This is a genomic window from Sandarakinorhabdus sp., from assembly GCF_987265915.1.
This window is the reverse complement of sequence record NZ_OZ503948.1, coordinates 1,362,178-2,252,017: the sequence shown is the minus strand read 5'-3', so window position 1 is coordinate 2,252,017 and position 889,840 is coordinate 1,362,178. Positions and strand designations below refer to the sequence as shown.

Here is an 889,840-nt window from a genome sequence, read left to right as displayed (position 1 = left end):
GCGCAGCATGTCGTAAGCGCTCATTTCGGCTGCTCCTGCGCCTCGGCTGCCTTGAAATCGACCAGCGTGCCCAGCATCTGCAGATAGGCGATCAGCGCATCCAATTCGGTCACCACCGCTGGATTGCCGTCATAATCGCGCGCCTGGGATTTCGGGAAGCGCGCCTGCAGATCGCTGGCATCGGCGTCGGCAGTGGCTTGCAGCACCAGATCATCATTGGCCTTGGCGATGTCGACGTCGGTATAGGGCACGCCTACCGTGCGCAGCGCCGCCAGATGCGCACGCATGTCGCCGGCCTTCAGCGGCTTTTCGGCCAGGAAGGCATAGGGCGGCATGATCGATTCCGGCACAACGTCGCGCGGGTTCCGCAGATGGTCGCGGTGCCATTCATCGGAATAACGGCCACCCACGCGGGCCAGATCCGGCCCGGTGCGTTTCGATCCCCATTGGAACGGGTGATCATACATGCTTTCGGCGGCCAGGCTGTAATGGCCATAGCGTTCCACCTCGTCCTTGAACGGGCGAACCATCTGGCTGTGGCAGAGATAGCAGCCTTCGCGCATGTAGATGTTGCGCCCGGCCAGTTCGAGCGGGGTGTAGGGACGCATGCCCTCCACCTTCTCCACGGTGCTATCCACCCAGAACAGCGGGGCGATCTCCACGATGCCGCCGATGGCGACGGCGACCAACGCCAGCACGCCGAGCAGCGTGACGTTGCGTTCGATGGTGCGGTGCGAAAAGCCCGCGCGGGGGGCTGGGTCAGCCATTGGTCTTGCTCCGGTTCATCAGAATCATTCGGCGGGTTGCAGGCCGGGCATCCGGGCCGGCAATGGCCGATCGGCGGCGGCGTTGTAGGGGGTTTCGGTCATCGGCTTTTCGGTGCGCAGCCGCCCGGCGATGGTCATCGCGATGTTGAAGGCAAAGATCAGCGCGCCGCTGAGGTAGAGGCCACCGCCAAGGGCGCGCAGGATATACATCGGGTGGATGGCCGCGATGGTTTCGGCAAAGCTGTTCACCAGATAGCCATCGGCCCCATATTCGCGCCACATCAGCCCCTGGGTGATGCCGGCCACCCACATCGATGCCGTGTAGAAAACGATGCCACTGGTCGCGAGCCAGAAATGCCAGTTGATCAGGCGCAGGCTGTACAGGCGCTGGCGGTTCCACAGCCGCGGCGCCATGTAATACATGCAGGCAAAGGTGATCATGCCGTTCCAGCCGAGCGCGCCCGAATGCACATGGCCGATGGTCCAATCGGTATAGTGCGACAGGCTGTTCACCGACTTGATCGACATCATCGGGCCTTCGAAGGTGCTCATCCCGTAAAAGGCCAGCGCCAGCACCATCATGCGGATGATCGGATCGGTGCGGATCTTGTCCCACGCGCCGTTCAGCGTCATCAGGCCGTTGATCATGCCGCCCCACGACGGCATCCACAGCATGATGCTGAACACCATGCCCAGGGTCTGCGCCCAATCGGGCAGGGCGGTGTAGTGCAGATGGTGCGGGCCGGCCCAGATGTAGAGGAAGATCAGCGACCAGAAATGGATGATCGACAGGCGATAGCTGTACACCGGCCGCTCGGCCTGTTTCGGCACGAAGTAGTACATCATGGCCAGAAAGCCGGCGGTGAGGAAAAAGCCCACGGCATTGTGGCCATACCACCACTGGGTCAGCGCATCCTGCACCCCGGCAAAGGCTGAGTAGCTCTTGGAACCAACCAGGCTGACCGGGATCGACAGGTTGTTGACCAGGTGCAGCATGGCGACGGTGATGATGAACGCCAGGTAGAACCAGTTGGCGACATAGATATGCGGTTCATTGCGGCGCAGGATGGTGCCGCCGAACACCAGCAGATACGATACCCAGACAATGGTCAGCCAGATATCGACATACCATTCCGGCTCGGCATATTCCTTGGCTTCGGTGACGCCCATCACATAGCCGGTGGCGGCCAGCACGATGAACAATTGATAGCCCCAGAACACGAAGCGGGCGAGGCTGGGGAAGGCGAGGCGCGCCCGGCAGGTGCGTTGCACCACGTAAAAGCTGGTGGCGATCAGCGCATTGCCGCCAAAGGCAAAGATCACTGCCGAGGTGTGCAGCGGCCGCAGCCGGCCGAAGGTCGTGTATTCCGTGCCGAGATTGAAGATCGGCCACGCCAGCTGCAAGGCGATGAACAGCCCGGCCAGCAGGCCGACCACGCCCCAGAAGGTCGTGGCGATCACGCCCCAGCGGATCGGTGCATCATCATAGACGCTGTGATCGGTGCGCAGCCGTTCGGTGACATCGGCACCGGCCAACACGGCAATCGCGGCGATCAGTGCGGCCAGCGCCATGATCCCCATATGGACGGCAAAGGCCATATCCTTGGCCGCGGCCAGCCCGACCAGCGCGATCACCATGGCCACGAACAGACTGCCTGTCTTCACCAGCGTTGCCGGCATTCGAACCACCCCTTTTCCAACCTGCTTGTGCAGACTGTTTGGCGTGCCGACGGGCCACACGGGAATACGGGGTTGCCCTATTAGGTAATGCTCCTGATGTCGGGGTGCGGTGCCGATCGAAGGTTGCGCCGTAACAATCTGGCGTTTAGGGCAGCGATTGCACAAGGAAAGCCGCATGAACCGCCTGTCAGCCGCCATCAACCGCATCCAGCCATCGCCCACCATCGCGGTGACCAACAAGGCCGCCGAGCTGAAGCGGCAGGGGCGCGATATCATCGGCCTGGGCGCCGGCGAACCGGATTTCGATACGCCGGATTTCGTCAAGGACGCCGCCATCGCCGCCATCCGCGCCGGGCAGACCAAATATACCGGCGTGGACGGCACACCCGAATGCAAGGCGGCGGTGCAGGCCAAGTTCAAGCGCGACAATGGTCTCGATTACGGTCTGGACCAGATCAGCATCAATTCGGGCGGCAAGCACAGCATTTTCAACGCACTGCTGGCGACGCTTGATCCGGGCGATGAAGTGATCATCCCGGCGCCCTATTGGGTGAGCTATCCCGATATCGTGCTGCTGGCCGGCGCCACCCCGGTGGTGATCAATTGCGGGGTCGATCAGGGCTTCAAGCTGACCCCGGCGCAACTGGCCGCCGCCATCACCCCGCGCACGCGCTGGTTCATCTTCAATTCGCCGAGCAACCCCACCGGCGCCGCCTACACGCGCGCCGAAATCCAGGCACTGGCCGATGTGCTGATGCAGCACCCGCAGGTAATGGTGTTGGCCGACGACATGTATGAACATATCGTCTATGACGATTTTGATTTCGGCAGCATCGCCGAAGTCGAGCCCGGCCTTTATGATCGCACGCTCACCGTGAATGGCGCGTCCAAGGCCTATGCGATGACCGGCTGGCGCATCGGTTTTGCCGGCGGCCCGGCGTGGATCATCAAGGCGATGGCCAAGCTGCAATCACAGAGCACGTCCAATCCCTGCTCGATCTCGATGGCCGCCACCGTGGCGGCGCTGAACGGCGATCAGAGCTTCCTGATCGAACGCAACGCCGCCTTCCAGCGCCGCCGCGATCTGGTGGTGAGCATGCTGAACCAGACCCCCGGCCTGATCTGCCCGCGCCCGGAAGGGGCTTTCTATGTCTATCCCGATTGCAGCGGTCTGATCGGCAAGACGACGCCGGCGGGCGGTGTGCTGACCAATGACGAGGATGTCGCGGCCTATCTGCTGGAAACCGAAGGCGTCGCGGTCGTGCACGGCGCGGCCTTCGGCGGATCGCCGGCGTTCCGTATCAGCTATGCTACGTCGGACGCGATGCTGGAAGACGCCTGCAACCGCATCCAGCGCGCGGTGAACGCCCTTCGCTAGGCCAACAGGTCGCCCTGCGCGCCTTTCTGGTGGCTGGCACGGGTTTCCACTCGCGCTGCCTTTTTCACCGGGCTGATCAACGGCGGCAATTTGGGCTTCAGGCCCTGGAACAATTCCGCAAGCGTCACGAACTGCATTGCGGGAAAGCGTCCAAAATCGGTTTCGACCATGTCGAGCGCTGCGGCCGCATCGCGCATGCCCTTCGTCGGCATTGCCTTCAGGATGAACAGTCCAAAGCGATGTTTGTCGCGTCGCATTACTTCTGCGAAGTCGCGAACCATCGACGGGTTGAGATTTTCGCCCGCCTTCACTGAAATAACGCCGGTTTCGATGCGCTTGCCGCCTTCGGCCAGATAGTTGAACCAGCCATCGACGCCCTTGTCGCCGCCCTTCTTGTCGCGCGGGTAGCCACCGACCTGCCAGCACACCCACTGCTGGAACTGGTGCGGATCATCCAGCGCCAGCCGTTCGGCGCTGGCCAGATCCTTCGGCACGCCGATGGTTTCAAAGGCGATGCCGGGATAGCCTTCGCGCATGCGGTTTTCGATCATGCCGATGGCAATGTGGGTAATATCGATGCCGATCCATCTCCGCCCGAGCTTCTGCGCCGCATCGACCGCCGTGCCGCATCCGCAGAAGGGATCGAGCACGACATCGCCGGGGTTGGACGAGGCCGCAATGATGCGTTCGAGCAGGGCGCGGGGTTTTTGCGTGGGATAGCCGAGGCGTTCTTGGGCTTGAGCACCGAGCGCTGAGATATCGTCCCAAAGGCTCTGCAATTTTATACCGGGCGACTCATCCGCATAGAACTTTTTCCGCAGTCGCCCGTCTTGCTTGGTCGGAAAATGTAGTCTGCCTTCCGCGTCAAATGTTTTCATCTTATCAAGTGTAACTGTCCAGCCGTTGGGGTGTGGCTGATACGTTACACCGTTTGAAGCCGTATAAGGGTAAAAAAGATTGGGACGTACGCTTGGGTTTCGAAGGTTTTCGGATCGCCATCGCCTTCCGTCGGCATCGAGCTGTGGAAAGGCGGCCTCTATGGTTTCGGGCGTCGAGCCTCGATAAACTTGATTCCAAAGCCTACTCGATGATTTGCCGTAGAAGAAAATGGTATCAGTGACGACACCAAATGAGCGAGACACATTGCTGTGCGCGGAAGTCCGCTTCCAAATGATCTCGTTGACGAAATTCTCCGCGCCAAACACCGCATCCAGCACCAGCTTGAGATAGTGCGAAGCAGTCGGGTCGCAGTGCAGATAGAGCGAGCCGGTTGGCTTCAGCACCCGGTGCAACTCCACCAGCCGCACCGCCATCATCGCCAGATACGCCATCAACGGGTTTTCGCCCACCGCGCTGCGCATCGCTTCCATCATCACCGTCAGCGGGCGGTTGGTGCCGCTGGCGATGTCGAGAAGCGCATTCTGGGCGCTTTCGCCCCAGGTCCAAGTATCGTCAAAGGCTTCGATGCTGGCCTCCGCGCCGGTGCCGGTGGCGGATTTGAACAGCACATTATAGCCGGCGTTGGAATTGAACGGCGGGTCGAGATAGACAAGATCGATGCTCTCGCTGGCGATATGGTGGCGCAGCACATCGAGATTGTCGCCATAATAGAGACGGTTGGTCATCATCCCCCCTGATAGGCGCAATGTAGCGTGGCGCAGTGGCAGGCGCCACCCGGCATTGTCATGTGGCCGGCAAACGCTCGGCCCACAACGCCGCCAACGGGCCGGTGGCAAAGCCGGCGCGGTCGATGGTGTAGATAACGTGCACAACCGGCCCGGTGGACAGATTGGCCACCAGCATGCGTGGGGTGAGGGTGGCGCCGATGCGTTCAATGGCGGTGCGCGACCTGATGTTGGTCACGCCGATCATGAACATCACCCGGTCCATCGCGGCAAGGGCATGGCCGACCATCAGCGCCTTCATGGCGTGGTTGGTGCGGCCGCCCCACTGGCTGCGCGCCAGAAACGTCCAACCGATCTCGATCTCGCCGGGTTCGCAGCGGCTGTAATCGAAGCGGGACGACCCTATCACCACGCCAGTGGCCGGGTTCTCTGCGACCAGCATGCCGCCGCTGGCGAGGCCGTCGTCGAAAAACGCGCGGAACACCGGCTCCTGCCAGCGGTCGCTGGCCGGGTGGCCGGCCCAGATGGCGGGGTCGCTTGCGGCGGCGTGCAGCGCCAGCCAATCATCCGGCGTGGCCGGGCGCAAATGCACCAGCGGGTGGGACAGGCTGGGCTGACGGTCGAGCATCATGGCGCCAGGGTTCCGATGCCGTGGATGGCCAGGCCGATGATCCCGCCGATCAGCGTGCCGTTGATGCGGATGAACTGCAGATCGCGGCCCACGGCCTGTTCCACCTTGTCGGTGATGGTGGCGGCATCCCAGCCGCGCACCGTTTCGGATACCAGAGTCACGATACTGTCCCCATGGGTCTTGGCCAGGCCGGCAACGGCGCGGCGCAAGGCGCTGTTCAGCCCGGCCTTCAGCGCCGGATCGCTTTCGATGCGGTTGCCCACCGCCGCCAGCGCGCCGCCCAATTTGTTGCCGCCCGGATCGTTCAGATTGGCAGACAGCGCCGCGCGTGCCGTGCCCCACAGGCCCTTGACCCAGGCGCCCATCGCCGGATTGGCGAGCAGATCGGCCTTGAAGCCTTCGACACGCGCCTGCGCTTCGGGAAAATGCCGCAAATCGAACGCCCAGGTTTTCAGCGATTCGGCGATGCGCAGGCGCACCGGGTGATATTGATCCTGGCGCATCTCCACCAGCAGGCGCTGCACGGCGCCGATCATGCTGTTGGACATGCTCTCGTCGGCGCCGGCCAGCCGCAGCAGCCAATTGGTCCGCTCCGTCACCATCGACCGGATCACCGGCTCCTCATCGCTCAGCGTGGCCAGGCCCCAATCGATGGCGGCATCGATCAGTGGTTCATGGCGGCCGCGGCCAACCATCATGTCCACCGCATCGGCGACCATCGGCGACAGCTGCATCGCGCCGAGCCGATCGCGCACGACATCTTCCACCAGCCGGCCGATGGCGGGATCATCCAGCCCATCCAGCAATTGCGCGATCAATGGCCCCATGCCGCGCCGGCGACCCATGGGTGCCTCCGGCGGCGCGGCCAGCCAGCGCGCCAGCACGCCGGCCAGATCGGCATCGTCCAGGCGGCGGGCGATCACCTGGGTTTTCAGGAAATTGTCTTTCAGGAACAGCGCCAGCGTATCGCCAAGCCGATCCTTCTGCTGCGGAATGATCGCAGTGTGCGGAATCGGCAAGCCCAGCGGATGGCGGAACAGCGCGGTGACCGCAAACCAGTCCGCCAGGCCGCCGACCATGGCCGCTTCGGCAAAGGCCCGCAGCCAGGGCAGGGCAGGGTGGGCCACCAAACCAAGATTGGCCCACGCCAGCGTGGCGACAAAGATCGCCGCCATCAGCCCAAGCAGCAGCGTGGCGAGCAGCCGCATCCGGTGGAACGGCAATTCCGGCAACAGATGTTTCAGGGCAGGCTCACTCCGCAGGGGTTGGTCGCGGCAGCTTAGCAGTCCCCTCGTTGTTCGTGAACCAACGCTTCATGCGCGGTGCCAACCAGTTTTCCACCGTGACCGCGATGGAGAAGCCGGCGGGCACGATCACCAGCGTCAGGGCAGTGGACAGGATCAGGCCGCCGATCACCACGATGCCCATCGGCGCGCGGAACGAACCGTCGCCGCCCAGGGAAAGCGCCACTGGCAACATGCCCATCACCATGGCGATGGTGGTCATCACGATCGGCTGCACGCGCTTGTGCCCGGCTTCCAGGATGGCTTCGCGCTTGGGCACACCCTTTTCCATTTCCTCGATCGCCATATCGACCAGCAGGATCGAGTTCTTGGCGACGATGCCGAGCAGCATCAGCATGCCGATCAACACCGGCATGGAGATGACGTTGCCGGTTGCAAGGATGGCAATCAGCCCGCCCAGCGGCGCCAGCAGCAGCGACAGCATGTTGACGAAGGGCGGCAGTACCCGCTTGTAGAGCAGCACCAGCACAGCGAAGACCATGACGACGCCGGCGATGACCGCCAGGATGAAGTTGGCGACCAGTTCGCCCATCCACTTCTGCATGCCCAGCTGCACCTTCTCGACGCCGGGCGGCAGATTCTTCAGGCTTGGCAGCTCATCGACCTTGGCCTGTGCCTGGCCAGAGACCAGGCCGGGGGCCAGATCGGCGCCGATGGCCACGCGGCGCTGCTGGTTGTAACGGCGCAGTTCGGTTGGGCCGGCGCCGAAGCTGATTTCGGCGACCACACTCAGCGGCACGGTGCCACCGCGGGTGGTCGGCACCGGCAGATTTTCGATGGTCGAAAGGCTGCGGCGCGCGCTTTCGTTCAGCGCGACACGGATCGGGATCTGCCGATCGGCCAGGCTGAACTTGGCGACGTTCTGATCGATATCCCCCAACGTGGCGATGCGGATGGTTTCCGACAGCGCAGCGGTGGTCACGCCCAGTTCGGCGGCCAGATCAAGCCGCGGCTTGATCGTGATTTCCGGCCGGGTGAGATCGCCTTCCACACGCGGCTGGCGGATTTCCTTCAGGCCACGCATTTCGTTCACCACCTTGCGGGCAGTGGTTTCCAGCAGGATCGGATCGGTGCCGGTGAGCGTGATCGAAATGTCGCGTCCCTGCTGCGGCCCGCCGTTCTGCGAGGCAAAGCCGACCCGCGCGTCGGGGATCGCCGACAGCTTCGGTGCAATGGCGCGTTCCCACTGGGTGCGGTGCATGCTGCGGTCCTTGCGCAGCGTCAGATAGATGTTGGCGCTGCCGACATCGACATCGGCAAAGGCCAGCGCCATTTCTGGCGAGGCATTGAGGATGGCAACGGCCTTGTCCACCACCGCTTCGGTCTGCGCCAGCGTCACACCGGGCGGCAGGCTGATTGTCACCTGGCTGCTGTCGGTATCGACATCAGGCTGGAAGGTCTTGGGAATGACGGCGAACAGATAGATGGTGGCGATCAGGGCCACGCCGCCCATGCCGAACACCGTCTTGAAACGGTTGACCAGGGCCCAGTTCAACATCTTCATGTAGACATCGACCCACTTGCCCGTGCCATGTTCGGCGGTGCCGTGGCTTTTCAGGAAATAGGCGGCGAGCATCGGCGTGATCAAGCGCGCCACGGCCAGGCTGATCAGCACGGATACGGCCACGGTCGCACCGAAATTCTTGAAGAACTGACCGGAAATGCCGGGCATCAGCGCCACCGGCAGGAACACCGCGACGATCGAGAAGGTGGTGGCCACCACCGCCAGGCCGATTTCGTCGGCCGCGTCCATCGATGCCTGATAGGCGGATTTGCCCATCCGCATGTGCCGCACGATATTTTCGATTTCCACGATGGCGTCATCGACCAGCACCCCGGCCACCAGGCTGAGCGCCAGCAACGACAGCGAGTTCAGCGAGAAGCCGAGCCAGGCATCGAGGAACCAGAAGGTCGGGATGGCCGACAGCGGAATGGCCAGCGCCGAAATCAGCGTTGCGCGCCAATCGCGCAGGAACAGGAAGACGACCAGAACGGCGAGCACCGCGCCTTCGACAACGGCATCGATGGCGCCCTTGTATTGCGCCTTGGTATAATCAACCGAGGTGTAGATCAGCTTGAACGACACCTTGGGATATTGCTTCTTCAGGGCTTCGATATCCTTGATCGCCGCATCATAGACGGAAACGTCTGAACTGCCCTTGGCCTTCGACAAGGAGAAGCTGAGCACCTGGCGTCCGTTCATCTTGGCGATGCCGCGCTGTTCGGCATAGGAATCGCGCACATCGGCAATGTCGCCAAGCCGCACGCCGCGGCCAAGGCCGAGGCTGATCTGCGTGTCGGCCAGGCTGACGGCGTTGCGGGCGTTGCCCATCACGCGCAGCGACTGTTCGCCGCCGGCAATTTCGGTCCGGCCGCCAGCGGCGTTCAGATTGACCTGCCGCAGCTGCGCATTCACCTGGCTCGCGGTGACGCCATAGGCCTGCATGCGATCGGGATCGAGCACGATGCGGATTTCGCGGCTCACCCCGCCAGACCGGCGCACCTGCGCCATGCCGGGCACGCCGAGCAGGCGCTTGGCCACCGTGTTGTCGACGAACCAGCTCAATTCTTCGAGCGTCATCGCGGTCGATTCAACCGCGAAATAAGCGATCGGCCCGCCGGCAACGTCGATGCGATTGACCTGCGGCTGCAAGATGCCCTGCGGCAGATCGGACCGGATATTGGCCACGGCATCGCGCACATCGTTGACCGCGCGATCGATCGGTGTGCCGATGGCGAACTGCACCGACGTGCGGCTGTTGCCTTCCGACACAAAGCTGTTGACCTCATCCACGCCGCTGATGTTGCGGATGGCGGCTTCAACCCGCTGGGTCACCTGGCTTTCCAGCTCTTCGGGGGCGGCACCGGGCTGCACCACAACCACCTGCGCAACCGGGAATTCCACGTCGGGCTGATCGTTGATGTCCATGGCGCGGAACGACAGCACGCCGGCCAGCAACAGCAGGGTGAACCCCACCAGCGGCGGCACCGGATTCTTGATCGACCAGGCGGAAATATTGCGCATGTGCAGGGGCTCCGGGGGTCAGATCAACGGGTGGTGGCGGCAGGCGCCCGCACCGGACGGACCTTGTCACCCGGCTTCAGGAAGGCGCCGGCGCTGGCCACGACCTGTTCGTCGCCATTCAGGCCGGAAGCGATGCCGACACCCGAATCGCTGACCGTGCCGACCGTGATGTTGCGACGCTCGACCTGATTGTCCTTGCCCAGCACATAGACATAATTGCCATCCACATCTGCGAGCACCGCCGATTGCGGCAGCTGCGGCCGGCTGGTCTGCCCGGCGGAAATGCGGGCGCGGGCAAAGGCGCCCACGCGCAGGCCGGGGGCATAATCCATCTCGATGCGGGCAATGCCCAGGCGGGTCGCGGTATCGATCACCGGATCGATCAACCACACCCGGCCCTGAAAGCTGGTGGTGGCGCCAACCGGCGTGACATCGGCGAGCATGCCGGGCTTGAGCCGGGCGATATCCTGCTCGGCCATCTGCGCGCGCATTTCCAGCCGGCCGCCTTCGGCCAGGCGGAACAGGGCACCCGAACCGGGGCCAACCACTTGCCCGGCTTCGACCGAGCGCGACAGGATCAGGCCGGCCGCCGGCGCCCGCACATCGAGCCGTTCATTGCGCTCACGCGCCGCGCCCAGCTGGGCCCGCGCCACGCCAACCCGCGCCAGTGCGCCATCACGCGTGGCAAGGCGCTGATCGATGTCGGCGCGGCTGATGAAGCCCTTGGCGACCAGGCTTTCGGCGCGGGCGAGATTGGCTTCGGCGAGGCGGGCGTCGGCTTCGGCCTGGCGCACGCTGGCCTGCAACTGGGCGATTTCCTGCACCTGCACCTGGCGATCGATCTGGGCGAGCACCTGGCCGGCGGACACACGTTGGCCGGGTTCCACCAGCACGCGCACCACCCGGCCGCCTTCGCCCTGCACGCCAACAGCGGCGTCGCGCTTGGCAGCGATGCTGCCCGGTGCCGTCACGGTATCAGCGACCATCGTCGATCCGGGCACCAGCACGGTGACTTCGGGCAGGTTGCTGGCGGTGGCAGCCGGCGGGGCGGCAGCGGGTTTGAAGGCCTGCCAGGCGGCGACACCGGCCAGCGCCACGGCGAGCGCGATCAATGCCGGCTTCAGCCAGCGGTTGCGGCTGCGCGCCGGTGCTACGGCTTCACCTCCCGGTGAAAACGGATACACCTCCGCGGCGGCGGTCGGCGGGATATTGTTGTGGGCGTTCATGGCCATCGTCTTCCTTTGCGGGTGGTGTATTATCGAAATACATCACCGCATGCAAGGGCCTCCTTTATCCTAAGTCGGTGTTTGCAGAAAGCCACAATCTGGCAGAATTTGAGTATCACTCGGTGCACAGACGTCGCACCCGCCATGGCTTGTTCAAGTACCGGAAAGATGAACTGTGCCATGGTCATAATGATGAATGCAAAGTTAGCGAGCGAAGGCGTGGCACGTTCCAGCCATGATCCACCCAAGGAGACGATGATGCGCGCGATTGCCGGCCTGTTCCTGTTTCTCGCCGTTCCGGCGGCAGCCCAGCTGCCAGCGCCGGTCACGCAGCCGGCAGCCGCCCGGCCCGGCCTGCTGACACTGGTGGTTGATGCCCATGTGGCGCGGCCGCCGGATCAGGTGCGGCTGTCGGCCGGCGTGGTGACGACCGCGGCCACTGCGGTCGAGGCGCTGGCGGCCAATGCGGCGCGCATGACCGCAGTGATCGCCGCCATGAAGGCCGCGGGCCTTGCCGACCGCGATGTGCAGACCAGCGGCCTCAATGTGTCGGCCCAATATCGCTATGTCGCCGAACAGGCGCCGCAGCTGACCGGATATCAGGCCCGCAACATGGTGACCGTGACCAGCCGCAGGTTGGCGGATGCCGGCCGGATGATCGATGCCGTGGTGAAGGCCGGCGCCAATGAAGTGCAGGGCCCGGAATTCCTGCTGTCGGCGCCGGATGTCGCGATGGACGAAGCGCGTGCTGCGGCCGTGGCCAAGGGCCGGGCACGCGCCGCGCTCTATGCGCGCGCCGCCGGCCGCATGCTGGGCCGCATCGTCAGCATCAGCGAACTGGCGGGCGAAGCGCCGCAGCCGGAGCCCAAGATGCTGCGGATGGATGCGCGCGAGGCGGCCGCCGCTGATTCGCCGATTCAGGCCGGCGAATTGCAACTGTCGGTGCAATTGACGATGCTGTTCGAACTGGAACCATGAGGGGGCGCATATGGGCTATGATCGGGGGCTGCATGAAATCGGGGATGGCCTGTTCGCCTGGCTGCAACCCGATGGCGGCTGGGGCTGGTCCAATGCCGGGCTGATCACCGTCGGCACGCCGGGCGATGGTGGCGCGGCGCTGGTGGATACGCTGTTCGATACCGCGCTCACCGCCGAAATGCTGGCAGGCATGGAACGCGCCACCGGCTTTGGTGCGCGCGCCATCGGCCAGGTGGTGAATACTCATGCCAATGGCGATCACACCCACGGCAATCATCTTTTGCCCCAGGCCGAGATCATCGCGTCGGAAGCCTCGGCGCGCGAGATGGAGGCGTTTTCGCCGGCGCTGCTGGCCCAGATGAAAGCTGCTGGCGCGGCCGGGCAGATGGGGGTGGCCGGCATTTATTTTGCCGAGATTTTCGCGCCGTTCGATTTTGCCGGCGTCACCGAACGCCCACCGACGCGGACCTTCTGTGGTCGCGAGACGCTGGATGTGGCGGGGCGGGCGGTCGAGCTGATCGAGGTTGGCCCGGCGCACACGGCGGGCGATGTGCTGGTGCATGTGCCGGGCGCGCGCGCCGTGTTCACCGGCGACATCTTGTTCATCGAAGGCACGCCGATCATGTGGGCCGGGCCGGTGTCGAACTGGATCGCCGCGTGTGATCGCATCATCGCCATGGATGTCGATGTGATCGTGCCCGGCCACGGACCGCTGTGCGACAAGGCCGGCGTGCGCGAGGTGGCGGATTATCTGGGCTATATCCACACTGAAGCCCGCGCCCGCTATGACGCTGGCCTGACCGCCGCCGATGCCGCGCGCGACATCGGCCTTGGCCGCTACGCGTCGTGGAAAGATGCCGAACGCATCGCGGTGAATGTCGATACACTTTACCGCGAATATTCGGGCGATCAGACGCCGCCAGATGTGGTGCGCCTGTTCGGGTTGATGGGGCAGCTTTATTATGATCGGCGTTAGGCAACCTCAGGCCCCAAAGTCAGGCCCCAAAGTCAGGCCCCAAAGTCAGGCCGCGGTCACCCCGCCATCGATGACGAAATTCTGCCCGGTCGTGAAGGCCCCGGCCTTGCCGGCCAGGAACACGGCCATGCCGGCGATTTCATCGGGCGTACCGATGCGCTTGAGCGGTGCGGTCGCGGTGGAGCGCTTCAGGGTTTCGGCATCATCCCACAGCGCCTTGGCAAAATCGGTCTTGATCAGGCCCGGCGCGATGCAGTTCACCCGCACATTGTCCGGCCCATATTCGCAGGCCAGGTTGCGGGCGAGCTGCATGTCGGCGGCCTTTGAAATGCAATAGGCGCCGATGATCGTGCTGCCGCGCAGGCCGCCGATGGAGCTGACGATGGTGATGGTGCCATCCTTGCGCGCGCGCATGGCCGGGGCGACCATGGAAATCAGCCAGTGGTTGGAAACGATGTTGTTCTGCAGGATCTTGGTGAAGGCTTCGTCCGATATGCCCTCCTGCGGGCCATAATAGGGATTGGACGCGGCGTTGCAGACCAGATGATCGATCTGGCCCCATTTGACGACCGTGGCATCGACCAGCGCCTGCAGACTTTCCTTGCTGGCGATGTTGGCGGGCAGCGAAATGGCGGCCTCGCGCCCGACAGCGGCGTTGATCTCGTCGCGGGCAGCCTCGCACACATCGGCCTTGCGGCTGGAGATCACCACATTGGCGCCGTGCTCCGCCATGCGGTGGGCAATGGCCTTGCCGATGCCGCGACTGGAACCGGTGATAAGGGCAGTCTGCCCAGTCAGATCGAAAAGCGCTGGAAGGGCCATGGTTCATCTCCCAAGTTGGATGCCAGATTGGATGTTCGACGCAGTTTAGACAGCGGGCCGGCCGATTGTCACGCCGCACAGATGACAGGTTCATTGCAGCCTGCCATCACTCTGCCATGCCCGAATCAGCGCCAATTTCGTCCTCAGCATCCCTCGCGTCCGACGGGGTGCGTGCCACGCTGCTGGCGTGCCTGTTCTTTGCCGGCTTTGGCTGCCTGATCCCGTTCCTGCCGCTGTGGCTGGAAAAGGTGCATAATTTTTCCGGTGCCGAAATCGGCGTGGTGCTGGCCATTGCCGGCTTCAGCCGCGCCGTGGCCGGGCCGTTGACCGCGGCCTGGGCCGATGGCCGCAGCGACCGCCGCGCGCCTTTGTTCATGTTCACCATCCTGCTCACCCTGGGTTTTGCAGCGCTGTATTTCCTCACCGGCTTTGTTGCGGTGTTTGCGGTGATCCTGATCCTCGATGTCGCCTATTGGGGTCTGTTGCCGGTGGTGGAGACGGCGCTGTTGCGGCTGACCCGCACCGGCCTGCCCAGCTATGGCCTGGCGCGCGGCCTGGCATCGGCCGCGTTCGTTGTCGGCACTTCGATCGTCGGCGTGCTGAACGACTGGACGGGGAGCTTCTGGCCGATCTGGGGCTTCATGCTGGTGATTTCGGCGGCGATGATCGCCGGCAGCGCCTGGATGCCGCGCGAGCCCAAGCTGGCTTCCGCCGAGATTGCCCAGCCGTTTTTCGAGCGTCTGTCCTCCGGGCTCGGCATGCTGCGCAACCCGCGCTTCACCCTGTTCATCTTTGCCGCCGGCCTCATCCAGGCCAGCGCCGGGTTCCTCTACACCTCCGGATCGTTGGTGTGGGCCAATGAACAGGGCATGTCGTCAAAGGAAATCTCGGTGCTGTGGAACATCGGCACGCTGGCCGAAGTCGGCTTCCTGATCTTCCTCGGCAATTGGTCGGCGCGGTTCCGCCCGGAAACGCTGATTGTTGCTGGCGGGATCGGCGCGGTGTTGCGCTGGACGGCGCTCGCGGCGCTGCCGCCATTCTGGGTGCTGGCGCCGCTGCAACTGCTGCACGCGCTCAGCTTTGCGGTGACGTTCCTGGGCGGCATGCGCTTCATCCAGACCATCCATGGCGATGATCGGGCCCCCACGGCGCAGATGATCTACATGGGCCTTGCCAATGCGCCGACTTATGCTGCGGCCGTGCTGATTTCCGGGCCGCTGTATGACCGGCTGGGCGCGCCCGGCTATTTCGCGATGAGCGGCATCGCCAGTATTGGCCTGGTGCTGGCGGTGATGCTGTGGATGAAGAAATCCGAGGCGCAGGCGGTAAGCGCCTGAACCTCAGCTCCGCTGCTCCAGCTCCGGCTGGCTGGCGAATTGGGGCAGGGGAATGGCGGCGGCTGCCGCGCGCAGGGCGTTGCTCCAGCGGTTGTTGAGCTCGCTGTAATAATCGTCGTCCGCTTCGATGCGGTGGATCAGTTCCAGATCCGATACGCCGGTGCGGATGGTGGCGATGTCGATGGGCAGGCCCACCGCCAGATTCGACCGCATGGTGGCGCTGAACGAAATCAGCGCGATCTTCATGGCTTCGGCCATCGGCGTTTCGTGGGTCAGCATGCGATCGAGCACCGGCTTGCCATATTTATTCTCGCCGATCTGCAGGAAGGGCGTGTCCTGCTGGCATTCGATGAAATTGCCGGCACCATAGATCAGGAACAGCCGCGGCCGGCGTCCGCCGATCGACCCGGCCAGCAACAACGTGGCGCCGGTGTAAACATCGGCATCCTTCACCACCCGGTCAATTTCAGTCTTGGCCTCTGACAGCGCCTGGCCGACCAGTTGTGCGGCGCGGAACACGGTGGGCACTTCGGCGAGGAATTCCTTGTCGCCGGTATCGGGCATGGTCACGCCCAGCGCCACCCGCGACAAGGCGCTTTGGGTGACCGACAGCGACCCGGCCGAGGCGCACATGATCACCCGATCCGGGCCGTGTTCCATCACGCGCAATTTGCGATAGGTGGAGATATTGTCCACGCCCGCATTGGTGCGGGTGTCGGCGAGCAGGGCGAGGCCTTCGCGCACCAGGATTCCGACGCAATAGGTCATGCTTGCCCCCAGATACTGTTGTTTGCCGGAAGATTGCGCTTCCGGCGCGCTGCCGGCAAGCCTGTTCAGGCCTGCGCCTGCTGCTGTTCCTGAAGCTGGTCGCGGTTGGCATCGGCATCGCCGAGTTCGCTCAGGCCCGGATGATCGATGCTGGCCTGGGTCGTCACCGCCACGGCCATGGTTTCGGCGCCGCCACCGCGCCGTGCACCGCGCACCGGGGCGGCCTCGCGATAATCCAGCCCCACCGCCACCCGCAGATAGGCCTGGGTGGCGCACATGCCATTAGTGGGATCGAACGCCACCCAGCCCAGATCGGGGATCAACACTTCGGCCCAGGCATGGGCGGCCGGCTGGGTGATCAGGCCATCGTGGCGCACCAAATGCCCGGAGACATAGCGCGCCGGAATGCCGAGCGTGCGCGTCACGCTGAGGAAGATATGGGCATAATCCTGGCAGACACCGGCCCGAATCGCGAAGGCATGCGCGGCATCACTGTGCGCATGGGTGACATCGGGATCGAACACCATCTGTTCATAAAGCACGGACGTCAGCCGGTGGCAGGTCGCCAGCGCATCACCGGTGTCGATCTTCCGCGCAAAAGCCTTCAGCGCGTCGTCCGGCTGGGTCAGGTCGGTCTGGCGCAGGAAGATCAGCGCCGGCAGCGGTTCGTGGCCGCCGGCGATCACGCCATGGCTTTCCAGCGTATCCACTTCACCCGCCACATGCAGCGACAGCCGTTTTACCGGGCCGTCGGGGTAGAACATGTGGGTGATATTGCCATAGGCGTCTTCATTGCGCCGCAAATGGCCGTTCACATCGGTATCGATGCGCCAATGCACGACATGCTGGCCATCATGTGCCGCCGGCTGCACCCGCAGCAGTTGCAGCACATCGCTGGCCTCGCGGGCATATTCATAGACGGTGGAATAATCGACCCGGATGCGCATCGCTTATTCCTAGAACAGATATTGTTCGGCGATGGCTTCGCCCAGCCGGTTGTTGTCGGCAATGAACTGGGTGAGGAATTCGTGCAGGCCTTCACCGAAAATCGCTTCGATATTGCCGCCCGAAAGCCGCGCATGCCCCGCATGGGCCAGCCGGTGCGCCGGCCCGCGGCGGCCGCTCTGGCTTGCCAGCAGATCGAGGTGGCGGCGGATTTCATCATAGCAGGCGGCCAGGCTGCGCGGGATCTGGCGGTTGAGGATCAGGAGATCGGCCACCAGCCACGGCTTCACACTGTCGTTATACACCCAGCGATAGGCCGTCATGGCCGAAACCGTGCGCAGGATGGTCGTCCACTGGAAATAATCCAGGCTGCCGCCGACCGGCTCGTCGCGCGGCAGCAGCAGATGGTATTTCACATCGAGCAGCCGCGCGCTGTTGTCGGCCCGCTCGATGGCGGCGCCCAGATTGATGAACCAGAAGGCATCGCCGCGCAGCATGGTGCGGTTGGCCGCACCATCGAAGGCGGCGACCGCATGCTTCACATATTCGATCAGCTGCGCCAGCGTCTCGCGGCTGGACAGGTGCGTGCCATAACGGCTGACCTCCAGCCAGGCGGTGTTGATGGCTTCCCAGGCTTCCTCGGTCAGCGCGGTGCGCACCGACCGTGCATTGCCACGCGCGCTTTCAAGGCACGACCGGATCGATGAGCTGTTGCCGGCATTCAACGTCAGATATTCGGTGACGTCATGTTCATCGACCTTCAGGCCGGTATTGGCAAAATTGTCGATCTGGCAGGCGGCGGCCAGCGCCGAATCCCAGGCGTTGGAGGCGCCGCCATAGCTGGAGGGCAGGGCGGCCAGCCGCTGTGTTGCCTCGATCAGCCGCGAGGTGAAATCGGCGCGCTCAAGGTAGCGGCCCATCCAGTAGAGATTGCCTGCGGTGCGGGAGAGCATCTCACCTCTCCCCTTGGGGGAGAGGTCAACTCGCGCGGAGCGCGGCGGGAGAGGGGTGCCAGCCTTGGCGCCGACGGGCGTTACCCCGCTCCCGGGCCGGCTGCGCCGTCTCTCGACCTCTCCCCAAAGGGGAGAGGTGACCTTTAATCGTCCCCTCAACCATCGACCACCCACGTGTCCTTGGTGCCGCCACCCTGCGACGAGTTCACCACCAGTGACCCGGCGGTCATCGCCACCCGCGTCAGCCCGCCCGGCACGATGCGCACGCCGTCGGCGCCGGTGAGCACGAACGGCCGCAGATCGACATGGCGGGCGCCGATGCCGCCATCGGTGGCGGTGGGGCAGGTCGAGAGCGCCAGCGTCGGTTGCGCAATGAATTTTTCCGGATTGGCGCGCAGCTTGGCGGCAAAGGCCGCGATCGTCGTCTTGGAGGCATGCGGACCGACCAGCATGCCATAGCCGCCAGAGCCATCGACTTCCTTCACCACCAGTTCCGGCAGGTGATCGAGCACATACATCAGCGATTCCGCTTCCCGGCAGCGCCAGGTCGGCACGTTGGGCAGGATCGGTTCCTCGCCCATGTAAAAGCGCACGATGTCGGGCATGTAGCTGTAGATTGCCTTGTCATCGGCAATGCCCGTGCCCACGGCATTGGCCAGCGTGACATTGCCCGCGCCATAAGCCGCCATCAGGCCGGGCACGCCCAGCATTGAATCCGGATTGAACACCAATGGGTCGATGAAGGCATCATCCACGCGTCGATAGATCACATCCACGCGTTGCGGCCCTTCGGTGGTGCGCATGAACACCACATCGTCGTGCACGAACAGATCGCTGCCCTCGACCAGCTCGATGCCCAATTTGTCGGCCAGGAAGCTGTGTTCGTAAAAGGCGCTGTTGAACTGGCCGGGGGTGAGCAGCACACAGGTGGGATGGCTGCCGCGCAGCTTGCGCGGGGACACGCTGGCCAGGGTTTCCAGCAGCATTTCGGGATAGGTTTCCACCGGCGCCACCTTCACCTGATCGAACAGATCGGGCACCAGCTTCAGCATCACCTCGCGGTTTTCCAGCATGTACGACACGCCCGATGGCGTGCGGGCATTGTCTTCCAGCACATAGAATTCGTCCAGCCCGGTGCGCACCAGATCGATGCCGGCAATATGCACCCAGATGCCGCCGGGCGGCGTGCGGCCCACCATGTGCAGGCAATAGGCCGGGTTGAGCAGCACCAGCTCCGACGGAATGATGCCGGCCTTCAATATCTCCTGCCGGCCATAGATGTCGGCCAGGAACATGTTGAGCGCGGCAACGCGCTGTTTCAGGCCGCGTTCCAGCCGATCCCATTCCGGGCGGATCAGGATGCGCGGCACGATATCGAACGGGATCAGCCGTTCGGTGGCCTGCGCATCGCCATAGACGGCAAAGGTGATGCCGATACGGCGGAAAAACAGTTCGGCCTGGGCCCGGCGCGCCGCCATCAGCTCTGGCGGGGAATCGGCCATCCATTGCCGGATGGCGCGATAGGCTGCGGTGACGCCGTCAGGCGACTGGCTGTCATAGCCTGCGCCCGATCCGAACATCTCGTCAAAAGCCGCCAGTGCCTGCATTGCGCCTCCATTTGATCGCTGATGTGTGCGGGGCAGGGCGGCGCAAGGCAAGGATATTATTGCGTATGGCCTTGCCGCCTTGCCGTCAGATCAGCCCCGCCGCGCGCATGGACACATGGCCGCCGGCGCCGATGATGACATGATCATGCACCGTCAGCCCGAGGTGCCGCCCGGCTTCGATGATGGCGCGGGTCATCTGGATATCGTCGCGGCTGGGCTGCGGATCGCCCGATGGATGATTGTGCACCAGCACGATCGACGCCGCCGCCAGATCGAGCGCACGCTTGACGATTTCCCGCGGATACACCGGCGCGGCGTTGACCGTGCCATCGTTCATCACCTCATCACGGATCATGATGTTGCGATTGTTGAGGAAGATCACCCGGAATTGTTCTGTGGTGCGCTGCGCCAGGCTGGCATGCAGATAATCGAGCAGCGCCTGCCAGCCGCTGAGCACCGGCCGATCAAGCGCCTTGGTGCGCAGCGCCCGCAACATCACCGCTTCGACGAACTTGATCGCCGCCGCCGTGCCATCCCCCAGGCCCTCGACGCGCTTCAATTCTTCCGGGCTGGCGGCAATCAGCGCGGCCAGGCTGCCGAATTCGTCAATCAACCGCTTGGCCAGCGGCTTGGTATCCTGCCGCGGAATCGCCAGCGCCAGCAGATATTCCAGCAGCTCATAATCATGAAAGCCATCACCGCCGCCGGCCAGCAGCCGCGCGCGCAGCCGTTCACGGTGGCCGGCGGGGGAAGTCGCGTCGTTGCTCATCGGTGTCAGTCTATCGCCAGCCGCAGCCTTCACCAAATGGCTTGTTGGGTTCGTGCGGTCATGCAAGGCTGCCGCACGGATCGGAGGCAACATCATGCACAAGGTTGACCGCATATTCGGTGAAAAATTCCTCACCGCTGTCGATGATTTCTATGCCTATGGCGTGCACCTGCTGTTCAATGAATGGTGGGAACAGGCACCGCAGGACGCCATCGACAAATATGTGGCGGCGATCACCGAGCATCCCGATCAGGGCCCGCTGGCCGCCGCCGGCTGGATGGCGCCGCCGTTCAGCCTGTCACACGTGGCCGATTGCGCCCCCGGCACGCTGGGTGCGGCCTGGCGCGACCATATGGTGGTGAACGGCCTGGCCGAACAGCTCGCCGTCGGATACGCCGGGCTGACCGCCGATTTCGAAGCCAGCGGCAAGCTGGCGCGCCTGCCGGAGGTGCTGAAATACAAGGTGTTGCGCGGGTATCAGACCCACGATCTGCACCATGTGCTCACCGGTTATACCACGCATCCCTTCCATGAACTGGCGCTGCAAGCGTTCAGCCTGGCGCAGATGGACTATCCCTATTCGGCGATGACCCTGTCGGTGATCATCAGCCACGCCACTCTGGTCGATCCCTGGCTGATCCAGCCGGCGATGGACGCCATTACCGACGGCTGGGCGCTGGGCCGGCGGGCAAAATCCATCCAGTTCATCGATTTCGAGAACCAGGTGCACCGGCCATTGGCGGACGTGCGCGCTGAATATGGCCTGGTGCGCGATACGCCGTTCGTGCCGATGGTGCCGCGTGTCTCTGAATTGGTGGCGCAGGAACTGGTGGTGCAGGAAAAGATGCGGGAGAGCGCTGCGGCCTGATTTGTTGAAGGCAAGTCCTCCGGATTGCCGGTTCGGTTTTGACCCTTTGGACGATTCCGGCGGGAATCCCCTTTGAAATGCTGCGGTTTTGCGGATTTGCGGTTCGCGATTTTCTGCTGAAGGGACGTACAACAGCATGATGACATGCCTTGCCAGTGTAGGACAGCAGGCCTTCGGGGGCGGGGATCGATCATGGATCCCGCAATGATTGTCCGGCGTTCCGATATTGGCCGGTGACGCCGGGCCGGGAAGGTCGCATAGTCAGCCGCGGACATCAGTCCGTTCAGGAGACAGGCGATGGCCAAGGGTCAGGCAAAATCCAACAAGGAAACCCGCAAGCCCAAGAAGGAAGCCCCCAAGAAGGTGAGCCAGGCCAACCCTTCGACCAAGTGAATTTGCGCTTCATCGCCGATTGCCCTGCCGTAGGGGCTTGCGGCGCAGCTGACGGGGAGAGCGTCGCCTTTCCACCGTGCGGTCACCGCAGGCTGGCAATGCCCAATTTGTCTTCCTTCGCCCGCGCCTTAACCGATTCCTCGCTGCGAGTCAGCGCCTTGGCAATGGCGCGCAGGGGCATGCCCTTTTTCGCCAGAGCATGAAGCTTGGCCACCTCGTCGCTGGTCCACGCCTGCTTGTGCCGCTCGAACGTCTCGCCCACCGCGCGCACTCCCTTGCCTGAACCGCCGTTGTGCCGAAAACATCGGAGGCAGCATCGCTGCATCACCGCCGCCAGCGCAGGCGTCAACACCGTTTGGGCACCGCAGCCAATGATGCCATACCTCGCTCATGCTTGTCGAATTTGATCCCGCCAAAGACGCGACCAACATCGCGCAACATGGGCTGTCCTTGGCCTTTGGAGCGACGCTATTCGATGATCCCTTCCATCTTGTCCTGCCGTCTCATCGCCTCGAAGACAATGAACAGCGGTGGAAGGTCATCGGGCTGGTGGATGGTCGCTGCTACACCGCCGTGCATGTCTGGCGTGGCGAGGTGATCCGGTTTATATCGGTGCGCAGGAGCAATGCTGGTGAAGAACGACTTTATCATAGCACTGCCGGCCGACCCGAATGATCCGGAGGATTGCGATGTGTCGGTCGCCGGCTTTGAACGCGGGCTGTTGGCGCGCGAACTGCGGCAGTTGCGGACCCGGCTTGGCTTGAACCTGGGCGAGTTCGCAGATCGCTACGGCATTCCGGAAGGCGAATATGCCGGCTATGAAAGCGTCCGCGTGGCACCGCCGGCTGCGGTGATGGCTTATCTGCGCGTTATTGTCGCCGAGCCGGAAGCTGCAGCACGGGCCGTGAGGCAAGCGGCCTGACGCTTCACGATGCCCAAAGCACCTTTAATGCACTGTCACCCTAATCCCGAAGACGTTGCCGACGCCCGCGCCACGCTGGCGCGCATAGACGCTGGCGAGGGGATGATGCCCGGCGAAGTGCTCGGCGCCATTCTCGATGAAGGGCTGCACCCCATCGCCGCCTGGCGCCGTTATCGCGGCCTGTTCCAAGCCGAACTGGCCCGCCGCACCGGGCTCAGCCAGGTGTGGCTGAGCCTGATCGAGAACGGTGGCGGGACGGGTTCGGCTGCCACCCGGCGCAAGCTGGCGGCGGCGCTGGAGGCGCCGGTGTGGGCGTTGGAGGAAGAAGGCGATTCACAGGAGATTGAGATGAAGCATTTGTCGTCATCATCCGGCAAGGGCGCGAAGTATGCGCCGCTGCTGGAGTATCTTCGCAACAAGGACGATTCTCAGGTCACCATGCGGTACGATGAGATTGCGAAGCTGGTGGGCGGCCTACCCAAGTCAGCGAGCCTGCATCGTGCTTGGTGGGGTAATCACGAAGGGAACAGCCAAGCGCTGGGCTGGATGCCGGCGCGCTATTTGGCCGAGCCTGATATGTCGCGGCGGACGGTCGTGTTTCGCAGGTTCACATACTGACATCGGCTACTCTCCTCCCCTCTCCGGCAGACGGGAGAGGGGTTGTCTAAAATATCTTTAGTAAGTCGCCGATTTTCGTCGTTCCTTCCAAAACGAGGCCTTCTTTGTTTGAGCGCAAGGTGGAGAAGCTCAGACGTGTGCCAGTTAGCTCTCGAACACATTTTCTTGGGTCAAATAGCGCCCAATTCAAATCGGACTCCAAACTGAGATTGGTAACTTCGCCAAAACGAAGCCACATCAGTAGGTCGCAGGAGCGGTCCTTAGGCCCGATTGTTTGAAATTCCGCAGTGCCGCTTCCCTTAACCTCGATTGCCTTGATTCTATTGGATGACTTAGCAACCAAATCCGCGCCACCACCTCGGCAAATTTCGCCGATTTTTGACCTATTTTCATTTACATAAATTCGTGCTGCCAAAGCCTCTGATATTTTCGACGGCAGCTTGGGGTTTTGTATGATATCGGTTCCATATTGCCGCCTAACGCGGCTGATTGCGTGCATCATATCGCTCCAAGCGTTGAAGAAAGACTGCAATTCTTCTGCTGATGCGATGTTAACTGGCTTCCACATTTCTGGTCGCAATCACTCCGCCGCCGGCAGGTAAATCTCCCCGCCCTTTATTAATTCCGGGGATACAATTCCGGAGACACAATACTTAATTACACCGATCAAGCTGCCTTGTCCGGCTCAAGCACAATCCGCAGCTTCGTCCCCGTCGCTTCCGCCAGTTTTCGCAGGGTGCGTGTCGAGGGCATTGTGCGGCCGCTTTCCAGGCGGGCGATGGCGCTTTGGCTGGTGCCCATGCGGATCGCGAGTTCTTCCTGGGTGAGGTTGGCGCTGTTGCGGGCGCCGATCAGCGCGTTGGCGAGGGCGAACTCTTCTTCGAGCGCGTCATATTCGCGAATGAATTCGGGGTCTTCGCGCCAACGTGCGAAGGACTCTTCGACCGGAATGAACTTGCGCTCCATCATATCTCCTTCGCCCGCGTGAGGGCGATTTCAATTTCGCGGCGAGGCGTGGCTTCGGTCTTTTTTACAAATGTTCGCAACACGATGACGCGCCGTCCGGTTGCTGTCACATAGAGTGACCGGGCGATGCCATCGCGACCCTTCAACCGCATTTCCCAAATCTTGCCTTCCAGATGTTTGACATAGGGTTCACGCATCCGTTCGAGGCCATTGGCACGGATCATATCCGCAATCCGAAGAAAACTTGCCCGCGTGTCACGCGGCAAGGCTTCGACTTCGGCCTCTGCGACACCGTTCAGATACTCGACCGACCACATCGGCTAATATGCCGTTTTTGAGATAATTTGCAAGCGCGGCTTCACTCCGCCGCCGGCAGATAAATCTCCCCGCCCTTGGCCCGGAACTCGGCGCTCTTTTCCGCCATGCCGGCTTCCAGCATCGCGTCGGTGTTCTGCTTGGCCGCATAATCGCGCACGTCCTGTGTGATCTTCATGCTGCAGAATTTCGGCCCGCACATCGAGCAGAAATGCGCCACTTTCGCGCCTTCGGCCGGCAGGGTTTCGTCGTGGTATTTCAGCGCGGTTTCCGGGTCGAGCGACAGGTTGAACTGGTCGCGCCAGCGGAAATCGAAGCGGGCGCGGCTGAGCGCGTCGTCGCGCAGTTGGGCGGCGGGATGGCCTTTGGCCAGGTCAGCGGCGTGGGCCGCGAGTTTGTAGGTGATGACGCCGACCTTCACATCGTCACGATCGGGCAGGCCGAGATGTTCCTTGGGCGTGACGTAGCAGAGCATGGCGCAGCCGAACCAGCCGATCATCGCGGCGCCGATGCCGCTGGTGATATGGTCGTAACCGGGCGCGATATCGGTGGTGAGCGGCCCGAGCGTGTAGAAAGGCGCTTCGCCGCAGGTTTCGAGCTGCTTGGTCATGTTGACCTTGATCTTGTGCATCGGCACGTGGCCGGGGCCTTCGATCATCACCTGGCAGTCGTGTTTCCAGGCGATCTGGGTGAGCTCGCCCAGGGTTTCGAGTTCGGCGAATTGCGCGCGGTCGTTGGCGTCCGCAATCGAGCCGGGGCGCAGGCCGTCGCCGAGGCTGAACGACACGTCATAGGCGCGCATGATTTCGCAGATTTCCTCGAAGTGCGTGTAGAGGAAATTTTCCTTGTGGTGGCTGAGGCACCATTTGGCGAGGATCGAGCCGCCGCGGCTGACGATGCCGGTGACGCGGTTGGCGGTCATCGGCACATAGGCAAGCCTGACACCCGCGTGGATGGTGAAATAATCGACGCCCTGTTCGGCCTGCTCGATCAGTGTGTCGCGATACACCTCCCACGACAGATCCTCGGCGATGCCGCCAACCTTTTCCAGCGCCTGATAGATGGGCACGGTACCGATCGGCACGGGGCTGTTGCGCAAGATCCATTCGCGGGTGTTGTGGATGTTGCGGCCCGTTGAAAGGTCCATGACATTGTCAGCGCCCCAACGGGTGGCCCAGACCATCTTTTCGACTTCCTCGGCGATGGAGGAAGCGACGGCTGAGTTGCCGATGTTGGCGTTGATCTTCACCAGGAAATTGCGGCCGATCGCCATCGGCTCGGCTTCGGGGTGGTTGATGTTGGACGGGATGATGGCGCGGCCGCGGGCGATTTCGCTGCGCACGAATTCGGGCGTGACATAATCGGGGATTTCGGCGCCGAAATCCTCGCCGTCGCGGATCAGGCCATCGCGCTGCGCGCGGCCGATATTTTCGCGGATGGCGACATATTCCATTTCCGGCGTGATGATGCCGCGGCGGGCGTAAGCGATCTGGGTGACGGCCCGGCCCCCTTTGGCGCGCCACGGCATCTTGTTGACGTGGGGGAATTCCGGCGTGTCCGGCTGTTTCTTGCCGCCGGAGATGCCCCCAATGATACCATTATCTTCGGGCTTCACTTCGCGGCCGGGATAGCGTTCGCAATCGCCGCGCGCTTCGATCCAGGCGGTGCGCAGGGGCGGCAAGCCGGCGGCGATGTCGATGGTGGCGGACGTGTCGGTGTAGGGGCCGGACGTGTCATAGATGCGCACCGGCGGTTCGTTGGCGGATGGTTCCAGCACCACTTCACGCATGGCGACGCGGATATCGGGGAACAGCGTGCCGGCGACGTGGATCTTGCGGCTGCCGGGCAGCGGCCCTGTGGTAACAGGCACTTCCAGCTTGCTGTTGATATCGGCCATGCGCTTTGTCCTTCATCCGCAATTCGGACGGGATGGCGCGGGCAGGGGCCCATTCGCCCCGCACGTCCCTCCCTCCGCCGGTGTCAACCGGATCAGGTTCAGCGGGTCAGGGCGCATACGCCCACTCTCAGCCAGTAACGCTGGCTCCCCGGGGAATGGATCGACGTTATGCCTGCCCTGCCCAATTGGCAAGGCCGCGATCGGTGCCGCAGAGCTTGTCCCAGAAGCGGAAATACAGGCCATAGTTGCAGGTGTAGTGGCGGTGATGGGCTTCGTGGTGGCTGGCGGAGATCACATGGCGGCCGAACCAGCCGTTCACCCAGGATTTGGGAAACATTTCCCAGCCCATGTGGTTGGTGACGCCCATGATCGTGGCGATCAGCATCACGACGCCCAGCGCGCCGATGTGGATGGGGATGATGAAGATCAGCGCCGGGATGAGGATGGCGCCGGAGACGGCCTCCCACGGGTGAAAGCTCATCGCGGCCCAGGCCGTCGGTGGCCGGCTGGCGTGGTGGACGGCATGCGCGGCCTTGAACAGGCGCGGCTGGTGCATCCAGCGGTGGGTCCAGTAAAACCAGCTGTCGTGCGCGAACAGATAAACGAGGATGGACAGCGGCAGCCAAACGGCCTGCAGCGGGCTGTCGATGCTGGTCATCAACTGGGTCCAGCCCAATGATCGCCAGGCTTCGATGGCGAGGCCGGCGGGGATGGCATAGATGACGGCGGAAATCAGCGACCAGCGCACTTCATTGCGCACCTGGGCGCCGCGCCGTGCCGGATCGGCTGGGCCAGCGACCACACCGCGCGCGCGAGTGAGCCAGGCGAAGCCGCCCGACACCGCCAGGTAGCGGACAGTGATGATCAGCGCCATGGAGGCGACGGCGAGGATGAAGGTGAGGACCACAGCTGGGCTTTACAGTGCGGTGGGTGGGCCGCCAAGCGGCACCGCGTCGCGCCTTGCGCCTTGCGCCTCGCGCGAAGAGCGCCCTTCAACCGCGTCGCAGGGGTCAGATCACCGCAAAGCGAGTGAAGTGATACAAGTACATCCTCGCCAAACGTGTCCGCATGCTGTCAAAGCTGACCCGCCCATAGCCACCACGCCCCCAGCTGGGTCCCCAACTGCTGCGAAAGAAGAAAAATTGCGTGCGCATGTCATAACCAGTCAGCACGACAAAATGGAGAGTCTTCCCTTCACCCGGCGCATAAGACTCCACCGGCTCAAACAGACCATCGCTGTCACGCCAGCCGGCCCAGTTGTTCGAAGAGGGCAAAGGCATGATCAAAGGGCGTTGCGAAAGCTGGCGCAATGTCCTTCCAAATCCCCTTAACCCTAACGCGTCGATCTCCAGCCTTATCCTGTGGGACAGGACTTCAGTGTTCGGTGGCGGCACTGAGCGATCGAGCGGCAGCTTGCTGTGATAGGGCAGGACGCTGGCTGGCACCATTCCATGTCTGAACACGAGGCCAAACACGTCTGGAACGGATGTGGATTCGTCAGCCGGCGGGCGTTTCGTGGCATGGGCCAGGTCGGTCAGATATTGTTCAGACAATGGCCGCCACACACCGGTCAACCGTGTCAGTTCGGCTTCGATGAGCGCTGTCGTAGCAAAATAGGCGCATGTAAAGCGATCGCCCTGATCCTTGACCGGGCCAAACAGGGCCGAAAAATCAACCACAGGTGGCAGCGCTGCCAGCGGAGGTAGACTGGGGGCGGCGGCCCAGCCTGGTCCGGCCACGCCGAGCGCGAGGCCCGCGCCCAACAGGTCACGCCGCGACCAGTTCGTCATCTTTGTCTGCCCCCGCAAGCCCAACCATGGTCAGGGCATGGCAGTTGCGGGGCGGCAGAACAAGCCCGGTGCAGCGCGCTTGCCCACAGGCGGCAGCGCGCTGCGGCCGGCCCTTACAGGTTCACGACACCGAAGCTGCGCAACAGCCACAACACGACGGCAATGATCACGACGACATTGACGATGGTCTTTATGGTGCCGTCCATGGGCAGCTTGTTGTTGACCAGCCACAGCAGGACGCCGACGACGATCAGGGTGATGATGGTGGAAATCAGCATGTCTTGGTCCTTGCCCCAGGATGGAGTGCAGAACCCAAAACGCCTTATGCCCGGATTGGTTCCGGGGCCTGTCTGATGATTGCGATGCGGATGGAAGCAGCCAGACCGGTGGTGGAGCAGAGGGGGATCGAACCCCTGACCTCAGCAGTGCGATTGCTCAGGAGTGGGGTGAAATTTCGAGCGCTTCCTTGGTGCTGACCGAGGGTGGGTGCAGCAAAAGGTGGGAACGGGCGGCGAACATGCAGCGATTTGCGGACCCAGTGCGGACCCACGGTGGTTTTTCCCCGGCTGGGGATAAACCCCGCGCGCCTGTTGCGCTTTCGACACGGTGTGTTGTAGATAGGCAACTCTGGCGCTGGTGGTGAAATGGGCAAACGGACGAAGGTTCGCGTGGTTGCTGATCCGGGGCGCGTGGAGCCCACGCCGGAGCAGCTGCGCGGCGGCGCGTTCGATCATCACCAGGTGCATGATCCCGACACTGGCGGGCCGATCAACGTTCGCCGCCACCTGACCGGCCGCGTGCTGGAGCGGCTTCTTCACCGCCAGATCATCGATGATACCGCCTTCACCGCCGGCGACCGCTATCGCACCGATTACGAGCTTTCCGGCTGGCAGCAGCGCGTCACCAGCTGTTATGGCATCGTCACCGCCGGAGCGCAGGGCGCCGTTTTTCAGCCGGCGATGCCTGGCACCGCGAAGCAGATGGACGCGATGCGCCGGCACGATGCCGCCCGCGCCGTGATCGATCCTGCCCTGGTTTTCGGATTTGATCTGCTGGTGCTGCACGATCTGAGCTATGCCGCCGTGCCGCCGGCCAACGACACGCTTCGCGCCTTTTCGCGCGACCGCTGGGCGCTGATGGTGCGGGCCTGCTTGCGCGAGTTGGTGCATTACTACAAGCTGTGATTGCCTGAGCCGATAAGCGGGCTTGAAACGCTCCGGAGTTTCGATTAGTGAAAACGCGAGTGGTGGAAATCCGCCATGAGGAAACCCGGCAGGGGGCTGCCGGGTTTTTTCTTGCCTGCCGCCACCGCCGCCGAAACGGCCGCGCTCTGCGTGGCTGAAGGTGGCGGCGGGCATCCCCACGTTTCGGGAGGCGCGCCGATGCCGGATGCACCGCGCCGCAGCTATGCCCAGCGTGTCTCCGCGCTGGCCGAATTGATCAACCAGATCGCCCTGATGCACGCCGATCCGCACGCCCTGCACGAACGCCGCGACGCGGCGGCGCGCGGGGCCCGGCGGATTGCTGCCGCGCTGGCGGCCGATGGACTTTAGCCGGGGAGGCGACGATGGACCCTCTGCTGCGCCTCGTGATGGTCGCCCAATATGGCGAGCAGAACGTGGCCGAGCTGGAAGCCGCGCCCCGGCCTGACGCGCCGATGACCGAAGCGGAAACCGCCACCGAGCTTCATCGCATCCGCGACAAGGCCGAGGCCGCGCGCTTCGCCGCCGAGATCGAGCGCGACGCCGCCCTGGGCGATGGCGCGAACTGGCCGCATGAATGAGCAGCCCCAGCAGCAACCGCGCCGCGAGCTATCCCGATTGGCTGCCGATGCCGGCGTGCACCGTGCACGCGGTGTGCGGCCCGCCGGGGCCCGGCCTGCGCCGGCACGTGGCTGCGCACGCCCAGCCCGGCGCGCGGATCATCGACATTGCCGAGATTATCGATCGCCTGTCTGCCGGGGCGGCGGGGAACTGGGCGCCGTTGGCGCTGGAGGAACGGAATCGGGAACTGGCGGCGCTGGAGAAGGCGCAGCCCGACGAAGAAGTCTGGCTGATCTCCCCCAGCCCGCGCCAGTGGCAGCGGGACTGGTGGGCAACGCACCTGAATGCCCGCGTCTGGCTGATCGATCCGGGCAAGGAAACGGCGATGGCCGAGGCGGCGAAGAACGGGGTGAACGTCCGCTGGGTGCACGTCTGGTACGATGAATATGCCGATCCGAACGGCCAGACCACGCCGCCGGCTCGCAGCACGCGCGAGCGGCACCTGGCCGGCGCGCCGGCGGGCCGGAAGCCGGTCAACAGCGCCGCCAAATACGGCACCAAGCAGGGCCAGATGCGCACCGCGCAGCTTAAACGCCAGAAGTGGTGCGAACGCTGCGAAGCCGAAGGCCGCGGGAGGGTGGTGGCCACCGATCTGAACCACCGGGTGCCATTCATGCGGCCGGACAAGACGCCGGATTACAAGCTGTTCGGCGACCCGAAGAACCATGAATCGCTCTGCCGCACCTGCCATAACGCCCACGGCGCCCGCACCGATCGCGACGCCAGCCCGCTGGGCAGCGGCAGCGACGGCCGCCCGCTGGATCCCAATCACCCGTGGAACAGAAAATGAGCAGTGGTATCAAAACAACCGAATGGTCGCTTGCGGATGCTGCTGAATGGGCTCGGTCTGAGGTCAATGGTTTGAGCAGCCCTGGTGCCACGGCAATGCGGATCGCAGGCGCGCTGGAGGCAATGGGCAACCTGACGCCAGCGCTGGAAGTTTTGCGCTCGGCCTGCCGGCAAGCAAGCCAGGACGGATGGAAAGAGGATGTACGGCTTAACGGCTGAACGCGTGGCGTTCAGTTGATACACCTGATCGCCCGATATCGCCGCACGGCGCGGCGCTGGCGGATCAGGGTGCAGTTCACGTTCAAACCGCCGGCCCAGACGATGCCGGCAATTCGGCCATAGCCGCCGTCGCCGGCCAGCTCCACCCGCACCGGGCGGAGGGTCAGCAGCTGCGCCAGCGCGCGTTTTGAAGCCTCGCCATCGCCCGGCGTGCATTCCCGCCCGCGCCGGCAGTGGCCGGGCAGTTCGGGCGCATCGATGCCGGCCAGCCGGACATGCCGGGCCAGATTGGCGCAGGCCAGCGTATCACCATCGATGGCGCGCGGGGCCTGACAGATGATCGCGGGCGGAACAGAAGGCATCTGGGCGGCGGGCATGGCCCCACAGTAGCAGAGGAGGGTACGATGAGCGATTGTCCGTGCCCGCCGGGCGACATGGAAGAGCCGGACTGGGCCGCCGTTGGCGTGCAGGAAAAAGACCTGGCTGATGCGCGCCGATATTGGGCAACCATCGTCGCCGATCTTGCCCAGCAGCAGACCCTAGCCGAGGCGAACCGCCACGCGATCAGCCGGCTGGTGCTGACGTACATCCTGTACGAAGACGCCATTGCCGATGTGCTGAAACGCGGTTCGATCATCAAGGCCAAGCGTACCGGCGTGGATCAGCACAACCCCAACGCGGGCGAAGCCAAGAAGCTCCACCAGATGATCCGACAACTGGAGGCTGATCTGGGCATTGGCCCCGGTAAGCGCGCAGCGGCCGCCAAGGGCAAGGTGGCGGCCAAGAAGAAGCCGCGCGGCGGCGCTGCCGGCGATGACGGCGCCGTCGAGTTCTGATGGCGAAAGCGGATCGCACCACGGCCATTGCCGAGCGCATGGCCGATGGGCGCATCGTCTGCGGGGAATTCGCCCGGCTGGCGGCCGAGCGGCATCTGCGCGATCTGAGCGACGGGCATCTGCGCGGGCTGGAATGGCGGCCAGCCGAGGCGCAGCGGATCATCGATTCGTACCCGAAAAATTTCACGATCACAGACGGACCCAAAGCCGGCGAGCCGTTCGTGCTGCTGGACTGGATGGCGTTCGTCACGGGCAGCATGTTCGGCTGGCACGCGCAAAGCCAGGAGGGGGACTGGCGCTGGCGGTTCGATGAAGTGTGGATTGATATGGCCAAGGGCCAGGGCAAGACGCCTTGGCTGGCCGCCACCGGTCTGCTGATCCTGGGCGGGTTCGGCCGGCAGCGGGCCAGCGTGATCATCACGGGGCCGAAAGACGAACAATCGCTGATCACCCTGAAAGAAGCCGGCACGATGGTGCAATCCACCATCCCCGGCGAAGAAGACGGGGTGACGCTGGAAAGCCAAGGCAAGTTCCGGGTGCGCGGCGTCGGCGACAATATCCACACTGTCGAGCATGTCGCCAGCCGATCGGTGATGACCACCCAGCCGGGCAACGCCAAAAAGACCAGCGGCTTCAAGCCCGATATGGTTGGCGACGACGAAGTGCACGAAAAGACGGATTACGCCCACACCGAAATGTGGGCGAAGGCGCTGGCGAAGAATCCCCGCGGTGGCATTTTTGCCCAGCTGACCAACTGCCCGGCCTTTGATCAGCCGGTGGGGACGATGCTCGCCGAGCGCGCGCACCGCGTGCTGCGCGGCGAGGAGCCCAACGACAGCCTGTTCGCCTATGTCGCGCGGGTGGACCGGGCCGATTGGGACACGGTGTTCGATAACGAGGCCTGCTGGCCGAAGGCCATGCCGGCGATCGGCACCACCTTTCCGTGGGATAACATCCGGCGCGAGGTGGCCAAGGCCCGCACCTCGCCATCGAGGGCCGCCAGCCTGAAGCGGTTGTATTTCGGCATCCCCGGCGGCGGTGCCGATTTCTGGCTGGACGATCCCGAGCTGCTCAATCGCGCGCTGGCGCCGGTCGATCCGGCGACGATGGTCAACTATCCGTGCTGGCTGAGCCTCGATCTGGCCGACCGGCACGATCTGACCGCGCTGACCGCGACGTGGGCGATTCCCGCGCCGACCGATGACGATGATGACGCGGTGCGGCTGGTGCAACGGACCTGGTATTGGACGCGCGGCGACGGCGTGGCCGAGCGGGCGAAGATCGACGGCATGGCCTATGAAGCCTGGGCGGCGAACGGCCATATCACGATCGTGCCCGGCCCGGTGATCAGCAAGGAATTCGTGGCAATCCAGGTGGCGCAGTTGGCCGACCAGCAGGATGTGCAGTTCATGGCGGTGGACTGGGCCAAGATGCAGGAATTTCTTGCCGCCTGCGCCACCATCGATCTGCCGGTGTGGCAGTTCAAGGGATCGGACAAGCCGCAGGGCAAGGGCCTGATGATCGTGAAGCACGGCCAGGGGCTGGCGGTGCGCGGCGGCGATGAACAGCTTTCGATGCCCACCAGCATCGTCGCGCTGGAGGATCGGCTGCGCGACGGCACGATCACCATCGATGACAACCCGGTCACCATCGCCTGCCACGCCAACGCGCGGCTGGTGAAGGACGGCCAGGGCAACCGGGCGTTCGACAAGAAACAGAGCCGCGGCCGTATCGACGGCATCATCACCCAGGCGATGGGCGCCGGCGCGGCTGGGTTCAAGGTGACGCGCAAGGAATCGGTTTACGCGAAGCGAGGGGCCATCGTTCTATGAGGATCCTCGGCTTTGACATCAGCCGCGCTGCGCCAGTGCCGGCTGCGGCCGGGATGGGGCACAACGGCGGGCCTGCGATGGGTGATGCCCAGCCGCAGGCGAATATTGCGTACCGCGATATCGATGCGGCCTCTCCCGCGGCGGGCGGGCTGGTTGGCCGGATGCCGGGGCAGCTGGGCGCGCCGGAAAACGCGATGCGCGCGGCGGCGGCTTATCGATCGATCACGCTGATTTCTGGCGCGGTGGCGGTGATGCCGCTGCATATGAAGCGCCGGGTGAACGGGCGGCGGCTGGATGCCAGCGACCATCCGGTGTGGAGCGTCGTCACCCGCCGGCCGAACAAATGGCAGACGCCATCGGAATTCAAGCGCCTGCTGCAAACGCACATCCTGCTGCGCGGCAACGGCTATGCCATGAAGGTGTTTTCCGGCACGCGGCTGGTGGGCCTGCTGCCGCTGATGCCGGATCGCATGGACGTAAAGCAGCACGACGATTTGTCGATCGAGTATCGCTACACCAGCAAATCGGGCCGGCTGATCGTGTTGCAGCAGAGCGAGGTTTTGCACCTGCGCGGCCACAGCCTGGATGGCGTGATCGGATTGTCGCCGCTGCGCTATGCCGCCGAAACGGTGGGCCTGGCGCTGGACATGAGCGGCCACGCGCGGGCGATCTTTGCCAATGGCGCCCGCATGTCGGGATCGTTGGAAACTGACGGCCAGCTTGAACCGGCGGCCTATGAACGGTTGAAAGCCAGCATGGAGGAATTTCAGGCTGGCGGCGCCCGCGAGGGCAAGACGCTGATCCTGGAAGAGGGCCTGAAATATCAGCGCATCGGCCTGTCAATGGCCGATGCCCAGTTCATCGAGGCGGCCGGCGTCACCCGCACTGAGATCTTCATGTTCTATGGCGTGCCGCCGCACATGGCCGGCGACACGTCCAAATCCACCAGCTGGGGCACCGGGCTTGAACAGCAGAGCCAGGGCTTTGTCGCCTACACGCTGGAGGATTGGCTGACGACGTGGGAAGAAGCGCTGGCGCGCGACTGCCTGACGGCCGGCGAGAATGATCTCTATTTCCGGTTCAACCGCAACGCGCTGGTGCGCGGCGATATCCGCTCACGCTATGCCGCCTATGCCGTGTCGCGGCAGTGGGGCCTCGACACTCCCGATGAAATCCGCGCGCTGGAAGACAAGGATCCGCTGCCCGACGGCTTGGGTGCCAATCCGTTCGTGGGCGGCAACGCCCAGCGTGCCGGCGAGAACGGCACCGCCGGGAACGATATTGCCGATCTGGAAGCCCGACTGGCTGCACTGGAGAACAGACAATGAAGACCAGCCGCATCATGGCGATGGCCACGCCGCCGCTGTTCGCGCGGGATATGCTGCGCGCGCCGGCGGGACTTTCGGCCTTCGCGCCTGAAGATGTGCTGGCCAAATGGCAGGCCGGTCTGCGCGCGGCCGAGGCTGGCGCCAACGTCATCCCAATGCTGGACGTGATCGGCGAGGATTATTGGACCGGCGGCGGCGTCACCGCGCGCCGCGTGTCGCAGCAGCTTCAGGCGCTCGGCGGCGCGGCCCCGGAAGTGCATATCAATTCGCCAGGCGGCGACATGTTCGAAGGCCTGGCAATCTATAATCTGCTGCGCGAATACGCGACGCAGCACCGTGTTTCGGTGAAGGTGAAGATCCTTGGCCAAGCCGCCAGCGCCGCCAGCGTGATCGCGATGGCTGGTGACGTGGTGGAAATCGGCGCCGTCAGCTTCCTGATGATTCACAATTGCTGGGTGGTGGCGATGGGCAACCGCCACGATATGGCCCGCGTGGCGGAGCAACTCGCGCCGTTCGATGCCGCCATGGCCGATGTCTATGCCCAGCGGTCAGGCCAGAGCGCGGCCGACTGTGCCGGCTGGATGGACGCCGAAACCTACATGAACGGCCGCACCGCCATCGATCGCGGCTTTGCCGATGCGCTGCTGGCCAGCGATGCGGTGACCGAAGACGCCGAGGCGACCGCCCGCGCGGCCGAGTTGAACACGGTGCGCGCCATGGAAATGACGCTGGTGAGCGGCGGCATGACCCGCGCCGCGGCGCGCGCGCGCATCCTTCAGCTGAAGGGCATCGATATCGAGACTTTCCGTGGCACGCCTGGCGCTGCCACCGAATCCGGCACGCCTGGCGCTGCCGACCTGAGCGGCTGGGACGACGCGGCAGACGCCGCCGCCCGCAGCCTGATCGAAGCCATGCGCCGCCGGTAGGGCCGCGCCAGAGGAGAACACCATGTCCAAGAATGCACTGCTGCTGGCGGGCATCGCCCTGCCGGCTCTGGCCACGCGCCCGCGTGGCATCGTTTCGCAGGTTCGCGCCGACGCGCAGGGCCCGACCGCCGTGCTGGCCGAATTGCAGCGCGCCTGGGGCGAATTCCAGACCGAGGTGAATTCCCGCATCCCTGATGCCGACAAGATGGCCCGGCTGGAAAGCACCATCGCCAGCCTGCAGGCCAGCATCGATGCCAACGCTCAGGCGATGGCCGCGCTGCGCACCGGCATCGGCGGCGGCGGCGCAGGCGACACGGTCGAAGCCCGCGCGCATCGCGAAGCTTTCACCGCCTATGCCCGTTCCGGCACGATGCCGCAGCCGGAAGCCCGCGCCACGAGCTTCAACGAAGGCGACGGCGGTTTCCTGGTCACCCCGGAAATGGACACGATGATCAGCCGCGTGCTGACCAACACCGTGGCCATGCGCGGCCTGGCCAACGTGCGCCCGATCAGCAGCGCCAGTCTGAAGAGCTTCACCAGCGTCGGCGGTGCTGCGGCCCGCTGGGCGGGTGAAGATGAGACGAAGGACGAGACCCCCACAACGCGCCTGGTGGAAATCGAAATCACGCCGGGCGAGCTTTACGGCGAGCCCTGCGCCACCCAGTGGTTCCTCGATGACGCCTCGGTCAACGTGGAAGCGTGGCTGGGCGACGAACTGGCGATCAGCTTCAGCGAAGCCGAAGAAGCGGCCTTCATCACCGGCGACGGCGTGAAGAAGCCGCGCGGCCTGCTGTCCTACAGCGTGGTTGACAACACCAACTATGCCTGGGGCAGCGTTGGCGTGATCCGCAGCGGCAGCGCCACCGGGTTTCTGACCACCACCGTTGCCACGGATCGCCTGATTGATCTGCAGCACGCCCTGAAGGCGGGTTACCGCAACAACGGCTCCTGGCTGATGAGCGATCTGGTTCTGGCCAGCGTCCGCAAGTTCAAGGACGGCCAGGGCAACTTCATCTGGCAGCCGTCCATCGCAGCCGACGTGCCGGCGACCCTGCTGGGCAAGCCGGTGGCCACCAGCGATTACATGCCGGCCGCTTCCAGCGGCACCCTGCCGATCGCGTTTGGCGACTTCAACCGCGCTTACCGGATTGTGGATCGCGTCGGCACCCGCGTGCTGCGCAACCCGTTCAAGCAGAACGGCCGGGTGTTCTTCTACACCACCAAGCGCGTCGGCGGCGGCATCGTCAATTTCGAGGCGGTGAAGCTGCTGCAGATTGCGGCCGACTGATCCTGACGGATCGCCAACGGGCTGGGCGGCCTGATCATCACGCCGCCCACCCCATTTTCAAGGAAGGAAATACCCATGCGCGACCTCGTTTCGCGGATCGCCCACTTCGTGGCGCATTTCGCGGCGGTGCTGACCGCCACTCCCACCGCCGTGAACATCGATCGGCGCGGCTTTGAAAGCCTGTCGCTGTTCCTGGCAACCGGCATCGGCGGCATCACGTTCACCGGCACCAACCGCCTGGATTGGATTATCACCCATTCCGACGATGGCACCACGTTCGAAGCAGTGACGACCGGCCAGATCGTCGCGGCCAACGGCACCACGCTGACGGTGGGCGCCAACGGCGTGGTCGAATCCTATATCGCGGCCAAGGCGGCGGCCACCACCACCCAGTATGGTTATGTCGGCGACCGCCGGTTCGTGCGAGCCACGCCGACGTTTGGCGGCACCCACGCCACCGGCACGCTGGTCAGCGCGCTGGCGGTTCTTGGCCATCCGGCCAACAGCCCGGCCAACTGAGGCCGCAAAGCTGAAAGACGGCGCCGGCTTCAGGGCTGGCGCCGTTCTTTTTCGGGAGAATTGCGATGCGATATTTTGCAACGCGTGAAATCCGGCTGCTGCGCGGTCTGGTTGACGAAGGCACCATCATCACGGTGCCTGCTGATCTTGATCAGGATCATGCCAACCGCCTTCTGGCGCTGGAATATATAGAGGCTGCGCCGGCAGCCGACGAAATCCCCGAGGCGGTGGAGATTGCCAGCCTGACCGTGCCGCAGCTGAAGGAAATGGCGGCGGCCGAAGGCATTGATCTGGGCGAGGCCAAGACGAAGGCCGAGATCATCAAGGTGATCGAGGCGGCCACCGCTGCCGCCTGATCGGCGGCTGATCGACTGACACGGGGGCCGGCTGGGGGACAGCCAGCCGGCCCTTTTTCTGAAAGGGTGGCGGATGCCGATTTCCACTGCTGGGCGCAATGCGGCGCTGGGCGGGCTGGCTGTGTCGCACGCCAGCCTGCATTCAGGGCACCCGGGCGATAACGGGGCCAACGAGATTTCGGGTGGCAGCTATGCCCGCGTGGCGGTCACCTTCGCTGCCGCGTCAGGCGGGGCGCGGGCGCAGACGGGCAGTGTGGATTTTGCCGTGCCGGCCGCCACCACGGTGCAGCATGTCGGTTTCTGGACCGCGCTGACCGGCGGCACGTTCCTGGGCTTTCACCCGCTGGGCAACCAGCCGGCGCGCGAATTCGTTACCGATGCCGCCGCCAACACCATCATCAGCCCGGCGCACGGCCTGGCCGATACGCAGCAGATCGTGTTCATTGGCGGCACCCCGCCCGGCGGGCTCACCGCGGGCGTGGTGTATTTCGTGCGCAGCGCTGCCACCGATTCCCTCCAGGTGGCCGCCACCAGCGGCGGTGCGGCCATCGATCTCACCAGCCAGGCGGCCAGCGATTGCCAACTGGTGCGGATCATCCCCGAAATCTTTGCCGGTGCCGGCACCCTGACGCTTTCCGGCGCCAGCCTGGCCCTGAATTTCTGATGACGTTCCTGACGCCAGATCGGGTCCAAGAGACCAGCACCAGCACCGGCACCGGCGCGTTGACGCTGGCCGGCGCGCTGAATGCCAGCGTGCGGACGTTCGCCAGCGCCCTTTCGGTGGGCGACGACACCTATTATTTCGTTGGCGAGGCCGACGCCAGCGGCGTGCCGACGGGTGCCTGGGAAGTCGGCATCGGCACCTACAGCGCGGCCAACACGCTGACGCGCACGCTGGTGCTGGCCAACAGCGCCGGCACTGCGCCGAGCCCGATCAATTTTGGCGCTGGCACCAAGATGGTGATGGTGACGCCGCCCGGCGCGCGCCGTGCCGGCATGAAGCTGGAGGTTTTCACCAACACCGGCACCTTCATTGCCGATCTGGATATTGTCGGCGTTCATCGCCGGCTGATCGCGGGCGGCGGTGGCGGCGGTGCGGGGCGCAAGGGCGCGGCGGCAAGTCAGCGCGCCGGCGGCGGCGGTGGCGCGGGCGGTGGCGTCGAAGAGGGCTATCTGCGCGCGAGCGATCTGCCGGGAACGGCGTTCACCACCGGGATAACCATCACGGTTGGCACCGGCGGCGTCGGCGGCCCGGCGCAGGCAACAAATGCCACGTCCGGCAGCCCCGGGGCGCCCGGCGGCAACACCAGTTTTGGTTCGCTGGCAACGGCGGGTGGCGGCACCGGCGGCGTCGGCGGTGGTGCCGCCTCTACCAGCGCAGTGATTTATGGTGGGTTCGGCACGGTCGCCGGCGGGCCAGGCGGCAACAACAATGTCAACGGCAGCACGCCCAGCGTCTCGGCGGCCGGCACCACGGGCGGCGGCGGCGGCGGCGGCGGCCTTACGTCCGCCAACGTCGCGCAGGCTGGCGCGGCAGGCGGGGCCGGCGCGGCAGGTGCAGGCGGCAGCAACGGCGCAGGGGGCGGTGCGGGCGGCAGTAACGGCGCGTCGGCCACCGGGGCGGTGCGGGCCGGCGGCTCTGGCGGCGGCGGCGGCGGTGCCAACCTTACCGGCAACGGCGGCAACGGTGGCGACGGCGGCCTTTATGGCGCGGGCGGCGGCGGCGGCGGCGCGGCGGTCGATTCGGTCGGCAACAGCGGCGCGGGTGGCAACGGGGCCGACGGCGTGGCGGTGATCGTGAGTTTCTACTGAAGGAGATCGAAATGCCCACTCTGGTTTTGCAGATGAACAACCCGACCAGCGCGCTGGTAAAGAACGTGATCAATCTGGTGGCTGGCCAGCCTTATGATCCCGGCCCCGGCCTGGTGACGATGTGGGTTGCCAACAATACTTACGTCGGGCCAGGCTTCACCGGCACGCTGGCCGATGGCACCTGGTCGTGGGCACCGCCGGCACCGGATGAGGAGCCGCCGACCGACACGTCGGCGCTTGAGGAATTGGCGGCGGCGCGGGTGGCGATGGCGGAAGCCGCGGCCCGGCTGGACGCGGCGGAAGCCAAGATCGGCTGATGTTTTCGGGCGCGCCATTTTCGGGTGCGCCCTTTTCCGGCGTGCCGCGCATCTTCGTTGCGTCGTTCATCACCACCAGTCCGCTGGTGGGCGGCGGGGGGCGGATCGGCTTCACGCTGGTCCGCCGGCTGACGGCCAGCCCGGCGGTGGCTGGCGGTGGCCAGATCAACAGCCCGGCGCAGCGGCGGTTGCAGGCGGCACCGGCGGTGGCGGGCGGCGGCGCGCTGCTGGCGACGCTGGTGCCGGCGGGCGTTTCGCGGGCGAACAGCGATCGGCGCACGCGCGGCGGTGGCGGTGGCACCCGGCTGCGCTTCCCGACGTTTGACAGCGCGGCCGAACGGACGCGGGGAGGCGGATAATGGAAATCAAATCGGCCGGCGCGGTGCTGGACTTCCCAATCAGCTGGACGCTCGCCGCCGCTGAAACGATCAGCACGTCCACCTGGACCGTGGCGCCCGCCGAAGCCGGCGGCGTGACGACCAGCGACGCGGCGATTGCCAGCGCGGTGACGAGCTGCCTGCTGAGCGGCGGGATTTTCCGGCGGGTCTATCAGGTGACCAACGCCATCACGACGAACCAGGGCCGCACGCTGGAGCAGACGATCACGCTGCGAATCGGGCCCAGTGAAGTTACAGGATAGGGCGAGGTGACGGGATGAGGATCAGTTTCACCGCCACCGATCAGCCGGCCACCGAGCCGGTGACGCCGGCGGAGCTGCGCGCGCAGGTGCGGGTGGACGATGGCAGCGACGATGCGATGCTGCTGCTCTATCTGATCGCCGCGCGGCAGGCGGCAGAGGTCTTTCTCGGGCGGCCGATCCTGCCGACGCCGATGCTGGCGCGGCTGGAAGAATGGCCATCCGATGGCCGCCTGGTGCTGGATGCCCCGGTGATCACGGTGGACGCGTTGACCTACACCGCCGCCGATGGCACCGCGACGGCGTGGCCGGCCAGCGCGAGCGGGTACGTGCTGCGCGACGCGGCCGGCGGCACGAAAGCGCTGCGCCCGGCGAGCGGCGTCAGCTGGCCGACGCTGGGCACCGATCCGGTGATTGCCATCACAATCACGGCGGGCTGGGCGGCGGCAATGGTGCCGGAAGATGTGAAGCTGGCGATCCTGCAGATGGCGGCGCACGCCTACAGCGCGCGCGAGGTGGTGAATATCGGCAGCAGCGTCGCCGAGATTCCGCAGACCGGCAAGGCGCTGTTGAAGCCGTATCGCTGGCGGCTGATCGGATAGGAGGGCGCGCGGTGCAGGCGACGTTCAAACTGAGCGAGCTGATCTCGATCGGCGCGGCCGTGCTGGCGATCGGCGGCATCCTGTTTCAGGTGCAGGATCACGGCGGGCGGATTTCCACGCTGGAAACCAAGGCCGGCGAGGCCGAGGTGCGACTGGGCAAGATCGACACGAATATCCAGTTCCTGGTCGACGCCGAAAAGCGGCGAACCGAAGGGAAGTAAGATGATCGATGCAGTGTTTTCCAGCCCGCCGGGCGGCCCGGAATTTCTGTTTGGCCTGGCGCTGATGCTGGCGCTGGTGGCCGAACTTCTGGGCCGGCGGTACGGGCTGTGACGTTCGCCGCTGGTCGCCTGCGATCGCGGGTGATCATCGAGGCCCCGGACCACACTGCCGACAACGCGGCGGGGCGGCGGACGCGGTGGCGGCGGGTGGCCAGTGTCGCGGCCGAGGTGGTGCCGATGGCCGGCACCAGCGGCGTCGATGATCTGGTGGTGCGCGACAGCCAGGCGTGGAAGGTGACGATCCGGCACCGCGCCGATATCACCACCGCGCACCGCCTGATCTGGCGCGGGCTGGCGCTGAGCATCCGGGCCGCGGTGGATCCCGATATGCTGCGCGAGCGGCTGGTGATCAGCGCCGAAAGCGGCGGGCCGACATAGTGGCGAAGTGGAAAGGGCGGGCGCGGCTGCGCCGTCTGCTCCGATCGCTGCCCGACGATGCCCGCGAAGAGATTGCCGACGTGTTCGAAAGCAACGCGCCGGGCCTGCTGGCCTACGCGCGCGCGCGGACGCCGGTTAAGACCGGGGCGGGGCGCAATCTGCTGGGCGTGCGGGTGAGCCGGAAGATGCTGCGCCTGTCGCTGGGCCTGCTGAGCAAGGCGAAGCAGCGGGCCGGGTTTTATCTGAACATCCTCGATCGCGGGCGACGGCCGCGCACGGTTCGGGCATCGCGGCGGACGCCGAGTGGGAAACTGAGCCGCTACGCCTTCCGGGTGAAGCCGATTCCCGACGCGCGGTACGATATCGTGTTCGGCCGGGTGCGGGCGCATGCCCTGAACACCATGGGCACCGCGCTGCGCGATCTGTGGCCGCGCGTGCTGCGGCGATATTCCGGAGGTGATCTTGGCGACTGATCCGACCCCGGCGCTGCGCCTGGCGATGCTGGTGCTGCTGCGCGCCGATGGCGGACCCCAGTTCGAAAGCGCGGCCGTGCCGGTGTGGGATGGCGTGCCGCCAGACAGCGTGGCGCCGCCGGTGGTGGTGCTGGACGAGATCAGCCTGAACGAGGGCACCACGAAGGATGGTGGGCCGCGCGAGGCGCTGATCGATACCGCCGCCGTGCTCGACGGGCGCAGCCGGGCCGATGCCGAGCTGCTGGCCGCTGATCTTTATGGCCGCCTGGAAGGCGTGAAGCCGGTGGTGACCGGTTTCAGCGTAACGGCGCTGCGCTGCATCGAAAGCCGCACGGAATCGGGCGGTGATCAAGGATTGACCCACCTGGTGCGCCAGACCTGGCGACTGCGGATTTTGTAAAAGGAGAGAGACGATGGCGTTTTTCAACGGCGACGATTTTACCGTTCACATCGAAAGCGCCACGGCCGGCACTTTCAACCCGATCAAGGGCCAGCGCGAGCTGAGCCATGATTTCAGCATGGGCACCTACAGCCAGTCCACCAAGGACAGCCCGGTGGAAATCAACGGCGCGGCGGCGATGAGCCACCAAATCACGCTGGCGTACATGCCCGATCTGCCTGACGCCAACGGTGCGACGCGGTTGAAAGCGCTGGCCACCAATCGCACGACCGTACGCCTGCAGATCCGCAACGCGGCTGCCGTGGTGGTGTGGGACTGCGTGATGCGCTGCACCAGTTTCAACACCAGCTATCCGTTCCGGGATGGCGTGGGCGTGCAGGCAACGTTTGTGCCGGCGGCCGTGCCGACGGTTGATCTGCTGCTGACGACTTGATCAGCGACCGCCTGACCCTGAAACCTGAAAGGTGCCCCGCACGATGACGCGCGCGTATTTGGCGGGGCTTCGCCCGCTGACCGAAGAACAGACTGCCGACTTGCTGGAGGCCACCGGGTGCAGCGTGGCCGAGCTGCTGACGCCGACGCAGCCGCCGTGGGATGTGCTGGCGCGCCTGGCGCTGATGATGCTGGGCGTGCCGCCGCTGCGCGGGGATGAAACGCTGGCCGGGCTGGCGTTTGAAATGGCGAACGGCCGGGTGCCGGCGGCGGTGTGGGCGGCGCAGATGCGTGCCGTGATCGAACTGGGCACGGCCCAGCCGGCACCGGCACTGTTCAATGAAGAGGAAACCGCCACCGATGTCTGACGCGAAAGCCCCGCCCGCGCGCCTGAATTCCAGCGGCGAACTGGAATTTGAAATGGAGGGCGTGTCGTATCTGTTGCGGCCTTCCATGGCGGCCGTCGAAGCCATCGAAGCCCAGACCGGCCGGTCGCTGCTGGAATTGGCCAATGGCGCGCGCAGCGGCAGCCTTAAGGTGGCCGAACTGGCGGTGATCGTGACGGAAATGGTGAAGGCGTGGGGCCGCGAGGCCGATGCCGGCAGCCCGGATATCCAGCGCGACGCGGCGCAGTTCACGCCGGCCGGGGTGCGCGACCATCTTTATTCGGCCGGGCTGGTGCAGGTGAATTCGCGACTGGCCGTGGTGCTGATGGGGGCCGTGTCTGGCGGGTACGATCCCGTGGGAAAAGCCAAGGGCGCGTGGGCAAAGGAACTGGCCGCGCCGCCCGCGAAGCCCCAGACCCCCGCCGCCGACTGATGGGAATCGCGCTGGCGCTGTGGGGCTGGTCTCCGCAGGCGTTCCGGCGCTGCACGCCGCACGAATTCTGGGCGGCGTTCGAGGTTTTTGACGAAAGCCGGCAGCCGCCGGATGGGCCGGGAGGTGCGCGATGAACGGATCGGCACGCGGCATGCTTTTGCAATTTGACGCATCGACTGAGCTGATGCGCCGGGAAATGGTGAAAGCGGCGGCCTTTACCGACCAGTGGGCCGATCAGACCCAGCGCAGCGCGGCGCGCGCCGAAAAGGCGCTGGCTGACACCGGCGGCGGCGCGGAGCTGGCGGGCAAGGGCTTCAACTTCCTGAAGGGCGCCGCCGCTGGCTTCATCGCCACGCTGACCATCGACACCATCGTCAGCGCCGGCCGCGCCGTGCTGAATTTTGCCGATGATCTGGGCACGGCCGCCGATCAGGCCGGGATCGGCGTGGAGCGATTCCAGACGCTGCGTGAGGCGCTGCGCAGCCTGGAGGTGGGCACCGAACAGCAGGACAAGATTTTCCAGCGGCTGCTGACCACGATGGGCGACGTGCAGGGCGGCACCGCCGGCAAGGGGGTGACCGAGGTTCTGGACCGGATGGGCATCACCGCGCGGATTGCCAACGGCGAGATCGATACGACCGACGAGCTGCTGGATGGCATCGCCGCGGCGGCTGGGCGCTACACCACCGAGGCGCAGTATGCCGCCGATGTTTCGGCGCTGGTGGGGCAGAAGCTCGGCCCGGCGCTGGCCGCCGCGCTGAAGGACGGCGGCACGGCGCTTCACGAGGCCGAAGGCGCGTTTCGCGATGCCGGGGCGGTGATCGATGAACAGATGATCGCCAAGCTGGCCGACGCCAACGAATCCATCGACAGCTTCACCGAACGGACGCGCAACCAGTTTGTGATCTGGTCGGCCGGGGTGATCGACGTGTTCGAACGCCTGGGCCGCGTGATGGACAATTTCACCGGGGCGCAGGACACGACGACGCGCAGCGGCATGATCACCGCCTATATGAAGGCGCGCGAGACCCGGGAAAATCTGGAAGGCGGCCTGTTTGGCTTCATCCCGGTGGCACCGCAGGCCATCGCCAACGCCCGCCGCGAAGAGCAGCGGCTCGCGGGGCTGTTGAACGCGCAGGACGGCCGGCGCGCGTCGGCCTCGACAGCCCAGCCAGCCGCCAGCCGGCCGGCGATGACGGCCACGCCGTCGCGCACCGGCAGCACGCGGGCGGCCAGCGCGGCGGCGCCCACCTGGCTGCAACAGGCGCGCGGTGGGGATTTTGACAGCCCGGCGGCGGCGTTTGATGCCGGGCTGGCGTTCACGGCGCAGCTGCCGGTGGCGCAGACCAATCTGGAAGCGATGTACGCCACGCTGGAAGCGATGCAGGCGCTGCCGCCGATTCAGCCGGTGGACGAGCAGGGGCTGTATCTGCTGGAAGGTGCGGCGGCCAATCTGGCGCAGGTGGGGGCCGATCTGCTGGTGTACGGCGGCAGTTTCGGCGACGCGCTGGAAAATGCCGCGAAGCGCTTTGCCGCGCAGATGATCCAGGACGGGATTTTCAACCTGCTGGGCAGCCTGATCGGTGGCGGCGGCGGTGGCGGCGGATTTCTGGGCAGCCTGTTCGGCGGCCGGCGATCGAGCGGCGGGCCGGTGGAGCCGGGCGTGCCCTATCTGGTGGGCGAGAACAGCCCGGAGATTTTTATTCCGACCAGCCGCGGGCGCATCGCGCCGAATCCGATGGCGGGCGGGCGCGGCGGCGGCCAGCCGGCGCCGGTGCAGGAGATTGTGGTTCGAACCGAGCCTTCGGAGTGGTTCGTCACTTCGGTGGTGCAGGGCAGCCGGGCGGCGGCGGGCGACACTCTGCGCCGCGCGGGCCGCCAGCGCCTGCCGGCATCGGCGGCATCGTGAGGGGGGCGGCCTGATATGGGGTTGATCGCCATCCCTTCGGAACTGCGCGTGGCGCAGGAAAGCTGGGCGCTTTCGGATTCGCGCATCGTGCAGCGATCAGTTTTTACCGGGCGCTCGCTTGGCGATCTGGAGCTGGGGCCGGCGGCGCGGTGGACGTGCGAATCCGAAATCGTGACGATGACGGCGGCGGAGTTGCCGTGGGTTCGGTTTTTTCTGGGGGCAATGTCGCGGCCGGGGGACTGGTGCGCGCTGCCGGCCTATCCCGGTGCTGCGCAGGCGCAGCCGGTGGGGGCGGCGACGACGGCGCTGGTGCGCGGTGGCGGGCAATTGGGGCGCGGGCTGGAAATCGATGGGCTGACGCCGGGGCAGGACAATTTGCGGCCGGGATCGATGGTCGCCATCGATCTGGTTTCCGTAGGCGGGGTGGTCACGCGCCGGCAACTGAACGTCTGTTTGACCGAGGCTGCGGCCAACGGTTCCGGCCAGGCGTTTATCCAGATGGCGATGCCGCTGCGCAGCGCGCCGCCGGACAATGCCACGGTGTATCTGGCCCAGCCGACCGCGCTGATGCGCCTGCCGAACGCGCTGCGGTTCATGAACAAGCTGGCGATGCTGCACGAGCTGCCGCCGCTGATGTTCGAAGAGAATTTCTGATGGCGCTGAGCGATGCCAGCCTGTCGGCCAACCCGGTGATTGCCGGCATCCTGTTTTTTGCCGATTTTGCCGACTTGCCGATCCGGGGCGCGTTCGCGCCGTGCCCGCTGACGGTGCCGACCGGGCTGGATGATGCCGATGCGGATTGTTCCGGCTTCACCTTTCCCACGATGGACAGCAAGGTTCTGGAAATCGGCGCGGTGGAGCATGGCGACGGCGGCACCGATACGTTGGGCTTCACGCTGCACGCCGACGCGGCCGATCCGGGCCTGCTGAATGCCATCGAGGATCCTTCGCTCTATGTCGGGCGGCGGGTGCGGGTGTGGCTGGTGTTGCACGACGGCGCCGGCCAGGTGGTGCAGCTGCGGCCGGTGTATCGGGGATATATGACCCAGCCGGCGCAGGAAGCGGATGGCAGCCGGTTCACCATCACGATGGAAGCTGAGAATTATCTCAGCCTGATCACCGGCGCGCAGAACCGCACCTATCTGACTAGCACCCGGTACGATTCCGGCGATCTGGCCGGAGCGGTGATGCGCGGTCAATCGAATTACGTTCCCGGCCTGCCCGGTGGCGGCGGCGGTGACCGATACGAGACGAGGTACGAACCATGATCCGTCTGCCGGTGCGGCATCCGCAGTGGGAGCCGCGGCTGCTGGACGTGGTGGATGACTGGCGGCCCCGGGCGCACCAGCCGCGCAGCGGCGGCGACTGCGTGGCGTTCGTGCTGGCGGCGGTGACGGCAGTGACCGGCGAAGTGCTGGCGTTTGAAGTGCGGCCTTATCGCACGGAGCGCGGGCAGGCGCGGGCGCTGCGTGAATTGGGCTGGGCCGATCTGCCGGCCGCAGCCGATGCCTATTTCGGGGAACGGATTCCGCCGCTGGCGGCGCACCGCGGCGACGTGGTGAGTGATGGCGAGGTGCTGGGCATGATGACCGCCGGCGGGCCGATGGCGTTTGGCGAAGGCGGGATAGTGGCGATGGCGCGGCGGTCGCTGGTGGCAGCGTGGCCGATTGGGCGCGCCGATGGGTAAGGTTCTGAAGCCTCTGGCTATCATCGCCGCGATTGCAGTGAACGTCATACCCGGCGTGGGGCAGGCGCTTTCTGCCACCATTGTCGGTTCGTTGAGCGGCGCAGTTATTGCAGCAACCACGGCGGCGGGCCTGGCGGCGGCCGGCAGCCTGTTTTCTGGCAAAAGGGGCGGCGCGGCCACCCTGACCGCGTTCGATCCGGCGATCATCAACGCGGACACCGGCACGGCGCGGAAGATGGTGTTTGGCCGCACCGCGTTTCCGATGGATCTGCGCTATGCCGAGCCAAGCGGGACCAATCAGGAGTATATTGATTATATCTTCGTGCTGGCGGCACACAAATCCGACGCGATCACCGATATTTACATCGAGGACGATCTGGCCTGGACGGTCGGCGGCGGGGTGCAGGGCAAGTATGTCGGGTATCTCGACATCGAGATCATCCTGGAGGCCGGGGCGGGCGCCTATCACACGGTCAACGACGGCACGGTGTGGGGCGCCAGCCAGCGCCTGACCGGCTGCACCACGATGAAGGTGCGCGTGAAGCGCAGCAACAATTCGAAGACAAGCCAATCGCCATTTGGCAGCGGCATCGGCGGGCGCTGGACGGTGATCGGGCGCGGGATGCCGGTATATGATCCCGCGCGCGATTCAACGGTGCCGGGCGGCAGCGGCAGCCAGCGGGCGAACGATCAGACGACGTGGGCCTATACGGTTTCCAGCGTGGCGCGGGGCAACAACCCGGCGCTGCAACTGCTGGCGTTCATGCTGGGGTGGAAGATCGGCGGGGTGGGTTCGGTGGGCTGCGGTCAGGGGCCCGACGTGCTTGATCTGGCCAGCTTCGCGACGGCGGCGGCGCTGTGCGATGAAAGCGTGGCGCTGGCGGCGGGCGGCACGCAGCGGCGGTTCGAGGCCGGGCGGGCCTTCAGCGACGGCGACGATCCGGCGGCGGTGATGAAGGTGCTGCTCGATGCGATGAACGGCGAGCTGGTGGACGATGGCGGGCGCCTGGCGCTGCGTATCGCGGTGAATGATCTGACGCCGGCCTTCACCTTCACCGATGACGATTTCGTGAGCGGATATGGCTGGCAGCCGCAGCCGGGCGGCGTGGGCCAACAGTTTACGGTGGTGCGCGGCAAATACAGTCAGCCAGACGCGCCAAGCCTGTTTGCGCTGGTGGATTTTCCCGAGGTGGCGATTCCGCGCACCTCGTTGGCACCGCGGGCGATGACGATTGATCTGAGCGCGGTACAGGAACAGCGCCGGGCCGAGCGGATCGCCAAGCAGGCCGCGCAGCGCAACCTGTATCGGGGCGAATTCAGCGTGACGCTGGGCATTCGGGGTTGGCTGTTGAAGCGGAACATGGTGGTGGCGATCACCAGCAACGTGCGCGGGTGGACGGCAAAGCTGTTCCGGGTACGTTCGCTGACGTTCAATGCCGATGCCACGGTGAATGCGGTTTTTCGCGAAGAAAATGCTGCCGTTTATGCCTGGTCGGCGAGCGAAAGCGCGGTGGTGACGCCGGTCGCGCCGGTGAAATTCGATCCGCGCAGGGCAGCAAGCTGGCTGATGGCTGATATCGCCCCCGGCGCGGATGTGACGGCGGTGGCGCTGGAGGATGACACGCTGCTGGTTGGCACGGCGGTGCCGATCAGCGTTGGCGATCTGGTGGCAGCGGCGACCGCGGGGCCAGCGGTGACGGGATTTGTGCAGATATCGAACACCGGGGCCAGCGGCACGATCGAAGTGCGGCTCGCGGCCGGGCAGAGCGTGGCGGTGGCCGGATTCGCGCGGGCCAACCTGACCAGCGGCACCGGGGCGGTGACGCTGGCCATCGAGCATCGGATCGGCAGCAGCGGCAGTTGGACCACCACGGCGACGGCCACCAGCGGCAGCGAGCCGGCGCCGGCGACGGTGGAGGCATCCCCAAGCGGCACGCTGACCAACAGCGGCGGCGAGGCGCAGGTTTTTCAGGTGCGCGGGAATGTTTCGTTTACGGGCAGCGCGGCGGGGACGGTGGCGTCGGCGGTTTCGTTTGTGGATGTGGGGTGATGCAGTTGACCAAGCATTTCTCGCTGGCCGAATTGACGGTGAGCGAGACGGCGGCGCGGTTGGGGTTGCCAAACCAGCCGGCCAGCCGGCAGCATCTGGCCAATCTGCGCGCGTTGGCCGGCGTACTGGAGCAGGTGCGGGCGCTGTGGGCGCGGCCGTTGATCATCGCCAGCGCGTATCGCGCGCCAGCCGTTAACAGGGCGGTGAAGGGCGTGCCGACGAGTGATCATGCCAACGGGCTGGCGGCAGATTTCCGGGTGGAGGGCATCGATGGCCAGGACGTGGCCGAGGTGATCGCGGCCAGTGCCATCAAGTTTGACCAGCTGATCTGGTATCGGCCGAGTGGGGCGGTGCACCTTGGCATCGGGGCGCGGATGCGCCGGCAGGTGCGGACCAACCCCACCACGGTGGCAAGCGCGCGGCTGTTGGAAGGGATTCAGGCATGACGGCGATTTGGGCGCGCGTCCGGCGCGAGGCGGCGATGATGTGGGCGTTCTGGAGCGTGCGGGTTTCGGCCGTGCTTTCGATGCTGGCGGCGTGGCTGGTGGCGGAGCCGGACACGGTGCGCGGCTTGCTGGATTATGTGCCGGAATATTGGCGCCCGCTGGCCGGGGTGGTGATCGGCATCGGGCTGTTTGCCGTGCACTGGATCGCGCGCCGGGCGCCGCAGCCGGGGTTGAAGGGGGCGGGTGATGGTGTGGCTTAAGGCGGGGTTGGGGCTGGGCGCGGTGATTGTGGCCGGGTTGATCTATGCCAAGGGCCACAGCGATGGCGATACGAAGCGCACGCTGGCGGATCTACGCGGGCAGATCGTGGCGGAGCGCAAGGTGCGCAAGCGCGAGGCCGAGCTGCAGGACCAGGTGGACGACGCGAGTGAGGCTCTGGCGCGGATGGCGGCGCAGCTGGCCGCGGCGCGCAAGGGCGACGACAACAAGAGGAACGTGTTCTATGTTCAGAATCCTGCTGCCGCTGCTGCTGTTTGCCTGTCTGGCGGCCGGCTCGTGCACCACCGGGAAGCCGACGCCGCCGCAGCGGCTGCCCTCGCCGCCGGCGCAGGCGATGACCGCGTGCTCGATCACGCGGGTGCAGTGCCCAAGCGCTGAATGCGTGGATGCCGCGCTGGATGGGCGGCGTGTCGATATTCTGGAGTGTGACGACAAGCGGAGGGCGCTGATCGCGGCTTGGCCGAAGGGGAAGAAGCCGCCGGGCTGAGGCGTGAAGACATTGTGGGCGGCCTGAGAGGGGCGGCGGTGGCGCGAGCCACCGCCGCCCCTTTTTCGTGCGCGCGGCGCTGGGCGGCGGCGTGTCAGGGCAGCGCTGCGCGGTTGAGGGAGGGGGGGGAGGGTGAAAAGTGTGGAGGCAAAAGGCCCAAAACCCCGCGATAACTTGCATTTTCTGTGCGAGTGAAAAAAACAGGGGGGGTTTCGGATTTGGGCGCCTGCTTTGGGCCAAAGCCCGCTGGCAGCTATGGAAATCGGCCCTCAAGCCGGCGCGTGGGCCCTTGCGATCACGCGCTTGATCTGGCCGCCGGTCATCTTCGCCGCGTGCCGGCGCAGCGTGTCGGCATAGTGCTGCTGCACCCAATCAGCCAGGAAGGCGGACGGCCCTGTCAGCACCAGCGCATCGCCATCATACTCGAACCGGCACGGCGCAATCCACGCTTCATACGAATGGTCCCCCACCTCGGCCCGCACCGCCTGCCGCAGCTCGCCCGCCTCGCCTTCATCCGTTCGATCGACGCGCACCACCGGCTCGGCCACCTTCGCCGGAGCCACTTCCGCCGCGCCGAATCGGTCGCCTTCGATCAGCCGTTCCAGCATCCGCATCCCGCGGGTGTTGCCGATGCCCAGCAAGGCGTCGATGGTCAGGAACAAATCCCCTTGCCCGGTTGACCGCCGGAACCCGCCCGCCCTGGCCACCCGTTCGGCGGCGTCGATCGCCATGCCCAGCTTGCCCGCCCCGAATTCCTTGATCCGCTGCGCCATGTCGGCCCGCCTGGATAGGCTTCGCGTCACCGGCCCCGGCAGTTTCAGAACCGCCGCCATCGCATCCCACCGATCGAACAGCGCATCAACCGGATCGGCAGCTTCTTCCACCCCCTGATCAGCCGCCGCAGGCTCGCGCGCGCGCCCGGCTGTGGGCGATGGGTTATCTTGGGTAATATCTCTATTACTATAAGACCCCCTGACAGACTGGCAGGGGGGGGCTGACAGATTGGCAGACCCCTCTGCCACAGCGTCAGGTGCTGCCACGGCCGGGCAAGCCCCGCCTTCGCCTGGATGCACGATCGTTGAAACGGCCGCGCCGGGCGCCGTCGGCTCGCGCGTGATGTGCCCCAGATTGATCAGATCGACATAGGCCCGGTGCACGGTGCGCCGCGAAAGCCCGGTGCGGTCAGCAATCTGCGCCGTGGTGAGCGAAGACCGCCCGCCGGCATAGTCGCGGGCTTCATCGGCCAGCACCAGCAGCACCGCCCGCGCCGGCCCCTTCACATCGCGCAGCCGGTGCACTTGATGGATCAGCCGGTTGCTCACAGGCGCGGCCCCTGATTAGGCATCTGTACCGAGTATCGCGCGCGTTTCATGCCCAGCGCTGGATTTCCCCGATGGTGCCATTTCACGAGGACCCAGCGACCGTTCTGCAATCGAGGATGCGACCGAACAAAATGCTGGGCTTTATCACCGCTTGCGCGTGATGCCCGGCGAAGACCGGGTTCAACCCTTGGCATCCACGCTTCGATTTTGATCTCATGCCAGGCGTGCAGAGGGTACTTGCCCACTACCCCTCTTGTAGCAGCCAGCTTTCGAGCCAAGCCCGCGTGAGGATTATGCTCAACTCGGGCAAACACCTTGGGAGCATTAATCGCTGACAGAAGGCAGGCGAGAAAATGACCGGCACGGCCGTCAGCATCCCACGCTTCTGACATCTGGGGATGATTCATGCGGCCTGCAAAGTAAACTCCCCTCGGCCAAAGCTGCACACCGCCATCGCCGTCATCGCTGGCAACTGCCACATCAAAGCAATCGAGTGCGCCGTCGATGGCAACAAGAAGAAATGCTTTTCGAATGCCGCCGTCGCGCCACTCAATCCAAGTCCGCTCTGCTGGAAGAAACAGGCTTGGCCACGGGGCGTTTGATTTTACAAGATTGTCGGCCTGCCATAAGCAGAACCTTTCAATTTGGCTTACCTCAAAGCATTTGAATTCGCTGGTGCGCGTCAGGTATCCGCCGGCATCTTCCACCTTGAAGCGCTCTCGAACTGGTCTGGCACTGTTCGCCAGAATGCGATGGGCCAAAGGTGTCACGCCGCGGCCACCTTCTTCTGGTCGCGCCCTGCAACCCAGGCGTTCAACGCCGGCAGGATCGCGCGCAGCACGCCTTCAATCTTGGCTTCTTCCCGGTGGTCAACCCGGCAGTCGCGCAACGCATCCGCCAGTGTGGAGGCCAGCTCGGCCGCGTTGGCCATCATTTCGAAATACTGGCCATCGCTCTGGCCGGTCGGGATCAGCATCATCCTGAAACCCAGCATCGCCATCAGTTCATCCAGCGCCGTGGGGTCCAGCGGCAGCAGGTTCAAGATGGTGTGCAGTTCCGGCAGGCTATGTTCGGCCTTGGCCTCCCCGATGGTGCGCTGGCTGCACCCGGCGTGATCCGCCACAGTGCCGATTCCGTGCGCGTGGGTCAGCCGCGCCAGCGCCAGAGACACCGCACTCTTCGCCGCATCCTTCGTCAGCAGCGCGCGTTTCGGAAGGACTCCGCCAGCGGTCATCGGGCATAGCTCCGGCATGGTTGGGCAAGGATCATATTGGGTCGCACCCCGGCGGCTGGCGTGCGCCAGCGCCGGGGCGCTATCGTGGTGGGTGCGAATCGACCACGAAAGGGAATCCCAATGGAAAACGACACAGCCGCGGCGCTTGAACGGCGGCTCAAGAAAATCGAACGAGACATCGATGATCTCAAACGCGGCCGGCAAGACTTGCCCGGCAACGCGCTGGGCATCGTGTCTGCCATGCTTCGTGTACTGCGGCGGGGAAAACATTGGACATACGCCGATACCAACGACGCGCTATTCCACGGCGCCGATCTGGTCGAAATCCAGAACAAGCTGCGCAAAGAAACGGACCAGCAGAAGGTCGATAAAGGGCGCCCGCTGGGCGGATAGGCCGCCGTCATTCCGGCTTGTCCTCGCCCGCGGCGGGCACGCCACGACCCGCAGCGTCTGGGTTTTGTCCGTCGCACTTTGCGGCAAAGCTGGCCTCCTGGCCGGCCTCGGCATCGTTCACGAACTTGATGGCCCTCTCGATCACGGCAGGCGATTTGCCCAACTGCCTGCCATAGCGGCGCACGCTGGCCCTGGCGGAATCGAAATCATACCGGTCGCACTGGCCGAGATCAGACGGCAGCAGAGTGGACGCCTGCGCGTACACCAAATTTTCGCGGTCAGACTCGTCTCTCTCCCAAGATCGGATGGCAGTGATGCACCGCCACGCCAGCCTGCCCAGCCATCCACCGGGCGGCGGCTTGGAAGCAAACGGGTCCGAGTGTGATTTCAAACGGATCATCATCGCGTCAGGCCGCGTCTGCGGCGGGCGCATACAGATCGGGCCGCAGCTCGTATCGGGAAATGCCTGTCGCGGCCTCCACCGGCAGCACGGCAAACCGTGATACCCGGCCGGCAACGACCCACTCCGAAACGGCTTGCTGCGTGAACCCGACCTTGCCAGCGAGGGCGGCCTGCGTGCCGCCAGCAGCGTCAATCGCGCGCTGCAGCGCAGCGGATTCTGGGGACTGATTTGTCATGGCCCCGAGAAATACAAGCGACTTGTCGAAACGGCAACAAGAAACTTGTTGGCGCGCCGATTTCCCCTTGCCGGTATCGTTGCTGCCGATGGACGAGGTGGCAAAACAAGGCGCGGCACTGCGCCGGGCGCGTGAAAAACGCGGATGGTCCCAGGGCAAGCTGGCCGAACGCGCCCGTGCTTTTGCCGTGGAAGCCGAAGAGGGCCTTAAACTCAGCCAGCAGCTGATCGGCCAGTTTGAAAAGGGCACCACAAAAACCGTGCCGCGCTGGGTTCGATATGCCATTCGCGCACTCGAAGCCGCCGATGAACACCCTGACAGCCATCCCGATCTGCCACCGGTCGATGGCAGCACCGCCTATCTTGAAGTCGATATTCTGCCGACGTTCGGGGGAATGGGTGGCGGTGGCAACGGCGAAGGTGAAGTCGCGCAGGCCCTGCTACCGCGCTCGCTGGTCGAAGATCAGCTTCGCGGGAAGCCGAAGGATTTTTTGCTGATCGAGGTGCGCGGTGATTCCATGATCCCGGAATTCCTTCACGGTGATCAGATACTGGTGGATCGCCGCGATACCAATCCGCGCCAGCCCGGCCCATTCGCACTGTTCGATGGCGATGGCATCGTGGTGAAGCTGGTCGAGCGCATCCCCGGCCGCCGCGAATATTTCAGGGTTTTCTCGGCCAACGCCAGATATTCGGAATATGAAGTGGACGAGGAATCGGTGCGCATTCTCGGCCGGCCGGTCTGGTTCGCCCGCCGGCTTTGATCATCCTGGCGGCGTCACTTCGCTGCCGCAGTGTTTGCACTTGATGGCCTTCCACCGGATCGGTTCCACGCAGAAGGGGCAAGGGCGCATCGCCGGCCCCTCGTAATCGTCGGGCTCCTCTGGCGCCTTCTTTTCCATGAAGCCGATGCCGAGCAGGGCCAGCGGGCCGAACAGGAAGCCGATGATCGCCCAAAGGCAGCCGCTATAGCCCTTCGTCTGCGCGATCGATGCCGCGAACAACCCGCACGCTACCCAGATGAATAACCAGATCATGGCACCTCGCCCATCAACGCCGTCAGCGCGAACCGAGCAATAGCAGGATCACGACAAAGATCACCAGGCCGAGCAACCATTTCGTACCATCGCTTCCCTTCACCGGCTGGTCATCGTCCGACGCGCCGGGCCGATTCGTGATTGCGTAGGTGCGGTCACTCCCCTCCGGCTTGTATCTTACCGTTTCGGCTGGATCATCGTCCACTTCAACACCCAGCACGATCTGCCATTGGCCATTCTCCCTGAACTTCTCCGTTATCACGGCCGAAACGCTGCGGTCCTGCTCGTGAATCACGCCCTGCACGAATGAGTCGCGCGGCACGTAGCCAATGGTCTGCCCCAACTTGTTTTTGGCAACGAGCGCATCTTCGTCGTGGGGATTGCCGATTTCATGCAAGATCGAAACGGACTGACCCACCCGACACGCGCTGCACGCATTGTCATAGTGCTGCTCGCCCACCAGGCGGACTGGATACTGTTTTCCCACACCGGCAAGTTATGGCGTTCCCGCTTGTTGCGCTCTCACAAAATTCTTGTTGACACGTCACAAGAGACTTGTATTTCTACCCCCGTCGCCGCCGCGTATCTGGGTAATCCCACCCAGCGCGAGCCGGCGGCGGGGGTTCGCTCGTGGGCAAATTTCCAGATTGGCACCGGCCAAAGCTGACCGAAACGCAGTTGAACGGCGAAGAGAAGCGGCTGTTCCCGCGCGGGTTGTTTCCCGAACAGGTCCGCGCCGATCTGATCTGCGCGCTGGCCTCGATGGATGGCGCCGCCACCGTCACCGCCGCGTGCCACGAATTGGGCATCGCGCTGGAACTGGATTCCACCACGATTGCCAATTGCCTCTCCGGCCGGCAACCGATCTATGGTAGCATCCTCGATTCGCTCTACGGCCCCGGTCGCGGCAGCAGCCTGCCAATCGCCTGGACCAGCCCCGCCGATTTCGGTCCGCTGACGGATCACGCCGTGGCCGCCGGGCTGGCCGATATACTCGGCCGCGCCACCCCCGAACCCACGCTTTCCCCAGACCCCGGCGCGGGCGCGCCTACCGCCACAGTTGCCGCGCCCGCGCCGGAGATCGTCGCTCCGGCGCCACACCCCCCGGCGCCCAGCGACGACTTGCCGGCGGCGGCCGATCCCGCTGCCCCGCCCGCACCCGAGCCCGACCAGGGCACGGGCAGTGCGGCCCCGCCGGCATTTTCTTCCGATCTGCTCCCCTCCCGCCTGCGGGAGGGGCCGGGGGTGGGCGGGGCATCCCCAGAACCAGTTTCGCTGCGCGCGCCGGATGCTGCCAGCCCGTCGATGGGTCATCGATCGGCTGAGCCGGTGCAGCTGCGCGAGGTGCCGGCGGCGGGCGAAAGGACGCCGCCGGCACCAAACCAACCCGCCGTCAGCCTGGCCGACGCGGAATCGATCATGGCCGGGCGACTGGCCGCTGCGCTGGAAGAAGCCGCCACCGCCGAGCGCTGGTTCGAACTGGCCAAACCCCGCGCCCACAATCTGCAAACCGCCGTCGCCGAACTCCGCGCCGCCCGCGCCGACTTCGCCGAAGATCGGGCTGCGGCATGATGCCGATCCTCTACCTCCTCGGCGGAGTCGCGCAGCTGGTGGTGGCCGTGGTCTGCGGCAGGTTCGCGCTATCGGAATCGCGCCACGATCAGGCCAGCGCCGCGCTGATGGCGATCATCACCGCGCTGTTCCTGCTCTGCGCCTTCCTGATGTTCATCCAGGTGCAGCGGTGACGCGCCCCTGGAACCCGCGCGCGGGTGAGGCCAGCTGGAACTTCACCGCCGCCCACACCGATCCCCGGCCCGAACCCGGCCTGTTCGCCACGCTGGCCACCGCGCCGATCGCGCGCGGGGTGCTGGCCCGGCTGGCGATCATCGCCCTGGCCACCTTCGCTTTCTGCCTCTGGAGGTTCTGATGAACGCTGTTGCTGTTCCCGATCCCGCGACCCCGCTGCCGGAGTTGTTGCCGTGTCCGTTCTGCGGAAGCGATGCCCATATCGGGACCGTGCGCTATTCACGCGCGCTCGATGATACTTCGTGGAAAGATGGCTCTCCGGTGCTGGAGGCTTTCTTCGGCCATTGCAGTCGATGCTCTGCCAGCTTTCTGAACAGCGTGGCTGGCGGATTTCAGACCCGGCTTCGCGCAATTCTTGCCTGGAACCGTCGCCCAGCGCCGGCCCCGCTCGATCCGTCGCCCGTTTCCAACGTCCACCCGCTGATCGATCCGAACGACTGCGTGGTGGTTCCGATCGCGGGCAAAATCTCGTGAACCCCCGGCACCCGCTTGATCCCGCCGCCCGCCTCTGGCGCGCCGCGCGGCAGTGGCCCGTTCTGATCGCGCTGCTGATCGGCATGATGGCCTGCGCGGTGGGGATGGCGGTCTGCCTGCTGCGGATGGCCGGCTGGATCGGCCCGGCGGGGCTGCCGTGGTGATGCCGCGCTTCATCGCCGCGCTGCTGGGCAGCGCCCCGCCCCCGCCAGCGCCCACCGAACGCGAGCTGGCCCGCGAAGCCGCCAGCACGCTGGGCAACCGCGCCGCCGCCCTGGCCCGCCAGAAGGCCCGCGCCAACCGCCCCACCCTGATCGCCCACCTCACCAAATTCCCGCCCGAAGCCGCCGCCCGCGGCCTCGCCCTCCTGAAGGACACCCCCGCCAATGACTGATCACGATCCTGTTACCGGCGAAATCTTGCCCCCGCCCGAACGCGCTGCCGATGGCCGCGCGCTGGCCCCCACCGCCACGCTGCTCAGCCAGCTGATCGCCGTGATGGGCGAAGGCGAATTCGATCGCGTGATGGCCGATGTTCTGACCAGCCTGGTCAGCGATCTGCGCGATTACGCCACCGCCACCGATGGCATCGCGAAGGGCAAGCTGACCATCAATCTGGCGATCAAGCTGGAAGGGTCCGCCTTCTTCTTGGAGCCGACCTACAAAACCACGCTGCCCATCGACAAGTTCGCCCGGGCGCTGATGTTCGCCACCGAAGACAACCGGTTCACCCCCAACCCGCCGATGCAGGGCCAGTTTTTCGGCGTGCGTGATGCCACGCCTGGCGCTCGCTTCCGCTCTGCCACCTGAAAGGACCAACACCGATGACCACCGATAATCCAGCCACCTTTGCCGCGATGCGCGAGCTGATCGAAGAACAGTTCGGCACCCTGTTCGAAGAGGTTTACCGTCCAGCTTGCGGCGCGCTGGCGCTGCTGACGCATCCCGCCGGCAAGACAGTGACCAAATTCACCCGCGACGATTTCGAAAAGATGGCCGACGCGCCGTTTGAACGCCGGGGCACCGCCAAGCTTCAGACCGTGGAAAGCTTTATCGCCCACGTGAAGCGCTTCGCCGACAGCGATTCCGCCATCTTCGCCAACTTTGACCGCGCCGCTCCGTCGCTGCTGGCCGTGATCGATTATCACTGCGCCACCGCCGAAGGCGCGCCACGCTGGGGCCGGCACCGGGCGGAGTTCAACTTCCCGCTGTCCGATCAGTGGAAGGCGTGGACCGAGCGCGACCGGAAGGTCATGTCGATGATCGAATTCGCGCTGTTCCTGGAAGATCGCGTGCTGGATGTGATGGATATCCAGATCGAGGACGCCGATCTGAACGCCGATCAGCGGATGTACCTGCGCGCCACCGGCGGCAGCCTGGCCGGGAAAAGCTCGCTTCTGGCGATCTCCACCAGCCTGAAGGTCAACGAAACCAGCAAAGTGACCGAGGCGCGCAACCTGACCAGCGGCGAAGCGCAGATCCAGTTCGAAGACAGCCACGAAACGCAGGTGCGCGGCGACACGGTGAAGCTGCCCAGCGCCTTCGTGATCGGCATCCCGGTGTTCAAGGGTTCGACGGACTATTTCCGCATCCTGGCTCGCTTCCGCTACCGGAAGACGAACGAGGGCCTGAAGTTCTGGTACGAACTGTGGAACGTCGATGCCACCTTCGACGTGGCGTTCCGCGAAGCCTGCGCGCTGGTGGAAAAAGATACCCGCCTGCCGCTGCTGTTCGGCAAGCCGGAAGTTTGATCCGATGACCGCCCCCACCACCCGCCCCTACACCCCCGCCGATGATGCCATTATCCGCGATCGCGCAGGCAACACCTCCTGGTCGGCGATCGGCGCGCTGCTCGGCCGCAGCGCCGATGGCGTGAAGAACCGCGCAGTCATCCTTGGCCTGGCCAACACCGGCGGCGGCGAGACCGCCGCCTACGAGGCCGCCACCCGCGCCGCCACCATCCGGCTTGGCGAGAAAATCCGCGAAGTCGCCCGTCTGCGTGGCTACCCGCTGCCAGTGGCCACCTATCGCGAAGGGGTAGGGGCGTGAACGCCCGCCTTTCCTCGCTCGAATCCGCCAAACGCGGCGCGCGGCAGTCGAGCTTCGCGAAGAAGGACCGCTGCGCCTATGACACGATCGATCCGCGCGCGGTGGCGGCGCTGCGGCCGCACGTTCGGAACCTCACCCGCTTCATTGAGCCGTGCGCGGGGAAGGGCGATCTGGTGCGCGGGTTGCAGCACATCGGCCTGGAATGCCTGGACGCGTTCGATATCGCCCCGCGCGCCGACGATATCCGGCAGGAAGACGCGCTGGCATGGCAGGCCCCGTTTGCCTACCGGCGCGCGTCGATCATCACCAATCCGCCCTTCGATTGGCCGCTGCCGCGCGATCTGCTGACCCACTGGCTGGACCAGGTCGATACCGTCTGGCTGCTGCTGGAGGCGAACTTCGCCCACACCTGCCGCGCCGCGCCGCTGCTGGCGAAGTGTGAACACATCGTGTCGATCGGCCGCCTGCGCTGGGAAGCCGACAGCAAGCACAGCAGCACCAAGGATTACGCCTGGTACCAGTTCGCCCGCTGGTCCGACGGCGCCACCCGCTTCCACCCCCGCACCACCGGAAAGGCCGCCTGATGTCTGACGATTACAAACGGATTATTCATGGGGTTGCCGCAGTCGGCCCGATCGACGCGAACGGCCTGGCCGCCGCAGCGGGCGCGATTGCCGGCTGCGCCATCGTCGGCGGCGTGAGCGGCCAGCAGGTAGCGCTGCAGCTGATCAACGCCGGCATCGCCCAGCTTGGCCGCAACTGCGCCACCGTCGATCAGATGGTGGGTAGCTGGAACGAAACCATCACGGCGGCCATGCCCACCCTGAAAATTGCGATTGAGCGCCTTGAAAACGGGGCGGTGGGCAATGGCTGAAACCAGCAAAATCGAGTGGACGGACGCCACGTTCAACCCGTGGGTGGGCTGCAACAAGATCAGCCCGGCGTGCGATCACTGCTATGCCGAGGGCTGGGCCAAGCGCGCCGGCAATCCCGAACTGTGGCAGGGCCAGCGCCGCCGCACCACCGTGGCCAACTGGCGGATGCCGGTGAAGCTCAACGCGAAGGCCTTGGCCGAAGGCCGGCGCATCCGCGTGTTCTGCGCCTCGCTGGCCGATGTGTTCGATAATCAGGTGCCGGCCGAATGGCGCGCCGATCTGTGGGCGCTGATCCGCGCCACGCCGATGCTGGATTGGCAGTTGCTGACGAAGCGCCCGCAGAACATCGCCAGGATGCTGCCGGCGGATTGGGGCCAGGGCTGGCCGAACGTCTGGCTGGGCACCACGGTGGAAAACCAGGCCGAGGCCGACCGGCGCATCCCGCACCTTCTGGCCACCCCCGCCGCCGTCCGATTCCTCAGCTGCGAACCGCTGCTGGGGCCGGTGGATTTGGAAAACGTCGATTATTATCCGTTTCTCGACAGCCTTTGCAAAACACCACGGCCGCAGCCCGACGATCCGAACTGGCCTATCTGCCGCTACGACGTGCTTCGCGGCCACATGAAAGGCCCCGATGACATTGGCCTGCCCCGCATCAACTGGGTCATCGCCGGCGGCGAAAGCGGCTCCGGCGCCCGTCCGATGCATCCAGACTGGGCACGCTCCCTGCGCGACCAGTGCGCCGCCGCCGGCGTGCCCTTCCTGTTCAAACAGTGGGGGGAGTGGGGGCAGCGCCGCTCCCACGCAATGGTGGAAGGCGAGCCTGGCGAACTGGTGCGCAGCACTGTGGTTAGCAGCACAGATCGCTCCGAAGTCGGCAAACACTACTTCTATGCCGTGCCGATGGCCGGACAGCTCGTTGGCGTGAACGAAGTCGATTGTCTCACCCGCTGCGGCAAAGCCCGCGCCGGCCGCCTGCTCGACGGCTGCACCCACGATGAATTTCCGGGAGGCTAGGCCAATGGCTGACAAACCGATCCTGTTCAGCGCCCCGATGATCCAGGCGCTTCTTGCCGGCCGCAAGACACAGACGCGGCGGGTGCTGAAGCCGCAGCCACACGACAATGATTTCGACGGCCCCGGAATCTATCACCCGACCAAGGTTGATCGACACGGCGAAGAACAGCCCGGCAATCCGCTGTTTGGCATCTGGGCACCCGATGGCTTCTGGACCCAGCGCCTGCCCTATGCCCCCGGCGACCGGCTGTGGGTGCGGGAAGGGTGGCGCACTCACAAGGATTTTGACCATTTGAAGCCAAGCGAACTGCTGGCCCATGCCGAACAGCATCAGCGCGGCGTACCGGTCTGGCTAGAATTGTCGTTGCAGTCCGGCACTGCCGAAGATCGGGCGATGCTCAAAAGCCCCGGCCGCTACCGTTCAGGCCGCTTCATGCCGCGTTGGGCTTCCCGCTTCACCCTGTTGGTGACGGACGTTCGGGTGCAGCGCCTGCACGACATCAGCGAAGCCGACGCGCTGGCCGAAGGCGTTGAACGTCACGCCGGCAGTGACGGCGCAATCGCTGAATTTGAAGCACTCTGGAACAGCATCAACGGCCCCGATGCCTGGGATGCAAATCCCTGGGTGTGCGCCATCACCTTCGATGTCGTGCGCGCCAACATCGATCAGGCCCAGTCATGAACCCCCTGCGCGTCCTGATCGCCTTCGAACAATCCGGTGCCATGCGCCGCGCCTTTGCGCTGCGCGGGATTGTCTGCACCAGCGGCCGGGCAAAGCAGTGCCGCTGCGGCCGGCGCGCCACCCTGGAATGCGATTGGAAAGTGCCCACGAAACGCAGCGGCACCTGCGACGCGCCGATCTGCGCCAGCTGCACCACCTCGCCCGAGCCCGGCAAGGATCTGTGCACCGCCCACGCCGTCCAGTGGCGCGCCTGGCAGGATCGGAGGGCAGGGCGGTGAACACTCGCGTGCCTTGGAACGCCGCCTGGTCGAGCGAGCATCGGTACGAAATCCGCCCCTGCCGGTACGTGGGCGGGAAGCTGGCGCTTTGGCAGCCGCACACGCCGGGGGAGGGCAAGCCGGTCTTCGCCAAGCCCCACGCGGTGCGGCAGCGGAAGAGCATCGCCGAAATGCGCTGCACCGTCTGTGGTGAGAAGACACCGATCAACGATCGCTGGTGGTTCAAGCTCGGCCGGGTGCAGGAAGGCTGGCTGATGACCACCGAAGCGCCCGTCCATCTGGCCTGCGCGCGGCTGGCGCTGGAATTCTGCCCCCACCTGCGCGGCCGCGATGCCGATCTTGAACGGATGCACGGCGGCTATTCGATCCTCAGCTCCATCGTCGGCGGTTCGCAGTTCGACGCCGACTTCGGCGCGAACCTGATCCAAGGCCGCCGCGTTGTCGGCGCGCTGAAGATCGCTTGGCCGGCCGATCGCGTGATGCGCGTCTGGGGCCGGAGGCTGGCCGCGTGATCGTCGGCGACCGTCAGATTTGGGATGATACGGTGCAGCTGCGCAGCTATTCCGGCAGCACCTATTCTGCGCGCGTCCGAACCTTTTGGGAGTGGACCGCCCAAGGCTGGCGCCGAACAGGCGTGACAGTTGAGATTCTGCCGTGATCGCCACGCCCTTTCACGATATCGCCGCCCGCGCCCGCGCTGCCGCGTTGAAGGGGCAGCGGTTGCATCTGGAGGTTGATCACGCCCGCGCGCTGGCGCAACATCCCGAAATTCAGGCCCTGCTGGGCCGCCTGATCGCCGAAGAGAACGCCTCCCTATGCCGCGCCGATCCGAACCCAGCCCCGCCGCCGGCCCCACCGCCACCGATGCCCAGCGTGGTGAAGCCGCCCGACGCGTCCGCCTCGGCGAATTCTACCTCGATTGGCGATGGGATCGGCAGCGATACACCATCTGCTGGTACGATGCAGCAGCTCGTACAAGACGCCGAAAGCTTACAGACATTGGCCCTGGCAGCGGAATTGAAGCACCGATCGCAGCGCAGCAGGCACTCGCAGCGCATTTTGCCGGCCACGCCCGCCCCGCCAAAGCGCAGGAGCCGGCCGAGGCCAGTGTCAGCGCCATCTTCAGCCGTTACCTGACCGATCACTGCGCCGGGCTGCGCTTTGCCGACAAGGATGCGCTGGCCGTGCAGCATTTCGAGGAATATCTGGCCGATCAGCGCCGGGCCGGGCTGTTGCCGGTGCAGATCACGGTGGGCAACATCAACGGCCGGTTGATCGATGGCTTCGTGGCGGCGATGCAGGCGCGCGGCAACGTGGGCGAAACGATCAACCGGAAACTGGCCACGATCCGCGCCGCGCTGAATTGGGCGCGGAAAAACGAGATCATCACCGCGGCGCCCTACATCAAGGCCGCGCCGGAATCGCTGCTGTCGGGCCCGCGCGATCTGGAATGGAGCCCGGAGCAGGTGGCCGCCATCCTGGAAGCGGCGGCCAGCGAGCCGGCGCGGCACCACGTGCGCCTGTTCGCCATCACCAGCCTTTCCACCCACGCCCGCACCGATGCCATCCTGGAATGCGATCTGGCGCAGCAGCTGCGCGTGGTGGGCGATCGGCAGATGATCAACTGGCTGGTGCCGGGGGACAGGCTGACGCGAAAGCGCCGATCGACCGTGCCGGTGGCGCCCACGCTGTGGCAGTGGCTGGAAGGGCGCACCGGGAAGCTGATCCAGTATCGGGTGCCGATTGCCGAAAAGCGCTGGAAGGAGGAGGGGGTGCCGGAATATCTGGAGCGCCCCACCTGGGATATCGGCAACGCGCTGGCCCGCACCGTGGTGGCCGCCGGCATCGCCCACCGGTCGCTGCGCCTGGTGCGCCCGATGCTGGACGAATCGGGCAATCAGGTGGTGCGGCATTTCACCCGGAAGGATCCAGCCACCGGCCGCGTGCCCGATCCGCTGCCGCAGTGGGAACCGATCGCGCGGACCCCGAACACGTTCCGCCACACCTGCCACACCTATCTGCAAACGATGGGCGTGCCGCAGGCGCAAATCGATCTGGCCGCCGGCCACGTCGCCGCCGAAAAGGGCAGCGGTCGGAACTACACCCACCTCCGCCCGGAGTATCTTCGCGAATTAATTCAAGCGGTTGAAGCCTACTGGTCCAACCTCGACACCCTGACCAGCGCGCACCGTCGGACCCAATGCGGACCCAAAATCATCATCCTGCCAACCCGGCCGGCAAAGGTGAGCGCGTAAGCTGTTGGAATCAAAAGCCAGACCGGTGGTGGAGCAGAGGGGGATCGAACCCCTGACCTCAGCAGTGCGATTGCTGCGCTCTCCCATCTGAGCTACTGCCCCGCACCGGTTCATGACGTCCCGCAGCGCGGGAGGCGGACCGAATAGCTGCGAAGTTCGGGCTTTGCAACAGCGGCGTTCAACCCCGAACGTCAGCCAAAGCCTTCGGCCAGAAAGCGCTCCGCCAGTGCGGCATGCAGCGCCGCGCCGCGGGCCATGGCGCTTTCATCCAGATGCATGTGGCTGCTGTGCAGGCCGCAACAGCCGCGCCAATCGCTACCCTGTTCGGCAACGCCCAGGAAGAACATGGCGCCGGGCGTTTTTTCAAGCACATAGGCGAAATCTTCAGCGCCCATGATCGGGTGCGCCAGCGTCTGCCACGCATCGATACCGAACAATTCGGCGGTAACGCGCTCTCCCAGCGCCACGGCGCGGCCATCACAGACGGTGACCGGAAATCCGGAAACGATCTCCACCGTCGCGCTGGCGCCATGGGCCGCAGCAATGCCCTGCACCAGGGGCGGGATGCCACTGTGCAGGGCCTGGCGCGTGGCGGCGGAGAGCGTGCGCATCGTGCCATACATATTGGCGGTTTCGGGGATGACATTGTCGGTGGAGCCGGCGCTGATCTGCCCGATGGTGATCACGGCGGGATCAAACACGCTGATGCGGCGGGTGACGAACGTCTGCAACGCCAGCGCGATTTCGCAGGCGATCGGCACCGGATCAATCGCATCGTGCGGCATGGAGGCATGGCCGCCGCGCCCGGTGATGGTGATGCGCAGCTTGTCGCTGCTGGCCAATAGCGCGCCGGTGCGCCCTGCCACCACGCCCCACGGCGCATTGGGCATGATATGCAGCGCAAACGCCGCATCGGGAAGCGGCGCAATCAGGCCATCATCCAGCATGTAGCGCGCGCCATGGTGGCCTTCCTCGCCAGGCTGGAACATGAACATCACCGTGCCAGCGAGCTGGTCGCGCCGTTCGCACAGCAACCGCGCCGCGCCCGCCAGCATCGCCACATGCGCATCATGGCCACAGGCGTGCATGGCACCGGGGATGGCGCTGGCAAAATCGAGGCCGGTTTCTTCCGGCATCGGCAGCGCATCGGTATCGCCGCGCAGCAGCACGGTGCGGCCATTGGCCGGCCCGCGCAGCGTGGCGATGATGCCGCTGGTCGATGGGCCGGTGCTGATCTCCAGCGGCAGACCCTTGAGTGCATCCATGATCTTTTCGGCGGTGCGCGGATTGTGCAGGCCGAGTTCCGGTTCGGCATGGATGGCACGGCGCAGCGCGACCATGGCGGGCAGGGCGGCGTGGGCGCCAGAGAGGATGGGGGCGGGCCAATCGGTGGTCATGGCAGCCAAGGTAGCGCCTTCCCTTGTGCGCCGCCACCCGCTACGCCCACATCATGCAGCATGACGCGATCATCCTGGGCGCTGGCGGGGCGGGGCTGTTCTGTGCGGCCACCGCGGGGCAGGCGGGCGCGCGGGTGGTGGTGATCGATCACAATGTGGAGCCAGGCAAGAAGATCCTGATTTCCGGTGGCGGGCGCTGCAATTTCACCAATGTGGGCGCCGCGCCTGATCGGTACTTGAGCGAAAACAAGCATTTCGCACGATCTGCTCTGTCGCGCTACACAGCGGCGGATTTTGTCGATCTGGTGCGCAAGCACGGCATCGCCTTTCACGAAAAGACGCTGGGGCAATTGTTCTGCGATGGATCGGCGCGGCAGATCGTGGCGCTGCTGATGGACGAATGCGCCGCCGGCAGCGTGGATTTCGCGTTCGGCCAGGCGATCAGTGATGTGACCCACGCCGATGGACAGTTCATCGTCACCGCCAGCGGCGGCATTTATACCGCGCCGCAGCTGGTGATCGCCACTGGCGGCCCGGCCATCCCCAAGCTGGGGGCGACCGGCTTTGCCTACCAGGTGGGCAAGCAATTCGGTCTGCGCATCATTCCGCCGCGCCCGGCGCTGGTGCCGTTCACATTGCCAGGGGGCGAAAGCCTGTTTTGTGAGCTCGCCGGCGTGGCGGCGACCGTTGTGGCAACAGCCGGCAAGGCCGCCTTCCGGGAAGCCGCGCTGTTCACCCATCGCGGCCTGTCCGGCCCGGCAATGTTGCAGGCGTCGAGTTACTGGCGGCATGGCGAAGCCATATCGGTGGATTTCCTGCCCGATGCACCGGCCGACTGGCTGGGCGCCATGAAGCGGCAGCGGCCGAGGGCGGGGCTGAAATCCATACTTGCCAGCGCCTTGCCGGAACGTCTTGCCGAAGCGCTTGCAGAGGCCGTGGCGCTGCCGGGGGAAATGGCCAATCAGAAGGACGCGGCGCTCACCGCCGCCATGCAGCGGCTGAAGGGCTGGCAATTCCGGCCCGATGGCACCGAGGGCTTTGCCAAGGCCGAAGTCACGGCGGGCGGCATCGACACCGCCGGCCTGTCGTCGCGCACGATGATGGCCAATCACATTGAGGGGCTTTACGCCATCGGTGAAGCGGTGGACGTCACCGGTTGGCTGGGCGGCTATAATTTCCAATGGGCCTGGGCGAGCGGCCATGCGGCGGGCGTGGCGATTGCAGAGAGACGAAGCGCATGATGACGTTCGACGAAGTGATCCTGGGCCGGCGCAGCACGCGTGGGTTCAAGCCCGATCCGGTGCCGCGCGCGCTGATCGAAGAGATACTGACGCTGGCGATGCGGGCGCCGTCATCGATGAACACCCAGCCATGGAATTTCACCGTGGTCACCGGCGAACCGCTGGATCGCATCCGCGCCGGCAACACCGAGCGCAATATCGCCGGCGTGCCCCACAGCCGCGAATTCCGCACCGGCACGGCATTCGAAGGCGTCCACCGCGAACGCCAGATCGGTGTCGCCAAGCAATTGTTCAGCGCCATGGGCATCGCGCGGGACGATGCGCCAGCGCGCATGGATTGGGTGCTGCGCGGCTTTCGGCAGTTCGATGCGCCAGTGTGCGTGATCATCACCTATGATCGCGTGCTGAATGGCAGCGACGACACGCCGTTCGATTGCGGTGCCGTTTCGACCGCCCTGGTCAACGCCGCCTGGTCCCGCGGGCTGGGCGCGGTGATCAATTCCCAGGGCATCATGCAATCGCCAGTGGTGCGCGAACATGCCGGCATTGCGGATGATCAGGTGATCATGAAGGCGATTGCCATCGGGTGGCCGGATGAGAGTTTCCCGGCGAACGCCGTGGTTTCGGAGCGCAAGAGCGTGGCGGAAGCGGCGCGGTTCGTGGGGTTTGGTGAGTGAAGCCCAGCCCCGTGTCGAGCACGGGGTGACGGTTAAGCTTATCGTCACCCCGTGCTTGACACGGGGCTTGGCTATTCGTTCAGCTTGGGCGCCGGGAACCAATCGTCCCACAAATCGCGCCAATCCGGATTGTCCTTCTCGATCAGCGCGAACTTCCATTCCCGCCGCCATTTCTTGATCAGCTTCTCGCGCGCAATGGCGCGTTCGATATCGTCATGGCGTTCGGCATAAACGATGCGCAGCTTGCCGTAATCGGTGACGTGGGTGGATCCGGTGCCTTCGCGATGTTGCTGGACGCGGCGGGTGAGATCAGCGGTCACGCCGACATACATGCCACCGCGATAGCGGTTTGCCATGATGTACACCCAGCCGCCTTTTTCCATTCTGAATTGATGCGGTAGGCCGAAGAAAAAGCCAAGCCCCGTGTCAAGCACGGGGTGACGGTCACTTTGTTCGTCACCCCGTGCTCGACACGGGGCTTGGCTTTCCTTTTGCGTTACACCCCGTTCGCCTTGAAATGCGCCAGCAACTTGGCCCACGCGTCCTTGCCGGCCTCCGCGTTGTAGCTCGGACGGTAATCCGCCAGAAACCCGTGGTCGGCATTCGGATAGAGGATGATGTCGCTCTTCGTGCCCTTGATGGCCGCGCGCATGTCCTCGACGTCCGCCACCGGGATGCCCTTGTCGAGCGCACCGTAAAGACCCAGCACCGGCGCTTTCAGCTCAGCAGCGATTTCCAGCGGCCATTTGCGGTTTTCGGCGCCGGGCGCGCCCTTGATGCGGCCGTACCAGGCGCCGCCGGCCTTCAGTTGCGGGAAGCGCGCGGCGGCCATCCAGGTGACGGCGCCGCCCCAGCAGAAGCCGGTGATGGCGAATTTTTGTCCATCGACAAACGATTGCGCCGCTGCCCAATCGAGCGTCGTCTTCACATCGCCCATCACCTGTTCGTTGCCGGCCTTGTTGACGATGGCCAGGATGGCGGAAAAATCTTTCAAGCCGCCCAACGTCTTGTCGGGATCGCCGCGGAAGAAGAATTCCGGCGCGATGGCGACATAGCCGGCCTTGGCAAAGCGCCGGGCCACATCCTTGATCCATTCGTGCACGCCGAACACTTCGTTGACCACGATCACGGTCTTGTGTTTGCCCTTCCCCGCAGGGCGCGCCACGAACGCCGGCAGGCCGCCGGGCAGTGTTTCCCAGCCCGTGATCAGGCCATCGGCTGGCGTCGAAATCGGCTGCGCATTCGCACCGATGTCGAAGGCGGCATAGCCGGCGGCCAGCAGCATGGCACGGCGCGACAAGGCCAGATCTTCAGGCACGAAACTGTCGGGGCGGGTGAGCGTGACCATGTGGCGTGTCCTTGTCTGAGGCTATGGGGCGATAGCGCCAACGATACCGGCTTGCCCTGTGCTTGCCAGTATCCAAATAAACATTACAAAGATGCAATGTTTTCCTGCGCCCCGGAGTCGCTGCATGTCGATCTACGCCCTCTCGCTCCTGTTGGCAGCGGCCGTGCCGGCATCACCGGCTGCGGCGCCGGCCGAGACCGCCCGCATCGCCGAACACCGCAGCTGGATTGACGATCACGCCCGCTGGAATGCGCAGCACATGGCGGCCGCCCGCCGGTTGGAAACGGTGGTGGCGGCGCTGCGCCGGCACGATACGAGTTTTGATCGTCACGGCAGCGAATTGCGCGATCACCAGCGTGGTGCCGAAGGTGACCTCACACCCGCCATTGCCGCTCGCCATACCAGGCTGCGCGCCGCGCATGCCGAAGCCACGCGCAGCCACAAACGCCTGATGGACGAGGTTGCCGATCTTGAACGCACCATCGCGGCCAATCTGGCCGCCGATCGGTTCGTGCCGCGTTGAGCGGTCTGGCCACAGCGCAGCCTGCCCGTTAAGGAAGGGCCATGGGGGACGCCGTCACACATATTCCAAAGCCGATCTGGCGCCAGCTTTATGCGCAGGTTCTGGCCGCTATCGTCGTGGGCGGGCTGATCGGTTGGCAGGCGCCCGATGCCGGTGTCGCGCTCAAGCCATTGGGCGATGGCTTCATCAAGCTGGTCAAGCTGGTCGTGGCGCCGCTGGTGTTCGTCACCATCGTCACCGGCATCGCCCATATGCGCGACATGGGGCGGGTCGGGCGCGTGGCCGGCAAGGCCTTTGCCTATTTCCTGGCGGTGTCCACGTTGGCGCTGATCGTCGGGTTGATCGTCGCCAATGTCGTACGGCCGGGCGATGGCCTTGATGTCGATGTGGCGGCGCTCGATTCCGGTGCGGTTGCGACCTATGTGGCCAAGGCCGGGGAGGGCGGGCTGATCCCGTTCCTGATGGACATCATCCCCTCGTCGATCCTGTCGCCGTTCACCGAAGGCAATATGCTGCAAGTGCTGTTTCTGGCGATCAGCATGGGTGCGGCGTTGGCCATCGTCGGCGCGCCGGCGGAGCCGTTGATGAACGTGCTGGCCGCCTTCCAGACCGGCCTGTTCCGCCTGACCGCGCTGTTCATGGCGCTGGCCCCCATCGGCGCGTTCGGGGCCTTTGCCTTCACCATCGGCAAGTTCGGGCTGGGGGCGATTGCCAATCTGGCGCTGCTGATCGCCTGTTTCTATGGCACGGCGATCCTGTTCGTGTGCCTGGTGCTCGGTGCGATTGCGCGTGCCGCGGGCTTCTCGATCTTCACGCTGCTGGCGTATCTGAAAACCGAGCTGCTGCTGGTGCTCGGCACCTCCAGTTCCGAAAGTGCGCTGCCCGGCCTGATGGCGCGGATGGAGCGCGCTGGTTGCCCCAAGGCAGTGGTCGGCCTGGTGGTGCCCACCGGCTACAGCTTCAACCTGGATGGCACCAACATCTACATGACGTTGGCCAGCCTGTTCATCGCCCAGGCCTGCGGGATCGACCTGGCGCTGTCGGAGCAACTGGCGCTGCTCGCCGTCGCCATGATCTCGTCCAAGGGCGCGGCCGGCGTGACCGGGGCCGGGTTCATCACCCTGGCTGCAACCTTGTCGGTGGTGCCGTCGGTCCCGGTGGCGGGCATGGCGCTGATCCTGGGCATTGATCGCTTCATGTCGGAATGCCGGGCGCTCACCAATTTCATCGGCAATGCCGTGGCCTGCGTGGTGGTGGCACGCTGGGAAGGCGGCATCGATGAAGCGCAGTTCGCCGCGGTGTTCCGTGATCGCAAGTTCGGCGATGCGCTGCCGCCGCAGGGGGCGGAGCAGGACGCGGATTGATGAGCGCCGTCACGCCCAGCGTGATGATCGCCACGCCGATGTATGGCGGCCTGTGCTCGGCGCCCTATGTCCATGGCCTGTTGCAGACGGTGGCCAGCATGCACGGGCGCGGCATCCCGCTCTATTGGCACCAGTTGTCGAACGAAAGCCTGATCACCCGTGCCCGCAACGAACTGGCGCGGCTGTTCCTGGCCAGCGATTACAGCCACCTGATGTTCATCGATGCCGACATGGTGTTCGATGGCGAAGCGGTGCCGGCCTTGCTGGCGGCGGATGTCGATATCGTCTGCGGCATCGCGCCGAAGAAGGAAATCGACTGGCCGCGCATCGAGCGGGCGGCTGCGGCGGGCCAGACGGGCTTGCAGGATTTTGGCGGCAGCTTCGTGTTCAACCTGCTGGATGAAAACGCGGCCCGCCCTGATGCGCGCGGCCTGATCGAGGTGCGCCATGGTGGCACCGGCTTCATGCTGATCAACCGGCGCGTGTTCGAGGCGCTGGCCCCGCATGTGCCGCAATACCGCACCTCCACGATTCGCGATGGCACGACGGGGGAATATCTGAGGCCGCTGACCCACGAATTTTTCGCCACCAGCATCGATGAGACGGGAGCGTTATTGTCGGAGGATTATCATTTCTGTGCGCTGTGGCGGCGGCACGGCGGGCAGGTGCATGCGCAGCCGTTCATCAAGCTGGGGCATGTGGGCAGCCATTTGTTTGGCGGCGATCTGATCAAGGCGGGCGGGAATATCAGTTAGTTCGAAACGCCCTCCCCGCAAGGGGAGGGAGTTTTTCAGCCCCGCACCCGGATCAGCCCTTCCTGCATCACGCAGGCCACCGGGCGGCCATTGATATCATGCACGATGGCACGGTTGATGCCGCGGCCGCCGGCGGCCATTGGCGAATCCTGATCGAACAGGTTCCACATGTTCATGTCGGGCGTGGCGTTGAACCAGATGGCGTGATCGAGGCTGGCCGATTGCAGCGTCGGGTTGGCCCAGCTGATGCCGTGCGGGTTGAGGCAGGTATCGAGCAGGGTCATGTCGCTGGCATAGGCGAACAGGCAGCGTTGCAACACCGGATCGGCGGCTGCAGCTTCAGGCATGGGCGTCGCAAGGCGCACCCAGTGGCGCTGCTGCGGCGGGCGGCGTTCGGGATTGAAGAAGCTTTCGAGATCGCCCTGGTCTTCGCTACGCACATCCAGCGGCCGATCCCGGCGCAGCCACAGGGTTTTCCACGGTTCGGGTGCGTTGGGTGCGTTGCGGCGCGCCCATTCCGCTCCGCTTTCCAGGGTTTCGGGGTGCGGCACGTCGGCCGGCGGGGTGACATCATGTTCCAGCCCCGGTTCCACCCCCTGGAAACTGGCCGCCATGTTGAAGATCGGCCGGCCTTTCTGGATGGCCACCACCCGGCGAGTCGTAAATCCCGCGCCGTCGCGGTCGCGCTCCACCTTGTAAACGATGGGCAGGGCCGGATCGCCGGGGCGGATGAAATAGCTGTGCAGGCTGTGGCAATATCGGTCAGTCGGCACGGTGCGGCTGGCTGCCATCAGCGCCTGTGCCACCACCTGGCCGCCATAGACCCGCATCCAGCCCTCGTTGGTGGATTGGCCGCGGAACAGATCGGTTTCGACCTCCTCCAGTTGCAGCAGCGCCAGCAGGCTGGTGACGGCAGCTTCGGGGTTGGGCGTATGGGGTGCGGCGCTCGTGTCCATGGGTTCCCATAACCCATCTCGCGCTGCGGGCAATATGGCGACATAACCTGCTTGACACCGGGGCGGCCCCCCCATATTGCCGCGCTTCCACAGCGCAAGCGGGTGTAGCTCAGTTGGTTAGAGCGTCGGCCTGTCACGCCGAAGGTCGCGGGTTCGAGCCCCGTCACTCGCGCCACTGGTTTCAGTGGTCTTGCCCGCCGCCGCTGTGGAAACCCCCATCAATCCGCGTGCAAGCGGTCCCATTTGCCCAGTTCATGGGCGATTGAGGCTTCGACCAGCGCCTCCCACAGGGTTTCGGCCAGGCCCGCCGGCAGGCCGGCTGCGCTGGCCGCAGCGGCGGCATTGGCGATCACCTGGGCCTTGCGGGGTTCATCGCGCACGGATTCGCGCCTGGCCTTGATGCGGGCGGCGGCGTCCATATAGGTGAAGCGGCGGGCGAGCAGCGCGACCAGTTCCCGATCGAGCGCATCGACCCCGGCGCGCACCTCCTGCATCGTCTGGCAGTCGCTGGCGGGCAGCACGCTCATTTCACCTTCCAGCGGCCGGTGTTCATCCACAGGAACAGCTGCTTCAACGGCGCCACCCAGGCAATGCCGGCGACGAGATAAAAGGCCGTCTGCACCAGTTGCGGCAAGCCGGTGATCTGATCGGACAAGACCGAGATGATCAGCGCATAGACGGCGATATAGAGGATCATGCCGAACATGCCGACCGGCTTGCGCCAGCTTGGTTCGGGCGGGATGCGGTGCGGGGCGAGTTGCATGGGCGCCGTTTACCGGCCTTTGCGGCAATCCACCAGCCGCGCCGGTGTCGCGACCATGTCCAGCGGCATGTCCCACGCGTCGGCAGGCAGGGCAGGGGCAATCTGGCATTCCCAGGCAAGGCCGATGGCGAGCAGCGGCTTGCCGGCGCGGGCGGCCTGGCTGCGCAGCGTGGCCAACGCCCGGTCATAATAGCCGCGGCCCTGGCCGAGGCGGACGCCCGCCAGCGTGACGGCCACCAGCGGCACCAGCACCAGATCGGGCTCCACGCGCGGCGCGGTGGCGGCCGGTTCGGGGATGCCCTGGAAGCCGGGCTTCATGTCGGCCCAGGCGGCGATGTGGAAGCTGAGATCGGGGCCGACGACGCGCGGGAAGGCGTGGGGCCCCAGCAGCCGCTCGATCCACATCGGGTCGATCTCGTCGCCGACGGCGGCATAGCTGCCGGCCATGGTGATACCGGGAAGCAGCGGGGCGATATGGCTGGCCAGCGCGCGCTCCTCGGCTTCGCGCGCCGCCTTGCTGAGGCTGGCGACATGAGCGCGGCGGGCGGAGCGATACTGGCGGCGCAGGTCTGTCTTGTTCACGCGCGGCGTTTCCGTTGGGAGGGGGTTGGCGGGACCACCATGGGCCGTTGGACTTGAAGATCCTCTGACGCCAGTAACGTCAGGTGGGAGCCAGGTGTGACAGACCAGGGTCCATCCAGTGCCAGCCCCCGATAGGATGATTATCGCCTCAGGGATGCTTGCTTGCGCGTACCGGGCAGTGCCCGCCGTCTCGGGATATAGGCGTTTGCGGGGGGCTTCTCAAGGGCGGCTGTCCGCCAACGCCTCCAACTGCTCGACGATGCGAGTCAGCCGCGCCAGATCGGGCGCCGGCGTGCCGCCATTGCGTGCCTCGGCCAGTTCATCGGCCAGCATCAGCGCCACCATCACCAGCGTCTGCGCCTCCGACATGACGCCCAGCGCCTTGGTCAGCCGACCGGCGCGCGTTGCCAGTTCGGCGCCCAGCCGTTCGATGCGGGTTTCATCGCCGTCGCGCGCCGCGATGCGATACTGATGCCCGCCCACCGTGATGGCCACTTGTGCCATGCGCCTCAGCCTTTCCCGGCCAGCAACGCGTCCAGCGCCGCCACCGCGTCCGCGGCTGCTGCTTCGATGCGGGCCAGCCGCGCCCGATCCGCCGCACGCGCCGCGGACTCGGCGGCGCGGTGGGCCGCGATGGCCGCCAAGGCCGCTTCGGCGCGGGCGATCAGTTGCTCCAGCTCGGAAATCGGTGACGTCCTTCGATTGATCAATATCTTGGGCGCCATTGATAAGGCGCGGTCTCAGCCCCGGTCAAGCCGCGCAAATGCCGCAAAATCGTCCGAACTGCCGCGCCATGCATGCAAAAACTTGACGTGAGCTTGGCGCATCGGCCAAAGCCGCGCGCAAGCTTGCATGAATCTTTATCGGCACGCTGTCCTTTCGCTTGGGGCAGGGCGGCCGGACATCAGGAACGGCCGCAATGACCGATCTTTCCCGCGCTGCAAATGCCATCCGGGCGCTGGCCATGGATGCCGTCGAAGCGGCCACCTGCGGCCACCCCGGCATGCCGATGGGCATGGCCGATGTTGCGACATTGCTGTTTGCCAAGCATCTGAAATTTGATCCGGCCGCGCCGAAGTGGCCGGATCGTGATCGGTTCGTGCTGTCGGCCGGTCATGGCTCGATGCTGATCTATGCGCTGCTGTATCTGACCGGCTATGCCCGGCCGACGCTGGATGACATCCGCAATTTCCGCCAGCTGCACTCCCCGTGCGCCGGCCACCCCGAAAACACCGAGCTGGAAGGGGTGGAATGCACCACCGGGCCGCTGGGGCAGGGGCTTGCGATGGCGGTGGGCATGGCGATCGCCGAACGCCATCTCAATGCGCAATTCGGCGCTGATCTTGTCGATCACCGCACGTGGGTGGTGGCAGGCGACGGTTGCCTGATGGAAGGCATCAGCCAGGAAGCCATCAGCCTTGCCGGGCACCTGCAACTGGGCCAGCTTAACGTGATCTGGGACGATAATCGCATCAGCATCGATGGCCCGGTCAGCCTGTCAAGCAGCGAAGACATGGCATTGCGCTTCACCGCCGCCGGCTGGCATGTCGTGGCCTGCGATGGCCATGATTTCGCCGATATCGACCGGGCGCTGTCGGCGGCCGCGGCCGATCCCCGCCCCAGCCTGATCGCGGCGCGCACCACCATCGGCAAGGGCGCCCCCACCAAGGCCGGCACCAGCGGCGTGCATGGCAGCGCGCTGGGGGCCAAGGAAATCGAAGGCGCCAAGGCGGCGCTGGGCTGGAGCCATGGCCCGTTCGAGATTCCGGCCGACATCAAATCCTGGTGGGAAGGCCTGGGCGCTTCCGGCGCGGCCGAGCGCGCCGCCTGGGAAGCCCGGCTCGCGGCCGATGCCCAAGGCGCAGCCTTCACCAAGCGCATGGCCGGTGATCTGCCGGCAGCTGCGGTGATGCGGGACTACATGGCTGGTCTTGCCGCCAACCCGCCCAAGGTCGCCAGCCGCAAAGCCAGCGAAATGGCGCTGGATGTGCTGGTGCCGGCGCTGCCCGAACTGCTGGGCGGCTCAGCCGATCTGACCGGATCGAACAACACCCGCGCAAAGGGCCAGGCAGTGTTCAGCGCCGCCGATTATGGCGGGCGCTATATCCATTATGGCATCCGCGAATTCGGCATGGCCGCCGCGATGAACGGCATTGCGCTGCACGGCGGCGTGGTGCCGTTCGGCGGCACCTTCCTGGTGTTCAGCGATTATATGCGCAACGCCATCCGGCTGGGCGCCATCCAGCAGGCGCGGGTGGTGCATGTGCTGACCCACGATAGCATCGGCCTGGGCGAAGATGGCCCGACGCACCAGCCGGTCGAACATCTGCTGTCCCTGCGCGCCATTCCCAATCTGGCGGTGTATCGGCCGTGCGACGCCATCGAAACGGCGGAGGCCTGGGCCTGTGCGCTGGCCGACACGACGCGACCCAGCGTGCTGGCGCTGTCGCGGCAGAATCTGCCGCCGGTGCGCGACGATGTGAGCGAGAACAGGACGGCGCTGGGCGCCTATCGGTTGAAGGCCGCCACGGCGCCACGCGCGGTGGTGCTGATCGCCACCGGATCGGAAGTCGGGGTGGCGATCGATACCGCCGCTCTGCTGGAAGCCGACGGCATCGGTGCGGACGTGGTGTCGATGCCGTGCTGGGAGCGGTTTGATGAGGCTGATGCCGCTTATCGCGCCGATGTGCTGCCGGCCGACGCATTGAAGGTTTCGGTGGAGGCCGGCGTCACCATGGGCTGGCATCGTTATGTCGGTGATGGCGGCATCACCATCGGGCTGGATCGGTTCGGCGCGTCGGCACCGGCCGAGCAGCTTTATGCCGAATTCGGTATCACCGCGCCGGCCATCGCCGCGCAGATCAAGAGCAAACTGGCCCGCTGAGACGGGCAAACACGAGAAGGACGACGCACATGGCGCTGAAAGTGGCAATCAACGGGTTCGGGCGGATCGGTCGCAATGTGTTGCGCGCCATCGTCGAATCGGGCCGCATCGATATCGTCGTGGTGGCGATCAACGATCTGGCCTCGCCGGAAGCCAATGCGCGCCTGCTGGCCCGCGACAGCGTGCATGGCAAATTCCCCGGCACGGTGAGCGTGGATGGCGATGCCATCATAGTGAATGGCCAGCGCATCGCCGTCACCGCCGAGCGTGATCCGGCCAAGCTGCCGCACGCCGCCATGGGCGTTGATATCGCGCTGGAATGCACAGGTTTCTTCACCGATGCCGCCAAGGCCGGCGCTCACATCACCGCGGGCGCGAAGAAGGTGCTGATCTCGGCGCCGGGCAAGAATGTCGATCTGACGGTGGTTTATGGGGTCAATCACGACAAGCTGACCGCCGATCACAATATCGTTTCCAACGCTTCGTGCACCACCAACTGCCTGGCACCGGTGGCGATGGTGCTCGATCGCGAATTCGGTATCGTCAAGGGCCTGATGACGACGGTGCACGCCTATACCAACGATCAGAAGATCCTCGATCAGATCCACGACGATCCGCGCCGCGCCCGCGCCGCGGCGCTGTCGATGATCCCCACCACCACCGGCGCGGCGCGCGCGGTGGGCGAAGTGCTGCCGCAGTTGAAGGGCAAGCTCGATGGTTCAGCGATCCGCGTGCCGACGCCCAATGTCTCGGTGGTCGATCTGACCTTCGAAAGCGCGCGGCCGACCACGAAGGACGAAGTGAATGCCGCACTGGCCGCCGCTGCTGCCGGCGAACTGAACGGCGTGCTGGATTTCGCCGTCGAACCGTTGGTGTCGATCGATTTCAACCACAGCCCGGCGAGCTCGACCGTGGACAGCCTGGAAACCGCGGTAATCGGCGGCAATCTGGTGCGCGTGCTCAGCTGGTACGACAATGAATGGGGCTTCTCCAACCGCATGGCCGATACGGCTGTCGCCATGGGCAAGTTCCTCTGAGCCATGGCTGGTTTTCGCTCGATCGATGAGATGCCGGCGCTGGCCGGCAAGCGCGTGCTGGTGCGCGTCGATCTGAACGTGCCGATGGCCGATGGCGTGGTTGGCGATGCCACCCGCCTGCGCGCCGCGGTGCCGACGATTGCCGCGCTCGCCGATGCCGGCGCCAAGGTGCTGCTGCTGTCGCACTTCGGCCGGCCCAAGGGGCGGGACACGAAGAACAGCCTGAAACCGGTGGCGGCAGCGCTGGCCGAAGTGCTCGGCCGGCCGGTGGCGTTCATCGATGATTGTGTGGGTGATGTGGCGGCGGCCGGCGTGGCGGCCATGGCAGACGGCGAGATTGCCTGCCTTGAAAACACCCGCTTCCACGCTGGCGAGGAAGCCAATGATCCGGCGTTCGTGGCCGCCTTGGCCGCGAATGGCGATTATTTCGTCAACGACGCGTTTTCGGCCGCACACCGTGCCCATGCCAGCACCGAAGGCCTGGCGCGCGTGCTGCCGGCCTTTGCTGGCCGCACGATGGAAGCGGAATTGAAGGCGCTGACCGCGGCCCTGGGCGCACCGCAGCGGCCGGTGGCGGCGGTCGTTGGCGGCGCGAAAGTCTCCAGCAAGATCGATGTGCTGCTCAATCTGGTCGGCAAGGTCGATCATTTGATGATCGGCGGCGGCATGGCCAACACCTTCCTGGCGGCGCGGGGGCTGGATGTCGGCAAATCCCTGTGCGAGCATGATCTGAAGGGCACGGCGCTCGATATCATGGCGCGTGCCGAGGCCGCGGGCTGCACCATCCATCTGCCCTATGATGTTTTCGTCGCGCGCGAATTCAAGGCGCATGCCGACCATCGCATCGCCAATATCCATGACATTGCCGCCGATGAAATGATCCTCGATATCGGCCCTGCCGCTGTCGAAGCCTTGGGTGATGCGCTGAAGATTTGCGCGACCTGCGTGTGGAACGGCCCGATGGGCGCGTTTGAAATGGCGCCCTTCGATGCCGCAACCGTCGCCCTGGCGCGCACCGCCGCCGCGCTCACCCAGGCCGGCACCTTGTTGACGGTGGCGGGCGGCGGCGACACGGTGGCAGCGCTGGCCCATGCCGGCGTGACAGCGGATTTCAGCTTCATCTCGACCGCTGGCGGTGCCTTCCTGGAATGGATGGAAGGCAAGGTGCTTCCGGGCGTCGCGGCGTTGGGCCAGGCCTGATGCTTGTCGGCCGCCTTGCTGCCGCCTATGTTGAACATGTTCAACGGAGGCGATGATGCTGGGCGTGCGGCTTGATGCGGAGATGGATAGCCGATTGACGGCGCTGGCCCTGCGGCAGCGGCGCAGCAAGAGCGATGTCGCGCGCGAAGCCTTGGTGACCTACCTCAGGCGTGAGGATGAGCGCGACGAATTTGTCCGGCAAGTGCAGGCCATCGCCGAGTGGGAATCCCGCAATGTGGACGACACCGACGCATTTCTGGATGCGCTGGTGGCGGAAGCGCTGGACGATCTCGATCATGAAGAGCAAGCCGCGGAACAGCGTCCTGGCAAACCATGCGACGGATTGCCCGGATGAAACGCGGTGATGTGGTGATCGTGGCCGAACGCGGCGCCCTGACCAGCAAGCCGCGCCCGGCGCTGGTGGTGCAAAGCGATGATGCGCCAAGCGATGCGCGCCGGGTGACAGTGGCCATGATTACCACCACCGGCATTGATGCGCCGCTGGTGCGCATTCCAGTGCTGCCGGACGGGAACAATGGGCTGAAGCAACCCAGCCGCATCATGACCGACAGGGTTGCCACCGTCAGCAAAAATAGCGTCGGCGAAATTGTCGGCAGCATTCACCCCGCCACCATGCGCAGTGTCGATGACGCGCTGCGCCGTTGGCTCGCACTTTAGAACAGGGAAGGGCAGAACATGTCGATCACACCTACCGTCAAGGGGATCCTCGCCAATTACGAAAGCGACAATCCCGGCACCAAGGCCAATCTGGCGCGCATCCTGTTGCAGGGCCGGCTGGGCGGCACCGGCAAGCTGGTGATCCTGCCCGTCGATCAGGGCTTTGAACATGGCCCGGCGCGCAGCTTTGCGCCCAATCCGGAAGCCTATGATCCGCATTACCATTATCAGCTGGCCATCGATGCCGGCCTGTCGGCCTATGCCGCGCCGCTGGGCATGCTGGAGGCCGGGGCGGACACATTCGCCGGGCAGATCCCGACCATCCTGAAGGTGAACAGCAGCAACAGCTGGGCCACCGGCATCAATCAGGCTGTCACCGGCGGTGTCGATGATGCGCTGCGGCTGGGCTGCTCGGCCATCGGCTTCACCATCTATCCGGGCGCCGATGATGTGTTCGACATGATGGAGGAATTCCGCGAACTGGCCGCCGAAGCCAAGTCGGTCGGCCTGGCCACCGTGTTGTGGAGCTATCCGCGTGGCGGCATGCTGACCAAGGACGGTGAGTTGGCGCTGGATGTGGGTGCCTATGCCGCGCACATGGCGGCGCTGCTGGGGGCGCACATCATCAAGGTGAAGCTGCCCACCGCGCATATCGAGCAGAAGGATGCGAAGAAGGCCTATGAGGGCCATGATTTCAGCGCGCTGTCGTCGCGCGTGTCGCATGTGGTGAAATCCTGCCTGAACGGCCGCCGCCTGGTGGTGTTCTCCGGCGGCGCGACCAAGGGTGCGGACGCGGTGTATGAAGACGCGCTGGCCATCCGCGACGGCGGCGGCAACGGCAGCATCATCGGCCGCAACACCTTCCAGCGCCCGCGCGCCGAGGCACTGGCGATGCTCGACAAGATCGTGGACATCTATCTGGGCAAGGTGTGAGCTTGCAAGTCATGGGCCCGTGTTCCCCGCGGGCCCCGTCATGCTGGCGCAGGCCAGCATCCGCCGAGCAGCGGGGCCCCAGCGGCGAAATGGATGCTGGCCTGCGCCAGCATGACTGGTTGTTTGGTGGACAGGCCGTTCATCAACCGCCCAACGGGAAGCCTTGAATGACGGATGACCTCATCCCTTTGCCCGAAGACTTTGCCGACCGGTTCGATCGCGAGCGGCGGCCGGCGTGCCAACTCTATGTGGTCTCGCCGCCGCGAATCGAAATTCCGGCGTTTGGCGAGGCCCTGAAGGCGGCGTTGGGCGCTGGTCCCGTGGCGGCGTTCCAGTTGCGGTTGAAGGACGTCGGCGACGAGGAGATCCTGCGCGCTTCTGAGGCGTTGCTGCCGATTTGCCAGACCGCGGACGTGGCCTTCCTCCTGAATGATCGCGCCGATCTGGCCAAGCAGGCCGGGGCGGATGGCGTGCATCTGGGGCAGGGCGATGGCAGCATCGCCGATGCGCGCGCGCTGCTCGGCCGCGAGGCGCAGATCGGGCGCACCTGCCACGACAGCCGCCACCTCGCCATGGAAGCCGGCGAGGACGGCGCCGATTATGTGGCGTTCGGGGCGTTTTACGACACCACCACCAAGCCCAGCCATTACCGGCCACACCCGGAAATCCTCGGTTGGTGGACCACGCTGTCGCAGCTGCCATGCGTCGCCATCGGCGGGATCTTCCCGCACAATGCGGCGCCGCTGGTGGCAGCCGGGGCCGATTTCATCGCTGTGGTGCGGGCGGTGTGGGATCATGAAGGCGGGCCGGGTGCGGGCGTGGCGGCGTTTGGGGACGTGCTGGGCTGGTAGGTTTTCCCACCCCCAGCCCCTCCCGCAAGCGGGAGGGGAGTCGTTAGCGCTTGCCTCTTCTGCTCCCCTACCGCAGCCAAGAGGGGTTGGGGGTGGGTCTTTTCTTGCCCCCACCCACTCCATCCGCTAAGTCGCAGCCCGCTCTTTCCACCGCTGTTCCCTAATCGCGCGCCCACCGGGCCGAAGGATATCCCATGGTTGCCCATTCATCGCTGATCACCGTCATGGAAAAGGCTGCGCGCAAGGCGGCGCCGAAGTTGCGGCGGGATTTCGGTGAGGTCGATGCCTTGCAGGTCAGCCGCAAGGGGCCGGCGGATTTCGTGTCCAACGCCGATCGCGCCGCCGAGGAAGCGGTGGTGGAAATCCTGCGCCATGCCCGGCCAGATTGGGGGCTGTTGCTGGAAGAAGGCGGGACAATCGTTGGCGAGGATGAACGCTGCCGCTGGATTGTCGATCCGTTGGATGGCACCAGCAATTTCCTGCACGGCATCCCGCATTTTGCCATCAGTATCGCCGCCGAAATTGATGGCGAGGTGACCGCCGGCCTGGTGCACCAGCCGCTGACCGGTGAAAGTTTTTGGGCCGAAAAGGGCCGCGGCGCCTGGCTCAGCGATCGGCGGCTGCGCGTGTCGGGCCGGCGCGAGATGAACGATTGCCTGATCGCCACCGGCATTCCCTATCAGGGCCATGGCAACCGCGCGCAATTTTCCAACATTCTGAACGCGGTGATCCCGGAAGTCGCCGGCGTTCGCCGCTTTGGCGCGGCGGCGCTCGATCTGGCATGGGTTGCAGCGGGGCGCTTCGATGGCTTCTGGGAAACCGGCCTGTCGCACTGGGATATCGCGGCGGGCATGCTGCTGGTGCGGGAAGCCGGCGGATTCGTCAGTGATTTCCGCGGGGGACAGGACATGGTCAGCCGCGCGGAGATCGTCGTGGGGAATGCCAATATCCAATCGAAGCTGCACAAATTGGTCGCCGGCGCGTTGCGCTGAGCTGCTGCCACATCTTTAATCCTCCCAAAATGTTGCGGTGCGGGATTTGTGCGGGTTGCGGGGGCCGGGCAGGGCGGCTAACACCCACGCACTGCAACAGATAGGGTATCGGCCATGTCGGCCATTGCGTCACAATATCTGCCCGTGCTGCTGTTCTTCGTGGTTGGCATCGCCTTCGCGTTGATCTTTGTCAGTGCGCCCATCGCCGTTTCGGCGCTGATCGGCACGGCCAAGCCGGAAGCGGTGAAATTGTCGGAGTATGAAAGCGGCTTTCCGGCCTTTTCCGACGCGCGCACCAAGTTCGATGTGCAATTTTACCTCGTCGCCATCCTGTTCATCGTCTTCGATCTGGAGGCGGCCTTCCTGTTTCCCTGGGCGGTCAGTCTGCATTGGGGCGGCGAATCGGCCTGGTGGGCGATGATGGAATTTCTGGGCGAACTGGCCATCGGTCTGGTCTACGCCTGGAAGGTGGGAGCCCTGGAGTGGGAATGACCGAAAACAAGGAATTGCTTGTGCCGGGCGGCAGCGCCGTAACGCTGCTCAACAACGGCGGCGCGATTGCCTTGCCCGAAGGCAACCGCGATGCGTTCCTGGGCGATGTGTCGGCCGAAGTTGCCGAAAAGGGCTTTTTGCTCACCTCCACCGAAGATCTGTTCCACTGGGCGCGCACCGGTTCGATGTGGTGGATGACGTTCGGTCTCGCATGCTGCGCGGTCGAGATGATGCACACCAACATGCCGCGTTATGATCTGGAACGCTTCGGTGTCGCGCCGCGCGCCTCGCCACGTCAGTCGGACGTGATGATCGTCGCAGGCACATTGTGCAACAAGATGGCCCCGGCGCTGCGCCGGGTGTATGATCAGATGGCCGAGCCGCGCTATGTGATTTCCATGGGCAGCTGCGCCAATGGCGGCGGCTATTATCATTATAGTTACTCGGTGGTGCGCGGCTGTGATCGCATCGTGCCGGTCGATATCTATGTTCCGGGCTGCCCGCCGACCGCTGAGGCGCTGCTCTATGGCATTCTCGCCCTGCAGCGGAAGATCCGCCGCGTCGGCGTGTTCGAGCGTTGAGCGATGGGATTTGTTGCTCCTGAATTGGGCCGGCACAGCTGGCCGGTGATGGCCAGCCACGATGGGCTGACGGCGCGACTCGGCGAATTGCTGGGCCCGGCGCTGGTGACTTGCGAAACCCACGTTGGCGAAACGACCGTGGTGGTGCAACGCGATGCGTTGGTGGACGCGGTCAAGGCGCTGCGTGACGCGCCCGATCTGAAGCTGAACCAGTTGATCGATATCTGCGCCGCCGATTATCCGGATCGCGTCGAACGCTTCGAGGTGGTGGTGCATCTGCTGTCGATGGCGCACAATTTGCGGCTGCGGGTGAAGTGCAGCACCGATGGTACGGCGCCCGTGCCGACGCTGACCGGCCTGTTTCCCAACGCCGGCTGGTATGAACGCGAGACCTGGGACTGTTATGGCGTGATGTTCGCCGGCAACCCCGATATGCGGCGCATCCTCACCGACTATGGGTTCGAGGGCCATCCGTTCCGCAAGGATTTCCCGCTGACCGGCCATGTCGAGCTGCGCTGGTCGGAAGAGCATAAGCGCGTGGTGTATGAACCGGTGCGGCTGGCACAGGATTTCCGCAGCTTTGATTTTCTCTCCCCCTGGGAGGGCACGGATTATGTGCTGCCGGGCGACGAGAAGGCGATCAAGCCATGACCAGTTTGGGCAATGCCGGCGCCGCCTGGACGGCGCAGGACACAATTGATGTGCTGCCTGCGAAGGATGGCAACGACATCCAGAATTACATGATCAATTTCGGCCCGCAGCACCCGGCGGCACACGGCGTGCTGCGGCTGGTGATGGAGCTGGATGGCGAGATCATCGAACGCTGCGATCCCCATATCGGCCTGCTGCATCGCGGCACCGAGAAACTGATCGAATACAAGACCTATCTGCAGGCGCTGCCCTATATGGACCGCCTCGATTATGTCTCGCCGATGTGCATGGAGCACAGCTATGTGCTGGCCATCGAGAAATTGGCTGGCATCGAGGTGCCGATGCGCGCCAAATATCTGCGCACGATGTTTGCCGAAATCACGCGCATTCTCAATCACATCCTGAACACCACCACCCATGCGATGGACGTGGGCGCGATGACGCCGATCCTGTGGCTGTTCGAGGAACGCGAGAAACTGATGCAGTTCTATGAGCGGGTATCAGGCGCGCGTTTCCATGCGGCCTGGTTCCGCCCCGGCGGCGTGCACCAGGATCTTCCCGATGGGTTGGTGCAGGATGTTTCCGATTGGTGCGACGGTTTCTTCAAGGTGCTGGACGAGATGCAGGGCCTGGTGGCCGACAACCGCATCTTCAAGCAGCGCAATGTCGATATCGGGGTGATTTCCAAGGAAGACGCGATTGCCTGGGGCTTCACCGGCCCGTGCATCCGCGCCAGCGGCGTTGCCTGGGATTTGCGCAAGAGCCAGCCCTATGATGCCTATCATCTGGTCGATTTCGACGTGCCGGTCTCTACCGATGGCGATTGCTATGCGCGCTTCATGGTGCGGATGCAGGAAATGCGCGAAAGCGTGAAGATCATCCGGCAATGCCTGCGCGATCTGCCGGCCGGCGCCCATATCACCAGCAACCGCAAGGTGGCGCCGCCATCGCGGGGTGAAATGAAGCGGTCGATGGAAGCCTTGATCCATCATTTCAAGCTCTACACCGAAGGTCTGCACGTGCCGGCCGGCGATGCCTATGTCGCCACCGAAAGCCCCAAGGGCGAATTCGGCATTTACATGGTCGCCGATGGCACCAACAAGCCGTGGCGCTGCCATGTGCGGGCGACCGGCATGGCGCATCTGCAGGCCATGGATTTCCTGTGCAAAGGGCATATGCTTGCCGATGCGCCGGCGATCCTGGGCTCGCTGGACATCGTGTTTGGAGAGGTGGATCGATGAGCATGTCACAATATCCCAAGACGCTGGCGCTAGTGGGCGCGGCGGTGATCGCCGGGGCCGGCTTTGCCGCGGCGCAAATCTGGGGCGAAGGCGCCGGCATGCCGATCGTCGCCGGGGCGAGCATGGTGTGGGTGGCATGGTTCGTGAACTGGCAGGCCAGGGCGTGGCGACCGTGAGCAAGCTGGCCATCGCGACCGCCATGATCGCGCATTACAACGCGCAGGATGCGGACGCCTATGTGGCGCTGATGACCGATGATGCGGTGGAGGCCGGCTATCGCGGCGCCGTGCTGCGCGATGGGAAAGAGGGTGTGCGTTCAGGGCTGAAGGCGATGTTTGCCCAGTTCCCCGAAAACCGCGCCGAAATCATCACGGGGTATGAACTGGGGGCGTTCGCGGTGCTGCACGAGAAGGTGTGGCGCACGTCAGCCGGTGAGCCATTTGAAGTGATGAGTGTTTACAGTTTCGAAGGCGACCTGTGCAGCCGTGTGGAGTTCATCCGGTGAGCGCGCCGTTGGCGATCATTGACACGATCGACGTTGTTGCGGGGATATGGATCCATGGGAAATCCTGAAATCGCCGAGGCGTTGATTGCGCATTACAACGCGCATGATGCGGATGCCTATGCGGCATTGCTGACCGATAGCGCCGTCGAGGCAAATTATCCTGGCCAGGAAATGCGCAAGGGCCGTGAGGCTGTGCGGCAATATCTGTCGCAACTCTTTGCCCAATGGCCGCAAACGCGCATCGAGATCACGCACAAGGAATGGCTGGCAGATTGGATTCCTGGGTGTGTCGTGCTGAGCGAGAACGTCTGGATGAATTCGGGATCATACCGGTTGCGGGTCAGCATCTTCAGCTTCGAAGCGGGCTTGTGCAGCCGTGTGGAGTATATCGGGTGAGTGATTTTGGCTGGACGCCAGACAATGCTGTTGAGGCGGCGCGGCTGATCGCGCTCTATCCACAAGGCCGGCAGGCCAGTGCGGTCATGCCCTTGTTGTGGCTGGCGCAATATCAGGTGCGCGAGACCACGGGCATTGCCTGGCTGCCGGTGCCGGTGATCGAATTTGTGGCGCGTCAGGTGGGCCTGCCCTATATCCGCGTCTATGAAGTCGCCAGTTTCTACACGATGTACAATCTGAAGCCCGTCGGCCGTTTCCATGTGCAGGTGTGCGGCACCACGCCGTGCATGCTGCGCGGCAGCGATGATCTGATCCGCGCCTGCAAGGACATGGGGATGGCCAAGGGCGCCACCACGCCCGATGGCCTGTTCACGCTGACCGAAGTCGAGTGCCTGGGCGCCTGCGCCAATGCGCCGATGGTGCAGATCAACGATCATAATTATGAAGACCTGAGCTATGATGCGATGCGCGGCCTGCTGGAGGCGCTGGCGCGCGGCGAAACGCCGACGCCGGGCAGCCAGATCGGCCGCACTGCATCCTGCCCTGAAGGTGGCCCGACGAGCTTGAGGGAGATGGTGTGATGCTGGCCGAAAAGGATCGCATTTTCACCAATCTCTATGGCTTCCAGCCGTGGAACCTTGCGGCGGCACGCACGCGCGGGGATTGGGCGGACACCAAGGATCTGATGAGCGTCGGCCCCGATGGGTTGATCGATGCCATCAAGGCCAGCGGCCTGCGCGGGCGGGGCGGCGCCGGCTTCCCGACGGGCTTGAAGTGGAGCTTCATGCCCAAGACACCGAACGCCGATCGGCCGTCGTACCTGGTGGTGAATGCTGACGAAAGCGAGCCCGGCAGTTGCAAGGATCGCGAGATCATCCGCCATGATCCGCACAAGTTGATCGAAGGCGCGCTGATCGCCGGCTTCGCCATGCGCGCCAGCGCTGCTTTCATCTATATCCGCGGCGAATATATTGCCGAGGCCAAGGTGCTGATGGCGGCCGTGCAGGAGGCCTATGCCGCCGGCCTGATCGGCAAGAACGCCTGCGGCACCGGCTATGATTTCGATGTGATCGTGCACCGCGGCGCTGGCGCGTACATCTGCGGCGAAGAAACCGCGATGATCGAAAGCCTGGAAGGCAAGAAGGGCCAGCCGCGTCTGAAGCCGCCGTTCCCGGCCGGCGCCGGCCTCTATGGTAACCCGACGACGGTGAACAATGTGGAATCCATCGCGGTGGTGCCGACCATCTTGCGGCGCGGGCCATCATGGTTCGCTGGCATCGGCCGCCCGAAGAACGAAGGCACCAAGCTGTTCCAGATCAGCGGCCATGTGAACAAGCCCTGCGTGGTGGAAGAGGCGATGGGCCTGCCGTTCCGCGAGCTGATCGACACGCATTGCGGCGGCATCCGCGGCGGGTGGGATAATCTGTTGGCCGTCATCCCCGGCGGATCATCGGTGCCATTGGTGCCGGCGCACCAGATCATCGAGGCGCCGATGGATTTCGACGGTCTGCGCGACCTGAAATCCGGCCTGGGCACTGCCGCGGTGATCGTGATGGACAAGAGCACCGATATCGTGCGCGCCATTGCCCGGCTGAGCTATTTCTACAAGCACGAAAGCTGCGGCCAGTGCACGCCGTGCCGCGAAGGCACCGGCTGGATGTGGCGGGTGATGGAACGGCTGGTGACGGGTGATGCCGAACCGCACGAGATCGACATGCTGCTGGATGTGACCCTGCAGGTGGAAGGCCACACCATCTGTGCGCTGGGCGATGCGGCGGCCTGGCCGATCCAGGGGCTGATCCGGCATTTCCGCCCGGAGATTGAAGCGCGGATCGCGAAGCGCAAGGGATTTGTGCAGGTGCCGCAGGCCATCGCGGCGGAGTAGGCCTCAGGGCTCGGTCGCTCTGATGCGATAAGCAGTTTCGGCCAGCAGGCCGACCAAGATATTCTTGCTGATTGTCAGCTTCTGGCCATCAGGCACGCAACCGGAAACTGCCGGCGTAATGTTGGCAAAGGCGGCGTCTTCTTTCTTCTCGCCGGCTTTGGCCAACAACAACGCATGCACAGCGGCTGGTTTGGCAAGTGCAATGCAGGTCGCAAATTTGCGCATGACAATATAGACGTTGGTGTCAGCAGGGGCTGCGTTGGCCGTCGCCACATCGGCTGCCCAATCGGGCTGCGTAAATACCGTCTGTGTGCCAGTATTGGCACGCGGCGGATCGCGGCGATCGCGCGCATAGAGTATCTTGAAAACAGCGCCTCGCAGCAGGGCAGGCTCAAGTTTCAGCGACACATATCCCTCGAAGGCAGGAGACAGGCATGCATCCAGGTTCAAGTCTTTCGACCAATTTGCGCTGTCTGGACCAATTGAAGGCGCCGCCAGTATTTTTTCCACGTCACGCCGGCGGCTGATCACCAAACATTTTGCAAATTCCTCCAAAACTTGCCGCGAATAGAGGCGTGGGTCCACACCGCGCGGCCTTTCCTCTACTACAGCCGCGGGGCTGATGATGCGCGATCCTTTCGGCACCTCTTGTCCGAACGCAGCTATCGCGAACGCCAAAGCGACGCAGAAGAGTCCCACCTTGGCCATGCGCACCCGGAACGCCAGGTCACGCGGACGAAAACCAGCCGTGCTGATCTGGTCAAGGTTTGTCATGGATTTGAAGAAGCCTTGCGATAGGCCACTTCGGCCAACGCCCCCGCCAGCGCGGGGCGCGGCAGTTCCAGCGTCAGGCCTTCGGGCAGGCAGTTGCCGATCACCGGGGCCAGCGCGGCAAAGGCCGCCTTGTGCGGATCGGAGCCATAGTCCGCCATCACCAGCTCGTGCGCAGGCGCCGGCGCAGCGGCCAGCGCACATTCGGCGACCTTCTGGATGATGACGAACCGCCGCGCCATGTCATTATCCATCCCGACGGTGATCGGGGTCCAGTCGATCGGGCTGGCAGCATAGCCGGGCTGCCTGGTGCGGTGGCGCTGGCGGTAACGAGCCTTGTACACGGCGCCGCGCACATGTTCGAAATTGAACTGCACGCGCATGCCATTGCTGACGCGCGACAATTGCATGCAGCCGAAAATGCCTTCCTCGTTCTGGGCGCGCTCGACGGTGATCGGGCGGGGGTAGGGGCCGGCATAGACATCTGCCAGCCGCGCCCGCATGCCGACCAGGCATTGGCCGAATTGGTCCATGATCCGCATCGAATCGGTCACGGTCACCTTGCTGGGATCGGACGGCAGCCGCGCCGCCATCCGATCCATCCTGTCGCCGGGTGAGGCGGGTTGCGCCCGCAGCGGCGCTGCGAGCGCCAACAATGTGAAGATAAGGGCCGTCGCGGTGTGTCTCGCCATGAAACCTCCATTCGACCCTGGCCAAAACTTATGGTGAAGCGCCGTCGCTGGCAATCCCTTTGCGCTGGCATCTTGCCGCACTTTCGCCTAATCCGGTCATACGTTTGCAACACAGTTTGTCGGGCCAATAAAAGCCAATGGAAACAACCACTCCGCCCCCCACCGGCGCTCCCGATATCCAGCCGATCTCCATCGTTGCGGAGATGCGGACGAGCTTTCTTGATTATGCCATGTCGGTCATCGTCGCGCGCGCCTTGCCGGATGTGCGCGATGGCCTGAAACCCGTGCACCGCCGCATCCTGTGGGGCAGTTACGAAAACGGCTTCACGCCCGGCAAACCCTATCGCAAATCGGCGCGCATTGTCGGTGACGTGATGGGTAAGTACCACCCGCACGGCGACAGCGCGATTTATGAAGCGTTGGTGCGCATGGCCCAGGATTGGTCGATGCGGCTGCCGCTGATCGACGGGCAGGGCAATTTCGGATCGATGGACCCGGATGCCGCCGCCGCCATGCGCTACACCGAAGCGCGGCTGGCCAAATCTGCCGAAGCACTGCTGACTGATATCGAGAAGGATACGGTCGATTTCATCCCCAACTATGACGGCTCGGAATCCGAACCGTCGGTGCTGCCGGCGCGCTTTCCGAACCTGCTGGTCAATGGCGGCAGCGGCATCGCCGTCGGCATGGCGACCAATATCCCGCCACACAATCTGAACGAAGTCATTGATGCGGTGCGCGCCTATCTCGATGATCCCTTGATCAGCGTCGAAGGCCTGATGGCGCATGTGCCGGCGCCGGATTTCCCCACTGGCGGCCTGATATTGGGCACCTCGCAGCTGCGCCAGGCCTATGAAACCGGGCGCGGCAGCATCCGCGTGCGCTCGCGCCATGTCGTCGAGGAAAGCCGCGGCGACAAGCGCGCCATCATCCTGACCGAAATTCCGTTCCAGCAGGGCAAGAACGCGCTGGTGGAAAAGATCGCCGAGGCGGTGAAGGACAAGCGCATAGAAGGCGTTTCGGACCTGCGCGATGAAAGCAATCGCGAAGGCGTGCGCATCGTGATGGAGCTGAAGCGCGACGCGACGGTGGAGGTGGTGCTCAACCAGTTGTGGCGCTTCACGCCGGCGCAACAGAGCTTTGCCATCAACATGCTGGCCATCCGTGGCGGCCGCCCGGAATTGCTGGGCCTTAAGGATATCATCGCGGCGTTCGTGGATTTCCGCGAAGTGGTCATCACCCGGCGTTCGAAGCATGATCTGGCCAAGGCGCGCGACCGGGCGCATCTGTTGATCGGTCTGGTCATTGCGGTGGCCAATCTTGATGAAGTCGTGCGCATCATCCGCGGCTCCGCCAGCCCGGCCGACGCGCGCGAAGCCTTGATGGCGCGTGATTGGGATGCCGCCGATATCCGCCCCTATCTGGCGCTGGTGGAGGCCGGCACCGTCGATGTCGATGCGCCGACCATCCGCCTGACCGAATTGCAGGTGCGCGCCATTCTCGATCTGCGGTTGCAGAAACTCACCGCGTTGGGCCGCGACGAGATCGGCAGCGAGTTGCAGGAACTGGCCGCGGTGATTGCCGATCTGCTCGATATCCTCACCGATCGTGCCCGGCTGCGCAGCGTGCTGCGCGCCGAACTCGACGACGTTTCCAATGATTTCCAATCGAAGCGCCGCACCGAAATCGTGATGGCCGGCGATGATATCGACGACGAGGATCTGATCGAGCGCGAGGAAATGGTGGTCACCGTCACCATGTCGGGCTGGATCAAGCGCGTGGCGCTGGCCGAATATCGTGCGCAAGGGCGCGGCGGCAAGGGCCGCAACGCCATGTCCACCAAGGATGAGGATGCGGTGACTGCCCTGTTCGTCACCTCCACCCACAATCCGGTGCTGTTTTTCAGTTCCGCCGGCAAAGTCTATCGCCTGAAGGTCTGGCGCCTGCCGCAGGGCAGCCCCCAGGCCAAGGGCCGCCCGCTGAACAATCTGCTGCCGCTCGCTGCCGGCGAGACGATCACCACCGTGCTGCCGCTGCCGGAGGACGAGACCGAGTGGGGCAAGTTGCACGTGATGTTCGCCACCGCCAATGGCAGCGTGCGCCGCAACGCCATGGATGCCTTCACCAACGTGCCGACGGCGGGCAAGCTGGCCATCCGTTTTGAAGAGGGCGATGATGATCGCCTGATCGGTGTGGCGCTGTGCGATGTGGCCGACGATGTGTTCCTGGCCGCCAAGAGCGGCAAGGCGATCCGCTTTGCCGTCGATGATGTGCGCGAATTCGTGTCGCGCACCTCAACCGGTGTGCGCGGCATGACATTGGGCGCCGGCGACGAGGTTGTGTCGATGGCGGTGCTGAAGGGCTTTGAAGCCAGCACGGAGGAGCGCGAGGATTATCTGAAGGCCGCGGCGTGGAAGAGCGAACCGAACGAGCGCGTGCTTTCGGAACTGCGCATGGGCCAGTTTGCGGCGGCCGAACAGTTCATCCTGACCATCACCGCCAATGGTTTCGGCAAGCGCAGCAGTGCCTATGAATATCGCCAATCCGGCCGCGGCGGGCAGGGCATCCGCAACATCGCCGAAAGCGACCGCAACGGCGATGTGGTGGCCAGCTTCACCGCGCATGATGATGATGATGTGCTGCTGGTGACCGATCAGGCCAAGCTGATCCGCATTCGCGCGGCGGAGATTCGCATCATGGGCCGCGCCGCGCAGGGGGTGACCCTGTTCAAGGTGGCCGATGATGAGCATGTCGTGTCGGCGGCGTTGATTCCGCCGGATGGTGAGGATGCGGTAGTGGCCGATCAGGCCTGATCCGGATGTGCCGCGCGGCCGAGCAGGCCGCGCGCCACGCCCAGCGTGATCAGCCACTGGCCGCCGAAATAGCTGATCCATACCAGCGCGCCGTCCAGCGCCGGCCCCAGCAGTTGCCTGCCGCCCATACGCAGCACCAGCACCGTATCCGACAGCACGAACAACAGCCCGCCCAGCGCCGCCAGCCGCGGGAAACGGCTGAGCCACAGGCTGGCCGCCATGCCGCACAGCAGCACGGCATAGACCATGGCAAAGCCCACCGGCAGGCCATCGGCGGTGAGCAGCGGCGGCATGGCCAGGCCATAGAGGATCAACAGCGCGGCAATGATCCGATCGGACGGCGCCGTCTGGCGGCGATGCTGCGCGTAGAACAGGATCGCTGCGACATGCCCGGCGGCAAAGCTGGCTCCCCCAGCCATGAACATTCCCGGCAATTCGAGCAGCACATCGCCGGCCGCGCCCAGCACCATCACCAGCGCCAGCTTGCCGGCGCCGCGCACCGGCAATTGCAGCGCCGCCAGCGCCAGCAATGCGGCGCCGCTGCCTTTCAGTGCCACGTCGGCCGCGCCATCGATCAGGGGGGCGAGCAGCAGATAGGCCAGCCCCGCCGCCAGCGCAGCGCCAACCAGCAGCAGAAAGCGCAGTGGCAGGCCGGCAAGCGGCAAGCGGGCAATCATGGAAACCATGGCCTCATAATTGCCGCAACCGGCCGCGCCGGCAAGGCCAAGTGGCCAGACTCACGCTTTGTTCATGTTGGCGACCATAAGGCCGCGTGGCAGAACATGCAGCATCAGTTGACGCGGCTGGCGCGACGTTTTAGCCCGGCACAGCATTGCTTGAGGGAGGCATCAGATGAAGAAATTTGCAACCGCCATGGCGCTGGTCTTGATGGCCGGCACCACATTGGGCGCCGCCAGCCCGGCGCTGGCCCAGGCCAAGCCGAAGGCTGAAAAGCCGGTGCCGCCGAAATTGTCCAAGCCGATCCTGGCGATCGTTATTGCCGCACAGAAATTGCAGACCGCTGGCGACCATGCCGGCGCCATCGCCAAGCTGGATGAAGCCAAGGACGTGCCGCGCACCGAAAAGGATGACGCGCTGATCATGGCCAAGTTGAAGCTCTATTCGGCGCAGATCCTGAAGGACAATGCGAAGCTGGAAGAAGCGCTGAGCGAGGCTGTGCTGGCCCCCAGCATCGAGGCCGAGGAAAAGATCACCTTCACCAAGTTCATCGCTGGCTTGGCCAGCAACCGCAAGGATTACCAGAAGGCCTGGACGGCCTATGAAGCCTATCTGGCCGCCAAGCCTGATGATGTGGACATGCTGGTGCAGGCCGCCAGTGTGAATGCCGCGCTCAACAACCGCCCGCGCGTGGTGGAATTGCTGTCCAAGGCGATCGCGCTGCGCGAAGCCGCCGGCCAGAAGGGTGATCGCAGTTGGTATGAATTCCGCGCCCAAGCCGTGATCGATGGCAACATGACCGATCAGATCATGCCGGCGCTGCTTGGCTGGGTGAAGGCCTTCCCGGAACCCCGCAGCTACAACACCGCCATTGAACTCACCAAGCAGCGCGCCGGCAATCTCGACAACAATACGCTGATCGATTTCGGCCGTCTGCTGTGGGCCGCCGGCGCGATGACCACGGCCGGCAATTATCTGGAATATGCCGAAGCGGCGGTCGATCGCGGCATGCCCAATGAAGCCGATCTGGTGTTGAAGGAAGCCATTGCCAAGAAATTGATCGATCCGACCAAGACCGGCATTGCCGAGATCGTGCGCCTGGCCACGACCAAGAATGCCGAGAGCAAGGCCGGCATCGCCGCGCTGGAAAAGGAAGCCAAGACGTCTCCGCGCATCGGACTGGTGGTCGCCGACACGCTGGCCAATCTGGGCCAGTATGACAAGGCCGTGCCCTATTACAAGGCGCTGGTCGGTGCGGCCGGGATCGATCAGGATACGGTGAACCTGCGGTTGGCCGTGGCGTTGATGAAGGCCGGTGACAAGGTTGGTGCCAAGGCAGCGTTCGACGCGGTCAAGGCCGGCCCGCGCCGCACCATCGCGCAATTCTACGACGTGCTGCTCGCCGCCGCCTGATCGGGCCTCGACGACAGATTGAAAGGCGCGCGCCGCGGCACAGCGGCGCGCGCTTTTCTTATTGGGCGTCTGCCCCTATGGAAGCCCACCCGCCGCCAGCCACAGGAGTCGTCCATATGCCAGCCCGTATCAAGGAACCACGGCTGGGGCTGACGTTTGATGATGTGCTGCTGGTGCCGGCGGCATCGGCCATCATGCCCAGCATGGCCGATACCTCCACCATGGTGACGCGCGGCATCAGCCTGAACATCCCGGTGATGAGCAGCGCGATGGACACGGTGACCGAAGCCAATATGGCCATCGCCATGGCGCAGATGGGCGGCATCGGCGTGCTGCACCGCAATCTCACTGTGGCCGAACAGGCGCTGGCGGTGAAGCAGGTCAAGCGCTTCGAAAGCGGCATGGTGGTGAACCCCGTGACGCTGACTCCGGATCAGACGCTGGGCGATGCCCGCGCGCTGATGGCCAGCCACGGCATATCCGGCTTTCCGGTGGTGGAACGGGTTGGCCCCGGCGGCGCCCCCGGAAAATTGGTTGGCATCGTCACCAACCGCGATCTGCGTTTTGCCGAAAATGATGCGCAACCGATTGCCGAATTGATGACCCGCGACAATCTGGTGACCGTGCGCCCCGGCGTCACCGAAGCCGATGCGCGGCGCCTGTTGCACAACCACCGCATCGAGAAGTTGATCGTGGTTGATGACGACAATCACTGCATCGGCCTGATCACCATGAAGGATATCGTGCGCGCGGTGAACCATCCGCACGCCACCAAGGATGGCGCCGGCCGGCTGCGGGTGGCTGCCGCCACCACGGTGGGCGATGCTGGCTATGAACGCACCGAAGCCTTGCTCGATGCCGAATGCGATCTGATCGTCGTTGATACCGCGCACGGCCACAGCGATCAGGTCGCGGCCGCAGTGGCGCGCATCAAGCGGTTGAGCAACAATGCCCAGGTGATCGCCGGCAATGTCGCGACAGCAGCGGCGGCGAAATCGCTGATCGATGCCGGCGCCGATGGCATCAAGGTCGGCATCGGGCCGGGCAGCATCTGCACGACTCGCGTCGTGGCCGGCGTGGGCGTGCCGCAATTGACCGCGGTGATCGATGCCGCCGAAGCTGGCTGGGCGGCCGGTGTGCCAGTGATTGCCGATGGTGGGCTGCGCACCAGTGGCGATGTCGCCAAGGCGCTGGCGGCCGGCGCGAGCGCGGTGATGGTCGGCAGCCTGCTCGCCGGCACCGAGGAAGCGCCGGGCGACACCTTCCTGTGGCAGGGCCGCACTTACAAATCCTATCGCGGCATGGGCAGCGTGGGCGCGATGGCGCGCGGTTCGGCGGATCGTTATTTCCAGCAGGATATCAAGGATCAGCTGAAACTGGTGCCGGAAGGCATCGAAGGGCAGGTGGCGTTCAAGGGCCCGGTGGCCAATGTGTTGCACCAGCTGGTCGGCGGGGTGAAGGCGGCCATGGGCTATACTGGCGCTGCGACATTGGCCGATTTCCGCGAGCGCGCCGAATTCATCCGCATCACCAACGCGGGCCTGCGCGAAAGCCATGTGCACGACGTGATGATCACGCGTGAAGCCCCCAATTATCCGACCAGCGGATGACACCTGCGGCACGCCTGGCTGCGGCCATCGAGATACTGGATGCGGTGATTGTTGCGGCGCGTGATGGCGGCGCTGCGGCCGACACGCTGATCCAGCGCTATTTCTCAACGCGCCGCTATGCCGGTTCCAAGGATCGCCGCGGCGTGCGGGACCTGGTGTTCGCGGTGGTCCGCTCGCTGGGGGAGCGTCCGCATTCGGGGCGTGCGGCGGTGATCGGTTTTGCCCGCGCCCATGATCCGACCCTGCTGGCGCATTTCGGCGCGGCCGGCCATTCGCCGCCGCCGCTGGTGCAGGGCGAGCCGGCGGCCACCATGGGTCTGGCCCCGGCGTGGCTGCGCGATATGCTGGGCCTGCGCTTTGGCGGCGATGTCGGCCGGCAACTGGTGGCGTTGCTGGACCGCGCGCCGCTGGATGTGCGGGTCAACAGCTTGAAGGCGACGCGCGAACAGGTGCTGGCGGCGCACCCCGATTGGGAAATATTGCCGCGCACCGCGCACGGCCTGCGCCTGCCCGCCGGCACCGTGCTGGAGCAGCTGGAAGATTGGCAGGCCGGCCATATCGAAGTGCAGGACGAAGGCAGCCAGATGGCAGCGGCGGCGCTGGCGGCCCGGCCGGGCGAGACGGTGGTCGATCTGTGCGCCGGCGCCGGCGGCAAGACCTTGGCACTGGCCGCCGACATGAAAGGGCCCAAGGAAAATGGGGGGCGTCTGGTCGCCTGTGACACCGATCGCGGGCGCCTGAGCCAGATGCCGCCGCGCGCGGCCCGCGCCGGGGCGGATGGCATCGACATGCGCTTGCTCGATCCGGGGCAGGAGGCAGCGGCGCTGGCCGATCTGATGGGCCAATGTGACGCCGTGCTGATCGATGCGCCCTGTTCGGGCAGCGGCACCTGGCGGCGCAACCCGGAAAGCCGCTGGCGGCTCAATCGCGAACGGTTGGCGCGGTTGGTGATGACGCAGGCGCAGCTGATCAACCTGGGCACGCGGCTGCTGCGTCCCGGTGGCCGGATCGTCTATGTCGTCTGTTCGCTGCTGCCGCCCGAAGGCGAAGCGCAACTGGTTGCCACGCCGGCACTGGCGCCGTGGAAAAGCCGGGTGCTCACGCCAGCCGATGATGGCTGCGACGGCTTTTTCATCGCGCAGTCATCACGGCTTTGATAGATTGCGGGCAGGGAGATATTTGATGCGCCTGTTCCTGCTGTCCGCCGCCCTGATGGCCACCGCCGCAACTGCCGCCACCGGCCGCGACGACCAGCTGAAATCCGTTTCGGTGCAACTGGCCAGCACCGGCCAGATCGCATTGACCGCCGGCAAGCCGCAGGATGCCATCGACAGTTTCGAAGCCGCTCTGGCCGTTGATCCGCGCAATGTTTCGGCGTTCAGCGGCATTGCCCGCGCCTATGAAGCGCTGGGCCTGCCCGGCAAGGCGGTGAAATATTATCGCGAAGCGCTGGCGCTGAACCCGTCGGACATTGCCGCGCTGGAAGGCCAGGGCCGCGCGCTGGTGGCGCGCGGTGCGACGGCTCGCGCCCAGATCAACCTCGCCCGCATCAAGGCGCTGTGCAAGGCAGATTGCTCGGCCGCGGCGCGGCTGGAAGGCGTGATTGCCAAGGGGACACAGACGGCGAGCGCCGCGCCGGCCAAGCCGGTGTCAGCGCGGAACTGAGGCGGCAGGTCAGCAATCCCACCCCCAGCCCCTCCCGCAAGCGGGAGGGGCCGGGGGTGGGCGTTATCCAGGGCAGCCGGCTATTTCGCGCCGGGCGGATCGCGCACGAAGGCTGGCACAGTGGCATCGTCGGCGAACCGCCACGCCGACAGGTAAGACAGGCGCAGGATATTGGTCATCTTCGGATAGTTGATCTTGTCGGCCGTATCGGTCGTCTGGTGATAATCGGGGTGGAAGCCGGTGAAGAACCAGAAGGCCGGGATATCGTGCAGCACGAACGGGAACTGGTCGCTGCGGAAGAAGACATTCAGCGCATTGTCCTTGTCGAACCGGTCATCGAGCGTCAGGCCGACGCTGGCATTGGCAACCTTCACCACACGATCGAAATCCGGGCTGTAACCGGCGCCGATCAGGTTCAGGCGGTTGCTGGTGTCGGCCGGGATGGCGATCAGGCCGTCGGTCTGCTCGCTGGCGGTTTCGTCGCGGCCGATCATGTCGAAATTGATCATCGCCCGGGTGGTGGCCAGCGGGCGCAGCGGTTGCCGAGCCAGATGATAGGCGCCTAACAGCCCGCGTTCCTCGGCGGCGAACACCACGAACAGGATCGAGCGTTTCGGCTTGACCGGATTGGCGGCAAAGGCGCGTGCCATCGTCACCACGCCGACCGTGCCCGAACCATTGTCATCGGCGCCGTGATAAATGTCGGGCCCGGTGAAGCCATCATGGTCATGGTGCCCACTGATGATGACGGTTTCGGCGGCCAGCTTGGGATCAGAGCCGGGCAGCAGGCCGACGACGTTGCTGGAAAGCCCGCGCGACCGCACGCTGTTTTCCAGATGGATGGCCAGGCTGACCCCGGGCAGGCTGCGCGATTGCGGCGTTGGCCCCGAATCGATCGCCGCCTGCAAGGCGGGCGGGATGCTGCCGGTGCTGGCCAGCAGGCTTGCCGCCAGCTTGTCGTTCACGGTCAGAACCGGAATGTTGAGATCATCGTCAATCAGCGCCTGTGTCGGCAAGCCCGGCACCCGCCGGATGCTGCCACCGATGCGGTTGACCCGGTCGATATTGGAGGGATGCTTGCGATTGGGCTCGGCCAGCACGATCAGCGCCAGCGCGCCGTGGGCCTGGGCGTTCAGGGCCTTCACCCGGTTGGTGGCGTGGCGGGTGTTGCCGGTGCCGCCAAAGCGCGATTTCGGATCATTCTCCTGCGGCTCATGCTCGATCACCACCACGATCTTGCCGCGCGCATCGAGGCCCTGATAATCATCATAACCGATGCCGGGCGCGGTGATGCCGTAACCGGCGAAGACCAGCGGCGCCGACAGATCGAGATCATTCTTGTAGCCGCCGGTGAAGTCCGGAAATTTCCAGCTTTGGGTGGCGGTGCCGGTCGTCAGGGTGATGCTGTTGGCGGCGGTATTGGGGCGATATTCCAGCAGCGGCACGGGCTGGAAGAAACTGGCGCCGCCCTTGGCATCGGTCGCGGCCGGTTTCAGCCCGGCCTTGGCGAATTCGGCGGCCACCCATTGGATGGCGGCCTCATCGCCCGGTTGCAGCGACATGCGACCCTGCATGCCATCGGAGGCCAGAAACCCGAGGTCCGCGCGCAGATCTGCTTCGCGGATGCGATCAAAGCCCGGCTTCTGCACGGTGGGCACGGGCGCCAGGGCCGTGGCCGCCAGCGCTGATGACCCGGCCAGCATCGCCAGCGCCAGACCGAGATATTTGCTTGTCATATGCCCACACTCCCCTGCGATGATTGTGGCATGTTCTGTGGGGGCGTAAAGGCCAATCGGCGTCCAACTAAAGCCGCGCTGCGGCCTTCGCGAACGCTTCCACCGGGACCGTCTCTGCCCGCGCTTCCGGCTTGATCCCTTCGGCTTCCAGCGCCTCCAGCGCGCCGGGCAGGCCCTTCACGCTGGCGCGCAGCATCTTGCGGCGTTGGCCGAAGGCGGCGGCGGTGAGGGCGGCGAGGCGCGCCGGGGTGGCGGCCGACAGGGGATCGCACGGCACCAGGTGCACCACGGCGGATTCGACCTTCGGCGACGGCACGAAGGCGCGGGCCGGCACGGTCATGGCAATCCGTGGCCGGCTGCGCCATTGGGCGAGCACACTCAGCCGGCCATAGGCGTCATCACCTGGCGCGGCGACGATGCGTTGCGCCACTTCCTTCTGGAACATCAGGGTCAGGCTGGCCCACCACGGCGGCCATTCGGCGCTGTCGAGCCAGCCGGTGAACAGCGACGTCCCGATATTATAGGGCAGATTGGCAACGATATGGGCGCCGTCCCCGGCCAGGCCGCGCGCATCGACCGCCATGGCATCGCCGCCCACCACGCTCAGCCGGCCATCGGCGGCGGCGGCGAGTTCGGCGAGCGCGGGCAGGGCGCGGTCATCGCGCTCCACGGCGATCACGCTGGCCCCGGTGCGCAGCAGCGCCCGCGTCAGCCCGCCGGGGCCGGGGCCGACTTCATAAACGCGGCTGTCAGCGCCCAGGCCGGGGATGCGGGCGATGCGATCGAGCAGATTGGTATCGGTGAGGAAATTCTGGCCCAGCGTCTTCTTGGCGTTCAGCCCGTGCGCGGCAATCACCTCGCGCAAGGGGGGCAGATCAGCCAGCGCCATCAGGCCGCCTTGCGCCGCGCCGCGCAGAGGCCGGCCATGCGGATGGCGGCCAGCATCGCGGTGGGTGCAGCGCGGCCCTTGCCGGCAATATCGAACGCCGTGCCATGATCGGGCGAGGTTCGCACGATCGGCAGGCCGAGCGTGACATTGACCCCATCATCGAAATGCAGCGCCTTCAACGGGATCAGCGCCTGATCATGATAGAGGCACAGGGCCACATCGAAACGCGCGCGCGCTGCGGCGTGGAACATCGTGTCGGCCGACAGCGGACCGGTGATGTCGAGGCCATCGCTGCGCAAGATCTCGATGGCCGGGCGGATGATGTCCACCTCTTCGCGGCCCAGCGTGCCGTTTTCACCGGCGTGCGGGTTCAATCCGGCAATGGCGAGGCGGGGAGACGTGATGCCGAAATCACGCGCCAGCGCGCGCGCCGCGATGCGGGCGCGGGTGACGATCAGATCGATGCTGATCAGCCGCGGCACATCGACCAGCGGCACATGCACGGTGAGCGGAATGGTGCGAAGCGACGGCCCGGCCAGCATCATCACCGCGTTGGCCGCCGACACACCGCAGCGTTCGGCGACGAATTCTGTCTGCCCCGGATAGGTGAAGCCGATGGCGAACAATTGCGCCTTCGAAACCGGGCCGGTGACCAGCGCCGATGCCATGCCCTGGCGGGTGAGACCGACGGCGAATTCCAGACTGTCCAGCGCACAGCGCGCGCCGGCCAGATTGGGTTCACCGGGCACGATCTCGCCGGGATCATCGACCTGGATCAGCGGCAAGGCGTTGGCAAAGGCGCCGGCGGCTTCGGCGGTATCGGACAAGACGGCGATCGGGCCATCCCACACCGCACGGATCGACCGCGCATCACCGATGGCGAGGAACGGCGGGAAGCCCCGCCCTTCGCTGCACAGTTCATTGCGGCGTTCCCAGGCCCCGGCGATGATTTCCGGGCCGATGCCGGCGGGATCGCCAATGGATACGGCCAGCGGCGCCGCCAAGGAAGCCGGGCTCATCAGCGATAATCGACGATGGCGTCGCGCCGCAGATCGCGCAGGTAGCGGCGGGCGCGCATGTTCACCCGCTCATCGTTCATCTGCGCATAAATCTCGTCGAAATTCGGCGCCTTGGCTTCGATCTGGCTGTCGTCGCGGCCGCACAGTACCAGCACGCGCAGGCCTTCTTCGGCCGAACCGAAGGCCGGCGTGGCTTCACCGATCGACAATTTGCCCAGGATGGTCTGCAGCGGCGCCGGCAGATCCTTCATGCGGATGGCATCATTGGTGGCAACCTCGCCGCCGATCTTCTTGGCCACGGCCTCCACGCCGCCGCAACCGCCCATGCCGCGGGTGGCCAACTGGATTTCTGCCACTTTCTCGCGCGCCTGCACCTCGGTGGTGTCGGCCTTCAACGGGATGGTCAATTGCTTCAGGCTGAGCAACGCCAGGGTCGGATCGGCGGCCAGCACCTGCCGGCGCTCCAGCATGGACATGATGGCGACGCCGCCGGTGACCGGGATCGGATCGCTGATCTGGCCGGGCTGCAAAGTGGCAACGGCCGGGGCGACCTTGTCGTTCAATTGTTCGGCCCGCACCCAGCCCAGATCGCCGCCCAGGCCAGCGGTGGAGGCTTCGGAAAACTGTCGTGCATAAGCGACAAAGCTGGCGCCGCCGCGGATCTGGCCGGTGATGCGCGCGGCATCTTCCATCACGGCTTCCAGGGTTTCCGGGGTGGCCGACAGGAAAATCTCGCCGACATGATATTCGTCCTTGCCCTTGGCGGCGTTCAGTTTGTCGATCACCTGCTGCACTTCATCGTCACCGACATTGACCATCGGTTCGACCTTGCGGCGCAGCACGCGGCTCCAGGCCAGTTCGGCGCGGATCTGGCCTTTCAGGCTGTTGGCCGATGATCCGCTGGTGTGCAGATAATCCTCGAACGCCTTGGGCGTGCGCTTGAAATTCTGGGCGATGCGCTCGAATGAGCGGGTCACTTCAGCTTCGTTGATGCGGATGTCGTTCTCGGCGGCTTCCTGCATCTGCAATTTCTCGTCGATCAGGTTGCGGATGATCTGCAGGCGAAGCCGCTGGCGCTCTGCGTCGTCGATCTTGCCGCCGTTGGCCGCAACCACCAGGCCCAGGCGCTGATCGATATCAGTATCGGTGATGACTTCACCGTTGACGATGGCCTGCGCCTTGCGCACGGCGGGATCGACCTCACCCATCAACAGCAAGTCGGGCAGATCATTGGCGGAAAAGCTGCGCTGCGCCCCTGACGGAGCTGGTGTCTGCGCAAAAGCGGGAGCCAGCATCGGTGCCGCCATCGGGGCCAGCACCGCCACGCCAGACAGCAGGCAGGCCATCAGGGACCGGTTCAGCTTTGCAGATCTCATTCCGTCACTCCGTCGTGCAGCGGCGCCCACCCCCCGTTGCCGCTTGGCCTTAGCGCATCGCCGCCCGTGGGGGAAAGCGCGATGTTGCGTTGTTGCCTGAGTGCATCTGAATGCGGGGTGAAAAAACGATTTGTATCGGCCAATGGTTTTACCCTGGCTGATTTATCGGCCAATGGTCTTAAATGCGACGCTGATCTGGAAATTGTTGCCGGGGCGGAAATCGCGGTCACCCACATAATCGCGGCGCCAGCCAAAGCCCACCCGGAAGCATTCATCTTCATATTCCACCCCGATGCGGTGGCGGATGGGTTCAAAGCCATTGCCGGTGCTCAGCGGATTGTCGGCCCTGGTGGTCAGATCGATGATGGCATTGCCGAACAACGTCCAATAACGCGCAAAGGCCAGCCGGCCGGCAACGCGCAATTCTTGCCGATCTTCCAGATCCTCCAGCGTGACGTTGCGATTGAGCCTGATGTAGGCCGCCGACACATAGGTGCGCCGGCCGCCGATGGTCAGATCGATCTCGTTGCGGCGCACGGCGAAACTGTCCTTGTCCAGCCGAAAGCGCTGGGTGAGTTCGACCAGCCGGCCGATCTTCAGCGTGGCGCGCCCCACCACATCGGAAACCCGGCCCTGATAACCGGTGCCGGCGGCAAATTCGCTGCCATCGCCGTCCAACCGCAGCGACTGGCCGATTTCGGCGCGGATCTGCCAGCCGGGGCGATCGAGCATATATTCACCGCCCCAGGTGACGCGGCTGCCGCTTTCGATGCGATCAAGCCCCGGTGTGCGGTTCAGATCGAACAGGCTGTTGTCATCCAGTTCGAAGGCGCGGGCGTCTTCGTTGGGAAAGCCCAGATTGGCCACCCGCGGTGCCGCGACCAATTGCAGGCGCGGGGAGATCATCTGCTCCCCACCCAGCGCCGGGCCAGCGAACGGCCAGGCGATATCGATGGCAGCCAGGCCAAAACCGCGCCCGCGCCAGCCATCGCGCCCGGCATATTCCGGCAGGGTGGCCAGCGTGCTGTCGCGCACGTCATAAAGGTCGCCGCGCGCCAGGCCGGTGAAGGTGACGCGATGGCCGAGCGAGGTCGTCAGGCTGCGATCCCAACGCGCCCAGCCCAGCGCACGGAACATGTCCTGCCCGCTGGCGCGGGTGAGCAGGGTGGAATTGGCGCCAAAGCGCAGCCGGCCGCCGCCAATGTCCCAATCCGGGCGCCAGTCATAATCGATCAGCGGCAACAGCAGCGGGCTTTCCCCGGCGCGGTCGGTGGCGCGCAGCCCCTGGAAATACCAGGCCGAAACCGACAGCCAGCTTTCATCGGTGATGCGTTCCAGCGCATAGGACGAGCGCAGCGTATCATCAAAGCCCAGGCCATAGCGGCGGTTGAACGTGTCGTCGGTGGTCAGCCGCACCGAAAATACGCTGCGCCAGAGCGGGCTGTGTTGCAACCGGCCCTTGATGCCGACATAGGCCCGGAACCGCTCGCCGCGATCAACCTCGGTGATGCCATCGGCGCCCAGATCGAAGCGCCGCGACACGGTGAACATGCCATCGACCTGGATTGGGCCATCGGCCAGCAGCTTGCGGGCCTGAAACGCCAGCGCCGGATTGGTGGCGGTATAGAGCCAGGGCGTGAGCGTGGCATCGAAATCCGATCCCGGCGCGAAATGGATCGGGGCGGAGACACCCAGGCCCAGCTGGCGTTGCAGTTCGATGGCCGGCACCAGCACACCGGCGGCGCGCGGTGCATCGCCATCCGGGTGCGACAGCCGCGGGAAATAGAGCACCGGCACGCCGAACATTTCCAGGCTGGCGTTGCGATAGGAAATACGGTGGCGTTTCTGATCATAGACGATTTTCACCGCCTTGATCTTCCACACCGGGGTTTGCGGGCAGCCGGTGGCATCGATCACCGCGCAGGGCGAATAAGCGGCGCGATCGAGCGAATAATTTGTCCCGGAGCGGGTGGCCGTGCGGGCCCCGAGGCGACCACCATCGTTGAGCACCAGCAGCATGTTGGCGATGGCCCCATCGCGCAGCGTATCGGTGAGGGTGATGCGATCGCCCATCGCTTGATTGCCGGCCGGATCGATGATCGACACATTGCCGATCGCCACCACTTCGCCGGGCGTGCCATCGCTGGTGCGCTGATATTCCACCCGATCGGCCGACAGGCGATAGGCATCGCGCGTCAATTCCACCCGGCCGCTGGCAATCACCAGTTGCCGCGATTCGTCATAACTGAGCTGGTCGGCGCCGAAATCCAGCATGTCGCCGGCCTTGGGTGGAGTCGCGCTGCGCTGTTCGGCATCGGGATCGCGGTTTGCCGGCTCGCGATTGCCCCACAGCGCCGGGCTGAGGCGCTGGGCCAGGGCCGGAGCGGGCGCCAGGGCCAGGGTTGCGGCAGCCAGCAGCAGCGCAGTGCGGCGCCGGCAGGGCGGGGGAACGGTGAAAGCCACGCGCGCTCGATAGCCGGGCCGGACCCCACCCGCAACCATCTGCTTGGCGCGGGCTCACGGCGGGCCTAATCGGATGACACTGCGCGAATCAGTTCAAGGACGCCCTCATGCTTGCCATCACCTATCTGCCTGCCGCTGCTGACGATGCCACTGATGCCCTGGTGGTGCTGGCCGGGCCCGATGCGGCCTTTTCTGCGGCGGCCAAGGCGGCCGACGCGGCCAGCCATGGCGCAGTCACGGCGGCCGCGGCCGCAGCGCGCTTTGATGGCGAAGCCGGTGCCATCGTCGAAATCCTCGCCCCGGCCGGCCTGTCCTGCCGTCGGCTGCTGCTGGTCGGTACCGGCCCGGTCGCCAAGCTCGACGCGCTGGCCGCCGAGCGCATCGGCGGCGCGATCAGCGCGCGGCTGCTGACCAGCGGAGAGGCGCATGTGAATGTCGATGTGGCCGGCGTGCTGGATGGCGCCCTGGCAGCGCATCTGGCGCACGGCGCGACGCTGCGGGCGTGGCGGTTCGATCAATATCGCACCAAGCAGCCCGAAAAGCAGAAACCGACGCTGGTGGGCCTGTCCATCATCGGCGGCGGCGATGCCGAAACCCACGCGCGGCTGGCGGCGATTGCCGGCGGCGTGGCGCGCACGCGCAGCCTGGTGAGCGAACCGCCGAACGTGCTCTATCCTGAAAGCTTTGTCGAAAGCGCCCGCGATCTGGTGGCGTTGGGCGTGGAGCTGACCATCCTCGATGATGCGGCGATGCGCGCGCTCGGCATGGGTGCGCTGCTCGGTGTGGCGCAGGGATCGGTGCGGCCGGCGCGGATTCTGGCGATGCGCTGGAACGGCACCGGCCGCGATGATGTGAAGCCGGTGTGCCTGGTCGGCAAGGGCGTCACCTTCGACACCGGCGGCATCAGCCTGAAACCGCCGGGCGGCATGGAAGACATGAAGTGGGACATGGGCGGGGCAGGGGCTGTCACCGGCGCCATGCACGCCATCGCGGCGCGCAAAGCAAGGGCGCATGTGGTCGGCGTGATCGGCCTGGTGGAAAACATGCCCGACGGCAACGCCCAGCGCCCCGGCGACGTGGTGACCACCATGAACGGCCAGACGGTGGAAGTGATCAACACCGACGCCGAAGGCCGGCTGGTGCTGTGCGATGCAATCTGGTGGGCGCAGGAGACGTTCCAGCCCGAAGTGGTGGTCGATCTGGCGACGCTGACCGGCGCAATCATCGTGTCGCTGGGCCATGAATATGCCGGCATGTTTGCCAATGATGATGGCCTGGCGGTGCAGCTTGCGGCGGCAGGCAGCGCGGTGGGCGACAAATTGTGGCGGATGCCGATCGGCGACGCCTATGACAAGTTGATCGACAGCGACATCGCCGACATCAAGAATGTCGGCCCACGCGAAGGCGGATCGATCACCGCCGCGCAGTTCATCGGGCGCTTCATCAAGCCCGGCGTGAAATGGGCGCACTTGGACGTCGCTGGCACCGTGTGGGCCAGCAAGCCCGGCGCGCTGTGGGACAAGGGCGCGACGGGTTACGGCGTGCGGCTGCTCGACCGGTTCGTGGCGGACAATTTCGAGGGCTGAACCTGAAAATCCTCCCCCGCTGGGGGAGGAGCCGACCGCAAGGAGGCGGAGGGGGCGCGCCTGACGCGACAAAGGCCTCCTCCGCCCAATGGGGAGGATCACCAAGCCTTGCCATTTCCAGGCCCGGCCTGTAGGGGGCCGCGCATCCTGTTTCCCCATCAAACAAGTGGACTTTTCACCATGGCGATCACCCGCACCTTCTCGATCATCAAGCCCGATGCCACCGCCCGCAACATCACCGGCAAGGTGAACACGATGATCGAAGCCGCCGGCCTGCGCATCATCGCGCAAAAGCGCCTGCATCTGACCCAGGCCCAGGCCGAAGGCTTCTACGCCGTCCATCGCGAACGCGGCTTCTTCGCCGATCTGGTCAGCTTCATGATCAGCGGCCCGGTCGTTGTGCAGGTGCTGGAAGGCGAAGACGCCGTCCCGACTTATCGCGCCATCATGGGCGCCACCAACCCGGCCAACGCCGATGCCGGCACCATCCGCAAGGAACTGGCCGAATCGATCGAAGCCAACACCGTGCATGGTTCGGACAGCGAGGAAAATGCCGCGATCGAGATCGCCTATTTCTTCGCGCAGACGGAAATTGTTGGCTGAAGCCATCTGACTTGAATAATGAGAGGGCCGCAGTGATCCTGCGGCCCTTTCTGTGTCTGGACGCCAGCCTTCAACGGCTCGATACAGCCGATCAACCCATCAGCCGTTGCCCAGCCCGCGTTTCAATGCGGACGTTATCGCGGCATTGAACTGGCGGGAAATTCTCGCTTCAGGCACAGCCACGTTAAAGGCATGGAACGCTCCCGGCACCACCAACATTTCCACCGGGACGCCGACAGACGTCAGTCGCTGCGCATAGGTAATGTCTTCAACAACAAACAAGTCCAGTGCCCCCACGGCGATGAAGGTGGGCGGCAGGCCAGCAAGATTTTCTAACCGTGCTGGGACCGAGCCCGTCGGCACCGAAGGCCGTCCCGGCGTCTGCCCCAGCAACGCTGTCCAGCCGAAACGGTTGGCTTCGCGGCTCCAGCCAATCGTGCCGATATGGGGCGGTATGGACAGTGTTGAAGCGGTGCGATCATCCAGCATGGGATAAACCAGCAGCTGCAATGCAATCGGAAATTCGCCGCGATCTCGTGCCGCGATGGCCAGCATGGCAGCGTGGCCGCCACCGGCGCTATCCCCGCCGATCGCAATGCGCTTGGGGTCAATTCCAAGTTTATCGGCCTGAGTAATCAACCAACGCAGCACGGAATAATTGTCTTCCAATGCGCCGGGGAAGCGGGCTTCGGGGGCAAGGCGATAATCGACGGACACCAGCAGACACTCAGCCTCTTGTGCCAAGGCCTGCAGTCTGGCCGGGCGCGCCATGAGCCGCCCAGCCACAAAGCCGCCGCCGTGCATGTGCAAAAAGACGGGCTTGCCGCGCGGAACCTTGGATCCATCGAAAACCGCCACCCGAACGTCTGGCGCGCCCTTCGGCCCGGGAATCATACGAATCTGTGGCTGCGGCGCTGGCAAGGGCAGCGGTACGCCATCAACTTCACTCGCCCGCCGCGCAGCCAGTGTTTCCGCCCCGAGGCGGTTGGCGGGCGCCCGTCGCGCCGCTTCCCGAAGTTCCGGATCAACCAGTGCAAGCACATCAATTTCGGCTTGGAGGGCAGAGCCGCTCAACATGAGGCTCGAGATGGACGCTGCGGCAAGAAATCGGCGACGGGAGATTTGATCCAGGGTCAACATCGTCAGCCTCTTGCCGCAGTGAGCCAGATCGGCATCATGGCCAATCGCTCGGGCGCGCACAAGCGCCACGCCGCGCTCAGCATCGCCCGTGCCTTCAATCCGCCTTCGCGCGCGTCACTTCTGCTTCTTCACATAGGGCGCGATCTCCAGCGCCCCCGGCTCGACGGCATGGACGCCGCCAAAGACCAGGATGCCGCCGCGAAACTCGATCAGCTTGTAATCCTTGAAATTGCCCAGATCCCACCCGCGCCATTTGAACGACTTGCCGACGAAGGGCAGCGAGCCCTTGATGTCGAGTCTTGCATCATCATTGCGCGCGAAGGGCTGGTGGCGGTCGGTCAGCATGATGCGCACGGCCGTATCCAGCTCGGCGGTGAGCAGCGCCTTCAACTTCTCGCCGTTGTTGGCCGTCAGGCTGTCGTCGCCAACCAGCGGCATGGCCGGGCCTTCACAGCAGAAATATTTGATCGTCTTCGGCTTGTCCTTGACGTTGCCGGCATCGAGCTTGGTCTTCAGCACAATATAGGGCCGCACATCGGTGTCGTTGACGTAGGTGAGCACGACATAGGGCGTCACCGGCATGGCCGACGGGCTGGCCTCGGTGGCGAGCGTGTAGGCGCCGCGGAAGGCCTCGTCGGCAAGCAGGCTGGTCACGAGTTCGGTGGTCTTGCCGGACACGTCAAAGCGCAACGCTTCCTGGATGTCGTTCGTCCGGTTGGCGCCGGCCTGGGTGTTGGCCGCGCTCTGCACCGCCACGCCGACGATGCCGAACAACATGCCGAGGGCGCCGCCTTTCTGGTGGCCGGACACGACGATATTGGTATCGGGGATGCGCTTCACGCCCATGGGCAGATCGCTCATGCCATTGGGCCCCTTGTCGGTGATGAAGATGCTCAAGGGGGCCGCAGCGGGCGCAGCTGCGGGCGCAGCAGCGACGGTGTCGGTCGCCTGTGCCGCAAGCGGCTGCGCCGAAAGGCCAGCCAGGGCCACAGCAAGCAGCAAATTGCGCATCATGATCTCCCCCAATCCTGCAGCAGCGTCGTTCAGCGCACCGTCTGCCCGGCCGAAATAGGCGAGGCCGATGGCCGGGGCAATGGGCGGCAGCAGGGCTGCAGTGTCAGCCGTGTGAGCTTGCTCAGCATTGCCGCGCCAGGTAGCGCACCTGCTTGTCGCCGCCGGCCAGCGTCGCGCGCCCGATTTCGGCAAAGCCCAGCCGGGCGTGGAAGGCGTCCGACACCGGGTTGGGGGGCAAGCTGTTCACTTCGCAGCCGATCAGCGGCACGCATTCGGCCGCGGCGCGTGCGAACATGGCTTCATACAGGCTGCGTGCCACGCCCTGGCCGCGGGCGGCCGACGCGATGATGACGCGGTCGATATAGATGAAACGGGGGTAACGCGCCTTGAACCACCGATAATTCGGGCTGGCGTAATCGGGATGGGTTTCATCCAGCGCGATCAGGAAGCCGTTGCGGCCATCCGGGCCGGCGAGGCCGAGGTGCCAGCAGCCCGTGACCAGCCGGTGCAGCGCCGCGGCATCGAGCGGCGACGTTTCCTGCTCGTTGGCGGCATTGAGCGCCAGCAGATTCTGCTCGGCGGCGGGGGACAGAGTGTGGGCCATCAGCCTGCCGCCGAATTCGCCAAAGGCGCGAGCGGCGATGGCATCGACATGCAGCCCGGCGCAATCGACCAGCGGGAATGGCGCAGTGGCCGCATCGAACACCAGTGCCAGATCAGTACCGCCCAGCATGATCGCCTCCACCCCGTCCTCGTCGCGCAACTGATTTGCCGCCGCCATGAAGATCGCCCGCTGATCTGGCGTGACACTGCCGGCAGCGGCCATGGCGGCATAGGCATCGTGCACGGCGCCGAGCATGTCGCCGCGTGGCGGCACGAGTTCGGACGTGGTGATGCTGCCGTAGATTCGGGTTTCCATCACGGTGCGCGTGCCCAATATGCCAATGCGCGACAGACCGCTGCGGCTGATATCGGCGCTGATCGCCGTGATCATGTTGACGACCGGCAAGGGCGATACGGCGGCAAATTCCGCAACGCAGAAATGCCCGGCTATCGAGGTGATCGCGACGAAATCGGCGCCGGCGCTGGCCAGGCGCGCGGTCAGCCGCTGATAGATCGCCACCTGAGCCGCCGCGTCCCCGGCCGCCAGATTGCTGAGCAAGGTGGGGGCGTCGGCATGCACGATGGTCAGTTCAAGTGGCGTACCAGCCTGCGCAAAGGCGGCAATCAGCCGGCGGTAATAATGATCGGTCGCCGCCGGGCCGATGCCGCCGATCAAGCCGATCTGCATGGTCATAACGGCAGGATGGCCAAGCGGCGCGGCGCGCACAGCCGCCATGCCGCGCCGATCATGGCCTCGATCATTGCCCAATCCGGCCCATCGGTGAGTATAATGCCGACCCAGCCAGCGGGGCCGAAATATTTGGGGCGGAAGAAGCGATCCGGGTCTTGATCGATCAACATGGCGGCTTCATCCAGGCCGGAGACTTTCAAAAGCAGGGCAGTGATACCATCGCCGTGGTGATTGTCGCTGAAATAGGCGAAGAATTTGCCGCCCTCGACAAAGAAACCGGGCGAGCCGTGGGAGAGCTTCTCGGCCGCAGCCGGCAGGTTCAGCGCCAGGCCGCGGACGCGGGCCAGCAGCGCGTCCGGGCGATCCGCTGCCGACACGAAATCGCCGAGCACGCGCGGGTAGAGTTGATGCTCGGCATATTGCACGCGTGTTGCCAGCGTCTCCGGCGTGTCGCCCGGCAGCACGGCAATGCGCGCCTGGCCCAGGATCGGGCCATCATCCAGTTCGGGCGTGACGATGTGGATGGTGCAGCCGGTTTCCGCCTCACCCGCTGCCAGCACGGCGGCGTGGGTGTGCAGGCCCTTGTGCCTGGGCAGCAGCGACGGGTGGATATTGAGGCAGCGGCCCTGCCAGTGGGCGACGAATTCCGCCGACAACAGCCGCATGTAGCCGGCCAGCGCGATGTGCGTCACGCCGGCAGCTTCCAACTCGCGGGTGATGATCTCATCGAATTCGGCTCGCTTCAGGCCCTTATGGCTGTGCGCGAAGGTCGGCACGCCTTCCGCTGCCGCCAGTATCAGGCCGGCGGCTTCGGGATCGTTGCTGCCGACCACGACGATCTCATAAGGGCAGGCCGGATCGAGCCGGCTGGCATACAGCAGCGCGGCCATGTTGCTGCCGCGCCCGGAGATCAGGACGCCGACTCGCGCCCGCTCAGCCATCGTGGCTGGCCGTCCAGGCCGCAGGCTCACCCCATTGGCCGGGCGCGCCGTGCACGTCGCAACCACGTTGCCCGGCAATGATTTCGCCGATCACGCTCGCGGCTTCGCCTGCGGCCACCAGCGCCGCGATCACCGCATCGGCCTTGTCGCGTTCCACCACCAGCACCATGCCGGTGCCGCAATTGAAGGTGCGCGCCATCTCGGCCGCCGCCACGCCGCCGGACGTGCGCAGCCAGTCAAACAGCGGCGGCAGTTGCGGCGCCGCCACCAGTGCGCGCGCGCCGGCAGGCAGCACGCGCGGGATGTTTTCCAGGAAGCCGCCGCCAGTGATGTGCGCCAGCGCCTTGATATGGCCAGCGCGGATCAGCGGCAGCAGCGGCTGCACATAAATGCGGGTCGGTTCGAGCAGCGCTTCGGCCAGGGTGCGGCTGGGATCGAATGGGGCAGGGGCGGCCAGATCGGCGCCAGACACGGCGAGGATGCGACGGATTAGTGAATAACCGTTGCTGTGCGCGCCGGACGAAGCGATGCCGACAATGAGCTGGCCGGGGGCCACGCCGTCGCCGGTGAGTTGCTCGCCGCGCTCGACAGCGCCAACGGCAAAGCCGGCCAGATCATAATCGCCGGGCGCATACATGCCGGGCATTTCCGCCGTTTCGCCGCCGATCAGAGCGCAGCCAGCCTGTTTGCACCCAACTGCGATGCCGGCGACAACCCGCGCCGCCACGCCATTCTCCAGCTTGCCGGTGGCGAAATAATCCAGGAAAAACAGCGGCTCGGCGCCCTGCACGATCAGATCGTTCACGCACATCGCCACCAGATCGATGCCGACCGTATCGTGCCGGCCGGTATCGATGGCGAGTTTCAGCTTGGTGCCCACGCCGTCATTGGCGGCGACCAGCAGCGGATCCTTGTATCCCGCCGCGCGTGGATCGAAAAAGCCGCCAAAGCCGCCCAGTTCGGCATCGGCGCCGGGGCGGGCGGTGGCGCGCGCCAAGGGCGCAATCATCTTCACCAGCGCGTTGCCGGCCGCAATATCAACGCCGGCATCAGCGTAGGTAAGCGGGGGGGTGAGGGGGCGTTTGTCGGCCATGCGCGCCGCCATAGCGCCAGATTTGCGTGCGCGCCAGCATGCGGGCTTGGCAATCGGAAGGCCGCGGCCCTAAACAGCAGGTGTGAAGCCAATCTTGCCTATACTGGTCGGGGCGGGGTTGCTGGCGGCGATTGCCATGGCCCAGCAATCCACGCCCAAGGCCATCGTGCCGACCGACCGGTCTGGCGGCGGCAGCAGCAGCGCCTATGCCGTGGGCGGCATCGCCGTGGATGTGACGGCCCGCAGCGTCGATGATGCGCGCCGGGCGGCCTGGACAACGGCGCAGCGCCAAGCCTGGCCTCTATTGTGGGCGCGGTTGACCGGCAAGGCCGAGGCCGAAGCCCCGCGGCTGGCCGATGGCCAGATCGATGCGATGGTCGCCGGCATCGAAAGCCAGGGCGAGCAGTTTTCCGACACGCGCTACATCGCGAAGCTCGGCGTGGTGTTCGATCGCAGCCGCGTGGCGGAGCGGCTGGGCGGCAGCATCAACCTGTTGCAATCGCCGCCCATGCTGCTGCTGCCGTTGTTGATCGATGGCGGCGCCGGCAATCTGTTTCAAACGCGCAACGCCTGGGCCGAGGCCTGGGCCGGCTGGCGCGGCAATGTCACGCCCATCGATTATGTGCTGCCGCCCGGCGGCCCGGCCGACAATCTGTGGCTGACCGTGTGGCAGACGGGTCGCCGGGATCGCGAGGGCTGGCGCCAGATCATCACGCGTTTCGATACCGTGGACGTGCTGGTCGCCGAAGCCCGGCTGACGCGCAGCTTTCCGGGCGGGCCGATCTCCGCGCTGTTCATCGCGCGCCATGGGCCCGATGGCATCGAACTGGGGCGGTTCACGGTGCGGGTGCAAAGCGAAGCGGCGCTTCCGGCGCTGTTGCAAGATGGCGTGCGCCGCATCGATGCCGCCTATGCCGATGCGCTGCGCGCCGGCCAGTTGCGGGCCGAGCCTGATCTGGCGATCGATATCGCCCCGATCATCGATTCCGAACCGCTGATCGGCGAGGCGCTGCCAGACGATTTGGCGCTGCAGGTGGCGGTGATCACGCCGGATGCCGCCAGCCTGGCTGCAGCCGAACGCCTGCTGCGCGGCATCGCCGAAGATATCGTGGTGCGGCAGTTGGCGGTGGGTGGCACCAGCCGCATCGAAGTGGCGATGCAAGGCGGCGAGCCGGCGCTGACCGCGGCGCTGGCCAGGGCCGGCTGGGGGCTGGAGCGGGTGGGGGTTGATCTGGTGCTGCGCCGGCGGCCGGTTGCGGCTGCTGTTGCTACGGGCGCTGTCCCGGCTGCTGCAAAACCGCCCGTCGCAGCCAAACCGCCAGTGGTACCCCCGCGCCCGGCACCGCGCCCGGCTGCCGCGCCAACCGCGGCCCCATCGGCCACCGGTTGAACCTGTTCCCGGAACTGCCTTGCGAACCGCCACTGCCGCTGGCCTGGCCGGTCGATCACAGCCCGGCACGGCTGGCGGTTACTGATGCCAACCGCGCCGCGGCGGCGTGGCTGGCGGCGCCTTCATTGTGGCCGGTGCCGGTGACATTGTTGATCGGCGCGCCCGGATCGGGCAAATCGCATCTGGCTGGCTGGTTTGCCGCGCATCATGACAGTCTGGTGATCGAAGCGGCCGACGGCCACGATCCTGAAAGCCTGTTTCATGCGTGGAATGCCGCCACGCCGGCGCGGCCGTTGCTGCTCACCAGCCAGAAAGCCCCGCGCGATTGGCACCATGGTCTGCCCGATCTCGCCAGCCGATTGGCGGCGACGCCGCTGATCCGGCTGGGCGAGCCCGACGATGAATTGCTGGGGCTGGTGCTGGCGAAGTTGTTCGCCGATCGCGGCATCAAGGTGGGCGACGATCTGATCCGCTGGCTGGTGGTGCGCATCGAACGCAGCCTGGGCGCGGCGCAGGCGGTGGTGGCGCGGCTCGATGCCGAAGCCCTCGCCCGCCACCGCGCCATCACCATCCCGCTGGCGCGCGAAGTGGTGGATGGGCAGGGGGAGATGGGCTTTTGAGCTGCCGCAAAGCCTTTGCGCTGCATGACATTTCGATGGCGCGCCGCTTTTCCCTACCACGTCGGCGCGCTGCGCGTTAGACAGGCGGCATGCTCCATGTCGCGCCCGAAATCCCGCCCAGCGACCGTTATTTCAACCGCGAATTGTCGTGGCTGTCGTTCAACGATCGTGTGCTGGCCGAAGCGATGAATCGCGCGCACCCGCTGCTCGAACGGCTGCGCTTCCTGTCGATTTCCGGCAACAATCTCGATGAGTTCTTCATGGTGCGCGTCGCCGGCCTGCGCGGCCAGGTGCGGGCCGGGATCGACACGCTGAGCGCCGAGGGCATGACTCCAGCGCAGCAGTTGATCGCCATCGCCGACAAGGCCGACAGCCTGATGGAGGAGCAGCAGCGTGTGTGGGGTCTGCTCGCCAAGGAACTGGCGCGCGCCGATTTTCACGTGATCACCGCGGCCAAGCTGGCCAAGGCGGAGCTGGCCTGGCTCGAAACCCATTTCCTCGATCAGATCTTCCCGGTGCTCACGCCGCAGGCCATTGATCCGGCGCATCCCTTTCCGTTCATCCCCAACAAGGGCTTTTCGCTGATTCTGGAATTGCGGCGCCAGTCGGACGATGAATTGCTGCGCGCGCTGCTGATGCTGCCGGCGATGCTGCCGCGCTTCATCCGGCTGCCGGGCACCACGGGGCAGGCCGTGCGCTGGATCAGCCTGGAAAACACCATCCGGGCGTTTTTCGGGCAATTATTCCCGGGCTATGATCTGATCGGTGATGCCGCCTTCCGGGTGATCCGCGACTCGGACATCGAAGTGGAAGAAGAGGCCGAAGATCTGGTGCGCTTCTACCAGACGGCGCTGAAACGCCGCCGCCGCGGCGAGGTGATCCACCTTGCCATGGAAGAAGTGGCGCTGCCCAGCCTGCATGCGCTGGTGAAGAATTCGCTGGGGGTCGATGATCGCAGCACCATCCTTGTCGCCGGTGTGCTGGGCATCAACGATCTGGCGCTGCTGGTCGATGAAGACCGGCCCGATCTGAAATTCGAACCGCATAGCCCGCGCTTTCCCGAACGCATCCGCGAACATGGCGGCGATTGCTTTGCCGCGATCCGCGCCAAGGATCTGGTGGTCCACCATCCTTACGAAAGCTTTGAAGTGGTGCTGGCCTTCCTGCGCCAGGCCGCTGCCGATCCCGATGTGATCGCCATCAAGCAGACGCTGTATCGCGCCGGCAAGAACAGCCCGATCGTGCGCACCCTGATCGATGCAGCCGAGGCCGGCAAATCGGTGACGGCCGTGGTCGAACTGAAAGCCCGGTTTGATGAAGAGCAGAATATCCGCTGGGCCAGCGAACTGGAACGTGCCGGCGTCCAGGTGGTTTATGGCTTTGTGGAATGGAAGACCCACGCCAAGCTGAGCATGGTGGTGCGGCGCGAAGGCGCGGCGATCCGCACCTATGTCCATTTCGGTACCGGCAATTATCACCCGATCACGGCGCGCATCTATACCGATCTGTCGTTCTTCACCGCCGATCCGGTGCTGGCCCGCGATGCGGCGCAGGTGATGAACTACATCACCGGTTATGTGCAGCCGACCAGGCTGGAAAAGCTCGCCATGGCGCCGCTGTATATGCGCGACCGGCTTTATGGCCTGATCGACGAAGAGATTGCGCATTGCCGGGCCGGGCGGCCGGGGGCGATCTGGGTGAAATTGAACAGTCTGGTTGATACCGGCCTGATCGAGAAACTCTATGAAGCCAGCGCGGCCGGCGTCGAGATTGATCTGATCGTGCGCGGCATCTGTTGCCTGAAGCCGGGGGTGCCGGGCCTTTCGGAGAATATAAGGGTGAAATCGGTGATCGGCCGCTTTCTGGAGCATAGCCGCATTACCGTGTTCGGTGGCGGCAACGAATTGCCCAGCCCGTCGGCCAAGGTATTCATCGGTTCGGCGGACTGGATGCCGCGCAACCTCGATCGCCGGGTGGAAATCATGGTGCCGATCGAAAATCCAACCGTGCACGCCCAGGTGCTCGATCAGGTGATGCTGGCCAATCTGAAGGACAATCAGCAGAGCTGGGACATGGATGCGGACGGGCGTTACACGCGGGTTAAGGCCGGGCGCGACGACAGCTTCAACCTGCACCGTTATTTCATGACCAATCCGTCGCTTTCGGGACGCGGGCACATGAAGAATGCCGCGGCTGTGCCGGTGCTGGTGCTGCCCGACGAGGATGACGATCTGACCGACGTCAGCGACGATGCCGGCCTTGCCTGATCCGGTCATGAGCCTGGCCCGCCGGGTCGGTTTGGTGCAGGCACCGGCAGTATCGGCGGCCGCGGATGACCGCTGTGCCATCATCGATATCGGCAGCAATTCGATCCGTCTGGTCGTCTATCAGGGGCGCACCCGCACGCCGACCATCATGTTCAACGAGAAAGTGATGGCCGGGCTGGGCCGCGGGCTGGCGGCCAATGGCCAGTTGGGCAAGGGCGCCATCACGGTGGCGCTCGCCGGGCTGCGGCGCTTTGCGGCAATCACCCGCGCCATGGGCATATCCGATGTGCGCACCGTGGCCACGGCGGCGGTGCGGGAAGCCGGCAATGGCGCCGCCTTCATCGACCGGGTGGAGCGCGAATGCGGCCTGCCGATCAGCGTGATCGATGGCGAAGCCGAAGCCAATGGCGCGGCGATGGGCGTATTGTCGGGCATTCCGCTTGCCGATGGCGTGGTCGGTGATCTGGGCGGCGGCAGCCTGGAACTGGTCAGGGTATCGGGCGGCGAACTGGGCCATCGCATTTCGTTGCCGATCGGGGCGCTGCGGCTTGATGCGGTGCGCAAACGCGATCGGCGCGCGCTGGCGCCGTTCATCGCCAAGGCACTCGACCAGGTGGGGTGGGCCGCCGAAGGCCGCGGCAAGCCGTTTTACATGGTCGGCGGATCGTGGCGGGCGCTGGCGCAGATCCATATCTGGATGACCGGCCATCCACTGCCGATCGTGCACCAATATGAAATGCCGGCCACGGCGCCGGCATCCCTGTTTCGCAGCCTGTCGCACATGGATGCCGCCACGCTGAAGGCGGTTCCGCACCTGTCCACGTCGCGGCTGCCGTCTTTGCCGGGCGCGGCGATGCTGCTGGCGGCGGTGGTGAAGCGGCTCGGCTCTTCCAGCGTCATCGCGTCGGGCTTCGGCCTGCGCGAAGGGCTGCTCTTTGCCGATCTGGCGCCCGACGTGCGCGCGCTCGATCCGCTGGTTGATGCGGCGCGCAGCGAAGGGGCGCGGCAGGGGCGCTTTGCCGAACATGGCGACATGCTGTTCGACTGGATGGACCCGTTGTTTGCAGACGAGCCGCCCGGTGATCGCCGGCTGCGGCTGGCGGCGTGCCTGCTGAGTGATATCGCCTGGCGCGCGCACCCGGATTTTCGCGCGGAACGCGGCGTCGATGTGGCGCTGCACGGCAATTGGGTGGCGGTCACCGCCAGCGAGCGCGCCGCGCTGGCCTGTGCGCTGCATTATTGTTTCGGCGGCAGCCCCGAAGCGCCGGTGATGGGCACGCTGCTGCTGCTGGCGCCGCCCTCGCTGCTGGCTCGCGCCCGCGCCTGGGGGCTGGCGCTGCGGCTGGGCCAGCGCCTGACTGGCGGCACCGCGGTCGGCCTCGCCGCCAGCCGCCTCGAGCGCGAAGGCGATGCGTTGCTGCTGCGGCTTGGGGCCGGGCAGGGTGACCTGGCCGGCGGCGATGCCGTGCTGCGCCGGTTGAAATTGCTGGGTACCATGCTGGGGTTGGAGCCGAAGCTGGTGGTGGGGTGACAAGCCAACTCCCTCTCCGTTGACGCTTCGCGTCGCCTTCGGCTGAGGGGAGAGGCGACTCGCCGACTTCGGCGCGCAGCCTGCCCCGGACTTGATCCGGGGGGTGAGGGTGGCCTTCTGTGACAACGCGGGGGTACACCCTCACCCGGCGCGCTGGCGCGCGTCTCGCCTCTCCCATCAAGGGAGAGGAGGCTCTAATCCTCGCTCACCCGGGTCAGTTTCAGCTTGCCATCAGCGACGGCAAAGCCCAGCCGGCCTTCGACCAGCGCAAGCGCATCGGCGCCGAAGATGTCGCGGCGCCAGCCATCGAGCATGCCGAGGCCCTTGCGCTGGCCGGCGGCGAGCAGTTCCAGATCATCAGCGCGCACGATCAGGCGTGGCGCGACGCCGGCTTCCTTGGCGCGGATTTTCAGCAGCAGTTTCAGCAGATCAGCGATCAGTGCGCCTTCGGATGACAGGCCGGGGCGCTGCGGTTCGCGCGCAGGCATTTCGTCGGCGTCCAGTGGCTGCGCGGCGTCCAGCGCGGCGATCAGGCGCGCGCCGATGCCGTTCGAGGCCCAGGCGGCCGACAGCCCGCGCACCTTGGCCAGATCATTCTGCCCGCGCGGCGGTGAAGAGGCGAGATCGGCGAGCGTTTCGTCCTTGACGATGCGGCCGCGCGGCACATCCTTGTCCTGCGCTTCCAGTTCGCGCCAGCGCGCCAGCGCCTTCAGACGGCCCAGCACATCGGCCTTGCGGCTGGGCAGGCGCAGGCGCTGCCAGGCCTTTTCCGGATCATTGGCATAGGTGGCCGGATCGGAGGCGCGCGCCATTTCATCATCAAGCCATTCGCCGCGCCCGGTGCGGCGCAGTTTTTCGACCATCTTGGGGAACAGCCGCGCCAGATGGGTGACATCGCCGATGGCATATTCGATCTGGCGATCATTCAAGGGCCGCCGCGCCCAGTCGGTGAAGCGCGCGCCTTTATCGACCTGCACATTGGCGTAAGCGGCGACCAGATTCGTGTAGCCAATCTGTTCACCCAGCCCAAGCGCCATGGCGGCAATCTGCGTATCGAACAGCGGCTGCGGGGTCTTTCCGGTCAGGTTGTAGATGATTTCCAGATCCTGGCCGCCGGCATGGAACACCTTGAGCACCGGTTCATCGACCAGCAGCTTCAGCAGCGGCGCCAGATCGAGATTTGGGCTCTTGGGATCGATGGCCGCTGCCTCGTTGCTGCACGCCACCTGCACCAGGCACAGATCGGGGTAATAGGTGGATTCGCGCATGAATTCCGTGTCCACCGTGATGAAATCAGCGTTGGACCAGCGGGCGCAAAGGTCTTCGAGGGTCGCGGTGTCCGTCACCAGCGGATGAATCAGCATGGGGCTCGTTACTCCAATCTCGCCGCTTGACAAAGCGGTGATTGACGTGTGCTACCCGCCACTCGCCATAACATCGCCGGATACCGCATGATGCACGCCTATCGCACCCATAATTGCGCCGCCCTGCGCGCTGCCGATGCCGGCCAGACCGTCAAGTTGTCGGGCTGGGTGCATCGCAAGCGCGACCATGGCGGCGTGCTGTTCATCGATCTGCGCGACCACCACGGCATCACCCAGGTGGTGGCCGGGCCATCGTCGCCGGCCTTTGCCGTGCTCGATCGCATCCGCGCCGAATCCGTGGTGACGATCGTTGGGGAAGTCGTGCTGCGCGAAGGCGGCGCAGTGAATGCCCGCCTGCCAACCGGCGACATCGAAATCCGTGCCGCCGAAATCGTCGTCCAATCGGCGGCCGAGGAACTGCCGATGCCGGTTGCGGGCGAGGCCGAATATCCCGAGGATATCCGCCTGAAATATCGCTTTTTGGACCTGCGCCGGGATCGGCTGCACGCCAACATCATGCTGCGCAGCCAGGTGATCGCCTCGCTGCGCCAGCGCATGATCGGGCAGGGCTTCACCGAGTTCCAGACGCCGATCCTGACGGCGAGCAGCCCGGAAGGCGCCCGCGATTATCTGGTGCCCAGCCGCGTGCATCCCGGCAAATTCTATGCGCTGCCGCAGGCGCCACAGATGTTCAAGCAGTTGTTGATGGTGGCCGGGTTCGATCGCTATTTCCAGATCGCGCCTTGCTTCCGCGATGAAGATGCGCGCGCGGATCGTTCGCCCGGCGAATTTTACCAGCTCGATTTCGAAATGAGCTTCGTCACGCAAGACGATGTTTTTGCAGCGATCGAGCCGGTGCTGGCCGGCGTGTTCGAGGAGTTCGCCGGCTTTGGCGGCCGTGACCCGTGGGCGGTGACCAAGGGGGCATTCCCGCGCATTGCCTATGCCGAATCCATGCTGAAATACGGCAATGACAAGCCGGATCTGCGCAACCCGCTGGTGATCAGCGACGTGGGCAGCCACTTCGTCGGTTCGGGCTTCGGCCTGTTTGCCAAGCTGGTCGAAGCCGGCAATGTCGTGCGCGCCATCCCGGCGCCGGGCACTGCCGACAAGAGCCGCAAATTCTTCGACGACATGAACGAATGGGCCCGCGCCGAAGGCTATGCCGGCCTTGGCTATGTCACCCGCAAGGGCGGCGAGTTTGGCGGCCCCATCGCCAAGAACCATGGCGAGGCCGGCATGCTGGCGCTGTACGAAGCGCTCGGCCTTGGCCCGGACGATGGCTGCTTCTTTGCCGCTGGCAAGGAGGCCCAGGCCGCCAAGCTGGCCGGGCTGGCGCGCACCCGCATCGGCACCGAGCTGAACCTGATCGAGCAGAACGCCTATAAATTCTGCTGGATCGTCGATTTCCCGATGTACGAATATGACGAGGACGCCAAGAAGATCGATTTCAGCCACAACCCGTTTTCGATGCCGCAGGGCGAGCTGCACGCACTGGAAACGCAGGACCCGCTGACCATCAAAGCCTATCAGTACGACATCGTCTGCAACGGCGTCGAACTGTCGTCGGGCGCGATCCGCAACCATCGCCCCGACATCATGTACAAGGCGTTCGAGATCGCCGGTTACACGCAGGAGCAGGTGGACGCGAACTTCTCCGGCATGATCAACGCCTTCAAGTTTGGCGCGCCGCCGCACGGCGGTTCGGCACCGGGCGTGGACCGCATGGTGATGCTGATCGCCGACCAGCCGAACATCCGCGAGGTCATCCTGTTCCCGATGACGCAAAAGGCCGAGGATTTGATGATGAATGCGCCGGCGCCGGCGACGATGCGGCAGCTGCGGGAATTGCATATCAGGGTGGTGGACTGAGAATTCACCTCTCCACCCCGGGGAGAGGTCGAGAGACGCCGCAGGCGGCCCGGGAGAGGGGCGGGGCACTGCCTGTTCCCACACGCGACCCCTCTCCCGGCCGGCTTCGCCGAGTCCGACCTCTCCCCCGGGGGAGAGGTGATTATGGTTGCGCCGGCAGCGCACGCCGTTAGCCTGTCCGCCATGAGCCCCCACAATCTCGCCGATTTCGAAATCGATCATGATCTGTCCCGCGACAGCTATGATGCGCAACTCGAAGCCCTGCAGCACCGGCTGGAGCTGATCCAGGCCGCCTATATCGCGCAAGGGTTGAAGGCCATTGTCGCGCTGGAAGGCTGGGATGCCGCCGGCAAGGGCGGGCTGGTGACGCGCATGGCGGCCACGCTCGATCCGCGATATTGCAAGGTCTGGCCGATTTCGGCGCCGAGCCGCGAGGAGGCGGCGCGGCATTATCTGTGGCGCTTCTGGCAGCGCCTGCCCGGCAATCGCGAGATCGCGGTGTTCGATCGCACCTGGTATGGCCGGGTGCTGGTCGAGCGGGTGGACGGCTTCACGCCCGAACCACGCTGGCGCGCCGCCTATGACGAAATCAACGCGTTCGAGGCGCAATTGCTGGCCGATGGCACGCGGCTGGTGAAGATCTTCTTGCACATCAGCCAGAAGGAGCAGGACAAGCGCCTGGCCGAGCGCATCACCACGCCGTGGAAGCGCTGGAAGACCGGCACGGATGATTATCACAACCGATCGATGCGGGCGGATTATATGAAGGCCTATCACGACATGTTCCGCCTGTGCTCACCGCCCGCGGCGCCGTGGCACGTGGTGGCGGCCAACAACAAGAAACATGCGCGGGTGCGCAGCCTGGAACTGATCTGCGATGCGCTGGGGGATGGGGTCGATCTCAGCTGGCCGGAACCGGATGCGGCGTTGGTGAAAATTGCGGAGAAGGCGTTGGGGAAGACATTGTTTTGAGGGCATTTCCTGCTCCCTCCCCCTTGCGGGGAGGGCGACTCGGCGCCAGCCGAGCGGGGTGGGGGATCCCCATGTTGCCACAGAAGCAACCCCCACCCCGCTCGCGCCAAAGGGGCGCGAGTCGCCCTCCCCGCAAGGGGGAGGGAGTAGGCCGCTCACCCCGGCGTCGTCTTGCCCAGCCACTCGCTGAGCCGATTCGGCCCGCGCGTTGTCGCCTGCTGCGGATGAAGCGTTTCATACACGACGGCATTTTCCAGCACGCGCTGCACATAGTTGCGGGTTTCGGCAAACGGGATGCTCTCGATCCAATCGATGATGTCGGCTTGGCCCGGATCACCCAGTTGCGCCACGAAGCGCCGCACATTGCCTGGCCCGGCATTGTAGGATGCGACCGCCAGCGGCATCGATCCGGCATGCGCCGCGCGCAACCGGCTGATGTAGGCGCTGCCCAGCGTCACGTTCCAGATCGGGTCCTCGGTCAGCCGCGCCGCCGGGCTGGCGGGCAAGCCCGACTTTGCCGCCTGTTCCGCTGCGGTTGCCGGCACCAGTTGCATCATCCCAAGCGCATTGGCGCTGGAGCGCGCGGCGCGATCAAACTGGCTTTCCTGCCGGGTGATGGCGTGGATGATGGCGGAATTCGGCATCAGCGTGTCCGGCAAGGTCAGCACCGGGAAGCTGGCCGCAATCAGCGCCAGCCCGGCAGTGCCGCGCGCTGCCTTGGCCGCATGCACACCGGCATCCGGCCGCCCCAGCGGCCCGGCCAGCCCGGCAACCAGTGCCGAGCGCGCCGGCGTATCGGCGGTTTCGGCCAGTTGTTTCAGGAAAATGGTCTGGCGGGCGCGGTCCACGTCTGCCAGTGCAAACAGCGCCCGCACGCGCGGATCGGCGCGGAAGTTGCTGGCGGCATTGGCATCAGGTGCGGGCAGGGGCGTCGCCACCAGTTGCAGCGGCCGGCCCAGGCGCTCCGTGGCCAATTGGCCATAGAAATAATCGGGGTGGCTGGCGGCCGCGGCAAAATATTGCCGGGCGGCCTCGCCCTGGCCGGCCGCATCGGCAGCGCGCCCGGCCCAATAATCGGTGCGCGCCTGGCTGATCGGCGATTGCGCCACGGCGCGGGCATTGCGGAAATGCGCCAACGCCAGGGCCGGCTGGTTCAACCGGCGCAGTGCCAGCCAGCCGGCCAGCCATTCGGCATCCAGATAGGCAGCGCGGGTCGCAAGCGGCTGCTTCACCATCCCGGCCGCTTCAAGGCCATGGCCGGCCAACACGGCGCGGGCCTGGCCGATATCACCGGCGCGCCATAGGGCGCGGCCGATTTCCAGCCGGGTTTGCAGCCACGTTTCGATGGCGATGGTGAGCGGTCCGCCCGGCACCAGCGCCGTCGCGCCGCCGGCGGCAAGCAGCGTGTGCGCCTCGCTGGCCCGGCCATTGCGCAGCAACCAGCGCGCTTCGTCATGCAACAGGCCGGCTTCGCGGCGCAGCCGGGCCGGCACGACGCCCAGCCGCGCCGGCAGATCGGGGGCGCCGCGCCGCAGCGCGATGCGTGCCAGCGCCCACAGCCGCGTATCGGTATCCACGCGCGGCAGCATGCGGCTCGCCGGCGTGGTACGATCGGCCCACAACAGCCGATCCATGCGGCCAACATGATCGTCCATGCGCAATTGATCGCCGAAGCGCGCCAGCAGGCGGGCCTCGGCCGCGTCATCCAGGCCAGCCGAATCCCAGGCGTCGCGCGCCCAGCTGATCGCGATGTTCATCTGGCCGGCGCTGGCCAACGCCTCGGCATGGCGCCACTTGCCCTCGGCCGTGATCGGCGCGCCTGAGCGGAAATGCCGGATGATGGCATCGGCCGGGGTGGCATCGGTGATGCGGCGTTCGGCCAGCCGGCGGATGGTGGCGGCCTGCGGCCAATCGGGGTGGGCGGCCAGAAAGGCGGCATATTCGGCAAAGTCGCCTTGGTAAGCCTCGCGGCGCAAGCGATCCCACTGCACCACCAGGTCCAGCACCGGCACCGCCGCCACGCCGATCAGCGGTGAAGCCGGCAATTGTCCGGCACGGCCGCTTTCATTGTCGGCCAGCAGGGCGCGATAGCGGGCGATGGTGGCGGCATCCAGGCTGGTTGCGGCGGCTTGCGCGCGGGCCGGGGTGGCGCTCGGCGCGGCGCAGCCGAACAACAACAGCATCAGGGCAGCGGCAATGCTGGACAGGCTGGCCCCTCCCTCACTATCTGAGCCCCGACTATCACGCGCCATGTCCATGCGCCTGTGATAGGGAGGCGCCAAGGAACAGGCAATGAATGAGACGATGACAACAGGCTTGCGGGGATCGATGCCGGCGTTGGTGACGCCGTTCAAAGGCGACGCAGTGGATTTCGATGGTTTTGCTGCGCATGTCGAATGGCAGATCACGCAAGGCAGCCACGGCCTGGTGCCGGTGGGAACGACGGGTGAATCACCGACGCTGAGCCACGACGAGCATTATGCGGTGATCACCGCCTGTGTGGAGGTCGCGGCAAAGCGCGTGCCGGTGATCGCCGGTTGTGGCAGCAACGACACGCGCACGGCGCTGGCGCACCTGGCCCATGCCGAAAAGATCGGTGCCGATGCCGCGCTGATCGTGGTGCCCTATTACAACAAGCCTTCGCAGGCCGGGCTGATCGCGCATTTCACCGCCCTGCATGATGCAACCGCGCTGCCGATCATCATCTACAACATCCCCGGCCGCAGCGTGGCCGACATGAGTGTGGAAACGATGGCGGTGCTCAGCCAGCTGCCGCGCATCGTCGGCGTCAAGGATGCCACCGGCAACATCGCCCGCGTGGCGCAGCAACGCCTGGCCTGCGGAGCGGATTTCATCCAGCTTTCGGGCAATGACGATATGGCGCTGGGGTTCAACGCGCAGGGCGGGGTCGGGGCGATTTCCGTGACGGCCAACGTCGCGCCCGCCTTGTGCGCGCAGATGCAGGAGGCTTCGTTGCGCGGCGATTATGCCGCCGCGCTGGCTATCAATGATCGCCTGCAACCGCTGCATGCGGCACTGTTCACCGATGCGTCGCCGGGGCCGACCAAATATGCGCTGCAGCGCCTTGGCCGCATGTCGCCCGACGTGCGCCTGCCGATCACGCCACCCTCAGCCGCTGCCCGCGCCGCGGTGGATGCGGCGCTTGTCCACGCTGGCTTGATCTGATGGCCCGGAACTGATGGCCAGGCCGAAACCATCCGGCACCAAGGTGAAGACGGTCGCTGAAAACCGGCGGGCGCGCTTTGATTATTTCATCGAGGATGTGTTCGAAGCCGGCATCGTGCTGACCGGCACCGAAGTGAAATCGCTGCGCACCGGCCAGGGCAGCATCGTCGAAAGCTTTGCCGAGGTGAAGGACGGGCAGGTGTGGCTGGTCAACGCCAATATCCCGGTGTTCAGCCATGGCAATATTTTCAACCACGAACCCAAACGTCCGCGAAAATTGCTGCTGCACGGCCGCGAGATCGACAAGATGCACAGCGCTGTCACCCGCCAGGGGCTGACGCTGGTGCCATTGAATGTGTTTTTCAACGATCGCGGCCGCGCCAAGATCGAGCTGGCGATCGGACGCGGCAAGAAACTGCACGACAAGCGCGAGACAGCCAAGGAACGCGACTGGCAGCGTGACAAGGCACGCCTGATGCGGGAGGGTGGATGATGGCAGACAACGGCGGTGGCGGCATCCGCGACAAGCTGATCGCCATCAAGCAGGCTTGGGCGCAAAGCCGCCGGCTGATCACCGGCGCCCCCGATCCGGACCGAGCCGATCGGTTGCCGCCCGGCCAGCGCTTGGTCACCAACTGGCCTGTGCTCGATCTGGGGGTAAAACCCGCCATCGCCCGGGCGGATTGGCGGCTGAAGGTGGAGGGGCTGGTGGCCAATCCGGTCACTTGGGATTGGGACACATATAGCGCGCAGCCGCAGATCGAGGACGTGTCTGACATCCATTGCGTCACCCAATGGTCGCGGTTCGACAATCGCTGGTCGGGCGTGGCGACCAGCCATCTGCTGAGCGTGGTGCAGCCGTTGCCGCACGCCAATGCGGTCGTGCTGCACGGCGCCGATGGCTATACCACCAATCTGACGCTCGAACGCTTTGCCGGCGATGATTGCCTGATTGCCCATGCCCACGATGGCACGCCGCTGTCGCGCGATCATGGTGGGCCGGTGCGCGCCATTATCCCGCGCTGGTATTTGTGGAAATCGGCGAAATGGCTGATACGTATCGAACTGGTGGCGGTGGACAAGCCTGGGTTCTGGGAAGTGCGCGGCTATCACAACGAAGGCGATCCATGGACGGAGCAGCGCTATAACTGAATACAGTGCAAATTCGGCCGTTGTGGAGTGGGATCAATTCTACCCCGTTGAGGCCGCCTGGCCTGCACCCTATGCAGAAGGGCTTGCAAGCCCCGATCTTGGGCCGTTGCTGATCAATATCCCGATGGCGCTGGCGCTGCTCGATTCGTCGGGGCGCATGTTTGCCGGCAATGAAGCCATGGCGGCCACAGCCGGCGATGCCTGGCGGCCCGGCCTGAAACCGCAGGACATGGCGGTGGCGGAGGACGAGCAGGCGCTGGCCCAGGCCGTGGCCGAAGTGGTGGCCGGCGGCGCGGCGCGCACCTTGCGGGTGGCCCTGGTCAACCGGCCGGACGAGCCGCAGGATATGCGGTTGCTGCCGTTTCTGCCCGGGCTGGGCGCCACCGGAATGATCGCGCTGCGCGACATTCGCGAACAGGTGCGGCTGGAAGCACAGGTCGCGGCCGCCGCCCGCATGCAGGCGGTGGGCCAGCTCGCCGGCGGTGTGGCGCATGATTTCAACAATCTGCTCACCGCGGTGCTGGCGCTGGCCGATCAGGTGCTGGAAACCCCGCAACACGATGAAAATCGCGAAGCCTTGGCCGAAATCCGCCGCAACGGCGAACGCGGTGCAAAACTGGTCGGGCAATTGCTGGCCTTTGCCCGCCAGCAGCCACAGCGCCGCAACCTGTTTTCCGTGCGCGATCTTGTGCTGGGCCTGAAACCGCTGATCGTGCAGACAATCGGCCCGGCGGTGGAGCTGGTGATCGTGTTGGGCCCCGGGAAGCTGGCGGTGCAGGCCGATCCCGGCCAGCTGGAACAGGTGATATTGAATCTCGCGGTGAACGCCCGCGACGCGATGAACGCCAATGGCCGCCTGATGATCAACCTCGCGGACGTGCCGGGCCATGAGATCCCGTCGCTGGGCCACGCCATCATTCCCGCCGTCGATCATGTCGCCATCGACGTGACCGATACCGGCACCGGCATCCCGCCGATGATCATCGGCAAGATTTTTGAACCCTTCTTCACCACCAAGCCGCAAGGGCAGGGCACCGGGCTTGGCCTTTCCACGGTTTATGGCATCGTCAAGCAATCGGATGGCTATATCTTTGCCAAGCCGGGGCCTGGCGGGCGCGGCACCACCTTTTCCATCTATTTGCCTGGCCGGGCGATGCCGAACGAAGTCGCCGCCGATCAAACGCCGGTGGTGCCGGCCATGCCGGCACTCCCTGCCGGGCACCGCGTGCTGCTGGTGGAGGATGAGCCGGCGGTGCGCACGGTGTTTGCGCGCGGGCTGGGACGGCAGGGCTGCACGGTGACCACGGCCGAAGACGCGATGACCGCCCTGGCCATTCTGCAGGGCGGCCAAGTGTTCGATGTGCTGGTATCCGATGTGATGATGCCCGGCATCGATGGCCTCGAACTTGCCATAGAAGCCGCACGGTTGCGGCCGGGGCTGGGCATCGTGCTGATGTCGGGCTATGCCGAACTGCCCCGGCACCGGGCCGCCGATGAACTTGGATTTCGCTTTCTGGCCAAGCCCTTCGCGCTGGCCGAATTGACCGAAGCCATTGCCGCCACCTTGGACAGTGACGACTGAGGACATTTTCCGTTCCCCACTTGTTCACCCGGAACAAGTCGTGTACATCAAATTCCATTGACGGCCATTGGCCGCCGCTTCAGGAAGAGGATGGGGTCGTGGCAGCAGCACTCAAGGTGGTGGATACAGCGATGGATCGGCAGAAGGCTCTCGAAGCGGCGCTGGCGCAGATTGACCGGGCGTTCGGCAAGGGCTCGGTGATGAAGCTCGGCCAGCGCGACGCGATGGAAGTGGAATCGGTGTCCACCGGTTCGCTTGGCCTGGATATCGCGCTGGGCATCGGGGGCTTGCCGCGTGGCCGTGTCGTGGAAATCTATGGCCCGGAAAGCTCCGGGAAGACGACCCTGGCTCTGCATGCCATTGCCGAGGCCCAGCGCAATGGCGGCACCGCGGCGTTCGTCGATGCCGAACATGCGCTTGATCCGGTCTATGCCAAGAAACTGGGTGTCAACATCGACGAACTGATCGTGTCGCAGCCAGATACCGGGGAACAGGCGCTGGAGATTGTCGATACGTTGGTGCGGTCCAACGCCATCGACGTGCTGGTGATCGATTCGGTGGCAGCCCTGGTTCCGCGTGCTGAAATCGAAGGCGAGATGGGCGACAGCCATGTCGGCTTGCAGGCGCGGTTGATGTCGCAATCGCTGCGCAAGTTGACCGGATCGATCAGCCGGTCGCGCTGCCTGGTGATCTTCATCAATCAGCTGCGCATGAAGATCGGCGTGATGTACGGCAACCCGGAAACCACCACGGGCGGCAATGCGCTGAAATTCTATGCTTCGGTGCGGCTCGACATTCGCCGCACCGGCCAGATCAAGGATCGCGACGATATCGTCGGCAACACCACGCGCGTGAAGGTGGTGAAGAACAAGGTGGCGCCGCCGTTCAAGCAGGTCGAATTCGACATCATGTATGGCGAAGGCATTTCCAAGATCGGCGAGATTCTGGATCTGGGCGTCAAGGCCGGCGTGGTCGAAAAATCCGGCGCCTGGTTCAGCCACGACAGTATCCGCATCGGGCAGGGCCGTGAGAATGCGAAGAAATATCTGAAGGAAAACCCCGAAATGGCCGCCAAGATCGAGAAGATCATCCGCGCCAATTCCGCCGGGATTTCCGACGCGCTGCTGGTTGGCCCGTCGGCGCAGGATGACGCCGACGACGCCTGATACCGATCGGGTGCGGGTTCTGACGACAGAAGGGGGCGGTCCACCACGGGCCGCCCCTTTTTCGATGCGAGACGGCCGATTGACCTTGTCGGCTGGCCCGCGCAAAACGTCGGCAACTGGGGGACGCGCATCATGAACAACGCCGAACAGATTGATTATTGGAACGGCAAGGTCGGCGATATCTGGGTGCTGATGCAGGAACGCATGGACCGCGCACTCACCCCGGTGACGGCGGCCTTGCTGGCGGCGGCCGCACCGCAGGCCGGCGAAGCGGTGCTCGACATCGGCTGCGGTGCCGGCGAAACCACGCTGGCGGCTGCGATTGCTGTTGGCGATGAAGGCGACGCCGTGGGCCTCGACATTTCGGAGCCGCTGCTGGCTCGGGCCCGCGAACGCGCCGAAGCGTTGCTGTCACAGGCCGACTTCATCGCCGCCGATGCTTCGGTTTGGGATGAAGCCGGCGATTTCGATCTGATCATGTCGCGATTCGGCGTGATGTTCTTTGCCGATCCCCAAGCCGCGTTCAGCCATTTCCATCGCCTGGCCGCGCCCGGTGGCCGGCTTGTCTTCGCCTGCTGGCAACCGGCGGCGCGCAATTTTTGGGCGACATTTCCGGTGACCGTGCTGGCCGGACTGTTGCCGGAATCGGCACCGGCCGATCCCCTTGCCCCCGGTCCGTTCGCTTTTGCCGATGCCGCCCGCGTCGCCACCATGCTGGAAACGGCCGGTTGGCACGATGTGACGTTTCACAGCCTGCCGTTCCCGATGCTGATCGGCAGCGGCGATGATCCGATTGCCGATGCCGTCAATTTCAACCTGAAGATCGGTCCGGCCGCACGCGCGGTGCGGGATGCCGGCATCGGCGCCGAAGCGCGGCCCTTGTTGGCAGCGGCGCTGGGCCCCTATCTGGACGATGGCGAGGTGCAGCTGCCGGGGGCGGTATGGCTGGTGACGGCGCGGGCCTGACCGTTCGCCGGCTCGGGCCGGACGATCTGCCGCTGCTGCTCGGCGCCGGCACCCTGTTCGACGATCCGCTGCGGCCCGACATGGCGGCGCGCTTCCTCGCCCACCCCGATCATCATCTCTTTGCCGCCATCACGGGCGATACCATGATCGGCTTCCTCAGTGCTGTTGCCTATCTCCATCCCGACAAGCCGCTGGAATATTGGCTGAACGAAGTCGGCGTGGACGAAGCCTGGCAGCGCCGCGGCGTCGGCCGCCGCTTGCTGATGGCGGCGCTGGGCCATGGCTGGGCGCTGGGCTGCGAAGCGGCGTGGGTGTTGACCAACAGCAGCAATCGGCCGGCGCGCGGGCTTTATGCAGCCTGCGGCGGCGTGCCGACCCCGGCGGCGCGCCATGGCGACGGGGTCATCATGTTCAGCTTCGCGCCCCCGGCTTGAAGCCGCCTACTTTACGCTGCGCGCCGGCTGCCGTAAGCGCTTGGCCATGACGTCTTCCAATGATATCCGGAAAAGCTTCCTCGATCATTTCGCGCAGGCGGGCCACACGCCTGTCGCTTCGGCGCCGCTGGTGCCGCAGAATGATCCGACCCTGATGTTCGTCAACGCGGGCATGGTGCCGTTCAAGAATGTCTTCACCGGTCTGGAAACCCGCCCCTACAACAAGGCGGCCAGCAGCCAGAAATGCGTCCGTGCCGGCGGCAAGCACAATGATCTCGACAATGTCGGCTATACCGCGCGCCACCACACCTTCTTCGAAATGCTGGGCAATTTCTCGTTCGGCGATTATTTCAAGGAACAGGCGATCACCCTGGCGTGGGATCTGCTGACAAGGCAGTGGGGGCTGGACAAGGATCGGCTGACTGTCACCGTCTATCACACAGATGATGAAGCCGCCGGCCTGTGGAAAAAGATCGCCGGCCTGCCCGACCATCGCATCATCCGGATCGCCACCAACGACAATTTCTGGTCGATGGGCGACACTGGCCCGTGCGGGCCGTGCAGCGAGATTTTCTGGGATCATGGTGATCATATCTTCGGCGGCCCGCCCGGCAGCCCGGACGAGGATGGCGATCGCTTTGTCGAAATCTGGAATCTTGTGTTCATGCAATATGAACAGGTCGATGCGAATACCCGCCTCGATCTGCCGCGCCCCAGCATCGATACCGGCATGGGGCTGGAGCGCATCGCCGCCGTGCTGCAGGGCGTGCACGACAATTATGATACCGACACGTTCAAGACGCTGATCGCCGCCAGCGAAGACAAGGTGGGCAAGGCGCTGACTGCCGAAGCGCGCGCTTCGCACCGGGTGATTGCCGATCACTTGCGCTCGTCGGGCTTTCTGGTCGCCGATGGCGTGCTGCCCGCCAATGAAGGCCGCGGCTATGTGCTGCGCCGCATCATGCGCCGCGCCATGCGCCACGCCCATCTGCTCGGCGCGAAAGAGCCGTTGATGCATCAGCTGGTGCCGGCGCTGCTCGGCACCATGGGCCAGGCCTATCCCGAACTCGGCCGCGCGCAGGCGTTGATCGAGGAGACGCTGAAGTTGGAGGAAACGCGCTTCCGGCAGACGCTCGAACGCGGGCTGGGCCTGCTCGATGAGGCCACGGCGCGGCTCGCCACCGGCGGCACATTGCCCGGCGATGTCGCCTTCAAGCTCTATGACACGTTCGGCTTCCCCTATGATCTGACCGAGGATGCGCTGCGCGCCCGCGGCATCGCGGTCGATCGCGCCGGGTTCGATGCCGCCATGGCCGAACAGCGCCGCCAAGCGCGCGCCGCATGGACCGGTTCGGGTGAAGCCAAGGACGCGACGGTGTGGTTCGACATTGCCGACACCAACGGCGCCACCGAATTCACCGGCTATTCCAGCCTGACGGGCGAGGCCCAGGTGGTGGCGCTGGTGAAGGATGGCAAGCAGGTCAGCCAGGCGCAAGCCGGCGAGAGCCTTGTGGTCATCACCAACCAGACGCCGTTTTATGGCGAAAGCGGTGGCCAGGCCGGCGATGGCGGCACGCTGCGCTGGGGCGATGGCCAGCAGGCGCAGATCACCGACACGCGCAAGGCGCTCGGCAAACTGCATCTGCACGATGTGACGCTGGATGGCGGCGGGCCACTGCGCGTCGGCGATGTCGTGCGCCTGGATGTCAGCAGCCCCAAGCGCGGCGCCCATCGCCGCGCCCACAGCGCCACCCACCTGCTGCACGCGGCGCTACGGCGCCGGCTTGGCGGCCATGTCACGCAGAAGGGCAGTTCGGTTGGCGAAGATTATCTGCGCTTCGATTTCTCCCACCAGAAACCGGTAACGGCGGCCGAACTGGCTGCTGTCGAAGCCGATGTGAACGCGCAGATCCTCGGCAATCGCGATGTGACCACCACGTTGATGACGCCCGAAGATGCCATCGCGGCCGGTGCCATGGCGCTGTTTGGCGAAAAATATGGCGAAGAAGTGCGCGTGCTGGCGATGGGGGTCGATGACGGCGCTGCGCCCTACAGTGTCGAATTGTGCGGTGGCACCCATGTGACGGCGCTCGGCGATATCGGCCTGCTGAAGATCATCAGCGAAAGCGCGGTGGCTTCCGGTGTGCGCCGCATCGAAGCGAAGACCGGAATCGCCGCGCGCGAATGGCTGAACGAGCGCGAAGCCTTGTTGCTGGAGGCGGCGGCCACCATCCGGGTTCGGCCCGAGGAAGTGCCGGCCCGGGTCGCCACGCTGATGGACGATCGCAAGCGCCTGGAACGCGAATTGGCCGATGCGAAACGCGCGCTGGCGCTGGCCGGCCCCGCAACGGGCAACAAGGCCGGGCCGGAACAGGTGAATGGCCTGAATTTCCAAGGCCAGGTGCTCGAAGGCCTCGATCCGAAAGCGCTGCGCGGCCTGATCGACGAGACCAAGGCGACGCTGGGCAGCGGCATCGTCGTGCTGATCGCGATCAACGATGGCCGCGCCAGCGTGGCGGTGGGCGTGACCGCCGATCTGATGGCGCAGCACACCGCCGTCGATCTGGTGCGCGTGGCCGCGACCGCGCTGGGCGGGCAGGGCGGCGGCGGCCGGCCCGACATGGCGCAGGCCGGCGGCCCGCATGGTGACAAGGCGGCCGAGGCGCTTCTGGCGGTGAAGGCAGCGCTGGCCGGCTAGAGTCGGTTGCGGTCAGGTTGAGGCCGCAATGCTCCCGCCCTTGAAAGGAGAGCGACTCGGCGCCAGCCGAGCAGCCAGCCCCGGACTTGATCCGGGGGGGTGGGTGAGCCCGCCTGTAGTAGCCACAAACAACACCCACCCCGGGCCTCGCCTGCGGCTCGTCTCTCGCCCTCCCTTGAAGGGAGAGAGCTTTGTCGCGTCCATTTGAACGCAATCAACTCTAATCGATCCGCGCCTTGAACACATGCCAGCTCGGATCGCGGCACAAGGTGCAATCGCCAGCGAACATGCGGGCGGCCTGGCGGTTGCCCTTCAGCTGCCAATCCAGCCAGGAGACGGCGATCTTGCCGAAAAAGCCGCCATCCTTCTGACCATAGGTGCCAAGGTGGGTCATGCCATCCTGCCAGGCCTGGAACACCGGCACGTTGGTGAGGGCGCGGGCGTTGGCATCGCCGGCGTAGAAGGCCACATCGGTCTTGGCGTCGCCGTGGATCAGGGCGATCGGCGTGTGGATGCTGGCCAGCACCTCGGCCGGGTTGGGCGGGTTGTTCGGGATCATGCCAATGCCGCTGTTCCAGATCATCACCGTCGTGATGCGCGGATCGCCGGCCACCTTGAACGACTGCACGCCGCCGCAGCTTTGGCCCATCACCGCCACCTTGGCTGTATCGATGCGGCCGAACAGCGGACTTCCGGGCCGGGCATTTTCAGCAATGGCCCAATCGATCGATTCGATCAGTTGTTCGGGCGTGGTGGTGCCCGGCGCACGCAGTTGGCTAGGGCTTGGGGGCGCATTGGGGTCACGCGGTGGCGGCGGAGAAGGGGGCGGGCTGCCGGGCGGGCGCACGGCGGGATTCTCCTGCGGCCCGACTTCCAGCGCCGGGTTTGCCATCACGCCATTGGCCAGCACCAGATAGCCGTGGCTGGCGATTTCGGTGAGGAAATAGCGGAAGCGGTTGCCGGCATTGATGCAGGCGCCATTGCCCCAGGCGATCACAGGCAGCTTGCCGGCCTTGGCCAGCGCCGCGGGATGATAGACGACATGGGCCGGCAGGGACGCCATGGTGGTCATCACCGCCTTGTGCGGCCCGGACCCAGCGGGGGTTTCCGGCGGCAATCGCGCCTGCCGGCCAAAGGGCAGCGGGCGGCCATCGATATCCTTGTCCGGGCCGATCACTGGCGCTGGTGGGGTTTGTGTAGCGGCCGGTGCGCCGGCCGCGAGCAGGCCAAGCAGGGCCGCGAGATGTAGAACGTTCATGAGAGCCTCCCCGTTTTCTTTGTATGTACCAGTTCGTACATTTGGATGCAATTCTCCAGATGTTGACGCCGCAGCACGGGCCCCCCAAAGGCGACGGCCGCAATGGAGGCCGGCAGCATGACAGGTTGGGACACATCGGCAGACGCCTGGATCGACGTGCAGGGCGAACACGGCGATTTCGGGCGCGTGCATGTACTTGATGCGCCGATGCTGGCGCTGGTGACGCAACTGGCCCCGGCGCGCGTGCTCGATGTCGGCTGCGGGGAAGGGCGCTTCTGCAGGATGCTGGCCGCACGCGGCATCGCCACCACCGGCATCGACCCGACCGCCGCGTTGATCGAACGGGCACGCCGGCTGGATGTGGACGGCGATTATCAGGTGGCCGCGGCCGAAACCATGGCGGTGGCGGATCGCGGGTTCGCCATGGCGGTCTGTTATCTGTCGCTGATCGACATGCCGGATATCGATGTGGCACTGGCACGCATCGTCGCGGCAATCCGGCCCGGCGGCAATCTTTTGATCGCCAATCTGACTGCGTTCAACACGGCCGCAGTGCATCTGGGTTGGGTGAAGCCAGCAATCGGCGAACCCACGTTTCCCATCGATCATTATCTGGAAGACCGTCCGCGCCGCACCAGCTGGCGGGGCATCGACATCATCAACCACCACCGGCCGCTGAAACGCTACATGCAGGCGCTGCTGGGGGCCGGCCTGGTGCTGACGCATTTCGACGAACCCCCGGCCACCGGCGGCCCGGCCGACAAGTGTGACCGCTACAACCGAGTGCCGAACTTCCACATCATGAACTGGCGCAAGCCGGATTAGTCCGCCTTCGGCACGCCCCGCCGCAGCGCACGCAGCGGTTGCCGCCTGGGCGCAACCCCGCTGCCGCGGATGCGGGTGCGCAGCTGGTCGCGCTTTTCGTGGATGGAGGCGATCACCGGCCCCATCGGCACGCCGAGATCAACCAGCACGGCTTCGGCCAGTTGCAGGCTGCTTTCAACGGTTTCGGGCACGGCATCAGTGACGCCCAGGGCATAAAGCTGCCCGGCATGATCGGCGTCGCGGGCGCGCACCACGATGCACAATTGGGGGTGTGACAGGCGGATGCGGCGGACCAGCAGATCGAGCATCTGCATGTCGTCGATGGTCAACACCACCGCCTTGGCCGTGTCCAGCTTCAACTTGTCGATCAGCTCCGGACGGCGGGCATCGCCATAGACCACGGATTTTCCGGCGCGTTTCAGGCGCTGCACCTCATCGGGGTCGCTGTCCACCGCCAGCCATGGCTGGCCGTGCATGTCGAGCATTTGCGCCACCAGCCGGCCCACACGGCCATAGCCGATGATGACGGTGCGCTGGCCTTCGCTGGTATCGGCGGGAATGGGTTCGCTGCGGCCGGTATTGGCCTGGCGTTCCAGCCGGGCGCCGGCCAGCCCCAGCAATGGCGCCAGCGCCAGGCTGAGCGAGGCGATGGCCAGCACCATCTGCGCATCCGGGCCGCCGATCAGCCGCGCCGATGCCGCGGCCCCCAGCACGATCAGCCCGGTTTCGGACGGGCTGGCCAGCAGCAGTGCAACATGGCCAGCCACGCCACCGCGCACCTTGCGTAGCCGCAGCAGGGCGAAAATCGCTGCACCCTTCAGCGTGATGATCATCGCCGCGCCGCCGAGCACCGGCCAGGGATCAGTGGCCAGCGCGCCGAGATCCAGGCCGCTGCCCACCCAGATCAGGAATACGCCGAGCAACAGGCCTTCGAATGGCTGCACCGCCGCCTCGATCTGGCGGCGGAAATCGCCGGTGGACAGCATCAGCCCGGCGATCAGCGCCCCCACCGCCGGCGACATGCCGGCTGCTGCCGCCGTGGCCGCCGATCCGATCAACACCACCAGCGCGGCGGCGAGGAACAGTTCGGATCGGCGGGTGCGCGCGGCCTGCAGGAACAGCGGCGGCACCACATAACGGGCAGCCACCGCCACGGCACCGAGCGCCAGCACGCCCTTCAGCAAACCGCCCCAGAAACTGCCGCCGGCCGATGCGCCGATCAACAACAGCATCGGGGCGATGGCGATGTCCTGAAACAGCAACACGCCCACCGCCATGCGCCCGGCCTGGCTGTTGATCCGGCCCGATGCCGACAGCAATTGCAGGCCGACCGCCGTAGACGACAGCGCCAGCGCCCCCGCCATCACCGCCACCGGCACCAGCGCCAGGCCCAGCGCCAGCAGCGCGCCGGCAATGAGCGCGGTGCAGATCAGCATCTGCATACTGCCCAGGCCCAGGATATTGTCGCGCATGGTGCGGATGCGATCCGGGCTGAGTTCCAGGCCAAGCGCGAACAGCAGCAGGGCAACACCGAGTTCGGCCGGTGCCGTCAGGGCCTCCGGGTTGGACAATTGCAGCCAGCCCAGCCCTGGCAACTGGCCGATGCCGAACGGCCCGGCGGCAATGCCGATCAGGATGAAGCCGATGACCGGCGAGATGCGCAGCGCGGCAAAGGCCGGGATCACCAGCCCGGCGGCACCCAGCACCAGCGCCATGTCCTTGAAGGCCGAAGATTCCAGCGGAAGCGCCATGACCCTACCATGACGGCTGATCGCCGGTGTGTCACGCCTTACGCCCGGCGCATGACCTCGCGCTCCAGCAGCACCAGCGGCATCGCGCCCAGCCGCAGGATTTCGTGGAACTGGCGAATATCGAACGTCGCGCCCTGTTTGGCTTTCACCGCATCGCGCAGCGCCACCCATTTGGTATGGCCGATCTTGTAGCTGAGCGCCTGGCCCGGTGCCGCGCAATAACGCACGATTTCGCGGGTGGTACGGCCCTTGGCGAAGCCGGTGGTGGCCACCATGTAATCGATCGCCTTGTCCTTGCTCCAGCGTTTGTGATGGATGCCGGTATCGACCACCAGCCGCGTGGCGCGGAACAACAGGCTTTGCAGATAACCGATGCGGCCCAACGGATTGCCGTCATAATAGCCGATCTCGTCGGCCAGCGTTTCGGCATAAAGCGCCCAGCCTTCGGTATAGGCGCTGTAACCGGCGCGGCGGCGGATCGGCGGCACGTCCGGGCTTTCCAGCGCCAGCATCACCTGGAAATGGTGGCCTGGCACGCCTTCGTGGAAGGTGACGGTGGGCAGGCCGAATTTCGGCCGGTCGAAACTGTCGGTCAGGTTGATGAAGAAGGTGCCGTTGCGACTGCCATCGGGGGTGCCGCTGTTGTAATAGGCGCCGGCGCCGCCTTCCTGGATGGCCACCGGCACCCGGTTCACGTCCAGCTTGGCGCGCGGCTGCGTGATGAACAATTTTTCCAGCCGCGGATACATGCTGGCGGCATGGCCGCGCAATTCGGTGAGCAGTTGCTCCTTGCCGGCATCGGTGTTGGGATAGACCTGATCGGGCCGCTCATTCAGCGCCACCAGCCGCTCACCCACCGTGCCTTGCGTCAGACCCTGGCCCTTGAGCAGGCCATCGAGTTGCGCCGAGATGTCGGCCACCTGCGCGAGGCCAAGCTGGTGCACCTCTTCGGCGCTGTAATTGGTGGTGGTGGAGGATTTGACCGCAGCGTCATAATAGGCCGCGCCATCGGGCAATTTCCACACGCCGGCATCCATGGTCGCGGAACGGCGCAGCGCAGTGATGGCGGCGATCTGGCGGTCGAGCGCCGGGAAGACCCGTTCTTCGACCAGCTTCGTGGCCTCGGCCGCCCAATCGCCGGGCACATTCGCCGCCCGCGCCTTGGCTGCCAGCGCCTTGACCAGCACGGTCTCAGCGGCCGGCGCCGCGCGCAGCCGGGTGATCTGCGGCAAGGCGAGATCGAACAGGAAGGCGGGCAGCACGACACCTTGTGCGGCTTCCTGGTTCATGCGCCCGGTTTCCTGATCGAGCGCGGTGGCAAAGGCGGCCACCCGCGCCAGCCAGGCCTGCGCGTCGCTGGCGCTGGTCACGCGGTGCTGGCTTTCCAGAAAGCCCGGCACCGACCGGTAGGCGCCGTCGCTGTGCGACAGCACATAAGGGCTGAAATTGCCGCCGGCGCTGCCGAAGGTGAAGCGGCGTTCGTTGGCGACGCGGCGCGCCAGATCATATTCCACCACATCGCGGTCCAGCTGGCGCGGCGGCGTCAGGCTGGCGCGGTCGATGGCCTGCAACCGCTGCAACTGGCTGGCGGCACGGGCCAGATCGGCATCGCGCCCGGCGCGGCTGTAATCGGACAGACGTGATTTCAGCCCGGCGTTGGCGCCGGTATCCAGCCCCAACGACGTGGCGCGTTCCGGGGAATCGGCGATGCCTTCGGCAAACATCGCTTCGAACAATTTCAGCAGGCGGTCATCGGCGCTGCCCGGTGCGGCGGCGGCCATTTGCGCCAGTGCCGGCGTGGCGGCGATCGCAGCGGTGCCGGCGAGGAGCTGGCGGCGGTTCATGGCTTGGCTGGGCATAGTGGCTCCTGGCTCGATGGGTAGGCTGCTCATGCCCGCCGCATCACTTCGCGTTCCAGCAGCACCAGCGGCATCGCGCCGGCGCGCAGGATTTCGTGGAACTTGCGCGCATCGAACGCCGCGCCCTGCTTGGCCCGCACCGCATCGCGCAGCTTGGCCCATTGCATATGGCCGATCTTGTAGCTGAGCGCCTGGCCGGGGTTGACGCAATAACGCTCGATCTCGCGCTGGCTGCGCCCCTTGGCATAGCCCAGCGTATCGACGAAATATTGCGTCGCCTTGTCCCGGCTCCAGCGCTTGTGGTGCAGGCCGGTATCGGCGACCAGTCGCGCCGCGCGGAACAGGAAGCTTTGCAGATAGCCGATGCGGCCGAGCGGATCCTGCGCATAGACGCCCAATTCGTCGGCGACCTGTTCGGCGTAGAGCGCCCAGCCTTCGGAATAGGCGCTGTAACCGCCGCGGCGGCGCAGCATCGGGATATCCGGGCTTTCCTGGGCGATGGCCACCTGCATGTGATGGCCCGGCACGGCTTCGTGATAGGTCAGTGTGGCCAGCGTGAAGCGCGGCCATTCGGCGGTGTCTTTCAGGTTGATGTAGAAGGCGCCCGGCCGGCTGCCATCCGGGGCCGGGCCCTGGTAATAGCCGTTGGCGGCGCCATCCTGGATGAAGGCCGGCACGCGGCGCACCTCCACCTGGGCCCTGGGCAGGGTGATGAACAGATTGGCCAGGCGCGGCATGGCGTCTTTCACCTGCTCGTTCAGCAGGCGGATCACATCGGCACGACCGGCATCGGTGTTGGGGAAGACTTGGTCGGGCCGCTCGCTCAAGGCCACCAGCCGCGCGCCGACGCTGCCCTGGGTCAGGCCCTGCGCCTTCAGCATGGTATCGAGCTGCGCCGTGATCTCCGCCACTTGCGCCAGACCAAGCTGGTGAACCTCTTCCGGCGTCAGATTGGTGGTGGTCGAGGATTTGACCCCGGCGTCATAGTAAGCCGCACCATCGGGCAGTTTCCACACGCCGGCGTCGGCGCTGGCCCGTGCTCGCAGGGCCTTCACCCCGGCGATGTAGCGATCATAGGCGGGATAGACCGTCTGTTCGACAATGCCAGTGGCGCGCGCCGCCCAATCGTCGCCCAGCCCGGCGGCCTTGGCCTTGCGGGCGATGCTGGTAACCAGCACCGTATCGGCGGCGCGGGTGGACCGGATCGCATCAAGCTGCGCCAGCGCCAGATCGAGCGCAAAATCCGGCGCGATGACACCCTTTGCGGCGTCGGCGTTGGCCCAGGCCAGATTGTCGTCCAGCGTTTTGCCATAGGCCGACAAGCGCGACAGATAGGCATCGGCATCGGCGGCATTGCTGATGCGGTGCTGCGTATCGAGGAAATCCGGAATGCGCGTGAACGGCCCGTGCTGCTGGCTGATCACATAGGGCTGGAAATTGCCGCGCGCCGAACCGAATTTGAACCGCGCGCTGCTGGCGACGGCACGGCTGAGATCATATTCCACCACATCATAATCGAGTCGGCGATTTTCCGACAGCGCGGCGCGGTTCACGCTGCGCAGCCGCTTGAGTTGATCGGCCGTGCGCGCCTGCCGCCGGGCCTGGCCGGCCTGTGACTGATCGGAAAGCTGGCCCTTCAACGCGGCTCGGGCGCCCTTGTCGAGGCCAAGCGAGGTCGCCTGTTCCGGGCTTTCATCGACGCCTTCGTTGAAGAACGCATCGAACAGCGCCAGCAACTTGCCATCTTCACCAGCCGCGGCAGGGCCGGCCATCTGGGCGAAGGCGGGCAGGGCAGCGGTGGCGGCAACGGCGGCGGTGCCGGCCAGCAGGTGGCGGCGGCTGAGGTTCATTGCATTCATGACAGTCTCCCTTGCGCGCCCTTCTGACGGGCGCGGCAAGGGAGTGCAAGGGGCAGGGCCTACAGCCCCTTGGCGATGGCGACATCCAGATTGGCGCGGATCGCCTCGAAGAATTTCTCCGTGGTCATCCACGCCTGATCCGGGCCGATCAGCAGGGCGAGATCCTTGGTCATCGCGCCTGATTCCACCGTCTCCACGCACACGCGCTCCAGGGTTTCGGCAAAGCGCGTCACCGCCGGTGTGCCATCCAGCTTGCCGCGATGCTTCAGCCCGCCGGTCCAGGCGAAGATGCTGGCGATCGGGTTGGTGCTGGTCGGCTTGCCTTCCTGGTGCATGCGATAATGGCGCGTCACGGTGCCGTGCGCGGCTTCGGCTTCCACGGTCTTGCCGTCGGGCGTCATCAGGATGCTGGTCATCAGGCCCAGGCTGCCATAGCCCTGCGCCACCATGTCGGACTGCACATCGCCGTCGTAATTCTTGCAGGCCCACACGAATTTGCCCGACCATTTCAAAGCGCTGGCCACCAGATCGTCGATCAGGCGATGTTCATAGACGATGCCGGCCTTGCGGAAGCGCGCCTTGAACTCCTCGTCATAGACTTCCTGGAACAGATCCTTGAAGCGGCCGTCATAGGCCTTGAGGATGGTGTTCTTGGTGGACAGATACACCGGCCAGCCGCGATCGAGGCCATAGTTCAAGCTGGCGCGGGCGAAATCGCGGATGCTGTCGTCAAGATTGTACATGCCCATGGCAACGCCAGCAGAGGGATATTCGAACACTTCATGTTCGATTACCTGGCTGCCGTCCTGGGCTTCCCAGCGCATGGTCAGCTTGCCGGGGCCGGGCACCTTGAAATCGGTGGCGCGATATTGATCGCCAAAGGCGTGGCGACCGATGACGATCGGATCGGTCCAGCCCGGCACCAGCCGCGGCACCGATTTGATGACGATGGGTTCGCGAAACACCACGCCGCCCAGGATGTTGCGGATGGTGCCGTTTGGCGATTTCCACATCCGCTTCAGCCCGAATTCCTTCACCCGATCTTCATCCGGGGTGATGGTGGCGCATTTCACGCCCACGCCATATTCACGGATGGCATTGGCCGATTCCACGGTCACCTTGTCGTTGGTGTCGTCGCGGTTTTCGATGCTGAGGTCATAATAGTGCAGATTGATGTCGAGATAGGGCAGGATCAGCTGATCGCGGATCCACTGCCAGATGATCCGGGTCATCTCGTCGCCGTCCAGCTCGATGACGGGGTTTTCGACCTTGATCTTGGGCATTGACTATATCCTGCGTGCGCTGCGACCGAATGCTGCAGTCTTAGGGTCGCGCGCCCGCGCCGGTCAATGGTTGCATGGCCCAGATTCCACCAGCTTTTCCGACAGGGCGGACAGATCGGCCAGCGGCTCCGCCAGCGTTTCAAGATGCGGCGGGCCGAAACCAGCCGCGCCGATGTGGCCGAGCAGCGCTGTCAACGGCTGCCAGTAATGCTTGCCGCCCATCAGCCAGATCGGTTTGTCGTGGATGCCGAGTTCGCGCCAGGTCAGGCTTTCGAACAGTTCATCAAGTGTGCCGATGCTGCCGGGCAGGGCGATAATCGCATCGGACATGCGGTGCATCAACGCCTTGCGCTCGTGCAGCGTTTCCACGACATGCAGTTCATCCAGGCCGTCCTGGGCGATTTCGGTGGTCATCAACAGCCGCGGGATGATGCCGATCACGCGGCCGCCAGCAGCCTTGCAGGCACGCGCCGCCACCCCCATCAGGCCGACGCGCCCGCCGCCATAGACCAATGTGATCCCGCGCGCGGCGCACAAGGCGCCCAGGCCGGCCGCCAGTTCGGCATGCACCGGATCATGGCCGGGGCGCGACCCGCAGAACAGCAGCAGCGATTGGATCATGGCCGCCATCTGGCGCATCGCCGCGTGGCGCGCAATCCACGATGAATTGCCAAGTGGCGTATGGCGGGGCTAAAGCAGCGCGATGACCGACAATGACAAGAAGCTGACCATCGAGGAACTCGAGGCCGAGTTGAACGCCTTGAAGGTGACTTCGGCCCCAGTGCCGGAATTGCCGTCTGAAGTTCCAGCCGTGTTGCCCGCGCCGCCTGTGCCGTCGGGCCCGCTGCCGTTGGTGCCCGGCGAATCGGCCAAATATCGCCTGCCCGACATGCATCCCGAAGGCCGCAAGTTCCTTGGGATCGCGCTGGTCGCCGTGCTGATCAGCGGCCTTTGGCTGGAATGGACCGCGCTCAGCTTCCTCCTGCTGGGTATCGCCATTTGGGTGGCGGCGTTTTTCCGCGATCCGGTGCGGGTGACGCCGATTGGCGAGGCGCTGATCGTGTCGCCGGCCGACGGCCTGATCAGCCTGATCACCAATGTGGAGGTGCCGCGCCAGTTGTTGGGCGAAGGCGGGCTGGCACCGGGCCAGATGACGCGCGTTTCGGTGTTCATGAATGTGTTCGATGTGCACATCAACCGCGCACCGATTGCCGGCCGTTTGACGCGCATCGTCTATGTGCCGGGCAAATTCCTGAATGCCGATCTCGACAAGGCCAGCGACGAGAATGAGCGGCAATATTTCGTGATGGAGGATGCGGGCGGCGCGCGCGTCGGTTTCACCCAGATTGCCGGGCTGGTGGCGCGGCGCATCATGAAATGGGTGGAAGTCGGCCAGATGCTGAAGGTGGGGGAACGCTTTGGCCTGATCCGCTTTGGCAGCCGCGTCGATGTGTTCCTGCCCGCGGGCTATGTGCCGGCCGTGGCGGTGGGCCAGCGTGCGATTGCCGGCGAAACCATCCTGGCCGTGAAGGGCCTGCCTGCCATGCAGGGTGCGCAGGCGCAGTGAGCACGCGCCGCGGCATCCCGCTGCGTGCTGTGGTGCCCAATGCCGTCACGGTGCTGGCCTTGTGCTTCGGCCTGACCGCCGTGCGCTTTGCGATCGGCGGGGAGTGGGAGAAGGCGGTGGGCGCCATCCTGCTGGCCGGCGTGCTCGATGGCATCGATGGCCGCATCGCCCGGCTGCTGAAGGGCGCCAGCCGCTTTGGCGCTGAGCTGGATTCCTTGTCAGACGTGACGGCCTTTGGCGTGGCACCGGCGCTGGTGCTGTATCTGTGGGCCTTGCAGTATTTGCCGGGCAACATGGGCTGGGTGATTGCACTGTCCCATGCCATTGCCTGCGCGCTGCGGCTGGCGCGCTTCAATGCGCAGATCGACGCCGTCGAAGGCCCGCACAAGAAACTCGGTTTCCTTACGGGCGTGCCGGCCCCGATGGCCGCGGGGCTGACGCTCAGCCCGATGTTCGTTCAATTCTGGCTGGCGCCGGACGCCATGGACGATATGACCGTGCGAGCGACTCTGGTGGCGGTGACCACATTGCTGGTCGCCTTCACCATGATCTCCAGCCTGCCAAGCTACAGCTGGGGATCGATCCGGCTGCGGCCGTCGTGGCGCCTGCCGGCGCTGGGTGCGGTCGGGCTGTTTGCCGGCGCGCTGTTCACCAACCCGTGGGCAACGCTCGCCGTGCTGACATCACTTTATGCCGGCGCGCTGCCGCTTGCGGTTCGGTCCTATCGCCGGCGCGCGGGTCGCGCCGTGGCCGTCGGCAGTGCAGATGGCATCCAACCTCCACCCTGAGCGCCACCGCCCAATGCGTCGCGCAAGGCATCGCGCGCATCACCCAGCATCAGCCCGATCAGCGCCCAGGTGGCGAGGCAGGCCAGCACCATCAGCAACATCGTCAACATCAATGGTCTCCTGGACGAATCAGCGCAGTATGTTCTGTGTCTGTTCCTTCTGATATGTTCCACAAATGTTCTTTCCGTCAAGCCCCTCTTTCGCGCGCGCAATCAGGGCGGTAAGAACCATACATCAGGCGCGCCGCCGGGCAGGCGAAGCGCGATCGCAGCTTTGGGGAGACGCATGATGCTGGGAACGATGCAGGATTGGCCGCTGCTGGTATGGAAATTGATCGACCACGCCGCGACCTATCATCCGACCCGCGAGATCGTGTCGCTGAGCTGTGAAGGCCCAAAGCATCGCACCAATTGGGCGCAAGTGCGCGGTCGCGCCCGGCAGGTTGCCGGTGCGCTGCGGCGGCTGGGCATGCAGCCGGGTGACCGTATCGCTACCCTGGCCTGGAACACCTGGCGCCATGTGGAAAGCTGGTACGGCATTTCCGGCATGGGCGGCGTGGCCCACACCATCAATCCGCGCCTGTTCGAAGAACAGATCATCTACATCGCCAACCATGCCGAAGATCGCGTGCTGTTTTTCGATCTCACCTTTGTGAAACTGGTTGAGAAACTGGCCCCAAGCCTCTCAACTATCGAACATTATGTCCTGCTCACCGATCGGGCACACATGCCGGAATCCAGCCTGAACCTGCTGTGCTACGAAGATCTGCTGGCCGGCGAGAGCGTTGACACGCCATGGACCGAACTACCCGAAACCGCGCCGGCCGGGCTGTGCTACACCAGCGGCACCACCGGCAATCCCAAGGGCGTGCAATACAGCCATCGTTCCAACGTGCTGCATGCGATGGCGGCCAGTTCCACCGACACATTTGGCATGGGCGCGCGCACCACCGTGTTGCCCATTGCCCCAATGTATCACGCCAATGCCTGGTCCATCCCCTATGTCGCGGCCTGCACCGGGGCCAAGCTGGTGATGGGCGGGCCTAATTTCGACCCGCCGACGCTGCATCGCCTTATTGTCGATGAAGAGGTCGATCTGGCGCTGGCCGTGCCCACCATCTGGCTGGGCATGATGCAATATCTGGAAATGAGCGGCGAAACCCTGGGCAAGCTGGACCGCACCGCCATCGGGGGATCGGCGGTGCCGCGTGCGATGATCGAGCGTTATGACCAGTTGGGTGTGAAGGTGCTGCAACTGTGGGGGATGACCGAAATGTCCCCACTCGGCACGGTGGGTGCCGGCATTCCGGAAACCGATGCAATGGCTTATGGCGATCAGCTCAATATCCGTATCAAGCAGGGCCGCGGCGTGTTCGGCGTGGAGATGAAGATTGTCGATGATGATGGCGAGGAAATGGCGCGTGACGGCAAGGCGTTCGGCCGGCTGCTGGTGCGTGGGCCGTGGATCGTCGGCAGCTATTTCAAGGGCGACGGGCAAAGCGCCTTCACGCCCGACGGTTGGTTCGATACCGGCGATGTCGCGACGCTCGATCCGTTGGGATTCATGCAGATCGTCGATCGCGCCAAGGATGTGATCAAGTCTGGCGGTGAATGGGTGTCGTCGATCGATCTGGAAAATGTCGCGGTCGGCGCGCCCGGCGTGGCGGAAGCCTGCGTGATCGGCGTCCACCATCCGAAATGGGATGAACGCCCGCTTCTGCTGGTGGTGCCCAAGGAGGGCGCGGAGGTGACCAAGGCCGGCGTGCTGGCCTATCTGGATGGCAAGATCGCTAAATGGTGGACGCCGGACGATGTGATCGTGGTGCCGAGCCTGCCGCACACCGCGACGGGCAAGCTGCTGAAGGTGGCGCTGCGCGAGCAGTACAAGGATTATGTGCTGCCGACGGTGTGAGCGGCAGCGATCGGATCGGTTCGTCCGCTATCACCATATCCGTCATCATCGCTGACCACCAATGCCAGCGGATCGTTGCCACTATCTTCGACCGCGTCGATCTGATCCGATGATGGCTCCATCATGTCATCATCGCTGTCCAGCATCGGGCCAGCCGGCATGCCGGGCATGGCGTCGTCGCCATCGTCCATCAGGGGCTCGCCGGCAAAGGCGCCCATGTCGATCCGGCCGGAGGTGAGCATTTGCTTCATAAGGTCAACGGTGTCGTGGACATTGCTGTCGTCATCGCTGATGCCGCCTTCGGGTTTGCGGCTGTCGAGGGAATTGTCGGCATCCTCCGGCGCCAACGCATCTTCGGCGACGTCCTGCGCCTGATCCGGTTCGCGTTGCTCTGAATTGTCTTCAATATATCGGTCGCGCGGCTTGGTCATGGGCACCTCCGCTTGTCCAACCCATGGCGGACGAAGCGGTTCCCGTCAGAACAGGGACATCTGGTCGGAGGGTGGCCGGAATTGCGCGGTATCGAGCGCGATGCGGTCGCGGCTGAGGCGGTGCGCGTCGCAGGCCTTGTGGAAGCGTTGCCGCATCAGGGCGGCATAGGGGCCCTGCGCCTGGAAGCGCGCAAAGAAGCGCGGATCATTGTCCCTGCCATGCTTTGGGCCGCCGCGCATGGTGGTGATGTGGTGCATCACGCGGGCTGCGCGTTCGGGGAAATGCGCGGCCAGCCAGTCGCGGAACAGCGGCGCGACTTCATGGGGCAGGCGCACCGGGATTGAATAGGCTCCGACCGCGCCGGCTTCGGCCCCGGCGGCGACGATGGCTTCGATCTCATGATCGTTGATCGCCGGGATCATGGGGGACAATGAGATGAACACCGGCACGCCCGCGGCGCTAAGCCTGGCGATGGCTGCGATACGGCGGGCAGGGGTGGCGGCGCGGGGTTCCATCACGCGGGCCAGCTGCGCGTCGAGCGTCGTCACGCTGATCATCACCGCGGCCAGACCGCGTGCGGCCATGCGGGCCAGGATATCGAGATCGCGGCACACACGGTCGGATTTGGTGGTGATGGTGACCGGGTGGTGGCAATCCTCAAGCACTTCAAGGATTTGACGGGTGATATTCCAATCCCGCTCGATGGGTTGATAGGGATCGGTGTTGGTGCCCAGCGCAATCGGCTGACAAACATAGGTCTGCTTGCCCAGTTCCGCCGTCAGCAGTGCCGGCGCATCGGGTTTGGCAAACAGCCGGCTTTCAAAATCCAGGCCCGGGGACAGATCGTGAAAGGCGTGCGTTGGCCGCGCAAAGCAATAGACGCAGCCATGTTCACAGCCGCGATAGGCGTTGATCGAGCGGTCGAACGGCACATCGGGGGATTGGTTGCGGGTGATGATCGTGCGCGCGCGTTCGATGGTGACCGTGGTGCGCAAGCGTGGCGCCTTGCCGTCAACAATGCCGGCCTCATCCCGCCAGTCCCCATCGGCGTGGCGTTCGGGCAAGGCAAAGCGGGTTGGCGTGCTGTTCCCGGTGGCGCCGCGCCCGCTGTATTCAGGGCCGGGCGGGCAGGGCATAATCGAGGCTGTAGTGATGCACCCCGCCGTTGATGGTGATGGTCATGCTGCCGCTGATCCCGGCAAGATCACCGCTGCCCGATCCCGGCACGATCCTGATATCCAGCTGCTGCTGGCCGCCCGCCATGGTGCCGCTGTGCTGCAAGGCAAAGCCGCCGCGCTGCCCGTCCAGGCTGGCTTCTACCATTTCCAGCGCGACATAGCCGGCCTCGCCCTTGCCGGGATCGCCAGCGCTCCACATTTGCCCGGTGCTGGTGCCGGCGAGCGCGCCGTCGAACCGCTTGTTCAACCCGAAGCGGCCGGTGCCGCCAATCTCGGCGGTCATTGGCGTAAGTGTCACCTGGAACTGGCCTGTCGCGGTCTGCATGCGGTTTCCATCCCCGGACATGGCTGGTGCCGAAATCAGAACCACAGCCAGAAACAGCATCCGCAACATGGCTCGCTCCACTCAACAAATGAAACGTAACAGGAACAAACTGCGGTTGCCAAGCAGAATCGTCAATCCGTGCAGTTCAGGCCGCCACGCCGCCCGGCCGGGCCTCCCGTGCCAGCACTTCCCGGCGCAGCGCACGGGCGTCGGCAATGGCATTATGGGGCAGGGCACTGGCGCTTGCCGTGTCGAAACCGGGCAGGTTGAGCAGCGTAAAGCGCACGTGCGGCACCAGGCAGCGGCCCTGATAGGCGAGCAGGCTGGCAGCGTGGGCGATATCCTCCGGCCAATCGGCGACCAATAGCGGATCGGGATCGCCGATCAGATAGTCGGTGAGTGCCGCCACCACATCGGCGCGGGCATGCGGCACTGCGCCGAGCACCGGCATGACATGATCGGCCACCCAGCGCCGCGGCCGGTGGCACGGCAGCACCGCATAGAAATCCGGTCGACTCTCCACTTCGGGCACCAACGCGATCGAGATCAATGGCCCGTCGAAGCCATTGAATTCGCAATCGACAAAATAGCGCACCGCTCAGCGTTCCTGCAGACGCGGAATGAGATCGGCGAAATTGCAGGGCCGGTGGCGACTGTCGAGCTGGCTGGCGAGAATGCCGTCCCACCCGTCCTTCACGGCGCCGGTTGAGCCGGGCAGGCAGAAGATATAGGTACCGCGCGCCACGCCGGCGCAGGCGCGCGACTGTATGGTGCTGGTGCCGATCGTCTGGAAACTGAGCCAGCGGAACAATTCGCCAAAGCCGGGGATGGGCTTTTCGATCACCTGGTCCAGCGCCTCGGGGGTGACATCGCGCCCGGTGACGCCAGTGCCGCCGGTGGTGATGATCACATCGATACCAGCATCGTCGATCCAGCTGGTCAGCTGCGCGACCAATATCGGCACTTCATCCTTGGCAATGCTGCGGGCGGCCAAATTGTGGCCGGCGCTGGTCAACCGGTCCACCAACGTGTCGCCGCTGCGATCGGTGGCGGCGTCGCGTGTATCGCTCACCGTGAGCACGGCGATGTTGAGGGGCACGAACACAAGCGACTCGTCTACGGACATGGACCGAGGTTAAACTGCGCGGGGCGGCGGTGTCATGGTGGACGAACAACCATGGCGGTTTTTACGGGAGGCAAGGGCAATGACGGCACGATTGATGGCGATGATCTGCGTGGCCAATCGGCTGCGGGCGCGGGCATTTTATGGCGATGTGCTGGGGCCGGTGCTGAGCCTGGGGCTGGCGCAGATCGATCATTTCGGTGATCAGTTTGCCTGTGGCGAAGGCTGGATCCGGCTGACGGCGCTGCCCGATGTGGCGCCCGGCCCGCATCCGGTGTTGGGCTTTCACGTGGATGATGCCGCGGCGTGCGCAGCGGCGCTGACGGCGCACGGGGTGACGATGATCATCTATCCGGGTATGGGGCAGGGCGCGGATGGGCTGTGGCTGGCCCCCGGTGGCCAGGCGCGCATTGGCTGGTTCAACGACAGCGAAGGCAATCTGCTGAGCATCACGCAAGTCGGCTGACAGGCTTGCACGCTGCATATGTTCCTGATACGTTCTGAAGATTGTTTTGGGGAGGCAGGGGATGACACAGGCAGGTGGATGCCATTGTGGCGCGGTGCGCTATGAGGTGACGGGCGCACCGATGCATGTCGCGCTGTGCCATTGTGCGGATTGCCGCAAGGCAGCGGGCGCGCCGATGGTGGCCTGGGCGATGTTTGCCGACGATGCCTTCCGGGTGACCAGCGGCACGGCCAAAACCCGCAATTCATCCGGCGCCGCAATGCGCAGTTTCTGCGGTGATTGCGGCACCGGGCTTTTCTATCGCAATGCTGACATGCTGCCGGGGATCGTCGATATCCAGGCCGCGACCTTCGATGATCCCGACGCCTTTCCGGCGGATTTGCATATCCAGACGGCCGAGCGGATCGTCTGGATGGCAAGCGCGCACGCGCTGCCAGCGTTCGAGCGGTTTCCGGACTGAGGTGCGCTATTTGCCGCCGGCGACGGCGCGGTCGTCGGCCGGCCAGGCTTCGGGGGCAAAGCTGCCGGGCAGCGGGCGCGGGCGGATGGCCAGGGCTTCGCGCTTGACGGCCGCGGGCCCGCCGATGCCGGGCAGGCGCGGCCACAGGCCCTGTGCGACCGCCTCCAGCGAAGCCGGTGCACCCATTTCGCGCAGTTCATACATCCACAGGTTGCGCATCACCACGCGCACATATTGCCGGGTTTCGCGATAGGGGATGGATTCGATGAACAGCAACGGATCGCCCTGATCATCCAGGGTGCTGTTCCATTTCAGCACCGCACCGGGCCCGGCATTATAGGCGGCAATCACCTTGGGCAGCAGGCCGCTGGTCAAACCCATGTTGCCCAGCATTTCGAGATAAGTCTGGCCCAGTTCGAAATTATAGGCGGGATCGGTGATGTCACCCACCACGCCAAGCCTTGCTCGTTCGGCGTCGGGCATGTCACGGCTGATGCGGCGGTGCACGAGATCGCGGGTGTCGGGCATCAATTGCATGAGGCCACGCGCACCAACCCGGCTGCCGGCGGTGGTGATGAACGCCGATTCCTGCAGGGCATGGGCAAAGATCAGCGCCCGCGGCAGCCGCCAGCCGCGGAACGGCACCCAATCCGGCGCCGGATAGCGCGCCGACAGCGGAGCCTCCAGCCCGACAGGGGAGCGGATGGCCAGGCTGTATTGCGTCGCCGGAAGATCGAGCCGCGCCGCCAGCCGCAAGATCGCCGGATAGGTATCGGCGGGCATCGTCGCGGCCAGATGGCGCAGTTCGCGGTCTGCCAGGCCCAATTGACCGATTTCCACCAGCGCGGCGGCGCGGCGGGCGCCGGGCACATCCTTCAGATAATTCCAGTCGGCGGTGATGAAATCCGGCTCGGCCCAATCCAGGCCCTGATCGATGCCAAGCGTGCGCCGCGCCAAGATACCATAGAATGTGTTGCGCGATGCGGCCGCCCGCTGCAGCCGATCGCGCTGCGCCGCCGGATCGCCGCTGCGCTGCCAACTGCGCGCTGCCCAGAACGAGGCGGCGGCACGGGCATCTTCGGGACCAGAATTCACCAGATCGAACGCGGCGGCGGCATCGCGCCAGCGGCCCAGCCGGAACGCCGCCAATCCGGCCGCCCAGGCGCCATCGGCGGCACCTTGGCCCAATCCGGCGGCAGCATCCAGGCCGATGCGCCACGCCGCCAGATCATCGCCCATGCGATAATGGTTCCAGGCGATGCGCGCCGCCCATTCGCTGCGCGCCCACGGCGACAATTGCCCCGACTGCGCCAGCCACAGCCGTTCGGCTTCATCATTGCGATCGGCGGCGAGCAGCGGCTTCAGCTGATCGGCGAGATCGGCATCGCCCACGCCGCGCTCGACCGTATAGCCTGGCACGCTGACAGGGCGGAAGGCGCGCGCCTCGGGCAGTAGCGGCAGGGGCGCGGCATCGGCGCCGGCCATGGCTTCGGCCAGCTTGGCGATCTTGGCGGCCAGCGGCTGATCAGCATTGGCAGCCAGCCATGTGGCGAGATCGGCGCGCGTCAGCCGACCGGCCCCGCGCGCCGCGATCAAGGCCGCGCGGGCGCTCTCGCTCAGCAGGCCGGGCGGCTCGGCGGCGATTGCGGCTTCGGCCTTGCTGTAACGGCCGGCATCAAGATCGAGGAGGATTTTGCGCCAGGCGATGCGCTCGGCTTCACTCAATTGCGGCGGCACCATGCGTTGGCGGGCGGTGATGCCGGGTCGCTGGCCGTTCACCACCATCATCGGTGTCGCGGCAGGCGGCAGAGGTTGCAACTGCGCCGCTGGTTGCAGGTCGGGCGGCACGGTGATGGCCAGCGCCGGTGCGGCCAGCAGCCAGACGAACAGCGGCAGCAACGGGCGCATCAGGCGATGGCCGCCTTGAACAGTTTCAGATGCGCAAAGGCCTGCGCCTTCAATTCCTTGCTGTTCGCCATGGTGCGCGGATGGATGGAGGGCAGCAGGCGCGCGCCGGCCCAATCAAACCAGCTGCCGCGGCTGCTGGCCAGGCGGGCCGTGCTGCCGGCCATTTCGGCGGCGACCTGGCCCAGCGCCAGAACATGCGCGGGCGGCGCCAGCACGGCCAGACGGTCCAGCACCGGGGTGAAGCGCGCGAGCAGATCGGGTGTCGGCTCGCTGTCCCCCGGAGTCGGAAAGGCGAGGCGGCTGACCAGGGCTGCGCGTGACCAATCCAGATCAATGGCAGCGATCATGCGATCGATGGTGTCGCGGTGGGTTGCGTCCAGATCGGGCCGATCGATCAGCACCCAGACACGAGAATCCAGATTGCCTTGATAGAGCAGCGGCGGATGCTGCCGCGCCGCCGGGAAGCGGCCGAGCAGCGCCAGCAGTGCCGGCACATCATCGCAGGCCAGCGCCGGGTGCGGCGCCGCCGGATCGCGGGGCGCGGGCTTTGCCGGGGCGCGGGGCGGCGCTTCAGCGACCGTGGGGGCCGCGATTGCCACGGCGGGCGCAGCAACCGTCTCCAGCCAGCGCCGCGGCGACGTGTCCAACGGCACATCGCAACCGGCCGCGATCAGGAACGCCAGCGCCTCGCGGGCGGCGTCTGTATCCAGGGGGGCGACATTTGGCAGCACAATCACCCACAAGCCGCAGGCCGGCGTGTCTGGTCAAGCCCTGTCTGGCCCGCTATCTGTCGGATCATGTCAAGTCTGCGACAGCCGGAGCGCCGCCAAAGCCTTCCGATGTCGGCACAGTTGGGGAACGTCACGTGAGCGAACGGGAATCCATGCCCTATGATCTGGTGATCGTGGGAGGCGGACCAGCCGGTCTGTCAGCCGCGATCCGCGCCAAGCAGGAAGCGCAGCGCCTGGGGCTGGAGCTTTCGGTGTGCGTGCTGGAAAAGGGTAGCGAGATCGGCGCGCATATCCTGTCGGGCGCCGTGGTCGATCCGCGCGCGCTCGATGAACTGCTGCCCGAATGGCGGACGATGGATTCGCCGATGACCGTGCCGGTGACGGAAAATCACCACTGGATCCTCAGCGAAACCGGCAAGACCGAATTTCCGCACGCGCTGCTGCCGCCGTTCATGCACAATGTCGGCTGCTACACCGTGTCCCTGGGCAATCTCACACGCTGGCTGGCTGGCCAGGCCGAAGCGGTGGGCGTGGAAATTTTCCCCGGCTTTGCCGCCGCCGAAGTGCTGTACAACGACGACGGCAGCGTGAAGGGCGTCGCCACCGGCGATATGGGTATCGCCAAGGATGGCAGCCGCAAGGACAGCTGGACCCCGGGCCTGGAAATCCACGCCAAATACACCTTCTTTGCCGAAGGCGCGCGCGGGCATTTGTCGAAGCAGGTGATCAAGCGCTTCGACCTGCGCAAGGACAGCCAGCCGCAGATTTACGGCATTGGCCTGAAGGAATTGTGGGACATTCCGGCCGACAAGCATGTGCCGGGCCGCGTGATCCACAGCCAGGGCTGGCCGCTGAGCGATGCCAATGGCGGCGGCTTCCTCTATCACCAGGCCAATGGCCAGGTCGCGCTCGGCTTCTCGGTCTGGCTGAATTACGACAATCCGCACCTGTCGCCGTTCGAGGAATTCCAGCGCTGGAAGACGCATCCGGCAATCCGCGAGATATTGGAAGGCGGCCGCCGCGTGTCTTATGGCGCGCGGGCGATCAACGATGGCGGCTGGCAGGCAGTGCCGAAACTGGCCTTCCCCGGCGGCGCGCTGATCGGTTGTGCGGCCGGCTTCCTCAACGTGCCGCGCATAAAGGGCAGCCATACCGCCATGAAGACCGGCATGATGGCCGCGGAAGCGGCGGTGGCGGCGATTGCGGCACAACGCGGCAGCGACGAACTGACCGCCTATGAGGCCGCCTACAAAAAGAGCTGGGTGTCCGAAGAGCTGAAGATGGTGCGCAACGTGCTGCCGGCGGTCGAGAAATTCGGCACCACGGTGGGCACGGTGCTGGGCGGCGTGATGATGTGGATGGAATATCTGGGCTATGAACTGCCGTTCACCTTCAAACTGACGCCCGACAACACCCACATGCGCAAGAAGGGTGAGGCGAAGAAGATCGTCTATCCCAAGCCCGATGGTGTCATCAGCTTTGACCGGCTGACCAGCGTGTTCCTTTCGAACACCAACCACGAAGAAGACCAGCCCTGCCACCTGACGCTGAAAGACGCATCGGTGCCGGTGGAGGTCAATTATGCGCTCTATGACGAACCGGCGCAGCGTTATTGCCCGGCCGGCGTCTATGAGATCGTCGGCGTGGAAGAGAATGCGCCGCGTTTGCAGATCAATGCGCAGAATTGCGTGCATTGCAAGACGTGCGATATCAAGGACATGACGCAGAACATACAGTGGGTGGTTCCGGAAGGCGGCGGGGGGCCGAATTATCCGAATATGTGAGCGCAGCGCGGCCAGTGCCCATCGCGCAGCGATGGGCACGGACTCGCGCAAGCTCGGCCGGGCTGGCGGTTGGCCCTTCAAGCCAACCGAACGGCTTCGACGGCGCGGCTCCGCCGCGCTCTTCCTTTCTGCCTTCCTTCAACCCCTCAAACGGACTCGGCGGCTTTGCCGCCGGCCGTGCCCGCCAAGCCCCCCTCGACAACCCAAACCCACCACGTCACACTCGCGCCACATGCGCATCCCGCTCCTCCTCCTCATCCTCGCAGCCCCCGCCCAGGCCGCCCCCCCAAGGGCCGCTGAATCCGCGCTGCACGCCTATGTCGTCAGCCGCTATGCCGCGCTGGACAATGAACTCGGTCTCGCGTCGCGCTTGATGGAAGAAGCACGCGCGGCGGACCCGACTGCGGCCACGGTCACGCGCCGGGCCTGGGATCTGGCGGTTGCGGCGGGCGATCAACCGCGCGCCTTCAAATTGGCCCGCAGCTTGGCCGCGGCGGGCGCCACCAATGCCGAAATCACCATGACGCGGCTGGCAGAGGCCGCCGTGCGCAAGGATTGGGCTGAAGTGGCGGCGCTGCGCAGCAAGCTTGGCGGGCAGGGATGGCCGCTGGTGGCCGGGCCGATCATCGATGCGTGGACGGCGGCGGCGCGCGGAGACAGCAGCACGGCATTGGCGCTGCTCGATCCGCAGCGGTCGCAGGGCTTCATGCGCGCCTATGTCGCCGAACAGCGCGCGCACATGCTGGCCTGGCTGGGCCGCTGGGATGAGGCAGCGGCGGCCTATCGCCAGGCGCGGATCGGCGGCGGCGTGGCGGCGATGTTCCTGCGCCAGGGCCAGGCCGATGCGCTGGCCATGGCCGGGCGGCGGGACGAGGCGCTGGCGGTGCTGTTCCCCAGCGATCAGCCGACGGCAGCGGCGCGTGAGCGCCTTGTTGCAGGCAAGCGGCTCGGCCTGCTGGTGACAGAGCCGCGCCAGGCGCTGGCGTGGCTGTCGGTGCGGCTGGCCGGCGATCTGGCGCGCGAACGCGCCGAGCCGCTGGCGCTGCTGTTTGCGCGGCTGGCCAGTTTCATGGCGCCAGAATTGCCAGCCACTTGGCTGACGCTTGGCGATGTGTTGGGCGGTGATGGCCAGGCCCAGGCGGCGTTGGCGGCCTTGGCGCGGGTGCCGGCCGGACTGGGGCTCGATGAAGCGGTCCGGGCCAGGCGGGCGGCGGTGCTGGAAGCGGCCGGCGATACAGCTGCGGCCGGGCAGTTGCTGAAATCGGCAGCCGATGCGCCTGGTGCGTCGGCCGAGGATTGGGCGGGCCTTGCCGGCTGGCATCGCAGGGCCGAGCGCTATGCCGATGCAGCGACAGCCTATGGCATCGCCATCGATCGGTTCGGGGCCAGCCTGGGCGCGACGGCCTGGAACCTGCATTATCTGCGCGGCATGATGCGCGATCGCGCCGGCGACTGGCCGGGTGCAGAGGCCGATCTGCGCGCCGCGCTGCTGCTGATGCCGGAAGAGCCGAGTGTGCTGAATTATCTGGGCTACAGTTTGCTGGAGCGCGACCAGCAGGCCGGCCCGCGCGCCGCGGAAGCGCGCAGCCTGATCGAACGGGCGGCGGCGCTGCGGCCCGGGGATGGCGGCATCATCGATTCGCTGGGCTGGATGCAGTTGCGCCTGGGCGAGATCGACAAGGCGGTAATCTCGCTGGAACGCGCCGTCAGCCTGGAGCCGCAAGACCCGACGATCATGAGCCATCTTGGCGATGCGCTGTGGCGGCAGGGGCGCCGCATCGAAGCGCGCTTCCGCTGGCGCGAAGCACTGGCAATGACGGCACCCGGCGCAGGTGCCGGCAGCGTGGCAGCCGATGAGCGGCGGCAGTTGCAGGCGCGGCTGGATTTCGGCCTGGATGCGGCCGGCGCGATGCTGGCCCTTCGATAGAAGTTGCAGGGAACGGCTTGCCGCGCCAATGCCGGCCAAGATGATCAGTGAACATGCCCCGGCCAAGATCAACCTGGCGCTGCACCTGCGGCGGCGACGGCCGGATGGCTATCATGATCTGGAAAGCATCTTTGCCTTCACCGCGTTCGGCGACACGCTGCACGGGGAGGCGGCCGACACGCTGACGCTCAGCCTGACCGGGCCGACCGCAGCGGCGGCGGATGTGGGCGACGACAATCTGGTGCTGCGCGCCGCAAGGGCGCTGGCGGCAGCAGCGGGCATACGGCCAAGCGCGCGCCTGCATCTCGACAAGCAGATCCCGGTTGCGGCGGGCCTGGGCGGCGGTTCGGCCGATGCGGCGGCGGCGCTGCGCTTGCTCAATCGGCTGTGGGGGCTGGATTGGCCGCTGGAACGACTGGCGGCGCTGGCCGAACCGCTTGGGGCCGATGTGCCGGTGTGCGTGTTCAGCCGCACCCTGCTGGGAACCGGAAAGGGGGAGGCGCTTTCGGCCTGGCCACATGACCCTGCAGGTTTGCCTGTGTTGCTGGTCAACCCTCGCGTGGCTGTGCCGACCGGCCCGGTGTTTGCCGGCTGGGACCGGCAGGATCGCGGCGGCATCGCAGCCGATACCCCCTTGCCGGCGCTGCGCAATGACATGACGGCTGCGGCCGTGGCGATCCAGCCGGTGATTGCCGATGTGCTGGCGGCGCTGGCGGCCGGCGGCGAAGCGACGCTGGTGCGGATGAGCGGTTCGGGGGCCACCTGCCTGGCGCTGTACCCGGATGATGGCGCGCGCGACCGGGCGGCGGGGGCGCTGGCCGGGCAAGGCTGGTGGCTTTGCCCGACCGCGATCCTCTGAGTCGGCCGCAGCCCTGAGTCGAACTCACAAGATTGAAGTGCGACTCGAAATTTCCGGTATCATCGCCTGGAAATCGTGCATCCAGCTTGGGTGCAATGCCGAATTTCACCCTACGTCATTCATCCAACCCATTGGAATAACGACGCTGCACTGCACCAAACTGATTTGTGCTCAAAATAACGGTTGACGATGAACTGAGCCGCGCTTAAACCGGCGACAGTTGATTTGAGCGCTGCTCAGTCAGCGCTCAACCCTCCCCCCCTCGGGCCGGCCGGTGGCGCTCAAATCAGCCAGTCTTGCTTAACCACCCGCCGTCCAGGAGACCCGCTATGTTCACCCGTCTGATCGCTCTGCCGCTCGCCGTTCTCGCCATCGCCGCCGTTCCGGCTGCCGCTGCCAACGTCAGCTGCACCGCCACCCCGGCCCAGATCCGCACCCTGGCCGATGCCAAGGGCGGTGACGATGCCGCCAAGGCGCTGAAGCTGGTTGCCACCGGCGAAAAGCTGTGCGCCGAAGACGCCAAGTTCGAAGCCGGCAAGAAGTTCGCCGCTGCTGCCAAGCTGCTCGGCACCGAACTGGCCGCGCTGTCGGCCAGCACCACCGGCAACTGATCCAGCCGGGGCGCTTGCCCCGTCTGTTTTCCCTCCATCCTGACCCAGGATGACCTTGAACGCCCGGTGGCCCCCCACCGGGCGTTTTTTTGTCCGCTTTCACCCATGGCGCAGCCCGGCTATGGCTTGGGCATGCACCGGCCCGAACTCCTGCCTGGCACCGCCGATATCCTGCTGGTCGCCGATCATGCGGCGGCCGATGTGCCGCCGGGTATCGAACTGGGCGTGCCGCCGGCGTTGATGGGCGATCATGTGGCGGTGGACATCGGCACTGATGCGCTCACCCGCCGGTTGGCGCGCACCTTGGCGGCGCCGGCGATCATCGCCACCGTGTCGCGGCTGGTGGTCGATCTCAACCGCGATCCGGATGATCCCGGCGCCGTGCCGGCCAGCAGCGATGGCCATATCATCGCCGGCAACTGGGATTTGCCCGCCGCCGAACGCGAGCTGCGCATCGCTGCCATCCATCGGCCCTACCACGATTGCATCGCCGCCCAGATCGCCAGCCAGCGCCCGGCGCTGATCATCGCCGTCCACAGCTTCACCCCGCAATTGGCCACCCGGCCGGACGAGGAACGGCCGTGGCCGGTGGGCATCCTCTACAATCACGATGATCGCGGTGCCCGTGCCGCGATACTGGCGCTGGCGACGCGCGGCCTGCATGTGGGGGACAATCAGCCCTATTCGGGCACCACGCTCAACTACACGCTCGACACCCATGCCGAAGCCGCCGGTATCCCCTATGTCGGCATCGAGGTGCGAAACGACGGCCTGCGCGACAAGGAAGGCGTGGCGCGTTGGACGCACATATTGGCCGATTGCATCGCCAGCGTGCGGCGCAGTCTGGCTTGACGCGCCGGTGTGGCTGAGGCACGGCAATTTTGTTATCGAATGAGGCCATGCAATGACAAGATTCGACAAGTCCAAGCTGCCATCACGCCATGTTTCGGTCGGTCCGGAGCGGGCGCCGCATCGCAGCTATTATTACGCCATGGGGCTGACCGAGGAAGAGATCGCCCGGCCGTTCGTCGGCATCGCGTCGGCCGGCAACGATTCGGCGCCGTGCAATACCACGCTTGACGCGCAGGCCGATGCAGCGCGGATCGGCGTGAACGAAGCCGGCGGGATGCCGCGGCGGTTCAACACCATCACTGTCACCGACGGCATCGCCATGGGCCATCAGGGCATGAAGGCCAGCCTGGTCAGCCGCGACATCATTGCCGATTCGGTTGAGCTTTCGATGCGAGGCCATTGTTATGATGCGCTGATCGGCTTTGCCGGTTGCGACAAGAGCCTGCCCGGCATGATGATGGCGATGCTGCGGCTGAACGTGCCGAGCATCTTCGTTTATGGCGGATCGATCCTGCCGGGCCGGTTTGAAAATCAGGATGTCACGGTTGTCGATGTGTTCGAAGCGGTGGGCGGCTTTGCGGCGGGCAGTTGCCCGCTGGCGCGGCTGACGGCGCTGGAAAAGGTCGCGTGCCCCGGCCATGGCGCGTGCGGCGGGCAGTTCACCGCCAACACCATGGCGTGCGTGGGCGAAGCCATTGGCCTGAGCCTGCCCAATAGCAACATGACGCCGGCACCCTATCAGACGCGCGGCGACATCGCGATTGCGGCCGGCAAGCAGATCATGACCCTGATCGAGCGCAACCTCAGGCCACGTGACATCTGTACACGCCAGGCCTTTGAAAATGCAGCGCGGATCGTGGCGGCGACCGGCGGCTCGACCAATGCGGCGCTGCACCTGCCGGCCATGGCCAATGAATGCGGGGTGGATTTCGATCTGTTCGACATGGCCGAAATCTTCAAGACGACGCCCTATATCGCCGATCTGAAACCGGGCGGGCGCTATGTCGCCAAGGACATGTATGATGCCGGCGGCGTCTATATGGCGCTGAAGGCGCTGTTCGACGCCGGCTTTCTGCACGGCGATTGCATGACAGTGACCGGCAAGACGCTGGCCGAGAATATCGCGGAAGTGACGTGGAACCCGGATCAGAAGGTGATCTATCCGGTGGCGACACCCTTGTCGCCGACTGGCGGCGTGGTTGGCCTGAAGGGCAGCCTCGCGCCCGATGGTGCAATCGTGAAGGTGGCGGGCATGAAGACGCTGCGCTTCAGTGGCCCGGCGCGGGTGTTCGAAGGCGAGGAAGCGGCGTTCGCGGCGGTCGAGGCCCGTGACATCGCCCGGGGCTGCGTGATCGTCATCCGTTATGAAGGCCCCAAGGGCGGGCCGGGCATGCGCGAGATGCTCTCCACCACGGCGGCGCTCTATGGCCTGGGCCTTGGCGAGGATGTGGCGCTGATCACCGATGGCCGCTTCTCCGGCGCCACCCGCGGCTTCTGCATCGGCCATGTCGGCCCGGAGGCCGCGGAAGGCGGCCCGATCGCGCTGGTGGAGGATGGCGACATCATCACCATCGATGCCAATCAGGGCACGATCGATCTGGAGGTGGACGAAGCCACGCTGGCCGCTCGGCGGGCGGCCTGGGTGCCGCGTCAGACCGATTACCAATCGGGCGCAATCTGGAAATTCGCGCAGACCGTTGGTTCCGCGAGATTGGGGGCGGTGACGCATCCGGGGGCCAAGGCTGAGACGCACGTGTTTGCCGACATCTGAGGAGAGGGGCGCCGGAAAATGGCGGAAACGCGCTATTTTTACCGAACAGATATTGGCGCGACGCCCCTACCTTACCGTGCAACTTTGCCGCGACGTTCTGGCCGGACCATTGGCTCGCTCTGTGCAGCCCGATGGCCGTATTCGCTTCTGGGGTGCAGTGCTCTTGCCCGGCGAGACAGAAAAGCCCATCCTTCGGGTCGTAACGCTCGATGATGGTACGACGCTGCACAATGCCTTCATCGACCGCAATTTTCGAGACGATCAGCCATGAAGCTCCATTATTATCCCGAGACAGACAGTCTCTACATCGCGTTCCGCCATGTGCCGGCCACGGAAACGCGCGAACTTGCCGATGGCCTCAACGCCGATTTTGATGCCGCCGGCAACATCATTGGCTTCGATATCGATCATGCGTCGGGCCGGCTTGATCTGGACAGTGTTGAGGCCGTGTCCCTGCCGCTGAAGGGCAGCAAAGCCGCCTGACTGACATCGTCAAATGGTTTGATAGAACAGGCGGCCGCACTGCGCTGAGCCCTGCTCAGGCGGTGCCCTTAAGCGCGAACCGTTTCCTGACCCTGTCCACCGGTGTGCCGTCCTTCAGGGGCACCGCCGGAACGACTTCGTGATCGATGAAGCCCATGCGGCTGTAGAAGGCGAGGCCGCCCGCATTGTCGGCGCGGATGGTGGCGTTGATTGCGCTGAGGCCAAGTGCGCGGGCCCGCGCCGTGGTGGCGGCGAACAGCGCGGAACCAACGCCGGATTGCGTGCCGCCCAGCCTGGTGAAGGTGGCGATGTCGCCAATACTGGCGGGCAGGAAGTTCTGCGTGCCCAGCGTCTGAAAGCCGAGCAGTTGGCCATCGCCTTGCGCAACGAAACAGCAATGCACGGTTGCGCCGGTGAGATAGGCATCGCGCAGATGTTCGGGCGTGAACGGCGTTTCAAAGGCCGTGGTGCCACCGCGCGCGATGATTTCATTCAGCAATTCGGCCAGTTCGGCGGCGTCTTCCGGCAATACGGGGCGGACGGTCAGGGTCATCAATCAATCCATGATCAGGTGCGGCACGAAGCGCGCGGTGTTGCCGGTGATCGGGCCATCTTCGCGGATGCCGATGCCCACCGCCGCGCCATCCACGGTCCAACTGCCGATTACCGGGCGCTGGTTGCCCCGGCCAGGGAGCCCATAATGCGCCTGCCAGACATGGCCCGAATCATCATAGGGCCCGCCGGTTTCGGCTGCTTCGGTGCCGATGATGCGGATGTTGGCGCCTTCGCGGCCGAGGATGGGTTTCTGCACCTGCGCGCCCTGCAAGGGCTGCCGGCGGGTTTCCAGCAGATTGGGGTGGCCGGGGAACAATTCCCAAAGGATGGCGAGCATTGCCTTGTTCGACCACAGCATTTTCCAGATCGGTTCCATCCACAGCGTCGCCGACAGGCTGTCCAGCACTTGCGGTGCGAAATGGTCGGCCATCAGCCATTCCCACGGATAGAGCTTTGCCAGGGCGTTGATCGGCTGGCCATCCAGATCGACAAAGCAGCGCCAATCCGGGTGCCAGCCCAGATCCTCGATATCGATCAGCACGGTGTCGATACCGGCCTCTGCGGCGCAATCGGCATGATAGGCGATGGTCACCGCATCCTCGCCGCTGGCCTCGCGGGCGGCGGCGAGGTGCAGCTTGGCAGTGCCTGGCGGGGCGATCTCGCGCCAACGCGCCACCAGCGCATCGTGGATGGCGTTATATTGGTCGTGATCGGGGAATTGCGCCTCCTTCCAGTCCCACTGGATCACCGCGGCTTCCAGCAGGCCGGTGGGCGTATCAGCGTTATATTCGAACAATTTGGGCGGGCCTTCGCCGGTCCAGCCCAGATCGAAGCGGCCGTGGTTGAGCGCGCGCGGTTCATGGTCCCACGCCTCGATGATGGCCTGGTGGCAGACGCGCGGGATGCCAAGCTCGCCCAGCCGGCCGGCGTCGATGACATGCTGGCCGGCGGCGAAATACAGCCGGTGCAGTTCGTGGGTGGCGGCCTCCAGCGTTGCGATCTGGTCGGACGTGAACACCCAGGCAGCGCTTTCGTCCCAATAGGGCGTGCCATCGGCCTGACTGTGCCACACCAACCCCAACCGCTCGACCGCATCCTGCCAGCCGGCGCGCGGCACCATATCGATGCGCTTCATGAGGAGGCGCTGCTGCGCGCCGACATGCCGAGCCCGCCGCGCACGATGCGGCCATCGGCAGCCCGCACCACGCCATTGCCGGGCTGCAGTCGATATTCGCCCACCGCCTGGCCAATCGCTGGCACCGTGCGGCCACCGGGCAAATAGACAAATCCGCCACCACCGGCACCGCCACTGCGCTCGCAATACGCATCAGTGTCGCGCAAGCCATTGACGTTGCGGCACACGCGGGTGTTGCCATCATCAAAATCCGGGGTGCAGCTGGCGAGAAAGCCAGCAGACACCAGGGAGACGATCGGCAAGACCGGCAAGTGGCCGGCACGGCGGGAAAAGCGGCGCATCCGGGCGTTATACTGTGGTCAACGCCGGGCCGAAACGGCATTTCGTGCAACGATTGAGCGATGCGCCCTTGTTTGCCGGCCTGTGGTTTGTGACAAGGGTATGATGTTCATTTTCGATTCTGGGCAGCCGTTGCTGGCCGCCTCGGCCATGCGGGCGGCCGAAGCGGCAGCGATTGCGGCCGGCACCAGCGCGCTGACCCTGATGGAGCGGGCGGCGGCGGGGGCGGCGCGGGCGATCCTGGCCTATGCCCCGGCGCGGCGGGCAACGATCTTGTGCGGGCCGGGCAACAATGGCGGCGACGGCTATGGTATTGCCGTATTGCTCAGCGCGGCCGGCGTGGCGGTGACCGTGGCGGCCGACGTGCTGCCGATCTCCGAGCCGGCCGCCACCATGGCGCACCGCTGGCGCGATCAGGGCGGCGCCGTAGTGGCGCTGGCCGATGCGCCGGCGGCGCCGCTTATCATCGATGCGCTGTTCGGCATCGGGCTGACGCGGCCCTTGCCAGACGATTTGCAGGCCGTGATCGATCGGTTGCGCGGCGTGGGCCGCGTGGTGGCCATCGACATCGCGTCGGGCCTCGATGCCGATACCGGCGAATTGCTGGGCCGGCCACTGGCGGCGGAACTCACCGTGGCCTTCGGTGCCGCCAAGCCCGGCCATGTGTTGGGCGACGGCGCATCAGTGACGGGGCGATTGGCGGTGATCGATATCGGCGTGCCGCTGGACAGCACGCTGCGTCTGACTGCACCACCACGCCTGGTGGGGCCGGCGGCCGATACCCACAAATATGCCCGCGGCTGGGTGATGATGGTGGAAGGCACCAACGGCCATGGCGGCGCGTCCGGCCTCACCGGGCTGGCGGCGCTGCGCTGCGGGGCCGGATTGGTGACGTTGGCCAGCGACGATGCTGGCCCGATGCCGGCGCTGGCGCTGATGCGGCGCAGTGATGACGAGGCTGCCGCGCTGCTGGCTGATCCTCGGATGGGCGCCGTAGTGATCGGGCCGGGCATGGAGGCCGATGCGCGCGCGCGCGGTTGGCTTCGCCGATTGCAATGGGCGGCTCGCCCGACGGTGATTGATGCCGGGGCGTTGCGCTTGCTCAATGCGTCCACGCTTGGGATGCCGGCGGTCTTGACCCCGCATGATGGAGAATTTGCGCAATTGTTCGGCCCGCCAGGCAGCGACCGGCTGGGGGCAGTGCAAGCCGCAGCGGTGAAGACCGGCACGGTGGTGTTGTTGAAGGGCCGCGCCACCATCATCGCCGCGCCCGATGGCCGCGCCGCCATCAACGCGCATGCCGCGCCGTGGCTGGCCACTGCCGGATCGGGCGATGTGCTGGCCGGCATGATCGCTGCGTTGCTGGCGCAGGGCCATCCGTTGTTCGAAGCAGCCTGCGCGGCGGCCTGGTTGCATGGCGAAGCCGGGCGTCGGCTCGGCCCCGGCGGCATTGCCGATGATCTGGTCGCCAGCCTGCCGGCGGTGCTGTCCAGCCTGTGAGCGATCTTCAGAAGATCGTGCGGCTGGCGGCGCGCGGTGATGGCATCACCAGGGATGGCCGGTTCGTGCCGCTGGCGGCGATTGGCGACAGCGTGGATTTCAGTTTCGATCCGCCGCGCATCATTGCCGGCCCGCACCATGCCGAGGCCGCCTGTGCCCATTATCCGGCCTGCGGTGGCTGCCAGTTGCAGCACCTGGATGATGCGGCCTATGTGGATTTCGTCATGGATCGGTTGTTGCGCGTGCTGCCGGCCGGGCTGCCGGCGCAGACGCATGCGGTTGCCTTGTCACCGCCGCGCAGCCGCCGCCGCGCCAGCCTGAAGGCGCTGAAACGCAGTGGCCGGCTCAGCCTGGGCTTTCACAGCGAGGGCACCCATGCGCTGGTCGATATCGCCGATTGCCCGCTGCTGGCGCCGGACCTGATGGCGCTGCTGCCGCCGTTGCGAACGCTGCTGAAGGTGCGGCTGAAGGACGGGCAGGGGGCGGGCATCGCCATGACTCTGAGCGATGATGGCGTCGATCTGTTGCTCGCCAATGTGTCGGCCGAAGGACTGGCGGCGATCGAGGCGCTGACAGACTTTGCAGCGGTGCATGATCTGGCGCGGTTGAGCATCGAGGGGCCGGGCGGCATCGACACGCTGGTCGAGCGCCGCCAGCCGACCTTGATGATGGGCGGTGTCGCAGTGCCGCTGCCGGTGGCGCCGTTCCTGCAGGCGACCCGCGAAGGCGAGGCGGCGCTGGTGGCGGCGGTGCTGGCGGCGGTGGGCGATGCAGCCAGGGTGGCCGATCTGTTCTGCGGGCTGGGCACCTTCGCCTTGCCCTTGTCTCGGCAGGCAATTGTTCTGGCGGTGGATGCGGCCGGGCCGGCGGTGATGGCGCTGGGTGTTGCGGCCCGCCGCGCCGGTCGCCGGGTGGAGGTGCAGCACCGCGATCTGTTCCGCCGGCCCCTGATGGGGAAGGAATTGGCCGGGCTCGACGCGGTGGTGTTCGATCCGCCGCGTGCCGGCGCGGAGGCGCAGGTGCGGGCGCTGGCCGCTTCCACGGTGCCGGTTGTCGTTGCCGTGTCGTGCAATCCCAACACCTTCGGGCGTGATGCGAAGATCTTGGTCGAAGGCGGCTATACGCTTGCCGAACTTTGGCCGGTGGCGCAGTTCCGCTGGTCCAGCCATGTTGAACTGGTGGCGCGCTTCGAACGGGGTTAGGCTGGCGCGGGGGAGAACAGCCATGCCACAGGATGACCAGGTCACCGCCTATATCGATCGCGCGCAACCCTTTGCGCAGCCGATTTTGCACCATATGCGGGCGCTCGTGCTGGCGGTGGTGCCCGATGCGCAGGAGGCGGTGAAATGGAGCATGCCGTTCTTCACCCTGGCGGGGCGAGATCTGGCCATGATGGCGTCGTTCAAGGCGCATGCCGGGGTGGGCATTTTCGATGGCACCCCGATGGGCGGCGGCGAGGCGATGGGCAATGTCGGCAAGCTGACCAGCCTGACCGATCTGCCGGAGGACCCCGTGTTGATCGCCCGGCTGCAGGCCGCCGCAGCGCTGGCCGTCGCGGGCAAACCGACGCGCTCGCCCAGACGAACGGCCAAAGCCGAATTGGCCATGCCGGATGATCTGGCGGCGGCACTTGCGGCCAATGCCGGGGCGCAGGCCCATTTCGACCAATTCCCGCCCGGCGCACGGCGCGAATATGTCGAGTGGGTGATCAGCGCCAAGCAGCCGGCAACCCGCAGCCGCCGTATCGAAACCACCGCGGCACAGGCCGCCGAGGGCAAGCGGCTCAACTGGAAATACGAGAGCTGCTGATAGCGTCGAGCGCTTCCCCCTCCGCCTCGCTTCGCTCGACACCTCCTATGGGGAGGTGGCGCCCGCAGAGCGACGGAGGGGGTGGCTCATGCCGTGGCAACGCTCAGCGCGATGCCCACCAGCCCGATCAGGCACAGGCTGGCGCTGGCAAACAACGCAAAGCGGATGAGGACGCGGTTGGACAATATCTGCACCAGGCTGTGGGCGATGCGCAGGCTGGTATAGGCCCAGGCGAGATTGACGGCGAGGCTGCCGCCTTCGCCCAGCACCGCCAGTGCCAGCGTGACGGCGTAGAAGATGGTCGGCTGTTCCATCAGATGGTTGTAATTGTCGGCCACCCAGCTGGCGCGCACTTCCCCGGCGGCGACAAGATCATCGCGCAGGCTCTTGCCGGTGGAGCCGACCAGCTTGGTGCCGTCGATCTTGGCGCGGCTCATGGCGGGCAGGCGGGTGGCGTACATCCAGACCCAGACGATCATCGTCCAGGCGGCGAGGGCCAGCATCGGCAGCAAGATGGATTGTGACATGAAAAAACCCTCCCCGTTTGTGGCAGGGAGGGTATTTTCGTTTGGCGGGGGTTTGTCAAATCATGCGCATCACCTCTCCCCGCCGGGGAAAGGTCGACTCGCGCGGAGCGCGGCGGGAGAGGGGTCTTCACCGTTGCGCTGAGGGCCCTACCCCCCTCTCCCGGGCCGACTGCGCCGTCTCTCGACCTGTCCCCGGAGGGGAGAGGTGAGTTTCTTACGCGAACAACTTCCCCCACGCGCGCTTGGCGCGGGTTTGCCAGTGGCCGCGGTGGTAGGCGTCGCTGGCCAGCAGCGGCATCACGCTGCCGGCTTCGGCGAACACCATCTGCTCGATGCCGGTGTTGACCTTGCCCCAGCTCGCTGCTTCCTGCAGCGTCGAGGACGAACAGGCGCCGTCGCGCACATCGGCGACGGTGATCTGCACGGCATATTTGTGCACTTCCACATCGTGGTGACCGAGGATTTCGGCGCAAACCACCGTGTCCTGGATGAAGTTCTTCGGCACGCCGCCGCCGATCATCAGCAGGCCTGTGGTGCCGGCCTTGATCTTGATGTCGGTCAATTCACGGAAATCGGCGATGGCATCGAGCATCATGTAGGGCTGGCCGGCCTTGGCGCGCTCCACCTGGTGCTTGACGAGGCCGAAGCCGGCCGAGCTATCGACAAAGGCCGGGCAGAAGATCGGCACGTCATGCTCATAAGCGAGCTTGACGAGGCTGTTGTCCTTCTTGCCATGTTCGACGAGATATTTGCCCATCTCGCGGATGAAGGCCCGGCTGGAATAGCCGCGCGGTTCCAGCGAATTGGCGATCTCGTAGATGGTGTGGTCGCAATCCTGCAGCGCTTCCTCGTCGATATAGGTATCATAGATGCGATCGATCAGCAGCGAGCGCAGCGTATCGTCATCCGGCACTTCCAGCGCCTGGTAATGTTTGTGGCCCAGGCCTTCGAAGAAATCCATGTCCACAATCGAGGCGCCGGTGGCGACGATGCCGTCGATCATGTTGTTCTTCAGCAGCTCGGCATAGAGATCCATGCAGCCGCCGGCGCTGGTCGAACCGGCGATGACCAGGAAGATGGTGCAATCGGGATCGGCCAGCATCTGGTTGTAGATGGCGGTGGCGCGGGCCAGATCGCGGCTGGTGAAGCTCATCTTGGCCATGCCGTCGATGATCGGGCGAGCGTCGAAGCTCTTGATGTCGATATGCTCGACCAGGGTGGACAGCAGCTCGGCCTTGCGCTGACGCTCGGCGGGGCTGAGTTCGGTGACGACGGCGTTGAGATCCTGGGTGGTCATGGAGATTCTCCCTGATATGTCGATGGCCCGGCGCTCCTTACGGAAACGCCGCCCGCGGCCGGGGGAGTCCGGCGCCGAGCGGGGAGGGTGCCCCCGCCATGGCGGGGGCACATATTCACTTGCTGCGCAGCTGGATAACCTTGTCCGGCGACTCTTCCGTGACAGCATAGAGCGTGTCCATCGGCTCGTCGGACATGATCACTGTTTCGCCGGCGGTGAAGCCGTTGAAGCCGGTGCGCATCGCCTGGCCATAGGCACCCAGCATGCCAACTTCGATATAGTCACCCGCCTTGATGTCCGCCGGCAGCGCAAAGGGCCCGCGCATGTAATCCATGTCGTCGCAGGTTGGGCCCCAGAAGCTGAAATCCATGTCGCGGGCGCGGCTGGGCGTGTCGCGCACCAGCTGCACCGGAAAGCGCCAATCGACATGCGCGGCATCGAACAACGCGCCATAGGCGCCGTCGTTGATGTAGAGCACATCGTCCTTGCGCGCTTCCACCCGCACCAGCACCGATGCATATTCCGCGCTCAGCGCCCGGCCGGGTTCGCACCACAGCTCGGCCGAATAGGAAATCGGCAGCGCTTCGAAGGCGCGGTGGATCACCTCGAAATAGGCCTCCAGCCGCGCCGGTGCCATGCCGGGATAGATGGACGGAAAGCCGCCACCGACATCGACGATATCGACGGTGACGCCGGCCGCGACGATCGCCGCGCGCACCTGCGCCATGGCATCGCCATAGGCCTGCGGGCTCATCGCCTGGCTGCCGACATGAAAGCAGATGCCGAGCGCGTCCGCGACCTGGCGGGCGGCCATCAGCACCGGCGCCGCCTCATCAGCATGCAGGCCGAACTTGGACGCCAGGCTGAGCTTGGAGTGCGAGGACGAGACCCGCAGCCGGACACACAGCGTCAGATCGGTCGCAGCAATGCCGTTGGTGGCGGTGGCGGCAACGATCTTGTCGAGCTCGTCGAGCGAATCCAGGCTGAACACCTTCACGCCGTGGCGATGATAGGCCTCGGCAATGGCTTCCGGCGCCTTGATCGGGTGCATGAAGCCAAGCGTGGCGTTGGGCGCGACTTCGCGGACCAGGCGCACTTCGGCGATGGAAGCGACGTCATAATGCGTCAGCCCCGCATCCCACAGGGTGCGGATCAGGTCGGGAGACGGATTCGCCTTGACCGCATACATCGAAGTGCCCGGAAACTTCTCGAGGAAGAAACGGGCGGCACGACGCGCCGCATGCGGGCGGACGAGGGTGACCGGCTGCGTGGGACGCAGGGTGCGCGCTACGTCGAGCGCAATATGATGCTTGAGCAACTCAAGGGACCTCCGGGTGGGCAAAGTATGACAATGCTGCGCGCTTGTCGGGATGGTCCCTTGCGGAACCCTCTCGGCCGGTCGCCGGCATTGACACCAAAGCTGCCTTGCGGTGGAAGTCCCATGGGGCAGCGACGTGCTAGCTATGAGACATGGCCCCCGGTGTAAAGAAGATTTTTGTTACAGTGAAAAAGCTGGTTTTGATGTGGCCTTTCAAGGGCTTGCCCAGCGTATGACATTTTTGTGAAAGGGCCGTATTTCAATGACTTCGCTTGCCTCAAATCCCGTTGTTCATGCCGATGTGCTGGCTGCGGCAAATCGGCTGGGCAGCTGGCCGGTGCGCACGCCGCTGCTGAATTTCCCGGCACTGGATGCAGTTTGCGGCGGTCGGGTGTGGCTGAAGCCGGAGAATCTGCAATTGACCGGCAGCTTCAAATTCCGCGGCGCGATGAATCGCCTGCTGGCGATACCGCCCGAGGGCCGGCGCGGCGGTGTCGTGGCCTATTCGTCCGGCAACCATGCACAAGGCGTGGCGCGTGCGGCGAAGCTGCTCGGCATGCCGGCACTGATCATCATGCCGTCCGACGCGCCAAAGCTGAAGGTGGAGCGCACCCGCGCCGATGGGGCCGAGGTCGTGTTCTATGACCGGCTGACCGAAGCGCGCGAGACCATCGCTGCCGGCCATGCCGAAGCCCGCGGCGCGCTGATCGTGCCGCCGTTCGCTGATCCGCTGATCATTGCCGGCCAGGGCACTGCCGGGCTGGAAGCGGTGCAGGATCTTGCCGCCAAGGGCGAAACCGCCGATCTGGCGCTCACCTGCTGCGGCGGCGGCGGCTTGTCGGGTGGCTTTGCCGCCGGCAGCCAATTGCCGTTGGTGGTGGTCGAACCGCAAGGCTATGACGATGTCTGCCAATCCCTGGCCGCCGGCCACATCATCCCCGTCAGCGACCCCGGCCCCACGCGCTGCGATGCGTTGCAGACGCTGCGCATGGCAGAAATCACCTTTGCCACGCTGGTCCACCACGGCGCCACCGGTGTCGCTGTGAGCGAAGCCGACGTGGCGCGGGCCGTTGCCTTTGCCTTTCGCGAACTGAAACTGGTCGTGGAGCCCGGCGGTGCGGTCACGCTGGCGGCCTTGCTGGCCGGGCGGGTGGATGTACGTGGCAAGACGGTGATCGCCATCCTGTCGGGCGGCAACATCGATGCGACAGTGCTGGTCGATTGCCTCACCGAGGCCGGCGCGCTCTGAAGCTGCCGGCGCCAAAACCGGGAGGCGTGATGGCGGCATCAGGCCATTGATGGCCGATCGACGTCATGTTCAGCCGCGCCGGCGGTAGGGTCATCCGGCAGGCACAGCACGATCTTGCCCCAGGTCGGGCCGACATCATCGATGCGCGCGGTGGCACCCTGTTGCAGCGCAATCGCCGTCACCAGCCGGCGGTGCATGCTGGGGCGGCCCGTATCCGGCATCAGGCCGTGCATGGTAACGATGATGCACCCCGCCTCGCCTTCATTTTCCATTGCGATGGCGAAATTTCTGGGGCGTGAGGTCACGTCGGCGCGTTCACACAGGCACAAGGTGGCTTCGATCAGCCACAGCACCAGCGGGATGGCGCGATCGATATCGACCACCCGTGGCACCACATTGCGGTCCACGCGCACAACTGCATCGAGCCCGGTGTGCCGGGCCAGCATCTCCACGATCGGATCGAGCAACCTGGCCATCGCCACCGTGGTGACTTCGGCATCGGCATAGAGCAGCCCGTTGACCATCGCCATGGCCGCGACGCGCAGCCGGGCCTCCTCCAGCGCGCCGCGCGCTTCGCTTACCACGATGCCATCGGCTTGCAGGCTCAGGAAGCTGGCGATCACCTGCAGATTGTTGCGCACGCGGTGGTGCAGTTCCTTGGCCACTTCGGTCTGGGCGGCGGCGGCGCCGCGCAGGCGCTGTTCACGATCGGCAATCGTGCCGCGCATGCGCAGCAGATCGGCAGCCAGATCGCGCACTTCGGCCGGCGCGTCGGCAAATCCCAGCCCCGGCTGCACATCCAGCCGTTGATTGCTGCCAATCTGCCGCGCCAGTTCGCCCAGTTGCGACACCCAGCCCAGGATGGCGCGATTGGCGCCCACCCAGATCGCCAGGGACGCCAGGATCAACGCCAGCAGCGGCAGCAGGAAATAGCCGGCAACGAACCACCATTCTCGTCCAAAGCGCGGCGGCCGCGCCCTGGCATAGACGATGTGAAAGGCTTCGCCGCCGCTGGTCTCCAGTCGCAGCGGCGCCGCTGCATAAGACCAATCGGTGCCATCCTGGCCGCGGACATGGAAGACCGAGACGCCGTTCGTCGGGGCCACGACAAGGCGCTTTGCCGGCAGGGGCCGGCTGGCCACCACCGCTTTGCCATTGCCGTCGACCAGCGCAACGATGATGTCGCTGGTGGGATGATGTTCGATCAACAGGCGGCGCAGCCAATCGAGATCGATGGACGCCATGAGGACGCCATCAAACCGGCCGTCGCTGTTCAGCGGCAGCATGGCGCGCAGCACCATCCGTTTCGATATGCTGCCCCACACCGGCGCCGTCACCAGAAAGCCGGGGCGGTGCAATTGCTGCCACAACCGCGGATCGGTGGTGGTCTGCACGCCGATGGCGGCTGGATCGCTGGCACAGGCGACCCGGCCGGCAGAATCGGTCACGGTAAAATTGCGGAACGCCGGCTGGCTGGTGGCGGCCGCCTTCAACACCGGGCCACAGCGGACCTGCTCGCGTGATCGCACGGCCGGCGCTGCTGCCAGCACCGACAACAGGCTCTGCGCGCCGGTGATGACCTGACGCTGCGACGCGCTGATCAGCATGGCGGTTTCGCGCAAATGGCGATGCTCGGCCTGCCGGTCGCGCTCCAGCCGCGCAAAGCCCTGCCAGGTTGACAAGGCCATCATCGGCAAAAGCGACACCAGCAGGATGACCAACAGGATGCCGCGGATGGAACTGCGCCGGGTCAGCCAATCGAGCAGCGGCATCGGCCGCCCGGTCTGCCGCCCGATGGCGATGGTAGCAGCATCCAGGTCAGCAGCTGGGCCCGCACCCCCCTCATGGTCCGATCGGACCATCACCCGGCGGTTGCAACGCGGCCCGTTGCCGGCACGATCGAGGCTGCTTCGGCGCTGATCACCAACGCGCGCGCCTTGGCATGCGGCTTGCCGGGCGCAGGCAGGGCGCGCGGGTTGCCGTCCATGTACAGGCGCAGGGCCGCACGGCCGCGGCTGATGCGGCTTTTCACCGTGCCGACAGGGGTGACCATGATCTCGGCAATGTCTTCGCAGCGCAGGCCGGATTCCATCAGCAACAAGGCTTCGCGCTGTTCGGCGGGCAGGGTGGCGAGGCCGCGCTGCAGATCTTCGAGGTTGAGCCCGGCTTCCTGCGTGGCCGGCGTGACCAGCAGGCGTTCGATCACTTCGGTATCGAGCATGACGAAGCGCCGCGAGACCTTGGTAACGGAAAAATAATGATTGCGCAGGATGCGGAACATCCAGCCGCGAAAATTGCTGCCCGGCAGATAGGACGCGCGCGCCGCCCAGCCCTTGGTAAGCGCTTCCTGCGTCAGATCATCGGCAAGGTCGCGATTGTAGCACAGGCTGCGCGCATAGGCCCGCAGCGACGGGACCACCGCCAGCAGATCCGCGCGGAACTGGCGTTCATCGCCCGCCGAAAGGGCGCGCGGGGTCGGCTTGTCGATGGCCGATTGTGCCGGCGCGTTCATGACGGGCCTCCCTTGCCGGGATCGTCGCCTGGTGGGGAGTCGATTTGTGCGGAGCTGGCGCTGCGGGCGGTGTCAATGGCATCGAGCAGCGCCAGAAAGCTATCGGGAACCGGTTCATTTTCCACCTCTTCCCACAACTTGCGCAGGCCCAGCGAAACCGGGTCATTGGCGCGGCGCCGGTCGCGGCGCGCCGGCAGCGGAGCGGGTCCGGAAAGGGGCGCTTTTCGCGGCATTGGCTGGGTGTCCATGGGCATGATAGGGGTTTCAACAATCGCGCTGCGCGATGGTTCCCGGCATGGAACCATTTTCCGACTACGCCGTTGTGCTGCCGCACGACTATCGAAAACGGAGTGGCATGTGGCGGACGGATCATCGGTCAGGGCGAATTTTGCACCCCATCTGCCCCATCTGCGGCGCTATGCCCGCGCCCTGACAGGCGCGCAGCGCAGCGGCGACGCCCATGTCAGGATGGCGCTGGAAACCCTGCTGACCGCCCCTGCCACCGACACTTATGCGGCCGGCCTGCCGCCGCGGGTGGCGCTGTTCCAACTGTTCAACAGCGTGACCCAGGATATCATCATGGTCGGGCCCGATCATATGCCCAAAGGCGGCATGCAGGCGCTGCTGCTGATCGAGGTTGAGGGCTTCACTTCCGAAGAAGCCGCGCAGATCCTCGGCCTGCCGGCAGACGACATCGGCGCCCTCGTCGAAGGGGCCAAGGCGGCGATCTTCGAAACCATCCGGTCGCGCGTGCTGATCATCGAGGATGAACCGATGATCGCCATGCATCTGGAACAGATTGTCGAGGATATGGGCCACGAAGTGTCGGGCATGGCGATGACACATGCCGACGCGCTGATCCGCGCCCACGCGGTCGATCCCGAACTGGTGCTCGCCGATATCCAGTTGGCCGATGGCTCGTCCGGCCTGGAAGCCGCGCGGGACATCCTGCAAAGTTTTGATGTGCCGGTGGTGTTCATCACGGCCTATCCCGAACGCCTGCTCACCGGTGAACGCCCCGAACCGACCTATCTGGTAACCAAGCCGTTCAAGGTGGAAACCGTGGTCGCCACCATCGGCCAGGCGCTGCTGTCCCGCAGTTTCAAGGCGGTCGGCCTGTAAACGCCCCGTTCGCCGATCAGTGGGCGAGATTGGCGCACGGCACGCTGATCGTGACGGTCAGGCCCGATGTGGCCCATATGCGCTCCACCTTGGCCGCCAGCGGTAGGCGCAAGGCGCGATCGGTGAGGATCGTTCCGAACCCGCGCCGCGTCGGCGGGCCTGACAGCGCTGGGCCGCCGGTCTCACGCCACACCAGTTGCAATATGCCATCCTTCACGTCGGTGACGACGCTCAACTGCCCGCCGGGCCGGGCCAGCGCGCCATATTTGGCGGCATTGGTGGCCAGTTCGTGGATCACCAGCGCCAGCAATGTGGCGGCCGATGTGCCGATGCCGACATCCGGCCCCGACAGGATGATGGTCGGCGGCATCTGTGCTGCCGTGGCGGGCTGATAGGGGGCCAGCAATGTGGCCAGCAGGCCATGCAGGCTGGCCCGGCCATCGTCCGCAGCCGTGCCATGCTGGGGGCGGATATAGGCATTGGCCTGCGCCAGTGCCTGGATGCGCGCGCAGGCGCTGGCGGCGAAATCCTGGACCTCGGGTTGGCCGCGAGCCGACAGCATCAACATGCTTTCGACCACGGCAAAGATATTGCCGATCCGGTGCGTCAACTCGCAGGCCAGAAAATCCAGCTGGGTTTCGTTGGCCTTGAGCGCCTGGATATCGGTGAAGGTGCCGCACCAGCACACGATGGCGCCGTCACGGCCGCGCACGGCGACCGCTCGCGCCAGCGCCCAGCAATAGGCGCCGTCATGCCGGCGCAGGCGATGCTCGGCCTCATAGGGATCGCCGCTGGCAAGATGCTGCTGCCACCGCGCCCAGGCGCTGGCCTGTTCGGCGGGATGCAACAGGGCAGTCCAGCGGGCTGAATCGCTGGTTTCGCCGGCAAAATCCTGCCAGCGATCGTTGCGAAATTCGGTCTCGCCATCGGCGCCGGTGGTCCAGATCAGATGCGGCTGGGCATTCACCAGATTCTCGGCGAGGCCATGGCGGGAAGGGCCGTCACCGCCAGACGCGGACGGCGCGCCGATGCCGATGGCCGCCAGCCCGGCACCCGCTTCGGCCAACGCCAGGTCCGGGAAGGCGCTCAAATCCCGGGCGATCACCAATCCGTTCTCGTGGCCATGGTCCGCACCACAACAACAGTCGGGGTTTCCCGCTGGCTGCAAGGCGGGCGCACGCCACGCATCACGAACCATGGGCATGATCAAAGCCGGGACACTGACGGACGGTTCGGTCACAAGCAGATATCCCAGGCAAATGATGAAGGTGAAGGATTGATTTATCGGCTGGGGATGCAACAATTGCTGCATTCCGGCGTTTGGTCTTTGCAGACCCTATCTTCATACCGCAGCCGTGGGCGAAATGCGCTTGCGGGAACTACCCGGCCAGGCGCGGCCATGCTGTCAATTCTACTTATCCGCCGCGCGTTCGCGTAGTGGCTGGGGGCAGCTAAGCCGCTGTGCCACGGTCCCAATGTTCGGCGCGGTGCAGCAGCGATGCCATCTGTGCTGCCGCACCTGCGGTGAGCGGGTGCGGCGTCAGCCCAGCCTGCGGCGTGATCTGCGCCGCCATCTTGCGCAGCCTGGCCAATTGGCCTTCGCTGACATCAGCCAGCAGCGCGACCAGCAGGCTTTCCAGTGCAATCACCCGTACATGCAGCGGGACCCGTTCGGCATTTTCCCGTTCGGGCGCCGTATCGGGGGATGCCGCCTTGCCCGCATGCTCTGGCAACGGCACGGTGCCGCCATCGTCGCCCCAGCGCGACATGGTTTCGTCGCGCACCGGTTGCGGCGACGGCGGCAGATCATTGGCTTCGGCTTTGGGAATCGGATCGGTCATGTCGCCACCTTTGGCCGCGCACTGCGGCCCCACCGCATCTACTGCCGCCGTGGTCGAATGTTCCGCTACGCTACAGGGCGCGCGAACCGATGCCCGGCGGGAATGTCCGCGCCATCGTCGGGCTGTTCGCCGAACCAGAGGGCGACTTCGGCGCGCGCCGGGGCATCGAGGTGGAGGCCCAGCTTGGTGCGACGCCACAACACGTCGGCAGCGCTGGTGGCCCATTCGGCACGACGGAAATAATCCAGCTCGGCTTCGAACACGCCGCCCAGGTTGCGGCCCAGGCCCTGCGCCAACAGTTCGGCCGTTGGCGCGCCGATGGTCATGGCGAGGCGGCGGATCAATTTCGGATCATAGTCCGGCTGGTTGGCCTGCAATTGCGACAGCCAGCGCGCAAACGCCACTTGGCCATTCTCGCCGCGTCGCCGTTCGATGGCACCGCCGGGCAGGGGGGCATCGGCCGTCCAGCGCTTGGAGTGCGGCACGATGCGGGCCATCACGGCTTCGGCCAGCACGCGATAAGTGGTGATCTTGCCGCCCACGATGGTCATCGCGTCCAGGCCGGGATGCTCGACCAGCCGGTAATCGCGGGTGGTTTCCTTGGTCGCCTTGCCGCTTTCCAGCACCAGCGGGCGCACCCCGACATATTTGTGCACGACATCATCAGGCGTCAACGGCCGCGCCAGATAGCGATTGGCAGCGCCGAGCAGATAGTTGACCTCCGCATCCGACACGGCGGCATCTTCGGGGCGGGCCACATCGGCTTCGGTGGTGCCGATCAGCGAATAGTCGCGTTCGTAAGGGATGATGAAGATGATGCGGCCATCGGGCTGTTGCAGCATGAAGGCATCGCGGCCCAGATGCACGCGGCGGGTGATGATATGGCTGCCCTGCACCAGCCGCAGCGGCGGCGCATCATTCACGCCCATTACCCGGCGCGCGACATCTTCCGCCCAGGGCCCGGCGGCATTGATCAGCCGACGGGCCGCGATCGTGCGGCCATCCGCCAGGCTGAGCTGCCACACGCCATCCATGCGCGTCGCACGCTGCACGGGATTGCGCGGCAGCACGGTGGCACCGCGCGCCGCGGCATCCTTGAGATTTTCGACCACCAGCCGCGCATCATCGACCCAGCCATCCCAATAGCGCAGGGCGGTGCGATAATCGGAGCTGAGCGCACGGCCGGCGCGCTCGCTGCGCAGATCGATGCGCTGCGATCCGGGCACCACTTCGCGGCGGGCGAGATTGTCATAGATCAATGTGCCCAGCCGCAGCAGCCATTCCGGGCGCATGCCGGGCGCATGCGGCAGCACGAACGCCTGCGGCCAGGTGATGTGCGGCGCGATATCGAGCAGCACCTCGCGTTCGGCCAGCGCCTTGCGCACCAGGCCGAAGGCATAATGCTCCAGATAGCGCAGGCCGCCGTGAATCAGCTTGGTGGACGCCGACGAGGTGGCGCCGCCGATATCGCCCGCATCAAGCACCACCACGCTGAGTCCGCGGCCGCTGGCGTCACGCGCAATGCCGGCGCCGTTGATGCCGGCGCCTATGATGGCAAGATCGAACAGCGTTTCTATCGTCATCAGCGCTTCCCTATCGGGCTTTGCCGCCATAGAAAAGGCGACATGAACGACCAACTTCTGCTTGTGCTCGATGCGGGCACCACCTCCACCCGTGCCATCGCCTTCTCGGCGGCCGGCGAGATCGTCGCCAGCGCAGGCCGGCCGATGACCCAGCATTATCCGGCCAGCGGTTGGGTGGAGCATGACCCGGCCGAGATCCGCGACCTGTCGCGCGCCTGTCTGGAAGAGGTGGCCGCTGCTGTGGGCGAGGAACGCATCGCCGCCATCGGCATCACCAACCAGCGCGAAACCATCTGTTTCTGGGACCGCATCACCGGCGAACCGCTGGCCCGTGCCATCGTCTGGCAGGATCGCCGCACTGCTGATTATTGTGCCGGGTTGAAGGCGGCCGATCCGACGCTGGAAGCCCGGGTACAGGCCAAAACCGGGCTTTTGCTTGATCCCTATTTTTCCGGCACCAAGTTCCGTTGGGCGCTGGATAACTGGCCGATGGTGGCCGACGCCGCGCGCGATGGCCGGCTGGCCGTCGGCACGGTCGAAAGCTGGCTGATCTGGAACCTGTCGGGCGGCACCACGCATGTGACCGACGCAACCAACGCCAGCCGCACGCTTCTGATGGACCTTGCGACCTGTGAATGGGACGATGGCTTGATCGCCATGCTGGGCGTGCCACGCGCTGCGCTGCCGGCCATCGTTGATTGCGCCGGGGCGCTGGCGGAAACCACGCTGCTGGGCCGCACCATCCCGATCACCGGCGCGGCTGGCGACCAGCAGGCCGCCGCCATCGGCCAGGCTTGCCTCGCTCCGGGCATGCTCAAGGCCACTTATGGCACCGGCTGCTTCCTGCTCGCCCATGCCGGCGCCGAACCGCCGGTGTCGCGCAATCGACTGCTTGCCACCGTGGCGTGGCGGCTGGACGGCAAGCCGGCTTATGCGCTGGAAGGCGCCATCTTCGTGGCGGGTTCAGCGATCCAGTGGCTGCGTGACGGACTGGGGCTTGTCGCCACCAGCGCCGAGAGCGAGGCACTGGCGCAAAGCGTGCCCGATAATGGTGGTGTAAGCTTCGTGCCGGCGCTGGCCGGGCTGGGCGCGCCCTATTGGGAACCGGATGCGCGCGGCGTGATCTGCGGCCTTTCGGGTGGCACCACGCGGGCTCACATTGTGCGGGCCGCGCTGGAAGCCCAGGGCCAGCAGACCGCCGATCTGGTTGATGCGCTGGCTGCAGATGGCGTGCCGGCGGCGATGCTCCGCGTCGATGGCGGCATGGTGGCCAACAACTGGCTGTGCCAGGATCTGGCCGACAGCCTGGGCGTGGTGGTCGAACGCCCGCGCATCATCGAAACCACGGCGATGGGCGCGGCCATGCTGGCAGGGGTCGGTGCCGGGCTGTTCGCCGATCTGCCGGCCGCCGCTGCCGCCATGGCCGCAGCCGATCGGCGTTTCCACCCGGCCATCGATGCCGCCGCCCGCGATGACCGCCGCGCGGCCTGGCAAGCGGCGGTGCAGCGGGTGCTGGCCTGATGGGTCCGGTCACGCCACTCGTCGGGCTGGCGCTGGTGGCGGCTCTCGCGCTCATTGCCGGGGGTTTCTGGTTGCTCACCCAGCCCGGCGCAAATCGCACGAAAGCGATTCTGATGATGGTGGCCGGCGCGGTTGTGGCGTTCAACGCCTGGATCAACAGCCTGCCCATTCCGGGCTGAATCCAGCCAAAAATCCGCATTGTTTGATTGGATGTGCTCTTTGGGAGGCGGAATTACGGCTTTTTAGTGCTCGAATCCTTGAAATCATCACTTCCAGCGATACATTGCAGGAAGTTAATGATGCCAAGGGAGGTGATGTTGAAGACCCGGATGTTCCTGACGGCGCTGGCCGCCACCCTCGTCGCTGGCCCGGCGCTCGCCCAGCGCCATGCCGATATCCTGTACCTGCAGCAGCACAAGGCCACGCAGGCGCAGCAACTGGCGAAAGCCGCCGAACACCGGCAGGAAGTGGCGTCGGCGCCCGCCACCGAGGCCGCATCGCAGCAAGGCAAGTCGCAGCCGCAGGCGGATGAGCGCACCACACCCAGCCGCTGATCGCCGATGGCGGCACGGGGTTGTGGCTGGCAGAAATCGCCCCCTGCGACCTTATCCAGCTTGCATCGTCCCCCACCTGCCATAGTCTCACGCCAAACACGTTGGGGAGACGATCATGGGACGGGCTTACAAGGTCGCAGCGCTGCTGCTGGCGGGATCGATGCTGACCGGGGCAGGACCGCGCACCGGTGCCGGCACGGTCGATGCGCAGCGGATCGCCAACGCGCGCAGTGAACCAGGCAACTGGCTGACCCACGGCGGCAGCTATGCTGAGCAGCGCTTTGCCGATCTCGGCCAGATCAATGCCGGCAATGTCAGCCAGCTCGGCCTCGCCTGGTCGGTCGATCTCGACACTTCGCGCGGCCAGGAAGCCACGCCGATCGTCGTTGATGGCACCATGTTCACCACCACCGCCTGGTCCAAGGTGATGGCGCTGGATGCCGCCACCGGCCGGGTGAAGTGGCGCTTCGATCCGCAGGTGGACAAGGCGCGCGGCCACAGCGCCTGCTGCGATGTGGTCAATCGCGGCGTCGCAGTGTGGAACGGCATGGTCTATGTCGCGGCGCTGGATGGCCGGCTGATCGCGCTGGATGCCGATACCGGCAAGGTGAAATGGTCGAGCCAGACCTTCATCGACACGCGCCTGCCCTATACCATGACCGGCGCGCCGCGCGTGGTGAAGGGGCTGGTGATCATCGGCAATGGCGGCGCCGAACTCGGCGTGCGCGGCTATGTGACCGCCTATGATGCCGCCACCGGCAAGAAGAAATGGCGCTTCTTCACGGTGCCGGGCGATCCGGCCAAGGGCCCCGATGGCGAAGTGTCGGACAGCGTGCTGGCCGGCAAGGCGGCGCCGACCTGGTATGGCGATTACTGGAAGGGCGGCGCCGGCGGCACCGCCTGGGACGCCATCGTTTATGATGCCGAACTTGATCAGCTTTATATCGGCGTCGGCAATGGCTCCCCGTGGAATCACATGATCCGGTCTGAAGGTAAGGGCGACAACCTCTTCCTGTCGTCGGTGCTGGCGCTGAAGCCCGATACCGGCGAATATCTCTGGCATTATCAGGGCACGCCGGGCGAGACCTGGGATTATACCGCCACGCAGCCGATCATCCTGTCTTCACTGGTGATCGACGGCAAACCGCGCAAGGTGCTGATGCAGGCGCCGAAGAACGGCTTTTTCTATGTGATCGACCGCCAGGGCGGCCAACTCATCTCGGCCAAGAGCTTTGCCACGCAGACCTGGGCAACGGGCGTTGACCTGAAGACCGGCCGCCCGATCGAAGTGCCGGAGGCGCGCTATCGCACCGCCGGCGCGCTGGTGATGCCGTCACCGCTGGGCGCACACAACTGGCAGCCAATGAGCTTTTCCCCGCGCACCGGCCTTGTCTATCTGCCGGCGCAGGAAATCCCGCAATTCTATGAAGCCAAGGCCGGCTTCGAGCGCCAGGAAGGCGGCTGGAATCTCGGCATCAGCCTGGCCGCCGGCGGGGTTCCCGATGATCGCGCGCAGTTCAAGGCGATCAAGTCCGCGCTGAAGGGCCGGCTCATCGCCTGGGATCCCGTCGCCCAGAAGCCGGCGTGGGAAGTCGGCTATGATGGCCCGTGGAATGGCGGCACGCTGGCGACCGCCGGCAATCTGGTGTTCCAGGGCAATGGCAATGGCGGCTTCCAGGCCTTCAACGCCAGCACCGGCGCCAAATTGTGGAACTTCGACGCGCAGACCGGGATCATCGCCGGCGCCGTCAGCTATGCCGTTAAGGGCGAACAATATGTGGCGGTGATGGCCGGCTATGGCGGTGCCTATCCACTGACCAGCGGCTTTGAAGACCCGCGTGAGGTGCGCAATGGCCGCGTGCTGGTGTTCAAGCTTGGCGGCAAGCGCCAGTTGCCGCGCGCGACGCAGCCGGTGTTTGCGGCGGCCAACCCGCCCAAGGACATGTTTACCCCGGCACAGGTGACCGAAGGCGGCGCCATTTATGCCGGCACCTGCGCCTTCTGCCACGGCCCAGATGCCTATTCGTCGGGCATCCTGCCCGATCTGCGGCGCTCCACCGTGCTCACCGACGCCGCGACCTGGAAGGCCGTGGTGCATGATGGCGCGTTGAAGGCCAATGGCATGGTCGCGTTCAGCCGCTGGTACACGCCGGCACAACTGGAAGCGGTGCGCGCCTATGTGGGTGAACAGGCGAAGAAACTGGCCGCGCGGGAGGCGACGACGGCGGGCAAATGAGGCAGACGGGCTGGCCTGGCTTCGGCCGGGTCAGTCCGGCTGCTGCCAGTTCGGGGCAGGCGTGCCGCGCAGCATGCCGGCGACGCTCAGGTCTTCGTCGAGATCTGGCCAGTGGATGCCCCATGCAGCGCCATCGATGATCCAATTGTTGCGTTGGGATTCGGTGGCGCGGCGCAACCGGGGATACCATGCGATCGGCGTGCAGATGGCGCGACCGTCATCCAGATCGACAATGAGATGATCATTGTCAAAGCGAGCAGCTACGGCCCGCACGTCATTGATCTTCGGTAAAGATGCCATCCCAGACCACTCTGAACGCCGCCGCATGCATGCGGACGATTGCAACAATATCGCGAAGTTCACGCTGTGTGAACCCGGCGTTCTCCATGACCACTGCGTCGGCAATCCGAACCCGGCATTCGCTATCTGGCGCTTTCACATGCACGTGGGGCGGAGGATGGTCGTTGGTGAAGATAACATAGCGACGGTTGGCTTCGCGATGAATGGTTGGCACTGGAAACTCCCTTCGCCAATCAACATAGCTGCACTCGCCAGCCGGCAAGGGGTGCGATTTGATGGGAGTTGTTAACTTGCCTCACTTCTTCCGGCTCAACTCCCGCATGCCGCGATCGAGGCCGTCCAGTGTCAGTGGGAACATGCGGTCGTGCATGATCTCTTTGATCATGCGGATCGATTGGCCGTTTTCCCAATGTTTTTCCGGGATTGGGTTCAACCACACCGATGATTGATACACATCGGTCATCCGCCGTAGCCAGGCCTCGCCGGGTTCCTCGTTCCAATGTTCGGTGCTGCCGCCGGCATAAGTGATTTCATAGGGGCTCATCGAGGCATCGCCCACGAACACCAGTTTGTAATCATGCGGAAATTTGTGCAGGATTTCCATCATCGGCGTGCGTTCGGACCAGCGGCGCTTGTTGTCTTTCCACACCGCCTCATAGGGGCAATTGTGGAAATAGAAGAATTCCAGATGCTTGAATTCGGATTTGGCGGCCGAGAACAATTCTTCGCACAACTTGATATGCGGGTCCATCGAACCACCGATATCGAGCATCAGCAGCAATTTCACCGCATTGTGGCGTTCCGGGCGCATGACGATATCCAGCCAGCCCTGCTTGGCGGTGCCGTTGATGGTGGCATCCAGGTCAAGCTCATCCGCGGCGCCCTCGCGGGCAAAGCGGCGCAGCCGGCGCAACGCCACCTTGATGTTGCGCGTGCCCAGTTCGACCGTGGAATCGAGATTCTTGAACTCGCGCTTGTCCCACACCTTCACGGCGCTGTTCTTGCGGCCTTCATTCTGGCCGATGCGCACGCCTTCCGGGTTTGATCCATTGGCGCCGAAGGGCGATTTACCCGCCGTGCCGATCCACTTGTTGCCGCCTTCGTGGCGCTTTTTCTGCTCCTCCAGCCGCTTCTGGAGAGTCTCCATCAGTTTGTCCCAGCCCATTTTCTCGAGCTCGGCCAGTTCTTCGGCGGACAGATTGAGCTCGGCCACCGCGCGCAGCCATTCGGCGGGAATTTCGGTCTCACCAGTCTCGATGCTCGGCTCCAACCCCTTGAACACCTTGGCAAACACCATGTCGAAGCGATCAAGCAGGCCTTCGTCCTTCACATAGGTCGCGCGGGCCAGATAATAGAAATCAGTGAGCGAAAAATCGATGGCGTCGCCTTTCAACGCCTCCAGCAGCACGAGATGCTCCTTCATGGAGGCCTTGATTTTCGCTGCGCGCAGCTCTTCGAGAAAGGTCAGGAACATGGTGCAAATCTAACACGTCAATCGCCGCCTGCCAGTGCGTTTTGTTGACAGGGCCTAGGGTCCAAACTCAATCAGGGATAGGGTCGTCACGGTATCAGGAAGCCCGATAGGAGTGAGCGAGTGCAGCCGGGTAGCAGCGCTACCCGGCAATCGAGCGAGCGCGCTATCGGGCTTCCTGACACCGCCCGAAGGGTGGGCCGGAGCGGCGATATGGCGTCGTTGCGGTCGCTCACCGGGGGGGAAGCCCCGCCAGCGCGCCCGCGCCCAAGGGACTTCTGGGCCATATCGCCGCTCCGGCCCATGCCGACCCTATCCCTGATTGAGTTTGGACCCTAACCGGTGAACAGTGCCCGCTGCGCGGCAAAGGCGGTGACGAACCCCGGCCGCGCTTCGCCGCGCGCCACATAATCCGCCAGCACCGGCCTATCGGCGAGCAGCCCCGAACTGGCCAGCCGGCGCAGCACACAGATCATCATCAGGTCGCCGGCGGTGAAATCGCCTTCCAGCCAGTCGCGTGGGCCCAGCCACGCCGCCAGATCATCGAGCCGGCGCAGGATGCGCGCGTCGAGCAGCGGCAGACGCGCCGCCGTCCAGTCGCGATCGCCTTCCAGCAGCAACGCCGTTTCGCGCTCGACGATCACCGGTTCCACCGTGCTGACGGCGGCAAACATCCAGGCCATCGCCCGCGCCCGTGGCCCCGGATCGGCCGGCAGCAAGGCGCCATGGGCCTGCGCGATATGCAGCACGATGGCACCCGACTCAAACAGGATCAGGCCATCATCCTCATAGGTCGGGATCTGCCCGAACGGCTGGCGCGCCTTGTGCGCCGGCGTCTTCAGATCAGCAAAGGTCAGCGGGTCGATCCGATAATCCAGCCCACATTCGGCCAGCGCCCAGCGCACCGCCATGTCCCGCGCCAGGCCGCGACCGCGATCGGGCGAATTGGCGAATACACTTATGATGGCGATCATCCATGGCCTCATTGGCTGCATGCGGTGGGATTGTGCCACGGCCAAGCAGCATCGGCCATCGCCCGTATTCCTGCTGCTGGACATTCCTTCAGCCCACACGCTATAGCCCAGCGGCGCTGGTTTGCGCCGTACTGGGGGGTAAAATGGCAAGTTTCGGCCGCAGGATGGAGGAATTTGGCGGCGTTGGCCCAGGCTTCGATTTTGTCCGCATCGCTTTGGCGGTTGGCGTGATGGCCTGGCACACCGTATCAGTGGTCAATGGTGATGCTGATGCCGGAAGCGACTCGGATATCTGGGTGGCCGTCTATGCCATTTTGCCGATGTTCTTTGCCTTATCGGGCTTTCTTGTAACCGGTTCTGCCCTGCGATTGCCACTTCGCGAGTATATTCTGAACCGCAGTTTCAGGATCGTGCCGGCGTTGGCTGTGGATATAGGCTTGTCGGCCTTGGTACTGGGGCCACTGTTTACTGTACTTAGCCTGTCAGACTATTTTACTGACCCTCGCTTCTTTCGTTATTTTTTGAATATCGTGGGCCGCATTCAATATATCCTGCCCGGTGTGTTCGAAACAAACCCGTTTGCGAATGTTGTGAACGGTTCATTGTGGACAGTGCCGTGGGAAATCGGCTGCTACGTCGTGATGTCATTGATGGTGGGCTTTAAACTGATCCGCTATGCCAGTCTGTCTGCACTGATCGCTTTTGGTTGGCTGATTGCCAGCGTGGCCTATGATGTGCTCGATCCTGTTACGGGCATCACCGATCTGGACAAGTCACTCAATTTTATTTTCGTATTCCATGGGTCGTTGCTGATCCCGTATTTTCTGCTCGGGTCGGTGTTCTTCCTTGTTCGCGATCGCATCCCGTTCGACAGCAGGATTTTCCTTGTCTTTGTAGCTGGTCTTACCGCTGCGTCATTCATGCTGGACGGTGACATCTGGTGGAACCGCCCGATTTTCGGTTTGGTAACAGCAATACCCTGTGTCTACATCGTGCTCTATCTCGGATTCGTCAACCTTCCCAAGGTACCGATTTTTGATCGCGGCGACTACAGCTACGGCGTCTATCTCTATCATTTTCCCATCCTGCAAGCCATGCAACAGTTGTTTGGTTTTTCGGGTTGGTATGTTCTGCTGATTTCAGCATTCATCCCGGTGACGTTGATGGCGATGTTCAGCTGGCATACGATCGAGAAACCGTTGCTGCGTTTTCGCAAGAAATTTTCGCTGGTCGGGCAGCGCATTGTCGCTGAAGAGGCTCGCCTCAAGCAGCCGCGATGAGCGCGCCGCCAACTTTCACCGGGTAGCCGGGCAAGATTCGAAACCGTCGTAGCAGCGCGCCAGCAGGAGTTACCCGTGCTGGAGTGCCTTGTGCGTGCGCCCCGGCGGAATGACCGTATCGATGCGCCCTCCCGGATAAAAGGCTCTGATCGGCGCCTGAGCCGGCAACGACGCCAGCGCTTCGGCCAAGGCAGCGACCTGCCATTGCCCATCGCCGGTGACCAGCCAATCGGCACTCCAGGGCTGATACAGCGCCACATCGGGGCCTTCGACGCCGAACACCCGCCCGGTGAAGCGGTTGAGGGACGAGGCGAGATAGACCAACAGTGGCGAGACATGATCAGGCAAGTGGCGATCAAAGCCATCATGGTGCGGCATCAACTGGTCCACCGATGGGCTCGCCATCACCATGCGGGTGCGCGCGGCCGGTGCAATGGCGTTGGCGCGCACGCCCAGATGCGCCAACTCCTGCGCCGCCACCACGGTAAGCGCCGCGATGCCGGCCTTGGCCGCGCAATAGGGGCCGCCATTGGGCATCGGGTGCACGCCGACCGGTGATGTGGTGTTGATGATCGCGCGCCCTTCACGCCGACCTTCGCTGGCCCATAGCCGCGCCGCATGGTGGCAAACGGCGGTGGTGCCCTTCAGATGGACTCCGGTTTCCAGATCATAATCCGCCTCCGTCAGGTCGATCAGGCTGGCCGGGCGGTTGATGCCGGCATTGTTGACGACGATATCGAGCCGGCCGAACGCGGCCATGGCATCGGCGATGATCGATTCCGCACCAGCCCAATCGGCCACGCTGGCGCGGTTGGCCACGGCCTGGCCGCCCGCTGCGATGATTTCGGCGACCACCGCGCCGGCCGCGTCCCCCGATTCTGGCCCATGCAATTGATCAGGGCCACCGCCGGTCACGGTGCCGCCCAGATCATTCACCACCACCGCTGCACCATGGGCGGCCAGCGCCAGCGCGTGGCAGCGGCCCAGCCCGCGACCACCGCCTGTCACAATCGCGACCTTGCCGACCAACAGTGCCATGGCTGAAATCCCCTTCAGATTGAGGGGAGAAGGTGCGCGTGGGCGAATTTGCCGGCAAGACCGTGCTTGTGACAGGGGGATCGACCGGGATCGGCAATGCCGCCGCGCGCCTGTTCATGGCCGCCGGCGCGCGCGTGATCGTCACCGGCACGCGCGCCGCGGCCGCCGACTATGCCGGCAGCGACGGCAATATGGATGGCATGGAATATCACCGCCTCGATCAGGGCGACATGGCGGCGGTGGCGGCCTTCGATCCCGGCATCGAAACGCTTGATGTGCTGGTCATCGCCGGCGCCAAGGTCGCCTATCGCCGCGCTGAATTCCAGCCCGAGACCTTCGCCGATGTGCTGGCCACCAACCTGACCGGGCCGATGCAGCTGGCCATGAAGTTTCGCGCGCAACTTGGCGCGGCCAAGGGCAATATCATCTTCATCGGATCGGTCGCGAGTTTCCGCGGCACCATCGGCCAGCCGGCCTATTCCGCGTCCAAGGGCGGGCTGCTCACGCTCACCCGCACGCTGGCGCAGGCGCTGGGCGGGGAGGGGATCAGGGTCAATCTGATCGCGCCGGGGCTGGTGCGATCCAAAATGACCGCGATCACCTGGGAACATCCCGACCGGCTGGCGGCCACGGAACGCCAGGTGCCATTGGGCCGCATCGGCGAGCCGGACGATATTGCCGGGCCGATCCTGTTTCTGGCGTCGGATGCGGCGCGTTATGTCACCGGCACGTCGCTGGTGATCGATGGGGGTTTGAGCGCATGAATGCGGGCAACATGGACTGGGCCGCCGGCAAGACGGTGCTGGTCACCGGCGGCACCCAGGGCATCGGCAAGGCCGTGGCTGAACAATTTCTGGCGCAGGGCGCAACCGTGACCATCACCGGCACGCGCATCCACCTTGGCTGCTATGAAGATCCGCCCGCCGGGGTCACCTATATCCAGGCCGACCTGACCTGGCCGGAAGCGCGTGCCGATGTGGCGGCGCATTTCGATCATCTCGATGTGCTGATCAACAATGCCGGCCGCGGCTCCCCACGCGAATATGAGCAGGAGGAGTTCGAACATGTCATCGACACCAACCTGAATGCGGTGATGGACCTGTCGGTGCGGCTGCACCCCTATCTGAAGCAGACGCGCGGCAGCATCGTCAATGTCGGCAGCCTCGCCAGTTTCCTCGCGCTGAAGGAAACCCCGGCCTACACGGCATCGAAAGCCGGCCTGCTGGGCCTGACACGGGCGCTGGGCGACAAATGGGCACCCGATGGCGTGCGGGTCAATCTGGTGGCGCCGGGCTTCATCGCGACGCGCATGACCGAAGGCGCGCGCACCAACCCGGAACGCGAGAAGAAACTGATGCGCGCCATCCCGATGTTGCGCTGGGGTGATCCGGCCGAGGTCGCCAACGCGATCCTGTTCCTGGCCAGCCCGGCCGCGAGCTATATCACCGGGCAGAGCCTGGCCATCGATGGCGGGTTGATGCTGCGCTGAGGATATCCTTAATTATCTATTGACAAATACTTACGTTGCAGGAATTTGCTGCTGCGGCATTCGATTTTCGAATGCCTTACAGCGGAGTTGGTTGATGAAATTCCCCCGGATTGCGGTGCTCGTTGCGGCGCTGTGTGCATCGACGTCGGTGTCGGCTGCCGTCACGACCTATACCGACCTGGCCAGTTTTGCGGCTGCATCCGGACCATTGCAGATTGAAACCCTGAACAGCTTCACGGTCGAAACCAGCTTCCAGTTGACACCAATCACCCTGGGCGGCGGGGCTTTTCAGGTCCGTGGTTTTGAAGATTTCGACGGTCGGCATTATATCGACGTGCCGCCGGCTCAGTTCACGGTATTTGATATTGATGGAACGCCCAACATCAATGCCTTGGTCGTTGGCCAAGATGGAATGAAATTCTTCTTTGCATCACCGATCACCAGTTTCGGTTTTGATGCAGCTGCGCTTCAGGATAGATTGGGCACGGCAATTGAGGCCGCCGACACGCAAATGATACCGCCGCTTCAGCCTGGCGACACGATCAGCTTCTTCGGTTTCGTTTCCACCACACCGTTCACCACCATCAAGTTTTTGAGTGTCGGACCACGCCTTACGGATGGTTTCTCGATTGATAACATACGCTGGTCGCCTGCGACGATTTCTGCAGTGCCAGAGCTGTCCACTTGGGCGATGCTGATTGTTGGTTTTGGCCTGGTGGGTGTCGCCAGCCGGCGCCGCCGCGTGCTGGCCGCTTGAACTCTTCCCGGGGCAGCGCGCGGCACAAACTCGCCTGCCCCAGCCGAAATGGTCATTCTCCTTGGGCAATCGGCCATTGACGGCCACTGGCCAGTGACGTTTGCTCCTCCATCATGACGGGGGAGCGGGCCTATGCGGATGACGGCAATATTGGTGGCATCGGTTCTGGCATCGCCGGTGCAAGCAATCGAGGTGACCGAAGCCTCCATCCCCGAATTGCAGGCCGCGCTGGCTGACGGCAAGGTCACGTCGCGGCAACTGGTGACGGCCTATCTGGCGCGCATTGCCGCCTATGATCAGACCGGCCCGGCGCTGAACAGCATTGTCACCCTCAACTCCGCAGCGCTGGCGCAGGCCGATGCGCTGGACAAGGAACGCGCTGCCAAAGGCCCACGCGGCCCGCTGCACGGCATTCCGGTGCTGGTGAAGGATAATTTCGACACCAGCGACATGCCGACCAGCGGCGGCGCGCTGGCGCTGGCGACGTTGCAGCCGGCGCAAGATGCCTTTCAAGTGGCCCGGCTGCGCGCAGCCGGCGCCATCATCCTGGGCAAGACGGCCATGCACGAGCTGGCGTCCGGCACCATCACCATCTCCTCGCTCACCGGCCAATCGCGCAACCCTTACGATCTGCAACGCTCGCCAGGCGGGTCCAGCGGCGGCACCGGCGCGGCGGTTGCGGCCAGCTTTGCCGCCGCCGGCATGGGCAGCGATACCTGCGGCTCGATCCGCATTCCGGCCGCCTATCAAAATCTGTTCGGCCTGCGCACCACGCGCGGCTTGGCTAGCCGGACGGGCGTGATGCCGCTTTCGGATACGCAGGATGTCGCTGGCCCGCTGGCGCGCAGTGTTGCCGATCTGGCGATTATGCTGGATGCCACGGTGGGCAGCGATCCCAAGGATGCCATCACGGCGGGGGCTGGGCCGCATGTGCCCAAATCCTATCTTGATGCCCTGCCGACCGCATCGCTGAAAGGCGCGCGCATCGGCGTGCTGCGCAGCCTGTTTGCCAATGGGTTGGAAGATGTGAAGGCGGCCAACGACAAGGCCATCGCCGCCCTGCGCGACGCCGGCGCCGAGGTGATCGACGTGACGATCCCCGGGCTCGACGAGATGCTGATAGACAGCAATGCCCGCAAGTTCGAATTTGCCGAAGATTTGCAACGCTATCTGGCGGCCAATCCGGGCGCCCCGGTCACGTCGCTGGCGCAGATCGTGACCGCCGGCCTGCACCATGATCAGCTCGACAATCGCTTTCGCGAAGCGGTGACCGACCCTGACCGGCAAGCGCCGGGATATCAGCTGGCGCTGGCCAAGCGCATCGTGGTGCGGGCCGCCACCGATGCGCTGTTCGCCAAGGAACGGCTCGACGCGTTGCTCTATCCCACCGCGAAGGGCCGTCCACCGGTGATCGGCGCCGAGGATATTGCCAGCAATTGCCGCCTGAGCGTGGACACCGGGCTGCCGGCGCTGGCGATCCCGGCCGGCTTCACCCCGCGCGGGCTGCCGGTTGGCCTGGAACTGCTGGGGCCGGCGTTCAGCGAGCCGCGTTTGCTCGCACTGGCGAACGCGTGGGAGAAACTGGCCAAGCCGCGCCAGCCGCCGTTCAGCACGCCGGCGCTGGTGGCTGGCAAGGCACCGGGAACGCAACGGGCTGTGGTGAAGCTGGGCAGCGGGGCGACGATCCGCTTCACCTATGAACCGGCCACGGCGCGGTTGCACGGTGATGTGACAGTCAGCGCCACCGGCAGGAACGCGCCCTTTGCCGTGGCGCTGCATCGCAGCCACGAAGGCGGGCCGGGGCCGATCCTGGTGCCCATGTTGCTGCGCGGGCAGACGCGCGTCAGCCTCGATCTCGCACTTGATGCACTGGCGCGGGCGGACCTGCGCAATGGCAAGCTTTATGCCATGCTCTACACCGCCGCCGCGCCGCTGGGCACCGGGCGGGCGGTGATCGCAATGCCGCCGGAGTAAGGCTGAACCGCCGGGAATCTTGCCACTGGCCAATCCGAAAGCCCGCCCTTAGGTTGCGCTCGGGTTGCGGCCGTATATTGGGGGTTGGCATGGCGAAATATGTGGCGGCGGTGGCCGGCTTGTTGGCATTTTCGGCGGCAACGGCATTGGCTCAACCCGCGCACTTCGATGCGTATCGCGGTGAGCGCGCCAACGGCTGGGCCGGGCAGACGCGATCGGAAGTGGTGGCCGAACATGGCATGGTCGCCACCAGCCACCCGCTCGCTGCCAATGCCGGGCTCGACATATTGAAGGCCGGCGGCAATGCCTTTGATGCCGCGGTCGCGGTCGCCGCCGTGCTCAACCTGGTCGAGCCGGGATCGGCGGGCATGGGCGGCGATGTCTTCGTGCTGGCGTGGAGCGCCAAGGACAGGAAACTGGTGGCGCTGGATGGTTCCGGCCGTGCCGCATCGGGATCGAGCATCGCGCGGCTGACCGGCAAGGGCCTGAAGGCGGTGCCCTACACCGGCATCGAGGCTGTGGTGGCGCCCGGCGCCGTCGATGCCTGGGATGTGCTGCTGAAACGTTATGGCAGCCGTGATTTCAAGGCAGTGCTGGAACCGGCTGCCAAGCTGGCTGAAGACGGCTTCGGCATCACCGAACGCATCGGTCTCGATTGGGCCGGCGATGATCGCATACTGGGGGTCGATCCCGAAACGCTGCGCGTCCACAAGCCCGGCGGCGTTGCACCACCGCTCTATTCCCGCTTCAAGAACCCCGATTTGGCCAAGTGCTTCCGCCTGCTGCAAGCCGGCGGGCGCGATGCCTTCTACAAGGGCCCGATCGCCGCGGCACTGCTCAAGCGCTCGGCGGAACTGGGCGGCAGTTTCGTCCAGGCCGATCTGGACAGCGTGCACGCCAAATGGGTCGAGCCGCTGGCGACCAGCTACGCCGGCCATGACGTCCATGAAATGCCGCCCTCCACGCAAGGCTTTGCCGTGCTGGAAATCCTCAACATCGTCGAACAATGCGCCGCCGGGTTGGGCGTCGATGTCGCCAGGGCCGGGCCCAAGTCCGCCGATTACTGGCATCTCATGGTGGAGGCCAAGAAACTGGCCTATGCCGATTTGCAGCGGTTCAACGGTGATCCCGAATTTGGCCCGGTGCCCGCCGCACGACTGGCATCGAAGGATCATGCCAAGTCTCTGTGCCGCCGCATCGACATGAAAAAGGCCGGCAATCCGGCGTCCGCGCCGGAACCGGTCGGCGGCACCGTCTATATCGCCACCGCCGACAAATTCGGCAATGTCGTGTCGTTCATCTATTCCATCTATGGCGAATTTGGTTCGGGCATCACCGTGCCCGGCCATGGCTTCGTGCTCAACAACCGCGCCGCCGAATTCAGCATGGACCCCAAGAGCCCCAATGCCATCCAGCCCGGCAAGCGGCCGTTCTACACCATCATCCCCGGTTTCGTGACCAAGGCCGGCAAGCCGGTGATGGCATTCGGCCTGATGAGCGGTGACCAGCAGGCGCAGGGCCACGCCCAGGTGCTGGTCAACATGCTGACCTTCGGCGCCAACCCGCAGGCCGCCACCGATGCCGCGCGCTTCAACCATAATCAGCGCACCAACAAATTGACGCTGGAAGGCGAATTGTTCGATGCCATTGGCGCCGATCTGAAGGCGCGCGGCCATGATGTGGACCGCGGCAACGGCCGGCGCATGGGCGGTTATCAGGCGATCATGATTGATCCGGCCAGCGGGCTGTATCGTGGCGGTTCCGATCACCGCAAGGATGGCGCCGTAGTCGGCTGGTGATCAGATCACCAGCGGTCCATGGACAATCCGCGGCAGGACATGGCGGCTGAACAGGTCAGCTTCAGTTGCATGCGGATAGCCTGACAGGATGAAGGCATCCATGCCGGCCGCACGATAGGCCTCCAGCTTGGCGACGATCTGATCGGGGTTGCCGACCAGAGCAGCACCGCAGCCCGACCGGGCACGGCCAATGCCGGTCCACAAATTGTCCTCGACATAGCCATCGCTGGCCTGATCCCGCAGTTCGGCCTGGCGGGCCACGCCGGCGGATTGGCTGTCGAGCGATTTGGCCCTGATGGCGTCGCCAGTAGCGGCATCCAGCTTGACCAGAAGCCGATCGGCCGCCGCGCGGGCTTCGGCTTCGGTTTCGCGCACGACAACATGCACGCGATAGCCAAAGCGCAGGGTGCGGCCGCGTTTGGCGGCGCGGGCGGTCATGTCGGCGACGACCTCCTTCACCTTGTCCATGGTATCGGGCCACATCAGATAGACGTCTGCGGCCTCGGCCGCCGCCTCGCGGGCATCTTCGGACAGGCCACCGAAATAGAGCGGCGGGCATTTGCCGGACACGGTCTTCACCGCCGGCGGTTGCAGTTTCAGCTGATAAAATTCGCCCTGATGATCGAGCGCCTCGCCATTCAAGAGGGTCTTGAGGATGTTCATCACCTCGACGGTGCGTGCATAGCGCGGCTTGGAGGCCAGCACTTCGCCCGGCATGTCGGAGGAGATGATGTTGACCGTCAGGCGGCCGCCGAGGATCTGATCGAGCGTGGCGATCTGGCGGGCCAGTTGCGGCGGCCAGGTTTCGCCGACGCGGATCGCCATCAGCAGGCGGATGCGGTGCGTGAGCGCGGCGATGGCGCCGGCAAACATCTGCGTGTCAATGCCAAGCTGATAGCCGGACGGCAGCAGGATATTGTCAAAGCCGCCTTTTTCAGCGGTCAGCACGATATTGCGACAATGTTCCCAGCTCGATTTCAGCGCCGGATCGGGCACGCCCAAAAATTCATAATCATCGTCGCACAGCGCGGAAAACCAGGAAATTTCAGGCCCGTTGGCAGCAGTCACGGCAAATTTTCTCCCAGGCAAGCGACCAGAATGTCATACCATTGTGCCCGCGTGAAACTGATCTTGAAGGCGTCCGCCGCCTCGGCGATGCGCAGCGGATTCTGGCTGCCGACGATCGGCGTGATGCCGGCGGGATGGGCCATGATCCAGGCATAGGCCGTCGCCGCAATGCCAACGCCGAACAGCGCGCCATGCGCGGACAGCGCGGCCTTGACGCGGGCGATGCGCTCATCCTCGGCCTGCTTTCGGCCCGGGCGCGGATCACCATCGCCCAACCGGCCCTGGCCCAGCGGCGACCAGCCCAGCACGGCCAGGCCATGCTTCATCGCCCAATCCAGCGTGCCATTCTGAAGCGGGGCCAGAGCCAGCGGCGAAAACTCCGGCTGGGTGCTCACCAGCGGCGCCTGCAGATGTTTCTTCAGCGCGCTCGCTTGCGCGACGGTGAAATTGGAAACGCCCACCGCGCCGATCTTGCCGGACTTGATCAGCCCATCCAGTGTGGCGGCGACGTCGGCCCAGTGGGTCAACATGTCAGGCCGATGGATTTGCCACAAATCGATGCGTTCAACGCCGAGCCGGGCCAAGGACGCATCGACCGCTTCCACCAGATACTCCGGCGAACTGTCGTAGGGCACGCCCATGCGGATGCCGCCCTTGGAGGCCAGCACGATCGAATCGCGCAGGGCCGGCGCAGCCTTGAACACGCGGCCCAGCAAGGCCTCGGATGCGCCGAACGGTTCATCATTGTCCGGGCCATAAATATCGGCGGTGTCGAAGAAGTTGATCCCGGCAGCCAGCGCCGCCTCGCAACGGGCGTGCGCGGCGGCAACATCATCGCCGGCAAATCGCCACATGCCCCAGGCAAGCGGGCTGACCTGATATTCGGACTTGCCGAGCGGGCGGGGATTCGGGCTAAGGGCGATCTGCGACATTTTGGCGTGATAGCGCGAGGACAAGGCAAATGGGAAGCACCGATACGATCCGCTGGGGCATAGTGGGCACCGGCATGATGGCGCTGGAGCATGTCGCCAACATCAACTTGCTGGGCGGCGGCACCATCACAGCGATTGCCGATCCGGTGCCGGCGTGCCTGGATCGCGCGGAACGGGCCATCGGGCATGCTGTGGCGCGTTTCCCCGATGCGGCGGCGCTGGCGACATCCGGCCTGGTCGATGCGGTGGTGGTGGTCTCGCCCAACTTCACCCACCGGGAGGTGCTGGGCCCGTTGATGGACGCCGGGCTGCACATCTTGTGCGAGAAGCCGCTGGCCACCACGCTGGACGATGCCAGGGCAGTGGCGACGGCGGTGAAGGGCTATGACCGGACGTTCTGGACGGCGATGGAATATCGTTTCATGCCGCCGGTCAGCGAATTCGTCGCCCATGTCCACGCTGGCAAGGTCGGGCAGCTGCAGATGCTGTCCATCCGCGAGCATCGCTTTCCGTTTCTGGTGAAAGTCGGGGACTGGAACCGCTTTGCCGTCAACACCGGCGGCACCATGGTGGAAAAATGCTGCCATTTCTTCGATCTGATGCGCCACGTCGTGCAGGCCGAACCAGTGCGGGTCTATTGTTCGGGCGCCATGGACGTGAACCACCGCGACGAACGCTACGACGGCCGCACGCCCGACATCATCGACAACAGCTATACCGTGGTGGATTTCGCCAATGGGGTGCGCGCCATGCTCGATCTGTGCATGTTTGCCGACGGCGCCGAACAGCAGGAGGAGATCCTGGCCACCGGCGACAAGGCGCGGTTGGACGTGTTGATCCCGGCTGGCGACCTGGTGTTCAGCCCGCGAGTCGGCTTCATGCAGCCGAAGCAGGCGACACGCTGGCATGTGGAAACCCCGCCGGACGCGCTGGCCGCCGGGCAGCACCATGGCTCGACCTTTTTCCAGCATCGCCATTTTGCTGCCGCCGTGCGCGGGCAGGGGCCGGTGATCGTGTCGGCCGACGATGGTTATCGCGCCGTTGCCATGGGGTTGGCCGCCGAAATCTCGGCGCGCGAACATCGCGCCGTCACCATGGCCGAACTGGGCCTGTAACCGGATTGGCAAGGTGTGACCGCCCGGCCACAGCGTGGCCGCAACTGCACAAGCCTTGCGAAAGCCTGCATTGACGCAACAAAAGAAAGCCTGCCTTGGGAGTTTCAACCACTGCCGAACATAGTCGGCGGCATTCTTCCGGCAAATTGGCCGGACCTATTTGGGGGAGTGACATGAACCGCTACAGCCTGCTGACATCCGCCGCCATCATGGCCTTTGCTTCCGCGCCGGCCTTCGCCCAGGCAGCGGTCGCCAACGATGAACTGGTCGAGATCGTCGTCACCGCGCAGAAGCGCAGCGAAAAACTGCAGGATATCCCCGTCGCCGTGTCGGTGGTCAGCGCCGATCAGCTGAGCCGTCAAGCCGTGCTGAACCTGGAAAACGCCCAGTATCTGGTGCCCAGCCTGAACTTCCGCAAATCGGGCACCACCATCAACCAGTCGCTGTACATCCGCGGCGTTGGCACCGCGACCTTCAGCCTGGCCGGCGAACCGTCAATTTCCACGGTGCTGGATGGCGTCGTGCTGGCGCGCGCTGGTGAAGCCTTCTCCGACCTCGTCGATATCGAACGCATCGAAGTGCTGCGCGGCCCGCAGGGCACATTGTTCGGCAAGAACGCGTCCGCTGGTGTGGTCAACATTGTCACCAAGCGCCCCGGCGACAAGCTGGCCGGCTATGCCGAAGGTGGCTTCTTCTTTGGCAACGGCACGGAATATCGCGTGCGTGGCAGCATCGATCTGCCGCTCGGCGAAGGCATCCGCAGCCGCTGGACGGCCTTCTATGGCAATTATGACGGCAACATCTTCAACGATGCCCCCGGTGTGAACCGCCGGGTCAATGGCTATGATCGTTATGGCCTGCGCGGCATCATCGAAGCCGACATCTCCGACACCGTGAAGCTGACCGTGATCGGTGATTGGCGCCGCGCCAACGACGATTGCTGCGCCGAAGTGATCGGCGATCAGCCCGCCGGTGTGGCCGCGTTGGCGCTGAACGGCATCAATTTCCAGGGCGACAAGACCCGCACCATCCGCCAGAATTTGATCACCCGCACCGAGGAGGAGAGCTATGGCCTCTCGGCACAGATTGACGCGGAGCTGGGCAACCACACGCTGACCAGCATCACCGCCTGGCGCAAATACAACAACACGGAAGTCCGTGATGGCGACTGGATGCAGCTGGCGCTGGCCGGCCAGGCCCAATTGCATGATTTCGGCCCACAGACCGGCACCACCTTCAGCCAGGAACTGCGGCTGACCTCGCCGGCCGATCAGGCCTTCACCTATGTGATCGGCGGCTTCTTCAGTCACGCCGACACCGATCGCACCTTCACCCGCAGTGTGACGCGCTGCGGCAATGCGCCCACCCCGGTGGCGACGCTGCTGACGTGCGGCAGCCCCGGCGCGGTTACGGAAAATGTCAGCGGCACGGCCACTTTCGGCTCGACGTTCGACAACTATGCGCTGTTCGGCCAGGGCACCTATGCCTTCACCGAAACGCTGCGCGCGATTGTCGGCCTGCGGTTCACCAAGGATGATCTGGCCATCTTCCACAGCCGCGTGGCGACGCCGAACATCGCTGGCCTGCCGGGCATTCAGCGCAATTTCGATGCCGGCGTCTTTGCAACGTCGAACAATGGCCTCGTCAACGGCGATGCCGGTGCGACCAATGGCGTGCCGTTCCGCAAAAGCACGGATGCGACCAACCTGTCGGGCAAGATCGGACTGCAGTATGATGTCAGCAGTGATGTCATGGGCTACGGTTCATATACCCGCGGCTACAAAGGCCCGGCATTCAACACCTTCTTCAACCTGAACGCCACCGGCACCAATGCCATCGCCGCGGAAATCGCCGACTCCTTCGAAGTCGGCTTGAAGAACACGTTGTTCGGCGGACGGCTGACGCTGAACCTCGCGGCCTTCTACGCCAAGTACAAGAATTTCCAGGCCAATATCCCGGATCTCGTGGGTACCGTGCCGGTGACGCGCTTCACCAACGCCGGTAACGTCTCGACCCGTGGCATCGAAATGGACTTCCTGCTCCGCCCGGCCAAGGATCTGAACATCGCCGGCGGGCTCGCCTTCACCGATGCGCAGGTTGACAAGTTCCTGGAGATTCCGGGCCAGCCGATCATCCCGTCGGGCACCCCGCTGGGCTTTGCGCCGCGCTGGAAGGGCAGCTTCGGGTTGGATTATCGCTATCGCACCGAATTGCCGGTTGATTTCACCGTGGCCGGCAATGTCTCCACCCAATCGAGCCAGCTCAGCCTGTTCGACGCCAACCCGGCGCTGCGCAATATCAGCTACATCCGGCCTTACAGCCTGGTCGATCTGCAGTTCGGCATCGTCGAGAAGGACGACAAGTTCCGCGTGACCTTCCTGGTCAAGAATCTGTTCGATCAGAGCTTCCCGGCGCAGATCACCAACTCCGGCCTGGGCGGCAACCAGGTGATCGGCTTGCGCTACCTGATCCCGCGCGAAGCCGATCGCTATTTCGGCGTGCAGGCCCGCGTGAACTTCTGAAGGCCTATGCCGGGCTGGTGAGCATCCCCAGCCCGGCACTGGTTTTGGGTCAACGACCGCGCGTCATATGAACCGTTGAACTTGCAGGAGCAGTGATGACGGACGCGGCAGCCGGCAATGACGTTGAGGATCGCGCCCAGGCCCGCGTGCGCTGGCTGCTGATCGCCCTCCTGTTTGCCGGCACCGCGCTCAACTATGTCGATCGTCAGGTGCTCAGCTTGCTGAAGCCGACGCTGGAAGCCGAATTCGGCTGGAGCGATCAGGAATTTGCCCATATGGGCAGCGTGTTCCAGCTGTCCGCCGCGCTGTCCTTGTTGGCGGTTGGCTGGTTCGTCGATCGTTTTGGCGTGCGCTTCGCCTATGGGCTGGCGGTTACGGTCTGGAGCCTGGCGGGCATGGCCCATGCCGCCGCTGCAACCGTCAGCCAGTTCGTAATGGCGCGCAGCGTGCTGGCCGTGGCCGAAAGCGTCAACACCCCCGCTGCGGTGAAGGCCGCCGCCACCTATCTGCCGCTGCGCCAACGCAGCCTGGGCCTGGGCCTGGTCAATACCGCGCCCAACATCGGCGCCATCCTCACACCCTTGCTGATCCCGCCGCTGGCGTTGGCCTTTGGCTGGCAGGCGGCGTTCCTGCTCACGGGCGGGCTGGGCTTCACCTGGCTGGCCTTGTGGTGGTGGGGCACGCGCGGACTGACGCCGGCCACGCCGGCAAAGGCCGCCGTCGCCCATGTGCCATGGCGCGAATTGTTCAAGGATCGGCGCACCTGGACGATTGTCGGCGCCAAGGCGCTCACCGATTGCGTGTGGTGGTTCGTGCTGTTCTGGAGCACCGATTTTCTGGTGAAAAGCTATGGCCTCACCCAGAGCGAGGTCGGCCAGCCCAATGCCATCATCTTCACCATGGCGGCGCTGGGCGCGTTCAGCTGCGGCTTCCTGTTCAGCGCGCTGTTGAAGCGCGGGCTATCGTTGAACGCGGCGCGCAAGGCATCAATGCTGTTCTATGCCTTGATGGTGCTGCCGATTCCGCTGGCGCTACAGGCCCCCACCGCCACGATCGCCGCCCTGCTCATCGGGCTGGCACTGTTTGCCCACCAAGGTTTTTCTACCAGCATCTTCGGGCTGGCGGCGGACACAGTGCCGGTGGCGCGCCTGGGCAGCGTGATGGCCATGGGCGGCATCGCCGGCAATCTGACCGGCACCGGCATCATCGAGCTGACGGGCTGGTGCCTGGCCAATGGCATCGGCTATTGGCCGATGTTTGCCATCGCCGCTGGTGCCTATCTCACGGCGCTGGGCTTCATCCAGATCCTGCAACCGCAGATCCGCGCCGCCGATTGATGCGCCCAAGGCGAAGGGTTGCTGGCGGACAGAGTGGGATTCGAACCCACGGTAAGCTTTCACCTACGACGGTTTTCAAGACCGTTGCCTTAAACCACTCGGCCATCTGTCCAGTGGCGGGCGTAATGCGCGGGGGCAGGGCAGGTCAAGGGGCGACCGCTTTGCTGGTCACATCATGCGGGCGCACGCGGCGCAGGGCGGTGGGGGTGCGGTTGTAGCGGGCGGCGATGACTTCGTTGAAGCGCCTGAGCGAGCCGAAGCCCGAAGCCAGGGCAATCTCGGTCATCGACAAGTCGCTGTGCGCGATCATCTGCATGGCGCGCTGCACGCGGCGGGTTTGCGCCACTTCGATGGGCGAGGCGCCGAGATGCTGGTGGAACAGCCGGGTGAGGTGGCGGGCGCCGACGCCGCAGCGCTCGGCCAGCGCGGCCACATTGCCATCGCCATCCAGCGCGCCGGCATCGATCAGCCTGGCAGCGCGCTCCACGGTGGTCCGGGTGCCGTTCCAGGCCGGGCAGAAGGGCGCCGATTCCGGCCGGCATTTCAGGCAGGGGCGGTAACCGGCCTTTTCGGCTGCCGCCGCGCTGGGGAAGAATCTGATGTTGCGGGTGAGCGGTTGGCGTACCCGGCAGACCGGCCGGCAATAGATGCCGGTGGTGCGCACCGCGATGAAGAAGATGCCATCATAGGCCGGGTCGCGCGCCAGCCGGGCCTGGTCCATGGCTTCGAACGTGAGCGGTTGAGCCAGCGGGGATGCAGGAGCGTGCATGATGGTGAAACGATACGCCTGCACCGCACGGCAAGCCAGTGGGCGGGCAAACGCCATGGCCGATTTCCGCCAGCTGCATGGATGTGGTTCGGGCTTTGGCAAATGCGCGATGGCGCGCTAATAGCCGGCCATGACAGCAAAGCAGCAGCGCCGCTATTTCGGCACCGATGGCATCCGCGGGCGAACCAACACCCCGCCGATGACCGCGGCCATCGCCATGAAGGTGGGCCAGGCCGCCGGCCGGCATTTCCTGCGCGGGCAGCATCTGCACCGGGTGGTGATCGGCAAGGATACGCGCCTGTCGGGCTACATGATGGAATCGGCGCTCACCGCCGGCTTCACCAGCGTCGGCATGGATGTTACGCTGCTCGGGCCCATGCCCACCCCGGCGGTGGCGATGCTCACCCGGTCGATGCGGGCCGATCTGGGCGTGATGATCTCGGCCAGCCACAATCCCTATGCCGACAATGGCATCAAGTTGTTCGGCCCCGATGGCTATAAATTGTCCGACGAAGACGAGGCGGCGATCGAGGCGCTGTTGGAAGAAGAGATCCCGCTGGCCGAACCGCGCGCCATCGGCCGGGCGCGGCGTATCGATGATGCACAGGGCCGCTATATCCACTTTGCCAAGGCGACCTTTCCCGAACATCTGCGGCTCGATGGCCTGAAGATCGTCATCGATTGCGCGCACGGCGCGGCCTATCGCGTCGCGCCGGCAGCGCTGTGGGAATTGGGCGCAGAGGTGATTGCAATCGGCGTGGCACCGGATGGTTTCAATGTGAATGCCGATGTCGGTTCCACCCACCCGAAGGCGTTGCAGATGAAGGTGCTGGAAACCAGCGCGCACATCGGCATCGCGCTGGATGGCGATGCCGATCGGCTGATCGTCGTCGATGAAAAGGGCCAGATCGTCGATGGCGATCAGTTGATGGCGCTGATCGCGTCGCGCGCGGCCGCGGCGGGCACGCTGAAGGGCGGCGCGCTGGTGGCGACAGTGATGTCCAACCTGGGGCTGGAGCGGTTTCTGGCCGGGCAGGGGATCGGCATGCTGCGCGCTGCGGTGGGCGATCGCCATGTGCTGGAATTGATGCGAGAGCAGGGCTGCAACCTGGGCGGCGAACAATCCGGCCATATCATCATGGCCGATCATGCCACCACCGGCGATGGCCTGGTGGCGGCGCTGCAGGTGCTGGCCGCGCTGGTGGCGACGGGGCGCAGCGCCAGCGAATTGCTGCACCTGTTCGATCCGTTGCCGCAACTGCTGAAGAATGTCCGCTTCAAGGGCGGGGCGCCGCTGGAGGCCGAGACGGTGAAGGCGGCGATTGCCGGCGGCGAAGCGCGGCTGGCCGGCAGCGGCCGCCTGCTCATTCGCAAGAGCGGCACCGAGCCGCTGATCCGCGTGATGGCCGAAGGCGAAGACAAGGCGCTGGTGACGGCGGTTGTGGACGATATCTGCGCGGCCGTGGCGGCGGTGGTGTGATGCCGGAAGTCTTCCGCCGCGATGGTCGGAAATATTTCTTTTACGCCAACGAGGGCACACCGCGAGAACCGCCGCATGTCCATGTGCGCCGCGGCCGCGATGAAGCCAAATACTGGCTGCACCCGTTCGTCCGGCTGTCGTATAATGATGGGCTGAGCCAGCGCGAATTGCGCGATACGATGATGGTGGTTGTGGTTGAACGCGATCGGATCGAAAGGGTGTAGCATGAGTTTTTCGCCTGAAAGCGTCCGCTTTGATGCTGATGCCATGTGGGTCGGCATTTCCGATGGTCGTACCATTGGCGTGCCATTGGCCTGGTTCCCGCGCCTGTTGGCGGCCAACCCGGCGCAGCGCGAGCAATTTGAGCTGAGCCGGCGCGGCATCCATTGGCCGGAACTGGATGAAGATGTGTCGGTAGCGGGCCTGCTCGCCGGTCTGGGCGACCAGACCAATCCGATGCGCGGCGCTGCATGACAGCTCGCATCCTCGCCATCGCCGGGTCGGACAGTGGTGGCGGTGCCGGCATGCAGGCCGATATAAAGACGATCACCGCGCTGGGCGGCTATGCGATGACCGCGGTGACGGCGATCACGGTGCAGAACACGCTGGGTGTGAGCGCCATCCACCCGGTGCCGCCCGACATCGTCGCGGCGCAGATCCGTGCCTGCATCGATGATATCGGCGTGGATGCCATCAAGATCGGCATGCTCGGCAACGAAGCCACCATCAATGCGGTGGCCGATGCGCTGGCCGGTGTTTCGGTGCCGATCGTGCTCGATCCGGTGATGATCGCCAAGGGCGGCGCGGCGCTGATCGATGAGGAGGCAGTGTGGGCCCTGATGCAGCGCCTGCTGCCGCTGGCGCGGGTGATCACGCCGAACGTGCCCGAACTGATCGCGCTTACCGAAACCGAGATCGAGGACAGCGCCGACATGCTGCTGGCGGCGCAGGAATTGCTCAATGCTGGCCCGCGGGCGGTGCTGGCCAAGGGCGGGCATCTCGATGGCGATGTGCTGACCGACTGGCTGGTAACGCGCCACGGCCACCAGGGCTTCAGTGACACACGCATCGAAACGCGGCACAGCCATGGCACCGGCTGCACCCTGGCCAGTGCGCTGGCTTGCGGCTTGGGGCAGGGGCTGGCCTTGCCGGATGCGGTGGCGCGGGCGCGGCGTTTCGTGCGGCTTGGCCTGTTGTCGGCGCCTGGCTTTGGCGCCGGACACGGCCCGTTGGGGCATGGCGCGGTGGTGAACGACATCACGGCCCCGGCGCCGGTGCTCAATCAGGTGACCCTGCCGGCGACGGACTATGGCGCGTCGGTGGCATTCTATCGCCAGATCGGCTTGCGGCTGATCGTGGACAGCCCGGCGGATGGCTATGCCCGGTTCGAGGCGGGCAATGGCACGACCTTGTCGATCCACGTCGGCCATGGATCGCCAGGCGGCGGCGTGATTTATCTGGAATCGCTGCGGCTCGATGGCTGGGTGGCCGAACTGCAGGCCGCCGGGCTGGTGATCGATCAGATGCCGCGCGATGAACCCTGGTTGTGGCGTGAGGCGCGGTTGCGCGATCCGGCGGGCAACGAAATCTGCTTCTATGCGGCCGGCGAGAATCGCCGCTTTCCGCCGTGGCGGGTGTGATCGGCGCAGTGCGCGCCACCCCTCCGTCACGCTTCCCGTGCCACCTCCCCTTGGAGGGGAGGAGCGGTTTGATCCTCCCCTCCAAGGGGAGGTGGCAGCCGAAGGCTGACGGAGGGGTGGCTGGCATGGTGACGCATGATCGCCGGCGTTGACGAAGCCGGGCGCGGCCCGTGGGCCGGCCCCGTCGTGGCGTCCGCCGTGGTGCTGCGCGTCACCATTCCGCCCGGCATCAACGACAGCAAGAAACTCTCCGCCAAACGCCGCGAACAGATCTTCGCCGCCCTGCATGCCAGCGATGCGCTCATCGGCGTCGGGCAGGCCAGCGTGGCGGAGATCGACGCGCTCAACATCCTGCAGGCCACCTATCTCGCCATGACCCGCGCCGTCGAAGCCTTGGGCACCGATCCGGCCGAAATCCTGGTTGATGGCAATCGCCTGCCGAAATGGCGCTGGCCGGCGCGGGCGATCATCGGCGGCGATGCCAGCGTGCCGGCCATTGCCGCCGCCTCGATCATCGCCAAGGTGACGCGCGATGCCATCATGGCCGATCTGCATGGCCAGCACCCGCATTATGGCTGGGCCAGCAACCAGGGCTATGGCACCGCGGCGCACGCAGCGGCGCTGCAAATCCACGGCATCTGCCCGCACCACCGCCGCAGCTTTGCCCCCATTCGCGCCCTGCTGCGAATATCGGCGCAGTGAGTCTTTTGAGTCACACCACTAGGGGTTGAGTCCCCCAGGGCTGCCGGGACTCAAGATATGGTGGCGTTCCCGATTTGATTCACATGCGCAGCGAATCAGGGAATCTTGTTGATTCCAAATGATTCTTGACCGCGACTCCGCACTGAATCATCCCTTGTCCACATGGTTGGTGGAGCGGATGATGGCTGGTTTCAGAGACACGGATTTGCGCGATGCCGAGCGCTTGCCCGCCGACACCGGCGCATCAGGCCGCAAGACGGCGCCGAAGATCGAAACGGGCCGCATCATCATCGGCGATTGCATCGCGGCGATGAACGCGTTGCCGGCTGGCAGTGTTGACCTGATCTTCGCCGATCCGCCCTATAATCTGCAACTGGGCGGCGATCTGCGCCGGCCCGATGGCAGCCAAGTCGACGCCTGTGACGATGATTGGGACAAGTTCGCCAGTTTCCAGACCTATGATGATTTCACCCGCGCCTGGCTGAAGGCCGCGCGCCGCCTGCTCAAGCCCGATGGCGCCATCTGGACGATCGGTTCCTACCACAATATCTTCCGTGTCGGCGCGGCACTGCAGGACGAAGGCTATTGGATCCTCAACGATATCGTCTGGCGCAAGGCCAATCCGATGCCGAACTTCAAGGGTACGCGCTTCACCAATGCCCATGAAACATTGATCTGGGCGTCGAAATCCGAAAACAGCCGCTATTGCTTCAACTATCACGCCATGAAGGCGATGAACGATGATCTGCAGATGCGGTCTGACTGGTTGATCCCGATCTGCAACGGCAATGAACGGCTGAAAGACGCTGGCACCAAGGCGCACCCGACGCAGAAACCCGAAGCCCTGCTGTATCGCATCCTCGTCGCCTGCACCCGGCCCGGCGATATCGTGCTCGATCCGTTTTTCGGCACCGGCACCACCGGCGCCGTCGCCAAACTGCTCGGCCGGCAATGGATCGGCATTGAACGGGATGCGAACTATGCCCGCCTTGCGCAGCAGCGCATCGACAATCTTCTGGCGCTCGATGGCGGCGCCACGAGCGTCAGCGCCGGCCGCCGCGCCGAACCGCGCATCGCGTTCGGCAGCTTGGTCGAAAGCGGTATGGTCCGCCCTGGCACCCGCCTGTGGGGCCCCGGCCGCCGCTTTGGCGCGCAGGTCCGCGCCGATGGCAGCCTCGACATGGCCGGGCGCACCGGATCGATCCACCAGATGGGCGCCGCTGCGCAGGGCCTGCCCAGCTGCAATGGCTGGACCTTCTGGCACATCGAAGCCGACGATGGCCAATTGGTGCCCATCGATACCGCGCGCCAAAGCTATCGGGCGGCGACGGCAGCGGCCGGCTGACGCGCCTGCGCCGCGCTCTTGCCCGGCGCGTATCGACTGCGTAATACACCGGCCATCAAGGCGGCATTGCCGCTGAAGCTTGATGGGGAATGCACATGCGCAGATTATTGATTGCCACCAGCCTGTTCGCCTTGCTGGCCACACCTTCCGTCGCCGCCGACACCGCCGCCATCGGCAGTTTTGGCATCGACACCACGGCAATGGACAGCAGCATCAAGCCCGGCGACGATTTCAATGCCTATGTCAACGGCAGCTGGATGAAGCGCACCCAATTCCCGGCCGACAAGGCCTATATCGGCGCGGCCATCGACGTCGATGAGAAGGCCCGCGCGCAGGTGCGCAGCATCATCGAAGCCGCCGCCGCAGACACCAAGGCTGCGCCCGGCAGCGTGTCGCGCAAGGTCGGCGATTACTACACCGCCTTCATGGACGAAGCGGGCATCGAAGCCCGCGGCCTTGCCCCGGTGCAGCCGCTGCTGAAGGATATCGCCGCCATTTCCACCCCGGCGCAATTGCTCGCCGCGTTCGGCAAGGCGAGCCGCATGGGCCTGTCGATCCCGATCAACGTCTCGATCAATGCGGACGACAAGGACCCGGATGCGTTTGTCGTGTTCATGAGCCAGGGCGGCCTCGGCTTGCCTGATCGCGACTATTATCTCGACACCAAGAACCCCGAATTCGCCAAGGCACGTGCGGCCTATCGCGCCTATATTGTCGCAATGCTGGGCCATGCCGGCATCCAGGGTGCAGACGCCCGCGCCGATGCGATTATTGCTCTGGAAACCAGGATCGCCACCGCGCACTGGTCGTCCGTGGAAAACCGCCAGGCCGAAAAGCTGTACAATCCTGTCGCCATGGCAGAGCTTGGCACGCGCTTTCCCGGCATCGACTGGCCGGCATTTCTGGGGCCCATCGGGGTTGCCGGCCAGGCACGACTGATCGTGTCGCAGCCCAGCGCCGTGGCCGGCACCGCCAAACTGATCGGCGAAGCGCCGCTGGCCGTGTGGAAGGATTATCTGGCGCTGCGCACCATGGGCTGGGCGTCGAGCGTGCTGCCCAAGGCCGTGCTTGATACGCAATTCCAGTTCAGCAAGGCATTGACCGGGCAGCAGCAGCTGCGGCCGCGCTGGCAACGCGCCGGTGGCGCCACCAGCGCCGCGCTGGGCGATGCCGTTGGCCAGATCTATGTTGAAAAGCATTTCTCGGCCGATGCCAAAGCCAAGATTGATGCGATGGTGAAGAACATCATCGCCGCCATGGATCGCCGGCTGGCCAATCTCGATTGGATGGCGCCGGCCACCCGGGCCGTGGCGCGCGAAAAGCTGGCAGCGTTCCGGCCGAAGATCGGCTTTCCCGATCAATGGCGCGATTACAGTGCGTTGGTGGTGGACAAGGCCGATCCGGTCGGCAACCGCATGCGCGCTGCCGAATTCGAGCACGTGAAGGAACTCGCCAAGCTCGGCAAGCCGGCCGATCGCAACGAATGGTATATGGCGCCGATGGAAGTGAATGCCTATGCCAACCCGACCTGGAACGAGATCGTGTTCCCGGCTGCCATCCTGCAGGCGCCGTTTTTCGATGCGGGCGCCGATGATGCGGTGAATTATGGGGCCATCGGTGCCGTGATCGGCCACGAGATCACGCACCATTTCGACGATCAGGGCCGCAAGTACGACAAGACCGGTCGGCTCGCCGATTGGTGGAATCCGCAGGATATCAAGCGCTTCGAAGAGCGTGCGGCCGTGGTTGTGAAGCAATATGGCGCCTATGAACCTGTGCCGGGCAGCAAGGTGAATGGCGAACTGACGCTCGGCGAGAATATCGCCGACATCGCCGGCCTGCTGGTGGCCTGGGATGCCTGGCAGCTTGCCCGAACGGCCAATCCGGCCGCCAATGTCACCACCGCGGGCTTCACACCGGAACAGCGCTTCTTCCTGGGCTATGGCCAGGCCTGGCGCGCCAAGATGCGCCCGGAGCTGTTGATGCAGGTGCTCACTGTCGATCCGCATTCCCCGGCGGAATATCGCGCACAGGCGGTGCGCAACCATGATGGCTGGTATGCGGCCTTTGGCGTCAAGCCGGGTGACAAGCTGTATCTGCCGCCGGAGCAGCGCGCGCGGCCTTGGTAAACGGGCCTGCGCGTTGGCCGGGGCGCACCCGGCTGGCGCGCTTGTGAGGGGGCAGTGGCATGGCTTATGCTGCTGCTCTTCACCTTTCGAGGAAAAGTTCATGATGTTGCGCACGATAATGTTCGCCAGCAGCCTGTTGACCCTGTCGGCCCCGGCCCTGAGCGCCGATGCCAAGCCCGAGTTTGGCACGTTCGGCTTTGACGCAGCGGGCATGAACCGCAGCGTGAAAGCAGGCGATGATTTCGCCGCCCATGCTTCTGGCACCTATCTGGCCGGCCTGCAGATCCCGGCCGACAAGACCATCATCGGCGTCGGCAGCCGCCTGCGCGATCTAAGCCAGGAGCGCTCGCGCGCCATCATTGAGAAACTGGCCGCAGCGCCGGCCGCGCCTGGCAGCGAAGCCCAGAAGATCGCCGATTATTTCGCCAGTTTCATGGACGAAGCCGCAATCGAAGCCAAGGGCATCGCACCCCTGCAGCCGGAGCTCGCGGCCATCGCTGCCATCGCATCCAGGGCGGACTATGCCGAAGCGCTCGGCCGCAACCTGCAGGCTGGCGTTCCCGGCCCGATCGGCGTGAGCGTGTCCGTCGATCAGAAGAACCCGGATCGCTATGTGGCCGAGCTGACGCAATCCGGACTGGGCCTTCCGGACCGTGAATATTATCTGGATGACAGAAAGCCCAACTTCGTCGCCGCCCGCGCCAAGTACAAGGCTACCATGGCGACGCTGCTGGGCCTGGCCGGCTTTGACAATGCCGCCGCTCGCGCCGAAGCGGTGTTTGCCTTTGAAACCGAACTGGCGCGCACCCACTGGACCCGCGTCGAGCGCAGGCAGGCCGAAAGGACCTATAATCCGGTGCCGTCTGCCGATCTCGCCGCGCGCTTTGCCGGGGTGGACTGGAACCGGCTGCTCGCCGGCAGTGCGATCCCGGTGCAGGGCGATGTGATCGTGGCGACGCCCAGCGCCATCGAAGGCACCGCCCGGCTGATGGCCGCGACCGATCTTGCCGTGCTGAAGGATCATATGGCGGTGCACACGATCATCAATGCCGCGCCCTATCTGCACAAGGCGTTTGTCGAGGCCCATTTCGAGCTGTTCAACCGCACGCTGAGCGGCCAGCCCGAACTGGCGCCGCGTTGGAAGCGGGGTGTGGACCAGACGTCGGAGACGCTCGGCGACGCGGTCGGCAAGCTCTATGTCGCGCAATATTTCCCGCCCGAAGCCAAGGCCAAGGTCGATGCGCTGGTGAAGAATATCATCGCCGCCATGGACGCCCGCCTGTCCACCCTGGCCTGGATGGACCCCAAGACCCGCATCGCCGCCCGCGAAAAGCTCGCCGCCTTTACACCCAAGATCGGCTATCCGGACAAATGGCGGGATTACAGCGCCTTGGCCGTGGTGCGCGGCGATGCGCTGGGCAATGCCCGCCGCGCCGCCCGATTCCAGTTTGCCGAGCAGGTTGCCCAGCTCAACAAGCCGGTGGATCGCAGCGAATGGCGGATGACGCCGATGACGGTGAACGCCTATGCCAATCGCGCCTGGAACGAGATCGTGTTCTCGGCTGCCATTTTGCAGGCGCCATTGTTTGATCCGGCTGCCGATGACGCCGTGAATTATGGCGGCATCGGCGCGGTGATCGGCCATGAAATCACCCATCATTTCGATGATCAGGGCCGCAAATATGACAAGACCGGTCGGCTGGCGGATTGGTGGACGGCGGAGGATATCAGCCGCTTCAAGGCCAGAACCGACAAGGTGGTGACACAATATGGTGCCTATGAACCGGTGCCCGGCAACCGCGTGAACGGCGCGCTGACCCTGGGCGAGAATATCGCCGATCTCGCCGGCGTCGCCATCGCCCATGACGCCTATCTGCGCAGCCTGAAGGGCAGGAAGCCCCAGGTGATCGAAGGCTTCACCGGCGATCAGCGCTTCTTCCTGAGCTGGGCGCAGGCGTGGCGCCAGAAATGGCGCGACGCCGCGGTGCTGCAGCAACTGGCCACCGATCCACACACGCCGGGCTTTTTCCGTCCCTATGTCGTGCGCAATTTCGATGCCTGGTACACGGCGTTCAACGTAAAACCGGGCGAGAAATTCTACCTGCCGCCGGAAGAGCGCATCAGACTGTGGTGAAGCGCTATTTTCGCCCAATCCTGAGCGAAGGAGAGGGGTTGCCATTGGCCGGCGGCCCCTTCCGTTTCGCGCGGGCCGAAGTGCTGACGCGGGCGGGCAGCGAAGGCCATGTCGCGGCCGGGGATGTGCCGGCTGATTGGCTGTACCGGTTGACGCGGCCGCGTCCGGTGTTGGCGCAATTGGGATACGCGGCGCCGTTGCCGCTGGTGATGGGTGTGCTCAACATCACGCCCGACAGCTTTTCCGATGGCGGCCGCAATGCTGAACCCGTCGCGGCCATTGCGGCGGCCCATGCGATGCACAGGGCAGGGGCCGGGCTGATCGACATCGGCGCCGAATCCACCCGCCCCGGCGCGGCGGAATTGCCGGTGGCGGACGAACTGGCGCGGCTCGCGCCGCTGTGGACCGGGCTGGCCGGGCTGCCGGTCTCCATCGACACGCGCAAAGGCGCCGTCATGGCCGCCGCGCTCGATGCCGGGGCCTGCCTGGTCAACGATGTCAGCGCGCTCACCCACGATGCTGCGGCGGTGGCATTGGTCGCGGCGCGTGGCGCGCCCGTGGTGTTGATGCACCACCAGGGCACACCGGCCACCATGCAAGCCGCGCCGCGCTATGATGATGCGCTGCTCGACGTGTTTGACTGGCTGGAGGGACGGATTGCCGCAGCGGTCGCCGCCGGCATCAGCCCAGACAAGATCATCGCCGATCCCGGCATCGGCTTTGGCAAGGGGCTGGCGCACAATCTGGCCTTGCTGCGCGGGCTGTCGCTGTTCCACGGGCTGGGCGTGCCGATTCTGCTGGGGGCCAGCCGCAAATCGCTGATTTCCACCATCTCTGGCGGTGTCGGCATCGAAGATCGCCTGCCCGGCAGTCTGGCCATTGCGTTGGCTGGCGCATCCGCCGGCGTGCAAATCCTGCGCGTCCACGATGTACCGGAAACGGTGCAGGCGCTGGCGTTGTGGGCGGCCTGCCACCCGGCAATCGGATGAGATGGGCCTGCAAAGCCATTTGCCCCTTCACAGCCGCGCCCAAACTGCTAACAGGCTGGGCTGCACGGCTGCGGGGATTGCCGTGTGCACATGCAACAATCGAAGGTTTCGCCTGTCATGGCCAGCAACGAACAGCAGAACGACGCACATCGCTCGACCTATTCCAGCTTCACCGGCTTCACCAAGTGGGGCACGATTTTCGTGATCACGGTCCTGCTGGCGCTCTATGTGTTTCTGGTCTGATCTGCACTGCGATAGCCTGGGGGCCTGAATCATGAAAATTGCGGTGCTGAAGGAAACGGCGGCCAACGAACAGCGCGTGGCCGCGACACCGGAAACGGTGAAGAAATTGCTTGGCCTGGGCGCCAGCGTCGCCATCGAAAGCGGCGCCGGAGCCGGCGCGCGCATCAGCGACAATGATTATATCGCTGCCGGCGCGACGATCGCCAGCCGCAGCGACGTGATCGGCGGCGCGCAGATGGTGATGGGCGTGCAGGGCCCGGCCGTGGCCGATCTGCCCGGTATCACGCCCGGCACGATCGTGGCCGCCATCCTGGCGCCGTTCAACGATCGCGCCAAGATCGAGGCCTATGCCGCCGCCGGCCTGATCGGTTACGCCATGGAATTCATGCCGCGCACCACCCGCGCGCAATCGATGGACGTGCTGTCCAGCCAGTCCAACCTCGCCGGCTACAAGGCCGTGATTGACGGCGCCGAAGCCTATGGCCGTGCCTTCCCGATGATGATGACCGCGGCCGGCACGATCAGCGCCGCGCGCCTGTTCGTGATGGGCGTCGGCGTGGCCGGCCTGCAGGCCATTGCCACCGGCCGCCGCCTTGGCGCGCTGGTGTCCGCCACCGACGTGCGCTCCGCCACCCGCGAACAGATTGAATCGCTGGGCGCCAAGGCGATCTTCGTCGAAAAGGTCGCCGGCATCGAAGGCGAAGGCGCCGGCGGCTATGCCACCGAAATGAGCGATGAATACAAGGCGGCGCAAGCCGAGCTGGTGTCCAGCCATATCGCCAAGCAGGATCTGGTGGTCACCACCGCGTTGATCCCCGGCCGCCCGGCACCGCGCCTGATCACCGATGCGCAGCTGGCCAGCATGCGGCCGGGCAGTGTCGTCGTCGATCTGGCGGTGGACAGCGGCGGCAACGTTGAAGGCGCGGTGGCCGGCCAGATCGTCGAGCGGCACGGCGTCAAGATCATCGGCCACAGCAACCCGGCTAGCCGCATGGCACCCGATGCCAGCGCGCTGTACAGCCGCAACCTGTTCAACATGATCAACGCCTTCTGGGACAAGGAGGCGAAAGCCGCCGTCTGGCCCGCCGATGATGATATCGTGAAGGGCATCAAGCTGACCGAGGGCGGCAAGATCGTCCACGAACGGCTGCTGGGTTAAGGGGGCACTACCCATGGATTTCCTGTCGATCCTGTCGATTTTCGTGCTGGCGGTGTTCGTTGGCTATTATGTCGTGTGGTCGGTCACCCCGGCGCTGCACACGCCGCTGATGGCCGTCACCAACGCCATTTCGTCCGTCATCATCGTCGGCGCGCTGATCGCCGCGGCGGCGGGCGCGATCACCGAAGGCGGCGGCCCGTCGCAATGGCTGGGCTTGGCTGGTGTGGTGCTGGCCAGCATCAACATCTTCGGCGGCTTCGCCGTCACGCGGCGCATGCTCGCGATGTACAAGAAAAAAGACAAGAAGCCGGCGGCTTCGAAGTAAGGCAGGGGCAGTACAATGGAACATGCAGTCGCTGCCACGCCCGCCTGGGCGGTGCTCGCTTATCTTGCCGCCGGGGTGCTGTTCATCCTGTCGCTGCGCGGCCTGTCGTCGCCGGAAACCAGCCAGGCGGGCAACCGCAATGGCATGATCGGCATGGCGCTGGCGGTGGGCACCTCGCTCATCCTCCACCCCACCGGCCTGCCGCTGATCATCGGCGCCATCGCCATCGGCGGCGGCATCGGTTGGGTCGTGGCCCAGCGCATCCAGATGACGGCGATGCCGGAACTGGTCGCCGGCTTCCACAGCCTGGTCGGCATGGCCGCGGTGCTGGTCGGCTGCTCAGCCTATCTCAATCCGGCGGCGTTCGGCATTGTGGACAGCGCCGGTGCCATGCTCACCGTGTCGCGTGTCGAACTCGGCCTGGGCGTCGCCATCGGGGCGATCACCTTCTCCGGTTCGATCATCGCCTTCCTGAAATTGTCGGGCCGCATGTCGGGCTCGCCGATCCTGCTGCCGGGCCGCCATGTGCTGAACCTGGGCGTTCTGGTTGGTATCCTCGTGCTCACCGGCCTGTTTGCCACTGATGCTGCCGCCGGCATGGGGCAGGGGCCGTTGCTGTGGATCATCCTGGGCCTCAGCTTCGTGATCGGCGTCACATTGATCATCCCGATCGGCGGCGCGGACATGCCGGTCGTCATCTCGATGCTCAACAGCTATTCGGGTTGGGCGGCCGCGGCGATGGGCTTCACGCTGCAGAACACCGCCATGATCATCACCGGTGCACTGGTCGGCTCGTCAGGCGCCATCCTGTCCTACATCATGTGCAAGGCGATGAACCGCAGCTTCATCAGCGTGATCGCCGGTGGTTTCGGTGCCGATGCCGGCGGGCCCGCTGCGGCCGGCTCGGCCATCCAGAAATCGTACAAGGCCGGTTCGGCCGACGATGCCGCCTTCATCATGAAGAATGCCGAAAGCGTCATCATCGTGCCGGGGTACGGCATGGCCGTTTCCCAGGCGCAGCACGCGCTGCGCGAAATGGGCGAGCTGCTGAAGAAGGAAGGCGTCAGCGTCAAATACGCTATCCACCCGGTCGCAGGCCGCATGCCCGGTCACATGAACGTGCTGCTGGCCGAGGCCAATGTGCCCTATGATGAAGTCTTTGAACTGGAAGACATCAACAGCGAATTCGGCCAGTGCGACGTCGCTTTCGTCATCGGCGCCAACGACGTCACCAACCCGCTGGCCAAGACCGACAAGACGTCGCCGATCTACGGCATGCCGATCCTGGACGTGGAGAAGGCCAAGACCGTGCTGTTCATCAAGCGCTCGATGGGCGGCGTGGGTTATGCCGGCGTGGACAACCCGGTGTTCTACAACGACAACACGATGATGTTGTTGGCGGACGCGAAGAAGATGGTCGAGAATATCGTCAAGGCGCTGGGGCACTGATCGCAGCCGGGCGTGCAAATAGCGGCGCTATTTGCCGACTCCGGCAAGATCGGCCGGCGACCAAAAAGGGCGGCCCAACAGGCCGCCCTTTTCGTGTGTCGTCCGACGGCGCGGCTTTGCCGCGCTCTTTCTTGCTTATCTTCTTGAATGTCCAAACGGACTCGGCAGCTTTGCTGCCGGCCGTTCTCTCAGCTTCTAAGCTTGGTCCTGTCGGGACGCCCCCACCCCCAGCCCCTCCCCTGAGCCGAAGGCGAGCGAAGCTCAACGGGAAGGGAGAAGAAAATGCGGCCCCCCGCTCGTGCGAGCGGCTGGTAGGTTCCGTCAAGCCGCCGGCCGCTCACTCCACAACGCGGGGAACAGCCGCTTCAACCCTTCCACCTTCGGGATATCGTTGATCGCAATGTACGGCTGCTGCGGATGCGCCCGCAGATAATTCTGGTGATAATCCTCGGCCGGATAGAAAGGCTTGGCACCTTCGAAGGTCGTGACGATCTTCGGCTTCCAGGTGCCGGCCTTGGCCAGTTGCACCACATAGGCCTTGGCGATGCGGTCCTGCTCAGCTGAACGCGCAAAAATTGCCGTGCGATATTGGGTGCCCTGGTCGGGGCCCTGGAAATTCAGCTGCGTCGGATCATGCGCCACCGAGAAGAACACGCGCAGCAATGTGCCGTAGGACACCACGGCCGGATCATATGTCACCTCAACGGACTCGGCGTGGCCGGTCATGCCAGTGCCAATGATCTCATAGACCGCTGTGGCCTTCGCGCCGCCGGCATAGCCCGACACGACGGACTTCACACCCTTCACCCGCTCGAACACGCCTTCGACGCCCCAGAAACAGCCGCCGGCAAATACCGCCTTCTGCAAGCTGCCCACCTGCAACGGCGCATCGACGGCTGGCGCCGGCGCCAGCACCATACGCTCGGCGGCGCAGGCGGGCGTAGCAAGCGCCAGACCCAAAGCAATCAAGGCGCGCTTCATGCGGTTTTCCCCGGAATGAACTGCAAAGACAGGCCGTTGATGCAATAGCGCAGGCCGGTCGGCTTGGGTCCATCATCGAAGACATGGCCCTGGTGGCCGCCGCAACGGCTGCAATGCACTTCGATGCGTTCCATCATGAAGCTGCGATCCGTGGTGGTGCCGATCGCGGTCTTGTTGATCGGTTGCCAGAAACTCGGCCAGCCGGTGCCGCTGTCGAACTTGTGCGCCGAACTGAACAACGGCAGCGCGCAGCCACGGCAGGCAAAGATGCCGGCGTGCTTTTCCGTGTTCAGCGGCGAGGTGAAGGGCCGCTCGGTGGCTTCCTCGCGCAGCACGGCATAGGCATCCTTGCCCAGCCGCCGCTGCCATTCGGCCGGCGTGAAGCTGACCGCGAAGCGGCCGGCTGCAGCCCAGGTGGGCGCGGCGGCAGCGGCGAAGGGCAGGGCGGCCATGGCACCCAGGAATGTTCTGCGCGTTGTCATACATGCATATACGCATGGCCAGGCTGAATGGTTACTTTCCGTGATGCCGCAGGGCTTAGCCGATGGAGACGGCGTTCAGCGTCGCGATATCTTGCCACGTACGGCATTTGGGCCATGTGTAGAGTGACCGTATTGCGACTTGCGCTTTCGCAAGGAATTGTACCTTATGTTGATCGTGCGACGATCATAAAATGGGGGTATATTTCTATGACAAAGGAAATAAAAATTTCGCGAAAAGTAAAGCGAGCTGCCCAGCTAAGGAAGATCTTGCTGAGAGGCAAACCCGGCAAGAATATACGTCTGAATAAGCCGTCCGAACGATGGTCTGAACGATTTAATTCCCGGATCGAAGCCAATCGAGCGGCCAAGTTGAACAAGACCGAACCGCCGAGATATTTTGATGGCCCCCGTTATGGCGATGCCACGGAAGCAACTGGCGGCACATCCGTGTGGGTTCAGATTGGCCCCGCAGGGGCATTATCGGAGAACAGAGGAAGCAAACCGCTGCCCAATACACCCAAGACCATGAACGCGCTGTTGAATGGCCCGAACAACAATATGGGGTGGAAAGCTGGCCATTTGCTGAATGAAAATCTGGGAGGGCCGGGAATCCATGAGAATCTCACTCCACTGACTGCGGCGGGAAACAAAAACCACCTCAATGACTGCGAGTCCAAGATCAAGAACTACATTGAGCGCGCCTACAGCCATCAGCTTTACAACAAGGAGCATCCTTATTGGTATGGTATAGAATATAGCGTTCGTGTTTCAGAAACTGTTTGGATCGGTGAACATGAAACTGTCAAAGATAAAAATGGTCACGAACAAAAGTATATTGGCCCCCTTAAACATGTAAGAACTCATCTTATTGCTTCCTATCATGCCATCAGGATGGAAAAATCGTCAGAGTTCGTCGATAAAGTTCCGCCTGGCGAGAAATTTTATATCGTTCCGGTGGTTGATTTGCAGATCGAAAACACCGGCTTTGAGAGTATCTGAGTGCTTTAGGCCGTGTACCCATAAATGGGATTCCCAAGGCGGCGAGGTTCTGATTCAAGGTTTCCGGAAGGGAGCCTATGGTGAGCCGCTACGATCTGACGGAGTTTGAATGGCGTGTGATTGCGCCGCTGCTGCCGAACAAGCCGCGCGGTGTGGTGCGGGTGGACGACCGGCGGGTGTTGAATGGCATCTTTTGGGTGCTGCGTTCGGGTTCGCCCTGGCGTGATCTGCCGGAACGCTATGGCCCCTACACCACGTGCTACAATCGGTTCCGGCGCTGGACGAAGGCCGGCGTATGGGACCGGATCATGGATGCAATTACAGATGCTTACGGTGGCGACGTGCGCATGATCGACGGCACCAGCGTGCGTGTGCATCATGCCGCTGCCACTTTAAAAAAAGCCACCCAGATCGATGTCTTGGACGAAGCCGGGGCGGTCTTACTACGAAAATCCATGCTCTGACCGATGCCGATGGCCTGCCGGTGAAGATCGTCATCACGCCCGGCCAGACCCACGATATCAAGGCGGCTGCTGAACTGCTCGCCGATATCCGCCACGGCCAGATGGTGCTTGCAGACCGGGCCTATGATGCCGACTGGCTGCGCGCCATGGTGGCTGGTGGCGGTGGCTGGGCCAACATCCCACCCAAGCGCAACCGGCGCGATCCCGTCTGCTTCTCGCCCTGGCTCTACCGCCAGCGCAACCTCATCGAGCGGTTCTTCAACAAACTCAAATACTACCGCCGCATCGCCACCCGCTATGACAAGCTCGGCTCATCCTTCCTCGCAATGACCAAGCTGGCCTGCATCAGGCTACGCCTGCGCCATTATGAGTCCACGGCCTAGTATGGCACTGAGCGGGATGATCGCAGCCAAACTGGCGGCGCTAACGATGTGACGTTCGATGCGCATAGATCGTTGCACAAAGATCGAGACCAAATACCCGAAGCGTCACGGGAAGACCGATCATCGCATCGCGGCATTGGCGCTGCAAGTGGCCGGCTGCTGATCCCAGTCAGCTTGGTGGAGCAGTTGCATCCTGCCGCCACGCGCAACCACGCCGTGGATACCGAGGGCCTTGAAGATGCCTCACGGCCGCACTGCGATCACCGGTCCGCCGCCAGCAGCATCGGCCATTGTCAGTTCTTCCGGTGCTTGCCCCCGGATTTGATCCAGGCAGCGCCTTGCGCTTTCGCCAGCGTCACCAGATCGCCCATCACCACATTCATGTCGATCAGGTGCAGGCCCCACACTTCCTGCACCTGGCCGCCAACGACGACATCGCCATTGATCGTATCGGTGCGCGGATCCGCCGGATCGGCATTGATGCCCACCGAAAGGATATTGGCATTGTCGCGGTTCATGCATTCGGCGGTGAGCAGGCCGGGCAGCCCGACGAACGGTGTGTAGATGTTGCGGCCCTTCGCCCATTTCGGCGGCGGCGCGCCATTGTCGACGATGCCGACGCGATTGACCATCAGGGCGTTCACCGCCACGCGGCCGCCGGCCAGCGCGGCCGGATTGGTGCAGGCCGCTGCCATGCCGGCCGGGGCCGTCGCCGGTGGTCGCCCGAACAGGCTCGCCGCCGGCACCGCCATGGTGTCACGGAAGCTGACCCAGCTGAGCACACAGCCGGTCTGTGTCGCCGAACGGCACAGCGGCATCGCTTTCAGATCGCCGCCGACATCCTTGCCCGCCGGCACCAGCAGATTATGCCCGGCGAGATAGGCGGCGATGACCTGGCTGGCCACCGGCTTGCCTTCGATGTTCAGCTGCAGCAGCGCCTTCAGCACGCCGCTGCCCTGGCTGTGGCCGATCAGGATGACGCCGCGGCCCTTGTTGTCGTGTTGCATGTAATCGGCAAAGGCGGCGGCGACGTCGCGATAGCCCATGGTGATATCGGCGGTCACCGGCTTGCCGAGCATGCGGTCGCGCAAGGTCGCCAGCGTCACCTGGCGATACAGTGGCGCATAAACCCGGCAGGCCTGGCGGAACGGCGCAGCCTGGAACAGCGCGACATTCTTCTCGGCCGGATCGGCGATCATGTCGCTGTTGGGCGTCGGATCGGTCGAAACAGTGGGATAGACATAGAAACAATCGATCGGCGGATCTTTTGCGGCCGCCTGCATGTCCAGCTTCACCACGGCGTCGGCCGCCACGATGCTGGCGCTGGCATCGCCGCTGCACGGATCATTGGCGCCTGGCCGACACAGCCAGGCGGCGGGATCGCGATAATCGGGAGCGGGGGCGGGTTGAGTTTGTGCCATGACCGGCGCGGCGAGCAGGGCGAGGAGGGGGAGGAGCGTCAGTTTCATCATCTGGTCCTTGCTGGCCCCACCCCCAGCCCCTCCCGCAAGCGGGAGGGGAGCAGAAAGGGCGAGTGCTAAAGCAACTCCCCTCCCGCTTGCGGGAGGGGCTGGGGGTGGGAAAGCTTTACTTCCACCCGTCCTTCAACAACGGCGACACATCCTCGCCCATTTTCTCCAGAACTTCGACAATCCGCGGGCGGCCGGCATCATTTTGCGCCCAGAACATTGGCCCGCCGCGATACACTGGCCAGCCATAGCCGTTGATCCACACGATATCGATGTCGCTGGCGCGCTGGGCCTTGCCTTCGGCCAGGATGCGCGCGCCTTCGTTCACCATCGGGAACAGGCAACGCTCCAGGATTTCCTGATCGTCAATCTGGCGGCGGTTGATGCCCTTTTCCGTGGCATAGGCATCGATGATCGCGAGCGCCTCCGGATTGGGCGTGCGGTTGCGATTCTCATCGTAAATGTAGAAGCCCTTGCCGTTCTTCTGGCCGCGCAAGCCGGCTTCGCACAGGCGGTCGCGCACGGTCTCGCTCTTGCTGGTTTCGGCATTCCAGCCGATGTCCAGCCCGGCCAGATCGCTCATCTGGAACGGCCCCATCGGGAAGCCGAAATCGGTGAGCACCCGGTCGATATCCGCCGGCGCTGCGCCTTCCAGCATCAGCAGATTGGCCTGTTGCTGGCGGCGGCTGAGCATGCGGTTGCCGATGAAGCCGTGGCAGACGCCGGCGACCACGGCGATCTTGCCGGTGGCCTTGCCCATCGCCATCGCCGTGGCCAGCACCTGGGGATCGGTCGTTTCGCCACGCACCACTTCCAGCAGGCGCATCACATTGGCGGGCGAGAAATAATGCATCCCCACCACCGATTCAGGGCGTGACGTGGCCGCGGCAATTTCATCGACATCCAGATAGGAGGTGTTGCTGGCCAGGATCGCACCCGGCTTGGCGATCTGGTCGAGGCGGCCGAAAATCTCTTTCTTGATCGCCATGTTCTCGAACACCGCTTCGATGATCAGATCACAATCGGCCAGATCGTTCATGTCGAGGCTGGGCGTCAGCCGGCCCATGCGGGCTTCCACTTCCTCCATCGAGAAGCGGCCTTTCTTGGCGCTGTTCTCGTAATTCTTGCGGATCACGCCGACACCGCGATCCAGCGCCGCCTGCGCGGTTTCGACGATGGTCACCGGGATCCCGACGCTCAGGAAGTTCATCGAAATGCCGCCGCCCATGGTGCCGGCGCCGATCACGCCAACCTTCTTCACCGGCAACGGCTGCACATCGGCGGCGAGGCCGTCGATCTTGGCGGCGGCGCGCTCGGCGAAGAACACATGGCGCTGCGCCGCGGACTGCAGCCCGGTCATCAGCTTCATGAATTCGCTGCGCTCGACCTTCAGGCCGTCATCGAATGGCAACGCCACGGCGGCCTCGATGCACTTGATATTGGCTTCCGGCGCTTCGAAACCGCCAAAGGCCTTGGCATTCTTCGCACGGAACTCGGCGAAGAACGGCGCAAGGCTCTCGGCGGTGCCGCCCAGCTTGCTGGCGTCGTCGCGCACTTTCTTCAGCGGGCGCCCTTCGGCCACCACCGCTTGCGCAAACGCCACCGCGCCGGCGGTCAGATCACCATCGACCACCTGGTCCACCAGTCCGGCCGCCAGTGCATCCCTGGCATTCATCTGCGCGCCGCTGGTCACCATTTCGGTGGCCTTTTTGGCGCCGACAATGCGCGGCAGCCGCTGCGTGCCGCCGGCGCCGGGCAGCAGGCCCAGCTTGACTTCGGGCAGGCCGAACTTGGCCTTGGCATCGCTCACCCGGTAATGCGCGCACAGCGCCACTTCCAGGCCGCCGCCCAGCGCGGTGCCGTGGATGGCAGCAATCACCGGCACCGGCGAATTTTCCATCGCATCCTGCACGGCCGGCAGCGAAGCACCGCGCGGTGGCTTGCCGAACTCGCTGATATCCGCCCCGGCGATGAAGGTGCGCCCGGCACAGACCAGCACCACGGCCTTCACATCAGCGTGATCCGCCAACGCCGCAAACGCGCCGGCAAGGCCATCGCGCACATCGGCCGACAGCGCATTGACCGGCGGCGAATTGACCGTGACGATGGCGATCTCGCCCTGCTTGCTCAAATCGACGACGCTGTTGATGGCGGCCATGGTCATTCTCCCCGGATGTTGTTTGCTGATTGCTGTTAGCATGCGGCTCAGCGGTTTTGGAGCCCAAGCATTCTAGTGTTGTGGATAGGTGCGGATCTTCGTAAAGTTCGGGTGATGGCGATCCTGCTCACCTTTCGGCAGATGTTGATGCGCGCGGCGCTGCCGGCGCTGTGCGTGCTGGTGGCTGGCTATTTCGCGTTCCACGCCGTCGATGGCCCGACCGGTTACAGCGCCTGGCGGGAATATCAGGTGCAGCACGCGAGGCTCAATGCCGCGGTGGACAACAGCAAGGAACAGAAGATCGCGCTGCAACGCCAATTGGCCTTGCTCGACCCGCGCGCGGTCAATCCCGATCTGGCCGACGAACTGGTGCGCCGCAATCTGGATCTGATCCGCCCCGATGAAGTAGTGGTGCCTCTTCCTGTCGAGCCAGACACGACGCCACCGGCGGCCCGCTAACCAACCAGGTTCACTTCCTGAAATCACTGCTTGTCGCCGCAGGGTGCGACATTCATGCTCACCTCAATCATGGCGCGGCCGTTGCCGCCCACTGGAAGAAGGGTGACCGATTTGGCACGCAGCGCCGGCCGCAAGGCAGATTCCGCCCCGCCCGCATCGAACTGGCCACGCCCGGAAGAACCGGAACGGTTCGTTGCCAGCGCCAAACAATATCTGGCGATGTACCGGGAGATGGTGCTGATCCGCCGGTTCGAGGAACGCGCCGGCCAGCTTTATGGGATGGGCCAGATCGGCGGTTTCTGTCACCTCTATATCGGCCAGGAAGCCGTGGTGGTCGGCATGCAGGCCGAACTGCAAAAGGGCGACAGCATCATCACCGGCTATCGCGACCATGGCCATATGCTGGCCTGCGGCATCCCGGCACGCGCGGTGATGGCGGAATTGACCGGGCGTGCCGCCGGCATCAGCGGCGGCAAGGGCGGTTCCATGCATATGTTCAGCGTGGAGCATGGCTTTTTCGGCGGCCATGGCATCGTTGCGGCACAGGTGCCGCTCGGCACCGGGCTGGCGTTTGCGCACAAATACAAGGGCGACGGCCATATCGCTGTGACCTATTTCGGCGACGGCGCCTCCAACCAGGGCCAGGTGTATGAAAGCTTCAACATGGCGGAGCTGTGGTCGTTGCCGGTGATTTTCATCATCGAAAACAACCAGTACGCCATGGGCACATCGGTGAACCGCGCCAGTTCGGAGGACCAACTGTACCGGCGCGGCGAAAGCTTCCGCGTACCCGGCTTGCAGGTGGACGGCATGGATGTGCTGGCGGTGCGCGGCGCCGCGAAGGCGGCGGCGGCCTGGGTGCGCGACGGCAAGGGGCCGCTCTTGCTGGAAATGAAGACCTATCGTTATCGCGGCCATTCGATGAGCGACCCGGCCAAATATCGCAGCCGCGAAGAAGTGCAGGCGATGCGCGAGAACAGCGATCCGATCGAGCGGCTGAAGAAGGAAATGCTGGAAGCTGGCCATGCCGACGAAGCGGCCCTGAAAGCCATCGACCGCGAGATTCGCGATGAAGTGGCCGACGCCGCCGATTTCGCGCTCGATGCGCCGGAACCGGCGCTGGCCGAACTCCACACCGACGTGCTGCTGGGACGCTACTGATGCCACAGATCAATCTTCCCGCCATGTCGCCGACCATGGAAGAGGGCACGCTGGCCAAATGGCTGGTGGCTGTGGGCGATATGGTGAAGCCCGGCGACGTGATCGCCGAGATCGAGACCGACAAGGCGACCATGGAACTGGAAGCCGACGATGGCGGCACGGTGACGGCGCTGCTGGTGGCAGCCGGCAGTGAGGGCGTGAAGGTGGGGACGCCGATCATTGATATTGCAGGGGAGGATGATGTTACTGCTCCCCTCCCGCAGCCAAGAGGGGCCGGGGGTGGGCCTGCTGCCAGCGCACCCGTTCCGGAGCAGGTTCCTGTCCCCACCGCCCACCCCCAACCCCTCCCGCAAGCGGGAGGGGAGCCGACTACCGGCCCAACCAAACGCCAGACCGTGCGCGAAGCCTTGCGCGACGCCATGGCCGAGGAAATGCGCACCGACGCGACGGTTTTCGTGATGGGCGAGGAGGTCGCCGAATATCAGGGCGCCTACAAGGTCACGCAGGGCCTGCTCGCCGAATTCGGCGACAAGCGCGTCATCGACACGCCGATCACCGAATATGGTTTTGCCGGCCTGGGCGCCGGCGCGGCGATGGGCGGGCTGAAGCCGATTGTCGAGTTCATGACCTTCAATTTCGCCATGCAGGCCATCGATCACATCATCAACTCGGCGGCGAAAACGCTGTACATGTCCGGCGGCCAGATGCGCTGCCCGATCGTGTTCCGCGGCCCCAACGGCGCCGCCAGCCGTGTGGGCGCGCAGCACAGCCAAAATTATGGCCCCTGGTATGCCAGCGTCCCCGGCCTGATCGTGATTGCGCCCTACAGCGCGGAGGATGCCAAGGGCCTGTTGAAGGCCGCCATCCGCAGCCCCGATCCGGTGGTGTTCCTGGAAAACGAGCTGCTCTATGGCCAGAGCTTTGACGTGCCGGAGGGCGATCATGTCGTGCCGATCGGCAAGGCGCGCACGGTGCGGGCGGGCAAGGATGTGACATTGGTCAGCTATTCGATCGGCGTGGGCGTGGCCTTGCAGGCCGCCGAAACACTGGCCGCCGATGGCATCGAGGCCGAAGTGATCGACTTGCGCACCCTGCGCCCGCTCGACCGGGCGGCAGTGCTGGCCAGTTTGAAGAAGACCAACCGCATGGTGGTGGTGGAGGAAGGCTGGCCGACCTGCGGCATCGCTTCGGAAATCATGGCGATCTGCATGGAGGAAGGCTTCGACGATCTCGATGCACCGGTGCTGCGCGTCACCAATGTCGATGTGCCGCTGCCTTATGCTGCCAATCTGGAAAAGGCGGCGCTGCTGAAGGCCGAGGATGTCGTCGCCGCCGCTCGCACCGTTTGCTACAGGTAAGTCATGGCTGAACAAACCCGCATCGCCGTGATGATCGACGGCAGTTATTTCAACCGCGTGTCGAACTATTACAAGTTCGAACACCACACCGGCCGCCGTGTGTCGATGACCGGGTTGCTCGAACTGATCCGCGCCGCCACCGCCGACATGGAAGATGTGCCGCGCGCCCGCGCCCGCGTGGTGGCGGCGCATTATTTCCGTGGCCGTTACACGCTGCGCGATCTGGAAGACCGGGCGCGCTCGCCCAGCTTCGTCGAGGAATTGCTGCGCAACGACCGGGTGTTCGATCAGATCTTGGCGGCGAGCAACATCACCTCACACTATACCCGCATCGACACCATCGCCGATCCGCCCAAGGAACAGGGCATTGATGTCTGGCTGGCGCTGGAAGCCTTCGACCTTGCCGTGTCCGACCGCTGCGATGTGGTGGCGCTGGTCGCCGGCGATGGCGATTTCGTGCCCTTGGTGAAGAAGATCAACGCCATCGGCAAGCGCGCGATGGTGGTGGCCTGGGGCATGAAATCCGAAACCGGCACCGAAGTGCGCTATTCCGCGAGCCTGGCCGGCACCGCCGCCTATTTCCTCGACATGGCCGACCTGATCGACAACCCGCGCGGCGACGAGCAGATCGATCTGGTTGACCAGCTGTTTGTGGACAATTGAACATGAGCATCGATGTCACCATGCCCGCCCTGTCGCCGACCATGGAGGTGGGCACGCTGGCGAAATGGCATGTGAAGCCGGGCGACGCGCTGAAATCCGGCGACATCATCGCCGAGATCGAAACCGACAAGGCGACCATGGAAGTGGAAGCCGTCGATGAAGGCGTGGTGACCGAATTGCTAGTGGCCGAAGGCACGGAGAATGTGGCCGTCGGTGCCGTGATCATGCGGCTGGATGGGGAAGGGGAGGCGGCGCCGAAAATTCCCAGCCCCTCCCGCGAGCGGGAGGGGAGCAGTTCGGCGCCCGCAGCACCGCCCGCCCCACCAGCACAATCGGCTCCCCTCCCGCTCGCGGGAGGGGCTCGGGGTGGGCCTTCGGGCTCGCGCACCCTCGCCAGCCCGCTCGCGCGCCGCATCGCGGAGCAGAAGGGCCTCGACCTCGCCAGCATCAAGGGCACCGGCCCCAACAACCGCATCATCCGCGCCGACGTCGAGGCCGCAATCACCTCTCCCCCAAAGGTTTCTGGAGCGCGAGAGGTCGAGAGACGCGCGGAGCGCGGCCCGGGAGAAGGGGCGCCTGTGCCAGCGGATGTGCCAACCGCACCACCAGCACCGAAACCCACCGCGCCGGCCCCAACCACCGACATCCCGCACACGCTGGAGAAGCTCGGCAATGTCCGCAAGGTCATTGCCCGCCGACTCACCGAAGCCAAGCAGACGGTGCCGCACATCTATCTGACGCTGGATGTCGAACTCGATGCACTGCTCAAACTGCGCGCCGATCTCAACAAGGCGCTGGAACCGCGTGGCATCAAGGTCAGCGTCAACGATCTCGTCATAAAAGCGCTCGCCGTGGGCCTGCGCCAGGTGCCGAAATGCAACGTCAGCTTCGCCGGTGACAATCTGATTGTCTATGACCGCGCCGATATCTCGGTGGCGGTGGCCGCGCCGTCCGGCCTGATCACGCCAATCATCGTCGGTGCCGACAGCAAATCCGTCAGCGTCATCGCCACCGAGATGAAGGCCCTCGCCGAAAAAGCACGTGCCGGCAAATTGCAGCCGCACGAATATCAGGGCGGCACGGCGTCCCTGTCCAACCTCGGCATGTTCGGGATTCGGCAGTTCGACGCGGTGATCAACCCGCCGCAAGCGATGATCCTGGCGGTCGGCGCCGGCGAGAAGCGCGCGGTGGTGAAGGGCGATGCGCTGGCGATTGCCACTGTGATGACCATCACCGGCAGCTTCGACCACCGCGCCATCGATGGCGCGGATGGTGCGGCGCTGATGGGTGCGGTGAAGGCGCTGATCGAAAGCCCGCTGGGGTTGGTGGCGTGAACCAACCACAGGGAGAGGCCCAATTTCCCTCTCCCCTCGCGGGAGAGGGCGACTCGCCGTCAGGCGAGCGGGGTGAGGGGGTTCTGCGCGCCCGTGCCAAAACCATGCGGTGCACCCCAACGCCCGCCGAACTCGCACTCTGGTATCTGTTGCGGGACAGACGCTTCGCGGCGCACAAGTTCAGACGCCAGGTTCCCATCGGGTCCTTTATCGTTGATTTTCTTTGCTACGCCGAGCGCCTGATCGTTGAAGCGGACGGTGGCCAACACGCTGAAAATTCTGCCGATGCTGCCCGCACTCGTTGGCTGGAAGCGCAAGGGTTTCGTGTGCTGCGCTTTTGGAATCACGAGATTTTGACCGATCGGGAGAATGTGGCCCTTCGGCTTCATCATGCGCTCCTGGCCCCCTCACCCCGCTCGCCTGCGGCGAGTCGCCCTCTCCCGCGAGGGGAGAGGGGAAGGAAAGAACCATGACCCACGATCTCCTCATCCTCGGCTCCGGCCCCGGCGGCTATGTCGCCGCCATCCGCGCCAGCCAGCTCGGCCTGAAGGTCGCCATCATCGAGCGCGAGCGGCTCGGTGGCATCTGCCTGAACTGGGGTTGCATCCCGACCAAGGCGCTGCTGCGCACGTCGGAAATCTATCACTATATCACCCACGCTGACGCCTATGGCCTGAGCGTCGAAAAGCCGACCTTCGACCTGAAGAAGGTCACCGACCGGTCCCGCAAGGTCGCCGCACAACTCAACAGCGGCGTCAAATCGTTGATGAAGAAGCACAAGATCGAAGTTGTCGAAGGGCAGGGGCGGCTCACATCCGCCACCAGCATCGCCGTCACCACTGCCAGCGGCACCCGCGACCTAGCTGCGAAAAACATCATCATCGCCACCGGCGCCCGCGCCCGCGATCTGCCTGGCGTCGAAGCCGACGGCAACCGCATCTGGACCTATCGCCACGCCATGGTGCCGCCGGCGATGGCGACCAAATTGCTGGTGATCGGCTCCGGCGCGATCGGGGTGGAATTCGCCAGTTTCTACAGCGACATGGGCGCCAAGGTGACCATCGTCGAAATGCTCGACCGCATCCTGCCAGTGGAGGATGCAGACGTGTCCGCCTTCATGCAGAAATCGCTCACCAAGCAGGGCATGACCATCATCACCGGCGCGAAGGTCAGCGACGTCAGCCCCGGCCCCGATGGCGTCACCGCCACCATCACCACGGCCGACGGCAAGGCAGCGACCGAGCAGTACAGCCATGTCATCGTCGCCATCGGCATCGTGCCCAACACCGAAAATATCGGCCTGGAAGCGCTGAACATCGCCACCAACCGCGGCCATATCGTCACCGATCCAATGTGCCAGACCAATGTGCCGGGCATTTACGCCATCGGCGATGTTACCGGCCCGCCGTGGCTGGCGCACAAGGCCAGCCATGAAGGCATCATCGCGGTCGAGCATATCGCCGGCGGCCACCCACACGCCATGGACACCGCGCTGATTCCGGGCTGCACCTATGCCCGCCCGCAGGTTGCCAGCATCGGCCTGACCGAAGCCAAGGCCAAGGCCGCCGGGCACACGGTGCGTGTCGGCAAATTCCCGTTCATCGGCAACGGCAAGGCGATTGCGCTCGGCGAGGCGGAAGGGTTCGTCAAAACCGTGTTCGATGCCACCACCGGGCAATTGCTCGGTGCCCACATGATCGGCGCCGAAGTCACGGAGCTGATCCAGGGCTATGCCATCGCCATGGGTCTGGAAACCACCGAAGCGGAATTGATGCACACCATCTTTCCGCACCCGACGCTGAGTGAAATGATGCACGAGAGCGTGCTCGACGCCTACGGCCGCGCGATCCATTTCTGATGCTGCTGGCCGCCTTGCTGCTGGCGGGGCAATCCGCAGGCGGTACGGCGGCGTTGCTGCCACGGGGCTGGAGCGCGCTGTGCCCACCCAAGGCGCGCCCTGATGAAATCGTCGTGTGCACCAATCGCGATCCGCCGCCGTCACCCTATCGCGCGCCGATTGCCATCCCGCGCGAATTCGGGGAGCGCGGCACCGCCAGCGTCTCGGCGGAACGCAACCGCTTGCTTGGGCCGGATGCCGGCACCGTTGGCACCTGTTCCGGCATTGGCCCTTCCGGCCCGTTCGGCTGCAAATATCAGGAATTCAAGAACAACGTGAACCAGGCCGCCGGCAGCCGTGATCCGCGTGGCCGCGTGTATGAACGAGCGCCGCCATAGGGTGCGTCAGCCTGCCGCACCCTCACATGACAAACAAGCAATGTTTGGCGCTTGAATACAAGACCAATTCAATCCTATATCGCAATCAACGGCCAGGCGAAGCGGCAACTGCCCTTGCCGCCAGCCTGGCCGGTGCGGGCGTACCGGGGGCCTGCCCAATGGGCACCCGGTACGCCCGTTTCCGTTTCACACGGCTGCCAGGCGGGGCGCGCTGGCATCATCCCATTCGACATTTACAGCTTCGAATTTGCCGGTGGCGTGGTTCAACACCTTCAACACACCTTCGGCAATGTCGAACAAGGCGCCCTGCAGATGCAGGGTGCCGGCCGCTTCAGCCTCGGCCACGAACGGGAAGGTGCGCAAATTGTCGATGGACAGGCGGATGGCCGCCAGTTCCAGCGCAGCACAGGCATCGATATCGGGCGACAATTGGGCGGCGGCGCGGATAGTATCGCGGGCTGGCGCGATCAGGCTCATCCAGCGGTCGATGAAACCGCCTTCACCCATGGGGGCATCATCAAATGTGCCTTCCAGACTGGCCTTGATGCCGCCGCAGCGCGCATGGCCCAGCACCACGATGTGGTGCACTTTCAATTGCGTGACCGCATATTCGATGGCCGCCGATGTGCTGTGCTGGGCGCTGTCCCGGCTGCAGGGCGGCACCAGATTGGCGACATTGCGCACGACGAACATCTGGCCGGGTTCGGTATCAAAAACGCGCGTGGGATCAACCCGGCTGTCGCAACAGGAAATCACCAGCACGCCGGGGGCCTGCCCCTTGTCGGCCAAGGCGTCATAACGGCGGCGCTGTTCCTGATAGGCGCCGGTGCGGAACCGGGCATAGCCATCGAGCAGAGCCTTGAAAGCGGGCATGTTCATCCTCGTGCGGATTGCGGCGGAAGGGTGATGCTAATCCGGCATGGCTGCTGCGTCACCCGCGAAACTTGGCATTGGTCGCAGGCTTCGCTAGGCCTGTCGCATGAACGAACCCGTGTTGAGTCTGCCGCTTCAGCGCAAGCCCGATTGGATCCGCGTGCGCGCGCCCACGGGGCAGGCGCATGCCGAAACCCGCGCGCTGATGCGCCGGTTGAAACTGAACACCGTGTGCGAGGAAGCGGCCTGCCCGAACATTGGTGAGTGCTGGAGCCAGAAACACGCCACGGTGATGATCCTGGGCGACACGTGCACGCGGGCCTGCGCCTTCTGCAATGTGAAAACCGGGATGCCGGCCATGGTCGACGCCGCGGAGCCCGGCCATGTCGCCGAAGCCGCCGCGGCACTGGGTCTCGAACATATCGTCATCACCTCGGTGGACCGCGATGATTTGCCCGATGGCGGCGCCAGCCAGTTCGTCAAGGTGATCCAGGAACTGCGCCGCACGTCGCCCGCCACCACCATCGAAATCCTCACCCCGGATTTCCGCAACAAGATGGACCGCGCCGTCGAAATGATCGTTGAGGCCGGGCCGGATGTGTACAACCACAATCTGGAAACCGTGCCGCGCCTGTATCCGACCATTCGGCCGGGTGCGCGCTATTATCATTCGCTGCGTCTGTTGGACAAGGTGAAGGGCCTTTCGCCAACGGTCTTCACCAAATCCGGGTTGATGGTCGGCCTGGGTGAAACCGCGCCGGAACTGCACCAGGTGTTTGACGACATGCGCTCGGCCGGAGTCGATTTCCTCACCGTCGGCCAATATCTGCAACCGACGCCGCGCCATGCCAAGGTGATGGAATATGTGCCGCCGGCCGCCTTTCAGGCCCTCGCCGCCGTGGCGCGATCGAAGGGCTTTCTGCTGGTCGCCGCCTCGCCGCTCACCCGCTCCAGCTATCACGCCGGGCGCGACTTTGCCGAAATGCAGGCGCGGCGCCGGCAACAGGTAGCCAATAAGCGCTGATGCCGAAGCACCATGAAATCCGCCGGCTGCCATGGTCGGCCGCCGAGATGTTCGATCTGGTCGCCGATATCGGCCGCTATCCCGAATTCCTGCCGTGGGTGCAGGCCATGCGGGTCGGGCCGGTGCAGAACGGGGTCGTGCAGGCTGACATGGTGGTGGGTTTCCGCTTCATCCGCGAACGCTTCACCAGCCGGGTGACACTGGACCGGCCGGGTCATGTCCATGTCGATTATCTCGATGGGCCGATGAAGCATCTGTTCAACGATTGGCGTTTTGCCGACACGCCCGGCGGCGGTTGCGAGATTGATTTCAAGGTGGATTTCGAATTCCGCAACAAGGCGTTCGAGCGGCTGGCCGGCCTGTTCTTCACCCAGGCGTTCGAACGGATGGTGGCGGCGTTCGTCACCCGGGCGGGCGCGCTGTACGGACCGCGGGGTTAGGGGGCCTCAAGGCCGCAGCAATTCCAGCGCCACCAGCGCCGCCTGCCGGCGCACCTCCGCGCGGCCCAGATCGCCGAACTGGCGCGTGTCGGCCACCACGGCTTCCGGATCCTCGCCGCGCACGGCGCGGGCGAACACCACCAGGCCCACCGGCTTGCCGGGCGTGGCGCCGCCCGGCCCGGCGATGCCGGTGATCGATACCGCAATATCGGCGCCGCTGCGCTCCAGCGCGCCGCGCGCCATCGCCCAGGCCGTCGCCACCGAAACCGCGCCGAAGGTGCCCAGCACATCCTCCGATACGCCGAGCATCTCCATCTTGGCGGCGTTGGAATAGGTGACGAAGCCGCGATCGAACACGTCCGACGATCCGGGTATCTCGGTGAGCGCCGCCGCCACCAGCCCGCCGGTGCAGCTTTCAGCGGTGGCCACCGTACGCCCGGCGGCGCGATTTTCCGCCAGCACGATCTCGGCCAGTGCGATGAGGTCGGGGGTCATGCTTCGGGCAGCCGCACGCTGGCCATCGCCTGCGCGGCGATACCTTCCTGCCGGCCGGTGAAGCCCAATTTCTCGGTGGTGGTGGCCTTCACGCTCACCCGCTCCAGCGCCAGACCCAGGATTTCGGCAATCCGCACCCGCATCGCATCGCGGTGCGGGCCGATCTTGGGCCGCTCACAGATCAGCGTCACATCGACATGATCGATGATGCCGCCGCGTTTCCGTACCAGGCTGCCGGCGTGGGCGAGGAACTGGTCCGACGCCGCACCGCGCCAGCGTTCATCACTGGGCGGGAAATGATCGCCGATATCGCCGGCAGCGATAGTACCGAGCAGCGCATCGGTGAGCGCATGCAGGCCGGCATCGGCATCGCTGTGGCCGATCAGGCCGGCATCGTGCGGCACCTTGATCCCGCACAGCCAGACATGATCGCCCGGCCCGAAGCGGTGCACATCGAAACCGGAGGCGGCGCGCGAAGAGTAAATCGTCATCGCCGCCGCTTTGGCAAAATCGGCCGGCTCCGTCACCTTGAAAGCGCGTTCATCGCCGCAAGTGATCGCCACGCTCAGGCCGGCGCCGAGGGCAATCGCCACTTCGTCGGTCGCGCCCGGCGCAGCCGCCCGGTGCGCCGCCAGCAGCGCCGGATAGCGGAAGGCTTGCGGGGTCTGCACCCGCCACAGCCCGTCACGATCGACGCTGCCCGAAAACCGCCCATCCGCACCGCGCCGCAGACTATCGACCTGGGGCAGGGCCGGGCAGGCGCCATCGACCGCCGGATCCGCAAACGCCGCCAGCAGCGCATCGATCAGCTGCGCCGGCACGAAGGCGCGCGCGGCATCATGCACCAGCACCACATCCGGCGGATCGCCCGAAAGCGCCTCCAGCCCGGCCAGCACACTCGCCTGCCGGGTCGCGCCGCCGGCGACGGGCTCGGGCAGTCCAAGGCCAGCCACCGCCTCATCATAGAGTGCGCGGCTGTCCGGATTGATCACCACCGTCACGCCCGCATGGCCCAGCAACCCCAGCACGGCATGGCGCAACAGCGGCTGCCCGGCCACATCGCGATACTGCTTGGGCACGCCGCCGCCCGCCCTGATGCCGGAGCCCGCCGCAACAATGATGGCATGGATGCGCATACCGGCGTGCTTAGGCCCGGCCCGCCTTGTCGAAAAGGCCCTTTGTGGGCTATGGCCGCGCGCAATGTCCCTGATCGCCCCCATCCACATCGGCCCCAACCGCATCGACGCGCCGGTCATCCTGGCGCCGATGACCGGCGTGACCGACATGCCGTTCCGCACGCTGGTCAAGCGCTTCGGGGCCGGCCTCACCGTCACCGAAATGATCGCATCCGAAGCGATGATCCGCGAGACCCGCCAGAGCCTGCAAAAGGCCGCCTGGCACGCATCGGAAGAACCGGTTTCGATGCAGCTCGCCGGCTGCGAGCCCGAACGCATGGCCGATGCCGCGAAGCTGAACGAGCAGAAGGGCGCGGCGATCATCGACATCAACATGGGCTGCCCGGTGAAGAAGGTGGTCAACGGTCACGCCGGATCGTCGCTGATGCGCGATCTGCCGCTGGCCACGCGGCTGATCCGTGCCACGGTGCGCGCCGTCGAACTGCCGGTGACGTTGAAAATGCGCATGGGCTGGGATCACAACAGCCTGAATGCCCCCGAATTGGCGCGCATCGCCGAAGGGGAGGGCGTGCAGATGATCACCGTGCACGGCCGCACCCGCAACCAGCTGTACAGCGGCCATGCCGATTGGGCCTATGTCGCGCAGGTGAAAAATGCCGTGCGCCTGCCGGTGATCGTCAATGGCGATATCTGTTCGATCGATGATGCCCGCACCGCGCTGGCGCAAAGCGGCGCCGATGGCGTGATGATCGGCCGCGGTGCCTATGGTCGCCCCTGGCTGATCGGCCAGGTGATGGCGGCGCTCACGGGTCGCGCCGTGCCGGCAGATCCGACGCTGGAGCAGCAGCACGCGTTGGTGCGTGAACATTATGGCCTGATGCTCGACCTGTATGGGCCGCTCAACGGCGTCAATCTCGCCCGCAAGCATCTGGGTTGGTACACGAAAGGCCTGCACGATAGCGCGCAGTTCCGCCACGCGGTCAACCAGATCACCGATGCGCAGGTGGCGCTGGACATGATCGACCGCTTCTACGCGGCGCAAACGCGCCTGCCGGAGCTGCGCGCCGCGGCCTGAACGGCACCTGTCGCACCTGCGCAACGGTGCGGCGACCTTGTGTGTTCCCGGCGCAACAGTTTGGCCTTATACCGGTCGGCAGTGACGGCCGATTCGATTCCATTCCACCGCACCGCACGGCCCCGTCGCCGCGCCCTGGCCATGCGCCTGCGCTGGCAGTGGCGGCGCTTGTCGCGATCGCGCAACATCTACCCGCGCCTCGAACTGGCGGCGGCCATCGCCACCATCGTGCTCGGTTGGTCGAGCTATGCCTATCTGACCGGGCGCGGCCTGCCGGCCAATGGCGCGTCGCAAAATCTGGTGGGCCTGCTGCTGGTCGCCAGCCTGGTGCCGGCGATGTTGCTGATCGTGCTGATCGGCCGCCGCGTCGCCATTCTCATCACCAACCGCCGCCGCGGCCTGGCCGGCGCACGGCTGCACCTGCGGCTGGTGGCGCTGTTCTCGGCGATCGCGGCGGTGCCCACCCTGCTGGTGGTGGCGTTCGCCTCGCTGTTGTTCCAGTTTGGTGTGCAATTCTGGTTTTCGGATCGGGTGAAAACCATCCTCGATGGCTCCAACCAGGTCGCGCAGGCCTATGTCGAGGAAAACCGCAAGCGCATCGCCGATGATATCGTGGTGATGGCCGCCGACGTCGCATCCTATGCCCGCGATTTCGGCGAGGGCAGCGCCCTGTATCGCCGAGGCCTCGATTTCCAGGTCGCTGGCCGCACCCTCACCGAAGCCGCCGTGGTGCATAGCGATGCCGACGGCCTCGCGCTGATCGCGGTGAGCAAGGCGACTCCGGCCGAAGCGCTGCGCCATATCGCCAACATGCGCCTCGATCGCGCCGTCAACGCGCCGGTCACGCTGATCGGCACCGGGGCTGACCGGGTGGAGGCCGCCGTCGCCGTGCCCGCCAACCCCGGCACCTTCCTCTATGTCAGCCGCAAGGTCGATCCCGCCGTGCTGGCCCGCGCCCGCCAGGCGGCCAGCGCGCTGGGCGACTATAACCTGTTGATGGAACGCGGCCGCACCATGCAGTTGCGGTTCAATCTGGTGTTGATGGCGGTGTCCTTGCTCACGCTGATCGTCGCCATCTGGTTCGCGCTGTGGCTGGCCAACCGGCTGGTGGAGCCCATTGCGCGGCTGGTGTTTGCCGCCGAGCGGGTGGGGGCCGGTGATCTGGATGCACGCGTGCCGGTGGGCGGCGCCGCTGACGAGATCGGCGCGCTGGAACGCGCCTTCAACCGCATGACCGGGCAATTGAAAACCCAGCAAAGCGCGCTGCTTACGGCCAATGATGAACTCGATACCCGCCGGCGCTTTACCGAAACCGTGCTGGCCGGCGTGTCGGCCGGGGTGATGTCGATTGCGCCCGAAGGCATCATCCGCGTCGCCAACGCGTCGGCCGCCGCGCTGCTGGCCGTGCCGCACCGGGCCATGCGCGGGCAATATCTGCGCGATGTCGCGCCGGAACTGGCCGAACTGCTTGATACCGCGCGGCACACCGGCGACGCCGCCGGCCAGGTGCGCATCCAGCGCGGCACCGAAACCCAGACGCTGGCGGTGCGCATCGGCGCGGCTGCCGACGGCCATCGGATTGGTGCCGATGATGGCTATGTGCTCACCTTCGATGATATCACCGCACAGCTTGCCGATCAGCGCCGCGCCGCCTGGGCCGATGTGGCGCGGCGCATCGCCCACGAGATCAAGAATCCGCTCACCCCGATCAGCCTGGCCGCCGAGCGTTTGCAGCGCAAATTCGGCCGCCAGATCAACGAGGATGCCGAAATCTTCACCACGCTGACCGGCACCATTGTCCGCCAGGTCGGCGATTTGCGGCGCATGGTCGATGAATTTTCGGAATTCGCCCGCCTGCCCAAGCCGGTGTTCGCGCCCGAACCGCTCGATCGCATCCTGCGGCAGGCGCTGGTGTTGCAGGAAGTGGCCTTTCCCGCAATCCGCTTCAGCCTGGAGGTCGCCACGGATCTGGCGCTGGTCTGTGACCGCCAGCAACTGGCACGCGCGCTGACCAATCTGATCAAGAATGCCGCCGAAAGCGTGACGGCGCGCACCGAACGCGATGCACAGGCCGGCAGGCCCGGCCGCGCCGGTGAAATCACGATCCGCGTCACCACCGATGATGATCAGGCCAGTATCGCCATTGCCGACAATGGCCTGGGCTTCCCGGCCGAAGACCGGGCCCGCCTGCTCGAACCCTATGTCACCACCCGGGCGCGCGGCACCGGCCTTGGCCTCGCCATCGCGGCCAAGATCATCGAGGAACATGGCGGCACGCTGTTGCTGTCGGATAATCCGGCGCCCGCCGGGTCGGCAGCCCCCCCCGGCGCGCTGGTGGTGGCGCACATCAGCCGCGCGCTGCTTGCCACGCCCCAGGCGTCCGGCGCGGCGCCGGCCGCCACCCAGAATATCGCCCCCACCAGCGTTTCCGCCTGAACAGGACTGCCCATGGCCCTTGATATCCTGATCGTCGATGATGAAGCCGATATCCGCGATCTCGTGGCCGGCGTGCTCGGCGATGAAGGCTTCGAAACCCGGGTCGCCGCCAACAGCGATGGCGCGCTGGCAGCGATTGCCGAACGCCGGCCCAGCCTGGTCATCCTCGATGTCTGGCTGCAAGGCTCGACCATGGATGGCATTGAACTGCTTGATGTGATCAAAACCCGCGATCCCACCTTGCCGGTGGTGGTGATTTCCGGCCACGGCACACTCGATACCGCGGTCGCCGCCATCAAGCGCGGGGCCTATGACTATATCGAAAAGCCGTTCCAGGCCGAACAATTGCTGCTGGTGGTGCGCCGCGCCACTGAAACCGAACGGCTGCGCCGCGAATATGAGGCGTTGAAGGAACGGGTCGGCTATGATGCCGAGCTGACCGGCACCTCGCCGCAGATCAATCAGGTGCGGGCCACGCTGCGCCGCGTGGCCGCCACCGGCAGCCGCGTGCTGATCACCGGCCCGGCCGGCAGCGGCAAGGAAGTCGCCGCACGCCTGCTGCACCAGTGGAGCCCGCGTGTCGCAGCGCCGTTTGTGGTCGTCTCGGCGGCGCGCATGACGCCGGAAACCGTCGAGGAAGCGCTGTTCGGAGTAGAGACCGCTGGCGATCGCGTCCGTGCCGGCCTGCTCGAACAGGCGCATGGCGGCACATTGTTCCTGGATGATGTGGCCGACATGCCGGCCACCACCCAGGCCAAGATCCTGCGCGTGTTGACCGAACAGGTGTTCAGCCGCGTGGGCGGGGCGCGCATGGTGCGGGTGGATGTGCGGGTGATTTCCGCCACCAGCCGCGATCTTTCGGGTGAGATTGCCGCGGGCCGCTTTCGCGAGGATCTTTATTACCGGCTGAATGTCGTGCCGGTCCGGCTGCCGCCGCTGTCGGAACGGCGCGAGGATGTTGCCGAATTGGCGCAATATTTCCTGGCGCGCTTTGCCGCCGAACGCGGCCTGCCGACGCCCGGCATGTCGGACGATGCGCTGGCCGCGCTGCAAACCTATGATTGGCCCGGCAATGTCCGCCAGTTGCGCAATGTCATCGAACGCACGCTGATCCTGGCGCCGGTGAGCATGGCGCAGATCGATATCGACATGCTGCCGCCGGAAGTGACCGCCGAACCGGCGCGGCTGGTGCCCGGCCAGGCGGTGCGGTCGATCATGGGCACACCGCTGCGCGAAGCCCGCGAAGCCTTTGAACGCGAATATCTGCGCGCCCAGATCCGGCGCTTTTCCGGCAACATCAGCCGCACCGCCAGCTTCATCGGCATGGAACGCAGCGCGCTGCACCGCAAGCTGAAGGCGCTTGGCCTGGCCGATGAACCGGCCGGCGAAGACGACGTCGATGGCGGCGGGGGATGAATGACCACTGCCACAGCGCCTCGACTGTGGCGAATGATGCCATTGTTGGTCCGTCGGGCAAACGCTACGGATCGGGGATGGCGGTTGCGGCCGCCCAAAAACAAGAGGATGGCCCAATGGCGGACAAACCCAACAGTTTGCAGGACATGTTCCTCAACACGGTGCGCAAGACGCGCACGCCGGTGACGATGTTCCTGGTCAACGGCGTCAAGCTGCAGGGCGTGATCACCTGGTTCGACAATTTCTCGGTGCTGCTGCGCCGTGACGGCCACAGCCAATTGGTGTACAAGCACGCCATCTCGACGGTGATGCCAGCCACCCCGCTGCAATTGTTCGAGGCCGAAACCGAAGAAGATTGAGAGCAAGCGTTTGAATTCAAACACACCCGGACCCACCGAGGCCGGCGTTCCCGACATCACCATCGGCGCATTCGACGAAGCACGCGGCATCCGCACCGGATCGCGCGCGCTGGTCGTGTTGCCCGTACTCAACAGTGGTAGCGCCAGCGCGCTGCGCTCCCCCGATGCCAAGCTGGCTGAAGCGGTCGGCCTGACCAATGCCATCGCGCTCGATGTCGTGCATGCCGAGATCGTCAAGCTGCGCGCGCCCAACGTGTCGCGCCTGCTCGGCACCGGGCAGATCGCCCGGCTGGCCGGGATGGTTGCGGCGCTGTGCGTGGAGGTGGTGATCATCGATGGCCCGGTGACGCCCGTGCAGCAGCGCAATCTGGAGAAAGAGCTGAAGGCCAAGGTGATCGACCGCACCGGGCTGATCCTGGAGATTTTCGGCGAGCGCGCCAGCACCTCCGAAGGCACGTTGCAGGTCGAACTGGCGCATCTTCATTATCAGGCCAGCCGGCTGGTGCGCAGTTGGACCCACCTCGAACGCCAGCGCGGCGGCTTCGGTTTTCTCGGCGGCCCCGGCGAATCGCAGATCGAAACCGATCGCCGGCTGATCCGGGATCGCATCGCCCGGCTGCGCAAGGAACTGGAGGATGTGCGCCGCACGCGCGGCCTGCACCGCCACAACCGCCAGAAGGCGCCGTGGCCGGTGGTGGCGCTGGTCGGCTATACCAATGCCGGCAAATCGACCTTGTTCAACCGGCTGACCGGCGCCGATGTGCGCGCCGAGGATCTGCTGTTCGCGACACTCGATCCCACCATGCGCGCCATCAAGCTGCCGGGGCACGACAAATTGGTGCTGTCCGACACGGTCGGTTTTGTCTCCGATCTGCCGACGCAGTTGGTGGCGGCGTTCCGCGCCACGCTGGAGGAAGTGCTGGAGGCTGATCTGATCGTGCATGTCCGCGACATCAGCCATCCGGACAGCGACGCGCAGGCGCAAGATGTGATGAAGGTGCTGACCGAACTCGGCCTGGCGCCGGAAGGGCGTGAAACGCCGATGCTCACCGTGTTCAACAAGATCGACGCGATGGATGCCGAGCAGCGCGAAGCGTTGCAGGCACGCACCGGCGGCGATGCCATCCCGGTCTCCGCCCTGACCGGGGAGGGCCTGGACGAACTGCGCGCAGCGATGGACATCGTGCTGCGCGCCGGCGCGCGCGTTCACCGTTTCGTGCTGCCGGCGGCCGATGGCAAGCGCCTGGCCTGGCTGCACAGCCACGGCGATGTCGTCAGCGAAGCCTATGACGACGACGGCGTCACCATCGAAGTGCGCCTGTCCGACAAGGACCGGGCCCGGTTTGCGGCGATGGAACTGGCCTGATCGCCGTTCAGCTTGCAGACAGCCCCGGCTGGCGACTTTGCCGGTATCGGCGGCAAGAGGGGCGAAGATGATTCGATTGACGGTATTGCTGGCGCTTGCTCCCATGCTCGCGGCCTGTGCGTGGGACGGCAACATGGCCGCACGTGATTGCGCGGGCACCGCCGGCTGCATTTCGTCGCTGCCGCCCAACCCTTATGGCCCGCTGCACGCGCAGGCGGCCGCGCCGCCAGCGCTGCCGGCAAACCAGCCGCAATAGATAGGGTCTTTCCCAGGCCTGTCGCCGGTGGCACAAGCGGCAAATGCGTAGCCTGTTCCGTTTTCTTGCTCTCACCCCATTGTTGGCGCTCGGCCTCATGGCCCCCGCGCGCGCCGATGACGCACGCGCCACGCCGGCGCAATTGGCGGCCTTTGCCGACTGGCTCAACATCTATCGTGCCGAAGCCACGGCACGCGGGTTGAAGCCGGAATGGCTGGAGGCCGCGCTGGTCGATGTGGAGCTCGTGCCGCGCGTGATCGGCGCCGATCGCAGCCAGCCTGGCGGCGCCGCGCGCCCGGTGCGTTTCCCGGACTATCTCGCGGCGAAATTCCGCGGCGACCGCATCCCCCATGGCCAGCGCCAGTTCGCCGCCAATCGCGACGCACTGGCCGCAGCCGAAGCCCGCAGCGGCGTGCCGGCGGCGGTGATCGCGGCGATCTGGGGGATCGAAACCAGCTATGGCCGGGTGCTCGGCCGCCACGATCTGCCCTCAGCGCTGGCCACCCTGGCCTTCGATGGCCGCCGTGCCGCCTTGTTCACCCGCGAGCTCGATGCCGCGGTGCAGATGGTGGGCGAAGGCCATGTGGCGCGCGATGCGATGAAGGGCAGTTGGGCCGGCGCCTTCGGGCAGACACAATTCCTGCCATCATCCTATCTCAGCCACGGCCGCGATGGCGATGGCGATGGCATTGTCGATCTGTGGGGCAGCCTCCCCGATGTCTTTGCCTCCATCGGCCATTATCTCGGCACCTCCGGCTGGCAGGCCGGCGAAGGCTGGGGCTTTCGCGCGCTGGTGCCGGAAGGCTTTGATCGCGCCAGCGTGGCCGCGGCCGAGCCGCCCACGCGCTGCGTGGCGCCGCTGGCCCGGCACAGCGCGCTGAAACCCGCGCGCGAATGGCGCGCCCTGGGCTTCACGCCGGTCAACGCTGCCTGGCCGGGCGATGATGTGGCGATGAGCCTGATCGAACCGGACGGGGCCGGGCAGGGCGCCTATCTGGTCACCGGCAGCTATCGGGCGATCCTGGGCTATAATTGTTCCAATCTCTATGCGCTGTCCGTGGGGCTGCTGGCCGATGCCATCAGCCTCCCGACTGCAAATAGCGTTCCCGATGCTGCCGTGCTGGCGGGGAACAACGCCCCATGATCAGGCTCTGGCGGCCGCTGCTGGCCGGGCTGCTGGTGACGGCCTGCGCCAGTGGCAACAAGCCGCCACCGCGCACCACCCCGCCGCGCGCGGCCGTGCTGTCGGAAGACGCCAGCGCTGTTGCCCGCGATGCGGCCCGGCTGGGCAAATGGCCGGTGAAGATCGGCAAGCCTTATCAGGTCGCCGGGGTCACCTATGTCCCCGCCGATGATCGCGACTATGCCGAAGAGGGCATCGCCAGCTGGTACGGCCCCGGCTTCCACGCCGGCAGCACGGCCAATGGCGAAACCTATGATCAGGACGATATCACGGCCGCGCACCGCACTCTGCCGATGCCGAGCTGGGTGGAGGTGGAAAATCTCGACAACGGCCGCCGGCTGACCGTGCGTATCAACGATCGCGGCCCGTTTGCCCGCCAACGCATCATCGATCTGTCGCGAAAATCGGCGCAGCTGCTGGGGGTTGACCGCGCCGGCACCGCGCGGGTGCGGTTGAAGCGGGTCTATCCGGAGGGCAAGCCGCCCGAGGCCCCCGTAACAGTGATTGCCGCCGCGCCAGTGCCGCCGATCGCGACAGTCGCTGTGCCAACGGCGACCACCGCCTCCGCCTGGCTGGTGCAGGTTGCCGCGCTGGCCGATGGCGGCCGGGTGTCGTGGCTGAGCGCCTATCTGGCCAGTTTCGGCCCGGTGCGCACGGAAGCCGCGCCCGGCGGCCTGACGCGAGTGCGGCTGGGCCCGTTCGCCAGTCAGGCCGATGCCAGCGCGGCGCTGGCGCAGGTGCGCGCTGCGGGCTATGGCGATGCCAGATTGATTCCGCCTGCGGGCGGTCGATAGACCCAACAAGGATCAGTGTTACGATGCGTTTGATTTCTTTGGTTTCTCCCATGTTTCTGGCCGCCGCTCTGGCCGCGCCTGTTCTGGCTCAAGCCCCCGCTTATGATACCGCTGCCCCGATCGCCTATCTGAAGGATCTGCAAACCGGCCGCGTGCTGTTTGCCAAGAATGCCGATCAGAAGATGCCGCCGGCATCGATGGGCAAGATGATGAGCGTCTATGTCGCCTTCAAGCTGCTGAAGGCCGGCGAGGCCAACCTGAACCAGACCGTGCTGGTGCGGCCGGAAACCTGGACCAAATGGAACAACACGGGCAGCACGATGTTCCTGTCGGTGAACGAGCAGGTCAGCGTTGAAAATCTGCTGCACGGCATCGTTACCTTGTCGGGCAATGATGCCTGCGTCGTGCTGGCCGAAGGCCTGGGCGGCACCGAGGCCAATTATGTCGCGCTGATGAATCGCGAAGCCAAAAGGCTGGGCCTGAAGAACAGCAATTTCGCCAACACCAATGGCTGGCCCGACCCGAATGAATATGTCACCGCCCGCGATCTCGCCACCATCGCCGAAGCGACGATCCGCGACTTCCCCGATCTCTACACACGTTTCTATGGCAAGGAGAATTTCACCTGGGGCAAGACGATGGGGGCCGGGCAGGACATCACCCAGGCCAATCGCAATCCCCTGTTGGGCAAGGTTGCCGGCGCCGATGGCCTGAAAACCGGCCACACCGATGAAGCCGGCTATGGCTTCACCGGTTCGGCGGTGCAGAATGGCCGCCGTCTGGTCATGGTGGTGGCCGGGCTGGACAGTTTCGGCGGCCGCGTGTCGTCCAGCGTCGATTTCATGAACTGGGGCTTTGCCGCCTGGCAGAATGTGCCGCTCGGGAAAAAAGGCCAGGTGGTGGGCCAGGCCGCGATTTCCGGCGCTGCCGAAGCCACGGTGGCCGCCACCGCGCCGCGCGACCTGTTCGCCACCCTGCCGCGCGGCTTTGGCATGGAGCGCAAGACCAGCGTCGTCGCGGTACCCGGCCTGACGGCACCGCTCAAGGCCGGCACCAAGGTCGCCGATCTGGTGGTGACCATGCCCGGCCAGGCAGCGGTGAAGCTGCCGCTGGTCACCCCGGTCGCCATCGAGGAAGCCAATTTCGTCCGCCGCGGCTGGAACTGGCTGATGGGCCTGTTCGGCTGATGCTTGCCGGCCGCTTCATCACGCTGGAAGGCGGGGAGGGGAGCGGCAAGTCCACGCAGGCCCGCCGGCTGGCGGAAACGCTGCGGTCGCAGGGACTTGAGGTCGTGCTGACCCGCGAACCGGGTGGCACGCCGGGCGCCGAAGCCATACGAAGCCTGCTGGTGACCGGCGAAGACGCGCGCTGGACGGCGTGGAGCGAGGCGCTGCTGATTACGGCAGCGCGCGTCGATCATGTCGCGCGCGTCATCCGCCCGGCGCTGGATCGCGGTGCGACGGTGATCTGTGACCGTTATATCGATTCGACGCGGGCCTATCAGGGCGCCGGGCGCGGACTGGCGGACGTCGCGTTGATTTCCTTGCATGAAATGTCGGTTGGCCTGTGGCCGGATTTGACCTTGGTATTGCTGCTGGATGAGGCCGAGGGCCTGGGCCGCGCCGCCGCACGTTTGGCAGCCGAGAGGGGAACCGCCGAAGCCCGTTTCGAAGCCATTGGCGGCGATTTCCATGCCCGCGTGCAGGGCTTCTTCGCCGGCCTGCCGGCCAGTGACCCGAAACGCTGCCACGCCATCACGGCCAGCGGCCGCATCGACGCCGTGGCAGCCCGCATCATGGCGGCCCTGTGACCGGCCTGATCGGCCATCACCAACAGGTCACGGCGTTCATGGACGCTTTCACCGGCGGCCGGCCGCACCACGCCTGGCTGCTCGCCGGCCAGCAGGGCCTCGGCAAGGCGCAGTTCGCCCATGCTGCCGCCACCTGGCTGCTGGCCGGTGCGCCGGCGGGAACGGATTTCAGCGTGGCCGACGATTGCGAGGCCGCTCGGTTGATGGCGGCGGGATCGCACCTCGATTTCCGTCTGCTCGAACGTCTGCCGGCCAAGACCGGCAAGCTGCGCGCCGAAATCGTCATCGGCCAGATCGTCCGCCGCTCCGACAGCGAAGGCCAGCCCCTGCGCGAATTTCTCACCGGAACGCCGATGCTGGGCCAGCGCCGGGTGGTGATCGTTGATGCCGCCGACGACATGAATCGCAACACCGCCAATGCCTTGCTGAAAAATCTTGAGGAGCCGTCGCCGGATACGATTTTCCTGCTGGTCAGCCACACGCCCGGCCGCCTGCTGCCCACCATCCGTTCGCGCTGCCGCACCTTGCGCTTTTCGCGCCTGCCCGATGCAGAGGTTGCCCGCGTGCTGGCTGGCGCCGATCTGGGCGGCGAGGATGCCGGCCTGTTGGTGCGTCTGGCGCAAGGCTGCCCCGGCCGCGCGCTCGGCCTGGCCGCTGCCGGCATCACCACGCTGGAACGGGACTTGGCCGGCCTGATCGGCTTGCCCATCGAGCGGGCCAGCCCGGCCGCGCTGGCGCTGGCGCGCAGCATCAGCGGCAAGGGCGGGGAGGGGCGCTATGCCGCGCTGCTCGATCGTGCGCCGGCGGTGATGGCTGCCAAAGCCCAACTGCTTGGCGGCAGCGCGCGTGCAGATGCCATCGCTGCCTGGGAACAGGCCAGCCGGCTGGCGCGCGAGGCGGTGCCGCTGCAACTCGATCCCGGCCAGGTCGGCTATGCGCTGGGCATGCATGTGGCGTCGCTGCCGGCTTGAAGCCCAAACTTGAATTGGCGGCTGTATTGCCCCATTGCAGCGCAGCATGATCAATCCGCGCTTCTATATCACCACCGCCATTGCCTATCCCAATGGCCGTCCACACATGGGGCACGCCTATGAGGTGATCGCCACCGATGTCATCGCGCGCTTCAAGCGGCTGGATGGCCATGATGTGCGCTTCCTGACCGGCACCGACGAACATGGCCTGAAGATCGACCAGGCCGCCCGCGCCGCCGGCAAGCCACCCAAGGTCTATGTCGATGACATGGTGGCGCCGTTTCTCGCCATGGATGCAGCGCTCGGCATCAGCTTTGATCGCTTCATCCGCACCACCGATACCGATCACAAGGCACTGGTGCAGGCCCTGTGGCAGCGCATGGCCGCCAACGGCGATCTCTACCTTGGCCGCTACGAAGGCTGGTACTCGGTGCGCGACGAGGCCTATTATGATCAGGCCGAGCTGGTCGAAGCCACTGACGCCGCCGGCGCCACGGTGCAACTGTCGCCGCAGGGCACGCCGGTCGAATGGACGGTGGAGGAAAGCTGGTTCTTCAAGCTGTCCGCCTATCAGGATCGGCTGCTGGCGATCTATGACAGCCAGCCCGAATTCATCCAGCCATCCAGCCGTTTCAACGAGATGCGCGCCTTTGTTGCCGGTGGACTTTCAGATCTGTCGGTCAGCCGTACCAGCTTCACCTGGGGCATTCCCGTGCCGGGCGACGAGCGCCATGTGATGTATGTCTGGCTCGATGCACTGGCCAATTATCTGACCGGCGCAGATGGTAGTGGTCGGGGCGGGCTGGACGGTGAATGGTGGCCGGCCGATCTGCATGTGGTCGGCAAGGATGTCGTGCGCTTCCACACGGTTTACTGGCCGGCATTCCTGATTTCGGCCGGCCTGGCCTTGCCGAAAACCGTGTTCGGCCATGGATTTTTGCTCAACCGCGGCGAGAAAATGTCCAAATCGGTCGGCAATGTCGTCGATCCTGTCGATATGGCGACGCGCTTCGGCGTGGACCGCCTACGCTGGTTCCTGTGCCGCGAAGTCGCCTTTGGCGAGGACGGCAGCTACAGCGATGAAGCCATTGTCGAGCGCACCAACGCCGATCTCGCCAATGGCATCGGCAATCTGGCGCAGCGCAGCCTTTCGATGGTCGCCAAGAATCTGGGCGGCGTCATGCCGGTGCGCGGCGCTGCCGGTGAGAGCGAACTGCGCCTGAAAGCGGCGTTCATGGCCGGCTCGGAGGCCTATTTCGCCCACATGAACGCGCTGGCGCTGCACAAGGCGCTGGATGCGGTGATGGGCATGGTGGCGGCTGCCAATGGCTATTTCGCCGAGAACGCACCCTGGGCCTTGGCGAAAACCGATACGGCGCGCATGGCCGAAGTACTGGCGGCGACGCTGGATGCGACGCGCCGCATCGTCCTGCTGGCGCAGCCGTTCATGCCGGGCAGCAGCGCGCAACTGCTCGATCAACTCGGCGTGGCCGCCGATGTCCGTGATTTCAAGGCGTTCAATACGCCGGTTGAAGCGGGCACGCAGCTTCCTGCACCCGCCGGTGTGTTCCCCCGCCTGACGCTCGACGGTTGAGCCATGCTTGTCGACAGCCATTGCCACCTCAATTACGCCAGCCTGGGTGACGATCTGCCCGGCGTGCTGGCACGCGCCCGCGCGGCCGGCGTTGGCGGCTTTCTGGCGATCAGCTGCCGGCAGAATGAGTGGGACGGCGTGATTGCGCTGGCCGATACGCACCCCGGCGTGTGGGCTACAGTGGGCATCCATCCGCACGAAGCCGACACGCATCCCGAAACCGACGCCGCCACGTTAATCGCTGCCGCCGCGCACCCGCGCGTGATCGGCATCGGCGAAACCGGCCTCGATTATTACTACGACAAATCCGACCGCGATCGCCAAAAAGCCAGTTTCCGCAGCCACATCATCGCGGCGCGCGCCACGGGCCTGCCGCTGATCGTTCACACTCGCGATGCCGAAGCCGACACTTTGGCCTTGCTGCAGGAACCGGGAGAAGGGACCCTTACCGGGGTCATCCACTGCTTCACTGCATCCCAAGCCTTTGCCGATGCGGCGCTGGCGCTGGGCTTCTACATCTCGCTGTCGGGCATCGTCACCTTCAAGAACGCCCGCGATCTGGCCGAAACCGCCAAGACCATCCCGGCCGACCGGCTGCTGGTGGAAACGGATTCGCCCTATCTCGCCCCGGTGCCGATGCGCGGCAAAACCTGCGAGCCGGCGTTCGTGGCCCACACCGCCCGCTTTCTCAGCGGCCTGCGCGGGGTGAGCGAGGCGGAACTGGTCGCCACCACCACCGCCAATTTCCACGCGCTGTTCACGAAAGCCGCATGAAGATCACCATCCTCGGCTGCGGCACCTCGTCGGGCGTGCCGCGCCTGGGCGGGCCGGATGGCGCCGGCAACTGGGGCCTGTGCGACCCCGCCAACCCCAAAAACCGCCGCCGCCGCGTTTCGGTGCTGGTGGAAGCGGCGGGCCAACGCGTGCTGATCGATTGCGGCCCCGATTGCCGCGAGCAATTGTTGGCCGCACGCACCGCGCACCTGGATGCCGTGATCATTACCCATGATCATGCCGATCACGCCCATGGCATCGATGATCTGCGGCAGATTTTCCACGCCATGCATGCGCCTGTGCAAGTGCACGCCAGTGCCGCCACGCTGGCCGTGCTGACCCGGCGGTTTGATTATGTCTTCGAAGGCGCTGCCGGCTATCCGGCAACCTGTGCGGCCCATCTGTTCGATGCGCCGCTGCACCTGGGCAACCTGAAGATCACGCCGTTTCCGCAGCTGCATGGCGATATTGAATCCACCGGTATCCGCTTCGATTGCGAGGGCAAGAGCTTCGCCTATTCCACTGATGTGAAAGGCTTTGATGCACGCGCCTATGCGGCATTGACCGGGCTTGATCTGTGGGTGGTCGATGCCTTGCGCCGTGAACCGCACCCGACACACAGCCATCTCGAACAGACATTGGGTTGGATCAGCCGCTGGCAGCCGGGCAGGGCACTGCTCACCCACATGGACCAGTCGATGGATTATGAAACCCTGCTGACCGAACTGCCGGGCGGTGTCGCCCCGGCCTTTGATGGCCAGGTGATCGACCTATAGCGCCAATATGGCAAAGCCGAGCGCCGCGGCCAGGCTGGTCAGGCTGGCAATGCCGCCAACGATCAACGGCTTTGGCCCAGTGCGCAGGATCTCGGCCAGCGGTGATCTGATGGCGGTGGCGGCAACCGATATCGCCAGCATCCAGCTGGACACATCTGCGGCAAAACCAGAGACTTGCGCCGGGATGATCCCGGTGGAATTGATGCCGGCGACCAGGAAAAACCCGACCACGAACCATGGCAGCAACGGCGCCACCCGCTTGCCGCCGCTGATCTTCAGCGGCGCCGGAAACGCCAACGCCACCAGCGCCAGCACCGGTGCCAGCAGCGCCACGCGCGCCAGCTTGACAATGGTGGCGGTTTCCCCAGCCGCCGGCGAAAAGGCATAACCGGCGCCAAGCGTCTGTGCCACATCGTGAATCGAGGCGCCCAATACGAAACCTGCCTGCAGATCGGACAGGCCCAGCAATTCGCAAATCGCCGGATAGACCACCAGCGCCGCGCTGCTCATCGCCGAGGTGCCGACCAGCACCAGCGTGAGTTCAGCCTGACGCACGCGGCGTTCCGACAGGGTGGCGGAAATCGCCATCGCCGCGGAGGCGCCACAGATGGCAACGGCACCGCCCGACAAGGTGCCAAACGCCGCGCCCAGCTTCAGCGTGCGCGCCGTCAGCACCGCGGCGCCGATGGTGATGCCGACGATTCCGACCACTGCGAGCAACGACAGCGGCCCCAGTGTCGCAATCTGCGCGATGGTGATGCGCATCCCGACCAGCACGATGGCCCAGCGCAGCAATTCGCGACTGGCCAGCGCCAGGCCCGGCGTCAGGCGCGCATCGGCCGACAGGAAATTCATGGCGAGCCCGACCAGCAGCGCCAGCAAGGTGAGCGGCGCGCCATAACGATCCGCCAGGCTCGCGGCCGCCAGCGTCGCGAGCAGTGCCACCAGCAGCCCAGGTACATACTCACGCCAACCGGCCGATGCGGTGCGTTCGATATCGCCGAACAGATCGGCGGCTTGCGGCAATGGCGATGATTGGCCGGCGTCCATCTTTCGTGGTTAGGCCGGCAGCGGGGTTTCGCCAAGAGGGGGCGTTTTCGATGCATATAATTATACATAATATATATTATCGATATTGTTTGTTGCAGCGGTAGCTTGCCAACCTGCCCCACGATGGTTCACCAATTGATCGCATTCGTGCGGAGGTTTCCAATGCGCTCCATCATGGTCAACAATGGCGAGATCGCTCTCCACGTCGTGGTCGCCGGGCCGGACAATGATGACCAATTGCCGATCCTGTGCGTTCACGGCTGGCCGGAACTTTCGCACAGCTGGCGCCACCAGCTCGCGCATTTCGCCGCGCGTGGCCGCCGCATCGCCGCCATGGATGTGCGCGGCTATGGCGGCAGCGCCAAGCCGCACGCGATATCGGATTACACATTGTCGGCGCTGGCATCCGATGTTGCCGCGGTCATCGCTGCGCTGGGCGGCCGCGCCATCTTGTTTGGCCATGATTGGGGTGCACCGATCGTCTGGAACACGGCGCTGCGCCATCCCGAAAAGGTCGCGGCCGTCGCCGGGCTCAGCGTGCCGTTCACACCCTGGGGTGAAACGCGCTTCCTCGATGTCATGCGCGTCATGCACGCCGGCAAATTCTTCTATCAGTTCTATTTTCAGGCCGAAGGCGTGGCCGAAGCCGAATTGGCAGCTGATCCCGATGCCTTGCTGAAAATCTACCATGCGCTCTCCGGCGATGCGACTTATCCGGGCTTTGGCCGCAAAGGGCCGGAGGCGACCTTGCTGGAAGGAGTCGCCCTGCCCGACCCCACGCCCGCCTGGCTGCCGGAGGCCGATCTGGCCATTTACCGCGCGGCCTTTGCTGCCGGTGGCTGGCGCGGGCCGCTCAACCGCTATCGCGCGCAAGATCTTGATTTCGAAGAGGCCGTGCCGCTGCGGGGCCAGCGCATCACTCAGCCGGCGGCCTTCATCGCCGGCAGCCGCGATCCGGTGCGCTTTTTCGCGCCGGGCATGGATTTGTTCGCCACGGCCGGTGCCGGTTGTGATGATTTCCGCGGCACCACCCTGATTGAAGGCGTCGGCCATTGGGTGCAACAGGAAGCGCCCGAAGCCACCAACGCGGCGCTGTCGGCCTTTATGGATGGGCTGTAGGCGCTAAATCCCCAGCGCGCGCTCTACCCGCCCGACCCAGGCTGCTACCCTCGGCCATTCGGCAAGATCGAAACCGCCTTCATGGGCAACGCGGGTATAGGCGACCAGGCCAATGTCGGCGCAGGTCAGGCCATCGCCGACAAACCAGTGCTGCTCGGCCAGGTGGCGCTGCATCTGGTCCAGCGCCGCACGGCCGCGGAGGTCGAGCGCCGGATCGATTTCGCTTTCCGCCTTGCCAAGATAATGTTTCTGAAACCGCCGCACGGCGATAGCCGGTTCATGGCTATATTGTTCCCAGAACAGCCATTGCAGCATCTGTGCGCGGGCGAAGGGATCGGCCGGGATCAGCGCGCTGCCGTCGGCCAGATACAGCATCAGCGCATTGGATTGCGCCAGGTGCCGGCCATCGTCAAACGCCACGGCGGGCACCTGCCCCATCGGGAATTTCGCAAGAAATTCCGGGGCCTTGGCCTCTCCGGTGACCACATTCACATCTACCCAACGGTAGGGCAGGCCCAGATGATCGGCGACCCATTTCACCTTCAGGCAATTGCCCGACATCAGGTCACCATAGAGCGTGAACATCACCATCCTCCTGCCGCGACGGCCATAGCGAAGCGGCTGCGCGATTGAAAGCCGCCCGGCGCTGCGGCAGGATGCACCGCATGACCAGCCCTGCCCTTGCCCTCGATCGCCTGGCCGCCATCATGGCGCGTTTGCGTGACCCCGAATCCGGTTGCCCCTGGGATCTGGCGCAGGATTTCGACACGATCGCGCCCTACACGATCGAGGAAGCCTATGAAGTCGCCGAAGCCATCGCGCAGCGCGACATGGCCGAATTGAAGAAGGAACTGGGCGATCTGCTCTTCCAGGTCGTCTTCCATAGCCGCCTCGCCGAGGAGGCCGGGCATTTCGCGCTGGCCGATGTGGTAACCGGCCTGTGCGAGAAGATGGAGCGCCGCCACCCGCATATCTTCGGCGATGCCACCCGCGCCGCCGATGCCGATGCGCAGAAGGATGAGTGGGAACGCATCAAAGCCGCCGAACGCGCGGCTGCGGGCAAGCCGGATCGGCCCGTGTCCGCGCTCGATGGGGTGGCGACCGCCCTGCCCGCCCTGATGCGCGCCGAAAAATTGCAGGCCCGCGCGGCGCGCGTCGGCTTTGAATGGCCCGATATTGCCGGGGTGCGGGCCAAGCTGGACGAGGAACTCGCGGAATTCGATACCGCCACCGATGATGCCCATCGCGCCGAGGAATTTGGCGACGTGCTGTTTGTGGCGGCCAATCTGGCGCGGCGCCACGGCATCGATCCCGAAGCCGCCCTGCGCGCTGGCAGTGCCAAATTCGAGCGGCGATTCAAGGCGATGGAAGCGCTCGCCGGGCCGGAATTCCCGTCGCTCAGCCTCGATGCGCAAGAAAGGCTCTGGCAACAGGTGAAGGCCGCCGAGCGCGCGGGCCAATGAGAACGCGGGTCAAGATCTGCTGCATCGCCTCACCCGCCGAAGCCGCGATGGCCATTGCCGCCGGCGCCGATGCGCTGGGCCTGGTGGCGCGCATGCCATCCGGGCCGGGCCCGATTCCCGATGAGGCGATTGCCACCATCGCAGCCACGGTGCCGCCGCCGGTGGCGAGCTTTCTGCTGACCAGCGAAACCAGCGCCGAGACAATCGCGGCCCATGTGCAGGCCACGGGGGTGACGACGGTGCAGATCGTGTCCCACATCGAACCGGCGCAGTCCGCCCGCCTTGCGCAAATGCTGCCGGCGCTGCGCCGCGTGCAGGTCATCCATGTCGAAGGGCCGGATGCGCTCGATCTGATCCCGGCCTATGCGCCGCATGTGCACGCCTTCCTGCTCGATTCCGGCCGGCCGTCGGTTGCAGAGCTTGGCGGCACCGGCCGCACCCATGATTGGGCGATCAGCGCGGCGTTCGTGCGCGCCAGCCCGGTGCCGGTGTTTCTGGCCGGCGGCCTGACGGCGGACAATGTCGGCGAGGCCATCGCGCAGGTGCGGCCGTTCGGCGTCGATCTGTGCTCCGGCATCCGCACGGACGGGGGCCTGGACGACGACAAGTTGCGCGCCTTCATGGCTGCGGTGCGGCGCGCGGACGATCCGTCTATTGCTTGACCCGCAGCGCAACACAGCGATCGCGGCCGGCAAGATCGTGGTGCAGCGTGGCCGACATTCCGGTTGCTACGGCCATCGCCAACAGCGCCGGGCCCTGTTCATGGCCGATTTCCAGCACCGCCAAGCCGCCATCGACCAGCAGGCCGGGCAGCCCAGGCAGGATGCGGCGATACGCATCCAGGCCATCGGCGCCGGCAAACAGCGCGGCTGCAGGTTCGTATCGGCGCACGTCTTCGGACAGCGCTTCGCCGGTGCCGATATAGGGTGGGTTGCACAGGATCAGATCGAAGCGTTCGGTCAGCCCCGCGCCCCAATTGCCACGCTGGAACACGGCGCGCGCGCCCAGCCCGGTGCGCAGCGCATTGGCCTGCGCCACGGCCAGCGCCGCCGGGCTGGCGTCGATGCCCAGGCCGGTGGCGGCCGGCCATTCGCTGAGCGCGGCCAGCAATAGCGCGCCGGAGCCGGTGCCGAGATCGAGGATGCGCTGCGGCGGGGATTTGCACAGGCGCAGCGCCACCTCAATCAGCGTCTCGCTGTCCGGGCGCGGAATCAGCACATCCGGCGTGACGATCAGGTCGAGCGACCAGAATTCACGGGCGCCGGTGATGTGCGCAACGGGCTCACCAGCGGCACGGCGATTGACCATGGTTTCAAAATCTTGTGGGTCGATGCTGCGTTGCTGGTTGAGCAGCAATTCGCCGCGGGTGGTGCCGGTCGCGTGGGCGAGCAGCACTTCGGCATCCAGCCGCGCCGTGTCCCCACCAATGCGGGGGACAGCGGAGATGAGCAGGTCGATGATGCGGGTCAAACCTTCACCCCAGGCTCGCCAACCGCGCGGCTTCATCCTCGGCGATCAGCGCGCCGACCACATCATCCAGTGCGCCTTCCAGGATTTCGGGGAGGCGGTGCAGGGTCAGGTTGATGCGGTGGTCGGTCACCCGGCCTTGCGGGAAATTATAGGTGCGGATGCGTTCGGATCGGTCGCCCGAACCGACCATCGCCTTGCGGTCCGCCGAGCGCGTGCTCGCCAGGCGCTCGCGTTCGGCATCGAACAGGCGGGTGCGCAGCAATTTCATCGCCTTGGCCTTGTTCTTGTGCTGGCTGCGTTCGTCCTGCACCGCCACCACCACGCCGCTGGGGATATGGGTGATGCGCACCGCACTGTCGGTGACGTTGACATGCTGGCCGCCCGAACCCGACGCGCGATACACGTCGATGCGCAAATCCTTGTCGTCGATGGCGATATCCACATCGCCGGCTTCGGGCAGCACGGCGACGGTGGCGGCGCTGGTGTGGATGCGCCCGCCGGCTTCGGTGGCCGGCACGCGCTGCACCCGGTGCACCCCGCTTTCGAACTTCAACCGCGCGAACACCCCGGCGCCGGACACGCTGGCGATGATTTCCTTGAAACCGCCGATGTCGGAGATGTTGGCAGACAGGATTTCCCAGCGCCAGCCGTGGTTTGCAGCGTAACGTTCATACATGCGCGCAAGGTCGCCGGCAAACAGCGCAGCCTCGTCGCCGCCGGTGCCGGCGCGGATTTCCAATACCGCAGACCGATCATCGGCGGCATCGCGCGGCAGCAATTGCAACGCCAGCGCGCGTTCCGCCGCCGGCAGGCGCGCGGCGATCGCGGCCAGTTCTTCCTGGGCGATTTCGTGCATTTCATCGCCGGCCGGAATGGCGCGCAGGCTTTCGGCTTCGGCCAACAGCGCCCGCCAGCCGGCCGCCGCCTCGACCAGCGGCGTCAGCTCGGCATAATCCTTGGACAATGCCACGAACTGGTCAGGCGGCAGCGCCGGATTGCCCATGTCGTTCGCCACCTGGGCATGGCGGCGCTCGATCTGGGCGATGCGCTCGATGGGCAGGATCATTTGCCGATGGGTAAAGAAATGCGGCCACCCTTCGATGTGACCTCGCGAAAAGTAGTTTTTTCGATTCCAAATCTTTTGTTTAATATTGGGGCAAGTGCAGCATAAATGGCACCAATGGATCTGTATTGATCCTTTATGTTCCGCTTTAAATAAAGCTGCATATGGTTGGAACCGTTATCCAAAGACATGGACATAACGTAGTCGGCTTCTGATCGCATTGCCTTCTCAAAGCGTTTTTTTTGATTTCCAGTATTGTATACGAATACTGGCATACCGCGACTTCGAATTAGATTGACGAAACTGTCAAACAATTCAATTAGTTCTAATTGCTCTGTCTCAAGCACCATCGCCACGGAGCGCAAGTTCTTTTGCGCCCCGCTAACCAGCATTGCAAGCCGTTCAATCCCTGCCGCCCAACCTACCGCAGGAGTCGCTGGGCCGCCCATGTGAGTGATAAGGCCATCATAGCGGCCGCCGCCCAACACGGTGCCCTGCGTACCGAGATTGTCAGTGACAAACTCGAACACGCTATGCCGGTAATAGTCTAATCCTCGAACGAGCCGGGAGTTACGGTATGATTCGATACCTTTAGCCTGTAATCCCTTCATCAAACTTTCAAAAAATGCCCCGGCTTCATGAGTAAAATAATTGTCGATCTGCGGTGCATCCGTTGCAATGGCTTGGTCCCGAACATCCTTGCTGTCCAGAATACGTAGAGGGTTAATTGCCAGCCGGCGCAGGCTGTCCTCACTCAATTCGCCCCGATGAGCTGCAAAATATGCGGCAACAGCCGCGCTCCATGCCTGGCGTGTTTCGGGGTCGCCCATGGTATTCAACGTTAGGCGAACATCGGAAGCAATACCCAACTCCTTCAACAAAAGTTGGCCAAGCACGATCACTTCCACATCTGCTGAAGGTTCGGCTGCGCCCAATATTTCGGCATCCAGTTGGTGAAACTGGCGGAACCGGCCCTTTTGCGGGCGTTCATAACGAAACAAGGGCCCCCACGTCGCCAGCTTCAACGGCGCAAACTGCTGCCAGCCATTCTCGATATAGGCACGCGCGATGCCGGCAGTGAATTCCGGCCGCAGGCACATGCTGTCGCCGCCACGGTCCTGAAATTCATACATTTCCTTGGAAACAACATCGGTCGTCTCGCCGAGCGAGCGCGCGAATACGGCGGTGCTTTCGAACACCGGTACTTCCACGCGGCCAAAGCCATAGAGCTGCCGCACACGGTTGAAGGTGGCGATGACATGATCGAAGCGGGCGGCGGCCTCGCCGATCATGTCTTGCGTGCCGCGGGGTTTCTGGGGGGCCTTGCTCATGGTGGTGGGGAATAGGCGAGCAAAGCGCGGGGTGCAACGGGTGGGCCGCAAGTGCTGGGGAGCTGCGCTCGCCACCCCTCCGTCGCCCTTCGGGCGCCACCTCCCCTTGAAGGGGAGGAGCTTTTGATCCTCCCCTTCAAGGGGAGGTGGCGAGCGCAGCGAGACGGAGGGGTGGCGCGTGTGGGGGCAACACCCCCTTCCCCACGGTCACGCGCTTCGCTAACCAATACATATGCGCACCCTCCTCCTTCTCACCGCCCTCATCGCCGCCCCGGCGCTCGCCCAGCGCTCGATGCCGCAACCGCTGCCGATCGTGGACGAGGTGCCGGCCGCGCGTGACCGGCCGTTCCCTGGCGCGCTCACCCTGCATGTCGATGCGACCGATACGCTGCGCGGCGTGTTCAAGGTGACCGAGACCATTCCAGTGCCAGCGGGCATGGCCGGCAAGCGCATGGCGCTGCTGTTCCCGAAATGGCTGCCCGGCAAGCATGGTCCGCGCGGCGAGATCGAGAAGGTCGCCGGGCTGGAAATCAGCGCCGGCGGCAAGCTGCTCACCTGGAAGCGTGACCCGCTCGACATGTACGCCTTCTGGGTGAATGTGCCCGACGGCGTCCGCGTGCTGGAGGTAAAGTTCGATTTCCTGTCCGCCACCGATGGTCCGCAGGGGCGCATCGTGGTGACGCAGGACATGATGAACCTGCAACCCAACAGCGTGTCGCTGTATCCGGCCGGCTGGTTCACGCGGCAGATTCCGGTCAACCTGTCGGTCACCTGGCCGGCGGGCTGGACGGCGGCCAGCGCCATGCGGGAGGCCAGCCGTGCCGGCAACCGCATCACCTATGCCACCATCGATTATGAAGCGATGGTGGACAGCCCGTTCTTCGCCGGGCGCCATTTTGCCAAATGGGATCTCGGCCAGAATGTCACGATGAACGTGGTCGCCGATGATGCCCGCTTTCTGAAGGCGACGCCCGATCAGATCGACAAGCACCGTAATCTTGTCACCCAGGCGGTGAAATTGTTCGGCACCCGCCAGTTCGATCATTATGATCTGCTGGTGTCGCTGACCGAGCGCATGGGCGGCATCGGGCTGGAACATCATCGTTCTTCCGAAAACGGTGTCGATACCGGCTATTTCACCGACTGGGCGAAAGGCCCCGGCCGGCGCAATCTGTTGCCGCACGAATTCACGCACAGCTGGAACGGCAAGCACCGCCGCGGCGCCGATCTGGTGACGCCGGATTTCCGCACGCCGATGCGCAATTCGATGCTGTGGGTGTATGAAGGCCAGACGCAATTCTGGGGCTATGTGCTGCAGGCGCGATCTGGCCTGGTGACGCAAGAAGAAACCATCGATCAACTCGCCACCATCGCCGCCACGCTGGACAATCGCCCGGCGCGCGGCTGGCGCAGCCTGGATGATACCACCAACGATCCGGTGATCACGCCGCGCGCGCCCAAGGGCTGGCTGAGCTGGCAGCGCAGCGAGGATTATTATGCCGAAGGCATGCTGATCTGGCTGGAGGCCGACGCCATCATCCGCCGGGAAAGCGCCGGCAAGCGCAGCATGGATGATTTCGCGCGCAGCTTCTTTGGCACCGGCGATGGCGATTGGGGGGTGAAGCCCTATGACATGGCCAGCCTGGTCGCGGCGCTGAATGCGGTGCAGCCCTATGACTGGGCCGGGCTGCTGGCGCGGCGCCTGACCGAAAAGGCCGGCGGCGCGCCATTGCAGGGTTTTGAACTGGCGGGCTGGAAGCTGGTCTATACCGACAAGCCGAGCGCCGCCTTCACCGATTCCACCCGCCGCACGCTGAACCTGGCGTTTTCGGGCGGTATGGTGATCGGCACGGCCGGCCGCGTGGAGCAGGTGACCTGGGCGACGCCGGCCTTCGATGCCGGGCTGGCGGTGGGCGATATGCTGCTGGCGGTGAACGAGCAGCCATACAGCGATGATGAGCTGAAGGCCGCGATCACGGCCGCCAAGGACAGCAAGCAGCCGATCCGGTTGACCGTAAAGACGTCTGACCGGGTGCAGACGATGACCCTCGCGTGGACCGGCGGCCTGCGCTATCCGAAGCTGGAGCGCATGACCCCGGCGGACGCCGCCAATCCCACCGGGCTGGAACGCTTGCTGACGGCCCGCAAATAACGCCACCCCGAACGGGATGGCGTGGCAATTCGGGCATGGACGAATCCGCCGCTTGCCCCTAACCCGCCTCCAAAGCAAAACAGGAGAAGATCACCCATGCGTATCGATGCCATTCCGATCGGGGTTGCCCCGCCGCACGATGTCAATGTGGTGATCGAATGCCCGATGGGTGGTGAGCCGGTGAAGTATGAAATGGACAAGGCGTCTGGCGCTTTGTTCGTCGATCGCATCCTGCACACGCCAATGCGTTACCCGTGCAATTATGGCTTCATCCCGCACACGCTGGCCGAAGATGGCGATCCCATCGATGCGCTGATCGTGGCGCGCACCCCGTTCATCCCCGGATCGATCGCGCGTGTGCGCCCGGTTGGCGTGCTGATGATGGAAGATGATGGCGGCGGCGATGCCAAGCTGATCTGTGTCAGCGTCACCAAGGTTCACCCCTATTACGACGATGTCGTCGAATATACCGATCTGCCCAAGATCGTGCTGGATCAGATCGAGCATTTCTTCACCCACTACAAGGATCTGGAACCCGGCAAGTGGGTCAAGTGCCAGGGCTTTGAAGGCAAGGCCACGGCCGAGCGGCTGATCCTGGAATCGATCGAACGCTATGAAGCCGAAAAGGCCGGCAAGCTGGCCATCGAGCACAAGCAACACCCGGGCGCGCCACGCTGATCCACGGCGCGGAATGATGCGACCGCTGGCCGATGGGCTTGCGGTCCGCATTCTGCCCGTGCGGCGGGGTCAGGCGATCAATTTCTGCAGATTGGCCATCGCCGCCATGGCGGTTGGCCGGAATTGTTGCAGGAGCGCGATCCGGGCCGTTTCCTCCGGGCGCACAGCGCTTATGGTCTTGCCAAAGCCATCCAGCCGGCAATCGTGGATCCACGCCGACAGCGCCTTGTTCTGGCCCCACAACCCCTGATTGAACAGATTGACCAGGCTGGCGCGCGGATAATCCTCGATGCTGTCGGGCAAGGGTACCGCCATGGTCAGCGCGTTCTGCGCCGCTTCGCCGTCGATATGCGCTTCCACCCAGGCGATCATCGCGGCACTGAACGCCGGCTGCGGCACGCGGATCATCTGCGGCACGATCAGGCCCGGTTGAAACACCGGCACCGGCGGCCGCCGTTCAACCGCCGATGCAGTGCAATCAATGAACAAGGTGCCGGGCGCAGTGGCGCGCGTGCCCTGTTCCAGCACCATGGCATCGGGTTCCAGCGCCAGCACGCGGCCCATGCGGACGATATCGGAAATGCCGCGCAGAATGGCAATTTCGGCTTCCGAAGCAATGGCATAATGAAACATCGTCGGCATCACGTCGGAATCGATGCGCAGCATGAAGCCACAGGCTTCCAATCGCAGGAACAGGTCGCGGGCGTCGGTCGCGGTGGCCAGCGCCTGCATCATGCCCAACTGGCCACCGATGCTGTCTTCAAAAAACTGGAGCCCCGGTTGCACCGACCGGCGGTTGAAATACCAGGAGGCGCGCGGCGCCACCCAGCTGATCATGGCGGGCGTGGCACCGGCGCCCAGCAGCCAGATCAATGTATCCATCGCCGTCTTGCCGGCGCCCAGCACGGTGAAATGCCGCGGCATGGCGGCGGGGACCTGCCACAGATTGGGCAGATCATTGGGCGGCACGATCCGCACCCCATCGGCCACGGCAAACTTGCGCCGGTGGGTCGATGGCACGCTGGTCGCCAGATAGGTTGAATCGATGGTCTTGCGGGCAATGTTGACCTGCGTTTCCTGCCCCGAAATCAGGGAAATGATGCGCCCCTCCCCGCGATAATCACTCATCGGGAAATAGCGGACCCGCCCGGTCGGCAGCAATTGGCGGCGCATCACGGTATCAAAATAACCGCAGACTTCCGGGCCAGAGGCAAGTTCGTGAAAGCCGGCGTTGATGCCATGGGTATCGATATGCCCCGCGCCCAGCGGCAAAGACGCGACGCCATAAAAGGACGAGGGCTGGTGCAGCGATACGAACGGATAGGCATCGTTCCAGTGGCCGCCCGGCTTGCCATGGCGATCAACGATGGTGATCGTCGCCTGTGGCAGTTCGGTCAGCAACGTGTCGGCAAAGGCCAGCCCCATCGCGCCGGCCCCGATGAGGAGATAATCCGTTTCGAGACTGGTCATATGCTACCCCGCCGACAACGCCTTGATCGCCGCGCCCTCGACGCGCATCACCGTCCACTCATCCATCGGTTTGGCGCCCAGCTTCTTGTAGAAACCGATGGCCGGCTCGTTCCAATCGAGCACCCACCATTCGAACCGGGCATAGCCGCGCGCTTCCGCCAGCGCGGCGATGCTGACCAGCAACGCCTTGCCGGCGCCCAGACCGCGCGATTCGGGGCGGACATAAAGATCGTCGAGCCAAAAACCCGGCTTGCCGGTCCAGGTCGAAAAGGTCCGGTAAAAAATCGCCGAGCCGACGATGTCGCCTTCATGCTCGGCAATCAGCGCCTCGACCAGCGGGTCCGGCCCAAACAGTCCGGCGTGAAGATCGGCCGCGGTGGCGCAAACCGCGTCTGGCTCGCGTTCATAGGCGGCAAGATCGTGCGCGAATTGCAGGATTTGCGGCACGTCGGCCGGTGTTGCAGGTCGAATGATCATGGCGCCTGCCATGGCGAGCGTTCAGCCGGCTGGCAAGACCACCCGGTCAGAGCCCGAAATAATTGCTGCCGATAGCGAACAGCACAACGCCCGCAAAAACGCCCAACGCAAACTTGATGTTGATCTTTTTCATCAGAAACTCCCGCGACAATGGCCTGTTCCAGAAATGCGTCAGCGCGCCGCAAACCGGATGCGCAGAGCCAGCGCCGCAAGCCCAAATGCCAACAGCAAGCTCGCCAGGGCGCCCGGCCCCTGCCCTTCGATCAGCAAGGCCAACGCCGCCATTTTGGCGAGGCCAACCCCAAGCCACAACATCGCAGCCAGAATGCGCGTCACAACAGCCGCCCCATGGCGCGGAACATCCACATGACGCTGAAAAACGCCAGGCCCACCGATGGCGCGGCAAACAGCCAATATCGCACGCCGCGATCGACCCGGTCGGGCAGCCACAGACGCTTCAGCACCCAGGCCAGCGCCGCCGGCCCGGCCAGCAGCGCGATCCAGGTCAGGCGATCGGCATCAAAGCCCAGATTGATTGCCTCGATCAACACCACCGCCGCGCCGATACCGAAGCACCAGGTGGCCACAGCAAAGCCATAGGCCACGGCCTGCTGGCGCACGGGTTCTTCCACCCGGCGCGGGCGAGGCGGGCCGCCATGCATGGCCGATTACGCGGCCGCAGCCGCGGCGGCCGCGTTGAACGCGTCGATCTCGGCGGCCTTGGCTTCGACCAGCTTGACGATATGTTCCAGCATCTGTTCGCTGTCGATCACATGGTCGCTGATGCCGTTCAGGAACACCGCGTGGCGGCCATTGCCGCCGCCGGTCAGGCCGATATCGGTTTCGCGCGCTTCGCCCGGCCCGTTGACCACGCAGCCCAGCACCGACAGCGACAGCGGCGTGGTGATGTGCGCCAGCCGCGTTTCCAGCGCTTCCACGGTGCGCACCACATCGAAACCCTGGCGGGCGCACGACGGGCACGACACCACCCGCACGCCGCGGGCGCGGATGCCAAGCGACTTCAGGATATGATAGCCGACCTTCACTTCCTCGACCGGATCGGCCGACAGCGAGACGCGGATGGTATCGCCCACCCCGGCCCACAGCAGCATGCCAAGGCCTATGGAGGATTTCACCGTGCCGCCGATCAAGCCGCCGGCTTCGGTGATGCCCAGATGCAGCGGATAATCACAGACTTCGGCCAGGCCATTGTAGGCCGCCACCGCCAGGAACACGTCGCTGGCCTTCACACTGATCTTGAACTCGTGGAAATCCTCGTCCTGCAGATATTTCATATGTTCGAGCGCGCTTTCCACCAGCGCTTCCGGGCAAGGCTCGCCATATTTTTCCAGCAGATGCTTTTCCAAGGAGCCGGCGTTCACGCCGATGCGGATGGCGCAGCCATTGGCCTTGGCGGCATTCACCACTTCGCGGATGCGGCTGCGGCTGCCGATGTTACCGGGGTTGATGCGCAGGCAGGCAGCGCCCGCGTCCGCCGCTTCCAGCGCGCGCTTGTAATGGAAATGGATGTCGGCAACGATCGGCACGCGCGCGGCGCGGGTGATCTTGCCGAAGGCGGCGGTGGCTTCCTTGGTCGGGCAGCTCACCCGGATGATGTCAGCACCCACCTCTTCACAGGCGCGGATCTGGTCGATCGTGGCGGCGGCATCTTCGGTGGGTGTGTTGGTCATGGTTTGCACCGCGATCGGCGCATCGCCGCCCACCGGCACCTTGCCCACCATGATCTGCCGGCTCTTGCGACGAATGATGTCGCGCCACGGACGCACGCTCATGCCATTTGGCTCCTTGGTTTCGCCTGCCCTGCCCGGCAAAATTTGATGCCCTGCCCGATAGCACAGGGGTGCATCCATGCAAGACGCGGCCTGGGCCGTGATCTCATGAATAACACCCCCCGTGACGGGTTTTTCAGCCCCGAGGCGAGTGAGCAAGCGCAGTGGCGGTGGCAGCGCCACCGCCCAAGCGCAGCGAGCGCTTCATCGGGGCTGAAAAACCCGCCATCGGTGGCCCGGAGAGGCGAAATCAACGTCATCGGTCGGCTCGCCGGGGGGCTATGCCCCGCCTTCGCCGCCCGCTAACGCCGATTTCGCCTCTCCGGGCCATCACGGGGGGTGTTATTCATGAGATCACGGCCTATCATCGCGTGATATGTCAGACAGTCCGAAGCCCATTTCCATCCAGGCCGCCACCGTGATCCTCGCGCGTGCTGGCCCCGACGGCGTGCCGGAATTCCTGCTGGTGCAGCGCGGCGAGAATCTGGCCTTTGCCGGCGGCGCACTGGTGTTTCCGGGCGGACGCGTGGATGCAACCGATATCGCCATTGCCCGCAATCCCGATCTGGCGAGCGGCTTCGATGGCCTCGACGACCTGGATGCCGCTGCCCGCGTCACCTGCGCCCGCGAAGCGCTGGAGGAAACCGGCGTGCTGTTGACCGAAGGACCGTTGCCCGATCCACAGGCACTGGCCGACGCCCGCCAGGGCCTGGCCAGCGGGCCGGATGCCGCCGAGGCCGCGACTTTTGCCTTCATGCTCGGCACCATGGGCCACAAAGTCGATGCGGCACGTTTCATCCCGTTCGCCCGCTGGGAGCCACCATCGGCCGCGGCCATCGTCCGCCGCTTCGACACGCGATTCTATCTGGCCGATGCCGGCCGCTCGGCCAGTGCCGCCATCGCGCCCGATGGTTTCGAGGCCAAGGCGCTGCGCTGGACAACCGCGGCGCAAGCCTTGGCCGATTATGATGCCGGGCGCGCCGCCATGGTGTTCCCGACCTGGTGCAACATGCACCGGCTGGCGCAATATCAGACAATGGCTTCGCTGTTCGATGCCGTCGCCGTCCTGCCCGCCCCCTATGTGCAGCCGGCGTTCGAGACAGTGGATGGCGAACAATGGCTGACCATCCCCGAAGGTCTGGATTATCCGGTGACGCGTGACCGGGTGGCGAACTTGCGCCGGGAGTGATTCGGGCGAGGGATTGCCCCTGCCGGCGACGTTGGTAAGCTGAAGCTTTGCTGCTGGAGATCGAAATGCGCCTGCTCGCCCTTGCTGCCCTGCTTGCCACCCCCGTTCTGGCGCAGGAACCGCCCGCTCCACCTGCGGCTGCACCGGCCCAATCGGCCGCCGGTCAACGCCTGATGGCCGCCGATGCCAACAAGGACGGCAAGTGGAGCAAGGATGAATGGCTGGCCGCCGGCCGCCGCGAAATGGGCTTCAACCTGATCGATGCCGACAAGGACGGCTTTGTCACCCGCCCCGAACTGGCCGAGGGCATGAAGCGCATGCGCGCCATGGGCATGGCACCGCCGCAGTAAGGCCAAGCCGGCCGTGATTATCGCAAGGCGATAATCACGGACTCGGCGCAGTGCCCGGCCGGGCTGGCGTCTGGCCCTCAGGCCAGGCGAACAGCTTCGACGGCGCGGCTTTGCCGCGCTCTTTCTTCTTCTTTGTCTCCACACCAATCGGACTCGGCGGCTATGCCGCCGGCCGATCCTGTCAGGGCCGCAACCCCCGCGCCTTCGCCCCCGGCTTCAACATCCGCTGCGCCATCCCGGCAAAGCGGCACAGTTCGGCCCGCGTCTCGCGCGGATCGATGATCGCCTCCACGCCGAAATGTTCGGCCGTGCGGAACGGTGATCGCACCTGTTCCAGCCCGGCCTTGATCTCGGCCAGGCGCGCCGCCGGATCATCGGCCGCTTCCAGTTCGGCGCGATAGGCCGCCTCCAGCCCGCCGGCGATCGGCAAGCTGCCCCAATCACCCGAGGGCCAGGCCATGCGCCAGCGAAACCGGTCCGCCGGCGCGTGGCCGCTGCCCGCCATGCCATAGGCCTTGCGCATCACCACGCAGCACCAGGGCACCGAAGCTTGATAGATCGCCGCCAAGGCCCTCGAACCCCAACGGATTGTCGCCTCCTCCTCCGCCCGTCGGCCGATCAGAAAGCCGGGGTTATCAACCATGTGGATGATCGGCAGATGGAAGGTGTCGGCCAGATCGACCATCCGCTCCACCTTGCGCGCCGTGGCCGCCGTCCACAGCCCGCCCAAACATTCCGGGTTGGACGCGATGATCGCCACCGGCCAGCCATCCAACCGCGCCAGGCCAGTAACGACGCCGGTGCCCCATTCGCGGCCGATTTCGAACCAGCTGCCGGCGTCCACCACCGATTCGACGATCGGCCGCACCGGATAGAGCCGGCGTGGATCGCGTGGCACCGCGCCGATCAACCAGTCATCGGCGCGGGTAACGGGATCATGGCACGGCGTGCGCGCCGGCAGTTCGTCCACCGATGACGGCAGGTAGGAAAGGAACCAGCGCGTGCGCAAGAAGGCCTCGGCCTCGCTGCCGACCCGGTCATCCACGGCGCCATTGCCAGCGTGAATGCCGGCGCCGCCCAATTCTTCCTTGGTGCGATGTTCGCCGGCGGCGGCCACCACCGGCGGGCCGGCGACGAACATCTGGGCCGTCCCCTCCACCAACAGCGAATAATGCGCCATCACCATGCGCCCAGCGCCGAGCCCGGCCACCGGGCCCAGCCCCATCGCCACCACCGGCACCTGCGACAAATTGGCTGTCATCACCTCCCAACCGGGGATTTCGGGGATGTAGGTATAGCCGGCCTTTTCAAGGGTGCGCACGCTGCCGCCGCCGCCGGTGCCTTCGATCATGCGGATCAACGGCAGGCGATATTCCTGCGCCAGCCGCTCAGCATCGATCAGCTTGCGGTGCAGGCTGGCATCGGCAGCGCCGCCGCGCACCGTGAAATCATCGGCAGTAGCCACCACCGGGCGGCCGGCGATGCTGGCAAGGCCAAACAGGAAATTGGCCGGCTGGAAGGACAGCATTGTGCCGGCGGCATCATATTGTGCAAATCCAGACAGTTCGCCGATTTCCTGGAAGCTGCCGTCATCCAACAGCGCCGCCAATCGCTCGCGGGCATTCAACTTGCCATGGGCGCGCTGCCGCACCAGCTTGTCCGCGCCGCCCATGGCATGCGCGGCATGCTGGCGCTGGCGAAGTTCGGCGATTTCCTGTTCCCAGCCCATGGATGTGCCCTTCGTATCCGCGCGTTATGGTCGCGCCTGGTGCCTGCTACTGCAACAATGTGGCAGGCCGGTGCCCCGCGGCAAAGCCCGCCAATTCTTCAATGCAGCACGTATTTCAGGCGATTGGACGCCTTTGGGAATTGACATTGGGCCTGCATGAACCGCCACCCGAAGGGCGGCAAACGGGCCACCAAGGCATTTGCCCCATGCTGAACACCAAGGTTAAGACTTGTATACAGCATCGAAACAGGAGATAGAAGGCATTGGGTCGTTTTGGGTCGCAGGGGTCGCGGCTATGTATAGTGGGTCTTTGCTGGAAAAATCCGGTGTCGGCGGTGCGCCTGCGCTTGACTTTGGTGCGGCAAACGTCGCCTGTCCTATTGTGACAACACGGTCCCATCCCGAAAGCCCGCGCAACCCGCGTGTGAAGCTGTTGACCGAGGGCGAGCGGGAATGCCTGCGACTCGTCTATCAGCACATGACATCCAAGGATATTGCCCGGCAGCTTGGTGTGTCCCACCACGCTGTCGACATGCGTCTGCGCCAGGCCATCCGCAAACTGGATGTGATCAGCCGGATCGATGCGGCACGCGCCCTTATTGCGGCCGAAGGCATTTCTCCAACAGAATCAATGGGGAATGACTATCAATCATTGATATATCAGGCGCCGGAGCTTGAGGAAAATGTGGCAACGGTCACATTTGGCTCACCGGCCTCGACGAGGGCAGGTGCAGCGCTCCAACGTTCCAGCGACCCCAATCAGCTAGAACCAGGATCCCTCGAAGGGGCGCAACACTCGCCCTTAACCAGTCCGGATGTTGGTCCGGTCGGCGGCACCCTCGCCCAGCCTTCCGCACTGACAGGCAATGTGACCCTTGGGTCGACGCTTGCAACGGATTGGCCGGGCATTGCAGCCCCCGACCCTGGCATTGATGCCCGGCCTTTCCTGAACACACGTCCCTGGGGATCGCGAAACGATTTGGCGATCGGACACCGGCTCGGCTGGATCCTGTTCATCGCATTTGCGTCTGCGATGACGTTCGGCGGCATTCTCGCTGCCCTCGCCGCTCTCAAGACGCTGCTTTAGCACTTCCGGACGGTCGTCGTCCGGAAGGACGACCCCACCTCCCGGCCGCATCGGCGCGCCGGCAACCGAAGGATTGTGCCATGCTGAAAGAACGTCGCCTCGCCGCCAACAAGATCGCCGAGCAACTGTTTGCGGCTGAAGCCGCCATCGATGCCGCCGTCGCTGCCGTGGCCCAGCTCACCGCGATCATGCCGATGGCCCGGCAGGAAGCCCATCTGGCCGCCAGCATCGGCCAGGACGCCCTGATGGGCGCCATGCAAACCTGCCAGCAGCTGATCGAAGCCCGCGGCCGGATCATTGCCACCCATGCCGCGCTGCGCGATGCGCAGACCAAGGTCGGCCTGGGCGCGGTCAACTTCAACGGCACCTGCCCGCCCGAAGAAGGTCATCTGACCGAGGAAGCCCCTGCGCGCCGCCACCTGACGGTCGCCGCCTGATCTTGATCACAGGTGCCTGAGCGGCCGGCGATGTTGCGATGGCACTTCGTCCGGCCGCGCTCGCGTCGGGGAGGAATAAATGTTCCCAATCATCGGCATCCTTGCTTTGGCCGCAGCCTGCTATCTGGCCTTCAGATTTGGTGGCTTCGATGAGAAAGTAGCAGCCGCAGCGTTCGTGGCCGCCACGCTTGCATCACGGCTGGTGCAGCATAATTACGCGCACACCGAAACCGGCGTGCTGGTGGTGGATTTCATTCTGCTCGCCGGTCTGATCGTGCTGGCTCTGACCAGCGACCGCTTCTGGCCGATGTATGCCGCGGCGTTCCAGTTCGTCGGGACGCTCGTGCATGTCGCCAGCATGGCCGAGCAGGGCGATTACGCCTGGGCCTATGCGGTGGGCTTGGTGTTCTGGTCATACCCGGTCATGCTCGCCCTGATGGCCGGCACCTGGCTGGAAGCGCGCAGTCGGCAGCTTTCGGGGCGATAAACCATTGGAAATCTTGTCGACTATCAGTCTCTGATAGCGTGGAACGTCCAACAACAGGCACTGGGCCGCCCTTGCAATCGCACGGGCGGCCCGTTTCATTGCGGCGGCCCGCGACACACCTGCGCTTGCCGTTGCCGGTGTTGCGGCCTAACCCCGGCCGTGCAAAAGCGTTGCGCATACTGAACAAATATGGAACAAATGGCGGATGCTGAACCAGATCCAGGTGCGCGGCGCGCGGGAGCATAATCTGAAAGGGGTGGACGTCGATCTGCCCAAGAACGCGCTGACCGTGATCACCGGCCTGTCCGGCTCCGGCAAATCCTCGCTCGCCTTTGATACCATCTATGCCGAAGGCCAGCGCCGCTATGTCGAATCGCTGTCGGCCTATGCGCGCCAGTTCCTTGAGATGATGTCGAAGCCCGATGTCGATCATATCGAGGGCCTCTCCCCGGCGATCAGCATCGAGCAGAAGACGACATCCAAGAACCCGCGCTCCACGGTCGCCACCGTGACGGAAATCTACGATTACATGCGCCTGCTGTGGGCGCGGGTCGGTGTGCCCTATTCGCCGGCCACCGGCCTGCCGATCACGGCGCAAACCGTCAGCCAGATGGTCGATCGCGTCATGGCGCTGCCCGAATCGACCCGGCTCTACCTGCTCGCCCCCATCGTGCGCAGCCGCAAGGGCGAATATCGCAAGGAATTGGCGCAACTGCAAAAGGACGGCTTCACGCGCGTCAAGATTGACGGCGAATTTTATGCCATCGAGGAAGCGCCCGCGCTCGACAAGAAATACAAGCACGACATCGATGTGGTGGTCGATCGGCTGGCCGTGAAGGAGGGCCTCGAATCGCGCCTCGCCGAAAGCTTCGAAACCGCGCTGAAACTCGCCGAAGGACTGGCGATTGTTGAGCTTGCCGACTCACCTCTCCCCCCCGGGGAGAGGTCGAGAGACGGCGAAGCCGGCCCGGGAGAGGGGTCGCCAGCGCCGAATGACAGCGCCAAACCCGAACGCATCCTCTTCTCCGAAAAATTCGCCTGCCCGGTTTCCGGCTTCACCATCTCTGAAATCGAACCGCGGCTCTTCTCCTTCAACGCCCCGCAAGGCGCCTGCCCGGCGTGCGATGGCCTGGGCGAAAAGCAGCATTTCGATCCCGATCTGATCGTCCCCAACCACGCGCTCACCCTGGAAAAGGGCGCTGTTGCCCCCTGGGCCAAATCCAATCCGCCCTCGCCTTATTATCTGCAGGTGCTGGCCAGCGTCGGCCGCGCCTATGGCTTCACCCTGAAGAACAAGTGGAGCGACCTTACGCCCGAAGCCCGTCATGCCGTGCTGCACGGCACCGGCAGCCGCGCCATACCGCTGCGCTTCGAAGACGGTCGCAAGGCCTATGAAGTGGTCAAGAGCTTCGAAGGCGTCATCAAGAATCTCGAAAAGCGCCTCAATACCGAAAGCGCCTGGATGCGCGAGGAGCTGGAACGCTACCAATCCCCGTCCCCTTGCGAAGTCTGCCACGGCGATCGCCTGCGCCCCGAAGCGCTGTCGGTGAAGATCGCTGGCGAAACCATCGCCCAGGCCGTGCGCCGCCCGGTCGGCCAGGCGCTGCGCTGGGCGCTCAGTGTCGCCGATCACCTCACGCCGAAGCAACGGGCCATCGGGGATCGCATCCTCAAGGAGATCACCGAGCGGCTGGGCTTTCTCGACAATGTCGGCCTGGATTATCTCAATCTCGATCGCAAATCCGGCACGCTGTCCGGCGGCGAATCGCAGCGCATCCGCCTCGCCAGCCAGATCGGCTCCGGCCTGTCCGGCGTGCTTTATGTGCTCGATGAACCCTCGATCGGCCTGCACCAGCGCGACAATGATCGCCTGCTCACCACGCTGAAGCGGCTGCGCGATCTCGGCAACACCGTGCTGGTCGTCGAACATGACGAGGATGCCATCCGCCTGGCCGATTATATCGTCGATATGGGCCCCGGCGCCGGTGTGCACGGCGGCAGCGTGGTCGCCGCCGGCAGCCTTGCCGATATCCTCAACACACCCGGCAGCATCACCGGTGATTATCTCTCGGGCCGCCGCGCCATCCCGGTGCCGGCCAAGCGCCGCAAGGGCAGCGGCAAAAAGCTGACCGTGAAGAACGCCCGCGGCAACAATCTGGCGGGCGTGACCGCCAGCATCCCGCTCGCCACTTTCACCTGCATCACCGGTGTTTCGGGCAGCGGCAAATCCACCTTCACCATCGACACGCTCTACAACGCCGCCGCCCGCGAGCTGAACGGCGCCCGCGTGCTCGCCGCCCCACACGATGGCATCGATGGGCTGCAACATCTCGACAAGGTGATCGACATCGATCAATCGCCGATCGGCCGCACGCCGCGTTCCAACCCCGCCACCTACACCGGCTGCTTCACCAATATCCGCGACTGGTTCGCCGGCCTGCCCGAAAGCCTGGCGCGCGGTTACAAGCCCGGCCGCTTCAGCTTCAACGTGAAGGGCGGCCGCTGTGAAGCCTGCCAGGGCGACGGCGTCATCAAGATTGAGATGCACTTCCTGCCCGACGTCTATGTCACCTGCGACGTCTGCCACGGCGCCCGCTACAACCGCGAAACGCTGGAAGTGAAGTTCAAGGGCAAGAGCATCGCCGACGTGCTCGACATGACGATCGAGGACGGGGTGGAGTATTTCAAGGCCGTGCCGCCGATCCGCGAGCGCCTCGCCATGCTGCTCGAAGTCGGCCTCGGCTATGTCAAGATCGGCCAGCAGGCGACAACCCTGTCCGGCGGCGAAGCCCAGCGCGTCAAGCTCGCCAAGGAACTAAGCCGCCGCGCCACCGGCAACACGCTCTACATCCTCGATGAACCCACCACCGGGCTTCACTTCGAAGATGTGCGCAAACTGCTCGAAGTGCTGCACACATTGGTCGAACAGGGCAACAGCGTCGTGGTGATCGAACACAACCTGGACGTCATCAAGACCGCCGACTGGATCATCGACCTCGGCCCCGACGGCGGCGACAAGGGCGGCCAGATCAACGTCACCGGCACCCCGGAACAAGTGGCAGCGTGCGAGGGCAGCTGGACCGGCAAATATCTGGCGCCGTTGCTAACCTCCCCTCTCCCCTCTGCGGGAGAGAGCGACTCGCCGAAGGCGAGCGGGGTGAGGGGTCGCCCCCGCAGGGCCAAGGCATGACCCTGTGGCGGCCACAATTTGATGCCGCCCTGTCAATCCTTGCCGAGGTGAGCGAAGCCGTCGTCCATGCGGGTTTCCCCCGCCCGGTTCTGGTTGGCGGTGCGGCGGCGGAGCTTTATTCCGGCAGCGCGATCGTCACGGGTGACTTCGATCTCGTCACCGTCCGACAGGATATCGTCGAGACGGCCCTCATTTCACGCGGCTTCATCAGGCCGTCAGGGCCAGGAATGCTGACACGAGGCTGGGTGCATCACCAGTTGGCATTCGGCTTTGAAATCGTCGCCGACAGCTTGATGGATGGCCATGCTGATCGAGACCGCATCCGCCTGTTCACGGTCGATGCAGGGCACGCGCTCGCCGTGATCCCGCTGGAAGATCTGATCGCAGACCGTGTTGCCCAATATCATTCCGGCACGGCCAATGAAATGCTGGTCCAGGCCCGAATTCTTCGCGACCTTGCCGAGTCATTGGACAAGGATTATCTGGAGCGACGCATCAGGCAGGAAACGGGAGGCGATCATGGCTGCGAAATCCTCGACGACGATCATCCCGAAGGATGACGCAGCAAGCAGCCAGACAATTGACCGCGCGGTAGAACCATCTGCCACGTCATTGACTGCTTTTGGCGAAGCGCTCGGCCGGCGCCGCGCAGCGCTCGGCGGCCCTGAACTTCCACGCAATATGGGAACACGCCGCACTGCCAGCAAGCAGGTTTTGCTGGATGCAATCGTGAAAGCCGGCGGGAACTGGTGAACCCACGCCAGTCACTGCCGCAGCCGCTCAATTCCAGCCGAACCGCACCCCGTATGCCAACCCCACCGCCACCTGGTTGCGGTCCCCGCGCAGGCGGATCAGCGACGAATCCGCCGCCGCATCGCCCAGCCGGTCATAACTGGTGAACAGGGTGAGCGCGCCGTTCTTGCCGAAGCGGCCCAGGGGCTTGGTGAGGTTGGCGTTGATGCCGGCCGAGATCAGCCCGCTGCCGGTGCGGAACGCCGGCAGGCCGGCGGCGCGGGCCTGGGTGGGGGTCACGCCGAAATAGACATTGCTGTAATCGCTGTCGGCCCAGGTGGCGCGCAGGCCGATGCTGTAGAGCAGGCTGGCGGTGGGAGTGCGGCCGTTCCAGCTGATGTTGGTGTCCGCCACCAGGCCATCATGGCCGCCGGCGCCCTGCCGCAGCTCGGCGCGCAGGCGCAGCCGGCCCTTGGCCAGGCTTTTCTGGGCAAAGCCGCCGAATTCGCCGGCGATGCCGACATTGCCCATGCCGCGCAGCGCCGTCGAGCCGCCGGTGATCAGGAAGGGCGAGCCGCCGGTGCTTTCCTGCCGGCCGAAACGCAGTTTCACCAGCGGGCCCAGCTTCCAGCCATCATTGTTGACCGCGTTCCAGCCCAGCCCATCGGGAATGGAGAGGAAGACATCATCGCGATAATTCAGCCGCAGATCGGGAAAGATCGACAGTGCGGTGTCACGGCTGCCCTGCCAGGCCGGCGCCACCACCGGCGCGATGCCGATGCCCAAAGTCCAGGCCTTGGGAGCCAGCGGACTCTGGGGCGGGCGCGCGGCCTGCGCGCCTTGCAAGGTGGTGGGCACACCGGGCGCCGGGCCCTGTTGCGCGGCGGCGGGGGCGGCGATGATGGCGGTAACGGCGGCGGCAATGGTGGGCAGCCAGAGGCAAATCCGGGCGTCGTGCATGCTGAAGATCCAGGCTGAGGGAACCCATTCCATAGCTCGATCGTTACATCCAGGCAATGTTTGCGCTGTCGGTTGCGGGCGGTGGCCTACGCATTCGCCACGATAGCAAAGCAACCCCGATGGCCACAGATTGACGACATGGGGCCAACCAATCGCCACCACCCCCACACAGCAGGAACCACGCCATGAGCCATCTGCCGCAAGACCTGCACGACATTTTCCCGGATTCAGCGGACCGGCTGCGCGCATTGAAGGACAGCGACCGGCATTTCCGCAGCCTGGCCGATCGCTATGCCGCGCTGGATGATGAGATCAGGCGCAGCGAAACCGGGGTGGCACCGGCGATGGATGATGCCCACAGCGATGAACTGAAGCGGGAGCGGCTGGCCGTGCTCGATCAGATCGCTGCGGTGGTGAACGGCGACGTGACGGGAGAAGAAGCATGAAACATCAAGACATTGCCGATACGCTGCGCGCCCGCCTGGCCGACGTGCAGGCCGATATCGCCCGACTGGAAGACGCAACAATCCAGCCGCTTTCGCCGAAATTTGCCGACCAGGTGGGCGATCTGGAGGCGTTGGCCACCAACGAAGGCCGTGAAGTGCAGCAAATCCACGAGGCCGAACAGATTGTGGCTGCGCTGGCCCGCATCGAGGCCGGCCATTACGGCGTGTGCGACAATTGCGGTGCCGAGATCCCCCCGGCACGGCTCGTCGCCCAACCCATGGCCACACGTTGCATTGCCTGTGCGGCGTGAAGGCAAGTGACAGCGGCCACGCGCCGGCGTAACGCCGCGGCATGACGCTGCTTTCTCACGCTGCCCCGTTCACCCGCTTTGCCGATTGGTTCGCCGCGGCACAGGCGAGTGAGCCGAATGATCCCAATGCGATGGCGCTGGCGACGGCCACGCCCGACGGCGCGCCGTCGCTTCGGGTCGTGCTGTTGAAGGCCTGGGATGAACGCGGTTTCGTTTTCTACACCAATCTCGACAGCCAGAAGGGCCGCGAGATTGCCGACAACCGCCATGTCCACCTGAATTTCCACTGGAAAAGCTTGCAGCGCCAGGTGCGCATCGGCGGCAAGGCGGCGTTGGTGTCCGATGCGGAGGCCGACGCCTATTTCGCCACCCGCCCGCGCGAATCGCAACTGGGTGCCTGGGCCAGCCTGCAAAGCCAGCCCCTGCCCGACCGCGCCACCTTCGAAGCCCGCGTTGCTGACATCGCCGCGCAATATCCGGGCGACGTGCCGCGGCCACCGCGCTGGAGCGGCTGGCGGGTGACGCCGGAACGCATCGAATATTGGCAGGCGCGTGATGGCCGCTGGCACGAACGCGAGGTGTTTTGGCGTGAAGCTGACGGCTGGCGCTTTGGCCTGGTCTATCCCTGATGCGCCTGCCGTTCGTTCAGGTCGATGCCTTTGCCGATGGGCCGTTCACCGGCAATCCGGCAGCGGTGATGATGTTGCCGCGCTGGCTGCCCGATCCCGTGCTGCAGGGCATTGCCGCCGACAACAATCTTTCGGAAACCGCCTTTCTGGTGCCCGGCGAAACCGGCGATGCCATGTTCGATCTGCGCTGGTTCACGCCGGTGCTGGAGGTGGCGATGTGCGGCCACGCCACGCTGGCGAGCGGCCATGTCGTGCTCGATGCCCTGCCCGATCTGGCCGAGGTGCGGTTTCAGACCCGCCAATCGGGCGTGCTGGCGGTGGCGCGCGCGGGCGCGGCCTATGATGTGCGACTGCCGGCGCGGCCCGTCGAGCGCCGCCTGACCGGCGCGGAGGCCGAGGCGGTGGCCACCGCCCTGGGCGCCAGCCCCAGCGAGGTCTGGGCACGCGGGCCGGATTATCTGGTGGCCGTGTTCGATTCGCCCGATGAAGTGCGGGCCTTGCGGCCGGATTTCGCGCACGTGATCGCGCTGGCCCCGGGGATTGATCTGATGCTGATCGCCACGGCGCCTGGCGAAGCCACCGATGTGCTGAGCCGGGTGTTCGTACCGACGGCCGGTGTTGATGAAGATCCGGTGACCGGATCGGCGCATGCCGTGATCGCGCCATTGTGGGCCACGCGTTTCGGGCGCGACCGCTTTACCGCCGAACAAGCCAGCGCGCGCGGTGGCCGGCTGATTTGCCAGCACAGGGGCGACCATGTCATCCTCACCGGCACAGCGCGTACCGTCATTCGCGGCGAGTATGACTTGCCGGAGAGTGGATTAACCGGCTAACCCCGCGGCATGGCGGATCGCCCTTTCTTCAAGATGCACGGCCTCGGCAATGATTTCCTGGTGCTGGATGCGCGCGAGGCTCCGGTGAGCCTGACGGCCGGCCAGGTGCGCGGCCTGGCCAATCGCCACACCGGCATCGGATTTGACCAGCTGATCCTGATCGAGCCCAGTGCAATTGCCGATGTCCGGCTGCGTTTCTGGAACAGTGATGGCGGCGAAGTCGCGGCGTGCGGCAATGGCAGCCGGGCTGCCGCAGCGTTGCTGGGTGGGCAACAGCGCATCGAAACCGCCGGCGGCCTGCTGGCCAGCGATGCGGTAGCCGGCGGCGCGGCGGTGGACATGGGGCCACCACGTTTCGGCTGGGAAGACCTGCCGTTGGCCTATGCGATGGATACTGCGTCCCTGCCGCTTGCATGGGGGGAGTTGGAACATCCCGTGGCGGTGTCGGTCGGCAATCCGCATGTGGTGTTTTTCGTCGCCGATGCGGCGGCCGAGGCGCTGGAAACCATTGGCCCGCAAATCGAACATGATCCGGTGTTTCCGGAACGGGTGAATGTCGGCATCGCGCAGATCGCGTCCCGCGATCATCTGATTCTGCGCGTGTGGGAACGCGGTGCCGGCGCAACATTGGCATGCGGCACCGGCGCGGTGGCGGCGGTGGCGGCGGCGCAGCGGCGCGGGCTGGTTGACGGCACCGTGCGTGTCACCCTGCCCGGCGGCGATCTGCAGGTCGAACGGCGTAATGATGGCCATCTGCTGCTCTCCGGCCCGGCGGTGGTGGCCTTTACCGGCCTCGTTGATCTGGAGCGTTACGCATGAGCTGGTTGGGGCGGCTGACGCAGGGGCTGGCGAAATCCACCAAGCGCCTGACCGACAATATCACCGGGCTGGCCACCGGCACGCTGCCGCTGGACGATGATCGCCTGGACGAGATCGAGGAGGCGCTGATCGCTGCCGATCTGGGGCCGGCGGTGGCGGCGCGCATCCGCAACCGGCTTGGCGATCAGAAATTCGCCAAGGGCATCGACGAAGCCGGCATCAGGCAGGTGGTGGCCGAAGAGGTCGAGCAGGTGCTGGCACCCGTCGCCCGGCCGCTGGCCATCACACATCGCCCGCATGTCGTGCTGGTGGTGGGCGTCAATGGCAGCGGCAAGACGACGACCATCGCCAAGCTGGCGCGGCTGTTCAAGGCCGATGGCCACACGGTGATGCTGGCCGCCGGGGACACGTTCCGCGCCGCCGCCATCGCCCAGTTGCAGATCTGGGCGGATCGGGTCGGCGTGCCGCTGGTTTCCGGCGAACAGGGCGGCGATGCAGCCAGCCTGGCCTTTGAAGCGGTCAAGCGCGCCCAGGCCGAGGGTATCGATGTGCTGATCATCGACACCGCCGGGCGCCTGCAGAACAAGGCCGGGTTGATGGACGAGCTCGCCAAGCTGAAGCGGGTGATCGCCAAGATCGATCCGGATGCGCCGCACGATGTCATCCTGGTGCTCGATGCCACCACCGGCCAGAATGCGCTGTCGCAGATCGAGGTGTTCCGGCAGGTGGCCGGCGTGACCGGGCTGGTGATGACCAAGCTTGATGGCTCGGCGCGCGGCGGCATGCTGGTGGCGGCGGCGCAGGCCTATGGCTTGCCGATCCACGCCATTGGCGTTGGCGAAGGCATGGACGATCTGCGGCCGTTTGCGGCGGCCGATTTTGCTGCGGCGCTGGCCGGCGCGGATTGATCGCGAAGATCAGGCGGCGGTCTGGCTCGCTGCCGCGCACATCGCCGCTTCGGCATTGAGGATGGCGTTCGGCAAATGCGCCGCCGATACAGGCGGCGACAGGGCAAAGCCTTGCAGGCGCCCGACGCCGGCGCTGCATGCCAGCGCCAGATCGGCGGGGCTTTCCACCCCTTCGGCAACGACGATCAGGCCCAGGGACTGGCCAAGACTGGCCGCCACCCTGAAAACGCTGGCCGCAACCGCATCGTCAGCGGCACCGGCCAGCAAGGAACCGGAAATTTTCAACGCACAGATCGGCAGCCGACGCAGCCGATCCAGCGTCGAGAAGCCGGCACCAAAATCATCCATCGCCACACCTGCGCCAAGTGCGCTCAGCCATTGCAGGGTGCTTTGGCAAGCCGCTTCGTCCGTCATCAGCGCGGTTTCGGTGATCTCGATGGCCAGACGGGATGCCGGCAGACCCGCCTGTTGCAAGGCAGCGATCACGTCTTCCACCATGGTGTCGCTGCGAAGGTCGAGCACCGATATATTCACCCACAAGGCGATCTCGCCGGGCAGCGCAGCAACCGTGGCGGCCGCCTGATCCAGGACCAGCTGGCGCAAGCGCGAGATCAGGCCTTGGGATTCGGCAATGGCCACCAAGCAGGCCGGATCCAGCGCTTCGCTGCCATCGTCCGGCCAGCGGGCCAGCGCCTCCACCGCCACGACACGGCCGCTGGCAACATCGACGATCGGTTGATAGGCGACATCAATCACCCCGGCACGCAGGGTCTTGCGCACCTTGGCTTCATTGCGGGAGGCGCTGGTGGATTGCTGCTGCAATTCCGGCGTGAAGCGGCGCACGTTGTTGCCAGGGCGTGCCTTGGCCGCCAGCAAGGCCAGATCGGCGGCCCGCAGCAATGTTTCAGCCAGTTCGCCATCGCCGGGCACCATGGCCAGGCCGACGGCGGCACCCACCTGCACCTCGTCCTCGCCAAATCGCGCCGGCGCATCCACGGTCTCGATCAGGCGCCAACCCAGCGCCTCGGCAGCCGCTACGTCCGTCAGATCCGCAAGTATGGCAAATTCATCGCTGCCCAGCCGGGCCGTGAACAGGCCCGGATCGGCGGTGCGCAGCCGGAAGCCGATGCGGGTGATCATGCGGTCGCCAACGGCATGGCCATGGCGATCATTGACCTGCTTGAAATGATCCAGATCGATCACCAGCAAGGAAAATTGTGCGCCGCGCCCCAGACGCCGGTTCAGTTCTTCGATGAAGGCGCGGCGATTGGGCAGGCCGGTAAGCGGGCATCGGCGCACTTCGCGGTTGAGTTCGGCGATGGCGTTGCGTTCACCAGTGCTGTCACGCAGCACGCTGACCCAACCACCGCCGGGAATCGGCACACATTCCAGATCGATGACCCGATCGTCGTTCAACCGGAGCACGCCATTGAATTGCTGGCGCGCGGCGACCAGCAGGGTCGCGTGGGCCAGAAACTCCGCGCGATCGCCCGACGCGCGCGCCAGATTGGGTGCGCTGGTCAACAGCTCCGAAAAGATCGGCGGATTCGCCGGATCGATACCGGCAACGCCCAGCATATCGAGCGCCCGGCGATTGATCACGAACACCCGCAGCAATTCATCCAGAATTGCAACAGCCTGGTTGAGGTGGGCCACCGCCGCATCCATGCGGGCGCGTTCAGCGCGGCTGCGCTCACGCGCTTTCAGCAATTCGGTCTGGGTGGCATAGCTGCGGCGCGCAATGCTGATGCAGATGATGCCATAGACCAGTGTACCGACACCCGCCGCCAGCCCCCACGGCCATTCCCATTGCACGATGATGGCAATCGCCATCGGCAGGCTGGTGCACAGCGCTTGGGCCGCTGCCACCTGCGGGCGGCCCGCCCCGGTGCCGTTGGCGACGCCCAACGCCGCCAGCGCGACCATCACCACGAGAGTCTGCACCAGCATCGGCGCATGCGCGGCCAGCACGGCCAGCACGATCCCGCCCAGACCCGCCGATATCATGACGCAGCCAAGCGCATAACGCGCTTCCACGGCGGGCAAAGCCGCGGTGTCCAACGACGCCTTGGCCTGCCAACAGGCCATAAGGATGAACAAGACGCCAACCAGGGCGATCGTCGCGAACGCCAATGCCAACAGGCTGCCCAAGGACAACGCAATCGCAAGCGCCAGCGCCGCTGCCACAAGTCCGGCGATCAGAAACGGACCGAAATAGCTGGCGATTGAACGCGTGAATTCGGCCATCAACTCCGGCGGCAGCGGTGGCCCGAACAGGCGGATTTGCCAAGCTTTCCAAACGCGATTGGGCGCGCGGACATCATGGCTGGCAGGCAATGGGATTGGCACGGAATCGAGCCTATCACGGCATTGCCGGTTGAACCAAGCCCGCTGCGCAACCACTGTGGTTGGGCCGGCAGGATCAGCGCGCATTACACAAGCACGACCCTCCAGGCGGCGCATTTCGGCGGCGAAGGCCGGTGGACTTGACCCCGGATGGGCTGCCGCGTAAGGGGCCATCGAGTTCCGAAAGGAAGTCATGCGTCCGAGGATGCACGCCGGCCAGCGAGTTTTCGCCCGCCGGCGCGTTTTCATTTGGAGGCACGTGAAATTGAATTTGGAGGCCGAGGCCTTTGTTTGACAGTCTTTCCGACCGGCTGGGCGGTATTTTCGATCGGTTGCGTGGCCGCGGCGCGCTGACCGAAATCGACGTGCGCGCCGCCATGCGCGAGGTGCGCGTGGCCTTGCTGGAGGCCGACGTCGCCCTGCCCGTCGTCAAGCAGTTCGTGGATGATGCCACGGCGCGCGCCATCGGCGCCGAAGTGATCAAATCGGTGACGCCCGGCCAGCAGGTCGTCAAGATCGTCAACGATTGCCTTGTCGATCTGCTCGGCGGCAGCGAGGAACCGGCGCCGCTGAAGATCGCGGTGACGCCGCCGGCGGTGATCATGATGGTCGGCCTGCAGGGATCGGGCAAGACCACCAGCAGCGCCAAGCTGGCCGTGTGGCTGGGCACGCGCGAACGCAAGAAGGTGCTGCTGGCCAGCCTGGACGTCGCCCGCCCGGCGGCGCAGGAACAATTGCGGGTGCTGGGCGAGCAGAACAATATCGCCACCCTGCCGATCATCGCGGGCCAGACTCCGGTGCAGATTGCCGAGCGCGCCCGCCAAGCCGCGCGCCTGCAAGGCTTTGATGTGGTGGTGCTCGATACCGCCGGCCGCCTCGGTGTCGATGAAGCCTTGATGACCGAAATGGCCGCCATTGCCGGCGCGACCACCCCGGACGAGATCCTGCTGGTGGTGGACAGCCTGACCGGCCAGGACGCGGTGAACGTCGCAGCCGCGTTCAAGGCGCGCGTGGCGATTTCGGGCGTGATCCTGACCCGCATGGACGGCGATGCCCGCGGCGGTGCGGCGCTGTCGATGCGGCACGTGACCGGCGCGCCGATCCGTTTTGCCGGTGTCGGCGAAAAGATCGATGCGCTGGAATTGTTCGATGCCCGCCGCGTGGCCGGGCGCATTCTGGGCATGGGCGACATTGTCGGCCTGGTCGAAAAGGCCGCTGCCAATTTCGAAGCCGAACAGGCCGAGAAAATGGCCGAGAAATTGTCGAAGGGCCAGTTCGACATGGACGATCTGCGCCAGCAGCTCGCCCAGATGAAGAAGATGGGCGGCCTGTCGGGCCTGGCGGCGATGATGCCCGGCATGGGCGCCGCCAAGAAGGCCATGGACAGCGGCGGGATCAACCCACGCCTGCTCGACCGGATGGAAGCCATCATCCTGTCGATGACCCGCAAGGAGCGCGCCAAGCCGGAATTGCTCACGGCCAAGCGCAAGATCCGCATCGCCAACGGTTCCGGCACCACAGTGCAGGATGTGAACAAGGTGCTGAAAATGCACCAGGAAATGGCCAATGCCATGAAGCGCCTGAAGAAAATGGGCGGCATGAAGGGCATGATGAAGATGCTGGCGGGTGCAGGCGGGCTGGGCGGCATGCCCGGTGCGGATGGCGCCCCGGGCGGCGACGCGTCTGGCGATGCTGGGGGCGGTGCCATCGATCTGGGGGCGGTTGGCCGGATGTTTGGTCGCCCCGGCCTTGGTGGAAGCCTGCCACCCGGCTTCAACAAGTTCGGCAGGAAATGAACGTTACTCTCTCTAAACCCAAGTTTACTGGAAGGAAAAACTGAATGTCTCTGGCAATTCGTCTGGCCCGCGGTGGCATGAAGAAGCGTCCCGTCTATCGCATCGTGGTGACCGACAGCCGCAATCCGCGTGATGGCAAGTTCCTCGAAAAGCTCGGCACCTACAATCCGCTGCTGCCCAAGGATAGCGATGCCCGCGTGACCCTGGACACCGACCGCGCTGCCTATTGGCTGAGCGTTGGCGCGCAGCCGACCGATCGTGTCGCCCGCTTCCTGGATGCCGCCGGCCTGCGCACCCGCGCCGTCCGCAGCAACCCCAACAAGGCGCAACCCGGCGCCAAGGCCAAGGAACGTGCCGAACTCGCCGCGCAGAAGATCGCCGAAGCCGAAGAAGCCGCCGCTCAGGCTGCTGCTGAAGCCGCTGAAGCCGCCGAAGCGGCGGCTGCCGCTGCTGCTGAAGCCGCTGCTGCGCCGGCCGAAGCAGCCCCGGCTGAAGAGGCTGCTGCCGAAGGTGAAGCAGCCCAGTAAGGCGGCCCTGGCATGGCGGCCGACATGATCGTGCTGGCCGCCGTTGCCGGCGCCCATGGCATTCGCGGCGAGGTGCGGCTGAAGCTGTTCACCGACGCGGCTGAAAACCTCGCCCGCCATGTCCGCTTCGATGCGGGCGGGCGGGCGCTGGTTTTGAAGGCCATAAGGCCCGACAAGCCCGGCACCGCGGTTGCCCGCTTCGAAGGCATCGTCGATCGCAACGCCGCGGAAGGCTTGCGTGGCCTGCAACTGTCGGTGGCGCGCACCGCGCTGCCGGCGTTGGCTGATGGCGAATATTATGTCGCCGACTATCTCGGCATGACGGTGGTGGATGAAACCGGCATGGCGGTCGGCACGGTGCGCGCCATCGAAAATTTCGGCGCGTCCGACATATTGGACATCACATTGGACGCCGGCGGCACGGTCATGGTGCCCTTCGTCGCCGATGTGGTGCGCGAAGACGGAACCCGCCTGGTCGTTGACCGCGCCTGGCTGGCCTAGTATATACGCGGCGTATACACAGGGGAGCGCCGTCGTGGCCCGCACCAAGATCTTCAAATCAGGCAACAGTGCCGCCGTCCGCCTGCCCGCCAGCTTCGCGCCACCGCCCGGCACGGTCGTCGAAGTGCGCGAGGAAGCCGGCCGCTGGGTGATCGAGCCGGCCCCGACCGATGTGCCGATGATCAATCTGGACGGCATCTATGGCAGCATGCCCGGCCTCAAGCCGATCACCGATCGCAGCTTCGATGAGCGGCCATCCGAACGCCTGGCGCGCGAAGCGGCGGAGCGGGCGGCGCTGGCATCGTCCGGCAACGAATGACCCCTGCCCGCTGGTTGCTGGACAGCAACATCGCCATCTATCTGCTGCAGGGCAATGCACCACATGCGCTGGCCCGGCTGAACAATTGCCCACTCGGCAGCGTCGTCACCTCCAGCATTTGCCTGGGTGAAATGCTCATCGGTTTGCGCCCGGACGAACAGCCCGGACTGCAACCCCTGCTCGCCATCATCACGGTCGAACCTTTTGATGAAGCCGCTGCCCGCGTCTATGCCACACTGCCTTTCCGCCGTTCCAGTTATGATCGATTGATCGCGGCACATGCCCTGTCTCGGGGCCTGACCGTCGTCACTGCCAATCTTGCCGATTTCGCCGACGTCCCCGGCCTCGCCGCTGAAGACTGGATGCAGCCATGACCTGGCGCGCCACCATCCTCACCCTTTACCCTGACATGTTCCCCGGCCACCTCGGTCACAGCATCGCCGGTCGCGCGCTGGCCAATGCCACCTGGGCCTGCAACGCCGTCAACATTCGCGATTTTGCCACCGATCGCCACCGCACCGTGGATGACACGCCAGCCGGCGGCGGCCCCGGCATGGTGCTGCGCGCCGATGTGATTGCTGCTGCCATCGATGATGTTGCCGATGGACGCCCGCTGCTGGCGATGACTCCGCGTGGCCGGCCGCTCACCCAGGCCCGGGTGCGCAGCCTCGCCACCGGCCCCGGCGTGGTGCTGCTCTGCGGCCGCTTCGAAGGTTTTGACGAACGCATCTTCCAGCGCCGCGCCATCGAGGAAGTGTCGATCGGCGATTATATCCTGTCCGGCGGTGAGGTCGCGGCACTGGTGGTGATGGATGCTTGCGTGCGCCTGTTGCCCGGTGTAATGGGCGCGGCTTCCAGTGGGGATGAGGAAAGCCACGAACGCGGCCTCCTCGAACATCCCCACTATACCAGGCCCCCCGAATGGGAAGGCCTGGCGATCCCCGAAGCGTTGCGATCGGGGGATCACGCACGCATCGCCCGCTGGCGGCGCGCGCGGTCCGAACAGGACACACGGCTACGGCGGCCGGACTTGGTGGATCATCACGACGATGGTCCGGTCCACTCGCCCTCTGGCGCGCGACAACAGAAGAAGGAGGAATGAGATGAATCTCATCCAGCAGATCGAAGCCGAACAGATTGCCAAGCTGACCGAAAAGCGCAGCATCCCGAATTTCCGCGCCGGCGATACGCTGCGCGTTGGCGTGAAGGTCGTCGAAGGCGAGCGCACCCGCGTGCAGAATTACGAAGGCGTGTGCATCGCGCGTTCGAACCGCAGCATCAACAGCTCGTTCACCGTGCGCAAGATCAGCTTCGGCGAAGGCGTGGAGCGCGTGTTCCCGCTGTACAGCCCGAGCATCGAAGCCATCGAAGTCGTGCGCCGCGGTGTCGTCCGCCGCGCCAAGCTCTATTATCTGCGTGGCCGCAGCGGCAAGAGCGCCCGCATCGTCGAAAAGCGCACGGCGCGTCCGGAATAATCCGGCTGCTGCGTTCAGACTGCCGAAAGGGCGCCGGTGGCATGGCCGCTGGCGCCTTTTTCGTTGCGTCTGCGCCGTTCGGAACCCTATCTGTCTGTCATGGCCTCGCTTCCCCCATCCGGCCTGATCACAGGCGGCATGCACCGCCTGAGCTTGCGCGTCTATTTTGAAGACACCGACACGGCGGCGATCGTCTATCACGCCAAATATCTGCATTTCCTGGAACGCGGCCGCACCGAATTCCTGCGCGTGGCCGGCATCGATCATGGCGCGGCGGTGCGCGAAGGCCTGGGTGCCTATGCGGTGACGCAGATGGACTGCCGCTGGCTGCGCCCGGCGCGGCTGGATGATGTGCTTGTGGTCGAAACCCGACTGGTCGCGGTGCGCGCCGCCGCCTGCCGCATCGATCAGGCGATCATCCGCGACGCCGCGCCGATCTTCACCGCCAGCCTGACCGCGGCTTTTCTCGATCCCGCCGGCCGCCCCCGCCGGCAACCGCGCGAATGGATCGCGCGTTATCACCAACTTGTGCCACAGGATGCATGATGGACCCTGAACTTGCCCCCGCAATTCTTGGAATGAAAACCACCGCCGAACTGTCGCCATTGGCGCTGTTCCTGGCCGCCGACATCGTGGTGAAGGCGGTGATGCTCGGCTTGCTGCTCGCGTCGATCCTCAGCTGGGCGATCATCATCGAACGCTCGCGCCGCCTGGGCCGCATGAACCGCGAAGCCGCCAAGTTCGAAGACTGGTTCTGGAAAGCCGGCGATCTCGACAAGATGTATGAACCGGCCTCCCGCGCCGATCACCCCTCGGCACGCGCCTTCATCGCCGGCATGAATGAATGGCGGCAAAGCCTTGCGAATGGCCGCACCGGCGTCGATCGCGAAGGCCTGCGCGCCCGCCTGGCCAGCGCCATCAACGTCGCCATCGGCCGCGACATCGACAATCTGTCGGATCGCCTCTCGGTGCTGGCCACCATCGGGTCGGTGGCGCCGTTCGTCGGCCTGTTCGGCACGGTGTGGGGCATCATGCGCAGCTTTGCCAGCATCGCCGCCAGCCAGAATACCACGCTCGCCGTCGTGGCGCCGGGCATTGCCGAGGCGCTGTTCGCCACCGCCATCGGGCTGTTCGCTGCCATCCCGGCGGTGATCGGCTACAACCGGCTGCTGCACCGCGTGAACCGGCTGGAGGCGCGGCTCTCGGCCTTTGCCGAGGAATATCTCAACCTGCTCTCCCGCCAGCTTGATGGCATGGAGGGTCGCTGATGGCGATGATCACGCCCAGCGGGCGGGGCGGCAGGCGAGCGCGCCGCCAACCCATGGCCGACATCAACGTCACCCCAATGGTCGATGTCATGCTGGTGCTGCTGATCATCTTCATGGTCACCGCGCCGTTGCTCGTCACCGGCGTGGCGGTGGACCTGCCCGATGCCCGCGCGCAATCGCTGCCGCAGGATAACACGCCGATCCAGATCAGCCTGGATGCGCAAGGCCAGTTGTTCATCGACCGCTTGGTCATCGCGCCGGCCGCCCTGCCCGCCAAGCTGGCCGCCCTGCGCGCGGCACGCAGCGATGAGGCGCGCGTCTATGTGCGTGCCGATCGCGCCCTGGATTATGGCCGGGTGATGCAAGTGGTTGGCGACGTGAATGCCGCCGGCTTCAAGAAGGTCGCGCTGGTGACCGACGGCAGCCGGCCGGTGGCAGCCCCCGAAGCCAAATGAGTCGCAGCGAACGGATCAGCATTGCCGGCGCGGCGGTGGCGCATCTGTTGCTGCTGCTGGGGCTCAGCCTGGCTTGGGCCAACAGCCAGCGCGTCATGCCCGCCCCCACCGATGCCGTGCCGGTGGAGCTGGTCACCATCGCCGACGCCCCGCGCGTCACCGAACCGCCCAAGCCCTCCATCGAAGCCGCCCCGCAAGAACCGGCCGCCGCACCCGAACCCGTGGCCGAAGCCGCCCCCGCCCCGGAACCGGTCAAGCCCGACGCCGTGCCCCCACCCGAACCCAGCAAGCCCAAGCCCGCCGCCAAACCGAAGGCCGCGCCCGCCAAGGCCCCGCCCTCCCCGCTCGACACCTCCAGCCTGGCCAGCATGATCGACAAGGCGCTGCCCAAGGCGAAGACTAAGCCGCTCGACACCTCCAGCCTCGCCAAGGAGCTCAGCACCGCCGCCCCGGCTCGCGCCACCATCGATCCGCGCGCCGCCGCCACGCTGGCGCAAGCCATCCGCGCCCAGGTCGCCCCGTGCTGGAACCCGCCGGTGGGCGGCCGCGACGTGCGCAAGATGACCGTGGTGATCCGCGTGCAATACGGCCGCGACGGCCGCGTCATCGGCCAACCGCAAGCCGGCACCCCCACCGGGAGCACTGCCGCCAACGCCGATTTCGCCCGCACCTTCGCCGAAACCGCCCGCCGCGCGGTTTTGCGCTGTCAGCCGTTGAAGCTGCCGGCGGATTTGTATGATCTGTGGGCCAGCTTGGAGATCAATTTCGATCCTGAGGAGATGACCTGACCGCTATCACCGAAACGACACCTCACCGTCGACATGGCTTTGTTCCAGGGCGAGGCGCGCCGGTCGCTATCGGCAGGTGGGCATTTCTTTCGAGTTTGAGTATTGTGTCCCCGGACATCACCAATGGGAGCTTGATGTGAGCGACATGGAATTTAACATTGCCACAGCGCTCGGCGAAAGCCTGCTCGGGAGCGCAGCCGATGGGTTCACGCAACTCGCTTTGGGGGCGGTTCTTGCTAATTGCGGTCTTTCCGATGACACCGGAGAACAGTTGGCGGCCATTCGCCAAACTCTAGATAAGATTTTGCAAGAGATTTCAAAGATCGAAGATGAGTTGAAAGTAGGATTCGATATACTTTCCTTTGATGTTGCCTATTCTCAGGTAAATGATCTTGTAAATTTCAATATGTCGATGCTAGCGCCCGACCAATTCTACTTTCTTGTTAACTGCAATGATCCTACCGCACGTATCGGCAAGGCGAATGAACTACGCCAGCGGGTTAGCGGCGATCTACTGTTCAGTTCGCTCAGCGCCTGGGACAATGCGATTCGCGGCTTGTCGGGCCAGACCAGCCTCTTGGCTGCCAAGGGCAAGTTACTCTTCGACAGTGTCAACGCCTATGGCAAATTACAGGCTGAACAGATGCAGGCATTTTGGAACTGGCTGGACGGGCACCAGGCCTTATCAGCTCTGTTCTATGCGGAGTTTCTTGCCGATCCCCATGCGGCGCCGCCGGGACCCGTTGGTATCGAAGCGGCGATCGCACATCTGAATGCTTGGCAAGAGGCACGCAAGTCCCAGTTGCTGATGCTGCGGGGGCCGACGGTGGGCAGCGCCCGCGTATATGCGTTTGGTCAGCATAATACAGTGAGCAGTGAAGACATAGTTCTGCACTCATTCCCGGAGGTTGTTCTTTGGAAGAATGGGGGTATCGCGATTTACGCTCACATAAGCGATCCCCGAGCCATAGGCCAAATCACCCCCTGGGGTCAGCAAGATCCTAAGGGTCCGCCTCCAATTAGCGACCTAGTATCACAAGCGGAGACGGTGACCGGTTTTACAGGCTGGGATTTGATTGACAGTGATAACTTCAGAAATTTTGCGAACCAGAATGGTGGAAAGGTCGGTGTTGGCGCGGGTGGTGACTTTTTTCATACAGCATTCAGCAATCTCGGTTTTACGAATATTACGGAATGCATTTGGGTGAACAGACAATGGGCTTGGACAGCAACCGGTAGCGGTTTTGGCCACGGAGCCTTTGAAGGCTATCCTTATACCTGTTTTATTGAAGCCAAGGATTGGTGGGACCCTGCTCCGCTCGATTGGCCTGCAGGGGTGATGCTGACGCATGTGATGAGCAGCGAGGACTGGCAAAGTCTGTGCTGGAAGGACGGTTGAACCCAGTCGCTGGTGTTGATTATTCAATTCCGGGATACAAATCCGGGGACACCGATTCCGGGGACACCTTCCATACCGCGAACACAATACCAAATGGCCACGTTTTTCGGTTCCAACAGGTTCTGCTTATTCACGCCTCGCCGGCATTGTGATGACGGCCTAGCGCGGACCATATGATTCTGCTGCGGTGTCGTTGCGCGCCGTCAGCCACACGATGTCCTACAACGGCCTTTTGCGGTGAATATCGTCATATTCGGATGTGCGTCTTGCCGTCCGACGCCAAGATATATCTTGTTCATCACAAAATAGGGAAAAAGCAGAACCTTTGTAACCTTGTAAATAACAATCATCCGATTTCCGCCCCAAAACAGGAGGAATCGCCCATGCTGCAACCATCGGAACAGGCCCGCGCTGCGCCGCCACATCACGCTGCGGGCGATCTGCGGTTGGTTTATCTCCCGTTCAGCGGCCGGTGCTGATAAGCTGCACCCATGCACCTGATTCCCCTTGCCCTGCTGCTGGCTGCCGCCCCTGCCCTGGCCCAAGCGCCCGCCGCCGGGCCGCTGCGCGTCGATATCAACGCCGGCCTGACACAACCCATGCCGATCGCCGTGCCGGCCTTTGCGCCGGGCAATGGCGGCGCCACGGAGGCGGGCACCACCACGGCGCTGGGCGAGCGCGCAGCGCAGGTGATCGCCGCTGACTTGAAATCCTCCGGCCTGTTCCGCCCGCTCGATCCGGCGGCCTTCACCACCACGGTGGGGATCGATGATGTGCTGCGCCCGGATTATCCGGCCTGGCGTACCATCGCGGCACAGGCGCTGGTGACGGGCACGGTCAGCGCCAATCCCGATGGCGGCATCACGCTCGCTTGCTATGCCTATGATGTGTTTGCCGGCGCCGAAATCGCCCGGCAGGGGTTCGTCACCACGGCGGCCGGCTGGCGGCGGGCGGCGCACAAATGCGCTGATCTCGTCTATTCGCGGCTGACCGGGGAGAGCGGCTATTTCGACAGCCGCATCGTCTATGTCTCCGAAACCGGGCCGCGCACGAAACGCATCAAGCGCCTCGCCATCATGGATCAGGATGGCGCCGGCCACCGCTTCCTCACCTCGGGGCAGAATCTGGTGCTCACCCCGCGCTTTGCGCCGGGGCAGCAGACGATCACCTACATGAGTTTTGAAAACAACCGGCCCCGCGTCTGGCTATACACGCTGGGCAGCGGCCGGCAGGAGGCGGTGGGCCAGTTCGCCGCGATGACCTTTGCGCCGCGCTTCTCGCCCGATGGCCAGAATCTGGTGTTTTCGATGGCGGTGGGCGGCAACACCGATATCTATCGCTTCAATATCGCCAGCAAACAGATCATGCGGCTGACCACCGGCCCTGGCATCGACACGAGCCCAAGCTATTCGCCGGACGGCACCAAGATCGTGTTTGAAAGTGATCGCGGCGGCGGCCAGCAAGTCTATGTGATGAATGCCGATGGCAGCGGCCAGAGCCGGATCAGCTTTGGTGAGGGCCGCTCGGCCAGCCCGGTGTGGAGCCCGCGCGGCGATTATATCGCCTTCACCCGCATCGGCGGCGGCCGCTTCGGCATTGGCGTGATGCGGCCCGATGGCGGCGGCGAACGGCTGCTGACCAATGGCTATCAGGACGAAGGCGCCTCCTGGTCGCCCAATGGCCGGGTCATCCTGTTTTCCCGATCCGAACGCAGCGGGCGCGCAGCGCTGTGGTCGGTGGACATTTCCGGATTGAACGAGCGTCGGCTGGCGACGCCGCTGGATGCATCCGATCCGGCCTGGTCGCCGTTGTTGCCCTGAGCCTTGACAGCCTCACCCGGCCCATTGTCATGTTTGATCGTTGCAGTTGAAAGGAGCCCCCACCCCCATGAACCGCACAAGTCACCGCACTTCAACCAATTTCGCCCTGCTTGCCACGCTCGGTCTCACCCTGGCTGCCTGCGCCAAGAAGGAAAAACCCGTGATGCAGGCGCCGCCCACGGCCGCCCGGCCGGAGGCGCCCGCCACGCCCACCCCGCAAAGCAGCGGTGTCGTATCGACGCCGATGGTCACCACCAGCATCGTGCCGGGCAGCCAGGAAGATCTGCGCGCCCAGGCCGGCAATGATACGGTGCTGTTCGCCTATGACAGCTATGAACTGGATGGCGATGCCCGCGCCATCCTGGCTCGCCATGCCGCGTGGCTGAAGAACAACAATGTGCGCGTGACGCTGGAAGGCCATGCCGATGAGCGCGGCACCCGCGAATATAATCTGGCGCTGGGCGAACGCCGCGCCAATTCGGTGAAGAACTTCCTCGCCAACGAAGGGGTCGATGTGGCGCGCCTGGCGACGATTTCCTATGGCAAGGAACGCCCGGTGGTGGAGGGCGCCGATGAAGCCACCTGGGCGCAGAACCGCCGCGCCGTGACCACTGTGACGCGCTGAGGGGACTTCCCCGCAGCGCGCCAAGCCGATAACAGCAGCGCCCATGCGGATCATTCACATGGGCACGCCGGAATTCGCGGTGCCGGCGCTCGATGCCTTGCGCGGTGCCGGGCACGAGATCATTGCGGTCTATACGCGGGCGCCAAAGCCGGCCGGGCGCGGCAAGCAGCTGCAGGCCAGCCCGGTCAACGCCCGCGCCGATGCGCTGGGCATCCCGGTGTTTACCCCGCGCACCTTCCGCGATGCACAAGCCGTGGCCGAATTTCTGGATGTGGCGCGCGATTGTGATGTGGCCGTGGTCGCCGCCTATGGCCTGATCTTGCCGCAGGCCGTGCTGGCGGCGCCGCGGCTGGGTTGCCTGAACATCCATGCTTCCCTGCTGCCGCGCTGGCGCGGGGCCGCTCCCATTCAGCGGGCGATCTTGGCCGGCGACACGATGACCGGGGTGACGATCATGCAGATGGAGGCAGGCCTGGATACCGGGCCGATGCTGGCCGAAGCGCAAACGCCGGTGGGCACGAAGACCAGTGGCGACCTGTTCGGCGAGCTGGCCGGCCTGGGGGCCGAACTGCTGATCGATGTGCTGGCGAACCCGCGCTCCGCCGTGCCGCAGCCCGACGCCGGCGTCACCCTGGCGCCGCGCATCGACAAGGCCGAGGCGCATCTGGACACCCACCTGCCGGCGATCGCGCTGGAGCGGCGGATGCGCGCTTTCAACCCGGCGCCAGGCGCGTGGCTGGCGATCGGCGGGGAGCGCGTGAAGATATTGGCGGCCACGGTGGAACCGGGAGCATCAGCGCCGGGCATCACGCTGGATGATCGCTTGCTGATCGGCACCGCCGATGGCGGTCTGCGGCCCAGCATCGTCCAGCGCGCCGGCAAGCCGGCCATGCCGGTCCAGGCGCTGCTGAACGGCTGGCGGGTGCCAGTGGGAACCAGCGTGGCGTGACACGCTATCGTTTCACGGTGGAATATGATGGCCGGCCGTTCATGGGCTGGCAGCGCCAGGCGCATGGGGCCACCGTGCAGGCCGCCATCGAAGCCGCCATCCACGCCATCACCGGCGAAACGGTCGAAGTGATCGCCGCCGGCCGCACTGATGCCGGCGTGCACGCCAGCGCCATGCCGGCGCATGCCGATATCGAAAAGCCGTTCACGCCGTTCAAGTTGATGGAAGCGATCAACGCCCGGTTGCGGCCACAACCGGTGGCGATCGTCGATTGCACCGAAGCGCCGGACTGGCACGCGCGCTTCGATTGCCTGGGCCGGCGCTATCGCTACACGATCATCAACCGGCGCGCGCCGCTCACCGCGCAGACGGGGCTGGCGTGGCGGGTGCCAGTGCCGCTCGATGTCGAAGCGATGCAGGCGGCGGCGCGGCTGCTGATCGGCCGCCATGATTTCACCACCTTCCGTTCATCGCACTGCCAGGCCAATTCGCCGCTGCGCACGCTCGATCGGCTGGAGGTGACCCGCGACGGCGACACAATCGAAGTGTTCGCAGCGGCCCGGTCCTTCCTGCACCATCAGGTGCGATCGATGGTCGGCTGCCTGAAGTTGGTCGGCGAAGGCCAGTGGTTGCCGGATGATCTGGCGGCTGCACTGGCAGCCCGCAACCGGGACGCGCTCGGCCTCAATGCCCCGCCGGACGGCTTGTGGTTTGTTGGCGCGATCTACCCGGCGCTGTCGGTGGGCTTTACAGGCTGAACGTCGGCCTGCGGCATGTCGTTTGTAAAATCAGTTGCTTGACCATTGGCATGGTTATTGCAGGGTCTGCGATCAGCGCAAAGCAATTAGCGAGTTACGGACACCATGGCCAATTGGTTGCAACATGCGCAAAATTCGCCTCGCCTGCGCTTGCTGGTCGGGTTGGCCATCGGCCTGGTGGCAGGCGGCGCTGCCGGCTGGATGTTGGTCGGCTGATCGCTTCACAATGCGTGCTTGTGTGCCGGTGATTCAGCGCCAGCCGAGCGCTTCGGCCATGATGTGAAAGATCAGATTCTGCTCCATCACGCCGCGCACCAGATCAGCGCGCGGGCCTTCGGCAAACAGCGCCACATCTTCGCCGCCATGGCTTTCGCTGCCGGTGCCATAGGTTTTGTTCGCCAGATAATTGGGATCGGTTGGCGGCAGCAAGCGTGACAGGCCACGCGACAGGAACGGCCCGTTGGCGTAAGACAGGGTGGTCATCGGTTGGCCGCGATCATCCAGCGCGAAGCCTTCCGGGCTGAGCGGCCCGCTGCCCTCACCGTCACGCGACGGCTTGATATAGCCCAATATGTCGTTGCCGCGTTCCGGGTAGCCGGCGATGGTCAGCACATGGCTGTGATCGGCGGTCACCAGCACCAGGGTTTCATCCAGATTCACCGACTTGAGCACCTCGGCAACCGTGGCGCTGAACATCTGCGCTTCCTTCAGGGCGCGATAGGGATTGCTGGCATGATGGCCGTGATCGATGCGGCCGCCTTCGATCATCAGATAATAGCCTTTGCCGCCGCGCGCCTTGGCGCCGGCCGCCAGCCTCGCCAACGCAAAGCGCGCCATTTCCGGCAAGCCCGGTTCGGCATCATCCTTGCGATCATGTTCGAAACTGATGTGGTCGGGATTGAACAGGCCCAGAACCGGTCCTCCGGGTAACTGGCCACTGCCGGTCGCCGCCAAGGCGCGCAGGCCCTTGGCATCGCCGACAAACTGACCCGTCGGCCAGCGCTGCTGCCATTCACTGACCAGATTGCGGCCATCGTCGCGCTGCCCGCCCTTGCCGACGGGGAAGAAGCGCGCGCTGCCGCCGCCGAGCGCGACATCGAAGCCGCCCTTGAAGCCGACCAATTGCGCGGCGAGATCCGCACAGCCCGAGGCGCGATCGGCAGCCGGATAGGCGCGATCCGCCCCTTCCCAATCGCGGTTCGGCACATGGCCATAGACCGCAGCCGGGGTGGCGTGGGTGATGCGGGTGGTGGTGACGATGCCCAACCCCATGCCCTGCGCCCTTGCGATCTCGGCAAAGGTGCGCGGCAATTTTTCCGGCGTCTTGCACGCCTCCGCGCCCTGATCCTGGCCGAAGTTGATCACACCGATGCGAGTCTTCACGCCGGTGTTGAAGGCGCTCGCCGTGCCGGCACTGTCGGGCACCTGGGCATTGGTATTGTAGGTTTTCACCAGCGCGGTGTTGGCCATGCGATCCCAGGCCAGGCTGTTCTCTTCACCGGGGCCGGGCTTGCGGCCATCGATGGGGTGCTGGCCATCGAAGATTCGCGCCGCGGTGATGGTGGTGACACCCATGCCGTCGCCGACCATCAGGATGATGTTTTTCGCGCGCTTCGGCCGGTTGACCACCTTCAGCCTGGCATCAAGCGCGGCGCGGCCGCCTTGCCACCAATCATCCTGCACCGGCGTGTCGAGCACTGGGCCAGCAGCCCAGGCGGGAGCGGAAACAGCCAGCGTCGCGGCCAGCAGAATTTTGCGCATCATGATCATGGTTCTACCCTGCTCGCGGATTGTTACAGCAATTTGATTTCGCGCAGCCGCTCCCGCAGATAATCGTCGGCGGTGATTGGCGGCGCCTCGCGCAGACCGCCTGGCAGCGTGCGGATCAGATAATCCGGGCGGAAATGCAGAAAAAACGGCGTGGAATAGCGGGCCACTCCCATCCGGTCCGGCGCCGGATTGACCACACGATGGGTGGTGGAGGGCAGACGATGCCCGGTCAGCCGTTGCAGCATGTCGCCGACGTTGCACACCAGGCTGCCCGGCGGCGCGTCGATGCTGCGCCACTGGCCATCCTTGTCCAGCAATTGCAGCCCGGCCTCCTCGGCGCCGAGCAGCAGGGTGATCACATTGATATCCTCGTGGGCGCCAGCGCGTATGGCACCGGCGGCATCTGCCGTTACCGGCGGATAATGCAGCAGACGCAGGATAGAATTGCCATCGCGCACCGGATCGACAAAGAAATCCGCCGCCAGGCCAAGATGCACGGCAATGGCGCGCAGCATGCGGTTTCCGGCTGCATCCAGCGCCGCATAGAGCGCACCCACGGCCGTTTCGAATTCCGGCACCTCCGCCGGCCACAGATTGGCGGGCATCAGCGCGGCATAGGCATGGCCGGCCGGCAGCGACCGCCCGACATGCCAGAATTCCTTCAGATGGGCCTTGGCTTCGCCCTTGGCGGCTTCGATACCGAATGGCGTCAGCCCGCGCTGGCCGCCGCCGCCAACCACGACATATTGCTGCTTGATGGCCTGCGGCAGCGCGAAGAACGCCTTGGTCGCCACCATCGCCCGATCGATCAGGCCCTGATCGATACCGTGATCCGAAACGACAGCAAAGCCGGTGCGCGCAAAGGCATCGCCAAAGCCGGCTGCAGCCGCGCCCAGATCGGAATCGATCAACGAAAGCGGAATCGGCGTGATATCGGCGGCAAGAGTCATGCCACAGCTTTGCCCCGGATTGGCGCGGCTTGCCAGCCCCCCAACGATTTGCGGGGGTGACGCGCGCGGCGCTTGACCGATCCAAAACGGAAATATGAAATGCCGCACAGCGCAGCGGAGGGGAGAGATTTGATGCGTCGATATGCTTTTGGCGTGCTGGCCGCCGTGGCCGCGGCTGCGCCCGGCCATGCCGAACCGATCCCGGCACCGGTTGATCGGATGATCGATGCGGCGGCTGCCAATGCCGATCAGTTGAAGCTGGTGGCCGACATCGCCAAGCAGGCCAACCCCGGCAGCGCGGCGGAGATCAACGCCAAGGTGGCGGCCATTACTGCAGCACAGACGAAGGCGCGCGAAGAAAAATTGGCCTCGCAGGGCTTTCTGGATGGCTGGAGCGGCCAGGGTGAGGCCGGCGGCTTTATTTCCACCGGCAATACGCGCAACCGCGGCATCGCCGTCGGGGTCAGCCTGGCCAAGGAAAGCCGCAGCTGGAAGCATGGCCTGCGCGGCATCGTCGATTATCAGGAAGACAATGGCGTTGCCTCGCGCGAGCGTTATTTCGCCGGCTATGAAGGCAATTGGAAATTCACCCAGCGCGGCTTCGCGCTGCTGGCTCTCAGTTGGGAGCGTGACAAGTTCACCGGCTTTTCCAGTCGCTTCACCCAGGCCATCGGCATCGGCTATCGGTTGATCGACACGCCGCGCCTGAAGATTGCCGTCGATGGCGGCCCGGCGCTGCGGCAGACAAGTTTCATCACAGGCCTGACCAACAACAATGTGGCCGCCCGTGTCGGTCTGAACGCCAACTGGCAGATCAGCGATGCGCTGGCCTTCACCCAGACCACGACCTATTATTACGACGACAGCAACAATTCGCTGTTGTCGCTCTCGCAGCTCACCGCAAAATTCGGCAGCCGCCTTTCGGGCCGGTTGTCCGTTCAGTTCAACAACGAAAGCAACCCGCCACCGCGGCGCCTGAACAGCGACACCGTCACCCGCGCCTCGCTGGTCTACAACTTCTGACGGCGCAGGGCCGCGCCCCTGTTGACCGGAGCGGGGCCGCGCATTAGAGCGACCGTCCGATTGCCCGCGTATCGACATGCGCAGGGCCTTGTGGCAGCGTAGCTCAGTTGGTGAGAGCGCCGGATTCATAACCCGGAGGTCGGCGGTTCAAATCCGCCCGCTGCTACCATAACCGACAATAAGCCGCACGACCCTCAGACGAGGATGAGGTGGCGCGCGGGCGCAACCGCGGCTAATCCTTGCAGCCTGACCTGTTGGGGAGCCAAATCATGTCCATGCCTGCCGCCTTTGCTGGCCGCCTGTCGATCCCGGTGATCGGGTCGCCGTTGTTCATCATCTCCGGGCCGGAACTGGTGATGGCCCAGTGCCGCGCCGGCATCATCGGCAGCTTCCCCAGCCTCAACGCCCGGCCGCTGGCGCAGTTCGAAGAATGGCTGCAACGCCTGTCCACCGAACTTGGGCCCAATGATGCGCCCTATGCCGTCAACCTGATCGTGCACCGCTCCAACGATCGCCTGATGGACGATCTGGCGCTGTGCGTGAAATACAAGGTGCCGATGATCATCACCTCGCTGGGTGCGCGCGAAGACGTGAACGAGGCCATCCACAGCTATGGCGGCATCGTCATGCACGACATCATCAACAACAAATTCGCCAAAAAGGCCGTGGAAAAGGGCGCCGATGGCCTGATCGCCGTGGCGGCCGGGGCCGGCGGCCATGCCGGCACCACCAGCCCGTTTGCGCTGATCCAGGAAATCCGCGAATGGTTCGATGGCCCGCTGGCGCTTTCGGGATCGATCGCCACCGGTGATGCGGTGCTGGCCGCCCAGGCGATGGGCGCCGATTTCGGCTATATCGGCAGCGCCTTCATCGCCACCGCCGAAGCCCGCGCGGTGCAGGGTTACAAGGACATGATCGTCGAAAGCGCCGCGTCCGACATCGTCTATTCCAACCTGTTCACCGGCGTGCACGGCAATTATCTGCGCCCGTCGATCATCAAGGCCGGCATGGACCCGGATGCGCTGCCGACCAGCGATCCTTCTGCAATGAACTTCGGCAGCGGCGGCAACACCGACGCCAAGGCCTGGAAGGATATCTGGGGCTGCGGCCAGGGCATCGGCGCGGTCAAGGCCGTCCTCCCCGCCGGCGAGCTGGTGGCGCGACTGATCCGCGAGTATGATGTGGCGCGCGCGCGCATCGGCATGAACGCCGCAGCCATCGCAGCGGAGTGAGTGATATGCACGTTGAACTGACCGCCAAGACCCGCCTGGTATGGCTGGTGGGCGCCATGGTGCTCGGCACACTCAGCCAATGGTGCATGGCCTTTGGGCCGTGCGGGGCACCGATCTGAAACATGCTGCCGTCACCCCGACGTTCGCCGGGGTGACGGGAATAAAGTACCGCCTCAGCCGACCCGTTCGGCGCCGGCAGCGCGCTTGTCTTCCACCGTTGCCGGGCGCGGCTTGACGCCCAGGCTGATCAGCAGCGACGATGAAACGAAGATCGATGAATAGGTGCCGACCACAATCCCCAGCACCATCGCCGCGGTGAAGCCGAAAATCACCTCCGGGCCCAGGAACAGCAACGCCAGCAGCGCAGCCAGCAATGTGACCGAGGTCATCACCGTGCGCGGCAGGGTTTCATTCACCGACAGATCGATGATGCCCTTGATGTCCATCTGCCGGAACTTGCGCAGATTTTCGCGGATGCGATCGTCGATCACCACCTTGTCGTTCAGGCTGTAGCCGATGATGGTGAGCACCGCCGCGACGATGTTGAGATCGAATTCGAGCTGGGTCAGCGCAAAGAAGCCCAGAGTCACCACCACGTCGTGCACCAGCGCGACCACCGTGGACACGCCAAAGTACCATTCAAAGCGGAACCAGGTGAACACGGCGACGAACAGCATTGACAGGCCGACGGCCCACAACCCGTCGGTGATCAACTCGTCCGACACCTTGCCCGACACGCTTTCAACGCGAGCAAAATTGACGCCGGGATAATCCTTTTCCAGCGCCGTGCGCACCTTGGCCACAACGCGCTGCACGGCTGCCTGATCGCCTTCTGGCAACGGCAGCCGCACCAGGATGGTCGAAGGCTTGCCGAATTCCTGCAGTGCAGCATCACCAACGCCGACCTGATTGACCCGCACGCGCAGCGTATCGAGCTCAGGCGGTGCCTTGAATTCCACCTGCATGGTGAGGCCGCCGAGGAAATCGACCCCCAGATTGAGCCCGCGCAGGCCCAGCAGCGCGCCGGCGCCGATGGTGAGCGCGATGGTGAACGCGAACGCCAGAAAGCGCAGTTTGACGAAACCGATGTTGGTGTTGTCGGGAACGATCTTCAACGGCATGGGCCAGTCCTTTCCCGATCAGATGTTGAGTGTGGCGGGGCGCGCCGACATCAACCAGCGCGCCACCATCCAGCGCACCAGCGTAACCGCGGTGAACACCGATGTGGCAATGCCGATCGACAGCACCACGGCAAAGCCCTTGATCGGGCCAGAGCCGAACAGGAACATGATGATGGCAACGATGATGTTCAGGCTGTTGGCGTCCCAGATGGTGCGCGTGGCTTCGCGGAAGCCCACCTCCACGCTGGCGATCACGCCCCTGCCCTTGCGCTGTTCTTCGCGGATGCGTTCATTCACCAGCACGTTGGCGTCCACCGCCGCGCCAATGGTCAGCACCATGCCGGCGATGCCCGGCAGCGTCAGGGTGAAACCCGCCGCCGACATGATGCCGAGGATCATGATGATGTTGATGAACAGCGCAACCACCGCATAAACGCCGAAGCGGCCGTAGGTGAGGATCATCAGCAGCGAAACCGCCAGCACCGCCACGATCGAAGCGATGGCGCCGGCGCGGATCGAATTCGGCACCCAGATCAGGCCCGACGGTGCGCTCCTCGACCACCTTCAGCTCCACCGGCAATTTGCCCGAACGCAGCAGGATGGCCAGTTCGTTGGCAGTTTCCACCGTGTAACTGCCACTGATGACGCCGCTGCCGCCCAGGATCGGCTCGTTGATGTTCGGCGCGGAGATCACCATGCCATCCAGGATGATGGCGAACGGCTTGCCGACATTTTCGGTGGTGGCCTGGGCAAAGCGCCGGCCGCCGGTCGAATCAAAGCGAAACGACACCGCCGGTGCGCCATTCTGATCGGTGGACACCTGGGAATCGACCAATTGATCGCCGGTGATGATGGCACGGCGCTTCACCACCACCTGCCCGCCCTGCTGAACGGGCAGGATCTGGCTGCCCGGCGGCGCGCGGCCCTGGGCGACCTCTTCCGGATCGGCCGCGGTATCGACCAGCTTGAATTCCAGCTTGGCGGTCTTGCCGAGCAGCGCCTTCAGCGCTTCCGGGTCCTGGAGGCCGGGCACCTGCACGACGATGCGGGTCTTGCCCTGCCGCACGATGGTCGGCTCGCGGGTGCCGAGCTCATCGATACGCTTGCGGATGACCTCCACGGCCTGCGCCATGGCGCCATCGACAGCGGCACTGATGCCGGCGGCGGTTGGTTGCAGGATGATCTGGCCGGGCAGGCTGCCGCGGCTGACCGAAACTTCCCGCGCCGCGCCGACACCCAATGGCGCAGTCACCTTGTTGAGGATGGCGATCGCCTGATCGACGCGGGTGACATCCCCCACCGCAAAGCTCAACTGGCCGCGGTTGATCGACAGGTCCGATACGACAATGGCGCCGCCCTCGGCCACGCGCAATTCGCTGCGCACCGTGTCCTCCAGCGTGTCCAGCTTGGCCTTTTCGACCTCGTTCGCGGTCGCTTCCAGCATCAGGTGTGAACCGCCGCGCAGATCGAGACCCAGCGGCAACTGGCTTTTCGGCAGTCCGTCGGGGATCATGGCGATCTGAGAGGGCGTCAACGCGTTGGGCACCGCCAGCAGGAAGCAGACGAACACGGTCAGCCAGATCGACCAGTTCTTCCACGCGGGAAAATCGAGCACGGGCGCTTATTCCTTGCCGACCGTTGCAACATCATTGGCAGCGGTCAGGCCGCGCGGCTTGACATCGACCAGCGTGGATTTGAGCACGCGGAACTTCACATTCGGGCCGGCTTCCACTTCCACCTCGGTATCGGTCACGCGGATGGCCTTGCCGATGATCCCGCCGCCGGTCACCACATCGTCACCCTTTTTCACGGCATCGACCATGGCGCGGTGCTGCTTCACCCGCTGCTGCTGCGGGCGGATGATCAGGAAATAGAAAATCCCGAAGATCGCCAGATAGGGCAGAAAGCCGATCAGGGCGGCAGTGCCGCCCGCAGCGGCCGCGCCGGCGGTCTGGGCATGGGCCGGGGATGCAAATATCATGGTCTCGCTCTCGGAAAATCGGCCGGCAAACCGGTTGGCACGGGCTCTAGCGGCTTGCCCCCCCGCACGCAACCATGGCACGCAACCATGGCGTGCCGGGTTGGCTGGCCAGCAGTTCCCATGCGGCCCGCCATTGGCTATCGGATGGTCATGGAAATCCAAGACGCCCTGCTGGCCCGGATGGCTGCCGCCCTGGAACGCTTGTCGCCGCCCCCGGCGCCGACGGCTGATCCGGCCATCGGCCACTGGTTCGGCTGGGATGGTGCCGGCCTGCTGGCCTTGCCGCCGGCCCGCACCACACCGCTGGCGCTGTATCAGGGCGTCGGCCCGCAGGCGCAGGCGCTTCTGGAAAACAGCCGTCGCCACGCCCGGCGCCTGCCGGCCCATGATGTGCTGTTGTGGGGCGCGCGCGGCATGGGCAAATCCAGCCTGGCGCGCAGTGTGGTTGCCGAGCTGCTGGCCAAGGGCGAGGATCTGGCGCTGGTGCAATTGATGCTGCCGGCTCTGCCCACCCTGCCGCTGCTGTTCCGCCATCTGGAACGCGTCCATCGGCCGTTTCTGCTGTTTCTCGATGATGTCTCGCTGGGCGCCGATGCCGGCGAAGTCCATGCGCTGCGCTCCCTGCTCGATGGCGGGGTGCAGGCAAGGCCCGATCATCTGCGCCTGATCGTCACCAGCAACCGCCGCCACCTGGTGCCGCGCAGTCTTTCGGAAAACGAGGGCGACGCGATCAATCCGCGCGATGTCGCCGATGATCATCTGGCGCTGGCCGATCGCTTCGGGCTGAGGCTGGGCTTCCACCCCTGTGATCAGCCGCAATATCTGGCGATGTGTGCAGCCTATGCCGCGGCGCATGGCCTGGCGTTTGATCCCGCCGCTGCCCTTGCCTGGGCGATGGCGCGCGGCGCGCGATCCGGGCGGGTGGCGTGGCAATTCACGGTGGAACAGGCCGGGGCGCAAGCCATCGTGATCTAATGCGGCCAGAACGTCGTTGATTCACGCCAACATACTGGCAATCAACCGCTATTGACATTCGAAACCAGTCTGCGAACACTACTTGACGTCGCCAGGGGGAACAAGCGGCCAATAACTGCCGGGGATCGATCATGCGCCTGTTGTCTGTGTTGAGCGGGACTTTGTTGACGAGTTCGTCACTGATCCTGACTGGCCTTGCGGTCACGCTTCCGGCCGGCCCGGCCGCCGCGCAGAACTGGCGCGAAATCACCTGTGAAAGCTGGAATTATCGTGAAGCGGCCTGCCCGGCACCCGGCGCCGTTCGCGTGCAATTGCTGCGGGTCAACGGCGGCAACTGCGTCGAAGGGCAAAGCTGGTTTCACGATGGCCGCGCCATCCGGGTGCGCAATGGCTGCCGGGCCGTTTTCCGCATCGATGCCAACAACGGCTGGGGCGTGGGCGGCTGGGACAATGGCTGGAATGGCGGCGGCAGCAATCCGAATGCCGTACAGACCGTGCGTTGCGAAAGCTGGAATTATCGCGATCAGCGCTGTGCCGTGTCTGGCTCCGTCGGCGGCGTGCGCATCAGCCGGGTTCTGGCCGGTGATTGCCGCGACGGCGCCACCTGGCGCTGGGATCGCCGTGCGATTTATGTGCGCAATGGCTGCCGCGCCGATTTTGAAGTGCTGTTGAGTTCCAACGGTTGGGGTGGCGGTGGCGGCCCGGGGTCTGGCGGCGGCGGCTTCGGCGGTTCTGGCGGCAACTTCGGCGGTTCCGGTGGCGGCCAGTCTGTCACCACGATCAACTGCGAAAGCTGGAATTACCAGCCGGCGCGCTGCCCGATCCCACGCGCAAATCAGGTCAGGCTGAGCCGTGTGCTGGCTGGCGATTGCCGCCAGGGCCGCACTTGGGGCTGGGATGCACGGTCCATCTGGGTGAACGGCGGCTGCCGCGCCGCGTTCGATATCTTCTGATACGATCTTCGGGGGTTTTCATGCAGCGCAGCGCCGGCCTGGCCGCACTTGTGGCATTGTTTTCAGCGTCACTGGCTGCACCGGTGGCCGCCCAATCCAATTGGGGAAACAACAACGGCTGGAACAATCAAGGCGGACAAATCGTTCGCTGCGAAAGTTGGAATTATCGTTATGCCCGCTGCAACGCCGACACCCGCGATGGGGTTCGCCTGTCGCGGGTACTTGCCGGCAATTGTTCAAACGGCCGCAATTGGGGTACCGCCCGCAACTATATCTGGGTGAACAATGGGTGCCGGGCCGAATTCGAATTGCGCCGCGGTGGTGGTGGCGCATCGACCGGCGCGGTCATTGCCGGCGCTGCGGTCGCGGCCGGCCTGCTGGCCCTGCTGCTTTCAAAGGGCAAGAAGAAGGAAGCGGACGGCGCCTCCCAACCCGGCGCCAAGACGCCCGCCGCAATCAACATCGGCCCAGACCGGGTGACGCCGGCCGCCCAGCCCGCGTTCCGCCGTTGCGTCGAAGAAGCGGCGCGCCAGATCGGCGCGACCGGCGGCACGTCGATCCGCTTACTGGGCAGCGTGCAAACCAACGTGAACAATGGCGACTGGCAATTCCAGATCCCGCTCGAAGCCAGCTGGCCCAACGATACCCATGCAACGCCTGCGACATGCCGCGCCACGCCCGACCGGCTGATTGAGCTGAACTTCCTGCCCGAATGACCGGCGCCGGTGCCGGCCGGCTGCGGCATGGCGCGCGAGCCGGTTGCGGCAGGGCATGCCGGCCTGCTAAGGATCTGACGGACATTTGGTTCTGAAGGTGCGTTCTCTTGAAAACACTTGGTCTGATCTGGCGCGTCATCGTTGGCATCAAGGATCTGCTGGTCCTCTCCTTGCTGGTGATCTTCTTCGTCGCGGTTTCGGCGGCGCTGTCCGGCTCTTCGCCGGCCACCGTGCCGGACGGCGGCGCACTGGTGGTGTCGCTGGATGGGTCTATTGTCGATCAAGGCAGCGAGACATCGCCGTTCGACACGATCAGCGGCAATGTCGCCACTGAAGCGCAGCTGCGCGATATCGTGCGCGGCATCGATCGCGCCGCCGCAGACAGCCGCATCAAGGCGCTGGTGCTCGATCTCGATCTGTTTGCCGGCGGCGGCCAAGCCAATATCGCCGCCGTAACCGACGCCATCAGCCGGTTCCGCAAGACCGGCAAGCCGGTGCACGCCTGGGCAACCGCCTATTCCGATGACAGCTGGCTGCTGGCGGCCGGCGCCAACCGCATCTGGCTCAATCCGCTGGGCGGCGTGATCTTCACCGGCCCCGGCGGATCGCGGCTGTATTTTGCCCGGGCGCTCGAAAAATTGCAGATCGATGTCAACGTCTTCCGCGTCGGCACCTATAAAAGCTTCGTGGAACCCTACACCCGCGCCAGCGCCTCGCCCGAAGCCAAGGCCGCCGATCAGGCGCTGGCCAGCAGCCTGTGGAACAGCTGGCTTGCCGATGTGAAGCGGCTGCGCCCAGCGGCCGATGTGCCGTCGTTCATCGCGCAACTGCCGCAGCGCCTTGGCCAGGCCGGCGGCGATGGGGCCCGCGCCGCGCTCAATGCCAAGCTGGTCGATCAGCTCGCCAGCCGAGACGATTTTGACGCCGCGATGGTCAAACTTGTCGGTGACGGCGATCTTGAATATTGGGGCCACTATGCCGGCGTATCGCTTACCGATTATCTCAGCGCCACTGCCGGCCAAGACAAGACCAGCGGCGATGCCGTCGGCGTCGTCTATGTCAGCGGCAATATCGTCGATGGCGAAGCGCCGCGCGGCACCGCCGGCAGCACCACGATCCGCCATGCCCTTGAAGAAGCGCTCAACGAAAACCCAAGCATCAAGGCGCTGGTGGTGCGCGTTGATTCAGGCGGCGGTTCGGTGACAGCATCGGAAGAAATCCGTGCTGCCCTGATCAGCGCCAAGGCCGATGGCCTGCCGGTGGTCGCCAGCTTTGGCCCGGTAGCGGCCAGCGGCGGCTATTGGGTGGGCACAGCGGCGGACGAGATTTTCGCGCAGCCGTCCACCATCACCGGTTCGATCGGCGTGTTCGCCATCCTGCCCAGCTTCCCGCGGGCGCTGAACAATCTGGGCATCAACAGCGATGGCGTGAAGACGACCCCCTACAGCGGCGAGCCGGATGTGGTCGCCGGCCTGTCCCCCGAAGTGCGCCAGGTGCTGCAGATGGGCGTCGAAAACACCTATCAGCGCTTCATCAACCTGGTCGCACAGGCGCGCAAATTGCCGGTGGCCGAGGTTGATCGCATTGCGCAGGGCCGCGTATGGGCCGGCACGGAGGCGCAGCGCCTGAAACTGGTTGACCAGATGGGCGGGCTTGATGCGGCCATCGCCGCAGCCGCCAAAAAGGCCGACATCAAGGGCGAAGTGCGGGTGATCGATATCGAAAAGCCGGAGCCGGCCTGGGTCAAGGCGCTGAAGAGCTTCAGCAGCACCGAAACCGAGCAGGAGGCGCGTGATCCCTGGGCGCGGCTGCTGCTGGCCTCCCGCCAGCGCCTGCTCAGCAGCATGGCGGATTTCGCCTTCCTGGCATCGGGCCGCGGTGCCACCATGCAGGCCGCCTGCCTCGAATGCGCCGCCGGCGGCAGCCCCCGCCCGGTCACGGCACGCGCCAGCGCCGACACGGTCAGCAGGCTCGCTGCGTTGGCTCAATCGTCGCGGTAACCGGGCAACGACAGCCCGGTGGCGATGGCCAGCGCCCGCAGGCCAAAGCCGGCGGCGGCCCCGATGATCGCAGCCGGCCATAGCCCCAAGCCCAGCAAGGTCAGGCCGACATAGGTTCCCGCCCCCAGTGCAGCGGCGGAAACATAGATTTCCTTGCGCAGCAGGATCGACGGCTCACCCGCCAGCAGATCACGCACGATGCCGCCAAAACTGGCCGTAAGCACGCCCATACCCACTGCTGGCAGCGCCGGAACGCCATAGTTCAGCGCCTTGGCCGCCCCCAGCACGGCATAGGCACCAAGGCCGACCGCATCGAACCACAGCAGCGCATTCAGCCGCCAGCGATCGGCGCGCAGCAGCCAGACGGCGGCCGCCCCGACCAGGCAGATTCCGAGATAATCCGATCGCCCCACCCAGAATACCGGCGCCCCGATCAGCAGATCCCTGAGCGTGCCGCCGCCAATGCCGGTGACCGCCGCGAAAAAGGCGAAGGTGACGATGGTCTGCTTGATGCGCGCCGCCGCCAGCGCGCCGGACACGGCAAACACCGCCACCCCGGCCATGTCGAGCACCGCCAACAGGGGCTCCAGCGGCGGCAGCGGAACCGGCACAATCGCCATCAGCGGCGGCGCCAGAAATGCTTGATCGTCAGCAGCGCGCCGGTCAGTACCACGCCAAGCGCCAGCAAGGTTGTGGCGATGATCACCGGCCCATGCGTGTTGTCGCGCTCCTGCCAATCCATGATGTGCAGGCCCCAGAACAGATCGTAAAAGCGCCACCACGGCGTGCGCACTGCGCCGATCTCGCCCTGGGTGTTGATGTAGACGCGGGTCTCACCGGCAAACTCCACCCGATATCCCGCCGTGTCGCCCCAGTCGCTGGCCGGATGGGCCGCGCTGACCGCCGTCAGCGTTGCCGGCCCGCCCAGCGTCGTGCCCGCCCGCGCGATGGCTTCAGCCTGATTGGGCGTGATGGCAATCGGCTGACCGGTGGCGGCATCGAGCAGCCGCTTGCCCTGCCCGTCGGTCAATTTCCATACCGGTCGCCCAAGCAATTGGCCCAATTCCAGTTTCTCGACCCCGGTCAGCGCCGGCAACCCGGCCGGCATGCTGAGCGCAGGCTTGTCGCGCCGCACGTCATCGCCGCGCACCACCTCCAGCGGCCGCACCACCATCACCAGGCCAGATGCCACCCACAGGATGATCTGGATGCCAACGATCACGCCGGTCCACAGATGGAGCCAGCGAACGGTGCGAGTGGCGCGAGGGGAGAGCATGATTTCGCTTGTAGCGGTGCGCGCGCGGGCCGTCACCCATCCGTCGCCCTCCGAGAGCCGCCTCCCCGTGAGGGGAGCATCCTGGCGCCATCGCCGATCTCGCGTTGCTCTCCTCTCATGGCAGGTGCTGAGCAAAGTGAGGCGGAGGGGTTCTCCGGTCCATGTGCATATTGCAAACGGCCGGCGGCGAAGCCGCCGCATCCGCTTTAGGTGTTTAGACAAGGAAGGAAGAAAGTGCGCGATTGAGCCACGCCATCGGACGAGACAAAAGAGGGCGGGGAGGCCCGCCCCTTCCGCTCAAGCCTGCCCCGGCGAAGGACAGGGTCCGAGCTTGCGCGAGTCGGCAATTAGCACCGCTACTTGCGCGCCGCGCTGCGCTACATATGAATCGGCTTGCCCGTCACCGCCATCGCCGCCTCCTTCAACGCCTCCGAGTGTGTCGGATGCGCATGGCAGGTCAGCGCGATATCTTCGGAAGACGCGCCAAACTCCATCGCCTGCGCGGCTTGCGCGATCATCGTGCCGGCGAGCGCACCGATGATGTGCACACCCAGCACGCGGTCGGTCTTCGCGTCGGCCAGGATCTTCACGAAGCCGTCGGTGTCGCGGTTGGTCTTGGCGCGGCTGTTGGCGGCGAACAGGAACTTGCCGACCTTGTAGGCGACGCCGGCGGCCTTCAATTCTTCCTCGGTCTTGCCGACGGTGCCGACCTCCGGGTGGGTGTAGACCACGGCCGGGATCACATCATGGTTCACGTAACCGGCGAGGCCCGCGATATTGTCGGCGCAGGCCAAGCCTTCGTCTTCGGCCTTGTGGGCCAGCATCGGGCCTTCCACCACGTCGCCGATCGCCCAGATGCCGGGCACGTTGGTGGCGAAATGATGATCGATGGGGATGCGGCCCTTGGCATCCACCGCCAGGCCGGTCGCGCCCAGATTGAGGCCATCGGTGTTGGGCCGCCGGCCGATCGACAGCAGCACGATATCCGCCGCGATGGTTTCGGCCGCGCCGCCCGCCGCCGGCTCCACCGTCACCACGGCGCCAGCGCCATCGCGCGCCACGCTCACCACCTTGGTGGAGGTCTTCAGCTCAAGGCCCTGCTTCTTCAAGATCTTGGCAAAGGCGTCCGCGACTTCGATGTCCATCGCCGGCACGATGCGCGGCGCATATTCCACCACCGTGACCTTGGCGCCGAGCCGCCGCCAGACGCTGCCCATCTCAAGACCGATATAGCCGCCGCCGATCACCACCAGATGGCCGGGCACCTTGGGCAGGCTGAGCGCCTCGGTGGAAGTGATGATCACCTCGCCATCGGGCGCGATGCCAGGCAACAGCGCGACTTCGGAGCCGGTGGCGATGATGAAATTCCTCGCGGTGATGGTGCGGCCTTCCACCTGCACCGATTTGGCGTCGACGAAGCTCGCCGCACCCTTGATCCATTCCACCTTGTTCTTCTTGAACAGCATGGCGATGCCGCCGGTCAGTTCCTTCACCGCCTTGTCCTTCTCCCCCAGCAAGGTGGAAAGATCGAAGGAGACATTGTCGGCCTTCACGCCGAACTTGGCGAGGTGGCCGCCGGCCAGTTCCTCATAGAGATGGCTGCCGTTCAGCAATGCCTTGGATGGGATGCAGCCCACATTCAGGCAAGTGCCGCCCAGCGCGGCGCGCTTTTCGATGCACGCTACCTTCAGGCCATGCTGGGCCGCGCGGATGGCCGCCACATAGCCGCCAGGGCCGCCACCGATCACGCACACATCAAAATCGCTCATGGGTTTGCTCCTGCCGGCCACGCCGGGGTGATATCGGTTCGGGTGAAATCGTCGCCCTTGAACAGCAAAGGCAAATCCAGTTCGCGCGCAGCGGCATAGCTGAGGCAATCGCCGAAATTCAGGGGGCCACCATTACCGTTGCCAAAGCGATTGAAGGCATCTCGCGCCAGACGCGCCTGCTGTACCGACATCGCCAGAATCTCCAGCCGCAACACGGCGAGCGTTTGCTCCAGCAACGGGTTCTGTCGCCCTGCCAAACCACGATCCAGCTTCAGGCTGACCTCAACATAACTCGCCGCCGGCAATCTGGCCGTGCCGTTGCTGATGATCAACTGGCCAAACTCATCTCCTTCAGGCTCAGCGAAAATGACGGCGAGCAAGGCTGAGGAATCAACAATCACTTTGGCAGACCATCATCATCATACATCCAAGCATCCAGTTCTGCCTGGGTGGGCAGCGGCTTGGGCATATTGCTGCGAATGGCGGCCGTCAGTTCGGCCAGTCTTTGCATCCGATGTTCGATATCGTCAGCCTTGACGCGATTTATCCGTTCCAGTTCGCTGGCCAGCGCATCCTTGACGACTGCCGTGATGCTCTTGCCAGTAAAGGCAGCGATCTGCTGCGCCATCAGGCAGGCATCAGGATTCTTGATGTTCATCTGCATGGCTCAAGCCTCATGGTAGAATGGGTGCACCAATTCTACCATTGCCGCCGCCATGCGTCCATCACAGGTCGATCAACAACCGGGCCGGGTCTTCGATGGCTTCCTTCACGCGCACCAGGAAGGTCACGGCTTCGCGGCCATCGATCAGGCGATGGTCATAGCTCAGCGCCATGTACATCATGGGACGCACAACAACGGCGCCGTCACGCACCACCGGCCGATCCTCGATGCGGTGCAGGCCGAGCACGCCCGATTGCGGCGGATTGAGGATCGGCGTGGACAGCAAGGAGCCGAACACGCCGCCGTTGGAGATGGTGAAATTGCCGCCCTGCATGTCGGCGATGGTCAGCGTGCCGGCCTGAGCGCGGCGGCCGAAATCGGCGATTTCCTTTTCGATGGTGGCAAAGCTCTTGGCCTGCGCATCCTTCAGGATCGGCACCACCAGGCCGCCGGGCGAAGACACCGCGACGCCAAGATCGGCATAATCCTTGTAAACAATCTCGTCGCCTTCGATCGCGGCGCCCACCGAAGGTACATCCTTCAATGCCAGCACCACGGCCTTGGCAAAGAACGACATGAAGCCAAGGCGAACGCCGTGCTTCTTTTCGAACAGATCCTTGTACCGGGCGCGCGCCTCGATCACCGCGCTCATGTCCACATCGTTGAACGTGGTCAGCATGGCGGCGCTGTTCTGCGCTTCCTTCAGGCGGCGCGCGATGGTCTGGCGCAGGCGGGTCATCCGTACCCGCTCTTCCCGGCGTGCAGCCGGGGCGGCGGACACGACCGCAGGCGGTGCAACCGCCGGGGCCGCAGCCTTTGCTGGGGCATTCACCCGCGCCGTGCCGGCTTCGATCGCGGCCAACACATCGCCCTTGGTCAGCCGGCCATCCTTGCCGGTGCCACTGATACTGGCGGGATCGAGATTATAGCTGTCGATCAGGCCCCGCACCGCCGGGCTGATCGCCTCATGCGCCGTGCCGGCCTGCGCCGCTGCATGACCGGTGGCGATCATCGCATCGGATGCGGCCAGTTCCGGCACCACGGCTTCAACCGTAACGGCCGGTGCAGACGCTGCCGGGGCTGGCGGCGCGCTCGCCACCGCGGCGCCGGCCTCGATCCGCGCGAGCAGCGCACCCACGGTCACCGTGTCGCCGGTCTGGTGATACTGCTCGCCCATCACGCCAGCGATGGGGGACGGCACTTCCACCGCGACCTTGTCGGTTTCCAGCGCCACGATGGCTTCGTCGGCGGCCACGGCATCGCCCGGCTGCTTCAGCCACTGGCCAACACTAGCTTCGGTGATGGATTCGCCCAGGGTGGGCACAACAACGTCAACGGCCATGGTCTATGCTCTCTCAATTATCCGTCGCGCCGCTGCGGATCGCAGCAGCGACTTGCGTGTTGGTGGCCCCCAGCGCTTCGGCGACGAGCTTGGCCTGTTCGGCATTGTGGCGCTTCAAAAGGCCGGTTGCCGTCGCCGCCGCCGGTGCGCGGCCGGCATAGATCGGGCGGCGGCCGAGGCAGGCTTCGATCAACGGTGCGGCAAAGGTCCAAGCGCCGCCATTTTGCGGCTCTTCCTGGGCCCACACCACCTGCTCCAGATTGGGGAACTTCGCGGCATATTCGCTGACCACGTCGCCGGGGAACGGGTAGAGCTGCTCCACCCGCAACAAGTAGACATCGTCGCGGCTTTCCTTCTCACGCGCGTCGAGAAGATCATAATAGACCTTGCCGGTGCACAGCACGAGCCGGCGGATCTTTTCCGGGCTGCACGGCGCCAGATCATCAAGGCAGCGGTGGAAGGTCGTCGCCGGCCCCATGTCGGCCAGATTTGACACCGCGCGCTTGTGGCGCAGCAGCGATTTGGGCGTGAACACCACCAAGGGCTTGCGGAAATCGCGCAGCATCTGCCGGCGCAGCAGATGGAAGAAATTCGCCGGCGTGGTGCAATTGGCAACCTGGATATTGTCTTCGGCGCACAGGCTGAGGAAACGCTCCATGCGCGCCGAGCTGTGTTCCGGACCCTGCCCTTCATAGCCATGCGGCAACAGCATGACGAGGCCGTTGGCGCGCAACCATTTGATTTCGCCGGATACGATGAACTGATCGATGATGGTCTGGGCACCGTTGACGAAATCGCCGAACTGCGCTTCCCACAGGGTCAGCGTCTTGGGATCGGCCAGCGCATAGCCATATTCGAAACCGAGCACGCCGAATTCCGACAGCGGACTGTCGAGCACGTCAAAGCCCGGCCCCACCGATTTCAGCGGCACGTACCGGCTGCCGTCCTTCTGGTCGGTCCACACCGAATGGCGCTGGCTGAAGGTGCCGCGGCCGACATCCTGGCCCGACAGGCGCACGTTGAACCCGTCTTTCAGCAAGGTGCCGAACGCCAGCGCCTCACCGGTCGCCCAATCGATATTGGTGCCGGTGGCAAACATTTCCGCCTTGGCATCGAGCACACGCGCCAGCGTGCGGTGGATGTTGAAGCCTTCGGGCACCTGAGTCAGCGCCTTGCCGATCTCGCGCAATTGCGTGATCGATTCCCCGGTCATCGCGGCGCGGCGGCTGGCAATGCCTTCCTTGGGCCGACCCAACCCGGCCCAGCGCCCGCCGAACCAGTCGGCTTCATTGGCCTTGAACCCGGCAGCAGCGTCGAATTCATCCTCCAGCATGTTCACATACTGGTCGATCATCGCCTTGTAATCATTTGTCGTCAGCACGCCTTCGCGTTCCAGACGCTCGGCATACAGCTCGCTCACCGCCTTCTTCTTGCCGATGGCGGCATACATCAACGGCTGGGTGAAGCTCGGCTCGTCGCTTTCATTGTGGCCAAAGCGGCGATAGCACCACATGTCGATTACCACATCGCGGCCAAAGCGCTGGCGGAATTCGGTGGCGACCTTGGTGGCGAAGGTCACAGCTTCGGGATCATCGCCATTCACGTGGAAGATCGGCGCCTGCACGATCTTGGCCATGTCGGACGGATAGGGCGATGATCGCGCAAACTGCGGGCTGGTGGTGAAGCCGACCTGGTTGTTCACCACATAGTGGATGGTGCCGCCGGTGCCATAGCCGGTCAGGCCGGAAAAGCCGAAGCATTCCGCGACGATGCCCTGCCCCGCGAACGCCGCATCGCCGTGCAGCAACACCGGCATCACCTTGCGGCGATCGGCATCGCCGATCAGATCCTGGATGGCGCGCACCTTGCCGAGCACGACGGGATCGACCGCCTCAAGGTGGGACGGGTTGGCGACCAGCGACAGATGCACCTTGTTGCCATCGAATTCGCGATCGGTGCTGGTGCCGAGGTGATATTTGACATCGCCCGACCCGCCGACATCATCGGGATTGGACGATCCGCCGGCAAATTCGTGGAAGATGGTGCGGAACGGTTTCTGCATCACATTGGCCAGCATGTTCAGCCGGCCGCGGTGCGGCATGCCGAACACCATTTCCGTGATGCCCAATTGGCCACCGACCTTGATGATCGATTCCATCGCCGGGATCATCGATTCGCCGCCATCCAGGCCGAATCGCTTGGTTCCGACGAACTTGCGGCCGAGAAATTTTTCGAACTGTTCGGCTTCCAGCAGCTTGTTCAGGATCGCGCGCTTGCCGTTGGCGGTGAAGTTGATGTCCTTGTCACGGCCTTCGAACTTTTCCTGCAGGAAGCGCCGCTCCTCCACATCGTTGATGTGCATATATTCGAGGCCGACATTGCCGCAATAATTGCGCTGCAGGATCGCCACCAATTCGCGGATGGTCGCGGTTTGCAGGCCTAGGGCGCCGCCGATGTGGACCGGGCGATCGAGATCATTCGGGCCAAAGCCATGCCAGCCCGGCGTGAGATCGGCCGGCAGGTCACGCGTAGACAGGCCGAGCGGATCGAGATTGGCCGCCAGATGCCCGCGCACGCGATAGGTGCGCAGCAACATCATCGCGCTGATCGAATCCTGCGCCGCCCGCGCCACTTCGGCCGGGCTGGCGCCGCCTGCCGCCGCGGCACCGGCGGCGCGCGCTGCCACCTTGGCGGGATTGTCGGCAAACATCGCTGCCGCATCCAACCCGCGGGTCAGATCGTCGCCCGGCAGGATCGGCCAATTTGGCCGCGCCCAGCTTGGCCCCGGCCGATCTTCGGGGCCTGGCAGCAGGGCTTCGATATCCATCTTCACTTCCTCGAACGCGTCGTCATCTCGACTGTAACGACACATGAACCGCATGTCATGACAAACTGCCGCATGCCCGCCATGTTCCCCCGACATGGCGGCCCTGCAAAATTCAGCCCTTCAGTACCTCGATCAGGGTCTCGCCGAGCAACGAGGGCGACGGTGACACCCGGATGCCGGCGGCTTCCATCGCCGCCATCTTGGAGGCCGCGTCGCCTTTGCCACCGGACACAATGGCGCCGGCATGGCCCATGCGGCGGCCCGGAGGCGCCGTGGTGCCGGCGATGAAGCCGACCATCGGCTTCTTGCGGCCACGCCTGGCTTCGTCGATCAGGAACTGCGCGGCCTGCTCCTCGGCATCGCCGCCGATTTCACCGATCATGATGATGGATTGCGTCGCATCATCGGCCAGGAACAGTTCCAGCATGTCGATGAAATTGGTGCCGTTCACCGGATCGCCGCCGATGCCGACCGCCGTCGTCTGGCCCAGGCCAACCGCGCTTGTCTGGTGGACGGCTTCGTAAGTGAGCGTGCCCGAACGCGAGACGACGCCAACCGAACCCTTGCGGAAGATATTGCCCGGCATGATGCCGATCTTGCACTCGCCGGGCGTCAGCACGCCGGGGCAATTCGGCCCGATCAGGCGGGTTTTGGAACCCTGCAGCGCGCGCTTGACGCGGACCATGTCGAGCACCGGAATGCCTTCAGTGATGCAGACGACCAGCGGGATTTCTGCGGCGATGGCTTCGCAGATCGCATCGGCGGCACCGGGCGGCGGCACATAGACCACCGACGCATCGGCGCCGGTGGCTTCGCGGGCCTGCGCCACGGTATCGAACACCGGCAGGCCGAGGTGGGTGGAACCACCCTTCCCCGGCGCGGTGCCGCCGACGACCTTGGTGCCATAGGCAATGGCCTGTTCGCTGTGGAACGTGCCCTGCTTGCCGGTGAAACCCTGTGTGATGACGCGGGTGTTGGCGTTGACGAGGATGCTCATGTCAGGCGGCCTTCTTCACTTCGGCGACGATCTTGGCCGCCGCATCCCCCAGATTGTCCGCCGACACGATCGGCAGGCCCGAATTGGCGAGAATTTCCTTGCCCAATTCGACGTTGGTGCCTTCCAGGCGCACCACCAGCGGCACGGACAATTGCACTTCCTTCGCGGCGGCGATGATGCCTTCGGCAATGATATCGCAACGCATGATGCCGCCGAAGATGTTAACGAGAATGCCCTGCACCGCCGGGTCCTTGAGGATCAGCTTGAAGGCGTTGGTCACCTTCTCCTTGTCGGCGCCGCCGCCGACATCGAGGAAATTGGCCGGTTCGGCGCCGTTCAGCTTGATGATGTCCATGGTCGCCATGGCGAGGCCGGCACCATTGACCAGGCAGCCGATGTTGCCATCCAGCTTGATGAAGGCCAGATCATATTTGGAGGCTTCCACCTCGGCCGGGTCTTCCTCGGTCAGGTCGCGCAGCGCGACCAGATCGGGGTGGCGATAGAGCGCGTTGCTGTCGAAACCAACCTTGGCATCGAGCACCAGCAGCTTGCCATCCTGCGTGACGGCGAGCGGGTTGATTTCCATCTGGCTGGCATCGGTGCCGACGAAGGCATCATACAGCTTCAGCGTCACCTTTTCGGCCTGCTTGGCCAGATCGCCGGTCAAGCCAAGCGCAGCGGCGACGGCGCGGCCATGGTGCGGCATGGCGCCGGTGGCCGGATCGATGGTGATGGTGTGGATCTTCTCGGGGTGGTTGTGCGCCACGTCCTCAATGTCCATGCCGCCTTCGGTGCTGGCGACGATGGCAATGCGCCCGCTGGCACGATCGACCAGCATGGCCAGATACAGTTCCTTGGCGATATCGACGCCGTCGGTGACATAGAGGCGATTGACCTGCTTGCCGGCCGCGCCGGTCTGAATGGTGACCAGCGTGTTGCCAAGCATGTCGGTGGCCGCGGCGCGCACATCATCGGCACTGCGCGCCAGGCGGACACCGCCCTTGGCTTCGGGCGGAAGCTCGACGAACTTGCCCTTGCCGCGCCCACCGGCATGGATTTGCGCCTTCACGATATAGAGCGGGCCGGGCAGTTGCGCCACGGCGGCGACAGCCTCATCAACGCTGAGTGCTGCAAAGCCGATTGGCACCGGGACGCCAAATTTGGCCAGCAGTTCCTTGGCCTGATATTCATGGATGTTCACTGTCGTCCCCCTGTGGGTGGATGTTGGTCGTGACTCGTTGCGCGCAAACGCATGGCGGGCGATTTATGGCGGTGCAGCATTACGGCGGCAAGCGCTACCATGCATCGCTGGCCAATCTATAATTACCGACCGATCAGCATAGCGAGTAAAGTTCACAGGCCCGATCTAATCGTGGGTTCAAGCTCGGCACCGCCTTCAGGTGGCAAAGGTGACAAGATTAGTTTGTCGCCCTTGCGTTCGATCAACAACTCGACGCCAATGCCGAAGGCAAATTGAGGCGGCAGGAAGAGGAGTTCATTCTCTCCGTCTGCAATCGTGCTGGTGATTACATGCATTTGTGCGAACGCTTTCGTACTGCCCCTCAAGCCAACGACGGGTCAATCGCCCGGCACGCCGCCAGCAGTTCCTTCACCGCATCGACCGACACGGTGAAATTGGCCTTGGCCTCATCCGACAGGGCGATTTCCACCACGCGCTCCACGCCGCCGGCGCCGATCACCACCGGCACGCCGACATAAAGATCATTCACGCCATATTGGCCGGACAGGTTCACTGCGCAGGGCAGCAGGCGCTTCTGGTCGTAGAGATAGGCTTCGGCCATCTCGATGCCGCTGGTGGCCGGCGCATAGAAGGCGCTGCCGGTTTTCAGCAGCGCGACGATCTCGCCGCCGCCGCTGCGGGTGCGCTGCACGATGGCATCGATACGCTCCTGCGTGGACCAGCCCATCTTGATCAGATCGGGCACCGGGATGCCGGCGACCGTGCTGTATTCGATCACCGGCACCATGGTATCGCCATGGCCGCCGAGCACGAAGGCGTTCACGTCGCGCACGCTCACCTTGAATTCGTCGGCCAGGAAATGCCGGAAGCGCGCCGAATCGAGCACCCCGGCCATGCCGACGACCATGTGATGCGGCAGGCCCGAAAACTCGCGCAAAGCCCACACCATCGCATCGAGCGGATTGGTGATGCAGATCACGAAGGCGCCCGGCGCATTGGCCTTGATGCCTTCGCCCACCGCCTTCATCACCTTCAGGTTGATGCCGAGCAGATCATCACGGCTCATGCCCGGCTTGCGGGCGACACCGGCCGTCACGATGATCACATCGGCACCGGCGATGTCGGCATAATCATTGCTGCCCTTCAGGGAGACATCAAAGCCTTCGACAGGGCCGCACTGCGCCAGATCGAGCGCCTTGCCCTGCGGCACGCCATCGACCACGTCGAACAGCACGATATCGCCAAGCGCGCGCTGCGCCGCCAGGTGGGCCAGCGTGCCGCCGATATTGCCGGCGCCGATCAGGGCGATTTTCTTGCGAGCCATGGGGTTGGGCCTTTCCGTTGCGTTGGTCAGAATGTCGCAGGCTGGATAGAGCGACGCGGCGCTGTGTGCAACCGCAGCATGCACCTATCCGGGCAAAACTGGGAGGCGGTTACACGTAAGCGCTACCCGCCATGCCCCAGCGCCAGGTAATCCGCCGACTGCATCTCCATCAACCGGCTCACCGTGCGCTCGAATTCGAAGCTCGAATCGCCGGCAACATACAGGCCGGCCGGTTCCGCATCAGCGGCAGCGATCAACTTCACCTTCCACTCGTACAACGCGTCGATCAGGTGGATGAAGCGGATCGCCTCGTTGCGCCGTTCCGGCCCCAGCACCGGAATGCCGACGATCAGCACCGTGTGATAATTGCGCGCGATTGCCAGATAATCCGCCGCCCCCAACGGATTGCGGCACAGCCGGGCAAAGCTGAACACGGCGGCGCCCTTCAGCGATTTGGGCACATGCAATGTCCGCCCGCCCGACAATTCCAGCTCGGCGGTCGGCACATTGGCGCGATCCTCCGGCGGATAATCGGTCATCCGGAAAAAGGCCGCCGACAGCGCGGCGCTGGCTTCTGGCCCATTCGGCACATGCCAGGTCTGCGTGCCCGACAATCGCGCCAGGCGATAATCGGTCGGACCATCCAGCGTGATCACCTGCATCCGTGCCTGCAACAGATCGATGAACGGCAAAAACAGATGCCGGTTGAGGCCGTCCTTGTAGAGATCGGTCGGCGGCCGGTTGCTGGTGGTGACTACCGTAACGCCACGCGCCAGCAAGGCGGTGAACAGGCGCGACAGGATGGCGGCGTCGGCGATGTCCTTCACCTGCATCTCGTCGAAACACAGCAGGCGTGCCGATGCCGCAATGGCCTCGGCCACACTCATCAACGGATCGGCATCGCCGGCCTGGCGGCGAGCATGGATGGCGCCGTGCACATCGGCCATGAATTCGTGAAAATGCGCCCGGCGCTTCGGGCTGACGCTGGAGGCGGCAAAAAACAGATCCATCAACATGGATTTGCCGCGACCCACCCCGCCCCAGATATACAGGCCTGCCGGAGCCGGCGGCGGCGACTTGCCCAACAGGCGGCCGAACAGGCCCGGCGTTGGCGCCGGCTGCGCCAGCGCGGATTCCAGTGCCGCCAGTTGTCCCACCACGCCGGCCTGGGCTGCGTCGACCTTCAGTTCGCCCGCCGCCAGCAACGCCAGATAGCGGCTGAGAACGTCAGTCAACCTGAGTTTCCCCGGGCCGGGTCGCATGGCCCTCACCGCTGGGCCGCGCCACGCGCGGGATCTTGCGCATCGTGCCGGTGAAGCTGGCGAGGTTTACGCCATCCTGCGTCACCAGCCCGCGCACGAACAGCATCTTGCCGGTTTCCTTCAAGATTTCACCGTGCGCCTCGATTGGCTTGCCGACGATGCCGGCCGACAAAAAATCTGTGGCACAGCTGAGCGTGACGGCGGCGCTGTTTTCCAGCTGGCGGAAGATGAAGGCAAACATCGCCATGTCGATGAACGACATGATAAAACCGCCGTGCAGATAGCCCAGGCCATTGCTGTGTTTGCGCGCGGTTTCCATGCGGCATTCCACGCCGCGCGGCCCTTCGCGAAAGAAAAAATCGCCGAGCATGGAGGCGAAGCGCCCGTCGGGATCACGGCGCCAGCAGGTCCAGCCAGCATTGGGGCCATCAGTGAAGGTTTCGCGCGCCATGATCGCCACGGTTAGCGCCCGGAGCCGCGACCGTCCAGACCGTTCGCGCGTGACAATCCGGGACTGTGGTCCGGATTAGCCTGCCACGAAAAACCCCCTTGGTCGCGCAAGCCATGACCGCTGGCGGCCGGATATCAGCACGTCAGGGCGTGCGTACCGGGGACACATAACGGCGCGCGACCACAACATTCGCGATGGCGCGGAAAGCGATCATCCCCGTTACCGCCGTGGCAGCACCTGCGGGACCATACCAGGGGATCAACGTGAACAGGCAGATCGCCAATATTCCCAAGCTGGCGATGGTGATGCCGATCTGGAGGCGCTCGTTGCCGGACATGATGATGATGGCGCCAACGGGGCCAGCGAACAAGTTGCACAACTGTCCAAAAGCCATGATCGCAAGCGGCAAAGCCGCGCCCGCAAATTCGGGCCCGTAAACGAAGGCGACGATTGGCCCAGGCATCAAGATCAAGGCCAATATCGGCGGGCCGCCCATCGCCAGCATCAACCAGGTGGCGCGGCGGTGTCGTCGCCAGGCAAGGTCGAGGCGGCCGGCGCGAACATCAGCAGCAATCGGGCCAGAAACGAAGTTTTCGGACGTGGTAACGATGAGCGTGCCTATGGTGATGATCTGATAGGCCGCGCGGAAGACGCCAGTTGCGGCAGCGCTGCCGGTGCTGCTGATCTGAATGAGCAGTGACCAATCTGCGGCGATATGCATGAAACTGATGGCCATTATCATCAGGCCTGCTCGGCTGTAATCAAGATTTCGGGGGGCTGCCGGCAGCCCCCAGTTCCGGGCGCGCGTAATCAAACTCGCCCAGCCGAGCCCTGCTGAAAGGCCGTTCACGATGAAAAACAAGAGGATGGCCAGCCCTGCGGAAAGCGGGACCTTGGCAATCGCCAGCGCCAGGATGACAAGCGCGAACAAGCAAATCCCCGCAGAATTGCAGATCTGGCCGATAATGGGTGCACCCGATCCCCGCAGGCCGCCAGACGCCATCTTCATCATCGGCCACACCAGGATGCCCATGGACGCCGCGAGCATCGTATTGGGATCACCACCAATAAGGCTTGGAAAGTTGATGGTCAGCAGAACGTAAAATGTGATAACTGATGTTGCAACGAGCGCGACAAAGCGGGTCATGCGCCACAAGCTTGCCCGCGCCCGACCGCCAAGCCCCGATTCCAGGTCGCCCGCCACCTCGCGCAGGCCAATCCGATCAAGACCAAAAAGGGCGAAGGTGGACAGAACCTGCGCAGTGGAGATGCCCAAAGCATAGTGGCCAAGGGTTTCCGCCCCCGCGTATCGCGCGATGATGATGCCGGATATGGCAGACGATGCCGCGGCGGCACCCGTCACGGCATAAGCGACCAGAGCCGGCGATGCCAGTCTCTGCCAGACCGATGCTCCCAAAGACGTCGGCATAGTCACAAGGGTCAGCTGGCCTTTCCGACATGGACTTGGCTGGACGTGAAAACAAAGAACATATCGAGGCAGGTCCGCGCAAACCAGGGCAGCATGCGCCCGCCGCAAAGACGTTCTCGGCCAGCCAGCGGGGTGCGAAAAGCTGATGCGATTGGTGCCAACAGGGTTGCAGCAGCCACTTCCACGATCATTGGCATGCAACCCACCTTCCAAAACCGCCCATCCCGGAAAATCCGATGTGATGCAGCGTCAGCTCACGATTTCAAACTTCAATTCGATCACCCGGGTTGCCGCTGCAACGCCAATCATGGCCTTTATCCGTCCAATCACTTCATCGCCATGATCCACAATTGATGCAGTTCAAATCCGCACCACGTTCGAGCCAGAATTCATCGCCAAATCTGGCGCTGTACAGAAGCGCACTCCAACAAACCACATCAAGGACCGCGCAGACATGCCGGCTCCAGCCTTGATTGCAGGCTCACCCACCAAGCCACCGCCAAGCCTGCCGTTTGCAGGCATCATGTGCGGGCGACAGCCGTAACGGCTGAGTGCATCAATGCCCGGGTCGGCGGGGCGGCTGCGATACGCAGCGTCTGCCGACGATGCAGCGCAAGGATGCAGGCACCAAGAGTCAACACCATATAATTGTTATCAGTACTGCTGATAACATAAGCCGTAATGATGAAGCTGATGATGCCAAATGCCAGAGACCCGGCCAATTCATCCGTATCATCTTCAGCGCGAAGATAAGTGATGATTCCGAGCCATGACAATCTGGCAAGACAGCCGAAGAAGCCGATAAACCCAATTGGCCCAAAGTCAACGAGATAATTGATGTAGAGGCTATCGATAATATAAACGCCTTGCGGACTGATCTGCCCAACCACCGGTGGAGAATTGCCATTACCGACACCGATAGGATTCTTTAGAAGCTGGCTCCTTGCACTGGCCCATTGCGTGTCGCGTACCTCATCGCTGGTAGCATGCTGCTTGCCGCCGATGGTATATGTTTGCAATCTGTGACTGCTGGCGATGGCGCCGGCCATAGCGACAACAGCAGCGAACACAAATACGAGAACTAAAAGTGATTTGAACGGATCACCAGACCGACGGAACGCGATCAAGCGAAATCCATACAGTACTGCGCCGCCGAAAACAGGGATCAACATCGCCAAGGTTGCTGTTCTGCTGTTTGTAAACCACACGGTCTGCAGAACAAGGGCGACCAGCGATATGCCCAGAACAATCTTCGTTCCCCGCATCTTTCGAATTTCTTCGAAAAGAAGCGGAAACGCCAAACACAAATACTGTGAATAAAAGAGAACGATGCCAAACGTAGAACGAGTACGATACCGGCCATCGCCAAGGCGCGTCTGGGAACTAAGATAAGTTTCCAGCAGATTTGGATCAATTCGCATGAAGGACGGGATGAAGTTCAACCAGGGTGGCTGTTGCATCCAGTTTTCAAGCACTGATACCAACATCGTGAAGATGCATGTCAAACTTAGCATTAACATGATCGGCCTTATTCGCCGCATATCTGCCAACGCCCACGCAACGGCGATCATGGGGGACAGAGCCAAGATTTCTTGCATGAGGGAATATCGGACGGTGTCTACGGGGTGCGGCGCCATGGGCAAGGTCCACACGACAGTCGCCAGATACAGTGCGTAGAGGCCCAAGGCGATCTTGTCGAAGCCGAGAATATTGGAAATTGCACGACGACCTTCGGCATGCTGGGCAAAATACACCACCATGGTAACCAGCAAAGCACCCAGTATCAGCCGAGGCGGAGTAATCCATGGCAGCCCTGGCAATGCCACCGCGATATAATTTGGCCATGCCACCATCGCAATCAGATAGGCGATAGCAAGCTTGTAAATCGGTGGATTGCTGACCCGATCGACATCAGGCAACAGCCACAGGAGCAGGCCAAACATCGCCCCGAGCGGCACAATGATGAAGCCGACGGCTCGCGTCCCTCCGGCCGCTGTCACCATTCCAACGAAGATTGACAAGAATATCAGCGTGGCAATCGCGAACAGCTTGGCTGCCGGCCACCAGCGCTTGTATTCGACACTCGAATATTCCGGCAGGATGCGTTGACCGTACCGCAAGAAGGCTGATCTCGTGGCCAGAGTTGATTTCACGTCGTCACCCTTCCACCCTCAGGACCCGTGGCACTCAACGGGCGCCCATCTTCTCGCCTTATCAAAGCTGATGCTGCACTGCAAGATACAGGCCAAACGAGTGCCATCTGCAACCAGGCGCTTCAGCCCACCCGTTCCAGCATCATCAACTTGATCTCGGCAATCGCCTTGGCCGGGTTGAGGCCCTTGGGGCAGACATTGGCGCAGTTCATGATGGTGTGGCAGCGATAAACGCGGAACGGGTCCTCCAGCGCATCCAGCCGTTCGCCGGTCATCTCGTCACGGCTGTCGGCCAGCCAACGATAGGCCTGGAGCAGGATGGCTGGGCCGAGGAACTTGTCGCTGTTCCACCAGTACGACGGGCAGGCCGTCGAGCAGCAGGCGCACAGGATGCATTCGTAAAGGCCATCGAGTTGCTCGCGCTGCTCCGGGCTCTGCACGCGCTCTTCGCCCGACGGCGCGGCGGTAACAGTCTGCAACCACGGCTTGATCGAGGCATATTGGGCATAGAAATGCTTGAAGTCCGGCACCAGGTCCTTGATCACCTCCATGTGCGGCAGCGGCGTGATCACCACCTCGCCCTTCACATCGGCGATCGGCATGGTGCACGCCAGCGTATTGGTGCCATCGATGTTCATCGAGCACGACCCGCAAATGCCTTCGCGGCACGAGCGGCGGAAGGTGAGCGTCGCGTCCACCTCATTCTTGATCTTGATCAGCGCATCCAGAACCATCGGCCCGGTGGCATCAAGATCAAGCGCATAGGTGTCGTACCACGGGTTCTGCCCATCGTCCGGGTTCCAGCGATAGATCTTGAAGCTCTTGGTCCGCGCGGCCCCCGCCGGCGCCGGATAGGACTTGCCGCCACCCTTGATGACGCTGTTCGGGGGGAGGGAAAATTCAGCCATGACCGCTCACTTTATCGAGATTTGCAACGCTAACCTCCTCATCTGCGGCTGACAACTGCCGATATGACGCGCTGCGGCAATAGGTGGTGAAATCATATCATTTCCGTGCTAGATGGGGACGGTGATGTTCGAATGGGATGCCATCAAGAGCGATGCCAATCTCGCCAAGCATGGCATTGATTTTGTGACGGCACAAAGCCTGTGGGGCGATGCGGATCGGCTGGAGATTCCATCACCGGTGGCCAGCGGCGAAGAACGCTGGCTGGTGACCGGGCGAATCGACGATGTGGTCTGGTCGGCCATTGTCACCTATCGGGGCAGCAATATCAGGATCATATCCGTCAGGCGTGCCAGGAGTGAGGAACGTGAGGACTATTTCCGCTGAAGAGTTCGACCGCCGTTTTGACGATGGCGAAGATGTGTCAGAGTTTCTGGATATGAGCCGTGCCCGTCGCCCCGGTCAGGTCAGCAAGCGGGTGAATGTGGATTTCCCCGCCCACATGGTCGCCCGCCTGGATGCCCAGGCCCAGCAGCGCGGCGTCACGCGCCAGGCCCTGATCAAGATGTGGTTGGCCGACCGGCTGGATGCAGCGGGCGCGTGAGGGCAATGGGTGGCGCTTGAAAAAGCGCTTTGCCGCCTCGTGCCGGGCAGGCTCATCATGCACCAGCAGCCGCACCAGCACATTGGTATCAATGGCAATCAACGCGTTTCGCGCCGGAAACGCTCTGCCGCGGCATCGAGGATGCCCTCGTTCATGTCCTCGATCGAAACCGTCGGCCCGTCATGCTTCAGGATACCGGCCAGCCGCATGATGTCGCCCTTCACGGCCCTCATCGTGTAGCTGCCATCCTCGGCCTTCTCGAAACTGACCCGATCACCAGTGTTCAACCGCAAATCTGCGCGCACATCGGCGGGAATGGTCAACTGGCCTTTGCTGGAGAGGACGGCGGTGGACATTCCTAATCCTTACATCAGGTAAGGAGGAGCGACAATGGGATGATCGATTGACGTGAGATTCGGCCGTCGTTTGTGTTACAGAAACAAGTATTAAATCTCTTGATGGAAACCGCACGAACCATGATGGATAGGAATCGTAAATCGCACTGCCAACGCTGATTGTGAGGCATAAGTATCAATTTTGAAAGGAAACTTATTTACATTTTACAGGCGTTTTTGACATATATCTGAGAAAGAAATCACACTCGATAGCTTCGTTGAAATCGCGAATAGCTATAGGTTTTTTCTGTAAATATGATAGCGCACTTGCTTGATCATAGTTCATCAATCTTATTCCTGAATCTGATCGTAGAAGAACATGTTCAGGAGTCATAAATATAATGCTCACGCTTTCTGACCCGCGATCTGTATTAAGAATGGCGGAGGGCCTATCTATCCGCACTTGAAAATCCTCTGCACCCGACAGAGTAGCGCCAAACAACATTGAACAGAAAGATCCACATACTAACAATATCTTTATCTCTGTAGGAATTTTTGGTATATATTTTATAACTATAAAAAACCCACAAAGCAGAGAAATAGAAACAGACCAAAGCAATTTTATACTAAAGAAACTACCCCCTAGTAATTTAAATGTTCCAAAGGAACCAAATATCGGAAACAAAATAAAAAATAAATAATTGAATTTCGTAGAGGCTGTAGGATCTGATTCGAATCTGAAAAAATATATTGACGACAAAAATAACATAAACATAAGAATTGATATATAAATAATGTTACTCGAAGCTAAAAACAGCCAAATTATATCCGAAAACGATAGAATAGATATGATTGGCGAATTTATTGATCCAAGTAGCCCCCTCGCATAGGCGTAGGACACGAGACCAACGGACAGTGTTGCAAGTCCTGACGACGCTACAAGAGTAGCACCAAAATCCAGCCAACCCTTAGCGGAATTGAGACTACTCATATGCGCTCAATACGTCCGCGCCTTCGGCTTGATATACTCGATGTCGTCCGACAGCGTGTAGGTGTGCACCGGCCGCGCCGCCAGTTCCACCGAACCATCGCGGAACCAGCCCAGCGAGTGCACCATCCACTTGTCGTCATCGCGGGTCGGGAAATCCTCGTGCATGTGGGCGCCGCGGCTTTCGTGGCGGGCTTGCGCCATGTGCACGGTCAAAACCGCCTGGCCGATCATGTTGTCCAGTTCCAGCGTCTCGATCAGATCGGTGTTGAACACCATCGAACGATCGGTGGTGCCGATATCGGCCATGCGCTGATAGACGGCATCGATCTTGCGCACGCCTTCATCGAGGATTTCGCTGGTGCGGAACACGCCGGCGTTGGCCTGCATCGTCTTCTGCATGGCCAGGCGCACTTCGGCGGTGGTGGAGCCGCCCTTGGCGTGGCGGAAGCCATCAAGGCGGCCCAGCGCGAAATCGGCGTTGTCCTTCGGCAGCGGCTGATGCGCGGCGTTGGCCTTCTGGATGGCCGCCACACGATGCGCGGTGGCGCGGCCGAACACAACGAGATCGATCAGGCTGTTCGAACCCAGGCGGTTGGCGCCGTGCACCGACACGCAGGCGGCTTCGCCCACCGCGAACAGGCCGGGCACCACGCTGTCAGGGTTGCCATCCTTCAGGGTGACGACTTCGCCGTGATAATTGGTCGGGATGCCGCCCATGTTGTAGTGCACCGTCGGCACCACCGGGATCGGCGCCTTGGTCACATCCACCCCGGCGAAAACCTTCGCGGTTTCGGAAATGCCCGGCAGGCGCTGCGCCAGCACGGCCGGATCGATGTGATTGAGATGCAGGTGGATATGATCGCCCTCTGCACCCACACCGCGGCCCTGGCGGATTTCCATCGCCATCGAACGGCTGACCACGTCGCGCGAAGCCAGATCCTTGGCGGACGGCGCGTACCGCTCCATGAAGCGTTCGCCGGCCGAGTTGGTCAGATAACCACCCTCCCCGCGCGCGCCTTCGGTGATCAGGACGCCGGCGCCATAGATGCCGGTGGGGTGGAACTGCACGAATTCCATGTCCTGCATGGCCACGCCGGCGCGGATCGCCATGCCGCCGCCATCACCAGTAGAGGTATGCGCCGAGGTCGCCGAGAAGTAGCAGCGGCCATAGCCGCCGGTGGCCAACACGGTCTGGTGGCTGCGGAAGCGGTGGATGCTGCCATCTTCCATGTTGATGGCGATCACGCCCTTGCACTCGCCGTTGACCATGATCAGATCGATTGCGAAATATTCGATATAGAAATCCGTGCTGTACTTCAGGCTCTGCTGATAGAGCGCGTGCAGCATGGCGTGGCCGGTACGGTCGGCGGCGGCGCAGGTGCGCTGCGCCGGCGGGCCGTTGCCCATGTTCTGCATCATGCCGCCAAAGGGGCGCTGATAGATGCGGCCCGCTTCGGTGCGGCTGAACGGCACGCCGAAATGTTCGAGCTCATAAACCGCTGCCGGCGCTTCCTTGCACAGATACTCGATCGCGTCCTGATCGCCGAGCCAATCGCTGCCCTTCACCGTGTCATACATGTGCCAGGTCCAGTGATCCGGCCCCATGTTGCCCAGCGCCGCGGCAATGCCACCCTGCGCTGCCACCGTGTGGCTGCGGGTGGGGAACACCTTGGTGATGCAGGCGGTTTTCAGCCCGGCTTCGGCAATGCCCATCGCCGCGCGCAGGCCGGAGCCGCCGGCCCCCACCACCACGGCATCATAAACATGATCGATGATCTGATAGGCTTCAGCCACGTATATTTCCCATCGTCTCAGGCAGCAGTGCCCAACGCCACCTTCAGCACCGAAAACAGTGCGAGGGCGGCGAGGGCGAATGTGTAGAAATTCAGCGCCAGCATGGCGATGACGCGCTTTGACCCATGCAGATAATCTTCCAGCATGACCTGCACGCCCAGCCGGAAATGCCAGAACACCGTGACGATCAGCAGGCACATCGGCACCGCCACCAGCGGCTGGCGCAGCCACAGCAAGGTGCTGCCATAATCCAGGCTGGGCAGCCGGGCGAGGCTGATGACAAACCACAGCACCAGGAACAGATTGCCCACCGCGGTCACGCGCTGCACCCACCAGTGGTGCACGATGCCGCCGCCCGCAGCGCCCAGGCCGCGCACCCGGCCCAATTGGGTTCCGTTGCCCATCGTTACAGCCCCTTGCCCAGGATGATGAAGCCCCACAGCGCCGCGGTGGCAACGACAGCAAAGATGATCGTCGCCCACGCCGTGCGACGCGAGGTGACCAGATCAAAGCCTTCGCCGGCATCCATGATGAAATGGCGGATGCCCGCGCCCATGTGCTGGAACATCGCCCACGTCAGGCCGATGCCAACCAGCGCACCGAACGGCGACACCACGATCGACTGAAAGAAACGGAAATAGTCCGGCCCGCTGGCCAGCGCCGCCAGCCACCAGGCAAAGATCAGCACGGCGCCAAAGGCCAGCGCATGGCCGGTGACCCGGTTCAGGATCGAAACCGCCATGTGCACCCGCCATTTCCAGATGGTCAGGTGCGGTGACAAAGGCCTTGGCGGCGGCGCAATCGGACGAGAAGCCATCATACCCCCTTGCGCCAGCCCGGAAACGGCGGCGCATGTTGTTTGCTGTTCATACTCCGCTGGCGCTGCGGTGCAACAGCCGCGACAAGCCGCCCCCCAAAAACGGCTGGATCATGACGGCAATTCAGCCCCCGCACTGAATCAGCACCGTGCGTTCCAGCCCGGCATAACGATGCACCAGCGCATCGCGATAGCCACCATCAGCCATCATGTTCAGGAAATGCTGCCGCGACGGATAGCGCACCATCAGCACCTTGTCCCAATCGGCTTCCGCCGTGCCGGCCTGGCCGATGAAGACCTGCTCGCACGGGCCATCATAGATCACCTGCGCCTGGCTGATATCGCCCACCGCCACCGTGAAGGCGTGCTGGTAACGGGCATAGGCGTCCACGCCGCTGCACGCCGGCAAGCCCAGCTCGGGCGGATATTGCGCCTCCGCGCGAAATTTCAGCAGGTTCAGCATCACCACCGGGCCGTCGCGGCCGGAATCGCGCAAGTGCCGCACCTGATCGCGGGTGGGATCGATGCTGGTATCGACATTGCCCAGCGCGGGAATCGCCATGGAAGAACCCTTTGCCATAACCGGAATGCTTGATAGCATCGCACGAATGACCGCCGAATGGCGGCAGCAAAAATGGGGAGGATCACATGGCGACTCTTGCACCTGCGTTCGGCCTGGATGTGCCGCTGTCGGCAATCGATACGTCTGATGCCACCTTGTATGCGACCGACAGCTGGCGGCCAGTCTTTGAACGGCTGCGCGAAGAAGCGCCGGTGCATTTCCAGCCGAACAGCCCGTTCGGCCCCTTCTGGTCGGTATCGCGCCATGCCGATATCCAAGCGGTCGAAGCCCGGCCCGATATTTTTTCGTCCGACATGAAATATGGCGGCATCACCATCCTGGACCAGGTGGGGGAGATCAACCGTCCGCAGTTCATCGCGGCAGACCGGCCCTATCATGGCGAACAGCGCCGGGTGATCGCGCCGGCCTTTGGTCCCGGCGAAATGGCAAAAATGGCCGATGCCATCCGGCGGCGCACGGGCGAACTGCTCGATACGCTGCCGATTGGCGAGCAATTCAATTGGGTCGAGCGGGTATCAATCCCGCTGACCACCGACATGCTGGCCATCTTGTTCGATTTCCCGTGGGCGGATCGGCATCTGCTGACCTTGTGGTCCGATATTGCCGGCGATATCGAAATGGCACTCAACCCGGAAACTGCCGCCCAGTCCGTGCAGCATGGCAAGGACATGCTGGCCTATTTCGATCGGCTGTTTGCCGAGCGCAAGGCGCTGCCACCAACCAACGATCTGATTTCGATGATGGTTCATTCGGAATCGATGGGAAACATGCCGGATCAAGAGCGGATCGGGAATCTGATCCTGCTGATCGTGGGCGGCAATGATACCACCCGCAACAGCATGTCGGGCGCAATGGCGGCGTTTGATCGCTATCCCGATCAATGGCGCAAGCTGATCGACGATCCCGGCAAGATCGCCGGCGCCGTGCCCGAAATCATCCGCTGGCAAACCCCGCTGGCCCACATGCGTCGCACCTGTGTGGCCGACAGTGAGATCGCCGGCCAACCGGTGAAGAAGGGCGACAAGATCGTCATGTGGTATCTATCCGGCAACCGCGACGAAAGCGTGTTTCCCGATGCCGAGCGCCTCGACATCGAACGCGCCAACGCCCGCCGCCACCTGGCGTTTGGCTTTGGCGTGCACCGCTGTGTCGGCGCCCGGCTGGCGGAGCTGCAAATCCAGATCCTGCTCGAACAGATGCTGGCGCGGCACATGACGGTGCGGGTCACCGGCCAGCCCGAACATGTCGTGCAATGCTTCGTGCATGGCTATACCAACCTGCCGGTTACCATCGAGCGCCATTGAACCCATTCGATGCCGAAGATCGACGCCACCACCCTGCCCGTTCGCACCGGTTCCAATTACCTGCCGCCCCACGGCGCGGTGATGGCTGGGCGGGCGTGGCAGGCGGTGGGCGCGGCCGGCGGGATCAGCCAGTTCGGTGCCAATCTGGTAACGCTGGCGCCGGGAGCCTGGTCCAGCCAGCGCCACTGGCACAGCCATGAAGACGAATTGGTGGTGATGCTGGCGGGCGAAGCCGTGCTGGTCGAGAACGATGGCGAAACCATCTTGCGCCCCGGCGATGTCGCCTGTTTTCCGGCCGGGGTCGCCAACGGCCATCACCTGCAGAACCGATCGGACGCGCCGTGCCGCTTCCTGGCGGTCGGCACCGATCACGTCGCCATCGATCAATGCCATTACCCGGATATCGATATGCACCTGGGCCCCGAAGGTTATCGCCGCAAGACGGATGCAGGCCAGTGATGGCCCGGCGTGATGTGATGGCCGCGGGCCTGGCCAGCCTGCTGCCCCTGCCGGCCGCGGCGCAACCGATGCCGCAGGGGGCGATGCCGCAGGGGGCAACTGCGCCCGGCGTCCGCCTGGTGCCCGACCGCGACGCCATGGTGCCCGTATCAGCCAAAGGAGGGTCGGCTCGCATCTATGTGCGCATCAACGGCGCGCTGAATGGCAAGCCGCCGATCCTGTTCATCCACGGTGGTCCAGGCAGTTCGCACTGGGGCTGGCTGAATGCCACGGCGCTCGCCGACGACCGCGCCGTGATCCTCTATGATCAGCTCGATTGTGGCCGCTCCGATACGCCGGGCGATCCGGCCAACTGGACGGTGCCGCGCTTTCTGGCGGAGATCGAGGCGATCCGCGCCCATTTCGGCATCGCGCGCTGGCATGTGCTCGGCGGCAGTTGGGGCGGCACGCTGGCGCTGGAATATGGCGCGACACGCCCCGCGGCCTTGGCGAGCCTGGTGCTGCAATCGCCGCTGGTCTCAACCGATCTGTGGCTGCAGGACGCCGCGCTGTTGAAGGCCGGCATGCCCGCCGACGTGCGCGCGTTGCTCGACCGCTGTGACACGCCAGATGCGGCGATGCAGAAAGCCTGCGATGCCGCCACCGATGCCTTTTATGCGCGCCACGTGCGTAGGGTCATCCCGCCGCCGGCCTTTGCCGCCTATCGCGACGCGCTGCCGGTGCCGTTTGCCGCCAATCTGTACAATCACATGTGGGGCCGCGCTGAATTCACCTGCACCGGCACGCTGAAAACCTACGATGGCCGGCCATTGCTGCCGAAACTCGATGGCCGCCGCACGCTGTTCGTGGCTGGCCAGCATGATGAAGCCCGCCCGGAAACCATCACCCGCTTTGCCGGCGCCGCGGGCGCGATGATGGCGACGGCACCTGATGCCGCGCACAGCATCATGCTCGACAATCCCGGCTGGTATCTGGCGCTGCTCAGGCCGTGGTTGGCGCGGCAAGACGCTTGAGCGCATTTGTTGGTTCAGGCGCCAAGCCGCCTGAACGTTGCATAACGCGGATTGTCCACCGCGCACTTGGCCAGCGCCACGCCGAGCAGCGCATCGACCAGCCCCGGCGTATCGGCTGTCTTCGCACCGCTGCGCAAATCCGCGCACAGGCCGGCCCGCAAGCCATCGAGATCGGCATCCACGCCCATCACGCCGGCCAGCAGCGCATGCTCCTTCGCCTGCGGGGCCTGCGCCAGTTCGCGCGCCACGATGGCCAGCGCATTTTGCGCCACCTTGGCATGAAAGGCGCGACGGCCCGACAATTCGCCTTCCAGCTCGGCCAGGAACCCGGCCACCGCTTCGATCAGGGTCTGTGCCTCGATCTGCTCGGCCATCAGATGCCTCCGAATTTCAGCAAGTGCATCAGATCAAGCTCAACCTCTGACACCCGCCGGCCGATCGCCGCGCGCTCCACCGATTTCAGCCGGCCCGACACATGATCATCGCCAAGCTGCAAGCAGGCCATGCCCCATTTCAGCGTGCCCCACACCTCCCACAGCGCGGCGCGATCCCGGTCCACCGCGCCGCCAACCGCCGCTTCATAGGCGGCATAAAGTTCCTCGCGCTGGCCGAAACCACCGACCGGATTTTGCCATACGCCGAACCGCCAGCTGTTGCAGCACAGCCAGCCCAGATCTTCATGCCCGTCGCCCAGATGCGCCAGTTCCCAATCCAGCACCGCCACCAGACCGTCGGGCGCGACAAGGAAATTGCCGGAGCGGAAATCGCCATGGACAATATTGGTCGCCGGCCGGTCGCTCACGCGCTCCCGCAACCAGGCGAAGGCCAGATCGAACACCGGCGAATCCACGCCGAAACGCTGATAATTGGCAAACATCCGCACCAGCGCCTCGGCGGTGCTGGCGGTCGGCAGCGCCAGCCCGGCGGCGGCGCTCAGCGGCATCTGGTGCAACCGCGCCAGCACCTCGGCACATTGCCGGGTCAGCATGGCACGCGCGGGCGCATAATCCGGCAATTTCAGCCATTTCGATGCCAGTGCCTCACCCGGCAGCCGCGCCATGATGAAGCCTTCGCCCAAGCCATCACCCGGCTCCAGCACCCGCACCACCTCGGCGACCGGCAGCCCGGCGGCAAATGCCCGTTGTTGCAGCCTGGCCTGATCGGCGCGCGACAGACCGCCTTCGGGCACGCTGCCGGTGGCGGCACATTGCAGGATCAAGGGCCAAGCCGTGCCATCCGCGCGCACCGCATCGACGGCATAGGTGGCCGATGACGCACCGCCCGACAGCGCCTCCACCCGCGTCACCGGCGCTTCGATCAGCGCCGTAATCGTGTCGTTATCGGGAACCGCCATCAATCGCTGACCAGCCGCGCATAGGACAATTCGTCATGCCAGAAATCGCCGTCGCGCCAGCTTTCGACGAACCGCCCTTCCAGCCGGAACCAGTTGCGTTCCAGCACGCGCTGCGCCGGGCGATTGCGCATATCGGTGACTGCAACCACCCGCCGCCGGCCGCGGTGAAACAGCCGCTTCAACATGGCCTCGACCGCTTCGGAGCAGATGCCCTTGCCGCGTTCGCGCGGATCTACGGCAAAACCAATCTCACACGTGGCGTTCCACGGCGGTGAAAAACGTATGCCCAAGTCTCCCAACATGCCGCCTTCCCTGCCCAGAACAGAGAATTGCTGCCAGCCATCGGAATCGGGAGCCACACGGCGCTGCATGGCGCCAATCAGCGCAATGCTTTCCTCCACGCTGCGGGTCAGCGGATCGAAGGGCGCGCTGGACCGGATGCGGTGCCAGTCGGACGCCTCCTCCACCTGCATCGGGCGGATCAGCAGGCGATCACTGATAATGTCCCATTCGGCCATGGCGGCGGGTGCTTCCGGTTGCGAAACACATCCTCTGCCACTTGCCGGGCGTTCACTGCAAGCGTGTACGCCTGTTGTGTCCGCTGGCCGGCCATGCTTGATCACACGCCATGAACCCGTGGGAATTGCTCGCCTCGGCCTTCGGGCTGGCCAATCTGCTGCTGCTTGCGCGGCGGTCGGCGTGGAATTATCCGTGCGGCATGGTGATGGTGGCGATTTTTGCCGTGATCTTCTTTCAGGCCCGCCTGTACGCCGTGGCAGGGTTGCAGCTCTTCTTCTTCGCGGCGCAAATCCACGGCCTGTGGGCGTGGCGCCGGGCCAGCGGCGATGCGGTCGGCGATGATGCGGTGCCCGTGCGTCGCCTGCCCGCCGGGCGCTGGCCATTAGTGATCGGCCTCGGGGCCGTGCTGTCGGTGGCCTTGGCGCTGTTGTTGCGCCAGACCGATGCGGCCGCCCCCATTGCCGATGGCAGCGTCGCCGCATGGTCGCTGGTCGCCCAGGCGCTGACCAATTTGCGCATCGTCGAATGCTGGCCGCTATGGGTGGGCATCAACATCGGTTCGGTGGCGCTCTATGCCGGCCAGGCGCTGTGGGTGACAGCCGGGCTGTATGGGCTGTTCCTTGCCATCGCCCTTTACAGTTGGCGCGAATGGCAGCGCGCGTCGTCGATCTGATGCTACACGTCGCCTTTCTGGGGGTGGAATCGACCGGCAAATCCACGCTGGCGGCGCAACTGGCACCGCAATTGGGCGGCGTGGTGATGCCCGAATATGGCCGCGAATATGCCGAGACGATCGGCAGCGATTTCACGCCAGAAGCGCTGCGCCATATCGCCCGCGAACACGCCGCCCGACTGAATGATTTGCGCGAGACCCGCCCGCCGCTGCTGATCGAAGACACGGATGTGGTCATCACCGCTGCCTGGTTCCGCATGCTGCATGGGCGCCGCGATCCGGAAATCTCCGCCATCCCGGCGCGCGCCGATCTGCACCTGCTGTTCGCACCGGACACGCCCTGGGTTGACGATGGCACGCGGCAATTCGTCGGCCAGGATCGGCTGGCCTTTCAATCTGCGATCGAGGATGAGCTGGCCGTGCGTGGGCTGGATGCACTGCTGATCGCCGGCGATTGGCAGCAACGCCGAACGTCTGCGATCACCGCCATCATGCGCCGGCTGGACAAAGCCGCCAGCACCGCCCCATAGGCGCAGCCATGGCGACCATCCTTCTCACCGGCGCATCCCGCGGCATCGGCGCCGCCGCCCGCAGCGCCCTCATTGCAGCCGGCCATCAGGTGATCGGCCAATCGACCGCAGGCGGCGACGGGCTGATCGCCGCCGATTTCGCGCAGGCACATGCCGCCGCTGCGCTTTGGGAAACGGCCCTGGCGCAAGCCGGTGGGCGCATCGATGTGCTGGTCAACAATGCCGGCGTGTTTGAAGCGGCGGAACCTGATGATGCGGATGCGTTTGCGAACGCCTGGGGACGCAGCCTCGCCATCAACCTGCAATCCGCCGCCGATCTGTGCCGCCACGCGGTGTTGCACTTCCAGCAACAGGGGGGCGGCCGCATCATCAACGTCGCCAGCCGCGCCGGCCACCGCGGCGATTCGCCGAAACATTGGCATTATGCAGCGGCAAAGGGCGGCATGCTGGCCATGACCAAGACGATTGCGCGGGGCTATGCCGCGCAAGGCATATTGGCCTTCGCCATCACGCCGGGCTTCACCATGACCGGCATGGCCGAGGAGTATCTGGCCAGCCGCGGCGGCGACAAATTGCTGGCCGATATTCCGCTGGGCCGGGTGGCCGACGCGGCGGAAGTGGCCGAAACCATCCGCTGGCTGGCCACCGACGCGCCGGCCAGCCTGACCGGGGCGACGCTCGACATCAACGGCGCCAGCTACGTCAGGTGAGGGGGCTGGCGTTGACGCTTGGGCCTTCAGGGCCTAATCGCCGCCCGCGTATCATCTGAAAGACTGTAATGCCCAACGTCACCGTGATCGGCGCCCAATGGGGCGATGAAGGCAAAGGCAAGATTGTCGATTGGCTGTCGGCGCGTGCCGATGTCGTGGTGCGGTTCCAGGGTGGCCACAATGCCGGCCACACGTTGGTGGTCGGCAACCAGGTGTATAAACTCTCTTTGCTGCCATCGGGCATCGTGCGCGGCACGCTTTCCATCATCGGCAATGGCGTGGTGTTCGATCCCTGGCATTTCCGTGACGAAGTGGCGCGCATCAGTGGCATGGGCGTTTCGATCACGCCGGACAATCTGGCGGTGTCAGAAACCTGCCCGCTGATCCTGCCGCTGCACCGCGATCTCGATGCGCTGCGCGAAGATGCCATGGGCGCCGGCAAGATCGGCACCACGCGGCGCGGCATCGGCCCGGCCTATGAAGACAAGGTCGGCCGCCGCGCGCTGCGCGTCATCGATCTGGCGCATCTCGATGAGCTGGCGCCACAGCTTGAGCGCCTGCTCGCCCATCACAATGCTCTGCGCGCCGGGTTCGGCGTTGCACCGGTCGATGCCGATGAACTGCGCGCGCAACTGGCCGAGGTCGCGCCAAGCGTGCTGCCGTTCATCCAGCCGACCTGGAAGCGCCTGCGCGATGCACGCTGGCGGCGCGATCGCATCTTGTTCGAAGGCGCGCAAGGCGTGCTGCTCGATGTCGATCATGGCACCTGGCCGTTCGTGACCTCATCCAACGTCGTCTCCGGCCAGGCGGCGGCGGGCAGCGGCATGGGGCCGGATGCCACCGGCTATGTGCTCGGCATCGTCAAGGCCTACACCACCCGCGTCGGTTCCGGCCCCTTCCCCACGGAGCAGGACAATGACGCCGGCGAGAAACTTGGGCAGCGTGGCCATGAATTCGGCACGGTCACCGGCCGCAAACGCCGCTGCGGCTGGTTCGATGCCGTGCTGGTGCGCCAGGCGATGGCGGTGGGCGGCATCACCGGCATGGCGCTCACCAAGCTCGATGTGCTCGACGGCTTTGACGAGGTGCTGATCTGCACCGGTTATCGGCTGGATGACGCCGTGCTCGATCACCTGCCAGCGCACCCGTCCGATCAGGCCCGGGTCGAGCCGATCTATGAACGCTTCGAAGGCTGGAGCGAATCCACCGCCGGCGCACGCAGCTGGGCGCAATTGCCCGCCCAGGCCATCAAATATATCCGCCGCATCGAGGAATTGACCGAATGCCCGGTGGCGCTGGTCAGCACCTCGCCCGAGCGCGACGACATCATCCTGGTGAAAGACCCGTTCCGCGACTAACGCCCCTCTCCCCTTGCGGGAGAGGGAGGGGCCCGCGCCGAAGGCGTGGGAGGGTGAGGGGTTGCAAGCTGGCCGCTGCGCCACCTCTTGCCAACCAGAACATTTCCGGTACAAATGCCGGCATGCCCCTGCCGCTCCTCGCCCTGGCCAGCGCGGCCGCTTTCATCTGCGCGGCGCCGTCTCACCATGATGGCGACAATATCCGCTGCAGGAACGTGCCCGGATCGATGCGCCTGTATGGCATCGATGCGCCGGAAATGCCCGGTGCTTGCAAACCCGGCCGGCGCTGCGTGCGCGGCGATCCCTTTGCGTCGCGTGATTATCTGCGCCGCCTCACCCGCGGCCGCGCCGTGCGCTGCGAAACGCTGGACGTGGACAGCTATGGCCGCCGCATCGTCAACTGCACCGCCGATGGCGTCAACATCGGCTGCGCCATGATCGCCGCGCGCCAGGCGGTGGCGCGTTATGGCGCGCTGAATTGCCGGCGCGGCTGAACCGGGATGACTGTGCGCATCATCCCCGCCGATGATTCGCATTTCGCCGCGCTGATCGCCGCCACGCCGCTGCCCGGCCTCGCCGTGGCTGATGGCGGCATCGAAGCCGCAGACGTGCTGGCCATGTTGCGCGATCTCGCCGCCACGATCCGCCCACAGTTCGCGCCCGCCGCCTGGTTGATCGTCGATGATGCCGAAATCGTCGGCCTTTGCTCGCTGGTGGCCCTGCCGGAAGCCGGCACGATCCACATCGGCTATGGCATCGCCGCCAGCCGCCGGCGCCTGGGTCACGCCAGCGCCGGCGTGCAGGCGGTCGTCGATTGGGCCCGCCATGACCCGCGGGTCAGCCGGATTGCTGCCGAAACCGCAGTGGATAATCGGCCTTCACAACGTGTGCTGCAACACTGTGGCTTCACCCGTACCGGCACCCGGGTAGATGATGAAGATGGCGCGCTGATCTGCTGGTCCCTCGCCGCCGTCTGACCTGGCGTGCCATGCCCTTTCTTGGGGTAGTTTCCGGTTCTGACGGCCCTGTCGCCCCTGATGCTATCACGGTTGCGTCTGGCGAGCCCGATCCCCCCAAATTTGCCGGGAGACCCGCTGTTGCCAGCCGCAGGAGACAGCCATGTCCACCGACCAGCAGCTCAAGCAATCCGTCCTCGATGAACTCAAGTGGGAGCCGAGCGTCAACGCCGCCCATATCGGCGTGACCACCAAGCACGGCGTCGTCACCCTGACCGGATCGGTTGAATCCTACACAGAAAAGCACGCCGCCGAAACCGCGACACTGCGGGTGAAGGACGTCAAGGCCGTCGCTGAAGAGATCGAAGTCAAGCTGCCGTTCAGCATGAAGCATGGCGATGCCGAGATCGCCGAAGCTGCGGTGAACCGCCTCGCCTGGACATCGTCGGTGCCCAAGGATGCCGTGAAGGTCACGGTCAACAAAGGCTGGATCACACTGACCGGCGAGGTGCATTGGCATTTCCAGCAGGAAGTCGCGGCCGAAGCCGTGCGCACCTTGTGGGGCGTGACCGGCGTGTCCAACCAGATCAGCATCAAGCCGCAGGCCAATGCCAGCAACATCAAATCCGATATCGACAAGGCGCTGGACCGTTCATGGTTCAACCCGGAACATGTCGTGGTGACGGCCAATGACGGCAAGGTCACGCTGACCGGCAATGTTGACGATTGGAGCGAGCGTTCGCTGGCCGGCACCACCGCCTGGGCCGCGCCCGGCGTGATGTCGGTCACCAACGACATCCGCGTCAACTGATCGGCGCTTTCCCTCGGCCGGCCAAACGGCCGGGGGGTTGGCCACGATGTTCCAAAGGAAATGCCATGAGCAGCGCACCCGATATCCCTCTGACGGCCCCAGCCACATTACCCGGTGTCCGCCTCGCCGGTTCGCCCGGCCTGTTGATGTGGGTGGGCCTGGCGATGCTGGCCCTGGGCATCGCCGCCATCATCTTCCCCACCTTTGCCACGCTAGCGGCCGTGCAATTTGTCGGCTGGATGCTGCTGCTGTTCGGCCTGATGTTGCTGATCGGCTCATTTTCGATCCGCGGCGCCGGGCCGTTCTTCGGCACTTTGCTGCTCGGCCTGCTGTCGGTGAGCGGCGGCGTCTTCCTGCTGTTCAATCCGGCCGTCGGTGCCCTGTCGCTGACATTGATGGCGGGCGCGCTGTTCGTGTTTCAGGGGACGACGGAAATCGTGCTGGCATTCGGCATGCGACCGAACCGCCGCTGGGTCGGCATGCTGCTGTCCGGCCTTGCCAGCATCTTGCTGGCCGTGCTGATCGCGGCGGGCTGGCCGGCCATCTCGCTCAGCGTGCTCGGCATCTTGTTCGGCGTGAACTTCATCAGCACCGGCATCGCCTATGTGCTGATCGCGCGCCACGCCCGCCCCGAAGCACTGGCGCGCTGAACGACTGACCCGGCTTGCCACCGCGTGGCGGCGCGTCCAGATTGCCGGCGATGATCACCGCCCCCTGGCCCTCGCGCGCTGCCCTGCTCGCCCTGCTGGGGGCGGCCATCGGCCTGATCGTTGACGCCCTGTTGCCCGGCAATGCCCGGCCCACGCTGGCCGCGCAGGCGGCGGTCACCGGGCTGGTGACGCTGGGGCTGATCTTCGCGCTGGTGTGGGAACGCACCAGGCCATGGTTGGCACTGGCCTTTGCTGCCCTGGCGGCCACGGTGGTCGCCGGCGGCACCTGGTTTTCCAGCGGAATCGGGGATTTCGGCCCTGATCTGTGGCGGCTGCCCTGCGCGATGATCGCGGTCGCGGTGGCGACGCCCTTGTTTCAAAGCTGGCGTGATGCGCCGCCCGACGGCCCGCGCGTCCCCTATGAACAGGCCCATGATTGCGCCTGGACCGGGCTGGTCACCATCGGGGCTGCCCTCGCCTTCACCTTGGTCAGCTGGCTGTTGGCCTGGCTGCTGGCGGGCTTGTTCAAGCTGATCGGCATCGATGCGCTTGAACGCCTGTTGCAGAACGCGCACTTCTCGGCCGCCCTGTTGGGGGCCGCGCTGGGCGGCGGGTTGGGGCTGGCGCGCGATCAGGCAAGCATCCTGTCCACCCTGCAACGCGTGCTGCGCTTCATCCTGTCGGCGCTGGCCCCGGTGCTGGCGCTGGGCCTGGCGCTGTTTCTGGCTGCGCTGCCGGTCACCGGGCTGGCGCCGCTGTGGGAGGCGACCAAGTCCACCACGCCGATCCTGCTGGTCTGCATCGCCGGCGCGCTGGTGCTGGCCAATGCCATCATCGCCGATGTGCCCGCCGACGAAAGTCAGCGCCGCCCGCTGCGGCTGGCCGCCGCCGTGCTGCTGGGCTGCATGTTGCCGTTGGCGGTGATCGCCGCCGTCTCCACCGCGGCGCGCATCAACCAATATGGCCTGACGCCGGATCGGCTGTGGGCTGCCACCATCGTCGGCATGGCCCTGGCCTATGGCGCGGCGCCGCTGTGGGTGTTGGCTCGGCCGGCTGTGTGGATGGCGCGGGTGCGGCAAGGCAATCTGGTGCTGGCGTTCGCCCTGTGCGCGATGGCGATGGTGCTGGCAACGCCGCTGGCGGATTTCGGCGCGCTTTCCACGCGCAGCCAGTTGGCACGGTTGACCAGCAGCGACGTGAAGCCCGCTGACTTCGATTGGGCCGCACTGCGGCATGATTTCGGGCCGAACGGCGTGGCAGCGCTGCGTCGCCTTGCCGCTGCCAAAGACAAGGAAACCGCCCGCCTTGCTGCACAGGCGCTGCGCTCGACCAATCGCCATGATCTGGCCGCGCAGCAACGTGACAAGCAAGCGGAACGCGAACTGGCTGCAAATCTTGTGGTGATCCCGGTGGCGCGCCCGGTGCCGTCGGCCCTGCTGGCCCTGATTGCCAAGCAGATCGGTTGCCAATCACCGGATGCCATCTGCGTGCTGTATTGGCCCGCGGACGCCACAAGCGCCACCCTCTTCCTGGCGGCCGATCGCTACCGAACGCCTGCGGTCCGCTATCGCCAAACCGCGACCGGCTGGGACCATGCGGAACCGGAACCGCCGGGAGAGTTGTCCGACGCGCGCCGCGCCGAAATCCGTGCCGCCATCCGCGCCGGCAAGGTGGAGGTGCGCCAGGTGCCGACCGCGCAATTGTTCATCGATGGCGAGCCGGTTTCGATGCTGGATCCGCGATGACCATGTCGATGCAGCACACCGGTCTGGCGCTGCTGGCCCTGGCGGTGATCAACCTGAACACCTGGAATGCAACTGAGCGTCCTCTGGTATTGGCTAACCGCGTGATCGGCGCGATCATTCAGCCTGACCAGCCAAATTAATTGGTGCAGCGCACGTCTCTGCCGTAACGAACGCTCAGGAGATCCACATGAGCGATTTTGATTTCGATCTGTTCGTTATCGGCGCCGGTTCGGGCGGGGTGCGCGCCAGCCGCATCGCCGCGGGTCATGGCGCGCGCGTGGCGGTGGCCGAGGAATTTCGCGTCGGCGGCACCTGCGTGATCCGCGGCTGCGTGCCCAAGAAATTGCTGGTCTATGGATCGCATTTTGCTGAGGATCTGGATGATGCCCGCCGCTTCGGCTGGAACATCACCGCCCGCAGCTTTGATTGGGCGACCTTGCGTGACAATGTGCTGGCCGAAGTTGATCGTTTGAACGGCCTGTATCAGACGACGCTGGACAACAATCAGGTCACCACCTTTCACGGCCATGCCCGGATCATCGATGCCCACACGGTGGAAGTGGACGGCACCCGTCACAGCGCGAAAACCATCCTGATCGCCAGCGGCGCGCGGCCCTATATCCCCGAATTGCCCGGCGCCGAACATGGCATCACATCGAACGAGGTGTTCCATCTGCCGGAACTGCCGCGCCGCATGGTCATTGCCGGCGCCGGCTATATCGCCACCGAATTTGCCGGCGTGTTCCATGAATTCGGCAGCGACGTGACGCTGATCAACCGCAGCGAGACCATCCTGCGCGGCTGGGAACCGGCGCTGGCCGACCGGCTGCTGCAGATCAGCATCGCCAAGGGCCTGAACTTCAAGCTCAACTGCCGGCTGGATCGCGTTGAGAAACTGGAGGATGGCAGCCTGCGCATCCACTTCACCGATGGCAAGACGCTGGATACCGATGTGCTGATGTGGGCGCTGGGCCGGGTGCCCAACATCGAAGGCCTGGGCCTCGATGCCGTGGGTGTGATGCTCGACAGCAAAGGCGCCATTGCCGTGGACACCGAAAATCGCACCAACGTGCCCAGCATCTTCGCCGTCGGCGACGTGACCGACCGGGTGCAATTGACCCCCGTCGCCATCCGCGAAGGCCACAGCTTTGCCGACAGCCAGTTCGGCAACAAGCCCTGGCGCGTCGATTACACCGCGATTCCCTCGGCAGTGTTTTCCAACCCGCCGCTGGGCAGCGTCGGCCTGACGGAGGCTCAGGCCCGCGACGCCTTTGGCCAGGTGCGGGTGTTCACATCCGATTTCCGCCCGATGCGCAACGTGCTGGCCGGCCGCAACGAGCGTGCGCTCTACAAGCTGATCGTGGATGCCAGCACCGACAAGGTGGTCGGCGCCCACATGATCGGCCCCGATGCACCGGAAATCCTGCAAGCGGTCGCCATCGCGGTGAAGGCGGGCCTGACCAAGGCGCAATTCGACGACACGATGGCGCTGCACCCGACGATGAGCGAGGAACTGGTGCTGATGCGCTGAGCTCAGTCGCCGACGAAATCCAGCATCGCCAGCCACTGCGCCCGCGCCGCCAGCCAGGTGCGGTGCACACGCTGAGACAGCGGCACATTGGCAAAGGCCGGCCGCTCGGCGAATTCGGCGGCGCGTGCCCGCACATCATTAAGAAACTGCGTCCGCCGTTCCGGCGCCACCAGATCGAGATGCACCAGCCGGGTGCGCAGCGGATCGAAGCCCATGCCGGCGGCGCGATCGGCATCGAGCAGCCACGCCTCCAGCGCGGCGCGCCCGGCCGGGGTGATCCGGTAATCCACCCGCTGGCGGCGGCCATCCTGCGCCGCTTGAGTTTCCAGCAAGCCGCGCGCTGCCAATCGCTTGATCATCGGATAGACCGCGCCGGCCGAGCCTGACCAATATTCCGACGGCGAATTGGCAAAGGCCTGCGCCACCACATAGCTGGTGGTGGGCCCGCGCTTGGCGATTTCGGCCAAAGCGCCGCCTTCAAGATCGGTCAACCGCATCATCACCAATGCCTTGACGGCAATGGGGCCATGCGTCAAGATATTACGAATCGTAATAAGGGAATCCATTATGCGCCACAGTCTGCTGCCGATGCTCGTCCTCTCCCTCGCCGCAAATGTTGCTGCCCAAACGCCCGTCGCAGCGGCCGAAACCACCATCAGCCTGCCGATGGACCTGAGCACCGGCCGTCCGCGCCTGCTGGCCAGCATCAACGGCGGCCCACCAGAATTGGTGGAATTTGACACCGGTTCCCCCGGCATGGTCATCCAGCGGGCCTCGGCAAATCGGCTGCATGCGCCGGTGGTGGGCGAAACCACGCTGGCAAGCCCCTATGGCAATGCGCCGCCGACCAAGGCCAAGGTGGTGCGGCTGAACACCCTGACCCTTGGCGGCGTGGCAGCGGCAGCAACTGACGCCGTGGTGATGGAGGATGCCAGCTTTGTCGGTGCCGATGCCCCGCCGATCATCGGCCCCGGCCAGTTTCCGGGCCATGTCATCACGCTCGATTATCCGAACGGGCGTTTCATCCTCAGCCGTGCTGCCCCCGCCGATGCGGCGCGCTGGCAGAAGCTGAGCCGCGAGGGCCTGTTGGAAGGCAATATCGAGATCGGCGCCGTCACGATCCCGCTGCATATCGACAGCGGCAATCCGGGCGCCATCACCTTGCCCACAGCTTTCGCCGACCGCGTCGCGCCGGGCGTGGCGATGATGAAGATCGGCGCCATCCGCACCGTCGATCGCGAGATTCCCATTCAATTGGCCGATCTTGGCCGCGATGCCCGGGTGGCGGGCGCTGATGTGCGCCTGGGCAAGACGCTGTTTGCCGATATTCCGATGGCCAACATGGGTTCCGATGCGCTGAGCGGGTTCAGCATCATCATCGACAATCCGCGCAAGCGCTGGCGGCTGGCAACCGCCGGCAACGAACGGCCGCTGCTGGAAGCCCGGCCGCCGCGCCAGCCAACCCCGCCGCCAAACTGACACGGCGCCTTGATCCGGCATGATGGCGTTTCTTGCCAAATCCGCGGCCCTGCGCCATGGGAACGCCATCATGACCAAGTCCTGGACCCCCGCCAGCTGGCGCGCCGCCGAAGCCCGGCAGTTGCCCATCTACCCCGATGCCGCGGCGCTGCACGCGGTGGAGACCGAGCTGCGGTCCTATCCGCCGCTGGTGTTTGCCGGCGAAGCGCGGGACCTTACGGCCAAGCTGGCTGATGCCGCCGCCGGCAACGCCTTCCTGTTGCAGGGCGGCGATTGCGCCGAAAGCTTTGCCGAATTCCACCCCAACACCATTCGCGACACCTTCCGCGTGCTGCTGCAGATGGCGGTGGTGATGACCTTCGCCAGCAAGATGCCGATCGTGAAGGTCGGCCGCATGGCGGGCCAGTTTGCCAAGCCACGCTCCGGGGATTTCGAGGAAATCGATGGCGTGTCGCTGCCCAGCTATCGCGGCGACAATGTCAACGACAATGACTTCACGCCCGAAGCTCGGGTGCCCAATCCGCAGCGCATGATCCGCGGCTACATGCAATCGGCTGCCACGCTGAATCTGCTGCGCGCCTTTGCCAGCGGCGGCTATGCCAATCTGCACCAGGTCCACAAATGGAACCTGGATTTCGCGGCCCGCAGCCCATGGGCTGATCAATATGCGCAATTGGCCGATCGCATCGGCGAAGCGCTGGATTTCATGGCCGCCATCGGCCTGTCGCCTGAAACCGTGCCGCAATTGCAGGGCACCAGCTTCTTCACCAGCCACGAGGCGCTGTTGCTAGGCTATGAAGAGGCGATGACCCGGCAGGACAGTCTGACCAATGATTGGTACGACACGTCGGCGCACATGCTGTGGATCGGCGATCGCACGCGCTTTGCCGGCAGCGCCCATGTCGAATTCCTGCGCGGCGTCGGCAATCCGCTCGGCCTGAAATGCGGGCCCAGCCTGGAGCCGGACGATCTGATCCGCCTGATCGACACGCTGAACCCCGGCAACACCCCAGGCCGGCTGACCCTGATCGCGCGCTTTGGCCACGACAAGATCGATCAGCATCTGCCGCGCCTGCTTCGCGCCGTGAAGCGCGAAGGCCGGCATGTGCTGTGGAGCTGTGATCCGATGCACGGCAACACGATCAAGGCCGCTGGCGGGCTGAAAACCCGGCCCTTCGACCGCATCCTTTCAGAGGTGAAGGGCTTTTTCGCCATCCACCGCGCCGAAGGCACCCACGCCGGCGGCATCCATCTGGAAATGACTGGCCAGGATGTCACCGAATGCACCGGCGGCGCCATCGCCATTTCCGATGAAGGCCTGGGCGCCCGCTATCAAACCCAGTGCGATCCGCGCCTGAATGCCAGCCAGAGCCTGGAAATGGCGTTCCTGATTGCCGAAGCGCTGAAGGCCGAACGGGAAGCACGCGTGGAGAGCGCGGCGGCCTGAGGCCAGCCCGTCACTTCTGGCAATATCGGGCAGGCGGCGGCCGCGCCACACTGGCGGCCATGACCTATCCCCTGCCCAATGCCGGCCATGATCTGACCGGCCAGATCGCCATCATCACCGGCGCCTCATCCGGCCTGGGCGCGCGCTTTGGCCGCGTGCTCAGCGCATCGGGCGCGCAGGTGGCGCTGTGCGCGCGCCGCGTGGACAAATTGGAGGCCTTGGTCGCGGAAATCACCGCGGCGGGCGGCACCGCCCAGGCCTTTGCTGTCGATGTCGCCGATCAGGCGCAGTGCCTCGCGCTGGCCGAGCGGGTGGAAGCGGCGATGGGGCCGGTTTCGATCCTGATCAACAATGCCGGCATTCCCGATGCGGCCCGCGCCCACAAATTGCCGCCCGAACTGTTCAACCAGGTGATGGCGGTGAATGTGCACGCGCCGTGGCTGCTTGCCACCAGCCTGGCCGCGCGCCGCATCGCCGATGGTGCCCCTTTGCGCATAGTCAACATCGCATCGATGGCGGCATTCGAATATGGCGGCCAGGGCGCGGCGCTGTACAGCATGACCAAGGCGGCGGTGGTGCGGATGACCGAAGTGCTCGCCGTCGAATGGGCGCGCTTTCCGATCAACGTCAACGCCATCGCGCCGGGCGCCTTTGCCAGCGAGATGATGGACGGCATGCTGGCCCGCATGGGCGACATCACCCAGCATTTCCGCCGCAAGCGCCTGGGCGATCCGGCGATGATGGATTCGACCCTGCTCTATCTGGTCGCCCCGGCCGGTGAGGCGGTGACCGGCACGGTGATCAAGATCGATGATGGGCAATCGAACAGGTGACGTCCATGACCTATGAAACCATCCACATCGAACAACGCGGCCCGGTCGATTGGCTCACGCTCAACCGGCCGGACGCGCTGAACAGCATCAACAACCAGATGGTCGCCGACCTGTCCGACTATTTCGGCCGCCTGCCCCATGCACGGAACACGCGCATCGTGGTGATGCGCGGCGCCGGGCGGGCGTTTTGCGCCGGGCTCGATATCAAGGCGCAGGGCGGCACAGGCCAAGCGCCGTTCGCGGGCGGCTTCGGCTTTCAGGGCTGGCTGGCCGACGTCTATGTGAAGATGCGGCGTTGCCCGCAGCCGATCATCAGCCTGATCCATGGCGCGGCCTGCGGTGGCGGCTTTGCCTTCACGCTGGCCAGTGACATCCGCATCGCGGCTGAGTCCGCGCGGATGAATGCCGCCTTCATCAAGCTCGGGCTTTCCAGCTGCGACATGGGCACCAGCTACTTCCTGCCGCGACTGGTCGGCGCGTCGCTGGCGGCCGAATTGATGATGACCGGCCGCTTCATCGCGGCGCCGCGCGCGCTGGCCACCGGCCTGGTCAGCCAAGTCGTGCCCGATGCCGATCTGGAAGCCGCCGGCGAAGCGCTGGTCGCCGAACTGCTCGCCACCTCGCCCATTGGCCTGCGCATGACCAAGGAAGGCCTGAACTTCGCCATCGATGCCCCCAGCCTGGAAGCCGCCATCGCGCTCGAAAACCGCAACCAGCTGATGTGCGCCGCCAGCGACGATTTCAAGGAAGGCTTGGCCGCCTTTCTGGAGAAGCGCGCGCCGAATTACGGCGCTTAACTGGTCACCCGCGCCATCAGCCCGACCGGATCAACCCGTTTGACCTGATCCCAGCGCGCCCGCGCTGCCTCGCTGCAGAAGCGGCTTTCGCCCAGATCACCGCGGTGGCCGCCTTGGCTGGCGGGCACACCCACCCGCACGGTCGCGGCGGCCAGATCGATCACCACCCGCACCGGGCCATTCGGGGTTTCGATCAGCCCGCACACCCCGGCCTGGCTGCGCGCATCAAGCCCCATCACCGGCCCCAGCAGCAGCGCCTGGGGCCGGCCCGTGCCCTGTACCAACGCCTCGGCGCGTTGGGCGGCAACCTGTTCGGGCGCCCGTTCGCCCGTGCAGGCGGCAAGCGGAATCAGGGCGAGGAATGGCGGGCAGCGCATGGTAGCGTCCCTAGCAGATGCCGCCCCCGCCTGCCCCGCCGACACGACGTCGCGGTTGAGGTATCAGGCCGGTTTCACCGCCATGGTCTGCAGCATCTCGCCCATCATCTGGTGGACCATCTGGATCGCCTTCAACGGCCGCACCATCACCTTGAAATGCACGATGCGGCCCTGATCATCCCAAGTGATCATATCGATGCCGTTCACCTTGATGCCATTGATCACATTTTCGAATTCCAGGATCGCACCATTCGCGTTCAGCCATTCGCCGGTGTAGGTGAAGCCCGGCCCGCCCAGCACCTTATCAGCACTGGCGAGATATTTGAACACGATGTCCCGGCCGCGCTGCGGCGTGTGCACCACCGGGCTTTCGAACACCGCATCGGGGTGCAGCATATCCCACAACGCCTGATGATCGGGGTTCTTCACATGGGCATGCCAGCGGGACAGATTCTCGGCTGCAAAAGACATGGCCATGGGTCTCCTTTGTGCTGATCCTATCGCAAGATCGCGCTGTGTCTGCCTGCCATGTTTGGCAAGCGACGGGGGAAAGCCGGCGGCGCATGCGTAGGGACCCCTAGGGAGAATGTAAAATGGGTTACCGAAGTGTAACGTCGGTTCTGGCCATGGCCATCGCGCTTGCCGGGTGCAGCAGCGGTGACACCACCGCCACCAACAATGCCGCCACCACGCCGGTGGCAGTGGCGCCGACGCCAACGCCGACCCCCACACCGACACCCACACCCACCCCAACACCGACCGCCCTGCCCAACGCCAGCGCGCTGCTGACCATCGATTTTGCCAATCTGCCCGAATATGCGGCGCCCGTCCTGCCCGCCCATTATGATGCCACGGTGGCCGCGCTGGATAACACGCCTGCCGACAATGCCATCAACAACCGCATCGCCACGCTGGGCCGCGTGCTGTTCTATGATCGGCAGCTGAGCGTGAACACCACCCTGGCCTGCGCTTCGTGCCACCGCCAGGAAAACGGCTTTGACGATCCGAACCGGTTTTCCACCGGCTTTTCCGGCGTGCAGTTCACCACCGCCCACGCGATGCGGCTGGGCAATATCCGTTACTGGCGGCCAGGCACCATGTTCTGGGATCGCCGCGCCGCATCGGTGGAGGCACAGGCCATCCAGCCGATCATCAACCCGGTGGAAATGGGCTGGGATGCGTCCGCCGGCGGCATCACCGCCCTGGTCGCGCGGTTGCAGGCCCTGCCCTATTATCAGGAATTGTTCGCCTTTGCCTTTGGCTCGGCGGTGGTGAGTGAGGCCCGCATCGGCCAGGCGCTGGCACAGTTCGAGCGCGCGATGATCAGCAGCAACAGCCGCTGGGACACCGCCTATGCCCAGGTGTTCAACGCCACTGCACCCAACCGCAACCTGAACGTCACGCTGCCCGGCTTCAGCGATCAGGAAAATCGCGGCCGGCAATTGTTCATGACCGGTGGCAACGCCGGGGGCGCCGGCTGTTCGGCCTGCCATGTGCCGCCAACCTTTGCCTTGACCGCCAATTCGCAGAGCAATGGCCTCGATGCCGGCGAAACCCGCGTGTTCAAATCGCCCAGCCTGAAGAACGCCGGCCTGTCGCGCGCCTACATGCACGATGGTCGCTTTGCCACGCTGGAGGAGGTGGTCGAATTCTACAACAGCGGTATCCAGGCCGGCCCGGCGCTGGACAACCGGCTGGGCGGACGTGGCGGCACCCCACAACGGCTGAACCTGTCCACCGCCGACAAGGCCGCGCTGGTGGCGTTCATGGTCACCTTCAACGATCCAGACTTCGTGGCAGACCGCCGCTTCACTTCGCCGTTCCGCTGATCGCGGAACGGCTTACTCAGCCGCTTCAGTCTGGAAGGCCTTGCTGCCCGGCAGTTCGGCGATTTCGGCGGCACCGCCGCGGGCGCGGAAGCGGGCCATCAGGCCTTCGATGCCGAGATACACCACCGGGGTGATGAACAGCGTGAGCACCTGGCTGACCATCAGCCCGCCCATCACCGCGATGCCCAGCGGCTGGCGCAGTTCGGCACCGGCACCCAGACCAAGCGCCAGCGGCGCCGCACCGGCCATGGCGGCAAAGGTGGTCATCATGATCGGGCGGAAGCGTTTGGATGCGGCTTCGCGGATGGCATAGGCCGGCGTCCAGCCATGCTGGCGCTGTCCGGCCAGGGCAAAATCGATCATCATGATGGCGTTCTTCTTGACGATCCCGATCAAGAGCACGACGCCGATGATGCCGATCACGTCCAACGGCATGTTGAACAGCCACAGGAAGGCCACCGCACCGATACCGGCGGCCGGCAGGCCCGACAGGATGGTGATCGGGTGCGCAAAGCTTTCATACAGCACGCCCAGCACGATGTAGATCACGATGATCGCCGCCAGGAACAGGATCGGCATGGTCGCCGTGCTGGCTTCGAACTGCTGCGCATTGCCGCCCAGCGCTCCGGTCACGCCACTGGGCTGCCCCAGATCGGCGGCGGCCTTTTCGATCAGCGGCTTCACCTGGCTGAGCGCCACGCCCGGTGCAAGGTTGAACGACAGCGTCACCGCTGGCAGCTGGCTCTGGTGCGACACGGTCAGCGGCGCCCCTTCGACCCGGATGCGGGTGACGGCCGACAAGGGCACCAGCTGGCCACCGCCAACCTGGCCGTCACCGCCCTGGTTGGAACCGCGCACGGTCAGCCGGCCGATCGCATCGGGGTTCATCTGGCTGGCCTGGTTGATTTCCATGATCACCTGATAATCATCGGCATCAGTGAAGATCCGGCTGACCTGCTGGTTGCCATAGGCCGCGAGCAGCACGCGGCGGACAGCCTCCACCGGCACGCCCAGCCGCGCCGCGGCGTCGCGATCGACCTCTACGAACGCCTGGCGGCTGCCGCGCTGATAATCGCTGTTCACATCGAGCAGACCGGGCAGGCCACGCATCGCGCTTTCGAGCTTGGGCGCGAAATTATACAGCTCTTCCTTGTCCACCGAATTGATCGTGTATTGATAATTGGTCGGGCTCTGCCGGCCACCCAGATTCAGGTTCTGCGGCATGTTGGGGAAGGCCGAGAAGCCAGGGATGCCCGAAAGCGCCTTGCGCAGCCGCGCCTGCACGACTTCGGCCGAATCGCGTTCATCGCGCGGTTTCAGCGGTGCAAACATGCGGCCACGGTTGGATTCGCCACCGCCGACAATGGAGTTCACTCGCGCCACGGCCGGGTCCTTCAGCACGATGGCGGCGGCCTGGTCCTGCTTGGTCTGCATATCCGCGTAACCGTCATCGGGCGCCGTTTCGGTGCCGAAGAAGATCGTGCCGGTGTCTTCGGTCGGGAAAAAGCCCTTGGGCACCACGGTGAAGCCCCACACCGCCACGCCGAGCGACGCCACGATCAGCACACCCACCACTTTGCGGCGACGCATCGTCCAATCAAAGCCGCGCATATAGCCACGGCTGAGCTTGTCGAAGGCACCGGTGGTGATGCGCGCCACCCGGCCGGGTTCCTGATGGCCGGCCTTGAGCAGGCGCGCGGCAATCATCGGGATCAGCGTCAGGCTGAGCACGGCCGATACGGCGATGGAAATCGTCATGGTCACGGCAAATTCGAAGAACAGCCGGCCGATGATCCCCCCCATGAACAGCAGCGGGATGAACACCGCCACCAGGCTGACCGAGATGGACAGCACGGTAAAGGCAATCTCGTTGGCGCCGGTGACAGCTGCCGAGCGTGGATCCTCGCCCTCTTCGGTGTGGCGCACGATGTTTTCCAGCACGACGATGGCGTCATCGACCACGAATCCGGTGGCAAGCGTGAGCGCCAGCAAGGACAGATTGTCTAGATTGAAGCCGAACAGATACATGCCGGCAAAGGTGCCGATCGCCGCGACCGGCAGCACCACCGCCGGAATGAAGGTGGCACGGGCATCGCCGAGCACGAGATAGATCACCAGGATGACAAGCAGCGCCGTACCGACCAGCGTGACCTGCGAATCGAACACCGATTCGCGCACCGATTCCGACCGATCGACCAGTTCGCTGATCTCCACCGACGGCGGCATCGCATCGCGCACCGATGGCAGCACGCGGCGGATTTCATCGACCAGCTTGACGACATTGGCGCCGGGCTGGCGCGAAACCGCGATGGTCAGCGCCGGCTCGCCATTGAACTTGGCGCCGCCGCGCAGCCGTTCATAACTGCTGATGACGCTGGCGACATCGCCGACGCGCACCGGCAGGCCATTGCGGGTGGCGATGATAACGCGGGCGAAATCCTCCGGCTTTTCCAGATTGCCCGACGCTTCCAGCACGAAATTGCGATCACCGCCGGTGATGGAGCCGACTGCCAGATTGCTGTTGGCGCTGGCAATCGCCGTGCGCAGTTCGTCCACTGTCAGATTGCGCGCCGCCAGCGCATCCGGATCGAATTGCACGCGAATGGCAAAGCGGCGGTCGCCGTAGGTCTGCACCTGGCCGGCGCCGGGCAGCGTGGACAGCCGCGGAATCATCAGCGTGTCGACCAAAGTCTGCAACTGGTTCATCGCCCGCGTCTTGTCCCGCACCGAAAGAATCAACACCGGCTGATCGGCCGGGTTGACCTTGGTGAAGCTCGGCGGGCTCGGCATTTCGGGCGGTAACCGGCGGGTAACGGCCGACAGCACCGACTGCACATCGAGCGCGGCGGAATCGATGTCGCGATCCAGCGCAAACTGCACGGTGATGTTGGTGCTGCCCGTGTTGCTGGTCGAAATCACCTGCTCGATGCCGGAGATGGTCGAAAGCTGGCGCTCGATCGGCGTGGCCACCGATGCAGCCATGGTGCCGGGGTTGGCACCGGGCAGGCTGGCCTGGATCTGGATGGTGGGCAGATCGACTTCGGGCAAGGCCGAAACCGCCAACTGGCGATAGCCGAAAATGCCGGCGAAGATCATCGCCAGCGTCAGCAGCGTCGTGGCGACCGGGCGTTCGACAAAGGTGCGAACGAAACCCATCAGCCTGCCGCCCCGGCTGGCAGCGTGCGGGCTTCGTCACCGGGGCGCACGGCCATCTGGGCGTCCCCGGCCGGCTTGACCCGCACCGTGTCACCATCCTTCAGCTTGGCCAGCGCGTCCACGACCACCTGCTCCCCGGCCTTCACGCCGCTTTCCAGATAGACCTTGCCGCCCAACCGGCCGGCAACCACGACATCGCGCATCTGCACGGTCACCCCATTGCGCCCGGCACCGGGGGGAACGCCAGCCTTGGCCGCATCGCCCGCGGGCTTGCCGCCGCCCTTGCGGATCGCCCACACGAATGGCGCGTCACGCCCCGTCTGCACGGCGCCTTCCGGCACGGCCAGATGCGGCGTCGGCGCGGCCAGCGGAAATTCGACATTGACGATCGAACCGGGCCACAGGCCATCATCGGCATTGGCAAATTCGGCACGCGCCGTCACGCCGCCGTTGCCGGGATCGACATTGTTATCCAGGAACACCAGTTTGCCGGTGGCGAGCACTTCACCGCCCACCTGCGTCTTGGCGATCACGCGCCCGCCGCCCTGGCGCAGCACGGCGCGCGCTGCGGCAATGTCGCTGGCCGGTACCAGAAAGCGCACGTGGATGGGGGACAATTGGTTGATCGTTACCAGCGCCGCATCGCCCTGGCGCACATTGGACCCCAGCCGCAGGCTGAGTTCGCCGGTGCGGCCGGAAATCGGCGCCGTCACGGTCAGGAATGACAGGGACGTTTCGGCAGACTTCACCTGGGCGCGGGCGCTGGCGATCTGCGCGCGCGCACCTTCAGCCGCGGCCCGGCGCTGGTCCAGCACGGTGCCGGAAATGAAGCCCTTGCCCACCAAGGCCTGGGCACGTTCGAAATCGGCACGAAGCTGTGCCTCGGTGGCGACCGCGCTGGCCAATTGCGCGCGTGCCTGCGCCACGGCCGCTTCGGCCTGGCGGCGGTCAAGGCGGAACAGCACCTGCCCGGCGCGGACGAAATCACCTTCGGTGAATGCGATCGAGACAATCTCGCCATCGGCACGCGGCCGCACCGCCACGCTCTGCCGCGGCGTCACTGTGCCCAGCGCCACCAGCGTCGGGGCATAGTTTTCCATCGGCACGGCCATCGCTGCCACGGTCTGCATGCCGCCACGACGGCCACCGGCGCGACCGGCTTCTTCCTTGCTGCCACCGCAAGCGGCCAGCAGCAGCAGGGCAAGTCCGGAGCCGGTGCGCAACGCTGCACGCAAAGCGGCATTTGAAAGGTTCGGATGATCAACCATGGTCTTGCACTTCAAACCCTTACGCAGCCCACACTGATACGCGGCTCATCCCGCTTTCCCCCGCTTAGGAAGGCGCAAGTGCCGTTAACCATTCCGCACCGGCCACGCAAATACGTCGTTGCCGCATGCCCAACGTCAGGCGCGCAACTTCCAGCCGGATTTCAGCACCCGATAGCAGATAAACCACAGCAGCGCATTGACGATTGCCAGGCCGATCCCGCCCTGCAGCAAATGCCCGTCGCTGATGCCGATGAAGCCGGCGCGAAACCCGTCGATCACATAGAAGAACGGGTTCACCCGCGCCATGCCCGCCATCAACGGGCTGACGCGATCGACCACGTAAAATGTGCCTGACAGCAGCGTCAGCGGCTGGATGACGAAATTGCTCACCGCGGCGGCATGATCGAATTTGTCGGCCCACACACCCGTCAGCACCCCCAGCAGTGCCAGCAGCACCGAGCCCATGGTGCCGAAATAGAGGATCAGCAACGGATCGCGCACCACCACATCCACCCCCGGCGCCAGCGCCATCACCACCCACACTGCCAGGCCCACCGCCCAGGCGCGGGTGAGCGCGCCGGCCACCCAGGCGATCAGCAATTCCCCGGCCGACAGCGGCGGCATCAGCACATCGATGATGGACCCCTGCATCTTGGCTACCAGGATCGACGAGGACGTATTGGCAAAGCTGTTCTGGATCATGCCCATCACGATCAGGCCCGGCCCCAGGAAATTGGCATAGGGCACGCCGAGCACGGCATTGCCGCTGCGCCCCAGCGCCACGGCAAAGATCACCAGAAACAGCAAAGTGGTGATCGCCGGCGCCCACACCGTCTGCAACTGCACTTTCCAGAAGCGCCGCACTTCCTTGAGATAGAGCGTTTTCAGCCCTTCGATGTTGAAGCGGGCAATGACCGTCACGCCCGGCTCCGCCCGTTCGAACATCTGCTCTGGCTTGTTATTTGAGGGCGTCATGGCTATCTCACCTACGGATGAACGCGGCGGCTGCCAAGTGGGTGCCGCCCGCCCTTTGGATCGATATTGCCCATGGCCTGGACCGACGAACGCATCGCCAAACTGAAGCATGGCTGGGAAAGCGGCATGACCGCAACCCAGATTGCCGAATTGCTGGGCGAAGGCGTCACCCGCAACGCCGTGATCGGCAAGGCGCATCGCCTCGGCCTCGAAAGCCGTCCGTCGCCGGTGAAGGCCACCGACGGCACGCCTGAGCCTGCCAGCGTTGCAGTGGGCGCCCCCGCTGCCGCGGCTCCATCGGTCGCGGCGCCGGCCCGTCCGGCGCCCGCACCGGCGGCTGCGCCGGCTCCCGCCGCTGCACCGACGCCCGCAGCCAGCACTGTCCCAGTCGCCGCGCAACCGGCGCCGCGTGCCACGGCCAAGGCCAAATCCGGCAAGCAGGCGCGCACCACCTTGCTCGATCTGAACGAGAAGGTCTGCAAATGGCCGATCGGCCATCCCGGGGAGGCGGATTTCCACTTCTGCGGCAAGGGCACCCAGCCGGGCTTCCCCTATTGCAACGAACATTGCCTGATCGCCTATCAGGCACAGGTCGCCCGCCGCGATCGCCCGCGCCAGTTGCCGACCACCTTCGGCCCCATCCGCAAATAATTTTGGCCACAAATAACTGCCACTTTGCCCCATTGCTGCTGAGCCAGTCCCGCTTTACGTGAACGTAAAGCGGAGACTGACCCATGAGCCTACCCGATCTTGACGTCCTGATCGTTGGAGCCGGCCTGTCCGGCATCGGCGCGGCCGTGCATCTGAAGCAGAACTGCCCGAACGAGCACTGGGCAATCATCGAAGGCCGCGACGCCATCGGTGGCACCTGGGATCTGTTCCGCTACCCCGGCGTGCGGTCCGACAGCGACATGCACACACTCGGCTATCGCTTCAAGCCGTGGACGGCCGCCAAGGCCATCGCCGACGGCCCCTCCATCCGCAGCTACATCCGCGAAACCGCGGCCGAACATGGCATCACGCCGCACATCCGCTTTGGCCACAAGGTCACCAATGCTGCGTGGGACAGCGCCACCGCGCGCTGGACGGTCACCGCCACCACGGCCAACGGCCCGGTCACGCTCACCACGCGCTTCCTCTACATGTGCTCCGGCTATTACAATTATGCCCAAGGCTATCGCCCGAACTGGCCGGGCGAGGCGGACTTTGCCGGGCAGATCATCCACCCGCAATTCTGGCCGGAAACGCTGGATTATTCGGGCAAGCGCATCGTGGTGATCGGCTCCGGCGCCACCGCGGTCACGCTGGTGCCCGAAATGGCCAAGCGCGCCCTTCATGTGACGATGTTGCAACGCACGCCGACCTGGATGGTTTCGCGGCCCTCGGCCGACAAGATCGCCAATCTGCTGCGCGCCGTGCTGCCCGCGCAAACCGCCTACAACCTGACCCGCTGGAAGAATGTCACCATGGGCCAGTGGTTCTACAAGCAGACGCGCGCCAACCCGGGCAAGGTGCGCACCGCGCTGCTCGGCCGGCTCGCGAAGCTGTTGCCGGCGGATTATGACCTCGAAACCCATTTCACCCCCGGCTACAACCCCTGGGACCAGCGGCTGTGCCTGGTGCCCGACGCTGATCTTTTCCAAGCCCTGAGCGCCGGCACCGCCAGCATCGTTACCGCTCAAATCGAACGGTTCGAGGCCGGCGGCATCCGCCTGGTTTCGGGCAAATATCTGGAGGCCGACATCATCGTTTCCGCCACCGGCCTGAGCTTGCAGGCGCTGGGCGGCATGGCCGTCACCGTCGATGGCCAGCTTCGCCGCACCGCCGATGCGTTGGCCTACAAGGGGATGATGTTCTCCGGCATCCCCAATCTCGCCATCAGCTTCGGCTATATCAACGCCAGCTGGACCCTGCGGTCAGACCTGATCGCCGAATATGTGTCGCGGCTGCTCAATCACATGCGCGCCACCGGCGTGGACATCGCCACGCCAACCCCGGCGCCCGATGTGGTGCCCGAACGCCTGGCGATGGATCTGCAATCCGGCTACGTCCAGCGCGGCGCCGACGCCCTCCCCCGATCCGGCAACCGCGCGCCGTGGGTGGTGACCGCCGATTACAAATATGATCGCCGCGAATTGCTGGAAGGCCCAGTGACGGATGAGATCGTCTTCAGCAAAGCCCACGCCCTGAAGCCAATGCTGGAAGCGGCGGAGTAAACCCACTCTCCCCCTCCCTTCACCTCTCCCCTTGGGGAGAGGTCGAGAGACGGCGAAGCCGGCCCGGGAGAGGGGTCCTCAGCCTCGAGTTATGCGCCGCTCACCGGCAGCGCACATCATTCCGATTGCCGCCGCGCTCCACCGCCCGCCCGGCCAAGCCGCCGCCGATCGCGCCCAGGATCGTGCCGAGCACTTCCGAGCCACCTGGCGCAATCACATTGCCCAGCACGCTGCCGCCCACGGCACCGATGATCAGCCCGGTCGAGCCATCATTGCGCCGGCAATAATAGCGCCCATCCTGCCCGCGATACACGCGGTCGTTGCGCGACAAGCGCCGCTCCTGCTGGCGCGGATTGTCGCGATAATAACGCCCGGCATCATAGCCACCATAGCCCGGATCAGGCCGGTTATAATCATAACCGCGCCAATTGCGTTGCGGCCGGCTGTCATTGAAGCCATCGGCACAGCCCGAAACCACCAGGGCACCCGCCATCATCACCATCACTGCACGCATGTGCGTTCTCCTATGTTACACAGGCATCAACGAAGTGAAGCGCCAGCGGTTCCCCCCATGCGCCGCCATGGCCAAGGCGAGGCCTGCCAACCACAGGCTTTGCCGCACCGGGCAACTGCGATATTCAAACACGGCTGGCGCAGTCCCGATGCCAGCCCATGGAAGGCATCGCGTGGCCACATATCACTTCATTGCCGGCACAATCGCCCTGTTGGCGACCACCGTGAGCGCACAGCCTGTGACCTCGCCAACCGACGTGGCCACCACGGAAGCCATCCGCCTGATCGATGCCTGGGCCGATGCGGCGCAGGTCTATGGCGGCTGGCCGGCCTATTCTGTGGCGATCGGGCAGAAGGATCGGCTGCTCTGGTCAAAAGGCTATGGCACCGTCGATGCCGGGAAGAAGCGGCCGGCCCGGGGCGACACCATCTATTCCATCTGCTCGATCTCGAAACTGTTCACCGCCGTTGCCGTGATGCAGCAGTGGGAGGCCGGCACGCTGCGGCTTGATGAACCCATCACCACCTATCTGCCCTGGGCCGCCCCCAAGCCCGATGGCCGCGATTCCGTGCCCATAACCCTGCGCGCCCTGCTTACCCATTCGGCCGGTGTCCAGCGCGACAGCGATGTCGGCAACTGGACCGGGCCAAACTATATCTTCCCCACCCGCGAACATCTGCAGGCCGAAATTGCGCAGCATCAGCCGCTCTATCCGGTCGGCCGCACCTACCAATACAGCAATGTCGGCCTCACGCTGGCCGGCGAAGCGGCAGCAGCGGTTTCCGGCAAGGATTACGCCAGCCTGGTCACGCGCGGCATCATCATCCCGCTCGGCCTGAACGACACGCGGCCCGATCACCCCTATGATCTGATCGGCACCCGCATGGCCGTGGGCTGGAGCCCGGTGGACCGCGCTGGCAACCGCACCATCCTCCCGCGTTTCGACGCCAGGGCCATCACGCCGGCCGCTGGCTTCACCAGCACCGCGGAAGATCTGGTGCGCTTCGGCCTGTGGCAGATCGGCCTGCTGGCACAGGAAACCGCCCCCGCCAAGCCGGGCGTCCTCAAACCCAGCACCTTGCGCGAAATGCAGCGCGTCCACTTCATCGACAAGGTGAACGGCGGCAGCTGGGGCCTGGGCTTCTTCAACGAAGACGCCGATGAAGGCCATTATGTCGGGCACGACGGCAGCTGCCCCGGTTATCACACCGCCATGCTGATGCGGCCCGACAGCGAGACGGCGGTGGCGGTGATGACCACCGACAGCCACGAAACCTGGGGCGATACGCAGCAAGTCCACAAACTGCTCGACGCCCGCCGCGCCCATGCGTGGAACAAAGGCTCTGGGGGCACACCCCCGGTCGCCATCCCCCTCGAAGACTATGCCGGCCGCTACACCAACAACACCTGGAACAACGAGACGATCATCCTCCCCTGGAACGGCGGCCTCGTCACCGTCGACCTGCCCGACCCCAATCTTGCCGAACATCTCTCATACCTGAAACCCATCGCCCCGGACCGCTTCCGCCGCATCGCCAAGGATGGCAGTGAAATGCACGAAGTGACGTTCCAACGGGATGCATCAGGCCGCGTGGTGGCGAAGGAGGAGTTTTACAACCGATCCGTGCGGGATGTGGCGGTGAAGTAAAAGGGAAGGTGCATCAGACCAACCCATCTCCCCCCGCGAGAGAAGGCGACCCGGCGCAGCCGCGCAGCCTGCCCCAGGGGGGTGCACGCGCGGGGACACACGCGTCACCTTGCATCTCGCCGTTGCCCGCCATCACGGCCTCGCGCTTGTTACCCTCGATCAGCCGTTCCACCGCCAGGCTGTGGCACTCGAAACGGCGGCCGTTTCAGCCTTGGCCGAGACGTAAACAGCGAATTTGGCGTGCGAGCATTGAGGTCCTCCAAACTGAAGACTCACTTCCCCCCTCAAATCCGCTCCTTCACATAAGCCCCCGGCGCATCCTCAATCGCCGCATAGGCCCCCTTCCCCGGCACCCTTGCCTTCACTTGGCTGCCAGACCGCGGCGTCAGCCAGGCCAGCCAGTCCGGCCACCAGCTGCCCTTGGTCTCCTTGGCACCCGCCACGAACGCGTCGAGCGAGTCGGCGCCGGCCTCGTTCGTCCAATATTGATATTTGCCCGATGACGGCGGGTTGACCACGCCTGCGATATGGCCGCTGCCGGCCAGCACGAAGCGCGTCTCGCCGCTGAACGCCTTGGTCAGCTTGAAGCAACTGCGCGCCGGCGCGATATGGTCTTCCTTGCCGCCCTGGATATAGGCAGGGGTCTTTACCAGCGAAAGATCGATCGGCACGCCGGCCACGCTGATGCCGCCGGGCGTCGCCAGCAGATTTTCGCGATACATTTGCTGGATATAGTCGGTGTGCCATTTCGCCGGCACATTGGTAATGTCACTGTTCCAATAGAGCAGATCGAACGGGAAATAATCCTTCCCCAGCATGTAGTTGTTCACCACATAATTCCAGATCAAGTCATTCGATCGCAGCAGGTTGAAGGTGCTGGCGAGATGGCGGCCGTCCATCACCGGCTTGTCGGCCTTGATGCGCGCCATTGTGTCGACCGCGGCATCATCGATGAAGATCTTCAGCTCACCGGCATCGGCAAAATCCACCTGCGCGGTAAAGAACGTTGCGCTGGCAACCTGATCGGCCTCGCCCTTCGCCGCCAGCACCGCCAGCGCCGCCGCCAGCGTGGTGCCAGCAACGCAATAACCGATGGTGTGCACGGCCGGCGCAGCGCAGATTTCGCGCACGATCCGCATCGCCGTGAACATGCCTTCATCGACATAGGTGTCGAGCGTGGCGTCGGCCAAGGTCTCGTCGGCATTCTTCCAACTGACCATGAACACGGTGATGCCCTGTTCGACACACCAGCGGATGAAGCTTTTTTCGGACGTCAGGTCAAGGATGTAGAATCTGTTGATCCACGGCGGGAAGATCAGCAGCGGCGTTTCGAACACGGTTTTCGTGACCGGTGCGTACTGGATCAGCTGGAACAGCCGGTTCTGATACACCACCTTCCCCGGCGTGATCGCGACATTGCGGCCGACTTCAAAGGCATTCTCGTCGGTCATGCGCATCCGCCCGGCGCGCAAATCATCAAGCAGATGTTCGAGACCCTTCAGCAGGTTGGTGCCGCCGGTGTCCACCGTCGCCTTCAGCACATCCGGGTTGGTGAGCGCGAAGTTCGACGGGCTCATCGCATCGACGAACTGCTTGATGACGAACTGTGCCTTGGTCTTTTCCTGGGCGTCGAGGCCATCGATGCCTTGCGCGGCCTCCATCACATGGCTGGCGGTGAGCAGATAGGACTGGCGCAGGAAATCAAAGGCTGGGGTTTCCGCCCAAGCAGCGCTGGCGAAGCGCTTGTCCTTCACAGCCGGCTGTTCAGCAGTCGGCACCAGGAAGCGCTGCCACAGCGCCAGCGCATCGGTCATGTAACGCTGCTGTTGCTCCATCAGCTTGACCGGATCGGCGAGCATTGCCGTCCACGCCCGCGTCCAGGTGGTCATCATGCCGAGCGGATCGGGGATCAGTGGCTCCTGGCCATGTTCCTTGCTCCAGAACTCCATCATCATCTGCTGGCCGCGGCCCATCAGATCGGTGGCCTTCTGGAAATTCTGCTGGGCCACGGCCTGCAGGGCAGCCGGGTCAGCGAGATCGGGCGTTTTTGTGGGGTCAGGCATTGTGTGTCTCCGTTGGCCGAACCATGCCTTGGCCGGGCCGGTTTTGCAAAGCTTGGCTGTTTGCGTTAAGAGCATCCCATGATCCGCTTTTCGGCCATGACTGTTGCGATTTCAGGTGCAGGCGCTGCAATTGCGGCCGCCGCAGCGCGCGCAACGGCTGCCGCGCCGCCCTGAAGCCCGCACACATCAGCGGATTTCACAGCAGCGGCGGCGGAACATTCAGGCTTCCCCCGCCGCTTTTCTTTTGAACCAATGTTGCTTACACGCAGCCCTTCAGCGCAACGGACGAACCCATGCAGGACGAGTTTTACCGCATCAAACGCTTGCCGCCCTATGTGATCGCGGAAGTGAATGCCATGCGCGCGGCGGCGCGCGCCCGCGGTGAAGACATCATCGATCTGGGCATGGGCAATCCCGATCTGCCGCCGCCGCCGCATGTGATCGCCAAGCTGGCCGAAGTCGCCGCCAAACCCGATGCGCATGGCTATAGCGCCTCCAAGGGCATCCCCGGCCTGCGCAAGGCCCAATCGGCTTATTATGCCCGGCGGTTCGGGGTCGATGTTGATCCGGATAGCGAAGTGGTGGTGACGCTGGGATCGAAGGAAGGCCTCGCCAATCTGGCGCAGGCGATCACCGCGCCCGGCGATGTCGTGCTGGCGCCCAACCCGTCGTACCCGATCCATACCTTTGGCTTCATCATCGCCGGTGCCACCATCCGCAGCGTGCCAACCACGCCGGACGAAGCCTATTTCGAAGCGCTGGAGCGCGCCGTGCGATTCACCGTGCCCCGCCCCAGCGTGCTGGTGATGGGATATCCGTCCAATCCCACCGCGGAAGTCGCCGATCTGGCCTTTTATGAACGGGTGATCGCCTTTGCCAAGAAGCACCAGATCTGGGTGCTGTCCGATCTGGCCTACAGCGAAATCTGGTTCGATGGCTGCCCGACGCCGTCGATCCTGCAAGTGCCGGGCGCCCGCGATGTGGCGATCGAGTTCACATCGATGAGCAAGACCTATTCGATGGCCGGTTGGCGCATCGGTTTTGCTGTCGGCAACAAGACCTTGATTTCGGCGCTGACGCGCGTGAAATCCTATCTGGATTATGGTGCCTTCACGCCGATCCAGGCGGCGGCCGTCGCGGCGCTGAATGGCCCGCAGGATATCGTCGAGCAGAACCGCCTGCTCTATCACCGCCGCCGCGACGTGCTGGTCGAAAGCTTCGGCCGCGCCGGCTGGGATATCCCGCCGCCGCGCGCCAGCATGTTTGCCTGGGCGCCGCTGCCACCGGCGCTCAAGCATCTGGGCAGCCTGGAGTTTTCCAAGCAGTTGCTGGTCCACGCCGGCGTCGCGGTCGCACCGGGCGTTGGCTATGGCGAGGATGGCGAGGGCCATGTGCGCATCGCGCTCGTTGAAAATGAGCAGCGCCTGCGGCAGGCGGCGCGCAATGTGCGCAAATATCTGCAGATGATGGGCGTCAACACGCCGGCGGCGAAGGTGGGGGCCTGAACCATGGTGCACGCGCTGAAAATCGGCATCGCCGGGCTGGGCAATGTTGGCGCCGGTGTGGTCAAGGTCCTCAATCAGAACGCTGATCTCATAACCCGCCGCGCCGGGCGGCCGATTGTGGTAACAGCGGCGTCGGCACGGGATCGCAACCGTGATCGCGGGATTTCCCTGGGTGGCATCGCCTGGGAAGATGATGCGGCCGAGCTGGCGACGCGCGCAGACGTGGATGTGGTGGTCGAGCTGATTGGCGGCAGCGATGGACCGGCGCTCACGCTCGCCCGCCGCACCTTCGCTGCCGGCAAGCCGCTGGTCACAGCCAACAAGGCGATGCTCGCCCATCATGGCATGGAACTGGCGCAAATCGCTGAAAATGCGGGCCTGCCGCTGAAATATGAAGCGGCCGTGGCCGGCGGCATCCCGGTGATCAAGGGGCTGGCCGAAGGCGCGGCCGCCAATCGCATCACCCGCGTTTATGGCCTGATGAACGGCACCTGCAATTATATCCTGTCGCGCATGGAAGCCGAAGGGCTGGATTTCGCCGCCGTGCTCGCCGATGCGCAGGCGCTGGGCTTTGCCGAGGCCGATCCCAGCTTCGATATCGATGGCATTGATACCGCGCACAAATTGTCGATTCTCGCGGCGTTGGCTTTTGGCGCGCGCATCGATTTTGCCGGGGTGGCGGCGCACGGTATCCGCGCCATCGCCCGCACCGATATCGCCCAGGCCGCCGCGCTGGGCTTCCGCATCAAGCTGGTTGGCCTGGCCGAAGTGCAGGATGGGCAATTGTTCCAACGCGTCCACCCGGCGCTGGTGCCGATCGACAACCCGGTGGCCACCACCATGGGCAGCCTGAACGCCGTGGTGGTGGAAGGCGATTTCGTCGGCCGGCTGTTCTTCCAGGGCCGCGGTGCCGGCGAAGGCCCCACCGCCAGCGCGGTTGTCGCCGATCTGATTGATATTGCCCGCGGTGATGTGCGGCCGCCGTTCGTGATGCCAGTGGGCGCGTTGGCCGCCATGCCGCGTGCCCCGGCTGCCGACCGGCGGGGCCGCTATTATCTCCGGCTCAGTGTGGCGGATCGCACCGGCGTGCTCGCCGAACTCACGGCGGTGCTGCGCGATTGCGGCGTTTCCATCGAAAGCCTGGTGCAGCGTGGCACCTCCAGCGAGGGCGATGCGACGCTGGTGATGATCACCCATGAAGCGCGCGAAGCCGATGTGTTGGCCAGCCTGGCGCATATGGCGGCGTCGCCGTCGGTGACTGGGCAGCCGGTCATGATGCACATATTGGACTTTTGACGCTTTGCGCGGCGCCAATAGCGCGCGTAAAGCGAACGCCGATCAGTGATTCGTTACGGGGAATTTCAAACATGACGGTTGCCAGCAACATGCTCGAACGCGTGTTAGTACTTGAAATGGTTCGCGTTACCGAAAATGCCGCCATCGCTGCCTCACACCTGATCGGCCGCGGCAATGAAAAAGCCGCCGATGCGGCCGCCGTTGAAGCCATGCGCGATGCCCTCAACCAGCTTGATCTCGATGGCACAGTGGTGATCGGCGAAGGCGAACGCGACGAAGCGCCAATGCTGTTCATCGGGGAAAAGGTCGGCAAGGCCATCGGCACCGGGCCGCGCATCGATATCGCGCTCGATCCGCTGGAAGGCACCACCATCACCGCCAAGGCCGGCCCCAACGCGCTCGCCGTGCTGGCCATTGCCGAAGAAGGCGGCCTGCTCAACGCACCCGATGTCTATATGGACAAGATCGCCGTGGGCCCCGGTTATCCCGAAGGCGTCATCGATCTGCGCCGCAGCGCCACCGAAAATGTCCGCGCCGTCGCCGCCGCCAAGGGCGTGAAGCCCGGCGATCTCATCGTTTGCGTGCTCGATCGTCCGCGCCACGAGGCGCTGGTGGCCGAACTGCGCGGCCTGGGCTGCGGCATCATGCTGATCCCCGATGGCGATGTTGCCGGCGTGATCGCCACCACCAATCCCGATACCGGCATCGATATCTACATGGGATCGGGGGGCGCCCCAGAAGGTGTGCTCGCCGCCGCCGCGCTGCGCTGTGTGGGTGGGCAGATGCAGGGCAAATTGCTGTTCCGCAACGATGATGAACGTGGCCGCGCCCGGCGCTGGGGCATCGAGGATCTGGATCGCATCTATGGCCTGACCGATCTGGCCAAGGGCGATTGCATCTTTGCCGCCACCGGCGTCACCGATGGTTCGATGCTGAAAGGCGTCAAGCGCCGCAAGGACGGCGTGATCACCACCCAAAGTGTGGTGATGCGCGCCAGTTCCGGCACGATCCGCTGGGTCAGCGGCGAACATCGCGGCCATCGCCATAGCTGACTTGCGCGGCGCTGCCAGCGCCCCGCATAAGGCCGGGATGCTGCCCCCTCCCCGCCCCGTCCTCGGCGTTGCCACCTCGCTCTCCGGCCAGCCTTGGGCCTGGCGTGGCGGACTTGTGCCCGGCGATGGCCTGGATGGGCGCGGCGCCGATGATCTGCTCCAGCATCTGTTCCGCACGCGAGGCGGCGATCCGGCCGATTTTGCTCGGCTGAAAACCCCGACCCTGCGCGACTGGCTGCCCGATCCGTCGATCTTTGCCGACATGGATGTTGCCGCCGAGCGCCTGGCGCTGGCGCTGCGCCGCGATGAAGCCATCGTGATCTATGGCGATTATGATGTGGACGGCGCCACCTCCGCCGCCGTGCTGATCCGTTATCTGCGGGGCCTGGGCGGCAAGGTCGGCCACTATATCCCGGATCGGCTGCTGGAAGGTTATGGCCCGTCTGCCGGCGCGCTGGTGGCGTTGAAGCAGGCCGGCGCCGATCTGGTGGTGACGGTCGATTGCGGCACGCAAGGCTTTGAAGCGCTGTCCGCCGCGAAGGCCGCTGGCCTGGATGTGATTGTTGTCGATCACCACAAGGCCGGCACAGCGCTGCCGCAGGCGCTGGCCCTGGTGAACCCCAATCGGCTGGATGAAGGCGCTGAGGCCGCCGCATTTGGCCATCTGGCGGCGGTTGGCATGGCTTTTCTGCTCGCCGTGGCGCTCAATCGCCTGCTGCGCGATTCTGGCTGGTTCGCCAGCCGGGAAGCGCCCAATCTGCTCGATCTGCTCGATCTGGTGGCGTTGGGCACGGTGGCTGATGTCGCGGCGTTGCAGGGGCTGAACCGGGCATTCGTCACGCAAGGGCTGAAGGTGATGGCACGGCGCGGCAATATCGGTCTGGCGGCACTGTGCGATGCCGCCCGCTTGTCGCGCGCGCCGATTGCCCGCGATCTCGGCTTTGCGCTGGGGCCGCGTGTAAATGCCGGCGGGCGCGTAGGCCAGGCTGATCTGGGCGTGCGCCTGCTCACCACCAATGATGCCGGCGAAGCCGCCGCGATTGCCGCCGAACTTGATCGGTTGAACCAGGAACGGCGCGGGATCGAGCAAGAGGTCTCTGATGCCGCCATGGCAGGCGCCGGCGATGCTGCAGCGGGCTGCGCCGTGGTGGCGGGGGTGGGCTGGCATCCCGGCGTGATCGGCATCGTTGCCTCCCGCCTGAAAGAGCGGCTGGGCCGGCCAGCCATCGTCATCGCCATTCAGGAGGATGGCACCGCCAAGGGCTCTGGCCGTTCGATCACCGGAGTCGATCTGGGCGCCGCCGTGCTGGCCGCCAAGGATGCCGGCCTGCTGATCGCCGGCGGCGGCCACGCGATGGCTGCGGGGTTGACCGTATCGGCCAGCGACATTGCCGCGCTGGCCGAATTTCTGGATCGACGCCTGTTGGCCGCGGTGGAAATCGCTACCGCCAATCGTCACCTTGCCATCGATGCCGCCGTCACGCCGCGCGGGCTCAATGCCGGGCTGGTCGATGTGTTGGAAACTGCCGGCCCCTATGGCCAGGGCTGGCCGGCACCACGCGTGGCCGCCGGGCCGTTCCAGGTGGTGGATGCGCGCATTGTCGGTGAAAATCACCTGCGATTGCAATTGACTGGCCCTGATGGCGGCCGGATCAAGGCGATGGCCTGGCGCCACGGCGACAGCGAATTGGGCGCCGCTTTACAGGGCGCCGGTCGCCGGCCCATCCATGTCGCCGGCCGCGTCAAGCGCGACGAATGGACCGGCGGCGACGCGGTGGAGCTGGAATTGGACGATGCCGCCTACGCCGATGGCCGCTGAACGCCCTCTATTTCCATGCGTCTTTTGAAAATCGCGGTTGACGCCGCCCTGCCAGACCAATAACAGGCGGCCTCCCGCTGATGGTCCCTTCGTCTAGCGGTCTAGGACGTCGCCCTTTCACGGCGAAAACACGGGTTCGAGTCCCGTAGGGATCACCATCTACAAACGATGGCAGCATGGGCGGGGCAGCGCCGCCGCTGGCGGCACCGCCCCTGACGGAACCAGCCGCGTTTACGGCTTCTTGAAACGATAGACGATCTGGTCGGTCTTGCCCCGGATCGAGGCATCGCGCACGCCGGCGGTGCGGGGATCGGCCGGATTGCGCAGCGCCTGGCTTTCGCCATCGAATGTGAAGCCGGCGGCGGTGACTTCCGCCTTGATGACCGCCGGGTCGATGCGATGCAGCGTCCGGGTGGCGGACAGGCCGCTGCCATCCACGGCGGCATGATCGATCACGATATAGGTGCCGCCCTTCTTCAGCGCGGCGAACACGGCCTTGTTCAGATCGATCACCTGTTCCGGCGTCATGCTGTTGTGCAGATCGTGATAATTTTGCGCGGTCCAGAACAGATCAAGCGTGCCGGCCATGGCGGCATCCATCGGGAACGCGCCGATGCTGACGTTCGACCAACCCGTGGTGGCAAGTTCGCGCACCGCCTTGGTCCGTTCCGGATTCGCGGCAACGACAGCCGGGAACACGCCGATGACCTTGCCCTTCGGGCCGACCGCGGTCGAAAACACCCGCGTGAAATAGCCGCCGCCCGGCAGGAAATCGGCAACGGTCTGCCCCGGCTTGATGCGGGCGAAGGCCACCATCTCCATCGGCTTGCGGTCGGCATCGCGCGCCACATCATCGGCGGGGCGCTGCTGCGCAAGCGCCGGCATGGCGATCAGGCTGATCAGTGCGGCGGCAACATATTTCATCGTGTCGGCTCCCGGTTTTGAACAGCCGCAGGCTAACATGTCGCAGGGCCGGCAACCAGCGGCAATGGCCCCCGCTGGCGCTGGCGCAAACAAGGCCATGGGCGTGCCGTTTTGCGGTTCGCGCCCGCCGCTTGCATGATCCGGTTCCGAGGTGCAGACTTTCTCTTTCTTCCCGCTGAGCCGCGAGACATGCCCCATGACCGAAGCCACCATGAACGCAACGGCCAAGCCAGGCGGCAGCAGGATGAAGCCACCCGGCCTGTTGCTCACCATGTCCGAAGGCCGGGGGCTGATGGAGTTCGCCGCCGGCATGGCCCTGCGGCCGATGATGATGACGGCGCCGCGCGGCGATGGCCATCCTGTCGTGGTGCTGCCGGGGTTCATGGCCAGTGACCGTTCCACCGGGTTTCTGCGCAAATATCTGACCGATCTGGGCTATGACGCCCGCGCCTGGGGCAATGGCCGCAATCTGGGGCGCTTCTACAAGATGCGCGATGTGCTCAGCCGCCAACTGCTCGATATCCATGCCGAAACCGGGCGCAAGGTGTCGCTGGTCGGCTGGAGCCTTGGCGGGGTGTTCTCGCGCTATCTGGCGCTCACCCATCCCGAAGCCGTGCGCAGCGTCATCACGCTTGGCAGCCCGTTTGCCGGCGACATCAACGCGACCAATGCCAAACGCCTTTACGAATTCATGTCGGGCGAAGGTGAGCCCGATCTCAATGACGTGGCGCGGCTGGCCGGGGACCTGCCGGTCCAGAACAGTTCCATCTACACCAGGCTGGATGGCGTCGTGAATTGGCGCACGTGCATACCCAAGCCCGCAGCCAATGCCGAAGCCATCGAAGTCCATCTTGCGAGCCATCTTGGCATTGGCGGCAATCCGGCGGCGTTGTGGGCCGTGGCTGATCGACTGGCGCAGGCCGATGGTCAGTTCACACCCTTCACCCGCAAGGGCCCGTTTGCGTTCGCTTATGCTTGAGCCGGCTGCTTGACTTTGCGCGAGGCAGGTCAGCATTCTGCGGGATGAAGAAATCGGCCCGGCCAACGGGCACGGGGCAGCAGACAAAGGGGGGGCACGACATGGCGGACGCCGTCAAACTGTCATCGATGGATGCGGCCTTCCTGTATCTGGAAACGCCGGAAATGCCGATGCACGTCGGCTCCTTGTCCATGTTCCAGTTGCCCAAAGGGTATCAGGGCGATTTTTTCGAAGCCTTCAAGACGCAGATCGAGGATCGACTGGCCGATACGCCGATGCTGAAGCGCAAGCTGGCGCGCACCGTGCTCGATTTCGATCACCCGAGCTGGATCGAGGATGACCAGTTCGACATCAACCGGCATATCTTTCGCGGCAGCCTGGCCGCCCCCAGCGACATGGACGCACTGCGCCGGATTGTGGGCTGGATGCACGCCAAGCTGCTGAACCGCGCCCGGCCGCTATGGGAATTCTATCTCTTTGAAAACATGCCGGGCGATCAGGTTGGCCTGTATGTCAAGATTCACCACGCCCTGATCGATGGCGGTGCCGGCATGGCGCTGACCAAGATCATCTATGACGCCGTGCCCAATCCGGAACCGCGCGTGCGCGAAGCGATCGCCGCGCCGAGCGAAGCGCCGAAGCCCAGCCTTGTCGACACCGCCACCGGAGCGATGGAATCCTATCTGCGGTTCTGGCAGGCCCCGTTCAAGCCTGATGCCGCCGGCAGCTTCAGCCTGCCGCGTTCGGGCCGGACGGATCTGGGCTCGGTCTTGAGGGACCATATCGCCGGCCAGATCGAGATCGGCGTGAAACTTGCCGCAGCCGTGCCAGCGATGGCCGGGACCGCCGCGAAGAATTTGCCGCAATTGTTTGACGTGTCACGACTTTCAGACCTGCGCAACATGACGGCGCCCAAAACCCCCTTGAACAAGTCGATCAGTTCGGAACGGGCCTTTGCCACGGTGACCCTGCCATTGAGCCGGGTGAAGGCCGTGGGCAAGGCGGCGGGCGGCTCCATCAACGATGCCGTCATGGCGCTCTCTGCCGGCATGCTGCGCCGCTATCTGCAGGAGAGCAACAGCCTGCCGCCGCGCGCCTTGACGGCCGGCGTGCCGATTTCCCTGCGTGAGGACGGCAATGCCAACGCCAACAACCAGGTGTTTGCCATGATCTGCCAGCTTGCCACCGACGTCGAAGACCCCAGGCAGCGGCTGGCAACGATCATCGCCGAAAGCGGCAAGTCGAAGGCGATGGTCAGCCCGTTCAAGGATCTGGTGCCGCTGGTGAGCAATGCATCGACCATCGGCCTGCCGATGGCAGCGCAGGTGCTGGCCCTGCTCTACTCGCGCTCCGGCCTGGCCGATGTGCTGCCGCCGGCGACCAACGTGTGCATTTCCAATGTGCCCGGGCCGCGCATGGCGCTGTATGCCGCCGGTGCGGAGCTGCTGCATCTTTATCCCGTGTCGATCGTCACCCACGGCATGGCGCTGAACATCACGGTGCAGAGCTATCGCGATCAGCTGGAATTCGGCCTGATTGCCGGCGCGAACATCCTGCCCGACGTGCAACGCCTGGCCAACATGATGCGGGATGAATTGGACACGCTGGAACAGGCGTTCGAACTGGCAGCCTGAACAGCGGCAATGGCGCGCACTGGCGCCGGCGCACCGGCCAAGGCATTGACGCGCCATGTTGCCAACCCGCCCCACCCACAAACCGCGCGCCGTTCCGTCGTCCCGCCTGTCGCGTCTTGCGGGGTTCGGGCGGCTGGCCGGCGGCATTGTCGGCAATGTCATCGGCTCTGGCGCCGGCCAGATGCTGAAAGGCCAGCGCCCCGATCTGCCCAGCCTGCTCCTCACCCCGGGCAATGCCAAGCGCCTGGCCGATGAACTGGCGCGGTTGCGCGGCGCGGCGATGAAGCTGGGCCAGTTGATCTCCATGGACGGCGGCGACATCCTGCCGCCGGAATTGACCGACATAATGGCGCGGCTGCGATCAGACGCCGATCCGATGCCGCAGGCGCAGCTGGAACAGGTGCTGGTTGCCAGCTGGGGGCCGAACTGGCGCGCGCAATTCCGGCATTTCGATGATCGCCCGATCGCCGCTGCCTCCATCGGCCAGGTCCACCGCGCCACCGCCATCGATGGTCGCGATCTGGCCATCAAGGTGCAATATCCGGGTGTTGCCGCCAGCATCGACGCAGACGTGGACAATGTCGCCACGCTGGTAAAGATGTCGGGCCTGGTGCCGGCCGGCTTTGCCATCGGGCCATTGCTGGTTGAGGCCAAGCGCCAGTTGCACGAAGAATCAGATTATGGGCGGGAAGGCGAGATGCTGGTCCGCTATGGCGCACTGGCCGCCGGCTGGCCCGATGTGGTGGTGCCATCGCTGGCCGCCGACCTGTCCACCCCGACCATCCTGGCCATGGGCCATGTAAAGGGCGTGGCCATCGATCGCACCGCCGCGCTGCCACAGGCCGAACGCGATCGGGTGATGACGCTGATGCTGCGGCTGCTGATGGCGGAATTGTTCGATTGGCGGCTGATGCAGACCGATCCGAATTTCGCCAACTACCGCTATGATCTCAACAGTGGCCGGCTGGTGCTGCTGGATTTCGGCGCGGCGCGCGAGGTGCTGCCGGCGACCAGCGATGCCTATCGCGCCATGCTGGCGACCGGCATGGCCGGTGATGATGAGGGCCTGCTCGCCGCCATGCAGGGCATTGGCCTGATCCCGCCGGATGCGCCGGCTGCAATGCGGAACACGTTGATCGACATGGCCCGCGATGGCTTTGCGCCGCTGCGCCATGACGGCGACTTCGATTTCGGCGGCACCGGTCTTGCCGCCAATCTGAAGGCGCAATCCGCCACCCTCATCGCGGCGCGCGAGCATTTCCGGGCGCCGCCGCCGGACCTGTTGTTCATTCAGCGCAAGATCGCCGGCATGTATCTGCTGGCCGCCAAGCTGAAGGCGCGGGTGGACGTGGCGGCGCTGGTGCGGCCCTACACCGATTCAGGCAGCTTGCAGGCATCCACCCAGCCGCGCGACACCAGCGCCGCCAGCCTATCCGGCGCGATTTCGACCGAGGATTCGCGCGAACCGGCGGCCGGAAACACGGTCGGATAGGCCTGCAACGACACATCCAGCCACACCGGCAGCGCCGTCGCCAGCCCGAACGGGCAGACGCCGCCCACGGCATGGCCAGTCAGCGCCAGCGTCTCCTCGGCATCCAGCATGCGCGGCTTGCCGCCCAGCGCCGCCCGGCATTTCTGATTGTCCAGCCTGGCATCACCGCGCGTTACCAGCAGCAGCGCCTCGCCATTCACCCGCATCGCCAGCGACTTGGCGATGCGCCCCGGTTCGACTCCCAGGGCTGCGGCCGCCTCGGCCACTGTTGCGGTCGAAGCGCCGGGCACGATCACCGGCACATCAGGCGCATGCGTCGCCAGCCAGTTCAGAACATCTTCATGGGCCATGGGCTGCAAATTGCCGGGCTTTGTGCCCGCACACAAGCCTTGGCAGGAGGGGTTGAGGCGCGGCGGCCAAATCGCTATAGCGCAAGTATCAAGGCGTGCTCGCTCGGGGCCGCCTTTTTGCGTTGCACTTCATGCGTTTTTTGGCGCCCGCATCCCGGCGCCGCTTGGGAACGAGACGATGACGATCAGCCCGCTGATGCCCGTATATGGCCGGTGCGAGGTTGCGCCGGTGCGAGGCGAAGGTTGCTATCTCTATGATGCACAGGGGCGCGAGTGGCTCGACATGGCGAGCGGCATTGCCGTCAATTGCCTGGGCCATGGCCATCCGCATCTGGTCGCTGCCATCCAGAAGCAGGCCGCCACGCTGATGCACACCTCCAACCTGTACAAGGTGCCGGCGCAGGAGCATCTGGCGCAGCGCCTGGTCGAGCTGACCTTTGCCGACACGGTGTTCTTCACCAACAGCGGTGCCGAAGCCATCGAATGCGCGGTGAAGACCGCCTTTTCCTATCATTATGCCGCGGGCAACCCGCACAAGCATCGCATCATCACCTTTTCCAACGCCTTCCATGGCCGCACGCTGGCGACCATTTCCGCCACCGATCAGGAAAAGCTGCGCAAGGGCTTCGAGCCGCTGCCGGACTGGTTCAAGGTGGTGCCGTTCGACGATCTGGCCGCTGCCGAAGCCGCCATCGACGATAGCGTCGGTGCCTTCATGGTGGAGCCGATCCAGGGCGAAGGCGGCATTCGCCCGGCCAGCCCGGAATTTCTGAAGGGTCTGCGCGCGCTGGCCGATGCGCATGGCCTGCTGCTGATCCTGGATGAAGTGCAATGCGGCGTCGCTCGCACAGGCGCGCTGTTTGCGCATGAACTCTATGGCATCACGCCCGATATCATGGCGATCGCCAAGGGCATTGGCGGCGGGTTCCCAGTCGGCGCTTGCCTCGCCACCGAACGCGCCGCCGCCGGGATGGTGATCGGCACCCATGGCAGCACCTATGGCGGCAATCCGCTGGCAATGGCGGCCTGCGAGGCGGTGCTGGATATCGTTGCCGAGCCGGAATTCATGGCCCAGGTGCGCGAGATGGGCGTGCGCCTCACGCAGGCGCTGGAACAGATGATCCCCAACCATGATGATCTGTTCCACAGCGTCCGCGGCGCCGGCCTGATGCTCGGCCTGAAGCTGAAAAGCGACAGCCGCGCCTTCGTGGCCCACGCCCGCAGCCATGGCATATTGGCTGTGGCCGCTGGCGACAATGTCGTGCGCCTGCTGCCGCCGCTCACCATCGGCGAACAGCAGATTCGCGAATGTGTGGACCGGTTGTCGGCCGCGGCGCGCAGCTATCAGCCGGCGGTTGCTGCCTAACTGCTCCCCTCCCCTTGCACGGAGGGGCCGGGGGTGGGGCCGTGCCACTGGCCCCACCTTCCCCACCCCCAACCCCTCCCCCAAAGGGGAGGGGAGGAACTTGAAAAATGCCGCATTTTCTTGATCTTGCCACTGCCAAACCCGCCGGTCTGCGTGCCATCCTCGATGAAGCGCATCGCCGCAAGGCGGCGCGCGCAGGCTGGCCCAAGGGCCGCATCGACGCCGATGCGCCGCTCGCCGGCCAGGTGCTGGGCATGATCTTCGAAAAGCCCAGCACCCGCACGCGCTTTTCCTTCGACATGGCAGCGCGCCAGTTGGGCGCCACCACGATCGTTTCCAGCGCCGGCGAAATGCAGTTGGGCCGCGGTGAAACCATCGCCGATACCGCCCGCGTGCTCGGCCGCATGGTCGATGCGCTGATGCTGCGCACCAACAACCATGAAAAGCTCGAAGCGTTGGCCGAACATGCAACAGTGCCGGTGATCAACGGCCTGACCGATCTGTCCCATCCCTGCCAGGTGATGGCCGACATCATGACCTTCGAAGAACGCTGTGGCCGGCTGGTAACGGGTTCGACCTGGGCCTATGTCGGCGATGGCAACAACATGACCAATTCGCTGATCGAGGCGTCATCCCTGCTGAAGTTCGATCTGAAAGTGGGCGTGCCGCACGGGCTGGAACCGGATTCCGGCGTGATGGCCATGGCCTGCGCGCGCGGCGGCTGCATTGATGTGCTGCACGATGCCAAGGCCGCCGTCGATGGCGCCGATGTTGTGGTGACCGACACGTGGGTGTCGATGGGCCAGGCCGACACCAAGGAGAAGATGGCGCTGTGCCAGCCCTTCCAGGTGAATGATGCGCTGATGGCGCGGGCCAATCCCGGTGCGATCTTCCTGCATTGCCTGCCGGCGCACCGCGGCGATGAAGTGACCAACAGCGTGATGGACGGGCCACAATCGGCCGTGTGGGATGAAGCCGAAAACCGGCTGCATGTGCAGAAGGCCATCTTGCTCTGGTGTGCGGGGCTGATCTGATGCGGGTTGAAGGCATCGCCCCCACCGCCGATCGCACGCTGGGCTTCATGGTGCCGGCGCGCGGCGCGCGCGGCCAAGTGGTGCGGCTGGATGCGACGCTCAATGCCATCCTCGCCGCCCATCCCTACCCCGAACCGCTGATCCGCCTGCTCGCCGAAGCACTCACCCTGACCGCGCTGGTGGGTGCCACGATGCGGCTGCACGACGGCCAGGTGACGGTGCAGGCCTCGGCCAAGGGCGGCCCGGTGGAATTGCTGGCCTGTGACTGGCGCAAAGGCGAGCTGCGCGGCCACATCAAGTTCGATGGACAAGTCCCTGTGACGGAAGGCATGAGCCTGCCCGAACTGTTCGGCAAGGGCTATCTGGCGATCACCGTCGACCAGGCCGCATCCGAAGAACGCTGGCAGGGCATCGTGCCGCTGGAAGGCCATAGCCTGGCCGCTGCGTTGGAAGGCTGGTTCGGCCAATCCGAACAATTGCCGACGCTGATGCGCATCGGCGTGGCCGGCAGCGCGCAAACCGGCTGGCTGGCCGGCGGGCTCATTGTGCAGCATCTGGCCCGTGCCGAAATCGGCGGCGAACGGCTCGATGCCGGTGACCAGCATCCGGATTGGGAGCATGTCGCGGCGTTGGCCGGCACCATCAGTGCCGAGGAATTGACCGATCCTGATCTGACCGCCGAAGCCTTGCTGTGGCGGCTGTTCCACGAAGAGCAGGTGCGTGTCGTGCCGGGGCCAAGGCCGGTGAAGGGCTGCCGCTGTTCAGCGGCGCACATCCGCGACGTGCTGATGCGCTTTCCGGAAGCCGAACGCATCGACATGCGCGACGACAAAGGCCTGATTTCGGTGGACTGCCAGTTCTGCAGCCGCGTGTTCGCGATTGCAGCCTGAACCGCTGCCGGGCGCAGGCGCACCCGGCAGCGCAAGTTTCAGGCGAGGAGCGCGATGCGCCGGCGCTGGAACGCACCGACCAGGCCAAAGCCGGCGATCAGCATCGCCCAACTGGCCGGTTCCGGCACGGCGTTTGTGAAGACCGTCGGGGTCGCTGTCGCAGTGCTGCCATCGAACGTATCGGCATATTGGTAGGTGTTGAAATCCGTGATCTGCGGAATCGACGGGCTGTTCTTGCTGATTGAAAAATAGAAATCGCCCTTCATCCAGTAGAAATCGGCAACAGTGACCTGGCCACCAGAAACGGTGAGGGCCACCTGCGTGTCGCCGAACGTCGCATCGTTGCTGCGACGGGGAGAATATCCGCCACCCAGTGAGCCGGGCAATGGCGAGGTCAGCAACGTGATTCCGATGTTGCTGCCCAGATTGTTGCCCTCAACAAGACCGGTCAGCCGGGCCGTGACTGGCGCGAAATTGCCGGTGGTGCTGGTGAATGGCGTGAAGCTGGCAATCACATCAAGCGCAGCAGCCGGCACCGCGCACAGCAGGGCGGCTGCTGCGCACATCGAACGAAACACCATGTCTGGAAGACCCCTGTTAACAATGTCTCAAGATATAGACATGAGTGAATTGCTAATAATTAATTTACAACCGGTCAACCCCCTATTTTGCAAATTTGCCAAGGCCGCCGCCCTGGTTGTAAGGCAGCGCCATGAATGCATCCTCCCGCCTGGCCGTCATCCTGCTGTCGGGCGGGCTGGATTCGACCACGGTGGCGGCCATCGCCAAGACGCAGGGCTGGCGCATCCTGGCGCTGACCATCGATTACAACCAGCGCCATCGCATCGAGCTTGACCATGCCGCCCGCGTCGCCGCCGCGCTGGGTGCCGAACGCCATATCGTGCTGCCGCTGGACCTGACCGGCTTCGGCGGTTCGGCGTTGACGGCCGATATCGCGGTGCCGAAAGATGGCGTGATGCCCGGCATTCCGGTCACCTATGTGCCGGCGCGCAACACGATTTTCCTGTCGGTGGCGCTGGGCTGGGCGGAAGCCGCCGGTGCGCGCGACCTGTTCATCGGCGTGAACGCGCTGGATTTCAGCGGCTACCCCGATTGCCGCCCGGAATTCATCGCGGCGTTCGAAACCATGGCCAACACCGCCACAAAGGCCGGCGTGGAGGGCGAGCGCTTCCGCGTGCACACCCCGCTGATGGCGCTGGACAAGGCCGGCATCATCGCGGCGGCGCACGCGGTGCAGGCCCCGCTGCACCTCACCTGGTCCTGTTACGATCCGACGCCGGAAGGCCGCCCGTGCGGCGCGTGTGATAGCTGCCGCCTGCGCGCCAAGGGCTTTGCCGAAGCCGGCGTGGTGGACCCCGCCCAGCGTCCTACCCTATGACCTACGCCGTCAAGGAACTCTTCCTCACCCTGCAGGGCGAAGGCGCGCAGACCGGGCGCCGCGCGGTGTTCCTGCGCTTTGCCGGCTGCAACCTGTGGACCGGCCGCGAGCAGGACCGCGCTACTGCCGTCTGCACCTTCTGCGACACGGATTTCGTCGGCACCAACGGGCCCGGCGGCGGCAAGTTTGCCGATGCGCTTGACCTGGCCAGCACGGTTGCCGCCTGCTGGGGCGACACGCCAGACCATCGCCTGGTGGTGTGCACCGGCGGCGAGCCGCTGCTGCAACTTGACACAGCATTGGTCGAAGCCCTCCACGCCCACGGCTTCGAAATCGCCATCGAAACCAACGGCACCCAAGTACCGCCGCCGGGCATCGACTGGATCTGCGTGTCACCCAAGGCCGATGCACCACTGGTACTCACCGCCGGCAATGAACTGAAATTGGTCTATCCCCAGCCCAAGGCCATGCCTGAACGTTTCGCCGCCCTGCCCTTCACGCATTTCTTCCTGCAACCGATGGACGGCCCCGACCAGGCCGCCAACATCCAGGCCGCCATCGCCTATTGCCTCGCCCACCCGCAGTGGCGGCTGGGCCTGCAGACGCACAAGGTCATCGGCATCGCCTGACCATCACGGCGCCGGCTTGGCCTTCTCCCGCGCGATCCAGGCCAGCATTTCCGCCTCCATCACCGGCAGCGGCACACTGCCCATGCCGAGCAATGTATCGTGGAACGGCCGCTGGTCGAAGCGCGGGCCCAGTTCAGCCTCGGCCTTCGCGCGCAGCTCGCGGATCTTCAGCTCGCCCAATTTGTAGGCCAGCGCCTGGCCCGGCCAGCTGATGTAGCGGTCCACTTCCACTTCGATATCGCGACGCGACAGCGCGGTATGGTCTTCCAGATAGGCGATGGCCTGGTCGCGGCTCCAGCCCATGGTGTGCAGGCCGGTATCGATCACCAGCCGCGCGGCGCGCCACATTTCAAAGGTTTCGCGGCCGAATTCCTCATAGGGCGTTTCGTACATGCCCAATTTGGTGCCCAGCCATTCAGTATAGAGGCCCCAGCCCTCGCCATAGCCGGAGAAATAGGTGCGGCGCCGGAACGCCGGGCGGGCGGGCGCCTCCAGTGCCATTGCGGCCTGGTGGCTGTGGCCGGGCACACATTCATGCAGCGTGAGCGCCACCAGATTGTAGAGCGGCCGCGATTTCAGATCATAGGTGTTCATGAAGCAGGCATCGAGCCCACCGCGCCCCGACGTATAGACCGGCGCGATCGCATCCGGCACGGGGCGCAGGGTGAAGCGATAGCGCGGCAGCGTGGTGAACACCTGATCCAGCTTGCCATCCATCTTCTTCATCACCAGCGCCGAAAACCCCAGCAGCTCGCGCGGCGTGCGCGCATAAAATTGCGGATCGGTGCGCAGGAAGGCCAGGAATGCCTTGAAATCACCGGTGAAGCCGGCCTCACGCATGGTGCGCTGCATATCGGCATCGATGCGCGCCACTTCGCGCAGGCCAAGCGCATGAACGTCGGCCGGCGCCAGATCGAGCGTGGTATATTCGCGGATCTGATCGCGATAATAGTTGAGGCCATCCGGCAAATCCCGCGCGCCGGTCGTCTTTCGCGTCGCCGGCAGATATTCGCTGCGCAGGAAGCCCAGCAGCCGCGTCTGCGCCGGATTGACGATGGTATCGATCACCAGCCGCGCCTCGGCGCGCATCGCCTCCTGTTCGACTGCCGGCATCTGCGCCGGCATCGACCGGAAGGGCGTAAAGAAGGGGCTGTCCGCCGCGGGCTTGATCTGTGCCGCCAGCGTCTCGTCACGGCCGACCATGGTCACCGCCGGCGGCGTGAAACCGCGCTTGGCCCCGGCGCTCATGTTGGCCATATGCTCATCAAAATAGCGCGGCATGTCACGCAAACGGCTGAGATAGTTTCGATATTCCTGGGGTGTGCGGAATGCCGCCTGCGCCGGCAGATAGCTCCAGATATTGCTGTCGCTGTTGATCGGCATTTCATACTGGCGCCAGCCGATGCTCATCACTTCGCTGCGCAGCGATTCGGTCAGCACCGCCTTGTTCAGCCGCTCTTCTGGCGACAGATCGGCATCGGGAATCGCGGCCATGCGCTTGAGCACATCTTGCCAATAGGCCCGGCGCTGCGCCTGGCAGGCCGGCGTCACGCACGACAGGCGATTGCCCGGCCTGGTCTCGATCCCGGCCTGCTGCTGCCCGGTCTGCCCCAGCCGCCACTGCCATTCCGCGTCGTAAATCGCCTTTAGCTGGCTATCCGCGGTTTGCGCCGCTGCGCTGCCGGCCAGCAATATGGCCGCCAAGATCGTGCGAATCATCAAAGTCCCCCCAATTCATCCCCGGCCGCGATACGTCGGCACGCCCTGATCGGGCAACCACAGCCCATCAGGCACCGGGCCACTTTGCCAGAACACATCGATGGGGATGCCGCCGCGCGGATACCAATAACCGCCGATGCGCAGCCAGACCGGGCGCATTTCTGCCACCAGCCGCTGCCCGATGCCCACGGTCACATCCTCATGAAAGCCGGCGTGGTTGCGAAAACTGCCCAGAAACAGCTTCAGCGCCTTCGATTCGACAATGGTCGCGGCCGGCACATAATCGATGACGATATGCGCGAAATCCGGTTGACCCGTCACCGGACACAGCGAGGTGAATTCCGGGCAGGTGAAGCGCACCAGATACAGCGCATCCGGTCGCGGATTGGGCGGATAATCCAGCACGGCCGCTTCGGGGCTGGCGGGCAAGCCTGAGGTCTGGCCAAGATGCAACACGTCCACCACTTATCGTCTCCATATCTTCATCTTCGCACCGCTTGGGGGTGACATGCGGGCAACGCGTAATTATGTCACCTCAGCAGCGGACGGAACAATGATCCGCGGGGAGTGACGCATGAACCTTCTGGTGTCCACTGATTGGCTTGCCGCAGAGATGGGCAAATCAGACCTGCGGATCATCGATGCCACGCTGTTCCTGCCGGGGTCTGGCCGCAACGCCCGCGCCGAATTCGAAGCCGCCCATATCCCTGGCGCCGTATTCTTCGATGTCGAGGAGGTGTCGGACACTGCGAATCCCTTGCCGACCATGTTGCCGCCGCCGGAGAAATTCGCCTCACGCTGCCAGGCGCTGGGCCTGGGCGATGGCAGCCGCATCGTCATCTATGACAACAGCCCGCTGCATTCGGCGGCGCGGGTGTGGTGGATGTTCAACCTGTTCGGTGCCCACGAGGTTGCCATATTGGATGGCGGTTTCGGCAAATGGCAGGGCGAAGGCCGCGCGGTCGAAAGTGGCAAGCCGATCGTGCGCCATCGCCACTTCACCGTCTGGGCCGACAAGAGCCTGGTGCGGGACATGGGCCAGATGACCGAGAATCTGCGCACCAAGGCCGAACAGGTGGTGGACGCGCGCGGCGCCGGCCGCTTCGCCGGTGCCGAGCCCGAACCGCGCCCCGGCGTGCGCCCCGGCCATATGCCCGGATCGCGCAACATCCCCTATTCGGCGTTGTTCGCCGAGGATGGCACCTACAAGCAAGCAGCCGAGATCAAGGCGCTGTTCGACGCGGCCAATATCGATCTGGCCAAGCCGCTGGTGGCCACTTGCGGGTCCGGCATCACGGCGCCGGTGCTGGCTTTCGGCGCTGCGCTGCTCGGCAAGGCCAATGTTGCGGTCTATGATGGCAGCTGGAGCGAATGGGGCGCGCATCCGCACAATCCGGTGGTGACAGGGGCATAACCCCTCTCCGTTGACGCTTTGCGTCGCCTACGGCTGACGGGAGAGGGCGACTCGGCGTCTTCGCCGAAAGGCCTGCCCCGGACTTGATCCGGGGGGTGAAGGTGAATTTCGAATATGACCGCACGCCGACCAATTCCAACCGACCTGTCCACCCTCGGCATCGGCACCCAGCTGGCGCAGGCCGGCCGGGATCACGCGCACGACATGGTCAATCCGCCGGTGGCGCGCGCCTCGACCATCTTGTTCGACAATCTCGCCGATCTTGATGCCGCGCTGCGTGATCCCGATGCCGGGCTCTATTATGGCCGGCGCGGCACGCAGAGCCATTGGGCGCTGGAAGACGCACTGACTGCGCTGGAACCGGGCGCCGCCGGCACCAAGCTGTTCCCGTCGGGCGTGGCGGCCATCACCGCCAGCTTGCTGAGCTGCCTGAAGGCCGGCGATGAGCTGCTGGTCACCGACAGTGCCTATGAACCCAGCCGCACGTTCGCCGATCAGCTGCTGAAGCCGCTGGGCATCAGCACCCGTTATGTCGATCCCTGCTGCGGCGCCGGCATTGCCGATCTGGTGTCTGAGCAAACCCGTGCCATCCTGCTGGAATCGCCGGGATCGCTGTCGTTCGAAGTGCAGGACCTGCCGGCGATCACAGCGGTCGCGCGCGCGCGCGGCATCACCACCATCATCGACAACACCTGGGCCACGCCGCTGCGCCTGCAACCGCTGGCGCTGGGCGTGGACATCAGCATCCAGGCGCTGACCAAATATGTGGCCGGCCACAGCGATGTGATGATGGGCAGCGCGACGGCAACCGCTGCGATGTGGCCGCCCCTGAAGGCCACCAGTTACCGGCTCGGCCATCATGTCTCGGCCGATGATACGGCGCTGGTGCTGCGCGGCCTGCGCACATTGGGCCTGCGGCTGGACCGGCATGAACAATCGGCACTGCGCATCGCGCGCTGGCTGGAAAGCCATCCGGCGGTCGATCGCGTCTGGCACCCTGGCTTGCCGTCCCACCCGCAGCACGCGTTGTTCAAACGGGATTTTTCCGGCGCCACCGGCCTGTTTGCTTGTGTTCTGAATCAGGGCAGCCGGCCGCACACCGCTGCGCTGATCGACGGGCTCCAGCATTTCGGCATCGGTTTTTCCTGGGGCGGCTATGAATCGCTGGTGCTGCCGGTGGAGCTTGACCGCATCCGCACAGCCACCCACACCCCCCTGCCCGGCCCGATCGTGCGCCTGTCGATCGGGCTGGAGGATGTGGACGATCTGATTGCCGATCTCGATTCCGGGTTGGCGCGCTATATGGCCCAATTCGCGTAACCAGCGCCGCATTGGCAGCGAACCTGCTGCCATGATGACGAATATCAGCCTGTTTGCCGGTGGCGATGTTGGCCCCTGGCGTGTGGTCAGCCAGCGCACACTGGTTGGCCCGCCCATCCCGGCGTTCGCCCGCCTGTCGATCGGGCCGGATGCGTTTCCGATGGGCGCGCCGCGCTGGCGTGCCCGCGGCTTTACCAGCAATCTGCGCTACACCACCGCTGCCGAACGCTCCGTGCTGCTGGCCAATGGCGCGCCGGCGAATCGCGAGGATCGCTGTGCCGTGCTGATTCCGATGCGCAAGAATGCCGCCTGGTGGGGGATGGCGCAGGATGAGCGGCTGGCGATCTTTGCGCGCGCGCAGCATACGCGCATCGGCCTGTCGGTGCTGCCCGCGGTTCTGCGGCGCCTCTATCACAGCCGAGACCTTGGCGAGACCTTCGATTTCCTCACCTGGTTCGAATTCGCCCCGGACGCCGAACCGGCCTTCCAGACGATGCTGGCTGACCTGCGCGCCAGTGAGGAATGGCGTTATGTCGATGCCGAAAGCGAGATCAGCTTGCGCCGCTGATCAATCGACACGGATCAATCCACGTCGTCCACGTCCACCGCGTCGCCGGTTACCCGCTGTGACAGGGCGGCGGCCATGAACGGATCGACATCGCCGTCCAGCACATCATCCGGGCTGGTGGAGGTGACCCCGGTGCGCAGATCCTTCACCAGCTGATAGGGTTGCAGCACATAGGATCGGATCTGGTGGCCCCAGCCGATATCGGTCTTGTTGGCTTCGGTCTTGGCGGCTTCGGCTTCGCGAATGGCGAGTTCGCGCTCATAGAGCCGCGCTTTCAGCATCTTCATCGCCGTGGCGCGGTTCTTGTGCTGGCTGCGTTCATTCTGGCACGCCACCACCACCCCGGTGGGCACGTGCGTGATGCGGATGGCGCTGTCGGTGGTGTTGATATGCTGGCCGCCGGCGCCCGACGCCCGGTAGGTATCAATCCTGAGATCGCTTTCCTTCACCTCGATCTCGATATCATCATCCACCTGCGGATAGACCCACACGCTGGCAAAGCTGGTATGCCGCCGCGCCGCGCTGTCATAGGGGCTGATGCGCACCAGCCGGTGCACGCCGCTTTCGGTCTTGGCCCAGCCATAGGCTTGGGCGCCTTTCACCAGCAGCGTGGCATTCTTGATGCCCGCGGTTTCGCCGCTGTTGAAATCCATCAACTCGACCTTGTAGCCATGTTTTTCGGCCCAGCGCTGGTACATGCGCAGCAGCATGCTGGCCCAATCCTGGCTTTCGGTGCCGCCAGCGCCGCTGTTGATTTCGATATAGGTGTCGTTGTTGTCGGCCTCGCCCGACAGCAGCGCCGCCACCTTGTCGGTCTCGGCCTTGGCAGCAAGCGCCTTCAGCGCGGCGACGCCATCTTCGACCAGCGCCTCGTCGCCTTCGGCTTCGGCCATATCGATCAGTTCGCTGGTGTCGGCCAGATCGCGTTCGATGCTGCGCGTCGCAGTGATGGCTTCATCCAGCCGCCGCCGCTCGGTCATCAAGGCTTGGGCAGCCTTGGGATTGTCCCACAGCTTCGGGTCTTCAACCCGCGCGTTCAGTTCATCTAGGCGGCGGAGGGCACGATCCCAGTCAAAGAGACCTCCTCAGCAGGTCGAGCGCCTGCTTGATCTGGAGGGCAGCGGATTCGGCTTCGGCTCTCATGTCTTGGGTCCAATGAAACAGAGGCAGCGGGATAGAGGGGTGGCGCGCGGCGCGCAAGAACTCAGTAGATCCCGCCTTCCTGCTCCAGGAACTGCGCGTCGGATCGCACCCGCGTGGAGGCGCGCCGCGCCAGCACATCTTGCGCGCGCCCCGTGCGGCGCGGTTCGCTTTCGGGTTTGAACGCTTCCCAGATCACCGCCGGGCGCGGGCCGGGATCGGGCCACAGGCCGAACACGCGCTGCCCGCTGCGCCGGTCGATGCGCACCATGCGCACACCGGGCGGAATCGCGAACGGGCGCTTGGGCCAGTCCTTCAGCGCCGCCTCCCCCCATTGCCGCCAGATCGGGGCGGCGGTGGTGCCACCTTGGGCATAGGCACCGAGGCTGCGCGGCTGATCATAGCCCAGATACAGGCCGGCGACGATATCGGGGGTGCCGCCGACGAACCACACATCATTGGGGCCGCTGGTGGTGCCGGTCTTGCCGGCGAGCGGCCGGTTCAGCACCGCCAACGCCGTGCCGGTGCCGCGCTGGATGACGCCTTCCATCACATGCACGATCTGATAGGCGGTGCGGGCGTCAATGGCCTGCTGCACGCGCCCCTGCGGCCGCGGCATCGCCCCGCCGTTCCAGGCCGGCGCATTGCAACCCGGGCAGCCGCGGGTGTCGCGCCGCCAGATCACCTTGCCGCTGCGATCCTGCACATAATCGATCAGGCCGGGTTCCAGCCGCCGGCCCTGGTTGAAAATCTGCGCATAGGCGTTGGTCAGCTTCATCACCGTGGTTTCGCCAGCCCCCAAGGCAATCGAAAGCACCGGCTGGTAATCGCCGATGCCCAGCGCCTTGGCCTGCGCCACGATGCGATCCATGCCGGTGGCATCCGCAATGCGCACCGTCATCAGGTTGCGCGATTGTTCCAGGCCCCAGCGCAAGGTCTGCGCGCCCGCACCGCGCATATTTTCGAAATTGCGGAAACATTTGGTGCCAAGCAGCTTGGTCTGGAACACGCAATAGGGCCCATCAACGACGATGCTGGCCGGCGTGAAGCCATTGTCCATCGCGGTCGCATAAACAATCGGCTTGAACGTCGATCCGGGCTGGCGATTGGCCTGGGTGGCGCGATTGAACGCCTGAGCGCGCGCATCAAAGCCGCCCACCATCGCCCGCACCCGCCCGGTGGCGACTTCCTCCACCACCATGCCGCCGGAAATCTCTGGCGTCTGTCGCAGCGCCCAACCAGCGCCCGTGCGCGTCACGATGATCACATCGCCGGGCCGCAACACCTGCGCCGCCGATCGCTGGGTGGCACGATAGGGCTTGGCGGCATTGCGACCGGGCAATATGCCGGTGCTGCCATCGGAAAGGCCAATCGTGCTGTCCAGCCCGCGTTTGGACAGCACCACTGCCTTCACCCAGCGCGGATAGCCCAGCGCCACCGCCACGCCCGACAGGCGGTTCTGCCAGCCATCGCCCGGTTCGATATGCCCGGCCGGTCCGCGCCAGGCTCGCTGCGATTCATAACGGGTCATGCCATCGCGCATGGCGGTTTCGGCCGCCGCCTGCATCAGGGGATCGAGCGAGGTGCGAATCCACAGCCCGCCGCCATAGATGCTGTTCGGGCCATCCTCCTGCGCATCGCCATATTTGGCGATCAGCGTGCGGCGCACATCCTCGATGAAATAATCGTCGCGGCTGCGCGCAATGGCACGATTGGGGATGGCGTTGAGCGGCATTGCGGCGGCAGCCGCGCGTTCGGCCTCGCTGATCTGGCGATTGGCCAGCATCTGGCCCAGCACATAATCGCGCCGCGCCAGCGCCCGCGCGCGCTGGCGCACCGGATCATAGGTGGAGGGCGCCTTGGGCAGGATGGCGAGATAGGCCATCTCGGCCAGATCGAGCTGATCGACGGACTTGCCGAAATAGGATTGCGCCGCGGCCTCCACGCCATAGGCGTTGCGACCCAGGAAAATCTGGTTGAGGTACAACTCCAGGATCTGCTGCTTGGTCAGCACCGCTTCAAGCCGCCGCGCCAAGATCGCCTCGCGCAGTTTGCGCCACAGCGACACTTCGTTGCCGACCAGCGATTTGGCGACCTGCTGGGTGATCGTCGAGGCCCCGATCGGCCGCTTGTCGGTAAACACCGCCTGGACATTGGTGACGACTGCGCCGGCCAGGCCCACCCAATCGATGCCGCCATGTTCGAAAAAGGTCTTGTCTTCGGCCGAAACATAGGCCTGCACCAGCCGCGGCGGCAGTTCATCATAGGGCACGAAAATGCGGCGCTCGCGGCTGTAGCTGGTCACCACCAAGCCGTTCACGTCGCGCACCGTGGAAGGCAGCGCCGGGCTGAATGCCGCCAATTCGGCCTCCGCCGGCAGGCCAGTGGTCGCCTGCCAATAGAGTGTGCCGGCCAGCAGCAGCGGCACGACAATCAGCACAAGGCGGCGCAATCGCTTCACGCGGCCCCGAATAGCCGCCGGCCGCGCGCAGCGATAGCCCTACTCACCGGTCAGATGCCGTTCGATCGCGCGGGCGATGCCCTTGGCCAGCCGCTTGCGGCCATCATTGGAAAACAGCCGCTCGGCGTCATCCTTGTTGGTCACATAGCCGGTTTCCAGCAGTACCGACGGCACATCGGGCGCCTTCAGCACGGCAAAGGCGGCGAAATGGTGGAACTGGCCACGAAAGTTGACGCCTTCGCGTTCGAGATCATCCTGCAACAGTTCGGCAAATTCCGACGAGACATTGCCGGTGGCGCGCCGCACCAGATCGACCATGATCTCGCCGACCTCCGGCGCCTCAACCCCCAGATTGACGCCGCCGATGATGTCCGCCTTGTTTTCGCGCGCCGCGAGGCGTTCGGCGATGGCATCGCTGGCCACGGCAGACAGCGTATAGACCGACGCGCCGCGGGCGCCATCGTTGGGCGCACTGTCGGCATGCACCGAAACAAACAGATCGGCACGGGCATCGCGGGCGATGCGCACCCGCCCGCCCAGCGGAATGAAGCGATCATCCTCGCGCACCAGCTTCACCCGCACCCGGCCCGATTGGCGCAGGATGCGCGCGGCTTCGCGGGCGATGGCCAGCGTTACCTCTTTTTCATAACCGCCACTCACGGCGATCGCGCCGACATCCTTGCCGCCATGGCCGGCGTCGATCACCACCAGCGGCTTGTTGCCGCCGCGCCCCCGCCGCGCCGGGACGCGAGCCTTGCCGGGTTCGGCTCTGGCCGGCTCCGGTTCAGCCTCCGGCGCAGGGGTAGCTGCGGGTTCGACCACCACCGCTGGCGGCCCAGCATCGGGCTTGCGGCCGAAATTGTCCGGCAGGTTGAACGCGCCGGTGGCCACCGTCGGCGGTGGCGGTGGGCCATCGCTTCGCAGCAAGGCCAGCGGCCGGCGGCCACGCGCCACGGTGGCGGCGAACACGGAAGGGTCCGTGCGCTCCAGCGCGATGACCACCTGGTTGCCGCTGGCCCGCGCCTCGCGGATGATCACCGGCGCCTTCAGATCGATCACCAGCCGCGCCGTGCCCGGCGCAAACATCGCGGCGCGCAGCGCGGCCACGCTGTTGCTGCCCGGCGCCGTCAACGGATCGATCACGCCGACGAAATCCACCACCAGCCGAAACGGCTCCGCCAATGCAAAGGCCTGCGCCGCCGGCAACGGGCCATCGGCGGTGATGATCACCCGGCCAGCCTGGCTTTCGATGGCCGTGATGCGCGCGGCCCAGGCCGGCGCGGCAAGTATCAGGCACAAGGACAGAAAAAGGCAGCGCACATGGCGAGGGATAGTGGCGTGTCGCCTTCGCGGCAAGGTTAGCGCGTTCGAAACCCACCCCCAAGCCCCTCCCGCAAGCGGGAGGGGAGCAGGTCGGCACCGCAGGACGCGCGCTCCACCAGCCTAAACGGCGCCCCTCCCGCTTGCGGGAGGGGCTGGGGGTGGGAATTCCCCCTTAGCGCAGCACCGACCGCCCGGCGTAGACCGCTTCACTGCCCAGCTCTTCCTCGATGCGGATCAACTGGTTGTATTTGGCCAACCGGTCCGAACGCGCCAGGCTGCCGGTCTTGATCTGACCGCAGCCGCAGGCCACCGCCAGATCGGCGATGGTGGCGTCTTCGGTTTCGCCGGACCGGTGCGACATCACCGTGCGATAACGGTTGCGGTGCGCCAGATCGACGGCGCTCAGCGTTTCGGTGAGCGTGCCGATCTGGTTGACCTTCACCAGCAGCGCATTGGCCAGGCCATCCTTGATGCCCTGATCCAGCCGCGCCGGATTGGTGACGAACAAATCATCGCCCACCAGTTGCACACTGCCGCCCAATTTGTCGGTCAGGATCTTCCAGCCAAGCATATCGTCTTCGCTCATGCCGTCCTCGATCGACAGGATCGGATAGTCACCGCACAGGCTGGCCCAATATTCCGCCATCTGCGCCGGGCTGAGGGTCAGGCCTTCGCCGTGCAGATGATAGTGGCCATCCTTGAAGAATTCGGTCGCCGCCGCATCGAGCGCAAGCATGACATTCTCGCCAGGCACGAAGCCGGCCTTCGTTACCGCGGCCATCACGAAATCCAGCGCAGCGCGGGTGCCATTCAGATTGGGCGCAAAGCCGCCTTCGTCACCCACCGCCGTGTTGTGGCCTTGCGCCTTCAGCTCGGCTTTCAACGTGTGGAAAATCTCCGCGCCCCACCGCACGGCTTCGGCGATGCTGCCGGCACCCACCGGCATCACCATGAATTCCTGCACGTCGATCGGGTTGTCGGCATGGGCGCCGCCGTTGATGATGTTCATCATCGGAACGGGGAGCAGCCGCGCCGACACGCCGCCGACATAGCGGTGCAGCGGCAGGCCGCGCGAATCCGCCGCCGCCTTTGCCACCGCCAGGCTGACGCCCAATATGGCATTGGCCCCCAGCCGCGATTTGTTGGCCGTGCCATCCAGTTCGATCATCGCGGCATCGACGGCGCCCTGTTCCTCGGCCTCCATGCCGGCCAGCGCATCGAAAATCTCGCCATTCACCGCCGCCACGGCCTTGAGCACGCCCTTGCCCAGATACCGCGCCTTGTCGCCATCGCGCAGTTCAACCGCTTCGTGCGCGCCGGTGGAGGCGCCCGACGGCACGGCCGCACGGCCGGTGCAGCCATCGGCCAACACCACATCGACTTCGACAGTGGGATTGCCGCGGCTGTCGAGAATTTCGCGGGCGTGGATATCGACGATGGCAGTCATGGCGGTCTGGCCCTTCTGGAACGGGAAACTGGACACCGTCGGCCTTGAACCGCAGCGCGTGACAGGCCAGATAGAGGGGGTTGCCGGTGCGGGCAAGCATCCGCGAGCCCAGGAGTAGCGCTTTGATGAGCATGATCGATCCCGCCACCAATCCGTTGCCGATCGACGCTGCTGACTGGTCTGATGACTGGTCGCCCGATGACGTGGCCATTCCCGCCGTCCGCAAACCCGCCAGCAAGGTTGCGGCGCCGACCAATGCCGGCTTGCACATGCTCACCGATCTGGCGCGCGGCCGCTTGACCATGCTGGTCGAAGACGCGCGCGACAGCCTGGTTGGCCAGGTGCGCGGCCTGAAATCGCTGGCCGAATTGTTGGGCGACAATATCGGCGATTCGCTGGGCGACAATGGCGTGCCGGTGAAGCGGTTCATCGGCAATGCCACGGATACCATCGACACCATTGCCGATACGCTGGCCGAAAAATCAGTGGAGGAATTGGTGGAAGATGGCCGGGAACTGGTGCGCGCGCAGCCAGTTGTGGCCGTGAGCCTGGCGATTGCTGTCGGCTTCCTGATCGGCCGCATCGCAAAGGCTTCGCAAGATTGATGATTCCGCCAAAGTCCCCGCTGATCATGCAGCCGCGCCATCTGATTGCGGGGTTGCTGACCCTGCTGCAGGCGCTGGCGCGGCTGACCTCGGCTGAACTCAAGGCCAATTTCGGTTCCCTGCGCGGGCCGTTGCTGATGCTGGCGGCCGCGATGGGATTGCTGATGATCGGCATGACCCTATTGCTGGTCGCCGCCGTGCTGGCGCTGGCTGAACTGGTCGGTGCCACGGCGGCCACGGCCATCGTCGCGGTGGTCGCCGCCGGCGCGGGCCTGGCGCTGGGCTGGACCGGCCTGTCGCGATTGGAGCAGACCAATCTTGCGCCGCGCCGGAGCATTGCGGCATTGGCGGGCCAGATTGACCGGTTCGCCGGATTGGCCAACAATGGCGGCGACGCCCAGAAGGACAAAGCGCATGACTGAGCAGGCCACCATCGAAGACCTCGCCCGTGCCGCCGACGATGCCGGTGCCCGGCTGGCCGATGGCGTCAATGATCTGGCGGAACGGCTGACACCGCGCCGCATCATGGACGATGCCCTGAACGCCGCCAAAGCCCGCGGCACGGAACTGGCGCGGGATGCCACCGGCCTGGTCAAGGCGCATCCGGTGGTGGTGGGGGCTGCCGTGGCCGCCGTCGGGCTGGCGGTCTATGCCGGCGGCCGCATTTCGCGCGCGGAGCTGGATATCGACAATGATCTGGCTGGCTACACCGATTATGACGATGTGCCGCCCGCCTCCGTTGCCAGCAGCACGGCGGATGCGCGGGAACTGGTCACCGAAAATCCGGTGCTGGCCATTCTCGCCGGCCTGGCCGCTGGCGCGGCGCTGGCCATGCTGTTCCCCAGCAGCGATTCCGAACGGCGCAGTCTTGGGGCGCTCGCCAAGCGGGTGACCGGGCTTTAATCTCCGGTTCAACCATTTGCTGCCAATGCCGGTGCCCATGAAACAGCCCTTCATTGCCATCATCAGCCTTCTTGCGGCGCTCGGCGTGCCTGCGCTGCCGGCGGCGGCGCAGGTGGGCGCTGCCTCCGCGGCCAGCCCCGGCGACCCGGCAGCGCGGCCGTTCGTCGAGGCGTTGGTGGGCGAAGGCTTCGCCATCCTGCGCAACAAGGCGATCGATCGGCAGGCCGCCCGCGCCAAATTCCGGCAGATCCTGCAGCGCGATGTGGCGCTTGATGATATCGGCATGCGCCTGATCCGCCGGCAGCGCGCTGGTCTGACGCCGGCCCAGCTTGCGGCCTATCGCGCCGCTTTCCCGGAATTCGTGCTCAACGCCTATGCTGATCGGCTGTATGATTATGCCGACGCGCGGGTGCAGGTGCAGCGCACCATCGGGCGCGGCCCCTTCACCGAGGTCTATACCCGCGTCACCCGCCCCGGCGCGCAGCCGATCGACACGATCTGGCAGGTGAAGAACACAGATGGCAAATTGCAGGTCAACAATCTGGTGGTCGGCGGCGTCAATCTGTCATTGACGCAGGAAGCCGATTTCACCAGTTACATCGCCAAGAACGGCTTTGATGCGCTGGTGGCCTTCCTGAAGAGCGCCAACGCCAAGAGCCTGGCGGTGCAGGCGGGAAGCAAATGACGAGCCGGATCGAGATTCACCCGACTGCATACGTCCATCCCTCGGCGCAAATCTATGGCCATGTCACCATCGGCCCCCGCGCCAGCGTCTGGTGCAACGCGGTGATCCGCGCTGAAACCGCCCATGTCGAGATCCACGAAGGTGCCAATATTCAGGATTTCGTGATGATCCACACCGATCCCGGCAAACCGGTGATCGTGGGCGCCTATACCAGCGTGACCCACCATGTGACATTGCATGGCTGCACCATCGGTGATCATTGCCTGATCGGCATCAACGCCACTGTTTACAACGGCAGCCATGTCGGCGCCGGATCGATCGTCGGCCAGCATGCCTATCTGAAGGATGGCACCCAGGTGCCGCCGGACAGCATCGTGGTCGGCAGCCCGGCCAAGGTGATCGCCACGCGCAACAACCGGCTGCCCAATCGCATCAACGCCGAATTCTACATGCGCAACGGCGAATGCTATGCCGTCGGCAACCACCGCGCCTGGGCCGGCCCCGAATTCGAAACCTGGTTCGCTGCAACCATGCAGCGCTTGCAGGGCGACTATGCGGTGAACACCACTGGCGCCTGAGCGCCTGCCCCGCTAGACCCCCGCGTATGAGCAAATTGCATCTGGTGTTCGGCGGCCGCGTGGCCGATCCGCAAGGCATGGATTTCACCAATCCCGACGATCTGCATATCGTCGGCATTTTCCCCGATTATGCGCACGCCGAAGCCGCCTGGCGCGCCAATGCCCAGCGCACCGTGGACGACGCCACCATGAAATATGTCGTGGTCCATCTGCACAAATTGTTGCAGCCGGACAGCTGACTCCCAACAAGTTCAGGCTTGCCCTGCCCGCCTGCGCCCATAGAGTGCGCGGTGGGGAGGACGAGCCATGCCACAAGAAATGAGCCTGGGCGCCGTCATCGAAACGGTTGTCGCTGCTGTCGATCCGGCGCTGCCGGCGTTGATTCATGGGGACATGCGGCGCAGTTGGGCCGATGTCGGGCAACGCAGCGCCAGCCTGGCCGCCGCCATGTTGGCCGCCGGGGCCGTGCCTGGCGATCGCTGCGCGCTGCTGATGCGCAATGGCCCGGCCTATGTCGAAGGGCTGATCGCCTGCCTGCGCGCCCGGCTGGTCCATGTGAACGTGAATTATCGCTACACCGGGGAAGAGCTGTTCTACATCCTCGACAACAGCGATTCCGCCGTGGTCATCTATGATGCGGAATTTGCGCCCCTGGTCGCTTCGATCCGCGGGCGGCTTTCGGCCAGATGCTGGTTGCAGGTGGGCGGCGACACCGAAGCTTTCGCGCAGGATTTCGATGCGGTCGCCGCGGCCGGTCATGCGCTGGCCCCGCAGGCGCATGACCCTACCGACATGCTGTTCATCTACACCGGCGGCACCACCGGCCTGCCCAAGGGTGTGATGTGGGATCAGGGCGCGCTGTGGCAATTGATGAACGCTGGCACCGCCGGGTTGTCACCGGACTCGCTCGCTGCCCACGCTGCTGATATTGCTGCTGCGGTCGGCCGGCAACGCGCGCTGGTGCTGCCACCGTTGATGCATGGTACCGGCCTGATCATCGCGCTGGCCACGCTGTGCAAGGGCGGCACGGTCGTCACCTTGCCAGGCGCCAATTTCGATCCGGGTGAAGCCACCACCACCTGTCAGCGTGAATACTGTGATTATGCGGTCATCGTCGGCGATGCCTTTGCCCGGCCGCTGCTGAAGGCGCTCGATGCCGGCATCGGCAGCATCGCCACGCTGAATGTGATGATCTCGTCCGGCACCATGTGGTCGCCGGAGGTCAAGGCCGGCCTGCTCGGGCACGCGCGCACCATGATGATCGTCGACTCGCTCGGCTCCTCCGAAGGCCTTGGCCTCGGCGCCGCCGCACAGACTGCCGACAATGCCGGCGCGCCGACCAAGTTCATGGCCGATGGCAACACATTGATCATCGGCGACGACATGAAGCCGGTGCCGCCCGGCACCATGGGCCGCATTGCGCGCGGCGGCCTGATCCCGCGCGGTTACTGGAAGGATCCGGTGAAGAGCGCTGCCACCTTCCCGGAAATCGACGGCAAGCGCTATTCGATCCCCGGTGATTTCGCCATCATCGAAGCCGATGGCAGCTTCACCCTGTTGGGACGCGGCAGCCAATGCATCAACACTGGCGGCGAGAAGGTTTTCCCCGAAGAGGTGGAAGAAACGCTGAAAACCCACCCCGCCATCGAAGACGCGCTGGTGTTCGGCGTGCCGGATGAAAAATGGGGCCAGGCCGTCAGCGCCGTGGTCGAAGCGCAAGGGCCGGTGGATATCGAGGAACTGCGCGCGCATGTGCGCCTGCATCTCGCCGGCTACAAGACGCCCAAGACCGTGCTGGTGGTGAAGAAAGTCCCGCGCGCACCCAATGGCAAGGCGGACTATGCGGCGGCGAAGGCGATGATGGCCAGCTAACCTCCCCTCCCCTTGAGGGGAGGGGCTGGGGGTGGGGCTGTGCCGCCGGGACCGCGCTTTGCTGTTGCGCGTACGGCCGGCGGCGAAGCCGCCGGGTCCGTTTGTTTTTCGAAGGAAAAAGAAGGAAGAGCGCGGCAAAGCCGCGCCGTCGGAAGAGTCAAAAAAGGCGGCCTGCAGGGGCCGCCTTTTTCACTCGCCGTCCGCGCTGGCGCGAGTCGGCAAATAGCTGCGCTATTTGCGCGCCGCGCTGCGCGTTACTTCTTCGCCAAACCAAAGCTGGCAAAACGCTTGTTGAAGCGCGCCACCTGGCCGCCGGCGTCCAGCATGCGCCCGGTGCCGCCAGTCCAGGCCGGGTGGCTGGTCGGATCGATTTCCAGGGTCATCACATCGCCTTCCTTCCCCCAGGTCGTGCGGGTCTGATAGGAAGAGCCGTCGGTCATCTTGACGGTAATCGTGTGATACTTGGGGTGAATGCCGGACTTCATGGGGAGGTTCCTTGCTGTGGACCGGTTCCGACCGGCCCTGGAAAGGGATGCGCCTTAGCGGCTTGACCACAGCTTGGCAACAGGCGTAACCCTGCCCGCGAACGGTGCCCGCCTTGACCGGCGGGAGAATAGGGAAGCCGGTGCGGGGGAAACCTCAAGTCCGGCGCTGTACCCGCAACTGTAAGCGGCCAGCTGCTGTGCCACATGTCACTGGGCAACCGGGAAGACGGCACGCCAGCGTTACGAGCCGCGAGCCAGGAGACCTGCCGTTCCCCGATTGGCCTTGGCGCCTTTCGGGGTCGCCCCATGCCTGCCGGGACCAGCAGCGCATGTGACGAGGACAGGCAGGCGCACGCCCTGCCCGCCCTTTCGTTCGTGGCGACTTCGTGTCGCCACACGTCCGGCCAAAGTGCCGGCCTGAACGAAAGGTCATGCCAGATGCTCTCCCTTGTCATGCTTGCCGGCCAAGCGGCCATTGCAGCCTCGACTCCTGCGCCCAATAACCAACCCATCCGCGTCGTTGAAACGATGGCGCCGATCACCGTCTCCGCCAGCCGCACCACGTTGCAACTGGCCGAAACCGGCATCAGCATCAGCCAAATCAGCCAGCCGCAGATCGAAGGCCTGTCGCTGCCGCTGGTGAAGGATTATCTCACTCTCATCCCCGGCGTCGCCGTCGCCCAAACCGGGCCCTTGGGGGCGCAGACGCAAATTCGCATCCGCGGCGCCGAGGCCAATCACAGCATCACCTTCATCGACGGCATCGAGATGAATGACCCGGCCTCGTCGGGCGAGTTTCGCATCGATACGTTGCTCAGCCACGGGGTGGGCCGCATTGAAGTGCTGCGCGGACCGCAAAGCGCACTGTGGGGCAGCCAGGCCATCGGCGGGGTGATCAGCATCACCACCCGCGCACCTGTGCGCGGGGCGTTGCTGTATGGCGAGGTGCAGGGCGGCAGCCTCGGTACGTACCGCGGCGGCATCGGCGGCGGCTGGGCCGGCAAGGATGTGACCGTCAGCGCGCAGGTATCGGGGCTTTCGACCGATGGCTATGACATCGCGCGTGTGGGCGGCGACAGCGACGGCTATGACAATGTGACGGCGCATGGCCGGCTGGAATGGCGGGCGCTGCCGGCGCTCACCCTGCTGCTGGTCGGCCGCCACCAGGATTCGACCTCGCGTTTCGATGGCTTCAACTTCGTCACCGGCGTGCCGCGCGACGAGCCACTCTCCACCCGCAGCCGCCAGACCGCGCTGCGTGCCGAAGCCGCACTCGATCCGTTCGAGGGACGCTGGATCACCAAGGCCAGCTTCATGGCGGTGCGCGCCGACAACAGCAACCGCCGCGCCGGCGCCTTCCAGAACCGCAGCGATGGCGAGCGTGACCTGTTCCGCCTGCAATCGAGCGGTCGGTTCGCTGCAGCGGGCGCCCAGCACCGTGTCACCGCTGCACTCGATGTGGAAACCGAGCGCTTCGAAAGCATCGATGCCAACGCCAATGCCGCATCGAACCAGCGCCAGCGCCGCCGCCAGACCAGCCTGATCGGCGAATATCGCCTGAATGCCAGCGGCTTTTCGGCCGGGGCCGCCGTGCGCCGCGACCTGAACGACCGCTTCGCCGATGTGACCACCGTGCGCTTTGACGCTATCGCCCCGATCGGCCAACTGCGCCTGCACGCCGCCCATGGCACCGGCATCGCCGATCCGACCTTCTTCGATCAGTTCGGCTTTTTCCCCGGATCATTCAGTGGCAACCCCAATCTGACCCCCGAACGCAGCCGTAGCGTGGAGGCCGGCATCGGCTGGGACAATGGCCGCCACCGGCTCGACGTGACCGCCTTTGACGCCACGCTGGACAATGAAATCATCGGCACCTTCAACAGCACCACCTTCCAGTCCGGCGTCGCCAACGCGTCGGGGCGCAGCAAGCGGCGCGGCATCGAAGTGGCCGGCGCAGCGAGCCTGGCCGACGGACTGAACCTCACCGCCAGCTACACCTGGCTGGATGCCGATCAGCAGCAGGTGGCGGGCGCCTTGGCTGTGCGCGAGGTCCGCCGCCCGCGCCACAGCGGCAGCGTTGCGCTGGCCTACACGGGCAAGCGCTTCGATCTGTCCGCTGCGGCGGCCATCACCGGCGCCCGCGGTGATACGGATTTCGCCCGTTTCGTGCCCGTGACGCTGCCGGCCTATACGCTGGTGACAATCGCCGGTGCCTGGCATCTGACCGACAGGATCGACCTGACCGTGCGCATCGAAAATGCAGCTGATGCGAAGCAGATCGATGTGTTTGCCTATCGCGGCCCAGGCATCACCGCGCACGGTGGGGTGCGGTTCCGGCTGTGAGGGCCGCTGCGGCCTTGCTGGCATTGGCGGCAACTTCGGTTGCCGCCACCCCTGCCCGCATCGTCTCGCTGAACCTGTGCACCGACGAATATCTGCTGATCACCGCCCGGCCGAACCAGATCGCCAGCATCAGCCGGCTGGGCGCTGACCGCCAGGAAAGCCCGCTGGCCGGTCAGGCGCGCGGGCTCGCCACCAACAATGGCCAATTGGGCGATGTGATCGGCGCCGCGCCCGATCTGGTGCTCACCATGGGCGCCAGCCCGCAAGACGCCGCCCTCGCCCGCCGGCTGGGCATCAGCCTGATCGCCCTGCCCTATCCGCACAGCCCCGCCGACGTGGCGCGCCAGGTGCAGCAGATTGCCGCCTTGGTCGGCAATCCCGCCGCCGGCACGGCGTTTGCACGCGACGTGCAATCGCTTGGCCGCACCGCGCCGGCTGCGCCGATCGCGGCGCTGATGCTCGGCGGCGGCGGTCTGGCGCCAGCCATGGGCGGGCTGGCCGCCGGCTGGCTGCGGCTCGCCGGCTTGGCTCAGCGCCAATCCGGCCCGGTGGCGATGGAGGCGCTGCTTGCCGATCCGCCGGCCGTGCTGGTCATCAACACCTATCGCCCCGGCCAGTTTTCGCAACCGCACGCCTGGACCAGCCACCCGGCGCTGGCCCGGATGCCCAGCCGCCGCATCGCAACCGATGGCCGCGCCTTCCTGTGCGGCGGGGCGGCCATGCCGGCCGAAATCCGCCGCTTGCGCGCGGCGCTGAAGCCATGAACCTGCGCCTCGCCCTGTTGTGCGCGACGCTGCTGGTCGCGTCGCTGGCCATCGGGCCGGTGGACTTGGCTGCAGTCCACGCCCGCGATCCCGAACTGGCGCGCACCCTGTTCGTGGAATTGCGGCTGCCGCGCACCGGGCTGGCGCTGGCCATCGGCGCTGGCCTGGGCGCGGCGGGTGCGGCGGCGCAGGCGCTGCTGCGCAATCCGCTGGCCTCCCCCGATGTGCTGGGGCCATCGAGCGGCGCGGCATTGGGCGCCGTGCTCGCCGGCTATTTCCTTGGCTTCGGCCTTGCCGGCATGGCGCTGGGCAGCCTGGCCGGGGCCGGCGGCGGCCTGATCCTGCTGCTGGCGCTGGCCGGCAGAGGCGCGAGCACCACGCGGCTGGTGCTGGCCGGCGTTGCGGTGGCCAGCTTGTTCGGCGTGGCCATCAATCTGGCGCTCAGCCTCGCGCCGTCGCCGTTCGCGCTTTATGATCTGATGTTCTGGCTGATGGGCAGCCTCTCTGATCGCACGCTGCCGCAGTTGCTGGTGGCGGCGCCTTTGATCGGGCTTGGCCTCGTGCTGTTGGTGCGGAGCGGACCGGCGCTGGACACGCTGACCCTGGGCGAGGAGGTGGCGCAGACCATGGGCATCGCGCTGCCAGCGGTGCGGGCCCGTGTCGTGATCGGCATTGCGCTGGTCACCGGTGCTGGCGTGGCGGTGGCGGGCAGCATCAGCTTTGTCGGGCTGGTGGTGCCGCATCTTGTGCGGCCCTTCGTGGGCCATCGCCCCGGCGCGGCGATCGTGCCGGCGGCGCTGGCCGGCGCAGCGCTGCTGCTCGCCGCCGACATCGCCATCCGATTGCTGCCGGCCGGGCTTGATCTCAAGCTCGGCGTGCTCACGGCGCTGATCGGCGCGCCCTTCTTCCTCTGGCTGATCCTGAAGGGGCGCTGATGCTTGAAGCCGTCGCCCTCGCCCGCCCGCCCATGCTGGCACCCCTCACACTGGCCCTTCACCCCGGCCGCGTCACCGGCGTGATCGGCCCCAATGGCGCCGGCAAGACCACGCTGCTGCGCGCGCTGGCCGGCGTGTCGAGCGGCCCCGGCACGGTGCTGATCGACGGCCAGCCTGTGCGGCCGCACCCGCGCACCCTGGCCTGGCTGCCGGCCAGCCGCGATGCCGTCTGGCCGATGACGGCGAGCGCGCTGGTTGCGCTCGGCCTCGGTCCCGGTGCCGCGCCCGATGCACACGCCGTCGCTGCCGCACTGGCCGCCTGTGACGCAACTCATCTCGCCACCCGCGCCGTCAACCTGCTTTCCACCGGTGAGCGCGCCCGCGTGCTGCTGGCGCGCGCGCTGGTGGCGCGGCCGGCGTGGCTGGTGCTTGATGAGCCGATTGCCAACCTCGATCCCGGCCATCGCCTCGACGTGATGGCCCTGCTCGCCGCCGAGGCATCGACAGAAGCTGGGGGCCGCGGCACCGGCGTCGTGCTGGCACTGCACGATCTCGATCTGGCGGCGCGCTGCGATCGCCTGCTGCTGATCGATGGCGGCCGGCTGGTGGCCGATGGCCGGCCGGCCGAGGTGCTAAGCGATGACCGGCTCACCGCCAGTTTCGGTGTGCGGCGCGGCGAACAAGGTTGGCAGCGCGCCTGACAGATGGCCTGACTCTGCGCCACTTGGCGACTGCCGCGGTGCCGCCTATACCCATAACATGCCCCGCATTGGCCAACCCCTGCCCCCCTCCGCGCGCACCACGGCCAGCGCCATGGCCGATCTGGTCAGCGATCTGCGCGAGAAAGCCGCGCGCATCGCGCTGGGCGGCCCGCAGGCCTCCCGCGAAAAACATGTGGCGCGCGGCAAGCTGCTGCCGCGCCAGCGCGTCGAGGCGCTGCTCGATCCGCACACCGGCTTCCTCGAAATCGGCCAGTTCGCCGCCCATGATGTCTATGGCGAGGATGTGCCGGCCGCCGGCCTGATCGCCGGCGTTGGCCAAGTGGCGGGCCGGCTGTGCGTGATCGTCGCCAATGATGCGACGGTGAAGGGTGGCAGTTACTATCCGTTGACGGTGAAGAAGCATTTGCGCGCCCAGGAAATCGCGGCGCAAAATGGCCTGCCCTGCCTGTATCTGGTGGACAGCGGCGGCGCCAACCTGCCGCGCCAGGACGAAGTGTTCCCCGATCGTGAGCATTTCGGCCGCATCTTCTTCAACCAGGCCAATATGAGCGCGCAAGGCATCCCGCAGATCGCCGCCGTGCTGGGCAGTTGCACCGCTGGCGGTGCCTATGTGCCGGCGATGGCCGACGAATCGATCATCGTGAAGGATCAGGGCACGATCTTTCTGGGCGGCCCGCCGCTGGTGAAGGCCGCCACTGGCGAAGAAGTGACCGCCGAGGAACTGGGCGGCGGCGATGTGCACACGCGGCTGTCGGGCGTGGCCGATCACCTCGCCGAAAATGATCAGGATGCCTTGGATATCACCCGCCGCATCGTCGCCACCTTCCCTGCGCCGCGCGCTGTGCTGCCCGGACCGGCGCGGGCACCGCTGTTTGACACCAGCGAACTCAACGCGCTCGCCCCCATTGACACCCGCGTACCGGTGGACGTGCGCGAGATCATCGCCCGGCTGGTGGACGGCTCCGAACTGCATGAATTCAAGCCGCGCTATGGCGAAACATTGGTGACCGGCTTTGCCGAAATCGAAGGCTACCAGGTCGGCATCATCGCCAACAACGGCATCTTGTTCAGCGAATCCGCCCAGAAAGGCGCGCATTTCATCGAACTGGCCTGCCAGCGCCGCATTCCGCTGCTGTTCCTGCAGAATATCAGCGGCTTCATGGTCGGCCGCCGGTTCGAGAATGAAGGCATCGCCAAGCATGGTGCCAAGCTGGTCACGGCTGTCAGCTGCGCTGCCGTGCCGAAGATCACGGTGATCACCGGCGGCAGTTTCGGTGCCGGCAATTATGGCATGTGCGGCCGCGCTTACGCCCCGCGCTTCCTGTGGATGTGGCCCAATGCGCGGATCAGCGTGATGGGCGGCGAACAGGCGGCGAGCGTGCTGGCGACGGTGAAAGGCGGCGGTTTCAAATCGGCCGCCGAGGAAGAGGCGTTCAAGGCGCCGATCCGCGCCCAATATGAACGCGAAGGCCATCCCTTGCATGCCAGCGCCCGGCTGTGGGACGATGGCATCATCGCGCCGGAAGACACACGCGCCGTGGTGGCGCTGAGCCTCGCGGCGTCGTTGCAGCAGCAGGTAGCCGAAACGCGCTTCGGCACGTTCCGGATGTGATGTTATGCTTGATGTAAATGGTCTTACTGCTCTCCAGGCTGACCGCCTTGCTGAGGTCGTGTACGATGGGGGCAGCCCGCCACTAAGCAAACTCAGCCAGACTGAGAATTCGATCGACCTAATGAGGTTGGACTGGTGGCAGGACCCTGGAAGATTGGAAATCCCGTCAACTCGACATAAGGCGGCTATAAATCTGTATCTTGCTTTGGCAGCCAGAATTGAAAACTATGCCGACGGTATATCTTTTCCAGCGATGTTCCGTTTCAATAAAAAGCGCGACAGTCGCCGCCCGGACAAAGGAGTTATCAAGGCGATGACCCTAGCCAGTCCTCCAATTTTAGAAGCTCAATCGATCCGTGGCGTCCTACTCTTTCGATTAACGAAGGAAGGGAAGCTGTGGTTGTCCCAGCCATGAGCACAGCATCAATGCTGATATTGGAATTGGACGACCGCGGCATCGCCCGGCTGACGCTGAACCGGCCGGAGCGGCACAACGCCTTCAACGCCGATCTGATCGCGGCGCTGACCGAGGCGTTCACCCGCCTGTCCGACGTGGCCGATGTGCGCGCCATCATCCTCAGCGGCGCCGGCAAGAGCTTTTCGGCCGGTGCCGATCTCGATTGGATGCGCGCCGCCGCCAGCTGGAGCGAAGCGGAGAACCAGGCCGATGCCCTGCGCCTGTCGGACATGCTGGCCGCCATCAACAATTGCGCCAAGCCGGTGATCGTGGTGGCGCATGGCCATGTGACGGGCGGCGGCGTCGGGCTGGTGGCGTGTGCCGACATGGCCGTGGCCATCGACGGCACGCAGTTCCGCCTGTCCGAAGTGCGGCTGGGCCTGACGCCGGCCACCATTTCGCCCTTCGTGATTGCCAAGATCGGCGCGGCGGCGCGGCGCTGGTTCCTGACCGCCGAAGCCTTCACGGCCGAACAGGCCCAGGCCATGGGGCTGGTCGATGAAGTCGCCGAAGACGCCGACGCTGCGGACGCCGTAGTGGCGCACTGGCTGACCCATATCGGCCAGGCCGCGCCGCAAGCCGTCGCCGACGCCAAGCGCCTGGCGCTGGATTTTGCCGACCAGCCGATCACCGACGATCTGCGCGAGGAAACCGCCCGCCGCATCGCTGCGCGCCGGGTGAGCAATGAAGGCCGCGAAGGCATCAACGCCTTCCTGAGCAAGGGGACACCGTCATGGGTACAGGAATGAGAGCCGTTTTCGCCGCCGCACTGCTGCTCGCCGTACCAGCCTTCGCCGGGCCGAAGGACGACGTGCTGGCTGCCACCAACGCCTTCATGGCTGCCCTGAACAGCAACAATCCGAATGCCGCCGAGGCGATGACGCACCCCACCCTGACCATCCAGATCCTGAACTTCCCGCCCGACAAGCCGTCCGCCTTCCGCACCCTGACCCGCCAGCAATTGTTCGACAATTTCCGGGCCGCGCCACCGCGCAAGTTCGAGGAATATCTGGTGAAGCCCAGGATCGAACTCACCCGCGATTTCGCCCATGTCTGGGGGCCGTACACGCTGGATATCGACGGCAAGCGCATTCATTGCGGCATCGACAGCTTCGGCTGGAGCAAGATCGACGGCCAATGGCTGCTGACCAGCTTCGCCTGGACCGCCGATCCCAAAGGCTGCCCGCCGAAGTGATAGCAGCAGAACCCGATACTCCGCCGCCCGGCGGGTGGGCCGCGCTGGTACCGGAACTCGTCTGTTCCGACCTGGCGCGCTCGCTGCAGTTCTACACGAGCCATTGCGGCTTTGCGATCTGCTATCGGCGCCCCGGCTTTGCCTATCTGGCGCAGGGCCGGGCGCAGCTGATGCTGGAACAGGGGCCCAGCGATTGGCAGACCGCGCCGCCGGAACCTCCCTACGGACGCGGCATCAATTTCCAGATCGAGGTGGATTCACTGGCGGCGCTGGAATCAGCCCTCGCCACCGCCGGCATCACGCTGTTCCGGCCCGCCGAGACCGCCTGGTATCGCGCCGGCGCCGTCGAGCACGGCCAGCGCCAGTTGCTGGTGTGCGATCCAGACGGCTATCTGCTGCGCTTCATCGAGGTGCTGGGCGAACGGCCGGTGACGGAGACGATCCATGCATAAGATCCTCATCGCCAATCGCGGCGAAATCGCCCGCCGCATCATCCGCACCGCGCACCGCATGGGCATCGCGACCGTCGCCGTGCACAGTGCCGCCGATGCCGATGCCCCCTTCGTGCGCGAAGCCGGCCAGGCGGTGCCACTGCCGGGCGCACGCGCCTATCTGGACATGGACGCCATCATCGCGGCGGCCAAGCGCACCGGCGCCGATGCGGTCCACCCCGGCTATGGCTTCCTCAGTGAAAATGCCGATTTCGCCCATGCACTGCACCAGGCCGGCCTGATCTTCATCGGCCCGCCCGAAGCCGCGATGCGGGTGATGGCCCTGAAAGACACCGCCAAGGCCGCCATGAAGAAAGCCGGCGTGCCGATCACGCCGGGTTACCAGGGCAATGACCAATCCCTGGTGCGCCTGCAAAAGGCCGCTGAAGGCGTCGGCTTCCCATTGCTGATCAAGGCGGTGGCCGGCGGCGGCGGCAAGGGCATGCGTGCCGTGCACAGCGCGGCCGAATTTCAGGACGCGTTGATGGCCGCCCAGCGGGAAGGCGAAACCGCCTTCGGCAACGGGCAAGTGATGCTGGAAAAGCTGATCCAACGCCCCCGCCATGTCGAAGTGCAATTGTTCGCCGACAGCCACGGCAATGCCGTCCACCTGTTCGAGCGCGATTGTTCGCTGCAACGCCGCCACCAGAAGGTGATCGAGGAGGCCCCCGCCCCCGGCCTGTCCGATCGGCTGCGCCACACGCTGGGCGTTGCCGCCGTCACCGCCGCCCATGCCATCGCCTATGCCGGCGCCGGCACGGTGGAGTTCATCCTCGATCTCGACACCATCGACGCGGCGGGTGATCCGGCCTTCTACTTCATGGAAATGAACACCCGCCTGCAGGTGGAACATCCGGTCACCGAATGCATTACCGGCGAAGATTTGGTGGAATGGCAGATCCGCGTCGCGCGCGGCGAGCCGTTGCCGAAACGGCAGGACGAATTGACGATCACCGGCCATGCAGTGGAAGCGCGGCTGTATGCCGAAGACCCGGACAGCGGTTTTCTGCCCGCCACCGGCACGCTCAGCCGGCTGGTGTTTGGCGCCGGGGCGGGTGTACGCATCGATACCGGAGTCGAGCCCGGCAGCCGCATCGGGCTGGATTATGATCCGATGATCGCCAAGGTGATCGCCCATGGTGCCAGCCGCGCCCAGGCCATTGATCGGCTGGTCGGCGCGCTGGATGCCACCATTGTCGATGGGCTGAAATCGAACCGGGCGTTTCTGGCGCGGCTGGCTGATCACCCGCGTTTTCGTGCCGGCGATGTCGATACCGGCTTCATCGCCCGCCATGCCGCCGATCTGGGCGCGGCCACCCTGTGCCCGCCGCCAGTGCTGCTGGTGGCGGCGCTGGGGGTTGGATTGCCGGCGTCTGCCCCGGCCACAATGTTCGAACGGCTGCCGATCCGCATCAACCTGCCGACCCAAACCCAGGTGCAACTCTGGTGGCAGGATGTGCGGCACGACATCAACCTGCGCGCGGTGGGGCAAGATCGCTGGCGCATCGGCGGTCTGGCCGGCATCGGCGAAGTCACGGCGCGGCGGACAAGCGAATTTGGCTTGATGGTCGATCTGGGGGGCCGCCTGCTGCCCGCCACGGTGGTGCCGGGAAACAATGGCGTCGATGTGCGGTTGGCCGGGCAGAGCTGGCAGCTCGGCACCCGTCCACCGCGCCGCGCCAGCACCGCCAGCGGCCAGGCCCATGTGCATGCGCCGATGCCGGGCCGCGTGCTCAGCGTCGATGTGGCGCCGGGCCAGACCGTGGCCGAGGGTGACCGGCTGCTGGTGCTGGAGGCGATGAAGATGGAGCATCGCCTGCTCGCGCGAACCGCCGGCACCGTGCAGGCGCTGCACATCGCGGTCGGTGATCAGGTCAACGACGGCATGCTGCTGGTGGAGATCGCGTGATCGCCCGGCGCGGGTTGCTGACGGCCATGGCGCTCGGCCTGCCCGTCACGGCCCTCGCTGCGCCGGCGCCTGCCATTGCCGTTGAGGAATGGAGCTTCCTGAAAGCCGCAGGCGCCGATCCGGCTGCGCTGCTGCGCTTCCTTGAGGCAAACTGGCTGGCCATGGATCGCATCGCCGTGGCGCAAGGCCTGTTTGCCCACGCCCGCCTGCTGCGCGCCGATCCCGCCTATGGCGCGGCGTGGGATGTGGTGGTGCAGGTCGGCTACACCACGCCTTCTGGCTATGATGCGGTGCGCAGCGCCTTCGAGGCCATCCGCGCCGCCCATCGCCCCGTGCAACCGGATGGCCAGCCGCTGGCGGCGCTTGGCCGGATCGTCGACAGCCGCAGCCTCACGCTGGTCGCTGCCGTCTGAACGGGCTCAATCCGCGTCGGCCTCCGGTATCTCCCGCCAGGCCATGATGATGCCCGGCAGGGCCAGCGACGCGATCGCAAAGCCGCTGAGCAGATCGAGGGCCTGTTCCTGATCCGGCATCCAGCCACCGATGAACTTGGCAAGGATCGACCAGAGGAAAAAGCCGAACATCAACGCCACCATGATCTGGTGGGTCAGCCGGTAGGACTGGTCGCGCAAGCCCCGTTCGCGTTCATCCAGCATCGCATCATTGGACTGGGCCATCTGCCCGCGCGTTTCGATGAACAGCGCCAGCGCGCTCAGCAGGCCGAGCAGCCGCAGCAGGGTGAACACCACCGGCTGATCGCCATCCGGCCCGCTGGCAATCGCACCGCCGAGATAGCCGATGCCGAGGCCCGCGAGCACCAACACAGACAGGATGCGCGCGCTGCGCCGGCTGAGCTTCAGGGGGGCGTTCATGGGATTCGTCCGTTCCATAACTCACTCCTCATTTTCATCATTGGTGTCCCGCCAGGCGAGGATGGTGTTTGGCAGCATGACCAGCAGCCAAACCATTCCCGTCAGCAGCGCCCGCGCTTGGTCCACGACAGGCAGCCAAAGCTGCCAGGAATCTGCACGGTTCAGCCAGAGCGACATCACCATCAGGCACAGCACCGCAGCGCGGTAGCTTAGCGACAGCGCCAATGTGCGTTCGGCTCGCTGCCGCTCATCAAGTTCGCCAGCCTTGGCAGCGCGCCAGCCAGGCGAAGTGACCATGATCATCGCCGCAAGGCAGAATCCGACACCGTGCAATGTTCCCCACAACAGGCTGTAAGCGCCGGCCGCCGCGATCAACTTGCCAGCCGTACCGGCCACTAGACAGATGATTGCGATGCTCGACAGCACCCGCACCCGTGGACTCGGAAGATTCCACGTCCATGGCTGCGCAGGCTTCCCGGGTGCAGTTTGCCGTACACTCATCGGCGGCCTCCCACTCGATAGCTTGTCAATGGTGTCGGTGATGTGTCGCGCTCGCGCACCGCTCAATCATCCCCATCCGACGGGCTGGGGCGCCAGACCAGCAGCATGCCCGGCAGCAAGACCAACAGCCAGAACACACCCCAGCCGAGCAACATCGCCTCGACGGCATTGGGCGACCAGGGTTCCCACAAGAAGCTTGTAACAAGCCACATCATCACAGCGCCGAAGCCAAACATCATCACCCAGTAGCTGATGGCCAAGGCGCGTGCGCGTTCCGCCAGCTCACGCTCATCCAGTTCGCCGGGCTGACCCGGGAACGCCACGGGACCCTGAGCGGCAAATCGCAACGCCATAATGTATCCCACAGTGCGCAGCGCGGACGCCAGCCAACGGGGCAGCAAATCAGGTGCAATCAGTGGCACAAGAAAGCCCCCGACGATGCCGGCGACGGCAATCAGCGACAATAGCCGCAACTGGCTGCGCGACAGATCGAGCCGCCACCATGACGCCTCAAAGGACCGACCCTTGTGTCGTGAACTCATCGGCGACCTCCTTCGATCAGGCGCGGCGCGGCCAGCGATTCCGCCAGCGGCGTGAACGGTTCCAGGCTGAACAGCGTCTCCACCGGCACCCCGAACACCCGGGCCAGGCGCAGGCCGAGTTCCAGGCTGGGGCCGTATTGGCCGCGTTCCAGAAAGCCGATGGTCTGCGGGTTGACGCCGACCTGTTCGGCCAGATCCTTGCGCGACAGGCCGGCCTCGGCCCGGAACAGGGCGAGGCGATTGTGCAGGGCTTCGTTGTCAGGAGCCATGATTCGTTGTCTATACACAACAAACCTTTGCGTCAATCCCGAGATGGGGATGTTTCAATCGCGCTCGGCAGCCGCCATCGTTGCAGCGGCCCTGGCCTGTCCTACGCCGCCGCAACCTGTCATCATGGCAGGCTCCGGAATTTTGTTCATGGCGCAACCCGGAATGCGTCCGTTTTTAGATTATGCAAGCAAATCAAGGCGTAATCCCGCCGCATTCGTCAAATCTGTCAAAACTGCCGGCCCGATTCGCATGGACCGCGGGGTGCATCTCCAGCCGGATGCCGGCAGGCAAGGCGATGATGGGTTCAACGACCCGGCAATCCTGTCTAGAACAGAGCCACGACAAGCAAAGGACCACCCAGATGCTCAGCCAGTTGCGCTTCGATCATGGCGACACCATCGAGATGCTGCGCGATACGGTGCGTGCCTTTGCGGCGGCCGAAATCGCGCCGCGCGCCGCTGAAATCGATGCGACCAACACCTTCCCGCGCGACCTGTGGCCCAAGCTCGGTGATCTCGGCCTGCACGGCATCACTGTGCCGGAAGCCGATGGCGGCGCGGGCCTCGGCTATCTCGCCCATGTCGTGGCGGTGGAGGAAATCTCGCGCGCCTCGGCCAGTGTCGGCCTGTCTTACGGTGCGCACACCAATTTGTGCATCAACCAGATCGCGCGCTGGGGCACCGCTGCGCAAAAGGCACGCTACCTGCCCGATCTGATCAGCGGCGCGCACGTGGGCAGCCTCGCCATGTCCGAACCGGGCGCGGGCAGCGACGTGATCGGCATGAAATTGCGCGCCGACATCCAGGGCAACGGCGATTATGTGCTGAATGGCAACAAGATGTGGATCACCAACGGGCCGCATGCCGAAACCCTGGTGGTCTATGCCAAGACCGACCCGGCCGCCGGCAGCAAGGGGGTCACCGCCTTCCTGATCGAAAAGTCCATGGCCGGCTTCTCCACCGCGCAGAAGCTCGACAAGCTCGGCATGCGGGGGAGCGACACGTGCGAGCTGTTGTTCGAAAACTGCACGGTGCCGGCCGAGAATGTGCTGGGCGGGGTCGGCAATGGCGCCCGCGTGCTGATGTCGGGCCTCGATTATGAACGGGTCGTGCTCGCCGCCGGGCCGATCGGCATCATGCAAGCCTGCATGGATGTGGTGGTGCCTTATGTCCATGACCGCGAACAGTTCGGGCAGCCGATCGGCACGTTCCAGCTGATGCAGGGCAAGTTGGCCGACATGTATGTCGCGCTGTCCACGGCGCGCGCCTACACTTATGCGGTGGCGCAAGCCTGCGACCGCGGCGAAACCACCCGCAAGGACAGCGCCGGCTGCATCCTCTACACCGCCGAAAAAGCCACCTGGATGGCGCTGGAGGCGATCCAGTGCCTGGGCGGCAATGGCTATATCAACGATTATCCCACCGGCCGTCTGCTACGCGATGCCAAGCTGTATGAAATCGGCGCTGGCACGTCCGAAATCCGCCGCTATCTGATCGGCCGGGAATTGTTCGAGGAAACCAGGTGAGGCATGCCAACATGAATGCGATGAAGCCCTTGTTGTTGCTGTGCCTTGCCGCCATCGCGGCACCGGTTTCGGCGCAAATTGCCGGCTTGCCGCGACAAGCCCCGGTGGCAGTCGGCAAGCCGGATGCGGCGCTGCTAAAGGCGGCAGCGGCCGAAGCGCCGGCCACGCTCGCCATGCTGGAGCGCCTGGTGAAGATCGAATCCGGCAGCTATGATGCCGAAGGCCTCGCCACGGCGGCCACGCTGCTGGAATCCGAATTGACCGCGCTGGGCGCCAAGGTGGAGCGGGTGAAGGGCAAGCCCGGCACCCGCGTCGATATCATCGTCGGGCGCTTCACCGGCACCGGCAAGGGCCGCCTGCTGCTGCTGTCGCACACCGATACGGTTTACACCCGTGGCCAACTGGCGGAATTGCCGTGGCGTGTGGCCGATGGCAAGGCCTATGGGCCGGGGGTCGCCGACGACAAGAGCGGCACGGCGGTGATCCTGTCTGTGCTGAAGCTGTTGAAACCGAATGATTATGGCCAGATTACCGTTGCCTTCAATCCGGATGAGGAAATTGGTTCGATCGGTTCCGGCGATCGCATCACCGAACTGGCGCGTGGCCAGACCGCGGTGCTCAGCTTTGAACCAACGCTGGCCACCCCGGCCGAAGGGCTGATCGCCGGCACCAGCGGCACCAATGTCGTTACCGTGCGCATCGAAGGCAAAGCCGCCCACGCCGGCAACAATCCTGAATTGGGCCATAATGCGCTGGTGGAAGCCGCCCATGTCATCGCCGTCACCACGGACCTTGATCTGGGCCAGGGCAAGCGCCGCTTCAACTGGACCCAGGTGGCGCAAGATGGCGGTGCCCGGAACATGATTCCCGACGACATCACTCTGATCGGCGATTTGCGCGACATCAGCGACGACAATGTGCGCGCGTTCGAAGCCGAACTGAAGCGCCGGCTGGCCACCCCGTCGGTGCCCGGCACCAGGATCAGCGTCAGCGTCGCGATCAACCGCCCGGCCTTCACCGCCGATGCCGCGGGCCTGAAACTCATCGCGCGGGCCCGTTCCCTTTACAGACAAGCCGGCGGGCCTGATCTGTTGGTGCTGCCGCGCACGGGTGGCGGCACCGATGCCGGCTTTGCCGCCCGCGCTGGCGTGCCGGTGCTCGAAGCGCTGGGCTTGCCCGGTTTTGGCTATCACAGCAGCGCCGAAGAATATGTGGTGATCGATGCCATCCCGCGCCGGCTCTATCTGGCGGCCAGCCTGATCCGCAAACTGGGCCGATAGACGCGACTGCCCCGGCCGGTTAAGGCCGGCGCATGCCGCGCGCTTCCAGCCTTGTTGCCTATGTCCAAGTTGCCGCCGGCATCGGGGCGCTGTGCGTGATGGATGCGCTGGTCAAATATCTGGCGCTGCGCCACGGCGTGCCGCTCACCACCTTTGCGCGTTATGGCAGCGGCGTGTTGATCGCCCTTGGCGTCTGGCAATGGCAGGGCCGGCCCGGCCTCGCACCCGGCGGTCTGCGCGCGCATCTGCTGCGCGGGTCGTTAATCGCGGCGATGGCGCTGCTGTTCTTCTGGGCGCTCACCTTGCTGTCGCTGGCGCTGGCGCTCACCCTGGCCTTCGTCGGCCCCTTGCTGGTGCCGCCGCTGGCGGCGCTGTTCCTGAAGGAGCGCATGCAGCCGCGCTTCGTGCTGGCCGGGGTGATCGGTTTTGGTGGGGTAGTGGTGGCGGCCGGTGGCGTGCCGGATCTCGCTGGCACACGGCTACTGGCGGTGGCGGCGGCGGTGGGCGCGGCGTTCCTTTATGCGCTGTCGGCGCTGGTGCTGCGCGCCCGGGCCGCGTCGGATGGCGCCACGGTCATCACCTTGATGGCCGCGGCCGTCCCTGCCCTGATCCTGTCGCCCACGCTGATCGGCGCCGGACCGGTTGGTGCCTTCGATCTGGCACTGATGCTTGGCACGGGCCTGGTCGGCAACATCGGCGTGCAGCTGATCGCGCGCGGCTATGTCCATCTCGAAGCGCAAGCCTCGGCGGTAATGGAGTTCACCGGCCTGCCGTGGGCGGCACTGCTGGGCTGGATGATCTTTGCCGAACCGGTGGCGCCCACCACAATCATCGGCGCGCTGATCATCGCGGCCGCCTGCCTGTGGGCGACCCGCCCGGAAACGATACCGGTCAAGGCGCCGCCAGCGCCAGTTCCTTGAGGCACACCGTCTTGGCGCGACCAATGGCGGCGACATCGGGCAGCAATTCCAGCGCTTCGCGCGCCTCGGCCAGATATTGCGCCTTGGCTTCAGGCTTGTGGCTGCCGGCCGGCGCGCTGCAAATCGCCTGAATGCCCAGCACCGGCGACCGGCGCGGATCGGCGACCGCCAGCACATCGGATGGCGCGCGCGGCAGGGCAGCGGCCAGGGCCGCGGTCAATTCGGCGCCATGCTGGGCATCGCTGCCCCGCGCCAGTTCCGGGCTGAGCGCGATCCAGTCGGCCGCGCCGTTGCGGATGGCGCCCAGCACGCGCGGCCAGTCGCCGCCGCCCACCAATTTCGTCACCGCCGGGCGCGGGCCATCCTTGGCGGCATCGGCCGCAAACTGGCTGGCGGACAGCACAAGGCCAAGGGCAAGGGCAACGATCATCACAAAGTCTCCGCTGCGCAATATGGGGCTGGCCAGCGGCGATGCAATGCAGATATTCGGGACAAAAGCGTGCCCCGGCCGATTTCAGGCCGGGGGATCGGCAATCATCGCCGTGAAGTTGGCCTCTGCAACCAATTTGCCATCGACTTCGGCCCGGCCGGTGAATTTGGCAATACGGCCGCGATCCTGCACCAGTTCCACTTTCAGGTGCAGCAGGCAACCCGGCTCCACCGGCACGCGGAACTTGGCGTTGTCGATCGCCATGAAATAGACGAGCTTGTCTGTATATTCCCCGTCCGCCGCCTTGGCGCGCGCGCCATGGATGGCCAGCACGCCAGCGGTCTGCGCCAGTGCCTCGATGATCAGCACACCGGGCATGATGGGCCGGGCCGGAAAATGCCCGGCAAAAAACGGTTCATTGATCGTCACCGCCTTGATGCCGGTGGCGGATTGACCGGGGATCAGATCGATCACCCGGTCAACCAGCAACATCGGGAAACGGTGGGGCAACATCGCCATCACCGCCCGCACATCAATCGGGCTGACCGCAATCGGCTCGGCCATCGGGATCAGCCCCCTCTTCAACGGCACATCAACGGCGCGGCGGCGCGGCCGGCGCCGGCGCCGGCGCAGCACCAGCGGCACCCGCAGCCGGTGCGGCCGGCGGCGTGACCGACACCTTCGGCAGCGCCTTGTCGAGGCGGGCCAGCACATCGGCGGTGATGTCGATAGCGGCGGCATGCTGCAACGTCACCCGTTCATCCACAGCGATGTTGGCGCCGCGTTCGCGCATGATCGTGCTGATGATGGGGGTGGAGGCATCGGTGATCTGCTTGATCACCCACTGCTCGGCGGCCTGGATTTCCTGCTGACGGCGCTGCAGTTCGGCGTCGGCCTGCTGGCGGCGGGTATCGAAATCCTTCACCTTGGCTTGCCAGGCGGTGATGGCGGCGGGGGCCGCACCTTGCTGGGGCTGGGTGTCGCGCAGGGTCTTTTCCTCGGCGGACAGGCTGGTGCGCAGCTGGTTCAGCCGGGCGACAAGCTGATCGCCCTTGGGCTTCAGCTCGGCCTGGGCAGCCTTGGCAGCGGCGGAGGCGGCAATCATTTCCTGATTGTCCACCGTCACGATGACGGCCGCCGGCAGTTGCTGGGCAAGAACTTGGGTGGAAGCCCCGGCGAGTGCCAGAGCAAGCAGCAGTTTTTTCATCAGAACGCGGTCCCTACGTTGAATTGGAATAATTGTGGATCGTCCCCTGGCTGTTTGACCAGGGCTTTGGCAAGGTCAAACCGGAACGGCCCGAACGGCGAATTCCAGTTTACCCCGATCCCCACCGAAACACGCGGCTTGGGCGTATTACCCAGATATTCCTCGACAAAACCCGACGAAAACCCATCCGACGGCAGGCACGCCGCCGTCTGGCCCGCCAACCGCGGGGCCGCAATGGTCGGCCCGTTCTGGCAGGTCAGCGACGGCGTCTTCAGGCTCCACAGCGCGCCGACATCGGCAAAGATCGACGGCCTTATGCCCAGTTCCTGCACGGCAGACCCCAGCGGAATGCGGATTTCGGCGCGCGCCAGATAATAGGCACGGCCGCCCAGGGCATCATCCAGCGCCTGCCGGCGATCCTGCACGATCCCGCCAGTGGCATCGAGCGGACGGCGCAGCACGCGCGGACCGACGCCGCGGATGTTGAAGCCACGAAACTGCGGCTGCCCCAGGAAGAAGCGGTTGGTGAGGAACACATCCTGCCCGCCATAGCCGGTGACATAACCACCTTCCGCGCCGACATTCAGCACGAAATCGGTGCCGAACAGCGGCGTGAACCAATCATAATTGGCGCGGGTGGTGATGAACTTGATGCCGATCGGCAGACCTGCGACATCGGAACTGAATGTGAAGCGCTGCCCGGCCGATGGCAGCCGCACATTGTTCAAGCTGTTGTAGATCAGCGAAAAGCCGACCGTGGAAACGGTGCGATTGCCGATCTGTTCGCACAGGAAACGCCCGGCGAGCAACGGATCGCAGACGCCGTTGGTAAAGAACACCGACTGGTCCAGCCCGGTTTCTTCGCGGCTGAGTCCATAGCGCAGCGAGGCGGCCCAGAATTCGGTGATCGAAAACCCGGTGCGGATCTGGAAACCCGTCGATACCTGCGTGTAGGTGGTGTCGCGCGTGTTATTGCCGGTGAAGCGGAACGAACGGAAATCACGGCGGAACACGTCAAAGCCCAGCGCCAGGTTGCGACCACCCAGATAGGGCTCGGTAAAGCCCGCTTCGACCGATCGGGCGAAGCTGGAGATATTGCCCGACAACCGGATTTCCTGGCCGCGGCCGCGGAAATTGCGCTGGCGCACGCTGGCCGAGAAAATGAAGCGTTCGATGCTGGAGAAGCCGGCAGACAATTGCAGTTCGCCGGTCGGCTTTTCCTGCACATTGGTTTCCAGCACGATGCGGTCAGGCGTGGTGCCCGGCTTTTGTTCGATATCCAGCTTGTCCTGGAAGAAGCCGAGACCGAGCAGACGATCTTTCGAACGCTTGACCTTGATCGAGTTGAAGGCATCACCTTCGGCTAGGCGGAATTCACGGCGGATCACATTGTCATGCGTGATGGTATTGCCGTTGATGGCATTTTTTTCGACATAGACGCGCGGCACCTCCCCGATCTGGAAGGTGACGTTCATCTGCAGCTTTTCCTTGTCACGGTCGAACTGCGGCCGGACGTCGGCAAAGGCATAACCCAGCAGACCAGCGGTTTCCGACAGACCTTCCACCGTATTTTCAATGGCTTGCGCGTTGTACCAGTCACCATCCTTGATACGGATGATCGAACGGAACTCCTTGGGCTTGATGTCACGCAGATCGGATTTCAGATCGACCTTGCCGAATTTGTAGCGGTCGCCTTCTTCGATCACATAGGTGACAATGAAATCCCGCTTGTCGGGCGTGAGTTCGGCCACCACCGAGGCGACGCGGAAATCGGCATAGCCTTCGGTCAAATAATATTGCCGCAACTTCTGCTGGTCATACGCCAAGCGATCGGGATCATAGGTATCGTTCGACGTGAAGAAACGCCAACTGCGCTGCTGTTTGGAGGCCATCTGCTTGCGGATCTGGCCTTCTTTGAACTTCACATTGCCAAGGATATTGATCTGGCGGATCTTGGATTTCGGGCCTTCGTTGATTTCGAACACCACATCGACGCGGTTCTGTTCCAGCTGCACGATCTTGGGTTCGACACTGGCGGCAAAACGCCCGCCTCGGCGATACAGTTCCAGGATGCGGCCCAGATCGGCACGCGCCTTCGAGCGAGTGAAAATCTGGCGCGGCGCCAGGCGGATTTCCTCGCGGATCTTTTCTTCCTTAACCCGCTTGCCGCCTTCGATGATGATCCGGTTGATCACCGGATTTTCCTTCACCTCAACGGTCAGCGCGCCATTGTCGTCGCGGATCGTTGCATCGGCAAACAGTTCGGAGGCATAAAGCGCCTTCAGCGCGGTATCGAGTGCGTCGCGATCATAGCGATCGCCAATGGCAAGATTGAGATAGGAGCGGACGGTTTCAGGCTCCAACCGCTCAGTGCCACGCACCACGACACTGCGCACGATGCCCACATTTGCTGCGGTGGCGGGCAGCGCCGCTTGGCCGCGCGTTTCAAAGGCGCGGGCTTCGGCGTCGGCCGAGGGCTGCGCAGGCTGCGGCGCGGGCGGACGCGGGCGCTGCTGGGCCAGGGCGGGGCCGGCAAGCGCGGTCGACATCAGCAGCATCGCCGCCGGACGCCGCCAGCCGAACCCTGCCGCTCTTGTCTTTGAACTGCCCTGCATCAACTCCACCAGTCGTCCCAGTCGCGATTGCCCCGGTTGACCCGGTGGCGTTTCCAGTACGGCCATCAACCGAGCCAGCCGGCAATGCGGCCCAACACCCCGACCGAGCCCCCAAGGGAACTCATGTCATGCCAGGTGAGCACCGCCATCAGCGACATCAGCGCAGCAAAACCCGACATGAAGGCCCATTGCTGAACCTGCTCTGCCAGAGGCTGCCGCCGCACGGCCTCGATGCCGTAGAGCAGAAGATGTCCGCCGTCCAGCGTGGGGATGGGCAGCAGATTGATGAAGCCAAGGTTGATGGAAAAGAACGCCATGAATGCCACGGCCGAGATCAGGCCCAGGCTGGCCTGTTGCCCGGCGATCTGCGCGGTCTTCACCGGGCCGCCCATTTCCTTCAGACTGCGTTCGCCCATCACCACCTGGCGCAGCGTGCGGCCGATGGTCTGGGTAATGCTCCAGGTGTCGATCGCTGCCCAGCGCACGGCATCGACCGGCCCAACAATCTGCACCTGTTCGGCCGGGCGAGCGAGGCCGAGGCGCGGATGGCGGATGACATTGCCGAACCGGTCGATTGCCTCGACCATGTCGGGCACAATGGTGATCTGGCGGGCTTCGCCACCGCGTTCGATATCAAGCCGCACCGGCTTGCCGATGCCGGTGATCACCCGATTGACCACATCTTCAAAGCGTTCGACGCCAACGCCATCCACCGCCGTCACGCGGTCACCGGCCTGCATGCCGGCACGCGCCGCCGCACTGCCCGGCTGCACCTGCGCCACAACCGGCGGGCTGGAAAGATGGCCGAGTGTCATGTTGAACACCGCCAGAATCGCGATGGCAAAGACGAAATTGATGGCCGGCCCGGCAGCGACGATGATGGCACGCTGCCACAGTGGCAGGAAGGCGAACAGCCCGCGCCGCTCGCCCTCCGGCAGGTTCATCAGCGACGGATCGGTCTGGCTGACTTCGTTCATGTCGCCGACGAACTTCACATAGCCGCCAAGCGGAATGGCGTTGATGCGCCAGCGCACCCCGCGCCGATCGGTGACGCCGATCAGTTCCCGGCCGAAGCCGACGCCGAACGCTTCGATGCGGGTGTCAAACAGGCGACCGGCCAGATAATGCCCGCCTTCATGCACCACCACCAGCACCGCGATCATCGCGATGAAGCTGGCCAGGGTGAACAGCAGCCCCGGTTGTTGCAGCGAATCGATCGGGTTCATGCGGCCCGTCTCACCACAAGACCGCGCGCAGCGGTGCGCGCCGCGGCGTCGATCGCCACCACCTCTTCCAGGGTCGTCACCGGTCCCGATGCCACCATGTTCAATGTCTCCGCCACGATGGCATCGATATCAAGGAAGCTTGCTTGCCCATTGATGAACGCCGCCACGGCAATTTCATTGGCGGCGTTCAAAATGCATGGCGCACTGCCGCCGGCACGCATCGCCGCCCAGGCCAGCGCCAGGCAGGGAAAGCGTTCCAGATCAGGCGCTTCAAACGTCAAATTGGCCACCTGGGCGAAATCGAGCCGTGCCGCCGGCGTCGCAATGCGTTCCGGCCAGCCCATGGCATAGGCAATCGGGATGCGCATGTCGGGGCTGCCAAGCTGGGCCAGCACGCTGCCATCGACATATTCCACCATCGAATGGATCACCGATTGCGGGTGGACGATCACATCCAGCCTGGCGATATCGACCGGGAAAAGTTGCGCCGCTTCGATCAGTTCCAGTCCCTTGTTCATCAAGGTGGCGCTGTCGATGCTGATCTTGGCGCCCATGCTCCACGTCGGATGCTTGCAGGCGTCCGCCACGCTCACCCCGCACAGCGTGTCGCGGCTGCGACTGCGGAACGGGCCACCGCTGGCGGTGAGGATGACGCGCTCGACCTGCGACGGATCATCATGCGGGAACACCTGGAAAATCGCGTTATGCTCGCTATCCACCGGCAACAGCGTTGCGCCATATTGTTTGGCGGCGGCCGTCACCACCGGGCCTGCGCACACCAGCGTTTCCTTGTTGGCGATACCGATCTGCGCGCCGCGCCGCACGGCCGCCATGGTCGGCGCCAGCCCGACCGCGCCCATCACTGCAGTGATGACGATTTCGGCATCGCGCGCTGCCGCTTCGATCACGGCGTCGGCGCCCGCGGCGGATTCAATGCCGGTGCCCGCCAGCAGTTCCTTCAGCGCCGCGCCCTTGGCAACATCGGCCACCGCCGCAAAGCGCGCGCCGCAATTGCGCGCTGCCTGCGCAAGGCCTTCAATATCGCTGCCCGCGGTCAGCGCCTCCACCTGCCAACGGCCGGGATTGCGCGCCACCAGATCGAGCGCCTGGCTGCCCACCGATCCGGTGGCGCCCAGGATCGTCAAGCTGCGTGTCATCCCGCCCACCCCGTTGCTGCAAATGCGGCCGCGCCGGCCACGGCCACCGGTACCAACCCATCCAGCCGGTCCATCACACCGCCATGGCCGGGCAAGATCGTGCCGCTATCCTTCACCCCGGCGCGGCGTTTCAGGCTGCTTTGATAAAGATCACCCATGATCGACAGGATCGCCAGCGGCACCGCCAGCGGCATCAAACGCAGTGCACCGGCCATGTTGGCATAGCCCGGCCACACCGCCAGCATGATAGCCGCCACGATCAATGCCCCTGCGATGCCACCGGCCGCGCCGCTCCAGGTCTTGTTCGGGCTGATCGCCGGCGCCAGTTTCGGGCCACCAAGGGCCCGCCCGGTGAAATAGGCGGCGATATCAGCGCCCCACACCACCGCCATCACGAACAGGGTCGCATGAAAGCCCCACGGCAACCCGCGCAGCCACACCAGCGCCACCGCCGGCAGCCCGCAATAGAGCAAGCCGAGCATCATGGCGCGGCCGGTGCCCTTTTTGAGCCGAGCGGCAAACAAGCCGCCCAGCCCGGCGCCGCCGCCCAGCAACATCAGTGCTTCGGCCGGATTGCCCATCACTGCCGCGACCCAGACCGCGCCGCCCACCACCGCCAGGCCAAGCCGGCGCAGCATGGATGGCAAGCGGTGCATCGCGGCCCATTCGTTGAACATCACCAGCACGGCCGCCGCCACCAACCCGGCAAAGGCCACACCGCCAGACCACAAGGCGGCCACCGCCACCGTCACCAGCGCGATGCCGGTGATCACCCGCTGACGCAATTGGCGCTGCACCGCGCTCAACGCCCGCCGAAACGCCGTTCGCGGCGTGCAAATTCATCCAGCGACCGCGCCAGCGCCGGACCATCGAAATCCGGCCACAGCGTCTCGGTGATCAGAAATTCGGCATAGGCCGATTGCCACAACAAGAAATTCGACAAGCGCAGCTCGCCCGATGTGCGCAGCACGGCATCGGGGGGCGGCAGGCCCGCCGTGTCGAGCCGGCTTTCCAGCGCGTCCAACCCGATCGCGTTCGGATCGAGCCGCCCGGCCGCCACGTCGGCGGCCAGGCGCTGCGCAGCGCGCAGCAGTTCGCTTTGGCCGCCATAGTTCAACGCCATCACCAGTTTCAGCCGGCAATTGCCGGCGGTGCGCACCCGCGCGTCTTCCAGCAAATTCACCAGATCGGGCTTCAGCGCGCGCCAATCGCCGATGAAATCCAGGCACACGCCATTCTTGTGCAAGGCATCGATCTCGCTGCGCACATAATGTTTCAGCAGGCCCATCAAATCGGTGACTTCATCCTGCGGACGCTTCCAGTTCTCGCTGGAAAAGGCATAGAGCGTCAGCACTTCCAGCCCCAGATCGGGAGCGGCCTCCACCACGCGCCGCACGGCCTCCACGCCTTCGCGGTGGCCGGCAATGCGCGGCAGACGCCGGGCCTTGGCCCAGCGGCCGTTGCCATCCATGATGATGGCCAGATGCCGGCATGCGGTGCCGGCATCCGCCAAGGAGGCCGCTGCCGGCTTCACCGGCCCAGGATTTCCTTTTCCTTGGCGGTGACCGTGGCGTCGATGTCGGTCATCGCTTTGTCGGTGATCTTCTGCACCTCGGCTTCATGCCGCTTCTGTTCATCCTGGCTGATCTTGCCCTTCTTTTCGGCGGCTTTCAGCGATTCCATGCCATCGCGGCGCACATTGCGGGCGGCGATCTTGGCTTTTTCCGCATAGGTGCCGGCCAGCTTGACCATTTCCTTGCGGCGCTCCTCGGTCATGTCCGGGATCGGCAAGCGCAGCGTCTGGCCATCGGTGATCGGATTGAGGCCCAGGCCGGCGGCGCGAATGGCCTTTTCCACCGGGGTCACATTGCTCTTGTCCCAAACCTGCACGCTCAGCATGCGGGCTTCCGGCGCCGTCACGGTCGCCAGCTGGCTCAGCGGCATGCTGGCGCCATAAACCTCGACATGCACAGTATCGAGCAACGAGGTGTTGGCGCGGCCGGTGCGCAAACTGCCCAGATCATGCTTCAATGCGTCAACGGCGCCGGCCGTGCGGCGCTCAAGATCGGCCTTCCAGGGGCCTGGTGCGAAATCAGCCATGCGGCGCTCCTTCTCCTATCACGATGGTCGACGTGCCTTCACCGCGCAGCACCGACAGCAACATGCCGGGTTCGCGGATGCAGAACACGATGATCGGAATGTTGTTGTCGCGGCACATCGAAACCGCGCTGGCGTCCATCACCTTCAGATTGTCCGCCAGCACCCGCGAGAAACTCACGCTGTCATAACGGCGCGCGGTGGCGACCTGCTTGGGATCGGCATCATAGACGCCATCGACACTGGTGCCCTTGAACAGGGCATCGCAGTTCATTTCGGCGGCGCGCAAGGCCGCGCCGGTGTCGGTAGTGAAAAACGGGTTGCCGGTGCCGGCGGCAAAGATCACCACGCGGCCCTTTTCCAAATGGCGCTCGGCCCGGCGGCGGATATAGGGCTCGCACACGCTGGGCATCGGGATCGCCGATTGCACGCGGGTTTCGACACCGATGTTTTCCAGCGCATTCTGCATGGCCAGCGCGTTCATCACCGTGGCCAGCATGCCCATATAATCGGCGCTGCCCCGGTCGAAGCCCTTGGCCGCCGCCGCCAGCCCGCGGAAGATATTGCCGCCGCCCACCACGATGCAGATTTCGGCGCCGGTATCATGCACTGCCTTCACTTCGCCGGCGATGCGGGCGGCTTCTTCGGGATCGATGCCATAGGCACCCTGCCCCATCAGCACTTCGCCGGACAGCTTCAGGAGGATGCGTTTGAAGCCGGGCATGGTGCGATGTGTCTCTGCGGCTGTGGAAACTACAGGGTCACTAGCGGCGGTTGGTGCGACTGCCAAGCGCAACGCTGCGAAAATCGGTGGATGGCCAGGGCCTGGACGTGGGTTTGGGAGCGCACTCAAGAAAAAGGGGCGGGCAAGGTTGCCCCTGCCCGCCCCCAAAACACGCGTCCGTGAAAATTACAGGCCGGCTGCAGCCGCCACTTCCGCGGCGAAATCGCTCTGCTGCTTCTCGATGCCTTCACCAAGCTGCATGCGCACAAAGCCCTTCAGCGTGATGGCGGTGCCGGCGGTCTTGGCGGCGGCGGCAACCACATCACCCACCTTGGTCTTGCCGTCGATCACGAACACCTGCGTGATCAGCGCGCTTTCCTGGGCGAACTTGCGCACGCCGCCTTCGATCATCTTTTCGATGATGTCGGCCGGCTTGCCGCTGCCGGCGGCCTTTTCGCGGGCGATGGCGCGCTCACGCTCGATCAGCGCCGGATCAAGACCGGCTTCATCGAGCGCCAGCGGGCTGGCCGCGGCGACGTGCATGGCGATCTGCTTGGCCAGCGGCTCCAGCACGGCAGCGTCGGCAGCCGATTCCAGGCCGACCAGCACGCCGATGCGGCCGAGGCCGGGCACCACGGCATTGTGGACATAAGAGGCCACGACGCCCTGGCTCACTTCCAGGATCGCCGTGCGGCGCAGCGCCTGCTGCTCGCCAATGGTGGCGATATTGGCGGTCAGCTTTTCGGCAACGCTGGTTTCGCTGTCGGGATAGGGCAGATCCGCCAGCGCCGCCGCGTCAACGCCGGTGGCCAGCGCCAAGCCGGTCACCGTCGACACGAAGCCCTGGAAAATCTCGTTCTTGGCGACGAAATCGGTCTCGCTGTTCACTTCGACCGCAGCGCCCTTGGTGCCCGACACGGCAACGCCGACCAGACCTTCGGCCGCGGTGCGGCCGGCCTTCTTGGCGGCTGAAGCCAGGCCCTTGGCACGGAGCCAATCGATGGCGGCTTCCATTTCGCCTGCGGTTTCAGCCAGGGCCTTCTTGCAATCCATCATGCCTGCGCCCGTCTTGTCGCGCAGATCCTTCACCATGCCGGCAGTGATATCAGCCATGGGATGCTCCTTTGGTTCGTTGGGGTTGGCGGGGCCATGCGCCGCCAATATGAAAACAGTGTGACAAGAGGCCCGGCGCAGGGTGCGCCCGGCCTCCCATCAGTCACATGGGGCAGGCTCAGGCCGTCGGTGCCTCGGCCGCTGCCTCATCATCGGCAGCCGCCTCAGTCAACATCGGGGCCGCTTCGATCACCGCCGGTTCGTCGGCGAAATATTCGGCCGGAGCCTCTTCCATGGCGCCCAGATCGATGCCCATGTCGGCCGCGCGGCCCTGGCGGGCATCGATCACCGCATCGGCGATGGCGTTGACATAGAGCAGGATGGCGCGGCTGGCGTCATCATTGCCCGGCACCGGGAAGGCGATCCCGGTCGGATCGGTATTGGTATCGAGGATCGCCACCACCGGGATACCCAGCACATTGGCTTCCTTGACGGCCAGCTCTTCCTTGTTGACATCGATGATGAAGATCACGTCCGGAAGGCCGCCCATATCGCGGATGCCGCCCAGCGACGCTTCGAACTTGTCGCGGGCGCGGGTCAGCTTCAGCACTTCCTTCTTGGTGAAGCCGGTGGTGTCGCCCGACAGGGTCTCCTCCAGTTGCTTGAACTTGCGGATCGAACCCGAAATCGTCTTCCAGTTGGTGAGCATGCCGCCCAGCCAGCGATGGTTGACATAATGCTGGCCGCAACGACGCGCTGCTTCGGCGATTGGATCCTGCGCCTGGCGCTTGGTGCCGACAAACAGCACTTTGCCGCCATGCTGCACGGCAGCGCGGGTGAAATCCAGCGCGCGGGCGAACAGCGGCACGGTCTGGCTGAGATCGATTATGTGGACGCCGTTGCGCTCACCAAAGATGTAGGGTTTCATCTTCGGGTTCCAGCGATGCGTCTGGTGACCGAAATGGGCGCCTGCTTCGAGCAGATTCGCCATGGAAACGACGGGAGCCGCCATAGTATCTAACCTCCGGTTGAGCCGCCGCGGGGGAGTGACAGGGCATCATGCCCGGCACCGGATATGTCGCCCCGCGTGGGGTTTTGATGGAAGCGCGGCCATAATCGCACATCGGCCAAACGTCAAGGCCTCAATCCCTCGACCTGTTTACGCCCAGCTCAAAATGTGGCGAGAGGCTTCAGCCAAAAACAGAAAAGGCACCACCGCTTTGCGGTGGTGCCAATCCTGTTAGCAGAGAGACGTTCAGGCGGCGACGGTGGCGCGGCGACGGCGCGAAGCGAAGCCAACCATGCCGAAACCAGCGAGCAGCATCGCCCAGGTCTGCGGCTCAGGAACCGTACCGCCGAGCACGGTCAGTTCAATCGACGAGTTGCGGAGACCAAGGCCATCCAGGCTGTTATCGCCAGTCCGCTTTGCATAATCAATGAAGTTGAAGGTGAAGGTATCGCTGTAGGTGCCCTGAACCAGCGGGTTGTAGGTCACACTGTAAGTAACCGAGTTGCCCGAAACCAGGTTGGTGAAGATCGCCGAGTTGGTGGTGAACACCGGCTCGCTGTTCCCACGCGTGATGTTCAGCAGCTGCAAACCGGCAGTGGCGGCGGCGCCTTCGGCGTCGGGCAGGTTGTACAGGGTGAAGCTGAGGGTCACCGGACCGCTGCCGGCAACGACACGACCAAAGTCGAGCGTGGTGGCAGTGACTTCCGACGTGCCGTCAAACGATGCAACCGCGTTCTTCAGGTAATCATAGGTCAGCGAGTAGGTGCCGCCCGTGAAGCCGAACCGGCTTGCGCCAACGGCGTTGGTCGTGCGCTGCGCGGTGCCAACCGAGGTCGTGCCATCCGCCGTGCGGCTCAGCGCGACGCTGCTCTGGTCAGCGGCGGCATAGGCATCGAGGCTTGCGGCATCGATCGTGCGCGTGCCAGACAACACCGACGTCGCGCCAGTCGCGAAAGAGCCTGCGGCCGGCGCCGTCTTGCAGGTGTCAGCCCCAGCGCCCGAGCCAGCGCAGGTGCGGGTCGAAGAGGCGACCGTGCCGCTGGTGATGGCGGAGAAGCCGACGCCGGACACGGAACCCGTCCAACCCGACGACGTCGACGTGGCGTTGCGACCATTGCCGCTGTTCGGCACGGTAGCGGACAGGCGGGTGTCGACGCCCACGTTCACACCAGAAACCGACACCTGCGCACCGACCAGAATGCCAGTGGTGGTATCAAACTTGGTGATGTTGACAGTGGAACCGGCGACCGGCGTGCCGGGGCCGACCGTCACGGTGCTGGCGGCATTCGGCAGGAGACCGCCGCCAGCCGCCGCGCGAGTGGCGGTCTTGAGCGCAGTGGTGGTGTTGCTGTTGTTGTTGGTGATGGTCGTCACCAGCGGCGTCACTGCCATGGCAGGCAGAGCGGCGGTGGCGCTGAGCAGGACGGCCAGAGTCAGTTTGGTCGAAGTGCGCATAATAGTCTCCCGTATTGGAACCGATGAATGCTTCTGGCTGTTTCTATGCAACACCCGTGCCAAACCATTAACCCATTGAAATATCGCGATATGGCCCATCTCAGCCATGGGCGAGTGTAAACTCCACCGACATTTTTCAGGTCATCGCGCGCTGAGTTCTTGCCGATCAATAGACAGTCCAGGTCAAAGTGCGCTGCCCGGTAGCCAGGCGCAGCCCAATTGCACCTGACAATAAGGTTACCGATTCGTTAATCATACGTTTATACTTAATTACTACTTCGTTGCCTTAACCTTAACGCGTCAGCCGTTGGCGTTAACCGTAAGCAAATGCATCACGAGATCCGGGCATTCGGTCCCATCGCCGCTGCGCACCTTGCGTGGCGCAGGCTGTCGCGTCTCGCCGACCGTCTTGTAACGACCGCGACTACACGTGCAGGCGCAAGCCGCATGGTCCGATCAAAACAGCAATGGCACCACCGCGTTTGCGGTGATGCCATCGTTGTTGAAAGAGGCTTAAGTTCAAGCGACGCAAGGGTTTCGGCGGCGATCCGAGGCGAAACAGGCCATGCTGAAGCCGGCGCGCAATATCGTCCAGGTTGTGGATTCAGGACCCGCGGTGGTGCCGATCACAGTCAGGACGATCCAGACGTTCTGGGCACCGAAACCAACGCGCTGGCGGTCGGTGCGCCGGGCATAAGCCTGAATCTAACGCTGAGGCCATGTGCACATGCGTCGGGCGCGTCGCCATCCGCACCCCGATGGCCAAATATTATTTCTTAGTTAATACTTAATTACTGCTTCGTCGGCGTTACCTTCAGCAACTTGCCGTTGATGTCATCCGTCAGCAGATACATCGCGCCATCCGGGCCTTCGATCACATCACGGATGCGTTCCTTGCGGTCAGTGAGCAGGCGTTCCTCGGCGACGACCTTATCACCGCTGAGCACCAGCCGCACCAGCGCTTGCACACGCAGGCCGCCGGCAAACACATTGCCCTTATATTCCGGCGCACCCTTGCCGCTGTGGAAAATCAGGCCGGACGGGCCGATCACCGGATCCCAATAATAGACCGGCTGTTCCATGCCGGGTGCCTGGGTGGTGTTTTCGTTGATCGGCTTGCCGCTATATTCCTCGCCATAGGTGATGGTTGGCCAGCCATAATCGCGGCCCATCTGGATCTGGTTCAGCTCGTCACCGCCCTGCGGCCCGTGCTCCACTTCCCACAGCCGGCCCTTGGCATCGAGCGCGGCGCCCTGCACGTTGCGGTTGCCATAGCTCCAGATTTCCGGCCGCACGCCGGGCGCGTTCACGAACGGATTGTTCGTCGGGATAGAGCCATCACGGTTCACCCGCACGATCTTGCCGAGAAGACTGTCCATCTTCTGCGCCTGCATGCGCCCGGCGAGGATCGAACGTTCGCCCAGCGTGATGATCAACGTGCCATCCTTGGGAAACACCAGGCGCCCACCATAATGCTGCGCGGATTCCATGGTCGGCAGTTGACGGAAGATCACCTGCACATCACGGATTTCGCTGCCGACCAGATGCCCGCGCGCCACCGACGTGCCGTTGCCGCCTTCGCGTGGCTCGGCATAGCTCCAGTATATATAGCCATCGCCGGGCGCGGCCACGCCGAGCATGCCGCCCTGGTTGCGCGTATCGGTGGCCGGCGTGCCGGTGAGCGGCGTTTTCGTGCCGTCCTTGCCGACGATGGTCAGCCGCCCGGCAGCCTTCTCGCTGACCATAAAGCGGCCATCAGGCAGGATGGCGACGCCCCACGGCTTGTTCAGGCCGGTGGCGATTTCAGTGACGATCAGCTTGGTTTTCGACACCGCGGCTTCGGCACGGGTCTGGCCGGGAAAGGCCGGCGACTTTTCCGGCACGTTGGGCGCGGCCTGGGTAACCGGTGCAGCGCAGGCCGGCGCAGCGAGCAGAGCAGCGAGAATGAGGGGGAAGCGCACGGGAAATCTCCTTTATACCAGTTCATGCAGCCGCGCAGCCCGGCGGGCAATGCGACACCTCAAACCGCCATGGTCACACCGCCATTCTGGGCCGGCCCAGATAATCCTTCTTGCCCAGCGCCACGCCCTTGCTGCGGAAAATCCCATAGAGCGTCGAGGCGTGGAAATAGAAGTTGGGTTGGGCAAAGCTCAGCAGGAAATCCTCTGATCTGAACGGCATCCGCCGTTCGCCAAACACGAATGCGGTGTCGCCGCCGATGAAGCCTTCCATCTCCGCCTCGGTCACCGCCGCCAGCGCTGCATCGGCTTCGGTCAGCATGGCCGTGAAGCTGGCATAGTCCGCATTCGGCATGGCAAAACCGCCGCCGGGGCTGAACTGGCCGGTACGCATCGCCGCGATGGCGCCGGCACTGTGCCCCGCCACGCTCTGCACCTGAAACGCCAGCGGGAACATGTCGGGCGCCAGCTTCGCGCCGAGATCGGCAAAGCCGGCGGCCTCAGCCTTGGCCAGTACGCCGAGGCAGCCGCCGATGACCTGGCGGCAGGACGGCACGAAGGCGGCGTGGAGTGAAATGGGCATGGTTGGGTTCCCCGGTTGATGTTGCCGGGTTGTGGCGCGATTGCCGCGGCTGCGCAACAGGCACCAACGGCTGCCCTCCCGGTTGCGGGAGGGGTTGGGGGTGGAGACGTGCCGCAAGGGGCCACGCCGAAACTAAAAGCCATCTGCCAAGCAGCCGCTCGCCTTCCCACCCACCCGCTCACCTTGAGCTTGTCGGAGGGTCGTGGCGGCACAAGCGCGTTCGCCGGCCAGGGAACGGCCGGCGGCAAAGCCGCCGAGTCCGTTTGTCTTGTGTCAAGAAGGCGAAGGAAGGCAGGGAAGGAAAAGCGTGGCGGACCCACAATGCCTGCCCCGGACTTGATCCGGGGTCGGACGAGTCAAAAAGGGCGGCCTGTTGGGGCCGCCCTTTTCGCTCGCCGTCCGATCTTGCCGGAGTCGGCAAATAGCTCCGCTATTTGCGCGCCCGGCTGCGATGCGCCCGCACTGCGATCAATGTTGGGATGAAGGCATATGCACTTCCATCCCGTCCATCGCCGCGCTCGCCTTGATCTGGCAGGCCAGCCGGCTGTTCGGCTTGGCGGTGTCCGCCAGCTCGATCATGGCGTCTTCCGTGTCCGAACGCGCGCCGGTCACGGCTTCCCATTCCGAAGGGATATAGCAGTGGCAGGTGGCGCAGGCGGCGTTGCCGCCGCAATCGCCATCAATGCCCGGCACATTGTTCTGCAACGCGCCTTCCATCAGGTTTTCACCTTCGGGCACGTCGATGGCGTGGCGAGCACCATTGTGCTCGACATAGATGATCTTGACCATGTGTCCCCCAATCAGGCCGGAATGCGGACCATCAGCGATTTGTAACCCTTCACGAAGGCGCTGGGCACCCGCTCCGGCTCACCGATCACTTCGATCGTGTCAAAACGCTTCAGAATCTCTTCCCACAGGATCTTCAGTTGCAGTTCCGCCAGGCGGTTGCCGACGCAGCGGTGGATGCCGAAACCGAACGACATATGCTGCCGGGCGCGCGGCCGATCGATGATGAAGTCATCCGGATTCTCGATCACCCGCTCGTCGCGGTTGGCCGAGGCATACCACATCACCACCTTGTCGCCCTTGTGGATCAATTGCCCGCCCAGCACCGTATCCTGCAGCGCCGTGCGGCGCATATGGGCCAGCGGCGTCTGGAAACGGATGATCTCCGAAACCATGTTTTCCACCAGCGCCGGATTGGCGCGCAGCTTGGCGTATTCGCCCGGATTCTTGTTGAGGAAATACAGGCCGCCGGTGATCGAATTGCGGGTGGTGTCGTTGCCGCCGACAATCAGCAGCACAAGATTGCCCATGAATTCCATCGGCGGCATGTTCCGCGTGGCCGGGTTGTGCGCCAGCATGGAGACCAGATCGCCGGTCGGCTCGGCATTCACCCGCTCGTTCCACAGCATGGTGAATTCCTGCAACATGCCCAGCAGGATGCCCTGCCGCTCTTCCTTGCCGGGGTTGCCCGGCAGTTCCGGATCAGAGGTGGACACATCCGACCAATAGGTCAGCATGCGGCGGCGTTCCTGCGGCCAGCCGAACAGCGTCGCCAGCATGCGGCTGGTCAATTCGATCGAGACCAGATCGACCCAGTCAAACACTTCACCGCGCGGCAGGCTGTCCAGCACTTCGCAGGTGCGGCTGCGGATCAGCTCTTCATAGCTGGCCAGGTTGGTGCCCGACACGATCGGGTTCACGGCCTTGCGCTGCACGTCATGCTTGGGCGGGTCCATCGCGATGAACATCGGCATGATGAAATCCGGGTCCATATCGAACAGCGTGATGCCGCCCAGATGCGCATCGGAACTGAACAGCTGGTGGTTGGTATCCACCGCCATCACGTCATTCCAGCGCGTCACGTTCCAGAAACCGCGGTGGCGATTGGTGTTGACGCTTGTGAAGAACACTGGCGCTTCATCGCGCAGTCGCTTGAAATAGACGCGGTTGGTATCCGTTTCCCACCACAGCGGATCGGCGATATCCACCTCTTCCAGCGGCGCCGAGTTCAGATAGGCTTCCAGCGTCGCGGTTTCGTGGTTCGGCAGATCGGGCCGGTCGCGCGGCGGCAGCGGCCAGCTGACACTGCCCTGCGGCAGAGATTGCGTCACCCGTGTGTCTTTCAGTTGCGTGGCCATATACTCTCCCCTGGGCCGCAGCCCGGTTAATTGTCTGACTCTGGGCCCCTCATTTACGGACATACACTACGCAAACTGCTGTTGCCACCCGAAAATGCGGATTCGTCTTACGCATTTGCGTGCGTGGCCTGTGCAACGCATAACGACCGCAATTGGGAGAGCATGATGCCCGATCTGGAAACGCTGGTGGCCGAGATCACCGCCGAAATGACCGCTGCCCCGGTACGCGGCAAGGTGGCGGACTATATCCCCGAACTGGCCAAGGTTTCGCCCGACCATTTCGGCATGGTGGTGATCACCGCCGATGGCCGCGAAGTGGCGGGCGGCGATGCCGATGTGCCCTTCTCCATCCAGTCCGTCTCCAAGCTCTTTTCCCTGGTCGAAGCACTCAGCCGCGATGCGGATCGGGTGTGGGCGCGGGTGGGGCGCGAGCCATCGGGCAGCGCCTTCAACTCCATCGTGCAGCTGGAAGCCGAAGGCGGCCGCCCGCGCAACCCCTTCATCAACGCCGGCGCCATCGCGGTGACCGATCTGGTGGCGGCCGGCGAGGACAGCCGCGCCGGCATCGGCGCCATATTGCGGCTGGTGCGATCGCTCGCCGGCGACGACGACATCGCCATCGACGGCGCCGTCGCCTATTCCGAAGCCGCCACCGGCCACCGCAACGCCGCACTGGCGCATTTCATGAAGGCGCACGGCACCATCGACGGCCCGGTCGAAACGACGCTCTCCACCTATTTTCACCAATGCGCCATCGCCATGAGTTGCCGGCAACTCGCCCGCGCCGGCCGCTTCCTGATGAACGGCGGCATCGATCCCACCACTGGCCGCTGCATCGTCAGCCCGGAGCGCAACCGCCGCATCAACGCGCTGATGCTCAGCTGCGGCCATTATGATGCGAGCGGCGAATTCGCCTTCCAGGTCGGCCTGCCGGCAAAATCCGGCGTCGGCGGCGGCATCCTCGCCATCGCGCCCGGCCGCGCCAGTATCGCGGTGTGGTCGCCCGGCCTGTCGCCGCAGGGCAATTCACTGCTGGGCACTGCGGCGCTGGAACGGCTGGCGCACGGCATGGGCTGGAGCGTGTTCAACCCGGATTGCTAGTCGCGCTACATGGCCTGGTGCTTGGCCTGTGTCGCGGCATCCAGCCGCAAGAAGCGCGCGGCATTGTCATAGAAAATCGCGCGCTTCTGTTCCGGGCTGAGGAACGGCGCCGCCTCGATTACGGCAATGGCCCGCGCGATGGTTTCGGGCCACACCATCTGATCGGAACCAAACATGATGCGATTGCCAAAGCCGGCATCCACCAGCGCCTGCAGATACCGGTAAAACGCCGGCCGGGGCTGTGTGTAGGCGATCACGCCGACATCCACATACACCTGCGGATGCGCATAAAGCAGCGCCAGCGTATCATCCAGCAGCGGGAAGCCGGCGTGCATGACGTTCACCCGCAATTTCGGGTGGCGCAGGAGCACCTCTTCCAGCAGCAACGGACTGCTCAGCCGCGCGCGATAGCCGGACTCGGGGAAATAGGCGACACCTGGCGGCCCCGGCCCCATGTGGATGGCCACCGGCACTTCGGCTGCTTCGGCTGCTGTCCACAACGGATCAAGTTTCGGGGAATCCACCGAAATCCCGTCATACTGAAATCCCAGCTCGCCGATCACCACCAGTTGCCCGGCCGCCTTGGCCGCCACCAATTCGGCGGTTAGCGTCTTCACGTCGGCCAGATCGGACATCGCCGGTTCCAGTGACGGCAACACGCGCTGCGGCGCAGCTTGGACCCAGGTCTGCACCCGCTTCATGGGGCCGGTCACCACGCCGATCACATTGTGCGCCTCCATCACTGCCAAGGTGCGGGTGCGCAGTTCATCATCGGTGGTAGGCGACCACACCGGATCCTTGCACGCCGGCTGCTTGAATGTACCGACGAAACGCTCGATCCACGGCCCTTTCTGGTCCCATAGCGGCATGGGATTGAGCGGCGTGCACATGGCCAGCGGTGGCGGCCCCTGATCATCGGCGGCCAGCGCGTGTACGTGCATATCGATGATCGGCGGCCGCGCGACCACGGACGCCGGCCAAGCCAACAGCAACATCGCCAATCCGGCCACTGCACGCATCATCTTCCCCCTACCCCACCAGCGCCAGATGCGGCGGATCGAGCGCTTCCTGTTCCACCCGGTCCGGCCCCAACGCACGCGCCAGCGCGGCTTCCAGATCGGCATCGATCAGCCAGCGCCGGCCCAGCACCAGCCGCGCCGTGCCTGCCGCGGTCGCCACCTGCGCCACCAGTTCGCCGCGGCCCTGCGCTGGATGGCGCTCCAGCACGCCCAGCATTGCCGCAACCTCGTGCGCCTGTTCCAGTTGCACCACGAGCCGGCCGCGCGTGCGCTTGGCCAACTCGCTCAGCGGCTGGAAACTGCGCAACGTCAGCCGCGGCACGTCATCGGCATCGCGCCACTGCAATTCCACCGTCAGCAACAGCGCCGGCGCGTCGTTCAGCATCGCCTCGATGCGCTCCTGCAGTTCCTCCTCCCACAGGCTGACCACATATTGGCCGGAACGGTCGGAGAAAGTGAGCATCTGGTACCGGCGATTGCTGGCCTGGGTGGTGCGCCAGCGCCGTTCCTCCAGCCGCCCGGCCATCATCACGTTGCGCTTGCCGCCGCCCTGTGGCGCCGGAGTCGCCAGCGCATCGGCATGGGTGATCACCTTGTTGGCGACCAGCACATTGGCAAAGGCATCCACCGGGTGGCCCGAAAAGAAAAACCCGAACGATTCCTGTTCGTGCGCCATGCGCTGCGCTTCGGTCCAGGCCTGGGCCGGCACCATCAACACCAGCCGAGCATGATCATCGCCGGCGCTTTCGCCGAACAGCGCTGCCTGGGCTGATTCGCGTTCCTGCGCCGCGGCATTGGCGCTGGCCATCACGGCTTCGGCCAGCATGTGTACGCCGCCGCGATTGGCGTGCAGCACATCGAATGCGCCGCCGCCGATCAGGCTTTCCAACTGGCGCTTGTTCAGGCCCTTGGGGTCAACGCGGCGCGCGAAATCGGCAAGATCGCGATAGGGGCCATTGGCGACCCGCTCGGACACCAGCGCCTCCATTGCCTTGCGGCCGACACCCTTCAGGCCGGCCAGCGCGTAACGCACGGCCCCGTCTTGCACGGTAAAGTCCGCCGCCGAGGCATTCAGGCACGGCGGCAGCACCGCCACGTCGCCACGCCGCGCATCATCGACAAACGCCGCCAACCGGTCGCTGTTGTCGAGATCATATTCCATCGACGCCGCGTAAAACACCGCGCGGTGATGCGTCTTCAACCAGGCGGTGTGGTAGGAAATCACCGCATAGGCCGCCGCGTGGCTCTTGTTGAAGCCATAGTTGGCGAATTTCAGGATCAGATCGAAGATCGCGTCGGACGTCGCCGGGTCGATGCCATTGGCGGCCGCGCCTTGCGCAAAACGCGCCTTTTGCGCCACCATTTCGGCATGGATCTTCTTGCCCATGGCGCGGCGCAGCAGATCGGCTTCGCCCAGGCTGTAGCCGGCCAGCTCGCGCGCCAAGCTCATCACCTGTTCCTGGTAGACGATGATGCCATAGGTTTCCCGAAGCGTGTTTTCCATCGCCGGGTGCAGCAAGGTCACCTTCTCGCGCCCGGCCTTTCGCGCCGCAAAGCTGGGGATATTGTCCATCGGGCCGGGGCGGAACAGGGCGCCGAGCGCGACGATATCGGCGAAGCAATCGGGCCGCACCTGCGTGAGCGCGCGGCGCATGCCTTCCGATTCAAACTGGAACACGCCGACCGTGTCGCCTTCGGCAATCAATTTGTACACCGCCGGATCATCAGTGGGCAGCGTCGCCCAATCGACATCGATACCCTGCTCGGCCAGCATGCGTGCGGCGCGATCGAGCACCGACAATGTCTTGAGGCCAAGGAAGTCGAACTTGACGAGGCCAGCCTTTTCCGCGGCCTTCATTTCGAACATTGTCACCGGCATGTCCGATCGCGGATCGCGGTACAGCGGCACCAGTTGTTGCAGCGGTCGATCGCCGATCACCACGCCGGCAGCATGGGTGGAGCTGTGGCGCGGCAGGCCCTCCAACCGCAGTGCGATATCGACCAGCGCCTTGATCTTGGGGTCGCGCTCAACCTCGGCGATGAATTGCGGTTCGCCCGGCTGCTTGTTGCCATCCTTGTCGCGCCCGAGGCCCAGCGCGCGATCGAGCGTCCACGGATCGGCCGGCGCGTTGGGCACCAATTTGGCCAGCCGGTCGGTCTGGCCATAGGGGATCTGCAAGACGCGGCCGACGTCTTTCAACACGGCGCGCGCTTTCATCTTCCCGAAGGTGATGATCTGCGCCACGCGATCCTTGCCATACCGCGCCTGCACATAATCAATGACTTCTCCGCGCCGCGTTTCGCAGAAATCGATATCGAAATCCGGCATCGAGACGCGATCGGGATTGAGGAAGCGTTCGAACAGCAGGCCATGCGCCAGCGGATCGAGATCGGTGATGGTGAGCGCCCAGGCCACCACCGAACCGGCGCCGGAGCCGCGCCCCGGCCCGACCGGAATGCCTTGCGCCTTCGCCCATTTGATGAAGTCGGCCACGATCAGGAAATAGGCGGCAAAGCCCATGTTGATGATGACATCCAGCTCGAACGCCAGCTGCTTGTCATGGGCGGCCCGCGCCTCCCCGCTGTGGCCCAGCAGTGCCAGCCGGGCATCGAGGCCGGTCCGGGCGGCCTCGCGCAGCGCCTCATCCTCGCCGCCAGCGGCCAGGCGCGGCAGGATCGGCTTGCGGCTGGGCGCCAGCACGGCGCAGCGCTGCGCCACAACGATGGTATTGGCGATGGCTTCGGGCAGATCGGCGAACAGCGTGTGCCATTCTCGGGCGGATTTCAGCCAGTGTTCGGGATTGGATTTGCGCCGATCCTCGGCCTCGACATAGGCGCTGTCGGCGATGCACAGCAGCACATCATGCGCGGCGTGCATGTCGGCGGTAAGGAATTTCACCGGCGCAGTGGCCACGATCGGCAGATGCCGCGCCGCTGCCAGCCGCAGCAGGCCGGCCTCGCTGCGCAGCTCGATGGGGTCGTTGCTGCGCGAAATCTCGATATAGAGCCGGCCAGGAAACAGCGCTTGGAGGCTGTCCGCCATCGCATCGGCCGACTGCCCATCGGCCAGCAGCCGCGCCAATGCGCCATCGGCGCCGCCGGTCAGGCAGATCAGGCCATCGGTGCGGCCGGCCAGTGTTTCCATCCGCAACACCGGATCGCCGGCGGATTCGGATTCCAGATGCGCGTCGGACACCAGGGCGATCAGATTGGTGTAGCCCGCCTCGTCTTGCGCAAACAGCACCAGCCAATCGACCGTGGCGCGGCCCAGGGGCGTCGCCGATCCCGGTCTTTCGACGGGCAGCATCGCGCCAATCAGCGGCTGGACACCGGCATCCTTGGCAGCGGCCGAAAAATCCATGGCGGCAAACATGTTGGCACGATCGGCCAGGCCGATGGCGGGAAACCCGCCGACGCGCGCCGATTTGGCCAGCTGCTCGGGCTGGATGGCGCCCTCCAGCATCGAAAAGGCGCTGTGGCAACGAAGAGGAACGAATCCGGCGTGCGGCATCGGGCTACCATGGCCGGCGTGGGCGGCGGGGGAAAGGGTGCAGGGTGAGTTATCCACCACCGATTGTGGCTGGACGAACGCCAACCACTATAATGCTATCAACCGCCCTTCGTGCAGCGTCAGCACCCGATCCATCCGCCGCGCCAGCGCCAGATTGTGCGTCGCCACCAGGGCCGCCGCCCCCTGCCCGCGCACCAGATCGAGAAACGCCGCCAGCACCAGCGCGGCCGTCGCCTCATCCAGATTGCCGGTCGGTTCATCGGCCAGCACCAGCGCCGGGCGATTGGCCAGCGCGCGCGCCACCGCGACCCGCTGCTGCTCCCCGCCCGACAATTGCGCCGGCTTGTGGGTCAGCCGCGCGCCGAGGCCCAGCGCGGTCAGCAATTCATCGGCACGTGCCGTGGCCGAACGCGCCGGCACGCCGGCCACCATTTGCGCCAGCATGACATTTTCGCGCGCGGTGAAATCGGGCAGCAGATGGTGGAATTGATAGACGAACCCCAGCCGCTGCCGCCGCACCCGCGTGCGCCCCAGATCGTCGAGGCTGCCGACGTCCTCGCCGCAAATCCGGATGCGCCCGGAAAAGCCGCCCTCCAGCAGGCCGACCGCCTGCAACAACGTCGATTTGCCCGAACCGGACGGCCCCAGCAGCGCGACGATCTCGCCGGGCGCCACGGCCAGGTCCACGCCGGTCAGCACATCGATGCGCGCGCCCGCCTGCTCGAAACTCTTGGCAAGACCAATGGTTTGCAGCACCGCTTCACTCATAGCGCAGCACCGTGACCGGATCGGTGGAGGCCGCTTTCCACGCCGGATACAGCGTCGCCAGCAGCGACAGCGCCAAGGTGAGCAGCACGATGCCGAGCACCTCCATCGGATCGGTCTTCGCCGGCAACAAGGTAAGATAGCGCACCGACGGGTCCCAGATATCAGTGCCAGTCAGCCGCGAGACGCCATCGACGATGCCCTGGCGAAAATGTAGCAGGCCAAAGCCCAGCACCAGCCCGGCCGCCACCCCGGCGGCGCCTATGCTGGTGCCCACCATCACGAACACCCGCATCACCGCGGCACGGCTGGCGCCCATCGTGCGCAATATCGCAATGTCGCGGGTTTTCGCCCGCACCAGCATGATCAATGAACTCAAGATGTTGAACACCGCCACGACGATGATGATGGAAAGCACCCAGAACATCACCGTCTGTTCCACCACCAGCGCCGAAAACAGTGCCGAATTGCTGGCCTGCCAATCATTCACCACCGCGATGCCGGCGAGTTTCTGCTTCAGCGGATCGAGGATCCGCCCCACCTGATCGGGATCGTCCGTCACCACCTCGATCATACCGACCGCATCATCGAGCCGCATCAGCGTCTGCGCGTCTTCCAGCGGCATGATGACAAACGCCTTGTCATAATCATAGACACCGACTTCGAACACCGCCGCCACCGTATAGGCGACGATGCGCGGTACGGTGCCGAACGGCGTCGATTGTCCGGCCGGGTTGATCAGCGAAATCTGCTCGCCCACCCGCACGCCCAATTGTTCGGCCAGGCGCGCGCCGATCGCCACGGTGTTGCTGCCCACCCGCATCGCGCTCAGGCTGCCGCCGGTGATGTTGCTGGCGATGGTCGCGTTGGCGCGCAGATCGTTGAGCCGCAGCCCGCGCACCACCACGCCTTCGACGCGCCCGCCATAGCTGCCCATCAACGGCTGCTCGATCATCGGCACGGCGCTGGTCACGCCGGGCAAGGCCTTGGCGTCGGCCAGCACCTGCGGCCAGCCGTCCAGCCGACCGCCATAGCCCTGCACCACGGCATGGCCGTTCAGCCCGAGGATGCGATCGAACAATTCGGCACGGAACCCGTTCATCACGCTCATCACCGCGATCAGGGCCGCGACGCCCAGCGCCACGGCGACCAGGCTGATCCCGGCGACGAGGAAGATGAAGCCTTCGCCCTTGCCCGGCAGCAGATAGCGCCGGGTGATCATGCGTTCGTAGGCGGTGATCATTCTGCGCCTTGCCCCTCTCCCGGGCCGGCTTCGCCGTCTCTCGACCTCTCCCCAGCGGGTAGAGGTGAACAATCACCTCTCCCCGCTGGGGAGAGGTCGACTCGCGCGAAGCGCGGCGGGAGAGGGGTAGGTGCCCTCAAACCACCCGCCCCACAACCGCTTCGATCGGCACTTCCACCCGCTCGCCGGTCGCGCGGCGCTTCAGTTCGACAATGCCGGCGGCCAGGCCCTTCGGCCCGACAATCACCTGCCACGGCAGCCCGATCAGATCGGCCGTCGCGAATTTCGCCCCGCCGCGCTCATCACGGTCATCATAGAGCACATCAACGCCGGCCGCGGTGAATTGCGCATAAAGCTTGTCACACGCCGCCGCGCAGGCGCCATCATCGGCGCGCAGGTTGATCAGGGCGACACGGAACGGCGCCACGGCATCGGGCCAGACGATGCCGGCCTCGTCATGACAGGCCTCAATGATGGAGCCGACCAGGCGTGATACGCCGATGCCGTAGCTGCCCATCAACGGCGTGACCGGCTGGCCATCCTTGCCCTGCACGCTCACGCCCAATGGCGCCGTATATTTGTCCCCGAAGTAAAATAATTGCCCGACCTCGATGCCCTTGGATTGCTGCAACGCCGCGCCGCAGGCCGCCTCGGCAGCGAGATCGCGCTTTTCGTCGGTCGCGGCATAATCGGCGTTCAGGCCATCGATGAACCCGGCCAGCGCCGTTGCATCATCGGGATCGACTCCGGACGTGTCGCGCGGTTTCAGCCAATTCTCGTGATAAAACACATCGCTCTCGCCGGTTGGGGCCAGCACGATGAATTCATGGGACAGATCGCCGCCGATCGGCCCGGTATCGGCTTGCATCGGAATGGCGTTGAGGCCCATGGTCGCAAAGGTGCGCAGATAGGCCACGAACATGCGGTTATAGCTGTGCAGCGCACCAGCATAGTCGGCGTCAAAGCTGTACGCGTCCTTCATCAGAAACTCGCGACCGCGCAGCACGCCAAAGCGCGGCCGCACCTCATCGCGGAACTTCCACTGGATCTGGTAAAGATTGCGCGGCAGGTCGCGATAGCTCTTGGCGCCATTCTGGAAGATGGCGGTGAACAATTCCTCGGCCGTGGGGCTGAACAGCATTTCGCGATCGTGGCGATCGGTAATGCGCAGCATTTCCGGGCCGTAGGCATCATAACGCCCGGATTGCCGCCACAGATCGGCGCCCTGGATGGTGGGCATCAGCACTTCGATGGCGCCGGCACGGTCCTGCTCCTGCCGCACGATGCGTTCGATATTGGCCAGCACGCGCTTGCCCATCGGCAGCCAGGCATAGATGCCCGCCGCTGTCTGCCGCACCATTGCGGCGCGCAGCATCAGCTGGTGGGAAATCACCTGGGCTTCGCCGGGGGTTTCCTTCAGGACGGGCATGAAAAATCTGGACAGGCGCACGTTTCTTCTTTCGGCAATCGCGGATGAACGCGGCCTTAGCATTTCTGGCCCGGCCGGCAACAGCATCGGCACCGATCAACCGCGGCCAAACTGTGGCGTTCCCGCCACAGTGCACGATTTCGTTACCTGCAATGATTCTGCCCGCCTGACAGCGCAAAAGAATCGGCATATCAAGTGCAACAGGATGACGGCCTGTAAGGGTCGGTGTCCGGGGAGAAAGGCGAAAGTCGTTTTCCACCGCCGCGCGCCGATCGCAAGATCGCAGCTGCGCGCGCTGGCCGGGGCAGATGGGGGCATTTGGCTCCGGCCGGCGCTGGGCGGTGGAAACTGGTTCCGTCTCGTCACGGAAGGCCCGGCCAGGCAACTGGCCGGGCCTTTTCGTTTTGGCCCCCGGATTTGATGAGGCCGCCCAAGCCAAGGCGCCGTGCAAAAGTCTCCGCCAAAGGGAGGCTGCAACCATGAGCTATGATCACATCACGGTGGAACGCGACGGCAAGATATTGATCGTCACCATCAACCGCCCCGAACGCATGAACGCCCTGCACCCGCCAGCCAATGCCGAGCTGGACAGCGTGTTCAACGGCTTTTCCGCCGATCCTGACCTGTGGGTGGCGATCATCACCGGTGCCGGCGATCGCGCCTTTTCCGCCGGCAATGATCTCAGATGGCAAGCCGAAGGCAATGCCATCACCGTCCCGCCATCGGGCTTTGGCGGGCTGACCACGCGCTGGGATCTCGACAAGCCGGTGATCGCCGCCGTGAACGGCGTCGCCATGGGCGGCGGTTTCGAAGTGGCGCTGGCGGCCGACATCATCCTGGCGTCGGACAATGCCAGCTTTGCCCTGCCCGAACCCAAGGTCGGCCTGGCCGCGCTGGCCGGCGGGCTGCATCGCTTGCCGCGCGCCATCGGCGTGTCGCGCGCCATGGCGATGATCCTCACCGCCCGCACGGTTTCGGCGACCGAAGGCAGATCGCTCGGCTTCGTCCATGATGTAGTGCCGGCCGCCGATCTGCTGGCGACGGCGCGCGCGCTGGCCGCCGCCATGTGCGAACTCTCACCGCTCAGCTTGCGCGCCTCGAAACAGGCCGTGCTGAAAGGCCTGGAGGCCCCTTCCCTGCGCGCGGCTTACGAAGGCCAGGGCGCGTTTCCGGCCGTGCAGGCGCTGTTCCGCAGCGAGGATCTGCGTGAGGGGCCATTGGCGTTCGCGCAGAAGCGCAAGCCGGTGTGGCAGGGCAAATGAACTCACCTCTCCCCAGCGGGGAGAGGTGACAATCGCCGCGCTGCTCCTCCACTTGAAGGGGAGGTGCAATTGGGGCAGCGCATTACGCAATGGCACCGACAAACCCATCCCACTTCCAAACCCCCGCGCCTGCTGGCCATGATCGCTGGCTGGTGCCGCCGTGTGCGCCGGCCATCCATTTGTGCATCGGCATGGCCTATGGCTTTTCGGTATTCTGGCTGCCGCTCACCCACGCCATCGGAATCACTGAAAGTGTGGCATGTGACGGCCTGACGCTTGGCGGCGCGCTGGTCACCACCGCCTGCGACTGGCGAGTGAGCGATCTCGTCTGGGTCTACACGTTGTTCTTCGTGGTGCTCGGCGCATCGGCGGCGCTGTTCGGCGGCTGGGTCGAACGCGTCGGGCCGCGGCGGGCCGGCCTGGTCGCCGCCGCCTGCTGGGGCGGCGGTATGGCGATTGGTGCCGTCGGCGTACAGCTGCATCAATTGTGGCTGCTGTGGCTGGGCGCCGGGGTGATCGGCGGCATTGGCCTTGGCATTGGTTACATCACCCCGGTTTCGACGCTGATCAAATGGTTCCCCGATCGCCGCGGCCTGGCGACCGGCATGGCGAACATGGGCTTTGGCGGCGGTGCCATGGTCGGCAGCCCGGCGGCGGACCGCTTGATGAACGCTTTCGCCGGGCCGGACAGCGTCGGCGCCGCGCCGGCGATGCTGGTGCTGGCCACAATCTATGCGCTGGTCATGGCGGCCGGCGCGCTCGGCTTCCGCTTGCCGGCGCCGGGCTGGGCGCCGCCGGGCAAGACGATACGCGCCGCCGGCGGGCGTTATGTGGCGCTGGCCGATGCCCACCGCACCCCGCAATTCTGGCTGGTGTGGGCGGTGCTGCTGCTCAATGTCTCGGCGTCGATCGGCATCATCGGGCTGGCGTCGCCGATGGTGCAGGAAATGTTCGGCGGGCGGCTGTTTGGCGAAGCCGGCGTGCGGTTCGGCGATTTCACGGAAAGCCAGAAAACCGCCGCTGCCGCCGCCGGCGCCGGCTTTGTCGGCTTGATCAGCCTGTTCAACATCGCCGGCCGCTTTTTCTGGGCCAGCCTGTCGGATCGCATCGGCCGCAAGGCGATGTATGCCGCCATCCTGGCGCTGGGCGCGGCCTGTTACGGCCTGGCGCTGCCCGGGATATCGTCGTCAGCGTCGCTGCCGCTGTTCCTGGCCGGCTTTGCGTTGGTGGCTTCGATGTATGGCGGCGGCTTTGCTGCGGTGCCGGCGTGGCTGGCCGATCTGTTCGGGACAGCAAACGTGGGCGCAATTCACGGCCGCCTGCTCACCGCCTGGTCCACCGCCGGGGTGCTGGGGCCGCTGCTGGTCGCCTATGCCCGCGATACTGGTTTGGCTGCCGGGGTTGCGCGCGAAGACGTGTATGCGCCTATCTATTTGTTGATGGCGGCGATGCTGGCGCTGGGGCTGGTGGCAGCGCTGCTGGTGCGCCCGGTGGCGGCACACTGGTGGCGGGATGCGCCCGAAACTGGTATGGTGATGCCGGCAGCAGCGGCCGTGCCAGCGCCGGCCCGCTGGGGGCTGCGGGTGGCCGCATGGAGCGCCATGCTGCTGCCGCTCGGCTGGGGAGCATGGTTTACGGTGCAGAAGGTGCTGACGTTGCTGTAAAAAATCCTCCCCTTTCAGGGGAGGTGGCAGCCGAAGGCGAAGCCTGCCCCGGCGCAGGCCGGGGGAGGGGTGGCGCGCGTTGAAACAATCAGCACCCCTGCCCCGGAAGGCGCCACCCCTGCGCCTCGCGGCGCTTGGCACCTCCCCTTGGTGGGGAGGATCAATGGCCGTAGGGTGGCGCCGCCCCAACGCAAAGGGGGCCGCCCGTTGCCAGGCAGCCCCCACATTGTCATCCGGTCGCAAAAGGCCGGTGTCTGGTGTTCAGAACGCCACAACCTTGACTGTGGCCACCAGCGCGTTTGCGCCAATGATGAAGCAATGAGACACTGGATCACCTCCTTTCAGCTTGTTGAGCAGGAATTACAGCTTCAGGGATAACGGCCATGATCGCAAGTGGAATAATCGCGCAGCTGCGCATCGGCCGGCCGCAGCCGCTGGCTGGGGCGCCCTACCCTTCTGCCTATCGCCGCCAGCCAGTGGACGGCCGTGTCGCAGTGCACGAACTGGGCCTCGCCGGCGATCAGGTCGGCAACACGCACGTCCATGGCGGCCCGGAAAAAGCCGTCTATGCCTATCCGCTGTCGGGCTATGCCAAGTGGGCGGCCGAGTTTCCGGCCATTGCCGAGCGCTTCGTGGCGGGCGCGATGGGCGAGAATCTGGTGGTCGATGGCCTTGATGAAGCGGCGATGTGCCTGGGCGATGTTGTGCGTTGCGGCACCGCCACCTTGCAGATTGCGCAGATCCGCGAGCCGTGCAGCACCTTTGCCATCGCGCTCGGCACCAAGTCCGTGGTGAAGGCGATGGCGAAATCCGGGCGCTGTGGCTGGTATTTCCGCGTGCTGGAACCGGGCGCCGTGGCCGCCGGGGATGGGCATGACGTGATCGATCGGCCCAACCCGGCCTGGCCGATCAGCCGCTTCACGCCGATTGCCGCCAGCAAGGCGGGCCGTGTGGAAGAGCTTGCCGAACTGGCGGTGTTGCCCGGCCTCAGTGGCTATTGGCGGGCGAAACTGGCGCAGCGCCTTGTTGAGCAGAAGGTGTCTGAGCAGCGCGGGCAGCTCTGAGTGCGCGAAACTCCAGGATCGCCACCAAGGTGGCGCCCAGCGTGAACGGGATGAAGGTGTAGAGGATGCGGAACAGCGCCACCGCCGCCAGCACGCCGGCCTTTTCGGCATCCGGCATCAGGCCAACGACGACCAGTTCGAACACGCCAAGGCCGCCCGGCGCATGCGCCAACGCGCCGGAGACCATGGCAACGGCATAGATCACCAGAAACGTCAGCAGATCGGGCACGCCGGCCACCGGCAGCAGCAGGATGTAGAGCGCGCCGCCGGCCAGGGCGAGATCAAGCGTGCCGATGGCAATCTGTTGCAGCGTCTGCTTGCCGCCGGGCAAGGCGAAGCGATAGCGCCACAGCTTGAACTCGTGCTTCCACAGGCTGGTCAACACCGTATAGGCCGCCACGCCGCCGAGCAGCAGGGCGCCGGTCCATTCCTCGGCCTGCGGCGGCATCCAGGCGCGGATCGGCGCGGCCAGATCGGGCGACACGATCAGGCCGACCCCGGCCACGAAGATGATACCCAACCAGAAGGTCCAGCCGCACAGCAGGATGATCATGGCAATATCGGCCGGCCGCACGCCGACACGTGTATAGATGCGATAGCGGACGGTGCCGCCGGTCAGCACGGTCACGCCCAGCGTGTGGCTGATGGTGAAGCTGGCGAAGCTGGCGGCGGCCAGGGTGGGCCAACCGATGTTGTAACCCAGATGACGGGTGGCAAACCAATCGTAACCGACCAGCACCACATAAGACAGGGCGGTGGAAATGGCCGCAAAGACAATCAGATGCGCTGGCGTTGCCTGGATTTCGGCGATCACCTGCGCCATCGTGACCTGCCCGGCGATCTTGTTCAGCCCCCAGGCCGCCAAGCCGAGCACGACCAGGCCCAGCGCGGCACCGGCCCAGCTTTTCCAGTTGGCGCGGGGGCGCTGGTCCTGTGCTGCACCAACTGCTTCGTCCGCCGATACGCCCAACATCTGTCCTTCCAACACCGGTGGGCCCGGAGGGATTCGAACCCCCAACCTAGCCGTTATGAGCGGCCAGCTCTAACCGTTGAGCTACAGGCCCCGACCCGGGACGTTCGCGGTTAGCCGATGGAGGCTGATTTGGGAAGGCCGGCCCGTCGCAGCGAGATGGCGCGTGGTCGCAGGGGCAAAGAAAAGGGCCGGATGCCTGTTCGGCACCCGGCCCTTCAATATGGCCCGGAAGGCGCCGGGGGGGGAGGAGGCGCGGTCCGGGCTGGCGGCTGCCCACATCGGGGGAGGGAGAGGCAGCCAGCCTGCCGGGGCGCTGCAAGGAGGGGAGAGCAGCAGACCCGGCGTTGCCACTATCGCGGCGACCCACCCTAAGTAGACGCTGGGAGATTATATTGCAGTGCACAAAACTGCGGTGCAGCCATGCAGCCAGTGCATAGCCAAAGGGGGCGACATGATGTCGCTACATGTCCAGCGCAGCGTTGGTCATCCGCGCCAGCAGGAAATCACGCAGCGCGGCGATCCGCAAACTGCGTCGCAGTTCAATGGGATAGGTGAAAAAAGTGCGGAACAGCGGGCCTTCCACCTGCGGCAGCACCAGCCTGACCCGGCCGGATGAGCGGATCAGATAGGTCGGCAAGGCGGCGATGCCAGCCCCTGCCTCCACCGCCTGCAACACGCCGTGGCTGTTGTTGATGGTCAGCGCGGCGGCGCGGGGATGGCCTTCGTGGCCGAGTTCGAGAATCCAGTTGATGCCCTTCAGATAGTCGGGCGCGGCATCGCCATAGGCAATCAACCGGTGATGATCGAGATCGGCCACGGTCTGCGGCTCGCCGTGGCGGGCGATATAGTCGGGGCTGGCGACCAGGTGATGGCGGATTTCGGCGAGCGGGCGCTGCATCAGTTCGGACTGGAACGGCCGGTGGAAGCGGATGGCCACATCAGCCTCACGCTTGGCCAGATCGAGATCGGCATCGGTGAGCATCAGATGCACGCTGATATCAGGATAAAGATCGAGGAAATCCCCAAGCTGGCGCGCCAGCCAGGTCGAGCCGAAGGAGACGGTGGTGGTGAGGCGGATGGCGCCGGTGGGGCGATCGCGGCTGGCATCGATGGCTTGCGCCGCCTTGTCGATGCGTTCGTGCATGTCGGCCGTCGCGGCGCGCAGCTGTTCGCCCTCATGGGTCATGGCAAGGCCGCGGGCGTGGCGGTGAAACAATTTGGCACCAAGGCTTTCCTCCAGCGCCGCCACCTGGCGCGACAAGGCTGGTTGGCTCATGTGCAGGCGGCGCGCGGCTTCGGTGAAGCTGCCGGCTTCGGCGACCGTATCGAACAGCCGCAGTTTTTCCCAATCAAGGCCCATGGCGGACTTCACCCCCTCCTGCCGTGCGACGCCAGTGCCAGCAGCCCACCGCTGATCACGATGCAACCGATCAAGCCAGCAACGATCTTCATCAGCAGCCCCGCGTGGCCGAACATCACACCCAGCACGCCCAGCAGCACGATGGGCGCAAGGAACCAGCGCAGGAAGGTGCCGATCACCGCATCATCCGTGCGCCAGAAACCGCTCCGCTTCCAGCGCGGCCATGCAACCCATGCCGGCCGCCGTCACCGCCTGGCGATAGAGTTTGTCCTTCACATCGCCGGCGGCAAACACGCCGGGGACGCTGGTCGCGGTGCTGTCGGGCGCAGTGATCACATAGCCTTCATCGTCCATCGTGACCTGCCCCACAAACAGCGCGGTGGCCGGCACGTGCCCGATGGCAACGAACAGGCCATCGACCGGCAGTTGCCGCGTGCTGCCGTCGCGCGTGTCAGCCAGCGTGATCGCCTCCACCTTCAACGGCATGTCGGTGCCGTGCACATCGGCGACTTCGCTGTACCAGTGCGTTTCGACCTTGGGATTCTCCAGCAGCCGGGCCTGGTTCGTCTTGTCGGCGCGCAATTCGCCGCGGCGGTGGATCAGATGCACCTGCGAAGCGAACTTGGTGAGGAACAGCGCCTCTTCCACCGCCGTGTTGCCGCCGCCGACCACCGCAACCGTCTTGCCGCGGAAGAAGAAGCCGTCGCAGGTGGCGCAGGCCGACACGCCAAAGCCGCGATAGCGCGTCTCGCCCGGCAGCCCCAGCCAGCGTGCCTGGGCACCGGTGGCAATCACAAGCGTGTCCGCCGTCCAAGCCTGGCCACTGTCGGTCTGCACTGCAAACGGCCGCTTCGAAAGGTCAACGCTGGTGACGATATCGGTGATGATCTCCGCGCCGGCATGCCGCGCCTGCGCCTCCATGCGCAGCATCAGATCAGGCCCGAGCACCATGGTGTCGCCCGGCCAGTTTTCCACTTCGGTGGTGATGGTCAACTGCCCGCCCGGTTGCAGGCCCTGCAGCAACACCGGCGCCAGCAGCGCGCGGGCGCCATAAACGGCGGCCGTATAGCCGGCAGGGCCGGAACCGATGATCAGCATCTTGGTATGGCGCAGGGGCGTGGTGGCGGCAGTCATTCAACCGAATCTCCGAAAGGGCGCGAGTGCGCGCGCCGCGTGACACCCTGACTTAACCGGATTTGCCAGCATTTCCAGCCCGGCCAGAGGGTACCGGCCCTGCTTGCCGAATCAGGCCGGGAACCAGCCTGCATCTTGCGCGTTCGTGAAATAATGTTATCAATATCGGGCTGCAAAGCTTGGAGTATTGCTCTTGGTCCACCGCTCGCGTCTGCCGATCGACGATATCGACCGGGTGATCCTGCGCCACCTGCAGGCCGAAGGCCGGGTCACGAATGTCGATCTGGCCACCCGCGCCGGGTTGACTGCACCGCCCTGCCTGCGCCGGGTGCGGGCGCTCGAAGAAGGCGGCGTCATCCGCGGCTATCATGCCGATCTCGATTCGGTGGCACTGGGCTATGGCATCACCGTGTTCGCCATGGTCAGCCTGAAAAGCCAGGCCGAAGCCGATCTGCGCGCCTTTGAAGACCATATCGCCGCCCTGCCCCAGGTGCGCGAATGCCATATGCTGAATGGCGAGATCGATTTCATCCTGAAAGTGGTCGCCCATGATCTGCAGGAATTCCAGAAGTTCCTGACCAGCGAGCTGACGCCGGCGCCCAACGTCGAAAGCGTCAAGACCAGTTTCGTGATCCGCACATCGTTGTCACGGCCGGGCGTTCCGGTAGATTGACAGCGGCCCGGCAAACACTGGCAACGCCAACAGCAACCCCGCGATGAAGCCGCCGATATGGCCGGCGATCGCCAGTTGAAACCCCGGCCCGTTCATCACCAGCCCCGCGAGCAACTGGAAGGCAATCCACGCTGCCGCCAGCCCCAGTCCGCGCAGCCAGGGGCCCTGATTGCCGCCCCCGCCCAACATCGCCTGTGCGCCGATCAGGGCCGAAATCGCCCCGGAGGCACCAACCGTAGGCACCATGCTCATCGGATGCAGGGCCCATTCCGCCAGCGCCGAGGCCAGCCCGCCGACCAGATACAGCAGCCCCAGCCGCCGCGCCCCCGCGATGGGCTCCAACAGATTGCCCATGGCCAACAACATGATCATGTTCATCGCCAGATGCAGCCAGCCGCCATGCAGGAACAAGTGGGTGACCAGGCTGACCAGCGCCGGCAGCAGCGCCGCGTTGCCATCCAACGCCATGCTCAGGCGCAGCGGCACCAGGCCATAATGCAGCAACACATATTGGTTGAGCACCGGCCCGGCCAGAAACAAGGCCACCGCCACCGCCACATTGGCCAGCAGCAACGCGCGGGTCAGATACGGTTCCCCGCGCGCCGAAACGCCAGGTTCAGATGAATTCAACGCGGTCGATCTGGTAATATTTGTCGCCCGACGGCGTGTGGACTTCCACCTCGTCGCCGACCAGGCGGCCGATCAACGCCTTGCCCAGCGGCGAGGAAAAACTGATCCGCGACGATTTCACATCGGCTTCATGCTGGCCGACGATCTGATAGGTCACCGGTTTGTCGTCTTCGTCTTGCAGATGCACGGTGGCGCCAAACACCACCTTGTTGCCGGAAAGCGTCTTGGGATCGATCACGATGGCGCGCGCCAGCATGTCTTCCAATTCGATCACCTGGGCTTCAATCTGGCCCTGACGTTCCTTGGCGGCGTGATATTCGGCATTTTCCGAAAGATCGCCGTGGGCGCGCGCTTCCTCGATGGCTTGCACCACCGCCGGCCGCTCCACTTCCTTCAGCTGCTTCAGCTGCACCAACAGGGACTGGTGTCCGGTTGGCAGCATCGGCACCTTTTCCAACGTCGCCATGGCTTTTGTCACATCCTGCAAATCGGTTCAAAACGCTGCCCGCACCTGCTGATGCAGATCCGGCAGAGCAATAACGCACTACGTCCCAATGCGTCAGGGGTTGCGATGATAGGATTGAAGCGGCCGCACATCAAGCGGTTGTCGCCGCAGCGCAGCAATCGCCGCCACAGCGGCCCGGCTGGCGGGCGCCGTGGTGAAATAAGGGATGCGGCCATACAGCGCCGACGCGCGGATCGATTGGCTGTCGGTCAAGGATTGACGGCCTTCTGTGGTGTTGAAAATCAAGGCGATATCGCCATCCTTGATGCGATCGACAATGTGCGGCCGGCCTTCGGCGACCTTGTTGACCAGGGTGACGGGGATGCCCGCGGCCGACAGCACGGCGGCCGTGCCTTCGGTGGCGACCAAGCCAAACCCCATGGTCACCAGATCGCGCGCCGCATCGATCATTTGCGGCTTGTCGCTGTCCTTCACCGAAATGAACACGTTGCCGGTGTCGGGCAGCCGTGTGGAGGCGGCAAGCTGGCTCTTGGCAAAGGCGGTGGCGAAATCGACATCGATGCCCATCACTTCGCCGGTGGATTTCATTTCGGGGCCGAGCACCGGATCGATGCCGGGGAAGCGCGCGAACGGGAACACCGCTTCCTTCACCGCGATGTGATAGCCGACATTGCGCGGGCTGAGATCAAAACTGGCGAGCTTTTCGCCGGCCATCACCCGCGCCGCGATCTTGGCAACCGGAATGCCGGTGGCCTTGGCGGTGAACGGCACCGTGCGGCTGGCGCGCGGGTTGACCTCGATCAGATAGACATCGCCTTCCTTCACCGCGAACTGCACGTTCATCAGGCCGGTCACTTTCAGCGCGCGGGCCAGCACGGCGGTCTGCCGCTCGATTTCGGCAATGATGTCGTCCGGCAGGCTGTACGGCGGCAAGGAGCAGGCGCTGTCGCCCGAATGCACGCCGGCTTCCTCGATATGTTGCAACACGCCGGCGACATGCACATCGGTGCCATCGGCCACGGCATCGACATCAACCTCGATGGCATCGCGCAAATAGCGATCGATCAGCACCGGCGACGTGCCCGATACCACCACGGCTTCGCGGATATAGGTTTCCAATTGGGCGCGGTTGTCGACAATCTCCATGGCGCGCCCGCCGAGCACATAGGACGGCCGCATCAGCACCGGATAGCCGATGGTTTCGGCGACGCTCACCGCCTCTTCGGCGCTGCGGGCGATGCCGTTGTCGGGCTGCTTCAGGCCAAGCTCTGTGATCAGCGCGGCGAAACGCTCGCGATCTTCGGCCAGATCGATGCTGTCCGGGCTGGTGCCCAAAATGGGAATGCCGGCATCCTGCAGGGCCTGCGCCAGCTTGAGCGGCGTCTGCCCACCGAGCTGCACGACCACGCCGACCAATTCGCCATTGCGCTGCTCGACGTTGAGGATTTCCAGTACGTCTTCGGCGGTCAGCGGCTCGAAATAAAGGCGATCCGATGTGTCGTAATCGGTGGAGACGGTTTCCGGGTTGCAGTTGACCATGATGGTCTCGTACCCGGCATCCCCCAGCGCGAAGCAGGCGTGGCAGCAGCAATAATCGAATTCGATGCCCTGGCCGATGCGGTTCGGCCCGCCGCCCAGGATGACGATCTTGCGCGCCGCGCTCGGCGCGCTTTCGCATTCCGGTTCGCCAAAGCTCGGTGCTTCGTAACTGCTGTACATGTACGGCGTCTTGGCGGCGAATTCGCCGGCGCAGGTGTCGATGCGCTTGAACACTGGGCGCACATTCAGCGCACGGCGCGCGGCGGAAACATCGGCTTCGCTGAGGCCGGTCAGATGTGCCAGGCGTGCATCGGAAAAGCCCATGGATTTCAGGCGGCGCAGGTCAGCGGCTTCCTTCGGCAGACCGCTGGCTTTCACGCCGGCTTCAGCCTCCACCAGTTCCTGCATCTGGCGCAGGAACCAGGGCTCGAACTTGGCGATCTGGTGGATGCGCTCCACGCTGATCCCGGCGCGCAGCGCGTCGGCGGCCACCAGCAGGCGGTTGGGGGTGGGCTGCGACAACGCGGCTTCGATTTCCTCGATCGACGCGCCGGCCAGTTCCGGCACTTCATCAAAGCCGGTCAGGCCGGTCTCCAGGCCGCGCAAGGCCTTCTGCACGCTTTCCTGCCAATTGCGGCCGATCGCCATCACCTCGCCGACCGACTTCATCGCCGTGCCGAGCAGCGGGGCCGAACCCTTGAACTTTTCAAAGGCGAAGCGCGGGATTTTCGTCACGACATAATCGATGGTCGGCTCGAATGACGCTGGGGTGGCGCCGGTGATGTCGTTCATGATTTCATCGAGCGTGTAACCCACCGCCAGCAGCGCCGCGACCTTGGCGATCGGGAAGCCGGTGGCCTTGGACGCCAGCGCCGACGAGCGGCTGACGCGCGGGTTCATTTCGATGACCACCAGGCGGCCATCCTTGGGATTGACCGCGAACTGCACGTTCGACCCGCCGGTCTCCACGCCGATCTCGCGCAGCACCGCGATGCTGGCGTTGCGCATGATCTGATATTCCTTGTCGGTCAGCGTCAGCGCCGGCGCCACCGTGATACTGTCCCCGGTGTGGATGCCCATCGGATCGACATTCTCGATCGAGCAGATGATGATGGCATTGTCCGCCTTGTCGCGGACCACCTCCATCTCATATTCCTTCCAGCCGAGCACGCTTTCCTCCACCAGCACTTCGGTGGTCGGGCTGGCATCGAGGCCGCCGGTAACGATGCGGATGAATTCCTCCCGGTTATAGGCGATGCCGCCGCCGGTGCCGCCCATGGTGAAGCTGGGGCGGATGATCGTCGGCAGGCCGACATGCTCCAGCGCCGCCAGCGCTTCTTCCACCGTGTGCGCGATACGGCTGATCGGGCTTTCCAGGCCGATCTTGTCCATGGCGTCGCGGAACTTCAGCCGGTCTTCGGCCTTGTCGATGGCTTCGGCATCGGCGCCGATCAGCTGGACATTGTATTTTTCCAGCGTGCCATCCTTGGCCAGCGCCAGCGCGGTGTTCAGCGCCGTCTGCCCGCCCATCGTCGGCAGCACCGCATCGGGCCGCTCCTTGGCGATGATGCGCGCGACGATTTCCGGGGTGATCGGCTCGACATAAGTGGCATCCGCCAGCTCCGGATCGGTCATGATCGTCGCCGGGTTGGAATTGACCAGGATGATCCGGTAGCCTTCCGCCTTCAACGCCTTCACCGCCTGCGTGCCCGAATAATCGAACTCACAGGCCTGGCCGATGATGATCGGGCCAGCGCCGATGATGAGGATGGATTTGAAGTCGGTGCGTTTGGGCATCAGTGGTTCCGGATTTTTGCAACATGCAAGCCAAGTGCATGATCGATGCTACGGGCAACGCCGTCCAGGTTGGCAAGCACGTCGGCCGCGGCAATGCGCAGGACGCGATAACCTTGGGTTGTCAGCCAAGCATCCCGGCTCTGGTCATGCGCGTGGGTTTGCTGATGGGACTGACCATCGACTTCGACAATGAACTTTTCACGGCGAGCAGCGAAATCTGCGATGTAGATGCCAATCGGCACCTGCCGGCTGAACTTCCAGCCATTGAGGCGCGCGGCCCGCAGCACATTCCACAGCCGCACTTCGGGCGGCGTCATCTCGTGGCGCATCGCCTTGGCGCGCCCACGCTGCACGTCCGTCACCTCTCCCCGCCGGGGGGAGGTCGAGAGACGGCACGCAGCGCCGGCCCGGGAGGGGGGCTGAGCGCCGGCTGTGGTTGCGCGGGGCAACCCCTCTCCCGGGCCGCCTTCGGCGTCTCTCGACCTCTCCCCAAGGGGAGAGGTGAAACCCTCTCCCGCAACGCTCACGTCAGCCCCCCGACAAACTTCTCGAACAGATAATGGCTGTCCTGCGGGCCGGGGCTGGCTTCCGGGTGATACTGCACGCTGAACGCCGGGCGATCCGTCAACTCCAACCCGGCCAGCGTGCCATCGAACAACGAAATATGCGTCGGCCGCGCCGTTGCCGGCAGCGTCGCGGTGTCCACCGCAAAGCCATGGTTCATCGAAGTGATCTCAACCCGGCCATCGCTCAGCCGCTTGACCGGATGGTTCGCGCCGCGGTGGCCTTGCGTCATCTTCAGCGTCTTCGCGCCGACCGCCAGGCCGAGCAATTGGTGGCCGAGGCAGATGCCGAACAGCGGCAGGCCGGCGTTCAGGATCTTCTGGATGGTCGGCACGGCATGGATGCCAGTGGCGGCCGGGTCGCCCGGGCCGTTGGACAGGAAGATGCCGGCCGGCTGCAGCGCCATGATCTCGTCAAATGTCGCCGTGGCCGGCACGACTGTCACCCGCGCACCGGCGGCGACCAGATTGCGCAGGATGTTGCGCTTCATGCCATAATCGACGGCCACGACATGCGGGCCGTTCGGGTTGCCGCTGTGCACCGCATAGCCGCCCTGCAGCGTCCATAGGCCATCGTCCCAGGTGTAATTCTGCGTGGCGCTGATCACGCTGGCCAGGTCCATGCCCTCCAGCCCGGGCCAGCCGCGCGCCTGATTGAGCAAATTCTTCACATTGAACTGCCCGGCGCGATTGTGGGCGATCACGCCGTTGGGTGCGCCACCTTCACGGATTCGCTTGGTCAGCGCGCGGGTATCGACGCCCGACACGCCGATGCGGCCCCAGGCGCGCATCCAGTCATCAAACCGGCGCTGCGACCGGAAATTGGCTGCCGCCGTAACGGGCTCCCGCACCACACAGCCCAGCGCATGCGGGTTGGGCGATTCGATATCGTCGTTGTTGGCGCCGACATTGCCGATGTGCGGAAAGGTGAAGTTGATGATCTGCCCAGCATAGCTCGGGTCGGACAGCACCTCCTGGTAGCCGGTCATTGCCGTGTTGAAACATACCTCGCCCACCGCCGCGCCCTCGGCGCCGAAGCCATGGCCCCAGATAACGCTGCCATCGGCCAGCACGAGAACGCCAGTCGCGCCTTTGGGTTGGACAGGCGCTTTGGCGACGGCCATGCAGTGATTCCTTTTGTCGGGCAGGCAAACGGTGGGGCCGATAGGGTTCACCGCTCTGGCCGTCAATCTATTCTTTCGCGGTCCAAGACGCTATCGACCGCCAAACATCAACCCGCAATTTTCCGGATCGGAGCCCACCATGCTGCGCGATGCCATCAAAGCCGCCACCACCGACGCCATGAAGGCGCGCGACACTGCCCGCCTGGGCGCCCTGCGCCTGATCAGCTCCACCCTGAAGAACAAGGATATCGAACTGCGCACCGGCACCGCGCCGGCCGACGATGATCTGGTGGTGGTGGATGTGCTGCAGAAAATGGCCAAGCAGCGCCGCGAATCGATCGAGATGTATGTGGCTGGCAACCGCGCCGAACTGGCCGATGCCGAACGCGCCGAACTGGGTGTGATCGAAAGCTTCCTTCCGGCGCAGATGGACGAGGCCGAGGCGATGGCCGCGATCAAGGCACTGGTCACCGAACTGGGCGCGACCAGCGTGAAGGACATGGGCAAGGTCATGGCCGCCGTGAAAGCGCGCTTTGCCGGCAAGCTCGACATGAGCAAGGCGAATGGGATGGTGAAGGCTGCGCTGGCTTGACCCTATCCCCAGCCTTTCTCGACGAGTTGCGCGCCCGGGTGCCGGTGTCGGGCGTCGTTGCCCGGCGAGTGAAGCTAACGCGGGCCGGGCGGGAGATGAAGGGCTGCTGCCCGTTCCACAACGAGAAGACGCCGAGTTTTTACGTCAACGACGACAAGGGCTTCTACCACTGCTTCGGCTGCGGCGTGCACGGCGATGTCATCAAGTTCCTCACCGACAATATGGGCCTGCCGTTCATGGAGGCGGTCAAGCAGCTGGCGTCCGAAGCCGGCCTTGAGGTTCCCGCCGCCTCCCCCGAAGCGCAGGCGAAGGCCAAGGTCGCCGACAGCCTGTCCGAACTGACGACCCGCGCCGCCAAGTGGTTCGAGGCGCAGCTCGCAGGCGAAGCCGGTGCGGCGGCGCGCGCCTATCTTGATCGGCGCGGCGTGTCGCCCGATCTCGCCAAACGCTTCGGGCTTGGCGTGGCGCTGGAGGGCCGCACAGCGCTGCGCAGCCACTTCAATGATGTGGAGGCCGACAAGCTGTTCGAAGCCGGGCTGATCGGCAAATCGGACCAGGGCGAGATCTTCGATCGCTTCCGCGGCCGACTGATGTTCCCGATCCGCGACCGCCGCGGGCGCGTGGTTGGGTTTGGCGGGCGCGCGCTGGGCGATGTGCAGCCCAAATATCTCAATTCCGCCGATGGGCCGCTGTTTGACAAGGGCCGGCTGCTCTACAATCTCGATCTCGCCGGGCCGGCAGCGCGCCAGAGCGGCCGGCTGATCGTCGTCGAAGGCTATATGGACGTGATTGGCCTCGCCAATGCCGGCATCGCCGAAGCCGTCGCGCCGCTGGGCACCGCGATGACCGAAACCCAGCTCGCGCTGGCGTGGCGGCTGGTCGATCAACCCGTGCTGTGCTTCGATGGCGACGGCGCCGGCCTGCGCGCTGCCACCCGCGCAGCGGCGCGCGCGCTGCCGCTGCTGCAGCCCGGCAAATCGCTGCGCATCGCCACGCTGCCGCCGGGGCAGGACCCGGACGATCTGTGCCGCGCTGGCGGCGCAGCCGCATTCGAAGCCGTGCTGGCCACCGCCGTTCCGCTGATCGATCATATCTGGGCCAGCGAGACGGCCGGGCTGGAGACCGCCATCCCCGAACGCCGCGCCCAGGCCCGCACCCGGCTGCGCGAAGCCGCCGCCAGCATCGCCGATCCCGATGTGCGCAGCCTGTATCAGGCCGAGTTCAACAACCGCTTCGAAGCCGCCTTCCTGTCACGCCCGGCGCGCGCGCCCTGGCAACCGCGCAAGCCCGGCGAAAAATGGCAGTCGCCGGTGCCCGGCGCCTCGGCAGCGCTGAAGGCGCTGGTCAGCCGGGATCGCGACCCGTTGCTCACCGCTGTCCTGGCCGGCCTGCTGGTGCGGCCCGGCCTGGCAGACGCCCATGCCGACGCGCTGGCCGCCTTGCAGCTTGACCATCCGGACGAAGCCACCCTGCTTGCCGAAGTGCTGGCGGCAACGGCCAGCACACCGGGCCTTGAATCGGCGGGCCTGGCCGCCCATCTGACCAGCATCGGATACGGTGAAACCGCCCGGCGCGTGCAGGCCATGAACCGGCTGGCTTTCTCGTTCACGCGGGCGGATGCCGCGGCAGCGGTGGCCGATGCGGATTTCGGGCTGGCCCTGCGCCAGGCCACGGCACGATCGGCGCTGCTGGCCGGTTTGGCCGAAGCCACGACGCGGTTTCAGGACAGCCTGTCGGAGGCGGATTTCGAAGCACAGCAGGCCTTGCGCCAGGATATGGAATCGCTCGATGCAGCAATGATGAAGCTGGTGGAATCGCGGCGGGAGGATTAAGGAGCCTGTATAATATGCGGGCAGTCTCATCCTGCTCCGCCCGCGCAACCAGCCGGGCGGGCGGGACATTGTATATTCGGGCGGTTTGATTGGCACGGTTTGCCAACCGCGTGAGAAGGTTTTTGCCGGAGCAGGTCCCTGCCCCCGGCCAGATGCAAGGATGCAAAATCGGATGGCCAAAGCTGGCGCCAACGAAGCGGTCGATCCCAAGGCGGAGGGCGATGCCCCGCTGATCGACCTGAACGAAGCCTCGATCAAGAAGCTGATCGCCCGCGCCAAGAAGCGCGGTTACATCACCTATGACGAAATCAACGAGGCCTTGCCCCAGGATCAGATGACCAGCGAGCAGATCGAGGACATCATGTCGTCGATCAACGAGATGGGCATCAACATCGTCGAAAACGAAGACACGTCCGACGAAGCGGAAACCCCCGAAGAGGCCGAGGACGAACCGGAAGCCGTCGATGGCGATCTGGCGCCAGCGCCGGTTGCGGTCGTCAAGGCCCCGCTCGATCGCACCGACGATCCGGTGCGCATGTATCTGCGCGAAATGGGCGCGGTCGAACTGCTCAGCCGCGAAGGCGAAATCGCCATCGCCAAGCGCATCGAGGCCGGCCGCAACACCATGATCGCCGGGCTGTGCGAAAGCCCGATGACCTTCCGCGCCATCATCGATTGGTCGAACGCGCTGAACGAAGGCCGCATGCAACTGCGCGAGATCCTCGATCTGGAAGCCATGCTGGCCAAGGTGCCGGGCGAAGACGGTGAGGACGTGGCGGAAGGCAGCGACCTGCCCACCGTGCAGTTCAAGGAAGACGAAGAGCCGGAAGCCGAAACGCCGGTTGCCGACGAAGAAGACGAATTCACCGAGCGTCGGGCGCCGCAGCGCGCCGCCGAAGCCGAAGAAGACGACGAAGGCGGACTGTCGCTCGGCCAGATGGAAGAGCAGCTCAAGCCCGCTGCGCTGGAAAAATTCGCCGAGATCACCGGCACCTACAAGAAATTCCAGAAGCTGCAGGAAGCCCGGCTGTCGGCCATCCACGGCGGCCCGGCCTTTGCCGGCGGTGACGAGAAGAAATATCAGAAGCTGCGCGAGGAACTGACGCGCGGCGTGCAGTCGATCCATTTCAACAACAACAAGATCGAGCTGCTGGTTGAATCGCTCTACACCCAGAACAAGCGGCTGATGGCGCTAGGCGGCAACATGCTGCGCCTGGCCGACAAGCATCGCATCAACCGCAAGAATTTCCTGGATGAATATGTCGGCAACGAGCTGGCCGAAGGCTGGCTGCCGCGTGTAGCTGCCATCGACAAGAAGTGGGCGGCCTTTGTGCAGAGCGAAGGCGCGTCGGTCGAACAGAACCGCCGCGAGCTGGCCGGCATTGCCGAAACCACCGGCGTGGACCTCGGCGAATTCCGCCGCATCGTCAATATGGTGCAAAAGGGCGAGCGCGAAGCCCGCATCGCCAAGAAGGAAATGGTGGAGGCCAATCTGCGCCTCGTGATTTCCATCGCCAAGAAATACACCAACCGCGGCCTGCAATTCCTTGATCTCATTCAGGAAGGCAATATCGGCCTGATGAAGGCGGTGGACAAGTTCGAGTATCGCCGCGGTTACAAGTTCAGCACCTACGCCACGTGGTGGATCCGCCAGGCCATCACCCGCAGCATCGCCGATCAGGCCCGCACCATCCGCATTCCGGTGCACATGATCGAAACCATCAACAAGCTGGTGCGCACCAGCCGGCAGATCCTGCACGAGATCGGCCGCGAGCCGACTCCGGAAGAACTGGCCGAACGCCTCTCCATGCCGCTGGAAAAAGTGCGCAAGGTAATGAAGATCGCCAAGGAGCCGATCAGCCTGGAAACGCCGATCGGTGACGAGGAAGACAGCCATCTCGGCGATTTCATCGAGGACAAGAACGCCGTCATCCCCGTCGATGCCGCGATCCATGCCAATCTGAAGGAAACCGTCACCCGCGTGCTGGCATCGCTCACCCCGCGTGAAGAACGCGTGCTGCGCATGCGCTTCGGCATCGGCATGAACACCGATCACACACTGGAAGAGGTCGGCCAGCAGTTCAGCGTGACCCGCGAGCGCATCCGCCAGATCGAAGCCAAGGCGTTGCGCAAGCTGAAGCACCCGTCCCGCAGCCGCAAGATGCGCAGCTTCCTCGACGTCTGAGTGTATTGCTCTTGCAAGACGGAAAAAGGGCGGTAAGGACAGGGCATGCGCCTTCTCCTTGCCGCCCTTTCGTTTCTGCTCGCCGTTGCGGCCGCCCCTGCCCCTGATCCGCTGCTGCAGCAGATCGTGGCCGGCGCCCGCGCCGTGCCGCCGGCCAGTGTCCGCTGGGAACGCATCCTGAAACAGACGGGCCAGGAAGCCGGCGACAGCAGCGCCGAAAGCCATAGCCGCACCGAGCGCTGGGACGGCAAGCAGCTGACCCTGATCAATGTCGATGGCAAGCCGCCTTCCGCCGACGACCTGACCAGCCACCGCAAGGCCAGCGCCGGCCGGCCACTGCCCGGCTATCATCGGGTGGCCGATTTTCTTGGGCCTGGCGCCACCCGCAGCCAGGATGCGCAAGGGCGGACGCTGTACCGGGTCAACGGCCTGCCCAAAGGCAGCATCACCATCGGCCGGGATATTTCCGCCAGTCTGGTGGCGGAGGCGCTGATCGACAGCAGCGGCCCGCAGCCCTTTGTGAGCCGGCTGCGCATCACCCTGCCCAAGCCGCTGGGTTTCATGTTCGTGGCCCGGCTGGACAGTTTCGAGGCGATTTCCGATTATCGTCTGGTCGGCGGCCGTCCGGTGCTGGTGCGCCAGACCCAGGCCATCGCCGGCAAGCAGATGGGCAAATCGGGCACCAGCCGCAGTGAAAGCCTTTATACCCCCTTGGGGTGATCGCACCCGGTTCACACCCAAGCAAGGCCGTGAGGCTATAGGTTGATGCCCTTGCGCCAATCCGTGCCGGGGCGGTGAAGCTGATGCCATTGCAACTTGTGGCATAACGCCGCGAACGCTAGGCATCTGCCCATGAGCCACCATTGTCGCACGCTATTGCCGGCTGTCGCCAGCCTGCTCGTTGCAGCAGCGCCGCCGCCTGATCTGGTGCTGGTGCGCGACGCCATCATTGCCGAAGCCAGCCGCATCGAACCAGCCGCGCTGGCCTTTGACCGTACCACCACGGCCACCAAGCACAGCCCGCTCGGCGCTGAGAAAAGCGTCACCATCGAACGCTGGGACGGCAAGGGCTGGACCCTGGTCAGCGTCAACGGCGGCGCGCCCAAAGCATCGCAGCGCCGATATTTCCAGAAGGCCACCGTCAGTGCCCCGGTGCCGGGTTATCATCGCCTGGCAATCATGCTGGCCGCTGCCGGGGAAATTGGCACCGACGAAAAGGGCCGCAAGGTGCTGAAGATCGCGGTGCTGCCGGCAGCTTCGGTGCGCAGCGAGAATGACGATATTTCCAGCCACCTTTCGGGCGAGGCGGTCATCACCACCACCAACGGCAAGCCCTGGGTCAGCCAGCTCAACCTGAAGGCCCGTGAGCCCTTCAAGCTGGGTGGCCGCATCAAGGTCACCATATTCCGTCAGACGCTGGATTATGGCCTCGGTCCAAATGGCCGCCCGCGACTCACCGGCCAGAGCGCACAGAGCGAGGGCCAGATGTTCGGCTTTGGCGGCGGCGAGGTGAATCAGGTCACCTACACCTACCGCTGATTGGCCAATGACCCCTTCGCAGATTGACAGGATTGCACCAATGCGCGCGCCTGCTTAGCGTGCGATCAGAAGAGGATATTCCATGCGCTTTACAGGCACCGCCGGCTATGTCGCCACTGATGATCTGAAGGTTGCGGTCAACGCCGCCGTCACCCTCCGCCGGCCGCTGCTGGTGAAGGGCGAGCCCGGCACGGGCAAGACCGTGCTGGCCCAACAGATCGCCAATGCCTTCGATGCGCCGCTGATCGAATGGAACGTCAAGTCCACCACCAAGGCGCAGCAGGGTCTTTATGAATATGATGCGGTCTCGCGCTTGCGGGACAGCCAGCTCGGCGATCCGCGCGTGTCGGACATCAACAATTATATCCGCCGCGGCAAGATGTGGGAGGCGTTCACCTCCGAAAAGCTCCCCGTTCTGTTGATCGACGAGATCGACAAGGCCGACATCGAATTTCCCAACGATCTCTTGACCGAACTCGATCGCATGGAATTCGACGTCTATGAAACCGGCGAGCGGGTGAAAGCCGCGCAGCGCCCGATCGTGATCATCACCAGCAACAACGAGAAGGAACTGCCCGACGCGTTCCTGCGCCGCTGCTTCTTCCACTACATCAAGTTCCCCGATCGCGAGACGATGGAAGCCATCGTGCGCGTGCACCACCCGAACATCCAGCGCGCGCTGGTCGGCGAAGCGCTCAATATCTTCTTCGACATGCGCGAAGTGCCCGGCATGAAGAAGAAGCCGAGCACCAGCGAGTTGCTCGATTGGCTGAAATTGCTTATGCACGAGGATCTGCCCATCGAGGTGCTGCGCAATCGCGACACCAAGACTCTGATCCCGCCGCTGCACGGCGCGCTGCTGAAGAACGAGGCGGACGTGATGCTGTTCGAGCGGCTGGCCTTCATGAGCCGGCGCGGCCAGTAACCCGCCTCAAACGGCGCATTCGCTTTCGCTATCAGGGCTGGCTGCGGCCAGTTCCTGCCGGTCGAGGCGATAGATGTCGTTGTGGATCAACAGCGTGCCGTCATCGTCCACTTCCGCCGTGAAATAACCGATGATCACCGTTATTGGCGCCTCGAACGCCAGACGCTGGGTTTGGCCGCCTGGCAGCAGCCCGGCCAGTCCGTCGCGTGTGGCACTGCCACCCAGCAGTGTGGCGGCAAAGCCGAGCGGATCATCCACCCGGATGCAGCCATGGCTCAGGGCGCGCTTGTCGCGGGCAAACAGGCTGCGGGCCGGCGTGTCGTGGATGCCGATCCCCATGGCGTTGGTGAAATCCAGCTTCATCTGCCCCAGCTGATTGTCCGGCCCCGGTTTCTGGCGGACGTGGGTTCCGTCCCGCACATAACCACGCCGCGCCGCTTCGGCCGGACGACGCGCCAGCAAGGCGCCCACGCTTTCGGTCACGATGCTTTTGGGAACATCCCACGACGGATTCAGGATCACGCCGCTGGCTTGCCAGGTAAAGGACGGCGTTGGCGTCCGGGCTTTGCCGACAATGGCGCGCCAGCGGCCCAGTCGCGCCTGGCCATCGTACAGGTTGATTTCGAAGGCCGGGATATTGACGAGCAGATAGCGACCAGTCGGCAACGGCGACAGCATGCGCCAGCGGGCGAGGCTGGCCGCAACCGCGCCGCGTGACCCTTGGGGCAAGGCCGCGACATCGATCCGGGCCAAGAGTTGTTCTTGCCCCGCCGGAATGCCAGCCGGCGCAAGCGCTGCAGGCGGTGCTGCCCCCGTCAGCGCCAGGAAAACGGCAAGGCCCGGCACCAATCGCATTGGGCGACGATTCGGGGCGGTCTGACGCGGCAGGCGTGGTATTTCCATCAAGCTGCGCCATCTTACCCTGATATGGACCTTCACCGCACCCCCGGAATACCCGCGCTGTCGCGACGCGCTGCGCTGACTGGGGCTGGGCTTTTCGCTGGCGCCTTGATTGCTGTGCGTCCTGCCCTTGCCGCTGGGGTCGGCGAGGGCCTGAATCCGCGCCTGCTGGAACAGGCGCGCGCCGCCTTCGATCGCCACGCGGCCCGGATTTCAAACAAGACCATGGTGGCCATTGCCGATTATGGCCTGCACAGCGCCCGCCCACGCTTCTTTCTGTTCGAACCCGACACCGGCAAGACCATATCCCTGCGTGTCGCCCATGGCCGGGGCTCCGATCCGGCCCACACCGGTTTCCTGCATCGCTTCTCCGATCAGCCCGGCTCCGCCGCCAGCAGCGCGGGCGCCTATCTTTCCGGCGACACCTATGTCGGGCAGCACGGCCTTTCGCGCCGCCTGTTCGGGCTCGATCCCGAAAATCGCACGGCATTGGCCCGTGCCATCGTCATCCACGGCGCCTGGTATTGCGAAGCGGATGTGTTGCAGCAAACCGGCAAGTTGGGCCGCAGTGAAGGCTGCTTTGCCTTTTCGGCCACCGACGCCGCGCTGGTGCTGCAGCGTCTCCCGGCTGGCAGCCTGATCTATTCCAACCGGGCCTGACCGGCTGACAAGGCAATGGCGGCGCAACGGCGGCACTCCGGGTGGAGCGCCGCCGCGATGCTTGCGGCTCAGCGGCCGAAGCGGTCGTTCGCCATCACCTTGGTCCAGGCCTTGGCGAAATCCTGCACCATCTGGCTGTGGCCATCGGCAGCGCCATAGACTTCGGCCACGGCGCGCAATTCACTGTGCGAACCGAACAGCAGATCGACCGGGCTGGCCGTCCACTTCTTCTGGCCGGTCGTGCGGTCAAGCCCGTCATAGAGGCCTTCCGTGGCAGACTTCTGCCACTTGGTCTCCATGCCGAGCAGGTTTACGAACCAGTCGTTGCTGAGCACGCCCGGCCGCGCGGTGAACACACCCACAGTGCTGCCGCCGGCATTGGCCCCCAGCACGCGCAGGCCGCCCACCAGCACGGTCATTTCCGGCACGGTCACACCGAGCAGATTGGCGCGATCGATCAGGCCTTGCGTGGGATTGTAAAAACTGTCCGCGCTCCAGTAATTGCGGAAGCCATCGGCCTTGGGTTCCAGCGCGGCAAAGCTGTTCACATCGGTCTGCGCCTGGCTGGCATCGGTGCGGCCCGGCGTGAACGGCAGGCTGATCGCCACGCCGGCATCCTTGGCCGCCTTTTCCACCGCGGCATTGCCGGCCAGCACGATCAGATCAGCGAGGCTGATCTTGCGGCCACCCGGCGCTGCTGCGTTGAAATCGGCCTGCACCTTGGCCAGAACGGGGAGCACTTTGGCCAGTTCGGCCGGGTTGTTCACCGCCCAATCCTTTTGCGGGGCCAGCCGCAGCCGGGCGCCGTTGATCCCGCCGCGCATATCGGTGCCGCGGAAGCTCGCCGCCGCCGCCCAGGCCGTGCGCACCAGTTCCGGCACGCTGAGGCCGCTGGCCAGCACATTGGCCTTCAGGCTGGCCACGTCGGCCTCAATCACCAGCGGGTAATCGACGGCCGGAACCGGATCCTGCCAGATCAGCACTTCCTTCGGCGCATCCGGCCCGATGTAACGGCCGCGCGGGCCCATGTCGCGATGGGTCAGCTTGAACCAGGCGCGGGCAAAGGCATCTTCGAAGCCCTTGGGATTCTTCAGCCAGGCTTGCGTGATCTTCTTGTAGGCCGGGTCCATGCGCAGCGCGAGATCGGTGGTGAACATGATCGGCGCGTGGAACGTGTCCGCCTTGTGGGCGTCGGGAACGAACTTCACGTCCTTGGCGTTCTTCGGCTCCCACTGGATGGCACCGGCGGGGCTGCGCGTCTGCACCCAGTCATATTGATAGAGGTTTTCCAGATATTGCATCGTCCACTGGGTGGGGCTGGCCGACCAGGCGCCTTCCAGGCCCGAGGTGATGGTGTCCGCACCCTTGCCAGTACCGAGCTTGTTTTCCCAGCCAAAGCCCTGCTTTTCAAGCGCTTCGCCGGCCGGTTCCTTGCCGACATTGCCATCGGGCTTGGCTGCGCCATGCGCCTTGCCGAAGGTGTGGCCGCCGGCAATCAGTGCCGCGGTTTCTTCATCGTTCATCGCCATGCGGCCGAAAGTTTCGCGGATGTCCTTCGCGGCGAGCAGCGGATCGGGGACACCGTTCGGGCCTTCGGGGTTCACATAGATCAGGCCCATCTGCACCGCAGCCAGCGGGTTGGCCAGCTTGCGGCCTTCGCTGTAACGCTTGTCGTCCAGCATCTTGGCTTCCGGGCCCCAATAGACTTTGTCGGCTTCCCAATCATCCTGGCGGCCGCCGGCAAAGCCGAACGGCTTGAAGCCCATGGTTTCGAGGGAGACGTTGCCGGCCAGCACCATCAGATCGGCCCAGCTGAGCGCGCGGCCATATTTCTGCTTCACTGGCCATAGCAGGCGGCGGGCCTTGTCGAGATTGGCGTTGTCCGGCCAGGAGCTGAGCGGTTCAAAGCGCTGCTGGCCGCCACCGGCGCCACCGCGGCCATCGGCGATGCGATAGGTGCCGGCGCTGTGCCAGGCCATGCGGATGAAGAACGGGCCATAATTGCCATAATCGGCCGGCCACCACGGCTGCGAGGTGGTCAGCACCTTGGCGATGTCGGCCTTCACTGCCTTCAGGTCCAGCTTGCTGAAGGCGGCAGCGTAATCGAAATTGCTGCCATAGGGGTTGGATGATGGCGCCTGGCTGCGCAGCGGCGACAGATCGACCAGTTCCGGCCACCAGAACTGGTTGCTGGTGTTGGCGGTCGGGCTGGTTTGCGCGGCGGCGCCCGTGGCGCTCAGGCTGCTGGTCATGCTGGCGATGGCCAGTGCGACGATCGATGCGAAATTGCGTGTCATGCTCGCTCCCTGCGGTTGGCGCGGGTCGGTTCCCACTGCAACGTCCAATACGCCCGCACGGTTCCATCGAAGAAATTGGCATTTGCGCTCAGGCTGATCGAATTTGTGCCTAAGTTGATTTGCCCACGCAGCAAAAAGGCCGGCATCGCTGCCGGCCTCCATGCGCAACATTGGCGTTCGCCTCAATCCTTGGCACGCTCGACGTAGCTCGAATCTTCGGTGTTGATGACGATGCGCGTGCCAACTTCGATATGCGGCGGCACCATCACGCGGGCGCCCGATTCCACCGTCGCCGGCTTGTAGCTGGAGCTGGCGGTCTGGCCCTTCATCACCGGTTCGGTGGCGATGATTTCCATGGTGACGCGCGTCGGCAGGGTGATGGTGATGGCCTTGCCATCGAACATCAGGATCTTGCACTCGGCATTTTCCTGCAGGAACCCGATGCCATCGCCGATCATCGTTTCGGTCAGGCTGATCTGGTCATAGGTTTCGTTGTTGATGAAGATATATTCCTCACCATCCTTATAAAGGTAATTGTGCGGCACTTCCTCGACGAAGGCCTTCTCCAGGCTGTCGGTGGTCTTCACGGTGATCACGGTTTTCACACCGTCGGAAATGCGCCGCATGTCGATGGTGGTGGTGGGCGTGCCCTTGCCGGGGCGGAAGGTTTCCGCCTTCAGCACGACATACAGATGGTTGTCCTCGTGCTCGATCACCTGCCCCTTGCGGAAATTGCTCGCGATTTCCTTGACCATGCTATCCCCTATGCGCCAACGCGCCCATAATGCTGCCCGGCGTTAGGGCATGGCAGCATGACTGTTCAAGCTAAATCATGATTGGGAAAATCATCTTGCCTCGCCCGTTCTGGCACGCCGACATCCACGCCGACCGCCGGCCCTTCCTGATCGGCCGCAATCGGGTGAAGGCCGCGCTGCGCCACTGGTTTGCCGATCAGAACTTTACCGAGGTGGAATGCGGCGCCGTGCAGCTGTCGCCCGGCAACGAAACCCATCTTCATGGCTTCCCGGTGCTGTGGCGGCCGGACGGGGGTGCCGAACAGACCCGCTATCTGCACACCAGCCCCGAATTCGCCGCCAAGAAATTGCTCGCCGCTGGCGAAACGCGCATCGTCGATTTCGCCCGCGTCTGGCGCAACGGCGAAATCGGCCCGCTGCACAGCCCGGAATTCACCATGGTCGAATGGTACCGCGCAAATGCCGATTGGACCGCCATCATTGCCGACACGCTGGCACTGGCCCGCGCCGCGCAAGGCGCCGGCGGCAACGGCGCGCTGCGCTGGCAGGGCCGCACCTGCGATGCCAGCGCGGAACCGGAGATGATCACGGTCGAACAAGCCTTCACCCTCCATGCCGGCATTGATCTTGCCGCTTGCCTCGATGACCGCGACGCCCTCGCTGCCGCCGCCGGCCTCACGCCGCGCCCCGACGACAGCTGGAGCGACATCTTCAGCCGCATCATCGTGCGCCTTGAACCAAAGCTGGGCCGTGACCGCCTGACCTTCCTCACCCATTATCCCGTCTGCGAAGCCGCCCTTGCCCGCCCCTGCCCCGCCGATCCGCGCTGGGCCGAACGCTTCGAAGCCTATGCCTGCGGGGTGGAACTCGCCAACGGCTTCGGCGAACTGACCGATGCCACCGAGCAGCGCCGCCGTTTCGAGGCCGACATGGACGAAAAGCAGCGCATTTACGCCCGGCGCTACCCGATCGACGAGGATTTCCTTGCCGCGCTGGGCCACATGCCCCCGGCCAGCGGCGTCGCGCTCGGCTTCGACCGGCTGGCGCTGCTGGCGCTGGGCGGCACGGACATCAGGCAGGTGATGTGGACACCGTTTCCGGTGTGATGGCCCCCGGCTGCCGGCTCCCCCTCTCCCGGACCGGCTGCGCCGTCTCTCGACCTCTCCCCGCTGGGGAGAGGTCAACTCGCGCGAAGCGCGGCGGGAGAGGGGAGCGGCTTACGAAACAACGGCCACCCGCCCACCAAAAAACCCCAGCTTCACCGCCGGCACCAGATACGCCACCAGCAGCACCGAATTGGTCACCGCATTCACCGGCACGCCGTTCAGCACCGACAGCGCCGAATCCACTACCCACCAGCCGATCACGCCCCAGCCCAGCCCGCGCCACACCAGCGGATCGGCGCCGCGCGCCCGGAAGATGCCGAGCAGACACAGGCCCCAGCCCAGCATCACCGCACCCACCAGCGCCACCGACAACCGCATGCCCGGCGCCGTGAAATCAGCCTCTGACAACGTGCCCAGGCTGACCAACCGATAAAACGCCCCCGCGCCGCCATCCAGCCCCGGCACGCCCGCGGCGGAAAACACCACGCCAAAACCGATCACCGCCCAGCACCAGATGTGCAGCCATTGCTCCCAGAACTTGCGCGTCATGTGTCGTCTCCTCCGCCGGATTGCCGGGACAAGCTGCGCCGGGCGGGGAAGCGCAGCAATTACCGCGCGGGTAAGTTTGACGTGGGCGTGCGCCAATTGTTATTTACAAGGTTACAAAGGTTCCGCTTTTGCAGGTTTTTTGGCATTCACCGTGCCAATTTTATCGGGATGCTTCGAGGCAGTTTGCAAGACATCTGCGCACCCATCGTTGCGTTGAGAACGATCAAAAATCCCCTGCCCCAGTCCGCACCCTTGCGGCCAGAATAGCGAATCCATCAGCACCAGTTTGGACACATTGGACGAATCGGGCGGGATTCAGCGCTGATTTCATTGCCTGTCTTCGCCCAGCTTTGCCCCACCGGACAGCGCGATGATGACAGGCTTTGGCGGTGTAGGACAGGCCGCGCATCGGCCTGCTACCGAAAGCCATCCGAAGGATTGCAACTGGACTGGCATGGCTTGCAGACTGGCAGGTTCTGGGCAACGGAAATGGCGGCGCGACGCTCCGCAGATTGATGAAGAAGATGAACCGCGTTGGCTTTCTTGATTGCCCGTCAGCCAAGCGAACTCGAACTCGAACTCGAGATTTCCTGCATGGCGTCGCTGACGCTCGAGTTTCCCCTGCTGTTCATAAGGGTGAGAACCTGGGTGATCAGACCCGCATTGTTCGAATTCACATTGTCGATGGAATCGACCTTGTTCACCAGTTCAACGAATTCGTCATCCTTCATCGCATCATTCAGCAACTCGATCGATTTCAGGAAACCGTTGGTTATGTGATTGACCGCGAATTCTCGTTCTGGTCCGGTGAAGGTGAAAAGCGGGTATGTTGCGGGATTGCCTATTTCACGGCGAGTTTGGTTGAGAAAGCCATGCGCATCGCTGAACACCTTGTCGAAGATCGCTCCGCCAACGCTGCGAAGGTCAGGATCGGCCGCAAGGAACGCCGCAACCTTCGAGGTGTGCATCGAGACAGCCGACTCTTTCCGGACTGTCACAGCATTATCGATCGCTGAAAGTTCAAACTCACCCGGCCCCTTCTCATAGGCCATGATGTTGTTAAGATTTCCATAATGAGAAAAGATTGGACCAACCGGCAACCTGTCGTTCATGCAAAAGATAACGTCCAAGCCGGCGAGGATACCAAACGCGTGCAATGTACTGGCCGTTCCGAAAGCTGTATCCGGCCTGCCTGGATTCAGCAGCAGTTTATCTTGCAGGGTCTCACCTCTTAGACGCTCCTGAATAAGAATCGGACAGCCGTTAAATGACGACAATTTTGAATTCACTTGAACAAGTTCCGAGCGCTCCTGATCCGACGCAATTCTGGTATCAGGAACCCGAATAATATTTCCGACGGTGGCGGCTCCTTTGGACACTGCGTAACGATATAAGGCATTGCAGTTATGTTCCCGGAACAGCCCGTCAGACAACCCATCATTTGCCGTGTCCTTGACGACTTTGGCAAAAATAGTGCCCGAAGGTGATTCGACCATGAACGTGTATGAGCTTTTTCCTTGTTCGTTCTCGACGACACTGCTGCCTCTGTAACATCCGGGCACATAGACAGGGAGCGGCATCAGAGAACCCTTTCAAGTACTTGGCGAGCAAAATTTGCGCGTTCCGTAAAAATAAATTCAAAGGATCGGAAAGTCAAATATAAATGAAATATTAATGTTTATTGATCACGTCAATGTTGTGATATTCTGGAGAAATATGGGTCCCAACCTGCCATATGCTACTGCCAAATCGGCCTAGGGCCCATCGCAAAAGAAATATCCGTACCTTCTTTTAATGCATGATCACTTGCATTTCCAAGGCCAACCAGCCCCACCGCCACAAAAGAAAACGATCATGATCGCCGCGTCTCAGTCCTTGCCGGCAGGGGACCGCTTGCCTTCTGCTAACCACATCATCCCTACGCTTACCTCTCACATCATTGCGCGCCCGCGCCTGTGTGGCACAGTGCGCGTATGGCAACCCGTCCCGACCTCAACGATCCCGGCCCGTTCGGCAACGCCCTGCGCACCGCGCGCGCCAGCCGGCGGCTCAGCCAGTTGGCATTGGCGCTCGATGCCGGGGTCAGTGCGCGGCATTTGTCGTTCCTTGAATCCGGCCGCGCCAGCCCAAGCCGGGAGATGGTGCTGACCCTGGCCGAGGCGCTGGCCTTGCCGTTGTGGCAGCGCAACCAGTTGCTGACCGCGGCCGGCTTTGCCGCGGCGTTTCCGGCGTCGCCGCTGAGTTCCGAAGCGGTGGCGCCGTTCCGGGCGATCCTGAGCCAAATGATGGAGAACCACGCGCCCTTCCCGGCGCTGCTGTGTGATCGGCACTGGAATGTCCTGGAGGCAAGCGCGTCGGCGGCGGCAATGCTCAGCCCGTTGCTGGAGGGCTGGAACGGGCCGCCCAATGTGTTTGCCCTGGCCGCCACCCATCCGCGCGCGGCCGAGCTGATCGCCAATTTGCCCCAGGTGCTGCACGAAAGCCTGGAGCGGCTGGCGCTGGAGCAGGCCCTGGCCGGCGATGATCCAGTGCTGGCCGATCTGATCGCCATGACTCGCGTCGCGGCGCAGCGCCACCCGTTCAAGCCCGGCGCACGGCTGCGATCGCCGATCATGCCGGTGATCTACAACAGCCCCGGCGGGTGCCTGTCGTTCCTGTCGCTGATCGCGCAGTGCGGGACGTCGGAAGATGTGACGGTGCGCGATCTGCGGCTGGAATTGCTGTTTCCGGCCGATGAGGCGACGCGGGCGGCGTTTGGCTGACTCCCTCTCCCTTGATGGGAGAGGGGGTTTCAAATCCCGATCACGCACTTCCCATCAATCCGCCCCGCCCCCATCGCCGCAAAGGCCTCCCGCACGTCGCCCAGCGGCAATTCCAGCCCGATGTGCGGCCGCATGTGCGCGGCGCGGGCGTCGATCTCGGCGATGTGGCGCACGCCGGCGGCCGGGTCCTGCCTTCCCTGTTCGCCAGCGCGCACGCCGACCAGTTCGATTTCCTTCAGCAAAAGGCGATTGAGCGGCACCGCTGGCCCGCGCCCACCGGTGAACCCGATAATGGCATAACGGCCGCCGCGGCGCAGGGATTTCACCAACGGCAGCACCAGCGGCCCGGCGACGGGATCGAACACCAGATCGATATCGCGCAGCGGGATCTCCGGCGTGGCGCGGTCAATCAGCAACGCCTCATGCGCGCCCGCCTCATGCGCCAATTGCAGCCGCGCCGGGCTGCTGGCCAGCGCCACGACATGCGCGCCCAGATGCACCGCCAGTTGCACCGCCACCCGGCCCATCCCGCCGCCCGCGCCCGTCACCAGCACCCGCTCCCCGGCGGCGATGCGCCCGCGAGTCACCAGGCCGACCCAGGCGGTGAGCGCGCCCACGGTGAAGGCTGCAGCTTCGGCCAGGCTGAGCCCCGCCGGCACCGGCCGCACGCTGCGCGCTGGCAGGGTGATGCGCTCGGCCATCATGCCGGAGCGGCCGCCCAGCATCACCGCCTGGCCCAGCAGCGCCTCCGCCCCCGGCCCAGCGGCAATGACAGTGCCGGTTGCTTCGGAGCCGGGGATGAACGGCAAGTCCGGTTTATACTGGTAGCCGCCTTGCAGCATCAGCCAATCCGGGAAGTTCAGGCTGACATGGCTGACCGCCACCTGCACGTCGCCCGCCCCCGGCGCGGACGGTTCCGGCCAATCCTCAACGAGGGCAAGGCCCGATAGATCATCGGACAGGCGGGAACAGACGGCGGCGCGCATGGTGCAACATGGCCCGGCGCCCGCAACCGCGCCACTTGGTGCAAACGTCAGGCGCGAAATTGCGGCTTGCGCTTGGCAACGAAGGCGGCGGCGCCTTCGGCAAAATCCGCGCCGGCAAAAGCCGCGGCAAAGATGGCGGCGGTTTCGGTATCTTCCGCCACCTGGCCATCGAGCACGCGGCGCACGAAGCCCTTGATCGCCTTGGTGGAATGGCGCGAACCGCCAATAATGGCTTCGATCACCGCTGCCGGCGTCTCGGCGATCAACTCCACCAGCCCGATGCGCAACGCTTCCTCGGCCCCCAGCAGGCTGCCGGTGAACAACAGGCGCCGCGCCTGCCCCGGCCCGACCAGATCGACCAGCAATTTCACATCATGCAGCGGATAGACGAGGCCCAATTTGGCCGGGGTGATGCCCAACCGCGCCGCCGGCGTCGCAATGCGCAGATCGCAGGCCAGCGCCAGCCCGCAGCCGCCACCGACGCAATCGCCCGTCACGAAGGCGATGGTCGGCAACGGGAAGCGGGTGAGCTCAAATTGGGCGCGGTTGATCGCCGCCTGGTTGGCGGCGCGCCAGTCGGCGTCGTGCTGGTTGGTCAGCATCTCATCGATATCAGCCCCGGCGCAGAACGCCCCGCCACCCGCCGATTGCAGCACCAGCACGCGCAGATCCGCATTGGCGGCGGCTTCGGCCAGCAGCCGCGGCAGCGCCTGCCACATCGCGAGGCTGAAGGCATTGCGCTTGTCGGGCCGGTCGATCAGCAACCGGGCAACGGCGCCCTCCTGGTGCAAGCGCAAGCTCATGGCGTGGAGTCTCCCAGCGGCGGCACCGGCCCCGGCACATAATCCTCGCCGGCAAAGCGGATGGCCGGCGCGATCTGGTGGCGGCCATTGGCGTGCACCACCAGCCCGCGCTGCGCGACATGGTCGCTGGCAAAGACTTCCGCAAAATCCAGCACCGGTGCGAAGGCGACATCGAGATCGGCCATATAGGCCGCCCACGCATCACGGCTGCGGGTGGCGAAGGTGGCGCGCAGATAGTCGATCAGCGGCGCCTGTGCCGGCCCGGCCTCGGCTTCGGCGAGCGCGATCAGATCGGGCCGGCCGAGCGCGGTCAGCAGGCTACGCGCGAACTTGATCTCACGCCCACCCAGCACGATGTGGTGGCCATCGGCGCAGCTGTAGACATTGTAGAAGGCCGCACCGCCCAGCGAGCGTTGGGTCGTTGACTTCGGCGCCGGCCCGCCGGCCATCGCCGCACCCGCCGTGTGCGCGCACCACGGCAGCAGGCTGTCGAACATGGCGATATCGATATGGTCGCCCGCGCCCGTCCGTTCCCGGCCGATCAACGCCATCAGCACCGCCGACAGGCCCGTCAGGCCCGCCGCCACATCGGCCGCAGGTACGCCGGGCACCACCGGGCGGCCGTCCGGGCCATCGTTCACGCTGAGAAAGCCGGCCAGTGCCTGCACCGCCATGTCGTGCGCCGGATGATCGGCGAGTGCGCCGGTCTGCCCGAACGCCGACAGCGAGCAATAGACGATGCGCGGATTGATCGCCCGCACCGCCGCCCAGCCAAAGCCCAACCGGGCCATCACGCCGGGGCGGAAGCCTTCCACGAACACATCGGCATCGCGCAGCAGCTCGATGAGCGCGCCCCTGCCAGCATCGCTTTTCAGATCGAGCACCACACTGGCCTTGCCGCGGTTGAGATTGGCGAACCAGATGCTGTGCCCCGCCTCGAACGGGCCCTGGCTGCGGGCCGGATCGCCGGCGGGCGGCTCGATCTTGATCACGGTCGCACCCTGATCGGCCATCATCATCGTCAGCATCGGGCCAGGCAGAAACTGGCTGAGATCGATGACGCGGATGCCGGAAAGCTTGCCCATCTGATTTTGCCCCCCCGCCAAGCGCTTGCCTATCCGCCATGGCAGCCCGGCGACCCAGCAGCAAGCCTTCAGGCCAGCGCCGCCCTGATGGCCGCGTTGGTGGCGTCCGGCGCTTCCATAGGCGCCAGATGGCCGCCGCCGGCAATCAGGCCGTGGCCAAAGCCGGCCTGCCCCAGCGCCAGCGCCACCGCGCGCCGCCAGGGCGTGTCGTCCATGCCGGCCAAGGCCGTGGCCGGCGCGCGGATGCGGCGCACATCATCCAGCGTTACGGTGAGGGGCTGCCCCGGCTCAAGCAGGTCCCGCCCGTCATAGCGCGCCAGCATCGCCGCCAGCGCGCTGCGCACCAACGGGCGGGCCGCGGTGAGCGGATGCGCCAGCCACAACTGCCGCATCGCCTCCAATTGCCCGGCGCGGGCCAGCGCGGTCATCTCGGCCAGCGGCAGGGCGTCTTGTGGCTCCGGCAGGTCGGCATCCAAAGGCGCACCGATCACCAGCAGGCGCCCAAGGCCGGCAGGCTGGCCCCCGGAATGGCCTGCCGCGTGCGCCAGCGCCACCTTGCCGCCCTGGCTGAGCCCGACGAGATGATAATGTGTCAGGCCCAGCGCTGCGGCAACACGCGCGACATCGGCAGGCTCTTCGCCAAGATCGGGCGGGGCGGTCGCTTCGCCAAAGCCGCGCCGATCAACTGCCACCAACGTGAAGCGATCGGCCAGCGCCGCCTGTCCGCGCCACTGACGGCGATCCAGTGTCCAGCCATGGAGAAAGATGATGGCAGCCCCTTCCCCTGCCACCTCCACCACCAGATCGCCGCCGGGCACAGCAACGCGCATCACGCGGCCGCCGGCAAAGGCGCCATCCATGACCCTGGACGACGCCGATGGGTTCACGCCGCGTCGCGGCGGAAATGATTGTTGTTGCTGTGATCGCCGGCCAGCCAGCGCTTCAGATCAGCATGGGCAGAGGCGCGGCGGGCGGCATCCAGCGCCGGATCCAGCGCTTCCGGTGCATCATGGGTGAATTCGAGGATCATGCCGTTCGGGTCGGTGACATAGACCGAGCGGCAATAGCCATGTTCCAGCACATAGGTTTGCGGCTCGACGATGCCAGCGGCGGCGATGCGCGCTTCCATCTGTTCCTGCGTGTCCTTGTCCACATGCAGGGCGATGTGGATGAACGGGCTGGATGGGATATCGGGGCCGAATTCGGCCTGATCGGCCGGATCGACAAACTGGAAAAACGCCAGGCACGAGCCATCGGCCAGTTCGAAGAAAACGTGGCAATAGGTCCGTACCTTGCCGAACAATTCGTCGGCTTCGGTCCAGGTAGCGATCAGCGGCAGGCCGATCACGTCTTCATAAAAGGCGCGCGTCGCCTCCAGATCCTTGGTGACATAGGCGGTGTGATGCAGGCGGTTCGGGCGACGTGTGATGCTCATATGATCCCCCACTGATTTCAGCCGAACAACTTGGTGGCAATTTCCGCGACATGCTTGCCCTGGAAGCGCGCGCCGGCCAGCTCGTTTTCCGAAGGCTGGCGGCTGCCATCGCCGCCGGCAATGGTGCTGGCGCCATAGGGCGTGCCACCGGAAATCTCGCTCATGATCGTGTTGCCGGGAAAGCTGTAGGGCAGGCCGACGATGATCATGCCATGATGCAGCAAGGTGGTGTGGATGCTGGTCAGCGTGGTTTCCTGGCCGCCATGCTGGCTGGCGGTGGACACGAAAGCGCTGCCGACCTTGCCGATCAGCGCGCCCTTGGCCCACAGGCCGCCGGTCTGATCCAGAAAGTTGCGCATCTGCGCCGCCATGTTGCCGAAACGGGTGGGCGTGCCGATGATGATCGCATCATAATTGGCCAGCTCGTTCGGATCGGCGATGGCGGCGTCCTGCTCGGTCTTGAAGCCATAGGCCGCTGTCACCTCTGCCGGCACCAGTTCGGGCACCCGCTTCACGTCCACTTGGCTGCCCGCCACGCTGGCCGCGCCCTCGGCCACGGCATGCGCCATGGTTTCGATATGGCCATAGCTGGAATAGTAGAGGACAAGGACGCGGGCCATGGAGGTACTCCTGATCAGAAATTGACGCTGGCTTCGATACCATAGCGCCGCGGACGCGCCTTGAACACAAAGCCGCCCGGCGAAAATTCGGCGTTGTAGATGCTGTTGGTCAGGTTCTGGCTGAAGGCCGTCACGCTGAACCGCTTGGTGGAAACGCCCAGGCGGGCATCGACGATATCCACCGGATCGCGGCTGGTGCTGTTTTCGACATCCCACCAGGTCCGCCCGGTGCGGCGATAATCGAGCCGGGCATTCAGATCGAGCGTGTCGGTGATCGGCCGGGCATAGTTGATGCCGGCATTCAGCGTGTAGCGGCTGATCAGCGGCAGTTCGTTGCCGATGCGGCGCGCGTCAGCGAAGGCCTTGATATTGCTGTCAGTATAGCCCAAACCGAAATTGATATCGAGGCCCTTCATCGGCCGCAGGCTGGCTTCGAGTTCAAAGCCCTTGATCTGCGCCAGCGGCACATTGCCAAGGTTCTGCGTCGAGTTGGCCGCCAGGAACACGAAGAAATAGCTGTTCTCCGTGCGGGTGGTGAAGGCTGCCGCGTTGAAGGTGAGCAGGCGGTCGCTGGTCTGCGTCTTCACGCCGACTTCCCAGGTTTCGGCCACTTCGGCGTTGAAGATGTCGCCCACGCCCACGATGCCGTTGCCGGCTGCCACCGCGCCCACACCGGTCTGGTTGAAGCCGCCGGAACGGAAGCCGCGGCTCCAGCCACCATAGAGATTCACTTCGTCGATCGGCTTGTAGCTGATGGTGAATTTCGGCTGCCAGGACTGGAAGCTGCGTTCGCGGACATCGCCGCTGCGGCCCTGCGGGAAGCCGGCCACGTTGGGCAGGAACGCGGTGGGGGTGAGCGTGGTGTTCTCACGCTTGTCACGATCATAACGCAGCGATGCGTCAAGGCGCAGCTGATCGTTCACCTTCCAGCTGGTGTTGGCAAACACCGCCCAGGCGAAATTGTCCTGGCTGTCAGACAGGAAACTGAACTGCGGATTGGCCGGGTTGGTGCTGGGGGTGCGGAACACCGGGAACACGCCGGCGCCGGTATCGATCATGTTGCCGGTGGAAATGAAGCGCTTGGTGCCGACCATGTAGGTGCCGGCCACGAACTGCACCGGCTTGTCGGCCGGCGATTCATAGCGCAGCTCGTTCGACCAGGCATCGACTTCCAGATACTGGCTCTGGTTGAGATCGAAGCCGAAGAACTGGAAGAACAGGGATTCGCGGATCGGCAGGAAGTTGAAGGCATCGCCGGTCAACACCTCCGTAACGCGATCATAGGCGAACACGTTGGAAACCGTACCGAAATCGCCGCTGTACTTCAGCTTCAGAGCGCCGTTCCACATTTCGCGATCATTCTGGCCGCGGTTGTTGACGCGCACCGGCAGCGAGGTGTTGTTCACATCATTGACGATGTTGAAATACAGCGCCTGGGTCTGCAGATTGGAATAGGACACGCGCAGATCGACATCGAGACCGGCCGTGGGGTTCCACAACAGATTGCCGCGCAAGTTCAGATCCTTGATCGGATCGGCCTTCTCGTTCAGGAACGTGTTCTGAATGAAACCATCGGTGTCATACCAGCTGCCCGACAGGCGGAATTTCAGATTTTCCGCCAGCGGCCCGGAAATGTTGCCGCGCACATAATAGCCGAAGCCATTGTCCACGCCGGCGGTCACCTTGCCCGACAGCTCATTGGTCGGCGCCTTGGACTTGATGATGATGGCGCCGCCGATGGCATTGCGACCATAGAGGCCGCCCTGCGGGCCCTTCAGCACTTCGATCTGTTCGATATCAAACAGTTCCTGGTTGAACTGCGCCGCGTTCACCTGCTGGATGCCATCGACGATCACCGCCACCGATGGCTCGCTGTTGCGGGCCTGGGTGATGCCGCGGATGATGACGAAGGCGTTGCCGGCGTTCTGGGTTTCCACCAGATTGACGTTGCTTGTCAGCCCGATGAAATCGCCCGGCCGCTCGATGCCGGCGGCCTGGATGGTGGCAGCGCTGAAGGCGGCAATGGCTGCCGGCGTTTCCTGCACGGTGCCAGCGCGGCGGGTGGCGGTGACGATGATTTCGCCCGCGTCGTCAGTCGCTTCGGGTGCAGCGGCGGTTTGCGCCAGCACCGGTGCCGCCGCCAGGGCAATGGCAGATACGCCAGCCAGACCGATGATGCGGATGAACGAAATAGCCATGTTGAACCTCCCCAGATGCGGCGGACCGCGGCGGCTGCCCCCTGATGTTGCCCGCCGGTAACCGGCAGGCACGGCCGGTGCGGCTTGCCTGATCCGGCGATTAGTCTTTCGTCATGCGAAGTCAAGTTCGATATGCGAATAAATGACCCAAGGGCGCGGCTTGACAGCCTTCGCCGGCGCTTTCGCTTCACCATGTCGCATTTCGGCAACGCCCTGTTGGCGTTGCCCTCCACTGCGCTGTCAGCGCGCCAGCGATCGCGCCAGCATCGGGAAACGGCGCAGCTCCGCTTCGATGGCACCGGCGGCGTCCTGCAGCAGCGGCAACCTTGTGCGCACCAGCTCATCCTGGCTGATGCGTGTGGTGGAGGTGGAACAGTTGATCGCGGCCACCACCTTGCCGCCACTGTCGCGCACCGGCACCGCCACAGAGACAATGCCATAATCCAGTTCGTCGAGCGCGCTGTCGTAATGGCGGTCACGCACCGCCGCCAGGCGGCTGCGGAAACTCGCGGCATCGGTGATCGTGCGCTCGGTCAGCCTGGTCAGCGGTTGGCCAAGAAATTCCGCGATCACCGCGTCGCTGTTGTAGGCCATCAGCACCTTGCCCATCGAGGTGGCGTGCAGCGGAAAGCGCGTACCCACCCCGGCACCCAGCCGGATGCGGCGGTTCGACGGAATGTGGCAGACATAGAGGATGTCGCGCCCGGACTGCACCGCCAGGCTGACCGAATCGCCGGTGGTCTGGCCCAACGCCTGCAACGGCGGCACCGCCACGCTTTCGATGTTCATCGAATCCAGATAGGCCGAACCAAAGGTCAACACCTCCGGCGTCAACAGGAACCGCCGGCCATCCTGTTTGATATAACCCAAGGCGACCAACGTGTTGAGGCAGCGCCTTGCCACCGCCGGTGACAGCGCGGTCGCCGCCGCCACCTCCGAAAGCGCCATTTCGGGGCGCGTCGCATCAAACGCGCGCAGCACTTTCAGCCCGCGTTCCAGGGTGGACAGATATTCCGGATCCTTGTCGGGCGTCATCCGCGCCGTCTGACAGGCTTGCGCGCGCGGCGTCAACTCGTCGCCCAACCCTGCATTATCGCCCCAGGATCGTGGCATTGTCCTGCCCCAACAGCGGCGGCGCGGTGACGTTCAGGCTGCGCTGCCCATCGAAGCTGAGCGGGGAGCGGATGGTGCGGAATTCGCCCAGCGGCCCCGGTGCCGATACCTCCAACTGCAGATGCTTTGCCTGATCATTTTCAAGCACTTCGGCGCTGGTGGCGACCGCAGACGATGGCACCTCCAGCGCGCGCAGCCGTGCCAGCCAATCGGCGCGCGGGCGGGCCGCGAACAGCGGTGCCAGGTGCGCCACCACATCGTCATAATGGGCGATGCGGCTGTCGCGCGTGGCAAAGGCTGGCAGCGCCAGCATGTCGGGTTGCTCCACCGCCACACTGAGATTCTCCCAGAATTTCGGCGGCGAACTCATGTGCAGGGCCAGCCACAGGCCATCGCTGCACTGGAACACATAGGATTGCGACACGTGCGGCCGGGAATAGGCGTCCATAACCTGATCGGCGGCGAAAAGATGTGTGAAATCATCGAGGTTGAAATGGCACATCGCTTCGAACATCGATGTTTCCACCAGGCGTCCTTTTCCCTTGGCCTGCCCGGTCTGCTGCCGCTGATACAGCGCCGCCAGCACGCCCTGCGCCGTATAGAACCCGGTCATCGCATCGCCGATCGCCGGGCCGACCACGCGCGGATGCTGCGGATTGACCAGCAACCGCAAGAAACCGCTGGCCGCTTGCGCCACCGTGTCGAACGCCGGCCGCGCCGCATCAGGCCCGCTGCTGCCGAAACCGGAAATGCTTGCATAAACAAGGGCAGGGTTCAGGCCGTGCAGCCGTTCCCAATCCACACCCAGTTTCTTCGCCACGCCGGGCCGGAAATTCTGGATGAACACGTCGGCGCCGCGCACCAGATCATCGAAGGCGGCCAGATCATCGGGCAGGCGCGTATCGAGCGTGATCGATTGTTTGTTGCGGTTATAGGTTTGAAAATGCGGGGAATAAAGCGTGCCCTTGTAGGCGCGGAACGGATCGCCGGTGCCCGGCTGCTCCACCTTGATCACCCGCGCGCCCAGATCGGCCAGCAGCATTCCGGCGCATGGCCCGGTGATGAACGTGCCCATTTCCAGCACCGTCACGCCAGTCAAAGGTAACGTATTCGGCAGTGCTTGCGTCTGATCCTGCATCACCCGTCCTCCTGCGCCACAAAATCACCGTTTCGGCCCGCCAATGTGCGGCTTCTGATGTTGTATGCGGCGGTTTGCTGCACCAATGCGCCCCAAAAACCACCGTTCAGCCTGTTGGAAACCGCCAGATTCCGGTTGGAAACATCCTTCACCGGGCCAGCACAGCCTGCCCGAAGCGCCGGCTGCCGACAGGGCGCCCCTTGTGCACCCCAGCCCGAATACGGAGCGCCCTGTCAGACTTGCCGTCGTTAGTCTTTTCGCATATCGAAGGCAAGTTCGATTTGCGAATTTCTCAGGAGCCCTGTTCATGCGTATCGGCAAGCAAGATGCCCCCTTGACCGCCATCTGCACATCCGACGCGCACAGCATCACCGTGCGCGGCCGCGACCTGACCGGCGAGATCATCGGCAACACTGATTTCACCAGCTATTTCTGGCTGCTCGTCACCGGCCAGGCGCCAACTGACACCCAGAAATTCTTCGCCAATGCCGTGCTGTGCGCCATTGCCGAACATGGCCTGGTGCCATCGGTGGTCGCCGCACGCATGACCTATGCCGCCGCCCCCGAAGCCTTCCACGGCGCCGTGGCCGCGGGCCTGCTCGGCTGCGGCAGCGTCGTCCTCGGCTCTGCCGAAGTCGCGGGGCGCTTCCTCGCCCAGGTGGTCGCCAGCGGCGACCCGGCCGCCGAGATCACGCGGTTGCGGGCTACCAAACAGGCCATCCCCGGCTTTGGCCACCCGCAGCACAGCGATGGCGACCCGCGCGCCAATCTGCTGCTGCGGCTGGCAGCCGAACACGGCATCGAAGGCCCGCACATCGCCGCCCTGCGCGCCATCCAGGCCGCCCTGCCCGCCGCCATCGGCCGATCCTTGCCGATCAACGTCAACGGCGCCATTCCCGCCGTAATGCTCGATGTCGGCTTCCCACTCGCCGCCCTGAAGGGCATCTCGCTGCTCGCCCGCACCGCCAGCCTGATCGGGCATCTGCAGGAAGAAACCACCCGCCCGATCGGGTTCATCATGTCAGGTGCGGCGGCGGCGGCGATTGCCTATGACGGGGCGTGAGAGGAGCTGAGGGGCGCTCCCCCTCTCCCGGACCGCCGGCGGCGTCTCTCGACCTCTCCCCAGGGGGAGAGGTGAATATTCAGGGCCAGAACTGCTTGCTTGCAATCGCCGCGCCTTCGGCCATCGCGGCCATCTTGGCCCACACCACGTCCGGGTCCACGCCGCCCGAACCGGCGTGGATCGAAAAGCCGCAATCAATGCCAGCCTGCACATTGTCCCGCCCGACGAGGTGGGCATAGCGGGCGATGCGTTGGGCGATCAGGCCGGGGTGTTCGATATAGGGGCTCTGGCATTCGACAACACCGGGGATCAGCTTCTTGCCGTCGGGCAGCTTCACGGATTCGAAGATGGCGAATTCATGGGCGTGGCGCGGGTTGGCGGCTTCGAACTGGATGGCGTGCGGGCGGGCCTGCCAGATCAGATCGATGATATCCTGCAACGGCACGTCGCAATGGTGCGGGCCGGGGTAATTGCCCCAGCACAGGTGCATCCGCATTGCTTCCGGCGCGATGTTGCGGGTGGCGTGATTGAGCGCCGCGATGTTGAGCGCCATGTGGTCGCGAAAGCCGGACAGATCGAGGTCACGAAACTGCGTGTGGCGGCCCATGGCGAGATCGGGGCAATCGACCTGCAACAGGATGCCCGCCTCCACGATGGCTTCATATTCATGGCGCAGCCCTTCGGCCAAGGCCATCACATAGTCTTCGTCGTTGGCGTAATAATCGTTGCGGAAGAACAGCGCAGTGACGCCGGGCGAAGCGGCCGACATGAAGGCTTGGGCACCCGGATGGGCGGCAAGCGCGCTGTTCAGATTGGCGGCATCATGCTTCACCGCTTCCATGTCCTTCACGGTGATCGGCGCGTTGCAGGCCGGGGTCTTGCGGTGCTTGCGGCCCTCGTCGCCAAAGATGCGCTGCTTGACGCCGGGGAAATCCTCTATGTCCTGAAACACATAGCTGGTGCCGCTACCGCCAAAGCCGGTGAGGCGATCCTTGATATAGGTGGCATAGCTCGGCTTTGACTGTTCGCCATCGTTGATGATGTCGATGCCGGCGGCGGCCTGTTTGCCGACCACATAGGCCACGGCCTGTTCGATGCGGGTGGCAAGCGCGGCTTCGTCCACCGTGGCGCCCTCTTCCCGGGCGATGATCTGATCCAGCAGATCACTGGCGCGCGGCAGGCTGCCGACGTGGGTGGTGAGAAAACGGCCGGTCATGATGATCCCCCTGATGCTGTGCGCGCCGTGTAACGCCAAGCACCCCAACGGGGAACCCTGCGACGCCTGCGCGTTTTTGCGAGGCTGGATCGCCGGGCATGCGACCGGTCAGCCGGTAACGCGCGCCTGCGCCAGCCATTGCAGCGCAGCGCGGCCGGCCAAGAAGAAATAACCGCCACCCTGCATTTCCACCCAGTTGCTGAGGCCATGCACCCGCACCGGGCCGATGGCGGTGGGCAGGGTGAAATCGCCCTGCCCCAACAGCGGATCGACTTCGCCAGGCAGGCCGTGGAAGCTCCGGCCCAGCAGCCAGCGCTGCTGCACGAATTCGAACTGGCGTTCGATATCGGCGCAGATGGCGGTGAACATCAGGCCCTTTTCCGTGCCCGTATCGAACGGCCGGCCACGGCGGATGATGCGGTGGCGATTGGACAGATCCCAGGCCAGCGGATCGGTCGGATCAAGGCTGTCGCGCGGGTTGGCGCGGCGGATGTGGGCGCCCAGCGGGCAGGCCAGGCCCTGTGGGTCTTCGACGCCGAAGGAAAAATCGTTGCGCGCGCCGCTGTGACCGGTGGCGCCGGCCCGATCGATCACCGGCGTGCCATCGGGCCAGCGGCCGATGATGCGCGCCTGCAACCACGCGCCATCGATGGTCTGGTGCAGCGCGGCGGGCAGATGCGGGCAGCGCGCGACGAGATCACCGGCCGCCGCCGCCGTGCCAGCGTGAAAGCCGGCGACATCCTGCTTCAGGCGGCGCACCACCAGGAAACTGCCATTGCGGCCGAAATCACGGAATCCCCCGCTGGCGGTGAAATCCGGATAGGGCCGCGCCGGTTCGGCCGTGCCGGGCAGCAGGCCGGCGGGATCCTGTTCAGCGGCCAGGCGCAGCGGCGGCGCGGTATAGCCAGCGCTGGCCGGGTGGCCGAGCAGGAATTCCCCCGGCGCCAGATGGTCACGCGCCGGCCGATCGCGCCAATCGCCGGTGCCGCGGATGGCCGGTTGTGAAATGCCGTCGCGAAAGCCGAAATGATCATGATCGAGGCCGGGCTGGCCATCGGGCGCTGTGCTGGTGGGGCCAGTGATGACGGAATTGACGATGGTGACGATGTCGCCCAGCACCGTGAGGGCGGCGGCCACATCCTGCGGGGTTTGCGCCACCAGCATCAGCACGGCATCGCAGCGATCATAGGCGGCTAGGCCCGGTTGCCCGCTGCCCGGTGGCCGCCACGGGCCGGTATCACCCAAGATGTCAGCCCGCGCCGGCATGCCGGCCATGAAGGCAAGCGGGAAGCTGGCCAGCCCTTGCGCGCTGTCAGGCCCTGGCAGACCGAGGCGGGCCAGGCCGGCGGGTGACAGCGCGATGGCCGCCGCGCCGCCGATCCGTGCCGAACCGGACGGCAGATCGCCAAAGACCACCGGCGGCAACGCGCCTTCGCCGGCGAGGATGCGGGAAAGCGCATTGTTTTGGGCCTTGCCGGGGGCATTGTCAGGGAAATTCAGAAAGATATGCGCGCCGTGCTGCAAGCTGCCGAGGCTGCGGAACACCAGGCTTTGCACCTGCGCAGTGTCCACCGTGGCGGCCGGGCGCGGCAAGGCGCCCAGCAGATCGAGCCAATCGCGCGCAGCGGCGGCATCGCTGGCACGGGCCAGCCCGTGGTGGATCAGCGCCTGGGCGCGGATGCGATCAAGCGTCAGGTGCGGCAGCGCGCTGTACCAGCAGCCGGTGAGCTGTTGCTGGCGGCGGACCCAGCGCTTGAACAGGTCGCCGTTCTTCGCGCCTTCGCCGATCAGGCCCACGGTGGGCGGAAAGCCGATGCCATGGCTCCACGCCGCGGTCTGGCCGGGGTGGGCCTTGGTGATGAAATCTTCGAGATAGGATTCCCAGGTGCCATCATAGTTGCTGAAAAAGATCAGCTTTTCGGCATCGGGCAGCCGCAGCCAGCGCGCGAAATGGATGGTGCCCATCGACAGGATGAAGCCGGGGCGGGTGTAATGGCGGGCGAACACGCCGATGCCCCACATGGCGAAGGCGAAGGTGAGCCGGCGCAAGATGCCGGGCTTGAAATCGCTGGCCGAAATGATGTGGCTCTGTTCGTGGCCGGGCGGATTTTCGCGTTGCGTTATGCGCAGCCGGCGCACCAGATCGGGGTCGCGCGTGTCGGGCGCGTCGGCGGTTTCGAGTTTGCGGACCAGCAGATAGGCGCGCAGGCCCAGCCCAAGCCAAAGTCCCAGCGTCATCACGACACCGGTGCTGAGCGCAATGAGCAGCCGGCCGCGCGAAATGTCCCCGGCCAGCGCGGCCCAGGCCAGGATACCGAACACCAACGCCGGCAGCAGCGCCACCACCACGATCCAGCGGCCGGCCGGGCTGCCGAGATAGGCGAGCAGGCCGCCCCACAGACTGGGAAAACGGAAATCGACGAAGTTCAGCCGCTGCCGGCCCGGCACATACAGCATTGGACGCAACCGCGCAGCGGCGGCGGCGAGGTGCGGCGGCGGCGTGATGCTGCCATTCAGCAGGCCGCGCACATGCGCCAGCGCGGCCAGCGGCGGCTGCATGGCCCCGGCGCAATGCTGCTGCCAATCATCCAGCGCCTTGCGGGCGAAATCCGCCAGTTCATCGCGGGCGCGCTTGGCCGCCATGGTGAAGCCGGGCGAGCCATCATAAAGCAGGCCGGTGGCGCCCCAGGCGCGCGGCCGCACATCCAGCCGGTGGCGGTTGAGGAACGCCGGCAACGGCGACCCGCCATCCCAGCGGCTGACCCGTGCCAGCAGCGCCGTCACCTCGGCCGGGGCAAGCCCAAAAATCATGTCGAGCGCGGCTTCGGGCGGGCCATCGGCGCTGATCTCGATCAGCAGGCGCAGATCGGGCGCCGCCGGCGTGCCGACATCCAGCGCATTGATCGACAGGAAATGCACGATGGCGGCATCGTCCAGCCACGCCCGCATCAGCGGCCCGGCCGGATTGCCCAGCCCGAGCAGATCATCCTCCAGCGCCGTGAGCGCCGCCGGCGCATCGGCAGGCGACACGCCCTGCAATACCGGCACGTTCAGAGTCATCATGCTGTGGGTTGCCGGGCCAGCGGGCTGTGCCGCGCCAAAGCGCACCTCCAGCCGGCGCGGGAACGGCCCGGCCATCTGCAATTTGCCGGCAGCCCCCGGCGCGCGCGCCAGGCCGGGCAGCGCGAACAGCACGGCGAAGATGCGGGTGAGCTGATCGATGGCCATATGCTGGCTGATGCAGCTGTGGACACCGTACCCGAACATCAGATTGCCGGCTTGTTCGATGCCGATCCAGCGATCGGGGTTGAACTGGCCGGGCTGCCGCCATTTGGCACCATCGTGCATGGCGATGGCGGTGGCGGCCAGCACGGGGCCATCGGGACCCATGCGGAACTGGCCGGGATCGAGCGCCGGGGCCATGCGCGCGGCTTCCAGCGCGATGCGGCGCAGGCCATCGCGGTTCCCGTCGGTCGCGGCCGTGCGCGCCGCATCGAACGCCGCCGGATGGCGCAGCAGCCATTCGAACGCCTTGCCACCGGCCAGCGCGGTGGTCGGCCCCAACCCGATCGCCAGCCCGGTGAGGATGGCACGGATCAGGGCATGATCGGCCGGAGCCAGGCTGGCTTCACCGGCCATCTTTGCAGACACCAGCGCCCAGATCAGGCCGCGCGCAGCGGCAATGTCGGCGCGCTGTTGGTCGGCCAGCGGCGCCAGTTCGGCCACGCAGGCGGCAATCTGGGCATCGATCAGGGCGCGCAGCCGCCAGCCGGCATGCTGGGCCAGATCACGGGTGGTGGGATCGCCCAGCACTTCACCGAACAGCATCGCCGACATCGCCTGCGTCCAGTCGGAATAGGCATCGATGTCGGGCGGCGCCAGGCCCAGCCAGTCCGCGCCGGTTTGCGTGATGACACGGGCAAACACGTCGCGCATCACATCGATCTGGCCATCGCTGTTCGCCACCAGCGCTGCGGTGAGGGCGCTGGTATCGGCGGCAAAGCGCGCGTTCCTCGCTGCGCCTTGCTGCATGGCGGCCAGCACAAAGGCGCGCTGGCCGCCATGATCTTCGCCTTCGGTGCCGAGCATGAATGCCGGGCGCAGCGCCGAGTGATCACCAGTGCCGGGCGGACCATGCGCCAGCAACCGCATTTCGGCACCGAACGGCACCGGATAGGTGGCGGGATCGCCGAGCACCGCAGTGACATTGGCGTGGCGGGCAAAGATGGTGACGCCGAACAGTTTCAGCTTGCCAAGGCGGCCAGCGACAATCTTGAACAGGCATAGCGCCAGTGCGAACAGCCAGGATTTGAAGCGCGCCACAAAGCCGGTGCCGGGCGCCAGCCGCTCCAGCCGGAAATCGACCTGCGCCAGATCCTGCCCGGCGAGATGCCAATCGTCCGGCTCGTCTGCCACCGGATATTTTACCCGAAATCCCGCCATGCCACCAAAACGCCCCTATCCCGATTGCAACGCCGCCAGCGGTTCCTTCAACCAATCGTTCCAAACTGTGTTGCGGAACGGAATCCAGTCGATATGGCCGATCTTGAAGCTTGGCCGTCCTGCCTTCAGCGCGGTCAGCGCGGCGGCGGCGCCGGCATCATCACCGCTGCGCCACAGGGCGTTGATGACGATCACATGCGCGTGCCAATAGCCGGGCTGCAAGGCCGTCGCGATGGCGGCATGGCGCTGCGCGGCCTCCCACTCGCCCTGCAACAGCATCGCCAGGGCCAGTTCGGAGTGGCGATAGAAGCGGTGGAAATCATGCGGCGACAGGCGCAGCGCCGTGTCCAGCCAGTCCACCGCCACCGCCGGCCGCCCCGCCAAATTATGCAGTGTGCCCAATTGTTCATGCGCCATCGCCAGGCTGGGGCTGAGATCGACGGCCTGGCGCAGCCAGGTTTCGGCCGGCTCCATGTGGCGCTGCCACATTTCGGCGATGCCAACCAGCATATGGGCACGGCCATCGCGGCGATCGAGCTCCACCGCGCGCCGCGCCGCATCGCCAAAGGCGGCGATCTCGTCGGTGCCGGCGCGGCGGCTCCACAGCCGATAGCCGAAATTCTGCGCCCATTCGATGGCGGCATTGGCCGACAGCGGCGCCGCGGTCCGGGCCTGATCGAAATAACTGGCTGCCTTGTCCAGATCAGGCAGCGCCAGCCGGTTCTGATACCAGCGGCCGCGCCAGATCAGATCATTCACCGCCAGCGCATCAGCCGGCAAGGTCGCCGCCCGGCTGCGTTCGGCATCATCCAGTTGCTCGGCCAGCATCGCCACCAGTTGATCGATGATCGGCAGAAAAGCGTTGCTTTCCTGCGGATTGTCCAGATCCAGGCTGGGCGCGCACAGCAAGCTGCCATCGCTGGTATCGATCAGCCGCCCGGCCAGTTGCCAGCCGCTGCCCAATTTGCGCAGGCGCCCGCCAAACACGAAGGCCGCCCCCAATCGCCGCCCGGCATCGAGCGCCGATTCGGAGCCATCGATGGGGAAGCTGGCGCCCGAACCGATCACCTTCAACCAGCGCAGCTGCGCGATGCGGCCGGCAAGTTCGTCCCCGATGCCGGCCGCCAGATAATCCGCCGCGGCATCGCCACTGTCGTTGGTGAACGGCAACACCGCCAGGCTGGCGGCAGCGCGCGGTGCCGAAAAACCGTCCGGCTGGCGGTGCGGGGCATCGGCGCGCTGCTGCGCGACCCATTCCGCAAACTGATCTGCGCCCGGAATATCCAGCCCTTCCAGCAGCATCTGCCCCGGTTCGGCCGGCAGCAGATCATAGGCCGCCGCATCAAGCCACACGCGGCGGCCCCGGGCTTGCACGAGATCCGGCGCCACCGATTCCAGCCGTTGGCGCAGGCGTGACAATTCCTTGCGCAGCGAGGCCTGGGCCTGTTCCTCGTCCACCCTGGCCCACAGCATGCGCCGCAGCCAATCGCGCGTATGTTCGTGGCGGGGGACAAGCGCGAGCATGGCGATCAGCGCCATGCCCTTGCGGCTGGGCAGTTCGATGCGGTTGCCGGCCGCATCGAGCATGCGGAACGGCCCATGCAGGCCGATCCGCACGCGCGGATGCGCGCCCCGATGGCCGCTGCCGTCGCCGGATGGGCGGGTATCGGCATGATCATCCGTGTCATCGCCCTGTTGCACATGTCTCTCCATGCCTTGCCCTACGTCTGGTTAATATGGGCCAGCCAGCGAAGTCACGCATTTTTCACGGCAACGTCACGGCAGCCGGGATGACCGGCGCTGCGGCATGGGCTAAAGATTTTTCAAGGAGTTGGTCGCAAGACCATTCCAGCGTGATCTGGCCCAGGATCGGGCTGTCGGCATTGCCGACGGCGGCGCACCTGGCCCAATCGTGACCGGTCAGCCGCTTTCGGGTTTGCTCACCGGTTCGAAGGAATGGCTTGGCAATGCGAAAGGGCAGATAACCCTTGGCATTGCCACAAGAGCCAGAAGAATGATGCGGGGGAACAACCCGGGCGTGCGATGAGGACCCACATCGCCCTGCCTGGATGCCCACATCAGGCCAGCGGCCGGTGGCGGCGGGCGACAGGATGACAAGGTGGCCATCGACCCAGGACGCGGGGCGACGGGTGCCGGAACCACACTGACGCCCATCCCTTTCCGACACCGCCGCTGGCCCAGCCATCCGGCACCCCAGCCGGCGCGAGCCCTGCCGCCTGTGATTGACCCTGCAGGCGGCAGGGCCGCAACCTTGCTCAGCGCCAGAGTCGCGACCTGCTTCGGCCCCCTGGGCGTTTACGTCGGCAGGCCAGCGACCCGGCCTTCCCCGCGCAAGCCAATCGCCATGTCACGGCGTCTGCTTTGGCCAGCTGATGCCATGTTCGGCCCCAAAGATTCGGCCTTCACACCGGGCTGCCGGGTCAGAGCTCCCGTCTTCGCGCCAGCTGCGATCGGTCTGGCGTGCGATGACGTGCAACCCCGGGCCGCGGGCGGTCCCTGCGCCAACTGCGCTTTACGGGCCATTGCGTCCAACGTGGCCATGCGCAACAATCGCTTCCCGACCTTGAAGCGTACCGATTGCGATCGGTCGGTCATTTCATGATCGTGACATTTGCGGGAGACGAGCCTTGCCCCTGACCACCGAACAAATCCAGTCGTTTGAAGAGGATGGCTATCTTCTTGTGCGCGGCCTGCTGTCGCCCGGGGAAGCGGCCGCCTTGCGGGCAGAGGCGCATGCGCTGGCCGATCGTCTGGGACATCCGGATGCAACCTGGGCCAGTGTGAAAGCGCAGCCGACCCGCATCACCCATTGCCACAATGTGCAATTCCACTCGGCAGCGTTTGCGCGCCTGCTGCTCGACCCGCGTTTCACCGAAGCCGCGCAATCCCTGATCGGGCCCAATGTGCAGTTGCATCATTGCAAGATGTTCGTGAAGCCGCCGGAACAGGGATCACCCTTTCCGATGCACCAGGATTATCCCTATTTTCCGCATGAGAAGGATAGTCTCGTCGCTGCCATCTTCCACTTTGACGATGCGCCGCTGGAGCGCGGCTGCCTCCGGGTTGTGCCCGGGTCGCACCGCCTGGGGCCGCTGACGCCGATCGGTGAGGACCGGCATGTCGAGGGATATCCCCTGGAGGATGGGCTGGCCTTGCCGGCCCGCGCCGGCGACGTGGTGTTCTTCAAATATCTGTTGATCCACGGTTCGGGGCCGAATGTGTCAGACACGGCACGCACTACCCTGCTGGTGCAACTGAAAGACCCGACCGACAAGCCGATTGTGGACCGGCACAAATCGCGTGGCCAGGGGATGATGTTGGCAGGTATCGACGAAACCAATCTCGACGCCGCGTAAGAAAGGGCAACGCCCACATGCCCTCGCGTTTTGACCTGCCGCTGCACGAGCTTGAGTTGTATACGGGCATAAACCCGCGCCCCGAAGATTTCGATTCCTATTGGGCCACCGCGATCGAACAACTGCGCCTGGTGCCGGCCAATGCGAGCTTTGTTCCGGCGGCGTTTCAAACGCCGGCCGGGGCATGTTTCCACCTTTATTTCGATGGCATTGGCGGCGCGCGGATCCATGCCAAGGTCATCCTGCCGCACAACGCGGCAGACCCGGTTCCGGCGGTGATCCGCTTTCACGGCTATTCCGGCCATTCCGGGGAATGGGCCGATCTCCTGCCTTATGTGGCCATGGGCTGGGCCGTTGCAGCGCTGGATTGCCGCGGCCAGGCCGGACAATCGGAAGACCCCGGCACGCGATCGGGAACGACCTGGCGCGGCCATGTCATCCGGGGTCTGGCCGACGATCCGGAGCATCTCTATTATCGCGGCGTCTATCTCGATGCAGTGCGCCTGACCCAATTGATGATGGCGCACGACCAAGTTGACGAGACGCGGGTGTCGGCGACCGGCTTCAGCCAGGGCGGCGGTTTGAGCCTCGCCTGTGCGGCGCTTGAACCGCGGATCGCCAAGGTCGCTGCCCAATGCCCCTTCCTGTGCGATTTCAAGCGCGTCTGGCAGCTCGATCTGTTGAAGGACGCCTACGAGGAACTGGGTTATTATTTTCGCAGGTTCGACCCGCTGCACAGCGATGCCGACGCAGTGTGGACGCGTTTGGGCTATATCGATTTGCAGCATCTGGCCGCGCGGATCAGGGGGGAAACGCTGTTTGTCACCGGCCTCATGGACACGGTGTGCCCGCCATCAACGCAATTTGCCGCCTACAACCGGATCACGGCGGCCAAGACGATGCTCGTCTATCCCGATTTTCAGCATGAAGCGTACAATGGGGCTTCCGACCGGATCCTGCACTTTCTTGCGTGGGATGGCTGAACGAACCGTCAGAGCATCGATGAGAAGAAGCATTTTTCCAGCGGAAGCATGGCCGATCCGATGGCGCAGGCGTCCACGCTGGTCTGGGAACGCACGATCTTGGGCAAGGGGCGTGGTTCCTGCCGCCGGGCATCGTCGAACAGTTCGATGACCGGAATGATCAGTTCGGCCAGCGCCGGTGGCAGGCGGCCACCCAGAACGATGGCCTCGCTGTCGAGGATCGCGGCGATCGAGGAGGCAATGAACGACAGGGATTGCCGGGACGTGTCGACCCAGTTGTCCAGCCCGGGCCAGCCCATGTCGAACCGGGCCAGCATGTCCGAAATGCTTCGCAGTTCAATGCCATGGCTGGTGATGGTGTCGAACAGCGCCTCCAGAGTCGGCAGCTGGATGTGGCGCGGCAGGATCAAGCCCAGTTCCCCGCCATTGCCGTTGACACCGCGCAGCAGCCGATGATCGATGATGACGCCGCCACCGATGCCGGCGTCCACAAAGACATAGACGAAATTCGAATAAGACCGGCCAGCCCCCAGAAAGCTTTCGCCGATGGCGGCGGCGTTGCCATCGTTTTCCACCCACGCCGGCAGGCCCAGCGCATCATGGAACAGGGCATCGATCGGCACCATCGCCCAATCATCCAGCGCTTGCGGCGGGTTGTAGCGCGACTTGCCATCAAGACAGTAACCGGAAATGCCGACACCAACGCCGCAAAGCCGCCCCACCGCGACCCTATGGTCAGCCAGCAGGCGCCCGGTGACCTGCTTCAGCCGCGAAAACACGGCCTTGCGGCTCATGTCCGGCATGTCGAGGCAATCATAGGAAACGACATTGCCGGCGAAATCCATCAGCAGCACCGACATGGCATCAGTCATCAGGGCCACGCCCAGCGAATAGGCGTGCTCGGGATGGATTTCGATTTCCACCCTTGGCTGCCCCCGGCGACCACTCGCCTGGCGCGGCCCCAGCCGCAGTGCACCGCGCGCCACCAGGTCGTTGACCAGCCGCGACACGGTCTGCTGTGAGAATCCCGTTGCCGTGACGATGTCTGGCTGCGTCGTTCCGGGCGAACGCAAGACGAAGCCGAGGATCCTGGATGCGGTGTCAGAGGGTTGAAACAAAACAGAATTTACCTTCATTTCGCCAACTCGTCCACCTTCTGGCAGTTTGCCCCCGCTCCGGCAACGGGGTTTAAAACTCTCTTTAAAACCTTTTGTGGGTTGTATTACCGTTTGCCCGCCTCTAAAGTTTGATGAGGAATGGCAGAAACAAGTGCCATCGGGGAGAGGGGAGAATCTCATGAGAATGATCTTGGGTTCGGCGTTGGCCGGCGTCTCGTTGCTGGCGCTTGTCCCGGTTGCGGCACTGGCGCAGGCCACAACCGCAACGACCGAAAAGAAAGCCGAAGCAGCTGTTCAGGTTGCCGGCGATGACACCGCCGAAGACAACGAGATTGTCGTTACCGGCACCAGCACGCGCCGAAGTGCCCAGAACACGCCCTTGTCGATTGCCATCGTGAGCCAGCAGGAACTGCGGATCTTCGCCGGTTCGGGCAGCCAGGCGGACATGCTGCAGCAATTGCCTGGCCTGAAGGCAGAAGGCGGCGGCGGTGAAGTTGCCACCAACTTCCGGGTGCGCGGCTTGCCGGGTGGCTCGCAGTTCGAATTCACCCCGATCAACTATGATGGCATCACCGTGCTCAGCGCCTTCGGCCTGAACTCGTCGGCGTTCGATTTCTTCGCGCGCAACGATCTTGGCATCGATCGCCTGGAATTCGTGAAGGGCGGCGTATCCAACCTGTTCGGCGTCAGTTCCACCGCCGGCATCATCAATTATATCAGCAAGACCGGCACAGCCGATCCGCATGGGACCTTCCAGCTCGAAGTCGCCGGCAACAACCGTTACCGCGCCGACTTTGCCTATCAGGGTCCGCTGGCCGAAAACACCTTCATCGCGCTTTCCGGTTTTTACCGCACCGATGACGGCCCCATCGATACGGGCTTGACCACAGAGGGCTTTTCCCTGCGCGGCAACGTGAAGCACGAGTTTTCCGACGGCAGCGGCTCGTTCACCGTCTTTGCCAACTACATCGATGACCGTGCGAACTTCTATCTCGCCGTGCCCCTCGATGGCACGACCCGCAAGCGCCTGACGGGCAATGACGGCAACATCGTCTTCACGACCAATTCCAGCGCCACCGACGGCATTCGGGTGACCACGCCGGAAGGATCGACCGAATTCCGCTCGGCCGACCAATTCCAGACCAAGGGCGGCTCATTCGCTGCCGTGCTGGACAAGTCGTTCGGTGATGGCTGGCGCTTCAATGCCAAGGCCAAATGGGCGCGCTTCGGCAGTTCATCCAACTTCTTCAACAACGGGATCGGCCCGGCGGCGCCCGAAACGCAGACGCAGTTCCTGACCCGTGTCGCCCCGACAGCGACGCTGGCACAGGCCGTGTTCACCGATGTCGAAACCGGCGCGGTGTTGCCGTCGGGCCATCTGTTGTACGCCAATGCCTATAACGAGCGGCAGCGGCCGACGACCGATGCCACGATGGAAGTCAATCTGATCAAGACGCTCTCCACCGGCAGCATCAACCACACGATCACGGTGGGCGGCTTCATTTCGCGGGCCGAGGCCGAGAACAACCAGCGCACGATGCAATATCTGGGGCAGTTCATCAACAACCCGACCCTGGTCAACCTCACCATCGGCGGCCAGCAATATACGGTCAACGGCATCATCCAGGCGCCGTCGGCCTATACCCAGGAAACCCGCAGTGCCTTCAAGCGGGCCATTTACATCGCCGACCAGATGGAAGGCGATCGCTGGGCATTTGACTTCGGCATGCGCATCGAAGAGGCGACCATCCAGAACCAGATCGAAGTGACCGCCAGCCGCCCGGGTACGCTGGCAACCAATCCGGTTGTGGGCGCGCCGATCAACACGATGGTGTTCGGCACGGGGACGTTCCGCAACGGCAAGGCTTCGACAACCGGGACGGCCTTCTCCGTAGGCGGCCTGTACAAGCTGACCGACCAGGTCAACATCTATGCCAACGCCTCGGCCGGCTATTTCTTCCCGCAGGCCCAGGGCACGAACGTGCAGCTGAACTCCGCTGCACGCGACATCGTCTTTTTCGAGCCTGAACCCGTCTATCAGGCCGAAGCCGGCGTGAAGTTCCGCAACGACAAGGTGCAGGGTTATGCCGCCCTGTTCTACACGGGCCTGCGCAAGCGGACATCGGTGGCCTTTGTCGGTGCCAACCTCACGCCCCAGCTGCTGCTGACCGAGACCGATGCCTATGGTGTCGAAATGGACCTGACCTATCGGCCTACGGACTTCCTGAACCTGACCGGCAACTTCACCTACCAGGATTCGAAGTTCGTCGGGAACAGCCCTACCAACGCCAATCCGACGCTGGCGGTGCTGGGCAAGCGGCCGGAGCGCCTCTCGCCGATCCTCGTCAACCTTGGCGCCCAGGTTGACAAGAGCGGGTTCAGTGCCGCGCTGTTCTGGAACTACCAGAGCAAGACCTTCGCCGACTCGACCAACAATGTGCCGCTCTTCGGTTATGGCATCTGGCGGGCCGAGGCGGGTTACGTCCTCGACAATCTTGGTGCGGGCAACCGGTTGCGTTTCAGCGTGGCTGTCTGGAACCTGCTCAATTCGCAGGGCATTTCCGAAGGGAACTCGCGCCTTGGGGCCATTCAGGCCGGCGGTTCCGGCGTATATTTCAATGGCCGCCCGATCCTGCCACGCCGCGCCGTTGCCCGCCTGACGTTCGACTTCTGATCGGGCGCAACATCTGAAATGTCCGCGCCGCCTTCGACGAGGGCGGCGCGGATGTCACTGGAACTGCGGGGGCAATCTTGGTCAGCGCGCGCAAAGAACAGCTGACCGGCTATTTCCTGGCCGGCGTGGCCGCGGCCAGCGCGCGCCGCACATTGCCTGCGGCCATGCTGGCAGACCGGTTGTCGACGGCACCGCCTGGAATGACCCCAGATGGACGAACGATCGTCCTGGGTTATGGCAAGGCCGCGGCAGCTATGGCGGCGGTAGCGCGCGAGCAGCTTGGCGGCGTGGTGACAGGCGCTGTCGTGACGCGTCATGGCCACGGGGTCCCGGACCCGATCCCCGATATCGACGTGATCGAGGCCGGCCATCCCGCACCCGATGCGCACAGCCTGTCGGCGGGCAGGCGCCTGCTCGATCATGCCGCGCAGGCCGGGGCCGACGACCATGTGATCTTCCTCGCCTCCGGCGGCGGTTCCGCGCTGCTGTGCGCGCCGGCCGCGGGCATCGATTTCGCCACAAAACAGGCCATCAATCGCCATCTGGTGCTATCCGGCGTGCCGATCGAGGCGATCAATCTCGTGCGTCGCCACTTGTCCGCGATCAAGGGTGGCGGTCTGGCGGCCGTCGCGGGCGCGAAGGGGGCACGATTGTTCACCTACGTCATTTCCGATGTGGCCGGCGATGATCCGGCGATCGTGGCATCCGGCCCGAGCATTTCTGGTCCGCATGCGCCGGAACGGGCGCTGTCGATCCTGGAAGACGCCGGCTGGCCGGTGACGCCGGACCTGGCCCGGGCCATCCACGCCAATCGCAAGCCGCCAATGGCGGCACACCCGGTTCGTATCATTGCGACCAATGACGATGCGCTCAAGGCCATTTCCGGCCTTGCGGCAAACGACCGTTGGAACGTCGTCGATCTGGGCGGCGCCCTGCGCGGCGACGCGGCGGAGACCGGCCACGCGCACGCCGCTGTTGCCGCGCAACATGCCGGGATTCCGGGCCGTCACCTGCTGGTGTCGGGCGGCGAATTGACGGTCAGGGTGCGCAATGCCGGCGGCCGCGGCGGCCCCAATCTCGAATATCTTGCGGCGCTGATGGCGGCGCTGCCGCCAGGCCTGGACATTGCCGCCCTTGCCGGCGACAGCGACGGGATTGATGGCAGCGAAGACAATGCCGGTGGCTATTTCGATGCCGATTGCCGAGCCACGGCCGCGCGCTGCGCGATCGCGCTGCAAACCAACAGCAGTTACGACCTGTTCAGGGAAGCCGGCGGCTTGATCTTCACCGGGCCGACCCGCACCAATGTCAACGACATTAGAATGATCGCAGTGGGAGCGGATTGATGCGTCGTGACCCGGGCCTTGACGAACGCGCACGCCAGATCCTTCGCCACAACGATCGCGGCGGCTACACCGTCCCGACGCCGGGCCTGTACCCGTTTCAGTGGAACTGGGATTCCGCCTTTGTGGCGCTGGGCTTCGCCACGTTCGACCAGGACCGCGCCTGGCAGGAGATCGAGACGCTGGTCAGCGCGCAGTGGGACGATGGCATGATCCCGCACATCGTGTTCCACAAGGACGATGACGGCTATTTTCCGGGACCCTCCGTCTGGGCGACCGGAAAGACTCCGCCGACATCGGGGATCACGCAGCCGCCGGTCCTCGCTACCATCGTGCGAAAACTGTGGGAACAGGATGGCAGCGATCCGGGGCATCCGCGGATGCGCGCGCTGTATGCGGCCGCGCTGAACAGCCACCGCTGGTTCCACACCTATCGCGACCCGCTGTCCAACGGACTGGTGATGGTCACGCACAATTGGGAAACCGGCCGGGACAATTCGAGCGAATGGGACGATGCCCTCGCCAGGGTGGATACGGCGAATGTGGGCGCCTATACGCGGCGGGATACCGGCCATGTGGACGCGGCGATGCGCCCGCAACAGGTTGAATATGATCGCTATGTCGCCATCCTGCAGTTCGGCCGCGCCTGTGGGTGGGATCATCGCAGGATTGCCGATGCCGGCCCGTTCCGCATGGTGGATGTCGGCATGTCGATGGAATTGCTGCGCGCAAACCGCGATCTCGCGGTGCTGGCCGCCGCTGTCGGCGATGATGCCGTGGTCAAGGAGCTGTCGGAACGGATCGCCTTGTCGGAACAGGGCATGGACTGGCTGTGGAATGAGGACGTCGGCGCCTATTGCTCACGCGATGCCACCACCGGCGAAAGCTCCGGCCTGATCACCAATGCCAGCTTCCTGGCTTTTTATGCCGATGTCGGCTGCGCGCAGCAGCGCAGCCGGATGCTGGCGTCGCTTGAACGGCTGACCGCCAGCGCATGCTATCTGCTGCCCAGTCTGGAGGCCGGCAGCCGCGCCTATGACCATCGCCGTTACTGGCGTGGCCCCGTCTGGCTGGTGGTCAGCTACATGGTGGCACAGGGCCTTGCGGAGCAAGGCCAGAGCGATTGGGCCGACCGCATCCGCAGCGATTCCGCGCAACTGATCGCGTTGTCGGGCTTTTACGAGAGTTTCAGTCCGGAAACCGGGGAGGGTTCCGGCGGGCCGGACTTTTCCTGGACGGCCGCGATGTGGCTGGCCTGGTGTGGGGAGGATCGCGCTTGTGCATGAGCTGGGCAAGAAGCCTGCATCCGCCGCCTACCCTTGGGTGCTGGTCGGTCTGCTCTGGATGGTGTCCTTCCTGAACGCCGCCGATCGATCGATCCTGAATTCGGTCAAGCCCCTGTTGCGGGTCGAATTCGGTATCACCGACGTTCAGCTTGGCATCGTGGATGCGTCGTTCTTCTGGCTCTACGCCGTGTCGGCCTTTCTGTTTGGCCGCGTCGGCGACAGCGTGCGGCGACGGAACATGATCATCTTTGGTCTGGTCTTCTGGAGCATCGCGACGGGCCTGATGCCGCTGGCCACCGGATTTGCCATGCTGCTGGCGATGCGTTCCTTCGTTGCGGTCGGCGAATCCACCTATTATCCCACCGCCACGGCGCTGATCAGCGCCTGGCATCAGCCCGCGGTACGCAGCCGGGCGCTGTCGGTTCACCAGACGGCGGTTTTTGCCGGCGGCGGCATCGGTGGCTGGGCGGCGGGCCGGCTGGCTGACAGCCAGGGCTGGTCGGCGCCCTTCATCCTGTTTGCGATGTTCGGTATCGTCGTCTTTTTCATCCTGTTCAGGTTTCTGCGCGATGACGTGCCAGGCGAACGGCCGTTGCCACCGGAAAAGCGCACCGAGCCGGTTCGGCTGATCCTGCGCAACCCTGCGGCCATGCTGCTGTGTGGTGTGGCCTTTCTGGCGACGGCTGCATCGTCCGCCGTGCTGAACTGGTGCAACACCTATGCGCATGACGTGCTGAAGCTCAATCTGGCTGACAGCGCCCTTGTCGGCCCGGTGATGATCACGACCGCCGGATTCATTTCCGTTCTGGTCGGCGGCTATCTTGCCGACAAGCTTGCGACCCGAATGGCGGCCGGGCGCTTTGCCATTCTCGCCGTCGGACTGGCTTTTGCGGCGCTTTTCCTGTTGCCGTTCCCCTTGGCGAAAAGCGCTCCCCTGGTCGGGGCACTGCTGTTTGCCACCAGCTTTGGCAAGGGGCTTTATGATGGCTGCATTTACGCGGCCATGCATGATGTGGTGCCGCCCGAGGCGCGCGCGACGGCCGCCGGGCTGTTGACCATGCTGGGCTTCATCGGTGCCGGCATTACGACCGTGGCCCTGCCGGCCATCGCTGTGTATACGGGATTGGCCGCTGGATTTGCCTTCATGGCAGCGCTTTATTTGATTGCCGTTGCCCTGCTTCTGTTCGGCATGCCGATCGTGAACCGGGTGATTGCAGAACAGGAAAACGAGGCTGTCCGTGAGCATTGAGGCGTTTGTCGGTGGCATCGAACTGGGCGGCACCAAGGTGGTTGCAGCGGTCGGCCGCGCCGACGGGACGATCCTTGCCCGTTGCACGATGCCGACGATCGACCCGGCCGGTGTGGTTGACGCGCTGGTCAGCTTCTTTCGCAATCAGGCCGAGACCATCAGCGCGCTGGGCGTCGGCGCCTTCGGCCCGATTGTCCTCGATCCGGCGGCGGCACATTATGGACATCTGCTGGAAACCAACAAGCCGGGCTGGAGCGGCTTCAATCTGGCCGCCGCGCTTTCGGACGGACTTGCCGTCCCGGTTCGCCTGCTGACCGATGTTGCCGCTGCTGGTCTGGCAGAGGCACGGTTCGGCGCGTTGCAGGAGGCCGCGTTGGGCGTGTATCTGACCGTGGGAACCGGCATTGGCGGCGCGATCATGTGCCGGGGCCAGCCTTTGCCCGCCATGCTCCATCCGGAAATGGGCCATTTGCGACTAGAAAGACAAGCGGGCGACGATTTCGTTTCGACCTGCCGTTTTCATAGCGACTGCGCCGAAGGTCTGGCCGCAGGCCCGGCGATCATGGCGCGTTTCGGCCGATCGCTGAGCGACCCCGGCGCCGGTGAACCCGAACAGCAGTTGATCGCCGGCTATCTGGGCCAATTGTGCGCACAACTGGTTCTGCTCCTGTCGCCCCAGCGTATTGTTCTGGGTGGCGGGGTCGGGCAGACGCCGGGCCTCATTCGCGCGGCCCATGCCGAGATGCTCGCCCGATTGGGTGGCTATGCAACGGACGGCATATTGCGGCCAGATTATGTCTGTGCGCCGGAACTCGGAAAAGACGCAGGGGTCGTTGGCGCCTTGCTGTGCGCACAATCCCAACATGGCGAGATCTGAACATGGGCGCGAGGCACGGTGCAGACAGCGTCGGGATCGGCAAGAGTCGACGACGTGCTGTACGGTTCTGTAGAGCCTGACATCACGCCCGACGCTGGTTTTTCGGTCCTGGCTGCAACGCTTTGGGCCGTGAACTCATAAATTCCATACACCGTCATCGCCCGCCGACGCGGCCCGGAGCGGAGCGGCGGACGCCGCGTAAACGCCGCTTGGGCGCTCGTTTCGCTTGGACGGTGGCTCTGCCACCGCCACGGCGCTCACGTGACTGTGCCGGGTCGCTCCGGGCCGTGTCGGGGCATGGTATTTATGAGTTCACGGCCTCGTATTTTCCGCGCGAGTTGCCGCCCCGAACATCCGTTCTTCCCTGAAGATCAATGAGATCGGGGCTCGTCGTCTGATCCCCGAAGCGCCTCCCGCCACAAGGAGAGCCGCTATGCGCCATTGCAGCAGAGCCCCGGCCACACCCCCGAATTGGGAACGAGTGTCCTTGGCTATCAATATCCCGGAAAGAAAGTTGGCTGGGGCGCCAGGATTCGAACCTGGGAATGCCGGTACCAAAAACCGGTGCCTTACCGCTTGGCGACGCCCCAGCAGGCGTCCGGCTGCGCGGGCGCGGCAGCCGGGACGGATTGCGGCGTTAGGCAATCGGGCCGGGTTTGCCAAGCGAAAATCGGCCGCAGTTGATCACAGACGCGCCAGCATGGCCTTGGCCTGCGCCACGTGCAGCACTTCGACGAGTTGGCCCTTGTGGGTGGCGACGCCGCGGCCTTCGGCAAGTGCGGCCTCATAGGCCGCGATCAGAGCCATTGCCTCGGCGATGTCGGCAGCGCTGGGCGCGAAGACGGCGTTGCAGGGATCGACCTGGCCGGGGTGGATCAACGTCTTGCCATCAAAGCCGAGCATCCGCGCTTGCGCGGCTTCAGCGCGCAAGCGCTCTTCGTTGCGCACATCGGTGCAGACGCCATCGAACACCGCGATGCCGGCGGCCTTGGCGGCGATTACCATGGCGGACATGGCGTACAGCAGCGGCCGGCGCTCCGGATCGGCGCCGGTGTTCAGCGCCTTGGCCAGATCAGCCAAGCCCGCCACCAGCCCGGCAACGCCTGGCACGGCAGCGATGGCTGGCGCATTCAGCACACCGCCGGGCGTTTCGATCATCGCCAGCAGCGGCCGGCCGCCGGCATGGGCGACGATGGCAGCGGCCTCTGCGGCGGTTTCGATCTTGGGCGCCACCACGCCGGCAAAGCCATCGACATGCGCCGCGACCAGATCATCATCATGCCACGGCGTGCCAACGCCGTTGATGCGCAGGAACAGCGCGCGATGACCCCAGCCGCCTTCCAGCGCCGCCGCCACCGCAGCCACGCGGGCGTCCGGCTTGGCATCAGGCTGCACCGCGTCTTCCAGATCGAGAATTACCGCATCGCTGGCCAGGGTGCGGGCCTTGGCAATGGCGCTGGCGCGGTTGGCCGGCAGGTAGAGCAGGGATTTCAGGCGGGTCATATCCATGGCCGGCAGGGTGCCAGCCTGCCCTGGCGGGTGCAATCACCCTAATCGTCAGCCCAGCCCGTGAGCGTGCCGCGCAATTTTGTCAGCGCGGCCTTCTTGATCTGGCAGATGCGCGCCGCGCCGACGCCGAGCACCTGGCCGATTTCCTCCAAATTCAGCTCCTCGACGAAATAAAGTTGCAGCACGCGCGCCTCGCGTTCGGGCAGGGAGGCGATGGCGCCGGCGATGGCGCGGCGGCGGCGGTCGCTTTCCAGCACATCATGGGCATCGGGATCGTTGCTGGCAAACCAGTCGCTGTGATCGGAATAGACATCGTCGATGCTTTCGGTGTGCGCTGCCACGGTTTGCGCCAGGCCGGCGCGGTAATCGGACAGGCTGATCTCCAGCGCTTGCGCCATTTCGGCATCGGTGGCGCTGCGGCCCAATTGGCCTTCCAGCCGGCTGCGCACCTGGCCCCATTCGCGCTTGCGGCGCATGGCCGATCGCACCAGCGTTGCACCTTTGCGCAAATGATCGATCATCGCGCCGCGCACCCGCACGCTGGCATAGGTGGCGAACGCCGCGTGGCCGCGATCTTCAAAGCTGCGCGCCGATTCGATCAGCGCGATCATGCCGATCTGCACCAGATCCTCCACCTCGATGGCCGACGACACGCGGGCATGCACATGCCAGGCGATGCGGCGCACCAGCGCCAGATGGCTGGAGATCAACCGTTCGGGATCGACTTGCGCCAACCGGGCGGGCGCATAGAGCGCCGGATCAAGGCCAAGGCGGGCGTCCATCAGGCGTCTCCTTTGGCGGGGGTCGCGCCGATGATTGCGGCAACCTCCACATCGCGGTCATCGGGGATATCGGGAAAGGCGAGCACGGCGACGCCGGCCAGCCGCGCGCGCAGCATCTGCCAAAGCGGCCGGCGGATCTGCGGCACGGTGACGATGGCAAAGCGCCGGCCATCGGCGAGCAGCGGCGCACAGGCCGCGGCCGCCGCTTCGGCGACGCGGGTGACGAGCGCCGGATCGAACGGGTGGGCGGTGCCCGGATTGGCGCGCACCGCCTGCACCAGCAGGCCTTCCAGGCCGGGATCGAGCGCAACCGCCAGCAGCGCGCCCTTCACCCCGGCCAGTTGCTGCACCAGGGCCAGGCCGAGCGCCGGGCGGATCAGTTCGGCAAGTTCGGCCGGGTCCTGCGTCTTGGGGGCCACCGCGACCAGCGCGGCGGCGATGGAGCGCAGATCGCGGATGGCGATGCCTTCTTCGAGCAGGCGTTGCAGAACCTGGGTGACCACCGCGACTGACACTAACTTCGGCGTGAGCGCCCCGGCCAGCGCCGGCGCGGTATCGGCCAGCGTATCAAGCAGCGCTTGGGTGTCATCCTGCCCCAGCAAGCGGTGGGCATGCAACGACAGCAGCTGGTTGAGATGGGTGCCGACCACGGCGGCAGGATCGACGACGGTATAGCCGGCGGCCTCGGCCAGATCGGCTTCGGCTGGATCGATCCAGCGCGCCGGCAGGCCAAAGGCCGGATCGGCACATTCGCGACCCGGAATGACCGTGGCGATGGCGCCGGCTTCGATGGCGAGCATGTCGTCGGGGAAAAGCTCGTCTTCACCCACCACCACGCCGGCCAGGGTGATGCGATAGCGGAATGGCGCGAGGCCAAGATCGTCGCGCACCCGCACCTGCGGCAACACAAAGCCGAGATTTTTCGACAATTGCCGGCGCACCGCCGTGATCCGCGCCATCAACGGGGCATCACGGGCGGCATCGACCAGCGGCACCAGCGCAAAGCCGATATCGAGCGCGGCGGGTGCGGTATCGGCGACATCGGCCCAATCGATGCGGGCGCTGCTGTCGGGCGCGTCAGGGCTGGTGGTGGCGGCTTCTGGCGCTGGGGCGGGGCGTTTGCGCAGCGCCAGCCAGAAGGCCGCGCCGGCCGCCGGCGCCACGATCAGCAGCGGCATGCCCGGCAGCAGGCCGAGCAGCGCCAAGATCACCCCGACCGGCAGCCATGGCGCGGTGAGGCCAAGCTGCGCCCCCACCTGCTGGCTGAGATCCTGCGTCTTGCCGACACGCGTGACGACCATGGCGGCCGCGATCGACAGCAGCAGCGCCGGCACCTGCGCCACCAGGCCATCCCCGACAGCGAGCAGCAGATAGGTGCGTGCCGCATCAGCAAGGCTCAGATCGTGGGAGACGGTGCCGAGGATCAGCCCGCCGATGATGTTGATGGCGAGGATCAGCACGCCGGCAACCGCATCGCCCTTCACGAATTTGCTGCTGCCATCCATGGCGCCGTGGAAATCGGCTTCGGTGGTCACCTCGGCGCGGCGCAGGCGGGCGTCTTCGGCGGTGATCAGCCCGGCGTTGAGATCGGCATCGATGGCCATCTGCTTGCCGGGCAAGGCATCGAGCGTGAAGCGCGCCGCAACTTCGGAGACGCGGCCGGCGCCCTTGGTGATCACCACCAGATTGATGATCATCAGCACACCGAACACGAACAGGCCGACGACATAATCGCCGCTCACCAGGAAATTGCCGAAGCTTTCAATCACATGCCCGGCCGCCGCCGTGCCTTCGTGGCCGTGCACCAGCACGACGCGGGTGGAGGCGACATTGAGCGCGAGGCGCAGCAGCGTCGCGTAGAGCAATACGGTCGGAAAGGCGGAGAAATCCAGCGGCTGGCGGATGTTGATCGCCACCATCAGCACAATCAGCGCAACCGCGATGTTGGTGACGAAGAACAGATCGAGCAGCAGCGCCGGCAACGGCACCACCATCAGGCCGACCAGCAGCAACACGGCGGCCGGCATCAGCGCGGTGCGGGCCGTAAGGTTGGCGCGCAACTGCGCCGGCAGGCTGGCGGCAAGATTCATTGCATGGCCGCCAGCACGAGATAGGCCATCTGCGCGCGCGACGCCATGAGCGCCGGATCGGCTGCCGGCAGGCTGCGGCCGGCGGGCGGCAGCGGATTGCCGCCCCCGCTGCCGCCCATATGCCGGTTGATGCGGCTGGCGACGACATCATGGACCTCGCCCAGCGAGCGCGCTGAACCATCCTTGTGGAAAAAAATGCTGCGGTTGGCGGCAGCCGCAGCGGGCAGCAGGCCGGCGGCGGCGGCGGCGGGGTTGGCGGCCATCGCGCCGAGGAACCGGATCGCACCGCCGGCACCCAGAAAAGCCGCGAGATAGAGATCGGCGCTGCCGGCGGCACGGCCCAGCGACTGCTCCAATTTGGCGGCGTTGTCGCGCGTGAACTCGCCGGCCATGGCAGCAGCAGCCTCGGCGTTGTGGCGCAGCGACAAAATCGAGTCCTTCACGGCGCGGCTGGCGCCATTCCTCAGCGCGTCGGCCGCCCAGCCGAGACCATGCTTGTCGCCATGGCGGGCGACCACGCCCAGCCAGGTGGCATCAGTGAACTGGAACAGGCCGCTGGCCGACGAGGTGCTGGCGCGGGCCACGGGGTTCAGCCCGGATTCGGCGCGGGCGTTGGCGAGCAGATAGGAAAAATCCACACCGGTACGCGCCGCCGCCTGTTCGACAGCGGCGATGATGGTGCTGCGCACCGGCGTTGGGGAGAGCGCGATGGTCATGCCCAGCGGCCGTCGCTGCCATAGGTGACCGCAGCCGGGCGCAACGCCGCGCCGGGCGGGCGCAAGGCCGCCAGCCGGCGCTCGACGCTGATCAGCTTGGCGCGGCTGCGCAAGATGGCTTCGCTGTTGAGATCGCGCGCCTGTTCGAGCAGCGGGCGCGGCGGCGCGGCACCGCCCGCAACCGCCGCCGCCACCGCAGCCAAAGCAGCGGTCTTGGCGGCCGTGGCGCTTTGAATCGCGTCGGCATCTTCGGATTCGAGCGCCGCCAGTTCGGCGCGGATCGCGTCGACCAGGGCGCTGGCAAGATCGTCGATGCCCCCCGCCATGATCAAGGCCGGCCGCGATCGAGCGCCAGCATGGCGCCGGCAATGGCATCGGCATCGATCGGATAACGACCGGCCGCGATCGCTGCCTGCAACTGGGCGACGCGGGCGCTGTTCACCGGTGGCGCGCTGGCCAGTTCCTTGATCAGGCCGCTGTTGCCGATGCTGCCAGCCACCGTTGCGGCCGGCGCAATGCGGCGCACCGGCTTGCCGGGGTCGCTGGCGGCGGTTTCGCCAGCTGGCTGACTGCGCGCTGTAAAGGGGCTGCGGATCGGGCCGCCGCCATTGATGCCATCGATCATCTGTCTGGTCCCTTGTGCTGGCGGCCCGTCGTCACCGGCCGCACAACGCTGTTAACGGCCATTCACCATGGCCTTTAAATCGCCGCTCATCGCGCCAGCACGACACGGCCACCGGCTTCGATGCGGCCGGTGAAGCGGCGGCCGGCGGGGCCTTTCAGGGCGACCCGTGCGCCATCGGCATCGCGTTCGGCTTCGGCCTCGATCTGGATGGCGAAACCCGGCCCGCTGGCCTCCACCAGCACCCGCTCGCCGCGGCGGATGGCGGGTTTGGCACGGGCGACCGCTTGACTGGGGGGGGCGCTGACTGCGACGGGCACATAAAGCGTCCACGCCGGATCGGCACAATCGGCGCGCACCACGTCGGCGCGCGCCCAGCTGAGCGCTGGCGACGGGCAGCGCGGCACCACCAGCCGATCATCAAGGCGCGCCGGCCCACCGGCAAAGCGTTCGACCGCCATGCGCAGCACCGCCACATCGTGCAGGGCGGGGCCGGATTGGGCCCAAACCGGCGCGGAGAACAGCAGCACGGCCAGGCCGACCAGCAAGATGGCCAGGTGGGCGATTTTCATAGTGAGCCGTTTAATCATGGCGCGCATCGGCCGTTGATCCTTTCGGTCAGGCCAAGGTGCGATCCCCCGGCATCACAGCCCGACCAGCAAGAACCGCGCCAATTGTTGATCCCCCCGATTGGCGCGCCGCGACCCGGCCCGGGGCCGGCAATGGCTTGCCGCCGCAGCGGCAGGCCCTTGCCGCGCCCCGGGCCTCACCCATGGCGCTGCGGCCGTTGCAGGCACTTGGCACGGCCTGTGCATTGCGCCGGCCATGACCATATTCGACTCAGCCCTGGGATTGTCCGCCGCCGCGCTGAAACTGCGCGGGCAACGGCTGGAGGTGATCGCCGGCAATATCGCCAACGCCTCCACGCCGGGCTTCAAGGCCCGCGATCTGGATGCCGATGCGGCGCTGGCGCGGATCAGTGGCAGCGGTTTTGCCGGGATGTTGGCGGGCGAACAGGCCGGTGCCGGCGCGCTGAGATTCCGCGCCGCCATGCAGCCCAGCCTGGATGGCAACACGGTCGATATGGCCACCGAACAGGCCGCCTTTGCCGAAAACGCCCTCAAATATCGCGCCAGCCTGGAGTTTCTTTCGGGACGCATCCAGACGCTGATGAGCGCGATGCGGCCGGAATGATGAAGACCCTTTCCACCTTCGACATCGCCGGGCGCGCCATGGCATCGCAGCTGGTGCGCATGAACGCCATCGCATCGAACCTGGCCAATGCGGGCAGCATTTCCGGCACCGAACAGGGCGCCTATCGCGCGCTGCGCCCGGTGTTCACCACCCGATATGACGGCACGGCGGCAACTGTGGATGTGGCCAGCATGGCGCGCACCGGCACGCCGGAACGCAAGCTCGATCCGCATCATCCGCTGGCCGATGCCACCGGCCATGTCTGGCAAGCCGCCGTCGATCCCAATCAGGAGATGGTGGAAATGGTCGAAACCGCGCGCGCCTATGCCAATAATGTCGAAGTGCTCAGCACCGCACGCGGCCTGGCGCTCGACACGTTGAGGATCGGCAAATGAGCAGCATTGCGCCCGTGAATGCCATCCCATCCGCGCCGCCACCGGCAGTGCGCAGCCCCAAGGCCACGCTGGACCAGGGCGATTTCCTCACCCTGATGACCGCGCAATTGAAGAACCAGGACCCGACCAAGCCGGTCGATAACCTGCAATATGTCCAGCAGATGGCGATGTTCAGCCAGCTGGCCGGCACCACGGAAACCAACAGCAAGCTGGCCGCCATCACCGACCGGCTGGACCGACTGATCGCAGCTTCAACATCAGAAGCCTCAACACCAGAGGAGTGACATCATGGCCTTTTACACCGCGCTCACCGGGCTGTCCGGTGCCCAGTCCGAAATGTCCACCATCGCCAACAATATCGCCAATGTCGGCACCACCGGTTTCAAACGCAGCCGCGTGGCCTTTGGCGACATCTTCTCGGCATCGCCGCTGGCCAATCCCAACCGCGTGATCGGATCGGGCAGCACGGTGCGGGCGATCAGCCAGCAATTCGCGCAAGGCCCGACCGAAACCTCGACGTCGGCGCTCGATCTCACCGTGGCCGGCCAGGGATTCTTCATCGTCAAATCCGGGCCGGGCGGCACCCAGACGCATTTCACCCGCAATGGTTCGTTCGGGGTGAACGCCGATCGCGCCATTGTTGATGCACAAGGCCGGCAGATGCAGTTGTTTGCCACCACCAAGGATGGCGCAGTGCTGGCCACCGGGCTGGCCAGCACCATCAATGCCACGCTGCCGCTGGCATCGGGCGTGCCGGTGCCGACCACGGCCATCAATGTGTCCGCCAATCTGCCCGCGGATGCGGCGATCATCGCCAATTCGCCGATCTATACGCCCACCAACCCCTATGTGTTCGATCGTGACAATGCGGCCAGCTTCAACGCCAGCACATCCACCACCGTCTATGACAATCTCGGCAATCCGCTGGCCGCGACGATCTATTATGTGAAGGACAGCCTGCCCACCGTGCCCGATCCGCTGCACCGCTGGACGGCGCGGGTGTTCGTGGGCGATACCGAACTTGCAGTGGGCGGCACCAGCGGCCTGCCGATGGCGTTCGACGCCGCCGGCTTGCTGACCTCTCCCACCGCGCCCTTCAGCTTCGATCCGATCACCCCGCCCGGCAGCACGGCGCCACTGGCGTTGAATGTGGATCATGGGCTCGCCACCACCCAGCAGGCGCAGCCGTTCAACGTGGCGGTGATCGAGCAGGACGGCGTGCCGGCCGGGCAACTGGAAAGTGTGTCGGTGGATGCCGCCGGGCTGCTGCGCGCCAGTTTCTCCAATGGCGAGGTGCAGACGCTGGGCAAGGTGGCGCTGGCGAATTTTTCCAACCCGCAGGGCCTGAAGCAGGCCGGCGATGCGAGCTGGGTGGTGACGCCGCAATCCGGCGAGGCCCTGACCGGCGAGGCCGGGCGGGGCGGCATCGGCAGCCTGCTCTCCGGCAATCTGGAGCGCAGCAATGTCGATCTGACCACCGAACTGGTCAATCTGATCGCGGCGCAGCGCAATTTCCAGGCCGCGGCCAAATCCATCGAAACCGACAATCAGTTGATGCAGACCATCATCAACCTGCGCAGCTGATCGGCTAAGTCATGGACCGGCTGATCTATACCACCCTGACCGGCCTCAACGCCCGGGCGCGCCAGCAATTGGTGACCGCGAACAATCTGGCCAATGCCGGCGTGCCGGGATTCAGGCGCGATGTGGTGGCGCAGGAAAGCCGTTATCTGAATGCGGCGCGCGATATCGATGGTGCCTGGCGCGCCCGCGCGCAGGCCGGTGCGCCCAGCCTGGCCACCCCGCACCAGCCGGGGCGCATTTCGGCGACCGGCCGCCCGCTCGACATCGCGCTGGGCGGCGAATCCTGGCTGGCGGTGCAAGGCCCGATCGTCGGCGGCGATGTGCGCGAAGCCTATATGCGGCGCGGCGATCTGCAGGTGAATGCCGCCGGGCTGATCACGCTGGGCGATGGCCGCGTCGTGTTGAATGGCAACAGTGCGCCGATCTCTGTTCCGCCGGGCGCCGCGCTGACCATCGGCGAAGATGGCAGCATCACCGCCACCCTGCCCGATGGCCCGCAAGCCCTTGGCAAGCTCAAGCTCGTCGATGGCAGCAGCCTCAAGTCGCGCGACAAGGCCGCCGATGGCCTGTTCATGCCGCAAGACCCGTTGCCGGCCGACCCCACGGCGCGTCTGGAAACCGGTGCGCTGGAAAGCGCCAACATCACCGCCGCCGAAGCCCTGGTCGAACTGGTCGAGGAACAGCGCGGCTTTGAAGTGAACGCCCGGCTGCTGAAACTGGCGCAGGACATGGACGAACAGGGTGCGCGGCTGATCAGCCTGGATGGCAAGTAAGGAGCCTATGCGATGACCACCGCCCTGCAGATTGCCCGTTCGGGCCTCGACGCGCTCGATCAGCGCATGAAGACAATTTCGAACAATCTCGCCAACGTCTCGACCACCGGCTTCAAGCGCGATCGCGCCAATTTCGCCAGCCTGATGTATCAGGATGATCGCAGCCCCGGCGCGGCCAGCGGCGCCGACAGCCAATATGCCACCGGGCTGGGCACCGGCACCGGCGTGCGCGTCGTCGGCACCGAGCGCATCCATGCGCAAGGCACGATGATCCAGACCGACAATGCCCTCGATCTGGCGGTGGACGGCGCCGGATTCTTCGCCGTGCAGATGCCGGATGGCACGGTAGGATATACGCGCGATGGCGGCTTCAAATTGTCGGCCACCGGCGAGATCGTCACCACGGCGGGGCTGCGGCTGGCGCAGCCGCTGACCGTGCCGGATGGCGCGACGCAATTGGTGATCGCGCCGGATGGCACCGTCACCGCATCCCTGCCCGGCGAGGCCGCACCGGTGGAGGTGGGACAGCTCCAACTGGCGCGGTTCCTCAATCCGGCCGGGCTGATGCCGGTGGGCGACAATCTCTATCGCGAAACCGCCGGGTCCGGCCCGCCAACCCAGGGCATCGCCGGCCAGGCCGGCATGGGCCAGATCCGCCAGGGCATGCTGGAAGGATCGAACGTCTCGACGGTGCAGGAACTGGTGGACATGATCGAGACGCAGCGGGCCTATGAGATCAACAGCAAGGTGATCAGCGCGGCCGACGAGATGAGCCGGTATGTGGTGCAGAATGTCTAGGCTGGCGCTGATTGCCGCTCTGGTTGCGACGCCGGCGCTGGCCGCCAAGGTCACGCCCATGCCCCCTGCCCGGCCCGTCGTGGTCATCGAACCGGCCGCAATCACCGGCAGCCTGTTCAACCCGGCCAGCTATACCGGGCTGGTCACCGATCGGCGGGCGCGGCGGGTGGGCGATCTGATCACCATCCGCCTGACCGAGCGCACCACCGCATCGAAATCCGCCAGCGCCGGATCGAGCCGGGACAGCGAAACCGCCATCCGGCTGCCGCAATTCTTTCCGTTCACCCGCGTGCCGCCCGGCGCGACCGAAGCCGGCAGCAGCCAGGGTTTCACCGGCAGCGGCACGGCCGCGCAGAACAATGAACTGATCGGCCAGATCAGCGTCACCGTGGCCGAAGTGCTGCCCGGCGGCGTGCTGCGCGTGGCCGGCGAAAAGCGCCTGGCGCTCAATCGCGGCGAGGAGCATCTGCAGATCAGCGGCCTGGTGCGCATCGACGATCTGGGCGCCGACAACAGCGTGGAATCGACGCGCGTGGCCGATGCGCATATCCGCTTTGGCGGCACCGGCCAGGTGGCGGACAACAGCCGGCAAGGCTGGCTGGCGCGCTTCTTTGCCAAGATCTTGCCGTTCTGATGCGGGCTCTGGTCGCCCTGGCCCTGCTGGCCGCCCCGGCACAGGCCGAGCGGGTGAAGGATATCGCGCGCTTTGCCGGCGTGCGCGCCAATGCGCTCACCGGCTATGGCGTCGTCGTCGGCCTGACCGGCAGCGGCGACCAGAATCTGGAATTCACCATCCAGTCGCTCACGGCTGCGGTGGGCCGGCTGGGCGTGCGCTTGCCGCCCGGCGTCAATCCGCAATTGCGCAATGCCGCCGCAGTGATGATCACCGCCGAGCTGCCGCCGTTCGCCAAGCCCGGCCAGCGGCTGGATGTGACGGTGGCGGCACTGGGCCAGGCAAAGTCCCTGCGCGGCGGCACGCTGCTGCTCACCAGCCTGCAAGGGCCCGACGGCGAGATTTATGCGCTGTCGCAAGGCAGCCTGGCGGTGGGCGGGTTCGGTGCGGAGGGGCGCGACGGCAGCCGCATTGTCGTCGGCACGCCCGCCACCGGGCGGGTGCCGGGCGGCGCCATCGTCGAACGATCGGTGCCATCGCCGTTCACCAACCGTGGCCCGATGCATCTCGATATGAACGAGCCGGACTTTTCCGCCACCAAGGCGGTCGCCGATGCCATCAACCGCGCCTATGGCGGCGAAGTGGCCACCGCCGAAGACGGCGTCCGCATCCGGTTGAACGCGCCCGATGATCCCGCCCGCCGCATCGCACTGGCGGCGCGGGTGGAGGCGCTGGAAGTGGCTTTGGCGCCGCCGCCAGCGCGCGTGATCGTCAATGCCCGCACCGGCACCGTGGTGATATCCGGCGAAGTGCGCATCCTGCCCGCCGCCGTCGCCCACGGCAATCTGACCGTGCGCGTCACGGAGAACCAGCAGGCCAGCCAACCCGCCCCGCTGGCGCGCGGCCAGACCGTGGTGATCCAGCAATCCAGTGTCGAGGCCGGTGAAGCGCAGACCCGCATGAACCTGTTCGCCCCCGGCGCGAAGCTGGGCGACATCGTCGATGCGGTTAACGCCATTGGTGCAGCGCCGGGCGATCTGGTGGCGATATTGGAGGCGCTGAAGGCGGCGGGTGCGTTACGCGCCGAGCTGGTGGTGATCTGATGGATGGCCTGCCGTTGTCTCCAAAGGCACCGCTCACCCTGAACCTGTCGCCCTTCGACAGGCTCAGGGTGAGCGGAGGCTTACCGATGGACCCACCGCGCAACGAGGCCAAACTCGCCGCCAAGGCCAGCACTGATTTCGAAGCCCTGCTCGTCACCCGCCTGCTGAAAACCGCGCGCGCCGCCAGGCTGGGCGACGATCTTATGGGCAAGAACGATCAGATCCGCGATCTGATCGATGAAACCCGCGCGCGCAGCCTCACCGCCGCCGCCCCGCTCGGCCTGGCGCAGTTGCTGGCGCGGGAGGCAAAACGCTGATGGATCTGCTCGGTCTTGGTCGGTCCGGCGTGTTGGCGTTTCAGCGCGCGTTGAACGCCACCGGCGAGAATGTCGCCAATGCCGACACGCCGGGCTTCGTGCGGCGCCGCGCCGTGCTGGCGACGCAGCCGGCCGGGCGCGGCGGGCCATTGGAGCGCGCACCAACCTCGGCCGGGGTGCGGTTCGATACGTTGGTGCGCGATGTCGATGCGTTGAAAGCCAATGCGGCGCGCACCGCCAGCGGCGATCAGGCGCGCTTTGCGGCGCGGCTGGACTGGCTGGAGCGGCTGGAGGGGCTGGGGGTGAGCGCCGACGTGGCGACGCGGGTCGGCGCCTTCTTCAACGCCGCCACCGATCTGGCCGCCGCGCCGACCAATCGCGCCGCGCGCACGCTGTTTCTGGGCGCCGCCGATGATGCGGCTTCGGCCTTTGCCGGGCACGGCGAGGCGCTGGCCGCGCTCAGCGACGACATTCACAGCGAAGCCGCGCTGTCGGCGCGCACGGTGAATGATCTCGCCGCCGCACTGGTACGCATCAACGAACAGCTCCGGCGCGGCGATGCCGGCGATGCGGCGGCAGCCGGCATGCTCGACAATCGCGACCGGCTGCTCGCCGATCTGGCCGCCGAAGTGCGGATCAGCATCAGCGAAGGCCCGCGCGGCGTCGTCGAGGTGAAACTGGGCAGCGGGCCATCGGCGGTGCAACTGGTGCCGCAGGCCGGCAACAGCCGGCGCATCGGGGTCGCGCCCGATGGCGTGACGGTGCTGCTCAATCCGGAATTCGATCCCACCCCGCTGCGCCTGCCCGCCTCCGGGCGGCTCGCTGGCTTGCTGGAGGCCAGCGCCGACATCAATCGCGCCCGCGCCGCGCTGGACAGCAGCGCCACCGGCTTTGCCGCGCTGGTCAATGATTGGCACGGGCGCGGTGTGGACGCGGCCGGCGCGCCGGGCCAGGCGGTGTTTACGACCATCGACGTGGCAACCACGGTGGGCAAGGCCAATGCCGGCCGCGCGCCGGTCGATGTGGTGCTGGCCGACGGGGCGGTGCCGGAAGTGTCGGGATACCGGCTGATCGCGGATGCCACCGGCTTCACGCTGGCGCGCGGTGATGGCAGCGCCAGCGTGACCGGTGCGGGGCCATTGCTGCTCGATGGCTTGACCGTCAGCATCGGCGGCGGCGCGGTGGCCGGCGATCAATGGACGCTGGCCCGACTGGACGGCGCGCGCGCTCTGGTGCTGCGGCCACTGCTGCATGGCGAAGTGGCCGCCGCTGGGCGCTGGCAGATCGATGCGCCACCGGACAATGGCACCACCATCCTGCCGACGATCATCGACGATGCGACCGCGCTGACGCTGCCCGGCGGCGACACGACACCGCCGCCGTGGCGGATCAGCGTGATCGCCGGCGGCCTCGCGGAGATTCATGCCGGTGCCACGCTGATCGACACGGTGCCGGCCGATGACAGCCTGATCGAAGGGCCGGGCGTGCGCTTCAGCGTGCCGGCCGATGCAGAAGCAGGCGATCTGTTCCGTATCAGCCCGACCCCGGCCGGCAGCCCGGACAATGCAAATGCGATATTGCTGGGCCGTCTGCGGGTGGAGCCGGGGCCGAACGGCACATTGGAGGCGGAATTGGCCGCCGAAAGCGCCGGTATCGGCGCGCGCGTCGCCGATACGCGCCGGCTGGAGGCCGCCGCCGCGACGCTGAAGGAAGACACGGCGCGCGCCAATGATGCCGTGTCGGGTGTCGATCTGGAGTATGAAGCCGCCGAGCTGACCCGCCTGCAGGCCGCCTATCGCGCCAATGCGCAGGTGATCGGCGTGGCGCGTGACCTGTTCGATCAGATATTGGGCCTCAGCCGGTGATTCCGCCCGTCTCGACCCGTTCCGGCCATGATGCCGCGGTGCGCCGCTTGACCAATCTGTCGCGGCAATTGGCCGAGGTGCAGCAGCAGATTTCCACGGGGCGCAAGCTGGTGCGCCCCGGCGATGATCCGATGGCTTTTGCCCGCGCCGCCACGTTGAAGCGCGCCGATGCCAGCGCCGATGTGCAGCGCCGGGCCATGGACACCGCCGGATCGCGCCTCGCCGCCAGCGAAACGGCGCTGGCCAGCATCGCCGACATCATGGCGCGCGCCAAGGAACTGGCGCTGGCCGGGCGCAACGCCAGCCTGAACGCGGCCGACCGCAAGGTGCTGGCCAGCGAAGTGGGAGAATTGCACAGCGCCGCGCGCGGCCTGGCCGAAGCGCGCGGGCCCGATGGCGAGGCCCTGTTTGCCGGGACCGGCCTGCCGCCCAGCTATGCCGACGACGCCGATGGTCTGGCCGCCTGGGCTGGGCTGGGGACAAGCCCGCGCGTCGCTTTGCTGGGCCGCACGCTGGCCGCCGGTATCACTGGCCCGGAAGCCTTTGGCGTGACGGCGCCCCTGCCCCCACCCGACCCGCTTTTGCCGATCGACCCCTTGCTGCCGCCGGCTCCGCGCGTGCGCAATCTGTTCGACGCGCTGGCGCATCTGGCCGACAGCCTGACCGAGCCCCGACCGGTGTTCTTCGACGCCGGCATGGACGAAGCGCTGGCGGCCATGGACGGGCATATCGATGGCCTGGCCGCGGCCCAGGCGACGCTGGGCACCCGCGCGGCGCGGCTGGAGGCGGAGGCCGAACGGCTCGACAAGGCGCAGTTGCAGTTGAAGACCGAGGTGTCGAAGCTGGAGGACACCGACATGGCCGCCGCGATCGCGCGGCTGGATCGGCTGGGCGTGGTGCTGGATGCGGCGCAGGCGAGCTTTGCGCGAGTCTCACGGCTGAGCCTGTGGGATGACATGCGGTAAGGCGCGCCTTGGGGAGAGCACCCTCCACAACGGACCTATTTAATCCGCTTTGGCACCGGCCGTAATCCCAAGCGAACCCGCACCCGGAGCCGCCCTGCCCAATGCTGTCGATCATCGGCCTTGTCGTGCTTGTCGTCATGGTGTTTGGCGGCTTTGCCATAACGGGGGGCAGCCTGGGGCCGGTGCTGCATGCGCTGCCGCATGAATTCCTGATCATCGGCGGCGCGGCGGCCGGGGCGACGCTGGTGGCCACCGACATCAAGGGCATCAAGGACATGGGCGGCGGCCTGGGCAAGGTGGTCAAGGGGCCGAAGTACAAAAAAGCCGATTATGGCGCCGCCATCTTCCTTACCGCCCGGCTGATGCGCTTGTTCCGCACCGATGGCCCGACGGCGGTGGAACCCCATATCGAGGACCCGAAATCATCGAGCATTTTTGGTGAATATCCGCAGTTCGCCAGCGATCATTTTTTCATCGCGCTGGTGACGGATTCGATCCGGCTGCTGGTGGTATCCACCGGCACGCTGTCGCCGATGGCGGTGGAGGAGGTGATCGACACCCATATCGAAACCCACCATCACGCCGCACTGAAACCGGTCGAGCGCCTGCAAACCATGTCGGACGCGCTGCCGGCGCTGGGCATTGTCGCGGCCGTGCTGGGCGTGATCAAGACGATGGGCAGCATCGACAAGCCGCCGGCCATCCTGGGCGCGATGGTCGGATCGGCGCTGGTCGGCACGTTCCTGGGCGTGTTGCTCAGCTATGGGATCGTTGGCCCGCTTTCGGCGCGGTTGAAGGCGGTGATCGACGAGGACAGCGAGATTTACCTGGTGGTGCGCCGGGTGATCATCGCCACGCTGAAGGGCCAGCCGCAGCCGCTGGTGATCGAAGCGGCGCGCACCGCGATCAGCCCGACCCACCAGCCGAGCTTCAGCGAGATTTTCGACGGCCTGCGGACGGCAAAGTGAACAGCGCCCCATGAAACCGGAAGGCCGGATCGAGCCAGAAATCATCATCAAGAAGGTGAAGGTGCACGGCCATGGCCATCATGGCGGCGCCTGGAAGATCGCCTATGCCGATTTCGTGACGGCGATGATGGCGTTTTTCATGCTGCTGTGGATCCTGGGCGCCACCAACGAACAGCAGCGCAAGGGCATCGCCGATTATTTCACCCCCACCGTCATCCAGATGCAGGCCAGCGGCGGTTCCAACGGCCTGTTCGGCGGCAAATCCGTGGCGGCGCCCGAAGGCAGCGCCGTGCGCCCGGAAACCACAGGCAAACGGCCGGTGACCCAGGCTGGCAGCGACCAGAAGCCCACACGACTCGATCCGAAGCCCGGCCCGAACCAGCCGCTGCAAGGCCCGGCGGGCAACAAGCAGGCGGGTGACGAAGCGCGTTTCGAGGCGATCACCCGCAAACTGCAAGCCAGGCTGGAAGCCGATCCGACGTTGAAGGGCCTGAAAGGCCAGGTGAAATTCGTGAAAACCCGCGACGGCCTGCGCATCGATCTGGTGGAGCGCGCCGATTTTTCGATGTTCGCGCTGGGCACGGCCGCGCCCACCACCGCCGCCGGCAGCCTGGTGCAGACCGTGGCCCATGCCATCGAGGATACGCCCAATCATCTGGCGGTGCGCGGCCATACCGACGCGTTGAGCTTCAAATCACCGGGCGGAGCGTCAAACTGGAGCCTTTCGACCACCCGCGCCGATGCCACCCGCCGCCTGCTGATGGGCGCCGGCATTCCCGGCAACCGGTTCCGCCGCATCGAAGGCGTGGCCGATACCGATCCCTTCGTGAAGAACGCGCCCACCGACCCGCGCAACCGCCGGATCAGCATCACCTTGCTGTATCAGGACCCGGCGTAGGCCCTATTCCGGCAGCAGCGGTCGGCCTTCGAAGCGGGCAATGGCATGGTGGATCACGCGGGCCAGCGCTTCCTCGCTGAAGAAGCCGCCCGGGATCAGGCAGCGATCGATCAACACGCGGCGAAAGGCAGCAAAGGTGGCGGCATCGGGCGGCACCGGCCGCTGCCAGAAATCATCCAACCCGTTCTGGCAGGTGATATCGGGAATGTCATACACCGCATGGCCGAGCACGATCACCGGCACCCCCTTGGCCAGGCCCAACGTGCCGCTGGTGCTGTTGATCGTCACCATGCCCAGTGCGCCTTCGGCGATGGTTTCGATATCACCCCACGCCAGATAATCCACCCGATCGGCAACACCGCAACGGGTGGCGACATCCTGCGCCTCCTGGTTCCAATCGCGCACCCAATTGTCGAGCGGATGTTCCTTCACCACCAGCCGGGCATCAACCGGCGCATGGGCGGCAAAGGATTCGATCACCAGCTTCAGCGCATCGGCGATGCCGGCAAAGGGCGAATGCAGCCGAATCTGCGCATCGGAATCGAGCTGGAGCGGAAACAGGAAATAGCGGGCATCGGGTGCGGCCAGGCGGTTCAGCAGGGCGGCGGCTTCGGCTTGGCGGCGTTTGCGGCGCAGCAGCTTGCGCGCCCAGCCGGTGGCCTCCACCAACGGGTGCCAAGGCCGGTGATTGCGCCAGTGGGGATAATGCCAGCGGCTGAACAGATCGGCGACATTGTAAATCACGCCTTCGGTGGCCCGGCGCGGGAAAGATGACAGCACGCGGGTATGTACCGGCACCGGCGGCAGTGATGCCGCAAGTTCGCGATACCAGGCCGGATCGCGCGGCAGTGTGGAATGGCCGTTTACGCCATCCCGTTCCAGCGTAACCCAATCGGGGCGGACATAGCCTTCTTCGAACACATGCACCGTGATGCCCAGTTCGCGGCAGACGCGCGTGGCCAGGATATGGTGATCGCGGCAATCGCCGAACAGCACGACATCGGTGATGGCGTGCGCGCGGATGATGCCAGCCAGCGCTTCGGGCCAATCGGCCAACGTGCCACGATAATCGATGCCGCCAGGCAGCCGCCAGAAGGCGCGATCGCCGCCGTTGAAGTTCACCTTGTGCACCTGGTGACCAGCCGCCAACAGGCCCTGGCCCAGCCGGCGGAACAGCGGCCCCATCAGGCCCTGCAGCAACAACACGCTGCGCCGCGCAGCGGACGCGGGCGTGAGGGTGGCCTGGGCAATGATCGATCCTTCGGGCATCAACTGCGCTCCGTGGCGGGCCGAATCAGGCCCGTTTTGCGACCCGTTACCGTTGCATCTGCCCTGCGGTTACAATAGCCGCCGCCCCCCGCGCTCCCTGCCTTTCGGGCGGCATTTGCGCAAGGGCTGCCTTAATTTCAACCAATGTTGTGGGCATTTGGCCACGCCTTGGCCATGACAGCATCGCCAGACCCCACGGAGCTCCCCTTTGCAGTGCCCGATTTGCCGCTGATCATTGCCGTTTTGCTGGTTGGCACCATGCTGATGGATATGCAGGTACAGCCGTGCGCCGCGATACGGATGCGCAGCCTGGCCGGGCTGTGGCTGCATGCCTTGGCTGTGGTCGCAGGCTTTGGCCTGGTGCTGGCGCTGTGCGGCAATCCACTGGCCGCGGTGGCGGCGGTGCTGATCGTGATGGCAGCGCTGGTGCTGGGATCGAATGCCAAGCATCTTTTGCTGGGCGAGCCGATCATATTTTCCGATCTGGCGCTGCTGCGTGCGCTGTTCCAGCATCCGCAATTCTATTTCACCGCGCTGAACCCTGGGCAATTGCTCGCCTTGGGAGCCGGCGCGCTGGCCGTGCCGGCAGCGATGACCTGGCTGTTCGTGCCGGCGGTGGCCCCGCATCTGTGGGGCCTGGGCGTGCTGGGCGGGGCGGTGGCGCTGCTGGCCATCAGCCTGCGCCTGCCGCCCTGGCGCGATCTGGCGCCGGTGCCCGATGCCGATGCCGATGTGGCGCGCCATGGCCTGGTGGCGACCATCATCCTGCACCGGCAGCGCTGGCGCGCCAGCACCGATCCGCTGCCATCCACCGCAGCGCTGCCGGCGCCGGCCAATGCCGCGCTGGTCGTGATCGTCCAGTGCGAATCCTTTGCCGATCCGGCCGAGCTGTTCGATGATCCGGCCGTCGCCCTGCCCGGCCTGACCGCAGCACGCGAATCGGCCTGGCTGCACGGGCGCCTGCAGGTACCGGGCTTTGGCGCTTATACGAATCGCACCGAATATGGCGTGATCTTCGGCCGCGACGAGGATGCGCTGGGGTTTCGGCGCTTCGATCCCTATCTGACCGCCCTGGGGGAGGCCAGCCACGCCCTGCCGGCGCGCCTTGCACGCTCCGGCTGGCGCAGCCTGTTCGTCCATCCGCACGACATGCGCTTTTACGCCCGCAACACGATCCTGCCGGCTGCCGGCTTTGCGGAACTGATCGGGCCGGAGCGTTTTGCTCCGCCCACCGCCGAACAGGGCCGCTATGTCTCCGATGCGGCGATCACCGATCAGCTGCTGGACCTGATCGCGGCGGCAACCGGCCCGACCATGCTGCACGCGGTCACCATCGAAAACCACGGGCCCTGGCCGGTCGACGCGCCGGCTGCCACCGGCAAGCTGTGCACCGCCTATCTGAAACTGGTGCGCCGGGGCGATGCCATGCTGGCGCGCCTGCAGGCCAGCCTTGCGGCGCGGCAGCAGCCGGCAATGTTGGTGTTTTACGGCGATCATCGGCCCAGCATCCCAGGTGTGGCGTGCCCGGATGGCCCGCGCCACACGCCGTTCGTGCTGCTGCGCTTCGGGGCGGATGGGCAGTTGATTCGCAGCGGCGACAGCCCCTGCGATCTGTCACCCGCCCAACTGCATCACGCCCTGATTGCCGCCCTTACGGCGGTGTGAGCGAAAGCAACAGCCGGTCGCGCCACGGTGCCGGCAACAGCCGATCGATCAGGCGCAGCACGGCAAACGGCCAGGGGATGATGGCATGGGCCTGGCCGCGATCCACCGCCGCCAGCACCAGCCGCGCCGCCGTGGGAAGCGATATCAGCAGCCCCCTCGGCACCGGGCGCCCACCGTCGGGCCAATCGATGAAGCCGGGCGACACCAACGTCACCTGCACGCCATGGCGCCGCACCGCCAGGCGCAGCGCATCGGCAAAGCGCGCCAGCCCGGCCTTGCTGCCGGCATAGGCCGGAGCGAACGGCAGGGCATGAAAGGCCGCGGCCGATCCGATCAGCACGATGCGCCCCTGCCCGCGCGCCGCCATCCGATCCGCCAGCGCCGCCGCCAGCGCTGCCGGGCCTGCGAAATTCACCTGGGCCAGCCGCGCCACCTGCGCCGCATCCTCCACCCGGGCATCGGCCGCTGCCGTATCGCCCTGCCCGGCCACCAGCAGCGCCTCGTCAAACGGGGTGGCGGCGTCCGCGTCCACGGCGGCGAGCATGGCGCTGATGTCCGCCAGATCGAGACTGCGCACCGCAACATCGGCTCCCGCCGCGCGACAGGCGTCTGCCGTGGCCGAAAGCCGCCCAAGGTCACGCCCCCACAACAGCAGCGCCACGCCAGGCGCGGCGCGCGCGCGCGCCAGCGCGCCACCCAATGCGCCGGACGCGCCGGTGATCAGGATATGGCGGACCGGCGCGGAACTGTGCGTTGGCGACGGTTCAGCACGAGAGATCGGAGGATCCGGCTGCGTTGAATCGGGGCGATCGGGCGGCAGGGGTGTGGACATGATGTATGCTTCATCAGCAAAGACCGCCTCTGGCACAAGCCAGGCTGTCAGGTCAGCGCAATCGCCACACACATCGTCGTCACGGCAGCGCGATCTTCTGGCGCATTATTCTGCACTGTCACGTTTTTTTCACAATTCACCCAAAAAGTTGAAGGATTTGGCAAATCGCCGCAATGCTTCGCATATGGGTCGTATCATCCTTGACAGTTGGCGCGCGCATCTGTTGAGAGCGAGGTTAATGGCTGGATCCCAAACTCGAATCACGTTGTTTCAGAACCGTTGGCTGGAAAAGCTGACGGTGGTGTCAGCGCCTGTGTTCATCGCCCTGTGGGCGGTGCTGTTGCCCGCGATCCTGTGGGCCGCGTGGGGCACGGCGTCGCCTGGAGCGGCCGTCGGCCTCACCTTGGTCGGCATCACTATCTGGACGCTTACCGAATATGCGCTGCACCGCTTCCTGTTCCATTGGGAACCGGCGTCGGTATTGATGGAAAAATTCGTGTTCATCATGCACGGCAATCATCATGCAGTGCCCAACGATCCACTGCGCAATCTGATGCCGCCGATGGTGAGCATAACGGTAGGCTTGGCCGTCGGCGCCGGCTTTGTCGCGTTGATCGGTCCATCAGGCGTGTGGCTGCTGCTCGGCTTCATGACCGGTTATGTCGCCTATGATCTGGTGCATTATGCCTGCCACCAGTGGCCGATGAAGGGCCGCATTGCCCGCATGCTGAAACGGCATCACATGCGCCACCATCATGCTCACGACAAAGGCAATTATGCCATCACCGGCATGATGTGGGATCGGTTGTTCGCCACCCGCGTGGAAAGCGTCAAGCGGCCGGCGACTGCGTCGCAAGCCTGACGAGCGCGTTCATGCTGGCCAGCACCGGCGCGGCCGGGGCAGCCGATCTCGCCTCTGCCAGGCCATAACCCCAACCGACCAACATGATCGGGAGCCCGGCCGCATGTGCCGTCGCCACATCCACCGCCGAGTCGCCCACATAAAGGCAGGTCGCGGCATCGGCACCGATGCCGGCCATCGCAAGGCGCGCCGCATCGGGGGCCGGCTTGCGCGGCCGATCGGGCCGCGCGCCGATGATGGCGCCGAAATAGCGGGCGAGATCAAGATCGGCGAGAATCTTGTCACACAGGGCCTGCGGCTTGTTGGAACAGATGGCCATGCGCACGCCGGCATCGTTGAGCGCCGCCAGCGCCGCCGCCACGCCCGCAAAGGCCAGATCGGCCGGCGTCGGCACCACGGCATGGCGGGCGCGGAATTCGGCAATTTCAGCATCCGGATCGCCGCAATGGCGGCCCAGCACCGCGGCGATCATCGCAGCGCCGCCCACCGCGTCCATGGCGCGGGCGATCGCCGGATCGGCGCGATGATCGCTGCCGCGCGCGGCCAGCATCGCGTCGATGATCGAGCAGGTGATCCGCACCGAATCGATCAAAGTGCCATCCAGATCGAACAGGATCGCGTCGGGGGGGGGCGCCGGCATGGCCGACGCATCCCCTGCCCGGCCCGGCCCTGTCAAGCGCGCTGCAATTGACCGCCAACCGGGCCATGGATAAAGACTTGAGCCCGCAGGGCCGGCGGTTGCACGGAAAGACCAACACGATGAACGGCAATCTGCATCAGGATATCGGCCGGCAGGTCATTGCCCTGGAAGCCGAAGCGCTGCGCCAGCTGGAAGCCATGATCGACGGCCGGTTTTCCGCCGTGGTCGATGCCATATTGGCCTGCCAAAGCCGGGTGATCGTATCGGGCATCGGCAAATCCGGCCATATTGCCCGCAAGATCGCCGCGACGCTGGCCGCCACCGGCACGCCGGCGCATTTCGTGCATGCCGGCGAAGCCGCGCACGGCGATGCCGGCATGGTGATGCCGGGCGATCTGCTGCTGGTGTTTTCCAACAGCGGCGGCACCGTGGAATTGCAACCCTTGTGCCTGCACGCCAAGCGCATCGGCTGCCGGCTGGTCGGGGTGTCGAGCAACCCGACCTCGCTGTTGATGCGCACCGCAGATCTGGGCCTGTTGCTGCCCATGGTCGAGGAAGCCTGCACCGCCAGCCTGGCGCCGACGACCTCCACCACCATGATGATGGCGCTGGGCGATGCGCTGGCCGTGACGGTGATGCGGGCGCGCGGCCTGTCGGGCACTGACATTCGCGCGCTGCACCCCGGCGGCACCATCGGCCTGCACCTGCGCGGCGTCGAGGATGTGATGCACGGCGGCGACCGGCTGCCGCTGGTGGCGATGGACACGCCGATGCACCGGGCGCTGCTGACGATGACCGAAAAGCGGCTGGGCATGACCGGCGTGGTCGATGATCAGGGCCTGTTGGTTGGCATCATCACCGATGGCGATTTGCGCCGCCATGCCGCCGACATGCTGGCCGGCACCGCCGCCACCACGATGACGCCCGCACCCAAGACCATCCCGCGCACCGCCCTGGTGGAAGACGCGCTGGAGATGATGAACATCCACCGCATCACCACCTTGTTCGTGGTGGACGATGCCGAGCCGCGCCGGCCGCTGGGCGCGGTGCAGATTTATGATATCGCTGCACCAGCCCCGTTGGTGCAGGCCTGAACCGCCATGGCGCGCGTTGCCCTGATCATTCCGGCCCGCTTTGCCTCCAGCCGCTTTCCCGGCAAGCCGCTGGCGCTTCTGAAGGGCCCGGATGGCCGCACGCACAGCTTGCTGGAATGGACGTGGGCCGCAGCCCGCGCCGTGCCGGGCATTGCCGAATGCGTGGTCGCAACCGATGATGACCGGATCGCAATCCACGCGCGCGCGCACGGCATGGCGGTGGTGATGACGCCGGCGGACTGTTTGAACGGCACCGAACGCTGCGCCGCCGCGCTGGCCGGCCTGGCCACCACGCCGGATATCGTTGTCAACCTGCAAGGCGATGCGCCGTTGATTCCGGCAACGATGGTGGCAGCGGTGATCGATTGCCTGGCCGCCGATCCAGGCCTCGCCCTGGCAACTGCCGCCGTGCCGGCCAGCCCGGCCGTGCTGGCGCATCTGCAAAGCGATGCCGCGGCCGGGCGCGTCGGCGGCACCACGGTGGTATGCAACCGCGGTTCCCGCGCGCTGTATTTTTCCAAATCGATCATCCCGCACGTGGCGCCGGGCAGCGTGCCGGCGCAACCGGTGCTGCTGCATGTCGGGCTTTATGCCTATCGCCCGGATTCGCTGGCGGCCTATGTCGCCGCCGGCCCGGCGGTGCTGGAATTGCAGGAAGGGCTGGAACAATTGCGCTTCCTCGATGCCGGGCTGCCGGTGGGCGTTGCCGTGTGCCCGGCGCCGGGCTGGGATCTGATCGAACTCAACAACCCGACCGACACGCCCCTGATCGAGGCCCAGTTGGCGCGGCGCGCCGAGGAATCCGCCTGATGCTTCCCCATTTCACCCGCGCGCCCGGCGCACCGCCCTTCCTGATCGCTGGCCCGTGCGTCATCGAAAGCGAGGCGCTGTGCCTGGCCGTCGCCGGGCAATTGCGCGCCATGGCCGATCGTTTGGGCCTGCCGGTGATCTTCAAGGCGAGCTTCGACAAGGCCAACCGCACATCGGGCGGGGCCTATCGCGGTCTCGGCCTGCACGAAGGCTTGCGCGTGCTGGAGACCGTGCGCCGCGAAACCGGGCTGCCAGTGCTGACGGATGTGCATCTGCCCGATCAGGTGGCCGCGGTGGCCGAAGTGGTGGACATGCTGCAAACTCCGGCGTTCCTGGCGCGGCAGACCGATCTGATCAGCGCTTCTGCCGCCAGTGGCCGGCCGGTGAACATCAAGAAGGCGCAGTTCATGGCGCCGCACGACATGGCCGCCGTGCTGGCCAAGGCGCGGGGCGCGGCCACGGCGGCCGGGGTGGACAGCAGCAACATCCTGCTGTGCGAACGCGGATCGAGCTTTGGCTACAATAATCTTGTGGTCGATATGCGCGCGCTGGTGATCCTGCGCGACATGGGGTGCCCGGTGGTGTTCGATGCCACACACAGCGTGCAATTGCCGGGTGGCGGTGGTGACCGATCCTTGGGCCAGCGCCAATATGTCGAGCCGCTGGCGCGCGCCGCCGTGGCGATCGGCGTTGATGGCCTGTTCATGGAAACCCACCCCGATCCCGATGCGGCGCTGTCGGACGGGCCAAACATGGTGCCGCTCGATCAATTGCCCGGCCTGATGCAGCGGCTGATCGCCATCGCAGCCGTGGGGTAGGTGGTGGCGGCTGCGCCCCTGCTGGTTATCCCGCCCTTCCCCGGCGCGCGTCCGCCGCGCTTTGCGGTGTGGGGCGGCAGCGGCGAGGATGCGGCTGGCCTGCTGGCGGCCCTGGCCGCGCACCGGGTTGGCGGCTGTTATTGGGGCCGGCAGCCGGCATTGCCCTTGGCGGGTTATGATCTCGATGGCACCGCATCGCTGGCCAGCGGGGCGCAGGCCTGGCCCGCCGATGCCGATCCCTGGCATATGCTCGATGGCGCGGTGCGGGTGCGGCTGCCAGCGGCCGACGCGCGCATCCTGCTGGCGGTGGCGGCCGGGCGCGACGTGGTGGTCACCGATTCGGGGCGCGACCAGGCCCTTGATGCAGCGATGATTGCGGCGCTGCTGCACACCCACCTCACCGGCTGGCACTGGCAGGATCCGTTCAGCGGCGCGGCCATCACCTGCCTGCAGGCCATCTCGTTGGCGGGGTTCTGGCGGCAGTTGATCGATGGCAATCGCCCCATCGTGGCGGCGCTGGGCTTTGCCTATTGGAAGCGACCGACCGTGGCGCCGCTGCTGTGGAACGGTGCCGCCGCGCCCTTCCGGCGCGATCTGCCGGTGCTGGGCGCGGCTGATCAAGTGGCGGTGTGGCGATCACGGCTGACCGCCGCGCAAGCGCGCGACCTGGCCGGCAGCGCCGTGCCGGTTCTGGAAGTGGAGGATGGCTTCATCCGCTCGGCGGGGCTGGGCGCCGATTGCGTGCCGCCATTGTCGGTGATCGTGGACGACGTGGGCGTGCATTTCGATCCGAACTACCCAAGCGGCCTCGAAAATCTGTTGCAGCACGGCGATTTTCCGCCCGATCTGCTGGCCCGTGCCGCCGCCCTGCGCTCGGCAATCGTCGCCAGCGGCCTGTCCAAATATGAAAGCGGCCAGGCCGTCGCGCTCGAACGCCCCGGTGGTGCGCGCCGCCACGTGCTGGTGCCCGGCCAGGTCGAGGATGATCGCGCCGTCACCAGTGGCGGCGCGCTGGCCAGCAATCGGGAACTGCTGCGCCGCGCCCGCGCCGCCGCCGGGCCGGATGCGTTTGTGATCTACAAGCCCCACCCCGACGTGCTGGCCGGCCACCGCCGCGGAAATATACCGGCGGCCGACACGGCGGCACTGGCTGACATGATCGAAACCAGCGCACCGATGGCGGCCCTGATCGCCATGGCAGACGAACTGCACGTCAACAGCTCGCTGGCCGGCTTCGAAGCCTTGCTGCGCCACAAGCCCGTCACCGTCCATGGCGTGCCCTTCTACGCCGGCTGGGGCCTCACCACCGATCACGGCCCGGTGCCGGCGCGGCGCACCGCCCGGCGCACACTGGATGAACTGGTCGCCGCCACCCTGCTGCTCTACCCGCGCTATCTCGATCCCCTCACCGGCCTACCCTGCCCCGCGGAGGTGCTGGTCCAGCGCCTGACCAGCGGCGCGCCCCGCCACGATCCGAAAGCCGCCGCCGTCATCCAACTGCGCCGCGCCACCGGGCGGGTGCGGGCGGGCGTCGGGCGGTTGCTCCAGCAATGATCCCTGGCTTCCTTGCGGCTGGACGGCGCCGATCATGAAGCGGCTTGCCAAACGCACGGCGCGCATCCTGGGCAACATCGTGACCAAGCTGCAAATGCTCTGGTTCCAGCATGTCGGTGGCTATCGCTATGTCGCGGCCTTGCGCGGCGCGACCGCTTCGACGCTGCCACCCGCCGGCCGGCTGATTGTCGATCTGTCGGTGATCAGCAAGCATGATGCCGGCACCGGCATCCAGCGTGTCGTGCGGGCGATTGCCTTCCATCTGGCCGATGCTGCCCCTGATATCGCCCGGCCGGTGCTGTTCGTCGAAACCCGCGGCCGCAGGCATTTTCGGATCGAGCTGGTCGATGGCGGATATCGGTCAACCGGCGAGCAATTGATCTATCGCGCTGGCGATCTGTTCCTGGGGCTGGATTTCTCGCTCGATGCGCTGTGGCGCATGCGCGCCGAGCTGGCCCGAATGCGCCGCATCGGCGTGCGTTTCTGGTATCTGGTGCATGATTTCCTGCCGCTGACCCAACCGCACTGGTTTTCCGCGCCGACCGTACTGCGCTTTGCCAATTGGCTGGCGATCATGGCTGGCACGGCCGATGGCTTTTTCTGCGTATCCCCGCCGGTGGCGCGCGAACTGCAGGATATTCTCGCCGAGCGCTTCGGCATAGTCGATTGTCCCCCGGTGGCGGTGATTCCGTTGGGGTGGGACCTTGGCGGGAGCCAGCCATCGCAGGGCCTGCCTGCCGAATTCGATGATCTGCTTCGGCAGTTGGCCGGTGCGCAGGTGCTGCTGCAGGTAGGCACGATCGAACCGCGCAAGGGCCATCGGGACAGCCTGGCAGCGCTGGAACATCTTTGGCGCCAAGGTTCTCCGACGCGTTTATTGCTGGTCGGCAACGCCGGCTGGAAGATGGATGATTTCGTCGCCAGGCTACAGTCTCATCCCGAACGCGGCCATCGCCTGTTCTGGACCGGCCGGATCAGCGACGAGGCCCTGGATCGGCTTTATGCCGTGTGCACTGGCATGATCTTCCCGTCATTTGCCGAGGGCTTCGGCCTGCCGGTCATCGAGGCGCTGGCCCATGGCAAGCCGGTGCTTGCCCGACGACTGGAGGTGCTTGAGCCGCTTTCAGGATCCGGCGTGACCCTGTTTGATGCCGATCTGGACGCAGCGGGATTGGCCAGGGTGATCGATGGCTGGATTGGCGTTGCCGACCGAACAGCTCCGATACCCTTGATATCGCAACCTACCTGGCGGGATACCGCAATGTTCATGCTCCGTGCCTTGGCGTGAGTGTTTGACATTTCCAGGGTTCGGCACAGCCGTGTCGACTGAAGATGCGCGCCCGATTGATAGGGTTGAGAGGTAGAATGGTTTGCTTTGATCGCAGATAGTTGCTGTGATGGATACGCGGCGAGGGGGCATGCTCCCATCCACGTTGACAGGCAATCTCGGCGACACGTCAATGCATGTCATGTCCGGGAATATCTTGGAGACTTTACAGATTTGAAGTAATAATGAACGTTTTCCCGTTCGGCGGAAGATGGATTTGGCAACAAGCCAAGGATGAGAGGATCGCCTCATAACTCACAATAAACCAAACGGCGCCTTGGGAATGGTCGACATTGGGATCGCCAGATAACCGATGAACGTCCTGCTGTTCCTCGAGCCTGTCATATACCGTCAGGATCCCGACGCGCTCCAAGCGCACTTTCCCTGGGTCGAAGCATTTCGCAGGATTTCCCAGAGTATTGGCGGCCGCTTCGCTCTCGCCGCCAATCGCGAAACGTGCCGCGCCTGGCAGACGGTGGAACAGCCGGGTCTGGACGTGGAGATCTTTGAACTCAATGCCTTTTCCATGCTGGCCGGCTTTCGCGACAAGGTTGGCTACTCTCAGGCGTTATACGAGACGGCCCCGCCCCCTTGCGCTCTAACCAATGCGCTGCGCACCATTCGAGCGCGGTTTCAGCCCGACTTGATCCTGACTACGGCGCAGAACGCCTATGCCGTCGATGCCTTCGTCGGCATCGGGATGCTGCACGTGGAACAGCCCGCACTGCCGCGTATGGGGCACCCTTTCCGCAGCGGCTTTGACCCGTGCGGCCATCAGGTGGGTGCCTTTTTGGATGTGCATCACGACGCCATTCGCAACCTTGCCTTGCCTGTCCATGCGGCGCGCGGGGCTGCCGATCTTCTCGAACACGTCGAACAGACGCGCCGGACCATTAACCCCTTGGCTGGGCTGGCCTGCGAAGCGCTGGCGGAGATTGCGGGAGGCGAACGTATCGCGCTGCTGGCTACGCAGCCCACCGACGCTGTGACGTTCGAGGGCGCCTACCGCCAGGCCGAAATGCACGACCTGCTATTCGACTGGGCGGAACGGCTGCCCCCGGGCTGGATCGGCGTGCCCACCTATCATGCTGGACAAACGCTTTCGGAGGAACTGGAGGCAGCGCTCGCATGTTCGAGCCAGCGCATCCGGCTGCTCCCGCGCAATCTGTCTTGCGGCCTTTCGGAAGCGCTCATCACGCAGGCCGACGGACTGGTTACCATTTCTTCGACATCGGCCATGGCCGCACTGCTGTTTGGCAAGAAGGCCGTGGTCGTGGGGCGTTCACCCTTTACCCGCTGGTGCGCCAGCAGGCCGGAAGCAATCGAACAGGCCCCGACGCTGAGCCGGGTAGAGTCAAGCCGTTGTATGGCTGTGCTCACCCATCGCTTCTCTGTGTTGCACGAAGCGATCATGGCCGATCCTGTTGAAATGAAGCCGCATTTTGAGCGGGCACGCGATGGCACCGCCGCAAATTGGTACCTTGATCTGGCGGACTGGTCACTGCCCAGAGCACAAGCGCTGTTCGGCGATGTGTCCCATTCGATCGCATTGCCACCTGCTGGATTCATGCTGCGGGCGTCTGTGCCCGTGCATGAATACGACGCGTTGAGCGTCCAATGGCAGCACGCGATCAAGCAGCGCGATGATTTGGATCGCCAGCAAGCACAGGCCGTTGAATTTCAGAAGGTCCTCTCGAACGAACTGGACCACGCGATAGCCGACCGCAACCGCATCGACGCAGAGCGCCTGAATGCAGAAAGCACGGCTGAAGTACTGCGTGCCGAACTGGACCACGCCATAGCTGACCGCAACCGCATCGACGCAGAGCGCTTGAATGCAGAAAGCGCGGCTGAAGTGCTGCGTGCCGAACTGGACCACGCCATAGCCGACCGCGACCGTATCGATGCAGAGCGCCTGGATGCGGAAAGCACGGCTGAAGTGCTGCGTGCCGAACTGGACCACGCCATAGCCGACCGCAACCGCATCGACGCAGAGCGCCTGGATGCGGAAAGCAAGGCTGCAGTGCTGCATGCCGAACTGGACCACGCCATAGCCGACCGCGACCGCATCGACGCAGAGCGCCTGAATGCAGAAAGCACGGCTGCAGTGCTGCGTGCCGAACTTGATCACGCCATAGCCGACCGCGACCGTATCGATGCAGAGCGCCTGGATGCGGAAAGCACGGCTGAAGTGCTGCGTGCCGAACTGGACCACGCCATAGCCGACCGCAACCGCATCGACGCAGAGCGCTTGAATGCAGAAAGCGCGGCTGAAGTGCTGCGTGCCGAACTGGACCACGCCATAGCCGACCGCGACCGTATCGATGCAGAGCGCCTGGATGCGGAAAGCACGGCTGCAGTGCTGCATGCCGAACTGGACCACGCCATAGCTGACCGCGACCGTATCGACGCAGAGCGCCTGGATACGGAAAGCACGGCTGCAGTGCTGCATGCCGAACTGGACCACGCCATAGCCGACCGCAACCGCATCGACGCAGAGCGCTTGAATGCAGAAAGCGCGGCTGAAGTGCTGCGTGCCGAACTGGACCACGCCATAGCCGACCGCGACCGTATCGATGCAGAGCGCCTGGATGCGGAAAGCACGGCTGAAGTGCTGCGTGCCGAACTGGACCACGCCATAGCCGACCGCAACCGCATCGACGCAGAGCGCTTGAATGCAGAAAGCGCGGCTGAAGTGCTGCGTGCCGAACTGGACCACGCCATAGCCGACCGCGACCGTATCGATGCAGAGCGCCTGGATGCGGAAAGCACGGCTGCAGTGCTGCGTGCGGAACTTGATCACGCCATAGCCGACCGCGACCGTATCGATGCAGAGCGCCTGGATACGGAAAGCACGGCTGCAGTGCTGCGTGCCGAACTGGACCACGCCATAGCCGACCGCAACCGCATCGACGCAGAGCGCTTGAATGCAGAAAGCGCGGCTGAAGTGCTGCGTGCCGAACTGGACCACGCCATAGCCGACCGCGACCGTATCGATGCAGAGCGCCTGGATGCGGAAAGCACGGCTGAAGTGCTGCGTGCCGAACTGGACCACGCCATAGCCGACCGCAACCGCATCGACGCAGAATGCGCCGACGCGCAACTTCACCGTGACCTGTTGGCTGCTGAGTTGTCGCGCGCGATCAAGGATCGCGATCATCGCGATCGCGCCCTTGCACAAAGCCTTGCGCTCGAAGAGATGAGCGCAAGGGATCTGGCTGCCATGACCGCGGATCGTGATGAGGCACATATGCAAGCCGATGCGCTGCGCGCGGCCCTCGACGTCCTGGCAGCCCAGCTTAAGGGCGTGGAGGACGAGCGCTTCGGGTTGCAATCACATTTGAAATCCGTAGGAGAGTTCTGGAAGTCGACCCGCCCAAGGCGTTTTGCTGCAAGAGTCCTGGGATATGATGAGCTGGAAAATGCCAAGGTATCGCACCTTGAAACTTGAACGCTGAAAGCGCGATTTGAAGCTGCTTTTTCAAATGCCGGGGGAGACCCTGCCCTTTATCCGGAGCGCGCCCAATGAGATTGGTCATGCCGAACCAGCCCGCCGATAGCCTTGCTCAGCTGTTGGCACTTTACGATCAGGATTTCGTGCGCTGTGCCTACCTGACCTTGCTGGGCCGCGCCCCTGACCCTGACGGGCTGAGCACCTACACTCGGCAGGTCCGCATGGGCGAGCGCAAGATGGCGATAATCTCCCAGCTTTACAGCTCCGCCGAAGGTCGCGCGTTTGCCGCCAACCTGCCGGAACTGCCAAAGGCGGTCGCGGCCTATCGGCAATCGCGCCGGCCGATCATCGGAATGCTGTTTCGGCTTATAAAGTCCTCGGAAAGCGATGGCGCGCACGAACGCAAGTTGCGCAGTATCGAAAATGCGATCCACGCCAATGCTGCCGAAATTCTCGGCAGGCTCGATCGCGTCGACGCATTGGTACTGTCGAGAACAACGGGGACCGAAGGTTCCCCCGTTACCTCGCCGCCAACACATGAACAGGCTGTCAAACTGGTCAAGCCGGTAACCACCGAGCCTGCAAAAGGCGGATTCATCCCCGCATAGGCAGACCATGGCCGGATCTGCGAAATTGGAAGCCAACAGTCGTGAAGCAAGCGCGATGAAGCAGGTAGCGGCTGTTTTTCGCAGCAGCGTTGCCCCGGACGTCGCAACGCTCATGGCGGCGGATGGCCCGGACTTCGTTCGCACGGCCTACCTCACCGTATTGTGTCGGAAACCGGATCCTTCTGGCCGGGAAAGTGCGGAGGCGTTCATGCGCCGCGGCGGCCGCAAGATCGACCTGATCTGGTCACTCGCCCGCTCGGAAGAAGGCCAGAAACTTGCAATTGAGGTGGCGGGCCTGGCGTCCGCCCTTCGCCGCCGGGCGATCGGCCGCTTGCCGCTGGTTGGCCTGCTGATGCGCCCCTTGCTAGGGATCGAGCTGGTCGGAGCAGTGCATCGGCACGAACGAGCGATCGCTTTCGCCGCTGCGAAACTGCACGAAATGACTGCGATACGTCTCCATCGCCTGGAAAGCCAATTGGAAGCCAAAGCATATGATGCTGATTCCCGAGCGGAGTCTTGGATCGGGTCAGGCTCGAGCCAAAATATCGTACGGGTTCGAGAAATCATGAAGTCTTTGGGAGCCCGACTGAACTGATGCGCATCGTCGTGGATATCCAAGCGGTGCAAAATGACAGCCGGGATCGGGGTATCGGCCGTCACACGCGCGATTTCGTCAATGCCTTGGTAAATGCCGACGGAAGCCACGAACTGATCCTTCTGAGCAATTCGCAACTGGACGCTCCCCGGCAGGAAATCCTGGTTGGCCTTCCGGGCAAAGGTCTTCGAAAAAGACACATGAACTTCGCCTCTCTGGCCAATAGCTGCGAAGAAGCGCTTGAAAACGACGGCCGCGCACAGCTGGCCCAGCTGCTCTATGAAAAGATGCTCGCGGACCTTTCACCCGACGTGGTGCTGGTGGCCAGCACGATTGAAGGGTACCTCGACGATACCGTGATCCATGGTGGCCATTTCGCCCGCAGCTATGGCTTGGGATCGATCTTCTACGACCTGATCCCCCTGAGCGACGTCGATCTTTACCTCCCTGACGAACGGGTGCGGGCTTGGTTTGAAAATCGCCTTGCGGCCCTGCGTCGTTGCGACTTTCTCCTGACGAATTCGGAGACATCGCGCGAAGAAGCGATCGCACTGTTGGGTTTTCCCGCTGATCGCGTTCATTCGCCTGGTTCGGCCGTCGATCCGCGCATCTTCGCGGCCGGCGTTGCCCCACAGCCGGAAATGTTGCGTACCCGATTCGGCATCGTGGGAGACTATGTCATGCATGCCGGCGCCTTCGAGCCGCGCAAGAACTTCGAAGGTCTGCTGCGCGAGTTCGCTTTGCTCCCCAAAGTGGTGCGCACCGGCAGACAGCTGGTCTTCGTATGCAACCCTCCTGAGCCTGCCCGGGGGTACCTGCACAAACATGCGCGAGAACTGGGGCTGGATGCGGATCAACTGATCGTTACCGGCTTCGTATCCGATTCTGAACTCGCGGCGCTTTATGCGAGCGCAACGGTTTTTGCCTTTCCATCCCTGCGTGAAGGCTTCGGCCTGCCCCCCCTGGAGGCGATGGCCTGTGGAACGGCAACGATTGCATCTGCCAACTCCAGCCTTCCAGAAGTGATTGGGCGGCGTGATGCGCTGTTTGATCCTCACGCCCCGGGCGACTTGGCGCGGCTACTCGAAAAGGTGCTGACCGATGAGGGCTTCAGGCATGCGCTGGAGGATCATGCCCGCGAGCGCTCGCAACTGTTCGACTGGGACAGGAGCGCGCAGGCCGCGCTTGCAGCGCTTGCAAGTGAAGCCAAACTGGCACGCCGTACCGCATCCGCCCTGGCGGCGCTGTCAATAGATGCAGTGCTTGACCGGATCGCGGACCTGCATGCCACCGGAGCCGTGTCTCCCGCCGACATCGCCTTAGCGGTCACCGCGCTGGCGGAAAACGAACGAACCGCACAACTTCACTTGGGCCATGCAGCCCACGGCGGCGTGCAATCGTGGCGGATCGAGGGGCCCTTCGACTCCAGCTACAGCCTGTCCCTAGTGAACCGCAATTTGGCCCGGAGCCTGGAGCGGCTGGGCCACCAGGTGACGCTCGTCTCAACCGATGGCAACGGCGACTTCGCGCCCGACTCCGATTTCCTGGATGCCAACCCTGACCTCGACAGGATGGTGCGCAGCTCGTGGGAGATCCCGACCGATACGCTCTCGATCCAAAGCCGCAATCTCTTTCCTCCCCGCGTTTCCGACATGATCGGGACGAGTGCGGACGGACCGCTGCGAACGCTGCACTGTTATGCTTGGGAAGAAACGGGGTTTCCCTACCGCAGCGTCGCTGAATTCAACGCAAGCCTCGACCTGATCTTTGCGACTTCGGAACACGTCAAGAAAATCCTGATCGACAACGGGGTGCACGTCCCCATCCACGTCTGCGGACTGGGCACCGATCATCTCGAAACTCTGGATCCCGATCCGGACTACCGCATCGCGGCAAAGCCCTTCCGCTTCCTGCATGTATCGACCGGGTTGGCGCGCAAGGGCGTAGATATCTTGCTGGACGCCTATGGCGATGCATTTCGGGCCGGCGATCCCGTTTCACTGGTCCTGAAAACCTCGCGCAACGAAGGCAATCTGATCGAAACGCTATTGGCAGAACGGCGCGGTCAGGACCCGGAATTTCCTGATGTCTTGCTGTTGTTGGACGATCTCACGTCGGCGGAACTGAAGTCCCTGCATCAGCAATGCCAGGTCGCGGTCTATCCAAGTCGAGCGGAAGGATTTGGACTACCGATCGCAGAAGCGATGGTATGCGGCCTTCCGGTGATTGTGACTGGGTGGAGCGGTCAGGTCGATTTTTGCCCCATAAGCGACTCGTGGCTTGTTGACTTCACCTTCGAGCCAGCGCGGAGCCGCCTGCGCTTGGCTGGGTCGGTCTGGGCTGAGCCCGATCGCGCGATGCTGGCCGACCGGTTGCGCGAAGCCTTCGCTTGCGAGAACGGGCGTCGGCAAGCCATGGCAATGCGCGCGAAGGCGAATATCCTACACGACCAGAACTGGCAGCTTGTCGCTGCGTGCCAAGCGGCCCACGTCCGCAATCATGGCATTGAAAGGGCCAGAGGCAATCGGATTGGCGGACCAGGGGCACCGTCTTCACCCCGCATCGCCTGGCTTTCAACTTGGGACGAGAACTGCGGAATCGCGACATATTCGCACCAGTTGCTGAGGCATTTTGGCCTATCAGTAACAATCCTGGCACCGGAGCGGGAAGGAGGACACGAACCGTTCCATCCTCATGTCGTGGAGCCTGCATGGCGCCGCCCCCATCCGAAAGGCGGCCTATCGATGCTCGCGGGGCGCGTGGACCGCCGCCGTTTCGACACCATCGTCATCCAGTTCAGTTTCGCTTTCTACGATCTGCAGGAGTTGGCTGCATTGGTCGCTGACGCAACGCGTGATGGCGTCGCTGTCGTCATGGAACTGCATGCGACGGCGCTGCCAGCCGCTGAAGGGGGCGAGCAGATCCTTTCCGAAATGAGGAGCATGCTCCAGCGCTGCGCCCGGGTTCTCGTCCATTCGGTGGGTGATCTCAATCGGCTCAAGGCGATAGGTCTGGTCGACAATGTCTCGCTGCTACCGCACGGCCTGCCCGCGGGCGCACCCGTTACGGTGCCGGGCACCATGGGTGGCCACCACACCCGCAAGACTGCCGATCTGCCGTTGATAATTTCCTTTGGATTTGCCCTACCTCACAAGGGACTGGTCGAACTGGTCGAAGCCGCCGCACATCTGCGGGATGCGGGGAGACCGGTGCAGCTGTTGCTGCTGAATGCCGAGTTTCCCGTACCCGCCTCGAAAGCTACAATTGCGCAAATCAAGGAACGAATTGCCGAGCTTTCGCTTGCAGACACAATCCAATGCGACTTCACGTTCCGTCGTGAGGCAGATGTAGCGCAAGCGCTTGCGGCAGCCGATCTCATTATCTTTCCATATCAGGGCACCGACGAATCCGTGAGCGGAGCGGTCCGCCATGCGCTTGCCAGTGGCCGGCCGGTGGCGGTGACTGCGGCGCCCATTTTCGCCGAACTGGCAGGCTTGGTCCACGTCCTGCCGGCCAAGACTCCTGAGGGTATCGCGACCGGTATCGCAGATGCGCTCGCGGCAGCTGGCAGCGACGAAGCCAGGCTCCAGCTCGAGGCCGCGGCCGACTTCGTGGCACAGTTGGGCTTCGATCGGATCGCCGCCAGGATCGAGGGCATGTGCACTGCGCTTGCGCGCGAAACGCCTGCCCTCGTGCGAGTCTATCCTGCAAGCGGTCCTGCACTGCGTCCCCCGGCGACGAAGATTTCGGGACAGAGCGTCACGGTCACCGCGGCCGACACCCTGCGAGGTCCAGGCGCTGCGCTGGCGGCTGGCTGTTATGACATCACGGTTGAAGGTGCCGCACCAAGATCGTGCCCGCTTCCGCAAATTACCGCCGAGTTGGCCGGTAAACCTTGTTCGCTTCGTAACGAGGGAACGGACCGTGTCGACCGCGCCGTGGACGATCGCTTCACCTGGTCGGCCTTGATCGAGATTACCCCCAGAGCTGGGGCGTTTGACATCGTGATCCGACCGGAAAACGCCATCGAAGTCAGGATTGACCGCATCTCGATCCGCCCCACGGGCTTGCCTGCGTAAACTCCTCAGGCAGGCCGCAGTCAGCCAGATCCGGGTCAGTCGGGATCGCGATCAATCGTGAGCTCGGTGAAAAGGAACTCGGTGTGGCCATCGACCGAAAGGCGGCAGTCGAGATCGGCGACCTCGGCCCCCACTTCGAAGTCGCAGTAGACAGCACCCTTCTCAGCCTTGGCGGGCAAATCGATCTTTACCTGGCCGATAGACTTGGTCCCCGCCTCTGCAGTGACCTCTATTGTCACTTCGCCTGGCGCGGTGATTTTGGTCAAATGGAAGGCGGCCCGATAACGTCCTTTCACGACCGGCTGTATCAAGCCGTGGACGAGGTAGCCGGCGCGTCCGGTCGTGGCATAGACCAGGCCTCTCGCCGCGCCGACCTGCGTCAACAGCTTCAGGCCGCCGGGGACAAACGTCATGTGATGAGCGGCAGCGCTGTAATTCTCGGTGACAATCGGAACGCCCTCGGCCTTGACCAGTTCACGCAACAGCACTTTTGCTTGTCCGCCCTTTTCCTGCGAATGCGCCAGATAGATCGAATTCTCGTCGTGCCACGAGCAGGCGAAATGGTGACAAAGGGTCGTGTTCTCCGAATAACCGTTGAGGGCAAAGGGTTTATCGGCAGAACCTGTCGGTGATAGAGGAGAAAACCAGTCCTGCGGATAGACCTTGACCCTTTCAACCACTTGCGGGGTAGTCAGATGCGGCATGGTGCCCATGCCGTCCTTGTGGAAACCCCGGTCGGCAAAGTACAGGCCGACCAACTGGGGAGCCCAGAAATACATGCCGCGTTTGCGCCAAGCGGTGAACTTACCGAAGCTGTCATAGACCTCGCACATGAATGTTGCGAGCGCACTGTCCGGCTTCGAGGCCATGGAATGCGCTGTGTACCAACCACCGCTGCGCTCATCTATACCGATCATAGCGTCGAACTTGGTCGAGGTTTCGAGTTCTTCGATCAACTGCGTATAGATCGAGCCATTCACCACTTCCAAGTCGGCATCGAAATAACTTCCACCATATTTGCGCAACAAGTACCAGCGGAAGTAATCCGTCAGGAAGGCGTGATCCTTCTCTTCGTATAGCTGTCGGACATAGTCGTTCTCGTCCATCGGCAGGTTGCTGGCGTTCCAATGCAAGATCTCGAAGTCGGGCAACTGGCGCTTCCATGTGTCGAGATAACGGCCAAAAGGATCGGGCTTGCCATCGAAGCCGAAATAGACGCGATGGATCCGTTTCAGCGAAGGCTTGACGAGCGCTGCGCTTCCCGGACCGGCCGGGCCGGAACTCACGGCGGCTGTCTTTTTCATCTCGACGTCAGCCGTTTTGGCGACGGTGACGCCAGAAACGAGGATGCTGTCGATGCCCTCGACTGCCAAGGTGATCTCGCACATGTTGGCGACCTCGCGGTCGATGCGGAACGCCACGACCAGCGGATCCTTATTGCGGGATGAAAAACTGAAGCTGGCCTCGCCCAGCTTCAGCGTCCCGGATTCGGCCGTCGCCGTCAACGTCGCACGGCCCTTCTTCGGACGCCGGGCACAATCGAGGGTCGCAATATATTCGCCGGCCGGCAACGAAACATAAGGCCCGTAAAACAGCAACCCCGAGCCTTCACCTTTCACGCCATCGTCGGTCTGGACGCCATCGCGAACCGAAAAGTGGGAGGCATGATAGTTACGCGGGAACTTGGACGACTTCGCGACCTCGGCGCGATATTCAGAAAAGGTCAACGCCTTTGTCTGCGCTTGCTGCATCCGCTTGTTGCTGCTGAGATCGACGTTCGAGTTGGCAAACATGTGATAGACGCAGGTGCTCCCCTCTTCGAAATCGATCGTTTCACCAACGAGGGAAAATTTCGGTGAGAAATATTTCTGGGGATAGACCTTGGCTCGGGCGCTGATGACCGGCGCAGTCAAATTCTTGAAAAAGCCGTCATCTTGGTTGTTGATATCGCGGTTGCGGAAATAGAGGGACAAAAGCTGCGGCCCGATGAGCCCGCGGGTCTCGCGCCAGTGCCACAGCGGGTCGAGCCGGTTCTCGTAGAGATCGACCATGAAGCGAACGATGTCTGAATCCTTCTTCGCGCCGAATGTCTGTGCAGTCGGGTGGCCGTTGCTGGCTTCCTCGACACCAAAGAAGCAATCATATTTGTCTTGGCTGTAAAGCTCGTCGATGATGCCGTGCAGAACCTTGCCATCCAGCACCTCGCAATCGGCGTCCAGGTAGAGCCCCCCATATTCCGAAAGCACCTTCCAACGGAAATATTCCGACAGGAACACCGGTGATTTCTTCTCAGCGGCGATGCGCGTCCACTTGTTCGCATCAACATCAAGATTATGCGGCCCCCACAGCTTAATCTCGTATTCCGGCATCTGCTGGCGCCAGCTTTCAAGATAGTGCAGGAACGGATCGTGAAAAGGTTTGAAATTATCAAAGTAAATCCGATGAAGGATCTTCGGATTGCTTTCAGATTTTCCACCCATGACCACGATTACTTTCTGGATTATCTGATTGGACGCGCAGAAGCGCGGCTCAAGTTAACTGAGCGTTGTGCATGAGCGAAGTTACATAGGCTTCGAGGCTTTCCCGCCATTCTGGCATCACGTCCAGGCCTTCTGCCTGCAGTCGCGCATTGACTGCTGTTTCGTTGGCCGAGACCGGCGCCTTGCGCACAAAACCGGGACCCGGATGCACGGCGCAAAGCAATCCGGACGCCGCCACAATGGCACTGACATATTCATAGCGTGATGCCGATCCTTGCGCGACCGCATTGTAGACACTTGACGCACCCCGATCCACTGCCAGCAGCACTTGCCGCACGACCGCGTCGACATGCGTCGGACAACCACGCTGCGCATTGTCGCTGACCATTTCAGATTTGCCAGCCGACTCGACGATGCGCTTCCACACGAAATTCTTGGGCTGTTGCCGATCGCCGCCATAGAGCCAGCCAAGCCTGAAGATCACGTGCGCGCCATTCGCGGCGGCGACCGCCTGTTCGCCGTCGCGCTTGGCCTGATGGTGCCGGCTAAGCGGGCGCAGCGGATCTTCTTCAGTAAAGGGTGTGTCCTTCCAGTTGCCGTAGCAGCCGGTGCTGGAAAAATGGATCATTTTGCTGCCGAGATCAGCACAGGCCGCAGCGATGACTCCCGGTAGGCGGGCATTGACCGTCTCGTCGAGTTCAGGCGCGACTTCGGCGGCTTCCAGGTCGGTATGGGCGGCACAGTTGAACACACGGGCCGGCGCAAACTGCCTGATCTTGTCGATGATGCCGTCGGGGCGCGTCATGTCGAGATCATGACGGCCAAGCATGATGACGCGCTCGCCCCGTTCGTGCAGCGCGGCCACCAGCGCGGTGCCCAGCAATCCGCCAGCCCCCACCACCAAGCTTGAGGCGCCTTTGGCTACCATTTCCAGTCAAACGCCCCTGGTGGAACGGTTTCCGATTCGGTCGGATCGTGCGCAATGCTGGCGATATTCAGCAGCACGCTCGTGCCTACGCCTACCCCACCGAATGCCACCCACAGATCCGGCTCGATCGTCAGTCGTGCATGACCATCCGGCGATCCCGGTCCAAGCAGAAACCGGGCTGACTCACCTGACGAGCCATCGTGAACGCACACCCGTACCAAACCCGTCGCGACAACAAAATTCAAGGTCATGCGACTGTGGCGTTTCCAGCCCTTCACATAGCCCTGATCAATCATCGAGAAATAGGCTTCTCCAAACCCCGCAAACCCAGGGTCCGAATGCTTCATGCCATGCAGGACATCCCCGCCCGGCGTCGCGATCCGGCGCAACGGGGTTAGCGTCACCCCGTTCACTGGCGGGCCCACACCCGACCGCGAGCGGCAGCACTGGCCTGATAGGCGGTGATATGATCAAGGGTCATGGCCAGAGCATCCTGGTCCGCCTTCAGCACTTCGCGATACCATTCACCGGTCATCTTCATGCATTCGGCGTAGGACAGATTTGGTTCCCACTTGATCGCCAGCAGCGCCTTGTCGACGTTCAGCTTGAGCAGGCTCGCTTCGTGAAATTGAATGTTGCCGGTGACACGATAGGCTTGTTGCGGGTTATCGTGGCCCCATACCTCGGCCAACGCGGCAAGCAGTTCCAGCACAGTAGCGTTCTGCTCGGCGCGCGGACCGAAGTTGAAGGCCTCGCCGTTCAACGTCATGTCTTCGGCCAGTCGCGCGCCGAGCCACAAATAGCCGCTCAGCGGTTCAAGGACATGCTGCCAGGGCCGGGTCGCTTGTGGGCTCCGGATCTCCACCGTTCGGCCGTCGCACCAGGCGCGCACGCAATCTGCCACAATCCGGTCGGCGGCCCAGTCGCCACCGCCAATCACATTACCCGCCCGTGCCGTCACCAGGCGTACCGGGACGCCGGGCTTGGCAAAAAAGGAATGGAAATAGGACTTAAAGGCCAGTTCCGCCCCACCCTTGGAGCCGCTGTAGACATCCTTGCCGCCCAGCGCGTCGGTCTCGCGGTAGCCCCACGGCCACTCAACATTGTCATAAACCTTGTCGCTGGTGATGATCACCGCAGTGCAGGGCCAATCGATCCGGCGCAGCGCCTCCAGCACCGTGGCCGTGCCCATCACGTTGACGTCGAGCGTTTCGAGCGGATTGCTGTAGGAGGTCGAGACGATTGCCTGCGCCGCCAGATGGAACACGAAGTCAGGCCGGAACGCGTGAAGCACCTCGGAAAACCGGGCCAAGTCGCGCACATCTCCCAACTGGTGATCGATCTTTGCAGCGAGGCCCGCCGTCTCAAAAAGTGAAGGTGTTGTGGGCACCGCGTCAGAATAGCCGCAAACCTGCGCCCCGAGGCCGACAAGCCATGCGGTCAACCAGCTTCCCTTGAAGCCCGTGTGGCCCGTGATGAGCACTCGTCGGCCCGCATAAGCATCATTGAAAAACATGGTGTCGTCTCTGCCACTTGAGAATGAACTGCGTGTTACTGCCAGCTTTTCCAGGGCGCCCGCCCACTGGCCCACAGTTCACGCAGATAGGTAAGATCGCGCACCGTATCCATGCACTGCCAGAAGCCGTCGTGAAGATAGGCACCCAGCTGCCCGTCCTGTGCAAGCGTTTCCAACGGGGCGCGTTCGAGAATCGTGTCGTCGGCGGTCAGCAACGGCGCCAATTCGGGCTGGAACACCATGAAACCACCATTGATCCAGCCTTCGCCGATCTGGGGCTTTTCGACGAATTCGCTGACGATCCCGTCTTCAATCACCAGGCCACCAAAACGGGCGGGCGGACGCACAGCCGACAACGTTGCGATCCGATTGGACGCCTTGTGGAATTCAACCAGTGCTGCAATGTCGATATTGCTGACGCCATCGCCATAGGTCGCCATGAAGGGCCGATTGCCCAGAAACCGAGCTGCACGGCCAATCCGCCCACCGGTCATCGTCTCAGCGCCGGTTTCGAGCAGATGGATCGTCCAGTCTTCCTGCGTTTTGTGATCGTGCAGCTGCCAACTGCTGGTTTCAAGCTGCACGGTAAGGCTGGCCCGCTGCAGCGCATAATCCATGAAGTACTTGCGAATCACTTCGCCTTTATAGCCAAGGCAAATCACAAATTCCTTGCAGCCAAACGAAGCGTAATGCTTCATTATGTGCCAGATGATTGGATATCCACCCACGTCAACCATAGGTTTCGGCTTGATATCAGTTTCTTCGCGAAGGCGCGTTCCAAGGCCCCCTGCAAGAATAACTACTGGCAAATCCATGCTCTTACTCTTCTGTGGCTCAATCTTGTTGATAATCAGAAGGGTCTTTGAAATCAACCCCTCAGCCGGACGAACGGGATGGTATAGCTCGGCATCGCTTCGGTCTACCGCGCATCTTCCCGATCTCAGTTCTGGCGTACAGCCGCGGCCGGAGTTGACCAGGACCGGCGGCACAGTTCGGGACAGCCGGGTCCGAAGCGCAGGCTCATCGCTTTCAGACGGCGACGAACGGCGGTTTGAAGCTGAGGCAGCCGCAGCCCGGTTCACTGCTCATGAAGACAACTCCTTATAAAAATCATAGGCTTCATCGACAGAGTCAAACTGGTGAAGCCTGCCCGCTTGCAGGACAGCGGCGCGATTGCAATGGCTGCGGATGTAACCGGGATCGTGCGAGACGATGATGCGGGCGCGATCGGCGCGCTTCACAAACAATTCCTCGTGGCATTTTGCCTGGAAGCGGCTGTCGCCGACGGCGACGATCTCGTCGATAAGGAAGCAATCGAATTCGATCACCATCGACAGTGCGAAGGCCAGCCTCGCCTGCATGCCAGACGAATATGTCCGCACCGGTTCCCGCAGATAGAGGCCGAGTTCGCTGAACTCCTCGACGAACGGGACATGCCGATCAATATCGACCCCATAGACCCGGCAAATGAACCTCAGGTTGTCGATCCCGGTCAGCGAGGTCTGGAAGGCGCCACTGAACGCCAGCGGCCACGAGACAGACATGCTGCGGTCGATGGCCCCGGAGTCGGGCTTTTCGGCACCACTGATGATGCGAATCAGGGTCGATTTCCCGGCGCCATTGCGACCCAGGATTCCAACGGATTCTCCACGTTTGACCTGAAAATCGACGTTCCTCAGCACAGGTGCCCTTCCGGATGAGGTGCTGTACGCCTTGGAAATGTCCGCCAGCCGGATCATTCCGGTCGGACCTGATCAGCAATCGAGCGCAACAGCAGCAGGCCGGTCAGCGTCAGCACGGCATTGCAGCTGGCCATGTAGGTGAGATCATAATGTGCATTGATGACCGAGCCGAAAAAGCCCTCACGCAGATATTCCGTGGCATGTACCATCGGCAACAGCAAGACCGCATTCTGTGCTGCCGGTGGCAAGGCATCGACGAGAAAGGCCGCGCCCGAGGCCGGAAACAACAGATAGGCAACGGGATGCCACACCTTCTCCACAACTTCGCTTTTCCATGACATCACGCCCATGGTTATGCCGAGGCCGGCGCCAAACCAGGCCATCATCAGCCACCCCCCAGCCACCTGCAGCACGTCTTCAGGCATCTTGATCCAACCTGCGAGCCAGAATGCCAGCGTCAGGAGCACGAACGATATGGTGGTGCCGCCTGCTTCCAGCAGCAGGCGTGCGAAAAACACGTCCGCAATCTTCACGTTGCGATGGTAGAGCAAGGTAAGATTGGGCTCGATGGCCGAGATGCAACGGTTCGGCATCGAACGCCACAGCAGCACCATGGAATATCCGGTCAGTGCAAATGCCACGATCGGCAGGTTCGACAGGCGATGCAGGCCCACCGCAGTCCAAAGCGCGGCGATCCCGAGCGTGAACATCATCGGTTCGGCAAACAGCCAAAGAAAGCCGATGTTGTGCCGGCCGTAGCGGGTAAGAATCTCCCGCATCAGCAGCGCACCGATTACGCGGCGCTGGACAGCCCATGAGGCAGCCAGATCATTCACGCGCGCATCACCCCTTGTGCTCTTTGACGCCGGCGAGCAGCAAAGCAAGGATACCCCATGCCACCAGGCCCACAATCAACGTCGCCAGAAAGCCCCTAATGCGGCGCGGTTCCATCGCGACATCGGGCAAGCTGGGCTGGGCGACACGTTCAACATAGGCCGTCTGCCGGCGTGCCTCGTTGCGGGCGTCCTGCAGTGCCACAAGCGCCGCAGCGAGCTGGCGGTCGGCGAATTCGCGTTGCAGCTGCACCCGTTGATACTGGGCAGCGGCCGCCGACAGCGATTTGGAATTGCCGGCCACCTGGTTGGTCTGTTCGTTGATCGCCTGTTGCAACCCCTGAATGCGCACACGCAGCAAGGGAATCTGCGGATTCTGGCCGGCGATGGCAGAAAGCTGCATCAACTGCATGCGCGCACCAATCAATTCATCCTGCAGCTTGGAAACCATTTGCAGCTGGACCGTTGCCTGCCGTTCGGGATCGATCAATCCCGCGCTGTTGCGATAGGCGGCCAATGCCAGCGCCGCCGTGCGCGCCTGGGTCACAGCTTCGGTGACTTCACGCTCGGCATAACGGACAAGATCGGTCTGGCCCCGCAGGTTCAACCGGTTCACCAGGCCTTCTGCACCTTCGAGCAGGCGGCGATTGATCGCCTGGGCCTCCTTGGCCGAATAAGCCTTTACTATCAGCGTGGTGATGCCGGTTTCCGCATCAAACTCCACCCCGACCTTATCGCCATAATAAACATAAAGCTCCTCAAACGAGTTCGAAAAGCCAAGCGGATCGAAGCGGTTGAAAATGCTGACATCATCATTGCCCCATGCTGCACTGGCAAGGCGGTCGCGTTCAAGGGTGCGCAGGCCGTCGCGCGACTGGATGAAGCCTTGTGCCGCGCGTACTTCCTCGCTGGCATTGGCGAACCCGGCAGAGCTCAACAGCAGGCCGAGACCCGACCGCGCGGGCTTTTCGGGGCTGCGCACAACAAATCGGCTTTCCGACACATAGACGTCAGATGCGATGATGCCGAAGTAGAGCCCCGCAAAAATGCCCGGCAACAGCACAGTGAACCAGAATAGCGGCCCCTGCCGCCGCAGCCAGCCGGCCATCACAGCAAACAGCCCGCTGCGGGCTGGACGTCCTGCCCGATATGGAGTGTGCGCCGATGGCGCATCCAACCCAATCACGTCGGTTGACGAGGGCAGCGTTTCACTTCGTAAAATCATGATGCTATTCAACGTTCCTGCTGGAGAGTCCGGCGCCAGGGCTCAAACAGCCTCCTCACGTGTACGGTCGGAATAGCGGATAATGTCATCCTCGCCTAGATAGGTGCCAATCTGCACCTCGACCAATATTACCGAATCGTCGGTGATGTTTTCAAGGCGGAGGATCGCGCCGGGCAGCACATGGACATGGCCGCCGGCGCCGATGTCCTGAACCTTCCCATCGATGGTGATCCGGGCATTGCCTGACAGAATGATCCAGTGTTCGGAACATTGATTGCGGGACTGCAGCGAGAGGTCGTGGTGCGGTCTGACCATGATCTGCTTGACCTGGAAACCTTCCCGCATCGCGACGCTTTCAAGCCAGCCCCACGGCTGGTGATCGGTTCGTCCGCGGTCGGCTTCGGGGCGCTCGCGCCGGCGCAGTTCACTCACCACCATTGAAAGCCGCTGGCTGGAGGCGCGCGGCGCCACCAGCACGGCATCATTCGTGGTAACCACGATCATCTGATCAAGATCAAGGCCGACAACCATCTGGTCAGGCACTTCGCTCCGGATCATGCTGTCACGGCAGTAGAAGCTCAGCACATCGCCAGAAAGAAGATTGCCATCAGCGTCGCGAACACCGTCGCGCCACACGCTCGCCCAATCGCCCAGGTCGCTCCATTGGCCGGGATAAGGCATAACGGCCAGATTGGTCGACTTTTCCATGATGGCGAAATCCACAGATATATTGGTCGCCTGCGACCAACCGCGCTTGCCCAGCAGGGTGAAGCCGCCCTGGACGAGGGCTTCGGCGACGGCATCGCGGACCGCAGCCAACAGATCAGGGGCCAGGAGTTCGTAAGCGGCAATAACGGCGCGCACGGACATCAGGAAGATGCCGGCATTCCACAGGTGGCGACCGCCATCGAGCATGGCCTGGGCGTCGGCGGCGTTGGGCTTTTCCACGAAGCGAACCAGCGCTTGCGGAGTGCCGTCATCGATCGTGACAGCATCGCTGAGTTCCAGATAGCCATAGCCGGTTTCAGCGCGCACAGGGCGGATGCCGAACGTGACGATGTCGCCCGACCGGGCACGTTCAGCGGCTGCGGCAACCGTCGCCCGAAAATGATCGCCATCGACGATACGGTGGTCGGATGGCAGCACCAGCATCAACGCATCCGGATCCTGCGCACACAGATGCAGCGCCGCGGAGAGGACGGCAGGCGCCGTGTTGCGCGCATCGGGTTCGACGATGATGGCCCCCGCCACCCGCTCGATGCGGGCGAATTGCTCCATCACGCGAAAGCGCTGATCCGCCCCGGTCACCACGACCGGCATGCCAAAGGCCGGCGTATCCACCAACATGACGGCGTGCTCAAACAGGCTGTACCCGTCGACCACCATTGCGAACTGCTTGGGCTGGTTCCGCCGTGACGTCGGCCAGAGCCGCGTGCCGGAGCCACCGCACAATATGACGGGGTGAATGGTGAAGCCGGTCATGATGGGCATCCTCTCGCAACGAATCTGACGCAGCGCATCCGTCACCATCTGAGGATTCCGATCAGCGCGAAATGGAGAATTTCTGCACTATTGCCGATCGGCAGCCGTCGGTGACAATATGCCTGTATCCCCCGTATCCCTTTGACAGACCCAAGCTATTTTCGGCTTGAACACGCCCGTTACTGCCGAAACGGGTTACCTCAATGCCACGCGATAGCGATGCTCTTGCGGTGACCAGCGCTAAAGGTCAAGTGGATGCAACACTCCCGCTCCGGCGCCGGTTTCCGCCTGCCGCGAAAAACGCTCGCTTGCCCGAAATGGCTTGGCGGCAACGATCATGCCGGACGTTATCGGCGGTTTTGACAAGCCATGGCGGCAGTGCCATGGGGCGTGGCATAGACAAGGCCTTGATCATCGGTTCGCCCCGGCCTGGCAGCGTGGCCGTTCTACCGACCCCATGCTATCAAGACACACGCCAACCAGCCGAGTGACCATGAGCCCGCCGATGTCCAATCGCAACCTCTTGATTTTCCTTGCTGCCGGCTTGACGCTGGCCGGTTGCCAGCCATTCGGGCCAGGGCGGCAGGCCGTGTTGCGCGGCGGGGTTGTTCCTGCTGGGCCGACCGAGGCTGCCAAGGACATCAAGCTGGTGCAGGTGCGCGGTGACATGGCGGCGCAGTTCAAAGCGCCCGCGCCGTGGCCGGCCTTTGCCGACGTGCTGGCCGGCGCCCGACCGGTAGGCACGGTGGTGGGTGTGGGTGATGCCCTGGAAGTGACGATCTGGGAGGCGCCGCCTGCAACACTTTTCGGACCGCCCAGCGACACCCGCATCGGCACCCCGATCAACACGTCGCGGCCGAACATATTGCCCGAACTGACGGTCGGGCCCGACGGCAGCATCAACGTCCCATTCGCGGGCCAAGTGCCGTCCAGCGGGCGGACGCTGCGCGAGATCGAAACCGATATCGTGCGCCGCTTGCGCGGCCGCGCCAACGCTCCGCAGGTGCTGGTGCGGCTGGTGCGCAATTCGACGGCGACCGTGACCATGGTTGGCGAGGTCACGCAATCAAGCCGCGTGCCGATCAGCCCCCGCGGCGAGCGCCTGCTTGATGCCCTGGCGCAAGTGGGCGGGGTCAAATCACCGGTCAACCTGACGACGATCCAGGTGACGCGTGAAGGCCATATCCACCGCATGGCGCTTTCTGACATTATCGAACGCAGCGAAAACAACATCGTTTTGGCCAAGGACGACGTCGTGACGGCGCTGTTCCAGACTTACAGCTTCACTGTACTGGGCGCCGCCGGACGTAATGACGAAATCCGGTTCGAGGCCCTAGGCATCACACTGAGCCAGGCGCTCGGCCGGATCGGCGGTTTGCAGGATGGCCGAGCCAATCCGCGCGGCGTGTTCTTGTTCCGGTGGGAAGATCCGGCATCGCCGGGCGGTGCACGCGTGCCGGTAATCTACAGTTTCGATCTGAAGGATCCGGCTGTCTATTTCCTGGCCCAGCAGTTCCGCATGTCCGACAAGGATCTGATCTACATTACCAATTCCCCGGTGGCCGAGTTGCAGCGATTCGTGAGCATTGTCTCGCAGACCCTGCTGCCAATTGCGACGGTCACGACCGTGATCCAGCAGAACTGACCAGCTGACCGTGCGCGATGATGATGCGCCGCTGCTGCTCGATGTCTCGCGGCTGATCTGGCGACACTGGGCTGGGGTACGGCCCACTGGCATCGATCGTATCTGCATGGCCTGGCTCGATCATTTCGGCGGGCATGCACAGGCAACACTGCTGCATCGGCGCGGCCGGTACATTCTGGGCAAGGCCGCGTCTCAGGACCTGTTCCGATTGCTGGCTGACGATAATGCACAGCCCGCCGGGTTGATCAGGAAAAGACTGCGTCTGGCCAAGTGGCTGATGCAGCATGGCGCGATCAGCATGGCGGCGCGGCCTGGCGCTGGACGGCCATGGCTCAATGCCGGCCACACGGGGCTCGACTTGCCGGGGTTGGAAGCATGGTGCAGTGCCGTCAAGGTCAAGCCCATCATAATGGCGCATGATCTCATCCCCATCACCCATCCGCAATACTGCCGCGCTGGCGAAGCCGATCGCCATCGGCTGCGCATGCGTGCGTTGCTGACCATCGGCCACGCTGTAATCGGCAATAGCCAGCACACCATCGACACGCTGGCAGACTTCGCCCGCAGCGAAGCACTCGCCATGCCGGCGGCGCTGGTGGCCTGGCCGGGCACGCCGCATCTGCCCATGCCAACCAACGCAACCGGCGGGGCGCAGCGGGACTTTGTCATCCTGGGTACCATCGAAGGCCGCAAGAATCACATGTTGCTGCTGGACGTGTGGGAACGGCTGATGCGCGAACATGGCCATGCGGCGCCGCGGTTGGTGATCATCGGGCGGCGCGGCTGGGCGTGTGATGATGTGCTGGCGCGGCTGGATTCGGGGCGCTTTGGCGATCGGGTGGTGGAAACCGGCGCGCTGGATGATGGTGCCATTGCCCGCCGGCTGGCCAATGCCCGGGCGCTGCTGTTCCCCAGCTTTGCCGAAGGCTATGGCCTGCCGCTGGTGGAGGCGCTCGATGCCGGCGTGCCGGTGATTGCCAGCGATCTGCCGGTGTTCCGCGAGATCGGCCAGGGGGTGCCCGATCTGTTGCCGCCCGACGATGTGGCCGGCTGGCAGGCGGCCATCATGGCCTATGCCGCCGATGGCAGCCCGGATCGCGCCGCGCAGATGGCTCGGCTGGCGGGGTTCAGGGCGCCCGATTGGGCCGGGCATTTCGCCAAGGTTGATGCGTTTTTGGAGTCACTACAGGCCCGAATTTTCACACCTGCGTCGATGCCACCGGTGTCACACCGGTGATGCGGCCATGCACCAGATCGCTGTAATCCTGCGCCAGTTGCAGTGTCGCTTCCCCCACCTGGAAACTCCATGGCCCGATTTTGGCCAGTTCCTTTTGTGCGGATTGATCCGCGCAACCGGCAGATCAGTATCGCTTTGTTGTACGAAGACCGGGCTTGAAAGTGTCGGCAGTGTTTACACTCGTGCTAGAACATCAAAAGTAACATACTGAAATTACACGCTCCGGCCATTCGGCATGCTTTTTGCATGAACAAATTCAGTCAGTTAGTATAGGGGATTTCGATCGTGACGTTGATTAAAAGAGCCCTGTTCGGTGCCGTCGCTAGCCTGCTGGCCGCCAGTTCGGCGCAAGCTGCGACACAAGTCTACTCTTCTGCTGCCCCACTTGCCGGCAACCAGGCGTGGACCGGAACACTCGGTCTCAATTTTCAGGTCAACCAGGCAATCACCGTCAGTGCCGTTCATGCCTTTGTTGGCACCGCACCCCTGATCGATAATCTTTCGGTGACGTTTTTCGACAGCCTTGGCAATTCTGCCTCGCCGGTGTTCAATTTTGTGTGGGTTGGCACCTCAGGCGGACCTTATCAAGGCATGGCTGTGACTCCGTTCACGCTTGCACCCGGCAGCTATCAGCTGGCCGCCTGGGGCTTCAACGACACCAACAAAATTTACAACGCAGCATTCTTCAGCCTGCCTGGCGCCATTTCTTTCAACACCTTGGGCGGTGCTCTTACGCCTTTGCTGTCGTCTTACTCCTTGCCTGGCACCGGCGGCGCTTTCGCCAACCTCACCGATATCGGGACCGCTCAATATGGTTCGGCCAGCTTCACCGCCACGGTCAACCCCGTCAGTGCCGTGCCTGAGCCGGCAAGCTGGATGTTGATGATTGCGGGCTTCGGCCTCGTCGGTGTCGGTCTGCGCCGCAAGGCTGCAATCGCCGCCTGATTGCACCGGCAAAGGTGCAAAAGCCCGGCTCCTGGGTTCAGGAGCCGGGCTTTTTCTGTCTGGCGCTCAGGCCTGCGTCGATGCCACCGGCACAACGCCGGTGATGCGGCCGTGCACCAGATCGCTGTAATCCTGCGCCAGTTGCAGCGTCGCTTCGCCGACCTGGAAGTTCCATGGCCCGATTTCAGCCAGCGGAGTCACTTCGGCGGCGGAACCGGTCAGGAAGGCTTCGCTGAAGGTCGCCAGTTCTTCCGGCCAGATGGCGCGTTCGATCACCTTGATGCCGCGGCGCTGCGCCAATGCAATCAGGCTGCGGCGGGTGATGCCGTCCAGGAAACAATCCGGGGTTGGCGTATGCAGCGCGCCATCCTTGAAGAAGAAGATGTTGGCCCCCGTCGCTTCGGCCACCTGCCCACGCCAATCGAGCATCATGGCATCATTGTAGCCGGCGTCTTCGGCGGCGTGTTTCGACATCGTGCAGATCATGTACAGCCCGGCCGCCTTGGCGCGCACCGGCGCGGTATAGGGCGCCGGCCGCCGCCACGGCGCGATGTTGAGGCGCAGGCCCTTCTTCAGCGCTTCCGCGCCGAAATAGGCGCCCCATTCCCAGCAGGCGACCGCCAGATGCGGCTTGGTCTTCTGCGCCGAAACGCCCATCTGCTCGCTGCCGCGCCACGCCACCGGGCGCACATAGGCACTGGTCAGACCATTGGCGGCCAGCGTCTGCCGGCAGGCTTCGTCAATCTGTTCCACCGTGTAGGGCAGCGCAAAGCCCATGATGCGCGCCGAATCGATCAGCCGCTGCGAATGGGCCGACAGCGCATAGATATGCCCGCCATAGGCCCGCGCGCCTTCGAACACCGAACTGGCATAGTGCAGGCCGTGGGTGAGCACATGCACATTGGCTTCGCGCCACGGTTTCATGACTCCATCGATCCAGATGAAGCCGTCGCGGTCGTCGAAGGTGGCGTCGATCATGTGGCACCCATATTGGCGTTGTGGCAATTTTCGGCAGCGCAAACGCTGATGCAGTGCAACAAACGAACGACGAACCGTCCGGTTGTGGCATGTTCTTGCGCTGGCCGCTTGTGCTGCCATAATGGCTGTGCCAGATATGTCAACATGACTGTCCCAAATCGCCAGCCACCCCTTTCCGCTGTGGTCGCATCGCCGCTGAAGGTGACTCCCGCTTCCCCGCTGTTCCTGCGCGAGGACGAAATCCGCCGCGGCATCGAGCTGTTGTATTTCGGGTATAGCGCGATGATTCGCGGCGCTGATGCCATATTGGAGGTGCAGGGCCTGGGCCGCGCCCACCACCGCGCGCTCTATTTCATCGCGCGGCGCCCCGGCCTGTCGGTGGGCGAACTGCTCGGCTTGCTCGGCATCACCAAACAGTCGCTGGGCCGGGTGCTGAACGATCTGAACCAGCGCGGCCTGATGGAACAGAAGGTCGGCACGACGGATCGGCGCCAGCGGCTGTTGCTGCTCACCCCGGCCGGTACGGCACTGGAAACACGGCTGTTCACCGAACTGGAACGCAGCATGGCCCGTGCGTATGGCGAAGCCGGGCAACAGGCGGTGACAGGCTTCTGGGCGGTCTTGTTGGGGTTGGTACCCGCCGACAGCCGGGCAACAGTGCTGGCTTTGCAAGACGACGTGTGACACGTAGGCCGTGATGCAGGGGTTTGCGATGGACCAGATGTATTTGGCTGCAGTTGTCGTGCTGGCCATGGTTGTGGCCACGATTGCAGCAAGTGCTTTGGCGCGGGCTGGCTTCCCGATGCCAGGCGGGCGGCGCATTGGTGAGATTGACGGCCTTCGTGGCTATCTGGCGCTGGCTGTGATGGGCCATCATTTCACGATTTGGCTGAGCACGATGGCCGGCAATCCCTGGCAGGCACCGGACGTGGCGTTTTACAATCAGCTTGGGAAAACTGGTGTCGGCATGTTTTTCATGATCACCGGCAACGTGTTTTATCCGCGAATATTGGCCGGAATCGCCGCCACCAACTGGATCAATGTGTATGTTGGCCGGATCTTCCGGATTGTGCCGCTGCTGCTGGCCCTGGTCTTGATCGCCACGGCCATGATCATGGTGAGAACCGGGCGGGTGCCGGGCTTTGGCTATCCGCTGGATGTCGCAAGCTGGGTGGCTGGTCGCCCGCGCAATCTGTTGGGCGATGATCTTACCCGCTTGGCGGTCGGCGGCGTTCTATGGTCGATTTGGTTCGAATGGCTTTTTTACATCCTGGTGTTGCCGGCCTGCGCATTGGCGCGGGGCCTGGTAGGCCGCCGCACCTGGCTGGTCCCCGTGGGGCTGCTGGTGATCAGCCTGATCGGGCGGCTGACGCCGGTGCCGTTGTTCATCTACACGCCGTTGTTTGCGTTTGGCATGCTGGCCTATGAAATTCGGGACCGTCCGCAGTTGGCGCAACGGCTGCTTGGTCCGATCCCGACCGTGATTGCGGTGCTGGCACTGGCCATCAATATGGTGTTTTTCCGCGATCCATTCGGCGCCGCGATGCCGCTGCTCGCTTTCACCTTCACGGCTGTCGTGTGCGGCAACAGCCTGTTCGGCCTGCTGGCTTTGCCCGGCGCCCGCATGCTGGGCGAGGTTTCATACGGGATTTATCTGCTGCACAGCGTCATCCTGTATACTGCATTCAACACTATTCCCGGCATCATCACGGGCATGCCTTGGCTGGCCCTGCCGGTGATGGCGTTGCTGGTGGTTGCGATGACGGCCGCCACCTATCTGGCCATTGAACGGCCCGGCATCCGCATCGGCCGGGCGCTTGCCACAAGATTGACCGCCAAACCCGCCCGTTTCGGTTGAAGCGCAGAGTCGATCCGTCAGCCCAGCTCTCGAGAGCGCGCTGCCGCCGCGGCAATCACCCGCTCCAGCAAGGGCGTCAGTTCCGGCATCAGCACGCCTAGCCCCGCCGCCGTCGTGCCGCCCGGTGACGTGACGCGTTCGCGGAGCACGGCGGCAGGCGTCGCGCCATCATGCACGGCGAGCGCAGCCGCGCCGATCACCGTCTGCCGGGCCAGCGCCATCGCCATGCCCGGTTCCAGACCGGCCGCCACGCCAGCCGCGGCCAGCGCTTCGATGACATGGAAAACATAGGCCGGGCCGGAGCCCGACAGCGCGGTGACGGCATCGAACTGGGCTTCGTCCGACAACCACACCGTTGGCCCCACCGGGCGGAACAGCGCTTCGGCGGCGCCCTGCACGATATCGCCATCGCGGGTGTACAGCGCCGTCACCCCCTGCCCCACCGCAGCCGGCGTGTTGGGCATGGCGCGCACGATGCCGGCACCGGGAAACAAGCGGGACAGATCGGCCGTGGAAACGCCGGCCATCACCGAGATCACCAGGGTGAGCGGCCCCAGCCGCCCGGCCAGCGGCAACACCGCCTGATGCCAGGCCTGCGGCTTCACCGCAAGCACGACGATATCGGGTTTGCCGCTGGCAGGCGGGCGCGGCGATGCGGTGACGCCTTCGGGCAGGCTGCGCGCGGCGGGATCGATCACCGCTACCGGCCCCAAGCCTTCATCAAGCCAACGCCGCAGCAGCGCGCCGCCCATGTTGCCGCAGCCGATCAACCAGATCGGCGCGTGACCTTCACCATCCATCATTCAGCCCCTGGCCGAGCGCGCGCTCAAGCTTCGCCGGCGGTTTCGATCAGCGCCGCAGCCAAGGCTTCCGTCGGCGTCTTGCCGGCGATCAGCACCAGCTGGAACACCGGATAATAGCGTTCATATTCCTCCACCGCGGCTTCGGTGAGGATTTCAGCCTGCGCCGCCGACAGATCGCCACCATCGGCAGCATCATCATCGGCCAGCAAAGTAGCGTGGCGGAACAATATGCTGCCATCGGCCGACCACAGCTCGAAATGGCCCATCCACAATTGTTCGTTGATCAGGCCGAGCATTTCATAGGCGACACCGCGCTGTTCGGGGCTGGCGACCAGATCGGATTGCGCGATGATCTGCAGCACCCGGTCTTCCCCGCGCCACAGCGCCCGCAGCTGGTAACTGGTCCAGCCACCCTTGATGCTGGTGACAATTTCTTCATCGGCGACACGTTCGGAGGCCCAGCCGTTGGCGTCGAACAATTGTTCGAGCAAGTCGATGGGGGCCGAATCAATGGCGGCGGATTCAATCTCGGAAAAGCTCATTTCGCCCCTCCTTTACAGCAGCGCCCGCAGGCTGGGCAAGGCTTGCCGATTCGGCAAGAGGGCGAACCCCAATCTCTTGTGGATATCAGGCCGCGTCGCCACCAGATGTGCGCGCATTGGCCAGCTCGGCCTTCAGTGCCGCCACTTCGGCCTGCAACTGCGCCACGGCTTCGCGCGCCGAGGCCGCCATCGCCTTTACCGCATCGAATTCGTCGCGGCTGATGTCGCTGGCGCCGACGAAATCCTTCATGCGTTCGCGCGCAACATCGGAAAATTCGCGGCTGGCACCGGCCAGCGTGCCCATGGCGGCGGTGGCGACCTTGGACAGGTCTTCAAACAATTTATTGTCGTTCTGCATGACAGTCATACTCCCAATTGCATGGCATCGGCCATCGGATTGAGCATCAGGATCCGGGTGTTGAGCACACCGGCAAAGCACAGCCACGCCACATAGGGCAGCATCAGCCAGGCCGCCAGCCGGTTGACGCGATAAAATGCCGAGGTGGTCAGCAAGGCCACCACCAGCATCAGCGCCAGCACGCCGAGCGCGGCAGAGATCATGTGCAGCCGAAAGAACAGCGGCGACCAGGTAAGATTGATGGCAAAACCCGCCAGGAACAGGCCAATCGCCAGTCGCTTGCCGGGCGCATCGCGCGTGCCCCACACCAGCGCAAAGGCAAAGCCGATCAGCGTGTAGAGGATCGCCCAGGCAAGGCCGAACAGCGGCCCAGGCGGCTGGAACACCGGCAAGGTGAGCGATTGATACCAGGGGTTGGTTTCGGTCGATCCCGACACCCGCGCCGCGATGCCGCCAGCGAACAATATGGCCGGCACTGCCACCAGCGCGGCGCGCGCAAAGCTGCCGGCGGCGAACCACTTGTATTGCACCTGGGCTGGGGACTCAGCGGTCATTGCCCGTGGTGTAGCGGCTTGGCCGGCGCGGCGCTATCGAAAGCCATGGCCGCTGATGACGCAGCCGAGATTGGCCCCCTACCTCCGCTGCGCCGCAATCAGGAACTCGACATTGCCTTCTGGCCCGGTGATCGGGCTGGTCGTCAGGCCCAGCACCGGCCAGCCTGCGCTTTCCAACCATGCCGACACCTCGGCACATACACGGTCATGCACCGCCGCATTGCGCACCACGCCGCCCTTGCCGACATCGGCGCGCCCGGCTTCGAATTGCGGTTTGATCAGCGCCAGCAGACGCGCACCGGGCGCGGCGAAACCCATCGGCACCGGCAGAACCTTCATCAGCGAAATGAAGCTGGCATCGCAGACGATCAGATCAACAGGCTCCGGCACATGCTCAGGTGTCAGCAGCCGCGCCGACAATTGTTCCAGCACCACCACGCGCGCATCCTGGCGCAATTTCCACGCCAACTGGTTGGTGCCCGAATCAACCGCATAAACGCGCGTGGCGCCGCGGCTGAGCAGCACATCGGTGAAGCCACCGGTGGAAGACCCCACGTCGATCGCCACCGTGCCAGCAACATCCCAGCCGAAATGCGCGAGGCCATGATCGAGCTTCACGCCGCCGCGCGACACCCACGGATGATCGCGGCCGCGCACCTCCAACGGGGCATCCTCGGCCAGCGTGTCGCCGGATTTGGCGATCTTGCGGGTATTCGAATAGACCAAACCGGCCATCACCAACGCCTGCGCGCGGGCACGCGATTCCGCCAAGCCGCGCGCCACCAGCAGTTGATCGACGCGAATTTTCAGGGCTTTGCGTCCTTCGGCAATGTCTCGAAGCGGCCAAAGCGGCACAGGCTGAACACCGCCGGCGTGAAATTGTCCCGCACCTCGAACAGATCATTTGCGCACAGCCGGGGTGACGCTTCGCGCCGCACCAGCATCATGTTGGGCTTCAGGCCCGGACAGCCATCCGGCAGCTGCGATCGGTGCCAGCGCCCGCCGGCGCGGATCAGCAGTTCGGATTCGCTGACCACCTTGTAATCCAGCTGTCGCCCGGTGATCAGGCAGGTCGCCGGTTCGGGGGCAGCGACGGCGGCGAGCAACAGGGCGGCGGCGAGGATCATGGCCGTTGATCTACAGGAATCCGGCCGCCACGGCCAGTCACCAGGCTTTCTGCAGTTCCACCACCATCACTTCGATGGGTTCCTTGCCGATGTTCACATCCTGATGCTGGGTTTTGGGATTGGCGTTCAACCAATAGGCTTTGCCGCTTTCCCAGGTCTGAATATCGGATTTGTCGGCCGCAGGGCCGGTTTCCTCGAGGATGTGCATGGTGCCGCCCTTCAGCGCGATGATGATGCGCGGATGATCATGGCGGTGCAGCGGCAACGGATTGCCCGGCTGGATCAGGCTTTTCCACACCTTCACCTCCGCATTGGCAAACTGCGGCGTGCGCCCGGTGGGGGCCTGCGCCTGTGCGAACGCAAGCCCCGCGCCAAAGCCCACCGCCAATATGCCCACGCCAATGCCAAGTGTCTTCATCATATCCGGCCTCCCGATTGAACTGCGCAAGTTTCGGACAAGCGGCGCGGTTTGGCAATCAGCGCACGAACACGATCTTCGGCCCCGGATGGGCCATGGCATCTCCTGCCGTGCATCAATCCACTTGGCATGCGACAATCTTGCGATAGTTTGGGTTCAGTGCAGTTTGAATTGGAGCGATCCCGTTGCCGGTAGGTGAAGCGTCTCTTGATCGCGACAAGTTGATCGCTGCACTGATCGATAGTGGCCTGTCCGACCTGCTGAAGGATGACGACGTCCGCGCGGCCTGTCTTTCGTCACTATTGGCGGTTGGCTGCGCACCAGCGCCGGTCAACCATCTCGTGCTGTTCTGCATCGAAAAGGTGGCGTTGGGCACGCTCAGTCTGTTTGGCGGCACATTCAAGTCCATCTTGGCCGACTGGATGGTGCGCATTCCCGGCATCGCCGGTTTCCTGCAAAAAGTTGAGAAGCTCGGGCGGCAAGCGCGCGATCGCAATGCGCTTCTGGAGGCGTTGCGCGCCGATATGGGCGATGCGGCCACAGCCGCTGGTGTGGATGACCAGACCAAGCTGGATGTGACCCAGGGCCTGTATTTGAAGCACCGCTTGGACGGGCTTGACGCGGGCTTTGCCGATTTGTTCACGGCCATGCAGACAGCGATGGCCGGCTTGCTGGAGCGTGACGGCCTCTATCACGAACCAGCTTTGGGCTGGAATCTGCAAACCGCGCCGCTCTCCGAACAATCGGCGGCCGAACGCATCAAATACAACAGCGGTCATTTCGATCTGGTGGGCCGCGAAGACGCGCTCGATCATCTGCACCGCTTTGCCGGCGATCCCAGCGCCGCTGGCATACGCAGCCGGTTCCAGTGGCTGCTGATCACCGCGCCGGGCGGCGAAGGCAAGACGCGGCTGGCGCTGGAATTCTCGCAGTTGCTTGGCCAGAATTGGCATGCCGGCGCGCTGCGGCGGGAGGATCTGACCAAGTTCGATGCGGCGCGCTGGCGGCCGCGTCGCGATACGCTGATCATCATCGACTATCCCGCCCAGGAGCCCGGCGCGGTGCGCGCCCTGCTGCTGGCCGTGCAGGCCCATGTTGCCGATTATGATTTCCGGGTGCGCATCCTGCTGCTGGAACGCGAGGCGAGCGGCGAATGGGCCAAGCGGGTGTTTGGCGAAAGTGCTGCGGATGCCGCCGTGCGCCAGCATCGTTTTGGCAGCGCGGATGACAGCCGGATCGATTGGCCACTGCCGCCGGTGTCCACGGTAGGCATCGTCACGCTGATGCGGGAACGCATCATGGGCGCCGGGATGACGCCGCCCGATGATGACGATTTGATGGCGGCGGCATGGCAAGTCGATCCGCGAATCATGGAGTATCAAGGCCAGCGCTTTCGCCTACCACCGCGCGCGCTGTTTGCCGCGGCTGTGGCGGAAGAAATCATCGCGCGCGGCGGAGCCAGTAGAGCCGATTTCGATCGGGAAACGGTGCTGCGCGGCCTGATTGCCCGAGATCGCGCGCAACGCTGGGACGCCGCCTGCCCCGATCCCACCCGGCGTGAAGCCCATGAACTGCTGCTGGCGCTGGCGACCGCGTGCCTGGGCATGGCGACCAGCCGGATCAGCCACGCGCCGCCGGTATTGCAGGCGCATTTGCCCGGCCTGTCGCCTCGTGATCCCTTGCGGATCGATGAAGAACTGCTGCGGGCGATGGTCGCTGCACCACCCGGCCATATCCCACCGCTTGAACCAGATATCCTTGGTGAATTTTTCGTCCTCGAACAACTTACCAGCCTGCGGAACCGCGATTCCGAAGCCTTTGCGGCCTTTTGCACCGCCATGTTCGAAAGCCCGGGTGACAATGCGGCTGTATTCCTGCTGCGGGCATGGCGGGATTTTCCGCATCGCGTGAGTGCGCTCGGCTATCTCGCGCCAGCATCAGACAATCGCGAAGCAGCAGATTTGTTTATAAATGGATGTTCGGAAATTCGTATTGCAATCTTTATGAGCCCTGAATATGATGATGATGAAAAAAGCTTCCATTTTTTTCGCCTTGACCTTCTGATACATCATTTTGTTTCCACTTTTCCCACGGACGCCGGCATTGCTTTAAGTTACTGCAAATCAATGCACAACGATGCCAAGTTATACGGCGAAAGCAAGATTCACGACTTAGTCGACATTATATGCATCAGAATGGCATTATTAGCATCAGCATTCCCGGGAAATGCCGAAATTGCATTCGTAAATGCAAGTGCCATTGTTAACGCAACAGCTGATGCAGTCGAATCGAACGATTTAGACAGAGTTAATAAATTTCTAAAACAAATTGAATCGATTTCAGAACTTTACCAAGACGATTGCAATATAGCACTAGCAATTGCGGAATTCACTAACAATGCAATTGTACTTTTTTCTGGTACCGAGAATTGGATCCAAGTGGACGTACTCTTTAATCGTCTGGACGAATTGGTTGCCGCTTTCCCCAGTAATATAGAGTTCGCAGTGGAACTTGCTAAGGCTGCGTACAATGCCACCATCTCGGCCAGCACGGCTCGGGATTGGGAGCGCGTCGATGCCATGCGCCAGCGCCTCGAAACACTGGTTGCCGCCTTCCCCGACAATGCAGAGATCGCGCTGAGAGATGCCAAGGCTGCGGTCGATGTCACCTTCGAGGCCGGCGCGGCCGGAGATTGGGACCGGGTCGATGCCATGCAACAGCGCCTCGAAACACTGGTCTCTGGCTCTCCCGGAAATGCAAACATCGCCAAAGCCGCTGCACGCGCCACGCAGACTCGCGATCACTTCCGCAATCAGCGTGACAAGTCGGACTGAGCCGCTGGTGACCAGCTTTGCACACTGCGGAGAAGCCGGCTAAGCCCCGCCGCCATGACCGCACCCCGTTTCCAATTCACGATCAGCGCCCGCGACGGCAAGGCGCGCACCGGTGCAATCGCCATGCGCCGCGGCGAAATCCGCACGCCGGCGTTCATGCCAGTGGGCACCGCCGCCACGGTGAAGGCGCTGCGCGCGTCCGAAGTGCGCGCGGCGGGTGCGGATATCATCCTGGGCAACACCTATCATCTGATGCTGCGCCCCACCGCCGAGCGCATCGCGCGCCTCGGTGGCCTGCATGCATTCATGGGATGGGAGCGGCCAATCCTCACCGACAGTGGCGGTTATCAGGTGATGAGCCTGTCCAGCCTGACCAAGCGCAGCGAGGAAGGGGTGACCTTTGCCAGCCATCTCGATGGCTCGCGCCACCTTATGAGCCCGGAGCGCTCGATGGAAATCCAGCGCCTGCTGGGCAGCGATATCGTCATGGCGTTTGACGAACTGGTGGCGCTGCCCAGCCCTCGCGAGGTGGTGCAGGCGGCGATGGACCGCTCCATGCGCTGGGCGGCGCGCAGCCGGGCGGCGTTCGATGCCGGCAGGGACCATGCGGCCGCCGCCGCGTTGTTCGGCATCCAGCAGGGCGGGCTGGACGAACGGCTGCGCGCCGAATCGGCCGCAGCGCTGCGCAGCATCGGCTTTGATGGCTATGCGATCGGCGGCCTGGCGGTGGGCGAAGGCCAGCCGGCGATGTTCGGCGTGCTGGATTATGCCACGGCGCAACTGCCGGAGGACGCGCCGCGTTACCTGATGGGCGTCGGCAAGCCCGATGATATCGTCGGCGCCGTGCAGCGCGGTGTGGACATGTTCGATTGCGTGCTGCCGACGCGATCAGGCCGCAACGGCCAGGCCTTCACTCACGGTGGGCCTTTGAACCTACGCAACGCCGTCCATGCGGAGGATCTTCGCGTCATGGACGCGGATTGCCGCTGCCCGGTGTGCCATGGGCCACAGGCCGCCAGCCGCGCCTATCTCCACCATCTGATCAAGGCCGGCGAAATGCTCGGCGCCATGCTGTTGACCCAGCATAATATCGGATTTTACCAGCAATTGATGGCGGGCTTGCGCAGCGCAATTGCGGGCGGCGGGCTGGATGATTTCGCAGCGGGCTTTCTGGCGCGTTACAAGGCGCGCGGGGGTTAGAGTGCGCGCGTCGCCGCATAGGGCGCGGGATCAATCGGCGGCGTCAGCCCCAGAATCAGCGCCGCGCACAACCGCCCGGCGGCCGGTGCGGTCTGGATGCCGAAGCCGCCCTGGCCCGCACACCAGAACAGGCCATCGACCGCGCCATCAAAGCCGAACAAGGGGGCGCGATCCGGTGCAAAGCTGCGCAGGCCGGCCCAACTGGTCTCCAGCCGCTGCACGCTGACCGTGGTGGCCTGTTCGAACCGGTCGATCACCGTGGCGATGTCCAGATCATCGGGCCGCACATCATGGGCGACATCGGGCGTTTCATCGTGGGGGGACAGCCACAGCCGGCCGCCATCGGGTTTGAAGTAAAACTGCCCGGCGGCGTCCATCACCACCATCAGATCGGCCGGCGGCGGTGGGTCGATGCGCAGCACCGCCATCGAACGGCGCAGCGGCTGCACCCCGCGCGGGCGCGCGCCGGCCATCGTCGCCACTTGATCGGCCCAGGCCCCGGCGGCATTGACCAGCACCGGCGCCTGCACCACGCCGGCGCGCGTGGTGATCCGCCACTGGCCGCCGCTGCGTTCCAGCCGCTCCACCTGGGCATTGCAGATCAGGGTCGGCCTGGCATCGCCGCAGCCCCGCAGAAATCCCTGATGCAGGCCGGCCACATCGATATCGTGGCAATCGGGTTCCAACAGGCCGCGTTGCCGCCATTCGGGGCGCAACATCGGCGCGGCGGACAGCGCCGCCATATCGGCTGCATCCAGCCAGCGATAATCCACGCCGCCTTCGTCAAACTCGGCCGCGACACGCTCCAGACCTTGGGGGTCATCGGGCGATTCGATCGTCAGGCCCGGGCGCAGCGACAGCAGCGATGGAAAGCCGGCCGGCGGCGCGCCGAAAAACGCCCGGCTGGCGCGCGACAGCGGCACGATTTTCGGCCCGCCATAGCTTTCCACCCAGAAGGCCGCCGATCGCCCGGTGGTATGGTAACCTGGGCGATCCTCCATCTCGATCAGCGCGATACGCAGCTGCGGCGCGGCATCCAGCAACGCCCAGGCGGTGCTGGCCCCGGCAATGCCGGCGCCGATGATGGCGATATCGAACATGGCGTCTGTCCCGGAATCTATCATTCGCCGCTGGTGAGAAAGTCCACGGCGCGGGCGAGCACCTGGCTGCGCAGCGGCTCTACTTCGCGCAGCAGTTCGTGGCCTGCGCCGGGATAGTCAACAAACTGCGCGCCGGACACGCGCTTGATCAGGGCGCGTGTGGCGGCACTGTCCACCAGCACGTCCTTGGCCGGCAGCAGCGCCAGCAGCGGCGTCGTGATGGCTTCGGGGACCCCGCGCGCATTAAGCGCCGCAATGCTGGCAAGGGCATCGTCCACCCAGCCCCAGGTCACGCTGCCCAGCGCCAGCGAAGGATATTGGCCGATCCACCAGTTCTCATCGCCATAGCGTTCAGGGTCGCTGGTCAACATCGTCTGGCGGCGATCGCCAGCCATGCCCGGCTGCCATGGCCCGCCGCCCAGCACATAATCGCTGCCCCGCCCGCGCAGCATCTGAAAGCCCGTCAGCAAGCGGGTAACCAGCGATGCGCTGGCCAGCCCGACCATCGGCGCCATCACCACCGCGCGCGCCACATGCGCGCAAGCGCCGCCGCTGGCCAGATGGCGCAGCAGCAGATGCCCGCCCATCGAATGGGCCATCACATGCACCGGGCCACCATCAGCAGCCCATTCCAGCATCTGTTTCAGATCATCAATCCACACGCCAAAGCCCGGCGACGCGCCGTGCTGCGGTGTCTTGCCCAGCCGCCGCGACAGGCCCTGCCCGCGCCAATCAAAGATCGCCACGCCCCAGCCGGCCTCAGTGAGATCGTGCAGGGTTTCGCAATATTTTTCGGCAAAATCAGCGCGGCCAGTAAGGATCAGGATGGTCTGCCGGTCAGCTTCACGCGGTGGCCAGCGCAGGGACCGCACCGGCCAGCCATCGCGCATCAACACAAAGGCGCTGACCCCGCCCGGCGGCAACACGCGGCGGCGCACCAACGGATCGCGCCTATCCGGTTCGGAGAGCCACGCCTGCGCCAGCGGGCCCATGCTGGGCACCGGCTGCACGACATAGGCATCCTCGGGCCCAAGATCGACATCGCTCATGCCGCCGTCGATAGCTTGCTGCGACCATGCTTGCCAGCGCCTTGGTGACGCCATAGGCAGAGGCGCATGCATATCGCGCTCAAGCTGCTGGCCGGGGTGGCCGCCACAATGGTGGTGGCGCGGGCCGGAGTCATGCTTGAGGGCCAGGCGCTACTGGCGACGCTGTCCGGGGCGGCGGCCGATGCGATGACCGCCGAACATGTTGCCGATGGCAGCGTCAGCTTCCGCGCCGCCAGCGGCCTGGTCGGACGGGTCGCGCGCGTTTCGGGCACGGCCGATGCCGCCACCCGGGCCCGCGTGCTCGCCCGCCTGCGCCAGCACCCCGGCATCGCCGATGCGATCTGGGTGGAAAGGACCGCGCCATGAGCTGGCTGTTTGGCGAAATCTGGCTGATTGTGCTGGCAGGCTTTGCCGTCGGGCTGGCGACGGGGTGGTGGATCTGGCGGCGTTGACGCCTTACCCCCGCTTCAACGCCGCTTGCGCCGCTGCCAGCCGCGCAATGGGCACGCGGTAGGGGGAGCAGCTGACATAATCGAGGCCCAGGCCTTCACAAAACAGGATGCTGGCCGGGTCGCCGCCATGTTCGCCGCAGATGCCCAGCTTCAGATCGGGCTTGGTGCGGCGGCCGCGCTCGACGGCCAGGGCGACCAGTTCACCCACGCCTTCTTCGTCGATCGAAACAAACGGGTCCTTCGGGTAAATGCCCTTTTCGACATAGGGCCCCAGGAAGCGCGCGGCGTCGTCGCGGCTGATGCCCAGGGTCGTCTGGGTCAGATCGTTGGTGCCAAAGCTGAAGAATTGCGCATAGGCGGCAATCTCGGCGGCGCGCAGGGCGGCGCGCGGCAGTTCGATCATGGTGCCGACCAGATAATCCAGCGTGGTGCCGGTGGCCGCAAACACCTTTTGCGCTTCGGCATCGATGGCGGCCTTGGTCAGTTCCAGTTCCTTCGGTGTCGCCACCAACGGCACCATCACTTCGGGCACCACGGCCTCGCCGGTTTCCTGACGCACCAAAACCGCGGCCTCGAAAATGGCGCGGGCCTGCATGGCGTAGATTTCCGGATAGGTGATGCCCAGCCGGCAGCCCCGATGACCAAGCATGGGATTGAATTCGTGCAGTTCGCTGATGCGCCGGCGCACCACCGCTTCGCTGAGCCCGGTTGCCGACGCGACATCGGCAAAGCCGGCATCATCATGCGGCAGGAATTCGTGCAGCGGCGGATCGAGCAGGCGGATGGTGCACGGCAGGCCGGCCATCACCCGGAAAATCTCGGCAAAATCGCTGCGTTGTTCGGGCAGCAATTCTTCCAGTGCCGCTTCACGCCCGGCGGTGTCTTCAGCCAGGATCATGCGGCGCACCGCAGTGATGCGGCTGGGTTCGAAGAACATATGCTCGGTGCGGCACAGCCCGATGCCTTCGGCGCCGAACTGGCGGGCGACGCGGCAATCGGCCGGGGTTTCGGCATTGGTGCGGATCTTCATGCGGCGGTGGCGATCGGCCCACACCATCAATATGCCGAAATCACCGGACAGATCGGGGTCCACCGTCGGCACTTCGCCCACCATGACATCGCCGGTGGCGCCATCGATGGTGATGCGGTCGCCTTCATTGATGCGGCGGTTGCCGGCCAGCATGGTGCGGCCGACCAGATCGATGCTGATGCTGCCGGCGCCCGACACGCAAGGGCGGCCCATGCCGCGCGCCACCACGGCGGCGTGGCTGGTCATGCCGCCACGCGCGGTGAGGATGCCGCGCGCCGCATGCATGCCGTGGATGTCTTCGGGGCTGGTTTCGGTGCGCACCAGGATCACGGCCTCGCCGGTGCGGGACCGGGCTTCGGCGGTGTCACTGTCGAACACCACGGCACCGCTGGCGGCACCGGGGCTGGCCGGCAGACCGCGCGCGATCACATCACGCACCGCCTTGGGATCGAGCGTCGGGTGCAGCAATTGATCGAGCGCGCTGGCCTCGACGCGCAAAACGGCCTCGGCTTCGCTGATCAGGCCTTCGCCCACCATATCCACCGCGATCTTCAGCGCGGCGCGGGCCGTGCGCTTGCCGGCGCGGGTTTGCAGCATCCACAGACGGTTATCTTCCACCGTGAATTCGATATCCTGCATGTCACGGTAATGGCCTTCGAGCAGATCGAAGACCCGGCCGAGTTCGGCGAACACCACCGGCATCGATTCTTCCATCGAGGCGGCCTTGGCCCCGGCCTTTTCGCGGGCGCTCAGCGTCAGATATTGCGGCGTGCGGATACCGGCGACGACATCTTCGCCCTGGGCGTTGATCAGATATTCGCCGTACCAGGCCTTCTCCCCAGTGGACGGATCGCGGGTGAAGGCCACGCCCGTCGCCGAAGTATCACCCAGATTGCCGAACACCATCGCCTGCACATTGACCGCGGTGCCCCAGCTTTCGGGGATGTCGTTCAGGCGGCGATAGGTGCGGGCGCGGTCCGACCGCCACGAACCGAACACGGCGCCGATGGCGCCCCACAATTGTTCGTGCGGGTCCTGCGGGAACGGCCGGCCGAGATTCTGCTCGACGATGGCCTTGTAGCGGGCGACGAGGCCCTGCAAATCGGCGGCGTCCAGCCCGGTATCCTGGGTGACGCCCTTGTCTTCCTTGGCGATTTCCAGCGCGTCTTCGAACAGATAATGGTCAAGTTCCAGCACGACATCGCCGTACATCTGGATGAAGCGGCGATAGCTGTCCCACGCGAACCGCGCATTGCCCGATGCGGTGGCGAGGCCGGCGACAGTGGCATCGTTGAGGCCGAGATTGAGCACCGTATCCATCATGCCCGGCATCGACACCCGCGCGCCGGAGCGGACGGAGACGAGCAGCGGATTGACCGGATCGCCAAACACCTTGCCCGTGGTGGCTTCGATGAATTTCAGCGCCTCCAGCACCGCGGCCTGCACATCATCGGGCAGGCGGCCGCCGGCGTCATAATAGGCCGCGCAGACATGGGTGGCGATGGTCAGGCCGGGGGGCACCGGCAAGCCGATGCCGGCCATCTCGGCCAGATTGGCGCCCTTGCCGCCGAGCAGTTCCTTCTGCTTGGCATCGCCCTCGGCCATGCCGCCGCCGAATTTGAACACTGATTTGATCATCGTGCCTTACCCCTCACCCCACCCGCCTTGCGGCGAGTCCCCCCTCTCCCGCAAGGGGAGAACGGGCTGTTAGCCTTCAATCTTCGAAAAATCCGCCACGCCATGCACCGCATCGCGGAACCGCGCCAACAGCGCCAATCGCCGCGCACGGATGGCCGGATCGGGATCGTTGACCATCACATCGGTGAAAAACGCATCCACCGGCGCGCGCAGCGAAGCCAGCGCCGCCATGGCATCGGTGAAGCGTTCGTCGGCGACAGCTTGCGTGGCGGTGGGCAAAGCGACGTCGAGAGCAGCGGCAAGCAGCGCCTCACTTCCATCTCCCGTCCCGCTCGCGGGAGGGGCCGGGGGTGGGCCTTCTTTCTCAGCCGCCTTCAATATATTCGCCGCCCGCTTGTAGCCGGCGAGCAAGTTGGTGCCCTCATCCGTCTCCACAAACGCCTGCAACGCCTTCACGCGGGCCAGCAGACGGACAAGATCGTCCTCGCCGCCGAGGGCGAACACGGCATCGATCAGGTCGTGTCGCACGCCGGCTTCGCGTTGCTGGACTTTGAGGCGGTCGGCCATGAACTTCAGAACTTCGTGAATAGTTTCATATTCCAATCGGGCTTCAACTGTTCCACGTAAAGCTTCAATATTCCATTTTTGCGGAGATAATAGTTGATCGGCATTAACACCCATGGCATCCAAAACATCGTCAACAGTTTCCCGCCGCTGAGCGATGAGCGCATCTTCGGGAATTGTATTTGAATGTTGATTGAGAGATTTTAGGAACACAGTTTGCAAGCATACCCGCAAACTGTTTTCCACAAGCAAACTGTTTGCGCCTTGCGCAGCCCTTCTAAGTGCAAATGGATCCTTAGAGCCAGTGGGCTTGATTCCGACTGCAAAAAACCCAACCAAGGCGTCAAATTTATCCGCCAACGCCACCGCCACGCTCACCGGCGCGGTCGGCACATCATCGCCCTGCCCCACTGGCTTGTAATGGTCGCGGATCGCGTCAGCCACGCGCGGGTCTTCGCCGTTGGCGAGCGCCAAGTAACGGCCGATCTGGCCTTGCAGTTCGGGGAACTCGCCCACTGTGGCGGAGACGAGATCGGCCTTGGCCAACCGTGCCGCGCGGGCGGCGAGTGCGCTCACCTCTCCCCCCAAGGTTGCCTGGGCGGGAGAGGTCGAGAGACGACGCGCAGCGGCGGCCAGGGAGAGGGGCTGGGCGCTGTCTGTGGCCGCCCCCTCTCCCGCCGCCTGCGGCGAGTCGACCTCTCCCCCAAGGGGAGAGGTGATATGGTCGCATAGCCACGTCGCCAGCAATTCGACGCGCGCGACCTTGTCGGCGATCGTGCCTAATTTCTCGTGGAAAACGATATTCTCCAGCTTGGGCAGGAACGCCTCCAGCCCGCCGGTACGCACCGTGGCCAAATCCTGTTCCCAGAAGAATCGCGCATCCGACAGCCGCGCAGAGAGCACGCGCTGATTGCCATTGATGATGGCAGCGCCGCCGTCGCTGGCCACCAGATTGGCGACGCAGATGAACGCCGGGGCGAGTGCACCTGCCCCATCGGCCAGCGCAAAATATTTCTGGTTGGTGCGCATGGTCAGCACGATCACTTCGCGCGGCACGGTCAGGAAGTCGGGATCGAAGCGGCCCAACAGCGGAACGGGCCATTCGGTCAGCCCGGCGTTTTCAGCCACCAGGCCATCATCGGGGATGAGCGCCAGGCCAGCCTCCCGCGCCAGTTCGGCCGCGCGCGCAGCAATCAGCGTGCGGCGTTCGGCCGAAGACGCGATCACATGCGCGGCGCGCAATTGCGCCACATAGGTTTCGGCGCTGTGGATATCGAGCGGCCCCGGCGCGTGGATGCGGTGGCCGGCGGTCGCGCGTCCGGCGGTGACACCATGGACCTCAAGCGGGACCACAGCATCGTGCAGCAGCGCCACGATGCCGACCAGCGGCCGCACCCAGCGTTGGCTTGCCGTGCTCTGGCTGGCGGCGCCCCAGCGCATCGATTTGGGCCAGGCGAAATCGCGCATGATCTGCGGGACCACCTCAGCCAGAATGTCCGCCGCGCTGCGGCCTTCGCGGCGCAGCATGGCGAACAGCACCACGCCTTTACCGGTATCGCGTGGCTCCAGTTGGTCGCGGGTGAGGCCGGTTTTCTTCAGGAAGCCGTCGATGGCCTGCGCCGGCGCATCGGCGCGCGGGCCTTTCAGTTCCTCGGCGCTACCTTCGCTGGCCGCCGCCACATCGTCGGCAATCAGCCACAGGCGGCGTGGGGTGGCGTCGGCCGTCACCGTGCCATGGGCCAGGCCAGCGGCCTTGAGCGCATCGATGAAACGCGTGCGCAGTTGATCGGCCGCCGCCGCCTGCATGCGCGCCGGGATTTCTTCGGACAGGATTTCGAGGAGGAACTGGCTCATGCTGCCTGCTCCACCCACACATCCGCCACGGCCTTCACCAGATCGCGCACACGGCCGATATAGGCTTGGCGCTCCGCCACCGAAATCACGCCGCGCGCGTTCAGCAGGTTGAAGAGGTGGCTGGCCTTGATCGCCTGATCATAGGCCGGCAGCGGCAGTTTGGCCGCCACCAGCAGACGGCATTCTTCGGAGACATCCTTGAAATGCTGGAACAGCCGCTCGGTATTGGCATGTTCGAAATTATAGGCGCTAAACTGCTGTTCGTTCTTCAGGAACACATCGCCATAGGTCACCCCGGAATCGTTATAGGCCAGATCATAGATGCTGTCCTTGCCCTGGATATACATGGCCAGCCGTTCGAGCCCATAGGTCAGCTCGCCCGCCACCGGCGCGCAATCGATGCCGGCAACCTGCTGGAAATAGGTGAACTGGCTCACCTCCATGCCGTCGCACCACACTTCCCAGCCCAGGCCCCAGGCGCCCAGCGTCGGGCTTTCCCAGTCATCCTCGACAAAGCGGATATCATGCTTGGCGCGATCGATGCCGATGGCGTCCAGGCTGCCGAGATACAGCCCGATCAGATCGGGCGGGGACGGCTTCTGGATGACCTGAAACTGGTAATAATGCTGCAAGCGATTGGGGTTTTCGCCATAGCGCCCGTCCGACGGCCGTCGGCAGGGCTGCACATAACAGGCGTTCCAAGGGTCGGGACCCAGGCTGCGCAGCGTGGTGGCGGGGTGGAAGGTACCGGCGCCCACTTCCAGATCATAGGGTTGCAGGATCACGCAGCCCTGGCGGCCCCAATAGGCCTGAAGCGCCAATATCATGGCTTGAAAGGAAAGCGGCTTGCTCACGGTGCATGGCCCTTAGCGGGTGCAGCATGAACCGGTCAATCGGCGACCAGCCAATCGAGAATGGCGGCATCATCGGCCTTGTCGATCGGCGCGCCATAGACGCTGCGCATCTTGGTGATGGTTTCGCCCCATTGCATCCGCGTCAGCCGCGGCTGCGCGGTGATCATCCCGGCACTGTGGCAGGCCAGGCAATTGGCATTCACTGCATCGGACGACACGCCATAGCGTTCGGGCAACGGGCCATCGGCATCGGGCAATTCCACGCTGAGACGACGGCTGGGCGGCGCAGCCGCCAGCAGCAAGACGGCACCCAAGGCAAGCAATACACGCATCAGCCGATCTCCACCGGCACCGGTTCAACCCCGGCGCGATTGTAACCCGAAGGGTTCCAGTTCTGCCGCACGGGCTGGGTTTCGCCGGCCGCGTTGGTGGCGCGCGCCAGGATGACGTGGCGGCCCGGCGGCAAGGCCAGCCCACCCAGAAAGCGCCGGAAGGCGAAGCGGCCATGATCGGGGCCAAGCTGCGCCGGCAGCCAGGTGGCGCCGCCATCGGCCGAAAGCTCGACCGATTTCACACCCTGATCGCCGCCCAGCGCCACCCCGCGCACGGGCGTGAAGCTGCGTGCCGGCAGCCTAGCGCCGCCGCTGATGTTGGTGATGATGGCGCGCGGGCGCATGGTGGTGACCGGCACGCGCGGGCCGGCGGGCGCGCCGGGTGCGATATCCGCCAGCGCATTGGCGGGTTGCAGATAGGCCTTGGCCATCCAATAGCCATCGTCGGGCTTGTCGAGCACGGTGATGCGATCCAGCATCTTGATCCAATAGGTGCTGTACCAGCCCGGCACCACCAGCCGCAGCGGGAAGCCATTGAGCAGCGGCAACGGCTGGCCATTCATGCCCCAGGCGATCAGCACGTCATCGGTGAGCGCTTGATCCATAGGCAGCGATTTTTCATAATCGGGGGCGCTCTCGGTAAGCGGCGCATCCAGCCCGCCAAAGCGCACCGCGACCGCGCCGGCCTGCACGCCGGCCAGGGCGAGCACATCCTTCAGGCGCACACCTTCCCACAAGGCATTGCCCATCGCGCCATTGCCCCATTGCGCGCCGGGAATGCGCGGGTTGAACAGGCCGCGGCCATTGCCGGCGCACTGGTTCACCGCCGCCACCTGGTGGCGCGGCAGCCGGGCCAGTGCAGCCAGCGACAGGGAGAGCGGCTTGGCGACATGGCCGGTCACCGCCAGCCGGTGCTGCACCGGATCGATCTCGGTGGGAAACGGATGGTGCCAACGCACGAAGAAGCGGTCGTTCGGCGTGAAATCCGCCGCGTCGAACACGGATGCAGGGGTTTCCAGCAGCGGCGGACTGGACCGCTGCAGGATCATCGCACCTTTCTGCGGGAAGGCCGTGGTGGTCTGGCGCAGCGGATTGTCGCTGAAGCCCAGATCAACCTGGGCGACGGCCGGGGCGGCCAGTGCAGAGGCGATCAGGGTGCGGCGGGTGAGCATGGGGATGGTGTAGCCGGTGGGTGATGGGCTGTCACGCCGGTAGGTGGGCCTGGCGAGCGCGGCCGGCGGCAAAGCCGCCGAGTCCGCTGGAGCGGTGCGAGAAGGAAGAAAGAAAGAGCGTGGCGGAGCCACGCCGTCGAAGCTGTTCGGATGGCAGGAGCGCCATCCGCCAGTCCGGCCGTGCTTGCGCGAGTCCGCGCGCGGCGCGCGCGCTGGCCCCGCTACGCACCATGCAAGATGTGCATCACATCGCCATCCACCACGACATAATCCTTGCCTTCCGCCCGCAGCCGGCCGGCGTCCTTGGCCGGCCCTTCGCCGCCCAGCGTCACATAATCATCAAAGGCGATGGTTTCGGCGCGGATGAACTTCTTTTCGAAATCGCCGTGGATTTCGCCAGCGGCCTGCGGGGCGCGGGCGCCTTTCTTCACGGTCCAGGCGCGGGCTTCCTTGGGGCCGACGGTGAAGAAGGTGATCAGGCCGAGCAACGCGTACGCGGCCGTCACCACCCGGGTCAGGCCGGTTTCGGCCAGACCCAGCGATTCCAGATATTCCTGGCGGTCGGCGGGCTCCATGGTGGCAATCTCCGCCTCGATCGCGGCGGAGACGACCACGGCGCTGGCGCCGATGCTGGCGGCCATTTTCGCCACGGCTTCGCTATGGGCATTGCCGCTGGCGGCGCTGGCTTCCTCGACATTGCAGATATAGAGCACCGGCTTGGTGGTGAGCAGTTGGGCGTTCTTCAGCGCGCGCGCTTCTTCCTCGTCCTTGGCTTCGGTCAGGCGGGCCGGTTTGCCCTGCTGCAACAGCGCCAGCGCCTGGCCGAGCACCGCGGCCTGCACCTTGGCCTCCTTGTCGCCCTGCGCGGCCTTTTTCTGCAATTGCGGCACGCGCTTTTCCAGGCTCTCCAGATCGGCGAGCATCAACTCGGTCTCGACCGTTACGGCATCTTCCACCGGGTCCACGCGGCCGGCGACATGGGTGACATCGTCATCCTCGAAACAGCGCAGCACATGGCAAATGGCGTCCGTCTCGCGGATATTGGCGAGGAACTGGTTGCCCAGCCCCTCCCCCTTCGATGCGCCCTTCACCAGTCCGGCGATATCGGTGAAGCCCAATTGCGTCTCGATGATCTTCTGGGATTTCGCGATGGCCGCCAGCCGATCGAGCCGCGCATCGGGCACCGCGACATTGCCCACATTCGGCTCGATCGTGCAAAATGGATAATTCGCCGCCTGCGCCGCCGCGGTTTGCGTCAGCGCGTTGAACAAGGTGGATTTGCCGACATTGGGCAGGCCGACGATACCGCAGCGGATGGGCATTTTGGTGTTCCGGATGAAAAAGGTTTGCGCGGTTCTCTAGAGCGCGGGTGTCACGCCTGCAACCGCAGCGCCACGTCTGACAGGTAACGCGCCTCATCGCCGGCCAGCAAGGTCGGCAATTCCGCTGCCATCACGCCGAGCAGATCGGCCAGCGGGTCCATTTCCACCTTGGCGAAATTGCCGAGCACATGGCCGGTCACCCGGTCCTTGTGGCCGGGATGGCCGATGCCGATGCGCACCCGCCGCCAATCGGGGCCGAGATGCGCGTCGATGGAGCGGATGCCATTGTGCCCGGCTGCGCCGCCGCCGTGCTTCAGGCGCAGCTTGAACGGCGCCAGATCAAGCTCGTCGTAAAACACTGTCAGCGCCGCGGCCGGATCGAGCTTGAAGAAGCGCACCGCTTCGGCAACGCTGCGGCCGCTCTCATTCATGAAGGTGGCGGGTTTAAGCAGCAGCAGTTTGTGCGCGCCGATGCGGCCTTCAGCAGCCAGGCCTTGAAATCGCGGCTTGAACGGGCCGATGGACCATTGCGCGGCGATGGCGTCCACCGCCATGAAGCCGACATTGTGCCGGTGCAGCGCATATTGCGCGCCGGGATTGCCGAGGCCGACCAGAATTTGCATGGCCGGAAGGCCAGCGTCGCGCCCCGCCGGTTGGGCAGGGCGCGACGGCTGGGATTACGCCGGAACGGCTTCTTCGCTGCGCATCGCCTTGGGCGCAACGATGGTGGCGATGGTCATGCCGGTTTCGCGACCGTGCGGCTTCACGCCGGCCGGAAGCGCCACATCGCCGATGTGGATCGACGCGCCGATGGCCAGACCAGCGACACTGACCGTCACTTCATCCAGGATATTGTCGGCCGGGCAATCCAGCTTCAATTCGTGGGCGACGATGTTCAGCATGGCGCCAGCCTTGATCGCGGTCGATTCGTCCTGGCCGACGAAGTGCACCGGCACCGTCACGGTGACCAGTTCATTGCCGGTCAGGCGCAGGAAATCGACATGGATCGGGCGGTCGCTCACCGGGTGGAAGGCGACATCGCGCGGCAGGGTGCGGATGGTGGTGCCATCCAGTTCCAGCTCGACGACGGCGCTCATGAAATGGCCGGTGTGCAACTGGCGGACCAGCAGCTTTTCCTCGATGTGGATGGGGGTCGCGGCTTCGCCGGCGCCATAGATCACGGCCGGGACACGGCCTTCGCGGCGGATCGCGCGGGAGGCTCCCTTGCCTGCCTTGGCACGAACTTCGGCCGCGAGCTTCACGGTAATGCTCATTGCTCGCTCCTGATTGGTCAATCGCGGTGCCGCCCCGCCTCCAGGGATGCGAAAATGGTGGTGGCCACGCGAAGGGCGGCGCTTAGGCGAAGCGGCGGCAAAAGGCAAGCGGTCAGGGCTGATCGGTGTAGCTGTCGATCTTCACCGCGCCGGATTCGTCCACCAGCACGAACAGTTCCAGAACCGGGCCGCGTTCATAGCGGGCCTGCCAATCAATGCTTGTGCGTGCGTCCGCGCCGGACACGCGGGCGGCGCGGCCGTCCAGATAGCGGCCATGGCGGGCGCTGATCGCGCGAAAGGCCCGCGCCGTGCCGATGCCGGGGCGCAGGTTGCGCGTCGATTGGCTGAGCAGGCCGTCGATGGCGGCGGTGTCACCGGCATTGAGCGCCGCGTGGAAGCGGTCGATCACCGCCAAGCTGTCCGCCTCGCCCGGCGCACGGCTGCACGCCGCGAGCAACAACAGCAGGGGCAGCAGCCACCTCATTCCACCCGCCGAACCGTCAAGCCGCGCAGCTTCAGCAGCGCAATCAGGCTGTCCGGCCCGGCCATGTGCGCGGCGCCCACCGCCACGAACACGCCGCCGGGCTGTGCGGCGCGCTTCGCCAGCCAATCCGCCCAGGCTGTGTTGCGGCGGATGATCAGCGCTGCCTCCAGTTCGGGCGACAGGCTGCCATCATCGAACTCCGAACGGATGCGTTCGACATCGCCGGCTTCCCAGGCCTTGAGCAGCGCGCGGATTTCATCCTGCGCGGCGCCGGCATCGATGATCGCCGAGCCCAGCAGCAGCCGCTGTTCGGCTTCGGGCAATGCATCGAACAGGCCGAGTTGAAATTCCGCGGTTTCCAGCCCGACCACCGGCTTGTCCGCCGCCTTGGCCATGGCGATCAGGGCGCGATCGACGCCATCATTCGCGTCCAGCCCACTGCGCTGCATGTCGATGGCCAGGATGGTGATGGCGGCCAGCCAGCTTTTGTAACGATCCAGGCTGTCGGCGGGCATGCCCAGGCTGCGCAACTGCGCGGACAGCCGCGGCCGCAAATCGGCCGGCAAGCGGCTGGCCAGCGGGATCGGCGCCGGCAGCATGCCGATACGCCGCACGACATCCGCCATGGCCACCGGATCGCCGCTGTTTGCCACCTCCACCACCAATGTGTCGGCGCTGGTGAAGGCGGCGCGCGCCGCATCGCTCATCCAGCTCTTGCCCCGCGGCAATGCGTGCACCGTGCCATAGAGCGTGATGCGCGCCGCACCGCCCTCCAGCTGCCACATCGCCGGCGCAGCGAGCGCCGGCGCGGCGAGCAGCAGCGCAAGAACCAGACGGAAAAAACGCATCACCATGGCCCGGCATAACAGGCCGGGCCGTTTGGGCAAGATCAGGCGCTCTTGGCCCAATACTCGTCCTTGAGCAGCCGCTTGTAGAGCTTGCCGGTATCATGCCGGGGCAGTTCGGCGCGGAAATCGATGCGTTTCGGGCATTTCACGTGGCTGAGCCGGCCGCGGACGAATTCGATCAGTTCGGCTTCCAGGTCTGGCCCGGCGCGCGCCATATCGCGCGGTTGCACCACGGCGTGCACGGCTTCGCCCATCACATCGTCGGGGATGCCGAACACCGCCACGTCGGCGACTTCGGGATGCAGGGTCAGGGCGTTTTCGGCTTCCTGTGGATAGATGTTCACCCCGCCCGAAATGATCATGAAGGCGGCTCTGTCGGTCAGGAACAGATAGCCGTCTTCATCCACATGGCCGATGTCGCCGAAGGTGGCGCCATGCTCGCTCATCACGCTCGCCGTCTTGGCGGGATCATTGTGGTAACTGAACGATCCGCCGCCGTGGAAGAAGATCCGCCCGGTCTGGTTCGGGCCCAGCAGATTGCCATCATCATCGAGCACGCGGACCTGGCCCAGGATGGATTTGCCGACACTGCCCGGCCGCGCCAGCCATTCCTGCGGGGAAATCGCCGTGAAGCCGGCGCCTTCGGTGGCGCTGTAATATTCATAGATCACCGGCCCCCACCAGCTGAGCATCGCCTGCTTCACATCCACCGGGCAGGGCGCGGCGGCGTGGATGGCGACCTTCATCGACGACAGATCATGGGCGACGCGCACATCTTCGGGCAGTTTCAGCATGCGCACGAACATCGTCGGCACCAACTGGCTGTGGGTGATGGCAAAGCGTTCGACCAGCGCCAGATAGGTTTCGGGGTCAAACTTCTCCATCACCACCACGGTGCCGCCGAACTTGTGCACCGCCATGCAGTAACGCAGCGGCGCGGCGTGATAGAGCGGTGCCGGCGACAGATACATCATGCCCGGCCCGAACTGGTAAAGCGCCGCCACCAGCCCGGACAGCGCATCGACCTGATCGATCGGGCCTTCCGGCAAGGCCCCGCGCACGCCCTTCGGCCGGCCGGTGGTGCCGCTGCTGTAAAGCATGTCGCGCCCGGTGCTTTCATCGGCGATACGGCTGGTGGGCAGGCCGGCGACGGCATCGGCCAGCCGCACGCAGCCCGAAACCCCTGCGCTTGCGCCAGCACCGGTGCACAGGCGCGCGCCGATATCGAGCCCTGGCGTGGCCGCCACGGCCACCGCCGCGAGCGCCGGTGAGCAGAAGATCGCCTTGGCAGCGGAATCCTGCGCGATATAGCCGGCCTCGTCCGCGTTGAGCTTGGTGGACATCGCCACGAAAATCAGCCCGCAACGCTGCGCCGCCCAACAGATCGGCAAATAATCGATTTCGTTGTACATCAGGATCGCGATCGTGTCGCCGCGCACCAGCCCCAGCCCGCGCAGCAGATGCGCCACACGGTTCGATTCGGCCTCAAGCTGGGCATAACTCAGCATCTGGCCGCTGCCAGCCATGATGATTGCCGGTGTGTCCGGCTGTGCCGTGGCGTGGTGGAACGGATGCATGCGCGTCTCCCCAAATTCAGCTTCAGGCCGGCCGACGCCGGTCCCATGTGATTGCCAAGGCCATCAACGCAGCAAACAGCGCAGCCAGGCCGGTGATGTTCAGCATCACCTGGCTCCAGCCCAGTTTGCCGGCATCAATGAAGAAATAGGCGTAGCGCCCGGTTTGCCCGCCCACCCACAGCGAAAAGCCACAATAAGCCAGCGGCAGCGGCAGCACCACCGCCAGATGCCGCCAGTGTAACTGCCCGGCCGGGCGCAGCCACAGCCACCACGACGCCCAGGCCAGCGGCGTGATGATGTGGAACACCATGTCCACCGCCTGGCGCAGCACCGTCGGCGGATGATTGAAGCCCGCCAACAGCGTGTTGTAGATGATGCCGACCACCACGATCCACGCCGTGCTCGCTGCCAGCAGCGCCGGGTGCGCCAGGCCGGCGGCACGCCCGCCCATGCCCGCCTGCACCGCGATCAACGCCACCGCGGTGTTCGACCAGATGGTGAACCAGCCATAGAGCATCGCGGCAGCACGCACCGGATCACGGCCGCGTTCCACCACATCCAGACTGAACTGGGTGAGCAAAGCCGTGCCAGCCAGCATCGCAATGCCGGCAGCAGCAATGCGGGCACGCGGATGCAGCCTGTCGTTCATGCATCCTTGCTATCGCAAGCGCCGCCCAGCGCAAAGCCTGTCGTGATAGGGGGGATCAGCCACGCCGTTCACAGTTGCGGCAGCAACCCTGAGCGGGTAAAGCACGCGCATGTTCAAACTCCCCGATCACAACGACCGCGCCAAGACGGCGGCCGAAGCACGCCTGGCCAAGCTGGAAAAGTTCAAGCAAGCCGCCCCGCCCAGCGAAGAAGCCCTGGCCGCCAGCAAGGCCCGCGCCGAAAAGCGCGCCCAGAAGGAAGCCGAAGCCAAGGCCGCCCGCGCCGAGCGTGCCCGCCAGCAGGCCGAGGAAAAGAAGCTGCGCGAAGCCCAGCGCGAAAAGGCCGCCGAGCAGGCCCGTCTGGAAGCGATTTCTCGCGAAGCCGCCCAGAAGGCGGCGCGCGACGCGCGCTATGCAGCGCGCAAGCAGCGGATCAAGTAAGGACTTGTTTCTCCCCTCCCGCTTGCGGGAGGGGTCGGGGGTGGGTCAGTCTTGCCCACAGCGCACTGAAGGTGGCCCATCAATCCCACCCCCAGCCCCTCCCGCAAGCGGGAGGGGAGCCGTGTAAGGCTTAATCCCCCTCAAATTCCAACAGCGTGTGCACGCCGATCCCGGCAGCGCGCAGTTTTTCTGCCCCGCCCAGATCGGGCAGATCGATCACGAACGCTGCTTCATCGACCACGGCGCCAGCGCCGCGTAGCAGCGCCACGCCGGCCAGCGCCGTGCCGCCCGTGGCGATCAGATCATCAACCAACAGCACGCGCTGGCCCGGCTGCACCGCATCGGCATGCATCTCGATGCGGTCGGTGCCATATTCCAACGCATAGTTGACGCCCGTCACCCGACCGGGAAGCTTGTTCTGTTTGCGCAGCAGCACAAAGCCCACCCCAAGCCGCTGCGCCAGCGCCGCGCCGAAGATGAAGCCGCGCGCTTCGATGCCGGCAACCAGATCAGGCGGCGTGACCACTGCCGCCGCCAGCCGATCGGTGCAGGCGGCAAAGCCCGGCCCATCCAGCAGCAAGGTGGTGATGTCGCGAAACAGGACGCCGGCATGGGGATAATCCGGAATCGTCCGCACCAGTGCCGCGAGATACCCTCGTTGGCCATCACCGTCTCCCAACAACAAAGCGGCGGCCATCCTTTCGGAGGGCCGCCGCCTGTTCAACTCGCAAATCGGCGATCAGGCCTTTTTGATGTCGGCCCACACCTTGCGATAGCTCAGATAGCCCAACCCGGTCATGACGATCAGGAACAGGATCACCGCCACGCCGGTTTCCTTGCGGTTTTCCAGCTTGGGTTCGGCCGTCCAGGTCAGGAAGGTCGCAACATCCTTGGCATATTGGTCAACCGTCGCCGGCGAACCATCGGCATAGGTCACCTGGCCGTCAGCCGCGAGTGGCGGCGGCATGGCGATATTGATGCTGTGGAAATAGGGGTTGTAATAAAGCGTGTCCGGCTTGGTCCAACCCTTCGGGATATTGTCAGAGTAGCCGGTCAGCAGCGAATAGACATAGTTGGTGCCATTCGGGCGCGCCTTGGTCATCAGCGACAGATCAGGCGGATTGGCGCCGTTCTGCGCCGCACGCGCCGCGGCTTCGTTGGCATAGACCAGCGGGAACTTGTCAGCGGCCGTCGCCTTGCGCGTCGTCGGTTCGCCCGCACTGTCGATGGCCGGCACTTCATATTCGGCGGCGATCGTCTTGATCTGCGCCGGGGTGAAGCCAAGATCGGCCAGATCGCGGAAGGCGATGCGGTTGATCGAATGGCAGGCCGAGCAGACTTCCTTGTAAACCTGGAAGCCGCGCTGCAACTGGGCGCGATCGAACGTGCCCAGCACGCCGATGTTGCCCGGGCCGTTGTGCGCCCATTCCATATGCTTCGGATGTTTCAGCAAGGCCTTGGCCATGTCTGGCGTCACGTCTTCGCGGGGGACAATCGCCCCCCACAAGGCGTTGATGACAAACAGCAGGCCGACGGCAAGAGCGCCCCAGCGGATCATTTACATCTACTCCTTATTCGGCCGGCTGCGCCAGGGGCGCACCACCACCAGCCTTGCCATATTTGGCCAGCACAGCTTCCGAGATCGAGTTGGGCAGCGGCTTGGTCTTCTCCAGCTTGGAGACGATCGGCAAGATGATCAGGAAGTGCGCGAAATAATAAGCGGTGAGCAGCTGGCTGGCCCGCAGATAGGGCTCTTCGGCCGGCGCACCGCCGCAAACGCCCAGTGCCAACGCCACGGCGACGAACACCCAGAACAGGATGCGCGACAGCGGACGATAGTTGTTCGACCGCACCGGCGACGTGTCCAGCCAAGGCAGCAGGAACAGCAGCAGGATCGAGGCAAACATGGCGAGCACGCCCCACAGCTTGGCCGGCACGCCGAGGAAATCGGCCGTGAAGGCACGCAGGATGGCGTAGAAGGGCCAGAAATACCATTCCGGAACGATGTGCGCCGGCGTGGAAAGCGGGTTGGCCGGGATGTAGTTGTCGGCTTCACCCAGGGCGTTCGGCATGAAGAACACGAAGGCCGAGAAGATGATCAGATACACACCCAGGCCAACGAAATCCTTGGCTGTGTAATAGGGGTGGAACGGAACCGTATCGCTCTCGGTCTTCACTTCGATGCCGGTCGGGTTGTTGGAACCCGGAATGTGCAGCGCCCACACGTGCAGGATGATCACCCCGAACGTCACGAACGGCAGCAGATAGTGCAACGAGAAGAAGCGGTTGAGCGTGGCGTTGTCCGGCGAGAAACCGCCGAGCAGCCAGGTCTGGATCGTCGGGCCAACCAGCGGAATCGCCGAGAACAGCCCGGTGATGACCTGCGCACCCCAGAAGCTCATCTGGCCCCAGACCAGCACATAACCCATGAACGCCGTGGCCATCATCAGCAGGAAGATGACGAGGCCGAGCATCCACAGCACTTCACGCGGCGGCTTGTAGGAACCGTAATAAAGCCCGCGGAATATGTGGATATACACAACGCCGAAGAAGAAGCTGGCACCGACCGCGTGCATGTAACGGATCATCCAGCCGCCGTTCACATCACGCATGATGTGCTCGACGCTGTCGAAAGCGACGCGCGTGTCGGCGGCGAAGTGCATGGCAAGCACGACCCCGGTGATGATCTGGATGACCAGCGCCACACCGGCAAGCACGCCGAAATTATAGAATGCGTTCAGGTTCTTGGGCGTGGGATAGCCCGGCCCGAGTGCGTTGAAGATGAAGCGTGGCAGCGGCAGCCGCTGATCGATCCACTTGCCGACTTCACTCGTCGGCTGAAATTGTTTTGCCCAGGGAAAGCTCATCTTTCTCCTCCTCAGCCGATCGTCACCGAAGTGGGTGACTTGAATTGATAGGGCGGCACTTCCAAATTCTTGGGCGCCGGGCCCTTGCGGACGCGCGCGGCCGTATCATAGTGCGAGCCATGGCACGGGCAGAAATAGCCGCCGAAATCGCCACGCACTTCGCCTTCGGCCGCGCCCAGCGGCACGCAGCCGAGGTGGGTGCACACGCCCAGCGTGATCAGCCATTGTTCGTTGCCGGGCTTGGTGCGGTCTTCCAGCTTCTGCGGATCGCGCAGCGATGCCACGTCAACCTTCTTGGCTGCCGCGATTTCTTCAGGCGTCAGGTGCCGGGCAAAGACCGGTTTGCCGCGCCAGCTGGTCTTGATGGCCTGACCGGGCTGCACCGGTGTCAGATCGAGATCGATCGACGCCAGTGCCAGCACGTCTGCCGACGGGTTCATCTGATTGACCAGTGACCAGGCCACCGGCACGACGCCAGCGCCGGCAAAGGCCGCCGTGGCAATATAGAGGAAATCCCGGCGACGCTCGCCGCCCGATCCGAGATTTTCGACAGGAGCCTGCCGCACTTCGCTCGCCATTTCGTCCCTTCCGAAAATGGATGCAAGACAGGCAGGACCGCCGCCCACCTGCAACCCGACGGCGATAGACAAGCGATGGTCGCAACGCAACGGGCAAAAACTCCCCAGCCCTCGGACATTTTGGCGCGCCCATTACCAGCCCGTAAGATACGGATGATCCCGGATGCTGCGGGTTTGGGCTTTTCCGCCGCGTCGTGGCTGGCTAGAAGGCCGCATGATCCAGCTTGATGACCAGCAGCGCGCCGCCCAGGCGTGGTTCCGCCAACTCCGCAACGACATCTGGGCGATGCTCGAACAGTTGGAAGACGAATCCAAGGCGCCGGGCGACGCCGGCCGCTTTGAAAAGCGCGTGTGGGATCGCACCGATCACAGCGGCGGCGAAGGCGGCGGCGGCGAAATGGGCGTGATGAAAGGCCGGGTGTTCGAAAAGGCCGGTGTCAATATCTCGACGGTGTTCGGCGAGTTCAACCCGGATTTCGCCAAGCAGATCAACGGCGCCGCCGAGGATCCGCGCTTTTTCGCCACCGGCATCAGCTTGGTGATCCACCCGGTCAACCCGCTGGTGCCGGCCGTGCACATGAACACGCGCATGCTGGTCACGACCAAGCGCTGGTTCGGCGGCGGCGTCGATCTGAACCCGGCGCTGCCCGATGCCGATGAGACCGCCGCCTTCCACGCCGCCGTGAAGGCCACCTGCGATGCCCACAGCCCGGACTATTACCCGGCACATTCGAAATGGGCGGAGGAATATTTCTGGGTGCCGCACCGCAACCGCCATCGCGGCGTTGGCGGCATTTTCTATGACCATCTGAACAGTGGCGACTGGGCGGCGGATTTTGCCTATACGCAGGCCGTCGGCCGCTGCTTCCTGGAAACCTACCCGAAACTGGTGCGCGCCAAGATGCACCAGGATTACACCCCGGAACAACGCGCCGAGCAGCTGCGCTATCGCGGGCTCTATGCCGAATTCAACTTGGTCTATGATCGCGGCACAACCTTTGGCCTGAAAACCGGCGGCAACACCGATGCAATCCTCATGAGTCTGCCGCCGCACGCACGCTGGGATTGATGGGGGGATTGATTCGGGTTCAGCGCACCATCAGCAAGCGGTAGGCGACGGCCCCGGCCACGGCGGTCCCCACTGCCACGAAACAACTGCCGATGCCGACCAGCAGCGCGTGGACAAAGCGCGCCGCGCCGTCCAGTCCGATCAGGCGCGTCACCACATCCAGTGCCGCGCCGGCGCCTTCGGCCAGGATCGAGATGCCGATCACGCTGAACAGGCCGGCGACCAGGAACAGGCACAGCGGCAGGCCCTGGCCTTCGGTTGCGGCCCAGCTGCGTTTGAGAATGGCAATCGGCGATCCGCCTTCGGCCATGGCGACGGCGGGCGATACAAAGATCAGTCGCGCAAACAGATAGAAACCCGGCACCAGCAGCGCGAGAAAGCCGAAACCGACCGGCAGCGATGCCAACAGCTGCGCGGCGACATAGACCGGGAACATCGCCGCCGCTGCGGCCAGCGCCCGGCGCGGGGCATCGCCGGGAAACAGCACCATGTGGGTGATCGCCAGTTGCGCCAGCGCCGCCAACAGGCTGGGCAGCGCCAACCGCCACAACAATTGCGGCGGGCTGATGTTGGTCAGATCGGCCGGTGGCGGCGGGCCATAGAGTTCGACCGCCACGCCGACCAGCAAGGTGAACGGCGCCGCAACGAAGAACATGCGCGACAGATCAGCCGTCAACAGCGATGTCATGCCATCCCAGATGGCGGAAACGGCAAGCCGCGGGGAAGGTGGTGGCACCGGGCGGGCCGGATCAGCTGCGATCAGACCTGCGAAGCGATGCCGGCTTCGGCCACCAGCGCCTGCAATTCGCCGGCCTGGAACATCTCGATCATGATGTCGCTGCCGCCGACAAATTCACCCTTCACATACAGCTGCGGGATGGTCGGCCAATCGCTGTAGGCCTTGATGCCAGCGCGGATTTCCGGATCGGCCAGCACATCGACCGATTCAAAGCCGACGCCGAGGCGCTCGAGGATCTGGATCGCGGTGGAGGAAAAGCCGCACTGCGGGAAAAACGGCGTGCCCTTCATGAACAGCACGACATCGTTGCTGGTGACGAGGGCATTGATGCGATCATGGACGGGATTGCTCATGGGAGGCTCTATCCTTGCAAACTGGGTTGGGCGCTCTGGGCCGTGATCAGGCCGGAATCGTGGTGAGTTTCAGGGCGTGCAATGCTGCCCCCATGCGCCCACCCAAAGCATTATACACCAGCCGCTGTTGCGCAACCCTGGACAGGCCGGCGAACTGCGACGCGGTGACGACGGCGGCGTAATGATCGCCATCGCCGGCGAGATCGGTGATCTGCACCACGGCGCCGGGCAGCGCCGCCAGAATCGCCGATTCGATCTCGTGTGCGGGCATCGCCATCAGGCGACCCCGGCAATCTGGGCTTCGGCCTGCACCAGTTTTTCCGCCAACATCGCCTTGATATCGGATTCGCCCACACCGTGCGGCGCCAGATCGCCGAGCAGCTTGGCGATGATGTCACTGTCGCCGGGCACTTCCAGATCGGAAATCAGCACCGATTTGGCATATTCCTCGGCGATTTCACCGGATTTGCCGAGCTTTTCCGCCGCCCACAGCCCGATCAGCTTGCCGCGGCGCGCCAGGATGCGAAAACGAGTTTCCTCGTCGTGGGCGAACTTGGCTTCGAAGGCTTGTTCGCGATTATCGAAACTGGTCATGCGCCGTTGCTCCTGCACTCTGCGTTTCCCAGATAGGCGAGGCGAACGCCGGGTTCAATGTCAATGCCGGGCCAATGCCGGCAAGTTGTGCCGGAAGGGCTTTGCGGCTATGGCCACTCCCCCGCGCGCGTCGGGCGTGTTAACCTGCCCTTGCAGGCCCGCACTGGCCACGCGCAGACCATGTTTCCGGCGCCGCCCTCAGCCCACAAGCCAGGCGGCACCGCCCAGGAGAACCGCATGACCCGCCGCCGCCAGATCTACGAAGGCAAGGCCAAGATCCTGTATGAAGGCCCGGAACCCGGCACCATCATCCAGTATTTCAAGGATGATGCCACCGCCTTCAATGCCCAGAAAAAGGGCACGATCAGCGGCAAGGGCGTGCTGAACAACCGTATTTCCGAACATGTCTTCACCCTGCTCGGCCTGATCGGCATCCCGACGCATTTCATCCGCCGCCTGAACATGCGGGAACAACTGGTGCGCCAAGTAGAGATCATCCCCATCGAAGTGGTGGTGCGCAATGTCGCCGCCGGCAGCATCGCCAAGCGCTTCGGCATCGAGGAAGGCACGATGCTGCCGCGCACGATCATCGAATATTATTACAAGGATGACGCGCTCGGCGATCCGCTGGTGACCGATGAACATATCGCCGCGTTCGGCTGGGCCAGCCAGGACGAGATGCACGACATTGCCGACATGGCGATCCGGGTGAATGATTTCATGGCCGGCATGTTTGCCGGCGTCGGCATCCGGCTGGTGGATTTCAAGCTGGAATTCGGCCGGCTCTATGATGGCGATTTCGCGCGCGTCATTCTGGCCGACGAGATCAGCCCGGACGGCTGCCGGCTGTGGGACATGAAATCCGGCGACAAGCTGGACAAGGACCGCTTCCGCCGTGATCTGGGCGGCGAGGTCGAGGCGTATCAGGAGGTGGCGCGCCGGCTCGGCCTGCTGACCGAGGACGAATCGGCCGTGCTCGATCTGGATGAGCACAGGAAGGCGCGCGGGCAGACGGTGGGCCCGGCGGGCGCGAAAGGCCCGACCATGGTGCCGACCGAAGCACCGCCGGTGACGATGGTGCCCGATTCCCCCCCGCCTGCTACGCCGCCAAAGGCCTGACGCTCCATCTGACCGGCACGACGCGCGGCACCGCCAGCGCAAAGATCAGCGTGCCCAGCGTGACGATGCCGGCGGTCATCAGGAAGGCCGGGCGATAGCCGGCGGCATCGACGATGATGCCGGTGGCCACCGGCCCGATCACGCCCGACAAATTGCCCAGGCTGGTCTGCACCCCCACCCAGCGTCCGGCCGACGCCGGCCCGGCCATCGTCTGCCCCATGACGAACAGCAGGTTGGGCACCGGTCCATAGCCAAAGCCAGTGACGGCAATCAACGTGAGCAGTAGCGGCCAGCCGTTCACATCGGGCAGCAGCAGCAGGCCGGCGACGCAGGTGCCGACACCGAAAAACAACATGCCGCGCCGCCATTTCGAGCCGTCACCGCCGGCGCGGATGGCGCGGTCGATCGCCCAGGCGCCGATGGTGCCGCCGGCCAGCTGCGCGACATAGAAGGACGCGGTGAGCAGGCTCATGTCGATGATCGAATAGCCGCGCGCCTTGATCAGCCACAGCGGCAGCCAGGCCACGATGAAATAAAGCGGGAACGTCGCCGACAGGTGCAGCGCGGTGATCGCCCACAGGCCGCGGTTGCGCAGCATCTGCGCCAAAGGCACCGCCGTTTCGGTGGTGGAAACCGGCGCTTCGCCTTCGGAAATGCCGCGCCGCGCCAGCCACCACGGCACCAGCCACAACAGGGTGATCAGGCCGAACGCGATGAACATTGCCTGCCAGCCCCACAGATCGAGCATCACCCCGCCGGCCAGCGTGCCGATCAGCGGCCCCACCGCCAGGCCGCCCGAAAGCGAGATATTGGCCAACCCGCGCGCGCCTTCCGGCACCTTGGCGATCAGTTTCGATCCGCACGGGAAGGCGACGCCCTCGCCCAGCCCCATCGCCAGCCGCAGCAGGATCAGCGCGGTCACCCCGCCGGCAAAGCCCATGCCGATCGTGGCCAGTGCCCAGGTGCCAACGCCCAGCGCCATCAGCAGCCGCACGCTCATCCGGTCCGCGAGCCAGCCGGCCAGCGCCAGCGCCGGCACATAGGTCCAGTAGAAGCTGGAGACGATGACGCCATAGCGCTCGTTGGTCAGGCCGAATTCGTCCTTGATCAACGGCGCCGCCACGCTGACCGCGCCGCGATCGATATAGTTCAAGGCAATGGCCACCCCGATCAGGATGATCGCCCATCGCAATTGCGCCGAAATCATCACCAGTCTCCCCAAGCGATGACTTGGCCGGCGCAGGCTTGGCCCGTCAAGTGCTGCGTGTTAGCCAAGCGCCATGGAGATCAAGCGCTTCGATCCCGTGGCCGATGCGGGGCTGTTGCCGGACCTGGCAGCGATGATGGTGGCGGCCGTGGCGGGCGGCGCGTCGATCGGCTTCATGGCGGGATTTGATCAGGCGCAGGCGCTGGCCTGGTGGCAGGCGCGCGCTGCGGCGGCAGTTGGCGGCGAGGTGGTAATCCTGGTGGCGCAGGATGCCGACGGCGCGGCCGGCACTGTCAGCCTGGTGCCGGCCGCCATGCCCAACCAGTTGCACCGCGCCGATGTCGCCAAGATGCTGGTGGCGCCGCGCAGCCAGTGCCAGGGGGTGGGCGCAGCGCTGCTGGCGGCGGTGGAGCGCGAGGCATCGGCGCTGCGCCGCACCACGCTGGTGCTCGATACCATCACCGGCAGCGCGGCGGCACGCCTGTATGAACGCGGCGGCTGGGAACGGGTGGGCGATATCCCGGCCTATGCGCTGATGCCGGATGGCGCGATGGCGCCCACGACGGTCTATACCAAACGGCTCGCGTGAACCGCGGCGCTGCGCTATGGGCGCAGCCGTGCACGGCAAGACCATCCTTCTGATCGTTGGCGGCGGTATTGCCGCATTCAAGGCGCTGGAACTGGTGCGTGAACTGCGCCGCGCCGGGGCCCGCGTGCTGCCGGTGCTCACCGAAAATGGCGCGCGCTTCGTGACGCCGCTGTCGCTCGGCGCGCTGGCCGGCGAAAAGGTGCGCACCAGCCTGTGGGATCTCGAAGATGAAGCCACGATGGGGCATATCCAGCTCAGCCGCGCTGCCGATCTGATCGTCGTCTGCCCGGCCACCGCCGATCTGCTGGCGCGCGCCGCGACCGGCCAGGCCAATGATCTGGCCGCGACGCTGCTGCTCGCCACCGATACGCCGGTGCTGATGGTGCCGGCGATGAATGTGCGCATGTGGCAGCACCCTGCCACGCAACGCAACATCGCGACCTTGCGCGGCGATGGCGTGACCGTGATGATGCCTGACGACGGTGAGATGGCCTGCGGCGAATATGGACCCGGCCGCTTGCCCGAAGTGCCGGCGATCGTCGCAGAAATCGGGGCGGCGATTGCGGCACAGTTCGGCCCGAAACCGCTTTCCGGCCGCCATGCGCTGGTCACCGCCGGGCCGACGCATGAACCCATCGATCCGGTGCGCTTCATCGGCAATCATTCTTCGGGCAAGCAGGGCTTTGCCATCGCCGGCGCGCTGGCAGCGCTGGGCGCGCGGGTCACGCTGGTTGCCGGGCCCGTGCATCTGGCCACGCCGGCCGGTGTCACCCGCATCGATGTGACGACCGCGCGCGCGATGCAAGCCGCCTGTGAAGCCGCCCTGCCCGCCGACATTGCCGTCATGGTCGCCGCCGTCGCCGATTGGCGAGTCGCGACCGCTGGCCAGAAATTGAAGAAGGGCAGCGCGGCCCCGCCGACGCTGACCATGGTGGAAAATCCCGATATCCTTGCCGGCATCGGCCACCATGCCCAGCGCCCGGCGCTGGTGGTGGGCTTTGCCGCCGAAACCGAAGATCTGCTGGCCAGCGCCGCCGCCAAGCGCGCGCGCAAGGGCGCCGACTGGATCGTCGCCAATGATGTCAGCGCCGGCGTGTTCGGCGCAGACGCCACCCATGTACATTTCGTCAGCCAGGCCGGCAGCGAGGATTGGGGCGCAGCGCCGAAACAGGCGGTGGCCGACCGTCTCGCCCACCGCATCGCCGCGCATTTCAAGCCATGATCAGCATCCCCATCACCATCCTGCCGCATGCGGCAGGCCTGCCGCTTCCCGCCTATGCGACACCGGGCGCCGCCGGCATGGACGCGGTCGCCGCCGTCACCGAGACCCATATCCTTGCGCCCGGCGCACGCTTCCCGGTGCCGCTGGGCTTCTGCATGGCCATTCCCGAAGGCTATGAAGTGCAGGTGCGCCCACGCTCCGGCCTGGCGCTTAAAGCTGGCATCACCGTGCCCAACAGTCCCGGCACCATCGACAGTGACTATCGCGGCGAAGTGAAGGCGCTGCTGATCAATCTCGGCAACGAGCCGTTCGCCATCGAGCGCGGCATGCGCATCTGCCAACTCGTGCCCGCCGCCGTCACCCGCGCCGCGCTGGTGCAGGTTGAAGCGCTGGACGACACGACGCGCGGCACGGGCGGCTTTGGCTCGACGGGCCTCTCCACGTGAATTTTTCCGACGACGAGCTTGAACGCTACGCCCGCCACCTCGTGCTGCCCGAATTCGGCGGACGCGGCCAGGCGGCGCTGGCCCGCGCGCGGGTTGTGGTCGTCGGCGCCGGCGGGTTGGGCTCGCCCTGCCTGCTCTATCTCGCGGCCGCCGGAGTCGGCCGGCTGACCATCATCGATGATGATGAAGTCGCGCTGTCCAATCTGCAGCGCCAGATCCTGTTCACCACCGCCGATGCCGGCAGCATGAAGGCCGTGACCGCCGCCACGCATCTGCACACGCTCAACCCGAACATCGAAACCGTTGCGGTGCCGCTGCGCCTCGATGCCGACAATGCCGACGCGCTGCTCGCCGGCCATGATCTGATCATCGATGGCTGTGACAGTTTCGCGACGCGGTTGTTGGTGGCCGATACGGCGCTGGCTTGCCAAGTGCCGCTGCTGTCGGGCGCGGTCGGGCCTTATGATGGCCAGGTGGCGCTGTTCAAAGGGCATGATCCCGCCCTGCCCTGCTACCGCTGCTTCGTCGGTTCGCCACAGGATCAGCCGGACCGCAACTGCGCCGCCACCGGTGTGATCGGCGCACTCACCGGCGTGATCGGCAGCCTGATGGCGCTGGAAGCCATTCGCGAACTATCGGGATATGCGCCGTCAAGCGCCGGTTCATTGTTGTTGTTCGATGCCCGCGCCGGCCGGTTCCGCAGCATATCCTTGCCCAAGGATCCGGCCTGCCCCGCCTGTGCTTGAACGCCTGCAGCGCCCCATAGCTGCCGTATTTGATGGATAATACACTGCCCGTGCCCCCCCGATCCGCCCGCCCGAAATCCCTGCTGCTCGGCTCCATCGTCAAATGGGGGCTGGTGTTGGCGCTTGCCTGCGTCATCGCGCTCAGCATTGCGGTGGCGCTGGCCTACCGCGACCTGCCGAGCTTTGACGACATGAAGCGCAGCCCCAACGGCCAATCGGTGGAGATCAAGGCCGACGACGGCACCGTGCTGGCCAGCATCGGCCCCAGCTATGGCGAATGGCTGAGCTACCCCGAAATCCCCGCCACCATGACCAATGCGATGCTCACCGTTGAGGATCGGCGTTACTGGTATCATCCCGGCATCGATCCGATCGGCATCGTGCGTTCATTCGTGGTCAACACCATGCGCGGCAACAAGGCCCAGGGCGCATCGACCATCACCCAGCAGCTGGCGCGCAACCTGTTCCTCACGTCGTCGAAGGAATATACCCGCAAGCTGCGCGAGGTGGTGCTGGCGCTGGCCATCGAGCGCAAATTCTCCAAGGAAACCATCCTCGAACTCTATCTGAACCGCGTCTATTTCGGCGGCGGCGCCTATGGCATCGATGCCGCATCACGCAAATTCTATGGCCACAGCGCCCGCCGCTTGAGCCTGGAAGAGGCGGCGATCATCGCCGGGCTGGTGAAGGCGCCGTCGCGCTTTTCCCCATCGGCCGATGCCGAAGCCGCCCGCCGCCGCGCCGCCACGGTGATCGCCGTCATGGTCGATGCCGGGCGCATCACGCCCGAAGAAGCCCGCGCCGCCGATCCGGCGCTGGTGCGCTTCACCCCGCAGGCGCGCGTGGCCGGCGTGCGCTATTTCACCGATTGGGTGCTCGCCGAGCTCGAAAATCTGACCGACGAAGCCAATGAGCCGCTTTCGGTTGAAACCACGCTGAACGCGCAAGGGCAGGCCTGGGCCGAAGCCGCCATCCGCGCCGAAGCCCCCAAGGGTTCGCAAGGCGCGCTTGTGGCGTTGGCGCGCGATGGCGCGGTGAAGGCGATGGTGGGCGGCACCGATTATGTGCGGTCCAATTACAACCGCGCGATCACGGCGCGGCGCCAGCCGGGTTCGGCATTCAAGATGTTCGTTTACGCCGCCGCGCTCGAATCCGGCATCACGCCAGACGATATCTACGAAGACAAGCCGGTCACCATCGGCAACTGGAGCCCGAAGAACAATGATGGCCGTTTCGCCGGCCCGGTGTCGGTGAAACAGGCGTTTGCGCTGTCGATCAACACCGTGGCGGTGCAGATCGCCGAGCAGGTCGGGTTCGATACGGTCGCCGAAATGGCGCGGCGCTTCGGCATTTCCACGCCGATCGATCGGCAGCCGGCGATGGCGCTGGGCGCTTCGGTAGCAACCGTGTTCGAAATGACCAACGCCTATGCGACCGTCGCCAATGGCGGCCAGGAAAACGCCCCCTATGCCATCACCCGCGTCGTCACCGGCAGCGGCCGCGTGCTGTTCAGCCGCGCCGCCGGCGACACCCGCCAGGTGATCGCGCCCGTGGTGGCCGCGCAACTGACGCAGTTGATGCAGGCCGCGGTCGAACAGGGCACGGCGCGGGCGGCGCAGATCGGCCGACCGCTGGCGGGCAAGACCGGCACGACCAGCAGCAACAAGGATGGCTGGTTCATCGGTTTTTCCTCCGGCCTCACCACCGGCGTATGGATGGGCCGGGATGACAATCGCGCCGTGCCTGGCCTCGCAGGCGGCCGCGCCCCGGCCCGCGCCTTTGCGCAATATATGGCCCGCGCCGTCGGCGGCACCCCGCCCGAAGCGCTGGTGACGGAATTCGCCGACGAGACGATGCTGCTGGAGCCGGACGCCGAATCCTATGGCATCACCCCCGATGGCACCCAGCCGACGGAGGGCGAGGCGGCGCCGGCCGAAGACGCGCCGCGGCTGGATCAGAACTGGCTGGATCAGACGCTGAAGGAACCGGCGCCGCAAAAGCCGCCGCAAGGCCGCTGAGCGCCGACCTCACAGATCGGCCACCAGAAACGATACCGCAATCGCCAGCATCACCAGCGCAAAGCCGCGCCGGACAGGCTTCAGGCGCGCCGGACTCGTCAGCAGCGCCCGCGCCCCGGCGCCGGCAAGTACGATGGCCAGATGAATGGCCGTGGCAATGGCCGCGCTGACCAGCGACAGGATCATCGCTGGCCCCAAGGTAAGCTCTGCGGCGGGCATGAACTGCGGCGCCACCACCACGAAGAAGATATAGGCCTTCGGATTGAGCAGGTTGATGGTTGCGCCCGTGGCAAAGGCGCGCCAGGCGCTGCTGGCTGGCGGCCGCGCCGTGGGCGCTTGCCCGGCATCACGCCAGGCATTGATCGCCAGCCACAGCATCATCGCCGCCCCGGCCACACGCAGCCAGATCCAGTATTGTGGCGCCGCCTGCAACAACGCCGCCAGCCCCAGCGCCGCCAGCAGCCCGTTGGCCAACAAACCGATCGCCACGCCTGCCACCGCCGCCAGCCCGCTGCGCCGGCCTTCGGTCGCCGCCAGCCCGGCCAGCCAGGCCATGTTCGGCCCCGGCGTCAGTTCGATCAGCAGCACGGCAAGGGCGAAACCAAGCAGGTCCAAATGGGGCGCCTCCAAGCCGTTGTTTTAGCACCTCCCGGTCAGAAAGCGACCGCCCAGCGCGCCGTCAAACCGGCTGCGCGTCCCCGACTTCATACAGCACCAGGTTCCGTTCCCCGATGCCCAGTGCTGGCCACGCCGCCCGCCATGCCGCGATATGCTCTGTGGCAAAATGCCGATCGAGCGCGGCGCGGTCGTGCCACAGTTCGGAAATGTGGATCAGTCCGGGATCGAACAGATCATCGGCATAGGCGTAGCGGATGCAGCCCGGCTCGGCGCGGCTGGCTGTCACCATGCGTTCCATGATCGGCCGAGCATCCGCCAGCTTTTCAGGCGGCAAGCGCACGGTTCCAACGATCAGCACCATGGCCTCAAACCTCCCGCAGCCGCACCCAGGTCGGCGCGTGGTCGCTGGCCTTTTCCTGCCCGCGCACGTCGCGCATCACGCCGGCATCCTCCAGCCGGTCCGCCGCCAGCGGCGACAGCAGCAGGTGATCGATGCGAAAGCCATGATCCTGCGGCCAGGCCCCGGCCTGATAATCCCAGAAGCTCCAGATGCCGCCTTTCGGGTGCAGGCTGCGCACCGCATCGGTCCAGCCCTGCCAGAGCAGTTCGCGATAGGCGGCGCGCGATTCGGGTTGCATCAGCGCATCATCGGCCATGCGACGCGGATCCCAGATATCATCATCGTTCGGTATCACATTGTAATCGCCGGCCAGCACCACCGGCTGCGCAAGGGCCAGCAAACCATGGGCATGCGCGTTCAGCCGCCGCATCCAGGCCAATTTATAGTCGAACTTCGGCCCCGGCTGCGGATTGCCGTTGGGTAGGTAAATACTCGCCACCCGCACGCCCATCACCTCGGCCTCAAGATAACGCGACTGTTCATCCGCATCATCGCCGGGCAGGCCGCGCTGCACTTCGGTGGCCGGCTCACGCGACAATATGGCGACGCCGTTGAAGCCTTTCTGGCCGTGTACCAAACAGTGGTAGCCAGCCGCCTTCAGCTCATCGACCGGGAAATTCTCCGAAACCGTCTTGATCTCCTGCAGGCAGGCGACATCGGGCCTGGCGGCCTCCAGCCATTCCAGCAGGCGCGGCAGGCGGGCGTTGGTGCCGTTGATGTTGAAGGTGGCGATGAGCATCTTCGCAGCCTAGGCGCTCAGGTCGCCAGCTTCAACAGCGTGGCAATCATGTCGGCCTCCGCCGCCGGCTTGTCGGTGCGGATGCGCGAAATCCGCGGGAAGCGCATGGCCAGGCCGGATTTGTGCCGGCTCGACGCATGGATGCTGTCGAACGCCACTTCCAGCACCAGCGATTTTTCGACCTCGCGCACCGGGCCGAACTTCGCCACCGTGTGCCCGCGAACGAACTTGTCGAGCATCGCCAGCTCCGCATCGGTGAAGCCGCTATAGGCCTTGCCAACGGGGAGCAACTGGCCATCGTCGGTCCAGCAGCCGAAGCTATAGTCGCTGTACAGGCTCGATCGCTTGCCATGGCCGCGCTGCGCATACATCAGCACGCAATCGGCGGTGAGCGCGCTGCGTTTCCATTTGTACCACAGGCCGCCACGCCGGCCGGCGACATAGGGCGCATCGCGGCGTTTCAGCATCAGGCCCTCGATCGCCGCATCGCGCGCCGCATCGCGCAAGGCGGCCAGCGTGTCCCAATCCGCCGCCACCACCAACGGCGACAGTTCGAACCGCGCCGGATCGAGCGCTGGCATCAGCGCCTCCAGCCGCGCCCGGCGCATAGCCCAAGGCTGCGCGCGCAGATCCTCCCCGCCCACGCTCAAGAGATCATAGACGCGGATGAACGCCGGCCGTTCCGCCATCAGCTTGGCCGGCGGCGCCTTGCGGCCCAGCCGTTGCTGCAAGGCGTTGAAGCTGCCAGATGCCGCGATGCTGTCAGCCTGGCCCTCCCCGCGCACCAGCAATTCGCCATCCAGCGCCGCCGGCAGGTTCAGCGCGCCGGCGACATCGGGAAAGGCGCCCGACACATCATCGCCGGTACGGCTGAACAAGCGCGTCACACCGCCGGCATGGACGATCTGCACGCGGATGCCGTCCCACTTCCACTCCGCGACATGGGTTTCCAGATCGAGCCGCTCGCCCTCGTCCAACGGGCCCGCCAGCATGAACGGCCGGAACACCGGCACATCGCCAGCGGTCGGTTGCGCGGCCTTGCCAGTGCCCCAGGCAAACAGCGCCGCAAACGGCGGACTGAGCCCGTGCCACACCTCCTCCACAGCCTCCACATCCAGGCCGAAGCCTTGCGCAAAGCCGGTCTTCGCCAGCCGCGCCGACACGCCGACGCGCAGGGCGCCAGTGGCCAGCTTGATCAGCGCATAGCGGCCCTGCACATCCAGCCGATCGAGCAGCGCCGTCACCACGGCGGGCGCCGCTGCACGGCCCAAGCCTGAGAGCTGCCCGACCACCTCGCCCAGCGTGGGCGGCGGCGGCTTGTCGCCCGGCGCGTCAGGCCACAACAGCGAGATTGTTTCGGCCATGTCGCCGACGAAATCATGACTCAGCGCAAACAAGGTTGGGTCCACCCGCTGCGCCATCAACGCCTTGAGCAAGCTGGGCTGCACCGCCTTCAGATCGAGCGTGCCGGTCAAGGCCGCCAGCCCCCAGCCGCGATCGGGATCGGGCGTTGCCAGCAGCCAATCGGCGATCAGCCGCAGCTTGGCATTGCGCGACCGCGTGTAGAGCAGCGCATCGAGCAGGCGGGCGAACGACTCCATTACCTGTGGGGTTAGCATGGCGGGCCGGGATGCGCTAAGGCCCGCATATGCGCATGCGCGATCTTGAAAAGGCCAGCGGAGTCGGCCGCGAAACCATCCGCTACTATATCCGCGAAGGCCTGCTGCCGGAGCCCGACAAGGCCAGCCGCAACAGTGCGCGCTATTCCGATGAACATGTCGCCCGGCTGAAGGCCATCAAGCGCCTGCAGGAAGAGCGATTCCTGCCCCTGGCCGTCATCCGCACGCTGCTGGAAGCCGGTGAAAGTGGCCTCTGGGGTGACCGCTGGCTGCTGCCCGAAGCCTTCCCGATGCTCGACGCGCTGCTCGCCCAGCGCCTGGAGGCCGCAGGCCCGGCGCGTGTGGCGGTCGCCGATCTGGCGCTGCCGGAACACGATGGACACGACCATCTGGCCGATCTGACCATAACGGTTGCCGACGATGGCACGATCAGCGCCCGCGACGCCGCCATCCTGCGCACCGTGCAGCGGCTGGACGAGATCGGCTTCACCCCCGAACTCGGCTTCGATGGCGGCCAGATGCGGCTGTACAATGTGCTGATCGATTGGGTGACGACGCAGGAACTGCGGCTGTTCCTCGAACACACCGCCGGGCATGTGGGCGAGGCCAAGGCGCTCGACATGGCCGAACAGGGCATCGCGCTGGTCAACGACCTCCTCGGCCAACTGCGCACCCGCGCCCTGCTGCGCAAGCTGGCGGAACGCCGGCGGATCGCGAACGACAATCTGTGAGCGCTTGGCCGTGACGCCGCGTGAACTCATCGGCGTGGCCGACGTGCCCGGCGGGGCGCCGCTGCGGCTGTTCCAGCGCGGCGGCGATTTCATGATCGTGCTGGACCGCAACGAATTGATGAGCACGAGGCAGCATGGCTCCGAAGTGGCGCTCGGGCTTATGGCGTGCGACCGGCTGGCTTGTGGCCCCAAGCCGCACATGCTGATCGGCGGCTATGGCATGGGCTTCACGCTGCGCGCCGTGCTGGGCCGGCTGGCGGCGGACGCGCGGGTGACGGTCGTTGAACTGGTGCCGGGGATTATCGAATGGGCGCGCGGGCCCATGGCGGCGGTGACCGATGGCTGCCTGGTTGACCCGCGCGTGACGCTGACCATGGGCGACGTGGCGGAAACGATCGGGCAGGCGACGGCGGCCTATGATGCGATATTGCTCGATGTCGACAACGGGCCGGACGGGCTGACGCGCGAAGCCAATGACGGGATCTACAGCAAGCAGGGCCTGGCCGATGCGAAACGCGCGCTGCGCCCCGGCGGTGTGCTCGCCGTCTGGTCAGCCGCGCCCGACCCGGCGTTCGAGCGCCTGCTGGGGCGCACCGGGCTGGCGGTCGAGACGGTGCGGGTGCGGGCGCGCGAAAATGGCAAGGGGGCTGCGCACGTCATCTGGTTTGCCACGAAGCGCTGAGGGCCAATCCCCCTCACCCCTCCGGCCGCACATGCCGATAGACATGGCTGATCACCACCGATCCCTCGCCCACTGCCGACGCCACGCGCTTGACCGATGCGCCGCGCACGTCGCCGACGGCGAAAATGCCGGAACATGATGTTTCATAAGGCGAATTGGGGTGGCCCCCAAGGGCTTCGACGTCGGTGCCGGTGCAGATATAGCCCTTCGCATCCAGCGTCACCAGATCGCCGAGCCAGGCAGTGTTGGGCGCGGCGCCGACCATGATGAACAGCGATCGGCAGGCGATGCTTTGGGCTTCGCCGGTCTGGCGGTTCGTCAGCGTCAGGCTTTGCAGCCGGTCATCGCCGGCCAGCGCGGTGACTTCGCTATGATAATGGATGGTGATCGCCGGATCGGCCTCCAGGCGATTGAGCAGATAGCTCGACATCGATGCCGCCAGATCGCCGCCGCGCACCACCACATGCACATGGGCCGCATGGCGGCTGAGGAACATCGCGGCCTGGCCGGCGCTGTTGCCGCCGCCGACGATCACCGCTTCGCTGCTGCGGCAGTAACGCGCCTCATTCTCGGTGGCGGCGTAATAGACGCCATTGCCTTCGAATTCTTCCAGGCGGGCCAGCGGCAGGCGGCGATACTGCACGCCGGTCGCCACCACCACGGCGCGGGCGCACACCGATTGGCCATCGTCAAACGTCACGCAGAAGCTGCCGTCCTCGCGCTTTGAGATGCCGGTAGCGCGCAGCGGCACCGCAAAGCGCGTGCCGAATTTCATTGCCTGTACCTCGCCGCGCCACACCAGATCGGCGCCCGAAATGCCGGTGGGAAAGCCCATGTAATTCTCGATCCGGCTGGAGGTGCCGGCTTGGCCGCCGATGGCGAGATCCTCCACCACCAGCGCCGCCAGGCCTTCGGACCCGGCATAGACCGCCGCCGCCACCCCGGCCGGGCCGCCGCCGACGATCAGCACATCGACCATCTGTTCGGCATCAAGACTGATATCGAGGCCCAGCAATCGCGCCACCTTGGCCGGGGTGGGATCAGCGATGATCTGATCCGCACCAAAGATCACCGCCGGCGCCGCGCCCTCTTCCAGCGGCAGGCTGCGATAGGGGATGCGGTTGCGCGCGGCGAATTCGGCGACACGGCGCACGGTCAGGCTTTCATCCTCACCGAACAGGCGCAGCGCGCCATCGCCTTCCTCGATCTGCCGCCGCCGCCGCGCCGCCAGCACGCCGATGATGATGTCCGACATTTCGGGCACCCGGCTCATCAGGCCGAGCATGGTTTCGCGCGGCACTTCGATCAGCACTGTGTCTTGCGCGGCGCGCATCGGCAGGGACCAGCGCCCGCCTGACAGGAAGGCGATTTCCGCCATGAACTGGCCGGGGCCGAGCGTGGAGGGCAGCTTGCGCAGCCCGGTCAGGCTGTCCACCACCTCGACCTCGCCGGATTCCAGCAGCATGAAGCGATCGACTGGATCGCCTAGGCCGGCGATCATGGTGCCGGCGGCATAGCGGCGCCGTTGCCCGGCGGCCTTGATCTCGGCGACATGGGCGTCGGCCAGCGGTTGGCGCTGCGTCTGGCGCAGATCGAATGCAATGCTTTCCATGGGGTGAGCATATGGCAATGCCGGGCTGCGAAACAACCGGGCGCAGCAATCAGAACCCCGCCGAGATCGTTACCGCCGGACCGCTGCCGGGCGCGGCATTGCCGGCCACGCGCTGCCGCCAATCCGCTTGCAGTCGCACGCCCTTCACCTGCGCATTGATCGAGGGGCCAACATCGACCCGCCACACATCGGGCGCGCCGGTTTGCAGGCTGGCCCAGGTGCCGGCGCTCAGCATTGCGGGGCCGATGCGCAACAGGCGCGCGCTCGCCTGCGCACCGGCATAGGCCTGGCCGCGGCCGAGCACGCCGGCTTCGCCATAACCGCTGAACCACCCATGCGTGCCGCCGGCGGCAAGGCGCAGGGTCCAATCGCCGCGCGTTGCGCTGCCAATCGCGATCAGGCGTTCGACGCTGAGCGAGACGCCGGGCGCCAGCGTCTGGCGTAGGCCGACGGCGGCCTGGGCAGTATCGGCGCGCACGCCGGCGGGATCAGCGGCGACATTGGCGCGCGCCACCAGCGCCAAGGGCCGCTGCGCATGGGGATCAGGCAAAAAGGCGATGCTGCCGCCCATCTGGCCGCCGCCCAATGCCGGGCTGGCAGCCGGAATCGAAAGGTCCTTGGCGCCGCCGCCATCACGCAGCAATGCGAAGCCGCCAATCTGCCAGCGCCGGCCCAGCGCGGCGCGGTCGGCCTGCCACTGGCGGTTGTCAGCAAGGCTGAGAGCCGCATCGAACAGCGCGGCGGCCTGCCGGCGCTGGCCGGCGCGCAGCCGATCATAGGCGGATTGCGCGAGGCGAAAGGCGGCGGTGTTCTGGGGCTGAATGGGCGCGGCCAATGCCGGCGCGACAGATGCAGCGGGAGGCGGCGGCGCGGCGGGCTGCTCTGTGGTGAGTTCGATCCGCAGCGCGGTTTGGGGTTGCTGTGGCCGGGGGACAAGCCTGCGCCCGACAGCGTCAAGTCGTCTGACGCGCAAAGCCTCTTGCCCAGGCGCTGAAATCCTGCTGACCGCTGCCACCCGAACAACCGCCGGTGGACGTTGCGGCACCAGCAACGCCGCCACCTCGCCCATCCGCGCGCCGATCACCGGCCAGCGCCAGCCCAGCCACACCATGAACAGCGCCAACAACAAGGCCAGGGCGCGGAACGGCCGCCCGCGCCGCGCCGCCCTGCTGATTGCCGCGGCGCTGCCGGTCACGCCGCGCCGGGGAAACGATGCACCGTCTTGTCCCAGCGCGGCTGGCGGCCGGCGCGCAGGGCCGCAGCATAGATGCGAATCGCGCGCACCGCCGCTGCGGCATTGATCAGATTGCCCACCGCGGCGCGCGGGGTGGCCAGCAACGCCTCCACCGGGCCGTGCAACCGGAAGGTGAACCAGGCGCGCATCGCCAGCCGCCACACCAGGAGCAGCCAGTTGATCCACAACAGCCACAACAATGGCCCACCCGCTGCCACCGGCAGCTGCGCCGCCGCCGGCCAGGCCATGCGCAGCGCCGTATCCAGCGCCAGCAGCAACGCCAGCCCATAGGCCGCCAGCGTGACCAGCGCCATCAGCGGTGCCTTGCGATCGCGCAGCAACATCCAGCGCTGCACCGCCCCGCCCTGCCAGCCCAGCCGATCCCAGCCGGCGAGCGCGATGCCGACCAGCCAGCGCGATTTCTGCTTCACCGCGCTGCGGAAATCCGCCGGGAAATGTTCGGCGGTGGCAATGGGGGCACCGCCAGCCCATTCCCATACCAGCACGCCGCGCCCGCCGCCGGCGTGCAGGCGCTGGCCCAGTTCATAATCCTCGGTCAGGCTGTCGGCATCGAACACCGGCCCGCCGCGCTGTGCTGCAATCCGGCCCAGAAGTTCCCGGCAGAAGACCACGCCGACCCCGGCCGAAGGCAGGCCGGCGCCCAGCCATTGCCGCACCAGCAGATCCTTGGCGTGGCTTTCGGCGAATTCATCGATGTAATGCCCGGATATCAACGGGCTGGCTTCGTCCACCAGCGGGATCACCGGCAATTGCACCATGGCGCGGCCGGGCAGATGGCGCGCGAACACCGCCAGTTCGGCCCCATGCACCACATCTTCGGCATCGTGCAGCACCACCCCGGCAAAGCGCCGGCCGCACGCGACCTCATCGGCGCACAGCGCTTGCCACAGGCCATTCAGGCAATCGGCCTTGGTGGTCGGCCCCGGCAGCGGACCAATCACCGCCTGCACCCGCGCAGCGGCCACCGCAGCCACTGCGGCGATGCCGGCCGGATCATTGGGATAAAGGCCAACGAACACCCGCACATCCGGCCAATCCAGCCCGGCCAGCAACCGCCGCAGCATGGCGCCAATCACCGCCGATTCGTCCCAGGCCGGGATCAAAATGGCAAAGGCCGGCGGCGGCCCCAGCTGCGGGGCAGGCTTCACCCGGCCGGCGCGCGCGGCGGCTGGCATGAACAGCCAGATCAGATCGATCGCCAGATCATCCAGGCCATTGATCGCCACGATGATCGCCACCAACAGCAGCACTTCGCCAAGCGCCACATGCCAGACGGCCAGCAGATCGGCCGCGATCATCGCCTTGAGTTCGCAGGATGAGTGCCCCGGCCCCGCCCGCATCCAGCAGACGGGGAGGGCCGTTTGCAGATCAGGGCAAGGAACCGGGGCACCCTCGACATGGGCATGAGCAGCGCAGGGTCAAAACGCTGCTGCACGCACCGTGTCGATCTCAGTTGGCCCGTTGCGGCAACACCGCGTCGGGCAAATCCCAGGCGCCGCGCAGTCGCGCCAGCGTGTCGGCGTTCACCAATATCTGCAGCGCCGCCATCGCATCCTGGCCCTCACCATGCGGCAGCCCGAGCGGTTCGGCATCCCAGCCGATGCTGAGCAGGCTGGGCAACCAGGGCAGATGGGTGACCATGGTGTAGCGGGTGATGCCGTGCGCCAACGCATGTTCGAACAAGGCCACCGAAAGCTGCCGGCGCACCTGCAAGGCTTCGGCACGGTTCAGCGCCGGCGCGGTGACCAGCCGGGTGATTTCCCAAACGTCCCGGCCCACCGGCACACCATCTGCACACAGATGCGGAAACACCTCGCCCAGCATGTGCGGCGCTATGCTGGGCAGCAGCCGCACCGATCCCAGATGGCGGCCGGTTTGCGCCTGGTGGACGATCAGATACAGCGTGTCGTCGCCATCATATTGATCCAGTTCGTGCAAGCCATCGGGTGAATGCAGATTCCAGCCCAGCCGATCGATCAGCACACGCTTGCGATCCTGCCACATTGCCGATCGGATCGCGGCGGTCTCGGCGCTGCGGCCATGCGTGCGAAGCGCCCGCGCCGCACCATGATCGTCGCGCCAGGGCCCAGGGATGGCCTGGATATCCTTGCTGGTGCCGGCGGCGGCACTACCAAATTTTGGGCCGACCTTGGGGGGGTGTATTGTTGCCATGCCCGGATGATCGCGGCAGTTGACGGCGGTTGGCGATATCCCTGACAAGGGGCAATGACTGCGACCGGCGAAGCCCAATATCTTGACCTCGTGCAGCGTGTATGGCGCGATGGCGTGCTGCGCGGCGATCGCACCGGCACGGGAACGCGCGCGCTGTTCGGCGAAATGCTGAAATTCGATCTGAGCGATGGCACGGTGCCGCTGCTCACCACCAAGCGCGTCTATTGGAAATCGGCCATCCGCGAGTTGATCTGGTTCCTGAACGGCGAATCAAACATCCGGCCGCTGGTGGCGCAGGGCGTGCATATCTGGACCGATTGGCCGCTGGATGCCTATCGCAAGGCGACCGGCGAAGCGATCAGCCGCGATGATTTCGAAGCGCGCATCATCGCCGACGAGGATTTCGCGGTACGCTGGGGCGATCTGGGGCCGGTCTATGGCGTGCAGTGGCGGCGCTGGCCGCGTTTTGCCGCCAACGCGGATGGCAGTTTCCGTGCCGACACGCCGGTCGATCAACTGGCCGAACTGGTGCACGGCCTGAAAGCCAATCCCACCAGCCGCCGCCACATCTTCACCGGCTGGAACGTGCCGGAACTGGGCCGCATGGCGCTGCCGCCCTGCCACATGACCTATCAATATTTTGTCGCTGATGGCCGGCTGTCGGGCATTCTCTATCAGCGCAGTTGCGATCTGGGCCTGGGCTTTCCGTTCAACATCTTCGAAGCCGCGGTGCTGATCCGCATGCTGGCGCAGCAGTGCGGGCTGGAACCAGGCACGCTCACCTGGATGGGGGCGGACTGCCATTTGTATGTAAACCACGAACATCTGGTGACGGAGCAATTGTCACGCACCCCCCGTCCCTTCCCGCGTCTGGATTTCGCGCGCCAGCCGGCCGATCTGTTCAGCTATGGGCTCGAGGATTTCGTGATCGAGGGTTATGATCCGCACCCGCATATCGCGGCGCCGGTGGCGGTGTGAACAAAAATTTCCCACCCCCAACCCCTCCCGCAAGCGGGAGGGGAGCAGATTGGGCAAGAAGCGAAACGCTCCCCTCCCGCTTGCGGGAGGGGCTGGGGGTGGGGAAGGACGCACCATGACCCTCGACATCACTCTGGTCGTCGCCCGCGCGAAAAACGGTGTCATCGGCCTCAATGGCGCCATGCCCTGGCACCTATCGGCCGACCTCAAGCGCTTCAAAGCCATCACCGTCGGCAAGCCCGTCGTCATGGGCCGCAAGACCTTTGAATCCATCGGCAAGCCTTTGCCAGGCCGCCAGAATATCGTGCTCACCCGTGATCCAGACTGGCGCGCCGAGGGCGTCACCATCGTGCCCAACCTCGCCGAAGCCATTGCCGCCGCCGGCCTTGATCCGCGCATCCGCGGCCACATCATGATCATCGGCGGCGCCGAAATCTATGCGCTCGCCCTGCCCATCGCCACGCGGATCGAACTGACCGAGATCGACGCGGAGCCGGATGGCGACACGTTCATGCCGGCGTTCGCGTCCGATCACTGGCGGGAAATTGCCCGCGTGACGCACCCGCCCGAAGCGGGCAAACCGGGCTTTGCCTTCGTCACACTCGAACGGCGACAGGGGGAATGATGCGCAAGCTGCTGATCGGGCTGGGCGGGCTGCTGCTGGCGGCGGCCATCGGCTTCTTCGTGTTCGTGCCGGGCATCGCCGAGCGCGGCATGAACCGCACCACCGGGGCCAACTGGCCGGTCGCGGCGCCAGCGCAGGCGCTGCACCAGCGCCTGGCCATCATCGATCTGCACGCCGACACCCTATTGTGGAAACGCGATCTGCTGTCGGAAACCAGCCAGGGGCATGTCGATCTCAAGCGCCTCGAAACCGGCAATGTCGCGCTGCAGGTGTTCTCCAGCGTCACCAAGACCCCGGTCGGCCAGAATTATGACAGCAACGGCGCGGACAGCGACAATATCACCCTGCTCGCCATCGGCCAGTTGCAGCCGATCCGCACCTGGACCAGCCTGCTGGAACGATCCTTGTGGCACGCGCAAAAACTGCACGATGCCGAGGCCCGCGCCGCCGGGCGGCTGCGCATCATCAAGACTCCGGCCGATCTGGCGCGCCTGCTCGCCGACCGCGCGGCGGGCCGCAAGGTGACCGGCGCCTTGCTCTCCACCGAAGGCAGCCAGAATCTGGAAGGCAAGATCGCCAACGTCGCGCGCCTGCACGCCGCGGGTTTTCGCATGATCGGCCTGGTGCATTTCTTTGACAATGACGTCGGCGGATCGATGCACGGCATCACCAAGGGCGGCCTCACGCCGTTTGGCGTGGCTGTGGTGAAAGACGCCGAAGCGCGCGGCATCATCATCGATGTCGCGCACAGCAGCGCCGCCACCGTTACCGACGTGCTGCGCATCGCCACCCGCCCGGTGGTCGTTTCCCACGGCGGCGTGAAGGCCATTTGCGATACGCCGCGCAACCTGACCGACGATCAGCTGCGCGCGCTCCGTGCCAATGGCGGCATGATCGGCATTGGTTATTGGGATGCCGCCGTCTGCCAGCCGACGCCGCAGGCCACGGCCCGCGCAATCCTGCACGCCGCGCGCGTCGCCGGGATCGATCATGTCGGGCTGGGCAGCGATTATGATGGTTCGACCACCGTGGGGTTCGATACCGCGCATATCGCTGCCGTGACCGATGCATTGCTGGCCGCCGGCATGAGCGAAGCCGATATTGCCAAGGTGATGGGCGGCAATGCGGCGCGCCTGCTTGCCGCTGGCCTCGCTCCGCGATAAGCGCGCGCCATGGACCTGATCACCGGGGGCGCCGCCCTGCCTGGCGCTTTGCGTGGCGGCATCGTGGCGCTGGGCAATTTCGATGGCTTTCACGCCGGCCACCAGGCGGTTGTCGGCGCGGCGCGCGATTGGGCGCACAAATTGGGTCGGCCGGCGCTGGTCGCCAGCTTCGATCCGCACCCGGCGCGGCTGTTCCAGCCCGCGACGCCGCCTTTCGCACTTTCCACCATCGCACAGCGCGCGCGCTGGCTTGATCTGTTCGGCATGGACGGCGCCGTGGTGATGCCCTTCGATCGCGCGCTCGCCGCCTTGTCGGCCGAAGAGTTCGTTCAGCAATGGCTGTTCACCCGGCTGGGCGTTGCCGGCGTGGTGACCGGCGCTGATTTCACCTTTGGCAAGAGCCGCCAGGGCGATGTGGGCGACCTCGCCCGGCTGGGGCTGGCCAATGGCTATGCCGCGCGCGTCGTCGATGCCGTGCGCGACGATGCCGGCATCATCAGCAGCACCCGCATCCGCGCCGCGTTGCGCGAGCGCCAGCCGGGCGTGGCCGCCGCGATGCTGACGCGGCCGTTCACCATTCAGGGCGTGGTGGAGCACGGCGCCAAGCTGGGCCGCACCATCGGCTTTCCCACCGCCAACATGAGCTTAAGCGATTATGTGCGGCCGGCTTACGGCGTTTATGCGGTGCAGGTGATCCTGCCCGATGGCACGCGGGTGCCCGGCGTGGCCAATCTGGGCATCCGCCCGATGATCGAGCCACCGTTGGAGCTGCTGGAAACCTGGCTGATCGATTGGAACGGCGATTTGTACGGCCAGGTGCTGCGGGTGGAGTTGATCGCCTATCTTCGCCCTGAGCTGAAGCTCGATGGGCTGGAGGCGTTGCAGGCGCAGATCGCGGCCGACGTGGTGGCCGCGCGGAAGATATTGCGGCCATAATCACCTCTCCCCTTGCGGGAGAGGTCGGACTCGGCGCAGCCGAGCCGGTAGAGGGGTGACGCCCTCAGACACCGCAGGCGCACCCCCTCTCCCGGGCCGCGCTTCGCGCGTCTCTCGACCTCTCCCCTTGGGGGAGAGGTGAAGGCGTGACACAACCGCCCCCATCCCCTAAAGCCGCGAACACCATGACCACCGATTATCGCTCCACCGTCTTCCTGCCGAAAACCGACTTTCCGATGAAAGCCGGCCTGCCGGAGCGCGAGCCGCAGATTCTGGCGAAATGGCAGGCCGCCGACCTGTATGCGCAACTGCGCGCGAACCGGCAGGGCCGGCCGAAGTTCATCTTCCACGATGGCCCGCCCTACGCCAATGGCGACATGCACATCGGTCATGCGCTGAACCATATCCTGAAGGATGCGGTGGTGCGCACGCAGACGCTGCTGGGCAAGGATGCGCCTTATGTGCCCGGCTGGGATTGCCACGGCCTGCCGATCGAATGGAAGGTTGAAGAGGCGTATCGCGCCAAGAAGCTGAACAAGGACGCGGTGCCGGCGGTGGAGTTCCGCGCCGAATGCCGCGCCTATGCCCAGCATTGGGTGGATGTGCAGGCCGGGCAGCTGCAGCGGCTGGGCATCAATGCTGATTGGGCAAAGCCCTATCTGACCATGGACTTCCAGGCGGAAGCCACCATCGTGTCGGAACTGCTGAAATTCGCGGAGCGCGGCCAGATCTATCGCGGCGCCAAGCCGGTGATGTGGTCCCCGGTGGAAAAGACCGCACTGGCCGATGCCGAGGTGGAATATCACGATATCACCTCGACGCAGATCGATGTGGCCTTCGAGATTGTGGAAGCGCCGAACGCGCCGGAGTTGGTGGGCGCCTATGCCGTCATCTGGACGACGACGCCGTGGACGATCCCGGTGAACCAGGGGATCGCGTATGGGCCGGACGTTGAGTATGTGCTTGTCACCCTCAATGTCGATGCGCATGGCGAACGTGATGGGCTTCAAAAGCTCATCGCTGAAAATCCGAGCCTCGATCTGCTGGCTGACGACCGTAAGGTCCTGATCGCAAAACCGCTTCTCGAACAGTTCGGTCAACGTCTGTCCGCCTACCTCAAGGCGGCGTCTGGATCGGCTGATTTCCAGCTGTCCGACTTCGATTTTGGCAACGGCCAATTTGACGTGCATCAAGCACCAACCATAAAGGGCGCGCAATTGGCCGGTGCCATCGCCCGCCACCCCATGCGCCATCTCGGCGGCTTCTTCACCCGTCCCCGCCCGTTCCTGCCCGGCGATTTCGTTACCACCGATCAGGGCACCGGCCTGGTCCATATGGCGCCCGATCATGGCGAGGATGATTTCGCGCTGTGCAAGGCGCATGGCATCAATCCGGTGTTCGCGGTGGAAGGCGATGGCCGTTACCGCGTCGATTGGCTTTGGCTGGGCGGTGAGGCGAAGAATGTCATCAATCCGGCGTTGAATGCGCCGGAGGGGCCGATCTGCACGGCGCTGAAGGAAGCTGGCGCGTTGCTGAGCGCCGGGCCGTTTAGCCACAGCTATCCGCATTCGTGGCGGTCGAAGAAGAAGGTGATTTTCCGCTGCACGCCGCAATGGTTCGTGCCGATGGATGCGCCCTTGCCCGGTTCACCTCTCCCCTTGGGGGAGAGGTCGAGAGACGGCGAAGCCGGCCCGGGAGAGGGGCCTGGCGCTGATGCTGCCACAGACGCGCACCCCTCTCCCGCCGCGCTGGCGCGCGAGTCGACCTCTCCCCCAGGGGGAGAGGTGAAGACGCTGCGCCAGACAGCCCTCGCCGCCCTGGCCGCCACGCAATTCACCCCGGAAAAGGGGCGCAACCGCATCGGCGCGATGGTGGAGGGCCGCCCGGATTGGGTGCTCAGCCGGCAGCGTGCCTGGGGGGTGCCGATCACCTTGTTCGTCAACCGGAAAACCGGCGAATATCTGGTTGATCCCGCCATCAACGAAAAGATCATCGCCCGCTTCCGCGAACAGGGTGTCGATGCCTGGACGCCAGAATTTGCGCAGGAACTGCTCGGCGACCGCGCCGACGAATACGAACAGATCACCGACATTCTCGATGTGTGGTTCGACAGCGGCTGCACCCATGCGTTCGTGCTCGAATCCGGGCGCTGGCCGGAAATGCAATGGCCGGCGGACCTGTATCTGGAAGGCAGCGATCAGCATCGCGGCTGGTTCCAGTCCAGCCTGCTGGAAAGCTGCGGCACGCGTGGGCGGGCGCCGTACAACGCCATCCTCACCCACGGCTTCACCATGGACGCCAGTGGGCGCAAGATGTCGAAGTCGGAAGGCAATGTCATCAACCCGCTCGACATCATGAAGGTGTATGGCGCGGACATCTTGCGGCTGTGGGCGCTCAGCGTCGATTTCACCGAGGATCACCGCATCGGCGATGAAATCCTCAAAGGCGTGGCGGACCAGTATCGCAAATTGCGCAACACCTTCCGCTATTTGCTGGGCGCGCTTGAGGGCTGGGATGAAGCGGAGCGCTTGCCCGCCGATCAGATGCCGGCGCTGGAACGCTGGGTGCTGCACCGCCTCGCCGTGCTGTCGGATGAACTGCGCAGCGCGGCGACCGCCTATGATTTCAACCGCTACACCACGCTGATCGCCGAATTCGTGCAGAATGATCTGTCGGCCTTCGCGATGGATGTGCGCAAGGACAGTCTCTATTGCGACGCGCCGGATGCGCCCACCCGCCGCGCCTGGCGCACGGTGCTGGATATCAGCTTCAACGCGCTGACCCGCTGGCTGGCGCCAGTGCTGGTGTTCACGGCCGAGGAAGTGTGGGGCACGCGCTACCCGGATGCGGGCAGCGTGCATCTGCTCGATTGGCCCGACATTTATGCCGGCTGGCGCGATGATGCGCTGGATGGCCAGTTCACATTGGTCCGCAAGTTGCGCGAGGAAGCCTATCTGAAATTGGAAGAACTGCGCCGCGCCAAGACCATCGGCAGCTTCATGGAAGCGCGCATCGACATCACCACCACCCACGACACCCGCATCGTCGCGCTGGCCGGCCTCGATCTCGCCGAACTGCTGCTGGTGTCGGAGGTGACGCTCAGCCACGGCGGCGAAGAGATGCTGACCGTCGCCAAGGCCGATCTGCCGAAATGCGCGCGCTGCTGGCGGCATCTGCCCGATGTGGCTGAGGAAACGCAGCTGTGCGGGCGCTGTGATGCGGTGATCCCAAAGGCTGAACATGCCTAACCGCGGCTATATCCTCGCCGCCATCGTGCTGATCCTCGATCAGATCAGCAAATATTGGGTGCTGAACATCATTCGCCTGCCGGAAATCGGCGGCATCGATCTGCTGCCCTTCTTCCGGCTGACGTTCGTCGGCAATATCGGCGTGTCGATGGGCCTGCTGGCGGCGGATTCGGATCTGGCGCGCTGGCTGCTTACCGCCGCCACGGCCGGGATCGCGCTGGCGGTTGCCATTTGGCTGCGACGCGAAAAGAACGCGGTGGACATCATCGCGCTCGGCCTGGTGCTGGGCGGCGCGTTCGGCAACATCATCGATCGGGTGCGGTTCGGCTACGTCGTCGATTTCCTGCATTTCTTCTGGGAAGCGCATAGTTTCTATGTCTTCAATCTTGCCGACAGTGCGATTACACTCGGTGTGATCCTGCTGCTGGCGCGCGCCCTGTTTGCGTCAACCGATACCAACGATGGGAAAGCCCGCGATGCGTAACCTGATTGTTCTGGGCCTGCTGGCCGTTTCGCTCACTGCTTGTGGTGGCAAGGGCAACCGCCTCACCGGGCGCGGCCCTGACGAGCTGGCCATTGCCCGTTCCGCGCCACTGGTGGTGCCGCCGGATTATGCGCTGGCGCCGCCCACCCCTGGCGCACCGCGCGCCCTGGGCGTCGATTCCCAGGCCGCCGCGATGGAGGCGCTGTTCGGCCCCGGCGTGAAGCCGCCGCCGCGCAGCCAGGCCGAACAGCAATTGCTCGACCGCGCTGGCGCCAATAACGGCGATCCCGCCATCCGCAGCCAGGCCGGCGATCCACGCACCAGCGCGGTGAACAAGGGCGTGTTCCTGGCCGAAGTGCTGGCCGCGCCGGTGGGCTCGCGTGATCCCAAGCTGGCCAGCGTGACGCTGCCGAACTGAGCGGCAAACCGGCCGACCGAGCGGAAGCCCGCGCCATGAGCCACGTCCTCCACCCCGCCGATGCCCCGCCGGAACCGCTGATCGGCTTTGACGATTGGTTGAAGGCGGATGTGCGGGTGGGAACAATTGTGGAGGCCCTGCCCTTCCCGGAGGCGCGCAAGCCATCGTACAAGCTGATCATCGATTTCGGCGGCACCATCGGCCGGCGCAAATCGAGCGCGCAGATCACCCGCCATTATGGCCTGGCGGATTTGCCCGGCCGGCAGGTGATGGCAGTGGTGAATTTCCCGCCGCGGCAGATCGGCAAATATATGTCGGAAGTCCTCACCCTGGGCGTGCCGGATGCGGACGGCGAGGTGGTTTTGCTGCACCCGAGCCAGCCGGTGCCCAATGGCGGGCGGCTGTTCTAAAAACGATTGGGCGTCACGCTGCCAGTGTTTGGGCCAGTGTTTGGCCCAGCGCTTGCCGGCGTCGGGCGCGCAGCGATGCGGCGACGAGGCCAAAGCCCATCACCATCAACAACCAGCTGGCCGGTTCCGGTATAGCGCCTGTGGTCATGGACACTGGCGTCACGGCGCCATAGCCGCTGATCTGCGCGCCCGGATTGTTGGCAAGGAAAGCAGCGCTCAAGGCAACGGTGGGATCAACCTGCGCATAGGCAAAGCCATTGGCATGTTCATTCTGAGCAAAGGCAGACATCGTAATGGTGCCGAAGGCCGTGCCGTTGATGACGCTGAAAACGGGGAAAACAAAGGGCTCGTCCACGATGCTGAAGGCACCGCAGCCGCTTTGATCAAGGTTGCTGCATATATATTGATGCCCGATTGACGATCCGCCCTGGATGCCCACCTCGGCACTGTAAAATCCGGTGTCAGAACCGGACAGAAAACCGGCTGACGTATAGGTACCGGAGATAAAAAGAACCCCATGTGGGCCGGGCGGCAAAGGCTCAACAATGCCGGACACTTCGAAATTGTAGAAGAGATAGGAGGAGGCCTTGCCGCCCGCAGAACCGGCGATGACAACGGGCCCAGCGATGATCTTTGCGGTGCCGACACCTTCGATGACCGAGGCATCGCCGGCGGAGGGCGGTGCGGCGGCGAGAACCGCTGTTGAAAAGCCAGCTGCCAACAGTGCGGCCGCGATGCTGATACGGTTCATAAGCCCCCCCGAAGAATCGCAAAATAGTGCAATTCACTATATTGCTATCCGGGACACTTCTCTCCGTAAAGACATTGACAATATTTAATCGGTTTGCTGGAAATCGCCGGTTCTGTCAGCCGCCAACCTGCCCCCGGTGCAGCAGGAACGCATCGGCCAGCACCAGCGCCACCATCGCTTCCAGCACCGGCGCGGCGCGGATGCCGACGCACGGATCATGGCGGCCCTTGGTGACGATTTCGGCGGCCTGGCCATCCGCCGTGATCGTCTCCACCGGGGTCATGATGGAGCTGGTGGGTTTCAGCGCCATGCGCACCACGATGGGCTGGCCGGTGGAAATGCCGCCCGCGATGCCGCCGGCGTGATTGGACAGGAATTGCGGGCCGTCGGTTCCGGGGCGCATCGCATCGGCATTTTCCTCGCCGCGCAGGCGCGCGGCGGCAAAGCCATCGCCGATTTCCACGGCCTTCACGGCATTGATGCTCATCGCCGCGCTGGCGAGCTGCGCGTCCAACTTGTGGTAGAGCGGACTGCCCCAGCCGGCCGGCACTCGGCAAGCCACGCATTCGACGATGGCGCCCAGGGATGAGCCGGATTTGCGTGCGGCATCGAGGGTTTCGGCCCAGATTGCCGCCGTTTCAGCATCCGGGCACCAGAAGGGATTGTTTGCGATCTCCGCCGGATCAAAGCGGCTGCGATCGATGGCGATGCCTCCGATTTCCACCAGATAGGCGGTGATGCTCACATACGGAATGATCTTTCGCGCTACCGCGCCCGCTGCCACTCGGCTGGCGGTTTCGCGCGCCGACGATCGCCCGCCGCCGCGCGGATCGCGGTGGCCATATTTGGCATCATAGGCATAATCGGCGTGGCCCGGCCGATATTTGGCGGCGACCTCGCTGTAATCCTTCGAACGTTGATCGACATTCTGGATGGTCAGGCTGATCGGCGTGCCAGTGGTGCGGCCTTCGTAAACACCCGAAAGGATGCGCACTTCATCCGGTTCCTGGCGCTGGGTGGTGAATTTCGATTGGCCAGGGCGGCGCTTGTCGAGGAACGGCTGGATATCGGTTTCGGCCAGGGCGATGCCGGGCGGGCAGCCATCCACGACCGCGCCGATCGCCGGCCCGTGGCTTTCGCCCCAAGTGGTGAAGCGCAGCAGATGGCCGAATGTGTTGAGACTCACTTTTCCAACCCGATATCCGGTGCGTCCTCGGCCTTCATGCCGATCACGTTATAACCGGCATCGACATGATGGATCTCGCCGGTCACGCCGGACGCGAGGCCGGACAGCAGATAGAGCCCGGCGCCGCCGACATCCTCGATCGTCACGTTGCGGCGCAGCGGGCTATTATATTCGTTCCATTTCATGATGTAGCGGAAATCGCCAATGCCGCTGGCGGCGAGCGTCTTGATCGGGCCGGCGGAAATGGCGTTCACCCGCACATTCTGCGGCCCCAGATCCATTGCCAGATATTTCACGCTGGTTTCCAGCGCAGCCTTGGCCACGCCCATCACATTGTAATGCGGGATGACCTTTTCGGCGCCGTAATAGCTCAAGGTGAGCAGCGAACCGCCTTCGGGCATCATCGCCGCCGCGCGCTGCGCCACCGCGGTGAAGCTGTAAACCGACACATTCATGGTCAGCAGGAAATTGTCGAGGCTGGTATCGACATAGCGCCCGCGCAGTTCATTCTTGTCGGAAAAGCCGATGGCGTGGACGAGGAAATCGATCGTCGGCCAATCGGCCGCCAGCGCCGCGAAGCAGGCATCCATGCTGTCCACGCTCGCCACATCGCATTCGAACAGGCGTGCCACGCCCAATTGTTCGGCGAGCGGGCGCACGCGCTTTTCCATCATCGGGCCCTGATAGCTGAACGCCAGTTCGGCGCCCTGTTCGGCCAAGGCCTTGGCAATGCCCCAGGCCAGGCTCTTGTCGTTGGCCAGGCCCATGATCAGGCCGCGCTTGCCGGTCATGATCCCCATATAACTCTCTCCGATCCAATCGTTATGCAGCGGCTTAGTCCGAAACTTCGGCCGTTTCCAGCCACGCCCGGCCCACCGCGGCATTCACCTGCGCGCCCAGCACCAGCCCCAGCCCGATGATGTAGAAATACAACAGCGCAATGATCACCCCGGCCAGGCTGCCATAGGTCATGTCATAGCCGCCGAGCAGGCTGAGCGCGACCGGCAGGGTAAGCGTCGTAATCGTCCAGGCCAGCGTGGTGGCCAGCGCGCCCGGCCAGCTGGCCGCAAGGCGGAATTTGCGCGGGCACAATTGATTGAACAACGCCCACAGCGCCAGGAACAGCAGCACCGCCGGCACCACGCGCTGCAACCCCAGCATCGGAAACACATCGGCCGCCACCGGCATCAGATTGAACACGAAGGTTTCGGCGCCGGTCACCACCACTTGCGCAGCAAAGGCGATCAGCAGGATCAGCACCAGGCCCAGTACCTCGGCCAGCCCGACCAGCCGCCAGCGCCAGAACGGCATCGACGACGTGGTGCCATAGGCCTGGCTGACCATGGTGCGCAGCGTCACCAGCACACCCGATGATGTCCACAGCGCCACGATCACGCCAAAGGTGATCACCCCGCTGCTGGCCGGCGCGGTGACCACGACGCGCACCGTTGGCCCGATCAGATCAGCGACGCCTGGTGGCAGGGCTTGCAGAAACGCCTCCACCGCCGCCAGGCCTTCGCGGGTGCGGCCCAGCGTGCCGGCAACCGATGCCAGCAGGATAACAAAGGGAAACAGCGTCACCAGGCTGAGATAGGCCAGATTGCCGGCGTGGGTGAAACCGTTCTGAAACGTGCCATTGACGGCATCGATCGCAATGCGCCGGAGCGGCCAGCGGGCCCGCCAGGACCGGGCTGGCACCACAGCTGCCATCAAAGATCGAACGTCGCGCGCGGATTGCGGCTGTCAATGAAGTTTGCAGCGAACGCCTGCAACGCTTCATGGTCGGCCGGGATGTCAATCATCACCGTTACCAATTGATCGCCGCGCGAGCCATCGATGCGGCGAAATCCCCGGCCCTTCAGGCGGAACATCTTGCCCGATGTGGTGCCGGCCGGGATGGTGAGCGTCACGCTGCCCTCGGCGGTCGGCATGCGCACCTTGGCGCCGAGCACCGCTTCGTCAAGCCGGAGCGGCATGATCAGCCGCACATCATCGCCTTCGCGTTCCAGCACAGGGTGGTGGGCGATTTCGATGGTGACGATGGCATCGCCGGGGCCGCCGGGGCCAGGCTCGCCCTTGCCGGCCAGCCGCATCTGTTTGCCGGATTCCAGCCCGGCCGGCAGCTTGATCTCGATGGTCTGGCCACTGCGCAAGGTCACGCGCTGCGGCGCCAGTTGCACGGCATCGTTGAACGGCACCGTCAGCCGATAGGCGACATCCGGCCCGCGCACCTGGGTGCGAAAACCGCGCCCGCCGCTGCCAAAGCCGCTGCGCCCACCGAACAATTCGGCAAACAGATCATCCGCCCCGGCAGCAAAATCACCTTCGCTGCGATTGCCGCCAAAGCCGCCGCCAAAGCCACCACCGGATCCGGCGCCAAAGCCGCCACCACCGCCGGCGAATGGATTGCGCGGCTGGCCATCGGCGCCGATTTCGCCGCGATCAAATTGGCTGCGTTTTTGTTCGTCCGACAAGAGTTCATAGGCGCCGTTGGCTTCCTTGAAACGTTCCAGTGCTTGCGGATTGTTGGCGTGGCGATCGGGGTGATTGTCCTTGGCGATGCGCCGGAAAGCCTTCTTGATGTCAGCTTCGCTGGCGGTCTTGGGCACGCCGAGCACGAGATAAGGATCACGCATGGAAACTTCCGAAGTTTTGGCCGAAGGATGATCGGGTCGTCACGGTACAGATGTGCGGGCCGGATGCGGCATTGCAAGCCCCCCATAGCGACACTGCGCCTGTCTCGCCAGCGTAACGCACTTGCGCCATGCGGTGGGCATGATTCGCCGCGCCCACATCGTCCGTCTGTTGCTGCCGCTGTTGTTGCTGCTGGAGATGTTTGCGGGGGGCCCGGCCCAGGCCTGGGGCGGCTATGCCCACCGCCTGACCGCCAGCATCGCCTTTGCCGAGCTGTCACCCGCCGCGCGCAGCCAGATCCGCGCGCTGCTGCGCGCCGCGCCGGCGCTCAACACGCCAAGCTGTGCGCTGGCCAGTATCGAGGATGCATCGGTATGGCCGGATTGCGTGCGTGGCTTGCCCGATGGACGCTTCGCCACTTCGGCGGCCTGGCATTATCAGAATATCAGCGTATGCGCGGATTTCGACATCAACGCCAAATGCCCGAACGGCGATTGCGTGACGGCGCAAATCCCCCGCCAGCAGGCCATCTTGGCCGATCGCAGCCGCCCGGCCGCCGAACGATTGCAGGCGCTGGCCTTTCTGGTGCATTTCGTCGGCGATCTGCACCAGCCGCTGCACATGGGCGACCGCGGTGATCTGGGCGGCAACCAGGTGCGCGCCGCCTATGGTGCCAAGGCGCCCGACCGCATGAACCTGCACCGCATCTGGGACACCGAAATGGCCGAACGCGCGCTGACCGAACCGCCGGCGATCACGCCCGGCCGCATCACGCCCGCGCAGCGCCGCGCCTGGACTGCCGGCCCGGCCGATACCGCCGGCAAGGTGGCGATCTGGGCCCAGGAATCCTGGGCGATTTCGCGCAACATCGCTTATCCGGCGTTGCTTGATTATCCCGACACCTGCCCGATTCCGGCCGACTCCCGTCCTCGTGATGCGCGCGGCACCGTCACCGCGGCCTATATCACCGCTGCCACGCCGCCGCTGCGCAATCAGGTGGCCAAGGCTGGCGTGCGCATCGCTCTGCTCGTCGAAGCGGCGCTGGCCAGCCCGGCGGCACCGCGATAGGGTGCGGGCATGAACCTGGATGACGAGGAAGAGAGCAGCAACATCATCGATCGCCGCGGCGAAGGCGGCGGTGGCGGCGGCCTGCCCTTCGGCATCGGTGGCGGCGGCATGGGGCTGGGCACCATTGTCGTGGTGGTGGTGCTGGGGCTGATCTTCGGGGTCAACCCGCTGCAATTGCTGGGCGGCGCTGGTGGCGGCGGGGTTGGCGGCGCCGATGTGGGGCAGCCGCAGGTCGCACGGCCGGCGGCGGCGCTGAACGGCGAGCATGACCGCTTCATCGCGCGGGTGCTGGGCACAACCGAACGCACCTGGGGCGCCCTGTTTCCCGAACAGGTCGGCCAGCCTTATCCAGCGCCGGTATTGACGCTTTTCGAAGGCCAGGTGCAATCGGGCTGCGGCCCGGCCGACAGCGGCATGGGGCCGTTTTACTGCCCGGCGGACCGGCGGGTCTATCTTGATGCGGCGTTCTTCAACGATCTGTCACAGCGCCTCGGCGCGCCCGGCGATTTTGCCGCGGCCTATGTGATCGCCCATGAAGTCGGCCATCATATCCAGACCGTGCTCGGCATTTCGGATCAGGTGCAGAAGGCGCGGCGCGCCGCTGGTGAAGCGCAGGGCAATGCGCTGTCGGTGCGGCAGGAATTGCAGGCCGATTGCCTGGCCGGCGTGTGGGCGCACCACAACAAGGATCTGCTGGAGGCCGGCGACATCGAGGAAGGCCTGCGCGCGGCGCAAGCCATCGGCGATGACCGGTTGCAACAACAGGCCGGCGGCCACGTCAGCCCGGAAAGCTTCACCCACGGCACATCGGCGCAGCGCATGCGCTGGCTGCAACGCGGGCTGACATCGGGGCAGATGGACAGTTGCGATACGTTCGCGGCGCGGAATCTTTAGGGCGCAACCTCCTTCCCCGTTGCGGGGAGGGCGTTGACTTCAAATCAGTTCTTCTCGTCGCGGATGGTGATCTGGCCGGTGGCGGTGCCGCTGGGGCCATCGCGCAGCGCCATCACCAGCGGTTCGCCATCTTCCGTGGTGGTTGACAGGGTGTTGCCCGATCGCCGCACGCTGCGACCCTTGTCGGCAAAGGCCTTTTCATACCAATCGGCCACCGTGTCGGCCCGGCCCGGCGCGGTGAAGCCCAATTGCACGCGGGCGCGGGCCTTGTCGTCCGTGCCAAAGGCCTTCACATCCACCCCGGTCAGCTTGGCGCCGGGATAGCGGCCAACCCCGTCCAGATCGAACTTGCTGTCGCCGTCCAGCCCTTCGGGCAGCCTGATGCGGCCTTCGATGCCGCCGGGCAGCTTCAGCGCCATCTCGCCGCTGTCGGTATCGGCATGGAATTGCACGGCAGCATCGACAGGGACGCTGTCTGATTTCGCTTCGGCATCGCTGTCGGTCGCAAAATCCGCCGTGATCGCCACCGGCTCCGTCGTGTCGGCCTTGCGGGCTTCGCAGGCGGCGACGGCAACGCCGCACAGCAGAATGGCGATCAGCGCGTCTCTCATGGTCAAAGCTCCTGTGTATTGCAGAACCAATACACGTATCGGCCGACAGGGTCAATGCGCCGGCTTGGCGCCGCGCTTTGGCAGGGCGTGCAGTATCGCCACGATCACCGCGCCCAGCGCCAGCCCGAACAGGCCGGAACCGCCAGCCTCCGCCAGCCAGGTCACGGCGCCGCCGGCCCCTTCCACGGCGTGCATGCCGGCGTGCAACAGATCGTGCGGCGGCGTGATGCCGAACTTGTTCAGGCCATCGATGACGATATGGCCGCCCACCCACAGCATAGCCGCCAGCCCGATCCAGCCGAGCAGAGCCAGGAACGGCGGCATGCCCTTCACCAGGCCGCGGCCCAGCGCCGCCAGAGCGCCATTGCGGCTGCGCGCCAGCCAGACACCGAAATCATCGGCCTTCACGATCAGCGCCACCGCGCCATAGACCATCACCGTGATGCCCACCGCGACGGCGACCAGCGCGACGGCCTGCTCGCCGATGGGCTTGTCCTCCACGGTGCCCAGCGCGATCGCCATGATCTCGCCGGACAGGATCAGATCGGTGCGGATCGCGCCCGACACCATGGATATTTCGCGCTGCGCCGCATCCATGCCGACGCCATCGTCGCCGGCATCTTCGTGCGGGCTGAATTTTTCCCACAATTTTTCCGCGCCTTCGAAACACAGGAAGGCGCCGCCGGCCATCAGCAATGGCGTGATCGCTTGCGGAAGGAAATAGGACAGCGCCAACGCGCCGGGCAGCAGGATGAGCAATTTGTTCTTCAAGCTGCCGCGCGCGATCTTGGCGACGATGGGAATTTCCCGGTCCGCGCTGAAGCCCACGACATAGCGCGGGGTGACGGCGGCATCATCGATCACCACGCCGGCCGCTTTGCTCGATGCCTTCACCGCCGCAGCGGCCGTGTCATCCAGGCTGGCCGCTGCCACCTTGGCGATCGCCGCGACATCATCGAGCAGTGCAAACAAGCCACCGGCCATGTGCAAAAATCCCTCAACCCGTCATTCCGGCAGAGCCCCCGCCCCGGGAACCCTTCACCTTCACGCGCGGTTCACCGCTTGTCCAGCACGCCCAAGCCAAATGCCAGCACCACGCCCACGCCCAGGCCAACCATCAGACCCAGCGATGGTTCACCCGCCGCCATGCCGAACCCGGCGCCCAGCACCAGGCCCAGCGCAATGAACACGCCGCCACCGCGCTGTGGCGGACGAACGGAAGGCGGAGGATCGAACTTGGCAGACATGGCGATGCCCATGCACCAGCGCGCGGATTCTCGCCAGTGGCTTGGCCGCCACACATCGGCTAACACATGGGTTGTGCGTGTTGTCCTGACCCTGCTTGCCGCCAGCGGCCTGTTTGGCGCTGCTGTCCAAGCACAGCCCCAGCCGCAGCCTGCGCCCCCATCGGAAACCGCACCCGTCGATGCCGGCGATCCCATCCCGGCCCCGGATGCACCGCTGCCCGATCTGCCCGGCGGCGATGCCGTGGCGTGGCCCGATGTCGCATCCACCACCAGCGCCGAACCCGAAGCCGCCACCGCCGCCATCCGATACCGCATCGAGGAAGAAGGCCTGAGTGCACTGGGCCTGGATGACGAGTTCCGCGCGCTGTCCAGCCTGTATCGGCAGCGCGGCGAGGATACCAATCTGGCGCAACTGTCGCGCCGCATCACCGAGGATCGCGATCTGGCCGAGCTGCTGCTGCGCTCCATCGGCCATTATGGCAGCACGGTGAAGACCAGCGTCACCCCGCCCGCCGCCGGCCAGCGAGACAGCGTGGTGACGATCCGCGTGGAGCCGGGGCCGCTTTACAGCTTTGCCGACATCCGCATCCTCCCGCCGGACGGCGTGGCGCAAGCCGCCGATCCTGCCCGCATCGTCACCCGCCTGCTGCCGATCCGCGTTGGCGATGCGGTGGAGGCGGCGCGCGTGCAATCGGCGCAGGATGCGCTGCCCACCCGCCTGGCCGACGCCGGCTATCCCTTCCCGCGCATCGCGGCGCCCGATATCGTCATCGATCACGCCAGCCGCGATGCCACGCTCACCCAGCGTATCGATCTGGGCCGGCGCGGCGTGTTCGGCACCATCCGCAGCGACAATGCGGTGAAGGGCATGGACAATGACCATATCGGCTTGCTCAGCCGCTTCAAGACCGGGGATCGCTACAGCAACGCCGGCCGCGAGGATCTGCGCCGCGCGCTGGTGCAGACCGGCCTGTTCGGCGCCATCGCCGTCAAGGCCGTCCAAGGTCCGGTGCTGGAGGATGGCCGCCAGGCGGTCGATCTGGAGATCAGCAGCGAAGCCGCGCCGCCGCGCACCATCGCGCTGTCGGGCGGTTATTCCACCGGCCAGGGCGTGCGGCTGGAAGGCAGCTGGACGCACCGCAACCTGTTTCCGCCCGAAGGCGCCTTCACCGCCCGCGCCGTCGCCGCCGAGCGCGAACAGGTGGCCCAGCTGGAACTGCGCAAGCGCAATTTCGGCCAGCGTGACCGGCAATTGCTGGTCAGCGGCGGCTTCACCGCCAGCCAACAGTTCGCTTTTGCTGCCGAAACCCTGGGGATCACCGCCGCACTGGCCCGCGAATCGAACATCATCTGGCAGAAGGACTGGACCTGGAGCCTCGGCGCACAAGCGTTGATCACCAGCCAGCGCGACCGATCCGTGCCCGGCGATCCGCGCCGCACCTTCACGGTGGCCGCGCTGCCGATGAGCGTGACCTGGGACAAATCCGACGATCTGCTCAATCCGTCGCGCGGCTTTCGTCTGACCGGACGCATGTCGCCGGAAATCACCCTGCGCGACGGCAGCAATTTCAATTATGTGAAGGCGCAGTTCGAAACCACCGCCTACCAGCCGTTCGGCGATCTGGTGGTTGCGGCGCGCTTCCACATCGGCAGCATCGTCGGCGCCAGCCGCGGCGTGATCGCGCCGGACCGGCGTTTCTATGCCGGCGGCGGCGGATCAGTACGCGGCTATGTGTTCCAGGGCGTCGGCCCGCGCAATGCCGACAATGTGCCCACCGGCGGCAACAGCGTCACCGAACTGGCCGTGGAAGGCCGCTACCGCTTCCAGGCCTGGGGCCAGGATTTGGGTGTCGCCGCCTTCATCGATGCCGGCGAAGTCTCCACCGGCACTACGCCGGCCTTTGATCGCTTGTCACTGGGCGCCGGCATCGGCGCGCGTTTCTATACCGGCTTCGGCCCGGTGCGCATCGATATCGCCACGCCGTTGAATCCCCAATCTGGCGATCCACGCGTGGTGTTCTACGTCTCCATCGGGCAGGCCTTCTGATGGCGGCGAAGCGCACCCGCAGAAGCTGGCTGTGGCTGCTCCCGGTGCTGCTGCTGGCGTTGATCGCAGCGCTGCCGTTCGCGCTCGACACGCCGCCAGGCCGCGCGCTGCTGGTGCGGCAGATTCCCGGCATCAGCCTCGAAAGCGGCCTGTATTTCCGGGTGGAGCGCATCGATGGCAGCCTGTGGAACAAGGCCACGCTGATCGGCATCACCGCCCATGATCCCAAGGGCCAGTTCGCCAGCATCGATCGGCTGGCGCTGGATTGGCAGCCGCTGCAACTGCTGAAAAAGCGCTTCGTCGCCCGCGCGGTGCGTGCCGGCACGGCGCGCATCACCCGCTGGCCCGAACTGTTGCCAACCAAAGACCCGCGGCTGCTGCCGGATCAGGATATCGCAATTGCCGCGCTGTCGATTGGCCGGCTGGAACTGGCCGAAGGCCTTGCCGGCAAGGCGCGCGCGCTCACCGCCGGGGGCCGCATCGATATTGCCACCGGGCGGGCGCAAGTGGCGCTGCTGGCGCGCATGCTCGATGGCAGCGGCGGCGACTCGCTCGATCTGCTGCTCGATGCCGAACCGGATCGGGACCGGTTCAAGCTGGAGGCCAGGCTGAATGCGCCGGCTGGTGGCCTGGTCACGACGCTGGCCCGCCTGAAGGGCCCATTGGCGGTCAGCGCCGATGGCAATGGCCGCTGGCTGCGCTGGGACGGCCGCATCGCCGCCACTATGGGCACGGCGCGCACGGCGCTCATCGATCTGGCACTGGCGGCGCGCGACGGCACGATCAGCGCGGACGGCCGCATCGATCCGGCGCAATTGCTGGCCGGTGATGCCGCGGCGCTGCTGCAGGGCGGCCTGTCCCTCACGGCGCAGGTGGCGCCGGCTGCCGATGATCTGCAAACCCGCCTGTCCGTCGCAGGCACCGCCATCACCGCCAGCGCCAGCGGCCGCATCAATCGCGCCAGCGAGCAATTGACCGATACCACCGCCCGCTTGGCTCTGGCCGACAGTGCCGCCATGGCGCGCGATCTCGGCATCGCCGGCGCGGTGCTCACCGCGAAGGCAGCCGGGCCGTTGCTGGCGCCGCTGATCGATGCGCGGCTGCTGCTGAAACGCCTCGCGGTGGGCGGCAAGGACGGCGTCGTGCTGGACAATGTCAGCGCCGCCGGCATCGCCGATCTGAACGATCAGCCGCTGCGCCTGCCGGTGCAGGTGACGGTCGGCAGCGTATCCGGCCTGCCCGCCACACTGGCGCCGATCGCCGGCGGCTGGCGCGGCGATGGGCAGTTGCGCTGGGCCAATGGCCAGATTCAGGTGCAGGCCCTGCGCGCCAACAGTGGCCCATTGCAGTTGACCGGCAGTGCCGCCTACCGCACGGCCACCGGCCTTTGGGCCACCAATCTGATCGGCACGGCGCGCGGCTGGGTGCTGCCGCAGATCGGCAGCAGCGATGTGAACGTAACCGCCGCGCTGCAATCCGGGCCTGCTGGCCGCAGTGTGATCGGCAGTGGCAGCCTGCGCCTCACCGCCGCCAACATCCCGGCCGGCAGCATCGCCGATCTGGCCGGCGGCCCGGCAGCGCTGACCGGGCGCTTCACCCTCGCCCCAGGCCTGGTGGTCAGCCTCGCTGATCTGGCACTCACTGCGCCGCAGTTGACGGCAAAAGGCAGCGCCGGCTGGCAACCCGGTGGCAACATAAGCCTGGCCGCCACCGGCCAGAGCCGCGATTGGGGGCCGTTTACCGTGGCGGCACGCGGGACGTTGAGCGCGCCGCAGATCAATGCGCAACTGCCCCGGCCCGGCTATGGCCTTACCGCTGTCCGCGCGCAGCTCAACCGCACCGGCGGCGTCTGGCAGATCGACGCGAGCGGCCAATCGGCGCTGGGGCCGGTCACGCTGGCCGCCGGCCTCGGCCTCGATCCGCGCGTTACCCTGGATGTCGGGCGGCTGGAGGCCGCAGGCTTCGTGGCGCGCGGGCAATTGGCGCAATCATCGGCGGGGCCGTTCGTTGGCACGCTGTCGCTTGCCGGCAAGGGCCTTGATGGCAGTGCCGTGCTGGCCGCGGAGAACGGCGTGCAGACCGCGGCGCTGAAACTGGCCGGCAGCAACGTCAGCCTTGCCGCCACCACCCCGATCAGCATCGAGAAGCTCGCCCTGTCCGGCCGGCTGGTGCTTGCCCCGGATGGCGCTGACCTTGCCGGCGATCTGGCGCTGTCCGGCCTCGAACGCGGCTCGCTGCAGATCGACAACGCCACCGGCAGCGTCAAACTGGTCGATGGCCGCGGGAGCGCGCGGCTCGATATCGCCGGCAACAGCGGCGAAGCGTTCAAGCTCGGCTTCACCGCGCAAATCGCGCCGGGGCTTTATCAGGTGGCTGGCGGCGGCGAGTATGCCGGGCGGGAGGCGAAGCTGGCCGGCCCGGCAGTGATCACCAACGATGCCGCCGGCTGGCATCTGGCGCCCGTCACCCTCACCAGCGCACTCGGCAGTGCCGATGTGTCCGGCGATTGGGGCGATGCCAGGCGCTTCGATGCCCGGCTGGACAAGGTCTCGCTGCAGATGCTGGGCATTGCCTATCCCACGCTCAATCTTGGTGGCCGGGTTTCCGGCACGCTGGCGTTGCGGCTGGCAGAAGGCGGCGTGCCGCTGGGCACCGCGGCGCTGCGCCTCAATGGCCTGTCGCGCAGCACGGTCGCCGCCACCTCTACGCCGATCGATGTCGGGTTGAACGCCGCACTGGGTGCCGACGGCACCGTGCTGCGCGCCGTCATCGTGCGCGGCGGCAAGATCGAAGGCCGCGCCCAGGCAAGGCTGGGCCCCCTGCCCGCCAACACGCTCGATGCCGAAGGCGCCAACACCACCGATCTGGTGCCGCGCCTGTTCGCCGCCAGCGTCACCGGCCAATTGCGCTATGCCGGCCCAGCGCAGGATTTCTGGGGGCTTTCGGGGCTCACCGCGCTCGATGTGCGGGGCAATGTGCAATTGGCAGCCGATGTTTCCGGCACGCTCGGCAATCCGCAGGTGGCGGGCCGTATGCTGGCGCGTGAGGCGCGCGTGGAAGTGCCGGTGCTGGGCGCGGTCGCCACCAGGGCCAGCCTGGATGCGCGCTTCACGGCGTCCGTGCTCGAACTCACGCGCTTTTCCGGCACTTCGGGGAACGGCAGCATCACCGGATCGGGCAAGATCGATCTCAGCTATGAACGCGGCTTCCCGCTCGATATCCGCCTGGCCCTGAAGGATGCCGCCCTGTTGGGCCGCGACGATATCACCGCCACCGGCAGCGGCACCATCCGGATCGCCACCGACGAATATGGCGGCGTCGTTTCCGGCCCGATCAAGTTGTCGCGTGCCGAATATCGCATCGGCCGCACCGGCGCTGCCGATGTGCCGGTGCTGGCGGTGACCGAAAAGAACACCCGTCTGCTCGGCCGCCGGGTCATGCAATATGTCGCGCCGACACGCTGGCTGTACAATCTCAACATCACTGCCGATCGCAGCCTGAAGGTCACCGGCATGGGCATCAACAGCGAATGGCAGGCCGATGTGCGGCTGCGCGGCGGCGCCACTGCGCCCGAAGTGTTCGGCCGGGTGCAACTGGTGCGCGGCGATTATGATTTTGCCGGCAAACGCTTTCAGCTGACCCGTGGTGACATCCGCTTCCTGGGCGGCAACCCGCCCGATCCGATCATTGCCGTGGCGGCCGAAAACAGTGGCAATGGTTTTTCGGCGCTGCTCAATATCGACGGCACGGCGCAGCGCCCGCAGATCAAGTTCAGCTCCGTGCCGGCCCTGCCCGAAGACGAGGTGCTGTCCCGCGTGCTGTTCGGCACCAGCGTCACCGATCTCTCCGCCCCCGAAGCCATCCAGCTCGCCGGCGCGCTGACCAGCTTGCGCGGTGGCAACGGCTTCAACCCCATTGGCGCCGTCAGCCGCGGCCTCGGCATCGATCGCCTGCGCATCCTGCCAGCCGATGTGGCCATGGGCCGCAAAACCACTTTTGCCGCCGGGCAATATCTCGGCCGCAATGTCTATGTGGAAGTGGCGACGGACGCCGGCGGCTACACCGCCACCAGCATCGAAATCGGTCTGACGCGGTCCTTGTCGGTGCTGAGCAGCGTCGCAACACTGGGCGGCACCAGCGCCTCGGTGCGGTGGAAGCGGGATTATTGAAACCGACCGCGCAAGGCAGCAAAGGGGATCACATGGGTCGGCTGGCAGGGAAGACGGCGTTTGTCACGGCGGCAGGCGCCGGCATCGGGCGGGCCACGGCGCTGGCCTTTGCACGCGAAGGCGCAATGGTCACCGCAACCGATATCGACGCAGCGGCCCTCGCCAGGCTGGCCGCCGAGCATCCGGGCATCATCACGGCGCGGCTGGATGTGCGCGATGGCGATGCGGTCATCGCCGCACTGTCGGGCACCGCGCCGGACATCTTGTTCAACGGCGCCGGCTTCGTCCACCGCGGCACCATTCTGGAGCTCAGCAATGCCGATTGGGCCTTCACCTGGGATCTGAATGTCACATCGATGATCCGCACCTGCCGCGCCGCCCTGCCCGGCATGGTGGCGCGCGGCAGTGGCAGCATCATCAACATCGCGTCGGTGGCCTCCACCATCAAGGCGCTGCCGGCGCGCTTTGCCTATTGCACCACCAAGGCGGCGGTGATCGGGATGACCAAGGCGCTGGCGGCGGATTTCGTTGCGCACGGCATCAGGGTGAATGCCATCTGCCCCGGCACGATCGATACGCCGTCGCTGGCTACCCGCCTGAACGACCAGCCCGATCCCGCCGCCGCCCGCGCCGCCTTCATCGCCAACCAGCCGACCGGGCGCATGGGCACAGCGCAGGAAGTGGCGGCGCTGGCGGTCTATCTGGCGTCGGATGAGGCCAGCTACACCACCGGCGGTGCCCACGTCATCGATGGCGGCTGGACCAACTGATCGGCTTATCCATACATGCCGCCGCCATAACCGGTGCGCGCCGCGCCGGCGTAGAAATCGTCGACATCATCAAAGCCCGCCGTTCCGCGACCGACCAGTTCGTCGCGGTTGTAGCTCGGCGCGTCTTTGAAATCGCCCGCGGCGCGGCCGACATTGTAGCCGCCGAGGTTTTCATCATAGCGCAGCACATCCCAGGGCAGCGGGTGGTAGCGTTCGCCGATGCCCAGAAAGCCGCCGAAGCTCATGATCGCATAGGCGACCTTGCCGGAGCGTTTTTCCAGCATGACGTCGTCCACCGAACCGATCTTGTCGCCTTCACTGTCAAAGACAGCGGTGCCGTTCACCTTGCTGGCGCTGATCAGTTCGTGGGTTTCGCTGCGGGCCACGTCGATGTCCGTGATGTCGTGATCGCTCGCCATGGTCGTTCTCCTGTGCCGGCACGGGCGAACATCGCCCTTGCGGTCAACACAACCAACAAGGCGGGACAGGCGGTGGTTCCGGCGGCCAACGGCGAAAAGCCACCGCTTGCCGCGCCGGGAACATTTCGGCCGCCGGCTGGTTAGCCCTTCGACCATCAAGGAGAAAACAGATGTCCAATCTCGATCTGGTACGCGAGCATATGAAAATCATCGGCGCGGATGGCGCGCCGGTGGGCACCGTGGATCATGTAAAGGGCGATCGCATCAAGCTGACCCGCGCCGATGGTGGATCGCATGAGGGCCATCATCACTATATTTCCGGCGGCCTGGTCGCCGGCGTGGAAGGCGATGTCGTGCGCCTGTCCGCCAGCGGGGCCAATGCCGTGCTGATGGAAGAAGAAAAGGACGGTGCGGCGACGGCCGACCGTCACAAGCCCTGAGCCGACCCTAACGGCCGATCAGTGCCTGCGCGGTGCGATCGGCCACCACGTCTGTTGGCAGTCTTTGCGCGTCGGCCTCGGCAAACAGGGCGCTCAGCCGCAGCCCGATGGCATCTGTCGCCGCCTTCACGTCTGCCAGTGAAACCGTCGCGCCTTTGGTCTTCGCCAGATATTCGGCGACCACCGAAATGATGCCACCGGCATTGATGACATAGTCGGGCGCGTAAAGGATGCCGCGTGCCGCGAGGCGCGCGCCATCCTCCGCCGTGGCGAGCTGGTTATTGGCGGCGCCGGCGACGATGGCCACGTCCAGCGCAGCGATGCTCGCCGCGTCCAGCACCGCACCCAGCGCGTTGGGGCTGAACACGTCGGCGGCGACACCCATGATCGCCCCCACCGGCACATGCGCCGCGCCCAGTTCCGCGGCCAGGGCCGCAGCGCGCGCCGCGTCCACATCGGCAAGCGTCAGCCGCGCACCTTCGGCAGCCAGGGCGCGGGCCAGCGCGCCGCCGACACTGCCGACGCCCTGCACCGTGACATGCACGCCGTTCAGATCATCCTGGCCCATCTTGTGCTGTACCGCGGCCTTCACCCCGGCCAGCACGCCGCGCGCCGTGAACGGCCCCGGATTGCCGCCCACCGCGCCCGCCGCCACTGGCAGGCCGGCAACATGCGCTGTGCGCTGCGCCACCACCACCATGTCATGCTCGGTCATGCCGACATCCTCGGCGGTGACATAACGCCCGCCCAGCATCGCCACGGCGTCGCCGAACGCGCCGAGCAGTGCATCGGTTTTCGGCGCATCAGCGATCACCACTGCCTTGCCGCCGCCTGCCGCCAGGCCGGCCATGGCATTCTTGTAACTCATGCCGCGCGACAGGCGCAGCGCATCGATCAGCGCCTGCGATTCGCTGCCATAGGCCCAGCGCCGCACACCGCCGGCGGCCGGGCCGAGGTGCGTCGAATGGATGGCGACAATCGCATGCAGGCCGCTGCTGGCATGGCGGACGAGCGCCACCTGTTCGTGCGCATCAAAGCCATCGGCACCGCTGGCATCAAATGCTGCCAGTTGCACCAGATCCAGATCAGCAGCGCTCATGGCCGGCTCCATACAGATATTTATTGCCGGCGCTTGTAATAAGATTTCAAGACGGCGCAACTGCCATTGCAGCCGGCTCCGGCCAAATCCCGCTTGCCAGTGCCGGCCGCCTCGTCTATCCCGCCCTCCCTGCCGACAGGCATGTGGCGACTGTAGCTCAGTTGGTTAGAGCGCTGGTTTGTGGTACCAGAGGTCGCGGGTTCAAGCCCCGTCAGTCGCCCCACTCGCTGCTTTTTTCAGCTCCCCACACGCAATGCGCGTGCCGGCATTGCCGGCGGGATCGGTGCGATAATCATCGGCCTTGGCATGCAGCACCACCGCCGCGCCATCGGCATCGATCAGCGGATTGGCACCATCGGCCAGCCGCAAGCCCGGCAGCATGATGTTCACATCGCCGGCCATTTTGGCATCCACCATGATGTTGGGCAGATCGCCGGCGTGGGCGCCCATCGGATTGTCACGGCCATGCTGCTTGGCCTCCGGGTTGAAATGCGGCCCGGCGCTGGTGAAATCCGGGCCCTTGCACTGCCCGATGGCGTGCAGGTGCATGGCATAGGTGCCCGCCGGCAAGCCCGCCACGCGCGCAATCAACTGCACGCCGTCGACCATCTGCAGCAATTCCACCTCGCCCAGGCTGTTGCCGTCGGGCGTGAGCAGCCGCGTGTTCAGCACCATGGACGGCGGCGCGCCGCCCACCTTGCCCAGCGAAACTTCTTTGGGACCACAGGCGGCCAACAAGGCCAGAGGCAAAAACCAGACCGCACGCATCATCACTTACTCCATCGCATCGAGGCCATAATGGCCGACCAGCCGGTCGAGCGCCAGTGTCAGCACCAGCTTTCCGGCCCGTACCGGCCAACCCAGTGCCGCTTCCGCGGTTCCCAGGCCTTCGCCCATGCACACCACCCGCCACAGCACATCCGACAGGCCGGGGCCGCACGCCGCCACTGCGGCATCAAAACGTTGCCGCGCCGCGATCTGGCCGCCACTGGGGTCCGGGCCACTGCCACTGCGCCGAACACCGGGCAGCGGGTCCCAGCGCATGGTCAGCCGCGGGCCGAGCTGCGCCAGATGGAAATCCTGGCGCAGGCGCTCGCTGGCCAGCAATTGCACCGCGCTGATGTGGCCGCGCCGCGCCAGCCAGGCCAGGGGCTGTTCAGCGTGGTTCACCGTCACCGTCGCCCGATCGATCATATCCGCAGCGGGCAAGGTGCGCCGGCCGATCAGGCGATTTTCATGCAGCGGCAGCACATCATCCTCATCACGAACCTGTTTGGCCATATGATTCTCCCTTCTGGCACGAAATTGGTCGTTTCCCTCTTGCATAATCCCGCATTTGTAGGACAGAGATAACCATATAGGTTATTCAAGGGAACCAGACATGCTCACCCGCATCCGCGATGTTCGCAAATCCCGTGGTCTCACGCTCGCCGATGTCGCCGCAGCCTGCGTGCCGCCCACCACGGCGCAGACCATCGGCCGGCTGGAAACCGGCATGCGTACAGTGTCGATCGATTGGCTTGAGCGCATCGCCGCCGCGATGGGCGTGGCGGTTTCCACGTTGGTCACCATGCCGGATCGCGCCGACGTGCCGGTGGTGGCGATCATCGGCGCCGGCGGCGTCGATGCGCCCGAACGCCCGCGCACCCTGGTGCCGCCGCAACCGCAGGGGGACCTGATCGGGCTGGTGGTGGAAACTGCACAGGGCGATTATCGCGCCGGCGATGAACTATGGGCGCGGCGCGTTGCCCCCGGCCAGTTCAGCCAGGCCATCAACCGCGACATCATCTGCCCCCGCCCGGCCGGCCGGTTCGCCTTTGGCCGTCTGATCGCGGTGGAGGGCAACCGCATCCAGCTGCTGCCCACCACGCCCGGCCTGCGCCAACAGGTACTTGTGGACGTGCCGTGGCTGGCCATGGTGGCGTTGCTGGTGCGGCGGGTGTAGGCCTTAAACCGGCGCCTGCCCGTTCAGCGCCAGCGCCTTGCCGGCCAGGTGGAGCGATCCCGTCACCAGCACCAGCGGCGGCGTCTCGCTGTTGCGCGCAATCGCCTTCAACGCCTGCCGCAGATCGGGGGCCGTCACCGCCGCCATGCCCATCGCCGACGCCGCGCTGGCCAGCCAGGCCGGATCATGGGCAGCATGGCCCGGCACCGGCACCGCATAAAGCGCGCTCGCCATGCCGGCGAACGGCTTGAGGAATCCCTCGGCATCCTTGGCGGCGAGCATGCCGGCGACGATCAGCAGCCGCTGGCCGGGTTGCAGCAGCGGCCGCACCGCTTCGGCCAGGGCCTTGCCGGCGGCCGGATTATGCCCGCCATCCACCCACAGGCTGGACCCGGCCGGCAGCAATTCGGGCAGCGGGCCGGTGTCCAGCCGTTGCAGGCGCGCCGGCCATTCTGCCCAGCCCATGCCGGCCTTGAACGCTGCCTCTTTCATTGGCAGCGCGTTCTGCGCCCGCAGCATCGCCACCGCCAGCGCGGCATTGTCGTGCTGATGCGGCCCGGCCAGGCGCGGCAGCGGCAAGGCCAGGCGGCCGGTGTCGTCGCGATAATGCAGCTGGCCTTCATACAGCGCCGCATCCCAATCCTGGCCGCGGATGATCAGCCGCGCGCCAGCCAGGCCGGCGACTTCGGCGATGCGCGCCGTCACCGCGGCGGGATGGCGGCCGGTGACCAGCGGCACGCCGCGCTTTGCGATGCCGGCCTTTTCGCGGGCGATATCCAATATGGTCGGCCCCAGCCATTGCTGGTGATCCAGCCCAAGCTGGCTGATGCCCGATACCAGCGCGGATGGCAGCAGGTTGGTCGCATCCATGCGCCCGCCCAGCCCGACCTCGATGATGCAGGCATCGGCCGGGATGGTGGCAAAGGCCAAAAACGCCGCCGCCGTCGTCAATTCGAAAAAGGTGATTGGCGCCTCGCCGTTGCGGGCGACCACATCCTTCAGCAGCATGATCAGCACATCATCGGCAACCAGTTGCCCGGCCAGGCGGATGCGTTCGTTGAAGCGGACAAGGTGCGGGCTGGTATAGACATGCACGCGGTGGCCCTGCGCTTCCAGGCAGGCGCGCAGCAGCGCACAGGTCGATCCTTTGCCATTGGTGCCGGCCACATGAAACACCGGCGGCAAACGGTGGTGCGGATTGCCCAGCCGATCGAGCAGCCGCTCCAACCGACCGAGCGTCAGATCAATCTCGGTCGGGTGCAGATCATAGGCCTTGCGCAGCAGCGCATCGAGGGCGGGATTGTCCGATCGCGCCGGCGGCATGCGCGCGCCGGTTGGTGGTGCGCCCCCAGTCCCGAAGCTGCCTGCGCTCACGCCGCCAGCCGCCGCGCCATCAGCAGGCCGATCAACTGACCGAGCGTGGCCTTCAGATCGCGGCGGTGCACGACCATATCGAGCATGCCATGTTCGAGCAGATATTCGGCGCGCTGAAAGCCTTCGGGCAATTTCTCGCGAATGGTCTGTTCGATCACCCGCTGCCCGGCAAAGCCGATCAGCGCATTGGGCTCGGCAATCTGCACATCGCCCAGCATGGCATAGCTGGCGGTGACGCCGCCGGTGGTCGGATCGGTGAGCACGACAATATAGGGCAGCCCGGCCTCGTTCAGCTGCTGGATGCCCACGGTGGTGCGCGGCATCTGCATGAGGGACAATATGCCTTCCTGCATGCGCGCGCCGCCGGCCGCCGTGAACATGATGAACGGGCATTGCGCGGCCAGAGCCGCATCGACACCCGACAGGAAAGTTTCGCCCACCGCCATGCCCATCGATCCGCCCATGAAGGCGAAATCCTGCACGCCAACGATGGCCCGGTGGCCCATGATCTGGCCATCGGCGCACAGCATCGCATCCTGCTCACCGGTCTGCGCGCGCGCCGCCTTCAGGCGATCAACATAGCGCTTCTGATCCTTGAACTTCAGCGGGTCTTCGGCAACGCGCGGTGGGGTCAGCAGGCGGTATTCGGCATCGAACAACTGGCCAAAACGGGCCCGCCCGCCGATGCGATCATGATGGTCACAGCGCGGGCAGACATGATCATTGTCTTCCCATTCCTTGGTATAGACCATGGCGCCGCAATTCTTGCACTTGGTCCACAGATTTTCCGGCGTGTCGCGCTTGGCGAGGAAACCGGTCAATTGCTGACGGGTGCGGGTGATCCAGCTCATGCGGCTCTCTCCTGCCTGGCAGTGCGGACGGCCTGCGCAAGCGCGCTGACCTGGGCGGCGACTCGCGCCGGAATATCATTGGCGCGCGCGGCCGCGGCATCGCCGATCGCATCGACAATGGCGCTGCCCACCACCACCGCATCGGCATGCACGGCCACCGCAGCTGCCTGTTCCGGCGTGCGCACGCCGAAACCGACCGCGATCGGCAGGCTGGTCGCGGCCTTCAGGCGGGCGACGGCGGCAGCAACATCACCGGCCTGGGCACTGCCGGCGCCAGTGACGCCGGCAACCGAGACATAATAGAGAAAGCCCGATGCACCATCGAGCACGGCCGGCAGGCGCGCGGCATCGGTGGTCGGCGTGGCGAGGCGCACCAGATGCAGGCCATGCGCGCCGAGCGCCGGGGTCAGCTCGGCGGCTTCCTCGGGCGGCAGATCGACAACAATGCAGCCATCGATGCCGGCGGCCTTGGCTTCGGCAGCAAAGCGTTCCGGGCCGAAGCTGAGGATCGGGTTGAAATAGCCCATCAACACCACCGGGGTGGCATTGTCGGTCGCGCGGAAGGCGCGGACCATGGCGATCAGATGCTTCAGCGTGGCGCCGCCGCCCAGCGCGCGGATATTGCCGCGCTGGATCGCCGGGCCGTCGGCCATCGGATCGGTGAACGGCATGCCGATTTCAATGACATCGGCACCGGCCGCCGGCAGCGCGGCCAGGATCTGGGCGCTGGTGGCGAGATCGGGATCGCCGGCGGTGACGAACGTCACCAGCGCAGCGCGCCCTTCGGCGGCGCAGGCGGCGAAGCGGGTGGAGAGGCGGTCGCTCATTGCGAGTCCTTGCGTTCAACCACCAGCACGCGCGCCAGTCCCTGCGGGTGCGCCACATGCTCGTCGCCCGGGCCGAAGGCCATGCCTTCTCCGGCATTCAGCCGATGCACATGTTCCGCCCCGCCATCGCGAACATGCATGTCAACACAACCATCCAGCACGACGAACACTTCGTTGCCGGTGTTGACATGCCAGTGATAGGGCGCGTCCGTGCTGTGCAGGCGCACCGTGACGTCGCCGAAATCGCTCAGCAACTGGCTGCCCCACGGGCGATCCGCGACAAAATTCCGGGCGGCAAACGGCGTCACAGCAACGTCACCCCCAGGGCTTCGGCCACCGTGAAGATGTCCTTGTCGCCGCGCCCGCACAGATTGGCGATGATGATCTGGTCGCTCGCCATCCTCGGCGCAATCCGCGCCACCGCCGCCAGCGCATGCGCCGGCTCCAGCGCCGGGATGATGCCTTCCACCCGGCACATCATCTGGAACGCGTCGAGGGCTTCGCCATCGGTGGCGGACTGATACTCCACCCGGCCGATGGCGTGCAGCCAGGCATGTTCCGGGCCGATGCCGGGATAGTCCAGCCCGGCCGAAATGCTGTGCGCTTCGGTGATCTGGCCATCTTCGTCCTGCAGCAGCATGGTCTTGTTGCCATGCAGCACCCCTGCCCGCCCGCCGGCAAGCGACGCGGCATGTTCGGCGGTGTTCAGGCCGTGCCCGGCGGCTTCCACGCCGATCATGCGGACATCGGCATCATCGAGGAACGGGTGGAACAGGCCGATGGCGTTGGAACCGCCGCCGATCGCCGCGACCAGCAGATCGGGCAACCTGCCTTCGCGTTCCAATATCTGCGCGCGCGCCTCGGTGCCGATCACGCTCTGGAAATCGCGCACCAGTTCCGGATAAGGGTGCGGGCCGGCAGCGGTGCCAATGATGTAGAAGGTGTCGTGCACATTGGTCACCCAATCGCGCAGTGCCTCGTTCATCGCGTCCTTCAGCGTGCGGCTGCCGGATTCGACGCTGCGCACTTCGGCACCGAGCAATTTCATGCGGAACACGTTGGGCGCCTGCCGCTCGATATCGCGTGCGCCCATGAAGATGGTACAGGGCAGGCCGAAACGCGCGGCGACGGTGGCGGTGGCCACACCATGCTGGCCGGCGCCGGTTTCAGCGATAATCCGCGTCTTGCCCATGCGCTTGGCGAGCAGGATCTGCCCGATGCAATTGTTGATCTTGTGCGCGCCGGTGTGATTCAGTTCGTCGCGCTTCAGGTAGATTTTCGCGCCATTCAGATGATCGGTCAGCCGCTCGGCGAAATAGAGCGGGCTGGGGCGGCCCACATAGTGCGTGAGCAGATCATCAAATTCGGCACGAAACGCCGGATCGGCCTTGGCCGCCGTGTAGGCCTTTTCCAGATCGAGGATCAGCGGCATCAGCGTTTCGGCGACATAGCGCCCACCGAATTCGCCAAAGTGCCCGCGCGCATCGGGGCCGGCGCGCAAACTACCTGCGTGCGCGTTCATGCTGCCCTCACGGCGTTGGCAAAGGCCATGATCTTGTTCACCGATTTCACGCCTGCACCCTCTTCCACACCCGAAGCCACATCCACCAGCGCCGGCGCCACCAGGCGGATGGCATCGGCCACCGTTTCGACGCGCAAGCCGCCCGCCAGCCCGAACGCGCGGCCCGGCCGGCCGTCGATCAGCAGACGCCAATCAAAGGCCAGACCGTTGCCGCCCGGCAAGGGCGCGTTGTTAGGCGCTTTGGCATCGAGGAGCAACAGGTCGGCCGGGCCGGCATCGCGTGTCGCCGCGGCAATATCGGCGCGGGTGCGCACGCCGGCGGCCAGCCATACTGGCAGGCGGTGCCGCGATTTCAGCTCGGCCAGTCGCTGCGCCGACACATCATGGAATTGCAGGATCGTGATGCCGGCCGCGACCACAGCGGCGACCAATTCATCATCGGGGGCGACAAGCACCGCCACCCGGCCAACATGCGCCGGCACCCGCGCAATCAATGGCGCGGCCTGGGCCGGATCGATGGCGCGCGGGCTGGGCGAGAAGAAATTGAAGCCAATATGCGCGGCGCCAGCCGCAACCGAGGCATCGAGCACATCATGCGTCTTCACGCCGCAGATCTTGAACGGCGTATGGCTCATGCCAGACTGGCAGCGATCGCGGCGGCGGCGGCGGCCGGATCGGGCGCGGCAGTGATCGGCCGGCCGATCACCAGCACGCCGGCACCGGCATCACGCGCGGCACGCGGCGTCATCACGCGCTTCTGGTCGCCCACCGCGCTGCCGTCGGGGCGCACGCCGGGCACCACGAACAGGCCTTCGGGCCACAGCGCCTTGATGGCGGCGACTTCGTGCGGGGAACAGACGATGCCATCCAGGCCGGCGTGGCGCGCCAGCCGCGCCAGCCGCAGGGCCTGCGCGGCGCTGCCATCGCCAACCCCGGCGCTCAGCAGATCGCCGTCATCCAGGCTGGTCAGCACCGTGACGGCGACGATTTTGGTTGCGGGCGGTGCGGCCGCGCGCGCCGCGGCCAGCATCGCAGCCCCGCCAGCCGCGTGGACGGTCAGGATGGCGGGAGCCAACGGCGCCAGGCTGGCCACCGCGCCGGCCACCGTGTTGGGAATATCGTGCAGCTTCAGATCAAGAAAGAGCGGCAGTCCGGCGCCTGACATCACCGCCGCGATGCCCGTGGGCCCGTGCGCACAGAAGAATTCGAGGCCGAGCTTCAGCCCGGCCACCGAAGGCGCGACTTTGGCCACCAGATCGCGCGCTGCCGCGACATCGGCCACATCTGCGGCGACGAAAACCCGATTGTCAGGCATACTCAGTCAGCTTCAGGCGCCAGACGGCGGCACGATGCCGGGCTGAGCCAGCGCCACTTCCGTCCGTTCGGCCTTTTCGACCCGGCGGCTGCGGCTTTTGCCGGCGAGCGGGCGCAGCAGCGCATGCCAGGCCCAGGTCGGGATCACGCCGGCCAGGAAGGCGGCGGCCAGCAGCAAAGGCAAGGGCACCGACGCCGGGCTTCCATCGGGCAGCACAAATTCAACCAGCGTCCAGTTCGATACGGCAAGCAGCACGAAGGCCAGCCCCAGCGCTATCAGGAAAACCCAGCGGATCAATGACATGGTGCGACCCCGCGTTTGACCATCACGAAATTACAATTCCCCGTCGATCGGGGTGATATCGATTTCGCGCAGCGCCGCCATCAGCATTTGTGCCACCTCGGCCAATTGCGCTGTGCTGGTGGAACGCATGACGAAATTGGCGCCGGTCTTGCCTTCGCGCCAGAATGGATAGCTGCCGATCTGCAGGCCCGGATTGGCGCGCTCGACCCGGCGCAGCACTTCGGCGGCCTTGCTCTCCTGCGTCCAGGCCGCCACCGTGCGCGATAGCACCGGCAGCCCGCCCGGCAACTGGCCATCCAGCGCCGCCAGCATGCCCTGCGTGATCATCGGTACGCCGGCCATGATGAAGATATTTTCTACTCGGATGCCGGGCGCCTTGGTGCGCGGATTTTCGATCAGACGCGCGCCTTCGGGGGTGCGGGCCATGCGCAAGCGCGCCTCGGTCAACTGGTCGCCATAATGGCTTTCCAGGATGGCACGGGCATCGGGATGCACGATCACCGGGCGGCCCAGCGCGGCGGCGATGGCATCGACAGTGATGTCATCATGGGTCGGGCCAATGCCGCCGGTGGTGAACAGATAATCATGCTTCACCCGGAGCGCGTTCACAGCGTCGCCGATGGCGTCCATCTCGTCCGCCACGACGCGCACTTCCTTCAGGCGGATGCCCTGCACGCCCAGCCATTTGGCGAGATAGGCGGTGTTGGCATCCTGGGTGCGGCCCGACAGGATCTCGTCCCCAATGATGACCAGGGCGGCGGTATAGATGCGGGTATCGTCGGGTTCCATGAACTTGTCTTAAGGCTCGGACGCGCGCTTGTCATGCCCAACATGGACTTGGGCCCCGCCAACGCTTATGTGTGAAGCCATGACGCAGGCGCTCTACACCACCATCATCGACCCGCACGAGGGCCAATTGCGCCTGCACGGCCCGGCCGGATTCGAAGGCATGCGCATTGCCGGGCGCCTCGCCGCCGAAGTGCTGGATTATCTGACCCCGTTCGTGCAGCCCGAGGTGGCGACGATCGAACTTGACACCATGGCCTGGGATTTCGTCCGCGCCGCTGGCGCCAGCTCGGCGACGGTGTTCTATCGCGGCTTCTCCCATTCGCTGTGCACATCGGTGAACCATGTCGTCTGCCACGGCATTCCCGGCCCCAAGCGCCTGAAAAGCGGTGATATCGTCAACATCGACGTGACGGTGGTGGTCGATGGCTGGTATGGCGACACCAGCCGCATGTTCCTGGTGGGCGATGTGCCATTGAAGGCGCGCCGGCTGGTGGATGTCACTTATGAATGCCTGATGCTGGGCATCGAACAGGCGAAGCCCGGCAACACGCTGGGCGATATCGGCCATGCCATCCAGACCCATGCCGAACGAAACCGCATGAGCGTGGTGCGCGATTTCTGCGGGCACGGCCTGGGCAAGGAATTCCACACCGCGCCCAATGTTGTGCATGTCGGCCGGCCGGGGCGCGGCGTTGTGCTGCATCCCGGCATGTTCTTCACCATCGAACCGATGATCAATGCCGGCGGCCCGGCGGTGAAGGTGCTGGAAGATGGCTGGACCGCGGTGACCCGTGATCGCTCGCTGTCGGCGCAGTTCGAACATAGTATTGGCATCACCGAGACCGGCTGCGAGATCTTCACGGCGTCGCCCAAGGGCTGGCACGCGCCGCCGTATCCAGCTTAACGCCGTTTCGCCGCCGGCCGCTTCGCCACCGGTTTCGGCGGCAGTGGAATCAGCCGCTTGACGCTGATGATCTTCACCGGCGCTTCGATCATCTGGCCTTTCATCGCGCCTTCGCCCTTGGTGGCCGAAATCGGCACATTCAGGATCTGGCGCACCACGTCCATACCTTCGATCACCCGGCCGAACACCGCATAGCCGGCATTGTCACCAGCCCCGGCCGGGTTGGCATCCAGCGCTTTCAGACTGCCCAGGATGATGAAGAATTGCGCTTGCGCGGTGCCGGGCGCGCCGCGGGCCAGGCTGATCGCGCCTTCATCGTGGGTCAGTCCGGTGGTACTGGTGGGTTCGTGGGCGACCGGCGGCAACAGCTTGCGGCCGTCCTGGATGCCGCCCTGCACCAGCCCCAAGCTGCCATCCGGCGTGATCTTGTAGGCCCGGTAAAAGGCGGCGCCATCCAGCCGCTGCTCATCGACATGGCGCAAGATATAATTGGCGGTGATCGGCGCGCGCTGGGTTTCGAGCGCGATGCTGATGGAGCCAAGCGCCGTGGTCATCACCACCGTCACCGTGGTCGGGGCCGGCAGCGCAGGCGGCGGCGGTGCGGGTGGCGGCTCTTGGGCCAACGCCGGAACGGCGGCGAACAGGGCAGCGATCAACAAGGTGCGGCGAATCATGCCGCATCCTAACCGGCTTTGCCGCCAGCGCCACTGGCCGACGACTCAGCCGCGAATCACGCAGCGAAAGCCGATGTGAGTCGTCGCCGTATCGATCATCTCCGGATGGCGCGCCGCCGGGCGGAAGCGCTGGCAATGATTGACCGCGCACAGATGCGATCCGCCTTTCAGCACCTTGCGGCCGATCTTCACCCTGGGCTGCGCCGGATCGTAACTGCTCCAATATTGGCCGCCGCGCGGATTTTCGATCGTGCAGCAGGCGCCGGGTTGGCGTTTGCGTTTGGGTTCAGGCCGATCCTGCCACCAATCCTGAGTCCATTCCCAGACATTGCCGATCATGTCGAACAGGCCATAGCCATTGGCCGGAAAGCTCCGCACCGGCGACGTACCGGCCCAGCCATCTTCGCACGCGTTGTGGTGCGGAAATTCGCCCTGCCAGTAATTGGCGAGCATGCGCCCATCGGGGGCCAGTTCATCGCCCCAGGCGAAGTCCCGGCCCTCCAGCCCGCCGCGCGCGGCAAATTCATGCTCGGCCTCGGTCGGCAGCGCTTTGCCAGCCCATTTTGCATAGGCCGCCGCATCCGGCCACGCCACCTGCACCACCGGATGATCCCACAAATCCAGCGCATCGAGATCTGGGCCTGGCCCTTGGGGATGACGCCAATCGGCACCGGGCAAGAACCGCCACCACCGATGATATTGATCAAGCGGCACCGGCCCGGCCGTGGGCGTGAACACCAGCGCGCCCGGCACGGCCAGTTCAGGCCGCATGCCGGGGTAATCCTTCGGGTCGGGCGCGATCTCGGCCAGCGTGACATGGCCGGTCTCCGCCACGAAGCGGGCGAACTGGCGATTGGTCACCGGGGTTTCGTCGATCCAATACGCATCCACCCGCACCTGGCGCAGCGGCGCCTCTTCGGGGTACCAGTCCGTGGCGCCCATGCTGAACGTGCCGCCTTCGATGCGGCGCATGCCGGTGGTCCTGCCTGTGTCGTTCATCGGTGTTCCTGCGGCCCGGCCGTACCTATCGCCCCTACCGCAGCTTTCGCAAGGGCGCTGCTGCAATCACGGCGGGCGCGTGTAACGACGCGCCGTCGCAGCGCGAACTGCCGGTCATGGATCCTGCCACAATCCGCTCCGCCGCGCCGGTGGTCATCATCGGCGCCGGCTTTGCCGGCCTGGCGGCTGCACGCGGCCTCGGCCAGGCCGGCATTGCCACCGTGTTGATCGATCGGCAGAATCATCATCTCTTCCAGCCCCTGCTTTACCAGGTTGCCACCGCCGGCCTGTCGCCGGCCGATATTGCCGCGCCCATCCGTTCCATCATGCGCCGCCACCGCAGCGTATCGGTTTTGATGGATGAGGTGGTCGGAATCGACCGTGTCAACCGCTGCGTGCTGCTGTCCAGCGGCGGCCGGCAGCCTTTCAACGAGCTGGTGGTCGCCACTGGTGCCCGCCACGCCTATTTCCGCAATCCCGAATGGGCCGAACATGCCCCGGGTATCAAGACCATCGATGATGCCATCCGCCTGCGCCGCGATCTGTTGCTGGCGCTGGAGCGCGCCGAAACCATGCGCGCCGAAAATCGTGAAGTTCGTGCAGATCACCTGACCTTCGTCGTGGTGGGTGGCGGCCCTACGGGCGTGGAAATGGCCGGTGCCATTGCTGAACTTGCCCGCCACAGCGCCGAACGCGATTTCCCGCACATCACCCGCAAATGTGTGCGCGTGATTCTGGTGGACAGTGGCGATCGGCTGTTGAAGGGCTTGCCGGCGGGACTGTCCGCCGCTGCGGCGCGCGCGCTGGCCGGCCTGGGGGTCGAACTGCGCCTGAACGCGCGGGTCACTGCAGTCGGCCCCGGCCACATCATGATCGGCGATGACAAATTGGCGGCGGCCGTGACCGTTTGGGCAGCCGGCGTCGCTGCCTCGCCAGCGGCGCGCTGGCTGGGCGTGGCCGGCGATGCCAGCGGCCGCGTACCGGTCGGGCCTGATCTGGCGCTGGCGCAAGATTGCAGCATCCTGGTCATCGGCGATACCGCTGCCGTGGCCGGCACGGACGGCGCCATGATCCCGGGCGTGGCCACCGCTGCCAAACAGATGGGCGAACAGGTCGCCCGCAACATCGTGGCGATGCGGGCCGGCACGGCCGTTGTGCCGTTCCGCTATCGCAATCCCGGCAGCATGGCCACGATCGGCCGCTCGCGTGCTGTCGCCGATCTTGGCCGCATGCAATTGTCGGATCAGCCGGCGTGGCTGTTGTGGTGCACCGTGCATATCTGGTTCCTGGCCGGGTTTCGCAATCGGCTGGTGGTCGGCACGAACTGGCTGTGGCGCTACATCACCTTCGATTCCGCGGCCCGGTTGATCACCCAGCATGAACGGCCCCTGCCCGCGCAGGACGCGGCATGATCGTGATGCTGGTCAGCCTGTTGGCGGCAACCGTGGTCGGCTTTGCCGCGCATCGCGGCGGCACTTGTGGGGTGGCGGCGGTGCGCACCTGGATCGATGACCGGGACGCATCCCTGGCCGTTGGCTTTGCTGCGGCCACCGGGGCCGCCACAATGGTGTGCCTGCCGCTGGCCTGGCTGCTGGGCCGCGGCGATCAATTGCCCGGCAATGTTCCCATCGGCCCGGCGCTGCTGGTCGGTGCCGTACTGCTCGGCATGGGCGCCGTGCTGAACGGCGCCTGCCTGATGGGGTCCTTGTGGCGGATGGGCAATGGCGAGATCCATATGCTGGGGCTGCCGATCGGCATCGTCATTGGGGACGTGATCGGGCGGATATTGGGCCTGAAGGTGGTGGTGCCGCCCAGCCATTTTGCCCATCCGGATGGCGCCGGGCTGGCGCTGGTGGCGGGCGGCGCGGCGGTATTGCTGCTGGCGGTGCGATGGCTGCGCGCACGGGGCGCGCACGCCGGCCACCTCGCCGGCCTGATGGCGAGCCTGGGCGCTGCCGGCAGCCTGTTGTTCGTGGTGATGCCAGGGTGGACCTGGGTGGACGTGGTCGACGGCCAGGTGGATGGCCTGCTGGGCGCGATGCGCAGCGCCGCTGGCCCGGCGGCGCGCACCATGATGGCGACCTTGGCCGGCGCGCTGGCATCGGGCTGGCTCACCGGGCAGTTGCATCTGAAATGGCGCGGATGGGCGGCGCTGGCACGCAGCATCGCCGGTGGCGCAGTGATGATGATCGGCATCGGCCTGATTCCCGGCGGCAATGACAGCTTGCTGCTGGGTGCGGCGCCGGCGGGGTCGGGCAGTGCGCTTGTCGCTTTTGCCCTGATGAACCTCAGCATCGCCGCCGTCGTACTGGGCGGGCGCTTCCTTCGGCCATCCGCGTCTGCGGCGTCACCCACACGGCATTGAAGCGAACCTGCCGCCCATTCACGCCCTGCGCGTCGTCAGCACAATTGCCGTTCGCGCGCGATCATCGCGGCGTGGGTGCGGTTGCGCGCGCCGAGCTTCCGGCAGATCAGCTTGACGTGCAGCTTGATGGTGGGTTCCCGCAGGCCCAGATCACGGGCGATTTCCTTGTTGGCATGGCCGGCGCACAGCCCGGCCAGCACTTCGCGTTCGCGCGGCGACAGGCCAGGCCCCGCCTCTGCCGATACCGGCCGCCCCAGATCGAGCGGCATATAACGTTCGCCTGCCACCATGAAGCGGATGGCGTTCACCACCGATTTGGCCGGCAGGGTTTTCGGCAGATAGCCCGCCGCGCCGGCCCCCAGTACCTTGTCGGTCACGCCCGTCGGGGCGAGGCCCGACATCAGCGCCACCGGGCAATCGCCGCTGGCCGCGATTGCGGTTTCCAGCCCGGAAAAGCCATTCATGCCCGGCATGTCATAATCCAGCAGCACCAGATCAAACGCCGGCCCGGCCGCAATGGCCGCCAGCGCGCCGCCCAGATCGGCCACCGTCACCACGGAAAATCCGCCTTCGGCTTCCAGATAGGATCGCAGCACATCGCGCAGCAGTTCGTGATCATCGGCGATCAATATTCTCGTCATGTCTTGCCTTTGGATTTGGCCGTTTTGGCCGCGTGCCGATCGCCCTTGCGCCGTTCACCGGTTGTAACCTTGGCCACCTGCCGTGCTTGCGCCTTGGCCATGGCCACCCGCGCCGCCGCCAGCAGGGCGGCCTGATTGGCAGGCTTGCCCAGCACGGCATCGAACAACTCGGCATCGGCCCGGCGCTGGTGGGCATTGGGCAGCGCCGTCAACAGCAGCACCGGCACATCGGCGCGCACGGCCCGCATCGCCTGCACCAATTGCGCGCCGTTCATGCCCGGCATGTCATAATCGCTGATCACCAGGCTCCAGGCCTGTGGATCTTCGCGTATCGCCGCCAGCGCATCGGCGGGGTCAAGGCACGGGCCGGCTTCGGCGCCCACGTCTTCCAGCATGGCCACCAGCGTATCGACCACGGCGGGATTGTCATCCACCACCAGCACCGCCTTGCCCACCAGCACGTCGGCATCGGCCGCGCTGATCGGCGGCGTCTGTTCCGGCAGATCGACCTCGGCATTCAACGGCCACCATAGTTCAAACAATGTGCCTTCGCCCGGCTGGCTGGCCAGCGCGATCGAGCCGCCGGCATTGGCGATGATGCCGGCCACCACAGCCAGCCCAAGGCCGGTGCCGCCTTCGCCCTTGCGGGTGTAGAAAGGCTCGAACACACGGGCGATGTCGCCCGGCGCAATGCCGCAACCCGAATCGCGCACGCAAATCAGCGCACTGGGCACGGTTGGAACCTTGCCCACCATCACCAGCCCCTTGGGCACATAATGATCCGCCGGCGATACCGACAGCGCGATCCGGGCGGGCTGGCCAGGCGGCAAGGCATCGCGGGCATTCAGCGCCAGGTTCATGATCACCTGAATCATCTCGGTGGTATCGGCCTGGGCCAGCACCGGCGTGTCCGGAATGACGAGATCGATGGCGTGCAGCGAGTCGGCCAGGCTGGGCTGCACCAGATCGCGTACGCTTGCCACGATGTTACGCACATCCACACGCTTCAGATCCGGCGTGCGCCGCCCCAGCCCCAGCAATTTGTCCACCAGCCCGGTGGCGGTGGACGCGGCCATCTGGATGCGCAGCGCATGGCGGCGCACCTCGGCATCGGCGGTGCGTTCCAGCAAGCTGGCGGTGCCGGCGATGGCGGCAATCAGATTGTTGAAATCATGGGCGATGCCGCTGGCCAATTGCCCCACGGCTTCCTGACGCTGGGCCAGCATCAATTGCTCGCGCAGCCGGGTCTTCTCGCGCTCCATCCCCAGCCGCCCGCCGATGTCGCGCGTCACGCACAGGATGCCGCCATTGGCCGACAGCGACAGCGACACTTCCTGATCCACCGGGCTGCCGTCGGCACGACGGCCCTGCACCTCACCACGCCAGCGCCCGTCGCGCGCCAGGATCGGCATCGCCACATCCGAAACATAACGCGCCCCGGCCTCGTCATAGAGGATATCCCAGCGCTGCCCCATCAGTGTGGCCGACGTGGCATGGCCGAACATCGCGGCATGCGCCTGGTTCATGAACACGAAGCAGCCGTCGCTGTCGGTGATGGCAATGCCGTCGTTCGAAGCCTCGATGGCGGCGATCTGGGCGGCCAGCCGGGCTTCGGCTTCCACCCGCTCCGCTTCCAGCGCCTTGCGCGCCGATACATCGCGGATGATGGCGGCAAAGCCTTCCGGATCGCCTTCGCCGAACGGCGGCCACATGCCCAGGCTCAATTCCACCGGAATCTCGTGCCCGGCGCGCACCATCGCGGGCACTTCCACGGTTTTGCCCACCAGCCTGGGCATGCCATGCGCCCGCATTCTGGCCATGCCGCTGTTGTGACCATGGCGATGGCGATTGGGAATGATCAGATCGAGCGGCTGTCCCAGAGCCTCCGATTGCGGCCAGCCGAACATCCGTTCGGCGGCGCGATTCCAGTGGATGATGCGGTTGTGCGCATCGGCGCAGACAAAGGCATCGGTGCTGGTTTCCGCGATCAACTGGGAGATCTGCATCGACCGGCGCAAGCGGTTGCTGCGCAGCAGCGCCATCACCTGCCCGGCCATCAGCTTCAGAATTTCGGCTTCGTGACCCGAAAGGCCGGGGCGCGGCGCATTGTCAATCAGGCACAAGCTGCCGATCGCGTCACCGTTTTCGGCACGCAGCGGCACCCCGGCATAAAAGCGGATGAATGGCGGGCCCAGCACCAGCGGATTGTCGGCAAAGCGCGCATCGGCACGTGCATCGGGCACCACCATCACGCCGTCGCCCAGAATCGCATGGGCACAAAAACTCTGGGATCGCGGCGTTTCACAACGATCCAGCCCATGGCGCGATTTGAACCACTGCCGGTCAGCATCCACCAGGCTCACCAAGGCGATGGCGCAACCGAATCGATCTGCGGCCAGCCGGGTGATCACATCGAGGGCCGGATCAGGCGGCGTATCGAGCACCTCATACTGATCCAGCACGGCCAGGCGCCGCAGTTCATTTGGGGCCATCAACGGGCCTTCAAGGTCGTTTCCGCCCATGTCGTCCCTATTGCCCGCGTGGCGCGCGCGCGCAATCCCACCAGCCGAGGGGGGTTCTTCATACTTTGGTATAGCGGCCTGACCCAAACGGCACCCCCACCCCCTGCCTTCGCAAGGCCTGCCTATCCCGTCGCTCGCATGACAAAAAAAGGTTACCGCGGCATTAACGCTCTCAGCCGGCGCAAACAGGCGCTTCGGCGATAACCCACTGTCACGAAAGGACTAAACACATGAATACCAAGTTCCTCGCCAGCGCCGCTGCGCTGATCGCCGTTGCCTTCTCGGGCGCCGCCACTGCCGCCACCGCCGATGCCGGCGCCGGCGCCAAGATCATCGCGCCGCTGGAAATCAGCCGCACCGCCGATCTGTATTTCGGCACGATCGCCCCGTCGACCACCGTTGCCGACATCGTCGTCGTCACCACCGATGGCGCCCGCAAGTGCGGCCCGGCGCTGACCTGCCTGACCGACGACCAGACCGCTGCTGCCTTCGCCGTGACCGGTGAAGCCGATGCCTTCTACACGATCTCGCTGCCGGAAGAGATCAAGATCGTGAACGAAAAGGGCACCGCCATGCGCGTGTTCAAGTTCGACGGTTCCAAGTCCAAGGGTCAGCTGCTGAAGGGTGAAGACAGCTTCACGGTTGGCGGCGTGCTCGACGTCGGCGTGCGCCAGGAAGCCGGCCGCTACAAGGGCAGCTTCACCGTCGCTGTCGAATATCAGTAATAAGCTCCGTGGCAGGGGGGAAGGGCGCGCGAGATCGCTACTCGCGCCCCCGACCCCCCTATCCACCTTCCAGACCAACCCCTGCCATCCGAAGGTCTGTTCCCCATGAAACTCCGTTTGCTTGCTGCGCTGCTCTGCGCGCTGTCACCGGCTGTGCCTTGTGCCGCCGAACTGCTGGTGGCCCCCACCCGCATCCTGCTTTCCCCCGCCAGCCGCAGTGCCGAACTGGTGCTGGTCAACAAGGGCGCCGAAGCCGCCGCCTTCCGCCTCGCCATCGAAAACCGCCGCATGCGCCCCGATGGCAGCCTGGAAGCCGCCGCCACGCCGGCACCCGATGAAAAATTCGCCGACGACAAATTGCGCTTCTCGCCGCGCCAGCTCACGCTGGAACCCGGCGCGCGTCAGGTCGTGCGGGTCATGGCCGATATTGCGCCGGATCTGGCGCCCGGCGAATATCGCAGCCATTTGCGGCTGATGTCGGCGCCGGTCAGTGCAGGCCGCAGCCTGCCGTCCGCCGCGCCCACCGACAACAGCCTGTCGATCGAACTCATTGCCATCCGATCATTGACCGTGCCGGTCATCCTGCGCGTCGGCAAGCTCGATGCGGCGGTCAGCGTCGATACCGCTGCGCTGGAAGGCCCGGCGCAAAGCGATCTGGTCGTCAAGCTGGCCCGCACCGGCACGCGATCGACCTATGGCGACATCAGCCTGACCGTCGATGGCGAGAAGGAACCGGCCTGGCTGGTGCGCGGCGTCGCCATCTACACGCCCAATCTGGCGCGGGACGTCGTGCTGCCGCTGCCCGCCAACGTGAAGGCACGGCTGGCCGGCAAGCGCGTGCGCATCGCTTATGTCTCCACCGATGCCGCCGAACCAACGCTGGCCGGTACGGTGCTCGCCAGCCTCACCGCCAAACTGTGATCCATGGCCAGCCATCACCTGCCGACCGGCCGGTGCTGGCTGGCCCTGCTGCTTGCCTTTTTGTTCCTGGCAAGCCCGGCCTGCGCTGCGGATGATCCGCCCGGCTTGTTCGATCAAATATTCGGCACCGATCCGGCCGCCCCGAAAACCGGCAAGGCCAGCGATGGCCTGATCCTGCCGTCGCTGATGGTGGGCGGCAAGCGCGTCGCCGAAACCTTGCCGATGCGCGATCTGGGCCCGGGCGGCGGGCAATGCCTGGCGTTCGCCGCCTTCCTTGATGCGCTGGAACTGGCGCACGACGATGGTGCCGATGGCAGCATCACCGTCACCCTGCCGCAACCGCAACGCCGCATCACCATCCCGGCCAGCGCCCTGCTGCCCGGCGCCGGCGGCGCCTGCCTCGCCATGGCGGACCTGCCGCGTCACCTGCCGATGCGACTGGTGTTCGACACCGTCACCCAAGCCCTGACGCTGACCACCGACACCGCGCTGCCGGTGCTGATGCGGCTGGAACGCGCCGAGCGCCAGGCGCGCCTGCATCCCGAAACGGCGCGGGCCGAATTTCCGCTGCTGCCCAAGCCGCGTGCGCCGTTTGCCCTGTGGAGCGCCGATGTCGCGCTGGCCCTGCAGGGCCAGTCCGGCACCGGTGATGCCAATGCCAATGTGTTGGCCAGCGGTGCGCTGTTCGGCCTTGCCGCCCGCGCCGGCCTGGCGGTCGCCAATCGCGGCGTGCCGTCGTTCGGCCTCACCCTGTCCGAAGCGCGCGACACCCCCGATCTGTTGGGGCCACTGCACGCGCGTAGCCTGCAACTCGGCGACGTCGCCAGCCCGGCCCAGCCGCTGATCGCGCAGAGCCTGTCCGGGCGCGGTCTCGTCATCTCGTCGCGCCCCGGCTGGCGCGCCGATCTGGTCGATGAAGTCACCCTGTCGGGGCCGTTGCCGCCCGGCTGGGAAGCCGAACTGTGGAACGAAGGCCGGCTCGTCGCCGTCACGAAGCAAGCTGATGCCAGCGGCAATTTCCGCTTTGCCGGCGTGCCGCTGCGGCTTGGCGACAATGTCTGGCAGGTGCGGCTGTTCGGCCCGCATGGGGAGGTCACCACCCAGGATTTCAATCGTCTGATCGGCACCGAAATGAATGCCGAGAATGAGATCGACTATGCCATCGGCTTCGTCGATGGCGGCACGCCGCTGATCGCCGGCCAGACGACAGCGCTGCCCACCGGCATGGCCGGCTTTGCCACCATCGGCTGGGGGGTCAGCCGGGCGCTGACCGCCCGGCTCGATGTGCGCGCCACGGCCAGCGACAGCCCGGCCGTGGCGCTGGGCTTGAATGGCACGCTGGCCGGCGGGCTGTTTGCCGCCACGCTGGCGCGCGATGCCAGCGGCGCGCCGGCCGGCGCTGCCCGGCTGGCCCGGCGCTTCGGCAGCACCGATCTGATTCTCGATCTGGCCAGCCACGGCCGCGCCATCGGCCCGTCGCTGCCTGCCTTGTCGCGGCAGTTTTCCAGCCTGGCCGCGCTCAAGGCGCGCGGCCAGCTCGCCCTCGGCCGCTTCAGCCTGCCCTGGCAGATTGGTGTGCAATCGGGGGAATTGCGGGCCGGCGGCACGGCCAGCGATCTGGCCGCCCGCCTTGCGGTGCCGATGGGCCGCTGGCAAGCATCAGCCGCGCTGGGGCTCAGCCAGCGCGCCGGCACCATGCAGGGCACAGCCACCGTCGCCGCCAGCGCCAGCCTGGGCCGCTGGCGGCTGCGCGCTGGCATCGATGCTGCCAAGGCCGCCAGCTGGCAGCTCGCCGGCACCACCCTCAGCGCCACGCGCAGCAGCAGCCGCGGCAGCATCGCCGTTGATGTCGATTGGCAAGCCTCCAGCGGCCGCATCGGCGCCGGGCTCAGCTTCAATCGCCGGATCGGGCCCTTCAATCTGTCGGCCAGCGCCGGGCAAGGCGCTTCGGGCTGGCGCGCCGGGCTGGGGCTCAGCGTCGGGCTGTTCAACGCGGGCCACCGGTGGCAGACGGCTTCCACCGGCCTCGCCCGGTCCGGCGCCGTGCTGGCCGACATGTTCATGGATGATGATGGCAATGGCCGTCGCGATCCTGGCGAAGCGGCCGTGGCCGGGGGCCGCGTCATCGTTGACAACGCCCTGCGTGCCGATGCCACCGGCAGCGATGGCCGGCTGCTGATCGGTGGCCTGATGCCCGGCCCGGCGCTCGATATCGAAACCCAGCTGTCCTCCCTGCCCGATTTCGCCCTGCGCCCGGCCGTGCCCGGCAATCGCCTCGCGCTGCGACCCGGCGAAGTGCGCCCGCTGGCCATCCCCATCCACCCCACCGGCAGCATCGAAGCCCGCGTGCAGCTCGCCGCCGGCGATGCCCGCACGCCGTTGGCCGGCATCACCATCACCCTGCGCGATGCCCAAGGCCGCGAAGCCGCCCGCGCGCTCACCGATTTCGATGGTTATGTCTTGTTCGAAGGCCTGGCGTTCGGCACCTGGACGGTGGCCGCCGGCGATCATGTCTCGGCCGGACTGTCGCTGTCCCGCACCGAGCGGGACCGCCAAACCAGCATCCTGATTCCGCCACAGGGGGGTTGATCTGCCGGCGGCAAAGCGCAATCCTGTCACCGAAGATGAACATCACCGGAACCATCCCATTCGCCCTGCGACGGTTCGCGCCGTTTGCGGCCTTGTCTCGCCGTGTTGTCGGGAGCCATTGTCCGATGCATGGTTCCCGGCCCTTGCCCGCAGCCGTGACGCCTGACCTGTGACCAGCTGGCTGCGCAACGCCTGGTATGTCGCGGCGTGGGATGCCGAAGTCGATGGGGCGCCGCTGGCACGCACCATCTGTGGTGTGCCGCTGGTGCTGTATCGCCGGCTGAACCGCCAGGTGGTGGCGCTGCGCGACGCCTGCCCGCATCGGCTGCTGCCGCTGTCGCTGGGCCTGCGGGAAGGCGATTCCATCCGCTGCCGCTATCATGGCCTGAAGATCGGCCCCGACGGCACGGCCGAGGAAATGCCGCTGGCCCATGAAACGGTGAATCGCAGCATCTGCGTGGAAAGCTATGTCGTGCACGAACGGCACCGCTTCGTCTGGGTGTGGATCGGTGATCGCGCCAAGGCCGATCCGGCGCTGATTCCAGACCTGTGGCCCTGTTCGCATCCCGATTGGGTGTTTGACGGCGGGCATAGCCACATTGCCAGCGATTATCGGCTGATGATCGACAATCTGATGGACCTCACCCACGAAACCCATGTCCATGCCGGCTCCATCGGTCAGCCGGAAATCATGGCGGCGCCGCTGCACTGCCGGGTGGACGGCGACGAGGTATATTTGTCACGCTGGATGCCGGGCATCGTGCCGCCACCGTTCTGGTCCGGTGCCTTGAAACAGGATGGACCCGTCGATCGCTGGCAGATCTGCCGGTTCATGCTGCCGGCGGCGGTGATGATCGATGTCGGTGTGGCACCGGTGGGCGCCGGCGCCACGCTGGAGACACATGACCAAGGGGTACGCGGCATGGTGGTGGATTTCATGACCCCCGAAACCGCAACCAGCCATCATTATTTCTGGGGCATGGCCCGCAGCTTCGATATCGACGACGCCGGCTTCACCGCCCGTTTCAAACGCCAGCAAGCCGGGGTGTTCGCCGAAGATCGCGCCATCCTGGAAGCCCAGCAGGCCTCCATCATCGCCAACCCCGATCTCAAGCTGCGCGCCTACAGCATCGATCAGGGCGGCGTGCGCGCCCGGCAGATCATCGAGCGCGCGATTGCGGCCGAGGCCCTGAAGGAAGCCAGTTAAACTGGAAGCCCGACATAGTTTTCGGCAATCGTCATCTGCGCGGCGCGGCTGCCGGCGATATAGTCCAGCTCTGCCACCTGCATGGCGCGATCGAAGCTGTTGTCTTCGGGGAAGCGGTGCAGCAGCCGGGTGAGTGACCAACTGAAGCGCTCGCTTTTCCAGACCCGGGCGAGCGCCCGCGGCGCGTAGGCTGCGATGGCATCGGCGTCGCCGCGGGCAAACCAGGCGGTGAGCGCTTCGGCGGCATAGTGGACGTCGCTCGCCGCCAGGTTCAGCCCTTTGGCGCCGGTGGGCGGCACGATATGGGCCGCATCCCCGCACAGCAGCAGGCGCCCGTAGCGCATCGGTTCGAACACGAACGATCGCAGCGGCGCGATGGATTTTTCGATGGGGGGGCCGCGCGTGATGCCTGCGGCTGCCTGTGGCCCCAATCGGATCGCAAGTTCGTCCCACAGGCGATCGTCCGGCCAATCCGCCAGCGGCGTGCCGGTGGGGACATCGATGTAGTAGCGACTGCGCGTGGGGCTGCGCAGCGAGGCCAGCGCAAAGCCGCGCGCGTGGTTGGCATAGATCAATTCGTGATGGCAGGGCGGCACATCCGCCAATATGCCCAGCCAGCCAAAGGGATAGACGCGTTCGTGGCTGCGGCCCGCGCTCGCGGGAATGGCCCGGCGCGAGACCCCATGAAAACCGTCACAGCCGACAATGAAATCGGCATCGATGCGCAGCACCGCATCGTCATGCCGGCAGGTCAGCCACGGCGCGTCGCCCGCCAGGTCGTGCAGGACCACATCATCGGCCTGCCACCGCACATCAAGGCCGCGCGTGGTGGCGGCCTGCACCAGATCGCGCTGCAGCTCGGTCTGGCCATAGACGGTGACGCGTTTGCCGGTCAGGCCGGCCACATCGATCCGGATCAGCCGCTCCCCGTCCGCCAGGCAGAAACCATCTTCCACCAGGCCTTCAGCCCGAAGGCGTGCGTCAAGTCCCAGCCGCGCCATGATGTCCACCGTGACTTGTTCAAGCACACCAGCGCGGATGCGCGATTGCACATGATCCGGCGATTGCCGTTCCAGCACCACCACGCCGATGCCGGCCATGTGCAGCAGATGCGCCAGCATCAATCCGGCCGGGCCGGCGCCAATGATGGCAACCAGGGTGCGCATCAGGCGGCCTGCGTGCCGATGACGGACGACTCGCCGATGCGTTCCAGCTGCACCAGTGTCGCCAGCAGATCGGTCAGGCGGCCCGACGTCATTGCACCGGCCAGCCTCGCCTCATTGGCGTCCAATGCCGCGGCCGTCGCCTGAGCCGCATCGAGTCCGCCCTCTGTCAGGCGCAGCGCCATGGATCGGCCATCGATCGCCGCCCGGTCGATCCAGCCGCGCGCCGCGAGATCGGCAATGATCGGGGTCATGTTGGCGCGCTTCATGCCCAGCTCCACGCACAGGTCGCTCTGGCGGCAGCCCGGATTGGCATCGATCAACAGCAGGATGGTCGCCGGCGTCAGGTGCAGGCCAAGGTGGGCAATGGATGTGGCGGCCCCGGCCATCACCTGAACCGAAGCCCGGCGCAGGCGATAACCGATGTGGCCGGCCACTGGGTTGGTCAATCTCGCGTCGCTCATCCTCGCTCGCCCGCTTCTGCCTGCAATTTTGCGCCTTGCGCATTCTGGCTTGCGGATTATGTTATCAGACATAACAATTATGTCTACAGGTATCGTGTCCATGGCTTCCACCCGTCGCTTGGTTCTGGCCGGCATTGCCGGCATGGCTGTGCTGCAGTCCAGTCGCCTGCTCGCACAAGCCGCGCCGGTGTTGCGCCATGCCTTCACCGTGATGGTCAAAGTCTCGGCGCCGGTGGAACTCGGGCGCATCGATGGGGCGCAGCGGCGGTTTGTGCCGATCATCGGTGGCAGCGTGGCCGGGCCACGGCTGCAGGGCGAGGTGCTGCCCGGCGGCGGCGACTGGCAGGATATTCAGCCGGGCGGGCTGACCGAGGTAACCGCGCGCTATTTCCTGAAGGCCAGCGACGGCACGGTGATCGGGGTGGAGAATATCGGCGTGCGGGTGGCCAGCGAAGCCGTGACGGCCGATCTGGCCCGCGGCGTGTCCGTAGATCCAGGCGCCTATTATTTCCGCACCACGCCGCGCTTCGATGTGGCGCCCGGGCCGCACGAATGGCTGCGCCGCGCGCTGTTCGTGGCGCGCGGCATCCGCCGTCCCGAATTGGTGCAAATCGACATCTTCAGCGTTGAATGAACCCGCCAACCCAAAAGGGGCAACCAGCATGACCGACCGCAGCGAAACCGAGACTGTCGCCTTTGACGTCGCCGATGGCATTGCCTGGGTGCGCTTCAACCGCCCGGAAAAGCGCAACTGCATGTCGCCGAAACTCAACCGACGGATGATGCAGGTGCTCGATGAACTGGAGCATCGTGACGATGTCGGCGTGCTGGTGTTGTCGGGCGAAGGCACTGCCTGGTCGGCCGGCATGGACCTTAAGGAATATTTCCGCGAAACCGAGGCGCAGGGCCTGGGGGCCACTCGCGCCGTGCAGCGCGAGGCCTATGGCTGGTGGCGGCGTCTGCGCTGGTACCAGAAGCCCACCATCGCCATGGTCAATGGCTGGTGCTTTGGCGGCGGCTACGGGCCGTTGTTCGGCTGCGATCTGGCCTTTGCGGCCGAGGAGGCCAGCTTCGGCCTGTCGGAAATCAATTGGGGAATCCTGCCAGGCGGCGGCGCATCCAAGGTGATCACTGAACTGACCGGTTTTCGCCGCGCCATGTACCACGCGATGATGGGCGAGAATGTCGATGGCCGCACCGCCGCCGAATGGGGCCTGGTCAACGAAGCCGTGCCGCTGGACGGGTTGAAGGCCCGCGTCGAACAGGTGGCCAAGGTGCTGCTGCAGAAAAATCCGGTGGCGTTGAAGGCGACCAAGGATGCCATCCGCCGGGTGCGCGAGATGACCTACGATAACGCCGAGGATTATCTGATCCGTGCCCAGGAAGCGGCGAATTTCTTCGACAATGATGGGCGCAAGGCCGGCATCCACCAGTTCATCGACGAAAAAAGCTTCAAACCGGGCCTTGGCGCCTACGACAAGTCACGGCCGCAGGGCTGATCACGCCATGCGCGAACCGCACCGCGCCGGGCTTGACCGGCTGCTCAGGCCCGAATCGGTTGCCATCGTCGGCGCCTCGGCCACGCCCGGCGCGCTGGGGGCGTCGGTGCTGGCCAATCTGGATCGCAACGGCTTTGCCGGCACGGTCCACCTGATCAATCCGAACCGCAGCGCGATTGCCGGTCGGCCGTGCCTGCCGGACATTGCCGCCTTGCCGCTGGATGTCGATGTCGCGGTGCTGGCGATCCCGCGGGCCGGGGTGGTGCCGGGAATCGCGGCGCTGGCGCAGCGGCGCTGCGGCGCGGCGATCATCTTCAGCGCCGGCTTTGCCGAAGCCGGCCCGGAGGGCCAGGCCGAACAGCAGGAGATCGCCCGCCTGTCGGCCGCGGCCGGCATGGTGGTGATCGGCCCCAACTGCCTGGGCCTCGTCAACCATCAGGCGCGCATCCCGTTGACCTTTGTCGAAACGCTGGTGCCAGCACCGGGCCACGGAGCCGGCATTGGCATCGTCTCGCAATCCGGCGCCATGGCGGCGGTGCTGGGCAGCATCTTCATGGCCCGCGCCATGCATCTCACCCTGTCCATTTCAACCGGCAACGAAGCCGTGACCGGCGTGGAGGATTATGTCGAATATCTGGTGGCCGATCCGGCCACGCGGGTGATCGCCATGATCGTCGAACAATTCCGCCAGCCGCAGCGCTTTCTGGCCGCTGCCCGCGCCGCGCGCCTGGCCGGCAAATTGATCGTGCTGCTGCATCCCGGCGAATCCCAGGCGGCGCGCGACAGCGCCGCCACCCACACCGGCGCCATGGCCGGTGATCATGCGCTGATGCAGGTGATGGTGCGCCAGGCCGGGGTCGTGATCGCGCACACGCTGGAAGAATTGGGCGACATTGCCGAAATCGCCTCGCGCTGCCCGGCGCTGCCGTCCGGCGGCACGGCGGTATTGGGCGAATCGGGTGCGTTCAAGGCGTTGACCCTCGATCTGTGCAATGGCTTGGGGCTGCCACTGCCGGCCATCACCGACAGCGATGCGTCGGCTGTGCGGGCCGCCCTGCCCGCCTTTGCCGGGGTCAGCAATCCGCTCGACATCACCGCGCAAGGGTTGGTCGAACCGGCGATCTACGCGCGCCTGCTGCACGCGCTGCACGATGATGATCGCTTCGGCTGCATCGTGGTGGGGATCATCCAGACCGATGCGGCGACCACCGCCATCAAATTGCCGCCGATCCTGCAGGCGATCGCCGCGCTCGGCCCCAAAAAGCCCATCGTCTATGCCGGACTGGATGAAGCCACCGGCCTCGGCGACGCGCACCGCGCGGCGCTGCGGGCCGCCGGCGTGCCGGTGTTCCCCGGCACCGAACGCGCCTTTAGCGCGCTCGCCCGCCTGCACCATGCCGTCGCTGCCGCGACCGACAGCCGCAGTCCCGAACCCATCAGCATCGACCTGCCGGCCAAGGGCGGCCTGCTGGCGGAATATCAGGCCAAGGCCCTGCTGGCGCCGATCGGCCTGCCCTTCCCCGATGGCGGCCTCGCCCGCAGCGTGGCCGATGCGATCAGCATTGCGGACCGTGTCGGCTATCCGGTGGCCATCAAGGCGCAGGCCGCGCAGTTGCCGCACAAGAGCGATGCCGGCGGCGTGATCCTGGGCGTGCCCGACGCCGCCAGCCTGCACGCCGCCTGGGATCGGCTGCACGCCAATATCGCCGCTCATGATCCGGCCTTGGGCCTGGATGGCGTGCTGGTGGAGGCCATGGGGGCCAAGGGCCTCGAATTGATCGTCGGCGCCCGCCGCGATGCCGATTGGGGGCCGGTGGTGCTGATCGGCATCGGCGGGGTGACCGCGGAAATACTGCACGATGTCTGCCTGATCACGCCCGACATGCCGGCCGCAAACGTGGCGGACGAACTCGCCAAGTTGCGCGGCGCGGCGCTGCTGTCGGGCTTTCGCGGCAGCCCCGCGCTCGATATCGCCGCTGTGGCGCAATTGGCGCTGCGCCTGCACGATGTGATGGCGGGCACACCGGCCTTGCGCGAACTTGATCTCAATCCGGTGGTGGTGCACCCTGAATGGCGCGGGCTGGTTGCGCTCGATGCGCTCATCCTGGCAGGCCCGGTCCAATCCCATGCAAAATGATCCAGCCCGGATCATCGATGAAGGCGCGATGTCGGCCCGGCAATGGCTGGTGGTGGCCAGCATGGTGGCACTCAATGCCCTTGATGGCTTTGATGTCATGTCGATCAGCTTTGCCTCGCCCGGCATTGCGGCGGAATGGGGCCTGGAGCGCGCCGCGCTTGGCCTGGTGCTGTCGATGGAATTGGTCGGCATGGCGATCGGCTCATTGGCGCTGGGCGGCATGGCCGACCGATTTGGCCGTCGCACCACCATCATCACCTGCCTGATGTTGATGACCGTCGGGATGGTGGGCGCGGCAACGGCCAGCAGCATCCCGACCCTGTCAGCCTGGCGGGTGCTGACCGGGCTTGGCATCGGCGGCATGCTGGCCGCCACCAACGCCGCCGTGGCCGAAGCCGCCAGCGCCAAACGCCGCGCGCTGGCCGTGGTGCTGATGGCGGGCGGCTATCCGGTCGGCACCATCATCGGCGGGCTTGCCGCCACGCAGTTGCTGCAGGCCTTCGATTGGCGATCCGTATTCGTTTTCGGCGCCTGCTGGTCGGCGGCGATGATCCCCATGGTGCTGTGGCTCGCGCCCGAATCGGTCGCCTTTCTGGCCACGCGCCAGCCGACGAACGCGTTGCCGCGCATCAACCGCGTGCTGGAACAGTTCGGCCACCAGCCGGTAACGCATCTGGTGGCGCCCAGTATCGCATCGCCCCGATCAGGCGCACTGGCCGCGTTCAAGCCGCTGTTCGCACCGGCGCTATCGACCACCACGATCGCGCTGACCATCGCCTATCTGGCGCATATCATGACCTTTTATTTCATCCTGAAATGGATCCCCAAGATTGTGGTGGACATGGGCTATCCGCCCGCCAGCGCGGCCGGGGTGCTGGTGTGGGCCAGCATCGGCGGTGCGTCTGGCTCCTTGTTGCTCGGGCTGCTCACCAGCCGGCTGCCGCTGTTCGGGCTGACCATCGGCGCGATGGTGCTGTCGTGCCTGCTGGTGGTGGTGTTTGGATCGCAACAGGCAGATCTCGGGCAATTGTCGCTGGTGGCGGCAATGGCGGGGTTTGCCACCAATGCCGGTGTGGTCGGGCTTTACGCGTTGATCGCCCAATGTTTTCCTACCTTGCTGCGCGGCACGGCGACGGGCCTGGTCATCGGGATCGGCCGCGGCGGTTCGGCCCTGGCCCCGGCGCTGGCCGGCTGGCTGTTCGCGGTTGGCCTTGGTCTGCAACAGGTCGCGATGCTGATGGCGACGGGCTCCGCGATTGCCGCCATCGCCCTGTTCGGCCTCGCGCGCCGCCGCAAGACGAGCTGAGTCGCGCGCCAGACCTGAACAACATGGGCCGGCAAGCGCCGGCTTGCCGTCAGGCTGTTGCCGCCAGGAAGGTGAAATCGACGCTGGCAGTGGCTGTGATATTGCCGGCGCCATACACCACATCGCCGACGCCGGCGGTCAGCGTCGGCGTGTCGATCGTGCCGGTCAGGGGGACGAGCCACATCCGGCCGGCAGGGAGAGACTGAAATCCACTGCCGCGGCCATGATGGATCGTGAAATGGGCGCAGGCCATGACCTGCGACAAGCGGCTGTTCGGATCGAGACGGCCCCTGAACCGGCCGGGATGCGGCTCGGCGCGGCTGACGCGGATGCCTTCATCAAGATGCAGTTCGCGAGGACGGCCATAATCATACAGCCGGTAGGTGACATCGTGATTCTGCTGAATTTCGACGAGGGTAACCCCGGCGCCAATCGCATGCACCGTGCCTGGTGGAATATGAAACCAGTCGCCCGGCATCACGTCGATCCAGTCCATCAGTTGTTCGATCTCGCCCGAAAGGGCGGCGGCACGCAGTTGCTCCGCAGACAGGTGATCACGCGTGCCGATGCCCAGCTTGGCCCCCGGCGCGGCCTCGGTGATGAACCAGCATTCCTCCTTGCCGCCGGTCAGCCCGGTCGCGGCGGCCTGCTGATCGTCGGGATGGACCTGGATGGATAAACTTTCGGAGGTGAACAGCCATTTGACGAGCAGCGGCAGCGCCTCCCCGGCCGCATCGAACCAGATTTCGCCAATGCGCCCCGTGCCCGCGTTGAAACGGTCCGGCACATCATCCCGGCCCCAAGGCTTGGCAACAATCTGGCGATCCAGCTTGAAGAACGTCATGCCTAGTTCACAGCAGGTTATGACGCGCAGAGCAAGGCCCCAATGATCCCGGCATCCTTGCCCAGTTTCGGGGCGCAAATATAATCAAGCTGCAAGCTGCCGTGCGTTGCATAGCCGCCCAGCCTGCTGACCATCTCCGCTTGGGTTGCCCCAACAAGGCCAGGGGCTCGCCCAACAGCACCGCCCAGATCAATCCGCTGCGGCGAAAGCAGCAGAACCACCTGCGCCCATAATTGCCCCAGATAAGCCGCGATCAGCCGCTGTTCCGGCCCGCCGGCCGAGCACGCGCTCAAGGTCTTGCCAACACGCGCAGTCGTTCCCGAAGATCCGCATCACCCAACCGCGTCGAGCAATAGCGCACGCTCTTTCGGTCACCCGCAGCATCGAGACGTCGGGATTGTCAAGCATGACGGGGTTCCACGTTTGGGAGGCCAGCGACCGTCGGTTCGCGCCAGGGAACGGTTGATCAACCCTCTATGCCCTTGGCGGCGTGACTGCTATAGCGAATGATGCAGTTGTAATTTTGCTGGGTGATGCAAGAAAATCGTTTTAAGCAATTGCCATTGCGATGAGGGCGGAACATTGCGGTTCAAGGGATTAGACCTAAACCTGATTTTCGCTTTGCAAGTACTGCTCGATGAATTGAGCGTTTCTGGCGCCGCAGAGCGGATGAATGTTTCGCAGCCCGCCATGAGTGCGGCACTGGCGCGGCTGCGCGTATATTTCAAGGATGAACTCTTGATCCAGGTCGGACGGCGGATGCTGCCCACCTCATTTGCCGAATCGCTGCGGCCGATGGTTGAGGAGCTGATCCAGCATGCCGATATGCTGATTGCCTCTGGCATCGCCTTCGATCCGGCCACGACCGGCCGCCGCTTCCGACTTTCCGCGTCGGATTACACGATGACCGTGCTGATCGGCCCGCTGCTGCAGCATCTGTCGGCGGTGGCGCCAGGTGTGTGTCTCGACATTGTTCCAACCGGTCCGCAAGTGCCTGTCCTGCTTGAAAAGGGCGATATCGATGTCGCGATCGATCCGGAACAATATGTGCAGCCCCAACATCCAGCGCAGCTGTTGTGGGAAGACGAGCATGTTGTCGTCGGCTGGCACGGCAATGCCGCCATGGCGGAGCCGATCTCGCGGGCCCGGCTGTTCGAGCTGGGCCAGGTCGTTGTCCGTTTCGGCGCGCTGCCAAATGTCAGTTTCGCGGAACGGCACCTGTCGGCGATTGTCTCCCAACAACGCATCGAAATCACCACGCCCAGCTTTTCGAGCGTGCCGCGAATGCTGGTGGGCACCGCGCGCATCGCCGTTCTGCAAAAGCGGCTTGCAGAGGCATTCATGAACGCGCTGCCGATCCGGGCCTGGCCGCTGCCTGTGCAAATCCCAAAGCTCAGGATGATGGTGCAATATCACTCGGTTCGGGCTGGGGATCCGGCCATTGCATGGCTGGTTCAGCAGATGCAGGTCGTTGCCGCTGCGCCACTTCCATTTGATTCTTTTATATCACACAATCAAATCAATTGATTTTTGAATAGGTACATTGTCTGCGATTTAGTCCCCAACGCGCCAGACCAGACAAGGTTGGCCATGCAATGGGGGGAAAGATGCAAAAATTCTTGCTGCTGGCTGCGGGTTCCGCTGTCGTCATGGGGATCGCCGCGCCGACACTGGCACAATCTGCACCGGGCGCCGTTGCCGCCGACGATCAGGGTATCGCTGAAATCATCGTCACGGCGCAGCGCCGCGAAGAAAGCCTGCAGAAAGCGGCCGTTGCCGTCACCGCGATCAGTGGTGACCAGTTGATCAACGCCGGCGTCACCAACGTGGCTGACATGCAAAGGCTGGTGCCGGCCCTCAGGGTTGTGCCGACCGGCGGTACCACCAGCTTCTTCCTGCGCGGCGTTGGTACCAATTCGCAGAACAGCTTCTCCGAAAATGCCGTCGCGTTCAATTTCAACGGCGTTTATCAGGCCCGCCCGGCCGGCCTGGGCGGCGTGTTCTATGATCTTGAGCGCGTCGAAGTGGTGAAGGGTCCGCAGGGCACGCTTTATGGCCGGAATGCCACCGGCGGCGCGATCAACGTGGTCGCACGCAAGCCCCAGCTTGGCGTGGTCAGTGGCAACGTGATGGCTGAAATTGCCGACTATGATGGCCGCAATGCCCAGGCCGCGCTGAATGTGCCGCTGGGCAGCATTGCCGCGGTGCGCGTGGCCGGCCAGATCATCCGCCACGACGGCTATCTGTCCGACGGTTATGATGACGAGGATGGCAAGGCGGCCCGCGCATCGCTGTTGATCAAGCCGTCCGACAAGATCTCGCTGCTGATCGTGGGCGATTATTTCAAGCAGGGCGGCCGCGGCGCCGGCAGCGTGCTGTTGCCAACCGCGCAATATGCTACGCCGCCGCTGGCCGACCGCATCGGCCTTGCCAGTCCGGGCGCCATCGACGCCATCCGCGCCTTTGCGGCGACGCGGCCGGCACCGCCGTTCTGCGGCGGCTTTGGTGGTCTGGTGACCAGCGGCTGCGTCGACGTGGCTCAGAACACCGGTTATCTGAACAACGAGCTTTATGGCATCACCGGCATCCTTGATGTCGATCTCGGCTTTGCCACGCTGACCGTGCAGCCGGCCTTGCGCCAGTCGGACGTCGATTATGTCACCTGGTTGCCAGGTTTCAGGGGTCAGATCCAGGAAGACGCCGGCCAGTTCACACTGGAAGCGCGGCTGTCTTCCAACGGCGACGGCCCGCTATCCTATGTGTTGGGCGCCTATTACTTCTATGAGGATCTGGTTTCGACCAACTTCTTCCGCCAGGGCGACCTTTCCACGACGCGCTTCACGCCAACCGTCACCACCAAAAGCTATGCCGCGTTCGGCCAGTTGACCTATGCGATCAGCGACAGCGTGCGCGCCGTGCTGGGCGGACGCTATACCAAGGAAAGCAAGGACCAGTTGACCGCAAGCGTGTCCGGTGGCCGTCCCGGCCCGGTCAATCCCGCGCTGGGTGCACCGTTTGCCGGCGCGCTTGATTTCAACCGCTTCACCTGGAAGGCGGGCTTTGAATGGGACGCCGGCCCGGCGTCGCTGGCCTATGCCAATGTCGCGACCGGCTTCAAATCGGGCGGCTTCTTCGTGGCGGCACCGCCGGCCAACGTCTATCGACCGGAATTCCTGACCGCCTACACGTTGGGCGTCAAAAACCGCTTTTTCGACAACAAGCTGCAGGTGAATGCCGAGGCCTTCTATTGGGATTATACCGATCAGCAGATCACCTTCGTTGGCGGCGTGCTGACCGGCAACGGCATTTTTGCGCAAGGATCGCGCACCGAAAATGCCGGCAAGTCGCGCATGTATGGCTTCGAGGTGGAAACGCTGTTCCGACCGTCGGCCAACGATCGGCTGAACCTGACCGTGCAGTTTCTGAACAGCAAGTATCGCAGCCTGCAAACCGCCAACTTCTCGGGCACCGGCGCGCCGGTCGCCACCGGCTGCACCACGCTCGGCAGCCGGCTGGCCAACCCGTCGGTGGCTGGCAACACCGCCCGTTTCTTCGATCTCGACTGCTCGGGCAGGCCGGCCGTCAATGCACCGCGCTGGTCGATCAACGCCGGCTATGAGCATGGCTTCGACGTTTCGAGCGATGTCCGGCTGCTGCTGGGTGCCCGCACCACAATCGAGAGCAGCCGCTTCCTCAACGCCAACTACCGGCCAGAGGAGCGCCAGGGCTCCTACATGATGTCCGATCTGTATCTGACAGCAGAGTTCATGAACGGCGCCCTTTATACCACGCTGTTCGTCAACAATGTCGAAGATGTCGAAATTCTGCAGCGTGCCGGCACCCGGCCGGTGCTCGACATGCCGGTGGGCAAGCTGGCGCCGCCGCGCATCATCGGCGTGCGTGTGGGCTATAATTTCTGATGCGCTGCCGCGCCCACCCCGCGCTGATGGCCGCCGCGCTGCTGGCGGGCCTGCCTGCCGCGGCGGCGCAATGCCCGGCGCCGGCGCAGGGTCTTATCACGCTGGGCACGATGGGCGGGCCGGTGCCGGATGACAGCCGGTCACAACCGGCAAACGCGCTGGTGAATCAAGGCAAGGTCTATCTGGTCGATACTGGTGATGGCACGGTGGGCCAGCTCGCCAGGGCCGGCATCGCGCTGCCGCGGGTCGAGGCGGTGTTTCTCAGCCATCTTCACCCTGATCACACCGCGGGCCTGAATGCAGTGCTGGCGTTGCGCAACCAGACCGAAGTGCGGAACCGACTGACCGTCTATGGCCCGCCGGGCACAAATGCACTGGTCGCCGGCATCATCACGTCGATGCAGCCGGCTGCCCGGGCGGGATATGGTGTTCCCGGCCAGCACTGGGCGCCGCCCGCCGACGGCGTACAGGTGGTGGAACTGGTTGGCGGTGCAGACGTGATGATCGGCACCATGCGGGTTCGCGCCGCCCAGAACAGCCATTATGATTTTGTGCCGGACAGTGAAGAGGATGGCGCGTTCAAATCACTGTCGTTGCGGTTCGATCTGCCGTCGCGGTCCATCTTCTATACCGGCGACACCGGGCCAAGCCCGGCCGTCGAGCGCCTGGCCGCCGGTGCCGATCTGTTGCTGGCCGAAATGATCGACATCGATGCGACTCTGGCGCGGGTGGCCCGCAATGCACCCGACATGCCGGCCGCGACAAAGGACGCGATGACCCGGCACCTGACCACGCACCACCTCACCCCGGCCGATGTCGGGGCGATGGCAGCGCGGTCTGGCGTCAAGTCGCTGGTGGTCACGCATTTTGCCGGCGGCACGGCCGGGCCGGACCGGCTGGCAACGCTGCTGGCGGCGGTGCGCGCGCAATACAAGGGGCCGGTGACGCTGGCCAACGACCTCGACTGTTTTTGACCATCGGCCTTCGCACGGGACAACCACATCATGAACCAAGCGAACATCCTGATCATTGGCGGCGGCATCGGCGGGCTTACCGCCGCCATCGCGCTGCGCCGCCACGGCCATGTCGTCACCATCATCGAACGCGATCCCGACTGGACGGTGTACGGCGTCGGCATCATCCAGCAGTCGAACGTCGTGCGCGCGATGGACCAGCTGGGCCTGCTCGATGATTATCTCGATGCGGGCATCGGCTTTGATCATGTCGAGATCTATGCGCCGCACGGCGTGCGCGTGGCACGCATTCCGGCGCATCGGCTGGTCGAAGGCAAGCCGGCCAACATCGGCATCGCCCGCCCGGCCTTGCACCGCGTGCTTGGCACCCGGGCAAAGGCCGCCGGGACCGAGGTGCGGCTGGGCGTGACGGTGACGGCGCTGGTCGACGACGGTCAGGGTGTCGATGTCAGCTTCTCGGACGGCACCACCGGCCGCTACGACTTCGTTGTCGGTGCCGATGGAGTCTATTCGGCGACGCGGGCAATGGTGTTGCCCGAGGCGAAGGGGCCAAGTTTCACCGGCCAGTCGGTATGGCGCTACAATTTTCCCCGGCCCGAAGGTCTCGACAGCCTGCATGCCTACGAAGGGCCGATCGGCGTCGGGCTTGTCCCGATCGGGCCGACCCTGATGTACATGTATGTGACGACGCCTGAGCCGGGCAATCCGCGTTACCCGAACGAAGGCCTTGCAGCGGCCATGCGCGCCAAGCTGGCCGGCCTGCCGCCCGCCATCACCGCTCTTGCCGCCGGTATCACCGACGATGCCGGCGTGGTTTACAAGCCGCTGGAATATCTGCTGGTCGAAGGCGACTGGCACCGCGGCCGGGTTGTGCTCGTGGGGGACGCCGTCCACGCCACCACCCCGCACCTGGGCCAGGGTGCCGGCATGGCGATCGAGGATGGCATCGTGCTGGCCGAGGAAATCGCCCGCGCCGACAGCCCGCAAGCCGCATTTGCCGCTTATCGCGCCCGGCGGTTCGACCGCTGTGCCTGGATCTGCCGCGCCTCGCTGGGCATCTGTCACGGCCAACTCGGCCTTGCCCCGCCCGGCAACATGGCCGCGATCAATTCCGAAATGTTCGCGCGCGTCGCCGAACCGATCTGACCCCCGATCTGGAGTATCTCATGTCCCGCGTCACCGAAATTCGTTATGTCGGCTATGCCCTTCCCGAGCTGGATGATGAGCGCAGCTTCTACCGCGACATCTGGGGTCTGAAAGAGACTCATGTCGAAGATGGCATGGTGTGGCTGGCCGCCCAAGGCGCCGACGAGCCCGCCGTGGTGCGACTGCGCGCGGCAGCCACCAAGCGGGTCGATGTCATTGCCCTCGCCGCCGACACCGCCGCCGATGTGGAGGCGCTGCACGACCGCGTCGTGGCGGCCGGCTGCCGCATCATCCACGGCCCGCAGGATCTGGCCGGCCCGTTCGGCGGCTTTGGCTTCCGCTTCTTCTCTCCGGATGGGCTGCCGTTCGAGATTTCCAGCGGCGTCACCCGGGGCACGGCCCGTCAGTTGGTGCGTTGGGAGGGTGTGCCGGTCAAGATCAGCCACATTGTGCTGCACGCCCCAGATCACAAGGCGATGGCGACCTTCTTCACCGACGTGCTTGGCTTCCGCGTGTCGGACTGGCTGGGCGACTTCATGGTGTTCCTGCGGTGCAATTCGGCGCATCACCGCCTCGCGATCCTGCCCGGCCCGCCCTGCCTCAACCATGTCGCCTATGACATGCTGAGCGTCGACGACATGATGCGCGGCCTGAAGCGGTTGCGCCACGCAGGCACCGACGTGCGCTGGGGCCCTGGCCGCCACACGGCCGGGAACAATACGTTCAGCTATTTCACCACCCCGGCCGGCTTCGCCGTCGAATATACGTCGGAGCTTGAGGACGTGGATTTCGAACACCACCAGTCGACCGTGTACACACCCGGCCCGCAGGTGATGGACCAGTGGGGCATCGGCGTCGGCGGCCCGCAGACGATGCCGACTCCCGCGCCCGATCCGGGCCTGTTCCAGCCGGCGGAGGTTTAAGTCATGGCGTTATTCGAGTATTTTCCCAATTATATCTGGAACTTGTCTGTCGCCATCGCGATGGAGAGCGGCGGCCAGATCGGTGAGATCATCGACATGAGCCAGCCGATCCGCGATGCGGCGGCCAATGGCGCCGATGCCGGCACGCCGCAATTCATGGCGCAATGGGTCGCTGTCGCAGATCGGCTGCTGGGGCTCGCCGACGAAGACGAGGCCAAGGGCCGGGCAATCAGCGCGGCCAACAAGCTCGAACGCGCCGCGTTGTACATGTTCACCGCCGAACGGATGCAGGGCCGTGGCTCGCCTGGCCGCACCGAGGCCTATGCCAGGGCCCGCGCCACCTTCGACCGGTCAACGCGGCTGGGGCGCATAAACCGGGAACGCGTGGAGATCCCGCTCGAAAACGGCACCATGCCGGCGCTGTGGACCCGCGCGCCCGGCGACGGGCCAAAGCCAGCCGTCGTCTATTGCAACGGCCTCGATAGCTGCAAGGAGCTGCTCTATTGGTCGCGCCTGCCCGAAGCACTGGCCCGGCGCGGCATCTCGACCTTGTGCGTCGACCAGCCCGGCAGCGGCGAGGCCCTGCGGCTGCAAAACCTGCCCGTCGATCCGCACAGCGAAAATTGGGCGTCAAAGGCCGTCGATTGGCTCGAACAACAGGCCGATGTTGACCTTGCCCGTCTCGGGATGACCGGTATCAGCCTGGGCGGCCATTTCGCGCCGCGCGCCGTCGCCTATGAATCACGTTTTGCGTCCGGTGCGGTGTGGGGCGCCAATCACAATTGGCGCGAAGTGCAGGACAAGCGCCTGAAGCGCGAGGGTGAGAACCCGATTCCCCATTACTGGGCCCATGTGATGTGGGCGTTTGGCGCCGCCGACATGGACGATTTTTTCGCCAGATCGAACGACATGAACCTCAATGGCCACATGGACCGCATCCGCGTGCCATTTCTGGTGACCCATGGCGCGCACGACCGGCAGATCAGCGTCGATTATGCGCATGATCTTTATGATCAGCTCATCAATTCGCCGCGGCGGGAAAAGCTGATCTTCACGGCCCGCGAAGGGGGAGTCGAACATGTCGGCGCCGACAACATGAGCTATGGCCGCGACGCTATCGCCGACTGGTTCGCCGAAACATTGGGCGGCCGTGCCGCATGAGCGCCTGCATCGCCAGCGGCCGTGTCGCCACCCCCAATGCCAGCCGCTACCTGCAGCAACTGGCGAAGCACTTCGCCCACAAGCTGCCGGTCACATCCGACGCCATCCATGCCGAGATGATCTTCCCCAAGGACGCACGCGGCGCCGCATGGCCGGCAGATGCGCAGGTGGTGCTGGGTGCGGCGGAAGACGCGCTGTCGGTAACGATCTCCGCTTCGGCTGAAGGCCAGCGCGACGGGTTGAAGCGCGCCATCGCCGACCATATCGACCGCTTCGCCTTCCGCGAGGCGCCGCTGGCCTGGGTATGGAGCGACCATTGATTGCTGCGGCCCAGCATATCCGGCGGGAAAGTGCCATCGGCCTGGCGATCAATGCCATGTTGTCGGCGTTGTTTTTCCTTCTGGTCTTTGGTCGCGGCGGGCCGGTGCAGGTGTGGGGCGCCGCAGGGCTGATCAGCGATTGTCTGCCACAGGGCTTCATGGTCGGCCTGATGTCAAGCGCCGTGCCGGGCATGCTGGCAGCGCGCCAGCGACGCAGCGGCCGGCTGGCATCGCTTCCGGGCCGTATCCGGGGACCACAGGGGCTGATCTTGCGATCCCTGATGTTCGCCGCCGCATCGGCTGCAGTGCTCGTGGTGCTAGCGGCCGGGCTGGCGACGGCGATGGGTGAAATTGCCGTCGCCTGGTGGCCGGCCCTTGCCATGAAGATCACCGCCGGCGGCCTCCTTGGCGCTGCGGTTACGGCGCTCGGCCTTCGTGCCACGCTGCGCCAGACCTTTTAGCCTTCATCACGTCACCGGCAGCAACCGACAGGAACGACCATGCACCTTGCGACCCTTCCCGATGGCAGCCCCGACGGCCGGCTTGTCGTGGTTTCGCCCGATCATCGGCGCTGCTTGCCGGCCGGCGGCATCGCCGCAACGCTGCAGCAGGCCCTGGAAGCCTGGGATCGCGCCGAGCCTGCGCTGCGCGCGTTGGTCGCGCAGCTTGCCGCCGGGGCGGGGGACGCTTTCGATGCCACCGCCGCGCTCGCGCCGCTGCCACGCGCCTGGCAGTGGCTGGATGGTTCCGCCTATGAAAGCCACGGCGATCTGATGCAGAAGGTGTTCGGCATGGATCCGATCCCGCGCGACCGGCCGCTGATGTATCAGGGCCTGTCTGACCGGTTCTTGCCTGCGACCGCCGATGTGCCGCTGCCGTCCGAAGCCGATGGCATCGATTTCGAGGGCGAATTCGGGGTCATCGTCGATGCTGTGCCGATGGGCATCACGGCAGAACAAGCGCTGTCGCACATCCGTCTGGTTGTGCAGATCAATGATTGGTCGCTGCGCGCCATTGCGCCGATCGAGATGAAGACCGGCTTCGGCTGGGTGCAGGCCAAGCCTGCCTGCGCGATGGCGCCAGTTGCAGTGACGCCCGACGCACTCGGCGCGCACTGGCGCGATGGGCGTGTCGATCTGGCGCTGGATGTCTGGTGGAACGGGAATCGGTTCGGCGCGGCCCAGGGCTATCCGATGGCGTTCGGTTTCCACGAGTTGGTTGCCCACGCTGCCCGCAGCCGGCATCTTGTCGCCGGCACGATCATCGGTTCGGGCACGGTCTCCAACGCCAATTTCCGCGAGGTTGGGTCGTCGTGCATCGCCGAGCGGCGCGGTATCGAACTGCTCGATCTGGGCGAGGTGAAAACCGGCTTCATGCACTTTGGCGAGCGTGTGAGGATGGAAGCCACGCTGCCGGGCGGCGCGCCGCTGTTCGGCGCCATCGACCAGCGCGTCGTCCCAGCCCACTGAGCCTGATCTCATTGAGTCTGATCCCAAGGAGCCTGAATCATGCGCATCATCGACCTTTCGATCACACTCGAAAATGACGTCATCACCGATCCACCGTTCATGCGGCCGAAGATCGACTATCAACTGCACGGCGATACGGTGAAAGAGGCGCAGACTTTCTTCCCCGGTGTTGAAGCCGACCAGTTTCCCGGCGGCGAAGGCTTTGCCGCCGCCGAGATGGTGCAGCTTTCCACGCACAACGGCACCCACCTCGATGCGCCTTGGCACTTCCATCCCACCATGGACGGCGGCAAGCCGGCGATGACCATCGACGAGGTGCCGCTTGACTGGTGCTTCCGGCCCGGCGTCAAGCTGGACTTCCGTCACCTGCCCGATGGCCATGTCGTGACGGCGGAAGAGGTCGAGGCCGAGCTGGCCCGCATCGGATACACGCTGCAGCCGATGGACATCGTGCTGGTCAACACCGCCGCCGGCATGGCGCTGGGCGATCCGAACTTCGTCAATCGCGGCTGCGGCATGGGCTATGAAGCGACCATGTATCTGCTCGAACGCGGCGTCCGCGTCACCGGCACCGATGCCTGGTCGTGGGACGCGCCGTTCAGCTATACGGCGCAAAAGGTGGCCGAAACCGGCGACACCAGCCTGATCTGGGAAGGCCACAAGGCCGGCCGCGACATCGGCTATTGCCACCTTGAAAAGCTGCACAATCTCGAAGCGCTGCCGCCGTTCGGCTACACGGTTGCCTGCTTTCCGCACAAGGTGAAGCGCGGCTCGGCGGGCTGGACCCGGGCCGTCGCGATCTTCAATGACTGAGGCAGCGCCGGTCATCGTGACAGGAGCCGGCGGATTTGTCGGTCGCACGCTGGTGACGTTGCTGCTGGAGCAGGGGCAAAGCGTCACCGCGATCGACACCACGCTGGCACCGCAGCCGGGCATGACCGCAATTGTCGGCGACCTTGCCGATCCTGATGTGCGCCGTGCGGCGTTGGCGGGCGGCTGCGGGGCGCTGGTGCACCTGGCCACGGTGCCCGGCGGTGCGGCGGAAGCCGATCCGGAACGGGCATGGCAAGTGAATGTCGCGGCGGCACGCCAGTTGCTGGGCGAGGTTGCAGCGGTGGCCGACCGGCCGCGCGTGGTATTTGCCAGCTCGATTGCCGTGTTTGGCGAGGCGATGCCGGCCGCCGGTGTGGATGATGATACGCCGCTGTCACCACATCTTCATTACGGTGCGCACAAGGCAATGGTCGAAACGCTGGTGGCGATGCAGTCCAATCGCCGTGCCCTCGACGGACTATCGCTGCGCCTGCCTGGCATCGTGGCGCGCCCGCCGGCGCGATCAGGGCTGAAATCAGCGTTTTTGAGCGACCTGTTCACCGCGCTGCGCGCCCATCGGGCCTTTGTCTGTCCCGTGTCGGCCAACGGCACCGTGTGGCTGCAATCGGTGCGCCGGTGCGCGGAAAATCTTGGCCATGCCCTGTCGATCGCGACCGACAACCTGCCGGCGGCCCGCGCCTGCACGCTGCCCGCCCTGCGGGTGACGGTCGGTGATCTGGTCATGGCAATCGCACAGGCCGCGGGCGCCGATCCAGCGCTGGTGACTTATCGCCCTGACCCTGGGCTGGAACGCGCCTTTGCCGCACAGCCGCCGCTGACCACCCGCATGGCCGACAGGCTTGGCTTCCGGCACGATGGCGATCTTGCCAGCCTGGTGGCCAACGCCCTCGCCACGCTGCCCACGCAACAAGGAGATGCCGCATGAGCCACAAACCGGGCACCCCGGTGCGCCGCATTGTCACCGGTCATGATGCCGGTGGACTTGCCGTTGTGGCCAGCGAGGCCAGCTTCGATGCTGTGGACATTCCCAGCGGCGATGCCGCCTTCTGCCTGGTCTGGACGGCGCCGAACCTGCCTGCCGACAACATGGATCCCGTCGATGGTCGCGACCGCGCGGCCGGGCTGACCGTGCACGGCGGCTCGGTGATCCGGATCGTGGACATGCACCCAGGCTGCGCATCGCCGATGCACCGGACCAACAGCCTCGATTATGGCATCGTGCTGTCAGGCGAGGTTTGCTTGGAACTGGACGACGGCAGCGTGACCCGCCTGACTCCGGGCGACTTCATCGTCCAGCGAGGAACGATGCACCTGTGGCGCAATCCCAGCCCGACCGAAGGCTGCCGGATCGCCTTCGTGTTGACCGCGGCCATGCCGGTCAGCGTTGCCGGCCAGGAATTGCCGGAAGTGTTGCCCGCCTGATCATTCTGCTGGTCTGGCCCAGGCGCAGGCACGGCATGCGCCGTTTAGCCATGCAGCCCGGACGTTGTCCGATATCGGCGTAACCAGCCTGTTCTGGGAAAGCCACAAGTTCGGCCGGGACTTTGGCCATTGCCGTCTCAAGACGCTGCACAACTTCGCCGCGCTTCTGCAGGGCCGCTTCCCGGTTGCCCGCTGACCGCGCAAGGTGATGCGCGGACCGCGCGTTGGACGCGCGCCGTCGCCATCTTTACCGCATGAAATCCGGCAGGCCGCCCGCGGGAACGGGACGATTGTTGCACTGAGACGAACAGGGCAGGTCAAGATCCCCCCAATTGGCACGCGTCTGCCGCAAAATTGGTCAAGCCAATATGGCTTGATGCTGGACGCGAAACGGGTGAAAGCCATGCTTTGATACGCCGCGGGTGGATCTCATAAGCGCCGCTGATGCGAATCTATCGATTCTATAAATTTGAAACTTATTGTTCTGACCCATACCGTAAAATCGGTAAGGCCGATTTTAATGCGGCCATGGGGAGGACGAGGCTTATGCGCCATACAGCTTGGTTGCTGGCATCAGTTGGCTTGATCGGTATCGAAGCAACCGCCATGGCACAGGCCGCCCCGGCCGTGCGGGCGCCCCAGGCGACCGCAGCCGCCGACAAAATTGACGGCGACGTGAGCGAGATCGTTGTCACCGGTTCACGCATCGATCGCGCCGGCTTCACCGCTCCCACGCCAACGACGGTAGTCGGTGCGGCGGTTCTGGAACAGCGCGCCGCGGTCAATATTGCCGATGTCCTGAACGAAGTGCCGGCGTTCCGCCGCACGTCCGCGCCGGAATCGGGCGGCATCGGCAATCGCGGTCTGAACAGCGTCGATCTTCGCGGCCTGACTCCGGTGCGGACGCTGGTGCTGCTCGACAAATTGCGGCTGCCCGGCGCCACCTTCCCCGGCCAATCCATCGCCGGCGTGCCGGATCTCAACACGATCCCGACGGTATTGATTGCGCAAGCCGATGTTGTCACCGGCGGCGCTTCGGCGGCCTATGGCTCCGACGCGGTTGCCGGCGTCGTCAACCTGCAGATCAATACGAAGCTCAATGGAATCAAGGGCAATGTCCAGTACGGTCAGACCCGCTACAATGATGCCAGGGACTATTTTGCCTCGCTGGCGGCTGGCACTGATTTTGCCGGCGGGCGCGGCCATGTCGTGATCGGCGGCGAGTACAACAAGAACAACGGCACCGATCTGTTCAACACCAGGCGGGATTGGGGCATGCGCAATGTCGGTCTGGTGGCCGTGTCGGGGACCCGCCCGGCCGACCTGCCGGCGAACCTGGTTGCCGACAATGTGCTGTTCGGCACGCTGACCCCGGGCGGCCTCATCACGCCGACGGTGGCCGGCAATCCGGCGGCGCTGCGCAACCTGCAGTTCGTCGCCAACGCCGATGGCACGGTGACGACCGCGCCGTTCAACGCCGGGCTTTATCAGGGCCAGGTCGGGACTTCGATGGTTGGCGGCAGCAACGTCAATCCCTATCAGGTGCTGCGCGCGAGAACCGAACGCTGGAACTTGCTGGCCGAAGCCCATTACGATCTGACCGACAATGTCACCGTGTGGATCGAGCCAGCCTATTCCCGGTTCACGTCGTACAATATCTCGGCGCAGATTCGGGCTGCGACCGGCGGCACCGCGCCGTTCATCGTTTTCCGGCAAGACAACGCCTTCCTGCGCCAGGCTCTGACGACGGCGCAGCAGGCGCTCGTGCCGGCCGGCGGGCTCAGCATCGGCTATCTCGGCAATGATTTCGGTCCGGCGAAGGTGCGCCTGCAAAATGATGTCGCGCGCCTGGTTGGCGGCCTGAAGGGCACATTCGGTGACAAATGGCGCTGGGATGTCAGCGGTCAATACGCCCGCAGCACCAGCCGCCAGGATACGTCCGTGGCGCCGATCACGGCCAACTTCAATGCGGCCATCGATGCGGTTCAGGTGACGGCGGCGAATGTCGGCAGCTCCGGGCAGACGATCGGGTCGATCGTTTGCCGCTCGACGCTGACCACACCCACCAATGGCTGCGTGCCGATCAACATCCTCGGCACCGCCAAATTCACCCCCGCCGCCTATGCTTATGCCTTCGGCACGGCCAATGCCCGCACCGTCACGTCGCTCACGGAATTTGTGGCCAACCTGAACGGCGAACCCTTCTCGCTGTGGGCGGGGCCGGTGTCGGTCGGGGTCGGTGCCGAATATCGCCGCGACACGCTGAAAACCGGTGTCGATGCGATCAGCCAGGCCGGTCAGTTCGGGGTGCAGACTCCCCGCAACTTCCTGTTTGCCAGCCAGAATGTGAAGGAAGCCTATGCCGAGGTGATCGTGCCGCTGCTGGCTGCGGACAGCTTCCCCGGAGAATTGAACTTCAACGGCGCCGGCCGCATCACCGATTACAGCTATTCCGGTTCGGTGACGACCTGGAAGACCGGCCTGACCTGGAAGCCCGTGTCCGGCCTCCTGCTGCGTGGCACGCTTTCGCGTGACATCCGCGCACCCACCTTGCCCGAACTGCTGACGCCCAACGTCGCGAGCGTGCCCCGCCCGCTCACGCAGGGCGGGACGGCCGATCTGCGCACCAATTTCGTTGGTCGTGCCTATGCCTTCGATACCTTCACCGGCGGCAGCGCCACGCTGACTCCGGAAAAGGCCGATACGCTGACCGCCGGCGTGGTGCTGACGCCGCAGGGGCTGGACAACCGGCTGCAGCTCTCGGTCGATTTCTATCGCATCAGCGTGAAGAACGCCATCGGTGCGCTGGGTGCAGCCACCTCGATCCAGAATTGTACCGCCGGTGGCGTGGCTTCGGTCAGCAACCCGTTCTGCGGGCTGATCACCTTTTCGAACAATGATCTGGTCAATGGTGCGATCCTGTCGGTCAATGCGGCGAACGCCAACTTCGCCGAGTTCAGGACCAAGGGCTTCGACTTCGCGTTGCGCTATCTCCAGCCGCTCGATGCCATCAGCGCCAGTCTGCCGGGCCGGGTGTCGTTCACGGCGCAGGCAACGCATGTCATCGAATATCGCGCGTCGACCGACGTGTCGGTGCTCTACCCGACCGGCGTCAACCGTGCCGGCCAGACCGGCGCCCTGTTCGGCGGTACGCCGGGTCTGCCCAACTGGGTCGTCAATGCGACACTCGATTATCGGGTCGGCAAGTTCGATATCAACGGGCAGCTGCGCTACATCAGCGAAAGCCGCCAGAACAACGCCCTGATCGGCCCTGATCAGGCGAACTACAGCCCAACTCTGTTCAACAGTATCAACAACAATATCATTCCGTCGGTCGCCTATTTCAATCTGGGCATGAGCTATGACCTGGCGATCGGCGGCAACCGCACGGAACTGTATCTGACCATCAACAATCTGTTCAACCGCAGCCCGCCGCTGCCCGCCATCAACAACAATGCCTATTATGATCTGCTTGGCCGGTCGTACCGCGTCGGCGTCCGGTTCGGCTTCTGACCATGCGGCGGGAAACGGCCACGTTCGTTGCCCGCCGCCAAAATCCGAGTGGGGAGATCGCAGCATGTCCTGCCGGCGAATGATCCCCGTTCTGCTGGTGCTGGGCGGCAATATGTCCCCGGTAACGGCGGCGCCGGTGCAGATCAACGGCGGATTGGTCGAGGGTGTCCGGCGCGGCGACGCCGTCGCCTATCTGGGCGTGGCTTATGCGGCGGCACCGATCGGCCCCGACCGCTGGCGTCCGCCGCAGCCAGCGCCCGCGTGGCCGGGTGTGCGCGCCGCAGACACTTATGGCGCGCCCTGCGCGCAGGCACCGCTTCGCGGCCTGACACAGCTTTCCGATGCCAGCCGCGAGGATTGCCTCACGCTCATGGCGCTACCGATCGCCGGATTTCGGCAATGATGACCCGATCCTGGGCGAATTTCGCGGCCACCGGCAATCCCAACGGCAAGGGGCTGCCGCGATGGCCGCGCCACGACACACACCGCGGCGCCTATCTTCGTTTCGCGACCGCCTTCGCGGGTGACGCGCTGGCTGCGACCGGCCTGCGCGCGCCATACTGCAACCTCATCAATTCTGGTCACCGCAACCGGCAAGGAGCCGCATCATGAAGAGCATCCACAGCAGGATTGGACGGGCGCTTTGCCTGGGCGGCGTGATCGCTGCATTGGCGCTGCCGGCTGTCGCTCTGGCGCAGCCCGTGCAGCCGGCGGCGCGGCCGGCCGTGCCGCAGATGCGGTCGCGGCTGATGACTACCCTGACCGGTTATGAAGTCAGCGAGTATCTCAAGCGCAACGACGTGCTGTACGTACCGGTCGGCCCGACGGAATCGAACGGCGGCAGTCCGACGGACGTCGAATATGTCATTCCGCTCGCTTATGCCCTGAAGCTGGCCGAGAAGAGCGACGGCCTGGTGATGCCCTATCTGGCCTATTTCTATCCCGGCGGCACCACCACCAGCCCGGCCACTGTTCATGTCTCGACCTCGGAAAGCCTGCCGTATCTGAAGGCACTGACCCGCTCGCTGATCCGCCAGGGCTTCCGTCGGATCATCTTCCTGACCTCGCATGGCCCGTCGGGCAACACGATGTTGCCGCTGGTGCGCGAGACATTCGACGAACTGCATGCGCCGGTGCTGTGGATGGACACCGGCATGGTCAGGGCCGCACTGCCGCCTGGCCAGCGACCGGGCTTCGGCGAAGGCGGACCGGACGGGCGCAAGCATGTCACTTACGGCGCCTACCAGATCGTTGGCCGCCTGAACGACCTGCCCGTGGGACTCAGCGAGCCGAAACATGAATTTCCAAAGGATACGAGCAACTTGTCGCGCTTTGTGCCCCCGTTCAACGGCACGCCCGCTGGCAGTTTCTATGCCGACCCGTCCGAACATGGTGGCTGGGTCGAGGCTGTGACCACCCAGCAGCGCGACGAATGGGGTGCCAAGGGGGCCGCACTGATCTCCGGGCAGGTAGAGGCCTTTGACGCGAACGGCATGCTGGATGCGTTGCGCAAGCGCGACCAGTTCACCAAGACGCTGGAGAAGGCATACGGTACATTGCTGCCGGGGTCTGCGCGCTGACACGGAACAACCATGCCGCAGAAAAGGGAATCGAAGATGGTCGCAAAGCGTAGCGCCGGTAAAGGTGCCCTTTTGGGCCGGCAGGTGGCGGCCATCCTGCTGCTGGGCACGGCGACAGTGCCAGCCAGGCTGTGCGCGCAGCCGGCTGCAGCCGCCGCCCGCAGTGTTTCCGAACTCGCCGAGGGTTGGCGGTTCCGGCATGACAATGCGCTGGCCGGCGCGGAAATGCCGGGCTTTGCCGATGATGCGTGGGATCGGGTGCGCGTTCCGCACACCTGGAATCGGGCAGGCTATTATATCGACGGCGCGGCTGGCCACATCAACACGCCGGACAATGTCAACAAGGTACAGGGCGTCGGCTGGTACAGGCTTTCGTTCGATCGACCGGCATTGGCCAAGGGGCAGCGCGTCTGGCTGGAGTTCGATGCCGCCAGTCGCACCGCGCAGATCTGGCTGAATGGCGTGCTGCTGGGCCGCCACGATGGCGGCTTCTCCCGCTTCCGCTTCGACGCCACGGCCGCGCTGCGGCCCGGCGGCAATTTGCTGGCCGTGCGTGTCGACAGCAGTCAGCCAAAGGCCGGCGGGCCGACCGCGGACATCCTGCCGCTGACGGGTGACTTCTTCGTCCACGGCGGGCTGTATCGGCCGGTCCGGATGGTGGTGACCTCCCCCGTCCATATCGATCTTGCCGACCATGGCGGCCCAGGGGTCTATGCTACGACGACAGCGATCGGCAGCGGCACGGCCACGGTCTCCGTGCGCACCCGGCTTACCAACGACGGCAAGGGGCTGGCGAAACTGCAGCTGGTCACGCGCCTTCTGGATGCCGGCGGCCAGGCCGTCGCCACGACCGAAACACCCGTTACACTGGCGGCTGGCACCACGCTGGAATTGCCGCAGACGCTGTCCGTGAGCGATCCACACCTGTGGCAGGGCGCCGCCGATCCCTATCTCCATACGCTCGATGTCAGCGTGCAGCAGGCGCGTGGCGCGGTGCTGGACCGGCTGACCCAGACGTTCGGTATCCGCCAGGTGCGGCTTGATGCCGATCGCGGCTTCTTTCTGAATGGCAAGCCGCTGCGCCTGCACGGTGTTGGCCTGCATCAGGATCGCGAAGGCAAAGGCTGGGCGCTGACTCAAGCCGACATCGCCGATGATGTCGCCACCATCCGCGACATGGGCGCCAACACGATCCGCCTCACCCATTACCAGCACGGTCAGGCGATCCACGACGTTGCCGACCGTACCGGCGTGATCCTGTGGGACGAAATTCCGCTGGTCACCGGCTGGACGCTGGGGCCCAGCCAGACCGAGGCCAACCCGGCGCTGGTCGAAAACGCCCGGCAGCAGCTGCTGGAAATGGTGCGGCAGAATTTCAATCACCCTTCGGTTGCCGTGTGGGGCATTGCCAACGAAGTCGATTTCGGCACTGGCCGGCCCGATTTCCTGGGGGCCGGCCCCAAGGTAGCGCCCGATCCGATGCCGCTGCTGAAGATGCTGAACGGCCTGGTGAAGCAGGAGGATGGCAGCCGCCCGACCGCGATTGCCACCTGTTGCGAGGAACGCGGCATGCAACAGGTGCCGCTGACATCGGAAGCGACCGATGCCGCCGGCGCCAACCGCTATTTCGGCTGGTATTATGGCAAGATCGACGAACTGTCGGCGCATCTGGACGGCCTACATGCCAAGCGCCCCGGCCAGCCGCTGTCGGTGAGCGAATATGGCGGCGGTGGCGCCTTGGCTCAGGCGACCGACGATCCGCTCGGTGGCCCCATCGAACTGGCAGGGCGCACCCAGCCCGAAGCCTATCAGACGTGGCTGCACGAGAAGAATTGGGCGATCCTGAAATCCAAGCCCTATCTGTGGGCAACCTGGCTGTGGAACAGTTTCGATTTCGCCACCACCGTCCGCCACGAAGGCGACAGCGAGGACATCAACACCAAGGGATTGGTTTCATACGACCGGCGTATCAAGAAGGACGCCTATTTCTACTATCGCGCAAACTGGTCAGACGCGCCGACGGTCCACATCACCGGCCGTCGCTATGTGAACCGCGCCTATCCCGTCACTGACGTGAGGGTCTACAGCAACGCGCCGGTGACCGAGCTGACGCTGAATGGCCAATCCCTGGGCGAACGGCGCAACTGCCCGGACCGCATCTGCACTTGGCCGGCGGTGCGCCTTGCCGCCGGCGAAAACCGGCTGACGGCAAAGGGCATGTTCGCCGGTGGCCCCACCGGCGACAGCATCGATTGGCAACTCGCCCCCGGGGCGGCAGCGGCATTCCGCATCGATGCCGGTACGGTCATCGCAGCAAAGGTGGGGGGACGCCAGTTCGGCTCCGACGCGTTCTTCACCGGGGGCGAGGCCGGCACGGCCGACACGCCGGGTGGCCGCGGCCGCCGGCCGGTGCTGGTCGCCATCGCCGGCAGCCCCGACCGCGATCTTCTGGCCAGCTTTCGTGAGGGCGACTTCGCCTATCGCCTGCCGCTGGCTGACGGCCGCTACATGGTGACCTTGCATTTCGTCGAGCCAAAAGCCGCGAAGGCTGAGCGGGTGTTCGACGTGAGCGCCAACGGCCAGCCATTGCTGACCCGCTTCGACATTGCCACCACCGCCGGCGCGCCGCTCACCGCCGTTAGCCGGAGCCTGCCGGTCACCGTGACCGGTGGCGAGTTGCGCCTCGATTTCCGCGGTGTGACCGGCAAGGCGCTGGTGTCTGCCATCGAAGTGGTGCCGGCCACGAACTGAGCATCGGCATAAGGGGGCCGCGTGTCGAAGGTTCGGCCGTGGCCCCGGACGTTGCAGGAGTCCGACAGTGCGCAAGCAACACCCGCATTCCCGCTCGCGCCGCGATGTGCTGAAGGCCGCAGGCGCCATGATGGGTGGCACCTATCGCCCGGATCAGAACTTCGGCCAGGGCGCGGCGGGACGAAATTGAACATGAACGACCAAAGCCGCTCTCCGGTTCGAAGGCGCTTGCCGCTGCGCTGGTGGATCATCGCCCTGGTGACGCTGGGGACCATTCTCAATTATCTGGCCCGTTCGACCCTTTCGGTCGCCGCACCCACGCTCAAGGAAGCGTTCGGGATGTCGACCGAGGATTACAGCTGGGTCGTGCTGGCGTTTCAGGCCAGCTATACCGTCATGCAGACTGTCGCCGGCAGCATTCTTGATGTGCTTGGCACACGGCTGGGCTTCTTCCTGTTTGCCGTGGGCTGGGCGCTGGCCAACACGGCCCATGCGCTGGCCACCGGGACCATCAGCCTCGCGGCCTTTCGCGCCCTGCTGGGCGCCACCGAGGCCGCCGCCATCCCGGCCGGCACCAAAACCGTGGCCGAATGGTTCCCGGCCCGCGAGCGGCCACTGGCCACCAGCCTGTTCCAGATGGGCACCAGCGTCGGCAACATGATCGCACCGCCGCTGGTGGCCTTCTGCATCCTGGTCTGGAACTGGCAATCCGCCTTCGTCGTCACCGGTGCGCTCAGCCTGGCGTGGGCAGGGCTGTGGTGGTTCGGCTATCGCGCGCCGAATGATCATCCCGGCCTGACCGACGCCGAACGCGCCGAAATCAGGGCGGGCCAGATCACGCAAGGTGAAGAGCGCCCCGCCACCCGCGCCGCCATTTTGCGGAACCGCGGTTTCTGGGCCATTGCCGTGCCGCGCTTCCTTGCCGAGCCGGCATGGCAGACGTTCAATTTCTTCATTCCGCTCTATCTGGTTGCGGTCTGGCACCTCGATCTCAAATCGATTGCGCTATGGGCATGGCTGCCGTTCCTGGCGGCCGATTTTGGCAGTCTTGCCGCCGGGCTGCTGCCCAACTGGCTGATCCGCCGCGGCGCTTCGCTGCTGGGCTCGCGAAAGATCACGATGTCGCTGGGGGCATTGTGCATGCTGGGGCCGGCCTGCATCGGGTTGGCCACATCACCGGGCGTGGCGATCGCGCTTTTCTGTGTGGGGGGATTTGCCCACCAGATGCTGAATGGCGCGCTGATCACGCTTTGCGCCGATGTTTTCGATGCCCGCACCGTCGGCACGGCCACCGGCATGGCCGGCACGTCGGCCTGGGTGGGCGGCATGCTGTTCACGCTGCTGATCGGCCAGAGTGCCGACCAGTTCGGCTACAACCCGCTGTTTGTCGCGCTGGCTGCGCTTGATCTGATGGGCGCAGCCGTGCTGTGGACGCTGCTCAGGGATCGGTAACCCGCCGCGGTCAGTCACGGGCCGGGATGGCGCCCGGTCGCATGATCGTCCAGCCGGCCAGCGCGTGGCCGGCGCGTGCGGCCTGCTCCATGCTCTGCCCATTCAAGCGGGCAGCGAGATAGCCGGCGTTGAACGCGTCCCCGGCACCGCTGGTATCAACCGGCTGCAACAGCTTCGCGGGCGGCACGTCCACACCACCTGGCAGCAGACAGCCGTCGGCGCCGGTTTTCACGATCGTTTCCGCACAGCCCAGGCCCTGCCAGTGTGCGGCAACGGCAGCGGCCGTTCGGGTATCGGCCAGGCGCATTTCATCTTCAAGGGTGGGCAATCCGATGGTCGCGAAGGCGATCGCGGCATCTCGGGCCGCGCGCGCGGCATCTGCCGATGGCCACAGCTGGGGGCGATAATTGCCGTCGAACGCCACCTGCCCGCCGCGTTCCCGCACCCGGCGGGCCAGAGTCAACAGACGTTGCCGCCCTTCGGCGGGCAGGATGGCCAGCGTGATCAACGAGAAAGCCAGCAGGTCGGCGCTGGCCACCCGTTCTTCCACCGCGACGATGCCTGGGCACGCGAACAAGGCGCGAGCGGCGCTGGTCTCGCGCCAATAGGTGAAACTGCGTTCGCCATGATGGTCGGTGGTGATGGCATACAGGCCCGGTTGACGGGTTGGATGGGTGAGCACCAGGCTGGTATCAAGCCCTTCGGCCTGCCAATCGGCCCTGAGGCCGGCGCTGAATGCATCCTGGCCAAGTGCGGTGAGATAGGCGGTGTGAAACCCGGCGCGCGCAAGATGGACAGCCGTGTTCAGCGTGTCGCCACCAAAGCCCATTTGCCAGGCGCCTGCGGCCCGGCGAAGTTCCAGCATGGCTTCGCCGACAAGGACGACCCGGGCCAACTACCAATTCCACATCGTCCCGTCTGCCAGCCGGGCGACCGGCAGATAGGCGGGCTTGTAAGGATATCTGGCGGCAAGATCCTCGTCGATGTCGACCCCGTGCCCCGGCGTTTCGCCACAGAACATATAGCCAGCCGCGAACCGGTAGTCGTGCGGGAACACGGCGTCGGTCGCCTCGCTGTGCCGCATATATTCCTGGATACCGAAATTGGGCACCCAGCTATCGAAATGCAGGGCGCAACCCATGGTAACCGGCGACAGGTCGGTGGCGCCATGACAGCCGGTGCGGATCTGGTAGAGGCTCGCCAGATCGGCAATGCGGCGCAGATGGGTCAGACCGCCGGCGCCGACAACGGTGCAGCGGATATAGTCGATCAGCTGGTTCTGGATCAGGTCCTTGGCGTCCCAGATCGTGTTGAAGATCTCGCCCACCGCCAGTGGTGTCACCGTGTGCTGGCGCACCAGCTTGAACGCCTCCTGGTTCTCCGCCGGGGTGACATCTTCCAGCCAGAACAGCTGATACGGCTCCAGCATCTTGCCCAGGTTTGCAGCCTCCTGCGGCGTGTAGCGGTGGTGGCCATCATGCAGGAGATGATGATCGAAGCCATAGGTCTTGCGCAATTCTTCGAACAGGCGCGGGACATAGTTCAGCGCCTGGCGCGTGTCCCACCCGGTGACGGAGGGCAGCGCCGCGTCGGCCGGCTCGTAGTAAAGCTTCCCGCGCCCGACGCCATAGGCATCCTTGATACCGGGCACGCCGGTCTGGGCGCGGATCGCCTTGTAGCCCATCTCGATATACTGGCCGACGGCTTCCACCGTTTCGGCGATGTCACTGCCGTTGGCATGGCCATAGACCATCACGCCATCGCGGCTGCGCCCGCCCAGCAGCTGGTAGAGCGGCATGCCGGCCAGCTTGGCCTTGATGTCCCACAGCGCCATGTCGACGGCGGCGATGGCGCGCATCGTCACCGGCCCGCGCCGCCAATAGGCGCCGCGGTAAAGATATTGCCAGATATCCTCGATCCGTTGCGGATCCATGCCGATCAGGCAGGGAATCACATGGTCTTCCAGATAAGCGACAACGGATTTTTCCCGCCCGTTCAGCGTGCCATCGCCGATGCCGTGAACGCCCTGATCCGTGACGATCTTCAGCGTGACAAAATTGCGCCCCGGGCAGGTGACGATGACTTTGGCGGAAACGATGCGCATGACCGAACCAATCCCTTACAGGCGGCAAACCAACGTGGTAGTGTCTTGACCAACAGTTTTTGGCCTGTCAAGTTCGACACAATTGGTCAGGCCGATGTCGGGGCAGACATGAACGAAACGCACACCCAGGATCGGCTGTATCAGGATTTGGCGCACCGGCTGATGGGCGCCCTGGCCTCTGGTCGATATGCCATTGGTGATAGGCTGCCGGCGGAGCGCGAACTGTCGCTGACCTATTCCGTCAGCCGGCCGACCGTGCGCGAAGCCATGATCGCACTGGAAGTGCAAGGCCTGGTGGAAGTGCGGGTGGGGTCTGGCGCCTATGTGCGCCGGCTGCCGGGGCGCGATGACATTCCGGGCTTTGGCATCACGGCTTTTGAATTGACGGAAGCCCGCCTGATGTTCGAGGGCGAGGCGGCCGCGCTGGCGGCAAGCCAGATCAGCGACGATGAACTACGGCAACTGGATGAGCTGGTGCGGGACATCGAGGCGGAGAACCTGGCCCCAGGCGGCAGCGAACAGGCTGATCGCGCCTTCCATCTCGCCATTGCCCGTGCCGGCCGCAACACGGCGGTCGTCAACACCATCGAAGCGCTCTGGAACTTGCGGGCCAATTCGCCCGAAAGCGCCCTGCTGCACGCAAAGGCCCGCAGTGCCAACGTCAAGCCGGTGGTGGAGGAGCATGCCGCCATCGTGGCTGCGCTGCGCACCCGTGATCCGGCCGCAGCCCGATCCGCGATGCGCGCCCACCTGGCGGCCGTGCTGGATTCGCTGCTGTTTGCGACCGAGGAACGGGCCATCGCCGCAGCCCGACGCGAAATCGACGCCAAGCGGCGACGCTATGCCGGAAGTGCCGGTTGATCGCCATGCGGGTCGTGCGGCACAAATTTCTGGCCGGTTGTCAGCAATCCGGATGGTGGACCTGATGCCGAGACCGCTTCATCTCAACGCGGACCGCCTGTTTCCCGCAGACCCGGGCACGCGCGCCATTGCCCGCGTCTTGTATGACAGCATTGCCGGCCTGCCGATCATCAGCCCACATGGCCATACCGATCCAGCCTGGTTTGCCGACAACGCAGCGTTCGACAACGCGACCGATCTTCTGCTGGTGCCGGATCATTATGTGTTCCGCATGCTCTATTCGCACGGGATCGCGATGGAAGATATTGGCGTGGGCAATCCTGCTGCCAATCCGCGCGCGGCATGGCGCCTGTTTGCCAGCCATTATCATCTGTTTCGCGGCACGCCCTCAAGGCTGTGGCTGGATTGGGTGCTCTCGAACGTGTTCGGTCTGTCGACCAGACTCGACGCCGAAACCGCCGACAGCCATTACGACGCCATCACTGCCGCGTTGGCAACGGACGCATTCCGCCCACGCGCCCTGTTCGATCGCTTCGGCATCGAGGTGATTGCCACCACAGAAAGTCCGCTCGACACACTGGCGCACCACCAGAAGATACAGAGCGAAAATCGCGCTGGCGGGTGGCAAGGAAAGGTGATCACCGCCTACCGCCCCGATCCGGTTGTCGACCCCGATCACGAGGATTTTCTGGTCAATCTTGCCCGCTTTTCGGAAATTTCGGGTGAGGATTGCTTCAACTGGTCCGGCTATCTGGCCGCGCACCGGAGCAGGCGCGCAGCGTTCAAGGCCGTTGGCGCCACCAGCAGCGACCATGGCCATCCGACGGCGCAGACAGCCAATCTGTCGGCCAGCGAAGCCGAAGCCCTGTTTCGGCGGGTGAGCAGCGGCCAGGCAACGGCAGCGGATGCCGAACAATTTCGCGCCCAGATGCTGACCGAGATGGCCGCCATGAGCCTTGATGATGGCTTGGTGATGCAGATCCATCCCGGCTCCTTCCGCAACCACAATGCGCAGGTGTTTGCGCGGCTGGGGCGGGACAAGGGCGCCGACATTCCCACCCGCACCGATTATGTGCGCGCCCTGAAGCCGCTGCTGGACCGGTTCGGCAACGCGCAGGCGCTGTCGATCATCTTGTTCACGCTGGATGAAAGCAGCTACGCGCGTGAGTTGGCCCCGTTGGCTGGCCATTATCCCTGCCTGAAACTGGGGCCCGCATGGTGGTTCCATGACAGCCCGGAAGGCATGCGCCGGTTCCGCCGTGCCACCACCGAAACCGCCGGTTTCTACAACAGTGTGGGTTTTAATGACGACACCCGCGCGTTCCTTTCCATCCCGGCCCGGCACGACGTTGCCCGGCGGATCGACTGTGGGGTGCTCGCCGAACTGGTTGCCGAACACCAGTTGGAGGATTGGGAAGCGGCCGAATTGGCGCGTGACCTGACCAACACCCTGGTCCGTCAAGCTTATCGCCTGTGAGACTGGCAAGCGCCTCGATCGGGCGGCTGCCGGCCGCCGTGGAACGGTTCGGCTATCAGCGTGACCGCATGGCCACCGGCATCGTGCATTTCGGGATTGGTGCGTTCCACCGCGCGCATTTGGCCTGGTACACGGATCGCGCCATGGACAAGGGCAGCCGCGATTGGATGATCACGGGCGTCTCGATGCGATCACCCGATGTTGGGAACCGACTCAATCCGCAAGACGGGCTCTATACCCTGATCGAGCGGGACGGAAATGGCGCACGGGCACGGTTGATCGGTGCGGTCGGGCACATCCTGGCTGCCCGGCCGTCACCGGCCGCTGTTGTCGCCGCACTTGCCGCCGAAGCCACCCGCATCGCCAGCTTCACCATCACCGAAAAGGGCTATTGCCGGGCGCCCGGCGGCAGCCTCGATCTCGAACTGGCCACTGAGGCGCGTATGTTTCCATTGCTGGCCGCCGGACTTGCGGCCAGACGTGCTGCCGGCTTGGGCGGCATCAGCCTGATGTCGTGCGACAATATCGCTGACAATGGGCCGGAACTGCGCCGGTTGCTGCTGGCCTGGCTTGCCGTTCACGATGCGCCGACCGCTGACTGGGTGGCGAACACGTGCAGCTTTCCCGCCACGATGGTGGACCGCATCGTGCCGGCGACCCAGGCTGAGGATCTTGATCGTGCTGCCGAACTGATCGGCATGCGGGATGAGGGCGCTCTGTTCACCGAGCCCTTCAGCCAATGGGTGATCGAAGATCGTTTTGCCGCCGGCCGGCCGGATTGGGCCGGCGTCGGGGTTGATCTGGTAGGGGATGTGGCGCCTTTCGAGCAGGCAAAGCTGCGCATGCTCAATGGAGCGCATTCGGCCCTGGCCTATCTGGGTCTGGAGCGTGGCCATACCCATGTGCACGAGGCGATTGCCGATCCGCCACTGCGTGCGCTGATCGTGCGCCTCATGCGCGAAGAAGCGGCGCCAACGGTTGCAGCCGCACCGGGACAGGATCTCGGCGCCTACGCCGACACGCTTGTGGCGCGGTTCGAAAATCCGGCGCTCGGACACCGGCTGGCGCAAATCGCCATGGATGGCAGCCAGAAGATCCCGCAGCGCTGGCTGAGCACATTGGAGCTGAATCGACGCGAAGGCCGCCATTGCCCGGCGATCTTCGCGGCATTGGCGGCCTGGCTGCGTCATGTGCGCGGTGACAACAACAAGCGGACAGGTGCGCTGGCCGATCCCTGCGCTGCTGCCTTGCAGTCACTGTGGAATCAGGGCGACGCCGAGGATGTCGTCAATGGCCTGTTTGGCCGGGGCGGTATGTTGGCTGGCCACTGGCAACCGGCCCCTGAAGACAGCGCCTTGCTTGCAAAGGCGGTCGCCGCCAAGGCGGAATGCACATGACACAGGATATTTGCGCCTATCTGGCCGAACTGGAAGACATCCCCGGCACGCGGGTCTTTACCGGGGCGCGGGCTCGCAAGGGATATTGGATCAACCAGTTTGCGATGAGCCTGATGGACGCCGCCAACCGCGCGCGCTTCAAGGCAGACGAGCGCAGCTATCTGGAGGGATGGGCGATTTCCGAGGCTGCCAAGGCTGCCATATTGGCTCGCGATTACAACGCCCTGATCGATCTGGGCGGCAACATCTACTTTCTCGCCAAGCTGTTCTCAACAGATGGGATCAGCGTGGCGGAAGGCGTGTCGACAATGACGGGCATGAGCTTTGCCGACTATCGCGCGATGATGATGAACGGTGGCCGCTCGCCGGAAGGCAACCGCTCGATCAAGGGAAGTTACTGAAATGGCGCGGATCACGGCGGGCGTGGGGTCCAGCCATGTCCCTCTGCTGGGGGTGGCCGTGGACCAGGGCAAAACGGAGGATGACTATTTCCGGCCGATTTTGCGGGGATATAAATGGACCAGGGCCTGGCTGCAGGAACAGAAGCCCGACGTTGTCATCCTGATCTACAACGACCATGCCTCCGCCTTTGACGCCAGCATCATCCCCACCTTCGCCATCGGCTGCGGGGAGACGTACAGGCCAGCCGATGAAGGCTGGGGTGCGCGGCCGGTGCCCGATGTCATCGGCCATCCCGATCTCGCCTGGCACATCGCCCAGAGCCTGATCCTCGACGAATTCGACATGACCATCATCAACGAGATGGATGTCGATCATGGCCTGACAGTGCCACTTTCGATGATGTTCGGTCAGCCAGAACAATGGCCGGTGCAGGTCGTGCCGCTGGCCGTGAACGTCGTCACCTACCCGGTGCCCACCGGCAACCGTTGCTGGGCGCTGGGCGAAGCGATTGCTCGTGCTGTGGCCAGCTTCCCCGAGGATCTGAATGTCCAGATCTGGGGCACCGGCGGCATGAGCCATCAGCTGCAAGGACCGCGCGCCGGCCTGCTCAACCGGGCATGGGACAATCGGTTCATGGATGGGCTGATCGGGGACAGCCAGGCGGTCCGCCATGTGCCACACATCGAATATCTGCGCGAAACCGGCAGCGAAGGCATCGAGATGGTGATGTGGCTGATCATGCGGGGCGCGCTGGGCAGGCAGACCCGATGCCTGCATCGCCACTATCACATCCCGTGCAGCAACACAGCAATCGGTCACATGGTTCTGGAGCCTGTACAGTGAGGATCAGGCAGACCTGTCTGATGCGCCCACGCCCTTGCGACGCGCCGCACGCGCGGCCTCGTGATCGGCACCTGCTGGCATGCGGGAACGGGGCTTGTTGATGGCCAGCTTCATCCTCATCCACGGTTCATGGCATGGCGGTTGGTGCTTTGACGACGTCAAGACGCTGCTGGAGGCCGAAGGCCACGAGGTCCTTGCACCGGACTTGCCCGGCATGGGCGGCGATGAAGCCGCTCTTCGTGCCGCAACACTTGCCGGATGGGCCGAATTTTCGGCTGGACTGTGCCGTGGCGCCCGGCAGCGGCCGGTTGTGCTCGCCGGGCACAGCCGCGGCGGCCTCGTCATCAGCCAAGCGGCCGAAGTGGCACCCGATGCCATGGATGCCCTCGTCTATATCTGCGCGATGATGCTGCCCGATGGCATGTCCCGTGCCGCTTTCAAGGCGCTGGAAGAACCCAATCCGGCCTTTGATGCGATCATCTCTCCGGTTCACGGCGGCGCCGGAACCTGTGTGGATACGGAACGCGGGCGCTGCGTGTTCGCGCAGATGTCGCCGCCCGATCGGGTCGAACGTGCCATGCAGAAGCTGGTGGCCGAGCCTGGCGGTCCGCGGACGACACCCCTGCAGCTTTCGTCGGAACGCTTCGGCCGGTTGCCGCGCACCTATGTCGAATGCCAACAGGATCGAACCATTCTGCTGTCGAGCCAGCGCAAGATGCAGGCCTTGGTGCCGGGCGCTGCTGTGGTCAGTCTGGATGCAGACCATTCGCCCTTTCTGTCGCGTCCGGCCGAGTTGGCAGGCGCGCTGGTCACCGCGGCCGCTGCGCTCAGCCACTGAACACGACAGTCTTGTTGCCGTTGAGCAGCACGCGGTCGTCGAGATGAAGGTGAACCGCGCGGGCCAGCACCCGCCGCTCGATGTCGCGGCCCTTGCGCACAAGGTCGTCCGGCGTGTCGGCGTGATCGATCGCTTCGACGTCCTGGTGAATGATGGGGCCTTCGTCCAGATCGGCGGTCACATAATGTGCGGTTGCGCCGATCATCTTCACGCCGCGGGCATGGGCCTGATGATAGGGCTTGGCGCCTTTGAATCCCGGCAGGAAACTGTGATGGATATTGATGCAGCGACCGGACAGAAACGCCGCAAGATCGTCTGACAGAACCTGCATGTAGCGCGCCAGCACCACCAGCTCGGCACCGCTGTCCGTCACCAACTGTCTGATTCGGGCTTCCTGGCTCGCCTTGGTTTCACGGGTGACAGGCAGATGATGGAAGGGAATGTCCGACATCAGGGATATGTTCAGCGCCTCCATCGGATGGTTGCAAATGATCGCAACCGGATTCATCGGCAATTCGCCGATGCGGTGGCGATAGAGCAGGTCGCCCAGGCAGTGGTCGAACCTGGAGACCATCAACAGCACCTTGCGCCTGTCGTCCGTGTTGCGGAGTGTCCAGTCCATCAGGCTGGCCTTGGCAAAGCCGGCAAAGCGGTTCTCGAATTGGGTGCAATCGGCGCCATCGAGCAGCTCGAACGCCACCCGCATGAAGAAACGCCGGCTTTCCTGATCGTTATATTGCTGCGAATCGAGGATGTTCCCGCCTGACTGTGACAGCATGTGGGCGACGCCGGCGACCAGACCAGGACGATCCGGACAAACCAGAGTCAGCACGAAATGCGGACGGCCCATGCGATTTTCCTCGATTATTGTTTGTGTTGCATACAAAAATGCCTAAGCTCTGCCCAGCAGAATTTGCGGATGAACAGCGATGGCAGACCAAAGCCCCGTAAAGCCCAGTCTGGCCGAACGACTGATCCACCCGGCGTGGGCCACAAAACCGCAGCGCATCCTGGACGGCTTCTCGCTGGAAATGACCGCCAAGGACATCGCCCAGCTTCAGGAGGCGGCGCCGGCCATTCCAACCGATACGCCCCTCTCGATCACCTTCCTGCCCGGCGAGGACATGGCGGCGCGGGTGGCGGCAGCCGTGGCGGTGCGCCGCCTTGGGTTCGAGCCCATGCCGCATTTTTCAGCCCGTCGCATCCTTTCGGAGGATGATTTCGGCACATATCTGCGCCGCGTGGTCCGCGAGGCCGGGGTGGAACGATGCTTCGTCGTGGCCGGTGATCCGCCCGCACCGATCGGACCCTATGAAGACACAATGGCGCTGATCGAAACGGGCGCTTTCGAACAGGCCGGCATCAAGGCAATCGGCATCGGCGGACACCCGGAAGGCCATCCGGTGATGACGGCGCAGCAGTGCTGGGATGTCCTTTCTGCCAAGGTACAGACCATCCAGTCGCGCGGCATGGCAGCGCTGATCGTCACCCAGTTCGGCTTTGACGCCGACGCGCAGCTGGCCTGGCTTGTCGAGCTGCGCCAGCGCGGCATCGACGTTCCGGTGCGCATCGGCATTCCGGGCCCCGCCGGCATCAGGCGGTTGTTGGGCTTCGCAGCAAGGTGCGGCGTCGGCGTTTCAGCATCGGTCCTGAAAAAATACGGAATCTCTGCCGCCAATCTGCTGGGCAACGCCGGGCCGGACCGCCTGGTCGATGAATTTGCCCGCCGGCTTGGCGAGGACCATGGGCCGATGCGATTGCACTTCTACCCGTTTGGCGGCCTCAAGGCGACGCTGGACTGGATACGGGCCCGTGAGCAGCGGCTGGACGCCGATCCTATGCGGCACTAACAATTCTCGGGGAGGCAGGACAAGGATGCGCAAGGAAAGCCTGTCGGCCACCACGCCACCGATCGACGGCGATCCCGATATCGGCGAGATCAACGAGATCGTCGGTTTTCACATTCGTTTGGCCTATGGCGCGGCCTATCGGCATTTTTCGGAAAACTGCTCGGAGCTTGAGCTGACGCAGAAGCAAGTCGCGGTGCTGTGGCTGATTGGTGACAGTCCCGACATTGCCCAGACCGATCTTGCCCGCCGCATGCGCATGGACCGCGCAACCACCATGGCCATTGTCAACCGCCTGCAGGAGCGGAGCCTGCTGGTTCGCGGCAAATCCGCCAGCGACGGGCGCAAGCAGACCTTGAACCTCACACCGGCTGGCCAGTCCATTCTGGTGATTGCCAAGGACGCGATCCGCGCTCACGAGGCTTGGCTGAAAGCGCGTTTCACCCCCACAGAGGTGGCGACCCTGATCGAACTGCTGACCCGCATTCATCAATAGCCACATAATTTGACTGCGCTTTGACATGACGGGGGGCGACCACATGCCGGGCATGACCGCGAAGACCATGATCGAAAACGGCCGCATGGGCGGTTGGCAGTGGCTGGCCGTTGCCATGACGGTGGCCCTCAATGCGCTCGATGGCTTCGACGTGCTGTCGATCAGCTTTGCTTCGCCCGGCATTGCGAAGGAATGGGGCATTGGGCCGGCCACGCTGGGCTGGGTATTGTCGATGGAGTTGCTCGGCATGGCCATCGGCTCCATCCTGCTCGGCGGCTTTGCCGACAAGGTCGGCCGTCGGCCCACCATCATTGGCTGCCTGGTGGCCATGGCGATCGGCATGTGGTGCGCCGGCCAGGCCGGGGACGTGCAGACGCTGCTCGCCTGGCGACTGCTGACCGGCCTGGGAATCGGCGGGATGCTCGCGGCAATCAATGCGGCCGCGGCCGAATATTCCAATCTGGCCTGGCGCAGCGTCGCCATGGCGTTGATGGTGATCGGCTATCCCATCGGCGGCGTGATCGGCGGGTGGGGTGTGCAGATCATCTATGGCAGCGGCGGCACCTGGCACGACGTGTTCACCATGGGCGCGCTGGCCTCGGCCGCCTGCATTCCGCTGGTCTGGCTCTTCATGCCGGAAACCACCACCTATCTGGATCGCCGGCAGCCACAAGGCGCGCTGGCGCGCATCAATCGCACGCTGCGGCGCTTTGGCCATGCCCCGGCCGATACGCTGTCGCCCCTGCATCTCGGGGATCGTCAGGGTTCGCTGGCCGACCTCTTCAGGCCCGGCCTGATCAGCGCCACCCTGCTCATCACGCTGGCCTATTTTGCCCATATCACTAGCTTCTATTTCGTCTTGAAGTGGGTGCCCAAGATCGTCGTCGATCTCGGCTTCGATCCGCGCGCGGCCGCCAATGTGCTGACATGGGCCAATGTTGGCGGGGCAACCGGCGGCGCGATCTTCGGCCTTCTGGCCACCCGCGTTGGCCTGAGGCGCGTGACCATCGGATCTTTGCTGATTTCAGTGGGCGTGGTGGTCTGGTTTGGCCAGGGCGCGCGCGACCTCAACCAGCTCACAATCATGGTGGCTGTCACCGGCTTCTTCACCAACTCGGCAATCGTCGGGCTTTATTCGCTGTTCGCAATCATCTTCCCCACGCACGTGCGGGCCACCGGAACCGGCTTTGCGATCGGCGTTGGCCGGGGCGGTGCGGCGCTGGCGCCGGTGCTGGCCGGATATCTGTTCGAAGCCGGCTTCGGCCTGCCCGGCGTGGCAATGGCCATGTCCGCCGGCTCGCTGGTGGCTGCGTTGGCGTTGCTGGCGCTCAATGAACAACGCGCCCGATCTTGACTGGTGATACGGGCCGCCGAGGGCAATCAGTTGAAATCCAGGCTGCCGCGGCGTTCGGCGAAGCGCCAGTCACCCTCTTCGCGCACCAGCACATCGGCATAGCTGCCCACCAACGGCGGCTGGTCCTTTCCGGTGAACAGCAGGATCTGGCTGCTCGCCGTCGCATTGTCGGCACCGCTCAGCGTCACCCGGATGTTGGTACAGACATGGCGCGTGACCCGTGGTGGTCGGGACACGAGGCTCGCCAGTATCATCGCCCGTCCGGCGATGAACACGTCTGGCGCGGTTGGCCGGCTCATGCGGCCGGTTTCGGTGTAGAGCGCCGCCACAGCGTGCCAGTCGGCCGCATCGACAGCGGCGGCATAGGCGATGATCTGCCGCGCGCATGCATGCTCGGCGAGCATCCGGTCCAGCGCACTCAGCATGCCCATCAGGCCGATTTGGTGCGCCAACTGTCGGCATAGCTGGTCCGGGCCACTTCCGAATAAGGCGCGGGCGCCACCACGGCCTTGATCTTCACCTGCCGGTGTCGTTCCACCGTCGGCTTGGACGTGCCGCCATCGGGCTCACCCCACACCAGTTCGACCTCTGTGCCGGGTATGGCGAGTGCCTCATCCACCATGGCAAGGGTCAGCAGCTTGCCTTCGTTCGCGCTGTAGCCGATCCAGGTCGACAGGCCGACCAGGCGGCCATCCTGCTCGACGCGGTCAAACGGGTGCATGGCGTACACCGCGCTGGGAAAATCCATGTATTTGGGCCGCAGTCCGTCTTTGCCGAACATGCCGAACAGCGTGTCCGTCACCGACACATTGTCCAGCGCCAGTGTCACCTTCCGGCGATGCGGACCAGCAGCGAGCGTCTCCAGCGCTTCGCAGCCGATGAAGTCGTGATCAAACTTCACGAACGGACCATAGCCCAGATCCCACGGGGTGAGATAATAGCCTTCCACGCTTTCAGGCACATGGCTGCCGCCGATGGATGCCTTGTACTCGTAGTGGCGATCGCCCAGCCATTCGCGATAGGAGCGCAGCGCCTCGCCGGTATAGATGGCCGGCAGCGGCGAGGGGATCCACCCCGATTCCAGCGTGTTCGACGCGTAAGTGCGGCCGCCGACGAGCTTCATGCCATGTGCCTTGCCGGCCTGGACCAACGCCGCGTGCACCGCCTCGCGCTCTGCCCATGGTCCCATCAGTTCATAGCCTGGCTGGCCGGCCATACCGTGCCGCAGGGCGTGCACCTGGCAGTTGGCGATCGTCATCCAGCACATGTTGAAGAACTTGAGATCGGGCGCCGGCTGACCAGTGGCGTCAGTGATGACCTTGGCGGCATTGGGGCCCTGGATCTGGAAGCGGTAATGGCGGCGGTTTTCCGGATCGGGGCGGGCGGCCGTGCGCTCGTCATAGGTCAATTTCACATCGCTGCGGCCTTCGCCATGGAACATCAGCCAGTTCAGCGTGGGCGCGCGGCCAACCAGATTGAATTTTTCGTCAGCAAGATAGAACAGGATTACGTCGCCAATCACATGACCATAGGGCGTCACCGGCACGAACTGCTTGGCCTTGTTGGGCGAGAACCCCTTGAAGCTGTTGATGCCCAGCCCATGGAGGAAAGCGAAGGCGCCAGGCCCTTCCACCATGAGCTCAGCCATGTGGTAGCTCTGGTTGAACAGCACGCACGTCTCGACCCAGGCGCGCTGCTCGTCGCGCCAATTGGAAAATTCGGCGGGCACGCCGGGATAAACGTTCGGCCCCACCTGCTGATTGCGCAGCAATCCCACAACGTCAGGGGTTTCATTCAGCAGCGCTTCCAGCGAGCGATGGCCAGCCATGCCCTGTCCTCCCAAAATAGCCGTGCCAATACAGCGTCCCGGCGACCGCAAATCTTGTAAGTTCAACATACGATTTCTGTCAATTTTTTTGTATGCATCACATACGACATCGTTTGCCGTCGCGGTCTGCGTGAGTCGACAGCCTGTCGCGCCGCATGAACGGGCGCAACAAAGCGGCCTTGTGCCAACAGGCAAGCCTTGATGTGGAAAAGTGTCGAAAACCGACGCAGCCCAAGCCGACCGCGACCTGAACATTCGCGTTTGCAACCAGAGGATTGTCGTTGATCACGCCAACAGACTAGGCAGCGTTGACAAAAGACTTCAGCCATAGCCGCGCGGCGGCGAGGTTGAGGAAGCTGGCGAACGAGAGGGCGGTTTTGTCGTATCTGGTGGCGATGCGGCGCTGCTGTTTCAGCTTGCCGAACATGCGCTCGATGCGATTTCGGTCTCGATAACGGCGATAATCGGGATGCTCCGGCGCCTTGCGGTTTGAACGCGGCGGGATGATCGGCAAGATGCCGTGCATCAGGAGGTTCTGCCGGAAGGCGTCGCCGTCGTAGCCTTTGTCGGCCAGGAGCGCCTTCGGCTTCGCCACGGGGATCGTCATCAGCGCGTCGGCCGCGGCATAGTCCGACGCTTCGCCGCCGGTCAGGATGAAGCCGAGAGGGCGTCCTTGATTGTCTGACCGGGCGTGGACTTTGCTCGTAAAGCCGCCGCGTGATCGACCAAAAGCGTTCGCACAGGCCCCCCTTTTCCGCCCGCTGCCGAGACGTGGCCGCGAACCGTGGTGCTGTCGATCATATGCTGCCAGTCGTCGGTGAGCCCAAGATCGACCAGCGTTTGCAGCAAGGCATCCCAAACGCCCTGTTCGGCCCAGCGGCGGAACCGCACATAGACCGAGTTCCACTTGCCGTAGCGTTCATGCATGTCCCGCCAGGGGCAACCGACCCGCAGCACGTGCAGCATCCCGTTCAAGAAGCGTCGATTGTCCCCGGCAGGCCGGGCCCAGCGACCGCGCTCAGGCGGCAGCAGCGCCCCAACCACCGCCCATTCCTCGTCCGTCAGGTCTCCGCGAAACACCGCTGCTCCCCAAAAAGAAGCTTTGAATCAGAAACCCGACAGCTTGGGAATCCCTTTTGTCAACACGACCTAGTTCGAGATCAGGATGGCAAGCGCATCAGGGACCGACAGGTACATGCACCCATATTGGCAAGAATTTGGCGCGCCCAGCAGGACTCGAACCTGCGACCCCGAGCTTAGAAGGCACGTGCTCTATCCGGCTGAGCTATGGGCGCGTTGGGGTGGGCAATGCCGGGGATTGGCGCAAAAATCCAGTGCGGCGCGCGCAGCTTCAGCCTTCGGCGAGATCGGCGTAGGACACCACATCATTGTCAGTGGCGATCCACAGCCCCGATGGGTCGGGATCCTGGGCGGCGAGCGCCAGTGCTTCGGCGAGCGGGCCATAGAAGATGGTTTCGGCCACCGGATCGCCGTCACCCAACCGATACAGCCGCACGCTCGCCGATTCGAACGTGCTGCGCATCAGCGAAAATTGTCGGAATAGGCCTGAATCTTCAGCGTCTTGGGTCCAAGCGGCACGACCTCGACGATCAGACTATTGGCCTGTGCATAGGCCAAGGCCGCCGCTTGCGTGGGAAAATGCAGCTGGATCTGCCCGGCGGTGAAACCGCTGCCGGTCCAGCCGGTGAGCGGATCGGCGCGCATGCGATCATCGCGTTCGAATTCCAGCAGCCATTCCCCGGTGCGCGCGCGGCCGGATTGCATGGCATGTTTGGGGCGTTGATACAGACGGGCGTGCATCGCGGTGTTTTGCAGCGGGAGCGCCCCGCCGGCAAGCGCAACTTCAGCTCAATAAGCGCGCGCGATGGCGAATTCGACCGTTTCGGTGAGCGCCTTGCGCGCCGGACCGTTGGGGAACGTGCCCAGCACATCGATTGCGCGCTGGCCGTAATGGCGGGCGCGCGCCATCGTATCGGCCACCGCATTGGTCTGGCGCAACAATTCGCCAGCGCGCACCAGTTCGGCATCGCCAGCCGCCCGCCCGGTCATTGCAGCGCGCCAGAATTCGCGTTCCGATTCGTTGCCGCGCGCATAGGCCAGGATCACCGGCAGGGTGATCTTGCCATCGCGGAAATCATCGCCCGCATTCTTGCCCATGGTTTGGGCATCCGACACATAATCAATGGCATCATCGACCAGCTGGAAAGCGATGCCGAGATAGCGGCCATAGCTGGCGAGCGCGGCTTCCACCGCATCATCGCGTTCCGCGACCACGGCCGCGATCTGGCAGGCGGCAGCAAACAGTGCGGCGGTCTTGGCGCTGATGATCTCCAGATAGCGATCTTCGGTGGTGGTGACGTCGCGCTGCGCGGTCAATTGCGCCACTTCGCCTTCGGCAATGATCGCCGATGCGCGACTGAGGATCTTGAGGACGCGCAAGCTGCCGTCTTCCACCATCAGTTCGAACGCCCGGCTGAACAGGAAATCACCCACCAGGATGCTCGCCGGGTTGCCATAGAGCGCATTGGCGGTGACCTTGCCCCGGCGCAGACCCGAGGCATCAACAACATCATCGTGCAGCAAGGTTGCCGTGTGGATGAACTCCACCGCGGCTGCCAGCCGATGGTGGCGACTACCTTCATAGCCGAGCAGCGCGGTGCAGCCGAGCGTGAGCATCGGGCGCAGACGCTTGCCGCCGCCGGCAATCAGATGCCCGGCCAGTTCCGGAATCAGCGCCACCGGTGATTGCATGCGATCGAGGATGACATGGTTGACCGCGTTCAGCCCCGATGCAGTCAGCTGCATCAGCGCGGCGATCGATGGCTCACGGCCGGGACGCAAGGTATGGACGGTTGCACTCACAGGCTTTTCCTTAACCGATGGCGCGGCGCGCGCAAGCGTGGCCTTGCCCACCGCGCCGCTGTGACGCAAACAGGAGGCGGCGGCCGCCGTGCCGAAAGGGGAATAACGCGTGTCTGATCCGGCTTTGAAGGCGTTTCGCGAAAGCATCGACAATATCGATGCGGCGCTGATATTCATGCTCGCCGAACGCTTCAAGATCACTCAGGCCGTGGGCCAATACAAAGCCGATCATGGCCTGCCACCCGCTGATCCCGGCCGCGAGGCCCAGCAGATTGCCCGCCTGCGCAGCTTGGCGGTCAGCGCGCATCTCGATCCGGAGTTTTCCGAAAAATTCCTACGCTTCATCATCGATGAGGTGATCCGCCATCACCGGGCCGCACAAAGCTGATCAGCATCGCCATGGCTTGACCCTGACTGCCCGGAAGCTTAACCATTATCGCGCTTTCCGGGGGGAGCAGCAATGATGACGAAGTTTGCAGCCGCATCAACCTGCGCAGCTTTGGCCGCCTTTGCGGTTGCCATGCCCGCCGCAGCCTTGGACACGGTTCAGACGGCCGGCTACACCAACGTGGTGCTGATGAAGTCTGACCTGTCTGGCTTTGTTGCAGCTGCTCAGAACCACGCGATCGTCATTCCGCCCATCCCCGGCGACAAGATTGATGTAAAAACCATCTTGGCCACAGACGGCGGCGGTATCGGAATTGCTGAGGCCCAGAGCAGCAATGGCGGCCACGTGAAGGTCGATCTGGATTTTTCGATCTTTGGCCAGGCCAACGCCACGTTGAACTACAGCATCATGCTCGTCGGCCCGGACGGACCGCGCGTGAATGTGGCGGTGAAAACCCTCGGCTATGCGACCTCGTACCTCAATATGGCGGCAGCGGCGAGCTTGCGCATCGGCAGCGTCTACCAGAGTGAAGTCGTGCCGCCGCCAGGCGTTGTGGGCGTCGGGGGTGGCGGTGTCGGAGGCGGCGGTCCGGCTGAAGTTCCGGACTTTCCGCTGGAACTTTATGCATCCGCCTGTTCCGGCCTTGAAGGCAGTTGTACATCAGGCCCCAGCTCTTGGAACTATGACGCGTTGATCATCTCGCTGCTGCCAAACCGGCTGTATCCGGTGACGTTGAGCGCCAGCGTATATCAGACCGTTTACAATGACCCCTTCGAGCTCAGCAGGGGCAAGGCCTATGCCGATCCGGTGTTCATCCTGCCACCTGGCGCTGCCGGCTATTCCTTGGTCTCGTCGCTTTCAACTGTGCCGGAACCTTCGAGCTGGATGCTGCTGATCGCCGGCTTTGGCCTGTGCGGGGCCGCCGCGCGGCGGCAACGGTTCACGGCGCGCGCGGCAGGCTGAGCACGGCCATCAGGCCGCCCAGATCCTCGGAATCTGCCAGTTCGATCTTGCCGCCATAAAGTTCGGCGACATCGCGCACGATGGCGAGGCCCAGGCCGGTGCCCGGCTTGTCAGTGTCCAGCCGCTCCCCACGTTCGAACAGGCGGCTGCGGTGATCGGCGGCGATGCCCTTGCCATCATCCTCCACCAGCAATCGCACGCTTGCGGCATCGGCCTCGATGGTGATGAACACGCGGCCGCCGCCGTGGATCGCGGCATTTTCCACCAGATTGCCGACCATCTCCTCCAGATCCTGGCGCTCGCCGCGAAACGCCGCGGTGCGGTCACCGGCCAGATCGATGGTCACCCGGCCGGTGTGCAGCCGTTCCACGGTGCGCACGATGGCCTCCACGGCCGGCCACACCGGGGTGCGGGCGCTCGATGCGGAGCGGCGCCCGGCGGCGCGCGCGCGTGCCAATTGGTGATCGACATGGCGGCGCATCACCTGCACCTGGGTTTCGATCGTGCGCGCCAGCGCATCGTCGCGGCCCCGCGCCTCGCCCAGCATGATGCTCATCGGGGTTTTCAGCGCGTGGGCCAGATTGCCGGCATGGCGCCGCGCCGCTTCAGCCTGCGCCTCGCCATGATCGAGCAGTTCGTTGATTTCGCCCACCAGCGGCGCCACCTCGACCGGGAACCGGGCCGCCACACGCTTGGCCCGGCCCGACCGGATCGCGGCAATTGCATCTGAAACCCGGCGCAGCGGCGCCAGGCCATAGGTGGATTGCAGCGCTGCCATGGCAATCAGGCCCAGCCCCAGCACCGACAGCGACCAGACCAGAATCGATCTTGTGCGCACGCGCTGGGCATCGAGGTCGCGGCTCGATTGCGCCACCTGAAAATAGAGCGGCGTCTGCGCGCCCGGCAGCCGCACGCTGCGCCCGATGATGCGCAGCGGCTCCCCTGAAAAGATCGTTGCTTCATATTTGCACGGCTGGCGGCAATCGCGGTCGGCCGGCGGGGCGCCGAGCTGGCGATCCCACAGGCTGCGCGATGGAAACGGCGCCTGGCCCTTGCCGGAAATCTGCCAGTACAGGCCGGAATAGGGCTCGGCAAAGCGCTGATCGCCCAGCGGGCGCAACAGCCGCACTTCGCCGACCTCATCGAGTTCGGCCGAATTGATCATGGCATTGAGGTTGTTGGCGAGTTGCTCGTCGAAGCTGGCGGTTAGCGTCTCATCGAGCACGCGATCGAGTGCGACACCGCCCAGACCAAGCAGCAGCATGATCCACACCGCCGCGATGAGGATCATGCGGCGGCGCAGCGAGCGGCCGGAGCTTACGGTTCGGCGCGCAGGTCTGGCCTCACCCACCACCGGGGCCGCCACAGCCGGGGCTGCAGGAGCCGGCGGATCAGAGCTGGTCGTTGAGACTGTAGCCAAGGCCGCGCGTGGTCATGATGAGATCGGCACCCAGTTTCTTGCGGATTCGGGTGATGAAAACCTCGATGGTGTTGGAATCACGATCGAAATCCTGATCGTAAATATGCTCGATCAGTTCGGTGCGGCTGACCACCTTGCCCTTGTGGTGCATCAGATAGCTCAGCAGCTTGAATTCCTGGGCGGTCATCTTCACCGGTTCGCCGTTCAGGGTGACGCGCCCCGACCGGCCATCCAGGCGCACGCCGCCGGCCAGCAACTCCGATGTCGCCTGCCCCGCCGCACGGCGAATCAACGCGCGCAACCGCGCTACCAGTTCCTCGATCTGGAACGGCTTGGCCAGATAATCATCGGCCCCGGCATCCAGCCCGGCCACCTTGTCTGACCAGCTGTCGCGCGCGGTGAGCACCAGCACCGGCATCACCCGGCCAGCGCGGCGCCAGCGATCCAGAACGGTCAAACCATCCATTTCCGGCAGGCCGAGATCGAGGATCACCGCATCATAGGCTTCGTTGGCCCCCAGATAATGGCCTTCCTCGCCATCCCCGGCGTCATCGACGGCATAGCCGGCCTGCTCCAGCGCATTGCGCAACTGGTGCCGCAGGCTCGGTTCATCCTCCACAACCAAGATACGCATCTGCTCTGTTACTCCGTCACATGGTCCGGGACGCCAGCACCAAGACTGTCTGCCGATCCCGTCATGCAATAATACGATCTCAATAGCTTTGCCGACGCCGCACGCGCTCACCGGTGCGCGCATCGACATCCACATTGATCAGATTGCCGTCGCGCAAGAACCGGAACCGGTATACGCGGCTGTTCTGATCAAATTGCGCCCCCACATATTCGCCCGGCGTTTCCTGCACGATCCGCTGCCTGATGGCTTCGAACGGCATGATTTCGCCGGCCTGCACCATCGCATGCACATCGTTCGGACCCGCCATTATCGGCGCGGCGAGCAACAGGCTGGCAGCAATCAGAAGGAAACCCAAAACTGGTCCACGAACTGGCATGTCTACATCAAATTCCCAACAAGGTTCCGCCGGCATGCCGCCAAACGCTTGAACAACCCCTGAACATCGCTGGCATTGCCATCCGTTCATGCAACAAGCCGCGCGCTGGTGCAACCGGTGGCCCAAGCGGTGGCTGCTGCGACGCGCCCCACCCACACGCCACTTGCCAGTGGCGGCATCCTTCGCCACTGCCATGGCAACCATGCCCGAACCCATTCTCACCCTTGATTCCATCGGCCTGAAAACCGGCAGCGACTGGCTGTTCCGGCAGTTGTCGCTCACCATCGATGCGCGCGATCGCGTGGCCCTGATCGGCCGCAACGGTGCCGGCAAATCCACCTTGCTGAAGATCATCGACGGCAGCCTGCAATTTGATGAAGGCCGCCGAGCGACGGCTTCCGGCCTGCGCATCGGCCGGCTGGAGCAGGACCCACCCATGGCGCAATTCGCCACGCTGGGGGATTATGCCATGGCCGGCGGCGCACAGCCTTACGAGGTCGAGGCGCTGGCCGATCAGCTGGGCATGGACATGGCCCGACCCGCGGCCACGTCATCGGGCGGGGAGCGCCGCCGCGCCGCGCTGGTGCGCGTGCTCGCCGATGCGCCCGATCTGCTGCTGCTGGATGAACCGACCAACCATCTGGACATCGGTGCCATCACCTGGCTGGAAAACTGGCTGGATCGCAGCCGCTGCGCCCTGGTGGTGATCAGCCATGATCGCGCTTTCCTGACCCGCCTGACCAAAAATTGCCTGTGGCTTGATCGTGGGATGTTGCGCCGCGCCGAAGTGGGCTTTGGCGGGTTCGATGCCTGGGCCGAAGCCGTCGCCGCCGAAGAGGAGCGCACCGCCCAGCGCCTGGACACGAAACTGCGCGCCGAGGAACATTGGCTGCAACGCGGCGTAACGGCACGGCGCAAGCGCAACATGGGCAGATTGTCGAAACTGATGGACCTGCGCGAAACCCGCCGCAGCCTCGATCGCGGCCCCACCACCGCGCGCATTTCCACCCAGAGCGAAGACCCGGGATCGAAAATCCTGATCGATGCCAAACATGTATCCGTGGCGTTTGGCGGCCGCGTGCTGATCGACGATCTGTCGCTGCGCGTGCGCAAGGGCGATCGCATCGGCATTGTCGGCCCCAACGGCGCCGGCAAATCCACGCTGATCAAGCTGCTGCTGGGCCAGATCGCCCCCGATGCCGGCAGCATCACCCGCGCGGCCACAATGCTGCCCACCATCATCGATCAGCACCGCCTGCGCCTGTCGGGCCGCACCGTGCGCGAGGTGCTGGCCGATGGCGGCGAGTGGTTGGAGGTGAACGGCACCAAGAAACATGTCGCCGGCTATCTGAAGGACTATCTGTTCGAACCCGGCATCCTGGATGCGCCGGCCGCCAGCCTGTCGGGCGGCGAACAATCGCGGCTGTTGCTGGCCCGCGAATTCGCGACGCCGTCCAACCTGATGGTGCTCGATGAACCGACCAACGATCTCGACATGGAAACGCTCGACCTGATCGAGGAAGTGATCGGCGATTATGATGGCACCGTGCTGCTGGTCAGCCACGATCGCGCCTTTCTGGACCGGGTGGTGACGATGATCGTCGCCATGGATGGCCACGGCCATGCCGATATCAGCGTCGGCAGCTGGAGCGACTGGGCGGCCCGCCAGACGCCGGCGGCAAAGGCCAAGGGCCGCTCCGCCGGATCGACCACGCCAGTCGCCTCGGCCCCTTCGAAAAAGGCCGGCAAACTGAGTTACAAGGATGCGCGCGAGCTGGCCGAACTGCCCGGCCGCATCGAAGCACTGGGCCGCGATATCGCCGCCCGCGAAGCCCGGCTGGCCGATCCGGAGCTCTATTCGAAAAATCCCACCCGCTTCGCCGCGGTCAGCGCCGATCTCGATGCGCTGCGCGCCGAACTGGAGGGCGCCGAACTGCGTTGGCTGGAACTGGCGGCGATGGAAGAAGGCCTGGCCGGCTGAATTTCACACCAGCCGCCGCATCAGCACATCATCCACCGGCACGCCGTTCACGCGGATTGCATCGGCATCGATGGCATAGGGCCGGAACCCGCACGCCAGATACAGTGCAATTGCCGGCGCATTGGCGATGGCGACGCTCAATTCCAGCGTTTCCACCCGGCCCCTGGCCAGACCAAGCACAGCAGCAATCAACGCCCGCCCCGCGCCCAGCCCACGCGCCGCAGGGGCAACATACATGCCAACCAATGATCCGCGATGACCCTGCTTGCGTCCCGGCTCGATTGACAGGGCCGCCGTGCCGACCAGCGCGTCCCCAAGGAAGGCGCCAAAGGTCGCCCGCCGCTGCAGCCGCGCCAACCAGTCGCCGATCGGCCACGTCGCTTCCTCGTCGCCATCGGCGCCGAACGCATGAGGATGGTCGCGGAGCCCTTGCAGGCGCAGCGCGCGATAGGCTTCCACATCCGCCGCCACCAGCGGCCGGACGTGCAGATCAGGCAACCTCGACTCCGGGCGTAACGGCCGGTTCCACATGCTGCGGCAGCACCACGCGCAGCGGTGCGGGCGTCACCTTGGCGGTGTCGTGCTTGCGGATGAACTGTTCCACCACCGGCGCCACACCTTCGCGCCATTTGCTGCCGTTGAAGATGCCATAATGGCCGGCGCCCAGTGCCATGTGATAGGCTTTCTTGGTGTCGGGCAGGTTGACCGCAAGATCCAGCGCGGCCTTCGTCTGGCCGATGCCGGAAATATCATCGCGCTCGCCTTCGATGGCCAGCAGCGCCGTGCGCGTGATCGCCGCCGGATCGGCCAGACGGCCGCGATGCCAGAATTGCCCGGTAGCCAGCGCCTGGCGCTGGAACACCAGATCGATGGTCTGCAGATAAAATTCCGCGGTCATGTCGCACACGGCACGATATTCATCATAAAATGCCTTGGTGGCATCCGATGATTCTGTATCGCCATCGACCAGGTGCTTGAACATTTCCCAGTGCGATTTCATGTGGTTGGCCAGGTTCATCGACAGGAAGCCCGACAGTTGCAGATAGCCGGGATACACTTTGCGCCCCGCGCCCGGATAGACATCGGGCACGCGCTGGATCACCGATTGTTCGAACCAGGCATAAGGCCGGTTGTGCGCCAGATCATTCACCGATGTCGGCGCCTTGCGCGTATCGACCGGTCCACCCATCAGCGTGAGGGTCGGCGGCGCGCATGGGTGATCATCGGCGTTCATCAAGCACACCGCGGCCAGCGCCGGCACCGACGGCTGGCACACGGCCAGCATGTGCGTATCCGGCCCCAGATGCTCCAGAAACTCGATCAGATAATCGACATAGTCATTCAGATCGAACTTGCCTTCGCTGGCCGGCACCAACTTCGCGTCGCGCCAATCGGTGATGTACACATCATGGTCGGGCAGCAAGCGTTCGACGGTGCCGCGCAGCAGGGTCGCATAATGGCCCGACATCGGCGCCACCACCAGTACGCGCGGATCGCGCCGGCCAGACACGGCACGCTGGAAATGCTTCAACTGGCCGAACGGCTTTCTCAGCACGATCTCTTCGGACACCGCCACCGATACGCCATCGACAATGGTGGCTGCCAGGCCGAACGGCGGCTTGCCGCGCGGCGCCACCGCGTGGGCAAAGACTTCCAGCGACCGCGCCACCACCGGCGCCGCCGGCGACCACGATAACGGGTTTGCCGTGCTCAACAGCATTTCGGAACTGGTCTTGGCCATCATGCCGACACCGGCCATCCAGGCGCGCTGCATCTCGAACGACGTGTAAAGCATGGAAACCCTTTCGTTGCGGCCTTTTCCGCCAGCACGCCCTCCGTGCCATATCGCAGGTGCAGCATAAACCGAAAACTGCTGGAAGCGTCGGAATTATCAGCAACGACCGGACAAAGGCACGTTTCAGCAGGCAAACGCGGCCCCCGCCCCGGCTGCCCCACGTCTGCCCCACGTCTGCCCCGCGGCTGCCCCACGGCTGCCCCACGGCTGCCCCACGGCTGCCAATGCCACAGCCGTGCCATTATCATTGAGGAAATGGCACGTGCCTGTTATCAGCCGCCATGGCTTCCAGACCGCCGAAACCACCGCTGCCACCCGTGGGTGAGCGCAAACTGTCCCGGCTGCGGCTGTTGTGGCGTTTCGCTGGCGCCTATCCGTGGCAACTGGCGGCCGCGCTGGCGGCGCTGCTGGTGGCGGCCGTCACCACGCTGGCCATCCCTCAGGGCCTGAAGATGGTGGTGGACAACGGCTTTTCCCGCGGCAGCGATCCGGCCGCCATCCGGCCGTTCTTCACCATCTTCCTCGGCCTGGTCGGCATGCTCGGCCTGGCGACGGCAACGCGCTTCTATTTTGTCACCTGGATCGGGGAGCGCGTCGTTGCCGATCTGCGCACCGCCGTGCAGCGCCACCTGGTATCGCTGGATCCGGTGTTTTTCGAAGTGAACCGCCCCGCCGAAATCGCCAGCCGGCTGACATCCGATACCGCCATCATCGAACAGGTGGTATCCACCTCGGCCAGCCTGGCGCTGCGCAACAGCGTGATGGGCATTGGCGGGGTTGGTTACATGTTCTGGGTTTCCCCGCGCCTGACCCTGCTGATGCTGCTGGTCATACCGCTGACCATGCTGCCGATCCTCTTCCTTGGCCGCAAGGTGCGCGAGATTTCCCGCACCAGCCAGGATCGCGTTGCCGATCTGGGCACCATGGTTTCGGAAGTGCTCGGCGCCATCCGCATCGTGCAGGCCTTCACCCAGGAAGGCCGCGAAGCCGCGCGCTTCTCGGCCGGCGTGGAGCGCAGCTTTGCCACCGCCAAATCCCGCATGCGGCTGCGCGCCATCATGACCGCGATGGTCATCAGCCTGGTGTTCGGCGCGATCACGCTGGTGCTGTGGCAGGGCGCGCTCGATGTGATTGCCGGCACCTTGTCCGGCGGGTCGATCGCGGCCTTCGTGTTTGCCGCGGCCATTGTCGCTGGCGCGTTCGGCACGCTCACCGAAGTCTATGGCGATTTCATGCGCGCTGCCGGTGCGTCGGGTCGGATGGAGGAGTTGCTCGCCGCCCGACCGATGATCTGCGCGCCGGCCCATCCCACCGCGCTGCCGGCAAATGCGCAAGGCCGGCTGGAACTGAACGATGTGCATTTCCATTATCCTTCCAAGCCGGATGCGCCGGCACTGAACGGCTTCTCCCTGCATGTGGCGCCGGGCGAAACCGTGGCGGTGGTCGGGCCATCGGGCGCCGGCAAATCGACCCTGTTCCAGCTCGTTCAGCGTTTCTACGATCCGGAAAGCGGCGATCTGCGCATCGATGGCGTACCCTATCGTGATGCCGATCCGCACGAAATCCGCGAGCGCATCGCCGTGGTGCCGCAGGAAACCGTGATCTTCGCCGCCAGCGCGTTTGAAAACATCCGCTATGGCCGCCCGAATGCCAGCGAAGCCGACGTGTGGGCCGCCGCTGAAGCCGCGCATGCCGACACGTTCCTGCGCGAACTGCCTGAAGGCATCCATTCCTATCTTGGCGAAAGCGGCACGCGCCTTTCGGGCGGCCAGCGCCAGCGGGTCGCCATTGCTCGCGCCATCCTGCGCAGCGCGCCAATCCTGCTGCTCGATGAAGCCACCAGCGCGCTGGATGCCGAGAGCGAGCAGCTGGTGCAGGCGGCGCTTGATGAGATGATGAAGGAGCGCACCACGCTGGTGATCGCCCATCGCCTGGCCACCGTGCGCAATGCCGATCGGATCGTGGTGATGGACAAGGGCCGCATTGTCGCCACCGGCACCCACGACAGCCTGATGGCAGGCGGCGGGCTCTATGCGCGGCTGGCGCGGCTGCAGTTCGATCAGGTTGCCGCCTGAATTTTACTGGGCGGTATAGCCGCCATCGATCACCAGTTCGGCGCCAGTCATGAAGCTCGATGCATCGCTGGCCAGGAACAGCACGGCCTCGCCGATTTCGCGAGGCAATCCGAACCGCGCCATCGGATGCGCCGCCATCAAGGCGACGCGTACTTCGTTGCCATCGTCCCGCTCGGCCAGCGCGTTCGCCACCAGCGGCGTATCGATGAAACCGGGGTGGAGGCTGTTGACGCGGATGCCCAGCGGCGCCCATTCCAGCGCCGCCGCCTTGGTGAGCAGGGTCACCCCGCCCTTGGACGCGCAATAGGCCGAAGCGCCAGCCATGCCGACCTTGCCGAGGATCGAACTGACATTGATGACACTGCCACCACCGGCAGCGGCAATGCGCGGCCCGGCATGGCGCAGGCCCAGAAACACCCCGTCCAGATTGATGCCGAGGATCGTGCGCCAGGCCTCCAGGCTGTGCTCCATCAGTTCGTGGCGACCACCCGAAATTCCGGCGTTGTTGACCAGAATATCCAGGCGGCCGAATTCGCTGATGGCATGCTCGACCGCGGCGGCCCAATCGGCTTCGCTGGTCACATCGTGCAAACGGAACGCAGCCTTCAGGCCCTTGTCGGCCATTTGGCCGGCCACTTCCTCGCCCGCCAAATCACGATCAGTCAGCAGCACCGCCGCCCCGGCCAGCGCCAATGCCCAAGCTGCCGCCGCGCCCAGCCCGGAGGCGGCGCCGGTGACGAGTGCGACCTTGCCGTGCAAGTTGGTCATATGCTGTCTCCCTATGCTTCGGGAGATTAGGCCCGTGGGCCTGCAGGGGAAAGCTACCAAAAACCCCCTGAACGCAAGGGTGCACCTTTGTCCCCTCTCCCCTTTGCGGGAGAGGGAGGGGCCCGCGCCGCAGGCCTGGGAGGGAGAGGGGGTGCACGCGTGCCAGCGTATTTCACGGGCTCGCACGGCCGCCGGCAAAGCCGCTAGCCTGCGCCACACTTGATCCGGGATTAGACAAGTCAAAAAAAGGCGACCCGAGGGTCGCCTTTTTCGTTCAAGCCTACCCAAGCCTAGGCCAGGGACTGATCTTGCCGGAGTCGACAAATAGCTACGCTATGTGCGCGCCCGGCTGCGATCAGTTCGCGTAGGCCTCGTTACCAACAAAGCCCATCTTCTCGATCCCGGCCTGTTGTGCGCCGGCCATCACCTGATCAACCAGTTCATACTTGGCCTCGGCTTCCGGACGCATCCGCAGCTCGGGCTGTTCCGGCATGGCGGCAGCCTGCTTCATGTAGCCCTTCATGACGTCGAGCGTCACTTCGGTCTTGTTCCAATACAGATTGCCCAGAAAATCGATGTCGATCTGGTTGAAAACCGGATCGATATTGCTGGGGTTCGGGTTCGGCGGCGGCAGATCCAGCTTCACGGCGTGGGTCTGCGGCGGGATGGTGATGATGAACATGATGAGCAGAACAAGCATGACGTCGATGAGCGGCGTCGTGTTCATTTCGCCCATCGGGGCGTCTTCTTCCTTGCTGCCAACCGACATTGCCATGGCGCTTACTCCTGTCTGTCAAGCGGCGGCCAGCCCGGGGGCCGGCCGCCTCAACCTATCAAAAATCGCGCGTCACATAGCCGGCGACGGGTTCGGAAATGAACCCAACCTTCAGGAAGCCGGCCCGCTGCATGGTGAACACCACGCCGCCAATGCAGCGATAGGCCACATCCTTGTCACCGCGAATGTGCACTTCCGGCAGTTCGATCTTGCCGCCCAGGGCTTCCTGGCGGGCAATCTCGTCCTTCAGCGCCTTGACGCCGCGATCCAGCAGTTCCTGCTTCGTCGTCACCAACGTCTGACCCCAATAGGTGTCGCAGTTGGAGTCCACCGAAATCAGCACATTCTCTGGCTTGGTGGTTGTCGGCAGGTTGGTCACGGTCGGCAGCTTCAGCGGCACGACCTGGATCACGACCGGGACGGTGATGAGGAAGATGATGAGGAGCACCAACATGACGTCGACCAGCGGCGTCGTGTTGATCTCGTTCATCGGTGCATTCTCGTCACCGTCCGACGATCCGACACTCATTGACATTTGTCTGTCTCCCGTTTCAGGCGGCGATCAGACCGTTCAGCGCTTGACCGGAGCAGCAGGCGCAGCGGCCGGAGCAGCCGATGCCATCTTCGGACGCTCGATGCGAGCACCCGAAACCAGGGCACCATGCACGTCGGCGGTGAAGTTGTTCAGACGCTCCGCGATGTCCTTGTTGCGACGCACCAGCCAGTTGTAGCCAAGCACGGCGGGCACGGCCACGGCCAGACCCAGCGCGGTCATGATCAACGCTTCACCGACCGGACCGGCGACCTTGTCGATCGAGGCCTGACCAGCCAGGCCGATGTTGATCAGCGCGCGATAGATCCCGACGACGGTGCCGAACAGCCCGACGAACGGCGAGGTCGAACCGACCGAGGCCAGGAACGAGAAACCGGTGGTCAGCTTGCCGTTGATGGCAGAGACCGAACGGTTCAGCGCCATCGTCACCCACTCGTGCTGATCGATCTTGTCGGTCAGACGACCTTCGTGGTGATCGGAAGCGCGCAAGCCGTCTTCGACGATCTGGCGGAACGGCGAGTTCTTGTCGAGCTTGCCAGCACCGGTCTTCAGATCTGGGGCGGACCAGAACTTCTTTTCGAGTTCAGCGACTTCGGTGTTAATCTTGCGCTGATCCAGATACTTGGTGATGATGATGAACCAGCTGTAAAGCGACATGAACACCAGCAGCAAGAACACGGCCCAGGCGATCACGCCGCCCTGTTGCAGCGCGGCCAGAAGGCCATAAGGATTTTCGGCGTTTTCGGTCTGCATTGTCTGTTTCCCTCGGTTATCGTTGCAGTCTGTTGTGCGAAATCTGGTTCATGAAACAACCCGCCCCAGCGTCAGGCCAGAACGGGTTGCCTCAGATCAGTTGGTGAGTTGCCAGCGCACGGGCTGGGTCTTGCGCTCCTCAACCGGCGCGCCGTCACGCAGCGCGGCCTTGAAGCGGAACCGGCGCTTGATGATGGCGCACGTGGCGTCATCAAGCCGCTTGAAACCGCTCGACTGCGTCACTTCGCAGGTCTGCACGCGGCCATCGGTTTCGACGACATAGGAAACGCGCACAACGCCTTCCTCTTCGGCAGCGCGCGAGGCACTGGGATAATCGTCTTCGCTGATCGAATTGCCACGGGCACCCACGGCAGCCGTCGTCGGACCAACGGCGGCCGGCGGGGCCGGCGGCGGCGGGGCCGGCGGAGCGACCACGGGCGGGTCGGGCCGGGCGACGTTGGACTGGACCGAAATGGTGGGCGCCGCTTCGGACTGCACCGACACTTCTGGCGGCGGCACATACGGCGGGATCTCGATTTCCTTGGGCGGCGGCGGCGGCGGCTCGTCTGGCGGCGGCGCCTCCTCCTTCACGTTCACCGCTTCCAGCGGTTCGATAATCTTCTTGACCATCGAAATGGCGAAACCGGTTATGATGGCATAGCCGAGGATCAGGTGCAGGACGGCAACGCCAACCAGCGCGATCTGTCGGTTTTTGCTCATCCCAGGCTGTTCCATGTAGGACATGGCTGGTCTGGCGCTCCCTTAACTACACGGGAAAAGCCGCGGACAGAGGACCCCCCTCAAACCCTGCGCCGATCCCTCTGAGGCCCCCTCTAACCGCAAGCGATGCCCCGGAGCAACCGGCTTTTTGCCACAATCCCGCCTGTTTCCCAGTTGCTACGTCAATTCACCCCCTTTTAGGCAGGCTTAGCCGGAACTGCGCCGCGGTGCAGCATGGCCGAGGCTTGGCGCAACGGCGGTGCAGGGGTTACAGTGCGGCAATGTCACGCCCGATTCTGTCCATCGTCCTGATTCTGGCCGTGATTGCCGGCGCTGGCCCCGCCGTGGCCCAGTCGGTCCAGCCGCCACAGCCATCACCAGCGCCACTTTCCGATCAACTGACGAGCTATGCCGATGTCGCCGAACTGGCGCTCGCCAGCCCGGTGATCGTGCGCGCCAGCATCATCCGCGCCGATCGGGTTCGCGGCCCGGCAGCACAGGGTGTGGCAGCAGGCCGCATGCGGCTGCTGGTCTCTGCTGCGGTCTCCAATGTGCTGATCGCGCCAGGTGCCATGGCCGGCACGCTGCAATGGCTGTGGGATGCCCCAATCGATGCACGCGGGCGGCCGCCGGCCACAAAGGGCCTGGATGTGATTGCCTTCGTCGCCGTACCGGCCGGCGGCGGCGCCACGCGTCTGGTCTCTCGGCGCGGCCAACAGCCTTATGATCTGGCACTTGCCGATCGGGTTCGCGCCATCGCCAGCGAAGCCCGCAGCGGGAGCATTCCCATCGTCCGTGGCGTGACGAGCGGCTTTCGCGCCGACGGCACCATTACCGGCGAAAGCGAAAGCCAGTTCTTCCTGGCCACCGACGGCAAGCCGGCCACGTTGGTGGTGCAGAACCGGCCCGGTGAGGTCCGCCGGGTGCTGGTGGCGCAGAGCGACATCATCGACGATTCGGCGCGCCGCGTCGCGCCGGAAAGCCTGCTCTGGTATCGCCTCGCCTGTTTCTTGCCCCGCACCCTGCCCGCTGCGGCCGGCGGCAGCGATGCGGCCCTGGCCAGGGACTGGCGCGACGCGATGGCCAGCCTGGGGCCGTGCGGCAAGACCGGCTGACGTTTCGCCCTTGTTCCTTCACACCCCGTCCGGCAGTCTGGATGGGTTCGATCGGGGGAACCACGACATGAAATTTCCTGCCTTGCTGCTGATTGCCTTGTCCGCCAGTTCGGCCATGGCGGATGAAGTATTGTGGGACAAATGGGGCGTCCCCCATATCGAGGCGAGCACAGAAGCCGGCGCCTTCAAGGGCTTCGGCTGGGCCCAGGCCGCCAGCCACGGCAATATCCTGCTGCGCATGTACGGCGAAAGCCGCGCCCGCGCGGCGGAATATTGGGGGGCGGATTATGCGCCGCTCGATCGCTATCTGATCGCCCATGATGCGCCGGAACGCGCCCAAGCCTGGTACAAGGCGCAAAGCCCGCAGATGCGTGCCAATCTCGATGGCTTCGCTGCCGGCATCAACGCCTATATCGCTGCCCACCCCGATGCCGTGCCGACTGACCTGAAGCGCGTGCTGCCGATCACCGGCGTCGATGTGATGGCGCACGCCCACCGGCTGATGCAGTTCCTCTATGTCGCCCCGATGGCGCGCATGCTCACCCCGCCGGCGGCCTTTGCGCCGACCGGGATCGGTGACGGCGGAGACGGTGATGCCGGCGGCTCCAACGGCTGGGCGGTGGCGCCGGCGCGGTCGGCGAGCGGCGCGGCGATGTTGCTAGCCAATCCGCACCTGCCATGGGCGCCCTCCCCACTGACCTATTATGAGGCGCAGATCACCGCGCCGGGTTACAGTGTCTATGGCGCCACCCAGGTCGGCCTGCCCGTGCTGCGCTTTGCCTTCAACAACAATCTGGGCTTCACCAACACGGTCAACAACATGCTGGGCGCGGCGCGATACCGGCTGGAGCTGGTGGGCGACAAATATCGGGTGGACGGCAAGGCGCTGGCCTTCCGGCGGGTCAGCAAATCGCTGCTGATCCGCCAGAACGATGGCAGCCTCAAGCGCGAGACCTTCGTGCAGCGCAGCAGCATTCACGGCCCGGTGTTCGACGTTGGCGGCGAAGCAATCGCCGTGCGCATCGCCGGCCTTGATCGCCCCGGCGTGCTGCAGGCCTATCTCGAAATGGGCAAGGCGCAGGATTTTGCCGGCTTTGAATCGGCCTTGAAACGCTTGCAGATTCCCAGCTTCAACCTCGTCTATGCCGATCGCGCCGGGCATGTGTTCCACATCAGCAACGGCATATTGCCCCGCCACCCCACCGGCGGCAGCCACGCCTATTGGGCCGGCATCGTCCCCGGCAATCGCAGCGATCTGATCTCGACCGAGATCGAGCCTTACGAATCCTTGCCCAAGGCGCTCGATCCGCCCGGCGGCTTTGTGCAGAACGCCAACGACACGCCCTGGGTGAACAGCCTGCCGCGGGTGCTCAAGCCGGCGGATTATCCGGCCCATGTCGCCAGTGATGAGGCGATGAGCCTGCGCGCCCAGATGTCGGCGCGGCTGCTGGCGGGGACGGACAAGCTCAGCTTCGCCGATTTCACCCGTCGCAAGCTGACCACGACCAGCCTGCTCGCCGATCGCATGAAGGGCCCGCTGCTGGCCGCGGCCGCCGGCAGCGACGATGCCGACGTGATCGCCGCGCGCGAATTGCTCGCGGGTTGGGACAATCGCTTCCAGCCGGACAGCCGGGCTGCGATCCTGTTCGAAACTTGGGCAAAGCGCTTTTCCGGGCCCGGATTGGGTGACCAACGCAATTTCGTGCAGCCGTGGACGCTGGATGATCCGGTGAACACACCGAGCGGCATCAAGGATGGCGCTGCGGCCACCGCCATGCTGAAGGCCGCCGCGCAGGAGGTGAAGACGCGCTTCGGCCGCCTCGATCCGGCCTATGGTGATGTCTCCCGCTTCAGCGCTGGCGAAGCGGCCTCAGCGCCGGGCAATGGCGGGCTGGGCGGGCTCGGCCTGTTCCGCACCATCAGCTGGGGGCCCTGGCAAGGCGCCACCCGCGTGCCGCAAGCCGGCGAAACCTGGGTCAATCTGATCGAGTTTTCCACGCCGATGAAGGCCATTGCCGCCATGAGCTATGGCAACAGCAGCCAGCCGGGCTCGCCGCATCGCAGCGACCAGCTGCCGCTGATCAGCGAGCAGCGCTTTCGCCAATTGTGGCTGACGCGGGCCGAAGTGGAGCGCAATCTGGAGCGGCGCGACGTGTATTGAGGCGGGGACAGCCCCCACGCCAACCCTCCCCACTCTACGTTCGCTGCGCTCACGTGGGGGGAGGGGGAAGGATTCACGCTGGCGGCACGTGCAGCCAGGCCGCGTGCTTGGGCGCGCGCTTCGTCTCGGCCCACTCGGCCAGCATGGCGGGGGCGACGGTCTTCAGCTCGGCAAGCTGGTCGGCGGTGCCGATGTTGCAAGCCAGTTCGAGGCGGTGGCCGTTGGGATCGAAGAAATAGATCGACTTGAAGATGCCGTGCCAGGTCGGCCCCAGCACCTCGATGCCCTGCGCTTCGATATGCGCCTTGGCACTGAGCAGTTCGGCCTCATCGGCGACCTCGAAGGCGATATGCTGCACCCAGGCCGGGGTATTTGGGTCTTTGCCCATCTCCGGCTGGTTGGGCAGTTCGAAAAACGCCAGCACATTGCCGCCGCCGCAATCGAGGAAGACGTGCATGTACGGGTCATAGGCGCCGGTGGACGGCACGTGATCTTCGGCAAACGCCGTGGTGTATTCCATGCCGAGCACGCGCCCATACCAGGCCACGGTTTGCGCCGCATCGCGGCAGCGGTAGGCGACATGGTGGATGCGTTGCAGCGTAGGTGCGGTCACTGCGCTGGCTCCACCGTCAGCACGCCGCGCCGCACCTGATCGCGCTCCATCGATTCAAACAGCGCCTTGAAATTGCCTTCGCCAAAGCCTTCGTCGCCCTTGCGCTGGATGAATTCGAAAAACACCGGGCCGATCATGGTTTCGGAGAATATCTGCAACAGCAGGCGTTTATGGCCATCCGTGGTGCCATCCAGCAGGATGCCGCGTTGCTGCAGCGCCGCCACCGGTTCGCCATGGCCAGGCAGGCGCTCGGCGAGCATTTCGTAATAGGTGGCAGGCGGTGGCGTCATGAACGGCGTGCCGATGGCCTTCAGCCGATCCCACACGCCGAGCAGATCATCACAGGCAAAGGCGATATGCTGGATGCCTTCGCCGTTGTAGGCGCGCAGGAACTCGTCGATCTGGCCCTTTCCGCCCGCACCTTCCTCGTTCAGCGGGATGCGGATCTTGCCGTCGGGCGCCGTCATCGCCTTGCTGGTGAGGCCGGTATATTCGCCCTTGATGTCAAACCAGCGGATTTCACGAAAGCCCGCGATGCGTTCGTAAAAGGCCGCCCAATGCGCCATGCGCCCGCCGTAAACATTGTGGGTGAGGTGATCGATGATCTGCAACCCCGCCCCCACCGGATTGGGATCGACTCCGGCTTCATAAACGAAATCAATGTCATAAATCGACAAGCCGGGCGCATAGCGATCGACCAGATAGATGATCGATCCGCCGATGCCGCGCATGCCCGGCAGCCGCAGCTCCATCGGGCCGGTACGCGATTCCACCGGCTCGGCGCCGCGCTCCAGCGCCAAGGCATAGGCCGCCGCCGCATCCTTCACCCGCCAACCCATGCCGCACGCTGACGGGCCATGTTCGGCGGCAAAATAGGCCGCCGGGCTGCGCGGTTCATAATTGGCGATCAGGTTGATGCCGCCCTGGCGCCACAATTGCACATCCTTGGACCGGTGCCGGGCGACCAGCGCAAAGCCCATCGCGGCAAACACCGGTTCCAGCACGCCCTGCATTGGCGCACAAAATTCGATGAACTCGAAACCATCCAGGCCGAGCGGGTTTTCGAACACATCACCCATGGCAGGCCTCCTTGATCAGAAAGACACGTGATGCCCCGTCTCTGCGCGCCCCAAGGCTTGGGCGTCAAGTTTGCGGGCACATGCGCAGCGGCTGGGCGCCGGGCCAATTCCTGCCGCACCCGCCCCCGGCGCGTGCGTTGACTTGGCGGCAAGCCTCTGCGACATTTTGTCGTTGGGAGAAGGAGCATGCGCTTCCGGGCGATCGTGGCGGCCGGGCTGATGATGGGCTGGGCCGCGCTGGCCAGCGCGCAGCCGGCACCGCCCACCCAAGCCCCCCCTGCCCCCGCCCCGAAGATCGTCGTGCAGGCGATGCAGGTCGCCGGGATCGATGTGGCGGCCTGGTCGGCCAACAGCCGATATGTGTTCACCGCATCGGGCATATTGCGCGAATTTCTGGTGTGGGATGTGGCCCGCGGCCAGATCATCGATCGGATCAAACTGCCCGGCGCCGTCCAATCGACCACCGAAATCATGCAGTTGCGCAGCATGGTGCTGACCGCCGACGGCCGCACGCTCCGGATCGAAGGCGAAGTGCTGGATATGACCAGCGCCAACCTGGTCGGCCAGCGCGTGTATCTGATCGACAGCGTCAGCCGCCGCGTCACACTGGTGCCAGCCCCACCAGCGCCGCCGCGCACAGCCCAGCCATCGGCCGCCGAACAACGCCGCATCCAGGCCGTGGTCGCAACCTGGCAGGCGCAGGCCCAGCGTTGGCTTCAGGCGCTGGAAGTGTTTTACCAAGACGGCTCCGGCATGACCCGTGCCGAGGCGGCGCAGGTGCTGCCGGCACTGCCGCCATCGCCCGACGGGCAGTGGCGCATGCAGCGCGCCGCGCCGGCCTTTGCCTTGTTGAGCAGCGACAACCGTTTGCGAAGGCTGGCGGTGAAGGGCAGTTTCGCCAATATCGATGATGCCGCCATGTCGCCGGATGGCCGGCGACTGGCGCTGCTGCGCTATGACAGCGATCCGGCCTTTGCCGATACGGAGCGATCACTGATCGATGTGTTCGACACCGCGCAGGGACGCTTTGTCGGGGCGATCAAGGTGCCGGGCACTTACGACAAGCTGCTGTGGTCAAATGCCGGGCAGATCCTGGCGCTGCCCTTCGATGACTCGGATGATCCGCGCGACGCCGATGCGGCGCAGGGTGTGCCGGCGCCAGTGCTGCGCCTGGATGCGGCCACCGGCGCAGTGCTGGCCAGCCACCCACCGCGCTGTTTCGTGGCGCCGCTGCCCGATGGCAGCCTGGTGGGCGCCGGCCTCGCCAATTGCCGGACGCAGGTGGGGGCCGACAAGGCGCTGGTACGGCTGGTGAACGGGCGCTGGCAGCCGCTGCCGGGATACAAGGTGCCCGCCGATGCCCATGTGCGGATCATCGTGGCCAGCCCGCGCGGTGACCGGCTGCTGGTGGCCACGCGGCTGGGCGATGATCAGTTGGTGGTGACGATGGTGGATGCGCAAAGCGGCGAGGTGGGGGCCCATCTTGTGCTGCCGAATGCCATATTGGCGATGGCCGCGTTTTCGGCCGATGGCCGCAAGGTCTGGTTGATGGGCAACAATGGCGTGACCGAATGGCTGCCCGAGGCGCCGGTCGCCGCCGATGGCACACCGCCGGTGCGCGATTTTGCGGTGCAGGCAACATTTCCCAGCAGCGCGGCCAGCGATGGTCGCCAGCTGTTGGTGGTCGGCGCACTGGAAGAGCGCATGGTGCGCGTCGACCTTGCCACCGGCAAGCCCTTGTCACCGGTGGATTATCCCGCCGGCATTGCGGTGGGCTTCATGCCGGGACGGCCGGTGATGTGGTCGGTTTCGCTGATGGGGCAGTTGCGCCTGTGGAACTGGCGCAACGGTCAGGTGATGATGACCACGACATTCCTGCCCGACCAGCGTTTCGTGACAGTGGCGCAGGATGGTCGTTACGATACCAATCTGGGGCCGGACGCCGAAAATTTCCGCTGGTTCATTCCCAGCGCGCCGTTCCTCAGCCTCGCGCCGCAAACCTTCATGCGCGATTTTTTCGAGCCGCAGCTGATCCGCAAGTTGATGGATTGCACCGTCGCCAACAATTGCGGGACGGTGCTGAAGCCGGTGCCGTCGATTGCCGGGCTGAATTTCCTGCTGCCCAGCGTGCAGATCACCGACATCATCAGTGCCGGCCCGGGCATGGCCAGTGTGTGGTTGAGCGTGACCGAATTCACCAACAGCGCCACCGGGCAATCGTCGGGTGCCTTTGGCGCCAAATTATTGATGAACGGGCGCGAAGTGTCACGCAATCCCGATGATGCCTATGCCGAAAAGGCCAAATCGCTGGCCGATTGGCGAGCGGCCAATTTGATCGAGGCAAAGCGCGAAGGTGCGGTGCTCAGCTGGGCGCAGACCGTACAACTGCCCAGCGATGGCAAACCGATCGAATTTGCCGCCTATGCCTTCAATGGCGATCGGGTGAAGAGCGACACCGTGCGCCGGCGCTGGACACCGCCGCCGATGCAGCCGCGCCGACGCCGCGCCTTCGTGCTGACCATCGGGGTGGATGACTATGCCGAGCCTCGGCTGGCGCTGAACTTTGCAGTTTCTGACGCAGCGGTGATCGGCGATCGGCTGGCGGCCATTCCGGGCTATGAAATGCGCCGCACCAGTCTGGTGACGCGCACGCTAGCCGATGGCCAAAAAGTGGCGGTGACGCGCGCGGATATCGACAATGCGCTCGGTATCTTGGCCGGTTTCCCGCCGGGGCCGGACCAAGCGAAGCTGGCCGCGGCCGGCCATGATGGCCGCGCGCTCGACAATGCCACGCCTGACGATATCGTGATCATCAGCTTTTCGGGCCATGGGTTTGCCGATGCGCAGGGCAATTTCGCGCTCATCCCCTCCGATGCGCAATGGCCGGCACTGAATGCAGCACCCACGCCAGCCACGGTGATTTCGGCGACGGATCTGACAATGTGGCTGCGCGCCATCAAGGCGCAGGACATCGCGTTCATCATCGATGCCTGCCATTCGGGCGCAGCGGTGGACACGCCGGAGTTCAAACCCGGCCCGATGGGCGATACCGGCTTGGGGCAACTCGCCTATGACAAGGGCCTGCGCATCCTCGCCGCCACCCAGGCCGATGATGTCGCGCTGGAAAGTGCGTCGCTGCGCCAGGGCCTGCTCACCGCGGCGCTGGGCGAAGGCCTGACCCCGCAGGGCGGCCCGGCCGATCTCAACCGCGACGGCCGGGTGCGGCTGGATGAATGGCTGCGCTATGCCGTCGCGCGGCTACCATCGTTGAACGATGAAGTGCGGCGCGGCGGCGGGCCGATGGTGCAGCGCGGCGTGCGGCTGGTTATGCGCGCACCCAATGCCGCGCCGCCCCGCGTGCAGGAACCCAGCCTGTTCGATTTCAACGCCGCGCCGTCGCCGGTGGTGCTGAGGGGGCAACCATGATCCTTCGAATTGCCTTGATGCTTGGCGCACTGGCCGCGCCGGTGGCGGCATCGGCTGCGGTGCGCGCCGTGTTTGTCGGCATCGATCAATATCAATACTCGCGCAGCGCCGGTGTGGCGAGCGCCGGCTTTGATGACCTGTCCGGCGCGGTGGGGGATACGTTGCGCATCAAGGCGGCGCTGGCCAGCGTTTATGGCCTGGTGCTGGATGCGCCACCGCCGGGTGCGTGCCGATCTGGCAATGCCACGTCGATCACGCTGACCAACACATGCGCAACGAAGGCAGCGATTCTTCAGGCCTGGAACAGTGCCATCAAGGCATCGCAGCAGGGCGACACGCTGATCCTGTATTTTGCCGGCCATGGCTCGCGCTTCATCGATGATCGCGCGCTCGATCAGGCCAGCCGGTACAACAGTACGTTGATGGCGACCGATGCCCGCCAGCCCGGCGCCGTGGCCAATGCCGACATCATGGATCATGAAGTGCGTGGGCTTATCGACCGGGCAACCTCCATGGGCGTGCGCGTGGTGACCTGGTTCGACAGTTGCAACAGCGGCACCGCCAGCCGCGACGGCAATTCGGCCAGCCGAACCGCGCCCGACTTGCGCGTCAGCGGCCTGCGCCCCGTCGCCCAACCGAAGCAATATGGCATCTATGGTGCCTATCGCGTCCACCTTGGCGCGGCCGGCGACGGGCAGGACGCCAAGGAGGTCGGCAGCGTCGGCGCACGCGCCGGGGTGTTCACCACCGCACTGGCCGGCGCGCTGCAGGCGATGCCGCGCGCCAGCTTTGCCGATATCGCGGCGCGCGTGGTGACGGAGGTGACACAGCGCACCAATGGCCGCCAGGTGCCGCATGCCGAAGGCGCGCTGCGCGCCGCGCTCGACGGCCCGGAAATCAAGGTGCCGACGTTTGATGTGGTGCTGGATGGCGGCCAGTTGATCATGGCCGGCGGCGCGCTGGTTGGCATCACGCCAGGGTCCAGCTTTGCGCTCTATCCCGGCACCAGCGCAGCGCTGCGCGTGGGCGGGGAGGCGCCGCTGCTGCGCGCGCGCGCAACGCAGGTGGCGCCGGGCCTGACTCTGCTGGTCCCAGACGGTGCGCTGCCGGCAGATCTGCGAGGGCAGATGGTAGCGCGTGAGGAGGTGCACGGCTTCGGCACCATGAAACTGGGGCTGGCGGTGGCCGATCCGGCGGCGCTGTTGGTGGTGCAGCGGCTGGGCTTTGTCGCGGTGAATGCGCGCGGGCCGTTCGCGCTCGCCGCCGGGCCGGGCGGCATGGTGCTGCGCGGGCGCGGCGGCGTGGTGCTGGCGGCCTTGCCGCCGGCAACGGCCCCCGAATTCGGCGTGCAACTGGCCAGCGCGCTGGAGAAGGTGGCGCGGGTGGAGGCGTGGCTGAATGTCGTGCAGCCGCGGCCGGGTGTGGGCCTGTGTGTGCTGAACGGGAATCGTGCCACGTTCGATCCGGCCTATTGCCCGACGCCAACGGGCCGGCGCACGCTGAAACTGGAGACGCCAGCGCTGGTTTCGGTGATCAACGAAAGCGATGCGCCGCGCCACGCCTATGTATTTGCGATCGGGCAGAAATATGATGTGACTCTGGTGCTGCCGGGGTTTGGCGCCAAGGAGCCGGCGCTGGCGCCCGGCCAGGCGCTGCCCGTTCCGGACGGGCAGGACATCATACCCGATGCAGTCGGCAATTTGCGCTTTGTGGCGATTTCCAGCGATGTGCCGCTGAATGCCACGGTGCTGGAACAATCAGGCACCGATGTGGTGGACGCCACCGCTTGCCTGAGCGCGGTGGCGCGGGCGTTTTGCCTGGGTGCCGATGGCGCACGCAGTGGCGGCATCGGCCGGGTGACCAACTGGTCGGCGGCGGTGATCAATGTGGAGGTGGTGCCATGATGGTGCATCTGATGCTGGCCGGGCTGGTGTTGGCGCAACCGCAGCCGATGCCTGATCCGGCCCCGGCCGGCCCTGATCCGGCCGGGCCTTCGATGCTGGCCGATGAACCGCCGCCCGCACCGGCGCCAGAGCCGAGCCCTCCGAACCCGTCCCCACCGCCGCCAGCCGGGCAGGATGAAGGCTCCCGCGTGGTGCGCGGCACGGCGGCGTTGGTGGGAACTGCGCCGTGGCAGATCCAGATCTATGCCACCACGCCGATAGACCCCCAATTGCTTGCCAAAGATCGAGCAAAGCCGGTCAGCGACCGGACAAAGCTGTTTTTGGAGGACATGCCACCTTACGAGCTCGATCATCTGTGCGGCGGCGTGTTGATCGCCGTCGATTGGGCGCTCAGCGCCGCGCATTGCTTTGTGGACGGGAACGACACGCTGCGGCGGCCGGGCAGCCGGCGCGTGCGGCTCGGCAACAATTATCTGCCAGAGGCCACCGAAATGAAGGTGGATCGGGTGATCGTTCACGCCGATTACCGCCGCTCCGGTCCAACCGCCGATCGGCGCAATGATATCGCCCTGATCCACCTGGTGCCCGATTCCAAGACCGACAAGACAAAGCTGGCCTATGCCATGCCGGCACCGCTGCCAACGGCAGCGATGCGCCCGGTGGTGGCCGCCGATGTGCTGAAGGTCACCGGTTGGGGCATGACCGGCGAGAATGACGATGGCGCGTCACGCGATGTCGATGGAAAGCCCTTGCGCGGTTCGGTGCTGCTGCTGGAGGCGAAATTGAATCTGGCTGACGCTGCCCGCTGCCGCAAGGTGCCCGCGTTGACGCGCACCGTTTGGGACGGCGTGCTGTGCGTGGCTGGGGACAGCAGCGGCCAGGACAGCTGCCAGGGCGACAGCGGGGGGCCGCTCACCCGCCGGGGCGTGCTGGTCGGGCTGGTCAGCATTGGCCTGGGCTGCGGGCGGCCCGGCGTGCCGGCGCTGTACACCCGCGTTGATCGCTATCTGCCGTGGATCAAGGCCGTGATGGCGGCGTCGAAACCGGGCATGAATGCCAAGTGCCGCGCCATCTTGGGCCGACGCCAGCCGGCCCTCGACTGCCTGGCTTAGCCCTGCGGCGCTGCCGGCGGCTCGTTGGCTTCGCGATCGTTGCCGCGATTGCCGCGATCGGTGTTGCCGCGATCGCCGCCGGGCGCGGGCGGCGGGGTGGCGGCGTCACCAGTGGCAGCGACATCGGCGGCAGCACCGGTTGGCGGCTCGGCAGCGACGGGCGCTTCGGCAGCGGCCGGCGTTTCCGGGTTGGCAGGGCCAACCACCTTCTTGCAGCCCGTGAGCAACAGAGCGGCGGCAAATACGGCGACAGCAATGCGCATGGTCAATTCCCCGATTGAGATGGCCGATCTTAGGTGAAACCAAGCCCCGTTAGCAATTGCGAAAATGCCGGCGCCTTGCGCAGCGGATCGACCAAAGGATCGTTGCGCAGATACACCAGCCCCGCATCGCCCGACGCGCGGGCCCGGGCCAGCGCGTCCAGCGCGCGCGTCACATCGCTCCACTGCGCCAGCACTTGCGCCTGTTGATACAGGCCGGCATCGCCATGATCGGCCACCAACCGATCGAACGCTGTCTGCGCCGCGGCGCGCTGTCCCTGGCGGTGGCGAACGATGGCCAGGCCGGTCAGGCCGACCAGGCTGTTGGTTTCAGACGCAAATTCCGTGGCAGCCGCCGGCAGGTCATTCAGCCCAAGCCGCGCAAAGCCGATCAGCGCGTGCACCGCACCCATGCGCGGATTGAGCGCCAGCGCCTTTTCCAGCGGGGGGATAGCGCCGGCAAAATCGCGCGCCGCATATTCGATCTCGCCAGCCAGCCGCCACACCCGCGGATTGAGCGGATCGAGGGTAGCAGCCCGCGCATTGGCCGTGCGCGCCTCGGCAAAGCGACCGGTGCGCGCGCAAAACAGCGCAAAACCGTTGAGGACGCCGGCATCGCCCTGCCCCAGTTCGCCGGCGCGATCATAGGGCGCGCGCGCGGCCCCGACATCCAGCCGGCCGTTGAACAGCGCAAAGCCCAGCGCCGAATGCGCGTCGGCCAGCTGCGGCGCCACGGCAATGGCGCGCCTGGCCGCCGCGACCGCATCGTTATACAGGCGAGCGCGGGTCGCGGCATCGGCATATTGGTTGCCGATCACCGCCAGCACGCGCGACCGCGCGGCGTGGGCGGCGCCATAATCCCGGTCCAGCCGCAGCGCCGCATCGAACTGCGCCAGCGCGGCACGGTCGCTGGTTTCGTCCACCCCCTGATCGAACAGATCTCGGCCACGCAGATAGGCATCATAGGCTGTGACATTGCTGGTGCCGCCGGTGGGGCGGGCCGCACTGTTCGGCGCGGTGCCCCCCAGACGGGCATTCAGGGCCGTGACCACGGCGGCGGCAATTTCGTCCTGCACGGCGAACACATCGGCCATCGGACGTTCAAACTGTTCGGTCCACTGGCTGAAACCGCTGCGGCCATCGATCAGCTCGGCAGAAATGCGCACGGTTTCCCCGGCGCGGCGCACGCTGCCATCCAGCAGCCAGGCCACCCCCAATTGCCCGGCCATGGTGCGGGCATCTTCGGCGCGGGTGCGAAACCGGTTGCTTGATGCCTGGGCCGCCACCAGCAGCTTTGGATTGCGCGCCAATTCGGCGCGCACTTCGGCGGCGAGGCCTTCGGCGAAATAAGCCTGTTGCGCATCATTGCTGAGATTGGCGAAGGGCAGCACGGCCACACTGGCAGCCGCTGCCGCCGCGGGCGCGGCGCGCTGCTGCTGCCACACAAGGGCCCCGGCCCCGGCCAGCACCACACTGCCACCACCAATCAGCAGCAGGCGGCGATTGATCGGCGCGGCGGCTTTCGCCGGGGCTGGCGGTACGGCGGCCCCTTCGTGCAAGGCCGCGACGGCGCGCAGCAGGGCCTCGCTGGCGTCATCGCCGCGCCGGATGCGGGCCTGGCTGATGTCGATCACCTGGAACTGGCGAAAGCCCAAGGGCGGTTCGGCGCCATCCAGGCTGAGCGGCACCAGACAGCGGCGATCGCGACCACTGGTGGCTTCATCATGCACCCAATGCGAGGTGATGCTGGTTTTCGACCAGAGTACCACCACGGCGCGCGCGCTATCCAGTGCATGGGCCGTGCTGTGGGCAAAGCGTTCACCGCCTTCCAGTCTGCCATCCCACCACACGGCAAAGTCCGCGGCCTCCAGCAACTGGATCACCGGCAGCACCCGCTTGCGATCGCCGCGCGCGTAGCTGACAAACACGGTGGTTGCGCTGGAGGTTTCGCCCGACATGCTCGCTCTTTGGCAGTGGCCTCCCGGTTCGGCCGCTGCCAAGCTTAGGCGGCGCGCGGGGGATCAGCAAGGCGGGGCAGGCCGATCCACAGGCGCAGCGGCCCGATGCGGCGGCCGAAATCGTAAAAGATCCAGCAGCCGCTGACGGTGGCGCCGATCAGCAGCGGTACCTCCAGCCACAGGCTCAGCCCAAGCGCATCGAGATGATGGCCCACAACCACAATGATCGTCTGGTGGATCAGATAGAAAGGAAAAATGGCCTCGGTCAGCGTGCGGCGCAGCGGACTGTCGTGGCCGCGCAGATGACGGTGGGCAAAACCGATGGCCGCCACGATGGCGCACCAGGCATCGAGTTCGTGCACGCATCGCATGACCCCAAGCAGCCAATCCGTTGGAGGCTGTGTGTCTGCTGTGGCACCGCGATAGACCACCAACGCCAGCCAGCAGGCCAGCGCGATGCCCAGCGCCGTCCAGCGCAATGCCACGCACCGATCAAAGAAGGGCTGGTGCCGGGCGATGCCAAAGCCGAACAGAAAGACGCTGAAATACAGCGCGTGCAGATACCAATCCTGCCGGACATCGTGGGTTTCTCCGAAGATGGGAAACAGCGTCAGCCGCAGCGCCGCCATCACCAGCCACGGCACCAGGACCAACAGCGGGCCATCCAGCAGCCGGGCCGCCACGGCTGGCACACGGCGCAACAGCGGCAGCAGCGGGATGATCGCGAGCGTGTAAACGATCAGATAGGCGACGAACCACATGTGATTGTAGGTTGGGGTGAGCAGGCAACCATCAGGCGCGCACCAACCACCAGTGCCGGTGACATAGCGGGTGTAGAAATTGGCCAGGATCGCCGGCCCCTGCGCGGCCTGCGCCGGTGGCATCGCTTCGACGGCTTCGACCAGTTCGTACCAGCTTTGCGGCGGCACGATCACGAACATCGCCAGCAGCAGCGGCGGCAGCAGCCGCGCCAATCGCGACGACGCGAACCGCCCCGGCGCCATCTTGTCTGACATGAAGCGGGTGGCGGCACCGGCGATGAACATCAGCAAGGTCAGTCGCCACGGGTTGGTGAGCAGCATCAGCGGCTCGATGGCGGGCCCGGCCCGGCTGGATTTCACATGAAAGTCCCACGTCACGTAGAACATGCCAGTGTGGTAGAGGATAAGCAGACCGAAGGCGATGATGCGCAGCCAATCGAGATCGAGGCGGCGGTCCGGGGCGGCAGCTGTCATGGGCGGGCTCCTGATGGGTGGCCATGGTCTTTCACGCCAGTCGGCACGACGCTACATTGCTGCCACGGCCGGCAGACCGCCGGGACGAGCGGGGGCGCGGCAGTGACCAGCGGCAGGATTTTGCGGACGAACGGCGGCGGCGAATGGCGGCCCTGGCTGCTGATTGCCGTTGCGTCGCTGGCCGTGGTCATGGTGAACGCCTCGTCGGATTATATCGACATGCGCCGCGACGGGGCAAGCTTTCGCTGGTGGGAGCCGCTGGTGTGGGAAGCGACCAGCGCGCTGCTCATTGTGGGGATGGCACCGTTGGTCGGCTTCGCAGTGCAGCGCTGGCCGCCGCACCGCGACCGGCTGATCCAGCCGCTGCTCATCCATCTGGGGCTGACGTTGCCGTTCGCGGCCGTGCATGTCGCTGGCCTCTATGGGTTGCGCAGCGCCATCTACGCGCTGGCCGATCTGCGTTATGGCTATTTCGACGATGGGCTGGCGGTGGTGGGGTTTTACGAATGGCGCAAGGATGTGCTGAGCTATGCGCTGATCGCCGGCATCTATTGGTTGTTTGCGGCGCTGGCGCAGCGCCAAGCGGCAGCGGCGACCGGTCAGGATGCGCGCATCGAGGTGCGGGATGGCGCGTCCGTGCTGTTCGTGGCACCGGCCGAGATCAGCCATGTCGAGGCTGCTGGCAACTATGTCGAGATCCATACCGGCAGCCAGGTGCATCTGGTGCGCGGCACGCTGGCGGCGTGGGAAGCGCGGCTGGCAAGCCACGGCATCGTGCGCATCCACCGATCGCGGCTGGTGCAGCGGGCGCGCATCGCCGCCGTGCGCCCGACGCCATCGGGCGATGTGGAGATCAGCCTGATCGATGGCCGAACCTTGGTGGGCAGCCGCCGCTACCGCGCCAATCTGGATTCGGGCGCGCCTTAACTGGTTTCGATGCGGCTGTGGCGCCTGGTCTCCGGCATGGCCAGCGCCGCCAGCAAGGCCACGCCGGCCATGAAGGTCACATACCAGAAAAAGCCGGTTTCAATGCCGGCGCCCTTGAAGGCCAGTGCCGCATATTCCGCCGAGCCGCCAAAGATGGCGACGCCCAGCGCATAGGGCATACCGACGCCAAGCGCACGGACATGCGCCGGGAAGAGTTCCGCCTTCACCACGCCCGAAATCGCCGTGTAGCAGGACAGGATCGACAGGCAGCCGATCAGGATCGCGACGCTGCTCACCCCCGGCTGCGCGCTGCCCAAGTAGGTCAGCGCCGGCACCGTCGCCACGCTGGCCATCACGCCGAAGGCCAGCAGCAGCGTGCGCCGGCCCAACAGGTCAGACGCGGCACCGAACAGCGGCTGCATCGCCATATAGGCCAGCAGCGCGATGGCCGAAGCCGACGTCGCCTCCTGCTTGGTCCAGCCGGCCGAGAGCACCAGATATTTCTGCATGTAGGTAGTGAAGGTGTAGAACCACAGGCTGCCCCCGGCGGTGAGTGCCAGCACGATCAACAGCTCACGCGGATGCGCCATCAACCGCCGGAACAGCTCGGCTTGCGACCCGGCGCGCTTGGCATTTTCAAAGGCTTCGGTTTCCACCAGCCCCTTGCGCAGCCAGAATACCGCCACCGCGCACAGTGCGCCGACGACAAACGGGATGCGCCAGCCCCAAGCGCTGAGCGCATCATCGCTGAGCACCGCCTGCAGCAGCACCAGCAGCGCCAGCGCCAGCAACTGCCCGCCGACCAACGTCACATACTGGAAACTGGCGAGAAAGCCGCGCCATTTGGCCTGCGCCACCTCGCTCATGAAGGTGGCGGAAGCACCATATTCGCCGCCGACCGACAAGCCCTGCACCAACCGCGCCAGCAACAGGATCGCCGGGGCGAGCAGACCAACATCGGCATAGGTGGGTGCGACGGCAATCATCAGCGACCCGAAGCACATCATGGCGACCGACAGGGTCAGCGCCGATTTGCGCCCCCGGCGATCAGCCCACACACCCAGGAACCAGCTGCCAATCGGGCGCATCAGAAAGCCGACGGCAAAAATCGCCGCGCTGTTCAGCAGCGCGGCCAGATCATCGCCCGGCGGAAAGAAGCGCGGACCGAAATAGAGCGCGAACGCCGAATAGGCATACCAATCATACCATTCGACAAGATTGCCGGCCGCGCCGCCGAAAATCTGGCGCGCCTGGCTCGGTCGCCGCGTTTCGCCCCCCGGCACGCTGATAAGTTACTGCGCGACCGGAACGCCGGGCAGCGCCGGCGCAGGGGCCGGCGCCGTCACCGGCGCCGTCTTGGCAGCGATCGTCGGATCGATCACCCGCGACTTGTTGGTGCCCGCCGCCAGCACCGCCAGCAGGATCGAGGTGATGATGAACAGCGCCGCCAATATGGTGGTGGAGCGCGTCAGCAGATTGGCCGCGCCGCGCGCCGTCATCAGGCCGCCAGCACCGCCGCCGCCGCCAATGCCCAACGCCCCGCCTTCGGAACGCTGCAGCAGGATGACGCCCACCAGCCCCAACGCAATCAGGCCGTGGATGACAAGCAGGAAGGTGATCACGAGTGGCGCGCTTTCGGTTCGGATTTCGGATTTGTGCCGGCCTTACATCGGTTCGGCAGCGCGTGCAATCAAGCCGCCGCCCCGGCAATAGCCAGCAGGCTCGCCGCCGTCAGGCTGGCGCCGCCGACCAGCACGCCGCCCACCTCGTCCACGGCCAGCAGTTCGCCGGCATTGGCCGGCGTGACGGAGCCGCCATAGAGGATGCGCACCCCATGCCCGCCGCCGCCATAGCGCGCCGCCAATCGCGCGCGGATGAACGCATGTGCCGCCGCCACGTCGGCCAGGGTCGGGACCAGGCCGGTGCCTATCGCCCATACCGGTTCATAGGCGATGATCAGCCCCTCGGCCGCCTCCGGCAACGATCCCGCCAGTTGCGCCGCCAGCACCGCTTCGGTTTCGCCCGCGTCGCGCTGCGCCTGGGTTTCGCCGATGCACAGGATCACCTGCAAGCCCGCCGCCTGCCCGGCTTCGGCCTTGGCGCGCACGTCGGCATCGGCTTCGCCATTGTCCCGCCGCCGCTCACTGTGGCCAACGATGACGAACCCTGCCCCCAGATCGGCCAACATCGCCGCCGAGACACAGCCGGTGTGGGCCCCCTTCACCTTGGCGTGGCAATCCTGCCCGCCGATCATCACGGCACCGGCCGAAACGATCACCGCTCGATCGATCAGCGTGAACGGCGGCGCGATCCACAGCCTGCCGCCAGACGCGTTGCCGGCCATCTGCGAAATCTCGGCGATATCATCGCCCACGCCGTTCATTTTCCAGTTGCCGACAATCAGGGCAGGCATGGGCAAGGTCGCTCTTCGGATCAGGGTTGTGGATGCGGCGCTTGTGGCAAGTGGAACGCGTCGTTACAAGCGGCGCGTTCACCGCCTGACGGGTAATCGATGATCAGTTTTTTCCGCCGTTATCTCTCCAGCTGGCCTGTGCTGATCCTGTTCGGCATCATCCTGGTGGCCTTTGCCGTTACTGGCGTCAACGATCCCTATGGCGGGAGCGCGCCGGCGGGATCGGTGGCCAAGGTCGGCAAGCGCACCATCACCGAGCCGGATCTGCTGCAAGCCATTGATCGCACCGTACGCGAAGTGCGGCAGCGCGACCCGGCAATGACCCAGGCCGAAGCCGCGCGCCAGGGCGTGGTCGAACTGATGGCCACCCAGTTGATCGGCCAAGCCGCCATGGAAGAACTGGGCGATCGCGCCGGGCTCGGCGCGTCTGATGAAGCGGTCGATGTGGCGATTGCCGGCATCCCCGCCTTCCAATCCGGCGGCAAGTTTGACCAGGCCACCTATGATCGCATCATCGCCGCCCAGGGCCTGACCGACAAGCGCCTGCGCCAATCGCTGCGCGGCGATCTGACCCGCGAACAATTGATCAAGCCGACCACGTCGGCGCTGGCCGTGCCGGACGGCGTGGCCGAGCTATATGCCCGGCTGCTGGTCGATCGCCACGAAGGCGGTGTCGTGTTGGTGCCGGCCGAGCCTGCCGGCACGCCAACCGCCGCAGAGGCCGAGCGTTGGTTCAAGGCCAATGCCGCGCGCTTCACCATTCCGCAGCGCCGCGGCTTTCGCTATGCCTTTGTCGATCGTGCCAAGATCGCCACCGGCGTGACCGTAGCCGACAAGGCCATTGCCGACGCCTTTGCCAAGGATCCGGCCAAATATGGCGGTGCCGCAGCCCGTGTGCTGGAGCAGGTGGTGGTGCCGGACGAAGCCAAGGCCAAGGCCCTGGCGGCTGCGGCGGTCAAGCAGGGCTTCGCGGCAGCGGCGCAAAGCATTGCCGGCTTTGGCGCCAGCGATATTGCGCTGGGCAGCCAGACCGAGGCGGGTTTCGCCCGCGCCACCAGCGCGGATGTTGCCAAGGCGGCGTTTGCGTTGCCGGCCGGCGGCATCAGCGCTCCGATCAAATCGCCGCTGGGCTGGCATGTGGTGCGGGTCGCCAGCATCGGCGGTGCCGGCAAGACACTGGCGCAGGCCCGTCCGCAGATCGAAGCCGAATTGCGTGACCGCGCCGTGGAAGACGCGGTTGCCGATGTCGTCGCCCGCATCGAGGATGGGGTGGAGGCCGGCAAGAGCTTTGCCGACATCGCCGCCGAAACCGCGCTGACCATCGCTGTGCAGGCGCCGGTGACCGATCGCGGCCTGGGCGAAGGCAAACCGCCGCTCACCGGCGAGCTCGCCACCGTCGCGGCGCGGGCGTTCAAGCATGAACCGGCCGACGGCCCGGTTGTGGAGGATATCGGCGGCGGCAAATTGGTGGTGATCGAAACCACGACCGTGCTGCCCGCCGCGCCGCCGCCGTTCAAGGATGTGATGACGCTGGCCATGGCCGGCGCCACGCAGGACAAGGCGATGAAGGCCGCCCGCGCCAAGGCCGAAGTGGTGGTGGCCGCGGTCAAGAAGGGCACCGTGTTTGCCAAGGCGGTCGCCGATGCCGGGTTGCAGTCACCGCGTCCGTTGAATGGCCGTCGCATCGATCTGGTCGGCCAGCAACAAGTGCCCGCCGCGGCCCGCGCCTTTCTGAACGGGGCGCCCGGCACCACCCAATTGCTGGCCGTGCCCGGCGGCTGGGCGCTGGTGCATGTCGATCGCGTCATCCCCGGCAATCCCCGCGCCGAAGCCGGCCTGATCGAAGCGAGCCGCCGCGAAGTGGGCAGCGCCCTGCCCGCCGAAATGGCCCAGGCGCTGGCCAACGCCAGCGTGGCAGCCGTGGGCGTCAACCGCAACGAAGCCACGTTGCGCACCATCCGCCAGCGCCTTTCGGGCGACGGCCCGCAGTAACCGGCAGCCACAGGCGTGACCCTCATTTCGCCCGACCGCACGGTCGCTGTTGCTGCGCTCGCCGCCGGCCGGCCGCAGCTGATGTGGACGCGCATCGTGGCCGACACCGAAACCCCGGTATCGGCGATGCTGAAGCTTGGCGGCGAAGGCTCTGGCGCATTTCTGCTCGAATCGGTCGAAGGCGGCCAGGTGCGCGGGCGTCATTCGCTGCTGGGTCTCGATCCCGATCTGGTGTGGCGGGCGCGCGGCAACACATCGGAAATCAACCGGCACTGGCAAACCGACCGCGACGCGTTCGTGCCCGTGGCCGGCGAGACGCTGGCGGCACTGCGCGGCCTGGTCGCCGAAGCACGCGCCGATGTGCCGCCGGAACTGCCGGCCGCGCTGGCCTGCCTGGTCGGCTACATGGGCTATGAAACCATCCGGCTGGTCGAACCCAGTGTGCCGTCGGCCGGCGAATCGCCGCTCGACCTGCCCGACATGGTGTTCGTGCGGCCGACCCTGTTGTTGGTATTCGATCGCCTGAAGGACGAATTGTTCATCGTCGCGCCGATCTTCGCGGCGGCAGATGGAGACAAGGCCTATACACAGGCGGCCGACCGCATCCTGGAGGCGGAGCGCAAGCTGGCACAGGCGCTGCCGCCGCAGCCGCGCCTGCCTTCCACCTTGCCCGATGCGCCGCCGCATCACCACACCAGCCGCGAACAATTTGCCGATATGGTCACCCGCGCCCGCGACTATATCCTGGCCGGCGACATTTTTCAGGTCGTGCTGTCGCAGCGTTTTTCAGTGGATTTCCCGCTGCCAGCCTTCGATCTCTATCGGGCGCTGCGGCGCATCAACCCGTCACCCTTCCTCTATTTCCTCGATTTGCCGGGCTTTGCGCTGGTCGGTTCCAGCCCGGAAATATTGGTGCGCGCCCGCGATGGCGATGTGACGATCCGGCCGATCGCCGGCACCCGCCCGCGCGGGCGCGATGCCGCCGAAGATGCCGCCAATCGCGACAGCCTGCTCGCGGATCCAAAGGAGCTGGCCGAACATCTGATGCTGCTCGATCTCGGCCGCCACGATACGGCGCGCGTGTCAGTACCGGGCACGGTGAAGGTGACGGACAAGTTTTTCGTCGAATTCTACAGCCATGTCATGCACATCGTGTCGAACGTGCAGGGCCGGCTGGCCAACGGCATCGATGCGGTGGCGGCGCTGCTCGCTGGCTTCCCGGCCGGGACCGTATCGGGCGCGCCGAAGGTACGCGCCATGCAGATCATCGCCGAACTGGAAGGCGTCGGGCGCGGCGCCTATGCCGGCGGCGTGGGGTATTTCAGCCCGAATGGCAATATGGACAGCTGCATCGTGCTGCGCACCGCCGTGGTGAAGGATGGCGTGATGCATGTGCAGGCCGGCGCCGGCATCGTGGCGGACAGCATCGCCGAATATGAACAGCGCGAATGCGAAGCCAAGGCCGGCGCGCTGATCGCCGCCGCACGCGAAGCCATTGCCGCGGCGGGCAACGCCGGGTTCGGCCAGTAACAGGAGGATCGCCCATGGCACGCGCAGAGTGGAACGGCCGCATCATCGCCGACACGCCGGATACGGTTGTGGTGGAAGGCAATCATTATTTCCCCGCCGACGCCGTTGATCCGGCGTTGCTGGCGCCCAGCACCACCACCAGCGTGTGCGGCTGGAAAGGCACCGCCAATTATTACAGCCTGGTGGTGGACGGCGCGCAAAACCGTGATGCGGTGTGGTATTACGCCGATCCCAAGCTGCAAGCTGCCAACATCAAGGGCCGGCTGGCGTTCTGGAAAGGCGTGAAGGTCACGGCCTAAAGCCGTTCGAACCGTCGCACACCTGGCACATCGGCAAAATCGACATCCTGGGTCCAAACTTCAGCACCATATTCCTGTGCCGTGGCCAAAATCATGGCATCTGCCATGGCCAAACGGTGCTCCGCTGCCACCCGAGCGGCCCGGCTGGCCAGATTGCCGTCCAGCGGCACCAGCAGCATCCGTTCCATACGTTCCCGCGCTTGCCGAGCGGTGGCGATCCTTCCACGCACCAGCAGCCATCTGGTCACTTCATAGACCACCACGCTTGGCACGATCGCATGGCTGTCTTCAGCAAACACGCCGGAAAACCGTTCTGATCCAAGGTCATCCAGCAACCAGCTTATCCAGATATTGCTGTCTGGAACGATCGGAGCCATCAATAGACGTCCTTTTCAAGGTCACTCCGATCCCGGGCGAAATCATTCTCCATGCCGGCGCAAATTCCGCGGAGTTCTGCGAACGACATTTGCGGCACGAAGGTCAATTGACCATCCCAGACCATCGCCGTCAGTTTTTGTCCCGGCTTGATGGAAAGGCGATTGCGAACCTCCAAGGGTATGACAATCTGATATTTCGGTGAAACGGTCACGGCATTCGTCATACGATTTCCTTATCGATGAGGAAATTGTAGCACGAATCGATGGCCTCACTCAAGCAGATGACGCCGCCGCGCCGACGCGCTAAACCCCCTCCATGACCATCCTCGTCATCGACAATTACGACAGCTTCACCTTCAATCTCGTGCACTATCTGGCCGAGCTTGGGGCCGATACGCGCGTGGTGCGCAACGATGCGATCACCACCCAGGATGCGATGGCGATGCACCCCCAGGCGATCCTGCTCTCCCCAGGCCCCTGCACGCCCAGCGAGGCCGGCATCTGCCTGGCGTTGATTGCGGCCGCCGCCGAAACCCGCACGCCCCTGCTGGGCGTCTGCCTCGGCCACCAGGCGCTGGGCCAGGCGTTTGGCGGCATCGTCGAGCGCGCGCCGCAGGTGATGCACGGCAAGGTCAGCACCATGACCCACACGGGCACCGGCGTGTTCCGCAATGTCCCCAACCCGTTCGAAGCCACCCGATACCATAGCCTGACCGTGCGCGAGGTCGGCCTGCCCGCTGAACTGGTGGTCAACGCGCACAGCCCCGATGGCCTGATCATGGGCATGCACCATCGCGATCTGCCGCTGCATGGCGTGCAATTCCACCCCGAAAGCATCGCCACCCAGCATGGCCACAAACTGCTGGCCAATTTCATGGCGCTGGCCGGGCTGTCACCAGACTTTTCCATCGCCGCATGAGCCGACTGCCCGATCCGACCAGCCCGCTCGATGACGACGCGGCCGCGAACGCCTTTGCCGCGATTTTTGACGGCACGGTGGAGGACGCGGCGCTGGCGGCGTTCCTGACCACGCTGGCGGATCGCGGCGAGACTGCGGGCGAAGTCGTCGCTGCGGCCACCGCCCTGCGAATGCGCGTGCTTCAGCCATTTGCAGCCCCCGCCGCCCTGGATGTGTGCGGCACCGGCGGCGATGGCATGCACAGCCTCAACATTTCCACAGCGGTGGCGCTGGTGGTGGCGGCCTGCGGCGTCAAGCTCGCCAAGCACGGCAACCGTGCCGCTTCCTCCACCAGCGGCGCCGCGGATGTGCTGATGATGCTGGGCGTGCCGGAATTGCCGATGGAGCGGCTGGGGCCGTGCCTCGATACGGTTGGCATCACCTTCCTGCATGCGGCGCGGCACCACCCGGCAATGGCGCGAGTGGCCCCGGTGCGGCGCGCACTCGGCCGGCGCACCATCTTCAACCTGCTGGGGCCGTTGTGCAATCCGGCCGGCGTCGAACAACAATTGCTCGGCGTGTTCGCGCCGGCGCCGGTGCCGTTGATGGCACAGGCCCTGCAAGCACTGGGCAGCCGCGCTGCGCTGGTGGTGCACGGCCAGGGTTTTGACGAAGTGGGGATTTCCGGCGAGACGACGGCGATGGCGCTGGCCGATGGCGCGCTCACACCGCTCACGCTCAGCCCCGAAAGCGCCGGCCTGCCGCGTCACCCGAACGAGGCGCTGAAGGGCGGCAGCCCCGAATATAACGCGCAGCGCCTGCGGGCCCTGCTGGCCGGTCAGCCTGACGCCTATCGCGACATGGTGATCCTCAACGCTGCGGCCGCCTTGACCGTGGCCCGCCCCGCCCTCACCCTGTCACAGGCCGCTGCGCACGCCGCCACCGCCATCGACAGCGGCGCCGCGGCTGACACCCTCGCCCGCTGGATAGGCTTCCGATGACCGACACGCTCAGCACCATCGTCGCCCACAAGCGCGACCTGTATGCCGCCCGCAAGGCGCAACGCAGCCTGGCCGATGTGGAAGCCGCCGCCCGCGCCGCCGACCCTGTGCGCGGCTTCATCGCCGCGCTGCACGCCGCCCACGCTGACGGCCGCCATGCCCTGATCGCCGAATGCAAGAAGGCCAGCCCCTCCAAGGGCCTGATCCGCGCCGATTTCGATCCTGCTGCGCTCGCCCGCGCCTACCAGGCCGGCGGCGCTGCCTGCCTGTCGGTGCTCACCGAGGAGCGCTGGTTTCTGGGCAGCGATGATTATCTGGTCGTGGCCCGCGCTGCCTGCTCCCTGCCGGTGATCCGCAAGGACTTCATCGTCGATCCTTATCAGGTGGTGGAGGCCCGCGCGCTCGGCGCCGATGCGATCCTGCTGATCATGGCTGCCCTGTCCGACGCGCAGGCCGCCGAGTTGGAAGCGGTGGCGCAGCTATGGGGCATGGACGTGCTGATCGAAGTGCATGATGCCGCCGAACGCGACCGCGCGCTGCGGCTCAATACCCCGCTGCTCGGCATCAACAACCGCAATCTGAAAACCCTGGCGGTCGATCTCGCCACCAGCTTTGAGCTTGCCGACACCGAAGGCAAGACGCTTGTCGCCGAATCCGGCCTGACCGGCCATGCAGATCTGGCGGCGTTGGCCGGCGTTGGCATCCGCACCTTCCTGGTTGGCGAAAGCCTGATGCGGCAGGATGATGTGACCGCCGCCACCCGCACCCTGCTCGGCCTCGCGGCATGAGCAAGCTCACCCATCTCGATGATAGTGGCGCGGCGCGCATGGTCGATATCAGCGCCAAGCCCGCCACCCGCCGCGAAGCCACCGCCGAAGGCTATATCCATGTTGCCCCCGATGCCCTGGCCGCCATCGCCGCCCAGGCGGTGAAGAAAGGCGATGTGCTGGCCACCGCCCGCATCGCCGGCATCATGGCCGCCAAGCGCACCGCCGACCTGATTCCGCTGTGCCACCCGCTGCCCATCGATGCCGTGAGCGTCGATCTGGCGTTGGACGCCGCCGGCATCCGCGCCACGGCAACGGTGGCGACCACCCACGGCACCGGTGTGGAGATGGAGGCGCTCACCGCGGTCTCCGCCGCGCTGTTGACGGTGTACGACATGGCCAAGGCGCTGGACCGCAGCATGCGCATCGATGGTATCCGCCTGCTGAAGAAGTCCGGCGGGCGCTCTGGCGATTTCACCGCTGAATGACCGGGCTGCTGCCCTATCAGGCGGCGCTCGATCGCTTGCTGGCCGGTGCCACGCTGCTGCCGGCCGAAACCCTTGCCCTGGCTGACTGCGCCGGGCGGGTGCTGGCGCAGGATATCGTCGCCCGCCTGACCCAGCCGCCGTTCGCCGCCGCCGCCATGGATGGCTATGCGATCCGCTGGGCCGATCGCCACGTCCCATGGCAGGTGGTTGGCGAAAGTGCCGCCGGCCATGGCTGGGCCGGCACGCTGGCACCGGGACAGGCTTTGCGCATCTTCACCGGCGCGCCCCTGCCCGCCGGCGCCGATACGATCGTCGTGCAGGAAGAGGTCGCGCGGGACGGCACGACCGCGTGCCTGACGGGCGAAGGCCCGCCGCACCTGGGCGCCCATATCCGCGTGGCTGGCCAGGATTTTGCTGCCGGCGACGCGATGATCACCGCCGGCACACGGCTGACGCCGCCGCATCTCGGCCTTGCTGCTGCCGCCGGCCATGGCGCGCTGCCGGTGGTGCGGCGGCCGCGGGTGACGCTGATCGCCACCGGCGATGAACTGGTGCTGCCGGGGGCCACGCCGGGGCCGGGGCAGATCGTCTCCAGCGTGCCGGCGATGCTCATCGCCCTGCTGCGCGGTGCCGGGGCCGATGTGCACGATCCCGGCCTGGTGCGCGATGATCGTGCCGCGCTGGCTGCGGCCATCACCGGTGCGAATGCTGATCTGTTCCTGACCATCGGCGGCGCATCGGTGGGCGATCATGATCTGGTGGTGCCGGTGCTGCGCGATCTGGGTGCGGATATCGATTTCTGGAAGGTCGCCATCCGGCCCGGCAAGCCGCTGCTGGCCGGCACGCTGAGCGGCACGCGTGTGCTCGGCTTGCCCGGCAACCCGGTGTCGGCCTTCGTGACATCATTGCTGTTTGCCGTGCCGCTGATTGCGCGCCTTGCCGGCCGCCACCACGCCCTGCCGATCGAAACTCTGCCGCTGGCCATAGCCCTGGACGCCAATGGTGGCCGCCGCGATCATCTGCGCGCGCGGCGCACCCCGGCCGGTGCCGAAGCCTTCGCCGCGCAGGACAGCGCGATGCTGTCGCGCCTGGCCGCCGCGGATCTGCTGATCATCCGCGAACCGCACGCACCTGCGGCGGCGGCTGGCGATTCGGTGCCCTGCATCGCGCTTGACATGTTCCAATCTGTTTTCTAGATGTTCTGTCCATGTTCCGTTTTGACGGTATGGAGGGGACGCGGCGATGCTCACCAGAAAACAACAGGAATTGCTCGTCTTCATCGATGAACGGCTGAAATCCGATGGCGTGTCGCCCTCCTTCGAAGAAATGAAGGAGGCGCTCAGCCTGAAGTCCAAATCCGGTGTGCACCGCCTGATCAACGCGCTTGAAGAACGCGCCTTCATCCGCCGCCTGCCCAACCGCGCCCGCGCCCTGGAAGTGCTGCGCCTGCCCGATGCGCTTACCGCTGCGAAGCCCGCGCTGAGCCTGGTGGCCAGCCAGCCCAAGCCTGAGCCGCGCCCAGTGCCGCAGGCGATGCTGGCGGCCAATGATACGGTGGTGGTGCCGTTGCATGGCCGCATCGCTGCCGGCTTGCCGATCGAGGCGCTGGAAAGCGACCAGTCGCTCTCCGTTCCCGCCGCGCTGCTTGGCCCCGGCGATCATTATGCCCTCGAAGTGTCGGGCGATTCGATGGTCGAAGCCGGCATCCATGATGGCGATTACGCCCTGATCCGTCGCTGCGACGATGCCCGTGATGGCGATATCGTCGTGGCACTGATCGACAATGAGGAAGCCACGCTGAAATATCTGCGCCGCGACAAGGGCCTGATCCGCCTCGATCCGGCGAACAGCGCCTTCCAGCCGCAGATTTACCGCCCTGAACAGGTCCGTATCCAGGGCAAGCTGGCAGGATTGCTGCGCCGCTACCACTGATTGGACTCTGCGCCGCTGATCAAGACGCTGGCGCCCGATTGGACTCAAATTGCAGCACTACAATCCCTCCCCCTTGCGGGGAGGGAATTTCGATTGTTCCGGTCAAGAGGCAGGCAACTCAAGCCGGTAAACCTGCGCCGCTGTGCCACTGAACAGCGCAGTCTTCTCTGCCGCGCTCGCCCCGGCGGCGATCAACTTGAAGGCATTCCACAGCGTCGCGTAATCGCAGGTACCGCGATCGACCGGGAAATTGCTTTCGAACATGCAACGCTGCGCGCCGAACGCGTTGATCGCGGTTTCGATCCACGGCCGCCATTCATCGGCCAGTTGCACCGCCGTCGCCATCGGATCGGCCATGAAGCTGGCAAAACCGCCGAACGGCATCGCGAGGCCGCCCAGCTTCATCACCACATTCGGGCAGGCCGCGAGGTCCTTGATTCCGGCCGCCCATGCGCCAAACCCCGCATCGCGCTGCCCGGCATGCGATGCAACCCCCAGCGGCGTCGCCAGATGGTCACAAATGATTATCAGTTCAGGTATCGCCCGCGCCATCGCCACCAGCTCCGGCAACTGCGGCGCCAGCAACCAGCAATCATAGCTCAGGCCATGGCGGGCCAAGGTCCGCAGCCCGTCCCTAAAGCGCGGATCGGCCAGCAGCCCCGGCGGATTGCGCTGCAAGATGCCGAGAACGCCCGGGTCCGGATCATGGGCCGGCGAATGGCGGATGCCGCGAAACCGTGCCGGGCTGGCCGCCAGATGCGCCTCCAGCACCGGCGCCACACTCTCGCCCAGCAGCAGATCGGCATGGCTGACGATACCGGCACAGGCCCGCGCCGGCCCGTACAGACCACTGGCAGCCATCGCGGCCACACCATTGACGAACTCGGTCTCCCCCACCGGGCGCAACGCCGCCGGCCCATCCGCGCGGTAGAACGCCCCGCATTCCAGAAACACCGTCGCCACCACCTTGTGGCCGCTGCCCATGTCGGCCAGCAACTGGTCGAGTAGATATAGCGGACTGAGCGCGATCGCCTGCACAAAGGAATGGGCGTCGGCCCCGGCTGGTGGCAGGCTGCGCCGATCCCACAAATGGTGGTGTGGATCGATGATCGTCAGGTGCGGATCGATGATGTCGGCCATGGCCTGCCCCTTCACTGTTGCTACCCATCATGACGGCAAATGCCGGAACCGCGACTGGCGCATTTGCGGGCTGTCGGTCCGTGGCTGCCACGGCCTGTCCCCCACGGCATCGTGCGCCGTCGCCACCACGCGGCCATCCAGCCGGATCGCCACTGCGCCCGTTGCGCCGAGCCGCGCGCGATCGAGCAACAGCCAGCGCGGCCGGCACCACCCCGGCAGTCGGCGATCCGACACCACGATATCGGCCGCCGCGCACGCTGGTGCCATGGTGGCACGCGGGATCAGCGCCGCGCTGGTGGTGGCCAACACCCGCCAACGCCGCCCGCCCCGCGTCACATCGATCACGCAGGTATCGGGCGAACAGCGCGCCATACCGGTGTGGCCCAGCCACTGCGCGGTATCCCCGGCGGCACCGATGCTCTCGCTCCACACGTCGATCAGATAATCGCCCACCCGTTCCCGGCTGTGCCCCAAGCGGCCATCCGCCAGCCGCAGGCCCAGGTGGCGGCCGTCGCCGCTGATCAGCAGATCGGGCAGCGGCGCTTGTACCGCCACAAGAATCGCGGCAAAAATCGGCACCAGGCCCCACCAGCGCACACGGCTTTGCCACAGCGCCAACCAAAGGCCGCCAGCCGCCCCAAGGGCAAAGGCCGGCGCCGGCACCACCGCGGTGATCACTGCGCCCGGCAGAGCCGCGACTTGATCGGCCAGATCGATCAGCATCTGGATCGCCCAGCCGGCAACTGGCCATATCAGGCCGGTTCCCAGCGCCTCCCCCAGCAGCGCCAGCATCAGCGTCGGCAACACGACAAAGCTGGTGAACGGGATCGCGATCAGATTGGCGCCGACGCCATAAAGCCCGCCGCGCCCGAAATGATACAGGCCAATACTCGACAATGCGACCTCCGCCACCAACCCGCTGGCGAGCAGCGCCGCCGCGCCACGCGCCAGCCCCTGCCACCAGTTTTCGTCTTCGCGTGGACGTGCCAGCCAGCGGCCAAGCCGGCTTTCATAGAGCGCGACAATACCGATCACCGCAGCAAAGCTCAGTTGAAAACTCGCACCCAGCAGCACTTCGGGCCGCACCAGCAAGATCGCCAGCGCCGCCGCGCCCAGCAGCCGCAACGAAATCGCCTGCCGACCGAGCATCATGCCCAGCACCACGATCCCCGCCGCAATGGCGGCGCGCACCGTGGGCACCTGTGCGCCGGCCAGCAGCGTATAGGCCGCGCCGGCCAATGCCCCCAGCGCCAGGGCAATGGTCGGCACCGGCACCCGCAACGCCAGCCAGGGCCACAGCGCCAGCCCCAGCCGCGCCAGCCAGGCTATGCCGCCCACCACCACCGCGATATGCAGGCCCGAAATCGACATCAGGTGTGCGAGCCCCGAATCCCGCATCGCCTGGGTGGCGGGTTCGGGAATGGCGCGCTGCTGCCCGGTCACGAACGCTGCCGCCAGCGCGCCGGCCTCGCCTGGCACCCGCGCAGTGATCAACGCCTGCAACCGTGCGCGCGCCTGATCCAGCCACAGCCGCGGGCCCGGCAGTGGCGGTGCCAGCACCGACACCGGCCCCAACACCACACCGGTCGCGCCAATGCCATCGAACCACGCCCGTCGCGCCAGATCGAGCCCGCCAGGCACGGCCGCGCCGGCCGGCGGCGACAACAGCGCGCGCAACCGCACCTGCGCGCCCACCGGCACCGGCGGCGCTTCACCGCGCAGGGTCAGCCGGGCGCGGGCAATGCCACCGGGCAAGGCGCTGCCGGCCAGCACCAGCCGTTGGCCACCGCCGGCCACCGGCTCCACGCCAACCACATTGGCTTCGAATGTCGCCACGCTGCGTTCGGCCAGCACGGCATGCGCGTTGCCGGCCACCCGCACCTCCACTGCCGCCATGCCGGCCAGTGCAAAGCCCGCCGCCAACGCCAGCGGCCGCAGCCCGGCCAGGCCGCCGCCGACCAGCAGCGCCAGCAGGCCCAGCGCCGCCGCCGCGCGCCACGCCGCCCACGGCAACACGAACCACAGCAAGATGCCGGCGGCCAGCGCCACCGGCAGCCACAACGCCAGCCGATCGCGCTCCGCGCTCAACCAGTCGCGCCAGGCGGCTTGCACCCGCGCGGCGATTTGTATGGACTGTGCCCTTCTGCTAACCACCCGCTCGTTCCGTGCACCCCTCCCGGTCACGACCCCATGCAAGAGATTGGACGAAACGCGCATGAGCGCAAGCAAGGATGAAATCGGCAAGGTCGTCACCCGGTTCGCGCCATCGCCCACCGGATTTCTGCACATTGGCGGCGCCCGCACCGCCTTGTTCAACTGGCTGTTCGCCCGCCACCACGGCGGCGAATTTCAGCTGCGCATCGAGGATACCGATCGCGCCCGCTCCACCGAGCCGGCGATCGCGGCGATCCTGGATGGCATGGCCTGGCTGAATCTGAACCATGACGGAGAGATTGTTTATCAGTTCAGCCGGGCGGCCCGCCACGCCGAGGTGGCGCACCAGTTGCTGGCCCAGGGCCGCGCGTATCGCTGCTATGCGACGCCAGCCGAACTGGAGGCGCTGCGCGAGGCCCAGCGCGCCGCGAAACAGCCGATGCGCTATGATGGCCGCTGGCGCGATCGCACGGATTTCCCCAATGATCAGCCCTATGTGATCCGCCTGAAGGCACCGCGCGAAGGCAGCGTGACGATCAGCGATCGCGTGCAGGGCGACGTGACGGTGAACAATGCCGAGCTCGATGATTTCGTGTTGCTGCGCTCTGATGGCACCCCCACTTACATGCTGGCCGTGGTGGTGGACGATCACGACATGGGCGTGACGCACGTGATCCGCGGCGACGATCACCTCAACAACGCCTTCCGGCAACTGGCGCTGATCCGCGCGCTGGAATGGCCGGAGCCGATCTATGCGCATATTCCGCTGATCCACGGCACCGATGGCGCCAAACTTTCCAAGCGCCACGGAGCGCTGGGGGTGGATGCCTATCGCGACGAATTGGGCATGCTGCCCGAAGCGGTGGAGAATTATCTGCTGCGGTTGGGCTGGGGCCACGGCGATGCCGAAACCATCAGCCGCGAACAGGCGACCGCGTGGTTCGATCTGGCTGGAGTGGGCCGATCACCCTCGCGCTTCGATCTGAAGAAGCTGGAGAATCTGAACGGGCACTATCTGCGCGCCGCCGATGATGCCCGGCTGGTGGCTTTGATCGCGCCGCGTGTTGCTGCGGCATTGAGTCGCGAACTGGGCGATGACGACAGGGCCTTGTTGCAACGCACCATGCCCGAACTGAAGAAACGCGCCAGCAACCTCAATGATTTGGCAGGAAGCAGCCTTTTCTATCTTCGCAACCGCCCAATTCCCATGGACGACAGCGCTGCCAAGCTGCTAGCCTCTGCGACGCCGGGGCTGCTTGACCGCGCCCGGGCTCGATTCGCCGCCCAGTCAGACTGGACGGCAGCCGCGCTGGAACAGACGGCACGGACGTTGGCGGAAAGCGAAGGGCTGAAGCTTGGCCAGGTCGCTCAACCGCTGCGCGCCGCCGTGACCGGATCGGCCCAGTCACCCGGCCTCTTCGAGGTCCTGGAGGTGCTGGGCCAAGGCGAGGCGCTGGGGCGGATCGATGATGCGCTGGAACAAGCAAAGGGGATCACGGGATGAGCACGGCCAATATCAGCATCGATGGCAGCAGCGCCGAATATCCGGTGCACGCCGGCAGCGTCGGGCCGGAAGTCATCGACATCCGCAAGCTTTATGCCAACACCGGCCGATTCACCTATGATCCGGGCTTCACCAGCACCGCCAGCTGCGAATCCAAGATCACCTATATCGATGGCGACGAAGGCGTGCTGCTCTATCGCGGCTACCCGATCGAGCAATTGGCCGAACAATCCAGCTTCTTGGAAGTGGCGCATCTGCTGTTGAACGGCGATCTGCCCAACGCCGCCGAGAATGTGGAGTTCACGCGGAACATCACCCGCCACACGATGATCCATGAACAGCTCGCGACCTTCTATCGCGGCTTCCGGCGCGATGCGCACCCGATGGCGATCATGTGCGGCATCGTCGGCGCGATGGCAGCCTTCTATCACGACAGCACTGACATTCACGATCCGCAGCAGCGTGTGATCGCGTCGCACCGGATCATCGCCAAGATGCCGACGCTGGCGGCGATGGCCTATAAATATTCGATCGGGCAGCCGTTCCTCTATCCTGACAACAGCCTGTCGTTTCCCGGCAATTTCCTGCGCATGACCTTCGGCGTGCCCGCCGAACCCTATGTGATCGACCCGATCATTGAAGATGCGATGGAAAAATTGCTGATCCTCCAGGCCGATCATGAACAGAATGCCTCTACGTCCACGGTGCGCCTTGCCGGATCGTCGGGCGCCAACCCGTTCGCCTGTATTTCGGCCGGCATCGCTTGCCTATGGGGCCCGGCGCACGGCGGCGCCAACGAAGCCGCGTTGAACATGCTGCGCGAAATTGGCCGCCCGGAACGCATTCCGGAATATATCGCTCGCGCCAAGAACAAGGATGATCCGTTCCGCCTGATGGGCTTTGGCCACCGCGTGTACAAGAATTACGATCCGCGGGCCAAAGTGATGGCCAAGGTGGCCAAGAATGTGCTGGACCGGTTGGGTATCAACGATCCGATCTTCGATGTCGCCCGCGAGCTGGAACAGATTGCCCTGAATGACCCGTATTTCGTCGACAAGAAACTCTATCCCAACGTCGATTTCTATTCTGGCGTCGTTATGTCGGCGATCGGCTTCCCCACCTCCATGTTCACCGTGCTGTTCGCCATTTCGCGCGCCGTCGGCTGGATCGCGCAGTGGACGGAAATGATGGAAGATCCGGAACAGAAAATCGGCCGTCCTCGCCAGCTCTACACCGGCCACGGCCGCCGGGAATATGTGCCGCTCAGCGCCAGAGGCTGAGGCGTTTGCCGAATCTTTACCGATAAGGGCTTGGAAAGGGGTCGCCGGGTTGAACGGCGGCCCCTTTTCCTGTTTGGATGCACCTGATGGACGAACTGTTCACCCCTGTGCCGCCGCGCCGCTGGCCGTGGATCATCGCGATCCTGGCCAGCCTGCTGTGGGCGGCCGGCATCGGGCTGGGATGGGCGGTGTACACCGGACAGTTGGCCATCGATGCCGCCGCCCTGCCGCTGGTGATTGCCGGCCTTGCGTTGCTCGCCCCGCTGGCGGTGATCTGGCTGGCCATGTTGCAGTTGCGCGATGCCGGCGCCATCGCCGCCATCCGTGCCGAGGCTGCTGAAATCCGCAGCCGGCAGGCCGCCATCGACGTGACAAACAGCGGTGAAGCCCTCGCCCGGCTGGAGGCGCAGCTCGAAACCACCGCCAACCGGCTGGCCGGCCTGGCGCGGCCGATTGCCGGCCACAGCGGCGCGCTCGATGCCGCCGCTGCCAGCCTGGACGGGGTGAACGCCCGGCTGGCCACCACGATCGCCGCCGCGGTTGCGGCCAGTGGCGATGTGGCTGGCGCTGTCCCCGCCGCCACCGCGCAAGGGCAAGCGCTGATCGATCTGCTGACCCGCGCCGACAACCAGTTGCGCGCCCAGCTCGCCGAAACCGAAACCCTGCTCGCCAGCCTCTACACCCGCGCCAGCGAGGCCGAAGCCGAAGCGCGCGCCGCCGCCGAAGCCAGCCGCAGCGGGCTGGAAGCGATGGCCGCCGCCGCTGCCCGCGCCCAGGCTGCCGTCGCCGCACCGCTCGCCGATCTGAATAGCGCGATCGACAGCGCCTTCACGCGCACCACCGGCGCCGTCGATACCACCCGCGATGCCGTGCATGTGCAAACCACCGCCCTGCTCGCCAGCCTCGATCAGGCGCGCACTACGCTCGAACATATCGGCGGCGAGGCCGCACGCGGGCTCGATGATCGGCTGGCGCAGTTGCAGGCGCTGGCCGGGCGCGTGGCCGGCGAGATCGCCGCCGCCGGGAAGAATGCGTCGGCGCTGGTCGGGGACCTAGGTGCCCGCGTCGAGGCGCTCGAACAACGGCTGGGTGCCGCCATCGCCAGCAACAGCGCCGCGCTTGGCACGCTCGATGCGCAGCTGACCAGCGCCACCGCCAGCGCCGATGCGCTGGGTACCCCGATCAGCAGCGCCACCGCCGCGCTGGCCAGCGTGCAGGCGCAGCTGGAGGCGATGGGCGCCGAGGCCGGGCAGACGCTGGCCCTGATCGATGAGCGCCTGCCGGCCAGCGCGCCGATGCTGGCGGCGTTGGGCGAGCGCCTCACGGCGCTGACCGCGCAAGCCCAGGCCCTCGCCGCGCCGGTGGAGGCCAGCGGCAACAGCATCACCGCCGCCACCGACCGGCTCAGCCTGGCCCGCGAGCTGCTCGCCGCCAGCAGCGCCGAATTGAGCGATGCCATCGCCGTCGCGCAAGACCGGTTGCGCGACATGGAAAACAGCACCAGCCGTCTGTCGCTCACCGCATCGGGCGACCTCATCGAAACCTTCGGCCGGGTGCGCGACGTGGCCCAATCCGCTGCCGGCGCCATGCGCACCGCGCTGAACGGCGTGGTGGCCGAGGCCGAAGCCGCGCTGGGCCGCGCCGCCATCGACAAGGCCGAAACCGCCTTCGCCGCGCCGATCCGCAGCCGCATCGACGAACTGGTCACCGCGCAAGCCCGCGCCGGGGATGCCGCCCAGGCCGCCGCCGAACGGGTGACGCAACGGCTGGTGGCGCTGACCCGGACGATCAGCGAGGTCGAAACCCATGTGGACGCCGTGGAAACCCGCGCCGACGTGCGGGCCCGCAACGCACTCGGCCGCCGCGCCACCATGCTGATCGACAATCTGCGGGCCAGCGCCGTGGACATGGCGCAGTTGCTGGCGTTCGACATCGACGACAAGGCCTGGACCGACTATGCCGCCGGTGACCGCAGCGCCATCGCCCGCCGCCTCGCCGCCAGCCTCGACCAAGGCGCCGGCCGCCAATTCGAGCGCCACTTCAGCCACGACAGCGAATTCCGCAACGAAGCCACCCGCTTCCTGAACGAATTCGAAGCCCTGGTCAGCGAAATCGTCCCCGACCGCGGCGGCGAAGCCCTGGGGGCAACCTTGCTGTCCTCCACCTATGGCAAACTCTATCTGGCCATCGGCCAGGCCGCAGGGCGGTTCAACTGAAGGCAGGCATCGGGGAGCGCATGATGGCACGCATATTGGTTACCGGCGCACGCCGCGGCATCGGCCGCGAGATCACGCTCACCCTGGCCCGCGCCGGGCATGACGTGGTGGCAACCATGCGCGACACCAGCGGCAGCGACCTCGCCGACATCGCCGCACAGGAAAAGCTCTCGATCAGCCTTGCGGCGCTGAATGTCGATGACGACGCCTCGGTCGCCGCGCTGTTCGCGCAGGCTGGCATGGACAGTATCGACGTGCTGATCAACAACGCCGGCATCCTGTCCATCAACGCCATGGAGGATGAATCCATCGCGATGATGCAGGCGGTGATGAACACCAATTATCTTGGCGCCGTCCGCTGCATGAAGGCGGTGGTGCCGGCGATGCGGGCGCGCGGCGAAGGGCTGATCATCAACATCTCGTCGATCGCCGGGCAAATGGCACCCTTTGCCTACAGCGCCTATGCCGCGTCGAAATTTGCGCTGGAAGCGGCAAGCGAAGTGCTGGCCCAGGAACTGGCGCCCTTCGGCGTGCGAGTCGCCCTGATCGAACCGGGGATCATCGCCACCGACATGGCCGTCGCCAATCTGCCACAGCCCCGCGCCGACAGCGCCTACCCGCACGGCCGGCGCATGGTCGCCATGAACGCCAACGCCGCCAACGGCACGCCGCCAGCCGTGGTGGCGGGCACCGTGCTCGACATCGTGGCCGGCCGCATCACCGCCTTCCGCACCCTGTGCGGCCAGGACGCCCAGATGTTCACCGCCATGCGCGGCGGCATGACCGACGAAGCCTGGATCGCCATGAGCGACACACTGGACGACGCCACCTTCTTCGCCCGCATGACCGCAGCCATGCAGGGCTGATCCGCTGGCGCGTGGCAGGGCGGGCATTGCGTCCGCCATGTCAGCCAGGACCGTTCTGACGTTGCAGAATATTGATCCCAAATCCCCCACATCGTTGCCGGCAAATGACGAACCCATCAGCGGCAGTTTTGCCAGTTTGGACGAATCCGGCGGGATACAGCCTTGTTTTCATTGCTTGTTCTCATTTCCCATCTTCGCCCGCACCAGACCACCGGACAGCGCCCTGATGACAGGCTTTGCCTGTGTAGGACAGCCGGCGCATCGCGTTGCCGGCACACGCCGCGGGCAAGATGACCAATAACATGGCGAATTTATCTTTGCTCTAGTCGCAAAGATTTTGATGGTGCAGCATTGAGTCATGATCAACTTCTGTGATGTGCCGCTTCATCGAACTTTCACTGAGATTCAGAAGGACAGTGCGATCAATGCCGAGACCGATTGGTCTCATTTCCTGTCGCGCGACCTGCAACCGGGGTGGGAGAAGGTTGAACAGCAGTGGCGCGCGGTCGTGCTGGCCGCTGCAGGTGCCGGCAAGACTCATGAGATGTTGTCCCGCGCCCGGCATTTGCGCAGCGAGGGCCAACAGGCGTTCTTCATCCGGATAGAGGATATTGAAACGCGGTTTGACCACGGCATGGATGTGGGGACTGTGGACGAGTGCAACTCTTGGCTCGCTGGTACCGACTCTGCTTGGTTCTTCCTCGACTCTGTTGATGAAGCCCGGCTGGCATCCCATCGCGCGCTGGAAAATGCGCTGAAGGCGTTTGCCAAACGGATCAAGCCCGGCCTCGCCCGCGCGCATGTCATCCTTTCTTCCCGTCCTTATGCTTGGCAGGACATGCGCGACCGGGCCTTGGTCTGGACTTCATTAGGCGGCGCTGGCGCAACCAACGCAGAAGGGGAGGTAAAGGTCTATTCGATGAACGGCTTGCGAGCAGACGATTGGCGAACCTTTGCTGCCGCTTGGCAGGTGCCGGATGCCGAAGCCATGATTACCCTGATCGAGCGGCGGAACTTGGATTTCATGGCCCGCCAACCGTTCGAGTTTAAGCTACTGGTGGACAAGTGGGATACTGACAGGGCGATAGGCAGTCGGCTTGAATTGCTGGAAAGCTTCATCGACAAGCTGTTGCGGGAGGCCGACAACGAGGCCCATGAGAAAAAGTTACCGCTGACGCTGGAAAAGGCCCGTCAGGGCGCCATGCTGCTGGCAGCAGCGATGGCCATGGGCACGCAAACCGCGATCAACGTGCCTAATGGCGGTGCCGTAGACGGCATCGATGCACGCGAAGTGCTTGGACACACTTGGACCCCAAACGAAATCATGGCCTTGCTGCAAACCGGGCTGTTTGGCGACATTCTTTATGGCCAAGTGCGCTTCCGCAAAGTGGATATGCGCCAACTGCTGGCGGCACGGTTTCTAGAAACTCAGTTGCGGCAGGGCAGCAACCGCCGAACGGTCGAAGGCTGGCTTTTCCGCGAACGCTACGGCGAACACTTTATCGCGCCGCGTCTGCGGCCTTTACTGCCATGGCTTATCCTATTTGACGATAACGTCCGCAGTCGTGCGCTGGCGATCAGCCCTGATGTCGCGATAGAGGGGGGAGACCCGGCGAGCCTTCCTCCGCTGGAACGGCAGCGGATTCTGCGAGAGACGGTGGCGCGCATCTCGACTGGCACGGATGACCGCAATGCTACCCATAATGCCGCCATCGCCAGCATTGCCCGACCTGATCTCGCCAATCTGACGGAACAACTTATAGTGGCGCACGGCGATAATGACGATGCCCTGTTCTTCTTGGGCCGGCTGGCCTGGCTGGGCGAGATAACAAGTTGTGTGCCATCGCTGATGCCAATTGCGTTGTCACCAGTACGCGGCGTTTACGCTCGCATCGCTGCTGCACGGGCGATCATGGCGTGTGGGAGTGCAATCGAGCGCGATGCCCTTTGGGATGGATTGAACGTAAGCAGCACGCCGTTGCCGCGTCGGTTGATGGCCGAGATCATTGAAGGGGGGGCACCTGATCTTGCCAACGTGGGTCGCATCGCAACAACCTTGTCGAAGCTCGATCCGCCTGCGAATTTCAACGATCAGGGTTTTTCAGAAGCATTAACGGGCTTTGTTGATCGTCTACCTATTCCATCGACGACCAATGGCGATGAAGCAATGATCGCCTTACTCCGGGTGATGCATCAGTTGCTGGGCACCGCACCCTTTGTGGAGCGTCGATATTGTGAAGTGTCAGAGGCCAATCTCTGGTTGATGGATGCTGCGCTCGGCTTAATCCATCGCTTGGTCGACGCGCGGGCGCCTTCGGCCATGCTGCCGGAAGCACTGGATGTGCTAACAAACTATCCTGCGGCACAAATGTGGGTGGCCCGGCACGGCCGCTATGACACTACCCCTTTGGCTCACGCTATCGCTGCTTGGCCAGAGCTGAATGATCGCCTGTTCTGGCACCACGCCGCACATTGGCGGGCACGGAGCGATGAACCGCTGGATGGGCCATGGCCGTTGCGGGTTCTACAAATCTTGTGGCGGTTCATACCGGATGACCTGCCGCGCGTTCTGACTTGGATGACACCCGATCAAGGCAGCGATGATCGCGGCTTGGCCACCATGCTGGCCGCCGACCTTTGCGTCGTGGCCAACCGGCCAGCCGATATGATTTCTGCGGTCGAACATGCCGTGGATGACGATTCTGCGCTGGGCGCCCGGTTGAAGCAGCGGCTGGTTCCCCCGTCCGAAGCTGAAGCAGATTCGGCCTGGCAGCGGGAAAACCGCGCCCGCGAGGCGATCCAAGCAGCGAACCGGGCGGATTGGATCAGGGCTATGCAGGCCGATCCGCAAAAAGTGAAGCTGCCAGTGGGATCCGCGCCGGGCACGTTGAGCGGTTGGCAATGGGCACTGCATGATGCAGTCCGGGAAAAGGATGAACAAAACAGCCGATGGGCGCAGCCGAAATGGCGGGTGCTGATCGATGAGTTCGGGCTGCCGGTGGCAGAGGCTTACCGCGATGCTGCAATGCAGTTTTGGCGGGACTATAAGTTGCCAGATCGTTCAGGTAGCATGCCATGTGCGACGATCTTTGCACTGACGGGTCTTGAAATCGAAGCTGCCGAAGTGGCTGAGTTTCCGCGTCACCTATCAGACTCTGAAATCAGCCTTGCGCTTAGCTATCTCAACCGAGAACTCAACGGATTTCCGCATTGGCTCGAGAAAATGTTCAATGCGCGGCCTGGTGAAGCGACCGAGCGGATAGCGTTACAGATACGCAAAGAGTGGGAAGTAGCTACCGACGCCCCCACGCGGAGTACGATTGGAGATGTAACCTATGGAGCGCCCTTCATATACTCCAGTCTGGTCGAACCACTGCTTGAACTGATGACCGCCATACCAGCTGGCAGCCAGGACCAGTTGCTCGACGGTATACGCGTCTTGCAGTCAGGTGGTGTCGCGCCAGAGGCCATAGCAGCTATTGCCGGTAGATGGGCGGAATCTGATCTCGCTCCTGGCCTAAAGACTATTTGGTACGCAGCGTGGGTGGATGTCGCACCGGGTCAGGCGCTGCCTTCATTGGAAGCTTGGCTCAACAGACTCTCAGCATCCGATGCGACTGATATTGCCATCGAGTTCATCCTGGCGCTTGCAGATCAGCGCCCAAGCCGTGGAACTTCCATACACTTCGGGAATTTCAAGCAACCGCAATTCTTGTTGCCTCTATATCAGTTGGCTTGCCAATATATACGACTCGAAGATGACATCAATCGATCCGATGGCGGTGTCTATTCACTGACGCCCCGTGACGACGCTCAACGGGCTAGGGGCTCGATACTGGAAGCGTTGGCAGACTCTCCGGGCAAACCCACATTCCTTGCACTTCTGCAATTGTCTGTCGAAACCACCGATCCGCGCCACAAGGCCTGGCTGCGACGTTTGGCCCAGCAGCGGGCGCGAAGTGACGGCGACATCGAGCCGGTTTCCAGCCAGCAGCTAGCAAGGTTGGATGCTAACGGTCTGGTGCCGCAAACCCACCGGCAACTATTCGAAGTGGCGGCGAACGGTTTGCTTGATATACGGCATTGGCTACAAGACGGCCATGACAGCCTTGCTTCAGCCTGGAGGCTGGTGCCAGACGAGACCGAAATGCGAAAGCTGGTCGCACGAGAGCTTGGCCAGCGGATCGCCGCTCAGGCAAGCGCCGCGCAAGAGCACGAAATGGCCGCTGCGGAACGCCCTGATTTATGGGTGCAAGCCTTGGGCGATGTGGCTCAGGTCCCAATCGAACTAAAGCTGTTGGACATGGATTGGACCGGGCCAAAACTGTGCGAACGGCTATTGAACCAGGTGGCCAGCAGCTACATGCGAGACCAGCGCATCCGGAACGCCGTGTATCTACTGGTATGGCAGGGGCGCGAGCGACTTGATCGCCGCTGGGAAATTGACGACAGACTTGTTGACGTAAGGGGCTTGCAGCCTGCGCTGGCGCAGTATTGGCATCAGCACTCAAGCCAGTTCCCAAACATAGATGAAATCGCCATAATTGTCATCGACCTGACGGCTCGCCTGTCTGACCCTACGGGCTGAAACCGCGTTACGCCGACCCGATGCGGTAGGCACCAGGGACATACGCTGGCACGCTCTTGGTCACCCCTTCCCAACCGCAGGCGCATACGGCCCGTGCGTGCGCCAGAAGGGCACATCGTCCAGTTCCAACCAGCCCCAGTGGTAATTGGCCAGGAACAGGGCGAACAGCAGCGCGCTGATCAGGGAGGTCCAGGCGAGTTTTTTGGCGATCATCGGGTTGGCGGGGGCGGATTGGGCCTGGCCGGGGATGTCTTGGGTGCCGGATTCTGCGTTGGTGCGCACGCCGAAGGGGAGGACGGCGAAGAGGGTGATCGTCCAGAACAGGAGATAGATGGCGAGGGCGGATTGGGGTTTCATCTAGGGTCGATTGTGGTGGGGGTTTGGCTTTGGTCGCGGCGGGCGGGACCACCCACCCCGCTCGGCTGGGGCCGAGTCGCCCTCCCTTGAAGAGAGGGAGCTTGTTGGCTTCTGTGGCGCAGGGTGCAGTCACCCTCACCCGGCGCGCTGGGGCGCGACTCGCCTCTCCCGTCAAGGGAGAGGGAATGGACGCCCAGCATCACAGGCGGAGCACCTGCACTTCGGTAACAGGCTTCTTGCCGGTCCAGTCGCGGGCGACGCGGCGGACGGCGTTGCGGATGGCGTCGGCGTAGGCTTCGGGGCGTTTGGGATCGGCCTTGGCGGCGGCTTTTTCGGCGGCTTCGGCGCATTCGGCGAGGAAATCGCCCTTGTCTTCTTCCACCGGCACGCCTTGCGCGTTCACCACCGGGGTGGTGGCGGGCAGGCCGTTGCGGCCCACCACGACGGCGACGGTGATCACGCCATATTGAGCGAGGCGGCGGCGTTCCACCATGGTGGCGCCTTCGGCCGGCAGGATGACATCGCCATCCAGCACCAGCCGCCCGGCCTTTTCATGGCTGAGCAATTTCGGCCCATCGGGCGCCAGGCGGATGGCGCTGCCGTTTACCGGCACCATCGCCTTTGGCACGCCGCATTCCAGCGCCAGCTTGGCATGTTCTTCCATGTGGCGGCGTTCGCCGTGGACGGGGATGGCCATCTGTGGCCGGATCCATTCGTACATCGCCTCCAGCTCCGGCTGACCGGGGTGGCCGGAAACGTGCACATGCGCCTGTTTTTCGGTGATCACATCGATGCCGCGCGCCGCCAGGGCATTTTGCACGCGGGCGATCGGCAGTTCGTTGCCGGGGATTTGTTTCGAGGAATAGACGACGAGATCACCCTTATCGAGCTTCAGCTTGGGGTGGGTGCCTTCGGCAATGCGGCTGAGCGCGGCCAGCGGCTCGCCCTGCGCGCCGGTGCACAGGATCAAGATCTTGTTTTTCGGCAGGCCCATCGCCTGATCCCAATCGATCGGCTGCGGCAGGTCCTTCAGGTATCCGGTGGCCTGCGCCACGCTGACGATGCGGTCCATGCTGCGCCCGGCGAGCACCAGTTCGCGACCGCACGCCTTGGCCACCTGGCCCAGCGTGGCCAGCCGCGCGGCGTTGCTGGCGAAGGTGGTGACGAGGACGCGGCCGGATTTGCGCGCCTTGATCAGGCGCATCAGGCCGTCCTTCACGTCGCTTTCGCTGCCTGACGCTTCGGGATTGAACACGTTGGTGGAATCGCCGACCATCGCCAATATGCCGCTGTCACCGATGCGGGTGAGTTCGGCGGCGGTGACGGGGTCGCCCATCATCGGCGCATCATCCAGCTTCCAATCGCCGGTGTGGAAGATGCGGCCATAGGGCGTATCGATGACGAGCGCGTTGCCTTCGGGGATGGAGTGCGCCAGCGCCACATAGGTGAGGCAGAAGGGGCCGAGCTCGACCTTGCCGCCCATGGGGATGATCTTCAGCTTGACCTCGCGGGTCAGGCCTTCTTCCTCCAGTTTCTTGGCGATCAGGCCGGCGGTGAACGGCGTGGCATAGAGCGGCACCTTCAGTTCATTGGCGAGATAGGGGATGGCGCCGATATGATCTTCGTGGCCGTGGGTGAGCACGATGCCGAGCAGATCCTTGCGGCGGTCTTCGATGAAGGACAGATCGGGCAGCACGACATCGATGCCGGGATAGCGCGCGTCACCAAAGGTCATGCCGAGATCGACCATGATCCATTTGCCGTTGGCGCCATAAAGATTGACGTTCATGCCGATTTCACCTGAACCGCCGAGCGGCAGGAAAATCAGCTCATTGCCTGGGGTCATGGTGTTTGGGTCTTTGTGTTGAGGGCATGAAGGCGGATCAGGCCGCGAATGGTCAGATCATAATCGACATGGGCTATGGCAGTGGTGTGGCGCTGGAACAAGGTGGCAAGACCGCCCGTGCCGATCACGGTGACAGGGGGCGGCATTTCCGCGGCCAGGCGCGTCACCAGCCCTTCGATCAGGCCGACATAGCCCCAGAACAGGCCGGACTGCATGGCGTGGACCGTGCCCTTGCCAATGGCGCCCTTCCCCTCCGGCGGCGGCTCGATGGCGATGCGCGGCAGTTTGGCGGCGGCCTGGTAGAGCGCGTCCATCGACAGGTTGGGCCCCGGCGCGATCGCGCCGCCCTGATAGGCGCCATCCGCCGAGACGATATCGAAGGTGGTGGCGGTGCCGAAATCGACAATGATGAGATTGCCCGGCCAGATGGCGTGGGCAGCGACGGCATTGACCAGGCGATCGGCGCCGACTTCGGCCGGGTTGGGCAGATCGATGGTGAGGCCGAGATCGATCTGGCCGACGGCGACCACCAGCGGCTCCACTGCAAAATATTTGCGGCACAGGCGCTGCAGGTTGAACAGGGTGGGCGGCACCACGGTGGAGATGATCGCGGCATCGATATGGGCGTGGCTGACGCCCTCCAGCGCGAGCAATTGGTGCAGCCACACGGCATATTCATCGGCGGTGCGATCGCCATTGGTGGAAATGCGCCAGCGGTGGACGATGGTGTCGCCCATGCACAGCGCAAACACGATATTGGTGTTGCCGACATCAATCGCGAGCAGCATGCTTCACTCCCACCATCAGATCGCGAACACCTCGCCGGCATGAATGGCGCGCAGGCTGCCATCATCCAGCCGCAGCAGCAACGCGCCATCTTCGGCCAGCCCGTCGAACCGGCCTTCGGGCGTTTCCGTGCCCAGCCGGGCGACCATGCGCTGGCCCAGGCCGCCGGCATGCGCCAGCCAGGCGGTGCGGATGGGTGCAAAGCCATCGCGCGCCCAGATCTGCCGCCAATGCGCGAAGCGGGCGGCGAGCGTTTCCAGCACGTCGAGCGGCTGCGGCACGGGCAGGCCGGCGGCGGCGAGGCTGGTGGCGGGGCGTTCGGTGCCTTCCGGGTGGTGGGCGAGGTTGATGCCGATGCCGATCACCAAGGCGCTGCCTTGGCGTTCGAGCAGGATGCCGGCGCATTTGGTGCCGTTCAGCAGGACGTCGTTCGGCCATTTGAGGGTGAACAGGTCACCTCTCCCCTCTTCGTCACCTCTCCCTTTGCGGGAGAGGTCGGACTCGCCGAAGGCGAGCCGGGAGAGGGGTTGCGCGCGTGGAAGCCCTTGGTCAGACCCCTCTCCCGGGCCGCGCTGCGCGCGTCTCTCGACCTCTCCCCAGAGGGGAGAGGTGATTGCTGTGAGGGCTTCCACCACCGCCAGCGCCGCGACGAAGCTCAGCTGCTGCACCGCTCCTTCGGCGTGCACCAGTACCGACCCCATGAAATTGCCCGCCCCATCGTTCCACACCCGCCCGCGCCGCCCGCGGCCGGCGGTCTGACGGTCGGTAATCACCCAATGGCCATCCGGCAGGGCCTGGACGCGGGCCAACAGCCAGTCGTTGGTGGAGCCGACCTCAGGCAGGTGGGTGAAATCCGGCCCCATCAAGCCGGAAACAGCGCCGCCGCTGCGCTGGCCGCCGCCGCCGCCAGCGGCGTGATCGCCAGCATGCCGATCGGCGAGCAGAACAGCGCCGCGCCAGCAATCATCATGCCATTGACCGCGCTGCCTTCGCTGGACAGGGCGACGCCAGGCTCATCGGCGTACATGATCTTGATGATGCGCAGATAGTAGAAGGCCGCCACCACCGATGCGATGAAGCCGATGATGGCCAGACCGAGCAGGCCCGACGCCATCGCCGCCTGGAACACCGCGAATTTCGGCCAGAAACCCAGCAAGGGCGGAATGCCGGCGAGGCTGAACATGAACACCGCCATGGCCAGCGCCAGCTTGGGCTGGGTTTTCGACAGGCCGGCCAGATCGGCCATGGCCTCCACCGGGCTGCCATCCGGGCGGCGCAATTGCAGCACGACGAGGAAACTGCCCAGCGTCATCGCGACATAGACGGCGGCATAGAATAGCAGCGCGGTGACGCCTGCGGGCGTGCCCGGCGTCAGGCCGACCAACGCAAAGCCGATGTTGGCAATCGACGAGTAGGCCAGCAGGCGCTTGATGTTGGTCTGCGCCACGGCCGCGACCGCGCCCAGGATCATCGAGGCGATCGAAATGAAGATCAATATCTGCTGCCAATCGGCGGCGGCCTGGCCGGGAAAGGCCACCACCAGCACGCGCACCATCAGGCCGAGCGCCGCCACCTTGGGCGCCGCCGAGAAGAACGCCGCCACCGGGGTCGGCGCGCCTTCGTACACATCGGGAGTCCACATGTGGAACGGCACCGCCGACACCTTGAAGGCGAGGCCGGCGAGGATGAACACGATACCGAACATCAGGCCCAACGACCGTTCGGTCTGCCCGCCAACGACACCGGCGATCAGATCGAACTGCGTCGATCCGGTGAAGCCATAGATCAGCGTGACGCCGTACAGCAGGATGCCGGACGCCAGCGCGCCGAGCACGAAATATTTGAGCCCGGCTTCGGCCGAGCGACTGTCGTTGCGCGCGAACGACGCCAGCACATAGGACGGCAGCGCCGCCAGTTCGAGCCCGACATAGAGGCTGAGCAGATCATTGGCCGACACCATGATGGTCAGCCCCAGCGTGGCGAGCAGCATCAGCACCGGATATTCGAAACGGCCGACAAGGCCGCCCCCGTCCCCACTGCTTCCGTCGCTGCTGCCCAGCCATGGCAGCGCCAGCAGCACCGAGGCCGCAGCGGCGGCGAGGATGATGATCTTCAGAAAGGCGGAAAACGCATCGGCGACATAGAGGCCGTCGAACGCCAAATTCGGACCGGGCGGCACATCCATCAGGCTGAACCCAGCCAGCGCCAGGATCGCCACGGCAAACAGGCTGGTGGTGGCCGTCGCCTCCGATTTCTTCGCAAAGGTGCCAAGCATCAGCGCCGCCAGGCTGCCCAGCGTCAGGATGGTTTCCGGGCCGGCGATGGCCATGGAGGTGAAGATCGGGTGCATCAGTGGTGGCTCTCTGCCGCGTGCGCCGGTGCGCTGAGCACTGGCAGCGCAGGCGACAACGTCATGTCGGTCGGCACGGTGGCCAGTTCGCGCCCTTCAAGCCGGGCGACGACCTGCGCGATGGCCGGACGCATCGGCGCCTGGAAGCTTTTCGGGTAAATGCCCATCCACAGCGTCGCGAGGATGATCGGGGCAAGGATGGCAACTTCGCGCAGGCTCAGGTCCGGCATGGCCCGCGTGTCCTCACCGGCGGCCTTGCCATACGCGACGCGGGCATAGAGCCACAGCATATAGGCCGCGCCCAGGATGATGCCGGTGGTCATCACGAAGGTCGCCCAGGTGCTCGTCTGATAGAGGCCGATCAGTACCAGGAATTCCGCAACAAAGCCCGACGTCGCCGGCAGGCCGACGCTGGCCATGGTGAAGAACAGCAGCACCAGCGCATATTTCGGCATGGTATCGGCGAGGCCACCGTAACGCCCGATCTCGCGGGTGTGCAGCCGATCATAGATGACGCCGACACACAGGAAGAGCGCGCCCGACACGAGGCCATGGCTGAGCATCATCACCATCGCGCCTTCGATGCCTTGCGTATTGAGCGCGAACAGCCCGCCGGTGACGAACGCCATGTGGGCGACCGACGAATAGGCGATCAGCTTCTTCATGTCCTGCTGCACCAGCGCGACCAGCGAGGTGTAGACCACCGCGACCATCGACAGGCCGAACACCAGCCAGATCAGTTGCGCGCTGGCATCGGGGAACATCGGCAGGCTGAACCGGATGAAGCCATAGCCGCCCAGTTTCAACAGCACGCCGGCCAGGATCACCGAACCGGCGGTCGGCGCCTCCACGTGGGCATCGGGCAGCCAGGTGTGCACCGGCCACATCGGCATCTTCACGGCGAAACTGGCGAAGAAGGCGAGGAACAGCCAGAATTGCGCATCCTTGGGGAAATTCTGGCGGCTGAGTTCGGCGATGTCGGTGGTGCCGGCCTGGCCGACCATCCACAGCATCGCCACCAGCATCAGCACCGAGCCCAGCAGCGTGTAGAGGAAGAATTTGTAGGAGGCATAGATGCGCCGCGCACCGCCCCAGATGCCGATGATCAGGAACATCGGGATCAGGCCGCCTTCGAAGAACAGATAGAAGAGGAAGATATCGCGCGCCGCGAAGGTGCCGATCATCAGCGCCTCCATGAACAGGAAGGCCGCCATATATTCCGGCACGCGTTTCTTCACACTCACCCAACTGGCGAGGATGCACAGCGGCATCAGGAAGACGCTGAGCTCGATCAGCATCAGCGCGATGCCATCCAGCCCCAGCGACCAGTTCAGATAGGGCGCGAACAGCGGCAGGTCTTCGGTGAACTGGAAGGCTGCCGTGGTCTGATCGAACTGCGTCCACAGCCAGACGCCGGCGGCGAACTCGATCAGCGTTGTGGCCAGCGCAACAACGCGGGCGCGGCTGGCGCGTTCCGCCTCGTCGCCGGGCAGCGTCGCCACCACCAGCGCCGCCACCACCGGCAGCAGGATCATGATCGAAAGCACAGGCGTCATTGGCCCATCATCCAGGCAGCCGCGGCGGCCAGGCCGACCAGCATCACCAGCGCATAAGAATAGACATAGCCCGACTGGAACCGCCGGGCGAGGCCGGCGCCCACGGTGACGAGTTCGGCGGCGCCATCCGGGCCGAAGCGATCGATGGTCTGCTGATCCCCGCGATGCCAGAACTGCCGCCCAAGCCACTGCGCCGGCTGCACGAAGATGGCATTGTACAGTTCATCGAAATACCATTTGTGCACCAGGAACTGGTACAGGCCGGCCAATTCGCGCGACCACCAGGCTGGCAGCTCGGGATGGCGGATATAATAATAATAGGCCGAGAGCAGCCCGACAAAGAACGCCACAGATGGCGTCCACACCACCCAGGCCGGCACCTCGTGCATCGCGTGCATCAGGTGCGTGTCGAACGCCAGGCTGCCGCGCCAGAAGCCGGCGCCCTCTTCGGCGCCAACGAACTGTTCATGCCAGACCCAGCCAGCCAGCAGCGCGCCGGCGCCCAGCACGAACAGCGGGATCAACATGGAGATCGGGCTTTCGTGCGGGTGATAGCCGGCGGTGCCGTCATCCTTGGCGTGGTGGTGGTCCGCATGGTGATCGCCGTGATGCGCATCATGGCCATGACCATGCGCGGCATGTTGGATATGCTCGCTGCCCGCCCAGCGCGGCTTGCCGAAGAAGGTGAGGAACACCAGCCGCCACGAATAGAAACTGGTCAGCGCCGCCACCACCGCGCCGATCGCAAAGGCATAGCCGCCATGCACGGTACGGCTGGCAAAGGCCGCCTCCAGGATGGCATCCTTGGAATAATAGCCGGCGGTGAAGAAGAAGCCGGTAAGGGCCAGCGTGCCGATGGTCATCATCGCGAAGGTGATCGGGATATGCTTCCTGAGCCCACCATAGAACCGCATGTCCTGCTCATGGTGCATGGCGTGGATCACGCTGCCAGCGCCCAGGAACAGCAAGGCCTTGAAGAAGGCATGCGTGAACAGGTGGAACATCGCCGCGCCATAGGCACCGCTGCCGGCGGCGAAGAACATGTAGCCGAGCTGCGAACAGGTGGAATAGGCGATCACCCGCTTGATATCATTCTGCACCATGCCGACGCTGGCCGCGAACAGCGATGTGCTGGCGCCCACGATCGTCACCACCATCAGCGCGGTTTCGCTGGCTTCGAACATCGGCGACAGGCGGCAGACCATGAACACGCCGGCGGTCACCATGGTGGCGGCGTGGATCAGCGCCGACACCGGCGTCGGCCCTTCCATCGCGTCGGGCAGCCAGGTGTGCAGGCCCAATTGCGCGGATTTGCCCATGGCTCCCACGAACAGCAGCAGGCACAGGCAGGTCATCACATCCACCTGGGACCCCAGGAAGCTGAACGTCTGCCCGCTGTGCTGTGGCACGGCGGCGAGAATGGCATCGATGGAGACGGTGCCGAACACCAGGAAGGTGCCGAAAATCCCGAGTGAAAAGCCGAAATCCCCGACACGGTTGACCACGAACGCCTTGATCGCCGCGGCGTTGGCCGACGGCTTGGTGTACCAGAAGCCGATGAGCAGATAGGAGGCGAGGCCGACGCCTTCCCAGCCGAAGAACATCTGCACCAGATTGTCCGCGGTCACCAGCATCAGCATGGCGAAGGTGAATAGCGACAGATAGGCGAAGAACCGGCTCTGCGACGGGTCCTCCTCCATATAGCCCCAGCTGTAGAGGTGAACGAGCGCCGAGACGCTGGTGACGACGACCAGCATGACAGCGGTGAGCGTATCGACCTTCAGCGCCCAGGTGACGTGCAGGGCGCCGCTGTCGATCCAGTCGAGCACCGGCACGGTGTAGCCGGCGGCGCCGTCCAGCCAGAAGCCGGTGAAAATAACCCAGGCCAACGCGGCCGAGACGAACAGCCCGCCGGTGGTGATGGCCTTTGCCACCGTGTGGCCGATGGCACGCCCGCCCAGCCCGGCGACAAGCGCGGTGAGCAAGGGCAGGAAGACGAGGAGCTGAATCATCGCTCAGCCCTTCATCAGATCGGCTTGATCCACCGCCACGGTGCCGCGATTGCGGAAATAGATGACCAATATGGCAAGGCCAATGGCGGCTTCACCGGCCGCGACGGTCAGCACGAACATCGCGAAAATCTGGCCGTGCACCTGGTGCAGGAAGGCCGAGAAGGCGACGAGGTTGATGTTGACGCTGAGCAGAATCAATTCGAGCGACATCAGGATGATGATGATGTTGCGGCGGTTGAGGAAAATCCCGAACACGCCCAGCACGAACAGCGCCGCCGACACGGCGAGATAATGGCCCAGAGTGATACTGCTTCCGATCACAATTTCACCCCTTCGCCCAAGCCGGGCCGCGCGCCCTGCACGGTGCCGGACGTGCGCGCAACCTGCACGGCGATATCCTGTTTCCTGGTGCCAACGCGGCGGCGATGAGTCAGCACGATGGCGCCGATCATCGCGGCGAGCAGGATCAGGCCGGACATCGAGAACACGAACACATAGCGCGTGTAGAGCTGGCTGCCGATCCACTGGGTGTTGCTCATGCCCGGTGGCGGGCCGGCCAGCGCCTCGTGGATGATCACCCCCTGCCCGGCCTGCCAGCCGCTGGCGACCAGCAAGGTTTCGACCAGGATCACCCCGGCGACGAACAGGCCGAGCGGCAAATTCTGCAAAGTGCCGCGCCGCAGCGCCCGAAAATCGATATCGAGCATCATCACGACGAACAGGAACAGCACCGCGACGGCGCCGACATAGACGATCACCAGCAGCATCGCGAGGAACTCAGCGCCGAGCAGGATAAACAGTCCGGCCGCGTTGAAGAAACACACGATCAGCCACAGCACGCTGTGCACAGGGTTTTTCGAGGTTATCACCATCAGCCCGCCGGTGAGCAGGGTGATGGCGAACAGCCAGAACGCAAAGGTGGCGGTCATGTCAGCGCCACTCGCGGTCGGCGGCGATGTTGCTGGCGATGGCGCGTTCCCATTTCTCGCCGTTGGCCAGCAATTTGCCCTTGTCGTAGATCAGTTCTTCGCGGGTTTCGGTGGCGAATTCGAAATTCGGCGTTTCGACGATGGCATCGACCGGGCAGGCTTCCTGGCACAGGCCGCAATAGATGCACTTGGTCATGTCGATGTCATAGCGCGTGGTGCGGCGGCTGCCGTCTTCGCGCGGTTCGGCTTCGATGGTGATGGCCTGCGCCGGGCAGACGGCTTCGCACAATTTGCAGGCGATGCAGCGTTCCTCGCCGTTGGGATAGCGGCGCAACGCATGTTCGCCGCGGAAGCGCGGGGACACCGGGCCTTTTTCGAACGGATAGTTCAAAGTCACCTTGGGCCGGAAGAAATAGCGCAAGGTCAGCCACATGCCGGAGACAAACTCCAGCAGCAGCAGTGACTTGGCGGAGCGGAGCAGCGCGGTCATGCTTGTTTCCGGGGCAAGGCGTTCAGGAAACACATCAGCACCACCACCATGACACTCAAGGATGTGGCCGGCAGCGCATCGGCAAACGCCACATCGGCAACAGCCGCATAAACCAACCGGGCCGCCAGCCACACAACAACCGACAGCGCCAGCATGCCGGCAAAGCGGGTCAAGACCGGGCGCACCGCCGTCACAGCGTCACGCTGCCCGGCACGGCATCGAAATGCCCGGTGAACATCAGCCAGCCGCTGACCACCACCACCCAGAACAGCGACAGCGGCAGGAATATTTTCCAGCCCAGCCGCATCAGCTGGTCATAGCGATAGCGCGGTACGCTGGCCTTCACCCAGGCGAAGATGAAGAACATCAGCGCCATCTTGACGAGGAACCAGACAAAGCCGGGGATCACATAGAGGAACGGCAGATCGAGCGGTGGCAGCCAACCGCCGAGGAACAGCGTCGGGATCAGCGCGCACATGAAGAGAATGTTGGCGTATTCGCCGAGGAAGAAGAGCGCGAACGACATGGACGAATATTCGACCTGATAGCCCGCCACCAGTTCGGCTTCGGCTTCGGGGAGATCGAACGGCGGCCGGTTGGTTTCGGCCAGCGCCGTGATGAAGAACATGATGCCCATCGGGAACAGCAACGGATTGAAGATATTGCCGTTGAGCAGCCCCAGCACATTGCCCTTCTGCGCCAGCACGATGTCCGACAGGTTCAGGCTTTGCGCGTACATCATGATGGAAACCAGGATGAAGCCCATCGACACTTCATAGCTGACCATCTGCGCCGCCGAGCGCAGCCCGCCCAGAAACGCATATTTGCTGTTGGACGCCCAGCCCGACATGATGATGCCGTAGACGCCCATCGAGCTGACCGCGAATACATAGAGCAGCCCGACATTCAGATCGGCCAGCACCAGCCCGGCATCGAACGGCATCACCGCCCACACCACCAGCGCCAGCGTGAAGCTGATCATCGGCGCCAGCAGGAACACCGCCGTCGAGGCGCCGCTGGGGATGATGGTTTCCTTCAGGAACAATTTCGCCGCGTCGGCAAACGTCTGCAGGATGCCGAACGGCCCGACGACGTTGGGCCCGCGCCGCATCTGCATCGCCGCCCAGATTTTGCGATCGGCATAAACCGCCAGCGCCACGCCGACCATCACCGGAAAGGCGATGGCGAGGATCAGCGTCAGGTTGGCGAGGAACCAGCCGAAGCCTTCGCCGAACTGCGCGATGAACCAGCCGGTGTAAGTCACTCGGCCGCCTCCACCATATCCGGCGCCAGCAAGGACGACACACACGCTGCCATGGTGCCACTGGCGCGGGCCACCGGGTTGGTCAGGTGATAATTGCTGTAGATGTGCGGCACCGGTCCAGCGATTGCGGTCGTCGCCACCTCACCCAGCACGCTGGCCCGGTCGATCAGGCCATCGCGGGCCAGATCGGGCCATTCGGCGGCAATCCGCGCCCGCAGTTGCGCCAGATCATCATAGGGCAATTTCACGCCAAGCACCGAGGACAGCGCGCGGAAGATCGTCCAATCCTCGCGCGCTTCGCCGGGCGGCTGCGTCGCCTTCAGCGCCCGCTGCACGCGGCCTTCCAGATTGACATAAGTGCCGGGCTTTTCGGTGTAAGCCGCCGCCGGCAGGATCACGTCGGCATGGCGCACGCCCTTGTCGCCATGCGTACCGATATAGATGGTGAAGGCACCGGGTTGCACTGGCGCCTCGTCTGCCCCCAGCAGGAACAACACCTTGACGCTGCCATCGCCGAGCAGGGCCTTCACCCCACCCTCGCTGGCCAGCCCCAGCCGCAGGCCGCCCGCCCGCGCTGCCGCCGTGTGCACCAGATTGAACCCGTTCCAGCCCGGCTTCACCACGCCCAGTCGGGTCGCAGCCGCACGCGCCGCCACATAGAGGCCGGGCACGGTCAGCGCGCCCATGCCGATGAGGATCGCCGGCCGCTCCGCCTTGGCAAACGCCTCCACCACCGCTGCCGGCAGATCGCCGAGCAGCGCCGCATCATCGCCCAATTGCGTCACCGGGAACGACAGATCGACCTCTGGCCCGATCGCGAACGCCTTGGCGCCGCCCTTCTTCACCGCCTTGCGCAACCGCACATTGAGCAGTGCCGCCTCGTGGCGCGGATTGGTGCCGATCAGCAAAATCGCATCCGCTGCCTCGATGCCCGACAGGCCGCTGCCCAGCAGCCAACCCGCAGGTTCGGACGTGTCGAACAGCGCGCCATCCTGCCGGCATTCGATCCGGGTCGAACCAAGGCGGCCAAGCAGATCCTTGAACGCCGCCATTTCCTCGACAGCGTTCAGATCGCCGACCACGCCGGCAATCTGGTCACCGCTCAAGCCCTGCAGGCCAGCGGCAATCGCCGCAAAGGCTTCGGCCCACGTCGCCTTGCGCAATTTGCCATCAACCCGCAGCCACGGCGTATCGAGCCTGCGCTCCGACAGGCCATCCACGGCAAAGCGGCTCTTGTCGGCCAGCCATTCCTCGTTGACGTCATCATTGCTGCGCGGCGTCACCCGCAGCACCGCTGCGCCGCGACTGCCGACGACGATGTTGCTGCCGATGGCATCCATCACGTCGATCGAATCGGTCTTCTTCAGCTCCCACGGCCGCGCCTGAAAGGCATAGGGCTTGGAGGTGAGCGCGCCCACAGGGCACAGATCGATGACATTGCCCGACACTTCGGACGTGACGGCCTTTTCCAGATACGACGTGATCTGCATCGATTCACCACGGCCGATGGCACCGATCTCCTCGACGCCGGCAACTTCCTCGGCAAAACGCACGCAACGGGTGCAGTGGATGCAACGGGTCATCACCGTCTTGATCAGCGGACCCATATATTTGTCGGTCACCGCCCGCTTGTTCTCGTCATAACGATTCTGGCCGCGGCCATAGGCCAGCGCCTGATCCTGCAAATCGCACTCGCCGCCCTGATCACAGATCGGGCAATCGAGCGGGTGGTTGATCAGCAGGAATTCCATCACGCCTTCACGGGCGCGCTTCACCTTTTCGGACTTCGTGTGGATCACCTGGCCATCGGCGGCCGGCATGGCGCAGCTCGCCACCGGCTTGGGGGCCTTTTCCATCTCGACCAGGCACATGCGGCAATTGCCGGCGATCGACAGGCGTTCATGATAACAGAATCGCGGGATTTCGGCGCCGGCGATCTCGCACGCCTGCAGCACGGTGGCGCCCGTGGGCACTTCCACCTCGATCCCATCGACGGTCAACCTGGGCATGGCTCGATCAATCCTGCCGCATGTGCGGGCAACTGGCTCGGCCGAGCGCGGGCCGCACGTGCATAAAGCTGACTTCCACAACGGCAAAACCAGACCGGTCCGCCAACCGCGGCGGGTATAGCGAGCGTCACCAGCCGTGGGAAGGCCAAACGGCGGCTTTTGGTCGCGACCAGACAAATATGCGGGGCCTGATAGAGTCTTCCCGCAGTGCGGCAAGGCGACGGCCCCGGTTGGAACCCCAGTTGGAAGCTTTGCCGATCAACCCTATAGCGCTGATATGACAAAGCCTGTTCACATCATTGGCGGCGGCCTCGCCGGTTCGGAAGCCGCCTGGCAAATTGCTGAGGCCGGCGTGCCTGTGGTGCTGCACGAAATGCGCGGTGTGCAGGGCACGGATGCGCACAAGACCGACGGCCTTGCCGAACTCGTCTGTTCCAACAGTTTTCGCAGCGACGATCCAGACAACAATGCCGTTGGCCTGATCCATGCCGAAATGCGCGCGATGCACAGCCTGATCATGCGCGAGGCGGATCGCGCGCGGGTGCCGGCCGGATCGGCCCTGGCCGTTGATCGCGATGTATTTTCTGACGGTGTGACCGCCGCGCTGGCCGCCCACCCCAACATCAGCATCGTGCGCGAACTCGTCGCTGGCCTGCCGCCCGCAGACTGGGACAATGTCATCATCGCCACCGGGCCGCTGACCGCGACGCCGTTGGCCGAGGCCATCCGCGACCTGACCGGGGAAGACAGCCTCGCCTTCTTCGATGCCATCGCGCCGGTGATCCACCGCGATTCGATCGACATGGATATCGTGTGGGCGCAATCGCGCTGGGATCGCCCCAACGAGCATGGCGACACCAAGGATTATCTCAACTGCCCGATGGACAAGGAGCAGTACAACAGCTTCATCGATGCGCTGCTCGCTGCGGAAAAGACCGTGTTCAAGGATTGGGAGAAGGTGCCCTATTTCGACGGCTGCATGCCGATCGAGGTGATGGCCGAACGCGGCCGCAACACGCCGCGATTCGGCCCGATGAAGCCGGTGGGCCTGACCAACCCGGCCACCGGCCGCCGCGCCTGGGCCGTCGTGCAACTGCGGCAGGACAACGCATCGGGCAGCCTGTGGAACATGGTCGGGTTCCAGACCAAGATGAAACATGCCGAACAGGTGCGGGTGCTGCGCATGATCCCGGGGCTGGAACGCGCCGAATTCGCCCGGCTGGGCGGCCTGCACCGCAACACTTTCATCAAGTCGCCGGTGCTGCTGGATGCCACACTGCGGCTGAAGGCGCGGCCGGCGCTTCGTTTTGCCGGGCAGATCACCGGGTGCGAAGGCTATGTCGAAAGCGCCGCCGTCGGCCTGATGGCCGCGCGCTTTGCCATCGCCGATGCCCAGGGCCGCCTGCCCGTACCGCCGCCAGCCACCACGGCGCTGGGCGCCCTGCTCCACCACATCACCGGCGGCGCAGCGGCGGCGACCTTCCAGCCCATGAACGTCAATTTCGGCCTGTTCCCGCCGCTGGTGCCGCCGCCCGCATCCAAAGACCAGCGCAAACCCGCCCTGGTGGCGCGGGCACGTGCCGATCTGGCGCGGTGGCTGGCGGTGGCGTAACTCACTCCTCTGCTACCTGGCACACACAGGCGGGCTTGGCCTTGCGCTTCACCGCGGTTGCCGCGAACTCCTTGGGGGTCAGCCGGCCATCGGTGTTGCGATCGGCGACGGCGAATTTCTTCGCGGTGGCAGCGGCGAATTCTTCGAAATCCAGACGGCCATCGTTGTTGCGATCGGCCTTGTCATAGGCTTTGCGGCGGTTGACCAGATATTCGGCGCGGCTGACATTGCCGTCGGCATCCTTGTCATAGCGTGCCAGGCGTTTCGCTTCGCGATTCGCAGCGGCTTCAGGGGCATCGGGCGCCTCCAGTGGTAGCGCATCACCGGCCGGCGTGCCGCTGGCATCGGCGGCCGGCACGGCCAAGGCCGCGGCCGGTGCCGTCACCGGCGGCGCGCGCCACAGGATCAGGCCGGCGCCCAGCAGGCCCAACAGCGCAACAGCAAACCCCAGGATGCGGCGCATCACGCCCCCTTCAGCTACCGACCCTGTGGCTATTCGATAATCTGCCTCAACGCCCCAGCGCAACCGCCTTCAGCAAGCGCCATTGCCGGGGCAGGCTGCCGCGGGCTTCGCGGGGGCTGCCGGCGCGGGCGCGCGCCGCGTCGCGGGCCGACAGCGCCACCAGCCCGGCCAGCGGCCGCAGCGACGGGGACACGCGCTGCTGCCAAGGTTCACCCAGCACCCAGGCCCGGCCCAGCAACTGCGCTTGGGCGCCATCACCACCCAGCAGCCTTGCCGCCAGCGCGAACAGATGCCCGCCGCCCTCGACATGCGCGGGCGGCACCGCATCGCTGCCGATCAGCGCCAGCCAGCGATCCTCCAGCCCGGCAAGGTCCGCGCCGCTGATCGCCGGAAACACATGGTCGCGCAGAGCCACCAGCAAGGGCTGCGCTGGGGCCTTGCCGGCATCGAGTTCCTGCAACCGCTCCCGCCACCAGGCCAGGCGGATTTCTCCCAGCATCGGTTCGGTGGTGCTCGCTACCAGTTGCGCCAATTCGCAATCAAGCGCGAACAGCGCAAACAGGCCGGGGCGGGCGCTGACGGGCGCATAGAGGCACGCCAGCCAGCGATCCCGGTCGCGAGCCTGAAGCTCGGCGGTGATGATCTCCAGGTCGGTCAGGCTGGCCCCACCCGATAGGCGCACAATTTGTTGCCATCCGGATCGCGGAAATAGGCGCCATAAAAGGCCTGCGGGCCTTCATCGCCACGCACGCCCGGCGCGCCTTCATCGGCGCCGCCAGCGGCCATCGCGGCGGCATGGAAAGCATCGACCTTGGCGCGGCTGTCGAGCACGATGGCGATCATGGTGCCATTGCCGGCGGTGGCGGGCTGGCCATCATAGGCCGGGCCGGTGCCGAGCATCGGCGCCGTCCAGCCGCTGCCCCACACCACCGCGCCGGTGGGAAATTCCATCAGCCGCTTGATGCCGATGCTGGCAAACACCGCATCGTAAAAGGCAAAGCTGCGCGGCAGATCGTTGCTGCCGAAAAGTGCGTAACCGATCATCGAACGTCCTCCTGAGTGACCGCTGCTCCCTGCCACAGACTGGCGCCAACCGCCATTATCTTGCCGGTCATTGCGCCAGTTCGGCCATGATGATGTCCTCCGGCGCCGAAAAGGCCGATTTCAGCTTGGGCGCCTTGAACGGATCGTCGGCGCTGCCGGTGAGCGCATAGGCCAGCACCCGGCCGTTCGCTTCGTCCACCCACAGGCCGGCGAGCAGGCCATAGGCTTCGCCCAAATGACCCCACCATTTCGCGCCCACCACCGGCTGGTCGCTGGCGCCGGCGCGGCCCGACAGGCATTGCGGCCCGGCGGCGTAGCACAGCATCTGGCCTTCATAATCATCGCCCGGCACTGGCCCGCCAGCCTGCCAGACCGGCGCATGCATGGCCTTCACCGTCGCGGGTTTGAGCAAGCGCACGCCGCCAACCTCCCCGCCGCGCAACAGCAATTGCCCGATGCGCGCCAGATCGGTGAGGCTGATGCGCAGGCCGCCTTGCGGCGAGAACATCGTGCCATTGCTGCCCAAACGATAGCCGGCCAGATCACAGCCCGCTCGGCTGCTGACAGGGCAGGCGGCGCGCTGGCCGTGGAGGTCATCAACCTGCGGCACCCACGGCCCGGCAATGTCCCACGACGTTTCATCACGGCCCTTACGATACAGCACGGCGGCGCGCGCCACCGCAGCATCCGATGCGCCCTGCCAGTTGTAGCCGGCATCGATCTTGAGCGGTGCCAGCACCAGCCGCGTCATCAACCGGTCGAAACGTTCGCCGGTCGCGGCCTCCATCACCGATGCGATGAGGCCGTAATTGAGATTGGCATAGTGGAAGCGCCCGCCCGGCCCGACTGGCCCCCAATGCTCGGCCGTCAGCCGATCAGCCAAGCGGTCCTCCAGCGGGAAGCTGTAGCCCGGCCCATCGACGATCCCGCTGGTATGGCTGAGCAATTGGCGCAGGGTGACCGGCGTTTCGGGATGGGCCGGATGGCGCAGCGGCCAGCCCAACATGGCCGAAACATCGGCATCGAGATCGAGCTTGCCCTGCTCCACCAGCCGCCACACCGCGATGGCCACCACCAGTTTCGAGATCGACGCGACGCGGATAACGCTGTCTGGCGTCAAGGGCCGGCCACTGGCGATATCGGCCATGCCATGCGCTTCGGCGCGGATGATCTTGTCCTTGCTGGCCACCACGGCCACCACGCCCGAAAGCTGCGGTGAGCGCGCATCGCGGCCCGCGACCAGATCGACCAGCGGAGTTTTGGGGGGATTGGCGCAGGCCGGACTGGCCAACAGCAGGGCGAGAGCGAGGATCAGGCGCATGCACAGGTCATAAGCCGGCATGGCCAGCCGCGCCAGAGCGCGCTAGTCTGGCCCGCATGACGACAAGACTTGCCATCGGCCTGATGTCCGGCACCTCCATGGACGGCATTGATGCCGCGCTGATCGAAACCGATGGTGAGGGGAGCGTGATCCCCATCGCCTTCATGTTCTTTCCCTATGAACCGGATTTCCGCCACCGGCTGCGCGCTGCCACCGCCCGCGCGCTGGAACTGCATGCGCCGTGCCGCGATGCCTTGATCGATGCGGTCGAGCAGGAATCGACCGGCCTGCACGCCATGGCCGTGCACCGCCTGCTCGCTGCCACCCATACGCGGCGTGATGATGTGGCGGTGATCGGCTTTCACGGCCAGACCGTGGCACACCGGCCGGATCGCAAATGGACCTGGCAGATCGGCGACGGCGCCACGCTGAAGATCGCGACGCGCATTCCGGTCGCCTTCGATTTTCGCAGCGCCGATGTGGCGGCCGGCGGCCAGGGTGCGCCGCTGGCACCGGGCTATCACCGCGCACGCTCCGAAGCACTGGGCCGGCCGCTGGGCGTGCTGAACCTTGGCGGCGTCGGCAATCTGACGTGGTTTGCCGAAGAGGGCCGCTGGGGCAGTTTCGACACTGGCCCCGGCAATGCGTTGATCGACGATTGGGTGCGCACCCATACCGGCCGCAATTATGACGAAGACGGCGCGGTGGCGGCCAGCGGCGCGGTGCACGACAATGTGCTGCAAACCCTGGCCGACAATAGCTGGTTCGATGCGCCGCCGCCCAAATCGCTGGACCGCAACGCGTGGGATATCGGCGCCTGCCGTGGCCTGTCCGCCGAAGATGGCGCCGCGACCCTGACGGCGTTCACCGCCGAAACCGTGCGGCTGGCGCTGGGCCATGTGCCGCCGATCGGCCGACTGCTGGTCACCGGCGGCGGGCGGCTCAATCCGGTGCTGATGGCCGAGATCGCCGCCCGCTGCGGCGTACCGACCGATCCGGTGGAGAGCGTCGGCTGGAACGGCGACGCGCTGGAGGCCGAAGCTTTCGCCTGGCTGGCGGTGCGAGTGCTCGACGGTAAACCGCTCAGCTGGCCGGAGACGACTGGCGTGCCGGTGCCGATGGTGGGCGGGCGGTTGGCTTAGGCGTTTCCCACCCCCAGCCCCTCCCGCAAGCGGGAGGGGAGCAGAGCCTCCGTGCACAAACGGCTCCCCTCCCGCTTGCGGGAGAGGCTGGGGGTGGGCGTTTTCCTACCGCCCGTTGTTCGCCAAGCGCATATCCAGATACGCGTCCACCGCCGCCATCAACTCCACCATTTCGTTCTGGAAATAATGGTTGGCGCCCGGGATGGTCTCGTGATCGATGGTGATGTGGCGCTGGGTTTTCAGCTTGTCGACCAGCTTCTGCACCGCCGCGGTCGGCACCACTTCATCGACTTCGCCATCGACGATGATGCCGCTCGATGGGCAGGGCGCCAGGAAGGTGAAATCATACATGTTGGCCGGCGGCGCGATCGAGATGAAGCCCTTGATCTCTGGCCGGCGCATCAGCAATTGCATGCCGATCCACGCCCCGAACGAAAAGCCGCCCACCCAGGTGGTGTGGGCTTCCGGGTTGAACTGCTGCAACCAATCGAGCGCGCTGGCGGCATCCGAAAGTTCGCCGATGCCATTGTCGAACGTGCCTTGGCTGCGCCCGACGCCGCGGAAATTGAAGCGCAGCGTCGCAAAGCCGCGCCGCACGAAGCTTTGATACAGGGCCAGCACGATCGGATGGTTCATCGTGCCCTGCGCTGGGTGCGGCTGCAACAATATGGCCACCGGCGCACGCGGCGCCGTGCCGGGCTGGTAACGGCCTTCCAGGCGGCCTTCGGGGCCGGTGAGGATCACTTCGGGCATATCGGTCCCTTAAATTCGCACAAAATAGAACAAGCACCCTATATGGGTCGCAAAGGCCCGCATGCAATGAAAAGCCGCATTTACCTCGATCACGCCGCCACCACGCCGGTTGGCGCCGCCGCGCGCGCCGCCATGGCCGCGGCGCTGGAGATCGTCGGCAATCCCTCCAGCGTCCACGCCGGCGGCCGCGCCGCCAACGCCTGCCTGGAAGCCGCGCGCGATGCCGTGGCGCGCTTTGCCGGCGCGGCGCCCGAACAGATCATCTTTACCAGCGGCGGCACCGAAGCGCTGGCGCTGGCGCTGCACGGTGCGCGCGGTGTTGCCCGCGTGCTCGCCAGCGCCACCGAACACAGCGCGGTGCTTGGCGCACGTGATGAAACGCAAATCCTGCCGGTCGGCCATGACGGCCTGATCGATCTTTCTGCACTGGAAGTGGCCCTTCGCGCCGGCCCGGCGCTGGTGGCAGTACAGGCCGGCAACAATGAAACCGGCGTCCTCCAGCCGCTGGCCGAGGTCGCGGCGCTGGTGCAGGCCGCCGGGGGGCTGCTGCTGGCCGATTGCGTGCAGAGCGCCGGCAAGATCGCGCTGCCTGCGGCCGATTTCATCGCGCTGTCGGCCCACAAACTGGGCGGGCCGCCCGGCGTCGGCGCGCTGATCGTCAAGCATCCCGATAGGCTGCATGCCATCCAGCGCGGCGGCGGTCAGGAGCGCGGCTTTCGCGGCGGCACCCACAATCTGCCCGGCATCGCCGGCTTTGGCGCGGCGGTGGGTGAGGCGCACGACTGGGCGGCGGTGGAGTCCAGGCGCGACGCGATGGAGGCCACGCTTGTCGCTGCCGGCGCGCGCCTCCACGGCAATACTGCCCCGCGCCTGCCGCATATCAGCAACATCGGCCTGCCCGGCGTGGCCGCTGCAACGCAGGTGATGATGCTCGATCTTGATGGCATCATGGTCTCGGCCGGTGCGGCTTGCTCGTCGGGCAAGGTCAAATCCAGCCATGTGCTCGCCGCCATGGGGCTGGGCGGTCTTGCCGGCGAAGCCATCCGCGTCAGCCTGTCGCCTGCCACCAGCGATGGCGACATTGCCGCATTCACCGCCGCCTGGCTTGCCATGGCCGCCCGGCTCGGCCGAAAGACGGGGGCATGAGCCTGCCCCTCTATCTCGATTATGGCGCGACCACCCCGCTCGATCCGGCGGTGGCGGCGGCCATGGAACCATGGGGCGTGGCAGGATACGGCAATCCGCACAGCGCGCATCTGTGGGGCTATCAGGCGAAAGCTGCGGTGGAACTGGCGCGTGATGCGGTCGCGGCGTTGATCAATGCCGCGCCCGACACCATCGCCTTCACCAGCGGCGCCACCGAAAGCAACAATTGGGCGATCAAGGGCCTGCTCACTGCGCCGGGCCAGTCGCGCCGCCGTATCGTCACGCTAGCGACCGAGCATAGCAGCGTGCTGGAAACCGCCCAGTATCTCGCCGGCATCGGCGCGCAGCTGACCATCGTGCCGGTGCGCGCCGACGGCCTGGTCGATCACGGCGATCTCGCCCGCGCGCTGGGCGAGGATGTCGCGCTGGTCAGCGTGATGGCGGTAAACAACGAAATCGGCGTGGTGCAGGATCTCGCCGCCATTTCGGCGCTGGCCCATGGCGTCGGCGCAGTCTTCCATGTCGATGCGGCGCAGGGCTTTGGCAAGATTCCCATTGATGTCGAGGGCATGGGCATCGATTTGATGAGCCTCACCGCCCACAAGATTTATGGCCCCAAAGGCGTCGGCGCGCTGTATCGCCGGCCGTTCACCATACTGACGCCGCTGCTGCACGGCGGTGGCCAGGAGGATGGCCGATCCGGCACGCTGCCCACTGCGCTGATCACCGGGCTGGGCGCGGCGGCGCGTATCGCGCAGGCGCGCATGGCCGACGATCATGCCCATGCCGCGATGCTGCGCGATCGGCTACTCGCTGGCCTCACCGCTCAGGTGCAGATCAACGGCAGCCGCACACAGCGCTGGCCGGGCAATCTCAATCTCAGCTTCCCCGGCGTGGCGGTGCCGCTGCTGTCGCAACTGCCGGGCCTCGCCCTCTCGTCGGGATCGGCTTGCGCCGCCGTGACCGGCCGGCCCAGCCATGTGCTGACTGCGCTGGGCCTGTCCGACGGGCAGGCCAAGGCGAGCCTGCGCCTCGGTTTTGGCCGCTTCACCACCAGTGCCGAGATTGACGCCGCCGCGGCGCAAATCAATGTTGCAGTGCAGCGCAATCTTGCGGAATAGAGACAGGACAGATTCGCCCTTCAGCCCTCAGCATCAGCCTGGACCCCATGATCCGCATTCGTTTCATCTCCGCAGATGACAGCCATGAAACCATGGTGCAGGCCAATGAAGGCGACCGCTTGCTCGATATCGCACAGGCGCACGGCCAGCCGTTGGAAGGCACCTGCGAAGGCGCCATGGCCTGTTCGACCTGCCATGTGCATCTGATTGGCGGCGACGTTGCCAAGCTGCCGCCGCCATCCGACGAAGAAGAAGACATGCTGGATTTCGCCGCCGGCGCCAACCGCCAGAGCCGCCTCGCCTGCCAGATCAAACTGACCGCCGACATCACCAGCCTGGACGTGAAAATGCCGCGCGGCGTGGTGGACAACAGCCGCTGAAACGTCCGGCCGACTGAGCCGCGTCGCTCCCGGCCTGGCGCCCGACAAAATCTCCGCGCCGCAGTGGACAGGTGCACGACAGCTTGGCAAAGCGTCAACAATAGACACGTCGACCCGGGGGGGATCAGAACATGGGCTTGCTGCTGATGGCGTTGCTGCTTCAGGCTGCGGCGCCGCCCGCCACCGCGCCTGGCAGCAACACGCCGGTTCCGCTCAGCGCTGACACGCCGGAAGAGATCGCCAAGGACAGCGCTCGCGATCTGAAAGACAGTCGATATTACAACAAGCCTGGTGCTACACGTGCCGATTATGATCGGGACTGGCAGGAATGCCGCCTGATCGCGCGCGGCAGCGTCACGCCTGGCGGATCGGTGGTCGTTGTCTACAACCCGGCGGTCATCTCGCCGGTTGCGGCGGCTGGTGGCGGCCTGTTGGGTGCGCTGATCGGCAACGCCATCGTCGAGGGCGAGACGCGCCGCGCCAACCGCCGTTCCTGCCTGATGTATCGCGGCTGGAATCTGGTGGAAGTCACGGACGCGCAGGAAAAACTGTTCCTGACCATGGCCGATTCCGATCGGGAAGCCTGGTTCAACCGCATGCTGGGATCGGAAAATCCTGAAGGCAAATCGGTGACGCGCTGGAACAATGATTTCGCCGTTGCACCCGCGCTCGCCAGTGCGCCGCCGCCGAAACCCTGAACACGAGGCCCTTCCCGATGCGCCTGTCGCCCTTCGTCCTCGTCGCGCTGCTCGCCACACCGGCGTTCGCGCAATTGTCCGTCACCAAGCCGACTCCGCTGGAAACGCCGGTTACCATGGCACCCGGCCAGGGCGCGCTGCTGGTCGCGTTCCGCCGCCCCGACGGCTGGAGCGCGGGCAAATCCGGCACCATCGCCTTTGCCCGTTATGATCCGGCCCGGCACGACATGATTGCCCGGCCCAAGGATGCCAAGAAGAACGGCGACACCAACACCTACTGGATCCAGGTTTCATCCAAAGATCGCAAGGCGGCCCTGGAATATCGGCTGATGCTGGTATCGGCCGGCGACTATGTGCTCTACGGCGCGGCCCCAGGCCCTGGCGGCATGGTGATGAATAGCTTCTGCTTCAACAGCATCACCTTGCACGTGAACGCCGGCGAAGTGGTCTATTTCGGTGACGTCACGCCCTATATCGGCGCAAAGACGGCGGCCGGCGGCTATTATTCCGGCATGCCGTTGAAGTGGCATCCCGACGAGGCGAAGGCGGCGCTGGCCGGCCAGCCAACACTGCAGGCGGCGTTCAAGCCGGGCGAACTGAAAGGCGGCGCCAGCTACAGCTGCTCTGGCCAGATGATGACGGCCTATGATCTGCCCGACCTGCCGCGCCTGCCGGCCCTGACGCCGGAGGAAAAGGCGAAAATTGCCGCGGAAGGCCAGGTCGCCGCGCCGCGGCAAGCGATGCCTAATACAGGCACCACGGTAATCGCTGTTCCGCAGGATTGAGTTGAGGTGGGAGCCGGGAACGACCCAGACCGGAATCGTTACGGCTGCTTCCTTCCGGACCTGACCGGGTTGGCGAGCGCTCTGTCCGCCCAGCTCCCGCTGTGCATATGGCGGGAGTCGCGGCGAAGTGCAAGACTGGCGTGACGCTTGCCGGGGGCTGCGCTACAACCGCGCCAATGCCCGACGAATCCGCCATCAGCCTGCCCGGTATGGAGCCACCTGCGCCCGCGCCGGCCTATCGCGTGCTGGCGCGCAAATACCGGCCGGCGAGTTTCGACACGTTGCTGGGCCAGCAGGCGATGGTGCAAACGCTGGCCAATGCCATCGCGCGCGGCCGCCTCGCGCAGGCCTGGCTGCTGACCGGCGTGCGCGGTGTCGGCAAGACCAGCACGGCGCGGATCATCGCCAAGGCGCTGAACTGCGTAGGCGCCGATGGCCAGGGCGGCCCGACCATCAGCCCATGCGGCGTGTGTGAGCCGTGCACTGGCATCGCCGCCGGCCGCCATCTGGATGTGGTGGAAATGGACGCCGCCTCCAACACCGGGGTCGATGATGTGCGCGAGATCATCGAAAGCGTGCGCTACGCCGCTGTGTCGGCGCGCTACAAGATCCACATCATCGATGAAGTGCACATGCTGTCGAAGGCGGCGTTCAATGCGCTGCTGAAAACGCTGGAAGAACCGCCGCCCAATGTGAAGTTCATCCTGGCCACCACCGAAGTGCACAAGGTGCCGGCCACCATCTTGTCGCGCTGCCAGCGGTTCGACCTGAAGCGCATTCCGGCTGAAATGCTCAGCGACCATTTCGCCGCGATCCTGCGCGCCGAAAATGTCGCCTTTGAAGACGATGCGGTGGCGCTGGTCGCCCGTGCCGCCGAAGGCAGTGTGCGCGACGGGCTGTCGATCCTCGATCAGGCGATTGCCCATTCAGCCGAGCATATCACCGCCGCCGCCGTGCGCGACATGCTGGGCCTGGCGGATCGCGGCGCGGTGCGCGCGCTGTTCGGCCAGATGCTGGCCGGCGAAGTGCCGGAAATGCTGGCGGCGCTGGGCCGGCAATATGATCTGGGCCAGGATCCGGCGCAATTGCTGCGCGAGCTGCTGGAGCTGGTGCATGGCATCACCCGCCAGCGCATGGCGCCGCGCCGCGATCCGGCACTGTCAGCTGAGGAACAGGCGGCGCTCGATGACTGGGCGCGAGCCCTGCCCTTTCCGCGCCTGTCGATGCTATGGCAATTGCTGCTGAAAGGCCTGGAAGAGGTGAACCAGGCGCCGGTGCCGCTGCAAGCCGCCGAAATGGCGCTGCTGCGGCTGTGCCATGCCGCCGAACTGCCCGATCCCGGCAAGCTGATCCGCCAATTGCAGGATGCGCCGGTCGCGGATGCCACCACGCCCGCACTGCGGCCGCAAGCTGCGCCCTTTCCGGCGCCGGTTCAGGCAAAGGCACCGCAAGCCGGCGATGTGCCCGAAAGTTTCGAAGCCATGGTGGCGCTGTTCCGGGCGGCGGGCGAATCGCGGCTGGTGCATCACCTGACCGATGATGTCCGCCCGGTGCGCTGGCTGCCGCAGCCGGCGCTGAACGTGCGCGGCGTGCCGCGTGACGTGATCCAGGATATTGATCAGCGCCTGGCCGAATGGACCGGCAAGCAGCTGCGCATCGAATGGCTGAACGATGGCGGCGGGCCGACGCTGCGCGAAACCGAACAGGCGGCGCTGGCCGAACTGGAACAGCGGATGCGCGATGATCCCACCGTGGCGGCCCTGTTGACCGCCTTTCCCGATGCCGAACTTTCCCCAATCAGAATAAGCGCTTGAGGTACAGATGCCCAGTCTCGAAGAATTGATGGAAGCCGCCCGCAATGTGCAGGCGCAGATGGCGCGCGCGCAAAGCCAGCTTGATCAGATCGAAGTGGAAGGCGCGTCCGGCGGCGGCATGGTCAAAGTGACCGCCACTGCCCGCGGTGCAGTGCGCAGGCTTGATATCGATCCGTCGCTGTTGACGGTTGATTCAAAGGAAATGCTGGAAGATCTGATCGTTGCGGCGTTCAATGATGCCAAGCACAAGGCGGACCAGGCCGGCAGCACCGAAATGGGCAAGCTGACGGCGGGCATGCAACTGCCGCCCGGTTTCAAACTGCCCGATTTTTGAGGAACTTGATCATGCGCCAACTTCATTCGACGATCACCGCTGAAGGCGAACTGATTCTGGCGCTGGCCGAGGTGCCGGAACCGGAGCCGGGTGCCGGCGAGATCAAACTGCGCATCGAGGCAGCACCGATCAACCCGTCCGATATCGGGCTGCTGACCGGCGCCGCAGACGTGAGCAAGGTGACTGCGATTGCCGGCGGAATCAGCGCGCCAGTGCCGCCGGCCGGGCTGCGCGCCATGGCGGCCCGTGTTGGCCAGGCGATGCCGTGCGGCAATGAAGGCGCCGGCACGGTGGTGGCGGCAGGCGAAGGCGCCGAACATCTGATCGGCCGCAAGGTGGCCATCATCGGTGGCGCGACCTATGCCGATTACCGCGTGGTCAAGGCCAGCGAGGCGCTGTTGCTGCCCGAAGGCGCCACGGCGGAACAAGGCGCGTCCTGCTTCGTCAACCCGCTCACAGCGCTGGGCTTTGTCGAAACCATGCGGGCAGAAGGCCACAGCGCCATCGTCCACACGGCAGCGGCCTCCAACCTCGGCCAGATGCTGGTGAAGATCTGCGCCGCCGATGGCGTGCCGCTGGTCAATATCGTGCGTTCGGCCGAACAGGTGGCGCTGTTGCAAGGCCTTGGCGCGACGCATGTCATCGATTCGACGGCGCCGGATTTCATGGCCAAGCTGATTGCCGCCTGCACTGAAACCGGCGCGACATTGGCGTTCGATGCCATCGGCGGCGGCGCGTTGGCCGGGCAGATCCTCACCGCGATGGAGGCCGCCATCAACGCGCGCGCCGGCGGCTACAGCCGCTATGGTTCGGAAGTGCTGAAGCAGGTCTATATCTATGGGGGGCTCGACATGGCGCCCACCACATTCGGCCGTGGCTTCGGCATGGCCTGGGCGGTTGGCGGCTGGCTGCTGTTCCCGCGCATGCGCGTGTTCGGCAATGCCAAGTTCGCCGAACTGAAACAGCGGGTTGCGGCGGAATTGACCACCACCTTCGCCAGCCATTACAGCCACCGTGTGTCGCTGGAAGAGATGGTGACACCGGACGCCGTTGCCGGCTGGTATGCGCGGCGGACGGGGCAGAAATATCTGGTGGTGCCGAACGGCTGACAGGACCGTCACCCCGGCGAAAGCCGGGGTGACGTGCGTTCCTGTTTCGCGCCGCGTCGCTACCGCCACAGGCAGGCGTCGACGCCCTCTTTCGCGATATAGCGCGCGCTCTTCTCGATGCGGCGGGCCGAGCGCTTGACCTGGCGTGACGGCGCGGCGGCGCTGCGTTTCAGCGGCTGCGGCACGATCGCTGCCAGCCGGGCCGCCTGGCGGTTGGTCAATTTGTCGACACTCGTGCCGAAATAATGTTCGGCCGCCGCCTCCATGCCATAGATGCCGGGGCCCATTTCGATGATGTTGAGATAGACTTCCATGATGCGCGGCTTGCCCCACACCAGCTCGATCAGCAGCGTGAAATACGCTTCCAACCCCTTGCGCACATAGGAACGGCCCGGCCACAAAAAGGCGTTTTTCGCAGTCTGCTGGCTGATGGTCGAGCCGCCGCGCAGTTTCTTGCCCGCAATGTTGGCACTGGCCGCGGCTTCGATGGCATCAAGATCGAAACCGCCATGCTCGCAGAATTTGGCATCCTCCCCGCCGATCACCGCGCGCGGCAGCGCCTTGGTCATCGCGTTCAGCGGCGCCCATTCGCGCTCGACATGCTGCCCCGCGATGGCATCACGCGCCTGCAGCCAGGTGATCGGCGGCGGCACGAAGCGATAGACGGCCACCCATACGAAGCTGAGCAGCACGAAGGCCAGCACCAGCCGGACCGCCACGCCGAGCACCGCCGAGAAGAACCGTCCGATCATCGCCCCTCCTGTCACCCGGCCGGGGCTGCTGCGTCAATGCGGTGCGGTTACACTTGTTCGAGCATCAGCCGCTGATCGATGGCTGCCGTCTGCATGGCCTTGGCGAGTTTCTCGAACGCCCGCACTTCGATCTGGCGCACGCGTTCGCGGCTGATGCCATAGCGCTGCGACAACAGCTCGAGCGTTTCGGGCTCGTCGATCAAGCGGCGCTGGGTGAGGATATCGCGCTCGCGCTCGTTCAATTCGCGCATCGCCGCCACCAGCAGGCCGTGGCGCTGGTCGCGCTCCTCGCTGTCGGCGAGCAGTTCATCGGCCAACGGGCCATCATCGGCCAGCCAATCCTGCCATTCGCCTTCGCCATCCTCGCGCAGCGGGCTGTTCAGGCTGGCATCGCCGCCATAGCCCATGCGCCGGTTCATCGAGACGACCTCGTCTTCGGCCACGCCCAAAGTCGTGGCGATCTTCTCGACATCGGCCGGCTTCAGATCGCCGTCTTCCACCGCGCCGATCTTGCCCTTCAGGCGGCGCAGGTTGAAAAACAGCTTCTTCTGGGCAGCGGTGGTGCCGATCTTCACCAGCGACCACGACCGCAATATATATTCCTGGATCGCCGCCTTGATCCACCACATCGCATAAGTGGCGAGGCGGAAGCCCTTTTCCGGATCGAATTTGCGCACGCCCTGCATCAGGCCGATATTGCCCTCCGCGATCAGCTCGTTCACCGGCAGGCCATAGCCGCGGTAACCCATGGCGATGCGCGCCACCAGCCGCAGGTGGCTGGTGACCAGCTTGGTCGCGGCGGCCGGATCCTGATGTTCCTGCCAGCGCTTGGCCATCATATATTCCAGTTCCGGCGAGAGCAGCGGGAACTTGCGGATTTCCGCCAGATAACGGTTGAGCCCGGCCTCTGAACCGAGCACCGGAATGCTGCTTTGCTTCACTGCGGGCAGATTGGAACTCATTGCGTCACTCCACCGTTGCGCCATCCAGGGCGCCAATCAACGCCAGCATATCGGCTGGCAGGGGGCTTTCGAAACACAGTTTTTCTTTGCGCACCGGATGCACGAACCCCAGTGTCGCGGCGTGCAGCGCCTGGCGGGCAAAGCCCAGACCTTGCAGCAGCGGCAGCAGCTTGCCGGGCGTGCGCCCGTAGAAGGCATCCCCCAATAGCGCGTGGCCGATGGACGCCATATGAACGCGGATCTGATGGGTGCGCCCGGTTTCCAGCCGGCATTCCACCTGCGCGGCACCGGCAAAGGCCTGTACCATGCGATAATGGGTAACGGCGTGCTTGCCGCGGCCGTCCTTCACGATGGCCATTTTCTGGCGATCGGCGCTGCTGCGTGCCAGCGCACCTTCGATGCGTCCGGCCGGCGGCACCGGCACCCCGGCGACCACGGCGGCATAGCGGCGATCGACGCTGTGCTTCGCGAACTGCGCCGCCAGGCCTTCGTGGGTGGGATCATTCTTGGCCACCACCAGCAGGCCCGACGTATCCTTGTCGATGCGGTGGACGATGCCGGGCCGCGCCACGCCGCCGATGCCCGACAGGCCGCCGGCACAATGGTGCAGCAGGGCATTGACCAATGTGCCATCGAAATTGCCGGCGGCCGGATGCACCACCAGCCCGGCCGGCTTGTCGATCACCAGCAGATGCTCATCCTCAAAGATAATGACCAGCGGGATATCCTGCGCGATATTGTGGGCTGGGCGCGGCGCCGGGATCACCAGGGTGAGCGCCTCGCCGCCGCGCATCTTGGTGGCCGGGTCCCACAATACCCCGGCGCTGCCGGTCAAGCGGCCGCCCTGCACCAGCGTCTTCAACCGTTCGCGGCTGTATTGCGGCAGGGTTTCGGCCAGCGCCTTGTCCAGCCGCTGGCCGGCCGCCGTGGCCGGCAAAGTGATGATGATCGACTCTTCAGAAGCCATGCTTTAGCGATGTCGGCATGAAGTTGCAGATATCAAGCGCACACCAGCAATTTCTGCTCCAAGCAGCCGCTGCCAGCCCGGATCATGAAATTTGCGGCCTGCTGCTCGGCCAACCCGGCCGCGTGGAAGCCATCGTGCCGGCGCAAAATGTCGCAGCCAATCCGGCACGCAGCTTTGAAATTGCCCCGGCGACCTTGCTCGCCAGCCACCGCAATGCCCGCGCCGCCAGGCAAAAGGTGATCGGCCATTGGCACAGCCACCCTGGTGGCCAGTGCGCGCCCTCCACCCGCGATGCCGCACGCGCGACCGACAATGGGCAGATCTGGCTGATCATCGCCGGCGGCGCCATCGGTGCGTGGGCGGCGCACACCGATCGTGCCGGCCCGGCGACGTTCCGGCCCGTCCTGCTCGAGGTGGCATGATGGCCAGTGGCGCGGTGAAATGGTTCGATGGCAAGAAGGGCTATGGCTTCATCACCCCCGATCTTGGCCCACGCGACGTGTTCGTGCACATCAGCGCGCTGGTCGATGCCGGGTTGGAACCGTTGCAGCCTGGGCAGCGGCTTGATTTCGAGCTTGCACAAGACGGCGATGGCCGCTTGATAGCGCTCGGCTTGAAATTGCGTAACGAAGGCATCGAGACAGCAGCATGAACGAACTGCCCCATCATCTTGTGCGTTGGCTGTGCCACGACCTGGCCACCCCGATCGCCAGCGTGATGACGGCCAGCGAATTGCTGGACGACAAGCCAGACGCGGAGATCAACGAGTTGATCCAGTTCGGCGCGCGCCGCCTGACAGGCCGGCTGCGCCTGGTGCGGCTGGCGCTGGGTGCGGCCGATGCCGCGATGAGTTCGACCGCCCTGGAACGGTTGATCCGCGAAGGCCTGGACGGCACCAACGTCGATTGGGCCTTTGTGGGCGATGCCAGCGAAGGCATGCCGGCCGTCGTGGCCGGCTGTGCCATGCTGCTCGCCGATCTCAATCGCACCCGCGCGATCACCGTCACGCCGACAGGGGTGATCATGGCGCAGGGTTGCACCTGGCCTGATTCGGTGGCGGCGGTGTTTTCCGGCGCGCAAGCCACGTGCAATCGCGGCGCTGTTGCGGTGATGGTGATGACCGCCGCGCAGCGCGCCGGGCGCCAACTTTCGCATTCTGCCAATGGCTTGACCTGGCGCTGAGGGCGCAGCGCCAGCTTTTTGCTGCACTGCACCATTTCCCCCCTTGAAGCGCGACCGTCACCCGCTTATGTTGCATTGCAGCAAAGCCGGAGATGACCATGACCGCCAAGCGTACGCCCAACGCCACCGACAAGTCGGTTGAAGCCAAGCGCACCGTGAAACGGTCAGCATCCAAGGCTGCGGCTGTGACTCCTGTGTCCAAGGTGGACGCGGTGGTTGCGGCACCCGCGGCGAAGGCACCGGCCCCTGGGCCGGTGGCAAAAGCCCCGGCCCCTGCTCCGGTGGCGAAGGCCCCGGCACCTGCTCCGGTCGCGAAAGCACCGGCGCCTGTGCTGGTGACGAAAGCGCCGGCTCCTGCTCCGGTGGCGAAAGCGCCGGCTCCTGCACCGGCAGCACCCCTTCCCGCTGCGTCCTCTCCCGCGTCACCCACAATCACGAAAAAGGAACCGATCATGGCCACTGCCTTTGAAACCACCAACGAAACCGTTCGCGCCGCTGCCGCCACCCTGAACAACCAGGCCGAATCCGCCATCAACAGCGGCAAGGCCGTGATGGAACAGGTTGCTGCCAAGTCCAAGGAAGCCGTCGAAGCCAGCATGAAGAGCCTCGACGAATTGAACGACATGGCGCGTGCCAATGTCGATGCGCTGATCGCTTCGGCCCGCGCCGCCACTGCCGGTGTCGAACAGGTCGTCGCGCATCTGACCGAAGTGTCGAAGAAGTCGTTCGAAGAATCGACGGCCATGATGAAGAGCCTGACCGCCGCCAAGACCCCGAATGAGCTGATGCAGCTGCAGACGGACTTCGCCAAGACACAGTTCGACACCGCCGTGTCGGAATATAGCAAGCTGACCGAGATGATGGTCAAGCTGGCTGGCGAAATGATGGAGCCGATGCAGAACCAGATCGCCGTGGCCACCGACAAGATGAAGTCGGCCTGGACCAAGTAAGGTCTGAAACCTTTGCCCCGGCGCTCGTGCGCCGGGCCGGAACCGGGCGGGTGGCCAGCAGGCCCCCGCCCGTTTTCGTCTTTGCGACCGCTCCCAGTGCCGCGGCTCACGCGCCGGGCTTTTTTCTGGCAGCGATTTTGCTATACAGGGGCGATATCGTCCCCTTTTGCCCCGGGTTGTTTGATGATCGATGGCGCCAGCCTGATGCCGACCATGACCGATGAGGACCGTGACGCCGATGGCGGCCGCGGTACCACCGGTGTGGGCCTGGCCACCAAGCCCGAATCCAAGACGGCCAAGCCGGCGCTGTACAAGGTGCTGATGCTGAACGACGATTACACCCCGATGGAATTTGTGGTGCTGACGTTGCAGCGCTTTTTCAAGATGACCATCGAAGACGCGACGCGGGTGATGCTGCATGTGCATCAACGCGGTGTGGGGGTGTGCGGCATCTTCACCTATGAAGTGGCCGAAACCAAGGTCAACCAGGTCATCGATTTCGCCCGCCGGCACAACCATCCGCTGCAGTGCACGATGGAGAAGGAATAAGCGCCTGCGACGTCGCGGGTGCTGGCGACTGGCCGCTGCCGCTTTAAGGCGGCGGTAATGAGCCTGCTTCTCAGTTTCCCGTCCAACCTTCACGCGCTGGTGGTCGGCGCCACCGGCGGCATCGGCGCGGCGGTCGCTTCGCTGCTCGAACAGGATGGTGCCAGCGTGACGCGCTGGAGCCGCAGCAGCGGGGTGGAGCTGACCGACCCGGCCAGCATCACGCGCGCCGCTGCCGCGCTGACCGACGCGCCCGATCTTGTGTTCATCGCCACCGGCATGCTGCATGGCGGCGGCCTGGCGCCGGAAAAGGCCAATGCGCAACTCTCAGCCGAAGCGCTGGCCACCAGCTTTGCCATCAATGCCATCGGCCCGGCCATGGTCGCCCGCGCACTGCTGCCGCTGATGCCCAAGGGCCGCAAGACGGTGCTGGCCGCGCTGTCGGCCCGGGTCGGTTCGATCAGCGACAATCGGCTGGGCGGCTGGCACAGCTATCGCGCGTCCAAGGCGGCGCTGAACCAGTTGCTGCACACCATGGCCATCGAGCAGGCGCGCCGCAATCCCGACCAGATCATACTGGCGCTGCACCCCGGCACGGTCGATTCCGGCCTGTCCAAACCGTTCCAGAAGGGCGTGCCGACGCTGTTCTCGCCCGAAACCAGCGCCCGCCATCTGCTGCGCGTGATCGATGCCGCCACCCCGGCGCAATCCGGCCAGTTGATCGATTGGGCGGGCGACGTCATAGCGTTTTGAGCCATTCGTTTTTGGAGGGTCTGCTGCGACCCATTCGCATCTGTTACCCTGCGCTTCTACCCCCATATCGGCTGCAACCACTGGAATGGGAGACACGACATGCCCACCTATCTGCACCGCAAATCCGACGCCCGCGGCCAGGCTGATCATGGCTGGCTGAAGGCCAAGCATAGTTTCTCCTTCGGCAGCTATCATGATCCCAACATCATGGGCTTCCGGTCGTTGCGGGTGATCAACGAGGATCGCATCGCCGGCGGCGGCGGCTTCCCCACCCACGCGCACGACAATATGGAGATCGTCACCTACATCCTCGATGGCGCGCTGGAACATCGCGACAGTATCGGGAACGGCGAAGTCATCCGCCCCGGTGAGGCGCAGCGCATGAGCGCCGGCACCGGCATCCGCCACAGCGAATATAACGCCAGCGCCGCCGATCCGGTGCATCTGTTGCAGATCTGGCTGCTGCCCAGCCAGCGCGGCATCGCGCCGGGCTATGAGCAGAAGATGCTGCCGGTGGTGGCACCGGGCGAATCGCGGCTGGATGTGATCGCCGCGCCGGATGCGCCGGACCATGCCGTCATAATCCACAGCGACGCCAGCATCACTCGCGCCGTGCTGGCGCCGGGCGGCACGCTCACCGCCCCCATCACCCGCGGCCACGCATGGGTGCAGGTGGCCAAGGGCGCGCTGGTGGTGGATGGCCATGCGCTGGCACAAGGTGACGGCCTGGCGGTGAAGGACGCCGCCGCACTGGCGCTGGCGTCGGATGAGGGCGCCGAAGTGCTGGTGTTCGATCTGGCTTGAAGCGCTCGCCGAGGCCCACCCCCAGCCCCTCTTGGCTGCGGGAGGGGCTGGGGGTGGGGCTATCCCTTCACCCCCGCCCACGCGCTTAACGCCCGCGCCCGCGCCGCCTCATGCTCCACCACCGGTGCCGGATAATCCCGGCCCAGCTTCACGCCCGCCCGCAGCAAGCCCACGCCCGCTGCCCAGGGCGCATGAATATCGGTATTGGACAGGCCGGCCAGTTCCGGCACCCAGCGGCGGATATAGTCGGCCGCGCCGAACTTGGCGCTTTGCCCCACCGGCGCGAAAATGCGGTTGAACGGGGAACTGTCCACACCCGATCCCATCACCCACTGCCAACCCAAACTATTGCTGCCATAATCGGCATCGACCAGCGTATCCCAGAACCAGCGCTCGCCGTCCCGCCAGTCGATCAATTGATGCTTCACCAGAAAACTGGCGGTGATCATGCGCACCCGGTTATGCATCCACCCCGTCGCCCACAACTGCCGCATGCCGGCATCGACGATCGGATAGCCGGTCTGCCCGTGGCGCCAGGCGTGGAGGCCCGCCGGGTCAGCGCGGAACGGAAAGCGGTTGAAGGCATCGCGGCCCGGCGCATCGCCGTGATCGGGGAATTGATCGATGATGTTGGCGCCGAAATCACGCCAGCCCAGTTCGCGCAAATATGGCTCGGCCGCCGCAGCCCCCACCGCATCGGCAATGACATGCCAGGCGGCATTGGGCGATACCTCCCCCAGCGCCAGGTGCGGCGACAGGCGCGATGTGCCCTCCACCGATGGCAGGTTGCGTGTGTCGTCATAACGCGCTGCGCGGCGGGCGAAATCCTGCAACCGCGCCGCAGCGCCGGCCTCGCCCGGCTGCCAATCCCGAAAACCGCCGGCCCAATCCGGGCTGGTCGGCAACAAACCCCACGCATCCAGATCATCGCTGGCGATGCCCGTCACATCGGCCCAGCGCGCATCCGGCACGGGGCGTGGGCGCGGCGGCGGCAATTGCTCCTGCAATTTGCGCCACCACGGCGTGAAGATGCGGTAACGCCCGCCGGTGCCGCTGCGCACGCTGTCGGGCGGGGCCAGCGTCACGCCGTGATGGCGCGACACGTTGCCGGCCTCATCTTCCTGCACCAGCGCCCACGGCTCGTGATGCACCAGCGTGTGCACGTCGGCGCCCAGCTCGGCCGCCAGCGCCTGCACGATCGGCCCGGCACGGCCACGGCGCAGGATCAGCCGGCCGCCGCGCGCGGCAATCCCGGCGCCCAGGCTGGCCAGGCTGTGGTGCAGCCACCAGCGCTGTGCCGCGCCCATGCGCCAGGCCCCGGATGTTTCATCGTCCAGCACGAACAACGCCGCCACCGGGCCACGCGCCGCCGCCGCGATCAGCGCGGGGTGATCGGCCAGACGCAGATCATTGCGGAACCAGACAAGCTGGGTGGTCATCGGCGCAGCCTCTCGACAGACAGGAGCGCCAGCCGCTAGGGCCTGTGGTCAATCAAGTCACCATCCAGTTCTGGGGGAAGCTTCATCATGCCGCAACTGGCCTATGTGAACGGGCAGATCCTGCCGCTGGCGTCGGCAAGCCTGCATGTCGAGGATCGCGGCACCCAGTTCGGCGATGCGGTGTATGAAGTGTGCGCCGTGCTGAACGGGCAGATCCTCGATTGGCAGCCCCACCTTGTCCGCCTGCGCCGCAATCTGGCGGAATTGGGCATCACGCTCGATATCGGCGATGGCCCGCTGGGTTTGCAGGCGCGGCGGCTGATCGCGCGCAATGGCCACCGCGATTGCCTGCTCTATCTGCAGATCTCGCGCGGCAGCGCCCGGCGTGACCATGCGTTTCCGGCCGACACCCCGGCGTCGCTGGTGATGACGGTGCGACGCTTCGATTTTGCCCAGCGCGTGCGCCAGTTGGCGACTGGCATCAAGGTGATCACCCAGGCCGACAATCGTTGGGGCCGGGTTGATATCAAGACCACAGGCTTGCTGCCCAATGTGCTCGCCAAGCAGGCGGCGCGTGCGGCTGGCGCGTTTGAAGCGTGGATGGTGGCGGATGATATCGTGCGCGAAGGCAGCAGCACCAATGCCTGGATCATCAAGGACAGCCGCATCATCACCCACCCCACCGGCACGCAGATATTGCCCGGCATCGCCCGCGACAGCCTGATCCGGCTGGCGCGTGACGCGCAGATGGTGGTGGAAGAACGCGCCTTCACCCTCGCCGAGGCGCATGCAGCCGATGAGGCTTTCCTGACCTCCACCACCGCGCCGATCCTGCCGGTGGTAGCCATCGATGGTCAGGCCGTGGCGGGCGGCACGCCGGGGCCGGTCACGCACCGGCTGGCCGAACTGGTCTGGAACGAAGTGGCCCGCCAGACGGGCTGGCGGGCCTGAGTTCGGGCGCAGGGGGCACGCCCGGGAGGAGATCAGAGGGCGCTGTCCATGCCCGGCGGCGGCGGCGGCTCCATCGGCGGTGGTGGCGGCGGGCCACGACGGTCGCGCAGCCGTTCCCGCCAGCCTTGCATGCGCTTGTCCATGCGGTTCTTCATGGCGCGGCTGTCGGCCACGAACGCCTTGCGATCTTCAACCGAAAGCTTCTGGACGGCGGCCAGCATGGCGGTCTGGCGCTGCTGGTGGCTGGCATCGGCCAGGGCGCGTTCTTCGTCCGCAACCCGCCTGACGGCAGCGACATCGAGCCGTTCGGCCGCAAGCAGGGTCAGCATCTTGTCGCGCACGGCTTCCATCTTCTGGCGTTCTTCGCGGCGATTGCCACCGGCCATCATCGCTTCGCGCATGATGGTGCGGCCCGCTTCGCTCATCGATGGAAACATGCGTTCGCCCTTGCGCGCATCGCGGCCGGGCATGCCGGGGCCGCCAAACTGGCCGGGCGGTGGCGGCGGCGCCGGCTGCGCCAACGCCGGAGCAGCGGCAAGCAGCGCTGCCAACAGCAACATCCTGGGGTTCATATCAGATCTTCCTCAGCAGCCGTCGGCGTAAACACATAGGCAAAGGCCAGATCGGCCTCGCCCGCCGCCACGCCGGCCGACGACGGCGGTGCGGAGGCAATTTCGGTTGCAACGGGCTGGCCAATCTGGCCGGCAAAGCCGATCCAGCCACCCACCGCCACCACCAGCGCCAGGCTGGCGGCCAGCACCGCCGGGCGCCAGCCGCGCATGGGCGCGGCCTGCACCGGCCGCTGCTGCGGCAAGGCGGTGATCGCGGCGGCATCGATCCGGGCCAGCGGCGCGGGCGCTGCGGCCCAATCGGCCAGCATCGCATCCAGCGCCTTTGCCTCGGCCAGCGCCGCCGCCACTGTGGCGTCATGGTTGGTCAGCGCCAGCAGCGCGGCGCGATCTTCCGCCGGCCAACGCGCCGGATCGGCGCCATGGCTGGCCACGATTGCCAGAGCGGTTTGGGGCGAAAGGGCGGTCACTGGGTCAGACTTTCATTCATCATGGTTCGCAATTCATTACGGGCCCGGCCCAGCAATCCCTCGACCGCCTTGGGCGTCGTCTCCATCTGCGCGGCGATTTCGGCCATCGAATGACCCTCGCCATGGAACAGGCTGAGCGCCAGCCGCTGGCGCGGATTCAGCCGGGCCATGGCGGCGGCGAGGCGCGCCTGTTCATCATGGGCGATGGCCTGCGCTTCGGGATCAGGGGCTGAATCGGCCAGATCATAGGCTGCATCGATCGATTGCACCGGGCGCATCGCGCGGCGCCGATCAAGGCAGAGATTGACCAGGATGCGGCGGAACCAGGCTTCGACATTGCCGCGCGCCGGATCGAAGCGCGCGGCCTCGGTCCACAGCCGCGCGAACGCCTGCTGGCAGGCATCTTCGGCTTCGACACGATCATTCAGCGTGCGCCAGGCCAGGCCCAGCGCCATGCGCTCCAGCAGCCGGACCAGTTGCGTGAAGGCCGCCGCATCGCCCTGCGCCACGCGCAGCATCAGCGCCGTCGCGAGCGAGGGCATCAATTGGCCGGAACCGGGAGCAGGCGCATCCATCTTCATCTGCCCCTGTTACGCTGCGGCCGGGAACTTCCCCCGTTTCAGCCCGCGCTTAAGCCTTGCGCGCACCATGCCTGCCAGCTTGCCACCAGCACGGCGGCATGGCGGGCGGCGGCCACCGGCGGATCAGCATAGCCGCCGCCCAGCGTCACCGCCAGCGCCGCCCCGGCCCGGCGGACGGCCTGCGCCACCAGTGCCTCGCGCGCCGCCAGCCCGGCATCGCTGAGCGCCAGCCGCCCCAGCCGGTCCTCGCGGTGCGGATCCACGCCGGCCTGATACAGCACCAATTGTGGGCGATGCCGCGCCAGCAGCGCCAGAAGTTCCGGTTCCAGTGCGGCAAGATAGGCGGCATCACCGGTGCCATCGGGCAGCTCGATATCGACATGCGACCGCGCCTTGCGCACCGGGAAATTCTTCGCGGCGTGGATGGACAGGGTGATGATGTCGTCGCGCCCGGTCATGATCCGCGCCGTGCCATCGCCCTGGTGCACGTCGCAATCGACGATCAGCACGCGCGCCACCGCGCCCTCGCGCACCAGCCGGTTGGCGGCAATGGCCAGATCGTTGGTGACGCAATAGCCGGCGCCGCCGTCCGGCCCGGCATGGTGGCTGCCGCCCGCGCCGTTCGCCGCCCAGCCATGGGCCAGCGCGTGGAGCGCCGCCGCATAGGTGCCGCCGGCGACCAGCCGGGTGCGGTGGGCGACCGCCGCCGTCACCGGCAAGCCGATCCGCCGTTCGATCGCGGGCGGCACCGCCGCGTCCAGCACCGCGGCGACATAGGCCGGATCATGCACTTCATTCAGCCATTGCGCCGGCATCAGCGGCGGATCGAACCGCTCAACGGCTTGGCCCAGCGCGTCCAGGGCAGGGGGCAACAGCGCATATTTCGACATGGGGAATCGATTGCCCGGCGGCAAGGCCGGCGCATAGTCGGGGTGAAAGAACAGCGGGAGCGGGGCCGTATCACCTCTCCCCTCCGGGGAGAGGTCGAGAGACGCGCGCAGCGCGGCCCGGAAGAGGGGTTCTTGTCGCGGCGACCCCTCATCCGGCTCGCTGCGCGAGTCCGACCTCTCCCCCAAGGGGAGAGGTGATTGCTCGTCAATCACGCCAGCGCCCGCGACGCCATTTCCAGCACATCCTTGGACATGCCCGCCGTTGCGATGATCCGCTCCAGTTCCGCCCGCATCTGCCCGGCGCGGTCCGCATCGAAGCGGCGCCAGCGCCCAAGCGGCACCGCCAGCCGCGCCGCGCTCTGCGGGTTGATGCGATCGACCGCGATCAATTGATCGGCCAGCAAGCGATAGCCTTCGCCATCGGCGGCGTGGAACCAACGCTGGTTGGCGGCAAAGGCGCCGACCAGACTGCGCAGCCGGTTGGGATTGGTGATGGTGAAATCCGGGTGCTTCAGCAGGCGCTCGACGGCCAGCAGCACATCCGGCCGATTGGCCAGCGCCTGCACGCCGAACCATTTGTCGATCACATCATTATTGCCGGCAAAACGCCGATGGAAATCGGCCAGCACCGCCTCGCGCTCGCTCGACACGCTGTTCACCAGCGCCGTCATCGCGCCCATGCGATCGGTCATCGTGGCGGCCGTGTCATATTGCTTGCGCGCTGCCGCCAGCGCAGCGTCAGATCCGGCGGTGACCAGATAGGACAGGGCGACATTGGCCAGCCGGCGCGCGCCCTTGGCCTCCGGCGTCTGATCTGTCCCGGCGCCGGCATGGGCTTCGTAAGCCGCCCACCATTGCCCCTCCAGCGCGGTGGCGATTGCCCGCCGCGCGGTTTCGCGGCGGCGATGGATCGCTTCCACCGCAACCAGATCGGCGGCATCGCCGATGAAGCTTTCGGTGGGCAACAGCACGGCCTCGCCCTTGAAGGCCGCATCGAGATCGGGATCGGCAAGCGTGCCCTGCACCGCCGCGACCAGTTCGGCCGGGTCATCATCGGTGGCCAGCACCGAAAGCGCCAGCTGCTGAAACGCCTCCCAGCGCGCGAACGGATCATCGTCGTGCGCGGCCAGGAAGGCCAGATCAGCGCGCGCCAGTTGCGCCTCCACCACCACCGGCGCCGAAAAGCCGCGGTTGAGGCTGGGCAGCACCGGCTCGCCAATGCCATCGAAGGTCAGATGCGTCACCGGCGCCTTGATCTGCACCACCTGTTCGTCACCAACGCGCCCGCCGCTGTCGCGCCCGATCAGCGCCAGCCGGAACGGCATGTGCATGGGCAATTTGTCAGGCTGGCCTGGCGTGGCCGGCACGCTCTGGCGCAAGGTGACTTCGACTTTGCTGCCGGTCTGGCGGGTTTCCACCGCGACGCGCGGCGTGCCGGCCTGATCATACCAGCGCCGGAACTGCGCCAGATCGATGCCGCCCGCCGCCTCCATCGCCTGCAACCAATCCTCGCAAGTCACCGCCTGGCCATCATGGCGGTCGAAATAGAGATCGGTGCCGTGCCGGAAGCCCTCAACCCCCAACAAGCTGTGCAGCATGCGGATGACTTCGGCGCCCTTGTTGTAGATGGTCGCGGTGTAGAAATTGGCGATCTCGACATAATGATCGGGGCGGATCGGGTGGGCGAGCGGACCGGCATCTTCGGGAAACTGCACGGCGCGCAGGGCGCGCACATCATCGATGCGGCGCACCGCGGCGCTGCCCTGATCGGCGGAAAACTGCTGATCGCGAAACACGGTCAGCCCTTCCTTCAACGACAGCTGGAACCAGTCACGGCAGGTGACGCGATTGCCCGTCCAATTGTGGAAATATTCATGCGCCACCACACCGGCGACCGCATCGAAATCCATGTCGGTCGCCGTCTCACTGTCGGCCAATATATATTTGCTGTTGAAGATGTTGAGGCCCTTGTTCTCCATCGCGCCGGCGTTGAAATCGGCCACGGCGACGATGTTGAACTCATCCAGATCATATTCGCGGCCATAGACGGCTTCGTCCCAGGCCATGCTGGCCTTCAGCGCCGCCATGGCATGGGCGCAGCGCGCAACATCGCCCGCGGCCGTCCAGATCGCCAGCTTCACCTGCCGGCCGCTCCGGCACGTGAAATCATCGTGCAGTGCGGAAAGCTGCCCGCCGACCAGGGCAAACAAATAGCTCGGCTTGGGCCAGGGATCGGTCCAGACGATTTCGTGGCGGCCGCCATCCAGATCGCGCGCCGCGCCGCGATCGCCGTTGGACAGCAGCACGGGGTACAGCGCCTTGTCCGCCTCCAGCCGCACCGTGTAGCGCGACAGGATGTCGGGTCGGTCCGGGAACCAGGTGATGGAGCGGAAGCCTTCGGCTTCGCACTGCGTCACCAGCCGGCCTTCGCTGGCATAGAGGCCCATCAGGCGGGTGTTGCGCGACGGGTGCAGCACGACCTCGGTTTCGATCAGCGCGCTGTCGCCGCTGATATCGATGCGCAGCACATCATTGTTGGGCACGGCCGGCACCGCCACACCATCCACCGCAATGCGGCGGGTTTCCAGGCCATGACCATCGAGCAGCAGCGGGCGATCATGATTGCCATTGCGCACCACGCGCAGCCGCGCCGTCACCACCGTGCGCACGGCATCCAGTCGGAAATCCAGATCAATCTCCGGCACCAGCCAATCGGGCGGGCTGTAATCGGCCAAACGAACCGAAGTGAGCACGGGCGGGTTGCGAACATCTTGCATGGTCATGATGTTGCGTCAGTCCGCCGGCCGAGGGAAGCGGATTTTGGACCGGGCCGTTAACGGCAGGCGCTTCGTGGCTCTTGCCCTACTGTATTAGCTGTGCAAAACAGACCCGAACGGAGGGCATGATGGCATTTGATGCAGAACTGGCGACCCAGGCCTATATGGCGACACTGAGCGGCGCGGCGCGGGCCAAGTCGGACGCCTATTTCGAAGGCGGTTACTGGCTGATCCTGTGGAATTTTCTGGTGACGGTGATCGCCAATCTGATCGTGCTGCGCCTGGGCTGGGCCGCGCGCCTGTCGCACTGGGCGCGCAGCAAGGCCAAGCCGGCGTTTGCCGCCTTGCTGTTTGCCGTGCCCTATCTGCTGCTGATCACGGCGCTGACCCTGCCGTTCAGCATTTACACCGATTTCGTGCGTGAACATGCTTATGGCCTGTCCAATCAGGATTTCGGCGCCTGGGCTGGCGAAGCCGCCATCGCCATCGCCATCAACACGCTGGTGGCCGGGTTGTTGTGGATGGGCGTTCACGCCGTCATCCGCCGCTTCCCGCGCGGCTGGTGGGTGGGGGGTACGGCCGTCACCATTGCCGTCATGATGGTGGCGATCAGCTTGGCGCCCTTGTACATCGAACCCCTGTTCAATGATTACAAGCCCTTGCCGGATGGCCCGGTGAAGGCCGAAGTGCTGAAGATGGCGCGCGCCAATGGCGTGCCGGCCACCAATGTCTATCTGGTCGATGCCAGCCGCCAATCCGATCGTATCTCCGCCAATGTCGCCGGCCTGTTCGGCACCACCCGCATCGCGCTGAACGACAATCTGATGAAGCAGGATATCCACGAGATCCGCGCGGTGATGGCGCACGAACTTGGCCATTATGTGCTCAATCACATCTGGAAGATGATCATCGCCTTCACCCTGATCATCGCCATCGCGTTCGGCCTGATCGCCGCCGGCACGCCGTGGCTGCTGGCGCGCTTTGGCGCGAAATGGGGCATTGATGGCATGGCCGATCCCGGCGTGCTGCCGGCGTTCATGATCGTGCTGTCGGCGGTGTTCTTCGTGGCCACCCCGGCCACCAACACACTGATCCGCACCCAAGAGCAAGAGGCGGACCAATTCGGGCTCAACACCTCGCGCGCACCCGACGGTTTTGCCCGCATCGCCATGAAACTGTCGCAATATCGCAAGATCGAGCCGGGCGCGGCGGAAGAATTTCTGTTTTTCGATCACCCCAGCGGCCACACCCGCGTGCTGACCGCCATGCGCTGGAAGGCGGAGCATGTGGCCGAGGCGGACGTGCATTGAAGACGTTCCCTTCCCAAAGGGATCAAGTCATGCTGGCGCAGGCCAGCATCCACCGCGCCACCCGGCCCCTGCCCCGCAATGGATGCTGGCCTGCGCCAGCATGACGTGTGCTTGTCGGAGGGCTAACCCCCTCCCCCTGCCGCCCGCAGCCTGCTACACCGCAATAATGCAACTGCTCATCCTCGGCCTCGGCTACAGCGCCGGCCGCATCGCCGATGCGGCGCGCGCTGCCGGCTTTGCCATCACCGCCGTGCGCTCGCGCCCCGGCGACGGCGTGTTGACCCTCGACAGCCCTGATCTGCCCGGCGTCATCGCCAGCGCCAGCCATATCCTGTCATCCGTGCCGCCCGCCGCAGATGGCAGCGATCCGGTTCTGGCAGCGCTTGGGGACGCACTGGCGCGCGCGCCGGCGCGCTGGATTGGTTATCTGTCCTCCACCGGTGTCTATGGCGATGTCGGCGGCGCCTGGGTGGACGAAGCCAGCCCGCGCCAGGGGCGCCGCGGCGGGCGCAATCTGGCGGACGAACATTGGGAAGCGCTGCACCCCCAGGCGCGCGTGTTCCGCCTGCCCGGCATCTATGGCCCCGGCCGCAGCGCGCTTGATCGGCTGCGCGCCGGGCCTGTTGCGCGCATCGACCAACCCGGCCATGTCTTCAGCCGCATCCATGTCGATGATATCGCCGCCGCCGTGTTGGCCAGCATGGCGGGCGGTGCGCCCGGCCTTTACAATATCGCCGACGATCTGCCGGCGCCGGGCGAGGCGGTCACTGCCGCCGCCGCGCGGCTGCTGGGGCAGGAACCATCACCGCTGGTGCCGTTGGCTGAGGCCACACTTTCGCCGATGGGCCGCGCCTTTTATGCCGAATGCCGGCGCGTGGCCAATGGCCGCATGAAAAGGCAGCTTGGCGTCTCGCTGCTTTACCCCGATTATCACGCTGGCTTGCAGGCTTGTCTGAAGGAAATGCACCCATGAAGTTCGGCACTGGTCAATCGACGCTCCGGGTTGAGGATGCGCGCCTGCTCACCGGCCAGGGGCGATATACCGACGATCTGGCCCGCCCCGGCATGCTCTATGGCGTCAGCCTGCGCAGCCCCTATGCCCATGCCGAGATCAAGAGCATCGACGTGTCGGCCGCGCTGGAGGTGCCCGGCGTTGTCGCGGTCTATACCCACGCGGATGTCGCCGATTATGGCCCGATCCCCTGCCTGGTGCCGCTTTCGGGCGAGGTGAAAACCCCGCGCTTGCTGCTGGCCGCCGACCGCGTCCGCTTTGTGGGCGATGGCGTCGCCTTCATCGTCGCCGAAACCCGCGAGGCCGCCCGCGCTGGCGCCGAAGCCGTGTGGGTCGATTATGCCGAACTGCCGGTGGTCGCCAGCATGGACGATGCCATCGCGCCCGGCGCGCCGAAAATCTGGGCCGATGCCGCATCGAACAGCCTGTTCGATTGGCAGGTCGGTGACGGTGATGCGGCGGCTGCCGCCATCGCGGGTGCCGCCCATGTCACCCGCCTGCGCATCGTGCAGAACCGCGTCGCGCCGGCATCGATGGAGGTGCGCGCCGCGCTGGGTGAGTATGAGGCCGATGGCGGCTTCACGCTGACCACCGGCAGCCAGGGCGTCGTGTCGATGCGCCGCGAGCTGGCCAAGAATATCCTGAAGGTGCCCACCGAACAGGTGCGCGTCGTCACCCACGATGTCGGCGGCGGCTTCGGCATGAAGAGCTTCCTCTATCCGGAATATGCGCTGGTGCTGCACGCGGCGCGCGCGCTGGGCCGCCCGGTGAAATGGACCGGGGAACGCTCCGACGCCTTCCAGACCGACACGCACGGCCGCGCCATGGTATCCGATGCCGCGCTGGCGCTGGATGCGCAGGGCCGCATTCTGGCGCTGCAGGTGGAAACCTGGTCCGATCTTGGCGCCTATCAGGCGCAGTTCGGCCCCGCCATCCAGACGATGGCCGGCGGCCGCATCATGGGCGGCGTCTATCGCATCCCGGCCATCCACAATCTGGTGCACGGCGTTGTCACCAACACCGCGCCGGTCGATGCCTATCGCGGTGCCGGCCGGCCGGAATCGGCCTATCTGATGGAGCGGCTGATCGAAGCCGCCGCGCGCGACATCGGCATGGGAGTGGACGAGATGCGGCTGCGCAATCTGCTGCTGCCGGCCGAACTGCCGCACGCCAACGGCCTGGGCCTCACCTATGACGTCGGCAATTTCCCGGCGGTGCTGGAGCGGGCGAAGATCGTCGGCGATTGGGCCGGTTTCGCCGCACGCCAGGCCGATGCCGCGCGCCGCGGCAAGCGATTGGGCCGCGGCATGGCCTATTATGTCGAAATCGCTGGCGGCGGCGGCACCGAGGAACATGCCGATGTGCGGGTGGCCGCCGATGGCGCCATCGAAATGGCCGTGGGCACGCAGTCCAACGGCCAGGGCCATGAAACCGTCTATGCGCAAGTGCTGGCGGCGCGGCTGGGCATCGAAATGGAGCAGATCCGCATCGTGCAGGGCGACAGCGATCGCATGGATGTGGGCGGCGGCACCGGCGGTTCGCGATCGATGGCGTTCGGCGGCGGCGCCGTGCTGCAATGCGCCGACGACATGATCGCGCGCGGCGCCGAATTGGCCAGCGCCGATCTGGGCGGCGATGTCGATTATGCCGATGGTTTGTTCCGCGCGCGCGCCAGCAACGCCACGGCTTCGTGGGCGGAACTCGCCGCCCGCCATCCGGGCGCGCTCGATGGTCGCAGCCGTTACCAGACCAAGGAAGGCAAGCCGGCGCCGACCTTCCCCAACGGCTGCCACATCGCCGAAGTCGAGCTGGATCCGGACACCGGCATGGTCGCAGTGACGCGTTACAGCATCGTCGATGATTTCGGCGTTCTGGTGAACCCGATGCTGGTCGAAGGCCAGATCCACGGCGGCATCGCGCAAGGCCTGGGCCAGGCCGTGCTGGAAAACATCGTCTATGATGACGCTGGTCAGCTGATCACCGGCAGCTTCATGGATTATGGCATCCCGCGCGCGGACGTGATGCCGGCGGCGGTGGCGTTTGAAACGCTGAACACCCCATCGCCCACCAATCCGCTGGGCGTGAAGGGCTGCGGCGAGGCCGGCACCATCGGCGCCATGCCATCGGTGATGAACGCCATCATCGACGCGCTGGACGGCCAACAAGTCGAAATGCCGGCCACGCCGGAAAAATTGTGGCGGTTGGCGCAGAATATCGGCTTCCATCAGGCCGCCTGAAGGTCAGGCTGGCCATCGGGCTTGCCGGGCTTCCTGATCGGTGCCGCTGAACATCGCTGTCGCCAACTGGTGGGCCCCAACCGGCCTGGGCGGCAACGGCTTCAGTGCGCCATCAGGATCGGCAGCGGCGCATCGGCGAGCAACCCGCGCGTCACCCCGCCGAACAGCATCTGGCGCATGCGGCTGTGGCCATAGGCGCCCTGCACGATCCACGCCGCTTCAATTTCGGCGGCCACGCTGCGGATTACCTGTTCGACACTGACAGCGTCACCGGCGCGTTCGATCACTTCGGCATGGATGGCGTGGCGCGACAGAAAGGCTGCCGCGACACGCGCGGTATAGGGCGTGTCCTTTTCGGCGACCGTCAACAGCGTCACACTCTGCGCGAGTTTGAGCATGGGCAGCGCCGCCCGCACCGCCGTGGCGGCTTCCTCGCTGCCATCCCAGCACACCAAGGCCGCCCCGGCCACATCAATGCCTGTGGCCCCTTCGGGCATGGCCAGCACCGGCGCCGGCGCACGGATGGCGACATCGCCGGTTCGGCCGAGTTGCAGCGCCCCCTGGTGGGCAAAGGGTCCGGCGCTCATCACCACCACATCGGCCAGCCGCGCATGTTCGACCAGTTGGTCGCTGGCATCGCCATCGGCTGCCCGCCATTCCCAGCTGACGCCTTCGCGTTCCAGACGCGCTTCAATGGTGACGCGTTCGTCCTTGCGGCGGGCCTCCACCGCATCGATCAACGTGGTGATCGGAAACGCGCCCATCCCGGTATCACCCAGCGCATAGGCGGCATAGGGCATCACCGACAGGCAGACCAAATGGCCGCCGCTGGCGCGCGCCAGATCGAACGCCGCGTTCAGCCGGGACTCCTGCCCATCATCGCCTTCGATATGCACCAGGATCGTCTTCATCGCGCATTTCCCTTTTTGCCTTGGCACCAGTGTCGCCAATGCCGGGAACGCGCGGAATCCGGGTCAATGCGTAAGCGTATCTACTTGGCCGGCGGCTTTGCCGTCAGCGCGATGGCGAGGCCAACCAGGGCGAGGATGATGCCGGCCACGGCGGTGGCGGTCCACTGCCAGTCTTCCAGGAACGTCGAAAGCGCCATGGCCACCACTGGCACCACCACGCCATTCCAGGCCGCCTGCCCCGGCCCGACGGTGCGGATCAGCACATAATAGAGGCTGAACGCCACCGCCGACGCGACAATGCCGAGATAGGCCAGGCCCGCAAGATAGATGGGATCGAACGAGATCACCGGCGGCCCCGCCAGCGCCCAGGCCAGCACGCCATCAAACAAGGCGCCCCAGGCCATCGCCCAGGCGATGCCGGCCTCCAACGGCATGGCGCGGCCAAAGCTGGTGCCCTGCAACACATTGGCGATGCTGGCCGACAGCACGCCGCCAAAGGCCAGCGCCAGCCCCAACCCCATCGCGCCATTTCCCGGGCGAGCCAGATCGGGTGCGAACAACAGGCCGACCCCGGCCAGGCCGATGATGCTGCCCAGCACGAAGCGCGGCGTCACGCGCTGACCGAGGAACAGCGCGGCCAGCAGCGTGTTGAACACCAGCAGGAACGCGAAGGTCAGGCTGACCAGCCCGGACGCGAGATATTGTTCGGAGCGATAGACCAGGTTGAAATTCAGCACGAACTGGCTGATCGCCACCAGGATCGCAAAGCCGTGCTGCCGCAGCGACAATCGCAGCGATTTGCGGCGCACGATGCACAAGCCGAACATCACGCCCGCGCCCAGCACGAAACGCCAGGTGACTGACCAGCTGGCCGGCACCTCACCCAATTGGGTACGGATCACGAACCAGGTGCAGCCCCAGATCAGCGTGCAGCCGATGAACGCCCCCCAGGCTTGCGGCGTGAAGCGCCCGGCGGGTGACGTGCTGCCGGCGGGCGCTGCGCTGCCGGCCATCAGCCGGCGGCCAGGACGGCAGCCAGTCGATCGACGCCTTCCGGCGGCGTGTCCCAGCTCACCACCAGACGCGCTTCGTTCGAACCGGCGGACCCCCAATCATAGAACAGAAAGCCCTGCGCGCGCAGCCGCTCCGGCTCGCCGGGCGCCAGTTGCACGAAGACTTCATTGGCCTCCACCGGATGGAGCAGGCGATCGCTGGCCGCGCGGGCCAACACTTGCGCGCCTCCATTGGCCGCCGCCGCATTGCGCAGCCACACGTCATCGGTGACCATGGCGAGGATCTGCGCGGCGTTGAACCGGCCTTTCGAAGGCATTTGCCCGGCCCGCTTGCGCCGCCAGCGCAGTTGATCGGCCAGAGTGAGATCGAACAGCACAATGGCTTCGGCCGACAGGCCGCCATTCTTGATGCAGCCAAAGCTGAGCATATCCATATCGGCCACCAGATCGGCTGGCGGGCAGCCGAGGAACGCCGCCGCATTGGCAAAGCGCGCGCCATCCATATGCAGGCGCCAGCCCTGCGACCTGGCATGGGCCGCCAGCGCCGCCAGCTCAGCCGGGCGATACACCGTGCCGCATTCAGTGGCCTGGGTGATCGACAGGGCCGCCATCTGCACCTGATGCACATCGCCGCGATGGCTGGCCAGGCCTGCATCGATGCTGGCGGGAGTCAGCTTGCCATGGTCGCCGGGGCAGAGCAGCAGCTTGGCGCCGCCGGTGAAAAACTCCGGCGCGCCGCATTCATCGACATGGATGTGGGCTTCGGCGTGGCAGGCCACCGCGCCCCAAGGCGGCACCAGGCAAGCCAGCGCCAGTGCGTTGGCGGCCGTGCCGGTCGAGACCGGCAGCACCGCACAGGGCCGGCCGAACAGATCCGCAAACACCGCATCGAGCCGGCCAGACCAATCGTCGCCATCATAGCCCGCGGGCTGCGCCGGCGCTGCGGCTGCCACCGCCGCCATCACCGCCGGGCATGCCGCAGCGGCATTGTCAGACATGAAATTGGCGATCTGGATCATGGCCCTTCCGATAGGGATGCCGATACCCTCCGGTCAATGCCGGACGCGCCTGCCACTTGTCGCAGCAAGGCAAGCGGGCGGCCTTGAGCATGGCAACGGCGGCCGCCCGCAGGCGACCGCCGTGTCCGCAACCCGGCCCTGCCGGCTTCGCGATCAGAACGCGAAGTTGAGGGTGGCGCGGCCGCCGTGATCGTCGTTGCTCTTCCCGATCAGACCCGAATAACCGAGGCTGAAGCGGATCGTATCCGAGATGTTCACGCCGACATCGGCCTGCAGCGACAGCGCATCCCGATCCATCTGCACCGAACGGATCAGGCTGTTCTGGCCCACGGCCGGGATGCCGATCACCGTCGCCGCACTGCGGTCCCCGCCCGTGTTCTGCCACGATGCCGCTGCGCTCAGCGCCACCTTGCCATCGGCAACATTGCCGCCGAACCGCGCACCCAGGTTGGTGACCGAGATGTCATAGGCCTGCTTGGTCGCAGCCAGTGCCGCCACACCGCCGGTTTCGGCCAGCCGGCCCATATCGGCCTTCACATAGGTGAAGCGCGCGAACGGTTCGATCCGCGTGTCGGCCGCAGCCGCCAGATCCCAGGCCAGTTCACCAAAGATCTGATAGCTGGTGCCGGTGGTGGTCCCCGCCAGCGTCTGCGCGAAGCTCGGCAGGCTGACGGCGCGTCCGCCGTTGGTGCGGGCGCCAGCGACGCTGACGCCGCCATTCACGACTACGCCGCCATCCTGACGATAGCCGGCATAAACCATACCGCCAACGGTTTCGACATTCGAGCTGCCGCCCAGCAGCTGATATTCGACATTGGTGCTGGTGTAGTGGAACGCGCCGCCAACCGTCACGTTTCCCTTGGCCCAATCGATACCGGTGATGACGCCGCGCTGATCGGCGGTGAAGGCTGTTGCCGCCCCGCTGGTCCGGCTCTTGCCCCACGAACCGGCGCCGCGCAGCCAGAAGGTGATCGTGCGATCACCATCGTTGCTGCTCACCTGCTGGCCGCCGAGCGAAGCCAGGCCGCCATTCAGGCGATCCAGGGCCGATTCCCGGACCACACGGCTGCTGTCGATCACCACACGGCGCTCGGTCGCGCGCTGTTCACCCGACATCTGCCGCAGCGTTTGCGGCAGGGCCGAACCGGCGTTGGCATAGACGTTGAAGAACGCCTGCGGGTTGTAGCCGCCAGCCACGGCCCGATCGAAGGCGTTGGCCACTTCCAGCGCGTTGCCGGAGATGCCGCCAAAGCGGTTGCCCAGCGTCAGCAGGCTTTGCGGCGCCAGACGTATGTTGATGCCCGTGGCGGTGTAATCCAGCAGCGGGTTGAAGGCGATGCCGAACTGATCGAGGCCGGTGACGGTGGCAAAGGTGCCAGTGCGGGTTGCGCCGCTGGCCACCGTGAACGACGTGCTGAACTGGCTGAAGATCGGCGACATGCCCGGCACCACGGCCAGCGTGCCACTCACGGTCAACGCACCGCCCGCCGTGATGCGATCGGTCCCCGACGCCGTGATGTTGACCGTATAGGTGCCGGCCAATGTGGCCGCACCCGTAACGGTGAGCGTCGCGGCGTTGGTGGTGGCCGGCGCGCCCGGGTTCACCGAACCGCCTGCCAGAACATTGAGCGCGCCAACCGTGCCGGTGCCGGTGATCGCCGCACCCGAATTGACCGTGACCGGGGAGACCAGCGCGCCGGTGACATTGAGCGTACCTGCCGCCACCGTGGTGGCACCGGTGTAGGTGCTGGCGCCGGTGAGGTTGAGCACACCGCTGCCTGCCTTCGACACGCCGCCGGCGCCCGACGCCACACCCGACAATGTATAGGTGACGGCCTGCGTATCGACCGTGGTGATACCGGTTCCCAGCGTGATGGCGTTGGCCACGGTCAGATCGGCATTGCCGGCCTGCAGCGTGGTGCCGCCGGTGGTCGTCAGGCGGCCGGTGCCCAGCGCTGCGCCGTTGCCGGTGCGGATGGTGCCGCCAACCAGCGTGGTGCCACCCGCAAAGCTGTTCTGGACGCCCAGCACCAGCAGGCCGGCGCCGGTCTTGTTGATCGAACCGGCACCCGACATGGTGCCGCCCAGAATGAGCGTCAAACCGGTATCGACATTGACGGTGCCCACGCCGGCGGTGCTGATCATATTGGCCAGTGCCACCGTCTGCGTGTTGATGTTGACGCCGGCGTTCACCTTGCTGTTCAGCGTTGTGCTGTCGGCCATGGCCAGAGCGCCCGTACCCAGCGCGGCGTTGTTGCCCACCGTGATGATGCCGGCATTCAGCGACGTGCCACCCGTGTAGGTGTTGGCCGCATTCAGCACCAGATTGCTGCCATTGCTGGTGAGCGAGGTGCCGCTGATCACACCATCGACTGTCAGCGTCGTGCCCGGATCAACCAGCAGCGAACCACCGCCACTTCCCAAGCTGATCGCCCGCGCCGTGGTGAAGCTGGCCGTCGTGCGCAGCACGCCGCCGATCAGCGTGACACCGCCGGCCACATTGCCCAGATTGACATCCTGGCTCACCTGAAGCGTCGTACCGGTCATCACCGTACCGCCGGTGTAGCTGTTCACACCAGTCAGAATCAGCGCATCACCCACGGCAGCCGCCGTGTCGATCACTGACAGCGGACCGGCGCCGGAAATCACACCACCCAGTGTGAAGACGCGGCCGAAGACATCGGCCGTCATGCCGCTGGCCATGGCAATGTTGTTTGCCAGCGTCACACCCGTATTGCCGGCCTGCAGGATGGTGCCCGCTGCGGCCGTCAAGGCGCCGGTGCCCAGCGCTAGACTGTTCCCTGCCCTGATGGTGCCGGCGTTGAGCGCCGTGCCGCCACGGTAATCGTTGGCGCCGTTCAGCACCAAAATGCCCGACTGCGTCTTGGTGAGCGCGCCGTCGCCGCTGATCACACCGTCCAGCGTGAAGATGCCGCTGGTGCTTTCGACGATCAGGTTGCTGCCGGTGCTGAGCACCACGTTGTTGGCGAGGGCCAGCCCGGTCCGGCCGGCGGCCAGCGTCGTCGCCCGGCCCGCGACCGGGGTGGCGACCGGCGCGAACACGGTGAGCATACCACCAATGCCAAGTGCCGTGCCGCTGTCGATGGTGATCCGGCCATCCCGCAGCTGCGAATTGCCCGTGAAGTCGCTGTTGGCGCCGTTGAGCACCAGCGTGGCCGCACTGGCCTTGATCAAGGTGCCGGCGCCGGTGAAGCCGCCGTTCAGCACCAGATCGTTGCTGCCGCCCAGCCAGCTGCCGCCGTTCAACACGAAGTTGTTGGTCAGCGTCCGCGTTGCGCCGCTGACGTTGTACAGCCCGGTTGCGGCGGCCATCGTAACCGTGCCGCTGCCGACCGCCGTGTTCGAACCGACATACACCACGCTGCGCGCGCTGATGGTCGTGCCGCCCGCATAGTCGTTGGTGCCCGACAGCGTGAGCGTGCCGAAATCGCTGGTCACCAGCGAACCGGCGCCGGTCACATTGCCGGCCAGCGTCAGCGCGGAGCCATCGGTCACGATCGAACCGTCGTTGTTGAAGCTGAGCGATGTGCCCTGCAGATCGAACGTGGTTGCACCCTCGCCCAGCACCACATTGTTGCCAAGGGTGATCGTGACACCGGCCGGATCGTTCACGCCGGCGTTCACCGTCGTGCCACCGGTGGTCCGCAAAATGCCGTTGCCGATCGACTTGCTGTTGGTCACGGTCAGCGAACCAGCCGTCAGGTGGGTGTCGCCGTTGTAGGCATTGACGCCAGACAGGATCAGGTTGCCCGTCCCCGTTTTGGTGATCGATCCATTGCCTGACACTTCGCCAGCCAGGGCGAAGCTGCCTGCGCCGCTGTCGATGGTGCCGGCCGCTTGCGTGATCACTGCATTGGCAACCGACAACATGTTGCCAGCATTGGCCAGCGTGGTGTTGCCGTTCAACGTGATGGCGCCCGTGCCCGCGCCGAGGGCCGAATTCAGCTGCAACGTGCCGGCCTGCACGATGATGCCGCCAGAGAAGTTGATGTTGTTGCCGCCCAGCGCCAGCGTACCGGCATTCTGCTTGCGCAGCAGGCCATCACCCTGGATCTGGCTGTTGATCGTCGCCGTCACGTCCGCGTCGGTCGAAACGAACATGCCGGTGCCAACGCCGGTGCTCTGATTGTCCAGCACACCACCGGTCAGCACATAGCCATTGGTGGCAAACTGCAAGCCTTGCGCGTTGAACGTCTGCGCCAGCGTGACTGTGCCTGCCGTGCCGGCAAACACCGCAACGCTGCCGTTGATCCAATTGGTGTTGAGCTGGCTGTCCGGCACGCCGGTCCAGTTTGAACCATTCGCCGACCAGGTGCCTGAACCGCCGTCGGCGATCGCGCTGCCACCCGTCGTATCGGCGCCGTCCCAATACAGGACAAATGTGCCCGGATTGGTGACGATCAGATTGACCTGGCCAGGAACCAGCGTCTGCACAGCGCCAGTGAAAGCGCCCGGCAGGCCCTGCACCAACATGTTGGTGGAACCTGGCATGAGGGCGCCCTGATAGGTGATCAGGTTGTAAACACCCAGTCCAAAGGTTGCGCCGAGCGCTTGCGATTCGCGGACCGTCAGGCGACCACCAAGCCGCAGGTTCGTCGTTACGATCTGGTCGTTGCGCGGACCGCCATTCACATAGGCATCGCCCAGGTCGACGACCAGCGACGACTGGTCGTTGAGCAACAGCGTGCCGATGTTCAACCGGCCAACCTGGCCGCTGCCACCGATACCGGCCGAAAGCGCGCCCGCGTTCATCACTTCGACGATGCCATTGATTATGCCCGTGCCCGACAGGGTCGCACCGGCACGCACGTTGGTCCGCTGGCTGGCATTGGTCAGCGTGCCGGTCACGACCAGTTCGCCCTGCGCCACCTCGATCTGCGCCGCGATGCTGTTGGCCGCATTGGCCAGCGTCACCGTGCCCATCCCAACCTTGTTGAACACGTTGGTGTTCGCACCTGACACGATACCGTTCAACACGAAATCGCCGTTGCCGCCTACGGTGGCATTCGAACCGTTGATCGCGATATTATTGGCGATCGTGCGCGTGGTGCCACCCGTGTTGTTGCGGATGCCAGCGTCCTGATTGATGTTGACCGTGTTGTTTCGGCCCAGCGCGCTGTTGTGGCCAACCACGACGACTGTGCTGTTCAGATTCACATCGCCGGTGAAGTCGTTGTTGCCGTTGATGACGATCTGGCCCGCGGTTGCGTTGCTGGTGGTGAAACCACCGTCGCCGGTGATCGTGCCGTCGAGCACCAGATTGGTGCCGTTAGAGCTGACTGCACCGGTCACCGGATCGACGGTCTGCATCGTGCCGACCAGGTCGATCGTCGTCTGGCCGCCGGCCAGGGTGATGTTGTTGCTCAGCGCAATCGTGCCGACACCCGGTGCCAGCCCGGCGACGAGCGTCGTATCAGCCTGCGTAGTCAGGCGACCCGTGGCGATGGATTGGCCGTCTTCGATACGCAGTGTGCCGGCGTTCAGATTGGTGCCGTTGGCATAGTCGTTGGTACCGGTCAGCGTCAGACGGCCAGCGCCGATCTTGGTCAGCGCGCCATCGCCGGTGATGGTGCCGTCCAGGCGCACATCATTCGCAACCGTGTTGATGATGGCGGTGAAGCCGGTTGCGATCGCAATATTGCGCGCCGAGGTCACGTCCGCCGTGAACCGCAGGGTCGTGGGCGAAGCTGGCGCCAGCAGCGTCGTGCCACTGAAGCTGACACCCGTGCCACCGACACCGAGCGCGCCATCGCTGGCAATCGAAACCATGCCGCTGGTGATGACCGTGCCACCGCCATAGCTGTTGGCAGCATTGCCGAGCACGAGCGTACCGCCACCGTCCTTCACCAACTGACCGGCACCACCGATCGGGCCATTGGCTGTCAGCGTTGTGCCCGGCAGCGTCAGGATCCGTTCCGTGCCCGTGAGCGTGATCGTCCGGTTCGTCGTGAAGCTGCCCTGCACGCCGAAGATGGCATTGTTCAACGTCAGCGTGTTGGCCACGTTGCCGAGACCGCTATTGGCGCTCACAACCAGCAACGTGCTGGTAACGCTGACATCGCCGATGAACGTGTTGGCCCCGCCAAATGAAAGACCGGTGGTGACGTTGGCCGGGCCGACATCAAAGATCGACAGCGCGCCGTTGCCGCTGATCCGGCCATTGATTGTCATGGCGCCACGATTGGCATCAAAGTTGACCGCACCGCCAAGCACGATGCCGGTCGTGTTGGGGGTGTTCACAAACACACCCATGGTGCCCTGCAGCGTGGTGTTGGCCGCAAACGTCGCGTTGCCGACCCCGCCGAGCGAAGTGTTCGCGCCGATGCGAACCGTGCCTTCATTGACGGCCAGACCGCCGGTAAAGCTGTTGTTGCCGTTGAGGATCAGCGTGCCTGTGCCGGACTTGGCCAAGCCATTGGTGCCGGCAATTGCGGTGTTGATGGTGGCTGTGTTGCCGCCGACATTGATCGCCCCGTTGTTGACGTTCAGCGTGCCGGCACCGCCCAGCACATAGCCATTGTCGGTGAAATTGATCGTGCCGAACTGCCGCACGCCCTGAACATCCACCGCGCCGCCCGGCGTGGTGCCGCCGGAACCAGGGCCAACGCCCGGAATTCGGCCGAACTGCACCACCTGGGTGGGGCTGTCGGCATAAGCCAAGTTGAACAGGCCGTCGCTGTTGGTGAAGTTGGTGAGCGCGCCATTCCACGTGCCGGGGCCGCCCTGGACGATGCCATCGATCGGTGTGCCGTTGCCGTCGAAGAAATAGGTGCCGTTGTACGCGACATTGAACAGCACGTTGCCCGCGCCTGTGGCCAAGCCGGGCATCGTTGTGGTCGTCACCGAATATGTGACGCCGGCCGGCGGATTGAGCAGATCATACCCGGCCGGCAGCGGCAGGGCACCGTTGGAGAGCGTGACGCCACCGTCCGCCAACAGATTGCCATATTGGAACAGGGTATAGCTGCCGACGCCGATGTTGAAGTTGGCGCCGGCCCGCACCTGCAGCAGGCCATCCAGCGTCAGATTGCCGGCCACAATCGCCAGATCGTTGGTCATGGCAACGGTATTGATGACATCCAGATCCCAGATGAGATTCGTGGCGTTGCTGATCACCAGATTGCCGCCAAAGTTCAACGTGCCGGGGCTGTTGCCGGGGCTGATCGTGGCGCCGTCAGCAAAGATCGAATCGCCACCGGTCGTTCCGGCACCGGTCACTTTCGTGCCAAAGCCTGCGTTGATGCCGCCGGCGATCGAGCCTTCCAGATCGATCTCACCCGCGGTCAGCAGGATGGTCCCGCTGTAGGTGCTGACGCCGTTCAGGCCCAGCACGCCGCTGCCGATCTTGGTAAGATTGTCCGCGCCCGACAGTGCGCCCGTCAAGGTGAACCGGCCGCTGCCGCTGTCCAGAGTCGTGGCTGCGCCAGCTTCGATCTGAAGGGCATTGCCGATGCTGACGTTACCAACCCCGCTCAGCGTGGCGCCGTTGAACAACTGCACCAGCCCGCCGGGATTGCCCAACGCATTGGAAACGGCAACCCGCAGGTCGCCCCCCAGCACCTGGGTGCTGGCGAAATTGTTGCCAGCGTTGCCAAGGATCAACGTGCCCGTGTCGCCCTTGCGCAACTGGCTGCCGCTGATGAGACCATTGGCGGTAAGTGTTTCGACACCGGTCACGTCGATCTGGCCGAAGCTGCCGGCCAGGGTGATGTCGCGCGTGGTGGTGAAGCTGCCGGTGGCCTGCAAACGACCTTCGTTGATCGTCACGTCATTCGCCGCTGCACCCAGCGCGCCGTCGGTGGCGACGGAGACGGTGGCGTTTGGCCCGATGACCAAATCACCAGCAAAATCATTGTTGGCATTGGCCAGGATGGCCACGCCATTGAACGGTGCCCCGCCCACGTTGGTCACGGTCAGGCCGCCGGTGCCGCCGATACGGTTGTTGAACTGCGTGGTGAACTGGTTGGTGGCGATCGTGCCGCCGCCATTCAAGGTAACAGCGTTGGCCAGAACCAGGTTCGCACCTGCGGCCAGCGATCCGCCCGCCAGCGTGATCGGGCCCGCGCCTGCCGCATTGCTGTTGTTCAGCTGAAGCGTGGCACCCGCGCCCGTTACCGTGCTGCTGCCAAACCCGTTCATCCCGGTCAGGATGATCGTGCCATTGGGCGTGAAATTGATCGCGCCACTACCATTAATGGTGCCGGACAGCGTGCTGGTGCCAGCCAGCGGCTGGGTGATAACGACGTTACCACTGACGTTGAGGCCATAGCCGAACGTCTGCCCGGCCGTAAGCGACAAGGTCGAGCCATCGCCAAGGTCCAGCACATTGCCGGCATTGCCCAGCGCATTGCTGTCCAGCAGACTGACCAAGCCGTTCATGATGCTGACAGGGCCCGTGAATAAGTTGGCAGCACCAAGGATCAATTCGCCGGGACCCGTCTTGGTGAAGCCGCCTGACCCGTCGATGACGTTGCTGAGAATCAGCAGATTGTCGCTATCGAAGGTCACCCCGCCATTGATGGTGATCTTGTTGCTCACCGTGACCTGGCCGATATAAGATCCCAACGTCGTGCCAGCCGCCATGACCAGGCCATCAGCACCCAGGCCATCATCATCCTTGATGTTGATACGGCCGGCGTTGAGGAATGTGCCACCCGAATAGCTGTTGACGTTGCCGAAATTCAGCGTGCCGCCGCCGATCTTGGTCAGGCCACCGGCGCCGTCAATGGCCACGTTGATCGTCGCCGTCATGCCACTGGCCACGTTGATGGTGGTGGACAGACCAGTCAGGTTTTCAGCCGAATCTTCAGGGTTGATGACATACCCATCGGTCAGGAAGTGGAGCTCTTCGAACCTACGGGATTCCGTAAGCCTGACCGTGCCAGCGGCCCCCTGGAAAAAGGCGCGGCTGACATTCAGTTCGTTACCCCACGGCACGATGGTAACGCCTGTCGCATCAGTCCAGTTGGTGCCGGCCGGCGTCCAGTCACCACTACCGCCATTGACACCGTTTACCCCACCGTTGCCGAACGGCCCGACACCGTCCCAATAATAATCCGGGACCGTGACATTCAAATCGACAAAGCCGCTTCCGGCAAAGATGTTATAGTTGAAGCCGCCTGGCAGCGTGCCGAGGCCAAGCGTGCCGGCCAAGGTGCCGGCATAGGTGAACAACCGATAGGTGCCGGCGCCGAAGCCGGCCAGCGGGTTGACATTCAGAACGCCGCCAAGATTGAGGTTGCCGTTCACCACCACAAGATCGTTGGGCGGGGTAACGGTGCTGATGCTCGGCGCGCCGAGATCAAAGCGCAGGGACGAACCACCAGCAAGGGTCAGATTGTTCAGGGTCAGCTTGCCGATGGCATTGGCACCCATGGTCGCATCGCCCGGCGACAAGATACCGCCGGAATTGACCGTCGTCGTGCCGGCGGCAACAATGCCAGTTCCGGCAAACGTCCCGCCGTTCACCGCTACATTGTTTTCCAACCGGCCGGTCAGATTCAAGGTGCCAGCACTTACGGCCAAACCACCGCTCAGGATATTTTTCGTGCCCGCACCAGCGGCGGCATTGGAAATCGTCAACGTGCCGGCACCGGCCTTGGTCAGGCCAAGAAATTGCCCCGTACCCGTGTTGGCATCATGCAACCGGCCCGAAAACACTGCGTCCAAACCAGCCGTGTCGATCGTCCCGTTGGTAGTGCCAACCACCGCCGCGCCGGTCACGGCCCGGTTGATCGTCAGGCCCGGTGCAAGCATCGCAATGCGCGTGCCGGAATTTTCAAAGCGTATCCGCGAACTCGATGCCACGGCGCCGGCGCTGCCGATGCCCAACACGCCGGCCTGGACGCGCGTCTCCCCGGTGTAGGTGTTGGTGCCGCTCAACGCCACTGTGCCAGCCCCGCCCGAAGCCGCCAGCACCACGGACCGCGTACCAGCGATCTCACCCGAGAAACCGAATGTCGTGCCAGAATTGCCGGCCTCCGCCGTCAGCGTCGCGGTACCGGCCGTAAAGACGTTGCTCAGGGTCACACCCGCGGCCGGGTTCAGCAAAGCGAGCACACCACCGCCAAAGATCACCGCGCCGTCACCGAGCGCCGCATTGGAACCGACTTCCACCCGGCCACCCAAAATGGTTGTCCCGCCCAAATGCGTATTGCTGCCGGCCAGGCGCAAGGTCGAAGCCGTGTTCGACTTGGTCAGGCTGCCTGGGCCACTGATGTCACCGTTGAGCCGCAGCGCCGTCGTTGTGCTCGGCGTTACGACCAGATTGGAATCCAGCACGATATTGTTGCCAAGAGACACCACGCCCAGACCATTGAGGGTGGACAGCGTTGCAGCGCCGGTCACAGTCAGCACGCCACTACCAAGGGCATTGTCAGAGCCTACCTGAATACCGCCAGCTTCCAGGGTGATGGCCCCGGTCGTGTTGGTCGGCGCCAGGCCGGGATTGGTATTGGCGAACACCTGGGTGCCGGCGCCGCGCTTCAATATGGCGACATTGCCCTGAAGACCGCCATTGAACACCCGGGTCACATCGCTGTTGATCGTCAGCGTTGCCGTGCCGACCGTGTTGGTCACAATCGCCCCAGCATCACCCATCAGATAGGTGATCGCGTTGTTGAAACCAGCGAGATCCACCGTCGCAGTCGTCCCGACACTGGGCGAAATCAGCAAAAACGCATTGGGCGAAAGCGCGCTTGTCGATCCCGCCGCCAGAGTCCCGGCAAATACCCGCAGACCAGAGGCACCCGAAAAATTGTTGTTGCCGGAAAGCGTAACTGTGCCGGTTCCGCGCTTTTCGAAGCTCAGACCTGCCACCAGATTACCGGCGAAATTCAGATTGGTGTTATTGGTCAGCCGCAGAAGACCGTTGGTGATCACCATCGGGTTGTTCAACGGCGCCCCGACAAAATTTGTGACGCTGACTATGCCGCTGGGGTTGTTCGCCGTGATATCATATGTCTGCGCCGACGCCGGAACCAGCGCGGTGCCCGCCAGCATCGCTGCTGCGGCCGAACGCCCGATCTGCCATGCGATGCGCTTGCCGCGCGACTTCGTATCCAGTCCAACGGTGGAATACGAAGTGCGGACTTGAAACATGAGCCTCCAGGTAAATTACATGCCGATACAGACCCGATAGGCCTTAACGATTCCTACGGCAATACACCCGTTCCGGTTGCATTTCACCCAAGAAAATCATTCAGAATCAAGATGAAACGTTGTTAAAAAATGGGGTGAACCGTGGCGGCATAGGGGTATTCCGAAATGGCGCTTTCGGGGCCGCGACACGCAGTTCAAACGCACGCGGCCAGGCAGAACATGGTCCGTTTCCGCGCAACGGCGCCAGCAGAAGCTCGTCAATATCGATGCGATCGGCGATCACAGCCCACCATGATGCGACACCGGCCCAGCCTCATCCCATGGGCAGCCGCATCATGCCTGCCGTCAGGTCGCCCGATTTGAACCGCCTATTTCTTGTGAAACGGATTGCGCCCGCCGCGGAAGCTCAGCCGGATCGGCAGGCCGCCGAAGTCGAGATCACCCGACAGGCTGTTGGTCAGATAGCGTTGATAGCTGGACGGCAGCGCATCGGTCCGATTGCCGAACACCACGAAGGTCGGCGGACGCGTCGCCACCTGGGTGACATAGCGCAGCTTCACCCGCGTGCCGCCCGGCGCCGGCGGCGGGTTGCGGTCCGTCGCGGCCTCGAACCAGCGGTTGAGGGCCGACGTCGGCACCCGGCGTGACCAGCGCGCGCGCGTGGTGAACGCCACTTCAATAAGGATATCCAGCCCCTTGCCGGTGAGGCCCGAACAGGTCAGCAGCGGCACGCCCTTCACCTGGCTCAGGCCATCATCCAGCGCCTTGCGCACGCCCTGGAACAATTTGCTCTGATCATGCGCGGCATCCCATTTGTTGAGCACGATGATCAGCGCACGGCCTTCGGAGAGCACCTTGTCGGCAATGCGCAGATCCTGCGCCTCCAGCCCCAGCGTGGCATCGAGCAGCAACACCACCACCTCGGCAAAATCGATGGCCAGCCCGGTATCGGTGGCCGCCAACCGCTCCAGCTTGTCGGTCACCTTGGCCTTCTTGCGCAGGCCCGCCGTGTCGATCAGGCGCACGGCGCGCAACTGGCCTTCGCGATCCGGCCATTCCCATTCGATGGCGATGGAATCGCGGGTGATGCCGGCTTCCGGCCCGGTCACCAGCCGCTGTTCGCCCAGCAAGCGGTTGATCAGCGTGGATTTTCCGGCATTGGGCCGCCCGACGATGGCCAGCTTGAGCGGGCCTTCGGGGGCCGGTGCCGGCTCTTCGTCATCGTCGCTTTCACCAGCATCCGGCGCGTCCGCATCGGCAGCTTCGGCTTCGGCCGCAATCACGGCCTCATCCTCCAAATATGGTTTCAGCGCCTCATAGAGATCGGCCAGCCCCAGGCCATGTTCGGCCGACATGCCGATCGGTTCGCCAAAGCCCAGCGCATGGCCTTCGTTGAAGCCGGCTTCGGCGGCCAAGCCTTCGGCCTTGTTGGCCACCAGCACCAGCGGCACGCCGCGCCGGCGCAGCCAGGCGGCGAAATGTTCATCCAGCGGCGTCACCCCGGCGCGCGCATCATAAACCAGCAGCGCCACCGTGGCCCGGCTCACCGCGGCTTCGGTTTGCGCGCGCATCCGGCCCGACAGGCTTTCCTCGCTGCCATCTTCAAAGCCGGCGGTGTCCACCGCGACGAAATCGAGATCGAACAGGCTGGCCGCGCCTTCGCGCCGGTCGCGGGTCACGCCCGGCTGATCGTCCACCAGGGCCAGGCGCCGGCCGACCAGCCGGTTGAACAGGGTGGATTTGCCGACATTGGGCCGGCCGACAATGGCCACGCGCGGTGCATCGGCCGGAAGATCAAGGATATTGCCAACATTCATGCGCAGCGCCTTACCAGCGCGCCCATGAATTAGCGATAGGCGGTCAGCGTGCCATCATCGGTCAGCACATACGCCATGCCGCCCGCCACCACCGGCGGCAGATAGGCCGGCGCCTTCAGGCGGATCGTGACCAAGCGCTTGCCTTCATACGGGTCCATCGCCACCAGCTCACGATTGGAGCCGGCCAGCCACAACTGTTCGCCCGCCAGCACCGGCCCGGCCCACTGAATCGGATTCTGTTTTTTCTTGGGCTTGCGATACTGATCCAGCTTGGTGATCCAGCGCACCTTGCCTTCGGCGCGGGTCACGCACAGCACTTCGCCTTCCACCGTGACGATATAGAGGAATTCGCCAGCCGCCCACGGCGTCCACACGCCGGCAAAATTGCGTTCCCAGGCGCGTTGGCCGGTGGCGAGTTCCAGCGCGACCATGCGGCCACCATGGCCGATGGCAAACACCCGGCCGCGATCGATGACCGGCGAACCGTCGATATCGGCCAGCGCCGCCATCGCCGTCGATCGCCCGGTGCGCGCCAGCTGATCTTGCCAGACGGTGCGGCCGGTTTCGGCGCGAAGCGCATTCAATTCACCAGAGCAAAATCCGACAACCACCGTATCCTGCGAGATCGCCGGCGATCCGGTGCCCAGGATGCAGGCGACTTCCACGGTGCCGGCCACCGTCCAGCTCAGTTCGCCAGTGGCGCCGTCAAGCGCGTGCAACTGATTGTCCTGGCTCAGGAAAAACACCCTTGTGCCCGCCACGCTGGGCGCACCGCGGAGCGGCTGCACCAGCGCGCGTTCCCACAAGATCTTGCCGGTCGCGGCATCCATCGCCGCCGCCACGCCATAGCCGGTGGCGACATAGACCCGGCCGTCGCCATAGGACACGCCGCCGCCAAAGGCCGGGCGACTGTTCCGCTTGGGCAAGCGCACGGTGTTTTGCCAGGCGACGCGGCCGGTGCCGGCATCGAAGGCGCGCACTTCACCGGCGATATCGATGGTGAACACCTTGCCGCCGCCCACGACCGGGGCCGCATTCAACCGCGCCGTGGCGCTACTGCCCTTGCCGATCTTCGCCTGCCAGGCCTGACTGGGGTTGGCGGCCAGCGCCAGATGCCCGCCGATCTTCCCGGCCGAGCCCCCGGGCTGCGCCCATTCGGCATTGGTTTCCGGCGGCGGCAACACCACCGCCGTGTCCTTCAATTCGGTTTCGGCTTCGGCGCGGGTTTCAAAGCTCAAGATTGGGATGCGCTCGCCGATGGTCGGCGTGCGCTTGGTGGATTTCTTGAAGACGCCGCAACCGGCCAGCGCCACGCAGACCACCAGCAGCACCAGCACAGAGCGCCAGGCGCCGGCGCGGGCCGGCGTATCGGCCGCAACCGCAAATGCGGGATCCGTCAGCTTCATCCCGTTCATCCTCATTGCGGCGAACCGCCACTTGGGCCGGCAGCAGGGCCGGCTTCAGGGCCATCGGCGGGCTCACTGGGCAGGCCAAGGGTCGCCACGTCCACACCCGCAGCAATCGCCAGCTGCGCCGCGCGCGTGCGCAACGATGGGCTGGCCTTTTCGTCCTTCACCAGCGCGATCAGGATCGGCCTTGCGGCTTCCGGATGCCCGGCGCGGATATGCGCCACCGCCACCAACTCACCGGCCACGCCGAACCAGGCGTTGCCTGGCACCGCCAACGGCTTCAGTTTCGCCACCACATCGGCGGGGGGCATCGCATCAAACCCGGTCCGCACCGCCTTCACCAGCGCGGCGTCGCGCAGCGGTTGCGGCAACGCCGGATCATTGGCGACCGTTTCATACAGGCCGCGCGCCTTGGCCTTGTCGCCGCCGGCCAGCGCATCATTGGCCAGCACCATGCGCGCCAGGCCCGCATAGGCGCCGGGGCCATCGCGGGTCATCGCATCGAGCACCGGGCGAGCGCGGGCGCCATCGCCCACTTCCAACTGCTCGATGGCGCGGGTCAGTGCGGCACCGGCGGCGCCCGCCGCCTTGTCCTGCCGATCCTGCCAGACCAGCCAGCCAGCCAGACTGCCCAGGCCCAGAACCAGCAATGTGATGCCGAGCCAGCCGAAGCGCCGCCACAGGCCGACCAATTGCGCGCGGCGATATTCCTCATCGACCTCGCGCACGAAGCTGTTGTCGGCGGCATCCGGGTTTGCTGGCGTGTTGGCCAAGGTGAAAGGCTCCGATCATTACCGTTGCGTGGGGGCCACGGTTGTTGCCACGGCCTGTCTTGCCGGCGGGTGAATGCCCGACAGCGCCGCAAAGGTAAAGGCTTCAGCGATACAGCTGGGCTTCGGTGGGAAAGGCGCGTGTGCGCACCCGCCGGGCATATTCCGCCGCCGCCGCCGAAATATGCCCGGCCAGATCGTCGAACCGCTCCACAAAGCGCGGCACCCGATCGAACATGCCCAGCATGTCATCCACCACCAGCACCTGGCCATCGCACTGCACGGCAGCGCCAATGCCGATGGTAATGCAGTTCACCGCATTGGTGATGTCGATGGCCAGGCCTTCCACCACGCCTTCCACCACCATGGCGAAACAGCCGGCCTCGGCCACAGCCTTTGCATCGTTCAGGATCTTGGCGCGTTCCGCTTCACTGCGCCCGCGCGCGCCATAGCCGCCGAGCGCATTGACCGCCTGCGGGGTGAGGCCGACATGCGCCATGACAGGGATGCCGCGTTCGGTCAGGAACCTGATCGTCGGCGCCATCACCGCGCCGCCTTCCAGCTTCACGGCTGCCGCGCCGGTTTCCTGCAATACGCGGGCCGCGGTGCGATAGGCGGCTTCCGGGCTTTCCTCGTACGTGCCGAACGGCAGATCGATCACCACCACGCTGCGATAACTGCCGCGCACCACGGCGGCGCCGTGGGCGATCATCATGTCCAGCGTCACCTTCACCGTAGTGTCGAGGCCATAGATCACCTGCCCCAGCGAATCACCGACCAGCAGCAGATCGCAATGCGGATCGAGCAACTGCGCCATACGCGCCGTGTAGGCGGTGAGCATGACGATCGGCTCACCGCCGCCATCCTTGGCCTTGCGCTTCTGGATCGCCGGCACCGTCAGACGCCGCACCGGCTCAGGCACCGGGTGGGCGCGCGACGTGCTGGTATCAAGCGTGAAGGTGGTGCTCATGGCTGCGGCCAATACGCTGGCCGGGCTGGCTTCTCAACCGGTCGCAGGGATAGGAACCTACAAACCGGGAACAAACCCATCTTATTCACCCCTGCCCGCCGTTGCGGCATGAATCGCGCCATGAGCCGCAAACGCACCGCCCTCGATCACCTGGCCGCTTCAAAGCCGCCGCACATTGTCCATATGATCCCGCCCGGCGCGCCCGGCTACCGGGAGGCTGATGGCGGCGCGATGGTGATCAGTTCCCCGGCGGAAGTGGACGCCTTCCTGCGCCGGATCGCGCCCGGCGAGGTCGCGACGCTCGATCAGCTGCGCGCCGCCATCGCCCGCCACCATGATGTGGCTGTCGCCTGCCCGGTCTCCACCGCCATCTTCGCCAACATGGCCGCCCGCGCCGCCGAGGAGCGGCGCAGCATGGGCGAGGACCCGGCCAACCTGACGCCGTGGTGGCGGCTGCTGAAGAAAGGCGGCTTTCTGAATGACAAGGCGCCCGGTGGCGGCGCGTTGCAGGCGCAATATCTTGCAGCCGAAGGCGTCACCGCCGCGCCGTTGCGCCGCAAACTGGCGGTGTTCGATTTCGCCGCGCGGTCGGCAAAGGCCTTCACACCCTAGCGATTTTGCTGCGCTTTACAGTGGTGGCGCTGCCACTGATACTCAATCCCAACAACGCCGCACAAACCAGACGCGGCAGGCTTGGGATGGACCGCATGACGCCAGCAGACGTGCCAGGCGGCGCGCCAACATTGCGCACCAAATTGGCCTATGGCTTCGGCGCCGGCGCCTATGGCGTCAAGGATGGCGGCTTCAGCTATTTCCTGCTGCTGTTCTACAGCCAGGTGATTGGCGTGGATGCGCGGCTGGTCGGGCTGGCGATTACCATTGCGCTCGTGATGGATGCGATCGTCGATCCGGTCATCGGCTATTGGTCCGACAATGTCCGTTCGCGCTGGGGACGCCGCCACCCCTTCCTCTATGCGTCGGCCTTGCCCACGGCCGGCATCTATTTCCTGGTGTGGGACCCGCCGTCGGGTTGGTCGCAGACGGCGCTGTTCTGGTATCTGCTCGTCCTTGCCAGCCTGACCCGGATCAGCATCAGCCTTTACGAGATTCCCAGCACCGCGCTCGGCCCGGAGCTGGCGAAAAGCTATGACGAGCGCAGCGCGCTGTTCGGCTGGCGGCTGTTCTTTGCCTGGGTGATCGGCAGCATCATGACGGTGGCGAATTTCACCCTGATCTTCCCGGCCTTTGCCACAGCGGCCATCCCCAATGGGCAGTTCAACCGCGACGCCTATCAGCTGTATGGCATGATCGCTTCGGTGCTGATCTTCGTGGCGATCATGGCATCTGCGCTGGGCACGCACAGCCACATCAAGCATCTGCGTGCAGCCCCGGCAAAGCGGGCCCTCGGCCTGAAGGCCATCTTCAGCGAGATTTTCGAAACCATCGCCAACCGCGACTTCTCCGCGCTGTTCATGGCGGCGATCTTCGGCGCCATCGCCACCGGCATCTCGGCCTCGCTCAGCTTCTATTTCTCGGCCTATTTCTGGGGGTTCAGTTCCCAACAGATCGGGCTGATCACCATGAGCGTGTTCATTTCCGCCGCAATCGGCGGGGGCATGTCCCCGTTGGTCAGCCGCAGGTTGGGCAAGCAACGCGGCGCGGTGCTGATCGGGCTGCTGGCCGGGCTCGCGCTGCCGCTGCCGATCATCTTGCGCCTGTTCGGTCTGCTGCCGCCCAATGGCGATCCGGCGATCTTCTGGATCGTGTTCTTTGTTACCATGATCGATGTCGGGTTGATCATCTGTTTCCAGGCCCTCACCGCATCGATGCTGGCCGATCTGGTCGAGCAGGCCGAAGTCCGCACCGGCCGCCGCAACGAGGGGATTTTCTTTGCCGCCAACACCTTCATCCGCAAGGCCGTGCAGGGCCTGGGCGTCATGGCCGCCAGTTTCGTGCTGACCCTGGCGCAATTCCCCAAGGGCGCCAATCCCAGCCAGGTTCCGGACTCCAGCCTGTGGCAACTGGGCGCGACCTATGTGCCGGCGATCTGGCTGGTGTGGGCCGGCATGATTTTCGCCGTCTCCCGCTACCGCCTCAGCCGCGCCGCGCATGAGGCCAATCTGGCCACGCTGGCGGAGCGCGGGTCGCCTTGAAGGCGACCGTCAGCCCTCCGCCATTTCCAGCACCACATCCCACTCTTCGTCCGTGATCGGCACCACGCTCAGCCGGAATTGGCGGAACATCGCCATGCCGGCCAGCCGCGGCTCCGCCTTCATCTGCGCCAGTGTCACTGGCCTGGACAGCAGCCGCTTCGGCCCGACCAGCACCGCCGGAAAGCGCGCCTTGGGGTCGCTGGGGTCGATGAAATGCTCGCCCACCACCTCGGCGATGCCGATCACGCACAGGCCTTCGTTGCTGTGATAGAAAAACAGCTCATCGCCGATCTTCATGGTGCGCAGATAGATCGCCGCCTGGTTGTTGCGCACCCCATCCCACATGGTCTGGCCGTCGCGCACCAGCATGTCCCAACTATATTTGAACGGTTCGGATTTTACCAACCAGCGCGCCATGTCAGGCTCCCAATTCCGCGGCCCACATGTCGGGCTTGAAGCCGATCAGCGCTGCGGACTCTGTTCCATTGGCGCCCTCGACAATCGGTCGCTTGATCATCGACGGGTTGGCCAGCATCAGGGCGATGGCCTTGCCCGCATCCAGCCCGGCCTTGTCGGCATCGGGCAGCGCCTTGAACGTGGTGCCAGCGCGGTTCAGCACCACCTCCCACCCCAAGCGCGCCACCCAGCGGCCCAGCGCATCGGCAGGCACGCCGGCCTTTTTGTAATCGTGGAAATCATGGCTCTTGCCGGCCGCCGCCAGCCAGGCGCGCGCTTTCTTCACCGTGTCGCAATTGGGTATGCCGTAAACTGTCAACGCCATCATGCGTCTCCCTTGGCCCTTCCATGCCAAGCCTGCCGGGCGCTGCCAAGCCGCAGACACGCCGCCGCAGCAAATGTGTAACCGGATGCCGCCACATTGCGAATGAGGATGTGCAGGTGCAGGTGCAGCCTGCCTCCGCCCTTTCACCGAGTCCGCCATGGCCCGATCGACCCGCAGATGATCGCCGATGAAGCCACTTTGGCCCGGCTGATGGCCATGGCGCAAAATGGCGACCGCCAGGCCTATGCCGCGCTGCTGTCGGCGTGCAGCCAGTGGCTGATGCGTTTTTACCGGCGCCGGGTCACGCCGCATGCCTGCGATGATCTGGTGCAGGAAACCCTGATGTCCCTGCATCAGAAACTGGCCAGCTATGATCCGGAGCGGCCGTTCCTGCCCTGGCTCGCCGCCATCGCCCGCTATCGCTGGGTCGATCACTTGCGCAAGCTCTACCGCGCCGATGAAACCGGCTTTGAGATCGAACCCGTCGCCCCCAGCGACGAACCCGCCATCGCTGCCCGCATCAGCCTGGCGCGATTGTTTCAATATCTGTCGCCGGCGCAAGCCCGCGCCATCGAATTGGTCAAGATCGAAGGGCTTTCCGTCACCGAAGCCGCTGCCGCCTGCGGGCAAAGCGAATCGCTGGTCAAGGTCAACATCCATCGCGGGCTGAAGAAGCTCGCCGCCCTCATCGAGAAAGACTGAACCCCATGGCCACCACCGATGATCTGATCGCCAATCTGGTCGATGAACTGCGCCCCGTGCGCCGCATGCGCCAATCGCAGGGCCTGTGGTTGATCGCCGCCGCCATTGGCATCTGCCTTGCGGCAATCCTGTTCAGCGTCGGCCTACGGCCCGATCTGGCCGCTGGCCGGCTGGAACCGATGTTCCTGATGGGCAGCGGCTCGTTCCTCGTCCTGGGCCTTGCTGCGGCCGTCACCGTTGTGATCATGGGCCGGCCGCAGGTGGGCAGCGATCATCGCGGCTGGCTGTGGGCGGCGGCGATGGCAACGGTTCTGCCGCTGGCCGCGCTGATCACCGGCATCGCCAATGGCCCGGCCACGGCGCTGGCCCGCTCCGCGCCCGAACATGGGATCGTTTGCCTGCTGGCCGGAAGCGCGCTCGGCCTGGTGCCGGCCGTCTTGCTGGTGGCATGGCTGCGGCGCGGCGCACCCACCTCACCCGAACGGGCCGGCCTGGTCACCGGCGTCGCCGCCGGCAGCTTCGGCATCTTCGCGGTGGCGATGCACTGCCCCTACAATGACATCATGCACATCGGCCTGTGGCACAGCCTGGCCGTGGTGACCTGCGCCGCCGCGGGCCGCGCCTTCATCCCGCGCCTGATCCGCTGGTGATCAGCGCCGGGGTGCAGCTCAACTGCCAAGCCGCCCGTGAGACTATTGCAGGCAACCCTGCTTGACAGACGTTTTCGCCCCAATCAGCATTGCGTGGTGAAAGGAAAGCAAATGTCAGCAATTGCTTCACTGGCTGCAATAATGCTGATCGGCCGGGGCGTGTCCCATCTTCTGGTCCATTCGCGCGCCAAGTGGTTGGGTCAATCCCGATTGGCAGAACTGCGGGCCGGCGCGTCCGAAACCTATTTCGAAGAACGCCGCGAATTGGAAGCCTATCCGTCTCGTGCAGTCACTCCGCCGCTGTGGCATGGCCTTCTTGGGATTGGATTGGGCATTGTTCTGCTGCTGGATTTCGCCCGGTAATCACTTGCTGCCCGGCGCGAAATCCCTGAGCCGCGCCACCGTCGCTGCATCGAGCCGCTTGATCAGCGCCACCACCAGTTCCACCGTCCGATCGAAATCCGCCCGGTCGATGACGCCATTGTGGGCGTGGGTGTAGCGCGCCGGCACCACCAGATTGACCGTCGGCACGCCGCCGTTCGATTTCTGGATTTCGGCACTGTCGTCGCCATAGCCCTGCACCAGATCGCGCTGCAACGGCACCCGGATCGCGTCGGCCGTCGCGATGATCAGCGCGGTCAGCTTGCGGTTGGGCTGCGCCGACGAATCATACAGGAAAATCCCCGGCCCGCCGCCGAGCACCGCCTGGGTTTCATCGGCGTTGAGCCCAGGCTGATCGCCGGCCACGCCGCCTTCGATGGCGATGCCGATATCGGCCTTGATCACGTCGGCGGCGGTGTGGGCGCCGCGCAGGCCGGTTTCCTCCTGCGTGGTGGCCGCCACGAACAACTGGTTCGGGTGGCCCTCCTTGGCCAGCCGGCGCAGCGCCTCGATCACCACGGCGAGGCCGACCCGATCATCCCAGGCCTTGCCGAGATAGCGGCCGCTGTTGCCCAGCACCGCGAACGGCGCATCGGGCACCACCGGATCGCCGGGGCTGATGCCCAGCGCGGCGACTTCGGCGGCATTTTTCGCGCCGATATCGAGATAGATGCTGGTGCGCGGGACCACCCGCGTGCGCTCATCCTGGGGTGTCACATGCACATCACGGATGCCGGTGATGGCCTTCACCGGGCCTTTGCTGCCGATGATCACCCAGCGCTGCCCGACCAGCGCCTGATCGAGCCAGCCGCCGAGCATCTGCATGGTCAGGAAGCCGCCCGGCGTCACCCTGCGCACCATGCCGCCCACTTCATCCATATGGGCATCCAGCATGATGCGCGGCCCGGCATTGCCGTGGCTCGCGATCACTGATCCCAACCCGTCATAGCTGATCCTGTCAGCCAGCGGCGCCAGTTCACGCACCATGATGGCGCGCACCGGTTCCTCGAACCCCGGCGGGCCGGCGGCGTCGGCCAGCTCGCCGAGCAGGCGTTCCACCCGGTCGCCTGGCGCGGCCACGGCCGGTGCAGAAAGCCAGGCAGCGAGTCCCAGCAGCAAGGCAGCGCGGCGCATGATCATTCCCCTGTTTCACGCGGCCCATCACTGGCACATCGCTGCACCTGTCATCAAGCCTGCTGCGGCGCCGCGACACGTGACAGCAGAAATCGGACACCATATGTTCCACATTTGCCGTCCCTGTCCTACATTGTGGCACAGTGCTAAAAAATGGATGGTGGTGGACCGGGCCTCGAAGCGCCCTGGTCTGCGGAGCGTGATTTTTCATTTCGCCAATGGATTCAAGGGGCAATCGAGACCCTCTCGTCAAAACTGTCAAAACCGAAGGCCGATGACGTACGATGGACATTGTCTGGTTCAAACGCGATCTGCGGGTGCACGACCATGCGCCGCTCACCGCCGCCGTCGCCAGTGGCCGGCCGGTGCTGCCGCTGTACATCGTCGAGCCGGATCAGTGGGCGCAAGCCGATGCCAGCGGGCGGCAGCATGACTTTCTGCGCGAGTCGCTGGCCGATCTGGACCGCAGCCTGGCGGCACGCGGCGCGCGGCTGGTCGTGCGGGTGGGCGATGCCGTCGAAGTGCTGCGCAATCTGCATGCAGCCCACGGCATCACCGCCATCCACGCCCATGAAGAGACCGGCAATCTGTGGAGCTTCGCTCGCGACAAGGCCGTCCGCCGTTGGGCGCGCGGCGCCGGCGTGCCCATGATCGAAGCCCGCCAGCACGGCGTGTGGCGGGCGCTGAACAACCGCAATGGCTGGGCCGCGCGCTGGGACGTGATGATGCGCGCGCCCCGCCTGCCGGCACCGACTCACATTGCCATGGCAGATGTGGCCAGCGATCCGCTGCCCGATGCTGCCAGCCTGGGCCTGGCACCAGACCCGTGTGACCGCCAGCCCGGCGGGCGGCGCGCAGGCCTGACGCTGCTGAAAAGCTTCCTCGTGTTTCGCGGCCGCCCCTATCGCGCCGCCATGTCGGCCCCGGCCAGCGGTGCCGACCATTGTTCGCGCTTGTCGCCGCATCTGGCGCTGGGCACCCTGTCCATGCGGGAGGCGTATCAGGCCGCACTGGCGGCGCGCACCCGCTGGCAGACCGACGGCGATCTTGCCTTCACCCGCTCCATCGACAGTTTCATCAGCCGCCTGCACTGGCATTGCCACTTCATCCAGAAGCTGGAGGATGCGCCCTGGCTGGAGGCGCGCTGCCTGCACCCGGCCTATGCCGACCTGCCGCGGCATGATGCGGCGCGGCTGGCGGCCTGGGCGACCGGACACACCGGCTGGCCATTCGTCGATGCCTGCATGCGCAGCCTGGCGGCAACCGGCTGGCTGAATTTTCGCATGCGTGCCATGGTGATGGCGGTGGCAAGCTATCATCTGCGGCTGGATTGGCGGCACAGCGGCGCGGTGCTGGCGCGGCTGTTCACCGATTATGAACCGGGCATCCACTGGGCGCAGGTGCAGATGCAATCGGGCACCACCGGCACCAACATCCCGCGCATCTACAACCCGGTGAAACAGGGCCATGATCAGGATCCCGACGGCGCGTTCATCCGGCGCTGGCTGCCGGAATTGGCGCATCTGCCCACCGCCTTGCTGCATGAACCCTGGCTGGCGCCCGCCGAACAGCGCGGTGCCTATCCGGTGCCGCTGGTGAACCATGAACGGGCGGCCCGCGATGCCAAGGCGGCGATCACCGCCATCCGCCACGATCCTGCCCATGCCGGCCCGGCGCGGGCCATCGTGATCCGGCACGGCAGCCGCAAGGCCGGCCTGCCCAGCATCGAGCGGCGACGCACGCCCGCGCCTGTTGCACAAGGCAGCCTCGATCTGTGACGGACGGCAACCCGATCACGCCCGCCGGCATGGCTGCCTTGCGCGCCCGCTATGATCATCTTTTGCACGGCGAACGGCCGGGCATCGTCGAGGTGGTGCGCTGGGCCGCCGGCAATGGCGACCGCAGCGAGAATGGCGATTATATCTATGGCCGCAAACGCCTGCGCGAGATCGACCGGGAACTCGGCCATCTGGCGAAACGCATGGCTGCAGCCCGGGTGATTGATCCGGCCAGCCAGAGCGAGCCCGGCAAGGTGCTGTTTGGCTGCACCGTCGAAATCGCCGATGACGATGACCAGCGCCGCACGCTCACCCTGGTGGGCGATGACGAGCAGGATGCAGCACAGGGCCGCATCGGCTGGAGCGCGCCGCTGGCGCGCGCCCTGCGCGGGGCCAAGGTGGGTGATGTGCGGGCCGTGCGCCTGCCCGGCGGCGAGAAAAACTGGGAGGTGATGGCGATAAGTTGGCCGTGACGGTTACACGCGCCGCCGTGTCACCCAGTGCGCCGCCAGCACCACGGCGAGACAGCCGAGGCTGGCATAAAGCTGCACGGCAAGCTCCGGCGTGGCGGCCATCGCTGCCAGCACCGCCAGCATCGCCGCCACCGCGACATGCCGCCCCCAGCGCAGCAGCGGCCCGGTGCCGACATTCAGCCGGATCGCCGCCACCACGGTGAGCATGTAGACAAAGATGATGATGGCGCCCGACGCGTTGACCAGAAAGGCAAACACCACGCCCGGTGACAGCACCGATGCGACCACGCTGGCAAAGCCCACCGCCGTGCAGGCAAGGATCGATCGGGCCGGCACGCCGCGCTTGTCGATCTTCACGCTCCAGCGCGGCGCGTCGCCGTTGGCGGCCAGGGTGAACAGCGCCCGCGAAGCGACATAGATCGCCGAATTGAGGCACGACAGCACGGCGACCAGCACAACCAGGTTCATCATCAGCGCCGCCCCCGGCACGCCGACCACCGCCAGCGCGGCGGCGAATGGCGATTGCCCCGCCACCACGCTGCGCCACGGCACGATGCAGACGATCAGGAAGATGGCACCGATATAGAAGATGGAAATGCGCATGATCAGCGTGCTGGCCATGCGGGCGACCAGATCGGCCGAATCCTCGGCTTCGGCCGCCGCCATGGTGACGATCTCGGCGCCAACCAGCGCAAAGATCACCGACGTCACCCCGGCCATCACCGCGCCCCAGCCCATCGGCGCAAAGCCGCCATCGCTCGTAAGATTGGCCAGGCCCTGCGACGTGCCGGCCGGCCCCACCCCGAACAGGAAGGCCGCGCACACGCCGATGAACAGCACGATTGCCACCACCTTGATGGTGGAAAACCAGAATTCGAATTCGCCGAAGCTGCGGGTGGACAGAAGATTCGATCCGGTCATCAACAGCATGACCGCCAGGCCGATGATCCAGGTGGGCAGATCGACCCACTGGGCGATGATCGCTGCGCCGGCGATGGCCTCGATGCCGATGACGATCGCCCAGAAATACCAATAGAGCCAGCCCGCGGTGAAGCCGGCCCAGCGGCCGATGCCGGCGCGGGCATATTCGGTGAAGGCCCCGGCCTTGGGCAGCGCCACGGCGAGCGCGGCAATCACCCGCATCACCAGCAACACGATGCTGCCTGCCAACGCATAGCTGACGATGACGGCCGGGCCGATGCTGGCGATGGCGGCGCTGCTGCCGACGAACAGCCCGGCGCCGATCACGCCGCCCAGGGTGATCATCGTCACATGGCGGCGCTTCAGCGACTTGGCCAGCGCCGGCATGGCGGCGGCGCCTGCACCACCGGCACCTGCACCGCTTGTTCCCGTCAGTTCTGCCACCCGCTACCCCCGCTCCGGCCATCATGCTAGGCACGTGGGCCACCATGGCACGTGCCTGCGCGAATGGACATATCCTGCGCGCAGGCTTGCCCGCGTGGCGGCGACGTTTGCAACCGACGGGTACGACATGATGACTGGGCAAGAACTGAAGCAATGGATGGCCGCCCGCGCCATCGCCGAAGTCGAGTGCATCGTGCCCGACATGAACGGCATCATCCGCGGCAAGGTGCTGCCGGCGCCCAAGTTCCTGCGCGTGGTGGAGGATCAATCGCTGCGCATGCCGTCGAGCATCTTCATGGTCACCGTGGCCGGCGGTTACCCTGAAGATCTCGACATCGCGCCGCTGTCCGATCCCGATGTCATCGTTGTCCCCGATCTCAGCACGCTGCGGGTCGCGCCCGGTTACAAGACACAGACCGCCTATGTGATTGCCGATGCGCTTTACGCCAATGAGCAACCCGTGGAGATCGCGCCGCGCAATGTGCTGCGCCGCATCCTTGCGCTTTATGCCGAACGCGGCTGGACACCGGTGGTGGCGCCGGAACTGGAATTTTACCTGACGGCGACCAACGCCGACCCCGATCTGCCGCTGCACACGCCTGCTGGCCGTTCGGGCCGCGCCGAAACCGTGTCCGAACCCTATGGCCTGGAAGCCATCAACGAATATGAGGATCTGATCGAGGAGCTGTATGATTTCGCCGAGCGCGCCGGGCTGGAGCTCGATACGCTGATCCACGAAGCCGGTGCCGGCCAACTGGAAATCAACCTGCTGCACGGCGATGCCATGGCGCGCGCTGATCAGGCCCTGCTGTTCAAGCGCATCGTCCGCCAGGTCGCCCAGCGCCACGGCATCCACGCCACCTTCATGGCCAAGCCGATGCAGAACCAGCCGGGTTCGGCGATGCACATCCACCAATCGGTGATCGATGCCGACGGCAACAATATCTTCGCCTTGCCCGATGGCAGCGATTCGCCGCTGTTCCACCATTATATCGGCGGGCTGCAACGCCTGCTGCCGCAGATCGCGCCGCTGTTTGCGCCCAATGTCAACAGCTTCCGCCGCATGAAGCCCGCCCATGATGCGCCGATCAACGTGCAGTGGGGCCTCGACAATCGCACCTGCGGGCTGCGGGTGCCGCGCTCCCTGGGCAGCGATCGCCGCGTTGAAAACCGCCTACCCGGTGCCGACGCCAATCCCTATCTTTCGATCGCATCATCGTTGATGTGCGGGCTGATCGGCATGATCGACAGCCTGGAACCGCGCGAATCCATCACCGGTTCGGCTTATCGCATGGCCCGTACCCTGCCGCGCACCCTTTACGAGGCGCTCGATCGCTTCGCCAATTGCAAGCCGATCCGGCAATATCTCGGCGAGGATTTCATCGCCACCTTCATCGCCATCAAGCAGGCGGAGCTCGACGCCTATCAGGAGGTGATCTCCTCCTGGGAACGCGAGCATCTGCTTTTGAAGGTCTGAAGCAGTGGCGGGCGAATTGCGCGCTGATGTCTGCATCGTCGGGGCTGGCCTGACCGGGCTGAGCGCCGGCCTGGCGCTGGCGAGGGTCGGCGCGTCGGTGATCATGCTCGATGCGCACCGGCCGGGGAGTGGTGCGACCGGGGCCAGCGGCGGCCAATTGATCCCCGGCCTGCGCCAGGGCGCCGCCTCGCTGGTCGAACGCTTCGGCCGCGAGCGCGCGCAGCGCCTGCTGCGCCTGACGCTCGCCGCGCGCGACCGTACCGCGACGCTGGCCACGCCGGATTGCGCCTACCATCCAACGGGGCATCTGACCGCCGCCAGCTTCAAGACCGACCGGCGCTGGATGGAGGCCGAAATGCGCTGCCTGGCCGATGATCTGGGCTACCATGATGCGCAAATCGTCGAAGCGGCCGATGTGCAGGCCCATGTCGGCGCGCGTTGCTATCACGGCGGGCTGTTCGATTCTGGCGGCGGCCATATCGATCCCGGCGCCTATGCCAGCGCCCTCGCCGACCATGCGGTGGCCACCGGGGCGGTGCTGCAGACGGATTGCCCGGCGCTGGCCATCGACACGGCGGCCAGCGGCGTCACCATCACGACCAGACACGGCACGGTCCATGCGGATCAAGCGGTCATCGCTTGCGATGCCGGTGTCGATCAGCTGCGCATCAACGGCAGCCGCACCCTGTTCGCCGGGCAGCTGATGCCGGTGCAAAGCTACAGCATCGCCACCGCGCCACTGTCTGCCGATCTGGCCGCCCGCCTGCTGCCCGGCAATTCAGCCGTGTCCGACACGCGCTTTGCGCTGGATTATTACCGCCTGGATGCTGAGCGCCGCCTGCTGTTCAGCGGCGGCGAACGCTACACGCCTGACCCGCCTGATGATATTGCCGCTGTGGTGCGCCCGCGCCTGGCTGCCGTGTTCCCGATGCTGGCCGATGCCCCCTTCGAACGGGCCTGGCGCGGCACCGTCGCCATCACCGTCACCCGCTTTCCGATCATCGGGCAGCAACAGCGGCTGTGGTTTTCCCATGGCTATTCCGGCCACGGGCTGTTGCTCGCGCAAAGCGCCGGCCAGGCCCTCGCCGATGCCGTCCTGGGCAACCGCGCCGATCTTGATCTGCTCGCCAGCCTGCCGATGCGGCGCTGGCCGGGGGGCGCCACGGCGCGGCGGCCGCTCTACACCGCCGGCATGCTGGCGCTGGCGCTGCGCGACCGGTTGAAGGCCGCCGCATGACCAGTACAAGTTCTCGGCCCCTTATCGGCATCATCTGCTGCAACCGCCAGATCGGCGTCGAGACCGCGCAGGCGGTAATGAACCGCTATGTCCACGGCGTTGCCCGCCACGCCGCGGCCGATGCCGTGCTGCTGCCGGCGCTCGAACGCCGTAATCCTTTGGGGCAGGATATCGCCAATATCGTCCGCCGGCTCGATGGCGTGCTCCTGACCGGCAGCCTGTCCAACCTCGAACCGGCGCGCTCCGGCGCGGCCGATGGCACCGGCCCTTATGATCCGCACCGCGATCATCTCGCCGTCGAACTGCTGGCCGCCACGGCGCAGCACAACAAACCGCTGTTCGGCATCTGCCGCGGCTTGCAGGAGATCAACGTTGCGCTCGGCGGCTCGCTGCGCGCCGATCTTTCCGCCATCAGCGGCATGCATCACGCCCCGGCTGATGTCGGCTTCAACGCGATGTTCGATCATGGCCATGATGTCGCGCTGGCGCCGGGCGGCGTGCTGGCGGCCTTGCACGGCGTCTCGGCCCTCAGCGTCAGTTCCGTGCATTTTCAGGGCATTGCGGCCCTCGCGCCTGGCCTGCGTGTTGAGGCCACCGCGCCCGATGGCCTGATCGAAGCGGTTTCGGGCCGCTGCGGCAGCGCGCTGCTGCTCGGCGTGCAGTGGCATCCGGAATGGAATGCCGATAACAACGAACAGAGCCGCGCCTATTTTGCCCTGCTGGGCCGGGCAGCGCGTGGCGACTACGAGGACCAGTGATGCGCAATTACGATATCGATGAACTGCGGCGGCTCGATGTGGCGCATCACCTGCCGCCACAAGCCGATTTTGCCGAAATCGTCGCGCTGGGCGGCAGCCGCGTCATCACCCGCGCGCAGGGCGTCTATATCGAAGATGGCGATGGCCTGCGCATCCTCGATGCCATGGCCGGGCTGTGGTGCGTTCAGGTCGGCTATGGCCGGCGCGAACTGGCCGACGCCGCCCATGCCCAGATGCTGGAGCTGCCCTATTACAACGGCTTCTTCAAGACCGCGACGCCGCCGGCCATCACGCTCGCTGCCAAGGTCGCGGAATTGACCGATTACAAGCTGCCGCATGTGTTTTTCAGCAACTCCGGCTCCGAAGCCATGGACACCGCCATGCGCATGGTGCGGCGTTACTGGGACATCAAGGGGGAGCCCGGCCGCACCCAGTTCATCGCCCGCACCAATGGCTATCATGGCACCACCATCGGATCGATGTCGCTGGGCGGCATGGCGCGCATGCATGCCCAGGGGCCGCACCTGCCCGGCATCTCCCACGTCCGCCAGCCTTATGGCTTCGGCGAAGCCGAGGGCCTGGATGATGCCGCCTTCGTGGCGGTGCTGGCGCAGGATCTGGAGGATCGCATTGCGGCCGTTGGCGCGCACAATATCGCGGCCTTCGTTGCCGAACCGGTGCAGGGTGCCGGCGGCGTGATCATCCCGCCGGCCGGTTATTGGGACGCCATCGTGCCCATCGTGCGCCGCCACGGCATCCTGCTGGTGATGGACGAAGTGATCTGCGGCTTCGGCCGGCTGGGCAGATGGTTCGGCCACCAGCATTTCGGCATCGCGCCCGATATCATCACCATGGCCAAGGGCATTTCATCGGGTTACCTGCCGATCAGCGCCACCGCCGTGACCGCCGAAATCGCGGAAACGCTGCGCACCGGCGGTGAGTTCGCCCACGGCTATACCTATTCCGGCCATCCGGTCGCCGCTGCCGTGGCGCTGGCCAATATCGCCATTATGGAGCGTGAGGGGCTGGTGGCACGGGTGGCGGATGATCTGGCGCCCTATCTGGCAACGGCGCTGGCCCGACTGAAATCGCAGGCGTTCGTTGGCGAAGTGCGCAGCATCGGCCTGCTCGGCGCGGTCGAGATTGTTGCGGACAAGGCACAAGGAGGTGGACTCTGCCGCCGTTTCGGCCCCGAACCCGGCACCGCCGGGCCGATCGTGCGCGATGCCGCCATTGCCCGCGGCGTGATGGTGCGTGCGGTGGGCGACAAATTGGTGATGTGCCCGCCGTTGATCATCACCCACGCCGAAATCGACCTGATCGTCGAACGACTTGAACTGGCCTTTGCCGACGCCACCCCAGCGCTGCTGGCCCTGGGCGGAACCCCGACATGACGCACCCTGCCCTCCCCATTGCCGCCGTCAGCGAGGCCGAAGAATTTCTGGCGGCCCACGGCCAAGTCGATGCCATCGACATGATCTTCACCAACATGGCCGGCGTGCCGCGCGGCAAGCGCCTGCGCCGCCATGAACTGCTGTCGGTTTACAAGCAGGGCCGCTTCCTGCCCGGCTCGCTGCTGGTCAACGATATCCGCGGCGATGATGTGCCGGAAACCGGGCTGGTGTGGGAAGATGGTGACGCCGATCGCCTGGCCTGGCCGGTGCCGGGCACGTTGGCGATCACCCCGCAATGCGGGCCGGGCAGTGCGCAGATGCTCGTCAGCCTGCACGAGCTCGACGGCCGGCCGTGCGTGCTCGATCCGCGCCATGTGCTTGCCACCACGATTGCGGCGCTGGCCGCGCGCGGGCTGACGCCGGTGGTGGCGTGCGAGCTGGAATTCTACCTGCTCGATGCCGATACCAGCCGGCCACGCCCGGCTGGCGGCGCCACGCTGCCGCATGTCTATGGCCTGGCCGAACTCGCTGCCGTCCGTCCGTTCATCGATGCGGTCAACGCCGCCGGCGATGCGGCCGGCATCCGCATCGATGCCGCCATCACCGAAAACGCGCCGGGCCAGATGGAAATCGGCCTGACCCACCACGCCGACGCGTTGCGCGCCTGCGATGAGGCGGTCCTGTTCAAGCGCATCGTCCACCAATGCGCCGCCGCGCACGCCTTTGCCGCCACCTTCATGGCCAAGCCGTTCGCCGACATTGCAGGGTCAGGCATGCACATCCATGTCTCGATGCTGGATGCGAGCGGAGCCAATATCTTCGCCGCCGATGCTCCCGAAGGCGCGCCGGCCCTGCAACACGCCATCGCCGGGCTGCAGGCCTTGCTGCCGGACAGCATGGCGATCTTCGCGCCCAACATGAACAGCTATCGCCGGCTGCGGCCCAACACCTATGCGCCGATCGCCGCCACTTGGGGCATCAACAACCGCACCGTGGCGCTGCGCATTCCGGCCGGGCCGCCAGCCAGTCGCCATGTCGAACATCGGGTGTCGGGTGCCGATGCCAACCCCTATCTCGCCGTCGCGGCCGTGCTGGCGGCGATGCACCAGGGCCTCGCCGCCGCGCAGCCGCCCGGCCCGATCACGCTTGGCAACGGCTATGCCACCGCCATCCCGCCCGGACATCAATTGCCCACCGATTGGGCTGCGGCGCTGAACCGCTTCAGCGCCTCGGCACCGCTGCGCGCGGCCTTCGGCGATCACATCATCGAGATGTTTACCGCCATCAAGCGCCACGAGCTGGAGGCTTATCAGGCCATCGTCTCGGCCACCGATCACGAGTGGTATCTGGCCAGCAGCTAGGGCGCGAACGTCAATGACAATATCAGCTTGGCCAGCCCCAAGATTCCCTGATTTGGCGGCCGGGGCAACGACCGGCATAGGATCGGATTGATCATGGGCGTGCTGCACAGCATCGCACCCCAATCGCAGGTGATGAGGTTTTTCATGATGTCGGTTTCCACGCTTCTCAGCCCGTTCGCGCTGCTGATCCGCGCCGCGCTGGCCACTCTGGCGGCGCTGATGCTCATCGGCCCGGCCGCCGCGGCGCCGGCCGATCTGGTCGGGCGCTGGCGGCTGAGCCTGGACCATGGCGGCGGGCCGCTGCCGGTGGGGCTTGAGGTGAAGCAGACCGGCGGGCGCTGGCAGGCCTGGCTGCTCAACCCGCCCGAACGCCTGGCCGTGGAGCAGGTGTCGGTGGAGGGCGACAAGCTCGTGCTGGCCTTCCCGTCCTACAACTCGACGGTCACCCTGACTGTCGCCGGGCCGGGCCAGTTGAGTGGCACGGCGCAACTGATCCGTGCCATCGGCCCGGTAACGAAGGCCGTTACCGCCACGCGCGCCAGCTATCGCTTCAGCGCCAGCCCGCGCCGGCCAGCCGCCGATATCAGCGGCCGCTGGACCGTGATCAGCGGCAGCACCAAGCCCGTGACGGGCCTGGCGCAATTCACCCAGAAGGGCAATCTGGTGAGCGGTTCGGTGCAATTCCCCTCCGGTGATACGCGCTTCCTGGCGGGCGAACTGGATGGCGATACGCTGCGCCTGTCGCATTTCGATGGCAGCGCCTCGGGCATCTGGACGGCGAAGCTGGCGAACGGCGTGTTGACCGGTGGCAGCTTTGGCGTTGCCACCGTCACGCCGACACCTTGGACGGCCAAGCGCGCCGATGCCGGCGGCTTCAAGGCGGTGGCGGTCGAAGGCCCCGGGGCCCAGCGCTGGGAATTCAAATTCCCCGATGCCAGCGGCAGACAAGTTTCGCTGTCCGATGCGCGCTTCAAGGGCAAGGTGGTGGTGATCACGCTGGGCGGCGCCTGGTGCCCCAATTGCCATGACGAAGCGCTGTTCGTGGTGCCCTATGCCAAGCGCCGGCAGAAGGAAGGCCTGGAACTGATCGGGTTGCAATTCGAATATGGCACCGATCCCGTCCGCGCCTTCCGCCAGGTGAACAGCTTCGCCAAACGCTATGGCATCACCTATCCGCTGCTGCTCGCTGGTGAACCGACGCCGGAATCGTCCAAGGCGGCGCTCGGCCCGCTGGGGCCGGTGAAGGTCTATCCGTCCACCATCTTCGTCGGCCGTGACGGCCGGGTGCGCGAAGTCCATGTCGGCTGGGCTGGGCCGGCAACGGGCAAGCTGCACGAAGCCGCCAAGCGCGAGTTCGACGAGACGGTGAGCAAGCTGCTGCGTGAGCGTGCCTGAGGCCCTGGCCGCATTCATTGCCGCCGTGCAGGCGGCACTTACCGCGCCGGCACCGCAGCAGCGCATCGGCGCGGCGCTGGCGCGGCTGGTGGCCCGTGATGACTGGCTGCCGCCGGCCTATGCGAGCCCTCATCCCGAACATTATCAGCAATATCTTCTGCATGCCGATCCAGCCGGGCGTTTCTCCATCGTCAGTTTCGTGTGGGGGCCGGGGCAACAGACGCCGGTGCATGATCATGGCGTGTGGGGTGTGGTCGGCATGCTGCGCGGCGCCGAAACCAGCCAGTTCCACGCCGCCGATGGCACTGCACCGCCGCGGGCTCTGGGCCGGCCGCACCGCTTGCAGCCCGGCCAGATCGAGCTGATCGGGCCGGACCAAGGCGATATCCACCGCGTGGCCAATGCGCTGCCCGATGCGGTGTCGGTGAGCATCCATGTCTATGGCACCGACATCGGCCGGCACGAACGCCACGTCTATCCCGATGCCGGCGGCGTGAAGCCGTTCATTTCGGGATATGCCAATGGCCCGGAAACGCCGGACTTCACGTAATCGGCGCCAGATTGGAAAAACACGGTCCGGCGCGCCGCTGTTCTGCGAGGCGCCGGGCCATGTTGCGCAACGCGCTGTCAGGCGGCAGCCATCGTTGAACGCTGACGGCGGCTCACGGCGCCGACGAGGCCAAAGCCAGCGATCAGCATCGCCCAGCTTGCCGGTTCCGGCGCCGGCTCCATGGCCGTATTGTAGACGGCGACATTGTCGAGCGTGCCTTTGAAAAACTCACTGCCGAACGTCCGGCCAATCGCAAAATTGCCGTTCTGCACATTGGGAAGACCAGGCCTGTCGCTGTGGCTCAACACACCGTCAAAGAATAGTTTGCGTGTCGTTCCGTCAAAACTAGGCCGTGGACTCATAATGGCGCAGGCGTAGCCTGATGCAGGCCAGCTTGGTCATTGCGAGGAAGGATGAGCCGAGCTTGTCATAGCGGGTGGCGATGCGGCGGTAGTATTTGAGTTTGTTGAAGAACCGCTCGATGAGGTTGCGCTGGCGGTAGAGCCAGGGCGAGAAGCAGACGGGATCGCGCCGGTTGCGCTTGGGTGGGATGTTGGCCCAGCCACCGCCACCAGCCACCATGGCGCGCAGCCAGTCGGCATCATAGGCCCGGTCTGCAAGCACCATCTGGCCGTGGCGGATATCGGCGAGCAGTTCAGCAGCCGCCTTGATATCGTGGGTCTGGCCGGGCGTGATGACGATCTTCACCGGCAGGCCATCGGCATCGGTCAGAGCATGGATTTTCGTAGTAAGACCGCCCCGGCTTCGTCCAAGACATCGATCTGGGTGGCTTTTTTTAAAGTGGCAGCGGCATGATGCACACGCACGCTGGTGCCGTCGATCATGCGCACGTCGCCACCGTAAGCATCTGTAATTGCATCCATGATCCGGTCCCATACGCCGGCCTTCGTCCAGCGCCGGAACCGATTGTAGCACGTGGTGTAGGGGCCATAGCGTTCCGGCAGATCACGCCAGGGCGAACCCGAACGCAGCACCCAAAAGATGCCATTCAACACCCGCCGGTCGTCCACCCGCACCACACCGCGCGGCTTGTTCGGCAGCAGCGGCGCAATCACACGCCATTCAAACTCCGTCAGATCGTAGCGGCTCACCATAGGCTCCCTTCCGGAAACCTTGAATCAGAACCTCGCCGCCTTGGGAATCCCATTTATGGGTACACGGCCTAACGAGAACGTTGTGCCATAGATTGTTGCTTGTGTTGGCACCGACATCGAGATCCCTACCCCACCAATAATGGCGGAAGCCACCTTGTATAAGGCGCAGCGCATTGACACTATTGTTCGTGCCGTAGGCGCCCCAGCCGATAATGCCGAGAGCGCCAGTAGACGGCGTCTTGAAGTCGGCGGAAATCGTATAGGCCGATGATCCGAGCGGGAACATCGACGGCACCAGCCCGGTGACGGTCGACAGCAAGCTGCTGCCGTCGAGGGCAACCCCGCCACCCGTCCGTCCGGTGGTAAAAGTCCCACCGGAATTCACCAGATTATTGCCGAGACCACTGCTGTCGAGACCCAGGTTTGCAGCGGAATCGAATTTGTAGAGTGCAACCAGCGTCGCTTGCGCTGGCACGGCCACAATCAAAGTTACGGCGCCCGTTGCAATGGATACAAGACTAGTAAACTTCACCATATTCCTGTTACCCCCTGAACCCGCCGGAATGTTGCATCCACCCGCGTGAAATAGATGCGCGCCGTGCCCAAGAAGAGGCCATGCGATTTAGTAAGTCGCTTGACACTGGTGATGACCGCAAGGTCGCACCCACTCAAAATGGGGTGGTTCACCTTGCATTGCGCATTTGGAATGCCGAACAGGGGATCACATGCAACAGATTACATCGCGTCAGGGCCAGCGGCCGCTGCGCGCCATCGCGCGCATCATTGATCAATGGTCTTATGACATTGCCCTGAAATGGGCCGCGTTTTTCGACGGCGATATCAAGCTGGCGGTGATCTGCCTGTTCATCGAATTGGCCAACACTGAATATATCTTGGCCGATGCCGGGTTGGCCGTACGCTATCGCAATCGCTTTTTGCCGCTCGAAGCGTGTCGGCCGGTGCCGATTGCCTCCGTCGCGCTGGCGCTGGGCCTTGATGCCGAAACCGTGCGCCGCAAGATTGCCCTGCTGAAGGCGCGCGGCCTTGCGGTCAGCGATGATCGCGGCGTCATCATCAATCTGGACTATCTGGCCAACAATGCACTGCGCGATGAATTTGAGAATCTGTCAGCTCGCCTGGGCACGCTGATCGATGATCTTGATCGGCTGATCATCAACAATGGCTATGATGCGGTGCTGCTGGCCGATCTCACCGTCCATCTGGCAATCGATCACGTCGCCATTGCTGCGAGCAGCAATCTGGTATTCATCCTGGTTTGCAAATATATATCGCGCACATTGGTTGATGGCGGGCTGATTTTTGGTTCTGATCGGGACAGTGCCGTCGTTTATTTCACGATCTATGTCGAAAACAACCGCCAGATCACCCATGATCCCGTGTTGTCAAAGGCCTATGCCTGGCTCGACAGCCCCACGCCGAGCGCCGAGTGCCGCCCGGTCAGCGCCAACTTCATCGCCCGCCGGGTCGGGCTGCCGCCCGAAACCGTGCGCCGCAAGATCAACCGCATGATCGCCATGGGCCAGATCGAGCGCACCACGCGAGGCCTGTTGGCGATCCCCATGCCCGGCGTCATGGACGTTCATGCCATGCGTTCCTGGCACCAGATCATCACCTTGCTGAAATCGGTACGGCGCATCACAGCCTTGGCCCCGGACAGCGGCGCCAAGCCGCCCTGAACGTGCGGGTCGGACTTCACTGTCTTGACGACACGATGCGGAAGCGCTTCGATTTGTGCTGGATTGCGCCCACACAAGGCCGGTAAGGGCAATCCCGTCATGACCCAACTCGCCATCCTGTATGAACATCCCGCCTGGTTCACGCCGCTGTTTGCCGCGCTGGATCGGCGCGGGATCGACTATGCGCTGCGCACGCCCGGCACGGCGTTCGATCCGGCAGATAGCGCGGTGCCGGCACCGTTGATCCTCAACCGCATAGCCATGTCGGCCTTCCTGCGCGAGGCGGAGCATCCGATTTTCTGGACCAGCGCGCTGTTGGCGCAATGGGAAGCCGCCGGTGCCCGCGTGTTGAATGGCACGCGCGCGCTGGCCATCGATACGGCGAAGGCGCGGCAGCTGGCGTTGATCAGCCGCCTGGGCCTCGCCATTCCGGCGACGCGCGTGGTGCACCGCGCCGCCGACGTGGTTGCCACGGCGGACAGCATTAGCTTTCCGCTGGTGGTGAAGGCGAATATCGGCGGCGCCGGCGCCGGCATCGTGCGCTTTGACAGCCGCGAAGCCTTGCGCGCGGCGGTGGAAGATGGCGGCCTGCCCGGCAGCATCGATGGCGTGCTGCTGGTGCAGGAATTGGTGCCGATCCGTGGCGGGACCATCACCCGCATGGAAACACTGGACCGCCAATATCTCTATGCCATCGATGTCGCCGGCGGCGGCGCCTTCGATCTGTGCCCGGCCGATGCCTGTGTGGCCGGCAGCGGGATCAGCATGGCCGCGGTCGAGCCCGCCGCCGCGTTGCGCGATGCCGCCGAAGCCATTGCGCAGGCCGCGCATCTCGATCTGGGCGGGGTGGAAGTGATGATCGACGACCGCTGCGGCACGCCACGTTTTTATGACATCAATGCCCTGTCCAACTTCGTCGCGCGCCCGCTGGACGTGTTGGGCTGGGATCCGCACGACCGGCTGGTCGATCACATCGAGCGCTGGGCGCAGGAGACAGTCTGATGCGCTATGGTTTCTGGATGCCGGTGTTCGGCGGCTGGCTGCGCAATGTCGCCGATGAGAATATGGACGCGAGCTGGGATTATGCCCGCCGGCTGACGCTGAACGCGGAACGCTGGGGCTATGACCTCACGCTGATTGCCGAGCTGAACCTCAATGACATCAAGGGCATCGAGCAGCCGGCGCTGGACGCATGGTCCACCGCCGCCGCGCTGGCCGCCATTACCGAGCGGCTGGAGCTGATGGTGGCGGTGCGGCCGAATTTTCACCATCCGGCGCTGTTCGCCAAGGCCGCCGCCAACATCGATCGGATCAGCGGCGGGCGGCTGGCGCTGAATGTCGTATCGAGCTGGTGGGCCGACGAAGCTCGGCAATATGGCCTGATATTCGATCAGCATGATGATCGTTATGCCCGCACCGGCGAATGGCTGCAGGTGGTCGATGGCCTGTGGACGCAGGAACGCTTCAGCTTTGCTGGGCAATATTACACCACCGATTCCGCGATCTGCGCGCCAAAGCCGGTGAAGCGCCCCACCGTCTATGCCGGCGGTGAAAGCGAGGCAGCCAAGACGCTGATTGCGGCCCAGTGCGATGCCTATGTGATGCACGGCGATCCGGTCGATGTGGTGGCCGCCAAGATCGCCGACATGGCCGCCCGCCGTGCGGCCACTGGTGGTGCGCCGATGCAGTACGGCATGGCCGCCTATGCCATCGTGCGCGACAGCGAAGCCGAAGCGCAGCGCGAGCTGGAGCGCATCACCACGGTCGGCGAACTGCCGGCCGGCTATGCCAATTTCGATCAATGGCTGTCGGGCACGCAGCTGGAGCGCGAATTCAAGTTGCAGGAATATGCGGTGTCGAACCGCGGCCTGCGGCCCAATCTGGTCGGCACGCCCGAACAGCTGAAGCAGCGCATCGCCGATTATGAAGGCGCTGGGCTCGATCTGCTGCTGTTGCAGATGAGCCCGCAGGCCGAGGAAATGGAGCGCTTCGCCGTACAGGTGATGGGGCGCGTGGCCGCGCCGATCGGGGCATGACCGGCGGCACCACGCTGCGCATCCTGGCCGGGGTGATCGTCGGGCTGGGGCTGGGGGTGATCGCCGGGCCGGACAGTGGCCTTGTTCCAGCCGCGCAACTGATCGGCGGCGTGTGGCTTGATGCGCTGCGGATGACGGTGGTGCCTTTGGTGTTCGGCCTGATCGTTACCGGCATCACCGGCACGCTGCGCCAGGGCGGCGCCGCCGTCACGCGGCGCGCGCTGATCAGCTTCATCGCATTGCTCGTTCTGTCGGCCTGCGTGGGTCTCGCGGTGGGCGGGGTGATGTTCGCCGATTGGCAACTCACGACCACGCTGGCGCCGCCGGACCAGGTGGTGCCGGCACTGCCGGCCACGGCCGATACGGTGCGTGCCCTGATCCCCGCCAACCCGATCGGCGCCGCGGCGCAGGGCGCCATCGTGCCGGTGGTGATCTTCGCTTTGGTCTTCGCCTTCGCGCTGGCCCGCATCGATGCGGCGCGCGCCCATGCCATTTCGGAAGGCCTGGCCGGCGTGGTCGATACGATGCTGGTGATCGTTGGCTGGGTGCTGCTGCTCGCGCCGGTCGGCGTGTGTGCGCTGGCCTTTGCCGTCGCGGCGCGCACCGGGATCGCGCTCGGCACGGCGCTGGGTTGGTATGTGCTGGTGCAGATCATCGCCACGCTGCTGCTGGCGCTGATCGTCTATCTGCTGGTGGCGCTGTTCCGGCTTGTGCCGATGATGGCGTTCGTGCGCGCGGCGGCCCCGGCACAGATGGTGGCGTTCACCACCCAATCGTCGCTGGCCTCGTTGCCGGCGATGCTGGCCGCGGCGCGCACGCTGGGGTTGGCGCGGACGCAGGCCGATACGCTGTTGCCGATGGCGGTGGCGCTGTTCCGCATCGCCGCGCCGGCCTCGATCGTGATCGTCGCGCTGGCGCTGGCGCATCTGGGCGGCGTCCCGCTGGGCTGGCTGCAACTGGTGATCATCGCCGCGCTGGCGGTGGTCAACACGCTGACCATTGCGGGCCTGCCCAACCAGATCACCTTCTTCGCGGCCTATGCCCCGGCCGCGCTGGCCGCCGGCATCCCGATCGAGCTGTTGCCGTTGATGCTGGCGGTCGATGCCATCCCCGACATGGCCTATACGGTGAGCAACGTCACCGCCGATCTGGGAATCACGGCACTGCTGAGCGGGCGGGATGCAGACGCGCCTACAGCCCCGCGGTGATCTTCTGGGCTGCGGCCATCATTTCGGGCAGGATCTGCCTTTTCATGTCCTGCACGGATGACCGGGATGACGGGCAGCAGACGTTGAGCGCCGCAATCACCTTGCCGTCGCCGTTGCGGATTGGCACCGAAATCGCACCCAGGCCGACTTCCAGTTCCTGATCGACGATGCTGTAATTGGCCAGGCGCGCCTCCTCGATCAGCGCGCGGAGCTTGACCTTGGACATGACGGTGTTCGGCGTCAGCTTCTCAAGCTTCACGCTGTCCAGATATTTTTCGCGCACCTCTTCAGGCTCGGCGGCGAGCAGGATGCGCCCGGTGGAGACGGCAAAGGCCGGCGCCCGCTTGCCCACCGTGATGCCGACATTGATCAGCCGCTCCGAGGTTGCGCGGGCCACATAGAACACGTCTTCGCCGGCCAGCACGGCGGCAAACACCGATTCCTGCAGCGTTTCGGCGAGTTGGTTCATCACCGGCTGGATGACATCCAGCATGCTCATCGACGACACCGCCGAATAGCCCAATTTCAGCACCTTGGGCTTCAGATAGAACAGCTTGTCGTCCTTTTCGGCATAGCCTTCGCGCACCAGGGTGAGCAGCAGGCGGCGCACGGTCGCGCGCGACATGCCGGTGCTGCGCGCAATATCCGAAAGCGTCATCTTGGGGCGGGATTTGGTGAAAGCCGAAATCACCTCAAGCCCGCGCGCCAGCGATGCCACATAGTCACGATCGCCGGCATCGGCGACCTCCAGCGAATTCATGGAAGGGCTTTCGATGAACGACATATCGCGCCTCAACTCAAAGGCGGCACACCTGCCATACAAACATATTTGATTTCAAGAAATTCATCGATGCCGTGGCGGGAGCCTTCGCGCCCGATTCCGGAGGCCTTCATGCCGCCGAACGGAGCGCCTTCATAGGAGGTGGCCCCGGTGTTGACGCCAACGATCCCGAAATCGAGCGCCTCGCTGAAGCGCCAGACTCGGGCATGATCCGCCGTGAAGAAATAGGCGGCCAGGCCATATTCGGTATCATTGGCCAAGCGGACGGCCTCGGCCTCGGTTTCGAAGCGGAACACCGGCGCCACCGGGCCGAAGGTTTCTTCGCGGGCGATCAGCATGTCCTGCGTGGCATCGGCCAGCACCGTCGGCTGGAAATAGCTGCCGCCCAGCGCATGGCGGCCACCGCCGGCGACCAGCCGCGCGCCCTTGGCCAGCGCATCGGCGATATGCGCCTCGCATTTTTCCACCGCCGCCATGTCGATCAGCGGCCCCTGCTGCACCCCGGCGGCAAAGCCATCGCCGACCTGCAAGGCCGCCACCGCCGCTGTCAGCGCCGCCAAATAGCGATCATGGATGGCGGCCTGCACATAGATGCGGTTGGCGCAAACGCAGGTCTGGCCCATGTTGCGGAACTTGGTGGCGATGGTGCCGGCCACCGCCGCTTCGATATCGGCATCGTCGAACACCACCACCGGCGCGTTGCCGCCCAGTTCCAGCGCCACTTTCTTGATGGTGCCGGCCGCCTTGGCCATCAGCTCGCGGCCAACTTCGGTCGATCCCGTGAAGGTCAGCTTGCGCACCGTTTCGCTGGTGACCAGCGCATCGCCGACCGCGCCGGCGCTGCCCGGCACGACATTGAACACGCCTGGCGGCAATCCGGCGCGGATCGCCAGCTCGCCCAGCGCCAGCGCCGACAGCGGCGTCGCGCTCGCCGGCTTCAGCACCATGGTGCAGCCGGCCGCAAGCGCCGGTGCCGCCTTGCGCGGGATCATCGCCATCGGGAAATTCCACGGGGTGATGGCCGCGACCACGCCGATCGGCTGTTTCATGACGGCGATGCGGCGGTCGCGCGCGAAGCTCGGCACCAATTCGCCATAGATGCGCTTGGCCTCTTCGGCATAAAATTCGAAGAAGGCCGCACCATAGAGGATTTCGGCGCGCGCTTCGGCCAGCGGCTTGCCCTGCTCGGCGGTCAGGATCTGGGCCAGATCCTCGACATGTTCGACCACCAGATCATGCCAGCGCCGCAGGATGGTCGAGCGTTCCTTGGCGGTGCGACCGCGCCAATCGGGAAGGGCCGCATCAGCCGCTGCAATGGCAGCTTGCGCCTCGGCCGTGCCGCCCTTGGCCACCTGCGCCAGCACGGCGCCGGTCGCTGGATTGGTGACATCGAAGCGCGCCAGGCCCGCCGGCATCACCCATTGGCCATTTATCAGCAGCGCATCGCGCAACAGGCCCCGATCCTTCAATTCCATGTCATGCTCCTTGATCTGCGGGCATCGCTCCTGCCCGCTCCCGCCGCACATGGGCGCGCAAATCGAACAACGTCGCCGCACCCGTAAGTCCGCACGCGCGGCGGGCAGGGCAAGGGCTTGTTGTGAGGCTGGAGAGATGGTTTAGTCAACCGGCGAACACGCGTTCGCAATGTGAACAAATCATCAGGATCACGCCATCTGGCGGCCGAAGCTGTCGGGCCGGAGCAACCCGGTTGACGCTGGCGGCAGGCGAAGATCAGAGAGCGGGCATGAGCGAGTTTGTGCAGATCAGCTTCGAAGGCGAACCGATCCGGGCCCGCGCCGGGGAAAGTGTCGCCGCCGCGCTGACGGCGCATGGCATCAGGGGGATGCGCACCACCCGCTCCGATGCCGAACGCGGCCTGTTTTGCGGCATGGGCGTGTGCCAGGATTGCCTGGTGGAGATTGATGGCGCCCCCAATCGCCGCGCCTGCATGACCAGCGTTGTCCAGCCGACGACGATCCGCCGGCAGCGGCACGGGCACAGCGGCACTGGCGCGGTCGATCCGCTGCCGCCGGCCACCATCGACGACATGCGGGTCGAGCGTCCGGAACTGCTGATCATCGGCGCTGGGCCCGGCGGCCTTTCCGCCGCCATCGCCGCGCGCCGGGCCGGCGTGGATGTGATGGTCGTGGACGAACGGCGCCTGCCGGGCGGGCAATTTTTCAAGCCGGTCGCCGTGCAGGGTGACGGCGTATTGCCGCCCGATGCCCAACATCGGGAAGGGCTGGCGCTGGTGAACCAGGCGATTGCAGCCGGCGTGGTCATCCGCAGCGGCGTGACGGTGTGGGGCGCATTCACACCGCTGGCGTTCGTCGCCGCCGCCGAAACGGCCGGGGCCATGCGGATATTGCCCAGGGCCGCCATCATTGCCACCGGCGCCTATGAGCGCGCCTGGCCGGTGCCGGGCTGGCAATTGCCCGGCGTGATGACCACCGGCGCGGCGCAGACCTTGTGGCGCACGGCACGCCGCCTGCCGGGCCGGCGGGTGCTGATCGCCGGCAATGGCCCGCTCAATCTTCAGCTGGCCGCCGAACTCAGCGGCGGCGGCGCGGATGTGGCGGCCGTGGTGGAGGCCGCGCCGCCGTCAACGCACGATCTGGTTGCGGCGGCCGCCATGGCCGCGGCGTCACCAGCGCTGGTGGCGCAAGGCCTGCGCTATCACTGGCAGCGGCTGCGGCGCGGCGTGCCGATGCTGCACGGCATGGTGGTCGCGGCCATCGCGCAGACGCCGACCGGCCTGCAGGTCACGATCAAGGCCGCATCGGGTGACGCGAGCCAACGTGTGTTCGAAACCGATGTGTTGTGCCTGGGCTATGGCTTCGATCCGTCCAACGAACTGCTGCGCGCGCTGGGCTGCCGCCATGATCATGATGCCGCGCTGAACCGGCTGGTGCCCCGGCGGGATGGCGATGGCCGCACCAGCGTGGCCGGTGTCTATGCGCTGGGCGACTGTACCGGGCTTGTCGGCGCGCGGGTGGCGGCGGCCGATGGCGTGCTGGCGGGCTTTGCCGCGGCGGCTGATCTTGGCCATGCCATCGGGCCTGAATTGGCGCAGGAACGGCAGGCTGCCGCCGCAGCCGGGCACCGCCATCGCCGCTTTCAACAGGCCCTGTGGCAGCTCTATCGCGCGCCGCCGCTGCGCATCGCCGACGTCCCCGACGACACGATGATCTGCCGCTGCGAGGAGGTTTGCTTCGGCACGGCGCGGGCGGCGCTGGCCGATGGCCAGACCCAGGCTGGCACCATCAAACGCGCCACCCGCATCGGCATGGGGCCGTGCCAGGGCCGTTATTGCCGGCCGTTGCTGGAGGCGCTGATCACGGATCGCTGCGGCACGGCACCGGACGAGTTTTCCGGCTTTGCGCCGCGTCCACCGGTGAAGCCGGTGCTGATCCGCGATCTGGCCGGGCGCTGATGGTGTCTGCCGTCCTGCCCGCCGAAATCGGCACGCTGGTGGTCGGTGGCGGCGTCGTCGGCTCGTGCCTCGCCGGCTTTCTGGCTGACGAAGGCCATGACGTCATGGTCATCGACGATGGCCGTGGCGGCGGCTCCGGCGCCAACGCCGGCAGCCTGCATGTGCAGATGCAGAGCCGCTTCATGCGGCTCTACCCGGAAAATGTCCCCAACATGGAACGCCAGCTGCCGCTTTACCCGAAGGCGGTGGCCTTTTGGCAGGCGCTGGGGGCGCAGCTGGGGGCGGATTTCGATCTGAAGATGACCGGCGGGCTCATGGTTGCGGAAAGCCAGGCGCAACTGGATTTCCTGGCCTTGAAGGCCGCGCGGGAACGGCAGTTCGGCCTTGATGTCGAAATCCTCGATCGCGCTGCGCTGGACCGGATTGCACCGCATTTCGGGCCCGCCATTGTTGGCGCCGAACTTTGCGCCAACGAAGGCAAGCTCAATCCCTTGCTGTGCAATGCCGCGATCCGAAACTGGATCAAGGCGCGCGGCGTGGTGCTGGCGGAACATCTGCGGGTGACGACAATTGCCCGGGCCGGTACCGGCTTTGCCGTGACCACGCCGCGCGGCACGGTGCGCGCTGGCCGGGTGGTGCTGGCCGCCGGGGCCGGCGCGCGGGCGCTGGCCGCCAGCCTGGATGCGGGCATCATGATCCCGGCGGTGGCCGAACCGCTGCACATGAACATCACCGAAGCCGCCCCGCCGCTGATCGGCCATCTGGTGCAGCATGCCGATCGCATGATCACGCTCAAGCAATTCGCCACCGGGCAGATCGTCATCGGCGGCGGCTGGCCGGCGCGGCTGGAGGGCGATCACCCGCAGGTCGAACTGGCCAGCCTGATCGCCAATGCCAGCCTGGCGCAGCATATCGTGCCGCAGATCGGCAATCTGCGCATCATCCGCACCTGGGCCGGGATCAACACCTCGGTGGACGGGATGGGCGTGCTGGGCGAAGTGCCGGCGGCACCTGGGCTGTTCATGGCCATTCCCGGCGATGCCGGATACACGTTGGGGCCGTTGTCGGCGCGGCTGGTGGCCGACGTCATGCTGGGCCGCGCGCCGCAAGAGGATATCAGCCCGTTCCGGCCGGATCGTTTCTGGTGAAACGGCAGCAGTTCGCTGGCATGCTACGCGAATCCGGCCAGACCAACGGGAAAGAGCGCGTGCGCACAGCGAACGATGTTTCAAAAAACGACCGTGATTGCGGCCCAATCGGCGGCGTTTCCCTGATAAATGGCCAGAAAATGCATCTTGCGCGGGTCCAGCCATCTGACCATAGTGAACATATGGTCGCCATGCGAACATTTCAGTAAAGGGAGTGGGGGCTGTGAATCAGCCGGGGCGCAATCCGTTGCGGCGGCATGTCACGCGCCGCGATGCGCTGCGCGTGCTGGCGGGCAGCGGCGCGGCCGCTGCGGTCGCCTTGACCGCCGGCTGCGGCAGCAAGGATGAACGCACCACCTTGCGCTGGTGGTCACCGCAGGCCGCGCCCAATCAGTTGAAGGCCTACAAGGCGCAGATCGCCGCCTTCGAAGCCGCCAACCCCACATTGCGCGTTGTCTTCGAACCAACATCGGATGAAGGCTATCCGGCGCAGTTTGCCGCGGCCTTTGCGGCCAAGCAACTGCCGAACCTCGTCACCCACCTGCCCTCGTTCGCGGCGCAGACCTATTATGCGCAAGGCCTGCTCGAGCCGGTCGATGATGTGATCCAGGCGATCGGCAGTGACAAATATTTCGCCGGCGCCAACGACATCTATCGCACCGCGGACAATCATTATTGCGCCACCGGCATCGGCAACACCGCGGTGGACATGTTCTGGTATCGCAAGGATCTGCTCAACGCTGCCGGCATCGCGAGCCCGCCGGCCACCTGGGACGAATTGCGCAGCGCCTGCCGGAAACTGCAACGCCCGGGCCTGTACGGCGCGGCCTTGCCCTATGGCATGAACGCGATGACATCGCTGATCTTCATCGGCTTCATCCACCGCGCCGGCGGCCAGCTGTTCAGCCCCGATCTGGCCGTGGCCATCGACAGCCAGCCGACCTATGATGCGCTGGAATTCTATCGCTCGATGCGCGAATTTTGCCCGGCCGGCGCGTCGAATTTCAGCTGGGGCGAAAGCCTGACCGCCTTTGTTTCGGGCGCCACCGCCACCGGCATTTATGGCGGCCGGGTGCTGGCCAATGTCGCGGCGCAAAATCCCGGGATTGCTGATGCGATCAGCTGCACAGCCTACCCCACAATGTCGCGCGATGTCCCGGCGTGGACATTCAATGATTTCCCCAGCCTGATGATCCCCAAGGGTGTGGCGAACCTCGCCGAAACCAAGGCCTTTGCAGCAATGCTCTATCGGCCCGACCTGTATGTGCAGCAGTTGCACGCCGCGCCCGGCCATGTGCTGCCGGTGCTGAAGACGGTCGCTGCCGACCCGGCCTATATCGCCAATCCGCTGATTGCCAAATATGGCGCCGAGATCGATCTGATGACCCGCAGCGCCGCCGCCGGCCATAATCTTGGCCAGGAAACCGCGGCGCACAAACCCAATCTGAAGGCCAACGAGATCATCGCCAGCAACGCCATTGCCGAACTGGTGCAGCGTGTCGTGCTGAACGGCGAAGCGCCGCGCCAGGCCGTGGCCAAGACGGCGGCGCGGTTGGCGGAGCTGATGCGTGGCTGACGCGGCCACAGCGCCGGCATCCCCTGGGGGAGTCGCGCGCGAACGCCGGGAGGCCCTGCTCGGACTGGCGCTGATTGCGCCGACGATCCTCGTGCTCGGCGCGGTGATCGTCTATCCTTTGCTGTCGGCGATCTATCTGTCCTTCTTCTCGATCTACACGCCCACGCTGGAAGGCCATTTTGTCGGCCTCGGCAATTATCGCGAACTGCTGGGCTCGGGCGGCTTCTGGTCTGCCTTGCTGACCACGGCAATCTGGACGGTCGGCACGCTCACGCTGCAAATCCTCGTCGGAGTCGGCATGGCGCTGCTGCTGCATCAGAATATCCTGTTCCGCTCGCTGGCGCGCAGCCTGGTGCTGTTCCCCTATTTCCTTTCGACCGTGGTGGCCGTGCTGGTCTGGCGCTGGCTGTTCAACGATCTCTATGGAATCGTGAACAGCCTCGCCATCAGCGCCGGCCTGATCGATGCGCCGGTGAACTGGCTGGGCAGCATGCCCAATGCCATGCTCAGCATCATCGTGGTCGGCGCCTGGAAATTCTTCCCGTTCGTGGTGATCGCCGTGCTGGCGCGGCTGCAAACCATCCCGGAAGCGCTGTACGAAGCTGCCAAGATCGATGGCGCCGGGCCGATCAGCCGCTTTTTCGATGTGACCCTGCCACAGCTGCGCGAGGTCCTGACCATCGTGATCCTGCTGCGCACGGTGTGGGATTTCAAGGAGTTCGATCTTGTCTATCTGCTCACCGGCGGCGGGCCGGTGAACGGCACCCGCACCCTGCCGCTGATCGTTTACCAGCAGGCGTTCGGGCTGAACCAGATGGGCATGGCCGCGGCCTATGCCGTGTCGATGATGCTGGTGATGCTGGTGTTCATGCTGGCCTATCTGCGCCGGGCGCGGGCGGCCACGCCATGAGCCCGCGCCGCCGCCCTGCGCTGCTGGCCAGCCTGATCACCTGGCCGCTGGTGATCATAATTGCCTTCCCCTTGGCCTGGATGCTGCTGACCTCGGTGAAACCGCAAACGGAATTGTTCACCACGTCGCCGCGCTTCTGGCCGCAAGCCATCACCTTCGAACATTATGCCCGCGTGCTGACCGAAACGCCGTTCCTCACCTATTTCGGCAACAGCATGATCCTCGCGATCTCGACCACCGTGCTGGTCGTCGCGGTCAGCGTGCTGGGCGCCTACAGCCTGGTGCGCTTTCGGTATCGAGGCCGCGAAACGCTGGCGACTTTGGTGTTGTTCACCTATCTGCTGCCGTCGGTGGTACTGATTTCGCCGCTCTATCTGATGCTGGTGCAGGTCGGGCTGGCCAACACGCTGGCCAGTCTGGTGGCCGCCTACATGACCTTTGCCTTGCCCTATGCGCTGTGGCTGCTGCGCTCGTTCATGGCCGGCATTCCTGAAGACCTTGAATCCGCCGCCATGGTCGATGGCGCCAGCCGCATGGGCGCGTTTGTCGATGTCGTGCTGCCGCAGGCCTTGCCGGGCATCATTTCGACCGCGCTGTTCACCTTCATCCTGGCCTGGAACGAATATCTGTTCGCGCTGGTGCTGGTGAACAGCGATGAGGCCCGACCGCTGACCACCGGCGTCATGAACATGCTGATTTCCGCCTTCAACATCGAATGGTCGCTGTTGATGGCCGCATCGGTGATGATGAGCATCCCGCTGGTCATCCTGTTCGGCGTCTTCCAGCGCTACCTGACCAGCGGCGTTGGCGCCGGCGGCGTGAAGGGTTAGGCCGTGGTGCAGGTGGTCTTCGACAAGGTCCGCAAGACCTTCGGCGAAACGGTCGCCATCCCGTGCCTCGATCTGACGATCGAGTCCGGCGAATTCGTGTCGTTGCTGGGGCCATCGGGCTGCGGCAAGACCACGACGCTCAGGATGCTGGCCGGGCTGGAGCAGACCAGCGGCGGCAGTATCCGCATCGGTGACCGCGATGTCGTCGATCTCGCACCGGCCGCGCGGGACATCGCGATGGTGTTCCAATCCTATGCGCTTTATCCGCACATGACCGTCGCGGAGAATATCTGCTACCCGCTGAAGAAGCGCGGGGTGGCCAAGGCCGAGCGGGCGCGCAAGCTGGCCGAAGTCGCCGCGCTGCTGAAGCTGGAGCCGCTGCTGGACCGCAAGCCGAAGCAGTTGTCGGGCGGCCAGCAACAGCGCGTCGCGCTGGGCCGCGCGCTGGTGCGCGACCCCAGCGTCTTCCTGCTCGATGAGCCGCTGTCCAACCTCGATGCCGCGCTGCGCGCCCATATGCGCGCCGAACTGATCGAGCTGCACCGCCGGCTGGGCAAGACGATGGTCTATGTCACCCACGACCAGCTCGAAGCGATGACCATGTCCACCCGGATCGCGGTGATGCGCGACGGCGTGCTGCAGCAATTCGCGCCGCCGGCCGACATCTACAACCAGCCGGCCAATGCCTTCGTCGCCGGCTTCATCGGCACGCCGGCCATGACCCTGGCCTATGGCATATTGGTGCCCGAAGCGGACAAGGCGAGTGTCCGGGTCGGCGCGCTGGCCATCGATCTGCCGTTCGCGGTCCCTGCGGCAACGCAAGGCGACGTCACCATCGGCATCAGGCCCGAAGATGTAATCGTGGGGGCCGGCCCCTGGGCGGCCAGGGTGCGGCTGGTCGAACCGATCGGCCATGAAACCATCGTGTTTCTGGAGGCCGATGGCCTGTCATTGACCGCCCGCATTGCCGGATCGGCGGCGCTGCATGCGGGCGAGTCGGTCGCTTTCGATCTGCGGCGGGATCGCCTGCATCTGTTCGACAAACATGACGGCCGCCGGCTGGCGACCGTGCCCAACCGCTGATCGGGGAGACACACGTGGATCGCAACAGCGTCAATTGGTCGGGGCCGATGCCCGCCGTCACCACGCAATTTCATGATGATGGCCGGATCGATGAGGCCGGCTTTGCCGCCAACATGATCGAACTGATCGATGCGGGCGCCACCGGCGTCGTGGTCGGCGGGTGCACCGGCGAGTTCTGGGCGCTGAACCACGAGGAGCGCAAGCGCCTGTTTGACGTGGCGCGCGAGGCGATTGGCGGCCGCGGCACGTTGATTGTCGGCACAGGTGCGATCACGGTGGCGGAAACCGTGGCCCTGACCCGCCATGCCGAGCAGATCGGCTGCGATGGCGCGCTGATCCTGCCACCCTATTTCGTCAAGCTGACCGACGACGAGATTTTCGCCCATTATGCCGATGTCACCGCGCAGGTGGGCTTGCCGGTGCTGCTCTACAACATCCCCGGCAATGCGGTGAATGCCATCACGCCGGCGCTGGCCGTGCGGCTGGCCGATCTCGATCCGGTGGTGGCCATCAAGGAAAGCTCCGGCGACTGGAACAATTTCTACGGCACCCATCTCGCCGTCCATGATCGGCTGCGGGTGTTCTGCGGCCCCTCATCGGTGTTCGGCGTGCCGGCCGTGCAGCTGGGTGCCGATGGCACCATCGATTGCTTCCCCAATATCTGGCGCCGCGGCGGCCTTGATCTCTATTTCGCGGCGAAGAATGGCGACAGCGCGCACGCCGCCGAACTCCAGGCGATGGGGCGCAAGCTGACCGACCTGTTCACCAGCGGCGGCCGCACCCTGTATCCGGCCACCAAGGCGGCCATGGACATGCTGGGCTATCCCGGCGGTGGCACGCCGCGCCCGCCGCTGCGCCGGCTGTCGGCTGAGGCGCACGCTGGCCTCCAGGCCGGGCTGCAGGCGCTTGGTTTGCTTTGATCAGCGACAAGGGGAGAAACGACATGAACGTGCAGACCAGGATCGCCAGACGAGCGCCGGCGCTGGTGCCGGCCCAATATGACGTGCAGTATGGCGATTTCATCGGGATCGGACCCAACGGCAATCTGTGGGTCGATGGCTGCGATGTCGCCGATCTGGCCGCCCGCTTCGGCACGCCGCTCTACATCATCTCCGAAAACCAGCTGCGCCACACCTATCGGGCGTTTCGCGATGCCTTCCGCGCCGAATATCCCGATGTCGAGATCCTGTTCGCCAACAAGTCCAACAATGGCCTCGCCATCCGCCACATCATGAACAGCGAAGGCGCCGGCGGTGACTGTTTCGGCGCGCAGGAAATGTATATGGCGCTGCTGGCCGGCACCAATCCGAAAACGCTGGTGCTGAACGGTTCGAACAAGCAGGCCGACGAGCTGGAAATGGCCATCGCCAACGGCCTGTGCATCAATATCGATGCCATGGACGAGCTTGACCGCATCGACGCCGTGGCGCGCCGGCTGGGCGTGGTTGCCGATATCGGCATCAGGCTGAAGCTCGATCTGGAGCCGCTGCGCGACCGCATGGGCGTGTCGATGCACGGGCCCGGCACGCTGAAACAGCAGAGCGATTCCACCAAATGGGGCATGACCCGCGAGCAGACTGCCGACATCGTCCGGCGCGCGCTCGCCATGCCGGCGGTGCGGCTGAAGGAAACCCATTTCCACCTGTCGCGCATGTCGAATGATCCGGCCGATTTTGCCGTGATGGCGCGCGAGATGATCACCTGTTCCGGTTATTTGCGCGATGCCACCGGCTGGGTGCCGCCGTGCATCGATATCGGCGGCGGCTGGACCTTCGGCAAATGGTACGGCACCGGCCCCAACAGCCAGCTGGATGACCAGAACGCGCCGACGCCGGCGGATTATGCCCGGCTGTGCTGCGGCGCGATCAAGGAAGAGGCCGAGAGACTTGGCCTGCCGCTGCCCAGGCTGCGGCTGGAGCCGGGCCGCGCCCTGTCCGGTCCGGCCGGCGTCGCGGTGGGCCGTGTCGGCGCGGTCAAGCAGGGCGAGACCCGCAAGTGGGTCAACCTCGATATTTCCACCAACCATCTGTCGTGGGCGGCGGTTCTGGATTGGTATTATCATGCGCTGCCAGTGGTGGATGCCGCGGCCGAGCCGACCGAGACGGTCGATCTGGTCGGGCCGCTGTGCAACAGCGATGAGGTGGGCAAGCACCGCCGCATGCCGGCGTTGCAGCGTGGCGATCTGGTCGCCTTCCTCGATACCGGCGGCTACACCGAATCCTCGGCAGCCCGATATAATGCGCAATTGCTGCCAGCCACCGTGCTGGTCACCGGCAGCCATGCCGAAGTCACCACCGAACGCGAGCAATTGAAAGATGCCGTGGGCCGCTTCCGCGTGCCGGCGCATCTGCTCGCCGCTTCGTTCGCGCCGGCGGAATAAGCGCCATGGATCTGGGCATTTCCGGACGTCACGCGCTGGTTTGCGGCGCCAGCAAGGGGCTGGGCCTGGCCGCGGCGCGATCGCTGGCACGCGAAGGCGTGCATCTGACGCTGGTGGCACGCAGCGCCGACACCTTGGCGGCGGCGGCACGCGCGCTCGCGGATGAAACCGGCATCAGGGCCAATATCCTGGCCGCAGACCTGACATCGCCGGACGACCGCGCGGCTGTGATCGCCGCCTGCCCCGATCCCGATATCCTGGTCTGCAATCCCGGCGTGCGGCAGACGCCGGATGATTTCCGAACGATGGCCCGCGCCGATTGGGATTTCTGGATGGAGGCGCATTTCCATGCCCAGATCGATTTCATTCGCGCCGTCGTGCCCGGCATGTGTGACCGCAAGTTCGGGCGGGTGGTCAACATCTCGGTGAGCAACATCAAGTTCCCGCAGGTGAATTTTGCCCACAGCCATGCGGCGCGGGTCGGGCTGGCCGGTGCCATCGCGTCGATGGTGCGCGAGCTGGTCCCCCATAATGTGGTGATCAACAGCGTGCTGCCCGGCTTTTTCGATACGGACGCGCTGCGCACCAACCTGCACAGCCATGCCGCGCGGGGCAATACGACCTATGAAGCGATCGTCGCGGACCGGCTGAAGCAGACACCGGCGCGGCGCTTTGCCGATCCGGCCGAATGCGGTGATCTGATCGCCTTTCTGTGCGGTGCCAACGTCGGCTTCATGACCGGGCAGAACATCGTCATCGATGGCGGCGTCTATCAGGGTCTGTTCTGATCATGGCCGAAGCTGCGCCTTCGCCGATGTTGGAGCCCGCTGGCCGGGTGGTGATGATCTCGGGGGCGTCGCGCGGCATTGGCCTCGCCATTGCCCGCAGACTGGCCAGCGAGGGCTATGCGCTCTCGCTGGGGCTGCGCAATCTTGCCCGCTTGCCCTTGGACGGCTTCGATCCGGCCACCACCTTCGTCCATGCTTTCGACGCCGCCGAACCGCCCACGGCGCTGGCCTGGGTGGAGGCGACGGTCGCGCGCTTCGGCCGCATAGATGCCCTGATCAACAATGCCGGTATCCTGCGCCAGATCGATTTCGATCACGGTGACGAGGCGCTGCTCGATGAAATCTGGGCCATCAACGTCAAGGCGCCGTTCCGCCTGATCCGCCATGCGTTGCCGCATCTGGCCAGCGCGGGCAACGGGCGCATCATCAACATCGCCTCCACCGACGGCAAACGCTATCGGCCCGGCGTTTCGATCGGCTACACGATGAGCAAGCACGCCGTGGTGGCGCTCACCCACGCCGCGCGCTTTGCCGGCCATGAACAGGGCGTGCGGGCGACGGCGCTGTGCCCGGGGGCGGTGGACACTGATCTGATTGCCAATATCCCCGGCGTCACACCGCGGCAGGACCGGATTGCGCCGGCCACGATCGCCGAGACCGTGGCCTTCCTGCTGCGATTGCCGAACAGCAGCGCCGTTGCGGAGCTGGTGATGAACACGCGGCTGGAGTCGTGGATTTGAGCATGAAGCGGAGCCGATTTTCAGACGAGCAGATCATCGCGATCGTAAAGGAACAGGAGGCCGGCATGCGCAACCTGGTCGACAATGATCCGCCGATGGTGCCGCAGTTCGACCCAGCGCCGTCGTTCGCCGTGGAAGGCAACACCGGGTCGGGCGCTTACGAAGCGGTCAGCCGCTTCAGCTTCGCTGGCGCCAATTTCCGCTTCCAACGCCGGGTCTGGCCAAGGCGTCCGCTTGCAGCACGGGCCGATGTCCGCTTCAATCACCAGCGTGTTGAAGATGTCCGGTCCAGTTTCTGCGCAATGGGATCCGTCTCGTCTCCCCCTGAGGCGGCCCCCATGCCTTTTTTGTGTAAAGCTGCTTCAGCGTGTTGCAATCGAAGCCCGTTCTGCCGTTACCGCATGGAGACGTGTTGACATGTCCGCACCCGCACATCCGATGTCCCCGCTGCGCCACGCGCGGTTTGCCACGGCCGCCTTTGCTGCGGTCCTGCTCGCGTCGGCCGGCTGGGCCGCCGCGCCGGATGGACTGACGGCCGCGGATCTGACCGCGCTGCAATGGCGCGAGGTTGGCACGGCCATGTCGAGCGGCCGCGTCACGCGCTTTGCCGTGCATCCCACCGATCAGCGGATCATCTACACCGCCAGCGCGTCGGGCGGCCTGTGGAAGACGGTGAATGCCGGCACAACCTGGACGCCGGTGTTCGAAAAGGGCTCCACCATTTCGATGGGCGAAGTCACGCTCGATGCCAGCGACCCCAACATCGTCTGGATCGGCACCGGCGAGCAGAACAATGTCCGCAGCTCGCAATATGGCGACGGCGTGTACCGGTCCCGCGATGGCGGCGCCACCTGGGAGCATATGGGCCTGACCGAAAGCCGCCACATCGGCCGCATCATTGTGCACCCCAAGGACAGCAACACGGTGTTCGTCGCGGCGCTGGGGTCGCTATGGGGCCCCAGCGAGGAACGCGGCCTCTATCGCACCCGGGACGGCGGCAAGACCTGGACGCGGCTGCTGCGGCCGAGCAAGTTCACCGGCGTGGTGGACGTGGCCATGCACCCGAACAATCCCAACATCCTCTATGCCGCCACCTTCCAGCGCGAACGCCGCCAGTGGAGCATGATCGGCGGCGGCGGCGAAGGCGGCCTGTGGCGCAGCACCGACGGCGGCGACAGCTGGGTGCGGGTCGGCAATGGTTTCCCGACCACGGCGGTCGGCCGGGTGGGCGTCACCTTCTGCCCGAACAATCCCGACACCATGTATGCGACCGCGGTTGGCCCCGATGGCGGCACCTTCCAGTCCAAGGATGGCGGCAACAGCTGGGAACGGCGCAACGCTCAGATGCAAAGCCACTGGTATTATGGCGAAATCTTCTGTGATCCGAAAAATCCGGAACGACTCTATGAGCCCACGACGCCGCTGTCGCGATCGGACGATGGCGGCAAGACCTTCACCAACATCCTGCCGAACCAGGTCCATGCCGACAATCATACGATGTGGATCAACCCGAAGGACAGCGACCATCTGCTGCTCGGCAATGATGGCGGCATGTACACCTCGCGCGACGGCGGCAAGCGCTGGATCTGGCAATCGAACCTGCCGTTGATGCAGCTCTACACCGTCGCAGCCGACATGCAGGAGCCCTTCTATCACGTCTATGGCGGCACCCAGGACAATGGATCGTGGGGTGGACCGATCGGCACGCGGTTCGACGACGGCATCGCCAACGAGGATTTCGCCTTCCTGTCCGGCGGCGACGGATTTTATGCGGTGGCCGATCCGACCGACCCGGACATCATCTATTCCCAGTCGCAATATGGCAATCTGGTGCGCACCAACCGCAAATCCCAGGCGCAAAAACGCATCCAGCCGTGGCAGCCGCAGCAGAGCGAGTTCCCGGCCTATCGCTGGAACTGGAGCGCGCCGTTCGTGATCTCGCCGCATGATCCCAAGACGCTGTATTTCGGCGCCAATGTGCTGTTCCGCAGCCGCGATCGCGGGGACAGTTGGGAACGCATAAGCCCGGATCTGACCCGCCAGCTCAGCCGGGACAATCTGCCCCTGCAAGGCAAGGTGCAGCCGGCTACGGCGATCGATCTGCATGCCAGCACCGCGCTCTATGGCAATCTCCACAGCGTGGCGGTCTCGACCGTGCGCCCCGGCTTGCTGGCCACCGGCAGCGATGATGGCCTGATCCAGGTCAGCCGCGATGATGGCCGCACCTGGACCAAGACCGCGTCCTTCCCCGGCGTCGCCAATCAGAAGAAGGTCGGCATGGTCGCCTGGTCGCCGACGAAGGAAGCCACGCTCTATGCGGTGTTCGATGGCCATCAGGACAATGATTTTGCCCCGCATGCGGTGCGCAGCGACGATTATGGCGTGACCTGGCGCAACATCACCGCCGATCTGCCGGCCTTTGGCCCAACCAAGAGCATCACCGCCCATCCGAAGAATGGCGAACTGCTGTTTGTCGGCACCGATATGGGCGTGTATTTCTCGCGCGATGGCGGCGGCAGCTGGCTGCCGCTGCGCGCTGGCCTGCCGACCAATTCGGTGCAGGGCATCATCGTCCACCCGCGCGAGAATGACCTGGTGATCGGCACCCACGGCCGCGGTTTCTGGGTGCTCGATCAGCTGGGTCTGGTCGAGAAATTGACGCCGGAGGTGGTCGCGTCCCACAGCTATCTGGCGCCACCGCGCCGCGCCACGCAGATCCGCGATGTGAACCGTGGGCGCAAGAATGCCGGGAACATGTATTTCACCACCAAGAACCCGCCGCGCGGCGCCATTATCGATTACTGGATCGGCACGCAGGCCGCCGGGCAACCGGTGGCGATCGAGGTGCTGGATGGCAGCGGCACTCTGGTGCGCACCCTGGCGCAACCGACGGCCAAGCGCGGCGCCCAACGCGCCATCTGGGATCTGCGCCTTGATGCGCCGGCCAACGACAGCCCGAACGCCTATCGCCGCTTGCAGGGGCGGTTCGTGGTGCCCGGCCGCTATCAGATCCGCCTGAAGGTGGGCGATCAGGCGCATACCCAGCCGCTCGATGTGCGCCTCGATCCCGGTATCAGCATCAGCAGCGCCGACAGCGCCGCGCTGGAAAGCCTGTTGGCCGCGCAGGCCAAGCTGGTGGCCGCCACCTATCATGCGAACAAGGCGGTGAGCGCCAGCCTGACCCAGACGACGGCGCTGGTGAAGGCGCTGAAGGATGCCAAGGCAGCCCGCCCACTGCTGGCCCGCGCCGAAACCGCGATGAAGGAGGCCGATCGCCTCAATGTCGTGCTCAACGGCCGCGAGGACGGCATTGCCCAGCAGGAAACCTTCCTGCCGCTCGCTGACCTGACCCAGCGGCTTTATTCATCGACGCAGGAATATACCGCCGCACCCGATCCGGCGCAGCGCCAACTCACCCAGGCGGCGCAGGGCGATGTGCAGACGCTCTACAAGGCGATTGCCGCGCTGGTATCCGTACAGCTGCCGGCGCTGCAGGCGGCCACGACCGCCGCTGGTGTGGCGTGGCCGGCCCCGGCCCTGCCGCAACTGCCGCCAGCCGCCGTTGCTGCGGCCCAACCGTGAGAAAGTGAGACGCATTATGACAGGCCCGAAACGCAGGATTGTCCACCTCGCCCTGGGCGCGGGGTTACTGGGGCTGGCGGCGATGGCCACACCCGCTGCGGCGGATGGCGGCGGCGGGCTGCTGTCGTTCGAGGCGCTCAAGTTTCGCGAAGGCCATCGCGAGGCGGCGATCGAACGCCGGGCGCAATTCGCGCGCCAGATGAAGGGCGGCCTCGCGGTGATCACCAGCGCCGACCGATCACAGCACAACCGCTATGAAGGCTATACCGACGACACCGAAAACAAGGATTTCGTCTATCTGACCGGCATTTACGATGCCGAACCTCCCGGCCATGTGCTGGTGATCAATCCCGGCGGCAGCACCTACAAGGAAGTGCTCTATACCGACATGAAGCCGGAAGAGGCCACGCGCCTGTCCGGCATTAAGCATGTGTTCCCGCGCAGCCGGTTCCTGGAGCATATGAGCAGCGCGGTCAGCGATTATCGCAACCTGCGCATCACGCAATTGCGCTTCAAGGAAGTGGCGTCGGACTATGCGCGCGGCTGGGGTGACAAAGAGAAATTGCTCTACGTCAACTACCCGCGCTTTGAAAATCTGAACGAGCCGCCGGCGCCGCGGCTGGCCTTTGTCGATCGCATCCGCGCGGCGAGCAGCGAGATTGCGGTGCGCGATGCCGGTGATATCCTCGATCCGATGCGCATGATCCTCGACAGTTTCGCGCGCAAGAATCTCGATCAGGCCATCGCCATCACCGGCCTGGGCCTGCAGGAAGGCATGAAGCTGGCGCGGCCCGGCCTGACCACCCTGCAGGTGATGCACACCATCGATCATGTCTATCGGCTGCAAGGCGCGACGCTGGGCTTCATCACCGGCGTGATGGTGGCCAGCAATCTCAACGAGAAATTGAAGTGGGAAACCACCGCCGAGGAAGAGGCGGCGCGCAAGGGCGATGCCCGCATCCAGGCCGGCAATCTGGTGCATATCGATACCGGCGCGGCGATGAACCATTATTCGGCCGATACCCAGCGCACCGTGCCGGTGGACGGCAAGTTCACGCCGGAACAGCGCAAGGTCTATCAGGGCGTGCTCGACGTGCAGAAGGCGGTGATCGCGGCGGTCAAGCCGGGCGTCACCTGGCAGCAACTGCAGCAGATCGCCGAAACCGAACTGCGCAAGAAGGGCGGCTGGGACGAGAGCTACACCTATGGCATCGGCCATTTCATCGGCATGGAAGTGCATGAGAATGGCGATTATGTCGGGCCGCTGAAGCCCGGCATGGTGATCGCCATCGAGCAGGGCGCCGTGGTGAACGGCACCCGCGTGGCGTTCGAGGATGATGTGCTGGTCACCGAAACCGGCCATGAATGGCTGACGCGCTTCATTCCGATCGAGATCGACGAGGTGGAGGCGCTGCGCCGCCAGCCCGCGACCTTGCAGCCCATTTTCGTGCCACCGCCGCGGCGCTGATCGGCCATTGCCCTGACCGCATGGCAACTCTATACGCCGTGAGGCCATGACCAAAGGATCGTCCACAAGGGTGGGCAAGCGTGCGCTTCTCGCCCTGGGCTGTCTGCTGCTTGCCGGGGCGGCGGACGCGCAGCTTGCCGCGCCGCCGCCTGTGCAAACGCCGGAAGCCGCGTTCATCACGGTGACCGCGCCGGCGCTGCCCGGCCGCGTTGCCACGCCGCTGGTGGGCCTGAAACCCGAAGCCCTGCTCGATCGCCAGCCGCGCAGCGTCGCCGATGCCTTGCGCGGCCTGCCCGGCGTGTCGATCCGCACCAATTCGCGCGGCGAGACCTCACCGCGGGTGCGCGGTGGCGACGAACGGCAGACCTTGGTGTTCCTCGATGGCGCGCCGCTGGCGGTGCCGTGGGACGGCCGCATCGATCTCGGCCTGCTGCCGGCCGGCATCATCGGCAGCCTTTCCGTGCGCAAGGGCGCCGGCGCCATCGAATATGGCGCCAATGCCGTGGCTGGCGTGGTCGATCTGCAAAGCCGGCTGACCGGCGCCGTCGCGCAGGCGCAGGCTGGGCCCCATGGTCTGACCAACCTGTCGGCGGCTGCGGCCGTGCCGGTCGGGAAACTCAACCTCACGCTGGCAGCGGCGCACCAGGCGCAGGATGCGGCTGTCGTGGCCCGCAATTCGGCACTGCCGTTCACGCAGCCGGCCAGCAATCGCCGGCTCAATACCGATCTGGCCGCCACCAGCCTGTTCGGCGGCATCGGCGGCAGCGCCGGCGTTGTGAACTGGCGTGCCAGCCTGCTCCATATCGATGCCCGCCGCGGCATCGCGCCCGAATCCGATCGCAACCCGGCGGTCGCGGCGCCGCGCTTCTGGCGTTATCCGGATTGGCAATTGACCCAGGCGCAGGCGGCGGTGGAAGCCGGGCTGGGCGGCGCGACCGCCCGCGCCGTGGTGTGGCGGCAATGGTTCGGCCAACGCATCGATGCCTATCGCGACGCCAGCTACACCACGCTGCGCGGCCGCGAGGAAAATGATGACGACATGGTCGGTGGCCGCTTCACGCTCACCCACCAGGCCGGGCCGGCGACATTGCGCTGGAGCCTGTCCAGTCAGCGCGGCGACCATCTGCAAACCGACACCGCCTTCCCGCCCGGCACGCCGGGGCCGACGCTGCGCTTTGCCCAGATGCTGGCATCGGGCGGTGTCGAGGCCGATGTGCCGATCGCCGGCGCGGCCCTGACGCTTGGCGTGGCGCTGGACCGCGCTTCCTACCCGCGCACGGGCGACAAGCCGGTCCAACCAGTGCGCCAGGCCGCGGCTTTTTCCGCCGCGCTGAAAACCCCGCTGGCGGCCGGGCTCGATCTCACCGTGTCGGGCGGGCGGCGGAATCGCTTTGCTTCGGCGCGCGAATTATTTGGGGAGGCGCTGGGCCGGTTCCTGCCCAATCCGGCGCTGGAACCCGAACAGGTCTGGCTGGCCGATGCCGAACTGACCTGGGCTGTGGACGGCTTGCGGCTGAACCTCAACCCGTTCTGGGCGCGCACGCATGGCAGCATCGGGCAGCGCATGGTGCGGGTGAACGGCGTCAATCTTCGGCAACGCTTCAACCAGAGTGCAGCCACCAGCTTCGGCGTCGATGTGGCCGCGCAGATCAAGGTGGCGCCGGGGCTGACGTTCGAGGTGACCGGCACCGCGCTCGATGCCAGCGCCGCAGGACAGCCGCAGGTGCAGCGGCCATTTCACGAGGTGATGGCGGCCATCGATTGGGCGCTGGGCGAGGCCATCGACCTGCGCGCCGAACTGCGCCGCCTCGGCCCGGCGCGCGATCTTGGCATCGATGGCAGCCTCGCGCGCCTGCCACCGGCCACGGAGGTCAATCTGCGCGCCCGTCTGCCCGTCGCCTGCATCAGCGGCGCGCGCCTCTCGGCGACCGCCGCCGTGGACAATCTCACCAATGCCGTGCTGCTGCCGCAACTGGGCCTGCCGCTGCCCGGCCGCACGGTGCGGCTTGGCCTGGTGCTGGCGCGCTCGCCCTGCTGATGCCGATCACTCGGCGTCCGGCTGCTGCGCCGGTGCCGCCTGCACAAAGGCCGGCAGCGCCATCGCCGCCGCATACACGCGCCGGATGCGTGGGTAGGGTGCCAGATCGAGTGCGAACCGGCCGGCGTTGAACACCTGCGGCACCAGGCAGATATCGGCCAGCGTCGGGGTGTCGCCATGCATGAATTGCCCGGTTTCGGGTTCGGCCAGCCGCTGTTCGATGGCGTCGAAGCCAGCGCCGATCCAGTGATTGTACCAAGCTGCGACGGCCGCTTCATCCTGGCCCAGTTTGTCCTGCAGGTAATTCAGCACGCGCAGATTGTCGATCGGGTGGATATCGCAGGCCACCATTTGCGCCAGCGCCCGTACCCGCGCCCGGCCCAACGGATCGGCAGGCAGCAATGGTGTACCGGCGACGGTCTCATCCAGATACTCGATGATCGCCAGCGACTGGGTGAGCAGCGCACCGTCCGTTGTCAGTGCCGGCACCATGCCTTGAGGATTGATGGCCAGATAGTCGGGCAGTCGCTGTTCGCCGCGCCGCAGGTGGTGGAACACCTGATCTGCGGCAAGGCCCTTGAGCGCCAGCGCGATCCGCACGCGAAACGCCGCCGACGAGCGATAATAGCCGTGCAGAACCAGGCTCATGCCGCAACCCGCCGGTTCACCCACGCGGTCCGATCATCATTCCCACTCGATGGTGCCAGGCGGTTTCGAGGTATAATCATACACTACGCGGTTGATGCCCTTCACCTCGTTGACGATGCGGGTGGCGCAACGTGTCAGGAAGCCGGCATCGAACGGATAGACATCGGCGGTCATGCCATCGACGCTGGTGACGGCGCGCAGGCCGCACACCCGATCATAGGTGCGGCCGTCGCCCATCACGCCCACGGTGCGCACCGGGAGCAGCACGGCAAAGGCCTGCCAGATCTCGTCATACAGCCCGGCCTTGCGGATTTCGTCGAGATAAACGGCATCGGCCTTGCGCAGTGTGTCACACGCCTCCTTCGTCACTTCGCCGGGGATGCGGATGGCAAGGCCGGGGCCGGGGAACGGATGGCGGCCCACAAACGCCGGTGGCAGGCCAAGCTCGACACCCAGGCGGCGCACTTCATCCTTGAACAGTTCGCGCAACGGTTCGACCAGCTTCATCTTCATGCGCTCGGGCAGGCCGCCGACATTGTGGTGGCTCTTGATCGTCACGCTGGGGCCGCCAGTGAACGATACGCTTTCGATCACATCGGGATAGAGCGTGCCCTGGGCGAGGAAATCGGCACCGCCGAGTTTTTTGGCTTCGGCGTCGAACACCTCGATGAAGGTCTTGCCGATGAACTTACGCTTGGCTTCCGGATCGGTGACGCCGGCCAGGCCATCGAGGAACAAAGCCTCGGCCTCCACATGCACCAGCGGGATATGATAATGTTCGCGGAACAGGCTGACCACCTGTTCGGCTTCGCCCAGCCGCATCAGACCATGATCGACGAACACGCAGGTGAGCTGATCGCCGATCGCTTCATGGATCAGCACCGCGGCCACCGCCGAATCGACACCGCCCGAAAGCCCGCAGATCACCCGCGCATTGCCCACCTGTTCGCGGATTTCGGCGACTTTCGCGGCGCGGAATCCGGCCATGGACCAGTTCGGCGTGACGCCGCAGACATTGATGACGAAATTCTTCAGCAGCGCCGCGCCATCGGGCGTGTGCACGACTTCCGGGTGGAACTGCACGCCATAGCGACGGGCTTCGTCGTTGGCGATCGCAGCGAAGGGCGCGCCGGCGCTGATCGCAACGGCGCGGAAGCCTGCGGGAATGGCCTCGATGCGGTCGCCGTGGCTCATCCACACCGTCGGCCGGTCGCCCTTGGCCCAGACGCCAGCGAAAAAGCTGCAATCATCGACGATCTCGATCTCGGCGCGGCCGAACTCGCGATGATCGGACGCCACCACCGAACCGCCGAGCTGGTAACAAAGCGACTGTTCGCCATAGCAGATGCCGAGCAGCGGCACGTCGGCGGCCAGCACATTGTCGGGAATGCGCGGGCCATTTTCATCGCTGATATTGGCCGGGCTGCCCGACAGGATCACGCCGCGCGGTTGCATGCGGGTGTAGGCCACACCGCCCTTGGCGAACGGCACGATCTCGCAATAGACACCGGCCTCGCGGATGCGCCGGGCGATCAATTGCGTCACCTGGCTGCCGAAATCGAGGATCAGGATGGAATCATCAGGGCGGATTGGGGGCGTGGTCATCGCGAGCGCTTAAGGCGTGTCGGCAGCGCGCGCAACCACCAGCGGCGCCAACACGCTGCGCCACGCATCGGGCAGCGGCATCGGGCGGCGGGTGGTGCGATCGACATAGACATGCACGAAATGCCCCTCCGCCGCCGGCCCGTCATGGCCTTGCGTGAACAGCCCGACCTCCCAGCGCACCGAGGATGTGCCCAGCCGCGCAATCCGGATCCCGGCCTCCACGATTTGCGGGAACGCCACCGATCGCGCGTAGCGACAGCCCGACTCCACGACCAACCCGATAGGATTGCCATTGTGAATGTCGAGCAGCCCGGCTTCGATCAGCCAGGCATTCACCGCGGTATCAAACCACGAATAATAAACCACATTGTTGACATGCCCATAGGCATCATTGTCCAGCCACCGCGTCGGGATGGCGCGAAACACCGCATAGTCGGCCCTGCTCATGCCGGCCCATTTGCCAGCAAATTGTCCCGCCGCAAAGTGGCCGGCCACCGATCAATCCGCATCGGAATCTATTTGACATATGTGTCAATATTTGTGAATTCTACCATCTATCGATCACGGAGATTGTTCATGCACGCCTCAGTTCCACCGCCCAAGGGCTGGCCCCGCATCGCCAGCAGCCTCTATTATCGGGACGCCGCCGCCATGATCGACTGGCTGTGCGCGGCGTTCGGATTCGAAATCATCCTGAAGGTCGAAGGCGAAGACGGCGAGATCACCCACAGCGAGCTGCGCTTCGGTGAAAGCCTGATCATGGTGAACGGCGAGCGCATCGGCGCTGCCAACCGTTGGGGCATTGATTTCAAGAGCCCGCTGTCGGTTGGCCGCAGCAACACGCAAGGGCTGATGCTGTTCGTCGATGATGTCGAAGTTCACTGCGCCCAGGCGCGTGCCGCCGGGGCCACCATCGCCGATGAACCTTCCATCCATGATTATGGCGAGGATTATTGGACTGACCGTAGCTATGGCGCCATAGACCCCGAAGGCCATCTCTGGTGGTTCACCCAGCGCCTCAAGGGCCAGTGAATTGCCCGGCGACGGCGCCATCGATGCCAGTTTCGCTGCCCTGTCCGACAAGACACGGCGCAACGTCGTCCTGCTGTTGCGCCAGCGCCCGCACCGCGCCGGGGAACTGGCGACAGCGCTCGGCCTGCAACCAGCCCTGCTGAGCCGCCACCTGCGCCTGCTGCGCAAGGCCGGGATCATCAGCGATACGCATCCCGATCATGATGCGCGGGTGCGGCTGTACAGCCTGCGCCCCGAAGCTTTCACGACCTTGCGGGCCTGGCTCGACGAGGTCGAAGCCTTCTGGCAGGTGCAACTGACTGGCCTTGCCGAACATCTGGAGCAGGATCGTTGAGCCCCTCCTCTGCACCGGCCCCCACCACGGGCGCCGATCAGGCCCGAATCGCCATGGCGGTGCGTGGCACCCCGGAGCGTGTCTTCGCCGCCTTCACCCAGGAAATCGACCGCTGGTGGCAGCGCGGCCCTCGCTTTCGCAACCTCCCCGGCGACCGTGGCATCATCTGCCTCGAGCCCGGCATCGACGGCCGCGTCTTTGAATCGATCACGGGCGACGGCGTGGAATCGGTCTTCGAAATCGGCCGCATCACCCACTGGGACCCGCCGCACGCCCTCGCCTTCAACTGGCGCGGCAGCAATTTCGCGGCCGGAGAGATCACCCTGGTCAGCGTCAGCTTCGTCGCCAATGGCAGCACCACCCTGGTCACCGTCACCCACAGCGGCTGGCGCGACATCCGCCCCGACCATCCGGCCCGCCACCAGCAACCCCCGCGCGATTTTCTCGCCGGCCTCGGCCGCTGGTGGGCCGATCAACTGCGCAGCTTTGCCATCCGCTGAGCTGAATCAGCCAGACCGCCGCTGCCCCCTTGTCGGGCCTTTATTTCGATGATACACGAATTATCGAAATGAGGAGTCTGCCATGAAGCGCCTGCACCTGCACATCAGCGTTGCCGAGCTGGAACCCGCCATCGCCTTTTACTCCACCCTGTTCGGCAGCCCGCCCAGCGTCACCAAAGCTGATTATGCCAAATGGCTGCTCGATGATCCCAGGGTCAACCTCGCCATCTCCTCGCGCGCCCGCGCCGTCGGAGTCGATCATGTCGGCATCCAGGTCGAAACCGCCGACGAGCTGGCCGACATTGCTGGCCGCCTGAAAGCGGCCGGTGCTGCCACCTTCGATCAGGCCGCGACCACCTGCTGCTATGCCAAATCCGACAAGAGCTGGGTCACCGATCCAGCCGGCGTGCGTTGGGAAAGCTTTTTCACCCACGGCGAATCCACGGCCTATGGCGAAGACGAAATCCTGCCGGCCGCCAGCTCCGCCTGCTGCTGATGCAGGCTACGGCTGCCATTGAAACCCTGTCGGCGTTGGCCCACGCCAGCCGCCTTGCCGCGTTCCGCGCGCTGGTGCGTGCCGGGCCGGACGGGCTATCGGCCGGCGCGCTGGCCAGCGATGTCGGCGCCCTGCCCAACACGCTATCCACCCATCTGGCCATTCTCGAACGCGCCGGTCTTGTCGGTTCGCGGCGCGCCGGCCGGTCGATCATCTATACGGCGCAATTTGATCACATGCGCGCCCTGCTTGCCTTCCTGATGGCCGATTGCTGCGCCGGTCGCCAGGAATTCTGCGACGTGCTGCCCACCCTCACGGCCGAACCGGAGACCTGCCCATGACCGACGCCCGCGCCGTCGCTGCCGAACTGGTCGGCACCGCCTTGCTGCTCGCCATCATCGTCGGTTCCGGTCTGATGGCCGATCGCCTGGCCGCCGATAATGCCGGGGTGGCGCTGTTGGCCGACATGGTGGCGATCGGTGCCGGATTGATCGTGCTGATCCACATGTTCGGCCCGATCAGCGGCGCGCATTTCAATCCGGCGGTCACGCTGATGGCCGTCGCCCGCCGCGAACTGCCGACCGGCACCGCCCTTGCCTTTCTTGCCGTGCAGTTCATCGGTGCCGTTGCCGGGGTCTGGCTGGCCCATGCCATGTTCGACCAGCCGATCGTGCAAGTTTCCGCCACATCCCGCGCTGGCCTTGGCCCTGGCATTGCCGAAGCCGTCGCCACCTTCGGCCTGATCGGCACCATCCTCGCCGTGCAGCGCCACCGCCCGGATTTCACGCCGGCGGCCGTCGGCATCTACATCACCTCGGCCTGCTGGTTCACCGCCTCCACCAGCTTCGCCAATCCGGCGGTCACCGTGGCGCGCGCGCTCACCACCAGCTCCACCGGCATCGCCCCGTCATCGGTGCCGACCTTCCTCGCCGGTCAAGCCATCGGCACGCTCGCCGCCGTGCTGTTCTTCGGCTGGCTGCTCGCACCCGAGGCAAAGCCATGAACGATGCGTTTCCCGTCACCGTCTATCACAACCCCGATTGCGGCACGTCGCGGGGCGCGCTGGCCCTGATCGAAGCGGCCGGCCACACGCCAACCATCATCGATTATCGCAGCGTCGGCTGGACCCGCCCGCCGCTCGATCAATTGCTTGCCGCCATGGCGCTCGGCCCGCGCGCGCTGCTGCGCGAAAACGGCACACCGGCGGCAGAGCTGGGCCTGCTCGATCCCGCCACCAGCGACGAGGCCATATTGGCGGCCATGCTGGCCCACCCGATTCTGGTCAATCGCCCCATCGTCGTCACGCCCATGGGCACCAAGTTGTGCCGCCCCGCCGAAGTCGTGCTGACACTCCTCGATTCGCCACCGCCCGGCGTTACCGGCTGAACGCGGCTGGCTGAACTTGGCCGGCCCAAACGAAAAACCCCGGCCGCAAGGCCGGGGTTTTCATGTCTCATGGTGCGATGGTGGAGCCTAACGGGATCGAACCGTTGACCTCTACAATGCCATCGTAGCGCTCTCCCAGCTGAGCTAAGGCCCCCTACCAGAAATCGCACCATCATGCCCCGCGGCCGCTGTTGCCAGCAACGTTGGGAGCGGCCGATTAGGCGAAACGTGTCGGCCATGCAAGCCAAAATCGTTCGCCGCCCCGGCCGCAGCGATCAATTATCCTCTTCCTGACCTTCCGATACGACGCCCAGATCATCGTCGTCGCCAAGATCGACATCGGCATCGGCCTGGCCGGCTTCGACATCGGTGTCGAGATCCAGATCCTCGTCCACCGCAACTTCGACGTCGTCACCGGCAGCGGCCAGCGGCTTGGCCTGTTCGAACGGCGTCGTCTGCTTGGATTTCAGGATCGGTTCCGGCGCCCAGGCAAAGCCGCAGGAAATGCAGGCCACCGGATCATCCTTGCCCAGATCATAGAATCGCGTGTTGCATTTCGGGCAGGCACGCTTCGTGCCCCATTCAGGCTTGACCATATCGTCTCCGTGCAGCTGCAGTTTGGGCACCGCAGCAAATGGCAAGGGCCGGGCGGCAGACCTGCCCGGCGAAGGCAGGCGCATTGCCACAGCCGGCCCGCCCTGTCAAAGCGCGCCACATGACTCCAGCGTCCGCCGCCGCCCAACCGCTCAGCCTGTCCGCCTCTGGCCCGCTCGCCGGTACGGTAACCGTGCCAGGCGACAAATCGATCAGCCACCGCGCCATCATGCTGGGCGCGCTGGCCATCGGCGAAACCCGCATCACCGGCCTGCTGGAAGGCGAGGATGTGCTGGCCACCGCCGCCGCCATGCGGGCCATGGGCGCTGAGATCGAGCGCCGCGACGCCGGGGACTGGCGGGTGCATGGCGTCGGCGTCGGCGGTCTGCTGCAACCGCGCGCCGCGCTGGACATGGGCAACAGCGGCACCTCCACGCGACTGCTGATGGGCCTGATCGCGTCCCACCCGATCAGCGCGACGTTCATCGGCGATGCCAGCCTGTCTGGCCGGCCGATGGGCCGGGTAATCACGCCGCTGTCGTTGATGGGTGCAAGTTTCACCGCGACTCCCGGCGCAGGTGGCCGGCAGACGCTGCCGCTTACCATCACCGGTCTGTGCCCGGCGGTGGCGCTCAGCTACACGCTGCCGGTGGCGTCGGCGCAGGTGAAATCCGCCGTGCTGCTGGCCGGGCTGAACACGCCGGGCGATACAGTGGTGATCGAGCCGATCGCCACCCGCGACCACAGCGAGCGCATGCTGGCCGGATTCGGCGCGCAGCTGACCGTCAACGAATCGCCACAGGGCCGCATCATCACTTTGCAGGGCGAAGCCGAGCTGCGCCCGCAGGATATCATTGTTCCCGGCGATCCGTCATCGGCGGCCTTCCCGATGGTCGCCGCGCTGATCGTGCCCGGCAGCGACATATTGATCCGCAATGTCGGCATCAACCCGACCCGCGCCGGGCTGATCCGTGTGCTCCAGGCCATGGGCGGCGATATCAGCCTGATCGATGAACGCACCGTGGGCGGCGAACCGGTCGCCGATCTGCACGTCCGCCACAGCGCCTTGACCGGCATCGCGGTGCCGCCCGAAGGCGCGCCGAGCATGATCGATGAATATCCCATATTGTTCATCGCCGCCGCCTGCGCCAGCGGCAAGACAGTGATGCGCGGGCTGGAAGAATTGCGGGTGAAGGAGTCAGACCGCATCAGCGTGATGGCGCAGGGTCTGACCGCCTGCGGCATCGCCTGCGAAGAATTGCCCGACGGCCTGATCGTGCACGGCCAGGGCGGCGATCCGCTGCCCGGTGGCGCCACGGTGACGGCGCAGCTTGATCACCGGATCGCCATGAGCTTCGCCGTGCTCGGTCTCAACGCGCAAGCGCGCGTGACGGTGGATGATGCGCGGCCGATCGCGACCAGCTTTCCGGATTTCGTGGCGATGATGGCATCGATTGGCGCAACAGCACAGCGTTGATCGCCCGCGCTGCGCCGCCCGTGCCATAGGGCAACGCTGGCCGGGCCATCTGCGCCAGCAGCCTGGGCTCGCTCAGCACCGCCTGCACCGCCGCCACGATCTGCGCTGGATCAGTGCCGACCAGCCGGGTATTGCCGCACGCCACGCCTTCGGGGCGTTCGGTGGCGGCGCGCAGCACCAGGCACGGCAGGCCGATGGCCGGCGCCTCCTCCTGCACGCCGCCCGAATCCGTCAGCGCCAGCGCGGCGCAGCCCATCAATGCGACGAACGCCGCATAGGGCAGCGGCGGCAACAGATGGACGCCGGCCACATCGCCCAGCGTGCGATACACCGGGCCGGATACCGCCGGGCTGGGATGCACTGGCAGGATGATCTCCGCCGCCGCCGCCAGTTCGGCCAGCGCCTGCAACACGCCGCCCAGCACGACCCCCTGATTCTCGCGGCGGTGGATGGTGGCCAATATCCACGGCCGACCCTGTGGAATATCCGCCAGCGGTGCCATCGCCTGCGCCGCCAGCCCGGCATCCGCCGCCAGCCGCGCCCGCATCAGCAGCAGCGCATCGATGCCGCTGTTGCCCGTCACATGCACCTCGCCGCGCACGCCTTCCGCGGCCAGCGCCGCGGCGGCCGACATGGTGGGCGCAAAATGCAGATCGGCCATCTGCGCGATCAGCCGCCGGTGCATTTCCTCCGGGTGGGGATCATCCTGCCCGGTGCGCAAGCCAGCCTCGACATGCGCCAGCGGGACGCCGGCATAACGCGCCGCCAGCGCGCCGGCGAGCGTTGAGCTGGTGTCGCCCTGCACCACCACCATCGCCGGCCGCGCCGCGCGCAGCCGATCGGCCAACAGCGGCAGCAACTGCCCGACCAGCGCATCCGGCGTGGCGGCCATCACCCCAAGATCATGATCGGGCCGCAGCCCGAACGCTGCGAGCGATTCCGCAAACAATTCGCGGTGCTGCCCCGTCGCCACCAGCACCGGCGCCAGCCCCCGCGCCTGCAAATCCAGCATGATGGGCGCCAGCTTCACCGCCTCCGGCCGCGTGCCGGCGATGAACATCATGGGTGATTGCGCAGAATCCGGGCCGTCAACCGACATCATTCGCCCCCGCGAAGTGACTGACCCAAGTCATATGCTGGCGCATCTGGCCCACGCTGACAAGCCGCTGGCACCGACAATCGCCTTGCCCACAAACCCTTATTTGTGGCGGCGATCCTGCGCCAGCGCATGGACCTCGTGGCGCGGCTGGCGGCCCGGTTGGATGAAGCGTGAACAGGGTTGGGCGGCACCCTATCCTCCAGACAAAACGGCGCATTCCAAATCGGACATTCCCGTGTAACCTGTCGCCAACCATGGATGACGCAGGAGCTGATAGGGTGAGTGCCACAACTGGCCGGGTGAAAGACGTCGTATTTCGCTGGTTCGAGCCGGCGACGCTGGCCTTCATCCTGCTGCTGTGGAGCCTGCTGCCCGCCGAAATCGCCAGCAACCCGCTCACCATCCTGGCGGCCACGCTTGCCACGCGGGCGGTCATCCTCGGCCTGGAGTTTGTGGCAGAGCGCCATGCCGGCTGGCGGCTTAACCGCCGGGAACTGCTCACCGATCTCTTCTACCTGGTGCTGGGCTATACGGTCATCCAGGCGGTCAACAACGAGGTCATCGATGGCGGCCTGCTGGCGGCCAAGCAGCAATTGGGCATCGCCACCCCCGGCCTGATGCAGCTGCCGCTGGCAGTGCAGGCGCTGCTGATCCTGTTCATCATCGAGTTCGGCCAATATTGGCTGCACCGCGGCATGCACAATATGCGCCCGCTTTGGCTGCTGCACGCGCCGCACCACCACCTGACGCAGCTCAACGCGCTGAAGGGCGGCGTCGGCAATCCGCTGGAGCTGATCCTGGTGTTCGCCTCGGTGGTGGCGCTGTTCGATTTCTCGCTGCCGGCCTTGTTCTGCGCGGGGCATCTGATCACCGCGGTTACCTGCTTTGCCCACGCCAATGTGCGCTTCAAGCCGCCGGCCTGGTACGCCTATGTCTTCACCACCATCGCGCATCACAGCCTGCACCACAGCGTCGCCTATGACGACACACGCTGCAATTATGCCAACTCGCTGATCATCCTCGACCGCCTGTTCGGCACGTTCCGGGTGGGCGAGACCGACACCGTCGGCCAGGGCGAACGCCGCCGCCTGAGCATCCGCGAACAATGGCTGTTCCCGGTGCTGCCGAGCCTGAACGGCGCCAACGAACGGCCGGGCGTGCCGGCGGCGTGACTGCGTGGCTTGGCCGCGCCAACGATCGTTCGCCCTGCGGCAGTCGGCCCTTGCCAGAAGGTTACAGCCCGGCGATGAGTTGGCGCGATGAGCGGGGGCACCACAACACAAGCAAGCACGACGCCCGCTGCGGCGAGCGTGTTCCTGTCGTACAGCCGGCAGGATCTTGAACTGGCCGGCAAACTCGCGGCGCGCCTGAAGGCGGGGGGTCACCTTGTGTGGTGGGATCAGGCGATTGCTTCGGGCGAAACCTATGATCAGGTGACCGAGGCCGCCCTGCGCGGCGCGGCCTGTGTGGTGGTGCTGTGGACGCCTAATTCGGTGACCTCGCGGTGGGTGCGCTCCGAAGCGACCGTCGCGCTGCAACAGGGCACGCTGCTGCCGGTGATGCTGGCGGATTGCCAGCGCCCGGTGATGTTCGAACTGTCGCAGAGCCGCGACCTCACCGGCTGGACCGGCAACGCCCGCGATCCGCGGCTGAAGGCGTTGATCGACGATGTCGGCCGGATGGTGGCACTAGCTTCGCAAGCCGCAACGCCCGGTGCCGCGGCCACATCCAATCCAGCACCACAGCGCCCGGATCGTCGTCTCGCTATCGGCGGCGGCATCGCGGCCCTGGCGCTTGGCGGCGGCGGCCTGGCCTGGTGGCAATTGCGGCGGGCATCCGCCGTTGCAACCGACACTGCGGCGTCCGGCCCAGCCACCTCGCTGATGGTGATGCCGTTCGAAAACCAGTCGGGCGATCCTGAACAGGCCTGGTTCGCCAACGGCATAGCCGAAGAAATCCGCTCAACCCTGGCCCAGCTGCCCGGCCTGAAGGTGATTGGCCGGGTTTCTTCAGAGCGGTTCCGCGACGCGCCCGATCTTACTGGTGCGGCGCGCCAGCTCGGTGCCACGGCCATTCTTACCGGCAGTGTCCGGCGCAGCGGCGACACGCTGCGGGTCTCCGCCCAGCTCAGCGATGTGGCCAGCGGCGATGAACGCTGGTCACAACGCTATGACCGCAATTCCGGCGATCTTCTGAAGATACAGAGCGAGATCGCCACCGCCGTCGCGATCGCGCTGCGGGTGCGGCTGCGGTTCGACGAGTTTCTGAAAGACGTCGACGGCACCAGAAATCCCGAAGCGCATGAGATATATCTGCGGTCAATCCAGCTGCCGATCAACGATAACGAAGCCGATCAGCGCCTGAAACTGGCCTTGATGGACCAGTCGCTCGTCGCCGATCCCCAGTTCGCCCGCGGGTGGGCCAACAAGGGCAACCTGCTGCAACGGCTTGCCGGCCTGTCCACCGACATCGCCGAAGTTCGCCAACTCAACAAGGAGGCAAATGCCTGCGTGGAGCGCGCCATCCGGCTGCAACCCGCCTCCGGCTATGCGCACAGCATATTGGCTAGCCTGCTTGGCGCAGATCTGAATATGGCGGGCAGCGTTCGTGCCGCGGAAGCCGCGTTTCGCCTGTCGCCGAAGGATGCCGGGACCGTCGGCAATGCCGGGCTCGCCATATCCCGGGTTTATCCGATTCGCGGTCTCGCCATCATCGAAACCGCGCAACTGCTCGACCCGTTCGCGTCAACTTACCTTGGCAACATCGGTCTGACATTGCTGGGGCTCGGCCGCCGCGACGCCGCCACCAGCATGTCCGAGAAGGCGTTTTCGCTTTCGAAGGGCGTGGTCGGCGGCGAAGGTCTGGCGCAGGTTCAACTACTGCGCGGCGACGCGGCCGCGGCGCGCCGCAGCATTGCCGGGATCGCCGACGGGGTGCGCAAGCTGTCGATCCTTGCCGCAGCGGACAGTATCGACAAGCGCGACAGCGGTGCGCGGCGCCGCCTTGAAGCGATGCACCCGGGAATTTCCGGCGCGGCGCTGGCCGGAGCCTATGCCATGGGCAGCGATCGTGCGGCGGCGCTGGCCATGCTGGACCGTGCCCATGCCGCGCGCTGCTACGCATTGAACAACATGCTGCGCAACCCCTTCTACGACAGCTTGCGCGGTGAACCTCGTTTTCGCGCGGTGCTGGCGCAAATCTTTCCCGCCGATGCCGTCGCGGCGGACGCCCGCCGCCGCGCGCTCGCCTGACGCCCCCTTGCCCCACCCCCACCCGCCCGCTACCCCCGCCGCGTGACCACCACCCCTCCCCTCGTGATCGCCGTCGACGGCCCCGCCGCCAGCGGCAAGGGCACCATCGCCAAGGCGCTGGCCGCCCATTATGCCCTACCGTTCATGGACACCGGCAAATTGTATCGCGCCTGCGGGCTGGCGGTGCGGCTGGCCGGACATGATCCCTATGATGCCGATGCCGCCGCCGACGCCGCGCGGCACATCGACACCAGATTGCTCGATGATCCCGATCTGATGAGCGCGCTGAACAGCGATTATGCCTCGATCGTTTCCAGCCATGCACCGGTGCGCGCTGCGCTGTTCGAAACACAGCGGGCCTTTGCCCAACAGCCGGGCGGCGCCGTGCTGGATGGCCGCGATATCGGCACGGTCATTGCGCCCGAAGCCCCGGCCAAATTGTTCGTCACCGCCGCGCCGGAAATTCGCGCCCAGCGCCGCCATGCCGAACAGGCGGCGCGCGGTGCGCCGCACACGCTGGCGGATGTGCTCGCCGATATCCAGGCGCGCGATGCACGCGATTCGGGGCGCTCGGCCGCGCCGCTTGTCCGCGCGGCCGATGCTGCCTTGCTTGATACCAGCAATCTCAGTATAGCCGCGGCCGTTGCAGCTGCGATTGCACTTGTTGAAAGTGCGATTGCAAGCAACGGCCGCTGACCAGCGCCGCCCCGGCAGGAGACCCGAACGGTCCTTGCGCGGGCGTTTCCGGTTTTCGGTCAATACCCAAAGGAGCGGCCGGCATGGTGCCACCGCGACGGCGATGAACGACGGGCAATGGTGCCACGTCGATGGGTTTGATGGCGCAGGTTCGCGCTGTCCCGGCCCATGAATACAAGGTGTTTTACTGTCTATGGCGACGTCTGCCCAACCGACCCGCGATGATTTTGCCGCGATGCTCGATGCCATGCTTGGCAAGAATCAAAGTTTCGAAGGCCGCGTTGTCCGCGGTGTCGTCACGGCGATCGAAAATGAATTTGCCGTCATCGATGTCGGCCTGAAGAGCGAAGGCCGCATTCCGCTGCGCGAGTTCGCCGACCTCACTGGCAAGGTCGAGCTGAACGCCGGCGATGAAGTCGAAGTGTTCGTCGATCGCGTCGAAAACGCCAATGGCGAAGCGATGCTGAGCCGCGACCGCGCCCGCCGCGAAGCCAGCTGGGATGCGCTCGAAAACAAATTTGCCGCCGGTGAGCGCGTTGAAGGCGTGATCTTCGGCCGCGTGAAGGGTGGCTTCACCGTCGATCTCGGCGGCGCTGTCGCCTTCCTGCCCGGCAGCCAGGTCGATATCCGCCCGGTGCGCGATGTCACCCCGCTGATGAACCTGCCGCAGCCGTTCCAGGTGCTGAAGATGGACCGCAAGCGCGGCAACATCGTCGTGTCGCGCCGCTCGATCCTCGAAGAATCGCGCGCCGAAGCCCGCACCGGCCTGATCAGCAGCCTGGCCGAAGGCCAGATCGTTGACGGCACCGTGAAGAACATCACCGATTATGGTGCGTTCGTTGATCTGGGCGGCATCGATGGCCTGCTGCACGTCACCGACATGAGCTACAAGCGCGTCAACCACCCGTCTGAAGTGCTGAACATCGGCGATGTGCTGCGCGTGCAGATCGTGCGCATCAACCGCGACACCCAGCGCATCAGCCTGGGCATGAAGCAGCTGGAAGCCGATCCGTGGACGACGGCCGCTGCCAAATACGCCGTGGAAACCCGCCACAAGGGCCGCGTTACCAACATCACCGAATATGGCGCCTTCGTCGAACTCGAAGCCGGCATCGAAGGCCTGGTGCACGTGTCCGAAATGTCGTGGGTCAAGAAGAACGTCCACCCCGGCAAGATCGTTTCGACCAGCCAGGAAGTCGAAGTCATCGTTCTGGAAGTCGATGAAGAAAAGCGCCGCATCAGCCTGGGCCTCAAGCAGGCCCAGCGCAATCCGTGGGAAGTCTTTGCCGAAACCCATCCGGTGGGCAGCATCGTCGAAGGCGAAGTGAAGAACGCCACCGAGTTCGGCCTGTTCATCGGCCTGGATGGCGACGTCGACGGCATGGTGCACATGAGCGACATCGCCTGGGGCATGACCGGCGAAGGCGCCCTGTCACGCCACCACAAGGGCGAGCGCGTCTCGGCCCGCGTGCTGGAAGTGGACATCGAGAAGGAGCGCATCAGCCTGGGCATCAAGCAGCTCGATGAGACCGCTCCCGGCCCGGTGGTGCGCAACAACACCGGCGCCGATTGGAAGAAGAATGACGTGGTGACCGCCACCGTCGTCATCGCCCGCGACGGCGGCCTGGATGTGCAGATCGGCGAAGATGGCCCGGTGGTGTTCATCAAGCGCGGCGATCTCAGCCGTGACCGCGACGAGCAGAAGGCCGAACGCTTCCAGCCCGGCCAAAAGGTCGACACGATGGTCGTCGGCTTCGAAAAGGGCCGCAAGCCGATGCTCAGCATCAAGGCGCTGCAGATCAGCGAAGAAAAGGAAGCTGTCGCGCAGTTCGGCACGTCGGATTCGGGGGCCACGCTCGGCAATATCCTGGGCGCCGCCTTCAACAAGGCCCGCGAAGACGCCGAGAAGAACTGATCTTCTTGGGGCTTCCCGCAACAAAGATGCCCCGGCGGGCGACCGCCGGGGCTTTCTTGTGGGCCCGGCGCCCGGCACGCCGGAATATGTGACACCATGGTTGCATTTTTTCCGTTCACACCTTGACCGGCAGCCCGGTTGCAATAAGCTTCGTCCATAAAATCAAGGGGTGGCGCGCGTGCGCCAAGCGGGGAACAGCAGCATGATCCGGTCTGAACTGGTTGCCGTCATCGCCGAAGCGAATCCGCATCTCACCATCCGGGATGTAGAACAGATTGTAGGCACCGTGTTTGACGAGATCACCGATGCCTTGGCGCAAGGCCGGCGCGTGGAATTGCGCGGCTTCGGCGCCTTTTCCACCCGCGCCCGCGATGCCCGCACCGGGCGCAACCCGCGCACTGGCGATGCGGTGAAGGTGGATGCCAAGCGCGTCCCGTATTTCAAGCCTGGCAAGGAATTGCGGGAACGGCTGAACGGCTGACATGTCGATCGGTACCGGCCAAGGGCGATCGGCACGCGGGCCTTGCTGAAGGCGCGCATTGATGCGGGCGTGGCGGAACCGGTAGACGCAGCGGACTTAAAATCCGCTTTCCCCTGGAAGTGCGGGTTCGAGTCCCGCCGCCCGCACCACCTTTAATAGGCGCGGCTATAGCGCCGACCCGCGGGCCCGCTTTCGCCGCGCCAGGCAGAAGAAGGCGCGGCAATGGCGCCAAGCCTGCCCTTTTGTCGCTCCGCAAAGGCTTGCCGGGGTCCCACAGGTGTATTCCCCATTGCCGTCATTGCCGCATTGCCTTGCATAAAATCGCACGAACGCCGATTATGACAGGCAAGCAATCGTGTGCTGTGAATGATTCTGCCGATTGCATGTGCCGTGTTAAGCAGACATGGTGCCATATTGCGTTTATATTGCCACCGTTGCGGCTGGCTGAGGAATGATGATGTCCGACGGGAATGCCTGGATCGAAATCGTGCTGCTGGCGATGCTGGCTGCGTTCATCGGTCTGCGGCTGGTGTCCGTGCTCGGCAAGCGCACCGGGCAGGAACGGCCGATCGGGGACAGTTTTCGCCCCACTGCCGAAGTCGTGCCGGCCCCGCGCCGGGAAGCCGATCGCCCGGTGCGCGGCCGCCTGGTGCTGCCCGCCGGCACCGATGCTGCGCTGCGCCCAATCCTCGAAGATATTGCCGCGGCCGATATCGGATTCGCGCCGGAAAAATTCCTCGATGGCGCGCGCTTTGCCTATGGCATGATCCTGGAAGCCTTCTGGGCCGGCAATCTCGGCTCGCTGCATGGCCTCGCCTCCGACGAAGTGCTCGACAATCTGGGTGCGGCCATCGATGCCCGCGGGAGCACACGGCTGGGCAACACTTTGGTGGCCATCGATGCCGCCATCATCCACGGCGCCGATCTGGTCGGCACCATGATCGAGATGACGGTGCGGTTTTCGGCTCGGGTGGCGACCGCCGACGGCGAAACCGAAAGCCATGATCTTTGGACGTTCAGCCGGCTGGCTGGCAGCCCCGATCCGGCCTGGGTGCTGATCGCCACCGACAATGAAGCCGACAGCAGCGACATGCTGCCTGACCATCTCGACTGATCACCGGCCGCAAGGCAGGGTGAAGGGATGATGCGCCAGTCCATCGCGCTGGCCGCGCTGCTGCTGCTTGCCGCCTGCGCCGGCAAACGCGAGCGGCCGGCGACCCCACCGGCGCCGCCCGCCATGCCAGCGGCGGCTGCACCGGCGGCGACCGCTGCGCCGTCCCGCGCTGTAGATGCCGGTGCGACCCGCGCTGCGCAGCCCACCCTGCCCGATGCGGTGGCGGCACTCGCCGCCTTCCGCCGGTCCTGCCCTGCTCTGCTGCGCCGCGAGGATCTGTCCGGCCTCACCACTGCTGCAGATTGGCAGGCGGCCTGCGCGGCCGCCGCCACAGTCGCGCCCGGCGCCGAAGCCGGATTTTTCCAGCAATATTTCACCGCCGTCACCGTGGCCGGCGGGGATGGCTTTGCCACCGGCTATTATGAACCCGAAATCGCCGCCAGCCGCACCCGCGCGCCGGGCTATGACGTGCCGATCTATCGCCGGCCGCCAGATCTGATCGATGTGCCGCTGGGCGATTTCGCCGCCAGCCTGAAGGGTCGCACCGTGCGCGGCCGGGTGCAGGGCAACCGGCTGGTGCCCTATGCCAGCCGCGCCGAGATCAGCGCCGGCGCGCTCGCTGGCCGCGGCCTCGAACTGGCCTGGGCGGCCGACGCTTACGAAGCGTTTTTCCTGGAAATCCAGGGCAGCGGCCGCCTGCGCCTGCCCGATGGCGAGGTGCTGCGCATCGGTTATGACGGCCAGAATGGCCGCGACTATCTGGCGATCGGCCGGCTGCTGATCGAACAGGGGCGGTTGGAGCGCGGCAAGGCCGGCATGGCGCAGATCCTGGCCTGGCTGCGCGCCAACCCGGCCGAAGCGCCCGCCGTGCTCAACGCCAATGGCTCGAAGATCTTTTTCCGGATCCTGACCGGCGAAGGGCCGATCGGCGCGCTGAATGTGCCGGTCACGCCGCGGGTGAGCGTCGCCGCCGATCCGGCCTTCATCCCGCTGGGGGCGCCACTGCTGGTGGAAACCGTGCTGACCCGTAGCGGCGCGGCCTTTACCGCGCTGATGGTGGCGCAGGATACCGGTGGGGCGATCAAGGGCGCCAACCGCATCGATATCTTCCTCGGCGCCGGTGCTGACGCCGCGGCCACCGCGGGCGCACAATCCGCGCCGGCGCGCATCATCCTGCTGATCCCCACTGCCGCTGCCGCGCGCTTGCAGCCCTGATGCGCCGCTTGACCGCCCACGAACGCGCGTTGTGGGCGCGGGTGGCAGCCAGCGTGAAGCCCCTGCCCGGTCGCGAGGTGCCGAAATTACCGGCTGCGCCCGCGCCAGCGGTCATCGTCGAGCCGCCACCTGCCGCCAAGACCCCGACAAGCCCTTCGCGGCGCTCGCCGCCGGCAATATCCGCCAAACCAAAACCCGCCCACCCGCTCGGCGCGACGCTGGATGGCAGTTGGGATCGGCAAATCGCCCGTGGCCGGCTGGCGCCCGATCGCATCGTCGATCTGCACGGCCACACGCTGGCCACCGCGCACGGTGTTTTGGCCAGCGCGGTTTTGGCCGGTGATGGCGCGCGCGTCATATTGGTCATCACCGGCAAGGGCCGCCCGGATCGCCCGGCGCGCATTCGCGACGAGCTGATGCACTGGCTGGATCGCCCCGATCTGCGCCCGCACGTCGCTTCGCTGCGCGGCGCCCACCCGCGCCATGGCGGCGGCGGCGCATTCTATATCATTTTGCGACGCCCCAAGTAGATTCCCCTATCGCGAAGGGCAGTCGGCGCGCACATCTGCAGTCCGTATAGGGCGCTACGCAGGAGAATGAGCATGAGCGAAGATGTGGTGCTGGTCGGCCGGGACGGCCCGGTGGCGATCGTCACCCTGAACCGGCCGCAGGCAATGAACGCGCTCAGTGCCGCGCTGCGCCGCGCGCTCGCCGCCAGCTTCTGCGATCTGGAGGCTGACGACAGTGTGCGCGCCATCGTGCTGACCGGCGCCGGCACCCGCGCTTTCACAGCAGGGCTCGATCTGAAGGAACTGGGCCAACAGGGTCTCGGTGCCGCCAACGCCGAAGGGCCGGAGGACAATCCGGTGAAGGCCATCGAACAGACCGGCAAGCCGGTGATCGGCGCCATCAACGGCGTGGCCATCACGGGCGGCTTCGAGGTGGCGCTGGCCTGCGACGTGCTGATCGCATCGGAAAACGCCCGCTTCGCCGATACGCACGCGCGCGTGGGCATCATGCCGGGCTGGGGGCTCAGCCAGAAACTCTCCCGCCTGATCGGGCCCTATCGCGCCCGCGAACTGTCCCTGTCGGGCAACTTCCTCGATGCCACCACCGCCGAGCGCTGGGGGCTGGTGAACCGGGTCGTGGCGGCGGACGAACTGCTGCCGGCCGCCATCAAACTGGCGCACGACATGGCCAGCATCGCACCGGAATTTGCCCGGGCCTACAAGCGCCTGATCGGCGACGGCTATGAACTGCCGTTCGGCGAGGCGATGGCGCTGGAGAACAGCCGCTCCACCGCTGCCAACGCCCGCGTGTCGGCCGCCGAAGTCGAAGCCGCCCGCGCGGTGGTGCAGGAACGAGGACGCAGCCAATGACATCGATGCCTTTTCCCGGCTTCAACAGTGCCACAATCGACGACATGCTGGTCAATCCGGCCGCCTATGCCGACGAAACCATCCACGCGGCCTATACCGCACTGCGCCGCGACGATCCGGTGCACTGGACCCAGCCCACCGGCTTCCGCCCCTTTTGGTCGATCACGCGGCACGCCGATATCGTGGCGATTTCCAAGGCCAATGATCGCTTCATCAACCGCGAACGCACCTATATCTCGCCGATCGAGGCCGAAGAGTGGGTGAAGACCACCACCGGTGACACGCATCTGTTCCGCACGCTGGTTGATCTGGATGATCCGCTGCACATGAAATTGCGGCGCATCACCAACACCTGGTTCATGCCGCAGAATCTGCGCGCGCTCGAACCGCGCATCGCCGGCATCGCCAAGGCGCATGTCGATCATATGGCGGCGCTGGGGGAGACATGCGATTTCGTGAACGAGGTCGCCCTCTGGTATCCGCTGCGGGTGATCATGATGATCCTGGGCCTGCCAGACGCGGATGAAAACCGCATGCTGCAGATGACGCAGGAGATTTTCGGCCCGCAGGACCCGGATGTCGTGGCGCGCAGTCGCATCATCACGCAAGGTTTGGGCGGCGCCGAGGCCACCGGCAATCCCCAGGTCGATCTGTTCGCGCTGGTGCAACAATTCTTCGCCTATTTCGGTGAGGTGATCCAGGATCGCCGTGCCAATCCGCGCGACGATCTGGCCACGGTGATCGCGCAAGGCACGGTGGATGGCGAACCCATCGGCCTGCTCGAAGCGGTGAGCTACTACGCCATCACCGTCACCGCCGGCCATGACACCACCAGCAGCAGCGCATCGGGCGGCCTGTTGCAGTTGATCCGCAACCCCGCCGAGATGGCCAAGCTGAAGGCTGATCCGGCGCTGATCCCCGGCGCCGTCGAAGAAATGATCCGCTGGGTGACGCCGGTGAAGCATTTCATGCGCACCTGCACCGCCGATACCGAAATCGGCGGCAAGACGATCAAGGCCGGTGAAGCAGTCGCGCTCTTCTATTGGTCGGGCAACCGCGACGAGACGGTGTTCAACGATCCGTTCGCCTTCCGGGTGGACCGCGCCGCCAACCCGCAGACGGCGTTCGGCAATGGTGTCCACCAATGTCTCGGCCTGCATCTGGCGCGCATGGAAATCCGCGCGCTATTTGCCGAGTTGCTGCCACGGCTGGACGACATTGCCCTCACCGGCGAACCGCAGAACAGCATCGCCAATTTCGTTTCGGGCCTGAAGACCCTGCCGGTGCGGTACAGCCTGCGATGAGAGGCAATCCGGGGCGGTTGCGGCCCGAAACCTATCCGGCGCGGCTCGATCTGCCGACGCGCTTTGGTGACATGGATGCCAACGGCCACCTCAACAATGTTGCCATCGCGCAATTGTTCGAAGAGGCGCGCGTGCAGTTCAACACCGGCACCGCGCGGCTGTTTGCGGGTCCGCGCCCGCGCTTCATGGTCGCGCATGTCGGCATCGATTATCTGGCGGAGGGCCATTATCCGGCACCCGTCGCACTGATGCTGGGCGTGTCCCACATCGGCACCAGCAGTTTCCGCATGGCGATGGCAGCGTTCCAGGCGGAGCGCTGCATTGCCCTGTCCGATGCGGTGCTGGTGGTGCGCGGGCCTGAAGGCGGCGCGGCGCCGTTGCCGGCGATCCTGCGGGAACGGCTTGAGGCGCATCGCTTGCTCGGCTAAGGCCCCCCATCCTCAAACGCTCTTTCCCCCATCCGGAGACCGACCATGGCCGATACGCTCACCCTGACCCTTGAAACCGGCGATGTCGTCATCCGCCTGCGCAATGATCTGGCCCCCGGCCATGTCGAGCGCATCGCTGGCCTTGCCAATGAAGGTTTTTATGACGGCGTGGTCTTCCACCGCGTCATCCCCGGCTTCATGGCGCAGGGCGGCTGCCCCAAGGGCACCGGCACCGGCGGTTCGAAGCTGCCCGATCTGAAGGCGGAATTTTCGGCCGAACCGCATGTGCGCGGCGTCTGCTCGATGGCCCGCACCAGCGCGCCGAACAGCGCCAACAGCCAGTTCTTCATCTGCTTCGATGACGCCCGCTTCCTCGATCGCCAATACACGGTGTGGGGCGAAGTGACGTCGGGCATGGAACATATCGATGCCCTGCCCAAGGGCGAACCGCCGCGCAGCCCCGGCAAGATCATCACCGCGCGCGCTGCGTAAGCGGGGCGGGCGCCCCTGCTGAGCGGCAGGGGCGCACATTACGATACAAGAACCAAGTCATGCTGGCGCAGGCCAGCATCCATCGTGCCGCCGGGCCCTTGCCCCACCGTGGATGCTGGCCTGCGCCAGCATGACTTGCTCTGTTTTGTGAAGGCGCCGCTTCAAAGCGACAGATCAACCGTCACCACATCGCCCTCCCCCACAGCTTCCTTCTTGCGCACCGCCGCCTTCACCGGCAGCAGATAGCCGCCGACATCCTTGGATGGGAACACCGACGTCTGCCACTGCGTGCCGCCCAGCCGCACCTTCACATACACCGATCCCCACGCCGCCGTGCGCCCCGGCGCTGCTGCCCGGATGCCATCCGCCACCGCGCCGGTGATGGTCAGGAAATGCCACGACACCGGGCTGGGCTTGCCGTCCTGCGCCTTCCCCTTCCAGATCCACAGCGGCCCGGAAAAGCTCCAGCTGCGCCCCGTCGGCAATTCATGGCCGAGTTCCTCGCGCAGGAAGCGGATCAGTTCCGGATCGAGGTCAGCATCCATGGCCGGCAGGATAGCCTATCGCCGACTAAGCAGGAACACCCCGGTATCGCCGAGCAGATTGGGCCACAGCGCCACCGGCTTGCCGGCGCTGAGCGCGGTGCGGCTTGCCACGGTCAGGCCCAAGTCCACCGCCAGCGCTTCGAAATCATCGATCGTGCAGAAATGGATATTCGGCGTTTCATGCCAGCTGACCGGCAGGCTGCGCGTCACCGGCATCCGCCCCGACAGCGCCAGCGATGCGCGCACCCGCCAATGGCCGAAATTCGGGAAGGACACCACGGCGCTGCGCCCGATGCGCACCAGTTCGCGCAGCACGGCGGCAGGGCGCTGCATGGCCTGCAACGTGTTGGACAGGATCACCACATCAAAGGCGGCATCGGGATAATCGGCCAGATCGGTATCGGCATCGCCCTGCACCACCGCCAGCCCGCGCCCCACCGCGGCCGCCACATCCGCCGGATCAAGTTCGATGCCGCGCCCTTCCACGCCCTTGGTGTCGCGCAGCCAGGCCAGCAACTGGCCATCGCCGCAGCCGATATCCAAAACGCGCGCGCCATCCGGCACTGCCGCGGCCACCGCGGCCAGATCCGGGCGCAAATGCACCGGAGTCATGCGGTGAGGAACCCGTTGATGACGCGGTTCATGTCCGGCGCATCGAGCAGGAAGGCATCATGGCCGAACGGGCTTTCCAGCTCCACGAAGGACACCGGGGCGCCAGCGGCGTTGAGCGCGCGCACGATGCGGCGGCTTTCGGCGGTGGGATACAGCCAGTCGGAGGTGAAGGAGACGAGGCAAAATCGGCTCTGCACGCCGGCAAAGGCGCGCGCCAGATTGCCGTCGTGCGGCTCGGCCAGATCGAAATAATCCATGGCGCGAGTGATATAGAGATAGGAGTTGGCATCAAAGCGCTCGACGAAACTCAGGCCCTGGTGGCGCAGATAGGATTCGACCTGGAAATCCGCATCGAAGCCGAACGACACCGCCTCGCGATTCTGCAGCCGGCGGCCGAATTTCGCGGTGAGGCCAGCTTCGGACAAATAGGTGATATGCGCCGCCATGCGCGCCACAGCGAGGCCCGCCACCGGCGGCGCATCGCCATAATCGCCGCCCTGCCACATCGGATCGGCCATGATCGCCTGCCGGCCGACTTCGTGGAAGGCGATATTCTGCGCCGAATGGCGCGCCGCCGTGGCGATGGCCACCACCTTCTTCACCCGTTCCGGGTGGCGCACCGCCCAGGTAAGCGCCTGCATCCCGCCCATCGAGCCACCAATCACCGCTGCCAGCGTTTGCACTCCCAGATGATCGAGCAGGCGGGCTTGGGCTGCCACCATGTCGGAAATGGTGATCACCGGAAAACGCGAGGCGTAAGGCCGCCCATCGCGCGGATCAATGCTCGATGGGCCGGTCGATCCCATGCAGCCGCCCAGCACATTGGCGCAGATGATGAACCAGTCCGCCGGGTCGACCGGCTTGCCGGGGCCGACCAGCCGCGTCCACCAGCCGGCCCGGGCGGTGCGCGGATTGGCGCTGGCGACATATTGATCGAGCGTCAGCGCATGGCAGATCAGGATGGCGTTGCTGGCATTGGCATTCAGCCGGCCATAGGTTTCATAGGCGATGGTGAGTTCGGGCAGCACTGCGCCGCCGGCCAGCGGAAATTCACCGGCCAGGGTGACGCGGCGATCAAGACCAAAGCGCGAGTCAGAAATTTGGGCGTCCATGCTGCGCCGCGCCATACTGGCGCGGGGGTGACTGTGCCAGCGATATTCGCTAACCGGGCCGTCATGACCAGCACCGCCGCCCCGCAGATGAAGCCCTGGATCGAAGCCATGCACGCCTATGTGCCGGGCAAGGCCAGCACGGGCGGTGCGCCGGTGGTGGCGAAACTCTCCTCCAACGAAAATCCCTGGGGGCCGTCCCCGCTGGCGGTGGCGGCCATGCAGGATGTGCTGGCGCAGGGCCACCGCTACCCCGATCCGGCCAGCACGGCGCTGCGCGACGCATTGGGCGCCAAATATGGCGTCGATCCCGCCCACATCATCTGCGGGACCGGCAGCGACGAGATCTTGCACATGATCGCCAGCGCCTTTGCCGGGCCGGGCGACGAGATCATCCATGTCCGCCATGGCTTTGCCGTGTACGAGGGCGCGACGCGGCGAGTCGGCGCAACACCGGTTGTGGTGCCGGATGCGGATTATGCCGCCGATATCGATGCCATATTGGCTGCGGTCACGCCGCTCACCCGCATCATCTATCTGGCCAATCCCAATAACCCGACCGGCACGCTGCTGCCGGCCGCCGACATCCGCCGCCTGCACGCGGCCTTGCGCAGCGAAGTGATCCTGGTGCTCGATTGCGCCTACGCCGAATTCGTCGAAGGCGATTATGAAGATGGCTTCGCGCTGGCGCAGGCGGCGCCCAACCTGATCGTCACCCGCACCTTTTCCAAGATCCATGGCCTTGCCGCACAGCGTGTCGGCTGGGCGGTGGCGCCGCTGGCCATCATCGCCGCGCTCGATCGCGTGCGCGGGCCGTTCAACGTCACCAGCACCGGTCAGGCGGCCGCCGTCGCGTCGCTGGGCGACGATGCGCATATCGCCATGGTCCGCGCCGAAACCATCCGCCTGCGCGGCTGGCTGGCCGGGGAAATCGCAGCACTCGGCAACGCCGGCCTGCGCGCCATCCCGTCAGCGTGCAATTTCCTGCTGGTGGAATTCCCGGAGGATGGCCCGGTCACGGCGGCGGCGGCCAATCAGCATCTGCTCGATTCCGGCATCATCTGTCGTTACCTGGCCGTGCAGGCCATGCCGCGCTGCCTGCGCATCTCGATCGGCACCGAGGCCGAAACCCACGCCGTCGCCGCCGCACTGCGGGCGTTTGTGGAAAGCGCCGCCTGATGCTGCCGTTCGCGCGCGTCACCATCATCGGCATGGGCCTGATCGGCTCATCGCTGGCGCGCGCGGTGCGCACCGCCATGCCCACGGTGCAGCTGAGCGTGTCCGACGCGGACCCGCAGGTACGGGCGCGGGTAACCGAACTCGATCTGGCCGATGATGTGGCCGACAATGCTGGTGCCGCCGTGGTCGATGCCGATCTGGTCATCCTGTGTGTGCCGGTCGGTGCCATGGCCGCGGTCGCTGCCGAAATTGCGGGCGAACTGGCCCCCGATTGCGTGGTCAGCGATGTCGGATCGGTGAAGGAAAGCGTGGCGAAGGTGCTGGGCGATGCCCTGCCCGGCGTGCATGTGATTCCGGCGCATCCGGTGGCCGGCACCGAAAAATCCGGGCCGGATGCCGGTTTCGCCAGCCTGTTCAAGGATCGCTGGTGCATCATCACGCCGCCGCCGCGCGCTGACGAAGTGATGGTCGAGCGGCTGGCCGAATTCTGGCGCCGGCTGGGCGCGCGCGTCGATTTGATGGACCCCGCCCATCATGATCGCGTGCTGGCGGTCACCAGCCATCTGCCGCACCTGATCGCCTATTCGATCGTCGGCACCGCCAGCGATCTGGAGGCCGTCACCCGCAGCGAAGTGATCAAATATTCCGCCGGCGGTTTCCGCGATTTCACCCGCATCGCCGCGTCCGATCCGGTGATGTGGCGCGACGTGTTCCTCAACAATCGCGAAGCGGTGCTGGAATTGCTGGGGCGCTTCACCGAAGATCTGGTCGCCCTGCAACGCGCCATCCGCTGGAGCGACGGCGACACGCTGGAAGCGCTGTTCACCCGTACCCGCGCCATCCGCCGCAGCATCATCGATGAAGGCCAGGATACGGATCGGGCAGACTTTGGCCGCAGCCCGAACGAATGATTTTTTGGTTTTGCAAATCCACCGACAGGCGTGCGATATTGCAACTTGGGGATTTGGGTCGCGTAGCTGGGCGGCAGGCCATCAACGAATGTTTTGCCGCTGCAACCTGTTCGGGGATTTTCATGATGACGCACAAGATTCAATCGGTCGCTGCAATAGCCGCCGCAGTGGCACTGTTGGCCAGCATCCCGGCCGCAGCGCAGATTGACGCTGGTCGCAAGGGCGGCATCGAAAAGGCGCGCGACAAGAAGGTGGCCGAATTGCCGACCTGCGCAAAGCCGATCGGCACGCTGGCCCTGAGCGAACCGGAAAACCGCTGGTGGGTTGATCTTGGCCTCGGTTCACCCGAAGCCTTGCTGCGCGTCTATGCCCAGAAATCCGGTTGCTTCAAATTGGTCAACCGCTCGCAGCGCGGCATGGCCGCCATGCAGGCCGAACGTTCGCTGGCATCGGGCGGTGAATTGCGCGGCGGCGGCGCCATCGGCAAGGGCCAGATGGTGGAAGCCGAATATACGCTGATCCCCGATATCGTGACGGCCAATCCCAACAAGGGCGGGTTCAAGATCGGTGGCCTGCTCGGCGCGTTCGTGCCCGGCGGCGCTGGCGCCCTGCTCGGCGGGCTCGATATCAAGAAGCGTTCTGCCAACGTCGTACTCAACGTCGTCAACAACAAATCGTCAGAAGAATTCGTCACCGAAGGCCGCTCCACCAAGACCGATGTCGGCTTTGGCGCCGGCGGCGGCATTTTTGCCGGCGGCTTCCTGGGCGGCGCCGGAGCCAGCGGCTATGCCGAATCGGAAATCGGACAGGTCGTCGCGCTCGCCTATCTCGATGCCTTCGGCAAGCTGGTCGCCAATCTGGGCGGCATGGAAGCCGCCGTGGGCGGCGCGGCCCCGCAAAAGGCCGTGGTGATGAAGAACGCCGGCCGCATGTTTGGCGGCCCGATGCTCAGCGCCAAGGTGATCAAGCCGCTCGACGGCGGCGCCATGCTCTATCCCACTGGCAACAAGCAGGCCGGTTTCTGGGAAGTGACCGACGAGCTTGGCACCAAGGGCTGGGTGAGCGAAGTCGCCATCGGGGTTGCGAAATAACAAGCCGACCGCACGGCCACGCGCCTGGTGGGTGGCCGTGCTGCTGCGTCAGCGCAAGCGCGGGCAGGCCGGCAATTGGCCGCGGCGCGGGCGGGTGGCCAGATCAGCGGGCAAGCCTTGCAGGGTTACCACGCCGCCGGCCGGCAACAGGCTTTCGATCGACAGCTGTATGGGCGCGCGCAGCCGCTGTTCGGCAGGCGGTGCAGTCCCGACCAGTGCTGCCTGCACGCTGAGCGGGCAGACGGTGCGAATCGTGCCCGCAAGGCGCATTCCCGCACCCACCGGCACCAGGCTGCCATTCAACGCAAACAATTCCCCAGTTGCATCGCGGCCGCTGATGGTCAGATCGACACTGCCGGTGCCGGCCCAGTCGCGCCACGCCCGCAGCGGTGCCGGCCCGCGCACATTCGCCTCCCCGGCCAGGCTGATCGCCGCGCCGGTGCCGATGCGCAGCACCTGCGCGCCGATCACCAGTTGCCCGCGCGGCGGCAGGCTGGGGTCGCTGGTGGCCGGCTTGCCCGCCGGTTCGATTTCGCGCGTGTGCAGTTCCAGATTGTCCGCGCGGAAGGCCGGCCCGTCGCTGGCGAGACCAATGCTGCCGCTCGCCCCCGGCAGCACGATCGACAGCCGCGCCAGCCTGGTCTGCCCGCGTGAATCCGTGTTCAGCTTCAGGCTCGCCGTGCCGGCGGGCGCGGTGATGCGCGGGGACAGGCCGGGCAGTATCGCGGACAGCACCAGCCCCTCGCCTTGCGCCACCGTCAATTCCGGCCGCCATGGCCCACGGTTGAGCCGCAGCCGCTGCGCCGTCACCCGCAGGTCCACCACGCCCTCATGCGCCAGCGATACGTCGTCCAGCTCGGTTTCCAGCCGATAGGGAAAACCGCTCACCACCGGGGTGCGGCCTGAAAACCAGCCGGCCAGCGTGGTTTCGAACTGCCCGGCCCAGCCGCGCCACAACTGGCCATAGACGGCGATCCCCAGGATCAGCGGCAACAGTGCCAGCAGCAAAGGCCAGCGGCGCGCGCCGGCAATTTTTTCGATCATGATGACGTCCGCAAGGCATTGATGGCGGCATGCACCCGCAGCTCCACCTCAGCGCGCGGCAGGCCGGGCGGGATCGATGCGCCAATCTTCAGGTGCACAGTGCCGGGATATTTGATGAAGCGTTTCGGCCACACGCTGCCGCTGTCGAGCGCGATCGGCACCACCGGCAACTTCAGCATCTTGTACAGGCCGGCAAAACCGGCGGCGAGCGGCGGCATGTCACCCACCTGCACCCGCGTACCTTCCGGGAAGATCACCACCGGGCGGCCCTGTGCCACCGCCGCTTGCGCTTGCCGCATCATCTCGCGCAGCATCCCGGCGGTGCCATTGCGATCAACGAAGATCGATCCATGCCGCGCCGATGCCAGCCCCCAGATCGGGATGGCGCGCAATTCCTGCTTCATCACCACCGCCGGCCGGTGGAACCACCACAGCGTCAGGATGGCCTCCAGCGCGCTTTCATGTTTCAGGGCAAACAGGTGCGGCCCCGGTGGAATCTGGCCGAGGATCTCGATGCGCACCCCGGCCACCACGCGGCTGGTCAAGCGGAACCAGCCCGCCCACAATTGCGGCCCGATATAGAGCAGCGCACTGCCCGAACCCTTTGGCACGATCAGCCCCAGCAGCAGCGCCAGCGGCACCAGCACCAGCGATCCGCCCATGAAGGCGATCTGGAACAGGCAGGTGCGCACGAACGCCACCAGGGTGGCCAGCACCGGCGGCGCCTCAGGCTGTGCCAGCACGGCCCGCTGCATCACGCCACACCTGCCAGCAAGGCCGCGCGGCGCAGCAGATATTTTGAATATTCAAATGCCACACTCGGCGCCTTGGGCTCCGACGGCACGCCATCCTGCAGCACGGCCACATCGGCTGGCAGCACCCGCGCCAGTTCCAGCCGGGCGCGCGGCATGTGCGCCGCCGACGTCACCAGCCGGATCGAAGTGAATTTGTGGCTGGCCACCCAGCGCGCGGTTTCTTCGGCGTTGGATCGCGTGTCGATGGCTTCATAGCCCAGATCGGTGGTGCGCAGCCGCCGCATGGCCACGCCGAACGCCCCGGCCAGATCGCGCCGGCTGGTATTGGCGCCCACCCCCGATACCAGCAAGCGCCGCGCCGATCCGGATTCGACCACCGCCAGCCCGCGCCGGAAGCGGCCGACCCCGCCGGTGAGCACCACCACGCCATCGGTTCGGGCGCCAAGCAGCGCCGGGCCGGGCAGCGCCAGGCTGAACCAGATCAGCCCAAGGCACCAGCCGAGCACCGGCAGCGCCGCGAGGCGCGCCAGCCACAGCCAAGCACCGCTGCGGCGCTTGCGAGCGCTGGCGGGGCGGAACGGCACTGGCCGATTCGATTGCGTCCGCAAGGCCGGCTTGCGGCTCACATCTCACCGCGCTGGCGGCGGATGGCGAACCAGCGCTGCACGTTGCGATTCTGCTCGGCCAGCGTGGCGGCAAAGACATGGCCGCCGCTGCCATCGGCAACGAAGTAAAGCGCGTCCGTCTCGGCCGGATCGAGCACGGCTCTCAGGCTCGCCAGCCCCGGATTGGCGATCGGCCCGGCAGGCAGGCCGGGTTTGAGATAGGTGTTGTATCCGGTATCGCGCTGCAGTTCCGATCGGCGGATGCGGCGGCCCAGCGGCTTGCCCTTGGTGATCGGGTAGATCACCGTCGGATCGGCATCGAGTTTCATGCCGGTGCGCAGCCGATTGCTGTAAACGCCGGCAATCGTCCGGCGTTCGCTGGCCTTGCCGGTTTCTTTCTCGACGATGCTGGCCAGGATCACCGCTTCGGCCGGGGATTTCACCACGGCATTTTTGCTGCGCTTCGGCCATTCTTCGGCCAGCGCCTTGGCCATGGCCGCCTGCATGCGGCCCAGCACGGTCGCGCGCGATTCGCCGGGTTCATAGTCATAGGTGTCGGGCAGGATGCTGCCTTCGCGCGGCGGCGCAACCGTGCCGGCCAGGCCAGGCAGGCCGTTCAGCCGTTCGGCCACCTGCACCGCCGGCCAGCCTTCGGGGATGGTGACCGCCTGATGCTCGGTACGCCCCTGTTGCAGGATCTTCAGGATATCGCGCCAGGCCATGCCCGTAGCCAGGCGATAATTGCCGGCCTGCACCGGCGCATCGCTGCCCAGCACCCGCGACAGTACGCGGAACTGCCCGGCCGAATGGATGATCTGCTTGCGCTCCAGCGCGCGCGCCACCTGGATCAGGCTGGCGCCCTTTTCCACGGTGAAGGGCTCCGCCTCGCCCAGCGCCGTTCCCCAGCCGAACCACGGCGCCAGCCCCAGCGGCAAGCCCAGCAGCGCCAGCAGAAGCAGAAAGGCAAGGCCCGTGCGCCGCATCTGTCACGCCATCAAACGCCGCGCATCACCAGCGTGGCATTGGTGCCGCCAAAACCGAAGCTGTTGTTCAGCACGGCCCGGATGCGGCGGGGTTTGGCGACATGCGGCACCAGATCGATACCGATGCAAGCCTCGGACGGATTGTCGAGATTGAGCGTCGGCGGTGCCACCTGGTCGCGCAAGGCAAGCAGGCAGAAGATCGCTTCGACGGCGCCGGCCCCGCCCAGCAGGTGGCCGATGGCGGATTTGGTGGACGACATCGACACATTGCCGATGGCATCGCCAAACAGCCGCCGCACCGCGCCCAGCTCCAGCTCGTCCCCCATCGGGGTGGAGGTGCCGTGGGCGTTGATATAATCAATGTCTTCCGGGTTCAGGCCGGCGCGCTTCAGCGCCATCGCCATCGATCGGAACGCGCCCGATCCTTCCGGGTGCGGCGCCGTCACATGCCAGGCATCGCCGGTGAGGCCATAGCCGATGACCTCGCCATAGATTTTGGCACCACGCGCCTTGGCGTGTTCATATTCCTCCAGCACCACGACACCGGCGCCTTCGCCCATGACGAAACCATCGCGGGCCTGATCCCACGGGCGGCTGGCGCGGGTGGGATCGTCGTTGAAATTGGTCGAAAGCGCCCGCGCCTGCGCGAAACCGGCAATGCCGAGCGGGCACAGCGCGCTTTCGGCGCCGCCGGCCAGCATGACATCGGCATCATCCAGCGCGATCATCCGCGCCGCATCGCCGATGGCGTGGGCGCCGGTGGAACAGGCCGTCACCACCGCATGATTCGGCCCCATCAGGCCATATTTGATCGAAACCTGGCCAGAGATCAGGTTGATCAGCCGGCCGTGCACGAAGTGGGGGGACACGCGGCGCGGGCCCTTTTCATGCAGCACGATCAATTCGGCTTCGATGCCCGGCAAGCCGCCGATGCCGCTGCCGATCGAGCAACCGGCGCGGAACCGCTGTTCCTCGGTCATGTCGGTCAGCCCGGCATCCTCGATGGCCTGGCCGGCGGCATCGATGCCGAAAATGATGAACGGATCGACCTGGCGCTGCACCTTGTAATCGACGCGCTTGTTGGCATCGAAGGTCATGCCGCTGCCGTCGCCGGGCTTGATCTCGCCGGCGATGCGGCACGCCTGGTTGCTGGCATCAAAGCGGGTGATCGGGCCGATGCCGGATCGCGACGCCAATATATTGGCCCAGATGGTTTCGACATCACTGCCCAGCGGGGTGACAAGACCCAGCCCGGTGACCACGACACGGCGCATTGGCGCTCCACTTCTTTTGCGTCCGGCCTGTGTTGGCCGACCCCTGACTTATTCTCTCACAAGCGGCGGGCCAGCGCAAAACGGCCCTCCGCTCAGGCTGAGCGAAGGGCCGGAATGTCGCAGGCGGCGCTGCTGGCCGGCCCATCGCTCGCAATCCGGCAGACAACGCCGAACTGCCGGCAAAGGTTCCACCCGCCCCTGCCCGGGCCGATGATCAACCCTTGCTGTTTTCCGCGATGAACCCGATCGCATCAGCGACGGTAAGGATCTTTTCGGCGGCATCGTCGGGGATTTCCACGCCGAATTCTTCTTCGAACGCCATCACCAGTTCGACCGTGTCGAGGCTGTCGGCGCCCAGATCATCGATGAAGCTGGCGCCTTCGGTCACCTTCTCGGCTTCCACGCCCAGATGCTCCACCACGATCTTCTTCACGCGCTCGGCGACGTCGCTCATGTTCATTCCCCTAGGTTTGCGGCGGTGTGTTCGCCGGTGGGTTGGTTAGCGGTTACGGGCCGGCGATAGCGTGATGGCGAAATTGTGGCAAGAGCGTAGCGCGGCCAGTGTGCTGGCGCAGCCAGCGCGGGGACTCGCGCAAGCTCGGCCGGGCTGGCTGACGGGCCTCAGCCCGGCAGAACAGCTTCGACGGCGTGGCTCCGCCACGCTCTTTCCTTTTTCCTTTGTTCAAACCTCAGCGGACTCGGCGGCTTTGCCGCCGGCCGCGGGCCCCAGGGCCATGGCGCGGGGTTCTTGCTCACGCGGCCGGCGGCAAAGCCGCCGAGTCCGCTGAAGGCGTTCAAGCAAGCAAAAGAAAGTGCGTGGCAGAGCCACAAGCCTGCTCCGGCGAAGGCCGGGGTCGAAGCGGTTCGGCGCGCAGGAGCGCGCGCCGCCCGCCCGGCCGCGTTCGCGCCTGTCGGCGCACAGCACTTCGCGCTGTGCGCTCGCGGCGCATCACGGCATCACCATCCCGCCATTCACGTGCAGCGTCTGCCCCGTGACATAAGACGCCTCCTTCGACGCCAGATACACCACGCCGGCCGCAATATCATCGCCCGCCCCCAGCCGCCCGGCCGGGATGCGCCCCGTCAAAGCCTCTTTCTGCGCCTCCGGCAGCGCATCGGTCATCGCCGAAACGATGAAGCCCGGCGCCACGCAATTGACCGTGATCGCCCGCGACGCCAGTTCCTGCGCCAAAGCTTTCGACATGCCGATCAGGCCGGCCTTCGAGGCGGCATAATTGGCCTGGCCGGGATTGCCGGTCACGCCGACCACGCTGGTAATGGCGATCAGGCGGCCAAAGCGCTGCTTCATCATCGGGCGCGCGGCAGCGCGGTACAGGCGGAAGGTGGCTTCGAGGTTGATGCGGATCACGTCCGACCATTCCTCATCCTTCATCCGCATCGCCAGATTGTCGCGGGTGATGCCGGCATTGGCGACCAATATGTCCAGCCGGCCGCCCAGCGCCTCGACCGCCTGGCCGACCAGCGCATCGACGGCGGCAGAATCAGACAGGTTGCAGGGCAGGATCACCGCATCGGGGCCGCAGTCTGCCGCCACCGCCGCCAGCGCTTCGGCCCGTGTGCCCGACAGCGCGACGCGGGCGCCCTGCGCCGCCAGCGCGCGCGCGATGGCGCTGCCGATGCCGCCCGAAGCGCCGGTTACCAGCGCGGTCATGCCTGTCAGATCGAACATGGTGGGTTTCCTCTTCATGTTGCGGCAAGGGTTACCCCCTCACCCCGCCGCGCTGGCGCGCGAGTCGCCCTCTCCCGCAGGGAGAGAGGGAATTACAAGGACTTCGCAATCGCCTCCAGGCCGGACATGTCCACGGCGGTGATCGTCGGCACATCGGGCGTGATGCGGCGGATCATCGGCCCCAGCACCTTGCCGCCCAGTTCAACAAAGCCGGTCACGCCCAGATCGGCCATCGCCAGCACCGATTCGCGCCAGCGCACCGTGCCGCACACTTGTTCCACCAGCAGGCGGCGAATGTCGTCGGGATCGGTGACCACAGCCGCCGTCACATTCGCCACCAGCGGCACAGATGGCGCATGCAGCGGCGCGGCCGCCAGCGCCGCGGCCATGGCATCGGCCGCCGGCTGCATCAGCGCACAATGGAACGGCGCCGACACCGGCAGCAACACCGAATGGCGGGCGCCCTTGGCTTTGGCGAGGTTCATCGCCCGGGCAACGGCCTCAACATGGCCGGATACCACCACCTGGCCATTGGCGTTGTCGTTGGCGGCGGCGCACACCTGATCCTGCGCAGCTTCGGCGGCCACGGCCGTCACCGCTTCAAAATCCAGCCCCAGCAGCGCCGCCATCGCGCCCACACCTTGTGGCACCGCGGCCTGCATCGCCTGCCCACGCAGCCGGAGGAGCCGCGCCGTATCGGCCAGTCCCAGGCTGCCGGCGGCACACAGCGCCGTATATTCGCCCAATGAATGCCCGGCAACGAATGCCGCCTTGTCGGCCAGGCGCATTTTGGCTTCGGCCTCCAGCACACGCAGGCAGGCAATGCTGAGCGCCATGATCGCCGGTTGGGCATTGGCGGTGAGCGTGAGCGCGTCTTCCGGCCCGTCCCACATCAGGCGCGACAGATGCTCGCCCAGCGCCTCGTCGACTTCTTCAAACACGGCGCGGGCGTGCGGGCTGGCTTCGGCCAGGGCCTTGCCCATGCCCACCGATTGGCTGCCCTGGCCCGGAAAGATGAAGGCGCGAATGGTCGGTCTCCCCAAGATATGCTGGCCCCGCCCGGCCGCCATGATCGCAGCGGCGGATAGGCGCTTCATCGCCCTCACGCAACCATGCGACACACCTACGGCGATTTGCCCCGTTGCACCGCCATTTCAATTCGCTAATGGAGCGGGCTTGCTTTGGGAGGAAGCAAGGGGGATTCGGTGGCGGCGCTGCGGCTTCGCATACCCTCCTTGCCACTGACCGGGCGTGGGTCTGCAACAGCCAAGGAAGAACAATGCTGAAAACCGCCCGACTGTTGATTGCCGTTCCGTTGCTTGCCGCCGCCATGCCGGCGATGGCTGCCGTGTCGCCCGCCGTTGGCAAGGCGCTGAACGCCGCCGCTGCCGCTGCCAAGTCGCGCAATGCCGCTGGCGTTGCCGCCGC

The 889,840-nt window shown here is 65.1% G+C and carries 875 protein-coding genes, 11 tRNA genes, 1 other RNA gene, 7 pseudogenes and 2 riboswitches (2 of these 896 running past the window's edge); of the genes and pseudogenes, 498 read left to right on the top strand and 396 right to left on the bottom strand.

The window, feature by feature from the left end:
* The 3 genes in view from AC6UUM_RS11100 to ccoN are tightly spaced (at most 24 nt apart) and all read right to left on the bottom strand, a layout consistent with a single transcriptional unit that may run on beyond the window.
* Window positions 1-24 carry the 5' end (the start) of a cbb3-type cytochrome c oxidase subunit 3 gene (locus tag AC6UUM_RS11100; RefSeq protein WP_500802339.1) on the bottom strand. 138 nt of this gene lie to the left of the window's left edge, so 24 of the gene's 162 nt are visible here — the first part of the coding sequence; the start codon lies at window positions 22-24; its stop codon lies off the left edge, out of view.
* Window positions 21-767, bottom strand: a complete 747-nt coding sequence (ccoO, locus tag AC6UUM_RS11095; protein ID WP_500802338.1) for a cytochrome-c oxidase, cbb3-type subunit II — start codon at window positions 765-767, stop codon at window positions 21-23. Before ccoO ends, AC6UUM_RS11100 begins: the two co-directional genes overlap by 4 nt.
* Window positions 768-791: 24 nt before the next feature.
* Window positions 792-2,405 (bottom strand): cytochrome-c oxidase, cbb3-type subunit I, encoded by a 1,614-nt coding sequence (gene ccoN / locus AC6UUM_RS11090; RefSeq protein WP_500804958.1) that lies wholly within the window; start codon window positions 2,403-2,405, stop codon window positions 792-794.
* A gap of 217 nt (window positions 2,406-2,622) precedes the next feature.
* Here ccoN and AC6UUM_RS11085 point away from each other — a divergent pair, with 217 nt between their 5' ends.
* Window positions 2,623-3,825 carry a pyridoxal phosphate-dependent aminotransferase gene (locus AC6UUM_RS11085; RefSeq protein ID WP_500802337.1) on the top strand — a complete coding sequence of 401 codons (1,203 nt, stop codon included), beginning with the start codon at window positions 2,623-2,625 and terminating at the stop codon, window positions 3,823-3,825.
* Here the strand turns inward: AC6UUM_RS11085 and AC6UUM_RS11080 are convergent.
* Genes AC6UUM_RS11080 through AC6UUM_RS11060 form a run of 5 tightly spaced genes read right to left on the bottom strand, consistent with a single transcriptional unit; the run spans window position 3,822 to window position 11,636 of the window.
* Window positions 3,822-5,453, bottom strand: coding sequence for a DNA methyltransferase (locus AC6UUM_RS11080; RefSeq protein ID WP_500802336.1), 1,632 nt, complete (start codon window positions 5,451-5,453; stop codon window positions 3,822-3,824). The genes AC6UUM_RS11085 and AC6UUM_RS11080 overlap by 4 nt on opposite strands.
* A gap of 55 nt (window positions 5,454-5,508) precedes the next feature.
* Entirely contained in the window at window positions 5,509-6,081 is a 573-nt protein-coding gene (locus AC6UUM_RS11075; RefSeq protein WP_500802335.1) for a GNAT family N-acetyltransferase, read from the bottom strand.
* Window positions 6,078-7,289: a DUF445 domain-containing protein gene (locus tag AC6UUM_RS11070; RefSeq protein WP_500802334.1), complete on the bottom strand. Its 1,212-nt coding sequence runs from the start codon at window positions 7,287-7,289 to the stop codon at window positions 6,078-6,080. The genes AC6UUM_RS11075 and AC6UUM_RS11070 overlap by 4 nt, the downstream gene beginning before the upstream one ends.
* Window positions 7,290-7,332: 43 nt before the next feature.
* Window positions 7,333-10,416, bottom strand: a complete 3,084-nt coding sequence (locus AC6UUM_RS11065) for an efflux RND transporter permease subunit (RefSeq protein ID WP_500804957.1) — start codon at window positions 10,414-10,416, stop codon at window positions 7,333-7,335.
* Between the two features lie 17 nt (window positions 10,417-10,433).
* On the bottom strand, window positions 10,434-11,636 hold the full coding sequence (locus AC6UUM_RS11060) for an efflux RND transporter periplasmic adaptor subunit (protein ID WP_500802333.1): 1,203 nt from the start codon (window positions 11,634-11,636) through the stop codon (window positions 10,434-10,436).
* A gap of 255 nt (window positions 11,637-11,891) precedes the next feature.
* Between AC6UUM_RS11060 and AC6UUM_RS11055 the strand changes: the two genes are divergently transcribed.
* Window positions 11,892-12,614 (top strand): SIMPL domain-containing protein, encoded by a 723-nt coding sequence (locus AC6UUM_RS11055; RefSeq protein ID WP_500802332.1) that lies wholly within the window; start codon window positions 11,892-11,894, stop codon window positions 12,612-12,614.
* A 10-nt stretch (window positions 12,615-12,624) separates the two neighbouring features.
* Entirely contained in the window at window positions 12,625-13,590 is a 966-nt protein-coding gene (locus AC6UUM_RS11050; RefSeq protein ID WP_500802331.1) for an MBL fold metallo-hydrolase, read from the top strand.
* Between the two features lie 45 nt (window positions 13,591-13,635).
* On the opposite strand, the gene AC6UUM_RS11045 is transcribed toward AC6UUM_RS11050, so the two are convergent.
* Window positions 13,636-14,412, bottom strand: a complete 777-nt coding sequence (locus tag AC6UUM_RS11045) for an SDR family NAD(P)-dependent oxidoreductase (RefSeq protein ID WP_500802330.1) — start codon at window positions 14,410-14,412, stop codon at window positions 13,636-13,638.
* Window positions 14,413-14,579: 167 nt separating this feature from the next.
* Between AC6UUM_RS11045 and AC6UUM_RS11040 the strand changes: the two genes are divergently transcribed.
* Window positions 14,580-15,749: an MFS transporter gene (locus AC6UUM_RS11040; RefSeq protein WP_500802329.1), complete on the top strand. Its 1,170-nt coding sequence runs from the start codon at window positions 14,580-14,582 to the stop codon at window positions 15,747-15,749.
* A 3-nt stretch (window positions 15,750-15,752) separates the two neighbouring features.
* On the opposite strand, the gene AC6UUM_RS11035 is transcribed toward AC6UUM_RS11040, so the two are convergent.
* The 5 genes from AC6UUM_RS11035 to radC form a co-directional block, all read right to left on the bottom strand.
* The gene (locus AC6UUM_RS11035; protein WP_500802328.1) at window positions 15,753-16,517 is read right to left on the bottom strand and encodes a proteasome-type protease; all 765 of its coding nucleotides are present in this window, start codon (window positions 16,515-16,517) and stop codon (window positions 15,753-15,755) included.
* A gap of 65 nt (window positions 16,518-16,582) precedes the next feature.
* On the bottom strand, window positions 16,583-17,464 hold the full coding sequence (locus AC6UUM_RS11030; protein WP_500802327.1) for a transglutaminase family protein: 882 nt from the start codon (window positions 17,462-17,464) through the stop codon (window positions 16,583-16,585).
* 9 nt (window positions 17,465-17,473) lie between these two features.
* Window positions 17,474-18,415, bottom strand: a complete 942-nt coding sequence (locus AC6UUM_RS11025) for an alpha-E domain-containing protein (RefSeq protein ID WP_500802326.1) — start codon at window positions 18,413-18,415, stop codon at window positions 17,474-17,476.
* A gap of 155 nt (window positions 18,416-18,570) precedes the next feature.
* Window positions 18,571-20,022, bottom strand: a complete 1,452-nt coding sequence (locus AC6UUM_RS11020) for a circularly permuted type 2 ATP-grasp protein (protein ID WP_500802325.1) — start codon at window positions 20,020-20,022, stop codon at window positions 18,571-18,573.
* Between the two features lie 85 nt (window positions 20,023-20,107).
* Window positions 20,108-20,791 (bottom strand): RadC family protein, encoded by a 684-nt coding sequence (gene radC, locus AC6UUM_RS11015; protein ID WP_500802324.1) that lies wholly within the window; start codon window positions 20,789-20,791, stop codon window positions 20,108-20,110.
* A 94-nt stretch (window positions 20,792-20,885) separates the two neighbouring features.
* Between radC and AC6UUM_RS11010 the strand changes: the two genes are divergently transcribed.
* Entirely contained in the window at window positions 20,886-21,659 is a 774-nt protein-coding gene (locus AC6UUM_RS11010; protein ID WP_500802323.1) for a Coq4 family protein, read from the top strand.
* 475 nt (window positions 21,660-22,134) lie between these two features.
* Here the strand turns inward: AC6UUM_RS11010 and AC6UUM_RS11005 are convergent, their stop codons facing one another.
* Complete coding sequence (locus tag AC6UUM_RS11005; RefSeq protein WP_500804956.1) at window positions 22,135-22,314, bottom strand: hypothetical protein; 180 nt, start codon at window positions 22,312-22,314, stop codon at window positions 22,135-22,137.
* Window positions 22,315-22,442: 128 nt separating this feature from the next.
* Here AC6UUM_RS11005 and AC6UUM_RS11000 point away from each other — a divergent pair, with 128 nt between their 5' ends.
* From AC6UUM_RS11000 to AC6UUM_RS10990, 3 genes are read left to right on the top strand one after another with little or no spacing between them, the layout of a single operon-like run.
* Window positions 22,443-22,727: a BrnT family toxin gene (locus AC6UUM_RS11000; protein WP_500802322.1), complete on the top strand. Its 285-nt coding sequence runs from the start codon at window positions 22,443-22,445 to the stop codon at window positions 22,725-22,727.
* Window positions 22,678-22,974 (top strand): helix-turn-helix domain-containing protein, encoded by a 297-nt coding sequence (locus tag AC6UUM_RS10995; RefSeq protein ID WP_500802321.1) that lies wholly within the window; start codon window positions 22,678-22,680, stop codon window positions 22,972-22,974. The genes AC6UUM_RS11000 and AC6UUM_RS10995 overlap by 50 nt, the downstream gene beginning before the upstream one ends.
* Before the next feature lie 9 nt (window positions 22,975-22,983).
* The gene (locus AC6UUM_RS10990) at window positions 22,984-23,592 is read left to right on the top strand and encodes a helix-turn-helix domain-containing protein (protein ID WP_500802320.1); all 609 of its coding nucleotides are present in this window, start codon (window positions 22,984-22,986) and stop codon (window positions 23,590-23,592) included.
* Between the two features lie 46 nt (window positions 23,593-23,638).
* Here AC6UUM_RS10990 and AC6UUM_RS10985 read toward each other — a convergent pair whose 3' ends face one another.
* The 7 genes from AC6UUM_RS10985 to AC6UUM_RS10955 form a co-directional block, all read right to left on the bottom strand.
* A complete protein-coding gene (locus tag AC6UUM_RS10985; protein ID WP_500802319.1) occupies window positions 23,639-24,160 on the bottom strand; it encodes a hypothetical protein in 522 nt (173 codons plus the stop codon).
* 98 nt (window positions 24,161-24,258) lie between these two features.
* A complete protein-coding gene (locus tag AC6UUM_RS10980; protein WP_500802318.1) occupies window positions 24,259-24,558 on the bottom strand; it encodes a helix-turn-helix domain-containing protein in 300 nt (99 codons plus the stop codon).
* Window positions 24,558-24,875: a type II toxin-antitoxin system RelE/ParE family toxin gene (locus tag AC6UUM_RS10975; RefSeq protein ID WP_500802317.1), complete on the bottom strand. Its 318-nt coding sequence runs from the start codon at window positions 24,873-24,875 to the stop codon at window positions 24,558-24,560. Before AC6UUM_RS10975 ends, AC6UUM_RS10980 begins: the two co-directional genes overlap by 1 nt.
* Before the next feature lie 41 nt (window positions 24,876-24,916).
* Window positions 24,917-26,770, bottom strand: coding sequence for a phosphomethylpyrimidine synthase ThiC (thiC, locus tag AC6UUM_RS10970; protein ID WP_500802316.1), 1,854 nt, complete (start codon window positions 26,768-26,770; stop codon window positions 24,917-24,919).
* A gap of 52 nt (window positions 26,771-26,822) precedes the next feature.
* Window positions 26,823-26,931: riboswitch (TPP riboswitch) on the bottom strand.
* A 5-nt stretch (window positions 26,932-26,936) separates the two neighbouring features.
* Window positions 26,937-27,677 carry a sterol desaturase family protein gene (locus AC6UUM_RS10965; RefSeq protein WP_500802315.1) on the bottom strand — a complete coding sequence of 247 codons (741 nt, stop codon included), beginning with the start codon at window positions 27,675-27,677 and terminating at the stop codon, window positions 26,937-26,939.
* A gap of 103 nt (window positions 27,678-27,780) precedes the next feature.
* Window positions 27,781-28,560 carry a C1 family peptidase gene (locus AC6UUM_RS10960; protein ID WP_500802314.1) on the bottom strand — a complete coding sequence of 260 codons (780 nt, stop codon included), beginning with the start codon at window positions 28,558-28,560 and terminating at the stop codon, window positions 27,781-27,783.
* 113 nt (window positions 28,561-28,673) lie between these two features.
* Window positions 28,674-28,838: a Thivi_2564 family membrane protein gene (locus tag AC6UUM_RS10955; RefSeq protein WP_500802313.1), complete on the bottom strand. Its 165-nt coding sequence runs from the start codon at window positions 28,836-28,838 to the stop codon at window positions 28,674-28,676.
* A gap of 390 nt (window positions 28,839-29,228) precedes the next feature.
* Between AC6UUM_RS10955 and AC6UUM_RS10950 the strand changes: the two genes are divergently transcribed.
* The 5 genes from AC6UUM_RS10950 to AC6UUM_RS10930 all read left to right on the top strand — a co-directional run bounded on the left by AC6UUM_RS10950 (window position 29,229) and on the right by AC6UUM_RS10930 (window position 31,391).
* Window positions 29,229-29,744 (top strand): hypothetical protein, encoded by a 516-nt coding sequence (locus AC6UUM_RS10950; RefSeq protein WP_500802312.1) that lies wholly within the window; start codon window positions 29,229-29,231, stop codon window positions 29,742-29,744.
* Between the two features lie 198 nt (window positions 29,745-29,942).
* Window positions 29,943-30,113 (top strand): hypothetical protein, encoded by a 171-nt coding sequence (locus tag AC6UUM_RS10945; RefSeq protein ID WP_500802311.1) that lies wholly within the window; start codon window positions 29,943-29,945, stop codon window positions 30,111-30,113.
* Between the two features lie 14 nt (window positions 30,114-30,127).
* Entirely contained in the window at window positions 30,128-30,343 is a 216-nt protein-coding gene (locus AC6UUM_RS10940; RefSeq protein WP_500802310.1) for a hypothetical protein, read from the top strand.
* Window positions 30,340-31,173 (top strand): hypothetical protein, encoded by an 834-nt coding sequence (locus tag AC6UUM_RS10935; RefSeq protein WP_500802309.1) that lies wholly within the window; start codon window positions 30,340-30,342, stop codon window positions 31,171-31,173. Before AC6UUM_RS10940 ends, AC6UUM_RS10935 begins: the two co-directional genes overlap by 4 nt.
* Window positions 31,170-31,391 (top strand): hypothetical protein, encoded by a 222-nt coding sequence (locus AC6UUM_RS10930; protein WP_500802308.1) that lies wholly within the window; start codon window positions 31,170-31,172, stop codon window positions 31,389-31,391. The genes AC6UUM_RS10935 and AC6UUM_RS10930 overlap by 4 nt, the downstream gene beginning before the upstream one ends.
* Window positions 31,392-31,402: 11 nt before the next feature.
* On the opposite strand, the gene AC6UUM_RS10925 is transcribed toward AC6UUM_RS10930, so the two are convergent.
* Complete coding sequence (locus tag AC6UUM_RS10925) at window positions 31,403-31,753, bottom strand: thermonuclease family protein (RefSeq protein ID WP_500802307.1); 351 nt, start codon at window positions 31,751-31,753, stop codon at window positions 31,403-31,405.
* A gap of 42 nt (window positions 31,754-31,795) precedes the next feature.
* Here AC6UUM_RS10925 and AC6UUM_RS10920 point away from each other — a divergent pair, with 42 nt between their 5' ends.
* The 28 genes from AC6UUM_RS10920 (at window position 31,796) to AC6UUM_RS10785 (ending at window position 51,376) form a co-directional block, all read left to right on the top strand.
* Entirely contained in the window at window positions 31,796-32,227 is a 432-nt protein-coding gene (locus AC6UUM_RS10920; protein WP_500802306.1) for a P27 family phage terminase small subunit, read from the top strand.
* Window positions 32,227-34,059, top strand: coding sequence for a terminase TerL endonuclease subunit (locus tag AC6UUM_RS10915; protein ID WP_500802305.1), 1,833 nt, complete (start codon window positions 32,227-32,229; stop codon window positions 34,057-34,059). Before AC6UUM_RS10920 ends, AC6UUM_RS10915 begins: the two co-directional genes overlap by 1 nt.
* A complete protein-coding gene (locus tag AC6UUM_RS10910) occupies window positions 34,056-35,387 on the top strand; it encodes a phage portal protein (RefSeq protein ID WP_500802304.1) in 1,332 nt (443 codons plus the stop codon). Before AC6UUM_RS10915 ends, AC6UUM_RS10910 begins: the two co-directional genes overlap by 4 nt.
* Window positions 35,384-36,313 carry a head maturation protease, ClpP-related gene (locus tag AC6UUM_RS10905; protein ID WP_500802303.1) on the top strand — a complete coding sequence of 310 codons (930 nt, stop codon included), beginning with the start codon at window positions 35,384-35,386 and terminating at the stop codon, window positions 36,311-36,313. The genes AC6UUM_RS10910 and AC6UUM_RS10905 overlap by 4 nt, the downstream gene beginning before the upstream one ends.
* 22 nt (window positions 36,314-36,335) lie before the next feature.
* Entirely contained in the window at window positions 36,336-37,601 is a 1,266-nt protein-coding gene (locus tag AC6UUM_RS10900; protein WP_500802302.1) for a phage major capsid protein, read from the top strand.
* Between the two features lie 75 nt (window positions 37,602-37,676).
* Window positions 37,677-38,120 (top strand): hypothetical protein, encoded by a 444-nt coding sequence (locus AC6UUM_RS10895; RefSeq protein ID WP_500802301.1) that lies wholly within the window; start codon window positions 37,677-37,679, stop codon window positions 38,118-38,120.
* Window positions 38,121-38,185: 65 nt separating this feature from the next.
* Complete coding sequence (locus AC6UUM_RS10890; RefSeq protein WP_500802300.1) at window positions 38,186-38,476, top strand: hypothetical protein; 291 nt, start codon at window positions 38,186-38,188, stop codon at window positions 38,474-38,476.
* A gap of 73 nt (window positions 38,477-38,549) precedes the next feature.
* On the top strand, window positions 38,550-39,140 hold the full coding sequence (locus AC6UUM_RS10885) for a phage tail fiber protein (protein ID WP_500802299.1): 591 nt from the start codon (window positions 38,550-38,552) through the stop codon (window positions 39,138-39,140).
* Window positions 39,140-40,288, top strand: a complete 1,149-nt coding sequence (locus tag AC6UUM_RS10880) for a hypothetical protein (protein ID WP_500802298.1) — start codon at window positions 39,140-39,142, stop codon at window positions 40,286-40,288. The genes AC6UUM_RS10885 and AC6UUM_RS10880 overlap by 1 nt, the downstream gene beginning before the upstream one ends.
* Window positions 40,289-40,299: 11 nt before the next feature.
* Window positions 40,300-40,605 carry a hypothetical protein gene (locus AC6UUM_RS10875; protein ID WP_500802297.1) on the top strand — a complete coding sequence of 102 codons (306 nt, stop codon included), beginning with the start codon at window positions 40,300-40,302 and terminating at the stop codon, window positions 40,603-40,605.
* Window positions 40,605-40,964: a hypothetical protein gene (locus tag AC6UUM_RS10870; protein WP_500802296.1), complete on the top strand. Its 360-nt coding sequence runs from the start codon at window positions 40,605-40,607 to the stop codon at window positions 40,962-40,964. The genes AC6UUM_RS10875 and AC6UUM_RS10870 overlap by 1 nt, the downstream gene beginning before the upstream one ends.
* Window positions 40,964-41,245: a phage fiber-tail adaptor protein gene (locus AC6UUM_RS10865; RefSeq protein WP_500802295.1), complete on the top strand. Its 282-nt coding sequence runs from the start codon at window positions 40,964-40,966 to the stop codon at window positions 41,243-41,245. Before AC6UUM_RS10870 ends, AC6UUM_RS10865 begins: the two co-directional genes overlap by 1 nt.
* A gap of 14 nt (window positions 41,246-41,259) precedes the next feature.
* The gene (locus tag AC6UUM_RS10860) at window positions 41,260-41,844 is read left to right on the top strand and encodes a head-tail connector protein (protein WP_500802294.1); all 585 of its coding nucleotides are present in this window, start codon (window positions 41,260-41,262) and stop codon (window positions 41,842-41,844) included.
* Between the two features lie 11 nt (window positions 41,845-41,855).
* Complete coding sequence (locus AC6UUM_RS10855) at window positions 41,856-42,065, top strand: hypothetical protein (RefSeq protein WP_500802293.1); 210 nt, start codon at window positions 41,856-41,858, stop codon at window positions 42,063-42,065.
* A gap of 108 nt (window positions 42,066-42,173) precedes the next feature.
* On the top strand, window positions 42,174-42,503 hold the full coding sequence (locus AC6UUM_RS10850) for a phage head closure protein (RefSeq protein WP_500802292.1): 330 nt from the start codon (window positions 42,174-42,176) through the stop codon (window positions 42,501-42,503).
* On the top strand, window positions 42,503-42,976 hold the full coding sequence (locus AC6UUM_RS10845) for a hypothetical protein (RefSeq protein WP_500802291.1): 474 nt from the start codon (window positions 42,503-42,505) through the stop codon (window positions 42,974-42,976). Before AC6UUM_RS10850 ends, AC6UUM_RS10845 begins: the two co-directional genes overlap by 1 nt.
* On the top strand, window positions 42,966-43,376 hold the full coding sequence (locus tag AC6UUM_RS10840) for a gp17 family tail completion protein (RefSeq protein ID WP_500802290.1): 411 nt from the start codon (window positions 42,966-42,968) through the stop codon (window positions 43,374-43,376). Before AC6UUM_RS10845 ends, AC6UUM_RS10840 begins: the two co-directional genes overlap by 11 nt.
* Window positions 43,377-43,389: 13 nt before the next feature.
* Window positions 43,390-43,809, top strand: coding sequence for a hypothetical protein (locus tag AC6UUM_RS10835; RefSeq protein ID WP_500802289.1), 420 nt, complete (start codon window positions 43,390-43,392; stop codon window positions 43,807-43,809).
* 43 nt (window positions 43,810-43,852) lie between these two features.
* Window positions 43,853-44,176, top strand: a complete 324-nt coding sequence (locus AC6UUM_RS10830; protein ID WP_500802288.1) for a hypothetical protein — start codon at window positions 43,853-43,855, stop codon at window positions 44,174-44,176.
* Complete coding sequence (locus AC6UUM_RS10825; protein WP_500802287.1) at window positions 44,169-44,627, top strand: hypothetical protein; 459 nt, start codon at window positions 44,169-44,171, stop codon at window positions 44,625-44,627. The genes AC6UUM_RS10830 and AC6UUM_RS10825 overlap by 8 nt, the downstream gene beginning before the upstream one ends.
* 184 nt (window positions 44,628-44,811) lie before the next feature.
* Window positions 44,812-46,536, top strand: coding sequence for a hypothetical protein (locus tag AC6UUM_RS10820; RefSeq protein WP_500802286.1), 1,725 nt, complete (start codon window positions 44,812-44,814; stop codon window positions 46,534-46,536).
* Between the two features lie 15 nt (window positions 46,537-46,551).
* Window positions 46,552-47,190 carry a hypothetical protein gene (locus AC6UUM_RS10815; RefSeq protein ID WP_500802285.1) on the top strand — a complete coding sequence of 213 codons (639 nt, stop codon included), beginning with the start codon at window positions 46,552-46,554 and terminating at the stop codon, window positions 47,188-47,190.
* The gene (locus tag AC6UUM_RS10810; RefSeq protein WP_500802284.1) at window positions 47,190-47,804 is read left to right on the top strand and encodes a hypothetical protein; all 615 of its coding nucleotides are present in this window, start codon (window positions 47,190-47,192) and stop codon (window positions 47,802-47,804) included. Before AC6UUM_RS10815 ends, AC6UUM_RS10810 begins: the two co-directional genes overlap by 1 nt.
* The gene (locus tag AC6UUM_RS10805; RefSeq protein WP_500802283.1) at window positions 47,801-48,223 is read left to right on the top strand and encodes a DUF6950 family protein; all 423 of its coding nucleotides are present in this window, start codon (window positions 47,801-47,803) and stop codon (window positions 48,221-48,223) included. Before AC6UUM_RS10810 ends, AC6UUM_RS10805 begins: the two co-directional genes overlap by 4 nt.
* On the top strand, window positions 48,216-50,273 hold the full coding sequence (locus AC6UUM_RS10800; RefSeq protein ID WP_500802282.1) for a hypothetical protein: 2,058 nt from the start codon (window positions 48,216-48,218) through the stop codon (window positions 50,271-50,273). Before AC6UUM_RS10805 ends, AC6UUM_RS10800 begins: the two co-directional genes overlap by 8 nt.
* Entirely contained in the window at window positions 50,273-50,719 is a 447-nt protein-coding gene (locus AC6UUM_RS10795) for a D-Ala-D-Ala carboxypeptidase family metallohydrolase (protein ID WP_500802281.1), read from the top strand. The genes AC6UUM_RS10800 and AC6UUM_RS10795 overlap by 1 nt, the downstream gene beginning before the upstream one ends.
* Window positions 50,716-50,979 carry a hypothetical protein gene (locus AC6UUM_RS10790; RefSeq protein ID WP_500802280.1) on the top strand — a complete coding sequence of 88 codons (264 nt, stop codon included), beginning with the start codon at window positions 50,716-50,718 and terminating at the stop codon, window positions 50,977-50,979. The genes AC6UUM_RS10795 and AC6UUM_RS10790 overlap by 4 nt, the downstream gene beginning before the upstream one ends.
* Window positions 50,966-51,376 carry a hypothetical protein gene (locus AC6UUM_RS10785; RefSeq protein WP_500802279.1) on the top strand — a complete coding sequence of 137 codons (411 nt, stop codon included), beginning with the start codon at window positions 50,966-50,968 and terminating at the stop codon, window positions 51,374-51,376. Before AC6UUM_RS10790 ends, AC6UUM_RS10785 begins: the two co-directional genes overlap by 14 nt.
* 378 nt (window positions 51,377-51,754) lie before the next feature.
* Here AC6UUM_RS10785 and AC6UUM_RS10780 read toward each other — a convergent pair whose 3' ends face one another.
* From AC6UUM_RS10780 to AC6UUM_RS10770, 3 genes are read right to left on the bottom strand one after another with little or no spacing between them, the layout of a single operon-like run.
* Window positions 51,755-52,807: a DnaA N-terminal domain-containing protein gene (locus AC6UUM_RS10780; protein WP_500802278.1), complete on the bottom strand. Its 1,053-nt coding sequence runs from the start codon at window positions 52,805-52,807 to the stop codon at window positions 51,755-51,757.
* Window positions 52,804-53,577, bottom strand: coding sequence for a hypothetical protein (locus AC6UUM_RS10775; RefSeq protein WP_500802277.1), 774 nt, complete (start codon window positions 53,575-53,577; stop codon window positions 52,804-52,806). The genes AC6UUM_RS10780 and AC6UUM_RS10775 overlap by 4 nt, the downstream gene beginning before the upstream one ends.
* Complete coding sequence (locus AC6UUM_RS10770) at window positions 53,574-54,041, bottom strand: hypothetical protein (RefSeq protein ID WP_500802276.1); 468 nt, start codon at window positions 54,039-54,041, stop codon at window positions 53,574-53,576. Before AC6UUM_RS10770 ends, AC6UUM_RS10775 begins: the two co-directional genes overlap by 4 nt.
* Before the next feature lie 120 nt (window positions 54,042-54,161).
* On the opposite strand from AC6UUM_RS10770, the gene AC6UUM_RS10765 reads away from it, so the two are divergent.
* On the top strand, window positions 54,162-54,434 hold the full coding sequence (locus AC6UUM_RS10765) for a hypothetical protein (protein WP_500802275.1): 273 nt from the start codon (window positions 54,162-54,164) through the stop codon (window positions 54,432-54,434).
* Window positions 54,435-54,441: 7 nt separating this feature from the next.
* Here the strand turns inward: AC6UUM_RS10765 and AC6UUM_RS10760 are convergent, their stop codons facing one another.
* Window positions 54,442-54,837 (bottom strand): hypothetical protein, encoded by a 396-nt coding sequence (locus tag AC6UUM_RS10760; RefSeq protein ID WP_500802274.1) that lies wholly within the window; start codon window positions 54,835-54,837, stop codon window positions 54,442-54,444.
* Between the two features lie 4 nt (window positions 54,838-54,841).
* Entirely contained in the window at window positions 54,842-55,072 is a 231-nt protein-coding gene (locus tag AC6UUM_RS10755) for a transcriptional regulator (protein ID WP_500802273.1), read from the bottom strand.
* An 88-nt stretch (window positions 55,073-55,160) separates the two neighbouring features.
* On the opposite strand from AC6UUM_RS10755, the gene AC6UUM_RS10750 reads away from it, so the two are divergent.
* Window positions 55,161-55,835, top strand: coding sequence for a helix-turn-helix domain-containing protein (locus tag AC6UUM_RS10750; RefSeq protein WP_500802272.1), 675 nt, complete (start codon window positions 55,161-55,163; stop codon window positions 55,833-55,835).
* Here AC6UUM_RS10750 and AC6UUM_RS10745 read toward each other — a convergent pair whose 3' ends face one another.
* The gene (locus tag AC6UUM_RS10745; RefSeq protein ID WP_500802271.1) at window positions 55,836-56,108 is read right to left on the bottom strand and encodes a hypothetical protein; all 273 of its coding nucleotides are present in this window, start codon (window positions 56,106-56,108) and stop codon (window positions 55,836-55,838) included.
* Window positions 56,109-56,130: 22 nt separating this feature from the next.
* Entirely contained in the window at window positions 56,131-56,568 is a 438-nt protein-coding gene (locus tag AC6UUM_RS10740; protein WP_500802270.1) for a hypothetical protein, read from the bottom strand.
* Window positions 56,569-56,738: 170 nt separating this feature from the next.
* Between AC6UUM_RS10740 and AC6UUM_RS10735 the strand changes: the two genes are divergently transcribed.
* The 15 genes from AC6UUM_RS10735 (at window position 56,739) to AC6UUM_RS10665 (ending at window position 65,543) form a co-directional block, all read left to right on the top strand.
* Window positions 56,739-57,680: a hypothetical protein gene (locus AC6UUM_RS10735; RefSeq protein WP_500802269.1), complete on the top strand. Its 942-nt coding sequence runs from the start codon at window positions 56,739-56,741 to the stop codon at window positions 57,678-57,680.
* Window positions 57,677-57,853 carry a hypothetical protein gene (locus tag AC6UUM_RS10730; protein ID WP_500802268.1) on the top strand — a complete coding sequence of 59 codons (177 nt, stop codon included), beginning with the start codon at window positions 57,677-57,679 and terminating at the stop codon, window positions 57,851-57,853. Before AC6UUM_RS10735 ends, AC6UUM_RS10730 begins: the two co-directional genes overlap by 4 nt.
* The gene (locus AC6UUM_RS10725; RefSeq protein WP_500802267.1) at window positions 57,850-58,035 is read left to right on the top strand and encodes a hypothetical protein; all 186 of its coding nucleotides are present in this window, start codon (window positions 57,850-57,852) and stop codon (window positions 58,033-58,035) included. Before AC6UUM_RS10730 ends, AC6UUM_RS10725 begins: the two co-directional genes overlap by 4 nt.
* The gene (locus tag AC6UUM_RS10720; protein WP_500802266.1) at window positions 58,035-58,388 is read left to right on the top strand and encodes a Lar family restriction alleviation protein; all 354 of its coding nucleotides are present in this window, start codon (window positions 58,035-58,037) and stop codon (window positions 58,386-58,388) included. The genes AC6UUM_RS10725 and AC6UUM_RS10720 overlap by 1 nt, the downstream gene beginning before the upstream one ends.
* 52 nt (window positions 58,389-58,440) lie before the next feature.
* The gene (locus AC6UUM_RS10715; RefSeq protein WP_500802265.1) at window positions 58,441-58,782 is read left to right on the top strand and encodes a hypothetical protein; all 342 of its coding nucleotides are present in this window, start codon (window positions 58,441-58,443) and stop codon (window positions 58,780-58,782) included.
* On the top strand, window positions 58,775-59,197 hold the full coding sequence (locus AC6UUM_RS10710; protein WP_500802264.1) for a YfdP family phage-associated protein: 423 nt from the start codon (window positions 58,775-58,777) through the stop codon (window positions 59,195-59,197). Before AC6UUM_RS10715 ends, AC6UUM_RS10710 begins: the two co-directional genes overlap by 8 nt.
* 14 nt (window positions 59,198-59,211) lie before the next feature.
* Entirely contained in the window at window positions 59,212-60,138 is a 927-nt protein-coding gene (locus AC6UUM_RS10705) for a DUF2303 family protein (protein ID WP_500802263.1), read from the top strand.
* Window positions 60,139-60,142: 4 nt separating this feature from the next.
* The gene (locus AC6UUM_RS10700) at window positions 60,143-60,436 is read left to right on the top strand and encodes a hypothetical protein (RefSeq protein WP_500802262.1); all 294 of its coding nucleotides are present in this window, start codon (window positions 60,143-60,145) and stop codon (window positions 60,434-60,436) included.
* The gene (locus AC6UUM_RS10695; RefSeq protein WP_500802261.1) at window positions 60,433-61,020 is read left to right on the top strand and encodes a hypothetical protein; all 588 of its coding nucleotides are present in this window, start codon (window positions 60,433-60,435) and stop codon (window positions 61,018-61,020) included. The genes AC6UUM_RS10700 and AC6UUM_RS10695 overlap by 4 nt, the downstream gene beginning before the upstream one ends.
* Entirely contained in the window at window positions 61,020-61,310 is a 291-nt protein-coding gene (locus AC6UUM_RS10690) for a hypothetical protein (RefSeq protein WP_500802260.1), read from the top strand. Before AC6UUM_RS10695 ends, AC6UUM_RS10690 begins: the two co-directional genes overlap by 1 nt.
* On the top strand, window positions 61,303-62,328 hold the full coding sequence (locus AC6UUM_RS10685; RefSeq protein ID WP_500802259.1) for a DUF5131 family protein: 1,026 nt from the start codon (window positions 61,303-61,305) through the stop codon (window positions 62,326-62,328). The genes AC6UUM_RS10690 and AC6UUM_RS10685 overlap by 8 nt, the downstream gene beginning before the upstream one ends.
* Before the next feature lie 4 nt (window positions 62,329-62,332).
* Window positions 62,333-63,010 (top strand): hypothetical protein, encoded by a 678-nt coding sequence (locus AC6UUM_RS10680; RefSeq protein WP_500802258.1) that lies wholly within the window; start codon window positions 62,333-62,335, stop codon window positions 63,008-63,010.
* The gene (locus AC6UUM_RS10675; RefSeq protein ID WP_500802257.1) at window positions 63,007-63,288 is read left to right on the top strand and encodes a hypothetical protein; all 282 of its coding nucleotides are present in this window, start codon (window positions 63,007-63,009) and stop codon (window positions 63,286-63,288) included. Before AC6UUM_RS10680 ends, AC6UUM_RS10675 begins: the two co-directional genes overlap by 4 nt.
* On the top strand, window positions 63,285-63,800 hold the full coding sequence (locus AC6UUM_RS10670) for a hypothetical protein (protein ID WP_500802256.1): 516 nt from the start codon (window positions 63,285-63,287) through the stop codon (window positions 63,798-63,800). The genes AC6UUM_RS10675 and AC6UUM_RS10670 overlap by 4 nt, the downstream gene beginning before the upstream one ends.
* Before the next feature lie 303 nt (window positions 63,801-64,103).
* Window positions 64,104-65,543, top strand: a complete 1,440-nt coding sequence (locus tag AC6UUM_RS10665; protein ID WP_500802255.1) for a site-specific integrase — start codon at window positions 64,104-64,106, stop codon at window positions 65,541-65,543.
* 26 nt (window positions 65,544-65,569) lie between these two features.
* Here AC6UUM_RS10665 and AC6UUM_RS10660 read toward each other — a convergent pair.
* Both AC6UUM_RS10660 and AC6UUM_RS10655 read right to left on the bottom strand, forming a co-directional pair.
* Window positions 65,570-65,645, bottom strand: a tRNA-Ala gene (locus AC6UUM_RS10660).
* A gap of 89 nt (window positions 65,646-65,734) precedes the next feature.
* On the bottom strand, window positions 65,735-66,940 hold the full coding sequence (locus tag AC6UUM_RS10655; RefSeq protein WP_500802254.1) for a M20 metallopeptidase family protein: 1,206 nt from the start codon (window positions 66,938-66,940) through the stop codon (window positions 65,735-65,737).
* Between the two features lie 53 nt (window positions 66,941-66,993).
* Here AC6UUM_RS10655 and AC6UUM_RS10650 point away from each other — a divergent pair, with 53 nt between their 5' ends.
* Window positions 66,994-68,181: a BaiN/RdsA family NAD(P)/FAD-dependent oxidoreductase gene (locus tag AC6UUM_RS10650; RefSeq protein ID WP_500802253.1), complete on the top strand. Its 1,188-nt coding sequence runs from the start codon at window positions 66,994-66,996 to the stop codon at window positions 68,179-68,181.
* Window positions 68,181-68,858, top strand: a complete 678-nt coding sequence (locus AC6UUM_RS10645; protein ID WP_500804955.1) for a nitroreductase — start codon at window positions 68,181-68,183, stop codon at window positions 68,856-68,858. The genes AC6UUM_RS10650 and AC6UUM_RS10645 overlap by 1 nt, the downstream gene beginning before the upstream one ends.
* Before the next feature lie 71 nt (window positions 68,859-68,929).
* Here the strand turns inward: AC6UUM_RS10645 and AC6UUM_RS10640 are convergent, their stop codons facing one another.
* Both AC6UUM_RS10640 and AC6UUM_RS10635 read right to left on the bottom strand, forming a co-directional pair.
* Complete coding sequence (locus AC6UUM_RS10640; protein ID WP_500802252.1) at window positions 68,930-69,241, bottom strand: GIY-YIG nuclease family protein; 312 nt, start codon at window positions 69,239-69,241, stop codon at window positions 68,930-68,932.
* A 113-nt stretch (window positions 69,242-69,354) separates the two neighbouring features.
* Window positions 69,355-70,206: a dienelactone hydrolase family protein gene (locus AC6UUM_RS10635; RefSeq protein ID WP_500802251.1), complete on the bottom strand. Its 852-nt coding sequence runs from the start codon at window positions 70,204-70,206 to the stop codon at window positions 69,355-69,357.
* A gap of 124 nt (window positions 70,207-70,330) precedes the next feature.
* On the opposite strand from AC6UUM_RS10635, the gene AC6UUM_RS10630 reads away from it, so the two are divergent.
* Genes AC6UUM_RS10630 through AC6UUM_RS10620 form a run of 3 tightly spaced genes read left to right on the top strand, consistent with a single transcriptional unit; the run spans window position 70,331 to window position 72,848 of the window.
* A complete protein-coding gene (locus AC6UUM_RS10630; protein WP_500802250.1) occupies window positions 70,331-70,729 on the top strand; it encodes a hypothetical protein in 399 nt (132 codons plus the stop codon).
* Window positions 70,730-70,770: 41 nt separating this feature from the next.
* Window positions 70,771-72,093 (top strand): C4-dicarboxylate transporter DctA, encoded by a 1,323-nt coding sequence (gene dctA, locus AC6UUM_RS10625; protein ID WP_500802249.1) that lies wholly within the window; start codon window positions 70,771-70,773, stop codon window positions 72,091-72,093.
* Entirely contained in the window at window positions 72,093-72,848 is a 756-nt protein-coding gene (locus AC6UUM_RS10620) for a glycosyltransferase family protein (RefSeq protein WP_500802248.1), read from the top strand. Before dctA ends, AC6UUM_RS10620 begins: the two co-directional genes overlap by 1 nt.
* Before the next feature lie 35 nt (window positions 72,849-72,883).
* Here AC6UUM_RS10620 and AC6UUM_RS10615 read toward each other — a convergent pair whose 3' ends face one another.
* Complete coding sequence (locus AC6UUM_RS10615; RefSeq protein WP_500802247.1) at window positions 72,884-73,804, bottom strand: acyl-CoA thioesterase; 921 nt, start codon at window positions 73,802-73,804, stop codon at window positions 72,884-72,886.
* 98 nt (window positions 73,805-73,902) lie between these two features.
* On the opposite strand from AC6UUM_RS10615, the gene AC6UUM_RS10610 reads away from it, so the two are divergent.
* A tRNA-Asp gene (locus AC6UUM_RS10610) sits at window positions 73,903-73,979 on the top strand.
* Between the two features lie 43 nt (window positions 73,980-74,022).
* Here the strand turns inward: AC6UUM_RS10610 and AC6UUM_RS10605 are convergent.
* From AC6UUM_RS10605 to AC6UUM_RS10585, 5 genes are all read right to left on the bottom strand, one after another.
* Entirely contained in the window at window positions 74,023-74,331 is a 309-nt protein-coding gene (locus AC6UUM_RS10605; protein WP_500802246.1) for a chorismate mutase, read from the bottom strand.
* Entirely contained in the window at window positions 74,328-74,567 is a 240-nt protein-coding gene (locus tag AC6UUM_RS10600) for a DUF2842 domain-containing protein (protein WP_500802245.1), read from the bottom strand. The genes AC6UUM_RS10605 and AC6UUM_RS10600 overlap by 4 nt, the downstream gene beginning before the upstream one ends.
* Before the next feature lie 9 nt (window positions 74,568-74,576).
* On the bottom strand, window positions 74,577-75,149 hold the full coding sequence (locus tag AC6UUM_RS10595) for a 5-formyltetrahydrofolate cyclo-ligase (RefSeq protein ID WP_500802244.1): 573 nt from the start codon (window positions 75,147-75,149) through the stop codon (window positions 74,577-74,579).
* Between the two features lie 219 nt (window positions 75,150-75,368).
* Window positions 75,369-75,653 (bottom strand): cell division protein ZapA, encoded by a 285-nt coding sequence (locus tag AC6UUM_RS10590; protein ID WP_500802243.1) that lies wholly within the window; start codon window positions 75,651-75,653, stop codon window positions 75,369-75,371.
* A 5-nt stretch (window positions 75,654-75,658) separates the two neighbouring features.
* Window positions 75,659-75,874, bottom strand: coding sequence for a hypothetical protein (locus tag AC6UUM_RS10585; protein WP_500802242.1), 216 nt, complete (start codon window positions 75,872-75,874; stop codon window positions 75,659-75,661).
* Window positions 75,875-76,068: 194 nt separating this feature from the next.
* Between AC6UUM_RS10585 and tkt the strand changes: the two genes are divergently transcribed.
* From tkt to nuoF, 17 genes are all read left to right on the top strand, one after another.
* On the top strand, window positions 76,069-78,033 hold the full coding sequence (tkt, locus tag AC6UUM_RS10580; RefSeq protein ID WP_500802241.1) for a transketolase: 1,965 nt from the start codon (window positions 76,069-76,071) through the stop codon (window positions 78,031-78,033).
* Between the two features lie 29 nt (window positions 78,034-78,062).
* The gene (gene gap, locus AC6UUM_RS10575; RefSeq protein WP_500802240.1) at window positions 78,063-79,070 is read left to right on the top strand and encodes a type I glyceraldehyde-3-phosphate dehydrogenase; all 1,008 of its coding nucleotides are present in this window, start codon (window positions 78,063-78,065) and stop codon (window positions 79,068-79,070) included.
* 3 nt (window positions 79,071-79,073) lie between these two features.
* On the top strand, window positions 79,074-80,270 hold the full coding sequence (locus AC6UUM_RS10570) for a phosphoglycerate kinase (protein ID WP_500802239.1): 1,197 nt from the start codon (window positions 79,074-79,076) through the stop codon (window positions 80,268-80,270).
* Window positions 80,271-80,322: 52 nt separating this feature from the next.
* Window positions 80,323-80,625 (top strand): CopG family ribbon-helix-helix protein, encoded by a 303-nt coding sequence (locus AC6UUM_RS10565; protein ID WP_500802238.1) that lies wholly within the window; start codon window positions 80,323-80,325, stop codon window positions 80,623-80,625.
* Window positions 80,622-80,948 carry a type II toxin-antitoxin system PemK/MazF family toxin gene (locus tag AC6UUM_RS10560; protein ID WP_500802237.1) on the top strand — a complete coding sequence of 109 codons (327 nt, stop codon included), beginning with the start codon at window positions 80,622-80,624 and terminating at the stop codon, window positions 80,946-80,948. The genes AC6UUM_RS10565 and AC6UUM_RS10560 overlap by 4 nt, the downstream gene beginning before the upstream one ends.
* 18 nt (window positions 80,949-80,966) lie before the next feature.
* A complete protein-coding gene (locus AC6UUM_RS10555) occupies window positions 80,967-81,881 on the top strand; it encodes a class I fructose-bisphosphate aldolase (RefSeq protein ID WP_500802236.1) in 915 nt (304 codons plus the stop codon).
* A gap of 167 nt (window positions 81,882-82,048) precedes the next feature.
* Window positions 82,049-82,732: a thiamine phosphate synthase gene (thiE, locus tag AC6UUM_RS10550; RefSeq protein ID WP_500802235.1), complete on the top strand. Its 684-nt coding sequence runs from the start codon at window positions 82,049-82,051 to the stop codon at window positions 82,730-82,732.
* Between the two features lie 194 nt (window positions 82,733-82,926).
* Window positions 82,927-83,724, top strand: a complete 798-nt coding sequence (locus tag AC6UUM_RS10545; protein WP_500802234.1) for an inositol monophosphatase family protein — start codon at window positions 82,927-82,929, stop codon at window positions 83,722-83,724.
* Window positions 83,725-83,838: 114 nt separating this feature from the next.
* A complete protein-coding gene (gene ndhC / locus AC6UUM_RS10540; protein ID WP_353199888.1) occupies window positions 83,839-84,216 on the top strand; it encodes an NADH-quinone oxidoreductase subunit A in 378 nt (125 codons plus the stop codon).
* A complete protein-coding gene (locus AC6UUM_RS10535) occupies window positions 84,213-84,797 on the top strand; it encodes a NuoB/complex I 20 kDa subunit family protein (protein ID WP_500802233.1) in 585 nt (194 codons plus the stop codon). Before ndhC ends, AC6UUM_RS10535 begins: the two co-directional genes overlap by 4 nt.
* 48 nt (window positions 84,798-84,845) lie before the next feature.
* Entirely contained in the window at window positions 84,846-85,448 is a 603-nt protein-coding gene (locus tag AC6UUM_RS10530) for an NADH-quinone oxidoreductase subunit C (RefSeq protein WP_500802232.1), read from the top strand.
* Window positions 85,445-86,689 carry an NADH-quinone oxidoreductase subunit D gene (locus AC6UUM_RS10525; RefSeq protein WP_500802231.1) on the top strand — a complete coding sequence of 415 codons (1,245 nt, stop codon included), beginning with the start codon at window positions 85,445-85,447 and terminating at the stop codon, window positions 86,687-86,689. The genes AC6UUM_RS10530 and AC6UUM_RS10525 overlap by 4 nt, the downstream gene beginning before the upstream one ends.
* A 2-nt stretch (window positions 86,690-86,691) precedes the next feature.
* Window positions 86,692-86,865 (top strand): hypothetical protein, encoded by a 174-nt coding sequence (locus tag AC6UUM_RS10520; RefSeq protein ID WP_500802230.1) that lies wholly within the window; start codon window positions 86,692-86,694, stop codon window positions 86,863-86,865.
* Entirely contained in the window at window positions 86,826-87,194 is a 369-nt protein-coding gene (locus AC6UUM_RS10515; protein ID WP_500802229.1) for a nuclear transport factor 2 family protein, read from the top strand. Before AC6UUM_RS10520 ends, AC6UUM_RS10515 begins: the two co-directional genes overlap by 40 nt.
* A 54-nt stretch (window positions 87,195-87,248) precedes the next feature.
* Entirely contained in the window at window positions 87,249-87,590 is a 342-nt protein-coding gene (locus AC6UUM_RS10510) for a nuclear transport factor 2 family protein (RefSeq protein WP_500802228.1), read from the top strand.
* Window positions 87,587-88,171, top strand: a complete 585-nt coding sequence (nuoE, locus tag AC6UUM_RS10505; RefSeq protein ID WP_500802227.1) for an NADH-quinone oxidoreductase subunit NuoE — start codon at window positions 87,587-87,589, stop codon at window positions 88,169-88,171. The genes AC6UUM_RS10510 and nuoE overlap by 4 nt, the downstream gene beginning before the upstream one ends.
* A complete protein-coding gene (nuoF, locus tag AC6UUM_RS10500) occupies window positions 88,171-89,475 on the top strand; it encodes an NADH-quinone oxidoreductase subunit NuoF (RefSeq protein ID WP_500802226.1) in 1,305 nt (434 codons plus the stop codon). The genes nuoE and nuoF overlap by 1 nt, the downstream gene beginning before the upstream one ends.
* 3 nt (window positions 89,476-89,478) lie before the next feature.
* On the opposite strand, the gene AC6UUM_RS10495 is transcribed toward nuoF, so the two are convergent.
* On the bottom strand, window positions 89,479-90,249 hold the full coding sequence (locus AC6UUM_RS10495) for a hypothetical protein (RefSeq protein ID WP_500802225.1): 771 nt from the start codon (window positions 90,247-90,249) through the stop codon (window positions 89,479-89,481).
* Window positions 90,246-90,938: a hypothetical protein gene (locus AC6UUM_RS10490; protein ID WP_500802224.1), complete on the bottom strand. Its 693-nt coding sequence runs from the start codon at window positions 90,936-90,938 to the stop codon at window positions 90,246-90,248. Before AC6UUM_RS10490 ends, AC6UUM_RS10495 begins: the two co-directional genes overlap by 4 nt.
* A gap of 137 nt (window positions 90,939-91,075) precedes the next feature.
* Here AC6UUM_RS10490 and gyrA point away from each other — a divergent pair, with 137 nt between their 5' ends.
* Complete coding sequence (gyrA, locus tag AC6UUM_RS10485) at window positions 91,076-93,751, top strand: DNA gyrase subunit A (protein ID WP_500802223.1); 2,676 nt, start codon at window positions 91,076-91,078, stop codon at window positions 93,749-93,751.
* On the opposite strand, the gene AC6UUM_RS10480 is transcribed toward gyrA, so the two are convergent.
* Complete coding sequence (locus AC6UUM_RS10480; RefSeq protein ID WP_500802222.1) at window positions 93,742-94,437, bottom strand: lysoplasmalogenase family protein; 696 nt, start codon at window positions 94,435-94,437, stop codon at window positions 93,742-93,744. The two genes, gyrA and AC6UUM_RS10480, sit on opposite strands and share 10 nt — an antisense overlap.
* Window positions 94,438-94,603: 166 nt before the next feature.
* On the opposite strand from AC6UUM_RS10480, the gene AC6UUM_RS10475 reads away from it, so the two are divergent.
* From AC6UUM_RS10475 to AC6UUM_RS10460, 4 genes are all read left to right on the top strand, one after another.
* Window positions 94,604-95,842: a tetratricopeptide repeat protein gene (locus AC6UUM_RS10475; protein WP_500802221.1), complete on the top strand. Its 1,239-nt coding sequence runs from the start codon at window positions 94,604-94,606 to the stop codon at window positions 95,840-95,842.
* A gap of 116 nt (window positions 95,843-95,958) precedes the next feature.
* Complete coding sequence (gene guaB, locus AC6UUM_RS10470) at window positions 95,959-97,452, top strand: IMP dehydrogenase (RefSeq protein ID WP_500802220.1); 1,494 nt, start codon at window positions 95,959-95,961, stop codon at window positions 97,450-97,452.
* Window positions 97,449-98,609 carry an RsmB/NOP family class I SAM-dependent RNA methyltransferase gene (locus AC6UUM_RS10465; RefSeq protein ID WP_500802219.1) on the top strand — a complete coding sequence of 387 codons (1,161 nt, stop codon included), beginning with the start codon at window positions 97,449-97,451 and terminating at the stop codon, window positions 98,607-98,609. Before guaB ends, AC6UUM_RS10465 begins: the two co-directional genes overlap by 4 nt.
* Before the next feature lie 25 nt (window positions 98,610-98,634).
* Window positions 98,635-99,117, top strand: a complete 483-nt coding sequence (locus AC6UUM_RS10460; RefSeq protein ID WP_500802218.1) for a tetratricopeptide repeat protein — start codon at window positions 98,635-98,637, stop codon at window positions 99,115-99,117.
* A gap of 80 nt (window positions 99,118-99,197) precedes the next feature.
* Here the strand turns inward: AC6UUM_RS10460 and AC6UUM_RS10455 are convergent, their stop codons facing one another.
* The 5 genes from AC6UUM_RS10455 to AC6UUM_RS10435 all read right to left on the bottom strand — a co-directional run bounded on the left by AC6UUM_RS10455 (window position 99,198) and on the right by AC6UUM_RS10435 (window position 106,600).
* Window positions 99,198-100,853, bottom strand: a complete 1,656-nt coding sequence (locus AC6UUM_RS10455) for a M20/M25/M40 family metallo-hydrolase (RefSeq protein WP_500802217.1) — start codon at window positions 100,851-100,853, stop codon at window positions 99,198-99,200.
* 67 nt (window positions 100,854-100,920) lie between these two features.
* The gene (gene rsmA / locus AC6UUM_RS10450; protein WP_500802216.1) at window positions 100,921-101,742 is read right to left on the bottom strand and encodes a 16S rRNA (adenine(1518)-N(6)/adenine(1519)-N(6))-dimethyltransferase RsmA; all 822 of its coding nucleotides are present in this window, start codon (window positions 101,740-101,742) and stop codon (window positions 100,921-100,923) included.
* The gene (gene pdxA / locus AC6UUM_RS10445) at window positions 101,742-102,761 is read right to left on the bottom strand and encodes a 4-hydroxythreonine-4-phosphate dehydrogenase PdxA (protein ID WP_500802215.1); all 1,020 of its coding nucleotides are present in this window, start codon (window positions 102,759-102,761) and stop codon (window positions 101,742-101,744) included. Before pdxA ends, rsmA begins: the two co-directional genes overlap by 1 nt.
* On the bottom strand, window positions 102,761-104,137 hold the full coding sequence (locus AC6UUM_RS10440) for a peptidylprolyl isomerase (RefSeq protein WP_500802214.1): 1,377 nt from the start codon (window positions 104,135-104,137) through the stop codon (window positions 102,761-102,763). The genes pdxA and AC6UUM_RS10440 overlap by 1 nt, the downstream gene beginning before the upstream one ends.
* A gap of 162 nt (window positions 104,138-104,299) precedes the next feature.
* The gene (locus AC6UUM_RS10435) at window positions 104,300-106,600 is read right to left on the bottom strand and encodes an LPS-assembly protein LptD (protein WP_500802213.1); all 2,301 of its coding nucleotides are present in this window, start codon (window positions 106,598-106,600) and stop codon (window positions 104,300-104,302) included.
* A 107-nt stretch (window positions 106,601-106,707) separates the two neighbouring features.
* Here AC6UUM_RS10435 and AC6UUM_RS10430 point away from each other — a divergent pair, with 107 nt between their 5' ends.
* Complete coding sequence (locus AC6UUM_RS10430; RefSeq protein ID WP_500802212.1) at window positions 106,708-108,186, top strand: leucyl aminopeptidase; 1,479 nt, start codon at window positions 106,708-106,710, stop codon at window positions 108,184-108,186.
* Window positions 108,187-108,366: 180 nt separating this feature from the next.
* On the top strand, window positions 108,367-108,789 hold the full coding sequence (gene ndk / locus AC6UUM_RS10425) for a nucleoside-diphosphate kinase (protein ID WP_500802211.1): 423 nt from the start codon (window positions 108,367-108,369) through the stop codon (window positions 108,787-108,789).
* Between the two features lie 99 nt (window positions 108,790-108,888).
* Here ndk and AC6UUM_RS10420 read toward each other — a convergent pair whose 3' ends face one another.
* From AC6UUM_RS10420 to purM, 5 genes are all read right to left on the bottom strand, one after another.
* Window positions 108,889-109,998, bottom strand: coding sequence for an alpha/beta hydrolase (locus AC6UUM_RS10420; RefSeq protein ID WP_500802210.1), 1,110 nt, complete (start codon window positions 109,996-109,998; stop codon window positions 108,889-108,891).
* A 45-nt stretch (window positions 109,999-110,043) separates the two neighbouring features.
* On the bottom strand, window positions 110,044-110,943 hold the full coding sequence (locus AC6UUM_RS10415) for a hypothetical protein (protein WP_500802209.1): 900 nt from the start codon (window positions 110,941-110,943) through the stop codon (window positions 110,044-110,046).
* 121 nt (window positions 110,944-111,064) lie between these two features.
* Window positions 111,065-112,240 (bottom strand): GNAT family N-acetyltransferase, encoded by a 1,176-nt coding sequence (locus AC6UUM_RS10410; protein WP_500802208.1) that lies wholly within the window; start codon window positions 112,238-112,240, stop codon window positions 111,065-111,067.
* Window positions 112,237-113,178: a phosphoribosylglycinamide formyltransferase gene (purN, locus tag AC6UUM_RS10405; protein WP_500802207.1), complete on the bottom strand. Its 942-nt coding sequence runs from the start codon at window positions 113,176-113,178 to the stop codon at window positions 112,237-112,239. Before purN ends, AC6UUM_RS10410 begins: the two co-directional genes overlap by 4 nt.
* The gene (gene purM / locus AC6UUM_RS10400) at window positions 113,171-114,271 is read right to left on the bottom strand and encodes a phosphoribosylformylglycinamidine cyclo-ligase (protein ID WP_500802206.1); all 1,101 of its coding nucleotides are present in this window, start codon (window positions 114,269-114,271) and stop codon (window positions 113,171-113,173) included. The genes purN and purM overlap by 8 nt, the downstream gene beginning before the upstream one ends.
* 82 nt (window positions 114,272-114,353) lie before the next feature.
* Between purM and AC6UUM_RS10395 the strand changes: the two genes are divergently transcribed.
* The 4 genes from AC6UUM_RS10395 (at window position 114,354) to AC6UUM_RS10380 (ending at window position 120,079) form a co-directional block, all read left to right on the top strand.
* Window positions 114,354-115,661 carry a heavy-metal-associated domain-containing protein gene (locus AC6UUM_RS10395; RefSeq protein WP_500802205.1) on the top strand — a complete coding sequence of 436 codons (1,308 nt, stop codon included), beginning with the start codon at window positions 114,354-114,356 and terminating at the stop codon, window positions 115,659-115,661.
* Window positions 115,658-116,281, top strand: a complete 624-nt coding sequence (locus AC6UUM_RS10390) for an HdaA/DnaA family protein (protein ID WP_500802204.1) — start codon at window positions 115,658-115,660, stop codon at window positions 116,279-116,281. Before AC6UUM_RS10395 ends, AC6UUM_RS10390 begins: the two co-directional genes overlap by 4 nt.
* A gap of 89 nt (window positions 116,282-116,370) precedes the next feature.
* Window positions 116,371-118,548: an RNA degradosome polyphosphate kinase gene (locus AC6UUM_RS10385; RefSeq protein WP_500802203.1), complete on the top strand. Its 2,178-nt coding sequence runs from the start codon at window positions 116,371-116,373 to the stop codon at window positions 118,546-118,548.
* Between the two features lie 7 nt (window positions 118,549-118,555).
* Entirely contained in the window at window positions 118,556-120,079 is a 1,524-nt protein-coding gene (locus AC6UUM_RS10380) for a Ppx/GppA phosphatase family protein (protein WP_500802202.1), read from the top strand.
* A gap of 194 nt (window positions 120,080-120,273) precedes the next feature.
* Here AC6UUM_RS10380 and rnd read toward each other — a convergent pair whose 3' ends face one another.
* Complete coding sequence (rnd, locus tag AC6UUM_RS10375) at window positions 120,274-121,443, bottom strand: ribonuclease D (protein WP_500802201.1); 1,170 nt, start codon at window positions 121,441-121,443, stop codon at window positions 120,274-120,276.
* Window positions 121,444-121,533: 90 nt separating this feature from the next.
* On the opposite strand from rnd, the gene aspS reads away from it, so the two are divergent.
* Window positions 121,534-123,315, top strand: a complete 1,782-nt coding sequence (gene aspS, locus AC6UUM_RS10370) for an aspartate--tRNA ligase (protein WP_500804954.1) — start codon at window positions 121,534-121,536, stop codon at window positions 123,313-123,315.
* Between the two features lie 183 nt (window positions 123,316-123,498).
* Window positions 123,499-124,287 (top strand): polyphosphate kinase 2 family protein, encoded by a 789-nt coding sequence (locus AC6UUM_RS10365; RefSeq protein ID WP_500802200.1) that lies wholly within the window; start codon window positions 123,499-123,501, stop codon window positions 124,285-124,287.
* Window positions 124,288-124,442: 155 nt separating this feature from the next.
* Here AC6UUM_RS10365 and AC6UUM_RS10360 read toward each other — a convergent pair whose 3' ends face one another.
* Window positions 124,443-126,470, bottom strand: coding sequence for a lytic transglycosylase domain-containing protein (locus AC6UUM_RS10360; protein WP_500802199.1), 2,028 nt, complete (start codon window positions 126,468-126,470; stop codon window positions 124,443-124,445).
* 109 nt (window positions 126,471-126,579) lie between these two features.
* Between AC6UUM_RS10360 and dapA the strand changes: the two genes are divergently transcribed.
* The 8 genes from dapA (at window position 126,580) to alaS (ending at window position 135,471) form a co-directional block, all read left to right on the top strand.
* A complete protein-coding gene (gene dapA, locus AC6UUM_RS10355) occupies window positions 126,580-127,473 on the top strand; it encodes a 4-hydroxy-tetrahydrodipicolinate synthase (protein ID WP_500802198.1) in 894 nt (297 codons plus the stop codon).
* Between the two features lie 13 nt (window positions 127,474-127,486).
* Window positions 127,487-127,966 carry an SsrA-binding protein SmpB gene (smpB, locus tag AC6UUM_RS10350; protein ID WP_500802197.1) on the top strand — a complete coding sequence of 160 codons (480 nt, stop codon included), beginning with the start codon at window positions 127,487-127,489 and terminating at the stop codon, window positions 127,964-127,966.
* Complete coding sequence (locus AC6UUM_RS10345) at window positions 127,963-128,625, top strand: sulfite oxidase-like oxidoreductase (protein WP_500802196.1); 663 nt, start codon at window positions 127,963-127,965, stop codon at window positions 128,623-128,625. The genes smpB and AC6UUM_RS10345 overlap by 4 nt, the downstream gene beginning before the upstream one ends.
* Window positions 128,626-128,731: 106 nt before the next feature.
* The gene (locus AC6UUM_RS10340) at window positions 128,732-130,207 is read left to right on the top strand and encodes an ATP-binding protein (RefSeq protein WP_500802195.1); all 1,476 of its coding nucleotides are present in this window, start codon (window positions 128,732-128,734) and stop codon (window positions 130,205-130,207) included.
* A 131-nt stretch (window positions 130,208-130,338) separates the two neighbouring features.
* Window positions 130,339-131,373 carry a recombinase RecA gene (recA, locus tag AC6UUM_RS10335; protein ID WP_500804953.1) on the top strand — a complete coding sequence of 345 codons (1,035 nt, stop codon included), beginning with the start codon at window positions 130,339-130,341 and terminating at the stop codon, window positions 131,371-131,373.
* A gap of 132 nt (window positions 131,374-131,505) precedes the next feature.
* Window positions 131,506-132,339, top strand: a complete 834-nt coding sequence (locus AC6UUM_RS10330; protein ID WP_500802194.1) for a class I SAM-dependent methyltransferase — start codon at window positions 131,506-131,508, stop codon at window positions 132,337-132,339.
* Window positions 132,315-132,773, top strand: coding sequence for a GNAT family N-acetyltransferase (locus AC6UUM_RS10325; protein WP_500802193.1), 459 nt, complete (start codon window positions 132,315-132,317; stop codon window positions 132,771-132,773). The genes AC6UUM_RS10330 and AC6UUM_RS10325 overlap by 25 nt, the downstream gene beginning before the upstream one ends.
* 46 nt (window positions 132,774-132,819) lie before the next feature.
* Window positions 132,820-135,471 (top strand): alanine--tRNA ligase, encoded by a 2,652-nt coding sequence (alaS, locus tag AC6UUM_RS10320; protein ID WP_500802192.1) that lies wholly within the window; start codon window positions 132,820-132,822, stop codon window positions 135,469-135,471.
* A gap of 220 nt (window positions 135,472-135,691) precedes the next feature.
* Here the strand turns inward: alaS and AC6UUM_RS10315 are convergent, their stop codons facing one another.
* Complete coding sequence (locus tag AC6UUM_RS10315; RefSeq protein ID WP_500802191.1) at window positions 135,692-136,729, bottom strand: alpha/beta hydrolase; 1,038 nt, start codon at window positions 136,727-136,729, stop codon at window positions 135,692-135,694.
* Between the two features lie 117 nt (window positions 136,730-136,846).
* On the opposite strand from AC6UUM_RS10315, the gene AC6UUM_RS10310 reads away from it, so the two are divergent.
* Entirely contained in the window at window positions 136,847-137,554 is a 708-nt protein-coding gene (locus tag AC6UUM_RS10310; RefSeq protein WP_500802190.1) for a class I SAM-dependent methyltransferase, read from the top strand.
* Here AC6UUM_RS10310 and AC6UUM_RS10305 read toward each other — a convergent pair.
* The 5 genes from AC6UUM_RS10305 to AC6UUM_RS10285 all read right to left on the bottom strand — a co-directional run bounded on the left by AC6UUM_RS10305 (window position 137,551) and on the right by AC6UUM_RS10285 (window position 144,927).
* Window positions 137,551-139,305, bottom strand: coding sequence for a cation:proton antiporter domain-containing protein (locus AC6UUM_RS10305; protein ID WP_500802189.1), 1,755 nt, complete (start codon window positions 139,303-139,305; stop codon window positions 137,551-137,553). The genes AC6UUM_RS10310 and AC6UUM_RS10305 overlap by 4 nt on opposite strands.
* A 38-nt stretch (window positions 139,306-139,343) precedes the next feature.
* A complete protein-coding gene (locus tag AC6UUM_RS10300) occupies window positions 139,344-141,149 on the bottom strand; it encodes a DUF885 domain-containing protein (protein ID WP_500802188.1) in 1,806 nt (601 codons plus the stop codon).
* Window positions 141,150-141,193: 44 nt separating this feature from the next.
* Complete coding sequence (locus AC6UUM_RS10295) at window positions 141,194-143,023, bottom strand: DUF885 domain-containing protein (RefSeq protein WP_500802187.1); 1,830 nt, start codon at window positions 143,021-143,023, stop codon at window positions 141,194-141,196.
* A 59-nt stretch (window positions 143,024-143,082) separates the two neighbouring features.
* Window positions 143,083-144,306 (bottom strand): NADP-dependent isocitrate dehydrogenase, encoded by a 1,224-nt coding sequence (locus AC6UUM_RS10290; protein ID WP_500802186.1) that lies wholly within the window; start codon window positions 144,304-144,306, stop codon window positions 143,083-143,085.
* Between the two features lie 63 nt (window positions 144,307-144,369).
* Entirely contained in the window at window positions 144,370-144,927 is a 558-nt protein-coding gene (locus tag AC6UUM_RS10285) for an LOG family protein (protein ID WP_500802185.1), read from the bottom strand.
* Between the two features lie 82 nt (window positions 144,928-145,009).
* Between AC6UUM_RS10285 and AC6UUM_RS10280 the strand changes: the two genes are divergently transcribed.
* The 3 genes from AC6UUM_RS10280 (at window position 145,010) to AC6UUM_RS10270 (ending at window position 148,572) form a co-directional block, all read left to right on the top strand.
* On the top strand, window positions 145,010-145,873 hold the full coding sequence (locus AC6UUM_RS10280) for a phosphatidylserine decarboxylase (RefSeq protein ID WP_500802184.1): 864 nt from the start codon (window positions 145,010-145,012) through the stop codon (window positions 145,871-145,873).
* Window positions 145,870-146,661 (top strand): CDP-alcohol phosphatidyltransferase family protein, encoded by a 792-nt coding sequence (locus tag AC6UUM_RS10275; protein WP_500802183.1) that lies wholly within the window; start codon window positions 145,870-145,872, stop codon window positions 146,659-146,661. The genes AC6UUM_RS10280 and AC6UUM_RS10275 overlap by 4 nt, the downstream gene beginning before the upstream one ends.
* Window positions 146,662-146,949: 288 nt before the next feature.
* Window positions 146,950-148,572, top strand: a complete 1,623-nt coding sequence (locus AC6UUM_RS10270; protein ID WP_500804952.1) for a long-chain-fatty-acid--CoA ligase — start codon at window positions 146,950-146,952, stop codon at window positions 148,570-148,572.
* Here the strand turns inward: AC6UUM_RS10270 and AC6UUM_RS10265 are convergent.
* The 5 genes from AC6UUM_RS10265 to moaB form a co-directional block, all read right to left on the bottom strand.
* Window positions 148,551-149,003, bottom strand: a complete 453-nt coding sequence (locus AC6UUM_RS10265; RefSeq protein WP_500802182.1) for a hypothetical protein — start codon at window positions 149,001-149,003, stop codon at window positions 148,551-148,553. The two genes, AC6UUM_RS10270 and AC6UUM_RS10265, sit on opposite strands and share 22 nt — an antisense overlap.
* A gap of 45 nt (window positions 149,004-149,048) precedes the next feature.
* Window positions 149,049-150,140, bottom strand: coding sequence for a PA0069 family radical SAM protein (locus AC6UUM_RS10260; RefSeq protein ID WP_500802181.1), 1,092 nt, complete (start codon window positions 150,138-150,140; stop codon window positions 149,049-149,051).
* A complete protein-coding gene (locus tag AC6UUM_RS10255) occupies window positions 150,118-150,507 on the bottom strand; it encodes a DUF3224 domain-containing protein (protein ID WP_500802180.1) in 390 nt (129 codons plus the stop codon). Before AC6UUM_RS10255 ends, AC6UUM_RS10260 begins: the two co-directional genes overlap by 23 nt.
* A gap of 145 nt (window positions 150,508-150,652) precedes the next feature.
* Complete coding sequence (locus AC6UUM_RS10250) at window positions 150,653-151,102, bottom strand: hypothetical protein (RefSeq protein ID WP_500802179.1); 450 nt, start codon at window positions 151,100-151,102, stop codon at window positions 150,653-150,655.
* Window positions 151,103-151,105: 3 nt separating this feature from the next.
* A complete protein-coding gene (gene moaB, locus AC6UUM_RS10245; RefSeq protein ID WP_500802178.1) occupies window positions 151,106-151,633 on the bottom strand; it encodes a molybdenum cofactor biosynthesis protein B in 528 nt (175 codons plus the stop codon).
* A 79-nt stretch (window positions 151,634-151,712) separates the two neighbouring features.
* Between moaB and AC6UUM_RS10240 the strand changes: the two genes are divergently transcribed.
* Window positions 151,713-152,096: a VOC family protein gene (locus tag AC6UUM_RS10240; RefSeq protein WP_500802177.1), complete on the top strand. Its 384-nt coding sequence runs from the start codon at window positions 151,713-151,715 to the stop codon at window positions 152,094-152,096.
* A 61-nt stretch (window positions 152,097-152,157) separates the two neighbouring features.
* Entirely contained in the window at window positions 152,158-152,556 is a 399-nt protein-coding gene (locus AC6UUM_RS10235) for a GFA family protein (protein ID WP_500802176.1), read from the top strand.
* A gap of 6 nt (window positions 152,557-152,562) precedes the next feature.
* Here the strand turns inward: AC6UUM_RS10235 and AC6UUM_RS10230 are convergent, their stop codons facing one another.
* The gene (locus AC6UUM_RS10230; RefSeq protein ID WP_500802175.1) at window positions 152,563-154,464 is read right to left on the bottom strand and encodes a lytic transglycosylase domain-containing protein; all 1,902 of its coding nucleotides are present in this window, start codon (window positions 154,462-154,464) and stop codon (window positions 152,563-152,565) included.
* Window positions 154,464-155,201: a uracil-DNA glycosylase family protein gene (locus AC6UUM_RS10225; protein WP_500802174.1), complete on the bottom strand. Its 738-nt coding sequence runs from the start codon at window positions 155,199-155,201 to the stop codon at window positions 154,464-154,466. Before AC6UUM_RS10225 ends, AC6UUM_RS10230 begins: the two co-directional genes overlap by 1 nt.
* 128 nt (window positions 155,202-155,329) lie before the next feature.
* On the opposite strand from AC6UUM_RS10225, the gene AC6UUM_RS10220 reads away from it, so the two are divergent.
* From AC6UUM_RS10220 to AC6UUM_RS10185, 8 genes are all read left to right on the top strand, one after another.
* Window positions 155,330-156,979, top strand: a complete 1,650-nt coding sequence (locus AC6UUM_RS10220) for an electron transfer flavoprotein-ubiquinone oxidoreductase (protein ID WP_500802173.1) — start codon at window positions 155,330-155,332, stop codon at window positions 156,977-156,979.
* A 232-nt stretch (window positions 156,980-157,211) separates the two neighbouring features.
* Window positions 157,212-158,906 (top strand): hypothetical protein, encoded by a 1,695-nt coding sequence (locus AC6UUM_RS10215; RefSeq protein WP_500802172.1) that lies wholly within the window; start codon window positions 157,212-157,214, stop codon window positions 158,904-158,906.
* Between the two features lie 40 nt (window positions 158,907-158,946).
* Window positions 158,947-159,765 (top strand): 4-(cytidine 5'-diphospho)-2-C-methyl-D-erythritol kinase, encoded by an 819-nt coding sequence (locus AC6UUM_RS10210; RefSeq protein WP_500802171.1) that lies wholly within the window; start codon window positions 158,947-158,949, stop codon window positions 159,763-159,765.
* Window positions 159,766-160,094: 329 nt separating this feature from the next.
* Window positions 160,095-160,376: a hypothetical protein gene (locus tag AC6UUM_RS10205; RefSeq protein ID WP_500802170.1), complete on the top strand. Its 282-nt coding sequence runs from the start codon at window positions 160,095-160,097 to the stop codon at window positions 160,374-160,376.
* A gap of 132 nt (window positions 160,377-160,508) precedes the next feature.
* Complete coding sequence (locus AC6UUM_RS10200) at window positions 160,509-161,228, top strand: N-formylglutamate amidohydrolase (protein ID WP_500802169.1); 720 nt, start codon at window positions 160,509-160,511, stop codon at window positions 161,226-161,228.
* Window positions 161,229-161,280: 52 nt separating this feature from the next.
* Window positions 161,281-162,999, top strand: coding sequence for a dihydroxy-acid dehydratase (gene ilvD / locus AC6UUM_RS10195; RefSeq protein ID WP_500802168.1), 1,719 nt, complete (start codon window positions 161,281-161,283; stop codon window positions 162,997-162,999).
* Window positions 163,000-163,120: 121 nt separating this feature from the next.
* Window positions 163,121-163,270: a hypothetical protein gene (locus tag AC6UUM_RS10190; RefSeq protein ID WP_500802167.1), complete on the top strand. Its 150-nt coding sequence runs from the start codon at window positions 163,121-163,123 to the stop codon at window positions 163,268-163,270.
* Window positions 163,267-163,482, top strand: coding sequence for a DUF2283 domain-containing protein (locus tag AC6UUM_RS10185; RefSeq protein WP_500802166.1), 216 nt, complete (start codon window positions 163,267-163,269; stop codon window positions 163,480-163,482). Before AC6UUM_RS10190 ends, AC6UUM_RS10185 begins: the two co-directional genes overlap by 4 nt.
* 55 nt (window positions 163,483-163,537) lie before the next feature.
* Here the strand turns inward: AC6UUM_RS10185 and AC6UUM_RS10180 are convergent, their stop codons facing one another.
* From AC6UUM_RS10180 to AC6UUM_RS10170, 3 genes are read right to left on the bottom strand one after another with little or no spacing between them, the layout of a single operon-like run.
* Entirely contained in the window at window positions 163,538-164,035 is a 498-nt protein-coding gene (locus AC6UUM_RS10180) for a GNAT family N-acetyltransferase (protein ID WP_500802165.1), read from the bottom strand.
* A gap of 3 nt (window positions 164,036-164,038) precedes the next feature.
* Window positions 164,039-165,172, bottom strand: coding sequence for a glutathionylspermidine synthase family protein (locus tag AC6UUM_RS10175; RefSeq protein ID WP_500802164.1), 1,134 nt, complete (start codon window positions 165,170-165,172; stop codon window positions 164,039-164,041).
* Window positions 165,169-165,513 carry a hypothetical protein gene (locus AC6UUM_RS10170; protein WP_500802163.1) on the bottom strand — a complete coding sequence of 115 codons (345 nt, stop codon included), beginning with the start codon at window positions 165,511-165,513 and terminating at the stop codon, window positions 165,169-165,171. The genes AC6UUM_RS10175 and AC6UUM_RS10170 overlap by 4 nt, the downstream gene beginning before the upstream one ends.
* Window positions 165,514-165,613: 100 nt before the next feature.
* Between AC6UUM_RS10170 and AC6UUM_RS10165 the strand changes: the two genes are divergently transcribed.
* The 3 genes from AC6UUM_RS10165 to AC6UUM_RS10155 are packed head-to-tail and all read left to right on the top strand — an operon-like array spanning window position 165,614 to window position 168,820.
* Window positions 165,614-167,011 carry an NAD(P)H-hydrate dehydratase gene (locus tag AC6UUM_RS10165; protein WP_500802162.1) on the top strand — a complete coding sequence of 466 codons (1,398 nt, stop codon included), beginning with the start codon at window positions 165,614-165,616 and terminating at the stop codon, window positions 167,009-167,011.
* Entirely contained in the window at window positions 167,008-168,213 is a 1,206-nt protein-coding gene (locus tag AC6UUM_RS10160) for a class I SAM-dependent RNA methyltransferase (protein WP_500802161.1), read from the top strand. Before AC6UUM_RS10165 ends, AC6UUM_RS10160 begins: the two co-directional genes overlap by 4 nt.
* Before the next feature lie 22 nt (window positions 168,214-168,235).
* Window positions 168,236-168,820 (top strand): YdeI/OmpD-associated family protein, encoded by a 585-nt coding sequence (locus AC6UUM_RS10155; protein ID WP_500802160.1) that lies wholly within the window; start codon window positions 168,236-168,238, stop codon window positions 168,818-168,820.
* Window positions 168,821-168,906: 86 nt separating this feature from the next.
* Here the strand turns inward: AC6UUM_RS10155 and AC6UUM_RS10150 are convergent, their stop codons facing one another.
* The 3 genes from AC6UUM_RS10150 to AC6UUM_RS10140 all read right to left on the bottom strand — a co-directional run bounded on the left by AC6UUM_RS10150 (window position 168,907) and on the right by AC6UUM_RS10140 (window position 171,962).
* Window positions 168,907-169,347, bottom strand: a complete 441-nt coding sequence (locus AC6UUM_RS10150) for an MAPEG family protein (RefSeq protein WP_500802159.1) — start codon at window positions 169,345-169,347, stop codon at window positions 168,907-168,909.
* A gap of 214 nt (window positions 169,348-169,561) precedes the next feature.
* Window positions 169,562-170,644 (bottom strand): 1,9-bis(guanidino)-5-aza-nonane synthase, encoded by a 1,083-nt coding sequence (locus tag AC6UUM_RS10145; protein ID WP_500802158.1) that lies wholly within the window; start codon window positions 170,642-170,644, stop codon window positions 169,562-169,564.
* A 115-nt stretch (window positions 170,645-170,759) separates the two neighbouring features.
* Entirely contained in the window at window positions 170,760-171,962 is a 1,203-nt protein-coding gene (locus AC6UUM_RS10140; protein ID WP_500802157.1) for a type III PLP-dependent enzyme, read from the bottom strand.
* Window positions 171,963-172,224: 262 nt separating this feature from the next.
* On the opposite strand from AC6UUM_RS10140, the gene AC6UUM_RS10135 reads away from it, so the two are divergent.
* Window positions 172,225-173,211, top strand: coding sequence for a threonine ammonia-lyase (locus AC6UUM_RS10135; protein ID WP_500802156.1), 987 nt, complete (start codon window positions 172,225-172,227; stop codon window positions 173,209-173,211).
* A gap of 38 nt (window positions 173,212-173,249) precedes the next feature.
* On the opposite strand, the gene AC6UUM_RS10130 is transcribed toward AC6UUM_RS10135, so the two are convergent.
* The 3 genes from AC6UUM_RS10130 to AC6UUM_RS10120 are packed head-to-tail and all read right to left on the bottom strand — an operon-like array spanning window position 173,250 to window position 175,977.
* Window positions 173,250-175,073 carry a sensor histidine kinase gene (locus tag AC6UUM_RS10130; RefSeq protein ID WP_500802155.1) on the bottom strand — a complete coding sequence of 608 codons (1,824 nt, stop codon included), beginning with the start codon at window positions 175,071-175,073 and terminating at the stop codon, window positions 173,250-173,252.
* Complete coding sequence (locus AC6UUM_RS10125; RefSeq protein WP_500802154.1) at window positions 175,073-175,723, bottom strand: sigma-70 family RNA polymerase sigma factor; 651 nt, start codon at window positions 175,721-175,723, stop codon at window positions 175,073-175,075. Before AC6UUM_RS10125 ends, AC6UUM_RS10130 begins: the two co-directional genes overlap by 1 nt.
* Entirely contained in the window at window positions 175,720-175,977 is a 258-nt protein-coding gene (locus AC6UUM_RS10120; protein WP_500802153.1) for a NepR family anti-sigma factor, read from the bottom strand. The genes AC6UUM_RS10125 and AC6UUM_RS10120 overlap by 4 nt, the downstream gene beginning before the upstream one ends.
* A 103-nt stretch (window positions 175,978-176,080) precedes the next feature.
* On the opposite strand from AC6UUM_RS10120, the gene AC6UUM_RS10115 reads away from it, so the two are divergent.
* Window positions 176,081-176,845 carry a response regulator gene (locus AC6UUM_RS10115; RefSeq protein WP_500802152.1) on the top strand — a complete coding sequence of 255 codons (765 nt, stop codon included), beginning with the start codon at window positions 176,081-176,083 and terminating at the stop codon, window positions 176,843-176,845.
* A gap of 16 nt (window positions 176,846-176,861) precedes the next feature.
* On the opposite strand, the gene AC6UUM_RS10110 is transcribed toward AC6UUM_RS10115, so the two are convergent.
* The 3 genes from AC6UUM_RS10110 to glpD all read right to left on the bottom strand — a co-directional run bounded on the left by AC6UUM_RS10110 (window position 176,862) and on the right by glpD (window position 180,269).
* The gene (locus tag AC6UUM_RS10110; protein ID WP_500802151.1) at window positions 176,862-177,950 is read right to left on the bottom strand and encodes a PAS domain-containing protein; all 1,089 of its coding nucleotides are present in this window, start codon (window positions 177,948-177,950) and stop codon (window positions 176,862-176,864) included.
* 346 nt (window positions 177,951-178,296) lie between these two features.
* Window positions 178,297-178,686 carry a hypothetical protein gene (locus AC6UUM_RS10105; RefSeq protein WP_500802150.1) on the bottom strand — a complete coding sequence of 130 codons (390 nt, stop codon included), beginning with the start codon at window positions 178,684-178,686 and terminating at the stop codon, window positions 178,297-178,299.
* A 65-nt stretch (window positions 178,687-178,751) separates the two neighbouring features.
* Window positions 178,752-180,269 carry a glycerol-3-phosphate dehydrogenase gene (gene glpD, locus AC6UUM_RS10100; RefSeq protein ID WP_500802149.1) on the bottom strand — a complete coding sequence of 506 codons (1,518 nt, stop codon included), beginning with the start codon at window positions 180,267-180,269 and terminating at the stop codon, window positions 178,752-178,754.
* Window positions 180,270-180,311: 42 nt separating this feature from the next.
* On the opposite strand from glpD, the gene glpK reads away from it, so the two are divergent.
* The 4 genes from glpK (at window position 180,312) to AC6UUM_RS10080 (ending at window position 184,580) form a co-directional block, all read left to right on the top strand.
* Window positions 180,312-181,790 (top strand): glycerol kinase GlpK, encoded by a 1,479-nt coding sequence (glpK, locus tag AC6UUM_RS10095; protein WP_500802148.1) that lies wholly within the window; start codon window positions 180,312-180,314, stop codon window positions 181,788-181,790.
* Complete coding sequence (locus tag AC6UUM_RS10090) at window positions 181,790-181,969, top strand: hypothetical protein (protein ID WP_500802147.1); 180 nt, start codon at window positions 181,790-181,792, stop codon at window positions 181,967-181,969. The genes glpK and AC6UUM_RS10090 overlap by 1 nt, the downstream gene beginning before the upstream one ends.
* Window positions 181,970-182,104: 135 nt before the next feature.
* A complete protein-coding gene (locus AC6UUM_RS10085; RefSeq protein WP_500802146.1) occupies window positions 182,105-182,344 on the top strand; it encodes a hypothetical protein in 240 nt (79 codons plus the stop codon).
* A gap of 115 nt (window positions 182,345-182,459) precedes the next feature.
* On the top strand, window positions 182,460-184,580 hold the full coding sequence (locus tag AC6UUM_RS10080) for a PQQ-dependent dehydrogenase, methanol/ethanol family (RefSeq protein WP_500802145.1): 2,121 nt from the start codon (window positions 182,460-182,462) through the stop codon (window positions 184,578-184,580).
* Window positions 184,581-184,610: 30 nt separating this feature from the next.
* Here AC6UUM_RS10080 and AC6UUM_RS10075 read toward each other — a convergent pair whose 3' ends face one another.
* The 4 genes from AC6UUM_RS10075 to AC6UUM_RS10060 all read right to left on the bottom strand — a co-directional run bounded on the left by AC6UUM_RS10075 (window position 184,611) and on the right by AC6UUM_RS10060 (window position 187,325).
* On the bottom strand, window positions 184,611-184,880 hold the full coding sequence (locus AC6UUM_RS10075) for a DUF2442 domain-containing protein (RefSeq protein WP_500802144.1): 270 nt from the start codon (window positions 184,878-184,880) through the stop codon (window positions 184,611-184,613).
* Entirely contained in the window at window positions 184,855-185,094 is a 240-nt protein-coding gene (locus AC6UUM_RS10070) for a DUF4160 domain-containing protein (RefSeq protein WP_500802143.1), read from the bottom strand. Before AC6UUM_RS10070 ends, AC6UUM_RS10075 begins: the two co-directional genes overlap by 26 nt.
* Before the next feature lie 81 nt (window positions 185,095-185,175).
* Window positions 185,176-186,354 (bottom strand): vWA domain-containing protein, encoded by a 1,179-nt coding sequence (locus AC6UUM_RS10065; protein WP_500802142.1) that lies wholly within the window; start codon window positions 186,352-186,354, stop codon window positions 185,176-185,178.
* Between the two features lie 332 nt (window positions 186,355-186,686).
* Window positions 186,687-187,325, bottom strand: coding sequence for a glutathione S-transferase family protein (locus AC6UUM_RS10060; protein ID WP_500802141.1), 639 nt, complete (start codon window positions 187,323-187,325; stop codon window positions 186,687-186,689).
* Between the two features lie 143 nt (window positions 187,326-187,468).
* On the opposite strand from AC6UUM_RS10060, the gene AC6UUM_RS10055 reads away from it, so the two are divergent.
* Window positions 187,469-188,605, top strand: coding sequence for an acyltransferase family protein (locus AC6UUM_RS10055; protein ID WP_500802140.1), 1,137 nt, complete (start codon window positions 187,469-187,471; stop codon window positions 188,603-188,605).
* A 69-nt stretch (window positions 188,606-188,674) separates the two neighbouring features.
* On the opposite strand, the gene AC6UUM_RS10050 is transcribed toward AC6UUM_RS10055, so the two are convergent.
* The gene (locus tag AC6UUM_RS10050) at window positions 188,675-189,643 is read right to left on the bottom strand and encodes an SDR family NAD(P)-dependent oxidoreductase (protein WP_500802139.1); all 969 of its coding nucleotides are present in this window, start codon (window positions 189,641-189,643) and stop codon (window positions 188,675-188,677) included.
* Window positions 189,644-189,681: 38 nt separating this feature from the next.
* On the opposite strand from AC6UUM_RS10050, the gene AC6UUM_RS10045 reads away from it, so the two are divergent.
* The 5 genes from AC6UUM_RS10045 (at window position 189,682) to ggt (ending at window position 195,662) form a co-directional block, all read left to right on the top strand.
* Entirely contained in the window at window positions 189,682-190,407 is a 726-nt protein-coding gene (locus AC6UUM_RS10045) for an SDR family NAD(P)-dependent oxidoreductase (protein WP_500802138.1), read from the top strand.
* Window positions 190,404-191,132, top strand: a complete 729-nt coding sequence (locus tag AC6UUM_RS10040) for an SDR family NAD(P)-dependent oxidoreductase (RefSeq protein ID WP_500802137.1) — start codon at window positions 190,404-190,406, stop codon at window positions 191,130-191,132. The genes AC6UUM_RS10045 and AC6UUM_RS10040 overlap by 4 nt, the downstream gene beginning before the upstream one ends.
* A 94-nt stretch (window positions 191,133-191,226) precedes the next feature.
* On the top strand, window positions 191,227-191,889 hold the full coding sequence (locus tag AC6UUM_RS10035; protein WP_500802136.1) for a PEPxxWA-CTERM sorting domain-containing protein: 663 nt from the start codon (window positions 191,227-191,229) through the stop codon (window positions 191,887-191,889).
* A gap of 132 nt (window positions 191,890-192,021) precedes the next feature.
* Entirely contained in the window at window positions 192,022-193,863 is a 1,842-nt protein-coding gene (locus tag AC6UUM_RS10030) for an amidase (protein WP_500802135.1), read from the top strand.
* Between the two features lie 89 nt (window positions 193,864-193,952).
* On the top strand, window positions 193,953-195,662 hold the full coding sequence (ggt, locus tag AC6UUM_RS10025; RefSeq protein WP_500802134.1) for a gamma-glutamyltransferase: 1,710 nt from the start codon (window positions 193,953-193,955) through the stop codon (window positions 195,660-195,662).
* On the opposite strand, the gene AC6UUM_RS10020 is transcribed toward ggt, so the two are convergent.
* Window positions 195,663-196,730 (bottom strand): LLM class flavin-dependent oxidoreductase, encoded by a 1,068-nt coding sequence (locus tag AC6UUM_RS10020; protein WP_500802133.1) that lies wholly within the window; start codon window positions 196,728-196,730, stop codon window positions 195,663-195,665. It abuts the gene before it with no gap.
* On the bottom strand, window positions 196,727-197,662 hold the full coding sequence (locus tag AC6UUM_RS10015; RefSeq protein ID WP_500802132.1) for an aldo/keto reductase: 936 nt from the start codon (window positions 197,660-197,662) through the stop codon (window positions 196,727-196,729). The genes AC6UUM_RS10020 and AC6UUM_RS10015 overlap by 4 nt, the downstream gene beginning before the upstream one ends.
* A 29-nt stretch (window positions 197,663-197,691) precedes the next feature.
* Here AC6UUM_RS10015 and AC6UUM_RS10010 point away from each other — a divergent pair, with 29 nt between their 5' ends.
* The 3 genes from AC6UUM_RS10010 (at window position 197,692) to AC6UUM_RS10000 (ending at window position 202,636) form a co-directional block, all read left to right on the top strand.
* A complete protein-coding gene (locus tag AC6UUM_RS10010) occupies window positions 197,692-198,777 on the top strand; it encodes a Gfo/Idh/MocA family protein (RefSeq protein WP_500802131.1) in 1,086 nt (361 codons plus the stop codon).
* Between the two features lie 173 nt (window positions 198,778-198,950).
* Entirely contained in the window at window positions 198,951-201,299 is a 2,349-nt protein-coding gene (locus tag AC6UUM_RS10005; RefSeq protein ID WP_500802130.1) for a TonB-dependent receptor, read from the top strand.
* 95 nt (window positions 201,300-201,394) lie between these two features.
* Window positions 201,395-202,636, top strand: a complete 1,242-nt coding sequence (locus tag AC6UUM_RS10000; protein WP_500802129.1) for an MFS transporter — start codon at window positions 201,395-201,397, stop codon at window positions 202,634-202,636.
* 22 nt (window positions 202,637-202,658) lie between these two features.
* Here the strand turns inward: AC6UUM_RS10000 and AC6UUM_RS09995 are convergent.
* Together AC6UUM_RS09995 and AC6UUM_RS09990 are read right to left on the bottom strand one after the other, a co-directional pair.
* Window positions 202,659-202,748, bottom strand: a tRNA-Ser gene (locus AC6UUM_RS09995).
* Window positions 202,749-202,781: 33 nt separating this feature from the next.
* Entirely contained in the window at window positions 202,782-203,405 is a 624-nt protein-coding gene (locus tag AC6UUM_RS09990) for a bifunctional transcriptional activator/DNA repair enzyme AdaA (RefSeq protein ID WP_500802128.1), read from the bottom strand.
* 130 nt (window positions 203,406-203,535) lie between these two features.
* On the opposite strand from AC6UUM_RS09990, the gene glmM reads away from it, so the two are divergent.
* The 13 genes from glmM (at window position 203,536) to AC6UUM_RS09925 (ending at window position 217,000) form a co-directional block, all read left to right on the top strand.
* A complete protein-coding gene (gene glmM / locus AC6UUM_RS09985) occupies window positions 203,536-204,885 on the top strand; it encodes a phosphoglucosamine mutase (protein WP_500802127.1) in 1,350 nt (449 codons plus the stop codon).
* Entirely contained in the window at window positions 204,885-205,109 is a 225-nt protein-coding gene (locus AC6UUM_RS09980; protein WP_500802126.1) for a DUF4160 domain-containing protein, read from the top strand. The genes glmM and AC6UUM_RS09980 overlap by 1 nt, the downstream gene beginning before the upstream one ends.
* Before the next feature lies 1 nt (window position 205,110).
* Window positions 205,111-205,359, top strand: coding sequence for a DUF2442 domain-containing protein (locus AC6UUM_RS09975; RefSeq protein WP_500802125.1), 249 nt, complete (start codon window positions 205,111-205,113; stop codon window positions 205,357-205,359).
* Entirely contained in the window at window positions 205,356-206,525 is a 1,170-nt protein-coding gene (gene thiD, locus AC6UUM_RS09970; RefSeq protein WP_500802124.1) for a bifunctional hydroxymethylpyrimidine kinase/phosphomethylpyrimidine kinase, read from the top strand. The genes AC6UUM_RS09975 and thiD overlap by 4 nt, the downstream gene beginning before the upstream one ends.
* A 135-nt stretch (window positions 206,526-206,660) precedes the next feature.
* Complete coding sequence (gene rnhB, locus AC6UUM_RS09965; protein WP_500802123.1) at window positions 206,661-207,227, top strand: ribonuclease HII; 567 nt, start codon at window positions 206,661-206,663, stop codon at window positions 207,225-207,227.
* 181 nt (window positions 207,228-207,408) lie between these two features.
* The gene (locus AC6UUM_RS09960; protein WP_500804951.1) at window positions 207,409-208,572 is read left to right on the top strand and encodes a site-specific DNA-methyltransferase; all 1,164 of its coding nucleotides are present in this window, start codon (window positions 207,409-207,411) and stop codon (window positions 208,570-208,572) included.
* 95 nt (window positions 208,573-208,667) lie between these two features.
* Window positions 208,668-210,701: a M13 family metallopeptidase gene (locus AC6UUM_RS09955; protein WP_500802122.1), complete on the top strand. Its 2,034-nt coding sequence runs from the start codon at window positions 208,668-208,670 to the stop codon at window positions 210,699-210,701.
* A 103-nt stretch (window positions 210,702-210,804) separates the two neighbouring features.
* On the top strand, window positions 210,805-212,835 hold the full coding sequence (locus AC6UUM_RS09950; protein ID WP_500804950.1) for a M13 family metallopeptidase: 2,031 nt from the start codon (window positions 210,805-210,807) through the stop codon (window positions 212,833-212,835).
* The gene (gene folP, locus AC6UUM_RS09945) at window positions 212,832-213,824 is read left to right on the top strand and encodes a dihydropteroate synthase (RefSeq protein ID WP_500802121.1); all 993 of its coding nucleotides are present in this window, start codon (window positions 212,832-212,834) and stop codon (window positions 213,822-213,824) included. The genes AC6UUM_RS09950 and folP overlap by 4 nt, the downstream gene beginning before the upstream one ends.
* A gap of 117 nt (window positions 213,825-213,941) precedes the next feature.
* A complete protein-coding gene (locus tag AC6UUM_RS09940; protein WP_500802120.1) occupies window positions 213,942-214,067 on the top strand; it encodes an aa3-type cytochrome c oxidase subunit IV in 126 nt (41 codons plus the stop codon).
* Between the two features lie 31 nt (window positions 214,068-214,098).
* Complete coding sequence (locus AC6UUM_RS09935; RefSeq protein ID WP_500802119.1) at window positions 214,099-215,226, top strand: NAD(P) transhydrogenase subunit alpha; 1,128 nt, start codon at window positions 214,099-214,101, stop codon at window positions 215,224-215,226.
* 13 nt (window positions 215,227-215,239) lie between these two features.
* Entirely contained in the window at window positions 215,240-215,551 is a 312-nt protein-coding gene (locus AC6UUM_RS09930) for an NAD(P) transhydrogenase subunit alpha part 2 (protein WP_353198758.1), read from the top strand.
* Window positions 215,552-215,566: 15 nt separating this feature from the next.
* On the top strand, window positions 215,567-217,000 hold the full coding sequence (locus AC6UUM_RS09925) for an NAD(P)(+) transhydrogenase (Re/Si-specific) subunit beta (RefSeq protein WP_500802118.1): 1,434 nt from the start codon (window positions 215,567-215,569) through the stop codon (window positions 216,998-217,000).
* A gap of 321 nt (window positions 217,001-217,321) precedes the next feature.
* Here the strand turns inward: AC6UUM_RS09925 and msrA are convergent, their stop codons facing one another.
* Window positions 217,322-217,981 carry a peptide-methionine (S)-S-oxide reductase MsrA gene (msrA, locus tag AC6UUM_RS09920; protein ID WP_500802117.1) on the bottom strand — a complete coding sequence of 220 codons (660 nt, stop codon included), beginning with the start codon at window positions 217,979-217,981 and terminating at the stop codon, window positions 217,322-217,324.
* On the bottom strand, window positions 217,978-218,433 hold the full coding sequence (msrB, locus tag AC6UUM_RS09915) for a peptide-methionine (R)-S-oxide reductase MsrB (protein ID WP_500802116.1): 456 nt from the start codon (window positions 218,431-218,433) through the stop codon (window positions 217,978-217,980). The genes msrA and msrB overlap by 4 nt, the downstream gene beginning before the upstream one ends.
* A 153-nt stretch (window positions 218,434-218,586) precedes the next feature.
* On the opposite strand from msrB, the gene AC6UUM_RS09910 reads away from it, so the two are divergent.
* Together AC6UUM_RS09910 and AC6UUM_RS09905 are read left to right on the top strand one after the other, a co-directional pair.
* Entirely contained in the window at window positions 218,587-219,462 is an 876-nt protein-coding gene (locus AC6UUM_RS09910) for a hypothetical protein (RefSeq protein WP_500802115.1), read from the top strand.
* A 77-nt stretch (window positions 219,463-219,539) separates the two neighbouring features.
* A protein-coding gene (locus AC6UUM_RS09905; RefSeq protein ID WP_500802114.1) for an IS5 family transposase occupies window positions 219,540-220,309 on the top strand; the annotation gives its coding sequence in 2 pieces (ribosomal slippage) (window positions 219,540-219,870 and window positions 219,870-220,309; 771 coding nt in all).
* Between the two features lie 293 nt (window positions 220,310-220,602).
* On the opposite strand, the gene AC6UUM_RS09900 is transcribed toward AC6UUM_RS09905, so the two are convergent.
* Both AC6UUM_RS09900 and AC6UUM_RS09895 read right to left on the bottom strand, forming a co-directional pair.
* Window positions 220,603-221,778, bottom strand: coding sequence for a DUF3089 domain-containing protein (locus tag AC6UUM_RS09900; RefSeq protein ID WP_500802113.1), 1,176 nt, complete (start codon window positions 221,776-221,778; stop codon window positions 220,603-220,605).
* A gap of 118 nt (window positions 221,779-221,896) precedes the next feature.
* Window positions 221,897-223,936 (bottom strand): 3-hydroxyacyl-CoA dehydrogenase NAD-binding domain-containing protein, encoded by a 2,040-nt coding sequence (locus AC6UUM_RS09895; protein WP_500804949.1) that lies wholly within the window; start codon window positions 223,934-223,936, stop codon window positions 221,897-221,899.
* 114 nt (window positions 223,937-224,050) lie between these two features.
* On the opposite strand from AC6UUM_RS09895, the gene AC6UUM_RS09890 reads away from it, so the two are divergent.
* The 8 genes from AC6UUM_RS09890 (at window position 224,051) to AC6UUM_RS09855 (ending at window position 231,146) form a co-directional block, all read left to right on the top strand.
* Window positions 224,051-224,395, top strand: coding sequence for an FtsB family cell division protein (locus AC6UUM_RS09890; protein ID WP_500802112.1), 345 nt, complete (start codon window positions 224,051-224,053; stop codon window positions 224,393-224,395).
* Between the two features lie 69 nt (window positions 224,396-224,464).
* Entirely contained in the window at window positions 224,465-225,556 is a 1,092-nt protein-coding gene (gene pdhA, locus AC6UUM_RS09885; RefSeq protein ID WP_500804948.1) for a pyruvate dehydrogenase (acetyl-transferring) E1 component subunit alpha, read from the top strand.
* Entirely contained in the window at window positions 225,556-226,914 is a 1,359-nt protein-coding gene (locus AC6UUM_RS09880; RefSeq protein ID WP_500802111.1) for a pyruvate dehydrogenase complex E1 component subunit beta, read from the top strand. The genes pdhA and AC6UUM_RS09880 overlap by 1 nt, the downstream gene beginning before the upstream one ends.
* Before the next feature lie 3 nt (window positions 226,915-226,917).
* Complete coding sequence (locus tag AC6UUM_RS09875) at window positions 226,918-227,577, top strand: NYN domain-containing protein (RefSeq protein ID WP_500802110.1); 660 nt, start codon at window positions 226,918-226,920, stop codon at window positions 227,575-227,577.
* Between the two features lie 2 nt (window positions 227,578-227,579).
* The gene (locus tag AC6UUM_RS09870; RefSeq protein ID WP_500802109.1) at window positions 227,580-228,911 is read left to right on the top strand and encodes a pyruvate dehydrogenase complex dihydrolipoamide acetyltransferase; all 1,332 of its coding nucleotides are present in this window, start codon (window positions 227,580-227,582) and stop codon (window positions 228,909-228,911) included.
* 104 nt (window positions 228,912-229,015) lie between these two features.
* Complete coding sequence (locus AC6UUM_RS09865; RefSeq protein WP_500802108.1) at window positions 229,016-229,384, top strand: endonuclease domain-containing protein; 369 nt, start codon at window positions 229,016-229,018, stop codon at window positions 229,382-229,384.
* Complete coding sequence (gene lpdA, locus AC6UUM_RS09860; RefSeq protein ID WP_500802107.1) at window positions 229,381-230,769, top strand: dihydrolipoyl dehydrogenase; 1,389 nt, start codon at window positions 229,381-229,383, stop codon at window positions 230,767-230,769. Before AC6UUM_RS09865 ends, lpdA (AC6UUM_RS09860) begins: the two co-directional genes overlap by 4 nt.
* A complete protein-coding gene (locus AC6UUM_RS09855) occupies window positions 230,769-231,146 on the top strand; it encodes a hypothetical protein (protein ID WP_500802106.1) in 378 nt (125 codons plus the stop codon). The genes lpdA (AC6UUM_RS09860) and AC6UUM_RS09855 overlap by 1 nt, the downstream gene beginning before the upstream one ends.
* A gap of 186 nt (window positions 231,147-231,332) precedes the next feature.
* Here AC6UUM_RS09855 and AC6UUM_RS09850 read toward each other — a convergent pair whose 3' ends face one another.
* Window positions 231,333-232,025, bottom strand: a complete 693-nt coding sequence (locus AC6UUM_RS09850; RefSeq protein ID WP_500802105.1) for a carbonic anhydrase — start codon at window positions 232,023-232,025, stop codon at window positions 231,333-231,335.
* A 100-nt stretch (window positions 232,026-232,125) separates the two neighbouring features.
* Between AC6UUM_RS09850 and lipA the strand changes: the two genes are divergently transcribed.
* Window positions 232,126-233,043 carry a lipoyl synthase gene (gene lipA / locus AC6UUM_RS09845; protein WP_500802104.1) on the top strand — a complete coding sequence of 306 codons (918 nt, stop codon included), beginning with the start codon at window positions 232,126-232,128 and terminating at the stop codon, window positions 233,041-233,043.
* On the top strand, window positions 233,043-233,483 hold the full coding sequence (locus tag AC6UUM_RS09840) for a type II toxin-antitoxin system RatA family toxin (RefSeq protein WP_500802103.1): 441 nt from the start codon (window positions 233,043-233,045) through the stop codon (window positions 233,481-233,483). The genes lipA and AC6UUM_RS09840 overlap by 1 nt, the downstream gene beginning before the upstream one ends.
* A gap of 6 nt (window positions 233,484-233,489) precedes the next feature.
* On the opposite strand, the gene AC6UUM_RS09835 is transcribed toward AC6UUM_RS09840, so the two are convergent.
* Complete coding sequence (locus tag AC6UUM_RS09835) at window positions 233,490-233,978, bottom strand: CinA family protein (protein ID WP_500802102.1); 489 nt, start codon at window positions 233,976-233,978, stop codon at window positions 233,490-233,492.
* Window positions 233,975-235,114 (bottom strand): bifunctional 2-C-methyl-D-erythritol 4-phosphate cytidylyltransferase/2-C-methyl-D-erythritol 2,4-cyclodiphosphate synthase, encoded by a 1,140-nt coding sequence (locus AC6UUM_RS09830; RefSeq protein ID WP_500802101.1) that lies wholly within the window; start codon window positions 235,112-235,114, stop codon window positions 233,975-233,977. Before AC6UUM_RS09830 ends, AC6UUM_RS09835 begins: the two co-directional genes overlap by 4 nt.
* A 64-nt stretch (window positions 235,115-235,178) precedes the next feature.
* Here AC6UUM_RS09830 and dusB point away from each other — a divergent pair, with 64 nt between their 5' ends.
* The 14 genes and pseudogenes from dusB to AC6UUM_RS09760 all read left to right on the top strand — a co-directional run bounded on the left by dusB (window position 235,179) and on the right by AC6UUM_RS09760 (window position 249,924).
* Window positions 235,179-236,189, top strand: coding sequence for a tRNA dihydrouridine synthase DusB (gene dusB / locus AC6UUM_RS09825; protein ID WP_500802100.1), 1,011 nt, complete (start codon window positions 235,179-235,181; stop codon window positions 236,187-236,189).
* Between the two features lie 81 nt (window positions 236,190-236,270).
* The gene (locus tag AC6UUM_RS09820) at window positions 236,271-238,625 is read left to right on the top strand and encodes a sensor histidine kinase NtrY-like (protein WP_500802099.1); all 2,355 of its coding nucleotides are present in this window, start codon (window positions 236,271-236,273) and stop codon (window positions 238,623-238,625) included.
* Between the two features lie 12 nt (window positions 238,626-238,637).
* A complete protein-coding gene (ntrX, locus tag AC6UUM_RS09815) occupies window positions 238,638-240,041 on the top strand; it encodes a nitrogen assimilation response regulator NtrX (RefSeq protein ID WP_500802098.1) in 1,404 nt (467 codons plus the stop codon).
* A 116-nt stretch (window positions 240,042-240,157) separates the two neighbouring features.
* A pseudogene (gene hfq, locus AC6UUM_RS09810) lies at window positions 240,158-240,385 on the top strand (RNA chaperone Hfq); the annotation flags it as partial.
* Window positions 240,386-240,455: 70 nt separating this feature from the next.
* Window positions 240,456-241,766, top strand: coding sequence for a GTPase HflX (hflX, locus tag AC6UUM_RS09805; RefSeq protein ID WP_500804947.1), 1,311 nt, complete (start codon window positions 240,456-240,458; stop codon window positions 241,764-241,766).
* Between the two features lie 67 nt (window positions 241,767-241,833).
* Window positions 241,834-242,022, top strand: coding sequence for a hypothetical protein (locus AC6UUM_RS09800; protein ID WP_500802097.1), 189 nt, complete (start codon window positions 241,834-241,836; stop codon window positions 242,020-242,022).
* A gap of 43 nt (window positions 242,023-242,065) precedes the next feature.
* A complete protein-coding gene (locus AC6UUM_RS09795; RefSeq protein WP_500802096.1) occupies window positions 242,066-243,166 on the top strand; it encodes a lytic murein transglycosylase in 1,101 nt (366 codons plus the stop codon).
* Window positions 243,163-243,999 (top strand): septal ring lytic transglycosylase RlpA family protein, encoded by an 837-nt coding sequence (locus tag AC6UUM_RS09790; RefSeq protein WP_500802095.1) that lies wholly within the window; start codon window positions 243,163-243,165, stop codon window positions 243,997-243,999. Before AC6UUM_RS09795 ends, AC6UUM_RS09790 begins: the two co-directional genes overlap by 4 nt.
* 23 nt (window positions 244,000-244,022) lie before the next feature.
* A complete protein-coding gene (locus AC6UUM_RS09785; RefSeq protein ID WP_500802094.1) occupies window positions 244,023-245,186 on the top strand; it encodes a D-alanyl-D-alanine carboxypeptidase family protein in 1,164 nt (387 codons plus the stop codon).
* Complete coding sequence (gene tmk / locus AC6UUM_RS09780; protein ID WP_500802093.1) at window positions 245,186-245,809, top strand: dTMP kinase; 624 nt, start codon at window positions 245,186-245,188, stop codon at window positions 245,807-245,809. The genes AC6UUM_RS09785 and tmk overlap by 1 nt, the downstream gene beginning before the upstream one ends.
* A complete protein-coding gene (locus AC6UUM_RS09775) occupies window positions 245,806-246,780 on the top strand; it encodes a DNA polymerase III delta subunit-related protein (protein WP_500802092.1) in 975 nt (324 codons plus the stop codon). The genes tmk and AC6UUM_RS09775 overlap by 4 nt, the downstream gene beginning before the upstream one ends.
* Window positions 246,781-246,826: 46 nt before the next feature.
* Window positions 246,827-248,374, top strand: coding sequence for a methionine--tRNA ligase (gene metG, locus AC6UUM_RS09770; protein WP_500802091.1), 1,548 nt, complete (start codon window positions 246,827-246,829; stop codon window positions 248,372-248,374).
* A 3-nt stretch (window positions 248,375-248,377) separates the two neighbouring features.
* On the top strand, window positions 248,378-249,148 hold the full coding sequence (locus AC6UUM_RS09765; protein ID WP_500802090.1) for a TatD family hydrolase: 771 nt from the start codon (window positions 248,378-248,380) through the stop codon (window positions 249,146-249,148).
* Window positions 249,145-249,924, top strand: a complete 780-nt coding sequence (locus AC6UUM_RS09760) for an MBL fold metallo-hydrolase (protein WP_500802089.1) — start codon at window positions 249,145-249,147, stop codon at window positions 249,922-249,924. The genes AC6UUM_RS09765 and AC6UUM_RS09760 overlap by 4 nt, the downstream gene beginning before the upstream one ends.
* Here the strand turns inward: AC6UUM_RS09760 and AC6UUM_RS09755 are convergent.
* Complete coding sequence (locus AC6UUM_RS09755; RefSeq protein WP_500802088.1) at window positions 249,919-250,974, bottom strand: YeiH family protein; 1,056 nt, start codon at window positions 250,972-250,974, stop codon at window positions 249,919-249,921. The two genes, AC6UUM_RS09760 and AC6UUM_RS09755, sit on opposite strands and share 6 nt — an antisense overlap.
* A 162-nt stretch (window positions 250,975-251,136) precedes the next feature.
* On the opposite strand from AC6UUM_RS09755, the gene AC6UUM_RS09750 reads away from it, so the two are divergent.
* Window positions 251,137-252,093, top strand: coding sequence for an alpha/beta fold hydrolase (locus tag AC6UUM_RS09750; protein WP_500802087.1), 957 nt, complete (start codon window positions 251,137-251,139; stop codon window positions 252,091-252,093).
* A gap of 3 nt (window positions 252,094-252,096) precedes the next feature.
* On the opposite strand, the gene AC6UUM_RS09745 is transcribed toward AC6UUM_RS09750, so the two are convergent.
* On the bottom strand, window positions 252,097-252,678 hold the full coding sequence (locus AC6UUM_RS09745; protein WP_500802086.1) for a glutathione S-transferase family protein: 582 nt from the start codon (window positions 252,676-252,678) through the stop codon (window positions 252,097-252,099).
* Between the two features lie 80 nt (window positions 252,679-252,758).
* On the opposite strand from AC6UUM_RS09745, the gene mazG reads away from it, so the two are divergent.
* Both mazG and AC6UUM_RS09735 read left to right on the top strand, forming a co-directional pair.
* Window positions 252,759-253,556, top strand: a complete 798-nt coding sequence (gene mazG / locus AC6UUM_RS09740; protein ID WP_500802085.1) for a nucleoside triphosphate pyrophosphohydrolase — start codon at window positions 252,759-252,761, stop codon at window positions 253,554-253,556.
* Window positions 253,553-254,218, top strand: a complete 666-nt coding sequence (locus tag AC6UUM_RS09735; RefSeq protein ID WP_500802084.1) for a phosphoribosylanthranilate isomerase — start codon at window positions 253,553-253,555, stop codon at window positions 254,216-254,218. The genes mazG and AC6UUM_RS09735 overlap by 4 nt, the downstream gene beginning before the upstream one ends.
* Here the strand turns inward: AC6UUM_RS09735 and prmC are convergent.
* From prmC to hisS, 3 genes are read right to left on the bottom strand one after another with little or no spacing between them, the layout of a single operon-like run.
* Window positions 254,208-255,026 (bottom strand): peptide chain release factor N(5)-glutamine methyltransferase, encoded by an 819-nt coding sequence (gene prmC, locus AC6UUM_RS09730; protein ID WP_500802083.1) that lies wholly within the window; start codon window positions 255,024-255,026, stop codon window positions 254,208-254,210. The two genes, AC6UUM_RS09735 and prmC, sit on opposite strands and share 11 nt — an antisense overlap.
* A 4-nt stretch (window positions 255,027-255,030) precedes the next feature.
* Entirely contained in the window at window positions 255,031-256,092 is a 1,062-nt protein-coding gene (prfA, locus tag AC6UUM_RS09725) for a peptide chain release factor 1 (RefSeq protein WP_500802082.1), read from the bottom strand.
* Window positions 256,089-257,420, bottom strand: coding sequence for a histidine--tRNA ligase (gene hisS, locus AC6UUM_RS09720; protein WP_500802081.1), 1,332 nt, complete (start codon window positions 257,418-257,420; stop codon window positions 256,089-256,091). The genes prfA and hisS overlap by 4 nt, the downstream gene beginning before the upstream one ends.
* Before the next feature lie 232 nt (window positions 257,421-257,652).
* Here hisS and AC6UUM_RS09715 point away from each other — a divergent pair, with 232 nt between their 5' ends.
* Both AC6UUM_RS09715 and ppa read left to right on the top strand, forming a co-directional pair.
* Window positions 257,653-259,572, top strand: a complete 1,920-nt coding sequence (locus AC6UUM_RS09715; RefSeq protein WP_500802080.1) for a M61 family metallopeptidase — start codon at window positions 257,653-257,655, stop codon at window positions 259,570-259,572.
* A gap of 96 nt (window positions 259,573-259,668) precedes the next feature.
* Window positions 259,669-260,250, top strand: a complete 582-nt coding sequence (gene ppa, locus AC6UUM_RS09710; protein ID WP_500802079.1) for an inorganic diphosphatase — start codon at window positions 259,669-259,671, stop codon at window positions 260,248-260,250.
* 69 nt (window positions 260,251-260,319) lie between these two features.
* Here the strand turns inward: ppa and AC6UUM_RS09705 are convergent, their stop codons facing one another.
* The 5 genes from AC6UUM_RS09705 to ispG all read right to left on the bottom strand — a co-directional run bounded on the left by AC6UUM_RS09705 (window position 260,320) and on the right by ispG (window position 263,990).
* On the bottom strand, window positions 260,320-261,720 hold the full coding sequence (locus tag AC6UUM_RS09705) for an NAD(P)-binding protein (RefSeq protein ID WP_500802078.1): 1,401 nt from the start codon (window positions 261,718-261,720) through the stop codon (window positions 260,320-260,322).
* Between the two features lie 3 nt (window positions 261,721-261,723).
* Window positions 261,724-262,197 carry a GNAT family N-acetyltransferase gene (locus tag AC6UUM_RS09700; RefSeq protein WP_500802077.1) on the bottom strand — a complete coding sequence of 158 codons (474 nt, stop codon included), beginning with the start codon at window positions 262,195-262,197 and terminating at the stop codon, window positions 261,724-261,726.
* A 171-nt stretch (window positions 262,198-262,368) separates the two neighbouring features.
* Window positions 262,369-262,533 (bottom strand): hypothetical protein, encoded by a 165-nt coding sequence (locus tag AC6UUM_RS09695; RefSeq protein WP_500802076.1) that lies wholly within the window; start codon window positions 262,531-262,533, stop codon window positions 262,369-262,371.
* Window positions 262,530-262,817 carry a hypothetical protein gene (locus AC6UUM_RS09690; protein ID WP_500802075.1) on the bottom strand — a complete coding sequence of 96 codons (288 nt, stop codon included), beginning with the start codon at window positions 262,815-262,817 and terminating at the stop codon, window positions 262,530-262,532. The genes AC6UUM_RS09695 and AC6UUM_RS09690 overlap by 4 nt, the downstream gene beginning before the upstream one ends.
* Window positions 262,818-262,865: 48 nt before the next feature.
* The gene (gene ispG / locus AC6UUM_RS09685) at window positions 262,866-263,990 is read right to left on the bottom strand and encodes a flavodoxin-dependent (E)-4-hydroxy-3-methylbut-2-enyl-diphosphate synthase (RefSeq protein ID WP_500802074.1); all 1,125 of its coding nucleotides are present in this window, start codon (window positions 263,988-263,990) and stop codon (window positions 262,866-262,868) included.
* A 415-nt stretch (window positions 263,991-264,405) separates the two neighbouring features.
* On the opposite strand from ispG, the gene AC6UUM_RS09680 reads away from it, so the two are divergent.
* Both AC6UUM_RS09680 and AC6UUM_RS09675 read left to right on the top strand, forming a co-directional pair.
* Complete coding sequence (locus AC6UUM_RS09680) at window positions 264,406-265,176, top strand: NUDIX hydrolase (protein ID WP_500802073.1); 771 nt, start codon at window positions 264,406-264,408, stop codon at window positions 265,174-265,176.
* Between the two features lie 65 nt (window positions 265,177-265,241).
* The gene (locus AC6UUM_RS09675; protein ID WP_500802072.1) at window positions 265,242-265,526 is read left to right on the top strand and encodes an EF-hand domain-containing protein; all 285 of its coding nucleotides are present in this window, start codon (window positions 265,242-265,244) and stop codon (window positions 265,524-265,526) included.
* Window positions 265,527-265,707: 181 nt separating this feature from the next.
* Here AC6UUM_RS09675 and AC6UUM_RS09670 read toward each other — a convergent pair whose 3' ends face one another.
* Window positions 265,708-267,255, bottom strand: a complete 1,548-nt coding sequence (locus tag AC6UUM_RS09670) for an acyl-CoA carboxylase subunit beta (protein WP_500802071.1) — start codon at window positions 267,253-267,255, stop codon at window positions 265,708-265,710.
* Window positions 267,256-267,484: 229 nt separating this feature from the next.
* On the opposite strand from AC6UUM_RS09670, the gene AC6UUM_RS09665 reads away from it, so the two are divergent.
* The 6 genes from AC6UUM_RS09665 to AC6UUM_RS09640 all read left to right on the top strand — a co-directional run bounded on the left by AC6UUM_RS09665 (window position 267,485) and on the right by AC6UUM_RS09640 (window position 273,209).
* Window positions 267,485-268,342, top strand: coding sequence for a helix-turn-helix domain-containing protein (locus AC6UUM_RS09665; protein WP_500802070.1), 858 nt, complete (start codon window positions 267,485-267,487; stop codon window positions 268,340-268,342).
* 80 nt (window positions 268,343-268,422) lie between these two features.
* Window positions 268,423-268,779: a hypothetical protein gene (locus AC6UUM_RS09660; RefSeq protein ID WP_500802069.1), complete on the top strand. Its 357-nt coding sequence runs from the start codon at window positions 268,423-268,425 to the stop codon at window positions 268,777-268,779.
* A 79-nt stretch (window positions 268,780-268,858) separates the two neighbouring features.
* Window positions 268,859-269,266: a hypothetical protein gene (locus AC6UUM_RS09655; RefSeq protein WP_500802068.1), complete on the top strand. Its 408-nt coding sequence runs from the start codon at window positions 268,859-268,861 to the stop codon at window positions 269,264-269,266.
* A gap of 205 nt (window positions 269,267-269,471) precedes the next feature.
* Window positions 269,472-272,456 carry an excinuclease ABC subunit UvrA gene (gene uvrA, locus AC6UUM_RS09650; RefSeq protein WP_500802067.1) on the top strand — a complete coding sequence of 995 codons (2,985 nt, stop codon included), beginning with the start codon at window positions 269,472-269,474 and terminating at the stop codon, window positions 272,454-272,456.
* Window positions 272,453-273,016 carry a hypothetical protein gene (locus AC6UUM_RS09645; protein WP_500802066.1) on the top strand — a complete coding sequence of 188 codons (564 nt, stop codon included), beginning with the start codon at window positions 272,453-272,455 and terminating at the stop codon, window positions 273,014-273,016. Before uvrA ends, AC6UUM_RS09645 begins: the two co-directional genes overlap by 4 nt.
* Window positions 272,976-273,209: a hypothetical protein gene (locus tag AC6UUM_RS09640; protein WP_500802065.1), complete on the top strand. Its 234-nt coding sequence runs from the start codon at window positions 272,976-272,978 to the stop codon at window positions 273,207-273,209. The genes AC6UUM_RS09645 and AC6UUM_RS09640 overlap by 41 nt, the downstream gene beginning before the upstream one ends.
* Window positions 273,210-273,236: 27 nt before the next feature.
* Here AC6UUM_RS09640 and AC6UUM_RS09635 read toward each other — a convergent pair whose 3' ends face one another.
* A complete protein-coding gene (locus AC6UUM_RS09635) occupies window positions 273,237-274,148 on the bottom strand; it encodes a MipA/OmpV family protein (protein ID WP_500802064.1) in 912 nt (303 codons plus the stop codon).
* Between the two features lie 185 nt (window positions 274,149-274,333).
* Here AC6UUM_RS09635 and AC6UUM_RS09630 point away from each other — a divergent pair, with 185 nt between their 5' ends.
* The 6 genes from AC6UUM_RS09630 to ftsY are packed head-to-tail and all read left to right on the top strand — an operon-like array spanning window position 274,334 to window position 278,094.
* Window positions 274,334-274,594, top strand: a complete 261-nt coding sequence (locus AC6UUM_RS09630) for an HP1242/YdcH family protein (protein WP_500802063.1) — start codon at window positions 274,334-274,336, stop codon at window positions 274,592-274,594.
* A complete protein-coding gene (locus AC6UUM_RS09625; protein WP_500802062.1) occupies window positions 274,591-274,905 on the top strand; it encodes a TraR/DksA family transcriptional regulator in 315 nt (104 codons plus the stop codon). The genes AC6UUM_RS09630 and AC6UUM_RS09625 overlap by 4 nt, the downstream gene beginning before the upstream one ends.
* Before the next feature lie 41 nt (window positions 274,906-274,946).
* Window positions 274,947-275,534: a pyridoxamine 5'-phosphate oxidase gene (gene pdxH, locus AC6UUM_RS09620; protein ID WP_500802061.1), complete on the top strand. Its 588-nt coding sequence runs from the start codon at window positions 274,947-274,949 to the stop codon at window positions 275,532-275,534.
* Window positions 275,534-276,367: a PhzF family phenazine biosynthesis protein gene (locus tag AC6UUM_RS09615; protein WP_500802060.1), complete on the top strand. Its 834-nt coding sequence runs from the start codon at window positions 275,534-275,536 to the stop codon at window positions 276,365-276,367. The genes pdxH and AC6UUM_RS09615 overlap by 1 nt, the downstream gene beginning before the upstream one ends.
* A gap of 9 nt (window positions 276,368-276,376) precedes the next feature.
* Entirely contained in the window at window positions 276,377-277,186 is an 810-nt protein-coding gene (gene dapF, locus AC6UUM_RS09610) for a diaminopimelate epimerase (protein WP_500802059.1), read from the top strand.
* Window positions 277,183-278,094 carry a signal recognition particle-docking protein FtsY gene (gene ftsY, locus AC6UUM_RS09605; RefSeq protein WP_500802058.1) on the top strand — a complete coding sequence of 304 codons (912 nt, stop codon included), beginning with the start codon at window positions 277,183-277,185 and terminating at the stop codon, window positions 278,092-278,094. Before dapF ends, ftsY begins: the two co-directional genes overlap by 4 nt.
* A gap of 9 nt (window positions 278,095-278,103) precedes the next feature.
* On the opposite strand, the gene AC6UUM_RS09600 is transcribed toward ftsY, so the two are convergent.
* Window positions 278,104-280,341, bottom strand: a complete 2,238-nt coding sequence (locus tag AC6UUM_RS09600; RefSeq protein WP_500802057.1) for a putative bifunctional diguanylate cyclase/phosphodiesterase — start codon at window positions 280,339-280,341, stop codon at window positions 278,104-278,106.
* Between the two features lie 386 nt (window positions 280,342-280,727).
* Here AC6UUM_RS09600 and ffh point away from each other — a divergent pair, with 386 nt between their 5' ends.
* From ffh to truA, 16 genes are all read left to right on the top strand, one after another.
* Window positions 280,728-282,236: a signal recognition particle protein gene (ffh, locus tag AC6UUM_RS09595; RefSeq protein WP_500802056.1), complete on the top strand. Its 1,509-nt coding sequence runs from the start codon at window positions 280,728-280,730 to the stop codon at window positions 282,234-282,236.
* A gap of 44 nt (window positions 282,237-282,280) precedes the next feature.
* Entirely contained in the window at window positions 282,281-282,763 is a 483-nt protein-coding gene (gene rpsP / locus AC6UUM_RS09590; RefSeq protein ID WP_500802055.1) for a 30S ribosomal protein S16, read from the top strand.
* Window positions 282,764-282,775: 12 nt separating this feature from the next.
* Window positions 282,776-283,264, top strand: coding sequence for a ribosome maturation factor RimM (gene rimM / locus AC6UUM_RS09585; protein ID WP_500802054.1), 489 nt, complete (start codon window positions 282,776-282,778; stop codon window positions 283,262-283,264).
* Window positions 283,265-283,298: 34 nt separating this feature from the next.
* On the top strand, window positions 283,299-283,583 hold the full coding sequence (locus AC6UUM_RS09580) for an antitoxin (protein WP_500802053.1): 285 nt from the start codon (window positions 283,299-283,301) through the stop codon (window positions 283,581-283,583).
* Window positions 283,580-283,957 carry a type II toxin-antitoxin system VapC family toxin gene (locus AC6UUM_RS09575; protein WP_500802052.1) on the top strand — a complete coding sequence of 126 codons (378 nt, stop codon included), beginning with the start codon at window positions 283,580-283,582 and terminating at the stop codon, window positions 283,955-283,957. Before AC6UUM_RS09580 ends, AC6UUM_RS09575 begins: the two co-directional genes overlap by 4 nt.
* Entirely contained in the window at window positions 283,954-284,685 is a 732-nt protein-coding gene (gene trmD, locus AC6UUM_RS09570) for a tRNA (guanosine(37)-N1)-methyltransferase TrmD (protein ID WP_500802051.1), read from the top strand. Before AC6UUM_RS09575 ends, trmD begins: the two co-directional genes overlap by 4 nt.
* A gap of 1 nt (window position 284,686) precedes the next feature.
* Entirely contained in the window at window positions 284,687-285,058 is a 372-nt protein-coding gene (gene rplS, locus AC6UUM_RS09565; protein ID WP_500802050.1) for a 50S ribosomal protein L19, read from the top strand.
* A 99-nt stretch (window positions 285,059-285,157) separates the two neighbouring features.
* Window positions 285,158-285,604: a YbgC/FadM family acyl-CoA thioesterase gene (locus AC6UUM_RS09560; RefSeq protein WP_500802049.1), complete on the top strand. Its 447-nt coding sequence runs from the start codon at window positions 285,158-285,160 to the stop codon at window positions 285,602-285,604.
* A 32-nt stretch (window positions 285,605-285,636) separates the two neighbouring features.
* The gene (tolQ, locus tag AC6UUM_RS09555) at window positions 285,637-286,326 is read left to right on the top strand and encodes a protein TolQ (protein WP_500802048.1); all 690 of its coding nucleotides are present in this window, start codon (window positions 285,637-285,639) and stop codon (window positions 286,324-286,326) included.
* On the top strand, window positions 286,326-286,781 hold the full coding sequence (gene tolR / locus AC6UUM_RS09550) for a protein TolR (protein WP_500802047.1): 456 nt from the start codon (window positions 286,326-286,328) through the stop codon (window positions 286,779-286,781). The genes tolQ and tolR overlap by 1 nt, the downstream gene beginning before the upstream one ends.
* Complete coding sequence (tolA, locus tag AC6UUM_RS09545; RefSeq protein WP_500802046.1) at window positions 286,778-287,569, top strand: cell envelope integrity protein TolA; 792 nt, start codon at window positions 286,778-286,780, stop codon at window positions 287,567-287,569. Before tolR ends, tolA begins: the two co-directional genes overlap by 4 nt.
* A gap of 136 nt (window positions 287,570-287,705) precedes the next feature.
* Entirely contained in the window at window positions 287,706-288,968 is a 1,263-nt protein-coding gene (locus tag AC6UUM_RS09540; RefSeq protein ID WP_500802045.1) for a hypothetical protein, read from the top strand.
* 491 nt (window positions 288,969-289,459) lie between these two features.
* Window positions 289,460-290,788: a Tol-Pal system beta propeller repeat protein TolB gene (gene tolB, locus AC6UUM_RS09535; protein WP_500802044.1), complete on the top strand. Its 1,329-nt coding sequence runs from the start codon at window positions 289,460-289,462 to the stop codon at window positions 290,786-290,788.
* Between the two features lie 67 nt (window positions 290,789-290,855).
* The gene (pal, locus tag AC6UUM_RS09530; RefSeq protein ID WP_500802043.1) at window positions 290,856-291,413 is read left to right on the top strand and encodes a peptidoglycan-associated lipoprotein Pal; all 558 of its coding nucleotides are present in this window, start codon (window positions 290,856-290,858) and stop codon (window positions 291,411-291,413) included.
* A gap of 43 nt (window positions 291,414-291,456) precedes the next feature.
* The gene (fmt, locus tag AC6UUM_RS09525) at window positions 291,457-292,362 is read left to right on the top strand and encodes a methionyl-tRNA formyltransferase (RefSeq protein ID WP_500802042.1); all 906 of its coding nucleotides are present in this window, start codon (window positions 291,457-291,459) and stop codon (window positions 292,360-292,362) included.
* The gene (truA, locus tag AC6UUM_RS09520; protein ID WP_500802041.1) at window positions 292,359-293,120 is read left to right on the top strand and encodes a tRNA pseudouridine(38-40) synthase TruA; all 762 of its coding nucleotides are present in this window, start codon (window positions 292,359-292,361) and stop codon (window positions 293,118-293,120) included. Before fmt ends, truA begins: the two co-directional genes overlap by 4 nt.
* A gap of 249 nt (window positions 293,121-293,369) precedes the next feature.
* Here the strand turns inward: truA and AC6UUM_RS09515 are convergent, their stop codons facing one another.
* Window positions 293,370-294,884 carry an alkaline phosphatase gene (locus tag AC6UUM_RS09515; protein WP_500802040.1) on the bottom strand — a complete coding sequence of 505 codons (1,515 nt, stop codon included), beginning with the start codon at window positions 294,882-294,884 and terminating at the stop codon, window positions 293,370-293,372.
* Between the two features lie 29 nt (window positions 294,885-294,913).
* On the bottom strand, window positions 294,914-295,840 hold the full coding sequence (locus tag AC6UUM_RS09510; protein ID WP_500802039.1) for an isopenicillin N synthase family dioxygenase: 927 nt from the start codon (window positions 295,838-295,840) through the stop codon (window positions 294,914-294,916).
* 132 nt (window positions 295,841-295,972) lie between these two features.
* Here AC6UUM_RS09510 and AC6UUM_RS09505 point away from each other — a divergent pair, with 132 nt between their 5' ends.
* The 3 genes from AC6UUM_RS09505 to AC6UUM_RS09495 all read left to right on the top strand — a co-directional run bounded on the left by AC6UUM_RS09505 (window position 295,973) and on the right by AC6UUM_RS09495 (window position 298,095).
* Complete coding sequence (locus AC6UUM_RS09505; protein ID WP_500802038.1) at window positions 295,973-296,863, top strand: DUF481 domain-containing protein; 891 nt, start codon at window positions 295,973-295,975, stop codon at window positions 296,861-296,863.
* Window positions 296,864-296,955: 92 nt separating this feature from the next.
* Window positions 296,956-297,032, top strand: a tRNA-Met gene (locus AC6UUM_RS09500).
* A gap of 100 nt (window positions 297,033-297,132) precedes the next feature.
* A complete protein-coding gene (locus AC6UUM_RS09495; protein ID WP_500802037.1) occupies window positions 297,133-298,095 on the top strand; it encodes an NAD(P)H-dependent flavin oxidoreductase in 963 nt (320 codons plus the stop codon).
* A gap of 173 nt (window positions 298,096-298,268) precedes the next feature.
* Here the strand turns inward: AC6UUM_RS09495 and secF are convergent, their stop codons facing one another.
* From secF to yajC, 3 genes and pseudogenes are all read right to left on the bottom strand, one after another.
* Window positions 298,269-299,216 carry a protein translocase subunit SecF gene (secF, locus tag AC6UUM_RS09490; protein WP_500802036.1) on the bottom strand — a complete coding sequence of 316 codons (948 nt, stop codon included), beginning with the start codon at window positions 299,214-299,216 and terminating at the stop codon, window positions 298,269-298,271.
* A gap of 18 nt (window positions 299,217-299,234) precedes the next feature.
* Window positions 299,235-300,831, bottom strand: a pseudogene (gene secD, locus AC6UUM_RS09485) (protein translocase subunit SecD).
* Window positions 300,832-300,837: 6 nt separating this feature from the next.
* Window positions 300,838-301,194 carry a preprotein translocase subunit YajC gene (gene yajC, locus AC6UUM_RS09480; RefSeq protein WP_500804946.1) on the bottom strand — a complete coding sequence of 119 codons (357 nt, stop codon included), beginning with the start codon at window positions 301,192-301,194 and terminating at the stop codon, window positions 300,838-300,840.
* Window positions 301,195-301,353: 159 nt separating this feature from the next.
* Between yajC and AC6UUM_RS09475 the strand changes: the two genes are divergently transcribed.
* The 4 genes from AC6UUM_RS09475 to sppA all read left to right on the top strand — a co-directional run bounded on the left by AC6UUM_RS09475 (window position 301,354) and on the right by sppA (window position 305,841).
* Window positions 301,354-302,172, top strand: a complete 819-nt coding sequence (locus AC6UUM_RS09475) for a DUF815 domain-containing protein (RefSeq protein WP_500804945.1) — start codon at window positions 301,354-301,356, stop codon at window positions 302,170-302,172.
* Window positions 302,173-302,336: 164 nt separating this feature from the next.
* Window positions 302,337-303,125: a DUF3011 domain-containing protein gene (locus tag AC6UUM_RS09470; RefSeq protein WP_500802035.1), complete on the top strand. Its 789-nt coding sequence runs from the start codon at window positions 302,337-302,339 to the stop codon at window positions 303,123-303,125.
* Window positions 303,126-303,145: 20 nt separating this feature from the next.
* On the top strand, window positions 303,146-303,841 hold the full coding sequence (locus AC6UUM_RS09465) for a DUF3011 domain-containing protein (RefSeq protein ID WP_500802034.1): 696 nt from the start codon (window positions 303,146-303,148) through the stop codon (window positions 303,839-303,841).
* A gap of 107 nt (window positions 303,842-303,948) precedes the next feature.
* On the top strand, window positions 303,949-305,841 hold the full coding sequence (gene sppA / locus AC6UUM_RS09460; protein ID WP_500802033.1) for a signal peptide peptidase SppA: 1,893 nt from the start codon (window positions 303,949-303,951) through the stop codon (window positions 305,839-305,841).
* Here the strand turns inward: sppA and AC6UUM_RS09455 are convergent.
* From AC6UUM_RS09455 to AC6UUM_RS09375, 17 genes are all read right to left on the bottom strand, one after another.
* Window positions 305,826-306,461: a trimeric intracellular cation channel family protein gene (locus tag AC6UUM_RS09455; RefSeq protein ID WP_500802032.1), complete on the bottom strand. Its 636-nt coding sequence runs from the start codon at window positions 306,459-306,461 to the stop codon at window positions 305,826-305,828. The genes sppA and AC6UUM_RS09455 overlap by 16 nt on opposite strands.
* Window positions 306,461-307,153, bottom strand: a complete 693-nt coding sequence (locus tag AC6UUM_RS09450; RefSeq protein ID WP_500802031.1) for a PepSY domain-containing protein — start codon at window positions 307,151-307,153, stop codon at window positions 306,461-306,463. The genes AC6UUM_RS09455 and AC6UUM_RS09450 overlap by 1 nt, the downstream gene beginning before the upstream one ends.
* A gap of 341 nt (window positions 307,154-307,494) precedes the next feature.
* Entirely contained in the window at window positions 307,495-308,886 is a 1,392-nt protein-coding gene (gene lpdA / locus AC6UUM_RS09445; protein WP_500802030.1) for a dihydrolipoyl dehydrogenase, read from the bottom strand.
* Window positions 308,883-309,287, bottom strand: coding sequence for a type II toxin-antitoxin system VapC family toxin (locus AC6UUM_RS09440; RefSeq protein WP_500802029.1), 405 nt, complete (start codon window positions 309,285-309,287; stop codon window positions 308,883-308,885). The genes lpdA (AC6UUM_RS09445) and AC6UUM_RS09440 overlap by 4 nt, the downstream gene beginning before the upstream one ends.
* Window positions 309,284-309,544: a type II toxin-antitoxin system VapB family antitoxin gene (locus AC6UUM_RS09435; RefSeq protein WP_500804944.1), complete on the bottom strand. Its 261-nt coding sequence runs from the start codon at window positions 309,542-309,544 to the stop codon at window positions 309,284-309,286. The genes AC6UUM_RS09440 and AC6UUM_RS09435 overlap by 4 nt, the downstream gene beginning before the upstream one ends.
* Window positions 309,545-309,611: 67 nt before the next feature.
* Window positions 309,612-310,892 (bottom strand): 2-oxoglutarate dehydrogenase complex dihydrolipoyllysine-residue succinyltransferase, encoded by a 1,281-nt coding sequence (gene odhB / locus AC6UUM_RS09430; protein ID WP_500802028.1) that lies wholly within the window; start codon window positions 310,890-310,892, stop codon window positions 309,612-309,614.
* Between the two features lie 13 nt (window positions 310,893-310,905).
* On the bottom strand, window positions 310,906-313,719 hold the full coding sequence (locus tag AC6UUM_RS09425) for a 2-oxoglutarate dehydrogenase E1 component (RefSeq protein WP_500804943.1): 2,814 nt from the start codon (window positions 313,717-313,719) through the stop codon (window positions 310,906-310,908).
* A 112-nt stretch (window positions 313,720-313,831) separates the two neighbouring features.
* Complete coding sequence (gene sucD, locus AC6UUM_RS09420) at window positions 313,832-314,716, bottom strand: succinate--CoA ligase subunit alpha (RefSeq protein WP_500802027.1); 885 nt, start codon at window positions 314,714-314,716, stop codon at window positions 313,832-313,834.
* Window position 314,717: 1 nt separating this feature from the next.
* Window positions 314,718-315,917 (bottom strand): ADP-forming succinate--CoA ligase subunit beta, encoded by a 1,200-nt coding sequence (sucC, locus tag AC6UUM_RS09415; protein ID WP_500802026.1) that lies wholly within the window; start codon window positions 315,915-315,917, stop codon window positions 314,718-314,720.
* Window positions 315,918-316,069: 152 nt separating this feature from the next.
* Window positions 316,070-316,252 (bottom strand): hypothetical protein, encoded by a 183-nt coding sequence (locus AC6UUM_RS09410; RefSeq protein WP_500802025.1) that lies wholly within the window; start codon window positions 316,250-316,252, stop codon window positions 316,070-316,072.
* Window positions 316,253-316,278: 26 nt separating this feature from the next.
* The gene (mdh, locus tag AC6UUM_RS09405; protein ID WP_500802024.1) at window positions 316,279-317,241 is read right to left on the bottom strand and encodes a malate dehydrogenase; all 963 of its coding nucleotides are present in this window, start codon (window positions 317,239-317,241) and stop codon (window positions 316,279-316,281) included.
* A gap of 122 nt (window positions 317,242-317,363) precedes the next feature.
* Window positions 317,364-318,476 carry a cell division protein ZapE gene (zapE, locus tag AC6UUM_RS09400; protein WP_500802023.1) on the bottom strand — a complete coding sequence of 371 codons (1,113 nt, stop codon included), beginning with the start codon at window positions 318,474-318,476 and terminating at the stop codon, window positions 317,364-317,366.
* The gene (locus tag AC6UUM_RS09395) at window positions 318,469-318,954 is read right to left on the bottom strand and encodes a PaaI family thioesterase (RefSeq protein ID WP_500802022.1); all 486 of its coding nucleotides are present in this window, start codon (window positions 318,952-318,954) and stop codon (window positions 318,469-318,471) included. Before AC6UUM_RS09395 ends, zapE begins: the two co-directional genes overlap by 8 nt.
* A gap of 142 nt (window positions 318,955-319,096) precedes the next feature.
* Window positions 319,097-320,317: a lipopolysaccharide biosynthesis protein gene (locus AC6UUM_RS09390; RefSeq protein WP_500802021.1), complete on the bottom strand. Its 1,221-nt coding sequence runs from the start codon at window positions 320,315-320,317 to the stop codon at window positions 319,097-319,099.
* Between the two features lie 77 nt (window positions 320,318-320,394).
* The gene (locus AC6UUM_RS09385; RefSeq protein ID WP_500802020.1) at window positions 320,395-320,580 is read right to left on the bottom strand and encodes a hypothetical protein; all 186 of its coding nucleotides are present in this window, start codon (window positions 320,578-320,580) and stop codon (window positions 320,395-320,397) included.
* A 324-nt stretch (window positions 320,581-320,904) separates the two neighbouring features.
* On the bottom strand, window positions 320,905-322,536 hold the full coding sequence (locus tag AC6UUM_RS09380) for an O-antigen ligase family protein (RefSeq protein ID WP_500802019.1): 1,632 nt from the start codon (window positions 322,534-322,536) through the stop codon (window positions 320,905-320,907).
* Window positions 322,537-322,658: 122 nt separating this feature from the next.
* Window positions 322,659-323,444, bottom strand: coding sequence for a succinate dehydrogenase iron-sulfur subunit (locus tag AC6UUM_RS09375; protein WP_500802018.1), 786 nt, complete (start codon window positions 323,442-323,444; stop codon window positions 322,659-322,661).
* A gap of 124 nt (window positions 323,445-323,568) precedes the next feature.
* Here AC6UUM_RS09375 and AC6UUM_RS09370 point away from each other — a divergent pair, with 124 nt between their 5' ends.
* Both AC6UUM_RS09370 and brnA read left to right on the top strand, forming a co-directional pair.
* A complete protein-coding gene (locus AC6UUM_RS09370; RefSeq protein WP_500802017.1) occupies window positions 323,569-323,829 on the top strand; it encodes a BrnT family toxin in 261 nt (86 codons plus the stop codon).
* A complete protein-coding gene (brnA, locus tag AC6UUM_RS09365; protein ID WP_500802016.1) occupies window positions 323,729-324,046 on the top strand; it encodes a type II toxin-antitoxin system BrnA family antitoxin in 318 nt (105 codons plus the stop codon). Before AC6UUM_RS09370 ends, brnA begins: the two co-directional genes overlap by 101 nt.
* Before the next feature lie 98 nt (window positions 324,047-324,144).
* Here the strand turns inward: brnA and AC6UUM_RS09360 are convergent, their stop codons facing one another.
* The 5 genes from AC6UUM_RS09360 to AC6UUM_RS09340 all read right to left on the bottom strand — a co-directional run bounded on the left by AC6UUM_RS09360 (window position 324,145) and on the right by AC6UUM_RS09340 (window position 328,545).
* Complete coding sequence (locus AC6UUM_RS09360) at window positions 324,145-324,402, bottom strand: AbrB/MazE/SpoVT family DNA-binding domain-containing protein (RefSeq protein ID WP_500802015.1); 258 nt, start codon at window positions 324,400-324,402, stop codon at window positions 324,145-324,147.
* 976 nt (window positions 324,403-325,378) lie between these two features.
* Entirely contained in the window at window positions 325,379-327,166 is a 1,788-nt protein-coding gene (sdhA, locus tag AC6UUM_RS09355; protein ID WP_500802014.1) for a succinate dehydrogenase flavoprotein subunit, read from the bottom strand.
* Between the two features lie 17 nt (window positions 327,167-327,183).
* Window positions 327,184-327,570: a succinate dehydrogenase, hydrophobic membrane anchor protein gene (gene sdhD / locus AC6UUM_RS09350; RefSeq protein ID WP_500802013.1), complete on the bottom strand. Its 387-nt coding sequence runs from the start codon at window positions 327,568-327,570 to the stop codon at window positions 327,184-327,186.
* A gap of 2 nt (window positions 327,571-327,572) precedes the next feature.
* Window positions 327,573-327,983 carry a succinate dehydrogenase, cytochrome b556 subunit gene (gene sdhC / locus AC6UUM_RS09345; RefSeq protein WP_500802012.1) on the bottom strand — a complete coding sequence of 137 codons (411 nt, stop codon included), beginning with the start codon at window positions 327,981-327,983 and terminating at the stop codon, window positions 327,573-327,575.
* Between the two features lie 124 nt (window positions 327,984-328,107).
* A complete protein-coding gene (locus AC6UUM_RS09340) occupies window positions 328,108-328,545 on the bottom strand; it encodes a hypothetical protein (RefSeq protein WP_500802011.1) in 438 nt (145 codons plus the stop codon).
* Between the two features lie 86 nt (window positions 328,546-328,631).
* Here AC6UUM_RS09340 and AC6UUM_RS09335 point away from each other — a divergent pair, with 86 nt between their 5' ends.
* The 3 genes from AC6UUM_RS09335 to AC6UUM_RS09325 are packed head-to-tail and all read left to right on the top strand — an operon-like array spanning window position 328,632 to window position 331,342.
* Window positions 328,632-329,870 carry a cytochrome P450 gene (locus AC6UUM_RS09335; RefSeq protein ID WP_500802010.1) on the top strand — a complete coding sequence of 413 codons (1,239 nt, stop codon included), beginning with the start codon at window positions 328,632-328,634 and terminating at the stop codon, window positions 329,868-329,870.
* Between the two features lie 9 nt (window positions 329,871-329,879).
* Window positions 329,880-330,329 (top strand): cupin domain-containing protein, encoded by a 450-nt coding sequence (locus AC6UUM_RS09330; RefSeq protein WP_500802009.1) that lies wholly within the window; start codon window positions 329,880-329,882, stop codon window positions 330,327-330,329.
* On the top strand, window positions 330,329-331,342 hold the full coding sequence (locus tag AC6UUM_RS09325) for a proline iminopeptidase-family hydrolase (protein WP_500802008.1): 1,014 nt from the start codon (window positions 330,329-330,331) through the stop codon (window positions 331,340-331,342). Before AC6UUM_RS09330 ends, AC6UUM_RS09325 begins: the two co-directional genes overlap by 1 nt.
* A 14-nt stretch (window positions 331,343-331,356) precedes the next feature.
* Here the strand turns inward: AC6UUM_RS09325 and AC6UUM_RS09320 are convergent, their stop codons facing one another.
* From AC6UUM_RS09320 to AC6UUM_RS09310, 3 genes are read right to left on the bottom strand one after another with little or no spacing between them, the layout of a single operon-like run.
* Window positions 331,357-331,716, bottom strand: a complete 360-nt coding sequence (locus tag AC6UUM_RS09320) for a DUF6285 domain-containing protein (protein WP_500802007.1) — start codon at window positions 331,714-331,716, stop codon at window positions 331,357-331,359.
* Window positions 331,716-332,696 (bottom strand): phosphotransferase family protein, encoded by a 981-nt coding sequence (locus tag AC6UUM_RS09315; protein WP_500802006.1) that lies wholly within the window; start codon window positions 332,694-332,696, stop codon window positions 331,716-331,718. Before AC6UUM_RS09315 ends, AC6UUM_RS09320 begins: the two co-directional genes overlap by 1 nt.
* Window positions 332,696-333,214 carry a GNAT family N-acetyltransferase gene (locus AC6UUM_RS09310; protein ID WP_500802005.1) on the bottom strand — a complete coding sequence of 173 codons (519 nt, stop codon included), beginning with the start codon at window positions 333,212-333,214 and terminating at the stop codon, window positions 332,696-332,698. The genes AC6UUM_RS09315 and AC6UUM_RS09310 overlap by 1 nt, the downstream gene beginning before the upstream one ends.
* 110 nt (window positions 333,215-333,324) lie before the next feature.
* Here AC6UUM_RS09310 and pnuC point away from each other — a divergent pair, with 110 nt between their 5' ends.
* From pnuC to gorA, 11 genes are all read left to right on the top strand, one after another.
* Window positions 333,325-333,888, top strand: coding sequence for a nicotinamide riboside transporter PnuC (gene pnuC, locus AC6UUM_RS09305; RefSeq protein ID WP_500802004.1), 564 nt, complete (start codon window positions 333,325-333,327; stop codon window positions 333,886-333,888).
* The gene (locus AC6UUM_RS09300) at window positions 333,864-334,418 is read left to right on the top strand and encodes an AAA family ATPase (protein WP_500802003.1); all 555 of its coding nucleotides are present in this window, start codon (window positions 333,864-333,866) and stop codon (window positions 334,416-334,418) included. The genes pnuC and AC6UUM_RS09300 overlap by 25 nt, the downstream gene beginning before the upstream one ends.
* An 8-nt stretch (window positions 334,419-334,426) precedes the next feature.
* Window positions 334,427-335,128 (top strand): SDR family NAD(P)-dependent oxidoreductase, encoded by a 702-nt coding sequence (locus AC6UUM_RS09295; RefSeq protein WP_500802002.1) that lies wholly within the window; start codon window positions 334,427-334,429, stop codon window positions 335,126-335,128.
* Between the two features lie 68 nt (window positions 335,129-335,196).
* Window positions 335,197-336,486 (top strand): adenylosuccinate synthase, encoded by a 1,290-nt coding sequence (locus tag AC6UUM_RS09290; RefSeq protein ID WP_500802001.1) that lies wholly within the window; start codon window positions 335,197-335,199, stop codon window positions 336,484-336,486.
* A gap of 122 nt (window positions 336,487-336,608) precedes the next feature.
* Complete coding sequence (locus AC6UUM_RS09285) at window positions 336,609-336,980, top strand: thermonuclease family protein (protein WP_500802000.1); 372 nt, start codon at window positions 336,609-336,611, stop codon at window positions 336,978-336,980.
* A gap of 6 nt (window positions 336,981-336,986) precedes the next feature.
* Complete coding sequence (locus AC6UUM_RS09280; protein WP_500801999.1) at window positions 336,987-337,463, top strand: GNAT family N-acetyltransferase; 477 nt, start codon at window positions 336,987-336,989, stop codon at window positions 337,461-337,463.
* Window positions 337,464-337,605: 142 nt separating this feature from the next.
* A complete protein-coding gene (locus AC6UUM_RS09275; protein ID WP_500801998.1) occupies window positions 337,606-338,253 on the top strand; it encodes a BON domain-containing protein in 648 nt (215 codons plus the stop codon).
* Between the two features lie 65 nt (window positions 338,254-338,318).
* Window positions 338,319-338,903 carry an HdeD family acid-resistance protein gene (locus tag AC6UUM_RS09270; protein ID WP_500801997.1) on the top strand — a complete coding sequence of 195 codons (585 nt, stop codon included), beginning with the start codon at window positions 338,319-338,321 and terminating at the stop codon, window positions 338,901-338,903.
* 50 nt (window positions 338,904-338,953) lie between these two features.
* Window positions 338,954-340,648 (top strand): DUF4153 domain-containing protein, encoded by a 1,695-nt coding sequence (locus AC6UUM_RS09265; protein WP_500801996.1) that lies wholly within the window; start codon window positions 338,954-338,956, stop codon window positions 340,646-340,648.
* On the top strand, window positions 340,645-340,788 hold the full coding sequence (locus AC6UUM_RS09260) for a hypothetical protein (RefSeq protein WP_500801995.1): 144 nt from the start codon (window positions 340,645-340,647) through the stop codon (window positions 340,786-340,788). Before AC6UUM_RS09265 ends, AC6UUM_RS09260 begins: the two co-directional genes overlap by 4 nt.
* A gap of 47 nt (window positions 340,789-340,835) precedes the next feature.
* A complete protein-coding gene (gorA, locus tag AC6UUM_RS09255; RefSeq protein ID WP_500801994.1) occupies window positions 340,836-342,179 on the top strand; it encodes a glutathione-disulfide reductase in 1,344 nt (447 codons plus the stop codon).
* A 2-nt stretch (window positions 342,180-342,181) separates the two neighbouring features.
* On the opposite strand, the gene AC6UUM_RS09250 is transcribed toward gorA, so the two are convergent.
* Window positions 342,182-342,679, bottom strand: coding sequence for a PadR family transcriptional regulator (locus tag AC6UUM_RS09250; protein WP_500801993.1), 498 nt, complete (start codon window positions 342,677-342,679; stop codon window positions 342,182-342,184).
* A 67-nt stretch (window positions 342,680-342,746) separates the two neighbouring features.
* On the opposite strand from AC6UUM_RS09250, the gene AC6UUM_RS09245 reads away from it, so the two are divergent.
* From AC6UUM_RS09245 to AC6UUM_RS09230, 4 genes are all read left to right on the top strand, one after another.
* Window positions 342,747-343,658, top strand: coding sequence for an aspartyl protease family protein (locus AC6UUM_RS09245; RefSeq protein ID WP_500801992.1), 912 nt, complete (start codon window positions 342,747-342,749; stop codon window positions 343,656-343,658).
* Between the two features lie 70 nt (window positions 343,659-343,728).
* Window positions 343,729-345,105, top strand: coding sequence for a class II 3-deoxy-7-phosphoheptulonate synthase (locus AC6UUM_RS09240; protein WP_500801991.1), 1,377 nt, complete (start codon window positions 343,729-343,731; stop codon window positions 345,103-345,105).
* A 59-nt stretch (window positions 345,106-345,164) separates the two neighbouring features.
* Window positions 345,165-345,938: an SDR family NAD(P)-dependent oxidoreductase gene (locus AC6UUM_RS09235; protein WP_500801990.1), complete on the top strand. Its 774-nt coding sequence runs from the start codon at window positions 345,165-345,167 to the stop codon at window positions 345,936-345,938.
* A gap of 5 nt (window positions 345,939-345,943) precedes the next feature.
* Window positions 345,944-346,735 (top strand): enoyl-CoA hydratase/isomerase family protein, encoded by a 792-nt coding sequence (locus AC6UUM_RS09230; RefSeq protein WP_500801989.1) that lies wholly within the window; start codon window positions 345,944-345,946, stop codon window positions 346,733-346,735.
* On the opposite strand, the gene AC6UUM_RS09225 is transcribed toward AC6UUM_RS09230, so the two are convergent.
* The gene (locus AC6UUM_RS09225) at window positions 346,732-347,112 is read right to left on the bottom strand and encodes a hypothetical protein (protein ID WP_500801988.1); all 381 of its coding nucleotides are present in this window, start codon (window positions 347,110-347,112) and stop codon (window positions 346,732-346,734) included. The genes AC6UUM_RS09230 and AC6UUM_RS09225 overlap by 4 nt on opposite strands.
* Before the next feature lie 63 nt (window positions 347,113-347,175).
* Window positions 347,176-347,583 (bottom strand): nuclear transport factor 2 family protein, encoded by a 408-nt coding sequence (locus AC6UUM_RS09220; protein WP_500801987.1) that lies wholly within the window; start codon window positions 347,581-347,583, stop codon window positions 347,176-347,178.
* Window positions 347,584-347,705: 122 nt separating this feature from the next.
* Here AC6UUM_RS09220 and AC6UUM_RS09215 point away from each other — a divergent pair, with 122 nt between their 5' ends.
* Window positions 347,706-348,941, top strand: a complete 1,236-nt coding sequence (locus tag AC6UUM_RS09215) for a cytochrome-c peroxidase (RefSeq protein WP_500801986.1) — start codon at window positions 347,706-347,708, stop codon at window positions 348,939-348,941.
* A 12-nt stretch (window positions 348,942-348,953) separates the two neighbouring features.
* Here the strand turns inward: AC6UUM_RS09215 and AC6UUM_RS09210 are convergent, their stop codons facing one another.
* The 3 genes from AC6UUM_RS09210 to AC6UUM_RS09200 all read right to left on the bottom strand — a co-directional run bounded on the left by AC6UUM_RS09210 (window position 348,954) and on the right by AC6UUM_RS09200 (window position 354,340).
* Entirely contained in the window at window positions 348,954-352,097 is a 3,144-nt protein-coding gene (locus AC6UUM_RS09210) for an efflux RND transporter permease subunit (protein ID WP_500801985.1), read from the bottom strand.
* Window positions 352,097-353,365: an efflux RND transporter periplasmic adaptor subunit gene (locus AC6UUM_RS09205; RefSeq protein WP_500801984.1), complete on the bottom strand. Its 1,269-nt coding sequence runs from the start codon at window positions 353,363-353,365 to the stop codon at window positions 352,097-352,099. Before AC6UUM_RS09205 ends, AC6UUM_RS09210 begins: the two co-directional genes overlap by 1 nt.
* Before the next feature lie 135 nt (window positions 353,366-353,500).
* The gene (locus AC6UUM_RS09200) at window positions 353,501-354,340 is read right to left on the bottom strand and encodes an ABC transporter permease (protein WP_500801983.1); all 840 of its coding nucleotides are present in this window, start codon (window positions 354,338-354,340) and stop codon (window positions 353,501-353,503) included.
* Between the two features lie 72 nt (window positions 354,341-354,412).
* Between AC6UUM_RS09200 and AC6UUM_RS09195 the strand changes: the two genes are divergently transcribed.
* Window positions 354,413-354,991 (top strand): GcrA family cell cycle regulator, encoded by a 579-nt coding sequence (locus tag AC6UUM_RS09195; RefSeq protein ID WP_500801982.1) that lies wholly within the window; start codon window positions 354,413-354,415, stop codon window positions 354,989-354,991.
* 83 nt (window positions 354,992-355,074) lie between these two features.
* Window positions 355,075-356,556 (top strand): flavin-containing monooxygenase, encoded by a 1,482-nt coding sequence (locus AC6UUM_RS09190; RefSeq protein WP_500801981.1) that lies wholly within the window; start codon window positions 355,075-355,077, stop codon window positions 356,554-356,556.
* A gap of 100 nt (window positions 356,557-356,656) precedes the next feature.
* On the opposite strand, the gene AC6UUM_RS09185 is transcribed toward AC6UUM_RS09190, so the two are convergent.
* Window positions 356,657-357,070, bottom strand: coding sequence for a hypothetical protein (locus tag AC6UUM_RS09185; RefSeq protein WP_500801980.1), 414 nt, complete (start codon window positions 357,068-357,070; stop codon window positions 356,657-356,659).
* A gap of 223 nt (window positions 357,071-357,293) precedes the next feature.
* On the opposite strand from AC6UUM_RS09185, the gene AC6UUM_RS09180 reads away from it, so the two are divergent.
* Window positions 357,294-358,718 carry a serine hydrolase gene (locus AC6UUM_RS09180; protein WP_500801979.1) on the top strand — a complete coding sequence of 475 codons (1,425 nt, stop codon included), beginning with the start codon at window positions 357,294-357,296 and terminating at the stop codon, window positions 358,716-358,718.
* 284 nt (window positions 358,719-359,002) lie between these two features.
* Here the strand turns inward: AC6UUM_RS09180 and AC6UUM_RS09175 are convergent, their stop codons facing one another.
* The gene (locus AC6UUM_RS09175; RefSeq protein WP_500801978.1) at window positions 359,003-360,781 is read right to left on the bottom strand and encodes a PHA/PHB synthase family protein; all 1,779 of its coding nucleotides are present in this window, start codon (window positions 360,779-360,781) and stop codon (window positions 359,003-359,005) included.
* Window positions 360,782-361,074: 293 nt separating this feature from the next.
* On the opposite strand from AC6UUM_RS09175, the gene AC6UUM_RS09170 reads away from it, so the two are divergent.
* The 5 genes from AC6UUM_RS09170 to AC6UUM_RS09150 all read left to right on the top strand — a co-directional run bounded on the left by AC6UUM_RS09170 (window position 361,075) and on the right by AC6UUM_RS09150 (window position 366,611).
* Complete coding sequence (locus AC6UUM_RS09170) at window positions 361,075-362,286, top strand: LL-diaminopimelate aminotransferase (protein WP_500801977.1); 1,212 nt, start codon at window positions 361,075-361,077, stop codon at window positions 362,284-362,286.
* 3 nt (window positions 362,287-362,289) lie between these two features.
* Window positions 362,290-363,582, top strand: coding sequence for a homoserine dehydrogenase (locus AC6UUM_RS09165; protein ID WP_500801976.1), 1,293 nt, complete (start codon window positions 362,290-362,292; stop codon window positions 363,580-363,582).
* A 71-nt stretch (window positions 363,583-363,653) separates the two neighbouring features.
* A complete protein-coding gene (gene glpX / locus AC6UUM_RS09160) occupies window positions 363,654-364,634 on the top strand; it encodes a class II fructose-bisphosphatase (RefSeq protein ID WP_500801975.1) in 981 nt (326 codons plus the stop codon).
* A 37-nt stretch (window positions 364,635-364,671) separates the two neighbouring features.
* Window positions 364,672-366,453: a single-stranded-DNA-specific exonuclease RecJ gene (recJ, locus tag AC6UUM_RS09155; RefSeq protein WP_500801974.1), complete on the top strand. Its 1,782-nt coding sequence runs from the start codon at window positions 364,672-364,674 to the stop codon at window positions 366,451-366,453.
* 82 nt (window positions 366,454-366,535) lie between these two features.
* Window positions 366,536-366,611: transfer RNA gene (locus tag AC6UUM_RS09150), tRNA-Glu, on the top strand.
* 73 nt (window positions 366,612-366,684) lie between these two features.
* Here the strand turns inward: AC6UUM_RS09150 and AC6UUM_RS09145 are convergent.
* Window positions 366,685-367,377: a class I SAM-dependent methyltransferase gene (locus tag AC6UUM_RS09145; protein ID WP_500801973.1), complete on the bottom strand. Its 693-nt coding sequence runs from the start codon at window positions 367,375-367,377 to the stop codon at window positions 366,685-366,687.
* A 196-nt stretch (window positions 367,378-367,573) separates the two neighbouring features.
* On the opposite strand from AC6UUM_RS09145, the gene AC6UUM_RS09140 reads away from it, so the two are divergent.
* The 3 genes and pseudogenes from AC6UUM_RS09140 to AC6UUM_RS09130 form a co-directional block, all read left to right on the top strand.
* A complete protein-coding gene (locus AC6UUM_RS09140) occupies window positions 367,574-368,356 on the top strand; it encodes an esterase/lipase family protein (protein ID WP_500801972.1) in 783 nt (260 codons plus the stop codon).
* 101 nt (window positions 368,357-368,457) lie between these two features.
* Entirely contained in the window at window positions 368,458-369,990 is a 1,533-nt protein-coding gene (locus AC6UUM_RS09135) for a WS/DGAT/MGAT family O-acyltransferase (RefSeq protein WP_500801971.1), read from the top strand.
* Between the two features lie 55 nt (window positions 369,991-370,045).
* Window positions 370,046-371,047, top strand: a pseudogene (locus tag AC6UUM_RS09130) (ABC1 kinase family protein); the annotation flags it as partial.
* Window positions 371,048-371,358: 311 nt separating this feature from the next.
* Here the strand turns inward: AC6UUM_RS09130 and AC6UUM_RS09125 are convergent.
* A complete protein-coding gene (locus AC6UUM_RS09125) occupies window positions 371,359-371,832 on the bottom strand; it encodes a YbaK/EbsC family protein (RefSeq protein ID WP_500801970.1) in 474 nt (157 codons plus the stop codon).
* A gap of 178 nt (window positions 371,833-372,010) precedes the next feature.
* Between AC6UUM_RS09125 and AC6UUM_RS09120 the strand changes: the two genes are divergently transcribed.
* The 3 genes from AC6UUM_RS09120 to hslO all read left to right on the top strand — a co-directional run bounded on the left by AC6UUM_RS09120 (window position 372,011) and on the right by hslO (window position 375,122).
* Window positions 372,011-373,198, top strand: a complete 1,188-nt coding sequence (locus AC6UUM_RS09120; RefSeq protein ID WP_500801969.1) for an aspartate aminotransferase family protein — start codon at window positions 372,011-372,013, stop codon at window positions 373,196-373,198.
* A gap of 107 nt (window positions 373,199-373,305) precedes the next feature.
* Window positions 373,306-374,232 (top strand): ornithine carbamoyltransferase, encoded by a 927-nt coding sequence (argF, locus tag AC6UUM_RS09115; protein ID WP_500801968.1) that lies wholly within the window; start codon window positions 373,306-373,308, stop codon window positions 374,230-374,232.
* Window positions 374,232-375,122: an Hsp33 family molecular chaperone HslO gene (gene hslO / locus AC6UUM_RS09110; protein WP_500801967.1), complete on the top strand. Its 891-nt coding sequence runs from the start codon at window positions 374,232-374,234 to the stop codon at window positions 375,120-375,122. The genes argF and hslO overlap by 1 nt, the downstream gene beginning before the upstream one ends.
* 38 nt (window positions 375,123-375,160) lie before the next feature.
* On the opposite strand, the pseudogene AC6UUM_RS09105 reads toward hslO, so the two are convergent.
* A pseudogene (locus tag AC6UUM_RS09105) lies at window positions 375,161-375,268 on the bottom strand (PEPxxWA-CTERM sorting domain-containing protein); the annotation flags it as partial.
* 566 nt (window positions 375,269-375,834) lie between these two features.
* Between AC6UUM_RS09105 and queC the strand changes: the two are divergent.
* Both queC and queE read left to right on the top strand, forming a co-directional pair.
* The gene (gene queC, locus AC6UUM_RS09100) at window positions 375,835-376,521 is read left to right on the top strand and encodes a 7-cyano-7-deazaguanine synthase QueC (protein ID WP_500801966.1); all 687 of its coding nucleotides are present in this window, start codon (window positions 375,835-375,837) and stop codon (window positions 376,519-376,521) included.
* Window positions 376,518-377,150, top strand: coding sequence for a 7-carboxy-7-deazaguanine synthase (queE, locus tag AC6UUM_RS09095; RefSeq protein ID WP_500801965.1), 633 nt, complete (start codon window positions 376,518-376,520; stop codon window positions 377,148-377,150). Before queC ends, queE begins: the two co-directional genes overlap by 4 nt.
* Before the next feature lie 3 nt (window positions 377,151-377,153).
* Here queE and AC6UUM_RS09090 read toward each other — a convergent pair whose 3' ends face one another.
* Both AC6UUM_RS09090 and queF read right to left on the bottom strand, forming a co-directional pair.
* Window positions 377,154-378,869 (bottom strand): DUF885 domain-containing protein, encoded by a 1,716-nt coding sequence (locus AC6UUM_RS09090; protein ID WP_500801964.1) that lies wholly within the window; start codon window positions 378,867-378,869, stop codon window positions 377,154-377,156.
* Window positions 378,870-378,884: 15 nt separating this feature from the next.
* Entirely contained in the window at window positions 378,885-379,331 is a 447-nt protein-coding gene (gene queF / locus AC6UUM_RS09085; protein WP_500804942.1) for a preQ(1) synthase, read from the bottom strand.
* A 112-nt stretch (window positions 379,332-379,443) separates the two neighbouring features.
* On the opposite strand from queF, the gene sseA reads away from it, so the two are divergent.
* From sseA to AC6UUM_RS09070, 3 genes are all read left to right on the top strand, one after another.
* A complete protein-coding gene (sseA, locus tag AC6UUM_RS09080) occupies window positions 379,444-380,283 on the top strand; it encodes a 3-mercaptopyruvate sulfurtransferase (protein ID WP_500801963.1) in 840 nt (279 codons plus the stop codon).
* A 114-nt stretch (window positions 380,284-380,397) separates the two neighbouring features.
* Entirely contained in the window at window positions 380,398-381,603 is a 1,206-nt protein-coding gene (metC, locus tag AC6UUM_RS09075; protein WP_500801962.1) for a cystathionine beta-lyase, read from the top strand.
* 31 nt (window positions 381,604-381,634) lie between these two features.
* Window positions 381,635-382,171, top strand: coding sequence for a chlorite dismutase family protein (locus AC6UUM_RS09070; RefSeq protein ID WP_500801961.1), 537 nt, complete (start codon window positions 381,635-381,637; stop codon window positions 382,169-382,171).
* 14 nt (window positions 382,172-382,185) lie between these two features.
* Here the strand turns inward: AC6UUM_RS09070 and prfB are convergent.
* The 4 genes from prfB to eno form a co-directional block, all read right to left on the bottom strand.
* Window positions 382,186-383,314 (bottom strand): peptide chain release factor 2 gene (gene prfB / locus AC6UUM_RS09065; protein WP_500801960.1). Its coding sequence is split into 2 segments (ribosomal slippage): window positions 382,186-383,244 and window positions 383,246-383,314, totalling 1,128 coding nucleotides; the frame shifts between segments, so codons are not numbered across the junction.
* Window positions 383,315-383,375: 61 nt separating this feature from the next.
* Complete coding sequence (locus AC6UUM_RS09060) at window positions 383,376-385,772, bottom strand: penicillin-binding protein 1A (protein ID WP_500801959.1); 2,397 nt, start codon at window positions 385,770-385,772, stop codon at window positions 383,376-383,378.
* A gap of 39 nt (window positions 385,773-385,811) precedes the next feature.
* Window positions 385,812-387,092: an N-acetylmuramoyl-L-alanine amidase gene (locus AC6UUM_RS09055; RefSeq protein WP_500801958.1), complete on the bottom strand. Its 1,281-nt coding sequence runs from the start codon at window positions 387,090-387,092 to the stop codon at window positions 385,812-385,814.
* 175 nt (window positions 387,093-387,267) lie between these two features.
* Window positions 387,268-388,542, bottom strand: a complete 1,275-nt coding sequence (gene eno / locus AC6UUM_RS09050) for a phosphopyruvate hydratase (RefSeq protein ID WP_500804941.1) — start codon at window positions 388,540-388,542, stop codon at window positions 387,268-387,270.
* A 125-nt stretch (window positions 388,543-388,667) separates the two neighbouring features.
* On the opposite strand from eno, the gene AC6UUM_RS09045 reads away from it, so the two are divergent.
* From AC6UUM_RS09045 to AC6UUM_RS09015, 7 genes are all read left to right on the top strand, one after another.
* Window positions 388,668-389,147: a hypothetical protein gene (locus tag AC6UUM_RS09045; protein ID WP_500801957.1), complete on the top strand. Its 480-nt coding sequence runs from the start codon at window positions 388,668-388,670 to the stop codon at window positions 389,145-389,147.
* 26 nt (window positions 389,148-389,173) lie between these two features.
* Window positions 389,174-389,569: a phage holin family protein gene (locus AC6UUM_RS09040; RefSeq protein ID WP_500801956.1), complete on the top strand. Its 396-nt coding sequence runs from the start codon at window positions 389,174-389,176 to the stop codon at window positions 389,567-389,569.
* On the top strand, window positions 389,562-390,050 hold the full coding sequence (locus AC6UUM_RS09035; RefSeq protein WP_500801955.1) for a hypothetical protein: 489 nt from the start codon (window positions 389,562-389,564) through the stop codon (window positions 390,048-390,050). Before AC6UUM_RS09040 ends, AC6UUM_RS09035 begins: the two co-directional genes overlap by 8 nt.
* Window positions 390,051-390,087: 37 nt before the next feature.
* Window positions 390,088-390,735, top strand: coding sequence for an MlaC/ttg2D family ABC transporter substrate-binding protein (locus tag AC6UUM_RS09030; RefSeq protein WP_500801954.1), 648 nt, complete (start codon window positions 390,088-390,090; stop codon window positions 390,733-390,735).
* On the top strand, window positions 390,732-391,313 hold the full coding sequence (locus AC6UUM_RS09025) for a gamma carbonic anhydrase family protein (protein WP_500801953.1): 582 nt from the start codon (window positions 390,732-390,734) through the stop codon (window positions 391,311-391,313). The genes AC6UUM_RS09030 and AC6UUM_RS09025 overlap by 4 nt, the downstream gene beginning before the upstream one ends.
* A gap of 26 nt (window positions 391,314-391,339) precedes the next feature.
* A complete protein-coding gene (locus AC6UUM_RS09020) occupies window positions 391,340-391,552 on the top strand; it encodes a DUF4170 domain-containing protein (RefSeq protein WP_500801952.1) in 213 nt (70 codons plus the stop codon).
* Window positions 391,553-391,619: 67 nt separating this feature from the next.
* Complete coding sequence (locus tag AC6UUM_RS09015) at window positions 391,620-393,185, top strand: AMP-binding protein (RefSeq protein WP_500801951.1); 1,566 nt, start codon at window positions 391,620-391,622, stop codon at window positions 393,183-393,185.
* A gap of 254 nt (window positions 393,186-393,439) precedes the next feature.
* On the opposite strand, the gene rpmE is transcribed toward AC6UUM_RS09015, so the two are convergent.
* A complete protein-coding gene (gene rpmE, locus AC6UUM_RS09010; RefSeq protein ID WP_500801950.1) occupies window positions 393,440-393,670 on the bottom strand; it encodes a 50S ribosomal protein L31 in 231 nt (76 codons plus the stop codon).
* A gap of 85 nt (window positions 393,671-393,755) precedes the next feature.
* Window positions 393,756-393,955: riboswitch (cobalamin riboswitch) on the top strand.
* A gap of 243 nt (window positions 393,956-394,198) precedes the next feature.
* Between rpmE and AC6UUM_RS09005 the strand changes: the two genes are divergently transcribed.
* From AC6UUM_RS09005 to AC6UUM_RS08960, 10 genes are all read left to right on the top strand, one after another.
* Window positions 394,199-396,013 carry a TonB-dependent receptor plug domain-containing protein gene (locus AC6UUM_RS09005; protein WP_500801949.1) on the top strand — a complete coding sequence of 605 codons (1,815 nt, stop codon included), beginning with the start codon at window positions 394,199-394,201 and terminating at the stop codon, window positions 396,011-396,013.
* 23 nt (window positions 396,014-396,036) lie between these two features.
* Window positions 396,037-396,777 carry an ABC transporter substrate-binding protein gene (locus tag AC6UUM_RS09000; RefSeq protein ID WP_500801948.1) on the top strand — a complete coding sequence of 247 codons (741 nt, stop codon included), beginning with the start codon at window positions 396,037-396,039 and terminating at the stop codon, window positions 396,775-396,777.
* Window positions 396,774-397,712 (top strand): FecCD family ABC transporter permease, encoded by a 939-nt coding sequence (locus AC6UUM_RS08995; protein WP_500801947.1) that lies wholly within the window; start codon window positions 396,774-396,776, stop codon window positions 397,710-397,712. Before AC6UUM_RS09000 ends, AC6UUM_RS08995 begins: the two co-directional genes overlap by 4 nt.
* Window positions 397,712-398,413, top strand: a complete 702-nt coding sequence (locus tag AC6UUM_RS08990; protein WP_500801946.1) for an ABC transporter ATP-binding protein — start codon at window positions 397,712-397,714, stop codon at window positions 398,411-398,413. The genes AC6UUM_RS08995 and AC6UUM_RS08990 overlap by 1 nt, the downstream gene beginning before the upstream one ends.
* Window positions 398,414-398,525: 112 nt before the next feature.
* Window positions 398,526-400,046 (top strand): carboxyl transferase domain-containing protein, encoded by a 1,521-nt coding sequence (locus AC6UUM_RS08985; protein ID WP_500804940.1) that lies wholly within the window; start codon window positions 398,526-398,528, stop codon window positions 400,044-400,046.
* A gap of 411 nt (window positions 400,047-400,457) precedes the next feature.
* Window positions 400,458-401,252 carry an enoyl-CoA hydratase-related protein gene (locus AC6UUM_RS08980; RefSeq protein WP_500801945.1) on the top strand — a complete coding sequence of 265 codons (795 nt, stop codon included), beginning with the start codon at window positions 400,458-400,460 and terminating at the stop codon, window positions 401,250-401,252.
* Complete coding sequence (locus AC6UUM_RS08975) at window positions 401,249-401,698, top strand: nuclear transport factor 2 family protein (RefSeq protein WP_500801944.1); 450 nt, start codon at window positions 401,249-401,251, stop codon at window positions 401,696-401,698. The genes AC6UUM_RS08980 and AC6UUM_RS08975 overlap by 4 nt, the downstream gene beginning before the upstream one ends.
* Entirely contained in the window at window positions 401,695-402,150 is a 456-nt protein-coding gene (locus tag AC6UUM_RS08970) for a bleomycin resistance protein (protein ID WP_500801943.1), read from the top strand. The genes AC6UUM_RS08975 and AC6UUM_RS08970 overlap by 4 nt, the downstream gene beginning before the upstream one ends.
* Entirely contained in the window at window positions 402,143-404,098 is a 1,956-nt protein-coding gene (locus AC6UUM_RS08965; protein WP_500801942.1) for an acetyl/propionyl/methylcrotonyl-CoA carboxylase subunit alpha, read from the top strand. Before AC6UUM_RS08970 ends, AC6UUM_RS08965 begins: the two co-directional genes overlap by 8 nt.
* On the top strand, window positions 404,095-404,511 hold the full coding sequence (locus AC6UUM_RS08960) for a hypothetical protein (RefSeq protein WP_500801941.1): 417 nt from the start codon (window positions 404,095-404,097) through the stop codon (window positions 404,509-404,511). The genes AC6UUM_RS08965 and AC6UUM_RS08960 overlap by 4 nt, the downstream gene beginning before the upstream one ends.
* Before the next feature lie 6 nt (window positions 404,512-404,517).
* On the opposite strand, the gene AC6UUM_RS08955 is transcribed toward AC6UUM_RS08960, so the two are convergent.
* From AC6UUM_RS08955 to AC6UUM_RS08940, 4 genes are all read right to left on the bottom strand, one after another.
* Window positions 404,518-404,970, bottom strand: a complete 453-nt coding sequence (locus AC6UUM_RS08955; RefSeq protein ID WP_500801940.1) for a hypothetical protein — start codon at window positions 404,968-404,970, stop codon at window positions 404,518-404,520.
* A 21-nt stretch (window positions 404,971-404,991) separates the two neighbouring features.
* A complete protein-coding gene (locus tag AC6UUM_RS08950; RefSeq protein WP_500801939.1) occupies window positions 404,992-405,396 on the bottom strand; it encodes a hypothetical protein in 405 nt (134 codons plus the stop codon).
* 137 nt (window positions 405,397-405,533) lie between these two features.
* Window positions 405,534-405,935 carry a hypothetical protein gene (locus AC6UUM_RS08945; RefSeq protein ID WP_500801938.1) on the bottom strand — a complete coding sequence of 134 codons (402 nt, stop codon included), beginning with the start codon at window positions 405,933-405,935 and terminating at the stop codon, window positions 405,534-405,536.
* Window positions 405,936-406,009: 74 nt separating this feature from the next.
* Window positions 406,010-406,282 carry a helix-turn-helix transcriptional regulator gene (locus AC6UUM_RS08940; protein WP_500801937.1) on the bottom strand — a complete coding sequence of 91 codons (273 nt, stop codon included), beginning with the start codon at window positions 406,280-406,282 and terminating at the stop codon, window positions 406,010-406,012.
* A gap of 362 nt (window positions 406,283-406,644) precedes the next feature.
* Here AC6UUM_RS08940 and AC6UUM_RS08935 point away from each other — a divergent pair, with 362 nt between their 5' ends.
* Genes AC6UUM_RS08935 through AC6UUM_RS08925 form a run of 3 tightly spaced genes read left to right on the top strand, consistent with a single transcriptional unit; the run spans window position 406,645 to window position 410,008 of the window.
* Window positions 406,645-407,808: an isovaleryl-CoA dehydrogenase gene (locus AC6UUM_RS08935; RefSeq protein WP_500801936.1), complete on the top strand. Its 1,164-nt coding sequence runs from the start codon at window positions 406,645-406,647 to the stop codon at window positions 407,806-407,808.
* 11 nt (window positions 407,809-407,819) lie between these two features.
* A complete protein-coding gene (locus AC6UUM_RS08930; RefSeq protein WP_500801935.1) occupies window positions 407,820-409,088 on the top strand; it encodes a glutamate carboxypeptidase in 1,269 nt (422 codons plus the stop codon).
* A gap of 32 nt (window positions 409,089-409,120) precedes the next feature.
* Window positions 409,121-410,008 carry an EamA family transporter gene (locus tag AC6UUM_RS08925; RefSeq protein ID WP_500801934.1) on the top strand — a complete coding sequence of 296 codons (888 nt, stop codon included), beginning with the start codon at window positions 409,121-409,123 and terminating at the stop codon, window positions 410,006-410,008.
* Here the strand turns inward: AC6UUM_RS08925 and AC6UUM_RS08920 are convergent.
* The 17 genes from AC6UUM_RS08920 to AC6UUM_RS08840 all read right to left on the bottom strand — a co-directional run bounded on the left by AC6UUM_RS08920 (window position 409,980) and on the right by AC6UUM_RS08840 (window position 427,666).
* A complete protein-coding gene (locus AC6UUM_RS08920) occupies window positions 409,980-410,438 on the bottom strand; it encodes a hypothetical protein (protein WP_500801933.1) in 459 nt (152 codons plus the stop codon). The two genes, AC6UUM_RS08925 and AC6UUM_RS08920, sit on opposite strands and share 29 nt — an antisense overlap.
* A gap of 84 nt (window positions 410,439-410,522) precedes the next feature.
* Window positions 410,523-411,002 carry a 3-hydroxyacyl-ACP dehydratase FabZ gene (fabZ, locus tag AC6UUM_RS08915; RefSeq protein ID WP_500801932.1) on the bottom strand — a complete coding sequence of 160 codons (480 nt, stop codon included), beginning with the start codon at window positions 411,000-411,002 and terminating at the stop codon, window positions 410,523-410,525.
* Between the two features lie 28 nt (window positions 411,003-411,030).
* Window positions 411,031-411,645, bottom strand: a complete 615-nt coding sequence (locus AC6UUM_RS08910; protein ID WP_500801931.1) for an OmpH/Skp family outer membrane protein — start codon at window positions 411,643-411,645, stop codon at window positions 411,031-411,033.
* The gene (gene bamA, locus AC6UUM_RS08905; RefSeq protein WP_500804939.1) at window positions 411,645-414,260 is read right to left on the bottom strand and encodes an outer membrane protein assembly factor BamA; all 2,616 of its coding nucleotides are present in this window, start codon (window positions 414,258-414,260) and stop codon (window positions 411,645-411,647) included. The genes AC6UUM_RS08910 and bamA overlap by 1 nt, the downstream gene beginning before the upstream one ends.
* A gap of 65 nt (window positions 414,261-414,325) precedes the next feature.
* On the bottom strand, window positions 414,326-415,486 hold the full coding sequence (gene rseP / locus AC6UUM_RS08900; RefSeq protein WP_500801930.1) for an RIP metalloprotease RseP: 1,161 nt from the start codon (window positions 415,484-415,486) through the stop codon (window positions 414,326-414,328).
* Window positions 415,483-416,643 carry a 1-deoxy-D-xylulose-5-phosphate reductoisomerase gene (locus tag AC6UUM_RS08895; RefSeq protein ID WP_500801929.1) on the bottom strand — a complete coding sequence of 387 codons (1,161 nt, stop codon included), beginning with the start codon at window positions 416,641-416,643 and terminating at the stop codon, window positions 415,483-415,485. Before AC6UUM_RS08895 ends, rseP begins: the two co-directional genes overlap by 4 nt.
* On the bottom strand, window positions 416,640-417,440 hold the full coding sequence (locus AC6UUM_RS08890) for a phosphatidate cytidylyltransferase (RefSeq protein ID WP_500801928.1): 801 nt from the start codon (window positions 417,438-417,440) through the stop codon (window positions 416,640-416,642). Before AC6UUM_RS08890 ends, AC6UUM_RS08895 begins: the two co-directional genes overlap by 4 nt.
* Window positions 417,441-417,445: 5 nt before the next feature.
* Window positions 417,446-418,177, bottom strand: coding sequence for an isoprenyl transferase (locus tag AC6UUM_RS08885; RefSeq protein ID WP_500801927.1), 732 nt, complete (start codon window positions 418,175-418,177; stop codon window positions 417,446-417,448).
* Window positions 418,174-418,743, bottom strand: a complete 570-nt coding sequence (gene frr, locus AC6UUM_RS08880; RefSeq protein ID WP_500801926.1) for a ribosome recycling factor — start codon at window positions 418,741-418,743, stop codon at window positions 418,174-418,176. Before frr ends, AC6UUM_RS08885 begins: the two co-directional genes overlap by 4 nt.
* Window positions 418,736-419,464 (bottom strand): UMP kinase, encoded by a 729-nt coding sequence (gene pyrH, locus AC6UUM_RS08875; protein ID WP_500801925.1) that lies wholly within the window; start codon window positions 419,462-419,464, stop codon window positions 418,736-418,738. The genes frr and pyrH overlap by 8 nt, the downstream gene beginning before the upstream one ends.
* 186 nt (window positions 419,465-419,650) lie before the next feature.
* On the bottom strand, window positions 419,651-420,577 hold the full coding sequence (gene tsf, locus AC6UUM_RS08870) for a translation elongation factor Ts (protein WP_500801924.1): 927 nt from the start codon (window positions 420,575-420,577) through the stop codon (window positions 419,651-419,653).
* Window positions 420,578-420,695: 118 nt separating this feature from the next.
* Window positions 420,696-421,529: a 30S ribosomal protein S2 gene (rpsB, locus tag AC6UUM_RS08865; protein ID WP_500801923.1), complete on the bottom strand. Its 834-nt coding sequence runs from the start codon at window positions 421,527-421,529 to the stop codon at window positions 420,696-420,698.
* Window positions 421,530-421,772: 243 nt separating this feature from the next.
* Window positions 421,773-423,089: a PEPxxWA-CTERM sorting domain-containing protein gene (locus tag AC6UUM_RS08860; RefSeq protein WP_500801922.1), complete on the bottom strand. Its 1,317-nt coding sequence runs from the start codon at window positions 423,087-423,089 to the stop codon at window positions 421,773-421,775.
* A 683-nt stretch (window positions 423,090-423,772) separates the two neighbouring features.
* The gene (locus tag AC6UUM_RS08855; protein ID WP_500801921.1) at window positions 423,773-424,942 is read right to left on the bottom strand and encodes a PQQ-dependent sugar dehydrogenase; all 1,170 of its coding nucleotides are present in this window, start codon (window positions 424,940-424,942) and stop codon (window positions 423,773-423,775) included.
* 73 nt (window positions 424,943-425,015) lie between these two features.
* Window positions 425,016-425,522, bottom strand: coding sequence for a DUF1993 family protein (locus AC6UUM_RS08850; RefSeq protein ID WP_500801920.1), 507 nt, complete (start codon window positions 425,520-425,522; stop codon window positions 425,016-425,018).
* A gap of 468 nt (window positions 425,523-425,990) precedes the next feature.
* Window positions 425,991-426,311 (bottom strand): 2Fe-2S iron-sulfur cluster-binding protein, encoded by a 321-nt coding sequence (locus tag AC6UUM_RS08845; RefSeq protein WP_500801919.1) that lies wholly within the window; start codon window positions 426,309-426,311, stop codon window positions 425,991-425,993.
* An 11-nt stretch (window positions 426,312-426,322) separates the two neighbouring features.
* Window positions 426,323-427,666: a cytochrome P450 gene (locus tag AC6UUM_RS08840; RefSeq protein ID WP_500801918.1), complete on the bottom strand. Its 1,344-nt coding sequence runs from the start codon at window positions 427,664-427,666 to the stop codon at window positions 426,323-426,325.
* Window positions 427,667-427,828: 162 nt separating this feature from the next.
* Between AC6UUM_RS08840 and AC6UUM_RS08835 the strand changes: the two genes are divergently transcribed.
* Entirely contained in the window at window positions 427,829-428,767 is a 939-nt protein-coding gene (locus AC6UUM_RS08835) for a glutaminase (protein WP_500801917.1), read from the top strand.
* A gap of 5 nt (window positions 428,768-428,772) precedes the next feature.
* Here AC6UUM_RS08835 and AC6UUM_RS08830 read toward each other — a convergent pair whose 3' ends face one another.
* The 5 genes from AC6UUM_RS08830 to proS form a co-directional block, all read right to left on the bottom strand.
* Window positions 428,773-429,789 carry an amidohydrolase family protein gene (locus AC6UUM_RS08830; protein ID WP_500801916.1) on the bottom strand — a complete coding sequence of 339 codons (1,017 nt, stop codon included), beginning with the start codon at window positions 429,787-429,789 and terminating at the stop codon, window positions 428,773-428,775.
* Window positions 429,790-429,796: 7 nt separating this feature from the next.
* A complete protein-coding gene (gene dnaE / locus AC6UUM_RS08825) occupies window positions 429,797-433,297 on the bottom strand; it encodes a DNA polymerase III subunit alpha (RefSeq protein ID WP_500801915.1) in 3,501 nt (1,166 codons plus the stop codon).
* A gap of 87 nt (window positions 433,298-433,384) precedes the next feature.
* Window positions 433,385-434,065: an ABC transporter ATP-binding protein gene (locus AC6UUM_RS08820; protein ID WP_500801914.1), complete on the bottom strand. Its 681-nt coding sequence runs from the start codon at window positions 434,063-434,065 to the stop codon at window positions 433,385-433,387.
* Complete coding sequence (locus tag AC6UUM_RS08815; protein ID WP_500801913.1) at window positions 434,058-435,305, bottom strand: lipoprotein-releasing ABC transporter permease subunit; 1,248 nt, start codon at window positions 435,303-435,305, stop codon at window positions 434,058-434,060. Before AC6UUM_RS08815 ends, AC6UUM_RS08820 begins: the two co-directional genes overlap by 8 nt.
* 136 nt (window positions 435,306-435,441) lie before the next feature.
* Window positions 435,442-436,755 carry a proline--tRNA ligase gene (gene proS / locus AC6UUM_RS08810; RefSeq protein WP_500801912.1) on the bottom strand — a complete coding sequence of 438 codons (1,314 nt, stop codon included), beginning with the start codon at window positions 436,753-436,755 and terminating at the stop codon, window positions 435,442-435,444.
* Here proS and AC6UUM_RS08805 point away from each other — a divergent pair.
* From AC6UUM_RS08805 to AC6UUM_RS08790, 4 genes are all read left to right on the top strand, one after another.
* On the top strand, window positions 436,733-437,155 hold the full coding sequence (locus tag AC6UUM_RS08805; protein WP_500804998.1) for a hypothetical protein: 423 nt from the start codon (window positions 436,733-436,735) through the stop codon (window positions 437,153-437,155). The two genes, proS and AC6UUM_RS08805, sit on opposite strands and share 23 nt — an antisense overlap.
* A gap of 58 nt (window positions 437,156-437,213) precedes the next feature.
* Window positions 437,214-437,996, top strand: coding sequence for an enoyl-CoA hydratase-related protein (locus AC6UUM_RS08800; protein WP_500801911.1), 783 nt, complete (start codon window positions 437,214-437,216; stop codon window positions 437,994-437,996).
* An 89-nt stretch (window positions 437,997-438,085) separates the two neighbouring features.
* Window positions 438,086-439,660, top strand: a complete 1,575-nt coding sequence (locus AC6UUM_RS08795) for an OFA family MFS transporter (protein ID WP_500801910.1) — start codon at window positions 438,086-438,088, stop codon at window positions 439,658-439,660.
* A 383-nt stretch (window positions 439,661-440,043) separates the two neighbouring features.
* On the top strand, window positions 440,044-440,724 hold the full coding sequence (locus AC6UUM_RS08790; protein WP_500801909.1) for an MOSC domain-containing protein: 681 nt from the start codon (window positions 440,044-440,046) through the stop codon (window positions 440,722-440,724).
* Here AC6UUM_RS08790 and AC6UUM_RS08785 read toward each other — a convergent pair.
* The 5 genes from AC6UUM_RS08785 to trxB all read right to left on the bottom strand — a co-directional run bounded on the left by AC6UUM_RS08785 (window position 440,648) and on the right by trxB (window position 444,191).
* Window positions 440,648-441,697: a lysylphosphatidylglycerol synthase domain-containing protein gene (locus AC6UUM_RS08785; protein ID WP_500801908.1), complete on the bottom strand. Its 1,050-nt coding sequence runs from the start codon at window positions 441,695-441,697 to the stop codon at window positions 440,648-440,650. The two genes, AC6UUM_RS08790 and AC6UUM_RS08785, sit on opposite strands and share 77 nt — an antisense overlap.
* Before the next feature lie 18 nt (window positions 441,698-441,715).
* Window positions 441,716-441,788: transfer RNA gene (locus AC6UUM_RS08780), tRNA-Ile, on the bottom strand.
* Window positions 441,789-442,157: 369 nt separating this feature from the next.
* Complete coding sequence (locus AC6UUM_RS08775) at window positions 442,158-443,069, bottom strand: LysR family transcriptional regulator (protein ID WP_500801907.1); 912 nt, start codon at window positions 443,067-443,069, stop codon at window positions 442,158-442,160.
* Window positions 443,066-443,236 (bottom strand): hypothetical protein, encoded by a 171-nt coding sequence (locus tag AC6UUM_RS08770; protein ID WP_500801906.1) that lies wholly within the window; start codon window positions 443,234-443,236, stop codon window positions 443,066-443,068. Before AC6UUM_RS08770 ends, AC6UUM_RS08775 begins: the two co-directional genes overlap by 4 nt.
* 4 nt (window positions 443,237-443,240) lie before the next feature.
* The gene (gene trxB, locus AC6UUM_RS08765; protein WP_500801905.1) at window positions 443,241-444,191 is read right to left on the bottom strand and encodes a thioredoxin-disulfide reductase; all 951 of its coding nucleotides are present in this window, start codon (window positions 444,189-444,191) and stop codon (window positions 443,241-443,243) included.
* Window positions 444,192-444,384: 193 nt separating this feature from the next.
* Between trxB and AC6UUM_RS08760 the strand changes: the two genes are divergently transcribed.
* Entirely contained in the window at window positions 444,385-444,864 is a 480-nt protein-coding gene (locus tag AC6UUM_RS08760) for an Lrp/AsnC family transcriptional regulator (protein ID WP_353198531.1), read from the top strand.
* Here AC6UUM_RS08760 and AC6UUM_RS08755 read toward each other — a convergent pair.
* The 5 genes from AC6UUM_RS08755 to carA form a co-directional block, all read right to left on the bottom strand.
* Window positions 444,838-445,494, bottom strand: coding sequence for a rhomboid family intramembrane serine protease (locus AC6UUM_RS08755; protein WP_500801904.1), 657 nt, complete (start codon window positions 445,492-445,494; stop codon window positions 444,838-444,840). The genes AC6UUM_RS08760 and AC6UUM_RS08755 overlap by 27 nt on opposite strands.
* Entirely contained in the window at window positions 445,481-445,960 is a 480-nt protein-coding gene (gene greA / locus AC6UUM_RS08750; RefSeq protein ID WP_500801903.1) for a transcription elongation factor GreA, read from the bottom strand. Before greA ends, AC6UUM_RS08755 begins: the two co-directional genes overlap by 14 nt.
* A 93-nt stretch (window positions 445,961-446,053) precedes the next feature.
* Window positions 446,054-449,296 carry a carbamoyl-phosphate synthase large subunit gene (gene carB, locus AC6UUM_RS08745; protein ID WP_500801902.1) on the bottom strand — a complete coding sequence of 1,081 codons (3,243 nt, stop codon included), beginning with the start codon at window positions 449,294-449,296 and terminating at the stop codon, window positions 446,054-446,056.
* Window positions 449,296-449,658: an endonuclease domain-containing protein gene (locus tag AC6UUM_RS08740; RefSeq protein WP_500801901.1), complete on the bottom strand. Its 363-nt coding sequence runs from the start codon at window positions 449,656-449,658 to the stop codon at window positions 449,296-449,298. The genes carB and AC6UUM_RS08740 overlap by 1 nt, the downstream gene beginning before the upstream one ends.
* Before the next feature lie 161 nt (window positions 449,659-449,819).
* Complete coding sequence (carA, locus tag AC6UUM_RS08735; RefSeq protein ID WP_500801900.1) at window positions 449,820-450,983, bottom strand: glutamine-hydrolyzing carbamoyl-phosphate synthase small subunit; 1,164 nt, start codon at window positions 450,981-450,983, stop codon at window positions 449,820-449,822.
* Between the two features lie 139 nt (window positions 450,984-451,122).
* Between carA and AC6UUM_RS08730 the strand changes: the two genes are divergently transcribed.
* The 6 genes from AC6UUM_RS08730 (at window position 451,123) to AC6UUM_RS08705 (ending at window position 458,056) form a co-directional block, all read left to right on the top strand.
* A complete protein-coding gene (locus tag AC6UUM_RS08730; protein WP_500801899.1) occupies window positions 451,123-451,575 on the top strand; it encodes a GatB/YqeY domain-containing protein in 453 nt (150 codons plus the stop codon).
* Window positions 451,572-453,407, top strand: coding sequence for a DNA primase (gene dnaG / locus AC6UUM_RS08725; protein ID WP_500801898.1), 1,836 nt, complete (start codon window positions 451,572-451,574; stop codon window positions 453,405-453,407). The genes AC6UUM_RS08730 and dnaG overlap by 4 nt, the downstream gene beginning before the upstream one ends.
* Window positions 453,408-453,579: 172 nt before the next feature.
* On the top strand, window positions 453,580-455,592 hold the full coding sequence (gene rpoD / locus AC6UUM_RS08720; protein ID WP_500801897.1) for an RNA polymerase sigma factor RpoD: 2,013 nt from the start codon (window positions 453,580-453,582) through the stop codon (window positions 455,590-455,592).
* 45 nt (window positions 455,593-455,637) lie between these two features.
* The gene (locus tag AC6UUM_RS08715) at window positions 455,638-456,312 is read left to right on the top strand and encodes a hypothetical protein (RefSeq protein ID WP_500801896.1); all 675 of its coding nucleotides are present in this window, start codon (window positions 455,638-455,640) and stop codon (window positions 456,310-456,312) included.
* Window positions 456,313-456,444: 132 nt separating this feature from the next.
* Entirely contained in the window at window positions 456,445-457,131 is a 687-nt protein-coding gene (locus AC6UUM_RS08710; RefSeq protein WP_500801895.1) for a hypothetical protein, read from the top strand.
* Between the two features lie 82 nt (window positions 457,132-457,213).
* Window positions 457,214-458,056, top strand: coding sequence for an AAA family ATPase (locus tag AC6UUM_RS08705; RefSeq protein ID WP_500801894.1), 843 nt, complete (start codon window positions 457,214-457,216; stop codon window positions 458,054-458,056).
* 6 nt (window positions 458,057-458,062) lie between these two features.
* Here AC6UUM_RS08705 and AC6UUM_RS08700 read toward each other — a convergent pair whose 3' ends face one another.
* Window positions 458,063-459,157 (bottom strand): L,D-transpeptidase family protein, encoded by a 1,095-nt coding sequence (locus AC6UUM_RS08700; RefSeq protein WP_500801893.1) that lies wholly within the window; start codon window positions 459,155-459,157, stop codon window positions 458,063-458,065.
* Between AC6UUM_RS08700 and AC6UUM_RS08695 the strand changes: the two genes are divergently transcribed.
* The gene (locus AC6UUM_RS08695) at window positions 459,074-459,616 is read left to right on the top strand and encodes a murein L,D-transpeptidase catalytic domain family protein (RefSeq protein ID WP_500801892.1); all 543 of its coding nucleotides are present in this window, start codon (window positions 459,074-459,076) and stop codon (window positions 459,614-459,616) included. The two genes, AC6UUM_RS08700 and AC6UUM_RS08695, sit on opposite strands and share 84 nt — an antisense overlap.
* A 68-nt stretch (window positions 459,617-459,684) precedes the next feature.
* On the opposite strand, the gene katG is transcribed toward AC6UUM_RS08695, so the two are convergent.
* Window positions 459,685-461,913 carry a catalase/peroxidase HPI gene (gene katG, locus AC6UUM_RS08690; protein WP_500801891.1) on the bottom strand — a complete coding sequence of 743 codons (2,229 nt, stop codon included), beginning with the start codon at window positions 461,911-461,913 and terminating at the stop codon, window positions 459,685-459,687.
* A gap of 182 nt (window positions 461,914-462,095) precedes the next feature.
* Window positions 462,096-462,668 carry an elongation factor P gene (gene efp / locus AC6UUM_RS08685; RefSeq protein WP_500801890.1) on the bottom strand — a complete coding sequence of 191 codons (573 nt, stop codon included), beginning with the start codon at window positions 462,666-462,668 and terminating at the stop codon, window positions 462,096-462,098.
* A 95-nt stretch (window positions 462,669-462,763) separates the two neighbouring features.
* Here efp and epmA point away from each other — a divergent pair, with 95 nt between their 5' ends.
* A complete protein-coding gene (epmA, locus tag AC6UUM_RS08680; protein ID WP_500801889.1) occupies window positions 462,764-463,774 on the top strand; it encodes an EF-P lysine aminoacylase EpmA in 1,011 nt (336 codons plus the stop codon).
* A gap of 111 nt (window positions 463,775-463,885) precedes the next feature.
* On the opposite strand, the gene AC6UUM_RS08675 is transcribed toward epmA, so the two are convergent.
* The 3 genes from AC6UUM_RS08675 to AC6UUM_RS08665 form a co-directional block, all read right to left on the bottom strand.
* Entirely contained in the window at window positions 463,886-464,323 is a 438-nt protein-coding gene (locus AC6UUM_RS08675) for a hypothetical protein (RefSeq protein ID WP_500801888.1), read from the bottom strand.
* A gap of 111 nt (window positions 464,324-464,434) precedes the next feature.
* Window positions 464,435-464,617, bottom strand: coding sequence for a hypothetical protein (locus AC6UUM_RS08670; protein WP_500801887.1), 183 nt, complete (start codon window positions 464,615-464,617; stop codon window positions 464,435-464,437).
* Between the two features lie 260 nt (window positions 464,618-464,877).
* Entirely contained in the window at window positions 464,878-465,903 is a 1,026-nt protein-coding gene (locus tag AC6UUM_RS08665; RefSeq protein ID WP_500801886.1) for a hypothetical protein, read from the bottom strand.
* 393 nt (window positions 465,904-466,296) lie between these two features.
* On the opposite strand from AC6UUM_RS08665, the gene AC6UUM_RS08660 reads away from it, so the two are divergent.
* Entirely contained in the window at window positions 466,297-467,085 is a 789-nt protein-coding gene (locus AC6UUM_RS08660; RefSeq protein ID WP_500801885.1) for a helix-turn-helix domain-containing protein, read from the top strand.
* Window positions 467,086-467,114: 29 nt separating this feature from the next.
* Here the strand turns inward: AC6UUM_RS08660 and AC6UUM_RS08655 are convergent, their stop codons facing one another.
* The 10 genes from AC6UUM_RS08655 to AC6UUM_RS08610 form a co-directional block, all read right to left on the bottom strand.
* On the bottom strand, window positions 467,115-468,071 hold the full coding sequence (locus tag AC6UUM_RS08655) for an NADPH:quinone oxidoreductase family protein (RefSeq protein WP_500801884.1): 957 nt from the start codon (window positions 468,069-468,071) through the stop codon (window positions 467,115-467,117).
* Window positions 468,072-468,118: 47 nt separating this feature from the next.
* On the bottom strand, window positions 468,119-468,874 hold the full coding sequence (locus tag AC6UUM_RS08650; RefSeq protein WP_500801883.1) for an enoyl-CoA hydratase/isomerase family protein: 756 nt from the start codon (window positions 468,872-468,874) through the stop codon (window positions 468,119-468,121).
* Complete coding sequence (locus AC6UUM_RS08645; RefSeq protein ID WP_500801882.1) at window positions 468,871-469,959, bottom strand: CaiB/BaiF CoA transferase family protein; 1,089 nt, start codon at window positions 469,957-469,959, stop codon at window positions 468,871-468,873. The genes AC6UUM_RS08650 and AC6UUM_RS08645 overlap by 4 nt, the downstream gene beginning before the upstream one ends.
* A gap of 68 nt (window positions 469,960-470,027) precedes the next feature.
* Complete coding sequence (locus AC6UUM_RS08640) at window positions 470,028-470,789, bottom strand: alpha/beta fold hydrolase (protein ID WP_500804938.1); 762 nt, start codon at window positions 470,787-470,789, stop codon at window positions 470,028-470,030.
* Between the two features lie 53 nt (window positions 470,790-470,842).
* Window positions 470,843-471,394 (bottom strand): VOC family protein, encoded by a 552-nt coding sequence (locus AC6UUM_RS08635; protein WP_500801881.1) that lies wholly within the window; start codon window positions 471,392-471,394, stop codon window positions 470,843-470,845.
* Window positions 471,395-471,411: 17 nt separating this feature from the next.
* Window positions 471,412-472,014, bottom strand: a complete 603-nt coding sequence (wrbA, locus tag AC6UUM_RS08630) for an NAD(P)H:quinone oxidoreductase (protein ID WP_500801880.1) — start codon at window positions 472,012-472,014, stop codon at window positions 471,412-471,414.
* Between the two features lie 14 nt (window positions 472,015-472,028).
* On the bottom strand, window positions 472,029-474,212 hold the full coding sequence (locus AC6UUM_RS08625; protein WP_500801879.1) for a TonB-dependent receptor: 2,184 nt from the start codon (window positions 474,210-474,212) through the stop codon (window positions 472,029-472,031).
* A 240-nt stretch (window positions 474,213-474,452) separates the two neighbouring features.
* On the bottom strand, window positions 474,453-475,247 hold the full coding sequence (locus AC6UUM_RS08620) for an IclR family transcriptional regulator domain-containing protein (protein WP_500801878.1): 795 nt from the start codon (window positions 475,245-475,247) through the stop codon (window positions 474,453-474,455).
* 55 nt (window positions 475,248-475,302) lie between these two features.
* Window positions 475,303-476,415 carry a CaiB/BaiF CoA transferase family protein gene (locus AC6UUM_RS08615; RefSeq protein WP_500801877.1) on the bottom strand — a complete coding sequence of 371 codons (1,113 nt, stop codon included), beginning with the start codon at window positions 476,413-476,415 and terminating at the stop codon, window positions 475,303-475,305.
* A gap of 47 nt (window positions 476,416-476,462) precedes the next feature.
* Window positions 476,463-476,615 (bottom strand): hypothetical protein, encoded by a 153-nt coding sequence (locus AC6UUM_RS08610; protein WP_500801876.1) that lies wholly within the window; start codon window positions 476,613-476,615, stop codon window positions 476,463-476,465.
* 155 nt (window positions 476,616-476,770) lie between these two features.
* On the opposite strand from AC6UUM_RS08610, the gene AC6UUM_RS08605 reads away from it, so the two are divergent.
* Window positions 476,771-477,526: a citryl-CoA lyase gene (locus tag AC6UUM_RS08605; RefSeq protein ID WP_500801875.1), complete on the top strand. Its 756-nt coding sequence runs from the start codon at window positions 476,771-476,773 to the stop codon at window positions 477,524-477,526.
* A 79-nt stretch (window positions 477,527-477,605) separates the two neighbouring features.
* Here the strand turns inward: AC6UUM_RS08605 and AC6UUM_RS08600 are convergent, their stop codons facing one another.
* The 3 genes from AC6UUM_RS08600 to AC6UUM_RS08590 all read right to left on the bottom strand — a co-directional run bounded on the left by AC6UUM_RS08600 (window position 477,606) and on the right by AC6UUM_RS08590 (window position 484,886).
* Window positions 477,606-478,742 (bottom strand): cobalamin-independent methionine synthase II family protein, encoded by a 1,137-nt coding sequence (locus AC6UUM_RS08600; protein ID WP_500801874.1) that lies wholly within the window; start codon window positions 478,740-478,742, stop codon window positions 477,606-477,608.
* Window positions 478,743-478,850: 108 nt separating this feature from the next.
* Entirely contained in the window at window positions 478,851-483,185 is a 4,335-nt protein-coding gene (locus AC6UUM_RS08595) for a hypothetical protein (protein ID WP_500801873.1), read from the bottom strand.
* Between the two features lie 15 nt (window positions 483,186-483,200).
* Window positions 483,201-484,886, bottom strand: a complete 1,686-nt coding sequence (locus tag AC6UUM_RS08590; RefSeq protein WP_500801872.1) for a hypothetical protein — start codon at window positions 484,884-484,886, stop codon at window positions 483,201-483,203.
* Window positions 484,887-485,833: 947 nt separating this feature from the next.
* Here AC6UUM_RS08590 and AC6UUM_RS08585 point away from each other — a divergent pair.
* Together AC6UUM_RS08585 and AC6UUM_RS08580 are read left to right on the top strand one after the other, a co-directional pair.
* Window positions 485,834-486,562, top strand: coding sequence for a phytanoyl-CoA dioxygenase family protein (locus AC6UUM_RS08585; protein WP_500801871.1), 729 nt, complete (start codon window positions 485,834-485,836; stop codon window positions 486,560-486,562).
* Window positions 486,563-486,579: 17 nt separating this feature from the next.
* Window positions 486,580-487,545, top strand: coding sequence for an alpha/beta fold hydrolase (locus tag AC6UUM_RS08580; RefSeq protein WP_500801870.1), 966 nt, complete (start codon window positions 486,580-486,582; stop codon window positions 487,543-487,545).
* 8 nt (window positions 487,546-487,553) lie between these two features.
* Here AC6UUM_RS08580 and AC6UUM_RS08575 read toward each other — a convergent pair whose 3' ends face one another.
* On the bottom strand, window positions 487,554-488,681 hold the full coding sequence (locus tag AC6UUM_RS08575; RefSeq protein ID WP_500801869.1) for an ROK family transcriptional regulator: 1,128 nt from the start codon (window positions 488,679-488,681) through the stop codon (window positions 487,554-487,556).
* Between the two features lie 133 nt (window positions 488,682-488,814).
* Between AC6UUM_RS08575 and AC6UUM_RS08570 the strand changes: the two genes are divergently transcribed.
* From AC6UUM_RS08570 to AC6UUM_RS08550, 5 genes are all read left to right on the top strand, one after another.
* A complete protein-coding gene (locus tag AC6UUM_RS08570) occupies window positions 488,815-491,337 on the top strand; it encodes a TonB-dependent receptor (protein WP_500801868.1) in 2,523 nt (840 codons plus the stop codon).
* A 77-nt stretch (window positions 491,338-491,414) separates the two neighbouring features.
* Window positions 491,415-492,683 carry a glycerate kinase type-2 family protein gene (locus AC6UUM_RS08565; RefSeq protein ID WP_500801867.1) on the top strand — a complete coding sequence of 423 codons (1,269 nt, stop codon included), beginning with the start codon at window positions 491,415-491,417 and terminating at the stop codon, window positions 492,681-492,683.
* Window positions 492,683-493,966, top strand: a complete 1,284-nt coding sequence (locus tag AC6UUM_RS08560; protein ID WP_500801866.1) for an MGH1-like glycoside hydrolase domain-containing protein — start codon at window positions 492,683-492,685, stop codon at window positions 493,964-493,966. The genes AC6UUM_RS08565 and AC6UUM_RS08560 overlap by 1 nt, the downstream gene beginning before the upstream one ends.
* Window positions 493,959-495,215, top strand: a complete 1,257-nt coding sequence (locus tag AC6UUM_RS08555) for an MFS transporter (RefSeq protein ID WP_500801865.1) — start codon at window positions 493,959-493,961, stop codon at window positions 495,213-495,215. Before AC6UUM_RS08560 ends, AC6UUM_RS08555 begins: the two co-directional genes overlap by 8 nt.
* Entirely contained in the window at window positions 495,205-496,092 is an 888-nt protein-coding gene (locus AC6UUM_RS08550; RefSeq protein ID WP_500801864.1) for an ROK family protein, read from the top strand. Before AC6UUM_RS08555 ends, AC6UUM_RS08550 begins: the two co-directional genes overlap by 11 nt.
* A gap of 515 nt (window positions 496,093-496,607) precedes the next feature.
* Here AC6UUM_RS08550 and AC6UUM_RS08545 read toward each other — a convergent pair.
* From AC6UUM_RS08545 to AC6UUM_RS08510, 8 genes are all read right to left on the bottom strand, one after another.
* Window positions 496,608-496,682 (bottom strand) — tRNA-Gln (locus AC6UUM_RS08545).
* 94 nt (window positions 496,683-496,776) lie between these two features.
* On the bottom strand, window positions 496,777-497,601 hold the full coding sequence (locus AC6UUM_RS08540; protein WP_500801863.1) for an HpcH/HpaI aldolase/citrate lyase family protein: 825 nt from the start codon (window positions 497,599-497,601) through the stop codon (window positions 496,777-496,779).
* 41 nt (window positions 497,602-497,642) lie between these two features.
* Window positions 497,643-498,383, bottom strand: a complete 741-nt coding sequence (locus AC6UUM_RS08535) for a sigma-70 family RNA polymerase sigma factor (protein WP_500801862.1) — start codon at window positions 498,381-498,383, stop codon at window positions 497,643-497,645.
* Entirely contained in the window at window positions 498,383-500,473 is a 2,091-nt protein-coding gene (gene flhA, locus AC6UUM_RS08530) for a flagellar biosynthesis protein FlhA (RefSeq protein WP_500801861.1), read from the bottom strand. Before flhA ends, AC6UUM_RS08535 begins: the two co-directional genes overlap by 1 nt.
* Window positions 500,470-501,189, bottom strand: coding sequence for a transglycosylase SLT domain-containing protein (locus AC6UUM_RS08525; RefSeq protein WP_500801860.1), 720 nt, complete (start codon window positions 501,187-501,189; stop codon window positions 500,470-500,472). Before AC6UUM_RS08525 ends, flhA begins: the two co-directional genes overlap by 4 nt.
* Window positions 501,186-501,521, bottom strand: coding sequence for a hypothetical protein (locus tag AC6UUM_RS08520; RefSeq protein WP_500801859.1), 336 nt, complete (start codon window positions 501,519-501,521; stop codon window positions 501,186-501,188). The genes AC6UUM_RS08525 and AC6UUM_RS08520 overlap by 4 nt, the downstream gene beginning before the upstream one ends.
* The gene (gene flgM, locus AC6UUM_RS08515) at window positions 501,518-501,814 is read right to left on the bottom strand and encodes a flagellar biosynthesis anti-sigma factor FlgM (RefSeq protein ID WP_500801858.1); all 297 of its coding nucleotides are present in this window, start codon (window positions 501,812-501,814) and stop codon (window positions 501,518-501,520) included. The genes AC6UUM_RS08520 and flgM overlap by 4 nt, the downstream gene beginning before the upstream one ends.
* Window positions 501,815-501,900: 86 nt before the next feature.
* Window positions 501,901-502,410 carry a hypothetical protein gene (locus tag AC6UUM_RS08510; RefSeq protein WP_500801857.1) on the bottom strand — a complete coding sequence of 170 codons (510 nt, stop codon included), beginning with the start codon at window positions 502,408-502,410 and terminating at the stop codon, window positions 501,901-501,903.
* Window positions 502,411-502,636: 226 nt separating this feature from the next.
* Here AC6UUM_RS08510 and flgB point away from each other — a divergent pair, with 226 nt between their 5' ends.
* The 13 genes from flgB (at window position 502,637) to AC6UUM_RS08445 (ending at window position 513,284) form a co-directional block, all read left to right on the top strand.
* The gene (flgB, locus tag AC6UUM_RS08505) at window positions 502,637-503,005 is read left to right on the top strand and encodes a flagellar basal body rod protein FlgB (protein ID WP_500801856.1); all 369 of its coding nucleotides are present in this window, start codon (window positions 502,637-502,639) and stop codon (window positions 503,003-503,005) included.
* The gene (gene flgC / locus AC6UUM_RS08500) at window positions 503,002-503,400 is read left to right on the top strand and encodes a flagellar basal body rod protein FlgC (protein ID WP_500801855.1); all 399 of its coding nucleotides are present in this window, start codon (window positions 503,002-503,004) and stop codon (window positions 503,398-503,400) included. Before flgB ends, flgC begins: the two co-directional genes overlap by 4 nt.
* The gene (locus tag AC6UUM_RS08495) at window positions 503,397-503,684 is read left to right on the top strand and encodes a flagellar hook assembly protein FlgD (protein WP_500801854.1); all 288 of its coding nucleotides are present in this window, start codon (window positions 503,397-503,399) and stop codon (window positions 503,682-503,684) included. The genes flgC and AC6UUM_RS08495 overlap by 4 nt, the downstream gene beginning before the upstream one ends.
* Window positions 503,685-503,688: 4 nt before the next feature.
* Window positions 503,689-504,984 (top strand): flagellar hook protein FlgE, encoded by a 1,296-nt coding sequence (locus AC6UUM_RS08490; RefSeq protein WP_500801853.1) that lies wholly within the window; start codon window positions 503,689-503,691, stop codon window positions 504,982-504,984.
* Between the two features lie 11 nt (window positions 504,985-504,995).
* Entirely contained in the window at window positions 504,996-505,757 is a 762-nt protein-coding gene (locus AC6UUM_RS08485; RefSeq protein WP_500801852.1) for a flagellar hook-basal body complex protein, read from the top strand.
* 12 nt (window positions 505,758-505,769) lie between these two features.
* Window positions 505,770-506,555 (top strand): flagellar basal-body rod protein FlgG, encoded by a 786-nt coding sequence (gene flgG / locus AC6UUM_RS08480; protein WP_500801851.1) that lies wholly within the window; start codon window positions 505,770-505,772, stop codon window positions 506,553-506,555.
* Window positions 506,548-507,189, top strand: a complete 642-nt coding sequence (locus tag AC6UUM_RS08475) for a flagellar basal body L-ring protein FlgH (RefSeq protein WP_500801850.1) — start codon at window positions 506,548-506,550, stop codon at window positions 507,187-507,189. Before flgG ends, AC6UUM_RS08475 begins: the two co-directional genes overlap by 8 nt.
* Window positions 507,189-508,271, top strand: a complete 1,083-nt coding sequence (locus AC6UUM_RS08470) for a flagellar basal body P-ring protein FlgI (RefSeq protein WP_500801849.1) — start codon at window positions 507,189-507,191, stop codon at window positions 508,269-508,271. Before AC6UUM_RS08475 ends, AC6UUM_RS08470 begins: the two co-directional genes overlap by 1 nt.
* 86 nt (window positions 508,272-508,357) lie before the next feature.
* On the top strand, window positions 508,358-508,588 hold the full coding sequence (locus tag AC6UUM_RS08465) for a hypothetical protein (RefSeq protein WP_500801848.1): 231 nt from the start codon (window positions 508,358-508,360) through the stop codon (window positions 508,586-508,588).
* The gene (locus tag AC6UUM_RS08460) at window positions 508,588-510,453 is read left to right on the top strand and encodes a FlgK family flagellar hook-associated protein (RefSeq protein WP_500801847.1); all 1,866 of its coding nucleotides are present in this window, start codon (window positions 508,588-508,590) and stop codon (window positions 510,451-510,453) included. Before AC6UUM_RS08465 ends, AC6UUM_RS08460 begins: the two co-directional genes overlap by 1 nt.
* Window positions 510,450-511,418 carry a flagellin N-terminal helical domain-containing protein gene (locus AC6UUM_RS08455; protein WP_500801846.1) on the top strand — a complete coding sequence of 323 codons (969 nt, stop codon included), beginning with the start codon at window positions 510,450-510,452 and terminating at the stop codon, window positions 511,416-511,418. Before AC6UUM_RS08460 ends, AC6UUM_RS08455 begins: the two co-directional genes overlap by 4 nt.
* A gap of 101 nt (window positions 511,419-511,519) precedes the next feature.
* Window positions 511,520-512,386, top strand: a complete 867-nt coding sequence (motA, locus tag AC6UUM_RS08450) for a flagellar motor stator protein MotA (protein ID WP_500801845.1) — start codon at window positions 511,520-511,522, stop codon at window positions 512,384-512,386.
* 10 nt (window positions 512,387-512,396) lie between these two features.
* Window positions 512,397-513,284 (top strand): flagellar motor protein MotB, encoded by an 888-nt coding sequence (locus AC6UUM_RS08445; RefSeq protein ID WP_500801844.1) that lies wholly within the window; start codon window positions 512,397-512,399, stop codon window positions 513,282-513,284.
* Between the two features lie 3 nt (window positions 513,285-513,287).
* Here AC6UUM_RS08445 and AC6UUM_RS08440 read toward each other — a convergent pair whose 3' ends face one another.
* Window positions 513,288-514,553 carry a capsule polysaccharide biogenesis protein gene (locus tag AC6UUM_RS08440; protein WP_500801843.1) on the bottom strand — a complete coding sequence of 422 codons (1,266 nt, stop codon included), beginning with the start codon at window positions 514,551-514,553 and terminating at the stop codon, window positions 513,288-513,290.
* Window positions 514,554-514,811: 258 nt separating this feature from the next.
* Here AC6UUM_RS08440 and AC6UUM_RS08435 point away from each other — a divergent pair, with 258 nt between their 5' ends.
* Window positions 514,812-516,218: an LTA synthase family protein gene (locus AC6UUM_RS08435; RefSeq protein ID WP_500801842.1), complete on the top strand. Its 1,407-nt coding sequence runs from the start codon at window positions 514,812-514,814 to the stop codon at window positions 516,216-516,218.
* Here the strand turns inward: AC6UUM_RS08435 and AC6UUM_RS08430 are convergent.
* Window positions 516,205-517,050 (bottom strand): SDR family NAD(P)-dependent oxidoreductase, encoded by an 846-nt coding sequence (locus AC6UUM_RS08430; RefSeq protein ID WP_500801841.1) that lies wholly within the window; start codon window positions 517,048-517,050, stop codon window positions 516,205-516,207. The genes AC6UUM_RS08435 and AC6UUM_RS08430 overlap by 14 nt on opposite strands.
* Between AC6UUM_RS08430 and AC6UUM_RS08425 the strand changes: the two genes are divergently transcribed.
* Window positions 517,049-517,912, top strand: a complete 864-nt coding sequence (locus AC6UUM_RS08425) for a sterol desaturase family protein (protein ID WP_500801840.1) — start codon at window positions 517,049-517,051, stop codon at window positions 517,910-517,912. The genes AC6UUM_RS08430 and AC6UUM_RS08425 overlap by 2 nt on opposite strands.
* On the opposite strand, the gene AC6UUM_RS08420 is transcribed toward AC6UUM_RS08425, so the two are convergent.
* Window positions 517,881-518,552: an HAD family hydrolase gene (locus AC6UUM_RS08420; protein ID WP_500801839.1), complete on the bottom strand. Its 672-nt coding sequence runs from the start codon at window positions 518,550-518,552 to the stop codon at window positions 517,881-517,883. The genes AC6UUM_RS08425 and AC6UUM_RS08420 overlap by 32 nt on opposite strands.
* 65 nt (window positions 518,553-518,617) lie before the next feature.
* Here AC6UUM_RS08420 and AC6UUM_RS08415 point away from each other — a divergent pair, with 65 nt between their 5' ends.
* The 9 genes from AC6UUM_RS08415 (at window position 518,618) to AC6UUM_RS08375 (ending at window position 532,891) form a co-directional block, all read left to right on the top strand.
* Entirely contained in the window at window positions 518,618-519,646 is a 1,029-nt protein-coding gene (locus AC6UUM_RS08415; protein WP_500801838.1) for a KpsF/GutQ family sugar-phosphate isomerase, read from the top strand.
* Between the two features lie 6 nt (window positions 519,647-519,652).
* Window positions 519,653-520,456 (top strand): 3-deoxy-manno-octulosonate cytidylyltransferase, encoded by an 804-nt coding sequence (locus AC6UUM_RS08410; protein WP_500801837.1) that lies wholly within the window; start codon window positions 519,653-519,655, stop codon window positions 520,454-520,456.
* Complete coding sequence (kdsA, locus tag AC6UUM_RS08405; protein ID WP_500801836.1) at window positions 520,456-521,274, top strand: 3-deoxy-8-phosphooctulonate synthase; 819 nt, start codon at window positions 520,456-520,458, stop codon at window positions 521,272-521,274. Before AC6UUM_RS08410 ends, kdsA begins: the two co-directional genes overlap by 1 nt.
* Window positions 521,275-521,277: 3 nt before the next feature.
* Window positions 521,278-522,828, top strand: coding sequence for a capsular polysaccharide export protein, LipB/KpsS family (locus tag AC6UUM_RS08400; RefSeq protein ID WP_500801835.1), 1,551 nt, complete (start codon window positions 521,278-521,280; stop codon window positions 522,826-522,828).
* Window positions 522,829-522,862: 34 nt separating this feature from the next.
* The gene (locus AC6UUM_RS08395) at window positions 522,863-524,116 is read left to right on the top strand and encodes a glycosyltransferase family 4 protein (RefSeq protein WP_500801834.1); all 1,254 of its coding nucleotides are present in this window, start codon (window positions 522,863-522,865) and stop codon (window positions 524,114-524,116) included.
* 352 nt (window positions 524,117-524,468) lie between these two features.
* On the top strand, window positions 524,469-527,606 hold the full coding sequence (locus tag AC6UUM_RS08390; protein ID WP_500801833.1) for a coiled-coil domain-containing protein: 3,138 nt from the start codon (window positions 524,469-524,471) through the stop codon (window positions 527,604-527,606).
* 86 nt (window positions 527,607-527,692) lie between these two features.
* On the top strand, window positions 527,693-528,217 hold the full coding sequence (locus AC6UUM_RS08385; protein ID WP_500804867.1) for a DUF4214 domain-containing protein: 525 nt from the start codon (window positions 527,693-527,695) through the stop codon (window positions 528,215-528,217).
* Between the two features lie 7 nt (window positions 528,218-528,224).
* Complete coding sequence (locus tag AC6UUM_RS08380; protein WP_500804866.1) at window positions 528,225-528,812, top strand: hypothetical protein; 588 nt, start codon at window positions 528,225-528,227, stop codon at window positions 528,810-528,812.
* Window positions 528,812-532,891: a glycosyltransferase gene (locus AC6UUM_RS08375; RefSeq protein ID WP_500804865.1), complete on the top strand. Its 4,080-nt coding sequence runs from the start codon at window positions 528,812-528,814 to the stop codon at window positions 532,889-532,891. The genes AC6UUM_RS08380 and AC6UUM_RS08375 overlap by 1 nt, the downstream gene beginning before the upstream one ends.
* 35 nt (window positions 532,892-532,926) lie before the next feature.
* Here the strand turns inward: AC6UUM_RS08375 and AC6UUM_RS08370 are convergent, their stop codons facing one another.
* From AC6UUM_RS08370 to AC6UUM_RS08330, 9 genes are all read right to left on the bottom strand, one after another.
* Entirely contained in the window at window positions 532,927-535,371 is a 2,445-nt protein-coding gene (locus tag AC6UUM_RS08370) for a glycosyltransferase family 32 protein (protein WP_500804937.1), read from the bottom strand.
* A gap of 49 nt (window positions 535,372-535,420) precedes the next feature.
* Window positions 535,421-536,272, bottom strand: a complete 852-nt coding sequence (locus tag AC6UUM_RS08365; RefSeq protein WP_500804936.1) for an SDR family oxidoreductase — start codon at window positions 536,270-536,272, stop codon at window positions 535,421-535,423.
* Window positions 536,273-536,292: 20 nt separating this feature from the next.
* Complete coding sequence (locus tag AC6UUM_RS08360; protein ID WP_500804864.1) at window positions 536,293-536,712, bottom strand: dTDP-4-dehydrorhamnose 3,5-epimerase; 420 nt, start codon at window positions 536,710-536,712, stop codon at window positions 536,293-536,295.
* Window positions 536,709-537,815, bottom strand: a complete 1,107-nt coding sequence (gene rfbG / locus AC6UUM_RS08355; RefSeq protein WP_500804863.1) for a CDP-glucose 4,6-dehydratase — start codon at window positions 537,813-537,815, stop codon at window positions 536,709-536,711. Before rfbG ends, AC6UUM_RS08360 begins: the two co-directional genes overlap by 4 nt.
* Window positions 537,816-537,850: 35 nt before the next feature.
* Entirely contained in the window at window positions 537,851-538,630 is a 780-nt protein-coding gene (gene rfbF, locus AC6UUM_RS08350; RefSeq protein ID WP_500804862.1) for a glucose-1-phosphate cytidylyltransferase, read from the bottom strand.
* 270 nt (window positions 538,631-538,900) lie between these two features.
* Complete coding sequence (locus AC6UUM_RS08345) at window positions 538,901-539,554, bottom strand: ABC transporter ATP-binding protein (RefSeq protein ID WP_500804861.1); 654 nt, start codon at window positions 539,552-539,554, stop codon at window positions 538,901-538,903.
* A complete protein-coding gene (locus AC6UUM_RS08340; protein WP_500804860.1) occupies window positions 539,551-540,333 on the bottom strand; it encodes an ABC transporter permease in 783 nt (260 codons plus the stop codon). Before AC6UUM_RS08340 ends, AC6UUM_RS08345 begins: the two co-directional genes overlap by 4 nt.
* 7 nt (window positions 540,334-540,340) lie before the next feature.
* A complete protein-coding gene (locus tag AC6UUM_RS08335) occupies window positions 540,341-541,438 on the bottom strand; it encodes a KpsE/RkpR family capsule polysaccharide export protein (RefSeq protein WP_500804859.1) in 1,098 nt (365 codons plus the stop codon).
* A gap of 159 nt (window positions 541,439-541,597) precedes the next feature.
* Window positions 541,598-543,037: a mannose-1-phosphate guanylyltransferase/mannose-6-phosphate isomerase gene (locus AC6UUM_RS08330; protein ID WP_500804858.1), complete on the bottom strand. Its 1,440-nt coding sequence runs from the start codon at window positions 543,035-543,037 to the stop codon at window positions 541,598-541,600.
* Window positions 543,038-543,374: 337 nt separating this feature from the next.
* Here AC6UUM_RS08330 and AC6UUM_RS08325 point away from each other — a divergent pair, with 337 nt between their 5' ends.
* The 3 genes from AC6UUM_RS08325 to AC6UUM_RS08315 all read left to right on the top strand — a co-directional run bounded on the left by AC6UUM_RS08325 (window position 543,375) and on the right by AC6UUM_RS08315 (window position 546,864).
* Complete coding sequence (locus AC6UUM_RS08325; protein WP_500804857.1) at window positions 543,375-544,682, top strand: polysaccharide biosynthesis/export family protein; 1,308 nt, start codon at window positions 543,375-543,377, stop codon at window positions 544,680-544,682.
* Between the two features lie 10 nt (window positions 544,683-544,692).
* Entirely contained in the window at window positions 544,693-545,919 is a 1,227-nt protein-coding gene (locus AC6UUM_RS08320) for a glycosyltransferase family 4 protein (protein ID WP_500804856.1), read from the top strand.
* 285 nt (window positions 545,920-546,204) lie between these two features.
* Window positions 546,205-546,864 (top strand): PEPxxWA-CTERM sorting domain-containing protein, encoded by a 660-nt coding sequence (locus AC6UUM_RS08315; protein ID WP_500804855.1) that lies wholly within the window; start codon window positions 546,205-546,207, stop codon window positions 546,862-546,864.
* Window positions 546,865-546,930: 66 nt separating this feature from the next.
* Here the strand turns inward: AC6UUM_RS08315 and AC6UUM_RS08310 are convergent, their stop codons facing one another.
* Window positions 546,931-547,842, bottom strand: coding sequence for a branched-chain amino acid aminotransferase (locus AC6UUM_RS08310; protein ID WP_500804854.1), 912 nt, complete (start codon window positions 547,840-547,842; stop codon window positions 546,931-546,933).
* A gap of 144 nt (window positions 547,843-547,986) precedes the next feature.
* On the opposite strand from AC6UUM_RS08310, the gene AC6UUM_RS08305 reads away from it, so the two are divergent.
* Both AC6UUM_RS08305 and AC6UUM_RS08300 read left to right on the top strand, forming a co-directional pair.
* The gene (locus tag AC6UUM_RS08305) at window positions 547,987-548,526 is read left to right on the top strand and encodes a MarR family winged helix-turn-helix transcriptional regulator (RefSeq protein WP_500804853.1); all 540 of its coding nucleotides are present in this window, start codon (window positions 547,987-547,989) and stop codon (window positions 548,524-548,526) included.
* Between the two features lie 28 nt (window positions 548,527-548,554).
* A complete protein-coding gene (locus AC6UUM_RS08300) occupies window positions 548,555-549,700 on the top strand; it encodes an acyltransferase family protein (RefSeq protein WP_500804852.1) in 1,146 nt (381 codons plus the stop codon).
* 17 nt (window positions 549,701-549,717) lie between these two features.
* Here AC6UUM_RS08300 and proC read toward each other — a convergent pair whose 3' ends face one another.
* The 7 genes from proC to AC6UUM_RS08265 all read right to left on the bottom strand — a co-directional run bounded on the left by proC (window position 549,718) and on the right by AC6UUM_RS08265 (window position 553,505).
* The gene (gene proC, locus AC6UUM_RS08295; RefSeq protein ID WP_500804851.1) at window positions 549,718-550,503 is read right to left on the bottom strand and encodes a pyrroline-5-carboxylate reductase; all 786 of its coding nucleotides are present in this window, start codon (window positions 550,501-550,503) and stop codon (window positions 549,718-549,720) included.
* Window positions 550,504-550,526: 23 nt separating this feature from the next.
* Window positions 550,527-551,045 (bottom strand): type III secretion system chaperone family protein, encoded by a 519-nt coding sequence (locus AC6UUM_RS08290; RefSeq protein ID WP_500804850.1) that lies wholly within the window; start codon window positions 551,043-551,045, stop codon window positions 550,527-550,529.
* A gap of 85 nt (window positions 551,046-551,130) precedes the next feature.
* Window positions 551,131-551,403: an accessory factor UbiK family protein gene (locus AC6UUM_RS08285; RefSeq protein WP_500804849.1), complete on the bottom strand. Its 273-nt coding sequence runs from the start codon at window positions 551,401-551,403 to the stop codon at window positions 551,131-551,133.
* 5 nt (window positions 551,404-551,408) lie between these two features.
* Window positions 551,409-551,957 (bottom strand): TspO/MBR family protein, encoded by a 549-nt coding sequence (locus AC6UUM_RS08280; RefSeq protein WP_500804848.1) that lies wholly within the window; start codon window positions 551,955-551,957, stop codon window positions 551,409-551,411.
* A gap of 78 nt (window positions 551,958-552,035) precedes the next feature.
* Window positions 552,036-552,767 (bottom strand): TlyA family RNA methyltransferase, encoded by a 732-nt coding sequence (locus tag AC6UUM_RS08275; RefSeq protein WP_500804935.1) that lies wholly within the window; start codon window positions 552,765-552,767, stop codon window positions 552,036-552,038.
* Window positions 552,764-553,084, bottom strand: a complete 321-nt coding sequence (locus AC6UUM_RS08270; protein ID WP_500804847.1) for a hypothetical protein — start codon at window positions 553,082-553,084, stop codon at window positions 552,764-552,766. The genes AC6UUM_RS08275 and AC6UUM_RS08270 overlap by 4 nt, the downstream gene beginning before the upstream one ends.
* A gap of 37 nt (window positions 553,085-553,121) precedes the next feature.
* The gene (locus AC6UUM_RS08265; RefSeq protein ID WP_500804846.1) at window positions 553,122-553,505 is read right to left on the bottom strand and encodes a cupin domain-containing protein; all 384 of its coding nucleotides are present in this window, start codon (window positions 553,503-553,505) and stop codon (window positions 553,122-553,124) included.
* Window positions 553,506-553,723: 218 nt separating this feature from the next.
* On the opposite strand from AC6UUM_RS08265, the gene AC6UUM_RS08260 reads away from it, so the two are divergent.
* Both AC6UUM_RS08260 and tgt read left to right on the top strand, forming a co-directional pair.
* The gene (locus AC6UUM_RS08260) at window positions 553,724-556,336 is read left to right on the top strand and encodes a hypothetical protein (protein WP_500804845.1); all 2,613 of its coding nucleotides are present in this window, start codon (window positions 553,724-553,726) and stop codon (window positions 556,334-556,336) included.
* Between the two features lie 54 nt (window positions 556,337-556,390).
* On the top strand, window positions 556,391-557,536 hold the full coding sequence (gene tgt / locus AC6UUM_RS08255; protein WP_500804844.1) for a tRNA guanosine(34) transglycosylase Tgt: 1,146 nt from the start codon (window positions 556,391-556,393) through the stop codon (window positions 557,534-557,536).
* Here tgt and AC6UUM_RS08250 read toward each other — a convergent pair.
* Together AC6UUM_RS08250 and AC6UUM_RS08245 are read right to left on the bottom strand one after the other, a co-directional pair.
* Complete coding sequence (locus tag AC6UUM_RS08250) at window positions 557,533-558,636, bottom strand: NAD(P)/FAD-dependent oxidoreductase (RefSeq protein WP_500804843.1); 1,104 nt, start codon at window positions 558,634-558,636, stop codon at window positions 557,533-557,535. The two genes, tgt and AC6UUM_RS08250, sit on opposite strands and share 4 nt — an antisense overlap.
* A gap of 20 nt (window positions 558,637-558,656) precedes the next feature.
* A complete protein-coding gene (locus AC6UUM_RS08245; RefSeq protein WP_500804842.1) occupies window positions 558,657-559,685 on the bottom strand; it encodes an alpha/beta hydrolase in 1,029 nt (342 codons plus the stop codon).
* 66 nt (window positions 559,686-559,751) lie between these two features.
* Here AC6UUM_RS08245 and AC6UUM_RS08240 point away from each other — a divergent pair, with 66 nt between their 5' ends.
* A complete protein-coding gene (locus AC6UUM_RS08240) occupies window positions 559,752-560,051 on the top strand; it encodes a hypothetical protein (protein ID WP_500804841.1) in 300 nt (99 codons plus the stop codon).
* A gap of 90 nt (window positions 560,052-560,141) precedes the next feature.
* Here the strand turns inward: AC6UUM_RS08240 and ppdK are convergent, their stop codons facing one another.
* The 12 genes from ppdK to AC6UUM_RS08180 all read right to left on the bottom strand — a co-directional run bounded on the left by ppdK (window position 560,142) and on the right by AC6UUM_RS08180 (window position 573,735).
* Window positions 560,142-562,805, bottom strand: coding sequence for a pyruvate, phosphate dikinase (gene ppdK, locus AC6UUM_RS08235; protein WP_500804840.1), 2,664 nt, complete (start codon window positions 562,803-562,805; stop codon window positions 560,142-560,144).
* Window positions 562,806-562,874: 69 nt separating this feature from the next.
* Window positions 562,875-565,223 carry a glycine--tRNA ligase subunit beta gene (gene glyS, locus AC6UUM_RS08230; RefSeq protein ID WP_500804839.1) on the bottom strand — a complete coding sequence of 783 codons (2,349 nt, stop codon included), beginning with the start codon at window positions 565,221-565,223 and terminating at the stop codon, window positions 562,875-562,877.
* Window positions 565,220-566,077: a glycine--tRNA ligase subunit alpha gene (locus AC6UUM_RS08225; RefSeq protein ID WP_500804838.1), complete on the bottom strand. Its 858-nt coding sequence runs from the start codon at window positions 566,075-566,077 to the stop codon at window positions 565,220-565,222. The genes glyS and AC6UUM_RS08225 overlap by 4 nt, the downstream gene beginning before the upstream one ends.
* Before the next feature lie 35 nt (window positions 566,078-566,112).
* A complete protein-coding gene (locus AC6UUM_RS08220; protein ID WP_500804837.1) occupies window positions 566,113-566,409 on the bottom strand; it encodes a cytochrome c in 297 nt (98 codons plus the stop codon).
* Window positions 566,409-567,581, bottom strand: a complete 1,173-nt coding sequence (locus AC6UUM_RS08215; protein WP_500804836.1) for a molybdopterin-dependent oxidoreductase — start codon at window positions 567,579-567,581, stop codon at window positions 566,409-566,411. Before AC6UUM_RS08215 ends, AC6UUM_RS08220 begins: the two co-directional genes overlap by 1 nt.
* Before the next feature lie 221 nt (window positions 567,582-567,802).
* Window positions 567,803-568,903 carry a redox-regulated ATPase YchF gene (gene ychF / locus AC6UUM_RS08210; protein WP_500804835.1) on the bottom strand — a complete coding sequence of 367 codons (1,101 nt, stop codon included), beginning with the start codon at window positions 568,901-568,903 and terminating at the stop codon, window positions 567,803-567,805.
* Window positions 568,904-568,953: 50 nt separating this feature from the next.
* Window positions 568,954-569,526 carry an aminoacyl-tRNA hydrolase gene (pth, locus tag AC6UUM_RS08205; RefSeq protein ID WP_500804834.1) on the bottom strand — a complete coding sequence of 191 codons (573 nt, stop codon included), beginning with the start codon at window positions 569,524-569,526 and terminating at the stop codon, window positions 568,954-568,956.
* Window positions 569,527-569,580: 54 nt separating this feature from the next.
* Window positions 569,581-570,177, bottom strand: a complete 597-nt coding sequence (locus tag AC6UUM_RS08200; protein WP_500804833.1) for a 50S ribosomal protein L25/general stress protein Ctc — start codon at window positions 570,175-570,177, stop codon at window positions 569,581-569,583.
* A 112-nt stretch (window positions 570,178-570,289) separates the two neighbouring features.
* The gene (locus AC6UUM_RS08195) at window positions 570,290-570,661 is read right to left on the bottom strand and encodes a hypothetical protein (protein WP_500804832.1); all 372 of its coding nucleotides are present in this window, start codon (window positions 570,659-570,661) and stop codon (window positions 570,290-570,292) included.
* Window positions 570,658-571,515: a TraB/GumN family protein gene (locus AC6UUM_RS08190; protein ID WP_500804831.1), complete on the bottom strand. Its 858-nt coding sequence runs from the start codon at window positions 571,513-571,515 to the stop codon at window positions 570,658-570,660. The genes AC6UUM_RS08195 and AC6UUM_RS08190 overlap by 4 nt, the downstream gene beginning before the upstream one ends.
* 35 nt (window positions 571,516-571,550) lie before the next feature.
* Complete coding sequence (locus tag AC6UUM_RS08185) at window positions 571,551-573,086, bottom strand: AMP-binding protein (RefSeq protein ID WP_500804830.1); 1,536 nt, start codon at window positions 573,084-573,086, stop codon at window positions 571,551-571,553.
* 22 nt (window positions 573,087-573,108) lie between these two features.
* Window positions 573,109-573,735: a Pr6Pr family membrane protein gene (locus AC6UUM_RS08180; RefSeq protein ID WP_500804829.1), complete on the bottom strand. Its 627-nt coding sequence runs from the start codon at window positions 573,733-573,735 to the stop codon at window positions 573,109-573,111.
* Between the two features lie 109 nt (window positions 573,736-573,844).
* Between AC6UUM_RS08180 and AC6UUM_RS08175 the strand changes: the two genes are divergently transcribed.
* The gene (locus AC6UUM_RS08175) at window positions 573,845-574,174 is read left to right on the top strand and encodes a DUF6481 family protein (protein ID WP_500804828.1); all 330 of its coding nucleotides are present in this window, start codon (window positions 573,845-573,847) and stop codon (window positions 574,172-574,174) included.
* A 130-nt stretch (window positions 574,175-574,304) separates the two neighbouring features.
* Here AC6UUM_RS08175 and AC6UUM_RS08170 read toward each other — a convergent pair whose 3' ends face one another.
* From AC6UUM_RS08170 to petA, 4 genes are read right to left on the bottom strand one after another with little or no spacing between them, the layout of a single operon-like run.
* Window positions 574,305-574,871, bottom strand: coding sequence for an adenine phosphoribosyltransferase (locus AC6UUM_RS08170; RefSeq protein WP_500804827.1), 567 nt, complete (start codon window positions 574,869-574,871; stop codon window positions 574,305-574,307).
* A 42-nt stretch (window positions 574,872-574,913) separates the two neighbouring features.
* The gene (locus AC6UUM_RS08165; RefSeq protein ID WP_500804826.1) at window positions 574,914-575,732 is read right to left on the bottom strand and encodes a cytochrome c1; all 819 of its coding nucleotides are present in this window, start codon (window positions 575,730-575,732) and stop codon (window positions 574,914-574,916) included.
* A gap of 13 nt (window positions 575,733-575,745) precedes the next feature.
* On the bottom strand, window positions 575,746-577,041 hold the full coding sequence (locus AC6UUM_RS08160; protein WP_500804825.1) for a cytochrome b: 1,296 nt from the start codon (window positions 577,039-577,041) through the stop codon (window positions 575,746-575,748).
* 11 nt (window positions 577,042-577,052) lie between these two features.
* The gene (gene petA / locus AC6UUM_RS08155) at window positions 577,053-577,619 is read right to left on the bottom strand and encodes a ubiquinol-cytochrome c reductase iron-sulfur subunit (RefSeq protein ID WP_500804824.1); all 567 of its coding nucleotides are present in this window, start codon (window positions 577,617-577,619) and stop codon (window positions 577,053-577,055) included.
* A gap of 214 nt (window positions 577,620-577,833) precedes the next feature.
* Here petA and hemF point away from each other — a divergent pair, with 214 nt between their 5' ends.
* Entirely contained in the window at window positions 577,834-578,688 is an 855-nt protein-coding gene (hemF, locus tag AC6UUM_RS08150) for an oxygen-dependent coproporphyrinogen oxidase (protein ID WP_500804823.1), read from the top strand.
* Between the two features lie 19 nt (window positions 578,689-578,707).
* Here the strand turns inward: hemF and AC6UUM_RS08145 are convergent, their stop codons facing one another.
* The 4 genes from AC6UUM_RS08145 to AC6UUM_RS08130 form a co-directional block, all read right to left on the bottom strand.
* Entirely contained in the window at window positions 578,708-579,376 is a 669-nt protein-coding gene (locus AC6UUM_RS08145; RefSeq protein WP_500804822.1) for a hypothetical protein, read from the bottom strand.
* Between the two features lie 71 nt (window positions 579,377-579,447).
* The gene (grxD, locus tag AC6UUM_RS08140; RefSeq protein ID WP_500804821.1) at window positions 579,448-579,780 is read right to left on the bottom strand and encodes a Grx4 family monothiol glutaredoxin; all 333 of its coding nucleotides are present in this window, start codon (window positions 579,778-579,780) and stop codon (window positions 579,448-579,450) included.
* 46 nt (window positions 579,781-579,826) lie between these two features.
* Entirely contained in the window at window positions 579,827-580,057 is a 231-nt protein-coding gene (locus tag AC6UUM_RS08135) for a BolA/IbaG family iron-sulfur metabolism protein (protein ID WP_500804820.1), read from the bottom strand.
* Complete coding sequence (locus AC6UUM_RS08130; RefSeq protein WP_500804819.1) at window positions 580,057-580,374, bottom strand: DUF1476 domain-containing protein; 318 nt, start codon at window positions 580,372-580,374, stop codon at window positions 580,057-580,059. Before AC6UUM_RS08130 ends, AC6UUM_RS08135 begins: the two co-directional genes overlap by 1 nt.
* Window positions 580,375-580,611: 237 nt before the next feature.
* On the opposite strand from AC6UUM_RS08130, the pseudogene purC reads away from it, so the two are divergent.
* A pseudogene (purC, locus tag AC6UUM_RS08125) lies at window positions 580,612-581,385 on the top strand (phosphoribosylaminoimidazolesuccinocarboxamide synthase); the annotation flags it as partial.
* Window positions 581,386-581,473: 88 nt separating this feature from the next.
* Here the strand turns inward: purC and AC6UUM_RS08120 are convergent.
* The gene (locus AC6UUM_RS08120) at window positions 581,474-582,715 is read right to left on the bottom strand and encodes an MFS transporter (protein ID WP_500804818.1); all 1,242 of its coding nucleotides are present in this window, start codon (window positions 582,713-582,715) and stop codon (window positions 581,474-581,476) included.
* A 58-nt stretch (window positions 582,716-582,773) separates the two neighbouring features.
* On the opposite strand from AC6UUM_RS08120, the gene AC6UUM_RS08115 reads away from it, so the two are divergent.
* Genes AC6UUM_RS08115 through AC6UUM_RS08095 form a run of 5 tightly spaced genes read left to right on the top strand, consistent with a single transcriptional unit; the run spans window position 582,774 to window position 587,721 of the window.
* Window positions 582,774-583,289 (top strand): GNAT family N-acetyltransferase, encoded by a 516-nt coding sequence (locus tag AC6UUM_RS08115; protein ID WP_500804817.1) that lies wholly within the window; start codon window positions 582,774-582,776, stop codon window positions 583,287-583,289.
* A 16-nt stretch (window positions 583,290-583,305) separates the two neighbouring features.
* Window positions 583,306-584,511: a bifunctional phosphopantothenoylcysteine decarboxylase/phosphopantothenate--cysteine ligase CoaBC gene (gene coaBC / locus AC6UUM_RS08110; protein WP_500804816.1), complete on the top strand. Its 1,206-nt coding sequence runs from the start codon at window positions 583,306-583,308 to the stop codon at window positions 584,509-584,511.
* Entirely contained in the window at window positions 584,508-584,957 is a 450-nt protein-coding gene (gene dut / locus AC6UUM_RS08105) for a dUTP diphosphatase (protein ID WP_500804815.1), read from the top strand. The genes coaBC and dut overlap by 4 nt, the downstream gene beginning before the upstream one ends.
* Window positions 584,954-585,703 carry a HesA/MoeB/ThiF family protein gene (locus AC6UUM_RS08100; protein ID WP_500804814.1) on the top strand — a complete coding sequence of 250 codons (750 nt, stop codon included), beginning with the start codon at window positions 584,954-584,956 and terminating at the stop codon, window positions 585,701-585,703. Before dut ends, AC6UUM_RS08100 begins: the two co-directional genes overlap by 4 nt.
* A 32-nt stretch (window positions 585,704-585,735) precedes the next feature.
* The gene (locus tag AC6UUM_RS08095; RefSeq protein ID WP_500804813.1) at window positions 585,736-587,721 is read left to right on the top strand and encodes a transglycosylase domain-containing protein; all 1,986 of its coding nucleotides are present in this window, start codon (window positions 585,736-585,738) and stop codon (window positions 587,719-587,721) included.
* Window positions 587,722-587,730: 9 nt separating this feature from the next.
* Here the strand turns inward: AC6UUM_RS08095 and AC6UUM_RS08090 are convergent, their stop codons facing one another.
* From AC6UUM_RS08090 to AC6UUM_RS08075, 4 genes are all read right to left on the bottom strand, one after another.
* Window positions 587,731-588,336: a LysE family translocator gene (locus tag AC6UUM_RS08090; protein WP_500804812.1), complete on the bottom strand. Its 606-nt coding sequence runs from the start codon at window positions 588,334-588,336 to the stop codon at window positions 587,731-587,733.
* Between the two features lie 64 nt (window positions 588,337-588,400).
* Entirely contained in the window at window positions 588,401-588,700 is a 300-nt protein-coding gene (locus AC6UUM_RS08085; protein WP_500804811.1) for a putative quinol monooxygenase, read from the bottom strand.
* Between the two features lie 4 nt (window positions 588,701-588,704).
* Window positions 588,705-589,478, bottom strand: coding sequence for an exodeoxyribonuclease III (gene xth / locus AC6UUM_RS08080; RefSeq protein ID WP_500804810.1), 774 nt, complete (start codon window positions 589,476-589,478; stop codon window positions 588,705-588,707).
* Window positions 589,479-589,495: 17 nt separating this feature from the next.
* Entirely contained in the window at window positions 589,496-591,079 is a 1,584-nt protein-coding gene (locus tag AC6UUM_RS08075; protein ID WP_500804809.1) for a cisplatin damage response ATP-dependent DNA ligase, read from the bottom strand.
* A 53-nt stretch (window positions 591,080-591,132) separates the two neighbouring features.
* On the opposite strand from AC6UUM_RS08075, the gene AC6UUM_RS08070 reads away from it, so the two are divergent.
* Both AC6UUM_RS08070 and AC6UUM_RS08065 read left to right on the top strand, forming a co-directional pair.
* Complete coding sequence (locus AC6UUM_RS08070; RefSeq protein WP_500804808.1) at window positions 591,133-591,828, top strand: MerR family transcriptional regulator; 696 nt, start codon at window positions 591,133-591,135, stop codon at window positions 591,826-591,828.
* 10 nt (window positions 591,829-591,838) lie between these two features.
* On the top strand, window positions 591,839-592,510 hold the full coding sequence (locus AC6UUM_RS08065) for a spermidine synthase (RefSeq protein ID WP_500804934.1): 672 nt from the start codon (window positions 591,839-591,841) through the stop codon (window positions 592,508-592,510).
* 13 nt (window positions 592,511-592,523) lie between these two features.
* Here the strand turns inward: AC6UUM_RS08065 and AC6UUM_RS08060 are convergent, their stop codons facing one another.
* The 4 genes from AC6UUM_RS08060 to AC6UUM_RS08045 form a co-directional block, all read right to left on the bottom strand.
* On the bottom strand, window positions 592,524-594,122 hold the full coding sequence (locus AC6UUM_RS08060; RefSeq protein WP_500804807.1) for an FAD-dependent oxidoreductase: 1,599 nt from the start codon (window positions 594,120-594,122) through the stop codon (window positions 592,524-592,526).
* A gap of 49 nt (window positions 594,123-594,171) precedes the next feature.
* The gene (locus AC6UUM_RS08055; protein ID WP_500804806.1) at window positions 594,172-595,317 is read right to left on the bottom strand and encodes a hypothetical protein; all 1,146 of its coding nucleotides are present in this window, start codon (window positions 595,315-595,317) and stop codon (window positions 594,172-594,174) included.
* Window positions 595,314-596,717 carry a glycosyl transferase family protein gene (locus tag AC6UUM_RS08050; RefSeq protein WP_500804805.1) on the bottom strand — a complete coding sequence of 468 codons (1,404 nt, stop codon included), beginning with the start codon at window positions 596,715-596,717 and terminating at the stop codon, window positions 595,314-595,316. The genes AC6UUM_RS08055 and AC6UUM_RS08050 overlap by 4 nt, the downstream gene beginning before the upstream one ends.
* A gap of 109 nt (window positions 596,718-596,826) precedes the next feature.
* A complete protein-coding gene (locus AC6UUM_RS08045) occupies window positions 596,827-597,549 on the bottom strand; it encodes an acyl-homoserine-lactone synthase (RefSeq protein ID WP_500804804.1) in 723 nt (240 codons plus the stop codon).
* A gap of 54 nt (window positions 597,550-597,603) precedes the next feature.
* Between AC6UUM_RS08045 and thyA the strand changes: the two genes are divergently transcribed.
* The 8 genes from thyA to AC6UUM_RS08005 all read left to right on the top strand — a co-directional run bounded on the left by thyA (window position 597,604) and on the right by AC6UUM_RS08005 (window position 605,811).
* A complete protein-coding gene (gene thyA / locus AC6UUM_RS08040; RefSeq protein WP_500804803.1) occupies window positions 597,604-598,527 on the top strand; it encodes a thymidylate synthase in 924 nt (307 codons plus the stop codon).
* A gap of 115 nt (window positions 598,528-598,642) precedes the next feature.
* Window positions 598,643-599,152, top strand: a complete 510-nt coding sequence (locus AC6UUM_RS08035) for a dihydrofolate reductase (protein ID WP_500804802.1) — start codon at window positions 598,643-598,645, stop codon at window positions 599,150-599,152.
* Window positions 599,152-600,315, top strand: a complete 1,164-nt coding sequence (locus AC6UUM_RS08030; protein ID WP_500804933.1) for a dipeptidase — start codon at window positions 599,152-599,154, stop codon at window positions 600,313-600,315. Before AC6UUM_RS08035 ends, AC6UUM_RS08030 begins: the two co-directional genes overlap by 1 nt.
* A gap of 9 nt (window positions 600,316-600,324) precedes the next feature.
* On the top strand, window positions 600,325-601,251 hold the full coding sequence (locus tag AC6UUM_RS08025; RefSeq protein ID WP_500804801.1) for a bifunctional riboflavin kinase/FAD synthetase: 927 nt from the start codon (window positions 600,325-600,327) through the stop codon (window positions 601,249-601,251).
* A 185-nt stretch (window positions 601,252-601,436) separates the two neighbouring features.
* Window positions 601,437-604,499, top strand: a complete 3,063-nt coding sequence (locus AC6UUM_RS08020) for an isoleucine--tRNA ligase (RefSeq protein ID WP_500804800.1) — start codon at window positions 601,437-601,439, stop codon at window positions 604,497-604,499.
* Entirely contained in the window at window positions 604,492-604,983 is a 492-nt protein-coding gene (gene lspA, locus AC6UUM_RS08015) for a signal peptidase II (RefSeq protein ID WP_500804799.1), read from the top strand. Before AC6UUM_RS08020 ends, lspA begins: the two co-directional genes overlap by 8 nt.
* The gene (locus tag AC6UUM_RS08010) at window positions 604,976-605,401 is read left to right on the top strand and encodes a DUF3035 domain-containing protein (RefSeq protein WP_500804798.1); all 426 of its coding nucleotides are present in this window, start codon (window positions 604,976-604,978) and stop codon (window positions 605,399-605,401) included. Before lspA ends, AC6UUM_RS08010 begins: the two co-directional genes overlap by 8 nt.
* 35 nt (window positions 605,402-605,436) lie before the next feature.
* Window positions 605,437-605,811, top strand: a complete 375-nt coding sequence (locus AC6UUM_RS08005) for a tRNA-binding protein (RefSeq protein ID WP_500804797.1) — start codon at window positions 605,437-605,439, stop codon at window positions 605,809-605,811.
* 13 nt (window positions 605,812-605,824) lie between these two features.
* On the opposite strand, the gene AC6UUM_RS08000 is transcribed toward AC6UUM_RS08005, so the two are convergent.
* The 5 genes from AC6UUM_RS08000 to AC6UUM_RS07980 all read right to left on the bottom strand — a co-directional run bounded on the left by AC6UUM_RS08000 (window position 605,825) and on the right by AC6UUM_RS07980 (window position 610,384).
* Window positions 605,825-606,562 (bottom strand): PEPxxWA-CTERM sorting domain-containing protein, encoded by a 738-nt coding sequence (locus AC6UUM_RS08000; RefSeq protein WP_500804796.1) that lies wholly within the window; start codon window positions 606,560-606,562, stop codon window positions 605,825-605,827.
* Between the two features lie 115 nt (window positions 606,563-606,677).
* On the bottom strand, window positions 606,678-607,748 hold the full coding sequence (aroC, locus tag AC6UUM_RS07995) for a chorismate synthase (protein WP_500804795.1): 1,071 nt from the start codon (window positions 607,746-607,748) through the stop codon (window positions 606,678-606,680).
* Window positions 607,745-608,539: an enoyl-ACP reductase FabI gene (gene fabI / locus AC6UUM_RS07990; RefSeq protein ID WP_500804794.1), complete on the bottom strand. Its 795-nt coding sequence runs from the start codon at window positions 608,537-608,539 to the stop codon at window positions 607,745-607,747. The genes aroC and fabI overlap by 4 nt, the downstream gene beginning before the upstream one ends.
* 43 nt (window positions 608,540-608,582) lie before the next feature.
* A complete protein-coding gene (locus tag AC6UUM_RS07985) occupies window positions 608,583-609,458 on the bottom strand; it encodes a YihY/virulence factor BrkB family protein (protein WP_500804793.1) in 876 nt (291 codons plus the stop codon).
* Window positions 609,458-610,384, bottom strand: a complete 927-nt coding sequence (locus tag AC6UUM_RS07980; protein WP_500804792.1) for a DnaJ C-terminal domain-containing protein — start codon at window positions 610,382-610,384, stop codon at window positions 609,458-609,460. Before AC6UUM_RS07980 ends, AC6UUM_RS07985 begins: the two co-directional genes overlap by 1 nt.
* A gap of 139 nt (window positions 610,385-610,523) precedes the next feature.
* Between AC6UUM_RS07980 and AC6UUM_RS07975 the strand changes: the two genes are divergently transcribed.
* Entirely contained in the window at window positions 610,524-611,450 is a 927-nt protein-coding gene (locus tag AC6UUM_RS07975) for a S1/P1 nuclease (RefSeq protein ID WP_500804791.1), read from the top strand.
* A gap of 9 nt (window positions 611,451-611,459) precedes the next feature.
* Entirely contained in the window at window positions 611,460-612,344 is an 885-nt protein-coding gene (gene ypfJ / locus AC6UUM_RS07970) for a KPN_02809 family neutral zinc metallopeptidase (protein WP_500804790.1), read from the top strand.
* A gap of 44 nt (window positions 612,345-612,388) precedes the next feature.
* On the opposite strand, the gene AC6UUM_RS07965 is transcribed toward ypfJ, so the two are convergent.
* From AC6UUM_RS07965 to AC6UUM_RS07955, 3 genes are all read right to left on the bottom strand, one after another.
* Window positions 612,389-612,955 (bottom strand): hypothetical protein, encoded by a 567-nt coding sequence (locus AC6UUM_RS07965; RefSeq protein WP_500804789.1) that lies wholly within the window; start codon window positions 612,953-612,955, stop codon window positions 612,389-612,391.
* 51 nt (window positions 612,956-613,006) lie between these two features.
* Entirely contained in the window at window positions 613,007-613,939 is a 933-nt protein-coding gene (locus tag AC6UUM_RS07960; RefSeq protein WP_500804788.1) for a DUF808 domain-containing protein, read from the bottom strand.
* Between the two features lie 71 nt (window positions 613,940-614,010).
* Entirely contained in the window at window positions 614,011-614,202 is a 192-nt protein-coding gene (locus AC6UUM_RS07955) for a hypothetical protein (RefSeq protein ID WP_500804787.1), read from the bottom strand.
* Between the two features lie 73 nt (window positions 614,203-614,275).
* Between AC6UUM_RS07955 and AC6UUM_RS07950 the strand changes: the two genes are divergently transcribed.
* Genes AC6UUM_RS07950 through AC6UUM_RS07940 form a run of 3 tightly spaced genes read left to right on the top strand, consistent with a single transcriptional unit; the run spans window position 614,276 to window position 621,188 of the window.
* A complete protein-coding gene (locus tag AC6UUM_RS07950) occupies window positions 614,276-616,249 on the top strand; it encodes an autotransporter assembly complex protein TamA (protein WP_500804786.1) in 1,974 nt (657 codons plus the stop codon).
* Window positions 616,249-620,418: a translocation/assembly module TamB domain-containing protein gene (locus AC6UUM_RS07945; RefSeq protein WP_500804785.1), complete on the top strand. Its 4,170-nt coding sequence runs from the start codon at window positions 616,249-616,251 to the stop codon at window positions 620,416-620,418. Before AC6UUM_RS07950 ends, AC6UUM_RS07945 begins: the two co-directional genes overlap by 1 nt.
* A gap of 32 nt (window positions 620,419-620,450) precedes the next feature.
* Complete coding sequence (locus AC6UUM_RS07940; RefSeq protein ID WP_500804784.1) at window positions 620,451-621,188, top strand: SDR family oxidoreductase; 738 nt, start codon at window positions 620,451-620,453, stop codon at window positions 621,186-621,188.
* Between the two features lie 5 nt (window positions 621,189-621,193).
* Here the strand turns inward: AC6UUM_RS07940 and AC6UUM_RS07935 are convergent, their stop codons facing one another.
* A complete protein-coding gene (locus tag AC6UUM_RS07935; protein ID WP_500804783.1) occupies window positions 621,194-621,607 on the bottom strand; it encodes a PRC-barrel domain-containing protein in 414 nt (137 codons plus the stop codon).
* Window positions 621,608-621,777: 170 nt separating this feature from the next.
* Between AC6UUM_RS07935 and AC6UUM_RS07930 the strand changes: the two genes are divergently transcribed.
* Window positions 621,778-622,047, top strand: a complete 270-nt coding sequence (locus tag AC6UUM_RS07930) for a DUF2171 domain-containing protein (RefSeq protein ID WP_500804782.1) — start codon at window positions 621,778-621,780, stop codon at window positions 622,045-622,047.
* 7 nt (window positions 622,048-622,054) lie between these two features.
* Here AC6UUM_RS07930 and AC6UUM_RS07925 read toward each other — a convergent pair whose 3' ends face one another.
* On the bottom strand, window positions 622,055-623,146 hold the full coding sequence (locus tag AC6UUM_RS07925; RefSeq protein ID WP_500804781.1) for a Glu/Leu/Phe/Val dehydrogenase dimerization domain-containing protein: 1,092 nt from the start codon (window positions 623,144-623,146) through the stop codon (window positions 622,055-622,057).
* Window positions 623,147-623,292: 146 nt separating this feature from the next.
* Here AC6UUM_RS07925 and AC6UUM_RS07920 point away from each other — a divergent pair.
* Window positions 623,293-623,369 (top strand) — tRNA-His (locus AC6UUM_RS07920).
* Here the strand turns inward: AC6UUM_RS07920 and AC6UUM_RS07915 are convergent.
* A complete protein-coding gene (locus AC6UUM_RS07915; RefSeq protein WP_500804780.1) occupies window positions 623,348-623,917 on the bottom strand; it encodes a superoxide dismutase family protein in 570 nt (189 codons plus the stop codon). The genes AC6UUM_RS07920 and AC6UUM_RS07915 overlap by 22 nt on opposite strands.
* A 3-nt stretch (window positions 623,918-623,920) precedes the next feature.
* Window positions 623,921-624,340 (bottom strand): DUF6456 domain-containing protein, encoded by a 420-nt coding sequence (locus tag AC6UUM_RS07910; RefSeq protein WP_500804932.1) that lies wholly within the window; start codon window positions 624,338-624,340, stop codon window positions 623,921-623,923.
* A gap of 187 nt (window positions 624,341-624,527) precedes the next feature.
* Between AC6UUM_RS07910 and AC6UUM_RS07905 the strand changes: the two genes are divergently transcribed.
* On the top strand, window positions 624,528-625,091 hold the full coding sequence (locus AC6UUM_RS07905) for a helix-turn-helix domain-containing protein (RefSeq protein ID WP_500804779.1): 564 nt from the start codon (window positions 624,528-624,530) through the stop codon (window positions 625,089-625,091).
* A gap of 3 nt (window positions 625,092-625,094) precedes the next feature.
* Here AC6UUM_RS07905 and AC6UUM_RS07900 read toward each other — a convergent pair whose 3' ends face one another.
* The 9 genes from AC6UUM_RS07900 to AC6UUM_RS07860 are packed head-to-tail and all read right to left on the bottom strand — an operon-like array spanning window position 625,095 to window position 632,072.
* Window positions 625,095-626,414: a bifunctional folylpolyglutamate synthase/dihydrofolate synthase gene (locus AC6UUM_RS07900; protein WP_500804931.1), complete on the bottom strand. Its 1,320-nt coding sequence runs from the start codon at window positions 626,412-626,414 to the stop codon at window positions 625,095-625,097.
* A 47-nt stretch (window positions 626,415-626,461) separates the two neighbouring features.
* Window positions 626,462-627,316 (bottom strand): acetyl-CoA carboxylase, carboxyltransferase subunit beta, encoded by an 855-nt coding sequence (accD, locus tag AC6UUM_RS07895; RefSeq protein WP_500804778.1) that lies wholly within the window; start codon window positions 627,314-627,316, stop codon window positions 626,462-626,464.
* The gene (gene trpA, locus AC6UUM_RS07890) at window positions 627,313-628,143 is read right to left on the bottom strand and encodes a tryptophan synthase subunit alpha (RefSeq protein ID WP_500804777.1); all 831 of its coding nucleotides are present in this window, start codon (window positions 628,141-628,143) and stop codon (window positions 627,313-627,315) included. Before trpA ends, accD begins: the two co-directional genes overlap by 4 nt.
* Entirely contained in the window at window positions 628,140-628,451 is a 312-nt protein-coding gene (locus tag AC6UUM_RS07885) for a cupin domain-containing protein (protein WP_500804776.1), read from the bottom strand. Before AC6UUM_RS07885 ends, trpA begins: the two co-directional genes overlap by 4 nt.
* Window positions 628,448-629,665: a tryptophan synthase subunit beta gene (trpB, locus tag AC6UUM_RS07880; RefSeq protein WP_500804775.1), complete on the bottom strand. Its 1,218-nt coding sequence runs from the start codon at window positions 629,663-629,665 to the stop codon at window positions 628,448-628,450. The genes AC6UUM_RS07885 and trpB overlap by 4 nt, the downstream gene beginning before the upstream one ends.
* A complete protein-coding gene (locus AC6UUM_RS07875) occupies window positions 629,662-630,300 on the bottom strand; it encodes a phosphoribosylanthranilate isomerase (protein WP_500804774.1) in 639 nt (212 codons plus the stop codon). The genes trpB and AC6UUM_RS07875 overlap by 4 nt, the downstream gene beginning before the upstream one ends.
* Entirely contained in the window at window positions 630,297-630,980 is a 684-nt protein-coding gene (pyrF, locus tag AC6UUM_RS07870; RefSeq protein WP_500804773.1) for an orotidine-5'-phosphate decarboxylase, read from the bottom strand. The genes AC6UUM_RS07875 and pyrF overlap by 4 nt, the downstream gene beginning before the upstream one ends.
* A gap of 12 nt (window positions 630,981-630,992) precedes the next feature.
* Window positions 630,993-631,283, bottom strand: a complete 291-nt coding sequence (locus tag AC6UUM_RS07865) for a hypothetical protein (RefSeq protein WP_500804772.1) — start codon at window positions 631,281-631,283, stop codon at window positions 630,993-630,995.
* A gap of 30 nt (window positions 631,284-631,313) precedes the next feature.
* Window positions 631,314-632,072: a competence/damage-inducible protein A gene (locus AC6UUM_RS07860; RefSeq protein ID WP_500804771.1), complete on the bottom strand. Its 759-nt coding sequence runs from the start codon at window positions 632,070-632,072 to the stop codon at window positions 631,314-631,316.
* Window positions 632,073-632,151: 79 nt separating this feature from the next.
* On the opposite strand from AC6UUM_RS07860, the gene map reads away from it, so the two are divergent.
* A complete protein-coding gene (gene map, locus AC6UUM_RS07855; protein WP_500804770.1) occupies window positions 632,152-632,976 on the top strand; it encodes a type I methionyl aminopeptidase in 825 nt (274 codons plus the stop codon).
* Here map and AC6UUM_RS07850 read toward each other — a convergent pair.
* Together AC6UUM_RS07850 and AC6UUM_RS07845 are read right to left on the bottom strand one after the other, a co-directional pair.
* A complete protein-coding gene (locus AC6UUM_RS07850) occupies window positions 632,973-633,650 on the bottom strand; it encodes a peptidylprolyl isomerase (protein ID WP_500804769.1) in 678 nt (225 codons plus the stop codon). The two genes, map and AC6UUM_RS07850, sit on opposite strands and share 4 nt — an antisense overlap.
* 45 nt (window positions 633,651-633,695) lie before the next feature.
* Window positions 633,696-634,649: a formylglycine-generating enzyme family protein gene (locus tag AC6UUM_RS07845; RefSeq protein ID WP_500804768.1), complete on the bottom strand. Its 954-nt coding sequence runs from the start codon at window positions 634,647-634,649 to the stop codon at window positions 633,696-633,698.
* 116 nt (window positions 634,650-634,765) lie between these two features.
* Here AC6UUM_RS07845 and AC6UUM_RS07840 point away from each other — a divergent pair, with 116 nt between their 5' ends.
* Window positions 634,766-636,061: an NAD(P)/FAD-dependent oxidoreductase gene (locus tag AC6UUM_RS07840; RefSeq protein WP_500804767.1), complete on the top strand. Its 1,296-nt coding sequence runs from the start codon at window positions 634,766-634,768 to the stop codon at window positions 636,059-636,061.
* Entirely contained in the window at window positions 636,058-637,014 is a 957-nt protein-coding gene (locus AC6UUM_RS07835) for a YeeE/YedE thiosulfate transporter family protein (protein WP_500804766.1), read from the top strand. Before AC6UUM_RS07840 ends, AC6UUM_RS07835 begins: the two co-directional genes overlap by 4 nt.
* 35 nt (window positions 637,015-637,049) lie before the next feature.
* On the opposite strand, the gene AC6UUM_RS07830 is transcribed toward AC6UUM_RS07835, so the two are convergent.
* Window positions 637,050-637,655, bottom strand: coding sequence for a response regulator transcription factor (locus tag AC6UUM_RS07830; RefSeq protein WP_500804765.1), 606 nt, complete (start codon window positions 637,653-637,655; stop codon window positions 637,050-637,052).
* Window positions 637,652-640,177 carry a PAS domain S-box protein gene (locus tag AC6UUM_RS07825; RefSeq protein ID WP_500804764.1) on the bottom strand — a complete coding sequence of 842 codons (2,526 nt, stop codon included), beginning with the start codon at window positions 640,175-640,177 and terminating at the stop codon, window positions 637,652-637,654. The genes AC6UUM_RS07830 and AC6UUM_RS07825 overlap by 4 nt, the downstream gene beginning before the upstream one ends.
* A 230-nt stretch (window positions 640,178-640,407) precedes the next feature.
* On the opposite strand from AC6UUM_RS07825, the gene AC6UUM_RS07820 reads away from it, so the two are divergent.
* From AC6UUM_RS07820 to AC6UUM_RS07805, 4 genes are all read left to right on the top strand, one after another.
* Window positions 640,408-640,902 (top strand): DUF4402 domain-containing protein, encoded by a 495-nt coding sequence (locus tag AC6UUM_RS07820; RefSeq protein WP_500804763.1) that lies wholly within the window; start codon window positions 640,408-640,410, stop codon window positions 640,900-640,902.
* A 105-nt stretch (window positions 640,903-641,007) separates the two neighbouring features.
* Window positions 641,008-641,823, top strand: coding sequence for a fimbrial biogenesis chaperone (locus tag AC6UUM_RS07815; RefSeq protein ID WP_500804762.1), 816 nt, complete (start codon window positions 641,008-641,010; stop codon window positions 641,821-641,823).
* Window positions 641,824-641,826: 3 nt separating this feature from the next.
* Window positions 641,827-644,412, top strand: a complete 2,586-nt coding sequence (locus AC6UUM_RS07810) for an MSCRAMM family protein (protein ID WP_500804761.1) — start codon at window positions 641,827-641,829, stop codon at window positions 644,410-644,412.
* A 169-nt stretch (window positions 644,413-644,581) separates the two neighbouring features.
* Window positions 644,582-645,619, top strand: a complete 1,038-nt coding sequence (locus AC6UUM_RS07805) for a Rieske 2Fe-2S domain-containing protein (RefSeq protein ID WP_500804760.1) — start codon at window positions 644,582-644,584, stop codon at window positions 645,617-645,619.
* Here AC6UUM_RS07805 and pobA read toward each other — a convergent pair.
* Complete coding sequence (gene pobA / locus AC6UUM_RS07800; RefSeq protein ID WP_500804759.1) at window positions 645,616-646,785, bottom strand: 4-hydroxybenzoate 3-monooxygenase; 1,170 nt, start codon at window positions 646,783-646,785, stop codon at window positions 645,616-645,618. The genes AC6UUM_RS07805 and pobA overlap by 4 nt on opposite strands.
* On the bottom strand, window positions 646,785-647,246 hold the full coding sequence (locus tag AC6UUM_RS07795) for a MarR family winged helix-turn-helix transcriptional regulator (RefSeq protein ID WP_500804758.1): 462 nt from the start codon (window positions 647,244-647,246) through the stop codon (window positions 646,785-646,787). Before AC6UUM_RS07795 ends, pobA begins: the two co-directional genes overlap by 1 nt.
* Window positions 647,247-647,346: 100 nt before the next feature.
* Here AC6UUM_RS07795 and AC6UUM_RS07790 point away from each other — a divergent pair, with 100 nt between their 5' ends.
* The 4 genes from AC6UUM_RS07790 to AC6UUM_RS07775 are packed head-to-tail and all read left to right on the top strand — an operon-like array spanning window position 647,347 to window position 652,188.
* Window positions 647,347-647,880 carry a DUF3237 domain-containing protein gene (locus AC6UUM_RS07790; RefSeq protein WP_500804757.1) on the top strand — a complete coding sequence of 178 codons (534 nt, stop codon included), beginning with the start codon at window positions 647,347-647,349 and terminating at the stop codon, window positions 647,878-647,880.
* 28 nt (window positions 647,881-647,908) lie between these two features.
* A complete protein-coding gene (locus tag AC6UUM_RS07785) occupies window positions 647,909-648,745 on the top strand; it encodes a p-hydroxycinnamoyl CoA hydratase/lyase (RefSeq protein WP_500804756.1) in 837 nt (278 codons plus the stop codon).
* Between the two features lie 7 nt (window positions 648,746-648,752).
* On the top strand, window positions 648,753-650,882 hold the full coding sequence (locus AC6UUM_RS07780) for an acetate--CoA ligase family protein (protein ID WP_500804755.1): 2,130 nt from the start codon (window positions 648,753-648,755) through the stop codon (window positions 650,880-650,882).
* On the top strand, window positions 650,872-652,188 hold the full coding sequence (locus AC6UUM_RS07775) for an MFS transporter (RefSeq protein ID WP_500804754.1): 1,317 nt from the start codon (window positions 650,872-650,874) through the stop codon (window positions 652,186-652,188). The genes AC6UUM_RS07780 and AC6UUM_RS07775 overlap by 11 nt, the downstream gene beginning before the upstream one ends.
* A 49-nt stretch (window positions 652,189-652,237) precedes the next feature.
* On the opposite strand, the gene AC6UUM_RS07770 is transcribed toward AC6UUM_RS07775, so the two are convergent.
* Together AC6UUM_RS07770 and AC6UUM_RS07765 are read right to left on the bottom strand one after the other, a co-directional pair.
* On the bottom strand, window positions 652,238-653,032 hold the full coding sequence (locus AC6UUM_RS07770) for a type I phosphomannose isomerase catalytic subunit (RefSeq protein ID WP_500804753.1): 795 nt from the start codon (window positions 653,030-653,032) through the stop codon (window positions 652,238-652,240).
* A gap of 17 nt (window positions 653,033-653,049) precedes the next feature.
* Window positions 653,050-653,325, bottom strand: a complete 276-nt coding sequence (locus tag AC6UUM_RS07765; protein ID WP_500804752.1) for an ROK family protein — start codon at window positions 653,323-653,325, stop codon at window positions 653,050-653,052.
* A 289-nt stretch (window positions 653,326-653,614) separates the two neighbouring features.
* Here AC6UUM_RS07765 and AC6UUM_RS07760 point away from each other — a divergent pair, with 289 nt between their 5' ends.
* From AC6UUM_RS07760 to AC6UUM_RS07665, 20 genes are all read left to right on the top strand, one after another.
* Window positions 653,615-654,559 (top strand): LysR substrate-binding domain-containing protein, encoded by a 945-nt coding sequence (locus AC6UUM_RS07760; RefSeq protein ID WP_500804751.1) that lies wholly within the window; start codon window positions 653,615-653,617, stop codon window positions 654,557-654,559.
* 80 nt (window positions 654,560-654,639) lie between these two features.
* Window positions 654,640-656,952: a TonB-dependent receptor gene (locus AC6UUM_RS07755; RefSeq protein WP_500804750.1), complete on the top strand. Its 2,313-nt coding sequence runs from the start codon at window positions 654,640-654,642 to the stop codon at window positions 656,950-656,952.
* Complete coding sequence (locus AC6UUM_RS07750) at window positions 656,952-657,926, top strand: MBL fold metallo-hydrolase (RefSeq protein ID WP_500804749.1); 975 nt, start codon at window positions 656,952-656,954, stop codon at window positions 657,924-657,926. Before AC6UUM_RS07755 ends, AC6UUM_RS07750 begins: the two co-directional genes overlap by 1 nt.
* A 30-nt stretch (window positions 657,927-657,956) precedes the next feature.
* Window positions 657,957-659,072, top strand: coding sequence for an FAD-dependent oxidoreductase (locus AC6UUM_RS07745; protein WP_500804748.1), 1,116 nt, complete (start codon window positions 657,957-657,959; stop codon window positions 659,070-659,072).
* 20 nt (window positions 659,073-659,092) lie between these two features.
* A complete protein-coding gene (locus tag AC6UUM_RS07740; RefSeq protein ID WP_500804747.1) occupies window positions 659,093-659,995 on the top strand; it encodes a VOC family protein in 903 nt (300 codons plus the stop codon).
* A 3-nt stretch (window positions 659,996-659,998) separates the two neighbouring features.
* On the top strand, window positions 659,999-661,156 hold the full coding sequence (locus AC6UUM_RS07735) for an alpha/beta hydrolase family protein (protein ID WP_500804746.1): 1,158 nt from the start codon (window positions 659,999-660,001) through the stop codon (window positions 661,154-661,156).
* Window positions 661,153-661,476, top strand: a complete 324-nt coding sequence (locus tag AC6UUM_RS07730; protein ID WP_500804745.1) for a DUF2218 domain-containing protein — start codon at window positions 661,153-661,155, stop codon at window positions 661,474-661,476. Before AC6UUM_RS07735 ends, AC6UUM_RS07730 begins: the two co-directional genes overlap by 4 nt.
* On the top strand, window positions 661,473-661,937 hold the full coding sequence (locus AC6UUM_RS07725) for a hypothetical protein (protein ID WP_500804744.1): 465 nt from the start codon (window positions 661,473-661,475) through the stop codon (window positions 661,935-661,937). The genes AC6UUM_RS07730 and AC6UUM_RS07725 overlap by 4 nt, the downstream gene beginning before the upstream one ends.
* A gap of 39 nt (window positions 661,938-661,976) precedes the next feature.
* The gene (locus AC6UUM_RS07720; RefSeq protein WP_500804743.1) at window positions 661,977-662,945 is read left to right on the top strand and encodes a fumarylacetoacetate hydrolase family protein; all 969 of its coding nucleotides are present in this window, start codon (window positions 661,977-661,979) and stop codon (window positions 662,943-662,945) included.
* Window positions 662,946-662,984: 39 nt separating this feature from the next.
* Window positions 662,985-663,758, top strand: a complete 774-nt coding sequence (locus AC6UUM_RS07715) for a cyclase family protein (RefSeq protein ID WP_500804742.1) — start codon at window positions 662,985-662,987, stop codon at window positions 663,756-663,758.
* Window positions 663,751-664,704 (top strand): NAD-dependent epimerase/dehydratase family protein, encoded by a 954-nt coding sequence (locus tag AC6UUM_RS07710; protein WP_500804741.1) that lies wholly within the window; start codon window positions 663,751-663,753, stop codon window positions 664,702-664,704. Before AC6UUM_RS07715 ends, AC6UUM_RS07710 begins: the two co-directional genes overlap by 8 nt.
* A complete protein-coding gene (locus AC6UUM_RS07705; protein ID WP_500804740.1) occupies window positions 664,701-665,201 on the top strand; it encodes a cupin domain-containing protein in 501 nt (166 codons plus the stop codon). Before AC6UUM_RS07710 ends, AC6UUM_RS07705 begins: the two co-directional genes overlap by 4 nt.
* 64 nt (window positions 665,202-665,265) lie before the next feature.
* Window positions 665,266-665,397 (top strand): hypothetical protein, encoded by a 132-nt coding sequence (locus tag AC6UUM_RS07700; RefSeq protein ID WP_500804739.1) that lies wholly within the window; start codon window positions 665,266-665,268, stop codon window positions 665,395-665,397.
* Window positions 665,398-665,645: 248 nt separating this feature from the next.
* Complete coding sequence (locus tag AC6UUM_RS07695; protein WP_500804738.1) at window positions 665,646-668,714, top strand: TonB-dependent receptor domain-containing protein; 3,069 nt, start codon at window positions 665,646-665,648, stop codon at window positions 668,712-668,714.
* 79 nt (window positions 668,715-668,793) lie between these two features.
* The gene (locus AC6UUM_RS07690; protein ID WP_500804737.1) at window positions 668,794-669,117 is read left to right on the top strand and encodes a carboxylesterase family protein; all 324 of its coding nucleotides are present in this window, start codon (window positions 668,794-668,796) and stop codon (window positions 669,115-669,117) included.
* Window positions 669,114-669,326 carry a hypothetical protein gene (locus AC6UUM_RS07685; protein ID WP_500804736.1) on the top strand — a complete coding sequence of 71 codons (213 nt, stop codon included), beginning with the start codon at window positions 669,114-669,116 and terminating at the stop codon, window positions 669,324-669,326. Before AC6UUM_RS07690 ends, AC6UUM_RS07685 begins: the two co-directional genes overlap by 4 nt.
* Entirely contained in the window at window positions 669,323-670,294 is a 972-nt protein-coding gene (locus AC6UUM_RS07680; RefSeq protein ID WP_500804735.1) for a creatininase family protein, read from the top strand. The genes AC6UUM_RS07685 and AC6UUM_RS07680 overlap by 4 nt, the downstream gene beginning before the upstream one ends.
* A gap of 36 nt (window positions 670,295-670,330) precedes the next feature.
* Window positions 670,331-673,045 carry a glycoside hydrolase family 2 TIM barrel-domain containing protein gene (locus AC6UUM_RS07675; protein ID WP_500804734.1) on the top strand — a complete coding sequence of 905 codons (2,715 nt, stop codon included), beginning with the start codon at window positions 670,331-670,333 and terminating at the stop codon, window positions 673,043-673,045.
* 67 nt (window positions 673,046-673,112) lie between these two features.
* Entirely contained in the window at window positions 673,113-673,235 is a 123-nt protein-coding gene (locus AC6UUM_RS07670; RefSeq protein ID WP_500804733.1) for a hypothetical protein, read from the top strand.
* 2 nt (window positions 673,236-673,237) lie between these two features.
* Window positions 673,238-674,497 (top strand): MFS transporter, encoded by a 1,260-nt coding sequence (locus AC6UUM_RS07665; protein ID WP_500804732.1) that lies wholly within the window; start codon window positions 673,238-673,240, stop codon window positions 674,495-674,497.
* Window positions 674,498-674,507: 10 nt separating this feature from the next.
* Here AC6UUM_RS07665 and AC6UUM_RS07660 read toward each other — a convergent pair whose 3' ends face one another.
* Together AC6UUM_RS07660 and manD are read right to left on the bottom strand one after the other, a co-directional pair.
* Window positions 674,508-675,392 (bottom strand): sugar kinase, encoded by an 885-nt coding sequence (locus tag AC6UUM_RS07660; RefSeq protein WP_500804731.1) that lies wholly within the window; start codon window positions 675,390-675,392, stop codon window positions 674,508-674,510.
* Window positions 675,393-676,601, bottom strand: coding sequence for a D-mannonate dehydratase ManD (manD, locus tag AC6UUM_RS07655; RefSeq protein WP_500804730.1), 1,209 nt, complete (start codon window positions 676,599-676,601; stop codon window positions 675,393-675,395).
* A 108-nt stretch (window positions 676,602-676,709) separates the two neighbouring features.
* Between manD and AC6UUM_RS07650 the strand changes: the two genes are divergently transcribed.
* The 6 genes from AC6UUM_RS07650 (at window position 676,710) to AC6UUM_RS07625 (ending at window position 682,419) form a co-directional block, all read left to right on the top strand.
* On the top strand, window positions 676,710-677,462 hold the full coding sequence (locus AC6UUM_RS07650) for a FadR/GntR family transcriptional regulator (RefSeq protein ID WP_500804729.1): 753 nt from the start codon (window positions 676,710-676,712) through the stop codon (window positions 677,460-677,462).
* Between the two features lie 64 nt (window positions 677,463-677,526).
* On the top strand, window positions 677,527-678,939 hold the full coding sequence (gene uxaC / locus AC6UUM_RS07645) for a glucuronate isomerase (RefSeq protein ID WP_500804930.1): 1,413 nt from the start codon (window positions 677,527-677,529) through the stop codon (window positions 678,937-678,939).
* Window positions 678,936-680,336, top strand: a complete 1,401-nt coding sequence (locus AC6UUM_RS07640) for a mannitol dehydrogenase family protein (RefSeq protein ID WP_500804728.1) — start codon at window positions 678,936-678,938, stop codon at window positions 680,334-680,336. Before uxaC ends, AC6UUM_RS07640 begins: the two co-directional genes overlap by 4 nt.
* Window positions 680,327-680,737: a protocatechuate 4,5-dioxygenase subunit alpha gene (gene ligA, locus AC6UUM_RS07635; protein WP_500804727.1), complete on the top strand. Its 411-nt coding sequence runs from the start codon at window positions 680,327-680,329 to the stop codon at window positions 680,735-680,737. The genes AC6UUM_RS07640 and ligA overlap by 10 nt, the downstream gene beginning before the upstream one ends.
* Window position 680,738: 1 nt before the next feature.
* Complete coding sequence (locus AC6UUM_RS07630; RefSeq protein ID WP_500804726.1) at window positions 680,739-681,581, top strand: class III extradiol dioxygenase subunit beta; 843 nt, start codon at window positions 680,739-680,741, stop codon at window positions 681,579-681,581.
* A 100-nt stretch (window positions 681,582-681,681) separates the two neighbouring features.
* Window positions 681,682-682,419, top strand: coding sequence for an alpha/beta fold hydrolase (locus AC6UUM_RS07625; RefSeq protein WP_500804725.1), 738 nt, complete (start codon window positions 681,682-681,684; stop codon window positions 682,417-682,419).
* On the opposite strand, the gene purU is transcribed toward AC6UUM_RS07625, so the two are convergent.
* A complete protein-coding gene (gene purU / locus AC6UUM_RS07620) occupies window positions 682,409-683,269 on the bottom strand; it encodes a formyltetrahydrofolate deformylase (protein WP_500804724.1) in 861 nt (286 codons plus the stop codon). The genes AC6UUM_RS07625 and purU overlap by 11 nt on opposite strands.
* A 79-nt stretch (window positions 683,270-683,348) precedes the next feature.
* On the opposite strand from purU, the gene AC6UUM_RS07615 reads away from it, so the two are divergent.
* Genes AC6UUM_RS07615 through AC6UUM_RS07605 form a run of 3 tightly spaced genes read left to right on the top strand, consistent with a single transcriptional unit; the run spans window position 683,349 to window position 686,116 of the window.
* Window positions 683,349-684,269 (top strand): methylenetetrahydrofolate reductase, encoded by a 921-nt coding sequence (locus AC6UUM_RS07615; RefSeq protein ID WP_500804723.1) that lies wholly within the window; start codon window positions 683,349-683,351, stop codon window positions 684,267-684,269.
* Between the two features lie 25 nt (window positions 684,270-684,294).
* Window positions 684,295-684,762: a Saro_0803 family transcriptional regulator gene (locus tag AC6UUM_RS07610; RefSeq protein WP_500804722.1), complete on the top strand. Its 468-nt coding sequence runs from the start codon at window positions 684,295-684,297 to the stop codon at window positions 684,760-684,762.
* Between the two features lie 52 nt (window positions 684,763-684,814).
* Complete coding sequence (locus AC6UUM_RS07605; RefSeq protein WP_500804721.1) at window positions 684,815-686,116, top strand: MFS transporter; 1,302 nt, start codon at window positions 684,815-684,817, stop codon at window positions 686,114-686,116.
* A 26-nt stretch (window positions 686,117-686,142) separates the two neighbouring features.
* Here AC6UUM_RS07605 and AC6UUM_RS07600 read toward each other — a convergent pair whose 3' ends face one another.
* From AC6UUM_RS07600 to AC6UUM_RS07570, 7 genes and pseudogenes are all read right to left on the bottom strand, one after another.
* Window positions 686,143-686,541 (bottom strand): nuclear transport factor 2 family protein, encoded by a 399-nt coding sequence (locus AC6UUM_RS07600; protein WP_500804720.1) that lies wholly within the window; start codon window positions 686,539-686,541, stop codon window positions 686,143-686,145.
* 5 nt (window positions 686,542-686,546) lie between these two features.
* Complete coding sequence (gene desA / locus AC6UUM_RS07595) at window positions 686,547-687,944, bottom strand: syringate O-demethylase (protein ID WP_500804719.1); 1,398 nt, start codon at window positions 687,942-687,944, stop codon at window positions 686,547-686,549.
* 298 nt (window positions 687,945-688,242) lie between these two features.
* Window positions 688,243-689,024: pseudogene (locus AC6UUM_RS07590) on the bottom strand (IS5 family transposase).
* A gap of 138 nt (window positions 689,025-689,162) precedes the next feature.
* Window positions 689,163-689,239 (bottom strand) — tRNA-Arg (locus tag AC6UUM_RS07585).
* Window positions 689,240-689,295: 56 nt separating this feature from the next.
* On the bottom strand, window positions 689,296-689,487 hold the full coding sequence (locus AC6UUM_RS07580; RefSeq protein WP_500804718.1) for a hypothetical protein: 192 nt from the start codon (window positions 689,485-689,487) through the stop codon (window positions 689,296-689,298).
* Entirely contained in the window at window positions 689,487-689,765 is a 279-nt protein-coding gene (locus tag AC6UUM_RS07575; RefSeq protein ID WP_500804717.1) for an NADH dehydrogenase ubiquinone Fe-S protein 4, read from the bottom strand. Before AC6UUM_RS07575 ends, AC6UUM_RS07580 begins: the two co-directional genes overlap by 1 nt.
* A gap of 48 nt (window positions 689,766-689,813) precedes the next feature.
* On the bottom strand, window positions 689,814-690,827 hold the full coding sequence (locus AC6UUM_RS07570; RefSeq protein WP_500804716.1) for a polyprenyl synthetase family protein: 1,014 nt from the start codon (window positions 690,825-690,827) through the stop codon (window positions 689,814-689,816).
* Window positions 690,828-690,936: 109 nt separating this feature from the next.
* Here AC6UUM_RS07570 and AC6UUM_RS07565 point away from each other — a divergent pair, with 109 nt between their 5' ends.
* Both AC6UUM_RS07565 and AC6UUM_RS07560 read left to right on the top strand, forming a co-directional pair.
* Complete coding sequence (locus tag AC6UUM_RS07565) at window positions 690,937-691,215, top strand: chorismate mutase (protein WP_500804715.1); 279 nt, start codon at window positions 690,937-690,939, stop codon at window positions 691,213-691,215.
* A gap of 132 nt (window positions 691,216-691,347) precedes the next feature.
* The gene (locus AC6UUM_RS07560; RefSeq protein ID WP_500804714.1) at window positions 691,348-692,178 is read left to right on the top strand and encodes a PEPxxWA-CTERM sorting domain-containing protein; all 831 of its coding nucleotides are present in this window, start codon (window positions 691,348-691,350) and stop codon (window positions 692,176-692,178) included.
* On the opposite strand, the gene AC6UUM_RS07555 is transcribed toward AC6UUM_RS07560, so the two are convergent.
* The 3 genes from AC6UUM_RS07555 to AC6UUM_RS07545 form a co-directional block, all read right to left on the bottom strand.
* Complete coding sequence (locus tag AC6UUM_RS07555; protein ID WP_500804713.1) at window positions 692,156-693,469, bottom strand: sensor histidine kinase; 1,314 nt, start codon at window positions 693,467-693,469, stop codon at window positions 692,156-692,158. The genes AC6UUM_RS07560 and AC6UUM_RS07555 overlap by 23 nt on opposite strands.
* A 100-nt stretch (window positions 693,470-693,569) precedes the next feature.
* Complete coding sequence (locus AC6UUM_RS07550; RefSeq protein ID WP_500804712.1) at window positions 693,570-694,232, bottom strand: response regulator transcription factor; 663 nt, start codon at window positions 694,230-694,232, stop codon at window positions 693,570-693,572.
* Window positions 694,233-694,311: 79 nt separating this feature from the next.
* Complete coding sequence (locus AC6UUM_RS07545) at window positions 694,312-694,698, bottom strand: PepSY domain-containing protein (protein ID WP_500804711.1); 387 nt, start codon at window positions 694,696-694,698, stop codon at window positions 694,312-694,314.
* 112 nt (window positions 694,699-694,810) lie between these two features.
* On the opposite strand from AC6UUM_RS07545, the gene AC6UUM_RS07540 reads away from it, so the two are divergent.
* Window positions 694,811-696,589, top strand: coding sequence for an ATP-binding cassette domain-containing protein (locus AC6UUM_RS07540; protein WP_500804929.1), 1,779 nt, complete (start codon window positions 694,811-694,813; stop codon window positions 696,587-696,589).
* A 3-nt stretch (window positions 696,590-696,592) separates the two neighbouring features.
* Here AC6UUM_RS07540 and AC6UUM_RS07535 read toward each other — a convergent pair whose 3' ends face one another.
* Together AC6UUM_RS07535 and AC6UUM_RS07530 are read right to left on the bottom strand one after the other, a co-directional pair.
* On the bottom strand, window positions 696,593-697,087 hold the full coding sequence (locus AC6UUM_RS07535; RefSeq protein ID WP_500804710.1) for a GNAT family N-acetyltransferase: 495 nt from the start codon (window positions 697,085-697,087) through the stop codon (window positions 696,593-696,595).
* Window positions 697,080-698,384 carry a polyhydroxyalkanoate depolymerase gene (locus tag AC6UUM_RS07530; RefSeq protein WP_500804709.1) on the bottom strand — a complete coding sequence of 435 codons (1,305 nt, stop codon included), beginning with the start codon at window positions 698,382-698,384 and terminating at the stop codon, window positions 697,080-697,082. Before AC6UUM_RS07530 ends, AC6UUM_RS07535 begins: the two co-directional genes overlap by 8 nt.
* Window positions 698,385-698,665: 281 nt before the next feature.
* Here AC6UUM_RS07530 and AC6UUM_RS07525 point away from each other — a divergent pair, with 281 nt between their 5' ends.
* Window positions 698,666-700,459 carry an ABC transporter transmembrane domain-containing protein gene (locus AC6UUM_RS07525; protein WP_500804708.1) on the top strand — a complete coding sequence of 598 codons (1,794 nt, stop codon included), beginning with the start codon at window positions 698,666-698,668 and terminating at the stop codon, window positions 700,457-700,459.
* Window positions 700,460-700,462: 3 nt separating this feature from the next.
* Here the strand turns inward: AC6UUM_RS07525 and AC6UUM_RS07520 are convergent, their stop codons facing one another.
* The 5 genes from AC6UUM_RS07520 to AC6UUM_RS07500 all read right to left on the bottom strand — a co-directional run bounded on the left by AC6UUM_RS07520 (window position 700,463) and on the right by AC6UUM_RS07500 (window position 704,028).
* Window positions 700,463-701,227 (bottom strand): SDR family NAD(P)-dependent oxidoreductase, encoded by a 765-nt coding sequence (locus AC6UUM_RS07520; protein WP_500804707.1) that lies wholly within the window; start codon window positions 701,225-701,227, stop codon window positions 700,463-700,465.
* A 355-nt stretch (window positions 701,228-701,582) separates the two neighbouring features.
* A complete protein-coding gene (locus AC6UUM_RS07515; RefSeq protein ID WP_500804706.1) occupies window positions 701,583-702,002 on the bottom strand; it encodes an ExbD/TolR family protein in 420 nt (139 codons plus the stop codon).
* A 58-nt stretch (window positions 702,003-702,060) separates the two neighbouring features.
* On the bottom strand, window positions 702,061-702,537 hold the full coding sequence (locus AC6UUM_RS07510) for an ExbD/TolR family protein (RefSeq protein ID WP_500804705.1): 477 nt from the start codon (window positions 702,535-702,537) through the stop codon (window positions 702,061-702,063).
* 36 nt (window positions 702,538-702,573) lie between these two features.
* Window positions 702,574-703,308: a MotA/TolQ/ExbB proton channel family protein gene (locus AC6UUM_RS07505; protein ID WP_500804704.1), complete on the bottom strand. Its 735-nt coding sequence runs from the start codon at window positions 703,306-703,308 to the stop codon at window positions 702,574-702,576.
* A gap of 96 nt (window positions 703,309-703,404) precedes the next feature.
* Complete coding sequence (locus tag AC6UUM_RS07500) at window positions 703,405-704,028, bottom strand: energy transducer TonB (protein ID WP_500804703.1); 624 nt, start codon at window positions 704,026-704,028, stop codon at window positions 703,405-703,407.
* A gap of 281 nt (window positions 704,029-704,309) precedes the next feature.
* Between AC6UUM_RS07500 and AC6UUM_RS07495 the strand changes: the two genes are divergently transcribed.
* Together AC6UUM_RS07495 and AC6UUM_RS07490 are read left to right on the top strand one after the other, a co-directional pair.
* On the top strand, window positions 704,310-705,143 hold the full coding sequence (locus AC6UUM_RS07495) for a hypothetical protein (protein ID WP_500804702.1): 834 nt from the start codon (window positions 704,310-704,312) through the stop codon (window positions 705,141-705,143).
* A gap of 67 nt (window positions 705,144-705,210) precedes the next feature.
* Window positions 705,211-707,304, top strand: a complete 2,094-nt coding sequence (locus AC6UUM_RS07490) for a penicillin acylase family protein (protein WP_500804701.1) — start codon at window positions 705,211-705,213, stop codon at window positions 707,302-707,304.
* 73 nt (window positions 707,305-707,377) lie between these two features.
* Here AC6UUM_RS07490 and AC6UUM_RS07485 read toward each other — a convergent pair whose 3' ends face one another.
* Window positions 707,378-707,917 (bottom strand): VOC family protein, encoded by a 540-nt coding sequence (locus AC6UUM_RS07485; RefSeq protein WP_500804700.1) that lies wholly within the window; start codon window positions 707,915-707,917, stop codon window positions 707,378-707,380.
* Window positions 707,914-708,996: a 4-hydroxyphenylpyruvate dioxygenase gene (hppD, locus tag AC6UUM_RS07480; protein WP_500804699.1), complete on the bottom strand. Its 1,083-nt coding sequence runs from the start codon at window positions 708,994-708,996 to the stop codon at window positions 707,914-707,916. The genes AC6UUM_RS07485 and hppD overlap by 4 nt, the downstream gene beginning before the upstream one ends.
* A 186-nt stretch (window positions 708,997-709,182) precedes the next feature.
* On the opposite strand from hppD, the gene AC6UUM_RS07475 reads away from it, so the two are divergent.
* Genes AC6UUM_RS07475 through AC6UUM_RS07465 form a run of 3 tightly spaced genes read left to right on the top strand, consistent with a single transcriptional unit; the run spans window position 709,183 to window position 715,438 of the window.
* Window positions 709,183-712,422: a hypothetical protein gene (locus AC6UUM_RS07475; RefSeq protein ID WP_500804698.1), complete on the top strand. Its 3,240-nt coding sequence runs from the start codon at window positions 709,183-709,185 to the stop codon at window positions 712,420-712,422.
* Window positions 712,419-714,326: a caspase family protein gene (locus tag AC6UUM_RS07470; protein ID WP_500804697.1), complete on the top strand. Its 1,908-nt coding sequence runs from the start codon at window positions 712,419-712,421 to the stop codon at window positions 714,324-714,326. Before AC6UUM_RS07475 ends, AC6UUM_RS07470 begins: the two co-directional genes overlap by 4 nt.
* Window positions 714,323-715,438 carry a serine protease gene (locus AC6UUM_RS07465; protein ID WP_500804696.1) on the top strand — a complete coding sequence of 372 codons (1,116 nt, stop codon included), beginning with the start codon at window positions 714,323-714,325 and terminating at the stop codon, window positions 715,436-715,438. Before AC6UUM_RS07470 ends, AC6UUM_RS07465 begins: the two co-directional genes overlap by 4 nt.
* On the opposite strand, the gene AC6UUM_RS07460 is transcribed toward AC6UUM_RS07465, so the two are convergent.
* From AC6UUM_RS07460 to AC6UUM_RS07450, 3 genes are read right to left on the bottom strand one after another with little or no spacing between them, the layout of a single operon-like run.
* The gene (locus AC6UUM_RS07460) at window positions 715,435-715,701 is read right to left on the bottom strand and encodes a hypothetical protein (protein WP_500804695.1); all 267 of its coding nucleotides are present in this window, start codon (window positions 715,699-715,701) and stop codon (window positions 715,435-715,437) included. The two genes, AC6UUM_RS07465 and AC6UUM_RS07460, sit on opposite strands and share 4 nt — an antisense overlap.
* A gap of 29 nt (window positions 715,702-715,730) precedes the next feature.
* Window positions 715,731-717,656 carry a TIR domain-containing protein gene (locus AC6UUM_RS07455; RefSeq protein WP_500804694.1) on the bottom strand — a complete coding sequence of 642 codons (1,926 nt, stop codon included), beginning with the start codon at window positions 717,654-717,656 and terminating at the stop codon, window positions 715,731-715,733.
* Window positions 717,657-717,700: 44 nt separating this feature from the next.
* Window positions 717,701-718,891, bottom strand: coding sequence for an acyltransferase family protein (locus AC6UUM_RS07450; protein ID WP_500804693.1), 1,191 nt, complete (start codon window positions 718,889-718,891; stop codon window positions 717,701-717,703).
* 102 nt (window positions 718,892-718,993) lie between these two features.
* Between AC6UUM_RS07450 and AC6UUM_RS07445 the strand changes: the two genes are divergently transcribed.
* Window positions 718,994-719,818, top strand: coding sequence for a LytTR family DNA-binding domain-containing protein (locus AC6UUM_RS07445; protein WP_500804692.1), 825 nt, complete (start codon window positions 718,994-718,996; stop codon window positions 719,816-719,818).
* On the opposite strand, the gene AC6UUM_RS07440 is transcribed toward AC6UUM_RS07445, so the two are convergent.
* The 3 genes from AC6UUM_RS07440 to tpiA form a co-directional block, all read right to left on the bottom strand.
* Entirely contained in the window at window positions 719,815-721,101 is a 1,287-nt protein-coding gene (locus AC6UUM_RS07440) for an MFS transporter (RefSeq protein WP_500804691.1), read from the bottom strand. The two genes, AC6UUM_RS07445 and AC6UUM_RS07440, sit on opposite strands and share 4 nt — an antisense overlap.
* Window positions 721,102-721,110: 9 nt before the next feature.
* Complete coding sequence (gene secG, locus AC6UUM_RS07435) at window positions 721,111-721,440, bottom strand: preprotein translocase subunit SecG (RefSeq protein ID WP_500804690.1); 330 nt, start codon at window positions 721,438-721,440, stop codon at window positions 721,111-721,113.
* 68 nt (window positions 721,441-721,508) lie between these two features.
* A complete protein-coding gene (gene tpiA / locus AC6UUM_RS07430) occupies window positions 721,509-722,231 on the bottom strand; it encodes a triose-phosphate isomerase (RefSeq protein ID WP_500804689.1) in 723 nt (240 codons plus the stop codon).
* Window positions 722,232-722,330: 99 nt separating this feature from the next.
* On the opposite strand from tpiA, the gene AC6UUM_RS07425 reads away from it, so the two are divergent.
* The 3 genes from AC6UUM_RS07425 to AC6UUM_RS07415 all read left to right on the top strand — a co-directional run bounded on the left by AC6UUM_RS07425 (window position 722,331) and on the right by AC6UUM_RS07415 (window position 726,052).
* Entirely contained in the window at window positions 722,331-724,223 is a 1,893-nt protein-coding gene (locus tag AC6UUM_RS07425; RefSeq protein ID WP_500804688.1) for a peptidylprolyl isomerase, read from the top strand.
* An 81-nt stretch (window positions 724,224-724,304) separates the two neighbouring features.
* On the top strand, window positions 724,305-725,753 hold the full coding sequence (locus tag AC6UUM_RS07420; RefSeq protein ID WP_500804928.1) for an anthranilate synthase component I family protein: 1,449 nt from the start codon (window positions 724,305-724,307) through the stop codon (window positions 725,751-725,753).
* Between the two features lie 14 nt (window positions 725,754-725,767).
* Window positions 725,768-726,052: a DUF427 domain-containing protein gene (locus AC6UUM_RS07415; protein WP_500804687.1), complete on the top strand. Its 285-nt coding sequence runs from the start codon at window positions 725,768-725,770 to the stop codon at window positions 726,050-726,052.
* Here the strand turns inward: AC6UUM_RS07415 and AC6UUM_RS07410 are convergent.
* Both AC6UUM_RS07410 and AC6UUM_RS07405 read right to left on the bottom strand, forming a co-directional pair.
* Window positions 726,049-726,429, bottom strand: coding sequence for a type II toxin-antitoxin system VapC family toxin (locus tag AC6UUM_RS07410; RefSeq protein ID WP_500804686.1), 381 nt, complete (start codon window positions 726,427-726,429; stop codon window positions 726,049-726,051). The genes AC6UUM_RS07415 and AC6UUM_RS07410 overlap by 4 nt on opposite strands.
* Complete coding sequence (locus AC6UUM_RS07405) at window positions 726,429-726,653, bottom strand: AbrB/MazE/SpoVT family DNA-binding domain-containing protein (protein ID WP_500804685.1); 225 nt, start codon at window positions 726,651-726,653, stop codon at window positions 726,429-726,431. The genes AC6UUM_RS07410 and AC6UUM_RS07405 overlap by 1 nt, the downstream gene beginning before the upstream one ends.
* 92 nt (window positions 726,654-726,745) lie before the next feature.
* On the opposite strand from AC6UUM_RS07405, the gene AC6UUM_RS07400 reads away from it, so the two are divergent.
* Genes AC6UUM_RS07400 through lexA form a run of 6 tightly spaced genes read left to right on the top strand, consistent with a single transcriptional unit; the run spans window position 726,746 to window position 731,515 of the window.
* Window positions 726,746-727,348: an anthranilate synthase component II gene (locus AC6UUM_RS07400; RefSeq protein WP_500804684.1), complete on the top strand. Its 603-nt coding sequence runs from the start codon at window positions 726,746-726,748 to the stop codon at window positions 727,346-727,348.
* Complete coding sequence (trpD, locus tag AC6UUM_RS07395; protein ID WP_500804683.1) at window positions 727,345-728,328, top strand: anthranilate phosphoribosyltransferase; 984 nt, start codon at window positions 727,345-727,347, stop codon at window positions 728,326-728,328. Before AC6UUM_RS07400 ends, trpD begins: the two co-directional genes overlap by 4 nt.
* The gene (gene trpC, locus AC6UUM_RS07390; RefSeq protein ID WP_500804682.1) at window positions 728,325-729,116 is read left to right on the top strand and encodes an indole-3-glycerol phosphate synthase TrpC; all 792 of its coding nucleotides are present in this window, start codon (window positions 728,325-728,327) and stop codon (window positions 729,114-729,116) included. The genes trpD and trpC overlap by 4 nt, the downstream gene beginning before the upstream one ends.
* Window positions 729,113-729,583, top strand: coding sequence for a cyclic pyranopterin monophosphate synthase MoaC (gene moaC / locus AC6UUM_RS07385; RefSeq protein ID WP_500804681.1), 471 nt, complete (start codon window positions 729,113-729,115; stop codon window positions 729,581-729,583). The genes trpC and moaC overlap by 4 nt, the downstream gene beginning before the upstream one ends.
* Window positions 729,580-730,779, top strand: a complete 1,200-nt coding sequence (locus AC6UUM_RS07380) for a molybdopterin molybdotransferase MoeA (RefSeq protein ID WP_500804680.1) — start codon at window positions 729,580-729,582, stop codon at window positions 730,777-730,779. The genes moaC and AC6UUM_RS07380 overlap by 4 nt, the downstream gene beginning before the upstream one ends.
* Before the next feature lie 46 nt (window positions 730,780-730,825).
* Window positions 730,826-731,515, top strand: a complete 690-nt coding sequence (lexA, locus tag AC6UUM_RS07375) for a transcriptional repressor LexA (RefSeq protein ID WP_500804679.1) — start codon at window positions 730,826-730,828, stop codon at window positions 731,513-731,515.
* 102 nt (window positions 731,516-731,617) lie between these two features.
* Here lexA and AC6UUM_RS07370 read toward each other — a convergent pair whose 3' ends face one another.
* Together AC6UUM_RS07370 and AC6UUM_RS07365 are read right to left on the bottom strand one after the other, a co-directional pair.
* The gene (locus AC6UUM_RS07370; protein ID WP_500804678.1) at window positions 731,618-732,655 is read right to left on the bottom strand and encodes an amidohydrolase family protein; all 1,038 of its coding nucleotides are present in this window, start codon (window positions 732,653-732,655) and stop codon (window positions 731,618-731,620) included.
* A gap of 27 nt (window positions 732,656-732,682) precedes the next feature.
* A complete protein-coding gene (locus tag AC6UUM_RS07365; protein WP_500804677.1) occupies window positions 732,683-734,743 on the bottom strand; it encodes a ComEC/Rec2 family competence protein in 2,061 nt (686 codons plus the stop codon).
* A 127-nt stretch (window positions 734,744-734,870) separates the two neighbouring features.
* Between AC6UUM_RS07365 and gltX the strand changes: the two genes are divergently transcribed.
* The 5 genes from gltX (at window position 734,871) to hyoA (ending at window position 745,263) form a co-directional block, all read left to right on the top strand.
* Window positions 734,871-736,313: a glutamate--tRNA ligase gene (gene gltX, locus AC6UUM_RS07360; protein WP_500804676.1), complete on the top strand. Its 1,443-nt coding sequence runs from the start codon at window positions 734,871-734,873 to the stop codon at window positions 736,311-736,313.
* Window positions 736,310-737,593 (top strand): citrate synthase, encoded by a 1,284-nt coding sequence (locus AC6UUM_RS07355; protein ID WP_500804675.1) that lies wholly within the window; start codon window positions 736,310-736,312, stop codon window positions 737,591-737,593. Before gltX ends, AC6UUM_RS07355 begins: the two co-directional genes overlap by 4 nt.
* Before the next feature lie 86 nt (window positions 737,594-737,679).
* Entirely contained in the window at window positions 737,680-739,809 is a 2,130-nt protein-coding gene (locus AC6UUM_RS07350; protein WP_500804674.1) for a hypothetical protein, read from the top strand.
* A 20-nt stretch (window positions 739,810-739,829) separates the two neighbouring features.
* The gene (locus tag AC6UUM_RS07345) at window positions 739,830-740,675 is read left to right on the top strand and encodes an SDR family NAD(P)-dependent oxidoreductase (RefSeq protein WP_500804673.1); all 846 of its coding nucleotides are present in this window, start codon (window positions 739,830-739,832) and stop codon (window positions 740,673-740,675) included.
* Window positions 740,676-741,033: 358 nt separating this feature from the next.
* Window positions 741,034-745,263, top strand: a complete 4,230-nt coding sequence (hyoA, locus tag AC6UUM_RS07340) for an NACHT domain-containing antiphage protein HyoA (protein ID WP_500804672.1) — start codon at window positions 741,034-741,036, stop codon at window positions 745,261-745,263.
* A 60-nt stretch (window positions 745,264-745,323) separates the two neighbouring features.
* Here the strand turns inward: hyoA and AC6UUM_RS07335 are convergent, their stop codons facing one another.
* The 13 genes from AC6UUM_RS07335 to nuoG all read right to left on the bottom strand — a co-directional run bounded on the left by AC6UUM_RS07335 (window position 745,324) and on the right by nuoG (window position 758,862).
* Entirely contained in the window at window positions 745,324-745,620 is a 297-nt protein-coding gene (locus AC6UUM_RS07335; RefSeq protein WP_500804671.1) for a DUF1467 family protein, read from the bottom strand.
* Window positions 745,621-745,819: 199 nt separating this feature from the next.
* The gene (locus AC6UUM_RS07330; RefSeq protein WP_500804670.1) at window positions 745,820-747,466 is read right to left on the bottom strand and encodes a ribonuclease J; all 1,647 of its coding nucleotides are present in this window, start codon (window positions 747,464-747,466) and stop codon (window positions 745,820-745,822) included.
* The gene (locus tag AC6UUM_RS07325) at window positions 747,463-748,254 is read right to left on the bottom strand and encodes a type III pantothenate kinase (RefSeq protein WP_500804669.1); all 792 of its coding nucleotides are present in this window, start codon (window positions 748,252-748,254) and stop codon (window positions 747,463-747,465) included. The genes AC6UUM_RS07330 and AC6UUM_RS07325 overlap by 4 nt, the downstream gene beginning before the upstream one ends.
* A gap of 15 nt (window positions 748,255-748,269) precedes the next feature.
* Complete coding sequence (locus AC6UUM_RS07320) at window positions 748,270-749,115, bottom strand: biotin--[acetyl-CoA-carboxylase] ligase (RefSeq protein ID WP_500804668.1); 846 nt, start codon at window positions 749,113-749,115, stop codon at window positions 748,270-748,272.
* Window positions 749,115-750,602 carry an NADH-quinone oxidoreductase subunit NuoN gene (nuoN, locus tag AC6UUM_RS07315; protein WP_500804667.1) on the bottom strand — a complete coding sequence of 496 codons (1,488 nt, stop codon included), beginning with the start codon at window positions 750,600-750,602 and terminating at the stop codon, window positions 749,115-749,117. Before nuoN ends, AC6UUM_RS07320 begins: the two co-directional genes overlap by 1 nt.
* Window positions 750,602-752,158, bottom strand: coding sequence for an NADH-quinone oxidoreductase subunit M (locus AC6UUM_RS07310; protein ID WP_500804666.1), 1,557 nt, complete (start codon window positions 752,156-752,158; stop codon window positions 750,602-750,604). Before AC6UUM_RS07310 ends, nuoN begins: the two co-directional genes overlap by 1 nt.
* The gene (gene nuoL / locus AC6UUM_RS07305) at window positions 752,155-754,170 is read right to left on the bottom strand and encodes an NADH-quinone oxidoreductase subunit L (RefSeq protein WP_500804665.1); all 2,016 of its coding nucleotides are present in this window, start codon (window positions 754,168-754,170) and stop codon (window positions 752,155-752,157) included. Before nuoL ends, AC6UUM_RS07310 begins: the two co-directional genes overlap by 4 nt.
* Before the next feature lie 3 nt (window positions 754,171-754,173).
* Window positions 754,174-754,476 (bottom strand): NADH-quinone oxidoreductase subunit NuoK, encoded by a 303-nt coding sequence (gene nuoK, locus AC6UUM_RS07300; protein ID WP_500804927.1) that lies wholly within the window; start codon window positions 754,474-754,476, stop codon window positions 754,174-754,176.
* 11 nt (window positions 754,477-754,487) lie between these two features.
* Entirely contained in the window at window positions 754,488-755,099 is a 612-nt protein-coding gene (locus AC6UUM_RS07295) for an NADH-quinone oxidoreductase subunit J (protein ID WP_500804664.1), read from the bottom strand.
* Window position 755,100: 1 nt separating this feature from the next.
* Window positions 755,101-755,589, bottom strand: a complete 489-nt coding sequence (gene nuoI / locus AC6UUM_RS07290) for an NADH-quinone oxidoreductase subunit NuoI (RefSeq protein WP_500804663.1) — start codon at window positions 755,587-755,589, stop codon at window positions 755,101-755,103.
* Window positions 755,586-755,783 (bottom strand): hypothetical protein, encoded by a 198-nt coding sequence (locus AC6UUM_RS07285; RefSeq protein ID WP_500804662.1) that lies wholly within the window; start codon window positions 755,781-755,783, stop codon window positions 755,586-755,588. The genes nuoI and AC6UUM_RS07285 overlap by 4 nt, the downstream gene beginning before the upstream one ends.
* Window positions 755,780-756,853, bottom strand: a complete 1,074-nt coding sequence (gene nuoH / locus AC6UUM_RS07280; protein ID WP_500804661.1) for an NADH-quinone oxidoreductase subunit NuoH — start codon at window positions 756,851-756,853, stop codon at window positions 755,780-755,782. Before nuoH ends, AC6UUM_RS07285 begins: the two co-directional genes overlap by 4 nt.
* Window positions 756,850-758,862, bottom strand: a complete 2,013-nt coding sequence (nuoG, locus tag AC6UUM_RS07275; RefSeq protein WP_500804660.1) for an NADH-quinone oxidoreductase subunit NuoG — start codon at window positions 758,860-758,862, stop codon at window positions 756,850-756,852. The genes nuoH and nuoG overlap by 4 nt, the downstream gene beginning before the upstream one ends.
* Window positions 758,863-759,139: 277 nt before the next feature.
* Here nuoG and trmFO point away from each other — a divergent pair, with 277 nt between their 5' ends.
* Entirely contained in the window at window positions 759,140-760,474 is a 1,335-nt protein-coding gene (trmFO, locus tag AC6UUM_RS07270) for a methylenetetrahydrofolate--tRNA-(uracil(54)-C(5))-methyltransferase (FADH(2)-oxidizing) TrmFO (protein ID WP_500804659.1), read from the top strand.
* Between the two features lies 1 nt (window position 760,475).
* Here trmFO and AC6UUM_RS07265 read toward each other — a convergent pair whose 3' ends face one another.
* From AC6UUM_RS07265 to AC6UUM_RS07250, 4 genes are all read right to left on the bottom strand, one after another.
* Window positions 760,476-760,937 (bottom strand): EF-hand domain-containing protein, encoded by a 462-nt coding sequence (locus AC6UUM_RS07265; RefSeq protein WP_500804658.1) that lies wholly within the window; start codon window positions 760,935-760,937, stop codon window positions 760,476-760,478.
* A 46-nt stretch (window positions 760,938-760,983) separates the two neighbouring features.
* Window positions 760,984-761,619 carry a squalene/phytoene synthase family protein gene (locus AC6UUM_RS07260; RefSeq protein ID WP_500804657.1) on the bottom strand — a complete coding sequence of 212 codons (636 nt, stop codon included), beginning with the start codon at window positions 761,617-761,619 and terminating at the stop codon, window positions 760,984-760,986.
* Window positions 761,592-761,981 carry a VOC family protein gene (locus AC6UUM_RS07255; RefSeq protein ID WP_500804656.1) on the bottom strand — a complete coding sequence of 130 codons (390 nt, stop codon included), beginning with the start codon at window positions 761,979-761,981 and terminating at the stop codon, window positions 761,592-761,594. The genes AC6UUM_RS07260 and AC6UUM_RS07255 overlap by 28 nt, the downstream gene beginning before the upstream one ends.
* A gap of 67 nt (window positions 761,982-762,048) precedes the next feature.
* Complete coding sequence (locus AC6UUM_RS07250) at window positions 762,049-763,302, bottom strand: serine hydrolase domain-containing protein (RefSeq protein WP_500804655.1); 1,254 nt, start codon at window positions 763,300-763,302, stop codon at window positions 762,049-762,051.
* A 56-nt stretch (window positions 763,303-763,358) separates the two neighbouring features.
* Between AC6UUM_RS07250 and AC6UUM_RS07245 the strand changes: the two genes are divergently transcribed.
* Window positions 763,359-764,444, top strand: coding sequence for an anhydro-N-acetylmuramic acid kinase (locus AC6UUM_RS07245; protein WP_500804654.1), 1,086 nt, complete (start codon window positions 763,359-763,361; stop codon window positions 764,442-764,444).
* Window positions 764,445-764,549: 105 nt separating this feature from the next.
* Here the strand turns inward: AC6UUM_RS07245 and AC6UUM_RS07240 are convergent, their stop codons facing one another.
* A complete protein-coding gene (locus AC6UUM_RS07240) occupies window positions 764,550-765,197 on the bottom strand; it encodes an alpha/beta hydrolase (protein ID WP_353200431.1) in 648 nt (215 codons plus the stop codon).
* Window positions 765,198-765,263: 66 nt separating this feature from the next.
* Between AC6UUM_RS07240 and AC6UUM_RS07235 the strand changes: the two genes are divergently transcribed.
* From AC6UUM_RS07235 to AC6UUM_RS07215, 5 genes are all read left to right on the top strand, one after another.
* Entirely contained in the window at window positions 765,264-766,343 is a 1,080-nt protein-coding gene (locus tag AC6UUM_RS07235) for a cysteine desulfurase family protein (protein WP_500804653.1), read from the top strand.
* Entirely contained in the window at window positions 766,340-767,464 is a 1,125-nt protein-coding gene (locus tag AC6UUM_RS07230; protein WP_500804652.1) for a cysteine desulfurase family protein, read from the top strand. Before AC6UUM_RS07235 ends, AC6UUM_RS07230 begins: the two co-directional genes overlap by 4 nt.
* A gap of 47 nt (window positions 767,465-767,511) precedes the next feature.
* On the top strand, window positions 767,512-767,844 hold the full coding sequence (locus tag AC6UUM_RS07225; protein WP_500804651.1) for a 2Fe-2S iron-sulfur cluster-binding protein: 333 nt from the start codon (window positions 767,512-767,514) through the stop codon (window positions 767,842-767,844).
* 146 nt (window positions 767,845-767,990) lie between these two features.
* Window positions 767,991-768,542, top strand: a complete 552-nt coding sequence (locus AC6UUM_RS07220) for a hypothetical protein (protein ID WP_500804650.1) — start codon at window positions 767,991-767,993, stop codon at window positions 768,540-768,542.
* Between the two features lie 17 nt (window positions 768,543-768,559).
* Window positions 768,560-769,327, top strand: a complete 768-nt coding sequence (locus AC6UUM_RS07215; protein ID WP_500804649.1) for a hypothetical protein — start codon at window positions 768,560-768,562, stop codon at window positions 769,325-769,327.
* Between the two features lie 4 nt (window positions 769,328-769,331).
* Here AC6UUM_RS07215 and ffs read toward each other — a convergent pair.
* An RNA gene (gene ffs / locus AC6UUM_RS07210) (signal recognition particle sRNA small type) lies at window positions 769,332-769,427 on the bottom strand.
* Window positions 769,428-769,503: 76 nt separating this feature from the next.
* Between ffs and AC6UUM_RS07205 the strand changes: the two genes are divergently transcribed.
* From AC6UUM_RS07205 to AC6UUM_RS07195, 3 genes are read left to right on the top strand one after another with little or no spacing between them, the layout of a single operon-like run.
* On the top strand, window positions 769,504-771,141 hold the full coding sequence (locus AC6UUM_RS07205) for a DNA polymerase III subunit gamma/tau (protein WP_500804648.1): 1,638 nt from the start codon (window positions 769,504-769,506) through the stop codon (window positions 771,139-771,141).
* A 7-nt stretch (window positions 771,142-771,148) separates the two neighbouring features.
* Window positions 771,149-771,475 (top strand): YbaB/EbfC family nucleoid-associated protein, encoded by a 327-nt coding sequence (locus AC6UUM_RS07200; RefSeq protein ID WP_500804647.1) that lies wholly within the window; start codon window positions 771,149-771,151, stop codon window positions 771,473-771,475.
* A gap of 11 nt (window positions 771,476-771,486) precedes the next feature.
* Window positions 771,487-772,584, top strand: a complete 1,098-nt coding sequence (locus tag AC6UUM_RS07195; RefSeq protein ID WP_500804646.1) for a zinc-binding dehydrogenase — start codon at window positions 771,487-771,489, stop codon at window positions 772,582-772,584.
* 59 nt (window positions 772,585-772,643) lie between these two features.
* Here AC6UUM_RS07195 and mtgA read toward each other — a convergent pair whose 3' ends face one another.
* From mtgA to AC6UUM_RS07180, 3 genes are read right to left on the bottom strand one after another with little or no spacing between them, the layout of a single operon-like run.
* Window positions 772,644-773,336 carry a monofunctional biosynthetic peptidoglycan transglycosylase gene (gene mtgA, locus AC6UUM_RS07190; protein ID WP_500804645.1) on the bottom strand — a complete coding sequence of 231 codons (693 nt, stop codon included), beginning with the start codon at window positions 773,334-773,336 and terminating at the stop codon, window positions 772,644-772,646.
* A 47-nt stretch (window positions 773,337-773,383) separates the two neighbouring features.
* Entirely contained in the window at window positions 773,384-774,298 is a 915-nt protein-coding gene (rpoH, locus tag AC6UUM_RS07185; RefSeq protein ID WP_500804644.1) for an RNA polymerase sigma factor RpoH, read from the bottom strand.
* A gap of 4 nt (window positions 774,299-774,302) precedes the next feature.
* Window positions 774,303-775,265: an RluA family pseudouridine synthase gene (locus AC6UUM_RS07180; RefSeq protein ID WP_500804643.1), complete on the bottom strand. Its 963-nt coding sequence runs from the start codon at window positions 775,263-775,265 to the stop codon at window positions 774,303-774,305.
* A gap of 17 nt (window positions 775,266-775,282) precedes the next feature.
* Between AC6UUM_RS07180 and AC6UUM_RS07175 the strand changes: the two genes are divergently transcribed.
* The 7 genes from AC6UUM_RS07175 (at window position 775,283) to AC6UUM_RS07145 (ending at window position 779,500) form a co-directional block, all read left to right on the top strand.
* On the top strand, window positions 775,283-775,687 hold the full coding sequence (locus AC6UUM_RS07175; protein WP_500804642.1) for a M67 family metallopeptidase: 405 nt from the start codon (window positions 775,283-775,285) through the stop codon (window positions 775,685-775,687).
* A complete protein-coding gene (locus AC6UUM_RS07170; RefSeq protein WP_500804641.1) occupies window positions 775,684-775,917 on the top strand; it encodes a cold-shock protein in 234 nt (77 codons plus the stop codon). Before AC6UUM_RS07175 ends, AC6UUM_RS07170 begins: the two co-directional genes overlap by 4 nt.
* Window positions 775,914-776,447: a hypothetical protein gene (locus AC6UUM_RS07165; RefSeq protein ID WP_500804640.1), complete on the top strand. Its 534-nt coding sequence runs from the start codon at window positions 775,914-775,916 to the stop codon at window positions 776,445-776,447. Before AC6UUM_RS07170 ends, AC6UUM_RS07165 begins: the two co-directional genes overlap by 4 nt.
* A 452-nt stretch (window positions 776,448-776,899) precedes the next feature.
* Window positions 776,900-777,397, top strand: coding sequence for a phasin family protein (locus AC6UUM_RS07160; protein WP_500804639.1), 498 nt, complete (start codon window positions 776,900-776,902; stop codon window positions 777,395-777,397).
* Window positions 777,398-777,580: 183 nt separating this feature from the next.
* Window positions 777,581-777,946 carry an ATP-dependent Clp protease adapter ClpS gene (clpS, locus tag AC6UUM_RS07155; protein WP_500804638.1) on the top strand — a complete coding sequence of 122 codons (366 nt, stop codon included), beginning with the start codon at window positions 777,581-777,583 and terminating at the stop codon, window positions 777,944-777,946.
* Between the two features lie 57 nt (window positions 777,947-778,003).
* Window positions 778,004-778,696 carry an SDR family NAD(P)-dependent oxidoreductase gene (locus AC6UUM_RS07150; RefSeq protein ID WP_500804637.1) on the top strand — a complete coding sequence of 231 codons (693 nt, stop codon included), beginning with the start codon at window positions 778,004-778,006 and terminating at the stop codon, window positions 778,694-778,696.
* 99 nt (window positions 778,697-778,795) lie between these two features.
* On the top strand, window positions 778,796-779,500 hold the full coding sequence (locus AC6UUM_RS07145; RefSeq protein ID WP_500804636.1) for a pirin family protein: 705 nt from the start codon (window positions 778,796-778,798) through the stop codon (window positions 779,498-779,500).
* Between the two features lie 59 nt (window positions 779,501-779,559).
* Here AC6UUM_RS07145 and AC6UUM_RS07140 read toward each other — a convergent pair whose 3' ends face one another.
* Complete coding sequence (locus AC6UUM_RS07140; protein ID WP_500804635.1) at window positions 779,560-780,939, bottom strand: cryptochrome/photolyase family protein; 1,380 nt, start codon at window positions 780,937-780,939, stop codon at window positions 779,560-779,562.
* 87 nt (window positions 780,940-781,026) lie between these two features.
* Between AC6UUM_RS07140 and AC6UUM_RS07135 the strand changes: the two genes are divergently transcribed.
* Window positions 781,027-781,890, top strand: a complete 864-nt coding sequence (locus AC6UUM_RS07135; RefSeq protein WP_500804634.1) for a D-amino-acid transaminase — start codon at window positions 781,027-781,029, stop codon at window positions 781,888-781,890.
* Window positions 781,891-781,922: 32 nt separating this feature from the next.
* On the opposite strand, the gene AC6UUM_RS07130 is transcribed toward AC6UUM_RS07135, so the two are convergent.
* The 5 genes from AC6UUM_RS07130 to pepN all read right to left on the bottom strand — a co-directional run bounded on the left by AC6UUM_RS07130 (window position 781,923) and on the right by pepN (window position 787,177).
* Window positions 781,923-782,462: a periplasmic heavy metal sensor gene (locus AC6UUM_RS07130; protein ID WP_500804633.1), complete on the bottom strand. Its 540-nt coding sequence runs from the start codon at window positions 782,460-782,462 to the stop codon at window positions 781,923-781,925.
* The gene (locus AC6UUM_RS07125; protein ID WP_500804632.1) at window positions 782,459-782,893 is read right to left on the bottom strand and encodes a hypothetical protein; all 435 of its coding nucleotides are present in this window, start codon (window positions 782,891-782,893) and stop codon (window positions 782,459-782,461) included. The genes AC6UUM_RS07130 and AC6UUM_RS07125 overlap by 4 nt, the downstream gene beginning before the upstream one ends.
* A gap of 32 nt (window positions 782,894-782,925) precedes the next feature.
* Window positions 782,926-783,504, bottom strand: a complete 579-nt coding sequence (locus AC6UUM_RS07120; protein ID WP_500804631.1) for an RNA polymerase sigma factor — start codon at window positions 783,502-783,504, stop codon at window positions 782,926-782,928.
* A 44-nt stretch (window positions 783,505-783,548) separates the two neighbouring features.
* Complete coding sequence (locus AC6UUM_RS07115) at window positions 783,549-784,400, bottom strand: histone deacetylase family protein (protein ID WP_500804630.1); 852 nt, start codon at window positions 784,398-784,400, stop codon at window positions 783,549-783,551.
* Between the two features lie 209 nt (window positions 784,401-784,609).
* Entirely contained in the window at window positions 784,610-787,177 is a 2,568-nt protein-coding gene (pepN, locus tag AC6UUM_RS07110; RefSeq protein ID WP_500804926.1) for an aminopeptidase N, read from the bottom strand.
* A 125-nt stretch (window positions 787,178-787,302) separates the two neighbouring features.
* Between pepN and AC6UUM_RS07105 the strand changes: the two genes are divergently transcribed.
* From AC6UUM_RS07105 to AC6UUM_RS07095, 3 genes are all read left to right on the top strand, one after another.
* Entirely contained in the window at window positions 787,303-788,487 is a 1,185-nt protein-coding gene (locus tag AC6UUM_RS07105) for a M48 family metallopeptidase (protein ID WP_500804629.1), read from the top strand.
* Between the two features lie 163 nt (window positions 788,488-788,650).
* Entirely contained in the window at window positions 788,651-789,460 is an 810-nt protein-coding gene (locus tag AC6UUM_RS07100) for a Rossmann-fold NAD(P)-binding domain-containing protein (protein WP_500804925.1), read from the top strand.
* Window positions 789,457-791,736: a xanthine dehydrogenase family protein molybdopterin-binding subunit gene (locus tag AC6UUM_RS07095; protein ID WP_500804628.1), complete on the top strand. Its 2,280-nt coding sequence runs from the start codon at window positions 789,457-789,459 to the stop codon at window positions 791,734-791,736. The genes AC6UUM_RS07100 and AC6UUM_RS07095 overlap by 4 nt, the downstream gene beginning before the upstream one ends.
* Window positions 791,737-791,837: 101 nt before the next feature.
* Here AC6UUM_RS07095 and AC6UUM_RS07090 read toward each other — a convergent pair whose 3' ends face one another.
* The 4 genes from AC6UUM_RS07090 to AC6UUM_RS07075 form a co-directional block, all read right to left on the bottom strand.
* Complete coding sequence (locus AC6UUM_RS07090) at window positions 791,838-792,647, bottom strand: universal stress protein (RefSeq protein ID WP_500804627.1); 810 nt, start codon at window positions 792,645-792,647, stop codon at window positions 791,838-791,840.
* Window positions 792,648-792,727: 80 nt separating this feature from the next.
* On the bottom strand, window positions 792,728-793,660 hold the full coding sequence (locus AC6UUM_RS07085) for a DMT family transporter (RefSeq protein WP_500804626.1): 933 nt from the start codon (window positions 793,658-793,660) through the stop codon (window positions 792,728-792,730).
* Window positions 793,660-794,679 carry a threonine aldolase family protein gene (locus AC6UUM_RS07080; RefSeq protein ID WP_500804625.1) on the bottom strand — a complete coding sequence of 340 codons (1,020 nt, stop codon included), beginning with the start codon at window positions 794,677-794,679 and terminating at the stop codon, window positions 793,660-793,662. Before AC6UUM_RS07080 ends, AC6UUM_RS07085 begins: the two co-directional genes overlap by 1 nt.
* Before the next feature lie 153 nt (window positions 794,680-794,832).
* Window positions 794,833-805,584, bottom strand: a complete 10,752-nt coding sequence (locus AC6UUM_RS07075; RefSeq protein WP_500804624.1) for an autotransporter-associated beta strand repeat-containing protein — start codon at window positions 805,582-805,584, stop codon at window positions 794,833-794,835.
* Between AC6UUM_RS07075 and AC6UUM_RS07070 the strand changes: the two genes are divergently transcribed.
* Window positions 805,571-805,795, top strand: a complete 225-nt coding sequence (locus AC6UUM_RS07070) for a hypothetical protein (RefSeq protein ID WP_500804623.1) — start codon at window positions 805,571-805,573, stop codon at window positions 805,793-805,795. The genes AC6UUM_RS07075 and AC6UUM_RS07070 overlap by 14 nt on opposite strands.
* Window positions 805,796-806,168: 373 nt before the next feature.
* On the opposite strand, the gene der is transcribed toward AC6UUM_RS07070, so the two are convergent.
* The 4 genes from der to panB form a co-directional block, all read right to left on the bottom strand.
* On the bottom strand, window positions 806,169-807,617 hold the full coding sequence (gene der, locus AC6UUM_RS07065; RefSeq protein ID WP_500804622.1) for a ribosome biogenesis GTPase Der: 1,449 nt from the start codon (window positions 807,615-807,617) through the stop codon (window positions 806,169-806,171).
* Window positions 807,618-807,646: 29 nt separating this feature from the next.
* Window positions 807,647-809,023 carry a PQQ-like beta-propeller repeat protein gene (locus AC6UUM_RS07060; RefSeq protein WP_500804621.1) on the bottom strand — a complete coding sequence of 459 codons (1,377 nt, stop codon included), beginning with the start codon at window positions 809,021-809,023 and terminating at the stop codon, window positions 807,647-807,649.
* An 11-nt stretch (window positions 809,024-809,034) separates the two neighbouring features.
* Window positions 809,035-809,799 (bottom strand): tetratricopeptide repeat protein, encoded by a 765-nt coding sequence (locus AC6UUM_RS07055; protein WP_500804620.1) that lies wholly within the window; start codon window positions 809,797-809,799, stop codon window positions 809,035-809,037.
* 103 nt (window positions 809,800-809,902) lie between these two features.
* On the bottom strand, window positions 809,903-810,766 hold the full coding sequence (gene panB / locus AC6UUM_RS07050) for a 3-methyl-2-oxobutanoate hydroxymethyltransferase (RefSeq protein ID WP_500804619.1): 864 nt from the start codon (window positions 810,764-810,766) through the stop codon (window positions 809,903-809,905).
* A gap of 120 nt (window positions 810,767-810,886) precedes the next feature.
* Between panB and AC6UUM_RS07045 the strand changes: the two genes are divergently transcribed.
* Both AC6UUM_RS07045 and AC6UUM_RS07040 read left to right on the top strand, forming a co-directional pair.
* On the top strand, window positions 810,887-811,378 hold the full coding sequence (locus tag AC6UUM_RS07045; protein WP_500804618.1) for an MGMT family protein: 492 nt from the start codon (window positions 810,887-810,889) through the stop codon (window positions 811,376-811,378).
* A 95-nt stretch (window positions 811,379-811,473) separates the two neighbouring features.
* Window positions 811,474-812,919, top strand: a complete 1,446-nt coding sequence (locus tag AC6UUM_RS07040) for an MFS transporter (protein ID WP_500804617.1) — start codon at window positions 811,474-811,476, stop codon at window positions 812,917-812,919.
* Between the two features lie 9 nt (window positions 812,920-812,928).
* On the opposite strand, the gene AC6UUM_RS07035 is transcribed toward AC6UUM_RS07040, so the two are convergent.
* Window positions 812,929-813,336, bottom strand: coding sequence for an EVE domain-containing protein (locus AC6UUM_RS07035; protein WP_500804616.1), 408 nt, complete (start codon window positions 813,334-813,336; stop codon window positions 812,929-812,931).
* Between the two features lies 1 nt (window position 813,337).
* On the bottom strand, window positions 813,338-813,700 hold the full coding sequence (locus tag AC6UUM_RS07030) for an arsenate reductase (protein WP_500804924.1): 363 nt from the start codon (window positions 813,698-813,700) through the stop codon (window positions 813,338-813,340).
* 177 nt (window positions 813,701-813,877) lie between these two features.
* Between AC6UUM_RS07030 and AC6UUM_RS07025 the strand changes: the two genes are divergently transcribed.
* From AC6UUM_RS07025 to AC6UUM_RS07015, 3 genes are all read left to right on the top strand, one after another.
* The gene (locus AC6UUM_RS07025) at window positions 813,878-814,402 is read left to right on the top strand and encodes a sigma-70 family RNA polymerase sigma factor (RefSeq protein ID WP_500804615.1); all 525 of its coding nucleotides are present in this window, start codon (window positions 813,878-813,880) and stop codon (window positions 814,400-814,402) included.
* Between the two features lie 5 nt (window positions 814,403-814,407).
* Entirely contained in the window at window positions 814,408-815,052 is a 645-nt protein-coding gene (locus tag AC6UUM_RS07020; protein ID WP_500804614.1) for an NrsF family protein, read from the top strand.
* 111 nt (window positions 815,053-815,163) lie between these two features.
* Window positions 815,164-815,415, top strand: a complete 252-nt coding sequence (locus tag AC6UUM_RS07015) for a hypothetical protein (protein WP_500804613.1) — start codon at window positions 815,164-815,166, stop codon at window positions 815,413-815,415.
* Here AC6UUM_RS07015 and AC6UUM_RS07010 read toward each other — a convergent pair whose 3' ends face one another.
* Entirely contained in the window at window positions 815,416-816,567 is a 1,152-nt protein-coding gene (locus AC6UUM_RS07010; protein ID WP_500804612.1) for a M42 family metallopeptidase, read from the bottom strand.
* A gap of 284 nt (window positions 816,568-816,851) precedes the next feature.
* Here AC6UUM_RS07010 and AC6UUM_RS07005 point away from each other — a divergent pair, with 284 nt between their 5' ends.
* A complete protein-coding gene (locus AC6UUM_RS07005; protein WP_500804611.1) occupies window positions 816,852-818,345 on the top strand; it encodes an FAD-binding domain-containing protein in 1,494 nt (497 codons plus the stop codon).
* Entirely contained in the window at window positions 818,342-818,818 is a 477-nt protein-coding gene (locus AC6UUM_RS07000) for a GreA/GreB family elongation factor (RefSeq protein WP_500804610.1), read from the top strand. The genes AC6UUM_RS07005 and AC6UUM_RS07000 overlap by 4 nt, the downstream gene beginning before the upstream one ends.
* Window positions 818,819-818,821: 3 nt before the next feature.
* On the opposite strand, the gene AC6UUM_RS06995 is transcribed toward AC6UUM_RS07000, so the two are convergent.
* On the bottom strand, window positions 818,822-820,126 hold the full coding sequence (locus AC6UUM_RS06995) for an amino acid permease (RefSeq protein ID WP_500804609.1): 1,305 nt from the start codon (window positions 820,124-820,126) through the stop codon (window positions 818,822-818,824).
* 184 nt (window positions 820,127-820,310) lie between these two features.
* On the opposite strand from AC6UUM_RS06995, the gene AC6UUM_RS06990 reads away from it, so the two are divergent.
* The 7 genes from AC6UUM_RS06990 (at window position 820,311) to AC6UUM_RS06960 (ending at window position 828,355) form a co-directional block, all read left to right on the top strand.
* Window positions 820,311-821,660 (top strand): glutamine synthetase family protein, encoded by a 1,350-nt coding sequence (locus AC6UUM_RS06990; RefSeq protein ID WP_500804608.1) that lies wholly within the window; start codon window positions 820,311-820,313, stop codon window positions 821,658-821,660.
* A 4-nt stretch (window positions 821,661-821,664) separates the two neighbouring features.
* The gene (locus tag AC6UUM_RS06985) at window positions 821,665-822,897 is read left to right on the top strand and encodes an NAD(P)/FAD-dependent oxidoreductase (RefSeq protein ID WP_500804607.1); all 1,233 of its coding nucleotides are present in this window, start codon (window positions 821,665-821,667) and stop codon (window positions 822,895-822,897) included.
* The gene (locus AC6UUM_RS06980) at window positions 822,894-823,655 is read left to right on the top strand and encodes a gamma-glutamyl-gamma-aminobutyrate hydrolase family protein (RefSeq protein ID WP_500804606.1); all 762 of its coding nucleotides are present in this window, start codon (window positions 822,894-822,896) and stop codon (window positions 823,653-823,655) included. Before AC6UUM_RS06985 ends, AC6UUM_RS06980 begins: the two co-directional genes overlap by 4 nt.
* Window positions 823,655-825,049 carry an aminotransferase gene (locus AC6UUM_RS06975; protein ID WP_500804605.1) on the top strand — a complete coding sequence of 465 codons (1,395 nt, stop codon included), beginning with the start codon at window positions 823,655-823,657 and terminating at the stop codon, window positions 825,047-825,049. Before AC6UUM_RS06980 ends, AC6UUM_RS06975 begins: the two co-directional genes overlap by 1 nt.
* Window positions 825,046-826,410, top strand: coding sequence for a glutamine synthetase family protein (locus AC6UUM_RS06970; RefSeq protein WP_500804604.1), 1,365 nt, complete (start codon window positions 825,046-825,048; stop codon window positions 826,408-826,410). The genes AC6UUM_RS06975 and AC6UUM_RS06970 overlap by 4 nt, the downstream gene beginning before the upstream one ends.
* A gap of 132 nt (window positions 826,411-826,542) precedes the next feature.
* Window positions 826,543-827,805, top strand: coding sequence for a peroxiredoxin family protein (locus AC6UUM_RS06965; RefSeq protein WP_500804603.1), 1,263 nt, complete (start codon window positions 826,543-826,545; stop codon window positions 827,803-827,805).
* Complete coding sequence (locus AC6UUM_RS06960; RefSeq protein WP_500804602.1) at window positions 827,792-828,355, top strand: cysteine dioxygenase family protein; 564 nt, start codon at window positions 827,792-827,794, stop codon at window positions 828,353-828,355. Before AC6UUM_RS06965 ends, AC6UUM_RS06960 begins: the two co-directional genes overlap by 14 nt.
* Window positions 828,356-828,432: 77 nt before the next feature.
* Here the strand turns inward: AC6UUM_RS06960 and AC6UUM_RS06955 are convergent, their stop codons facing one another.
* From AC6UUM_RS06955 to AC6UUM_RS06945, 3 genes and pseudogenes are all read right to left on the bottom strand, one after another.
* On the bottom strand, window positions 828,433-828,717 hold the full coding sequence (locus AC6UUM_RS06955; protein WP_500804601.1) for a PEPxxWA-CTERM sorting domain-containing protein: 285 nt from the start codon (window positions 828,715-828,717) through the stop codon (window positions 828,433-828,435).
* Window positions 828,701-829,470, bottom strand: a pseudogene (locus AC6UUM_RS06950) (IS5 family transposase). The gene AC6UUM_RS06955 and the pseudogene AC6UUM_RS06950 overlap by 17 nt, the downstream one beginning before the upstream one ends.
* On the bottom strand, window positions 829,439-830,005 hold the full coding sequence (locus tag AC6UUM_RS06945; RefSeq protein ID WP_500804600.1) for a hypothetical protein: 567 nt from the start codon (window positions 830,003-830,005) through the stop codon (window positions 829,439-829,441). The pseudogene AC6UUM_RS06950 and the gene AC6UUM_RS06945 overlap by 32 nt, the downstream one beginning before the upstream one ends.
* 190 nt (window positions 830,006-830,195) lie before the next feature.
* Between AC6UUM_RS06945 and AC6UUM_RS06940 the strand changes: the two genes are divergently transcribed.
* The 4 genes from AC6UUM_RS06940 to AC6UUM_RS06925 all read left to right on the top strand — a co-directional run bounded on the left by AC6UUM_RS06940 (window position 830,196) and on the right by AC6UUM_RS06925 (window position 834,411).
* The gene (locus AC6UUM_RS06940) at window positions 830,196-831,167 is read left to right on the top strand and encodes a hypothetical protein (RefSeq protein WP_500804599.1); all 972 of its coding nucleotides are present in this window, start codon (window positions 830,196-830,198) and stop codon (window positions 831,165-831,167) included.
* 99 nt (window positions 831,168-831,266) lie between these two features.
* On the top strand, window positions 831,267-832,169 hold the full coding sequence (locus tag AC6UUM_RS06935; protein ID WP_500804598.1) for an ATP-grasp domain-containing protein: 903 nt from the start codon (window positions 831,267-831,269) through the stop codon (window positions 832,167-832,169).
* Window positions 832,169-833,203, top strand: coding sequence for an LLM class flavin-dependent oxidoreductase (locus tag AC6UUM_RS06930; protein WP_500804597.1), 1,035 nt, complete (start codon window positions 832,169-832,171; stop codon window positions 833,201-833,203). The genes AC6UUM_RS06935 and AC6UUM_RS06930 overlap by 1 nt, the downstream gene beginning before the upstream one ends.
* Window positions 833,200-834,411: a dicarboxylate/amino acid:cation symporter gene (locus AC6UUM_RS06925; protein WP_500804596.1), complete on the top strand. Its 1,212-nt coding sequence runs from the start codon at window positions 833,200-833,202 to the stop codon at window positions 834,409-834,411. Before AC6UUM_RS06930 ends, AC6UUM_RS06925 begins: the two co-directional genes overlap by 4 nt.
* Here AC6UUM_RS06925 and AC6UUM_RS06920 read toward each other — a convergent pair.
* Both AC6UUM_RS06920 and AC6UUM_RS06915 read right to left on the bottom strand, forming a co-directional pair.
* Window positions 834,395-835,171 carry an IclR family transcriptional regulator domain-containing protein gene (locus tag AC6UUM_RS06920; RefSeq protein ID WP_500804595.1) on the bottom strand — a complete coding sequence of 259 codons (777 nt, stop codon included), beginning with the start codon at window positions 835,169-835,171 and terminating at the stop codon, window positions 834,395-834,397. The genes AC6UUM_RS06925 and AC6UUM_RS06920 overlap by 17 nt on opposite strands.
* Window positions 835,172-835,203: 32 nt before the next feature.
* Complete coding sequence (locus AC6UUM_RS06915; protein ID WP_500804594.1) at window positions 835,204-836,667, bottom strand: NAD-dependent succinate-semialdehyde dehydrogenase; 1,464 nt, start codon at window positions 836,665-836,667, stop codon at window positions 835,204-835,206.
* A gap of 269 nt (window positions 836,668-836,936) precedes the next feature.
* On the opposite strand from AC6UUM_RS06915, the gene AC6UUM_RS06910 reads away from it, so the two are divergent.
* The 10 genes from AC6UUM_RS06910 to AC6UUM_RS06865 all read left to right on the top strand — a co-directional run bounded on the left by AC6UUM_RS06910 (window position 836,937) and on the right by AC6UUM_RS06865 (window position 848,080).
* Window positions 836,937-838,625: an FAD-dependent oxidoreductase gene (locus tag AC6UUM_RS06910; RefSeq protein ID WP_500804593.1), complete on the top strand. Its 1,689-nt coding sequence runs from the start codon at window positions 836,937-836,939 to the stop codon at window positions 838,623-838,625.
* Entirely contained in the window at window positions 838,625-839,773 is a 1,149-nt protein-coding gene (locus tag AC6UUM_RS06905) for an NAD(P)/FAD-dependent oxidoreductase (protein WP_500804592.1), read from the top strand. The genes AC6UUM_RS06910 and AC6UUM_RS06905 overlap by 1 nt, the downstream gene beginning before the upstream one ends.
* Before the next feature lie 223 nt (window positions 839,774-839,996).
* A complete protein-coding gene (locus tag AC6UUM_RS06900; RefSeq protein ID WP_500804591.1) occupies window positions 839,997-841,349 on the top strand; it encodes an ABC transporter substrate-binding protein in 1,353 nt (450 codons plus the stop codon).
* A complete protein-coding gene (locus AC6UUM_RS06895; RefSeq protein WP_500804590.1) occupies window positions 841,342-842,259 on the top strand; it encodes a carbohydrate ABC transporter permease in 918 nt (305 codons plus the stop codon). Before AC6UUM_RS06900 ends, AC6UUM_RS06895 begins: the two co-directional genes overlap by 8 nt.
* The gene (locus tag AC6UUM_RS06890) at window positions 842,256-843,089 is read left to right on the top strand and encodes a carbohydrate ABC transporter permease (RefSeq protein ID WP_500804589.1); all 834 of its coding nucleotides are present in this window, start codon (window positions 842,256-842,258) and stop codon (window positions 843,087-843,089) included. Before AC6UUM_RS06895 ends, AC6UUM_RS06890 begins: the two co-directional genes overlap by 4 nt.
* A 3-nt stretch (window positions 843,090-843,092) precedes the next feature.
* Window positions 843,093-844,172, top strand: a complete 1,080-nt coding sequence (locus AC6UUM_RS06885; protein WP_500804588.1) for an ABC transporter ATP-binding protein — start codon at window positions 843,093-843,095, stop codon at window positions 844,170-844,172.
* 14 nt (window positions 844,173-844,186) lie between these two features.
* Entirely contained in the window at window positions 844,187-845,092 is a 906-nt protein-coding gene (locus AC6UUM_RS06880; protein WP_500804587.1) for a dihydrodipicolinate synthase family protein, read from the top strand.
* A gap of 23 nt (window positions 845,093-845,115) precedes the next feature.
* A complete protein-coding gene (locus AC6UUM_RS06875) occupies window positions 845,116-846,552 on the top strand; it encodes a diaminopimelate decarboxylase family protein (RefSeq protein WP_500804586.1) in 1,437 nt (478 codons plus the stop codon).
* 5 nt (window positions 846,553-846,557) lie between these two features.
* Window positions 846,558-847,340: an SDR family oxidoreductase gene (locus tag AC6UUM_RS06870; protein ID WP_500804585.1), complete on the top strand. Its 783-nt coding sequence runs from the start codon at window positions 846,558-846,560 to the stop codon at window positions 847,338-847,340.
* A gap of 2 nt (window positions 847,341-847,342) precedes the next feature.
* Window positions 847,343-848,080: an SDR family NAD(P)-dependent oxidoreductase gene (locus AC6UUM_RS06865; RefSeq protein WP_500804584.1), complete on the top strand. Its 738-nt coding sequence runs from the start codon at window positions 847,343-847,345 to the stop codon at window positions 848,078-848,080.
* Window positions 848,081-848,100: 20 nt separating this feature from the next.
* Here the strand turns inward: AC6UUM_RS06865 and AC6UUM_RS06860 are convergent, their stop codons facing one another.
* Window positions 848,101-848,346: a hypothetical protein gene (locus AC6UUM_RS06860; protein ID WP_500804583.1), complete on the bottom strand. Its 246-nt coding sequence runs from the start codon at window positions 848,344-848,346 to the stop codon at window positions 848,101-848,103.
* A gap of 151 nt (window positions 848,347-848,497) precedes the next feature.
* Here AC6UUM_RS06860 and AC6UUM_RS06855 point away from each other — a divergent pair, with 151 nt between their 5' ends.
* From AC6UUM_RS06855 to AC6UUM_RS06845, 3 genes are read left to right on the top strand one after another with little or no spacing between them, the layout of a single operon-like run.
* A complete protein-coding gene (locus AC6UUM_RS06855) occupies window positions 848,498-851,662 on the top strand; it encodes a WD40/YVTN/BNR-like repeat-containing protein (RefSeq protein WP_500804582.1) in 3,165 nt (1,054 codons plus the stop codon).
* A 16-nt stretch (window positions 851,663-851,678) separates the two neighbouring features.
* Complete coding sequence (locus AC6UUM_RS06850; RefSeq protein ID WP_500804581.1) at window positions 851,679-853,130, top strand: aminopeptidase P N-terminal domain-containing protein; 1,452 nt, start codon at window positions 851,679-851,681, stop codon at window positions 853,128-853,130.
* Window positions 853,131-853,176: 46 nt separating this feature from the next.
* Window positions 853,177-855,168, top strand: a complete 1,992-nt coding sequence (locus AC6UUM_RS06845; RefSeq protein ID WP_500804580.1) for a TonB-dependent receptor — start codon at window positions 853,177-853,179, stop codon at window positions 855,166-855,168.
* Window positions 855,169-855,174: 6 nt separating this feature from the next.
* Here the strand turns inward: AC6UUM_RS06845 and maiA are convergent, their stop codons facing one another.
* From maiA to AC6UUM_RS06830, 3 genes are read right to left on the bottom strand one after another with little or no spacing between them, the layout of a single operon-like run.
* Window positions 855,175-855,816, bottom strand: a complete 642-nt coding sequence (maiA, locus tag AC6UUM_RS06840; protein WP_500804579.1) for a maleylacetoacetate isomerase — start codon at window positions 855,814-855,816, stop codon at window positions 855,175-855,177.
* A 36-nt stretch (window positions 855,817-855,852) separates the two neighbouring features.
* The gene (gene guaA, locus AC6UUM_RS06835) at window positions 855,853-857,421 is read right to left on the bottom strand and encodes a glutamine-hydrolyzing GMP synthase (protein WP_500804578.1); all 1,569 of its coding nucleotides are present in this window, start codon (window positions 857,419-857,421) and stop codon (window positions 855,853-855,855) included.
* A gap of 9 nt (window positions 857,422-857,430) precedes the next feature.
* Entirely contained in the window at window positions 857,431-857,868 is a 438-nt protein-coding gene (locus AC6UUM_RS06830; RefSeq protein ID WP_500804577.1) for an acyl-CoA thioesterase, read from the bottom strand.
* A gap of 129 nt (window positions 857,869-857,997) precedes the next feature.
* Here AC6UUM_RS06830 and AC6UUM_RS06825 point away from each other — a divergent pair, with 129 nt between their 5' ends.
* The 7 genes from AC6UUM_RS06825 (at window position 857,998) to arsC (ending at window position 861,169) form a co-directional block, all read left to right on the top strand.
* Window positions 857,998-858,453: a VOC family protein gene (locus AC6UUM_RS06825; protein WP_500804576.1), complete on the top strand. Its 456-nt coding sequence runs from the start codon at window positions 857,998-858,000 to the stop codon at window positions 858,451-858,453.
* A gap of 1 nt (window position 858,454) precedes the next feature.
* On the top strand, window positions 858,455-858,787 hold the full coding sequence (locus AC6UUM_RS06820; protein ID WP_500804575.1) for an ArsR/SmtB family transcription factor: 333 nt from the start codon (window positions 858,455-858,457) through the stop codon (window positions 858,785-858,787).
* On the top strand, window positions 858,784-859,287 hold the full coding sequence (locus AC6UUM_RS06815; protein ID WP_500804574.1) for an SRPBCC domain-containing protein: 504 nt from the start codon (window positions 858,784-858,786) through the stop codon (window positions 859,285-859,287). Before AC6UUM_RS06820 ends, AC6UUM_RS06815 begins: the two co-directional genes overlap by 4 nt.
* An 82-nt stretch (window positions 859,288-859,369) precedes the next feature.
* Entirely contained in the window at window positions 859,370-859,783 is a 414-nt protein-coding gene (locus AC6UUM_RS06810; protein WP_500804573.1) for an ArsI/CadI family heavy metal resistance metalloenzyme, read from the top strand.
* Window positions 859,783-860,124: an ArsR/SmtB family transcription factor gene (locus AC6UUM_RS06805; protein WP_500804572.1), complete on the top strand. Its 342-nt coding sequence runs from the start codon at window positions 859,783-859,785 to the stop codon at window positions 860,122-860,124. The genes AC6UUM_RS06810 and AC6UUM_RS06805 overlap by 1 nt, the downstream gene beginning before the upstream one ends.
* Window positions 860,121-860,786 (top strand): aquaporin, encoded by a 666-nt coding sequence (locus tag AC6UUM_RS06800; RefSeq protein ID WP_500804571.1) that lies wholly within the window; start codon window positions 860,121-860,123, stop codon window positions 860,784-860,786. The genes AC6UUM_RS06805 and AC6UUM_RS06800 overlap by 4 nt, the downstream gene beginning before the upstream one ends.
* Window positions 860,783-861,169, top strand: a complete 387-nt coding sequence (gene arsC, locus AC6UUM_RS06795; RefSeq protein WP_500804570.1) for an arsenate reductase (glutaredoxin) — start codon at window positions 860,783-860,785, stop codon at window positions 861,167-861,169. Before AC6UUM_RS06800 ends, arsC begins: the two co-directional genes overlap by 4 nt.
* 78 nt (window positions 861,170-861,247) lie before the next feature.
* Here the strand turns inward: arsC and AC6UUM_RS06790 are convergent.
* Together AC6UUM_RS06790 and AC6UUM_RS06785 are read right to left on the bottom strand one after the other, a co-directional pair.
* Window positions 861,248-861,323 (bottom strand) — tRNA-Ala (locus AC6UUM_RS06790).
* Between the two features lie 121 nt (window positions 861,324-861,444).
* Window positions 861,445-861,765: a TIGR02300 family protein gene (locus AC6UUM_RS06785; RefSeq protein WP_500804569.1), complete on the bottom strand. Its 321-nt coding sequence runs from the start codon at window positions 861,763-861,765 to the stop codon at window positions 861,445-861,447.
* Window positions 861,766-861,884: 119 nt separating this feature from the next.
* Here AC6UUM_RS06785 and aroA point away from each other — a divergent pair, with 119 nt between their 5' ends.
* Entirely contained in the window at window positions 861,885-863,240 is a 1,356-nt protein-coding gene (aroA, locus tag AC6UUM_RS06780) for a 3-phosphoshikimate 1-carboxyvinyltransferase (RefSeq protein WP_500804568.1), read from the top strand.
* Here aroA and wecB read toward each other — a convergent pair.
* Window positions 863,134-864,303 (bottom strand): non-hydrolyzing UDP-N-acetylglucosamine 2-epimerase, encoded by a 1,170-nt coding sequence (wecB, locus tag AC6UUM_RS06775; RefSeq protein ID WP_500804567.1) that lies wholly within the window; start codon window positions 864,301-864,303, stop codon window positions 863,134-863,136. The two genes, aroA and wecB, sit on opposite strands and share 107 nt — an antisense overlap.
* 314 nt (window positions 864,304-864,617) lie before the next feature.
* Here wecB and AC6UUM_RS06770 point away from each other — a divergent pair, with 314 nt between their 5' ends.
* The 13 genes from AC6UUM_RS06770 to AC6UUM_RS06710 all read left to right on the top strand — a co-directional run bounded on the left by AC6UUM_RS06770 (window position 864,618) and on the right by AC6UUM_RS06710 (window position 876,614).
* Complete coding sequence (locus AC6UUM_RS06770; RefSeq protein WP_500804566.1) at window positions 864,618-865,511, top strand: sterol desaturase family protein; 894 nt, start codon at window positions 864,618-864,620, stop codon at window positions 865,509-865,511.
* An 87-nt stretch (window positions 865,512-865,598) separates the two neighbouring features.
* The gene (locus AC6UUM_RS06765) at window positions 865,599-867,590 is read left to right on the top strand and encodes a TIR domain-containing protein (RefSeq protein WP_500804565.1); all 1,992 of its coding nucleotides are present in this window, start codon (window positions 865,599-865,601) and stop codon (window positions 867,588-867,590) included.
* Window positions 867,591-867,632: 42 nt separating this feature from the next.
* Complete coding sequence (cmk, locus tag AC6UUM_RS06760) at window positions 867,633-868,286, top strand: (d)CMP kinase (RefSeq protein ID WP_500804564.1); 654 nt, start codon at window positions 867,633-867,635, stop codon at window positions 868,284-868,286.
* 193 nt (window positions 868,287-868,479) lie between these two features.
* A complete protein-coding gene (gene rpsA, locus AC6UUM_RS06755) occupies window positions 868,480-870,201 on the top strand; it encodes a 30S ribosomal protein S1 (RefSeq protein ID WP_500804563.1) in 1,722 nt (573 codons plus the stop codon).
* 202 nt (window positions 870,202-870,403) lie between these two features.
* Window positions 870,404-870,682 carry an integration host factor subunit beta gene (ihfB, locus tag AC6UUM_RS06750; protein ID WP_500804562.1) on the top strand — a complete coding sequence of 93 codons (279 nt, stop codon included), beginning with the start codon at window positions 870,404-870,406 and terminating at the stop codon, window positions 870,680-870,682.
* Window positions 870,683-870,745: 63 nt separating this feature from the next.
* Window positions 870,746-870,831 (top strand) — tRNA-Leu (locus tag AC6UUM_RS06745).
* A gap of 302 nt (window positions 870,832-871,133) precedes the next feature.
* Window positions 871,134-871,796: a Tim44/TimA family putative adaptor protein gene (locus AC6UUM_RS06740; RefSeq protein ID WP_500804561.1), complete on the top strand. Its 663-nt coding sequence runs from the start codon at window positions 871,134-871,136 to the stop codon at window positions 871,794-871,796.
* A 27-nt stretch (window positions 871,797-871,823) separates the two neighbouring features.
* On the top strand, window positions 871,824-873,011 hold the full coding sequence (gene mltA / locus AC6UUM_RS06735; protein ID WP_500804560.1) for a murein transglycosylase A: 1,188 nt from the start codon (window positions 871,824-871,826) through the stop codon (window positions 873,009-873,011).
* Window positions 873,011-873,541 (top strand): Smr/MutS family protein, encoded by a 531-nt coding sequence (locus AC6UUM_RS06730; RefSeq protein WP_500804559.1) that lies wholly within the window; start codon window positions 873,011-873,013, stop codon window positions 873,539-873,541. Before mltA ends, AC6UUM_RS06730 begins: the two co-directional genes overlap by 1 nt.
* Before the next feature lie 72 nt (window positions 873,542-873,613).
* Window positions 873,614-874,390 carry an enoyl-CoA hydratase gene (locus AC6UUM_RS06725; protein ID WP_500804558.1) on the top strand — a complete coding sequence of 259 codons (777 nt, stop codon included), beginning with the start codon at window positions 873,614-873,616 and terminating at the stop codon, window positions 874,388-874,390.
* Window positions 874,387-875,694, top strand: coding sequence for a cytochrome P450 (locus tag AC6UUM_RS06720; RefSeq protein WP_500804557.1), 1,308 nt, complete (start codon window positions 874,387-874,389; stop codon window positions 875,692-875,694). Before AC6UUM_RS06725 ends, AC6UUM_RS06720 begins: the two co-directional genes overlap by 4 nt.
* The gene (locus AC6UUM_RS06715; protein ID WP_500804556.1) at window positions 875,691-876,122 is read left to right on the top strand and encodes an acyl-CoA thioesterase; all 432 of its coding nucleotides are present in this window, start codon (window positions 875,691-875,693) and stop codon (window positions 876,120-876,122) included. Before AC6UUM_RS06720 ends, AC6UUM_RS06715 begins: the two co-directional genes overlap by 4 nt.
* 45 nt (window positions 876,123-876,167) lie before the next feature.
* Window positions 876,168-876,614 (top strand): peptidylprolyl isomerase, encoded by a 447-nt coding sequence (locus tag AC6UUM_RS06710; protein WP_353200077.1) that lies wholly within the window; start codon window positions 876,168-876,170, stop codon window positions 876,612-876,614.
* 161 nt (window positions 876,615-876,775) lie between these two features.
* On the opposite strand, the gene AC6UUM_RS06705 is transcribed toward AC6UUM_RS06710, so the two are convergent.
* From AC6UUM_RS06705 to metX, 3 genes are read right to left on the bottom strand one after another with little or no spacing between them, the layout of a single operon-like run.
* Window positions 876,776-877,159 carry a DUF1905 domain-containing protein gene (locus AC6UUM_RS06705; RefSeq protein ID WP_500804555.1) on the bottom strand — a complete coding sequence of 128 codons (384 nt, stop codon included), beginning with the start codon at window positions 877,157-877,159 and terminating at the stop codon, window positions 876,776-876,778.
* A 15-nt stretch (window positions 877,160-877,174) separates the two neighbouring features.
* Window positions 877,175-877,771, bottom strand: coding sequence for a methionine biosynthesis protein MetW (gene metW, locus AC6UUM_RS06700; protein WP_500804554.1), 597 nt, complete (start codon window positions 877,769-877,771; stop codon window positions 877,175-877,177).
* Window positions 877,768-878,898 (bottom strand): homoserine O-acetyltransferase MetX, encoded by a 1,131-nt coding sequence (gene metX, locus AC6UUM_RS06695; RefSeq protein WP_500804553.1) that lies wholly within the window; start codon window positions 878,896-878,898, stop codon window positions 877,768-877,770. Before metX ends, metW begins: the two co-directional genes overlap by 4 nt.
* A 48-nt stretch (window positions 878,899-878,946) precedes the next feature.
* Here metX and hisC point away from each other — a divergent pair, with 48 nt between their 5' ends.
* The 3 genes from hisC (at window position 878,947) to AC6UUM_RS06680 (ending at window position 882,061) form a co-directional block, all read left to right on the top strand.
* A complete protein-coding gene (gene hisC, locus AC6UUM_RS06690) occupies window positions 878,947-880,059 on the top strand; it encodes a histidinol-phosphate transaminase (RefSeq protein ID WP_500804552.1) in 1,113 nt (370 codons plus the stop codon).
* Window positions 880,059-880,970 (top strand): prephenate/arogenate dehydrogenase family protein, encoded by a 912-nt coding sequence (locus tag AC6UUM_RS06685; RefSeq protein WP_500804551.1) that lies wholly within the window; start codon window positions 880,059-880,061, stop codon window positions 880,968-880,970. Before hisC ends, AC6UUM_RS06685 begins: the two co-directional genes overlap by 1 nt.
* A 122-nt stretch (window positions 880,971-881,092) precedes the next feature.
* The gene (locus AC6UUM_RS06680; RefSeq protein WP_500804550.1) at window positions 881,093-882,061 is read left to right on the top strand and encodes a CsgG/HfaB family protein; all 969 of its coding nucleotides are present in this window, start codon (window positions 881,093-881,095) and stop codon (window positions 882,059-882,061) included.
* Between the two features lie 48 nt (window positions 882,062-882,109).
* Here AC6UUM_RS06680 and AC6UUM_RS06675 read toward each other — a convergent pair whose 3' ends face one another.
* The 8 genes from AC6UUM_RS06675 to fabD all read right to left on the bottom strand — a co-directional run bounded on the left by AC6UUM_RS06675 (window position 882,110) and on the right by fabD (window position 889,440).
* Entirely contained in the window at window positions 882,110-883,105 is a 996-nt protein-coding gene (locus tag AC6UUM_RS06675) for a DUF2125 domain-containing protein (RefSeq protein ID WP_500804549.1), read from the bottom strand.
* Window positions 883,102-883,860 (bottom strand): lysophospholipid acyltransferase family protein, encoded by a 759-nt coding sequence (locus AC6UUM_RS06670; RefSeq protein WP_500804548.1) that lies wholly within the window; start codon window positions 883,858-883,860, stop codon window positions 883,102-883,104. Before AC6UUM_RS06670 ends, AC6UUM_RS06675 begins: the two co-directional genes overlap by 4 nt.
* Window positions 883,860-884,444, bottom strand: coding sequence for a YdcF family protein (locus AC6UUM_RS06665; protein ID WP_500804547.1), 585 nt, complete (start codon window positions 884,442-884,444; stop codon window positions 883,860-883,862). The genes AC6UUM_RS06670 and AC6UUM_RS06665 overlap by 1 nt, the downstream gene beginning before the upstream one ends.
* A gap of 38 nt (window positions 884,445-884,482) precedes the next feature.
* Entirely contained in the window at window positions 884,483-885,448 is a 966-nt protein-coding gene (gene mltG / locus AC6UUM_RS06660) for an endolytic transglycosylase MltG (protein WP_500804546.1), read from the bottom strand.
* An 11-nt stretch (window positions 885,449-885,459) separates the two neighbouring features.
* Window positions 885,460-886,722: a beta-ketoacyl-ACP synthase II gene (gene fabF, locus AC6UUM_RS06655; RefSeq protein ID WP_500804545.1), complete on the bottom strand. Its 1,263-nt coding sequence runs from the start codon at window positions 886,720-886,722 to the stop codon at window positions 885,460-885,462.
* Between the two features lie 214 nt (window positions 886,723-886,936).
* A complete protein-coding gene (locus tag AC6UUM_RS06650; protein WP_500804544.1) occupies window positions 886,937-887,176 on the bottom strand; it encodes an acyl carrier protein in 240 nt (79 codons plus the stop codon).
* 495 nt (window positions 887,177-887,671) lie between these two features.
* Window positions 887,672-888,412 (bottom strand): 3-oxoacyl-[acyl-carrier-protein] reductase, encoded by a 741-nt coding sequence (gene fabG, locus AC6UUM_RS06645; protein WP_500804543.1) that lies wholly within the window; start codon window positions 888,410-888,412, stop codon window positions 887,672-887,674.
* A gap of 92 nt (window positions 888,413-888,504) precedes the next feature.
* Window positions 888,505-889,440, bottom strand: a complete 936-nt coding sequence (gene fabD / locus AC6UUM_RS06640; RefSeq protein ID WP_500804923.1) for an ACP S-malonyltransferase — start codon at window positions 889,438-889,440, stop codon at window positions 888,505-888,507.
* A gap of 251 nt (window positions 889,441-889,691) precedes the next feature.
* Between fabD and AC6UUM_RS06635 the strand changes: the two genes are divergently transcribed.
* Window positions 889,692-889,840 carry the 5' end (the start) of a tetratricopeptide repeat protein gene (locus AC6UUM_RS06635; RefSeq protein WP_500804542.1) on the top strand. It continues 949 nt past the right edge of the window, so only the first 149 of its 1,098 coding nucleotides appear in the window; the start codon lies at window positions 889,692-889,694; its stop codon lies off the right edge, out of view.

What these genes read in the sequence shown, in the direction of transcription:
- ccoO (WP_500802338.1), bottom strand. Translation starts at nt 767, where the DNA reads ATGGCTGACCCAGCCCCCCGCGCGGGCTTTTCGCACCGCACCATCGAA.
- ccoN (WP_500804958.1), bottom strand. Translation starts at nt 2,405, where the DNA reads ATGGTGATCGCGCTGGTCGGGCTGGCCGCGGCCAAGGATATGGCCTTT.
- AC6UUM_RS11085 (WP_500802337.1), top strand. Translation starts at nt 2,623, where the DNA reads ATGAACCGCCTGTCAGCCGCCATCAACCGCATCCAGCCATCGCCCACC.
- AC6UUM_RS11080 (WP_500802336.1), bottom strand. Translation starts at nt 5,453, where the DNA reads ATGATGACCAACCGTCTCTATTATGGCGACAATCTCGATGTGCTGCGC.
- AC6UUM_RS11075 (WP_500802335.1), bottom strand. Translation starts at nt 6,081, where the DNA reads ATGATGCTCGACCGTCAGCCCAGCCTGTCCCACCCGCTGGTGCATTTG.
- AC6UUM_RS11070 (WP_500802334.1), bottom strand. Translation starts at nt 7,289, where the DNA reads ATGCGGCTGCTCGCCACGCTGCTGCTTGGGCTGATGGCGGCGATCTTT.
- AC6UUM_RS11060 (WP_500802333.1), bottom strand. Translation starts at nt 11,636, where the DNA reads ATGAACGCCCACAACAATATCCCGCCGACCGCCGCCGCGGAGGTGTAT.
- AC6UUM_RS11055 (WP_500802332.1), top strand. Translation starts at nt 11,892, where the DNA reads ATGATGCGCGCGATTGCCGGCCTGTTCCTGTTTCTCGCCGTTCCGGCG.
- AC6UUM_RS11050 (WP_500802331.1), top strand. Translation starts at nt 12,625, where the DNA reads ATGGGCTATGATCGGGGGCTGCATGAAATCGGGGATGGCCTGTTCGCC.
- AC6UUM_RS11045 (WP_500802330.1), bottom strand. Translation starts at nt 14,412, where the DNA reads ATGGCCCTTCCAGCGCTTTTCGATCTGACTGGGCAGACTGCCCTTATC.
- AC6UUM_RS11035 (WP_500802328.1), bottom strand. Translation starts at nt 16,517, where the DNA reads ATGACCTATTGCGTCGGAATCCTGGTGCGCGAAGGCCTCGCCCTGCTC.
- AC6UUM_RS11030 (WP_500802327.1), bottom strand. Translation starts at nt 17,464, where the DNA reads ATGCGCATCCGGGTCGATTATTCCACCGTCTATGAATATGCCCGCGAG.
- AC6UUM_RS11025 (WP_500802326.1), bottom strand. Translation starts at nt 18,415, where the DNA reads ATGCTCTCCCGCACCGCAGGCAATCTCTACTGGATGGGCCGCTACCTT.
- AC6UUM_RS11020 (WP_500802325.1), bottom strand. Translation starts at nt 20,022, where the DNA reads ATGCAGGCACTGGCGGCTTTTGACGAGATGTTCGGATCGGGCGCAGGC.
- radC (WP_500802324.1), bottom strand. Translation starts at nt 20,791, where the DNA reads ATGAGCAACGACGCGACTTCCCCCGCCGGCCACCGTGAACGGCTGCGC.
- AC6UUM_RS11010 (WP_500802323.1), top strand. Translation starts at nt 20,886, where the DNA reads ATGCACAAGGTTGACCGCATATTCGGTGAAAAATTCCTCACCGCTGTC.
- AC6UUM_RS11000 (WP_500802322.1), top strand. Translation starts at nt 22,443, where the DNA reads ATGCTTGTCGAATTTGATCCCGCCAAAGACGCGACCAACATCGCGCAA.
- AC6UUM_RS10995 (WP_500802321.1), top strand. Translation starts at nt 22,678, where the DNA reads ATGCTGGTGAAGAACGACTTTATCATAGCACTGCCGGCCGACCCGAAT.
- AC6UUM_RS10990 (WP_500802320.1), top strand. Translation starts at nt 22,984, where the DNA reads ATGCCCAAAGCACCTTTAATGCACTGTCACCCTAATCCCGAAGACGTT.
- AC6UUM_RS10985 (WP_500802319.1), bottom strand. Translation starts at nt 24,160, where the DNA reads ATGTGGAAGCCAGTTAACATCGCATCAGCAGAAGAATTGCAGTCTTTC.
- AC6UUM_RS10980 (WP_500802318.1), bottom strand. Translation starts at nt 24,558, where the DNA reads ATGGAGCGCAAGTTCATTCCGGTCGAAGAGTCCTTCGCACGTTGGCGC.
- AC6UUM_RS10975 (WP_500802317.1), bottom strand. Translation starts at nt 24,875, where the DNA reads ATGTGGTCGGTCGAGTATCTGAACGGTGTCGCAGAGGCCGAAGTCGAA.
- thiC (WP_500802316.1), bottom strand. Translation starts at nt 26,770, where the DNA reads ATGGCCGATATCAACAGCAAGCTGGAAGTGCCTGTTACCACAGGGCCG.
- AC6UUM_RS10960 (WP_500802314.1), bottom strand. Translation starts at nt 28,560, where the DNA reads ATGACGAACTGGTCGCGGCGTGACCTGTTGGGCGCGGGCCTCGCGCTC.
- AC6UUM_RS10955 (WP_500802313.1), bottom strand. Translation starts at nt 28,838, where the DNA reads ATGCTGATTTCCACCATCATCACCCTGATCGTCGTCGGCGTCCTGCTG.
- AC6UUM_RS10945 (WP_500802311.1), top strand. Translation starts at nt 29,943, where the DNA reads ATGCCGGATGCACCGCGCCGCAGCTATGCCCAGCGTGTCTCCGCGCTG.
- AC6UUM_RS10940 (WP_500802310.1), top strand. Translation starts at nt 30,128, where the DNA reads ATGGACCCTCTGCTGCGCCTCGTGATGGTCGCCCAATATGGCGAGCAG.
- AC6UUM_RS10935 (WP_500802309.1), top strand. Translation starts at nt 30,340, where the DNA reads ATGAGCAGCCCCAGCAGCAACCGCGCCGCGAGCTATCCCGATTGGCTG.
- AC6UUM_RS10930 (WP_500802308.1), top strand. Translation starts at nt 31,170, where the DNA reads ATGAGCAGTGGTATCAAAACAACCGAATGGTCGCTTGCGGATGCTGCT.
- AC6UUM_RS10925 (WP_500802307.1), bottom strand. Translation starts at nt 31,753, where the DNA reads ATGCCTTCTGTTCCGCCCGCGATCATCTGTCAGGCCCCGCGCGCCATC.
- AC6UUM_RS10920 (WP_500802306.1), top strand. Translation starts at nt 31,796, where the DNA reads ATGAGCGATTGTCCGTGCCCGCCGGGCGACATGGAAGAGCCGGACTGG.
- AC6UUM_RS10915 (WP_500802305.1), top strand. Translation starts at nt 32,227, where the DNA reads ATGGCGAAAGCGGATCGCACCACGGCCATTGCCGAGCGCATGGCCGAT.
- AC6UUM_RS10910 (WP_500802304.1), top strand. Translation starts at nt 34,056, where the DNA reads ATGAGGATCCTCGGCTTTGACATCAGCCGCGCTGCGCCAGTGCCGGCT.
- AC6UUM_RS10905 (WP_500802303.1), top strand. Translation starts at nt 35,384, where the DNA reads ATGAAGACCAGCCGCATCATGGCGATGGCCACGCCGCCGCTGTTCGCG.
- AC6UUM_RS10900 (WP_500802302.1), top strand. Translation starts at nt 36,336, where the DNA reads ATGTCCAAGAATGCACTGCTGCTGGCGGGCATCGCCCTGCCGGCTCTG.
- AC6UUM_RS10895 (WP_500802301.1), top strand. Translation starts at nt 37,677, where the DNA reads ATGCGCGACCTCGTTTCGCGGATCGCCCACTTCGTGGCGCATTTCGCG.
- AC6UUM_RS10890 (WP_500802300.1), top strand. Translation starts at nt 38,186, where the DNA reads ATGCGATATTTTGCAACGCGTGAAATCCGGCTGCTGCGCGGTCTGGTT.
- AC6UUM_RS10885 (WP_500802299.1), top strand. Translation starts at nt 38,550, where the DNA reads ATGCCGATTTCCACTGCTGGGCGCAATGCGGCGCTGGGCGGGCTGGCT.
- AC6UUM_RS10880 (WP_500802298.1), top strand. Translation starts at nt 39,140, where the DNA reads ATGACGTTCCTGACGCCAGATCGGGTCCAAGAGACCAGCACCAGCACC.
- AC6UUM_RS10875 (WP_500802297.1), top strand. Translation starts at nt 40,300, where the DNA reads ATGCCCACTCTGGTTTTGCAGATGAACAACCCGACCAGCGCGCTGGTA.
- AC6UUM_RS10870 (WP_500802296.1), top strand. Translation starts at nt 40,605, where the DNA reads ATGTTTTCGGGCGCGCCATTTTCGGGTGCGCCCTTTTCCGGCGTGCCG.
- AC6UUM_RS10865 (WP_500802295.1), top strand. Translation starts at nt 40,964, where the DNA reads ATGGAAATCAAATCGGCCGGCGCGGTGCTGGACTTCCCAATCAGCTGG.
- AC6UUM_RS10860 (WP_500802294.1), top strand. Translation starts at nt 41,260, where the DNA reads ATGAGGATCAGTTTCACCGCCACCGATCAGCCGGCCACCGAGCCGGTG.
- AC6UUM_RS10835 (WP_500802289.1), top strand. Translation starts at nt 43,390, where the DNA reads ATGGCGTTTTTCAACGGCGACGATTTTACCGTTCACATCGAAAGCGCC.
- AC6UUM_RS10830 (WP_500802288.1), top strand. Translation starts at nt 43,853, where the DNA reads ATGACGCGCGCGTATTTGGCGGGGCTTCGCCCGCTGACCGAAGAACAG.
- AC6UUM_RS10825 (WP_500802287.1), top strand. Translation starts at nt 44,169, where the DNA reads ATGTCTGACGCGAAAGCCCCGCCCGCGCGCCTGAATTCCAGCGGCGAA.
- AC6UUM_RS10820 (WP_500802286.1), top strand. Translation starts at nt 44,812, where the DNA reads ATGCGCCGGGAAATGGTGAAAGCGGCGGCCTTTACCGACCAGTGGGCC.
- AC6UUM_RS10815 (WP_500802285.1), top strand. Translation starts at nt 46,552, where the DNA reads ATGGGGTTGATCGCCATCCCTTCGGAACTGCGCGTGGCGCAGGAAAGC.
- AC6UUM_RS10810 (WP_500802284.1), top strand. Translation starts at nt 47,190, where the DNA reads ATGGCGCTGAGCGATGCCAGCCTGTCGGCCAACCCGGTGATTGCCGGC.
- AC6UUM_RS10805 (WP_500802283.1), top strand. Translation starts at nt 47,801, where the DNA reads ATGATCCGTCTGCCGGTGCGGCATCCGCAGTGGGAGCCGCGGCTGCTG.
- AC6UUM_RS10800 (WP_500802282.1), top strand. Translation starts at nt 48,216, where the DNA reads ATGGGTAAGGTTCTGAAGCCTCTGGCTATCATCGCCGCGATTGCAGTG.
- AC6UUM_RS10795 (WP_500802281.1), top strand. Translation starts at nt 50,273, where the DNA reads ATGCAGTTGACCAAGCATTTCTCGCTGGCCGAATTGACGGTGAGCGAG.
- AC6UUM_RS10790 (WP_500802280.1), top strand. Translation starts at nt 50,716, where the DNA reads ATGACGGCGATTTGGGCGCGCGTCCGGCGCGAGGCGGCGATGATGTGG.
- AC6UUM_RS10785 (WP_500802279.1), top strand. Translation starts at nt 50,966, where the DNA reads ATGGTGTGGCTTAAGGCGGGGTTGGGGCTGGGCGCGGTGATTGTGGCC.
- AC6UUM_RS10770 (WP_500802276.1), bottom strand. Translation starts at nt 54,041, where the DNA reads ATGACCGCTGGCGGAGTCCTTCCGAAACGCGCGCTGCTGACGAAGGAT.
- AC6UUM_RS10765 (WP_500802275.1), top strand. Translation starts at nt 54,162, where the DNA reads ATGGAAAACGACACAGCCGCGGCGCTTGAACGGCGGCTCAAGAAAATC.
- AC6UUM_RS10760 (WP_500802274.1), bottom strand. Translation starts at nt 54,837, where the DNA reads ATGATGATCCGTTTGAAATCACACTCGGACCCGTTTGCTTCCAAGCCG.
- AC6UUM_RS10755 (WP_500802273.1), bottom strand. Translation starts at nt 55,072, where the DNA reads ATGACAAATCAGTCCCCAGAATCCGCTGCGCTGCAGCGCGCGATTGAC.
- AC6UUM_RS10750 (WP_500802272.1), top strand. Translation starts at nt 55,161, where the DNA reads ATGGACGAGGTGGCAAAACAAGGCGCGGCACTGCGCCGGGCGCGTGAA.
- AC6UUM_RS10745 (WP_500802271.1), bottom strand. Translation starts at nt 56,108, where the DNA reads ATGATCTGGTTATTCATCTGGGTAGCGTGCGGGTTGTTCGCGGCATCG.
- AC6UUM_RS10730 (WP_500802268.1), top strand. Translation starts at nt 57,677, where the DNA reads ATGATGCCGATCCTCTACCTCCTCGGCGGAGTCGCGCAGCTGGTGGTG.
- AC6UUM_RS10720 (WP_500802266.1), top strand. Translation starts at nt 58,035, where the DNA reads ATGAACGCTGTTGCTGTTCCCGATCCCGCGACCCCGCTGCCGGAGTTG.
- AC6UUM_RS10710 (WP_500802264.1), top strand. Translation starts at nt 58,775, where the DNA reads ATGACTGATCACGATCCTGTTACCGGCGAAATCTTGCCCCCGCCCGAA.
- AC6UUM_RS10705 (WP_500802263.1), top strand. Translation starts at nt 59,212, where the DNA reads ATGACCACCGATAATCCAGCCACCTTTGCCGCGATGCGCGAGCTGATC.
- AC6UUM_RS10700 (WP_500802262.1), top strand. Translation starts at nt 60,143, where the DNA reads ATGACCGCCCCCACCACCCGCCCCTACACCCCCGCCGATGATGCCATT.
- AC6UUM_RS10690 (WP_500802260.1), top strand. Translation starts at nt 61,020, where the DNA reads ATGTCTGACGATTACAAACGGATTATTCATGGGGTTGCCGCAGTCGGC.
- AC6UUM_RS10685 (WP_500802259.1), top strand. Translation starts at nt 61,303, where the DNA reads ATGGCTGAAACCAGCAAAATCGAGTGGACGGACGCCACGTTCAACCCG.
- AC6UUM_RS10680 (WP_500802258.1), top strand. Translation starts at nt 62,333, where the DNA reads ATGGCTGACAAACCGATCCTGTTCAGCGCCCCGATGATCCAGGCGCTT.
- AC6UUM_RS10675 (WP_500802257.1), top strand. Translation starts at nt 63,007, where the DNA reads ATGAACCCCCTGCGCGTCCTGATCGCCTTCGAACAATCCGGTGCCATG.
- AC6UUM_RS10665 (WP_500802255.1), top strand. Translation starts at nt 64,104, where the DNA reads ATGCCGCGCCGATCCGAACCCAGCCCCGCCGCCGGCCCCACCGCCACC.
- AC6UUM_RS10655 (WP_500802254.1), bottom strand. Translation starts at nt 66,940, where the DNA reads ATGACCACCGATTGGCCCGCCCCCATCCTCTCTGGCGCCCACGCCGCC.
- AC6UUM_RS10650 (WP_500802253.1), top strand. Translation starts at nt 66,994, where the DNA reads ATGCAGCATGACGCGATCATCCTGGGCGCTGGCGGGGCGGGGCTGTTC.
- AC6UUM_RS10645 (WP_500804955.1), top strand. Translation starts at nt 68,181, where the DNA reads ATGACGTTCGACGAAGTGATCCTGGGCCGGCGCAGCACGCGTGGGTTC.
- AC6UUM_RS10640 (WP_500802252.1), bottom strand. Translation starts at nt 69,241, where the DNA reads ATGGAAAAAGGCGGCTGGGTGTACATCATGGCAAACCGCTATCGCGGT.
- AC6UUM_RS10635 (WP_500802251.1), bottom strand. Translation starts at nt 70,206, where the DNA reads ATGGTCACGCTCACCCGCCCCGACAGTTTCGTGCCTGAAGATCTGGCC.
- AC6UUM_RS10630 (WP_500802250.1), top strand. Translation starts at nt 70,331, where the DNA reads ATGTCGATCTACGCCCTCTCGCTCCTGTTGGCAGCGGCCGTGCCGGCA.
- dctA (WP_500802249.1), top strand. Translation starts at nt 70,771, where the DNA reads ATGGGGGACGCCGTCACACATATTCCAAAGCCGATCTGGCGCCAGCTT.
- AC6UUM_RS10620 (WP_500802248.1), top strand. Translation starts at nt 72,093, where the DNA reads ATGAGCGCCGTCACGCCCAGCGTGATGATCGCCACGCCGATGTATGGC.
- AC6UUM_RS10615 (WP_500802247.1), bottom strand. Translation starts at nt 73,804, where the DNA reads ATGGACACGAGCGCCGCACCCCATACGCCCAACCCCGAAGCTGCCGTC.
- AC6UUM_RS10605 (WP_500802246.1), bottom strand. Translation starts at nt 74,331, where the DNA reads ATGAGCGTGCTGCCCGCCAGCGACTGCCAGACGATGCAGGAGGTGCGC.
- AC6UUM_RS10600 (WP_500802245.1), bottom strand. Translation starts at nt 74,567, where the DNA reads ATGCAACTCGCCCCGCACCGCATCCCGCCCGAACCAAGCTGGCGCAAG.
- AC6UUM_RS10590 (WP_500802243.1), bottom strand. Translation starts at nt 75,653, where the DNA reads ATGGCACAAGTGGCCATCACGGTGGGCGGGCATCAGTATCGCATCGCG.
- AC6UUM_RS10585 (WP_500802242.1), bottom strand. Translation starts at nt 75,874, where the DNA reads ATGGCGCCCAAGATATTGATCAATCGAAGGACGTCACCGATTTCCGAG.
- tkt (WP_500802241.1), top strand. Translation starts at nt 76,069, where the DNA reads ATGACCGATCTTTCCCGCGCTGCAAATGCCATCCGGGCGCTGGCCATG.
- gap (WP_500802240.1), top strand. Translation starts at nt 78,063, where the DNA reads ATGGCGCTGAAAGTGGCAATCAACGGGTTCGGGCGGATCGGTCGCAAT.
- AC6UUM_RS10570 (WP_500802239.1), top strand. Translation starts at nt 79,074, where the DNA reads ATGGCTGGTTTTCGCTCGATCGATGAGATGCCGGCGCTGGCCGGCAAG.
- AC6UUM_RS10565 (WP_500802238.1), top strand. Translation starts at nt 80,323, where the DNA reads ATGATGCTGGGCGTGCGGCTTGATGCGGAGATGGATAGCCGATTGACG.
- AC6UUM_RS10560 (WP_500802237.1), top strand. Translation starts at nt 80,622, where the DNA reads ATGAAACGCGGTGATGTGGTGATCGTGGCCGAACGCGGCGCCCTGACC.
- AC6UUM_RS10555 (WP_500802236.1), top strand. Translation starts at nt 80,967, where the DNA reads ATGTCGATCACACCTACCGTCAAGGGGATCCTCGCCAATTACGAAAGC.
- thiE (WP_500802235.1), top strand. Translation starts at nt 82,049, where the DNA reads ATGACGGATGACCTCATCCCTTTGCCCGAAGACTTTGCCGACCGGTTC.
- AC6UUM_RS10545 (WP_500802234.1), top strand. Translation starts at nt 82,927, where the DNA reads ATGGTTGCCCATTCATCGCTGATCACCGTCATGGAAAAGGCTGCGCGC.
- ndhC (WP_353199888.1), top strand. Translation starts at nt 83,839, where the DNA reads ATGTCGGCCATTGCGTCACAATATCTGCCCGTGCTGCTGTTCTTCGTG.
- AC6UUM_RS10535 (WP_500802233.1), top strand. Translation starts at nt 84,213, where the DNA reads ATGACCGAAAACAAGGAATTGCTTGTGCCGGGCGGCAGCGCCGTAACG.
- AC6UUM_RS10530 (WP_500802232.1), top strand. Translation starts at nt 84,846, where the DNA reads ATGGCCAGCCACGATGGGCTGACGGCGCGACTCGGCGAATTGCTGGGC.
- AC6UUM_RS10525 (WP_500802231.1), top strand. Translation starts at nt 85,445, where the DNA reads ATGACCAGTTTGGGCAATGCCGGCGCCGCCTGGACGGCGCAGGACACA.
- AC6UUM_RS10520 (WP_500802230.1), top strand. Translation starts at nt 86,692, where the DNA reads ATGTCACAATATCCCAAGACGCTGGCGCTAGTGGGCGCGGCGGTGATC.
- AC6UUM_RS10515 (WP_500802229.1), top strand. Translation starts at nt 86,826, where the DNA reads ATGGTTCGTGAACTGGCAGGCCAGGGCGTGGCGACCGTGAGCAAGCTG.
- AC6UUM_RS10510 (WP_500802228.1), top strand. Translation starts at nt 87,249, where the DNA reads ATGGGAAATCCTGAAATCGCCGAGGCGTTGATTGCGCATTACAACGCG.
- nuoF (WP_500802226.1), top strand. Translation starts at nt 88,171, where the DNA reads ATGCTGGCCGAAAAGGATCGCATTTTCACCAATCTCTATGGCTTCCAG.
- AC6UUM_RS10495 (WP_500802225.1), bottom strand. Translation starts at nt 90,249, where the DNA reads ATGACAAACCTTGACCAGATCAGCACGGCTGGTTTTCGTCCGCGTGAC.
- AC6UUM_RS10490 (WP_500802224.1), bottom strand. Translation starts at nt 90,938, where the DNA reads ATGGCGAGACACACCGCGACGGCCCTTATCTTCACATTGTTGGCGCTC.
- gyrA (WP_500802223.1), top strand. Translation starts at nt 91,076, where the DNA reads ATGGAAACAACCACTCCGCCCCCCACCGGCGCTCCCGATATCCAGCCG.
- AC6UUM_RS10480 (WP_500802222.1), bottom strand. Translation starts at nt 94,437, where the DNA reads ATGGTTTCCATGATTGCCCGCTTGCCGCTTGCCGGCCTGCCACTGCGC.
- AC6UUM_RS10475 (WP_500802221.1), top strand. Translation starts at nt 94,604, where the DNA reads ATGAAGAAATTTGCAACCGCCATGGCGCTGGTCTTGATGGCCGGCACC.
- guaB (WP_500802220.1), top strand. Translation starts at nt 95,959, where the DNA reads ATGCCAGCCCGTATCAAGGAACCACGGCTGGGGCTGACGTTTGATGAT.
- AC6UUM_RS10465 (WP_500802219.1), top strand. Translation starts at nt 97,449, where the DNA reads ATGACACCTGCGGCACGCCTGGCTGCGGCCATCGAGATACTGGATGCG.
- AC6UUM_RS10460 (WP_500802218.1), top strand. Translation starts at nt 98,635, where the DNA reads ATGCGCCTGTTCCTGCTGTCCGCCGCCCTGATGGCCACCGCCGCAACT.
- AC6UUM_RS10455 (WP_500802217.1), bottom strand. Translation starts at nt 100,853, where the DNA reads ATGACAAGCAAATATCTCGGTCTGGCGCTGGCGATGCTGGCCGGGTCA.
- rsmA (WP_500802216.1), bottom strand. Translation starts at nt 101,742, where the DNA reads ATGGCGCTGGCTGATCTGCCCCCCTTGCGCGAGGTGATTGCCGCGCAC.
- pdxA (WP_500802215.1), bottom strand. Translation starts at nt 102,761, where the DNA reads ATGAGCCCGGCTTCCTTGGCGGCGCCGCTGGCCGTATCCATTGGCGAT.
- AC6UUM_RS10440 (WP_500802214.1), bottom strand. Translation starts at nt 104,137, where the DNA reads ATGAGATCTGCAAAGCTGAACCGGTCCCTGATGGCCTGCCTGCTGTCT.
- AC6UUM_RS10430 (WP_500802212.1), top strand. Translation starts at nt 106,708, where the DNA reads ATGCTTGCCATCACCTATCTGCCTGCCGCTGCTGACGATGCCACTGAT.
- ndk (WP_500802211.1), top strand. Translation starts at nt 108,367, where the DNA reads ATGGCGATCACCCGCACCTTCTCGATCATCAAGCCCGATGCCACCGCC.
- AC6UUM_RS10415 (WP_500802209.1), bottom strand. Translation starts at nt 110,943, where the DNA reads ATGATGCGCAATTTGCTGCTTGCTGTGGCCCTGGCTGGCCTTTCGGCG.
- AC6UUM_RS10410 (WP_500802208.1), bottom strand. Translation starts at nt 112,240, where the DNA reads ATGACCATGCAGATCGGCTTGATCGGCGGCATCGGCCCGGCGGCGACC.
- purN (WP_500802207.1), bottom strand. Translation starts at nt 113,178, where the DNA reads ATGGCTGAGCGGGCGCGAGTCGGCGTCCTGATCTCCGGGCGCGGCAGC.
- purM (WP_500802206.1), bottom strand. Translation starts at nt 114,271, where the DNA reads ATGGCCGACAAACGCCCCCTCACCCCCCCGCTTACCTACGCTGATGCC.
- AC6UUM_RS10385 (WP_500802203.1), top strand. Translation starts at nt 116,371, where the DNA reads ATGCTCCATGTCGCGCCCGAAATCCCGCCCAGCGACCGTTATTTCAAC.
- AC6UUM_RS10380 (WP_500802202.1), top strand. Translation starts at nt 118,556, where the DNA reads ATGAGCCTGGCCCGCCGGGTCGGTTTGGTGCAGGCACCGGCAGTATCG.
- rnd (WP_500802201.1), bottom strand. Translation starts at nt 121,443, where the DNA reads ATGCTGATTCATCCGCTGGTGACGGACACCGCGACCCTCGAAGACCTT.
- aspS (WP_500804954.1), top strand. Translation starts at nt 121,534, where the DNA reads ATGCACGCCTATCGCACCCATAATTGCGCCGCCCTGCGCGCTGCCGAT.
- AC6UUM_RS10365 (WP_500802200.1), top strand. Translation starts at nt 123,499, where the DNA reads ATGAGCCCCCACAATCTCGCCGATTTCGAAATCGATCATGATCTGTCC.
- AC6UUM_RS10360 (WP_500802199.1), bottom strand. Translation starts at nt 126,470, where the DNA reads ATGCTGTTGTTGTTCGGCTGCGCCGCGCCGAGCGCCACCCCGGCCCGC.
- dapA (WP_500802198.1), top strand. Translation starts at nt 126,580, where the DNA reads ATGAATGAGACGATGACAACAGGCTTGCGGGGATCGATGCCGGCGTTG.
- smpB (WP_500802197.1), top strand. Translation starts at nt 127,487, where the DNA reads ATGGCCAGGCCGAAACCATCCGGCACCAAGGTGAAGACGGTCGCTGAA.
- AC6UUM_RS10345 (WP_500802196.1), top strand. Translation starts at nt 127,963, where the DNA reads ATGATGGCAGACAACGGCGGTGGCGGCATCCGCGACAAGCTGATCGCC.
- recA (WP_500804953.1), top strand. Translation starts at nt 130,339, where the DNA reads ATGGATCGGCAGAAGGCTCTCGAAGCGGCGCTGGCGCAGATTGACCGG.
- AC6UUM_RS10330 (WP_500802194.1), top strand. Translation starts at nt 131,506, where the DNA reads ATGAACAACGCCGAACAGATTGATTATTGGAACGGCAAGGTCGGCGAT.
- AC6UUM_RS10325 (WP_500802193.1), top strand. Translation starts at nt 132,315, where the DNA reads ATGGCTGGTGACGGCGCGGGCCTGACCGTTCGCCGGCTCGGGCCGGAC.
- alaS (WP_500802192.1), top strand. Translation starts at nt 132,820, where the DNA reads ATGACGTCTTCCAATGATATCCGGAAAAGCTTCCTCGATCATTTCGCG.
- AC6UUM_RS10315 (WP_500802191.1), bottom strand. Translation starts at nt 136,729, where the DNA reads ATGAACGTTCTACATCTCGCGGCCCTGCTTGGCCTGCTCGCGGCCGGC.
- AC6UUM_RS10310 (WP_500802190.1), top strand. Translation starts at nt 136,847, where the DNA reads ATGACAGGTTGGGACACATCGGCAGACGCCTGGATCGACGTGCAGGGC.
- AC6UUM_RS10305 (WP_500802189.1), bottom strand. Translation starts at nt 139,305, where the DNA reads ATGGCGCTTCCGCTGGAATCTTCGGCCTTCAAGGACATGGCGCTGGTG.
- AC6UUM_RS10300 (WP_500802188.1), bottom strand. Translation starts at nt 141,149, where the DNA reads ATGAACCGCCGCCAGCTCCTCGCCGGCACCGCTGCGATCGCCGCCACG.
- AC6UUM_RS10295 (WP_500802187.1), bottom strand. Translation starts at nt 143,023, where the DNA reads ATGAATGCAATGAACCTCAGCCGCCGCCACCTGCTGGCCGGCACCGCC.
- AC6UUM_RS10290 (WP_500802186.1), bottom strand. Translation starts at nt 144,306, where the DNA reads ATGCCCAAGATCAAGGTCGAAAACCCCGTCATCGAGCTGGACGGCGAC.
- AC6UUM_RS10285 (WP_500802185.1), bottom strand. Translation starts at nt 144,927, where the DNA reads ATGATCCAATCGCTGCTGCTGTTCTGCGGGTCGCGCCCCGGCCATGAT.
- AC6UUM_RS10280 (WP_500802184.1), top strand. Translation starts at nt 145,010, where the DNA reads ATGACCGACAATGACAAGAAGCTGACCATCGAGGAACTCGAGGCCGAG.
- AC6UUM_RS10270 (WP_500804952.1), top strand. Translation starts at nt 146,950, where the DNA reads ATGCTGGGAACGATGCAGGATTGGCCGCTGCTGGTATGGAAATTGATC.
- AC6UUM_RS10265 (WP_500802182.1), bottom strand. Translation starts at nt 149,003, where the DNA reads ATGACCAAGCCGCGCGACCGATATATTGAAGACAATTCAGAGCAACGC.
- AC6UUM_RS10260 (WP_500802181.1), bottom strand. Translation starts at nt 150,140, where the DNA reads ATGCCCTGCCCGCCCGGCCCTGAATACAGCGGGCGCGGCGCCACCGGG.
- AC6UUM_RS10255 (WP_500802180.1), bottom strand. Translation starts at nt 150,507, where the DNA reads ATGCAGACCGCGACAGGCCAGTTCCAGGTGACACTTACGCCAATGACC.
- moaB (WP_500802178.1), bottom strand. Translation starts at nt 151,633, where the DNA reads ATGTCCGTAGACGAGTCGCTTGTGTTCGTGCCCCTCAACATCGCCGTG.
- AC6UUM_RS10240 (WP_500802177.1), top strand. Translation starts at nt 151,713, where the DNA reads ATGACGGCACGATTGATGGCGATGATCTGCGTGGCCAATCGGCTGCGG.
- AC6UUM_RS10235 (WP_500802176.1), top strand. Translation starts at nt 152,158, where the DNA reads ATGACACAGGCAGGTGGATGCCATTGTGGCGCGGTGCGCTATGAGGTG.
- AC6UUM_RS10230 (WP_500802175.1), bottom strand. Translation starts at nt 154,464, where the DNA reads ATGCGCCCGTTGCTGCCGCTGTTCGTCTGGCTGCTGGCCGCACCGGCG.
- AC6UUM_RS10215 (WP_500802172.1), top strand. Translation starts at nt 157,212, where the DNA reads ATGCGCATCCCGCTCCTCCTCCTCATCCTCGCAGCCCCCGCCCAGGCC.
- AC6UUM_RS10210 (WP_500802171.1), top strand. Translation starts at nt 158,947, where the DNA reads ATGATCAGTGAACATGCCCCGGCCAAGATCAACCTGGCGCTGCACCTG.
- AC6UUM_RS10205 (WP_500802170.1), top strand. Translation starts at nt 160,095, where the DNA reads ATGTTCACCCGTCTGATCGCTCTGCCGCTCGCCGTTCTCGCCATCGCC.
- AC6UUM_RS10200 (WP_500802169.1), top strand. Translation starts at nt 160,509, where the DNA reads ATGCACCGGCCCGAACTCCTGCCTGGCACCGCCGATATCCTGCTGGTC.
- ilvD (WP_500802168.1), top strand. Translation starts at nt 161,281, where the DNA reads ATGACAAGATTCGACAAGTCCAAGCTGCCATCACGCCATGTTTCGGTC.
- AC6UUM_RS10185 (WP_500802166.1), top strand. Translation starts at nt 163,267, where the DNA reads ATGAAGCTCCATTATTATCCCGAGACAGACAGTCTCTACATCGCGTTC.
- AC6UUM_RS10180 (WP_500802165.1), bottom strand. Translation starts at nt 164,035, where the DNA reads ATGACCCTGACCGTCCGCCCCGTATTGCCGGAAGACGCCGCCGAACTG.
- AC6UUM_RS10175 (WP_500802164.1), bottom strand. Translation starts at nt 165,172, where the DNA reads ATGAAGCGCATCGATATGGTGCCGCGCGCCGGCTGGCAGGATGCGGTC.
- AC6UUM_RS10170 (WP_500802163.1), bottom strand. Translation starts at nt 165,513, where the DNA reads ATGCGCCGCTTTTCCCGCCGTGCCGGCCACTTGCCGGTCTTGCCGATC.
- AC6UUM_RS10165 (WP_500802162.1), top strand. Translation starts at nt 165,614, where the DNA reads ATGATGTTCATTTTCGATTCTGGGCAGCCGTTGCTGGCCGCCTCGGCC.
- AC6UUM_RS10155 (WP_500802160.1), top strand. Translation starts at nt 168,236, where the DNA reads ATGCCACAGGATGACCAGGTCACCGCCTATATCGATCGCGCGCAACCC.
- AC6UUM_RS10150 (WP_500802159.1), bottom strand. Translation starts at nt 169,347, where the DNA reads ATGTCACAATCCATCTTGCTGCCGATGCTGGCCCTCGCCGCCTGGACG.
- AC6UUM_RS10145 (WP_500802158.1), bottom strand. Translation starts at nt 170,644, where the DNA reads ATGACCACCCAGGATCTCAACGCCGTCGTCACCGAACTCAGCCCCGCC.
- AC6UUM_RS10135 (WP_500802156.1), top strand. Translation starts at nt 172,225, where the DNA reads ATGACTTCGCTTGCCTCAAATCCCGTTGTTCATGCCGATGTGCTGGCT.
- AC6UUM_RS10130 (WP_500802155.1), bottom strand. Translation starts at nt 175,073, where the DNA reads ATGGTCCGATCGGACCATGAGGGGGGTGCGGGCCCAGCTGCTGACCTG.
- AC6UUM_RS10125 (WP_500802154.1), bottom strand. Translation starts at nt 175,723, where the DNA reads ATGAACGCGCCGGCACAATCGGCCATCGACAAGCCGACCCCGCGCGCC.
- AC6UUM_RS10120 (WP_500802153.1), bottom strand. Translation starts at nt 175,977, where the DNA reads ATGCCCATGGACACCCAGCCAATGCCGCGAAAAGCGCCCCTTTCCGGA.
- AC6UUM_RS10105 (WP_500802150.1), bottom strand. Translation starts at nt 178,686, where the DNA reads ATGACCGATCCGATTCCCAAAGCCGAAGCCAATGATCTGCCGCCGTCG.
- glpD (WP_500802149.1), bottom strand. Translation starts at nt 180,269, where the DNA reads ATGACGATAGAAACGCTGTTCGATCTTGCCATCATAGGCGCCGGCATC.
- glpK (WP_500802148.1), top strand. Translation starts at nt 180,312, where the DNA reads ATGAACGACCAACTTCTGCTTGTGCTCGATGCGGGCACCACCTCCACC.
- AC6UUM_RS10090 (WP_500802147.1), top strand. Translation starts at nt 181,790, where the DNA reads ATGGGTCCGGTCACGCCACTCGTCGGGCTGGCGCTGGTGGCGGCTCTC.
- AC6UUM_RS10085 (WP_500802146.1), top strand. Translation starts at nt 182,105, where the DNA reads ATGTTGAAGACCCGGATGTTCCTGACGGCGCTGGCCGCCACCCTCGTC.
- AC6UUM_RS10080 (WP_500802145.1), top strand. Translation starts at nt 182,460, where the DNA reads ATGGGACGGGCTTACAAGGTCGCAGCGCTGCTGCTGGCGGGATCGATG.
- AC6UUM_RS10075 (WP_500802144.1), bottom strand. Translation starts at nt 184,880, where the DNA reads ATGGCATCTTTACCGAAGATCAATGACGTGCGGGCCGTAGCTGCTCGC.
- AC6UUM_RS10065 (WP_500802142.1), bottom strand. Translation starts at nt 186,354, where the DNA reads ATGTTCCTGACCTTTCTCGAAGAGCTGCGCGCAGCGAAAATCAAGGCC.
- AC6UUM_RS10060 (WP_500802141.1), bottom strand. Translation starts at nt 187,325, where the DNA reads ATGATCGCCATCATAAGTGTATTCGCCAATTCGCCCGATCGCGGTCGC.
- AC6UUM_RS10055 (WP_500802140.1), top strand. Translation starts at nt 187,469, where the DNA reads ATGGCAAGTTTCGGCCGCAGGATGGAGGAATTTGGCGGCGTTGGCCCA.
- AC6UUM_RS10050 (WP_500802139.1), bottom strand. Translation starts at nt 189,643, where the DNA reads ATGGCACTGTTGGTCGGCAAGGTCGCGATTGTGACAGGCGGTGGTCGC.
- AC6UUM_RS10040 (WP_500802137.1), top strand. Translation starts at nt 190,404, where the DNA reads ATGAATGCGGGCAACATGGACTGGGCCGCCGGCAAGACGGTGCTGGTC.
- AC6UUM_RS10035 (WP_500802136.1), top strand. Translation starts at nt 191,227, where the DNA reads ATGAAATTCCCCCGGATTGCGGTGCTCGTTGCGGCGCTGTGTGCATCG.
- AC6UUM_RS10030 (WP_500802135.1), top strand. Translation starts at nt 192,022, where the DNA reads ATGCGGATGACGGCAATATTGGTGGCATCGGTTCTGGCATCGCCGGTG.
- ggt (WP_500802134.1), top strand. Translation starts at nt 193,953, where the DNA reads ATGGCGAAATATGTGGCGGCGGTGGCCGGCTTGTTGGCATTTTCGGCG.
- AC6UUM_RS10015 (WP_500802132.1), bottom strand. Translation starts at nt 197,662, where the DNA reads ATGTCGCAGATCGCCCTTAGCCCGAATCCCCGCCCGCTCGGCAAGTCC.
- AC6UUM_RS10010 (WP_500802131.1), top strand. Translation starts at nt 197,692, where the DNA reads ATGGGAAGCACCGATACGATCCGCTGGGGCATAGTGGGCACCGGCATG.
- AC6UUM_RS10005 (WP_500802130.1), top strand. Translation starts at nt 198,951, where the DNA reads ATGAACCGCTACAGCCTGCTGACATCCGCCGCCATCATGGCCTTTGCT.
- AC6UUM_RS10000 (WP_500802129.1), top strand. Translation starts at nt 201,395, where the DNA reads ATGACGGACGCGGCAGCCGGCAATGACGTTGAGGATCGCGCCCAGGCC.
- AC6UUM_RS09990 (WP_500802128.1), bottom strand. Translation starts at nt 203,405, where the DNA reads ATGCACGCTCCTGCATCCCCGCTGGCTCAACCGCTCACGTTCGAAGCC.
- glmM (WP_500802127.1), top strand. Translation starts at nt 203,536, where the DNA reads ATGACAGCAAAGCAGCAGCGCCGCTATTTCGGCACCGATGGCATCCGC.
- AC6UUM_RS09980 (WP_500802126.1), top strand. Translation starts at nt 204,885, where the DNA reads ATGCCGGAAGTCTTCCGCCGCGATGGTCGGAAATATTTCTTTTACGCC.
- AC6UUM_RS09975 (WP_500802125.1), top strand. Translation starts at nt 205,111, where the DNA reads ATGAGTTTTTCGCCTGAAAGCGTCCGCTTTGATGCTGATGCCATGTGG.
- thiD (WP_500802124.1), top strand. Translation starts at nt 205,356, where the DNA reads ATGACAGCTCGCATCCTCGCCATCGCCGGGTCGGACAGTGGTGGCGGT.
- rnhB (WP_500802123.1), top strand. Translation starts at nt 206,661, where the DNA reads ATGATCGCCGGCGTTGACGAAGCCGGGCGCGGCCCGTGGGCCGGCCCC.
- AC6UUM_RS09960 (WP_500804951.1), top strand. Translation starts at nt 207,409, where the DNA reads ATGGCTGGTTTCAGAGACACGGATTTGCGCGATGCCGAGCGCTTGCCC.
- AC6UUM_RS09955 (WP_500802122.1), top strand. Translation starts at nt 208,668, where the DNA reads ATGCGCAGATTATTGATTGCCACCAGCCTGTTCGCCTTGCTGGCCACA.
- AC6UUM_RS09950 (WP_500804950.1), top strand. Translation starts at nt 210,805, where the DNA reads ATGTTGCGCACGATAATGTTCGCCAGCAGCCTGTTGACCCTGTCGGCC.
- AC6UUM_RS09940 (WP_500802120.1), top strand. Translation starts at nt 213,942, where the DNA reads ATGGCCAGCAACGAACAGCAGAACGACGCACATCGCTCGACCTATTCC.
- AC6UUM_RS09935 (WP_500802119.1), top strand. Translation starts at nt 214,099, where the DNA reads ATGAAAATTGCGGTGCTGAAGGAAACGGCGGCCAACGAACAGCGCGTG.
- AC6UUM_RS09930 (WP_353198758.1), top strand. Translation starts at nt 215,240, where the DNA reads ATGGATTTCCTGTCGATCCTGTCGATTTTCGTGCTGGCGGTGTTCGTT.
- AC6UUM_RS09925 (WP_500802118.1), top strand. Translation starts at nt 215,567, where the DNA reads ATGGAACATGCAGTCGCTGCCACGCCCGCCTGGGCGGTGCTCGCTTAT.
- msrA (WP_500802117.1), bottom strand. Translation starts at nt 217,981, where the DNA reads ATGAAGCGCGCCTTGATTGCTTTGGGTCTGGCGCTTGCTACGCCCGCC.
- msrB (WP_500802116.1), bottom strand. Translation starts at nt 218,433, where the DNA reads ATGGCCGCCCTGCCCTTCGCCGCTGCCGCCGCGCCCACCTGGGCTGCA.
- AC6UUM_RS09900 (WP_500802113.1), bottom strand. Translation starts at nt 221,778, where the DNA reads ATGAAACTGACGCTCCTCCCCCTCCTCGCCCTGCTCGCCGCGCCGGTC.
- AC6UUM_RS09895 (WP_500804949.1), bottom strand. Translation starts at nt 223,936, where the DNA reads ATGGCCGCCATCAACAGCGTCGTCGATTTGAGCAAGCAGGGCGAGATC.
- AC6UUM_RS09890 (WP_500802112.1), top strand. Translation starts at nt 224,051, where the DNA reads ATGGCGATCCTGCTCACCTTTCGGCAGATGTTGATGCGCGCGGCGCTG.
- pdhA (WP_500804948.1), top strand. Translation starts at nt 224,465, where the DNA reads ATGGCGCGGCCGTTGCCGCCCACTGGAAGAAGGGTGACCGATTTGGCA.
- AC6UUM_RS09880 (WP_500802111.1), top strand. Translation starts at nt 225,556, where the DNA reads ATGCCACAGATCAATCTTCCCGCCATGTCGCCGACCATGGAAGAGGGC.
- AC6UUM_RS09875 (WP_500802110.1), top strand. Translation starts at nt 226,918, where the DNA reads ATGGCTGAACAAACCCGCATCGCCGTGATGATCGACGGCAGTTATTTC.
- AC6UUM_RS09870 (WP_500802109.1), top strand. Translation starts at nt 227,580, where the DNA reads ATGAGCATCGATGTCACCATGCCCGCCCTGTCGCCGACCATGGAGGTG.
- AC6UUM_RS09865 (WP_500802108.1), top strand. Translation starts at nt 229,016, where the DNA reads ATGCGGTGCACCCCAACGCCCGCCGAACTCGCACTCTGGTATCTGTTG.
- lpdA (WP_500802107.1), top strand. Translation starts at nt 229,381, where the DNA reads ATGACCCACGATCTCCTCATCCTCGGCTCCGGCCCCGGCGGCTATGTC.
- AC6UUM_RS09855 (WP_500802106.1), top strand. Translation starts at nt 230,769, where the DNA reads ATGCTGCTGGCCGCCTTGCTGCTGGCGGGGCAATCCGCAGGCGGTACG.
- AC6UUM_RS09850 (WP_500802105.1), bottom strand. Translation starts at nt 232,025, where the DNA reads ATGAACATGCCCGCTTTCAAGGCTCTGCTCGATGGCTATGCCCGGTTC.
- lipA (WP_500802104.1), top strand. Translation starts at nt 232,126, where the DNA reads ATGAACGAACCCGTGTTGAGTCTGCCGCTTCAGCGCAAGCCCGATTGG.
- AC6UUM_RS09840 (WP_500802103.1), top strand. Translation starts at nt 233,043, where the DNA reads ATGCCGAAGCACCATGAAATCCGCCGGCTGCCATGGTCGGCCGCCGAG.
- AC6UUM_RS09835 (WP_500802102.1), bottom strand. Translation starts at nt 233,978, where the DNA reads ATGACCCCCGACCTCATCGCACTGGCCGAGATCGTGCTGGCGGAAAAT.
- AC6UUM_RS09830 (WP_500802101.1), bottom strand. Translation starts at nt 235,114, where the DNA reads ATGCGCATCCATGCCATCATTGTTGCGGCGGGCTCCGGCATCAGGGCG.
- dusB (WP_500802100.1), top strand. Translation starts at nt 235,179, where the DNA reads ATGTCCCTGATCGCCCCCATCCACATCGGCCCCAACCGCATCGACGCG.
- ntrX (WP_500802098.1), top strand. Translation starts at nt 238,638, where the DNA reads ATGGCCCTTGATATCCTGATCGTCGATGATGAAGCCGATATCCGCGAT.
- AC6UUM_RS09800 (WP_500802097.1), top strand. Translation starts at nt 241,834, where the DNA reads ATGATTCGATTGACGGTATTGCTGGCGCTTGCTCCCATGCTCGCGGCC.
- AC6UUM_RS09795 (WP_500802096.1), top strand. Translation starts at nt 242,066, where the DNA reads ATGCGTAGCCTGTTCCGTTTTCTTGCTCTCACCCCATTGTTGGCGCTC.
- AC6UUM_RS09790 (WP_500802095.1), top strand. Translation starts at nt 243,163, where the DNA reads ATGATCAGGCTCTGGCGGCCGCTGCTGGCCGGGCTGCTGGTGACGGCC.
- AC6UUM_RS09785 (WP_500802094.1), top strand. Translation starts at nt 244,023, where the DNA reads ATGCGTTTGATTTCTTTGGTTTCTCCCATGTTTCTGGCCGCCGCTCTG.
- tmk (WP_500802093.1), top strand. Translation starts at nt 245,186, where the DNA reads ATGCTTGCCGGCCGCTTCATCACGCTGGAAGGCGGGGAGGGGAGCGGC.
- metG (WP_500802091.1), top strand. Translation starts at nt 246,827, where the DNA reads ATGATCAATCCGCGCTTCTATATCACCACCGCCATTGCCTATCCCAAT.
- AC6UUM_RS09765 (WP_500802090.1), top strand. Translation starts at nt 248,378, where the DNA reads ATGCTTGTCGACAGCCATTGCCACCTCAATTACGCCAGCCTGGGTGAC.
- AC6UUM_RS09760 (WP_500802089.1), top strand. Translation starts at nt 249,145, where the DNA reads ATGAAGATCACCATCCTCGGCTGCGGCACCTCGTCGGGCGTGCCGCGC.
- AC6UUM_RS09755 (WP_500802088.1), bottom strand. Translation starts at nt 250,974, where the DNA reads ATGGACGCCGGCCAATCATCGCCATTGCCGCAAGCCGCCGATCTGTTC.
- AC6UUM_RS09750 (WP_500802087.1), top strand. Translation starts at nt 251,137, where the DNA reads ATGCGCTCCATCATGGTCAACAATGGCGAGATCGCTCTCCACGTCGTG.
- AC6UUM_RS09745 (WP_500802086.1), bottom strand. Translation starts at nt 252,678, where the DNA reads ATGTTCACGCTCTATGGTGACCTGATGTCGGGCAATTGCCTGAAGGTG.
- mazG (WP_500802085.1), top strand. Translation starts at nt 252,759, where the DNA reads ATGACCAGCCCTGCCCTTGCCCTCGATCGCCTGGCCGCCATCATGGCG.
- AC6UUM_RS09735 (WP_500802084.1), top strand. Translation starts at nt 253,553, where the DNA reads ATGAGAACGCGGGTCAAGATCTGCTGCATCGCCTCACCCGCCGAAGCC.
- prfA (WP_500802082.1), bottom strand. Translation starts at nt 256,092, where the DNA reads ATGATCCTGCCCATCGAGCGCATCGCCCAGATCGAGCGCCGCCATGCC.
- hisS (WP_500802081.1), bottom strand. Translation starts at nt 257,420, where the DNA reads ATGAGCAAGGCCCCCCAGAAACCCCGCGGCACGCAAGACATGATCGGC.
- AC6UUM_RS09715 (WP_500802080.1), top strand. Translation starts at nt 257,653, where the DNA reads ATGCGCACCCTCCTCCTTCTCACCGCCCTCATCGCCGCCCCGGCGCTC.
- ppa (WP_500802079.1), top strand. Translation starts at nt 259,669, where the DNA reads ATGCGTATCGATGCCATTCCGATCGGGGTTGCCCCGCCGCACGATGTC.
- AC6UUM_RS09705 (WP_500802078.1), bottom strand. Translation starts at nt 261,720, where the DNA reads ATGACCAGTCTCGAAACGGATTATCTCCTCATCGGGGCCGGCGCGATG.
- AC6UUM_RS09700 (WP_500802077.1), bottom strand. Translation starts at nt 262,197, where the DNA reads ATGATCATTCGACCTGCAACACCGGCCGACGTGCCGCAAATCCTGCAA.
- ispG (WP_500802074.1), bottom strand. Translation starts at nt 263,990, where the DNA reads ATGAGCGTGCGTCCGTGGCGCGACATCATTCGTCGCAAGAGCCGGCAG.
- AC6UUM_RS09675 (WP_500802072.1), top strand. Translation starts at nt 265,242, where the DNA reads ATGCGCCTGCTCGCCCTTGCTGCCCTGCTTGCCACCCCCGTTCTGGCG.
- AC6UUM_RS09670 (WP_500802071.1), bottom strand. Translation starts at nt 267,255, where the DNA reads ATGGGCTGGGAACAGGAAATCGCCGAACTTCGCCAGCGCCAGCATGCC.
- AC6UUM_RS09660 (WP_500802069.1), top strand. Translation starts at nt 268,423, where the DNA reads ATGCTGAAAGAACGTCGCCTCGCCGCCAACAAGATCGCCGAGCAACTG.
- AC6UUM_RS09655 (WP_500802068.1), top strand. Translation starts at nt 268,859, where the DNA reads ATGTTCCCAATCATCGGCATCCTTGCTTTGGCCGCAGCCTGCTATCTG.
- uvrA (WP_500802067.1), top strand. Translation starts at nt 269,472, where the DNA reads ATGCTGAACCAGATCCAGGTGCGCGGCGCGCGGGAGCATAATCTGAAA.
- AC6UUM_RS09645 (WP_500802066.1), top strand. Translation starts at nt 272,453, where the DNA reads ATGACCCTGTGGCGGCCACAATTTGATGCCGCCCTGTCAATCCTTGCC.
- AC6UUM_RS09640 (WP_500802065.1), top strand. Translation starts at nt 272,976, where the DNA reads ATGGCTGCGAAATCCTCGACGACGATCATCCCGAAGGATGACGCAGCA.
- AC6UUM_RS09635 (WP_500802064.1), bottom strand. Translation starts at nt 274,148, where the DNA reads ATGCACGACGCCCGGATTTGCCTCTGGCTGCCCACCATTGCCGCCGCC.
- AC6UUM_RS09630 (WP_500802063.1), top strand. Translation starts at nt 274,334, where the DNA reads ATGAGCCATCTGCCGCAAGACCTGCACGACATTTTCCCGGATTCAGCG.
- AC6UUM_RS09625 (WP_500802062.1), top strand. Translation starts at nt 274,591, where the DNA reads ATGAAACATCAAGACATTGCCGATACGCTGCGCGCCCGCCTGGCCGAC.
- pdxH (WP_500802061.1), top strand. Translation starts at nt 274,947, where the DNA reads ATGACGCTGCTTTCTCACGCTGCCCCGTTCACCCGCTTTGCCGATTGG.
- AC6UUM_RS09615 (WP_500802060.1), top strand. Translation starts at nt 275,534, where the DNA reads ATGCGCCTGCCGTTCGTTCAGGTCGATGCCTTTGCCGATGGGCCGTTC.
- dapF (WP_500802059.1), top strand. Translation starts at nt 276,377, where the DNA reads ATGGCGGATCGCCCTTTCTTCAAGATGCACGGCCTCGGCAATGATTTC.
- ftsY (WP_500802058.1), top strand. Translation starts at nt 277,183, where the DNA reads ATGAGCTGGTTGGGGCGGCTGACGCAGGGGCTGGCGAAATCCACCAAG.
- AC6UUM_RS09600 (WP_500802057.1), bottom strand. Translation starts at nt 280,341, where the DNA reads ATGGCCGAATTCACGCGTTCAATCGCCAGCTATTTCGGTCCGTTTCTG.
- rpsP (WP_500802055.1), top strand. Translation starts at nt 282,281, where the DNA reads ATGTCTCTGGCAATTCGTCTGGCCCGCGGTGGCATGAAGAAGCGTCCC.
- rimM (WP_500802054.1), top strand. Translation starts at nt 282,776, where the DNA reads ATGGCGGCCGACATGATCGTGCTGGCCGCCGTTGCCGGCGCCCATGGC.
- AC6UUM_RS09575 (WP_500802052.1), top strand. Translation starts at nt 283,580, where the DNA reads ATGACCCCTGCCCGCTGGTTGCTGGACAGCAACATCGCCATCTATCTG.
- trmD (WP_500802051.1), top strand. Translation starts at nt 283,954, where the DNA reads ATGACCTGGCGCGCCACCATCCTCACCCTTTACCCTGACATGTTCCCC.
- rplS (WP_500802050.1), top strand. Translation starts at nt 284,687, where the DNA reads ATGAATCTCATCCAGCAGATCGAAGCCGAACAGATTGCCAAGCTGACC.
- AC6UUM_RS09560 (WP_500802049.1), top strand. Translation starts at nt 285,158, where the DNA reads ATGGCCTCGCTTCCCCCATCCGGCCTGATCACAGGCGGCATGCACCGC.
- tolQ (WP_500802048.1), top strand. Translation starts at nt 285,637, where the DNA reads ATGAAAACCACCGCCGAACTGTCGCCATTGGCGCTGTTCCTGGCCGCC.
- tolR (WP_500802047.1), top strand. Translation starts at nt 286,326, where the DNA reads ATGGCGATGATCACGCCCAGCGGGCGGGGCGGCAGGCGAGCGCGCCGC.
- tolA (WP_500802046.1), top strand. Translation starts at nt 286,778, where the DNA reads ATGAGTCGCAGCGAACGGATCAGCATTGCCGGCGCGGCGGTGGCGCAT.
- tolB (WP_500802044.1), top strand. Translation starts at nt 289,460, where the DNA reads ATGCACCTGATTCCCCTTGCCCTGCTGCTGGCTGCCGCCCCTGCCCTG.
- pal (WP_500802043.1), top strand. Translation starts at nt 290,856, where the DNA reads ATGAACCGCACAAGTCACCGCACTTCAACCAATTTCGCCCTGCTTGCC.
- fmt (WP_500802042.1), top strand. Translation starts at nt 291,457, where the DNA reads ATGCGGATCATTCACATGGGCACGCCGGAATTCGCGGTGCCGGCGCTC.
- AC6UUM_RS09515 (WP_500802040.1), bottom strand. Translation starts at nt 294,884, where the DNA reads ATGATGCGCAAAATTCTGCTGGCCGCGACGCTGGCTGTTTCCGCTCCC.
- AC6UUM_RS09510 (WP_500802039.1), bottom strand. Translation starts at nt 295,840, where the DNA reads ATGACTCTTGCCGCCGATATCACGCCGATTCCGCTTTCGTTGATCGAT.
- AC6UUM_RS09505 (WP_500802038.1), top strand. Translation starts at nt 295,973, where the DNA reads ATGCGTCGATATGCTTTTGGCGTGCTGGCCGCCGTGGCCGCGGCTGCG.
- AC6UUM_RS09495 (WP_500802037.1), top strand. Translation starts at nt 297,133, where the DNA reads ATGTCCATGCCTGCCGCCTTTGCTGGCCGCCTGTCGATCCCGGTGATC.
- secF (WP_500802036.1), bottom strand. Translation starts at nt 299,216, where the DNA reads ATGCCGTTGAAGATCGTTCCCGACAACACCAACATCGGTTTCGTCAAA.
- AC6UUM_RS09465 (WP_500802034.1), top strand. Translation starts at nt 303,146, where the DNA reads ATGCAGCGCAGCGCCGGCCTGGCCGCACTTGTGGCATTGTTTTCAGCG.
- AC6UUM_RS09455 (WP_500802032.1), bottom strand. Translation starts at nt 306,461, where the DNA reads ATGGCGATTGTGCCGGTTCCGCTGCCGCCGCTGGAGCCCCTGTTGGCG.
- lpdA (WP_500802030.1), bottom strand. Translation starts at nt 308,886, where the DNA reads ATGAGCGATTTTGATGTGTGCGTGATCGGTGGCGGCCCTGGCGGCTAT.
- AC6UUM_RS09435 (WP_500804944.1), bottom strand. Translation starts at nt 309,544, where the DNA reads ATGAACATCAAGAATCCTGATGCCTGCCTGATGGCGCAGCAGATCGCT.
- odhB (WP_500802028.1), bottom strand. Translation starts at nt 310,892, where the DNA reads ATGGCCGTTGACGTTGTTGTGCCCACCCTGGGCGAATCCATCACCGAA.
- AC6UUM_RS09425 (WP_500804943.1), bottom strand. Translation starts at nt 313,719, where the DNA reads ATGGATATCGAAGCCCTGCTGCCAGGCCCCGAAGATCGGCCGGGGCCA.
- sucD (WP_500802027.1), bottom strand. Translation starts at nt 314,716, where the DNA reads ATGAGCATCCTCGTCAACGCCAACACCCGCGTCATCACACAGGGTTTC.
- AC6UUM_RS09410 (WP_500802025.1), bottom strand. Translation starts at nt 316,252, where the DNA reads ATGCATGTAATCACCAGCACGATTGCAGACGGAGAGAATGAACTCCTC.
- mdh (WP_500802024.1), bottom strand. Translation starts at nt 317,241, where the DNA reads ATGGCTCGCAAGAAAATCGCCCTGATCGGCGCCGGCAATATCGGCGGC.
- AC6UUM_RS09395 (WP_500802022.1), bottom strand. Translation starts at nt 318,954, where the DNA reads ATGGCGCGCGAAACCTTCACTGATGGCCCCAATGCTGGCTGGACCTGC.
- AC6UUM_RS09385 (WP_500802020.1), bottom strand. Translation starts at nt 320,580, where the DNA reads ATGCCAATGATCGTGGAAGTGGCTGCTGCAACCCTGTTGGCACCAATC.
- AC6UUM_RS09375 (WP_500802018.1), bottom strand. Translation starts at nt 323,444, where the DNA reads ATGGCTGAATTTTCCCTCCCCCCGAACAGCGTCATCAAGGGTGGCGGC.
- AC6UUM_RS09370 (WP_500802017.1), top strand. Translation starts at nt 323,569, where the DNA reads ATGTTCGAATGGGATGCCATCAAGAGCGATGCCAATCTCGCCAAGCAT.
- brnA (WP_500802016.1), top strand. Translation starts at nt 323,729, where the DNA reads ATGTGGTCTGGTCGGCCATTGTCACCTATCGGGGCAGCAATATCAGGA.
- AC6UUM_RS09360 (WP_500802015.1), bottom strand. Translation starts at nt 324,402, where the DNA reads ATGTCCACCGCCGTCCTCTCCAGCAAAGGCCAGTTGACCATTCCCGCC.
- sdhD (WP_500802013.1), bottom strand. Translation starts at nt 327,570, where the DNA reads ATGGGCAACGGAACCCAATTGGGCCGGGTGCGCGGCCTGGGCGCTGCG.
- sdhC (WP_500802012.1), bottom strand. Translation starts at nt 327,983, where the DNA reads ATGGCTTCTCGTCCGATTGCGCCGCCGCCAAGGCCTTTGTCACCGCAC.
- AC6UUM_RS09340 (WP_500802011.1), bottom strand. Translation starts at nt 328,545, where the DNA reads ATGGCGATTCCCGCGCTGGGCAATGTCGATACCAGCATCGATCCCACC.
- AC6UUM_RS09335 (WP_500802010.1), top strand. Translation starts at nt 328,632, where the DNA reads ATGGCGACTCTTGCACCTGCGTTCGGCCTGGATGTGCCGCTGTCGGCA.
- AC6UUM_RS09330 (WP_500802009.1), top strand. Translation starts at nt 329,880, where the DNA reads ATGCCGAAGATCGACGCCACCACCCTGCCCGTTCGCACCGGTTCCAAT.
- AC6UUM_RS09325 (WP_500802008.1), top strand. Translation starts at nt 330,329, where the DNA reads ATGGCCCGGCGTGATGTGATGGCCGCGGGCCTGGCCAGCCTGCTGCCC.
- AC6UUM_RS09320 (WP_500802007.1), bottom strand. Translation starts at nt 331,716, where the DNA reads ATGGCCGAGCAGATCGAGGCACAGACCCTGATCGAAGCGGTGGCCGGG.
- AC6UUM_RS09315 (WP_500802006.1), bottom strand. Translation starts at nt 332,696, where the DNA reads ATGGCGGTTCCCGATAACGACACGATTACGGCGCTGATCGAAGCGCCG.
- AC6UUM_RS09310 (WP_500802005.1), bottom strand. Translation starts at nt 333,214, where the DNA reads ATGGCCGAATGGGACATTATCAGTGATCGCCTGCTGATCCGCCCGATG.
- pnuC (WP_500802004.1), top strand. Translation starts at nt 333,325, where the DNA reads ATGAACCCGTGGGAATTGCTCGCCTCGGCCTTCGGGCTGGCCAATCTG.
- AC6UUM_RS09300 (WP_500802003.1), top strand. Translation starts at nt 333,864, where the DNA reads ATGGCAGCGCGCGTCGTCGATCTGATGCTACACGTCGCCTTTCTGGGG.
- AC6UUM_RS09295 (WP_500802002.1), top strand. Translation starts at nt 334,427, where the DNA reads ATGGCGACCATCCTTCTCACCGGCGCATCCCGCGGCATCGGCGCCGCC.
- AC6UUM_RS09290 (WP_500802001.1), top strand. Translation starts at nt 335,197, where the DNA reads ATGCCCAACGTCACCGTGATCGGCGCCCAATGGGGCGATGAAGGCAAA.
- AC6UUM_RS09285 (WP_500802000.1), top strand. Translation starts at nt 336,609, where the DNA reads ATGCCCCTGCCGCTCCTCGCCCTGGCCAGCGCGGCCGCTTTCATCTGC.
- AC6UUM_RS09280 (WP_500801999.1), top strand. Translation starts at nt 336,987, where the DNA reads ATGACTGTGCGCATCATCCCCGCCGATGATTCGCATTTCGCCGCGCTG.
- AC6UUM_RS09275 (WP_500801998.1), top strand. Translation starts at nt 337,606, where the DNA reads ATGTCCACCGACCAGCAGCTCAAGCAATCCGTCCTCGATGAACTCAAG.
- AC6UUM_RS09270 (WP_500801997.1), top strand. Translation starts at nt 338,319, where the DNA reads ATGAGCAGCGCACCCGATATCCCTCTGACGGCCCCAGCCACATTACCC.
- AC6UUM_RS09265 (WP_500801996.1), top strand. Translation starts at nt 338,954, where the DNA reads ATGATCACCGCCCCCTGGCCCTCGCGCGCTGCCCTGCTCGCCCTGCTG.
- AC6UUM_RS09260 (WP_500801995.1), top strand. Translation starts at nt 340,645, where the DNA reads ATGACCATGTCGATGCAGCACACCGGTCTGGCGCTGCTGGCCCTGGCG.
- gorA (WP_500801994.1), top strand. Translation starts at nt 340,836, where the DNA reads ATGAGCGATTTTGATTTCGATCTGTTCGTTATCGGCGCCGGTTCGGGC.
- AC6UUM_RS09250 (WP_500801993.1), bottom strand. Translation starts at nt 342,679, where the DNA reads ATGATGCGGTTGACCGATCTTGAAGGCGGCGCTTTGGCCGAAATCGCC.
- AC6UUM_RS09245 (WP_500801992.1), top strand. Translation starts at nt 342,747, where the DNA reads ATGCGCCACAGTCTGCTGCCGATGCTCGTCCTCTCCCTCGCCGCAAAT.
- AC6UUM_RS09240 (WP_500801991.1), top strand. Translation starts at nt 343,729, where the DNA reads ATGACCAAGTCCTGGACCCCCGCCAGCTGGCGCGCCGCCGAAGCCCGG.
- AC6UUM_RS09235 (WP_500801990.1), top strand. Translation starts at nt 345,165, where the DNA reads ATGACCTATCCCCTGCCCAATGCCGGCCATGATCTGACCGGCCAGATC.
- AC6UUM_RS09230 (WP_500801989.1), top strand. Translation starts at nt 345,944, where the DNA reads ATGACCTATGAAACCATCCACATCGAACAACGCGGCCCGGTCGATTGG.
- AC6UUM_RS09225 (WP_500801988.1), bottom strand. Translation starts at nt 347,112, where the DNA reads ATGCGCTGCCCGCCATTCCTCGCCCTGATTCCGCTTGCCGCCTGCACG.
- AC6UUM_RS09220 (WP_500801987.1), bottom strand. Translation starts at nt 347,583, where the DNA reads ATGTCTTTTGCAGCCGAGAATCTGTCCCGCTGGCATGCCCATGTGAAG.
- AC6UUM_RS09215 (WP_500801986.1), top strand. Translation starts at nt 347,706, where the DNA reads ATGGGTTACCGAAGTGTAACGTCGGTTCTGGCCATGGCCATCGCGCTT.
- AC6UUM_RS09210 (WP_500801985.1), bottom strand. Translation starts at nt 352,097, where the DNA reads ATGGGTTTCGTTCGCACCTTTGTCGAACGCCCGGTCGCCACGACGCTG.
- AC6UUM_RS09205 (WP_500801984.1), bottom strand. Translation starts at nt 353,365, where the DNA reads ATGGTTGATCATCCGAACCTTTCAAATGCCGCTTTGCGTGCAGCGTTG.
- AC6UUM_RS09200 (WP_500801983.1), bottom strand. Translation starts at nt 354,340, where the DNA reads ATGACGCCCTCAAATAACAAGCCAGAGCAGATGTTCGAACGGGCGGAG.
- AC6UUM_RS09195 (WP_500801982.1), top strand. Translation starts at nt 354,413, where the DNA reads ATGGCCTGGACCGACGAACGCATCGCCAAACTGAAGCATGGCTGGGAA.
- AC6UUM_RS09190 (WP_500801981.1), top strand. Translation starts at nt 355,075, where the DNA reads ATGAGCCTACCCGATCTTGACGTCCTGATCGTTGGAGCCGGCCTGTCC.
- AC6UUM_RS09185 (WP_500801980.1), bottom strand. Translation starts at nt 357,070, where the DNA reads ATGCGTGCAGTGATGGTGATGATGGCGGGTGCCCTGGTGGTTTCGGGC.
- AC6UUM_RS09175 (WP_500801978.1), bottom strand. Translation starts at nt 360,781, where the DNA reads ATGCCTGACCCCACAAAAACGCCCGATCTCGCTGACCCGGCTGCCCTG.
- AC6UUM_RS09170 (WP_500801977.1), top strand. Translation starts at nt 361,075, where the DNA reads ATGCAGGACGAGTTTTACCGCATCAAACGCTTGCCGCCCTATGTGATC.
- AC6UUM_RS09165 (WP_500801976.1), top strand. Translation starts at nt 362,290, where the DNA reads ATGGTGCACGCGCTGAAAATCGGCATCGCCGGGCTGGGCAATGTTGGC.
- glpX (WP_500801975.1), top strand. Translation starts at nt 363,654, where the DNA reads ATGACGGTTGCCAGCAACATGCTCGAACGCGTGTTAGTACTTGAAATG.
- recJ (WP_500801974.1), top strand. Translation starts at nt 364,672, where the DNA reads ATGCTGCCCCCTCCCCGCCCCGTCCTCGGCGTTGCCACCTCGCTCTCC.
- AC6UUM_RS09145 (WP_500801973.1), bottom strand. Translation starts at nt 367,377, where the DNA reads ATGAAATATGTTGCCGCCGCACTGATCAGCCTGATCGCCATGCCGGCG.
- AC6UUM_RS09140 (WP_500801972.1), top strand. Translation starts at nt 367,574, where the DNA reads ATGACCGAAGCCACCATGAACGCAACGGCCAAGCCAGGCGGCAGCAGG.
- AC6UUM_RS09135 (WP_500801971.1), top strand. Translation starts at nt 368,458, where the DNA reads ATGGCGGACGCCGTCAAACTGTCATCGATGGATGCGGCCTTCCTGTAT.
- AC6UUM_RS09125 (WP_500801970.1), bottom strand. Translation starts at nt 371,832, where the DNA reads ATGGCCCATGAAGATGTTCTGAACTGGCTGGCGACGCATGCGCCTGAT.
- AC6UUM_RS09120 (WP_500801969.1), top strand. Translation starts at nt 372,011, where the DNA reads ATGACGATCAGCCCGCTGATGCCCGTATATGGCCGGTGCGAGGTTGCG.
- argF (WP_500801968.1), top strand. Translation starts at nt 373,306, where the DNA reads ATGCCGCATTTTCTTGATCTTGCCACTGCCAAACCCGCCGGTCTGCGT.
- hslO (WP_500801967.1), top strand. Translation starts at nt 374,232, where the DNA reads ATGCGGGTTGAAGGCATCGCCCCCACCGCCGATCGCACGCTGGGCTTC.
- queC (WP_500801966.1), top strand. Translation starts at nt 375,835, where the DNA reads ATGAATGCATCCTCCCGCCTGGCCGTCATCCTGCTGTCGGGCGGGCTG.
- queE (WP_500801965.1), top strand. Translation starts at nt 376,518, where the DNA reads ATGACCTACGCCGTCAAGGAACTCTTCCTCACCCTGCAGGGCGAAGGC.
- AC6UUM_RS09090 (WP_500801964.1), bottom strand. Translation starts at nt 378,869, where the DNA reads ATGATTCGCACGATCTTGGCGGCCATATTGCTGGCCGGCAGCGCAGCG.
- sseA (WP_500801963.1), top strand. Translation starts at nt 379,444, where the DNA reads ATGAACCTTCTGGTGTCCACTGATTGGCTTGCCGCAGAGATGGGCAAA.
- metC (WP_500801962.1), top strand. Translation starts at nt 380,398, where the DNA reads ATGACCGCACGCCGACCAATTCCAACCGACCTGTCCACCCTCGGCATC.
- AC6UUM_RS09070 (WP_500801961.1), top strand. Translation starts at nt 381,635, where the DNA reads ATGATGACGAATATCAGCCTGTTTGCCGGTGGCGATGTTGGCCCCTGG.
- eno (WP_500804941.1), bottom strand. Translation starts at nt 388,542, where the DNA reads ATGACTGCCATCGTCGATATCCACGCCCGCGAAATTCTCGACAGCCGC.
- AC6UUM_RS09045 (WP_500801957.1), top strand. Translation starts at nt 388,668, where the DNA reads ATGAGCATGATCGATCCCGCCACCAATCCGTTGCCGATCGACGCTGCT.
- AC6UUM_RS09040 (WP_500801956.1), top strand. Translation starts at nt 389,174, where the DNA reads ATGCAGCCGCGCCATCTGATTGCGGGGTTGCTGACCCTGCTGCAGGCG.
- AC6UUM_RS09035 (WP_500801955.1), top strand. Translation starts at nt 389,562, where the DNA reads ATGACTGAGCAGGCCACCATCGAAGACCTCGCCCGTGCCGCCGACGAT.
- AC6UUM_RS09030 (WP_500801954.1), top strand. Translation starts at nt 390,088, where the DNA reads ATGAAACAGCCCTTCATTGCCATCATCAGCCTTCTTGCGGCGCTCGGC.
- AC6UUM_RS09025 (WP_500801953.1), top strand. Translation starts at nt 390,732, where the DNA reads ATGACGAGCCGGATCGAGATTCACCCGACTGCATACGTCCATCCCTCG.
- AC6UUM_RS09020 (WP_500801952.1), top strand. Translation starts at nt 391,340, where the DNA reads ATGAGCAAATTGCATCTGGTGTTCGGCGGCCGCGTGGCCGATCCGCAA.
- AC6UUM_RS09015 (WP_500801951.1), top strand. Translation starts at nt 391,620, where the DNA reads ATGCCACAAGAAATGAGCCTGGGCGCCGTCATCGAAACGGTTGTCGCT.
- rpmE (WP_500801950.1), bottom strand. Translation starts at nt 393,670, where the DNA reads ATGAAGTCCGGCATTCACCCCAAGTATCACACGATTACCGTCAAGATG.
- AC6UUM_RS09005 (WP_500801949.1), top strand. Translation starts at nt 394,199, where the DNA reads ATGGCGCCGATCACCGTCTCCGCCAGCCGCACCACGTTGCAACTGGCC.
- AC6UUM_RS08995 (WP_500801947.1), top strand. Translation starts at nt 396,774, where the DNA reads ATGAACCTGCGCCTCGCCCTGTTGTGCGCGACGCTGCTGGTCGCGTCG.
- AC6UUM_RS08990 (WP_500801946.1), top strand. Translation starts at nt 397,712, where the DNA reads ATGCTTGAAGCCGTCGCCCTCGCCCGCCCGCCCATGCTGGCACCCCTC.
- AC6UUM_RS08985 (WP_500804940.1), top strand. Translation starts at nt 398,526, where the DNA reads ATGGCCGATCTGGTCAGCGATCTGCGCGAGAAAGCCGCGCGCATCGCG.
- AC6UUM_RS08980 (WP_500801945.1), top strand. Translation starts at nt 400,458, where the DNA reads ATGAGCACAGCATCAATGCTGATATTGGAATTGGACGACCGCGGCATC.
- AC6UUM_RS08975 (WP_500801944.1), top strand. Translation starts at nt 401,249, where the DNA reads ATGAGAGCCGTTTTCGCCGCCGCACTGCTGCTCGCCGTACCAGCCTTC.
- AC6UUM_RS08965 (WP_500801942.1), top strand. Translation starts at nt 402,143, where the DNA reads ATGCATAAGATCCTCATCGCCAATCGCGGCGAAATCGCCCGCCGCATC.
- AC6UUM_RS08955 (WP_500801940.1), bottom strand. Translation starts at nt 404,970, where the DNA reads ATGAACGCCCCCCTGAAGCTCAGCCGGCGCAGCGCGCGCATCCTGTCT.
- AC6UUM_RS08940 (WP_500801937.1), bottom strand. Translation starts at nt 406,282, where the DNA reads ATGGCTCCTGACAACGAAGCCCTGCACAATCGCCTCGCCCTGTTCCGG.
- AC6UUM_RS08935 (WP_500801936.1), top strand. Translation starts at nt 406,645, where the DNA reads ATGCTCAGCCAGTTGCGCTTCGATCATGGCGACACCATCGAGATGCTG.
- AC6UUM_RS08930 (WP_500801935.1), top strand. Translation starts at nt 407,820, where the DNA reads ATGAATGCGATGAAGCCCTTGTTGTTGCTGTGCCTTGCCGCCATCGCG.
- AC6UUM_RS08925 (WP_500801934.1), top strand. Translation starts at nt 409,121, where the DNA reads ATGCCGCGCGCTTCCAGCCTTGTTGCCTATGTCCAAGTTGCCGCCGGC.
- AC6UUM_RS08920 (WP_500801933.1), bottom strand. Translation starts at nt 410,438, where the DNA reads ATGATCGTTGCCCTTGCCCTTGGCCTTGTGCTGTCCGCCAGCCAGTTT.
- fabZ (WP_500801932.1), bottom strand. Translation starts at nt 411,002, where the DNA reads ATGGCCGAGCCGATTGCGGTCAGCCCGATTGATGTGCGGGCGGTGATG.
- AC6UUM_RS08910 (WP_500801931.1), bottom strand. Translation starts at nt 411,645, where the DNA reads ATGAAAAAACTGCTGCTTGCTCTGGCACTCGCCGGGGCTTCCACCCAA.
- bamA (WP_500804939.1), bottom strand. Translation starts at nt 414,260, where the DNA reads ATGCAGGGCAGTTCAAAGACAAGAGCGGCAGGGTTCGGCTGGCGGCGT.
- rseP (WP_500801930.1), bottom strand. Translation starts at nt 415,486, where the DNA reads ATGAACCCGATCGATTCGCTGCAACAACCGGGGCTGCTGTTCACCCTG.
- AC6UUM_RS08895 (WP_500801929.1), bottom strand. Translation starts at nt 416,643, where the DNA reads ATGACACGCAGCTTGACGATCCTGGGCGCCACCGGATCGGTGGGCAGC.
- frr (WP_500801926.1), bottom strand. Translation starts at nt 418,743, where the DNA reads ATGGCTGATTTCGCACCAGGCCCCTGGAAGGCCGATCTTGAGCGCCGC.
- pyrH (WP_500801925.1), bottom strand. Translation starts at nt 419,464, where the DNA reads ATGCCCGGCTTCAAACGCATCCTCCTGAAGCTGTCCGGCGAAGTGCTG.
- tsf (WP_500801924.1), bottom strand. Translation starts at nt 420,577, where the DNA reads ATGGCTGATATCACTGCCGGCATGGTGAAGGATCTGCGCGACAAGACG.
- rpsB (WP_500801923.1), bottom strand. Translation starts at nt 421,529, where the DNA reads ATGGCGGCTCCCGTCGTTTCCATGGCGAATCTGCTCGAAGCAGGCGCC.
- AC6UUM_RS08860 (WP_500801922.1), bottom strand. Translation starts at nt 423,089, where the DNA reads ATGGCTGAGATGGGCCATATCGCGATATTTCAATGGGTTAATGGTTTG.
- AC6UUM_RS08850 (WP_500801920.1), bottom strand. Translation starts at nt 425,522, where the DNA reads ATGCCCATTTCACTCCACGCCGCCTTCGTGCCGTCCTGCCGCCAGGTC.
- AC6UUM_RS08845 (WP_500801919.1), bottom strand. Translation starts at nt 426,311, where the DNA reads ATGGTCAAGATCATCTATGTCGAGCACAATGGTGCTCGCCACGCCATC.
- AC6UUM_RS08840 (WP_500801918.1), bottom strand. Translation starts at nt 427,666, where the DNA reads ATGGCCACGCAACTGAAAGACACACGGGTGACGCAATCTCTGCCGCAG.
- AC6UUM_RS08835 (WP_500801917.1), top strand. Translation starts at nt 427,829, where the DNA reads ATGATGCCCGATCTGGAAACGCTGGTGGCCGAGATCACCGCCGAAATG.
- AC6UUM_RS08830 (WP_500801916.1), bottom strand. Translation starts at nt 429,789, where the DNA reads ATGATGCGTGCAGTGGCCGGATTGGCGATGTTGCTGTTGGCTTGGCCG.
- dnaE (WP_500801915.1), bottom strand. Translation starts at nt 433,297, where the DNA reads ATGCCGCACGCCGGATTCGTTCCTCTTCGTTGCCACAGCGCCTTTTCG.
- AC6UUM_RS08820 (WP_500801914.1), bottom strand. Translation starts at nt 434,065, where the DNA reads ATGAGTGAAGCGGTGCTGCAAACCATTGGTCTTGCCAAGAGTTTCGAG.
- AC6UUM_RS08815 (WP_500801913.1), bottom strand. Translation starts at nt 435,305, where the DNA reads ATGATCACCGCCTACGAACGCATGATCACCCGGCGCTATCTGCTGCCG.
- AC6UUM_RS08805 (WP_500804998.1), top strand. Translation starts at nt 436,733, where the DNA reads ATGAAAAATCTGGACAGGCGCACGTTTCTTCTTTCGGCAATCGCGGAT.
- AC6UUM_RS08800 (WP_500801911.1), top strand. Translation starts at nt 437,214, where the DNA reads ATGAGCTATGATCACATCACGGTGGAACGCGACGGCAAGATATTGATC.
- AC6UUM_RS08795 (WP_500801910.1), top strand. Translation starts at nt 438,086, where the DNA reads ATGGCACCGACAAACCCATCCCACTTCCAAACCCCCGCGCCTGCTGGC.
- AC6UUM_RS08790 (WP_500801909.1), top strand. Translation starts at nt 440,044, where the DNA reads ATGATCGCAAGTGGAATAATCGCGCAGCTGCGCATCGGCCGGCCGCAG.
- AC6UUM_RS08785 (WP_500801908.1), bottom strand. Translation starts at nt 441,697, where the DNA reads ATGTTGGGCGTATCGGCGGACGAAGCAGTTGGTGCAGCACAGGACCAG.
- trxB (WP_500801905.1), bottom strand. Translation starts at nt 444,191, where the DNA reads ATGACTGCCGCCACCACGCCCCTGCGCCATACCAAGATGCTGATCATC.
- greA (WP_500801903.1), bottom strand. Translation starts at nt 445,960, where the DNA reads ATGGCGACGTTGGAAAAGGTGCCGATGCTGCCAACCGGACACCAGTCC.
- carB (WP_500801902.1), bottom strand. Translation starts at nt 449,296, where the DNA reads ATGCCCAAACGCACCGACTTCAAATCCATCCTCATCATCGGCGCTGGC.
- carA (WP_500801900.1), bottom strand. Translation starts at nt 450,983, where the DNA reads ATGGCCGTCGCCAAAGCGCCTGTCCAACCCAAAGGCGCGACTGGCGTT.
- AC6UUM_RS08730 (WP_500801899.1), top strand. Translation starts at nt 451,123, where the DNA reads ATGCTGCGCGATGCCATCAAAGCCGCCACCACCGACGCCATGAAGGCG.
- rpoD (WP_500801897.1), top strand. Translation starts at nt 453,580, where the DNA reads ATGGCCAAAGCTGGCGCCAACGAAGCGGTCGATCCCAAGGCGGAGGGC.
- AC6UUM_RS08715 (WP_500801896.1), top strand. Translation starts at nt 455,638, where the DNA reads ATGCGCCTTCTCCTTGCCGCCCTTTCGTTTCTGCTCGCCGTTGCGGCC.
- AC6UUM_RS08710 (WP_500801895.1), top strand. Translation starts at nt 456,445, where the DNA reads ATGAGCCACCATTGTCGCACGCTATTGCCGGCTGTCGCCAGCCTGCTC.
- AC6UUM_RS08705 (WP_500801894.1), top strand. Translation starts at nt 457,214, where the DNA reads ATGCGCTTTACAGGCACCGCCGGCTATGTCGCCACTGATGATCTGAAG.
- katG (WP_500801891.1), bottom strand. Translation starts at nt 461,913, where the DNA reads ATGACACGCAATTTCGCATCGATCGTCGCACTGGCCATCGCCAGCATG.
- efp (WP_500801890.1), bottom strand. Translation starts at nt 462,668, where the DNA reads ATGGTCAAGGAAATCGCGAGCAATTTCCGCAAGGGGCAGGTGATCGAG.
- AC6UUM_RS08675 (WP_500801888.1), bottom strand. Translation starts at nt 464,323, where the DNA reads ATGACGCGCAAGTTCTGGGAGCAATGGCTGCACATCTGGTGCTGGGCG.
- AC6UUM_RS08665 (WP_500801886.1), bottom strand. Translation starts at nt 465,903, where the DNA reads ATGCCGCTCCCTGTCTATGTGCCCGGATGTTACAGAGGCAGCAGTGTC.
- AC6UUM_RS08660 (WP_500801885.1), top strand. Translation starts at nt 466,297, where the DNA reads ATGGCAACCCGTCCCGACCTCAACGATCCCGGCCCGTTCGGCAACGCC.
- AC6UUM_RS08655 (WP_500801884.1), bottom strand. Translation starts at nt 468,071, where the DNA reads ATGCGCGCCGCCGTCTGTTCCCGCCTGTCCGATGATCTATCGGGCCTT.
- AC6UUM_RS08650 (WP_500801883.1), bottom strand. Translation starts at nt 468,874, where the DNA reads ATGAGCTTGCGCTTGCACCAGGAGGGCGCCGTTGCCCGGTTGCTGATC.
- AC6UUM_RS08645 (WP_500801882.1), bottom strand. Translation starts at nt 469,959, where the DNA reads ATGGGCAAGCTTTCCGGCATCCGCGTCATCGATCTCAGCCAGTTTCTG.
- AC6UUM_RS08640 (WP_500804938.1), bottom strand. Translation starts at nt 470,789, where the DNA reads ATGCGCGTTGCTGTGCCCGGCGGCGATCTGGTGGTGGAGGTGGCAGGG.
- AC6UUM_RS08635 (WP_500801881.1), bottom strand. Translation starts at nt 471,394, where the DNA reads ATGAGCATCACACGTCGCCCGAACCGCCTGCATCACACCGCCTATGTC.
- wrbA (WP_500801880.1), bottom strand. Translation starts at nt 472,014, where the DNA reads ATGGCCCGCGTCCTTGTCCTCTACTATTCCAGCTATGGCCATATCGAA.
- AC6UUM_RS08625 (WP_500801879.1), bottom strand. Translation starts at nt 474,212, where the DNA reads ATGGCTATTTCGTTCATCCGCATCATCGGTCTGGCTGGCGTATCTGCC.
- AC6UUM_RS08620 (WP_500801878.1), bottom strand. Translation starts at nt 475,247, where the DNA reads ATGACGCCCGACAAGGATCCGGAATATCTGTCCACCCTGGAACGCGGG.
- AC6UUM_RS08605 (WP_500801875.1), top strand. Translation starts at nt 476,771, where the DNA reads ATGCGTATCGGCAAGCAAGATGCCCCCTTGACCGCCATCTGCACATCC.
- AC6UUM_RS08600 (WP_500801874.1), bottom strand. Translation starts at nt 478,742, where the DNA reads ATGACCGGCCGTTTTCTCACCACCCACGTCGGCAGCCTGCCGCGCGCC.
- AC6UUM_RS08595 (WP_500801873.1), bottom strand. Translation starts at nt 483,185, where the DNA reads ATGGCGGGATTTCGGGTAAAATATCCGGTGGCAGACGAGCCGGACGAT.
- AC6UUM_RS08580 (WP_500801870.1), top strand. Translation starts at nt 486,580, where the DNA reads ATGCCCTCGCGTTTTGACCTGCCGCTGCACGAGCTTGAGTTGTATACG.
- AC6UUM_RS08575 (WP_500801869.1), bottom strand. Translation starts at nt 488,681, where the DNA reads ATGAAGGTAAATTCTGTTTTGTTTCAACCCTCTGACACCGCATCCAGG.
- AC6UUM_RS08560 (WP_500801866.1), top strand. Translation starts at nt 492,683, where the DNA reads ATGCGTCGTGACCCGGGCCTTGACGAACGCGCACGCCAGATCCTTCGC.
- AC6UUM_RS08540 (WP_500801863.1), bottom strand. Translation starts at nt 497,601, where the DNA reads ATGGATATGACCCGCCTGAAATCCCTGCTCTACCTGCCGGCCAACCGC.
- AC6UUM_RS08535 (WP_500801862.1), bottom strand. Translation starts at nt 498,383, where the DNA reads ATGGACGCCCGCCTTGGCCTTGATCCGGCGCTCTATGCGCCCGCCCGG.
- flhA (WP_500801861.1), bottom strand. Translation starts at nt 500,473, where the DNA reads ATGAATCTTGCCGCCAGCCTGCCGGCGCAGTTGCGCGCCAACCTTACG.
- AC6UUM_RS08525 (WP_500801860.1), bottom strand. Translation starts at nt 501,189, where the DNA reads ATGACCATCGCGCTCTCCCCAACGCCGGTGCGCAGCACCATCATCGCC.
- flgM (WP_500801858.1), bottom strand. Translation starts at nt 501,814, where the DNA reads ATGATCGATGGCATCAATGGCGGCGGCCCGATCCGCAGCCCCTTTACA.
- AC6UUM_RS08510 (WP_500801857.1), bottom strand. Translation starts at nt 502,410, where the DNA reads ATGCGCGCCATGATTAAACGGCTCACTATGAAAATCGCCCACCTGGCC.
- flgB (WP_500801856.1), top strand. Translation starts at nt 502,637, where the DNA reads ATGACCATATTCGACTCAGCCCTGGGATTGTCCGCCGCCGCGCTGAAA.
- flgC (WP_500801855.1), top strand. Translation starts at nt 503,002, where the DNA reads ATGATGAAGACCCTTTCCACCTTCGACATCGCCGGGCGCGCCATGGCA.
- AC6UUM_RS08495 (WP_500801854.1), top strand. Translation starts at nt 503,397, where the DNA reads ATGAGCAGCATTGCGCCCGTGAATGCCATCCCATCCGCGCCGCCACCG.
- AC6UUM_RS08490 (WP_500801853.1), top strand. Translation starts at nt 503,689, where the DNA reads ATGGCCTTTTACACCGCGCTCACCGGGCTGTCCGGTGCCCAGTCCGAA.
- AC6UUM_RS08485 (WP_500801852.1), top strand. Translation starts at nt 504,996, where the DNA reads ATGGACCGGCTGATCTATACCACCCTGACCGGCCTCAACGCCCGGGCG.
- flgG (WP_500801851.1), top strand. Translation starts at nt 505,770, where the DNA reads ATGACCACCGCCCTGCAGATTGCCCGTTCGGGCCTCGACGCGCTCGAT.
- AC6UUM_RS08475 (WP_500801850.1), top strand. Translation starts at nt 506,548, where the DNA reads ATGTCTAGGCTGGCGCTGATTGCCGCTCTGGTTGCGACGCCGGCGCTG.
- AC6UUM_RS08470 (WP_500801849.1), top strand. Translation starts at nt 507,189, where the DNA reads ATGCGGGCTCTGGTCGCCCTGGCCCTGCTGGCCGCCCCGGCACAGGCC.
- AC6UUM_RS08465 (WP_500801848.1), top strand. Translation starts at nt 508,358, where the DNA reads ATGGACCCACCGCGCAACGAGGCCAAACTCGCCGCCAAGGCCAGCACT.
- AC6UUM_RS08460 (WP_500801847.1), top strand. Translation starts at nt 508,588, where the DNA reads ATGGATCTGCTCGGTCTTGGTCGGTCCGGCGTGTTGGCGTTTCAGCGC.
- motA (WP_500801845.1), top strand. Translation starts at nt 511,520, where the DNA reads ATGCTGTCGATCATCGGCCTTGTCGTGCTTGTCGTCATGGTGTTTGGC.
- AC6UUM_RS08445 (WP_500801844.1), top strand. Translation starts at nt 512,397, where the DNA reads ATGAAACCGGAAGGCCGGATCGAGCCAGAAATCATCATCAAGAAGGTG.
- AC6UUM_RS08440 (WP_500801843.1), bottom strand. Translation starts at nt 514,553, where the DNA reads ATGCCCGAAGGATCGATCATTGCCCAGGCCACCCTCACGCCCGCGTCC.
- AC6UUM_RS08435 (WP_500801842.1), top strand. Translation starts at nt 514,812, where the DNA reads ATGCTGATGGATATGCAGGTACAGCCGTGCGCCGCGATACGGATGCGC.
- AC6UUM_RS08425 (WP_500801840.1), top strand. Translation starts at nt 517,049, where the DNA reads ATGATGTATGCTTCATCAGCAAAGACCGCCTCTGGCACAAGCCAGGCT.
- AC6UUM_RS08430 (WP_500801841.1), bottom strand. Translation starts at nt 517,050, where the DNA reads ATGTCCACACCCCTGCCGCCCGATCGCCCCGATTCAACGCAGCCGGAT.
- AC6UUM_RS08420 (WP_500801839.1), bottom strand. Translation starts at nt 518,552, where the DNA reads ATGCCGGCGCCCCCCCCCGACGCGATCCTGTTCGATCTGGATGGCACT.
- AC6UUM_RS08415 (WP_500801838.1), top strand. Translation starts at nt 518,618, where the DNA reads ATGGATAAAGACTTGAGCCCGCAGGGCCGGCGGTTGCACGGAAAGACC.
- AC6UUM_RS08410 (WP_500801837.1), top strand. Translation starts at nt 519,653, where the DNA reads ATGGCGCGCGTTGCCCTGATCATTCCGGCCCGCTTTGCCTCCAGCCGC.
- kdsA (WP_500801836.1), top strand. Translation starts at nt 520,456, where the DNA reads ATGCTTCCCCATTTCACCCGCGCGCCCGGCGCACCGCCCTTCCTGATC.
- AC6UUM_RS08395 (WP_500801834.1), top strand. Translation starts at nt 522,863, where the DNA reads ATGAAGCGGCTTGCCAAACGCACGGCGCGCATCCTGGGCAACATCGTG.
- AC6UUM_RS08390 (WP_500801833.1), top strand. Translation starts at nt 524,469, where the DNA reads ATGAACGTCCTGCTGTTCCTCGAGCCTGTCATATACCGTCAGGATCCC.
- AC6UUM_RS08385 (WP_500804867.1), top strand. Translation starts at nt 527,693, where the DNA reads ATGCCGAACCAGCCCGCCGATAGCCTTGCTCAGCTGTTGGCACTTTAC.
- AC6UUM_RS08380 (WP_500804866.1), top strand. Translation starts at nt 528,225, where the DNA reads ATGGCCGGATCTGCGAAATTGGAAGCCAACAGTCGTGAAGCAAGCGCG.
- AC6UUM_RS08375 (WP_500804865.1), top strand. Translation starts at nt 528,812, where the DNA reads ATGCGCATCGTCGTGGATATCCAAGCGGTGCAAAATGACAGCCGGGAT.
- AC6UUM_RS08370 (WP_500804937.1), bottom strand. Translation starts at nt 535,371, where the DNA reads ATGGGTGGAAAATCTGAAAGCAATCCGAAGATCCTTCATCGGATTTAC.
- rfbG (WP_500804863.1), bottom strand. Translation starts at nt 537,815, where the DNA reads ATGTTTTTCAATGATGCTTATGCGGGCCGACGAGTGCTCATCACGGGC.
- rfbF (WP_500804862.1), bottom strand. Translation starts at nt 538,630, where the DNA reads ATGGATTTGCCAGTAGTTATTCTTGCAGGGGGCCTTGGAACGCGCCTT.
- AC6UUM_RS08345 (WP_500804861.1), bottom strand. Translation starts at nt 539,554, where the DNA reads ATGATCCGGCTGGCGGACATTTCCAAGGCGTACAGCACCTCATCCGGA.
- AC6UUM_RS08335 (WP_500804859.1), bottom strand. Translation starts at nt 541,438, where the DNA reads ATGGCCGGCTGGCTGCGGCGGCAGGGGCCGCTATTCTGGTTCACTGTG.
- AC6UUM_RS08330 (WP_500804858.1), bottom strand. Translation starts at nt 543,037, where the DNA reads ATGACCGGCTTCACCATTCACCCCGTCATATTGTGCGGTGGCTCCGGC.
- AC6UUM_RS08325 (WP_500804857.1), top strand. Translation starts at nt 543,375, where the DNA reads ATGCCGGACGTTATCGGCGGTTTTGACAAGCCATGGCGGCAGTGCCAT.
- AC6UUM_RS08310 (WP_500804854.1), bottom strand. Translation starts at nt 547,842, where the DNA reads ATGATCGACGCCACCTTCGACGACCGCGACGGCTTCATCTGGATCGAT.
- AC6UUM_RS08305 (WP_500804853.1), top strand. Translation starts at nt 547,987, where the DNA reads ATGACTGTCCCAAATCGCCAGCCACCCCTTTCCGCTGTGGTCGCATCG.
- AC6UUM_RS08300 (WP_500804852.1), top strand. Translation starts at nt 548,555, where the DNA reads ATGGACCAGATGTATTTGGCTGCAGTTGTCGTGCTGGCCATGGTTGTG.
- proC (WP_500804851.1), bottom strand. Translation starts at nt 550,503, where the DNA reads ATGATGGATGGTGAAGGTCACGCGCCGATCTGGTTGATCGGCTGCGGC.
- AC6UUM_RS08290 (WP_500804850.1), bottom strand. Translation starts at nt 551,045, where the DNA reads ATGAGCTTTTCCGAGATTGAATCCGCCGCCATTGATTCGGCCCCCATC.
- AC6UUM_RS08285 (WP_500804849.1), bottom strand. Translation starts at nt 551,403, where the DNA reads ATGCAGAACGACAATAAATTGTTTGAAGACCTGTCCAAGGTCGCCACC.
- AC6UUM_RS08280 (WP_500804848.1), bottom strand. Translation starts at nt 551,957, where the DNA reads ATGACCGCTGAGTCCCCAGCCCAGGTGCAATACAAGTGGTTCGCCGCC.
- AC6UUM_RS08270 (WP_500804847.1), bottom strand. Translation starts at nt 553,084, where the DNA reads ATGATCCTCGCCGCCGCCCTGTTGCTCGCCGCCGTCGCTGCCCCCGAA.
- AC6UUM_RS08265 (WP_500804846.1), bottom strand. Translation starts at nt 553,505, where the DNA reads ATGATGAAGACACTTGGCATTGGCGTGGGCATATTGGCGGTGGGCTTT.
- tgt (WP_500804844.1), top strand. Translation starts at nt 556,391, where the DNA reads ATGACCGCACCCCGTTTCCAATTCACGATCAGCGCCCGCGACGGCAAG.
- AC6UUM_RS08250 (WP_500804843.1), bottom strand. Translation starts at nt 558,636, where the DNA reads ATGTTCGATATCGCCATCATCGGCGCCGGCATTGCCGGGGCCAGCACC.
- AC6UUM_RS08245 (WP_500804842.1), bottom strand. Translation starts at nt 559,685, where the DNA reads ATGAGCGATGTCGATCTTGGGCCCGAGGATGCCTATGTCGTGCAGCCG.
- AC6UUM_RS08240 (WP_500804841.1), top strand. Translation starts at nt 559,752, where the DNA reads ATGCATATCGCGCTCAAGCTGCTGGCCGGGGTGGCCGCCACAATGGTG.
- ppdK (WP_500804840.1), bottom strand. Translation starts at nt 562,805, where the DNA reads ATGATCAAATCAGTGTTCAAATTCGGCGGCGGCATGGCCGAGGGCGAT.
- glyS (WP_500804839.1), bottom strand. Translation starts at nt 565,223, where the DNA reads ATGAGCCAGTTCCTCCTCGAAATCCTGTCCGAAGAAATCCCGGCGCGC.
- AC6UUM_RS08220 (WP_500804837.1), bottom strand. Translation starts at nt 566,409, where the DNA reads ATGCGTGTATTGCTTGCCTTGGGTGCCGTCTTGCTGCTGGCGGCTGCG.
- AC6UUM_RS08215 (WP_500804836.1), bottom strand. Translation starts at nt 567,581, where the DNA reads ATGCTCACCCGCCGCACCCTGATCGCCTCTGCACTGGCCGCCCCGGCC.
- ychF (WP_500804835.1), bottom strand. Translation starts at nt 568,903, where the DNA reads ATGCCCATCCGCTGCGGTATCGTCGGCCTGCCCAATGTCGGCAAATCC.
- pth (WP_500804834.1), bottom strand. Translation starts at nt 569,526, where the DNA reads ATGCAAATTCTGGTCGGCCTCGGCAATCCCGGCGCGCAATATGCGCTG.
- AC6UUM_RS08200 (WP_500804833.1), bottom strand. Translation starts at nt 570,177, where the DNA reads ATGAGCATTACCGTGAAGCTCGCGGCCGAAGTTCGTGCCAAGGCAGGC.
- AC6UUM_RS08195 (WP_500804832.1), bottom strand. Translation starts at nt 570,661, where the DNA reads ATGAGGTGGCTGCTGCCCCTGCTGTTGTTGCTCGCGGCGTGCAGCCGT.
- AC6UUM_RS08190 (WP_500804831.1), bottom strand. Translation starts at nt 571,515, where the DNA reads ATGGTGATGCGTTTTTTCCGTCTGGTTCTTGCGCTGCTGCTCGCCGCG.
- AC6UUM_RS08185 (WP_500804830.1), bottom strand. Translation starts at nt 573,086, where the DNA reads ATGCATCCGTTCCACCACGCCACGGCACAGCCGGACACACCGGCAATC.
- AC6UUM_RS08180 (WP_500804829.1), bottom strand. Translation starts at nt 573,735, where the DNA reads ATGAACGACAGGCTGCATCCGCGTGCCCGCATTGCTGCTGCCGGCATT.
- AC6UUM_RS08175 (WP_500804828.1), top strand. Translation starts at nt 573,845, where the DNA reads ATGTTCAAACTCCCCGATCACAACGACCGCGCCAAGACGGCGGCCGAA.
- AC6UUM_RS08170 (WP_500804827.1), bottom strand. Translation starts at nt 574,871, where the DNA reads ATGGCCGCCGCTTTGTTGTTGGGAGACGGTGATGGCCAACGAGGGTAT.
- AC6UUM_RS08165 (WP_500804826.1), bottom strand. Translation starts at nt 575,732, where the DNA reads ATGATCCGCTGGGGCGCTCTTGCCGTCGGCCTGCTGTTTGTCATCAAC.
- AC6UUM_RS08160 (WP_500804825.1), bottom strand. Translation starts at nt 577,041, where the DNA reads ATGAGCTTTCCCTGGGCAAAACAATTTCAGCCGACGAGTGAAGTCGGC.
- petA (WP_500804824.1), bottom strand. Translation starts at nt 577,619, where the DNA reads ATGGCGAGCGAAGTGCGGCAGGCTCCTGTCGAAAATCTCGGATCGGGC.
- hemF (WP_500804823.1), top strand. Translation starts at nt 577,834, where the DNA reads ATGATCCAGCTTGATGACCAGCAGCGCGCCGCCCAGGCGTGGTTCCGC.
- AC6UUM_RS08145 (WP_500804822.1), bottom strand. Translation starts at nt 579,376, where the DNA reads ATGACATCGCTGTTGACGGCTGATCTGTCGCGCATGTTCTTCGTTGCG.
- grxD (WP_500804821.1), bottom strand. Translation starts at nt 579,780, where the DNA reads ATGAGCAATCCCGTCCATGATCGCATCAATGCCCTCGTCACCAGCAAC.
- AC6UUM_RS08135 (WP_500804820.1), bottom strand. Translation starts at nt 580,057, where the DNA reads ATGGCGATGCCCGCACACGAGATCGAATCGGCGATTCTGGCGGCGCTG.
- AC6UUM_RS08130 (WP_500804819.1), bottom strand. Translation starts at nt 580,374, where the DNA reads ATGACCAGTTTCGATAATCGCGAACAAGCCTTCGAAGCCAAGTTCGCC.
- AC6UUM_RS08115 (WP_500804817.1), top strand. Translation starts at nt 582,774, where the DNA reads ATGGAGATCAAGCGCTTCGATCCCGTGGCCGATGCGGGGCTGTTGCCG.
- coaBC (WP_500804816.1), top strand. Translation starts at nt 583,306, where the DNA reads ATGGGCGCAGCCGTGCACGGCAAGACCATCCTTCTGATCGTTGGCGGC.
- dut (WP_500804815.1), top strand. Translation starts at nt 584,508, where the DNA reads ATGATCAGCATCCCCATCACCATCCTGCCGCATGCGGCAGGCCTGCCG.
- AC6UUM_RS08095 (WP_500804813.1), top strand. Translation starts at nt 585,736, where the DNA reads ATGGATAATACACTGCCCGTGCCCCCCCGATCCGCCCGCCCGAAATCC.
- AC6UUM_RS08085 (WP_500804811.1), bottom strand. Translation starts at nt 588,700, where the DNA reads ATGGTGCTGATCGTTGGAACCGTGCGCTTGCCGCCTGAAAAGCTGGCG.
- xth (WP_500804810.1), bottom strand. Translation starts at nt 589,478, where the DNA reads ATGCTCATCGCCACCTTCAACATCAACGGCACCAACGCCCGCCTGCCG.
- AC6UUM_RS08075 (WP_500804809.1), bottom strand. Translation starts at nt 591,079, where the DNA reads ATGGAGTCGTTCGCCCGCCTGCTCGATGCGCTGCTCTACACGCGGTCG.
- AC6UUM_RS08070 (WP_500804808.1), top strand. Translation starts at nt 591,133, where the DNA reads ATGCGCGATCTTGAAAAGGCCAGCGGAGTCGGCCGCGAAACCATCCGC.
- AC6UUM_RS08060 (WP_500804807.1), bottom strand. Translation starts at nt 594,122, where the DNA reads ATGGAAAGCATTGCATTCGATCTGCGCCAGACGCAGCGCCAACCGCTG.
- AC6UUM_RS08050 (WP_500804805.1), bottom strand. Translation starts at nt 596,717, where the DNA reads ATGCGGGCGGGGCCGGGGCACTCATCCTGCGAACTCAAGGCGATGATC.
- AC6UUM_RS08045 (WP_500804804.1), bottom strand. Translation starts at nt 597,549, where the DNA reads ATGGCAACAATACACCCCCCCAAGGTCGGCCCAAAATTTGGTAGTGCC.
- thyA (WP_500804803.1), top strand. Translation starts at nt 597,604, where the DNA reads ATGACTGCGACCGGCGAAGCCCAATATCTTGACCTCGTGCAGCGTGTA.
- AC6UUM_RS08035 (WP_500804802.1), top strand. Translation starts at nt 598,643, where the DNA reads ATGACCCTCGACATCACTCTGGTCGTCGCCCGCGCGAAAAACGGTGTC.
- AC6UUM_RS08030 (WP_500804933.1), top strand. Translation starts at nt 599,152, where the DNA reads ATGCGCAAGCTGCTGATCGGGCTGGGCGGGCTGCTGCTGGCGGCGGCC.
- AC6UUM_RS08025 (WP_500804801.1), top strand. Translation starts at nt 600,325, where the DNA reads ATGGACCTGATCACCGGGGGCGCCGCCCTGCCTGGCGCTTTGCGTGGC.
- AC6UUM_RS08020 (WP_500804800.1), top strand. Translation starts at nt 601,437, where the DNA reads ATGACCACCGATTATCGCTCCACCGTCTTCCTGCCGAAAACCGACTTT.
- lspA (WP_500804799.1), top strand. Translation starts at nt 604,492, where the DNA reads ATGCCTAACCGCGGCTATATCCTCGCCGCCATCGTGCTGATCCTCGAT.
- AC6UUM_RS08010 (WP_500804798.1), top strand. Translation starts at nt 604,976, where the DNA reads ATGCGTAACCTGATTGTTCTGGGCCTGCTGGCCGTTTCGCTCACTGCT.
- AC6UUM_RS08005 (WP_500804797.1), top strand. Translation starts at nt 605,437, where the DNA reads ATGAGCCACGTCCTCCACCCCGCCGATGCCCCGCCGGAACCGCTGATC.
- AC6UUM_RS08000 (WP_500804796.1), bottom strand. Translation starts at nt 606,562, where the DNA reads ATGAACCGTATCAGCATCGCGGCCGCACTGTTGGCAGCTGGCTTTTCA.
- fabI (WP_500804794.1), bottom strand. Translation starts at nt 608,539, where the DNA reads ATGACCGGCAAGCGCGGCCTGATCATGGGCCTGGCCAACGACAAGAGC.
- AC6UUM_RS07985 (WP_500804793.1), bottom strand. Translation starts at nt 609,458, where the DNA reads ATGGCAGCTGTGGTGCCAGCCCGGTCCTGGCGGGCCCGCTGGCCGCTC.
- AC6UUM_RS07980 (WP_500804792.1), bottom strand. Translation starts at nt 610,384, where the DNA reads ATGCGTGATCCTTATCTCGTGCTCGGCGTGCCCAAGACCGCCAGCGAA.
- AC6UUM_RS07975 (WP_500804791.1), top strand. Translation starts at nt 610,524, where the DNA reads ATGATTCGCCGCGCCCACATCGTCCGTCTGTTGCTGCCGCTGTTGTTG.
- ypfJ (WP_500804790.1), top strand. Translation starts at nt 611,460, where the DNA reads ATGAACCTGGATGACGAGGAAGAGAGCAGCAACATCATCGATCGCCGC.
- AC6UUM_RS07965 (WP_500804789.1), bottom strand. Translation starts at nt 612,955, where the DNA reads ATGAGAGACGCGCTGATCGCCATTCTGCTGTGCGGCGTTGCCGTCGCC.
- AC6UUM_RS07960 (WP_500804788.1), bottom strand. Translation starts at nt 613,939, where the DNA reads ATGGCCGGTGGCTTGTTTGCACTGCTCGATGATGTCGCGGCGATCGCC.
- AC6UUM_RS07955 (WP_500804787.1), bottom strand. Translation starts at nt 614,202, where the DNA reads ATGTCTGCCAAGTTCGATCCTCCGCCTTCCGTTCGTCCGCCACAGCGC.
- AC6UUM_RS07945 (WP_500804785.1), top strand. Translation starts at nt 616,249, where the DNA reads ATGGCGGCGAAGCGCACCCGCAGAAGCTGGCTGTGGCTGCTCCCGGTG.
- AC6UUM_RS07940 (WP_500804784.1), top strand. Translation starts at nt 620,451, where the DNA reads ATGGGTCGGCTGGCAGGGAAGACGGCGTTTGTCACGGCGGCAGGCGCC.
- AC6UUM_RS07935 (WP_500804783.1), bottom strand. Translation starts at nt 621,607, where the DNA reads ATGGCGAGCGATCACGACATCACGGACATCGACGTGGCCCGCAGCGAA.
- AC6UUM_RS07930 (WP_500804782.1), top strand. Translation starts at nt 621,778, where the DNA reads ATGTCCAATCTCGATCTGGTACGCGAGCATATGAAAATCATCGGCGCG.
- AC6UUM_RS07925 (WP_500804781.1), bottom strand. Translation starts at nt 623,146, where the DNA reads ATGAGCGCTGCTGATCTGGATCTGGTGCAACTGGCAGCATTTGATGCC.
- AC6UUM_RS07915 (WP_500804780.1), bottom strand. Translation starts at nt 623,917, where the DNA reads ATGATGCGTGCGGTCTGGTTTTTGCCTCTGGCCTTGTTGGCCGCCTGT.
- AC6UUM_RS07910 (WP_500804932.1), bottom strand. Translation starts at nt 624,340, where the DNA reads ATGATCGATCGGGCGACGGTGACGGTGAACCACGCTGAACAGCCCCTG.
- AC6UUM_RS07905 (WP_500804779.1), top strand. Translation starts at nt 624,528, where the DNA reads ATGCTCACCCGCATCCGCGATGTTCGCAAATCCCGTGGTCTCACGCTC.
- AC6UUM_RS07900 (WP_500804931.1), bottom strand. Translation starts at nt 626,414, where the DNA reads ATGCCGCCGGCGCGATCGGACAATCCCGCCCTCGATGCGCTGCTGCGC.
- accD (WP_500804778.1), bottom strand. Translation starts at nt 627,316, where the DNA reads ATGAGCTGGATCACCCGCACCCGTCAGCAATTGACCGGTTTCCTCGCC.
- trpA (WP_500804777.1), bottom strand. Translation starts at nt 628,143, where the DNA reads ATGAGCGACCGCCTCTCCACCCGCTTCGCCGCCTGCGCCGCCGAAGGG.
- trpB (WP_500804775.1), bottom strand. Translation starts at nt 629,665, where the DNA reads ATGAACGCGCACGCAGGTAGTTTGCGCGCCGGCCCCGATGCGCGCGGG.
- AC6UUM_RS07875 (WP_500804774.1), bottom strand. Translation starts at nt 630,300, where the DNA reads ATGAGCCATACGCCGTTCAAGATCTGCGGCGTGAAGACGCATGATGTG.
- pyrF (WP_500804773.1), bottom strand. Translation starts at nt 630,980, where the DNA reads ATGCCTGACAATCGGGTTTTCGTCGCCGCAGATGTGGCCGATGTCGCG.
- AC6UUM_RS07865 (WP_500804772.1), bottom strand. Translation starts at nt 631,283, where the DNA reads ATGTCATTGATCCGCTGGGTTTTCCTGATAGCGCTGGGGCTGGCCTTC.
- AC6UUM_RS07860 (WP_500804771.1), bottom strand. Translation starts at nt 632,072, where the DNA reads ATGGAACCCGACGATACCCGCATCTATACCGCCGCCCTGGTCATCATT.
- map (WP_500804770.1), top strand. Translation starts at nt 632,152, where the DNA reads ATGACGCAGGCGCTCTACACCACCATCATCGACCCGCACGAGGGCCAA.
- AC6UUM_RS07850 (WP_500804769.1), bottom strand. Translation starts at nt 633,650, where the DNA reads ATGATTCGCCGCACCTTGTTGATCGCTGCCCTGTTCGCCGCCGTTCCG.
- AC6UUM_RS07845 (WP_500804768.1), bottom strand. Translation starts at nt 634,649, where the DNA reads ATGAACGACACAGGCAGGACCACCGGCATGCGCCGCATCGAAGGCGGC.
- AC6UUM_RS07840 (WP_500804767.1), top strand. Translation starts at nt 634,766, where the DNA reads ATGGATCCTGCCACAATCCGCTCCGCCGCGCCGGTGGTCATCATCGGC.
- AC6UUM_RS07835 (WP_500804766.1), top strand. Translation starts at nt 636,058, where the DNA reads ATGATCGTGATGCTGGTCAGCCTGTTGGCGGCAACCGTGGTCGGCTTT.
- AC6UUM_RS07830 (WP_500804765.1), bottom strand. Translation starts at nt 637,655, where the DNA reads ATGACGAGAATATTGATCGCCGATGATCACGAACTGCTGCGCGATGTG.
- AC6UUM_RS07825 (WP_500804764.1), bottom strand. Translation starts at nt 640,177, where the DNA reads ATGGGCGGAAACGACCTTGAAGGCCCGTTGATGGCCCCAAATGAACTG.
- AC6UUM_RS07820 (WP_500804763.1), top strand. Translation starts at nt 640,408, where the DNA reads ATGAATACCAAGTTCCTCGCCAGCGCCGCTGCGCTGATCGCCGTTGCC.
- AC6UUM_RS07815 (WP_500804762.1), top strand. Translation starts at nt 641,008, where the DNA reads ATGAAACTCCGTTTGCTTGCTGCGCTGCTCTGCGCGCTGTCACCGGCT.
- AC6UUM_RS07810 (WP_500804761.1), top strand. Translation starts at nt 641,827, where the DNA reads ATGGCCAGCCATCACCTGCCGACCGGCCGGTGCTGGCTGGCCCTGCTG.
- pobA (WP_500804759.1), bottom strand. Translation starts at nt 646,785, where the DNA reads ATGCGCACCCTGGTTGCCATCATTGGCGCCGGCCCGGCCGGATTGATG.
- AC6UUM_RS07795 (WP_500804758.1), bottom strand. Translation starts at nt 647,246, where the DNA reads ATGAGCGACGCGAGATTGACCAACCCAGTGGCCGGCCACATCGGTTAT.
- AC6UUM_RS07790 (WP_500804757.1), top strand. Translation starts at nt 647,347, where the DNA reads ATGGCTTCCACCCGTCGCTTGGTTCTGGCCGGCATTGCCGGCATGGCT.
- AC6UUM_RS07785 (WP_500804756.1), top strand. Translation starts at nt 647,909, where the DNA reads ATGACCGACCGCAGCGAAACCGAGACTGTCGCCTTTGACGTCGCCGAT.
- AC6UUM_RS07780 (WP_500804755.1), top strand. Translation starts at nt 648,753, where the DNA reads ATGCGCGAACCGCACCGCGCCGGGCTTGACCGGCTGCTCAGGCCCGAA.
- AC6UUM_RS07775 (WP_500804754.1), top strand. Translation starts at nt 650,872, where the DNA reads ATGCAAAATGATCCAGCCCGGATCATCGATGAAGGCGCGATGTCGGCC.
- AC6UUM_RS07770 (WP_500804753.1), bottom strand. Translation starts at nt 653,032, where the DNA reads ATGACGTTCTTCAAGCTGGATCGCCAGATTGTTGCCAAGCCTTGGGGC.
- AC6UUM_RS07755 (WP_500804750.1), top strand. Translation starts at nt 654,640, where the DNA reads ATGCAAAAATTCTTGCTGCTGGCTGCGGGTTCCGCTGTCGTCATGGGG.
- AC6UUM_RS07750 (WP_500804749.1), top strand. Translation starts at nt 656,952, where the DNA reads ATGCGCTGCCGCGCCCACCCCGCGCTGATGGCCGCCGCGCTGCTGGCG.
- AC6UUM_RS07745 (WP_500804748.1), top strand. Translation starts at nt 657,957, where the DNA reads ATGAACCAAGCGAACATCCTGATCATTGGCGGCGGCATCGGCGGGCTT.
- AC6UUM_RS07740 (WP_500804747.1), top strand. Translation starts at nt 659,093, where the DNA reads ATGTCCCGCGTCACCGAAATTCGTTATGTCGGCTATGCCCTTCCCGAG.
- AC6UUM_RS07735 (WP_500804746.1), top strand. Translation starts at nt 659,999, where the DNA reads ATGGCGTTATTCGAGTATTTTCCCAATTATATCTGGAACTTGTCTGTC.
- AC6UUM_RS07730 (WP_500804745.1), top strand. Translation starts at nt 661,153, where the DNA reads ATGAGCGCCTGCATCGCCAGCGGCCGTGTCGCCACCCCCAATGCCAGC.
- AC6UUM_RS07720 (WP_500804743.1), top strand. Translation starts at nt 661,977, where the DNA reads ATGCACCTTGCGACCCTTCCCGATGGCAGCCCCGACGGCCGGCTTGTC.
- AC6UUM_RS07715 (WP_500804742.1), top strand. Translation starts at nt 662,985, where the DNA reads ATGCGCATCATCGACCTTTCGATCACACTCGAAAATGACGTCATCACC.
- AC6UUM_RS07710 (WP_500804741.1), top strand. Translation starts at nt 663,751, where the DNA reads ATGACTGAGGCAGCGCCGGTCATCGTGACAGGAGCCGGCGGATTTGTC.
- AC6UUM_RS07705 (WP_500804740.1), top strand. Translation starts at nt 664,701, where the DNA reads ATGAGCCACAAACCGGGCACCCCGGTGCGCCGCATTGTCACCGGTCAT.
- AC6UUM_RS07695 (WP_500804738.1), top strand. Translation starts at nt 665,646, where the DNA reads ATGCGAATCTATCGATTCTATAAATTTGAAACTTATTGTTCTGACCCA.
- AC6UUM_RS07690 (WP_500804737.1), top strand. Translation starts at nt 668,794, where the DNA reads ATGATCCCCGTTCTGCTGGTGCTGGGCGGCAATATGTCCCCGGTAACG.
- AC6UUM_RS07685 (WP_500804736.1), top strand. Translation starts at nt 669,114, where the DNA reads ATGATGACCCGATCCTGGGCGAATTTCGCGGCCACCGGCAATCCCAAC.
- AC6UUM_RS07680 (WP_500804735.1), top strand. Translation starts at nt 669,323, where the DNA reads ATGAAGAGCATCCACAGCAGGATTGGACGGGCGCTTTGCCTGGGCGGC.
- AC6UUM_RS07675 (WP_500804734.1), top strand. Translation starts at nt 670,331, where the DNA reads ATGGTCGCAAAGCGTAGCGCCGGTAAAGGTGCCCTTTTGGGCCGGCAG.
- AC6UUM_RS07665 (WP_500804732.1), top strand. Translation starts at nt 673,238, where the DNA reads ATGAACGACCAAAGCCGCTCTCCGGTTCGAAGGCGCTTGCCGCTGCGC.
- manD (WP_500804730.1), bottom strand. Translation starts at nt 676,601, where the DNA reads ATGCGCATCGTTTCCGCCAAAGTCATCGTCACCTGCCCGGGGCGCAAT.
- AC6UUM_RS07650 (WP_500804729.1), top strand. Translation starts at nt 676,710, where the DNA reads ATGAACGAAACGCACACCCAGGATCGGCTGTATCAGGATTTGGCGCAC.
- uxaC (WP_500804930.1), top strand. Translation starts at nt 677,527, where the DNA reads ATGCCGAGACCGCTTCATCTCAACGCGGACCGCCTGTTTCCCGCAGAC.
- ligA (WP_500804727.1), top strand. Translation starts at nt 680,327, where the DNA reads ATGCACATGACACAGGATATTTGCGCCTATCTGGCCGAACTGGAAGAC.
- AC6UUM_RS07630 (WP_500804726.1), top strand. Translation starts at nt 680,739, where the DNA reads ATGGCGCGGATCACGGCGGGCGTGGGGTCCAGCCATGTCCCTCTGCTG.
- AC6UUM_RS07625 (WP_500804725.1), top strand. Translation starts at nt 681,682, where the DNA reads ATGGCCAGCTTCATCCTCATCCACGGTTCATGGCATGGCGGTTGGTGC.
- purU (WP_500804724.1), bottom strand. Translation starts at nt 683,269, where the DNA reads ATGGGCCGTCCGCATTTCGTGCTGACTCTGGTTTGTCCGGATCGTCCT.
- AC6UUM_RS07615 (WP_500804723.1), top strand. Translation starts at nt 683,349, where the DNA reads ATGGCAGACCAAAGCCCCGTAAAGCCCAGTCTGGCCGAACGACTGATC.
- AC6UUM_RS07610 (WP_500804722.1), top strand. Translation starts at nt 684,295, where the DNA reads ATGCGCAAGGAAAGCCTGTCGGCCACCACGCCACCGATCGACGGCGAT.
- AC6UUM_RS07605 (WP_500804721.1), top strand. Translation starts at nt 684,815, where the DNA reads ATGACCGCGAAGACCATGATCGAAAACGGCCGCATGGGCGGTTGGCAG.
- AC6UUM_RS07600 (WP_500804720.1), bottom strand. Translation starts at nt 686,541, where the DNA reads ATGCTGAGTGCGCTGGACCGGATGCTCGCCGAGCATGCATGCGCGCGG.
- desA (WP_500804719.1), bottom strand. Translation starts at nt 687,944, where the DNA reads ATGGCTGGCCATCGCTCGCTGGAAGCGCTGCTGAATGAAACCCCTGAC.
- AC6UUM_RS07580 (WP_500804718.1), bottom strand. Translation starts at nt 689,487, where the DNA reads ATGCGCAGCACGTTCGAATCGGCGAGCGTGCGGCTGTATCGGTTGGGT.
- AC6UUM_RS07575 (WP_500804717.1), bottom strand. Translation starts at nt 689,765, where the DNA reads ATGCACGCCCGTCTGTATCAACGCCCCAAACATGCCATGCAATCCGGC.
- AC6UUM_RS07560 (WP_500804714.1), top strand. Translation starts at nt 691,348, where the DNA reads ATGCCCGCCGCAGCCTTGGACACGGTTCAGACGGCCGGCTACACCAAC.
- AC6UUM_RS07555 (WP_500804713.1), bottom strand. Translation starts at nt 693,469, where the DNA reads ATGATCCTCATCGCGGCGGTGTGGATCATGCTGCTGCTTGGTCTGGGC.
- AC6UUM_RS07550 (WP_500804712.1), bottom strand. Translation starts at nt 694,232, where the DNA reads ATGCGTATCTTGGTTGTGGAGGATGAACCGAGCCTGCGGCACCAGTTG.
- AC6UUM_RS07545 (WP_500804711.1), bottom strand. Translation starts at nt 694,698, where the DNA reads ATGAACGGATGGCAATGCCAGCGATGTTCAGGGGTTGTTCAAGCGTTT.
- AC6UUM_RS07540 (WP_500804929.1), top strand. Translation starts at nt 694,811, where the DNA reads ATGCCCGAACCCATTCTCACCCTTGATTCCATCGGCCTGAAAACCGGC.
- AC6UUM_RS07530 (WP_500804709.1), bottom strand. Translation starts at nt 698,384, where the DNA reads ATGCTTTACACGTCGTTCGAGATGCAGCGCGCCTGGATGGCCGGTGTC.
- AC6UUM_RS07525 (WP_500804708.1), top strand. Translation starts at nt 698,666, where the DNA reads ATGGCTTCCAGACCGCCGAAACCACCGCTGCCACCCGTGGGTGAGCGC.
- AC6UUM_RS07520 (WP_500804707.1), bottom strand. Translation starts at nt 701,227, where the DNA reads ATGACCAACTTGCACGGCAAGGTCGCACTCGTCACCGGCGCCGCCTCC.
- AC6UUM_RS07515 (WP_500804706.1), bottom strand. Translation starts at nt 702,002, where the DNA reads ATGGCAATGTCGGTTGGCAGCAAGGAAGAAGACGCCCCGATGGGCGAA.
- AC6UUM_RS07510 (WP_500804705.1), bottom strand. Translation starts at nt 702,537, where the DNA reads ATGTCAATGAGTGTCGGATCGTCGGACGGTGACGAGAATGCACCGATG.
- AC6UUM_RS07505 (WP_500804704.1), bottom strand. Translation starts at nt 703,308, where the DNA reads ATGCAGACCGAAAACGCCGAAAATCCTTATGGCCTTCTGGCCGCGCTG.
- AC6UUM_RS07500 (WP_500804703.1), bottom strand. Translation starts at nt 704,028, where the DNA reads ATGAGCAAAAACCGACAGATCGCGCTGGTTGGCGTTGCCGTCCTGCAC.
- AC6UUM_RS07495 (WP_500804702.1), top strand. Translation starts at nt 704,310, where the DNA reads ATGTCACGCCCGATTCTGTCCATCGTCCTGATTCTGGCCGTGATTGCC.
- AC6UUM_RS07490 (WP_500804701.1), top strand. Translation starts at nt 705,211, where the DNA reads ATGAAATTTCCTGCCTTGCTGCTGATTGCCTTGTCCGCCAGTTCGGCC.
- hppD (WP_500804699.1), bottom strand. Translation starts at nt 708,996, where the DNA reads ATGGGTGATGTGTTCGAAAACCCGCTCGGCCTGGATGGTTTCGAGTTC.
- AC6UUM_RS07475 (WP_500804698.1), top strand. Translation starts at nt 709,183, where the DNA reads ATGCGCTTCCGGGCGATCGTGGCGGCCGGGCTGATGATGGGCTGGGCC.
- AC6UUM_RS07470 (WP_500804697.1), top strand. Translation starts at nt 712,419, where the DNA reads ATGATCCTTCGAATTGCCTTGATGCTTGGCGCACTGGCCGCGCCGGTG.
- AC6UUM_RS07465 (WP_500804696.1), top strand. Translation starts at nt 714,323, where the DNA reads ATGATGGTGCATCTGATGCTGGCCGGGCTGGTGTTGGCGCAACCGCAG.
- AC6UUM_RS07460 (WP_500804695.1), bottom strand. Translation starts at nt 715,701, where the DNA reads ATGCGCATTGCTGTCGCCGTATTTGCCGCCGCTCTGTTGCTCACGGGC.
- AC6UUM_RS07455 (WP_500804694.1), bottom strand. Translation starts at nt 717,656, where the DNA reads ATGTCGGGCGAAACCTCCAGCGCAACCACCGTGTTTGTCAGCTACGCG.
- AC6UUM_RS07450 (WP_500804693.1), bottom strand. Translation starts at nt 718,891, where the DNA reads ATGACAGCTGCCGCCCCGGACCGCCGCCTCGATCTCGATTGGCTGCGC.
- tpiA (WP_500804689.1), bottom strand. Translation starts at nt 722,231, where the DNA reads ATGCCTGCCCTGATTGTCGGCAACTGGAAAATGAACGGCGTGGGCGAT.
- AC6UUM_RS07425 (WP_500804688.1), top strand. Translation starts at nt 722,331, where the DNA reads ATGATCAGTTTTTTCCGCCGTTATCTCTCCAGCTGGCCTGTGCTGATC.
- AC6UUM_RS07420 (WP_500804928.1), top strand. Translation starts at nt 724,305, where the DNA reads ATGTGGACGCGCATCGTGGCCGACACCGAAACCCCGGTATCGGCGATG.
- AC6UUM_RS07415 (WP_500804687.1), top strand. Translation starts at nt 725,768, where the DNA reads ATGGCACGCGCAGAGTGGAACGGCCGCATCATCGCCGACACGCCGGAT.
- AC6UUM_RS07410 (WP_500804686.1), bottom strand. Translation starts at nt 726,429, where the DNA reads ATGGCTCCGATCGTTCCAGACAGCAATATCTGGATAAGCTGGTTGCTG.
- AC6UUM_RS07405 (WP_500804685.1), bottom strand. Translation starts at nt 726,653, where the DNA reads ATGACGAATGCCGTGACCGTTTCACCGAAATATCAGATTGTCATACCC.
- AC6UUM_RS07400 (WP_500804684.1), top strand. Translation starts at nt 726,746, where the DNA reads ATGACCATCCTCGTCATCGACAATTACGACAGCTTCACCTTCAATCTC.
- trpD (WP_500804683.1), top strand. Translation starts at nt 727,345, where the DNA reads ATGAGCCGACTGCCCGATCCGACCAGCCCGCTCGATGACGACGCGGCC.
- trpC (WP_500804682.1), top strand. Translation starts at nt 728,325, where the DNA reads ATGACCGACACGCTCAGCACCATCGTCGCCCACAAGCGCGACCTGTAT.
- moaC (WP_500804681.1), top strand. Translation starts at nt 729,113, where the DNA reads ATGAGCAAGCTCACCCATCTCGATGATAGTGGCGCGGCGCGCATGGTC.
- AC6UUM_RS07380 (WP_500804680.1), top strand. Translation starts at nt 729,580, where the DNA reads ATGACCGGGCTGCTGCCCTATCAGGCGGCGCTCGATCGCTTGCTGGCC.
- lexA (WP_500804679.1), top strand. Translation starts at nt 730,826, where the DNA reads ATGCTCACCAGAAAACAACAGGAATTGCTCGTCTTCATCGATGAACGG.
- AC6UUM_RS07370 (WP_500804678.1), bottom strand. Translation starts at nt 732,655, where the DNA reads ATGGCCGACATCATCGATCCGCACCTGACGATCATCGATCCACACCAC.
- gltX (WP_500804676.1), top strand. Translation starts at nt 734,871, where the DNA reads ATGAGCGCAAGCAAGGATGAAATCGGCAAGGTCGTCACCCGGTTCGCG.
- AC6UUM_RS07355 (WP_500804675.1), top strand. Translation starts at nt 736,310, where the DNA reads ATGAGCACGGCCAATATCAGCATCGATGGCAGCAGCGCCGAATATCCG.
- AC6UUM_RS07350 (WP_500804674.1), top strand. Translation starts at nt 737,680, where the DNA reads ATGGACGAACTGTTCACCCCTGTGCCGCCGCGCCGCTGGCCGTGGATC.
- AC6UUM_RS07345 (WP_500804673.1), top strand. Translation starts at nt 739,830, where the DNA reads ATGATGGCACGCATATTGGTTACCGGCGCACGCCGCGGCATCGGCCGC.
- hyoA (WP_500804672.1), top strand. Translation starts at nt 741,034, where the DNA reads ATGATCAACTTCTGTGATGTGCCGCTTCATCGAACTTTCACTGAGATT.
- AC6UUM_RS07335 (WP_500804671.1), bottom strand. Translation starts at nt 745,620, where the DNA reads ATGAAACCCCAATCCGCCCTCGCCATCTATCTCCTGTTCTGGACGATC.
- AC6UUM_RS07330 (WP_500804670.1), bottom strand. Translation starts at nt 747,466, where the DNA reads ATGACCCCAGGCAATGAGCTGATTTTCCTGCCGCTCGGCGGTTCAGGT.
- AC6UUM_RS07325 (WP_500804669.1), bottom strand. Translation starts at nt 748,254, where the DNA reads ATGCTGCTCGCGATTGATGTCGGCAACACCAATATCGTGTTTGCGCTG.
- AC6UUM_RS07320 (WP_500804668.1), bottom strand. Translation starts at nt 749,115, where the DNA reads ATGGGGCCGGATTTCACCCACCTGCCTGAGGTCGGCTCCACCAACGAC.
- nuoN (WP_500804667.1), bottom strand. Translation starts at nt 750,602, where the DNA reads ATGCACCCGATCTTCACCTCCATGGCCATCGCCGGCCCGGAAACCATC.
- AC6UUM_RS07310 (WP_500804666.1), bottom strand. Translation starts at nt 752,158, where the DNA reads ATGACGCCTGTGCTTTCGATCATGATCCTGCTGCCGGTGGTGGCGGCG.
- nuoL (WP_500804665.1), bottom strand. Translation starts at nt 754,170, where the DNA reads ATGATTCAGCTCCTCGTCTTCCTGCCCTTGCTCACCGCGCTTGTCGCC.
- AC6UUM_RS07295 (WP_500804664.1), bottom strand. Translation starts at nt 755,099, where the DNA reads ATGACCGCCACCTTTGCGTTCTGGCTGTTCGCCATCACCCTGCTCACC.
- nuoI (WP_500804663.1), bottom strand. Translation starts at nt 755,589, where the DNA reads ATGACCGCGCTGCTCCGCTCCGCCAAGTCACTGCTGCTGCTGGAGTTT.
- nuoG (WP_500804660.1), bottom strand. Translation starts at nt 758,862, where the DNA reads ATGCCCAGGTTGACCGTCGATGGGATCGAGGTGGAAGTGCCCACGGGC.
- trmFO (WP_500804659.1), top strand. Translation starts at nt 759,140, where the DNA reads ATGACAAAGCCTGTTCACATCATTGGCGGCGGCCTCGCCGGTTCGGAA.
- AC6UUM_RS07265 (WP_500804658.1), bottom strand. Translation starts at nt 760,937, where the DNA reads ATGCGCCGCATCCTGGGGTTTGCTGTTGCGCTGTTGGGCCTGCTGGGC.
- AC6UUM_RS07255 (WP_500804656.1), bottom strand. Translation starts at nt 761,981, where the DNA reads ATGATCGGTTACGCACTTTTCGGCAGCAACGATCTGCCGCGCAGCTTT.
- AC6UUM_RS07250 (WP_500804655.1), bottom strand. Translation starts at nt 763,302, where the DNA reads ATGCGCCTGATCCTCGCTCTCGCCCTGCTGTTGGCCAGTCCGGCCTGC.
- AC6UUM_RS07245 (WP_500804654.1), top strand. Translation starts at nt 763,359, where the DNA reads ATGACGACAAGACTTGCCATCGGCCTGATGTCCGGCACCTCCATGGAC.
- AC6UUM_RS07240 (WP_353200431.1), bottom strand. Translation starts at nt 765,197, where the DNA reads ATGCCCGAAGTGATCCTCACCGGCCCCGAAGGCCGCCTGGAAGGCCGT.
- AC6UUM_RS07235 (WP_500804653.1), top strand. Translation starts at nt 765,264, where the DNA reads ATGAAAAGCCGCATTTACCTCGATCACGCCGCCACCACGCCGGTTGGC.
- AC6UUM_RS07230 (WP_500804652.1), top strand. Translation starts at nt 766,340, where the DNA reads ATGAGCCTGCCCCTCTATCTCGATTATGGCGCGACCACCCCGCTCGAT.
- AC6UUM_RS07225 (WP_500804651.1), top strand. Translation starts at nt 767,512, where the DNA reads ATGATCCGCATTCGTTTCATCTCCGCAGATGACAGCCATGAAACCATG.
- AC6UUM_RS07220 (WP_500804650.1), top strand. Translation starts at nt 767,991, where the DNA reads ATGGCGTTGCTGCTTCAGGCTGCGGCGCCGCCCGCCACCGCGCCTGGC.
- AC6UUM_RS07215 (WP_500804649.1), top strand. Translation starts at nt 768,560, where the DNA reads ATGCGCCTGTCGCCCTTCGTCCTCGTCGCGCTGCTCGCCACACCGGCG.
- AC6UUM_RS07205 (WP_500804648.1), top strand. Translation starts at nt 769,504, where the DNA reads ATGCCCGACGAATCCGCCATCAGCCTGCCCGGTATGGAGCCACCTGCG.
- AC6UUM_RS07200 (WP_500804647.1), top strand. Translation starts at nt 771,149, where the DNA reads ATGCCCAGTCTCGAAGAATTGATGGAAGCCGCCCGCAATGTGCAGGCG.
- AC6UUM_RS07195 (WP_500804646.1), top strand. Translation starts at nt 771,487, where the DNA reads ATGCGCCAACTTCATTCGACGATCACCGCTGAAGGCGAACTGATTCTG.
- mtgA (WP_500804645.1), bottom strand. Translation starts at nt 773,336, where the DNA reads ATGATCGGACGGTTCTTCTCGGCGGTGCTCGGCGTGGCGGTCCGGCTG.
- rpoH (WP_500804644.1), bottom strand. Translation starts at nt 774,298, where the DNA reads ATGAGTTCCAATCTGCCCGCAGTGAAGCAAAGCAGCATTCCGGTGCTC.
- AC6UUM_RS07180 (WP_500804643.1), bottom strand. Translation starts at nt 775,265, where the DNA reads ATGGCTTCTGAAGAGTCGATCATCATCACTTTGCCGGCCACGGCGGCC.
- AC6UUM_RS07175 (WP_500804642.1), top strand. Translation starts at nt 775,283, where the DNA reads ATGAAGTTGCAGATATCAAGCGCACACCAGCAATTTCTGCTCCAAGCA.
- AC6UUM_RS07170 (WP_500804641.1), top strand. Translation starts at nt 775,684, where the DNA reads ATGATGGCCAGTGGCGCGGTGAAATGGTTCGATGGCAAGAAGGGCTAT.
- AC6UUM_RS07165 (WP_500804640.1), top strand. Translation starts at nt 775,914, where the DNA reads ATGAACGAACTGCCCCATCATCTTGTGCGTTGGCTGTGCCACGACCTG.
- AC6UUM_RS07160 (WP_500804639.1), top strand. Translation starts at nt 776,900, where the DNA reads ATGGCCACTGCCTTTGAAACCACCAACGAAACCGTTCGCGCCGCTGCC.
- clpS (WP_500804638.1), top strand. Translation starts at nt 777,581, where the DNA reads ATGATCGATGGCGCCAGCCTGATGCCGACCATGACCGATGAGGACCGT.
- AC6UUM_RS07150 (WP_500804637.1), top strand. Translation starts at nt 778,004, where the DNA reads ATGAGCCTGCTTCTCAGTTTCCCGTCCAACCTTCACGCGCTGGTGGTC.
- AC6UUM_RS07145 (WP_500804636.1), top strand. Translation starts at nt 778,796, where the DNA reads ATGCCCACCTATCTGCACCGCAAATCCGACGCCCGCGGCCAGGCTGAT.
- AC6UUM_RS07140 (WP_500804635.1), bottom strand. Translation starts at nt 780,939, where the DNA reads ATGACCACCCAGCTTGTCTGGTTCCGCAATGATCTGCGTCTGGCCGAT.
- AC6UUM_RS07135 (WP_500804634.1), top strand. Translation starts at nt 781,027, where the DNA reads ATGCCGCAACTGGCCTATGTGAACGGGCAGATCCTGCCGCTGGCGTCG.
- AC6UUM_RS07130 (WP_500804633.1), bottom strand. Translation starts at nt 782,462, where the DNA reads ATGAACCCCAGGATGTTGCTGTTGGCAGCGCTGCTTGCCGCTGCTCCG.
- AC6UUM_RS07120 (WP_500804631.1), bottom strand. Translation starts at nt 783,504, where the DNA reads ATGGATGCGCCTGCTCCCGGTTCCGGCCAATTGATGCCCTCGCTCGCG.
- AC6UUM_RS07115 (WP_500804630.1), bottom strand. Translation starts at nt 784,400, where the DNA reads ATGTCGAAATATGCGCTGTTGCCCCCTGCCCTGGACGCGCTGGGCCAA.
- pepN (WP_500804926.1), bottom strand. Translation starts at nt 787,177, where the DNA reads ATGCAAGATGTTCGCAACCCGCCCGTGCTCACTTCGGTTCGTTTGGCC.
- AC6UUM_RS07105 (WP_500804629.1), top strand. Translation starts at nt 787,303, where the DNA reads ATGATGGCATTTGATGCAGAACTGGCGACCCAGGCCTATATGGCGACA.
- AC6UUM_RS07095 (WP_500804628.1), top strand. Translation starts at nt 789,457, where the DNA reads ATGAAGTTCGGCACTGGTCAATCGACGCTCCGGGTTGAGGATGCGCGC.
- AC6UUM_RS07090 (WP_500804627.1), bottom strand. Translation starts at nt 792,647, where the DNA reads ATGAAGACGATCCTGGTGCATATCGAAGGCGATGATGGGCAGGAGTCC.
- AC6UUM_RS07085 (WP_500804626.1), bottom strand. Translation starts at nt 793,660, where the DNA reads ATGGCCGGCAGCGCAGCGCCCGCCGGCAGCACGTCACCCGCCGGGCGC.
- AC6UUM_RS07080 (WP_500804625.1), bottom strand. Translation starts at nt 794,679, where the DNA reads ATGATCCAGATCGCCAATTTCATGTCTGACAATGCCGCTGCGGCATGC.
- AC6UUM_RS07075 (WP_500804624.1), bottom strand. Translation starts at nt 805,584, where the DNA reads ATGGTGATCACCAACGGTCTTCTGCGGCTGACCAATAACACCAATCTG.
- der (WP_500804622.1), bottom strand. Translation starts at nt 807,617, where the DNA reads ATGAATGTTGGCAATATCCTTGATCTTCCGGCCGATGCACCGCGCGTG.
- AC6UUM_RS07060 (WP_500804621.1), bottom strand. Translation starts at nt 809,023, where the DNA reads ATGAAGCTGACGGATCCCGCATTTGCGGTTGCGGCCGATACGCCGGCC.
- panB (WP_500804619.1), bottom strand. Translation starts at nt 810,766, where the DNA reads ATGAGCACCACCTTCACGCTTGATACCAGCACGTCGCGCGCCCACCCG.
- AC6UUM_RS07045 (WP_500804618.1), top strand. Translation starts at nt 810,887, where the DNA reads ATGAGCCGCAAACGCACCGCCCTCGATCACCTGGCCGCTTCAAAGCCG.
- AC6UUM_RS07040 (WP_500804617.1), top strand. Translation starts at nt 811,474, where the DNA reads ATGACGCCAGCAGACGTGCCAGGCGGCGCGCCAACATTGCGCACCAAA.
- AC6UUM_RS07035 (WP_500804616.1), bottom strand. Translation starts at nt 813,336, where the DNA reads ATGGCGCGCTGGTTGGTAAAATCCGAACCGTTCAAATATAGTTGGGAC.
- AC6UUM_RS07030 (WP_500804924.1), bottom strand. Translation starts at nt 813,700, where the DNA reads ATGGCGTTGACAGTTTACGGCATACCCAATTGCGACACGGTGAAGAAA.
- AC6UUM_RS07025 (WP_500804615.1), top strand. Translation starts at nt 813,878, where the DNA reads ATGATCGCCGATGAAGCCACTTTGGCCCGGCTGATGGCCATGGCGCAA.
- AC6UUM_RS07020 (WP_500804614.1), top strand. Translation starts at nt 814,408, where the DNA reads ATGGCCACCACCGATGATCTGATCGCCAATCTGGTCGATGAACTGCGC.
- AC6UUM_RS07015 (WP_500804613.1), top strand. Translation starts at nt 815,164, where the DNA reads ATGTCAGCAATTGCTTCACTGGCTGCAATAATGCTGATCGGCCGGGGC.
- AC6UUM_RS07010 (WP_500804612.1), bottom strand. Translation starts at nt 816,567, where the DNA reads ATGCGCCGCGCTGCCTTGCTGCTGGGACTCGCTGCCTGGCTTTCTGCA.
- AC6UUM_RS07005 (WP_500804611.1), top strand. Translation starts at nt 816,852, where the DNA reads ATGGACATTGTCTGGTTCAAACGCGATCTGCGGGTGCACGACCATGCG.
- AC6UUM_RS06995 (WP_500804609.1), bottom strand. Translation starts at nt 820,126, where the DNA reads ATGCCGGCGCTGGCCAAGTCGCTGAAGCGCCGCCATGTGACGATGATC.
- AC6UUM_RS06990 (WP_500804608.1), top strand. Translation starts at nt 820,311, where the DNA reads ATGATGACTGGGCAAGAACTGAAGCAATGGATGGCCGCCCGCGCCATC.
- AC6UUM_RS06980 (WP_500804606.1), top strand. Translation starts at nt 822,894, where the DNA reads ATGACCAGTACAAGTTCTCGGCCCCTTATCGGCATCATCTGCTGCAAC.
- AC6UUM_RS06975 (WP_500804605.1), top strand. Translation starts at nt 823,655, where the DNA reads ATGCGCAATTACGATATCGATGAACTGCGGCGGCTCGATGTGGCGCAT.
- AC6UUM_RS06970 (WP_500804604.1), top strand. Translation starts at nt 825,046, where the DNA reads ATGACGCACCCTGCCCTCCCCATTGCCGCCGTCAGCGAGGCCGAAGAA.
- AC6UUM_RS06965 (WP_500804603.1), top strand. Translation starts at nt 826,543, where the DNA reads ATGAGGTTTTTCATGATGTCGGTTTCCACGCTTCTCAGCCCGTTCGCG.
- AC6UUM_RS06955 (WP_500804601.1), bottom strand. Translation starts at nt 828,717, where the DNA reads ATGAGTCCACGGCCTAGTTTTGACGGAACGACACGCAAACTATTCTTT.
- AC6UUM_RS06945 (WP_500804600.1), bottom strand. Translation starts at nt 830,005, where the DNA reads ATGGTGAAGTTTACTAGTCTTGTATCCATTGCAACGGGCGCCGTAACT.
- AC6UUM_RS06940 (WP_500804599.1), top strand. Translation starts at nt 830,196, where the DNA reads ATGCAACAGATTACATCGCGTCAGGGCCAGCGGCCGCTGCGCGCCATC.
- AC6UUM_RS06935 (WP_500804598.1), top strand. Translation starts at nt 831,267, where the DNA reads ATGACCCAACTCGCCATCCTGTATGAACATCCCGCCTGGTTCACGCCG.
- AC6UUM_RS06930 (WP_500804597.1), top strand. Translation starts at nt 832,169, where the DNA reads ATGCGCTATGGTTTCTGGATGCCGGTGTTCGGCGGCTGGCTGCGCAAT.
- AC6UUM_RS06925 (WP_500804596.1), top strand. Translation starts at nt 833,200, where the DNA reads ATGACCGGCGGCACCACGCTGCGCATCCTGGCCGGGGTGATCGTCGGG.
- AC6UUM_RS06920 (WP_500804595.1), bottom strand. Translation starts at nt 835,171, where the DNA reads ATGAATTCGCTGGAGGTCGCCGATGCCGGCGATCGTGACTATGTGGCA.
- AC6UUM_RS06915 (WP_500804594.1), bottom strand. Translation starts at nt 836,667, where the DNA reads ATGGAATTGAAGGATCGGGGCCTGTTGCGCGATGCGCTGCTGATAAAT.
- AC6UUM_RS06910 (WP_500804593.1), top strand. Translation starts at nt 836,937, where the DNA reads ATGAGCGAGTTTGTGCAGATCAGCTTCGAAGGCGAACCGATCCGGGCC.
- AC6UUM_RS06905 (WP_500804592.1), top strand. Translation starts at nt 838,625, where the DNA reads ATGGTGTCTGCCGTCCTGCCCGCCGAAATCGGCACGCTGGTGGTCGGT.
- AC6UUM_RS06890 (WP_500804589.1), top strand. Translation starts at nt 842,256, where the DNA reads ATGAGCCCGCGCCGCCGCCCTGCGCTGCTGGCCAGCCTGATCACCTGG.
- AC6UUM_RS06875 (WP_500804586.1), top strand. Translation starts at nt 845,116, where the DNA reads ATGAACGTGCAGACCAGGATCGCCAGACGAGCGCCGGCGCTGGTGCCG.
- AC6UUM_RS06870 (WP_500804585.1), top strand. Translation starts at nt 846,558, where the DNA reads ATGGATCTGGGCATTTCCGGACGTCACGCGCTGGTTTGCGGCGCCAGC.
- AC6UUM_RS06865 (WP_500804584.1), top strand. Translation starts at nt 847,343, where the DNA reads ATGGCCGAAGCTGCGCCTTCGCCGATGTTGGAGCCCGCTGGCCGGGTG.
- AC6UUM_RS06855 (WP_500804582.1), top strand. Translation starts at nt 848,498, where the DNA reads ATGTCCGCACCCGCACATCCGATGTCCCCGCTGCGCCACGCGCGGTTT.
- AC6UUM_RS06850 (WP_500804581.1), top strand. Translation starts at nt 851,679, where the DNA reads ATGACAGGCCCGAAACGCAGGATTGTCCACCTCGCCCTGGGCGCGGGG.
- AC6UUM_RS06845 (WP_500804580.1), top strand. Translation starts at nt 853,177, where the DNA reads ATGACCAAAGGATCGTCCACAAGGGTGGGCAAGCGTGCGCTTCTCGCC.
- maiA (WP_500804579.1), bottom strand. Translation starts at nt 855,816, where the DNA reads ATGAGCCTGGTTCTGCACGGCTATTATCGCTCGTCGGCGGCGTTTCGC.
- guaA (WP_500804578.1), bottom strand. Translation starts at nt 857,421, where the DNA reads ATGACCACGCCCCCAATCCGCCCTGATGATTCCATCCTGATCCTCGAT.
- AC6UUM_RS06830 (WP_500804577.1), bottom strand. Translation starts at nt 857,868, where the DNA reads ATGAGCAGGGCCGACTATGCGGTGTTTCGCGCCATCCCGACGCGGTGG.
- AC6UUM_RS06825 (WP_500804576.1), top strand. Translation starts at nt 857,998, where the DNA reads ATGCACGCCTCAGTTCCACCGCCCAAGGGCTGGCCCCGCATCGCCAGC.
- AC6UUM_RS06810 (WP_500804573.1), top strand. Translation starts at nt 859,370, where the DNA reads ATGAAGCGCCTGCACCTGCACATCAGCGTTGCCGAGCTGGAACCCGCC.
- AC6UUM_RS06805 (WP_500804572.1), top strand. Translation starts at nt 859,783, where the DNA reads ATGCAGGCTACGGCTGCCATTGAAACCCTGTCGGCGTTGGCCCACGCC.
- AC6UUM_RS06800 (WP_500804571.1), top strand. Translation starts at nt 860,121, where the DNA reads ATGACCGACGCCCGCGCCGTCGCTGCCGAACTGGTCGGCACCGCCTTG.
- arsC (WP_500804570.1), top strand. Translation starts at nt 860,783, where the DNA reads ATGAACGATGCGTTTCCCGTCACCGTCTATCACAACCCCGATTGCGGC.
- AC6UUM_RS06785 (WP_500804569.1), bottom strand. Translation starts at nt 861,765, where the DNA reads ATGGTCAAGCCTGAATGGGGCACGAAGCGTGCCTGCCCGAAATGCAAC.
- aroA (WP_500804568.1), top strand. Translation starts at nt 861,885, where the DNA reads ATGACTCCAGCGTCCGCCGCCGCCCAACCGCTCAGCCTGTCCGCCTCT.
- wecB (WP_500804567.1), bottom strand. Translation starts at nt 864,303, where the DNA reads ATGATGTTCATCGCCGGCACGCGGCCGGAGGCGGTGAAGCTGGCGCCC.
- AC6UUM_RS06765 (WP_500804565.1), top strand. Translation starts at nt 865,599, where the DNA reads ATGAGCGGGGGCACCACAACACAAGCAAGCACGACGCCCGCTGCGGCG.
- rpsA (WP_500804563.1), top strand. Translation starts at nt 868,480, where the DNA reads ATGGCGACGTCTGCCCAACCGACCCGCGATGATTTTGCCGCGATGCTC.
- ihfB (WP_500804562.1), top strand. Translation starts at nt 870,404, where the DNA reads ATGATCCGGTCTGAACTGGTTGCCGTCATCGCCGAAGCGAATCCGCAT.
- AC6UUM_RS06740 (WP_500804561.1), top strand. Translation starts at nt 871,134, where the DNA reads ATGATGATGTCCGACGGGAATGCCTGGATCGAAATCGTGCTGCTGGCG.
- mltA (WP_500804560.1), top strand. Translation starts at nt 871,824, where the DNA reads ATGATGCGCCAGTCCATCGCGCTGGCCGCGCTGCTGCTGCTTGCCGCC.
- AC6UUM_RS06730 (WP_500804559.1), top strand. Translation starts at nt 873,011, where the DNA reads ATGCGCCGCTTGACCGCCCACGAACGCGCGTTGTGGGCGCGGGTGGCA.
- AC6UUM_RS06725 (WP_500804558.1), top strand. Translation starts at nt 873,614, where the DNA reads ATGAGCGAAGATGTGGTGCTGGTCGGCCGGGACGGCCCGGTGGCGATC.
- AC6UUM_RS06720 (WP_500804557.1), top strand. Translation starts at nt 874,387, where the DNA reads ATGACATCGATGCCTTTTCCCGGCTTCAACAGTGCCACAATCGACGAC.
- AC6UUM_RS06715 (WP_500804556.1), top strand. Translation starts at nt 875,691, where the DNA reads ATGAGAGGCAATCCGGGGCGGTTGCGGCCCGAAACCTATCCGGCGCGG.
- AC6UUM_RS06710 (WP_353200077.1), top strand. Translation starts at nt 876,168, where the DNA reads ATGGCCGATACGCTCACCCTGACCCTTGAAACCGGCGATGTCGTCATC.
- AC6UUM_RS06705 (WP_500804555.1), bottom strand. Translation starts at nt 877,159, where the DNA reads ATGGATGCTGACCTCGATCCGGAACTGATCCGCTTCCTGCGCGAGGAA.
- metW (WP_500804554.1), bottom strand. Translation starts at nt 877,771, where the DNA reads ATGACTCCGGTGCATTTGCGCCCGGATCTGGCCGCGGTGGCCGCGGCA.
- metX (WP_500804553.1), bottom strand. Translation starts at nt 878,898, where the DNA reads ATGGCGCGGCGCAGCATGGACGCCCAAATTTCTGACTCGCGCTTTGGT.
- hisC (WP_500804552.1), top strand. Translation starts at nt 878,947, where the DNA reads ATGACCAGCACCGCCGCCCCGCAGATGAAGCCCTGGATCGAAGCCATG.
- AC6UUM_RS06685 (WP_500804551.1), top strand. Translation starts at nt 880,059, where the DNA reads ATGCTGCCGTTCGCGCGCGTCACCATCATCGGCATGGGCCTGATCGGC.
- AC6UUM_RS06680 (WP_500804550.1), top strand. Translation starts at nt 881,093, where the DNA reads ATGATGACGCACAAGATTCAATCGGTCGCTGCAATAGCCGCCGCAGTG.
- AC6UUM_RS06675 (WP_500804549.1), bottom strand. Translation starts at nt 883,105, where the DNA reads ATGATCGAAAAAATTGCCGGCGCGCGCCGCTGGCCTTTGCTGCTGGCA.
- AC6UUM_RS06670 (WP_500804548.1), bottom strand. Translation starts at nt 883,860, where the DNA reads ATGCAGCGGGCCGTGCTGGCACAGCCTGAGGCGCCGCCGGTGCTGGCC.
- mltG (WP_500804546.1), bottom strand. Translation starts at nt 885,448, where the DNA reads ATGCGGCGCACGGGCCTTGCCTTTCTGCTTCTGCTGGCGCTGCTGGGC.
- fabF (WP_500804545.1), bottom strand. Translation starts at nt 886,722, where the DNA reads ATGCGCCGTGTCGTGGTCACCGGGCTGGGTCTTGTCACCCCGCTGGGC.
- AC6UUM_RS06650 (WP_500804544.1), bottom strand. Translation starts at nt 887,176, where the DNA reads ATGAGCGACGTCGCCGAGCGCGTGAAGAAGATCGTGGTGGAGCATCTG.
- fabG (WP_500804543.1), bottom strand. Translation starts at nt 888,412, where the DNA reads ATGTTCGATCTGACAGGCATGACCGCGCTGGTAACCGGCGCTTCGGGC.